Origin of the sequence: Sphingobacterium kitahiroshimense (genome assembly GCF_025961315.1) — a bacterium.
GTDB classification, from domain to species: Bacteria; Bacteroidota; Bacteroidia; order Sphingobacteriales; family Sphingobacteriaceae; genus Sphingobacterium; species Sphingobacterium anhuiense.
This window is the reverse complement of sequence record NZ_JAOQNK010000001.1, coordinates 1,268,775-2,191,520: the sequence shown is the minus strand read 5'-3', so window position 1 is coordinate 2,191,520 and position 922,746 is coordinate 1,268,775. Positions and strand designations below refer to the sequence as shown.

Below are 922,746 nucleotides of genomic sequence, written 5' to 3'. Positions count from 1 at the left end.
CGGCATTAAGACGCTTACAAAAACCTGTTTGGATGCTTAATTACAATGGTGACGAACATAATTTGTTGTTAAGACAGAATAGAAAAGATATTCAAATACGAGAGCAACAGTTTTTTGATCACTATTTAAAAGGAGCGCCTGCTCCGAAATGGTTGAAATCTGGAGTTCCCGCAAAAGAAAAAGGAATCGATTGGGGGTTTTCTAGTGAATAATTTTAAAAAGAGCTTATTTGTTACAAATAAGCTCTTTTTTTTATGTCTAATTGTAATTTTTTAAGGTTTTCAATAAAAATATTAAAAAAAATTTCAATTTTTATTGAAAACAACATACTTTTACAAAGTAATTTGATGGAAAGATCAAAAATAGGGTATAAAAAAACTTAAAATCTCAATCACATAATGTCTAACTTAAGATTTAAATCTGTCGAAGCAGCTGTATCTCGCAAAAATGCTTCTTTAAAAGTAGAAACTAAAAAAGCTACCGATATTTACGGTAAGAATGTTTTTTCAATTGCGAAGATGAAAGATTATCTTCCTAAAAACTCTTACAAGGAATTAGCACAGGCAATCGAAGATGGAAGTGCAATTTCTCGTGATTTAGCGGAGCATATTTCACAGGCGATGAAAAGTTGGTCACTATCTAATGGTGCTACGCATTATACACACTGGTTCCAACCTTTGACAGGATCTACTGCTGAAAAGCACGATGCTTTCTTTGAGCCGGATGATAATGGTGAAGCTATTGAGAAGTTTACCGCAGATGCTTTGGTACAGCAAGAGCCTGATGCATCAAGTTTTCCAAATGGAGGTATTCGTAATACATTCGAGGCACGTGGCTATACAGCTTGGGATACTTCATCACCAGCTTTCCTTTATGAAACAGGTTCAGGTAAAACATTATGTATCCCAACAGTTTTTGTATCATACACAGGCGAGGCATTAGATTATAAAGCTCCTTTGTTAAAAGCTGTAAGTGCTATTGACAAAGCTTCTACTGAGGTAGCACAATACTTCGATAAACAAATTACAAAAGTAAATGCTTCTTTGGGTATTGAACAAGAATATTTTTTAGTTGATCTTTCTTTATATAATGCACGTCCAGATTTACAATTGACAGGACGTACTTTATTCGGTCATATGTCCGCAAAAGGACAACAATTGGATGATCATTATTTCGGAGCGATCCCTGAGCGTGTTTTAGCATTCATGGTCGATTTGGAAAATGAAGCTTTGAAATTAGGTATTCCATTAAAAACTCGTCACAACGAGGTTGCTCCTTCTCAATTTGAGTGTGCGCCTATGTATGAGGAAATCAACTTAGCAATTGATCATAACCAATTGTTACAGAATTTAATGGACCAAGTGGCAATGCGTCACCATTTCAAAGTGTTATTACACGAGAAACCTTATAGCGGTGTCAATGGTTCTGGTAAACATAATAACTGGTCTTTGATTACCAATACAGGTGTTAATTTATTGTCTCCTGGTAAGACTCCAAAAAATAACCTAATGTTCTTGACATTCTTTGTTAATACCATTAAGGCTGTTTATGAACATGCGGATTTATTACGTGCATCGATTGCTAGTGCAAGTAATGATCACCGTTTAGGTGCAAATGAGGCTCCTCCTGCTATTATTTCAATCTTCTTAGGCTCTCAGTTAGATGATCTTTTAGAAGAAGTTGAATCGGCTCGTGTTGCTAAAAAAGTAAAATCTGAAGCGAACTTATGGCATGGTATTCCTAAAGTTCCTGAATTGAGATTGGATAATACAGATCGTAACCGTACTTCCCCATTTGCTTTTACAGGTAATAAGTTTGAATTTAGAGCTGTAGGTTCTTCTGCGAACTCTGCATTACCAATGACCGTATTAAATGTTATTGTTGCGAATCAATTGATCGAATTTAAGATCGAAGTTGATAAGCAAATTAAAAAAGGCATTAAGAAAGATTTAGCATTATTGAATGTTGTGCGTAAATACATCAAAGATTCTAAATCAATCCGTTTTGAAGGTAATGGTTATAGCGAAGAGTGGGAGAAAGAAGCTGAGGCAAGAGGCTTGTCGAATAGCAAATCTACTCCGAAAGCTTTAGACGTTTACGTAAAAGAAGAGTCGATCGAGTTATTTGAGAAATTAGGTATTTATACAAAACGTGAAAGTGAAGCACGTCATGAAATTTTGTTGGAAAACTTTTACAAAAAACTTCAGATCGAAGCTCGTGTTATTGAAGATATCGTCAATAATCAGATTGCTCCTGCATGTTTGATCTATCAAAACGAATTGATCAAAAACGTACAAGGTCTGAAAGATCTAGGATTCGGAAAAGAGGCATATAGCTCTCAGTTTAACTTCTTAGAGCGTATTTCATTACACGTTAATACTGTTCTTGAGAAAACAGAGGCGATGCGTAAAGAACGTAAAAATGCAAATCAAATCGAAGATATGCGTGAAAAATCAATCGCATATGATGAGGTTGTTAAACCTTATTTTGATGAGATTCGTTACCATGTCAATAAATTAGAGAAAATTGTTGATGATCAAAAATGGCCATTACCGAAACTTCGCGAACTGTTGTTCATTAGCTAAGAATTGGTAAATTAGGTATAATTTAAATTGATACATCTTGAAAGCGCGCGATATTTTATCGGGCGCTTTCTTTTTGCACCTTAACTGGTTACGGTGCAAAAGTCAATATTGTAACAATCTACTGTATTGTCATATTAATTTCATTTTATCATAGGTTATTCGTTGTTCTTTTTTTTACATTTAGTTATTAAAAGAAGAAGAAGAAAAATGAAGAAGTTTAATTTTAAATACAGGAAAATATCCTTAGTTACTGCAGTGATTGCAACTGCGATGACTTTAAGTGCTTTTATTCCCAATCAGGAAAAACCAAAGGAAGAAAAGTTTACCAATCTAAAAGTACTCCCTAAAAATATAACTCCAGATGAGTTAAAGTTAGTGATGCGCGAATTTAATAGCTCCTTGGGAGTCAAATGTGGATTCTGCCATACTCCTTCAAAAGATGATCCTAAGAAAATGGAATTTGCGAGTGACGAGAATAAGCATAAAAGTATAGCACGTGACATGATGAAGATGACAGCCAAGATCAATAAAAAATATTTCCATAGAGCAAATAAGGAAGGGGAGATCAAGGCAATTTCATGTAAAACATGTCATAATGGAAAGGAAAACCCTGAAATGAAAATTGCGAGTTTATAGCATTGCTCCATAAGGTAGTTCAAGCTTACTATTATCATTTGGCTTGATTGAGAATCAATATCCGATAAAGATTATAAACCTGTCGATATTTGTGATCTTTATTTTTTTATTAAAAAAATAAAGTCGTTCATAATCAGTTATTTTCTTGTTTAGGTGCATTTTTATTTTGCATATATCAAAAGAATATCTACATTTGCATCACTCCAAACAACGAAATACTTGTTTGAACGGACCGCCCGGATGGCGGAATTGGTAGACGCGCTAGTCTCAAACACTAGTGGGAAACCGTGCCGGTTCGATCCCGGCTCCGGGTACCGAAAAAGGATCTGAAGTTAATTCTTCAGATCCTTTTCTTTTATAAAACCTACTCCTGTTGTTTCACACAAGTCTTTATTTTTTATCAAAAGGGTACCCTAATGAGGTATTTGTCACTTTAAAAAGAGTTTAAACATGCTGAACGACTTACTTTGTGGATAGTATGTTCTAGAATTGGAGCTTCTTTTTTTATACTTTATTTGATTTAAATCATTTATATTTACTTTTATAATCATTTGCTATTGCAACTGCTTACCCTATTTCTGTTACTATAAAACCTACTTTTTAATGTACTGAGAATAGAAGATATGCAACCTAAATTCTAAATAATAAAAAAATGAAACAATACTTGCTAGTTGGTATCCTTTTCTTGTTCACAGCGACATCGTATGCAAAAATTCGTCTTCCTAATATTTTAGGGAGTAATATGGTCCTACAACAAAAATCCACGACTAAGCTATGGGGATGGGCAGAGCCGGGTGAAAAGATTAAAATCACTACTTCTTGGGATAATAAGGTTAGCGAAAACGTTGCCGACGGAAATGCAAAATGGCAGATCGATATCCAGACGCCACAAGCAGGCGGACCTTACAGTATTACGCTTCAAGGAAATAATAAAATAGTCCTTGAAAATATATTGATCGGAGAGGTGTGGGTCTGTAGCGGTCAATCTAATATGGAGTGGTCATACAATCAAGGTATCACAAGTATAAAGGATGAGTTTTCCCAACTAAACACACGTAATATTCGATTGTTTAATATCCCTAAAACAACTTCTCAAACACCACAGGATAATAATGAAGGTAATTGGTCAGTTTGTGACAGTAACGCCATAAAGAATTTTAGCGCAGTAGGTTATTATTTTGGTAAACACCTCAACGAAGATTTAGATGTTCCAATTGGATTGATCGGTAGCAATTGGGGCGGTACACCAGCTGAAGTGTGGACTCCCGAAGAGCTGGTGAATAATAATACGGTTCTCAAAGAAGGGGCAACTAACAATAAACCTACAGCGTGGTGGCCTGTATCGCCAGGATATGCTTACAATGCCATGATTGCTCCACTTGTCAATTATAAAATAGCAGGTACAATCTGGTATCAGGGTGAAAGTAATAAAGAGACAGCATCTACTTATACGGAATTGATCAATACCATGGTTGGATCATGGCGTAAGGCATGGAATAAAGAATTTCCATTTTATTATGTACAGATTGCACCATTTCGTTATGAAAGACATGGTGTCGGAGCTTTATTGAGAGAAGCGCAGGCTAAAAACCTTACTACAAAAAATACAGGAATGGTGGTGATTTCAGATTTAGTCACAGATACGTTGAACATTCACCCTACAAATAAAAAAGATGTAGGTCTAAGATTAGCAAACCTTGCTTTAGTAGAAACCTATGGTCTTAAGAAAGATGCGCACAAAAGCCCGATGTTTAAATCATTAACAATAAAGGATAAAGAAGCTATCCTCGACTTTGATTATGCTACATCAGGATTAGTTTTAAAAGGAGATCAACCAAAGGAGCTTTTTATTGCTGGAGCGGATAAAGTATTCTATCCTGCAACAGTTAAAATAAAAGGAAATCAACTCCTTGTCTCCAATAAACAAGTGAAGGCTCCTGTAGCGGTACGCTATCAGTTTAGTAACACTGGAATCGGAAATATTTTTACTAAAAATAATCTTCCAATGGCGCCATTTAGAACAGATAATTGGGAAATTGATACAAGCCCCTTGAAATAATGAAATAGATTTCTGATGGTTGCTTGTTAGCATCATAAATCTATTTGCACCGCTACTTCTTTAGATTAGAATTTCATTAGATATTCATATTTCTGTTTAATTTCCTCTAACCTTTCTTTAAATTTGTGAATTAAAGTAAATTACTATGCAGATATTAGTTGTGGAGGATGATAAACGGATCAGTGATTTTCTAATTAAAGGATTAGAAGAAAACGGCTATTTGGTTACGTTATGTCGGTCTGCAGAAGAAGTCATTGCTAATTACCTCAATATAGCATGGGATCTCTTGATTATTGATATTATGCTTCCGGGAATGGATGGTAGACAACTGGTCAGTACTTTGCGCTATAAAGATTGCCGTGCACCTGTCTTAATGTTGAGTGCATTAAACACGGTACAAGATAAGGTCGATTCTTTAGATATTGGGGCTGATGATTACTTGACCAAACCATTTCACTTTGATGAATTATTATCTCGGATTAAAGCACTGACCCGTCGTAGTCAGATTGGCTTTGACGTTAAAAAAAGCCAATGTATACAGATCGGATCACTCATGATCGACAAAGATCAATATAAGGTGTTTGATGGGGGACAGGAGGTGGAATTATCACCTCGAGAATTTAAACTCTTGATGTACTTGGTGGAAAATCAGAATAAAGCGGTTAGCCGAATTCAGATCCTCAATGCAGTATGGGGAATCAATTTTGATAATCAGACCAATGTCGTTGATGTTTATATTTCTTATGTTCGCAATAAGGTAGAAAAAAATCAAAAATATATTTTTACTGTAAAAGGAGTAGGGTATCTATTTAAGTTAGAACAATGAATTTAAAGAACCGACTTTCTATATATGCAGCTTTCATCTTTGGAGTGATTATTTTGATTGCCTCGACGATCATCTATGTGTCTTTTTATACTAAGATGGAAAGCCAGGAATTTCGGAATCTGGAGAGTAAGACCCTCTTATCTGCTCTATTTTATCTGGAGAAAGACGAGGTGTCATTTATCGAACATGAATCGATTAAAAATCAACTTCAGAAGAATATTTCTAAACGCAATATACTGGTTGTGGACTCCCTTAATAGACGCTATGATGGACTGATGGAGGACGATGCTCCAGTTTCTTCAGATTTTTTCGATTTGGTACGTAAACAGGATGAAGCACAACTTAAAACAGATGCTTTTTTTTATAATGGACTTTTTTATCATGATAATGAAGGTGATTTTGTTATTGTAACACGGGCGTCAACAGCCGAGTTTCAAGATCAGATGAAACTGTTGTTGCATATCTTATTGGCTGTATCGCTAATTGGATTGATTTTGATCCTGATTTTCTCTCAGTTTCTTGGAAATATTGCTTATGATCCGATCCTCAAGATGATCAGTCAGATTAAGAAAAAAGACAATCAAAATTTCAATGAACCCATTGTATTAAATAAATCCTATCAAGAGGTACAGGAATTAGTTGATACCTACAATCACTTTGTTGAAAAGCTAAGTCAGACCTTTTCCATTCAAAAAAATTTTATCGATTATGTTTCTCATGAATTGCGAACACCCCTTGCCGCGATTTTAGGGACATTGGAAGTGAGTAAACAAAAGCCTAGAACTGTCGAAGAGCATGAGCTCGTCAATTTACAGCTGAAACGTTATACCGAAGATCTCCGTGATACGATCGATCATATGATGATTCTATCGGGCGCAAAGACTAATTTTGAGACTAAGATCATACGTATTGATGAAGTACTTTGGGAAATTATTGAGCAACTTACCTTAGTGCATGGTGCCCAGATCAGTGTTGATATCCAGGTTGCAGATACCGATATATTAAAAATCGATGCGAATGATAAGCTGTTACAGCTTGCTGTTCAAAATATAATTTTAAATGCTGTCAAGTATTCCAATAATCAACCTATCGTTGTTCATCTCAAATCCCATAGTGGTAAATTGCTTGTTGAAATCATCGACCAAGGAATAGGTATTCTGCCAGAGGAACTTATTCGCGTGACCGAAAATTTTTATAGAGGTGAAAATGCACATGGTTATACGGGGAAAGGGATTGGTCTATCGTTAGCGAATGTTATTTTTAAACTCCATCACATTCGTATGGATATCAGTTCTAGTACAAAAGGGACAATCGTCTCGTTGTATTTCTAATCAAATTCTAATCTACTTCGAAATTCCTGTTAATCTTCTAAGCATAGCTTTGCTAAAAATAATAAATAGTGAAGATATATTGGTTTATAGGTGTTTTTCTATTGACAGTTGGTCAATCGCGGGCACAGACGTATTCGTTACAGGCATTGAAGGATATGCTTCTGCAGAACAATGGACAACTTATTGCTCAAAAGTATCAGATAGCTGCTTCAGATGCATTGGTCGTACAGGAAAAATTATGGTCTAATCCTACTCTAAGTATTAGTGAAGTCAATCTTTGGAAAAATGGTACCTCAGAGACTTTACCTTATCTGTTTGGAAAATACGGGCAACAACAGCAAGTCGCGGTAGAATTAGAACAGCTGATTGAAACTGCCGGAAAACGTAAAAAAAGAATCAGTCTTAAATCCTTAGAAAGGAAAGATGCTTTACTTGATTATGAAGAATTACTTCGTGAATTACAATTTGAGTTAGATGAAGCATATTGGAGCTATATGGCTGTCTCCCGAAAAGAGTCGCTCGTGGATTCCATTGTAAATCTCTATCAGAATTTGGAAAATCAATATAAACGTCAATCCGACCTCAATAATATTCCTAAATCTGATTACCTCCGTATTCAAGCTGCGCTTATCAATTTTGAAAAAGATCGTGTGGAACTTTATGCCGACAAAAATAATTGGTTGACAAAGATTAAAGTTTTGACTCAGAATGAAACGATTGAAAATCTGCAAATTGAACAATCTGAGGTGCCGTTAAATTTATCTCAAAAAATACCCCTTGATATTGAGCATCAGTTATTAGATCAAAATATTGGTTATCAAAAACAAATCAACGAACGTGATAAGGCAAAGCAACAGCTTTTGATCGAAAAAGCTGAAAGAACGCCCAATCTAACATTTCAATTAAGTTATGATCGTGGTGGAAATATTATGCGTGATTTTGTAGGTGCTGGAGTTAGCATGGACTTACCTATTTGGAACCGAAATAAGGGAAATATAAAAGCCGCCGAAAGTATGGCAAAACATGCTGAATCGCAACAAAATGTGTTACTCAGTCAATTGAAAGGACAGCTCAAAGATTTACAGTATCAAGTTGCACTATATGAAGTTACTTTATTAAAATCAAAAAATATTGCTTCGGAAGAACGCAAAGCTATGATTGCTAACTACCAAAAACATTTACAGAAGAAACAGATCACTTTATTGGAGTTTATTGATTTTATAGAAGCTTATCAGGAAACCGAAACGGGTATTGTTGATATGACTTTAGCTTATCAAATGGCACATGCGCAATTACAATATTTAACCGGACAAAAATTTTAGAAAGATGACGATGAAAACCAAACTTATATATTTACCGATGGTCATTTTTATGAAATTGCTATCGGGATGCAGTGCCGATGCCACTTCAAATACAACTGAAGGTATAGCCGATACCACCAAATTCTGTCTCAGTGAACAGATGAAAAAAACAACGACCATAAGCCCGATCGCTTTATTACCCATTACGGAACAATTATCGCTTTCTGGTAAAATTGATTATAATGAAAATGATCTAGTTGCCTTTAGAAGTTTATTGGAAGGTACAGTTGAAAGTGTTGGATTTGAATTGGGAGATTATGTTAAAGCTGGCCAAATATTGGCGACGATTAAATCGACACATGTTCAGGAACTCTTTCAGGAACAGCGTAATTTACAAAATCAAATTGTAATGGCGACTAAGCAGTTGCAGACCAAAAAAGAACTGTTGCAAGACGGTATGGTAGCTGGATCGGAGGTTCTGACCAGCGAACATGAATTAGCCAGTTTAAAAATTGAATTGGATAAAGTTCAGCAGATATTAAAAATGTATCGCGCAAAAGGACAGGGATCATTTGAAATTGTAGCGCCTAAGAATGGTTATATTATTCAAAAAGCGGTAAGTATTGGACAAAGTATTTCAACAGACCAGGATCCGCTTTTTTCGATTTCTAATCTGAAGCAAGTTTGGGTGATGGTTAATATTTATGCCAACAATTTAAAATACATCAAAGAAGGTGATGCGGTAAAGGTAAAAACCATCGCACAGCCCGATATTTTTTATGCTGGAAAAATTGATAAAATATATCATGTGTTTGATGACAATGAGCATGTATTAAAAGCTCGTGTGGTACTGGAGAATCAAAATCTACAATTGATGCCAGGTTTAGCGGCCGATATCATTATTGATAAATCCAATGGAGGTGCACAAGCTTATGCTGTTCCTAATGGCGCCATTGTCTTTCACAACAATAAAGAATATGTCGTTATTTATAAAAATGACTGTGCTATTTCTACAAAACGTATCACGACAATTTCTTCCAATGAGCAGTATACATTTGTTCAAGAAAAATTTGATGAAGGCGAACAGATCATCAGTAAAAACGCTTTGTTATTATTTGAACAGTTAAATCCCTAAGGTATGCAAAAGTTAGTTCAAAATATCGTGACCTTCTCGTTGCGAAATACAACCTTTATTCTTTTTGCAACCTTAGCATTGCTGTTTGGAGGTGTTTATGCGCTACGACACACAGCTATTGAAGCATTTCCCGACGTAACGAGTACCCGTGGCCGTATTATTACACAATGGCCTGGAAGAAGTGCAGAGGAGATGGAAAAGCTGGTTACTTTGCCTATATCAAAGGTGATGAATAGTATCCCGCATAAATCCAACATTCGTTCCATATCTTTATTTGGATTATCAGTTGTTACGGTCCAATTTGAAGACGGAGTTGATGATTTTTATGCACAGCAATATGTTTCCAACAAATTAAGCGGGGTCAATTTACCCGAAGGAGCAAGTGCTGAGATTGAACCTCCTTCGGGTGCAACTGGAGAGATTTTTAGGTATGTGATTAAAAGTGATCTTCCATTGAAAGAAGTAACCGCTATTCAGGACTGGGTAATTGAACGTGAGTTGCTTTCTGTACCTGGAGTTGCCGATGTTGTGAGTTTTGGTGGTGAAGAGAAGACTTATGAAATCAAAATTAATCCGACAGAACTCAAAAATTTCGACCTTTCTCCATTAGATGTCTATGAGGCTGTATCGAAATCAAATGTGAATGTCGGTGGTGATGTCATCGAACAGGGAAGTCAGGCTTATGTAGTACGTGGAGTAGGTCTATTGGATAAAATTGAAGATATTGGGAATATCACAATCAAATTAAACGGTTCTACGCCAATATTGATTAAAAATGTTGCTGAAGTCGTTGTTTCGCATAAACCTCGTCTGGGGCAGGTAGGATATAACGAGAACAATGATATGGTTGAAGGAATTGTGGTTATGTTGCGTGGAGAAAACCCCTCAGCTGTTATTGAAAATCTGAGAACAAAAATTACAGAACTTAATGAGCGGACATTACCTGATAATGTAAAGATTGAAACCGTTATCGACAGAACCAAATTGGTGGACAATACGGTGAAAACAGTATCTAAAAATCTGGTCGAAGGTATTCTGTTGGTTTCACTGATTGTATTTATCTTTCTTTATAATTGGAAGTCCACCTTTATTGTTGCTTCGGTCATTCCGCTTGCATTCCTGTTTGCTATTATCATGCTGAAAATTCAAGGACTGCCGGCCAACCTAATATCTATGGGTTCTTTAGATTTTGGTTTATTGCTTGAAGGGACGCTTGTTATTGTAGAGACTGTATTTGTAGCCATGGCTACGTTATCACACAAAGTAGGACCCGAGCGTTTTGCTAAAATGAGTAAGCTAGGGGTGATCAAGAAAAGTGCTGGTAGTGTAGCTTCTTACATCTTCTTTGCATTGATTATTCTGATTGTTGCACTACTGCCTATTTTTTCTTTTCAAAAAGTGGAAGGAAAAATGTTTACTCCTTTAGCATTTACGTTGGGTTATGCTTTACTTGGTTCTCTGATATTAAGTTTGACCTATGTTCCAGCGATGTGTAAATTGTTGTTTACCAAAAATATCGACGAGAAAGAAAATGTGATCACCCGATTTTTTCAGAAAACAATTTTCGGGATGTATGCCGTGGCATTCCGTTATAAAAGAACAACCATAGGTCTATTTTTAGGTATTTTAGCTTTATGTCTTTTCAAATTTATGCATTATGGATCCGAATTTTTACCCAAACTCAATGAGGGAGCGATTTACATCCGTGCAACACTGCCCAATAGTGTCAATTTGAAAGAATCTACCCGTTTGACCGCAGAAATGAAAGATTTAATGCAAAAAGATTGCGAAGAAATCGATTTTATTTTGACGCAAACAGGTCGGCCAAATGATGGGACAGATCCGACGGGGTTCTTCAATATTGAGTTCAATGTTCAACTGAAAGATGCCGGCGAATGGAAAAGAAAAGTATCTAAAGAAGATATTATTCAAGAAATGCGTACCAAATTGCATCATTATCCCGGTATTACATTTGGATTCAGTCAACCGATTCAAGACAATGTCGAGGAATATGTCGCAGGTGTGAAGAGCTCTTTGGTTATCAAAATTTTTGGTGATGATCTCTATGATTTAGAAAAATATGCCAATAAAGTAGCCACATCTATTGCAAAAGTTAAGGGTATAGCCGATATCAATGTGTATAAGAATATCGGACTGCCAGAACTCAAAATACAGTTGCACGATTCCAAGATGGCAAAATATGGGATTCAGACTCGAGATGTTCAGGCTGTTATTGAAATGACGATCGGAGGACAGGCTGCGACAACTTTTTATGAAGGTGATCGACAGTTTGATGTCATCCTTCGTTTTCAAGAAGCTTATCGTGATACCCCAACTAAAATTGGTCAAATTTTAATACCGACCAGTAACGGACAGAATATCCCATTGCAGGAGATTGCGAGTATCAATTATCAAACGGGGCCTGCATTTATATATCGTGAAGGCAATAGCCGCTATATCGGTGTCGGATTTAGTATCGATGGCCGTGACTTGGGAAGTACGATTGCAGAAGCGAAGCAGGTAGTAGCCGCAGAAGTAAGTCTACCAAAAGAAAATCATATGGAGTGGGCAGGAGAATTTGAAAGTAAAGAGCGTGCCGCTAAACAGTTAGCTTTAGTAGTTCCTATCTCTTTAGTGCTGATTTTATTATTACTGTATGCCAATTTTGGAAATATAAAAGATACAGCCATTGCTTCTCTCACATTACCTTTTGCCTTTATTGGAGGGTTTATTTCACTATGGGCCACAGGCACCATCTTTGGGATATCAGCAGGTATCGGTTTCATCATTTTATTTGGAGTGGCTACGATTGATGGTATTGTACTTATTGGTGTTATCAGAGATAACCTCAGACATAAAATGAAGTTGAAAGATTCCATTATACATGGTGTCCGAAGCCGGATCAGGCCTGTTGTTATGATCGCTTTAATGGGGTCAATGGGTTTATTGCCCGCAGCTTTATCAACAGGTATGGGTTCTGAAATCCAGAAACCACTTGCCATTATGATCGTAGGTGGACTGCTGATTTGTCTTGTACTGTCATTTACTATTTTACCAGTTGTTTTTTATCTGGCTTATCGCAAAGAGAAGGTCTAAGGGCAATTAGCTTTTTAACTAAAAGATCTCCAATAGTTTCGTGCTTTTGGAGATCTTTTTATGTAGAATAAGGTGATGCCGATCAATCTGAAGAGCTTACCTTAAAACCTATCTTTTTTCTTTCTTTTGGAAGAGGTTCTTCTAGTGAATGTTGACATCAAACAATTGCTATTTCCGTTTATGATTTTGTGTTTGGTCTTAGTGACATCTATTACCAAGCGCATCCATTTACCTGATATCGCCAATACCCGAGCTGAACCTGGTGAAAAACGAGAAAGGAGCATCCGGTCATTTCGACATTTTGCCTTAGGGGTAGTGGCTATCTTTTTTTATGTTGGGACAGAAGTTGCTATTGGAGCTAATAGTAATCTTCATGCTTTTGAATGGGAAGAATATAGACAACGGATACTTAACGATCTCAACAAGTACTTCGGAATAGAAGAGAACTTAGAAAGATAAATAATAGTAAAAGGTAGTCGCAAAGTATTGAACATAGTAGGTAAATCTTTCGACTTGATTTTTAGGGAACAGCGGATGATGATCATGAAAGCTAAAGTTGTCGTTGAAGAAAACTAAGCATTAATCTTAGAAAAATATTAAAATAGAATTTCTACCTGTGAACTCCGGATGCCCCCGAGGTATAATTGACACATTAAACATGTCAATAATACCTCGAGATGAAAAGGGGCGGTTTAATGCCTAAAAAATCAAAATAATAAACAAAACTATACACGATATAATCAAGCTCTGGGGATATCTCCGTAAGCTATTGAAATCTGATGGGAAAGGATTTCTGTTGAGTAGAAAGCAGGAGGAATTACCTGAATATCCTGTAACTAAAAATGTAGTAAATAATAATATTGCAGAAGCAACTAATGTAATTTTTAGCAGTAAATGTACCTTCGGTGAAGGTTCGCTTATTGTTGGGGATAAGGTTATAGCTGACTCAGGACTGGATTACTATTTCTCTGGCTATTTATTGCTAAATAAGCAAAGAATAAGCAATAAAACAGCAGAGAATAAGCAGGCAAGGTGTAATGCAGGTCATATGCAGAAGCCTAGAATTATCAAAGAAACGGCCTATAAATGGCAACGATTCGGTAATCAAATACCAAACAAACGGTAATGGATTAGCAATAAATAAGCGGACAAAGACCATCGCAAAGAGATCAAGCAGAATAAATTCTGATTTTTTCTTAACCAATTTAACACCAACTTCTAAGTTTCTTCGACTGAGCTTCGAGTCGGCATCGGTATTTCATCGGCTACAGTGCATGAAAAGTCGAAGCACGGTCGAACAAAAGTCAAGTGGAAGTATAAAAAGAGGTGAAGAAAAGGAAAAAAAAGTTAGTAGAAGTTTGCTGGATGTGGCAAAACAGCAAATCAACGCATTGTCCGGGAGGTACACGCTATATACCTGCTTTTAACCTGTTTCGGACCTTGTTTTATTTCCGGCTGTCGATGCACAAGGGAAAGGACGGTGTAGCTACTTTGCAAGTGTTGTGCAGTTACTGGGAAACTTAGTACGAGGTTCAAAGAAGGCTAAAACAAACGCTGATCAAAATAGTCGTTTTCCGCATCATTGTCGATCTATTTGTAAGATCTCGCTCAAGAGGGTTTGGTGTGTAGCTCAAGCGTCCGTAATGCGTATGCTAAGTACTGGTAAAGCATGGATAGTGCGTAAAACGGTACCCGTTTACGCACTACTAACGCACTATCAACGCTTTATCTATGCTTCATCCATACTTAATCCCTACATTGAAAGCGCTTTATTTAAAATAAGAAGTTTTAAGCGATTGATTTCATTTAGTCAGGTCCTATGGCTGGTTTTGCGTTAATAATCTGTCTAATCGCTTAAAAAGCTTTTCAAATCAAATGCATGGGAGTGTAAGAGATGTTGTGAATGAGCGTTTTGGAAAGCGGTTGCTAAAATAAAGGTTTTCAGCAGTGTTGCTTTTATTGCAGTTGATGACTTTCGGATCGGTATCCAAACAATTCCTGAGTAAGCAGAATTATGTGTTGCAGGGAAAGGTTATTTCTGCTGTAGATAAAAAGCCGTACACGCTCTATGCGGGCGTGTTGAATCGGATAATATGAAGACATCGACCAATAAAGATGGCATGTTCAGTATGACCGTATCCCAACGCAATGGTAAAGTGAAGTTGACTTCTGTCGGCTATAAAACCCAAGAGTTGAATTATAATTAAAGTATATTATTGCACATGCAACTAAACCATTTGTAAGATCAGATTGAAGAGGTGGAAGTGGTGTCTGTCGGGTGCCAAAAATACCTAAAGAAAGAATGACAGGGAAGTTGGTTCTATATTCTTACAATCTTAAGAAGAGTGAGGCGCTGAATTTACCAGGTGATATGGGGGTGTTGCTGGTAGGAAGATTGTATAGTTTTTGTTTTCAGGTATATATACTTTTTATCGGCCCTAATATGGATATTGATAAAATATAGACTCGTAAAGTACGGATTTATAAAAATATTCCTTTAGTAGCTTTTGTAGAAGAAATGAGCCGTTTGGAAGGGTTTACGATAAAGCGATGGGATTGTGTACCCAAGAATTAGTTAGTCACGGTAGCCGTATATTATCAGAGCGCTAAAGAAGAGGTTTATAGTGCTATTAATGATTTTGGGGTGCTTTTTACGAGGAGAAAGGAATATTTAGTTTTTGCCCTGAAGATGAGAAAAATAAGATCGCAATGATTGAAAGCAGAAAACATGATAAGCAGTTTTAAACAGTTTTTAGACATGGTGATTTACAGGATTGAAATTAATGAAGTAGTCGAGAGACAAAAATGCCGAGCAACCGGTAAGGTACGGTTTAACAGTAAAGCGGAATCGACTTTCTTTATTCATTGGCTTAAATAGAGGATTCTCAAATGGTTGGAAAAATCTGCGTGGCGGAAGCTCCGTAATAAGGGATTTGGAACGAAAAGTTCAACTTCACGATATGTATACTTCTGTGAAGGATACCACAGCACAAAAGAGCATCCATATGATTATCAAAAGAAAAATAAAATCGACAATAGGAAATATTTTGATAAATTAGTGTATACTGAGAGTACGGGGGGATGTGAATGAGTGGTAGCTCATTTTTTGGAAATAAGAAATTGGAATGATCGATAAAAAAAATAAAATAGCCTGTTTCGGCGAAGTACTGTGGGACATATTCCCTGGAGGAGATAGAAGAGCTGGGGGAGCCCCCTTTAATGTCGCTTATCACTTGTCTAAAATGGGGGTTGAGGTCAATATGATAAGCAGCGTAGGAGATGACGAATTAGGTCGTGAATTGCTGCAGAAAATCGAAGATTGGAAAATACATTCTACTGGCATACAGGTGAATAGTGCTTATCCTACGAGCACAGTTGTTGCGACTATCGATGAACATAATGATGCACATTATGATATTGTCCGGGAGGTTGCATGGGATTATATTGAAGTGAATGCTATTAATCAAGCAATGGTTAATGAATCGGATGCATTGGTTTTTGGTACACTGGCCACTCGTAATACCCAGTCTAAGAATACATTATTTGAGTTGCTTGAAAATAGTTCTTACAATGTATTTGATATCAATCTGCGAGCGCCACACTATGATATACATGTGATAAAAGATCTGTTGCATAAAACACAGTTAGCAAAATTTAATAAAGCCGAGTTACGTATGATGATTGACTTTATGGGTAAGTCCTATACGACAGAAGAGGATTGTGTAAGTTTCCTACAGGACACTTTCGGGATGAACGAAGTTATTGTATCCAAAGGAAGTAAAGGAGCACTCTATGCTGATCATCATGATTTTTATTCCATATCGACGATCCCTATTGAAGTAAAAGATACTGTTGGTAGCGGAGACTCCTTTTTGGCGGGATTTTTATCAAAAAGGTTTGAAAAAGGAAGTTCAGCAATTGAAATTATGAATCAAGCTGTTTCACTGGGAGCATTTGTTACTGCTCGAGAGGGAGCATGCCCAGATTATTCTAAGGCAGATTTTATTGCTTTTCAAAAAGAATCAGCACATAAAGATTAGATGTTAAGCTATTATTTTCATGCAGGCCTGTGTTTATTTGATTCATCAATACAGACCTGCATGTTTAGTTTATTCTGACCAAACTGCCAGCTCATTGCCATCTGGATCTATAAATTGAAATCGTCTCCCACCAGGGAAGCTGAAGATTTCTTTTGTTATTATACCACCAGCTTTAATTACTTTTTCAAGAGTTGTTTCAAGAGCTTTAGAGTAAAGGATAATTAATATACTTCCCTTTACAGGAGTTCCTAAAGTAAAACCACCATCAATATATTCACCTTCAAATGCAGTGTAGTGAGGTCCATAATCGGTAAAAGTCCAACTGAAACATGCTGTATAAAAATTTTTGATCTGTTGAAGATCTTGAGATAAAAATTCAATATATTGGATCTGTTCGTGCTTGAGTTTTTGTGTAGGTGTATCTTTCATAATTTTTTTGATTATAGATACAAATATAATGTACTATACTTATTTAATTCTGAAAAAAAGACGATGATTGCACCTCTTCTTAAGTGATCAATAATTCTATGTAATTTACGCGATGATTTTAGAATAAAGAATATTTATAGATCAAGTTAATCTGATTAAGCTTTTATAGAAAGGGACACTTATAGGTTCATTTTAAGAATTCTTTTCGACAGTTTAATATTCTTCAAGTTGTCTATTTAGTATAACTTTTTTTATTTTAATGGAAACGCCACGAATTGTAAGTGATGGTTTACAAATTGTAAATGCTTCGTGTTTTAGTCTTGTCGATTTTTATTTTTGGCCAATAAATTGTTATCAGTGAAATAGTAATTTGAATACTAGAAATACAACCGAAAATAAGATGGATCGAACCAATTCTAACTCAAGTCAATTTCAGAGCTCGGATAATTTGCCGGAACCGAAACCTAAATCAAATAAAAAAACTATTTTTTGGGTAGTTCTCATCATTGCCTTACTCGCGATAGTATGTTTTATTGCTTTTCAATTTGGAGTTTATAAACAGCGTCAGGAAGTTTATACAGAAGAGATCGCATATCCCGCTGATAGTGTTTTTGTAAATGGATGGGCTAGTCAAGAAGATTATGCATATTGGAAAAATGCGGTTTTTACAATACCTGAATATAACGATATTCCTGTTCCATTTCAAAGGGCTATCGTAAAGATTTTTATGGACAATAAGTTCATGCAAAATGAAGATAACATTCAATATTTTTTCACAAAAATTAAAGATCGAGCACCTAAAGTAATTGCATATGGCAATTTTACTGGTCAAGGGGATAAAGAAATGGCTTTTCTACTTGAAAAACAAGATTTTGCCAGTAGTGCCATTTTCATTATAACTGATCAAGGTAATCTCCTGTACTGGAAAGAATTAAGTTCCGAGTTGCCGACCATCAAACGATTTGCAAAAGGCGCACTAATATATTTGAATGATATGAAGCTTGTTCCTGCACCAACTGATGGTATAATAAAGCAAAACAAAAACTCAAAATATGTGCTGATTTATAATCGTGAGACGAAAACCTTTGATGAACATTATCAATATACAGATGAGGATGTTAAAAATTCAAAACACGAAATGGAAGGTGATGAGGAAACAGTAGAAGAGGTCGATACCGCTGTTGTCGAATAGCCACAGTGTTTTAATGTATTTTTATAAAAAGCCATTGTTTGTAAAATGATACTTAACTATATATACTCATCAGTGCACCGATTGAATAAGGTCACAACTGAATCTAGCAATGAATTAAAATCATGTAATAAAGACTCGCAGATCGATTCGATAAAGGCTCATCATAAAGAGGGTCTATTAGATGGTAAATGAAGATGCCTCCAAAATATAGCTTCAGCATATCTTGAAATTAACCGTACTCTATTGAACTTTTATAAAAAATATACAATGAAATTACTTCACTATTATTTTATTGCTACTGTGCTATTGATATGCATTTCTCAAAGTGGAAGTGCGCAAAGCAAAAAAACGAAAAAAATAATAAAAAAGGAGATCCTTAAACCGATTAAGAAACAAATTGAACCACCGGTTGTGGTGGGAAAAATAACTGATTCTATTTTTGCAGAAGTGCCTCCTATGATTGCATCTCCGATAAAAAATAATGATCTAGAAAATGATATCGCTGACAATGCTAAAGCCGCCCGTGAGAAAAAGTCTTATGATAAACCCTTTCAATTTTGGCCATCTATATATACGGTGATACATGAAGATTATCAGACATATTTGAAAAAGAAAAGATCGGCATTGAAAAACTATAGTACAGGGAAATTTTCGAATATGAATAAACCTGTACTGAAGTCAGTAAATGAACTTTGCTACGTCTTAGAGAATAATAAAATGGACACGGTTCGTTATTATGGCGATGGATGGAACGAACGTAAAGTATATGATAGCAATGGCATTCTGACTCATCTTTATGTTATTTTTGAAGATGAGAAGACTAAGCAAGATAGTGCTTATCTCACTACAGAGTACTTTTACAGTGGAGCACAATTAAAACTAAAATTATTTTTTTGGTGGGAGACAGGTCAAAAAGAAGCTGAAGAAGAACTGGAATATAATGACGAAGGGGAACTTTGGAAAGTATACTATACTTCTTTAGATAAAAACGGTGATGAAGTGATCGAGGAGGGCAGAGGCTTTCGGACGCTCTATAAGTACGAGGATCATAGACAGATTGAAGAAAATTATGAACGTGTCGAGGATGCTATGAATGAATTTGTCTTAAGTGAAACAATTTATAAAACACTTGGTAATGGCGGAGTGCTTATTGAAAGTAAAAAAGTAGAGTGGCCACAGAAAACTCCATCTATAATTACCCGTTATAAATACGATGCCAAAGGGAACAAAATTTTTTCAGGAGATCAAAACTCTTCTTACACCTATCAATATAATGAACAGGGGGATGTTGTCTCTTCCATTTACAAAACCGCAGATCCTAATTATGGTAGTACAACTACCTATTCTTATATATATGATCAGAACAACAACTGGGTGATGAGAGAAGAGGTTGTTATTGATAAAGATCAAGAAACGACAACAGAAAAAGTGTTTTTATGGAAGCGCGAGCTTTCTTATCATGATTAAAACTAGCTATTAGCCGAGTTCTTTCTGGAGATTTAAAAATTCTTTCTCAAATTTTTTCGCGTAGTTATATCCGAATTCATATATCTGATTCACTCTACTTGTGTCAAATGTTTTAAACTGATTGATTTCCTCAGGCTGTATAAATATATCGCAATCGCCAGGAGCTTCAGCCTTAATGTTTGAGGTTGTAATTCGGATAATACGTTCCACAATCTGCTTGTAGTTCAGTCGTCCTTCGGAACGGTTGACCGGATTCACATTGATGCCGATACTTTTATTGCATGTTGCTTTAATCTGCTCCACCGGAAAGTTATTTAATATTCCGCCATCACATAAGTAACGGTTATTTTTATAAGCTACCGGCTGAAATACCAGAGGAAAACAGCAGGAAGATTTAATAGCAAAAGATAGTGAGCCTTGGTTGAAGATAAGAGACTCCGCATTGGTTAAATCTGTAACAGCAACATATAGGGGCATTTTCAAGCTTTCGAAGCTGTCGTGCGGAATATATTTTTTAATGATTTTTTCAAAAATATCTGCACTGAACAGGCCATCAGTTCTAATGGAGAAGTCGGAATAGGTGAAGAATTTTTCCTGTTTTACCAACTCCAATATCTCTAGCGGAGCGTATCCTTCAGCTATAAACGCACCGACCAAAGCTCCTGCACTCGCTCCTGAAATAGCATGAAGCTGTATGTTCAGTTCCTGAAGATATTGGAGTATGCCCAAATGGGCGATTCCTCTAAAGCCACCACCGGAAAGCGTAATTCCTATTTTGTTATTTACAATCATTTAAATTTTATTGTAAGAATTCCTAATACTAATAAAAAAAGCAACGATCCATATTCACTAACTATTGAATGTAGTCTGTTGTTAGATTTTAAGTAGGTTTTTCCAGGCTGTATTTAATTATTAAATTTCTCTTATCATTGATTTCCACATTTGCCAAGGATATCTTGACATATAAAACTAGCAAATAAAATCATACGATCAAAAAGCTGTTATCATAATGCTTGCTGTTCTACAATAAGACAAGTCTATTTTTTACTTTGCATTGATGTCTGTTATATAAGCCTACGGTTAGTCCGTGATCTTCATTGTACAACGACAAAGATGATGAGCTAAGCGCTATATATTCTATATAAATGGCTATAAAGATTATTATTAAACTGTTATAAGGAGATCACTAAATATTGATAATTATAAATGTGAAGACATGTGATTTGATTTTATTTATCAATGAATCAGTTATTTATATATTTATTTTATGATTTTCCTTAATGAGTATTTGTTAATTACGAATATTTCGTAAGTTTACAAATAAATCGTAAAATTATGAAGAAAATCTTATTAACCACATTCATTTCATTCAGCCTGCTCTCTCTTCATGCACAAGAAAAGGCAATTGCTAAAATACATTACATCTTTAAGCATGTTAATGATACCACACAAAAAGACAAACATATACGTGATGAAGTTGCTACTTACCTTGGTAAACAAGCTAGTTATTACACCAGTTATTCTAGTACTAGAATGCAAGAACAGACTTCAAAAATACTATCAGCTCCGGATTTTGATGGTAATTTAGTGATTTCCAGATCGACTAGTGGTATCAAGGAATCTTATCTTTTAGAACCTTCGAAGTCCAAGATGGTAGAAGTAAAACGTGTTGCATCTGATGAGTTTTTATTAGAGACTACTTATCCTAAGCAGGATTGGGATATAGAAGATGAAACCAAAGTAATTGGTGGATATACTTGTCAAAAAGCAACTACAACTTTTGCTGGTCGTCATTACACCGCTTGGTTTACAACAGATATTCCTTTTTCTTTTGGACCTTGGAAATTGCATGGCTTACCAGGACTGATCTTGGCGGTAAAGGATGACAAGAGTGAGGTGGAATTTGAATATTCTGGCTTTGATAAATTAACTGATGATGTACAAGTGAAAATTGGAACTCCTGCAAATGCAATTTTGTCTAAAAAAGATGAAGTAGAGAAATTAGAGCAGGCTTTTAAGGCAAATCCCAGTGCCTATATGCAAACCAGATCTAGCCGAAGATCTACAGGCGCTGGTGTTTTTGTTAGCATTAGTGGCGCGAGTTCATCAGCTCCAGCTATGGATGCTTCAAAAATTAAATCGATGACTATTAAGAATGATGATGATTATAAGCCCTCTTCTGTGATCAATAATCCACTCGAGTTAAAACCGTATTAAAAACCCTAAAATTATTCGAATCGGAATATAATACTTTGGCTTCGTTACGCCTTATTCTTAATTCAACTGCTTTAGACCAAAAAAATGAAAAGAAATCTATTCATCGTATTGATGTTATTAACGGGGATCACTGTTAAGGCTCAAGAAAAGGCAATTGCGAAAATTCACTACCTCTTTAAACACGTTAATGATACAACACAACGAGATAAATATCGGAGAGATGAAGTCGTAACTTATTTAAGTCCCCAAACAAGCTATTACACAAGTTATTCATCTACTAGAACACAAGAACAATCTGCGCAACAGATGGATGCTCTAAATTTTGATGGTCATGTTATTGTTTCGAAATCCACTAGCGGAATAAGAGAATCTTATCTTTTAGAATCCTCTAAATCCAGTATGATTGAAGTGAAACGTGTAGCATCCGATGAGTTCTTGTTGGATGCAGTATATCCTAAACAAGACTGGGATATTCATGATGATACTAAAGTAATAGGCGGATATACTTGTCAAAAAGCGACAACGACTTTTGGCGGTCGACATTACACAACTTGGTTTACAACAGATCTTCCTTTTTCTTTTGGACCATGGAAATTACACGGCTTACCAGGATTAATTTTGGAAGCCAGGGATGATAAAAGTGAAGTTGAGTTCGAGTATTCTGGTTTTGATAAACTTGCTGATAGTGTTCAGATTACGATTGGTGCTCCGGTTGATGTTATTTTATCAGCACCTGAAGAGGTAGAAAAATTGTACAAGGCTTTTAAAACCAATCCAAAGGCGTATATGCAAACAAAATCGGGTGGTTCTTCCTCTATAAAAAAGAGTGGAGTTTTTGTAACGAGCGACGTGCCATTTTCAACTATCGACCCTAATAAAATTAAATCGATATCTATTAAAAATGATGATAATTATAAACCTTCTTCGGTCACTAATAATCCTTTAGAATTAAAACCATAATATGTTATTAAGATCTCTTACTGTAATATGCTATATACTTTGTAGTGCATGGGTTTTTGGGCAGCAGGTTGCCATTGAAGGGGTATTAGTAGATAAGGCGTCGGGAAAACCGTTAAATTATATCCATGTGGTACTGAAGTCAAGTGACCATAAATTGTTAACCTTTAAAGAAACAAATGAGAATGGGGCTTTTTCTTTAACTACATTGAAAGGTGTGGATGGAGCATATCTCGAGATCAACCACTTAGGGTATCATAAAAAAATAATTCCATTGACAGATCTTCGTACTAAAAAAACGATTGAACTTGAACAGAAAGCTGTTTTATTGGATGATGTTGAAGTCAAAAGTAGACCGAAGATCCGTCGAATCGGGGATACATTATCTTATGATGTTTCGACGTTTGCAAAGGATGAGGATCGTAGCATTGGTGAGGTTTTAAAACGCATGCCGGGTATTGAAGTTGGAGAAAACGGTGCTATCAAGTACCAAGGTAAATCTATTTCTAAGTTTTATATCGATGGAGACGATCTGCTGGATGATCGCTACTCTATCGGCACGAAAACTATTCCACATAAGATGGTAAAGGATATACAGGTACTGACCAACCACGAACATATGAAAGTGTTGAAAAATAAGCGTTTTACAGATAATGTGGCGATAAATCTGGTTATTAAAGACGATGCTAAGCTCAAGTTAACCGGTCAGGCTAAACTGGGAGCGGGAATGCCCAAGCAATATGATGCAGAAGTCAATACGATCTTGTTCAATAAAAAATATAAGGTATTGAATGTGCTGCAGGGAAATAATATAGGTAATGACTTGACTGGTGATTTTACTGGATTTAATCAAAGTTCCGTGTTTGCACAAATGGGGTATTCACCTATAAATAATTTGCTTGCTGTAGGGACTGTTGGTGGTCCTCCTGTAGCAAAATCAAATTATTTTATGAATAATACAGTGGCTTTAAATGCAAATAATCTATTGAATATAAAAAATGGTTTGCAACTGAAGTCGAATGTACAGCTCTTGTATGATAAGAATAATACCACTTTTCAAGGAAAAACAAGCTATTTTTCGGAAGAAGGAGATTTTGTATTTGATGAAAACCAATATACAGAAACAGCGGAATGGCTAGCAGCATTTCGGTTGTCATTGAACAAGAACATGGAAAAGCGTTATATCAATAATACGTTCTCGTTCGAATATGAAAAAGAAGATCGGCGCGCCACAATAGGGAGTAATGGAAATACTATTTTCGGGAATTTGAACCATAAAATTAGAGGCTTTTCTAATCAATTGGAATGGGTTCCTCAACTTAAAAATGGAGATATTGTGCAGATCAATTGGTATATGAATTACGCCAATAAACCACAGACCTTAGCTTTTTCTCCTGGTCTTTTTCCGGATATCTTTGCTTCAGGAATATCATATGAACAAACACTGCAACATGTTGAAGTTCCCACAATTTTTACGAATGGTAGTATCGGATATAGGCTTCCCAAAGGAAAGATCAAACAATACTATACGCTGGGGGCAATGATGGAAGACCAAAAACTCAAATCGGGTATTGATCTCAATAAAGAAGGAATTGTAAAGGCTACAGATGTTGATTCTACGGAGAATAATATGCACTGGAATCGTTCATCGTTTTCTGTCAATGCAGACTATGAATGGAGTATTAATAGACTAGCCACAAAGTTGAGTTTGCCTTTATCATGGCAACACACCAGTTATATTGATGACGGTTTTAGTATCGATAATAGCCAGAATAATCTTTTATTTAATCCTTCATTTTCAGCTCGTTTGCAAGTACACCAAGAGAATGAACTTAGTTTTTCTTATCAGAGAGGCAATACTTTTGGAACTATCGAAAATGTGTATCGAGGTTTACTGATTAGAAATTACCGGACTTTATCGACTAATAGTGGTGGGATCAATGAAAATAGGAGCAATAATTTTGGATTAAACTATAAGTTAGGTAAAACAATAAAACTGCTATTTTTTAATTTTGGATTGGGCTACAACCAATCCATATCAAGTACAATGCTTTCTAATGTAATCAATGAGGAGTCGACTCAAACACAGCTGATCGCCCAAGAAAATGAAGTGAAGTCCTATAGTGCTTCTGCTGGGATTGATAAATACATTTTTGCTTTATCGAGTACGGTGAAAATTGCTGCATCGTGGTCTTTGTCGGACTATAATCAGTTATTTAATGAGGAGATACTTCCATTTCAGAATACAAGTTATACGTTGAGGCCAAATATGGAATTTAAAATATGGAAGCAGTTGAACCTTTCTTATACTGGACAATTATCTTGGGTAAGTACGAAACAAAAGGGTGGATCTGATGAATTAAATAGAAATACATTTAATGCTTCACATCAAATGAGTTTACCGGTAAATCTATTTTCAAGCGTTCATTTGCGTTTAAGTGCTAGAAATACGTATTCCCATCAACCGGGATTGAAAGATTTTAATTATGTTTTCTTTGATACATTTTTACGCTATCGTCACAAGAAGTTGAAAACGGATTTTGAACTAAATTTGACGAATTTGGCAAATGTGAAGAAATTTGAAACCTATTACATATCGGCGAATATGCAGACTCATAATCAGTATGAACTACGAGGCAGGATGGCTGTTTTAAAAGCGGTGTTTAATTTTAAATAATAGTTGATCTAAAGGAAGTTTTACCCTTGACGGTTATTTTTAGCCAACCTCGACCGCAGTAAGGTTAAAAGCTGTTGTTCTGAGATCGCTAAGACATCAACATCGATCCAAAGTAAATCTGGTTTTGACCTAAAAAGGCGACCTATTTTATTTAAAGCAGTTAAGTATGTCGTACGTTTAACTTGGTCATATTTTTTTTCGTTCCTAACTTTGATAAAGATTTGATTTTGGGTACGAAAAAAGCCAGATTCAAAACTTTGAATTTCTTCCCAAGGAATAAAAATGGATGTATCAGCGGTGTTATTTAATATACCTTGTTCCTCAATGCTTAATCCTGGTCGGCCATTTTTATGATCGATCCAGAATTTTATCTTGTGAAAATATAAAATATGTAAAGTTATGCATATTAAAAATATTAGTATGGGGGCATAGCTATTGGACGAGGTATAAAAGATGAAAAGTAATAGTACAATAAATGCAATACAAAGGAAAATGCCTGTCATAATATTGCTCTTCTTAAATTGTATATCTACCATAAGGATCTCTTTTAAATATTAAAATTATCTTTTTTATTTGATGCCCAATAAGGTGAAAAACTCCTCCTTTTTGTTTACAGCGATCGCTATTGATTTGCCATTGGTTAATTCGATCATATTTCCGGTAACTGTTTTTACAGCTTCTATGTTGAGGATAAACGACCGCTGAATACGAAAAAATAGTTGCTTATCAAGGATTTCTTCCATGGATTTGAGCGTAGCTTGTGTGGTATATGTTTTTTCGTAAACAACGATTTTTAGATAATCTCCTTGGGATTCAATGTACAGAATTTCATGCAATAAGATCTTCACTAATTTTCCTTCTGATTTTATAAATATACGATCAGGTCTTGCTTCTTGTATCTTTGGAGTTTTACCGGCCAATACACTTTCTTTGGCTCTATTTACTGCTTTTAAAAAGCGATCGAATCGAACGGGCTTAACTAAGTAATCTGTTACCCCAGCATCAAAACTATCCAATGCGAAATCACGATGTGCGGTAATAAAAATAATAACAGGTGGATTGACCAAGGCATTTACCAACTCCATACCATTAATTTTCGGCATCTGGATATCGCTAAACATGATGTCAACAGCATTACTTTGTAAATACAGCAATGCTTCTACAGGATCTCCAAATGAGCCGACAAGCTTAAGGAAGGGTATTTCTTTTACAAATGATTCTATAATTTCTCTACCAAGTGGTTCATCATCGGTGACGATACAGGTGAATTTATCCATAATTTGCTAAATCTATTTTTAAGTTGACGATAAATTTATTTTGTAAATGCTCTATTTTGAGTTCGTGTTTATTGGGATATAACAATTGAAGTCTCTTTTGTAAATTAGATAGACCTATACCACCAAAGTTTTTTGTCGGGACAAAGTCTTCAACATCATTCTCAAGATGAAAGTAAAAATGATGATCCTTAACTTTTATCGTCAAATATATAAGCTGTTCTTTATTATTTTTGAGTCCGTACTTAAAAGCATTTTCAATACATGTAAATGTTAAGAGAGGAGCGATGTATAAACCTAATAATGCACTTTCTTCAGGAAGATCAAATTGGATCTTTTTATCTACCGGGTATCGCATTTTTTCGAGTTCACCATAGTTTTTTATAAATTCCAATTCTTTCTGCAAGGATACTTTTTCCGTGTTAGACTCATAAAGTGTATAACTCATAATGTCCGAAAGACTTACAATCACCTCTGGCGTAGTGGGATCTTTCTTAATTGCAAGACCATAGAGATTATTTAAAGTATTGAATAGAAAATGTGGATTAAGCTGTGCTTTTAAAAAATTCTTTTCAATATTGATATTCTCAATTTCTAATGAAGCTTTTTCGTTTTGAATTTTTAAGGTTTTACTGTATAATTTTGAAATTTCAAATAGAATTTTGACAAAAAAGAAAGGCGATAGAATTGAAATGACAATGAATGCTTGTGAAATCATGCGTTTTACAGATACGGCTTGTAAGAACGTCTGATCGGCACTCATCTTAATAGCATTCTTTAGTTCTCCATTTTCTATTTCAAAGCCCAGCGCATGGTAGATTAGGGAGAAAAAATAGGTAGTAGCAATCCAGATAAATAGCAATATCGGCAAACTAATGACTAGAAGTAAAATGATCTTATTCTTGCTACCGGATAAAATCTTGGGAAGTAACACATAAAAGAACAGATAGAAAACGAGCATATTAACGCTTGTCATCCTAATGGTTAGGATGGTAGCATTAAAAAAAGAGAGTTTATATGCAAGTATGTAGCTCAACAGCAATAAGATGGAAAAAGTGAACCACATGCAGACATGAAGTAAAATTCGACTGGTTTTGCTGTATAAACTATCAAAATCAAATTCAGCTATTTTACTTGTTAAATAACTAGATAAAATTCTCGTATCCTGCGACATGATGTTTGTTTAAATGATCAACCAAATATAGTTTTTTGAACGAGTTATAGGATTACTTTTCATATAAAAAGAGAATTGCTTATGGTATTTACGATCGCTTGTTAGCAGATTCATGATTCACCTATTGCCCTATTTCAGCATATGTTCCACTATAATATTCGTATCAGTGCATTCAATACATTGACCATATTGTGGCCTATTATGGGATAAATCAGATTACCTGTAAATTTCCTTAGCAAGCCAAGACTTAACGAAGATATCAGCGTGAGGTAGATGATGGTTATGATATCAAATTTGAGTTGATGATCTTCCGTTAACACAAGACCATGTGCAACACTGAATAGCAGGGTCACGATAATAAATCCCCAGCCAAATGAGATGCCTTTGATATTCCATTGGGGAGTAAAAGCTTGATCAAGAAGCCAAAAGCAAATGCCTCTAAAAACTAATTCTTCGGTTAAGCCTGGCATTGTAGCCTGGAAAGCGAATGCCTCAAGATCAAAATGACCTCCTTTAGGGAATAAGATAAATTTGAAAATCAAATCAAAAAGTAAGAATCCAAGGAATATGGATATACCGAATTTCACCTGTTTCTTTGCATTACTTTTCGAGGTGAATCCGATCTGCTCACGATGGGTTTTGCTTACCGAGAAAATGATGGTCAGCGATAACAATAAACTCAATATTTTACCGATCCATGAAAATTTAAGGCCGATCGAATCAAGGCTAAAATATTGTCTGCTAAAATGTTGGATATAACAATCCGTTAAAAAATAGACGATAAAAAGGATTAAAAATTTTGTATTTACTTTTTTCGTTTTGGCAAAAGCAATAGCCATTAATGGTAGCATCAAAGAGATCCAAATAAGCGGTGTGAATAGTGACATATCTTTTAATTTTTCTTAAAAATATGTGAATGCAGCATTCGATGAAATTTCTACCGATGAAAAGGTGGAATCAGCCGATGGAAGGTGTTTTTTGATCGATAAAGGAATTGCATACAACGCTGATCAATGGTTTAAAGCACGATCAAAAAAGTTAGTAATGGGCAAAATCACTTCATGCGACATGAAGTGATTTTTAAAATAACCTAACTAGCTCTTCAAAAACTGAAAGTAAAATCCACAGGGTATGCGTTTAAAGGAATTGAGCAATCCTTTAATTGATGTTATTTTACTTGATGTAAGAAAGAATGGATAGGTGAAGTGATCATGTAAAGACTGTTTTTCAATCTTATACGATACGATTATCCAGGTAAGTGAGCTTAATGAATTTGCAATTCTGCTTTATACTCAAAAATTTCAATAATCTGTTGAGCCACATCCTGACCAAGGATATCTGTCACCATATATAAGGCTGCATCTATACCCGCTGTGATGCCTGCAGTAGTTAATAAGTCACCCTGATCAATATATCGAGGCCCTGTTACAACTTGACTGTCCGGATTTAGTTCTTGTAACAGATCTGTCATCATAAAATGACTGGTAATAGATTTTCCATCTAAAAGCTTAGTATTCGAAAGTAATAGCGCACCTGTACAAATACTGGCAATTACAGTATCACGTTGTGCCTGAGCTGTAACCCATGCTGTGAATCGGGATTCAAAATGCTCGTCTTTGAATAATTTGATAATTGTTTCAGGAAATGCTCCAGGTACGATAATCAGATCTGCTTGTGGACAATTATCAATTGTATAATTAGGAATAATTTGCATGGTATTGGATTCTGCAAATATAGGCGTAGTATCCAAGGCAACAGTATAACAATTAAAGCTGTTTGGTATTATTATATTTGCTTTTACAAATACATCTAAAGGTCCGTTTAGATCTAATACTTCTACTTGGTCAAAAACAAAAAATGCAATGTTTTTGATAGTTTTATCTTTGTTGATCTCCATTTTTGAAAAGGTATTTATGAATTAATGTTGAAATGTTTTTCGATACTGTATTGCACTAATTTTATAGTATTTATAAAACAGCTTGTTTAAGGAGCTGACCTGATCATAGCCGCATTGAACACTGATAATCGTTAAGGTGTCAGCAGTGTAAGCAAGTAGTTGTTTTGCTTTTTCTAAACGTATTTTTTCGATAAATTGTCCAGGCGGAAAACAAGTTTCTTTTTTAAAGACCCGTGAAAAATTACGGGGACTCATGTTTACTGCGGATGCTAGTTGTTCAAGATTTAATGTTTCTTCAATACGTGCATTAGCATAGTGATAAACTTTTTGAACAAGTTCACTCATATTTTCAACAGCAGGTAATTCTTCAGAAAAAAGTGATTGATCCGAGAGTCTATGTACTCCAAATACCAGATGTTTGGCCACCTGTATGGTTATGTCCCGCCCCACATCTTCTTCAACTAAATGTAATGCCAAGTTGATTCCAGAAGTGATCCCGCCAGAGCTATAGATATTGCCATCCTTTAAAAAAATAGATCGGGCGTCAACATGAATTTCAGGATACATACTTTTAAGCAGACCTGCATATTTCCAGTGTGTGGTCACTGTTTTATTTTTCAGCAGGCCGCTTTTGGCCATTAGAAATGTGCCGACGCAGATCGAAGCTAGGCGATTTACCTGCGGGTATATTTGCTTGAGCCATGTATAGGCCGTTTCATCAAGATTTTCAAATAAATTTGGGTGCGTGCCCGCAATGATCAAGGTATCTATAGGTGTTGTTATATTGAAAATACTTGCGTCGCATTGGAGCTTGATACCTGAATTTGATGTGACAGTTTCAGATTTTAATGCCGACAGGTAATGAAGCTGATAGGGTGCGCCATAACCTACTTTTTTTAAAATCTCATTGGCCGTATGAAAGACATCAGTAGGTCCTGCTACATCCAATAATTGTACATCTGGTAATATCAAAATGGCAATATTTTTCTTATCCATGTCTCAACGTAATTTGCATATTGATTAGGACAAAGGTACTCGATCGTAACAGGATCATCAATGACAATATGCTGTGTTATCGTGCCATTTTTTTTGATAATTTATTTAAAGCTTATGGATATACTTGAATGGTTATTTCATTATTTTGATCCGTTCAGGATGTGAGCTTTTTAAAATAAAACCTGCTATCAGGTCAATTTTATGATGAAGGGGGTATCTGCATGTTGAAGTCCGATGATAATAAAATTGCATGGAGCATACTTATGCTACCATGCTATTTTATTTTTTCACTGATCTTCTCCACTTTATATATTTGTTGGAAAAGGATCTTCGAATAGGATGTTTTTATCAAACAGATAAAACTCATCTTCTTGGAGTAAGCATTTTTCCAGATCCAGCATTACTTTTTTTTCGTTTATGTCTTGTCCGATAAAGACAAGTTCATTTATCCTGTCGCCCCATTGTTTACTCCAGCGACTTTCAATATAGTCTTTGTTGGCTACATAACTTTCAAACTGTATGCGTTCAAAGTAAGACATGCTGCTCCACCACACGCCAGCTGTTTCTAGGCGTGAAGATCCGCCTGCCTGAGAAAAATTTAAAGCTTCATCCCGACGAGAAGCTAGCCAAAAAAGACCTTTGGCACGTATAATACCTGCGGGATAGTTATGGTTTAAGTAATGCCAAAACCGTTCAGGATGAAAAGGTCTTTGATTTCTGAATACGAACGAACTAATCCCGTATTCTTCAGTTTCAGGAACATGATGCTCCGACTCCAACTCCTTTTGCCATCCCGCCGAAGTCTGGGCTTCATCAAAATCAAACAGGTTGGTGTTTAATATTGCTTTTGGACTTACCTTTCCAAAAACAGAACTGATAATATTTGCTTCTGGATTTAATTTGTGTATCGCAGCCTTTAAAATACCAACTGTTCCAGCATCCACCAAATCTGTTTTATTCAGGATGATGACATTGGCAAATTCGATCTGATCGGTAAGCAGGTTGACAATGGTTCGGTCGTCCCCCTCCATATCCGTTAGATTGCGATCCTGTAGCAGTTCATTTGTTCCAAAGTCCTTGAAAAAATTAAAGCAGTCCACTACCGTAACCATGGTATCAATGTAACTGAAGCGAGACAAGTCTATCCCATGTTCTTCGTCAACATAGGAAAAAGTTTGCGCTACCGGAATAGGTTCACTGATACCCGTACTTTCAATCAATAAATAATCAAATCGTCCTTCATTCGCAAGTTTTTCAACTTCAACCATGAGATCTTCACGGAGTGTACAGCAAATGCAACCGTTGCTCATTTCTACTAATTTTTCTTCCGTACGTGATAGTGTATTTTGATTTTCAACCAATCGTGCATCGACATTCACTTCGCTCATATCGTTGACAATTACTGCAACTTTTAAGCCCTCTTTGTTCTGCAAAATATGGTTAAGTAAGGTTGTTTTTCCAGCACCAAGGAAACCGCTTAATACGGTGACCGGAAGTTTCTTGCCGATGCTCAAAGCAGGATTTGATAAAGATGTTTCTGTCTGCATGTAGTTAATTCTTTAGAGTTTTATATTAAGCACTATCAATATGAGTAGAAGTATTCAGTTGTATTGCCTTGTTAATTTTAGCCTAAATCGAGCCTTCAACTATTTTTGTAAACCAGCCAATGATATTTTGATAATGTTGAAAACCATATAAGCGGATGAATTTTTTCGTTTCGGGCTTATCCAAATCATGGTAAACAGCAAGCCTCCTAGTTGCAAATTCTTTCGTAAGACTGATCTTGCAATCATTTACCAAACAGGTTTTCCATTGTTCAAATGTTTGAGGTATCATATATAATCTGTTTTCTGAATTGTTATACAAAAGCAAATATAGGAAATAATTACACTAAATGCAATTAAGTTGCATTTAGTGTAATTATAAAAAGTGAAGAAATAAATCTGGTACAAACCCAATATTATTAAAAAAATGCATGTTGATTCAAATGATCTATTGTTTTAAGTAAGGGGGGCAAATATTGTCGATGGGGCAATACAGGCAAGGTATGTGATGTTTGTTGCTAGCTTGTTTTTATGCTGCTCTTAGAGATGACATGATTTGGTTATTTATAATTAATGCTCTGTTAATATGCGTTCTATTTCTTTGTAAGGAATAGTTAACCGTATTATTTTGAATTTATGCCTCTTATAAAACGCCACGACCTGAAAGAACACTGGAATAAATTTGTTATCGAAGAATGTGAAGAAGCGTTTTATCAGATTTACGAATACTATCACCATTACCTAAGCTATGTCGGCACCAAACGTGGTTTTGCTATTGATATTATTCAAGATGCCATTAACGATGTCTTTCTTTATTTATGGGAAAATAGGATAAAAAGCAGTGCGATACAGAATCAGCATAATTACATTATTACCATATTTTTGCGCCAGCTATTCCGTGGCGACGCAAAAAAATACGAAATGATACCTACCATGGCTACTTTATTAGAAAACTGTGAGGTACCTTCTGTTGAAGATGGATTTATACAGCGTTATACGGAAGATGAGGTCGGTCGCTTTGTAAAAGAAAAAGTAGATGAGCTTGGCGAGAAGCAACGCTTGTTGATTTATCAGAAATTTTACCTTGGATTATCCTATCATGAGATCGCTGTTGCAAATGGTATTTCGATCAATACGGTCTACAACACCATCTATAAGTCTGTTGATAAATTACGAAATCTGTTGACTGAAGAACAAGAAACTTTCCTTAAAATAGCCATTGGCGCCCTTTCAACATTTTTTTTATTTTTTTTAGAAAATCAGTAGTGAAAAAAGCTTACTCCATGCTCTATTGATCAAATGAAGAAAAATAAAACATGGAAGAACTGAATCTGAAAGCATTATTAGCAGATGAGAGCTTCATTAACTATTGTAAAGGATACCCTGCTCATGATGTTGCCAAATGGGAGAATTGGCTTCAGGATCGTCCGCAGTATCGTAAAGAAGTTGAAGAACAGAAGCGTATCGTACAAGCGCTGGCTTATCATGCTACCGTTACGACTGCTGAAGATAATTATCTTCGACTTAAGAAGCGGATCGCTAAAAAAAATAAGAAACTGGATCCGGGTTTTCGAATTTCCTCATGGCTAAAGATCGCAGCTTCACTACTGCTCATCTGTTCCATCTCTTACTTGATTTTTCGTCAATCTTTCCTGTCTAAGCCTGATAACAATACGCAAAGTTTAGTGATACCGGGAGAAGATAAAGCTTTATTGACTCTAGCAGATGGTTCTACGATTTCATTAGATGAAGTTGCCGTAGGAACATTAGCCCTAGAAGGCGGAGTCCGTGTAGAGAAAACAAAAAGTGGTCAACTTATTTACAGTGTTTCCGAATCCGAATCCAATAACAAGAATGCTTCCAATACCATTACTACTCCTAAAGGAGGGCAGTATCGACTTACCTTACCTGATGGCTCTAAGGCTTGGTTGAATGCTTCATCAACCTTACACTATCCCCTACATTTTGAGCATAACGAGCGCCGGGTAAAAATGACCGGTGAGGTATATTTTGAAATTGCCAAAATGGAAAAGCGTCAGCATGGTCGGGTCGAGCGTATCCCTTTTTATGTGGAAACAGCGCATCAGGAGATCCAAGTATTAGGTACGCATTTTAATGTGAACTCCTATCCCGATGAACCCGGAATAGTTACCACACTGCTGGAAGGAAGTGTGCGCGTAACTTCTTCTTTAAACGGCGAATCGATTCTGTTGCGTCCCGGACAGCAGTCATTCTTAGATAAACAGCTGGTCGTAAGTACGGCAGATGTCGAGCAGCAGGTAGCGTGGACTGCCGGAGATTTTGTGTTTAAAAGTGAGCCATTAACCAGTATCCTGCGCAAAGTTTCGCGCTGGTACGATGTGGATATCGTATGTCCACCACATTTAGGAAAACTCAAATTTGATGGCATCGTTTCGCGTTCTCAGCCCTTAACTGCTATTATGGATATGGTTGAAATAACGGGAAAAGCAAAATTGAAATTGATAGAAAGGAGGATTATTGTGACCGATTAATACCTCTATAATACCTGATCGGCTTTTAAAAAAGGCCAAAGGTGCTCGTAACACCTCTGGCTAGTGCGTTAAGCTGATCGATAACGTTGTGCGAACAAAATCATCAATTAATATTAACGACAACAAATATATAAAATATTCATTTGCATTGGGTAAACACCCGTCATGAATCTGCTATATAGTCTTGTTAAAGGACAATAAATACATATGAATTTTTATCAATGCATGCGTGTTATGAAAATCACCATGATGTTAATGACTTGCTTGTTGGTTCAGGTCAGTGCGTCTACTTTTGGACAACGCATTACACTGAATAAGCAAAATAGCAACATACCATCCATATTACAGGAATTCAGAAAACAAAGTCAGTACGACTTTTTTTATGATACTGAATTATTTAAAAATACCAAACCGATCCATATTAACCTGAAGGATGCTTCCATTGAACAGGCATTAATGGCTTGTTTTTCCGACCTACCTTTTCGATATGTGATTAAAAATAAATTAGTAGTGGTGACCGATGCTCCAGAAAATGCTGGAAGCAAATCCAAACCCGAACAACAGCAATTTACGATGACCGGACGGGTGCAAGATGTGAATAATAAAGCGGCTCTTGCTGGGGTCACCATTCGGGTCAAGGGTCTTTCATTGGGTGCGACTACCGATGCCTCGGGCAATTTTACAATCATCGTTCCCAAAAGCACACAGGTGTTTGTATTCACCTTATTGGGATACCAATCCCGAGAAGTATCGATTAACGCCGCCGAACGTAATATCCTGATTCAACTGCGTTCTGCCTCAACAGCATTAGATGAAGTTGAAGTGAGGGTACAGGCGCGACGTAAAGCAAATACCGAAGTTGCCGTTTTGGAAGAGCGTAAACGAGCATCTATTGTTCAGGATGCTATTTCAGCTGAATTGATACAGCGTACGGGAAGTATTACAACCACTCAAGCTTTACAACGGGTCACCGGAGTAACCGTTACTGACGATAAATATGTTGCGGTACGCGGTCTTGGTGACCGATCGGTGATTGGACAGCTAAACGGAGTACGTCTAGCATCATCGGATCCTGACCGTAGTTCTATCCCTTTAGATTTGGTACCTGCTTCCTTATTGGATAACATCACCATTTATAAAACGGTGACACCTGATAAACCGGCAGATGCGGCTTCGGGGATTGTAGAACTGAAAACAAAGTCTGTCCCCGATCGGATGACTTTCGAAGTCATAGCACAGACCGGATTAAATTCAAATATTGGAATGGGAGGGAAGTACAATAGTTTCTGGAATAGTGAGATGGGCTTTTTAGGCACAAAAATCAATAATAAAAATCTGTCGACTGATTTCTTACATCTAGCGAAAGAATATCCCGCAGGTTTATCATCGATCCATAATTTGATTGCCAATAGTAATTATAGCAACGATGCTTATCAGGAGGTCGGACGGATTAACGGCATTATGCAGGGCTTTGATCCTGTGATGACCAGTACCTATAAAAAAGCGCCATTGAACCAGTTGTATTCCGCCACCTTTGGAAACAGTTATGACCTGTTTAATAAGAGACATAAGCTAGGGGTCATTTTAGGAGGTAATTATTATAGAAGAACAACCGATATCAGTGGCGGTGACTTGACACAATATAGTATCTATCAAGGAGTCGTAACCGGTAATCCGGACGTGTACAGTGTTCGTAATATTCCAAATTATATTACACCTAATAGTCTGTACATGGGCAAATATCAGACTTATAAGGAAAATACCGGAACCGAAACATTGAATTATGGAACGCTGGTGGGACTGACCTACCGATTTAATCCACAGCATGAAATCAGTATGCAGTACCTCGGGAGCTGGGGCGGTGAAACAAAATCTACTCACCTAAATGGTCGATACGAATACACGGGTTTGCCAGGAGAGGTGAGAAGTACAACCTATTCGCTTAAACAGACGTTCAGAAACTTGAATACCTTCAATTTACAAGGAGAACACAAATTTTTAAAAGGTGATCTTTCTCCTCGTCTAAGTTACAATGTGGCCAGTTCAAAATCCAAACAGAATGATCCTGATTTTCGTTTCGCGAGTTTAGCAGACTATATCCCGCGTGGAGGAGGCTATTATAGCAGACCGGTCGTCGGCGCAAATAATGGTGAAACAGAAGAGGTGTATACTCAACATCTGTATGCCTTGACTTCAGGTTATGTCAATGGATTTGGCACCTATGGTATTATGCAGGCGGAGCCGAATGGCCGGAGATGGCGAAATCTGACAGAACAGAATTACAATTACAAAGCTGATATCAGCATTCCTTTCCGCTTATTAGGTCAGAAGCAAGAGTTCAAAACAGGGGTAAACTATTTGTTTCGGGATCGGGATTTTACAGAAAACCAGTTGTTCTTACCAGGATCGAATTTTACCAGAAATAAAGCATTACCGCTCTATGACGTTGAAGGTAATCTGAATCGTCTGGTCAGTAATGAAATCATTGGAGTGAAAATACCAGCAGCTGGTCAGGGTGAAGGAATGATGCCTATCGGCGGATTTTTATATAACAGTCAGAAATCGCCGAACAATTATACCGGTTATTTTGAAACCAATGCCCTATACGGTATGCTTGATCTAAAATTGACCGATCGTTTCCGTATGGCAGGGGGTGTTCGATTTGAAATGACCAATATTGGCTCTACAGTCGATACAGCTGGCGTGTTTTTGGATCCTTCATTGACAACAGGCGCTAATGGAGAAGCTCCAATACCGCTTAACCCGATTGATCCAAATTCGGTTTATAAAACTGGTTATAAGCCTTTTTACTCTTTGAATGCAACCTTTACCCTAAACGATAATATGAATTTCAGGGGCGCTGTCAATACGACCTTGGCAAGGCCGGAGCTTCGGGAAATAACCAATGTATTTGAATTTGATGCTTTTCAAATGGGATTGGTCGTTGGAAATCCAAATCTGAAAAATCAATATACTCAAAATGCAGATTTTAGATGGGAATGGTTTCCGGCAAAAGGCGAGGTTATAGCCGTTTCGGCTTTTGGTAAGCGTATCGAAAACCAGTTGGTCAAGGTGTTTAATCTGGAAACTCAGGGATTGGCAGCTACTTACCCAGAATTTCCGACCATACAATTCCAGAATGATGTGAATGTAGGTAAAGTATGGGGTGTCGAGTTTGAAGTGGTTAAAAACTTGGGAACGTTGATCGATCCTTTACGCAATTTCTTCTTAGGCTCCAACCTCATGCTTGCTCAAAGTGAGATCCAAAAATCAGCAGCGCGCTATGAAGCTAATCGCTCGTTGGATCGACATTCACCAAAAAATAGCCCCCTGTTTGAACAAGCTCCCTATTCGATCAACGCTTGGTTAAATTATGATAATGATCAATCAGGAACAGATCTAACGATGACCTTTAATATGGTCGGCGAACGCTTGGTCCAGATCAATCTAACGGGTGAGCCAGATCTATATACACAGCCAGTGCCTTATCTGGACTTTGTATTTAGTCAACGGATCAATAAAAGAATTCAATTTAAGGGCTTTGCCAAAAATATCATGAATCCAGCGATTAAAACGGTGTATGCTAATCCGCAAACGGGAGGAAAATGGTACGGCAACGAGTACATCAACCGTAGTTATAAACGCGGTGCGGAAATCATGGTAGGCTTTACATATAATTTATTGTAGTCATGCGATATCAAAAATTAGACTTTAAACAGTACAAACGCGATCATACGCAACAAGCTTATTGGTTTCGCCTAGTGGATAACCACCTCATGTATGTGGCCATTTTATTTTTCACATTCGTGTTCACGGCCTGTCAGAAAGAAAAAATGGATATGGGTGTTGACAATCGGGCGGTAACGGAAAACCGTGAACGATCAAATGTGCGGATTATAAATATGGCTGGATTTAATCAGGTTATTTCAGGTAAAGATAGTTTAACCAATTTTATCGTACGTCGTCCAGACGCTCCAGATACTGATCGCTATCCGGGTACATCCTATTTTCCTGTAGACGGACGATTGGGTAAAAGCTGGGTAATTCCACAGGATCTCTTTAACCAACAGGATCAAGTAAAGCTTACGTTGGGGATACGTCATTATCAGGGGGCTTTAGATCGGGACATTACTTTTCAGGCTGCCAACGATTACCGTAAACCGATGGATTATTTCTTGATGCCTACGTTATTTATGGATGGACAACCGGATATAGTAGCGGTGCCACGTGCGGTTTCCGCTCCTTCAAAACCGGATCATTTTAAAATCCGAGTCGTCAATCTGGGTGGTCCTATCAAACATCAGACCATGGGCCTTTTGGGTATGCAGGAAGATATTACGGGGGCCGTATCTCTAGCGTATGCCGATGGTACATTGGTCAGTACACAAACCAATAATATACAGACAAATGCAGTAGCTTCTGATTATATTGAACTGCCTTATGGTACCTATCAGTTTAGGTTATTGCTCCAAGACGGAAGGCAGATTCCAGCTTTGGGAGCAGATACTTACGCATACACTGTCCTTCATCCGTCGACATCCACGATCGCTATCGATCATTCGAGCAATAGCAATTTGCATTACGCTCCCGTCACGACCTATCAACCCGGTGGCGTGTATACCTTGTTGGTTGCTCCCGGAGAATTTAATTACTACGTCGATGAAATCGGAAATACCTCTTCCTATTATCAGAATGCTTTTCAGGTATTGACCGATGTAGCAGCTCCTGCCAACCGGACCTATTCCCGTATTCAAGCAGCTAATGCGCGAGCAGGTCAACCGATCAATTTTCGGGTTGATGGTAAACCACTAGCCGATGCTTTGGCTTTTGGTCAGGCCAGTAATTATCTCAATATGATTCAGGGAACACATAGGATAGAAGCATTGGATGCATCAGGCAAAGTATTGGCTTCTTTGGAGCAGGCGATGCAACCGGCACAAAATTATACCATTTGGCTTTATCCCCAACAAGATGGTAAACCTCAACTGCTATTAGTAGCCAATGACTTAAGTGGTTCGGTCTATACAGGAGCTCAGGATGATGCCAGTTTTGCCCGTTTACAATATCAGTTTTATTTCCCAAAACGCTTTTTAAACTTATCCATTGGAAATCCATATGTGACGTTTACCGTGGGCAATGGACAGTCTCCTGCCACGTCTTTCGATAATCGGGACGCGGTAGAAAATCTACAACCTGGAATTCCGAAGATGGAAAGACCATATATCGGATATCGAACACTCTATAATCCTTTTGAATTTATGGTCTATCGTTCTACACCTGATGTCGTTCCGGGTATTTGGGCAAGCGATATCAGCGTGTTGACACACGAAGCTTTTATCGCCAATAAAAAACTTTACGAGAAATCAGGACGCCCCGAACCCATACAGGAAGCAGGCGTATATACGGTTGCTCTTATTGGCAAGAGTGCAAAAGATGCTACTGCGACCGATAAAGCAAGAATGATTTTAGTTAAACATACCCGATAATGGAAGGCATAAGTATTCTTGTCTGACCATGATTTAAAAAAATATTGATATGAAAAATCAACGATTAACGATTTACTTAGCACTATGGCTGCTCTGTGTTTCCCTATTTACAAGTTGTAATAAGGTGGAATATACAGCCATCGCCGAACCTGCCTATCTACGGGTGTTCAACAACCTCAATTATGTTCAGACCTTAGGCAGTAAAGATGATAAAGTGCCCTATTTCTGTATGTTGATCAATCCTACCTTTGGTGTAGGAGGAGCAATAACAGGAGCCGAGATTGTAGGTGACTTTCTGGATAAAAGGGCAGCTTATGCACCCCCTTATCCCTCACATATCGGAAATAGTACCACAGTGGATAATCCAGAATATCCAGGTAAAGAAAATGTACTGGTAGGCCCTATCTTAAACGGATTTGATTTAAGCAGCTGGGCTCAAGTTCCGTCGGGAGACCTGCGCATTATTTTCGCCTATCGACCAAAGAACAGCATTCCTTTTTTGGAATTAGAAAGTCACCTGAAGACGGATGTTTTAATCGATACGGTGATCCATCTAGCAAGTAAAGAGGTGTATACCCTGCATCTGCTGCAAAAAGATTTTGTGACCAAAACGCATGGATTGCTCTTGCGTCAGGAGAATTTTCATAAACTGCCACTTTCTGATTCCTTGGTCTATGTCAATTTTTACAACATGAGTGCAACAGGCTTCTTAGAGGCCGATCTGACTTTGAAAGATGATGATTACTTATTGCGGAGTTTTAAAAATGGGATCAAAGACGAGATGAATATCTTTCTTTCGCTGTATGAAAGTCAAGAAAAACCTTTTGTTCAAGCACAGACAGTACCTGGTTATAAAGGTAAATTTTTAACGCGATTGACCCGTAATAATACCAACGCTGCGGTCAGTCCTTATGTGAGTTTTCCGCTGTGGGCAAGTAGTAAAAGTAACGGTATCCAGACTGATATCTGGCAACGGTTTGATTTCTTTATCCCAGGTATGGATATTACCAATAATCCTTTTTTCTCCGGTGATATCGCTACCGGAGGCAATTGGGCATCCGTGAACTGCCTGAAGAATGGCAAAGTATCATTAGAAGGATCTGATAATGGAACGCAGTTGCCGAACCTCTTGGTCAATGTGCATTCCGGCACCCATAATCCACAAACTTTTGCAACAGTCAACACATTAGAAGTGGTCAATGGCCGGATTTACCTGACCACCATTCAACGCAAATATGCACCACCAGTTTATTAACAGTTAGCTAGGAGATTTTAAATATGAACTATAAGATAATCGATAAGAGATGGTATCCAGTAAGGCAGTACGTATTATTTATGCTTTCGTTTTTCCTTTTCTCTTGTGAACATCCCGATTTAACGGTGGTCGTACCCAACGAGAACTTACGTCCAGCATCGGATTTTATCAAAAATAATTATGAAATGACCTTATTCAGTGCTGCGCTGGAAAAAGTGGGATTGGCATCAACATTAAATGAAAAGGGACCTTATACCGTTTTGGTGCCTACAGATGCCGCATTTAATGAATTAGGCATATTTAGACCTTCAGATTTTGATAAGATGAATCTGGACAGTTTAAAAAAAGTGATCCAATACCATATTCTTCCTCGCCGTATGCTCTTGCGGGATATCCCATCAAATGGGGTAGATGTGCGCTATGCCACGCTAGCCGGTTCGGAGTTATATGCTTCGCTAGGTTCGGTGGGACCAAATGGTGGTACGCCTACAAATGAGCTTTTTTTCAGTGGAGCAAAGGCGTCTAGAAAAGATGTGATTTTAGCCAATGGCGTTTTGTATGTTTTGGATAAAATGATGAAACCACAATTTGATACCTCTATTCAGGCTTGGTTGGCAGCACGTCCTACCTACCGTGTTTTTGTAAGTGGGTTGAAGAAATTTGGTTTATGGGATCAACTGGCAACGAATGGGCCCTTCACCATCTTTGCGCCGACCAATGAAGCATTGGAAGAAGTGGGTATTACCGAAGAAACATTACAGACATTAAGCCCAGAAAAATATCGTGCTGATGTGCTGTTTGGATCTTACCTCATCTATGACAAACACTTTTTTGTATCCGATGCTAAAGTCATGGGGATCATTGCGACTACTGGGGGCTATACCTATCAGTTAAAGAACAATCTGCATGAGATGAGTTTTGCTGCCGGAGAGGAGTACCCCAGTTTTATATTAAGTTACTACCTCAGATTACGTGCAGACCGTACCGTCACAGCACCCATAATTGCTCAAGTATCGTATGGAATCAGGGCAAAGATGGACTATCTGTGTCGTAATGGTGTGATACATGATCTTAATCAAGGATTGGTAAGACCTGAACAGGCTATTAAATAATATCACAAATTATGCTGATGAAAATGCAACAAATCAATACAATATATAGGCTGGCCTTTATGGGCTTGCTCATGACGCTGTTATTTGCCGCCTGTAAAAAAACAGAGTTTATGCCTGCAGCGGAAGGCGAGCAGGTCCCGTATAAACCTGATGCGACCGAGAGTGTTACCGAAATATTAGGTAAAAATCCGGATGCGACATTATTTTATACGACTTGGAAAAAGAGCAGCATGGAGGAGAAAATCAAGGAAAAAGGAGGGAATACAACCTATACCTTGTTGGTTCCCAACAATGCGGCGATGATCGCATCGGGACTGACCGAAGCAAAGATTGCACAAATGCCACGGGCAGATGTAGACAGCCTCCTGTTATTTTATACGGTTTTGGGTATGATATCCCATGATGAACTTCGAGATAATAGTTTACCTGTAAAAAGTATGCTGATGAATCCGGGTTTACGAGTTCCTTTTTATGAAGGTGGAGTGGGATCAGGTCTTGGCCAACGATATGATCCCTACTATTACAAACATTATCTGGCTATACGTGATGAACAATTGCTGATCAATGGAAAGAAAACCGGTAAAATGAAGTATCAATCGGCACGTAATGGTGCACTTTATTTTTTGGAGCAAACGGTTACCAAACCGACAAAAACGGTTTTGGAAGCCTTGGAGCAGGATGGGCGTTTTACCATGTTTCTCGAATTGCAACGCCTTTCTGATGATGCTTTCGTGGAAGTGATGGTGACTCAAATGGAGCCTTTATTTGGCTATAAAATGTCACCTGAAGAATATTGGCAGAATTTTCCTGATGCGCGGGAGCCTTATACAAAAAAATGGCTAATTGGACCAACACCTAATCCCGATTATGCTGATCCCAACATCACCATTTCGACTTGGTTTGCACCGACAGATGCCGCCTTTAAGCATGCTGGATTTAATTCTGTAGCAGAAATGCTTCAATTCAATGAGACTCGTGGACATGTGTTTTTTGATGAAGGAACGTTTCAACCCACGGGTGGTTATCCATTGGATAGTATCGTTAACTATCATCGGGATTGGGGACGTTTTTTTGCGATCCAGGATCCTAGTTATGGATTAGCCTATCCCAATAGTACGGTATTTTTTAGTAATGATCTGACTGCAGACTTCTTACAGGATTATTACGTCAACATCGGTGGAAATGCGCAGGTGCAGTATGCCTATAAAAATCCTTTCGCTTTTACAGCATCCAATGGAAAGCTATCCATGACCATAAAAGAAAGTGGCGGTACACCTGTACAGATCATCGAAACAGATATCAATACCCTCAATGGACCGATACATGTTGCTGACAATCTGCTGTTGCCTAAGGGATTTAAATTAAAGTAGACGCTTAAATCGTATGGAAACTGAAAAATAACAAGATATCGATACGATTTCAGGTGAACGCTGAATAACAAAACGAGCTGGTAAGCTCATGATTAATAAACGATAGATGAAACTACAGCTAAGATATTATAAGCAATTGGGGATATTGCTTTTTGCAACTTTCATGGTTACCTCATGTAAAAAGGACGAGGTACTGAATAGTCATGACAATAATAGGGTCAATTTGGTCATAGCCGACAACTTTAATCTGTCTAGTTTTAGTGCCGTTTTGCGTAAAAGCAGCATGGATAAAGTTTTACAGGACGGAGAAGGGCCCTATACCTTATTGGCACCTTCCGATGCGGCTTTTTCAGCAGCAGGTTATGGCGATGCGGTATCAGTTTTGGCGGGAAATACGAAAGTGATCAGCAGAATTGCTCATTATCATATGTTGGATGGTAAATATGAGTTAAATAAACTTCCTTTTTTGTTTAATCAGGAATTACGCACGCGTGGAGGAAAAATGTATGCGACCCATTGGTTAAAGGGAGGGGATACGGTATTGACGCTCAACGGCTCACGTGTACTGGCTCAAAACATCGCCGCATCCAATGGACTGATTCAGGTCTTAGATCGGGTGCTGACGCCCTATGTGCACGATTTGATTGGAAATGCTATTGCTGCTGACCCCAGTATCACCTTGTTTGCACAAGCCTTAAAGACTTCGGGAGTTCTACAGACCATAAGTGATGCGGGTCCATATACCGTATTTGCTCCTAATAATGCAGCGATGCAAGCTTTAGGGTATAGTACGGTACAGCAGATTCTGTTGGCAGATCCGGTCAAACTCCGAAGTTTTTTGCTCTACCATATTGTGAAGGATAGACGTTTTGTATACGATTATATTCTGAGTACGGGTGCTTCAAATAAGGCGCAACAGGGCATGATGGACGGTAATAGCATCACCATCTCACTGGTATCAAATCCAAATGCTCCTAATTCTTTTCAAGGGATCAGCTTACGTGGAATAGGGAATACTTCAGAGATTAAATTACTGAAACAGGATATGTTAAGTGGAAACGGGGTATTACATGTGATCGATGGTGGTTTGCGGATTACTCAATAATCAAATTAGGATTAGCTAAAAGAAATTAAAAATGAATAGTTATATCAATATGAAGCCAAGATCTGGTCCTTTTTTAGGGAAAAATATGCTTTGGTGGATAAAAATAAAAGTAGCCTTATTGTGCTTCTTCTTTTTAATGAATACCTCTGTTTTCGGACAGGAAACATCAGGTGCTTTAACAGGGCGTGTTCAGAATATTGACGGGAATGCTGTAGCTGGAGCTTCGATTCTGGCAATACATACTCCTTCGGGGACACGCTATTCGCTCGCTACCGATAAAGATGGGCGCTATACCTTAAACAATCTGCGTATTGGTGGACCCTATACGGTAACGGTGAGTATGGTCGGGATGCAAAGTAATACACGTACGGATATTCAAATCCGTCTTGGTGCGGCACAGGAACTCAATTTACAAGTGCAGGAAGGTAGTCAAGCGTTAGCGGAAGTTGCTGTAACTGGACGTTCGCAGCGACAACGTGTCGATACGTATGGCGCAGGGCGCAATATCAGTGCTGAGCAAGTGCGCAATATGCCTACGGTGAGTCGTTCGATTACAGATGTGACCCGCCTGACACCACAAGGAAGTCGAGACAATAGTTTCGGAGGAACTAATTTCAGGTATAATAACGTCACTGTAGATGGGGCAGTCAATAACGATGCGATCGGTTTTTCACCCTCACTGGGTGGACAGACTGGGACTTCAGGGATGGCTGGAAGCAGTACGCGCACCAACCCGATCTCCATGGATGCCATACAGGACATGCAGGTCTATCTGGCACCCTACGATGTTAAAATCGGAAATTTTACGGGAGGTTCGGTCAATGCCGTAACCCGAAGCGGTACCAATAAAATCGAAGGCTCAGTCTATGGATATGGACGCAATGCTGCTTTAACGGGTAAAGACCGTGTGGGAAGTCTCGGTAAAATGGATCATGATTTTTATGACTACCAGTCCGGATTTAGAATTGGTTTTCCAATTATAAAAGATAAACTTTTCTTTTTTAGTAATGAAGAGATCACCCGTCGTCAAGATCCTACACAACTGTATGCAGGTACTACCGAGACAGCCCATATTCTGAGTGAGGATGATGTCAAATCGATTGCTACAGCAGTGGGTAGCCGCTATGGAGATGTATTTGATGCAGGTACGGCAGGAAAGTACACAAACTGGTCAAAATCGACCAAGTTCTTTAACCGTATCGACTGGAATATTAATGATAGGCATCAATTGGCCATTCGTAATAATACTATTTTTAGTAGTGCTACCCATATGGACCGCGATCAACAGGATTTCCGCTTTTCAAGCATGGCGTTTAAGCAAACGAATAATCAGAGTAGTACGGTAGCAGAATTGAAAAGTCGCTTTAGCAATAATCTTTCAGGTAATGCGGTATTGGGTTTTACAATAGTAAACGACAGACGAGATCCGTTGAGTGACCCTACGCTTCCTCAAGTACAGATTCAGGGACGCACTCCAGGTACGACAATTTATCTCGGAACTGACCGTGAAGCGAGTATTTTTGATATGCAACAGCGGACATGGGAACTAACGGCAAATCTGAACTGGAACCTTGGCCGGCATAAACTCCTTTTTGGTACGCATAACGAGCTTTACCGTATTCGCTATGGTTTTGTGAATGCTTGGAATGGACGTGTAGACTATAATAGTATTGACGATTTTTTAAATAATAATCCTTATCGCGTACGTGGTAGTTACAACTACAAGAACAATACGCGGGATTATATTCTAGGTAATCCTGCCGCAGATTTTGGAATCAATATGTACAGTCTTTATGTACAGGATGAGATCAGAGTAAGTGATCATTTTCGTGTTACACCGGGTTTACGTGCCGATTTTACGCAGTTGCCCGATATGCCTGTGCTTAGTGATAAGGTTCGTCATATACAGTCCGATCCGTACTTTGGTACAACTTATAATTATACGCCTTTGTCTCGGATTTCAAATGATTTTCTTAATCGCGTACAGCTTTCACCCCGTGTGGGATTCCGTTGGGAAGTGCTGGAAGATCAAAGTTTAGTATTACGCGGTGGAGCAGGACTTTTTACAGGACGTATTCCCTTTGCATGGTTGGCATATGCTTATTATAATACAGGGGACAGCTATGGTGCTTTTGATCAGCGTGCAGATCAGAAACCTTTTGCTCCGGGAAGTGATGCGATTAAACCCAGCCGCAATGGATTGGCCGATTTTATTGCCGCAAATGGAGCTGTAGTAAATGATCCGAAGAGTGGTAAAACGCAGGTTGATCTGGTTGATAATGGCTTTACAATGCCTCAGGTACTGCGTGGTAGTCTGGGTATTGACTATGAAACAGCGAACAACTGGAAGTTTACAGTCGAAGGTTTGTATACCAAAAATATCAGCGATGTGCTCTTTCAACAGTTGAATGTCCATGATAATCCACTTTATTATGGTTATGATATTCATCAACAGCAACCGGTGTATCAGGGTGCGGTTGATGATCGTTTCTCGAATATTTATGTATTGAGCAATACCGATCAGGGCTACCGTTATAACATCACGGGGACAATCAGCAAGCGAATGAAGAATTTTAATGGAACAGCGAGTTATACGTACGGAGAATCAAAGGATTTGAGCAACGGGGTGCGTAATTCTATGGAATCAAATTGGCAACTGAACCAATCGCTTATACCAAACAATCCAAAGTTAGCCTATAGTAATTTTGATATCCGCCACCGCATCGTTTCCAGTATCAGTTACGATCATTATTGGCGAACGGCTGGAAAAACAAACATCACCTTGTTTATCAGTGCACAATCGGGCTCTCCCTTTACTTATGGCATAGTAAACAACAGTATTCAAGGATTACCACAACAGGTGAGTTTAGTCTATGTACCAAATCCGGAGGAAGCAATCCGTTATTTTAAAGATATTCCTAGTGGAAACACGGCGGTACAACAAGCTGAAGCATTTAACAAGTACATCGATGGCAATGCTTATCTCAGCAGCAGAAGAGGAGATTTTACGGAACGTAATAGGGGACGTACACCTTGGAATGTGCAAGCGGATCTCCGCATTGCGCATGATTTGCCTGTGAGCACTAAAAAAGGACAGTTTATTACGATTTCTGCCGATGTGGTCAATGTGACAAACCTGCTGTACAAAAAGTGGGGAGTACAGTATTTTTCTCCTAATACATTCAATTCGACAAGTAGCGTGGGTTTGACACCGACCTTGTTTCCACCACAGCAAAATAATGGAAACTGGCCCGTATTTACGTTCAATGAACCTGGACAAACCTATAGTATTGATTATTTCAATTCAAGAGCACAGATTCAATTAGGGGTTCGGTATACATTTTAGGTTCTTGCAGTTTATGGGATTTTAACTCCTAATGACGGTAATGACCTGAACGGTGAGGAGGATAATAATGAAAAAAGATAGTATATGGATATTCCATATGATTAAATAAAAAATGAAAGTCATGAAAATATGGACAAAATATAGCCTCGGTATCATCCTTTTTATTTTGATACTTGCAGGTTTTGCAGGTTGTGAAAAGAAGGAAGGTATACTTCCTGAGACAGCAGTGAAAATAACGCAGTATTATCCAAATTCAGGAAAAGAGGGGACGCTTGTCACCATCGCAGGAGAGGGATTTGGTACAACACTTGAAGCGTATAAAGCAACAGTAAATGGTAAAGATGCCACTGTGATCAGTGCGACTGCAACAGCTATAGTGGTTCGTATGCCCACAGGTGGGAATACAGGTAAATTGGTGTTGAGCTATAATAACCAGATCATGGATGTAGGTACATATACCTATCAAGATTTAAGTGTTCGGCAAGTATTTCCTGCAAATGGTCCTGCTGGTTCTCAAATACGCATTGGAGGTACTGGATTTGGAAGTGTCAGTAATCCGGCGGAAGTCTTTATTAATGAAAAAAAAGCTTTGGTCGTCAGCATTAGTGATACGCTGATCGTAGCAGAAGTGCCCAATGAGGCTGGTTCTGGATCTGTAATTGTTAAGGTGGATGGGATGAATGCAAAAGGGCAAACCTTCACTTATCAGGCAATAAAGGGTATCAAACCTTTGACAGGAGGGAAAGATACACGTGTAGTGATCTCAGGAGAAGGTTTTGAGCAACTGACTACCAATAATATTGTTGAATTTAATGGTAAGAAAGCTCTTGTCGTTGAATCTACCCCAGAGCGTTTGGTCGTAAAGGTTCCAGATGGAGTAACAACAGGTCCTTTATCGGTTAATATCAATAACCAAAAAACAATAGGTCCATCTTTTACCGTTGTGGATAAACCTGTTATTCAAACTGTAACACCGCTAAGTGGTCCAAAGGGGGCACAAATGACGATTAGTGGATCTTTATTTAGTAAAGAGTTGGATGAAAACCAAGTATATATCAACAATATATTGATACCGTTGACCTCAGCTAATGAAACGGAACTGAAACTAACCGTTCCAGGAGGTACTGGGTCAGGCGTTATCCGTGTTGTGGTGAACGATCAGGTGAGTAATGGTCCACAGTTTAAAGATCAAAATCTGGGGATTACTGCGATGACACCAGACAACGGATTGACTGGTACCAGTGTGACGATTAGAGGCACAGGTTTTAGCACAACAGCATCTGAAAATAAAGTGTATTTCAATGGCGTATCAGCGCTGGTAAAAACAGCGACGGAGAATAGTTTAGTACTTGAAGCACCTCTAGGATTAAGCACTGGAAATGTGAAAGTGGTTGTTGGCGGGCAGGAAGCCCTCGCTCCGCAATTGTTTAAACGAGCAGGTGTGATGACTTTGGCGGGTGGACCTAACAGTAATACTTTTGCAGGATATATGTCTGCCATTGCTACCGACCAGCAGGGCAATATCTATGTAACCGATACAAATAATAAACAGGTGAAAAAAATAACGCCTTCGGGAGCTGTTTCAATTTTGCAGGTCAATGGAGCCGATGCGGTTTTTGTCAAACCTTATGGCATCGTCATCGATAAGCAGAATACCATGTATGTGAGTGATCAGGGAACCAATCAGGTGATCAAGATTACATCAGCTGGTCAACGTTCGGTCCACACTTCGGGATTTGCACCCGGGCATATGAGTATTGACGATGCTGGAAATCTGTATGTCAATATCAATGGATTTGCTGCAGGAGTCAATAAGGTCAATCCAACAGGAAATTATAGTAAACTTAATGGCACAGGTTGGGTGACAACCCGCACCGGGGTGGATGCTTTAGGAAATTACTACTACCCAGATCAAAATGCCATCAGTGGGAATGGTTTGATGCGTAGGGGAGCTGATGGTATAACGATGAATGCATGGATCGGTTTTTCAGAGGCAGGCTATGCGGATGGTATTGGAAGTGCTGCACGCTTTCAGGGGATTAGTAGTATTGTCCTTTTTGGAGGTAATACCATGTACGCTACGGATAACTTTAATTATGCATTACGAGAAATTGATGTAGCAACTCGAAAGGTATCCACTATTTTCAAGGCGAACAACCGTGGATATATAGATGGATCTTTAGTAGAGTCACGCTTTGGAGCTTTGGCCGATATGGCGGTAGACAAGAATGGTAATATTTATATCTTGGATCCGGACAATAAAGCAATCCGGAAGGTTTTCTTGAAATAGGAGCGAAATTATAATTAATATTAAAAGGTAATACAATCTAAGAAAGTGAACGTACGTTCACTTTCTTAGATTGTATTTTTGTTCTATAACCATTACTTGATATTCAGTCATATATTAAAATTACTTTATCGATGGTTTTATTAACTCTGCTACCACAAACTCTACCCTGAGATAGAAAGTTGGCTCAGTTCCACCCCGCACACTAGCTTGAGCCTCCACTAGATCGAACCCGATCGAGGCTTCTTTCGAATCTAGCCGAAATAAAAAAAGCTTCACATTTCTGTGAAGCTTTTTGTGATCCCGCTGGGATTCGAACCCAGGACCCATACATTAAAAGTGTATTGCTCTACCAGCTGAGCTACGGAATCTTACTCTTTTTTTGAAGTTTCCTTCGTTGTTTGGAGTGATGCAAAGGTAGAAAAATCCCTGAGATATGCCAAGTATATCTTGCGAATATTCCTTAAATCCTTTATTTTGAGGGAGAATATTTTTTTTATCTAGGATTTTTGTTGCTTTCTGGGAGCATATTTCATTAAAATATGCTTCTGATTATCCATATTAATATTTTTTAAACACACATAAAATTGTTTTTTTTCTAAAAAAGTATATCCCAAATACCTGCGGATTGTTCCAATATAACGAGAGCATGGGCATTATTAAACAGTATTTCATAATAATTTTGTTGAACTTCAATATAGGTTCTCCGTGCATGGAGTACTTCAAGTAAACTAGAATCACCTCGTTTGTAGCTGTAGAGTTTCCCCGTTAAGATAGCTTTAGCATCGTCAAGAATACCACTGTTGAACTGCTGGAGTTGCTTTTGAGTCGCTTCATAGTTATAAAATGCTTGCTTAACTTCTGTTTGCACCTGTAGTTCAATCTCTTGATGTTGTAATCCAGCTTGTTGGGCAGTATAAAATGCCTCCTTAAGTTCTCCTTTCCTATGATTTGAAAATTTCAAAGGAATACTTATTCCAAAATTTGCTGATGTGAAAGCTGGACTGGGAGCTAAATCATTGCGGGCTTCTGCATTGCGCGTAACACCTGTCGTTATTCCTAAATCTAATACCCGATTTACTTTTGTAAGACGGATCATTTTTTCTGACACATCTTTATTTTGTAATGCATACAGTAGATCTGCACGGTTTGATAGTGCATGGACTATAAGGTCATCAAGATAAAAAGACCGGTCAAATGTAGAAAAATTTACCAATGCCATTTGTGTAAGTTCAGCATGTTTACTCCCCATCAGTAAATTGAGGCTACTCAACGATCCTTTCCAATTTCCGATGGACTGAATTGCTTCATTCCATATGGATTTAGCCTCAAGTTTACTTTGTTTGGCATCAATAGCAGTAATTGTACCTAATTTGGCGCGTAAACTGTCCGATTTTGCAAGTTCATCCATCGTTTCATAGGAATTGAATTGTAATTTCATCAGTTGCTCATGATGGATTGCGGTTAAATATTGTACAGTAGCATCGGCTCTGAGATTCCTGAAGTAATCCTGCAATATATATTTGCTAAGTTCAGATTCACTTTTTGCCAGATCAACGCGTGCTTTCCGTTTTCCGCCAAGTTCGAAGGTCCAATCCAATCCGATATTGTATCCGTACCCCATCTTCATTTTATGCTGGTCGTTATTAAATACACCAGCGGTAAATTCTGGGTCAGGAATTATTTTGGATTTTTCAATATTTGCTTCAGCAATATTAATATTTAACTTTTCTGCCGCATAAGCTATGTTATTTTGAACAACAGCTTTTATAAAATCGGGATAAGTAATCTCTTTTTGAATATCTGCGTCAATCTGAGCTTGAGTAATTACACTTAAGACTAAAGTAAAATATAATAGTAGAAAGTGTTTTTTACGGATGTTTTTAAGACGTAACATGTGATGGTATTTTTGAGATGAAAACTAATTATGTTTTTTGTCGGCATTTATTTTCTCTAATAGATAGTATAATGATGGCAATGCATAGAGGGTTATCACGGTAGCGAAGAATAATCCGTAAACAATGACAGTTGCTAATGGTCTTTGAACATCGGAACCAATACCTGTTGCCAATGAAGCTGGAAGAAGCCCCAAGATGGCTACAGTGGCAGTCATGATTACTGGTCTGAAACGATGTTTAGCACCTTCTATTACGGCTTCTTTTAGTGCATACCCTTTTTTTCTTAATGCATTGAACTGTGTAATCATCAGTACACCATTTTGAATTGCAACACCAAAGAGTGCTATAAATCCGACTACTGAAGATACATTGAGGGTCATAGCGCGAATATTTAATGCAAGCATACCTCCAAATATGGCAAGCGGTACAACACTCATCAACAATCCGGCTTGTGAGAAGCTTCCAAAAGCGCCATACAGCAATATAAACATTAATGCTAGTGCCATAGGAACAATAATAGCCAAATGCTGATATGCGCGATTTTGATTTTCAAATTGACCTCCCCATTTTATTTTTATGTCGTTGTGGTCATATTTGATATCTTTTTCAATTTTAGCTTGTGCTTCTTTGAGAAAGGAAGTAAGATCATTTCCGCGTAGATTTAACCGCACTGTCAAATGTCTCTTATTCATCTCACGAGCGATCGTACTTTCTCCGGTATTGAGTTTTATTGTCGCTACTTGTGATAGGGGAATTTTGGCTCCGGATTCATTTGTCAACATTAAATTTCCTATTTTTTCAGGAGTATTGCGACTTGCTTCATGATAACGGCAGATAATATCGTAAACTTTTCCTTCTTGAAATATTTGGGAAACCGCTTTTCCACCGATAGCTGTTTCAATAAGGTCGGAGACATCGGCGACATTTAAACCATATTGTGCTATTTTATAACGGTCTGCTTTTATCTGTAGTTGCGGCAATGGAGGTTCTTGATCGATCGCTAAATCTACAGCACCTTTTACTTTTCGCAACGTAATCAAGACCTCATCTGCTATTCTTCGGATTTCCTTAAAGTCTTCTCCATATATCTTAACGACGAGCTCACTATGCGCCCCCGCAATTTTATCCATCACTCCATCAATCATTGGTTGTGAAAATGCAACGTCATATCCGGGCATCTGTTTGTATTCAGCAGCCAATTCCTCAATTAGATCAGCTTTGGTTTTCCCATTTTTCCACTGTTTGTAAGGAAGTAAGCCAACACTGCATTCAAAATGAGAGGGAGTCCATGCATCTGTACCATCATCATTGCGACCTGCTTGGATCATCACATATGTAACCTCATCATATTGAAGTGTTCGCGCACGTAGTGAATCACTCATTTCCTTTGATTTTTCAACTGTGATTCCGGGAGGCAGTGATACTTGCAACCAGATGGATCCTTCATCTAAGGGAGGCAGAAAATCTTTACCAACAGTACATGTTAATATGATTGCACCTGCAAAAATGATTATTAAAGGCATGAATACTCTCTTTGGACGCTTTAATAAATGCTGGATTTGTCTGTGATATCCTACAGTTAATTTTTCTAACCATTTGTTGTGATATACTTTTTGAGGCTTACGATAAACAACATAAGCGAGTCCAGGTATTAGGAATAGAGCAACTATTAACGCACCCAACAATGCATAACCTACTGTAAAAGCCATAGGAGTAAATAACTTTTTTTCTACACGTTCAAATGCAAATAGGGGAATATAAGCCGTGATTATAATGATTTTTGCAAAAAATATGGGTTTAGCCATTTGCTTTACAATAGAAGCAATACCTAATTCTGTGAGTTGTTCATCTTCATTCTCTTCTCTTTTTTTCAAGATAGCTTCCATCATGACAATGGCCCCATCGACTATAATACCAAAATCGATGGCACCTAATGACAACAAGTTAGCCGGAACATGCGTAAAGTGCATCAGGATAAAAGCTGTCAACAGAGCGATAGGTATGGTAATAGCAACTAAAAGCGCTCCACGCCAGCTACCAAGGAATATGATGAGTACAATAATAACCAAACCCATTCCTTCTAATAAGGTATGGGAAACGGTAGTTAAGGTTGTTTCTACAAGTTGAGTACGATCCATGAACGGATGAATCTGTACTCCCGCAGGTAAGATGGTATTGTTTAATTCATCAATAGCTTGATTGACGCCCTCTAAAACGACAGAAGGGTTTTGGCCTTTAAGTAATAGCACAATTCCCTCAATATTGTCGGAATAGTTTGCTCCACGTTTATCAGAATAGCCTAAAGCACCTTTTCTTTCAAGATTTCCGTATCTGATCTGACCGATATCTTTCATGAAAATAGCTGTTCCTTGCTGGGATTTAACAACTATATTTCCGATGTCTTCCAATGTCCTGAGAAGTCCGATTCCTCTAATGACGTAAGATTGGTCCCCTCTATTCATGACACTTCCACCTGCACTGGTGTTGTTTGTTTCAATTTTGTTCACCACCTCGCTTAGGGCTAGACCATATTGTTCCAGTTTAATGGGATCAATCTCAACTTGAAATTGTGTCGTAATACCTCCAAAATTTGTAACATCAACTACGCCAGATACTTGTTTGATACGGGGTATAATGACAAATGTCTGCAGATCGGTGAGTTCACGTAGATCATGTGATTTACTTTCGATGATGTACCGAAATATTTCTCCTGTTGGAGAAGTTAAAGGGTCAAGATTTGCTGTTGCGTTATAAGGCAGTTCCAGATCCGTCAACCGTTCTTGAATACGGGCGCGTGCGAAATAATCGTCTGTTCCATCTTGAAAAACAATTGTAACCATAGACAGTCCAAAAGTACTTTTACTCCGCATAACGTGCATACCTGGTAAACCATTGATAGCTCTTTCTATCGGAATAGTAATTTGCTGCTCTACTTCCTCTGCAGCAAGTCCAGGTACTTGTGTCACAATCTGAGAACTTACATCGCCTATATCAGGATACGCTTCAATGGAAAGCTGTGTCCAAGAATAATATCCAAAAAAGGTTAATAGAATAAAAAGAGCCAAGACCAACCAACGTTTGGCTATAGTATTGTTGAATATATTTTTCATTAGAATAGAGTTGATTAAAGTTGCGATGCACCAATCAGAAAGTCATTAATTTATCTTAGCTTTTCAGCGATGTTTTCATAGCTAGACTTATTTCAATAGATCTCCAAATGCAATTCACAGCGTAATTGATTTCATTGGAATGATATACTTGAGAATGTACCAGCAGTTTTTATGATTTTATGTGAATAAACTTTCTTCGAAATACTATTTATTTTGCATTTAATAGATAAAATGCACCCTCACTGATAATATTGTCTCCTGCTTGCAGACCTGATAAAATCTGTACCTGATCTTTATCTGTGATACCTGTTTCGACGTAGCGTCTGAGATATTTATCTTTCCCAATTGCTAAGAACACATAGCTTTGATCATTATATTGTAGTAATGATTTTGCAGGAATGAACACAGCATCAGAAGCTTTTTTAGTAAAGTTGACATTCACATACATGCCTGGTTTTAATAAACGATCGGGATTGCGGCATTCAATAAGTATTTGGATACTTCGGGTATCTTCATTTACAATTTCATCGATGTGGTAAATGGTTCCCTTTATCTTATCATCAGGAAAGGCTATTGTAGCAATTTCGGCTAAATCTAATTTATTAATAAGGTTTAGATTTTGTTCTTTAACCATTCCAACTACCCAGACAGTGTTCAGTTCGGCTACTTTAGCAAGGGGTAAATCATCCGATTTAATGTATTGTCCCAGAACAATGTCATTGCTGATAACTTCACCACCAATAGGCGATCGGATAATAAGTGGCTGTCCTAAAACTAGTTTTTCAGTATCTACATTGAAGAATCTAAGCGAAGCAGACGTATTTTGATATTCTTTCTCTGTAATTTCGTACTGGGCCCTGGCCTCTTCGACATCTTTATCAGTTCCTACACCATGTTGTTTAAGATCTTGTTGTCGCTTTAGAATCAATCTAGCATTTTGATAAGCTGTTTTTGCCTGAAAGTATAGCTTTTGAGTATCAATAAATTCCGGAGATATCAGTTCATAAAGGGGAGTTCCGGACTTTGTTTTCATTCCTAATTTGAGATGTACTGCTGAAACACGTCCTGAAAATGGAGAACCGATTTCAGCATAGAGATTTGGAATAGCTTTCACTGTCCCGGCTGTAATGAGCTCCAGTTGATGAGCTTGTTTGAGAACAGTATATGTCTTTAATTGTGATTTTACCTTTCCTTGGACTTGAATGGTATCACCTTTTTGTGTGAAATCTTCAGTGATTTCTTCATCAACTTTTGTATGACATCCCATTAGGCTAAGAGAAAGTACAGAAATGATGAGAATCCGGATTAAGTGACTATGTTTTTTTGTAATTGTGGTTTTCATCGCTAAGAATTTTAAATTAACATTTATTAGTGCCTAAGTGATATTTCTCCATGAGGAGCATCTTTATCGCTGTTTTTGAACATTGCAAAGGTGCTTAGGTTGTAGGAGTATAGCAGTTAGAAGACGAATAGAAAATTATTAGAAAATTATTAGAGTGATTTTCTGGAGTGTTAATAAAGAAGATGAAATTATGAATATTTTGCTTTAAGATCAGATTTGATCTTTGCCAAGCAACAGAACCTTCACCGTAGTGTTAGACTTTTTTGTCCGGTTTATTGCGGTGTTATTTTATCTAAGATTTAAGTATAGCGAGTCGTTGATTTCTTTTGAATATAGATTACAAAATTATAGCATCAGCAATGTGGTAAGGTTAAGATGAAAGTTGTTCCTTCGTTCTCTTTTGAAATGACCGAGATATTGCCATTATGCAGTGCAACAATTTTTTGTGTTAACGCAAGTCCAATGCCGTGTCCATAGGTATAGTCTTTGTTTTTACCACGATAAAATGGACTAAAAACCTGTGATAGATCTTCGGTTGCAATTCCAATTCCTAAATCAACAAATTTTAGCACTATATTTTGGCTATCAAACAGAACAGAAACAGTACAGCGAGATGGGGTAGAGAATTTACAACCATTTTCGAAGAGATTGCTACAGGCTACTTTTAACAAGTATTCATTGCCATTTATGGAGATTTGATTATCGTTTTCAAAATCGTCGTTAAAGTGTATGTCAATTTTGTACTGGGGGCTGGTTTTTTGAACCTGTTGTCTGGCATCTAACAAAAGTTCGTCTACTCGTATGGGCTTAAATGCAATTTCGGTAGGATCATAACTAGCTTTTGCTAGATCAAGGAGGCTATTGCACAAACGGGCCAATTTGTTTGAGTCATTTAATGCATGATTAATTGCGTTCTTATAATCGTCTATCCCTCGATTTTTACTCATTGATAATTCCAGTTCCGTAATAATAGCAGCAAGTGGTGTGCGTAATTCATGAGAGATGTTCGATACAAAATGTTTCTGTGCGTCAAATGAGTTTTCTAAGCGATCCAACATATCGTTGAAGGTATCGGCAAGCTCAGATAGTTCATCTTTATTGTCATTATTTGATAAACGGAGATCAAGATTGGTAGCAGAAATATTTCGTGCTTTTTCACTCATAGCACGAACTGGTTCAAATGCTTTCTTAGAGAAAAAAATACCTGCTATGAGAATAAACAAAATTGAAATAATAAAAACAATAATGCTATTATTTAATAGATTATGGAGTTTACTATAACCATATTGGTCATAAGCGGCCGCAGTAACAATATATCTTTTACCTTGATAAACATACTGAAGACCTATAACTTGCCAGTCCTGCTGATAAAATTTGATTTCACCTTTTTGGTAAATTTCATCAAACATAGGTTTTGTTTCTTTGACAAAATCGATATCCACAGCGTCATGATAGATTAAATCAAATTTGGTATCATAAATAGCAACCTCAACCTCATTCAATATTTTTCTATTATTATGGTAGATATCTTGCAAAATCTTTTTGTCTACATGAGCATTTAGAAAAAGATTGGCTTTGGTGATCGCTTCTTTTTGTAGTAGATTGTAAAATTCTATCTGTCTGTTTTCCTTTGCCGATAGATAGATTACAGTAGCAAACAAACTAAGAATAATTGCTGTAATGACGGTAAATAGAAAAACTAGACGTGTTCTTATTTTCATAGTTCTTTTTTCAAAATGAAACCCATTCCGGATTTTGTATGGATGAGTTTCTTGTCAAAATTACGGTCTATTTTTTTTCTGAGGTAGTTGATGTATACATCGATGAAGTTCGTGCCGGTATCAAAATGGGTTTCCCACACTTTATCTGCAATTTCGACCCGAGACAATACTCTGTTGGGATTTTGCATCAGGTATTCCAGCAGTTTAAACTCTTTAGGTGTTAAATTAATCTCTTGCTGACTACGTTTTACAATTTTGGTATGTAGATTCATTTCGAGATCTTCAAAGTGTAAAACAAAATTGAGATTACCAGTTGTTTTTTGACGACGCTTTAATAATGCTCTAATACGGACTAAAAGTTCGCGCATTTCAAATGGCTTTACTAAATAATCGTCAGCTCCGGCATCGAACCCTTCTATTTTATCATCTGTAGTTCCTAGTGCTGTCAGCATAATGATTGGAAGATCTGGATTTATTTGTCTGATTTGCTTACAAAGGTCTAAACCATCCAGCTTGGGTAAGATGATATCCGTAATGATTAAGTCAAAATGATCTTGGGAAAAAAGCTTTTTACCTGATAATCCATCATAAGCTAATACGGTTTCAAAATCCTGTTCATCCAGTCCTCTCTTTATGAGTTCTGCTACGCGCTGATCATCTTCTATAATTAATATTTTCATGGAGTATACGTTATTTATCAGTTGAAACCATCATCGATATTTAATTCATAAACTGTTTTTTACTATGGCGCGCTAAACACATGATGGTTTAATAAATACAAACTTACCATTTAAGATGTTATTATCGTAAAATACCATAAGCAGGTAACCTTGGTCTCTTATCTATATGGAGATTATAATAGTTCATGTATATTCTAAATCCGTGTTGAATTGAAAAGTTGTTTTGGACTAGATTTTAATAAAATTATTATTTGTAAGAAATGGCTTTGTAATATATGCATGGCTTTAGTTAACTTTTGCGATTTTTAATTACTTCTTTCAAAAATATTGAGTATGTTTTTACTAACTTTGTTTAGTTAAATAGCATAATTAAAAGTTTTAGAGAATATTTATGCTAAACATGTTTGAGCATATCCACCAAAAAAATAATTTGAAAAAGGCAGCGAGCATACTAAAATAACTTTTAAAAAAGTACGTAACATTAACCGATCGATCACATTCGAAATTAACCGCTACCGCAGTTTTTAATGATTTAGAATTCAATAAAATAGTTCATTTTTAATATTTTTATATATAGTGAACAGCTTTTGATTATATTGATTATTTTTGAATCTTAATCGAATAATTAACTGTCCATGGCACTAATATTTAAAGAGGGACGTCCTGTGGTCAGGTTAAGAGCGTTTCGTGCGATCGATGATCCTAAGACTTGCGAGCGTTTTATAGAGGGACATGCACATGTTTTAACGGCCATAGGTGTGAAAAAAGTTACATCATCTAAAAATGATTGGATGTATAACCCCGCAGCTTTCGTTTTGATTGTAGAATCTCTGGATGGAGAAAATGTATACGGAGGTGCAAGGATACATGTTTCAGGAGGATCCCAACCTCTTCCTATAGAGGAGGCCACAGGAAACATGGACGCTAAAATCTTTGATTTGGTATGGGATTATGCACAAGAAGGTACGGGAGAGGGGTGTGGATTATGGAATTCTAGGGAAATTGCTGGTTATGGTATTGGTAGTATTTTTTTAACTAGAGCTGCGATTGCAATTGCGCCTCAAATAGGTATAAAATCATTATTTGCTTTATGCGCCCCATACACCATTAATTTAACAAAATGTGTGGGCTATCGTTTGGAAAGTGGTGTAGGAAATAACGGAACATTTTATTATCCTAAACTGGATCTTCTCGCAACAACGATGATTTTAGATGACGTTAATAATCTTGAATTAGCTTCTGAAGAAGATAGAAAGGCTATTTTAGAATTACGTAACCGTGGTAATGTGGTTAGAATAGAGGAATTGCGCTCTAAAGAGATTGAGATACATTATATGTTGCAACTGGATAACATGGATAAATGGAATTTGACTGAGGTCATCAAACAAATGACTAAACAGAATACTAATGCTGAATTTTTTGACGAGAATAATCTCAATATACTTTGATAATATAATATGATTGATACGTTGGATGTGCCATACAGCCCATTATATTTTAGATTGGCTAATACTCATGATAGAAAATCATTAGAAGAGCTTAGGCGAAAAGGTGATATTGTTTTTGAATATAATGAGATTGAAAGACAGCTTAATGAGTTGGGACGTTGTCGCTACCCTGCTGATTGGGAATCAGAATTAAAGCATCAGTCATTTATACAAGATTTCCTACAAGGAAAGAGTTTGGAAGAATATGGTGTTTGGGTATATTATCCATGGCGAAAAACGCTTGTTCACTTATTGGATGAGAAGGAGTTTATTGAGGTAAGAACGAATCGAAATCAGCTTAAAATTACAACAGAGGAAAGAGATATTTTAGCTCAAAAGATAGTTGGTGTTGTTGGACTATCTGTCGGACAGTCAATAGCTTTGACAATGGCGATGGAGCGTACTTGTGGGACATTGAGACTTGCAGATTTTGATGAACTGGATTTAAGTAATTTAAATAGATTACGCACAGCTGTTTTTAATCTTGCTGTACCAAAAGTAATTATTGCAGCACGAGAAATAGCGGAAATAGATCCATTTTTAAAAGTCGAAATTTTTCCAGAGGGATTAAATACTAAAAATTACAATTCTTTTTTAGGAGAAACAGATAAGATCGATTTGTTAGTAGAGGTTTGTGATAGTTTTGAAGTTAAATTGGAAAGCAGATTTAATGCGCGCGCCTTAAAGATTCCGGTGGTAATGGATACTAATGACAGGGGGATGTTAGATATCGAACGATTTGATCAGGAACCCGACCGCCCAATTTTTCATGGCTTAATAGGTGATTTAACTATGGTAGAACTGAATACCTTATCGGAAGGCGAAAGATTACAATATCTAATGAAAATCGTCAATGCGGATCAATTATCCATTAGAATGAAGAAATCCATTCCACAAATCAAGAAAACATTACTTTCTTGGCCTCAACTTGCTTCAGAAGTTGTCTTGGGGGGAGCTATGACAACAAATGTCTGTCGGAGAATATTGTTGGGTGAGCGAGTATCTTCAGGACGATATTATTTGGATATGGACAGTCATATCGGTTCAGATTTCAATTGATTTATAGGATATTATGAATCAAAAAAAACTATTATTGACTTTACTGCTTTTCATTTCATTTTTGTGCACCAATGCATTTGAGGGTATTCGCTTTGTTAAAGATCAATCAAACTCATATATTGGTAAGAGTGTCTCTGTTCTAAAAGATCAAACAAAGCAACTCACCTTTGAAGATGTACGTCGTCAGCCCAATTTATTTAAAGCAAGTAAAGATGAAGTACTTAACTTAGGTATTGAAAATGTTAATAATTGGATTCAATTTGAAATAATAAATCTTTCTGATAAGGAGAAGCTTGTTGTAAATTTGTCTCATGCTAATATTGATGAGGTCGTTTTTTATACTTTAAAAAATGGTGTTGTAGACAGTACAAGTTTAAAATATGGTGGTGATGTAAAAGATCGTGCTTATCCACATCAGTTCTTCTTATTTGAAATTCCTCTAAAAAAGGGTGAAAAAGTAACGTGTTTTTTTAAATTAAGGAGTAATACTCAATTGATGGCCCCAATCTCGATTCATACAGAGAGGGGGGTGATGGAAACTTTATTAGAGACGGATATTTTCTCGGCAATTTATATAGGGTTGATGCTTGCTATGATCTTGTATAATATCTTTTTATTCTTTTCGACTCGAGAATCACATTACTATGTTTATGTCAATTATATTTTCTGGGTTACAATTGCACAGTGTATAATACTAGGGATTTTTGAACCATTTTTTTCTATTCATAGTGTTTGGCTATCAAGTCGTTTGCTTACTTTTTCGGGAGCAATGTCAGGTATTGCAGCGATTTTCTTTGTAAAATCATTTTTGCAGACAGCAAAGGATGCTCCAAAACTTGATAAGCTCCTTAATATTTTTTTGATTAGTTATTTTATTATTATTGGATTTTTAGCTGCCGGGATTTTAATTCCAGCATATAAAATGGTAAATATAGTAGCTGGCGGTGGTTCTATAATTGTTTTGATTGTAGCATTTAAATTATCTGGACAGAAGTATAAACAAACAAAATACTTCCTTTTTGCCTGGTGTGTGTTTTTAGTGAGTGTTGTTGTATATGTTTTTAAAGATTATAATATCTTAAAGTATAATTTTTTTACAGTACGTTCTGTACAGATTGGTTCAGTAATTGAAGCAATATTACTTTCATTCGCATTGGGAGATAAAATTAATATTTATCGTAAAGAGAAGGAGGAATCGCAGACTAGAGAATTGGCTACTTTATTGGAGAATGAACGTCTTATTCGTGAGCAGAATGTGGTTTTAGAACAAAAAGTGGAAGAAAGAACGAGCGAATTAATGGAGACAAATGAGTCGCTGCAAGCGACTTTGAAACATTTAAAAGAGACGCAATCACAACTGGTAGAGGCCGAGAAAATGGCTTCTTTAGGGCAATTGACTGCTGGTGTAGCACATGAAATCAATAATCCGATTAATTTCGTCACCTCAAGTGTTGCGCCTTTGAAACGGGATATTAATATGATTTGGGAAACTTTAGATGAAGTGGAGAGTGTTGCCCTTGATGATGAACTGACCTTAAGTGAAAAACAATCTCGTATTATAGCTTATAAAGAAGAAATTGATCTGGAATACCTCAGAACTGAAGTAGATTTCTTATTGAAAGGAATGAGTGAGGGAGCCAATCGAACCGCTGAGATCGTTAAAAGTCTTCGAATCTTTTCACGTGTCGATGAGGACACACTTAAATTTGCTGATATTAATGAGGGTTTGGAATCTACGATGGTTATTCTAAACAGTTTAATACAGCAGGGGATTGAAGTTGATAAAAATTACGGTGAATTACCAGCGATAGAATGTTATGCAGGAAAACTTAATCAAGTTTTTTTAAATATATTGACTAATGCGATCTATGCGATCAATAAGAAATTTCAAAATAATCCGGGTGGAATTTTAAAATTAAAAACAGGATTAACTGAAGATGAGTCATTTATGTATATTAGTATTGCTGATAATGGCATTGGGATTCCTTCAGAAATTAGAGAGAAAATTTTTGAACCATTCTTTACCACTAAAGATGTTGGTGAGGGCACAGGTTTAGGTATGTCAATTGCTTATAATACTATAGCCAAGCATAATGGAAAGATTGTGGTTGATTCTATAGTCGGAGAAGGGACCGTTTTTAAATTAATTATTCCGATTCGACAAATTATTTAAATGGAACCTTATCTTTAAAGTAAGGGATATTCTTATTTTTGTAGGTGCGGCATTTACTGCTATATGATTAGATTATGATAAAAGATATAGAAATACTATATATTGATGATGAATTAAATAACTTATTTGGTTTTAAAGCCAATTTTAGATATAGCTATGTTATACATACCGCTTCTTCAACAGTTGAAGCTCAAGAAATATTGATTAAAAATCCTAAAATCAGAATCATATTCTGTGATCAACGCATGCCAAATGAGTTAGGAATTGATTTCTTTGATCGTATAAAAAAGGATTTTCCAAGACCTATCCGTATCTTATTGACTGCTTATGCAGATATGGAAACTGTAATTGATGCTGTTAATAAAGGAAATATATTCCGTTTTGTCCGTAAACCATGGATAGAGGAGGAAATGATTTCCTGTATCGAAGAGGCTGATAAGTTTTATACAGCCAATTCTATGCTCGATATAAAAAATGAGGAACTAGAAAAAGCTTATCATGAGCTTGATAAATTTGCTTATAGTGTAAGTCATGATCTTCGCGATCCACTTACTGGAGTTCTATCAGCTGTTAAACTTGGGTTGAAATTTGATCAGGTCGATCAAATTCATGAGTTATTAGGATTAATGGATGGTTCGTTGACAAGACTGGATTTATATATCGATAGCTTACGTGATTATTATTTATTGAGGCGTGGTGAATTAATGCTATCTACAATTAATTTCAGTGAACTTTTTAATGATATTCAAGCATTCTATAATATGTCTGTTCGGAATAATGATGTAGAATTTATAATCAGTGTTGATCAAAAAGAAGAATTTATTTGCGATAAGACTGTCTTGGAATTAATCTTACATAATCTGCTTTCTAATTCTTTTAAATATCAAAGAAAGGATTGTGAAAATAAATTTGTTAAATTATCTGTCGAAGTTTCTGATGGAAATGCAACGCTGAAAGTAAGTGATTGCGGGATAGGAATCTCTTCAGACTATATCAATGATATTTTCAAATTGTTTTTTAGAGCAAGTGACCAAGCTGAGGGTATGGGATTTGGTCTTTATAACGTGAAAAGTGCGCTACTTAAATTACAGGGTACAGTTGATATTGAATCTGAAGTTGGAGTTGGAACAACTTTTAAAATTGTTGTTCCAAGCAAAAAAACTTATTGAATTTAGGTTTTGGTATAACCTATGAAAGCAATTTTTGACGAAGTAAAAATTCTAATTGTTCATTTGATACTTCCAATTTCGAATATGTTTCTAATAGATTTTTTCGTTCAGAATAGATATCATAGGCCCGATTTATTGTTTCGTCTAATTCTTCCTCACTCCAAGGTTTATTTAGATAATGGAAAATTTTCCCTTTGTTTACAGCATCTATAACTGCGGCCATATCGGTATAACCGGTAAGTAAAATGCGCATAGGTTCTGGATTAATCTTGATGATTTCTTCTAAAAATTGTACACCCGTCATGCCTGGCATCCGTTGATCTGTAACTATAATGTCGACGTGATTCTTTTTTACAATTTCGATAGCTTCAGAACCACTAATGGCAGTAAGTACTTTATACTTGAAACGGAAAGTTGCTTTGAAAGAAACGAGATTGTTTTCCTCGTCGTCAACATATAATACAGTAATTTTGTTTTTTTTATTTTCCATGTTATTTGTTGTAAAAAGTTAGAAAACCTAGTAAAAGTGTCGCGCAACGAATGAATGTTGTTTTTCTTAGTAACAACATTTGCATCAATTGGTTTGTGTTCAAATGTTTTAATATATAAATTAACAACTTACACATTAAAAAGGTAGATTTTCTATCGAAACAAACATGACTTACCCTAGAATTCAAATAGGGGGTTTTCATTACGTACAAAGTTAAGAATTATTTGAATCTAATTTCAATACAAAGAAGAATCATATAGAATATAAGATTACAAATAGATAGCAATTAAATGAAGACGTATCTTTTGAAAAAAATAAATGATAAAAGGTCGCAAAATCACTTTCGGAGTAATGTACCTTTGCAATAAATTAAATGCTTACCGGCAAATCTTTTAAATGAGAAATGGACAAATAATTATCGGTTATGAAAATAGCCATTTTATAGATTTCGTAATTGACAGTAAATACCGCTGGATACGGCATGTTTTGTTAATAGCAGCAATCATAGGAATTCATTTTTTACCAAATAATGCGCCTGCAGAAGTTGATGAAAAAATGAAGGTGTGGAATCTACTGGTAAAATGTATTTCAATTATTATTCTCTTGGCTTTATTTTATATTAATCACTATGTTTTGATACCTGTGTTTATGTTGAGAAGTAAGTTTTTAGCTTATGGAGGTACTTTGTTCGCATTTTATACCATCATTTTCTTAAGTATGTTGATCTTAGAGAGTCAGGAATTGCGGTTTATTAAGAAGCCAGATCAATCTTTATTAGATGGAAAAGATTTTGTGATATTAATCATACTTTTTACAATTTTTATTGCGGCTGTAAGTAGTGTTAAGCTGTTTAAAATATGGATTATCAATTTAATACGATTTAAGGAATTTGAAAATAATACCTTACTAAGTCAATTGGAACAATTGAAAAGTCAGATTAATCCCCATTATTTATTTAACACACTTAATAATATCAATTTTCTCATTTATGAAAATCCTAAATTGGCATCAAAAGTATTATTGAAGCTTAGTGATATTCTTAGAAATCAGCTTTATTTATCAAAAGGGGATACGATAGAACTGGGAAAAGAAATTGAGGTACTTCAAAATATTATCTTTTTAGAGGAAATTCGAAGAGATAAATTTAGTGTGAATTTTGACGTGGATGCAGGTATGGAGGCGATTAATATTCCACCATTTCTATTTATTCCATTTATTGAAAATGTTGTGAAGCATGGTGCGCATCAGGCTATGGACGGAGATTTGCATGTCAAAATTAATTTTACTGTAGCCAATGAGCAGATTTGTTTTACATGTGTAAATGCGAAAAAAAAGAAAGTATCTGTCAAAGAATACGGAGGTTTAGGATTGAGTAATATTCGAAAGCGGTTAGATATTTTATATCCGAATAGTTATAATTTGGCAATAGATGATAGAGAAGATATTTTTAAAGTATTTTTAAGTATTCCAATAGATGGATCGAATGAATATAGAACAGTTAAGCATTAAGTATATTGTTATTGAGGATGAGCCTTTTGCAAGAAGGGGATTGGTGCAATTACTAAAAAATTATAACTTCTTAGATTGTATGGGTATGTATAGTAATACTGACGATGCCCGCATGATTATGGAAACGCAAGATCTTGATTTGATTTTTTTAGATATTCATTTAGCAGAGGAGAGTGGATTGGAGTTTGCAAAGCAAATTCCACCGTCAATTCAAGTCATATTTACAACAGCCTATCCTAATTATGCTTTAGAAAGCTATGATCTGAATGCCTTAGATTATTTATTAAAACCTATTGCTGAAGATCGGTTAAAAAAAGCTTTAGATAAGGCTATCAGCTATTTTCAAAATAAAGCTTATGATAAACAGGCTTTACAACCAACCGATCATATTTTTGTTAAGTCTGACCGAAAATTATTTCGTCTTGCACTAGACGAGATCCAGTACATCGAGGCAATGAAAGATTATGTTATGATACATAGTAAAGACAAAAAATTAATGGTTGCTATGAATATAAAAACAATCTTAAATAAGTTGCCAAGTATGGATTTTGTACGTGTGAATAAATCATTTGTAGTAAATCTTAAAAAGATTGAAAGTGTGGATAATCATTGGGTAACTGTTGCTGGGTTCGAAATGCCTTTGGGTGCTAGTTTTAAAGAGAACCTATTAACGCGTATTGACAAGCAGACAATTAATAGGTGATGGATAAAAGGTTATTAATAGAATGAAATAATGCAAAGGAACCATATGTTTTCAACGATATGGTTCCTTTGTAATGATGGAGTTGACATTAATTAACAACTATACTTTTGCTTGATATAGTTTGGGCGCTGAAGTAGCCAAATACACTTGGACTTATATTAGTTGGTGGGTTACTGGGGGCAATGCCACCTCCTGAAGACTGTTGCATGAGGCTATACCAGTAATTATAGATCGATTTATCAATGCAAAGCATTTCAACACGAATTTGATCTCCTGGATATATCTCCTCATCATCACTTGGTCTTAATGTGATACTAACCGGATTACCGTTGTTAAAATCGTCATTTAGGGCATATACATCTTTAATCTGTTTATTGTTAACAAATAGAATAAAACGATATTGGTTAGCGTCATCTTTAGGATCGCGGTAAAATACTTTTATATTGCGGGTATCTTTGTCTCCAAGTTTTGGCTTTTCAGCTATAATAGAATCTAGCAGAACCTCTTGAGGCATTTTAGATTTTGCAGTAAATTTACTCTCATTTACTTGAATATCCATGCTATAGCTTCTTCCGGATTGTCCAGTAAAATCTTTTGCTACATAAGTTCCCGGTATAGTTTCTTGAAATACATATTCTTTTTCTTCATTATCATAAACAATAACCCTAGCGCCTTTTACTGAAGGGTAATCATTGCCTGCGGAAAAAGATACGTTGCGACTCAGCTTTATTTCTTGCTGTGAACTTGTATTGTTAATACTTGCTTCAATAACAAGCTTTCCTATTTCGTCATTTACTTGAATATCAATTACTTTTTCGCATGACTGTGCTAAGATAAATAGCACTAGCAATAGGATGTAAAATATAGTTTTTTTCATGTTTTGTGATTTTCAGATTAAAATTTAAAATTCCAGGTAATGGAAGGAATCGGTACTCCAAATATGCTGGTTTGAACTGCTTCAGTTGCATTAGGAATTTTTTTACTATCTCTAAACGCTATTCGATATGGATCTTTATTAGCGTACACATTATAAATACCAAAGGTCCAGCTGGACTGAAAATATTTACCAGGTGCTCCCTCGAAAGTCGCCGCTAAATCTAAACGATGAGTGGCTGGCTGGCGATAAGCATTTCTTTGTGAATAAGAGAAAGTTGTGTTACCTCCAATATTATATTTGCCAGTAGGATAGGTTACAGCTTTACCTGTTCCATAAACGAAATTGCTCGAAAATGTCCATTTTTCGTTGTATTTGTAAATAGCAACTAGAGATAAATCGTGTGTGCGGTCGTGTGTTGCTGGGTAATATCTTCCGTCATTTATCCCTTCAAATTTACGTTCCGTTTTAGATAGGGTATAGCCAAGCCATCCGTTAAATTTTCCATATCTTTTCTTGAGGAATAACTCAGTACCATAGGCCCTGCCAATACCGTAAAGGAGTTGTGATTCAACATCCTGATTGACTAGTAATTGTGCTGCATCTTTGTAATCGATCTGATTTTGTAAATTTTTATAATATAGCTCAACTGATAATTCGTATATATTGTCTTTGAAATTTCTAAAATATCCAGTAGAAATCTGATCTGCGATTTCTGGTTTGATATTTTTGCTGCTCATGACATATAAATCTGTAGGACTAGCGCTCGTTGAGTTTGTTAAAAGGTGAATGTTTTGTGTATTTCTATTATATGAGGCCTTGATTGATTGCTGATCGTCTAACATATAGCTTACGCTAAATCGAGGTTCTAAATTTAAATAATTTTGAACAACTTCGCCTGTCTTATACTTTTCTGATATTAACGTATTGCCTAACATATCATATTTGCTGAATGTTCCAGGACCGACGAGTAGCATTGAACTTAGACGTAGACCGTATATCATGCTTAATTTGTCGTTAACCTTCCACTCATCGCTTAGGTACGCTGCCATTTCATAACCATACCGATGTTCAACATGCTTGTCATTAAAACTTGAACTCGCTGTGGTAGTAATATCTCCAGGCGAGATATCGTGTCTTGTTGCCTGGATTCCAAATCTTAACGTATGATTGTAACTTGCATAATAATTGAAATCTTGTTTAAAATTTAAGTCGGTAATTTTTGAAGTCGCTTTAAAGCCATCAGCTCGATCGAGTCCTTCAATGACATAGTTGTATTTGCTGTAGATGAATGAAGTGTTTGAAAATAATTTACTATTGAAAACGTGATTAAATCTTACTGTACCTGTTGCATTTCCCCAATTAGTGCCAAAAATGTCCTGAAGACCCAATACATCCTTGCCAAAATAGCCTGAAAGGTAAATTGCGTTATTATCGTTGAATCTGTAGTTTGCTTTTGCGTTAACGTCATAAAAAAATAAAGTACTTTTATTTATTGTGGTATCTGATGAAGCTTTCAGGAACAGGTCCGCATAAGTACGACGGGCAGAAATCATAAACGAACCTTTATCCTTCACGATAGGTCCTTCAACTTTAATGCGGGAGGCAATCATCCCTATACCGCCTTGAACAGTTATTTTTTTATTATTCCCTTCATTCATTTTTATGTCTAAGACAGACGATAATCTTCCGCCATATTCAGCAGGCATACCACCTTTGTAGATACTCACATCTTTGATCGCATCTGAATTGAATGTTGAAAAGAAACCTAATAGATGAGAAGCGTTGTAAACAGTAGCTTCATCTAATAGAATTAAATTTTGATCCGAACCTCCACCCCGTACATAAAAACCAGTATTTCCTTCTCCGGAACTTTTTATTCCCGGCATGAGTGTGATGCTTTTTAACACATCTTGTTCACCTAGAACGACAGGTAGTTGATTAATTTGCTTCATATTGAGCTTTTCAATACCCATTTGCGGAGAAGAAATATTTTTGTTGTTTTTTCTGCTTGTAGATATGACTACCTCTTCAAGCATTGCTTGTGATTGCAATGCGATATTTATAACAAAATTTTTATCAACGGTGATGGTATCTGTGTAGGTCTTATAGCCAATGTAAGAACTTATCAGTACATAACGTCCTTCCGTCGCACCAATTGAGTAAAAACCATATGAATTACTTAAACTGCCGGACTGTGGTAATTCCTGAAGTTTAACCGAAGCACCAATTAGTGTTTCACCGGTTGATATATCTGTTATAGTTCCTGATATGTTGTATCGCTTTTGAGCAATACCTATATGGGTGATTGATACTAAAAATAATAGAAAAGATAGTGGTTTTAACATATTTCAAATTTTCTACGAAAGTAGAGGTTTGGGACAATGAAATATTTACTATTATAGGAACGCTGGTAGATATTATAGGAACATGCGATTTTGAGTGCTTTTTTAGAATATCGTATTGATATGATCGGTGTCTTGATCCCGCTCGGATTAATACATCGGATAATCATCTAGCGCATGTACGCAATGAACCATCCCAACGCTTCTATTCGGATCCAGGAAAAACAAAAAAAGCCTCACATTTGTGAAGCTTTTTTGTGATCCCGCTGGGATTCGAACCCAGGACCCATACATTAAAAGTGTATTGCTCTACCAGCTGAGCTACGGAATCCTTTCTTAATTGGAAGTGTATCCCTTTTTGAAAGTGATGCAAAGATAGAGTTTCTAGTACTATACTCCAAATAAAATTTATACTTTACTTCTAAGTCCCTAGTACACCGATATATTTATTTATATAATGCTCTTTTTCTCGTGATTTATATTGTTGGATGTAGCGTGGGTGATCTAGAATCGTTAAATTCGCGAACAAATGTTCCTCTTTATTTATTTTTTCAATAAATGTTGCATTCTTTTTTCCCAATACAAATACGTTAGTTGTTTCGAGGCCTAAGCTTATGTGTTTTTTTAGAGATTCGATCATAAATGGCTTAACCATTGCAAACAAGTTTCTATCATCATAATAGTTTGCATTGATCCATTTGTTTTCCTTTGTTCTGCGGACAATGGCTAATGGGAACGGTGAATTGATGTAAAATTGTCGATAAAAAGTTTGTGTACCACCAAATTCCTTAATCATGTCATAAAGAAAAACGGAAGATATTTCATGGGTATGTGCAGATTTCATGGGGATACCACAGATGTGTTCTAACCTTTTGGTGTCTGTAAATGGTACGCCTGTGACCCCTGCACCGTGACGGCTAGGATTGATTCCTATAATGAATTTTCTAGGAGCAGTGTCGTCGTAATACTTGTTGTAAAACTTTTCCATAACGATTAAGGTCTCCGGGTTTTCAAAGTAAGGATTTAATACCCGAAAGTCATCTGGAAGATTTCCTGAGTAATGTAATTGTTTATTAAACTCAATTATTTGTGTTGCTATAGTCTTGGCGTTGTCCATACCTTGATTTTAATATTCTATTTATTTACAAGTTAATTATTTTCTGAGATATGACGTATACAAATACTGACCTATCACTATTTAATAACAACAAAAGCCAATCGAAAGATTGGCTTTTGTGTTTTCTGGTAAATGCAATTATATAAAATGTCTACTGCTCTAATTATATTTGAACATTATTTAAGTAGATATGATCTATTTAAATATCGTTAGTACATGCAGTTTGCATTAAAAATTGATTTTCGATCCTACAGCAAGTTTGTTATTTTTTGCAAATACGCCACATAAATGAAATAGAAGTCTAGCACCTACGTTACCATCCCAGTCGTCTTCTCCGGGAGCAACTTCAACTAAATCAATACCAATAATGTTTTTATCGCTATTAGCCAATCGACTTAACAAGTAAGTTGCTTGTTCATAAGACAGTCCCCCAGGTACCGGAGTTCCGGTGTTTGGACAGTACCAACGCTGTAAAGCATCAATATCAAAACTGACCGCTACATTTTCCGGTAATTGTGCTAGAATTTCATCACATTGATCTTTCCAGATTTTTCCTTCAAAGCTATTTGCTTTTAGATCTGTGTCAGTAAATACTTTTACTTTATTTGAAGTTTGGACTGCTTCCAATTCTCCTTCACTAAAATCGCGAATACCAACCTGAACGATTTTTTCCAATTGTGCAAGTTTGATCGCGTTGAACATAATTGATGCGTGAGAGTAGGTAAAACCTTCATAAGCATTACGTAAATCCATGTGTGCATCGAAATGTAAAATTCCAAATGAATCATGGTTTTCAGCTAAAGCTTCATAATATCCCAAAGGTGTAGAATGGTCTCCGCCTAAAAGAATTACTTTCTTACCTTTATTCATCCAATACAATGAGCGTTCTTTTACTTCGTCATTGAACTGTTTGGAAGCTTTGTTTATTTCTTCTAAATACCCTCTTAGTGTAGCGTCATTTTCAATATCTTCACCATTTTCTAGCGCTTCTATAATAGGTTGCGCTAAACTTTTATATTTTTCACTGTTTTCCGACCAGTGCGCAGGAGTTTCATCCATGAAAATTCCTAATTTCCATAAATCCGGAAATTCCTGGTGCAGTAAATCAACCTGAAATGAGGCATTTAAAATAGCATCAGGACCATTACTGGCACCGCTTCCATAACTTACAGTTACTTCCCAAGGTGCGGGTACAACAATAATATCACTTTCTTCAGCTGTAAAGGGAAGCCCGTATATGCTGGAATCTGGTAAGCCAGGTTGTGATGGATCGAAATTTTCAATTTTTGTTTGCTTTGTCGACATGTTATGAATCACTAGTTGAACTGCAAATATAAAAAAACTTACCTGCGTTAAAAAGGATATCTTGAGCCATGGTAGGGAGGGTAAATGAACAAATAAAGGTTCGGGAATTTAGGCTATCTTTACAGTCTACTAAAAGTATAAGAAATAAAATGGCAGAACAACGTATCCATATTTGGACAGGGACATCAAATAAAACGGAAGAACAATTTTATAAATATTTTGACCAAAGCAAATTTATTAAGGATTATAATCGATTTAAAACGGATGAAACCTATGCGAGAAATGCACCTGACTTTAATCTCCGTTCACAGTTTAGCAAAGCAATTGACAAACAGTATGATTATGATGTAGATTGGATCACTGTTTACTTTAGTCGCAAAAAAATGAGTATTCAAGCTGCTATAGAAGAACTGCCTATATGGAATGATCAAACAGAAGTAGCAATCTATCAGGCATGTGTTGATAAAGGAATTTCAAATGTGAATGCCATATTATGTTATGCTGATGCCGAATTGATCATAGACAAACCAATTGGAAATTACAACGATATGATCTATATAAGTTGTTTTAATATTCCGGCTTAGTATATCCTAACAAATCAGTACGTAATTAAGGTGATGCTTCGTTCGAATTTTCATATCGATTCCATAAAAGGAGCTAATGTAACATGTGCTCCTTTTATGGAATCGGCAGCGAGCGAATTTAAGTTCTTTTTGAAAGAATCCAATAATTATAAACAATGGAAAGACAGTGTCTATTTATTTGTCTGACCTGCATGTTATAGATTATTCATGAAATCTATATATTGGGTAACACTTTTTTCAATCCATTCCTCTGAACTGTCTTGTTCTCGGCCATAATAAGCAAAGAATGGTTGATAATCGGCTTTTATATATTCAAAAGTTAATTCAAAATTTCGGGTCAGTTCCTTTATTGTGTATTTATACTTTCCGTTAGCAGCGTACTCTTCCTCATCTATGTCGATCGACATTGCTAGAGCAATCTTTTTTCCTGAGACTTTGTAGCCACTCTTGCTTCCGTATGCCCATCCATAAGTAAAAACCTCATCTAGCCATTTTTTTAATAACGGAGGGCAATTAAACCAATAAAACGGAAATTGAAATACAATTTTATCATACTGCTCTATCAATTTCTGTTCTGCTACAACATCAATCTTTTCATTTGGATAGATGGCATGTAATTGATGGATGTGATATTGCTCAGGATGCTTGTTTAATTCCTCCATCCATCTTTTATTGATTATGGAATTTTCTGCATCGGGATGAATAACAATTACTAATGTTTTCAAATGTCTTTTAATTTTAAAATTCTCATACAAAAGTAATTGATGAAGCATAAATTTTGTAGGTTAGATGCTAATTGTGGGATACTATAAAAAAAGTAAGTAATGACAAAAATAAAAGAAACTTCAACAAACTTTGCAAATAAGCAGGCTTTAGCCAATGAATGTTTGGAGGTTTATGCTTCTAACATAATTGGCGGTCAGTGGTCGCTGGCGATCTGCTGCTATCTAATTAACGGAAAACACCGATTTGGAGAATTGAAAAAATGTTTACCAAACATTACCGAGCGTATGCTGACCTTACAACTACGTAAGTTGGAGGAAAATAAAATTGTGAAACGAACGGTATACGCTGAAGTCCCTCCGCGCGTTGAATATGAATTAACTTCAATCGGAAATGAATTGAAACTTATTATTGAAGAACTTGGAAAGTGGGGTGAAAAACATAAAGCTGAGGCAATACAGGACTGAATATTTTAGATACAGTATAATGTGGGGTTTTATCTAGGGAAAAGTTGTTGGTAATTTGTTGTAAATTCTCAATGGTAGAAATGCAATTGGAGCAGTTTTACAATTATCGTATAATATCTTTAACATCCAGTACATGGTATCTATCCGAATGGTGCTATTGAAATCCAGTAATAACAAAAAAGCTTCACATTTCTGTGAAGCTTTTGGTGATCCCGCTGGGATTCGAACCCAGGACCCATACATTAAAAGTGTATTGCTCTACCAGCTGAGCTACGGAATCCTTTCTTTTTTGAAGAAATTTCGTTTTTGAAAGTGATGCAAAGGTAGAAAAAAAGACGATATGTGCCAACTTTTAAGTTAAATATTCTTAAATTATTTTGTTACTATTTGGTAATGAAATAATTAAATTTTTATCACCTTATTTTTTAGCATGTATCATCCTTGGATTTTGTTGCATATCATGATGTAATATCACTGTTTTAAACCCCTTTTTTTGTAACATATCGACTGTTTCATCCCCATAATACTGATTAATTTCAAAATATAAGTCACCTTCAGCTGTTAAATGCTTCAGCGCAAAAGAAGCTATAGTCTCATAAAATAATAAAGGAGCAGTTTCTTCCACAAAAAGAGCTAAATGCGGCTCGAATTCTAATACATTTGGATGCATTTCCTCTTTTTCTTTTGGTGTAATATAGGGAGGATTACTGACGATAATATCATATTGCTGGGATTGAAAGATATATTCCCATTCTAGGATATCTGCATTCACAAAATTTATTGGCGCATCTAAACGGAGTGCGTTGCGTCTGGCTGTGGCAATAGCTTCTTTAGAAATATCCAATGCTGAAATATGGGCTTCCGGCAAATGCTTTTTAAGTGAAATCGGTATGCAACCGGATCCGGTTCCAATATCGATAATACGTAACGGTAGCTGATCCCGATGATTGCGGATGATCAGATCAACTAATTCCTCTGTCTCTGACCGCGGAATTAGAACAAAAGGATTGACTTCAAAAACTTCTCCAAAAAAATCAGCTTTTTTTAAGATGTGTTGTATAGGTTTCTGTTTCAGCAGATCTTTTAAAATATTTGAAATCCGACTGCTTTGTTCTTCTGATAATGCCAGTTCTTTGTTCACACTGTACTGCATCTTGGAAAGTCCTAAAACATCTTCAATAACTATATAGAAGATGTTTTTGATTTCTTCTGCGTCATAAAATTTAGCTAGATCTTTTTGGAATAAGCTGTCGTAGGTTTGTAATTTTTCCATTGGTCAAACTTAGATAAATTTGTTTTATTTACAATTATTATTGCCTCAGATATTAAACAATTTATTTGTTGAAGTCATTTTTATTGGAACTTACCTTATTAAACAAGATGAATCTCTCCTCTAGTATTCAGAACTATTGGATAGTCTAAATTTACAATATTGCTCGTATTTTAAGTTATAGTATTGTTTTGATACTTTTGTATATGAATATGCAAGAAAGCTACATGCGTAGATGCCTGGAACTGGCCGCTTTGGGAGCAGGTACTACAAGTCCTAATCCAATGGTGGGTGCCGTTATTGTTTGTGATGATCAAATTATTGGAGAAGGATTTACATCACCTTATGGTGGAGCTCATGCCGAAGTTAATGCTATTCAGCAAGTATTGGACCATTTTGGGGATGATGCCGCAGCTAAATTAAGACAGTCAATTTTTTATGTTAGTCTTGAACCTTGTGCACATTATGGTAAGACACCACCATGTGCAAATCTTATTGCGAGATACAAGCCTAAAAAAGTATATATAGCATGTTTAGATCCATTCGCAAAAGTGAACGGTAAGGGTGCAGAGATTTTAAAAAATGCAGGAATAGCTATTGAGATCGGACTATTAGAACAGGAGGCTTTGTGGTTAAATCGCAGATTTTTGACACGTGTTCAAAAAAATCGCCCTTATGTTATTCTCAAATGGGCAGAAAGTGCAGACGGATATCTTGGAAAAGAAGGGGAGCAAGTGTGGATTAGTAATGGGGCGAGTAAGCAGTTGGTTCATAAATGGCGAGCTGAGGAAGATGCAATTTTAGTGGGCGCTAAAACTGCATTGGTTGATAATCCTAGCTTGACCGTACGCGAGTGGAATGGAAAAAATCCGAAACGTATATTGATAGATAAATTACTTTCTGTTCCCGCTGAAGCTGCTATTTTTAACGATGAAGCTGAAACCATTATTTTTAATGCTGTGAAGACGGAATGGTCTGGTCATAATAAGTATATCGAATTGGAAAATTATGATTGGTATCTTCCTCAAAATATTTTGTATCAATTGTATTTAATGGATGTGCAATCTATTATTATTGAGGGTGGAGCAAAGACATTATCCCTATTTATTGAAGCTAATTTGTGGGATGAGGCTAGGGTTTTTAAAAGTAAACGTACTTTGGATGGCGGGATAAACGCCCCGCAGGTAAAAGGTGAATTGAAAGAAATTATGAAAATTTCGGATGATCAATTGGAAATTATCGTAAATATATAAACTTTAAATTATTTGATTATCTTTAGGTTATGGCTATTCCTGAAGATCTTTTGCAATTCATATGGAGGTTGCGTCTGTATCACACAGATCAATTAAAAACCGTTAATGGCGAATCCATCCAAGTTTTACATGTAGGTGAACATAATGACAATGCGGGACCAGATTTCTTGTTTTCAAAAATCCGTATCGGAAGTGAGTTGTGGACAGGTAATGTGGAGATTCATGTCAGATCATCTGATTGGTTTCTACATGGACATCAAAAAGATGCAAAATATGCAAATGTAATTTTACATGTTGTGTGGGATCATGATCAAGAAGTGATTCATGAAGATGGCTCCCTTGTGCCAACACTCAGACTGTCGGATTATGTTTCTGAAGAATTACTGAAGCAATATCAGCGTTTAATGGATGGGCAACGTTGGATTCCATGTGAAAGTCAGATACTTCATTTAGATAGTTTTAAAGTGGAGAGCTGGGTAGAGCGTATGGCAGTAGAAAGAATGGAAGATAAGTCAAGATTGATACTTGAATTACTACAAAAATTTGATGGAGATTGGGAGAAAATATTTTTTATATGGCTGTTTCGAAGTTTCGGATTTAAAGTAAATGCAGACGCTTTTCAGGCTTTAGGCGAGCAATTGTCAAATTTATTATTGCTGAAATATAGGACAGATATCAGTAAATTGGAAGCTATGATTTTTGGTCAGGCGGGTTTTTTAAATTCTACTTTTGACGAAGCATATCCTCTACAATTACAGAAGGAATATATTTATCTTAAAAAAGCCTATTCCTTAAAAGAAACTCATTTTCCACTGCTTTTTTCACGGATGCGACCTCACAATTTTCCCACTATTCGAATAGCTCAATTAGCCAGTTTGTTACAAAATGAAAGTGTTCGTCTACAAGGAATCTTAGCGATTGAAAATTTAAGTGAATTTAGATCGCTACTTAATAATATAAGGGTTACTCATTACTGGAAGACTCATTTTAGTTTTGCGAAGCAATCCTTAGCGACTAGTGATCATAGTTTAAGTGAAATGAGTCAAAATAGCTTGATTATTAATGCATTTATTGCATTAACATTTTCTTATGGGGCTTACTTTAAGCTGGAAGATTTGAAAGAAAAGGCAATGCGATGGCTAGAAGAATTACCAACTGAAAGAAATAATATTATTCAAAAATTTGAAGATATAGGGGTTAATGCGTGGCATGCGGCACATTCACAAGGTTTGTTGCATATAAAAAGGAAGTATTGCGATTCAAAACAATGCTTACGTTGTGGGATTGGCTTAGAATTGCTCCGGCGTTAGTTTACATATCCTTAAGTATTGTTGCAATATCACTGTAGCCTTTTGAGGCAGCGAGATCTGATGCTGTTTTGTTATTGGAGTTCTTTAATTCAATAATAGCTCCATGTTCAAGGAGTAAAACGATAATTTCAATATTTCCTTGTTGTGCTGCTAAATGCAATGGGGTAAGACCTGTTTGCTGTCTGTTGTTAACATTTGCTCCAGCTTCAATAAGTAGCTTTGTAATTGCCGTGTTTTTATTTAGAAGAGCAATGTGAAGCGGGTAGAGATGTTCCTCATTTTGGGTAGGGATATCAGGATTGGCTTTATGTGCAAGTAATAGACGAACAACATCTTCTTTATTAAAATGGGTCGCTAAAGCGAGGGCAGAATAACCATGTGTGGAGACCTCATTAACCACTGAAGGTAACTGTTTAATCATCGCTTCAATATAATTATCCAAGCCGGCAGCCACTGCTTCATGAATATTTAAGCCTTGATTGTGCTGAAGAAGAACGCGGATGATTTGAGGTTTATGAAAATAGCAAGCTAGTAATAAAGGCGAAATGCCGTGACTTGTTTCTTCTAAGATTAAGGCTGGGTTGCTTGTTAAAAGCAAATCTAAATCTCTACTATTTCCAGATTCGATGTATTGTTCTAATATACTTAAACTCATTTTCTAGTATTATACGATCTTAACGGTAACTAAAATAGAAAAAAAATGTGATGAAAATCTGAATTTATAAAAGAAATGTACAGATTATTTTTTATTAATAATCATTGGTTGTGCATGTAGATAACCTTGTTAAGTTTTAATTTATCAGGCTTTTAGGTAATAAATAAGGTGTTTTTAACTATTTTTAGGAATATAGTTGTAACAATTATTCTTTTTTTTAAAAAATCCTTTAAAATATTCACACTTATGGTATATTTGTATACGCCCATCCCAAGGGTTTGTTTTTCATAGGTAGATGTAGGGTCGAATATTCCTTATTCGACCCTTTTTTATAGCTTTGTTTATTAAAAGGAAATTATGTCTAGAAAAATTGTAGTAGCAATAACAGGAGCAAGTGGTTCCATCTATGCTAAGGTTCTGCTAAATCGACTGATGGAATTAAAAGATCAGATCAGTGAAGTGGGAGTAGTAATGTCTGACAATGCCAAAGTTGTGTGGCAGGAGGAGTTGCAAAATAAAGATTATGAACAATTCCCTTTCCAGTTTTACAGTAAAAATGATTTTTTTGCGCCATTTGCTTCGGGATCTGCACGATTTGACACGATGATTATCTGTCCTTGTTCAATGGGGACTTTAGCACGTATCGCGCATGGTATCTCTTCTGATTTAACAACAAGGGCAGCTGATGTCATATTGAAAGAACGTAGAAAATTAATTTTAGTAACTAGAGAAACACCTTTAAGTCATATTCATATTCAAAATATGAAAGTTGTTACTGATGCAGGTGGTATTATCTGCCCGGCATCACCGTCGTTTTACAGTTTGCCAAAAACTTTTGATGAATTGGCAGGTACAGTCGTGGATCGGGTGTTGAGTCTAGCTGGTTTTAATTTTAATCATTATCAGTGGGGAACAGAATAGCGATAGCTATGTGAATATTTTCTAAAATTCAATGGAGAATCGATAGTATTTTGTAACTTTGTTTTTTGAAATGAAGCAGTCTAAAGCTACACGTATTAAAAATAATCCTTCCTCTAATTTTCAAAGAGAAAACTCGCTATTTTTATTGAATTCTACTAAGGAAAGAGTATTAGTGTGCTTTAAAACTGCGCGTACTTACTATTCAAATCCAATAAATTTCAACTTCTTAAGCATATGAAAAGCGTATTAATTACTTCTGTCAAAGTGGTTTTGCCGGGAAATGAATTTGATCAACAGGTGGTTGATGTATTCATTGAAAAAGGAAAGATTTCCAAAATTGCAAATTCCATTGAAGTCGCTGATAAAAATATAGAAATATTCGATGGTTCAGGAAATATCCTTTCTATAGGTTTCTTTGACCTAAATGCTAATTTTGGTGAGCCAGGTTTGGAAACCAAAGAAGATAGTACTTCTGGATCGGCAGCTGCCGCCGCTGGAGGGTACACTGCTGTTGCTGTGATGCCCAATACGCAACCGGCAATCCAAAGTAGGGCTGAAGTTGCTTTAATTGTCAATATTGCAAAAGGTAATTTGGTAGATATTTTACCGATCGGTGCAGTGAGTAAAAATCGCGAAGGCCATGAAATGGCTGAGTTGTATGATATGAAACAGACTGGTGCCATTGCTTTTAGTGATGGTAATAAAAGTATGCAGCATGCTGGTTTAATGAGCCGTGCATTATTATATGCGCGCGGATTTGGAGGCTTAATCATTGCTCATCCAGAAGATGCTTCAATGGCGGGAGGTAATAAAATGAACGAAGGGGTGATGAGTACTTATTTAGGTATGAAAGGTATTCCTAATCTTGCAGAGTCATTGATGGTTTCTCGTGACCTTTATCTAGCTGAATATGCCGAGTCACCTATTCACTTTACTACGATAAGTACAGCCGAAGCGGTAGATTTAATAAAAAAGGCAAAAGCAAAAGGAATTCAGGTTACCTGTGATGTTGCCGCACATCAATTGGTTTTTACTGATGATGAAATTGTTGATTTTGATAGTAATTATAAAGTAAGTCCCCCGTTGCGTACCAAATCCGATGCAAAAGCGTTAATAAAAGGATTGAAGGATGGTGTTATTGATGCTGTTGTTTCACAACATACTCCGCATGAAATTGAATTTAAAAATGTTGAATTTCATATCGCAAAAAATGGTATAATTGGTTTACAGACTGTTTTACCTCTTTTAATCAAAGCAGGATTAAACGAACAACAGATAGTTGAAAAATTAGCTGTAAATTCACGACGGGTAGTTGGATTAACTTTGCCTGAAATAAAAGAGGGTGAAGTGGCCAATTTGGTGCTATTCAGTATGAATGAAAATTGGATTTTTGATCAAGAATCAAACAGATCCAAATCTAGAAATAGTCCTTTGTTCGGAAAAGAGTTAAAAGGGAAAGTTAAATTAGTGATCAATAATGGTCAAATCATAAAAAATGCTTAATAATGGAAGCGAATATTAAAGCGGCTGTTGCTGCAGGGATTAATACCTACGGTAGAGTAGATAACATCGAAACAAAATCAGAATTTTTAACAAAAGTTGAGCATGTTTTTGATACCGATGGAAAATATATCGATAAATTGGCTTTATTGGATGAAGCTTTTGATGACTATCCACTATTTGATGAGTTAAGAGAAGTATATGTCGATCTGTTATTGATGAACTTTTTTTCTATTGATATTCAAAAATTAGAAGAAGATTATTTGGAGTCTGAAGAATGGGAGAAAATCGAAGATGAAACAATAGATCGCGGTACAGAACTATTGAATATATTTTTATACTTACGTGAATGTAAAGATGATGAGATTGATCCTGATTTAGATGATTACTTGAAGGAGTTTTTATTGGTTGATGAAGATGAGTTTCAAGATGAGCATGAGATTTATGAAGATATCATTGCTAATCAAATTTTAGTAGAAAGTACATATGCAGAAATTGCAAAAACTGCAAAAACAATCAATCCATCAAGTGAGGTTTATGAGCTATTTTATGCAATCATAAGTTTCTTCAGTGAGATTAACCCTAAAGATGCGCAGTTTGAAGAGTATGAATCTCACAGCGAAAACAAAGCTTTCGATGCAGCTCTTTATCAAATTATTACTAACTTTTACAAGGGCTAATGGAAGTTGGTGTTGACAAAAATAGTAAGATTATAAGTATCCTATATGGTGTTGGCTTGGGGGTGATTTCATTTTTCTTAGGATTATGTTCCATTTATGTAGTAAAGCCATTAGAAGGATCAGCCTTATTGCAGTACAGCAATCCATTTTTTAATTTTATTTTATTTTTAGGTGTGACGGTTTTAATAACCTTTGCGTTACGAAAAAAAATGGGAGGTATCTGGGACTTTAGTAAGGCGTTGAAATGTATTTACATCATGCTTGTAATTAATCATTTAGTCGCTTCAGTAAGTACCTTTACCTATTTAAAATATGTAGAACCAACTCTTCAGGAAGAAAATTTTCATGTAATGATGAATGCTCGGATTGAAAGTATGGAAAGAAGTACAGGTTTTGCCAGTGAAGAAGAAAAGCAAAAAACAATAGATGTAAGCATTGAACAAATGGAGAAAGATAATGAATCGGTTGCAAACATGACTTTGGGCGCTCGTGCAAAAGGTTTTATTATCACCTTACTTCCTTATTTTTTGTTTGCCCTAATGTTAGCTGCTTTGACAAAAAATGGTCAAAAAGCTAGCAGTAATCCTGCTGTTTAAAAAGGATAAATTTTAAAAAATCATTACGTTAAGGTGTTGTCAGAATGACAATACCTTAACTTGTTTATAAAGCAAATATATTGACAATGATCAACGTACATATGGATATTTCAGTTGTTGTTCCCCTTCTTAATGAAGAAGAATCTTTACCAGAGCTAACCTCATGGATAGACCGTGTGATGGCTAAACACCAGTTTTCTTATGAAATTATTTTAGTTGATGACGGAAGCAAGGATAAATCATGGGCTATAATTGAAGAATTAAAAAAGAGCAATAACAATATTTCAGCAATAAAATTTAGACGTAATTACGGTAAATCTGCTGCTTTAAATGTTGGCTTTGCAGCAGCTCAAGGTGATGTGGTAATTACAATGGATGCCGATTTACAGGATAGTCCTGACGAAATTCCGGAATTGTATGATCGTATAATGAATAAAGGGGCAGATCTAGTTTCTGGATGGAAACAGAAACGCTATGATCCACTTACAAAGACATTACCTACTAAACTGTTCAATGCTGTGACAAGAGGTATGTCGGGAATTAATAATTTGCATGATTTTAATTGTGGATTGAAAGCATATCGTAAAGATGTTGTTAAAAACATTGAAGTGTATGGAGAAATGCATCGTTACATTCCTGTTATAGCGAAATGGGCAGGTTTTACCAATATTCAAGAACAGGTTGTACAGCATTATCCAAGAAAATACGGTACAACCAAATTTGGTGCAGGTCGTTTTGTAAAGGGTTTTCTTGATTTATTATCCATATTTTTTGTTGGAAAATTTGCTAAACGTCCTATGCACTTCTTTGGTGTAATGGGTGTAGTGAGTTTTTTAGTAGGTCTTATTATTACTTTATACTTGATCTGTCACAAATTGATGAGTATCGCCGCTGGGACACCATTTAGAGATGTCACAGATCAGCCGATGTTTTTTTTATCACTGACAGCGATTATCATTGGTTCACAATTGTTTCTAACCGGTTTTTTGGCAGAATTGGTTTCGAGAAACAGTACAGATCGTAATAATTATCAGATCGAGAAAGTAATATAATTAATAGAAATGCGCATTGTTATCTTAGGATCTGCATATCCATTAAGAGGAGGGGGGATAGCTTCATTTAATGAACGATTGGCCGAGCATTATCAGCAAATGGGACATGAGGTGGATATTTATTCTTTTTCACTCCAGTACCCCAATTTTTTATTTCCTGGTAAATCGCAATTTTCAGATGAGTCCGCACCAAATGGATTACGAATTTTTTCAAAGGTGAATTCTGTCAATCCTTTTAACTGGATTAAAATAGGACTGGAACTAAAGAAAGCAAATTATGATCTCTTAATCGTGCGCTTCTGGATGCCTTTCTTTGGGCCCTGCCTTGGAACGATTCAGAGAATTGTACGTCAAAACAAACACACAAAAGTAGTATGTATTGCTGATAATATCATTCCACATGAACATCGGATTGGAGATCAAATATTAGCGAAATACTTCTTAAATGCTGTTGATGGTTGTGTTACGATGAGTAGAAGTGTTTTGGATGATTTAAAAGAGATCAATTCTAAGATACCTGCAACTTATACACCACATCCTTTATACGATAACTATGGTCCTAGCATTAGTCTAGAACAAGCAAGAGCAGCGCTGAAGATACCAGTGGAAGACAAAGTTGTCTTGTTTTTTGGTTTTATACGCCAGTATAAAGGATTGGATATGCTTTTGGAAGCGTTAGGAAAAGTAGAACTTCAGGAATTAAATGTAAAATTATTGCTAGCTGGAGAGTTTTATGGAGATGAGGATCTGTACCAGTCACTAATTCAAAAGTACGGTTTGCAAGACCGTGTTTATCTCCATACTTCCTTTATTCCGAATGATGAAGTTGGCAAATATTTCTGTGCAGCCGATGTTGTCGTATTACCCTATAGAACTGCGACACAAAGCGGTATTACCCAAGTAGCCTATCACTTTGATCTTCCTATGATCGTTACTCGAGTAGGCGGACTGCCAGAATTGGTGCACGATGGACTCGTTGGTACCGTTGTCGAACCTAATGTAGCGGAAATTGTAAAAGGAATAGCATCTTTTTATGATCAAAATAAAGGAAGTGTCTTTCGTGAAAATATGAAAGAGGAAAAGAAAAAATATAGCTGGGATATCTTTGGTGAAGAAATAATTCGATTGGCGAAATAATCTTTAAAATTTAATGTATAAAGCTTTTCATATACAATTATTTAGGGACTGATTGCTATTTATTTCCAGCCAGGTTTATCAGAAAAATCAGAATTTTACAGGTTATCAACAATGATAAAAGTGCATTGCAACCTGTACAATTCCTGTTCAAATAGAGGTAATTGTATTGCAAATCTGAGCAAATTTATCTAAGTTTGAATATAGGCACAAGCATAAATAAGGGAAAAATTGGTAGCATATACACAAGGAAGTTTAGATAAGATCGAAGAACTTTTTAAGGATCAGGGATATAGGGTTAGGTACGAGAAAGGGACTTTTAAGACAGGAGCGTGTGTGTTACAGAGTTCACTTGTAGTTGTCGTGAATAAGTTTTCTAATTTAGAGATGAAAATCCAGTCTTTGATGGCTATTTTAACTGAAATCGACATCGATCAATCACGCGTTAATGAGAAGCATCTTACTATTTATACACAAATTACTAAACTAAAATCAAAACGTTGATAGTCAAATTTTTAGGAACTGGAACTTCGCAGGGTGTACCTGTTATCGCTTGTCAATGTGCTGTTTGTTTATCAAATAGTCATTTTGATAAACGTCTTCGTTCCTCTATTTTGATTAGTTATGACGATAGAAACATTGTCGTAGATACGGGGCCAGATTTTAGATATCAAATGCTACGCGAGCATGTGATGCACATGGATGCGGTATTAATGACACATTCACATAAAGATCATATCGCAGGTCTTGATGATGTTAGAGCATTTAATTTTAAGCAACAGTCTTCCATAGATATTTATGGTACAGATGTTCTTCATGATGCGTTAAGAAGAGAATTTTACTATGCTTTTTCTGGAGTAAAATACCCTGGGATACCGCGTTTAGAATTAGTGGAAATTGAAGCATTAAAACCATTTCATTTGTTTGGAAAGGAAATTCTTCCTTTGGAAGTGATGCATTATCAAATGCCTGTCTTAGGTTTCAGAATAGACGATTTTGCTTATATTACAGATGCAAAGACCGTATCCCATTTAACAAAAGAAAAACTTCAGGGATTGAAAGTTTTAGTTATAAATGCTTTACAAAAAGAAAGCCATGTTTCGCATATGACCTTGGATGAAGCTGTAGCTTTTGCTCAAGAAATAGGAGCTGAACAAACTTATCTAACACATATTGGTCATCGCATGGGGCTACATAAAGATGTTGTAAAGGAACTTCCTGCAAATATTACTTTAGCTTACGATCAACTTGAGATCAGGGTGTAGTTATACACTTCTATACTTTTGAGTAGATCTGTGCAATTTCTAAATCCTCAGGATAAGTTATCTTAATGTTTTTATAATCACCAATCACAATATGAATAGGTATACCTAATCTTTCCACAACGGAAGCATCATCTGTAAAAGTCGCCTCTTCATCCTGTTCATAAGCTGTTTCTAATAAACCTCCTTCAAAAATCTGAGGCGTCTGTACAAGCCAAATATGATTACGATCAATTGCATAGTTGGTATCTGCTGTCGTCATACGAACAGAATCAGTACACGAACGAGCAACGATTACCGCTTTAGAAACCTCCACTTGTTCAAAAGCAAGATCAATTGTATTGGCGGCTATTAAAGGTCTCGCCGCGTCATGCACAGCGATAGCAATTTCCTGTAAATTTAGTTGCTTTTTTTTGATAAATGCAATTCCATTTTTGACTGTCTGAAATCTTGTTTCTCCTCCATAAGTAATATCATGAGGAATAGTAAACTTGTATTCTTGACAAAGAGATTTCCAAAAATACTCCATTGCTGGATCAATCGCTATGATGATATGCGGTTGTTTTGTACTTGTATAGAACTTCTCTATCGTATGCATCAAGACTGGTTTCCCGTTCATCAATAGATATTGTTTCGGTAAATCTGACTGCATACGACTACCTTTGCCAGCCGCAACTATTAAAACAAAGCTTTGATCGATCATGAGTTATGAAGAATATAAAAGGATTGAAAACAAAAAACGTGGATAAATATACTATTTATCCACGTCTGTATTTTTTAATTGTCGATTAGATAATCAACATGGCATCGCCATAGCTGTAAAATCTGTATTTTTCTTTAACCGCTTGTTCATAAGCATTCATAACGTGTTCGTAACCACCAAAAGCAGCAATCATTACTAATAAAGTAGATTCTGGAGTATGGAAATTCGTGATCATTGAGTTTGCAATACTGAAATCGTATGGCGGATAAATAAATTTACTCGTCCAATCGTTCGCTGGTTTTAAGTGACGATCAGCAGAAACAGCTGATTCGATTGCGCGCATTGAAGTCGTTCCTACGGCACAAACTCTTCTTTTTAAGTCAATAGCTTTATTTACTGTTTTAGCAGCTTCTTCCGTGATGATAAACTGCTCAGAATCCATTTTGTGTTTTGTTAAATCTTCAACTTCAACCGTTCTGAAAGTTCCTAATCCAACATGTAAAGTTACTTCAGCAAAATCAACACCTTTTAGTTCCAAACGTTTCATCAACTCGCGAGAGAAGTGAAGACCTGCAGTTGGTGCTGCAACTGCTCCTTCATTTTTAGCATAAATTGTTTGATAACGAAATTTATCCTCAGGTGTTGCTTTACGAGTAATATATTTTGGAAGTGGAGTTTCACCCAAAATCTCAATATTACGACGAAATTCTTCATCAGTTCCATCAAATAAGAAACGGATTGTACGTCCACGTGAAGTCGTGTTGTCAACAACTTCAGCAACTAATAAATCATCATCTCCAAAGTAAAGTTTATTTCCTACACGGATTTTTCGAGCTGGATCAACCAATACATCCCATAAACGAAGTTCTTTGTTTAATTCACGTAACAAGAAAACTTCGATTGTAGCACCAGTTTTTTCTTTATTGCCATATAGACGCGCCGGAAAAACTTTTGTATTATTTAAAATCATGACATCTTTGTCATCAAAATAATCTAATACATCTTTAAAAATTTTATGCTCAATTTTACCAGTATCACGGTGTAAAACCATTAAGCGTGATTCGTCACGATTTTCAGTTGGTTCAGACGCCAAAAGAGACTCTGGTAAGTTGAATTTAAATTGAGATAACTTCATCTTTAATATTGATATTTTAAATGATTGCCTTTTATATGTATTTAAGTTCCCTATAACAGACTTATTGGAACATAAATAAGCATACAAAGGTAGTCAATTTTTTAGTTAAAAGGGAGTTTCTTTCTGGATTAAATTGATTAATGAATTGATTTTGACATAAAATCAAAACTTAATTGTAATTTAGAACCTGAATATGCTAGCAATAGGTCTCATTAAGGAAAGTGCAAAATTCGCACTGTCGGCTCTAAAAGATAACCGTACGCGTACTTTATTGTCCTTATTAGGGGTAACAATAGGTATTTTAACGATTATTGGTGTCTTTTCAGCTGTTGATACATTACGAAATAATATAGAAGATTCTGTTAAGAAGATAGGATCAAATACATTATATGTTCAGAAATGGCCTTGGACTGGAGGGCCCGATTTCCCTTGGTGGAAATATCTCAATAGACCAGAACCTAAATATGAGGATTATTTAATGCTGAAAGAACGCATAACAACGGCAGATAAGATTGCCTATATGATTGATATCGGTAATTCTACGATTAAATATAAAAATAATAATGCCTCTGGGGTGTCTATTTCAGCAGGAACACAGGATCAGTACAGTATTCAGAATTTGAATGTTGAAAAAGGTAGATATTTTGTCGAAAGCGAAACCCGTGCAGGGTCATTAGTGACTGTTTTAGGTGCTGTCATCGCAGAGGGACTTTTCCCAAATAGTGATCCTCTGGGAAAATATGTCAACATGCTGGGACGGAAGGTACAGGTAATTGGTGTATTAAAGAAGGAAGGGGAAGGAGTGCTGATCAATACTTCTCCTGATAATAGTGCATTTATTCCCTTTGAGCTTGCTCGAAATCTAGTTAATTACGATAATTTTTCACCTAGTATTGCTGTTCGAGTGATGTCAAAGTATTCTTTAGCAGAAGCTGAAAGTGAAATTAAAGTTTTAATGCGTTCAATTCACCGCATTTCTCCACAACGAGAGGACGATTTTTCAATTAATCAAACAACCATGATAACTTCCCAACTGGATAAAATGTTTGGCATTGTAAATCTAGCCGGTTTCTGTATTGGAATTTTCTCCATATTGGTAGGCGGATTCGGTATAGCCAATATTATGTTTGTGAGTGTCAAAGAACGTACACATATTATTGGTATTCAAAAGGCTTTAGGAGCTAAAAACTTTTTTATATTGTCTCAATTTTTGATCGAATCAATCGTGCTCTGTCTATTAGGCGGTGCTATTGGCTTATCTATCGTGTTTCTGATCACATTATTGGTTAAAATTGGTACTGGGTTAGCAATTGTCGTGAGTATAAAGATGGTACTCTTGACAGTCTTTATTTCGACGTTAATTGGTTTGATATCAGGTATTGTTCCGGCTTTGATGGCTTCTAGATTAGATCCAGTGGAAGCAATCCGTAGCAAATAAGCTATAAAATAAAATTAAGTTTATTCTTTACTTCATGATGTAGCGAGTTTTTGTATTATTTATCGTAATTTAAGTTCAGCTTAAACTGATTAAATTATTTAAAGATAAATACTATGGGAGACTCGATAAAAAAAGAGGAAATTGCAAATGATCTGTTAGATGCAAACTCGTCTGAAGATAATGTACATCATGTTAATAATCCTGTATTAGACCTTCCTACTATAGAGAAAAAATACCTGGCTAGAGTAAGAGCATGCTCTAAGGATCGGAATACATTTTATTTTACAGATGGTATTGCTAAAGTGGAAATTCGAATAGTTTCTGATGAAATTATTCGCGTTCGTTTGGCTCCTCAAGGATCTTTTTTAGATGACTTTTCTTATGCTGTTATCGATACAGATCAGCACGCAGTATCGTTTTCTGTAGATGAAGATGAAACAAGTTATTACGTGAAAACAAATAAGGTGATCTGCGCTATCCGTAAAACAGATTTTTTGGTTTCATTTCAAGATCTTTCAGGTAAAGTATTCAATACCGATGACAAACCAATGCATTGGGAGGAAAATCCAGACTTCGGCGGTTATTATGTCTATTGCAGCAAAAAGGCACATGAAGATGAAGCTTTCTTCGGCTTGGGAGACAAAGCAACAAATTTAAATCTTAGAGGTAAACGATTTAAAAACTGGAATTCGGATACCTATGGCTATGCTTTTAATCAAGATCCCCTTTATAAAACAATTCCTTTTTATATCGGAGTGACTGGTGGAGAAGCCTACGGTATTTTCTTTGATAATACATTCAGAACATTCTTCGATTTTGCTTCAGAAAATAAACAACGTACAAGCTTCTGGTCCGAAGGCGGTGAGATGCAATATTATTATATTCATGGCCCAAATATGATCGATGTGGTAAAACGTTATCATAGTATCACTGGAACCCATTATATGCCTCCATTATGGGGGATTGGTTACCATCAATGTCGATGGAGTTATTATCCTGAGCAGAATGTAAGAGATATAACAGCAGAATTTAGAAAAAGAGAAATTCCTTGCGATGCTATTTACCTTGATATCGATTATATGGATGGCTATCGCTGTTTCACCTGGGACAAAAAATATTTTCCGGATCCTAAAAAAATGATATCAGATTTGGCCGCCAACGGCTTTAAAACAGTGGTTATGATAGATCCTGGTATTAAGGTTGATGAAAATTATTGGGTGTTCAAGGAAGGACAGCAAAATAGGTATTTCTGTCGTCGAGGTGATGATTATTTTATGGAAGGTTTTGTATGGCCTGGAAGATGTCAGTTTCCCGATTTTACAAATCCAACTGTAAGGGAATGGTGGGGTACTTTATACAAAGGCTTGGTTGATGACGGAGTTGCTGGATTTTGGAACGATATGAATGAACCTGCTGTTTTTGGAAGAGGTACATTTCCGGATGACGTAAGACATAACTATGATGGCTATCGAGGTTCCCACAGGAAAGCGCACAATATATATGGCATGCAGATGGTACGTGCTACATATGATGGTTTAAAAAAGCTATATAAAAATAAAAGACCTTTTACTATCACGAGAGCAGCGTATTCGGGTACACAGCGTTTTTCTTCGGTATGGACCGGAGATAATATTGCAACATGGGAACATCTTCGTATTGGTCTTTTGCAGTTGCAGAGATTATCCGTTTCGGGACTTTCTTTTTGCGGAACCGATATTGGAGGATTTACAGGAGAACCGGATGGAGAATTGTTTACACGTTGGATGCAATTTGGCGTCTTTTCTCCATTCATGCGTGTACATTCCGCAGGTGATACCCGCGACCGTGAACCATGGAGTTTTGGCCCTGAATGGGAAGCAATATGTAAGAAATTTATTGAAATGAGGTATAAATTACTACCTTATATCTATACCATTTTTTGGCAACAACATCGTTATGGAGAACCTATTTTAAGACCGATTTCCTTGGTGGAACAACATATCCCTAAAAATTTAATACGAGAGGAAGAGTTTTGTTTCGGAGATAAAATTTTAGTCTCACCTGTTCTTAATCCTGGACAAAAGAATAAAGTGGTTTATCTTCCAGAAGGAGAATGGTATTATTATTTCAATTTACAGAAATATGTAGGTTTACAGGAACATACTATTGATACTCCCCTAGATGAAATGCCGATTTTTGTAAAAGGAGGAAGTATAATTCCTGAATATCCCGTGATGCAATATACATTTCAGCAAAAAATTGATGCATTGAAATTGAATGTTTATTTCAGTAGAGGTAAGTTTGACTCTTATACCTATGCTGATCATGGCGATACCTTTGCTTATGAACAAAGTGTCTATGCTGAAAAACACTTCCTCTTAGAAGGGACAGATAATAGCTTAGTGATACTGCAACAAGTGGAAGGACTTTACAATGAAAGATTTGATGATTACAAAATTTATCTGATCGGCATTCCATTTGAAGTAAGAACAGTTAAGGCAGATGGTGTTGAACTCAACTTGTTAAAAGATGAATCAGGCAATGATTACATCCAAGTAGAAAAAGATTTCAGAAACTTAATTATAACATAATTTACGATTATTAAACCTAACACCTAATCTGATCATGGGTCAACCAGTAGAAGTATTTTCGTTACTTACAGCATTCGACATATCATTATTTAGAGCTGGAAGACATTACAAATTATATGAGAAATTTGGATCTCATGTTGTTGAGTATAGCGGTCAATCAGGAGTTTATTTTGCCGTATGGGCACCTTATGGAAGTCAAGTTTCCGTCATTGGAAATTTCAATGGCTGGAATCCTTATACACACCTTTTGCATGTGCGTTGGGACGGAAGTGGTATCTGGGAGGGATTTATTCCAAATATTGGAATAGGAGAAGTATATAAATATCATATTAATTCGATGGCAGGAGAGCAATTGGAAAAAGCTGATCCTTTTGCGTTGATTAGTGAGTTACCACCACAAACTGCGTCAATTGTCGGTACAACTTGGTATGAGTGGGAGGACAAAAACTGGATGTCACAAAGAGCTCAGTTTAATAGTTTGGATAAACCTATGTCGGTGTATGAAATGCACTTGGGTTCCTGGCAACGTGATCCTTCAGATCCCGATCGTTTGCTTTCCTATCGCGAAATTGCAGATCGATTAGTTCCCTATATAATAGAAACAGGATTTACACATGTCGAGTTTCTTCCTGTTATGGAACACCCCTTTTATCCATCTTGGGGTTATCAGATTGCGGGTTATTTTGCTGCATCTTCACGCTATGGGGGACCACAAGATTTAATGTATTTGATCGAATCTTTACATAAGCATAATATCGGTGTAATTTTAGATTGGGTACCTTCACATTATCCTGGTGACGCTCATGGATTATATCGTTTCGATGGTAGTTTCCTTTACGAGCACGAAGATATAAGAAAGGGCTTTCATCCAGATTGGAAATCATATATCTTTAATTATGGTCGAAACGAAGTGCGATCATTCCTCATTAGTAATGCGCTCTTTTGGTTGGACCGGTATCATGTGGATGGTTTGCGTGTGGATGCCGTTGCTTCCATGCTTTATCTTGATTATTCGCGTAATGAAGGCGAGTGGGAACCCAATAAATTTGGAGGAAGAGAAAATTTGGAAGCTGTAGAGTTTTTAAAAGAATTTAACGAAGCTGTTTATCATCATTTCCCAGATGTTCATACCATCGCAGAGGAATCAACATCTTGGCCTGGTGTAAGTAAGCCAACATCTGTAGGAGGATTAGGTTTTGGCATGAAATGGATGATGGGTTGGATGCATGATACGTTAGATTATTTCAAAGAAGATCCTATTAATCGCCGATATCATCATCACAAATTGACTTTTGCAACTGTGTATGCATATCATGAAAATTTTATGTTGCCCTTATCTCATGACGAAGTTGTGCATGGAAAAAAATCTCTTTTGTATAAGATGCCGGGTGATGAATGGCAAAAATTCGCAAATTTAAGAGCACTTTATTTGTATATGTTTACATTAACCGGGACGAAACTGTTATTTATGGGTGATGAATTTGCACAAACAGCAGAGTGGAATGAAAACAAATCTTTGGATTGGCACTTACTGGATTATTCGCCACATAAAGGTATGCTTAGATTTGTTACCGCCTTAAATCGTGTGTACAAAAGTCAACCTGCACTTTATCAGAAAGCTTTTGTAGGCGATGGGTTTCAATGGGTAGAACAAGGAGATTATACCAATAGCGTGTACGCGTATTTACGCAAGGGATATGAAGAAAAAGACAACTTATTAGTCATATTAAATCTAACCCCAGTTGTTAGAAAAGAATTTAGGATAGGTATACCAAAAAATGGCGTATGGGAGGAAATTTTGAATTCAGATCAATTAGAATTTAATGGGAGTGGACTGATCGGCGAAGCTTACAATTCAACACATGTTCACTGGATGGGTTTTGAGCAATCGATAACGATAACTTTACCACCTTTAGGAGGTATAATATTAAAACGAAAAGCATAATGAAAGTAATACATTTAAGTGTTGAATGTTTTCCGGTAGCAAAGGTAGGCGGACTGGCAGACGTATTGGGAGCTTTACCTAAATATCAGCGTAAACTTGGTGTTGACGCATCCGTTGTTATGCCTTGGTACAATCGGAAATTTACACAAGAAAATAAGTTTGATCATATTGCTTCCGGAGCTTTCTATCAAGGATCGGAATTATTACATTATGAAATTTTGAAGGAAGCAGATGATCTACTTGGATTTCCATTATATCTCATTCGCATACCCGGTAAATTAGATCGTGAGGAAGTATACTGTTACCCAGATGAATCTGAGCAATGGCTATCATTTCAACATGCTTTTTTACATTGGTTAAAAGCAGATGGCATACAACCCGATTTGATCAATTGTCATGATCATCATGTTGGATTGGTTCCTTTTTTATTGAAATACAGTTATGAATTTCAACAGTTTTCGCATGTTAAAACACTTTTTACAGTTCACAATGGGCAGTATCAAGGCTGGATGAATTGGAGTAAAGGTATTTTATTGCCAAGTTTCGATACTTGGCGATGGGGATTGCTTGATTGGGATGGTGTAATAAATCCCATGGCAGCAGCGGTTAAATGTTGCGATGCATTTTCTACGGTTTCAGATGGATATCTAAAAGAATTATTTATCGAAGCAAATGATCTACAATCTTTGTTTGCATCCGAATCGCAAAAAGGATACGGCATTGTTAACGGGATCGATACAGATTATTGGAATCCGCAGTTAGATACTTTAATTGATTCGAATTATAATCTTAATACAGTTGAAAAAGGTAAATCACAAAATAAAAAAAGCTTATGTGAACAGTATAAATTAGATCCTTCTTTACCATTAATGTCATTTATAGGCCGATTTGCTATAGAAAAAGGAGCAGATTTATTAGCTGAAATAATTGATCAACTTTTGGGAAATATTAAATCCAAAATGAGTATATTTATTTTAGGCTCAGGAGATCAAGATATTCAGGATGCTTTGCAACAGGTTTTAGAAAAATACCCAAAACAGCTTGCAGTTTATTTTGGGTATAATGAATCACTTGCACATCAAGTATATGCAGCAACAGATCTGTTATTGATGCCCTCAAGAGTGGAGCCTTGTGGATTAAACCAATTATATGCCCTACAGTATGGGACAATTCCAGTCGTAAGAGGTATTGGCGGGCTCAAAGATACAGTTATTGATGTGAAAGATACAGGTGGATACGGTATCGTATTTCCCGAAGCACATGTTGAAGATGCAGTACAGGGTGTGATAAGGACTTTAGAAATAGTTAACCAGGCCGATTTGTTGTCAGAAATTAGACAAAGGGAAATGCATTTGGATTTTTCATGGAATAAGTCAGCTCAAAAATATTTGGATTTGTACACTAAATTATTGAAATAATATGTCACACAAAGTAGTCTCTATTGTTTTGGGGGGTGGACGAGGTACTCGTTTGTATCCCTTGACCGAACAGCGCTCAAAACCAGCTGTACCAATTGCTGGTAAATACCGTTTGGTGGATATTCCGATTTCGAATTGCTTAAATTCCGGATATAATAAAATCTTTGTTCTGACACAGTATAATTCGGCATCTTTAAATAAGCACATTAAAAACGCTTATAATTTCAGTATTTTTAGTAAAGGATTTGTAGATATATTAGCTGCAGATCAAAATAATGAAGGCGATCGGTGGTTCGAAGGAACAGCTGATGCTGTGAGGAGAACACAGAAAAATCTGCTGAATGTCGATTATGACTATGTACTTATTCTTTCAGGTGATCAATTGTATCAAATGGATTATGCTGCATTAGTCGACTTTCATGTTAAAAACAAAGGAGATGTCACCATTGCAACTATTCCTGTCACTGGTAAAGATGCAACAGGATTTGGAATTTTAAAATCGGATGAAAATAATGTTATTACCTCCTTTATAGAAAAGCCTAATAAAGAAGAACTGTTAAACTGGGGGTCCGAAGTATCAGAAGAGATGGATAAGCGCGGTAGACATTATTTAGCTTCTATGGGGATTTATGTTTTTTCAAAAGGAGTATTGGCCTCCTTACTCAAAGAAAATCCAGGTATGGATTTTGGGAAAGAAATCATTCCTGAAAGTATAGATTCCAAAAATGTACTGAGTTATCAATTTGATGGGTACTGGACCGACATTGGTACAATTAGTTCTTTTTTTGAAGCAAATATTGGTTTAACCGATGATATCCCTGATTTTAATTTGTTTAATGAAACAGTTTATACAAGAGCACGGATGTTGCCTCCTTCTAAAATATCAGGAACTACATTAAACAATACAATTGTTGCAGATGGATGTATTCTTAATGGCGATAAAATTCAGCGTTCCATCATTGGTATTCGCTCCCGTATAGGACATGGTACAGTGATTAAAAACACCTATATGATGGGGAGTGATTATTATGAACAACTGGAGGAAGTTTTGGAATTAGGAAGTACGCAGGCACCTCCGCCAGTAGGCGTCGGTGAACGATGTTATATTGAAAATGCAATCCTAGATAAAAACTGTCGTATTGGTAATAATGTTCGTATAAAAGGAGGGAAGCATCTTAAAGATGGAGATTATGAGACCTATGCTGTTTGTGACGGTATCGTGGTCGTAAAGAAAGAAGCGGTTATTGTGAACGGCATTACCATTGGCTGTTAATTGAAATTTTGAAAATTAAGGTAATTTTTTAAATTACCTTAATTAAATCAAATTGGAAGAGATGACTTTGGGTTGGAAAAAAATCATAGGTAATTTAATACTATTATTACTGTTTGGATATAGCTGTATTCTAATGGCAGAAATTATTTGGCAATATCGAAATTTTGAATTAGATACTTCTTTTTTACAGATTAAACAAACTGAAATAACAGAGATCTTCTGGTACAGATTTGTGTTTTATGCCCATGTTACTTTTGCAATTTTAGCGCTTCCAGCTGGATTTACACAATTTAATAGCACCATTTTAAGAACATACCCACGTTTACATAGAGCATTTGGTTATTTATATGCTGGTGCTATTTTAATTGTTGCAGCACCCTCTGGTTTTTTAATCGCAATGCAAGCTAACGGTGGACCAGTTGCTCAGATTGCCTTTACATTACTTGCAATATTTTGGTTTTACGTTACACTTCAAGCTGTTCTAAGAGCAAAAACGGGAGATTTTAAAGCGCATAAAAATTTTATGATCAGAAGTTTTGCATTGACATGTTCGGCATTAACTTTGCGCTATTGGAAACTTGTATTAGTTTATTTCTTTCATCCCTATCCCATGGACCTATACCAATTGGTGGCCTGGTTAGGCTGGATTCCAAATCTACTAATTGCAGAATGGATAATTAACCGTAATAAATAATATGAAAAGACTTTTCTATATTGCACTGGCATTCGTCATGCTAACCTCTTGTAATAGTAAAACAGATAAAAAATCTTCAGACCAATCAGTTTCGGGAGCTATGGTCGAAAATGAGATTCATCCAGAATTATATGGAAATTGGGTAGGCGATTTTACTGTAGATGAAAAAGTTTCGGAAGAAATTCTTGAAAAGCAAGGCGAGTTTCCTGCTGAATTCGATTATAGTCCTAAAATTAATTTGACAATTAAAAGAATTACAGCCGATACAGTCATTGCGCAAAATGTGGTAAAAGGAAATTTAAGACCTTTGGTAGGGAAAATAGAAGAAAATGGAAATTTGATCACCTTTATCTTGGATGAGCCCGGAGATAAAAAATCTGACGGAAGATTTGAGTTCAAATTGAATAAAGATACTTTAGAGGGGGCTTGGACAGCATTTGATCAAAGTGTAAATGTGAAAAAAAGGAATTTCAAATTAATAAAAAAACAGTTCGTTTATAATGCTAATCTCATGTTACCTAATGATGAAAATAGCGAACCATTAATTGATTGGTATGCGTCAAAAAAGGAATCAAAGACGATGGCAGACGGAGATTCAACTTACACCTTTATTAATGATTTATATCGTGCAGCATCGCCTGTTGTATATACGCTCAATGCGTCAAAAACAAAGCTCACAGAAGCCGATTTAAAAAATTTGAAGAAGTTGGATTTAGAGATTATTCGAAATACTATTTTTGCACGTCATGGATATGCTTTTACTAAAATTAATGTGCGTCAATTCTTTGATCCGGTGGATTGGTATGTGCCGGTTTCCAATGATGTAACAAAAGAGCTAACGCAATTGGAACGTGATAATATTGCCCTATTAACACGTTTTGAAAAGTTTGCAACTGATAACTATGATCATTTTGGTCGTTAGGTACAAATTGTATCTGATATACATAATAAGTTTCGCCTAAAATTTACTTAAGTTTGATATCTAAAATTTAATCATTGAGCACTATCCTAATCATCGACGACGAAGAAAAGATTCGTACACTACTTGCTAGAATTATTACCCTAGAAGGCTTTGAGGTATTTCAAGCTTCAGATTTAAAGAAAGGATTGAAACGCTTGGAAGAGCAAGATATTGATGTTGTAATCTGTGATGTTAAATTACCCGACGGAAGTGGTGTAGATAGCACAAAAGTAATAAAAGAGAAGTACCCGTTAATTGAAATTATCTTGTTGACAGCATATGGAAATATTCCGGATGGCGTACAGGCAATTAAAAATGGAGCTTTTGATTACATTACCAAAGGAGACGATAACAATAAGATTATTCCATTAGTAAATAATGCAAGCGAAAAGGTAGCATTGGCAAAAAGAGTTCAAAAACTCGAAAAACAGCTAGGAGACCGCTATTCCTTTGACAAGATTGTCGGAAAATCGAAACCAATATTAAATGCAATTGATTTAGCAAAAAGAGTTGCTGTTACTGATACAACAGTGTTATTAACAGGTGATACAGGAACTGGAAAAGAAGTGTTTGCACAAGCGATACATCAGGCAAGTAACCGTAGTAAGTTTAATTTTGTCGCCATTAATTGTGCTGCTTTTAGTAAAGAACTATTGGAAGGTGAATTATTTGGACATAAGGCCGGTTCTTTTACCGGTGCAATGAAAGATCAAAGAGGACTTTTTGAAGAGGCAAATAAAGGCACTATTTTTCTTGATGAAATCGGCGAAATGCCAGTGGAATTGCAAGCCAAAATTTTAAGGGTATTAGAAACTGGCGAATTTTTAAAAATTGGAGAAACAAAAGTAACACGTGTAGATGTTCGTATTATTGCAGCTACGAATCGTAATTTGGAAGAAGAAATAGCAAATGAACATTTCAGAAGTGACTTATTTTATCGTCTTTCGGTATTCAGTATTTATTTGCCAGCACTGCGTGAACGTAAGCAAGATATTCATTTATTGGCAAATCATTTTACACAAATCTTTTCTTTGCGTGCTAAGAGAAAAGAATTACAAATCTCGCCTGAATATATTACTGCATTGGAAAACCATCAATGGAAAGGAAATATTCGTGAACTTAAAAATTGCATAGAACGTAGTGTGATTTTATCAGATAATGATGTATTGTGTGTTGACACGCTTCCTTTTGCTAGTATAGCCGTTGATTCAGGTGTAAAAATGTTATCTGCCTTCTCCATGGCAAGTGTAGAAAAAGTGCATATTCAAAAAGTACTACACCATACTCAGGGAAACAAAGCAGAGGCTGCTCGTCTTTTGGAAATTGGTATTGCAACACTCTATCGTAAGATTGAAGAGTATAAATTAATATCATGAGCTAGAGGTCTCTGGTCTTACGGAGGCCTTACATATTGTAATCTTCCTCTCGGATGATTGTTTAATAATTACTTTGTTAAGTATATTTCAAACTTGTATTGAACTGATTTTGGAAAGAATAGACTATTCCTCAGAGAACTTAGAAGTTTATAGTTTAAGATAAAAAAATCCAATTGTTGTTATAAGAATGTCAATTGGATCTCGTTAATACCAATTTATCTGTATATCGGCCTTATATTCATTATACGGCCATTTTTATATTACTTTCATTATAATGCCACTATTCTTGGCTCTTTCAGACATGTTGTTCCTTACAACTTTCGAGCAGTGTAATAATTCTCTGTAAAAATTCCTTTTAACCTTATATCACTCTGCATCATACCTCTTAAAATTCCTTCTATTATGATAATGAGCCTATCATTTTGATAGGTTTTTCTGTTTTTAATTATTTGCGTTATTGCCTTAAGTTACTCTTATTGAGTATTTTATTTTCCTGTTATTAGACTTGGAATAAAATTGGCATCCAGCACTTCCAAAATGAATACTCATGTTAAATTCAAAATGGAAAAAAATCAGGCAGTACGACAGGTACTGGAAATCCGGCATAACGTCCGGACTATTGAAAATTGCCTTTGTTGCAATTGTGACTTTTGCGCTTGTAAAATTTGTAGATATTCTCAGCACATAAATTGATAAAGATGATAGCCATAATATTGACACTTGTCGGTGTAATTTGTTTTGCACTGTTTTTTAAATCAATTGACTTTTTTGATCAGATTTAAGGTGAAGCCAAGAAGTAGATAATCTTGATATATAGCAGCTATTATGTACTACTCGAGCAGTCATCAACAAATGAAAAAATAATAGAATGAAAACAAAAATGATAAGTACCCTGGAAGAATGGATACCAGAGTCCAGTAATTGGATTTCAGATAAAGAATTAGGCGATCATACCGTAGCTGATTATATCGTATTAGGGAAATTAGCCGAACAATGCTTAAAAAAGATGAACTCAGGTAATGAATATGAGTATGCAGACGCCGAAGAAATTGCAAAAGTGGTGAATTTGATATATCAGGGAGGAAACCAATATACACGTAATGCGATCGAAAATGAATTTCTGACTAAGCTGTCCATAGAAGAAAGTCCAGCAAGTTTAAAAAAGCATCTGGCCATATTGCCAAAAGAATTGAGGAAGGAATACCTCAAAACGATAATGGAAAATTAAAATTATAGCAAACGATGATAGCATTACTCATAGTAGCAGTAGGCGTGTTTGCATACATCGTGTATGTATTACTAAAGCCCGAGCAGTTTTAACAATCAAACTGTGAATGAAATAATATTTAAAATTTAATTATGAATACAGAAATAATAGCCATAATCGTCATGTTTCTTGGTACGATCGCTTTAGCAATTCCTTTAGGGAAATATATTGCGAAAGTATTTGCTGGAAATAAGACAATCTTTGATCCCGTTTTCAATCCGATTGAAAGATTATTTTATAAACTAACAGGTATAAACCCAAAAGTTGAAATGAGTTGGAAGCAGCATATGGTTGCGATGCTCACTATCAATATGATTTGGTTTCTGGTGGGAATGCTGGTACTGATGATGCAAGGAAGATTACCTTTAAATCCAGATCAAAATCCAAGCATGACAGCAGATTTGGCATTCAACACGGTAATCTCTTTTGTTGTGAACTGTAATTTACAACATTACTCTGGTGAAACTGGGGTGAGTTATTTGGGACAATATTGGTTGATGTTTTTACAGTTTGTCAGTGCAGGTACAGGTATGGCTGCAGTAGTAACTCTTTTTAGAGCTTTTAGAGATAAAACAGCTACAGATTTAGGTAATTTTTATGAATATTTTATAAAATCCTGTACACGAATTCTGCTTCCATTATCCTTTATTGTAGCTATTATACTTGCTTTTCAAGGAACACCCATGACGTTTGAGGGTAAGGATACGATTGTAAGTCTGCAAGGTGATACCGTTGAAGTATCGCGAGGACCTGCCGCAGCGTTTGTTGCAATCAAACATATTGGAACAAATGGTGGTGGTTTTTTTGGAACCAATTCAGCTCACCCTTTTGAAAATCCGACCTATTTAAGCAATATGATCGAAATGGCCGCGCAGATGATCGTACCATTTGCCATGATATTTGCTTTCGGCTATTTTATTAAGAGGAGAAAATTGTCCTGGATGATGTTTGCCGTGATGACTGTAGGATTTTTGATGTTGGCAATTCCCAATATCAAGATGGAAATGGATGGTAACCCTGCTTTAACGAGTTTGGGAATTGATCAGTCATTAGGTGCAATGGAAGGAAAAGAAATCCGAATTGGAGCAGCAACATCTGGGTTCTGGAGTATTGTGACAACAGTGATTTCAACTGGATCTGTCAATTCCATGCACGATAGTTCAATGCCACTTTCCGGAATGAATGAATTATTAGCAATGATGATAAATAGTTTTTATGGAGGTGCAGGAGTTGGTATCCTTAACTTTTTCATCTTCATTATTCTTGCTGTATTTATCAGTGGCCTGATGGTGGGGCGCACACCCGAGTTTTTAGGAAAAAAAATAGAAGCTAGAGAAATGAAGATTGCGATGATTATTGCATTGATTCACCCATTTCTAATCTTAATCAGTGCAGGTTTAGCAACCGCATTTCCCGGACAAGGTGCATCAACACTAAACAATCCTGGTTTTCATGGTTTCAGTGAGATCTTATATGAATATACATCTTCATCGGCAAATAATGGAAGTGGATTCGAAGGTTTAGGTGATAATACACCTTGGTGGAATATCAGCACTGGTATCGTTTTGATCTTATCACGCTTCTTGCCGATTATCGGACCAGTAGCAATTGCAGGTTTGTTGGCTAAGAAAAAATTCATTCCTGAGGGCGAGGGAACTTTACAGACAGATACAGCAACTTTTGGGATTTTGGTATTTACAGTAATCATTATTGTAGCTGCATTATCATTTTTCCCAGCATTAGCGTTAGGTCCTATTGCTGAATATTTTTCTATGCGTTAATCTCATTTGAATAGTAACGGATCGCTGGGTAATGTATACAGACACGATCATTTACTTCATCAATATAAATAATTAAAAATGAATAAGAATCAATCATTATTTCAGAGTGATATGTTATTGCAGGCTTGCAAACAGTCTTTCGTGAAATTGAACCCCAAACTGATGTTTCGTAATCCCGTAATGTTTACGGTAGAGATCGGAACTTTTGTGATGCTAGTAGTCAGTTTATGGATATTGTCAGGAGAATCATCACAAGGTAGTTTTGGTTATAACTTCACCATATTTTTGATTTTATTGCTTACTCTGTTGTTTGCCAATTTTGCGGAAGCGATTGCTGAAGCTAGAGGAAAAGCACAAGCAGACAGTTTACGTAAAACAAGAGAGGAAACCCCTGCAAAATTAGCAAATGGAAGTATGATTTCTTCTTCACAACTTGTGAAAGGTGATATCTTTATATGTGAAGCAGGTGATATCATTCCTTCTGATGGAGAGATTGTTGCGGGCTTGGCAACGATAGACGAAAGCGCGATCACTGGAGAGTCGGCTCCTGTCATACGTGAAGCTGGAGGGGATAAAAGTAGTGTAACAGGCGGAACAAAAGTATTGTCCGATAAGATACAGGTAAAAGTAACTACCGAACCAGGTGAAAGTTTTTTAGATAAAATGATCGCTTTGGTAGAAGGAGCAAGTCGTCAAAAAACACCAAATGAAATTGCATTGACCATTCTTTTAGCAGGTTTTACCTTGGTATTCATTATTGTTACTGTGACTTTAAAACCTTTTGCAGATTATGCCAATGCGCCCATCACAATTGCAGCTTTTATTTCACTATTTATCTGCTTAATACCCACTACGATTGGCGGATTATTATCCGCAATTGGTATCGCAGGAATGGATAGAGCGTTGCGGGCAAATGTCATTACTAAAAGCGGAAAAGCAGTAGAGACGGCTGGAGATATTGATGTCCTATTATTGGATAAAACTGGTACCATTACCATTGGTAACCGTAAAGCAACACATTTTTACCCAACGAAGGGCATAGCCGAAGAGCAACTGATTAAAGCTGCTGTATTAAGTTCAATGAGTGATGAAACTCCTGAAGGAAAATCAATCATTGAGTTGGCTGGTGTTAATCCGTTGGCATATCCAATCAATGCACCCGTTTTTATCAAATTCACGGCAGAGACAAGAAGTTCAGGGATCGATTTTGATCAGACTCGTATTCGTAAAGGTGCGACTGATGCGATCCGTAATATCGTTACGCAGGCCGGAAATGTATTTCCAGTAGATATAACCGATCAGGTTACTGAAATTTCTCAAAATGGAGGTACACCCTTAGTTGTTTGTGAAAACGAAATTGCTTTAGGCGTCATTGAATTGCAGGACGTTATTAAACCAGGGATTCAAGAGCGGTTCGAACGTTTACGGAAAATGGGTATCAAAACAGTTATGGTAACCGGCGATAATCCATTGACGGCAAAATATATTGCCGAAAAGGCCGGAGTCGATGATTTTATTGCTGAGGCTAAGCCAGAGGATAAGATGAACTACATCAAAATGGAACAAGCTAATGGCCGTCTGGTTGCCATGATGGGAGATGGTACAAATGATGCTCCAGCACTGGCTCAGGCAGATGTTGGTGTTGCAATGAATAGTGGGACGCAAGCTGCTAAGGAAGCAGGCAACATGGTTGATTTGGATAATGATCCGACGAAATTGATCGAAGTTGTGGAGATCGGTAAACAATTATTGATGACTCGTGGCACACTTACTACTTTTAGTATTGCAAACGATGTGGCGAAATATTTTGCGATTATTCCTGCTTTATTCATTACGGCTATTCCAGCTTTGCAAGGATTAAATATTATGCAATTACATAGTCCAGAGAGTGCCATCTTATCTGCCGTGATATTCAATGCCCTAATTATTCCATTTTTAATTCCATTGGCTTTGAAAGGGGTGGCCTATAAACCCATAGGTGCAAGTGCACTGTTACGGCGTAATCTGCTCATTTTTGGAGTAGGGGGTATTTTGGTGCCATTTGTAGGCATCAAATTGATTGATCTTATTGTATCCTTATTTATTTAAAAAAAACGAAATCATGAAAAAGCATATTTTACCAGCTATAAAGCTGACTTTTATCCTAATTGTTTTTTTTGCAGTCATCTATCCTTTTGCTGTATGGGCCATTGCTCAAGCAGCTCCAAATGAAGGTAAAGGTGAAATCATTACTTTTAAAGGTAGGACTTATTACAGCAATATTGGTCAGGCCTTTACAAATGATCACTATTTCTGGTCCCGTCCTTCTGCGGCTGGCTATAATGCAGCAGGATCTGCGGGAAGTAACAAAGGCCCTTCAAACCCGTCATATCTGGCAGAGGTAAAAGGTAGGATAGATACATTTTTGGTGCATAATCCCGCTATTACAAAAGCACAAATACCTGCTGATCTTATTACTGCAAGTGCGAGTGGCTTAGATCCTCACTTTTCAGTACAGGCAGCTCAGGTTCAGGTGAAACGTATTGCTAAGATCCGAAATATTGCAGAAGCAGACTTAATGACATTAATTCATGAGCATACCGAAAAACCATTAATCGGACTATTTGGTCCTGCGAAAATAAATGTATTAAAGTTGAATATTGCATTAGACCAATTATCTGCAAAATAATTTAATATGAAATATCCATGTCATACACATTCGAATAAATGTAATTCTGTCAAGAGTGATGTGTACGCAGTCTGGATATTTCATAGCATCCTTATACAATCAATTAACAAATGTGAAATCAAGCTGTAAAATCATCTGCTATGGATGTTAAGCATGATATACACGAATGCTCTATCAACAAAATGATAAAATTAAGATGAAAAAATATATCATCAGTTCCCTATTGTTATTAGGAACTATCCATATTTTGCAAGCACAAGAAAACGTTGAGATCAAAAATCCGTTAACGATTAGTGGCTATGTTGAAGTATACAGTCAGTACGATTTTTCTAACCCTAAAAATAATTCCCGACCAGGATATGTATACAGTCATCATCGTAATAATGAGGTTAATTTAAATCTTGGAATGATTAAATTAAATTATGAATCTGATAGAATCAGGACTAACCTGGCATTGGCGGCTGGTACTTATATGAATGCAAATTATGCTGCTGAACCAGTAACGTTGAAAAATATCTACGAAGCAAATGTCGGTATCAAGATTTCAGAAAAGCATAATTTATGGATTGATGCTGGTGTTTTGCCATCTCATATTGGATTTGAAAGCGCCATTAGTAAGGATTGCTATACCCTGACACGTAGTATAGGAGCGGATAACTCTCCTTATTTTGAAACAGGAGCTAAGATATCGTATACGACCGATGACGGTAAATGGATGATGAGCGGATTAGTTTTAAATGGCTGGCAAAGAATTCAGCGGATTGACGGAAACAGTACCCCCGCTTTTGGGCATCAGTTAACGTATAGGCCCACGGATAAAATAACTTTAAACAGCAGTTCGTTTATTGGTAATGATAAAGCCGATTCTGTTCGTCAGATGCGGTATTTTCATAATTTTTATGGACAGTTCCAACTGCATGATAAATTTACGGTTATAACAGGGTTTGATATTGGTGCTGAACAAAAAGAAAAAGGAAGCAGTCATTATAACACATGGTTTACTCCAGTTTTGATCGCTTCCTATAAACCTCATGATGATTTTGCTATAGCTTTACGAGGTGAATATTATCAAGATAAGAAAGGGATAATTATTAATACCGGAACTACAAATGGTTTTCAAACATTTGGTTATTCCTTTTCAGTAGATTATGTGGTTTTCTCAAATTTAGTATGGCGAACAGAGTTAAAGAGACTACAGAGTAAAGATGCTATTTTTGCTGATCGAAATGATTCTTTGGAAAAAGATAATATGATTGGAATTACTTCTTTGGCATTACGTTTTTAATCAAATTATTATTTCTCTTGTTGTTTTATACTGGTTTATAAAATAACAAGAGAGCTAATAACATGATCTACACTTATATGGAAGAAAGAAAAGATGCGGAACATTTCTTAGGGCTGATAAAAAAATCTAGGAAAGGAAAATTTAAACTGTATATCGGTATGAGCGCTGGTGTAGGGAAGACTTATCGTATGCTACAAGAGGCACATATGCTTCTACATAGTGGGGTAGATATTAAAATAGGTTATATTGAAACTCATAATAGAAAAGAAACACATGCATTATTGGATGGTATTCCGTTGATAACCAGACGTAAACTTTTTTATAAGGGAAAAGAGCTTGAAGAATTGGATGTTCAGGCGGTTATTAACATACATCCTGAAATTGTCATAATTGATGAACTTGCTCATAGTAATATTGAAGGAAGTGTCAATGCTAAGCGTTGGCAGGATGTTGTCGATATATTGGATGCAGGTATCAGTGTGATCAGCGCAGTCAATATTCAGCACATTGAAAGTCTGCATGATGAGATTAAGAATATAACAGGTGTTGATGTACAGGAACGTATACCCGATAGTGTGCTGGGATTGGCCGATGAGGTCGTTAATATTGATTTAACAGCTGAAGAGTTGATAAATAGATTGAAAGATGGTAAAATTTATGATGCTGCTAAGATAGAAATGGCATTAGCAAATTTTTTTAATAGTGATCATATTTTGCAATTACGTGAACTGGCTTTAAAAGAAGTTGCTTCACAGGTGCAAAGGAAAGTTGAGACGGAGGTTATTCATCATAAATATATGAAGAAGGAGCAATTTCTAGCTTGTGTAAGTTCAAATGAGAAGACTGCTACGATCGTAATTCGTAAGACTGCAAGGTTAGCAAACTATTATAATAGTAAATGGTTTGTTCTCTATGTACAAACGCCTAAAGAAAGTGTTTCTAAAATAGCGCTGGATAAACAGCGACATTTGATTAATAATTTTAAATTAGCAACAGAATTGGGCGCCGAGATTATAAAGGTTAATCATAGCAAGATCGCTACAGCCATTATTGAGCAATGTGAAGCAAAACAGATAACGACAGTTTGTATAGGTAAGCCACATTTGGGATTAATCAAAATCATTTGGGCAACAAATACTTTTAATAAACTTCTGACGAAGCTTTCAAACGAAAAAATTGATCTTATAATTCTTTCATAATGCGTATAAAGACAAAATTAACTTTTGGTGTTGGGTCACTTTTTCTGATGATTGTACTATTGGTTGTGGTAAGTGGCTGGTATGTCAATCAGTTGAAAAGGGATACCAATAATATTCTCGTTGCCAATTATAATACTTTGCAATATGCCCGCAATATGCTGTTGGCATTGGAAGAATATGATGTTGATCCAGTAGCGTTACATGATTTTAAGGAAAATCTAGAGAAACAAAAGCATAATGTTACTGAAATCGGAGAGGTGCAGGCTACAAAGATGGTCGAAAAACATTTCTATCAGTTTACTGAAAATAAAGCGGATGTTACGCTGCTTTCCAAAATAAGAAAAGACATTACTGAATTGATGCGTCTCAATATGGAAGCCATAGAACGTAAAAGTGATATTGCTTCTGTAACTGCAGAAAAAGCCATTGCTGTCATTTCCATTACCGGAACATTGTGTTTTCTGATTGCTTTTGTTCTGATCGTTAACCTGCCATCAAATATTGCAAATCCTATTAAAGAATTGACAGAAAGCATTAAGCAGATTGCAAATGAAAACTATAAAAAACGAATACATTATGATAAACGTAATGAATTTGGAGAGCTTGCAAATTCTTTTAATACAATGGCTGAAAAACTAGAAGAATATGCCGAAAGTAAATTGGATAAAATATTAAAAGGGAAAAAACGAATAGATACTCTTATTAATAACATGCATGATCCTGTAATTGGGATTGATGAACAGAAGGTGGTATTATTCGCGAATGAAGAAGCTTTGAAAATTTCTGGTTTACAAAATGAACAGCTAATTGGAAAGCAAATACAGGATGTAGCGGTGACAAATGATCTGATACGTGATTTTATCAAAGATATTTTTCAGGATCAGAAACAACGAGAAGCTACTCTTCTTAAGATTTATGCAAATGGTAAAGAAAGTTATTTTGAGAAGGAAATTGTCGATATCAATATTGTACCGACGGGAGAATTAGATTCTCAATTTATAGGACAGGTCATCATGTTGCGTAATATTACCCAGTTTAAAGAAATGGATTTCGCTAAAACGAATTTTATAGCAACCATATCGCATGAACTTAAAACACCGATTGCCTCCATAAAGATGGGGTTACAACTTTTAGAAAATAAACAAATTGGTGTACTCAATGAAGATCAAAATAATCTTGTTCAAAGTATCCGCGAGGATACCGGGAGGTTGTTGAAAATTACAGGTGAGCTTTTGAATATGACGCAGGTTGAAAGTGGGACCATTCAGTTAAATGTAGCACCGACCAATGTGAGCGAACTCATAGAATATGCTATACGGGCAACAAAAGCGATGGCAGAACAAAAACATATAGAATTGCAATTGCAAATGGAAAATAACCTACCAGATGTGCTCGCTGATAATGAAAAAACAGCCTGGGTATTGACCAACTTACTTTCAAATGCAGTACGTTATTCCTATGAAAATGCTATCATTGGGATCTCTATTGGATCTAGTGAGGATAAAGTGAAATTTGCAATTAAAGATGCTGGACAAGGTATAGAAGATCGGTATAAGGATAAAATATTTGAACGGTATTTTCGAATTCCGGGAACAAAAAAAGAAGGTACAGGTTTGGGTTTAAGTATCAGTAAAGAGTTTATCGAAGCACAGGGGGGGACTATAACTGTTGATAGTGAATATGGTTCAGGAAGTACTTTTTCTTTTACATTGAATCGTATTGATACCAATAATTTTAAAAAAAACTAGTGTCTGTAGCAAGACTTGAGATTGAGAAAATCTAATATGTTTTTCATTCCATAATTTTCGCTTTGAGATTTGGAGTGGCCACAATAGGGTAAAGGTTCCTGTGTGCTTGGTAGTTGTAACAAGTGGTGTTGCGCATTCATTTTGCTTAAAGGTATGATAGCAATGCGCGATGGCGCATTGATTTATCACTCTGGTCAATGTATATACCAACTTAGCCGTTTGTCTTCGCGTTTTTGGTAAACCATTTTGCGTTGCAGCGGTGTAGTAATTCGCCATGTCCAATTGATTCATCACGCTGGCCAATGTATATTGAAATTTGGCCGTCTGTTTTTATTCTTACGGTAGTTCATTTTACGCTATTGCTTATTATTAACTCTGCATGGCTTATAGGTATTGCTACGTAACATGCTTTTAGAGAAATATTATTTTACTATTAAGTTAATTTAGTTTACTGGCGAGTAAAATTCTGATATTATTTAGCCTCTTGTTTAAATTAAAAAAGCTTCTCGTACAGAATAGATGCACTTAGGGAAAGTCTGATTTTTAGTTGAATTTATTGAACATCATATTGGGGAGCTTATTTTGTATTCGGAATTGACGTAAAACCCATACGACAGCTTTGATATGCCGTATGCCGAAATAAAATTAGCAGAAGGATTTATGAATACGGCATACCGCGACAAGATAAATCATATCCGTTCCCTTGCCATGTTACGTAGAAAATTGGGCTAATCTGAGTATATAACAAAAGAAGAGGCTGTCTTTATGCAGTGCCCCCAAAAAGTTAGACACTTTCTGGGGGCATTTTTATGAATAAGAAAAACAAGCACAGTTTTGAATTTAAGTTGAGCTGTGTTAGACAAATGGATGAGCATTATCGTTCTGCAAAGTCTTTGGGAGAAGAATTCGGGATTACGTATTCTTTGTTTGAGACCTGGTACAGAATATATAAGTATCAGGGGGAATCGGGGCTACTTCCCAGGAAAGGGAAAAGACACTTTAGTGCTTCTTTTAAGCTTTCTGTCCTTACCGCAATCCGAGAAGAAAGTTTATCTTTGAAAGAAGCCCGTGTACGCTTTGACCTTTCCTCGGATGCCCATATCATTGAATGGCAGAAAAGGCTGGACAAGTTCGGTCCAGAAGGATTGGAGGCACGGCCAAAAGGAAGACCCCTGATGACAAAGAAAGCAAATCCGCAGATCAAGCGAAAAGTTAGAAAAACGAATAAAGCGCTCACGCGTGAAGAGGAACTTTTGCAGGAGAATGAGTATTTACGTGCAGAAAATGCCCTGCTAAAAAAGCTCAGCGCCTTAGCTCAAGCCGAAAACAAGCGAAAGCCATAATGGAGCTAAGGCATCAATTTGATCTTGATATCCTGCTGAGTTGCGTTAAGATGGCAAGAAATACTTTCTATTATCATTCCAAGAAGGAGGGACAAGCAGATAAATACGAACAGGTCAAAGCGCAAATCAACAAAGTTTACCATGTACATAAGGGCCGCTTTGGCTATCGCCGCATTACCCTGCAGCTCAAACGGGATGGAGTGGATATCAATCATAAGACCATTCTTAGATTAATGAGGGAAATGGGTTTGAAGAGTCTGATCAGGATAAAGAAATACAGGTCATACCGGGGTGAACCGGGCAAGATCGCCCCCAATATCCTCAACAGGAAATTCCAGGCTGAGGGGCCTTTGCAAAAATGGGCCACGGATATTACTGAGTTCAAAGTCAAGGAAAAAAAGCTGTATCTCTCCCCAATAATTGATCTGTTCAATCAGGAAGTTATAAGTTATGAAATTACTGACAGGCCGGCCTTTAAAGGGGTAATGGACATGCTCAAAAAGGCACTGCCCAAAGCAAGGGGGGCATCACAACTGCTTTTACATTCAGATCAGGGTTGTTGGCAATACCAAATGCCTAAATATCAACAGTGGCTCAAAGAAAACGGAATCACTCAAAGCATGTCCAGAAAAGGAAATTGCCTTGATAATGCCGTAATTGAAAATTTCTTCGGAATTTTAAAATCAGAACTGTTTTATCTAAAACAATACGAATCAACAGAGAAGTTAAAAAGCGAAATAGAAGATTATATCTCCTATTACAATAATCAACGGATAAAACTAAATTTAAATGGAATGAGCCCGACAGAATATCGAGCTCATTATTACAAATCTAATTAACTAAATTTGTCCAATATTTTGGGGGCAGTCCATTAAAGACAGCCTCTTCTTTTTATGTGGACTATAAAAGTTTATGCTAATTTGCCTAATGCTTCTTTGATACGTCTTAAAGCTTCTACTAAGCTTTCATCAGATGCAGCATATGACAGACGGATGTATTTGTCATTTCCAAATGAATCACCACCAACTGTTGCGACATGACCTACATTTAATAGGTATAGAGCTAAGTCAGATGAATTGTTGATTACATTTCCATTCTCATCTTTTTTTCCAAAGAAAGAACTGATTTCTGGGAAGAAATAGAAAGCGCCTTCAGGTAAGTTTGTTTTAACTCCTGGAATTGCGGATAATAGATCATAAACCAGTTGACGACGACGAGCAAATGCTTCTTTCATTTTATTTACGGATGCTAATCCTTGTTCATAAGCAACGATTCCTGCACGTTGTGATATCGAACATGTTCCCGATGTCGTTTGTCCTTGTAATTTGTCATTTGCGGCAGCGATCTCTTTATTACAAGCAATATAACCTAATCTCCATCCGGTCATTGCAAATGCTTTGGAGAAACCGTTAATGATAATCACACGGTCTTTAATGCTATCAAATTGAGCGATAGATTCATGTTTGTCTACAAAATTGATATGTTCATAGATTTCATCTGATAAGATAAATACCTGTGGATGTTTTTCAAATACTTTTGCCAAAGCAGCTAACTCATCTTTACTATACACCGTACCTGTAGGGTTATTTGGTGATGAGAACATGAACAATTTAGTTTTAGGCGTGATAGCAGCCTCAAGTTGCTCAGGAGTTATTTTAAAGTTATTATCGATTTCAGTATTGATAAAAACCGATTTTCCTTCAGCTAAAACAACCATTTCTGAATAAGAAACCCAGTATGGGGTGGGTATTACAACTTCATCACCAGGATTAACAAGTGTTAAAATAACATTTGATAAAGACTGTTTTGCACCTGTAGAAACTACGATTTGAGAGATGTCATAATCAAGATTATTTTCAATCTTCAATTTATTCACAATAGCCTGACGTAATTCTGGGTATCCCGGAACTGGCGAGTAACGTGTCCAATTTTCGTCTAAAGCTACCTTAGCAGCTTCTTTAACGTGGTCAGGAGTATTGAAATCTGGTTCGCCAACACTTAAGCTGATAACATTAACGCCTTTTGCGGCTAATTCGCGACCAAGCTTAGTCATTTTAAGCGTAGCCGACTCGGATAAATTGTTTATCCTATCTGATAAATATGATTGTGTGCTCATGGTAAGACAAAGATATTATTTAGAATGCAAATAATACTTTAATTTCTTGAAAAAAGACAAACGATTGCTTCTTTTTTGCTGAAAATATGTAAAATTATTAAGATTTTGATTGCTTTGGAGTAACACTTATTCTAATCTTTCATTTCGTATATTTCCGATGTTACCATCTCAGAAATTTACTATAAATTTTATAATGATAATTCTGCTTAGCATTGATCACCATTTCATTTGTTAGTCCGTATAAACGTAAAAGAGTATGCTAAAAGATTAGTAGTTTCAAACTAAAAAGGAAATCGTAGCGTTATATGACTACCTTTGTCGCGAAAATAAAGTAATATTATGTCTAAGCAAAAAAGATTAGTTCTGCTATCCCTTTTGACAGGGCTGGGATTGATGATCATCAAATTTGTCGCGTATTTCCTTACTGCTTCCAATGCTATTTTCACCGATGCTGCGGAAAGTATTGTCAATGTCATTGCCTCAAGTTTTGCTTTCTATAGTATTTATTTAGCCGCTCAACCTAAAGATAACAATCATCCGTATGGCCATGGAAAAGTTGAATTCTTTTCTGTTTTCTTGGAAGGGGGACTTATTTTTATAGCCGGATCAATCATATTAGTAAAAGGATTTTATAATATCTTTTTCCCATCTACATTATCAAATTTGGAAGAAGGGATCGGTTTAGTTTCTGTTACGGCCCTGATTAATTTTATAATTGGATTCTACATCATGAAAAGAGGGCGAGCATTGGGTTCTCTTACATTGGAAGCCGACGGTAAACATCTACAAGTTGATGCCTATAGTACAATAGGCCTAGTAGTCGGTCTTATTCTTATGAAATTAACAGGCTTAAAGTGGATCGATATTGCTATTTCTTTTGTCTTGGGCACTTTTATTTTATATAATGGGTATAAATTGTTACGTCAGTCAGTGGGTGGACTTATGGATGAGTCAGATGTAGATCTTGTAAAAGAAGTCGTTCAAGTTTTGCAGGAAAACCGTCATACAGATTGGATTGATATACACAATCTGCGTGTCCAACGATATGGCAATGAATTGCATGTAGATTGTCACTTGACACTTCCGAATTATTATTCTTTAATTAAAGTACACGATGAAATCTCGATTTTAGATAAAATAGTTAATACCAAAATGTCTGTTGAAACCGAGTTTTTTATTCACGCAGATCCATGCCTCCCTGAATGTTGCAGCTACTGTCAGGTAAAAGACTGTCCGATAAGATCGCAAGAGTTTACAGTTGAGATTGAATGGCAAGTCGAAAACGTCACAGCAAATCGAAAACATTTTTTATCTTAATCGATAAATCATGAAATTATGTGCATAAATAGGGGAGAGCTTAGCCTAAATGTCTGTCAAAAAAAGTATCTTTGCTTTTTAGAAACGATTTTTAAAAATCCTATATGAAGCACATACGTAATTTCTGTATCATCGCACACATTGATCACGGTAAAAGTACATTAGCCGATCGATTATTGGAGTACACTAACACCATTACACAACGTGAAGCGCAGGCACAATTACTAGATAATATGGATTTGGAACGTGAACGTGGTATTACCATAAAGAGTCACGCGATCCAGATGAACTATATACAAGACGGTCAAGAGTATATTTTAAATTTAATTGATACTCCTGGACACGTCGATTTTTCTTATGAAGTATCACGTTCCATTGCTGCCTGTGAAGGAGCCTTGTTAATTGTAGATGCTTCTCAAGGTATACAAGCACAAACAATCTCGAATCTTTATTTAGCATTAGAACATGATTTAGAGATTATTCCAATTTTAAATAAGATGGATCTTCCTGGTGCTATGCCAGAGGAAGTGAAAGACCAGATCATTGATTTAATTGGTGGTAACCGTGAAGATATTATTCCAGCATCTGGTAAAACAGGTCTTGGTATCCCTGATATCTTAAGAGCCATTGTAGCGCGGGTTCCTGCACCACTAGGTGATCCAACAGCTCCTTTACAGGCTTTGATTTTCGATTCAGTTTATAACTCTTTCCGTGGTATCATGGCCTATTTCAAAGTTGAAAATGGTGAGATCCGTAAAGGTGATAAAGTGAAATTTGTTGCTACAGGAAAGGAATATTCTGCGGATGAGATCGGAACTTTGAAATTAAATCAAGTTGCTAAAGATGTCGTTAGAACAGGTGATGTTGGATACATCATCTCCGGGATTAAGGAAGCACGTGAAGTAAAAGTTGGCGATACGATCACTCATAAGGAAAGACCTTGTGATGGTGCTATTCAAGGATTTGAAGAAGTAAAACCAATGGTTTTTGCCGGAATATATCCTGTTGATACAGAAGATTACGAAGAGTTACGTGAATCTATGCACCGTTTGCAATTGAATGACGCATCTTTAGTGTTTGAACCAGAGTCTTCAGCAGCGCTAGGTTTTGGATTCCGTTGTGGATTCTTAGGAATGCTTCATATGGAGATTATCCAAGAGCGTCTTGAGCGTGAGTTTGATATGACTGTTATCACAACTGTTCCCAACGTATCTTACAAAGCGTATTTAACAAAAGATAATGAAGAAGTTCAGGTTCATAACCCATCCGATTTACCAGATCCGAGTAAATTAGATGCTATTGAGGAACCTTATATTAAAGCAAATATCATTACTAAATCTGATTTCGTAGGACCGATTATGTCTTTATGTATCCAAAAACGTGGTGCAATCATTAATCAGTCATATTTAACTTCAGACCGTGTTGAATTGGTATTTGAGATGCCAATGGGTGAAATTGTATTTGATTTTTATGATAAGTTAAAAACGATTTCCAAGGGCTATGCTTCTTTTGATTATACACAGATAGGTTACCGTCAATCGGATTTGGTCCGTTTGGATATCCGTTTAAATGATGAACCTGTAGATGCATTGTCATCTCTGATTCACAGAAGTAATGCATATGACTTTGGTAAGAAAATTTGTGAAAAATTAAAAGAATTACTACCTCGCCAACAGTTTGAAATTCGTATCCAAGCATCTATTGGAATGAAAATTATTGCCCGTGAGACAATTTCTGCTTTACGTAAAGATGTAACAGCAAAATGTTATGGCGGTGATATTTCTCGTAAGCGTAAGCTTTTGGAAAAGCAGAAAAAAGGTAAAAAACGAATGCGTCAAGTAGGTAACGTTGAAATACCGCAATCGGCATTTATGGCTGTACTGAAATTAGATTAGAAACTTAAAAAATCCTATTCCTATAAAAATGAATTTATTAGACGGTAAACTCGTATCAGCTAAAATCAAAGAAGATATCAAAAAAGATACAGCTGATTTTACAGCGCAAGCTGGACGTAAACCTCATTTAGTGGCTATCCTAGTTGGAAACGACGGAGGTAGTGAAACTTATGTGGCGAGTAAAATGCGTAATTGTGAATTGGTAGGTTTTGAATCTACTAATATTCGTTACGATGTTGATGTGACTGAAGAACAATTGATCGCGAAAATTCAAGAAATAAATGCGGATGCAAATATTGACGGTTTGATCGTGCAGTTACCACTTCCAAAGCATATCGATCCCGATAAAATAACTGAAGCAATAGATTACCGAAAAGATGTAGATGGTTTTCATCCCATCAATTTGGGCAGAATGCAACGAAATCTTCCTTGCTTTATCCCAGCAACACCTTATGGTATTATGTTGATGCTGGATCATTATAAAATTGAAACTGCAGGTAAACATGCAGTGGTGGTAGGTAGAAGTAATATCGTTGGTTCACCAATGAGTATTCTTTTAGCACGAAACTCTAATCCAGGTAACTGCACAGTTACCTTAACACATAGTCGTACAAAAGACCTTAAAACAGAAGTTTTACGTGCGGATATTATTGTTGCTGCAATTGGGAAGAAAAACTTTGTTACTGCAGATATGGTGAAGGATGGCGCAGTTGTAATTGATGTAGGTATTAATAGAGAAGACTCAACAGAAACAAAATCTGGCTTTAAATTATATGGAGATGTAGATTTTGAGCAAGTCGCTCCTAAAGCTTCATGGATAACTCCTGTACCTGGAGGAGTGGGCTTGATGACGATTGTAGGATTACTTAAGAATACACTAGAAGCGGCAAAAGGCACAATTTATCCTAAAGCATAATTGGCATAAATATTGTTTGGTTAAATCTGTTAACCAAAAAAATATACGAAATGAAAAAAGTTGCATTTTTAGCATTATTCGCAGGAGTTTCATTAACTTTTGCGGCTTGTAATAACACGCCAAAAGAAGATAAAAATAGTGATGGAGAAGTCACAGTCGGAGAAAAGTTAGATAATTCTCTTGATAGTTTAGATAAACATGCAGACGTTGCTGCAGCTGATGCGAAAGCTAAATATGAGCAAGCTCAAAAAGATCTAGATGCTGCAATAGCAAAAGGAGATAAGAAAGCTGAAGAAGCTGCACGTAAAACGGTAGATGAGACAAAAACTGCTTGGGAAAAAATTACTGCAGGTACTGCTAAAGTAGCGGGAGATGTTGAAGAAGGCGTTAAGGATGCCGCCCATGCAACTGGTCATGCTATCGATAAAGCTGCTGACGCAACAGCTAAAGCTGGAAAATCTGCAGTTGAAGGTACTAAAGATGCAGCTAAAGCTGTAGGTGACAAAGCCAAAAAAGTTGGTGAAGCATTGAAAAACTAAATCGAAATAAGATTTTAATAAAAAAGCCTTTCAGAAATTCTGAAAGGCTTTTCTTTTGATTTGAAATTTTTAATTTTCCTTTCGAATGGTAACAGCATTCTTATGTGCATGAAGTCCCTCTAATTCTGCTAAGATCTCCACAGTAGAACCAATATTAAGTAGTCCTTCCGGACTTATATGTTGGAAAGTAATCTTTTTTACAAATGAATCTACAGATACACCTGAATAGGATCTTGCATATCCTGATGTGGGTAAAGTATGGTTTGTTCCAGAAGCATAATCTCCCGCACTTTCAGGCGTTAAGTGTCCTAAAAAGACAGAACCTGCATTTAAAATAAGACGAACAAGACGTTCCCATTGATCGGTTTCTAGGATCAGATGTTCTGGTGCATAATAATTACTAAACGCCAGTGCCTCATTTAAATCAGTTGCTAACACCGCATAGGAGTTCTCGATTGCTTTGCTTGCTAATTCAAAACGGGGTAAAATAGCAAGTTGCTTTTCTAATTCAAGATTTACAGCTTCAATAATATCTTTGGAAGTTGCTACCAGTACAGCCTGACTGTCCGCACCATGTTCAGCTTGAGCTAATAGATCTGCAGCTACATAAGCAGGTGTGGCAGTTTCATCAGCAATTACTAAAACTTCAGATGGACCAGCAGGCATGTCGATACTTACATTGGCCATACCTTGAACAATGCTTTTTGCTTTTGTCACAAATTGATTGCCAGGTCCAAATATTTTATCAACTTTAGGGATCGTTTCCGATCCAAAAGCCATTGCCGCTATAGCTTGAGCACCACCGACAAGGTAAATGCGTTCGATTTTTAATAATTTGAGACAATAGGCTACGAAACCGTTTATTTTTCCACTTTTTTGGGGAGGAGAACAAACGATGATTTCTTTACATCCCGCAATTCGCGCCGGTACACCTAACATTAATAGTGTACTTGGTAGAACAGCGGAGCCTCCCGGTATATAAAGACCGACTTTTTCAATAGGACGGTTCTCCCGCCAGCATTTTACACCTATCGTGGTCTCTACAACTCGCTCACGCTTTACTTGTGAAGAGTGGAATTTATGAATATTCTGGAACGCAATTTCTAAAGCCCTTTGTTGTTCGCGATTAATCGTTGATGCCAGTGCGTCAATATCGTTAGCATCAAGGTAAAGTTTTTCTAATTCAACTTTGTCAAATTGTTGTGCATAGCTAATCAAAGCTTTATCACCATTTTGACGAACTTCTTGTATAATATCTAAGACAGTATCTTGGATAGCATGCGAAGGATCAGTATTACGCGTTGTTAATTCCTGTAATTCAATGGGATTTAACTGAGCATATTCAAAAGTTTTAAGCATGATGAATTTTATTTTAAGCGCAGTGCGCTTATTAACTACATAATAATTTTTTCGATCGGCATGACCACAATTCCTTGGGCACCTGCAGACTTTAGCTTGTTGATCTTACCCCAGAAATCATCTTCTGAAATAACGGTATGAACGGCAACCCAACCTTCTTCTGCTAAAGGAACAACAGTCGGTGATTTTACACCATGTAAAAGACCTGTTATAGTAGGTAAATTAACTTTCTCAACATTCAGAACAACGTACTTAGTTTCTTTTGCCATTAACACCGACTGGATTCGCTGTAAAAGTTCTGCTAAGATTTCGTTATCCTCCAATCCTGGACGACCGATAAGAATTGCTTCAGACTTACGGACATCGGCAAACTGTTTTAATCCATTATTTTTAAGGGTTCCGCCCGTAGAGACAATATCACATATAGCGTCACTCAACCCTAAGCCAGGTGCAATTTCAACAGATCCTGATATCATCTGAATATCTGCCTCGATGCGGTATTCATCTAAAAATTTCTTTAAAATAACAGGATAAGAAGTTGCAATAGATTTTCCATTAAGATCTCTTAAATCTTTAATATCACTATCTTTTTGAACAGCTAGTTTTAAAGTACATTTTCCAAAACCGAGACGTTGTAGATAATTAACTTCAGATTCAGTTTCATCAATGACATTTTCACCAACTATTCCGAGATCAGCAATTCCTTGCTCTACATATCCTGGAATATCATCATCACGAAGGAAAAGAATTTCAAGAGGGAAATTGGAAACGGTTGTTATTAAAGAACTTTTATAATTTTCGAAGTCGAGACCACAGTTTTTAAGTAATTGAACTGATTTTTCGTTTAATCTACCCGATTTTTGGATAGCAATTTTAAGATTTTTCAAAGCTTTATAATGTTAGCTGTAAATTATTAATAAATAGAAATCAAACACAAGGGAAAAAATGCTTCACGTAGAAACACACTTATTACATATCGCCGCAATGGCGATGATGCATATGAAAGTGATGTCCGTGAGCAAAAATCATGTTTGTATTAATAATGTGTCAAAAATAGTATTTTGTTAATAGAAATCAAATTTAAATAGCTATTAATTGATAAAAATAAAATAGAGATAGCGTAAATATGACATTTCTGCATTGAAATTAAACATTTTTCACCTTACTAAAATATTTAATATGCGATAGAAATTACGTTAGAGTATGCTTCAAGCTTCTTTTTGCGTGATGTTGTTATGATGCACAACATTATTACATTTGGAAGCTATTTATACTTTTTTAGTATAAAATTTAATATTAATTTTAAATTCTCGATGTCTGTAAGAAGAATAGGGACTTGTACAATCGAAAATAATAAGCTAAAATATGAATTTAGAAAATCTAAATCGCCGTTCTTTTCTAAAGAAAACAAATACCGTAGTTCTGGGGACTGCTCTGGCTGCATCAAGCCTTAATTTGTATGCAAACAGTGCTCCAAAGAAAATTAAGATCGGACTTGTAGGCTGTGGCGGTAGGGGGACAGGGGCCGCTTCTCAAGCATTGCGCGCAGATCCAAATGTCGTCATTACCGCTGTTGCAGATATCTTCCAAGATCAAGTAGACCTATGTTTAGATTCATTAAGACAGATATCAAATGATCAAGTAAAGGTCGATAGCAAAAACATCTTTTTAGGATTTTTAGGATTTCAAAAATTGATGAATACCGATGTGGATGTGGTTTTACTTTGTTCTCCACCAAACTTTAGACCAGATCATTTGGAAGAGGCCGTCAAAAAAGGAAAGCACATCTTTTGCGAAAAACCTGTTGCAGTAGATATTCCAAACTTGAAAAGAGTTTTTGAAAGCGTAAAGATTGCTAAAGAAAAGAATCTCTGTTTGGTAAGTGGTTTCTGTTTTCGGTATGCAACACCAAACCGTGAAATCTTTCAAAGGATAAAACAAGGTGATATTGGTGATATACAATCTGTTTCTACTTTTAGATTTGGAGGAGAGTTAAGTCATAAGGAAAGACAGGCCGGTTGGTCAGATTTAGAGTATCAGTTACGTAATTGGTTCTATTTCCAAAGATATTCTGGCGATCTAATTGTCGAGCAAGCTATACATAGTGTTGATATGATGTCTTGGGCATTAGGAGATATTGTTCCTAAGACTATTATTGCAACTGGAGGAAGACAGTCCCGAGAGTTGGATAAATTCGGCAACGTTTATGATCATATGTCTATTGAATTTGATTATGGAAATGGATTAAAGGCCTTTCATTCTTGTCGTCAACAAAATGGAACTGATTCCCGAAATTCAGTGGACGTCATAGGAAAGAACGGTCGTGCAAACTTAAATATTCCTTCAAACTTCGAGATTTATGGTGACAAAGCGTGGAAGTTTACTGGACGGAACAATAATATGTATCAAACCCAGCATGATGAACTTTTCGCAGCCATCCGTGATAAAAAAGTGATTAACGATGGACCACACCTTGCGAATAGTACCCTACTTGCAATTTGGTCTCGAACGGCCGCTTATACGGGGAAAGCGATTACGTATGATCAGATTATGCAATCGACAGAAGTTTTAGGCCCTACTTCATTAGAATATGATTGGAAAATGCAAGCTGATAATCGCGGGATTCCTCAGCCGGGAAAAACACCATTTGTTTAGGTATGGACGTAGGAATTAAGATATTAGTAGTCGGGTGTGGTAACATGGGAGCCTCTCATGCCCGCGCCTATCATGACTTACCGGGTTTTGAAATTGTTGGGCTGGTATCCAGGGGAGAAAGTAAAAGTAGATTGAATAAATCGCTTCAGGCAGCTTATCCTGAATTTGATGATTTTGAAGAGGCGTTACTGCAAACAAAACCAAATGCAGTCTGTATTTCAACCTATCCCGATACGCATGAAAATTATGCAATCAGATCTTTTGAGGCAGGAGCACATGTTTTTCTTGAAAAACCTTTAGCAGATACAGTACTAGGCGCTCAAAATGTTATCGATGCAGCAATAAAGTATAATAAAAAATTGGTGGTAGGATATATTTTACGATATCACCCTTCATGGAAAAAGTTTATCGCAATTAGCCGTAAGATGGGAACACCTTTGGTCATGCGTATGAATCTCAATCAGCAGAGTCATGGTTATATGTGGGATGTACACCGCAATTTAATGAATAGTTTAAGTCCAATAGTAGATTGTGGTGTTCATTATATTGATGTGATGTGTCAAATGACAGACGCTAAGCCTGTTCGAGTTTCCGCTATCGGAGCTCGATTGACAAATGATATACCCGAAACGAATTATAATTATGGACAGCTTCAGTTACATTTTGATGATGGTTCTGTAGGATGGTATGAAGCAGGATGGGGACCTATGGTCAGTCAAACTGCTTTTTTTGTTAAAGATGTGTTTGGCCCTAAAGGGGCGGTATCTATTGTGCCAAATCATGCTGTCAGAGAAGGAGTGTCGGATTCGGTGGAAGCACATACCAAAACAGAATCAATTCGTGTACATCATGCTGATATTGATGTAAATAATGAATTTTTAAAAGCGGATGAATGGATTCATTTAGAAGACGAACCTACACATCAAGATCTTTGTAACAGAGAACAGTTGTTTTTTCAAAAAGCAATTGTAGAGGATTTGGATTTAAAGAAGCAATCGGAAGATGCTTTGAATAGTTTACGTATTGCTTTTGCATGTGACCAAGCTGTGAAAACCAAAAGTATAATAACGTTGTAAAGAACTTTTAATAGAGAAATAATGGTTTTAGGTATGTTATTTTGTAATAAGGCAATTAGCAGAACAGCATATGTAAACCATCGTTCACTATTTTATTTAAAACAATAAAATGTGGAGAAATAAAGTAAATTAATTTTAATTGTGAAAGATAGATCGTTTTGGTCTATCTTTTGTTGTTTAGGAGCTATATTTGTAATGTATGAAAAAATTGGTTCATGTTGTATTTCTTACTATACTGTTATCCCATTCTGCTACAGCTCAGGATAACCTATGGCAGATGAAATTGAGTTTTAAAGGACAGATCGCTGTGGAAGAATTAGAAAAGTCTGTGCCTGAATTTGCGTTAGATTTCTATGAGCCATTTTTAAAAGGAGGAACCACTGCTCAAGAGGTTACGATTTTTACCTCACCTACGAAGATTAAATCAGTTGATAATCTAGGGCACGTTCTGATTGCAGATCGAACTAAAAAACAGGAATATTCATTTACAAAAGGTGATGATCTACTTTCACAGGATGTGCTGTCTTCAGATTATCCCTTATTGAAGAATCCGACTGATCCAAAAGATGCTTATCTTATCTTGGAAAACGGGTCCGAAAAAGAAACCATCAACGGTGTTTCCTGTATAAAAGCATTGTTGAAAGTTGTGGACCCTTATTTAGGTGAAGTTGCAATGACAATTTGGTATGCTCCGGATCTACCGAGTTATTATCTAAGTAGTTTGCCCTTTTTGATTAATGTACCAGGAGCAGTTCTGAAATTAAATGATCAGGTGCATAATTCTTTAGGTTTTGAAGTCTCAGCTTTGACTAAGCTAAGTGACTTAAAGGAATTTGAATTACCTCATGAGGTTAAAATTGTTAAGCTTTCAGAAAATGAAGGTAGTAACTTGGATGATGCAAGTGTTTTTCAAGATGCATTTGAACTTAAAGCACCTTTAAAATGGTTTTCACAGCAGAATGCCGCATATGGTGATGAACATTTGTTTGGGGTTAAAAAAGCGGATGGAACAATTGTGGAGCCTGCAAATTTTTATTCAATCGATGTATTGAATAAACAAAGAGCAATAGTTTCTGATAGTAGTAGTTTGTTTTGGATTATTGATGATGAAGCAAAAAAAATAAATCATGTAGGTTTTGAAGTGCTTTATGCTGTTAATGATGAGAACATGGTGTATGCAATAGAAGATCGATATGGTATCATTAATGCTTCAGGAGTGTCACTTATTGGAGGTTTAAGCAATATCAGCAACTTTGTAGGATCATATTTGCTATTTTCTGAAAACAATAAGCAAGGTTTATTGGATTTTAATGGGAAGATTGTTCTGAAACCTACTTTAGATTTTATTGATACTGATGAGCAAGGTAATATTCTGGTTAAGGATTTGAAGATTAGTTCCGAAGTACAACAATATTCACTTCCAGATTTTCATGAGAAGTACTTGAAATAGAGTCGAAAAAATATTCATTCAAAAATAAAGGCGATCATTGATCGCCTTTATGCTTTATTATTAATCCCAAATTTAGATTAAGGGATGTTCAAATATTTATGTGTCTGAAGTGAGATATTCCATTTAGGATTATCTTTGACATGATCAATGATCAGTGGGGTCATTTCAGGATATTTGGACCATTCAGGTTGCAAATATAATTTACAGTCGTTGTTTACTAATTTAGAATGTTCTTCAGCCCATTCAAAATCACTTTTATTAAAAACAATGACTTTTAATTCACCGGCAGCTTCTAAAACATCTTTTCTTGGAGCTTTAAATTTCTTTGGAGAAAGACAGATCCAATCCCATTCGCCACTTAGTGGATAGGCACCAGATGTCTCTATAAAAGTTTGAATTCCAGCTGCGTGAAGACCTCTTGTTAAGTAATCCAAATTGTAGATTAAAGGTTCTCCTCCAGTGATGACAACTGTCTTTGCAGGATATTTTTTTGCATTTTCAATAATCTGATCAGCAGAAGTAAGCGGGTGTAAAGTGGCATCCCAGCTTTCTTTAACATCACACCAGTGACACCCCACATCACATCCTCCCAATCGAATAAAATATGCAGCTTTTCCTGTGTGAAATCCCTCTCCCTGAATTGTATAGAACTCTTCCATCAACGGAAGTAAAGTGCCGTCTTCTGGAACTTGATGTGACATAGTAATGAATTTAAGATTGCAAAAATAATAAAAAAGATTGTGATATCGGGATTGTTTTCAATTCATTACTTTTAGATTAGATAGTCAAATTACTTGACGATCTTATTTGTCGCAGACAGGATTCTATATATCTCCATGTTTATCATTAACGAATTTTTATCATAAACTGTTAGTTCAGCATTTTTATGATGAATATTCCTATGTTACGTTTGCATTATGTTGTGCTATCTTCCAATTGAAGGGTAGAACTAAAATGTGTCGATCAATGATGGGAGTGCAATAAAGACTTAAAAGTGCAATTATGGATTATTTTCAGTATATTTGATGGATAATAGGTCTAGGAATAGATTTAATTTATTAAGCCTTATTGATAATTAACAATTTAGTATGTTGTGTATCTGTAAGGTATTGTTTTATAAATAATTACTAAAAATAATCATATTTGTTGATGATTAAAATTACATTACCTGATGGTTCCGTTCGTGAGTACGAAAAAGGAACATCAGCTGCTCAAGTAGCATTGTCAATCTCGGAAGGTTTAGCTAGAAATGTGTTAGCCGCCGAAGTGAATGGAGAGATTTGGGACTCATCTCGTCCTATTGAAGAAGATTCTGCAGTAAAGTTGTTGACCTGGAATGATACAAATGGTAAATCTACCTTTTGGCATTCTTCTGCGCATCTATTAGCAGAGGCATTAGAAGATCTTTACCCAGGTATCAAGTTTGGTATAGGTCCCGCTATTGAGACGGGTTTCTATTATGACGTTGATTTTGGAGATCGTGAATTCTCATCTGATGATTTTAAGCAGATTGAAGATAAGATGCTAGAACTAGCAAAACGTAAAGAAATTTTCGAACGTAAAGCTGTTTCTAAAGCTGATGCTATTGCATATTTTACTGAAAAAGGAGACGAATATAAATTAGATCTGATTAAAGATCTGGAAGATGGAAAGATTACATTCTATACACAGGGAGAATTTACCGATCTATGTCGTGGACCACATATTCCTAATACGGGATTTATCAAAGCGATCAAATTAACAAATGTTGCCGGTGCATACTGGAGAGGTGATGAGTCTCGTAAACAATTGACTCGTATTTATGGGGTAACGTTTCCAAAAGCTTCTGAATTAACAGAATATTTGAAGTTCATTGAAGAAGCAAAAAAGCGTGATCATCGTAAATTAGGTAAGGAATTAGAGTTGTTTGCTTTTTCAGAGAAAGTAGGAGCAGGATTACCATTGTGGTTGCCGAAAGGAGCAGCTTTGCGTCAAAAATTACAAGATTTTTTACAAAGAGCTCAGTTAAAATCAGGTTATGAACCTGTGATGACACCTCATATCGGTAATAAACAATTGTACGTAACTTCTGGGCACTATGATAAATATGGCGAAGATTCATTCCAGCCGATAAGAACTCCAGTTGAAGACGAAGAGTTTTTCTTGAAGCCGATGAACTGTCCACATCACTGTGAGATTTATAAAACAAAGCCACGCTCTTATAAAGATCTTCCTGTACGTTTTGCAGAATTTGGTACGGTTTACCGCTACGAGCAATCTGGAGAATTACATGGTTTGACACGTGTAAGAGGGTTTACACAAGATGATGCACATTTATTCTGTCGCCCAGATCAGGTGAAGGAAGAATTTAAAAAAGTGATTGACTTGGTGTTGTATGTTTTTAAAGCATTAGGTTTTGAAGAGTATACTGCACAGATTTCATTAAGAGATCCAGAAAATCGCACCAAATATATTGGTACCGATGAAAATTGGGCTCTTGCAGAAAGTGCAATTATCGAGGCCGCTGCAGAAAAAGAATTATCGACTGTCGTCGAATATGGCGAGGCAGCTTTCTATGGACCTAAATTGGATTTCATGGTGAAGGATGCTTTGGGACGTAGATGGCAGCTAGGTACTATTCAAGTGGATTATAATTTACCTGAGCGCTTCGAACTGGAGTATACAGGTTCTGATAATGCAAAGCATAGACCAGTGATGATTCATAGAGCACCATTTGGTTCTATGGAGCGTTTTATTGCTGTATTGATCGAACACTGTGCTGGAGAATTTCCATTATGGCTTGCCCCAGAACAATTTATCGTCTTACCAGTGTCAGAAAAATATGAAGAATATGCGAAAAACCTTTTAGAATCGCTAAATAATTCCGATATTCGCGGACTGATAGACTTGCGTGATGAAAAAGTGGGTCGCAAAATCAGAGATGCAGAGGTGAAAAAACTGCCTTATATGTTGATTGTAGGGGAGAAAGAGGCTGAGAGTGGCACGATTTCTGTGCGTAAACATGGTTCAGTAGACATGGGATCCATGACTGCTGACGAATTTAGAGAAGTATTAATTAAAGAAATAACCGTTTAAATATTTAAACATTTGGCATTAAAAAGACCAGGTGGTCCTAGACCACCAATGAGGAAGAAAGAACCAGATCACCGCATTAATGAACTAATCCGTGTGCCTGAGGTACGTTTGGTAGGTGACAATGTGGAAACAGGAGTATATCCTACACGTAAAGCTTTAGAGCTTGCAGATGAATTGGAACTTGATTTAGTTGAGATTTCGCCAAATGCTGTTCCGCCGGTTTGTAAAATTATCGACTACAGTAAATTTGTTTACGAGCAAAAGAAGAAACAAAAAGAAATCAAAGCTAATGCAAAACAAACTGTTATTAAGGAAATCCGTTTCGGACCTAATACCAGTGAACATGATTTTGACTTCAAATTGAAACATGCGATCAAATTTCTTGAAAGCGGTGAAAAAGTTCGTGCTTACGTACACTTTAAAGGCCGTGCAATTGTACACAAAGAACAAGGAGAGATCCTGTTATTGCGTTTTGCACAAGCGTTAGAAGAAGTAGGTAAAGTAGAATTATTACCGAAATTAGAAGGAAAACGTATGTTTTTAACTTTGGCGCCTAAATTGGTAGCTAAAAAATAATAAAAAAATTCTAACAGATTGATATAAAATTTAAAGTATTATGCCAAAAGTAAAAACCAATTCCAGCGCTAAAAAACGTTTTAAGCTTACTGGAACAGGTAAAATCGCAAGAAAAAACGCTTTCAAAAGCCACATCTTGACAAAAAAGAGCACAAAACGTAAACGTAACTTAACAACAACAAGTTATGTATCTGATGGCGATATGGGCAACGTTAAACGTATGCTTGCTATCGGTAAATAAGTTTTATTCGATTTAATTAATAATAATTTTTTAACCGGGTACAGGGTTGTAAGATCATTGAGAAACATGACGCCTTTTACCAAATAATTTTAAAAATATGCCACGTTCGGTTAACGCAGTTGCTTCGAGAAGAAGACGTAAAAAAATCCTTAAATTAGCGAAAGGCTATTATGGATCACGTAGCAAAGTATATACTATTGCTAAAAATACAGTAGAAAAAGGTTTACAGTACGCTTACCGCGACCGTAAAACCAAAAAACGCGAGTTTAGAGCTTTATGGATTCAACGTATTAACGCTGGAGCCCGTCAACAAGGATTATCTTATTCAGTGTTGATTGGTAAATTAAATGCTAAAAATATTGGTTTAAACCGTAAGGTTTTAGCTGATTTAGCTTTAAACAACCCAGATGCTTTCAAAGCAGTTATTGACGCAGTAAAATAGAGTTTTAACCCTGAGTCAATTTGTTAGATATTGGAAAGGAACCCATCAGGGTTCCTTTTTTGTTGTTACAAACTTTCGATTATTTATCGTTTTAATAATGAGCTCTTTTAAGCTTTATTTTTTTTAACTGTTTTGAAGTTTGGAATATATTTTTATTTTTATATAAAAGAGCCGTAGTTTATGAAGTTTCAAGATTTAGTTAATTTGTATGAAGAAGGAAGATATGAGGATTGTTTGTCCGAATTAGAAGTTTTTCTGGTACTGAATCCTCAAGATATTCCCACACTAATTTTAAAAGCTACTGTACTTAAAGAACTTGATTTTCAAAATTCAGAAGAAGATAGTAAGGAATTATTATTAGAAGATTTTCAGGAAGTTATTACAATTTATAAATCTATTCTTGAAATAGAGCCCAATAATGAGGCCGCTCTTTTTGGTTTGTTGGAAACAACACGATTCTTTTATAAAGATCTAGATTACGATGAGTATGCATCGTATATAGATAGGTTGAGTATTCATGAAGATGAACTGGAGAACGTATGCCGTTTTAAAGCTGATTTAAATTATTTGCATGAAAAGTTTAATGAATCTATAGGTAATATCAATGAATTATTATCTATTTATGAAGTGCTATACGCCCATGATCGTATTAGTAAATGTGCTTTGCTAACAGAGAGTTTACTCTTTAAAGCAATGATACTCCGTGAAAATTTAGATCAACATCAACAAGCCTTAGCTGAATTTAAAAAATACAAACATGATATTCTTTCCAATAATGTATTGCTTTACCTAGACATAGGACAGCTTGCAATGGAATATCATGATTATGACATGATCGGTTGGGCCGGTACTAAGGCTGTGTTGTATGGAAATGAAGATCCTGAACTTGACGCAGAGATATTTAAGTTTTATGAACAGGTAATCGATCTATTAAATGGTGGCTTAGAAAACAAGCAATGTATTTACTTTGCGATTATGGTCCAACGTAATTTTCGGGAAGAACTGGGATTGGACTTATCCGATCCTCTTATCGAAGCAAAACGTTATATAGATCTTAATCCAGATTGGTTTGTACCCTATCACTTTGCGGGTACTTATATTCTTGAAGGTGGTAACTATGAAGAAGCTTTGCCCTATCTGGTAAAAGCTGTCGAATTAGGTGGTTTTTCAGTTACTATATACCGTTATATACTCACTTATTACGAAGTTCATAAACAATTGCCCGTCGTATTAAATTGGCCAGAAGATGGACCTATTGACTATTTTAATTCCGGTTGCGAATTTTCAGAATTCGAAAATTCAATTGGCTCACCAATACTCGATATGGCCTTATTGAATTATCGCTTACAGTTTTTTGAAAGAGCATACCTCGCATTTAAAGCTTATTTCCACGAAAATAAATTTGAAGCGAATTACTTCATTAACCATCAGCTCATGTCCATGTGCTGTAATAATTATGCATTAGCGCTGAGCAGTAAACGAAAATATGATGAAGTGATTGAGATCTGTAAAGAAGGACTGACATATAGTAGATTCTGGGAGCTGTATAATACCATGGCAGATGCCTATTTTGAAAAAAATGAATTTGAAGATGCACTAATCAATTATCATGAATTATTGGATGATAGTTTTAAAGAATTTGATTTACCAAACTACCTTCGAATTTCAGCTTATGTAACGAAATGCGAATTTAAGCTCGGGTATATTAAGGAAGCTGAAGAGCGTTTAAAAACAATTTCTCGGGAATATGATGAATTGATTCAATCTTCAGAATATGCTGAATACGATGAGGAAGATTTATTTGTTACACGTCAGGCTTATATGGAAATTCAAAATGCTCGTTTTGATTTAATCAATCATCGTGGAGATTCTGAAACGTTAAAAGATTGGCAGAAAGAGCTGGAAAGCAAACCTGATGATGCTTCAAATTGGTACATGTTAATGCAAAACTATTTCCAATTGGAACAATATGAACAATGTATCGCCTGTGCTAATAATTATGAAGCGACAAAACCCATACAGGAGATGGCATTAATAGATTATCGCAAGTTACATTACCTCAGAGGGAAGTCGTACTTTTTAACTGCAAACTATACAGCAGCATTGCAGGATTTATTGGTGGCGTATAGTTCTACAAAAGCAACTTTGGAAGAAGAGGAATCACATGGTGATTTTCATTTGATACTGCTTCATTTAATCCGTACTTATTTTCATTTAAATGACTGGAACAATGTTATTCGAATTGCTCAAGAGTCTGACGAAATGTATAAAAGTCAGAATTGGGAAGAAGATGATGATTGGTGCGAAATGTTGTTGATGTCTGCCGAAGCTTCATTTGAATTGAATGATACAGAAAGCGGCAAACAAAAAATACAAAATATTCTAAAGTTTTTTCCGAAGCATGAAAAGGCATTAGAGAAAAAGAAAGAATGGAGCTCCGGCTGGTTTAGCTGGTTGAAAAAATAAAGATTTTATATCCTGAATAGTTAATTTGATCATTGCTAATGTATGGTATGGATCAGCCAAAATACACTCTGTTTAATTAGCACCGTTCATAGGTTCGTTAAAAACAAGGAATTTAAAATCTATTATTGGTATAATATGAAGGGACTGATGGCTTACATTGGTCCTTTTTATTTTATGAATGTATAAGATAAAAAAAAACACGCTTTAAGCGTGCGACAAATTGTTTATCAATGTAGGTTAATCTTCACCCGATAATAAATCATCTCCATCAAATGTAAATTCGATTACATCCGTGTAGCTTTCTAATGTTTGTACTTCAAAATCTTTAATCATCTTTCTGTTTTTTATTTATTATAAAGATAAGTATCGTTTTTAATCTCTGCGTAAAATGTATGTGAAGTTTTTGTTAAGTGTTTTGTGTATTTGATTTTGTTAACATTGGAGGTTTTTTTTCATTCTAAAACCATGATTATTGAGGCAAAAAAACCTGTTATTATAAAAGAAAAACTTATCTTAGTAGAATTACATAGTTAAAGTTCCGCAGTCATTTTGGAGCTTGTATATTTCCTTATTGATCACTAAATGAAACAGTCTTCATGTCAAAATTAATTAATCTAAAAATTTTCAAGCAGTTTTTACAGTCTAGTAATATTGGCGGTATTCTGTTATTTATCTGTGTTATTCTTTCTTTAATATTAGCCAATAGTCCCTTAGCAGATTCATTCAGTAAGCTATTAAATACAACTCTAGGTTTTGAAACAGATCATATTCAGTTAAACTATTCGGTACTGCTTTGGATTAACGATGGTTTGATGGCAATATTTTTCCTTTTGGTAGGTTTAGAGATCAAGCGTGAATTGGTAGAGGGTGAATTATCTTCTCCAAAGAAAGCATTACTCCCCATATTAGCTGCTGTGGGTGGAGCTATTTTACCAGCCCTTATTTATTTGTTTATTAATAAAGGATTACCAACTGAGCATGGTTGGGGTATCCCTATGGCTACAGATATCGCTTTCGCCTTGGCTGTGATTACATTATTGGGTAATCGGGTTCCGGCAAGTCTAAAAATCTTTTTAGCGGCTTTAGCAATCGTTGATGATTTGTTGGCTATTTTAGTTATTGCATTGTTTTATAGCGGCGATCTGCATTATAATTATTTATTCATTGCATTAGGAATTTTTGCTTTCTTATTGTTGCTTAATTTTTTTGGAGTAAAAAAAATATGGGCCTATTTGATACCAGGAGTATTTATCTGGTATTTTATTCATCATTCAGGGATACATGCCACCATTGCGGGGGTATTGGTAGCACTATCATTACCAACAAATGCAACAGACGATGAATCACCGTTAGAAAAATTGGAACATATACTCACTTCTCCCGTCAATTTTATCATTATCCCTTTATTTGCAATCGCAAATACCAATATTACTATACAAAGTGAAATGGTGCACGGATTGACCACTGCTTTGGGTATTGGTATAATAGGCGGTTTATTGGTTGGAAAATCTGTTGGGATATTAGGGATATCTTTCATTGCTACGAAATTAAAGTTATGTACGTTGCCTGAAGGTGCAAATTGGAAACATATTTTTGGAGTAGGTTTACTAGGCGGTATAGGGTTTACGATGTCTATCTTTGTATCTATATTAGCTTTTACTGATCCCATGCTTATTGAAGAAGCAAAATTTGCAGTACTCATCGGATCTTTATTTTCAGGAGCAATCGGCTATTTATTTTTAGCAAGTGTTGGTAAAAAGACAGCATAGCTAAATAAAAACTAAACATAAAAAGGCAGCCCTAATATTAGGGCTGCCTTTTTATGTTTAGAACATATCTATGATTTCTGTCATTAAAACTTAAAAATAAATCGAATTAAATAGATTCTGATTATTTTTTTTCGAGGTAAATCATTTGTGTTAAGAATTAATCTAGAGTGGATCTTGATCATTTAAAGTCATTCTTTAAACTAATGGATATTAAGTTAAATTGTCTTTTTTTTGTTACATGATGTACTTGTTACAATAAGGCTTTATAATTTTAATCGTTAATTATCAATGTGTTATGGTAATGTTAAAAACATTTTTTCGGAATAATTATGAAAAATCAATCGATTGCGTACATTAGGTAACAACTAAACATATGGTGCTAGGGGAGATTCTTTCAATAGGGTTTAGCACTGATTAAATTACCAAATTAAACCTTTTTCACATTATGAGAAAACTATTACAGTTTCTTAACGAGGATTTTATTGAGCATAAAAAATCGATAAAATACTCCCTTTGGGCGTCCACAGCGCTCGTGTTAATTAGCCATCAGTCATTAGGTAATCCGATGTCAAAATTTGCTGATGTGTCAAATTATGTAGTCAACACACAGATTACGCAAAACCCTGTTCGAGGAAAAGTTCAGGATGCCGCGACTAAAGAACCCATCGCTGGAGCAACAATTAGAGTCGTGGGAAAGACTTTAGCGACCTCTTCCGATGCGGAGGGTAATTTTCAGATTGATGCAGCCTTAAATGATGTATTGGAAATTACCTATGTCGGTTTTTCAAAGCAATCTGTGAATGTGACATCAACATCACTTCCACTAATTGTTGGGATGCAAGGACAAACTGGTGATTTGGATGAGGTAGTTGTGACAGGTTACAGCACACAACGTAAAAAAGATCTGACCGGAGCTGTCTCTGTCGTGAATGTTGATCAGTTAAAAAGTACACCGGCTGCAAGTGCCGTAGAATCTTTACAAGGGCGTGCAACAGGGGTGCAGGTTGTGACAGATGGTGCTCCAGGTGCAACTCCTCAGATTAAGATCCGTGGTTATAGTACCATTAACAATAATGAACCATTATACATTATTGATGGTGTGCCGTATGAAGGGAAATTAAGTTGGTTGAATCAAAATGACATCGAAAGTATGCAGGTTCTAAAAGATGCATCTGCAGCTTCAATATATGGATCTCGCGCAAATAATGGTGTCGTGATTGTGACAACAAAAATGGGTAAATCGGGAAAACCACAAATTAATTTGGATGCCTATTTTGGAATACAGGTTCCTAACAGTAGTCGTTTTCCTAAAATGCTAAGTCCACAACAAGTTTTAGATATTGAAAATAGATTAGATGGAAAAAACAATACTTTACCAGATTACATTATTGCAGGTACTAAATTAGGTCATGATATTAAACCTGCTGATCTTGATATGTCAAAATACAAATATGATGCTTCAAGTCGAGCCGATTTTTATCAAATTACAAAAGCGAATCAAGCTGGTACCAATTGGTTTGATGCGTTATCTCAAAATGCACCAACCCAATCTTATCAATTAAGTGCTACGGGTGGGGGGGAGAATGCAAATTATGCTTTTTCAGGAGGATATCTAAACCAAAAAGGTACTATCATTCATACTGGTTTTGAAAAATATAATGTCCGCTCGAATATGTCATTTTCTGCTTTTGATAAAAAATTGAGATTTGGGGAAAATATTCAGTATTCTTTTACTGAAGGTTTTGGCATGGGGGTGAATACAAATACTGCAGGTGATTATATTGGGGAAGGGAGTGCCCTTGGTTTTGCATACCGAATACACAATTTAATCCCTGTATATGATGAAGGTGGAAATTTTGCAGGTTCTGTTGGTGGGCAGTATGGTAATGGAGAAAATCCAGTAGCCATAGCATCTCGTGCTCAAGATAATAAGAATAAAAGTAATTTATTCTTTGGTAATGTTTATGGGGAGTATGATTTACTTAAAGGCTTAACTTTCCGCACAAGTATGGGTATGAAATATGAAAATTATAATACAGTTTCATATACCTATCCGAATCCAGAATTTACGGAAGGAAGTTTCAACAACGGAATGATTGAATCTTCTGGAATTAATAAAGAGTGGACATGGACAAATACCTTAAATTATAAAGCGAAATTTAATGATGAACATAATCTAAATATTTTGTTGGGTACCGAAGCAATATCCAGCAGATATAGACAAATATCTGCTCGAGGAAACGGTTTCTTTACGACTGAAAGTTTAGATTATTTTTATATTGATGCTGCGTCAAAAGATATTTTTGGAAATGGGGAGGGAACCGTGGGTTCATTGTTCTCTATATTCGGAAAAGTAGACTATTCTTTTAAAGATCGTTATATTTTGAGTGGTACTGTAAGACGAGATGGATCGTCAACATTTGGACCAGACAATAAATATGGGGTATTTCCTGGTGTAAGTGCTGCTTGGCGATTATCGGAAGAAGAGTTTTTAAAGGGATCTTCATGGTTGAATGATCTTAAAATTCGTGCTGGTTATGGAGTAACAGGAAATCAGCGTATTCCACAAAATCAATATGTAAATCGTTATAAAGTTGATGTTAACTCATCTTCTTACCCAATCAACGGACCACTTAGTTCCGGTGTATGGCAAAATGCATATAGTAACCCTGCAATTAAGTGGGAACAGGTGTCCGCATTAAACCTCGGATTGGACTTTTCCATCATGAATGGTGATTTTGATGGATCATTTGACTGGTATAATAAGAAAACTACAGATATGCTTTATCCTCTTCCATTACCAGCAGTTGGTGTAGGAAGAGCTGATGCGCCTTATGTCAATATTGGTGATATGCAAAATAAAGGAGTTGAGTTTTCATTAAATTATCATTATGGCAAGAAACAAGAAAAACCATTCACGCTTGATCTTTCAGCTAATATCTCAAGAAATGTAAATAAAATTGTGTCTTTAGCTCCTTCAATTAGTCAACAAGTTTATGGTGCTTTCCGTAGTATGGAAACTTCTATTTTAAAAGCTGGTGAACCATTAGGCGCATTTTACGGATATAAAGTTGTTGGAATTTATCAAGATGCTGCTGATGTCGCAAGTACACCTTATGCAGATGGAAAATCACGGATAGGAGGGCTTAAATATGCCGATATAAATGGTGATAATGTAATTGATGCTAATGACAGAACAATAATAGGAAGTCCACATCCTGATTTTGTATATTCATTAAATATCAATGCAACGTATAAAAACTTTGATTTTATGGCTTATTTCTACGGTTCTAAAGGAAATCAAAATTATGAAGCAACACGTTATTTTACCGACTTCGGAGTTTTCAAAGGACAGAAAAGTGTTCGTGTCTTAGATGAATGGAGCCCAAAAAATAATGGAAGTATGATTCCTTCTCAAGTCAATGATGCTTCTCCATATGAATATGCATCTTCAAGTTATTATGTACAAGATGCTAGTTTTTTAAAGCTTAAGAATTTACAGGTAGGTTATAATTTACCTGTTCAAAATCTATTTGGAGCAAATAGTTCAGTACGTAAGTTTAGAATGTATTTTGCTGTAACGAATTTGTTTACTATTACCAAATATGAAGGGTTAGATCCAGAGGTAACCGCTACTCCTTCGGATTATCCAGCATTAGGTGTTGATTTTGGAGTCTATCCACAGGCAAGACAATACATGTTAGGTCTTAGTTTAGGATTCTAAAGCTTTATTAATTATTAAAATTTAAATATCATGAAGAAAAAGAATATATATATGATGCTGGGAGCCACTACACTTTTATTTGCTTCTTGCGGTAAGGGTTTTTTGGAAAAATTTCCACAAGGAGAATTAGCAGAACCACAAGTTGAAAATGCTAAAGGAATTGAAGGGATATTGATTGGAGCCTATGGAATATTGAATGGGAATGTAAGTGGAACTTGGGGTAATTACTCATCGGCACCAAGCCAGTGGTTATTTGGTGAAGTTGCAGCAGATAATGCACATAAAGGTTCTACGTCTACTGATCAGCCGAATATGAATATGATTGAATTTCATACACCAAATAGTTCAAACGATAACTTGAGCCAAATGTGGGAAGTTTATTATGAAGGTGTATTGCGGGCTAATAACACTTTACGCCTATTAAAAGTAGATCAGGCTGGAGCTAAGACTATTAGCGCAGCTAGAGCAACGCAGATTGAAGGGGAGGCGAGAGTATTGCGAGCACATTATTATTTTTATCTATGGAGGGTATTCAAGAATCTTGTTTTTGTAGATGAAAATACTACTTTAGATGAAGCGAAGGTAAAGCCTAATAAAGATGATGTGCTACCAAAAATAATAGAAGATTTAAAGTTTGGTATTGAGAATTTACCTTTAACGAAGATTAATGAAGAGGCAGGTCGAATGGATCAAAATATTGCTAAAGCATATTTGGGCAAAGTTTATTTGTACCAAAAGAAATATCCTGATGCGCTTATTTTGTTTAAGGAGGTTATGGCTGGTAAAGATATTTTAGCAATGCCTTTTCAAAATAACTTTGATGTATTAACTGAAAATGGACCTGAGGCTTTGTTAGTATCGAAACATGCCATCAATCCTAACGGTAGTGGTGACAATGCAAATGTGGGGGATATGTTAGCTGGATTGAATGGAAATAATCCCGTTGGCTGTTGTGGGTTTTATCAACCAACAATTGATTTGGTAAATGCATATAAAGTTGACGCTAATGGGTTACCACTTTTAGATGGTACATTTCGTCTAAATCCCTACAAATCAGATTTTGGTTTGGTGGATACAAAAGCGGACTCAGCAAAAACAAAATATCAATTGGATGTTAGCTTAAGATTTGATCCGCGATTAGATTATACTGTGGGGCGTAGAGGAGTAAGGTATCTTGATTACGGTGTAATGCCGGGAGATGCATGGATTAGAGACGTCACGAATGGAGGTCCTTTTGTAGGTATCAAAACTATGATTCCGCAGAGTCAATTTGGTAGCCATACAGCTTCAGGTGCTGCATACATCACTGATCTAGATGTAAATATAATCCGTCTTGCTGATGTTGTGTTGATGGCAGCAGAGTGTGAAGTGGAAGTTGGGAATTTGACTGGTGCAATGAATTATGTTAATGCAATTCGTAAACGAGCCGCTAATCTACCAGCGAAGAAAACAGCCAATAATAGCAATGCTGCTGTCTATGTCGTTAAACCATACTTATCTTTTCCTGATCCAACTTATGCGCGAAAAGCTGTTCGTTTTGAACGTCGTCTGGAATTGGCAATGGAAGGTCATCGCTTTTATGATTTAGTAAGATGGGGTGAAGCAAAGGCAGTTTTAGAAAGTTATTCATCTTTTGAAGGTGGTATTTTACCAGCATATAAAGGCTTGAATTTTAAACCTGAAAATGAATATTTCCCAATTCCTCAAGCTCAAATTGATCGAAGTGGTGGTGCTTTAACACAAAACAATGGGTATTAATCATTGACAATAAACAAAGAGGTTTATCTAAATTATTAGATAAACCTCTTTTTATTAAACAGATCTTTTGTTAAATAATATTATTATATATTATAAATACTTTACACTAGTAAAACCTATTTTAGATTGTCAAAATAATAAATTATAATTTTTTAAGATCATTAATAAATGCATCGACATATTGTTCGTCTGTTGCCCATGATGTTATTAATCGAATTGCAGCATTGTCTTCATCTATTTCTTTCCAGACAAAAAACAAATAATTTTCATTGAGTTTTGTAATAATATTTTTGGGTAAAATAGGAAAGATCTGATTTGTAGTTGAATTTGTTAAGAAAGAAAAACCTTTAGCTTTAACAGTGCTTGCTATCTTCATAGCCATTTTGTTAGCATGATCTGCCAATTCGAAATATAGGTCTTCCTTGAATAATTCAAGAAATTGTATCGCAAGTACACGTCCTTTCGCTAACATTGCACCTCTTTGTTTCAGTACATAATCAAAATCTTCTGCCAGATGCGGATCTTTAAAAATAACAGCTTCGCCTAATAATGCACCATTTTTCGTCCCACCGATATAGAATACATCTGTTAATTTTGCAACATCAGCGAGTGTTAAATCATTATCTTGAGCCATTAAAGCGTGTCCCAATCGAGCACCATCAAGAAATAACAACAAATTATGCGAAAGACAACATGCTGCCAGATCTTCTAATTCTTTTTTGAGATAGATCGTGCCGATCTCAGTTGAATTGGAAATATAAACCATCCGAGGTTTTACTACATGTGGTTTTAGTGCATATTCTTGCAATGCTCTTTCAATAGCAACTGGATTAAGTTTGCCATCAGCGGTTTCTACAGTAATTACTTTATGGCCGGTTGCCTCAATAGCTCCTGTTTCATTAGCCGAAATATGTCCAGTTTTAGCACTGATCACCGCTTCATGGGGGCGCAAAAGAAAAGAAATAACAATAAGGTTGGTCTGCGTACCTCCGGAAAGGAAATGTATGGTAGCTTGTGGGTTATTGATCTTATTTTTTAAAATATCTTTTGCTTGGATAGCATATTCATCTTCTCCATAACCAAGTTGTTGAACAAGATTTGTTTCTATTAATTTATTGAGAATATTTGGGTGTGTACCCTCAGAATAGTCATTTTTGAAATTGTACATTTTTTTATTTTAATATAACCAAGATAGGAGAGGCATAGTGGTAAATTGCTTCCTTCATTATTTATAACTTACAGCGCCACTCAATAGACCTATAAAGATAAAATATAATTAATGATTTTATGACAGGTTAAATTTCATTGAATCGTCACAAGTTCACAATTAAAAAGGCTAAACCATATCGGAATGATCTATATTAAGCCAAAAATCTAAAAATCACGGAGTAATAGTCCCGTGATTTTTAGATTTTATATGAAGGAGGATATTTAACCCTTTTTCTTCTTCATGGTCATCTTAGCTTTTTTACCAGCCCCATAATTATATGTTTTGCTATTACTTTCTTTCTTTTGATGGTAAGCTGCACCACGTGTTCCATCATTATCATCATCAATTAATGAGGTATTTCCCTTTTTTGCACTGTAAATTGATAATTTTTCTGGTAAATCAAGAACTTCCATTTTTTGACCTATTGTATGCTCCATCTTTTTTATTTCAGGCAACTCCAAATCTGTTGCAAAAGTAAATGACAATTGCTCTTCTGCATTTGATTTAATGATTCGTTGTATAAGCGTATCGTTATTCTCGGGGATTTCAAAATGAAAAATATACGGTATTCCTGACACATCTAATACTTCAGTTCCTTCATTGGCTACGATTAATATCCGATGAGCATCCTCTTGTTTAAATAATTCGATATCAGAAATACTTTTATCTTCAAAAAATAAGGGGTTAAATATAACGATCTCATCGTTATATTTACGGTGTAAGCTTTTCCCTAATTTTTGTGCAGTAAGTTTACTATTAACGAAAATGATCACTTTATCAAAAACTTCGTTGTCCAGCATTAAGCTGTTGAGAAGATTGATTTTTGTTGTAAAATTTGGAACCTGATATAGAAACATATCATGTACATTAAGTTTTTCCGCAGCAAGTTCTTCTACTTCGATCAGGGCTGGAGAAACCATAAAACCATCAATCATCTGGTGTAATTTTTCATGCTCCACTGTGCTAAAAACAAGATGTTGACACTTTTTAGCACTCTGAACAAGTTCTTTCACCGGAGTTATCATGCCATTTTTAATTACCTCTTCTGCATCATCGATAATTATGGTATGTATTAAATTAAGATTTAAGCCCAATTTAAGGTAGACAGCTCTTGCTCTATTTGGAGTAGAAACAACGATTTCAACACCAGCGACAAGTTTTTCAATTTCTTGCTCCATACTACCTCCAGCACGTAATCCAATAATACTAAGGTCTTTATTTTTACTGATCAAATAAAATTGATCAACAATAGCCTGAACACATTCTTGATCAGGAGCCAAAATCAAAACTTTTGGAGCATCAGGAACGTTGAATTTAAGTCCAGAAAGTACACTGAGGATATAAGTTGTTGTTTTACCTGAACCGTCAGGACCTATAGCGATAATATCTTGGCCACCTAATATCCGAGACATAGATTTCACTTGTATTTCCTTGGGTGTTAAATAACCCAAACTTTCCATGGATTTTTGTAACCGCTTGCTTAATTTTAATTTATCGAAAGACACTTTATTGTCGTATTTAATGAATAATGGACAAAGTTACTTAAAAAATAATTGCTAATAGACCATTACAAAGCTTTATGGCATTTTACTAAAACCATAAATTGCAATAAGAAATTGAGATCAGCATTGCATGATGATTATAGTTCTTAATCCATTACATCTTATGAAACCATGCGTTAATGTAAGATTGATCTCAGTAAATGTTGAAAGTTTTTCTTTTTGTTTTATTATCACTATATTTAAAGGAAAGCGAATCATTAGAGAAAGGAATGGAAATGGTCACAGACTTAGAAAAATATTCATTGGTATTTCAACCCTGTGAAAAGGGTATTCAGATGGTAAAATTTATCAAAGAAAGTTTAAAGAACAAGATTGGATGGTTTTCGAGTTGTCATTCATTAGCGCATATTACCATATGTGAATATTTAGCCAATGGTAATGATCTATCAAAGATAAAAAAACAAGTCACAGAGATTCTTAAATATGAAAATTCGCAATATGTGTATTTTGATGATTATAGTGCCTTTCCAAAAAATGGTGCTTTTTTCATTGCTCCAGCATTAAAATCTAGACAGTTTTTGAAAAATAAAATGCAGGCCATAACCAGTATCGATTTTGATACGAAAATGTTTAAAAGTACTGAACCTCATTTGACAGTCGGGCGTAAGTTGGATCAGGATAAGCTTGCTGTAGCTTTTGAAAATTTCAAAGCAATAGATTTAGATTTTTTTTGTTCTAGTATTTTCTTGCGAAGATTTAATCCCATTAAAAAACAATATGATACAATAGAAGAATTTAAATTTGGCAATCTTCCTAAACCTCCTAAAGAAGAGGGACAGTTGTCTTTTGATTTTTAATAAAAGGATAAAAATGTAGTTTTTCGTTTTAGGATTTATATCTTTATTTCCGCAAGATAGATGGCATATTAACGACATAGCAATCCTAATGAGTAAAGATCCTTACCAGCATGAAAAATCTCTTTCAGATGTGCACGAAAGTGTTGAAATCAGTAAGGGCAAATCAAAAATAAAAAAAATCCTCAGTTTTTTTGGACCGGCCTATTTAATTAGTGTAGGTTATATGGATCCTGGGAATTGGGCTACAGATTTAGCCGGGGGAAGTCAGTTTGGTTATGCCCTATTATGGGTTTTATTGATGAGTAACATCATGGCTTTACTCTTGCAGAGTCTTTGTACCCGTTTAGGAATAGTGAGAAGAAAAGATCTCGCACAGTGCAATCGGGAGACATACCCAAAGCGCATGAATTTTGTGCTTTATATCTTAGCAGAAATAGCAATCGCGGCCTGTGATCTCGCCGAAGTATTGGGAATGGCGATCGGATTAAACTTACTTTTTGGAATAGATATCCTTTGGGGCGTATTAATCAGTTTTGCAGATACATTTTTGATTATGTATCTACAGAAATTAGGAATGCGAAAGATGGAACTTTTCATTATTGGTCTAATTACGATGATTGGTATGTGCTTTATGGTAGAGATGTTTTTAGTTCAGCCTGATTTCGGTGAAGTAATGACCGGCTTTATTCCAAGCTTACCCAATAGCGCTGCACTTTATATTGCAATAGGAATTATCGGAGCTACTGTAATGCCACATAATTTGTATTTACATTCAGCCTTGGTACAAACGCGAAAAATAGACAGAGATGACCATTCCATAAGAAAAGCACTCAAATATAATTTTTTTGATAGTGCAATTGCCTTAAATCTCGCCTTTCTGGTTAATGCCGCTATTCTTATCCTCGCATCAGCCGCTTTTCATAAAAACGGAATGCATGATGTAGCAGATCTGGAAGATGCTTATCACTTATTGGGGAAAACATTAGGAACAGATCTCGCACCTAAATTATTTGCAGTAGCGTTGATATTGGCAGGTCAAAGTTCTACCGTAACAGGAACCCTTGCGGGACAGATTGTAATGGAAGGATATTTGAGATTACGGATCAGTCCCACCCTTAGAAGAATTATTACTAGATTATTAGCTATTATACCAGCAGTATTGGTCATATTAATTGCTGGAGAATCTCAAGTTGGCTCTTTATTAATTTTTAGCCAGGTTATATTAAGTATGCAGTTGGCATTTGCAGTTATTCCATTAATTCATTTTGTAAGTGATAAGGAAAAGATGGGAAATTTCGTTATTAAGCCTTATATGCAAATATTGGCATGGCTTATAGCTATTATCATCGCCGTACTTAATATTAAACTGGTATATGAGGAAATCTCAACATGGATTATTAAATATGATGTACTATGGTTAACTGTTTTATTAATTCTTGGGGCCGCAGGTATGATCGTTTTGTTGATTATGACCTTTATTTATCCTATACTTCATAAAAATAGAGCAATTGTATTGGATGTCCATCCCCCATTTGAAGATTTAAAGTTTGATGAACCCATATCGTTCAATAAAGTTGTACTTGCTTTGGACTACTCAACTTCAGATACAAAAGCAGTACAGTACGCCCTTTCTATAGCTAATACGAATTCTCACTTTATCTTGGTGCATATTGTTGAAAGTGCAGGCGTGAAATATACGGGAGAAAGTACGGATGACTTAGAGTCTAGACAAGATATGGAAAGATTAGAGAAGTATGCACATTTCTTTTCCGATAGAGCCTATCAAGTTAATTTTGAACTGGGTTATAATAATCGGGTTGCTTCTATTGCGAAGATATGTGAACAATATGAGGCTGATCTTTTAATTGTTGGTAGCCATGGACATACGGGAGTTAAGGATTTTGTTTTCGGAGAAACTGTAAATAAATTGAGGCATGCAGTGAAAATACCCGTTTTTATTGCGCAATAATCTGAAATGATAATTATTTAAGATAAAAGATACTAAACTGTTAATGATCTTTTTTATATTAGAGAATAAGATAAAATGCGAATGGATAATATGAAACAGGTTTATATAGAAAGAGATGTGGCAGAATTTCTAAATCTTTCTATGTATCAAAATCAGATTACTTTTTTGAGCAATTTGATGCTCTCTTCTAAGAGCGATCAAATTTTAGAAAAAATCCGAATTGAAATTGATTCTGACGGAGCGTGGATGGAACCTTTTTCTTATGAATTAGCCTATCTACCCGTCGGATTATCTGTTAAGATACCCACGGATAAAATTATTGTCAAGCCAATTTATTTCCTTCAATTAAGCGAGGTCGAACGAAGTACTTTTCAAATTAGAGTTTATCAGGACGAAAATTTATTAACAGAAGAAGTAGTGTCTATAGCGTTGCAACCCTTATCATTTTTTGGAGGTTTTAATACTCTTCCAGAATTATTAGCATCTTATATTACACCTAATCATCCTTACATTTATGCTGTTAAAAGTAAGGCGATTGCCTATCTAGAACAGCAAAATTTACCTGTTAAATTTGAGGGGTACCAGGCTACAGATCCATCGCGGATTCTTGAAATGATGCGGGCGATATACTATGCTTTGCAAGCGCAAGAAATAGTATACAGCGCATTACCGCCTAGTTTTGAAGAGAATGGACAACGGCTGAGGATGGTTGATGTTATTGCAAAAAAACGTTTTGGTAATTGTATTGATATTAGTTTACTCTACGCAGCATGTTTGGAGGCGATTGATTTGAATCCAATAATAATAGTTACTAAAGGACATGCTTTCGTAGGATGTTGGCTTCATCAAGATCGATTTGCGCAGATTATTAACGAAGATAAAACCGCTATTACTAAACGTTTTGCTAAAGGAATAAGTGAAATTGTTGTTGTTGAGTCAACAAGTGTTTGTAAAGGAGCTAGTATTAACTTTAATCAGGCAATTGATCTTGCGGAAGCGAGCCTGATAGAAAGGAATGATTTCTTACTTTCCATCGACATAAAGCGTGCGCGTGCCAGCGGTATCAAACCTCTTCCATTAAAGATAGATGATTCTTGCGATCTCGAGCATGAGTTTATACGAAATCAAGTAGATTTGAAGATGCAAGAAGAAACGATTGAGGTAGGAAAAATTTATGAAGAATTTGAGGGAAATGGTAATAAATCCATCAGTAAGCAGAAAGTCTGGGAAAGAAAGCTGTTAGACCTGTCATTGCGCAACAATCTTCTTAATTTGCGTATGACAAAAAATATGTTACAGATTATGGATGTAAATATTCATGACCTGGAAGACCTGTTAGTTGATGGTAAAAGTTTCTCGATCAGTGCTAGTGCAGATGCTCCCATACTGAAGCAGTACAATATCTTGAATCCTTCATTACATCCTTCATCGGCAGCATATCAATTGGCAAAAGAAGAATTAGCACATAACCGTTTATTATCTTATTATCATGCTGATGATTTAGATACAATTCTGACTCATATATCCCGAAATGCCAAATTATCGATAGAAGAGAACGGCTCCAGTACTTTATTCTTGGCTATAGGACTGTTACAGTGGCGGGATAAAAAAACGCTTGCCCAAGTTCGATCTGCTCCAATTATATTAATTCCGGTTGAGCTGACGCGACGCTCTATCAACAGTAAATTTGTCCTCAGAAGCCGCGAAGAAGAGGCGATGATCAATATTACCTTATTAGAGTTTCTTCGTCAAGAACACGGTTTGGATCTCCGGGATCTCGAAGAGCTTCCTAAAGATGGAAAAGGAATCGATGTTGCACAATTGATCGCACAGATGCGACGAGCAATCATGGGACTTAAGGGATGGGATATTGTAGATCAGGTGATTTTGGGTAATTTCTCTTTTAACAAATTAATTCTTTGGAATGATATTGCGCACCAATCTGAAGAAATTGCAAAAAGTAGCATTGTTCGTAGCCTTATCGATGGCCAGTTGCGATTAGATATTGGAAAAGAGGAAGTTCCATTAGATTTTGATAATATAAACCCATCTGCTTTAGCGTTGCCTATAGCAACAGATGTATCCCAATTAGAAGCAATTTTCACTTCTAATCAGAATCAAAGTTTTGTTTTACATGGTCCTCCTGGGACAGGTAAATCCCAGACGATTACTAACATTATTGCAAATGCACTTTATCAGGGCAAAAAAGTATTGTTTGTTGCTGCGAAGAAAGCCGCATTAGATGTTGTATATAAGCGATTGGCAGCAATAGGTCTATCCAATTTCTGTTTGGAACTACACTCCAATAAAGCAAAAAAATCAGATCTACTGTCACAGCTTGCAGAAACTTTGGAACAGCCGCAGTTGAAGGGTAATTTTAATTTTCAAGATGAGGCCAATCATTTAATAAATGCTAAAAAAGAGTTACAGATTTATATTAGCCAATTGCATAAACAGCAACCTATTGGCTGGAGTTTGTACGATAGTATTACAGCATTAACAACTTTAGAATCTTATCAGTTCGCTAAAATCGATCTCCCTAAAACATTTTTTGATTCTTTGACAAATGAGAAATGGCGAACATGGAAAGATCTGGTAATCGATTTAAATTCTGTTTCAAAGATTATCGCTAATCCTATTCAGAATCCGTTCAAAGGTATTGCTCTTGTGCAATACTCAAGTGCTATCCAACAGGAAGTTGTATCCTCTGCTGTAGAATTAAATCATACTCTGTTGGAGTATGGGCAATTGCTACGTCAGTTCATATCAAATTTTGATATGCCGATTCAGAACTTATCTTGGTCAGATTTATATTTATTCGATCAGCTTATTAAGTCCTTAACGGAACTTCCTGAGACGGATTTATCGCTTTGGAAGATGCTATTAAGCAAATCGCAAGAAGAGCGATTACAGAAATGGATCTCTCATTTTGAAATATATCAGAGCAGACGTCAGGTTTTATTAAATCATGCTCACAAAAGCGTGCTCGATGCTAATTTGACAGCATTAGAATCTTTATGGAATGAGGCAAAACAAACTTGGTTTTTACCAAAATGGTTTAAAAAAAGAAAAGTAAAGAAAGGTTTGTCAGCTTTTAGTACCATACCTTTACATGAAGATGAAACCTTCGATCAGTTTTTTGCTTATGTCAATGCCTTTCAACAAATAAGAGCAGTAGTTGAGTCTAAAGAGTATGAGGCAATCCACCAAGGCTTAGGCAGCTCTTACCTGCAAGAAGATACTAATTTAAAACTTGTGCAGGAGCAAATTGAGACACTGAAAATAATTAATGGACAATTAATAGCATTAAGTAATGTTACCGTAACTGATATTGTACAAAAGTGGATTGAAAAGTCGAAAACAAAAACATCCCAATTGATCCCAAATCAAGAATATACTTTACAAAGTTTAACAAAGGTATGGGGTACACTACTTATTAAGAGTAATGATTTTCAAACTTTAACGCAATTAGATATTCGGTCTTATCCTGTTCAGGTCGATTGGCTGACTGATATCGAAGGTAAAATTTCTGGTATTATTGATCAGATTGATTATTTAAAGAATTGGACAAATTATTCGAAAACAAAAGAAAAAGCCATATCATTAGATTTAAACTGGTTTATTGAATTGTATGAAAAAGATGATCTTAAACAAGAACATCTTTTGGAACATTTTGATTATATCATTCATTACAATCTGGCCAATCAAGTGATCGCTTCGCATGAAGCACTTAATATGTTTAATGTTCGATTATTTGAAGATAAGATCGAAAAGTATAAACAAATTGCAAATTCTTTCACTGAATTGACTAGAAAGGAATTATTGTTACGACTTAATGAACGGTTGCCAAATAATACTATTGAAGCTCTTCAAGGATCTGAAATAGCAATTTTACAGCGTGCTATTAAAAATCGGGGACGTGGTGTAAGCATTCGAAAGCTATTCGATCAAATTCCAGCATTACTGCCTCGTTTAGCTCCGTGTATGCTTATGAGTCCAATTTCAGTGGCTCAATATTTTGAGGTAAATCCGGACCAGTTTGATTTATTAATTTTCGATGAAGCTTCTCAATTACCCACTTGTGAAGCTGTCAGTTCTTTAGCTCGATCTAAACACGCGGTTATAGTAGGTGACCCAAAACAGATGCCTCCAACATCATTCTTCATGACGAATAAAGTAGATGAGGAAAATATGGAAATTGAGGACCTTGAAAGTATTTTAGATGACTGTCTTTCTTTATCATTTCCTTCAAAATATTTGTTACGTCATTATCGAAGTAAACACGAAAGTCTTATTGCTTTTAGTAATGCACATTATTACGACAATAAATTATTAACATTTCCATCAGCAGATGATCTAAATAGTCGTGTCACGTACCAGCATGTATCAGGTCATTATGACAAGGGTAAAACCCGACAGAATAAATTCGAAGCACAGGCCATCGTTGAAGATGTCGCAAGACGGTTTCAGAATGAAAAAACTCGAAAACAGAGTGTCGGTATTGTCACCTTTAGTCAAGTGCAACAGAATCTTATAGAAGATAAGCTAAACGAGTTGTATCGACTTGATTCGGAGCTGGAAGCATGGGCTACGGAAAGTGATGAACCTATTTTTATTAAAAACCTAGAAAATGTTCAAGGTGATGAACGAGATGTGATTTTGTTTTCAATTGGATATGGACCAGATGAAAATGGTCAAGTGAGTATGAATTTTGGACCGTTGAATAGGGAAGGTGGTTGGAGAAGGCTGAATGTTGCGGTAACTCGGGCTCGAGAGGAAATGAAAGTTTTTGCAACACTTCGATCTGATCAGATAAACTTAAATCGTACAGCTTCAGAAGGAGTCGCGGGTTTGAAAAATTTTCTGACTTTTGCCGAAAAAGGACACCTTGTACTAGATGCTAGCCAAATAACCACGACAGATAATCATGCTAATTTAACCCAAAATATCGCAAATAGATTACGTGCCGAAGGATTAATCGTCAATGTCAATATAGGAACATCTGACTATAGAGTTGATTTAGGTATTGTTCATCCCGAACATCCGAAACGCTATATTTTATCGATTTTATTAGATGGACTTAATTATTTTCAAGCGGAAACTACCAACGACCGCGAACTGGTATTACCAAAAATGTTGGAAAGTTTAGGTTGGAATATTTTTAGAATCTGGACATTGGATTGGATTGAGAATGCTGACCTTATAGTTGAATCTATTTTGGAAAAAGTTAATGCATTGCTATTAAAAACAGAAGAGCATGACCATATTGTAGCTAACGTCACAGAAAGTATTCATCAGAATGGATATCATATTGAAGAAATTGATTATTCTCCTATAATTTCTAAACAGATCCCTTATGAGAGCACTCATTTGCCAAAAGCATTTGCTATCGGAGCAGAGGGCTTAGAAGATCTTGGGAATAGGGCATTGATCCATAGACAGATGGAGTTGCTTATTCATCATGAATCACCCATAAGTAAGTCTTTTTTATATAAGCGTATTATGGAACATTGGGAAGCCAAACCTAGTGTTAAAATCGAGCGAATTCTATCTGAAATAATAGTAGATGTTCCTTCGCAAGTAACCAAACACCGTCAACCATTTTATTGGAAGGAACAAAGTGTGGTTGATATCAACTATTATCGGTCAAATGCTGGAATAGGAAGAAATTCAGAAGATATAGCCCCAGAGGAAATTATAGTAGCATTGCAAGAAGCCGTCGAACAGAATTTAAGTATCGTTGAAGATGATTTAGTCCGATACTTGGCTCGTCAATTTGATTTTCAGAAAATGGGTAAGCAAATTGAATTTTCGATGCGTTATGCGATTGGCATAGCTGTCGAAAAACAACTTGTAACACAGGAAGAAGGCCGTATAAAGATGATCGATAATAAATAGTTTTTTTAAATCATTGTTAAATTGTAATGATCAGTTTTACAAAAAAAACGAGCGTTATTCTTTAGGATAACGCTCGTGATTTGAAAATTATTTTAATTAAAATTTGTAGCCTACCATGATGCCTACCGTTTTGTTTTTAGCATCAAGAGTTTTATCAATACTGCTAAATCCATGACTGTAATAGGCATCTAATGTCAATTTGCTAATATCAAGACCTAATCCAATTCGACCATCAAAAGAAAACTTTTTATAATCAGTAGTTGCTGTTGATTTAACGGTTTTAATGTCATAATTCAATTGTGGTCCCAACATAGCACGTAAATTAAAATCGCCATCATTGATCAACTTATATCCTATCTGAAGCGGTAAATTTATCTGATAGAATTTTGGTGTTTTCTCATTTTTGTCAAAAGTATATTCTTTACGTAACAAGCTCACTCCTAAACCCGGTTGAAAGAATAATTCATTTCCAATACGGGCAAACCCAGCGACAGAAACACCCACTTTCCCATTATTATCTTTGACGGATTTGTTACCAAAAGATGTCATGTTATAATTGCTTCCAACTTGAAGTCCATAAGTAACTTCTTGTGCTTTTGCTGCGGTGGACAATCCTAATAATGTCAATCCCATAAGGGCAGTTTTTAATGTTGTTTTCATTTTTCTAAACGTATTTGTATGTGTATTGATTAATTATTCGTCTTTCCTTTATGACAACATAACATCACGATACCCTTGAAAAAAAATAAAATATTATCGTTTTATATATTTTAAATTTGAATCAATAAAAAGAAATGAAATTAGTGTAAGGGTATAGGCCAGTTCAGTTGTCATAAATAAAAGTAGATTGTTTCATGAATCCGGAAAATTCAATCAATGTCAGAAAATAAAGAAAAGAAATTTGAGCAACTGTTTCGTTTGTACTATAAGGAATTGCACCGTTCTGCATTTCGTTATTTGAGAGATAGTGAGAGTGCTGAAGAGATCGTACAGCAAGTATTCTTGCGTCTATGGGAGAAAAATTGGGAGGAAGAAGTACATACATCTTTAAAAGCTTACTTATATCGTGCTATCTATAATGAAAGTATGAATTTCTTAAAAAAAGAGCAGAGAAAGATGAAATATCAATCTTATCAGCAAAGTAGGCAAGAAGTTGTTCCTGCTGTCGATCAAAGTGCAAAAGATCTTGATCAAAAACTACAAGTAGCACTAGCTAAGCTACCTGAAAAGAGTCGTACTGTTTTTGAGCTGAGCCGTTTTCAAGAGATGAAATATAAAGATATTGCTCAGACATTGGATCTTTCCATTAAAACTGTTGAAGGACATATGACCAAAGCGTTGCGACACTTACGTCTTGAGCTGATGGATTATTTAACTGTAATTATTTTTTATATCATTTATATATTATGAATAAGGAATTGCTAGAAAAATACATCATTGGAGAAACCAATGAAGAAGAAAATATTAGAATCAAAAACTGGTTGGAACAAGATATTAGGAATAGAACTGAATATTTAAAAATAAAAGATATGTGGGACCGTTTACCTAAACCACTTGAAGCACCAGAGGTAGATGTCGATCGAGCTTGGGAAAATTTTAAATTCGCTAAAGAAAATAGAGTTGCTGGAGTAATAGAAGTTGCTGAGAATAAAACAGTAACGATAAAATGGAACTGGTGGGCAGCGGCTGGAGTGCTGGTCATCTGTTCATTAGGGTTTTATTTATTTAATAATAGTTATAAGCAAGAAAAAAATCTTTTTAGTGCTACCGCTGTCCTCTCAGATTCACTGCCAGATGGTTCTCGAGTTACACTCAATAAGAACTCAGAAATTGTTTATTCCCGAACATGGATGAGTAAACAGAGAAACGTAAAATTAGAGAAAGGAGAGGTGTTTTTTGATGTGTTTAAAGACAAAGAACATCCTTTTGTGATTAAATCAGGTAAGAGCCAGATTACTGTTTTGGGCACGAGTTTTAATGTGCGTCGTTATGAAGGAGCTACCGAAGTAATTGTAGCAACAGGTTTGGTCAAAGTTTCATACAGCAATAAGGAGGTTTACTTGCATCCTAAAGAAATGATTACGATCCAAGATAATGATACCACTAAAGTATCAGTCAAAAAGATGCCAGACTTGTTTTATACATACTATGTAGATCGTGAGTTTGTCTTTGAAAATACCAAGTTAGAGCGTGTCGTAGAACTATTAATTAAGGCGTATGATCAAAAAATTGTTATTGATCTCGAAGCAGATAAAAAGCTTTTGTTAACGGCAACATTTCAACAAAATAGTCTAAATCAAATTTTACAGGTCATATCGGACACATTTAAATGTAAGGTTATTATTAAAGATTCAATTATTCATATAACTAGATAATCATGTTTTTGGTAAAATTTATCAATCATATCACTAAGATTCCACTTTTAAAAAAGTTTAGTTACCTATTCATATTTTTAGTTTTGTTTAGCTTTTCAAAAGCGGATGCACAGCAACAGTTAGCGACCCAGATTCAAATACCTGCTTATTCGAATATGACAGTAGGTCAAATTTTTCAGGTGCTGAATGAAAAGCATGGTACTTTGTTTTCTTTTAATAGCAATATACTGCAGACGGATAGTGTGATTCAAGTATCGGCATATAAGGGATCACTATATGGTTTTTTGGATCATACGTTAGGAAAGGAATATAGTTTTAAGGAAATTGGCAAGCATATTATTATACAATATACGCCACAACGTATGGCAGTAGACGTTGAAGTGCAGTCGCAGGATAAAAATAAAGTTGTTATCACGGGCTATATCAAAAATATTCGAACCAACAAACCTATTTCTGACGCTAGTATTTTTGATCGCGATGCACTACTTTCTACTTTAACCGATAAAAATGGTTATTTCGAACTTGATGTTAAGAAAAAAATTAGTTTGATTGCTGTTAATGTAAGTAAAGCAATGTTTCGTGATACAAGTGTTTTAGTGATTTTTCCCATCGATACAGAAGTTGGCAATAAAAAAAGAAAGTATGGTTACTTTACCGGATATGAGCAAGACAATGGTTTTTATCGATCTTTTTTTGGACGAGTATTTTTATCACCGGCGCAAAGTATTCAAAATATGAACCTTGGCGGACTTTTCCTATATAGTCCATATCAGATATCGATGACTCCGGGATTAAGTTCACATGGTTTTATCCGCTCACAGATTGTTAATAAATTTTCAATAAATATCCTAGGAGGTTCTACTGCGGGGGTAAAAGGTTTAGAAATTGGTGGAGTTTTTAATCTCAATCAATATGACATGGAAGGAGTACAGTTAGTAGGAGGGTTCAATGTCGTGGGAGGCGATGTAAATGGTGTGCAGGTAGCAGGAATATCGAATCAAGTATTTGGTGATGTCAAAGGGGTGCAGTTAACGGGAGGACTAAATAAGGCCGATACGGTGAAAGGAGTTCAAATTTCTGGAATTGGCAATATGATGAAAGAAGGGACAGGAGCGACACAACTAGCAGGTGGATTTAATCAAAGTAAAGGTACTGTCAGCAATCAAGTTGCAGGTATAGCCAACATTGGCAATAAAGTAAAAGGTATTCAGCTTGCTGGGTTAGTTAATATTGCAGATAGCAGCGACTATGCAATTGGCTTATTAAATTTAATTAAAAATGGTGAGAAGAGTATTTCTGTTGCTATTGATCAAGATGCATATTTAGGTGTGCAATTCCGATCTGGTGGTCGTGTTCTTTACAGCATTTTAGGAGCGCATGTATCATTGAAAGATGATAACACTGCCCGTTATGCTTTTGAAGCAGGTTTAGGAGCGATTTTTTTACACGGCAGCAGATTTATGCTACGAGCTGAGATATCCAGCCGAAATCAGTTTACAGATAAGTTTAAATTATTATCCAATAACCATTCTAGTTTTAGATTGATTCCGGAGCTACGTCTAAATAAAAAACTATCCGTATTTGTAGCCCCTAGCTTTAATTACGTGAGTAAAGAAGATGATGCAGTTACACAGGTTGGGAAAACCTTATGGAAGGTTTGGGGACGAGATAAAAACAGAAATTCATTGTTTGGTGGTGGAGCAGTAGGTCTTATGTTAAAATTGTAATCCCGATATTATGAATTTTATAGCTGAGCTTTGTGCATGAACTCATTTTATTGAAATCCTTTTATATAGATTTCATCATAAGGATGAATGAAAAAAGAGCGGTATTATAAAATAACATAGCAATTTCATATTGAACTGAAATACGGAAAACTCATCTAGGGAATATTCATAATATAAAAGAAGGTAATCATATTATTTATGATTACCCTCTTTTATTCCACTAGATAGACAGACTGCTTCAATATAAGCGCGATATACGTCATAAAAAAAGGAGATAATCGAAATTATCTCCTTTTCTATATGTTAAACTGAATAAGAATTACTCAGCAATTACTTCGAAAGGAACTTGAACTTTCACTTCTTTGTGTAAGTTTAAGTTTGCTAAGTATTCACCAATTTCTTTAGGTTCTACTTCGAAAGTAATACGACGACGGTCAACATCAAAACCTTTAGCTTTCAAAGCATCAGCAATTTGAATGCTGTTTACTTTACCGAAGATTTTACCAGTTTCACCAGCTTTAGCACCGATTGATAACTTAATAGTTTCCAACTTAGTAGCTAATTCAGTAGCGTCTTTCTTAATTTTATCTTGTTTGAACTGAGCTTGTTTAATGTTTTCAGCTAAAACTTTCTTTGCTGATACAGTCGCTTGAATAGCAAATCCTTGAGGGATTAAATAATTACGACCGTAACCTGGCTTTACATTTACGATATCATTTTGCTCACCTAAGCCTTTGATATCTTGTTTTAAAATAACTTCCATGTTCTCTAGTCCTCCTTATTTTAATGAATCAGCTAAGTAAGGTAACAAGCCGATGTGACGAGCACGTTTAACCGCTTGAGCTACTTTACGTTGGAATTTCAATGACGTACCAGTTAAACGACGAGGTAAAATTTTACCTTGATCATTCACAAATTTCATCAAGAAGTTAGCATCTTTATAATCGATGTATTTGATACCATTCTTTTTGAAACGGCAATACTTTTTACGATTGTCCTCTACTTTAGGGGCAGTTACGTATTGGATATTTTCGTTAGCCATTAGTTTGATCCCTCCTCAGTTTTAGTTTCCGCTTTTTTGTTGAATGCACCGCTACGTTTTTTCTCGCTATAAGCTTTAGCATGTTTGTCTAAAGCAATAGTTAAGAAACGCATTACACGCTCATCACGTTTGTATTCAACCTCTAATTTATTGATTAATTCTCCTGGAGCCTTGAATTCAGTTAAGTGATAAAACCCAGTTGTTTTTTTCTGGATTGGATACGCTAATTTTTTCAAACCCCAATTGTCTTCAGCGACAATTTCGGCTCCGCCTTCTGCTAAGATGTTTTTGAATTTTGCGATTACTTCTTTCGCAGCATCTTCAGAAAGCAACGGGGTAAGAACGATTACAGATTCGTACTGTTGCATTTTGTTAAATAATTATGTTTATTAATTTTTCTCCGTACTTACGGAAGTGCAAAGATAATTAATAGATTTTAAATATACAATGATTATAGTATGGTATTTTATTTTAGTTTTTGCATTTCTGCTTTAATAGCAGTCTGAATGTTTGCTGATACCGGTATTAAAGGTAGGCGTACATAATCTTGACCGATACCCTTTTCTTGTAGGATATATTTAACCCCACAAGGATTTCCTTCAACAAAACAAAGATCTGTTATTTCAAGCAACGCATTGTGGATTGTTCTAGCTTCAGTAAAACTACCTGCAGTACATAATGCAGCTAATTTTGAAACTTGAGCTGGATATGCATTTCCAACAACAGAAATGATTCCCACTGCACCTAAAGCCATCATAGGTAAGGTTGCAGGATCATCACCCGAAATCAGTAAGAAATCAGCTGGTTTATCTCTTAAGATCTCGTTAAACTGAGCAAAGTTGCCAGAAGCTTCTTTTGTTGCAACGATATTCTTAAAATCTTTTGCTAAGCGTATTGTCGTGGCAGGAGTCATGTTGCTTCCTGTACGTCCTGGTACATTATATAAAATAATAGGTAAGGGAGAAGCCTCAGCTATTGCTTTATAGTGCTGATATATTCCTTCCTGTACTGGTTTATTATAATAAGGAGATACGGATAGTATAGCACAGAATCCTGTAGGATCAAAATTTTTGATCTGCTCTACAATCTCTGCCGTATTATTTCCTCCGATACCCGCAATCAATGGTACGCGAGCATTCACCTGTTTGACAGTGAAATCCCAGATACGCTTTCGTTCGTCTTTCGTTAATGTTGCTACTTCACCAGTAGTACCTAAAGAGACTAAATAATTCATACCTGAGTCAATTTGATAGTCAATTAGCTGTGCTAAAGAATCAAAATCAACTGTTCCATCTGCGTTGAAAGGTGTAACTAATGCTACACCAGCTCCATGAAGCTCGTTCATTGTGTTGTTTGTAAAGATTAATATTTAATTTATATACTTGTTGTATCTGCGATCAAAGCTAATAATTCATCTTCAGTGATCATCTTGATGTTTAGTTTTTCTGCTTTTGCTAATTTTGAAGGCCCCATTTTATCTCCCGCTACCAGGTAGCTTAATTTTGCTGAAATACTGGAAACCATTTTACCCCCATTACTTTCAATAAGTGCAGTTAATTCCTCTCTCGAATGATTTGTAAATACACCCGATATCAGAAATGTTTGGCCAGTTAATGCATTACTGTCCAAAATTACTTCTTTCTCTTCAATTTCAAACTGTAAACCGTAAGATTTTAGTTTTGCTATTAACTCTTCGTGGGCCGGTACATGTAAGTATTCATGTATACTTTCCGCAATACGGATTCCGATATCTTGCACAGTAGCTATTTCTTCAACAGAAGCAGCCTTAATCGCATCGATTGTTTTGAAATGTTGTGCTAGTTTTTTAGCAATTGTTTCGCCAACATGTCGAATCCCTAATGCAAAGAGTAATTTTTCGAATGGCTTTTCTTTGGACTTTTCAATTCCCTTCAACATATTGTCGATAGATTTTTGTCCAAAACGCTCCAATTGCTGTAATTGGTCCTGATGATCTTTTAATCCATAGATATTAACAACATTCTTAAGAATCCCTTTCCTATAGAAAGTTTCTATAGTTTCATCGCCTAATCCTTCTATATCCATCATTTTACGGCCAATGAAGTGTTGCATTTTTCCTATAATCTGAGGCGGGCATCCATCTTCATTTGGACAATAATGAACGGCTTCGCCTTCCTGACGAATCAGTTCGGTATTGCATTCAGGGCAATGTGTCGGATATGCATAAGGTTTGGCAGATGACAATCTTTTATCTACATTAACTGCAAGTATTTTCGGAATGATTTCACCACCTTTTTCTACGAAAACAGTATCTCCCTTATGAAGATCAAGTCTTGCTATTTCATTCGCATTGTGTAAAGAAGCTCGTTTTACAGTTGTGCCTGCTAAACTAACAGGTTTTAAATTGGCAACAGGAGTAACTGCTCCAGTACGTCCGACTTGGTAACTGATGGATTCGAGTTGGGTTTCAACACGTTCAGCCTTGAATTTATAAGAAATAGCCCAACGTGGATTCTTTGCTGTAAATCCCAGTTCCTCTTGTGCGCCATAATCATTTACTTTAATGACAATACCGTCGATTTCATAACTCAGGTCATGTCTTTTATCATCCCAGTAATCGATGAAGGAGAAAACATCATCTAGCGTCTGGCATTTTTGAGTGTGTTCACAAACGTGAAATCCCCATTCTTTGACAGCTTCTAGACTTTCCCAATGATTATGGAATAATTTGTTTCTGTTTTCACAGTATAAAAAGTACAAGAAACAATCTAATGGTCTTTTGGCTACTTCAGCCGAGTCCTGCAATTTGATCGTTCCTGCGGCAAAATTACGTGGGTTAGCATAAGTTTGTTCTTCATTCTCTTCTCTTTCAGAATTCAGGCGTAAAAAAGCATTTTTATGCATAAAGATTTCACCTCTTATTTCAAATTCTTCAGGATAATTTCCCTTTTTTAGATGAATAGGGATGCTTCTTATTGTTTTGACATTATTGGTTACCACATCGCCCTGTGTTCCATCTCCGCGTGTTACCGCTTTTACCAGTTTACCATTCAGGTAAGTAAGGCTGATGGATAGTCCATCAAATTTTAATTCACAGATGTATTCAAAATTATCGCCGATTATTTTACGTACCCGTTGATCAAAATCACGAAGGTCATCTTGATTATAGGTATTTCCTAATGATAACATTGGCCAGCGATGTCTAACGGTCTCAAATTTTGTCGTTACATCACCACCAACACGTTGTGTAGGCGAGTTGGGATCTGCGAATTCAGGGTATTGTGCTTCTAAGGCTTCCAATTCTTTCATTTTCAGATCAAAATCATAATCTGAAATAAGGCTTTGAGCCAACACATAATATTGATAATTATAATGGTTGAGCTCTTGCGTTAGTGAAGTTATTTTTTGTTCAATATCCATGGATGACATGTTGCGAATTTACAAATAAAAAGTACGTTTAGTCTATTTGCAAACAGAAATTAATGAAAAATGCAGCTATTGATAAGAGCTGCATTTTTATGCGTTTTTACTTACTCTTAGTAAAGCCTTTAAAAAAAGCTCTCTTGATCTAGGTCAGAAAATTTTTGTTTCTTATCCAGATAGAAATCATTGATTATTGATTTTTTATATTGACCAGTCTTATTTTCGGTTTTAATATGATTTTTTCTTTTTTTAGCGTTTTTGAAAATATTCAGGAAGAAAGCTTGATGTGCTCGGCTAACAGCCCAGGCATCTTTAAATTTTCTATCAAAAGCAAATTTCAATAAGGCAGCAAAATCAAACCAGAAGCGGATGAATATAACTGTAAATAGCTGCCCTATAGGAACATTTTTTTGCAGCATAAACAGATTGTTCCGGAAGTTTAAATAAGTCTTTTGTGGATTACTGGCATTTAATGTTCCGCCACCCACGTGATATACCGTCGAGTCTGGACAATAACCAATTCGGTATCCCATTCTTTTTAAGCGCCAACAAAGGTCTATTTCTTCCATATGAGCAAAAAAATCTTCATCCAGTCCCTGTGCTTCTTTCCAAGCCCAGCTTTTTATAAACAGTGAGGCTCCCGATGCCCAAAAAATTTCTTTTTCATCATCATATTGTCCCAAATCATATTCGACTTTATCCATAATGCGTCCACAGCAGAATGGAAATCCATAGCGATCGAGGTATCCACCCGCAGCACCGGCATGCTCAAATTTTGCTTTATTGTGAAAGGCTAGTATTTTAGGTTGTGCGGCCACAAGGTGAGTGTCTCGTTCAAGCATTTCGATGACAGGTTCTATCCAGTTTGGTGTAACTTCCACGTCAGAATTAAGCAACACAAAATAATCTGCTTCCACACGTGATAGAATATGGTTATAACCACCTGCAAAACCATAGTTTTCCGTATTTTCTAAGATGGTAATTTTTGGGTATGAAGCGCGTACAAATGATAAAGAATCATCTGTAGAGGCATTGTCTCCAATTACGAATTCTATATTTGGGTAACTGCTATTATATACGGAAGGTAAAAATTTTTCCAAGAAAAATCTCCCGTTCCAATTTAAAATAACAACAGCTACTTTAGGGTAATTTTTCATTTTCTACGTTTTCTTTTCCATCTTCTATGTGTCCAAAGCCAATATTGTGGCTCTTCGCGGATTATTTTTTCCGTAAAAGCATTATGGATATGGGTTATTTCCTTGTCGGAGTAAGAAGATGGGTCTTCAATTAATGTTGTAAATTTACAAAAATAATATCCTCTTTTCTCTTTTCTTCCGATATGGCAAAAAACTATAGGACCATTGGTCATTTTAGAAATTCGTTCAACACCGGTATAAACAAGCGTTTCCTGATTTAAGAACTGTAGAAAATAGTCAGCATCCGAATGTAAAGGAGCTTGATCTGCTACAAAAACGCTGACACTTGGTTTTCCTCTTAATTTAGCTAGATGCCGCACTATTTGTTTCATTGGGACCATAATAGCGCCGAATCGAGAACGGACCTGATTGTAAACACTGTCTATGGTTTTATTATTTAGCGGTTTGTATACAATGAGGGTCGGAGCTTCTGTAATGGCACCTAAACGGTGAATACCATATTCCCAATTGGCATAATGTGCAGTGACGGCAATAACTGTTCTATTTTGGTCCAAGTGCTTAGTTAATTCATGATCATCAATTAGTGTGATTCTTTTTTTTACTTCAGCGCGGCTTATACTCTTGAACTTTAGACATTCAAGAATCATGTCAGGAAAAAAACGGTAAAATTTCTTCGCTATATTAATAATCTCTTCTTCATCTTTTTCAGGAAATGAATTTCTAAGATTATTAAATACGACGTTTTTGCGATATCTTATTATATAATAGAATACATAGTATAACACATCGGATATCATATAAATGAACCAAAATGGCATCAAAGCGAAAAGGTATAGAAGTGCTGCTAATGCTTTTTGTTTCATGTAAACGTGATAACTATTGTAAATCTTACCTGCAAATATCCCTAATTTAAGTTATTTTTGCAGTAGATAAAGTAAAATACAACGATTTTTTATGTCAACTCATTTATTATTAACGACTTGCTACTTACCTCCGGTTTCTTATTTTCATTGTATCCAACAAAATGCGTTACCTGTATTGATTGAGAAGTATGATAATTTCCAAAAGCAAACTTATCGTTCTAGAACACGTATTGCAACTGCAAATGGTATACAGGAATTGATTGTACCCATACAGCATAGTAAAAAGGAACGTTCACCGATGTCGGAAAAGCGCATTTCCTATGAGTTTGACTGGCAACGATTACATTGGTTGAGTCTTCAAGCCGCATATCGCAATTCTGCTTATTTTGAATATTATGAGGATGATTTCGCTCAGTTTTACAATAAGAAGTTTGATTTTCTATTTGACTTCAATATTGCGCAGCTTGAGCTCTTGTTAAAATCATTAAAATTAAAGCGTGAATTGTCTTTTACAGATGAATATTTTAGGTCGGTTCCCGATGCGCTGGATTTTAGAGACCGTATCCATCCCAAGAAAGAAAGTCTCTTATTAAACCCGAAACCTTATTACCAAGTGTTTGAGGAGAAAAATGGATTTTATTCAGATTTGAGCATTGTGGATTTATTGTTTAGTCAGGGACCACAGTCAAAAAATTATTTTTAATATAATTGATCATATATAAAACTTTTAGAGTCTATTATTGTAATACAATAATAGATTCGTTTTTTATGAAGAGTATTTTAACAACTGTATTTTGTTTGTTCTTGTGTTGCTCTGTTTTTGCCCAGTCGGGTGTAGATACACTTCATTACCGCAAAGTGTATTATTTTGGTGGAACAGGAATGGGCTTTCCGTTAGGTAAGACAAAAGATGTTCTGTCTCCAAAGTTTTCAGGAAGTTTAGGTTTGGATATTTCATTGAAAAATCCAAAGTATTATCTATATCCAGCTTTATATACATTATCGTTTGATTACAAGCAAAAGATTCAGGACAATCAGTATCCTTATAAGATAGAGGATGCTAATGCTAATTTTTACATGTTCTCCCTAGCTGGGGGGATTCGTAAACAGCTAAAGAAATTAAATGCCTATGCTTATGCAGGTCCTGGTGTTGGATTCTTGACAGAACCAAGAGTGAAGGTCGATGCTGTCAACAGTATCGCTAAAATTGAAAATCAGAAAAAATTCTCTTTTTCAGGCAAACTCGGGGTTGGTGCTGATTATCGATTTAATGGTTTTTTCCTGGGTTTGGAAATCGGTTATTTACATTCATTTAATAAAATACAGGACACTCCAATCAATATTATGACTGTTATGGTTGGGCTTAAGTCGGATATAACAAGACTGGGTGATAAAGTAATTAAAGTAATAGGAGTAGAAGGTTCAATTAGCGGAAAAGAGACGAAATAACGCACTCTTTTCCGATTTCGAATTTAATTATGGATTTTAACAAAATCTTCTGTTTTTTCTCTCTTTTGATTTGCAATCTGATTAATGATGATTTTGAACGCTTCAAGACGGGCTTTTTTCTTGTTATCCGTTTCAATTTCTATCCACGGTGATAATTTGGTGCCGGTAGTTTTAAATAATGTCTTGATATAACTGGTATAATCACTCCATTTTTCTTGCGCCTGTTGGTCAAGAGGGCCAATTTTCCATTGTTTTAAAACGTCTGTTCTCCTTTCTTCCAGTCGCTTCGCCTGCTCTTCTTTAGATATACTTAAAAAGAATTTAATGATGATAACTCCATCCTGTATTAAAAGTTCTTCTACTTCATTAACTTGTTTTAAAAATAGCGTGTGTTGTTCTGGAGTACAGAAACCAAAAACTGGTTCAACAACAGCCCGGTTATACCAGCTTCTGTCAAAGAACACAATTTCCCCTGCATTGGGCAGCTGTTTGAAATAGCGTTGAAAATACCATTGAGTTGATTCTTCTGCAGTTGGTTTAGGGAGGCTGACTACCCTTAATTTTTTAGGATTTAAATATTCTACCAATCTTTCTATAGCACCACCTTTACCAGCAGCATCTCTACCTTCAAAAATAACCAAAACACGTTTATTGTCTGATATGACTTTATTTTGAATCGCCGTTAGCTCAATTTGCAGCTCATGTAATTCCTTCTCGTATTCATATGTCTCTAAAAACTTTTTTTCCTTGATTACTTTCTTATCAATCAAGTACTGAAAAACCTCCTTATTGTTTAAAATATTTACAAAGTCTTCTAAATTGAAATCTGCCATATCGATTGTGTTTTAATTGAATTACTCTTGTACAACAATAAATATACCTTAGAAGTTTAATATTCACTGGAATTTGCATTATTTTTTTTGAGAGATAATAAAAACATCCATGCTATCGTTATATATACATCAACTCTAATAATGGTATATTTAGGGAGGACAGCAGTTATTAACAAATATTAATTTTGATAATAATTATAAAAAAAATAAAACGAAGCACAATAATTTAATAAGTCGGTCGTTTTAATTACAAATACTTTTCATAAAATAGGTTAATATATGGCTAACGATAAGCTTGAGGTTCCCCACTTCAAGCTTTTCTATTTTTTTAGCCGGACCTAAACAAGCATAGGTGATCATATGTAAATAAGACGTCAATTTTTTTTAAAACAGAAGAGTTTTCATTTTGAGAACCTATTTTTGCTTTCAAATCATAAGATATGGAATACATCAATAATGTTAATGCCTTCATTGCTACCGAGCGAAATCAATTACTTGCACACCCACTTTATTATAAAATAAAAACTATTGAAGATCTTCAAGTGTTTATGCAAGGGCATATATATGCTGTGTGGGATTTTATGTCGTTATTGAAAGCATTACAGCAGAAATTAACCTGTACAACAACGCCATGGTATCCTTCAAAATTTCCGAATACCAGATATTTAATTAATGAAATTGTTGTTGCCGAGGAATCCGATGAATATATAGATGGTCGTAGATTGAGCCATTTTGAAATGTATCTGGATGCTTTAGATACACTGAGGGGGGACAGTAGTGAAGTTAATAATTTTCTAAAAGATGTTTATGAAGGTGGTGATATTTTAAAAGTTATTGCCGAAAGTACTTTGCACCCGAACATAAAAGAATTTTTAATATTTACTTTTGATGTTATTGCAAATGGAACAGCTCATGAAATCGCAGCTGCGTTTACTTTCGGAAGAGAAGATTTGATACCGGATATGTTTTCTTCTATTTTAAAAGAGATCCAGCTAAATTTTCCAAATTCAAATTTGGAAAAGCTGCTTTATTATTTTGAAAGACATATTGAATTAGATGCAGATGAACATGGTCCCCTGGCAATGAAGATGATTATGGAGCTTTGTGAGGCTGATCCTGTAAAGTGGAAGCAAGTGGAACAGGTTTCAAAAATTGCTCTACAAAAGCGGATTAAATTATGGGATGCTATTGACCAGATGCTGTAAACAAAAATGATTTAATGAAGTTTAATCGTAGGGTTATTGTAATTTAATATGGGCATTCTATATTTGTCATTGAAAATAGACTAGTTGTAAGCATATATGTTTTTTCAATATCTACATGAGTTATGGAAATCTTTGATACGAAGGAAAGTCCGTGTTTTTATACATGAACAAGAATATGAATTGTCCGATGATAGATCGGGCAATTTTTCTATTATAACTTATAATATTGCAGGTTTACCCCAAGTTATTTCTGCAGCCAAAACAAATCGATCTACTAGTATCGCGACTATAGGTATGCTATGTAATGACTTTGACATTGTGCATATTCAAGAAGATTTTAATTACAATACCTACTTATACCAAGGTGGTAATTCTCACCCTTACCGTACCATCAGTATGGGTTTAGCTATTTTTGGGGATGGCCTGGATAGTTTGTCCCGATATCCGATAACCAATTTTAAGCGAATTGAATGGCAGAATAGGACGGGATCAGATCGTTTAACACCAAAAGGCTTTAGTCATTGTACTGTGCATTTAGGCTTAGGTGTTGAGGTTGATTTTTATAATATTCATGCTAACTCTCAGGATCATCCGCGTGCAGCAAAGGCTAGACGGGCTAATTATCTGCAGTTGGCTACTTACATCAATAAGTTTTCGGTAGGAAAGGCAATCATAGTTGCCGGTGATTTTAATTCTCACTTCTCATTCTCTGAAGACAACTTGGTGGAGTTTATGGATAAGACAAAGCTGGAAGATTGCTGGATCACCTTGCAACGTGATCACGTGATTCCAATTATTGACCCCTTGTTTTTATGTGTTGATATTATGGATATTAATAATGAATCAGAATCGATCGATAAAGTCATGTTCAGAAGTAATGATAAGCTGACGTTAATTCCAAAAGTTTATGAAGTAGAGAAAGAAAAGTTTGTCGATCAGTATGGCGAACCTTTGTCCGACCATTGGCCTATTTCAGTTGTTTTCGACTGGAAATTGAATGATGAGGTAGAGATTGATATCTTTCCTAAGTAAAATAATTCCTTACAACAGAGGGGAGATCGATAATTTTGTTTCGCATGAGATGCAGTTATTATTATAGATAAAACAAAATTATCTATGTTTGAAAAAAAAAATATGGCTAACGCGACAGGATATTTAAAAAAGTTACGCTTAGAGGCAAAAAAAAATTTGGTAGAAGGTGAAGCATTTCTTAAAGAAAATGCATTGCGTGGTACTGTGGTCAGCCTGCCTTCTGGTTTGCAGTATGAGGTAATAGAAGAGGGCAATGGTAAGATTCCTAAACTAACCGATAGTGTAAAATGTTTTTATGAAGGACGCCTTATCAATGGAACTGTTTTTGACTCAACCGCCAAGAAGAAGAAACCTGTATCTTTTCCAGTGAATGAAGTGATAGCTGGATGGACAGAAGCACTGCAGCTCATGAAAGAAGGCAGTAAATGGCGTTTGTATATACCATCTTCGCTCGGATATGGAGAATTAAGTGTTTCGAAAGAAATTAGCGGAAATGCTACACTAATTTTTGAAGTAGAGGTTGTGTCTGTTCATTAAATTTTTCTGTCTCAATAAGAGAATAAACTCTCATATGTCATCGCGCATTCAGGTTTGTTAAGAAAAATGTAAGTTTACAAGGGGGACGTTTGTGAGTGGATATGAGTTTTAGAAATTCGCCATTCTAAAATATGTATACCCTCTTGGATGATAGTCTGCATAATTGGACTTTCTATGTGACAGGAAATTGAACTCATATTCTGTTTTATTCAGAATAAAAATATAGGTTTGTAGGATGAAGATAGTACAAACCGTTTTTTTGGAAGATGTTCGCGTATTTGCTCCGATTGGATTTTATGTAGAAGAGCAACTATTAGGTAATGAATTTCTGGTAAACGTTTCCGTAAAGTTTGATGCAGGTATTGATGACCACGAGAATTTAGATAAGACCGTGAATTATGAGATTTTGTATCAGATCATCCATCGGGTCATGAAACCCAAAAGGAAGTTATTAGAATCTGCTGCTCATGAAATACTAAAGGCTATACATGATCATTTTTCATTTGCAAAAACAATAGATGTTTCTATAAAAAAAATGAATCCTCCCTTTGGTGGAGATGCTGCGCATTCTAAAGTTGCTGTTCAATACTCTTGCATTTAGTAGTAAGCAAGATTGATAAAAATTGATAGTTTGAGCTCTCTTTTCATCGGTATATAAACTAATTTGTATACCATTAAATAAACAATCAAGATTATCATTATTATCATATCTAAGACAAAGTCACCGAGGCTTTGTCTTAGATATGAAATTTTTAAGACGGATCCAATTGTCTCCCTTTGCTTTGCTTCAAATTTTATGTATACAGCAATGACCAAATTCTTCCTTATAATAAAATAAATTTTTAAAACCTTTTCTATTTGTTATAAAAAAATCTCCAACTCTTTTATTGATCATCGTTTATCTGAGAAAAGTTGTAGCTGGAATAGACTAGTGATGTATTCGTTCGAAAATAGAAAGACCAGTTAATTTTCCTGCCTTGAAAGGATAGGGGGGTAGGTTCAAATTATCATACCTATTCATGTTTTTTTGAACAATTATAACTTCTGCTTTACTATTTATTAAAAAATGAATTACCTTCATTTAAATTTTAGCATATGAAAAATATCATCCTTTCTCTTTTATGTTTATTTTTTGCAACGGTTGTCAAAAGTCAGACGCACCAGTTGCTCTTTAAGACAGCGTATGGCAATATTAAAGTTGTCTTATATGACTATACACCAGCTCATCGGGATTTAATTTTAAATGCAATCAAGACTCAGGTGTACAAAGACGCTTTATTCAATCGTATTATTTCAGATTTTGTAGTGCAGGGGGGAGAGCATGATATTGATATTGAGAAGCGTGAATCTGCGGATCCGGCCAGAGAAAAACCTCGTCTAGCGGCTGAGTTTGATCCAAGAGCATTTCATAAAGTTGGAGCATTGGGGGCAGGAAGGGATGGAAATGCGGAGAAGGCCTCTTTCCTTAATCAGATCTATTTTGTCGTAGGAAAAAAAATAATAGCAAAAGAGCTTGATGATCTGGAAGTGAAGAAAAAAATAAAATATACTCCTGAGCAAAGAGCAACATATTTAAAAATTGGAGGACAGCCCCGTTTAGATCATGATTTTACCGTCTTTGGAGAAATATATGAAGGACTGGATGTCATTCTAAAGATCAGTAAAGTAAAAACAGACAGTCAGGATTACCCAGTACAGCCCGTTAATTTTGAGTTGTCAGAGATTAAGAATTAAACTATTAAATGTTGAAGAAAAGAGAGATACATCTTTTCTTGTTTAACGGCTGTTTATTCAGAGAGTAGAAATTTCGCATAAAAATCAGGTATACCACTAGCTTTTATTTCATGAGCTACCGCAATAATATCAAATGGAACCTGTATGATTTCGGTATGTATTCGGTCTTCATGAAGTTCGACTAAAAGATAAGTTGCATCTTTGCACATCTTTTTTGATCTTCCCACGGAACCTGTGTTGATTGCCCATTTTTTGTCAATATCTTTGATGAAAGGGAGATGTGTATGACCCATAACTATTATATCAGCATGAGTTTTAAAGAAGATATCTTCAAAAGTACTGTTGGGTTCTGATGCATAAAGATATGCTTCATTGCTTTCTAGACTTCCGTGAATCAATTGAATCTTCCAGTGCTTATGTTTGACCTTAAAGTCCAACTGCATTAAGTAAGGGAGCTGCCCCAAGAATAATTTATTTTCATGTGTGATAGTTTCCTTACTGTGTTTAATGGCAATTATGCGGTTCTCAGTTTCTTCAGCATCATGTTTTTCTAATGGGATAATGGGTAGATCGAAAGCTATACGTTCATCGTGATTCCCCATTAAGCAGGGGATTTTTTCGTTTTTGATCAGTTCGATCACTTCATTACCCCAGGGAGCAAAGTCCACAAGATCACCTAAGCAATATTTATAATAAATGTTTTTTGATTGAATATCTGCTAGTACTGCATTCAGTGCAGGAAGGTTTCCGTGTATATCACTAAAAATGGCAATCTGAATCATAATCTAATTTTAAAACAAATTTAGATTATTATCAAGGCTACATATGGTGTTTTTTACCGATTTAATAGTGTTTTTGAATTGGTTTTCAATGACATCCAAATAAAAACAATATAAAATGTACAAAATTATGCGTAGATTTTTCTTATCCTACATCAATTAATTTGAGGCTTTCTTCCGCTAACTTTGTGGTATACAAAAGGAAAAGGATATGAAAAATGTAGAAATTATTGCAAAACCGCAAGCAGCTCACTTTGTTGGAGATGGATTTCGAGTACATAATTTAATACCAAGTATTGCTTCCGCTAGTAGGATGAGTCCATTTATTATGCTGGATTATAACTCAACTTACCATTTTCCGCCAAGTGAAATTCCAAAAGGAGTGGGAGTACATCCACATCGTGGATTTGAAACCGTAACCATTGCCTATAAAGGTCGTGTAGAGCACGGAGATAGTTCTGGTGGCGGCGGAGTTATTAAAGAAGGTGATGTTCAATGGATGACTGCTGCATCTGGTATATTGCATAAGGAATTTCATGAAACAGAATGGAGTAAAACCGGAGGAGACTTTCAGATGGTACAGTTGTGGGTCAATTTACCTGCAAAAGATAAGATGAGTACACCAAAATATCAAGCTATTGCAAATAACGAGCAAACTAAAGTGAAACTCGATCAAGGAGAGATTGAAGTGATTGCAGGAGAGTATCAGGGAAATAAAGGGCCAGCGTCAACTTTCACACCCATGCATGTTATGAATGCAAAATTGGAAGCTGGAGGAAAAGCATCCTTTTCTTTCCCGGCACATTATAATACTGCCATGATTGTCATTGAAGGAAATGTGCTAATAAATGGTAAAGATAAGGCTCCAACAGACCATTTTGTTATGTTCGGAAATGAAGGAGAGGAATTTAATGTTCAGGCGTTAGATGAGGCGGTAGTATTGATTATGAGCGGAGAGCCTATTTTAGAGCCTATTGTAAGTCACGGACCATTTGTGATGAATACTAGAGCAGAAATCAATCAGGCATTTGAGGATTTTCAAACAGGTAAGTTCGGATATCTGGCTGATTAAGCTAAAAAAGACGTGCAGAAATATAAAGAGAGCTCCAGAAGTTAAATACTTTTGGGGCTTTTGTTACAAAGTTAATGACCCTATTCTTTAAAATGGCATAGTGCGATTATTTTCTAAAAGGTACTATTGCGAATTTCTTATCTTCAAAATGTAGTTGTAACTGTTATTAGCTTCATCTACATTGATTCTATATTCAAAATGTAGTGCTAGGTCTTTTTGCAGATCTTTAAAAAGAGTCATCATCTGTACTAGTGCTAGCCAATTATTATCAATAGACGTATCCGCATATGTTTGCAATATGCTTTGGTACAATTTCGGATCAAGGTGTTTTTCTGCAAATCTTCCCGATTTACCAAATGCAACCTGAAATTTTTTTTCAACCCCGATATGCCAAGCTATTAGATTCATGAACATAGGACGGATTACTCTTTCCATCGTATCTTTGGCATATAGAATTTCCCGGCGGGCAAGTCCTTTAGCAACATATGTGCAGACCCACCAAAACTCATTGCATGTCTCTATGAACATTCTTTCAGTAGGTTTAGCGATATGATAATCATGATCATTAGCAGGAGCGATCTTAGTAAAAAGTAAATCTTTATCTACCCAAACTTCCGTTAAACTATCACTTTTGAAATGTGAGTGGAACTTATCGATAGGGAATAAAGTTAGATCGACTCGATTTTCATCTTCAAAAATCATTAAGTAAGCAAAAGTTATCCGATCTACATCAGGATCATTTCCTAACAACATCTGATCGGGAAGTTGCTGTATCAAGACTTTACCAATAAAAGAGGTCCAATCTTTGTCAGCAATAAAAGATTCGATATCGGTGACAATAAATAATAGATCAAAATCTTGGTATTGATCGGGCTTAATTTTAGGATTTGCACGCGAACCATTCAATAAAACTGCGCGGACCCGATCATCTTTTTTAGCAAAATTGAGAATTTTATTTTTTATGTTTCTATCGTTCATGATATGAAGGCATGATAAATAATGCTGTAAATTGGTAAAAAAAAAGCAATTAATAAATTATAAGATCTAGTAATACCAGATGTCTTTTTATTTTAAAATAAAAAATGGGAAATATAAAATCATTTTATATTTTGCCGTACTAAATATTTAATACATATGGCTTCAGGTATATTTGCAATATTGGATGATATTGCTGCTTTAATGGATGATGTTGCGGTTACTAGTAAGATAGCAGCAAGTAAAACCGCAGGAATTCTAGGCGACGATTTGGCTGTAAATGCTGAGAAAGCCACAGGATTTCTATCTTCTCGTGAAATTCCTGTGCTATGGGCTATTACAAAAGGTTCATTTATTAATAAAATTATAATTGTTCCGATTGCACTGTTATTGAATGTTTTCTTTCCTATTGCCATCAAGTTTATTTTAATCATCGGAGGTATCTATTTAGCCTACGAAGGGGTTGAAAAAATTATAGAGTACCTTTTTCATCGCCAGAAAACAGGCCATGAAGTGGTTGTGGAAAGTGAAGAAAATAATAGTGAAGCTGAGAAAATAAAAGTGAAATCAGCGATTACCACGGATTTTATTTTATCTGTAGAGATTGTGATTATTGCTTTGGGAACTGTATTAAATGAGAGTCTGACCATTCAGATTTTAACAGTAGCGGTAGTTGCTTTATTTGCGACTGTTGGTGTTTATGGAATTGTCGCATTGATTGTACGTATGGACGATGCAGGGTATAAGCTGATCAAGAGATCTAATGATGAAGGTGCTGTCTCTAAGCTCGGGCACTTATTGGTAAATTCCTTACCAGTTGTTATCAAAGTATTAGCAGTAGTTGGAACAATTGCATTGATCTTAGTATCTGGTGGTATTTTTGAGCATAATATTGATTATTTGCATCATTTTTTACCTCAGGTTCCTTCATTATTGAAGCAAATAGCTTATGGTGCAGTTGCCGGTTTGACCGCAGTTTTGCTTATGACAGGGGGGAAGAAGATTTTTGCCAAAAGTAAGTAAGATTAGAAATGTTAAAAAAGGCATCCATCGGATGCCTTTTTTGTACATATATTGTTTCATTAAGATTCTGTAAATAATATTAAAGAAGAATTGTATAGCATGCTGATGCTATTTTAGGAGATTTATCGATTAAACTTTATGAAAAAGGAGGAAATAGATTTTTTAAGGCATAATGAATCAGCTTGGAATAAACAGGCATTGGATCAAAATGAATGGTCTCAGCCTGTAAACTCAGCTTTAATTAATGCTGCTAAACAAGGCATATGGGATGTACATCTTACCCCAAAGCCTTTACCTAAACAATGGTTAGGTGATATTAGGGATAAAAAGATACTTTGTCTTGCTTCAGCTGGGGGGCAGCAGGCTCCCATATTGGCAGCAGCAGGTGCCAAGGTTGTCGTTTTTGATCTTTCAGAAGAACAGCTGAGACAAGATTCAATCGTTGCACAGCGAGATGGACTTTCTCTGGAAACGATTCAGGGAAATATGAAAGATCTGAGAATATTTGATGATCACTCATTTGATATTGTCTTTCATCCGATATCAAATCATTACGTCGAAGATGTAAATCCAGTATGGAAGGAGACTTATCGTGTGCTAAAAAAAGGTGGATTTTTACTGGCTAGTTTTTTTAATCCAGTTGTATTTATTGGGGATAGAAATCCCCAGGAAATTACCGACGGTATAATTAGGCCCAAATTCAAGTTGCCATATGCAGATCTGAAAGATTTGGATGCTAACGATATTGAGAGAAAGATTGAGAGACAGGAAGCACTGGTTTTTGGTCATACTTTAGCGGATCTTATCGGTGGACAATTGCGAGCGGGATTTATGATTGCTGATTTTATAGAAGATTCGCAGCCTCGACCACGATTCTTAATAGATCAGTATCTCCCCACTTTTATTGCAACGAAGGCTGTTAAGCTATAATATGATGTGAAAATGAGAACTCCCAAATCAAGATGTTAAAAAAAGTATTGCAACGACATGGCGGTAGGGTTATTTTAAGTAGTTTATTAGGTCCAAAAACCTGGATTCGATATGGAGAATTTAAGTAAATTAAAAGGTAGTGCCGAATTTAAAAATCGAATACTTTCGAAAGATGATATTAAGCAGATCACACAGTCTAAAGGACTTTTAGGAATTTCCTTTATAAATTGTCCTGTTCAGGATGACGATATTTTGGAAATTTCTAAACTTAGCAAATTGGTCAATGTTACGCTTGAAAATACCCGTATAACAGATCGCTCGCTTGAATATTTAGCGGAACTGCCAAATTTAAATTACTTGTTTATTACGCAGGCGAATGTATCTGGGCAAGGCTTTGAATATTTCATTGGACATAAAAAGTTGAACTGTGTTTGGGCCTGTCATACCCAATTAAATGATGAAACGTTGAAGATTGTTGCGCAGTTGCCTAAACTTAGTATATTGAGAATTGATGCTACAGCTGTTACATTTGAAGGTTTAATGTCAATTGCAGGTAATCCAAAGATTGAGATTGTTGCGAATGATCTATTTAGTAAGGAGCAACTAGAGCAGTTTGAGCAAGAACAAAGAACCTTAGCCAAGAAAAAGAAATCGGTTAATTCACAAGATATTACTGATGCTTCCCAAAAACTACTGCTATTTTTTAATGCGATGACTGAATGGGAGAAATATGCCGCTATACATGGTTTTACGAATGAAACAAGTTTAAGATGTAAGTTACTTTTTCAGGAACATTGTACTTATAAAACTCGTAAAGGTTATCGACCAGATGGTTTATATTATTCCAACGGACTTAACCATACGTATTCGACTCACAAGATTGTGGATAGTGAGCAGTCAACAAAAAATAAGATCTATCTTTTTACCAAAGACCATATTGATTTTCAGTATCGTTTTATCTTGGTTCGAAATGATGATGAGTGGATGGTAGATGATGCACAAAGATTAGATGGAGGTTGGAAAAAAGTCGGATTGTAATGCAAGTTGGAAAATGTTAACAGTTTTAATGAAAGTACTACGGATATCAGATAGGAAGGGCGAATTTAAATTAAATAAAAAGAGAACTGTTGAATTTGGTTATTATTGTTAAGTACATATTAAGCGGACTACATAAAGGAATTAATTAACATGGATCCTACAAAAAACAAGCTCCAAATCGGTAAATTGTTATTGATAGCAATTCCATCTGTTTTTATCTTTTTAATGATCTGGATTGCAGCGGTATATATTGGTAATACCTATTTTGATTCTAAATCGAGTTCTGGACAATTTTTACTCTGGATATTAAGTGGTATAATCAGTTTTATGTGTTATCCAATTGCCTCAAAACAAATTTCTAACCTCGGAGCTTTAAATAAGAATAATAAGATAGCGCATCCAGTTTTTGAAAGACAAAAATTTGATAAATCTGATTGGTTCTTTTTTATTTTACTTCATAGTATTACAGCACCTCTATTATTCTGGATATTTTCTGATTTAGAACACCATGCGCAGATCTATGATTTTTTTGTGGATACCTTTGGAAGGAATTATAAAGGAGCGCCAAATTTTCCAGTTCTATTAGTATTTATATTCGGAACGTTTTTCCTATTGGCTATAGTTTACGTCCTATTTCTTAGGATTAGATATGGAACTTTTAATGAACCTAAGATTCTGTCAAGTATTGAAGAGAAGAATTTCAAACAAAAGCAGGAGATTTATTTTTCATATGTAGCTTCAACAACACTTACGGTAATGATGCTTTATATGTTGAAGATGGTATTACTAGTGTAATGTATAGTAAAGATTTTTACTTTACTTTTAGATCTCAGTATTGCGTGTGATAATTGCAAAACTTGGTGATCATATCAGTATGATTTATGTACAAAGATTACAACTTGCTCCCTAAGGGCAAGAAATTCCAGTAACAAATTTAACACGTGATATTTTTAGAAGAATGTACTATTTAATCAAAAACATGCATTTTTTATTCATTATTGAATGTCTTAAGCAGTATTTGATAAGTTTTTTTTAGATTTATTTAATTTCGTTATTCTGAAGCAGTAGAATTATTAAAAAGGTATCACTAAATTTATAGTAATAATTTAAAATATAGAAATTATCATAAAATATGTTCGGTTTTCTTTTTTTAGGACTGGCGTTTCTTTTCATTGTTATTTTTTATTTTGCAATTGGGCGAAATAGGCCGATGTTGATCCTGAATGGGATCTTGACAACGATCATTGGTGGCCTGTCTTTTTTAGGTATTTTTAGGGCTTATCCACCATTATTTATAATGGCTTTAATCGGTAGCATTTTGTTGAATGTTGCTATATATCGGAAAGTGAAGAGCGCTCGGGTAAACGTCACGTTATTATTGATAATTCAGTCGCTTAGGATCGTCATTGAGTATTATCTTTATCAGTTATATCTCGAAAAATTAATTCCTCAGATTATGACTTTTAAAGGTTTTAATTTTGATATTATAATAGGGATATTCAGTGTTGTGTTTCTGGTTATTTCCTTATTCAGGAAATCTATCTTGAATAATTGGATATTTGCACTGTGGAATTATGCTGGTATTGTTTCGCTGATTTCCATTGTCCTTATAGGGATATTTTCCTCCCCGGTACCGATACAGCAATTTAGTTTTGATCAGCCCAATGTTGCCGTTCTTTGTTTTCCTTATGCATTACTGCCAACAATTATTGTTCCTATAGCACTATTGTCACATATATTACTGCTAAGAGATAGAAAGCGGTAGAATAATTTTTTATAATTATAATGAGAATTTAAACAGGTAGAAGCTGTTGAAAGTGCGGAAGTAATATTACTATTTAAGTACAAAGTCTGTCTCTTATCTTGAGAGACAGACTTTGTATAGCAGTATTGCTTATTATTGATATTATTGGGTTATCAAATAAGCAGATACTAAATATTTACTTTCTGTTTTCTCAAATTCGGCATCTGGTATAGCTATCTTTATGCTATGCTTGCCTTTTTTTAGTGGTCCTAAATTGATAACACGAGTAGGAACTGGTCCTCCTGGGCACCAAGAACGACGTTCTTTACTGATGTTTCCGAAATATATACCATTTGGTTGCGTATTATAGATTTCGTAAGGTGTACAGTCCTGGTTCATATCTATACGTATATATTCTTTAGCATCCAAATCAATAATGTGCTGTCTCCAATTGTATTCTTCTCCACCTTCAGCTGCACCATGACCAGATGAAATAAGATAAAGAACAGTCGTCTTGGTGTCTTCAGGTAATTCAAATTCTACCTCTTTACTATTTTTTCCAGCTGTTTTGTCCTTTCCATCTAAACTGTAGTAGCTTAACAGGGAAATTGCTTTTTCCGAAGATAAGGTTGTTTTTTTGTCGCTTATTAAATCAACAGATACGTTGAACGTTAATAATGAACCATCGCATCCGATTACTTCTCTTTGGCCTGCTCCGGTAGTTCCAAATACTTCTGTTACGAGATACATTTCTTTATCGGTTTGTTTTATCGTACTAATCATCTGATCTATTTGAGCTTCGTAAGGTATATGGTCTGGATGACGACTTCGGTACATGAACGGTGTCATAATACGTAGTATTTCAAACCGTTCACCCTTTTCCTTGTCAAATTTCTCACCTTTTGGCATAACAACTAAAGTCACTCGGCCAATTCTATCGTAATTATCGCAGCCCGCTTTAATTGTAACTTTAATCTTAAGGTTATTGCCAATTTGCTTTATTTCGCTCGGATTTAACTGGTATAGGTATTCGGAATTAGTGATGCGGGTTACACCTCTAGGAACAGAATTGGTAACAGTTTGGGCATAGCCATCAAAAAAATCAACATTCTTTAAAATATTGATGGTTACGATTTTTTGTTTTAGTTTTATTAAGCTGGCTGTAATATCCTTACCTAATACAGCTATTTTTTGTTTCTTAGGTAGCTGATCGAAAAATAGCTGTGCTTTATCGAGGTCAAAAGCAGAACCATCAGTGCTTACATACATCTGCAACGCTTCAGCCGCATATGGTTTGGTAATATGTGTTGATAAAAACTCTGAAAGCTTTGCAAGCTTGCTGTTTTTTACACTGTCAATTTTTGCATCAACAATTTTACTTTGATTCGTATCTTCTGGTTTTACTCTTCTCTTCTCCCATCCTAATAATCTTAAAGCAGTGTCTATCTTTAGATAAGGTTTTTTGAAAACCATATAATCATCGTTGGTGGTTGAACCTGTAATTATTGCCTTTCTTAGGTAGCCTTTTGCATTAATATTTACGATGCTTTGTGAAAGATATAAGTATAAGGAATTAGGATCTGCTAAAGCATTGGGTGAGGTATTGGGCTTTGTAAATTGTAATGTGGCACGAACATCTACATCGGCAGTACTTTTAAAATGAAATTTGTTGTTTTTAATAACTGTACTGTCTAATACTGCCTGTCCTTTACTTTGATAAGTCAAATAAATCATTCGGTTGGTAGAATCATAAGTTGGTATGTTGACTATTCCCTGTAATTGAAAGGAAACATCTGTGTTCTTTTGCGCCATCACGTTTGCAAATGATAGGACAGTAAACAAAAGCAATAAATACTTTTTCATATTTTGAAATTTCGGTTTAAATTGTATTTGTAATTCTTTCTGTAATAAGTTTTATTCAATTTAAGGTACGAATAGGTCCTTAATGTCGTAAATATCTGTAAAATTTGAAACAAAGCTTCATTTTTGTTAAAATAGAGATTCCTTTTTATTTATATGTGTTAGTTTTAATAAAAGACCTTTGCAAGGTCAGTTACTTCGTTTTACTTAAATAAGCATTTTACGTAACATTGAACGATAGTTGCTACCGGATATTTAATTTTTATCAAATATAAAGTAGATTTAAAACAACTGTTATAGGATATTTTTTTTAATTTATATGTAATTTCTTTTTAATCGAAAAAATATTTTTAAATTGCAGTAATGAGTCATTATATATGACGAAGGTGTCATATCTATTTTTCTTTTGTAGTCTAAGAACTAAACATTTTTATCTTAATAAAATTAGTAGTCATGAAAACATTTATTAAACAAATTGGAAGCGCTTTGATTTTAACCGCAACTTTAATCGCCTCATCAGTAGAAGCAGAAGCTTGTACAAGAGTGGTTTATAAAGGTCCAAACAGCACAATTATTACAGCGCGAAGTATGGATTTTTCCATTCCTATTCCTTCTAACTTATGGCTATTCCCAAGAGGAATCGAGCGCGATGGAAGTACTGGAAAGAATACGATTAAATGGACTTCAAAATATGGGAGCATGACGACTAGTTCTTGGGACATTGCAATATCGGATGGGATGAATGAAAAGGGGCTGGTTGCTAATATGCTTTGGCTAGTAAGCTCTAAATATCCCGAATTTTCCAAAGATATTGCCGGGAAAAATGGCTTGGCTGTTTCACTATGGGCGCAATATGCCCTAGATAACTTCGCGACAGTAGCTGAAGCTGTCGAACATTTTAAGAAAGAAGAATTTGTTGTTGTTACAGACTTTATCCCAGGAACAGATAAGTTTACTACTGTCCATCTTTCTATGTCAGATGCAAGTGGGGACAATGCCATTCTTGAATACATTAACGGAAAATTAGTCATACACCACGATCCTGCTTACACTGTAATGACTAATGATCCGATTTTTGAAGAACAACTTGCGATAAATGAATATTGGAAAGGTATTCCTGGAAGTATATTTCTTCCTGGAACAAACCGTGCTGCGGATCGCTATGTAAGAGCGTCATATTATATTAAAGCTGTCCCGCAAACAGATGATACCAGAATTGCTGTAGCGAGTGCGTTTAGTGTCATTAGGCAATGTTCCGTACCTTACGGTATTTCTACTGAGGGTTTTCCTAATTTATCAACAACTAGATGGAGAACAGTTTCAGACCAAAAGAATCTGGTTTACTATTTTGAAGATGCACTAAGTCCGAATGCGATCTGGGTAGATTTGAAAAAATTGGATTTTAGCAAGAATGGAAAAATAAAAAAACTGGCATTGGATAAAAATCAAATTTATGCAGGAGAAACATCAGACAAATTTTTAGATGCTAAGCCTTTTGTATTTCAGGGAATATAAAAGAAAAAAGCAATAGTTATTCAGATTAATTACCGATACGGCGATTATTTCAACCTTGTTTAAGGTTTAATTTCTCTCAAAAAAGAAAAGCTCAACAAAAGTTGAGCTTTTCTTTTTTGAGCCGGGGCTATTATGTAGCATGCATTTACACGATTTACCGAAAGGAAATAATTAAGTTATCTATTTAATGGGGTATCAATTATTGAATTGAATTAAAATTTCTATTTAATTGCGTAGTTGACATATGCAGCATAGATTTTCTAACGCCAAAACAGGTAGGAAAATACTCCGGAAAACTGCAGAAATTCCAGAAAAGCAACGTTGCAAAAATAAAAATAAATTATGTGTAGCAGAAGCGGAATTCATAAAACAACGTGGATCATAATATCAATAATAATTTATAAATCTATATAGTTATAATAGGACGATGCACATTCAGCCTTTATTCGGGTCTATTTCGCCCTTTCTTCGGAAAGCCTCTACTGTTTTTCCACCTTGCCTATACTGTGCCTCTACTGTTTTTGTAGAGGCACAGTATACAAACAGAATAGGAACAGTAGAGGCACAGTTGATATTTCCCGAAGCTTTCCCGAACTGCGTGCGAATAAGTATCGAAGCAGATTACTATTGTTTTATACTGATAATAAGTGGACAGCTAGTCTTGTCCGCTTTTTAGTTTACACTTGTGGAGTATAAAAAATGTAATTTATTAATATCTAACAGGGTATTTATTATTGTTTGTTAAAGTGTTGAAATATGGGAAACTCGAATAGTTTCCCATATTTCAACACCATTTTTTTATGATTACATCATTGCCACTAAAGATCTCTTTTGTTTAGTACTTCTTCAATGGTTCAAGTGTTACATAAGCAACTGATAGGAACTGTGTCATTTAATAAAGTTAGGCGTGATACAAAGTTTTAAAGAAATCTTTTTTAGATATTAACGGATTGTAATTTATGGATTATTAAAATGTTATTTTTGATTTACAGTACTTTAAAACTGTTGTTTTTGAACGGGCAAACTGGTATATTTAGATAAAAGTAATTCAGCTTTCCCAATATTCTAAAAATATGAGACAGTTAGCAGTTAAAATATTACAGTTGGTAAAAGAAGACAAAGATCTTCAGCCCTTGATGGTAAATGAATCTTTTCAAGATGAATTGGCAATCTTAGAAAGGACTGGTTTTATTAGAAGTTTTAAGCCTGAAATTGGGCAAAGTCCTTATGAATGCTATGATATTACAAGAAAAGGTATTGAACGTCTTATTGAATTAGAGGCATCAAATTATAAAAGAGTAGGCTAATACCTACTCTTTTTTATTTATATACCTTTTTAGGGTAATGATTGCGCCTAATTGAAATAAGGTATGTGCATTATGCTTACGCTTAAGATCATTTAGTGTTTTTTCAATTGATGATAAACTGTAAGGGTTATGCCCCTTTTCTTTGAGTTCGCGAGCAATTTCAGGCTGTGTTTTGCCCTGCAGTAAGGAGTCAATTAGAAGTTTTTCAAATTCGGTTTGCATTTAATAAAGATAATAAATTCGTACAACTTATGTATATGTGGTTCTATTATGCTGGGTATGAGATTACTTCGTAAGCATTCTCATTAATCAATTTTGTTTAGATCCCGACGTCGTACATTTTTTTGCTATAATTTCTCATAAAATAATAAAACCGCATTCAGTTAAACTGAGTGCGGTTTTATTTGTGGAGCCGGAGAGATTCGAACTCTCGTCCAGTCATGGTACTGTGTACGCTTTCTACATGCTTAGCTTCTCTTTAATTGTCGAGCGAGGGAAGGTGAGTTGCAGACCTATACCGTACGCCGTATTTGCTGAGTCTTACAAGTGATTAGCAAAATCACACCTGCCAGTTCTATTGTTCGATGCCCCGAATGTTAAACCAAAGAACAGGATCTAACGGGACAAATAGCTATGTTAAGTCTAACTTAAGCAGCTAAGGCGTAGTTTTCTTCGCCAGTTGTAATTGTGAAAGTTCCGATTAAAGTGCTCTACTAACAACGCACTGCATGCTTACATAACCGTCTCCATCCTGTCAATTCCGGTCGACCCCAATTATGTAGATTACAAAAATACAAATATTATTTCAATTATGAAGGAATATACACGCTTGGAATACAATATATTTTGTATCTTACATATATTGATATACAAACAATTGTTAATCAGAATTGTTATAAGGATGAAATATTCATTGAATCAAAAAATAAATCTACATGGCTAAGGAAATAAAATCTAAAAATTCGAAAAAGACAAATAAAAAGGCGTCTACTCCAGTTGCTAAAAAGAAGTTCGCAGCTGATGTAAGCAATGTAAAAACAATTGCAGAAAAATCGAAAACACCGCGCAAACTAAAGAAATCATCTAAGAAAGTGACTTCAAAAGAGGAATCTAAATTAGTAAAGGCATATAAAAAGCTGAATAAAAAAGTGAAAGAAACACTTTCGGAGATTCAGGAAAAATTGCCTTTTTTTCATGTAGATGAAACGATCAAACGAGTTACTTCTAATAAGAATGATGATGCAATTAAATCTGATAAGAATAAAAAGAAGAAATTAAAGGATAGTAAGTCTTTAAAAAAAGGTGAAGTCTCTAAAAGTAAGAAAAAGGATATTAAAGCCGTAGCAGAAAAAAATATCGAAGTAAAAAAAGACGATGATAAGCCAAAAGCTACTAAACCAGTAACCGCAAGTAAACCTGTAGCAACAGCATCAAAACCAGTCGCTAAACTTGATCCTCCAAAAGTAGCACCAAAGGTTACTGATGCCCCTAAGTCTACAACTGTAAGTAAACCTGTAGCAACAGCATCAAAGCCGGCAGCAAAACCTGCTCCTGCGAAAGCAACACCAAAGGTAGCTGAAGCTCCGAAAGCCACAACTGCAAGTAAACCTGCAGCAACAGCATCGAAGCCGGTAGCAAAACCTGCTCCTGCGAAAGCAACACCAAAGGTAGCTGAAGCTCCGAAAGCCACAACTGCAAGTAAACCTGCAGCAACAGCATCGAAGCCGGTAGCAAAACCTGCTCCTGCGAAAGCAACACCAAATTTAGCGGAAGCTCCGAAAGCCACAACTGCAAGTAAACCTGCAGCAACAGCATTGAAGCCAGCAGCAAAACCTGCTCCTGCGAAAGCAACACCAAAGGTAGCTGAAGCTCCGAAAGCCACAACTGCAAGTAAACCTGTAGCAACAGCATCGAAGCCAGCAGCAAAACCAGCTCCTGCGAAAGCAACACCAAAGGTAGCGGAAGCTTCAAAAGTCACAACTGCAAGTAAGCCTACAGCAACAGCATCAAAACCAGCTCCTGCGAAAACTGCGCCAAAGGTAGGGGAAGCTCCAAAAGTCGCAACTGCAAGTAAGCCTGCTACAACAGCATCAAAACCAGCTCCTGTAAAAGTAGCTACAAAAGCAACTAATGTTTCGAAACCAGCAACAGCATCAAAGCCAGTAGCTAAACCTGCTACTACAAAGGCAGCGCCAAAGGCTACTGATAGCACAAAATCAGGGGAAGCAGCTAAACCTGCTGTATCACCTTCTGAAGCTAAAGGAAGTCCGGTGACACACCCAAGCCTTGCTCCCGATAATAATGCAAAAACGGTCAGTGCTGCAAAAGAAAATACCGATAAAAATACGGCAGGTGACGAAAAAGCTGAGCCTACAAAATAGGGACTATTTAAAAAAAAGAATAATAAAAAAAGGATGCCTTACGATCATAGAGCATCCTTTTTTTATGCATTGGCAAATATTTACTTTATTAAACCAGCACGTTTCAATAAAGCTTCTACCTTCGGTTCTTGGCCTCTAAATTGTTTGTACAAACTCATTGGATGTTCAGTGCCACCTTTGGATAAAACGGTATTTTTAAACTTAGTTGCAATCTCTTTGTTAAAAATGCCATTTTGTTTAAAGTAATCAAACGCATCTGCATCTAAAACCTCAGCCCATTTGTAACTGTAGTAACCTGAAGAATAACCGCCATTAAATATATGGGAAAAAGATGTGCTCATTGCATTTTCAGTAACATCAGGATAGAGTTGCGTCGATGCAAACTGTTTATTCTCAAAATTTTTGAGGTTATCGATCGCTGTAGGATCTTGACCATGCCAGCCCATATCTAATTTTCCAAAGCTGAGTTGGCGAAGTGTAGCCATACCTTCTAAAAAGGAAGCACTCTCACGAATTTTTGTAACAAGATCCATTGGGATCGGTTCTCCAGTTTCATAATGCTTAGCAAATAGCGCCAATGCTTCTTGTTCATAACACCAGTTTTCCATGATCTGACTAGGCAGTTCGACAAAATCCCAAAACACCGCAGTTCCTGAAAGCGTAGGGTAAACGGTATCTGCTAGCATACCATGTAAAGCATGACCAAATTCATGAAATAAAGTTGTTACCTCATTAAATGTTAAAAGCGATGGTTTGGTTTCAGTAGCAGGAGTGAAATTACACACGATTGAAACATGTGGACGTTCATTTTTACCATCTTTTTTATATTGTGGTTTAAATGAAGTCATCCAGGCACCATTGCGTTTACCTTTTCTTGGAAAAAAGTCAGCATAAAAAACTGCAATGAAATTCCCCAAATCATCTTTTACTTCAAATGTTTGTACATCTTTATGGTACTTGTCAATAGTTTGCACTTCATTGAAGTATAAACCAAATAATTTTCCTGCAATTTCAAATGCTCCTTGCAGTACGTTTTCTAATTTGAAAAAAGGTTTTAATTGCTCATCATCAAGCTGAAACTTCTTTTGCTTCAATTTTTCAGCATAGTAAGCTCCGTCCCATTTTTCTAAAATAGCAATACCATCAGTTTCATTGGCAAAAGAGCTTAATTCCTGAAATTCATCTTTTGCCGCTGGTTTTGCTTTGGTCAATAAATCATCTAAGAATGCGTTTACCTTATCCGGATTCTGTGCCATACGCTCTTCTAATACAAAGTGGGCGTGCGTTTGATAGCCTAGAAGTTGTGCGCGTTGAAATCGAAGTTTCGCAATTTTTAATACAATCTCTTCGTTATTATTTTCATTATCCTGATATGCTTTTTTACCGGCTGCAATAGTGATTATTTTACGCAATTCACGATTTTCGGCATAGGTGACAAACGGGATATAGCTTGGATAGTCTAGGGTAAAGATCCAACCTGTTTTTTCTTGAGATCTCGCTAATCCGGCTGCAGCTTCTTTGACTCCGTCTGGCAAACCAGCAAGCTCAGCTTCATCTGTAATATGAAGTTCATAAGCATTGGTATCGGCCAATACATGTTCCCCGTACTTTAATTTAAGTAGCGAGAGTTCGGTATCAATAGCGCGAAGCTGCTCTTTTTTATCATCAGACAGAAGCGCCCCATTGCGAACAAAATCTTTATAGTTTTTCTCTAATAAAGTTGTTTGCTCTAATGTTAAATCCAACTGTTCTTTTTGATCATAAACCTGCTTTATTCTTTTGAACAGATCAAAATTAAGCGTGATATCATTGCCAAGTGCTGCAAGTTTTGGAGCAACATCTTGAGCGATCTGTTCTAATTCGTCGTTGGTTTCCGCTGAATGTAGATTGAAAAAAATAGTTGATAAACGATCTAAAGACATTCCCGAAAATGCCAATGCAACAATCGTATTGTCAAAAGTAGCAGGTTCAACGGTATTTGCTATGGCATCAATTTCAGTTCTAGTGCTAGCAATAGCTTGATCAAATGCAGGTATATAGTCTTCGTTATTTATTTTAGAAAATGGTGCGGTATTATGAACCGTCTCAAAATGTTGTGTTAAGATACTCATAAAGTAAATTTAGTAGAATATTTTGAACCTATGTAGAAAAATCAAAATTACGACAGCGAGATGATATTCAAAATTGAAAATTCGCTTTATTCATTCTTTAGCTTATAGTTTAAGGTGTATAGGTTTTTTTTGGTTCAAAATAATTCCATAATAAATGTGAGATCTTTCTGGTGAGTTCCTCAGCTTCATTATTTTTAGTCCAGCTTTGATCTTTAATGTTGTTTGTCAATACACAAAATACATAATCACCACTAGGGGCATTTACAAGTACAACTTCACCGCGGGCTTCATCAACAGAGCCTGTTTTAGATGCGGTCTTTACATATGCCGGTATCTGAGAAAGGGATCGTTCGTTGTAAAAGATATTTCCTAAATAACGGTACATTTTATCCGATGCTTTTGTGCTGACAACTTTACCTTGGAAAATCAGCGCTACTAAGGTTGCCATTTCTCTGGGGGTAGTCTGTCCCCAACCATATTTTTTCCAGATCTCATTGCGACCTTCGGTACGGGAATTAACTTTTGTATTGACTAAACCTAACTGGTCCATGAGTTGGTTTATGGTCGAACCTCCTCCTGCTAGTTGCTGATTCCAAATAGAGGTGACATTATCACTGTAAGAAATCATCAGACCTATCATAGTGGCAAGATCTGTTTCACTGCTGTCTTTAAAAAATTGCATCAGACCTGAACCGCCATATTGCTGTGATGATCGGAATGTAAATTTTTGATCCAGTGCCAATTCTCCTTTTTCGATTTTATCAAATATACCTGCTAGTATAGGAACTTTTACGATACTGGCTGTTGGAAAAATGGAGTCAGCCTGGATAAGTACCTCTTTTTGGGTTTTGAGATTTTTTACATAGATACCGATATCTCCATGAAAGTCTTGTGTTAAGGCTCTTAATTGACGGTCTAATTTTTTGTCAATATGCTGAGCACTGGTGCTATAAGGAAATAGGATAGCAATGATGAGTAGTAGGAATAAATTTTTTGTTCTCATTAGATTTTAATTGTACCTTATAAAAGTAATCATAATAAAAGTATTATTAATCGAAGGAAGTATATGAATCTTTTTATGTTATTATTAGGATGTAAGCCATCTGGAAGACATGTTGAACAGCATGATATCTATTTTGGTATTGCGGAACGTTTGGGAGAACTGGCTCCATCTATAGAAGCCTATTGGCCCGAGGCAAAAGGGGAGATTCATGTTGATGCCTGGCGAGCAGTGACAAAAGTCGGATCTTATCAAATTTCAATCTCGGAAGAGCCTGTAAACAATGGAAGCTTGAAACTCTATTTTGTTAATATGGGAGGGTATAAACCCAATGATATGGAAGAGTATCATTATAAGGAAATGGTTGTTGCTTATAACTTGGAGGAAGCAAAGGAAGTCGCAAAAGAAACGGTTTTCTTTAAACATCATATTTCTCCGCATATTGATGATAAATATGGTATCGATGTCGATGATGTATATGAAATTGAAGAGCTTTTACCGGCATTATTTAAAGGGAAATATTATGTTAAGATTCGTGAAGAGCAACATGATTTCTTAAAGGAAGATGATATTACTAATGGTTACTTTACGATGGAAATCTTACGAGATCAATTGGAATAAATCAGACAAGTATTGTTATAAAACGTACCTCTATTTTGATTTAGTTTACTTGTAATTTTATAACAAAAAAAAGAAAGTGAATAATTTGAACCATTTATCCCGTAAACAATTCATACAAAATGCCGCTATAGCTGTTGCTGGCGCATCTCTTCCGTTAAGCACATTGAGCGCTAAATCTATCAATCCAATGCATATAGAAATAAAAAGTAAAATGCTGAAATTTAAGAATGTACGTTTGGAAACTGGTTTTATTTATGATGAGGCTGATGTAATTGGTACTAAAACGGATTTATTTTATGTTGAAGTTGAAAATGGTAAAATATCAAAAATCGGTTCCAATCAAGCCAACGTAGATGCTATTGATGCAAAAGGATTATTAATGTTGCCTTCTTTCAGAGATATGCACATCCATTTGGATAAAACTTTCTATGGTGACAAGTGGCAAGCAATAAGACGTGGAGCTGGCGGCGTGAAGGGCATGATTGCTTTAGAACAAAAAATACTTCCCGATTTATTGAAGAATTCAACTTTCAAAGCTGAGAAACTGATCGAATTATTACAGTCGAAAGGTACAGGATTTGCACGCAGTCATGTTAATATTGAACCTACTTCGAAGTTGCAGTCGCTAAAAAATCTACAAAAAGCGCTTGAGAACAAACATAAAAGTTTTAGTGCTGAGATCGTCGCTTTTCCGCAACACGGCGTATATTATACAGATAGTGTTCCTTATTTAAAGGAAGCTGCTCAAATGGATATTGACTTTATAGGTGGCGTAGATCCGTATTCTATTGATGGACAAATTGAAAAAACAATGGATTTTACAGTTCAGTTGGCATTGGATAACCAAAAAGGAATAGATATTCATTTGCATGAGTCTGGAGAATCGGGATTGAAAACAGTGGAGTATCTGATTGATAAGGTTAATGAGAATCCTACATTGAAGGGTAAAACATTTTTAAGTCATTGTTTTGTATTAGGAAAGATTGATAAAGTAAAACAAGAGGAGATTGCTGAAAAATTAGGAGCTGCTCAAATCGGTATTGTTTCTACTATTCCTTTTGGAGGTTTAATTATGCCGATCCCTACTTTATATAAACATAACGTTACTGTAATGACCGGAAATGACAGTATTGTGGATCATTGGAATACTTTTGGAACGGGAAGTGTTCTGCAAAAAGCTAATCTGATGGCACAGTTGTATGGATATTCGTCAGAGTTTTTATTGTCAAGAAGTTTAAAGATAGCAACGGGAGGAACTTTACCTCTAAATGATAAGGGTGTAAAACAATGGCCAAATGTTGGAGATCAGGCCGATTTTGTGTTGATCAAGGCGAGTTGTTCTGCAGAAGCAGTATCACGGATCTCTGATGTGGAGACTTTGGTACATAAAGGTGAATTGGTGAAGATATCCCAAGATTAAAAAAATGGTTGATTATAATCCATTCTCCTCTGTTTTTAGTAAATTGAATTACTAAATTTGAGGAGAAATGGATAACCAGCACGATTATTTTCCAGTTTTAAATATTCAAGAATTTACTGAAGCACCCTCAGGATTTACAAATTTATTGTTTCATGAGATCAGAGGTGCTCGTCATATTGTTGAACCACATAAGCATGATTTTTTAATTATTCTGCTATTTGAGAAGGGGAGTGGTACCCACAGCATTGACTTTAAAAATTATGTGATCGAATCTCAGCAGGTTCATTTTTTATTCCCAGGACAGGTTCATCAATGGCAATTTGATGAAGATACGGTCTGTTATCAATTGATGATTAGCCGTGATTGGTTTGAAAGTTTTCTCCCCGATCTTCGATTTTCCTCTCTTTATTACCAGCAACATCCTGTTTTTCAAATTTCTAGATCGCTGTATGCAGCATTGTTTTATGAATTTCGAGCTATAGAACAGGAATTGCAAGAAACAAATATTCTTTGGGAAATTATTCAGACACGTAGCAAATTGATCGGTTTGTTATTGCGCAAGTCTTTTGAGATTACATTCAATGATTTTGAGAAATATCATTCAAATCCGATTATTTCAAAATTTGTACAGCTCATCGATCTTCATTTTAAATCAAATCGGTCGGTAGCTTTTTATGCAGAAAAATTACATATCTCCGCTAATTACCTCAATATAGTTAGTAAAAAAGTGATTAATACCGCCGCATCGACATTGATTCATGACCGTATTTTATTAGAAGCAAAACGTTTGCTTAAAATATCGGAAATGAGTGTTAAGGATATTGTATATGATTTAGGGTTTTATGATCACGCCAGTTTTTCGAAATTTTTTAAAAGTCATACCGGAATGACACCATCTCAATTTAAAGAACAAGGATAATTTTGACAACAGTTGGCATAATCTGTACCTAATCGGTCAGTAGTTGATTTTTATATTTGTTATATAATCATTTATCTTATGTTGCCATCTCATAAATTAATTGCCAAAGGGCATTACACACTAAAAAATGTTCGTTTAGAGACCGGATTCGAATATGAAAACCAGGAGGTGATCGGTACTCTTACTGATCTCTTCTGTATTGAAATTGCAAACGGAAAGATAATAGCTATAAAAGCTAATAATGCAGCTGAAGAAGCTGTTGACATGAAAGGAAGGCTGATGTTGCCTGCTTTTAAAGACATGCATATTCATATGGATAAAACTTTATTTGGTTTACCATGGCAAGCGCTATCTCCAAAAAGAAAAACGGTTGCAGATATGATTGCTTATGAGCAAGAGATCATTCCCAGATTGTTGACAACCTCCACAGCACGTGCCGAGCAACTCATTGCTTTATTGCAGGGATATGGTACAACTTATGCGAGAACCCATTTTAATGTAGATCCGACCTCTGGGCTTCAATCTTTTGAAAATCTTTTGCTAGCGCTCGAACATCAAAAAGATTCCTTTCAAGCGGAGCTTGTTGCTTTTCCGCAACACGGGCTTTATTATACAGATTCTGCTCCTATTATGAAAGAAGTAGCGAAGTCTGATCGGGTTGATTTTATAGGCGGACTTGACCCACTCAGTATTGATGGAAGCATAGAGAAGCCTTTGGAATTTACTGTACAGTTGGCATTGGATAATAATAAAGGAATAGACATTCATCTTCATGAAGCAGGTCCTTCGGGAATGAAAACAATTCAATATCTTATCGATAAAGCAGTTGAAAATCCTCATTTACAGGGGAAAACATTTATCAGCCATGCCTTTGCTTTAGCACAACTGAATGCAAAGGAGGTTGAAGAGATTGCTGAGAAATTGGCTTTTGCAAAAGTGGGTATTGCTTCTTCTGTGCCATTTAAAGGACGTCCGATGCCTATTCCAGCATTAAAAAAACATGGAGTAAATGTGCTGATCGGAAATGATAATGTACAGGATTATTGGAGCACATTTGGTACGGGTAATATGCTGCAAAAAGCAAACCTTATAGCAGAGCTATACGGATATGCGACCGAATTGCAGCTTTCACGTACGCTACGCTTTGCAACACAGCAACTCTTGCCTTTAGACGATGAAGGAAAACAACAATGGCCAAAAGCGAATGATGATGCTAACCTTGTTTTTGTAGATGCGACCTGCTCAGCCGAAGCAGTCTCTAGAATGTCTTATGTACACGCATTTATGCACAACGGAAATCTTTTTGTGACAGATTAAGCTCGTTATGAGCTCATAGGGGCGGTGATTATACTTGACTTTTCGGCAGTATTGCTAAGTTAAATACATAATTTATGTATGTAAAAGATGAAATTACAAAAAATTAACATACAATTGTTCATTCTAAAATATAATTGACGTATTTTTGCAAATCCTAAAATCAATATGGTTTGGTTGGAATAGGGAAAAATAAATATTATGAAAAGAATAGGTGAATCCAAAAAGATTTTTGGTATTACAAAAAATGAAGATTTAGCGACGTTAAAAAAGATATATCGTGACTTAATCAAAGCTTGGCATCCGGATAAATTTCAAGATGAAGTACAAAAAGAGGAAGCTGAGTTAAAAAGTACAGAAATTATTGAGGCTTACCACTTCTTAGTTAGTATTTCTCCTGAGACACATGAAGCAAATTTAGAAGAGTATAACAATACGATCAATAACTTTTTTATTGAAGATTTTGAATTTAAGGGTCAGACATTACGCGTTACATTTCAGGATAAAAGTACTTATGAGTATTTTGGTGTTCCAAAAACAGTGTACACGAAATTCATCAATGCTGAGTCTCGTCCAAGATTTGGTAGAAGACAAATTTTCAACTCATATACATTCCGCAAAAGTGCGAATGCAATGGGAGCATAGTTTAATTGCTTATCATAAAAAAAGCCTTATTGTTATTAACAATAAGGCTTTTTTTATACAATTTTATTTAATTATGCTTCAGATATTGCATTGATAATATCATACTGTGTGATGATATTAATTTTTCCGAATTCATCTTCTACCAGTACAGCTTGTGTATCTTTATTGATCAAAGCCGATATTTTATCAATCGACGTATTTAAGTCAACAAAAGGAAAGGGCTTTGTCATAACTTCTTGTACTGACGAGGATTTAAGAGCTGGATTTTCTAAAAGAGCATTCAAAATATCAGACTCTGTTATTTTTCCGACCACCATTCCCTGCTGTGTTACGGGTATTTGAGAAATATTAAGTGTTTTCATAAAGTTGAACGCTTCAAAGACGGTTTGTTCAACATCTGCTGTTACAATTGCTTGCTCACCTCTTCTTTTTAAGATACTTTTTGCGTTGAGTTTCTCATCTTCTAAAAAGCCACGTTCTCTTAACCAATCTTCATTATACATTTTTCCCATATAACGCGAACCGTGATCATGGAAGATAACGACAACAACATCATCTTCTTTTAAGCGATCTTTTAATTGAATAAGACCTGCTAATGCTGATCCAGCTGAGTTTCCGGCAAAAATTCCTTCCTTACGAGCCAGTTCTCTCGTCATTAATGCAGCATCTTTATCGGTAACTTTTTCAAAAAGATCAATTAAACTAAAATCAACATTTTGCGGTAAAAAATCTTCACCAATACCTTCTGTTATGTAAGGGTATATTTCATTTTTATCGAAAATACCGGTTTCCTTATATTTTTTAAATACAGACCCATAAGTATCTATTCCCCATACTTTAATATTAGGATTTTGCTCTCTCAAATATTTGGCTGTACCTGAAATGGTACCTCCAGTACCAACACCCACGACAAGGTGGGTGATTTTCCCTTCAGTTTGTTCCCATATTTCAGGACCAGTTTGTTCATAATGTGCCAGCGCATTTGAAGGGTTATCGTATTGATTGGCTTTCCAGCTATTGGGAACTTCGCGTTCCAGACGGCTCGATACCGAATAATAGGAGCGGGGATCTTCAGGATCCACATTTGTGGGACAAACGATCACTTCTGCGCCAAAGGCACGTAAAGCATCGACTTTCTCTTTGGATTGTTTATCTGTTGTGGTAAAAATACATTTATAGCCCTTGACAACAGCAGCCATGGCTAATCCCATACCTGTATTTCCAGAAGTTCCTTCAATGATTGTTCCTCCTGGTTTTAATAAGCCAGCTTGCTCTGCATCTTCAATCATTTTAAGTGCCATTCTGTCCTTAATCGAGTTGCCGGGGTTACTGGTCTCGATCTTCGCTAGGATGGTTCCTTTTAAATCTTTGGTGATTTTGTTTAGCTTAACAAGAGGGGTATTTCCTATTGTTTCTAAAATGTTATTATACCACATAAATTTACTGTTTGTTTATGCAAAAATACCAAAAAATGTCTGTTTCCTAGAATTTCAAATGTTTCACAGTCAACCCATTATTTTTAAGTTGCTTAAGCGCATCAATACCAATACTGATATGAGCATCAACATATTTCGCTGTTACACTTACATCACTATTAGCAGTCTTTACGCCTTCTGGAATCATAGGTTGGTCCGAAACAAGTAATAAAGCACCCGTTGGAATTTTGTTTGCAAACCCGACACTGAAAATAGTGGCTGTCTCCATATCAACAGCCATAGCACGTATCGTTTTTAAATATTTTTTAAAATCTTTATCGTGTTCCCATACCCGTCTGTTGGTTGTATAGACTGTTCCGGTCCAGTAGTCTCTGGAGTGGTCGCGAATAGTAGTTGATATTGCTTTTTGCAATGCAAATGATGGTAATGAAGGCACTTCAGCGGGGAAATAGTCATTGGATGTACCTTCTCCTCTGATGGCTGCAATTGGTAAGATGAGTTCTCCTACACCAATTTTTTTCTTCAACCCCCCTGTTTTTCCTAAAAATAGGACTGCTTTCGGAGCAATAGCAGACAATAGATCCATGACGGTTGCGGCCATTGGGCTCCCCATACCAAAATTGATAATAGTGATGCCGCCTGCAGTAACACTTTGCATGGGTTTATCTTCACCATAAATAGGTGCATTGTCATGCATTTCAGAAAAAATAGTGACGTATTTTGAGAAGTTTGTTAATAAAATATAATTACCAAACTCTTCTAAAGGTCTTCCTGTATAACGTGGTAACCAGTTGTGAACAATCTCTTCTTTTGATTTTAAACCTGGTGTGATAGGGCTATCTACGTTTTTTTTACTTTTTGCCATAATTCTTCAATTTAATAATTTAACCTATTTGAAGGAGGGCCTATGGGAAGAAATTTGTGCGGCTAAAAAAAATCCCCCGCGGTATGCGAGGGATTTCTTATTTAAGCGACTTGCAATTTTTTGATGTCCGACTTTTCAAATTTTTTCGTCGCATATTCTAACGTAATATGCAGTTCTTTTTGATTCGTCTTTTCCTTTGACGTAGGAATTTCAAACATTGCGTCGAGCATAATAGCCTCACAAATACTTCTTAAACCACGAGCTCCAAGTTTAAATTCATCAGCCTTGTCTACGATAAAGTTGTAGACTTCGGTATCAAATTTTAATTCAATTCCTTCGTATTCAAATAATTTTCTATACTGTTTTATTAACGCATTCTTAGGTTCTGTCAAGATACTTAATAGTGTCTCTTTGTCCAATGGGTTCAAATACGTTAATACAGGTAATCTTCCGATCAATTCCGGTATTAAACCAAAACTTTTTAAATCCTGAGGTGTGATGTACTTATAAAGATTTTTTAAATCAATTTCTGCATCATCCTCATTCATTCTGTAACCTACTGTCTGTGTACGAAGACGATTGGCAATTTTCTTTTGAATGCCATCAAATGCGCCACCACAGATAAATAAAATGTTGCTTGTATTGACAGCAATCATTTTTTGATCAGGATGCTTACGGCCACCTTGAGGTGGTACGTTAACAACTGTTCCTTCTAAGATTTTCAACAATGCTTGTTGAACACCTTCTCCAGATACATCTCTGGTAATGGAAGGGTTATCACTTTTACGTGCTACTTTATCAATTTCATCGATATAGATGATACCGCGTTCGGCTGCCGCAACATCGTAATCTGCCGCCTGTAATAAACGAGTTAATATACTTTCAACGTCTTCACCGACATAACCGGCCTCCGTTAATACTGTAGCATCTACAATACTGAAAGGTACATTTAAAATCTTTGCTACCGTTTTGGCCAGTAAAGTTTTACCGGTACCGGTTTCACCTACAACAATTAAATTTGACTTCTCAATTTCAATTTCATCTTGATCAACTTTTTGATTTAGACGTTTGTAATGATTGTATACAGCAACAGAGATCACTTTTTTTGCGTCATCCTGCCCGATAACATACTGATCTAAGTGTTCTTTTATCTCTAAGGGACGAATGAGTTTTAACGCAGTTTGTAATGTTTTACTCTTACGTTGTTTCAATTCTTCCGCTAGAATTTCGCCTGCTTGATTGATACAGCGGTCACAGATGTGAGCTCCATCTCCAGCGATAAGCATTTGGGCATCATTTTTACTCATTCCGCAGAATGAGCAATGAACGCCACTATTATTATTTTTAGCCATTATTATTTAATAATCTCCTTTTTAGGAAGTAAAATCTCGTCAATCATTCCAAAGTCTTTTGCTTCGGAAGCCTTCATCCAGTAATCACGGTCAGAAGATTTTTCTACCCATTCGTAAGTTTGTCCTGAGTGGTCAGCAATAATAGTGTAAAGTTCCTCTTTCAATTTCATCATCTCACGAAGATTGATTTCCATATCTGAAGCAACACCTTGAGCACCGCCGGAAGGTTGGTGGATCATGACACGTGAATGTCTCAATGCAGCACGTTTACCTTTTGCTCCAGCAACCAATAATACAGCACCCATAGAAGCTGCGATACCTGTACAGATTGTAGCAACATCTGGTGCGATATATTGCATCGTGTCATAAATACCTAATCCTGCATAAACACTACCACCTGGTGAATTGATGTAGATTTGAATATCTCTTTGGGAATCTGTTGATTGTAAAAACAACAATTGTGCCTGAATGATATTTGCTACCTGATCGTTGATACCATCACCTAAGAAAATGATACGATCCATCATTAAACGTGAAAATACATCCATTTGAGCAACGTTTAATTGACGCTCTTCTACGATGTATGGAGTCAAGTTCGTAGGTGTGTTTACTTGCGCACGTGCAATAAATCCATCAACATGTTGACTTCCAATTCTGTGATGCTTGATTGCATATTTTCTGAATTCGTTTTTATCTATATTCATATTCTTTGTGATTCAAATTTATAAGACTAATATAAAACTATATTTTAAATAATAAATACTATACGCCATTTGTTTTACACATGAGTTACAATTCTCTTAAAGTTGATCATAACTCGGTAGCTCTTTTATAAAGGCAAATGATTTGTTTTCAAAATCAATTTTACAGTAGTAATGCTGTAATCCATTGCTTACTAAGAGTAACGGAATTTTATGAATAGAATTGTAATTAGCGATCTGTTCGAAGGTCGCCTGTGTAATTTTTATATGTGGTGCCTTAAATTCAGCTAGTACTATTTTTTCTCCTTGATTATTATATATGAGTAAATCACTTCGTTTTTGAAGGTCATTTAGTCGTAAGCCACCTTCTATCTTCATTAAGGATTTAGGATACTTTTTGTTGATATGGAGAAAGTGTACCCAATGTTGGCGAACCCATTCTTCCGGAGTTAAAACAAGTTTCTTCTTTCGTAAATCGTCAAAAATGAAAATGGTTTCATTCTCTTTTGTCAATTTCGCTGGATATGGCGGTAAATTTAACGGAATTGGGTTAAACATAGGACAAAGATACTAATTTTTGAATTATTCAAAATAGAAGAGATGTAGGATTCCGTTATTCAAATTTTACGGTTCGTCATTTTAGTTGTAATTTAGTGGCATCATGAATATCAGTCCTATTTTAACAGACATTAAAAAACGTAAATTTCAACCGGTCTATTTGTTGCACGGTGAGGAAAGCTATTTTATAGATGTCATAAGTGATGCATTAGAGCATACGGTTCTTAATGATGCTCAGAAAGGTTTTGATCAAACTGTACTTTACGGAAAGGATACTGATTTCTCGACAATTGTGAATGCTGCCAAGCGTTATCCAATGATGAGTGATCACCAACTGATTATTATTAAAGAGGCTCAGGATTTGAAATGGAAGGATGACGAATTGATTATCAAATATGTAGAGCAATGTACAGTGAGTACGGTTTTGGTGTTTGATTATAAATATGGCAAGTTTGACAAGCGTAAAAAATTATACAAAGCCATTGAAAAAAAAGGCCTTGTCGTAGAATCAAACAAACTTTATGACGATAAAGTAGCCGCATGGGTTATTTCTTATATTAAAGAACAGGGATGGAATATACATCCTCAAGCAGCTGCCCTACTGTCAGAATATTTAGGTACAGAACTTTCTAAAATTGTCAATGAGCTGAATAAACTGATGCTCAATGTACCAAAGGAAAGAGAAATTGTTGTGGCAGATATTGAACAAAATATTGGTATTTCAAAAGATTTTAATGTTTTTGAACTGAATACTGCTTTAGCGAAGCGTAACGCATCTAAAGCATATCAGATTATAGATTATTTTGCCGCAAATCCAAAAAGTAATCCTTTAGTGTTAGTTCTAGGTACTATAGCTGGATATTTCACCAAGGTTTTAAAATATCATTATATCATTGATAAAAGCACAGCAGCTAAAGAGCTGGGTGTTCATCCTTTTTTTATGAAAGAATATGAACTTGCAGCACGTAACTACAATAGAAGAAAAACATTTACGATCATCGAAGCATTAAAAGATGCAGATTTAAAATCAAAAGGAATGAATGTAGGAGGTAATACGAGTACTAAAGATATCCTGACAGAATTGATTTTTACAATACTTAATTAGCAATTTTACAAGAAATAACGATTAAAATATTCTCAATATTTTTATAAAAAAACCTTTCTCATTTGTTTGAGTGAGGTTTTTTTTATGGAAAACCTAATGTAAATCAATGTTATTTATCTTATTTACAATGATATCGAATTAATGTTATCTTTTTGTAAATTTTAATTTAAACGCTTGTTTAAATTAAACGCTTGTTTAAATTTGCGCACGGTTTTTAAAATCACAATAATGGAATTCAGTGAAAAACAATTAGAAATATTGCATGTCGCAGAAAAGCTTTTTGCTACAAGTGGATTTGATGGTACATCTGTACGTGATATAGCACATGAAGCCCAGGTCAATGTCGCTATGATCAATTATTATTTTGGTTCTAAAGATAAATTGTTAGATGATCTTTTTACCTACAGGGTTGAAAAATTCAAGATGGATGAGAGTATTTTACAATTGACTATTCCTGTGATGGATATCCTTGACGAGATGGTAAAATCTTATATTAAATATATGAATTCTAGTCTGGCGATCTATCATATTTTGGCAATAGAAGCCGGAGTGAAAAAAAGGTTGATGCTTTCCGATTCCTATAAAAATTTAAAAAAGCACAATTTAAATGTCATTTCAAGTATTCTTCAAAAAGGAGTAGATGCAGGCGAGTTTCGATCAGGTAATGATCCAATCTTGATACATGCCACAATGATGGGGACGTTCATGAATTTTCAGATGAACAGATCTTTTCTAAAATCAGAATTAAATCTTACTACTGATGAGGAGTATAGTCAATATATGGAGTCAACTTTAGTAACCCACTTACAAAGAACGATTAAAGCTTTATTAACATATGAATATTAAAATAGGGAAGTTGGCACTCTTACTTTTCTGTCTACAGGGGGTTGCATTTGCGCAACAGGGTGATCCCCTCACTTTGCAAGAAGTAATCCGTCTTGCTCAGACACAAAGTTTGGAAGCAAAAGCTTCAGAAACAAAAATTAAAGGAAGAAAATTGGAGTTGGATGCTTCAAAGAATAGTTTACTTCCTGACGCTAAGTTGAGCGGACAATATTTAGCAATGACTTCTCCGGATGTTAAACTTCGGATACCTTTATCATCATCTTCAGATCCGATGGATATTAAAGCTAATCAGTTAATGCTAGGACAGGCTTCTGTAAGTATGCCCATCTATACAGGTGGAAAAATTAAAAACAGTATCGCAGCAGCTGGCAATGCTGTGAAGATGGAGGAGTTCTCAGCTTTAGCGTTAAAAGATCAATTGGCTGAACAAGGTATTAGCTTGTATATCAATTTGTATAAAGCGCAACAGACTGCACTTTTAATGGAAGAAAATATTAAAAGATCTGAGCAACGTGTGACAGATTTTAAAGCTATGGAGGCGAATGGGATCATTCCACGAAATGATCTTTTAAAAGCTGAATTGCAATTGTCTAATTATAAGGTTTCTCTTCAGGAAGCAAAAAAAAATGCTAATGTTTTAAATTACCAGTTGGTTAATTTTTTAAAACTAGATGAGGCTACTCAAGTTTCTGCGATCAATCTGGATGAGGCACCTATAGCAGGAGATTTCTCTGATGTTCAAACCGCGTTGGCCAATAGGAATGAATTGAAGGCCTTACAGGCACAACATGATATTGCTTTGAATAAGGTCAATATTGAGAAATCTAATGCATTGCCAAAAATAGCATTAACGGGTGGTTATGCTGCACTGGACGTACATAATTTGGTAACAGTGAAAAATGCCGTGAATGTTGGTGTAGGAGTTTCTTATGATATTGGATCACTTTATAAAAATAAGAAGAATGTCAATATCGCCCGTAATCAAGTAAGCCAAGTGGATGAAAATGTGGTTATGATGAACGACAAAATTAAAGTTCAGGTACAACAGGCGAATGAAAATTATCACTTGACGATTTCTCAAAATCAATTGTATACAGAGGCAGTAAATCAGGCGAATGAAAATTATCGTATTGTAAAGGATAAATATGATAATGGTGTGGCGGATACAGATGATTTATTAGAAGCTGATGTACAACAGCTGCAATCAAAAATTAACTTAGCGATTTCTAAAGCTAATACTGTAGAGAAATATTATGATTTACTTTTAGTAAATGGTCAATTAACAACAAAATAATTATAAATATCAATGGAAAATCAAGAAGAAAAGAAACCATCAAATAAGAAATTTGTCTTCATTCTTATTGCTCTTATCTTAGTTGGAGGAGGGTATGGTGGTTATAAATACATCCACAGTCAGTCGCATGAAACAACAGATGATGCACAGGTTGATAAAAATATGAACCCGATCATTCCTAAAGTAGGTGGTTATATTGCACAAGTGTATGTAAAGGATAATGATATTGTTAAAAAGGGAGATACATTATTTACGATTGATACACAGGATTATCTGATAAAGGTAAAAGAAGCTGAAGCTGCTTTGTTGGGCGCAGAGGGATCTTTTGAAGTATCGAAAGCTGATGTGAATGCCACTTCTGCTAATGTAGCGATTTCTGATGCGACGGTTCGTTCTAATATTGGAAGTATTGATGTTGCGCAAATTCGTGCAGAACAAGCTCAAAATGATTTCAATCGTTATTCGAATCTTTATAATAACCATTCAATTACGAAACAGCAATATGAACAAGCTTTAACAACTAAGTTAGAGGCAGAGAAACAAGTTGAGATTCTAAAACAACAACGAAATGCATCAAATTCACAACGTCAGGCTGTGCTGAGTAAAACAAATGTTGCAAGTAAACAAACAGCAGTAGCACAGGCTAATATTGAACGCGCTAAAGCAGCTGTTGACGCCGCTAAATTGAATCTTTCGTATACAGTAGTTACTGCTTCTGCAGACGGTCAGATTTCTAATGTAAAAATAAGACCTGGACAGATGGTTAATCCTGGAGCAGCATTATTTTACATTGTTGATAATCATGAGACCTGGGTTGTTGCTAATTTCAAAGAAACACAGATGAATGATATTCGAATTGGACAAAAGGTAGCAGTTACTGTTGATGCGTATCCAAATATCGAATTTGAAGGTGAAGTGAATTCATTTTCACCGGCAACAGGTTCTAAATTTTCTTTACTTCCTCCGGATAATGCTACTGGTAACTTTGTGAAAACAGTACAGCGTCTTCCTGTGAAGATATTATTAACGAAAGCTAACACAGCTGATCATATTGCTTTATTGCGTCCAGGAATGAACGCTGACGTTGACGTTCACTTAAAATAAGATTATGACAGCTACACTTGATCAGGATAGTCTCATTGAATATGGGTATCGGCGTGTCATCATCACTATTATAGCAGTTCTTTGTGCTTTATTGGAGATTGTGGATACCACCATCGTCAATGTCGCTCTCAATGATATGAAAGGAACATTGGGTGCGACGTTAACGGATATCGCTTGGGTCATTACAGCATATGCAATCGCGAATGTGATCGTGATCCCCATGACAAGTTGGCTATCACAACAGTTTGGGCGCAGAAATTATTTTGCAGCCTCTATTATTATTTTTACGGTTGCTTCGTTTTTATGTGGCAATTCAACCAATATTTGGGAACTGGTATTTTTTAGATTTATACAGGGAATGGGTGGGGGAGCATTATTAGTTACTGCTCAAACTATTATTACCGAAAGTTATCCCCCGGCAAAGAGAAGTATGGCGCAGGCCATATACGGAATGGGGGTTATTGTTGGGCCAACGCTAGGTCCTCCTCTAGGTGGTTATATCGTAGATCATTTCTCTTGGCCTTATATTTTTTATATCAATGTTCCTTTGGGTATTATTGCTGTTCTTTTGACACTTACATTTGTTAAGAGTCCTAAATATGGTGAAAAACAGGCTGCTAAAGATGTGGATTGGTGGGGTGTGGTTTTCTTGATTATGTTTATTGGTTCTTTACAGTTTGTATTGGAGCATGGACAGCAGGATGATTGGTTCTCCAATAGTACAATTGTTATTCTTTCGGTTACATCAGTTTTAGGATTACTGTTTTTCGTCTGGAGAGAGCTGACCTATGACCGGCCGATTGTTAATTTGCGGGTTTTAAAGGATAAAAATCTACAAGTTGGTGTCGTGATGAGCTTTATACTCGGTTTCGGCTTGTTCGGTTCGACATTTGTTATTCCGATTTACACCCAGTCTATTTTGGGATGGACAGCAACAGATGCAGGTTTACTGCTTATTCCGAGTTCTCTGATGACTGGGTTCATGATGCCTTTTATCGGTAAGATGATTCAGAATGGGGTTCCTCAGAAATATATGGTCGCGATAGGTTTATGTGTATTCTTTGGTTTTTCATTTGTGATGTACAGCCGTCTGACGAATGATACGGGAGCGGAACACATGTTTTGGCCTTTAATATTTAGAGGTGTGGGTTTAGGTCTATTGTTTGTGCCAGTAATGACTTTATCATTGTCGACCTTATCGGGTAAAAGTATTGGTGAAGGAGCGGCGTTTACGGGAATGATGCGTCAATTGGGTGGTTCATTTGGTATTGCTTTGATTACGACATTTATTTCTCGCTTTAGTCAAAGCCATCGGGTTAATTTATTAGCTAATTTAGATCCAACTGATTTTGAGGTACAGCAACGTATCAATCAGATGCAGGCTAGTTTTATAGCTAAAGGATTTACCCCTAATGAAGCCTTAGGAAAAGCTTATCAATTATTAGAAGGTTCAGTCATGAAGCAGGCTACTGTTTTATCTTATATGGATGTGTTTTTATACATCGGGATATTATTCATAGCCTGTGTACCATTCGTGCTGATGATCAAACAAGGTAAGAACAAAGTGGATACATCAAGCTTACACTAAATAAGATAAAAATTTAAAAGAATAGAAACAGCCGTAAATATATATACGGCTGTTTTTTTTTGTGAATAATTTCGGATTAATGTAAAAAAGCAGATAAAAGTTTATCTGAAAAATAGTGCTAATGAAAAGAACTGAATCTAACAGATCATTTTGATTGTAACAAATCGTTAATTTATTTGTTTCTCAAGTGATGCACTTGTAAACTTAAAACAAGATTTAGATTAGGACAAACTAATGATCGACTTATGAAATTATTACTTATTCTTTTTACAGCTTTTTTTCTTGCCCTGATAGGCACAAAATTAGTCTACGGTTTTTGGGATTTTTTATTTGCAGGTAATCTTGGTATGACTGTTTTTATCATTTTCACTGGTTTGTCGCATTTTAGATTTCAAAAAGGTATGGTGATGATGATGCCAGATTTTATTCCTGCAAAATTATTTTTAGTATACTTAACGGGAGTACTCGAAATTGCAGCTGGAATCGGATTGATGATACCCTCATTAAGAGCAACCACTGCAATATTGCTCATTATCTTTTTTGTTGTCGTCTTCATTGCAAATGTTAATTCTTCGAGAAAGATGATCAATATTTTTAAAGCCGATTATACGGGGCCGGGGATGAATTATTTATATGCACAAAGACTTCCGATGCAGCTTATTTTAATAGCATGGGTATGGTATTTTGGGCTTTATTTAAAATAAAGTTTAAAAAAATCCTCCGTCATCGAGAGATGAGGAGGATTAAACCAATTATAATAGAAGGGGGGAGGGAATATTATTTCGTTAAGATGTTATCAAAAGTGATAGCCATATAGTATAAAGCGCCAAGTGTAGGTCCACCTGCATATTGTATATAATGATTGTTTAATATATTACTTCCACCAAGTTTAATAGTTGTTTTAGGCATCTTGTAACTAACCTGTGCATCAATATTATTATAAGCGGAGACACGGGCATTCACAAGCGGGCTTTCCCAGTCAAATGCATCCTGCCATTTCCAAACAAGATTAAAACCTACGTTTGGCAGAATCTGTCTATTTCCGAAAGATAGATTAGATGCCCACTTAGGAGTATTGAATCCGGTAACAAATAAATCAGATTCTTTATTTTTAGTAATATCACTGTAGTTAATATTGCCGGATACTGTATAGTTACCACTGAAGTTATAAGTAATACCAAGAGAACTTCCATAATTGTTATAACTGTTTTTGGCATTCGTATAAACACGGTAACGAGTTTGTTTGGATCTATTACTAGCTAACATATCAATAACAGATGCATCTGTTGTGATCTTATCTGTAGATGGGACGGCGACTTCTACCTGACCTAAAAATCCATTATAGACATTGCTGTAAAGATCCCAGTCAATAGCTAATTTGTTTTGAAACAATACCGCTTTATAGCCAATTTCGAAAGACTTGATACTTTCTGGCTCTGTTGCCTTTAAATTTGTAATAGCTAAAAGTTCCCGGTTTTTAAGTGCCGCATCATTAGCTGTCAATCCAGTTGCGACATCCTTGTTTACCGCTGCATTAAAACTATTTACGGATTGAAGGGTATATGAATTATCTAAGTATCCAAGTCCTTCATTGATATAGGACAAGCCTCCTACGCGACGTACATTTCCGTTATTGACAAATGATAGTGCTTCAAATAGAGCAGGAAAGCGATATCCATTTTGAAAAGATGCTCTAAGGTTATGTTTTTCCTTTAGGGTATATACTGCTGCAATCCTAGGATTAATTTTTGCTGAGAATTCAGGATTATAATCAACTCGTAATGATCCAAAAAGTTTTAATTTCTCATCCAGAAGAGATTTTGTAATCTGTCCAAAACCACCAACTTTTTTGTAATAGACATTTTCACCAAAAGAACCATTTGACAAAGGCTGACTCCTGTCTGCTATAGGTCTTTTAAAATCCACAAAGTTGTTTCCGTCAGGAACTACTTCATAAATGGTCGCATCACCCCCTATTAATAAGTTGAAAATATTGATGTGTCGGCTTAAATCCCATTGTGCATTAACGTGGTAAGTTCTGCTCATTTGTTTCAATTGAGCACCACCTGTTGCGGTACCGGTTTTAACGCCTGCATTCAAATGATCCCAATTATTGATTTTAGTAATGGTATTTTTTAGTTCATCAAAATCTTTTGTACCAGGTTCTACACGACCTTTGTCAGCTACTATTCTAGCATTTCTTAAAGCATCTGTTAAAGATATTCCTTCATTTAACTGTGTTTGCAATGAGTTTTTATAAAGATCTCGCCATGCATTATTAGATAAATGAGTCAGGTCTAAATTGTCTGCCAAAGGTTTAATATTATAGGAGTCACCCGTGTTTTCAGTAGAAAGGTAGGTTTTTATAGAATAGTCATTTCCTTTTAATTCTAATTTATGATTTTGAACCTTTACATTATCCAATTGAATTTTATTTCCTCTTTGAAAGACGCCATCCATTTGACCAAATCGGTAGCTATAAGATAATTCCGCATTTTCAGTAAGGCGATAATGTAATGCGGCATCAAATTTTAAATTTTCAACTGTAGGCTTTGAAAGCTCTTCCTCTTTGTAACCTGTACGTCTCACAATTAGAGATTGGTTTGCTTTACCATTAATGTTCAAACCCGAAAGGGTCACAGCATTATTATTTTCGTCACCATAAATATTCCAGCCATCGTAGGCTGGGTTATTACTTCCCGAAAGTTCTGGGAAGCTAGGGTTTGCTGTGTTTAATGTGTTTGGATTTTGATCCTGATAAGAATTAGACAACCAGTCTGTTCCTCTTAAATAGCTAAGATTGACTTTGAATGCAAATTTATTATTGAAAGATTTGGCAAAGCGGACGGCATTTTCTGTCAAATTACTCAATTCTCGACCAGTACCGCCGGTATGATTTAACCCATTTTTGGAGTAAACGCTTAATCCTTCGTATAAAAACGGGTTTTTTGTCAATAGATTAGCCATCCCATTAATGGCATTCATACCATAAAGAGCAGAAGAAGCGCCAGGAGTTATTTCTATACTTGCAATATCCAATTCTGTGGGACCTATGGCATTACCTAATGGAACACCTAATGTCGCCGCTTGCATATCTACACCATCAGCCAACTGAACAAATCTAAAGTTATTAGGAATATTGAAACCTCTGGTATTAGGAATTTTGAAAGTAATGCTTGAAGTGGTCATTTGAACACCCTTAACATTTTCAAGTGCATCATAAAAACTAGGGGCAGGGGATTCTCTAATAGCTCTGATATCTAATTTTTCAATTGAAACAGGAGATTTTAAGATACTTTCCTGTGTTCGTGATGCCGTGACTACCACTTCTTTTCCGAGAATTGTTTGCGTCAATAATGCTAAATTTAAGTTGGATTCTGGACCTGTTACTTCGTAAGTTTTTGTTTCAAAACCAACTCCAGATACTTTTAATGTAAAAGGATATTTTGCCTTTGTGTTGAGTTTAAAATCACCTTTGTTATTCGTTGATGTTCCGTTTACAGTTCCTTGAATTGTAATGGTAATTCCGGGCAAAGGTTCTTTTGTGTTCTGGTCAATAATATGACCGGTGAGTTCAATAATATTGGACCCTTGAGCAAAAGATGGAGTAGTTTTGGCCACCCCAATAATCGCGATGATAATAAAATTTAGTAATGTTCTTTTCATATTTAATATTAAATCTATCGATTTGGTAGACAAATATATTTTTTAGTTTTCATATTACAGCATTTATTTTTAAATAATAGTAATTATTAGTTTTTAACTATCTGTAATTCAGCGCTTATAATTTAATATGAATATTGTTTTAAGTTACGTTTAGAAAGGTTTTTTAAAAAAAATCAATATAAAATAGTCAATCTTTTATCTGTTAAAAATTTATGATTTTTTTCGTGTAAAAGCTACCTGCAGTAATTATTTTCGTTTTATTATATCATTAACATCTTTCCGCTGTATAAGAAAGATAAAAAGAATCATAATAATTTTTTTGGGTGTAAGTAGGAGGCTGGAATAAAAAAAAATCTAGCTATTGATGATTCAGGTTTTGAACACCTCTACTAGAAATTTAAATCTATTCTATGTTTACTTGCCTAAATGAATTATAATCCACACTCACTATAAGAAAAATCAGTTTTATGACCTCATCACTGATCAATGTGCTTGTAATTTTTCTTTAATAGTAATTAATATTTTGATTGTGAAATAGTTTTTACTATGCTTTTGTTACAAATAGTATAGTTGATTGCGAAAAACAATCGTTTGCGTTAAGTAAAATGTTATATTTTTTAAATAATTTTTTTAAAATGATTTGTCTTTTATAAATTCGGTTAACACCATTATAACATAAAATATGAAGAATAAATCTTTTTACGTACTCTGTAGTCTAGTGCTACTTACTGTATTCTCTTGTAAAGACATTACACAGGATTTGAGTAATTATGACAAGGATGAATCCGGTCTAGGCAAAAAGCAAGCGCTTAATTTGACTAATGAATGGCGCAACAATCCCTACAAATTAAATGTCGTTTACTTTGTGCCAAATGATTTGGATTCTATACCAAATTTCAGAAAGCGCCTGAGTAAGATATTACTCGATGCGCAGGAAATGTTTGCTTCGAACATGGACCGCGAAGGTTTTGGTCGTAAATCTTTTGGTTTGGATCTGATCAACGATTCTTTAATTAACATTATCTACATTCCAGGTAATTTTGGGAAAGCAACTTATCCTTATGAGGGGGGGAGTGGCGCAGTGAAATCGGAAGTGGATGCTTACTATGCTTTAAATCCTTCTGCAAAGAAAAGTGAGCATAATCTGATTGTCATTCCTACTTACAATAGTGATCCGGCGAATCCAGGAGGTCCGCCATTTTATGGAACGGGTACCACATGTTATGCGCTGGACTATGTGAATTTAGACGCTAAAAATTTAGGAATAGGTGGCGATATCGGCTGGAAAGCAACAGTATGGATTGGAGGAATGATTCATGAGCTAGGTCATGGTCTTAACGCTAGCCATAACCGCATGAATAAAACATTGGCTCCTACTTTAGGTACGGCATTGATGGGAAGTGGTAATTCGACTTATGGCATCTCTACAACTTCGCTGACACAAGCTACTACAGCAACATTTAATAATAGTCAAGTATTCAGTACAGTAACGCGTACAGATTGGTACCAAGCGGCCTCTGTAGATATTACATCATTATCAGCTTCTGTAGCTAGCAATAAAATTATTTTTTCAGGTAAGTTTACAGCGACTAAGCCGGTGAAAGATGTCGTGATTTGGCATGATAGAAGTCCATATGGTGGCAATCAGGATTATGATGCTGTGCAATGGTCGACTAAAGTGATTGGCGTTGACAGCTTTAGATTTGAGTGCCCATTGGCAGATTTTTACGATTTAACTGGAGACTATCAGCTTCGTGTTGGTTTTATGCATGAGAACGGTAGCCGGTCGACTTATAGTTACTTATATAGTTTTGTCAATAATCTTCCTGATTTGTCTAAAGTTGTTGTTCACAACTTGTTACCGACAACAGGCTGGTCAATCATAGCAGCTGATAGTCAAGAAAATGGTGCGCCTGCAAGCAACGTTTTAGATAAAAATAGAAGTACAATATGGCATACGCCTTGGTCGTCAGCTCAAGCGCCACAGCCGCATTATTTTTCTGTGAATATGGGGGCTTTGAGATCTGTAAAAGGAGTCGCTTTTAGAAATCGGGATAACCTAAACGGGGCGATGAAGGATATTAATATTTACTCAAGTACAAATGGTACTAGCTGGTCGTTGGTAAAAACAGCTCAATTGATACAAGTGTCAGGAAGTTGGATCAATGTAGATTTTACATCGGTACTAAATACACAGTATCTAAAAATAGAGTCGACAAGTTCGTGGGGTAATTTCTTCTATTCACATTTAGCTGATTTTGGAGTTTATTCAAATTAATATAGATTATGAAAAAAGAGAGGCCTTGATTATAACAATCAAGGCCTCTCTTTTTTATAGATAATAATTCTTATTTATACATTTCAGCACGCTGTGCCTGTACAACTTCACTATTAATATACTCATCGTAAGTCATCAACTTGTCGATGATACCTTTTGGAGTTAATTCAATAATACGGTTTGCTACCGTTTCAGTTAATTCGTGGTCACGAGAAGTGAATAACATGGAACCTTTAAAATCAACCATACCGTTGTTCAAAGCAGTAATGGATTCTAAGTCCAAGTGATTCGTTGGCTCATCAAAGATTAAGAAGTTTGCACCTTGAAGCATCATTCTGGAGAACATACAGCGCATCTTCTCACCTCCGGAAAGTACTGAACATTTTTTCAAGACTTCTTCTCCAGAGAACAACATCTTACCTAAGAAACCGCGAATAAATTGCTCATCAGCATCAGGGTTTGTTGTGTAATCTCTTAGCCAATCAACCAGATTTTCTGTTCTACCTTCGAAGAAAGGTGAATTATCCATTGGCATATCTGCAGGAGTGATCGTAATACCCCATTTAATATCTCCTTTGAAATCTTTGTCACGTCCTGTAAGGATATCATAGAATGCCGAAGTAATCAATGAATTTGCACCTAATACTGCAATTTTATCACCTTTGTTAATCATGAAGGTGATGTCTTTGAAGAAAACTTCGCCGTTAACTGTTTTGCTCAATCCTTCTACCTGTAAAGTTTGATCTCCTGGTTCTCTGTTCATGGTATTAAACATGATCGCAGGATATTTACGGTTAGAAGGCTTAATTTCATCAATGTTGATCTTATCTAAAGCTTTCTTACGTGAAGTTGCTTGTTTTGATTTTGATGCATTGGCCGAGAAGCGACGAATAAATTCCTGCAATTCTTTAACCTTATCTTCAGTTTTCTTATTCTGATCAGTACGTTGTTTCAACGCTAATTGAGAAGACTCGTACCAGAAAGAGTAGTTACCGGTATAGATGGTCATTTTACCAAAATCAATATCTACTGTATGCGTACATACAGCATCTAAGAAGTGACGATCATGGGATACAACTAATACGATAGCTTCATAAGAAGCTAAGAAATCTTCTAACCATGCAATTGTATTAATATCAAGATCGTTGGTAGGCTCATCGAGAATCAAAATATCTGGTTTACCAAATAAAGCCTGCGCCAATAAGACACGTACTTTTTGATTACCGTCAATTTCTGAAACTAATTTATAATGGAATTCTTCTTTAATACCTAAACTACTTAAGAGTGTTGCGGCATTTGATTCAGCATTCCAGCCGTCCATTTCAGCAAATAAGCTTTCTAATTCACCAGCGCGTTCACCGTCAGCATCAGAGAAATCTTCTTTCATATAGATCGCATCTTTCTCTTTCATGATTTTGTATAGCTCATGATTACCCATCATTACGGTTTCCAAAACTGTAAATTCGTCAAAAGCATAGTGATCTTGGCTTAATACCGACATTCTATCGCCTGGTGTAAAAGCAACGGAACCTGTAGAAGGATCAATTTCTCCAGAAACAATTTTCAAGAAAGTCGATTTTCCAGCTCCATTGGCACCAATAATACCGTAACAGTTACCAGGTGTGAATTTGAGATTGACATCTTCGAACAATACGCGTTTACCGTAGCGAAGAGAAAGATTGGATACATTAATCATACCGCAAAGGTACGCTTTTTTTCTCTCTTTTTTAAGTCCATTTTTAAAGATATTATAAAGTTAAAGTTCTGCTTTCCGTGTGATTATTATGATTTGAGGTCAGATCAGTAGCGTCCTAAACGTTTTTTAAAAAGTGGTGGTGAATGATATAGCATGGAATGCTATATTTAGTTTGCTAAAACAAATCACCACCATGGTAAATATAAATGTATTTTCTCAGATTCTCTCGCTTATCGACCGCGGTGGTTTCAATTTTTTGGTGCGCAAGCATGAGTCAGACAAGCACCACAAGGGGATCAACAGCTGGACGCATTTGGTAAGCATGCTTTTCTGCCATTTATCGTCTGCAGATTCTGTCAGGGACATCAGCAACGGTTTGCGGAGTACGACGGGCAATATGCACCACATGGGTATCAGCAGGGTGCCCAGCAAGTCCAATCTTTCCTACATGAATGCGCATCGTGACCACGTGTTATTCCGCGACCTGTATATTGGGTTATTGGACACACTCTGGCAGAAGCAGACGCATCTTCGCTCAGAACTGCGCATGCTGAAACGCAAAGTGCTGCTGATGGATGCCACGGTGATCCCGCTCTGCCTGTCGGTGTTTGATTGGGCAAGGTTCCGAAGTGCCAAAGGTGCGGTGAAGTTGCATACGGTACTGGATTACGATGGCTGTATGCCCAGCTTCGTGCATATTACCGATGGCAAAACACATGAATCCACCCTGGCAAAGACCCTATCCTTTCCCAAAGGATGTGTGGTAGTGGTGGATCGGGGCTATGTCGATTACGCCTGGATGAACGTTTTGGACAGCACTGGCTGCTTTTTCGTAACAAGGAGCAAATCCAATATGAAATATACGGTATTGAAGTCCTGGAAAAGCGATGAACTGAAAGAAGCCGGGGTGATTGAAGATCAGGTTATTGCCTTGGATGGCAGCTCAGCAGCTCGGTACGGAGATAAGAAGATGCGTCTTGTCCGGGTTTGGGACAGCATCAAAAATTTAGAATACGAGTTCCTGACCAATCATTTTCAGTGGAAGGCTGCCACCGTAGCTGCACTTTACAAAGAGCGCTGGGAGATCGAGACGTTCTTTAAACACCTCAAGCAGCGGCTGAAGGTCACCAGTTTTGTAGGCACCTCCCAGAATGCCGTTTACATCCAGATATGGACAGCCCTGATCGGGATATTACTCTTCAAGTATATTCAGAAAAGGGCGAAATATAGCTGGAACCTGTCAAATCTGGTGAATTTCATACGGCTGAATATCTTCGTGAAGATTGATCTGTGGAAATGGGCCGATGACCCGTTTATTTCGGGCAAACCGCCCGATCAAAATGGACAGTTTAACCTTTTCTGAAACGGACAGGGAGGATTTATTCGGAGAGTAACAATAAAATCTGCATGGAAACACCAGCAGATAGGGATTTATATGGCCCTAAAATTTATTTAGGACGGTACTGAGGTCAGATAGTTTTTAGAGGCTTTCTAAAAAGAATAATGATATTTTTTTTACATGTAGCATATTCTTCTCTCGTCAAGAATTTAATATATGATTTTACTTCATTACCGGATAGGCAATTTGGTGTAAATTCAAAATAGATCTAAATTTATTTAAATTAATCTTAAGTTGTTTTCATGATAATAACTTTCCTTTTATATCTTTGCACTTTATCTCAATAAACATATTATGAAAAAAATTTTACTATTATCGTTAGTAACTATTACTTTAACTTCTTGTGCGACAATTTTTACAGGGACAAAACAAACAGTGACTATTAAAACCTTTCCTGAAGGTGCTAAAGTTGAGGTTGATGGTCTTGATAGGGGCATAACTCCTGTAGCAGTCAGACTTAAAAAAGGTTTTAGCGGTCAAACAGTTACTTTAAAGAAAGAAGGCTATGAATTTAAGATGTTTCAACCTGAAACAACTTTTAATCCGGTCTCTATCTTAAACTTTATTGGAATAATTGGTTGGGGTGTTGATGCTGCTACTGGGGCGATGATGAAATATGATCCTAAAGTCTATGAAATAACACTGGATCCTAAAAAATAAAAATATATGCTATTAGACTTTTTGGTGTCAAAGTTTTCTCAATTTTTAGAATGGGATTAATCTTTGATGTCTTAAGTGATGAATTTCTTTTTTAGGGGCATATATAAAGAGAAAATCAACAGCATTACATTGTTATGATAATACTTGTTAAATAATGTGAAATGTGTCAGATAGCAACGTGATGATAGTCTTAATTTCAGTAAATTGCTATTTAATTGATTGAAAAATTAGAAATAGAAAGATATGAAATGTCCAAATTGCAACGAAACTTTATTGATGACAGAGCGTCATCAGGTTGAAATTGATTATTGCCCTATTTGTAGAGGTGTCTGGTTGGATAAAGGAGAACTTGATAAGTTGATGTCTTATGCCGCTGAGCAAAACAAAGTATCTTCAAATACTTATGAAGATCGATCAGTCCGTCCTGAGCATAGCAATAGGGAAAGATCCGATTATCGTGAGCATTATCGCGAGGGTCACCGTGATGACCATAATAAACATCAGCAATATCCTAAAAAGAAGAAATCATTTCTTTCAGATTTCTTTGATTTTGACTAAAATCTGGTATTAAATTATAACTGTTTTATTACGGCCTGCGAAGGAATAAGTTAGGTTTTTACGGTTGGGTCTAGCTAAAAAATATATGATACCATAAGGAAAAGGTCTGCTGAATACATTCCCGTTATTCAGTAGACCTTTTTTACGTCATATGGGTTTTATATTAGAAAATAACATTATGTCGTTTGTAAATATATTTCTATTTTAGAATTTAATTTTCATTAAATGAGTTCTTGCGTTTTCATAGCATGTCTTAATTGAGTTGTTTTGTATTCTATTTATTTGATTTTGTCTTTTATGCATAAGATATTGGCAATTGTGAAGAAATTATTTATCCAAATAGTCTCTATGTTTGCAACGCAAAATTTTTATAGAAACGAAAGTGATATTTATTACCAGCATGGTAAAGCGGATGCTAACAATTGGGTTGTTATTATCTGCTATTTCAGAAGTCCAGGCTTCTGATACGTTACGAACATCTTTGGAAGATATAATCAGTAAGTCATTGCTGAATTCCAAGCAAATAGAAACTTCCTATTTGCAGATTGAAGAAAGTAAATTGGCAGTCCAACAACAGCGAATGGAATTGCTCCCGGAAATTTCATTACGTGGTTCTGCTAGTTATGCAACCAATATGCCCGTCTATGATCATGGACTATTTAACAAACCAAGTCAACACGATGTCATTCATTATTTATATGATACTGGGGTTGATTTTTATCTAAATCTTTACAATGGTCATAAAGATATGATGAAAATTGAATCCCGAAAATTGGAACAGGTGCTTGCTTCTATTGCGTGGGCAAATGATAAAGCAGGGATCAAATTGGATGTATGTAATCTGTTTTTAGATCTAGAAAGATCTTATATGGATAAAACCTTAATTGAATCAGATATTATTGATCAGAAAGCCCAGTTAAAAGAAATAAAAAATTTATATACTTCGGGTGCTTTACTCCATAGTGATGTGTTGCGTATGGAACTGGAACTTTCTAAACGCGAACTGTTGCTGGTTCAAATTGACCATGATATTCAAGCATTCAATCAGAGATTAAATTTCATTATTGGTGGCGATGCCACAATCGTTCCAGTGCCACATGATTTTATAGTAAAGGTTGATAGTTATGATGAATCCTGGGCTTTTGCTAAACACCATGCTTTTGTGTTGCAGCAATCTGAACAGGAAGTGAAAATAAAACAGCTGGCAATTAAGCAATCTAAAGCAAATTATCTGCCAGAACTTGGTCTTGCTGGTAATTTTACTTTTGCCAATCCACAGATATTTCTATACCCATATAATGATAGTTGGTATAATTTAGGAATTGTCGGTCTCAAATTGAAGATCCCAATTTCAGCTGTTTATAGTAATAAAAATCTCGTAAGAATTGCGAAAGTTGCAGTGGATAGAGAAGAAGTAAAGCACCATCTAGAAGAAGAGCATATGCAACATCAACTTTTACAAGCACATCTGGATTATAAATTAGCTTGTGTACAACGAGATGTGTGCTTGAAGAATGTTGGTCTTGCCAAAGAAAATGCTCGTATTATCAAAAACCGTTATTTTAAATCATCAGCTCTTGTTACAGATCTGTTAGACGCAGACATGGAGCATCTAAAAACGTTATTTGAACTCGAAACTGCTAAAATAGCAATACAGAAACACTATTATTTTATTGAATTCTTAAAAGGTACTATTTAATGAAACCTAAATCTCGTTGGTCATTGACCGATGCTAAGTTGACAAAATTAACAAACTGGATCGCAGCACTTGTATTATGTGCATTATTGTTCTGGGGAGGACGCACATTATGGATTCGGTTAAACTATGCTTACACAAATGATGCCCAGGTAACTCAGTATATCAATCCTATTATCTCCAGAGTGGGAGGGTACATTGTCTCTGTGCATTACCATGATCACCAATTTGTAAAACGCGGTGATACGTTGCTGATTATTGATCAACGTGAATATAGATACGAGGCCGATCAAGCTAATGCTTCTGTATACAAAGAGCATGCTGAAATGAATGTGTTGAGCAGTCAAAAGCAGATCCTAATGGAGGAGCATGAATCATTAAAGAAATCTATTGATGCAAATGAGGCTAGGGTAACGAAGCAACAACTAGAGTATGATCGGTATAAATTTCTTTATGAAGAAAAATCTGCCACAGCCCAGCAAATGGAAGATGTCAAAGCGACTTTAGACGTTTATAAAAGTGAATTGGCTGCACTTCAGCATAAATTGGAAGCTTCGCAAGAGCGGGTGAGAGATGTCGAAGTACAAAAAACAGTAGTCAGTGCAGAAAAGAATAGACTATCTGCGGCTGCTGGGAGAAAACATCTGGATGTAGGATACACAGTGGTTCGTGCTCCTTATGACGGTATGATCGGTAAACGGAGTATTGAAGAGGGGCAGATGGTCAATGCTGGTGAAGTATTGGGATTTATTGTTAATGCTGAGACACCGACTTGGGTGACTGCAAATTTTAAAGAAACCCAATTGCGCTATCTGCGTATTCAAGATTCGGTAGAGGTGATCGCTGATGCTTATCCCGATCAAGTCTTTAAAGGGAAAATTATTTCAATTTCCCCTGCCACAGGCTCTTCTTTTTCTTTATTACCTCCGGATAATGCAACTGGAAACTTTGTTAAAATAGTCCAACGTGTTCCAGTGCGAATTGAATTGGAAAAGAAGCAGGGTGAACAAATTTTGCGTTCCGGCATGAACGTAAATGTATCTGTTGCTAAAAATAAAAAGTAGTGAGAGAGATATTTAAGGAATGGGTTCCGGAATGGTTGATTAAGCTAATATTATTCAGCTGCTTAATGCCGAGTATGGTATTATTCTTTTTGCCCGGAGCCAATATTCAAGTTACTGCAGGTTATTATGGCAGTCAGCCCAGTGATGTTCAGTTTTTGATAATTCTATTCTATGCCGGATTTGTTGGCTTTTATATCTTAGAAAGACGTTTCTTCCTCTTTTTTCCAGTAAAGCAGTATTATGTTATATTCAATTTATTACAGATACTGAATTGTTTTCTGATGTATCGAATTACGGATATTACCTGGGTCTATGGATTGCGCTTTCTGCAAGGAATGTTATTTGCCAGTGCGGTAAACCTATCCATATCGATGATTTTTTCAAGATTAAATAGTGAACGAGCTAAGGAGGTAAGCTATTCTATCTTTTTCGGAATGTTGCTCTGCAGCTCCCCCTTAAATAGTTTTGTAACTGCAGAGTTTATTGATTCCTTTAATTTCGATGTATTATACCTCTATGCTGCATTAGCCTTTATGCCGGGCTTATTAATGATACTGCTTTCGATGAAATCAATACGTCATATTAGGCCTTATCCTTTGTTTTCACTAGACTGGCCAAGTAGTATCTATTTTAGTGGTGTCATCATTGCCTTTGGTTATATGATGGTGTATGGACAAGAAGTGTATTGGTTTTCAGATCAGCATATGCAGGTTGCATTGTTGTTGGGAATCGCTTTGTTGATTTGCTTTATCATCCGTCAGTTGATTTTAAAACGCGTGTATGTTGATATTTCCATTTTTAAAAATCGACGCTTACTTTTAGGGTTATTGATCCTTTTTATGATGTATATCGAACGATTTTCGCTTTCCGTGTCCAATCAATATTTTTCTCAGGTTTTAAAACTAGATCCGATCCATTTATCCTATGTGCAATGGTTTAATATTTTAGGAATTATTATGGGGGTGTTATTTTCCATGTACTGGATTATTGCCCATAAAGCAGTCAAGTGGATCTGGATATTAGGTTATTGTTTTTTATTGAGTTTCCATCAGGTGATGTTTTTTTCTTTTGAAAGCGAAGGGAATGATTATTATTTCTGGATTCCTTTATGGCTCCACGGATTTGGGGTTGGATTGATCATGGTCCCTACTATTTTATTTACAATAGCGAGTGTGAAGTCACATTTGGCCGTTTCTGCGGCGGCGGTTTGTCTGGCTATACGGTATTTGGGCTACACCAGTAGTATCGGTTTACAAAATTTCTTCAAATTATTTGACACCAATCAACATCAGATGGTTTTTCAAGACTATCTGCAGCAGAATAATATCATATTACAGCGTTATTTTGAAAAAGAAAGTGCAACGTTGCTGAAAAATGGTCTTCAGTTTCATGAACATGCAACAGCAGTCAAATTGGTGACAGAACGTGTCAAAAATCAGGCTTTTGTACGTTTTGCAATGGATTATTATGAATTGATGTCACTCATCAGCATTATTATTTTGATTGTTATTTTTTTATCTCCGTCGCTTAAAAGTATGTATAAAAAACTTAAGCGGAATATGGTATCTCCCGCTTAGCTTTTCTTAAATATACAAAGCATCCATGTGCCATTATATAAACATGGATGCTTTGTATATTTACTACATGAAGTGATAAAGGAATATAACATCACCTACATATGCAGGTTTAGCATTATCTTTAATCAATAATGTAGCTTCGATAATAACTTTTATAACACCCCTTAAATTGTTCACAGATTTTACTTTTGCTTGCAACTGAACTTCGCTATCAAATAAAACAGCTTGACCAAATTTTAGATTTTCAATACCGTAATTAATCTCCATTTTTACATTTCTAACCTCAGCAATCTGCTTCCAAAGGTAAGGAATGAGTGAAAGCGTTAAGTATCCATGAGCAATAGTAGATTTGAAAGGTCCTTCGGATTCCGCTTTTTCTTTATCGACATGAATCCATTGATGGTCTAGAGTAGCATCAGCAAAACTGTTGATCTGTTGCTGATCAATTTTGTGCCATTCTGATAATCCCAAAAGCTTTCCTTCATAGGATTTATAATCTTCGTAATTGTTTATTGTAAGCATATTTGTTTGATATGTTAGTTGTAAGCTGATTATTTTTGATCATGTATCAGTTTGTTTAAATGAATATAGCGATTATATATTAAAATAAGATTAACATTTTAAGGAATATAGCAAAGGGTTATCTTTTGTTTTATTAATCTTTTGATTGTGAGGGTAGTATTTAGTTAGGCCTATCATAAAAGTTGATAAAAAATTCTATTTTTGAGATTGGACTACAGGTGATGTTATGCGAGTTTGTAAAAAAAATATAGGATGGTTAATTTCGGTGATCGGATTATTCTGTTTCTCCTTTATTGTTTCCATCAATATAAAAGATTATTCAGCAAGATTGCAGCAAGATTATGATGTTTTATTTGAAAATAGTGATGGTGAAGATATCAATTTAAGCAATCTGAAAGGCAAGGTTGTTGTGATCAACTATTGGGCAAAATGGTGTATACCCTGTTTAGCTGAGATGCCGGGACTGAATCAACTTTATCTCGACATGAGGGAAAATAGCAATATCATTTTCATGGCAGTAGATATGGACGGCAATGCAGTTAAAGGAGGAAATTTTATGAAAAAAAGAAAGTATAGTATTCCAGTATACCGAATTAAAACAGAGCTACCATTGGATCTGCAAACGAAATCTATACCGACAACAATTATTCTGGATAGAAAAGGGGTACTGGTAAATAAACATGGGGGGGGAATGAACTTTAAGTCAACTAAATTTAAAGAAGCACTACAGCAGTTGAGTGAGGAGTAAAATTATAAAAGCCATTTTACTAAGATAAATGGCTTTTATAAAATATCATTTAGGAAGTTTTGGATTGGCCAAAAAATCATGAAATAGTTTCGTGTTTTGAGCGACTAAATATTCGTAAATTTTTGCACCATGGCTCAGTCTTTTCACACCTAGTTCTGCTAATACAGCGGGTTTTGCGAGTTTATCCGTTAGAAATAAATTAAGCGGTAAACGTGTTGAATTAACAATTTTTTCAATATCTGTTTTACTTTCTGCTAGTGGTACAAATAAACCATCGGCACCTGCCTCTTCATAAATTTTAGCTCTTTTAATGGTTTCTTCGAGCGCATTTTCATGCTTAGTGGTAAAGGTATCAATTCTAGCATTGATAAATATATTTTTAGTGCTCGATTTAATGGCTTCAATTTTTTCTGTTAAAATACCTGTTTTACCGAGCTTGCGTCCAGACTTAACTACCTTTCCGTCCTCCAAATTGATTCCTACAACTCCCATTTCAGAAAGCTGTGTTACATATTTGGCAACTTCAAATGGGTTGTCTGAATAACCAGATTCAAAATCGACAGAAACAGGTATTTTTACGGATTTCACTATTCTTTCGACGACAAATAATAACTCATTCACAGGTATTTGCTCTCCATCGGCATAGCCAAGTGAATTAGCAATTGCATGACTGGAGGTACCTAAGGCCTGAAATCCGGCAGAGGCCGCTATTTTAGCACTGTGTGCATCCCAGACATTTCCTAAAATCAGCAAGTTACTCTGCTGATGCAGTTTTGTGAATTTTGTATATGACATAATTTCGATCTTTTTATTGTAAAACACATCATCCTACATATTTGTTTTTGTAAAGAGCATATATTGAAGACTTATTTTTCTGTCAGGCCGAAAATAGCAACGTGTTTATTTTTAATATACAGATTAAACGTCTGCTCCGCTATATCGTAATGAAGTTCCCTATTTTCAAGGACTTGATATAAGTCAGATTCAATATTATCACCCATACATGCCCGCATTGTGGTTCCTATATTTGGAAATTCAATCGTATTACTAGTTATGATAAATGGTCCAAAGAAATTATTACAGCTCGAGTTTCCTGATATCCGGCCCTTATCAGCATCAAAAAGTAGGTGAGCATTATATTTAGCTACATCTTTTCCATTTAAACTAATCAATTTCCACTTATGTCTTGATAAGAATACTGCTGCTGTTGGTAAAGATCTTTTGTTTTTACTTGCTGTTTTCGTCACAATTTTTACAAGATTATACTGATAAGCTGAAGCATCTTGTGGCGGATTTTCGATTTTGGTACGCTTCACTATTAATTTATAAATATAACCTTCTTCGTAATCAAATCCGTTTATATGACTGTGAAAATATTCCCAATCATCTTTGGGAGTAGACCTCACCTGTAGGCACTTCATTTGCCCTACACCCTGGCAGTCTACCCATTTATCATTGATTTCTAAGATTATTTTCTCCGAGTTTACCTGAGATTTTTGTACTGTATTCAGGAGAGTATAACGATAACTAGGCTTATTAGGAACTGAATTTGCTACTTTTGTTCTTCTAATTCGCAGTTCATAACTATAATTGGGATCGTAGGAGAAAGATTCTATTTTAGCATAAAAAGGTTCCCAATCTGCACTATTATAATATTTTACCTGCAATGCCTGCTCTTTCTGGATACCGCTTTTCATTTTAATTGTAAAATCATTTGTTTGCGCCAAAGATGTTAAACTAAATGCTGTAAGATGTAAAAATATTAGAGATGAAAATTTGATCATATGCTTCATTTGTAAATAGAAAACGTTGTTTGATTAAAAAATATTGTATTTTTAACGCATGAACCTATTAAACAAAGTTATTGTTTTTTCCTTTTTGTTTTTACAATTTCATATCGCATTTACCCAAACCAGCCAACAGCTCTTTAAATCGCAGGTGGCCTTAGGTGAGATTTCTGATAGGAAATTAAATGAATTGTCCGGAATTATCAATGCGAAACAATCATCCTGTTTTTGGGTGCACAATGATAGTGGAGATAAGGCTCGGGTTTATTTGATCGATAAGAAATGTAGTTTGTTATGTACATATGAACTAGAATCCATTGTTGTGAAGGACTGTGAAGATATAGCGCGCGTAATCATCAATGGAAATTCATTTTTAATTTTAGCAGATATTGGAGATAATAATTCGAAACGTGAAAATATTAAACTTCACATATTTCCTGAGCCAACATATCAGCATGGTGATACGCTAATTCATATTCCGAAGAAAGTAATCCGTACCGTTACGTTGCGATATAAGAATGGTCCTCGGGATGCAGAAGCTTTATTTGTTGATCCCGTAGATCGTCAGCTTTATGTTATTTCGAAAAGAGATTTTCAATCAACAGTTTATAAGGCTACAATATTTAATAATGTGAAAAAGAATTTCAGCCTATTGACACCTGTTCAAACATTGCCATTTACTTTTACAACTTCCGCAAATATCAGTCCCACAGGTAGTGCGATAATAATTAAGAACTTAACGCAAATATTTTATTGGACTAGAAATAGGAACGAGTCGATTGAACAGGCTCTGTCTAGGAAACCCACATTAATTCCTTATCAGATTGAACCACAGGGGGAAGCTATTACTTTTGGATTAAACGGAGAAGGATTTTATACCATCAGTGAACGTCCGTTTGGACTTAAATCATCACTTTATTTTTTTGAAAAACTATAATACAATGAACATGAAACTCAAATATTGGTTAGTGGCACTATTTTTTTTATTTCTCATTAAAGGTCATGCCGCTACTGTAGATACATTAACAATCAATAGTAAAAGTATGCTTAAAGGGATAAAGGCTGTTGTAATTCTACCTGAAAAATACGATAAGAAAAATCAATATCCCGTGCTTTATCTACTTCATGGTTTTGGTGGACGTTATGATAATTGGGTAAATAATGTTCCTGCTGTAAAAAAGCTTGTTGATAACTATCAATACATAGTTGTCTGTCCTGATGGAGGATTTGATAGCTGGTATTGGGACGTAAAAGGTGATCAAAATTATCAGTATGATACTTTTGTTAGTCAAGAACTAATAACACATATTGATGCTAATTATTCAACAAAGAAAGATCGATCGGCACGAGCAATAACAGGATTGAGCATGGGAGGACATGGAGCCATGACATTAGCGCTTAATCATCAGGATATATACGGTGCCGCCGGAAGTACCTCTGGTGGATTGGATATTCGTCCTTTTCCTATGAATTGGAATATCAAAAGTAGAATCGGAACCTATACGGCTCATCCTGTTGAATGGGAGAATAAATCAGTTATCAATCAGGTGCATTTGCTTGAACCCAACAAATTGGATTTGATCATAGATTGTGGGAAGGAAGATTTTTTCTATAAAGTAAATGTAGCAATTCATGATAAATTAGATTATAACAATATTCCACATACATTTATTACCCGGTCAGGTGCCCATAACTGGGATTATTGGTCTAAATCAATCATTTATCAGATGGCATTTTTCAATGAGTTCTTTATAAAAAAAGATACTTTTGTAAAAAATTAATAAATAATTGGCTATTATGAATAAATGATTTATTTTTGTTTTCCAAAATCTTTATTAATTAATTATAAACTTATGACACAAAGCCTTGCTAACCACAAGGCTTTTTTTATCTTTGGTAAACACTAAATCAAAATAATGTTACGATCTCTTAGACCTGCCTTCTTCGTCTTATTCTTTTTATTTTTTTCTCAAATTTTTGCTCAAGGCAAATTTCAATATTCTGGATACATTAAGAATGCCGCAAATGGCGAAACTCTTATTGGAGCTGTGATTCGAGATTTGAATTCTAGTCAAATTGCTAGAACAAATAATTATGGTTTCTACTCCATTCAGTTGCCGGCTGGAAGTCAGACTATTGCAGTATCCTATGTTGGCTTTGATGAAAAAATTTTTAATCTGCAGATTGAGCGGGATAGTGTACTCAATATTGATATGACCCCTGGAGGAAGAAAGCTGGAAGAAGTTGTGGTATCAGGAAGACGTAAGATCGGTAATGTATCTGGTGTGCAAACCGGTTTGGTCAAATTAGAAATAAAAGATATTAAAAATATTCCCGTTGTTTTTGGAGAGCAGGACGTTTTAAAAACAATTCAATTGCTACCAGGAGTGACAAGTGGAGGAGAGGGTAGCAGTTCTTTTTATGTGCGTGGCGGTGGAGGTGATCAGAACTTAATACTACTGGATGAAGCAGCGGTATATAATGCGTCACATTTATTTGGTTTTTTCTCTACATTTAATTCTGATGCGATTAAAGATGTAAATTTCTATAAAGGTGGTATGCCGGCACATTTTGGAGGTAAGGTTTCCTCCGTTATGGACATCAGTATGATTGATGGAAATAACAAAGAGTTTGGTGTAGAAGGAGGTGTGGGCTTAATCGCATCTAGACTTAAAGTGGAAGGACCTATAGTAAAAGACAAAGGGTCTTTTATGATTAGTGGGCGTCGAACTTATGCCGATTTATTTCTTAAATTATCGAAGGATGAAGATGTAAACAAAAGCAAATTGTTTTTCTATGACCTGAATGCTAAAGTAAATTATCGTTTTGATAATAAGAATTCCTTGTTTCTATCTGGTTACTTTGGAAAAGATGCAATGGCTTATAGTGATTTGTTTGATTTTAATTGGGGTAATGCGACTGGTACGATACGCTGGAATCACGTTTGGACTAATAAGCTCTTTAGTAACACGACATTTATCTATAGCGATTTTAATTACAACGTGAATATTGAAGATAATTCAAATTTCAAAATCACTTCAAAGATTGAAAATTTAAATTTTAAACAAGATTTTCAATATTATCCTAATAATGATCATCAGATCCGGTTTGGAGTTCAAGCATCTGTTCAGACAATTCGTCCTGCCAGTCTTTTTGGGGGAGAGGGATCCGCAGTAAACACAATTGAGATCGAACCAAGAAAAGGGTTGGAGACGGCTGTTTACGTGTCAGATGAATGGTCTATATCAGATAAATTTAAAGCATTGTACGGTATACGTGTTAATAATTATAGTATGTTAGGGCCAGGTACAATCTATAGTTTTGATGCCGATGGAAATGCCACAGAGAAAACTATTTATGAGAAAAATCAGATAATTCAAAATTACCTCACTGTAGAACCACGATTGTCATTAAATTATATGTTCAATGACAATCAAAGTATAAAGGCATCCTTAAATCGTAATTCTCAAAACTTGCATCAGCTGACGAATACGACATCAAGCCTTCCAACAGATCAATTTGTTTTAAGTTCCAATAACATCAAACCACAGTTAGCAAATCAAGTATCACTAGGTTATTTTCAGAATTTTGAAAATGCAAAATATGAAGCTTCGGTAGAAGCCTATTACAAAGATCTGCAAAATCAGATTGATTTTAAGAATGGTGCTGACTTACAGGCAAACGAAATGTTGGATGGAGAATTATTATTCGGTAAAGGAAGAGCTTATGGCGTAGAATGGTTTGTGAAAAAAAATAAAGGAAAATTAACAGGATGGTTGAGCTATACGCTATCGAAAAGTGAGCGTCAATTTGATCAGATTAATAATGGAGCATGGTTCAATGCCAGACAAGATAAAACTCATAATGTCGCTTTAGTAGCAATGTATAAGCTGACAGATAAATGGACTTTGGGCTCTACATTTGTTTACTACACAGGTGATGCGGTTACTTTTCCTTCTGGAAAATATCAGGTAGACGGTAAAACCTTGTTTTATTATACAGATCGCAATAGTTATCGGATGCCTAATTATCACCGTCTTGATGTATCTGCAACTTACGATCCAGGTGTCAAGCTTAATAAAAGGTATTCCTCATCGTGGTCTTTTGGGCTATATAATGCATACAACAGAAAAAACGCGTACTTAATTGATTTTAGAGAGAATGAGGATAATGCTAATATTACGGAGGCTTATCGAATCGCTTTATTCGGTATAATTCCTTCTGTGACCTGGAATTTTAAATTTTAATGATTTTAAAAGTAAGATACTGATAGGTACTCAAGAAGTTAAATCATCAAAACAAGCATTAGCGTGCTGATCTATAAAAACTGATTATTAATGAATAAATAAATTATTGTGATGAATATAAAAACTGTTTTTAATTGTATCGTGTTGGTAACGGCCGTATTTTTAAGTTCATGTGAAGATAAAATAGATTTAGAGTTAGATGCTGTAGTAGGTAAATATGTTATTGTCGGAGATCTGCATAATGCAAATGTGTCTCAAACAATCTCCATTAACCGTGTTGTCGACTTTTCGAATACATCACCCAACGATCCGGTGTTAGGCGCTTATGTGCAAGTGACAAATATGAGTAGTGGCCGTTCTTATCAATTTGCTGATAGGAATAATGGTAGCTATGTTATTGATAGAATGACTTTCAAAGAAGGTGATCGATATGCCTTATCAGTTACAATGTCTGATGGAAGCCATTTTGAGTCAACCTGTATCATGCCTAAATATGTAGCAGTAGATTCCATCGGTTTAGTTCGTAAAAAAAGATTTAATGATGAATATATATATGCTTCATTTGGTTTTAATGATCCAGCTAATCAAGATAACTATTACAAGTATAAGTTGAAATTGAATGATGAGGAATTTAAATTTAGCGATGTATTTAGTGATAAATTTAATGATGGATTATTTGTTGAGCATGAAATAAGTAATGAAGATGAAGACATAAAAGTTGGAGACGAAATTCAAGTTTTGAGACAATGTATCGCCAAGGATGTATACACATACTGGTCCAATGTTAAAGGGTTAAACCCAGGTTCTGCAGCTCCCTCTAATCCGATATCTAATATATCTAATGGTGCACTTGGATATTTTAGTGTTAGTAGTGCGCAATACTATGAACTAAAAGTACTTGAAAAAGCAAATCATAACACTTCGAATCGGTAGTTTTTCTCTAATAAATAAGCTATAGTTTTAGGAAGTGCATATTCTACACGAGGTATTGCTTTTATATTGTCATGAAAAACGATAATTGATCCATTTTCGGTATTTCTGATTGTATTTTTTAAACACTGGTCAGGGGAAAGTGAAAGGTCAAAATCACCGGTTAGAACATCCCACATGATAATTTCATATGCAGAATAGAGTTCTTTTAATTGAGATTTTTTAGCTCTTCCATATGGAGGGCGAAATAGCTTACTTTTGGTAAGCTCTTGACACTGTCGGATGTTTTCGAGATACTTAGCATCGTCAGTTTTCCAACCTTTTAAATGATTGTAAGTATGATTTCCGACTTGATGGCCTTCAGACAAAATTCTTTCGAATAAATGTGGATTTTTTTTAATATTTTCACCTACGCAAAAAAAAGTCGCTTTGATGTTGTACTGTTTTAAAGTATCTAAAACAAATGGAGTTAATTCCGGAATAGGACCATCATCAAAAGTGAGGTAAATTTTGTTTTCTTTCCTTGATTTATTCCAGATTGATTTTGGATATAATAATTTAAGAAAGAAAGGTGCTTTAACAAGATACATACTTTTTTATTTTAGCAAAAATATTAAAACTATTAGGTTCTTACTATGGACGATAGAAAAAATTATAAGAAAATGGCTTTTATGACCATCATGTTTTCCTTGATGGGGTATGCGGGGTTTGGACAAGGACAAATAACCGTAGAAGAAGCTATTCGAATTACTTTAGAAAGAAACCTGCAAGTTAAGCAGGCTACTTTAAATAAAGATTTAGCGGCGCAGGACGTCTATCAGGCAAAATCTAATTTATATCCCGATTTGAGCATAGGTGTAAATCAGCGATTTAATAATGGATTTGCATTTGACCAGGTATCGGGTACCGTGATCACGGGAAATGAATGGACGAGGACATCAAGCGCTTCTGTGAGTTCTAATGTAACCATTTTTCAAGGTTTTCAGAAGATCAACCAGATTAAAGCTAATAAATTACTATTAGAGTCATCCGCTACGCAAATCGAAAAGATAAAATATGATTTGATGTTATCTGTATTGGTTAATTATTTGGAAGCAATCACAAACAGTGAATTGACGATTGCGAGCCAACAGCAGATTCTTTTATCTAAAGAACAGGTGAAAAATGATTCCATCCAATTTCAAGTAGGTAATAAAACTTTGGCTGATCTTTCTCAATCTAAAAATCAAGTTGCTACGGATGAGCTTAATTTGGTAAATGCTAGAAATGCCTATGAATCTTCTTTATTGACATTGAAACAATTGATGGAGATGTCTCCACAAGCAGAATTGAAATTGGTTAAACCAGAAGTAGAAGCGGTGGATTATGTGCTCGGTCAATATTCGGCAGTTAATGTCTTTGAAAAAGCTAAAAGTTTCAATCCAGAGGTAAAGAAGGCTCAATTAGATAAGGAAGTAGCATTAAAACAAATTGATATTGCCAAAGGGGGCTATTATCCTTCTCTTTCATTAGGAGTGAGTTATGGTACCAATTATTCTTCCAAAGGAAGAAATTTAATTACCGGAGATTATCTTCCTTTTGGTGACCAGTTTAATCAAAATAAATCATTTGGGGCAGGACTGACTTTGTCGGTACCAATTTTTGATAATAATAAGAACCGAATAAATGTATCAAAAGCTAAGATTAATCTAGAATTGGCAGAAACCAGTCAACAGCTTTTAGAAACAAATTTAAATAAAACCGTTAATCAGGCTGTTTTAGACCTTTCTGCCGCAGCACAGCGTTACCAATCTAGTTTAGCGGCTTTTAGTAGCGCGACAGATGCATTTCAAGTGATCAAGGAACGCTATGATATAGGTATGGCAAATGGTATTGAACTGTTTACCGCACAAACAAATAGAAATAAAGCTGAATTTGATTTAATCCAAGCAAAGTATAATATGATCTTTAAAGATAAAATAATTGATTATTATGTTGGAAATCCAATTAAATTTGATGTTAAATAACCCCTTAATGAAAATCTGAAATGGCTAAAAAGAAAAGTAAATTACCAAAAATCATATTAATAAGTGCAGTCGTTATATTAATATTGGTTTTAGTTGGCAGCAAATTGGGATGGTTCGGAAAAGGGGATATCGTTAAAGTTGCTGTAGATCCTGTAAAGGAAATGAATATCAATGAGCTGGTTTCTGCAAGTGGTAAAATTCAACCAGAATTTGAAGTTAAATTGAGCTCTGAGGTATCTGGTGAAGTTGTGGAACTGAATATTAAAGAAGGTGATTTAGTGAAAAAGGGACAAGTTCTCTGTCGTATAAAACCTGATATCTTGCAATCGGGTTATGAACGGTCTATTGCGACTTTGAATTCTCAGAAAGCAAATCTGGCAGCTGCACAACAACAATTAAAACAGCAACAAGCTAATTTTAGTAATGTTGAAGCAACTTACAAGAGAAATCTTGAATTGTTTAACAAAAGAGTAATCTCAGCAGCTGAAATGGACAAAAGCTCGGCAGAATACTACTCAACTTTAGCAGCTATTGAAGCACAAAGACAGACTGTATTATCTACGAAATTTGGTATAGACCAATCTCAGGCAACTGTCAAAGAAGCAAAAGATAATTTAGATCGTACTACAATTTATTCGCCAAGTGACGGTGTAGTATCATTATTATCTATTGAGTTAGGCGAGCGTGTTGTTGGAACGGCACAGATGGCGGGTACAGAAATCATGCGTATTGCCAATATGGACGCTATGGAGGTCAATGTAGATGTGAATGAAAATGATATTAATCGTGTCCGTGTAGGAAACGAAGCAGAGATTGAAGTTGACGCTTATCAAGATCGTAAATTTAAAGGTATCGTTACTGAAATTGCTTCTTCATCTAAAAATATTGCTACAGTGACTGCTGGTTCATCAACCGAGCAGGTTACAAACTTTAATGTCAAAGTACGTATACAATTGAGCTCTTATGAGGATTTAATTAAGGAGAATAGTGCCTCTCCTTTTAAACCAGGTTTATCTGCAACAGTACAGATCTTTACTAAACATCAGAAGGGGTTGGCTATTCCAATACAATCTGTTACCATAAGAAATGGTACAGGAGCAGATAGTTTAAGCACAGACAGTTTGAAAGAATATGTATTTGTTTTTAACAATGGACTGGTTAAACAAACCGTTGTGAAAACAGGCATTCAGGACGATAAAAATATTATAATTTTATCGGGTCTTAAAAAAGGTGATGAGGTTGTCTCAAGGCCATTTGATGCTATTTCTAAAACTTTAAAGAACGATAGTAAAGTAGAAAAAGTAGATAAAAATAGTTTATAACGTTTTTTGATGTAGTATTTATCTGGTTTTCAGATTATTTAGTTTTGTTTTATTTAAATTTTATGTATTTTAAATGAAAACTAAATTATTGTGCTACGTCAGTTTTTTAAATACTTCAAGTTCTCAAGAACTGAACAGAATGGATTCTTTGTACTGAGTATATTGATGCTATTCCTGTTCAGTTTTCCTTTTATAGCCAATTTTTTTAGTAAATCCGACTTAAATTTAGAAAGTTACAATATTCAGGCTTTTACATCTGTTGAAAATGATACAACAGGTGTTGATCAATCGAATGATTATCGGTCTTTAGGAGATCAAAAGGATAAAGATCCTTATGATAAAGGGGGTGAAGGTAGTTTATTTCGATTTGATCCCAATCGTTTGGATAAAGCAGGCTGGATAAAACTGGGATTGAAAGAGAAACAGGTTCAGGTCATACTCAATTATAGAGAAAAAGGAGGCCGATTTTATAAAAAGGAAGATTTAGCTAAGATCTATTCTATCTCTCCGGCTAAATTTAAGCAATTGGAAAATTATATTGAAATTGCACCAACGACAGTTAAAAATCAGGTTCAAAATATAGAAAAAAATAGTGCAGGTTGGTTTACAAATAATGCTGAAAATAAATTAAAACCATTAGAGGTCGACATAAACAATGCGGATACTACTGCTTTTATAGCGCTAAGAGGTATCGGTTCAACTTTTGCCAAAAGGATTGTGAAATATAGAGAGTCTCTGGGTGGCTTTGTATCTGTTGATCAGATTAAAGAGATTTATGGGCTGCCTGTTGAAACATTTGATGCCATACTTCCTTTTCTAAAGATTAGCCCTCATCATGCAGTTTCAAAATTAACAATTAACGAGCTGGATGTAAAGTCTTTGTCTAAACATCCTTATATTAGTTTTAAGCAAAGTACTGCAATCGTCAATTACAGAAATCAACATGGTCATTTTCGTAATTTGGAAGATTTAAAAAAGGTCATCTTATTAGATGATGATTTTTTGCGTAAACTTGCTCCGTATTTAATCTTTTAAAGATGCTTGAAGAAAAATTAAAACATATTATTCGGGATGTATATGATTTCCCTAAACCTGGAATTGTTTTTAAGGATATTACACCGTTACTGCAAAATGCGCAGCTGTGTGAAGAGATGGTTGATGCTTTTGTAGAACAGGTAAAGGATTGTAAACTTGATGCTGTTGCTGGTATTGAGAGCAGAGGTTTTCTGTTTGGAATGATGTTGGCCAATCGTTTGAAGATTCCTTTTGTTCCCATCCGTAAGCAGGGCAAATTACCCTTTCATACAATTTCAGAGTCTTATGCTCTTGAATATGGGCAGGCGACTATAGAAATGCATGAAGATGCCTTTCCAAAAGGTAGTAGAATCCTGATCCATGATGACTTGCTGGCTACAGGTGGCACTGCAGTGGCTGCAAGTAAATTGATTGAAAAATTAGGTGGTGAAATAGCTGGATATTGTTTTGTCATCAGCCTAGATTTTTTAAATAGCCAGGGAAGATTAACCCGGTTTAGTCCCCATGTTTTTTCATTAGCACATTATAAATAATTTAATTTATAAAAACCCTCAACATATTTTATGGAATGGATCTCAGACCCACAGATTTGGATTTCACTACTGACATTGACAGTACTGGAAGTCGTGCTCGGAATAGATAATATTGTTTTTATCTCTATTCTTAGCGGTAAACTCCCTGCCGAACAGCAAAAGAAAGCCCGTCAGTTAGGTTTGATGTTGGCATTAGTGACTCGTGTGCTTCTGTTATTTTCAATTAAATGGATCATGTCTTTGACGGAACCATTTATTAATCTTGCAACTACTTTTGGTATCAACAATCCGGACTGGTCTCGTTATCTCGAATTGTCAGGTAGGGATCTGATTCTATTTATTGGAGGTCTATTTTTAATTTATAAAAGTACGACCGAGATACATCATAAAATGGACGGGCATACAGAAGAACATACAGTCAATAAAAAGGGCGTAACTTTTTTAAGTACAATTTTTCAGATATTAATCTTAGATATTGTTTTTTCATTGGACTCTGTGATCACTGCAGTTGGTATGGTCGATCAAATAGGAGTGATGGTTGCGGCAGTAATTATTGCTGTTGTTATCATGTTACTATCCTCCGAGCAGATCAGTAAATTTGTCAATAATTATCCTTCCGTGAAAATGCTGGCTTTGTCTTTTCTTCTTTTGATCGGGGTATCGCTGACAGCAGAAGCATTTGATCAGCATATTCCAAAAGGCTATATTTATTTTGCAATGGCTTTTTCTGTTTTAGTCGAATTTTTAAATATTAAAAGTGAGAAAAAACAAATGCATAAACAGCATGATAAATAGATGAAGATTTAAAATAAAAATGCGGGGGTAATCATTTTTGATTACCCCCGCATTTTTGTTGCTTATTATAAGCTTAATTCCGCAGCCTGTGCGATTTTCTTAGGAATATCCGTGTTTTCCATTTTGTGAGTAAATAGTTCAGAACCAGCTCCGATTGCATAAACAGGAACGTAACCTGCAGAGTGATTACCAGAAGCCCATGAAATATTAGCGACTTCATTTAATGTTTTGACAGCTTCAGCTACTAGTTTTTCGTCATTCGCATACAGGCTTTTTTCTGTTGCGTTTACATGTTTGATAAAACTATTCTCATAAGCCTGGAACATAGCTTTTTCTTGACGTTCATTGACTTTAATTTTTGTCCATAAACCAAGATTCTCAGCAAGTACACTTTTGATCTGTTCCCAAGTTGTCTTAGGTTGTTCTACACGTATTTTAGTAATTATTTTAGAAAGTTCTCCCTGAGAAACTTTTTGATTTACGAGGGCTTTGAAGTTTAAATTGCTACTTCCATTTCCTAAAGTCATACCACCTGTTTCGTGGTCTGCGGTAATAATGATCAATGTTTCTTCCGGATGTTTTAAGTAAAAATCATAAGCAGCCTGTACCGAGTTATTGAAATCGACTACTTCATGCAGTGTAGTTGCCGCATCATTGCTGTGGCTGGACCAATCAATCTTACCACCTTCTACCATTAAGAAAAAGCCTTTGTCATTATTTTTTGTCAGCGACTCAATTGCGACTTCAGTAATTTCTTTAAGATTGAGATCTCCATCTTTTTGATCAATTGCAAATTTTAAAGATTCGGGATCAGTATCTTTATTGTTCATTAAGATGATTTTATCAGCTTTTGTTTTTAGTCGATTATAATCCGATTTTCCGAAAGCCAAAGTATAACCTGATTTCTCAAATAAAGTAAAAATAGGGGTAGCAGTTTCTTTAGAAGCTGTCGTATTATGATTTAAAAAGCCAGACCCCCCAAAAAAATCAAAATTTGATTTGGCGATATCGGTTGCTATTTCATAATATTTGTTTCTACTTGTTTGATGTGCATAGAATGATGCAGGGGTAGCGTGATCAATACTCACACTCGTGGTGATGCCAACTTTTAAGCCTTTTTCTTTAGCCGCATAAGCGATGCTTTTTAAAGGTTTTGTTTGTGTTGAGTCCATTCCAATTACACCATTTTTAGTTTTTGACCCTACAGCAAGTGCAGTTCCACCAGCAGCCGAATCGGTAATGCCATTGGATAGGGAGTATGTGGAGGCAAAAGTAGCGACAGGAAAAAGCGAAAATACTAAAGGTTTCAAACCGATTCTATTTTCAAGGTCTGCCAAATAGACTTCTGTAGAATTGACCTGATTGAGTCCCATACCATCACCGATCATATAGAATATATATTTAGGTTTATTTTGAGCAAATAAAATAGATAGTGATGCTAAATAGAAAAATGTCGTTGCGAGTGTACGTTTGATCATGTTTAATAATAGTTGATGTTGGTATTTATAGTCTTAATATCATATTAATGGGCTAATATAGCAAACCCATATTTGTTTAATGTTAAGTTTTAAAATTCAGCATTATATATTGTGTTAAAACAATTCTTGGTATGTAATTGTTACAACAAGGTGAAATTGTAGCATAGCACTTGATCGTGAAGTGTAACTTAAAGTAACGGATAAACTAAAATTTGAACATTATGGAAATTAACCTTTTAAATTCTGCTAAAGAATTTTTTAATGATGAAGTCTTATCTAAGCTCGGTAATTCCGTAGGGGAAGATAAAGAAAAAGTGAAATCAGCTATTGGAGCAATTGTTCCTACTGTTTTCTTAGGGTTGCAAAAAGAGTCAGGAACTGGCTTAGCTGCAATTGTAGAGAAAGCTAAACAATATTATGGAGATTTTAATTTTGGTGACTTTTTAAAAACCAATACTGAAACAGGACGTATTAATGGATTGGTAGATGCAGAGCCTATTGAACCTCATCACAATGACCTTTTACAATCTATCTTTGGAGACAAGTTTAATTCAATTATTTCGAGCTTAGGCAGCCTTGTTGGAGGCAATGAATCCACTGTTGAAAAGTTATTAAGTGTTTCATTACCTGCTGTATTCTCGGGTTTAACACAAAATGGAACAAATTGGGATGTAAGTGCAATCGGTCGATTATTAAATGAAAATAAGGATAATTTTACAGCCGCATTGCCTTCAGGATTAGGACTAGCGGCATTTGGAACTTCTTTTGCTCAGGCGGATCAAATTAGATCCTCTTCTACTGATAGTGAATTACACGATAGCAGTATTACGGATAAGCCTGTAGAAGCAATATTGGTATCAGTGCCAGTTACAAAAGAGGAACCTAAAGTAACTCACCCAGAAGAGGTCACAAATGAAGCTGTTTCCAAAGATGAGGAGCTATCTATTGAAACGCCTCCGCTTGTTCCACCGCCACCTGTGCATCATGATACCCCCGTGGGTGTAGCACCTCCGATTGTACCTCCTATAGATCATGTGCCTATTATCCCACCTCCTCCTTCAGGCCCTATTGTTGATCCATTACATACAGAAACCCCGTCTTCTGGCGGTGGAGGAATTTGGAAAATATTAATACCCATCGTAATTATTGCTGTTCTTTGGTTCTTATTCGGGAAAGGCTGTAAAGGTGATAAAGATCAAGTAGTTGTGACCGATAGCATGAATACAACAGCTGTAGACACAAGTTTGACTGTTGTTGCTGTTACTCCGGTCGTTCGCGAAAGTTTAGAGGTGATTTTGCCGGATGGTGTAAAGTTAAAAGCCTATAAAGGTGGTATTGAAGATCAGCTGGTGCAGTTTCTAAAAACAGACTACAAAGCGCTAAGCGAGGATGAACTGAAAGATAAGTGGTTTAATTTTGATAATTTAAATTTTGAAACAGGTACGGCTAAAGTGCTTCCTGAAAGTCAAGTTCAATTAGAAAACATAGCGGCAATTCTAAAAGCTTTCCCTGCAGCAACTGTAAAGATTGGCGGGTATACAGATAAAACTGGAAATGAGGATTTTAATAAGAAATTATCTACAGATCGCGCTGAGGTAGTTAAAGTATATTTGATTGGAAAAGGGCCTAGTAGTCAGGTTATTGGCGCTGAAGGTTATGGTTCTGAGTTTGCAAAAGCAGCAGCTGATGCACCTGAAGCGGAACGCGTATTGGATCGTATCGTTGCTATAAGCGTACGATAGGTCCAATTGGAACAGAAAAAGGAGGTGAACGAAGTTCATCTCCTTTTTTTTATTTCACTATAATATTGCATTTTTGCGGATATGGAAAACAAGCTAAAGGAAATTTTAAAATCTGACTTTGAAAAATATATGCGTTTTGCAGTACATTCGGGCGCAGGATTTGGATTTGACATTTTCGGTGAATATGCAGTATCGGTATTAAATTTTTATGTGGGAAGTGCAATTTTAACCTATGAAAACAAGCTTGAGGCTTCCTTGTATTTGCTTGAATTATACAATAAGGGACTTAGTGGGATTATCACGGAGGAAGATCGTGAAGAGCTGGCTCGAGTTTTTGCTCAAGACCCAACTCTTGACTATGGTGTATTAAAACCTATTTTTGGCTAATCTTGTTTGGTCCAAACCAGGTTTTCGATGGCATAACCAGATTTACGCGCATATTCCAAATAGGCTAATTTAATAGCTTCAGGTATTGTTTTTTCTCTGGATAATATCCACATATAATCCAAATTGTCTCCAAAAATAAGTGCATATCGATAATCTTGATCAATTTTCACTACATGATAACCACTGTAAAATGGACCGAAAAAGGATACCTTTAAAGCCGCTTTTTTTGATGAATCAATAGGCTTTGCTTTACCGATTGACTGTTTCCATTTATTTTTTTGGTCATGAAATCCCTGATTATTTACCGTAATGCTACCATCATTATTTTTGTTATAAGTAGCAGTAACCTGTGACAGACCTTTTTCCCATTTAAAATCTAGCCGTGCTATTTCATACCACTTGCCTAAGTAACGATCTATGTCAAAAGGTTCGATGACTTTGACTTTGGATTTTACTGGTTTTAACGCATTGTAAGCGAACGTAACGGCAGCGGTAGCGGCGAGTATGAGAAGTGATTTTTTTTTATCCATAATAATGATGATTTGTTCATAAATCTGTGAGCTGTTCCTATGGGTACATACAATAAAAACGCCAAAGTGGAGACGAATGTTTAGTCATTTATGAAAATAAAAGTAGTAATTTCGTCATTTTAAAATTTAGTACCATGTATTCAAGAGAAGAAGTAAAACAGTTGAAGGAGACTTTTTGGACCCGATTTGGACAGTATATGGCTTTAAATAACTCTGCTGATGGAGAGAAGATCAATTGGGTAAACTATAGAACCGGTATTACTACGCTTTATGATGGAAGCGGATAAACGTCTTTCTTTAATAGCAATCGAGTGGAGTCATCGTGATCTATCAATGCGTAAGCTCATGATGGAGCAGTTTGAAGAGTACAAAACCATTCTAACAGCTATACTAGGAGAGGAATGGACCTGGGATCTGGAGGTGGAAGATGAACAAGGGAAATCTGTGAGTATGATCTATATGACTATGGAGGGGAAAAGTATTTTTAAACAAGAAGACTGGCCTGATCTAATATCATTTTTCAAACCAAGGTTAATTGCTCTCGATGAATTTTGGTGTGATGCCCAATATGGGTTTGAAATTTTCAAAAGTTAAATTATTACGTCAATAGGGTTTTATTTGAGGATGTAATTTTTACCTTTGCGCTAAAATTGTATTGTTTATGAAAAATATACTAAAAAGTCTTATTGTACTCGCAATGACTTTGCAGATTTCTTCCGTATTCGCATGGGGATCTACTGGACATCGTGTTGTTGCTGAGGTCGCAGAACGTCATCTGACAAAAAAAGCAAAAAAGAATATTCAAAAAATAATTGGCAATCAGAAACTAGCTTATTGGGCCAACTGGGGTGATTTTATAAAGTCTGATCCGCATGATGAATTTAAAAAATTAGGGAATTCTCATTTTATAAATACTAATCCGCACTTACCTTGGGCTGATTTTCAGTTAGCAATGGAAAATTCCAGTGAAGAAAATTTATACAAGACGGTGTTGCGCTTGGAAAAATCATTTGCAGAAAAAGAGCTATCGCTTGAAAAAAAGAAACAAAATCTATACATGCTGATCCATTTAATCGGTGATGCGCATCAGCCGATGCACGTAAGTAGAGCCGAAGATCAAGGTGGAAATAAAATTGAGGTGAGCTGGTTCGGAAAAAAATCTAATATACACCGCGTATGGGATTCAGATTTGATCGATGGTGAAAAGTATAGCTATACCGAATATGCAACGGTACTGGATATTTTGAGTAAAAATGAAGTTAAGCAAGTACAAGGTGGTACATTAGCGAGCTGGTTGTATGAGTCAAATCAGCTTTCAGATAAAATCTATGCAGATGTTGAGCTTAACGCAAACTTGTCTTATAGCTATATCTACAACAACATTTATAAAGCAGAAAATTGTATGCTTAGAGGTGGTTTGCGTTTGGCAAAAATCTTGAATGATGTTTTTGGTTAATCATTAGTCTTATAAAATAAAAAAGGGAAATGAATGTATTCATTTCCCTTTTTTATTTTCGGTATTATTGTTGTTGTCAGATTAATACAACGAATTTTCTTGTCGTTTTTATTTTTACGCCTTAATATATGACCATATCACTACTGTTCAAGAAGATAACACCATTTGCCAAGCCCTATAAAAACCTCATCTTTTATACCTTAGTTTTAACCTTGGTCGGATCTTTTGCCGCGCAGATTAATGCCTTCATCTTAAAATATACGGTAGATACTATCAGTGACTTGATGGTCGCTAAAGAACCGCTGTCTAGAGGTATGCATTTGATCGGGATTATCTCTGCTGTTCTTTTGGTAAAAGAGATTGTCTATTCCTTTATTCAGTTTGGACAGAAATTCTACGGTGAAAAACTACGTATATTTATTGCAAGAGATTTTTCACAACAGATTGTAGAAAAAATATTGACGTATAAAATGGCTTTTTATACGTCAGAAGAAAATGAAAGCGGAAAATTGCAGACACGGATTGATTCGGGAATTAGCTCGCTGACACGTTTAGTTCAGAATTTCTTTATCGATATCCTTCCTTTATTTGCGAATGCCATCGTTGCGCTCGTATGTATGTTTATGGCTAATGTGTACGTCGGATTGGTTGGGCTCGCAGTTATACCAATTTATTTCTACATCAGTCAAACACAAGCTGGAAAACTTAGTGGATTTAGACGGCAGATGCGAAAATATAGAGAATCCAAGAATAATAGAATCATTAATTTAATTGACTCTATATTGGTCATAAAATCTTTTGTACGCGAACCTGAAGAAGCAGACCGTCATGAGAAGATTCAATTTGAAATGACGGAAAATCAGATGCAAACACGAAAGACGAGTTTCATTTTTGATAGTCTAAAGAATTTTATTGAGCAGATAGCAGTTGTTGCAATTATTGTTTTAACTGCTTTTCTGGTGCTGGACAATCAGATTACAATTGGAGCGATTATGTTTCATATTATGTTATTTTCAAATGTTTCAGCTCCGATTCGTCAACTGCATCGTATCTATGATGAGGTAAATGATGCTTTAATTTACTCGGAATCATTTTTCGAAATATTGGAGTCTGATGATTTGATTGAGGGAAGCGGTACTTTTATACCAGATAAGATCAAAGGCCATATTGTGATTGAAGACGTATCATTTGAATATCCTAACGGAACCCATGCACTAAGAGATATTTCTTTTCAAATCAAACCAAATCAGATCACAGCACTTGTTGGATTAAGCGGTGCAGGGAAAAGTACAGTTATAAATCTTTTAGATAAATTTTATGAACCTACAGCTGGTCGGATTTTATTAGATGGAGTTGATCTTAAAAACTATGATACTAAATTTTTAAGAAAAAATATCGGTATGGTTCTTCAGCGTAACCATATTTTTAAAGGTTCTATTTTTGAAAATATTGAATATGGAAAGATAGGGAGTAGTAAAGAAGAAATTGTTAAGGCAGCTAAAGAAGCTTACATTCACGAACAGATTATGGAGTTGCCTCAAGGTTACGATTCTGGAGCTCATTTGCTTTCAGGGGGGCAACAGCAACGAATAGCAATTGCCCGCTTGTTTTTGAAAAATCCTCCGATTATCTTTCTAGACGAACCTACTGCGAATTTGGATGCCATTTCTACCGAACAAATAAAAAATAGTTTGGATGCTATAAAAAAGGATCGTACGGTTATTATTGTGTCTCATAGTATTTCCCAAATTATAGACTCCAATGAAATAGTGGTGATGGAAAAGGGTAGGGTAGTCGAGAAGGGCATTCATGAAGATTTATACGATCATCGTGGCACTTATTATAAGATCTTTTCTGCTATGGCTAATAGTCTCAATTTGGATAAAATTAGTAAAACATTAAATCATTAATGGTTTTTGCTGTGCAGGTACATACCTATTACTACAAGTAAAATACCGCTGATAGCCAAGTTGTTTGGGAAAGCAGTTTGCAGTATGATAATTTCCCCTATTAATGTGAAAATCACTTCCATAGCCTGTGTCGCCTCAACGGCGGCAAGTCCTTTATGGTCATGTTGTACTAATTCTGTCCCTTTAAAAAAAAGTAGCGTTGCGATAACACCAGAAAATAAGGCTATCAATAAGGTCTGTAACAATTGACTTTCATCGGGAAGTCCATGCTCCTGAAAGCCAAAGAACATCAGAATAATCCAGAATGGCATGCTTGCGAGCGTCATACCCAATGTACGCTGGTACGTGTCCAAAGAGCCTTTTGTTAAGGCCATCATTTTACGGTTACCAACAGGATAAGCAATTGCGGCTATTAGTACAGGAATAGTTCCGAGCAATATTGTTGACAACGGAGTAGATTTAGCTTCAGAAATTTGCATGACTAGGATACCCAAAAAGATGATACAGGAAAAAAATAAGGTCGCTTTAGAAAATGGCTGTCGATTTTCTTTACGTTGCATGAAATGACCTATAAACATACCGGCAATAATGGTAAATTCAAAGGTTCCTGCAACTAACCAGGAAGGACCATAGCTTGCCCCAAATGTCAACAGAGCATAGAAAATTCCAAATCCAAGTGTACTCCAGAGCAACCATTGCCCTAGATTTCTCTTCATTTCAATCAATAATTGTTTTAAATTTCCACGTATAATAACGATAAGTAACAATATCGGTAGCATCCATACAAAACGTAAGGCTGAAGACCACTGCCATCCACCTCCCGAAACTGCCATGATGCGGTTGAGGACAAAAGTGCTGGCGAAAAATAATGAGGCTAATATACCAAATGAAAGTGCTTTTGATTTAGTGGTAAGGAGCATGTTTATATAAGAATCAGGATTTGTAAATTCTAAAGTAATTAATGAATAGGACAATGTCAAGACCGATTATCTGATATGTCTTGAAAAGATATTCTTTATTTATGCATCAATTGTTACTAAAATTTGTTTATTTTGCATCCTTAATAAAACATGAGTAAGAAAATTAATCATTATGATTATACAACCAAGAACTAGAGGATTTATTTGTTTAACCTCGCATCCAGAAGGAACTGCGAAAAACATTAAAAACCAGATTGAATACGTAAAATCTAAAGGTGAAATTGCTAATGGCCCTAAGAAAGTATTGGTCATTGGTGCATCAACAGGATTCGGTATTGCATCTCGTATTTCAGCAGCATTCGGTTCTGGAGCAGCAACAATTGGCGTATTTTTTGAAAAACCGGCAGCTGAAGGGAAACCTGGTACAGCTGGTTGGTACAATACTGCTGCTTTTGAAAAAGAAGCACATGAGGCTGGTCTTTATGCAAAAAGTATCAATGGTGATGCTTTTTCTGATGAAATCAAAAAACAAACTATAGCATTAATCAAGCAGGACTTAGGTCAAGTTGATTTAATAATCTACAGTTTAGCTTCTCCGAGACGGACACATCCAAAAACAGGTGTTTCATATGCTTCTGTTTTGAAACCGATTGATGTTCCTTTTACAAATAAAACAGTGGATTTTCATACTGGTGTGATTTCTGATATCACGATTAATCCGATTGATAATGAAGAAGATATTGCGAATACAGTAGCAGTAATGGGGGGAGAAGATTGGAAATTTTGGATTGAAGATTTAAAAGAAGCTGGTGTATTAGCAGATGGTGTTAAAACAGTGGCTTATTCGTATATCGGTCCTGAGTTAACATTCCCGATTTACCGTAACGGTACAATTGGCCGTGCGAAGGATGATTTAGAAGGTACTGTACCTGCTTTAAACGATTTATTGAAAGATATTAACGGTGTTTCTTATGTTTCGGTTAACAAAGCTTTGGTAACGCAATCAAGTTCCGCAATTCCTGTTGTTCCTTTATATATTTCTTTACTATACAAAGTGATGAAAGAAAAAGGTATTCACGAAGGTACAATTGAGCAGATGCAACGTTTATTTGCAGAGCGTCTTTACACAGCTGACGGTAAAGTTCAATTGGATGAAAAAGGTCGTATCCGTGTAGATGATTTGGAAATGAGAGCTGATGTTCAAGCAGAAGTAGCGGCACTTTGGGAAAAAGCCTGTACAGAGAATCTATCAGAAATTTCTGACATTCAAGGTTACCGTGACGAATTCTTTAACCTGTTTGGTTTTAATTTTGATGGTATCGACTATAATGCAGATACAAATGAATTGGTAAACGTACCAAGCATTTAAGCTGTTACTATTATATAATAAATAAAGGCGACCATTGGTCGCCTTTATTTATTATATGCTATTTTATGACACTTTTAAAGATTGTCGAAAATTGCTTTGTTCTGCAGATTGACTTTATTTATAAAAAAAAGAGACTGTCTCCATATTAGGTAACAGTCTCCTCTATTGTATATGATTCAATCGGAAGATTAGTGTTTGAAATGACGCACTCCTGTCGTCACCATTGCTAATCCTTTTTCATTACACATGTCGATTGATAATTGATCTTTGATTGAGCCTCCTGGTTGAAGAACTGCTGCAATACCCGCTTCTGCTGCAATTTCAACACAGTCAGGGAAAGGAAAGAAAGCATCAGAAGCCATTGAACATCCTTTTAAGTCAAATCCGAAAGCATTCGCTTTTTCAATAGCTTGTTTTAATGAGTCAACTCGTGATGTCTGACCAACACCTGAAGTGATTAATGTGCCATTTTTAGCAAATACAATTGTATTTGATTTGGTATGTTTAACAATTTTGTTTGCGAAAAATAAATCTTCTAATTGAGCCGCTGTTGGGACAACTGTAGTAACAGCAGTCATTTGCTCAGGTCCTTCAACTGTATTGTCTTTATCTTGTTGTATAACACCATTTAACAATGTTTTGAATTGTTGTGATGGTAATTCAACCTCCTTACGAACTAGAATGATACGATTTTTCTTTGCTGTAAGAATTGCAATTGCTTCTTCTGAGTAAGCAGGCGCAATAAGAACCTCGAAAAATAAATTATTGATTTCAGTGGCAGTTTCAGCATCTACTTCACCATTAGTGATTAAAACACCACCGAACGCAGAAACTGGATCACAGGCTAAAGCATCTACCCACGCTTGTTTGATAGTAGGGCGAGAAGCTACACCACATGCATTTGTATGTTTTAAGATTGCAAATGTAGGCTCTGCAAATTCATCAATGATGGCAACTGCTGCATCTACATCTACCAAATTGTTGTAGGATAATTCTTTGCCGTTCAGTTTTGTAAACATAGCATCTAAATCACCATAGAAAACACCTTTCTGATGTGGATTTTCACCGTAACGTAATACTTGAGCTTTTTGTTCCGATTGCTTGAATACATCAAGCGTATTTTCTTTATTGAAATAATTGAAAATAGCAGTATCGTAATGTGAAGAAGTATTGAAAGCAAGCTTAGCAAATTCTTTACGTTGCTCCAATGTAGTTGTACCTTCTTGGTTTGCTAACATTTCCTCTAAAGCTGTATAATCATTTTTAGAAGATAGGATAACAACATCATTGAAGTTTTTAGCCGCCGCACGAATCAATGAAATGCCACCGATATCAATTTTTTCAATAATGTCCTCTTCAGAAGCTCCAGAAGCGACTGTTTCCTCAAAAGGATATAAATCAACAATGACTAAATCGATTTCCGGAATTTCGTATTGTGCTAATTGCTGTTGATCGCTTTCTAAAGGTCTTCTCGCTAATATACCACCAAATACTTTTGGGTGCAATGTTTTTACACGACCTCCTAAAATGGAAGGATAGCTCGTTAAGTCTTCTACAGGAACTACATCAATACCTAAATCTTTGATGAAAGCTTCTGTGCCACCTGTAGAATAGAAGGTAACACCGTATTTGTTTAATAATTGAATTAATGGTGCTAAGTTGTCTTTATAATATACAGACACTAAAGCATTTTTAATCTTTACAGAATGGCTCATTAGTATAATTTGTTTGCTGGCGCAAAGATAGGTAAATAATAAGTATGCACAAACCTTTTAGGAACGATTGAAAGTAAAAAAGACTGTTCTACACAGTCTTTTTATTGTTATTTATAAATTTTATCTTTTAAATCCGCGCAGATATCATCTGTGATCTTCCAGATCGGTTCAGGATCGTCCGTATTATTGATTATAACCTGATCACAACTATTTTTGTAGGGCAATAAATATTCATTGTAAGACGGTAAAACATGATTAACCCATTTATAGCGAACATCATCTTCAAAATAACCACGCTCAATAAGATCTCGTCGCAATCTGCGTTCTAATGCGATATCTTGATTTGCATCTAAAAATATCCGATGATCGATTAATTTGTTTACTTCTGTATAATGATAGATAAACAGTCCTTCAATAATCAAAATAGGTGCTGGTTTAATTTCCAGCATCTTTGGTTTTATAGCAGGGTTATTGAATGTGTATTCTTCTTTATAAATTGTTTTTCCGTCAAATAGATCACTAATGTCTTTATAAAAAGCATTCCGGTCAATCGAAGTTGGAAGATCAAAATTATACAATTTATTTTCTTCCTGCGTCTTTGTATTTGCTGGTATGTAATAGTCGTCTTGTGAAATAAGCGTCACTTCGTCGGGACTAAAGTGTTTCAAAAAACAGTTTAGAAAAAATGTTTTACCAGAACCGCTACTACCTGCGATTCCAATGACATATGGTTTTTTATTCATTTAATATATAATATTCGGAAAGAATCGATCAGCACTAATCTTCTAAAGGAACTCCGTAAGTAATTTCGACTTGAAAGCGCTTATCCAAAGCGCCTATGTAAGCGGCTGCAGATTTTGATAAAACGACGATTGCATTGTGTGTATCTGCATTTTCATTAAATTTACCAACCACTTTAGCATAGGTCACGCTTCTTGTCATCGGATTTGTAATTTTAAGCACGGTACCTACCGCCGCAGTTTTATGTAATGCTAAATTACTGGTCCCATTTTCATTCAGCCCATCTATCCAAACGCCAATTCCACGTTCTGTTTTCTCACGAATTCCATATTTGTTAGCTGCAATAACGGGTTCTTCTATAGCAGTGGTATCTGGACCAATAAATAGCGTGTCTGGTTTTTGAGGTATATTTAAGTTGCTGTTATTAGGGATTTTTAATATTTGGCCTCCGCTGATACTGTTTGACCTCAGATTATTTGCCCTCTTTATTTCTTCAACAGTTACGTCAAATTTACGTGAAATAGCATACAGAGTCTCTTGGTCACCAACTTTATAATCGATCAGTTCTTTTTGGGAGCCTTTAACTGTCGAATTCTTTGAATTGTTTGGAGTTACATAAAACATGCGACCGGTCGGGATTTTGACAATCTGGCCAAGAGCTAAAGTTTTGTTCCCATTTAATTCCGTTATTTTACCTACAGTAGTTTTATATTTTTTGCTTAACTGGTAATAGTTATCGCCTTTTTCAATTTTGAAAAGAACATATTCTTGTCCATCAATTTTTTCAACTCCGATGGAGTCTGGTGCTGCTGCAACCGTAAATGTGCTTGCTGACACATTGTTATGATTTATCGCTAACATTGCTAATGATAAGAATGCTAGTGTTTTATATGTGGTAGATTTTGATAGAATGTTCATCATGTTTTACAATTATACTAAATACGATACAAATTCTTGTTTATTGTGTGTTAAAAGAAAAATCTGACACCCAATTTGAAAATAGATTTGCACTAGTTTTAAATCCAGATCGCTAATAATTAACGTTTCATCTAGAACTTGTTTTTTATCAGAAAGCAACAATCTGATGGTATATTTTTTGTCCAGTTTTTCATGATAAGACCATAGAAAATGATCATTGCATTTACTGATCCATAGATCTTCATTATTTTTAATATGCTGCAAAAATGAAGGTTTTTGCGCATTAAATTCCAAAGGAAAGACTATATCATTTTCAAAAGGTTTAATTTCTGAAGGTACTGTGGTTAAAATTTCTTTTGAAAGAAATGAGAAATACTGTTCGAAACCTGCAGTGATATGTTGTGGACGAACATTTACATAACCATTGAGTATCCCAAGATATTGATATTGATGGTATAAATAAGTAGTATCTGGTTTCTGATGAAATAGCATCCAAACACCTGGAGATACAGGACTATTTTCAGAAACTTTCCTTAAAACGACAACTTGATCTTGGATAGCCGCTAAAGTCCATTCCTTTTCTGGTAGTCTAAAATGATCTAAATGCACTATACCTTTAAAATCCAGAACTGTGATGTAAGGAATAGTATTTTCAGGATCGCGACACTCAATAGCAATCAATCTGCTTATTTCATCTATTTCTATTTTCCAGACCGGAAATCTGAAGGTTTGAGAAAATGCTTTAGAAATAGTATATTTAGACATAGCAAATGTATTAATCGCTTGTTTATTTTTTTTAATAATCTTATTTATGGAAGGCAAAATTAGTAAATCATTTTTAATAACAGTCTTTTTAAGCTTGGTATTATTCACATCAAGTTTTGCCCAAAAGATATATGTGTTTGAATTAAAGGATGATATAGGGCCAAGTGCCTGGCGTACAGTAAAACAAGTTTACGACAGCGCACAGAGTAAAAAGGTTGATTATGTATTAATGGAATTGAATACATACGGAGGAGCCTTAAATTTTGCAGACTCTATCCGGACAAAATTGCTTGACTCAAAGATTAAGACGATTGTTTATATTAATAATAATGCAGCTTCTGCAGGGGCACTGATATCCTTGGCGAGTGACTATATTTATATCCATCCGGGTGGAAGTATAGGCGCAGCAAGTGTTGTCAATGCTAATGGAGAAGTACTTCCTGAGAAGTACCAATCTTATATGCGAGGACTGATGCGCGCAACGGCAGAGGTAAAACATCGTGATCCGAAATTGGCAGAAGCTTTTGTTGATCCTAATGTATCATTGCCGTCGATAAAGCAAGATGGACAATTGTTGACGCTAACGAGCAGTGAGGCTGTTAAGTTTGGATTGGCAAAGGGTGAAGTTAGCAATCGTAATATGATCTATAAAGACTTAAATATAGTCAATGTACAAGAAACGGTTTATCGTAAGGGTACTATTGATCATATTATTAGTTTTTTAATAAATCCAGCTGTAAGTGGTGTACTGATTTTGTTAATAATTGGTGGTATTTATGCCGAAATGCAAGCTCCTGGTTTAGGATTTGCTATTGCTGTTGCGATTGTAGCAGCATTACTTTTCTTTGCACCACTCTATATTCAAGGTTTAGCCGCAAATTGGGAAATCGCCGTCTTTATAGTAGGACTTGTATTAATTCTTTTAGAAGTTTTTGTTATTCCCGGTTTTGGAATTGCCGGTATATTAGGAATAATTTTCGTTATTTGCGGTCTGACTTTTAGTCTTGTTGCCAATGATTTTTTAGATTTTAAACTCGCTTATCCAGGTATGTTATTTAATTCATTTTTATTAGTTGTAGGAGCCATGATACTGTCGATCATATTGATGGTTATCTTTGGAAAAAATCTATTAAAGGCTCCGGTTTTTAGACGGCTTGTTTTAAAGGAAGAGCAAAAATCGGAAGAGGGATATACTTCTTCTATTTTAAAGTCCAATTTATTGAGTAAGGAAGGAGTTGCAAAGACTGTATTGCGCCCATCTGGTAAGATTGAAATAGAGGGAGTCTGGTATGATGCTGTCGCTTTGGATGGATTTATTGAAGAAGGGGAGGAGATCTATGTTGATAAGCATGAGAACTACAACTTATTTGTAAGACGAAAAGCAGAAAAGGCTTAAAGGTAACTTATACGAAAAAAGGCCTATTTCATATGAAATAGGCCTTTTTTCGTATAATAGGATCTAGAATTTTGATCCTATCGTTAACATTACATTTGTTCTGCTATTCTTAACGTCAACACTTGGACTAACCGTATTCCAGTCGCCTTCATAAGTGATTCTATAAGGATTTTCTTTATAGTTGTTGGCATTATAAACACCTGTTAGATCAAGATATACTCCACGGCCTAATTTAGCACCTAGACCAGCTGAAATACCATAAGTTTTATACTCAGCATCTTTGTACGGATTACCATTATAATTGAAACCAGCTCTTCCGCTTAATATTTGATTAAATAATACCTCGCCACCTACGCGTACATTGAAGGCTGCCTGGTATGTGTTTTTAATATTAGCATTCATCTGCTGCTCGTTTGAATTATTATTATAAACATCTCTATAGCGCATACTTGCATAATCGACAAATTCAACTTCCGCAGTTAATAGACCGGCAGAAAAATATTGTGTAAGACCAGCTGAAAGCTTATAGGGGGTTTGTAAGTTATAGTCGTAAGAGGTGTCGTAATATTTAGATGCAAAATTATGGAATGACTTATCGGCATTTGGCTTAAAGTAGTTAATGTCTGTATAAGAGGTCGATTCATCTGTAATTGACATAAATGTAGGCGTTTTAGCCGTAAATCCTAAACTTAAAGAAGGTGTAGCTTTATAGATCATACCTAATTTAAAATCAAAACCAGATCCTTGAGTCACTTGGCCGTAATGGTCAAATAGTTCGTAGTCCACATCAACAAATTTTGCCTGCTCTTCATCTGCCTTTAGATATTTTGATTCAGGATTCAATGCTTTAATACCAGCCGCATCTTTCGTTATGCCGTATTCTGTAAAAACAGCAGATTTTTCATAACGGAAATCTGTTAGGCTGAAAGTTGCTCCGATATAAAATTTATTGCTATAGTTGGAGCCAAAAGATAATGCTGTTTCAGATTTCCCACCTTTGGTCCATACTGAATTCAGTTGTTCGCTTCCTTTATCTTCAGCAATTGGAAAATAAAAGTTTTTGTCTTTGCCAATAGTTTTATCAAACATAAAGGATGATTTCATGTCATTTGCCCATTCACTTCCATCCTCATCGAACATGCGATCTGCATAGGCATGTGTGATCGAATTGTCACTATTCATGCCACTATAGTCTAATTTATTGTTAAAAAGATTCGTTCGGTTGTAAGCAATACCAACATTAAAATTTAACCAGCCTTTTGTTAAGTCTCCGCCGTAACGGGTGGTTGGTAAATGAAATACAACACCACCGTTATCCAGGTTAAAATTGTCTGTTTTGCTATTGGTTTTGTTACCGAAATAATCCATCTTATTTTTCCCATATTGGTAACGTAAAGTTGCAGAAGCATCAGATTGGTTATAAAAACCTAAACCTGCAGGGTTTCCTGTTATAGCGCTAATATCACCACCTAATGCAGTTGAAGCACCTCCCATAGCCTTGAAACGAGCTGTTCCTCCATTGTCTCCTTGAGAAAACAAAAGTACATCTTCCGTCATCGACTGGGCCTTTGCGGTGCCAACCATACCTATAGCTAGTACACTCCCAAAAAGTATTTTTTTAATAGTCATATAGTTTTATATATAGTAGTAATGAAAGAGTGATTGATATAAATCAATCACTCTTCTTATGAATCATATTTATCTTGTACGGCCTCCACCACTGCGTGTAGCACCGCCTCCGCCGCCACCTGATGAACGAGTGGCACCACCGCCACTGTTAAAGCTTCCGCTCGATTGTGATCGCATCGTTGGTTGCGATGAACGAACCGGTTCGCTAGAACGTGTTCTTGAAGGTTGATAAGTATCTCTACTTGTACTTCTTGTCGCTGGGTTTGATTGTTGTACTCTTGTTGAACTTGTAGAACGTGTTCTGCCTACATTACCATTTGAGTTGTTGTAATTATCAGAACGTGTTGAACGTGTTCTGCCAACACCATTATTATAATCACCTCTGTTGGTATTGCTTGAACCGATACGTGTTCTTCCTGCTCTGGTATCATTTGGATTATTGCTTGATGCAGAAGAACGTGTTCTTCCAACACTGCTAATTCTACCGTTCGCATCTCTAGAGACGACAGCATTCGAACGTGTACGTCCAGTAGTTCTTCCACCATCACTGTAACGCGTACCTGATCTCGAACGTGTGTTGTAGTTATCACGGTAAGGTGAACGTGCTGCTAAGTCACGTGATCTGTGGTTACCCCAGTATCCGCCACCATAACCACCACCCCAGTAGCCGCCGCCCCAATATCCATTACCCCAATATCCACCGTAGCCGCCGCCCCAGCCCCATCCTGGGTACCATGGATTGTAACCCCAGCCAGAACCATAGCCGAAACCAAAACCTAGGCCAATGGACCATCTGCCACCTCCAAAACCATTACCATATCCAAAACCAAATGAAGGACCATAAAAGCCTCCGTATCCCATTCCCATACCATACCAAGGATCAAAGAATGGATCAAAGTAAGTCATACCTGGTGAAGAATAATAAAATCGATTAATTCGATTCGCATATTCCAAGTCTTCGTATTTTCCTTCTTCATATTCTGCATCAGAATATTCATCACTATAATATCCGTTATCTTGGACTTGATCAGCTTCACTTTCATCCGCATAGTAGTAATCCGGACTTTGATAAGCTGGTCTTGCCTGGGCATTATTATTATAGACATCATCACTATGAGTGATTGGTCTGCTAGTAGTACAAGATCCCAGCGTAAGGGCTCCTGAAATCACAATAGCGCCGAGTAAAAAACTATTTTTTTTCATAATATACTAAGTCGTTATGTTCGACAATACAGTCTAATTTACTATCTTAGACCCAAATTTCAGATAAGGGTTTAATCGTGTTCTCAAAAATAATAAATATTTATTTTTAAAACTTATATTCCTTTATTAGACGGAATTCTTAATCACAATGTTACAATAATTTTTGAATTAATAATATGGGTAAAGGTATAACAAGTCGTGAAGAAGACTATTCGCAATGGTATAATGACCTTGTGATCAAGGCTGACTTGGCAGAATACGCTGCTGTGAGAGGTTGTATGGTTATAAAGCCATATGGATATGCTATTTGGGAGCGTATGCAAGCGGTTTTGGATAAAAAGTTTAAAGATACTGGTCACAGTAATGCTTATTTTCCTTTGTTCATCCCCAAGTCATTTTTCTCGAAAGAAGCATCACACGTAGAAGGTTTTGCAACAGAGTGTGCAGTAGTGACACATTACCGTTTAAAAAATGATGGTAACGGAAATATTATTGTTGATGAAGATGCTAAATTGGAAGAAGAATTAATCGTTAGACCAACATCTGAAACGATTATTTGGAATACTTACCGTGGCTGGATTGAATCTTACCGGGATCTTCCAATTTTAGTGAACCAGTGGGCTAACGTTGTTCGTTGGGAAATGCGTACCAGATTATTTTTGCGTACTACTGAATTCTTGTGGCAAGAAGGCCATACCGCGCATGCAACTCAGGAAGAAGCAATTGAAGAGACCGAAAAGATGCTTCATGTATATGGTGACTTTGTTGAAAAATATTTGGGCGTGCCGGTTATACGCGGTCGTAAGACTGAAAACGAGCGTTTTGCGGGAGCGATAGACACGTATTGTATTGAAGCATTGATGCAGGACGGTAAAGCTCTGCAGGCAGGTACTTCACATTTTCTTGGTCAAAATTTTGCTAAAGCTTTTGATGTGAAATTTACTTCTAAAGAAGGTAAATTAGAGCATGTATGGGCAACTTCATGGGGTGTTTCGACGCGTTTGATGGGAGCTCTGGTTATGGCACACTCGGACGATCAAGGTCTGGTATTGCCTCCAATGTTGGCGCCAATCCAAGTTGTTGTTGTTCCAATCTTTAAAACAGCAGAAGAGAAGCAAGCAATTGATAATTTTATCGATGCTTTGTCTGGCGAATTGAAAAGTAAAAATATTTCAGTGAAATATGACGATCGTGATACGCAAAGACCTGGATTCAAGTTTGCAGAATGGGAATTAAAAGGTGTACCATTGCGCTTAGCTATTGGAGCACGTGATATGCAAAATGGAACTGCTGAATTAGCAAGACGTGATACACAGACCAAAGAGACTGTTGAACAAGCTGGATTAGCAGATAGAATCGAAGGTTTATTGACTGAAATTCAGGAAAACATTTTTAAAAAGGCTTTGGATTACAGAGATTCTCATATTACTGAAGTAAATTCATATGATGAGTTTAAAGAAGTTTTGGAAACGAAAGCTGGTTTTATATCTTGTCACTGGGATGGCACTGTGGAGACAGAAAAACTAGTGAAAGAAGAAACAAAAGCGACTATTCGTTGCGTGCCTTTAGACGCAAAAGAGGAAGCTGGTATTTGTATTTTTACAGGTAAGCCTTCGACAAAACGTGTTTTATTCGCAAAAGCGTATTAATTTATAATCAATCACTCATGCGTTATCTCATATTAGGTTGTGGATGGGTAGGAGAGTTTGTCGCTAATTTATGGTTGAAAGAAGGACATGAAGTCTGGGCATCTACCACTACAGCAGAAAAATACCATCGGTTAATAACCGATGGTATTTTTGCATTTAAGCAAAATTTCGACGAACCACTAACTCCTGCTATTAATTTGCCAAAAGAATTTGATTATATCTTGGTGAGTGTTCCTGCAACAAATAAATCAACAATAGAAGACCTGACTAAAAGGTTCCTTCGAGTAAGTAACTTTCTATCCAGTTTACAATATAGTAAAATAATATTTTTAAGCTCAATTGGAATATATCCCGATGTTTCGAAAGAAATAGATGAGGATAGTTTTGAAGAAGATGAACTGCAGTCCAAATTACTGCTTGCTGAAAAATCTATTGGTGTATTCCCAAATACGCATATTTACCGTCTAGGAGGCCTGTTTGGTCAAAATCGCATTTTTGCTAAATATTTTCAGCAGAAAGAATGCACTACGGGTGGACAGCCTGCCAATTTTATTCATTTGGAAGATGTTGCGTCGCTGATAAGTGAGGGTTTTGCAAAGCCTTTAAACAATAAAATCTACAACGTGGTATGTCCTCATCATCCATTAAAGCAAGATGTTGTCGAAGCATCAGCACAGAAATACGGTTTTGATTTACCAACTGCTTTTAATAATAGTGATTCATTTCAGAAAATAGTAAAGTCAAATCGTTTGCAAAATGACTTGAATTATACTTTTAAATATGAATCTCCGTTAGATTTTTAATAAATTTACTTTTTCAGAATTAATATAAATATTAAATAATATGGCATATAAATTTGCAACTAAAGCGATTCATGCTGGTCAACAGTCGGACCCTACAACGGGTGCAGTGATGACTCCTATATATCAGACTTCTACTTATCAACAGGCTTCTCCAGGCGAGCATAAAGGTTACGAGTATTCAAGAGGAACAAATCCTACACGGAAAGCTTTAGAAGACTGTTTAGCTGCTTTAGAAAATGGTCAGCATGGTTTAGCCTTTTCAAGCGGTATGGCCGCCACGGATTGTGTTTTGCGTCTATTGAAACCAGGAGACGAAGTAGTTACGGGAGACGATTTATATGGTGGTTCCTACCGTATTTTTACTAAAGTTTATGAAGCCTATGGAATCACTTTTAAATTTGTAAATACTTCAGATCCTGATGCTGTACGGGAAGCGATAACGGACAAAACGAAGTTAATCTGGGTAGAAACTCCGACTAATCCGACATTGAAAATTGCGGATGTTGCGGCTATTGGCCAGGTTGCTAAGGAAAAAAAAGTGCTTTACGTAGTTGATAATACTTTTGCTTCTCCATACCTACAAAATCCTTTGGACCTTGGTGCTGATATTGTTATGCACTCAGCTACCAAATATATTAATGGTCATTCGGATGTGGTTATGGGGGCACTAGTTATGAATTCAGACGAGTTATACAAACAATTATTCTTTTTTTATAATGCCGTAGGCGGAACTCCTGGACCACAGGATTCATTTTTAGCGCTTCGTGGTATCAAGACATTACATTTACGTATGGAGGCACATTGTGCTAATGGACGTAAAGTTGCTGAATATCTTAGGAATCATCCAAAAGTGGAAAAAATTTATTGGCCAGGATTTGAAGATCATCCTGGACATGATATTGCTAAAAAGCAAATGCGTGATTTCGGCGGTATGATATCTATTGTTTTAAAAGGTGCTGATCTAAACGAAACATTTCGCATTTCTTCGCAATTTAAAGTGTTTACACTTGCTGAGTCACTAGGAGGAGTGGAGTCTCTGATTAATCATCCAGCAACAATGACCCATGGATCTATTCCAAAAGAAATACGTGAGAAAGTAGGTGTGGTCGATAATTTGATCCGAATCTCAGTTGGGATCGAGGATGCTGATGATTTGATTGCTGATCTGGAACAAGCGTTAGTTTAATAATAGATTAAAAAGTTTTAGCCGTCAGTTCCTCCTGATAATTTTATCGGGAGGAACTGATGGTTTTTATTTAAATAGATGGCAGATTTTAATCTTAAGGATTTTTTGGATAAAAAAGTCGAACAGTATAATCAACCCAATTTCATTCCGAATGATCCGATTTGTATTCCACATCGTTTTCAAAAGAAAGAGGATGTGGAAATCATGGGGTTTATAGCTGCAATATTAGCTTGGGGGCAACGGAAGACCATCATTAATAAATGCACAGAGTTGATAGAACGTATGGATGGAAGTCCACATGATTTCATCATGAATCATCAGGAGGTTGATTTAAAGCAGTTGCTCGGATTTAAGCATCGTACTTTTAACGATACCGATCTTCTGTATTTTATTCAGTTTTTTCGTTATCATTATAATCATTTTTCCTCTTTGGAAGATGCATTTTTAATTGGACAGGAAAATACGGGTACAGTTGTACTAGAGAAGTGTTTAGATGAGTTTAAAAATTACTTTTTTTCTCTTCCTGATTATCCATTAAGAACGAGAAAGCATATTAGTTCTCCAATACAGAAATCTACTGTTAAAAGGATCAATATGTTTCTGCGCTGGATGGTACGTCATGATGATAAAGGAGTAGATTTTGGAATTTGGAGCCGTTTAAATCAGAAGGATCTTATTTGTCCCTGTGATCTTCATGTCGAACGTGTCGCTCGTAAATTTGGATTAATAACTTTGGATCAGGTAAACTGGAAAACAGCGATGCAGCTTACTGAAAATTTGAGAAAGTTAGATCCATTGGATCCGGTTAAATATGATTTTGCTTTATTTGGCCTAGGAGTAGAACGTGAGTTGTAAAACAGATCAGATGTTTCTTTAATCAACTGATCTGTTTTATAATTCCGAGCTTATAGCTATGCGTTAAGCGGTATAATATTTTTTAATTAATGTAATAAATTGCTGTAAAACGGGATGTTGACTTTTGTTGTCATAAGCTAATATCACCTCTGTCTGAATATCCTGTTCTTTTAAAGCATGAAATTCTAATGGCAATTCGGTATTCTGTTTTGCAACCGAAGTTGGAACAAATGCGATACCTAATCCATTCGCTACCAATTCTAATATGGAATGCATGGTGTTACATTCGTGTACAATTTGTGGATGGAAACCGATCCGGTTTGCACAGGCTATGATCTGATTGTGGTAATCATCAGCATAACTTGAATTGTACGAAATAAAATCTTCTTGCATTAAAGTAAGTGCATGAATGTCCTTACCCCACTTTTTAGGCGTTGCTAAGCAAAAGGAATCTTTAAACAAAGAATACACCTGAAGATTAGTTGTAAAGATAGGTGCTCGTAGTATTCCTAAATCAAGTTTCCCATTTTCTAATGCCGTTTTTTGTTTCTGAGAAGAGGTCTCATACAGATAGACATGTAAGTAGGGGAAATCATTTTTGATTTGTTTCAATATCTTAGCCAGCATTTTCTTTGGGGTCGAACTAATGTAACCGAGTCTGAAATCTCCTGAAATAGCCTGATGTAATTGTTTGGTCATGAGCTTAGCCTTTTCCAGCTGCTGCATCAGTTGATCACATTCCTGTAAAAAATAGCGTCCTGCATTTGTTAATTCAACACGCTTATTATTTCGGTAAAATAAAATGACCCCTAATTCTTTTTCCAGATCTTTAATCTGACGGGTTAAGGGCGGTTGAGAGATATGCAATTTTTCTGCCGCACGACCGAAGTGTAACTCCGTTGCCACTGCTTTAAAATAATGTAAATGTCTTAATTCCATCGATACTTGAAAGGTATTAATAATTGCCTAAAATAGTATTTTTAAAGTATTATTCAATGTTTTAGATTTGAAAATATTAAAAATTAGAAAGATGGAATATAAATCAACGCTAAAAGAAATTGAAGAACGGTTTGACCAGGATGTAGCACGGTTTTCAAATCTTGACACAGGACAGCAGACGACTTTAGATGCCTTGTTTAATATGGAACTGATTACTGATGGTATTGTCGCTGTGTATCCGGAATTAAATCACGTGCTAGATATTGGTTGTGGCGCTGGTAATTACCCTGTTAAATTAGCGCAAAAGATGTCCGATTTTGACTGTACTTTGGTTGACTTAAGCCAGCCGATGTTGGAAAAAGCACAAGAACGTGTACAAGAAGTCATAACTGGACAGGTTCAGATATTAAAAGGTGACTTTAGAACTGCCGAGCTAAAAGAAAATCATTATGACGTTATTATTGCAACGGCGGTTTTGCATCATCTCCGTGATGACCAAGATTGGGAGCATGCATTTAAAAAACTGTATAGCTTACTCAAAGAGGGCGGGAGTATCTGGATTTTTGATCTGGTGATTCATGATCATGATGCCATTCAAAAATTGATTTATGATAATTACTATGGTAGATACCTTACGGGTTTGAAAGACGGAACTTATCGTGACCATGTTTTTGCTTATATCGAGCATGAAGATACACCGCGGAGTTTAACTTATCAGCTTGATTTGCTTAAAAAAGTAGGATTCAATTCTGTTGATGTACTCCATAAAAAATTGAATTTTGCCTCTTTTGTAGCTTTTAAATCTCGAACTACAGCATCTTAAGAAGCATAGTTGATTCATTTTAAAAGACGATAAATTTTAGTTTGCAAATATCACGTTAGTAAGCTGCTGTTTAATAGGAAATATACTTATATATACCTTATACTAAGGTACTATTTTTTGGTGATATTCTAAAGGGATAATAGAGGGTTTCTAGAGGTAAAACACTATAAACCCTCTATTAAAGCTCAGTTAAATCCGATGAAAATCTTACTGCATATTGAACGAGTATTAGCTGAAGTGCAAATCAGTCTTTTACATATTCATAAGAGGATGCAGATTTTGTTAAAAAATTATTATTTGTGACGATGACTGCCTATCCGCCAAATGATTTTCGTACTTTTATAAGCTATTTTAAATAACATATAATATTAGGAGAAAGCTTTGGATTTTTTAGCAGGATTGAACCCTTCTCAAAGAGGAGCTGTAGAACAAACTGATGGACCAGTAATGATAGTTGCTGGGGCTGGATCAGGAAAAACACGTGTCATTACTTATCGCGTTGCCCATTTAATACAAAAAGGAGTAGATCCTTTCAATATATTAGTTTTAACTTTTACTAATAAAGCCGCAAAAGAAATGCGTAATCGTATTATGTCGGTGGTTGGTGCTGAGGCTAAAAATATTTGGATGGGAACATTTCACTCCGTATTTGCCAAGATTTTGCGTGTAGAAGCTGAATTGATCGGATACCCGCGTAATTTTACGATTTACGATACGGATGATACGAAAAGTTTACTACGTTCCATTTTGAAAGAAATGAACTTAGATGACAAACTTTATAATGTCAATCATGTGTATGGGCGTATTTCTCAAGCGAAAAATAATCTCATATCGCCACAGGAGTATAATAAAAATGAAGCACTAAAAGCGGAAGATATTTCTAACGGGAGAGGTCAGTTAGGAGAAATCTATATGACGTATGCGCAACGTTGTTATCGTGCAGGGGCTATGGATTTTGATGATTTGTTGTTCAAAACCAACGTTTTGTTGAATAAGCATCCTGAAGTGCTGCATAAATACCAGCATCAGTTTAAATACTTGATGGTTGATGAGTATCAAGATACCAACTTTTCACAGTACTTAATCGTTAAGCGATTAGCTGCTGTTAATGAGAATATTTGTGTAGTTGGTGATGATGCACAGAGTATTTATGCTTTCCGTGGTGCAAATATTCAGAATATCTTGAATTTCCAAAAGGATTATCCTGCAGTAAAGGTTTTTAAATTAGAGCAAAATTACCGTTCAACTCAAATGATTGTTAACGCCGCGAATTCGGTTATTGCTAACAATCAAAATCAGTTGGAAAAGAATGTCTTTTCTGATAATGAAGAAGGAGAGAAGATAAAAGTTTCACGTGCATTTTCAGATAATGAGGAAGGCAAAATTGTTGCGGAATTAATTTCGCAAGAAAAGTCATTAAAATCGTATAATTATAAAGATTTTGCTATTCTTTATCGCACCAATGCGCAATCTAGAGCAATGGAGGAAGCTTTAAGAAAAATAAATATCCCTTATAAAATATATGGTGGTACTTCTTTTTATCAACGAAAAGAAATTAAAGATTTAATTGCATATTTTAGACTTACTTTTAATCCAAACGATGAAGAGGCGTTGAAACGTGTGATCAATTATCCTCGTCGTGGTATTGGTGATACCACGGTTGAGAAAATCGTGATCGCCGCAGATCAACATCAATACCGTCTTTGGGATATTGTAGCGAATGCTCAAATGTTTATGGACGGACGTAGTGCCGCTTCTGTTGGAGGATTTGGTCAAATGATCTTGAGTTTTCAAGCGCTGGCAAAAACTAATAGTGCTTTTGATACGGCAATGCATATAGCACAGCATTCAGGTATATTAAAGGAACTATATGAAGATAAGTCTGTTGAGGGATTGACACGGTACGAACATATACAGGAATTGCTCAATGGTATTAAAGAGTTTTCCGAACGCGAGGATATTGAGGAACGTGGGTTAGACATTTATATGCAGGATATTGCTTTGCTGACCAATGATGATAACGATAAAGATCCAGATGCGGATACGGTTTCAATGATGACGATACACTCGTCTAAAGGTTTAGAATTTCCTGTCGTATTCATCGTTGGCTTAGAGGAAAATTTATTTCCATCTCAGTTGGCACTTAATTCAAGGACTGAACTGGAGGAAGAAAGAAGATTATTTTACGTTGCAGTTACCAGAGCTGAAAAAAAATTATTACTTTCGTACGCAACTTCTAGATATCGATGGGGAACACTTAATAACTGTGAACCAAGCAGATTCTTGGATGAACTGAATCCATCTTGTTTGGATCTGGATTTTAAACCAAGACAAAGTTCTTCTGCAGAATCTGGAAGTTTCCAAGGTGAGCGTATTGCCTGGCAGCAAAAAGAGACGGATAGTTTTTCGAAACCTAAGCCGAAACCTTTTAAAACTACCTCGATATTACCCAAAGCGCATACACCTTCCGCTGGTTTTACTCCATCCGACACAAATAGTTTGCAGGTTGGCATGGAAGTGGAACACGAAAGATTTGGTTTCGGAAAGGTTGTTAACCTCGAAGGATCAAAGGGAGAAGTAAAAGCAACTATTTTCTTTAAAGACTTGGGACAGAAACAATTGTTGCTTAAATTTGCAAAACTGAGAATTATTCAATAATTTAATACCAAAGTACAGAATACAACGTTGTATTGGTACTGAAATTCACTATATGAACTTTGACTACAACAGCACAAGACCGAAGCTAATCCTAGCTGAATACGGTAGGAATGTGCAAAATATGGTAAACTATATTTGTGATTTACCTACAAAAGAAGAAAGAAATAAGTATGCTCAAGTTGTCATTGATATGATGGGGGTGTTAAATCCTCATTTACGCGACGTGGCAGATTTTAAGCATAAATTGTGGGATCACTTGCAAATTATTTCTGATTTCCAGATTGACGTGGATTCTCCATATCCTAAAGCAACTCCAGAATTGGTGAAGCATGAGCCAGAATTGTTATCCTATCCGCAGCATAATATCAAGTACAAGCATTATGGTTTTACAGTGGAGAAAATGATTAATAAGGCAATTTCCATTACGGATGAAGAAAAACGTCAAAAAATGGCGCTTTCAATTGCCAATTTCATGAAGATGGCGTATACAACATGGAATAAAGATGCGGTAGCAGACGAATTTATTATTCAAGATTTAGCAGAATTGTCAAGTAAGGTATTGCAATTGCCAGAAGGTACAGTTTTGACCAAACAAGATTTCAAAAGTGCGCCTCCGGGAAATAGAGTTAAAGGAAATAATCCGACACAAACTACTAATAACAATTCCGGGCATTCTAATAATAACCATAGTCGGAGCAACAACAATAATAACTCAAATAACAGAAGACCTTCGGGAACAAATTCGTTCCAAAAACGAAGCAATTCAGGTGGCGGAAGTAGTAACAATAACAATAGACGTCCTTACCAAAATAATAATAACAGCAATAATAATAGCAATAGTAACAGCGGTTATAAGAGAGGATAATTGTTAATACTTTAAGTATGATATAAGGCAATTGTGAAGTGATTTATATTTCTTTTCAATTGCTTTTTTTCTTATAACATCAAAGGAAAATATAAAAAGATATAGGTGTACGCATGAATGCATTTGAAATCAATGGCGGGAAGCCATTAAAAGGAGAGATTATTCCTCAGGGAGCGAAAAATGAAGCATTACAGATTTTATCTGCAGTATTGTTGACTGAAGAACCCATCACAATTAGTAATGTTCCAAACATTAAGGATGTCAATAAATTAATAGATCTCTTAATAGCATTAGGTGTACGTGTCAATCGTATTGATGAGGATACTTATGTTTTTGAAGCTAAGGATATCAATATAGATTATTTCCAATCGTCAGAATTTAAAGAAAAAGGAGGAAGCTTAAGAGGTTCTATTATGATTGTAGGACCCTTATTAGCACGTTTCGGGAAGGCAGCTATTCCAAAACCCGGAGGCGATAAAATTGGTCGTCGTCGTTTGGATACTCACTTTTTGGGTTTTGAAAAATTGGGAGCCAAGTTTATCTACGATTCGGAAAATCATTTCTTTAATGTCGATGCTACTCAATTAAAGGGAGCTTACATCTTGTTAGATGAAGCATCTGTTACAGGTACTGCTAATATTGTTATGGCGGCAGTATTGGCTAAAGGTAAAACTGAAATCTATAATGCAGCTTGTGAGCCTTATTTGCAACAGTTATGCAAAATGTTGAATCGTATGGGAGCTAATATCTCCGGTATTGGTTCAAATTTGCTCACGATAGAAGGTGTGGAGCGTTTGGGTGGAACAACACACCGTATGTTGCCAGATATGATTGAAATTGGCTCTTTCATCGGATTAGCAGCTATGACTGGTTCTGAAATTACCATTAAGGATGTCTGTTACAAAGAATTGGGGATTATTCCTACCGTATTCCAACGTTTAGGAATTAAAATGGAGTTGCGTGGTGATGATCTTTTTATTCCAGCGCAGGATTCATACGAAATAGATACATTTATTGATGGTTCAATTTTAACGATATCAGATTCACCTTGGCCAGGATTTACACCAGATTTATTAAGTATTGTTTTGGTTGTGGCAACACAAGCAAAGGGAAATGTCTTGATACACCAAAAAATGTTTGAAAGCCGTCTTTTCTTTGTTGATAAACTGATTGATATGGGGGCTCAGATCATACTTTGTGATCCACACCGTGCAACTGTAATCGGATTGAATAAAATGTATCCTTTACGTGGAATTGAAATGACTTCACCTGATATCCGTGCAGGCGTATCTTTATTGATCGCAGCATTATCTGCAAAAGGTACTTCAACTATTCATAATATCGAGCAAATAGAGCGTGGTTACCAGAATATCGAAGAGCGATTAAAGAAATTAGGCGCTGATATTCGTCGCGTTGATGTTGCTCCTAAAGGACACTAAAACATGTTATTGTCATAATTTGATATTGTATAGTATTTTAGTAGATTTTATTTAGATCTTATAATATCTTTGGTTAATCAAGTGTTTAAACATATAAAATAGATTAAGTTAGTTATGAAAAAATTATTAGTATTACCTGCTATCGCAGCTGTTATTATGTCTTCTTGTGCTGGAAATCCAGAAGGAAAAAAAGCGGAAGTGCAAGATTCTGTTGCGACAGAACAAATTGCTACTCCAGCTGGAGAGGTGTTTAATGTAGATGCAACACAGTCAAAAGTTGTATGGACCGGAACGAAAGTGACAGGTGCACATACAGGTACGATTGCGATTAAATCAGGTTCATTAAATGTGAATAATGGTGTGTTAACCGGTGGTACGTTCACATTGGATTTGAATACAATTAGTTCTACAGATCTTGAAGGAGAGTACAAAGAGAAATTAGATGGCCATTTAAAAGCGGCGGATTTCTTTGATGTTGCTAAATTTCCTGAAGCTACATTTGTTGTGACTAAAGCGGAAGCTGGTGCTACAGCACAAGATGTGAAAATTTCTGGTAATTTAACAATCAAAGGTATTAATAAAAATATCTCATTTGATGCTAAAGTAATTGAATCAACTGCTACAACAATCAAAACAGAAGCTGATTTTAACATCGTTCGTGCTGATTGGGGCGTAAGTTATGAAGGTAAAAAAGATGATTTAATTTCTGCTGAGATAAACTTTAAGGTTTCTCTAGTAGCGACTAAATAAGCTCATCAGAATAATTATTATAAAAAAAGGGGAGTGATACACATGTATCACTCCCTTTTTTTATAATAACAGATCTTGTATATAACAAAATCTGTTATTTCTTAAGCGACATCTCGTAAGTCAACTGCAACAACACGTGATACACCTTGTTCTACCATGGTAACTCCATAGATGATGTCTGTGCTCGCAATTGTTTTTTTGTTGTGAGAAACCACTATAAATTGTGAGTTCTTAGAAAAATCACGAATGATATTATTGAATTTATCAATGTTAGTATCATCTAATGGTGCATCTACCTCATCAAAAATACAGAATGGTGCAGGCTTCGAAAGATACAGTGAGAATAGAAGTGCTGTTGAGGTGAGGGTTTTCTCTCCTCCTGATAGTTGATTGATCGACAATGGTCTTTTTCCTTTAGGACGCGCAATAATATCAATATCCGAATCTAACGGTTTAGATGGGTCTGTAAGGATTAAATCACAGCTATCTTCTTCGTTAAATAGGGAGCGGAAAACTTTGATGAAATTATCACGAACACTATTGAACGTAAACATAAATTGTACCTCTGCAGTATCATCAATCTCTTTAATGGTTGCCATTAAAGATTCTTTTGCCTCCAATAGATCTGATTTTTCTTTATTGATGAAGTTATAACGTTCATTCATCTCATCGAAAGCCTCTTTGGCCATAAGATTGATTGAACCGTACTCATTCAATTGTTTTTTGAGTTTCGTACACTTGGCGACAAGTACATCTTGATCTTCTGTGATTGTTGGCGTTTCTTCTTGTTCTAATAGATCTTTTAATTCAATATTAAACTCTGCAGAAAGGCGTTCTTTTAAAGTATTAAGATCAATCTGAAGTGCTGTTTTCTTATCTTTTATTTCAGAAATTAGGAGATCATCTTGTTCTTTTGATCGACGGTATTGTATAATTTGCTCTTCTAACTCATTTATTTGTTTACGAACACCATAGTAGCTCTTTTCTAATTCTTCTAAACCTTTTTCCAGTGCATCCTTCTGCGTATACATTTCCACCAGATCTTGGTCTTCTTCATCTACAAATTGGGCTGTATTTTTTAAAGATAACTGTACTTCTTCGAGATCTTTTGTATTACGTTCGATACGAGATTGAAAATCCTCCTGCTGCGTTTCGCGGAATTCGAGATCTTTATTGATGTTTGAAACTTTATTCTGTTGCTGATGGTATCCGAGATTTCCTTGATTGTAACTTGCGGATTTTTCAGTTAAAATCTCTGAAATTTCATTAAATCTGTCCTGAAATTCTTGAAGATCACCTACCTGCTGCTCACGTTCGTTTTTGAAATCTTGAATTTGAGGTTCGACAATTAGTAAATCATTTTCAATAGCTATTATTTTATCTTGAATATCCTTCTTGCGGTTTAGTGCATTAGTAATGAAGGTTTGATATTGTTCTTGTTTTGTTTTGACAGATATCAATTCATTATTTAGACGGTTTAGTTGAAAACGAAGCTCATCAATCATTTCCTTTTGGGAATTAGACTGTAATGCTGCTAAACGTCCGGATTCGTCGGCTATTTGATCCTGTAGCTTATTGATGTTTTCATTAAGAGCTTTGATTTCCTTTGCTAAGATTTCGATGTTTTTAGCGCGTCCGATTCGTTTACCTTCAAATAATCCCACAGAACCACCTGATAGACCTAACCTGTTTTTCGAAAATTTACCATTTTTCTGCAAAATAACAATATCTCCCTCGGGCAATGGTAATTCAAGTTCATGGTCGCGTTCTCGTTGCAAAATATAGACATTTTGTAATAAAACTTCGCAAAGAGGCTTGAATTTGTCATCAACAGTAATAACATTCAAAGCTGGAGTTAAGATATCATCATTAATCGATGAAGATGTCTTTATGGATGGGATGGCATCCAATATGAAGAAATTTGCACGACCACGTGCAGCATCGCTTAAAAGATTAATTGCCTGTACCGCATCTTGCTGTGTTTCCACGACATAGTGATTCATGATCGATTCCAGGTAATTTTCAATAGCTACGCGGTAGTCTTCCTCGCAAAAAAGAACATCTGAAAATAATGGCGGTTGTTTTTTCCAACCTGCATTCTTCTTTAGAAATCGGATTGAATCAGGAAAGCCTTCTAAATTATCAATTAAGGATTTAGTTAAGTTATATTCATTCTGTTTCGCATCTGCTAACCTTGACTCTTTATTTAATTCGTCCTTAAGGGTATTTATATTTGCTGTATGATTTTGAATTTGCGATTGCAATTCTTCTTCCATCTGTATGGCGGTCTCATACTGTTGTTGCTGCGTTTCTACACGGCCCTCTAATTCAGCTACAGTAATATTAAATTGATTTAACTCAGCTTCTTTGGATTCAGTATCTGTTACCGTTCGGATGGATTCTTGTAATAAAGCTTCTTTTTGAATATTTAAAACAGCAATATCTTTTTCAAGCTTATAGATATTGTCCTGTAAAGTTGTACTGGCCTTGTTATAGCTGTCTAATTTTCCTTTGGCAGTTTGTTGCTGACCTCTTAGCTCTTCGACTTCAAATTTATCCTTTTCTAGGTTTGTTTGGAAATTATCCAATTGCTGTTGCTCATGAAATAACTCTTCATTTAACCTTTTGATCGTATAAAGAACATGATTGAGTTGTTGATTGTCATTGTTGATTTCAAAATTCAATCTGCTTTCTTTATCCTGAAGATTCTTAAGCTGTTCGTTTTTAACTTTTTTTTCCGACTCGTAATTTCGGATTTTATTAATAAATTCCTGGGTGGCTTTCTGTTGTATGGAAACATTTTTTTCCTGCTCCAGATTGTCTTCTCGGATTTGCTTTAGTGCATTTTCAGCTTTATTAATATGTTCTTGTGCGTCGGTACTCTGCTTGTTTAATTTGGATTCCTGACCTTGGAGACGTTCCAGTTCACTGCTAAAATCGGCAATGCGGTAATAGGCTAAATTGATACTACTCTGGCGGTATTCATCTTTTAAAAGCGTATATTTTTCTGCTTTTTTAGCTTGTCCTTCTAATGATCTTAGATTTTTGGTAATCTCAAACATTAAATCATCTACGCGACTCAAGTCAAGTTCAGTATCTCTTAGCTTATTTAGCGTTTGTTTTTTACGGACTTTATATTTGGATATTCCAGATGCTTCTTCAAATAGATTTCGACGGGAGTTTTCTTTATTATTGATGATTTCATCAATCATTCTCAGTTCGATGATCGAATAAGAATCTGCTCCAACTCCTGTATCTAAAAACAAGTCTGTAATATCTTTTAAGCGACATTTTACATCGTTTAATCGGTATTCACTATCACCGTTTCTAAACAGCTTACGTGTCACAGTGACTGTTGTAAATGCTGTTGGAAGTACGTTTTTATTATTGTCAAAAGTGAGCGAAACTTCTGCCAGGTTTGCCGCTTTACGATTTTTCGTCCCATTAAAAATGATGTTTTCCATTTTTTCTGAACGGAGCATACGTGTACTCTGCTCTCCCAAAACCCAACGTATCGCATCGACGACATTTGATTTGCCACAACCATTTGGGCCCACAATTGCGGTGACGCCTTCATTAAAATTGATTGTAATCTTATCGCCGAAGCTTTTGAATCCTTTTATTTCTAGTTTAGTTAACTGCATTTATACTACAATTTTTCTGCATTAAATAGGAAACGAAATTAAGAAATAAGTTCAACTTATTTGCACGATTTTGGGATTCGGGAGCAGAAGTTTAGCTAACTCTTTGGTTATGTCTGACAATCAAAATTGCTAATAGTAAACTATTAGCAATTTCCGGTTTCACTGTCGCAGCTAGGTCCTTCATTATCATTCATGATAATAACTGTTTTAGCATCTTCATATGCTTGACGGAGTGTCTGTTCAAACATTTCTAAAGGTTGTGCTCCAGCAATACCAAACTTTTGATTAAATACGAAAAATGGAACGCCACGTAAACCTAGATTTACACCTTCTTGAATATCCTGAGTGACTTCGTAAGTAAAACGATCAGAAAACAGCATTTCTTGGACTTCTTTTTTGTCCATCCCCACTTCCGCGGCTAGGTTTACTAATATATTGGTATCATTAACGTCTACTCCTTCACTGAAATGGGCTTTTAGTAGGCGTTCTTTTAAAATATTACCAAGACCATGTTCTTGTGCAAAATGTATAAGACGATGTCCATTTAGGGTATTGACAATTAGTGATTTTTCGAAATCAAAATCAATCTCTAGAGATTTTCCTATGGACTGAACCTGTTGCATCATACCTAAAGTTTCTTCCTTAGTTAGACCTTTCGCATTTTTAATGTACTCTACTGCGGGAATACCAGCCGCATCTTGTGGGAATTGCGGGTGTAGTTGATAAGATTTCCAAATAATCTCAACTTCATCACGATGAGGAAATGAAGCTAATGCTTGTTCTAATCTTTTTTTACCAATATAACAAAATGGACAAACGATGTCCGACCAAATTTCTATTTTCATAATGTATGTTTAAGAATCGGGAACTCCTAATAATTGAGTTCCCAAAATATATTTTAGTTGAATTTAATAATGAAATCTTCATGGCTTGGTCTTACTTTCTTTAAGTTAACTAACCAATCGTTTGCTTCATCGCGGTAACCCAGGGCTAAGATTGTAACCGATTTAAGGCCTAATTTGTCTAACTCAAGTAGGGCATCTAACTGTTGGTTGTTAAAACCCTCCATAGGAGTTGCATCAATTTTTTGTTCTGCCGCCGCGGCTACGGCTAATCCAAAACCAATATAAGCCTGACGTGCCGCATGGTTAAATTGCTGTTCTTGGGACAACGCTGATAATTGTGTATAAAGATTGTTTTTATAATCATCTGCAAACCCTATTGGCAATCCTCTTTCTTCCGCCTGTTGCGCAAATGGTGCTTCTACACGTTCTTTAGTATAGGAATCGTAAGCTGCGAATATTAAAATATGTGAACTGTCTACGATTTGGGATTGACCGTAAGCGATAGGTTGAATTTTTGCTTTCAATTCGCGATTTGATATTTCAATTACTCTATAAGGGTGTAGCCCAGAAGAGGTAGGAGCCAAACGAGCAGCTTCTAAAATGTAATCAACTTTTTCTTGTGCTACTGGAGTGCCATTCATCTTTTTTGTGGCATATCTCCATTTTAAATCTTCTAATAAACTCATGTTATTTATTGTGGTGTTTTAATGATATAATAAATCCCTCAATAGCATCTGTTAGGATAGGGGATACTACTTCTGGATCTGTTGCTGTATTTGATATGAATTCGATGGTAATAATACCATGTAAAATAGACCAAAAGGTTTTGAATTTTAAAAATAGATCAATTTGTTCGACTTGATTCTCTTCAATACATTTGGAAATACAATTTAACATGACATCTGATGCGACTTTCATCTCTTTGATACTGTTCACAACTTCGCATTGGGGAATACCCAAACCGAACATAATTTCATAGTATTTCTTATTTTCGAATGCGAATTTCCAGTAAGATGTCGCTAGATGATACAAGTTCAGGTCTGCGGTTCTGCTTGAATCTACAGCAGATGCAAGTTGTGTTGCAAGCAAAGAAAAACCGACTTTTGTAAAATAGGCTACAATAGCATCTTTGTTTTCAAAATGTTTATAAATAACAGGAACACTATATTCAATGGCATCTGCTATTTTTCTAATGGATAGTGCTTGCCAACCTTCCTCCTGTACAATAAGCCAGGATTGTTCAATTATTTGTAACCTAATTTTTTCTAAATCTCGCAATTTCCGCTCTGATACACCCATCTTTAAAACTTTAGTTAACAGTGTTAGCAAAAGTAACAATGATTTTTTTAAATTAAATAGCCTGTAAAATTTAGTACATTTTTATGACAGATTATAATTATTCAATCGTAGAGTTTGTCTAAAAAAGCAATTTGTTATTATTAAGATTTGGCTGCAGTACTGGAGTTAATTAGAGGTTATAATTAGAGGTTATTTTTTTATTTGCTCTTATTTTATAGCTGTTTACAAAATCAAGTAACTCGTTATTTAGCTAAAATTTTCCGCGTAGCATTTGTTTTTGTCTAAAAAAATTAGTACATTTGAAGTTGATGTGAAATTAATTACTATAAGTTTTTTAATTTTTGTCAGTTTTTAAATATAAATCAGTGCTAAAACTTACCAGTTTTACCTTCTCCATACACTATTGATTTTTTTGAAAATTGACCTGATATTTTGATTTATCAATATATTGGTTCTTCTCCACCATTTAGTTTTCTGATCATTTATATTTTTCAGTAGGCTAGCGATTTCAAGATACGGCATCACAGGTTTTATTCAGACGTCTGGCGGTAGAGTCAGCGTATTATTCAGTCACTTTAAATTATACGAAATGTTAGGATTTATTATGAAATTTTTATTAACGGTTATTGTTTCAACTTGGTTAATTATGCAGGGTACTACGGGTAGCTTCTTGAGCATGCCTGTTCTTTTTGCAATATTGTTGTTCGCTTTGTTTATATGGGATTCCATTATTTCTTACCGTAAATCGGAGGAAAGAAAAGAAAACTTACAACATTTGAATGATTTCTTTAAATATAAACAAAGTAAATACCGTGGTTTATAAGAAATGTTTTCTTTTGGTACATCCAATTTAATGCAGTGTTGATTTTTATCCACTGCATTTTTTTATGTCTGTAACTAGAGCGAGTTTAAGAAGGAGTTGACCTCTCCACTGAATTTTTCGGGCTCTTCCAAATTAGGTAAATGACCTGATTCCGTAAATTCAATAAATTTAACGTGGGCAATATTGTCAAGTAAGGTTTTGGTCTGTAGATCTGTGATTAACTTATCTTCTTTCCCTTTGATGACCAATGTGGGCACTGTTATAGTGTTTAACATAGCTGTTGTATCTGTACGGGCCGCTAATGCTAATTGTGTCGCACAAATGTTTTGCAGATCGTTTCGCCGAATGGCACTCTTTATTGTTTCAATCGCTTCTGGGTTTTCAGTTAATGTCTTTTTTGAAAATACTGTTTCAATAAAACCTAATGAAAATGGACGTTTTCCATATTTTAGTAAAGCTTGGATTGAATCAAAACGTTTTTGTTTTGCCATATTGTTATCGGCAAAAGAATGGGTGTCACTTAAAATGAGTCCTTGAAGTGTACTTCCTATTAATTCGTAAGTGCGCAGTGCAATGTAGCCTCCCATCGAAACACCACAAAGTACAACGTTATTTAAATTTAAATGTGTGATGAATTGGATTAAATCCTTTGCAAAAACATCCACACTAAAAAAGCCATGACCTCGCGTGCTGTGTCCGTGTCCTCTAATATCTATTGCTATTCCGATAAATTGTTCGTCTAATTGTTGCATCTGTGCGCGCCACATATTTTTATTGAAAGGGAAACCATGTAAAAAGATAACTGTTTTTTCAGCTTTATCTGTCTTACTAGGTCTTATCATATATGAAATGCTGATGTCGTCAATACGTATTTTGCTGAGTTTCGTTTCTTTTTTGGACATAAGTACGTCTTTGTGAAAAAAATATTAAAAAAATAACCTTTGTAAATGTAATACTATCAATAAGATAATAAAAATATTACTTTTTTTGTCTAAAAAAGTTTAAAAATAGTTTGCAGAATTGAAAAAAGTCCCGATATTTGTATCACCAAACAAAGGGGTATGACTTTAAATAAAAGTCGCTCAAAATGCACTCATGGCTCAATTGGATAGAGCACCTGACTACGGATCAGGAGGTTAGGGGTTCGACTCCCTTTGAGTGCACTACTAGAAAGCTTAGTCATTACGACTAAGCTTTTTTTGTTCCATTCCAAATTATTAAAAGAAGGTTTCATCATATAGTTTAATTGAGGTTAATAGGAATATGACACTCCGTTTAAACTCTTTATTTAACTATCCGCTATTTTTGTTGCTATATTTAAATTTCGCCAAAATGAATTATAAAAGTATTTGTCTGCTTTTTTTACTCTTCACTTTCAAAATAATATCTGCCCAGCAAGCTCATTATCCTGATAAGCCTAATATTCATGGAATGTTATTGATGGGGATAGAGACTATATATGCTGAACATTTACCTATGTTTCATCAGCCACACGACTATCAGATTATTCTGGAGCTTGAATTTTCTAAGGCCGATCTAGAGCAATATCGCACTAGCCGTTTAGCATTTCCTGAAGAATTTGTTTATACGATTGAACCAGAAGTTTTTGTTTTGCCAGAAATGGTTAATCAGACCAAAGTATTTAGGGCAAATGTATATAGAGGTCATTTTGAAAGGGGAGGATTTAAGCTTTTAGATTCGATTTCTCTTAAAATCAAGCAGGTTGTCTATTATAAACAGTTTGATAAAGATAATCCAAGGCCTGTAAATTTGCAGTACATCTTATTCGGAAATATGAAAGAACAATTTCTGAGCCATTTGATCAGTAGAAAACCTGATTTTCATGAGGTTTTGTCTGTTAAGTTATCGGATGTTAAGCAGATGAAAACAGACAAGTCTTATCAGCTGCTCGTTTTGAAGGAAAGGGAGAATCGTGTTCCTTTTTCTTGGAGTAAGTCGAAGGCAATGATTCTGGGTACTAAACGACCGGTTAGTTTTATAAACCACAAACAGCTGTATGTTGAATTTGGTGATTTGGAATAAAGAATATTCCATATTCCTTTTATACGAGTCTTCCTGGTTAAAAGGTTTTTATTTTCTTCTATTTTTAAAATAAGATCTAGTTTATGCGTTGACAGAGGTACAGGTAAAGTATTTCAAATGCAATCAGCATTTTATATAGTAACTGAAAAAATTGCTTAGAGTTTTGGGAAACTTTTTTTAATTATTTTAAGATAATCCTTTCAAAGATGAAATAACTTGAATATGTATAATGGGTGATTTAGGGATTAAAAATTCTTCTTTGGTGGTTCTATATATCGAATTTCGCCGTGTGCGAGCTCTTTATATCTGTTGATTATGATTAAGCATAATTGTATTTGATTGATGATTTTTTATTTTGTTTCATTATCAGTCTATTAGATAAAAATTGAAAAAAAAATTTGGAGGCAGTGCTATTTTGCCTATATTTGCATCACCAAAACGGAAGAACAGCAATGAAGATGACGTAATGGTTGACGCGCTCATGGCTCAATTGGATAGAGCACCTGACTACGGATCAGGAGGTTAGGGGTTCGACTCCCTTTGAGCGCACTATTTGAAAAGCCTAATCAATATAGCGATTAGGCTTTTATTTTTTTACTCTATTACTCTAAATACTACTATGCTAAACCTTGTAATATTTGGCCCTCCGGGGGCAGGAAAGGGAACACAATCGCAGAAGCTTATCGATAAATATCAGTTAGTTCATGTTTCAACAGGTGATATCTTTAGAGCTCATATTCAAAACCAGACAGCTCTAGGTCAACAAGTCAGTCAGATTATTGCTGACGGAAACTTAGTGCCTGATTCGGTTACGATTGCGATGTTGGAAGAGGAGGTGAAGAAAAATCCGGACGCAAAAGGATTTATTTTTGATGGCTTTCCACGTACTGTGGCACAAGCAGAAGCGTTGGACGCATTTTTAACTGGTATTAATTCTTCTATCTCTGTAGTTATAGCTTTAGATGTAAATGAAGATGAATTAAAAACACGCATTGCTAAACGTCAGGAGATTTCTGGCCGTGCGGATGATGCTGCTGATAAATTGGTAAAACGTATTGATGAATATTTTACAAAAACTATTCATGTGTTACCTTATTATGAAGCACAAGGTAAATTGTCCAAAGTAAACGGTATTGGTGATATCGATTTTATTTTTGGAGAATTGACTGCTATTATTGACAATTATTAAATAATAAAGCGGAGACGTTTTAATAACAAATATATTTTATTTCTATGGCGCAAGGTTCTAATTTTGTCGATTATGTGAAGGTGTGTTGTCGATCGGGACACGGAGGATCAGGCTCAGCGCACTTACATCGAGATAAAACAACCATGAAGGGTGGACCCGATGGAGGTGATGGTGGTCGTGGAGGTCATATTATCCTTAAAGGGAATACACAATTATGGACTTTATTGCACCTAAAATATAGGAAGCATATCATTGCTTCCAGTGGTGAATCAGGTAGTTCTGCTACAAGTACGGGTGCCTCAGGGAAGGATGAAATTTTAGAGGTTCCTGTAGGGACAGTGGCTAAAGATGCTGAAACGGGAGAGGTTTTATTTGAAATCACCGAGGATGGAGAGACACAAATTTTAACTCCTGGTGGTAAAGGTGGATTAGGTAACTGGCACTTTAAATCTTCAACTCAGCAGACGCCACGTTTTGCACAACCGGGTTTGCCTGGACAAGAGCGTTGGATTATTCTAGAGTTGAAAGTATTAGCTGACGTAGGATTGGTTGGTTTTCCAAATGCGGGAAAATCTACACTATTATCTGTTGTTTCAGCGGCGAAACCTGAAATTGCGAACTATCCTTTTACTACCTTAGTTCCTAATCTTGGTATCGTGAGTTATCGTGATGGGAAATCTTTTGTAATGGCAGATATTCCTGGTATTATTGAGGGTGCCTCTAAAGGTAAGGGTTTAGGATATCGATTCTTAAGACACATTGAACGAAATTCTGTGTTGCTGTTTATGGTGCCCGCAGATACTGAGCGCACGATAAAGCAGGAATATGATATTTTATTAAATGAGCTTTCAGTTTATAATCCAGAACTTCGTGATAAACCAAAATTATTGGCAATTACTAAGGCTGATATGTTGGATGATGAATTGGAGAGAGAAATGGAAAAAGAAGTTCCGGAAGGATTACCGTATATATTTATATCATCTGTTGCAGGAAAAAATATTTTGCAATTGAAGGATATGATCTGGAAAGCAATCAATTTGTAATTGATTGTTTTTTGGTAGAAAAAGCGATTACATACGATGTAATCGCTTTTTTTATTTTTTAGCTCCTGTATTGAACGGTAGTTTGTAACTTTATTGTCTAAACTAATTACATTATGAATCAAGCAGCACAAAAATATTGTGTAGAATGCGGAGCTATTATTAATGCGAAGGCAGAAATATGTCCATCATGTGGTGTTCGTCAACCGATGTATTATACCCAGCAATCAAATAATCAAAATAGAGATGAGAGGTGGTTAGCCTGTTTATTACTTTGTATTTTTTTAGGACCGTTTGGTGTTTACCGTTTTTATGTAGGTAAGATCGGTACTGGGATTATTCAATTATTGACCTTTGGCGGATGTGGTATCTGGTATATTATTGATCTTGTTATGATTGTCATTGGGAATTTTCGCGATGCATCGGGCAATGTAATTGAAAGTAATTAATAAACACTTCATTATCTTATTAAGATTGGTGATTTTAACGTTATATTTTTGGAATATCACACTATTATAAAAAAAGTCTTTTTACTTTGATGATTTTGTTATACCTTTGTCTCCTGTGAAAATTGAAGTAAATGCTTTCGCAAATGTTGTAAAAAACGATAATTTCGTTATCGTTGAATCAATTGTTAATTGATTATTTAGCCCATTTAGGGCTTTTTTTATACACCAAAACTTCGATAAAGCAAGGAATTAGGAAAAACAATTTTATATTTAATAAATAATGACCAACTACAGCAAATTGCCTGCAATTTTAGTTTTAGAAGACGGAACGGTTTATCACGGAAAAGCAGCGGGAAAAATTGGAACGACTACTGGCGAAATTTGTTTCAATACCGGAACTACAGGTTACCAAGAGATTTTTACCGATCCCTCATATTTCGGACAAATTATGGTAACAACCAATGCCCATATTGGTAACTATGGAATTGATGAAGATGATACTGAATCTGGTAAGATTCAAATCGCAGGATTAGTTTGTAAAAATTATAATATTAACTATAGTCGTAAAATGGCCGACGAATCTATTCAGAGCTATTTTGAAGAGGGAAATTTAGTTGGTATTTCAGATATTGATACGCGATCTTTGGTGCGTCATATCCGTAATAAAGGTGCAATGAATGCTATTATTTCATCTGAAAACTTAGATGTTGAAGCATTAAAAGCTACTTTAGCTACTGTTCCTTCCATGGATGGACTTGAATTATCATCTCAGGTTTCTACAACAGAACCTTATTTTTATGGTAATGAAGATGCTCCTGTACGTGTGGCAGTATTAGATTTAGGTATTAAAAAGAATATTCTTCGCAATTTCTCTCAAAGAGAAGTGTATGCAAAAGTATTCCCTGCTAAAACTACTTTTGCAGAAATGCAAGAATGGAATCCTGCAGGATATTTCATCTCTAATGGTCCTGGTGATCCATCAGCGATGAGTTACGCAATTCAAACGGTAAAAGATATCTTAGCGGCAGACCAACCGATGTTTGGAATCTGTCTTGGACACCAGATATTGGCTTTGGCAAATGATATCCGTACGAAAAAAATGCACAACGGTCACCGTGGTATCAACCATCCGGTTAAGAATATTATTGCTAACCGTTGTGAGATTACCTCACAGAATCATGGCTTTGGTGTTGTTGCAGAAGATATTGAACAGTCAGATAAAGTTGAAGTTACGCACATCAATTTAAATGACCAATCGATTGAAGGTATCCGTGTAATTGGAAAAAATGCGTTCTCGGTACAATATCATCCAGAGTCGTCACCTGGTCCACATGATTCACGTTATTTATTTGATGATTTCATTGAGTTAATTAAAAAATAATCGATTAGTATAAAGATAGGGGTTAGCAATTTGCTAACCTCTTTTTTTGCACTTTATATATTCATTCTTGCCATAAAATTGTGGTTTACGTTTTTTAATAAGCTCAATTTTATTTATATTTGATTATTAAATCAGAATATAATTTTTTAGTGTAAAAATTACACTAAGTATTGTATAAAATACTATATAAAAAGTTTAAACCAATATTACAATGAGTTTAATTATTGATGTACATGCGCGTCAGATTTTGGATTCGCGCGGAAATCCTACTATCGAAGTAGATGTAACGACACAAAATGGTTTCGTTGGACGTGCTGCAGTGCCTTCTGGTGCTTCTACAGGTGTTCACGAAGCAGTAGAGTTGCGTGATGGTGATAAATCAAAATACTTAGGTAAAGGTGTTTTGAAAGCAGTAGAAAATGTAAACACTAAAATTGCTGAGGCTTTAGCAGGTGTTGATGTTTTTGAGCAAAATGCAATCGACAAAATCATGATTGATTTGGACGGTACTGAAAATAAAGGAAACTTAGGCGCTAATGCTATTTTAGGTGTTTCTTTAGCTGTTGCAAAAGCTGCTGCCCAAGAGTCTCGTCAACCATTATACCGTTATATTGGTGGTGTTAATGCTAATACATTACCTATTCCGATGATGAACATCATTAATGGTGGTTCTCACTCTGATGCTCCTATTGCTTTCCAAGAATTTATGATTATGCCAGTAGGCGCTCCTTCATTCTCTGAAGCTTTACGTTGGGGAACGGAAGTATTCCATAACTTGAAAAAGATTTTGCATGACCGCGGTCTATCTACTGCAGTAGGTGATGAAGGTGGCTTTGCTCCAACTTTTGATGGTACTGAAGATGCTATTGAAACTGTATTAAAAGCAATTGAAGCAGCTGGTTACAAACCAGGTTCTGATATTTGTCTAGCTTTAGATTGTGCTGCTTCAGAATTTTATGTAAACGGTAAATACGATTATACTAAATTTGAAGGTGATAAAGGTGCTATCCGTACTTCCGAAGAACAAGTTGCTTATTTAGCAGAATTGACTGAAAAATATCCAATTATATCTATCGAAGATGGTATGCAGGAAGATGATTGGTCAGGTTGGAAATTGTTAACAGAAAAAATTGGCGCTACTATTCAATTGGTTGGTGATGATTTATTTGTTACAAATACAAAACGATTGCAACAAGGTGTGGATACAGATACTGCAAATTCAATCTTAGTAAAAGTTAATCAAATTGGTTCTTTAACTGAAACAATTAATGCTGTTACTTTGGCACAGAATTCAAACTACACTTCGGTTATGTCTCACCGTTCTGGTGAAACTGAAGATTCAACAATCGCTGATTTAGCTGTTGCTTTGAACTGTGGTCAAATTAAAACTGGGTCGGCTTCACGTTCTGATCGTATGGCTAAATACAATCAATTGTTACGCATTGAAGAAGAATTAGGTGCAAATGCTCGTTTTATTGGAAAGAACTTCCGTTTTGCGAAAAAATAATTTGCAATAAATATCAAAAAGAGGCATCCTTTATTTAAGGATGCCTCTTTTTTTACATGATATTCTAAGCTAGAGTTACAATTTATATCATGCACTGCTAAGTGATAATTTTAAAATAATTTATCACTACCTGGGATATGTAAATCAAGTTTTAATTCCTTATTCAGCTTTTTGATGAAATAACTTGCTAAAAGTGGTGATTCCAGTTCGATATTTTGATGAATGAAAAAATATAGTTTCTGTAGACCTGCTTCCCGCCATTGTTTAATGACCATAACCCAGTCGTCCAATCTGGTGTAATCAGATGGATCATTGGCTCCGACATAGCGAATGAATGCCGATGGAGTAGTTAAATGCATATGTAAGAGGTCGCGTCTTCCTGCTGTGTCAACTAAGATATTTGTAATGTCAAATTGCTCAAGTAACTTGTAAAATGCAGTTGCTGTTTCAGCTTTGGAAAACCATTCCTGATTACGAACTTCTACTGCAAGTGGTAGTCCTTTCGGAAATTTAGAGATAAACTCACGGAGGCGTTCCATATCTTTTGGTTTATAGTTATCATGCATTTGTAAGAAGATCATTCCTAACTTTTCTTCAAAGAGAGCGATATTATCTGTAAATTCCTTTACTTTTTCATCAGTGTTTAATAGACGGCTATAATGACTTATTGATTGCGGTATTTTAGGGAAAAATTTAAAGTCTGTGGGAGTCTTTTTTTTCCAAGTCTCAACTTGCTCTTTTGATGGTGCATTATAAAAGGTTGCATTGAGTTCAATACTGTTAAACTGGCTACTGTAGTAGGGAAGTTCATCTTTCGTTCCTTTCGGATAAAAGCCCTTTAAGTCCGATTTATTCCACTTAGCACATCCGACATAGATGGCAAATGCTTCCTTGTTTTTATTCTTTTTTAATAATTTTAGCGTATCCGGGGAAGTAGGGGGTAACGTAAAATCTATTTCTTGTGGATTTGATACCTGTCCAAATTTCATGTTGTTCCGTTTTATATTGTTTATAAAAAGTAAAGCGAAGCTGCGGATTTAAATAATGTAAACCGATTTTATTTTTATCTAACATCACATGATCTTTTTTGAAGTTGAGCTTACCATTGTGCGCTCGCGATTCTTAATAAATCACATTGAAAGAAGGATAAAATAAGCAGTCTATTTTAATGCAGTTCATCCCAAAGTTCTTGAAATTGTTGTTTCAATTGTGCTAATTCTTGTTCTAATGTTTCAATTCTTTTATGAAGGAGTACCGTATTTTCGGAAGGGGGATGTATTTGCTCAAATTGTTCCAAATCGATATCACCGAGTAAATGTATATATCGCACTTCCTTATGTCCTGGTTGTTTTTCTAATGCTTTTACAAATCCTTCAGATGCTAATTTTTCAAGATGTTCTGTAATGTCTTCCAAGGCTTCAAAATCATACAGACGACCTGAATTTGAATTTATTTCTCCGGCTGTTAATGGTCCGCGAAGTAGTAGAAGACAGATGATTGCTAGTTCTGATGGAACTAATGGAAATTGTATGGCAAAATTATGTTTATACTTTGTCACACGGCTACCTCCACCTATAACATGCGCGATAAGACCCTTTTTTTTCAGTATGGCTAAGGTATTGATAATGGTCTCATCGGAATATTGTACCACAGGTCTTCGAGCCGTTTTTTGGTTGCAGGCACTTTGGAGACCGTTCAGTGACATCGGGTAATATTCTGGGGTGACCTTTGACTTCTCGATTAAAGAGCCTAATACACGTTGCTCTTCGGCTGATAATTGTGGTTTGGTGCTAAGTTCCATAAATTTAATTAGTTGAAATCAAATATGCTATTTTTTAGAGGGGGAAACAATTATTTTTAAATATTATCCACAATAAAAACCATTAAATATCCTTTTTATTATCTTAGTGAAGTTTTAAATATACAGCTTTGTTAAAGATCGCGTACCATCCCGAATATATTCATCCTGTACGTGCAGGCCATCGATTTCCGATGGAAAAATATGAATTGATTCCATTACAGCTATTGCACGAAGGGGTAGTGAAAGCGGAAAATTTTTTTGAACCTCTACTTGTGTCATTTGAAATTGCTTGTTTAGCGCATGACCCCGGCTATGTGCAGGCTTTATTTGATCTGACATTAGATCCTAAGATGGTTCGGAGAATTGGTTTTCCTTTAACAAGGAGTCTAGTTGATCGTGAACGTTATCTGGTAGATGGTACGATAAAGTCCGCACTATATGCGCAACAAAATGGTATTTCGTTTAATATTGCAGGTGGAACGCATCACGCGGGTTATGATTTTGGAGAAGGCTTTTGTTTATTGAATGATCAAGCTGTGGCCGCTCGTTATTTGCTTAAAAATAAGCTGGCAAAAAAAATTTTAATCATCGACCTCGATGTGCATCAGGGCAACGGAACCGCTCATATATTTCAAGACGACCGAGATGTTTTTACTTTTTCGATTCACGGGGATAAAAATTTTCCATTTATCAAAGAAAGTTCTGATTTGGATCTTCCTGTTTCGGATGGTATAACTGATGATGTATATTTGCAGTTGCTTAGCAAGCATCTGCCGAATCTCTTTAACAAAGTCAAACCAGATTTTGTTTTTTACCAGGCCGGAGTTGATATTCTGGCGACAGATAAATTGGGGAAATTGAAACTTTCTCCAGCAGGCTGTCGATTAAGAGATGAGTTTGTTCTGTTAAATTGTTTGCAATATCAGGTTCCAGTTCAAGTTTGTATGGGAGGAGGCTATTCTTTGCATATCAAAGATATTGTTAATGCACATTGCGAAACATTTAAAATCGCTGTCGATTTATATAATTTTTAAAAATAAGATTTAAATAGGAAATATGTTTTTTCATCAAGATGCAACTTTCGATCAACTTTCTATCCATCGTGTAGGCAACAAGTCACAAGAGGAGTTTTATATATTATCAGAGCAACCTGTTCCACTTGAGAATGACGATGTATTACCCCCTCTGCTTATGCAATATTTTATGAGTCCTTTTGCAAAGGTAAATGAAGTTTATCGCTTATTTCATCCCAATGGAGAACTGGCGTTAAATGAAATTTATCACTTTACAAAACAGTTCTTTAATGAGCAATTAGCTTTTCATGAATACTCTCAGCAGATAGCAAAACACTTATATGAAGTTTGTATGCACCCGAAGATCAAACCTGGTGAGGTGTATGTGGTTTCATTGAAAAATGTACAGATTGAGGGTGAGAATTATGATGCTGTCGGAATTTTTAAGTCTGAGAACAAGGAAACTTATCTAAAAGTATATCCGAATCAAGGTGGTTTTCAATTGGATTATGAGGAAGAAGCAATTAATATTAATAAATTGGATAAGGGTGTGATCATAGTCAATGTAGAAGAAGAGGAAGGTTATAAGGTGCTGGTTGTCGATCAAACGAATAAAACCGAGGCAGTTTATTGGAAAGATGATTTTCTAAAGATAAAAATTCGTAATGATGATTTTAATCAGACGGGTAACTATTTGAAAGTTTATAAAAACTTTGTAAATGAGAAATTGGATGATATGTTTGAGTTAGAAAAGGCTGATAAGATTGATCTGCTCAATAAATCATTGAATTACTTTAAAGAAAAAGAGACTTTTGATCAAGAGGAATTTGAGGAGGAAGTAATTGGTAATCCTATTGCAGCAACAATGTTTAATGACTTCCGATCTGGATTTGAAGATGAATTTGATTCTCCTTTTCAAAGCAGTTTTGATATCGCTGACAAAGCGGTTAAAAAAATGGAAGCATCTTATAAGACCGTATTAAAGCTGGATAAAAATTTTCATGTTTATTTGCATGGTAAACGAGAATATATTGAAAAGGGATTTGATGAAGAAAAAGGGATGAATTATTACAAGCTATATTTTGAGAATGAGAGCTAATATATAAACCACGTTTATGCTAAAGAAACCACTTATCTGTTTTGCAATACTGTGTTTTATTACTGCAATAATCACCATTCTGGAAGGAAATACGTTTTTTGTTGAGCATTATTATTCAAGAATGTGGTATCCTTCTTTTTCATATTTACCACAAGCTATTTTTGGTTATTTACCTTTTAGTATTGGGGACTTATTTTACTTTTTTGCTGTTTGTTGCCTTTTACTACTAATCGTTAATGTTGTTAAGTACCTATTTAAAAAAAGGTATGTTTATGCAGGTAGATTCCTAGTATATCTTATTAACGTAATTTTGGGCTTATACTTGTTTTTTTACATAAGCTGGGGGATGAACTATTACCGGATACCCATTGTCCAAAATATAGGTTTAAGCACAGATAGTCTAAAGTTGGCTGATTATCTTGTTGTCCTGGAAACATGTCTCGATTCGACAAATATTTTGCGTTCCCAAATAAATCCAAAGCAATGGGAGCATCAGGATGAAAAGATAAAAAGAGAGATGATAGCATTAGTACAGTCGGATACGACTTTCCAATCTTTTCTTTCAACGACTTTAGTTGGTGCAAAGGGTCCCCTTAATAGTCATTGGGTCTCCTATTTTGGTGTGTCAGGATATTTTAATCCTTTTACACATGAAGCACATGTGAATACAGCAATGCCTGTTTTTTCTAGTCCTTTTACGTATGTTCATGAATTGGCTCATCAACAGGGGGTGGGTTTTGAAGACGAAGCAAATTTTATCGCCTATGTGCGATTGAAAAACCATTCAGAGCTTTTTTACCGCTATTCCAGCTATTTACAAACAACATCATATATGCTACAGGAGCTGAGGGGAATAGATGTGGAATTGTTTGCTACTTATAAAAAACGCCTTTCCCAACTTGTAGTGGCGGATCTGAAGGAGGAAGCTACTTTTTGGAGCAATTATACTGGCTGGACTAATAAAGTCTTTGGTATCTTCTATAATGGCTATTTGAAGCATAATAATCAAAAGGAGGGTATGGCCCGCTATGATAGAATGACGAGACTTGTCGTAGCTTATGAATTAAAGCTTAAAGGATGCCTTTAAAATAATTTTAAATAAGAAAAAGCGAGCATTGCTCGCTTTTTCTTATTTAATCGTTATAATCTCAGTCTTGCCATCTGTACCCGGGCTACCGGAATAGATCTGACCTTGAGGAAGTCCTCTCAAGCCAGCAGGAGCTTGTCTTACGCGATCATAAATAGATCTTAAATCGCTGGTTGCATTGACATTTTTACCTCCACCTTCATTTGCAATCTGCAAATAATTAGGTTGTTTTTTATTTTCTCTTTGCGGTACAAGGCTATTTTCTGAAAGTGTTAATTTAACATTTCCACCATTACCATTTGGAAATGTTTTTGTTCCATTAAAGGCATTATCTCCTTTAGCTATAATATACAGCGACCCTAATTTTTGAATATTAGCTTGAATATCAAAATTGGAACCGTTATTTTTTCCATCTGTCCCCGAAATAGAAGCATTATTACCTATAATGGCGTGACCAACATTTAAAATGACATTTTTGTTTGCGTAAAACATCAAGGAAGCTTTATCGCCCATGATCAAAGTGTCAATATGCAAATTAATCGTCGAGTCTGAGGATTTGGTATTGTAGACTTTTTTAGCCTTTTTCCCAATTTCTAATTTGCTGATGTGCTCAACATTACTTTGTGCATATGACTGAAATCCCAAAAAAGCAAGGGCAAAAATTGTAATTATTTTTTTCATGGCTATTTGTTTTTTATGTTAAACAACATCTGTTTGACGAATAGCGTTTTTGAAGGTTTAATGCGCTACTTCAAATACTGAACAATTAATTTAGCGGTTTTGTTTGATGCTCCTGGTTCTCCTAGTTTTTGGGCCAATGTTTCATAATTTTCCATTACACTTGCCCGGTATTCTGCTTTATTGATCAATTGATCTAACTCTTGTGCAATATCGTAAGTGGTACAATCGTCTTGAATCAATTCTCTTACAGACAAGAAGTCATTAATTAAATTGACCAGCGAAATGAATTTTACTTTAATGACCTGTTTAGCAATCCATATAGATAGTGCATTGGCTTTATAAACAACGACTTGAGGTACTTTAAGAATTCCAGTCTCCAATGTTGCTGTCCCACTTGTTACGACTGCTGCTTCGGCATGTTTTAATAAATCGTAAGTAGCATTAAATACAATTGGTATATTTTGATCACCAATGTATTGCTGGTAGTATGATTTATCAAAATTTGGTGCTCCTGCAATTACAAATTGATGCATTGGAAAGAGGTAGGTTAAATTTGCCATAACCGGTAATAACTTTTCTATTTCCATTTTACGGCTACCAGGCAGCAATGCGATGATTGGCCGTTCGCTGAGCTGTTGTTCCGTAATGAAATTAGGATTGAATTTGTAAGATGAAATGGCATCTAGTAATGGATTTCCAACATAGTCAACGGGCATTTTCCATTTTTTATAAAAATCGACTTCAAAGGGAAGGATACAGAACATGTGATCGACGACATGTTTAATTTTAATCACACGTTTTTGATTCCATGCCCATACTTTTGGAGAAATATAGTAACATGTTTTTATACCTTTTTTCTTGGCAAAATCTGCGATTTTTAAGTTAAAGCCGGGGAAATCAATTAAAATGACACAATCAGGCTTTTCTTTAATAATATCTTCTTTTACCTTTTTTAGATTTTTTGAAATGGTACCTAAGTTTTTTAATACTTCGACAAAGCCCATAAAGGCCATTTCCGAAGTGTGTATTAAGGCCTTTTGATCTGCAGATTCTTCCATCTGCGTGCCGCCTACGATTTTGAAGGTAGCGTCTGGATCTTCGACTTTTAATGCGTTGATCAAGTTTGCACCATGTAAATCTCCGGAAGATTCGCCTGCTATAAGATAATATTTCATTTGCTCGATTCTATTCAATAATAGGGTTAAACTTAGATAATTTTGCTTAGATCCGCAATATTATTGCGCTTATATAAAAGTAATGATATTGGATTTATCGTTTTATGGATACAGTATGGGTGATTCATTTTTTGATGATGATTGCGCATTTCTAATGAAGAAAGTTACAGGTTCCTTTTATAATAGATGATTATCACGCAGTTTTTCCATAATTAATGTGTTCATAATTAGACTTTAGCTAATTTTTAGATAAATGTTTTTATATTTAATTGAGATTTAGCATGTATAGATCTTAAATATTACTTTTGTACTATGGATAGATTTTTAGCACTTATTCGAAACAAATATTTTTTAGCTGGTATAGCTTTTACTGTTTGGATGTGTTTTTTTGATCGTAATGATTTTGCAACACAATATAGTTACCAGCATCAAAAAAGTAATTTGGAGAGAGAGAAAGCGTTTTACGAGAAAGAAAATGAGAGTATTATTGAAACCATAACAGACATCCGCTCTGATCAACGTGAAGTGCAAAGGATAGCTCGTGAAAAATATAAAATGAAGAAAGAAAATGAGGATGTTTATATTGTAACCGAGGTAGAACCAAAAGAAGAAAATTAAATCCAAGTTTCCTTTCTTTAGGATATTGAATTATTAGAATAACATAAAAAAGGCTGTTTCGATCTTGAAACAGCCTTTTTTATGTTATTCTTCTGTCTTATGCTCTGCGGCATATTCTTTTCTTATTTTCGAATGTTTTTTGCTATAAACAAAGTAAATTATTACACCGATCAACATCCAGATGCCTAGTCGTTCCCAAGATTCAATAGGTAATGATGCCATCATTAATACACAGACTAAAATACCGAGTATCGGAATAAGTGGTACAAATGGTGTTTTAAATGGACGTTCCAGGTTTGGTTCTGTTTTGCGTAATACAAGTATCCCTATACACACTAATGTAAATGCAAATAAGGTACCAATACTGACCATGTGGCCTAAATCGGATACGGGCACAAATCCGGCAAAAATACTTACAAATACCATGAAAATTAAATTTGTTTTCCAAGGAGTCTGTCTTTTTGATAGATCTGAAAATATTCGAGGTAATAGACCATCTTTACTCATTGAATAAAATACACGGCTTTGACCTAAAAGCATGACCAAAATTACAGATGTATATCCAGCGATAATCGTTACGATTAAAGCTGTGTTTAAGAAGGTATAACCTGTTTTTGCAAATGCAGTGGCAACAGGTTTGGCATCACCTTTAAACTCAGTGTAAGGTGCCAATCCAGTCAATACATATGAAAACAATACATATAGTAAGGTACAGATAATCAAAGAACCAATAATACCGATTGGCATTCCTTTTTTAGGATTTTTAGCTTCTTGCGCAGCAGTACTAACGGCATCAAAACCGATAAAAGCAAAAAATACAACTCCAGCCGCTCTCAGGATACCGCTAAAACCAAAATGACCAAAATCATCGCTACCCAGAAAACTCCAGAAGCTTAACTGGCCACTTTTCACCATTTCTTCTCCATGATTGACAGGTATAAAAGGTGTGTGATTCGCTGGATCTATGAATCCCCAACCCAGTACAATGAAAATTAGAACTACAGCAACTTTTAGAATAACTAAAATGTTATTTACAAAAGAAGATTCTTCTGTACCGCGCATTAAAAGTAGTGATAGTAAACAAACAATGATAATTGCAGGAACATTGACAATACCACCTTCCCAAGGACCATGTAGAAATTGAGTTGGAATTTCGACGCCTAATGTTAAGAGAAGTTGATTGAAGTATTGGGACCAACTAACAGATACCGTAGCTGCTGCCAAAGCATATTCTAAGACTAGATCCCATCCAATTATCCACGCCATAAATTCACCCATCGTAGCATATGAATAGGTATAAGCAGATCCAGCAACCGGGATCATCGATGCAAATTCTGCATAACATAAACCTGCAAAACCACAGCCTACAGCCGCAATAATAAAAGAGAGTACTACAGCAGGACCAGCATGGTCGGCCGCCGCTATACCTGTCAGTGAAAATAAGCCTGCACCTATAATGGCACCTACTCCTAATGCAATAAGTCCAGAACTGGAGAGTGTACGTTTTAATGTACCTTGGCCATTTAGCTCTGCTTCTGCGATTAATTTGCTAATCGATTTTTTAAAAAGCATAAATATGTTTTAAGTGGGTTGTTTTTTAATGTTTATTGATTGTCTTTTCAAAGTCAAATATAGTTTATTATATGAAAAAAGAGGAAGTTTTTTTTGTTTCTGTTCTTGATATAATGATAATTAATGTTTATAAAGCTGTTGTAAAGTATTTTTACATAGCCTAACTTATTTAAACTTGTTCAAAATAAAAGAAAGAAATTTTTAAATAAAGTATTGGGAGTTTGAACACAGAATGGTAAAGAATCTGCGCGTTAATGATTCAATATTCGTATAAAGGCTTTAAAAATAAAAAAGCTTTAAACCTTATTTGTGAAATATTTTGGTTTAAAGCTTTTTTGAACTTATAATAAAGTTGAATTTACTATTTTCCTTTTTTCGTGTTGTATTTTTTGTAGGCATCTATAATATACAACTTAACATCTTCTGCTGAGGCTTGCTCAATGAATTTGTAAGTCGGTCTGTATTGCTCTTTGAAAAGTGCCAAATCTGGATTTTTTAGAGGCGTTACGGATTGGATTAAGTCATCTGTGAATTTACGATCGATAGCTCTTTTATGTTGCTCCTCTACTAAAAGTTTGTAGTTTTGACGTGCTCTTTTTCCTTCTTTACTAAATAGTCGAGAAGGAGAGAGACGGATACCGCCACGTTGTTGACCAACATCAGAGTATTTTCCCGCGATTTTTGTTGCATTGATTTCTGCAATTAATCTACTATCTGTCATTCTTTCAATATAGACTTCATTTAGTTCAATTACTGAGTTTAATCTATTTAGATAAACTCTTTTAACACCATAATCATAGACAAAAACAGTGTCTTTTTCATATCCGGTAGCCTCTATCGCTAAATAATCATTCAATTGAGCATCAATGATAAAATTGCCTTCTTGATCTGTTTGCACAATTTTATTTGTACGGGTATTTTTGATAGAAACTCCTTCAATTTTTTGACTACTGACCAATTCCATGGCAATTCCTTTTATTTTTTCCTGCGCTTTGAGATTGCTGAAGATACTGGTAATTCCCAGAAGTGTCAATATGCTTAAACTATGTATGAATGCTGTTTTCATTTTTCCTTTTTATATAACCAAAAATACATAAATATAAGTAGTAATGTATTTAAAAGAAATTATTTTAATAAAAAAATCTCATATATGATTGTATATGAGATTTTCTGTTTTTTATTTTGCTGTCCAGATATTGTTTTCCGGAACATGGTCTGGAAAAACTTTATCAGGATCTAATTGAACTGATATTAAAGGTTCTTTTGAATCTATTTTGAAGTCAAAAGATTGGTTTCTTTCCCAAACTTCTACGGGTAATTTTTTTCGAATTTTCTTTCCTGATACTGTTGTGGCTTCAACTACTACAGGCATAGGAAGTTTTTCTAAATTTTGAACCGTAATAACGGAACCTAATTTAGGGTCATTTTTTATGTATGTTACTTTATTGATTGCCTGATCAAGACGCCAGTTGTTTAGAAACCAACCGCGCCAAAACCAATTTAAGTTTTCCCCTGTCCCATTTTCCATTGAACGGAAAAAATCTTCTGGTGTCGGATGTTTATAGGCCCAATCAGAAATGTATTTTTTGAATGCATAATCAAAACGTTCTGCGCCGATAATTTCATTTCTTAATAATTTGAGACCATAAGCAGGTTTATAGTAAAGCAATATACCAATATTGCGTTCATCCATGCTTTGTGGTGTATTCATTATCGCTTCTAAGCGAGGATCTGTAAATCGGACTGCTTGACTGTTTGGATCCCCAACTTGTTTAAAATATTCACCGTTATTGAAACTTTCAGTTGCAATTTCATTTATGAAAGAGTTGAATCCTTCATCCATCCAGCCAAATTCTCTTTCGTTGCTCGATACGATCATTGGAAACCAGTTATGGCCAAATTCATGATTGGTTACTCCCCATAAGGATCCAGCACGTGCTTTATTGCCACAAAAAGATAATGCAGGGTATTCCATGCCTCCAACATTGGAAGCTACGTTGACAGCTACAGGATAGGGATAATCAAACCATTTGTTGGAGTAATGTTCAATGGCCGCTTTGGTATACTCGGTAGAACGTTCCCAGGCATTATTACCATTACTTTCTTCTGGGTAAGCAGAAATAGCAAGTGATTTTTTTCCATTGACCAAATTAATTCTCGCCGCATCCAATATAAAAGAAGAGGAAGAAGCCCATGCAATATCTTGCGCATTATTTAAAATGTATTTCCAAGTTAGACTTTTTTTGTTTGGTCTTGAGTTTGCTTGAGCGACCTCTTGTGCAGAACGTATGATGACTGTCTGGTCACTATTTTTGGCATTTTCATAGCGTTTAAACTGTTCTGCCGTAAATACTTCTTGTGGGTTTTGAAGTTCTCCCCCCAAAACGACAATGTGATTCGCGGGAGCCGTTATCTGTACCTGATAATTACCAAATTCACGATAAAATTCGCCAGGCCCCGTATAAGGTATTGTATTCCATCCTCGAATGTTGTCGTAAACGCATACTCTAGGGAACCATTGTGCGATGGCAAAAACATTACCTTTGGCGGCTTTCAGTATTCCCGTTCTATCGGCACCATATTCTGGTATTATGTATGAATATTGTATCTTAAATCCTGTTTTACCACCTTTTGCCGCTAAGGCTTGAGTTAGCCTAATTTGCATGCGGGTATCGGTGATGATATAATCAACCGGTTTACCAGTTAGATCGGTGACAGAAGATATCGTATAGCCACCATCAAAACTTGCGTTAGCATCACCATATCTACTTTTTGTTAATGGAGATATGGCTTGACCTCGACCTTCTTTGGAGAACATATTTTGGTCTAACTGAAGCCATACATAGTCCAGCTGATCTGGACTATTATTGCTATAATTTATTTCAACATTTCCAGCAATTGTATTTTTTTGATCGTCTAATGTTGCTGTAATTTTATAGTCAGCATTGTTTTGCCAGTAAGCTGGTCCTGGTTTTCCACTTGCTGAGCGAAATTCATCACCATTATTATTAAAAAATAAAGGAGCAAATGCTTCAGTATAACTATAATTGCTTTTTTGTTGAGCAAAACTTGGAGTTGATAATGATAAGGACAGAATACTTATTGACAATAAGGGTAATCTTTTCATACTTAATTGTAGGGATTGTTCTGCCTAAATATAGTATGAAAAGATGTATTGTTAAATTTTTTCGAAGAAATAGTCGGATTGTAACGATTATTTTAGAGAGGAAGCGTATTCTAGTTCATCGAAACCGAGTAAAATTTGCTTTCCTCCTTCAATTACAGGTCTTTTAATCATACTTGTGTTTTTGATCAGAACTTGGTTAGCGGTGTGTGCATCTGTAACGGTCGCTTGTTCTTCTACATCAAGTTTTTTCCATGTGGTTCCTTTTTTATTCAACAGTTTTTCCCAACTGATTTCTTTTTCCCATTCCTCGAGTTTATTTTCAGAGATGCCTTCCTTTTTATAGTCGTGAAATGTATAAGGCAATTGATGTTCTTCTAACCAATTTATCGCTTTTTTCACTGTGTTGCAGTTTTTGATTCCGTATACGTGTAACATATTTGTTCTATATTTTAATTCAAACTTAGAGAAATTGTAATTGATATCCAATATCGTATAGGTGAATATTAAATTATAGATGCTATTGGGTAAACTTCTTTATTTAGTGAGCATGGATCATTGTGTTAGTGTAAGAAGTACACTTTATAAATTATGTAGAACAATATTTTTTTTTTAACTTAGTCCATAAATAGTGAGATTATAAATAACAAAAGCAAATTATAATATGAGCCTAAAAGATTTTAAAGGTGTATTGACGGGAGATCAAGTACAAGAATTGTTTGAATTAGCAAAAACACACAAATTCGCATTACCAGCTGTTAACGTAACTGGTACAAACTCGATTAATGCTGTGATGGAAACTGCAAAAGCGGTTAACTCACCAGTGATTATTCAATTGTCAAATGGTGGAGCACAATTTTACGCTGGTAAAACGTTAAATAATGATGGATTAAAGGCATGTATTCTAGGTGCTGTAGCTGCTGCTCAACACGTTCATTTATTAGCAGAGCACTATGGTGTTGCAGTTATTTTGCATACAGACCATGCTGCTAAGAAATTATTACCTTGGATCGACGGTTTATTAGATGCTGGTGAGAAGTTTTTCGCACAACACGGTAAACCATTATTCTCTTCTCATATGTTAGATTTGTCTGAAGAGCCTATTGAAGAAAATATTGAGATTTCGGCAAAATACTTAGCACGTATGAAGCCGCTTGGAATGACTGTTGAAATCGAATTGGGTGTAACAGGTGGTGAAGAAGATGGTGTAGATAATTCTGATGTTGATAGTTCGAAATTATATACACAACCAGAAGAGGTAGCTTATGCTTATGAAGAATTATCAAAGGTGTCTGATAAATTTACTGTAGCAGCAGCTTTTGGTAATGTACACGGTGTATATAAGCCAGGAAATGTAAAATTACAACCTGTTATTTTACATAACTCACAAGAATTCATTCGCGAGAAATTTAATTTAACTGCTGATAAACCTGTTAATTTTGTTTTCCACGGTGGTTCGGGCTCAACTCCTGAGGAGATTGCAGAAGCAATTTCATATGGTGCAATCAAAATGAACATCGATACAGATATGCAATGGGCTATGTGGGATGGTGTTCGCGAGTATGAAGCTAAAAACCATGATTATTTACAAGGTCAAATCGGTAATCCTGAAGGAGCTGATTCTCCAAATAAAAAATACTACGATCCCCGCGTTTGGTTACGTAAGGGAGAAGAAGCTTTCGTTACACGTTTGAAACAAGCTTTCCAAGAATTGAATGCAATTGATGTTAATAGCAAGTTATAATATCGATTGAGTCTACATTTAAGTAGTACTAAAAAGCGTATGAGGTAATTTCACTTCGTACGCTTTTTTGTTGGGGCTGTGTTTTTTATTTATTTTTGTTAAAATCTGCTAAATTTTATCTTAAAGTCAGGAATGGTGCATATTTTGCAGGATAGTTATACGAATAGAATATATTGATATGAAAAAATTAGGATTAGGTGCTATTTTATTTTTTATTGCGCAATTAGGAATTGCTCAGACAAAGCAGAACGTGGGTACGTTTAATTCGGTAGATGTTACAGATAAAATTCAGGTTGAATTAATTCATGGCAATTCCAATGAGGTTGTGACTGAAGGGGCTAATTCTGAGAATATCCAAGTTATCAACAAAAACGGTGCATTACGTATTAAAATGAATACTTTAAATGCTCTTCAAGGAAATAATATCAGTGTTAAGGTATACTATCAATCTTTGAATAGTTTATCTGCCAAAAAAGGAGCGAAGATCGTTAATAGAGAAAAAGAGAAAATAGTAGCCGATCAATTAAATGTTTCCGCGGCAGAGGGTGGTTTAGTGGTTGTTTATGTGGAGGCTAAAAAGGTAGATGTTAAGCCTACTTCAGGTTCTACAATTTCACTTATTGGAAAAAGTATCACACAAGATGTTGTGTCTAATTTTGGCGGTAAATATGAAGGTAAAGAATTGATAACAGATGTAACCAATGTTACGGTCAATGGCGGTGGTCAAGCAGAGGTATATGCAAAAGATTCTATTGTCGCTAAAACGCGTGCGGGTGGCGTTATTGAAGTTTATGGCAAACCTGCACATAAATCTGAGAAGAAATTGGCTGGTGGAATAATTAATTATAAATAATCTACTAGAGTAAATTAAAAAAGCACTTAATTTTTTAAGTGCTTTTTTTAATGATTTTAACTGGATTCTTTCTGGAAGTTAATCAGTGTGTTCTTAGCAACACCTAAACCTTCTATTCCATATTCAATTTCATCACCCTCTACTAAAAATCGTTGCGGTACATGTCCTATACCTGTGCCAGCAGGTGAGCCGGTTGAAATAATATCTCCGGGGAATAATCCAAAGAAATCCGAAATATAGGAAATTAATTCTTTAACAGGAGTAATGAAATTTTTTGTATTTCCTTCCTGCATTAATTTACCGTTGAGTTTTAACCAAATTCTTAAATTCCCATCGTCTTCAATTTCGTCTTTTGTTACAAAATAGGGGCCTAAAGGAGCAAAAGTATTATAGCCCTTTCCTTTATCCCAGGTACCACCTCTATGTTTCATAAAATGACGCTCTGTTACATCATTCATCATGACATATCCAGCGATATAATCTGTTGATTCCGCTGTCGAAATATGTGTACCCTTTTTTCCGATCACAACAGCAAGTTCTGTCTCCCAGTCTGTATGGTATGAGTTTTTTGGAATTATAATGTTATCAAAGGGGCCATTTAATGCTGAAATAGCTTTTAAAAATAATATGGGCTCTTGTTCTTGAGCTAATCCAGTTTCTTTTGCATGGTCAGAATAATTAAGTCCTACGCATACAATTTTAGTTGGATTTGCAAGTGGTGTTCCGATACGACTTTCGGAAGGAATTGGCTTTAAGCTTGTACGGTTATTTATCACAAACTCTTCTAATCTTTCGAGCCCACCATTAGCGAGAAATTTATTGTCATAATCTTCTCCAAAATCGGAAGTGTCATAGTGAACTTCATTGATTAAAATTCCTGTTTTTTCTTCATTTAGTGGTCCGTAGCGAAATAACTTCATAGCATCTTAAAATATAATCGGCAAATGTAACCGTATAATCCTATTTATTCGTTTTAGTATTGTCAAAATCTGGTAATGAAATTAGGGGCTTTTCTATCATTGTATTCTAAACAGATGATTTTTCATATCATTATATGAAGTTCGAAAACAAAAAAGGTTCCTTTTTTAGAGGAACCTTCATTTTTATAAATCGCTTTGCTTTTTTTTCTTTTTACGAATCTCTGGTTTGGCAGCTTTCTTTAATTCAAACTGTTTTTCGAGATACATGATAATTTCTCCAGCAATATCTTTTTTTGTTGCTTTTTCTATTCCTTCTAATCCAGGAGATGAGTTTACTTCCAGTACAAGAGGGCCTCTGTCTGATGGCATCATATCAACACCACAAACTGTTAACCCCATGGAAGCCGCAGCTGCAATAGCAGTCTCACGTTCATTTTTTGTAAGTCTGATAATTTCTGCTGTTCCCCCACGGTGGATGTTAGATCTAAACTCTCCTTCTTTGGCTGTTCTTTTCATTGCACCGACCACTTTTCCTCCAACAACAAATGCACGAATATCTGTACCTTTCGCTTCTTTGATATATTCTTGTATTAAGATATTATTTCCTAATCCATAGAAAGCCTCTATAACTGAGGAGGCCGCTTTCTTCGTTTCAGCTAATACTACACCAATTCCTTGTGTTCCTTCGAGTAATTTAATAACTAAAGGTGCACCACCGACCATACTAATCAGGTCGTCAACATCAGATGCAGTACGGGCAAATCCAGTAATGGGAAGACCGATTCCTGCACCAGATAAAATTTGCATACAACGAAGTTTGTCTCGTGATCGTGTTATTGCTTGACTTGGATTGGCGGAAATTACGTCCATTACCTCAAATTGCCTCACAATGGCCGAACCATAGAAAGTAACCGAAGCACCAATTCGAGGAATTATTGCATCAATATCTGAAATATCTTGACCTTTATAGTGGATGCTAGGTTTGCCTTGTTGAATTCCTACATAGCATTTGCTATGATCGATGACAACGCATTCATGTCCACGTTTTTCTGCAGCTTCTACTAATCGACGTGTCGAGTATAAGCTTTTAACTGTTGATAATACAGCGATTTTCACTTTGCTATGATTAGAATGATTTAATTGTAATGTTGGTTCATAAACAATTGTCTATGAATATTCTTTTTATCCAACAGATTTTTGAGATAAGTTAGATCTTGACACGTCCACGATAAACCTTTTTGATAGGAAACTTTTTCCTAGTAACATAGGATATCGCATGGAAGAACGGTTTCTAAAAGATAATTTAATTTCGAAAAACTGATTATATAATTTGGCTTTTGTTAATATGTAATAACGCTTTTCTTTTTGACCGAATGAACTTTTTACAATTTTTTCTCGATAAACAGGAAATTTGAATATGCGAAGTTCTCTTGTTTTAAAATTAACGATAATATGGCAAATAATCCACTTTTGATTTTCAATTATTTTGATTTCATAAGATTCACAATGTAAAACAGATGATCCCGCACCTGTATCTACTTTTGCTTCAATATTAAAAATACCAAGTTCCGGTAAATCTAATGATTCTTTCCAACCCACAATTAGTTTATCTTTCATGGTTATAAGGAGTCATTAGACTTGATAAAATACCAAGTCTAATGACGTTTTAGTTATTCGTAAATAAACTCGCCGTAAGGAGATTTAACTGTTACTTGTTTTGTAGTAGCAGCTTCTACGCGACCAATAATTTGAGCGGGAATACCATAAGATTCGGAGATTGCAATAATTTCTGATGCAATTTCTTCTGGTACATAAAGTTCCATGCGGTGTCCCATGTTGAATACTTTGTACATTTCTTTCCAATCCGTATTTGATTCTTTTTGAATCAAATCAAACAATGGAGGGATAGGGAAGAGGTTGTCTTTGATAACGTGTACTGCATCAACAAAGTGTAATACTTTCGTTTGTGCACCACCTGAACAATGTACCATTCCGTCAATTTGAGAACGATAAAGATCTAATATTTTTTTGATTACCGGCGCATATGTACGTGTTGGAGAAAGAACTAGTTTTCCTGCTGTAATTTCTTCACCAGTTTCAACTGTGATTTTATCGGTTAAATTTTGACTTCCTGAAAAAACTAAGTCATATGGAACAGCAGGGTCAAAACTTTCCGCATATTTTGCTGCAATATTTTTATTAAAGACATCATGACGTGCGGAAGTTAATCCATTGGATCCCATTCCTCCGTTATATTCTGTCTCATAGTTAGCTTTTCCTGAAGAGGATAAACCAACAATTACATTGCCTGGTTTTATGTTGTGATTAGAAATGACGTCTTCACGTTTCATGCGACAAGTTACCGTACTATCTACAATAATAGTACGTACTAAATCGCCCACATCTGCAGTTTCACCTCCTGTTGAATAGATACCGATACCCATCTCACGGAGCTCTGCTAGAATTTCTTCTGTTCCATTAATAATTTCTGCAAGAACTTCTCCTGGAATGACATTCTTATTACGACCAATAGTAGATGATAATAAAATATTATCGGTAGCGCCTACACAAAGTAAATCATCAAGATTCATGATGATTGCATCTTGTGCAATACCGCGCCAAACAGATATATCACCTGTTTCTTTCCAGTAAACATAGGCCAAGGAAGATTTCGTACCTGCACCATCAGCGTGCATAATATTACACCACTGTTCATCACCACCTAGAATATCAGGAATGATTTTACAAAAAGCTTTTGGATACAATCCTTTATCGATGTTCTTAATAGCATTGTGTACATCCTCTTTACCTGCGGATACACCTCTTTGGTTATATTTTAAATCTGACATGTTGCTGCAAAAATAATGATTCGTTATGAATTTTAAGCTTTTATTGTAGTAAATATTTGTTAATCTTTTTTAAATATGAGTTGCCATTCAAGAAGTAATTTTTCTAAAGAGTATTGTGCATTTGCAGGACTTGTGCTTGGTAGTGTGTAATACTGGTATTGATCCGCTTTTTTAAAGTGTTTATCAAATACTTTACGTGCTTTTTGTCCATTAAATATGATGGTATGGAGGTGTGGGTGCTGGGAAAAGAATGTAGTGAGGTCATTTGGAATTTCCTCAAGGATATCGAGATCCATACTGCCTTTTCTTTTTGCTTGTGCGCACACATCCCATAGACCGATCCTATTTTCTAGCAGTATATTTAATTTTTCTTAATAAGAATGAAAGTCAGTTATATTAAAAATCCGTTGGATTAATTTCCAGAATCGATTCTGAGGATGTGCATAATATTCTTGGGCTTGAAGCGACCTGTCTCCGGGTAAAGAACCCAATATTAATACTTCAATATCGTTATTTTGAATGGGTAAGAATGATTGTTTAAACATCTTGATAATAAACATTTATGCCGAATATAAAGAATCCTTTTTGATCTGGCATATTTTATTTTGAAATGAAATCTAAATGCTATATATTTGATATCAAACTAATATCAAAACTTAAAAAAATATGGAAAAATTAATTAAACCTCTTTCTGGTTATTTAGCTCTTTTAATTGCTATTGTTCTTTTTGTACTTGGAATCGTATGTTTCTTTCAAGCAGAAGCTTCTTCCTGGTATATTGCGGTGGGGATTTTATTTATTTTAACCACACTGTTCTTGTTAAAGGGTCTGATGATCATTAATCCAAATCATTCACGTGTGTTGAATTTCTTTGGAAGTTATATTGGTACAGTAAAAGAAAATGGGTTATTTTTTGTTAATCCTTTGTACTCTACTTTAAATGTTAGTCTACGATCGGATAATTTACAGGGACAAACTTTAAAAGTAAATGATAAAATGGGTAATCCTATTGAAATAGGCGCTGTTATTGTTTGGCAAGTTGGTGATACTTATAAGGCTACTTATGATGTGACAAATTATACTTCATATGTCCGCACACAAAGCGAAGCGGCTGTGCGGCATTTGGCAGGTAGTTTTCCTTATGATAATTTAGAAATAGATCCTAATAATCAAGCAACAATTACTTTACGTGAAGGTGGAGATACTGTTAATCATATCTTAGAAAAAGAATTATTAGATCGTTTGGCTCCAGCTGGTATTATTATAAAAGAGGCGCGGATCAGTCATTTAGCGTATGCTTCTGAAATTGCCGGAGCAATGTTACAAAGACAGCAGGCAACTGCGATTGTTGCCGCTCGTGCTAAAATTGTTGAAGGTGCAGTTGGTATGGTAGAAATGGCTTTACAAAGATTGTCTGAAAAAGATATAGTTGAGCTTGATAATGATAAAAAGGCAGCAATGGTTAGTAATTTGATGGTTGTACTCTGCGGGGAAAAGGCGGCATCTCCTGTGTTAAATACGGGAACCCTGTATCAATAGTTTTATTCATAAATAATATGGCGGAAAAAAAGAATTTCATGCTCCGGATTGATAGTGATGTATATAAGGCATTGGAAAAATGGTCTGCCGACGAATTTAGGAGTGTGAACGGGCAAATAGAGTTTTTATTGAATAAGGCGTTGAAAGAAGAAAAGCGCTTACTTGATAAAAAAATAAAAACAACTTCAGATAAATCAGCAGAGTAGTTTGTGGTTGGTTTAACATCCTTAATTGAGTTTTATTGCATTTGACATGTGATAGTTGCTAGTGTGAAAGTAAAGGTTTTTAAAATCATTTTCACACTAGCTTTTTTAATGATGAAATAACATAATAAATTTTAAATTTGAATGAATTTTGAGTGGTAAGATAGATAGATATGAATAATAATTTTAGATTGCTTGTTATCAGTACAAGTACGATCCATGGAAGTTCTTTTTTGACCTATATAAAAAATGATTTGGTTGACTTTATTCAGACCGATGAATTGATATTTGTACCTTACGCAAGGCCATCTGGTATTTCTTATGATGAATATACAGCTAATGTTCAGAAAGCTTTAAAAGATAAAGGAATTCGGGTAAAGGGTCTACACACTTTTTCTGATCAAAAGGATGCAATAAAAAAAGCAAAAGCAATTTTTATAGGGGGAGGAAATACTTTTCTTTTGCTCAAGACTTTGTATGAATTGGATCTTGTTAGTGAAATTAAATCGGCTGTTGCTTCTGGTTTACGTTATGTGGGTACTTCAGCTGGATCTAATTTAACGGGCTTGACAATTGGTACAACTAACGATATGCCGATCGTTTATCCCCCAAGTTTTGAAGCGTTACAGTTTTTACCTTTTAATCTCAACCCACATTATCTTGATCCAGATCCTAACTCTACACATAAAGGTGAAACGAGAGAGACAAGAATCCAAGAATTTCATCAATTCAACAGTCAGGCTGTGTTGGGTTTACGAGAGGGTAGCTGGTTACATGTTGAGCATGGTCAAATTGAATTGAAAGGTGAACTGTCTGCACGATTATTTCAACAAGGAAAAGATCCCATTGAGCTTAATCCTGGTCAACTTCAATTTTGAGATATTTACAAAATACTTTAGCAATTTAGCTTCTAGATTTTAGCGGTGATTAAAAAAGTAATTATTTATGAGTAAAAAAATAAAAGTACATCCCGCAGATATTGCTGAAAATCTAAGTAAATTAGACAAAGAGGCTTTGTATGAGCAATTTAATCATTATGATTTTGACTTGCAACTCGAGATATTTTCTTTTTTAGAAAAGGATGTTCAATATCGCCTAGCAAAATCCCTCTCAGAATCGGAACTGACAGAATTACTTAACAACTTAAAGCCTGATATTAGGAATCAGCTATTTTCTGATTTACCTGATGATTTGATTAAGTACTTAATTAATTTGTTAAATGAACGTGAAAAACAGTTAGCGTTGAAGCTGATTGGCTATGATGAAAATAGTATTGCACATCTCATGACCCCGATGTATGTCCAAGTTAGACCATATTTTACTGTTGAACATGTTTTTAAGCATATTAAGCTTTTTGGAAAGAAGGCTGAAACCTTAAATTTTATATATGTTGTCGATGAAAAGAATGTGCTTATTGATGATTTAAAAATAGGTGAGTTGTTATTAGCCGATACAGATACTGAAATTTCAGAACTGATTGATCATAATTTTGTTGCTATCAGAGCCGCAACTCCTATGGAGGAGGCATTTGAGATTTTCCAGAAATACGATCGAAGTGCGCTTCCGATCACGACGGATAATGGTGTATTGGTAGGTATTGTGACATTTGATGATGTATTGGATCAGATAAAAGATCGAGATACGGAAGATATCCAACGTTTTGGCGGGATGGATGAACTTGATGTCGCTTATACAAAAACTCCGCTACTTAAATTGATTCAAAAAAGAGCTGGTTGGTTGATTATTTTGTTTTTAAGTGAAATGCTAACAGCTTCAGCGATGGCTTACTTTGACGGAGAAATTGAAAAGGCTGTAGTTCTTGCTTTATTTGTTCCATTAATTATTTCTAGTGGCGGAAATTCTGGATCGCAAGCTGCATCATTAATTATTCGAGCCATGGCTTTGGGAGAGATAAAACTTAAGGACTGGTGGTATGTCATGAAACGTGAGATTTCATCTGGTCTGATTTTGGGAGGTATATTGGGTACTATTGGTTTTCTTAGAATTTTACTTTGGCAAGAACTGGGGATATATGATTATGGTATTTACTGGGTTTATATTGCACTAAGTGTTTCTTTATCTTTACTTTTTGTTGTGCTTTGGGGTACATTATCCGGTTCGGTTATCCCATTTGTACTACGCAGATTTGGTTTAGATCCGGCAACTGCGTCAGCACCTTTTGTCGCAACTTTGGTTGATGTATCCGGATTGATTATTTATTTTACCGTTGCGGGCTTATTATTAACGGGTAAACTATTATAGCCTTTATTAACAGAATATTTTAAAACTGATTCTATTTTTCATTGTTATTTAGTATAGGGGGTGTTGATTTCCCCTTAACTTAAATAATTTAATATGGCAAAGATTGTAGCAGATCAGTTGGTTGAAATGCTTGTGGAAGCAGGTGTAAAACGCGTTTACGCAGTTACTGGAGATAGTCTTAATTTTTTTAATGAAGCAATACGTAAAGATGGCCGACTTAAATGGATTCATGTGCGTCATGAAGAAGTTGGGGCTTATGCAGCGGCTGCTGAAGCGGAACTGGATGGAATAGCATGTTGCGCAGGTAGTTGCGGGCCTGGTCACGTTCATCTCATAAATGGCATGTACGATGCTCATCGTTCACACGTTCCTATGATTGTAATTGCTTCCACAATTAATACCTCGGAGATGGGGATGGGGTATTTTCAAGAGACAAATACTGTAAAGCTTTTTGATGACTGCAGTTGTTACAACCAATTAATAACTACTGCAGAACAGGCTCCTCGAATTATTCAGACTGCCATACAGCATGCAATAGGACAGAAAGGAGTTGCTGTCATCGGTTTGCCAGGGGATGTATCAGAAATGAAAGCTGAAGATTCTTCGGTGTCTACCCAATTATTTTATGTTAATCCTGTCATTCGGCCTTCTGATAGTGAATTAGACGCTCTTGCAAAAGTTATTAACGCGAGTAAATGCGTTACCGTTTTTTGCGGAATTGGAGCATCTGGGGCTCATCCTGAAATTGTACAATTATCTCAAAAGATTTTAGCTCCAGTGGGATATTCTTTTAGAGGTAAAATGGGGATTCAACATGATAATCCTTACGAAATAGGAATGACTGGTCTGCTAGGGCAAGCCGCAGCCTATCAAAGTATGCATGAGTCAGATTTGATTTTATTATTAGGTACGGATTTCCCTTATGATAAGTTTATGCCTACTAATAATAAGATTATTCAAATTGATACTGCTGTTGAACGATTAGGACGACGCGCAAAATTGGAAATGGGATTGTGCGGAGATATCAAGCATACTTTACAGGCACTTCTTCCGCTGCTGGAACAAAAAGAAGATGCAAGTTTCCTTGAAGCTCAGCTGAAGATCTATGAGAAAGTAAAGGACAATATGCATAGTTTTATGCAAGAAAAAGGGGGGGAGGATACAATTCAGCCAGAATATTTGGCACACTGTATTGATGAACTGGCTACGGACAGTGCTATATTTACGGTGGACACGGGGATGACCTGTGTCTGGGGGGCGCGCTTTATTTCAGGGACTGGTAAACGGCAGATGCTCGGTTCTTTCAACCATGGATCTATGGCCAATGCGATGCCAATGGCAATTGGAGCTGCTTTATCTCATCCGGAACAGCAAGTTATAGCATTATGTGGTGATGGTGGATTGTCGATGTTGCTTGGTGATTTAGCTACTATTAATCAATATCAACTGCCTGTAAAAATAATTGTTTTTAATAATCGGGCTCTTGGTATGGTCAAATTAGAGATGGAAGTTGCCGGACTACCTGATAACGAAACCAATATGATAAATCCTGATTTTGCCGCTATAGCGGAAGCGATGGGTTTTAAAGGTATGAATGTACATAAACCTGAAGAGGTTAGGAATGCTGTTGAGTTTGCTTTATCGCATCCTGGTCCAATTTTATTAAATGTTTTTACGAATCCAAATGCGCTAGCTATGCCTCCTAAGGTTGATTTTGATCAAATGGTAGGAATGGCAAAGTCAATGTCTAAATTGATGCTTGGAGGTAAAATGCAGGAAGTTTTGGATACGATTAAATCTAACTACAAACACCTTAAAGAGTTGTAGTTGAAGAAGTTCAAGGATGGATTATTGGCGACAAATCCTTGAACTTTTTTATTATAGATTCCTTAATCGTTCGTAGATGTCATTTTGCCTTTTTTTTATGTGGAGATAGAAGTGATGTTTAGGGCCTGTGATGATCTGAGTTGTATAGATTCCTTTTGCTCCAGAAAAGAAATAGGCGACAAAACAGGCAATTGCAAAATAAATACTGGCTTCAAACCCAAATAATTCTACCCCCATCAGTATACAAGCCAGCGGTGTATTGGTTGCTCCTGCAAAAACAGCAATAAAACCCATTGCGGCCAATAATCCCATTGGTAGCGGAATAATTCCAAATAGGACATTACCTAGAGTTGCACCAATAAAAAATAATGGTGTTACTTCTCCACCTTTAAATCCTGCGGAAAGGGTGAAAGTGGTTAGTAATAGTTTGATAATAAAATCATAAGAATTTAATTGACTTTCGAATGAGGCTAATATGGTAGGAATTCCTAAACCTATATACTGTGTAGTTCCTAGCTGCCATATTAGGAAAATAAGGACAATACCTCCAATAAAAGGACGCAGGGGAGGGTATTGAATCTTTCTGAAAATGTAGCTAAAGATATCTCCGAATGCAGTGAATAGATAAGCTACTAATCCAAAAATTATACCTGTGATGACCGTATAAAGTAGATGTTGCGGATTGAGTGCGGGGATGATTTCTCGAATGTGATAATGGGTATGCGATACATTCCAGAAAGAACAGGCATAGTTGGCAATAAAGGCTGTCATGATACTTGGTATAAGTGCTTTTAATCTTGACTTTCCACCAGTTATAACTTCCAGTCCAAATAATGCACCTGCCCAGGGGGTTCCAAAAACAGAAGCAAATCCCGCACTTATCCCGATAATGATTAAAATCTTTCGATCGTCATGAGTTAACTTGAAAATTCTTGAGTATTGATCGGCGATTGCACCTCCTATTTGTACAGCGGTTCCTTCTCTTCCTGCGGAACCTCCAAAAAGATGTGTAAGCAACGTGCTGAATAAAACCAAAGGTGCCATTCTTAATGGGATGGTCTGTTCGCTTTGGTAATATTCTTTAAGCAGGAGATTATTGCCTTTGCTTGAAGCGCCACCATAGTAATGATAAAGTAATCCAATTATTAAACCTGCTAATGGTAATCCTAGCATGATGACCGGATGAAGATCTCTGTAATTTGTTACCCAGGATAGGCTCGTGAGAAAGAAAGCTGAGATTGATCCTACAATAAACCCAACTGAAATGGCGATCGCTATCCATTTTAAAGCACAAAAAGTCTTCTCTTTAAGTGCTATTTTTGATAAAGTGTTACTTTTAGTTGACATGTCTACTTACTTATTGTCATAAACGATTCTAGCGGATACAAAAAGTATCAGCAAAAGTAGACGTCATCAGCTCATTAAAGCGGTTAGTGGCAGACATCATTGCCTTAACATAGGTAAAGTTAAATAAAACGAATGATTAACGCAACCCAGCCAGCGATCATTAACAGTCCCCCTAATGGTGTAATTGGGCCTAAGAATTTTAAATTTTTATTCCAATATTGAGCAAAAGACAGGAGGTAGATACTGATAGAAAATAATAAAGTTCCTGCCGTTATACTATAAAATACAAAACGTTCACTGTAAAGGTCGAAATGTAAATTAAACCCTAAGACCAGTAAGGTAATAGCCGAATACATTTGATAACGAACACCTACTTCAAAAGAGGTTAGTTTTTCTTCGCTAATTAGTTTCTTAAAAGCGTGTGCACCAAAGGCACCCAGCATAATGGCTGTAGAACCTAATATTGCGGCAGTAATAATAACAATATGATTCATATTAGTAAGTTTAAGGTTTTATCATGTCAATATGTGGGATTCCATAATCCAGGTATTCATCGGATACTTGTTCAAATCCGAAGCTTTCATAAAATTTCTTTAGATAGGTTTGCGCGCCTATCTGAATCGCTGTGCTACCATACTTTTCAGATATGCAGGTAAGCGATTTATTTATAAGAGCTTTCCCATAATTATTACCTCTAAAGGATGGGTTTGTTACAACTCGGCCAATTGCCGGTTCTGGATAAGATAGACCTGGTGGTACAATTCGGGCATAAACAACAATTTCATTATTGATTTCTGCCCAAATATGGGCGCACTGATCATCTTTATTATCCAATTCTGGATAAAAGCATTGTTGCTCATTCACAAAGACATCAACACGTAATTTGAGGATGCGATATAATTCTTCTGTTGTTAATTCAGAGAATGTCTTATATTTCCAAAATAATTCCATAAAAAGAAGAGCTATATTACTATAGCCCTTTTTATATTAAGTATATGTAATTAAGCTAGTAAACTTTTTACAAGCTCGGAAATTGTTCTTCCGTCGGCTTTTCCTGCTAATTGTTGGTTAGCAGCACCCATTACTTTGCCCATATCTTTTACTGTAGAAGCTCCAGTTGTGCTGATTATTTCTTTGATTATCGCTTCCACTTCTTCTCTGCTGAGTTGCTTTGGTAAGTATGCTTCAATTACTTCTTGCTCTTCAACTTCGATCGCATACAGATCATCTCTGTTTTGGGTTTTGTAAATTTCCGCGGATTCTTTACGTTGTTTTACTAATTTTTGAAGAACTTTAATTTCTGTTTCTTCTGTCAATTCTTCGCTGTGACCTTTTTCCGTTTTTGCTAATAAAATAGCTGCTTTGACAGCACGTAAGCCACGTAATTTGTTCGCATCTTTTGCGATCATTGCGGTCTTGATATCTTGATTTATTTTTTCTTCTAAAGTCATATTAAACTGAATTTTATTATTTTCTATTTACAATCGTTCCTGTTGCTTGTGCGGTTGGCATAATAATGAGATCGTTGATGTTAACATGCTTGGGTCTGCTAATCACGAAAGATATTGTTTCAGCAATATCTTTTCCCGTTAAAGCGTCAACTCCGTTATACACATTTTTTGCACGCTCGATATCACCTTTAAAACGCACTTCTGAAAACTCTGTTTCTACCATTCCCGGATTTATGCCGGTTACTTTTATTCCTTTCGGAAGTAAGTCAATTCTCATTGCTTTATTAAGTGCATCTACTGCATGTTTACTGGCACAGTAGACATTTCCATTTGGATACACCTCTTTAGCGGCTATAGATCCTAAATTGACAATATGTTGTGCTCCCTCTTGATTTTCTAATAGCGGTATGACGGTTTTTGTAACATATAATAATCCTTTGACATTTGTGTCGATCATGCGATCCCAATCGCCGATATCGCCATCTTGGATGCTATCTAAACCCTGGCTTAATCCTGCATTATTAATAAGTACATTTATATTTTTCCACTCTGAAGGTAAGTTCTCAATTTTAGATTTTACTTCATCATAATTGCGAACATCAAGTTCAAAGATATGGATCGCAATTTGTGGATATTGTTTATTAAGTCTATCCCTAATTTCCTCTAATCTTTGGAAACGACGCGCACAAAGTAATAAATTATATCCTTCACGCGCTAAGACTTCTGCACAAGCTTCTCCAATACCTGAACTTGCCCCTGTAATGAATACTGTTTTTGACATTGAATTAATTTTAAAATAAAATAAATTGGTTCTCTATTTTGTGGCAATATATATCGTACAAACGCCAAAAGTCTGGGGGCGAATTATTGTGTTTGAAAAACCAACGGCTTTTGTAATTTCCGCGAATTTTTCACCATCAGGAAATCGAGCTACAGATTCAGGTAGATACGAGTATGCACTCGAATCTTTTGAGAAGAGTTTTCCTATTGTTGGGGTTATTCTTTTAAAATAAAAATTATACAATTGTTTAATTGGAAATTTTTTAGGATTAGAAAATTCCAATATTATTGCTTTTCCGCCAGGCTTCAATACACGACAGATATCTGCTAAGCCCTGATTTAGATTTTCAAAATTACGGACGCCAAATGCAACCGTTACAGCATCGAAGGTGTTGTCGTCAAATTGCAACTGTTCTGAATCACCAAGTTGTACTTCAAATTGCTCAGATAAACCTTTTTGTTTAATCTTTTGCTGTGCAACATCAAGCATACCTTGCGAAATGTCTACGCCGATTATTTTTTTTGGATTCAATATTTTAATTGATTCCAGCGCGAAATCACCAGTTCCTGTTGCTACATCTAACATATATTGCGGAGCGATGGATTTTAAAGCATTAATTGCTTTTTTACGCCAGATGATATCAATGCCTAAGGATAGAAAATGATTTAAAAAGTCATAAGTTTTGGATATGTTGTTAAACATATCTGCAACTTGCTCTTTTTTACCGTCTTTTGCGTCCTTGTATGGTTTTAATGATGATGCTTCATTTGTCATAGTAGCAAAGATACAATATTCTGATTGAGCTTTAATATGATCGAAAAGGAAAAATCAAAATAGCAAAATTTTCTTGCAAATACTTTATTCAGCGTGACGATTTGAATACATTTTTAATTATTTATTATTTTTTTGATTGCGCTATTGTTGCGATAAATAGCGTAACTTTATTAACATTGGTGGAAGTTGTTAACAGTTGCTTAATGTCTTGTTAATTAGATGCTGTTTTTTATTATCAACATTTTTTTCAACATCAAATGTGGAAAACTTGAGTTGTAAATCAATGTTTATCAAAAGCTTTTGGGGTGATTGTTTTCACAACTAATTTGACTGTGTACAACTCTTGAAAAATGTCTACCTTATTTTTTTTACATTTGCTATCCGCTATCAGTTTTTTAGCGTACATGCACAAGTTTTTGGATATCATATAAGATGAGTAACGATAATAATTTTGAAGATAGTAATACTGGAACTGGTAAGAAGACCAATTTCGGAGAGCGTAGAACCAAACTCAATAATTTAGTCAGTGGATTAGGTAAACTTCCTCCACAGGCTTTAGATTTGGAAGAGGCGGTTTTAGGAGCTCTGATGTTGGAGAAAAATGCCTTAAGTGAAGTTATTGATATTCTTAAGCCAGAATCTTTTTACAAAGACGCTCATCAGAAAATTTTCGAATCTATTTTTAGCTTATTTCAGAAATCATCTCCTATTGACTTATTAACTGTTACTGCTGAGCTTCGAAAAATGGGAGCTCTGGAAATGGTTGGTGGAGCATATTATATAACACAATTAACTGATCGTGTTGTTTCTGCAGCTAATATCGAATTTCATGCGCGTATTATTTCGCAAAAATATATTCAACGTGAATTAATCAAAGTTTCAACAGAGATTATTAATAGTGCCTATGATGAAACTTCGGATATATTTGATCTTTTGGATCATGCAGAGAAGAGTTTATTTGATATTGCCCAGAATAATTTAAGAAGAGATTCTAGGAAAATGGATGATATCATGCGTGAAGCAATATCAAATTTGGAATTGTTGCGTGATCGTACAGATGGATTAACAGGTGTTCCTTCTGGTTTAACAGCATTAGATCGTATGACCTCCGGATGGCAACCTTCAGATTTAGTAATTATTGCGGCTCGTCCTGCGATGGGAAAAACAGCCTTTGTTTTATCTGTAGCACGTAATGCTGCTGTAGATCATAATAAACCTGTAGCCGTTTTCTCTCTTGAGATGTCTTCGGTGCAATTGGTTAATCGTTTGATAGCTGGAGAAACAGAAATTGAACAGGAGAAGTTGAAGAAAGGTAATCTGGCTGATCATGAATGGCAGCAACTGCATTCTAGAATTGGAAGGTTGACTGAAGCACCTTTAATTATTGACGATACACCAGCATTAAACGTATTTGAATTTAGAGCCAAGTGCCGACGTTTAAAAGCGCAGCATGATATCCAGATGGTCATTGTCGATTATTTGCAACTTATGCATGGAAAGGCCGAAGGAAAAGGTGGTGGTAATCGTGAGCAGGAAATCGGTAGTATCTCAAGGGCATTGAAATCTGTTGCAAAAGAGTTAAATGTTCCGGTATTGGCCCTTTCACAATTAAGCCGTGCAGTAGAGTCTCGTCCAGGGAATTCAAAGCGTCCTATGCTTTCTGATTTACGTGAATCCGGATCTATTGAGCAAGATGCAGATATGGTATTGTTTTTATACCGTCCTGAATATTACGGTATGACCGAAGATGAAGAAGGCCGTTCAACTGCAGGGGTAGGAGAAGTTATTATTGCTAAGCACCGTAATGGTGAAACGGGTATTGTGCCACTTCGTTTTATTGGTAAATATGTAAAGTTTGTTGATTTGGAAGATGAATTTACAGGTGTTGGTGCGGCGGATGGTTTTAATAATCCAACATCATTCAGTTCTCCAGCAATGAATCCTTCGGCTATGTTTAGTGGTAGTGATATGGGAGGGATGACTGGTGGTATTACAATGCCTTCACGTATGAATGACATGCCGGACGATGCGCCTTTTTAATAACTTTTGAATATACGGTTATAATAAAAGAAGCACTGTTTACAAAACAGTGCTTCTTTTATTTCATACTGATTACTTTATCTACGATATAGACCGTATTTCCTCGCCAAGGTAATGCTCCATGATATTCCTTATAATGCAGATCAAAGTACTTTCCCACTATTTGATTCGAGTTGTTTAAAAACGGTATCGTCTTCAATTGAAAATTCAAATTGATTGCTTGCTACACCACCAGCTTTCATCTGTCCAAAACCCTCTTGAATAAGTTTACCTTCATACGTTTTGAAAACATTTCCTTTTTTGACAGCATAATTTAAATATCCTGATTTAACACCTTCTCCAAAAACGAAGTAATATTTATAATATGTTATGCTAGCTCCAATTGCTAAAATAACTAAGATGGTGATAAATAAAAATTTTTTAAAACCTCCTTTTTTTTGTTGCGTATCTGTAGAATTAGTCATATCTGAGTTTAATTATATAATAAACTTAAGTAAAATTGTTTAGATGAACAATAAAGTTTCGTTTATACTTAAATCAATTTTTAGGCCATCTTTTTTTATATAGGTATTTATAATTCCTTAATTATTACTGGTTTTGGTTGTCTAAAAATGTAATTATGTAGTAATGCATTTATTTGCTGGAAGGAGTCGGTTATTCTGAATATAGTCAATCCTTTATCTGCGTATTTATTTTTTTGAATTAGGTAATGATGAATTCAAAATAGTAAATGTTGAGACTTCTCTGTATAATATTATCTAAATTTGTTTTTTGAAAAACGATGGATGATACAATATTAAATAAGAAGAGGAAAATAATTCATTTAGATATGGATGCATTTTTTGCTTCTGTTGATCAACGCGATTTTGAAGAATTACGGGGTAAGCCTATCGCCGTTGGTGGATCTCCTGATGGACGTGGTGTTGTAGCCACTGCTAGTTATGAGGCGAGAAAATATGGTGTTAAGTCGGCTATGTCATCTATACAAGCTATAAAATTATGTCCCCACTTAATTTTTACTCGTCCTAGATTTGATGTTTACAAACAGGTGTCCGATCATATTCGTTCCATTTTTTATCGTTATACTGATTTGGTTGAACCGCTATCTTTGGATGAGGCGTTTTTAGATGTATCGGATGATAAACAACATATTGGGTCGGCTCTAGAGATTGCTAAGAGAATTAAACGTGAAATAAAAGACGAACTTAATTTGACCGTGTCTGCTGGGGTGTCGGTTAATAAATTCGTGGCAAAGATAGCTTCTGATATGAATAAACCTGATGGTTTAACTTTTATAGGCCCTTCAAAGATTGTAACTTTTATGGAGGAGCTACCTGTTGAAAAATTTTTTGGAGTTGGAAAAGTAACGGCAAATAAAATGCGCTCTTTGGGTATTTTTAAAGGTCTTGATCTAAAAAAGCAATCACATGTAGATTTGATGCGATGGTTTGGTAAATCGGGAGATTTTTTTTATCAAATTGTGAGAGGTATTGACAATCGAGCAGTTGTACCAAATCGTATTCGTAAATCTATTGGTATTGAAGATACTTTTCCTAGTGATATTGGACAGTTAGAAGAATTAAAATCAATTTTGGAAGACTTAAATTCACGACTTTATACACGACTTGAAAAAGGTGGTAAATGGGGGAGAACTTTGACGTTAAAAGTAAAATTTGCAGATTTTACGGTGTTGACAAGAAGTATCTCTATCTTGGAGATTTTTAAACATCAAGAAGATATGTATCAAATTGCACTTTCATTACTTCTAAAACTGGAGTTTGATAAAAAGGTCCGGTTAATGGGGATTTCGATTTCAAATTTTAGAGATGAAAGTAATGACCGTTTCGAGGGTTATCAATTGTCTCTGTTTGATGATTAATTAAATTCGAGTTGTCTAATCACCTTGTTACAACTTAAATTTCTTGTAAATAGGGGCAATTTCCTATATTAGTGCTCAAACTTAGATAATCTTCATATTTAAATGAGTAAATTAATTACCGCGCTGAGTCTTACGGCTTTTATTCTGGTATCAGAATCTACAGTTCAGGCGCAACAAAAACGATTGGATTTTGATCAATCTTGGGGAAATCGAAATTCATTAACACAAAATGTCAACTTCTACCCTGGTTGGGCAAACAGTGTCGCTTATCTAGAACGTGATGCGAAAGATGGTAAAACGTATCAAATTGATTTGAAAAGTGGGAAACGTGAATTATATGTCGTTCCTGCCAAATCATCTGTCAAAGTATACGTTTCAAAAAATGATATTTTTATTCAGGACGGTAGTCAAGCAGCTAAGCAACTGACAAGTTCTCCTGATGTTGCAGAGCAAAACCCAACACTTTCACCAGATGGTAAACTTGTTGCTTTTACACGTAAAAGTGATTTGTATGCGATTGATTTAACGACAGGCAAGGAAATTCGTTATACTACCGATGGTACAGATGTTATCTACAATGGTTGGTCATCGTGGGTGTATTATGAGGAGATCTTAGGTAGATCAACTAATTATAAAGCTTTTTGGTGGTCGCCAGATAGTAAGAAGTTAGCTTTTATGCGCTTTGATGATACAAAGGTGCCTATGTTTCCAATTTATGTGTCGAAAGGTCAACACGGTTATCTAGAAGAAACCCGTTATCCTAAAGCTGGAGATCCAAATCCAGAAGTTAAGGTCGGTTTTGTAAATGCTACTGGTGGAGAAGTGACCTGGTCTGATTTTAACGAAAAGGATGATCAATATTTTGGCCAACCTTATTGGAGTTTTGATAGTAAAAACATCATGGTTCAATGGATGAATCGTGATCAGAATAATTTGAAATTTTATCAAGTTGATCCTAACTCTGGAGCTAAGAAAGAAATTTATGATGAAAAACAATCTTCGTGGATTAATTTAGATCATGAAGAGCGTATCACCTATCTGGCCGATAACAAACACTATATATTAAAATCAGATAAGACAGGCTGGGCTCATTATTATCTTTATACTTTAGATGGTAAGTTATTAAATCCAATTACATCGGGTGATTGGCAGGTGACTTCATTAGAGTATATCGATGAGAAGGCAAAAGTAGTTTACTTCATGGCGCGTAAAGAGAATTCGGCACGTTATGATCTATATCGTGTTGACTTTTCAGGTAAGAATATGAAAAGACTGACATTTGGTGATTATTCGCATGATGTAAAAGTATCTCCTGACGGACATTATTTCATAACTAATTATTCTAACGTAAGCACACCTAATAAGGTAGCACTAGTTGACAATAAGGGTAAAATTGTAAAAGAACTGGCCGATAGTAGAGCATCGGATTTTAATACCTATAAATTTGGTGAGACAAAATACTTTACTATAAAGTCTGATGATGGACAGTATGATTTACCTGTTGTCGTGACTTATCCGACGGATTTTGATGAAGCGAAAGAATACCCTGTTATTTTCAGTATATATGGTGGTCCTGACGCAGGTACTGTGAAAGATACATGGAAAGGTACAAGAAGTCAATATTGGGCTAATGAGGGCGTTATTCAAGTGTCGGCTGATCATCGTGCATCTGGACAATTTGGAAAACAGGGCGTAGCACTTATGCATCGTAATCTGGGGCACTGGGAAATTATAGATTATTCTACTGTTGCGAAATGGTTTAAAGCAAAACCTTGGGTAGCTAAAAATAAATTTTTGATTACTGGTCATAGTTATGGCGGTTATATGACATGTTTAGCAATGACTAAAGCCGCAGATGTTTTTGATTTTGGGATAGCTGGTGCTCCTGTGACATCATGGGAGTTGTATGATACCCATTACACAGAGCGTTGGATGGATACGCCACAAGATAATGCAGAGGGATATAAAAATGGTTCTGTCTTAACTTATACGGATAATTACAAAGGTGTTTTGAGAATTATGCATGGCGATATGGACGATAATGTTCATTTGCAAAATACCATGCAATTGGTTGATGCTTTGACCGATCGTTCTGTACCTTTCGAGTTGATGATTTATCCGGGTAGTCGTCACGGATTTGAAAGATCTAAAAATGCATATGATTTTAAAGAACGTGTACGTTTTTACTATCAGTATTTATTAGAAAAACCGGTTCCAAAGGACTTTAAATAGAGGTGTACCTATAACTAAAGCCTTCTCAGAATATTATTTGAGAAGGCTTTTTTGTTTTGCTATCTTTTGTGTGTAAAAAAAGATGAAATATTGAGTTGTTAAATTGTTGATAACCAAAAATTATTTCATCTTTGTGTAATTTATTTTTATTTCGATGATTCAGTTTCTCAAGGAGAGCACTTTTGCTGTTAATGAAGTTTTAAGCAGATCAATTCATATACTAAAGGGACATTATTTCTCAATAGGGGGATTGTTATTGTCAATTTTTTTATTGTTTGTTGTTGCTCATGAATTAACTTTTTATTTGGAGACCTCAAGTATACTTCTCAAAATTCCTTTGATGCTGTTATTTGCTGTAACTTTATTAGGCTTACAATTGTTTCTGTTTAAATTTATTTTGAATTTATTGGATCATAAAGAGCATGTGGGTGTTGTTAAAACATGGCCTTCCTGGGCAGAATTAATTAATTTTTTAGGTGGAATTGTCGTTTTTACATTAGCTTCTATACTGATTCTTTTTTTTGCTATGATTGTTTGTTTCCCGCTTATCTATATGGGTATAGATACGGAGGTGGTATCATTTGAGATCGTACCAAATGTAGGAGCAATCTTATCCTTCTTTATATTGCTTCGTATCTCATTCTTTCCTTTTTTTATTATTGATAAAGGAATTAGTGTCATGAAGTCTTTGCGTTGGAGTCTGGCGATTACGAAAGGAAATATAATTCGTTTATTTTTAATTTTATTGAGTTTAGCTTTTGTTAGCGTATTAAATATTTATTGTGTTTATATGGAGTATTCCATTATGGCAATTATATTTAGTTTAATAAATTCATTTTTAATTATCCCGTTAACTTCTGTTGTCTATACAGTTGCTTACCGAGATATGGTTCAAGAATATAAGGGTAGTGAAGATCCGAGTATTTTAAGTAATATATTTTAATAAATAATTTTGATTTTGAATAAAAAAGGAATTGCGGTTTTAGGTTCAACGGGTAGTATAGGTACACAAACCTTAGATGTGGTACGCGCCTTTCCTGATCTTTTTCATGTTGTAGTATTGACCTGCGGTTCAAATGCTACTTTGTTAGTAGCGCAGGCATTAGAATTTTTGCCCGACGCTGTTGTTATTATCAATGAAGAACAAGTTGATTTTGTTAAATCAAAATTAGGACATACTCAAATTGCGGTTTACTCAGGTATGCAGGCTTTAGAAGAAGTGGTACAGTTTGAGTCGGTTGATGTTGTTTTGAATGCCATTGTAGGTGCTGCTGGACTCAGACCTACTGTTAAGGCTATTTCCTGCGGTAAGGATATCGCACTAGCTAACAAAGAAACACTGGTTGTTGCGGGTGAATTGGTGATGAGCTTAGCTTCTCAATATCAAGTTAAGATGTTGCCAGTCGACTCGGAGCATTCAGCGATTTTCCAATGTTTGGTTGGTGAAGAAGCTAATCCAATTGAAAAAATATATATCACTGCCTCTGGAGGGCCTTTTCGTGGGAAGGACCGTTCGATATTGACTTCCGTAACAAAGGAACATGCTTTGAAACATCCGAATTGGGTAATGGGTGCTAAGATTACGATTGACTCGGCTTCATTAATGAATAAAGGACTTGAAGTAATCGAAGCAAAATGGCTTTTTGATCTGAAAGTAGACCAAGTTGATGTAATTGTACATCCTCAGTCCATTGTACATTCGCTTGTACAGTTTCAAGATGGATCTTTAAAAGCACAACTCGGATTGCCAGATATGAAGTTACCGATACAGTATGCCCTGTCTTATCCAAATCGTTTAATGAATACTTTTGAACGGTTTAATTTTATGGATTATCCAGAATTAACTTTCGAAAAGCCAGATTTGGAAACTTTTAAAAATTTGGCATTAGCTTATGATTCTTTACGAAAGGGAGGGAATAGTGCCTGTGTACTCAACGCAGCAAATGAAGTCGTTGTGGATGCATTTTTGAAGGATAAGATTAGTTTTTTAGGAATGAGTGATGTGATCGAGACTGTATTGGAAAAAGTAAATTATCTTGCGAGACCAAGTCTAGATGACTATATTGAGTCCGATTATGCTGCAAGGAGAGTTGCGCAAGAAATAATCAATTAAGTAAATAATTATAGAAGAAGATACATGGGTGTTTTAATTATGGTGGCACAAGTCATATTGGGCTTGTCAATTTTGATCGTATTGCATGAGTTGGGCCATTTTTTAGCGGCACGCGCTTTTGGAATTAAAGTAGAAAAATTTTATTTATTTTTTGATGCATGGGGTGTCAAATTATTTAAATTCAAATATAAAGACTGTGAATATGGAATTGGCTGGTTGCCTTTAGGTGGCTATGTTAAAATTGCTGGTATGATTGACGAATCCATGGATACTGAGCAATTGAGTGGAGAGCCTCAAGAATGGGAGTTTCGTTCAAAACCAGCTTGGCAACGTTTGATCGTGATGCTAGGTGGTATTATTGTTAATGTCATTGTTGGTGTTGTTGTATTTTGGATGTTAACATTTAAAATGGGCACTACGGACATCAAGAATGATCAATTGGTGAATGGTATTGTACCCGGAGAAATTGGGAAGTCAATCGGCTTGCAGGCGGGAGACCGTATTTTGGCTATTGATGGCACTAAGATTGAAAACTATTCAGATTTAATTAGCTCTAAACTATTAATGGGAGGAGTAGATCTGACTGTAAATCGTGCTGGTGCTGATACAAAAATTCATGTTCCAGCGGATATTTTAAATACAATTGCGGATAAAAAAGATGAGAAATTTATAGAACCACGGATGAAAATGACCTCTGTTGCAGCTATTCAACCGGGTTCAGAAGCAGTTAAAATGGGTTTTCTTAAAGGCGATAGTATTGTTGCAGTTGACAATACGCCAATTCAGTTTTTTGATCAGTTTAAGGACCAATTGAAAGCAAAAGTCGGAAAACCAGTTGAATTGAAAATTGTACGCGATGGTCAAGAACAATCTTTAAAAGGTGTTGTGCCTTCTGATGCGATTTTGGGTTTTAATGTTAATCCGGATCAAACCATTAAAACATTTACGATTCATTATAGTTTAATGGAGTCTTTGCCAATGGGGGCAAAGAAAGCATTCACGGTTATTACTGATAATGCAAAAGGATTTGGTAAGATATTTAAGGGAGAGATTCGTGCCGATAAAGCTTTATCAGGTCCTGTAGGTATTGCCCAGTTGTTCGGTACTGAAGTGGATTGGGTACGCTTCTGGTCATTAGTAGGTATGTTGTCTATGGCTTTGGCATTCATGAATTTATTACCGATACCGGCATTAGATGGTGGACACGTGGTATTCTTGTTGATCGAAATGATCCAAGGAAAACCATTAAGTGAAAAATTCTTAGAGAAGGCACAGATGGTAGGTTTCTTTATTTTACTTGCTCTAATGGTCTTTATTTTTGGAAATGACATTTTTAAATTATTCAAGTAAGGGATATTAAGTTTATACAAGGGGGTCTTACTTAATTTGTAAGACCCTTTTTATTTTTAGATATTTGTATTATGGATGGAAAAACAAGAGCAACGATTAAACCTGGTATGTTGGTTAACATTATCTTGAAAAAAGATCAGCGATCAGGAGAACTTACTGAAGGTATTGTTAAGGATCTTCTGACATCTGCACCATTTCACCATAGAGGAATCAAGGTTCGCTTGATGGATGGTCAGATCGGTCGAGTTGCAGAGATAATTGAGGATGACTTTTAACCTATTTTAGTTTTATAAAAAAAGCTTCTGACCTAATAGGATAGAAGCTTTTTTTATAAAACATTTTAAGAAATTGCTCTTTCGATCTTCATTATAGACCAGATTTATAACTGGTCTTAGATGATCGGAAATATCTTTTTCTGAATATCTATTTTAAAATTCTTTTGTAGGGAATCAAAAAACAAATAATTGCTTGGATTATTTTGAAAGACTAAATACGGAATCTCTATAATCTCTTTTTGTGTTTTTATTCTAAAGTACCCAAATAATAATCCTTTTGTATTTTGGATTGATTCAATTTGTTGCACTGCCTTAACATCTCGTAACAAATTAAAGTGATAAGGGTCTTTTGTCATAGATTCAATGATTACATCTTCAGTTTGCTTATTATACCAAATTACTTGACTGCTCGTTTTCTTTAAATGATTCTTAAAAAGAAAAAGGTAACCAATCATGTATATTGATATTGGAAATAGGAATAGTAAAATCTTTATCTTGATTATCAGCGCAAGCATAATAATCAATAAAATTGCTCCTATGCCTACATTTTTCATTACCTTTTGAGATGTATCTGCTATGATAACTTTGGATGTATCTATTTTTTGATAACCATTTTTTACAATAATAGCTGGACTATTGGTTGCGGTAAATGACGCGGACAGCTTTTTACTGATGTAGTACAATAAAAATAAAATAAGTCCAACTATTAATATAACTTTGGTCATGACAGTTTATATGTTAATACTGTTCATTATCATTTGGATAATTAACTGATTTTACATCAGCTACATATTGTCCTACAGCTCCCGTTATTTCTTGATATAATTGTGCATATTGTCTTAAAAACTTAGGTTTAAAGCCTTTCGTCATACCTAGCATATCATTGACAACTAGAACTTGTCCGTCACAGTGGTTACCAGCGCCTATACCAATAGTCGGTATCGCTAAACTTGCACTTACTTCGGCAGCAAGTGCTGCTGGTATTTTTTCCAACACGATGGCAAAACAACCTGCTTCTTGCAGTGCTAGCGCATCGGCCTTTAATTTTTCGGCTTCATTATCATCTTTAGCACGAACACCAAAATTTCCAAATTTATTAATTGCTTGTGGTGTTAATCCCAGATGTCCACAAACTGGTATGCCCGCATTTATAATTTTCTTAATGTTGTCAATGATTTCTAGACCACCTTCCAATTTAAGGGCGTGTGCTCCCGACTCTTTCATGACACGTACTGCAGATAAATAGGCTTGATCGATGCTTCCCTGATATTCGCCGAAAGGAAGATCCACTACAACCATTGCTCTAGTTGTACCTCTCACAACAGATGCCGCGTGGTAGATCATCTGGTCTAAGGTGATGGGCAGTGTTGTTTCATAGCCTGCAAATACGTTCGCAGCGGAGTCGCCTACTAAAATGATATCGATGCCACCTTCGTCAAGTGCTTTTGCCATGGTGAAATCATAACCTGTTAACATCGCGATTTTTTCATGACGATGTTTCATTTCCTGTACCTGTACTGTAGTGATACGTTTTATTTCTTTATTTACAGACATTACTGATTTGTTTAAATTAACCAAAATTAGAGAAATTCGTTGAATTAAGGTCATTAATTATTGATTTTAAAATGATAGTTTGGTAATTAGCAGATTAAATTGCTTTGATTTTACTATTTTTGCAGGATGAGAGAAAACGAAACTCGCTTATTTAAATTTCCAAAATTTTCCGATCTAATTGTTTTTGAAGATGATAATTTGATTGTTATCAATAAACCCCCTTTCATTGCTTCGCTAGATGAGCGTGAAGGAGGAGAGATCAATATTTTACGATTAGCAAAAAAATATTACGCAGATGCGCAGATTTGTCACCGGTTAGATAAGGAAACTTCTGGATTATTACTGATTGCTAAAAATCCTGAGACCTACCGTTCTGTTTCTATTGAATTTGAAAGACGTCGTGTCAATAAGGTATATCATGCTATCATTGCAGGCACACATACATTTACGGATTTAAAAGTTGAGTTACCCATTTTAAATCAAGGAAGCAAAAATGTGTCAATAGATCGCGCCAAAGGTAAGGCGGCTACTACAATTTTTAATTCAATACGTTATTTTAACCACTATACTTTAGTCGAATGTAAGCCTATTACAGGCCGTATGCATCAAATTCGTATTCACTTAGCCACACAGAAAGCTGCAATTGTGGGAGATGATATGTATCATGGAAAACCGGTATACTTGTCACAGATTAAAAAACGTGGGTTTTCTTTGGCTAAAAATGAAGAGGAACTACCAATTATGAAGCGCTTTGCTTTGCACTCCCGGTATGTTGACTTTACAATTGACGGAAAGAAGTTTGAGTTTGAAGCCCCATATCCAAAGGATTTTGCGACTTTGCTTAAACAGTTAGAAAAGTTTGATTCTTAAATGCCGATCATGAATCCGAAAACAAAAAAAATAATTGGCAATTCAGTATTTGTCGTTATCATTCTTTTGCTTTTGTGGCCAACAAGTAGAGCTTATTTTCAACAAGGCTTAATGAAAATTGGTTTATTTAAACCAACATTGGAAGAACCTGAAAAAATAGATTCGCAGATTTCTGTTCAGAATAACATTTCTTTTAAAAATGATAAAGGGGAGATCGTGAATATGAACGATCTAAAGGGTAAAGTTGTATTCATTAATTTTTGGGCCACATGGTGTCCTCCTTGCATTGCAGAAATGCCTTCCATTGCTACGTTATATGAACGATTGAAAGGTAATAGTGAAGTCGTTTTTCTGATTGTAGAAATTGAAGGAGAATCTGAGAAGGCAAATAAATTTATGGCGGGTAAACAATTAAATCTACCCGTTTATTATCCAAATTCACAAATTCCTAAAGAATGGTTAGGTGGTTCTATACCAACGACATTGATTATCAATAAACATGGTGAGATTGCTACTAAACATGAAGGTTTAGCAGATTATTCTCGCCAGGAAGTTTCAGATTTTATAATTGAATTAACAAAAAAATAAGTACAGAATAACCGGTATGACTAGAGCAGAACTTATTCAACAGATTAAGATAAAAAAATCATTTCTTTGTGTTGGTTTAGATACAGATATTACAAAAATACCTGAGCATCTACTGGCAGAGGAGGATCCAATTTATACCTTTAATAAAGCCATTATTGATGCTACATCAGATTTGTGTGTCGCATACAAACCGAATATCGCATTTTATGAGAGTTACGGTATTAAAGGATGGCAGTCTTTGCAAAAAACTTGGGAGGCTTTACCTAAAGATTGTTTGAGTATTGCTGATGCTAAACGTGGTGATATCGGAAATACATCAAAAATGTATGCACAGGCATTTTTTGATGAAAAGCAATCGGGATTAGGTTTTGATTCCATAACGATAGCACCATATATGGGAAATGATTCTGTTACTCCCTTTTTAGATTTTGATGGAAAATGGGCAATTGTACTGGCATTGACATCAAATGCAGGAAGCCTGGATTTTCAAAATTTTAAGAATGAATCAGGTTTGCAGTTATTTGAGCAAGTCATTGATAAAGTGAATACATGGGGAACAATTGAAAACCTGATGTATGTAGTAGGTGCGACCCGTGGTGAAGGTTTTATTAAGATTCGTGAGCATGCTCCTGATCATTTCCTTTTAGTTCCGGGTGTTGGAGCGCAGGGAGGTTCTCTTCAAGATGTCTGTCAATATGGAATGAATAAGGATTGTGGCCTTTTAGTAAACAGCACAAGAGGTATTATCTATGCTTCAAAAGGACATGATTTTGCGGAGAAAGCAAGAGAAGAGGCTTTGAAATTACAACAAGAGATGGAAGCCGAATTAATTAAGGCTGGAATTATTAGTTAATTCTTACATATCGGCATATTGAAAAGCTTCAGATCGAAAGGTCTGAAGCTTTTTTGTTGGAGATTTTATTTTATGTATTTAGATGATTGATCGTGATTATTCATAAAGAAGAAATTGTAAATTTAAAATATAAAATAGATAACAATGAATGTAGTGAGTACTCTACTATTAGCATGTATGCTAGGAACTGGCTGTGTGGTTGATGCACAAGAGATCGAAAATATTGTAGAGGGTGAAGTTTTTACTTCAACGAAGTCTAGTGAAGATATGTATCAGTTAGTCTGGAAACTTTACAAATCTAACAAGCACGAAGAAGCTTTAAAACTTATCGATAAGCTTATCGCTCAAGATAAAACAATAAGTGCTTATTACGAATTGAAATGCTACATCTTAATTGCACTGAAAAGAAACGCAACTATTATTGAGACTGCCACGAAGGGTATCGCATTAGATCCTGATAATCATTCGTTTTACGATATAAGAGGTAATACTTATTATTTTGATTTAAAACCCGAATTGGCAAGATCTGATTATCAAAAGGTACTCCAATTGGAAAAAAATAATGCTCGTTATTATAATAATTATTTGAAGTTACTTAATGAAATGCGCAAGGATGATGAATTGATAAATGTATTTAAGCTTTTCGAGAATAGCATGGTAAGTGGAGAAGATATCAAAGAACCTCGATTTATAGCTGATGTTTACTTTTATGGAGCCTTGGCCTATCAACGTCAAAAAGATAATTTAAGAGCTGTTGACCTTCTTGGGAACGCAATTAAAAAATCTCCAGAAGCAGCGATGTACTACAATAATAGAGGTTTGATATTTCAAGATCTAAACAAACTGGAAGCTGCAAAGAAGGATTTGGATAAAGCTATTGAATTGGATCGTGATAATCCTGTTTATTATGAAAATAGATATGCTATCTTTTTTGATTTAAAGAAATATCAAGAGGCGCAAAATGACCTATTAAAAGTAATTAGTCTGGGAAATTCTGATCTAGATATCTATGCTGCATTGGCACTGACCTATGATGTTCTTAATAATTATCCAAAAGCTGCTGAATATTATGATTTGGTTTTACGTAAAAATCCAAATCAAACAATGATTCTAAGTAACTATGCTTATGCTTTATTTGAATTGAATCAATTATCTAAAGCTATTGAAATGTTTGAACGGGCGCTTGTTACTGATTCTGCAGAGGTTGATATTTTGGTAGGTCTAGCAGTCTTATATCATGTTGATGGGAAAGAGAATAAGTCTAAAGATTTATTTCAGGACATTAAAATCAAGACAAAATATGAGGCAAAAAAACAGCTACTCGAAACTTTGGAAAAGGAAGATTATAGATTTTCTTCAAAATTTAAAGCAGCATGGGAAAACTGTTTTAGTGATTAATGTTATTTAAGCCTGATCAAAAGCTGTTATTTTTTTGCAATAAAAATAGGGTGTGTTTTATACAGAATGAGTATTTTGAGAAGATTTAAGTCAAATTTCCTTTCAATAAATTCATATCAAATGCGTAACTTTGCGCCATGCCAGAAAAAATTATAATTCTTGACTTTGGTTCGCAATACACGCAATTAATCGCGCGTCGTGTAAGAGAACTTAATGTGTATTGTGAAATTCACCCATTTAACAAATTACCTGAATTTGACGAGACTGTAAAGGGAGTAATCCTTTCGGGAAGTCCATATTCAGTAAGACAAGAGGAAGCTCCTCAAATTGATTTTAAATCAATTCAAGAGCGTTTTCCTTTATTAGGTGTTTGTTATGGTGCACAATATATCGCTCAAAAATCAGGAGGTGAAGTATTACCTTCGGAAATCCGTGAATATGGACGTGCTAATTTGCAATTTGTGAATGCTGAGAATGAATTATTAGCGGGTGTACCGGTTCAGTCTCAAGTATGGATGTCTCATGGTGATACTATTAAAGAAGTTCCTTCAAACTTTGAAATTATCGCAAGTACAGATAAAGTACGTGTAGCAGCTTATCACATTATCGGTACAAGAACTTTTGGTATTCAATTTCATCCAGAGGTGACCCACAGTACAGATGGTGTAGTTTTATTGAAAAACTTTGTTGTGGAGATCTGTGGATGTGCTCAAGAGTGGACTCCAGATGCTTTTGCTGAAACAAGTGTTGCTTCTCTGAAAGCGGAATTAGGTGACGATCACGTAATTTTGGCATTATCAGGAGGAGTTGATTCTACTGTTGCAGCTGTTTTATTACATCAAGCCATTGGCAAAAATTTGCATTGTATTTTTGTTGATCATGGTTTGTTACGTAAAGGTGAATTTGAACAGGTTTTGGATTCATATAAAAACATGGGACTTAACATTAAAGGTATAAACGCAAAAGAATTATTTTTTGGTCGTTTAGCTGGTGTTTCTGATCCTGAACAAAAACGTAAAATTATCGGTAATTCTTTTATCGATGTATTCGATGAGGCAGCAAAAGAAATTCAAAAGGAATTACCTGAAGGTATTGAGGCAAAATGGTTAGGTCAAGGTACTATTTATCCAGATATCATTGAATCGGTATCGGTTAAGGGGCCTTCTGCGACTATTAAATCGCATCATAATGTTGGCGGTTTACCTGACTACATGAAGCTGAAAGTAGTAGAGCCTCTGAAGACTTTATTTAAAGACGAAGTAAGACGTGTTGGTAAAACATTGGGTGTTGATCCAGCTATTTTAGGTAGACATCCTTTTCCTGGTCCAGGGTTAGCTATTCGTATCTTAGGAGATATCACTGAAGATCGTGTACGTATTGTACAAGAAGCTGATGATATTTACATCCGTAATTTGAAAGAAGCAGGATGGTATGATAAGGTTTGGCAAGCTGGCACGATTTTTCTTCCTGTTCGTTCTGTAGGAGTGATGGGCGATGAGCGTACATATGAGCATGTTGTTAGTTTACGTGCTGTAGGTTCATTGGACGGCATGACTGCAGATTGGATTCACTTACCTTATGATTTGTTGGCAAAGATTTCAAATGAAATTATCAACCACGTCAAAGGCATTAATAGAGTTGTATATGATATCAGTTCAAAACCACCAGCGACGATTGAGTGGGAATAAAATTGCTCTTGCAGTAGCATTGGCTTTAAGTCTTGCAAGCTGTACGACAAAAAAAACAGGCGTACTTCGCTCACCTTCTAGTAAAGGTGAGCAGGGTACTGTTTCTAATAATAGTGGTAAAACTGCTGCTGAACAGGCTGAAGATGCCAGAAAACTCGAAGCTGCTAAAGCGAGTGAAAGCCTTAAAAATCAAAAATCAATTGCTCTTCTCTTACCTTTTCAATTAAACCGTATCGCAGGTATGCGTCCCACGGCTGAAGACGTTAAAAGATCGGCTTTAGCGTTGGATTTTTATCAAGGGTTTCAACTTGGCTTGGAAGAATTGGGTGAAAAAGGAAGTAAATTTAGTTTAAAGGTTATAGATTCTGAAGATGATAATTTTAGAAACACATCTTTAGCTGCTTCAGCGTCTATAAAAAATGCCAATTTAATTGTAGGACCTGTTTATCCAAAAGAGATTAGAGCATTTTCACAAGCCTTTAAAGAGAAAAATATTTTACAAATTTCACCTTTAGCGGCAACTTTGGCTTCCGAGTTTGCGATTCCCAATTTAGTGTCTTTAACACCTTCTATTCGTGCTCACTCTGAAATTATGGCGAAGCATGTAGCCAAGCAATATGCTTACGGCGACGTTGTTTTGGTTTACAATATACAAGATGGTGATAGTAAACAGTTTTTGGATAACTTTGCATCAGAGGCATTGGGTTATAATAAAAGTCTGCAAATAAAAGTTGTGACTTCTATAGCTGAATTAAACGAAAACTTAGTTGTTGCTGGGACTAATCATATTGTCTGTGGTACTACAAATAGAAATCAGATTAGAGCATTATTAGCAAATATGGACGTGCAAAGCAGTGAGTCGGGTTATGCTTTTAAATTGTATGGTCACCCAAATTGGGCAAAATTATCTTTTGAAGATTACACGAATATTGATCGTTATGAGTTGACCGTGACGACATCAACATTAGTGGATGAAAATGCTGAGCGAACAAGACGATTTAATCAAAAGTATAAGAATAAGTTTCAGGTAATTCCATCAGATTTTTCTTATAAAGGTTACGATGCCGCTATTTATTTTGGGGGCTTAATTGCTAAGTATGGCGATGACTACGCGCAACATTTGGTTAAGGAAACCTATTCTGGAATAAATAGTGATTTTAGTTTTGATTACTTTCCTGAGTGGGGATATGTAAATAGAGGGGTTCGATTTATGGTGTATCGTAATAATAGTTTTGATAGGAAGTAAAGATGAGTGATTTTAGTGAAAAAAGAGTACAGCAGCAAATTCGTAATTTTGAAAGAGCAATGGATGGTTATGAAGGGAATGAGCCGTTTGCTCGTTATCTAACTTCATTTTTTAAAATTAATAAGCAAATGGGATCAAAGGACAGAAAATGGACTTCCCGGTTGTGTTATAATTATTTTCGATTGGGTAAGGGGGCAACGCAGCTTTCTCAACAAAAAAGATTAATCATTGCGGAGTACTTATGTGAAACAGAAAGTCCATTTGTCGCTTTATTTGAACCTGATTGGAATTTAAGCCTATCATTGGAAGAAAAAATAGCTTTTTTAAAAAAACTAGAATTATTGGAGCTAGATACCATTTTTCCTTTTAAAAATTACCTTTCATCTGCGATAGATCAGGTTGATTTTATACAAAATCAATTCTTGCAACCTGACTTATTTATTCGGATTAGAAAAGGTAAGGAAAAGTTTGTGAAAGCTATTTTTGAAGCGGAACAGATCGGCTATAAATTTATAACGGAACAAACTGTTGCTTTAGCAAATGGAACTTCACTACAGCGGTTTAAGGATCTCGATGGTGTAATCGAAGTGCAAGATCTTTCTTCTCAGCGGACCCTTGAATTTATGGATGCTTTGCCGAAAGAAAATTGGTGGGATGCCTGTGCCGCTTCTGGTGGTAAGGCTTTATTGTTCCTAGATAAGCATCCGACTACTAATTTATTGGTTTCAGATGTTCGTATGAGCATTCTGCGTAATTTAGATGAACGTTTTGAAAGGGCTGGTATAAAAGCTTATCGAAAAAAAATAGTTGATTTAACGAAAGATACTACGCCTATTTTGGGAGTTGAGCTTTTTGATGGAGTTATTTTAGATGCTCCATGCACCGGCTCTGGAACTTGGGGTCGAAGCCCTGAAAATATTAGTTATTTTAATGCAAAGAAGATCGATGAGTTTGCCACATTGCAAAAAGAAATTGCTAAAAATGTTTCATTGCATTTGAAAGTGGGTAAACCGTTGGTATACATCACTTGTTCTGTTTTTGAGAAAGAAAATGAGGAGGTGATTGCTTATATTCAAAAAGAACTGGGGTATAGTCTCCATTCTTATAAAGTATTAAAAGGATATTATGAAAAGGCGGATAGTATGTTTGTTGCCCGTTTAATCAAACTTTAATAAAATAAGAAATTTATAATTATAAAAGCCATTTGCATATCGCAAATGGCTTTTATAATTATAAAAGCCATTTGCATATCGCAAATGGCTTTTATAATTATAGAACTATTAGATTTGAATTAGTTTATTCACATTTACCCGGTACAACGAGCACAGGACATGTTGCTTTTCTAATTACAGCTTCAGAAACGGAGCCCGAGATAAAATGATCAAACCCTGTTCTACCATTTGATCCCATTACGATGAGATCAGCTGACCACTCATGAGAAGTGGCTAGTATTTCTTCTTTTACCGAGCCTATTCTATTGAATAAGAAAACTTCATTAGCGCCTTCGAACTCTTGTCCTAGTTCTTCTAAGTATTTTTGAGCATTCTGCTGCTCTATTTCCGATACTTCGGGTATGATGATTGGTTGTTGACCTAACAGCGGATCTGCACCATAGCTGGCAGGAGAAGTGGGAGAGGTAACCGTCACTAAAGCTACTGAAGCTTCAAATTTTTTAACCATTTCTTTAGCATAGGAAATCGCTTTATGTGAACATGGTTCATCGTCCACAGCAACTAATATTCTCGTTATTTTTACAACATTGGTATCCATGGTTCTGATATTAAAGTTTATATTCGTACATATTAATAACTTGAATATACGGTTTTTTGTTTTAGAAATATGGAATTTGGAATATGTAATTTAACAATTGTACCATTGCGGGCGGAGGAATCACATCGGAGTGAAATGGTTTCACAATTGCTGTTTGGAGAAGCTTTCGAAATACTGACGAAATCAAAGGATTGGACAAAAGTTCGTACTGAAATGGACTATTATGTTGGTTGGATACAGAATGGGCAATTTTTAGCAATAACAGATGATCAGTATGAGGAGTACCAGTCGTTAAGTAAGATCAAGATCGGTTTTGATGGGGGGCATCTTATCAATAATGATCTTTGTATCCAGCTTTTACATGGAACGATTGTACGAAAGGATTTTCCTTATATTGGAGCAGATGATTTAGTAGAGCTTAATGCAATTGAACTGCATTTTGAGCAAGAAGACTTCATCGAGCAGGTTGCAATACTCGCAAAGCAATACTGGGAGGTACCCTATCTTTGGGGAGGGCGATCTAAATTTGGAATTGATTGCTCCGGTTTCTCACAATTGATTTATCAATCCTTTGGTATTTCCTTACCAAGGGATGCTTATCAACAGGTTGAATTAGGGCAGACAGTTGACTTTTTGTCAGAGATTCAAGTAGGTGATCTTGCTTTTTTTGATAATGAAGAAGGTAGGATAAATCATGTTGGTATTATGCTGGACTCTGAAACCATTATTCACGCTTCTTCCCGTGTTCGAATAGATAGGATGGATCAAGAGGGAATATTTAATAAGGATTGGAATAAATACACACATAAGCTGCGTATCATCAAGCGCTACGTTTAAAAAAGAAAGGTCCGTCTATATTGAGACGGACCTTTCTTTCTTTATTTTCAAATATGATTAGAATTTGAAAGTTAAACCAAATTTAGCTGTATCAAAAAAGTTGTTAAAACTGTTGATGTTAGCATTGAATTCGTTTGAAGATTTACCGCCATCTTCTTTAGCTGTACCAAAAGATAATAAGTCTGTTAAACCAAAGTTGATCGCGATGTTTTCAGTAACGAAGTAATTCATCCCTAAACCAGCGCCAGCACCAAATCCTTTAACTTTAGGAATGTCTGTAGTTGTTGTACCGTTGTTAACTTCTCCAGTTCTTTGTTGATAACCAGCGGCTAATTGCGCATAAGTTTTAAAACGTGATCCTAAATCTAAAAAGTAGTAACGACCATAAGCACCAACTCCAAAGTTGCTTGATTTATTGTACGTATCGTTTGTACCAGAATAGTCTGTTGCTTTTAAATTTCCAAAGTTGAAATCTAAACCAACTGCAACTTTATCAGATATGAAATAACCTACAGAAGGATTGAAGTTGAATGAGTTTTCTTTCTTTTCAGCTGTTTTATTATTTTTTGTATTTGCTGAGAAATTACCTTCTACAATAAAGTCAGTTTTTTTGAAACCAAATTCTTGTGCTTGAGATGCAAAAGTTAGACCAGCTACTGCTGTTAGAGTAAGTAATAATTTTTTCATTTTTTTTAAAGTTTGTTTTTACAATATCCATAGCCAAACCTTTTGACTATTTGATTGATATTATCAATATAGATACCAAATTGATTTTTCAATGTCATAGAAATGTATTGATAAATTGTGTTAATCGTAATTTAAACGTTTTCAGAGATTTAAAAATTGACATTATGAAAAAATAATTTATCATATATTTTGATATTTATATTGATTTAACTTTTTGTGATAAAATGTCAGTTTTTATTATGACACAAAAAAAGACCATATGTCAGTGCTGACATATGGTCTTATAATTATTTTATTATTTAATATTTCTAGTCGAAATATTCTTTGATCCGTTCAAAAAATGATTTTTCAGATTTACCAGGTTGTGGCTTGAAATTCGGTGATTCTTTCAATTTCTGTAAAATCTCTTTTTCGTCAGATGAGACCGCTTTAGGCGTCCAGATATTCACATAAATTAATTGATCACCTTTGTGGTAAGAATTGACTTCAGGAATACCTTTTCCTTTTAGTCTTAATATCTTGCCGGCCTGGGTTCCTGGTTCAATTTTAATTTTTGCTTTACCATCAATCGTTGGAACTTCAACGCTTGTTCCTAATGTAGCATCTACAAAATTAATATATAGGTCATAAATAATATTTAGACCATCTCTTTTTAATGCTTCATGAGGAATTTCTTCAATGAGGATAATTAGATCACCGGCAACACCTCCGCGAGGAGCTGCGTTCCCTTTTCCACTCATTGAAAGTTGCATACCTTCACTTACACCAGCCGGAATGTTGATCGCAATTGTTTCTTCACCTCTTTCTAATCCTTCACCTCTACATGTAGTACACTTTGCGGTAATTTCTACCCCTTCACCATTACAAGTAGGACAAGTGCTTGTCGTTTGCATCTGGCCTAAGATTGTATTGGTTACGCGGCGAACAGATCCTGAGCCGCCACAAGTATTACAAGTGTGGAAAGATGATTTATCTTTTGCACCACTACCATCGCAGGTATGACAGTTTACTTGTTTATTTACTTTTACTTTTTTCTCAACACCTTTAGCAATTTCTTCGAGTGTTAATTTTACTTTAATGCGAAGATTTGTTCCTTTAGCAACACGACGGCCTCCTCTTGAGCCTCCGCCACCGCCACCGAAGAAACTTTCGAAAGGATGACCACCTCCACCAAATATATCTCCAAATTGGCTAAATATGTCATCCATATTCATGCCACCACCATAACCGCCTCCGGAAGCAGAGCTACCCGCATGACCAAATTGATCATAGCGTTGTTTTTTCTGAGGATTGCTTAATACATCATATGCTTCAGCAGCCTCTTTAAATTTTTCTTCAGCTTCATGATCACCAGGGTTTTTATCCGGGTGATACTTTACGGCAAGTTTACGGTAGGCAGATTTAATTTCTTTTTCATCTGCACCACGAGCTACACCTAATATATCGTAATAATCTCTTTTTGACATCTTTTTTATCTTATTGACCTATAATTACCTTAGCATGACGGATTACTTTATCATTTAAATAGTAACCTTTTTCAATAACATCAATAACTTTATTTTTCAAATCTGGAGTAGGAGCTGGAATAGCCGTTATTGCTTCTTGTAAATCAGCATCAAACTCTTTACCTACTACATCCATTTCTTTTAAACCTTGGTGTTCTAAAGTTTGTCTGAATTTATTATTGACGATCTCTATACCAGTTTTTATTGATTCAACATCTGTTGCTGTTTCCATTGCTTTTAAAGCTCTGTCAAAATCATCCACTGTTGATAATAGTTTTGTGATCACATCTTTTCCAGCAGATTGAATTAATTCAACACGTTCTTTACTTGTACGTTTTCTATAATTATCAAATTCTGCTGATAAACGTACATATTTATCTTTTGCCTCTGCTACTTCAGCACTTAATTTCTCTTCAACAGAAAGTTCAATCGTCTCTTCTTGATTTTCCGTTGTATTATCCTCAATAGGATCTTGAATCGTCTCGTTATTATTCTCTTGTTCGCTCATTTCTTCTAAATTCTATGTGGGAAACTAATGTTCTTTCTCTAAAATCTAATTACAGTCAAAGTTGTTGCCAAAATGAAAAAATCCGACAGCTTGTCAGTAACCGGGAGAATGGACTAACAAAATGTCGGATGATCAGGATTTCTGTCAGTATTGACAGTTATATTTCTACTTGATCTAGCAATACCCCATCAGCGGTTTTGATGATGCGTGCAGGCATATTACGGATAATTTGGTAATCATGAGTTGCCATTAAAACTGCTGTTCCAGAAGAAGCGATATCCCGTAAAAGCAATACAATTTCTTCAGAAGTAGCAGGGTCAAGGTTTCCTGTTGGCTCATCGGCCAATATAATTTCCGGATTATTAAGGAGTGCTCGTGCAATAACAATACGTTGCTGTTCTCCTCCTGAAAGTTCATGAGGCATTTTTTTTAATTTCGAGCGAAGTCCTACTTTTTCAAGTACATCGAGCATTCTATGTTCAATTTGCGTTTTATCTTTCCAGCCGGTGGCTCTAAGTGCAAATTCTAAATTTTTCTCTACAGAGCGATCTGATAATAAATGAAAATCTTGGAAAACGATTCCTAACTTACGTCTCAGGTAGGGGACATCATTTTCATGCAGTTTTTTTAAATCAAAACCTGCAATTAGTCCTTCTCCGTTACCAATATATAAATCGCCATAGATTATTTTTAGCAAACTACTTTTTCCACTTCCTGATTGACCAATGAGGTAAAGAAATTCGCCTTTATTGATATTCAAATTCACATTCGATAAGACCAAATGTTTTTGTTGGTAGATATCGACGCTTTTTAATGTGATTACTGTATTTCCAGACATTGAACTATAATTCTAATTTTTTTATTTGTCCAAATGGCAATTCCTTTACCATTTGCATAATGTACGCTGACTTGTCTCCGAGACCAATTTTGTCCAAAGATTTGTCGGGGCGATCAACCCTAAAATATGCTAAAAGAGTGAATGAATCATCTCTTAATTGAACATAGTCAGGGATTTTGGCAACTCCTTTTACTTTGATTATATACATCTATTTACAAAGTTAGTACTTTTTATTTCAAAAAATCCTTCCACGAATATAAGGCTATGCTTACTGGTTTGCAAATAAAAATTCTAGTGTATTGACCCCATCAGCATAATCATCTAAAGCAGGATTTTGTCCGGCACCGAATTTAAAAGCTGGTGTTTTGATCGTTAAAGGTGCTTCTGATGTAACGCATTGTAAGCTGTCTGATAATGTATTTAAGTGCTGAGAAAGATTGTCTAAGTTATCATACTCTTCAAAATAAACTACAGCTAAGGGTGATGCTATTTTGTCATCTTGTTTTAATAATAAAAACCCATTATCATAATGCTTGTCACCATTTATTAAATAAATGGATTTGTTATAATCGTAATTATTATTGTATTTATAATGTGTGTTTACCTCTTTAAAAGATTCAATTCCTTCATAGAAATGACTTATATCATAATTTTTTGGGATAAATATTTTAGATACAGAACGACATCCCAGACCGTAATAATCAAAGATATCATGGCCTAAAGCTTTTAGTTGCTCGTGCGATTCTTCACCTGTAATGATGGCAATGCTGTTTCTGTTTTTTCTAATAATATGTGGTTTTTTTCCAAAGTAATGTTCAAAGTACCGCGAAGAATTGTCGGAACCTGTTGCAATCACTAAATCAAAATCAGTTAATCTATCCACTAGTTGTACACGATCTTTAAATCTTGGTTCAACTTCTATCAACTTCTGAATTACGTAAGTTGTTAGAAGAGCATCGTCTGAAGAAACCTTAATCTGTGCTTTAAAACCAGCGACCAATACGCATAATATATCATGAAGACCTACAAGAGGTATATTGCCCGCTAAGACTAAACCTACAATTTTGTCACTTTCAATATCAGGATATGGCGATAGCCAATTTTCTAATAGCTCAAGGTTTAAATTTGCTTTCCAAGAAGTAAAGGCTTTATTAACGTGTTCTGCGGTATACCATGCATTTTTATGATGAGCAGTTGTAACTAAATGTTGTAGCTCTGCATGATCATTAATGAATAAGTTCGCAAGTTTTGCAAAACCTTCTAATCGTTGTTTCTTTGTCAAAATGTAAAAATTAATAAACGTGTATACACAAATTTGTATTATATTTGTGTTATTAATACAATCAGCGAAACCAAGTTACTCTTAGTATTTAAACGTGTAAAATGATTTGATTGTATAAATGATAGTACAAAAATAGTTTTTTATCATAATTTTGAGGTTATAAATGGCGATTAAAATTACAGACGAGTGTATTAACTGTGGTGCTTGTGAACCGGAGTGCCCAAATAATGCAATATATGACGCTGGAGTGAGTTGGAAATTCTCAGATGGGACGGCATTAGATGGAGTTATTGATTTTGGAGATGGAGTAACGTTAGATGCTGACGATTCTCAAGCTGCTGTATCAGATGAAGTATATTACATTGTTTCGGACAAGTGTACAGAGTGTGTTGGTTTTCATGATGAACCACAATGTGCAGCTGTTTGTCCAGTAGACTGCTGTGTAGATGACGAAGAGGTTCGTGAATCTGAAGAGGAGCTATTAGCAAAGAAAGCCTGGTTACACGCTGAATAAAAGCATCGCTTTTAAAATAAAATTTTGAAAAAGGTAGAATATGTACATATTCTACCTTTTTTTATGTCTTCAAGTATCCAATAAATTTGCTGTTATTATAATCCGCCATATTAATATTTGTGAAAGCCTAGTATTTTTTTATTTTTGTACTTTACCTTATAAAAAGTTTGCCGATGTATAAATCAAAAATGGGGCTAATTACCCTTGTTTCGGTGACAATTGCTGCACTTATTGCGATATGTTACGAATTTAGTTGGGTCAATTTTTCTCCATCATTTTTAATGGCAGTAAGATGGATTGTTGCTACTGTGTTGATTGTTAATGCTCTTGTTCGGAAGAATCTAACAACTTGGATTTTGACCTGTATGATCTTGGGTATTTTTGTGGGTTTAGATTTTCCAAATATTGCCATATCATTGCAACCGCTAAGTAAAGGTTTCATTAAGTTGGTGAAGACGATTGTAGGACCGATCTTATTTGCAACGTTAGTTTATGGTATTGCAGGTCATTCTGATTTGAAACAGATTGGTCGTATGGCCTGGAAGTCTATGCTGTATTTCTTTTGTGCTACGACTTGCGCTATTTTTATTGGCCTTGGGGCTATAAATCTGACTAAAGCTGGAGTTGGTGTTGATGTTGCACATATGCCTCATGAAGAACTGCCAAAAACGCAAATAAGTAATGACGCACAGATTTTAGAAACTTTACCAGACCATGTTCATCCTGTTTATAAGTTTACGGCATTTTTTAGAGATCTTTTTCCTGAAAATATTGTAAAAGCAGTGTATGACAATCAAGTTTTACAGATCGTGGTGTTTTCAGTTCTTTTTGGTATTGGATTAGCAATGGTTGATGAAAAGAAAAGAAAACCATTGGTTGATTTTACGGAAAGCCTTTCAGAAACAATGTTTAAGTTTACAAACTTAATCATGTATTTTGCTCCAATCGGAGTTGGTGCCGCAATGGCTTTTACAGTTGGTCATTTGGGAGTAGATATTCTGAAAAATCTATTCATGTTGTTAGCAACTTTGTATTTAGCATTAATAGGTTTCCTAACTTTTGTATTGTTGCCTGTTGCACTTTATCTGAAAATCCCTGTATTAAAGTTTATTAATGCGATTAAAGAACCTGTTTCTATTGCATTTGCGACGACAAGTTCTGATGCAGCTTTGCCCAAGGCTATGTCTGCTATGGAAAAATTTGGAGTACCTCGTAAGATTGTGTCTTTTGTTATTCCTACAGGATATAGTTTCAATTTGGACGGAACGTCATTGTATCTATCTTTGGCAGCGATATTTGTTGCTCAAGCGGCTGGAATACATTTGACTTTTGGAGAGCAGTTAATGATCGCATTTACATTAATGATTACTTCTAAAGGGGTTGCCGCAGTTCCCAGAGCATCATTAATTATATTAATTGCTACTGCAGATCAATTTGGTTTACCAACATTTGTGATTGCGGCTATATTAGGAATTGACGAGTTGATGGATATGGCCAGGACTTCGGTCAATGTGATCGGTAATTGTTTAGCTACAGTTGTTGTTGCTAAATGGGAGGGTGAGTTTGACGAAGAGGCCCCATATAGAGATGATCACGGCCAACCGGAATTAGAGGGGTAGTATTATATCTTTTAAAAGCCAGAAAAGGGATCTTATAACAAATATAAGATCCCTTTTTTATGAAATAAACTTACCATTGACATAATACCAGATTCCATCCACTTGTTTGAAAGTGGATCTTTCATGATGAATCTGTAAATTCAGCTCGGAATCCAAGTAATGTGCCTCAAATTCGACCATATTGGAATTACTAAATAAAATGCGGAGCTGCATCCATTTTGATTCCTTTGCCCATCTTGCAATTTCTATTTTGTTTTGCAACTTGCGTGTTTCAGAATGAAAGCTTGTATATAAAAACTCGATATCTTGAACAACAAATGCGCTATATCTTGCACGCATTAATTGTTCTGCAGTTTTAGCTTCTTTTTGGTCTAAATGAATTTTTTTGCAACAATTTTCGTAAGGAAGTGAATTGCCACAATGGCAAATTGTATTTTGTTTTGTCACCATATTAAGATTTAAATATAGGACAAAAGTAAATAATGATTTTTTCTTTTTAAATGAATCGTGTTTATATAAATATTTAGGAATTTCTTAGCTGGACTATAATTTTTAAATTGATATTTTAACATGTTGATATTGAGTTTATTTTAACGTTTTAACAAATATTAACAACCTTTCATTAATCTTATTATAAAATATAGAGTCCTACCTATAAATAATTGAAAAACATAAATAAAGGGAGGAGCAGGTATGAAAAAATTAGTTTACTTGACGGTTTTAGTTGGCGGTTTGTTTTTTGTTAAACCTGCTGCTGCACAAGTTAATGTGAGTATTAACATTGGTAATCAACCTTCTTGGGGCCCAGTGGGGTATGATTACGTAAGGTATTATTATATTCCAGAAATCAATGTATATTATGATGTGATCAATCGCCGTTATACGCATTATCATGGTAGAAGATGGGTAACCAGTAGAAGCTTGCCTAGTCGATACCGTAACTTTAATTTTTATAATACCTATAAAGTCGTTGTCAATGATAGAGATCCCTGGAGACATCACGATCGGTACAGAAGAGATTATGGTCATTATGCTCATCGCAGAAATCAGGTAAGTATAAGAGACCATAGAAGTAATTATGATCGTCCACGTCACAATGACCGTTATGATAATCATCGTGTCGAGCGACATGAAAATCATAGAGATCGATCGGAGCATAGAAAATCGGACAAGAGAAATGATAAAAGAGGCCACGATCGTCACTCAGAAAGAGGTGAGGGACATGGAAGAAGATAGTGAATAGTTTTTTATATGTTAATTGAAAGGGAGGAAGCTGTAGTTTTCTCCCTTTTTTAATTAAAACTATTTTTTTAAATCGGATAAGCTGTTTCACTTTTAGTTTCCGATAGAACAAAATAGGTTTGTACGGTGTTCACATGTGGGAGTACGGCTAAGCGGTACCTTAAAAATTCGTGATAGGCCTGCATATCTTTAGTTGCTATTCGAAGCATAAAATCATAGGATCCAGCCATCTGATAACATTCCATAACTTCCGGAAATTTAGCAACTTCTTTTTCAAATTCATTTAAAACCTCGGCTGTATGTGCTTTTAAGAATACCTGTGAAAAAGATATCAGACCCATGTTTATTTTTTGCCGGTCAAGAATAGCAACAGTTTTTTTAATATAGCCTTGTTGTTTCAGTTTTTTTACACGCTCATGTATAGCGGCGATAGATTTATGCAATCTAAATGCTAGTTCCTTATTGCTAAGTGTAGCGTCATGCTGTAAAATTCTTAATAGTTTAGTGTCGGTTTCATCAAGCATCATTTTGTATTTTTTATTGATATGAATGTAATGAATTGGTTGATTCTGTAATATTTCTTAAATATATCATTATTTAGATAAAATTTATTGATTTAATCTTTATGTAGTGAATATTATTTTGTTTTATGTCAATTTTGCTGATAATATTAGATCTTCGAATGATTGTAGACTGATATTGTTTAAAATAATAAATCATGAATAACGAATTGATGTTTAGTAAATGTTTGTCTCCTGAGCTTGATAGTAGATTTAAACATTTATGGTGTTTAGTAGGAAACACGCCTATGCTGGAGCTGCAATACTCATATAAAGGGAAAGCTGGGAGGATTTATGTGAAATGCGAGAATTATAATCTTACAGGGAGTATCAAAGACCGTATGGCGCTATATATTATGTATAAAGCTTACATGAATTGTCAAATTCAGCCTGATGATGTTATCATAGAAGCTACTAGCGGTAATACAGGTATTTCTTTTTCTGCTATTGGTAAAGCTTTAGGACATCAAGTGAAAATTATTATGCCCAATTGGTTGAGTAAAGAACGCATCGATATTATAAAAAGTATGGGTGCAGATATTCAGTTGGTTAGTAAAGAAGACGGTGGTTTTTTGGGGAGTATTGAATTAAGTGAGAAACTAGCTCAGCAAGGAGGGGTGTTTTTGCCCAGACAGTTTGAAAATAAATTCAATGCCGAAGCTCATGAATTAACGACTGGTCGTGAAATTGGTTTACAGTTAGCCTCGCAAGGTTTAGTTGCAGATGCTTTTGTTGCTGGTGTTGGCACGGGAGGAACCGTTATGGGAGTAGGCCGTCATCTTCGTAGCTTAAATCCTCATGTAAAGATTCATCCTTTGGAACCCGCTGAAAGTCCAACGATGTCTACTGGATATAAGGTTGGCTCGCATCGTATTCAAGGTATTTCAGATGAATTTATTCCGGCTATTGTGAAAATGGACGAGTTGGATGAGATCGTTTCTGCTTCAGATGGTGATTCTATTATAATGGCCCAAAAATTAGCAAAAGAATTGGGCTTAGCTGTAGGAATTTCTTCAGGAGCGAATGTGATTGGAGCAATTAAATTAAAAGAGCAATTAGGGGAAGAAGCTGTTGTTGTCACCTTATTGTGCGACGATAATAAGAAATATTTGAGTACAGATTTAGTAAGAGAACAACCTGTAGCAGCTGGATATATTTCAACAGATCTCGCTTTCACTGGATTTAAACCTATCAGTAGGTTAGCAAAATCTCTTTTTAATACTGAATCGCTATAAAGTTTGTTTCAGCCTAATCGCGTATTAGGCACTATGTTTATATTTAAATAGAATCTATTACAATGGGATTTATCCCATTGTAATTAGATTTAATCAATTTGTAACCTGTCACTCGGCATTATAATTAAAATATTTATGAAAAGATTCATCATAAAATTATTACTTTTAATAGTTCTTCTTCCAGCTTTTGCGCATGCTCAGGAGGCAGATACTTTACTTAAGATGGACGAACTGGAGTTCGTTGATGGTGGTATTTCTGAAGTTTCGACTGATTCTGTAGTTGTTGATACTGCACAGAATCTTAAGAAAACTACGGCTGTAATCACAACAGAAGAGCATGCAAGTAGTGAATCTCTACTTGGAATATTTTTAGCAGGATTATTAGGCGGTTTTACTGCCCTATTAATGCCTTGTATTTTCCCCATGTTACCGCTCACTGTCAGTTTCTTCACAAAGGGAAATCAAAATAAATCGCAATCTTTTATTCGTGCTTTGTTTTATGGAATTTCTATTATAGTTATTTATGTTGTTCTTGGTTTAGCGGTAACGATGATTTTTGGTTCGGATGCCCTTAATGCTTTATCAACGAACGGTGTCTTTAATTTTTTCTTTTTCTTAATGTTGGTTGCTTTTGGAGCTTCTTTTTTGGGGGCATTTGAAATTAATTTACCAAGTTCATGGGTAAATAAGATGGATGCAAAATCTGATAAAGGCGGATGGGCTGGTATTTTCTTTATGGCAGCAACTTTAGCTTTAGTATCTTTTTCTTGTACTGGACCTATTATCGGAACTTTATTGGTACAGGCAGCTACAAGTGGAGCTTTGTTAGGTCCGGCTGTAGGTATGTTTGGATTTTCTTTTGCATTAGCTATACCTTTTGCTCTTTTTGCATTATTTCCTAGTGCTATGAAAGCCATGCCTAAATCAGGTGGTTGGCTTAACAGTGTTAAAGTTGTTTTAGGATTTTTAGAATTGGCATTTGCACTGAAATTTCTTTCTAATGTTGATTTAGCTTATCACTGGAACTGGTTCGACCGTGAAGTCTTTTTGTCTTTATGGATTGTTATATTTGGTTTAATGGGACTGTATTTACTTGGAAAAATCAAATTTTCTCATGACAGTAATCTGCCACATTTGTCAGTAATCCGTACGTTCATAGCTATTATTGTACTATCGTTTACGGTATACATGATTCCTGGATTATGGGGTGCTCCTTTAAAATCAATATCTGCTTTTTTACCGCCACAAAGCACGCAGGACTTTGATTTAAATCAAGGCTCATTGATTGGTGGATCGCATGTAACAGACGTTTCTAAACGCAAATATTCAGATTTATTTCATGCACCGCTGGGCTTAAATGTGTTTTTTGATTACGAGGAGGGTTTACAATATGCTAAAACCCATCATAAAATGGTTATGCTTGATTTTACAGGCCATGCTTGTGTTAATTGTAGGAAAATGGAAGCTAATGTTTGGACAGATGTGCAGGTTCGTTCATTTTTGACAAATAATGTCGTTATCATCCAACTTTATGTTGATGACCGCACTGAGCTTGCTGTTGAAGATCAACAAAAAACGAGTTCGGGAAAATTGTTGAAGACAATTGGAAGTAAGTGGAGTTATTTACAATCGAGTCAGTTTGAATCCAATTCACAACCTTTTTATGTGCTTATGAATCCTGCAAACCGTCAGGTTTTGGTTAAACCAAAAGGTGCTGATTATGATGCTACTACTTATCTGGCCTATTTAAATGAAGGTTTGAAAGCATTTTCTTTGATCAAATAGTATAATATAACTCATTTGATGAAAAAATGTTTTTATTCCAAAAGAAAAAAGGTTTCATAAAATTGGATTTCTGTTAAATTTAATCTTACTTTTACATCGTTTAAATCATTAGCTATCAAATAGCAGCTTTAGTGGTTTATGTGTAGGGTTAATAGTGAATTATAACATGAAGAAAGCATTCAATCTGGGGTTGTTCCTTGGATTATTATCGGTAACATCTCTTGCATTACAATCGTGCAATGAAGGTGGGAGTAAAAAGACAGATTCGGTTACTATTGGAACTGTTGATAGTATAGATGATATCGATGATTTAAATAAAGATACTGTCGAGAAAGAGATTAAAAAGGATACAATTGCTGTAAAGGGTAAAAAGAGTATTCTTCATCATGAAGTTGATACGGCGAAATTATTAACCGACTCTGTGTCTCCTCGTTATATTTATTTGACTTTTGATGATGGACCTTTAAATGGCAGTCAATTTATTGATTCAATAGCTACAGCAAAGAATATTAAGATTAATGCTTTTTTAATTGGAAAGCATGACCGAATGAGTAAGGGGTTGCATAAATATTATGAACGTTATATGAACAATCCGCTGGTGGATTGTTATAATCACAGTTACAATCATGCAAATAATAAGTTTACTTATTTTTATAGCAACGCAGAATCAGCGTATGAGGACTTTGATAAAAATGAAAAAGAACTGAATCTTAAACATAAGATTGTCCGTTTACCAGGACGTAATATTTGGTACTTTGCAGATCGTAAACGTATTGATATGCAAAGTGGTTCAAGTACGGCCGATTTATTATACCAAAATGGTTACCGCTCTATGGGATGGGACTGTGAATGGAAAAAGGGTAAACCTTCTGGTATGCCAGTCGAATCGGTGAGTTTTATATATCGTCAGATAAATAATAGATTACGTAACGGCACCTCATTTTCGAAGAATAACGTTGTTCTGTTGATGCATGATGATATGTTTCAGACAAGAAAAGCACAGAAAATGTTAAGTGATTTAATCGATAGTTTGAAGTTACATCCAAATTACGAATTTGCACATATGCGTGATTATCCGAAACAGAAATAAAAAATAAGGCTACAATTTGATTGTAGCCTTATTTTTTTAGTTTTGCTTTCTTAAATATTTTGTTAAAATCACAATCGTCTGACCATCGATTTTTCCTTCAATTTGTTCTGTATTATCGAACACAAGTCTAATATTCTTCACGACTGTACCTAAAGTCGCCCGGATAGATGATCCTTTTACATCCAATGTTTTCGTAAGGACTACAGAATCCCCGTCAAATAATTGTTGACCGATACTATCTAAATGAAACTCGACATATCCATCATTTTCATGATCTCCTGTTTGTTTTGCCCATTCTAACGTTTCGTCATCCAGATACAAAATATCTAACGCATCAGAAGCCCAACCTTCGTTTTTTAAACGATTTAACATGCGCCACGCAGCTACCTGTACTGCTGGTACTTCAGACCACATGGTATCGGGTAGGAATTTCCAATATTCAGCTTCTAATTGTGTAGTTTTATTTAACTGATCGGCACATTTCTGACAAACAACAATCGTGTTTTCAGCTGTAGCTTGTAACTCAGGGGGCAATGTATATAATGTTAAATTATCAGTTGCTTGACTCAATTCACATTTATTTCCCGCTCTCTCGAATAGTTGATTTTCTAGTTTCATTTAAATTTTGGATAAGTTGCAAATGATTTAGGTGCAAACATAATGAATATTTATAATTATAAAAGGTTAACATAACAAATCAAAAAATGCTTAATAATTTGGAATATAATTTGCGATGCTGTATACGATAAAATGTGTATCTTATTTAATACTAATTAAAACTAACTTAAATGATATCAATATGAAATGGCAAGGAGGTAGAAAAAGTGACAACTTCGAAGATAGGAGAGGAATGTCAGGTGGTCAAAAATTAACTTTGGGCGGTGTAGGTGGGATTATTGTCTTAATAATTGGTTTTTTAATGGGAGGAGATCCATCTCAATTATTACAGCAGGCTCAAAATATGACGGGTACGGAGCAGACTGGACTACCAAGAGAACTTAGTGCCGAAGAGACTAAATTGACTGATTTTTCAAGAATTGTCCTAGCTAGTACTGAGGATGTGTGGACTAAACTTTTTAGAGAGCAGTTGGGAAAAAATTATAAAGGAACAGAATTGCTTTTTTATGATGGAGGAACAGAAACTGGAGGATGTGGCATCGGGAAATCTTCCTACGGCCCCTTCTATTGCCCTGGTGACCAACGAATTTATTTAGATTTAACTTTTAATAATGAATTAAAAACAAAGTTTGGCGCAAAAGGTGAGTTTGCTCTGGCATATGTAATTGCACATGAAGTAGGGCATCATATACAACAATTAGTGGGACTTTTACCTCAGACAAACAGCATGAGGGGAAAACTAAGTGAAGTTGAAAATAATAAAATTTCTGTCATGACCGAGTTGCAAGCTGATTTCTATGCAGGAGTTTGGGCACATCATGTTAATAAATTATCTGATATCGAGATTGACTATAATGATATTTTAGATGGTATGACAGCCGCTGAAGCAGTTGGAGATGATAAATTACAAACACAAGCTCAAGGCTATGCGGTACCTGATTCTTTTACACATGGTACCTCAGCTCAAAGACGAGCTTGGTTTAAGAAAGGTTATGATTCTGGTGATATGCAATCTGGAAATACGTTTCAAGATCCCAGCTTAAAATAGAACTTACTGAACGAGAAGATTACAACCACGTATATCACTTTGATCAAAGCGACCTAACACTTCAAAAGATCCACCAGCATAGATTTTTCCGAAGTGGAGTTTGCAGAAGTGTATATACTATGCCAAGATTAACAGCTTGACCTGGATTATCCTGAGTAATACAGTTGGTTATAAACAAAGGTAAGATTGATGATTTTGCGAAATGTTTTTTTTGGAAAGATATAAATTGATAAGTGTGCTTAAAGGTGGTAAAGCCATGAATTGAAAGAATTATAGGAGCAAGTGGTTTTTGCAAGAGGTCAGTATTCTATTTAAGGGGAGCGATTTGTATTTGAAATCACAACGACAGAGGATATTAATATCTTTTGCTTTGCCTTTTTTATACACTGTTAACTATACTGGATAGACTTTTCTCTTTTGGACAAGCTATGGCAAAAGGATACGCATTTTCGCAAAGATCTTACCCAATTAAAACGCAAGGTTTATCTAATGCATGGCAGTATCATCCCATTATGCCTATCGGTAAGTGGCTGGCCAAGTTTCGCAGAACTAAAGGTGCCGTAAAACTGCACACTGTTTTGGAATATGATGGCTGTCTACCTGTTTTTATACAGATTGCGGACGGAAAGGTTTATGATAGCCAGTGCGCGGGAAGCTACAGTTTTACCAAAGGAAGCGTCGTGGTGGTGGATTGAGGTTATGTAGATTACAGCTCGCTCACGTATTTGGACAGCAACGGCTGTTATTTTTTTTGCAGGAGTAAAAACTAACATGAAGTACAATGTTATCCAGTCAAACCAGAGTGAAGCGCTCCTGGAAAAGGGAATCATTAAAAATGAACTCATTAAACTTTCTGGCTCGGCGTCCAATAAATACAATGCTAAATCACTCTGCTTGCTTCACTTTTGGGACAGCATCACAGGTAACCACTAACAATTTTTGACCAATAATATACAATGGAAGGCCAGCCTGATGGTAAACATTAGAAGCAGCGCTGGCATATCGAAGTCTACTTCAAGCACTTTAAACAACGCTTAAAAATATCAACTTTTGTGGGTTCATCTGAAAATACGGTGATGAACCAGATGTGGACTTCGTTGACCGGCATATTGCTGCTAAAATATCTTAAGAATAAGGCTAAATACGACTTGAATTTATCCAATCTGGTGGGATTTATCAGGATGAATATCTTCGTGAAAATAAGTATCTGGCAATGGATAGATAATCCTATTATCAGGCCACCAGTTAAAGGGGAAAATGGACAGCTTTAGATGTTTTCAGAATAAAAAATAGAGCCAAAATCAAAAGTATCTAAAAATAGCTGTTTTTTGAAGGGAAATACGCACCTAAAATTTATTTGGGACGGAAGTGGTGTATCTTACTTAATATTAATTGAAACTAACTTAAATTATATCAATATGAAATGGCAAAGAGGTGTAAAAAGCGACAGGAAGCTTTGATTATGATTTTTATGTAAATTATATTATCCGCAACAATATTTTTACGCTTTTTTAATGATTATTCTGCAATATTATCACTTTATTAAAAATATATTTTTTTTTCATGATATTATTTAGTAACTTACTTGTAGTAAAGAGCAAGTTTGTTTCAACTTGTGGATTTAAAAAACTTAAAATAATAATTATGAAAAAGGAAAAATCTTTAAAACTTGTTGGTGAAAAATTAACAAAAGATCAGTTGTCAGAAATTGCAGGTGGCATGGATTGGCAAGGAGGAAAACAATCATCTCATTTTGAGGATAGACGAGGGACATCTTTTAAATTACCTTTGCCAACTGGACAAATGTGTAATGGTGACCTGGTTTATAATGATACTTGGGTCTAATATTTAGATTTTAGAAATCAGTGCCCTATATTAGTGCACTGATTTTTATTTAATGATATGGAAAAAATTGATAATACATTTTTTATAAGATACCCTAAATTATCATTAAGGAATATTTTCGATCTTTTAGAGAAAAATGATACAGAAGATGATTTTAAGAAAGCTATTAAAGAAACTCTTCAAAATGGAAATTTCAGAGACGCCCTGAAATACTCTTCCCCCTTATTTTATTTGGAATTAATTAAGCAAGATTGTAAAAATGAGATAAGTGAAAAAACTTATGCAACATTATATAAATATTTTAGTAGAGCAAGTAGTAGAGCTATACCATTAGATATGTTTTCGGTTGTATCCTTCGGTAATATTGAAGGTCAAACAAACTTATGTCTAAATAATGATAAAAATGAATTTTACGAGCATATAAATATTCAAGTTCTTTATATTCTTAACGAATTCTTATTGGATAATGAAAGATATTATCAGGCATTAATGTATTCAATAAATTCTACTGTTTTTTTTGAAGGAACATACTTAAAATATTTTATTTTTAAAGATGGCGAGAATGAACTGAAAGTAATAAAAAGCTCAAAATTTTTATCTTCTTTTATAACAGATACTATTGTACCAATATCCTATAATAGTATTATAGAATATTTTAAAAAGATATTTCCAAATAATACAAGCATGGAAGTGAGCTCATATATTAATTCATTAATTAAGAGTAAGCTTATTATTGCTACCACAACACCGTCATATATTGATAATTATTCATTAGAGTCGTTTTTAGGTAAAATAAATATTGATTCTTTGCAAAATACAGAAAAGAGCTTATTAATTGAATTAAAAAAACATCACGATGAGAGTATTTCTAAAAATGATAATAGTAAAATTAAAGATTTTCTTGTAGAGCAGTTTAAGGATAATTTAACAAATGTCCAAACTACAAGGATTGATATAGTATCTGTTGGAAGCAAATTTACTATTTCCGAAACATTAGCATCGCAAATTGTTAATTCGATCAACAAATTGAATTTTTTAAGATTCAATGCGATTGATAACACAAAAGCTGTAATTGATGAATTCATTACTAATTTCAAGAAAAAATATCACGAGGGTGATTTGGTTCCTTTGACGAAAATTTTTGATCCCGAGCGTGGTAATAGTCTTTTTACAAATCCTAATAAAATTACTACACTTTGTAGTGAGCAAGTATATTTGAATCTAAGATTTAATAATTTTTACAGCCATATATTAAATTACTGTAAATATAATCAAGATGATCATTATGTTATTTCAGAAGAAGATTTAGTTAAATTTAATGATTTATCGGTTGGTCATAAGAATTGCTCTCCTAATTTCGGAATTTTTGGCTCAATACTGAAGATAGATGAGTTGTATGAATTTCATTTAAAATCAAGTAATGATTTTCCTAGCAGTAAAAATTATTCCAGATTCACTCCGTATTTTAAAGATTATGCACAGAACTTTGAAGAATCAAATTCGTTTGAAAGTGAATATTTTGAAGGTGCAATATTAGCAGAAATCTATTATCTACCACCTAATGATCTTTCAAATATTTCAAAGAGATTTCTTGAGAGAAGTTATTTTATAAATCTAAATCAAGCAAAAACTGGTTGTGATAAGGAAATCTGTATTTCAGATATTTTAATGACAGTACAAGAGGGAAAAATAAAAATTTTTTCGAAAAGTAATAAAAGAGAAATTATACCTGTTAGAACATCTCCAAATGTTGATCTACCAAATTTCGACTTTTATAATATACTGAATTTGATTAGTGACCAATATAAAAAGCCTGCACTTATTTGGGATTGGAATTCCTACACCAATGAACCTTTTTTACCTAAAATTTCTTATAATGGTATTATTTTAGCCGAAAGAATGTGGAATCTTTCATTATTTACTATTCAAAAATTTTTAAAGAAGAATGAAATTTCACATAATGATTTAGCAGATTATTTAAATTCTCTAAATATTTCATCGTACGTGTTACTTAAATTGGAAAATGATAAAAAATTGTTAATTCATACAAAACATAATTTTTGTATTAAACTTTTGTTAAGTCATTTGTTAAAATACAAATATATTTCTTTGGAGGATTTCTCAGGCTACAGGGCAAGTGAGCTTGATTATTATAATGAAATTTTAATAACGGCCAAGAATATTGAAAAAAATGTTAGTCAATATTCCTTATTGAAATTTAGAGAAGATGAACTCGATACCAAACCAAAGATTCATTCTATTGGTAATAAGTGGATTTCCTTAGTGATAAAGGGTAATGAAAGAATTTTGGAAAATTTGGTGGTTGGCGATTTAGCTAGAATTATATTAAAACTTAAAAGTGCATCATTAATAAAAGAAATACATTTTTTAAGATTTGGTGGCGATAATTCTTTATTAAAGTTGAGAATTAAAGTAAAAAATAAACAGAATGTTTTAGAAGTTCTCAATACCATAAAAAAACCTATTTTTACTTTAATCGGAAAAGGTGACTTAGATGATTGTATATATGATAACTATATACCTGATTACAATAGATATGGAAAAGATGATATAAAATCAGTGCAAAAATTGTTTAATATTGACAGTATTTTAACACTTCGAATTTTAAAAAAGAAAAGATTCACCACTTATTCTGAACGTTGGAATTTTACTATTTTATCTGTTTTTAATTACCTACAACTGATTGATGGTTCTGTAGAACAGTATGAATACATTAAGTATATGAAGTCTGTGCTTTTTGAAGAATATAAAAAAGATGATCCAGTTGGTTTAAGAATTCAGTTAAATAACCTATATAGAAATCGGAAAAACTCAATTTTAAATACATTTAAATCCGATGTTTATAATTATCAGTTCTTTAACAACTGGAAACATGAAATTAAACAAATTAAAATTGATCGTGAAAATATTATGCACTGTATACATATGTTTGTAAATAGATTTTTCCCTAAAGATCAAAGAATAATTGAACTACAGATTTTCCATTGTTTAGAAAAATACTTGCTATCAACTATTAAACAAAAATAAGTTGCATGTCATTTCATTGTTATTAATGTAATGAAAATGTTTTTATTAAGACTTATATAGAATAATTTTTTCGTGTTAAAAAAATTCCCCCATTATAAACAAATGGATGAGATGGACTGTGGATCCACTTGTCTTCGTATCATATTCAAATATTATGGTAAGTTGGCCTCTATCCATAAAATCAGGAAACTATGCCAAACAAATAAAGCGGGCGTAAATCTGTTGGGGATTAGTGAAGCCGCAGAGAAATTGGGATTCCGTACCTATGGAGTTCGATTGTCAATCGAACAGTTAAAAGAAGTTGAGCTACCCTGTGTTCTGCACTGGAACCAGAACCATTTTGTAGTTCTTTATAAAATTCGTCATGGAAAATACTACGTATCAGACCCAGCATCCGGATTGCTCAGTTATGATAAGAAAGAATTTTCCAAAAACTGGTTTTCGACCAAAGAGCTACATGCGGGTCTATCACTCGTATTGAGTCCTGGTCCAGATTTTTACCAAATAGACGAGGATGAGCAGGAATTAAAATTAGGGTGGGGTAAGATCTTCACCTATTTCTTTAAATACAAAAAGCTGTTTGTTCAATTGATCTTAGGTATGGTACTTGGAACCATTCTGTCACTGATAACACCTTTTCTCACCCAGTCAGTAGTTGATATTGGGATCAATACCAAAAACATTAGTTTTATTAACCTGATCCTGATTGCGCAACTGATGCTTTTTATTGGAAGTACCGCAGTATCCTTCATCCGTTCTTGGATTATGCTCCACATCAGCACACGGGTTAATATCTCCATACTAACAGATCTGTTGATCAAGGTAATGAAACTTCCAATGAATTTCTTTGATCTAAAGACCCATGGCGATATCATGCAGCGGATGTCCGACCAGCAACGAATAGAAACTTTTCTCACCGGAAGTACTCTGAATACCCTATTTTCACTTGTTAATATGGTGATCTTTGGTTTATTGCTCTTGATCTATAACAAAACGATCTTTCTAGTATTCTTTGCGGCAACAGTACTGTATACGTTATGGATATTGGCTTTTATGAAATATCGACGTCAGCTTGACGAGAAAAGATTTAAGATCGCTTCTGAAAACCAGACTTACATGGTTGAAATGATCCAGAGCATCAAAGATATTAAACTCAATAATGCTCAGAAGCAAAAAAGATGGGGTTGGGAAGCCTTGCAAGCTAAACTTTTCAAATTTAAGGTTGAAAGTCTTGCATTATCTCAGTACCAGTCCCTAGGCTCAATGGCGATCAACCAGGCAAAAGGAATTCTGATCACATATATCAGTGCCAAAGCAGTTATAGATGGTGATATTACTCTGGGGGGAATGATGGCGATTCAGTATATTGTCGGTATGGTAAGTAATCCCGTTGAGTCTCTACTGGACTTTATGCAGTCCTATCAGGATGCCAAAATCAGTTTGGAAAGACTAAACGAGATCTATGAAACCGAGGAGGAAGAAAATATCCAGAAAGATTATCTTACAAAGTTACCTGATAACAGGACGATTGAGATCAAAAACTTGACCTTCCGTTATATGGGAGCTGGAAATGATCCTATTTTTACCAAACTGAACCTGACTTTCCCTGAGGGGAAAACAACAGCCATCGTAGGAACAAGTGGTAGTGGGAAAACAACCATAATAAAGCTTCTTTTGCGATATTATAATCCCGAAGAAGGCGAAATACTGATCGGAGGAAAAAAATTGGACCAGATTGATTTTGGAGTATGGCGTGAGAGCTGTGGATCGGTACTTCAGGAAAATTACGTGTATGCGGATACTATTGAACGTAACATCGCTGTCAACGAAGAGGTCGCCGACAAAAAACTCATGGAGAGCGCGATCAGTGTGGCCAATATGGAACAATTTATTGCCGATGAACCCTTTGGTTTAGCAACAAAGATCGGTACAGCCGGTAAAGGGATCAGTCAGGGTCAGCGCCAACGCCTTATGATTGCCAGAGCAGTATATAAAAACCCGGCCTATATTTTTTTGGATGAAGCTACCAATTCTTTGGATGCTAATAATGAGAAAGAAATCGTGGAGAAGCTGGATCAGTTTTTCAACAAACGGACCGTCATAGTGGTTGCCCATCGACTTAGTACAGTTAAAAATGCAGATAACATCATCGTATTAGAAAAAGGAGCAGTAGTAGAAGAGGGAACGCATCAGGAATTGACCGCACTGCGAGGCAGTTACTATGAACTCGTTAAAAATCAACTCGAACTAGGAAATTAACGATTATGGCAAAAAGTAGGCTTATGGAAGAAGATATTCATTCTGAAGATTTACATGAAATCATTTCAAAACCACCATCATGGTTGCTCAAAAGGGGGATAACCTTTATTGTATTGACGCTATTTATGATCTTTGGTCTAACATTTTTCATAAGCTATCCAGAAGTGGTACATGTATCCATGAAATTCAATACGAGCAGTGCTCCTAAGGTGCTTACAGGTAAAGTAAATGGAAACCTAGTGAAGATTCTGATCAAAGACGGTGTTCCTGTAGATAAAAATACAAATATTGCCTATGTGGAAAGCGTAGCAGACCACGATCAAATACTAAATTTGCTTGATAAGATGAAACAGGTGCGGAGTAGTACCATTGAGTTAACAGATCTAAAGAATATCGTTACCCCAACAGAGTTGGAATTAGGTGAGCTCCAGAACAGCTACCATAACTTTTATCTCGCTTATCTAAATTATGTAGCGATTAATAAAGAGGGAATCTATCAGAAACGGAAAAGCTTTATCCAGAATGAGGTTAAATATATCAATGAACAGAGCCAAAGAATCCAGCAGAGCTTTGATCTTTACAAAAGAGAGCTGTCACTTGCTGAAGAAGAATATGCCAAATATCAGATCCTGGCAGAAAAGAAAGTGATCAGTCAGCTAGAATTACATCAGAAAGAAGCTCTTTTACTCTCCAAGCGGCAATCTATTCCTCAGATGGAAAATACGATTATTAGCAACCAGAGCAATCGACTCTCAAAAGACAAAGAGATGTCCGAGATCAATAATCAGATGTTTGAAGAAGAAAAGAAATTCTATCAATCCCTAAACACATTCATTAGTGATGCTGAAAATTGGAAAAAACAATACGTGATTACTAGTCCTTCGGAGGGTACTTTGATCTATGGTGACTTTTTACAAGAAAATCAATTGATTAAAATGGGTGAAGAGCTGTTTTATGTCAACGCCAATAAGGAAGACTATTATGGTGAGATATTGATTCCACAGAGCAAGTCGTCTAAGGTGAAAATAGGACAAGATGTGTTGATTAAAGTTCAGAGCTATCCTTATCAGGAGTATGGCTATCTTAGAGGAAAGGTTCATTACATCTCCGATATCCCGATTAGAGATAGTGTTTTCTTCTCTAAGGTGACCTTAAGTAGGAGCGAGAAAGACTCTGTTATCAAACTGAAACCGGGTATCCTTGCTGATGCTGATATCATCACCGAAGATCAGTCTATAATTGAAAGAATCTGGTTGAATCTTACTAAATCTTTGAAGTTTTAATTATATTATTACATCGTGAATGATAGATCTTATCTGTAGTGCCTTAAAATATATATATAAATCAAATTGAATATCATTATTCTATAAAAAAAGAGTTTTTTTCCGCTTTATCGAGATGCTAAAAAATATTTTTTAGTCACGTATATTTGAGTCTTTCTATTTTTTTATTAAAAATGGGAAGGCTTTATTACTATTATTGCAAACATTCAATGGAGTTGATGGCGGACTTCACAAAGCCATCTCCAACAAGACAAAACTTAAGTATCTCCTAACTTGACGAGATAGGAGATATGATAATTTAGGACAGATATCAGCGAATACGTATCGTATTTAGATCTTTAATGTTTTTTTCATTACGTACCCTTAGGGTTACCATATAAAGATCGTCTAGGTCACCGATAAATTTAACAGGAGATACAGAAATCGTCATAATATTACTGATGTCGACAAAAGTTGTATCCGGATCATCCTGAATTATTTTATCTTCTATCTGAAAGATTACTCGATCTGATTGCATATTCGTATAATTTTTTCTAAGATCAGATAAAGTAATGAATTCTGGTTTATAATGAGCAGTTAATCCTATTATAATAGCTTGTTTTTCCTTACTTACTTCTACCGTCTTTATACTATCTCGGCTTTCAACGTTAATCCGCTTTCACCAGAATACTGCTTGCCTAAAACCTCTATGTTAGGGAAGTTTCTATCTTTAAGATCTTTATAAATTATTTTCGGTACTTTGTCTGTAATACTATATCGATTGGTCGAATATTGGCCATAAGTTAAACCTAGTCCAAAAGATAATAGAAGAACAGATAAAAATATTTTTTTCATTTTTGTTTATTATATTATAATTGATTTTTAAATGACTATTCTCTATGACTATATAGTCTTCTTCGAAAATATAATTTTACTACAGCTTTAATACCGAATATTCATCTCTACCTTTCTGATTTTGTTCTCTTTAACTCATGGATCTCTTCTTTGAGGTGTTTGATGTACTCATCATAACCACCTTTTAATTCCTGTGTATATTTAACTTCTCGATCACCACCAGCAATATATTGACTATGATTAAGTATTTGGACTATTTGAAGATCTAATAACTGTTGTAAAGTGCAATTAAAATAATTAGCTATCTCTGATAATTTTTTAAGAGATAAATCCTCAACAGTACCTTCTTCAATTCCAATTAATTCTTCCTTGGTTAGGCCTAGTTCTTGTGCTAAAGATTCGACAGATTTCTTTTTGATGTTACGAAGAGCTTCAATATTTCTACCAGCTATTCTGATAAGAGCTATTATATCAATGGTATTATTTATCATCTCTAATGTTTTATGTCAAATTTACTATTTTGTGTTTAATAATTTATTTAGCAAATCTTGATTTTGGTTTTTTAAATATTCGATTTGTTCTTTAAGTGACTGAATAGCTAGTTCATATCCATCTGCTATGTTATTCGTCATAGAATGATTACCCGCAGGTTGATTTATATATTGTGAATAATTAAAAATTTGATGCCCTTCTATATCTAGAACTTGAGCTATCGTAATTTTATAATAATTGCATAACTTCTTTAATAATCCAATACTAAGCCCCAAGTATCGACCATTCTCAATTTTACTTAGAACTGGATAGGTAACATCTATTTCAGATGCAACCGCCTCAAGTGTTAATTTAAGGGAGTGTCGAACTGTATGTAGGTTTTTACCTATGGTAGTAAAAATCTCGTTGTCATTGCTTTCAGTAATCATAATTTGGTATAATATAATTATTGTAAATATACAAAATGTTCCTGTGAGTTACAAAATGAATGCTAGAGATTATACTATTTATATTTTTCAAATATCGAGAAAAGGATAAGTATTATTGTGTTTGTTTAGGCATTAATAAAAGAGTCTCGGCTATAAAATTCGACAATTAAAGCAAATCGAGGCAGTAGTATTAATGCCCATATTGATATTTTATGTACCTTCGGGACATACTGTAGCATATGGGCCTCTACTGTATACCGTATTTGCAGGCGTCGAATCCTTATAGCGCGGTTGTAGAGCCCAGCTATAGTTAAATAGCATCTAGCCGAAAGTAGACTCGTTACCAATAACGAGTTATGATAATTGAACAGAGCCATTTAAGAAAATTAATCCCCCCATAATCTTATACGATTATAAGTCATTACGATGACTTAATCGATGAAAGCGTACCGTAGACCAATATATGATCTTTATGATGACCATTTAACGCTTTTCGATTCCATCACTTATTTAAAGCCTCGGCGCAATGAGCTCCTGATTAGTTTCAATTGGAAGCTCTTCTGGATATCTATTGCATGTCAGGTAAATGCCAAAATTATAAACCTTAAAAATGAACAATTTTTATAAGGATGGGAGAGTACATGCCTATTTGAAGGGTGTTATCAAATCCATTTATACGATAATAAATAAGTGCATTAATTACGGGGTATTTCCTAAATATACCATTGTTAAAAAAGCGCTAGAAAATAATATTGCACATGCAACTAATGCTGATTTAGTCTTTCGTTTATACGATGCTGGTGAAGGTATGGTTATCCTTAGGGACTGCCTTGTACCTGAGTATGGGCTGGCTCTGCAATCCATTGGTACATCTTTGATAACTGATCGTCAATATACCGAACAAACGGTAATAAAAGAGCACAGAAAAGGCAAGCAAGGTGTAACGGAGTCTGCAAGGAGAAGCCTCCAAGAATTAAAGAATAAGCCTAGAAATGGTAATGAATCGGTAATAAACAAGCAACAAAATACCACAGAAATAGCAGAAGGTAAGCAAAGAAAGACTAGAAAAATGAGAAGGCTAGAAACTTCTGATTTTTTCTTAACCAACTTAACACCAACTTCTAAGTTTCTGCGACTGGGCTTCGAGTCGGCCTCGGGATTTCATCGGCTACAGTGCATGAAAAGTCGAAGCACGGTCGAACAAAAGTCAAGTGGAGGTAGAAGAAAAGGTCAAGACAGGGAAGAGAAAGTTAGTAGAAGTTTGCTGGATGTGGCAAACAGCAAATCGAAGCATTGTCCATCAGGTACCCGCTCTATACCGGCTTTTAACCTGCTTCGAACCTTGTTTTACCTCCGGACGTCGTTGCACCGTATGTGCGCCGTACTTTTGCCGTCGATGCACAAGGGAAGGGACGGTGCAGGTACTTTGCAAGTGTTGTGCAGTTACGGGGAAACGTACTACAAGGGTAAAAGAAGGTTAAAAGAAAGTCCGAACAAGATCCGAACCAATGGCTTTGCTTTTTTATTGATTTTCATAAAGAATGTACTTGCTAAAATCGGTCTTGCTGTACGGTCAGAGTACGGCTTATTCACGAATGCCCTACTGAAAAGGTACCAAAAGGGTACTGGGAATGTACTGGAGAGCTACCAAAGAGCTACTGAGGTTAATAGCTTAGCAGTGCTACGACTGGCATGCGCTAGGCAAGTACGGGAATTTGGTTGTTCATGTGTTGCTCAAGCGTACGTAATGCGTATGCTAAATACTGGTAATGCATGGATAGTGCGTAAAACGGTACCCATTTACGCACTACTAACGCACTATCAACGCTTTATCTATGCTTCATCCCTACTTAATCCCTACGCGGAAAGCGCATTATCTAAAATAAGAAGATTTAAGCGCTCCAATTTCTTTTGTTGGGCATCTGAGTGGTTTTGCATTAATAATCAGTCTAATCGCTTAAAATGCTTTTCAAATCAAATACAAGGAGGTGTTAGGGATTATGTGAATGAGGCTTTTGTGCTTCGATTGACAAAATCAACGTTTTCAGCAGTATTGCTTTTACTGCTGATGATGACTTTCGGATCGGTATCCGCACAAGCTCAGAATAAGCAAAATTATGTGTTGCAGGGAACGGTTATTTCTGCTGTAGATAAGAAGCCGTTACAAGCTGTATCCGTGCGTGTTGAAGCAGATAACGTGAAGACATCGACAAAGAAAGATGGTTCTTTCAGCGTCGCTGTCACTCAGCGTACGGGCAAAGTGAAGTTTACATCTGTCGGCTATAAAACCCTAGAGCTGGATTATACGTCCGGAGTGGTATTGCATGTGCAACTAAATCCTGTTGAAAATCAGCTTGACGAGGTTGAAGTGGTGTCTACAGGATACCAAAAAATACCAAAAGAAAGAGCGACCGGGAGCTTTGAAGTCCTAACGAATGAACAGCTAAATATCAGTAAATCTTCTCATTTTATTAATCGATTGGAAGGATTGTCACCTTCGCTACGATTTGAAAAACGTGTACCTAACCTGAAGCCTGAAGAGCAACTTTATCAACGTGGAAATTCGACACTTTTAGGGGCATGGAGTCCATTGATCATTTTGGATAATTTCCCTTATGAAGGAGACCTGAGTAATATCAATCCCAATGATATAGAAAATATAACGATTCTTAAAGATGCTGCTGCCGCTTCGATATGGGGGACACGTTCAGGAAATGGTGTGATTGTGATTACTTCTAAGTCGGGCAGTAAAACCGATCGTATACAATTGGACCTAAGTTCCAATTTCCAAATTGGACAAAAACCTGATATTTATAAACTGCCCCATATGTCGAGTAAGGATTTTATCGAGTCGGAAGAATTTCTATTTGAAAATAACTACTACGATTGGATGATCAATTATCCTGACTACACATTATCGCCTATTGTTAGCTTACTGGATAAAGTCCGTTCTGGAAAAATCGATCAGGAGAGCTATCAGCAACAAAAGATTGCATTTGAAAAAAATGATGTTCGGGATGATTACATGAACTATATCTACCGTAATAACATTACCCAGCAATATTTTGCAAGTTTAGCATACGGAAGTAAAAAGATGGATTTTAGAGGTAGTCTGGGATTTGATAAATCACTTGAAAGTATTAAAAATAATAATTCAGACCGAATCAGTGCTAAGTTTGTTAGTAGTATTCGACCAACGGATCGATTTTCAGTTGATTTCAATATCGCATTTTCAGATAACGGAAAGAAGGGACAGGGAAGTGACTCTAAAGTTGGATATGGTTCCCTATATTCAGGTGCAGGAAAATCTTTTTATCCTTACTTACGCCTTGTTGATGATCATGGCGTAGGTATTGATCTGGAAACTGTCACTTTTCGGAAATCGTATATTGATACGCTTGCCGGTGGCCGGCTCTTTCCGGAGCGTTATAATATCATGAATGAACTGTATGCGAGCGAAAATAATACACGCATCACTGATGCGACATTGAGTATAGCGGCCAGCTATAAATTCAGTAAACCTTGGGAGCTCATTACTTCTTATCAATTTCAGCGGTCATTAAGCAAAACCACAAATCTGGAATCGCTTGATTCGTACTATACCCAGCATTATATTAATTTATACACCCAATTTACACCTAATTCTTTAACCTATAATGTACCTGTAGGTGATATTTATAGTAAACGAATTGGCGATCTCACTTCACATTATTTAAGAGCAATTGTAAAGTTTGATAAAGAACTGGGAGCAGGTGTTCTAAATGTATTGGGAGGAGCAGAGTTAAAAAGTATGGATAACCGTATTGAAGGCTATAAACTGTATGGTTATCATGCAGATCGTATCGAGTTTACACTTGTTGATTTTAAATCAAGTTTCCCTTTGTTAAATGGATTTCAGGGTAGGGCTCAGATCTTCAATGGCAATAAAATAGAAGAATATAAGCAACGGTTCGTGTCACTTTTTATCAATGGATCGTATATCCTCCATAACCGGTATGTAGTTTCCGGTAGCGTCCGCCGTGATGCAGCGAATCTATTTGGCGTTGCTTCTAACCGTAAATGGCAACCGCTTTGGTCACTGGGTGCCGCCTGGGAGATCAGTAAAGAAGAGTTCTTTCCTAAAGGAACTTTTTCATACCTAAAACTCAGGACTACCTATGGTGTGAACGGAAATATAACGACCCAGATATCGGCCTATCCAACAATTGCATACGATGGCGTTTTTCCGTATACAGGATATACGAACGCCTACATGGTCAATCCGCCAAATCCAGATTATCGTGCCGAACGTGTAGGGATTTTTAATGTGGGCGTAGATTTCGCGATGACCAATGGACGTATAAATGGGAATGTTGAGTTTTATAATAAAGAGGCAAAGGATCTGGTTGCATTAGCCAATATTGATCCGACAACTGGTTTTTATACGCAAGCAGTCAATATTGCTAATTTTAGGAATCAGGGTGTTGAACTGAATCTGCAGAGTACCAATATTGTCGCAGGAGATTACAAATGGAATTCTAATCTGATATTTACCTATGGTAAGAGTGTGGTTACCAAATATAATTACAAACATTCGAGTGTTTCCAGTTATATGTGGGCTACCACTGCGCCTAATCCAGTTGTCGGTAGGGATCTGTACGGCCTATATGCATTTCGCTTTGCAGGATTAGACCATGAAACCGGAGCTCCATTGGGCTATTATAATGGTGAGATGTCTCAGGATTATTCCAAAATCATGTCTGTGGGCATAGAAGATGTCAACTACATGGGGTCCAGCGTACCTTTATACGCAGGGTTTCTAGCTAATACTTTCTCATGGAGATCATGGTCTTTACGTGCCAATCTACAATATAAATTAAAGTATTTCTACAGACGCCAAAGCATCAATTATAATGGCTTAGCGCAATACTGGCAAATGCAAGATGATTTTAACCTGCGGTGGAAAAAGCCCGGTGATGAAATGCATACCAATGTGCCTGCTTTTATATATCCGATGAATGGTCAAAGAGACCAGTTTTATCAAAATTCAGAAGTCTTGATTGAACCTGCTGACCATGTCAGGTTAAAAGATATCAACTTGCAGTATCAGCTGAATCTCCATTCGAAGAGCTTCAGATCAATACAGCTTTATGTGAATGCTGATAACCTCAATCTGATGGTATGGCGCAAATCAAAATATAAAAACGATCCTGATTTTAACTTCTTGATCCCTACACCTAGACTTTATACAATAGGTGCCAAGGCATCATTTTAAATCTAAATTTATGAATTATCATCTACTATACAACCGAATCCTGCTGAGCCTGATCTTACTCTGCCTGCAGTCCTGCAGTAATTTTTTGGAAACAAAACCCGATACTAAACTGGCTATCCCCAATACGTTTGAGGACTGTCAAGCTTTACTGGACGGATATGGCACAATAAATATGGGGTATCCTTATGTTGGAGAGCTCTGTGCAGATAATTTTTCCATCAGTGCCGATAACTGGAGCAGTTTAGGGGACTATGAAGACCGCATGCTTTATATCTGGGATAAGGAAACAGCACCGGTTATAACGCAGTGGGCATCACCTTATCAAGCGGTCTACATCGCCAACCAAGTTTTATCGATATTGAAAGAATTGCCCGGAGGAACCAGGCGTGAACAACTAGAGGGGGCAGCATACTTTTATAGGGCTTATGCTTTATTCAGTCTGGCTGAAATATTTACGGCAGTTCCACAAAAAGATGGTTCGAATGGAGATATACCTGCTTTACCTTATCGTACCTCTCCCAATGTGGAGGAAAAAAGTGTACGTGTCACTTTGAATGAATATTTTGATCTACTATTAAGAGATTTGGAGCAGGCCGAAAATCTGTTGCCCATGATAAATGGACTTCCTTCAAGGCCATCTAAAACTGCTGCAGCAGCACTGTTTTCAAGGATCTACCTCTATATGCAGGATTATGAGAAGGCTTTGTTTTATACAAATAAAGCTCTGGTAGATAACAGTATGCTCATGGACTATAATACTTTAAGAAAAGACGAAGAGAGTCCATTTAAACAGTTTAACGAGGAAGTGATCTTTCAGGCTATCTCAACAGGAACCTATACGTATTATTATACAGTTTGGAAAGTGGATCCTAATTTTCTTCAAAGCTATGCTGATCACGATCTCCGCAAAAACCTGTTGTTTATGGAGAATGAAGACAGTACTTTTTCATTCAAAGGTAATTATGATGGCGAATTTAATCAAGCTCCATTCAGCGGTCTTGCGGTAGATGAATTGATCTTGACAAAAGCTGAATGCTTGGTGCGGTCAGATCAGATTAATGAAGCCCTGACCTCGCTGAATAGTTTATTGGAGAAACGGTATCGAAGAGAAACTTTTAAACCCATTGCTGTACAGAATCCATCGCAATTGCTCCAAATCATTTTAGAAGAACGGAGAAAGGAACTGGTGATGCGTCAGAGAAGATGGTCCGATCTGAAACGCCTGAATTTAAACAGTCAAACAGCAACTATATTAAAACGTCAGATAGGAGGTAAGGAGTATCAGTTATTACCTAACGATCCTTTTTATACGTTTCTGATCCCTCAGGAAATCATCAATAATTCAACACTTACACAAACGATACGATAGTATGAGAAATTTATGTTATTTACTATGTTTTCTGCCGACTTTTCTGTTAGCACAAGAACCTACATTTAAAAAAGATACCGTACAAAAAACAGTTAGAATCGGCGAAAAAGTCCCTTCTGATGCTATTGGTATAACAATAGAGGGGAAAGAGATCGGCTCGGTCAGCCAGCTTCCTGAAGAATTGGTTATTCTCGATTTTATGAATACTTCATGCACGAGCTGTATCGCCGCACTGCCCCGATTAAATAAGGTGGAACAGGAAAATAAGGGAAGGTTAAAAATAATATCCATCTCAGATGAAAAGAAAAATCGAGCAGAAGCATTTCGGGCCCATAACGAAGTCTTTAAAGCCAATAAATTGGACTATGTGGTAGAAGACAAAGTTTGGTCGAGCTATTTTCCGCATCAGACTGTTTCACATATGGTCTGGATCTATAAAGGAAAGGTGGTGGCCATCACTTATTCTGAGTTTGTGGATCAGGCAATGGTTAATAAGGTATTTGATAAAGGTATAATCGAATTTCCGATTAAAGATGATTATTTGGTGTTCGATTATGGGATTCCGCTGATGAAAAATCAGAAGGGGAAGTATTCAGTTCTTACCGGTTATATTGAAGGCGCCTATAGCAAATTCAGTCAAGAAGTAGACAGTGCACAGCGTGAAGTGCGGGAGTATATTGTAAACGCAGATATAGTACCTGCTTTTCTTTACTGTTATGGAAAAACCACCGAATTACCTTATATGAAAGATAGTCGTATTATGATTGACAGATTTGATAAAGAGCGATTTATATTTGAAAGAGAAAAGTCGGGCTATCAACAAATCTGGAATCAGAAATATGCTGTAAGTTATGAAGCTAATTTTGATCTGGAGCTAGATGAAAAGAGAAGAATGCTTGCCATGATAAGGGATCTGGAGCTAAAGCTTGGAGTAAAAACATTCATCGAATCAAGAAGGGTAAGGTGTTGGGTCATCAAAGATGAAGGAAGGCAAGTCGGAAAATCAGATCATAATGGTCAAGCTATAGATGATTTTGCATTTATGCTTGACTTGAATGCAGATAGGCCACCGGTTGTAAACGAATCTAAAAATCTCAATAAATATATGTTTAAAGGACAATCGGATTTTATAGAATTGCAACGTAGTCTCAAGGAATTTGGCTTTTTACTTACTGAGGAAGATCGAGAAATACCGTGTTTTGTTATCCAATAAAATTAGAGGAAAGAGCTATCAAAAAAATGATAGCTCTTTCGTATTAAATGTAAAAATTAAAATCTTATTTAAGCTTTTAATTTTACATTTGTTGTGCTTGTTCTCGTATTCAGAGCTTGTAACATTTCATTGCGTAGAGCATTTGAAATGGTAGGAACACCACCTGCATTTGGTGCTTCTATAGAACAGATCTGATTATTTCCTGAACAAGACGGGCTTCCCAATGAGTAACTTGCTGGATCTCCAGGGTTACTAGGGTTATTCAACTGAAATGTTGCCATTTTGTTTTAAGTTAAATTATCATTAGGTTAACTGATCACAGTAGCATTTTTAGATGTACTGGCCCCCACAGCCTCCAACTATCAGAGTGTTGTGTTTTGAATTGGCGCCTGGACTCCTTATTTGGCCAATCAATTTGTTTTCATTTTTTTATTTAGCTGGTTTCTAATTTTAGAAATGGCACAAACCCGTAATATTGCCATCACCAATTTTTTCTATATCATCTTTATGTCAGGCTTTTATGTTCTTAATTCCATTTGTCTATTTCAAAATAAAGGACAAATACAAATCTCAAATCGGGTATGGCGGTAGTATTTTACTTTTTCTTGTCTTATCTGTTTTCATAATATTCTTTTTAAATTTTAAGTCATTGAAACCCTAGCTCTTCTGGAGCTAGGGAGTCATGGCTGGTTTCACATTAACGGCGGCATCCTACACATCACCGACAATTAATATTTTTCGAAAGGAACTACTGCATTTTTTATTTTCTTGAAATAGTCACTTTTGGGAAGCGTTCGAAATACTTTATTCGTACGTTTAAATTCAAATATATAGCACGGCTTTAGGAATTCTAGACGATGTGATTTTTTGTAAACAACTGTTTAAATAGTCTTAAAGGTAATTAAGAACAAAGAAATACGATCTTTTCAAAGATTTTTGGGATTTTTGTCCTTTTTACAAGAAATTGAGATTCTTGTAAAAAACATGGCTGAGCATAGTATTGAGAGGGCTTTTTAGGATGAAATTAATTTGTCTTTTGAAGACATCGTAGCGAATTCGCAAATTATTTTAGTCTACCTTCATTTTTAGCTGAAAAAAGAAGGTAGACCATGGGAAATATTTTTCTTGAGCAGTATCAGCGCCTATTTTTAGGTGATCCATATGAATTATCGAGATCAATTTCAATCTGGTCAAGGATAGCTTTCAGTTTTATGGCTAAACTCCTAATGTCATTACGATGTTTACCTTTGTCAAACTTGAGGAGCTGTGCCTCCGTCAGATTAGCGCCATTGCTTAATTTTACATTACCTGCAAAGTTTTTAGCACCTGACTTCTTATTTTCTGCTTTTAAAAAGTTTTCTTTTTGAAAGTAATGGTAGAAGGTGCTGGCCCCACCTGCAGTTAAATTGCTCAAGACGCCAGTACAATCTTCCGATTTGGTATCTGATGTATATAAACATCTTGGTTTTTTTATGTTTTTTCTTTGTTCCGCATATTCGATGAGCAGGTCTGCAAGATGCTTACGGGTAGTATCAAAGTATAATTTAGGATCACGGGAAGCTTGGCTTATTCTAAGCCCGTTTATATCAATAGACATCATTTGATGGTCTTCGCAAAGATTTTGAAGCTGAGAGTTTATTAGCTCACAGCAGCGATTAAAAAATCCCATATGATTGAAGTTGATATTGATCATGGTCTCGATAAAGCGACGTTCCCAATCTTTGTTTCGGCTATCCTGAGCAATATTTGTTAGCGATTGTAACAATTTATTGAAGAACAGATAATGATAATAATAAATCTTTATTTCTGCGCCATTAAAAAGGCTTTCTATTGCAGCCTGGATCTCTAATATCAGGACCTGCCCTATACCTTTTTTTAATAGGGAGTCTTTTAATGCAGGAAATTTCTCCATGATCTCTACTTTTAAAAGTTGAAGCTGATAGTGTGTCAATGGTTCTTCCAGATCCATATCTTGACTGTAGATGTTTTCGTAAGTCTGAAAGAGTTCGTGAAATTTCAAAATGACTGGATCTACCTCTGTGTTTTTTTTAAGGTATATCCTATCAAAAAACAGTCGAAGCTGACTGTAGAATATACGGAAAGACTTCTGGGCCATCTTATGGTTTCCGTGACTGATGTACATGTGATTGGAATCGATTTCAATTTCTTTCAGCGCCTCTAACAATTCTTTTTGAGTCTGTTCATCTTCTTCTTTGTTTTGATGAAGGATACCATAGGCCGATATGGCCACGCCTAGGTTTGTTAATACTCTAATCATAATTTTAAAATAGGTTAATTAATCTTTTCTATACTAAAATTAAGGAAGAAATGTATTATATGCAAAGTTTTTTTCTTACTGATGGGAAAAAAATATTTTGATGTTGTGGGAGGTATAGTAAGTCTAATTGAATTTTTTAAATAAATAAAAAATTAATAAAGAAAGATTGATTCCTTAAGAAATTATAAGAAAGTCGGAATAATATCTCATCTTTAAATATGTAATTCGGAAGGAGTTGTTTTGCGTTGAGCCTAATCTAAAAAGTGTCAATTTTGTTGAAATAACGATAGGTTTGCTCATTTGTTAATGTGACAGGCGGGGGGATACAGCGTTAGAAAGCCGATTCGGCACGATAAGATAGGGAAGTATCATTTAAGGCAAAACAAGTTTTTACTTCCGTGTATAATATTGAAGTTTATGATTGTATCCCAGCTTAAAATAAAACTTATTGGACGAGAAGATTACAACCACGTATATCACTTTGATCAAAGCGACCTAAGACTTCAAAAGATCCATCATCATAGATTTTTCCGAGGTCTTGGGTTGCAATAAAAGAACACGAATATCGATTTGCTAAGTCAATAACATTGATAGCGCCTGTTTTTTTATTTTCAGCAAGCGTTAGCGGATCATTTGTTTCCCGAATTAAGATCTTCATCCAGTTGGGGTGTCTGAATATCCCGTTACCATATGAATAGCCCTGTGATAGCAATTCAGTCATTCCATATTCCGAATGTATTCCTGGAACTTGAAAGCTTTTACATAATAAATCATGAATTTCCTCACGGACCATTTCTTTACGTTTTCCTTTCATTCCCCCAGTTTCCATAATGATTAACTCCGGAAATGTCAATTCATATTTTTCAATAAAATCAAGAAGTGCAAATGTCACACCGAATAGCAAGGTTTTCGTGCCTTTAGCTTTTAATTTTATAAGGGTTTGATAAAGTTCCTCATGATTGTATAAGAAATAGTCACTTTCGGGTTGTTGACTATGTTGCATTAAATCATTGATCATGTAGATCAATGAAGAACCTGTTCGTTCTAAATAGGATGGAAGTAGCGCCAAAATGGCAATGTTGTCTATTTTTCCATAAAATTGTTCAAAAGCAGTGCGAAAGCTTTTTTCATATACTTCTTTTTTAGCCACCAGATGCTTACTTGTGGTGATTCCTGTTGTACCTGAGCTTGTGAATACAATTTCAGGACTGAAGTTGTCAGCTATAATTTCTTGAGATTTGAATAGTTCGATTGGGAGAAACGGAATTTTCGTATAATGATCTATTGTATGAGTTTTTTTATTCAAATACTGCACATACTGTCTGTAAATGCTTGTGTTTTCCATTTGAAAATGAAAAGTTTCCAAGCAAATTTCATTAAATTCTGTGTCATTTTGAATAGCAAATACCCGATCCCAGTTCATACGATTAAAATTTCAGTGCAAATATAGACATATAAAAGCTTTTACAATAAAAAAAGGTCCTTGATCACTTCAAGAACCTTTTTTATATGTATTATATATATATTATACCATACCACCATCTACAGGCAATACTTGTCCTGTGACATATGTTGAAAGGTCCGATGCAAGAAATAGACATGCATTTGCAACATCTTCTGCTTGACCTGCGCGTTTCATAGGAATACCAGCTTCCCATCCAGCAACAATTTTAGGATCTAAAATATCGGTCATTTCTGTGCGTATAAAACCTGGAGCAACTACGTTTGATCTAATATTTCTTGAGCCTAATTCTTTTGCCACTGATTTAGAGAAACCAATAATACCAGCTTTAGAAGCTGCATAATTAGCTTGACCAGCATTTCCTTGTATACCTACTACTGAACTCATATTGATGAAAGATCCTTTACGGTTTTTCATCATGATTTTAGAAGCTGCTTTAGTGACATTGAATACTGATTTTAAATTTACATTGATCACATCATCCCAGTTTTCCTCAGTCATGCGCATTAACAAACCATCTTTTGTTATTCCAGCATTATTAACAACCACATCAATAGTTCCAAAATCTGAAACAATATCATTGATGAGTTTTTCAGCCTCATCAAATTTTGATGCATCTGAACGATAACCTTTTACAGTAGTTCCAAAAGCCTGAAGTTCTTGCTCTAAAGCTTGGCCTTTTTCCACAGATGATAAATATGTGAATGCTACATTTGCACCGTTTTGGGCAAATACTTCAGCAATTTTTCTTCCTATTCCTTTTGATGCTCCAGTAATTAGAGCTGTTTTTCCTTCAAGTAGTTTCATTCTTATGTATTATATGTAATAAGGGTGCTTGCAAAAATGTTAAAAGTATACTACAATCGCAACACTCGGATCAATTTAATTCGTTAATTCTAAATAATAATTTGAATTAACATTACCCAGAGTCTTTATAATACCACTATTGTCATGCTAGCAGCTATTCATAAAAATTGCTGTGTTAGGGAATTCTTAATAATAGTATGGTATTTTTGAATAAGTGATTTTAAAAAGTACAGTTTTTTGACAAAAGGATTGCGTTAATATAAAAATCTATATTAAATTTGCATCAATCACGAAGACATGAGTAAAAAAACAAAAAATACCAAAGAGGTAGACGTCGTTTTAATTGGCGCAGGTATCATGAGCGCAACTTTGGGCACACTTATCAATGAGTTAAGCCCAGATATTAAAATAGAGATTTTAGAGCGCTTGGATGTTGTTGCAGCAGAGAGTTCGGATGCATGGAATAATGCTGGAACTGGTCACTCTGCATTATGTGAGTTGAATTATACCCCACAACAAGCGGATGGTTCTGTAAAAATTGATAAAGCAATCAGCATTGCAGAACAATTTGAGGTTTCCAAGCAATTTTGGACCTATTTAGTTGATAAAGGGGTCATAACAAAACCTGAAGATTTTATTCGCTCAGTACCTCATATGAGTGCTGTTTTTGGCGAAAAAGATATTGATTTTCTTCGTAAAAGATATGATGCACTATCCAAGAATAACTTGTTTAAAGGCATGGAATATACCGAAGATAAAGCTGTTTTGAATGAGTGGATTCCACTTATGATGAAAGGTCGTCCTGCTGATGATAAAATTGCGGCCACGAAAATGATCTTAGGAACTGATGTGAACTTTGGCGCTCTAACGCGTGATTTGGTACAACATCTAGATGCAAAAGATAATATTACATTACATCTTACACAAGAAGTCCGCGACATTGAACGGAATGACAATGGCACTTGGGAGTTGGAAGTTAAGGATTTGAAAACTGGAGAGAAAAGAACAATTAATGCCAAGTTTGTATTTATTGGTGCTGGTGGACATTCTTTATTGCTGTTAGAAAAATCTGGAATTCCAGAATCAAAAGGATATGGTGGTTTTCCAGTTGGCGGACAGTGGTTACGTTGTGTGAATGAGGATGTTATTAAAGATCATAACGCTAAAGTATATGGTAAAGCATCTATCGGTGCTCCTCCGATGTCTGTTCCACATCTTGATACCCGCTATATTGATGGTAAGCAGGCCTTATTATTTGGTCCATATGCTGGTTTTTCTACTAAATTCTTAAAACAAGGTTCTTACTTTGATTTACCTGCATCGATTAAGTTGTCGAATATTAAACCGATGTTATCCGTAGGTCGGGATAATATGGATTTGACTAAATATTTGATTTCTGAGGTGATGAAAAGTCCAAAAGATAAATTGGATGCTTTGAAGCAGTTTATGCCTACGGCAAAATTAGAAGACTGGAAAATTGAGGTTGCTGGTCAACGTGTTCAAGTAATCAAAAAAGATGCTAAACATGGTGGTGTTCTTGAATTTGGAACAGAAGTTGTATCCGCAGCAGATGGTTCTATTGCAGCCTTACTAGGAGCTTCACCAGGAGCATCGACTTCTGTCGCTATCATGATTAAATTACTGAAAAGATGTTTTCCTGAACGTGCAAAAGCAGACGAATATCGCAAGAAATTGCGTGAAATGATTCCTTCACATGGGCAATCATTAAATGATAATGTTGAACTGTGTGAAGCCACTAGAAAGCGTACACATACAGCATTAAAATTAGAGAATTTTAAAGATTAATTTCTTTTCACCATACTTATGGGGTGCTTGAAGTATTATTTACTGTTACAGGCTGAGATTATACCCAATAACAACAATTGCTCATCACAGTGAGCAATTGTTGTTATATACCTGATCCGGATAATGCTGGCGTAGGGATTTTAATTTCACAAATCGTGCATTTATAGCGACTCCCTAAGTGTGTATTGTTTTTATTTTACACACATATTAAATGCAGTTAAATCAAATTTTAAACGATTTTTTTCAGCAGGTTAAAGCTACATCCCTCGCAGAATGGCTAGCAGTAGGCTTTGGTATATTGCAGGTCTGGTTTGCAAAGTCCAATAAACCTATTAATTACCTTTTTGGTATTTCTGGTATTGTGATATCCATTTACGTTTTATATTTCGCAAAACTATACGGTGAAATTGCCTTGAACATGTATTACTTATTAATGAGTATTTATGGTTGGATTTACTGGCAGCAAAATAGTAATCATCAACATATCATATCGACCGCATCACGTAAGGATTGGATTATTGTCTTATTGATATGTATTATAGGATTTACCATATTCTATTTCGGATTGTTACATGCTACAGATTCAGATGTTCCGCTATGGGATGCCTTGGTATCTTGTACTGCATGGGCAGGCATGTGGTTGCTGGCAAAGCGGAAAATAGAAAATTGGATATTATTAAATATTAGTAATCTCATGGCGATCCCTTTGCTTTATCATAAAGATTTACTACTATTCGCAGCACTGACTGTATTTTTATTTGTGATGGCTTTCTTTGGTTATTTTAACTGGAAGAGAATTCTTAAACATGAACTAACATATGATACTTACTCAAGATCAAATTAATCTGATAAAAGACCAACAACAAGAGGCAATTTCTTTAAAAAGGATGACTGCAAAGCAGTTAGATTTAGCATTTCGTGAAAAGTGGTTTAAAATTTGGGTTCCGAAATCTCTTGGGGGACTGGGATTAACTCTTTTAGATGGAATGAAATTTTTAGAAGAATTGGCCTATCATGATGGTGGTTTGGCATGGACAATAACTTTATGTTCGGGAGCTAATTTATTTGTCGGTTTTATTGATCCGCAAATAGGAAAAGAAATTTTTCAAAATCCGGAAGTTTGTCTGGGAGGAAGTGGACGAGCATCTGGATATGCAGAAAGAGCGGATGGGGGATATCGTATTCATGGTCATTGGAAATATGCCACTGGTGCTCCGCATTTAAGTCATTTTACCGCCAATTGTATCATTACGGAAGATGGTAAACCTGTGCTCGATAAAAACGGTCAGCAAGTGATCCATTCGTTCTTTTTTGATCGGGATGATGTATTGATTCATTATGATTGGGATACTTTTGGATTAGAATGCACGGCTAGCCATAGTTTTTCTGTTGAAAATCATTTTGTGGGAAACTCTCGCAGTTTTTTGATTAATGAATCTGAAAGTACCTGGCCTGATTTTCTTTATCAGTATCCGTTTATTCCTTTTGCGGAATTAACCTTGCTGAGCAATTTTATTGGGATGTATAATAGATTTATTGATCTTGTTGAAAAATATTATATTTTAAAATCTCAAGATGCAGATTGGTTAAAGGACAAAGGTAAAAATCTGTTTAAACGTTTGGATGAGATGCAATGTGATTTTATTGAACGTAAGCGTCAAATTTATTGTTTGACAGAAGAATCTTGGGGTAATATATTGCTGGGGATTGAAAACGTTGAGATTTATGAGAAAATCGCAGTTACAAGCCGCAACTTTGTATCAGCTATTAAAAATAATACTGTGGAATTATTCCCTGGCTGCGGAATAGGTGCCGCGCAGCGCGAACAGGAAATGAACATTGTCTTTAGAAATATTTTTACTGCAACTCAACATAGCTTGTTGCAGCAATAAGACGATTTGTAATTCTTAAAATGTTGTAATTGTGGTTATTGATTTTCAATAGCTTTCTTTAAGTTTATTAAACGCACATAGGAAGGACATTTTTCTAACTCTCTGTTCCAGCGATCAAGTGCCGCTAAGTTTGCCTGCAGAAATTTAGGTAAATCAAAGATATGCATATCCACGGTAATTTGTATTTCATTTGGTAATGAAACCGTATTAAAATATTCTTTTAGTTCTTCAATAGTCATGCATCAAAGATAAAACTATAATGTGACAGAAAAAACTTATGAATGGACAATATTGTAGTTTAATCATCTATATTTATAAGGAATACTGTATTTTAACTGCATGATTATAGAAAAAAGTACTCCTCACGATTTGTCTGCACATATGGAATTGTATGAGCAGGCAATTGCCTATCAACATGCTTTAGGAAAAGTGAATTGGAAAGGATTTGAAGCTCGAGCTGTACTTGAAGAGATAAAAAATGGACAACATTATAAGATTGTTCTGAATAATCAAATCGCTTGTGTCTTTTTGTTAACAACTTCAGATCCTATTATATGGCAAGAGAAAGACAAAGATCCGGCAATTTATATTCACCGTATCGCTACAAACCCACTTTTTAGAGGTCAGAATTTCGTTATTAAGATTATAGCATTTGTTAAGGCTCTGGCCAGAGAGCGAAGTAAATTCTTTATTAGAATGGATACTACGGCGGGAAATGAGCGATTGAATCAATATTACGAGAAATGTGGTTTTACAATTGTTGATGTAGTTCGTATTAAAGAAGCTATTGATATGCCTGCTCATTATCAAAATAATTCTTTCACATTATTCGAAATGCTGTTATAGCGTATTTTGATAAGCTGTTTATGAAGGAATGCTCACTTCTTTCTGTTAAAGAAGTTATAATAAAAGTTTCAGGAGTGGTTACTTTGCAATTTTAGTCTTAATCCTAATTTTCCCCCCAAGTATGCCATTGGGATATAAGCTATAGTCAAATCTAGTATTGTGTACCACATTGGAGAGGGCAACATAAAGACACTTGCTACACCACCTGCTAAGAAAAAGACAGCTATTATAAACGCAAAGCTAAGTTTTTTCCCTTTGACTAACCAGGTTGTTATACATGCTCCGACTAAAGTTCCGATGGCATGTGCTAAAAAAGGAAAGACAAAATGCTTTGGTTCAAACATATGCATTGATGCTTTTAGTCCTTCTGTCGTGGTTACATCTGCACCATCTGGTGGAGGTATGATAGAACTACTGATTGTAATAAATATCATATTAACTATACTGCCAATGACCACACCCGCCACTATCGCTAATAAATTTCTCAAAATAGTATTCATAAATCGATTTTTAGGAGATGAAATTTATAATTGACGCTTTCTCAATTATCGTATTGATGTTGAAAGTCTAGTAAATTTAACATATTTTCAGGATATTACTTGCTATAAAAAATTGAAAGTTAACCGAACTAGCACCGTCTAAAAATTACAAATTGATTTTAATATTATTTAGTTTTTAGGGTATAATTTTTTGAAAGCATTGTATACTGCCTGGTGTACGATCGTTGCATGTAATTCGGTTGGTAAGTAATCAAATGACAAATTGATATTATTGTTTTTCTTTAATGATTGTGAAAACTTTATTGATTCATTATACATTTTTATATCTTCATCTTTATTTGGAACTCCTAAATATACGTTAAGTGTTTTTTTGATGTTAGCATTTAATAAATTTGCCGTTTCAAATAAGAGCTTTTGCTCTCCCCACCATAAACTAGGCGCAATAATAATATATTTAGTAAATAAATCAGGTTGTTTTAAGAGTATTTCAGACGCTAATAGACCAGCTAATGATTCTCCAATAAGAGTACGGTCTTTATTAGCGTTATATTTATTTTCCATGTAGGGCTGTAGTTCCTTTTGAAGAAATGAAATGTAAGCTTCAGATTTTCCGTATTGTGGAAAATTCTCTTTTTTAAAACCTTCTTTTTCCAGGAAGTCCAAGTTGGACACTGCAAATGTGAAATCTCTCTTTCTATTCGTATTTTCGATACCGACAACAATTGATTTTGGAAACTGCGCAATCCAGGGTTGTGTATAATAGCGAACGATTCCAACTATATGAATAAAATCTTCTTCTATGCCACCATCTAATATGTAAATTATTGGATATTTAATTGTATCAGCAACATTATATCCTTCTGGTAGATATATGTTTATTTTCCTATTTTCTTTGAGTATTGTAGAGTATATCTGATCAGTTTGCCCGATCGTAATTTTTTTTTGAGCAGATAGGTTATTTGCCGTAAACATGAACGCAATGAATAGTTGAATGTATTTCATCAATAGCTGTGTTGTGTTAAAGACACTTATTTTTGGTTTTTGCAAAGACAGAAGTAAGTGTATAAAAAGATTGTTAAAATTACGAGATTATAAAATAGCTTTTAAATGATAATCGTGTTTTTTTATTTTAATCTAATTAATCGTTCAAAATTAGCGGAAAACAGGGGTTTTAGTCTTTTAGGATTTACTTTACTTTGTGTTATTAATTTAAAATTTTATTATACACGTTTTACATGACTAGATTGATTATGACTTTGGGCTTATTATTTACTTCTATAATGAGTTTTTGTCAACAACTGGAAGTTAGTATCATCCAAGGAGGGGAAATAATCTCCAGCACTTTTGATCAGTATAAACTTGCTAAATCTCCATTCACTTTTCAACTAAACTCAGAAGGGATGGAAGGCTTTTTAGTAGGGGCGACATTGGATAAGGACGTTTATCTCGCAGCATTGGGAATTATCGATCATGAAGTTTCATGGTTTGAAAATACTGGAATGGCAGATGAGCAATTTAATCCAAATCAAACTTTAACGTTGAGTAATGATGTACCAAGTTACTGGTATTTTACATCAGCTCAAGATCATCGGTTTGATCCGAATGCGAAAGGTACTGCTAAAAGTTGGACAGGGAATCGTACTATTGACAAAATCGATATTTTGGAAGCAGATAAATTGATGTCAGTTACAGATTTAACACAACCAATTTACGTCATTTTTTATCAAGCTGAATATGATGAAAATTATAGTTTAGTAGATAAAGAAATAGTTTTTAAAGGTGAATTTACTTTTTTGTAAAAGATGTAATTTTCCTTACTGATGAGCCTTGTAAGTGGTATTGACAATCGTTTTTAAATTATATTATTTATTCGTAGATTTCTTTGTTTTTAATTCCTGTATACAATAATTAAACACTATAAGCATTTGATTGTTATGTATATAAGTAATGAAGAGATTTTTATGGAGAATGATAAAAAAAGTTTGAATGCGCGTGTTGTTCGATACAATAAGCATTACGGATTTTTAGAAAATCCTCAAAAATTTAGCATAGAGAGTGATCCACATCGATTGGTAATAAGAAATTATGCTTTACGTAATAATAGACGTGAACTATATGAAGAATACATTCGAAATCAATATCCAGAAAAAGTAGTAAAAGAATTAGGAGAGTTTGATTCTTGTTTAATGTATTTAAAATTTTTAAATAAGGAAGAAGCTAAAAATTGGTTTCTATCGAATGATACAAAAGTAGTGGAGTCTGATATAGAAGCATTGGAAAATGATGCTATTTTGCGAATGCTTTTTGTTGAAGATGAACAGGATCAAAAGGACCTTTTAAACGCAGAACAATCCTATATTTTAAATCGGGTCACTCCAGAATCAATATTGAAAATGCGTGATAATTTTTGGATTGATACGCGTATATGTTAGTCTTAATAACTATTGATTATAATAAAAGGAGGAAGTTTTAGCTTCCTCCTTTTATTATAATGAATTCAAATATCAGTTTAGAAATTTTATTATATAGCAGGTTCTTTACTTTCTTCAAGATATTTCTCCAGGCTATCATCAAGTTCATCCATCCATGCTGTATGATGAGTTTCTGCTTGAGTTCCATCTATGACCGATGTATAGATTTGATCTCGATAATTTAAAATATTATTTTCCTTGTCCTTTAACCAATTTTTAAACATGCTGCCCACTTTGTCAACATTAAAGTTTGGGTAATTTGTATAACTCATTAGATCTTTGATGTAATTTGTTTGAAAATCAACATGATCTTCTCCTGTTTTTGTAAGTGCTTCATCATCCATCCATTTTTTGATTTCTATAATGCGTTCTTTTTTAGGTGGTAGCGGGATTTTTCCTAGCATGTAATCACGTGCAAACCAAGCTTGTGTATCAAACATATTGAAAGTATAATATTGATCTTGCATTCCTAAAAATATTAAACGTTCATTATGATTAAAGATTACTCCTTTAAACAAGTCATCTGGATATAGACAATTATTGGTTTTTAATCGCATATTATCAGGTAAAAATGGGAATTTATGTTGATAACCAGTACATAATATGACCGCATCAAACTCTTCTTGACTGCCATCTTCGAAGTACGCTATACTATCTTCGAAATGAGATAATTTTGCTTTCTCCTTTATGCCATCAGGCCAGTTGCACCCAATCGGACTTGTTCTATAAGCTATTGTCACAGATTTACTTCCGTGCTTGTAGCATTGTACGCCAATATCTTCAGCGGAATAACTACTTCCGATAAGGAGTAAGCGCTGATCTTTAAATTGGTCAGCACCTCTAAAATCATGTGCGTGCATAACTGCGCCAGGGAAATTCTCTATTCCTTTAAAGTAAGGGAGATTAGGGGTGGAAAAATGACCAGTACCAACCACTAAATAATCGAAAAATTCTTCAAAAGTTTCATTCTTTTTTAGATTATCAAAGATAACTCTAAACTGTTTTTTGTCTTCAATATAATCCACCCATCTTGCAACGGTATTAAATTGGATGTAATCTCTGGCGTTGCTTTGATTGATACGTCCCTGGATATAATCAAAAAGTACTTCTCGCGGAGGGTAGGAGGATATTGTTTGACCGAAATGTTCTGTGAATGTATAATCAGCAAATTCTAGACATTCTTTTGGACCATTAGACCATAAGTATTTGTACATGCTACCATGTAGGGGTTCTCCGTATTTACCAACACCTGTCCGCCAGGTAAAGTTCCACATTCCACCCCAATTGTCCTGTTTTTCGTAGCATTTAATTTCTGGGATGGGATTACCTTTTTTCTGTTCCGATTCAAATGCTCGTAGCATAGCTAGCCCGCTGGGGCCAGCACCAATAATTCCAACTTTAAAATTTGTCATATAATATAATTAACATGTATACTCATCTAAAATAGATGAGTGCAATAATTCGTCTTTAAAATCGAATTTTTAATTCTAGACCATACTTCCAAATGAGTATGCAGATGAAGAGATTTTTTTATAATCTCTAAAATAGATGGCAAAAGCCAATAAGATACACAACTTATACTATGTTGCGATAAGTAAATGACTAGAAACTATTTTTCAAAAAAAATATCTGTATGCTGTCAATATGGCTAAGATAACCAAAATTTGGATAGGTATCAAGGATTGGTCAAATGTAACTGCTTTATTATTATGCTTTATTATTACGAATTTTGATCGTTGAAATTGTTTTTTATTTTGAGCAATTGCTCAGAAATATTCAGATCTGGAAAAGTTTATATATGCTTCAATATAAAATCTACCCTTAGATCAACAGCTCCTATAGGTACTTCTATTACATTATAACCATTATTAAAATAAGTTTTTTTCATAATTTCAAATGTATAGAGAGCTTCTTCCCATGTTTGTTTTCTTTCATCGTCAGTTGTATAGATCTGTGACCAAGGAGGAAGTATAAATACAGTGCTATTGTATTTATGGGTTTTTGCATTTTGAAGCATTGCAGTAGGAATTTTGAAGTTAATCATTTCTGCATAACAAATGGTGTCTACTATACCGCGATCAAAGAAGTAAATGTTATCGTTCTTATTGGATATTGCATGATAGCTTTTTACTGATGCATTAAGCAGTAATAAAGCATATAAATCTTTATTTTTCCAGGGTAAAGCATCTCCTCTTTTTAGTATCTGCTGTTTAATGATTGATCGGGCATCTTCTGCAACCGTAGAATATCCTTTAGACTTTAAAGCATCAATCAAGGTGGTTTTGCCCACACCAGGCCCTCCTGTGATGACATAAAAGTTATTTTTACGTGTATTCATTTTGTTTTTGTGTATTAATAATTGTTATTTTTTGAAGGTAAGTTCTCGTACTGATTATAGTTTTTTGTTTGAGTAATATCGTAACGGATAGAAGGGGATTTGTAAAGTTAAGTAAATCATTAAATAGGTAGGTTTTGAAATGGAAAATCTAGGTAGCTTATTTATAATAATAAGCCTGTAGGGGTTTGTGCTTTGATTAAAATGCATCAAGAAGATTATGATTATGAAATGGCTAAAATGGCAGTTTCACCGAGCGCACAAGGAAAAAATATTGGATTTCTACTGGGGCAGGCGGTATTAAAGAAGGCAAAGGAATTAGGAGCGCAAAATTTGTATTTAGAAAGTAATACTATTTTAAAGCCAGCAATTAATTTATATCATAAATTAGGATTTAAAAAAATAGCAGGACGAGATACGTCTTATAAACGTTGTAATATACAAATGGCGTTGCATTTAGATCGTTCATATCAATAGATTGATTTCATTTTAAGTTTTAGAACTGTTGATCGACTTTAATAATTGTATATTATTTGACAGTATAGCTATACTGTCAAATAATCATGACTATGTATGAAGTTGATTCCTAAAAAAAATAATTCGTTTTATTTTTTTTGATGTGAAATTTTGATCTAATTATGAAGTTATGATTTAATCATAACTTCCGATTTGCGCGTTTATTGATTACAATTAAAATATGTTAATCGATGTAATTATTCGAAAGACAAACTAATTTTATTAAAACCTAGTCCTTTAAGTAAAGGGGTGAAAACATTTAGTGCATTTGCTCGGGTTTGTTGCAATATGTCTGATTTCTTCACCTCGGTTGCAATCTCCTTTTCCGCATTTTTATAGGCTTCATCTACAAGGTCAGCTTCTCGAAAGAATGCCATTTTGGTATCGTAAACTCGGGAAGATTTATGATCTATCTTTATGTAGCAAATTTCAGGTAAAGGTAAACGCATAGAAACAGAGTCTCCAAAAACTTCAATATCTTCTTGTTTGACTTTTGTTAAATCGATACATCCAACGGCATCTGCTTTTATGATAAGTAGTACACTTGCGTCGGGTAAGAATGTTGTAATATTTTTATGTTCAACAACATCGCTAAATCTATATTTGACCAATTCAAGCTTGCCCATTGCTTCTATTCGCTCGATCAAAAGTTGATGTGTAGTAACTTTTGTAGTTTTGTTTTCAAACTTAGACCATAGCAACCATCCGAAGACCGCAATAATAGCTAATAAGAATATTACTTTTAAAAATCTTGCCATAACTTAATACAATCAATTTATAGACCAACAATTACTATATATATGTAAAATTTTTATTTCATTACGATTTTATGTGATGTATCATAGCTTAACGTATAAGTATATAATAAGCTACATTGGTTATTTGATGTGGGCATATTGTGCATAGAAAAGGTACAGAAGGCCTGTATGTTTAGTGGATCTAGTATCATCGTATAGTTCGTGTTGTATGATCCTAGGCTAGTCCTTGTGTGGTGCAAGTGGGGTCATATAGTCCTTGTTGTATGATCCTAGGGTTGTACTTGGGTGGAGGTGTGTGATCATAGAATTGATAGTGTATGATCCTAGATTAACCTATTGTTATTCTTTATAATAGGGTAGCTACATTGTTGAGGATTTTTGTTTATGTATTTTTTGTACTTGTTTTCAGTAAGCCGTTTCTATAAAGATTCAGTGCTCCTTGCATGATGTGATTGATCGTAACTAAATCGAAGTCTGCGTTGGGATCAACATAAAAAACTTTCATTTTAGAACGATTTCCCGATTGAAGAGCTGGAATATCTAAATGTCTGCCTTCTACCTGTAAATAGCAAATTTACTTTCATCAATTTTTAGCAAAAGTATTTCACCACTTTTCTTCAAAAAAATACATTTACTTTTCCGGTGTATTTTCTTGTTTTTTTTCAGGGAAGATCGTTTGTCTGTTATCCATCCGATAACTTGTTCCTTTCAATTTAACAACCTCACATCGATATAATAATCTATCCAATAATGCTGTTGCCAGCACTTCGTCCTCAAGCGTTTCTGCCCACTGTTTTGGAGACTTATTGGTTGTGATAATGATGGATGCCTGTTCATGGAGGTGGTTGATCATATTGAAGAAAGCCACAGCCTGAACTTTATTGATAGGGAAAAGCATGATATCATCAATAGCCAGTACATGTGCTTTTAATAGCCGGTTATACGCATTCATTGCCGATACAGTGATATCCTTCATCTTGAGGATATTGGTTAGTTCCTCCATACTCAGAAAATATGCACGGTAGCCGGCAATCAGAGCGTCATGGATCAGCCCCGCTGCCAGATATGTTTTTCCTGTTCCGCTGGGTCCCATCAGTATCAGGTTATAATTCTGTTCGAGCCACAACAACTCTCTGAGCTGAGCCAGTTCAGCCTTTAATAATCCGTTGGACACATTAAAGTCATAGCTGTCCAGATCATTATGCTTGGGTAATTTGGCCAGCCGGATTCTTCTTTCCAGATCTGCCGATTTTCGGTAGCTCACTTCACTTGCCAATATCTCCATGATAAAATCCATATAGGACGGTTTATCGATCTGTGCCCGATGGATCAGTTCTTCCGGAGCTTTTTTGAGATTGGTCAGACGCAATGTCTCTGCATGTTCTTTGATTTGTTTGATCTGTTCCATGATTAGTTGAGTATAGATTCATAATAATTGATATTACTGGTTTCAGGATCCAGGCCCTGCTGTAAATGCGTAGTGTCAGCACTGGATCCGACTGTTAGATATTCTGTGCCTGCAGGATGCAGTTTCTTCTGCAGATTGAGAACCTGGGAGAATTCATAGGCATTGAAGATTTTGTTTTCCAGACATATGCCCAATGTCTGATCTATAGATTCCTGCGATGCACTCCTGAGATTTTTAAGGATCACTTTCAGACTGTCATGGTAATACCTCGGTCTGTTTTCTTTTAAAAGCGTAAGATAAATGACCCCATTATTATTGTTAAAAAGAGCGGTCACTTCTGCTGTGGTTTGTTCAACACGGTCTGAACCGGTTCTTTTATGTCCTTCAAGACGTACGATATAGCCTTTCTGCTGTGAGATGATATGCCGTGCCACTATCTGATTCGCTTCGCTATAGATGCACATACTGCTCCCCTTGATTTCAAGCAGTACTTTGGTTCCCTGACCTTTATAACTTCCAGATGGAAGACTATAGTAATTGCCCCGATAGGTAATACAGTTATCTTTTCTTACAAAGTATTCAGGTAACATTGTCTTAGGTAAAGTTGGAGCAGCAGTGATAGACTGCAGATACTTTTGCTCCATCAGCCATTCCTTATGGGGTATCTTACCGGTGCTGCCATGTACTTTTCCGTTGCCACGTCTTTTAAGCCAGTCCAGAGCCTCTTTCTGCAGGACAGGAACTGTTTTATATAAGCGTCCACGAAGAAAGTTATGCTTTACATATTTGACCACATTCTCTATTTTTCCCTTTGATTCAGGATCAGCCTTTCTGCAGAACACTGGTTCAAATGGGTTACTGTCACAAAAAGAACGGAAACCGTCAGTCAACAGGATATCGCCAAGGTTTTCTTCCTGGATGAATACCCGGTCCTGGTCATAGATGATCTGCTGAGGGATACCCTGAAAAAACTCAAAAGCAAGTTCATGTGCATAAACAGCTGTTGTGGTGGTAAACGGATGGTTCTGGAAGTAAACAAACTTTTGCCGAGAGCGGCTCAGTACCATTGCAAAGAAGTAAACTTTCATCTGGTAAGTGGTGTCGGTCTGCATAAAGGCCTGTCCAAAGTCAACCTGTGCCTGCTGGCCATAAGGTGTATCCGGCAATTTTTCATAATCACGCGCCTGTTTATCCCTGTATTTTACCAGGCCATGTTCAAGACGGATGTTCCTGACAAAATTATAGATGGTTTTGCTATGTACCGTAGGGAGGTCGGAATATCGCTCCATAAGGCGATCCTCAACCTGTGCGGCGGATAGATAGGGCTGAAGCTCCAGGGTTTCTTTCACATAACTGTAATAGACCGAAAGTTTCTTGGGGAGATTTCTGGGCCGTGAGATCCAGTCATGGAAACCTTTTTCTGAAAGTGACAGATACTTGCGTACTGTAGCCCGGTCTAAACCGGTTTCAACATGAATCTGACTTATGTTTAGTCCCGATCCAATTAATTCTTTAACTTTGTACCACATAAAAACTCTGTTTTTATTAAGAGGCCGACATTGATTTTGTTTCACACCAAAAGATGCGGCCTTTTTTTAATTTTAGCTAATGTAATGGCGAATTACTTTTGCTAAAATCTGTTGATACAAAGTTGCTACTTACACTACCATCATGATATAGGGAATATCTTTTTTTGAATCTATTGACAGATAACAAAATATTCTATTTTTATAGCAGAAACAGGGCATGCCCCATTTCTGCGTTTCTGTTATAAGCGGATCCAGTCTGAGAATAATTTCTTTTAATGCTAGTAAACAACTTTTTATTGGTTCTTTTTTACTGTGATAGTAATTCTCAACTTTTTCAAACATAATGAATAGTTATAGGTATTATTCGCAAATTTCTTTTAATCTTGATAAGGCTTTGGGCCAAGTTTCATCAAAGTAAGATAGGTATTCTTCTGTGGTATCTACTTTAACAGTTACATTTGTTATTCCATTATGTTCTTTAAAATGATAGTTCTCTGTACCTCCTGCCCAGCTTTCGACTGCAGGCCCCTCTGTGATTTCTATATCTCCATCCAATATTCCGTAATGATAAATGGAAACAAATTCATTAGGGATATTTTCTAAAATTTTAGCTACCATACCTTCACGTTTACCATCTTTATTTTGTCCAATAAAGTAAATTTTATCACCTTTATTCCATCCTCCTTCATAATCTGATGTAGGGTTGAATTCGGAAGTCCATAATTTATAGGTTTCTTTATCTAGCATTTTGTGAAATACTACTGAAGCTGGTGCTTGAATGTCGATTTGATATGTTTGGTTTTTCATAATTTATTTTTTTGGAAAATTTGGATCTGCTAATACTTCTTCAATCTGTTTAGTGTGTCTAGCACAGTGAGCGGCGATAAAAAGTAGGTTTTGATAACCATCAACTACGCCTGTTGGATAGTCACTGATGTGATTGCGAAGGTCATCTATATTTGCATTTTTGATGTATAATAAAACAGGCTCTCTAGCTGCTAGAAAGTCCTTTATTGCTACTTTGCTATCTTTATATTTTCCTGTGGGTTGCAGTTCTTTTGGTGCCTGAAATTTTTGACTTCGATCAGTCATCATGTTTATGAGACCTTGATCAGTTGATTTGACTTCATTTTTCCGGTTAGGCTGTGGCGCTTTTCCCAATTCTTTTTTTGCCATTTCAAATAACAGACTTTCTGAGCGTATGATATGCTCTAGACATTGACCTATTGACCATTTTCCTTCTCCAGGACTAAATTGTAGTTGTGCTTCACTTAATCCTGATATGTCATCTTTTAATGATTTGGTTGTGTATTGAAAATATTGGATTAATGAATCAATATTTCCGTGCTGATTTAAAATGACAGGAGGGACATTTTTTTCAATTATTCGCGTAACGTTATTTATTACAGCAATTTTATCAGCAGCTTTGGCCGTGATACAGGGAAGAGTTATACTGACACCTAGTGTAAGCATAAATTTTATTAGTATTTTCATTTTTTTTTAATTGGTGAAGTGTGCAAATTCCATTGTTTTCTAGTATAAATTTTTTAAATCCTAACGGTAGACCGTTCATACTTGTTTCTATTTCAAACAATTTAGTTTTAACAATTATAACCTTATTTTGTTTAGCACTGCTTGCCATAAGACAAGAAATAAAAATACGCGTATTGATTTATAAAAATGAAGATTTAAATTTGAGAAAAGATTAAAACAATATTGCTCCATCTTAAATAAAATGAAGGATGTGCTGAATTTTGTTTAAGGATGACTCTGTATTGTATGATCATCTAATTATATGTATTATTGTAGCTAGGATAATTCTTATTTTTTATTTGATGAGAATAGGTGTAATCTTAATCTTTGATGGGAGCGCATCCATATTTCACAGGTAAGTCTACACATCTGATGTGGATTTTTTACGAAATTATTCTAATGCTACTATCACTCCTATTAGAATAGAGTTCAAGGTCATCTTTTCTTGAAATGTAGATTATTAAAATTGATATAATTATCTGGAAAGCTGAATGAAAATGTAAGCCGTGAGAGGGAGATAGATTAGGGTAATTCTCAAATTAATAACGTAGATCGATAATTTAAATGCTAAAAAAGATTGTGGCATTCCTATTTAAATGGCGCAATAATAATTTATTAAAATAAATGAAAATAAAAACCTTAGTTACTTTGAAAGATTTTAGAATTGTCAAATCATGGTTAAATAGTACATATAAAACCTTTAAGTTTGGTCGTATTTGTACAGAGTCTCTACCAAAACGACAAAAAGTACTTATTTTAAATAATACTATAAATTGGCGTAGTCTCGGTCATAGTTTTATTTTTCTCTTTCTTTCGCATGCGACATTGGCGCAAAAAAAACCAGTAGAATATGTTAATCCATTTATTGGAACAACTAACTATGGTACGACTAATCCGGGTGCACAGGTTCCGCAGGGGCTGATGAACGTTTCGCCTTTTAATGTCATGGGGTCATCTTTGAACAAATTTAATAAGGATGCACAATGGTGGTCTACTCCCTATGAATATAATAATAAGTTTTTTACGGGATTTTCTCATGTTAACCTGAGCGGTGTAGGATGTCCAGATATGGGGAGTCTTTTGCTGATGCCAACAACAGGCCGTCTTGATGTCGATTATCGGAATTATGGAAGTACTTACAAAAATGAAAGTGCCGCACCGGGTTATTATACCAATTATTTAGATAAATATGGTGTGAAAACTGAAGCTACAGCGACACTACGAACAGGAATTTCCAGATTTACCTTTCCGAAGGGTAAAAGCCATATTTTACTTAATTTAGGTGAAGGGTTAACGAATGAAACGGGAGCTACGATGCGATTTGTTAACGATCGAGAGATTGAAGGTTCAAAGTTATTGGGATCATTTTGTTATGTTAATAATCAAGCTGTATATCCGATTTATTTTGTCTTAAGGTTGAGTAAGAAACCTTCGGAAAAGGGCTACTGGAAATTTCAGAAGCAAGGAGAAGTTTGGGAAAACGATTGGAATAAGGATGCTGGAAAGTATAAAGTTTTTACAGCATATCATAACGAAATGTCCGGGGATGATATTGGTGCTTATTTAAGCTTTGAAACTTCTGAAAACGAGCAGGTTGAAGTTCAGGTAGGAGTCTCCTTCGTAAGTATTGAAAATGCAAGACAAAATTTAGATCAAGAACAACCCAAAGGCGGATTTGATCAAATCAGATTAGCCGCTTCTAAGAGATGGAATGAAGATTTGTCGAAAATCGAAGTTGAAGGTGGTACTGAAGATCAGAAAACAGTCTTCTATACAGCATTGTACCATGCTTTAATTCATCCAAATATTCTTCAGGATGTTAATGGGCAATATCCCGCTATGGAGACCCGTCAAACATTAAAAACGTCAGGAAATCGTTATACTGTATTTTCTCTATGGGATACTTACCGCAATGTCCAACCGTTAATGAGTCTATTGTTTCCTGACCGACAAACAGAGATGATCCGTTCTATGATCGATATTTATAAAGAAAGCGGATGGATGCCTAAATGGGAGCTTTATGGTCGCGAATCTTATACCATGGATGGAGATCCCGCAATTCCCGTTATCGTTGATGCATGGATGAAAGGTATTCGAGATTATGATCATGAAGCTGCATACGAGGCGTTTTATAAATCAGCAACAACTATAGATAGTACCAATAAAATTCGTCCTGATAATGCTGATTATGTAAAATACGGTTACGTACCACTACGTGCCAAATTTGATAACTCAGTGTCTCATTCAATTGAGTATTTCCTTGCGGACTGGAACCTTTCACAGTTCGCGGCTTCACTAGGAAAGAAAGAAGATGCCAAAATGTTTGCTGAGCGGGCAAAAGGTTATAAGCACTACTATTCAAAAGAGTATGGAACTTTTAGACCTATACTTCCTGATGGTAAATTTCTAACCCCTTTTGATCCTTTGCAAGGTGCTAATTTCGAACCAAATCCTGGTTTTCATGAAGGAAATGCTTGGAATTATACTTTTGCCATTCCACATGATATTGCTGGATTAGTGAAATTAATGGGGGGTAAGCATAATTTTGTGGAAAAACTTCAAGCTACTTTTGATAAAGGATATTTTGACGTTACTAATGAACCTGATATGCTTTATCCGCATATCTTTTCGGAAATCGAAGGGGAGGAGTGGCGTACTCAAAAATTAGTAACGGAGATTTTAGAAACTCATTTTAAGAATGCTCCAGGAGGAATACCTGGTAATGACGATACAGGCACAATGTCTACTTGGGCATCTATGAATATGATGGGAATATATCCGTTATGTCCAGGGAGGCCGGAGTACACGGTTGTAACTCCGGTATTCGATAAGGTGACGATACATTTAGATGCAAAATATCATCACGGTAAAGATAAGTTGATTATCAGAAGGGACCGTAAAGGTGATGCAGGATTTATTAACGGTATTTCAATTGATGGGAAAAAAGTAAAGGGCTTTAAAATATCTCACCATGATCTTGTTAATAGTAATGAAATTGTAATTACTACTGGAAATCGTTGATATATGTTTTTAACAGTGAATTATTTGAAAAAAATAGCCTTAGGGCTATTTTTTTTTGATTTGAATATTCCAACTTAGTTCGATAATCTTTATTCTTTTAATAATTTGCATCTTTCCTTTAGCTTCATTCTGAATTTTTTTTAATAACTATTGAAGTTGATATTTTTTTATTGATGACCATATCTGATAAAGTAAAAGTATTTTAGGTGGAAGCATTCATTTTTTATTATTTTGTGACTATAATAATAAATTTGAATTATACCTTTTATATTAAATACTTAACGACATATTACACGTGTAGTTTTTGTAAAAAAAATAACCATAAAGATGATTAGAAATTTAAACATATGCACCTTAGTAAGTCTATTTTTTGCTATTGGAAACATTTATGCACAAAGGAGTACTAAACCTAATATCATATATATTTATGCAGATGATTTGGGGTATGGTGAGATTGAACCTTATGGGCAGCAGAAAATAAAAACTCCTAATCTATTAAAATTAGCTGAGAAGGGGATGACTTTTACACAACATTATGCTAGTACACCTGTATGTGCACCATCCCGTGCTATGCTTATGACTGGTAAACATGGTGGGCATGCTTATATTCGTGGTAATTATGAACTTGGTGGATTTCCTGATAGTCTTGAAGGTGGGCAGATGCCCCTGCCGGAAGGCACATTAACCATTCCTAAGATGCTGAAGCAGATTGGATATCGTACAGCTATGGCGGGTAAGTGGGGATTAGGTATGAATAATACACCAGGCAGCCCCTTGAGACAGGGATTTGATTATTATATCTCGGTTTTAGATCAGAAACAAGCTCACAATTTTTATCCAACTCACTTATGGGAAAATGATGTGCGATTAACATTGAACAACCCTGTAATGGATGTGCATAAGGCACTTAATCCAGCGACAGCGACAGACGCAGATTTTGACTATTATATAGGGAAGGAATATGCAACTGATCTAATGGCTGAAAAAGCACTCAAATTTATTTCAGAGAATAAGGAACAGCCATTTTTTCTTTATCTGCCATTTACGCAACCACATGTGTCATTGCAGGCACCTCAAGAATATATTGATATGTACAAAGGTGTTTTTGATGAAAAACCTTACTATGGACAGCAAGGATATTCAGCTACTAAATATCCTTATGCAACATATGCTGCAATGATTACTTATTTGGATGCTCAGGTCGGTAAAATAATGAACCGAATCTCGGAGCTAGGTCTTGATGAGAATACAATCATTATGTTTTCTAGTGATAATGGTACGACATTTAATGGCGGTGTAAATCCAAAATTCTTTAAAAGCGTCGGTGACTTAAGAGGTCTAAAAATGGATGTATTCGAAGGAGGGATCCGTGTGCCTTTTATAGCATCTTGGCCAGGAAATATTTCGGCGGGAGTGAAATCTGATTTTGCATCAGCGCAGTATGATATTATGGCCACAATAGCTGCAGTCACTGGTCAAAAACTTGAAAATACCGATGGTATTTCATTATTGCCAACACTTTTGGGAAAAACAGATGAACAACAAGATCATGATTTTTTATATTGGGAATATCCGGAAAACGGAGGACAGATCGCAATCCGTTTAGGGAAATGGAAAGCTGTTAAATTAGATGTCCGTAAGAAAGGCTACAGTAGGACACCTTGGATGATTTTTGATCTTGAAAATGATAGGAAGGAAGAGCACGATTTAGCTGCTCAGCATCCAGAACTAATTAAAAAATTTGATACTATAGTAGATCATCAACATCAACCAGCACATATCAAAGAATGGGAGTTTATTAATCCAAAATTCACTAAAAAGTAATGTTTTAACAGAATTTTCTTACTTTACTTTTGTTCACTTGGGGATTGCATATTATTTTTCAAGTTACGGAGGTATTTAGATGATAGAAATGAATAATAAAGAAGAAAAAGCAGAATTTTGGGAATCTGCTTTTGTTGAAAAAAGTGAAATGTGGGGTTTCGAACCAGCAAAAACAGCTGTTTTAACGGCTGATTTTTTTATCAAAGAGCTTGTTAAAAATGTACTTATCCCGGGAATAGGGTATGGTCGTAATGCTCAGGTTTTTAAAGATAAGGGTATGGCTGTTACGGGAATAGAAATATCGAAGACAGCAATCAAGATGGCGAGGGCTCATTATGGATCGGATATGCTAATTTTTAATGGATCTGTTACTGATATGCCTTTTGATCAAAATAAATATGATGGTATATTTTGTTATGCTTTAATTCATTTATTGGATAGCCAAGAAAGGATTAAACTAATTCAGGATTGTTATGATCAACTCAATGTCAACGGATATATGTTTTTTACGGCAATTTCTAAGAAGGCTGATAGTTACAAAAAAGGAAGATATATTGATAAGGATCGTTATGAAGTATTCGAAGGAGTAAAGCTTTTTTTCTATGATGAGCATGCTATTGAATCCGAGTTTAAGCATGTTGGGCTATTTGAAATTGAGGAAATTGATGAAAGTCAACCCTTTTTTTTAATAAAATGTAAGAAATCTAATAATTGAGTTCATTATTTAGTTTCTTAAAACTAACTGCACATAGTAACGACCTGTCGATTTATCTATTATAAAGAATCCTGTATGTATGAAGCAAGATCGTTATCCATTTTACTTGGACTACTTTTTAGTTGTTGTATAATTCGTTGACGTTCTTCTTTTGTTTTATTTTGACTTAATTTCTTCTGCCCTTGTAACTCATTTACCTCTAACTCGAAGATTACTATACCTTGCATCATTCCCTTTTTGAATTTTTTAGATTGATTATTCCACTGTTGTAAGTAATCTTTTTCATAAAATAAAATCATTTGCTCTAAAGCATTGATTTTAGCCTCTTCATCTGTTATAATTTTTGCAGTTCCATAAGCATGAACAGCAATATAATCCCAAGTAGGTACGCTTTCTACTTTATCATAATGTTGAGGAGATATATAAGCATGAGGTTCGGTAAATATAACTAGTGAAGTATTTTTTGAAATATACGCGACTTGTTCATTATTTTTTGCAAAATGGGCAGTAAGAATAAGTTTATCTGAAGTGTCGTTTACAACAAAAGGTAGCTGTGTAGCAATTGGAATATTATTCTTTACTGTAATTATGGTGGCAAAGCTATATTTTTTCATGAAAGCAATCTGCTCAGCTTCATGCTCAATTTTAAAATTATTGGGTATAAACATAATTTTATTTTAAATAGGATTTATTATTTAGCATATTTTTTTGATCCTGCAACACAGAGTATGACAGCCATCGTTATTCCTATCATATTAAGACTTACTTTTTCATTCAAAAAAATTGATGCTACGGCTAGTCCAAGAAACGGTTGAAGTAATTGTAACTGTCCAATAGATGCAATTCCTCCTTGAGCTAATCCTTTATACCAAAATATGAAAGCTATAAACATGCTAAAAATAGAGACGTATGCTAGCCCGAACCATGCCTTTATATCTACGTTTGCAAATGATAGTGGTCTGTAAAAAAATACTAGGGGTATCATAAATGGCAGTGATAAGACTAGCGCCCAGGAAATTACTTGCCAGCCCCCCAATGTTTTTGATAGTTTCGCCCCTTCTGCATATCCTAATCCACACAGTATCACGGCAACTAACATCAATGAATTACCAAGTGGTGAGGTTGTTATTCCTTGTGCAATAGCATAACCTATTATAAAAAGGCTACCTATTATTGAGAATAACCAGAATAAAGGTTTCGGCCTTTCACCACCTCGAAGCACGCCAAAACTAGCGGTTGCAAGTGGAAGTAGTCCTAAAAATACAAGTGAATCTGCGGATGTAAGATATTGTAGTGCTAAAGCGCTTAAAAGAGGGAAGCCAATTACAACACCGACTGACACTATAAACAAAGGAATAATTTGTTTTTGTGTAGGTTTTCTCTCTTTAAAAATTATTAATCCGCCTAAAGCAAGTAACCCAGCAATTGTGGCACGGGAAACTGTTAGAAATATAGGATTTAAATCTAATACCGCAATTCTTGTTGCAGGCAGAGAGCCACTGAATAATAATACGCCTATAATGCCATTAATCCAACCGTTAGATCGAATCTTTGTTTCATAATTTATAGCTGTTTTTCTCATTAAATTTTCATTTGATCAAAAGTACATGAACATCATTTATGAGCACAGTATCAGTTTTGATTTATTTAATGGATACAGTTATATTTATATTATGAAAAGAGATTTTTTATACGATGAAATTGCTCGTAAAATCAGTAGTCAAATTAAAAGTGGCTTATTGCAACCTGGTGATCGCCTGCCATCAATCCGAACATTCAGTCAAGAGCAAGGGATAAGTGTGAACACTGTCAAACGTGTATTTCTTGAATTAGAAGCACAGTCTCTTATTCAATCCAAGCCTCAGTCGGGTTATTTTGTTAGTCCGGCGTCTTACCTAAAGATTCCATTAACGGAAGTAAGTAAAACTTCACTAGGCATTGACAATGTCGAGCCAAAGGAACTTATTAGTCGTGTATATGCAAATATGGGGAAATCAGATCTGACACTATTCTCTATTGGTATTCCTTCTGGTAATTTGTTGCCATTAGCAAAATTGAAAAAAGAACTTATTCTCGCTACAAGGGCGTTAAAGGAAGGTGGAACTGAATATGAACCAATAGAAGGAAATTCAAAATTACGAAGAATGATTGCTGTCCGATCATTAGCATGGGGAGGGAAGTTACAAGAAAGTGATTTGGTAACGACTAATGGAGGTATGCATGCTTTATCTTTATGTTTAATGGCATTAACTAAACCGGGTGATACTTTAGCATTAGAAAGTCCCTGTTATCCTGGTATTTTACAGCTTGCTATAAGTCTAGGATTACAAGTTATTGAAGTGGCAACCCATCCGATTACAGGAATTGATATTGAGTCTTTAAAAAAAATAATACCGGTTATTCATGTATGTCTCTTAGTGCCAAATTATAATACCCCGTTGGGAAGCTGTATTCCCGATAGTAATAAATATGAAATTGTTCATTTATTAGCAAAGCATCATATTCCAATAATAGAGGATGATGTATATGGAGATTTGTATTTTGGTTCTACAAGACCAAAATGCTGTAAATCTTATGATACAGAAGGAAATGTGCTTTGGTGCAGTTCTATTTCAAAGACTTTGGCACCAGGTTATCGGGTAGGTTGGATTGCTCCGGGCAAGTATAAAGAGCAGATTTTAAAGTTAAAACTCGTACATGCTATATCTTCAACATCTGTGGTTCACGAAGCTGTAGGAAACTTTTTAAAATCTGGACGGTACGACAATCATCTTAGACATCTTCGAAGTACACTATCCGACAACTTTCAGCATTATGCCCATACTATCGCTTCATACTTTCCGGAAGGAACTAAAATAAGTCGTCCACAGGGAGGACTTGCATTATGGGTTGAGTTTAATGAAAATATAGATACGGCCGAACTGTACGAATTTGCACTTAAACACAATATAAGTATTGCACCAGGCCGGATGTTTACCCTCCAAGATCAATATAATAACTGTATGAGGCTTTGTTATGGACTTCCTTGGAACAACGAATTGCAATTTAAACTGAAACAACTGGGTAATTTTGCCAAAATTCTTGATAAAAAAAATATAAATAGTTTGATTTAATATATTGCTAACCCGTTGTGCATTATGATATAGGGCTATAAATAAGATAAATAAGTTGTTCATTACTCTGATAATCAGTAAACTGTTTTTTCATGCGAGCCGGAGCAGGCTCATGCCTATTTCTTCCATTTCATCAGTTTTACTAAGTGCAATGAGTTTCAGCCAGAATATTTTTGTTACAAAAATGGAGGTTCCCCTCTTTAATTTTTAGGTGCAGCAAACGAAGATCAGATGATTACCAAATTATAACTTTTAACATTATTTGTTCAGTGTTTGTTCAGTACTTGCTCAGTGATCACTCAGTGTAGACTGTATCAATATTGACTGATTACTGTATAAAAATTGATTAAAAATTGCTATTAATTAAAATCTGGTATTAGGATGTTTCCGTTTTAATATTTATCTTAATTATCTATAAACTAATCATGTAATTATGGCAATCATCAAAAATGGCGTTAATGGGACTGTTTCCGGGAAAGCAGGTTCTGTTGTGTTTGTCTTAACGAAAACAGGAAATTATGTGCGTTCTCTCCCTCGCGTTAAAAAACGGGCACCTACACCTGAGCAACTGCTCAGTAGAACACGCTTCAAAATTGTGAGGTCGCATATTAGTATGTTAAATCCCATTATCAATATTGGTTATAAGGCATACAGCTATCCTAAGCGGGCATATGATGTGGCGATGTCTTATAATTTGAACGAAGCACTTATTCAGAAAGAGGACGATTTTGTAGTTGACTGGCAGAAATTTATGATTGCCAAAGGAAGCCCGAATCCCATCACTTCCTATACGATGGATTTCGATCAAGAAAATCAAGTGATTCGGGTGACTTGGGAATATGATGTTTATCTGGAGAAGAAGTTTAACACCAGGTCTTACGATTCCTTTTTAATCCTGTATAATGCAGAAGATAATGGGGGGGAATATCCACTTTTGATGAACGACTCGAAAGACAGCTTAATATCTGGCAAACAAAATGTTAAAATTCCGAAACATAAAAAGAAAGTGACGTATGAAGTGTTTATCTTTTTTGTAGAGAGCTATGGTGGTGGTAATACAGACAGTATGCACTTGGGTAAGATAAAGGTTTGAGCGGTATCAGGTGTCATTATTCCAGGGTGAATGTAAACTGGAGGTACGACCTTTGAAACAGATTTAATAAATTAAAGAAACCCGTTGTGCATTATGATTTAGGGCTATAAAGAAGTTATTCATTACTCTGATAATCAATAAATTGTTTTTACGACAAAACGATTTAGAATGAGCAACCTATTCGCAAATTACGAAAGAATATTGGGAGTTTTAAGAGTAATATCAATAATTTAAAAATTAGCACTATTTAAAATGCACAACGGGTTATCTCTAATAATATTTCATTACGATAATCTAGACCTAAGTCTTGTTGTGGAGCTGATACTAGGTCTATAATTTTTTCCGGTAAATTGTCATTTCAAATTCAATTGTAATAAAATTTGTTACAATATAAAAAATATTCCTAACTTTGTTGGTGATATGAATAATACAAGATTTTCAACAGCTATACATATATTAACATTGCTGGCTGATAGTGGAGAAAATTGGGTGAACTCGGATTGGATTGCAGGTAGTATTAACACGAATGCTGCGATGGTGCGGAAAGAACTAAGTGCATTGCAAGATGCAGGTTTTGTCATAGGACGTAAGGGCAAAGAGGGAGGTTCTCGATTAAATAAGCCAAGTAGTCAAATTTCATTGGCAGATATCTATGTGGCAGTGAAGAATACTGAAGTGCTAGGTAAAAAGAATTTGAATACGAATCCGCAATGTCCAGTTGGTAAGCAGATTAATAAGGAGTTAGATCAGCTCTATTCTGATACCGATCAGTTGGTGATTAATTCGTTAAAAGGGCTGACATTGGAAAATTTCGCGAAGAAATTTCGTTAGTTTTTTTTGATTTTAAATGTAACAAAATTTATTACAATATAGGATTTATGAAAATAGGAATTACAGGTGCTACTGGACATCTAGGACGTCTGGTAGTGGGAAAATTAAAAGAAAAAACTGCAAGCAGCAATTTAGTTGCATTAGTGCGTGACACTCAAAAAGCTCGTGACTTAGGTATCGAAGCACGCTTATTTGATTATAATAAACCGGATACTTTGGTCGAGTCATTGAAAGGAATTAATCATTTATTATTGATATCAGGAAATGAAATTGGACAGCGTCAGGCACAGCATGAAAACGTTATCAAGGCTGCAAAAGAGGCGGGAGTAGAATGGATTGTATATACGAGCCTTTTACATGCTGATACATCTTCATTGGTATTGGCAAATGAACATCTATTAACGGAGGAAATTCTAAAATCATCTTGTGTGCCTTTTACTATTTTGCGTAATGGTTGGTATACTGAAAATTATACCGCTTCTGTTCCTACAGCAATACAAAATGGTGCATTATTTGGTAGTGCAGGAGAGGGGAAAATAGCATCTGCAGCGAGAGCTGATTATGCTGAAGCTGCAGCAGTAGTTTTAACCAGTGCAGATCAACAAAATAAGGTATACGAGTTAGCAGGTGACTATGCTTACACCTTAGCTGAGTTGGCTGAAGAGATTTCAAATCAAACAGGGAAAGTTATTCCTTATAAAAATTTAAGTGAGTCAGATTATGCGAAAGCTTTAATAGAAGCAGGTTTACCTGAAGGATTAGCAACTGCTATCGCAAGTTTTGATAAAGGAGCTGCAAATGGTGATTTGTATGATGATGGAAAACAGTTATCTACTTTGATCGGTCGTCCAACAACTTCGCTGACTACTGTTGTCAAAGCAGCTTTAGCGGGATAAAATTTAGCGTAGTTCTAAAAAAGAGGAGTATCAGAAATGATACTCCTTTTTTTTAGAACTACTTCCTATATCATATTCATATCGTATCCTATTTGAGAATATTTTATAAATTGCATAAAAAGATTCTAGAATGAGTACAAAACAAGATCAGATTAAGCATTGGTCCCGTGTTGAATATTTGCACGAAACTCATACCAATCCCAATATTCATATTAAGGGGAACACAAGTTATTACAGCAACGCCTGGACTGGAAATTTTGAAGAATGTGTTGTTCGTTATTTGTATGGAGATGTGTACAGTTTAAATCAATGGGAACCTGCCTGGGTTATAGATCAATTATATATTGGTTCGTATGTGTGTATTGCAGCTGAAGCTGTAATATTGATGGGGGGAAATAATACGCATCGTTCTGATTGGTTTAGTTTATATCCTTTTGTTGAATCTATCGTAGAATCGTATCAAAGTAAAGGAGATACTATAATTGGCGATGGTGTTTGGATAGGGATGCGTGCCATGATTCTTCCGGGTATTCAGATTGGAGAGGGCGCTATTATTGCTTCAGGAGCTGTTGTTACAAAAGATGTTGCACCCTATAGTGTTGTTGCAGGAAATCCGGCAAAGCATATTAAGTTTAGGTTTCAATCGGATACGATTATTTCATTGCGTAATTTAAAAATTTATGATTGGGATGAGGCGAAATTTAAACATTTACAGTCATTTATATGTGGAAACGATATTGAACGATTGATAGAGGAAGCATGCAAATATGAAGCCTCCCTGTAATGTTTAGTTTGAAAACAATTTAAGAAATTAGAGGTTATTTGTTTTTTTGAGATTATTTTCTTGTAGCGTTAACATAATTTGTAAAAATTCATTTTTCTTAAAAAAATGATTCTCTTCCAACAAGTGGTTATAGTTGGTGATAACATTAAATAAAACTTCTAGGTTCTCATCTTGATATTGGTCAAAAGTGAAATATAGAATAAATTGGATATATTTTAAGAAAGGGAAAATTTTTATAATTGTACGAACATGAGCTAGCAGTATACAGCTTGCAATAAATTACGGAGATCAATCTGAGTAAAGAAATAGTACGAAACATATTATTGGACCTATTTTTTTGTATATTTATTCTAATAAAATGAGCGATAATTTCTTGAATTTTATTCCTAATTGAAATCCTAAATATGAAAAAAGTAACTGGGCTTGGAGGTGTGTTTTTTAAATGCGAGGATCCTCAAAAGATGAACGACTGGTATGCCAAGAATCTAGGTTTGGAAGCTGGTGAATATGGAGCAACTTTTAAATGGCGCGAGCTTGATCATCCATCGGTTAAGGGGGCAACAGCATGGTGTACATTTCCTCGTGATTCTGAATATTTTAATCCTTCTGTAAAGCCCTTTATGATCAATTACCGCGTCGAAAACCTTGTTGCGCTGGTTGAGGAATTAAAAAAAGATAATGTCACTATCGTAGATGAAATTTCGGAGTATGATTATGGGAAATTTATTCATGTATTAGATCCTGAAGGTAATATCATTGAACTCTGGGAACCCATAGGGGATATGGAATAGCATCGTCAAATAAAATAATAGTATGAAAAGTACCGCTGGACACGATGAACGAATAGCAAAAATGATATTTGCATCGGTTTATCCTCATTATCTCGAAAAAGTTGAAAAGAAAGGTAGAACAAAAGAGGAGCTGCATCAGGTTATAAAATGGTTAACCGGTTTTGATGAACAACAGTTGCAGGATCAAATTGATCAGAAAGTAAATTTTGAAACATTCTTTGAAAATGCAAATCTTAATGTTAATGCCAATCTTATTACTGGTGTAATCTGTGGTTATCGTGTAGAGGAAATTAAAAATCCTCTAACACAGAAAGTTAGATATCTCGATAGGATAATAGATGAATTAGCAAAAGGGAAAAAAATGGAAAAAATTTTGCGACAAGTTTGTTAATTATTTGTATATTAGATTGTTGTAAATGATTGTTGTTTCTTTATTTTATTGAAGCTAACTCAATATATAATAAGTAAAGCCGTTTGCATTCGTGTAGACGGCTTATTTTTTTAATAACCTGACTTGATGTTAACAGTGATTAGTAAAAAATAATTTTAACTTTACAGTTGGTCGACCGACTGTGATTGCTTGCTATTATCAATAGTAAGCAATCAAAATGAATGAGGATATATAGATAGGTTAACTGTTATCTATTCTTCCTAAAATATCAGAACATAAATGATTTAAATCTCATGGGAAAACTCTTACAAATTGCATTCTTTTCATTACTATTTACTATAACTGCTCATGCACAAAGTATAGAGGGGTTAAGAAAAAATATTCAGCAGATCATGCAGAACAAAGATGCTGTTGTTGGTGTAGCGATAAACGGCATTAATCATAGTGATACATTGGGTGTAAATGCCGATAGACGACTTCCTATGCAAAGTGTTTTTAAATTTCCATTGGCGATTGTCATGTTAACAGAAATCGATAAGGGTAATTTTAAACTTGATCAAAAGATAGAAATTACGAAGCGTGATCTTACACCAGAAATTTGGAGTCCAATTCGGGAAAAATATCCTACCGGAACAACGCTTACGATAAAGGAAATTCTGGAATATACAATCACTTTAAGTGACAATGTAGGATGTGATGTTCTTTTAAAACTTCTCGGCGGACCTCAGGTTGTAGAAAGCTATTTCGTAAAAAAAGGATTTAAGGATATATCGATTAAAATTAATGAAAAGACGATGCAAAGTAATTGGGATAAACAGTTTTTGAACTGGTCAACACCCAAAGAAATGAATCGAATTTTGCAGACCTATTATGTGAATAAGAATAATTTGCTTTCGATGCCGATGTATGATTTTTTGTGGACAACTATGAAGTCTACTAATACAGGTCTTAAACAATTGAAAGGACAACTTCCTGATCAAACAGTTGTAGCACATAAGACTGGCTCATCTGGAACTAATAAGAAAACTGGAATAACGGCTGCACTCAATGATGTTGGAGTTGTTTTACTTCCAAGCGGTGAGTACTTTGTGATCAGTGTCTTTGTAACCCATTCGAAAGAAAATCAGGAAACGAACGAACGTATTATTTCAGATATAGCTAAAGCGGCTTGGGATTTTTTTACAGGAGCTAATCAATTATAGTAATACTTCTGGATCAGTTGTTCCTTTTTTTATCAGATCATCAATACTTTTCAGTGTTCTTTGAGATATTTGTTCTAATGCTTCCTTTGTGAAAAAAGCCTGATGGGCAGTAACCAAAACATTAGGGAAGCTCAACAATAACTGAATGGTGTCATCGTCAATAATTGTTGCCGATAAATCTTTAAAGAAAAGTTTCTCTTCTTGCTCATAAACATCGATACCAAGTAGGCCTATCTTTTTAGTTTTTAATGCTTGTATTGCATCATTGGTATTAATCAGATTACCTCTGCTCGTATTGATTATTGTGACACCATATTTCATTTTATCAATAGATTCTTTGTTAATTAGATAATGGTTGTCAGCTGTAAGAGGGCAGTGTAGCGATATGATATCAGATTCCATAAAGAGTGTTTCCAATGCGACATATTTTACACCTAGGTTAATCAACGTTTCATCAGGGTATAAATCATACGCAATAACCTCTGCTCCGAATCCCAGCGCTATTTTAACAAATGCCTTTCCTATTTTACCGGTTCCGACCACACCAATTTTCTTTTGGTAGAGATTGAATCCCAATAAACCGTTTAATGAAAAATTTTGTTCACGTACACGATTATAAGCCTTGTGAGTTTTGCGGTTCAAAGTAAGTATCATTGCCATAGCATGTTCAGCAACAGCCTCTGGTGAATAGGCAGGAACCCGACAAACTTTGATGCCAAATTCTTTTGCAGCCTCAAGGTCTACATTATTGAATCCCGCGCATCTCAAAGCGATGTACTTAACTCCTTTTTTTGCAAGAGTTTCAATGACATTTCTATTTAGTTTGTCATTTACAAAAACGCATACTGCATCTTCATTTTCAATTGCATTAACGATATGAGGTCCTAGATGTGTTTCAAAAAAATGAAGTTCAAAACCATATTTTTCATTTTCTTTTTCGAAGAATTCTCGATCGTATGGCTTGGTTGAAAAGAAGGCTATTTTCATAACATATATTTTATATAAACTTAAGTAAATTTGCCAGTATCTACAATGATTTCATTAAGTTAAATGTCACTACTACTATCAATTCCCTTTTCAATCGATACTTTTTAAAAATTCCTAAGTATATTCTTATGTTTCTTTGTTATTGAAACAGTAATTTGAATATTTTTTTTCTATGGATACATATATATTCAATTATTGATCTTTTTTTTATTCTAAAAGGCGATTAAATTGATTTATTTAGATATTTTATGGTTTTAAATTCTTTTAATAATGGTTTAAATAAAATTTACTAGCCCCTATAACTCTGTTTAGTGTATGATTTTATTTGTTTTTAATCAATTGTAACATAATTATGAATAATTGGTATTAATAGCTATCTTAGTTTCGGCACTAACCTAAGATATGTCTAACCAAACCTTGATCTCTACCGCAGAATTTGAGCGTATTTATGAAAAATGGAACCGAAAAGTCTATCAATATGCTTTAAGCAAGACTTCTTCCACTTATATTGCCGAAGAAACTGTCCAACGTGTATTTATCAAGCTTTGGAATAATATTTTTCAAAAGAAAGTGCATGTGGAAATAGAAGCTCAACTATTTTGCATTGCTCGTACCACACTTTTGGATATTGTGAAAGAAGAAAGGAGGAGGCAGGATCTATTGCATCTAAAAGTTGAAACTGATCAAGTCCCCACACCGTCAGAGTTATATCGCTTAAAGGAACTGAATGAACGGTATGAGGACATCGTGTCAAGAATGCCAGAATCTAGAAGAAAGGTGTTCATGATGAGCAGGTTCGAAAATTTGACTTATAAAGAGATCGCAGAAAGATTGTCGATTACACCCAAAACCGTTGAAAATCATATCGCTTTGGCATTAAAAGTTTTGAAAAAAATGTTTGTGTTTATCATTCATTTATTTTTTTAAAAATAGGCTTGGGGGTAAGTGAGGTTTCTGCCGTATTCTTATTATATGAAGATTACGCGAGAACTTATCAATCGATACCTAAAGAATCAATGTTCGGCTGAAGAAGCTGCATATCTGGAAGATTATATAGCACATTTAGGAGAATCTCTTGATCAGCTATTGTCTAAAGAAGACTGGGATCTTACTGATGAAAATTTAGATTATCCCAATCAGCAGGAAATCAAAGATAAAATATTCGCTTTTGCTAAAAAGCAAAATGTTTTAAAATATAACAGGAAATTAGTTCGCATTGCTTCCGCTGCGGCTGCTATAGTTGTTTTTATTCTTGGCTTTTATGTGAGTTTAAATCCATTATTAAATAAGCCTGCACCCCATCTTGGACAAATAGCTTCTGTTGAAGATGAGAAAGAGGAGATAAGTAATCTATATTACATAAATTCAGGCAATGACAATATGTTATTAACGGCAAGTGACGGATCTGTTATTACACTTTATCCGCAGTCAGAAATCAAATATGCTGAAGATTTTAGTACCCAGCAGGAGAGAGTGCTGTATTTGAAGGGGAAAGCTAAATTTGAGGTTGCCAAAGATAAATCCAAGCCATTTCGTGTACATTCCACCGGTGTAGTCACTACAGCTTTAGGAACGGTTTTTAGTGTTGATGAATTGCGATCTACTCAAACCCAGATCAAATTGATGGAAGGTAAAATAGAGGTGAAAGCTGTGGATCATCAGAGAGGGAAAGAATTAGTGCGAACCTTTTTGCCGCACGAAGAGATTACTTTGGATCATCGTGAATTAAAGGTTGTCGAGGAGATAAAGACTCATACAATAGGAACAGATCGAGGTGGTCATTTTCTTCAAAACAACCAGATAATCCAGTTTAAAAATATAGCCCTAGAGGATGTTTTGATAATTCTGATGCAAAACTATGACATCAAGTTGCAATACGATAAATCATTGATCAGTAATAAATTTTACAGCGGAACTTTTACGAATAAAACGAATGTCTTTGAAGAAATCATCAGGGAAATTAACTACTTACATCATGCCGGTATAAACTACACAAATCCACAATAATAAACAATTAAACCAAACAAATTATGAGCAACTTTTTATCTAAAAAGCATCAGTTTCAAACTGTGCTGCTACTTCGATTTAAAAGTCCACGTACTAACTGGCCCCTTCGACTCGGAATGTTGGGATTGCTGAGTATGGGATTTCATGTGGGGTACAGCCAGTCAACAGCTTCTGTAAGTGGAGTTGTCAGGGATGGAAGTAATAATCCCATCAGTGGCGCTACTGTAAGTATTGAAAATCTGTCTACGAAGTATAAACAGATGAATACGACGAATGCAGCAGGAACTTTTTCGTTTGACCGTATTCCAGAGGGGCAGGGATACGAAATTAAAATCAGTTTTGTAGGCTTCAAGACCAAAGTACTTAGTAACTATAATATTGATTCAAAAGATAAAGTTGCTATTACTGTTGCTCTAGAGCAAGAACAGGAAAGTTTAGAAGAGGTTGTAGTAGTTGGTTATGGAAAGCAGAAAAAAGCAAATATTACAGGTTCAGTGACTTCGGTCAATGCCGAACAATTAAAGAATATTTCGCCTTCTAACCTTTCTAATGCCTTAGCTGGACGTGCCGCAGGTATAAATGTTACAAATACTTCGGGTATGGCGGGAGCTTCCTCAAGTCTACGCATTCGTGGTAGTTTTGCAGAACCTTTGTATGTGATTGACGGAATTGTACGGGATAAAGCGGCATTCGATGCCTTGGAAGCCAATGAAGTGGATCAGATGAGTTTTTTGAAAGATGCCGCAACAGCTGCGGTCTACGGGACAAGAGCGGGTAACGGTGTTGTGGTTGTCACAACTAAAAAGGGATCAGCTCAGGAGCCTGTATTTAATGTGCAAAGTAATTATAGTTTTGGTGCTCCTACTCAAACGCTTTTAGCAGATATTACGACTGCGGCTGATGAACTGACTTATCAAAATCGGGTATCTCAATTTCTTTGGGAAAATGGCTCTAGAACAGAACCATGGGTAGCACCCAATGGACAGGCTGAGTTTGATTATTTTAAGGATAAGGACTATAGTGTTAATGATAATATCTGGAGAAACCCTTTTAGTCACCGACAATCGATCTCGGTGTCGGGTGGTGGAGACCGAATTACTTATTATAATTTAGTCAGTTATCGTAAAGAAAATGGATCTTACAAATCATTGGATCATGAAAAATTCAATTTAAGGAGTAATGTCAGTGCCAAGATTACGGATGATTTTACGATTGATGTTAATATCTCGGCCAATCAAATCAATTCCAAACGTTTTTATTGGCCATTTAGTACTTCCGCTAATGATGATGATTTTGATGTGTCAGATTTTTATCGCGTAACATTCAATTGGCCTAAAATGTATCCGTTTTATTTAAACGCAGATGGATCTCCAAGTAATTCTCCAACAGCATATCCTGTTCAGACACCCATGGGGAGCTGGCAAGCTTGGAATGTGATTGACCAAGTAGTTGGGAATCGATATATCGATCGTAAAGTTCGTCAGGTAAACCCAATCATGACGTTGAATTATAAGTTGGATAAACTCATAGAGGGCTTGTCTACAAAAGTTGTAGGTAGCTATCTCGCAGAAGATTATATGCGTAAAAGATTTATGACCTTCCAAAAGAACTACACATTTACTTCTCTGAATCCGGATGGAAATAGGTTTATACCTGCACCACCTTCAGAAGACAAAGTGAATATTTTTACTTTTAGTCAAGCACAGCCTTTTATGGATTATTCTCCTCAACGGGAGTGGGAATATCAGGTCAACTGGTTTTTGAATTATAACCGTAAATTTAATAAACATGCCATTGATGCGTTGTTGGTCTATGAACAATTTAAAGCTGGTGGAACCTATGTAACATCCCGTGCTGAAAATCCAATTGTTAGTATTGATCAAATGTTTATTTACCCGACGGATCGTAATTTTAGAGCTACAGATGCGTATGAAACAATTAATTCTAGAAGGGGATTTATCGGACGTGCAAATTATAACTATGCAGATAAATATATCGCTGAATTTTCATTTAGATATGATGGTTCGCCCTTATTCCCCGGTGATAAACGGTGGGGATTTTTTCCATCCATGTCAGCTGCTTGGCGTGTGTCGGAAGAACAGTTTTTCTTAGATATCAAAAATACGGTGAGTGATCTAAAGTTAAGAGCTTCATATGGAACAACAGGGAATGATCTTGATGTTAATGCGCAAAGGATCGGACAATTTTTGTATCAGGAAAAATATAGGCCTGCGGGTGGCTACATGTTTGGTGATCGTTATTATAATGGTATTGCCTATGGTGATACACCTACACAGAACCTGACTTGGACGACATCCAAAAGTGTTAATATCGGTTTGGATTTTGGTTTTGTAAATAATAAACTAAGTGGCTCAATAGATGTGTTTAATCGTAAGGAAACAGATATTTTAGGACGGCGTACTTTGAAAATTCCTGATAATTATGGACGGTCATTGGCTCCGGAAAACTATGCTGCTCGAAGTTATAAAGGTGGAGAGGTATCTATTAATTGGAATGATCGTGTGGGTGAAGTAGGTTATGGAATCACAGCTAATATGGGGTATGCAAAAGATCGTTGGGATGTCTATGATGAAGAGCCTGCATTTGCTGTTGGGGGAACGCGCAATTTCGAATCTCGAATTGGAAGACCTGAAAATCGAATCATCGGCTTTGAAGCTGTGGATCTTGTTAGAACACAGGAGCAATTAGATGCACTGAAGAGCAGTGGGTTTAAAACATATGGTCGTGATCCATACTTAGGTATGATTTTGTACAAAGATATTCGTGGAGCTAATTATTCTGAAAGCCCAGATGGTAAGATCGATGATAATGATCTGACGTTGCTTTCCGAAAATAATACACCACGCATCAATTACGGTTTTGGGCTAAATGCAAACTGGAAAGGTTTTTCTGTTTCAGCTTTATTGCAGGGAGTACTGGCATATGATCGTGTTATAAGTAATTTGGAAGGTGGAGGAATTCGTCAGCATGGCGGTACTTTTCGACCGTATTATCCTATCTGGGCAGGCGATGTTTGGACAGCAGATAATCCACAGGCAGATTATCCGAGAGTAGTGGGTTCCAACTGGCAGGAGTCGGGAACAGGTGCTTCGAGTTTTTGGATTCGTAATGGTGCATATTTGCGCCTAAGAGATTTAAATATATCCTATAGTTTACCGCAGTCAATTACAAAGTCGATGAAAATAAACAGTGTGAATGTATTCTTTAATGGAACAAACCTATTTGTGCTTTCTCCTATGACCGAGTTTCACGACCCGGAACAGAAAATGTATGATTCCTATCCTGTTATGAAAACATTTACCTTGGGTTTGGATGTTAAATTTTAATTGAAAAAACTATGAAAACGATATTTTATACCCTAATAGCACTTTTAGTTACAGTAGCGTCTTGTAAAAATGTGTTAGATATTGAAGATCTTAATTCACTTGACGAAAGCAAGGTATGGAACGATCCGAATCTTGTGAATGCCTATATAACGAATCTTTATCCCATGTTTGGAAATTGGAATGCTTCAGCGGATGCCAATTCAGAGCAGTTAATGGGCATATCTTTTCCTTTGGATGCTATCACAGTTAACAATGCCGCTTATAAATCTTGGGATTATACCACTATCCGTAGAATTAATACTGCAATTCAAAAAGTAACCGAAAGTGCAGCATTAAATGCAGATGTAAAAAATGCTATTCTTGGGCAAGCTTTATTTATGAGAGCATATATGTATTTTAATATGGTTCGATATCATGGTGGTGTACCCTATATTACTGTACCGCAGGATTTGGAGAAAGATGATTTAGAAACACCTCGTAACACAACGAAGGAATGTTTTGATTTAATGATAAAAGATCTAGATCAGGCAATTGCCTTATTGCCGCCTATGATTGCCAAAAGTTCAGGAGATTATGGTAGAATCGATGGGAATTTTGCTCTATCTTTTAAAGCTAAAGTTTTATTGTACAAGGCTTCCCCTCAATTTAATCCAACTAACCCTTATAATAATGTGTATTGGGCAGAAGCGCATGCTGCAAATAAAGCTGCCTATGATAAGTTAAAGGCTGATGGATATAATTTGACTCCAGACTATGCTAACATTGCTTTGCAGGAGAAGGGATCTGAAGTTGTTTTTGCTGTAATCAATTCGTATCCGAATAAAGTGGCGAGTTGGGATAATGGAGTGCGCCCGGGTTCTGAAAGTAGAGGCGCAGCAGGTGCAGTTCCAACATGGGATTTTGTCAAGTCATTTCCCATGAAAGATGGTAAAACTTTCTCAGATCCGACAGGAAAGTATTTTAAAACGAATGAGCAGTTTTTACAATCTTATTGGGAAAATAGAGATCCTCGGTTCGACAAATCTATTGTATGGAATGGCAAGATTTACGAAGTTTCTGGGAAATCAGGGAAACGTCAATATACCTCTGTGGGTATAGCCGCAGATCTGGATAACTTTGGTATTAATCCTAAGGCTAAAACACCATCAGAAAATCTGAATCGATATAGTGGATTTTTTATACTTAAAAATTCAAAGTTATCGCTGAAGCAAACAGAAGTAGAAACTCAATATGATGTGGATTTTGTACTGATGAGATTTGCGGAGGTTATGATCAACTATGCTGAAACTGCAAACGAAACCGGGGATTTTAATACCGCATTAACCATTCTAAAACAGATCAGGATGCGTGCAGGTATTGAAGCAGGAAGTGACGGAAATTACGGTATTACCGCTATTGACCGTACTCAGATGAGAGATGCAATTTTGGCAGAACGGAATATTGAGTTTTGTTTTGAAGGACACCGTTTCTGGGATCTGAGAAGAACTCGAAAATTGAATATACTTAATAATACGACCAAATATGGTGTAGAGGCTATTGCTATTCTTAGTAATGGAGCTGAAATGGATTTGGATGAGGCTGCAAATCTTGCCAAAACTTATCAGCTTAAGGAAAATCAGTTTAAATACAGTGTTTTACAAGTTCCAAATACGGGAAATAAAGTAAATCTTGTACCCGATACTTATTACTTTTTTCCATTAGCTCAATCTGTGATTGATAAAAATCCTAAAATATCACAGAATAAGGATTGGGGTGGAACTTTTAATCCGACACTAGAATAATATGAAGTCTTATCATATGCTTGGCGATAGTAAAAATAAATATTCATTATAGTACTTTAAAAAAAGTAATTACTGTCGAGAACTCGAATTTATTAATGTACCACCTCAAAGGTCTTCTGTATAAATACAGAAGACCTTTCGTATTTTTTATTGAATTCATGCTATTTAAGAAATTGTTATAGATATTGAAGCATACTTGGAACTCAAAAATACTTATATTTACTTGTTAGGTATTTTTAGATTTTTTAAAAAAACCACAAAACATCTATCTTTTGTAAAAGTGCTTCATGTAATGGTATTTTTATTGATCAATTATTTGAACATGAAAGATATTAGGGTGTGAGAAATTATGGAAAGTCAAACAATTATTACAATTCTGATAACCGGGATTATTGTGAGTAAAATTATTATCGGATTTTTACTCTATGAATTGATTCGGAAAAATCGCATTTTAAAGCGGGAAAAAGTCAAACTTTTAGGTACTAATATAGCACTCGAAGAGCAGGCTGATCAAATTAAAAAGTATAATGAAGAATTGAAGGCTTCCGAACTTTTTAAGATCAAGGTATTGTCAATTGCTTCACACGATTTAAGAACTCCTTTTATTTCAATGAGTATGTTGTTGAATGCCGTTGACTTATCGCTTATGTCAAAACTTGATATGGAACAAGTTTTAATGCAATTAGGATCAGAACTCTCTCATTCACAAAATATGTTGGATGAGGTGCTTTTATGGGCAGAATCTCAGCTCCGTGATAACTTAGAAAACAAGGAAACGTTTAATATTTCTCAACAGATTCAGCATGTCTTGTTGTTATTTCAAAAAGATTTAATGTCAAATAATATTTCTTTAGAAGAGAGTCTTCCTAAAGATGTTTATTTGTATATGAGCAGGGATATATTTTCTTTTGTCATTAGGAACATTGTTAGTAATGCCGTCAAGTTTTGTAAATATGCCGGTAAAATTACTTTAGGGGTTTCGGAGATCAAAGGAGATGAATTGTTGTTATATATAGAAAATGAAGGAATAAATATGCCAGAATCGACTGTTGAAAAGCTTAATAATAGAAACAGTTGGGATCATAGAAAAGCTGTTAATGGTACAGGGGCAGGACTTGGGGTTTCATTATGTAAGGATCTTCTCCAACGGGTAGGAGGTAAAATTTATTTTGAAAACATCAGTAATGTTGGGACGATTGTTTTTATTTCTTTTCCAATACACACGATTACTGCTCTTGATGATGAAATTATAAATAAAGAAAATAGCAACTTTATGAATGGTTTTAAAGAACAAAATTAGGTTTGATTCTTTCCTGTTTTTATTCGTTTAATTTATTTTTTGTGATCCAATAATTATTTTTAGTTCAGAAATAGAGTCATTTATTTTTTGTACTCCAGCAGTAATGTAATTATTCTTGCTGTAGGCTTCATACAAATCTATGCTGTTTAATAAAGAATCTTTGACGAAAATTCGATCACGTTCCTTTGATGGAAATTTTGGAAATAGGCCATTTGCAAATTTAACTTTTGAAAAATTTGAAATTTCATATTTTTCGAAAGTATGATTAGCATTCTGCTTATCCTCACCTTCATTTTGTTGAGAGAAAATAAATTTTAAACCAAGCTGTTCATTTGTAAAACAAATTTTCTGTTCATAATCGTCATCTTTAGAAAATTCTATACTATCGTATTCACTATAAGAGAATAAAGAATCTCTTTCAAATTCTATGTTTTTTGATGATGCAAATACAATAAAATCTTCAATTGTGGATTTCTCAAATTCAAGGTCTAATACAGACCAATCTTTTTTAATGGTTATTATCTTAGATGCGGTAGTTTCCTTTGAACAACTGTATAAAAAAATAGATATTATAAAAAGGATAACTGCTTGTTGCATATTTGCTTTTATTGTTAAAATTGTCTGTTTTATATTTTATAAAGATCGTGCTAATTTATAATTTAAAAATCCCTGATTTCAGTTATATATGCTATCTATTTCTTGAAGAATTTATAAATAATAAAAAGTAAAATAAAGCAATATGAATTTGATCATATCGATCAATTTAAAAAGTTGGGAGAATTATCTTTAATCGGATAATTTTTTAAATTACTATATCGTGTTCTATGGGCTGGGATGTCTGCAAAAGTATATTTGGCACGTTATTAGTCTTTTATAATAAAACGTAATTATTATGAGAAAGATTTGTTTAGTATTGCCCCTTATTTGTATGGTATTTTTAACCTCATGTTATACAACGAGAACTGCTGGAAATAGCGGTAAAGTACCTCCTGGACAAGCCAAGAAAGCTGTTGGAGCAAAATCTGCGAAACCATTTGCACCTGGTCAAAGAAATAAGTAAATATGGTATAATTAAATAATGGTGTTCAGTACGTTTACAGTGAGTAGCAATGACTGTGTTAGTCTAATAGAACAAAAAATGCGCAGTTTTTGGCTGCGCATCTAAGAAATACTGTTAATACTATTAACCTAAATAAGATTTTAAGATCTTGCTACGAGATGTATGACGTAAGCGTTGTAAAGCTTTGTCTTTGATCTGGCGGACACGTTCGCGGGTAAGATTGAATTTTTCACCGATTTCTTCTAAGGATAACTGGTGGTTTGATCCAAGTCCGAAAAATAATACAATTATTTCTCTTTCACGCTCTGTCAGCGTTGACAGTGAACGTCTGATTTCCTCAGATAAAGATTCATCGATAAGGGAACTATCTGTATCTGGATCATGATTCTCTAATACGTCTAATAGGGTATTTTCTTCCCCTTGCACGAATGGTGCGTCCATAGAGACATGTCTTCCAGAGTTACTTAATGTATCCGAAACTTTATCGACTGTTGTTTCAAGGATGTCTGCTAATTCTTCTGGTGAAGGCTCGCGTTCATACTCTTGTTCTAATTTAGAGAATGCTTTACTAATTTTACTTAATGAACCGACCTGGTTCAAAGGTAAACGCACAATACGAGATTGCTCTGCAATAGCTTGAAGGATTGATTGACGAATCCACCATACCGCATACGAGATAAATTTAAAACCTTTTGTTTCGTCAAAACGCTTAGCTGCTTTTATTAAGCCCAAGTTACCTTCGTTGATTAAATCACCTAAGGTTAATCCTTGATTCTGATATTGTTTTGCTACAGATACGACGAAACGCAAGTTGGTTTTAGTCAATTTCTCCAAGGCAACTTGGTCACCTTCGCGAATACGTTGTGCTAATTCAACTTCTTCTTCTGCTGTAATTAAGTCTACTTTACCAATTTCGTGTAAGTACTTGTCTAACGACTGTGACTCACGATTGGTAATCGATTGTGTAATTTTGAGCTGTCTCATTAATTATATTAATACCTTTCTTCTCTGAAATGTTTGCAAAAATACAAAATAAAAACGAATTATTTTAATATTTGTTGTTGATATGTGATTATATCTTGTTGATTATGAGGAATTTTATTTACTTTATAACGCAACAAAAATTATTCCAAAATGACTGAATTCGGTCATAATAGTGTTTGAACTTCTAAATAAATATGTAATCATTTGGTAATGAATGCGCTTTGCTTGTGTAACGGAATTGCGACTAAGAATAGTATTGAAAAACTAAATTTCTAAAAAAAAATGATACATTTGATTCTACAAGAAATTAAATTTTCGATGACCAAAACTTTTTTATGAAATACATGTTTTTCAATAAACATATAATTTTGATTATGCCAATTATTATACATTTAGACAAAGTAATGCGCGATCGCAAAATGTCATTGAATGAGCTTAGTGCTAGGGTAGGCATCACACTGTCAAACCTTTCGATTATTAAAAATCAAAAAGCCAAAGCATTGCGTTTGGATACTTTGGCTTCTATCTGTCATGCATTGCATTGCCAGCCAGCAGATATCATGGAATATGTCGCGGATACGGCTGAGGTAACGAAAGAGGAGGAGCAAAGCGACTAAAAGCGGTACCCTCTTAAGAAGTCAATGATTTCCATTTTTTTCTTACCTTCAATCTGTAATTGCTTTACGCTGATATAGCCGTTATTGCCTGCAAATTTAAGATAAGTTTTTCCATCCGTTTTATAATCTCCCTGTGCAATATCTGGGGTTGCATATTCTTTGGATACTGTATATAGTTTTAATACTTTATTATCTAGGCTGGTAAAGGCTGCTGGATAGGGGCTTAGGCCACGAATCAAGTTATAAATGCTGTCGACATCCTTTTTCCAGTCAATTTGGCAGTTTTCTTTAAATATTTTAGGCGCATGTTTTAATTCACTTTCCGCTAATAAGTTGCTCTGTGCTTTTGGTGTAAGTGTATTTTTTTTTAAACCTGCTATAGTTTTGAGCAGTATTTCAGCTCCTGTATGCATCAGTTTATCATGCAAAATTCCGGCATTGTCATCTGGTGCAATTGTAACTTCTTTAGATAGTAAAATACTTCCTGTATCAATTTCATGTTGCAATAAAAATGTGGATACTCCAGTAACTTCTTCCCCGTTGATGATGGCATGGTTAATTGGTGCTGCGCCACGATACTGAGGTAATAACGATGCATGGACATTGATCGTGCCGTAAGGAGGCATTTTCCAGACAGCTTCTGGTAGCATTCGGAATGCTACGACTACTTGTAAATCTGCTTGGTAAGATCGCAATTCTTCTAGAAAATCAGCATCCTTTAATTTGACAGGTTGTAATACGGGTATATTATGAGCTTCAGCATATACTTTGACTGCAGATTGATGAAGTTTTTGTCCTCGACCTGCTGGTTTGTCAGGTGCTGTTATGACAGCTACAATATTTTCACCAGATTGCACAAGTGCATCTAATGAAGCGACGGCAAAGTCCGGGGTTCCCATGAATATGATGCGCATAATAGACTATGTTTTTGTTGTTTTAATACTGAGATGATGGAAACAACAGGAATAAAATAGGCTGCTTCACATTTTTTTTTAACTTTGCGAAGTTACATAAATAATTTAAAAGCTTGAATTTTCCATACTTTTTAGCCAAGAGAATCACTTTTTTAGGAAAAAGAACTTTTTCCAAATTGATTGTGCGCATTACTATAGGAGCAATAGCTCTGGCAATTGCTGCAATTATTCTCTCTGTTGGTGTATTGCGAGGATTCAAATCGGAAATTACAGCCAAACAGCGTGGTTTTTTTGGTGATATCATGGTCTTGCGATACGATCTGAACAATTCCTATGAAAACTCACCCATTGCTTTAGATTCTATACAGTGGGATTCGGTTAAAAATCATCCAAATGTAGTTAGTGTAAATTCTTTTGCTACAAAACCTGGGATTATCAATGTTAACGATGAGGTGGAGGGAGTTTTATTAAAGGGTGTTGATATCAGCTATGATCAAAATTATTTAAAAAAGATATTGGTCGAGGGTGATACATTAAATCTAAAACAAAAAGAAGGACCGGGAGAACAAATTTTGATATCTAAGTATCTTGCCAATAGGTTGATGCTAAAGGTTGGTGATGATTTTATTATGTATTTCGTTCAACAGCCTATTCGTAAGCGAAAATTTGAGATTAAAGGAATTTATAACTCAGGTTCTGAAGAATTGGATAAGGTTTATGTAATAGGGTCTTTAGATTTAATTCGTAAACTTAATAATTTAGATAGTACAGCTGTGGGGGGGTATGAGGTTCGTATTCAAGATTTTTCAAAGCTACAACAAACAACTGATGAGCTTGATGATCTGGTCCCAATGGATATGCATGCTATAAGCATCCGTGAACAGGTGCCAGATATCTTTCAATGGTTAGATCTTCTGGACATGAATACTACTATTATTTTTATATTAGTGACTTTAGTTGCTATCATCAATATGGTCTCGGCTTTGCTGATTACTATTTTAGAGCGTACCTCTATGATCGGTATTTTAAAAGCACTTGGTTTTCATAATAATGGAGTTCGTCGTGTTTTTATGTATAATGCGCTCTATTTAATTGGTTTAGGTTTATTATTGGGTAACTTTATAGGCCTGGGTTTATATTTCTTTCAAGATTATACTCATTTTTTCAAATTAGATGAGCAAACCTATTACATCTCTTATGTAGCTGTCAAGTTGTTTTGGACGGATATCATTTTAATCAATGTTTCGCTATTAATCATTGGAATGTTAGCTTTGTTTATCCCTTCTCTATTGATCACTAAAATCAGCCCAATTCGCGCGATTTCTTTCAAATAAATAAGTGCTTTAATTGTAGTTCCGAAATAAATATTTTACTTTTAGAAGTTTGATAAGGGGATTTCTGCCAGAAATCTTACTCAAATGTATACTAGATTTAGCTTATATATTTATGAATAGAAACGTATTAGATCACTTATCGCATGCTTTCGAAGCACCTTTAAAAAGTCCAGTACTCATTTTCGCGCTCGTCTTATTTATCATTTTATTATCGCCCATTTTATTACGTTCAATTAAAGTTCCGGGCATTATAGGTTTGATTATTTCTGGTGTTGTCATTGGCCCGCATGGACTGAACTGGTTGGAGAAAAACTCTGCAGTGGACCTTTTCTCTACGATAGGTTTGCTTTATATTATGTTTATAGCTGGTCTGGAACTGGATATGAATGAGTTTAAAAAAACTAAGCATAAGAGTTTATGGTTCGGTTTTTTCACGTTTATTATTCCTATTGCTATCGGTTTCCCGGTCTGTTTTTATCTTTTGGATTATGGTATTTTAGCCAGCATTTTGATTTCCAGTATGTTTGCTACTCATACATTGGTTTCTTATCCGATTGTAAATAGTTATGGTATTTCTAAAAATGAAGCTGTAGCTATTACTATAGGTGGAACTATATTAACGGACACTGCTGTTCTGATTATTTTGGCAGTAATCACCGGAGCTTCGCAAGGGAATATCGGACAGGAATTTTGGGTTACTTTAGGTGTATCTTTCGCAATTTTCCTTTTTATCATGTTTGGTGTGATTCCTCGCATTGCGAAATGGTTTTTCGAACGTATTGAAAGTGAAAAAACTTCACATTATATTTTTATTTTATCAATTGTTTTCTTTGCCGCATTCTTGTCTGAAATCGCGGGGCTTGAACCAATTATTGGTGCTTTCGTTGCAGGATTAGCGTTGAATAAGTTAATTCCGCATTCGTCCGCCCTGATGAATCGTATTGAGTTTATTGGAAACGCGATCTTTATTCCGTTTTTCTTAATAAGCGTAGGTATGATCGTGGATGTCAGTGTGCTGCTACGCGGACCGGAGGCTTTAATTGTTGCGGCAACACTAACAGTTGTTGCCATCTTGGGTAAATGGGGAGCCGCATGGATGACCCAATTGGTTTTTAAGTATAGCTCAGGACAGCGAAATGTTATTTTTGGTTTGAGTAGTTCACACGCCGCAGCAACTCTTGCTGTGATCATGGTCGGGTATAAAAATGAGATTATCGATGAAAATGTGTTGAATGGTACAATCTTATTGATTTTGGTAACCTGTATTGTTGCAACTATTGTGACAGAAGGGGCATCGAAAAAAATAGTAATGGATGGAGATCAGGACGAAAGCCATATCAATATTGTGAAGGAACATGATGAACATATTCTGATACCATTAGCAAATATGGAAAACATGAAACCGCTTTTGGATTTTGCTACATTGATGCGAAGCAAAAAATCGCATTATCCAATAAGTATTGTTTCCGTTGTTAAGGATAATGAGCAAGCGGAAAAGAATATGGCCATAGCGCGTAAAAATTTGGATAATATTGTAAAATATGCCTCTGGTAGTGAAACCGAAGTAAGTATTGCTACTACGATTGATTATAATATTCCTAGTGGAATTAGCCGTAGTGCAAAAGAGGTGATGGCTGACTGTATTCTATTAGGATGGCCAAGTGCAAGTAATTTTGTAGATAAAATTGTTGGTGAGAAGTCTGAAAGTATTTTAAACCGTACTTCTGCAAATGTCATGATGTGCCAATTTAAGAAGCCTTTTATTACGCATAATAAAATTATTGTTTTCGCACCACCTTTGGCCCAATCCGAATTCGGATTTGAATATTGGGTAGAGAAAGTGCTTAAATTAGGACAGGAGCTTACAATTTCGGTCACTTTTGTGTGTGATAAACGTACTGAAGAGGCCACTAAAATATTTCTGGAAGAAATTAAAAATTCAGTTCCTGTTAATTATAAGATTTATGATGATTGGGATCATATGCAGGGGTTAAAGTCATTTAGAGAGGATAATGCATTTTTATTTTATGTTTCATCGCGTTATGGTGAGGTATCTTACCGTGATTCTTTAGATGGTTTGGCAAAGAAATTGGAACGTATTCATCAGAATGAAAATGTGGTCCTTGTATTTCCGAGTCGGGTAGACAATCAACATATTGATGAATATGAAGATGTGCAAGCGGCTCCGATCTTCAGAAAGATTAGTAAAGAAATTGGAAACATGTTCAATAAAGATAAATAAACTGAACTATGGCAAGTAAAATAACAAAGTCTCTGGATGGACCGCTACAGGTACCTGATCAGCCTATCATTCCATTTATTATTGGCGACGGTATAGGCCCTGACATTTGGCGTGCTTCGGTTCGGGTTTTTGATCGTGCGGTAGAAGTTGCGTATGGTGGTAAAAGGAAAATTGAATGGAAAGAGGTACTGGCTGGAGAGAAGGCATTTGATGAAACTGGAGCATGGTTGCCAGAAGAGACACTTGATGTACTGAAAGAATATCTAGTTGGTATTAAAGGACCGTTAACAACGCCGATAGGGGGTGGTATCCGTTCTCTAAATGTGGCCTTGCGTAAGGAATTAGATTTGTTTGTTTGCCAACGTCCTACAAAGTGGTATGAGGGTGTTCCATCACCTGTTAAGCATCCGGAATATGTTAATATGGTTATTTTTCGTGAAAATACGGAAGATATTTATGCAGGTATCGAATTTGCGTCGGGTACAGCAGATGCGACTAAAATTCAAGATTTTCTTCGTACTCAACTTCATGTCGATTATAATTTTTCGAATGATACGGGGGTGGGAATTAAATTGGTTTCGGAAAGAGGTTCTAAACGGCTTGTACGTGCAGCAATTGAACATGCTTTAGCGCATAAATTACCTTCTGTGACTTTGGTTCATAAAGGTAATATTATGAAGTTTACAGAGGGGGCTTTTAAAAATTGGGGTTATGAATTAGCAGAGACAGAATTTGCTAAGGAAACATATACCTGGGGTCAATGGGAACGGACTAAAGCGGAGAAAGGGGATGCTGCAGCTAATGCTGAGCAACAGGAAGCCCTGGCTGCTGGTAAGCTTTTGATCAAAGATGTCATTGCAGATAATTTTCTGCAACAGATTTTACTAAATCCGCGTGATTATTCTGTTATTGCTACATTGAATTTGAATGGCGATTATATTTCAGATGCCCTTGCTGCAATTGTTGGGGGGATTGGTATTGCTCCTGGAGCAAATATCAATTATAATACTGGACATGCTGTTTTTGAGGCAACGCATGGAACTGCACCCCGGTTTGCAAATACCGATACAATGAATCCTTCTTCAGTAATTTTAAGTGGTGTGATGATGTTCGAATATATGGGATGGCAAGAAGTGGCAGATGCTATAGTTAAAGCATTGAGCGAGACAATTAAAGCCAAAACTGTAACAGTTGATTTTTATAATTTAATGGAAGATGCCACGCTCGTGAAAACAAGTGAATTTGCGGATCGTATGATCGAAAAGTTATAATAGCTATTTTGAATATGCTAGATAAAGCTGACCTTTGAATTTTATTTAAAGGTCAGCTTTTTTTATATGCAATTTTCAGATTTACCACCGTTTGTTAAAGTTTCTTCTGTATTTACAGAGGAAGAATTACAGCAGTTACTTCGTGTTGAACAATTACCAGATGATATGGAGATTGATGCTATCCGTGACGAACCAGAGATTTTCGATCTCCTTAATGCATTTATTGGTGATGAAAATAGTCGTTTGATACATTTACAACTTTATGCACAGAAGTTATTAAAAAGAGGAGAGGTTGAGCAAGCGTGGAAAGTGATCTTATTATAGGTTATACATAATATCATTTTTAATGTTTTTTCAAGTATTTTATGTTATCTTTTTATCATTTCGGTGTTACTTTTTTCTAAATTTCATTAATATTGATTTTTTGTTGAAATTTAAGTAAGAAAACTTGTACCTTTGATCTTCGGAAAGCAAACGATTGCTTAGTCGAACCGTAGAAAAGTATACAAAAAAACAAACTATATATCGATGAAACATAATTTTGGAGCAGGTCCTTGCATTCTGCCAAAGGAAGTTTTTCAAGAAGCTTCACAAGCTGTAATTGATTTTAATAATACTGGTTTATCCATCTTAGAAATTTCGCATCGATCCAAAGAATTCGAAGCAGTTTTGGATGAAGCAACTAAATTGGTTCGCGAATTGTTAAATGTGCCGCAAGGATATTCTATTTTGTTCCTACAGGGAGGTGCAAGTTTACAATTTGCAATGGTAGCGTTAAACTTGTTGCCTGAAAATGGTAAAGCAGCTTACTTGGATACTGGTGTATGGGCTTCAAAAGCAATTAAAGAAGCAAAGAAGATTGGAAATGTAGAGGTAGTTGCATCATCGAGCGATAAAAATTACACCTATATTCCAAAGCAATATACTGTTCCTGCTGATGCAGCTTATTTTCATTATACGTCAAATAATACAATTTACGGAACTGAAGTATTTGATGTTCCAGCATCAAGTGCTCCAATTGTCGTTGATATGTCTTCAGATATTTTGAGCCGTGAGATTAATGTGAGTGATTTTGATCTTATCTATGCGGGAGCACAAAAAAATATGGGTCCTGCAGGCGCTACTTTAGTAATCGTTAAAGATGAGATTTTAGGTAAAACGGGACGTGTTATTCCATCTATTTTGGATTACACTGCACATATTTCGGCAGATTCAATGTACAATACACCCCCTGTTTTCTCCATCTTTGTATCTCTTCTTAACCTACGCTGGTTGAAAGCAAAAGGTGGTGTAGCTGTTATTGAACAAGAGAATATTATTAAGGCACGTACGTTGTATGATGAAATCGATCGTAACCCATTCTTCAAAGGAACTGCTGCCGTAGAAGATCGTTCTCGTATGAATGTTACTTTTGTCATGGATTCTGCAGAATTAGAGGCTGAGTTCTTGGCTTTAGCTAAAGAACGTGAACTGATCGGTATTAAAGGTCATCGTTCAGTTGGTGGTTTTAGAGCATCAATCTATAATGCATTGTCGATAACAAGCATCAATGCTATGGTAGATGCAATGAAAGAGTTTGAAGAATTGAAAAAATAAATCGAAATTATATCATGAGAATATTAGCAAATGATGGTATCGATCCAGCTGGAAAACAACTTTTGGAGGATGCCGGATTTGAAGTAGATACAAATCATATTCCGCAGGAAGAATTAGCGGAAAAATTACAAGCTTACGATGCCATTACGGTACGTAGTGCAACGAAAGTTAGACAGGCTTTAATTGATGTTTGTCCAAACCTAAAAGTGATCGGACGTGGTGGCGTCGGCATGGATAATATTGATGTCGACTACGCACGCTCCAAAGGAATAGCGGTGTTGAATACACCAGCTGCTTCTTCCTTATCTGTTGCAGAATTGGTATTTGCTCATTTATTAAATGGAGTACGTTTCCTTTATGATTCAAACCGTCAAATGCCTTTATCTGGGGAGAGTAAGTTTGGTGCTTTGAAAAAAGCATATGCAGGCGGAACTGAACTGAGAGGGAAAACATTGGGTGTGGTTGGTTTTGGACGTATTGGACGTGAGACAGCGAAGATTGGATTGGGTCTTGGGATGGATATTGTGTATTATGATCTAGCTGATGGGCCTAAAACGTTAACTTTATCCCTGACTCAAGGATTTGAAGTGGAATTACCAGTAGATCAAGTATCCATGGAGGATTTATTGAAAACTTCTGATTTTATTACTTTGCATGTTCCTTTCTTAGATAAGCCAGCAATAGGTCAAGCTGAATTTGCATTGTTGAAAGATCAAGTTGGTTTAGTTAATGCTGCCCGTGGTGGTGTAATTGATGAACTTGCTTTAATCGAAGCCTTGGATTCTGGTAAGGTAGCTTTTGCGGGATTAGATGTCTTTGACAATGAGCCTACTCCGAGATTGGAGATTTTGAAACATCCAAAAATTTCTTTGACACCACATATTGGTGCCGCAACAAATGAAGCGCAAGAACGTATCGGTGTTGAATTGGCACAATTGATTATCGAGAATCTTAATAAGTAATTCTTCCGCATAATAAAATGATGCGGCACAAAAACATTATGTATTTGTGCCGCATTTTTTTGCAAAAAAACTAAGTAATTGCCTATATTCACGGCAAAATTTAAATATAATGTAATTCAGTATGAAAATTTTAAAATTTGGTGGTACATCTGTCGGTAGTGCAGAGCGCATCAAAGGGTTGTTAGATATTGTAAACCCTTCTGAGCGTCAAGTTGTGGTGTTGTCAGCTGTGTCTGGGACAACAAATGCTTTAGTAGAAATTGGTCAAGCATATCTTGCAGATGATAAGAACTTGGCCAAGGAATTAATAAAGAAGCATAAAGACAAGTACGAAGACCTCATTAAGGAATTGTTCAAAACTGAAGCTGGATATAAAAACGGCAAGAGCTTAATCGATTCGCATTTTAATTTTATTGAAAGTTTTGCACATGAGATTTTTACTCCTGTAGAAGATAAGATCATTTTAGCACAGGGGGAGTTGATGTCAACTGCTTTATTCCATTTTCATCTAACAGAAATAAATGTTCCTTCCGTATTATTACCGGCATTAGATTTTATGAAGATTGATGAAGATAATGAGCCTGTGGTAGACTATATAACAGAGAAATTGACTCCTTTGCTTGCCAATTATCCTGATAATACGTTGTTTATAACGCAGGGCTTTATTTGCCGTAATTCTTTTGGTGAGGTAGATAATCTACGTCGTGGAGGATCGGATTATACTGCATCATTAATTGGTGCCGCGATTGGAGCTGAAGAGGTTCAGATCTGGACCGATATCGACGGAATGCATAATAATGATCCGAGAATCGTAAAGAATACAACCCCAATTGCGCATTTGAGTTTTGACGAAGCGGCAGAATTAGCTTATTTCGGTGCAAAAATTTTACATCCGCAATCGGTATTTCCTGCTCAAAAATATAATGTACCCGTTCGCTTGTTGAATACGATGGATCCTCAGGCTAAAGGTACGCTTATTAGTAAAGAAGGTGGTCAAAAGGGTAGTATTCGTGCAATAGCCGCTAAAGATGGAATCACAGCTATTCATATTCATTCTTCACGTATGCTTTTGGCCTATGGTTTTTTACGTCGTGTATTTGAAATATTTGAACGTTATAAGACACCAATAGATATGATTACAACATCGGAGGTTGCTGTTTCTGTAACGATAGACGATACGAAAAATCTACAGGATATTATTAAAGAAGTCGAAGATTTTGGGACTGTGTCGGTGGATGAACATCAAACCATCGTATGTGTGGTAGGTGATTTTGACTTGAATACACATGGGTATGCGGCCCGAGTATTGGATGCTGTAAAACACTTACCGGTCCGAATGATTTCATATGGAGGTTCGGATTATAATGTATCAGTTCTGTTGGACACGGATCATAAAGTGGAAGCATTACGCTCGTTACACAACCGTTTATTTTAATTGAAATAACCAAAATGAAAAATGAAAATATAGAGAGTCAGTTCGTAGGAAAGGAAACTCCTTTTTATTACTACGACCTGAACGTTTTGGAAGAAACGTTGGATGCGGCTTATGCCGCTTCCAGTAAGCGTGGATTCCATGTGCATTTTGCTTTGAAATCAAATTTCAACAGCCGTTTGCTTGAAATGATCCAAAGTAAAGGTTTTGGAGCAGATTGTGTAAGTGGAAATGAGGTGCAACAGGCTATTAATGCGGGGTTTGATGCAAAAATGATCACTTTTGCTGGTGTAGGTAAGTCTGATAAGGAAATTAATCTTGCTTTAGCGCACGATATTTTTGCTTTCAATGTCGAGTCTATTCAGGAATTGGAGGTGATCAATGAGTTGGCTGCTGTTCAGGGAAGAAAAGCTAAAGTAGCATTACGTATTAATCCTAATGTCGATGCACATACCCATCATTATATCACAACGGGATTAGATGAAAATAAATTTGGTGTTACAAATGCGGAACTTGAAAGAGCTGCAGCTGTGATACGGAAGTGTGAGAATATCGAACTTATTGGTTTACATTTTCATATCGGTTCTCAAATAACAGATATGAATGTATTCAAGAGCCTATGTGTGAAAGTGAATGAATGGAAAAATTGGTTTGAAGAACGTGGTGTCATCATCAAAGTTTTAAATGTTGGAGGTGGACTGGGAGTGGATTACCATAACCCAGATACGAATGCAATTCCTGATTTTGAAGCATATTTTGATATTTTTGATAAATTCTTAGAAAGAACTCCACAACAGGAAGTCCATTTTGAGTTAGGGCGTGCATTAGTTGCGCAATGTGGTTCTTTAATCAGTAAAGTACTTTATGTTAAGAATGGTGTTAAGAAGAACTTTTTAATATTAGATGCAGGTATGACTGAATTGATGCGACCTGCATTATATCAGGCTTTTCATAAAATAGAAAAGCTTGGAGATGCAAATGCAACAGAACTTATCAATTATGATGTTGTAGGACCTATCTGCGAAAGCTCCGATTGCTTTGGAAAAGAGGTCACATTGCCATTATCGAAAAGAGGAGATCTTGTTGCTATACGTACCGCTGGTGCATATGGTGAAGTAATGTCTTCACGCTATAATCTCAGAGAGGAGATTCGCTATGTATATAGCGACGAATTAGTCTAAAACTACCCAATGAAAATAGAACTGGCTTAAACTACTGATAGTTTAAGCCTTTTCGTTTTGTAGGAATACTTGTTTTTCATTTGCAGAATAAATGGAATAGCGAAATATATTTCTGTTTTGCTACACATCCTTGTACCTTTGTATATGCAACAGATTCAACATATACTTCGAAAATTATTTAGTGAGGAGCGGATTAGAGTAGATTTTAATGTAAAGGGAGGGGCTACTACTTTACTCGCTAGTTTTGCATATTTACCGATCCGGGAGCTTTTAAATTTTAATATTAACATAAAAGAAGAGTATCAAGATATTTTGAATGAATTGGACGTTGCTAAGGAATTGGAACCTGTTGCGTCACTTTTGTTAAAAGGTATGTTAAGTATGCAGGCCGGTCATGATGATGCAACCAAATATCTTTATGAGGCTCAAAAAGTCCAGGTAACAGCATTAGGATATAGTTATTTGGCATTATGCTATTTTATGAAAGGAGATTTTGATAAGTCTATTCAGATTTATTCAAATGCGATTACTGATTTCCCCAAAGAACCTTATTTTTATGCCTGTCGCTGTGTACTGAATCGATGTTTAGATGATGATGAGGGAGCTTTTTATGATTATCAAGTCGCAAAACGTCTCGATTTCAATTATCACAGTATGCTAGAGTGGCATGAGCATCTTTCCTATTTAGAAACCCTTAAAATGGATCAGCTGGAACTTCAGGAATTGGAAAGCACTTGGGAACAAGATCCAGAACGATTAGATGTCTTAACGAAGCTCGCTTTGGAATATGTACACATTTATGATTATCAAAAAGCTATTCGTTTGTATTCTCAAGGAATCAATATGGCGGATAATCAAGCAGAATGGTATGTTTATCGTGCGGCAATCTACAGCAAATTAACTTTGTATATAGAAGCCCTTGAGGATTGTAATCAAGCTTTATCAATTGATGAAAATTGTGTTTCTGCTTATATTTTACGAGCAAAGTTATTGGAATGTCTACACGAACATGACGCCGCGCTTGAGGATTATAGGAAAGCAGCCTCTCTGAATCCTGAACATACTGCCATATATGAGGAGCGGGCTTCGCTTTTTGAAAGATTAGGTAAATTTGAAGATGCAATCGTCGATTATTCTAAATTGATCGCCTTAATGAAGGATGACTTTTATCCGTATGTACTTCGAGCAGATATGTTCGAACGTATAGGAAAGCAGGAGGAGGCTTTGTTGGATTATAATCGTGCTATAGACTTGAATCCTTACTATTCAGATCTTTATCAGTATCGTGCTGCAATACGGGAATCTTTAGGTGATAAGGTAGGCGCTGAATCTGATTTACAAAAATTCGAAGAGTTGGATGAAGAGTAATAGAAAATAAAAAGGTTCAGTTTTAACAACTGAACCTTTTTATTTTTAAATTCCTAACTCAACCTGAAATAGAAACCCCCAGGAGTTCTTTTGATCGGCATTGTCAAATTGACCATCTTTAAAAGTATAATTACCACTCAAATTGAATTTTAAGCGATGTGCTTTCATATATTTGTTGATACCTGCTTCAATAATTTCTGTTTGTTTTTCATATGCCCGAATATCTTTGTGAGGTTGGACAAAGGTATATCGGCTTACCACCTCGTATCCATGATTCATCAGGTAAGACATCTGTTGATTAACTCCAAAACCTTTATAAGCATAGGCGGTATTTCCCTGTAAATCAATATTCATTGGATTGTCGACATCACGACGCATATACTCGGCTTGATAAGCAAAACCCTGATATTTAAAAATTGCATCTATAAAGCTGGTCTTTAAAGTAAAAGGATTTTCAACATATTTACCCGTTTGACCACCTATACGGGTTGTTCTGTCGTTAAAGCTGTAACCTCCACCAATAGATAGTTTTGGTGTTTCTTCACGCTCTATGTCCCCTTCGGAATAATCGCCTCCATTTTCAAAATTGCCGAATGGTAAAAATTCTACCCTACCTGTGTAAGATAAGCCTCCATCTGTTCCGCTTGCAGCTCTGCCTTCACCTGTTGATATAGCAACTTTTGCATTAATAGGTACTTCGCCAATTTTTTTACTCAGATTGGCACTCATACCGAAATCACGATCTAAAGTAAACCTGGTATTCACTAGGGAACGATCTGCAAACTGGAGCTGTCCAGATGAATTGACGCGTTGCCTATTTCCTGGTAATTTGTTTTGACCGAAACTGATGTAGAAATCGTCAGTAAAGTTATAGAATACAACGGCATCACGTACAATATTTGGAATACCAGTTTCATCGAAATCTTGATCACTTCTTGTAAAAGCTAATTGTAATGAGTAGCTAATCTTAGGCGTGTAGATGTAACCATCGACCCGCATTCTAAGTCTACGTACACGCGCATCCCATTCTCCGTTCTTTTCTCCGTCTAATTTTTCTGTGAAACCGGCACGGTTTTGCATTCTAAATCTGAAGTTTGTGTAGAAAAGGGAATCTTTGCTATGGAATTGAATTCCTTTGAAATTTAAGATAGTAGCTCTATCATCTCGTTCTTGCGCTTTTGTGGCACAGGCTAAGGTCGCTAGTAAGGCTGTAAGGGTAACAATTTTTGTTGCTCTCATTCGTCTTTAAAAAAAATATTATAGTAAGGGTTGTGTGTACTTAAATTATAACAGTTTAATTTGCTTGTAAAAAATAGCGTATTAATAAAATAATATTTTTAGCATCTATCTATAAAAGATACGGATTAATCATGATTCTTACGGATAGAACTTTATATATTATATGCGTGCGACAGTCATTTTAGCTAAATCCAATGTCAGTGATTCTATTCTTGACAAGAAACTAAGTATAAAACAAAGTGATTTGCTGCTGTTTTTTTATTTTCAAACACAAAGATAATAATCTAATTGAATAGAGGAGAAAAATGAGATGAAATGATAAGTAAAAGGCCACTTTATAGGTGGCCTTTTACTTATTATAATTCTTTACGTAAACGTGCAACAGGTATATTGAGTGCTTCGCGATATTTTGCAACGGTACGTCTAGCGATATTGTAACCTTTATCTTTTAAGATTTCGGTCAGCTTTTCATCAGCAAGAGGTTTGCGTTTATCTTCATTTGCGATGCATTCTTCTAAGATCTTTTTAACTTCTTTATTGGATACTTCTTCTCCAGATTCTGTTTGAATAGCTTCGGAGAAAAATGATTTAAGAAGAAATGTGCCAAATTCTGTTTGTACATATTTTGAGTTGGCAACACGGGATACAGTCGAGATATCCATACCTATGCGATCTGCAATATCTTTTAATATCATCGGTCTAAGCTTAACATCATCACCTGTTAAAAAGTAGTCATACTGATACTCCATGATGGCATTCATTGTTTTTAGCAATGTCTGCTGTCTTTGTTTTATCGCATCAATAAACCATTTCGCAGAATCGAGTTTCTGTTTTACAAACTGAACAGCTTCTTTCATTTTTTTATCCTTTTGATCGGATTTCTCATAATGTTCGAACATGTTCTGGTAAGAACGACTCACACGTAGTTCTGGTGCATTTCGCCCGTTTAATGTTAGATGAAGTACTCCATCGTTGTTAATGATGTGAAAATCGGGAATGACATGTAACTGTTTACCTGCAACAGCTCCTGAATCACCTGGTTTTGGATTTAACTTTAGAATTTCATTTACAATATTTTTAAGATCATCTGAGGTTAACCCTAGCGATTTTTCAAGTTTATCATAATGCTTCTTGGTAAATTCATCCAAATAATTTTTTACAACTTTAGTTGCCTGAATGATGGTTGGATTATTTTGATCTTTCTTTTGTAATTGTATCAGCAAGCATTCCTGTAAATCACGAGCTCCGATACCTGCCGGTTCAAAATCTTGAATAACCTTTAACATTTCTAATACTTCGCTTTCAGTAGCGATAACATTTTGAGAAAACGCAAGGTCATCAATGAGACTTAATATTGGACGACGTAGGTATCCGTCATCATCTAAACTTCCAATAATTTGCTGACCGATTAAGAAATCACGGTCATCTAAGGCTAGTAAATCGAGCTGTTGTTGTAATTTCTCAAAAAATGAATCTTGTACAGCAATGGGAATCTCTTTTTTATCATCATCTTCGTCAGTATAATTATAGTTGTTGGAGTAATCAGTATAATCATCTTCCTGGATATATTCATCTACGTTGAACTCATCGCTGTCGAAGCTTTCTTCACTATCAAAACTCTCATCTGGATCGCGATCTGGGTATTCTTCGTTCGGTTCGGCCATGTTTGCTAAACTGCCGTCCTCAAGTGCTGGATTCTCCTCTAATTCTTCTTTAATGCGTGCGTCCAAAGAGACTGTAGGAACCTGTAAAAGTTTAATAAACTGAATCTGCTGTGGAGATAGTTTTTGTAATAACTTTTGTTGTAAGGTTTGCTTTAACATGTTTTTCTATGACTAATTCGAATATAAATTTATATAAATTATATTGATTTAAGAAACAAAAATACATAGAAAAGGTATTTGGGTATAATTTTTGTAGCTATCTATAATCTTATACTCCTAATTATCAGAATTGGAATAATGAAATGTTAAATTTCGTTAATTCTTCTTTATGACATGTAAAAGCTATTTTTTTTGCTTGTTTTCACAAAACATTTTTAGACCTTTACCATATGTTTAAACGTATTAAGAATAAATATATACGCTATATAGCAATTGCTATATATTTTTTAATCGTCCTTGTTTGTGCTATACAGCTTAACTTTTTGGGGCTATTTGGCTACTCGCCTACAAAAAAGGATATTACGATGCCCAGTGTTAATATCTCAACCGAATTGTATACTGCAGATAGTGTTTTGATCGGTCGTTATTTTGATGAAGACCGTAATCCAGTGGCTTTTGACAGCATATCTAAAAATGTGATCAATGCGCTGGTGGCTACAGAGGATGTTCGCTTTTATAAACATAGCGGAGTTGATTTTTTAGGTCTCGGATCTGGTATTGTTTCTACTTTATCTGGAGATAGAAGAGGGGCTAGTACAATTACGCAACAATTGGCAAAAAACTTATATCGTACACGCTATAATAAATCGGGTGGTCTTCTTGGTAAAATACCTGGTGTTGGTTTAATTGTAACCAAGTTTAAGGAATGGATGACCGCTTATAAATTGGAGTCACGATATGAAAAAAATGAAATTATAACGATGTATTTAAATACCGTTTCGTTCAGTAATAATTCATATGGTATCCAAACGGCTGCACGACGTTATTTTAGTAAAAATGCAAGTGAACTTAGCATCAATGAAGCTGCGGTATTAGTGGGTATGCTGAAGGGAACAACAATTTATAATCCTATGCGTAATCTAGACAAATCGCGTGAGCGCCGAAATGTCGTTTTAACTCAAATGGAGAAGGCTAAGTATATTGATCAAACTCAGGTTGATCAGTTGTCAAAGGAGCCATTGGTATTACGTACGGAGAACAAAGATATACATGCGGGTGAAGATTCTTATTTACGGGCAGCGGTAGAGCGTTGGCTGGAGAAGTGGGCTGATGAAAATGATATGGATATCTATAAGGATGGTCTAAAGATTTATACTACAATCAACTCAAAGCTTCAAAAACATGCCGAGGAAGCTGTTGCTAAGCAGATGCAGGTATTGCAACGGAGATTGAAGAATGCATGGGGTAGTGAAGAGCCTTGGCGTGATTTGTCAGGTAAGGTAATTCCTGGATTTATTGAAAACTTGGTAAAAAAGACAGACTATTATAAATTTTTGGTGAAAAAATATGATCAACGTACTGACAGTATTGATTTCTACTTGAACCGTAAAAAAGAAATGGAAGTATTTTCTTGGAAAGGAGAGCGGATGCGTGAAAAAGTAGAGATGTCCACTGTTGATTCGATCAAATACTATGTAACTATGTTAAATACGGGTGTGATGAGTATGGATCCATATTCTGCTGAAATTAAAGTGTGGGTAGGAGGTATCGATCATCAGTTTTTTAAATATGATCATGTTAATCAATCTAAAAGACAGGCAGGTTCTACATTCAAACCTTTTGTTTATTTAGCAGCATTGGAATCCGGTATGACACCTTGTGATCAGATTCAAGATAAGCCCGTAACCATCAAGATTGATAAAGGAGATTCAATTGAAGTCTGGGAGCCTAAAAATGCTGACTGGAATTTTAGTTATCGGGATATGTCATTGCGTTGGGCCATGGCGCGTTCGGTAAATTCGATTACAGTTCAACTGACAGAGAAAGTAGGGGCTGATAAAATTGTTGAAGCTGCACATCGAGTTGGAATTGAAAGTAAATTGAGTCCTGTGGCGTCGATCGGTTTGGGACCAAATGATGTTTCAGTTTTTGAAATGGTAAATGGTTATGCTACAATGATGAATCACGGTGAACGTGTAACACCTATTCTTGTTTCTCGAATAGAAGATTATGACGGAAAAGTGATTGCAACTTTTAAACCTGAACGTAAGCAGGTAGTGGATAAACAAGATGCATGGTTGATGACCTATATGCTTCGCGGAGGAATGGAAGAGCCGGGAGGAACTTCACAGGCATTATGGGAGTATGATCTTTTTGATAAGGAAAATGAGATTGGTGGAAAAACGGGTACTTCTTCGGAGTATGTAGATGGGTGGTACATGGGTGTTACCAAAGATCTGGTAACTGCGGTGTGGGTCGGTTGTGACGATCGAAATATCCATTTTAAAAATTCGCAGACCGGTGAGGGCTCTAAAACCGCGCTACCAATTTTTGGTTTATTTATGGAATCTGTTTATAAGGATAAGCAGTTAGGCTATACGCAGGGTAAATTTCCTGCTTCAACTGTGGAAATTACAAAGAAGTATAAGTGTGAAACTCCTCGTCCGCCTCGTGAAGAGGTTGTCTCAGATTCAACCGCTGTAGATGATGAGATGTTAATCGATGGTGTGGAAGATGTGCAAAATGGTGGTACAACTCAAGAAGAAGGATTATCAACTTCTGGAGATGATGATGCTTCTGATGTCTTATCTACCCATAATGATGCAACGGCAATAAGACCGCGTGATTCACTAGGTTTTGGTGATTAATACATTCTCTTAAAAATTTTAAATCGGTTGTTTATGAAGTATAAACAACCGATTTTTTTTTGGAAGTATCCATATTAGTTGGACATAGGTTGTTCCAATTCGCATTTTGTTTTCTGATGAGCTTCTCCTTCTGCATCCGTGTAAAGTGATTTAATTCAAATTGTCTCTTTTCAGCTTGTTCCTGACAATCAAATTTTTCCATATAAACGACACGAGTTAAGTGTGGGCCATTGGGAAAGAAAATGTTGCAGCTGCTTTTTATTTCGTTCATCGCCCGGTTAAAGTCTGATGTGATATCTACATTTAAGAACTGTCTGTTGCTGTCCGTAATGATGTATAATGTGTGTGATTTCATGTTTTGAGCTAATAAATTTGGTTATTTGTATAATTTTTACTAATTTTATTGGCACAATAATACTAATATTTTTAGATATTAAAAATTAAAATTAAAAAAATATGCCAAACATAGCTTCCAATCTTAAGTTTTTAAGAAAAACGAAAAGGCTTACACAACAGCAGTTTGCTGACTTAATGGAGATAAAACGTGCTTCTGTAGGGGCGTATGAAGAAGATCGGGCAGAGCCAAAATATGAGTTACTAAAAAAAATAGCAGAGTTTTATGACCTTTCAATGGATGAGCTTGCTAATGATGAGATAAATGAAAAATGGAAACGGGCTCCTAAAAGTAATGCTTCTAATTTACGGGTACTTAGTGTTACAGTTGACGGGCTTGACCGCGAAAATATAGAGTTGGTTCCTGTAAAAGCGAGCGCTGGCTATATGAATGGTTATGCTGATCCGGAATATGTTGCAACGTTACCGAAATTTTCGTTACCTATGTTCAATCAAGGAACCTATCGGGCTTTTGAAATCAAGGGTGATTCGATGCGTCCTTTGGCTAGTGGTTCTATTGTCGTAGCAGAATATGTGGAGAACTGGAATGATATTAAGCCAGGGCAGACCTATATTGTCGTTTCAAAAGATGAGGGGGTTGTATACAAGCGAATAGCATTTAAATTTAAAGAAGATAAAGGTCTGAAGTTAGTTTCTGATAATAAGAGCTACGATCCATATTGGGTAGAAGCGAGTGATATTATGGAAGTTTGGAAAGCAAAAGCGTTTATTAGTACAACGCTTCCGGAACCTAGTAATGAACCTTCTATGGAGACTTTGACAAGCATGATGGCAGAAATGCAAAAAACAATTAATTCGGTTGTAGATAAGGGTTAGAGGATCATTTTGATGGATCTTTTTTATCTATATTTTGATAGTTGAAAAAAAATATTTACCTTTGTCTTATCTGAGAGGAAGGGGGCAACGTATGCCCCCTTTTTTAATTCATTGATTTCAGTATTTTTATTCGTTTTCGAAAGAATATGCAAAATGTAGAGAAAAGAGTTATCGAACTCGTCCAAGAAAAATTAGCAGATCGCGATGATTTGTTTATTGTAAGTGTTAAATTTCATCCGAACAGCGTGTTGGAAGTTTTGCTAGATGGTGATCAGGGAATTAGTATCGATGATTGTGTACAGGTTAGTAAATTTGTCGGATTCCAGTTGGAAGAAGAGGGGACAGTAGAGAAAGCTTATCGTCTTGAAGTTTCTTCTCCGGGGCTAGATGCTAATTTTGTTAATCAAAGGCAATATGAGAAAAATATTGGACGCAATGTACAAGTGAAGTTAAATGATGGTACAAAAACGGAAGGTACATTGTTAGCCGTTGAGGATGCACAGATAACAATTGAAGAAACAATAAAAGAAAAAGGTAAAAAAGCGGAGCAGGTTGCTCGCATTATACCTTTTGAACAAATAAAAGCAACTAAGGTGTTAATTTCATTTAAATAAAAATGAGCAGCAATATCAATTTGATTGACTCTTTCCAAGAGTTTAAAGAGTTTAAAAACATTGACCGACCTACGGTTATTTCTGTCTTAGAAGAAGTATTTCGTAGTATGATCCGTAGACGTTTTGGTACAGATGAAAACTGTGATGTTATCGTAAATCCTGATAATGGAGATTTAGAGATATGGAGAACACGCGTTGTTGTTGAAGATGAATTTTCGGAAGATGATGATCTTGAAATTGAATTAACAGAAGCGAAGAAATTTGATGCTGATTTAGAAGTTGGCGATGATTATATTGAACAGATAACGTTAGAGAGTTTTGGTCGTCGTGCTATTTTAGCAGCCCGTCAAACTTTGGTTTCAAAAGTTTTGGAATTGGAGAAAGACGAAGTTTTCAAAAAGTATAAAGACCGTGAAGGGGAGTTGGTGATCGGCGAGGTTTATCAAATCTGGAAAAAAGAATTGCTTGTGTTAGATGATGACGGTAATGAATTAATTTTACCGAAGACAGAACAAATTCCTGCAGATTATTTTAAGAAAGGTGATAGCATTCGTGCAGTCGTTTATAAAGTGGATATGATGAATAATAATCCTAAGATTCTTATTTCTCGTACTGCTCCAGAATTTTTACAACGTTTATTTGAACTGGAAGTTCCTGAGATTTTTGATGGTTTGATTACGATTAAGAAAATCGTTCGCGAACCAGGAGAACGTGCTAAAGTTGCAGTAGAATCTTATGATGATCGTATTGATCCTGTTGGTGCTTGTGTGGGTATGAAAGGATCTCGTATTCATGGTATCGTTCGTGAATTGCGTAATGAAAATATTGATGTAATCAACTTTACAACGAATCATTCACTTTACATTACACGTGCATTAAGCCCAGCTCGTATTAGCTCAATCAAGATTGATGAAGAAAATAAGACGGCTGCAGTGTATTTAAAATCTGATCAAGTTTCTTTGGCAATTGGACGTGGTGGACACAATATCAAATTGGCAGGTAAATTGACAGGTTATGAGATCGATGTTTATCGTGAGAATGACGAGTTTGATGAAGATGTGGATATCGAAGAATTCAGCGATGAAATCGAAAGCTGGGTAATTGATGCATTGAAACGTGTAGGTTTAGATTCAGCACGTTCAGTATTGGCATTGACAGAAGAAGAGTTGTCTAGAAGGACTGACTTGGAAGAAGATACGGTAAAAGACATTTTACGTATTTTACAGGCTGAATTTGAATAAAATGAAGCCACATAATTTATTTTCATCTCTATTTCGAATTTAATTGTTATAGAGATGTAAAAAAAACATATTTTTGTATTAAATATTTAATTAGTTAAAATAATAGATGACTGAAGGAAAAGGTACAAACCTGCTTAAAGCAGCAAAGGAACTCAATATTGGCATATCTACTGCCGTAGATTGTTTAGTGAAAAAAGGGTATGACGTCGACGCCAAACCTGGTACTAAGCTATCCGGAGAGATGTACAATGTGCTGTTGAAAGAGTTTCAAGGTGACAAGATCGTGAAAGATGAAGCTAAACAAATTGTGATTGGCAAAATTCGTCGTGATGAGTCGCCAGTCGCTTCTCCTAAAGAATCATCTAAAAATGACGATTATGAAGAAACTGCAGCTTCAAAAGATATTTTGATAAAAAATGCTGCGGTAAATACAAGAGAAGAATCTAATGCAGATAAAAAAGAGAATCCAGTTGAAAAGGTAACGGGTTCTGAGGCAAAGGAAAATTCATCAAATACACACACTGGAGGTATGAAGGTTGTGGGTAAAATTGATTTAGATGCTTTGAAAAGAGGATCTAAACCTAAGAAAGAGGAAACTCCAGAAGTGAAAGCTGAAACTCCAAAGGAAGTGGAGAAGAAGCCTGAGGTAGTTAAAGAAGCAACTCCTACAGCTCCAAAACCTATCGTAAAAGAAGAGCCTAAAGTAGAAGTTCCTAAAGCTCCGATAGTGGAAGCACAAAAAATAGAAGAGAAAGCGCCAGAAGCACCTAAGGTTGTCATTGCTGCACCTCAAAAAGTTGAAGTTAAAACTGAAGCTCCTAAAGTTCAAGAGAAGAAAGTGGTAGAAGAAAAGCCAAAAAATGAAAAACCTGCTGTGAAAGCACCGGTTGAAACTCCTGTAAAGGAAGTGAAAAAAGTTAATCCTGCAGATGAGGTTATTAGTGCTAAAGCAGAGAGATTAACAGGTCCAAAAGTAATTGGTAAGATTGAATTGCCTACGGCAAGACCTTCTCATCGCGATAAGCCTGTAGCATCTTCTTCAAGTGCTACTGGTAATGATCATAAGCGTAAACGTAAACGTACGAATAATACAGGAACTCCGCCTCAGGGTGGTGGTACCCATCCAAATCGTACTGGAGGTCCAAACCAAGGTGGTGGAAATCATCCAAATCGTACTGGTGGAAATCATCCAGCAGGGAATAATCAAAACCGCCCAGCAGGAGGTCCAGGAGGAAATAATCAAAACCGTCCAGCGGGAGGTCCAGGAGGACATCATAACCGTCCAGGAGGTCCAGGTGCAAATAAAGGTCGTCCAGCCTTCAACAATAGAAGTAATGGACCTAATGTACCAAAAGAGGAGCCTACTGAAAAGGAAATCCAAGATCAAATCAAGGCTACATTAGCGCGCTTAAGTGGTGCTGGTAAGTCGGGTAAATTTGCTCAACGTGCGAAATTGAGACGTCAAAAACGTGACGATGTCGCAACTAACGCGGAGGAGGAAGCATTAGAAAGAGAAATGCAAGCAAAAGTGTTGCGTGTTACAGAATTTGTAACGGCAAACGAACTTGCTAACTTAATGGATGTGGCTGTTACACAAATTATCGCAACTTGTATGAGTTTAGGTATGTTTGTTTCAATTAACCAACGTCTAGATGCAGAAACTTTAACCATTGTTGCTGATGAATTTGGTTACCAAATTGAATTTATCAAACCTGAAGATGAAGAGATTGCTGATCTTGAAGAAGCTGACAATGAAGATGCATTGATTTCTCGTGCTCCGATTGTTACGGTAATGGGTCACGTCGATCACGGTAAAACATCTTTGTTAGATTACGTGCGTAAAGCAAATGTAACAGGTGGTGAAGCAGGTGGTATCACGCAACATATTGGTGCTTATGCGGTACAATTAGACGGTGGACGTAAGATCACTTTCTTAGATACTCCAGGTCACGAAGCCTTTACAGCGATGCGTGCTCGTGGTGCAAAAGTAACAGATATCGTAATTATCGTTATTGCAGCGGATGATGCTGTCATGCCACAAACGAAAGAAGCAATCAACCACGCACAAGCTGCTGGTGTGCCAATCGTATTTGCATTTACAAAAATTGACAAGCCAGGTGCTAATACAGATCGTATTAAAGAGCAGTTGTCTCAAATGAATATATTAGTAGAGGATTGGGGTGGTAAATACCAAGCACAGGAGATTTCAGCAAAAACTGGATTGAATGTGGATCTTTTATTAGAAAAAGTATTATTAGAAGCAGAGATGCTTGACTTAAAAGCTGATCCGAACAAACGTGCTGTTGGTTCTGTAATTGAAGCTGCTTTGGATAAAGGTAGAGGTATTGTGACAACAGTACTGATATTAGGAGGTACTTTACGTGTGGGAGATCCTATTTTAGCAGGTTCTCATAGTGGTAAAGTGAAAGCTTTAACAAATGAACGTGGTGAGCGTGTGAAAGAAGCAGGTCCTTCTGTACCGGTTCAAATCTTAGGTATGGCTGGGGCACCTACTGCAGGTGATAAGTTCTATACTATGGAGAGTGAATCTGAAGCTCGTAATGTGGCGAATAAACGTCTTCAATTACAACGTGAGCAAGGTATGCGTGCTACGAAACATATTACTTTGGATGAGATCGGTCGTCGTTTGGCAATCGGTAACTTTAAAGAGTTGAACGTGATCGTAAAAGGTGACGTGGATGGTTCGATCGAGGCATTATCTGATTCATTATTGAAATTATCAACACAAGAGATTCAAGTGAATGTAATTCATAAATCTGTGGGTGCTATCTCAGAGTCAGATGTTTTATTAGCTTCTGCTTCTGATGCAATTATCATCGGTTTCCAAGTTCGTCCATCTATAGGTGCACGTAAATTGGCTGAACAAGAGCAAATTGATATTCGTCTTTACTCTATCATTTACGATGCTATTGCAGAACTTAAATCGGCAATGGAAGGTATGTTGGCTCCGAAATTTGAAGAGAAAATCGTTGCTAACGTTGAGATCCGTGAAACGTTTAAAATCTCTAAGGTCGGTACAATTGCAGGTTGTATGGTCTTGGATGGTAAAATTAACCGCAATAATGATATTCGTATCGTCCGTGATGGTGTTGTTGTTTTCACAGGTAAATTAGCTTCATTGAAACGTTTCAAAGACGATGTGAAAGAAGTTTCATTCGGTTATGAGTGTGGTTTGAATATTCAAGGATATAATGATATTCAAGAAGGTGATATCGTTGAAGCATACGAACAAGTTGAAGTAAAACGTAAGTTGTAATTAAACAATTTATCATACATAAAAGGAGCGTTTTTAATAAGACGCTCCTTTTTTTATGAGTTTTAAAACACACAGATAGTTCTTGATAGGAATTGGGAGTTAATTATAAGATCTTATCCATATTCCTAAAGTAAGATCATTTCATTAAAATCGTGCAAATAGAACGGATGATCTGAAATGAGTATTTTTTACCGTAATGTTTTTTTTATATTAAAGCGACTTACAGTTACTGTTTCTACTTTATAAGTTTCTTACTATCCAAAAACCAATTACAATGATAAAAACGATTACAATTGCTTTATAACCAAATAGTATCTTTCGCCATTTAAGCATTTTTGGCGTCGGCGATTTTTGATATTCAAAGATTAATCCTGTGATGATATAGGGGATAGCGATGATCAGTAAAAAATTTTGCCTCCATGCGTTTTGGAGGTCAAAATTTAAAAGATAATGTATGGCGCGTTGTGATCCACATCCGGGACATTTGTAGCCTGTAATGACATAAAATGGGCATTTAGGAAAAATGTCATACTGTATCGGATTAAAGAACTTATATGTAAGAATTAAGATGAATAGAAGTATAATCCCAATGGACCATAGATAATATTTCTTAATTACCATAATTAAATATAGATCCAACAACACCTAAGATCATCAATAGTACATACAATACTGTCATCACAATGGAAACAATAAAACCAATTTTAGTCCATTTTTTAGCTTCATCTGATGCTCTTTGTGCACCTTGCAGATCTCCTGCATAGAATCTGTATAAAAGTACTTTTTCATATTTTAGAGTTTTATAATTTATTTAAATATAGAAAAAAAGGGCAGAGTTGATGTTTTTCGTAAAAAATTTTTATGCTTTACCCTATACCAACTTTATCTTTTTGTCAGTTTTATGTGTATAAAATCGTTCCAGATATTATGATCATTCAGCTGTTTCCAAATACCTGAAAATTCATTGTTCTCCTTACTGAACCCACCGTTAAACTTTAAGTTAGTTCCGGTAAATGTCCAAAGGTGATTGTCTAATATAGCATTCATAAAGCCAGATTGACCTTGATTGTTATAATATTGCATGCTGTAATGTTGACGTACGACGTCATATCCTATAATTTCATGGGTAAGGCTATTTGACGTTCCTATCATGACATTTGCCTGGTGCAAAATAAAAGAATTGTCTAGAATCCAATAATATGTATCAGTCCCTTTGATTTTAACTGCAGGAGCATTATTGGTTTTTAGAATAATACCTTCGGTATCCCAAGTTCCTATAAAATGATTTAAATGCTGTTTTGCTATTTGATCCATTTTTGATTCTTAAGGTCAATTTTTTTATGAACTGTAGTCCAGAATATTGGTATTTACAACCTTTATTTTTTTAATAGATGTGCTCGATTATATTCATAATTCATTCGTGCAATATTGAGTACTGAAATACCTTGTGGACATTCAACTTCACAGGCTTCCGTATTGGAGCAGTGGCCAAAGAGTTCTTCATCCATTTGATTCACCATAGCAATGACCCTGGTAAGTCTTTCTTCTTTACCTTGTGGGAGTAATACCATATGGTTGATTTTGGCTGATGTAAAAAGGGCCGCACTTCCATTTTTACAGGTGGCAACACAGGCTCCACATCCGATACAGGCAGCAGCATCAAATGCCGCTTCTGTCACTTGATGTGTTACGGGAATGGTCAGTGCGTCCGGTGCTTGTCCTGTATTGATTGATACAAATCCACCTGAAGAGATAATGCGGTCAAATGCAGAACGATCTACTTTTAAATCTTTTTTTACAGGAAATGCTTCAGATCTAAATGGTTCGATAAAAACCACTTCACCATCTTTGAAGGACCTTAAATGTAATTGACAGGTAGTGGTATTTTTCAGCGGTCCATGCGCAATACCATTTATCATCATACCACATTGTCCACAGATTCCTTCACGACAGTCGTGGTCAAATTCAACAGGTGTGTCATTCGCTAATATGAGCTTTTCATTTAATGTATCTAGCATCTCTAAAAAGGACATATGCGGATTGAGGTTTTCCAAAGTATAGTCTACAAGTTTGCCATCAGCATTTTTATTCTCTTGTCTCCATATTTTTAGATGTAATTTCATAGCTTGAATTTTAATTATTTATAACTACGTACAATTGGTTGAATGACTTCAAAAGATAGTGGTTCTTTATGAAGAATGGGAACAGATGCGTTGTTCCATTCCCATGCCGAAATGAATTGATATTCCGCATCATTTCTTTTTGCTTCGCCTTCAGCTGTCTGATATTCTTCACGGAAATGTGCACCACAAGATTCATTTCTAGTCAAGGCGTCATAGCACATTAATTCTCCAATTTCGAGGTAATCAGCGACTCTTCCTGCTTTCTCTATTTCTGTATTCATTGTTTCCTCATTTCCCGGAATATGAACATTTCTATAAAACTCTTCCCGTAATTTCTGAATCTCCAAGATTGCGAATTTTAATCCGGCTTCATTTCGTGCAAGGCCACAGTAATCATATAGTATTTTACCAAGAGTTTTATGGTAATAATCCACAGTTTTGGTTCCTTTGCTTTTGCTGAATTGTTGCAATTGTGTTCTGACTTCTTGCTCTGCTTTCTCAAATTCCGTATGATCCGTTGATATTTTTCCCGTGTGGATATCATCTGAGAGATAATTTGCTATGGTATAGGGAGCAATAAAATAGCCATCCACGGAGGCTTGAAGGAGAGAATTTGCTCCTAATCGATTAGCTCCGTGGTCTGCAAAATTAGCTTCTCCTAAAGCAAATAACCCAGGAATTGTCGTCATTAATTCATAATCTACCCAAAGTCCTCCCATTGAAAAGTGGGCCGATGGAGAAATCATCATTGGTACTTGATAAGCATTATAACCGGTAATTTTTTCATACATGTCGAATAAATTACCATACTTTTCTTTTATTTTGTCTATTCCTTGTTCTTTAATGGCTTTAGAAAAATCCAGATAAACGGCATTTTTTAGGGGACCGATTCCAAATCCGGCATCAATTCTTTCTTTTGCAGCGCGTGAAGAAATATCTCTAGGGGCTAGATTTCCAAATGCGGGGTATCTTCTTTCCAGATAATAATCTCTTTCTTGTTCTGGAATGTCATTAGCAGAGCGCTGTTCATTTTCTTTAAGTGGTACCCATATGCGTCCATCATTTCTTAAAGACTCGGACATGAGTGTTAATTTAGATTGATAATCTCCAGACTGCGGTAATGATGTCGGATGAATCTGAATCCAGCTTGGGCTGGCCATTAATGCACCTTTTTTATGCGCTCTCCATATAGCAGAACCATTGCAACCCATCGCTAAAGTCGAAAGATAATAGATTTTCCCATAGCCTCCAGTAGCCAGTACAACAGCATGTGCGGCATGGCGTTCAATCTCGCCGGTATCTAGATTTCTGATAATTACACCACGCGCTTTTCCTTCTATAATCACTAGATCTAACATTTCATGACGGGCATGTAATTTGACTGTTTTTTTTCCGACTTGACGCATAAGTGCTTGATAAGATCCAAGTAGCAATTGCTGTCCGGTCTGTCCTCTTGAATAAAATGTTCGGCTTACTTGAACACCACCGAAAGAACGATTGTTGAGATAGCCTCCATATTCTCGACCAAACGGGACACCTTGAGCAACGGCTTGATCGATGAGATTGAGGGAACATTCAGCCATTCTGTATACATTAGCCTCTCGCGAACGAAAATCTCCTCCTTTTAAAGTATCAACAAACATCCGGTAGATGCTATCGCCATCATTCTTATAATTTTTTGCGGCATTGACACCGCCCTGCGCCGCGACAGAATGGGCGCGTCTTGGACTGTCTTGAAAACAAAATGATTTTACATTATAACCCATTTCACCCAATGATGCAGCAAGAGAGCTTCCCGCTAGCCCAGTTCCTATTACGATGACATCTAGTTTTTTACGGTTTGCCGGATTGACTAATTTTGCAGTTTTTTTATAGTTTTCCCATTTTTTCTCTAAAGAACCTTCGGGGATTTTTGCATCTAAATTCATATTCTTAAAATATAAAGGTTTAGCTATTGTGTCAAATAAATGTAGATGGGCATCATAGCAAACCCTACACTAATAATAATGGAGTAGGCTATGCCACAGGTTTTGATCCACTTTACATATTTTGGATGAAAGAGCCCTAAAGTACGAATGGCACTATGTACACCATGAATGAGGTGGTAGCATAATGCAACCATAGATAAGACGTAAATGAGCACATACCACCATTCTTTAAATGTGGTTACTACCAAAATATAAAGATCTTTATTACCATTGCTATCTATTGGTGGACTCCCGAATTTATAGACGTACCAAAAATTTTGAAAATGAATGACTAGAAATATTAAAATAATGGTACCTAGAATACCCATGTTGCGACTATACCATTTACTCGCCCTTTGTCTTTGATCACGTTGGTACTGTTTTCCGGATTTTCTATTTTTAAGGGTAATGACCAAAGCATCCAGGGCATGTATCAGAATGCTTGAATAAAGTACATATGAAACTATTTTTATTAAAATATTACCAGATAGAAATTGAGAATAGGCATTGAACTGTGTATGGGCCTGTTCGGAAGGTAAAAACAGTTGCAAATTTCCTAAAAAGTGAATGATAAGGAAAAAACATAGGAATAAACCTGTCAAACACATTACTAATTTTCGAGATAGGGTTGATAACATAAGCAAAGAATTAATAATAACCGATTATTTTCATCCACAGACCACCAACTGCCATGTAGATCACGAGTAACAGCACTCCAATTTCAAAACCCTTTACCCACCATGACTTGAGATCTACATAGCCACTACCGAAATAAACAGGAGCAGGACCATGTCCATAATGTGTAAGGACACCATATATAGATCCTACGAAACCAAGCATCATCGCCAATAGCATACCTGGTATACCTAAGGAAACTCCTACTCCGAGCATAGCGGCGTACATTGCCGCAACATGTGCAGTGGCACTGGCAAAAATATAATGGCTGTAGAAATAGACTAAAATGATGACAGGAAAGGCAACAATCCAATTTAATCCGCCGATCTCCGTTTTGATCAAATCACTGAACCAGCCAATAAAACCAAGTTCATTTAAAGAGCTGGCCATCATGACAAGTACTGCAAACCACACAATGGTGTCCCATGCTCCTTTCTCTGATTTTACATCTTCCCAAGTCAGGACAGATGTGAGCAATAACAGTGTCAGTCCAATAAATGCTGTAGTTGTGGCATCTATGGATAGTGATCCTCCGAAAATCCATAATCCCAACAATATAAAAAAAGCAAGTAACATCAGCCATTCATTTGTTTTTATAGCACCCATTTCTTTTAATTTTTCAGTAGCCATCTTAGGTGCATCAGCAGTTTTTTTTAGTTCTGGTGGGTATAATTTGTATAAAACTAACGGAACAATAAAAAATGCAACAATTCCGGGTACAAATCCAGCTGCAGCCCACGACATCCAAGTGATATTTATACCCAAATCTGCAGCGAATTTCTGACACATGGGATTACTCGCTGTTCCAGTAAGAAACATTGATGAGGCAATGAGGTTCATGTAATAACTATTAAGCGTTAAATATGAACCGATTTTTTTATGAGTGCTCGGATCTTCTGGCAGAGATCCAAAACTAATAGCCATTGATTTCATAATGGGGTAGATGATACCTCCACCACGGGCAGTATTACTAGGAATAGCAGGAGCAAGACAAACGTCTGCAAGCCCCAATCCATAAGCTAATCCCAAAGAACTTTTTCCGAATATTTTGATAAATATAAATGCTATTCTATTTCCTAAGCCGGTTTTAATAAAACCTCTTGCTATAAAAAATGAGATTCCTATAAGCCAGATTACTTTATCACCAAAGCCACTTAATGATTTGGTAATGGATAGAGAGGCATTACCAGGAGCTAGAACCTGTGTAAAAGCGGTGAACCCAATGGCCAACATACACATGGTACCCATAGGAGCAGCTTTTAGTATGATACCCAGGATTGTTGCCGCAAATATAGCAAATAGGTGCCAAGCCTCGGGTGACACACCCTTTGGTATAGGTATAAACCAAATAATCAATGCGAAAGCAAAGGTTATACCCATCTTTTTAATGTCCACTTCTTTCATATTTTCTGTTTAAGGTTATAATCGACTTTGTACTTGTAAAATGAACAAATTACCATTGTATTTGTTTGTACTTTCAATTTGATGTTTATAATAATCCATCTGCATACCCATTTGTATTCTAGCCCCGTAGTTTTTGAGAAATTCCAAGCTTACCATAGGAACTAAAGACTGTCTGGGATTAGATTTTTGTCTGAAATCAGTATCTAAGTATTCATATCTACAAGAAAACTCAATAGCTTTCAGGTTTTTATAATCAATTTCATAACGCATATTCGGTAAGAAGTAAGCTCCTCGCATTTGGTATTGATAAATATCTTGTAGTCGCTCTGTTTCTTCGAGACTGAAGTATAGATTGTGATTAATCGCCTGCTTAGCTTCGATCTGAAAATCTATATTCCATTTATGTGCAAGCTGAAATTTAGACGATACATCAAATGCTAAAGCATGTACATTTCTTTTAAACACGGTACCCGTACCACCGTTTAAACCAATACTGAAATCATATTTTTTTGCCAGATCAAATACGATCCTTGTTAAAAATTGTTTTCCATTATCTTTATCCGAAACCTGATTTTTTCCATTTCCATTCACAACAGAAACGGCATAACGCATTGGTATGGTTCCTAACGGTAATGTACCGCCTACGGAAGCCCCAATTTGAAAACTTGTCCAACCATTTTTTCCAAATTCGGTATATTGGTTAGACCATTCCAATGATTTGATGATATCCACGGGATAAGTTTCTTCTAATCCAAACCAAGGTCTGAACTGTCCAACGGTAATGGCAACTTTGGGATTAAAACTGTACCGTAGGTAAGCGTTCTCTAAAACTCGGGTCTTGGGATCATTTTTAAAATCAGCAAAATTTGCTAAAGCAACAACTTCTACTCTTCTGCTAATTTGTCCTTTGAGTTGCGCGCGCATGTATTTGAGCGAAAAGGAATTATTTGTGCCCTTATCATCTGTATGGTGAAGGCCTTCTACATCAACATTTTTTTTAAGACTTGTTGTAAACCTTCCTTGAAAAAGCCCCTTGAACTGAAATTTGGGGTAACTTTCTAAAATTTCTCCTTGCGTACTATCGGGCACTTGGGCGCGAGCCGATATACTGTATAAAAGTAAAAATCCAATTAAAGTGCATGTTGGAAAAGGTAAGTTTTTTTTCATATAAAATAGTTAATGTAAAAGAACAGGGAATTATGAGCTATAAATTTTAATCTATAGCGCGTATTTTATAGTCTATTTGGTTACTAATGAGCACAACTTGCTTTGCTCATATATAAAAATAAGGAGATAAATCTATATAATGAAGGAAAAAATATAATAATTCAATATTTTTTTAAGTTCAAAGATTATTTCATGCTGTTTTGTAAAAAAGTCTAGCAAAAGTGCTTTCTTATTGTTTAATATAGAAGTAACATTTCTTTGCTGTGCTTGAGCATTGGATTCTTTTGATTGCTCACTTCGGGAGAAGTAAATTAATGAGTATAAAAAAAGCCTTCATCGTGGACAGATGAAGGCTTTTGGTCTCACTATATTAATAATGAGCTACATTTTTTACAATAAGGTATTAATTGCTTTGAATAAGCTCATTCAAAGATTTTGCTATTTCAGGATCTGCGTAATCACGCCCACCTTCCATACGATCTACCATCTCTCCCTTTTTGTTAATGATTACCGTAGTTGGTATTGCATTTCCTAAGAAATCTTGCGGAATATCGCCATTTGGAATATACACTTGTAAATCATATTTATTTTCGGTCATAAATGCTTTTGATTTTTCCATCGTGCCATCTACATCTACCATTAAAAATACGATCTCATCATTACCCTTGAAGGATTGTTTTAAAGTGTTGATAGAAGGCATTTCATGAATACAGGGAGGGCACCACGTCGCCCAAAAGTTAATGAATACCACTTTACCTTTTAGTGAGCTTAGGGTGATATCTTTTCCATCTTCATCTTTAAAGCTAACCTCGTTTGCTTGGATAGCTTTAGTAGCCACTGTACTATCCTCTGCTGTTTCGTCCGACTTTGAATTTTGCGTGTCTTTAGTTTTTGAATTGCAGGATATAGCTGTAATGCTGCATGCAATCAAAAGCATGCCGATCATTTTCCTATTGAATTGGATTTTCATATTTATTTCTATTTGTTTATTTTTCCTTCTTTAATTTCTTCTGATGGCTTTAATATGATTTGACTTTCTGTCGAAATTTGGCCAAATACTTCCGTTAACGTATCCAAATGTACGCCTTCCTTGACAGGAATGCGTTTAATTTCTTGATCGTCTAATATAAGTATAAAAGTGCCAGCCTGTGTCGTTAGAACACTTTTTTTAGGTACCCAACTAGATGGAGTCTTACGTTTTAGTTTTAATTTAACTTGTGCATAGTCGCCTCCTTGTAATTCGCGTGATGGATTGTCGACATCAAATTCTAGTGTAAGTGACCGATCTTGCTGATTCAGTAATCCTGAAGTACGGGATAATGTTGTCTCAAATGTTTTTCCAGGCTGTGAACTTACGGTGAAATTCGCTTGGACACCTTGCTGAACAGAAGCCGCATGTTTTTCTGGAAGTGACAAAGTTAAGCGTAATTTATTACCTTGTGCCATCATGAACAGCGACTGGTTGGATGAAGTTCCTGCCAATGCTCCTACGGAAACATTTCGCTCTGTAATGACGCCATCGAAAGGGGCAGTGATACGCAGATATTGCTGTAATTGTGATGTATGGGTCGTACCAGCTTTAGAAGCTTCGTAAGCTGCACGTGCACTTTCAACAGAACTTTTTGCTCTGTCTAATTCAATTGCCGCTACAGCACCGGCTGTCGCTGATGCATCTTTCAAACGATCATATGCTTGTTGTGCAAAGAGGTAATCGTTATATATCTTTTGCTCAGTAGCTTTGTCAGAAAGATATCGTTGATTCATTTCAGGGGCCTCTAGTATCGCCAATAGCTGTCCTTTACGTACATGATCACCACGGTCTACATATAACTGTTTTACAAATCCTGATACTTTTGCAAAAACAGCCACCTGTTCATAAGGTTTCAGTTCTGCTGGAACTGAAATCTCATATTCCGGATTTATGAACTGTACCGCCACAGTACTATAATTTATTTGTTTGTCCACCTTTTTATTCTCTTTTTTAGTTTTTTGTTCTTGCTGAGCGCATGACATACATGTAATTAGGAGCAAAGCAAAGCCAGTTAAACTTGATATTTTATATTTAGAGATTGTCGTATTCATGATGTGATATTTTATAGGGATGATGTTTTTTTATTAGAATAATACTGACTTGTCTCATCATCAGGATCTAGAGATGGGCTACTAACTGATGTTCTGGACATGAGTGAAGAAAAGAAATGCGGTAGAAGCAGTAAAATAACAATTGTAGATGCAATAAGACCGCCAATAACAGCTCTACCGAGAGGTGCTACTTGTTCGGCGCCATCTCCAATACCTATCGCCATAGGCAACATACCGGCAAGCATGGCCGCGGCAGTCATTAATATCGGACGCAATCTTGACGAAGCAGCTAATCTTGCCGCGTTTGTAGGTTTTAAGGCCATGTTTCTTCTGTAATATTCAGCTTGATTTATGAGCAATACGGCATTGGATACCGATACACCAATGGACATGATAATACCCATATATGATTGTAAATTAAGAGTACTGTTCGTAAGAAATAATATAATTAAGCTCCCCGTAATCACAGCAGGAATGACTGATAGGATAATTAAAGGAACTTTAAAAGACTGGTAGTACGCAGATAACATCAAGAAAATAGCAATAATAGCTACAGCTAATCCTGTCAAAAGATTGCCTAATGTGTCGTCAAGAAGTTGCATTGTACCTTCAGTCCATATACTAACACCACGTGGAGGTTCGCCCGCATCTTTTATAGCTTTTTTTACGGCTGTAGAAGCTGTTCCCAAATCTTGATTGTAGACATTTGCTATGATCGTGACATATCGGTTAGGACCTTTGCGGTTTACTTGTGCCGGAGCGGTTACTCGGCGAACAGTAGCAATATCTTCAAGTACCGGACGGAGGTTTCCTTTCTTTAAAGGAAGCGATTTAAGCCTTTCTTCTGATGACATGATATGCTCGGGGATCTGAACCTGAACTTGAAAAACAAGCCCCGATTTCGGATCTACCCAAAGATTTTTATCTGTAAAACGGGTAGAAGAGGTGGCGGTCACTAAGCTCTTCGTAATTTCCTGCATGGTCAATCCAAACTGTCCGGCCAAGTCACGGTTAACTTCAATTTCAAGAGTAGGGTAGGCGATTGGTTCAGCAATTCGTACATCTCGTAAATAAGGTATTTCTTTCAAATTCGATTCAATTTTCGAAGCATGTGTATTTGCTGCTTTAAGCTGTCCGGCACCAACTTTAATTTCAATGGGCGTCATAGCTCCCTGTCCCATTATTTTTTCTGTCAGTTCCATCGGTTCAAAATTGAACTTTATCTGTGGATGATTCTGAGTTATTGAAGTTCTTATTTTTTCTTTCAGGTCCTCCATAGATCCAGCATACAAATTTTGATCTACGGATACTTGCAGTACCGCTTCATGTGAAGAACTTGTGAACAGAAAAATAGGATTGATCGGGGATGTAGCAGGTTGCATGCCTACGAAAGCAGAAGTTATCGCTATGCCATCTTCAGGAAGCTGTGTTTTGATAGCATCAGTAATGGAGTTGACGATCTGTTCTGTTTTTTCGATTCTGCTTCCTTGTGGGGCTTGTATACGTAATTGGAAGTCACCACTATTTGATACAGGCATGACATCGGTTCCGACGAAATTTAATAATAAACCGATTGTTCCCCCAGAAAGTACGATATAGAGTAAAAAAAGACCAAGTGATTTTGCGGACCACTTACGCATTCTGTAAGAATAATTTACTCTGAATTTCTCAAAAAAAGCTTTTTTTCTATTCGTTTTACTTACAATTTCCTGTTTATTTTTCATTAACCAATTCGCCAAAATAGGTACGAATGTTTGAGAGGCAATAAAGGATGCTACCATTGCAAATGCTACAGCCATTGATAAAGGAATAAACATGTCCTTAGGAATACCGGTCATAATGAAAGCAGGAGTTAACACTGCTAAAATGCAAAGTAGAATTAAAAGCTTTGGAACAGATATTTCAAGCAACGCATCTAAAATAGCGCGCTGTTTTCCTTTTTTCATTTCCATATGTTGATGGATGTTTTCGATCGTCACTGTAGCTTCATCGACAAGAATACCGATCGATAGGGCTAAGCCGCTTAGTGTCATGATGTTGATGGTTTGTCCAAATAGGTAAAGAACCATAACAGCCGAGAGTATAGCGATCGGTATTGTCAGTACTACGATAAAAGCCCCCCGCGTATCTCCTAGAAATAAGAAAATCATCAATCCCGTAAAAACAGCACCGAGTATGCCTTCATGTATCAGATTAGAAAGTGAGCGCTCAATGTATTTGGATTGATCAAACTCGTAACGGACATCCACATCTTCCGGAAGTTGATTCTTTAATTTATCCATGGACGACTTTAAATTATTTACAGCATCTAGTGTAGAAGCATCTGCTTTTTTGATGATAGGCAGGTATACGGAGCGTTTCCCGTTGACCAATGCATATCCCACTGTTTGATCTGCGCCATCTGACACTGAAGCGACATCTCTGACATAGATGGTACGGTTGTCAGTGGTCTTGATCGGTGTATTTAAAAACTCCTCCGGATTTTTAGCGATTGAATTAATTGGAGCCATTAAATTTTCATCGCCTATACGGATATTTCCGGCAGGAGAAGGAATACTGCTTTTGGTGATGGCAATTGTAATGTCTTCGGCACTTAGTCCGCTGGCCTGCATCGCTTCGGGATCAATATCGACGACAATTGAACGCGCATTACCTCCAAAAGGTGCGGGTGCGGTGATCCCGGGGATTTCGACAAACATCGGTCTGATTTTGGTTAATACAAGTGTCTGTATTTCATTGATCGAGAGTTTGTCACTTTCAAAGACCAACTGACCTACCGGTAATGAACTTCCATCAAAACGGACTACCATCGGCGGTACTGCACCAGCAGGTAGAAAGCCCATCGCTCTTGAAACTGAAGTAGATACTTCTCCGGCTACTTGTGCCATGTTGGTACCTGGATAAAAGGTAAGCTTCATCAGGCTGAGCCCCTGTACACTTTTAAAGTCTATATTTTTAACACCGCTGACAAATAGGAGCACCTTCTGAAATTCATTTGCCATAAATCCGTCCATATAGGCCGGGGATAATCCGCCATAAGGCATAGCGATATACATAGCCGGTAATTCAACTTCAGGAAAGATGTCTACATTGATTTTTTTTATTGTGCTATAAGAAAAAAAGGCAATCGTAATGACCGCTACCATGATAGCAATGGGTTTCCTGAGCGCAAATCTTATTAGATTCATATCTATATATTAAAGGTTATTAAACAGATAATCGAAATTGGCCGTTAGCTCTGACTCATATGCCAGTAACATCCAATACGAACGGGAGGCTTCGATATGATTATTCTCGGCCTGTTCAAGTAAAATGCGGATCTGTAATAATTCACTAAGCGTGATCAGTCCACTTTTATAACGGGCTAGATACATACCATAAGCATCTTGTGCCTGTTTAACGGCGATTTGAGATTTTTGTAACTGCTTATATTGCCAGTGGCTTTTTGTTTGAGATGCTGATAGATCTGCTTCCATCGCATCCTGATATTGCGTTTGCAATAATTTAGCGCTGTTGGCCTCTTCATTTAATCCTTTACCTTTTAATCGGTTTGTATATAAACTTGTTATATTCCATGTTATGCCTATACCGACAAGCATATTATTCGTGTTATTTCTAAAACCGTCTTGCCATGCACTTGAACTTTTACCATTGGAGTTAACACCTGTTCCTCGGTAAGCATAGCCACCTAGTAGCTTTAATGATGGCATCGCTGCTCTCTTTTGGGCTTCTCCGCTTTGCGTATAGTATTGCATCTGTTTGCCTAATGCAGCTAATATTGGATGACTGTCGTTGATGCCCTGACTAGCATTTACATCCTGACTTTCCATAGGAGCTGAAAAATGCCGAATGGATGAACTGTACATAACAGTATCTTGATCATATAGTTCTTGGAGTTTGATATAGGAAGCATACTTATTACCGTTCCATTTATCATGCTCACCCATAGCCTGCACATAAGAAGAAGTAGCCAAAAGACTATCTGCCGCAGGTTTAAGACCCGAAGCCGCTAAACCTGAACTGATTTTACGGATATCATCTAAGCGTTCCGTATTTTTTTTAGACCATTCTAATTTTGCATGATTATAAAGCAATGTGATGTAGCGTTCAGAAAGTACTTTTTTGAGATTTAGGATGTAAGCATCCTGTTCACTAACTTTTTTCTGAACTAGCGTTTCTGCCACTTCATTTTCTTTTTTAAGTCTACCAAAGGTGAACAATTCCCATTCAACAGTAGCCGAAGCAAAGCTATTTGCTGCTAAACTGCTTCCTTCTAATGCTCCAGGATTACCGCTTACATTAAAAAAACCGGGCTGCGGAAAGAAAGCTCCGGCACTCCCTTCATAAGTGCCATAGGTGTTTTGAAATTGTGTTTTTACTTGTGGAAGATGAGTACTTTTTACAGCTTTGGCATTTAGCTCGGCCGCATTTATAGCAATTTTTTTAACAGCTATTCCAGGGTAGTTTTCTTCCACCTGAGACCATAAACTGCCCAGTGTGTTTTCTTTTTTTTGCTGTCCGTATAAGGGTAGCACGGATGCAAGGGCAAGCCACATACATATAGCTGCCACTATGTCTTTTATCATAATGATATTATGTTTTTGAAAAGCCGTTGAAATAACAACAAGCTGTCTAGAATAAAATAGAAGTTTTGCCTATTGAAAAGTAATGATCAATAGGATTATAGGAAGGTAAAAAGAAGTACTAAATTTGGAGATTGCGATCTCTTATAAAAATAGGAATGGAGCCTGATAGTTTCAGATTACCATAATTGGGGTGTACTTGTTGACTGCGGATAACAATGTTAAGCAGCAACATAAACGCAAGGGTAAATAATACAAGTGGAGTAAAATCACCAACATGAAAAGAAACAGCTTGTGATATCTGTGTATCTGTGCTTTCACTATTGATACATTTTTCAGCTACGTTGCTGGAAAATAGATTTCCATTTTTTATCGGAGCTTTTGTTGTATTACTTGTTATATCTGCCCAGCTTTTAATGCTACTTTTTATTGCACAGGAAGTCAACAGTACACAAAAAACCGTTGCAACGACAAATAAGATGCGTTGCGATTTTCTTGTGATATGTAGTCTAAAGCGGTTCATATAAAGGTAAAGCTAGGGCTTTTTATGCGAGCCAGCAAATATTGGGTGGTGTTTTTTTCATATCTAACAGTTTTGTTGCTGAAGCAGGTTTTTTCTAAAAAACAGAAAATTTAAATTTTATACTTCATTCAAGCTTATGAATAATACTTGCATTGCCAGTGAAAGTTCAAAATCACTCCTTCATGTTTTTTATTTTGCAAGAAGTGATAGTGCCTCCTCTAGTGTTTTTACAAAATTAACCTGTCTTCCTTTATTACTTTCATATATGAAATCAATTATGCTTTTGGAAGTGAATTTTGAAAAATCACCTATGATAATGATTTGCATGCGGTAATTAGAAAACTTTTGCAATACCTCTCCTGCGATTTTATTTTTGAGATCAAAAAAATCTGATATCAAATTTTTTTCGTGTACGATTACTTTAGAGAGATCCTCATAATAAAGATTTCCTATTAAATCTACGGCATCATCTGCCGTTTTTATGACTACAGCCTCGGAAATTAATTCTGCTACTTTAATGTGATTGATCTGGTGGAACGTGAAATTCATTATTTATTGTTTTAGTATTGGTATTCAAGATATGGTTTACAATTCTTCAATAATAGACTGCCCTAAAGATAGGTCTCCCGAAGTCCATTGCCAGCGTTCATGTAATCTTATCTTTCCATTCGGTAAGATTTCAGGTTTAGATTTACAGATTCCAGTCATTAATTTTCCTTCTCTATTCACCTGTTGATAGCGCATATCAATTTCCCTCTGCTCATTCACGATACTAATCAATTGACCATGGATGATTTTACCTCCATTATATTGAGCTGTTACAATAGAGTCAAGCTGTTTATAGTGGAAAACTGTTTCATGGGATGTTTCTCCATTATTGCTATTGTTTACAGCAGAAAAACGTTTGTTATTATAATTTATCATATTTTTTGAGGTAAATCTTCGTAATGAAAAACTTGAGGAAAGGGATCATAATAGTCGTGAAGCAGCTCTTTCCATTTTAAATATTGCGGAGACTGGCGGAATCCAATTTCATGTGCTTCTACAGAACTCCACTCCACTAGAAGTACATACTGGTTTTCTACCTCGATACATTTTTTTAGTGAATGCCTTATATAGCCGTCAATAGTTGCAATATATTGGCTGGCTGTGATGAAATCATTTTCAAATGCAAGCTGCTTACCTGCTTTTATATGTAATATCGCTAATTCTAATATCATCGGTTTGTTTAAATTATCAGTGAAAATCAAATATCATTGTGAATTGTTCTTAATACAAATTGCAATAAAAACACGTTGAAGTCTTTTATTATTAATATTGCAATTTAAAAAATATTTGATAGAATAAGATATATAGGCTACTGTGATATAGATGGAGTTTCTTTTTTGGATAGAGCGAGGGATTTGAGCCTTGTTCGTAACTCCTTGGTTTTGTTTCTTTTATAGTGCCTGGTTTTTGGGGGGCTCTAAAAGGTTTCGCTAAATCCAGTTTTCGTTTTCTACTTCTGATTTCTTATACAAAGATACGATATGAACAACATTATTTGATGTTTTAATTCTACTTTATACTTGTGTAGATGTTTGTATATTAATCTTTTTGCATTTGATTTTTTATATTTGGGTATACATGATTATAGTAAAAAATAGTCTTTTTAAAGATTGGCGAGAAAGTCTGTAATCGCTATGATGAAAATTTAAGACTCCGCATAATGAATGTTGTGCGAGATATTTTCCACTACGATATGTTTTATGGTGATTTTCAGCTAGCCTCTTATTCTCTTCGTAAGTAGGAATAGGGTCATCAGTAGATATAGCATCCAAAATCAGAACTGGAACCTTTAGATTTTGAAAGATGACAAGAGGATTGATATTGATAATAGAGGAAGCGTCTTTGCTTACATTTGGACTGCCAAAGATAGCTTATGCCATATGCAAACTATCTCGCATGTGGTTAATATTTAGGTTGACCATAATAGGTGGTTATCCATCTATTTCCCAAAGGTCGAATATAGCTGAGGATTTCAAATTGATTGGTCGTATCGCTAAGGTCGTATAGACTGCTGTAAGCTTCAAATTTGGTAGGATGATGTGAGAAATATTGCTTCTTGATTTTATTAGGAGGGGTTACCTCTTTCAGTTTTTGTTGTAGGTAGACATTTAGTATAAACAGCTTTAATGCGTTATTTTGAGGATATATAAGCCGCATATCAAGGTCGAATTGCGCATAGATGTGTGTTTGACTTGGACTCCAAATAGGACTTTGTAGTAGATAGGGGAAAGTGAACACTTAATGATTAAGAAAGAAGTTCAATCGAACTCACTTTTTTTATATTGAAGATAGGAAATATATGAGTCATATAGTGAATTTGTTACGTTGTTTTCTGATCAATAGTTTGCTGTAAGTTAGAATTTTTCTATTTTTTTGTTAACTTGTAAGATAACGGAAGGCTTTGTGATGTATGTTTTTTTTGTTCTGATATGAGTAAAAGAAAAAGTGTATGACGGCGCTTTTCAGGATATTTAATTCTTAACTATGAGGAAGTTACTGTTTTTGTTGCCTGTTTTGTTTTTTTCGATTAATGCTCAAGCACAATTAATTGAGAGATTTAGTACCAGTGAAAATAAGCTTTTAATGGAGCTTCTTTTTCTACGAGGTACTAAAATTGATAATAATCGAATAGAGTATGATATTCACAATCGGATTAGCCGCGTTGGGGATAAACGAATAGAATATGATATCCACGATAGGGTTAGTCAAATTGGCGATGAGCGGGTTGAATATGATATCAATGATAAAGTTCGTCAAATTGGCGATAAGCGGATTGATTATGATATCAATGGTAGAGTTCGCCAAATTGGAGATAAGTGGATTGATTATGATATCAATGGTAGAGTTCGCCAAATTGGAGATAAGCGGATTGATTATGATATCAATGATAGAGTTCGCCAAATTGGAGATAAGCGGATTGAATATGATATCAATGATAGAGTTCGCCAAATTGGAGATAAGCGGATTTATTATGATATCAATGATAGAGTTTGTCAAATTGGGAATGAGCGGATAGAATATGATATAAACGGAAAGGTTCGTCAAATTGGGGATAAACGGATAGAATATGATATAAACGGAAAGGTTCGTCAAATTGAAACCGACTACTTGCTCCTTTATAAAATGATTGAAAATTATAATGGAAAGTAAATTTTTTTGAAACTGTCTCATGAAGTATGTAAGTATATAAAAAATGTGGAGTTCACTCGGTCTCCGCATTTTTTATATACTTAAATTCATAACACCATGATTGTGTTAGCTTGTTTTTAACGGTGTCGAGGTAGCTATTTATTGAACGGGCTTCTTCGGTGGGACCCTTCATTTTCATCGTTTTGGTCCCACTTGGATGGTGTGATGAATTTCTTAGTCGAGAATTCGGTTCGTTTGCCTTGGATGGTTATCCGGACATAAATGGGATGCAGTCACGCGCATATATATAAACGGAAACTTGACTGCTCATTGTGGTGGTGTTTTATTTCAATATTCAATTTATTCTATTGGATATAAACTGTCAAGATGTTCAACGACTGGTCATGTAATGCCTTTATTCAGTGCTCATCTAGCGGTTCATTTTAGCGAGACTCTAGCTAACATATTTTAGGGTCTCGCTAGGGTCTCGCTGGAAATGAGAGGTATTGAAATAAACGATATGTACGTATAAAAGAAAAACCCTACAAATTGTACAATTTGTAGGGTTTTGATACTTTCTCCTTGTTAGGATGCGGAGAGCGAGGGATTCGAACCCCCGGACCTATGACAGTCAACAGTTTTCAAGACTGCCGCATTCGACCACTCTGCCAGCTCTCCGCGACAAAAGTACGAATTTTAACATTCCTACCAAATTTATTTTAAAAAAATAAAGGTAAAAATAGATTTTGAACAGTGATTTTGCTGATTTTAAGTGTGTTAATTTTTATTAGTTTTTTGTTTTATGATAAAGAGATCGAATCATGTGACTAACATTGTTAGAAATGTAATTCTCTAATCTTTGTAGGAGTATTTCATTTGGGGTCATACCCATTTTTGTGGAACTAGAAAGTTCTCTGAGGTCTTCTCCTTTGGATAATTCATATAGCAGGATAAAGAGTTTCATTACAGCGTAAAAGCCATTTTTTTCCATGGTCAGAATGCGTAGTATGGGAAGCACCTTCTCAATAGTTGCGGTGCCAAAGTGAACTCCTTTGGATGCCCTGTTAAATAATTCCTGTATGCTTTGAAATTGCTTTTTGTCTAAGATCTGTTCAACCAGCGAGGGGTGAAATTGTAAGGTGATTTCGTGAATGTCTGTTGATGTGCATTCTCCATCCTTCCATGCGTGTTTTAATTCCGGATTGGCAATAAGAACTAAATCTTTGTGACCGGTGGTTTCACTGGAATCTCCAATGATCCGTTGAGCTACAGATGCTCCTTCTACATAATTCAGTTCATACTCCGGATGTATATGTACAGGAAAGGTAAAAGATGATTTTCTACGGTCGAATACTACGAAACAATCCTGCTCTGATAAAGGTGATTTTTATCTATAGATATCTGACATCATAATGCTTTAAATATTTGGTTTAATGGTTCGCTAATGTAATGGTTTTTTAACTTAGAAATCATGTTGTGTCATGACAAATCAGAGAATTATATGCAAACCAAAAGCTACTGTTGTACGTTATTAAAGAAACAAATGATCATTTATGAAACCATTTAAAGTTGCACTCATCGTTGGAAGTTTAAGAAAGGAATCTTTCAATAAAAAGATAGGAAGAGCTATTGGCCAATTTAAAATAGCCGGTATGCAGTTTGATGACATTGAAATTGGAGAATTGCCATTGTACAATGAGGATTTAGAAAAAGACGTACCTGTAGCCTGGCAAAATTTTAGAGAAATAATCAATCCATATGACGCGGTATTATTTATCACTCCCGAATACAATCGATCGGTTCCTGCAGTACTTAAGAATGCACTAGATGTAGGTTCAAGACCATACGGGAAGAGTGTGTGGGATGGTAAGCCTGCGGCCATTATAAGCTGTACTCCGGGAGGATTAGGTGCTTTTGGGGCCAATCATCATCTTCGTCAATCCTTGGTATTCTTAAATATGCCTACTTTACAACAGCCGGAAGCGTATATCAGCCATGCCGCAAAGTTGTTTGATGCCAGTGGAGATCTTATAGATACTTCTACATATGATTTTCTAACCTCCTTTGTTGAAAAATTTGAAAAGTGGATCGAAAGAAATGTTCAAGTGAAAAAGTCATAAAGCAAAAAATCCTCTTTACAAAAGTAAAGAGGATTTTAAGTACGCCCATCAGGATTCGAACCTGAGACCGTCGGTTTAGAAAACCGATGCTCTATCCAGCTGAGCTATGAGCGCGTTTTCCTTTCGGTGATGCAAAAGTACTTAAATGATCTATATTTCCAAAACTTATGTACTTTTTTTTTACTTAAAAACATTAAGTCATTGCATTTCAAGCTGATTAATTTTTCTGTCCAAATACAAAAAAATGTCGATTGGTGGCATCTGAGCTTATTTACTTTCTTTTGAAAGCTATTTTGATTTGATTTTTTTTAGTTTTATTGTGATCTAATTTAAATATGCGCGTAACATTGCCATCGTAGTTCTTTCGCTATTCAAATCTATTCTTCTAGTCATAGAGCTTCAAAGGGTAATTTTGTTATTTTGATTTTGATCAATCTCCATTTGTACCTGCTATAATCATCTTTATTTCATGTTAAATGATTGTTTTGTTCCAAAAGCTTTTGATGTAAATCGTACTGATGTCATACATTGGATTATCTTTTAAATAATTATAAATATACGATACTGTTTTAGAGTCACCAAGTATGTAAGCAATGATATTTGTTTGATGTTCAGGAAAATTAAGGGAAATCAATTCAATAATTTTCTGCGGATCTAATGATTCAATTATGTGCGTTTCTAAAGGGAAACTATGATCGAGATCTGGAAAAATATCTTCTTGATGTTCTGCAAAAATAAAACTACTTACTTGTTTACTTACCGATAAGGCTCTGTTTATTTCATATAGATGAGATAAAGCAATAATATCCCCAATTAAAAAGTAGTGGTCTGCTGTGTTATTCATACTTATTTCACTAGACGGTTCTTTGAAAAATATGGTATCGCCTTCCTGTACGGTTTGAACCCATTGTGCCCCCTTGCCATTGGAAAAGGTATTAATGGCAAAGTCTGCAACATGATAGACCGGTTCATAATTCCAGAATGAATATCTTCGCACTTCGCTCAGTGGATTGTAATAAGGATTGGATAAAAATATATCAATAGAAAAACCTGGAATATAGTGGATGCGCGAAAAATCCATACTCTGAATTTTGATATGATAGGTATGCTCAGCTATTTTATTCTTCTGAAGAATAATTCCTGAAAATATTTCGAAGGTACGGTCCTGGTTACTCATTGTCTTTGTATTAGTGATACAAAGTTGGTCAATAGCATATATTAAAACATTGACCTGAGTCAAAAAAAGAAGATCAGATTTTTGATTTTAGTCTACTTAGCGTCTCCTGAGAAATATTGAGATAGGAAGCGACAAGCTTATTCGACAATCTTCGGACAATAATCGGATTTTCATCTAAGAGCTGCCGATATTTTTCCAAAGCGTCCTGCATTAGAAAAGACATTAACCTTTTGGTATTGGTTACGTAAGCAATTTCAAGATATATACGGTAAAATTTTTCCCATAGGGGTATGATATCCAGAAGATGATAAAAGCTTTTATGTGTGATGTAATATACTTCCGAATCTTCAACAGCCTGAATAAATTCTTCTGAAGGTTCGGAAGTAATAAAACTTACTAATGCTGTTGCAAACTGATTCTCAAAAGCAAAATATCGGGTGGAGTCCGTTCCTTCTTCATTGATAAAGAAAATGCGCAGACATCCCTGTGTAACAAAAAATGTCCGTTGACTGGATTGACCATTTGTTAGTACGAGTTCATTCTTTTTGAGTTTCATCGGCTTAAAATGGGATAAAATGATCTCTAGATCTTTATCCGTTAATGAAATTTTACTTTTAATATATGAAGCTAATAGTTCTTGCATGTACTTAAAATCAGTGATAGACAAATTTACCAATAAAAGCTCGATCGTAGCGCTGTTTATTTGGCGTGTTGTATCTTTAAAGATATGCGCTTTCAGATTCACCAGACTTCCAATAGCTGCAGCTGTATATCATCTGTGGATCCCACTCTAGGTCAGTTTTAAAATAGTTTCTTAATTCTTTGACAGTAGCATATTCAGCGGCTAAATACACATAATTACGCAGGTCTGCTTTTGCGAATGTAAAAGTCTTTACTGTAGACGCTAATTTGCTTCCTTTTTCAGGATGCGGGTTGTACAGCCAGTCAATATCTACATTTGCCGAAGATGGAATATTTATTCGATCTTCTTTAGCAGATACCTCCAAAATAACCTTAACATCAATCCCGGTTTTTAATTTTTCTAAAATTGCACTGATTACGGGCAATGCTGTTGCGTCACCTATGAGTAGATAGGAATCGGCTTCGGGGACTAAGGGTTTTATACTTTCTTTCATACCGATACCTAGAGCGTCGCCCGGTTTAGCTTTTAATGCCCATGTAGATGCAGGTCCATTATCTCCGTGGGAGACAAAATCAATGGTCAGTTCCTTTTTCTTCAGATCAATTTTGCGATTGGTGTATGTTCTTATTGATGCCAGCAATTCAGGTCTTGTTTCTGATTCTTTTTCAGGGAAATAAATGACATTTCTATCGGCAGGCGGTATGAAAATTTTATTATTAGATCCGGACTTTATATGCGTTAAAAGTACCGCTTGTTCATTACTGATTCCAAACACCACACGAATCATATGTGGTGTTAGGAATTCTCTGCGTTTAACGGTAAATACGAAATGTATTTTTCTCATTATGATATTGTTTAATGCTGATTTTTTGATTTATTAAAGGACTTTATAATTCATTCGCTACTAACTGCAATTTTCGGTATTTGATAATATCGGCGATGGATAATATCGTTAGATGATGATCTAGAGCAAAGGCGATCATCTGTGGCAGACGCGACATGGTTCCATCATCTTCCATTAGTTCACACAATACGGATATTGGTTTTAGACCAGCCAGCTTCATGAGGTCGATACTGCCTTCAGTGTGACCATTTCTTCCTAAGACACCATAATCGTGAGCACGCAATGGGAAGATATGCCCCGGTCGAACCAAATCTCCAGGTTGCGCATTTTCAGCACATGCCGCTTTAATAGCGGCAATTCTATCAGATGCCGAAAGACCAGTTGTTGCACCTTCCCGAGCATCAATCGAAACTGTAAAAGGAGTCTGAAAGAGACTGGAATTAGCATTGACCATATAAGGTAAATCGAGTTCATCAGCCTTTTCATTTGTAAGACACAGACAGACTACACCACTACAGTGTCTTATTATCTGCACCATATCCTGAATATCCATGTTTTCTGCTGAGAAAATAAGGTCACCTTCATTTTCTCTATCTTCATCGTCTAAGAGGATAACGCCTTTACCAGATTTTAGTTCCTTTAAAGCATTCTCAACCCTTTCGTTGGCATCTTTACCAAACATTTTTAATGTATTTTCCATTGTTATACTTATTTTTTATTCATCATTAATGTTATCATCGAGAGGATGCAACTTATTCCTCCAAATAAATAGACAGTCTGGTAATCGAACCAGCCAGCTATTAACCCTGCTAGAGGCCCTGCCAATCCCAAAGAAAGGTCAACAAAAGCTACATAGGCACCTAAAGCCGTGCCCCTCATTTGTGGCTTTACTTTCTGGATAGCTAGAACACCTAGAGCTGGAAAAACCAGTGAGAACCCAATCCCTGTCATCCCACATCCGATAATGGCAATCGTTTTTGATACGGAAGTCCAGATCAAAACTTGACCAATCACTTCAATAATAAGTGAAAGCAATGCAATTTTATAACCGCCATATTTATCAGGAGAAGAAGCAAAGAAAATTCTGGTTAAGATGTAACAAGCCCCAAAGACCATAAAAGCTAATGAGGCGTCACCCCAATTTTTTTCGCTAAAAAACAAGGCGATGAAAGAAGCAATACAGCCAAATGCCATTGAAGAAAAAGCGAGACTTAATCCTTGTCCGGATATAGCTCCGATTACTTTGTAAAAAGGTGTTCTGACATGGTCTTTGTCAACTGCTATTGCGGGTAGTTTTACTGTAGATAGCCAGCTGACAAAGGGCAGGAGCATGATCATGATAAACGCTGGGAAACCGCCATAACTTTTATTGATCCAAATACTTAAAGGTGCTCCAATTGCAATACCTGCATACATCGCTATTCCGTTCCAAGTCATTACTTTTCCAGAATTTGATGTTCCGACAAGTCCGATTCCCCAAGTTAACGCTCCTGTAACCAAGAAACTTTCTCCTACACCATGAATGATTCTTGCAAGTAAGAGTAAGGCTAATGCAAAGATTACATTACTTTGTATTGTGACTGATAGGAGATATGTAATGCCAGCTATTACTGCAAGTACTACACCGATCATTTGGCTTTTTTTAGCTCCTCTGGTATCTGTAAGTTTCCCTGCATATGCCCGAGTTAATAAAGTCGACAAGAATTGCATTCCAATAACAAGGCCTACAATGATACTGTCAAATCCTAAGGTTTGCTGAACAAATTTTGGCAGTACACCCAATGCAATCCCTATGGTAAGATACACTCCGAATACCGATATTATAATCGGCGTTATGGCCCTGTAAAAATTACTGGTTATGCCATTTTCTAATGTTACACTCATAATTTTTTGTTTTAATTATTATTATGAGTGCAAAGCTGCAAGTATTGCAAACCTTAACCTTTGACTTAAGTCAAAAAAGGAAAAATTATTATTTAATCATCAGCTGATGCGGTAAGGAGGTATAGGGATAACGGCTCCATTAACATATGTGCCTTTAATACTCGTGTGTTATTATAAATCTTCTTAGACAGGAAAACTATTTATGGAAGCTTATGGCACTGCGCATTTATTTATGCTACAGGGTAAAGTTTTATGTTTACAATGCTTAAAATCAGCGGATGGTTTTAAGTGAGTAGGGTATGGCTAATGAATAGTGTAATGGGTGATGAAATTAATAGAAATATTAACTATTCAGCGTTCCGTAGAATACCTTGACCTTTTTTATTTTTGCATTTTCGATCTGAAAGTATTCGGCATTTTCAAACTTATTTTTATCATCAGTCGTGCAGGTATAAATGACGAAAATACTGTTTTTGTCTTCCAGGAAGGTATCGATTTGATATGCAGTTGCTTTTTTATGAAATGGCCAGCACTTTCGGAAATAGTCCTCCCTAGTAAGCATTGGATCGTGAGGACTACTGAATTGAAAATCTTCATCCAGCAGGTTTTGTAGCCCATTCCGGGCACCCATTTCATAGCAATTAAAATAAGCTAAAATGAGATCTTTATTAGTCATATTTTAAGGTTTAATTGATTGAATCACATCTTTTAACTGATGTACATGTCGCTGTGTATGATAGGTATTGAACCATGCCCACTCCAAAACTGTAAATGGACCATATTCAGGGATGGCAAAATCGATACAAGTATCTGAAAGATTTTTCTCCTTAATTATGGTTTCGATCTGGGCAGTACGATCACGAAGATTTTTTAGTAAACGCTGTTTGTCGAGTCGTTTTTCAGAAGGCAATATCGCTTGAGGAGATTTCATACGTATTGTAAAGTCCGTAAATGTATCTTTAATGGTTGTTACCTTTTCATCTGGTTCCCGATGAGTCGATTCGGTACGCCCGCTCATGACTTCTGCTGAAGCATAAGATTTCAATATATGATCGCCGATTTGTCCAGGCGACCAATCGTCAGCTTTAGGTTTCGTATTCAGTTCATTTTCATCTAAAGAATCAAGTAGCGAGATGAAATCTTCTGTAATGTGTTGAAATGCTTTATTTAGTTCCATAACCTAAATTTAAGAATATTAAATGAATCAAAATATAGGATAGGAACAACACGAACAGTTTTATAGATTAATGATTTTTATCTATAAATCTGCTTTCAATGAGGTGAAAGTAATGAACAAACACCCAGGTAGGAAATCTTTAAATCTTCGTTTAAGATATTAAATATCATCTTTGATTTACGTGTCGCTCAATCCAGTTGTTTCTAGTTTTTAATGAATTCATAGGACCTTTAGATTGTTCTTTCAGACTGCCAGCGTTAATCTGGTTCAATATGTATTAAAATGTTTCCCAGTTGGGGCATTTTTTTTTGCAGATAGTCCTGAAGTTTATGTGCTAATTGATGGCCCTCTTTTACTGAGATATCACCACTAACAATTGCATGTAAATCAACCAGATGTTTTGTACCTAATTTACGAACAAAGCATTTCTCTGTACCCAAGATACCATCTACCTTTACGGCGTTGATACGTATCTCAGCGATTAAATCATCGTAAAGGTTTTCATCCATGATCTCTCCCAAGGCAGGGCGAAAGATAAGATAGCAATTGTAAAGTATAAATCCCGAAGCAAATAGCGCCGCAAAGTCATCGGCACTCTCATAGCCCTTTCCTAAAATCAAAGCGATTGATATGCCGATAAAGGCTGCTACAGAAGTGATCGCATCACTTCGGTGGTGCCATGCGTCGGCTCGTAATGAAGAGCTTCCAGTTTCTTTACTTTTTTTAATGACAACCCTAAAAGAAACTTCCTTCCAGATAATGATCGCCAATAGGACGAATAAAGTCCATGGTTTGGGCAACTCATGAGGGGTGCGAATATTTTGAATGCTTTCGTAAGCAATGATTGTCGCTGAAATAATTAAAAAGCCCACTACGACAAATGTTACAAGTGGTTCAATGCGCCCATGTCCGTAAGGATGGTTTTCATCTGCCGGCCTCTTTGCATATTTTAATCCAAGTAAAACCAAAAAAGAGGAAAATATATCTGCTGTAGATTCAATTGCATCTGCAATAAGCGCGTATGAATTTCCAAAATAACCAGCTAACCATTTTAAGAGCGCCAGTAAAAAATTTCCAATTATACTAAAGTAGGTTGCTTTTATTGCCGTTTGTTCATTTGACATTTTATTGTTTTTTAAGCGTCAATTCAATTAGAATATAGAAATGTTTCCCCAATAACCACGAATTTGCATGACCAGCAAAGGTTATTAAAGAAATCCAGATCGTAACCAAATGCTGTTTTAACTAACAACAAATGAATACAGATAAAGGATAAAAAAAATGAAAATAATTAAGAAATTTTTGGAGGTTGCCAAATATGGCAGGTATAAGTATTTAAGTAATACTGATCAGGGTAAAATAACAGCTTTTTCTCAAAGAATATGCTTGATGTCATTAATGGTACTTCCGATGACACGGTAGAAGAAATTGCTGTGATGTTTAAAAAATTGACATGTTTTACAAAAGGAAGTTTTTCATCTGTATCCCGGTCATTATCTTTTACAGGAATATTATAATGATCATTTAAGAATTGTACAAACGTCAGTTTACTGTTGTTATTTTTATGTTCTATACAATGAGAAATTAATACAGGAATTTTCAACAATTGAATCAGTTCAGTTGTTGAAAACAAATAAATTGATAATATCAATAAGATTGAAAAATTTTTCACTGAGACAAATGTAGCAACTTTTTACTTATTATGAAGTGAATAGTGCGCTTGGCAACAATTTCACAATTGCTCATAATTATGGTAATAACCGTGCTCTAAACTATAGCTTGGAACTTTATCTCTAATTTTTCTTATACAGTAGCTTGAGAGATAGAGAATAAATGATTTATATTCCTGCGCAATGAAGTTGCGTAGCTATTGCGATTCGACTTGGTTTATTTTGATCTTAAATATTTTATTGTTTTGATTTTCAGTTTTTTATATTGTTGATTTTTATTGCGCAGTTAAGCTGCAGTAGGTAGATCTCATCTTTGTCATGTAGTACAAAGGAATGCTCCTTTGTGGAAAATAAAATTGAAAATGGATCATCATTATTTATGCGGAATCATTCAAGAAATTGAAATTAAGGAAAATATAAAGATACTTTATGCATGTGAGTCAGGAAGTCGTGCATGGGGTTTTCCATCTTTAGATAGTGACTACGATATTCGGTTTATCTATCAAAGACGAAAGACTGATTATCTATCGGTTTTTTCTATAGAAGAGGATATTAAGTACCCAATTGTTGGTGATCTTGATATTTATGGTTGGGATATTCGCAAAGTACTGAAGCTACTTTACAAAAGTAACTGTACATTATATGAATGGTTGCAATCCCCAATTTGTTATGGAGATTATAGTTTTTTTAAAAATGATTTTATAACACTACTGGATTATGCACCTAACTTGCGTGCACATATGCACCATTATTTAGGTTTATGTCATAAGAAAATGGAAGGGCTTGATCAGTCAAACATCTCTCTGAAAGATTTTCTTTACATTGCTAGAAGTCTTTTATCAGCTCTATGGATTGAAACAAACAGATCTTATGCGCCAATGGAAATGAAAGATTTAATGCAATTGCTTCCATCCGATTTTATTAAAAATCTGGAGTCGATTATTATGATAAAAGCATCAGTTAGAGAAGATTTTATATTCTCTCCGGATGAGAAGCTGTGTATCTATATGAAAAATACATTCAAAAAACTTAAAGATACTGTTATGACGATACCTGCTTTAAAAATGTCAGTAGAACCGATCAATAGTTATTTTATAGACTTAATTCGTAAAGAAGATGATGACAATTAAAGATCTGCATGATCAAAATCTGATTCTGTTTAAAGCAATAACAGGAAGCAGGGCTTACGGTTTAGATACAGTGGCATCTGATACAGATATTAAAGGCGTGTTTTACTTACCAAAAAATGTGTTCTATGGTTTAAGCTATATCGCTCAAATTAATAACGATAGTCATGATGAGGTATATTATGAATTAGGCAGATTTGTCGAATTACTCAGTAAAAATAATCCGGGAGCAATGGAACTACTGGCTAGTGCTTCAGCATCCATATTGATAAACCATCCATTAATGGCAAATTTTCAATTTAAAAAACTCCTTAATATGGGATTGATAGATAGTTTTGTTCAATATGCGATGCAGCAGGTGAAAAAAGCCAAAGGCTTGAACAAAAAGATCAATAATCCACATGTAGGAGCGCGGAAAAGTTTATTAGATTTTGCTTACATAATGAGTAGCGGAAAAAGTTATCCTGTAGAATCATGGTTACAGGATCATAAGTTAAAGTCTCACTTTTGCGGATTGATTAAATTGAATCATTGTAAAAATGTGTTTGCATTATATTATGATAAGAATGAGCAAGGATTATATCGCGGTATAATGGCAAAAGCAGATAGCCATGAAGTTGCCTTGAGTTCCATTGAGAAAGGAGAGGAGACCTTAGCATTGCTCTTTGTTAATCATGAAGCCTATTCGTCATATTGTAAAGATTTTAAGGCATACAAGGAGTGGGAAAAGAAGCGTAATGTTATGCGTTATGCTGGAACTGTCGCACATGGACAAGGATATGATGCTAAAAATATGATGCATACTATACGTCTGATGGAGGTTGCGCGAGATCTGTTATTAAAGGGAGAACTCATTCTTAAGCGCCCTAATCGTGAAGCACTGCTCGAAATAAAATCAGGCAGATGGACATATGACGAATTATGTAGAAAGGTGGAAGTGATACAATGTGAAATTGATGAACTGTATTTCGAGAGTTCATTCCCAAAATCAATGGATACCACTTATTTAGAAAAAAGTCTTCTTCAAATACGCGAATCGTTATATCAATAGATACTGAATATGATCGTTCGTATAGAAATATAATTGTCTTAAATATTTTTTATGTTTAAGACAATTATACAGTAAGTCAAAAGCATTTTTCAATTATTTCGCTGCCTCGTCTAACATCCAAATGAATTTAATTTCAGATTTGAATACGGAAAATGCTTAAATTTTAAGTTCACCCATTGAATACAGCAGATCTAACTTTCCAGTATCTTTCTGATCGTATCACGCTCTTTTTCCGAAAGCGCAATAGCATTTTCAAAAAGTGGTACAATATCCTGTTTACGGTCTGTTTGCAAGAGCAAGTCCAGAAGACCGAGATAAGTACGTATGAGGTCAGCTTTGATACCAACAAAGGCACGTGGATCGGCAATATACAGTTCCTGAATCAGAGATTGTAAAATCCTTTTTCGGTTTACATCGATATCTGACGAGCTGTAACGCGGCAGGAGGTTTTTCTTCTCCAGTTCTTCAAGTTTGACTGTGACGGCCTGCTCGCGAATATATTTTTTCTGTTTACGCTCCAGAAAATCACGTAATTCAGCCAGTAATTTACGATAAATAACCTGCTGTTCTTTTTCACTGAAGAGATTGCTTTCCGAAGAAATCGCGATATCAGCTTGCTCGAATTGATCAAAGAAGTCAGATTCTATATACACCGAGTGGTGGAAGTCGATCGCATTATTATTAAAACTACTGAGCAGTTTTGCTACTTCAGTTTTGTTGCTGTTTAAAAAATAGTAATAGTAACGGTCTCCGATCTGTTCTTTCCATCGGATATAGTTTACACGGAAGCTGTACGAGTTTTCTGCTATACTATAAAGAGTGAATATCGTACTGTCGGTCTCCTGTATCAGGTTATTATAATGAAGTGCAGTCCCATTGAGGAGGATGCGGTACCCCCAATCCCGGTTGAGAAGCAGATACCAACCAAATTCCTGCGCAAGAAAATCTGTAAATTCTTCAGACTCCAGTGTAGTAGCTGTTAGTCCAAAGATACCTTCCAGTTTGACAGTTGTACCAGTTCCCTCAGGTTTAGCCGCTGATTTGATATCCCCGATATCATATTGTTCTTTAGCGTCACGATCTATTCGTATGCTATAGGAAATCAGCTCATCATCTGTCTTAACAGTAGTATTCCAAGTTGCTCGTGTGGCAAAGAGTGAGAAAGAAAAACGGCCTTTTCCCTTTTTTCCACGCGTATAGGAGCTCCGTTTTAAGCTATTTTTCTTGAGCGAATCTAAAAAATTCCCAAATGAAAGGTTCAGTGTTTCCCTGGGAATTCCTTCCCCATTATCACGAATGCAGATACTTGTTATAAATCCGAGGGTATTACTTTCGATGTCGATAGAGACTTCTGTAGCCTTAGCATCAAATCCATTCCAGATATATTCTGCCATAACATGTTTGGCGTCTTTTGGTAAACCTGCTGATTCTATACTTGTATTGGTGATCTTGGTGTTATTCTTCATAATGGATTGATCTATTTAAAAGTACAATAATAATTGGGTAAATCATAGTTCTGTGTGACTGATGCTGATCATATGAAATAGCTAAAAATTACGGTTTCTGCAACGTACATGTAATGGAGAGTAAACGGGTCATTCGATAGACAGCGTCAAAAGATAATATTGCATATAAAATAATTTTATCTTAGTTTGTCCCTTAGTACTTAAAGAGTTTGCTGATGTCATTGATAAGAATACTAAATGAAAAAGACTTTTTTGAAAATGCTAAGATGGGCCATATCCTGAGACCCGCTAATTTTAGCATGATTTTTATCAGAAGTGGATCCATTCATTTGGAGATCAATAACCAATCTGTTTCTTATGTGGAGGATCACGTTTTACTGATATCCTCGCATAACAGCTATAAATTGAGCCATTATACCGATGACCTTAAAATATACATGCTGATCTATAATCGGGAGACTATCAGGGAAAAGATTCATTTTAACTTTAGCCGGTACGATGTGTACCGGATCATCAATGCGGAGAAAAATCAAAATATCTTCAATCCAGATAAAGTGATTTTTGACCAGTTAACAGGTTTGGTGGAACTTATGATTTATCAGACTGATATGGAGAATAGACAATCTTTCTTTCACGAACAGATCATCCTCTCCATATTTTCCACCATAACCTATAAATTGATGGATTCATTAGAAATCCAGCTTCAATTTGACCGAAAACGAAATGCACGGAAAGAGGAAATCACCTTGCAGTTTCTTGAATTGGCTACAGATTATTATAAAACGGAAAAGGAGTTAGATTTTTATGCCAAAAAACTCAATATCTCGATCAAGTATCTATCGATTTGTGTCAAGGAAATTACCGATATAGCACCTTCCGTATTCATTGCTACAGCCTTACTCAATGAGGCTAAAACTTTACTGTTCAGTTCAAAGGATACCATTACAAGGATTGCCGAGGAATTAAACTTCTCGGATCAGTATGCTTTTGGTAAATTTTTTAAAAAACATACGGGATTAAGTCCTAAAAATTACCGGAATAAACACGAGGTTACCTTGTTTTGATACTATTTGGACTTCTTTTGCCCCGCTTTCAACCTTTTTGTTAGGGTTGTTTTTTGCGACTTTTGTGCTGTGAAATTCTAAAATGTATCGCACACAATGAAAATAAAACCATTCAGTTATCTGTTTTTGGTAATCGGATTGCTTTTTTCAGACTCCTTACTATTTGCTCAGGAAGCTACTCAAAAAAAGCTCACCGTTGAAGAACTCTTTTCTTTGGTTCTGGAAAACAATCCAACTTTATCAGTTTCCAAAGCAGGTATAAAAATAGCAAAACAGAACGTAGAGGTCGCTAAAAATTTACAGCTTCCTGATCTTAATCTAAGCGCCAGCGCCCTTTATATCGGTGACGGTGTCCTACTTGATAAAGATTTTTCCAATTCGACGACGGTCAAGATGCCACATTTTGGCAATAACTATGCCTTGGAAGCGACTCAGTTAATCTGGAAGGGTGGTATGGTCAAACATACTATCGAAGCCAAATCGCTACAAGAAGATCTCGCAACCCTGAATTATCAGTTTAACGAGCAGAATATCAAGTTGCTAGCCTTGGGCTACTATTTGGACTTGTATAAATTGCAAAATCAGGCTTCCGTATACCGTAAAAATATTCAATTGGCCGAGCAACGGTTACAGAATATAAGCCGGTTTTATAAAGAAGGTATGGTCACTCGAAATGATGTGATCCGTGGTGAACTGCAGATCTCTAATCTAAACCTGGCTTTACAGGTGATCGAGAATAATGTGCAGATCTTGAATAAACAGCTATTGGTTGCCTTGGGTCTTCCTGAAGGAATACAGCTCCTGGCAGATGAAAAGCTATTGCAGACCAATTTGGAAGCATCTTCTTTAGCGTTCTACCAAAACGATATTGATCAGCACCCCTCAGTTCTCATGAGTAAAAAGGGAGTTGAACTATCCGAAACGGCAACGAAGATAACAAAGACCGAACGTATGCCAACCTTAGCCGCTTTTGCAGGTAATAAATTGCAAAAACCAATTACGACGACATCGCCCGCCCTGGATATGTACTCAAATGGTTGGAATGTAGGTTTGTCATTAAGCTATGATATCAGTTCGCTCTATAAATCTTCGAAAAAGATACAGGCTAACATATATGAATTAGAGAAAGCTAAAGCGCAGGAAAATGAAACAGAAAAAATGATCGAAGTTGCGGTTAATGCCGCCTACATAAAATATAATGAAACACGTAGCCAGAACTCAACATTGGCAAAAAATAAAGATCTGACAGAGGAGAATTACAGAATCATGGAAAGTAAATACAATAACCAGCTGGCCATTCTGCTTGATATGATCGATGCAAGCAATGCCAAGTTGGATGCTGAACTGCAGTACACCAACTCGGAAATCAATATTGTGTTTGCGTATTACAAATTATTGAAAGAAAGCGGGAAAATGTAAGAACTGGAAGCTAACTCCATCGAAGTAGATAAAAAATATGTCACAAAATCAAGATCAGAATCAAGGAACAGATTCGGTAGAAAATACAGGTGTTAAATCAAGTAAAGTAAAACAGAGAATGCCTAAAAAAAAGAACAGAGGAACGATCGTCAGTATGTTGGTGCTATTATTGGTATTGGCAGGACTCTATTGGGTGATCCACGCCTATTTCAATATAGGTAATAACCGTTTTACCAATGCAGCACAGGTCGAATCGTATATTAACCCGATCAATACACGGGTATCGGCCTATATCAAAGATATTCGTTTTATCGAGCATCAGTACGTAAAAAAGGGAGATACTTTGCTTATATTGGATGATAGTGAGATTCAGACTCAACTGGGGCAGGCGGAAGCTGCCTATTTGTCGGCACTTGCATCTAAGCATGTTACGGCTAATTCGGTCAGAACAGCAACTAATAATATCGGTACAGCACAATACAACAGCGATGCCGCTCAGGCTAACATTGCTTCGGCAAAAGCAAGATTGTGGAATGCGGAACAGAATTTTAACCGATATAAAAATCTTTTGAAAGACGAGGCGGTAACCCGTCAACAGTTCGACCAGGTGAAAACGGAATATGAAGCGAGCAGTGCTGCTCTGGAGGCGGTATCTTCGCAATATGAGGCGATTGCGAATTCCCGGAGTACTTCTGTGCTCACGGTGACCGAAGTACAGTCCCGATTAGGAATGAACGATGCAGAGATCAAACGTGCTGAAAATGCATTAAATATGGCTAAGCTCAATCTTTCATATACCGTAATCACAGCGCCTCATGATGGTATCATGGGAAGAAGGACGATCAATATTGGACAGCTGTTGAGTCCAAGTCAGCAGGTAGCCACTATCGTAGACAGTAATAACATTTGGATCACGGCCAATTATCGTGAAAAGCAGATGGAAAATGTTATGATAGGAGCTTTAGCGACCATTCAGGTAGACGCTTTGGGGGGAAAGGAGTTTGTCGGGAAAATCACGGCGATCTCAGGCGCGACAGGCGCGCGGTATGCGGCAGTACCTTTGGATAACTCCACCGGTAATTTTGTAAAGGTACAGCAAAGAATACCTGTAAGAATAGAATTTACTTCGGAAAATAAAACAGAGGACTTAAAACTGTTGCGTGCAGGAATGAATGTGGAGGTTACTTTAAGATAATGTATAATAAAGGATTGTTTGCAGCCTGGGTGCCCAAACCGCTCATGTTATTGCTTATTTTTATTTTTCTGATCCCGGTACTCAGTATCAATAGCGTTTACAGCAATAGTATTACCGATATCTCAGGGGCGCTTGCTACCTATACGGAATATATGGCGATGGCAAGTAATGCTACTACAATCGGAATGGGAGTAGCTATTATCTTTAGTCTGCGGGTGAAAATGCGTTTCCGCTCTAAGGAAATCATTGTGTTTTGTTCGATTGTTCTTGCACTGTTATCGTATTGTATTGGTACGACTGACAATCCTTTGGTCGTTATTATTGCTGGTTTCTTTATTGGTTTTTTTAAAACTTTTCCTTTTATAGAGCTTTTATTGGTCATTATGGTCATCCTGACGCCTACTGGAGATCGCGGCAAATTCTACGCGATGTTTTATCCGCTTTCGATCTGTCTGTCTCAGTTATCAGCTTATCTCATGGCCGACGTCGTGTTTGACGGAAGCTGGCAGGCACCCTATTTTCTGATGTCTGCTGTTATGCTGGTCATTGCTGCGCTTTCATTGATCTTCCAGCACAATCAACGGTTCTCCTTTCGGATGCCCTTATCACAGATTGATTGGCTTTCTTTAGGTTTACTCGCTATTGCAGCCTTGAGTTTGGATTTTGCACTTACCTTTATGAAGCAACAGGGATGGTTTAATTCTCCTTATATTATAGTGTCTATTCTGCTATGTCTACTACTTATAGCAATCGTAATTTATAGGCAAAAGGGAGCAAAACGTAAATTAGTCAAATTTGAACTGTTTACCGCAAGAGTCAACATCTGGTACAGTATATTGCTGCTGTTGCTGATGGGGATATATCTGGCAACTTCTACTTTGCTGTCGCAATATACAGTAGGAGCACTGGGCTACAATAATCTATTAAATTCGGAGCTGAATCTGTGGATGATTCCTGGAATCATATTGGCAGGTATTTATGGGTATATCAGTTTTAAGCATAAATGGTTACTGAAGTATTTTATTGCTTCGGGATTTCTGGTGTTCTTTATTCATAGCCTGATGATGTATCTGCTCATACAGCCACAGATGAATATGGAATATCTTTATTTTCCGATGTTCTTAAAGGGGCTCGGGATGGGAATACTCTATATTGGAATCTGGTTCTATGCCGGTTCTGGTCTGAATATGGATGAGCTTCTCGGTATTGTAGGGGTTTTGATTATAGTCAGAACATTTGTAGCAACAGCACTTGGTGCAGCTATATTAAATTGGGCTTCCTATCAAGGGCAATGGCAGAGTCTGTATGACAGTGCACTGTATATGGATATCGGTGATTTTTCTAATGGGATAGCGATGTATCCGGCCTCGCAGCTCAATGCCATGCTGGCGGCTTTGAAGATCGTCTTCGGTGTATTGTGCTGGATCAGTATTCCGGTGCTTCTATTTGTACTGTTGCATCACTTTGGCAGATTCAATCAAAGACGATTGGTGCTGTTTCGCAAAATAGTACGGGGAAACAAGGTGCGTGGATATTATTTCAGCCGCCGTTAGTCTTAAGAAGATCGGTTGTACGAGAAACCTATGTCAAAGCAAAGTGTCTGTCTCTTTTGCACAATTCTGTTTAAAAGAATTTGCTGGTGTATTATTTCGCTATATTTGATGAATGAAATTTAATCAAATTACGATTATAGATGATTGTGGCATTCAAGAATCTATTGTACAAAAGATAGCCGAATTGTCGAAGTCGTCCATCCTTATATTTAATAATACACCCGTTTCTAATGAGGAAATTATTCAAAGAATTGGTGATAGTGATTGTATTCTTCTAAGTTGGAAGACAATTATTTCTGCTGAAATTTTAGAAGCTTGTCCGTCCTTGAAATTTATTGGACTTTGTTGCAGTTTGTATGATGAGAGTGCTGCAAATGTTGATATAGCAGCTGCGCGAAAACTAGGAATAACGGTTAAAGGTGTAAGGGATTACGGAGATGAAGGAGCTGCCGAATTTATCTTTGCTCAATTGATCTATTTATTTCAGGGATTAGGAAAATACCAATGGAAAGCTGACTCAACCGAATTGAAGGGGAAAAGTATAGGTATTATAGGTTTGGGAACCCTAGGGAGTATGGTCGCAACAATGGCAGGACATTTTGGAATGAAAGTGTTTTATTATAACAGAAATAGAAAAACAGAAGCCGAACAAAAAGGAATTACTTATTTACCACTCCATGAGCTTCTTGCTATCTGTGATGTGGTCACGACCCATCTTCCTAAAAATACAATTCTTCTTGGAGAGTCCGAGTTTAGTATCAAGAAAAAGAATTCAATATTGATCAATACATCATTAGGATTGACCTTTGATAAAGTAGCTTTTAGTCAATGGTTGCTTACTGATGAATCTTCTTATGCAATTTTTGATGCAGATGGAATGGCTCCATATGCTGACGAATTGTCTAAAAAGAACCGGGTTATCAGTTCTGATAAATTTGCGGGTTTTACCGCTGAGGCGAAAATAAGGTTATCTGAAAAAGTATTGGAAAACCTGTTGGCTTATGAATAGCTTAGTAAAACAATTCTCTTGTAAAAACTAATTTTCGAAAAAAATACAGATCATTATTAAATTTTAACCCATGCACGCCAAGTTTATTGAGCTTATCACCAAGCATGTTATCCTTTCCGATCAGGAAAAAGAATTATGCAGGCGTTTTATGGAACCTGTTCTTTATCCTAAAAATTGTATTATCGAAGAGGAAGGAAAGGTTCCAGCTTATCTATATTTTGTGGTATCAGGCTTTGTACGTTTGTTTCATTATAATGAAAAGGGTGATGAAGTGACGACTCATATCAACTGCCCTCCCGGGTTTATCACATCCTATATAAATTTTAGCAATCAGACCCGATCAGACGAAAATCTTGAATGCATCACCGAATGCAAGCTTTTACGTATTAAAAGATCTGATCTAGATCTTTTAATACAGCAGACACCATCATTCAAAGACTTTAGCATCTATGTTTTTCAGCAATCGTTATCGTACAATGAAAAAAGATCCAGGGAGTTGGCAACACTAACGGCAGAACAGCGGTATTTAAAACTAATGAACGAACAACCGGAAATACTTCATCACGTTCCGATGCAATACATCGCTTCTTTTTTAGGAATGAATCCTAAAAGTTTGAGCCGTATCCGTAAAAATATCATTAAGTAACATTTGTGAAGTGGTTTAAAATGAATAAGGCAGAACTTTGCTTTATCATTTAAAATCAATGTACATGAAAACTAAAGATTTGGTATTGGTATCCGGAGCAAACGGGCATTTGGGAAACAACTTAGTAAGATTATTAATAAATAAAGGTTTTCGCGTTAGAGCGTCCGTCCGTAATATTAGAAATCTAGATTACTTCAACGATCTGGATTGTGAAGTCGTGCAGGCAGATATTACAGACAAGCAATCATTTAAAAACGCATTGCAAGGTGTTGATACTTTCTATGCCGTGGGGGCCGCATTTAAACTATGGGCTAAAGATCCACAGAAAGAAATCTACGATGTGAATATGCAAGGTATTCGTAATACCATAGAAGCAGCTGCAGAAGCTGGTGTTTCGAAAATTGTGTATGTAAGTTCCATAGCTGCTTTGAACTATACACATACGCCAACCAAAGAAAGCAACGGTTACAATCCGGACCGGAGAGATGCCTATTACAACTCCAAAAATGACGGTGAGAAACTTGCTTTTAAGCTCGCAAAGGAGTTAGGTGTTGAATTGATTTCCGTTATGCCTGGAGCAATGATAGGCAGCGAATCCTTACTTCCGCTTAATGTATCCTATGCAGTATTGAGGTTAATCTTAAACAAGAAGATTCCCATGGACACCCATATTGCACTCAATTGGGTCGATGTTAAAGATGTCGCCGAAGGTTGTTATCTGGCTGCAGAGAAAGGTAGGTCTGGAGAACGATATATCCTCACTAATGAAAGATGCATGAGCATTACCGAAACGACAAAACTTGCACAAAAGCTCTATCCCGAACTTAACCTGCATATTCCCGTTTCTGTCCCGAAGTTCATACTATATGGTATTGCCGGATTGATGCAGTTTGCAGCAAAGCTAAGTGGAAGACCTCCTTTAATTACAACTAAAGAAATCGCCATGTTCTCTGGATTGCAGCAAGATTTTGATATTTCCAAAGCAAGAAATGAATTAGGATTTAATCCCAAAAGTAGCCAACAGGCTGTTAAAGAAGCATTAGTTTATCTTATGGAACACAAGAAAATGCTTTAGCAATCTTTTATTTTAATCGTGTCCTATGGGATACTTATCCGTCTAAGTCTACAGACATAATAAATACCGAGACATAAATTGGCTATTATTAAAGACAGTATCCCTTAAATTAAATAATTATATTTGATTATAATACCAATCACCCACTTTATGAAATTAAAATTACTTCTCACTTTCTTAACAGCTACGTGCTTTATAAATCAATTGGCAGCACAAGATCTACCATCTAAAACAGTATGGGAGGGCAAAATAGAAAATATCCGTATATTTCTAAGGATATCGAAAGATAGCTTAACAAATCAGTACGTTGCCGTTTTTGATAGCCCAGATCAAGGTGCTATGGGATTGAAGGTTTCTGAGTTAAAGGTCACAAATGACAGTGTGACTGCTTTTTCAGCTCAAATAGGCGGAGGTTTCTATGGTGCATTTAAATCAGGTAGAACTGAATTGGTTGGCGAGTGGAAGCAAGGAGGCGCACTACCATTGGTTTTAAAAAGAGTTGAAAAGGAATTTGAGATTAAGCGGCCACAGATGCCCAAGGCTCCTTTCCCTTACAAGGAAGAAAAAGTTATTTACTACAATACCGATAAATCAATTCAATACGGTGCTACTCTGACTTTACCTGATACGAATAAGCAAGTACCCGCTGTAATTTTAATTACAGGATCTGGGCAGCAAGATCGCGATGAAACTTTGTTTGGACATAAACCTTTTTGGGTCATTGCTGATTATCTGAGTAGAAATGGTATTGCTGTATTACGTGTTGATGATCGCGGTGTTGGAGAAACGACAGGTGAGGTGATGAATGCGACATCATTGGATTTTGCGGGAGACGTGCTGGTCGGTATGGAATTCTTGAAGGCACATCAGGGGATTGATAGCAAAAAAATAGGCCTTATAGGACATAGCGAAGGTGGTATTATTGGCCCTATGGCAGCTGTGCAGTCTAAGGATGTAGCCTTTATCGTTAGTTTGGCAGGAGTAGGTATTAAAGGCCGGGAATTAATGGCGATGCAGTTAAAGAGTAATTATGAACAGCTCGGATTAAATACGGAAGAGGTTAGTAGATTTGACAGTCTGTTGAATATGTTATTTGATCTTTCGGCGACTTATTCAGACAATGAGGAACTCAAGCCAATATTTGCAAAGAAAATGAAAGAATGGCTCAATAGCCAGCCTGAGCCATTCCTGGCTAAGCTTGGTTATACCGGACCGCAGGCTTATAATAATATTGATGAATTTGCGGCAAGATTCTTTCTGCCCTGGATGCGCTCTTTTTTGAAATATGATCCAGCAACCACTTTAACAAAAATTAAGATACCAGTCTTAGCTTTGAACGGAGAAAAAGATGTGCAGGTATCGGCTCAGGAAAACCTTTCTGGTTTTAAAACGTTGCTTACCAAAGCAGGAAATAAAAATTTTAAAGTGATTGCGATGCCCGGGTTGAATCACCTGTTTCAGCATGCAAAAACAGGTCTAGTGAGTGAATATGTTACTATTGAAGAAACGATTTCACCTGAGGTGTTAAATATCATGAAGAATTGGATAAAGAGTTTGTAAGTAGGTTGTTATAGACAACTGATCAGTTTCTTATGGAAAAATACAAAAGGAATGACTAAAAGCCCCCTTTTATTGTCGCAAATACACCCTGATCGCGTAATTCGTATACGTTAATTTTGATTAATCATTGACCAAATTGAAAAGACATGAGAAAGATTCGAATTTTTGAACATATTTCGCTTGATGGTGTGATTGAACATGACGGCGATTATGAATATGGGGCGTGGACGACTGCATATCGAAGCCCAGCTGGTGCAGCACTTCTTTTTGAAGCATATGGACCAAATTTTGACCTTCTCCTTGGACGTACTACCTATGACATATTCAGTAAATTTTGGCCCAATGCTGGAGATTTTCCAATGGCCAATGCGATCAATGCAGCTACTAAATATATTGCAACACACAGCCCAAAGAGTTTAAGCTGGGGTCCGGTGGAAGGCTTGGGCACGGATGTGCTTCAGGCAATTACAGCACTTAAGGCAACAGCTGGACCTGATCTGATTATTGTCGGAAGCTCCACGTTAACATCAACATTGTTAGATTCCGGATTTGTAGATGAGGTTGTATTGATAACCTATCCTGTTTTACTTGGTCACGGTAAACGATTGTTAGGAGACGGTATAACCGCGCGAGAACTTGCATTCGTAAGCTCTAAAGCAACTCCTACAGGACTGCTTATCAACACTTACAAGCACATAGGTCCTCTGAAAAAGTAGTTTATAACTTTAAATTATGAATTTGGATATAAATGAATAGAAAGAACAGAAAATAACATACAAAAAAGATGTTTACAGTAGAACAGATCGAGGAGGCGCATAGCAAAGTCAAATCAGGAACAGACTTTCCTAACTATATTCGAGAAATAAAAAAGTTAGGTGTAATAGCATTCGACACTTGGGTAAGAGATAGTCACACCGAATATTTCGGTGAAAATGAATTTAAGACCGTTTCAAAACCCTCGTATGAGAACTTAGAAATTAAGGCAGTCTGTGATCCATTAAAATTTAGGGATTATTTAAAGATACACCAAAAAGGGGAGACTGATTACTTCACTTTTTGTAAACATTGTGCGGAGAGCGGTGTGGAAAAATGGACTGTTTCACTGCATTCCATGACATGCACGTATTATGACATGGCCGATAATGAAATTTTAACAGAAAAAATACCGGAGTAGGTGTATGTGATGATAATGTGAGATAGAGGAATATCATTGTGCGTCTCTAAGGAATGTTATTCACTACTGAAAATCCTCTGGAAAAGCAATGAGCTTACTAATTAAGGAGGCCGTCGGTTAGCTAAAAATTAAAGTTACATGTTAAAAAATATCGGGTTAGATATAGTCGCAATTTCCGTGTTATTCCCACATTAAAGTTTCAAAAGGCATAGTATTTGCTTATCGAATTCCATAAAATTAATCCATATGAAAAAGACCATTTTACTTTTTGTATTGTTATGTACTGCTTTTTTTTCGCGAGCAGATCAACTTCAGGCTTTAACACAGAAGCAAGCAGAAGCGGCAGTCGTCTACCTTAAAAAAGAACCAATCGTGATTTTATGGTGCAGTTGCTGTGATAATGAAACACCTAAAAAAGTTACTGTTAATGAAGTTTTTTATAAAAAAGATAGCGATGGAAAATACTATTCTGTCATATTAAAAGGAAGGGATGAAAGTGGAAAGGAAGTGGAAGAATATTTAGATCTGGCCTATGTGTTCGTAAAAAAAGGTAGAAAAGCACAAAGTTTAGGTAAGGTTTTAAAATTTGAGTGTGATCCTTGTACTAAGCCATTTGAATGGTCAATGTAAAATATAGAAGAATAGCCTGCAAGAAGCTAGGGTATTTTCAAAGCTGATTTACATTCAAACCAAAATGCCGTTATTTTAAAATAACGGCATTTATATTTTGGATGAATTTCTAAAGATCAACTTCAAGAAATAGCAGAGTGCCTAAGTTTTTTGTCTTTTCAAAATCCAATTGGAAACAATATATTGGGCTAAAATATAGCTGATAACTGGGATAGTATTCATCTTATATTCTATCTAATATTGATGGATAAGATGAATAAAATTATTAAGCATGAAAACTATAGCTTTTAGTATCCTATTTATGTTGATTTCAATTACAGCTTGTACACAAGAAAAAAAGGACAATTCTCCTGATGTCCTTTTAAAAAAGAAGACCATAAAAAGTGTTCCTTTTTTAACGAAGCAAAATGATTTTATCTATGTAGATAAAACAAGTTTGAAAGCTGTCACAAATCAAAAATTCCGTACGGCCTCCCTATTGACACCGACAGGTTTTGCAATTGTTGAAAATGACAAGAATGAATATGCGGCCATAGACGAAAATGGAAAAATAGTTTTGGATTTTTCAGCCAGCGAAATCAACTTAAACGTTATAAATGGTTTAACTTTTTACAAAAGAGACCTGGAATATGTCAAGAAGATGCCGATCTGGAAATGGGAATGGAATATTCTGGGAGGTGGAATCCAAAAAGAAAAAAACTACCACAACATTGAAATAGGAGTAGTAGAAACTAAGCAAATTTTACTTCATAAGGATGTTCCATATTTGGACGACAGTTACTATTTAAATTTTATCCCAGTAGATGAAAACCACATCTTTTGGAATGGTACCCTGTATGAAATCAAAAAAAATCGCTTGAATAAAATTGAACATAATATCACTGAATTACTTGAAAATAAACGCTTTATTAAAGCTTCTAATGCAGGTTTTTCCCTTTATGAACTGAACCATAAAAAACCAATTTACAACAGATTGGAAGGTGTCGAAACACTTTCAATGCAATTTGAGAAAGAAACAATCGTGCTCAATGAAATTAATAAAGAACGTTATACACCTGAAGTTCCTAAACTACTATTAGATAGCGAAACCAATGCCGTTTATCCATTTCCACAATATGAAAAGGTATTTCCAAAGGAAATCACAAAGGCAACAGCTAAACAGATCGATTTCATAAGAAAAACTACACTAGTGTATTCAATAACTAATTCACCTTATTTTCTATTGGGTGTTTTTAATTATGATCATGCTATTTGGGCGTTCGATTGGCTATATATTGATACCAAAGGAACTGTTGTTGATACCATTGATACGTATAATTTTAAGGTCATGGATCAAGTAGGAAATTTGGTCTGGCCCGATAGAAAAATGATTTTACCAAATAGATACATGGATAAAAATTGGAAATTAGGGAAAATAAATTCATACGAAGGCATGGGTGATTTATATATTATTCCGATTGAAGACGAAAAACAATTTCGCACTAAAGGCTTGTGGAATCGGCACGAACATATCTGGGAGATAAAGCCCGAATATCATGAAATATCGGTTTTGAATACTGAAAATCAGATCTACGCGATTCAAAAAGAACAGGATGGATTGTATGCGCTTTACGATAATAAAAATAAACAATACATTGGATCAAAAGCCTATCAATCCATTAATTCGGATGGACTGGTCACGGTTAAATTGAATGAAAAGCAAACTATTTATTACTATATTGACATTTGTTCTGGAAAAGAATACAGAGAAAATTAATAATAAACTCCAAATACGATATTTATGATTTTCAGAATGCTGTTAGCACTTGTTGCTTGTGTTTTAAGTTTACCCTCTTTTGCGCAGATACGTACAGGAGTATATTTTCCTTCTGATCAAAAATTCAATGAAATAATTGAAGATCTTGGAAATCCATTGCCCGGAAATCCGGTAATGGTTGTTCAATCATTTGTTCCCAACCGCGGAAGTTATGTTTGGTTTTTAAACGAAAGCAAAGCTGCACAGGACGCTTATCTTAACGATAACCCCAAGGATCTGCACGCAGGAATTTTTCTGGAAGATCATGGCGGATTAATTTCAAAAATTACCTTTAAAGATTTTGCTGTAGGATTGGCACAACCGATCTATCTCATTAACTACTGTGAAGTGGGAGATGCAAATAAGGATGGTTTTCCTGAGTTTTACCTTACTTATTTTCAAGAATCAGATGGTTTAGATGCTAAACCGCTGAAAGTTATCGTTTACACAAATGGGGGCGGAAAAACATTCTTAAAATCAAAGATTACCGGTTGGATTCCTTTTCAGGAAGAAGATCAGTATCGGGAAGAAAAGGATGCAAATTTTAAGTTATTACCCAAAGAGATAAGGCGGAACGCTGAAAAAATACTGCAAGATGCGAAAAGTCAACTGAATTAACATACCTATGAAATTACCCAATCACTGGCAGAGCTTTATTAAAATATTTCAGAAGAAATTTAATTCTGAAATCGTGTATGATACCATACGTGTTTTTCAAGATGAGGAAGCTATTAAAGAACGCTTTACAACCCATCAGTTTGAGACGTATTTGCCCTATTATATTCCTGTGGCCGATGATTCTGGAGGGCAAGTGGCTGTAATTTCTAGAAATGACGAGGACAAAAAGGTATATCTTACTTCTTATGGCACCTTGGAAGAAAAATATTTTAAAATATTAGATCGAGATTTACTGCATTGGATGCAACGAAAATTTCCTTTTGATAATGAAGATAAACAGGAAAACGAATTAACAGCGGAACAGCAGGCATCTTTTGAAAGTGAAAATAAGCGCCTCTTAGAGCAAATTGGTCAGTTTCCCTCCTTATTAAATTTTTGGAATCAAACGTATTCGATTGAAAATCTCTGTCTCCCGGAAAACTATCCAGTAGTAGAGCAACTGCTGCCATTCCAAGATGGATACGCTTTTAATACGGTTGCATCCAAAAGCTTGGTTGGCGAAAAAGAAGGAGATTTTAAGGAAAGTTGGCTAGTCATTGCCAGTAATTATTTTGCAGATCCCTTTTTTATCGATTTTAACGATTCAGAAGAAAATTTTCCTGTTTATTTTGCCTTTCATGGTACAGGAAAATGGAAACCCATTAAAGTGGCGAATAGTGTTGATACTTTTCAAAATGTTTTACGAACCATTTTCGAGCTACGGTATGATAAAAATGGCCTACTTTCATTATTAACGGAATTTAGTATTTCAGGCAATGAATTTTGGGATGAAGTTTATCAAAATGTGCTGGAGATGCCAGAGATGGCAGAAGATGAGCAAAATGAAATGATCAGCGAATCGGATTGGCAGGAGGCTGAGGTGTATATCACAGATATCGGTCCAAATAAAATGAAAATAGTCTCCTTATTAAAAGCGAAGTACCGATTGTCGGGTGCTGAAGCGCTGCAAATGAGTAAGGAAGCGCGAATATTGTATCACAAAGGTCCTAAAAAATGGATACACAGCAGCGTTCAAGAATTAGAGAATTTAGGTGCTCAGGTAGCAATCGTTATACTGTGATCATTAAAGTGGATGTATAAATAGGTTGTTGGAAAAAAAGTAAAAACTCTAAAAACTACCAGTATCGGGGATATTTTCAAACGGTATCTTTTGTTATCTTTAATTCAAAGATTTATTAGAAATAAGACCGTGAGATATTTGGCAGTTTTAACTTCATTTTTAGGGTTATTTGGCTGTAAAACAAATGTTCAGAAATTACAGATTTCTACTATTTACACCGAACCAAAGCGGGTATTAAAAGAAATTCCAGAAACTGGTGCAATACAAACTTATGTGAGCCGTAAGGAAGTTACAGAACGCTTAGTTCCTCTTATTTACATGCTCTATAAAGATGCTGAAACGCTTAAATTTCGGATGCAGGGCAACATCAGTTCCAGTGGCCATGCTGTTCATCAGCTTAGAAAAATTCGTTTTGAAAGAGGAGAACAAAAGGGGAATACCATCACATTGCGGTATTACGTAGAGATTAAAAAATATCCAGGCAAGCAAAGCGCTGATGTAAAGGGATATAATTATACCAAAGATGAAATTTATAAAATACCTAATGATGTTAAATTAATAAATATCCAATTGTATGAAGACCGCATCGATGGTATAGCAGCTACCAATCCAAAACTTATAGCTGAGCAGACCTTTAATTTCTTTGCAAAAATTTAAACATCTGAAAACGAAACGATGAACGCATTAAGTAAAGACCTACATTTTATTACGAAGGATTCTGATCATGAAACTTTAAATAAAAGATTTCAGACACGATATTCGAACCTGCCGGATGATTATCTTGCTTTTTTAAAAACATACTCCTTGCTCACGAACCACTCCGATACAACATGGTTTAACAGCATTACAGATTTTAATGAGACAAATGATGAGAATGATTTCAAATGGAATGAATTTGAAATTCTGTCCTTAGACGCTTTTGATGGAGATGTTGAAAATCAACAAGTGGTAAAGAATTTTTGGAATCAACATGTACCTATTATTCTATCTGTTAAAAAAGGTTATGCCTATTTTGCTCTTCATGTTTCAGCAGAAAATTTTGGGAAAATATATTATGGTCAAGAACCTGAGTTTGAAGAAACAGAACTTGTGTCGGACAGTTTTAGTGCTTTCATTGAAGCGATCCAAAAAAGATCATTAAAGAAAGAATACCTGGATTTGTTCTAAAGATCGTGAAAAGGTCAAACAAATTTTGGCAATGATTGTACTTGAAAGAGTTTGTTTATTAAAAAAAAATAAAGCGACAATGAAAAAAACTGCTGCCTTTACTTTTTTTAGCCTCTTGCTGACAATAACGATTCTAAGTTGTGCAGATGCTGAAAGAAAGAAAAACAACTTCCCTAACGAACTTAAAAATACCAACTGGATCATTCAGGAAGGAGGGCTTGTCACGATAGATGGTGATACAACCTTTCGCTTATCAAAAAGAATAGATACGGCACTTATTTTCAATTTTTACGCAGTAGACTTTCTCGATCAAGAAAGATTTACAAGTTATGATAGTTGGGAATGTGGCAATGATTGTTTCACACAAATATTTGGAAGATATTATTTCACCAAAGCAGATCAAATTGAAATGCAGGTTGATAGCATTGCCCGATCTGGAACATGTGAAGCCCCAACCCAGGTTTTCACCATATCAAAAGTCATGTCCTTTAATATGGTGAAAAAAGGTGATCAACTGCAGCTGATCAGAAAATAGCAGTTATATATTCTTAACTAAAATAGATTCGGCTTCAACTGAATTTTTATGTAAGCTGTCTTTTGGTTTTTACCCTTCGCCGGCGCTGAATTTGTCGGGAATACTTCAGCATAAAAAGTGTCGTTATCCGCCCAAAAAGCTTTTTTATGATCTGCAATTTTGAAGTTCGTAAAATTAATATACAGCAGGTTTTCTTGATCAGAAACTTGCTCCGCGTATTTGTTAATGGTAAAATCACTTCCTACGTCATTGTTTGAATTGACATAAGAAATCCAATTTTTACCTGGAATAATCTGTGGATAACCACCGGTAAACGTTCTAAAATTAACTTCAGGTTTTATCGTATAAAACGAGTAGTACATATCGTATACTTCAGGCGATTCTTCTTTGAAGATCTCTAAATTTAGTGTAGGAGACTGCCCGATATATTCATTGGATAACATGCCGTCTTCTGTATGGACATTCTCATGCTGCACAATCGTGGTTTCTTTTCCATTTTCCGTATACACCCAGTTGCCATCTTTCAGTTTTACTTTCGGATTTTTCACTAAGACTTCATCGATTCGATTTTTAGAAGCTGTTTTAAATTCTTGTGCTGAAACCTCTGCTATTGTACCGAATTTGCGGAATGATTTATTTTTAAAATCTTGAGTTTTCTTCAATAAGCTGCTTCTGATCTCATAAAGATCTTTACCTTCTAAGGTCAAATCAAATGAGGCTGTGAATTCTGACTTCAAAACAAAAGCTTCAATGCTATTCGAAATGTTATTATCAATGCTAAAGTGGATCGCGTAAAAATCATCAAACTCCTCAAATCCGTAGTAATTTTCGAGTTTATTTTTAGCTACTTTTAGGTGATCAGCATCTTTGCTTGGAGCCATAAAAAAATGAACTGAATCTAGTTTAGTAAATAATTGAAAGGGTACATCCTGTATATTATCTACACCTTTTATCTTTTTGAAATCGGTTAGTGTAATGATTTTCTTCGTAACTTCAGTGGTCTCTTTACTAGTTTCAGTTGCTTTAGGAGACGGACTACATCCCACAAAAGTAACAACTAGGGTGGATATGACGAATGGATATAATGTTTTCATTTTTTGTGTCTTTTAGCAAAGATATTACTATTCAAATTGGCTTAATATGGCCGAAAGCAGGGATTTATTGAAGGGCATATTTTAGACAATTTTAAAAAAGATAAATGAAAGACTTTAAAATTATTTAATACACATGAAAAATGTAATCATCAACTTCTCTTTTGCGATGGCTCTACTCGCTTCTTGCTCACCAGTTGCCGAAAAGAAAGGGGATAAATCTACTGATATAGTTCCAAAAGTAGATACAGCCGCTGCGCCTGTTCTTCGAAAAAATACGGTAACTAAAGTGGATCTTCCGACTGATCTTTCAACCTTAATCCCTATTGATGTATTGGATAGCACAAGTACAAATGTGTATGTGAAATACGGTATAGAATTCTCCGGGAACTGTTATTCATGCGATTTAGCTAGTTTATCCATTACAAAGAATAAAATGATATGGACCAATGTCTGTGATGAAAAAGACACTTTTGAAATTGATGATTTCGTTGCTTCTATCGAAGGAAATAAAACAACTTTAAAAACATCAGAACGCACGTATATTTTAACAAAAATAGATCCTGCACCTGTTTATGAGCTGGTATTAGAAGGGAAGAAACTGGAACTAAAAAACAAAAGAATATCAAAGTTTTTTACAGTTACAGAAGCTTTACCACTTTTTAAAGAACATGATTGTGGCGATTTTGGAGGATAATTAATGATTACTGTTCAACTTCAATTCGAACATAAAATTGAATATGTCGAGCATAGAGTTTGTAATTACATTCCAAAGAAGAGAAAAGAACGAAAAACATAATTTGAGAATGCGATTTTTTTGGGTGCTGATCTCGAAGAGTTGCCAAGGGCGTCTGCGTTCATAAGCAAAAGTTATCAATCGAATATCTTTTAAACCCGTTTGGTCGTTCCAAACGGGTTTTTTATATGATCCTTTTTTCCTTTTGGTTTTAAATCATTTTCCTCTGAATTAACTAAAAATGAAATATTATATGCTACAGTCTTTAAAATTCAGCATATGTTTATTATGGGCTTTATCATGAATTGAAAGGCAAATAAAAAAATAATGCTCCTTTTTTATGAAGGATTAAAAATTAAATAAAAAACTATCCAGCACTTGTAGTGATATAGGATTTTGTTATCTTGCCCGCAACAACTATAAACTAAGGACCCATTATCTTATTCATATCATGTACACGGAGAATCTCTATTCTTTAGAAGAATTATATCTTTTGGTGAAAAGATCTGACGTGGATGCTTATAATGTATTGTATGAAAGAACTTGGAAAGGTTTATATCAACACGCTTTTTCAAGGTTAAATGATGAATTGATCAGTAAAGAGATTGTGCAGGATGTATATATTGATTTATGGGTCAAGCGCCATGAAAAAGAAATTCAACAGGTAAGTAACTATCTGTATACAGCTATACGGTACAAGATTATTGATCAGTTTAGGAAATCGACTAAAAAGCTAGAAAGTCTAGAAACGATTGTTGAGTACATGGCAAGTGTGGATCAGGCAGATCATAATTTTAGAGAAGAGGAACTTCAAGTTCATCTAAATTACTGGATTGATAAACTGCCGAAGAAAAGAAGAGAAATTTTTAAACTCAAATATTTTGATGACTTGAACAATAAGGAGATTGGCGAAATATTAAATGTTTCTCCAAAAACTGTTCAAAACCAATTATTAACAGCCTCCAAATGGTTGAAAAACCAGTTGAAGGAAATATTATTTTTATTTTTTTAATTTTTTGGGAGTTTTGCTATAAATCACGACATATAATAAAGACCAACTTATAAACTTTATATATGTCCACTAGTAAAACTAGAATTAGAGTATTTATTATAAATATTTTTAATAAGTATTTATCCGGTAAAACCTCAGAAAATGAGGATCAACTAATTGAAAAAATATATGACCGTCTCGATATTCACGATCTCGATCATATCGATTATGAATCCATTAATAAAGATATTAAACAGCAAGTTGACGCTGCCATAACCCGGAAAATTAAAATTTCCAATCGAAAAAAGCATTATCAGATAGCGGTTGCGGCAAGCGTATTGTTTGTTCTTTCATTAGGTGCTTTATTCTTGTACCAAGGAAAGGACACCATTATGTCTTTAAGTAGAAGTAAACATACTGCTCGTGATTTCCCTCAATTAACCCTCAACAGAGAGCACCGCATTAATCTTCTCGACTCACTACCAGTAGGCAGTACACTTCACAAAAAAGGAGAGGGGCATATTTTAGATCTGACACATATGGAGCGATCACAAAAAGTCGAACTTATTGAAATCAATAATCCATCCGAAACCCCTTTTACCGTTGTTTTAAAGGATCAAACAAAAGTTAGCCTCAATAAACATTCTTCCGTTTCATTCCAGTCCAATTTTGGGATACACTCAAGGGAAGTGATGGCGGTAGGGGAAGTTGATTTTGACGTTTCTAAGCAGCAATCTCAAGATAAGTGGGTTCCTTTTACTGTCCGAACTAAGCTACAAACCATTGAAGTCTTGGGGACACAATTTCATGTTTCGACGACTATACCAGGAGAAGAAAATGTACTGTTGAAAGAAGGTAGCATCAGGTTGGCACATAATCATTCGGACGGTACGGTTATGCTTAAACCTGGAGATAAAGCATTTCTTCAAGAAATACAACCTAAAATTATGATTTCTTCGCAAAGCAGCAAAGCTAAAATAGATTCATGGAGAAGAGGCGAATTTTATTTTGAAAATGAAAAACTGAGACAGGTTATGGACGAAATCGGTACCTGGTACGGCAAATCGATTGAAATGAGTGATGACACAGGTGCTAAAACACTTACCGGAATATTTACAAGATACAATACTATCGAAGATGTGCTGCACATGATCGCACTCACAAATAGTGTTGATTTTAAAGAAAAGAAAGGAGTCATCTATGTAACAGTCAAATAAACAGTTAACAATTAAAATCACCAATTTTTTTAATAAACTAATTTATGAATCAATTGAAACCAAAACAAACAAAACAAAATATTCGGGGTGTCAGAATCCTGATGTATCTGGTCTTATTGACCATCTGCATCACTACGACGAGTTCTAGTCTGAAAGCAACGTTACAAAAAGAAATTTCCATTGAATTTAATAATGTAACGATTAAGCAGGCGTTGCATGATCTTCATGGAAAGATGGGTGTTAAATTTGTTTATTCACCTAATGATATTGATGAAAATAAAAAAATAAAACTATCATTTCACAATGAAAAGTTAGAAAGTATTCTGAACAAATTGTTTACCGGGATGAATGTATCTTTTGTTATGAAAGACTACACCATTATTCTAAAGAAATCAGCAAAAGTTGAACAAGTTATTCAGAATAGGATTATTGAAGGGCAGGTATTGACCGAAAGTGGTAACCGCTTATCAAATGCTACCGTTACTGGAAATGTGAGTAACCGGAGTACATCTACAGATGATAACGGACGCTTTAGTTTAAATGTTTTACCTACAGATCGTTATATTTCCGTTCGTTTGGTCGGTTATGCACCTGAACAGATTGAATTAACAGATAGAAATTCGTACAGAATTGTTTTAAAGGATAGTGTAAGTGCGCTGGATGAAGTTGTTGTTGTTGGTTTCGGTACCCAACGTAAAGCTTCAGTAGTAGGAGCCATTACCACCATACAGCCAAAGCGTTTACAAAGTGGTACAACACGTTCTTTAAGTAATAATCTTGCTGGCCAGCTGTCCGGAGTGATTGCTGTTCAACGTTCTGGAGAACCAGGATATGATAATTCTAATTTTTGGATCAGAGGCATCAGTACATTTGGCGGGAATCGGAATCCTTTAATTTTAGTTGATGGCGTGGAGCGATCATTGGATAATATGGATCCCGAAGAAATCGAATCATTCTCTGTCCTTAAAGATGCTGCTGCCAGTGCCGTTTACGGTGTTCGGGGAGCAAATGGCGTCATCTTGGTCAATACAAAAAGAGGAAAAGTGGGTAAGCCGAATGTTTCGTTTCGATTTGAAGAGGGATTAACTTCTCCCATTCAGTTACCAAATTTTGTCGGGGCTGCAGAATACCTAGAGGTTATGAATAGTATCCGTGAAGAACGCGGTGAAACAGGGCTGTATTCGCAGGAGCGCATTGATAATATCCGCAAGGGTGTAGATAAAGACCTGTATTCAGATGTCAACTGGTTGGATGAAATCTTAAAAGATAGAGCAGGAAACAGCCGGGGAAATTTAAGTGTCAACGGCGGTTCAGATATTCTACGTTATTCCTTAGTTACTTCATTTTATAGAGAAGGTGGAATCATAGAAAGAGATAAGAAGCAGGACTGGGATTCTTCTTCCAAATTAAATCGGTACAACGTACGTTCCAATGTAGATATAAATGTCAGCCCGACTACCTTATTTCGGTTGAATATTGGCGGTTATCTTCAAGACCGCAATCGTGCACCTCAAAGTGTTGATGCTCTTTTTCAGGAGGCATTTACAATTCCCCCATACGTCCATCCAACCATTTACTCGAGTGGAGAAATACCACGTACCTCGGGACGTACCAATCCGTGGGCGCTAGCGACGCAACGCGGGTATGAAAGATTAAGTGATAGCAAAATTGAATCCTTGTTTTCCATAGAGCAAGATTTAGCCTTTTTTTTAAAAGGGTTAAAAGCAAGAGGTCTCTTTTCTTTCGATCGTTATTCTAGCACTTCTGTAGTACGAAGTAAAGATCCAGATTATTACAATCCGGCCATAGGAAGAGATGAAGAGGGACGTTTGAAACTTGTTATAGATAGCTATGGGCAGGAGTTCTTAGGTTACAGCAAAGGATCAGATTGGGGAGATAAGAGTATGTATTTAGAAGGAGCAATTAACTATGCTCAAAATTTCGGAAACCACAATGTTGAGGGGATGGTGCTCTATAACCAACGAAACTACGATAATGGCGATCTGTTACCCTACCGTAACCAAGGTATTGCAGGTCGTTTTTCCTACAACTACGCTAACCGCTACATAGGTGAGTTCAATTTTGGTTATAATGGATCTGAAAATTTTGCTCCTGGTAAAAGGTTTGGTTTCTTCCCTTCTTTTGCATTGGGATGGTATCTATCAGAAGAAACTTGGATGCAACATCTGAGAAGTACGGTCAATAAACTTAAGTTCAGAGGTTCCTACGGTTTAGTCGGAAATGATAAACTGGATGGTCGGCGCTTCGCTTATATTACCACCATTAATGAGTCCACGGGTTATTCGTGGGGTATCAATAATGATTTCAGGCGATCGGGCAGAATTGAAGGGGATCAGGGAAATCTTGATTTGACATGGGAAACGGTACAAAAGACCAATGTAGGTTTTGAACTGGGTCTGTGGAATGCGCTTGACTTTCAAATCGATTATTTTACAGAAAAGCGCAGCAATATTTTTATGCAACGTCGGTCTATACCCGGCTCCAGTGGATTTACAAATGCGCCGTGGGCAAATTATGGTAAAGTGAATAATCAAGGAGTAGATGCATCTGTTGAATTTAGTAAAGCATTGAATCCGGATTTATTTCTATCAGTAAGAGGTACATTCACTTATGCACATAACAAAATCATTGAGCAAGATGAGCCATCAGCAGTAATTGGCACATCCCGTTCTTCGACAGGGAAGTCAATCGGACAGTTATTTGGTTTAGTGGCAGATGGTCTTTTTGAGGAACAGGATTTTGCCGATGTCGCTAGTGGACAATTAAAAAGTGATATTCCTAAACATACTTTTGGCCCTGTTCGTCCTGGAGATATTAAATACGTAGACCTGAACAATGACGGTGTGATTGATGCATTTGACAGAACTGCAATAGGTGGTACAGAAGATCCTCAGATTGTATACGGTTTTGGAGCAAATGTGCGCTATAAATCTTTTGACTTTGGCTTCTTTATGCAAGGACTTTCCAAGACTGACCGTATTATCGGAGGATCTAATTTTATTCCTGGTAGTTCCAATGGTGCTATGGGAAATATGTTTGATAACGTATCCGACCGTTGGACAGTAGCCGATCCCAGACAAGATGTTTTTTATCCCCGTTTGTCAGATTATCAAAGTTCCAATAATAATATGGCCTCAACCTGGTGGTTGCGTGATATGAGTTTTTTGAGATTGCGAAATGTTGAACTAGGTTTTAATATGCCTTCCAACTGGATAAATCCCATTCAAATAAAAAACCTACGTATTTTCTTAAGAGGGAATAATTTATTGACTATTTCAGATTTTAAGCTTTGGGATCCGGAGCTAGGCGTAAATAATGGTATGCGCTATCCAATTATGAAGTCTATGTCAATAGGCATGGAATTGAATTTTAAATAACAGCCTGATTACTATAAAAATACTGTAATGAAAAAATCTAAGATATTAATATCCATCATTTTTATAACCTTTGCCCTAACCTCGTGCACAAAATATTTGGATAAGATGCCAGATGATCAATTGACATTAGAAATGGTGTTCAATGATAAAACGCGTACTGAGGATTGGCTTGCAGGTATATATAGTAATATTCCCGATCCCTATTGGGGCTATACCCGTTCGATCGGATGGGATCCACTATCAGACGATATGGCGCCATCTACAGGATGGGAACAGTTTGGTTGGACCTTACTTGCAAAACAAACCGGCAATTGGAATCCGACTAGTGATTGGGATCCTAATTATTGGAGCGAGCTGCCTAAAAGAATCCGCTCTGCCTATATCTTTTTAGAACATGTCAAACCCAATGCTGCACAATTGGTAACCGAAGACGAAGTAAACCTGATGAAGGCGGAAGCTCGTTTTATGATTGCTTATTATTATTCGCTGTTGCTGGAAACATACGGAGCAATACCTTTTCAACTCGGTATGGCAGATCCCAATGGCAGTGAAGAAGAGTTAATGCTAGGTCAAACGCCATTTGACAATATCGTCAAATGGATCGATCAGGAACTATTAGACCTGTCTGCGGTGCTGCCTGCAAGTTACACTAATACACAAAAATATGGAAGAGCTACTTCAATTATGTGCTTAGCTGTTAGGGCAAGACTACTTTTATTTGCGGCAAGCCCTTTAGTTAATGGCAATAGCGCCTACAAATCTTTTGTAAATAATAAAGGAGAGGCCATTTATAATGCAACATTCGATGCGAATAAATGGGGCATTGCCACGCAAGCCAGTAAATTGCTTATCGATCGTGCCGAAGCTTCTGGACATAAGCTCTATTATGAATATAATTCAGATGGAAGCATAGATCCATTTATGTCGTATCTGAATATGATGTTCAGAAGACCGCAAGATGGCAATAAAGAAATACTATTCGCAAGACCTAATTCAGATTTTGGTGAATACGATCGACATGCCCAGCCACGTGGGACAGGAGGCAATGGAGGTTTAGGAATCACCCAATCATTGGTTGATGCATTTTATATGGAAAATGGGCGTACCATCAATGATCCCCTCTCAGGGTATCGGGAGAAAGGATTTTCAAGTGCCAATGAAATCCGGAATACACAATGGGCAGAATCCAAAGGAGGAGGTATTGTAACCCTACAGGGAACTTTTAACATGTACACCCATCGAGAACCACGGTTTTATATTTCTGTGCTGTATAACGGCGCTTGGTTTAGGAGAGAAAATCGAACAACTGAATTTTATTTAGGAAGCTGGGATGGTGGACCGACACATGATGCGCCACAGAACGGGTACCTGGTACGAAAAAAAGTACACCCCGATTATGACCCTCGCAACGGCACGAATCCTTATCGGCCAGGTATTCTCTATCGTTTAGGAGAAGCATATCTTAATTACGCCGAAGCATTAAATGAAAGTAACCCTGGTCACGCCGACATATTGAAATATTTAAATTTAATTCGGGAGCGGGGAGGTATTCCACAATATGGAACAGGGCCGTCCGCATTACCCGTTCCAAGCAGTCAAGAGCAAGTACGTCAGGCTATTCGTCAAGAAAGACGTGTAGAGCTCAACAATGAGGGAATTCGTTATCGCGATATTCGTAGATGGAAAATAGGAGAGCAGACTATTGATGGTAATTTTTATGGGATGAATTTTTCTGGTACAGAAAAAGATGATAACGATGCTAATCCGAAAGCGTTTTTCAAAAGGTCAGTATATCAGAAACGTCTTTTCTCAGAAAAAAATTATTGGTTTCCAGTACCTCAATCGGAAATTGATAAGAATAAAAATTTAGTTCAAAATCCTTTCTGGGACTAGGGTAATCATTATTGCATTTTTATCATGCTATTAATTTTCTAGCCGTCAACACAAACTAAGTGTATTGTTTCTAAAAGTATCGCACTTTTGGAAATAATACATTCAGTTTGTATTATGTTTTCACAATGATGGTACTCCTTGATATTGAATTTATCATCTCACTATTTAAGGAAATACGAACAACCCGTCTATTAAAAAAAACTCCAACTTAAAAGAATCAAACTACTGTTATAAATAGTATTGCGGAACTTATGTATATTAGGCTAGTATAAGCAACTATAAGCCACAAGCACAAAAATGAATATAGAAACATTTTTCTCATCTGAATTGATTCTTGAAAACGAGTCAATTTTTATGCGCCCTTTGACCATTCATGATATTGATACAATAGAATCTATTAGCTATAGTACAGCACTAGGCGAATTTGGAGCAAGAGTAAAAAACAGAAATGATCTAACAGATTATTTTAATTTCTGTCTTCATGCAAAACAGGAAATGGAATTATACCCACTCATCATTATCAGGAAGGAAGACAGTGATCCAATCGGATTAACGATGTTTGGAAATATCAGTTTTCAGCATAAAAGATTAGAAATCGGATGGACATGGATTGGCGAAAAATATCAAGGAACAGGTATAAATGCAATTTGTAAAAGACTTCTCCTTGACTATTCCTTTGACATCTTAGATCTACGTCGAGTAGAATTTAAAATAGATATCAACAATCTCAAATCACAAAGAGCAATAGAAAAGATCGGGGCGGTTAAAGAAGGGCTTTTAAGAAATTACAATATTCAGTCTTATGGTGAAAGTAAAGGAACGTATGTTTACAGTATTCTTCAAGAAGAATGGAGAACAATGCCTAAATGATCAGTAATGGAGTTATTACGCGGTGAAGAAAAACCATTTAAATTATCCATTTCTCCAAAATCTTTTTTCAATTATGCGAACATTTTCGGCGTCTTTCAGTGTTTGAAGATAATTCGATAACTGTAGCAATTCATCATCCACAGGGTCTCCGGTGAATTCAGCTACCTGGACTGCATTACCATAGTTTAGCATTGATTTTTCAGCTGTATCATCGATTATAAGCGTCCTTTCTAACTTAAATCCTTTTTGCTTTATTTTAGATAATCTTTTTACAAAGTAGTAGTCATCAGTCACACTTTTACGTTTTTTTGTCGTTCGCGATCTTCCCCAGACAAATTCAAATGTAATATGCGCAGGTTTAATTCTTTCAACCAATTGTTTTACATAAACATCGTCTGCCGAACTCCATATTGCTAATTTGAAATCCCTTGCTAATAACGTAAGGAAGTGATCTAAATAAGGTCTTTTATAAATGAAATATGAACCCATTTTGAAGTCTTCATCTCTTGCTAGTTTATTTTGCACAGCATAAAGCAGGGTTTCGTCTAGATCCAAGACTATTAGGGTTTCCATTTTACAATCATAAGGAGATTTTCGCAATATTTTACCCGAAATTTTCAGATGTCACTAAAATTGGATCATTTTAATAATCTTCAACAATCATGTCTCTCATTTGGACCAGATAAGATTGATTATTCGAAAAAAGTATTAACAGATCACTGAAAATTAAATACTTTAATTTTTTTTAACAAGGACAGAGGAGTATTATTTTTACTTTTGAAAGGAACAAAGTAATTACAGTAATTTTATTCTGAAAAACATGCGAGATCTAGATATCTTCTATTCCAACTTTATTGAAAAGTTAAAATTAGTATTGCGATATATATTGGAAAATTTTGGGGATAAAGAAATCTTGATGCGAAAAAACCAAGGACTTATTCAAAATCGAAATTTTGGCATCAAAAATTCTCAGATTAAAGGATATGTTTTTCATGGTTATGGTTGCGATTTTAGTTTTAAAAATGAAAATGTGGATATTGAATTTGAAAACGATAATATTGGATTTACAGATTGGAGTTTTTATTTATTCGTGAAGGGGAATAATTCAGAGATAACAGAAGCAATGTGTAAAGCATTTTTGAAAGAAAAAGTTGAAAAACAAGAATTAAGATTTCTAAATAAAATATATGAGATTAATGAATAGCAACTTTTATGAAAATGCGTTCTACATTTAAAGTTCAAATTACTTAAATTAATTTTTATATTCCTTAAGATGGAAATAAAAAGCAATAAAGTACACCTAAACCAAGGGTTATTTCAACTTTGTGATATGGTCTAGAAACTATAGATCCATATTTCTGAAAAAATAAATCAGGTTATTAGTTATAGAGTCTCGGTGTTTGCAGAATTTTTAGGTCTTTTTCAAGTTTTTTTAAACGATCGTCATAGTTGGACGTTATCTGATCTACCTTCTGTTTTATTGCAATCCCGTTCTGTAAAGTAATAGTGGTAAATAATTTTATATCGCCCAAAACTTCTACGTAGTGTAAATCTTCGTTTCCCACATCCTTTTGCACTTCAGCAGAAGTTGATAATGGAAGGCCAAATTTTTTTATAATATCTTCTTTTTTCATACCAACTGATTGCGCATCTGCAAATCGGCTTTGAGGTATTGCTTGTCTTATTTGATTTTGAGTTGTCAAATGAGACGAAAAACATGAAGTTAGCGTGAAAATTAAGTAACCGCAAGAAACTAAACTATAAAATTTTCGCATAATGATTGGAGTAATAATAAAACAATGGATTACTTATCTGTAACCGTAATTTATAAATATACAGATTGTTATCTTTTAAATCGTGAAGGTTTTCTTATTTCTATGTAACTTTTTATAATCTAAATTTCTTAAACTGTAAGATATAATTATCCGCTTCAGCGTTAGTAATTCGATATATACGTTCTTAGAATCAATTAATATTTACATCTATAAAACAAAGCAACTATAAATTGCTAGTCAAGGGTCTGAAGAGCTTTCAAATCTTTTGAGTATTATCCATTTCTTGGTGATTTCCTGCTTTCATGATCGAATCCTATTAAATATTTTAATACGATTTATTATCAATCAGATGCAAAACTCCTATAGCTTATAGCAGTTTTGCATCCTGTACCATTTAATTTTAATGCATAAGAAGGTGAAGCAAGACAGCTATCAGGCTAAATTTTCCAGATACAATAAGACCTCTTCCTTTTTTCTAATTGATACCGGTATCATTTCTTTATTGGTCATTTCGAGAAAACCCTCCCGATAGTATTTTTTTACATATAAGAAGTTTACTAAATAAGACTGATGGCAACGGAGAAAACCACATCTAGTCAGCATATTCTCATAGAGCTTGAGCCCTTTAGAGACCAGCACCTCTCTTTTATCTGTGAGAAAAAACGAAGTGTAACTTTTATCGCTTTTACAGTAAATGATATCATCCATCGATACGATTTCGATATACTCTTGACTTTTGAGTGCAATCCTCCGATTTAACGGGGTTTCCGGAGAGAGGTAGTGATCTTTTGCTAGAGTAACACGTTCCAGATCCACAGTCATTTGCCCACGGTGCTGTCGGCATTTATCCAGCATGGCATGCAGGGACTCTTTGTTTACAGGTTTTAAAAGATAACCAAGTGCTCCCAGGTTCAGCGCTTCAATGGCGTACTGATCGTATGCTGTTAAAAAAACGATCTGGAAATTTTCTGTTCCGATCTCATCAAACAATTGAAAGCTATTGCCATCCTTCAGTCTAATGTCAGCAAGGATCACATCTGGTTTTAAAAAAGGTATTTCCACTGCCGCCTCAGCGATCCCTTCGGTATAGCCAACCACCTTGATGTCCGGCATTTCATTCAGTATCTGCAGCAGATGGCGCAGAATAATTTTTTCGTCTTCTAAAACGTAGACCTTTATCATAGTTTCCTTATATATTTTTGATAATGGGTAAATTTATTTTAATGCTAATGCCTTGTTTGCCAAAGGCTTTTTTTTCAATGAGCTCAAAATGTGCATGCTGATTATTGAGTCTATATAATAACTGCAGACGTTCTCTCAATATATCTTGCGCCAATGATTTCTTTTTCTGACTTGATGTTTTTTGGTGTGTTAGACCGCTTCCATTATCATCGATTGTTATGATAATTTCATTTTTCTCTAATTCAACCCGGATAATAAGTTCGCCCTTATAAGCAATATTCCTAAACCCATGCTCGATCGCATTTTCTACAAAAGGTTGCAACAACATAGGTGGTATAAATACCTCTTCGGTATCCAGTTGTTCATCTATATCTATGCGGTAGCCGAAAAGGTTGGGATAGCGCATCTGTTGCAAATGGATATAATTTTCGAGCGAGATAATTTCTTCATTTAGATCTATAAAATCCATCCGGCTCTGTTCCAGTATATCCCGTAGCAATTGGGAAAACGAAGAAAGGTAACGTACAGATTCTGTGCTGTCTCCTGTTGCGATGAGACCTTGCAGGTTGGCTATGGAATTGAAAACAAAATGTGGATTGAGCTGGGTCTGCAAAAGTTTATGCTCCAGTTTTAGTCTACTGTTATCACTGTTTAGTAGTTTGTTTTTTTGCTTAAGACTTTTTTGCTGATAGACGGTATAGATGAGTGCAAGCAATCCTGCTGCCAAAGCTAGACCTGAAAACAGCATATATTTCTGTTGCCTAATGATGTCTTCATTATGCTGATTTTTACTCTTTAAGGTCAGAATATTGCGATCTTTTTTTTCTGCTTCATATTTCTCTTCTATTTCCGCAATGTTAGCCGCTTCGATCTCTTTAATCGTTTTTACTTCGAGTTGGCTAGCCATATCTAAGGTTTCATATGCTTTTCTGTAATCACCTTGTAGTACATAGGCCTCGGACAGGCCTTTGTAAAGAAGATACCTAGGTTTATCTGACATATTCTTCTTATTCAGTGCAATCGCTTTTTTGTAATAATATACTGCAGAATCTAGTTGGCCGATATTTATAAAGCTTTTGGCTAAATTGTTGTAAGCTACATCATGGATATCGTTGTTTTTTTCTAAAATGGAAACAAACGCTCTGCTCATCTTTAGACTTTCATCATAGAATCCCATACGGGCGTAGATTTGCGCTTCGTTGTCGTAGGTACGTGCCAGGGCGAGATTATCGTTAGAGGCTAATGCGAGCTGTTTTGCCAGTTTGTTGTATTTTGCCATTTTCTCATAATCATCCAGTCGGGATGCTAGCAAGAATATCATATCGTAGTAGCGTCGTTTGATAACAGGGTGCTCCTTATAGGGGTGAGCGTGATAATATTTGTCCACATATATTGCGGCCGCCTTTTCGTTTTTATTCTGATAAAATGACTTGGCGGTCAGGTCATAAAAATAGTAAGTAATCCTACTGGATGAATTTTCTGCTTTTTGAAGGAGTTCTTGTATTTTTTTCATGACAGCAGCATCCACCACGTTGCTTTCGCTAGTCTGCTGATCAAGCGAAGCCGATTTTTTTAAAAAATAGAGATCGCCAGACTGTTGCTGCACGTTCATACTATCTAGCGAAGCAGACGCATTTTGAGGATCGTTTCCCCAATATTTAAGCTTCGCCTGAAAGAAATAATGCATTGCTTTTGATACACTATCTTTCCTTTTCGAAAGGATACTGTCTTCTAAGGTTATGGCCTGTATTTTTGCCTTTAGCGGTAAAGTATCTGTGGATATGAGAAAAGCAATATAATCTTTTTCTGAAGTGTTATTTTCCTGTTCCCAGGTGCTGGAAGAACTACTACTTTCACCGCAAGAAAACAGCAACAGCGTAAGCAATAATACGGTAATATAGTTTATTTTGGTAGAAGCCATGCTAGATGAATGTAAATTATATTTAAAGGTAATGCAAAGTACCCGTACTATTGAAAAATTAGCAAAATCTGTCACCTGTCAATCTTATTTATTTAAGGATCGGATTGCACATACTTTCCAAGGTTCGTTAAAAACTCAGGTTTATGCCAAGCATAACCTGTCTTGGACGTAGCGCATAAGATTGGGTCGACTGATGGCTGTCCGAAAGCACAGATTGCGTAAATGTATCTATATTGAAGATGTTTTTTGCTGTAAGTTCCAATTGCATTTTTTTTAGGATAAAATACTGTAGAGAAAAGTCTGAGAACAGATAATACTGACTTGGGTTGTACTGCCCTTTTTCGAATCGGTACAGTTCGTTTTTCAGTGATGTACGTATTTTTTTACTCAAGCGGGCATTGATATTCGCTTCAAACTTAGACTGGACAACACTTCTTGTTGATCCATTTCGAAGTATCGAATTATGGAACTGCAGTCCAGTAAAAATATTAATAGGCCCTTCCCAGACACTTCGGTAGTCCAGACTTAGCTGGTAAACTGCGGTTTGTATCGGTAAGGGCGGAAGTCCTTTGATCTGCGTCTGGTAATTTGCCAGCTGACCATCCCCGGTAAGTCGTATATTACCTTTTATTCCAGCGACGAAATAGTTCAGCTGCGCATTAAAATAAGTCAGCGTTCTGTTTTTAAAAAGAACAAGATTGTTGCGGTTGTAGTCAGGATTCAGTTCTTGCTGTTGTCCGATGTAATCGAACTGCTGACTATATCCACCCGATAAGATTGTATACAGTTTATCCGTCATTTTACCTAAAGTATAGACTGCATTAATATGAAATGCATCTAGTACGGGATTTTCTTTTAAACCACTTGAAAAAGTCCGGTTTCCTTTATAAACAAAGTTGGGTAGTACATCAAGAGCATTTTGCGACATATTCATTTGGTAGGAAACTTCACTTCGCAGTTCCCCTTTGCTATGTGTTCTCCATAGAATAGTCGCTTTTGGAGACCATAATTTATTTATGCTGGACTGGGCCTGTGGAGCAAGTTTGTCCTGTAAGGTAGAGTGAAGCAGGCGTGCTGTGATGCTCGGTGTCAACTCCAGCCTTGGGGATTTCCAGGTATATTGTGCAGATAATGCTGTATTGCGTTCTTCAAAATTCAACCGATTAAAAAAATCTTTTGGACGATAAGTTTCTCCAGAACCATTCATCAGATAGAATGCCGAATTGAAGCCACGAAGCGTAATTTCATGCGCTATCGAAGCACTGAACGGGTTGCCTTTAGCATCGCGCTTTACTAACTCTGAGATCATTCCATAATATTCCACATTATTTTCGGTATCCTGCCATACGTTTTTTATACTATCAGCCTTTATACCTTCAGCTTCGAACAGATCGCCATAAAGGTACTGGTCTACCGCATAGTTGATGGGGGAATGCTGCCTGATCCAGCGGAATGAAGATACCAGTACGGCACGTTCCGCTAATTTCTGCGTGTAGCTCAGTAAATGGTTTGAAAGTAGACTGCGTTTTTTGATCGTTTCCAATGATCCGATACCATTGAATGTCAGTTCGCCGATATCATTAGCTTTGATATTGCCCAATGTACCTATATATGTAATGGTCGAATTTTTACCAGGATCATATTGAAGTTCCATTTTGCTGAAATAATTAATATCCGAATTGGTGTAATGCAGATCTTCTTGGTTTGTGAATTTTACATCTTCAATCGCATATTCGGATAAGCTCTGCCTCACAAAACTATTTTTCTTGCTGTTGGCAAAGCCCAGCCATTTTATCTTCAGATCTTTTCTTGGCGAAAAGATGCCATTGAAGGAGAGAAGCTTGTCGTTGTTGAAGTTTGACCGTTGCGGGTCAAACTCATTTAAGCTCGGTTTGTTCTCCAATAGGGAAGGAGTTGAGACCTGGAGACCCACCTGACCAGGTTCGTTCGGATCCTGGCTCAAGATGAGATGGTCTATACCACGTAGCGTCTCCAGACCATTATTGTTGGCCGATCCCAATAGATAATATTTTGTTTTTTTACCAAAATTCATCAGATTAGCCTGTGCATTGTAAAACTCAATAGGGATTACACTTGCTGACGCATCGATACTGCCTACCCATTGCGATTTACTTTCACTTTTGAGGGTCAGGTTGAGTGCTATCTTTTCAGAATGTTCAACTCCTTTCAGGTGCTTATTGTTTGAGTATCGCTGCAGTACCTGTACCTTTTCTATCGGATGTACGGTGAGGTTCTGCGTGAGCAGTTTGTAGCCTTTTCCAAATAAATCATCTCCTTCCACCATAACCTTTTCGATCTCTTTGTTACCCACTTTGATCGTGCCGTTTTCACTGATCTGCATACCCGGGATCTTGCGCAACAGGTCTTCAACGGTACGTTCTTCGCCCTGCAGATAGTTTTTGGCATCAAGTTCAATAGTATCGCGCCCGGCCCTAATAAATTTTTTTGGTGCTACATATACCTCCTGCAGCTGTATCCTGCTTTCTTCCAGCTCGATTGAAAGTTCCAGCGTATCTGAACTGAGATGAATGGATCTGTTGAGGGACTTGTAGGCCAGCGACTGAAAAATAAGCGTATAATTTCCATGACTTACCCCTGAAAAGAGGAATAGGCCTTTAGCATCTGTAAAGGAGTAATGCGAGCCTCCAGAACCATTCTCAGTAACGAGATTGACGCGAATACCAGCTGGGGTAGACGATGGTGCAGTTACCTTACCCCGTATCAAGGTTTGGCAGTAACTTTGTGAAAACTGTATTAAAAATAACAGCAAAAAGCTAATTCGAACCATGCTCCCATTCATACACCTGCTCTACTGTGCCTCGAGTCTTCGTTTTATTTTCGGTACTGAATTCAACCCCTTCAGGTAGTTTGGAACGCATAATGCGCATCTGCTCTGCAATCTTACGTTCATCCTGCTCTACATATTTTTTCAGTGACATCGTAGGCAAGGTTTGTACATAGTTGCGGTCTACAGGAATCTGACCTTCGAAAGGGTAGGAGACCTTTTTCAGTAACCAATAGTGCGGATGAGCACTTTCGGTATATAGCATCACAATAAGACCAGGAAGCCCTCCAAATTTGTACGGTCCGGCCGGTACAGGGATAGACGGGTCATAATAGGCTACTACTTTTGTACCCCGATAGTCTGCGGTCGCTTTTTTACACATTTTATCTCCGAATTTCTCCTCTTCCGGGTAATCGGTATTCCAGTTGATCGCTTTAAAGGTGTGATCTTCTACCAGGTAGTTTTTACTGTCCAGTGATCGGGTTTCTATCAGTCCCTTTTGTTTAGGATCTTGGATAACAATTTTACGGAATATTTTGCCTACATCCAGCACAACAGAAAGCTCACTCGACTCCATTTCATCTTCAGACTGGCCTGTGGTTGTTTCTTTTTTTAGCGAAATCGAGTCGCGGACCGCAATCTTTACAGTACCGTCATAATAGACATCCTCTTTAAAGGTTGCGACGGGCGAGGGAATATATTCGTAACTCGCCATCAGCTGTTGGGCTTTCGAAGTTAGACTTCCGCTTACCGCTAAAAGCAGTAAAATTACATTACGTATCATGGGTATTATATTTTAATTGTAGATTCGGTTATAGCGCATATGAAGAGCACTATAAATATGATCTGAGCCATAGAAAAAATAACACTATGGCTCAGATTAGAAAAGCTTTTCAATTTAGGATATCCTAGTTCATCGAAAAACCTTGATCAGTGTACATTTTTTTAATGGCTTTAAAGAACGTGTGGCACGAGCCATTGGTCGTTGTGATGTAATGATCGTAACCTACAGCATCACCGTTCACATAAATGGTTACAGACATTGTGCATCTCCATGCCTTTTCGTTCTTTACTGCAGTTTCTTTAGAAACATGTTTAGTATTCATTTCAGTTGCCATGCTCGAAGCATAAAGTCCAAATGTGGCAATCAGTGCAAATAATAGCTTTTTCATCATGTGTAATTTTTAGTGTATAATCAGTTGTTTTTGTTAATTCAGTTCGTATCCTTGTGAGGCATAGTACGATCTCATGGTTTTAAAAAAACCGCCACAAGACCCGGTACTCTGATAGGATAAAGTTGTTTCTGTATCCAAATAATTCCCGTTAGAATCATAGAATTTCAATCTGAATTCACAGAATATTCCAGCATCTTTCGCTTTTATCGGTGCCTTGCCCGATCCCGCAAATGCAGCTGAGGACATTAATCCGACAGCGCAAAGTGTCATTAAAATCTTTTTCATGTTCTTGTTTTTAAAGAGTTATTAATTGTAGTTTATACTATCAAATATAGATAGAGGGGAAGGGGAAGACTAAGGCTAAGCTATATTCGTTATAAAGTATCTGATATTCGCTGTAGCTAGACCAAAATACGTTAGCGTAGCGCAATATGACCGGGTAGTTATACGCATAAGGTTTAAATGCTTCAAGAGCCTAGAGATCGCGTAGTTATAGTTTAATCAACGAAATAGGCAAGAGCGAGATCGAAGCAATTTAACGATAGACCGAGGATAACGTGTACGTTACAAGTAAGAACTCGGTTCAAAACCATACACAGTGCAATTGTAGTTTTGAGTATTTTCTATTCTTGTTTAAAAACAGTATAAATTTTGTGTTTAATAACAATAGATTTGTGTGCATGCGTTGTAAGTGGTTTTTAGCCAGTGATCTGAGCGAGAGTTGATAGCACTTTTATCATTGGGGTTAATTTACTTTTTTTAATTTGAAGCCGTCTTAAGCTTCTCATCATTTTATCCTAAGGCATTAGAAGAGGTAACTCATTTCTCAATGGTTCTTTATAACTATTTTTCCATGTATAAGAGACATTTATTTGTGTTGTATCTTTTAATCCGTAAAAAAATGTATAATTTAGCGTAACACAATATAAAAACTTTAATTCGGTACCCCATTCCGATTATTAAAGGCTCTAGAGCACCTTCTAGAGCCTTTTTAGAACAGATGAAAAGTAGTGGGATTCGAGATCTCGCCGATAGGCTGCTTTTACTGTCCGACCTTTTTAACAACCATTCATTTCAAATGGATATTTAATGCTGTTCTGCGTTGTTAAATTGCCAAAGCACATTAACAATTTTCCAGGATCCATTAAGTTTAACAATATGCATATAGTCGATCCATTCGTCTGCAACCAACTTTACGGAAGCCGTTTTTGCAGATACGTCCAGTAGTATAACATCCTTTTTAGGAGAATTTGGAAATTTATCAGCATTTTTATTATAGCTTGCAGCAAGTAAAACCATCGATTCTGAAGTCGTTTCAGTCTGAATGATGACTAATTTAGGATCAATAATTCCATTCGCTATATGCTTTCAATGCTTATTGATAATAAGTTTATTAGGCACTTTCTGTTAAGAATAATGATTCGTCATAAACTGTTCTAATTCTCCCTTATCATATAAAACAGGGCCGTGTCCAAAACAAATGATCTTGGGCTTTAGGCTATAGATTTTTCGAATAGATGCTAGGTTCAATTTCTTATCCTTAGTAAATAGATCGGGTGGTTGGCTTAATCCGGTAACAGTCGTTATTAAATTCATATTCACAAGCACATCACCAAGGATTAAAACCCGATCTTCCTCTCTAAAAAATGAAATATGCCCCGGTGAATGTCCCGGAGTTTCGATAACAATAAAACTACCAATCGTGTCGCCCTCCTTTAAAATACGGGATACATTATGACCTTCTCCTGCCCAATAATATTGCTGAAACCGAGCAATAAAGTGCCTTTTATTCGGATATTCATTCGTGACATTTCCTGATTCCGCATTATTTTTTTCAAATTCAGAAGTCCAGAGTGGAATCTTTAACGTGTTGCATAGCACAGCAGAACTTCCCTGATGGTCAGCATGGGCATGAGTTAAGGCATGGGTGGTTATTTTTTTATATTTAAGTGCCTGTAGTATGGTTTTGCTTGAACTTCTTATTCCTGCATCAATCAGGACATCGTCAATGATATAGCAGTTGATACTGTTTCTTGGTAGTACCGGAATTTGGAATACATTTTTAGTGATCTCTTTCATTCTTGTTTTTTTTTATACAAAAATGTCTAATCGCTTATTGTTTCTCCTTGATAAATGTTAAGAAATCTCGCTTCTGATTCTACTTAATGATTCAGGAGTTATACCTAGATACGATGCAATATGGATAAGGGGTGTCCGTTGCACTATTTTTTCAGAAGATGTTTTTAAAAATTCAAGATACTTTTCTTTGGCTGGAATAGATTGGAGTTTTAACAGCCGATCTGCTAAACATAACACATTCTGTTCTGAGAAAAATCTTCCTATTCTTTCCCATTGGGGAACAGCTTCGTAAAGCTCCTGCATATCCTTGTAGGTGATGGCCAGCGTTTGCGATTTTTCCAGGCACTGGATGTATTCATAAGACTTTGACTGGTTTATAAAACTTGAATAGGAGGAAACAAAACCATTGTCACTCGATAAGTAGCTCGTTATTTCTTTGCCATCTTTTACGTAAAAGATGCGTACCAAGCCAATCGCAATAAAATGTAGGTGCGTAGATACCTGACCTTCTTCAAGAATGTATTCTTTTTGCTTAAACTTATGTTGTGTAAATTTTGACTTAATAATCGCAATGTCAGTCTCAGAAAACCTCGCGTAAGTTGAAATTAAAGCTATTAAATTATCGATTCCCATTGATCATCGTGTTGATGTGTATTTTTTTAATCTGTGCTATTTCCGAATATAAGCATATTGTAATTATTTTATTATTAAAAGAAAACCTTTTGAAAACGAGTATCCATAAAGCCTTTTCATTTGAAGAAATAGGAAAGGCGCATTTAAAATTATAAACAAATCGTGACGTCGATAAAGTCGTTGTTAATATCTAAAACAAGACAAAGATTTGCTGCATCAATCTGTCAGGATAACATTGAGTCAAATCAGGGTAATATAGATGCAATGCCCAGGTTTATATCGGGTTAATTTTGAAATATAAACCTTTTGCACTGTTCCATTGATATGACGCAATAGCTGAGTAACTGTTTTTTCAACCTAATTTTCGGTGTTTAAGCATGCCTTGGAAAGAACTTAATAAAGTGATGATATGAAATATTTTTTAAACCTTCTTTTGTTATTGACCATTAGCGGACCGCTCTCTGCTCAAGTTGAAAAAGTAACACCCATTGTGAAAACATCGAAAGTCGTTATAGACCAGTTCATGGATTTACGTTTTGGCATGTTTATCCATTGGGGGCCAGTTGCCCTGCGTGGTACTGAAATTGGATGGAGTCGAGGAAATCAAGTTCCCTTTGAGGACTATGACCAATTGCATAAAGAATTCAATCCCGTATTATTCAATGCCGAAGAGTGGGTAAAGACTGCAAAAAATTCAGGTATGAAATATTTAACCATTACAGCCAAGCATCATGATGGCTTTTGCTTATGGCCAACCAAATTTTCAGATTTGAATATTATGGAGACACCTTTCAAGCGTGATGTTGTGGGCGAACTGGCTGCAGCCTGTAAAAAGCATGGTCTAAAATTCTGCGTATATTTCACCGTACTGGATTGGCACGATCCACATTACCCTTATGCACGTGCGGGTACAAAGGAGATCAACGCAACGACCGACATGGCAAAATTTGTTGCAACTATGAAAGATGAGTTAACGGAGATCTTGACCAATTACGACCCATATATGCTTTGGTTCGACGGTAACTGGGACAAAGAATGGACCGATGCACATGCACACGAAGTATATGCTTTGTTAAAACAGTTGAAACCCGATGTCATCATTAACAATCGTTTAAAAGGTATAAGTGATTTCGATAGGACAAGAGAAGACCATACACGCTTGTCTTCGGATGCTATCGGAGATTATGCGACACCGGAACAGAAGATAGGTGCATTAAACATGGATTATCCATGGGAATCCTGCATGACTATTGCGAACCAGTGGGCATGGAAACCCAATGATGCACTAAAATCCACTAAAGAATGTATCCAGACCTTGGCAAAAACAGCTGCAGGAAACGGGAATCTCCTTTTTAATGTCGGCCCGATGCTGGATGGTCGTATTGAAGCCAGACAGATTAATAGATTGAAAGAGATGGGCGATTGGTTAAACACCTATGGCGAGAGTATCTATGGCACTAAAGGAGGTCCATTTATTCCGAACAATACCTATGCTTCCACACGTAAAGGTAATATCTTATATGTGCATGTTTTCAATCGAAAAGAGGATGTACTGACACTTCCTGCTTTAAAGGGCGTAAAAGTCAAAAAAGCCCATATATTAAATGGAGATGCCATAACTTTTTCACAAAGTGCTACGGGAAGTATAGCGCTAAATTTACCTGCACGATTACCGAACGCTGATAATACAGTGATTGTACTTGAATTAAACAAAAATGCCGAAACTATTCCTGTCGTTGCACAAAGTAATTAACCTGCAATTGTTCTTAATTATCTCTTCCGGAAATACAATGATTAATTATATTAAAACATATCTCTGACATAGAATTAATATGTTCTATTTTATTTTGATTGTTTGAATTATTTTAACTTAATAAGTTTATTCCTTATCTTCTAGCAAGACTGATTGATACCGGTCCGTATTATAAGAAAGTGATTATTAATAAAAAATAAGATGATAACAATAAAAAGAAATCAGATCGATGAGATGGAAAAATTCTATCGGATCAGCCTGATCAATAGTCTGATCGGTTTTAAACCAGTCAATCTTTTGGGCAGCTGTAACATAGATGGGGCACCTAATTTAAGTATTATCAGTTCAGCATTTCACTTAGGAGCCAACCCGCCCTTGATAGGACTCGTTATGAGACCCCAACGCGAGCATAACGATACCCTTAAAAATATCCAGGCTACAGGCCAATATACCTTGAACAATGTACTGCCAGATTGGTTTAAACAGGCTCACCAAACTAGCGCCAGTTATGCTTCAGGGATATCTGAATTTGAAAAGTGCAACTTTAAGGAGTTGTATACCGACGGGTTCCGGGCCCCTTTTGTCAAAGAATCAACTGTCAGGATAGGCTTGGAATTGCGAGAAATCATGGATGTACCGCTCAATGGAACAACGATTGTCATCGGCGAAATCGTCCAGATTTTACTGGATGATTTGATTATTGAAGAGGATGGTACTGTCGATCATGTAAAGGCGGGATCAATGGCTGTAGCCGGATTGGACCGTTATTTTCTTCCAGAATTTGTAGGTCGCTTATCCTATGCGAAACCAGGAATTAAGGTGGAAGAAATAAACAAGTAGGGAAACTAATTTTTCCATTGCATGCGCTTTTGGCATTATATGTAGTGTGCTATCCTCAATAATAATTCTGTTATCAGAAATATTTTTTTTTTGAAATCAAAATAGTCCATATGAAAGCGTTGATTTAGATTAATGAATAATTGGTTCTGTTTCGTTTTAGGTTTGTGATTTTGTTTTATTGTTATATTATTTAAAAACAAAATAATCTAACAAGTGTTTTAGGAAAATACACATTATATAACCAAAACGCTTAAATTCATGGAACATCATCATTCTCACCTGTATTCGTGCACGCATTGTGCCTGTAACAATCCAGTATTAAAAATCCTCAAAGAGGATATTTTTCATCAGAAAAATTACGAAGCTCTCCCTAAAGCAGAAAAGAAGGAGGAAATCCGACAGGAGCTGATGATCAGTGGCGGTATTATACGGCCCATGATCAATGGTTCTGTTGCAACAGTTGATGCCATAGGAATTGCCTCTGGTCAAGTCAAGGTCACAGGCACAGTACAAGAAGTCAAGGATTATATGAGCCAACATTATCCAGGTTTCATTCAAAAGGTTCTTGGCGATGGACAAACTTTGTTGCCCGGTTTAATAGAACCCCATGTACATATTGTTCCTACTGCACTGATGGCAAGCTGGATAGACTTAAGTCCCTTTAAAGGACAAGACCTCATTGATCAGTATGGACAGGATTATATAAAGCTAGAAGTAAACAAACCTATAAATAAACCCGCGGAAAGTGGAGATTGGTATTTAGGTTTTGGTCTTGATCCTGCATTGATGGCATTTGATGTAGATGGAAAAGCATTGGTTACGATTACCAATGAATGGTTGGACCAGGTTAACGACCAATATCCGCTGATGGTATTGAGTGCATCTATGCATACCCTATATCTAAATACGCTGGCGATGAATGCTGTCTATGCAGAAAATGAGGCAAAACTCCAACCCATATACGGAGATGCGGCAGGTTATATTTCGCAAACACAAGGACAGCTCCAGGAAGCGGAGGGAATGGGGCCAGCGCTAAAAACGATCCCCAAAAATCAATTAGCAGACATGCTAAAGCAGTCCTTCACGCATTTCGGCGAACTATTTAGTCATGCAAATGAAAGAGGAATTACCATGCTTTACGATGCTGGCATGAACAGTCATCTCAAACTTTTATTGAACGCTTATTTGCTAACACATCGTCGTAAAGTGCGTGTGGGAGCGGCATTCATTTGTGATGACAGTAATATTGGGGATCTTCAACCCTATCAGCAACCGCAAGAGTATAAAGACATCTACTACGGTCATGTTAAAGTCGTTTCTGATGGTTCAAATCAAGGGTTGACAGGCTATCAGTCCGATCCGTATATTTGTGTTAGCGATGTAGATTATGGCATTTATAATTACCCCGATGATGATTATGTAGATAATGGCACATTCCTGTCTGATAAACAGCCGCCGGTCAATGCTCCTAATGCCTATCAAAAATTAATAACAACAGTTATCGACACCAATGAATGGCCACTGATGGTACATGCCAACGGTAACCAGGCTGTTGACTACGCTATTCAGACATTTCAAGCAATTCCTGTAGATAAAATCAAAGGTAAACGTCATCGTATTGAGCACTGTTCCTTGATTACCGATGACCAGCTAGATGTGATGCAGCAATTGGAAGTATCACCAAGTTTTCTAATCGGTCATGTGGGCTATTGGGGCTACGCTTTTCAGCAGGTTATTTTTGGAGATCAGAAAACACAACTGCTAGACCGCTGTAAATCTGCTTTAAACCGTGGCATGCGAATCACCTTGCACAGTGATAATCAGGTGAGTCCACTTGGGCCACTACGTATGATGGAGCAATCCATTACACGGAAAATGGAAAAAGATCCGAATCATGAAGTGCTAAACAGTAAAGAATGTATCGGTGCCGAACAAGCCTTGGTAGCCATTACCTACGATGCGGCATGGCAATGCTACGCAGACAAGTGGCTAGGTTCGTTAGAAGCGGATAAATTTGCCGATTTTGTAATCTTAGCGCAAGATCCACTTTCTGTAACCGATCCGTTTATGAAACTACGGAATATACCGGTTCTCGAAACCTGGGTCGGTGGACGAGCTGTGTATCAAAACCTCGATCAGAAGCAAGCATAAAAAAACATATTCATGATTTATAGAAGATAGTACCTTTATAATGAGGTATTATCTTTTTCTTTGTAGTAGCACGCTTGAATGAAACGTAATTTCAATATGTATACATCTCCTAAATATCTAAGATAAGTAGTTGACAGGTCTTAAATTTCAGCTGTAATTACGGAGTGATTTATCTTTACATTAGTGATTACCCATTGCTTTGCTATTTCTTTAGAAATAACAGTCCCCATTTTCCGATATACATTCTTTTTTCAAATGTTTGACCGATTTCATATGGTTGTTGAACCTGCAGTTTAATTATTCTTTCAAACTGATTTTCTTTAATTTCAATATAATGCTTATTATTCCTGCTACCTAACGAGTAGTCGATAATCTTTCCACTTATATCTATGCTCTTACTGCCCTCAAAATAAGCGTTGCTAAGAATTATAAAGGAAACAACTGTGCCACTAAAAATAAATGTCATACCTAGTGTCATAAAAAATACTCTAAAAATTGACCTTAAGGTTGTCTGTATTTGTGTTGTATAATTTTTGGTTTCGTGTTGCTTCATAAATTTCAAATAAATGAAGGAACAACTAGGGATCATCACGATTAATATCGGTAATACAAAAAAATTAACGGTCCATTTTATGGCCAGAGAAAACTCAGTAAACTCTAATAAGAAAGTGGGGAGTATCATAATCAATACAGAAAGTCCAATGACCAGATAGAAAAATATTTTAAATTGTCGCATATTTATGGCTATAGTCTGCCTAATAATAGGTTGTTACTGTGCTGGTTTTAAAATTTGTATTAATTAAGAGTATGAGTCTCGGACTATAATTCCATTAAATTATAATATTTTTTTAAGCAACAACTCAATTTCTTGAGCATGAGTTATGGTCATAAAATGACTTGCATTTTCAATCACATAAGTTGGTTTAATGTTACGAATGGGGATGATACGATCTTGGTTACCATGAATATGGATAACAGAGGAAGGGACCACGTTATTTTTCCAGTTTAAGATTTGATTGATCGCCCACTTTAAAAATTTGACATCAGTATCCTGCAATATCTGTTTGAGCATCCGTTTATCTTCTATTGAGCTGATACCAAAGAAATAATCGACCAACCTATTGTGCTGCTTTAGAAAAGCATTCGGTAGAATATAATTAAGTTTTAGAGCACCTATTATTTTGTAAAGAAAAGGAAGTTCTGATTCACCTTTAGCAAAGGCAAGCAGTACAATCTTCTGCACTTTGATTATTTTAGCTATTTCCATAGCCATTATTCCCCCAAAAGAGAGCCCGACTAGTATCGGTTGTTCATCATTGATCTGCAATGACAGTCGTTTAGCATATGCTGCCATAGTTTCTTTTTTTAGCGGCGCGATCCAATCGATATGGATTACCTGAAGACCCTCAAAGTTTATTTTTGAAAATACTTTTCGGTCAACACCTAAACCACTTAATATATAAATATGACTATTGCTCATTTACCTTTCACGGAATAATATCTGATTCTTTTTTAGTTTTTAGCATTGCTAAAATAAGCAATTAGAATTGCTTATAGTTGAACAATTTCTCCAATTGATCTTAAATTCTAGAAAGTATTATAGTCTAACAAATGGAGAAAATTCCCTTTAATTAATGTGTATTGCGACAATAGTAGAAGCTAAATCATTGTAATTGTTAGCCCATTTGCCATTTGAAAAATAGTTGATCGGGTTTATTAGATAATGTGAATGAAATCTAGAAAATGAGGACATGTCATTGAACTATCTAATTGAAGATCAAAAGCTAATATTTTAACTTTTTTTATCATTATGCTATAATTATTAATCTGTATTTTTAGATTATATATTTCTAAAAGACCAATTAATAAACATGCATTGCAATAAACTGAAATTATCCTTATCGTTTTTCTGGTTTTTAATCCTTTTTAATCTTTTTGTAACTTTAATACTGACCTTACAAATGGGCGAATTAGTGGAGCGATATGGTCCACAAGTCCTCGTTTATTTTTTTTGGTTTAAAACTATTGGTAGCGTTTTATCTTTTATCGGAGAATACATTTTTAATTTCAAATCAAAAGGAGTGTTTTTGAGAAACATCAAACAATCTCCAAAACTGCTGCTTATCAGTATTTATTCATTAGATTTTATACTTTTCTTATTGCTATGCCTCTTGATCGTTCTTTATATTTAGATAGTCTCTCTTACAGTAGAGGAGGACGCATGATACTAAGCGGTCTGTTTCTTGAACTTGAACCGTCAACTATAGTTGGTTTACTGGGGCGTAATGGTACTGGTAAATCAACCTTGATGAATTGCATTTTTGGTAACTGCAAACCTGATTTTGCGTATATGAAATGTGATGGGCAGATCTTTAATCAAGGATATAAAACCAAGAATATTACTTATCTAACTCAGTATAGTTTTATTCCAAAGCACTTGACTTTATTACGTGCTATTCAATATTTTGATTTGGAAGATTTACCAATTATGGATATCGATATTGTAAAGGAGAGATTATTATCTAAAATAGGTGATCTTTCCACCGGCCTCGTTCGTTTGTTTGAGTGTTTGTTGGTCCTTTATTCTAAGGCTAATTATTGCCTTCTTGATGAGCCTTTTTCAGGACTCAGTCCACTCTATATTGACATGATTAAACAACATATTTTAGCTGTAAAATCTCTAAAAGGAATACTCATTTCAGATCATTATTATACACATGTGATGGATGTCAGTGACAGATTACTTTTACTAACAGGCGGTTCGCTTAAGTCTGTACAAAAGATAGAAGATCTAGTACTGCATCAATACTTAAAGTAATTTTAATACACATTGCTTTGGACATAATTTAAGGCAGTTGTGATCATGAACTATTTTAGATAATAAATGAAATTTTTAAGGCTACTATAGTCGCGACCATTTTCAGACACATGAACTAAAGTATACCTAAAATAAAAATACTATCTTCGTTTTATTAGACAATCAATATAAACGATGTGCAAGCATGATCATCAAAAAAACTTTCGGTGTTATTTTGCTCTTACTAGGTTTGTTTCTTGCATTCGGTCTACTTAAAGATAGCAGATTGATGCTCTTTGGTAGCAAAATTAAAGCCGATGTCATTGGGATAGACAGTGTAAAAAACAAGCGATTCGGATACGTACATTATCCGATCCTCCAATTTAATTATAAGCAACAACAAGTTCGTTTAGTAAAGGATTTAAAGAGTGTTGATCCCCAAAATGTACCTGCTCATATGGAAATATATTATGCAGAAGACATTGGTGTTAGTGATGGTTTCACCGTTACCTATGTTATCTTTTCTATCATAAGCATCATCATGATCATCTTTGGGATCATCGTCATTCGCACTAAACATCTTTTTTAGTCAAAGAAAGCATTACAAACTCTTCGCTTAACTTTAAAATTTAAGTTCATAAACTTGGGTACGTCTCTAAGAATGAATTATTCAGACAACTTATACGTCTCTATTAATGCTTCTGCGATAGGAACATCAGCAGGGGCTAGATTCCATTTTAATAAATCTGGAACTTTGATCCATTCTATTTGATCATGATCCACTAATTTGATTACAGCATCTTCAGTTTCGCAGCGATAGGATATCAGTTCAATTGTCTTTAGATCGTACTGATGGATGACTGTTTTAAAATGATTTTTAACTGTCACCCTCAAATTTAGTTCTTCTTGAAGTTCTCTCGCTAAGCATTCCTCATAAGTTTCACCTTCCTCCAATTTCCCACCAGGAAACTCCCAGTATCCACCTAGAGATTTCTCGGGTTTTCTACGGCAAATCAAAATTTGTTGATCCTTTATAATAAGGCCGCATAATACTTTAGTTATACCCATGAGTTTATTTATTATTCCAATATTAATCTTCTTTTTTAACCTGTATTAGCATCATGTCTTTTTTATTTTCGAAGTGGTATTCCTTCGGAGTATGAGCGATTTGCTAAATATTAGGGGTTGATCGCCCCCCAGATCACTGCACTAACTAAAAAGTAAACTGCAAACGCAGCAATAGCGACACCGATTGCTTTTAAATATTTAAGGCTTTTGCCGTCATCATTTCTTAGTAATTGTATATTATATATATAACCAACAGCTCCAATGAGACCGCCTAGCGCTCCACCGCCAATAAATACGATTGAAAAGGGAAGTATAACCAGTATAGCTTCATACCATTTAAGTTTCTCTACGATATTATATTTATTGTTATCGATTACCAATACAGGTACAATGTCAGGGTATGCAGGTTTAGCGTAGGCCTTTACGATCTCGCCATTGCTATCTGGTATTAGAAAGGGTTTTCCTTTTTCAGTTGATCGCTCAACAGCCACATGGTCTTTGTATATAATCTGTTTACCCGTCCAAAAAGCGATATCGAGTTCAAAATTTGATTCCGGGAAGCCAGGTAATGTAAATTGATGTTTCATTGAATGTTATTATTAATACTTTAATTCTAGTGTCGTTCTCAGAATCTTTATTGGGATCGACTGTTTTAGCTCTTCAGCCATTGCTATTTTTTGACCAAAATCTTTTCCTGACACAAAACGATAGAAGTTATGCTCAGTAAGCATCCAAGTAATATGGTTGCTTTCATTATTTAGCGTAATCATTAATCGGTTGATAAAATGGCGTAACCATAATTATCAGACCAGCCCGATTTTAAGGGTAATAATTTTCGTGTGTGTGCTTCTCGCAACATTCCAACCTTTTCTAATACATGAATAGAACCCGTATTTGCCACAGCACAACCAGCTTCTATTCTGTGAAGGTTTAAATCGTCAAAGCCAAAAGATATTATTCTTTTTAAACTTTCTGTTGCGTAACCTTTATTCCAAAATCTGGGATCCAATTTGAACCAGACTTCCGCATTTTTATATTTCTCTTTACCTAAAGTAATTCCGATTAACCCGATAAATTCGTTTCCTTGTTTTTGTTCAATAGCAAATACGTATCTTTTGTTTTCTAAAGTCCAGCCCGCAACAATTTCCCTTGTTACCTCTATATCTTTAGGAATTCCTAGCGTATTGAATTCATCGGTTTCAGCTAAACTGTGTAAACGGTGAATATTTTCTATATCTTTTTCTGAAATTGGTCTTAAATATAATCTTTCAGTATTAAAATTTAATTCTGTCATTTTTGATATCTATTTTGTAATTCTAGCTGGACTATTTATTTAATTATATTGCTCTTTATTGAACCTCTGCTTATGTAGGTTACACTCAATTCGGGAAAGCACGATGTGAAGCCAGACTTAATATAAAAAATGCTAACTCTTTACAGGTTAATATCAGCTTCATACCATCCCTTTATGGCATTTGCTACCGACTTCATTTTATCTGATTCAGAGATAAATAATCCGCGATCTTTAATTGTTGAACTTGCTCCTCTATGGTGACCACGTTCTTTTACACATAGAATGTGGTTTTAAAAAAGGTCTATAAAGCAAAAGACACGCCCTGGGACGCTGTTCTGATGTATAGCGTGGTGTATACTGTTCATTCAAAGCTAAACATCGATTCTCTATTTTACAAAAATAAAAGTTTAATGATGATAATTATCATGTATCTGCAATGGATCAAGTCACTCATGATAGCTCAATCACCTTTAAAAAACAATTTATTCAGATGAAAACTATGAGTTGTATCAAAAATAGGATGATTCACTTTTTTACATAGTAGCTGAAACCGGGGATTTTTTGAAGGTTGTTCATACACTAACTTTGATTAGATATTTAAAAAGTAAACAACACGACAAAATAATTATATAGATGAACATCGAGGAGTTAGAAAATTTATTTTATTCAGGTGATCTCGCACTATGTATAGAAGAAGGAGAGCAGCATCTTAAAAATCATCCTGACGATACAGCGGTATTGTTTTTAATGGCCATTGCACATTACGATTATGTATATCCTGGTCACCCGGAACTTGTCTATGACACGATGAATCAATTTACGGTTCCTTATCTTAAGAAAATTATAAGCCTTGAGCCCCAAAATTCAGAAGCATTACAGCATATACTAAGTTATGCATTGAATAACGATTATAATTTAGCTTATATTCATCTTTCCAAAAGACACATCACGCCCGAAAATAGGAACGATTATATCGGTTATGCACAATGTTTAATTCAAGATACTAGCTATGCAACATCTGGTTATGATTTCTTAATTAGGATTTATGAATCTGTCGGAGAAAAAGCGGCTGTTTTGAAAACATTGGATGAAGCAATGGTTTTCTTTACCACATATTTTACAGCAGATAGAGAACAGCGGGATCAGTATAATGCGATCTTTCTGATGAAGAAGATTTATCTGCTACAGGAAGATAAATTAATATCTCCCGATGCAATCATTCAGGTTATAGCAGATCACATACAACAATTTGCCAGCGATAATGATAGCGACTACCTGTATCTTGCAGAAATAGCTTTTGAAAATGAAGATATGGCCTTGACAAAGGCCATCTTATTGAAATTGATCAGAGGTGTAAATAGTAAAGAGGATGTTTTAGATGGGCTAGTGAAATGGCACCAACGTTTCGATAAGCTGATTAAGAATGGACTTGTCGATGATGACGTGTTTTATTTCCAGTTAATCGTGGAGCGTAATCATTTTGAGAGGATGCATATAAAGGCCGATTTTTATTATCATCACGCACTGAGGCTGTTGGATACGCATTCCGATAAATTTTCGCTGTATCATTTTGCAGGCACCTATTTACATGAAGCAGCACGGCACGCAGAGGCATTACCACTGCTGAGCAAAGCCCTAGAAATTAAATCCGCCTCCATAACCTGGAGACGCTATTTTATATCCAAATATTTAGTAACAGGAGCAATCGATCTGGAACTTCCAACATTTGAAGATTTGCCTCGGGACCTGTACAATGACGGCGTTGAACTTAGCGAATTTATCACGGAAGAAATTACAGATCCGGAAGATCTTGCGTTGTTTCAAGCGATGTTATCGGGTCTTTATGAACAATCTTTTCATGCTTTCCAGGCATATTATGAAGAAGGTAGTTATGAAAGTGACTATCTCGGTAGCAGACACAATTGGGCCATGTGCTGCAATAACTATAGTATAGAACTTATTAAAAATGGATGTTATGGGACTGCAGTCGATGTGATCCATATTGGCCTGCAAAATAGTGAATTTGAGGAACTGCATCATACTTTATTAGATGCACTAATAAAACAAGAAAATTATGTCGATGCAAAAGCTGCGTTAGCAAAATTCTTTCGTACTTATACAGCAGAAGATTCAAACTTTTATCTATATCTGAAACATCAAGCCGATTATTTAGTTGTCAAGAATGGCTTAGGGGAGACTGAAAATAGTGCTGATGAAGCACAGGAATTGCTAATTAAAATCTATCAGCACTATATTGTGAATCCAGATATTTCCGATTATGATTTTAGAGATTATGAAGCCGCGAAAAATACTGTTGAAGGACTGCTGTACGATATTTATGACGACGAACCACATGATGTTAAGATCGCTTATTATACGCATATTATTGAGCAGTATCCGCATGAAGCACATGCACCCTATGTGCTGATGCAGATTTACAATGAAATAGAAGACTACAAAAATGTCAACCATACAGCTCGCCTATACTTAGGCAATAAGAAGGAATTTATTATTAATGCCTTTGATAAAGCAAAAACGTTGTATATGATTATGAAAAGTCATTATTTCATGGAGGAGTATTCAGAAGGAATTGACTTTTTCACAGCACAGGATGCTTATTGTGAAGAAACATTTGACGCGCCGGAATATCTACAATGGTTGCTATATGGTATCAAATTATTTGCAGCAGACAATCAACTGGAACCCTTGCTTAAGTACTCCAATAAATTAAAGCATATTTATGAGACCGAAGATCGGGGATATGATGATACCTCCGAAGAAGTTCATCTGTTAGTGGCAAAAGCTTTGTATGTCAGTGGCGATTTGAAGCAAGCGCATCAACATCTTGACATTGTATTGGGCTATAGTGATCATGTTGCTTTGGCAGATGAGTACAAAAAGACTTGGAAAAAACCAGGTTTATTCTCAAAATTATTTTAGTGATCACGTTGTTATCGTTTTTTTACTGAAGCTAATTCCATGACAAGCAGTGCTAAAAAGTACTGCTTGTATCGTCAAGAGATGAACGTGAAAAATCGATTTCAACTGCAATGTAATTGAAGAAAGTGGGTTTACCTTTAGCAGATATCGCTAAAAACACAGAAGTTACACGATGTCAAAATCTCCACCGTACTTTTGATCATAGCTTGGTTGGTATCGATCAAGATTATTGTATTTTGATTTCAAAGCCTACAAGAAAACTTGGTGAGCATAACTATAGTCTTCAAGAATTGGAAGGTACTAAATTTTGTCACCAGATAATCTAGCATGGTAGAGGAGGGAAGTGGTTAAGAAAGGATAGATATTTAGTAATAAGTCCTTAAAACAGATTAAGCAAATAAATGCATCTGATTTCCATTGTCATAGGGATTATAATAGCATTAATATATTCCTATTGATGGTAAAAATCTCTATATTTATTAAATTTGAATTAAATAGTATATTAATTTATAGGATTATTCTCTTTACGAAACAGTTTGTAAAGAAGAATTAAATTGATAAAAGACGAATACTTCTTTAGGTTAAAATTTATTTGGGTTAATTTTATCATCCCATTGTTTAAATCTATTTAAGTGCAAAAATTCGGTTTTAAATGGCTGAATTTCGACCTCATCGTTTTGTGGGTGGAATTTTAAAGATGCTTATCTAGTTTAGATCTATAAACTAATTTAATATGAGCATAAGAAGAATTTCCTTCGTATTATTTTTTTCATTGACATCTGTTTTACTATCAAAAGGGGGCTCCATAAAAAAAGTAGAAAATGTAATATCGCAGAGAATCGGATTAGATAGCATTATATTCTATGGGAAAATTTTAGAACAAACAACAGAAAAGGTAATCCCATCTGCGACGATTCAAGTAATCTCTATCAATGATAGAGAAATTATCGATAGATTATCATCTGATCAGGAGGGGAGATTTCAGATGCGCAAAGTTCTTCGTGATTCAATATTACTTAAAATTTCACATGTCGGTTACGATAGTTTGGATTTTTTTTTAAAAACTTCGTCGATCTCAAAAGAGCCTTTAATAATTAAGCTTTTTCAAAAGAGCCGAACCATTGATGAGGTTTCTATAGTATTAAAAGCTCCAATAGTAGAAGAAAAAGATGGTAAATTAATTTATAACGTTGATGAAACCAATAATTCGGATAGTTTTGCCGCAGACGAATTACTAAGAAAAGTACCATATGTTAGCGTTGATTTTAATGGGGAGGTCAAACTACGTGGGAGTTCTAGCGTGAAAGTATTCATTAACGACAAACCTTCTACTCTTATTGCTGGATCAGTTTCGGATGCATTGAAATTAGTTCCCGCAAGTATGATTAAACGTGTAGAAGTCATTACAAATCCAGGCGCTAAATATGATGCAGAGGGCACTGTCGGCATCATAAATATAATAACAAAAAGAGATCTTAAAGGCATAAATGCATTCGTGAATGTTTCGGCAGGCTCAATTGGAAATGCGAATATAGCAGCAGGCGGCGGTATAAGTAATACGAAGTTTTCATCAAATGTTTCTTTAACTTCCAATTATTATAGGAATAAAATTCATTCCGAATTAGAGAGAAATAGTTATGGAGATCAAACACAGTATTTATTTCAAGAAAGTGATATAAGGGCCATTGGACGGTCTTATGGAGCCAATCTATCATCAAGCTATAACTTCTCTCATAAAAATATTTTATCAGCCGGAATTCAGGTGAATGATGTTAATAATGATAGGGATGAGGATATAAGTTTTTGGTCCTCGGTTAAAGGAGTGGGAGCGGATGAAAATTCAAGATCTATAGATAATAAGATTAAAAAACCAGGTTATTCTTTACATCTTGATCACAATTTGAAGTTGAAGGGTGACAACCACACTTTGATTTCATCCATTATATTAAGTTCATCGGATGATAATAACCATTATTTTCTTAATCGAGATCGTGCTTATGACGATAGAAGTTTTAATTTGCAAAAGCGTAAAGAACTGTCGGCACAAATAGATTATTCCAAACCTCTTTCTAAAAGGATCAATCTTGAATTTGGAATGAAATATATTGGAAGAGCTTTTAACAGCTCTTCGCTGATGTCGGCATTTGATAATGCTAGCCAAAGTTTTGAACTTATGGACAGTTCATTGAATGAAATGGATTATGATCAGCAAATTATTTCTGTTTATAACAGTTACAATGTCTCACTAGGAAAAGGTTTCCGATCCAATACAGGATTACGTTACGAAAGAACAATAAATGATGGAAGAGTGGATCGTTTGCATTCTTTCGAAAATGATTTTCGTAACCTTTTGCCAAGTTTGTCTTTCGTAAAATCTTTTGGGAAGACTAAGCAGTCTATACGATTAAGTTATAATCAGAGGTTACAGAGACCGGGTATTACATTTCTAAATCCTTTTATAAATAGAGCTGATGTCAATAATGTTCGTTATGGAAATCCAAACTTGAAACCTGAAAAAAGTCATCAAATAGAGGTTGCATATTCAAATTTCTCAGTTAACAAATTATTTTTTACACTGTCACCTTTTTTTACAATCGTGAATAATTCTATTCAAGAAAAAAGAGATGTAGGTTCAGATGGCTCAACCTCTGTTACCTTTCAAAATATAGGAAAAAGTAGATCTTTAGGAGGAAATATCTATTTTTCATATCAGGATTCCAAATTTTCTGTTGCACCAAATTTGAACATTTTTTATAGTAAACTTTCAAGTGACACTTATTCCAATAAGGGGCTTACCATGAACGCCAGTATATTTGCTTCTGCAAAATTCAGTAAAGGTTTCTCATTAGAGTTATATTCGAACTATAATACGAGAGAAATTAATTTACAAGGGTATTCAGATGCGCTTTCGTATTCAATGATTGGTGTCAAGAAAAATATAATAAATAAAAGTTCAAGTATTTCCCTATCGATGTTACAGCCATTCCATAAAAATGTAAAATTACATACTGAAGTTTCAGGATATAATTTTAATCAAAATTCTACAATAGTAGCACCATTACGACAATTACGTCTAAGTTTTCGTTATCAATTTGGCAAAATTAAAAAGAGTGCGAAACAGGATGATTCGGATGTCATTGAAGACAAAAACGCTGGAGGTACAGCCATCCCAGTTAATTAAAAAGTTAAATAATTAGAAAATTAAAACTATAAAAGCTATTCCATAATACAAGATTCAATGAAGAGATTTTTGAGTACATATTTTAGGGCTTACCTGTTTGCTTTTTTATTGTTTGCCATTATTCTATCGAGTGAAGTTCAGTTTAGTTCCGAATATGTGTTGGGTTCTATCTCCGACTTCTTTCTATCCATCTTTCCAAGATCTTTAATTTATAGCATTCCAGTGGCATTTTTAATGTGGTACTGTGGACAATTTGATTTTCAAAAGCCTAAGCTTAATAGATTAATACAAATTGTAGGATTCCTCTTAATTGGTGTGGCAGTTACAGTGCTCGAAAAGCTGTTGGAGTTTTATTTAGGTACCTGGAACGTTAAAGAATCTTTTGGACTTTTTTTAACTAGCCGTTTCTTTCCCACGTGGCTTGGATTAAACATCTATTCTATAATTTATGGTGCAGTAACTGTATCTATCTCAAATATGCGCAGAAATGTTCTATTACAGAAGCAACTTCAAACTGCCAGTATCAATGCGATAAAAAGCCAGTTAGAACACCATTTCTTATTTAATAATCTCAATACTCTTTATTCTCTTATAGATGATACTAACCCCAAAGCATTGAACTTTTTACATAATCTTTCCGAACTATACCGATATCTTTTAAAGAACGCTGACAACCAAACTGTATCATTAGTGGAAGAGCTTTTGATCGTAGAGAAATTCATTAAGATGACACAGGAAAGATATGGTTCCAATTTAATAGTTTCGATAAATTATTCACACCAAATTGATGATAAGGCTGTTATTCCTCCTTTGTCAATATATAATCTTGTTGAAAACGTAATAAAGCACAACATTATTGATGATAGTCATCGCGTGAGATGTACGATTGATGTAACATCCCAATTTGTGGTTGTCTCAAATAATATGTTTGGTAAAAGGCATTCTTATACGAAGGAAAACAGTGGGATTGGTTTAGCAAGCTTAAGAAAAATATATGCAATGCTTTCAACAACGAAAGTGGAAGTGGATATCATAGACAATTTCTTCATTGTCAAAATTCCAATATTACAATCCCATCAAACCAATGGAAAAATTAAATTAATAGCATATGAAAATTGTAGTCGTTGAAGACGAAATCGCTGCTTACAATAATATTGAAAGGCTAGCTCGAAATGTTAAAAGTGAATCTCTTTCGATTGTAGCGTGGCTGAAAAGTATTGAGGAAGCTGAAAAATGGTTCATGCTAAACGGTGAGCCAGATTTATTATTGTTGGATATCCAACTGAGTGATGGCTTAGTATTCGAACTATTTACAAATTTAGAGATTAATTGCCCTATTGTATTCACTACGGCGTTTGATCACTATGCTATAAAAGCATTTGATTATAATGCATTGTCATATCTATTGAAACCAATTTCACAAACACAGTTTGATGATATGATTAAAAAGGTATTTCAAAACAGTTCAAATTATAAAATCGATAATTCTTTGCGTCGGTTAATTACGCAGCTCGATACTTATAATTCTAAAAATATTTTACGTGAACGGTTTCTCCTTAAAAAAGGTGAAAAGTATTTCGTGGTTAAAACTTCTAATATCCGTTATATATATATAGATCATTCCGTGATACTGGAAACGCTCGAAGGTGAGCGGTTTATTTTAGGAAACACACTTGACGAGCTTGTTAATCAGTTAGATCCCTTGAAGTTTTTTAGATGCAACAGACAAGTAATCGTTAATGTTGATGCCATAACAATAGTAATACCTTATTTTAAAAATAGTTTATTATTAAAGCTGGATACAAAGACCGACTGTGAAATCGTAGTTCCTAAAGATAAAGTAAGAGCCTTCAAACTCTGGATGGATAGATAGAAAATATGAAAAAGTTACCTTATTTATTTATAAACAAATTGTGATTATTTTCCATTTACAGTAATTTTGACTTCATTTCCTTCATGTAGACCACTCACACCTCCGCCAGTATATTTAACAGTGTATTTTCCTGGTTTGATCGTATAGTTTTTTGCAAGGTTGTATACTGTACTGACGCAATCATTTGGTTGCACTAGAATATAACTTTCTGCAGGAGGTGGCATCACCCTTCTCGCCATCGGACCCGTAAACTGCGCTTCTATTCCCTGTTCATCGACAATCTCCATATATTTTCCTAACATCGGTTCAAAAGGTGTTTCCCATTTACAAAACCGCTGTACCGTGTCTGAATGGTTGAACACCGAGAATGATAATAGTACGGAATCTGTGGAAAAATTAGTGTCAATCGCCTGTAGTTGTGTCTCCAGAGAAATTAACGTTGACGTATCACGTTTAACTTCAGTTGTGTCAGAAACATTTTTTTGATTTTGACAGCCCGTAATTAATATAGCTGCAAGAATTAAGAAAGAGAAGGTGCGAATCATATGTATATATTTAATTTTGGGTAATTACTGAATAGCAGTTAGTGGATTTGGTTTTGCCTGTTATATCTAAATAAAAGAGATTTATGATCATTCCAAGCAATTTGCAGTAGATTTAAATCTGTATTTTGTCAATATGTGATACGGTTTTAATACAATTGCCGCAGATTGGCAATTAACATCTCGGTTAGGAACTGATTCCGGATCAGGATTAGTGGATGCTTTTGATCGTATTGTGAAATTTTTCTCCAAACATTTAACCGGCTTCTCCGCTATGAGATAAGTTCGATTTTCTTTGATGTTATCCTTTGTTGAGCCTTCTGGACCATCATCAAATGACCACGCGGTACTGGTACTGTAAGTGAAAAATAAAGTACTGTCCTGTACAAAATAACGATCTACAGCTTCATAATGATCATACTCATTATAACTGTGGACAATTAGTTTCAGGTTACCATTTTTTGTAAAGTAACCCACCGTCCCATTTTTTTCATCTTTGCAAGAATATTTAAATGTTGTGGAATCCAATTGACCATCTTCGAGTTGTTTATTGACAGCAGTATAAGCCTTTTTTATAGCATCGATATTAAGGGGAGGAGTATGCTCTTCTGCTGATCTTGTGGGTGACAGTGTTTCAACTTTATGCATAGTTGTATTTGTTTTGCTTTTATCAGAACCTGCTCGATCTGTACATGCAGTAACAACACATGAAATGATCAGAGGTAGCAACATCTTCTGCGGTGGCAAGATCTTAAGTATTTTACGAGTTTTCTGCATATTGACGGAATTCCTATTTATATCGATTAAATGCTTAAAATGATGATATAAGAATATAACAATCCTGATATAGAAATGTTCATCCACCCTTAAGTATAGCTATGAGGCAGACTTTGATATCGTAGCTAAAGATATCCGTTCAAACGTATAGAAAGAGAACCTAGACCATCTCGAGGAGAAATAACTTATTTGAAAAAGCTATCGGTCAGCAATGAGGTAGTTATTGATAAACTACGGCAAACAACATACGAGATTCGATAAAGAAATGTATAAGTATAAATAGATTAAATATACATTTTCGGCAATCTAACCCATATGTTGGATCCGCTCATGCTCAAATAATGAGTAAACCGTTAAAATTCCAAAATCGGCCTTAAATTGGATTAAACCTATATTTTACCATTATTCATCTATTGGATCATTTATATAGTGTAAAATTACACCTTATTTTACTAAGTTGGTTTAAAATATAACTAAATTGTGTATGGTAAGATATACATACAAAGATGGAAAAGGAAAATCAAATTACAGCAGATAAAATATTTGAATTGTATGGAGAGTACATTTTGAATCACGGAGAGCGACCAAAAAATATTTATCGTTTTGCAAAGGACAATGATTTTGAAGAAAAAGACTTCTACGATTATTTTACAAGTTTCGAACAGATTGAAAAATCAATGTTGGTCAATCTTTTTGAAAAGTCCGTAGCATTGGCGTCAGAAGTTAATATTTCTGATAAGATCACTTCGAAAGAAAAGCTTTTGAACGTATATTTTATCTTTTTTGAAAACATGACGATGAATCGTTCGTTGGTTTTGATGATTCTGGGGAATGATAAATTACATGCTGCAAAAATTTCAGATCAACTCAAAGAAACGCATCGAAATTTCATCAAAACACTCGATTTTAACGATTGGAGTATAATTAAAGAAGCAAAAGATGATGTGAAAAATTTTCATGACAAGGCTAGAGAAGAAGCATTTTGGCTTCATTTGGTTTCTGCCATCGAGTTTTGGAAAAAAGATACCTCGCCATCATTTGAAAAAACAGATATTTTCATTGAAAAAACAATTGATACAGGTTTTGAATTGATGGATAATGAACCATTGCGAAAAGTAGTTGACCTTGGGAAGTTTTTATTTAAAGAGAAATTTAGAAAAAGTTAAATGACACATCTGCATTAAAATCCTACTATTTTCAATCAACATGATGGAAATTCTTGACGTCTATTAGCAATGAAATTTCAAAAATGAAAACACTCCATAAAATACCGACAGGAAAGTTAGAAAGAACAAGCAGTTTGCTGAAAGCAGGCGCCAAAGTTGGCGTTAATTACATCAAATATTACGGAAATAAAATTACAAAAGATAAAGATGAGGACGAAGCCCGAAAAACTTTAAATGAAGACAATGCGACCGATATTTACGATTCTTTAAAAGAATTGAAAGGTTCTGCTCTAAAAGTTGCTCAGATGCTGAGCATGGAAAAAAATATTCTTCCGCAAGCCTATGTAGAGAAATTTTCTTTATCTCAATTTTCGGTTCCGCCACTTTCCGGAGCTTTGGTGAAAAAAACTTTTAGAAAATATTTCGGGAAAAATCCGGAAGACCTATTTGATGAGTTTACTGATGAATCTGTTAATGCAGCAAGCATCGGACAAGTTCATAAAGCCAAGAAAGATGGTCAAGATTTTGCAGTCAAAATTCAATATCCGGGCGTGAGAGAAAGTATTTCAAGCGATCTGAAAATGGTAAAACCGATTGCGATGAAGATGTTTAATATCAAAAAAGAAGGTTCAGAATCGTATTTTCAGGAAGTAGAAAATAAATTATTTGAAGAGACAGATTATGATCTGGAACTCAAAAGAAGTCAGGAAATTTCTGAAAAATGTGCACATCTTCCGAATCTTGCTTTTCCTACATATTATCCAGAATTTTCCTGTGGAAGAATCATCACGATGGATTGGATGAACGGAAAGCATTTCTCAGAATTTACAAAACTAGATAATTCTCAGGATGATTTGAACAAGATCGGACAGACACTTTGGGATTTTTATATGTACCAGATGCATGTTCTGAAGCAGGTACACGCCGACCCGCATCCCGGAAATTTTTTGGTTTCGGCAGATAAAAAGTTGCTTGTGATTGATTTTGGTTGCATCAAAGAAATTCCGAATGATTTTTACAAACCTTATTTTGAATTGGCTGAACGTAAGAATCTGGATAATCCTGAATTTTACAAAGAAAAATTATACGAGCTTGAGATCTTGCTTGCTCAAGATTCTGCAGAGGAACAGGAGTTTTTTACTAAATTATTCTACGAATTGTTGGAATTATTTACAAGACCTTTCAATGTCGTGAATTTTGATTTTTCTGATGAAACTTTCTTTCAGGAAATTGCAGATTTAGGTCAGCGGTATGCGAAACTGAGTAATATAAAAGGGATGAACACCAACAGGGGTTCGAAACATTTTATTTATCTGAACCGCACATTTTTTGGATTGTACAATATGATGCACGATCTGAAAGCGCAAAATGTCGTCATCAATCACTATAAAAATTTTAAACAATAAAAGACAAAAACTTCACAAAACTGTACGTCAGCGTAAGCAATTACATCGAAAAATAAGCAATTATTTGGATGATGATATGGGAAAATGAATATTTTTTTCTTGAATTTTGTTTATGATTAACGTTTTTGAAATAAATCCGACGCTTGGAATGATGTTGCTTACATTGGAAATAAAAATAATAAGAAACCCAATATTTATCTACTGAAGAGCTTTTTAAAATATGTTTGACATTATTTTTCAATTATAATTATTGGTAACTAAAAAACAATATAGAGTATTCCCAAAACAAGATAAATTTTTAGGAACACTCTATATATTATAAATTTACTTTTCTATCTAAAATCTTGCTCGTAATTTTATGAGCAAGTGGCAATAGAAGGAGTACGCAAGCGTAAACAATAGGCAGTGAAAAAAACCATGATTTAAAAAGTTCACCAATCCAATTTTCTACTAAAACATCATTAGTAACACTTGATAAAATGGCCATTACAAAAGTTGTTGGCAGAACTACAAAAAAGGTACTAATTATTCTATAGCGTCTGTTTTTCTTAGAATTTACCATTACTATTTTTTCGTTTTCCAGTTTCAGGTATTGCTTCAACGACATCCCAATGTTCTACAATTTTACCGTCTTCAATTCTATAAAGATCATAGAAAGCAACGTGTTCTCCTTTAAAAGTACCTTCACTTAATACTAGGACAAAATTTCCTTCCCCAAGCACTTTATGTATTTTCTTATAAATTTGAGGTTTCCCATCTTCCTGCCATTGATTCAACATATTTAAAAATTCTTGTACCCCGTCAGCCATATACGGATTATGTTGAATCAATTCATCTTCCTTGAAATAATTTGACACCAAATCGAGTTGTCCATTAATAAGAACGTTTTGAACAAAGTCTTTAACAAGTGCTTTGTTAACCTCCGTTTTATGATGATCTTTTGCCTTGGTCTTTCCGTCGGTCATTGTTCTTCCGCTTTTATTCAGTTTTTTTGGATTTGATTGGAGATTATCCCAATGTTCAACACTTACTCCATTTTCAAACCGGTGTATATCAAAAGCCACGGTGGGTTCAAAAAGAAAATAATCTACGTGAACAAATCCATAATCTCCATCTTGAAACTTACGAACTACATTTGTATAAACTTTATCCATTGGCATTTGATCATGCAATCCCAAAATTGCTTTTAAGCCCGTTGCTACATTTGGATTGTGTTGTGTATAGGAGGTCGGACTGATCAACCCTATTTCTGCCAAAGTTTCAGTTTCAATGCTATTTTGTATAGCTTCAGCTTTGTCTCTATTTGATAATTCCATTTTTTTTAATTTTAATGATTAATTATGAGCAAATGTACTGACCTTATACATGCGGGAAAATAAGTGAAAAAATATTGTTATAGGGATAATTTTATCCCTATGTCACTGAGAACGAAATATGTCGTAAATTTATTCCATAAAATAGAATAGCAATGTACGAGAAAAAAATACCAAAAGATTTTAGTTGCGGCATGAGCATTACTTTTGAGATTATTGGAGGTAAATGGAAGCCCTGCTTAATTGATTCCATCAATCGAGGAATACGAAGACCGAGTGAACTCGCGAAGAAACATCCGCTTGCGAGCAAAAGAGTTTTGAACTTACAACTAAAAGAGCTGGAAGCATATGGTGTTGTAAGAAAAGTTATTTATCCGGTACTTCCTCCTAAGGTTGAATATTTTTTAACTGAAGTAGGCGAATCGCTTTTACCTCTTGTTGATATGATGGAAAACTGGGGAAGTGATTTTATGAATGATTTTTACAAGAGGCAAGAAAATATAAATTCTGAATCTATTCTCATGTAAACATGATTTGCGGACTTTTTTAAAATTGTCGGCAGATAAACTCGAGCTTGTTCAGTATCGAAAGTTCAGAGTCGTTTCTTTATAAACTATCTCTCAAATGGATTTTCAAAATATTTTAGACGTTTGGTAAAAGTCAGTGAAGAAATAAATGAAGACAATTCAGACGACTTTAAATGTTCAAAATCTTTTTTTTTCCTATTTAAAGAATTCACATCAAAAAAGGTACGAAGAACTTATTAAGCAACATCCATACATTATTCAGCGTATTCCGCAACATTATATCGCATCCTATTTAGGTATAACTTCTGTTTCATTAAGCAGGATACGAAACAGACGATAAGTTCATTTACTCACCGGTTTTTTGATTATCTTTTGTGTTCGTGAATCGCTTTGCGATTTCTTAACAATTGCTATCGTCCAACTATTTGCTACTTCCCAACTTTGCAGAGTAAAATTTGACAAAGTAAAAAATGAGAGTAGTAATGGTATTTAATCATTCCTATGAGGGTAGTTTGGTAACGCAATCTTAAATGCTGTAACCAAAGAGCTTACAGGTGCAAATCACGAAGTTGATCTGATGCATCTTGATAATGATGGATTTAATCCAGTAATGTCAAAGACAGATTTGAAAGCATTTGTCGATCACAAACCTGTGGATCCACAAGTAATAGACTATAATGTACGTCTGGAAAAAGCAGGCCACCTAATTTTCATTTTTCCCATTTGGTGGGATCTGATGCCTGCAATGACTAAAGGATTTGTTGATCGAGTTCTTACTCCAGGAGTTGTGTACGACCACCATCCACGGGGTTTTGGTTTAGTACCACTTTTAAAAAACTTAAAAGGTGTGACAGTAATTACAACCATGAATAAGCCCAATATAATGTACTCCCTGCTTATTGGTAACTTAATTAAGAAAGCAATGATAAAAAGCATTTTCAAAACGATGGGTTACAAAAATCTTAAATGGATTAGCTATAATAAGGTAAAATCAGTTACTAGGACGTATACAGCATAGTTATCGAGCATTTATTTATTTGGTTAATTCAGATCGATTGTCGATATCTAATATTTCATAAATTATTTTTAAGTGGTATTTAACAGTGTTTTCTGAAATAAACAATTCATTTCCAATTTCCTTATTTGTTTTTCCTTTTCTAATCAGTTCAATGATTTCGAGATGACGAGGCTTCAAATTATACTTTTCAAGGTTTAAGTATAGTTGATCATTTTTATTTTCTGCAGTATGATTGATATAGGATTCTAGCTGAATTCTCATACGCGCTATTTCTTTTTCAATTAAAAGTCTTCGTTGTTTATTTGATTGAAAAAGTTTAAAAAGAACGAAAATTAAAATACACAGCAATATAATTATAGTGCTGAGCACGAGTTGCATATTCTTCTTATTATTCAATTCGATGTCACTCCTTTGTTGAAGCAGCTCTTTTTCTAGATTATTAAGTTGTCCGCTTCTATTTGCAGCATCATATAATTTTCTCTGTCGTGTTACCTCACTTTGCGCCAGGTATGCTTCTTTATATTGCTCATTGGAGGTGTAATAATAGATTATGGTCTCTAGCATCGTGATTTTATAAATATCTATTTGAAACTTCTCGGCATAGTCCATTCCTATTTCAAAAGCTTTTATTGCCTCCTTATGTTTTCCCATCAAATTATATAGCTCTACTTTTACTTTATAAATAATAGGTAAATGCTTGGGATTTTCTTTTTTTAGGAGTATAATACAGTTATCAAAATATTTATCAGCAAGGACATAGTTCCCTTTTTTCATTTCCAAATTGCCCAGGATACACTCATAAAATGCTCTAGTTTCATTTTTGATATATTTGAGGTTCTCTGGTTTTACTTGCAGAAGTAATTCGTTAAACTCTTTGTTTTTTTTCAGATCAAAGTAAATAAATAGTTGCTCAATTAGAACTCGTGTACTTGTTTCCTTATTATATTTCGTGTTTCTACCCGCTTTTTCTGCTAATGTTAGATTAGTCAGTGCTCCTGTATAATTATAGAGATTTTTGTACGTCAATGACTTTTGTAAGTAAGCGTGATATCGATCATAATCAGTAGATTTCGTGTCATTTATGATTTTGTCAAGCTTTACTATTGACTTCTCGTTTTGATTTTTATCATTAAAGTTTGAGATTTCAAGCTCCAAAGATTTATGATCAATGTTTTGACTATATAACTGCGTGAAATAAAGTGAAATTATAATAAATAATAAATACTTTTTAAAGAAAAACATAAATTTTATTGCAAATAATGGCTAACACCTAGTCCTTCCGTTAGGATATGTAACTAGAAATGCCCAAATATATGGAAAATTCAAAATAAATTCATTTAAAATATAATAGAAATACTTTTCATGTTTATTGATAAACAGATAATTCGACCAAAATGTTATGTCCTCAATTACATCTTACTATTCAATATTTTCTAAGGAAGATGAATATACTTTTATGAGGCACTATTCTCGGGTAGGATCTGAATACTACCCATTAAAAGGCTAAAACTACCCTAATAGAATTTGTTCATTAACCTCTTACAGACCGATATTTGTACTAGTTCATAAGAAAACAAGAGTTTTAAATATGTTTTGTTTTTCTTATCATTTTATTTAGAATAAAAGTTATTTTACTATGATTATTTCCTGCACAGTTATTGGGACATTAAGTGTTATCTTGATCGGATCTTGCCTTAGTTATCCTAACCCTACGTTAGCATTCTTTAATCTACAGAACATTTGGGGAAAAGTGTTGATCAGATCTACTATTCTTCTTAGTTCCGTTACTATGTTATTAATCAATTTAAATTTTTTATTTCCAAATATGATTTTTATAAGTGTTGTGCCCAGGACAATACAGGGGTTGTGTATATTCTTGGGGCTAATAGGTTTGCTTGCTACATCAATTTTGGTAATCCTTAGATGTGTTCAGAGCTGGTCTGCCGTATATGTATTTGGAAAAATGAAGGGTACAGGGTATCTCGTCGGACTTTTATTTTGGTTATTTAGCTCTATGATACAGCTTATAATTATTCTTTTTGCTACAGCCTATTTATAACAATTTGTGGAGATTCTTCGCGTACTGCGACGACATCTTTAATGATTTCTGTTGCGATTTTACCAGGAAAACACGCTCGCAGATTATTAACAAAGTGTTCTGATGTTACTGACTATTTAATCAGTTAACCATAATGAAGGTTCATCTTCAACTTACTATATCTATGAGCAGTATACATACTCATATTGATTTGTTCCATGCATTTAATTCACCGGGTAGTATTATTAACTACTTGGTGAATTAAGTAGTTAGTAATCAATCTTATAAACATTCGGTAATTGATGCTTACTGGGTAGTTGCCATTCAATTAGTTGCTTTATCATCTCTTTTAATTTATTTTTAAATATTAAATAATTCTTTATCATTATGAAATTTATAATTATTCTGACACTAACATTCATGACTTGCTCTCTGGAGTCCTTTGGACAATCGGTATCATTAAACTTTAACACCTATCAAACAAAAAACATTAAAGAGAAGCACTATCCATCAACATTAAAATACTTTGCGAATAATTATCCTGCAACATTTGTCATTACACTGAATTCGGAATCGGGTACTTACGATTTGTTTTTGGATGATAACACATCAAAAGTCAGATTAAGTGCAATCTACGATCCTCAAAAAACAAAGTCAGAGCGGATAGCTTGGAACGATAAAACATTAAATTGCTATCAGGTTTCAAATGGAGATTACTTTTATATTGTAAAGACTTCTTTTAAATCCCTAATAGAAAGAAAAAGTTACTTTAGCGACGGTTCAATTTGGATATATTGGTCTAAAACAAAAGCTGGAACAATCACAAAATATAATCGATAACTTTACTAAACACTAAGCTTTGATACATTACAAAGCTTGATCAAAATCCATCTAAAGTAAAACAACACTTTATTAAACGTTTAGGAGGGAAACCAAAATATATCAAAAAAAAGCCCATCTTAATTTTAAAATTAAGATGGGCTTTTTTTGATTATAAACTAGTCTAGATCGCTATTTAATTTTTATTAATTTTCCATTTTTCTGTAAATCCACAATGCTGACCACAGCATTGTTTTCATTAGACCATTTATCCGGATTTAAAAATATATTACCCATAGTTGTATTTAATAGATAGACCCAAGCATCTTGCGAACCGTTAACTTTATAGCATGAAATGGTATTATTTTCTTTTCTTAACTCCTTCGTTTTCGCATCATTATAAGTAATATCATAATTCATTTTTAAAGTACCATTTTCAAAGTATTTAAAATTATAAACTTTTAATTCTGTAATAACTTTTAATTCAAAATATGAGTTTGTAGGGACAGAAGTCCAATTTGTAAAGCCTTCCCAGGTTCCTTTAATTTGCTTATTTGTTGATATAAATTTTACTGGAAATTTCTTTGCTGACTGAACAGCAAGATTTGCTGAATAAACGGATTTATTACCGATAGATTTTTCAAAAGTATAGATTTTGGCATTGGAAGAAGACGTCCATTTAGTAGGATTAGTCCATATTTCGTTCAAAGTTATATTTTCGGTCCATAAGTAGTCATCTGACCCGGTATATCGATAAGCCATCAAATTTGTATTAGCATTATTCTTTTGTATTTTCTTTGTTTCTGCTGGATCGTATACAACATTATTTTTAAAAATACCTGATGAAGAGCCTCCAAAGTCTATATTTATCGTAAATATTTCATTATCCAATTTTTTAATACTTAAAATAGGTATAAAATCAAATTCCTTTTTAGAACTCAACCACTCAACCGGCCATTTTTTACTGGTCTCATTGAACTCTTTGAAATAAGGTAATTTAATAGAGGTTTGCGAGAAAGCATTCATGCATGTTATAATAATTGCAAAGAGGAGTGAAAATAATTTTTTCATAATAATGTAATGTTACTAAATTTACTAAAAGATAATTATGTGGATTTTTTGTTTAAAATTAAATCGTAATGGGATGAAAATTTTGACGTAGGAATATTTTTATAAACCATTTTCAAACATATTTTTGTCATGATAAAGGTAAATCATATTGATCTAGATGTTATAAATATCAAGGGTAGTAATTCGTGTAGTTTAAATATAGTCGACAGGTAGTATATATCGAATATTCCAAAATAATTATTAAAATATTCTGGAGTTGCTAGTTCAGTATTTTCTAAATGCCTAAATAGGACCGCTTGCTTTTCTATTTTGAAAGCTGTTTAAATGGTATGATAACCGCTGTTTGCATCTTATGCATTAATAATATCTTAAAAGGATTAATATTAATATTCGACAGGTTATCTCTTTAATGCTAATTTTGAGCAATAATCTCCTCTGACTTTAAAAGTCCTTAAGAAAAGTAACCTTATCAAATAAATATAGACTCCGAAAACAACTCCATTTATGCACTTTCAAAAAGCTTTTAGTTCATTTAGCAGTTCTTGATAGGGTGCAATATTATTTTCATTCCTTTATAATAATGACCTCATAACTGTCAGTGTAGTAATTATTTATAGATATTACTACCCTTCGTGAAATTTAAACTACCCCTAATACTACTCTCGTAAAACTGCAAGACATGATTTTGCCAACCTATCTTTGCAGAAGAATAAATTATTAAATGAATATGAAAAAATATCTATTGCTTTGTATTGCTTTATTGGCAGCTTTACCAGCTATTTGTCAAATGTCCGATTTAGGATATAAAAAATTAAAACTTGGAATGGCCGTCCAGGAGGCTCGAGAGGTGATTAACTTTAGACTAAAGGATGATATTGCAAAAGTAATATATGAAGGAGTGCCATTGGAATTGAGTTTCCAAGAAAGTGAAGGTCGTCTACAACTTTGGGTAATCACTTCATCATCACCTTTAGTTAGACTTAGTGGTATTGAAACTACATTAATTGGAAAAAATTATAAGCAAGTTAAAGCTTTGTTAGGGAATAAACTTGTTGCTATTGATATGGAAGGACCGTCGAAAACGCATTTTAAATATTATGTTAATAGAAAGTCTATCGAAAATGAATATACAAGCTGTATACTAGAATTTAATGATAAAGGTATTCTTCATAACATGATGTCTGTATTTAATCCCTAACAAGCGATTTAACAATTTCAAAATGATGATCTCCTCCAGATTGTAGAAACATTGTAAAGTAGAAAAATTCCAGTTCTGACCTGATTTTCTATAACATTTTAAGCGTTATCCTTTACTAGATTACTATGGGATACTATTGTTGAGGAAATTGAAAAATTAAAATGAATCAATCAAATTTCGCATAAATCATAAAAGCCATTCTGCCAAGAATGGCTTTTATTTCTTAAATATAATCATCATCAATAACATTTTAATGTTATTTTAGGAGGAGATTAATGATAGACTCTAACTAACCAGTAAAATTCTTTTTAATACTAACTTGATGGGATATGCAGTGCAGCAAACATCGGACAGACAATAACATGTATTCAATGAACAGATATATCCTAGTTTTTATTATAGTTCTATCTGGATTACAGGTCTTTTCCCAGTCCACATACTCCAATACTTCTGACAGTGCCGCGTTATACCCGAAACAATATGGGACTTTCAAAGATTACGCATTTTTGCTTAATGGAAAGCTTATCAAGCGAAAGGCTTTGCTTAATAATCCAGAAGCTAAGCTGAATAATGTTTTCTCGAACAGTATTACACTGGAAGCTAAGCGTTATGCCGGAGCAGTATATTTTCATACGGAAGAGCGGTATGCTCCTCATGTCCGATATGCCGATCAACCGGCCTATTTCATTAATGGCAGACAGGTTAGTCCTTATCAGATCCGGTTGATCAAGTTGGAACTCTATAAGCGGATCTCGAAGTCAGTACAGGATACAACGATAAATGGTGGCCTTTACCGGGGTTCTATACATGTAGATACCGATGAAGATTTTTTTGCAGACCGTATTGCCTTGCCCGATCTTATTGAAAAGTATACCGGTTTAAAACCTGAACTGGTCACCGTTCGTTGGCTCGGTTCTCAAAACCTATATAATAGTGAAAATGATACGGGTACGATAATCCGAAGTAATTTTCCACTGTATTCATTCAAAATCGGTAATTTATCCGTTGAGAAAATAGAGGTAGATCGTGTCCACTTCGCTCAGGGTAAGCGGTATGTGGTTCATCTTAGTGATTACAGTTATAAATGGAGTAAATCTAAAGCTGCATTATTCTTTGAAGAGCCTTTGGCTCTTGATACGGTATTTCCCTGTTATGTTTCGGACTATGATATGCAAGAATATAGTATTTTTACTCACGCAGAAATTGATCCGATGGTCTATAATGGTCTAAATTTTTACCTAAAGAAATTATCATCGACAATGGAACTTCTTGCAGTTAAACCGAGTACGGCTACACAGCCTGATTCGATTACCGTTCAGTTTATCGTGATGAAGAATGGTATGATTACCGCTCTAAGCAGTATCGAATCAGATAAACCTGGTCATGGAGACATTCTTTCTGCTATAAAAAAAAATGCCTGTGTCTGGTCTCCGGCCATAATGGGCGGTAGACCTGTTTTTTGTCATAAAAAAATGGTGATCTTCTATAGCATAGATAATAATGGAAAAATTCAATCATTAGATCGTGTTGAATACCGTTATGATCATCATTAACCGAATATAACCCACAGATATTTCAAATTTTGATGAATCACAGCTTAGATTCTAAATAAGCTGCAATATCACATTGGGGTGTGACTCAATAAGGTGATCTAAAGGACACTAATATTGTGCTGCTTATTTTGTGCGGATATTAAATAGTTTATTCTCCGCTTTTATTGCGGTGAATAATGCTTATATTTACCGCATACACTTTAGAAGCGATGGCAGTCTATATACACGAGCGACATAGTTGGACAGATTTCCAATGGGAAGATCAAAAGATACTTAATTTATTAAGTGAAGTTCGACATCTGCAAGGAAAACTTATTGGAAAAGTAGAGTTGCTAGGATTTGAATTACAAGATGAAGCAAACTTAGAAACACTTATACAAGATGTAGTGAAATCATCAGAAATAGAGGGTGAAATACTTAATCCAGAACAAGTTCGCTCTTCAATAGCTACTCGATTAGGATTAGATAATTCAGGTTTGATACAATCTGACCGACATATTGATGGTGTGGTAGAGATGATGTTAGATGCTACACAGAATACAGATAAGACCATAAGTATAGAAAGATTATTTGGCTGGCATGGCGCATTATTTCCAATCGGTAGAAGTGGCTTGTACAAGATTGATGTAGCACAATGGAGAAGTGGAGATATGCAAGTGGTTTCGGGAGGAATGGGAAAAGAAGTTATACACTTTGAAGGACCTAAAGCTGAACGTCTCGAAGAGGAAATGAAGAGATTCATAGGCTGGTTTAATACGGATTCTAGTATAGATCCAGTCTTAAAAGCTGCTATTGTACATTTATGGTTTGTGACTGTACATCCATTTGATGATGGAAATGGACGTATTGCTCGTGCATTAACAGATATGCAACTATCGAAAGCGGATGGTGTCAATCAACGCTTTTATAGTATGTCTGCGCAAATTAAACAAGAACGTAAGGAATATTATACGATTCTAGAGAAAACGCAAAAAGGCGATTCTGATATTACCAATTGGGTAGTTTGGTTTTTAAACTGCCTTAAAGAAGCTATTATTGCTTCGAATACGATAATAGATAAAGTCGTGAGAAAACATCACTTTTGGATGCAAAACAATGTTCATATCAGTAATGAAAGGCAACGTATGATGTTGAATAAATTAATGGATAATTTTGAAGGAAATCTGACTTCATCAAAGTGGGCAAAGATGACCAAGATATCGGCTGATACCGCATTACGAGATCTTACAGATTTAGTTAATAAAGGTATTCTAATAAAAGCAGATTCCGGTGGCAGAAGCACAAATTATGAACTAAATTGGTAGTCTTTTCATTTTTAACAGACTATAAGATACATCACCTTTTATCAAGATCATGAAAAGCCATTCTGCCAAGAATGGCTTTTATTTATTGAATATAATCATCATCAATAACATTTTAATGGTATTTTAGGAGGAGATTAATGATAGACCTTTATGCAACTAACCAACAAGATACTATTCAACCCTTATTTGATTGCTAGTGCAATGCAGCAAAAATCGGCCAGGTAATAAGATGTTTTCAATGAGCAAATATATCCTACTTTTTATTTTAGTTTTATCCGGATTAGAGGTCTTTTCCCAGTCTGCATACTCCCATACTCCTGATAGCGCAGCCATGTTCCCTAAAAAATATGGCGCATTTGAACACTATGCCTTTGTGCTTAACGGAAAGGTTATTGAGCATCAAACGTTGGTCGCTAATCCGGAAGCACAGCTAAATAATATTTTCCCTTATCCGATTAGGTTGGGAGGGAGGCGCTATCTTGGAGCCGTATATTTTCATACTGAAGCACGCTATGCGCCTCCAGTTCGAGATATTAATCTACCTGCGTATTTCATCAATGGAACTCAGGTTAGCCCTTATCAGATTCGTTTGATCAAGATGGAATTGTATAAGCGGATCGCAAAGTCAACACAGGATACCACGATAAATGGCATATTGTACCGGGGCTCCATACATGTGGATACCGAAGAGAATTTTTTTGCTCACCGTATTTCCTTGCCCGATCTCATCACAAAGTATACAGGCTTAGCACCTGACGAGGTCATCATCCATTGGCATCACACCCAATACAGGTATATTTACGAAGGCGATATTGGTATGATCATCGAAAATAATTTTCCGCTTTATTCATTTACAATCAGTGATTTATCCGTTAAAGGAGTGAGAGTGGATCGTGTGCATTTTGCCAAAGGCGATCGCTACGTGGTTCATCTTAACGACAATAGCTATAAATCTAGTTTACCAAAGACCGGTTTATTCATGGGAGATCTTTTAACTCTTGATACGATTTTTCCTTGTTATGTACCAGATTTTGATGTGCAAGAAGATGGTATTTTTAACTATGTAGAGGTTGAGCCAAGGCCTAAGAACGGAATAGATTTTTACCTGAAGAAATTATCATCGACGATGGGGCTTCCTGCAGTTAAACCGAGTACAGCTACTCAGGTCGACTCAATCACCGTTCAGTTTATCATACTCAAGGATGGTATGATTGCCAATTTAAAGAGCGTAGTGCCAGATAAACCTGGTCATGGAAACATGCTTAATGCGATCAAAAAAAATGCCTGCATCTGGTTGTCGTCCGTGCAGGGGGGCAGACCAGTGTTATTTAGACGGAAAATGGTGATCTTCTACAGTAAGGATCAAAAAGGGAATATTCAGTCGTTAGATGGTCTTAAATATCGCTACAACTTCGTTCAAACTAACAATAAACCATGATCACAGCCTATATGAAATATTACCAAATATTATTGCTCATGCTGGTTTGTAGCCTCAATGCGCAATCACAGCGACTGAGAGACAAGATCTTGGACAACACGCTGTTATACCCGAAGAAATATGGAACATTTGAAAATTATGAGTTTATCTTAAATGGTGCACGCATTGAGAAGGACGAACTGTTGAATTATCCGGAGGCCACATTTGGGCGCGTATTTGATTATAGTGGAGTACCAAAGATTAAATATCAAGGCGTTCTTTATCTCCAGACACCGTGGTATCCACCTTCACCAGCCGATCAGCATGCCGATGATCCGGCTTATTTTATCAATAACATACAGGTCAGCCCCTATGCCATCCGGTCTACATTAGTAGAAGAGTATACTGCTATTAGGCGATCGGAGCAGGATACTCTTATTGACGGTATTATGTATCAAGGTTCAATACATGTGGATACCGATGAAGATTTTTTTTCCAACCGCATGACTATTGCCGAGATCGTCAAGAAGTATACCGGTTTACCGCTCAAAAATGTCACAGTATATTGGCGCAGTCGCTATTGGGGACCTGCCAATCCTGGCGTTATCATCCAGGACCACTTTCCTTTATATTATATCAATCCCAAAGGTCTAGAGGAAGTCAAAGTTGATCGTGTTCGGTTTGCCGATGGCGAACGCTATTTCGTACATCTAGTAGACCAAGGATATCGGTACAACAATTTGACTGAAAAGGGTTGGGAGACACCCCAAAAGAATTTCGTGGTCTTCTTTAAACCTAGGGATTTTGATCCTAAAGCACCCTGTTATATAGCCGATTTTGATATTGCTGGCAAAGATATCCGTAGTCGTGCACAAGGGGAACCAAAGCCATCACTTGGAGAAGCGGCTTATCTGAAAAAGCTGTCTGCTTATATGGGCCTAGTTGCAGATCAACCTCAGGCAGAAACCACACGTGATTCGATCCTGGTGCAGTTTATTGTTCTTCATAACGGAGCAATTACTGGACTTGAATCCATTAGCTCGCAAAAGCCAGTTCATGCAAAGTTTCTACAGGCCATCAAGCAGCATTCCTGCGTTTGGACAGCGGCTTGGGAAAATAGGAGAACCTTATATTTTAAACGAAAAATGGTGATCTTTTACAGTGAAGATAATAAAGGAAATATAGTGTCGTTAGATAGCCTTGAATACCGTTACGATGCTCTTCAACCGACAAGCTAGGGAAGGAGTGATTATCTTATTTAAAGAAATATAAATTCATGAAAAACACTTTAAATTTATTAGAAAAGGTTATTAGTTTTTTATTGGAGAATAAGATTAAACATAATCATACAAAATTCTCTTCGGGAATTGTAATTTTAGATGTCTGGTACAATGAAAAGTTCTATGTGTTTCATTTTGAATCAAATCATATTGGTATATCAGAAGTTGATAATAATGTTGCATTTGATTCAAAAGCGGATAAAATTATTGAAGATGAAAAACTATTTGAAAATGAATTGATCTCTATTTTTAAGCCAATCTACTAGTCGAAAGATGTGGGACATTTATCTGTAAAATTTGCTAATCGAGTTAATGATATAGAAGATATTATAACTGTTTTTAGAGCTCATAGAGCAATGATACGGAAGGTGATCATGCAGTGGTAAATAATAATACATCTTATAGAGTTAATCAACAATCCTAAGAATAATAAAAGGCTTGTTTTTGAAACAATAAAACGTGTTGACTGCAAAGGAGCGGTCCATGTAGATAAAAAGACTGATGGCAAAAATTGAAACATCACTTGTTTAATAGAACGAAGAAGTAAGACTAAGACCTGTAACAGAGAAAGATATACCTAGGAAGAAGTAAATATGATAAAATGGTTACAAAATTGGTATTACCAATTATGCGATGGAGAATGGGAACATGAGAATCGTATTCGTATTGAGTCAATTGATAACCCAGGATGGAGTATTGAAATTGATATTAGTAAATGTGGTTCAGATATTTTACCTAAAAGTTGGACCCTATATGCATTATCAGATAATAATTGGATAGGATTTAAGATACATGACCGTATCTTTTATGCAGCTGGTGATCCCTTCAAGCTAGAAGTATTAATTAGTCTTTTTAGAGAGTTGACCGAAAAAGGAGAAATTAAAGACGAATACATCTGGAGTATTATTAATAGCAAATAGAAAGAGATATTTGAATGTAATGTTATCACTACAATTAGTTCTATTTGAGAGAAAAGTTATTGTTGAATATCAATGCGCTTGAATTACATATAGACCAAGACGTTATTGATGTCATAAGAAAACTCTGAAAGATGGAGGGGTTAATGATCTTGATGATTTTTTTTCTCAACCATGGATATCATACCAGGAGTCTTACAAACTGCTGGCAGACTTTGAAAGATGGGCTAAAGAAACAAATAAAAAAGAAAACAGAAGTATTATGAGCGATCATAAAAATATAAAATATCAAGCGTCGACCTTTGATAATATTGACGGGTTATCTAAAAAAGATAATAGTCATCTTTATGACTTATCAATAGAAGCTAAGAATTATCTATTGAGACATCATTGGTGTAAAAGTATTCTTTCAGGTTGGCTCGCTGTCTACTGGGAGGGAATATTAGGCATTTTCCTCTTTGAAATAGAGCCTGCTTGTAATGGTGTTGATCAGTTTGTTTGGATTGTTGTTGGTGATATTCCTCGTGCCTATATTGATGTGGAAAGTGGAAGGGATCCACGAAGTGCTCTGGGGAGTTATGTTACGATAATGAGAGATTGGGTAGAGGCAGTGCTAAATGGGGAACCTATAGAAGATTGTTATCCAGTAGAAGTTCCGGCAACAAAAGAGTATGCAGAAATTTTGCAAAATCGTTTAGATCTTTTGGATACGCTTATCATAGAGGAGCTGTGATTGCTGTAAGCTATTTATGAAACACAGCCCAATCTTTCACTGGATGGGACTGTGTTTTCTATCGGAAATATGTTTTTAATACCTTTTAATTCCTGTTTCTTGTCATCTTCAGGACGATATTTTTTGATTAAGATCATTATTGATATGACATAAAGATGTAAGAAGATGTAAGATGAGTTTTCCCCTTTCTGAAAGTCAAAAAATGATGCGATTTTACTTCCCTGTATCAGTATGTACTAGGGATAGTACTTTTAGTGTAAGCAGCAACATTGTAAATGTTGCTTTTAAACTGATCATCAAGCTCTCACAATTTACGATGTATGTGTCGCTAAATCTAATTCATTGAGGAAGAGTGAAATAGTTTGAAAATATTTGTGAATTAAATATTTAAAATCTATATTTGTACTGTTATACCCTCGCACGCCTCTGACTCAAGCGCATCTTGCGAGGTTTTTTTTTGCCTAATTTATGAAATATTCTAAGGAAGCCTTATCTATCGATAAGCAGATTGAGCTTTTGCAAAAACGAGAATTATCTATTGGTTGTTTAATTCGAGCTGAAAAGTATCTTCAAAATGTAAGTTATTATCGATTGAGTGGTTATATGTTCCATCTACAGACTAAAACTGGAGATACTAAATTTTTGGATGGAACTACGTTTGACGATATTATCAATCTATATACATTTGATAAAAACCTCAGACGTATTTTTCTTGAGTATTTGGAAAGAATTGAAGTAAGTTTTAGAACAAAAATAATAAATACCTATTCAAATCAATACGGATTTTATTGGTATATCAATGATAATTACTTTCTCAATAAAAATGAATTAAGAGATGAGAAGGAGGAGATTTTAGGTTATCAAAATTATGTTTTGGATTCCATTCGAGTATCATTGAAAGATCCTAAGGAACAATTTCTTAGAGCTTTTAAATTGAAATATACAAGCGAGATACTTCCTCCTGAAAATATGTCTTTTGAAGTACTTTCTTTCGGTAAATTAATTAAGTTATATACCTGCTTAAAAAATGATGAATATAAAAATAGTATCGCTAAAAATTTTAAATTACCAAATGGTAAGTCTTTAGTTAATTGGTTGTTATTTTTAAATGATGTTCGAAATGTTTGTGCTCATCATTCAAGATTATGGAATAGAAAGTTTACGGCAAATAAATTATCATTTCCAAGTAGGGATAAGCACAAAATAATGGGGAATATTCCTGAAAAGGCTAATTCAAATGTATATGGGGCAATAATTGCGATTAACCATTTATTGAATACTTTTAATATTTCAAATTCATTTACGGATAAAATTGAAGAATTGGTAAAAACTCATCAGATTAAAGTCAGCAATTTAGGTTTTCCAGAAGATTGGGAAAAGAGAGCTCCGTGCAAAATTGAATATTTGTCATAAACTTTTTTGTGCGTTTTCAAATGTTTCACCGACTTCATATGGACTTTGTACTTGCAGTTCAATTATTCTTTCAAAATCAAATCTTTAATCATCTTCTTAAAAAATAGCACAAGCTAATCAAGAATCTGATTCGCTTTCAAATTTATTAGCTAATTATCCGTTAACAGTAGCTTGCTGTTCGAATCCAGATTGTACATATTGACAGGAGCAAAACTAAATGGGCTAACATAATATATTCCCACGTTATCGTAAGATTTCTTGTTCTTACGTTTTAAAGGATTATCATTGTTAAAGACTTTTACTAGGCCCGATTTTTCCAGTTTAAAGACCGCATGTTTCAACATACTGGCATTTCCCAGCTGCGCTGCAATATCGTTTCCTTAAATAGTAAAAGCTTCCTACCTAAAAAAGCTACAATAGATTATTTTAAAAATTGTAAATTGGATTGAAACCAGGATTTAATATCTCACTAAAATGGACCTCTTTTGTTGTACGTCGATTCGGGAAACTCACATTCAGCTTCCTGATCACATGGACGGCAAGCAATGATGTTGTATTTATTAATTAAATATCAAGCTGTAAAAACATTATTTTTTTGCTTTTTATTTATTTGTTAGCTAATTTAGTGTAATAATCAATTGTGTTAATTAAATGAAATTTCTTAAAAACCTGAATTTGTATACTACGACAAATTATGAAAAGTTAGCTTTTTTTGGCTTTGTGTTAGCTGGATTTATGCAAGCCCTTGGCTTTACCGTTTTTAATCAGTCCATTGCCCTAATTTACGGAATATTTGTGGGCCTTCAGCTTATTTTATTTTTTGGAAACTGGTATCATTATAGATCGGAGATGACCTGGGTAGTAGCAATTGGTACTTTTATGAGTGTGTTGGGTTTCGCATATTTTTTGTATGATCAGGTTCATCTCAAAAATGATTGGTATTTTCTTCCTTATGCAGTATTAATAGGAGGAGTGATATCAGTTGTTGTAATCGTATTTGTAAAAACAAAAAATATGGGTATGCCCAAATCGGTTTCTAAATTAATTGATTTAAGTGTTTTAGTCTTATTTACCACTATTTATTTAAATGGATTGCTTTCACTTGGTAATATTTTTAATGCCAGACAATTTGTAAAATGGGAACAAGCTAAAATATCAACATTTTGCCTTTTAGTTACTTTCGGTGGTAATTATAATGATGCAGTGTTTGTGAATCCGGATTGGGGTTCAAGATATATGAATCTGTTTTTTATGGAGAATGAAGGAGCTTTTTATGAGGAGATGACTGCTGAAGTAAAGGTCTTTTCCGGGAATTTAGGACAAGATTATATGTTAAAAACTTATGATAAAGATGAAAAAGAAGATGCTCGCCAGCTTTAAAACGTTTATGGATATTAAATAAATTGATAACTCGCAGAATCTCAATAAGTAAATTTTAAAGTTAAAAAAGTCTCAGATCGAAACAACCTGAGGCTTGAAAATAAACATTGGCCATAAATAAACTACAACTTTTTCAGGATAAAAAAGGGTTCTATCAAACTGATAGAACCCCGCAATCTGTCGATTACTAAATTATAATTGAAGCTCGTGATGAAATTATAAAAAATATTTTTTTGTTCAATGCTCAAAATTAAAAAACAGTGTTTGTACTTATCGATTTCCAGTATTTTAAACATGCTAAAACAGCTTTAAGCGGGTGCCTTAAGCTGTTCATCCCAACAAAGCGAAAGTCCAGTTGGACCTAAGTCAATACGTACTTGATAGGAAGGATGTTGTAGAAATCCTCTTCTATATGTTGTAAGTTTAAAGTCCCTATTCATTGCGAATAAGGGCTTTTGAACTCTTGAAATAAATTTTCAAAACGCTATTGCGAGCTGAAAATTAATTCATTAACTTTATTTTGAAGCCGTCGGAAGCTTCCAATCATATCAAATACATTTAGTCAGTACCCAATGCTGAAAATTCAAGCTCCAGATAATCATTTGGAGCTTTTTTTTGTTTTACACATTGAAAATATAAAAAATCATATTATTTTTAGATCAATAATTTACCTTATTATTTTATGAATATTGAAGCCTTTGGTTTTGCGGACCAAAGGCATTTTTGTTTAATATCTTGGAATTATAAATTATTTATTTGTATATCATAATAAAAACTTTAATTGGCTCCCAAAGTCAGAAATTTGGTTAAATTTTCAAACCTAGGTGCTCGCCTAGGTTTTTTTTGATTACTATAATTTTTAGTGTTAATTTAGTTTGATTTTAGTATTTTTAATTCTAGCTTTGAATAAAATTAAAATTATGGAACCGTGGAGAGTTAAAGAGAAAGAAGGTATTCCTGCAGAAGTTACTTCTTTGCACCGGTTTGCAATTCAGAATAACTGTTGGATCTATCACGATAATACAAGGATATTTTATACACCAGAAGAGTTTTTGGAAAAGTGGGAGCAGGTTTATAAAGAAGAACATACTGGCTTAAGTAATATAAAAGATTTTGCAGTTAAAAGTCCATATGCTGCTATTAAACAAAGGGCTGGATGGATAAAAAGAGCAAATGAGGAACTTCAAGCCTTATTGAAAAAGCTTGAAGATTATGATATAACTTTCAAACCACCTAAATAGCTTTTGAATGTGGGGGAGATTTGTGTCTGTCAGCTTAGGATCTGTCATTCGTACCACTTGGTGACTACGTAGTTCTCCATCATAAGGTTTCATTAGTGAAATGACATAGTCTTTGTTGGTAGCATGAAACCAGGCATTTTCGTCTTTTGTGCAATAATTAGATCAGTCTTTTCCATTTGTCCGATTCTGCGAATTCTTTAATCATACTATTTCTTGTCATGAGAAATTTGCGAAGATATGCTGTTAGAATAAGTTTGTTAAATAACCTTCCAAATATCCACATAGGCGATTGAAATGTAAAGATATCTTTCATGATTACTTTTTCACCATCCTGTTCAAATACATGTTCGTGGTATAGCGATTTGAATGCACCACTTATTTGCTCATCGACAAAGTAATAAGGTCTTTCAAAAGCTGTTATTTTTGAAGTTAGAATCTGTCTAATACCAAAATGTGTGGCTTGCCAAGTAACATATTCATTTAGCTCTATTAATCCTTGTGTTCTACCACCAATAGCTTTTTCATTTGTTTTTGAAGTCGAAATAGTATGTAAATCAATACTCCTAGCAAGATCAAAACACAATGCTATAGGTGCATTGATTATAGTAATAATTTCAATTTTGGGCATCTATTATTTCCTTATAATTGTAAAGTTAATAGAAATTATGCTTCATTATTTGAGGACATAGATAAAAATGGTGCCTTATATCAAGATTATTTCAATTATAGTGGACTGGGTTACATGGAGGAAAAACTATGGAAGAGAGTTCAGTATGATACAACTGGTGGTGAGTTTAATAGTTATTGTGTTCAATCTTACTCAGATTGAATTTTCATGTTATACAACATTCATAAATTGGAGATTAAGTTATGTGATTGATTATGTATCTGCTGCAAGTGTATTTAAACTCAGATCTACATGTAAATAAGGTGTTTAGAGGGATAATCAAATATTTACAACCTACATAAAAATGAATATTTTTGATTACCTTCAAGGTATCAAACCATGTCAGAATGAGGGTTAAATATCTTTCAAATAAATGCCTGCTCAATATCTCTATTCTTATATTATTCGCTATGCTATCAATTGGTTATTCCCAAGCACAAACATCAGATGATAGTATTGAAAGAAGGGTAGAAAAGGATATAGTCTGGATAAAGCAGTGGACCAAGTCAAATGTTCCTGATTTTCATTTAGTGAAAATCTTGAGCATGATAAATAGCGGCAATATTCCGAAAGAAGAAAAAGACAGTATTTTATATTTTTATCAGATTCCTCATTGGGGCGGTATGAATACAATTATTGCCCAACCTAATTTCCAGAGTCTAAGTCCATCTGAATTATTTACATATTGCATGATTAACTATGAATGGTATAATCAAAATTGTAGTGGAAGAATAATAACAAAGGAAGATGAACCACAATTATATGGCACTTTTTATAGAAAGTATAGGGAATTTGTTTGGAGCGATAGGCAATTGAATGCTTTAAAGCAGCATAGAGATACCATATTTCATCTTTTGCGTAATGTCATAAGTAAGGATGGATTTATAGGAACTAATTCTTTACTTATGATGGAATCCCTGAATTTTATAGAAGGGATTCCTATTGTATTGGAGCAATTGGATAAAAAAGAGAATAATGATTTATATACTTTGCTCATGTTATTAATGATGAAGGGGGATTATGCTAAATTCAAAAAAACAACAATTTATGAAGATATATATGGCCCCGAATCCCATATTCGAAGTGCAATCGATAATTCTCAGGAAAATAGAGATTTAATACGAAATATGGCGAAATCATTTTTTGAACAAAATGACAAATAAAGATTTAAGGACGTGGGAATTATAAATATGAAAATATCACTCTTATGTTTAGTAAGAAACTCCATCAATATTTTACTTTCCATTTCATTTTTTTTGAATTAAATGAACGAACTAAACCTATATCTAAAAGCATTTGTAAGATTAAAACAAGGGATTACCAAATATGGAAAAGCACCACATAAGCCAGTTTTCCTATTGACCTTGATTGAGTTAATTGAGAAAGACTTGGATCATGACAATCATTTTTCATTTCGCACGATGGTAATGTCACCAATGGACTTGCGCTATGTCCCAATCTGCACCGGGCTTTTGATAGTGGATTGGTTGCTGTAGATCAATATTATCGTATTTTGGTTTCAAAACATATACGAGAGCTTGGGGAGCATCCCTATAGTCTCAAAAAATTAGAAGGGGCTAAACTTATATTACCAAAATCAGAACAATATCATCCAGCACCAGAAAATTTAGCATGGCATAGAGTGTAAATATTTAAGGAAGGATAATCCCGATAAATTGTACAATAGTTATGTAGTACTGGATATAGAAGTTTTTTGATTAATTCCTCTCTCTAATTGTATTTCAAACAATATTTCAGATATTTGGGTAGAACCCTTAGCAGTTAAAATATTTCATCATGTCCGACATTCAACATTTATTAGAGCAGATCCGTCAGTTCCGAGATGCCCGCGATTGGGAGCAGTTTCACAATTCCAAAGATTTAGCTTTGGCATTGAGTATTGAAGCCTCTGAGCTTCTTGAGCTTTTCTTATGGAAAGACAATGAAGATGCGGATCCTGATAAACTCAAAAAGGAACTAGCCGATGTTTTGATGTATGCTTTATTGCTTGCCGATAAGCATGGTTTGGATATAAAAGAGATTGTTGAGGAAAAGATGAAACTTAATAATGAAAAATATCCTGTGGAGAAAGCAAAAGGAACGGCCAAGAAGTATAACGAATTATAATGATCAAACCTTTCCAGATTATTCCTTATCCATTTGATGCGCAGTTGGAACTTACTTTATTGCAACAACAGCGTGATTATCTTTCATGGCCGATAGTATACTTCCTTCAAGATAAAAAAGAAGCTTATGTTGGTGAAACCACTGATATGGTTACTCGCTTCAAAGCACATCTTAAGACTGTGAGGAAACAACAGTTACAGTCTGTAGCGCTTATTCGGAGTGAACTGTTCAATAAGTCAGCTACTTTAGATATCGAGTCCAATTTGATCCGCTATATCGCCGCTGATGGGCAATTTGATTTGCAAAATGGTAATCTTGGGATCTCCAATCATAAGTTCTATCAACAGAAAGAAGTTTACTGGGAACTTTTTCGTGATATCTGGTCAGAATTAAGGCAAATGGGTATAGCTCGTCATTCACTTGAGCATATCGATAATTCAGATCTTTTTAAGTATTCTCCCTACAAAAGCTTATCGCGAGAACAGACAAATGGATTAAAGATGATTCTTAGATGCCTGCTTGATGATCGTGCAAAGGTTAGCTTGATTCACGGTGGAGCAGGAACAGGCAAGTCTATCCTGGCTATATTTCTTTTTAAATTATTGAAGACCGATTTACAGGATTTCAATAAAGCAGATTTTGACGAGTCAGATGAGGAGCTATTTAATCTGGTGGAAGCTGTCCGTCAAAAATATGGAGACTTGGAAATGGCTCTCGTTATTCCAATGCAGTCATTTCGTAAAACCATCAGTAAGGTGTTCAAAAACATTAAAGGATTGTCACCAAAGATGGTCATTGGACCGGCTGAAGTGGCTAAACAAAAGTATGATCTCTTGATTGTAGATGAAGGTCATCGCTTACGTCAATGGAAAAATCTTGCGGCTTATTATGGTACATTTCGTAAAGTATCACAGCAACTGGGTTTAGATGAATTGACGTGTACTGAATTGGATTGGGTGCAGTTGCAATCCGATAAATCCATTATTTTCTATGACGAGTTTCAGTCTGTCAAACCGTCTGATGCTGATAAACAACGTTTTATCGATTTGCAGGCATTAGAAAGTACACGGATTGAACGTTTGCGCTCTCAGTTCCGCGTAAAAGGAGGAGCACATTATATGGAGTTCGTACATCAGATCTTCTCAGATAACAATGCACTTTCGCCAAAACCTTTTGAGAGCGTGCACTACGATTTTCAGTTATTTGATGATCTGGATGCCATGGTCAAGGAGATCAAGCGTAAGGATGATTCTGAAGGCCTGTGCCGTATGGTAGCAGGATTCGCCTGGGATTGGATCTCCAAGAGTGATAAGTCGCTTCACGACATTGTTATAGGTAATACTGCGCTTCGTTGGAATAGTACTGAAGTGGATTGGGTTAACTCGGCCAATGCGATCCATGAAGTTGGCTGTATTCATACAACGCAAGGCTATGACCTCAACTATACTGGTCTGATTATCGGTCCAGAACTGGATTATGATTTTGATACGAATGCTTTTGTTGTATATAAAGATCGATATAAAGACAAAAATGGGAAGAACTCAGTCAAAGATCTATCAGTTCTTAAAAATTATATCCTCAATATTTATCGTACCATCCTTTTTCGCGGTATTCAGGGAAGTTATGTGTATGTCTGCAATGACAATCTAAGAAAATATCTAGCACAGTACATTAAAAGACAGTGGACAGCAGACAAAATTGAAACTGATTATAGCATTACCGATACCCCATCTGAAAATTCAGTTCCATACTATGACCTTGAGGTCGCAGCAGGGAGTTTCTCTGAGCTCCAACAAGCAGAACATACTCGTTATATTCAAGTAAATGGAATCAAAGTAGATCTGGCTCGTTATTTTGCATGTAAAGTAGTGGGGGAGTCTATGAACAAGATTATCCCTAATGCCGCTATTTGTCTCTTCGAGAAATATCAAGGAGGTTCTCGAAATGGATTGATCTGTTTAGTCGAATCAAATGATTTTATAGATAGCGAATTCGGAGCTAACTATACCATAAAAGAATATAGTAGCAAGAAAACCATCAGTGAAGAGGGATGGGAACACCAAGAGATTACGCTTTTACCGAAATCAACCGATACATCTTTTCAGCCTATTATGTTGCGAGATGAAGAGCTATTGGATTTGAAAGTAGTTGGCGTGTTTAAGAAGGTGCTAATATAGGACTTCAAAAAAGGAAGTCATAGTTTCTGAAATGGTTATTTTGCAGGAACTATGACCAAAAGCAATTCTAAATAAAGCCGTATTATTAATTACAGCTTTTTCAATTCTTAATCACACATACTTCTATCCACATAGGTTTTCCCTCCGTTACCATTAATGTAGTAACATCCACCACGTGGACCTCTGATATATGATCTGGCGGAAGAATTTCTTTGTTTCTTAGAAGATTTTTCTTTCAAATTGGGGTTACCAGTTCCAGAAGATAGTTTATTTATAGATGATGAATTAGATTTTACATACTCCCATGTTCCATCCGATTTTAAAATCACCTTCTGACCACTAGCTGTAGTAGCATACTGGCTTTGACCAAATAAAGTCACTACAATTAGCGATAGTGTGAATATTAAAATTAGATTTTTTATCATGTTTTGTTATTAATAAAGATTTTAAGGTAAAGCTTCAATGGATTTATTATCCAAATTTACGCTTTTACGACCTGCCCAAGTATTGATGATATGTTCTGTAGCCGCTTTAAGAGATTTTTTATTGTGTACAGGATGATGCCCCGCATGAGTAAAAAACTCAACCTCATTATCAATTTTTGAATACCAAACTTTTCCTACATCTGCTTTACTTAAGGTATCTGGCTCCATAATTTTCTCAAAATTATTAAGCTTATCCTCATTTAGACCTACGATCTGGTTGGATTGTGTATTATCCCTACAATCTACCTTTATATACTTGATCCCATTCCAGCACATACACTCCTTATTTATAAATGAAAATATAACGATTACAATAATAACCAATATTAAACCTCCATATGGATAATTTGCTTTGTTCCTAAAAAAAGTTTTACCCTTTATAGTATTTGGTTTAGAAACTGCTATAGTATTAACTCCCCCAGATCCATCGCTAGAAGTTGATAGTTTATTATCCCCAATTGATTCTCCATAAAAACCTTTAATCCCAAATAAATTGTCTCCTGATAGTGGTGTATCTTCAGCTTTTCCATTATCAACATTACTATATTTTCCCTGATCTTTTATGATTGGTGAATCTTTATCGACAGGTTGGTTACTTACCAGAGTAGATACTGTATCAACAATATCTACAGCTTTCCCTTCAGTATTCCCGTTATGTATTACCAGAGTATCTGGATTAACTAATTCTTCTTCATACTTTATTTGACCTTCAGGGAAAGTAATTGTTTCTTCACAATCTTTTGGTTCTTCAAGAATACCAGGTTCATTTTCTTGCTTCATTGCTTGTGTAACGTCATCTTCCTCGTACAAGTTCGATTCATCTAGGTCGCTGGATATGTTCGTTTCTATCCAATCAGCACTTTTATAAGGCCTTTTTGGAAAATCGATTAAAATAGCGACCATTTTGACGATTCTTTCGCTTGGTTTTAGCGTTTCACCTATGATAAAATTTTGTAAAGATCTAAGTTTACTTAGGTCTGCATTATTGATAGCAGTTTCTATACTCTCATCTTTATTTGGACGAGAAAAATAATTTTTAAAGACGTTAATATCATCCTGAGACAATTGCTCATGTAATCGTATCAAACTATACTCCCGCAAGTTTGCAGGTGATGGCGTATTTAACTCATCAGGTAATACTTCCAGAGATTTTTTTTCCAAGTAAGCCTCTCTTACAGCTTTTTTAAATTTATCGAACGTAGACATCCTTGCAAAAATAAATCAATTATCCAATCGGTAATTACGGAAAACCATAATCAAAACATCTTTAAATTCTTCCTTCATGTACCGGAAATATCGGAAATACATCGGTAATCCCAGTAATATATCAGTAAAAGCAGTAATGTCGGAAACGGTTGGTGTATAGCTTTTTAACCGCTATACCTTTGTTTTCGAAGTCAGATGATAGATTGATTAGTTTATGAGACTAAGATACTAAATAGATTTCACAATGAGAAGATCTCACGGTAGTCGTTAGCCGGTTTGGGAAGCAGCTTTTGCCTCCCGTGAGTGACACTCTTACTTCCCAAAAAATTCAGAAGGCCTTCTGAAAACACATGTAGTAATCCTATGCACGGAGCATATGGAACTACCAGGTTTTTACATTCTAATTTTTTGAATCATGTGGAGTTTAATATTATATTTTTTATTCGGAATAGGTCAACCAAGTAGTTCACAGCCAACACAAGGAAATCCAACAACTATGCAAACATCAGGCTATGATGATCCAGATGATGGTGATGGTGGAGATAAAGGTAATACAGTACCACCAAAACATTAATTTTTTTTAAGGGGTAAGGAAACTTACTCCTTTTTAGTTACTCACAATTGTATTGTTGGGTAAAATTTGATAAATTCGGTTAAATCTTTAGCCGTGTATAAAATCTTAATCTTTTGCCTTCTACTACTTAGTTTTACTGTTTCTTGTACAGATGTTAAGCACAAAGAGGCAGAAAAAATATTGAATGAAAATGAATACTATGACAAAGCATTTTTTTTATGGGAAAATGGCAGAAGTGATAGTACATTTTATTACTTTAATAAGGCAAAGGAAAAGTATCTTCAGTACAAAAACAGCGTTTACGTTGCACGTTGTTTAATTTATATGGCTACTATCCAATATGATTCGGGTGATTTTTTTGGAGCTCAAGAGACAGCTGTGGAAGCCATCAAGTATTTGGATCCGAAAGACAAGAATCAGCAAGCAATATTAAGTCATACTTATAATACAATAGCCAATGCAACAGATGAAATGCAACAGTTTGATCAAGCTATTCCATATTATAGGCTAGCCATTCAGTATTCAATAGATCATGACAATATTTTGTTATATAAAAATAATTTAGCCGTTTGTTTAAGAAATGTCAAACGCTATGATGAATCTATTAAGCTTTATGATGATATTCTTACTAAGACTCCAAAAGGTACTACTGCGTACGCTAAGTTTTTAAATAATTTGGCAAAAACGAAATGGGCGTCTAGTCATTCTTATAATCCAATTCTAGTCTACCATATAGCTTTAAATATACGGTTAAAAGAAAATGATCTATGGGGGCAAAACTCAAGTTATGCAACACTTTCTAAATACTATGAAGGTAGAGATATGGATTCATCCATATATTATCTGAGTAAGCAATATGAGATCGCTAAAAAAATTAAAAGTGCTGATGATCAACTCAACGCATTAAGAGGTTTGGTCCAAATGAACCCTATTTACTCTGAGCGCTATCTCAGCACATATCTTAGTTTAAACGATAGTCTTCAAACTGCAAGAACAGCAGCTAAGAATCAGTTTGCTTTAATTCGTTATGAGTCCGAAAAGAGCAAAGCACAGAATTTAGTATTAGAAAAAGAGAATGAAAAAAAGGAATCGCATTTAATTATTCAGCGTATTGGTATAGGTTTTCTTATGTTTTCAATTGTCCTTGGAGTATTCTGGTACAAAAAACGTAAACAGCGACTTGAACTTGAAGCACAGAATAAGATCAAAGAAAATCAGCTTCATCTTTCGAAGAAAATTCACGATGTAGTGGCCAATGGAATATATCGTGTAATGACTGAAATCGAGTATAAGGAAGATATTGATCGGGAAGGTGTACTGGACAAACTAGACGATATGTACCAAAAATCGCGGGATATCTCACATGATGTTGAAGAGCAGACTGTAGCTGAGGTTTCTTACAGTGAAAAACTGGCAGATCTCCTCAAATCATTTGCAAGTGATCACCGTCGTGTCCTTATTGCCGGAAATGAACCAGATCTATGGACACGACTAAATAAAAGGGCCAAGGAAGAGGTTAGTCATGTCCTGCAGGAATTAATGGTCAATATGAAAAAGCACAGTCAAGCTGATCAAGTTGTTATTCGTTTTGAAAACCAGGGTAATCAGTTAGAAATTTTTTATAAAGATAATGGGATTGGTCTAGCAGATTCAAAAACATATGGAAAAGGTTTATCTAATATGGTTTCCCGTATCGAAGGTATTGGTGGTGAAATTATCTTTGTCAAAGAAGAGAGGAAGGGGCTTAGTGTGAAAATCAATATACCCATATTATAAAAAACGATAATGTATGTTTAAAAAAGTACTCATTGCCGAAGATCACGAGATGACCAATATTTCAGTACAGAAAACACTTAAAGATCTTGGTGTAGAAGATGTCAAGTACGTTCATTATTGCGATCATGCATTGACTTGGATAAATAATGCACTTCGCGATAAGGATCCATATGATTTGATTATTACCGATATCGAATTTGAAGATGATGAAAGTCCACAGCAATTAAAAGATGGCTTATCACTGATTAAAGCGATTAAGATGGTGCAACCTGATATTAAGGTCATATTATTCACAGCAAAAGATCGAACTAGTAAGATAAGTGAGATGTTTAAGTTAAATGAAATTGATGGCATGGTCCGTAAAGCACGGCATGACGGGCGACATTTACGCGAAGCACTTCAGATTGTATATAATAATAAAACCTATCAATCGCCAGATGTAAAAAAAGTTATTCAAGAGCGCAACTCGCATGAGTTTACACAATTTGATCTACACATCATTCGGTTATTATACGAAGGGATATCTCAAAAAGATATGCCACTTTATTTGCAGCAAAGAGAAGTTATTCCATCTAGTTTAAGCAGTATTGAAAAGCGGCTCAATATCATGAAAGATGTGCTAAATTTCACCAAAAATGAACAGTTAGTTGCACATTGCAAAGAGCTAGGTATTATTTAGATTTTTTTCACTTCGAATTTGTTTTAGAAAAAAGGAATTACATAGTCTAAATTTGATACTTTTAAAAATCATTCTTTAATAAAAAATTTTGCAATAAGTATTTGTTTGTCAATATTTTAATACAATTATAAATTTAATATTAGGCTATCTTTGGATAGCCTTTTTTATTTGTTTGAAAGTGACTTTTAGTCTTTAAGTAATATTCAGGTGTCTTAATAGTGAGAGAATATTAATTGGATTCTTTTGTAAAAACTTATCAGCAAATTATCAATTCCATTACCTGAAAAGGTTATTCAACTTTAATATTCTCTTCTAGAGTTTTTTACTGCTTTCTTTTTTCTTAAATGATTCTTTTGGTTATGGGAAACCGTAACCAACGCATACTCGCATCTTTTACTTTTGTTCACAATCTCAACAAAATTTTAAAAATTAATCTAAAATGAAAATAAACAATTATGGGAAGGTAGTTTTAGTTATCCTGACATGTAGTATCCTGTATTATAGTTGTGGGATTTTTGGCACAAAGTCAGAATTAACAAAAAAAATAGAGGAGCTAGGTAAAGATGGAGTATTGGATTGTAATGATCTAAATGAGTTAACCAAATATGTTCAAAAGAATTATGAGGATAGATCATTAAAGAGATTTATTAAAAACGGTAAAGTAGAGCAGTCTTCTATCAAGGAATATTTAGGTAAAAATGCTGGCAAAAGTAAACTTGATCTCGGAAACTGTGATGGAATTAAAGTAGTTCCTAATTTTTCTATTTATTTAGAAAATTCTGCGAGTATGGATGGTTACGTAAAGGGCGTTTCTAATTTCGAAGCAGTTTTATCAAACCTGGTTATTGGACTTAATTATCATTATGATCAAGAACACGTTAAATTCAGTTTCATTAATTCTGATATATATCCTAGCGATATCAGTAATGTAGATAGTTTTTTTAAATCCCTAGAACCTGGAGTAGCGCCTTTCAAGGTTGGAAATCAGTTTGTTTCCGAGTTGAATCAATGTTTTGAGAAAGTCTTAACTAAAATGAAGCAAAACGATGTTTCCATTTTTGTATCAGATTGTATCTATTCGTTAGAAAAAGGTAGGTCAAGTCAGGAAGGTTTGATTTATCAGGAGAACTTAACCAAGAATGCTTACATGCAACGCTTGAAACAGTCAGATTTTTCAACTGCAATAATTAAACTGAACTCTAGTTTCAATGGGGTATACTATAATTATAAAAATGAAAAAACGAGTCTACACAATGTAGACAGACCCTATTATGTTTGGATTATGGGAGATGATATACTGGTTCAAGATCTATTGAGTAAACTTAAACTAGAAGATTTACCCGGTTATCAGAATAGCTTTTTTTTAGAAGGAAAGAAAGATGTTAATCCAAATACACAGTATCTGTCCACGAATAGTAAAGGTCAAGCACATTACCGTGCTAACGAACCCACATCTTTGAAGAAGATTAAGTTTTTAGATGGAATATTTCAGTTTTCTTTAGCAGTAGATCTAAATAATTTTCCCGATAAAAAATCGCTATTGGATATTGATAACTATTCCATCAGTTCTGGTGCTAGTGTAGTTGCTATTCAAGAAATTCCAAAAAATAATCAACCGGCATTGATCAAACAAAATGATTGGAATAGAATTAAAGACAACGGATTTACTCATTTAATGACCTTGAAAATTGATCAAAAAACATTTCCTGAACAATTAAATATCAGCTATCGAAGTCAAATTCCAAATTGGATAAGCAGCTCGTCAACAAGAGATGATTCCGATGTACATAGCACGCTTCAACAGACATTTGGCTTCAATAATTTAGTTCATGGAGTTTATGAAGCTTACAAAATTCACAATAACAACAATGACGTCTTATTTGAAATTAAATATAATCTAACTAAATAACCAACTATGAATGATTTTTTTGCAAGTTTTTATGAGAAGTTTTATTACGCAACAGATTTCTCATTAGAGATGTTCGAACGGTTTCTCTATCAAAGGTATGCACTTGCTGCGATTTTATGTGCTCTTGCGTTTTCACTAATTTATTATTTTCTATTAGATAGACCAAAGTTTGCTAAACGTATTGTTTGGTTAATACTGCTATTATTAAGCGCTGTAATAAGTGCAGTATTTTTATACAATGATTGTAAGGGGATTTTTGAAAACGAAAGTTTAGATTTTCGAAGTGAAGCATATTCAGCACTAGCTTTTGGCAGTTTTCTTTTAACCACATTGCTTTTCATTGTTTTATCGCTTTTATTCAAAAAGCTATCAAAGAATGTATCCAAAATTCCATTTTAATCATGCCTAAATTATATGTTTTTGCAATAGGGGGGACAGGGTCTCGCGTATTGAAATCATTAACAATGCTACTTGCTTCAGGAGTTCGTACAGGATATGAGGTAGTTCCAATCATATTAGATCCGGACTCATCTGCAGCTGATGTCGCTAAAACGGAGTCCTTATTAAATGAATATCGTAATATTCAGAAAGCCGTAGCTCCAGAAAACGAAAATGTTTTTTTTAAGAACAAGATAGAATCTCTTGGAGACGTGATCGGTACAGTCGGGACAAATGCTATAGGAAAAGAGTTTCGTTTGAGTATTGACGGACTTAATGGGGGAAAATTTAAAGATTTTATCGATTACAATGTGCTAGAAGATGGGGGCAGTAATCAAGCACTCATGGATATATTATTTTCAGAAGCAAATCTCAATTTAGATCTAGAGGTTGGGTTTCAAGGTAATCCCAATATTGGTTCTATTGTATTAAATAAGTTTACCGAATCGGATGAATTTAATCAATTTGCTAATTGCTTTACCAGTAGTGACCGAATCTTTATTATTTCATCCATTTTTGGAGGAACGGGTGCAGCAGGTTTTCCATTAATTCTGAAGAATATTCGACAAGGCATTGTTAATGGAAAAAACTTTGATCACCTTCGCAATGCTGTTGTTGGCGCAATAACGGTCATGCCTTATTTCAAGTTAGATGGTGATCTTACAGATAGTATTCAGAGCTCGACTTTCTATTCTAAAACCAAGGCGGCATTACAATATTATCATAATAATATAAGTGAAAGCAAGGATATCAATGCCCTTTATTATATCGCAGATGATAATAACAATGTTTATAAGAATGTCGTTGGTGGTAGTGGACAGAAAAATGATAGCCATTTTGTCGAATTAGCGGCGGCGCTCGCTATCGTTGATTTTGCCAATGATAATACATTGGAAACCAGCAATGGAAATGCCCAAAACCCGAAGTACAAAGAGTTTGGTGTTAATGATCTATCATTGGAACATCCTGTAGTTACTTTTAAAGATTTAGCTCTTGAAACTCAAAATCAGATCCAAGTTAATTTAACCCAATTGTTGTGTTTTTCATTGTACTTGGAAAATGAGCTAAAGGAAAACTTATCTGCACCTTTTGCAAAGGAAACATCACCATTAATCGATCAAAACTTTTTAAGTTCTACATTTTACGCTCATTTAACCAGATTCTTACAACAATATCGAATATGGTTAGGAGAAATGAAACGAAATAGGATCAGTTTTGCTCCTTTTAATATCAAAGAAATTATCGATAATCAAGGTTCCGTTACTGGAATTACTACCCAGAACTCGGATTTACTTCAATTAGTTGCTGGCATCGCAGAGAGAAAAGGACTCTTCAAATTATTTAAGGAGAAAAGCTATGATTTATTGACTGCAGCCTTGAATGAACATCGTAAAAGTAAATATCCAACAGTAGAAAACAAGCTATTGGTGAAGTTTTATAATGCGACTGATAGTATGTTAATCAAAAACTTATTTTAATATTATGGCAAAAGTTTTTAGACTTTTTGAAGATACCCCAATGACACATTGGCAAGCACGAGGAACAGATTATAGTAGTGTTGTTATTGATAAAATTATAAGCCCTGACGGCGATCAAAGTAATGCATTACCAACCTCTATACCATCACCATTTGCGCGATTGGATTTGTTTCATTCGGCATTTAAACATTTCAATGATTTAAAGAATAAATTAGATGGATATACGCATCATCACAAATTAGTAAGTGATTGTCTGGATCTATTGGAACTGCTCTATAATAAAGATTCTATCAATGGTGAGTTGACAATTAAGGTTTGGGATAAACAGCGCGATCTGGTCAAGTTAGTAGAATCCAGTTATTCCCGTCACCAATTACTGGGACGTACATTGGATCTTTTTCTTAAACAGGACGATCAAGCATTTAATTTTGATAAGCTTAATCGAATTTACATTTTCTATTTCAATCATAAAATTATTGGTGCCACCTCTCCAAAGACACTCGTATTTACTTCAGCCAATGATTTGGGTTTTGCACAAGTTACTTTACATGACCGTAAGTTATTTACGGAGCCTGCATCACTAAAAAATAGAGATGAAGACTTTATTCTCTATTTGATGGCTTTTTTTAAGGAAAATCCTTCATTGAACCAGTATATGTCCACGTTTCATAATTACGTAAAACGCAATATCAAAGAAAAAATGGATACAGACAGCGTATTTATGACGGCGGTGAATACTTTGGATGCTCAATTTTTAGAGAACAAAACAACGATCGATGGAAATGATTATCTCGTTGAAGTATTTAATGTGCCTTTTCGTACCAAAAGTGTAAAAAATACCCATGAGCGAATCGGTAGAGAATCTCAGTTTTTGATTCATGCATCCAAAACGGTACAAGGTCTTCTCCCTATGGTACTTGCGACCAACGGAAATTTAGGTATGCTTGATTATTTGTACCAAGGAGTTAAATGGGACGTCAATACAAAGGTTCAGCATCCGACGGATCAAATACTAGATATACGGATCTTACCCGGCAAGGATATTAAGTACCCTTTTTTGACCGTAGATGATTTTCTGGAGTCCGAGATTTACGAGACACCTTATGAAGTTAATAAAGAATCTTTTTTTGATGGAAATTTCTCTAACGATTCCGACCAGCAAGGGGTTGGCTATCTTCTCCCTTTAAAATCTACATTTTTCACTTATTTCAGCGAGAAAGATCTGATCGAATGTAGTTTTTCTGGAAAGAAAATGATTGAGATAATAAAGAAGAAGAGTTCAGTTAATGTGAAGTTGCGGATTCCGATTGACGGGGGACGGCATGTTGTCGAATTGGAAAAGAAGTATGATACAATGGATATGAATTCTCAGAAAGGGAAAATAATACCTTGTGCTAAATATTTCCAGTTATTTCCAATTCAAAAGGCTACTGTGAATCCTAATTATTATGTTCAGGTTATCGACGAGGGATTAAATGATTATAGCCATGCCTTTCAGCTTGCTTTTGATGGCATGCCTGCTGCTGCCAGGAGTATGAAAGCGAGGCGTGATAGCCGCAATGGATCATTTTATAATACCTATTATTTTAGATGTAGACAGCATTTTAATGCCATCCATTTTCAAGAAGAAGGAAGTTCTTGCCGTAATTATCTTATTCCTTTATGGCGAGATGAACGCCATATTGGTGGAGCATTTACTTTTGCCCTTGATTTTGGTACCTCTAACACTCATGTTGAGTATGCTGTTAATGGAAGTGTACCTTCACCATTGGATCTACCATTCGATAAAAATGGTTTTGCTACGTCATTTAATAAGCTAGATACTGATATTAGTAGCTTGAATGAAATTCAGAATCATAAGGATTTAGAATTTATAGCAGAGAATGTGTCAAAAGGATCGAATTATAATTTCCCAATTCGAACAGTCCTTTTCGATTATAATAATTTTAATCCAGCTAACTATCAATCCATTTTGGATTATAATATTGGGTTTACTTACGAAAAAACTAGCTTACCTACTTTCAATAATGTTACACCAAGAACTAATCTTAAATGGGTAAATGGTATTGAGAATCTAGAGGGTGAAGCTTGGGTACATTCCTTTTTGGAACAGCTTGTTGTCATGTGTAAAACCAAAGTGTTAGTCGAACGAGGCGACCTTTCTAAAACAAGATTTACTTGGACTTATCCATTAAGTTATGGGCAGTATAAAATAAATTTAATTGCTGGATTGATAGAACAACTTGTTGCCATTCATTTTGGTCAAGGAATTGAAATAATAAAACTCTCCGAGTCTATTGCTCCATTTTATTCAATTGCGAGTACCGGAAAGATTTTAGGAACTACTAATACCATTTTATCTCTAGACATTGGAGGTGGAACTATTGATAGCGTTGTATATCAGAATCGAAAAGTTATTAATATTTCATCTGTACTTTTTGGCGCCAATTATCTTTATTCCGCGGGTTATGCGACAGATTTTAGATCCAATGGATTTTACAAACTTGGTACTAAGTTTTTTTCTGGATTATCTAGTGTAAAAGGCTACCATAATTTACATGAGATAGAGGCTACAATCCAGCAAGGTGGTAAGATCGAAGATATCATTGCTTATTATTTTTCCATTGATAAGAAAAAAGAACTACAAGATGTGAACAACAAAAGCTTTAATGGATTCTTAGCAATGCATTCTAATGAACGGGCTGTATTTTTATTCTATCTTGCCGCTATCATCTATAATAGCGTTAAAGCAATGAAGATTGCTGATATACCTGCCCCCAGCTACTTGACCTTTTCCGGAACAGGATCTAAATTCTTATCGATTATTGATAAGACTATTAAAAAGGAAAGTATTGTCACATATGCAACTGCAATTATTAATGCTGTTTACGGATTGCATGAATCTCCCGACAAAATGCGAGTAAAGGTATTGGTGCCGGATAATCCAAAAGAACTGACTTCAAAAGGAGCAATAAATGTACTGGAAGAAGGAGAAGAGATTCTCGCAGAACTTTCCATGAATAGTCTCGATGAAAAGTTTCGAAGTTATTTAGGAGATAACGAAGGAACCATTATATCTAATGATAATCCATTGAATTACGAGGATCTAAAAGGTCAATTTAATGAAAGTGTATTTGTAGCTTATAAGGAGTTTGTTTCCTTGTTCCTTCAACTGCCAGGGATTAATTATAAGAATGATTTTGGTATCGATTATGATCTCAAACGAAAATTTGAAAGTATCCTACTAGATAAGAAGGTTGCCATTGAATTTCTGGAAGCAGGTCTCGCACAGCGACTCAAACAGATTTCGATGACAGATATGGTATCGGATAATCTGTCTTTCCACATCGTTCGCGGTATGCTAGGTGAAATGTTAAATAAATTACAAGAAGATGAAAATTGGTAAAATAAACAAAAGTTTAATAATTGTAGCACTGCTATTGGCAATCAAACCAAGCTCTGCATTTGCTCAACAGAGTGATATTGATAGTCAAACACTTTTAATGTCTGATATGACGTTGCAATATGTAGTTATCGGATTAGGGGTGACAGTTTTGTTTCTCCTGGTCGCAATGATAATCCAATCGAATAATCAAAAAGGAGCGATTTCTGAATTAGAAAACAGAATCAAATTTCTGGATAAACAGTCTTTGAATCAAAGTCAAACGTCCAGACCACAAGTATCTTCAACCTTAAGTAGGTCTAATGAATCAGATATTGATACACTAAAAAAGCAGATTCAAGAACTGGTGCGAAAGATCGAGGAATTGAACAAAAAAGTTGATGCGAATGATGTAAAGTCTAATCAAGTAGTTCCTGTAGATGGAAGTGTTTCGACTGAATCTTCATCAACTGTTGAGACAATAGAATCCGTAATTCACCAAGATGTGGAGACTCCTTCGGAACCGATAATTCTTTCAGTTCCTCAGCAGCAGGAATACGTCGGGAATTGTATGACTGGTGGAGCTTTTCAGGACCTTCAGTCTGTCAGTAAAAAAGATAGACGTACACCATATATTATCTCAATGCGTGATAATGAATATTATTTTCGCTTGGATGAATCAAATCTGGACGCCATTACAAACTCATTACAACATCGTGATAGCTATATTGATGGTTTTTGTGAATCATTGAATAATTACTTTCCTGGTGCAAAGTCTTTTGTTCAAGAATCTAAAGTTGGCAGGCTTCAGAAAGTTGAAAATAGGTTGCAGGTTATAGAAAAAATTAATATCAAATATATTTAACCACGATGGGTCAGGTTCATATTATTTTAGAATTATTAGTTGTTGGGTATTTTGTTGTTCAACAGGTGAAGACAGGTATCGCTCTTAAAGAAGCCATCCGGCAGTTTGAACGATTTATTCCGCGTCACGATTACTTTAAAACAGAGAAATTATCTGTTTCAAAAACTTTATTGCAAGAAGGTGAAGTTGCCGAAATATTTCAAAGTTTACAAAACGAAGAAAATACAGCAATCAGTTCAGAAGGAACTGTAAATGTAACATTAATCAACCCCTATAGTACATCAGGGACTTACTTTGATAAGATTATTGAATCTCTAAATATCTATTTGCTTAAAAACAATGGCGGTATTGCAGATTTCAGCATCGTAAAAGATCTAGTTGAGCGTAATGTGAACGTAGAAGAGGAAGAAATCAAAGAAACCATTAATAAGCCGCTTTACTTAGGTTTAATGGCTACAATCGTTGGTATCATATTTGGTCTTTTCACTATGCTGATCAAACTTTGGAGTACTGATGATTCAATTGCATCTGGTGCTGTTAAACAATTAGAATTGAATGACTTTTTGTTAGCTGTGTGTATTGCAATGGTTTCAAGTTTTTTGGGACTATTTATTACCTCATTTATTGGTTTAAATTCATTTAAAAAAGCAAAAAGAACAGTAGAACTAAATAAAAATGGGTTTTACAATTTTGTGCAGACAGATCTTCTTCCTGTCGTTAGTCAAGATTTTGGATCTTCAGTTACGAAGTTGACGAATACTATGAATTCTTTTAATATGGAGTTTACAGCCAATATTAATACATTGAGTTATTTGTTTAAAAAGAATTATGAAACGTTAAAAGTTCAGGATACTGTTTTAGGGAGATTGGAACAACTCAATGCGAATGATTTCGTACAGTTGAATGCCAATGTTTTATTAAGACTTGAAAAAGCAACCAATAACTTTGATAAATTTAATGTTTTTGTCGAAAGCCTTAATAGCCGTTTAGGTGAAACAAGAGCACTGAGCGATAGTATATCAAAATTACTGGATCGCGCCAATAACTTTGAAGGGATAGCCAATAAAATTGATTCACGGGTTGATGATACCAATTCAATTATATCCTTTTTAAAGCAGCAGTTTTCAAGTTTAGATGACATGTCCAGTCGCTATCAAAAGATGATTCTCAGAGTAGATGATAATCTGGATGATACGTTGAAATCGTTCGAAAATCATGTCATTATGAAGCGTGAAGGTCTCGTTAACTTGATTAATCAGCAACATGAGTTATTGGAAAAAGCCTACACTGAAAATGTAACCAAATTTGACAAATTCGATCTTTTGGATAATCTTACCGTATTACCTGAGATAAAACAAGGATTTGATCAGCATCAATCTGATATGCTCATTAAGCAAGTTAATCATGTTGATCAAGTGAACAAATTAGGTTTAGATATCCATCAGAACAAAGAACAAATATCAACGATTGTGAGCACACTTAATGAGGTAAATAGTAAGGTATCCAATGTAACAGATAGAAAGGAAGAAATCAGTAAGTTAAACTCTATGTATAACCTTGTTAATAAGCTCAAAGAAGAAGTTGAAAAAAATAACGAAAGCTTTTTTAAACGTATTTTCCAAAAGAAGTAAACGATGGCTAAAAAAGAAGGAAACAATATTTTCTGGGTTGGATTTTCTGACTTGATGACAAGTTTGTTTTTTATTGTACTGGTCTTATTTGTTGTTACATATGTCAACAATAGAAATACCATTATTGCACAAGATGAACAATTACAAGTTTATAAAGAAGTCGAAAATTCGCTCATGCCTTTAAAGGACAATAGTTCATTTACCTACGAGGACAAGTACAAACGTTTTTTACTTAGCTTCGATGTTAAATTTAAACCTTCCAAGTTTGAGATTATGGATGGTAATTTGGAAAGATATCAAGAAACCAAAACTAATATTATTAATGCCGGTAAAAAGCTTAAACAAGTTTTAGATGACGTTGTCAATTCTGCTAAAGAACAAAATCGGGAGAATAAAGAGAAGGTATCTTACTTAGTTATCATATCTGGATATGCATCAAAACTCTATAGTGCAGATACTTCTCCTATTGGAATGAAAAAAGAGTACGACCTGAGTTATAATCGTGCATACGCCCTTTGGGAGTTTTGGAAAAAAGAAGGGATAGATTTTGAAGAGAAAGCTTATGGAGAACTTATAGATTTACAGCTATCTGGCAATGGATGGGGGGGAGTAGGACGTAAGATTGATAATGAAGATAATAACCAACGTTTTATTATACAAATCGTTCCTAAGATTTCGAATCGTAAGTTATAGAGTGGCAATGACAGAAAAAGAAATGACAGCATTGATTTAATGCTGTCATTTCTTTTTCTTACTATTCAGATTCAGTAGTAACCATATTGCAGTAAAGACATCAACGATGTTCCAGATTGTCCGTCCTAATGGAAGTTTTAGAATAGGTTGAAATAAGATTAATAATATTAAATAGATAATAAGTTCTCTATTATCTCTCTTTCTTTTGCTCTTAGGGATATTTAATATGAGCAGGATAAATACAACACATGAAAATACGCGAAGTACAGTAAAGTAGCCATAAGGTAAGGGAAGTAATGCTAAGATCAATCCGCATATCAATATTATTTTAAGATTTTTTAGATTCATTCTGTAATTGGTTTTGCCCACAAACCTAATTTATTTTCCCGAGCATATTTTTGGCCCTCAAAGAAACGTTTTTCATATTTTACATTCGGAGCAATCGTCATCAGGACCGCATACCCATCTTTGATAATTTTTTCATTTACAAAAGTATTATCAAGTAGATAAGCATAAGCTAGTGTACGACCAAATTGATCCAATGAATCTACATCAAATTCCAGTCTAACTTTTTCATTTAGAAGAAGATTTTTTGCATATTGAGAAGCCTCTTTCCCAAAAGCCTGCTCTTTCATCCGAAAGTAATTGCGGGGCTCCGGCGCATCTATTCCGATAAGACGAATTTTGATTCGCTGCTCTCGATCGTTTTTACACCAGAAAGTATCTCCATCAGATACCTTAGTGACGAGATAAATGTCAGATGCAATTTTACTGTCGGTTATTCCATTGTCCGAAAATCCCAACATTTTCTGTTTGTGATCTTTTGATTTAGAATGGCATCCAGTTATCGGAGATGATATCAGAAGAAGAGAACTGAACAGTAAGCTCCATTTTCGATAAGTATTTTTCATATTCAGGTTTTGTTTTATCTACCTTCTTCCTTTTCTTTTCTCTGCCGAATTGCGACACCTTTCACAGCAATAGGATTTTCCAAAAAAAAGCGTTAGGACTTTCATTGGGAAACTTTTCCCTTTATAACTTTTTTTTTCTTTTCCAGACGGGATTTCTTTGTTGCACCAGGAGCATGAATTATACATGTTTTAGTTATTTAGTCGTGAATAATCAGTTTAATAATGATGTCAAAAGTATCATTTAAATTATTTCTGCAGTTATGGTATCCCGTAACTACCCCTTTAGGTTACTTGTTACTTTTGGGGATCATAAACGTATGTTCTCATTTATATAACACTAAATAATTTTATTATGGATTTTAAAGATGAAATTCGTCAGTTCTCCAAAAGAGTAGATCGACTTTTACCGCAGATCAAAACCGAAGAAGCTACCAAAACATCCCTCGTGATGCCATTTCTCAAAATATTAGGGTACGATGTTTTTGATCCTTTTGAGGTACAACCAGAATTTATAGCTGATATTGGTATTAAGAAAGGTGAGAAAGTTGATTACGCCATCTTACGCGACGAAAAACCCGTTATTTTGATCGAGTGCAAGCATTTCGCTGATGGCCTTGATCCACACAACTCACAGCTATTCCGTTATTTTCATACCACAGAGGCCAAGTTCGGACTATTGACCAATGGTATTGAGTACCGTTTCTATACAGATCTTGTGACGGCCAATAAGATGGATGAAAAACCCTTCTTCGAATTCAAGATTATGGATATCAAGGACAATGAAGTGTCCGAGTTGAAAAAATTCCATAAAACAGTATTTGATCTAGAGAGCATCTCTAGTGTAGCCAGCGATTTAAAATATTTTAATGAATTGACTATTTTGGCCAATTCTGAAATACAGAACCCAAGTGATGAGTTTGTTCGATTTTTCACCAAACAAGTATATCCGAGTGTTGTCACGGCAAAAGTATTAGAACAATTCACTCCACTTGTAAAGCGCGTATTTACCCAAATCATTAATGACCAAATAGCCGAACGACTCAAAAGTGCGCTTAAAAAAGAAACGGAGGTTGAGGAGCAAAATGCATCCACAGTTCCGATTGAGCATGATGCGGTTATTGTAACAACAGAAGAGGAGATTGACGGATTTTTAGTCGTGAAGTCTATTTTGCGCAAAGACATTGAAGTGGGACGCATTTTTATGCGCGACAACCAGTCTTATTGTGGTATACTGCTCGATGATAATAACCGGAAGCCTATCTGTCGATTTTATTTCACTCCAAATCGCCTACGTATTGGATTGTTCGATAAAGAGAAAAAGGAAGTGAAATATGATCTCCAATCGTTAGACGATATATACAAATACTCCGAGCAGATTGTGGAGACAGTCGCGAACTATTAACAATTATTAAAAACTAATCCAATCTAAAAATTATACATGATAAATATTAATAAATCAATTGTATTTGCAGTTATTCTAATTTCTGCAATACATATTTCTTGCGGAGGAAATTCCGATCACAAAGATAAGGCCCAATTGGCAGACGAAACAGCATTAACAAGTAAAAGTTTAGCGCCCGATATAGCAGAGATCTCTGACGATAAAGAAGGTATTATAGAAAGTTCAAACTCAGAAAATGATCATGATGCCAATGAAGAATCTGACAATGCAGAAGAAGAAATTGTAAAAACTGCTAGTTCATCAAAAGGTAGTGAAAATTGGGATGCTTTATTGAAAAGTTATGAAGACTACATTGATCATTATGTTGTATTGATGAAAAAAGCAAAAAATGGAGATTTAAATGCGATAGCACAATATGCAGAATATATGCAAAAAGCAACCGATTTGCAGGAGAAAATTGAAAATGCTAAAGAGGATCTTACTGGGTTACAAGTAGCTAAATTTTTGAAATTGCAAACTAAATTAATGAAAGTAATTGGTGAAATGTAGGGGAGAGATTAAGTGTTTGGTGGGATAAATAACTTCTCAAATACCAGTCGTTTATGCACATGTATTAACACAGCAATTCGCAGTAGTCGTTCTTACGATTTAATTATTACTGATATAGAATTGAAAATGATGAAAGTTTCCAGAAATGGATTACTAGGGTGGTAGCTCATAGATAATATATGGGCTACCATCAAGCAAATTAGGGCTAACAAATTATGATACCGAATAAATTTCCACATGCCAAAAATCAATAAAATTTAAAATAAACAATGTACAGCGAACAAATAGAAAAACTAATAGAACTTGCATTAGCAGACGGCGAGTTGACTGAAAAAGAGAAACAAGTACTTTTCAAAAGAGCTGAAACCGAGGGTATAGATCTAGATGAATTTGAAATGGTTTTGGAAGCTCGAATTTATGGAAAAATCAAAAGTAAGCCGAATGCAGCAGTTGCACCAAAATCAGACAAGTTGGGGGATGTAAAAAAATGTCCGTCTTGTGGTGCTATTGCAGAAAGTTTTACAATAAAATGCTCCGATTGCGGTACCGAATTTAGGAATATTGAAGCTTCAAATAGCGTCATTAAATTCTTTGATAAATTAGATGAAGTTGAAGCTACTCGCGCAACAAATGTATACGAATTGAGTCAAAAAAAAAGCATTGGAATAGGAACGATTTTATTATGGCTTTGTTTTTGGCACGTAATCATTTTTATCAAATTAATTCAATTTTTAATATACAAATCTAAATCGGCAAAGTGGTCAACTACCGATTCGCGAAAAGAAGAATTGATAATGAATTACCCTGTACCTGTCTCCAAGGAAGCTATTCTTGAATTTTTGACACTTTCATCCAGTAAATTACATTCGTCTACCTATTTCAACTTATTTTCAGAAGATACAAAATATCGTAATGCTTGGAACAAAATATGGTTGAAAAAGATTGAACAAATTAATTCAAAGGCTATTATAGCGATGAAAGGAGATTCCGCCTCTTTAAAAGAAGTAGAAAATTTAGTAAAAAATGCAAAAGGAATTGCAAAAGATAATACTAAAAAAATTTTTCAGGTTTTAGCTATACTTACACTTATCATTCTCACATTTATTATTTGGACTATCATCTCAACGAAAATTGATGATAATAGAAATAATATTTATACTTCTATAGTAACTTCTGCTGAAAAATTAATAGAAGACAAAAAATATGATGAGGCAGAAAATCTCTTAAAGGAGGTAGATAGTAAGCATAAAGTAGAAATTAAAAGTAAAATTCAACTCTCAAAAATGAGTGAGAAATTAGACAATTTAGAACCTCTATTGAACAGAAAAGAATATTCAAAACTCAAAATGGAGCTTGAGAAATTGATGTGGACTAAAATAACTCCAAAGTCAGATTGGGATTTAGAAAGTATAGAAAAAGAATCTTTTAAAAATTTCATTAGAAAGAAAGAAGCTTTAAATAACCAAATGCCAGAAGATAAACGAGCAAAAATAGAAAGCGAATATTCATTATAAACTTAAGTATACAATTTCAGAAATGAGCATATTCAAAAGTAAAAAATCAGAAGGCGGATTAATGGACGTTATCCGTTGCGATGAATCAGAATATTTAGTTTGGAAATGGCGACCTACAGGTGCAGCTAACTCTACCAAAAAAGAAAATGCAATACGGTACGGGAGCAGTTTGCGTGTAAAAGATGGGGAACTTGCCGTATTTTTTTATAAACAAAACAGTGGAACAATGCAGGACTTTATACAAGGTCCTCATGATCAAACTATAAAATCTGCTAATTTTCCTGTTCTTACAAATATTGTAGGAACAGCTTTTGGTGGAAACTCTCCTTTTCAGGCAGAAATCTATTTCATCAACCTTTCAGGAAATATACAAATCAGATTCGGTATCCCGTATTTTGATATCTATGATCCAAGATTTATAGATTTGGGCATCCCTTGTGCTGTTCGTGGCACGCTTACTTTTAATCTAACTGATTATAGGAGTTTCATCAAACTGAATCGTCTAATTAATTTTGATTTGGACGATTTTAAAAAACAAATCAAGGATTTTTTTCAACGAAAAGCAAAGTCTGTTATTCTCAATACACCACAAGATAATAATATTTCTGTTATGCAGATTGAAAGAAAGATTGATGAGATAAGCAATATAGTGGAGTCAAAATTAGCAGCAGAATTAGAAGACCATTTTGGTGTCAATCTTAAACGTTTGGACATTGGAGCAATAGAATTGGATAAGGAGCATCCACACTATCAACAACTCAAAAAAACAACTGCAGATCAGCAGACCAAATTTTCTGCAGCCAAAACAGATATAGAAATCGAAAACTTGTCAGAAGTTACACGTATTCAAAGAAAAGAAATGGAATTAGGAGTTGAGGGTAAAAACTTTGCCGTTCATCAACTTAATCAACAATCTGATGTATTAAAAACCGCAGCCGAAAACCTTGGAGGAATGGGTAGTATGGATCTAGGTGGAGCAGGGGGGGTGAATGCAGTAGGATTGATGGTCGGAATGGGAATTGGCGGAGCAATGGGTAGCCAGATGGGTGGAATGATGACCAATATTAACAACACACCTCCACCATTATCAACTTACTTTGTTGCATTTAACGGACAGCAATTAGGTCAATTTTCGTTGGAAGAGCTGAAACAATCTGTACAAAATGGACTGTTCACAGAGCAACACTACGTTTGGAAAGAAGGAATGCCCGCTTGGGTATTGGCAAGTAGTGTTGCTGAACTTGCAAGTCTTTTTTTAGTAGTTCCACCTCCTTTTCCAACAATTTAAAAAGTATGAAAATAGATCTTGTAAAAACAATTATTGCAGTTGCTGTAAGTAGTTTAATCGCTTACGGTTTCAATATGTTCAGTGTCAGTTTTAATAAGGACTTACTGACTTTCGGAAGTTTACTTTTTTTGATCATTACACTAACGTTTACGATCGGAATTAGGTTTGATTTACCGCGGACAACATCGCTTATCAGGACAATTTCGATAATATTTTTTGCTATTGCATTTTTTAGTAATCTTACTTTTTCGTTTACTGACTTCAAAGAAGCGTCATACATTATTGTAAATGGAATTTTGTTTTTAATTTTTGTGCTCTCCGTGTATTCCATTAATCGAGCAAAACAATGATTTTAACAATGGGGGTAAAAATCATTACTATCCCTCAGAGTTTGAAATGGTTCTTTTAAAGAATAGAAATATAATAAGTTAGCTATACATCAGGAGAAAAGGCTTGGAATCGACTACGTAATTTCATTTATATGCTTTTTACTTTCCAAGGGGAGGATAAATGGTCTAGCGATAGATTCATCTGGTTGTATTCTTTCTCCTTGGAATTCCCTTTTAAATGGGAGCCACATAGTCGCAGAAGGTTGACAGATCAACACTTTAATATCATGTCTATTATAATATAGCGCACTTGAAACATCGTTTTTACTAATAATGAATCTTTATCAATTTAATTGTAATTTCGTTTTGTTTTTAGATCTAAAAGTAACATAAGGAAAGCAACATTACTAAGATGATTAAATTTTTAAAGGGAGATTTACTGAAATCAGATGCCGAGGCATTGGTCAATGCTGTCAATACAGTAGGTGTAATGGGTAAAGGGATAGCCCTGCAGTTTAAAAATCGATATCCTACAAACTATAAGGTATATAAGGAGGCTTGTAAAAAAGGTGAGTTAAGTATCGGGAAAATTCTAGTTGTGAAAGAACGTGATCTAATAAATGAAAAAGTCATTGTCAATTTCCCCACTAAACAACATTGGAGATCACCATCAGAAATTTCTTATATCCAGGATGGATTAATTGCCTTAAAAAAGGCTATTAAAGAATATGATATTCAAAGTATCGCTATTCCTCCTTTAGGCTGTGGACTTGGCGGATTAGATTGGGATGTTGTTAGGCCAATGATTATTGAAGCACTTCAAGATCTTGATGTCAATATTGCTATTTACGAACCTGGTTAAGCTTGTTTTTTTGAGCAAGCTCCTTCAATTTTTGTTTTACAAAATTTATGATTACAAAAGCGTCTAAATTAATATCAACCAACAGCCATTTTAGCAGAAGCTGTCCATAAGTATTCGGGAATCGGTTCTTCCAATTTCCAAGTGATCGACATGGGCTTTGAGCCCTGGTGTTTGAGAAAATTACCAAGCCCCACAAATACGTAACCTGCAGTATTACCCAAACTATCTTTTGGAGACTCACGTACGAACAGCAATATCTTCTTATTACGTTCCCTTTGATTGATATAACCTAAGCCCTTTGTCGTATGCGGGCCAGCTTCATTTTGAGATTGCCAATGGAACAGTGTTTCATTGATCGCATAATCCTCATACATCGTGGTAGGAGAGAAGTCCTCTTCAGATTTCTGTAGGTTTATAAATAACAACTCTGTATTCAGTTCTTTGTTTTCTGCAGAACCCTCACGGTTTGGATTTTTCTTTGCTAGCGTGCTCAGTCCAAAAGCAACTAATATTTGGTCCCGGGTATATCGAGCATGCAATTTAAGCGGTTGTTCATATCCCAATTCCTTACAATCTAGTTCTTCAAAATCGATCAGGTTGATGCGCATTTTTAAGTAGACTTTTATTTCCTCTACATAACTTTTGTTACTACCTATTATTGCAATGGACTCAAACAGCGATCTCTCATTTGAAGCATCTTGCCAAAAATCATAGTGCAGCATCGTCAGGTATAACGTATCGATTTCTGAAACTGAAAGTTCGTTTAACACAAAATCCTTTTCCGCTAAATCGAGTAAAAACCGAAAGTAGGAAAGCGAATTTGTCGCCGCCCATTTTTTAGACAGCATCGCACGATAGTTTTTTTCATTCGTACGATCTACATTTTTAATAATTCCCGCCTCTTCGCGTAGCGATGTCCAAGTATGGCGTAGGTACAAACGTTCAAATGAAATATTGTTGATAAACAGAAAGTTTTCCAATGTCAACGGAAGTTCCGTTTGATTGATATAGTTTTCTAATCGTCTTTTCAGATCTCGCTTATTTAAAGAAGTTGCTTTTCGGATGTTAGTTAAGATGACTTCCTTCGCCTTTTTCTCCAAAATTATAGAGCATCCTAAGGGTAGGTGAATAAAATCATTTTCAATTTCCTTCTGTACCGTTGTATTCGTTTTACCGATTAAGGCTCTAAATTTAGACTCAAAGTCATAATTAGGATTTGCATTACCTACAAAGTCCAGCACAGTTAAGGAGTCTTTATGATCATGTAGTCGAAGACCACGACCCAGTTGTTGTAAGAATATTGTTAAGCTTTCCGTAGGTCTTAAAAAGATAACCGTATCTATTTCAGGGATATCGATCCCTTCATTAAAGATATCTACCACAAAGAGGTAGTTGATCTCACCTTTTCTAAACTGATGCATGATTTCCTGACGCCTGTCTGTATTTACACTCGTTAGTGATTCAGCAAGTAAACCCGCGCTTGTAAATTTATCACGCATGTATTGCGCATGCTCGATACTGATACAAAACCCGATTGCCTTTACATCATGTATATCTTTGCAGTATTTGTTTAAGTTGTGCAAGATTTCTCTTACCCGATCATCACTTTGCGTATAGATTCGAGTCAAATCTCCCGTATCATATTTGCCCTTGATCCATTTCGCTTTATCCAAATCTACCGAATCAGATACAGCAAAATATTGGAAAGGGCAAAGTAGTTTGTTGTTTAATGCATCTGGCAAGCGAATCTCTGCCGCAATATGTTGGTCGAAATCAGCTAATATGCTCTTCCCATCCGCTCGTTCAGGAGTAGCCGTCAATCCGAGGATTATCTTTGGTTTTAAGTATTTGATCACCTGTTGATAGCTATCCGCCTGTATATGGTGTACTTCATCCATGATCACATAATCATAGTATTCTGCAGAAAAATCGCTCTCTTTTATTCTATTAGCCAATGTTTGTATGGTCGCAAATACGTTTCTTCTGTCTGCAACAGTATAGCCACTACCTAGCAGCTCACCAAAGTTTTGATCTTTTAAGACATTACGAAATGTATTTTGAGCATGCGTTAATATTTCGATACGATGCGCAATAAATAGAAAATTACTGTGTGGGTTATCCTTTAAGTAATTTTTAAAATCAAATGCTGAGATCACCGTCTTTCCCGTTCCTGTCGCAGCAACTACTAAGTTTCGATATCTATTGTGTACTTTACGCTCAACCTTTAGCTTCTCTAAGATTTCATTTTGATAATGATAAGGTTTAAGATCAAACAGGGTGAAGATATTCTGATCCGATTTACCCAGCTTATTTCTTTTCAGCGCACGGTCCAATTGTACAAAATGCTTTTGATCATCATAAAGTTCAAATTCAGCATTCTCCCAGTACGATTCAAAAGTTTTCTGGAATTTATCAATGATATGTGGTATTTCTTTTGTCGTTACTTTTACATTCCATTCAAGGCCATCCGTAAGTGCCGATCTAGAAAAATTGGAAGAGCCGATATATCCAGTGTGAAAACCAGTATTTCGATAAAAAAGATACGCTTTAGCATGCAAGCGTTCATTCCCTGTATTGTAGGATACTTTAATTTGCGTGTTAGGCAAAAGTGATAATTCTTGTATCGCTTTCGCATCAGTCGCACCCATATAAGTGGTTGTAATGATGCGTAATTGTCCACCTCTTGCTGTGAATTCTTGGAAAGCATCTTTTAAGATCACGATTGCTTTCCATTTTATAAAGGAAACTAATAGGTCGATGCGGTCTGCCGATCGAATTTCTTTTTTCAATTCACTATCTAAAGAAAGACCCATATTGCCACCAGTAAACAGCTCACTCTGCGTCAATCGACTAGCGGGCGTAATCTCTTTTAACCTAAGATCCAAATTGGCATAATGAGAATCAATCTTGTCAAAAACAGCTTTGAGTATACCGCCATTCACTTCGATCAGATCTTCTTCAAATTCGTATTGCGTGATCTCGTCGTGTAAGAACATAATCAAACGATTACTGATTTCAATTTGTTTGTCAAGTAAAAGATCATTGTTGGATTTAATGGATTGAAAAGCCTTAGCAATTACTTCTTGCAGATGCATTGACAATGTTCTTGTCGCCTCTTCCTTATCAAGTGAAGTCCTGTTTATATAGAATTCCTTTTCAGGCAATTCTTTCAATTTATTTGCTAAGGATTGTGTTATCAGCGATTCGTATATTCCAAAAGTCATAAGCTCAAATATTCACGTACTATCGGCAGGTCAGCTTCCGCCCAGTCGTAGTTTAATAATTCAGATGCATCTACCCATATCGCCTGCCTATGTTCTGTGGGAAGCACTTTGCCAGATTCCCATTTGCAGATAAAAGGATAGAGGCATATGGCAAACTCAGGGTATTGATATGCTACAGGCTTTAGCACTCGGCCAGTGGTGATGATCATACCCAATTCTTCTTTGATTTCCCTTTTTATGCAATCTTCCTTCGATTCGTCCTGTTCTAGCTTACCACCCGGAAATTCCCATTTCATAGGAAGCTTCATCGTCTCAGAACGTTGACAGATCAACACTTTATTATTATGTTCAATTATAGCACAGGTTACTTGCAGCATCGTGGTTTAAAGTTACTATATATTACCACTATGGTCAAAAAATGATTGTAATTTTAGAAATTATCGTTTAATAGCATTTTTCTAGGAATGTATACTGCCATTGGTATAGAGGCTGCTAGTATTGTAGTTAAGTAAATGTTTTTCTCAGCTCTCATGCTTACCTGTAGGATGATTCCTTAAAAACTAATATTTTATTAGATCTTATATTTTATCAATATTATAATACACTTCAAATTCGTTAACTAAGTTCTCATCATGGATATGTTTAGAGAATGAAGATTGTTTATCCTTTCTGTATTTATAATATTCACTTATATATAATTTAATAAATTTTACTGGTGGAACTGTAGTAGATGGGGAAATTTTATTAACAAGTTTTAATAATTCATCTTCATCATCAAAAATTACATGGAGAAAATCTTCTATGGTAATTTCTGGAACATTTTTATTAAATTTACCGTATAAAGGCTTAATAGATGCTTTTAATAATTCAATCAAGTTATCATCTTCTAAAATATAATTCTTAAAAATTTTTTTGCACTCAGCGTCATATATTACTCTATCATCATTAATTTCTATTATGCATTTTTGAAATGCATAATATTTTTCCTCAAATTTTTCATTAGATTTTAGAAATTTTTCGAAAGATCTTTGGTAATTTTCTGTGATAATTAAAAGTTCTTCATTATTTAGAGTAGAATTTGTATTGTTTTTTCTGTGTTGAAGTAAAAATCTTGAAATAGAAAATGTCCAGTCTAAAGATAATTTGGGGTTAGGGTCAGTATAGTCACTTATTATTCCCAATATATTGTTGAAATAATTATTTTTGATTAAATCTTCGTTGGCTTTACTATGCTTATCAGGTATAGGAATATATATATCCTGAAATATTCTCTCTGAAAATTCTGAATCATCTAGTTCTAATAATATTCTAATAAAATTGTTGTAATCATCATCCAATGGACGTCCTTTTAAATATAAGGTTAATAATTGTAGTAATTCATTTTTATGAATTTCATTTTCAGCAACCCACTTATTAAATTGGTCCACTATTTCTAATTTACTTTTAGCTATTATATCATAAAAGTCTGAAATATTGACACCTTCGTATGAATAGTTAAAAAACATCAATTGATAATTACTATTGAATGTTCTGAGATGGTCACTCTTTTTCTTGAAAAGGTATTGTAAGGCCTCAAGTATGTCAGGGTTTTTAACTTCATTTATTTGAGTACGTAACGATTCACTTTCAAGCTTGTCAGGTGAGTTGAAAGTTTCGGCTTTTATTCTATTATTGAATAATTCAAAATATGTTTTAGTTGCGCTGTTCTTTAAAGTTTCTAGTACTAATAAGTCAATTAGATCAACATTTTCTCCCAGTTTATTATAGGCAATTTTAAATGAATTAATTAATCGATTTACTTGTCTTAAATTTTTAAGAAACGACATAAACCACTCATATTGAAGTAAATCTTCGAGTGCTTCAATTAATTTGTGGTGTTCTTGAAAATTAGTTTTGAAACGTTTAATTATTTCAGTTTTTAAAACGGAAGGACTAACTTTAGGTAATGCGACCAAAACATTAAATATTTTTTCCAGATATTTCGGGTCTTCTACTTTTGAGTGGAGGTAGTTGTAATCTATTCCTGTAATGAAAAAAGTGTTGGAGAAGTTAGCACTGTTCCTGATGATTTTTAAAACACAAAGGATCTCTTCTAAATCCAACCGATCTGTGTCATCAATAAAAATGACGACTTTCTTTCTTGAATATTTTAATTTCTCACTAATCGAACATTTTACTTCATTAATTGTTCTTGAATCTGTTAAAAGTTTGACGAGTAAATTAGTTAGTTGGATCTTCTCGTTATTTGATTGATCCGTAATTTTGCTTGCATATGCAGAAAAATCATTTTTTAGCGATCGATCTATTGAAGAAACAGCATTTAGAAATTCATTGAAAAAACTATCAATGAGTTGGTTCTTTTCATAAAGCCAAGGATTAAAATCTAATACAATATAATCCTCGCGATTTTTTTTAAGTTCTCCTAGAAGTGTATTCGTGAGAAATGATTTACCATCTCCCCAATTACCCAGCACTCCAATTGCAAATGAATGCTCGGATTCGGTGCTATGTATAAATCTCTCAATTTCATTACTAAGGCCTTTATATGCAAAGAGGTCTTTTTCATTTTTTTTATCAATTAAAAATTGATAATTGAGGTCTTCAGAGTTTACTCGTACGAAATATAAAGACCATTTTGAAAGCAATATTAAAAAACTAACAAAAATAATGTGAATGATCTCATGTGACTCTATTTTTAGCTGGGAAATTAGTTCTGAATTACTTTCTATTAGATAACCAAATAATGCTACATATATAAGATAATTAATCAATGAGTTAAAGGACGGTGTGTAACCTTTACTAATACGTTTAATAAAAAAAAATATAACGAATGGTATGACAATGTAATATACGAATGTTGTAAAGTTTGGTAGGTTAATGTTTTGTTTAATAATGAGTATTGACTTTTTAAAGACTTTTTGGGATAAATAATCACTAAATAACCATATAATTAAAGCAATTGTTGCATGTTTTTTTAAATTTCCATATTTAAAATCTTTAATATATGCATGCTCGTCAAATCTAAATTTCCAAAATGGTTTTATTCTTTTAGTATCATCCAAATGTGATATTTTATTTAAAGTCTTCTCGAGCATTTTTTTAATGTGTTATTATTTCTTTTATGCTAATAAGTGATATAGGCTATTGATGACTACTAAATCTAGGGAATAGTAAACAATTTACAAATTTAAAAAGTTAGTTTAAGGTATTAATACGGTTTTCCGTATTAATATTCTAAAATGGTTCTGATTGCATATGGTAAAATGGCAACGCAAAAATAGGATCATGTCTTGAATCTACCAATTGACTCCATATCGTTTTAAAAGATGATACTAATTCCGGAACAATAAACAGTTGATTACTATAATAGACTTTTTTTCAAATAAGTCTATTACACTCAATAATAAGATCGGTTTATGGGGGGCACCTCCATTTTTATGGTCCCTTTTTAATTTTTGAAAACAGTGTATGTAATAAGTTAGTTCTGGAATCATTGTATTTGTTAGCTTCTGCTTATTAAACCAAGATAAAGATAATTTTCATTAACTGATAAAAGCAAAAATATTTATGTTGAAAAATAAAAGCTAAAAATATTAGTATGTAAATTTATATTTGCTAGATTTGTTTAAAGAAATTTATTCCTAACAATGTTACTTGCCGTCAATTAAAATTGTTAGATTAGAAATAATTATTAACATAATTCAGGCTTGAAGATATTGATAGACTTGTGTGTCAATTGATTCAAGTTTTAAGTAGTAATTTGTAGAAAATAAGGGCTGTTAGATGACACGTAGCTGGTTATTTAAAGCTATCTTTGTAACCTACTTTTGTAGTGGATTTATATGAAAAAAGACTTCATTTATCTTGATAATAATGCAACTACGCCATTGGATCCGAAGGTTTTGGATGCAATGATGCCTTATTTGACAGATATGTACGGCAATGCTGCAAGTAGCCATCGTATGGGGCGAATGTTAAATAATACGGTTAACGTAGCTAGAGGTCAAGTTGCAGATATGATTGATGTTAATGAAGAGGATATTTATTTCACTGCAGGAGCTACTGAAGCGATTAATATTGCTTTGCAGGGTATACCTGCTCGAAATGGATTGCCGAAACATATCATTACAGTAACGACCGAACATCCAGCGGTATTGGATACGTGTCGATATTTAGAGACGATCGGAGTGGAGGTAACTTATCTGCCTGTTGATTTGGCTGGTATGGTTGATATGCAAGCTTATCGAGATGCTTTTAAGGAAAATACAATTTTGGTTTGCATCATGATGGCGAATAATGAAACAGGTGTATTACTACCTGTTGACATATATGCTGATATTGCTCATGAAAATGGAGCATTATTCATGACAGATGCCACGCAGGCAGTTGGAAAGTATATTTTTGATGCTTCCAATATTGATTTGATGGCATTTTCAGCACATAAATTTTATGGACCGAAAGCAATTGGAGGACTGTATGTTGCGCCTCATGTCAAATTAAAGCCGTTGGTCTATGGCGGAGGCCATGAACGTGGACTTCGCAGTGGCACATTAGCTACAGCTAATATCGTTGGTATGGGAGCGGCAGCTGTTTTGGTATCAGAATTAGTGAAAGAAGATATACTTCGTATGAAGAATTATCGGGATACATTAGAAGATCTTTTATTGATTAAAGAATATACCATTAGAAATACATCCTCTGCGCCACGTGTTTGCAATACATCAAATATGCGGTTTGAGGGAATAGATAATGAAGCTTTGTTATTAGGATTGAACGATGTTTGTGTTTCAAACGGTTCTGCTTGCCATTCATTGGTGATGGAGCCTTCCCATGTTTTAATAGCGATGGGTTTAAGTAAAGAGCAGGCAAATCAATCCATCCGCTTTAGTGTAGGGCGTTATACTACAGAACAAGATATATTTCATACAGCAGATGCTGTACATAAAGTTGTTGAACGATTAAGGGCTATGGCCAATTAATCTACAGACGAAATACAATTCATGAAAAAATTTTCATTCTCAGGGCACGAAACATTTGCGTGTAAAATATATTGGTTAAAGAAGGGATATGATTTCATCCTGTCTGGTAAGAAATTTACCGACGAAGATGCAGTTGTTGAACTTGGGGTAGGTAAGAATATGGTTACTTCGATTCGCTTTTGGCTCAAAGCCTTTGGTATAGTTGATGATAACGATGAAACTACACAATTAGCAGATTACCTATTTGGTGATCAAGGTGTCGATTTATACTTAGAGGATCCTTTGAGTTTATGGTTATTGCATTATCAGCTTATTAAGCAAGAGAAAGCAAGTATCTATAGCTTAGTTTTTAACTTCTTTAGACGTGAGCGTGCCGAATTTACACGTGAACAACTGAAGAAATTCTTGAAACGTAAGATTGAGGAAAATAAAGGAACATTTAGTGAGAAAACTTTAGATTCAGATATCAAAGCATTCCTTAATAATTACCTTTCCGGCAACTCAAATGAAGTCGAAGAAGGCTTTATTAATATCCTACAAGAACTTGGTCTTATCACTTCATTAAAACGACACGATGACAATGATCATCTTGTCGAGTGGTATCGATTTGATACTAGCCCAAAACAAGATTTACCAATCGAAGCGTTGTTATATGTGATATTGGACAATACTGATTATGGATCATCTATTAGCTTATCATCACTCGCTAATGATCCCACATCTTTAGGTAATGTATTTCTACTTACTGAAACAACTTTAGCACAAAGACTACAACAGATTCCCTCAGCTTATGGGGTATATACGGAGACAGCAGGTAATCCAGTTCTTCAAGTAAATGAAGGGTTAGATAGCATACAATTATTGAGAAACTACTATGAAATTGAAAATGCAGGACTATAATTATTCACCATCCGTCAATATTATTCGTGACAAGGATCGGGAAATTGCTTATATCCCGACGATCAATGGTCAGCGTTCTTTTGAGCAGATTGTAGAATCATCTCGCTTAGGAGCGCGTGCTTTCACTCTGGTAGGTGCATATGGTACAGGTAAGTCTACATTTATGTGGGCTTTAGGAAAAGCTGTTGAAAAGAACAATGATTACTTTGATCATTTTGATTATATATTAAGAGGGTATACAAACTATGAACTTTTTGATTTAGTAGGGGAGCACTCATCTGTTAAAAAAGCTTTTTCAAAGTCTTTACGTTCTAACACAGATGATGTATTAACAGCATTAGATGTTAAAGCAAAAGCTTTACAAGCTGAAAAGAAAGCTTTAATTATCCGCATTGATGAGTTTGGAAAATATTTAGAATACGCCGCTAAGAATAATCCAGAAGCAGATTTCTATTTTTTACAGCAATTAGCTGAAATGATCAATGATCAACAGCGAAATCTTGTATTGATTACAACATTGCATCAAGACTTTGCAGCATATGCTTATCAATTAAGCGATGCTAATCGCAAAGAATGGTTGAAAGTTAAAGGTCGCTTCAAAGAAATTCCTTTCAATGAGCCTGCAGAGCAACTACTACTTATCGCAGGTGAGAAGCTTAAAAATAACAACTACCAAGTTGATGCAAAGACGATCACTCATTTATTGAAAACGATCGAACGTGCTAAAGCTTTTCCACTAAAGGATTATTTCAACAAGACTGTTGCAAATAACCTAGCTCCGTTAGATCTGCTGTCAGGAAGTATCTTGACACTTGCTCTACAACGCTATGGTCAAAATGAACGCTCATTATTTACCTTTTTAGAGTTCAATGACTATAATGGCATTGGTCAATTTTTAAATGAGGGTGCGAATAAGTTTTATAGTTTATCACATGTCTATGATTATCTCGTTTATCATTTCTACGCACAATTAACGGTACATCAAAATCCAGATTATAGAGCTTGGAGATTGATGTTAGACAATATTGAGCGTGTCGAGGGGTTATTGGATGGAGATCAATTGATATTAGGGAGACATCTCGTTAAAATTATCGGTCTTTTAAGCCTTTTTGGTCGTAAATCACTGATCGTCGATGAACAGTTCTTAACAGATTATTGTACTATAACGTTAGGATTAGACGATACAAAGGAAACTTTACGATTGATGGAGCAGGCTAAAGTGATTCGCTTTCGCACACATAATAATCGATACGTTCTCATCGAAGGCACCGATGTTGATATTGATAGCGCTATCGAAGAAGCTAAATATCATCTTCCTGAGATTACGAGTATCAGTCAATACATCAATAAAACATTTTCTTTTCCGGCGATGTTGGCTAAGAAATACTTATTGGAAAAAGGTACACCACGATACTTCGAATTCAAACTATCCGATGAACCCATTAGTAAACAACCAAAGGATGAGGTAGATGGTTATATCAACCTTGTTTTTTCAACAACAAGCTCAGAAGAGTCTATTCGTCTCGTTAGTGATGTTCAGCAAGAAGCTATTCTTTATATTTATTTTAAAAACACAAGTGCAATCGTTGATCAGATTCAATTGATTGAGCAAATTAAAATTGCCAGAAACAAATTTGAAGGTGATCGTGTAGCTAGAAATGAGTTTGATACTTTATATGCTCATCATAGTGAATTATTGAAAAAATACGTGCTGGACTGTTTCAACGAGATTGATCCAACGCAGATTAAACTATATTATAAAGGTGAAGATCTTGCGAACAGGATTAAAGATCGTAAATCGTTAAATACTTATCTCAGTCATATCGTATCCGATATCTATCGCGATACGCCATATTTCTTGAATGAGATGGTCAATAAAACACGACTTTCATCATCTATTTCTACTGCTCGTAAGACTTTATTTACCCAACTGATATTACAAAGTGATCAGGAAAACTTAGGTTATGCCTCGCATTTATTTCCACCGGACAAAACTATTTATCTAGCTTTATTAAAGCAAAATGGTTTCCATAGAGCTATAGATGGTCATTGGCAATTGGCAGAGCCTACAACTGAAAGTTTCGCACCTATATGGGCTATTTTCGTAGCTTTCCTGGACTCGGCTAAGCAAGCTAAGCGTTCGCTTCAAGATTTGGTGGAACATTTGGTTGTAAAGCCTTTTAAGGTCAAAAAAGGATTAGTTGATTTCTTGCTGCCTTTATTTCTACTGGTTAAAAAAGAAAATTATGCGTTGTATTATCAAGGTACACGGTTTATTCCAGAGCTTACGATAGATACATTAGAACTATTAATTCGTAAACCAGCAGATTACAGTATCAAAGCATTTAATATTGAGGGCTTACGTCTTGAGGTGTTCAATCACTATAGAGATCTACTAAGTCAGGCTTCTTCAGATACATTATCATCTAAAAGTTTTATCGATACGATTGTTCCTTTCTTAACATTTTATCGTGATCTTCCTATATTTGCGCAGAAAACTAATAAAATTACAAAAGAAGCACAACGTCTTCGAGATGCTATTACGAAGGCAACAGATCCAGAGAAATCATTCTTCGAAGATTTCCCGCAGGCCATTGGTTATTCTATGGCTGAGTTAAATAAAGAATCAGAGAAATTAAATGTTTATTTTGATGAATTGAGACATGCCATCAAAGAGATACAATTAAGTTACGATGCTTTATTAGAGCGTTACGAAAGTTATATCACTTCCGAGGTGTTAGGTCTTCGTAAAGAACTACCGTTTGAGTCTTGGAGGGAGAAATTACAACAGCGCTTTAAGCAAGTCAAAGCACATGTAATGGCACCCCATCTTAAAACATTTTTGCAACGTATCAATTCACCATTAGATGATAAGAAGGCGTGGCTTAGTTCGGTTGCTCAGGTGATCTTAGGTAAATCTTTAGAGCAAATAGAAGATCATGAGGAAGAGGTATTGCACCGCAAATTTAAGGATTGGGTTGAAGAATTGGATAACTATACCGATATTGTTAAGGAGGTCAATGAAACTGATTTAAATCATGCTTTCAAGATACAATTGACTAATATAGGAACAGGTACACAAAGTCGAGTAGTCAAGGTGAATAAATCAAAATTTGATCAAGTCGTTAAAAAACAAGAATTAATGACGGCATCATTGACTGATGACAAAAATTTGAATATCTTTATTCTGACGCGGATGTTGGAGGAGCAACTCAAAAAATAGAAGGAAAGACAAGTATGGCACGCAAAGTAAGACATTTATTAGGTATATCAGGAGGTAAGGACAGTGCTGCCCTTGCCATCTATATGAAAAATCATTATCCTGAACTTGACGTCGAATATTACACAACAGATACAGGTAAGGAGCTTGAAGAAACTTATCAGCTGATCGATAACTTAGAAGTATACTTAGGTAAAAAGATACACTTGCTTGTTGCCGCTGAGGATAGTCATCAAAATCCTTTCGATCATTTCTATGAAATATTTGGAGGTTACTTACCATCATCACAATCGAGATGGTGTACCAAAAAGCTAAAGCTAGATCCTTTTGAAGATTTTGTTGGCGACGATCTTGTTATTTCCTATGTGGGTATTCGGGGAGATGAAGATCGTGAGGGCTATATTTCTAAAAAGCAGAATATACAGTCCATATTTCCTTTCCGTCAAAACATTTGGAGTGTCGATGTCATGCAGATGGCTTTTGACAATGTCAATATGCCATTGATAGAATCATATTATGCGCAATTTGAAGATGCGGCAGCAATAGAGCGCATCTTTGAAGTCGTCAGGACACCATTGTCCAAATCCTTTTTAATGGAAGAGAAAGTCAAGTTATTACTTGATTTAGATACGCCATTATTTAATAAAGTGATTTATCAGTTTTTGCAGATTACGGATAAGCCAATGGCCCATGAAACTGACTTTCCACTTTTAGATAATGACGATATCTTAATCAAAGCAGATATTTTCAAAATTCTAAGGGAAAGTGGAGTAGGAGTACCAGCATATTATGAACCCATCGAGTTTGAAGTAGATGGGAAAAAGGGTACTTATTCCCGTAGTCGATCAGGTTGCTTCTTTTGCTTTTTCCAGCAGAAGATAGAATGGGTTTGGTTATTAGAACAACATCCCGATCGTTTTGCTAAAGCGATGGAATACGAAAAAGAAGGTTATTCTTGGATGGACGAACCTTTAGAAGATCTCGCTAAACCTGAGCGTGTAGCACAGATCAAGCGAGATTATATTAAACGTCAGGAACGAGCTAAAAAGGCTACTGCTGCTAATTCTAATTTATTAATGGATATCCTCACCGATGAAGGTGATGGATGTATTGCCTGTTTTGTTTAGATTATGAGTGATTTTGTAACGTCATTAAAAGAGTTTGTTTGGGATATTATTGGATTTCTTATTCCAGGTTTTTTGTTTTTGATTGTTCTCAATTTCTTTTTACTTGATTCAATTGGGATCAATAATAACTTTTTATTTGATTGGAGCATATTTAATGTTGATTACTTAGTTATTGTTATTTCTTATGTATTTGGATTTGTGGTTTATTCTATGTCAAAATATAAAACTATTATTCAGGATTGTTTTAATAATTTTTTGATTAATCTATTTAAGCCTACTTCTACAAGTAATTTAAAGAAGTTGATAGAAAACAGAATGTCTGATAAATGGGAAACAGACTTGAAAAATTCAGAAATATTTGAGGAAGCAAAGTTGTTCTTGAATGGTGAAGGTATTACCAGAGTTCATAATATGGAAGTTGATGATATTAGAAATATTTTAATATCAAGAAATCAAGGTTTGGATCAGAAAGTTTATACATTTATGTTTAGATCGTCTTTATTTGATAATATTGAAACAATGATGTTATTTATGCCTTTACTAGGCACTATTCAATTTGTGTTGGGTTATTTAAATATTCATTTTCTGAAAATGGATAATCAATTTTTAGTAATATATGTAATTTTGTTAATATTTTCTGGATTACTTGGAAACTCTAAAAGATTTTTCTATTCAATTGCGAAAAAAATTCCTTTTTCATATTTAAAATAACACGGTGAATAAATTATATTTAGCAGGTGGTTTTATTGGAGGTTGGCAGGATGAGGTTATAAAGCAATTACAAAATAATTTTATCATTTTTGATCCTCTTGGTCATGCACTAAAAGAATCCAATAAATATACTCATTGGGACTTATTTTATGTGGACAAATGTGATATCCTCTTTGGTTATATGTCTGAAAGTAATCCTTCCGGATATGGATTAGCACTTGAGATAGGATATGCTAGGGCTAAAAATAAGCTTATTATTTTAGTTGATGAAAGATCAAAGAAAGATAATTTATTTAAGAAATATTTTGCAATATGTCATGAGTCAACTGATGTAATTTGTAGTTCTTTACAAGAAGCTATTGAATATCTAAAAGCCTTTAAATTTTAAAAGGCTTTTAGATATCAACTTTTACAATTGATATTTTATAACTCTTCTAGATCGGTATTACTATTTTGTCTGGCATTTGGAATTAAGTCTAATATAACATCTAAAAAACCTGTATTTTTATAATAAAAATTAGGATTAATTTTTATTTTTTCTTCCATTTTATGAAACCCATAATTTGCATATTTCTCCATACAGTCAATTAAATAGTCTACAGCTTTTCTTGTATTAATTTCTCCTTTTTCAAGTGCTATTAGGTCCAGGTTTTCTGTTTTAGCTATCAATGCGGTAAAAATATATTCTCTTAGTTTAGGATATCCTTTTCTAAGCTTTTTAGAATCCAGATTACCCCAGAATTGAATCGGTTGGCCAAGGACTTTGGTCGTTTCGTTTAATTCTTTTTGTCCATTTGAATATAATCCTATAAAGAAAGCATAAATATAAAGCTCATACCCAGCTCCAAATATTTTTCCTTTACTCGACATTGATTCTACTGATCCACCTCCATATTCCGTAAATGGCCTCAGCAGTATTTCCTCAAAGTACACTTCAAATTTTGGGTTTCTTTTTGCCCAAACATCGTATAAATTTTCCTTTGCCATTTGTGTTATTTTATAGGTGTTATTTTTGTTTGTATTGTGGATAAATCCAAATTGTCGAATGGACGTAGTTTTTCTATTCTATAAATTTGACAGTTTTGAGATTCTATTTTAAGGTTATCTAACTTACCATCTTCAGTAAGAAAACTTTTAGTGAATATTATACATTGTTTGTTAATATTAGATATGATTTTAAAAAAATCACTTTCTTTTTGTGGAGAAAATGAACTTGTAGGAGCATCAAAGATTAATGGGTAATCATTTTCCCGTTTTATAGCTGTTAAGTCTGATACTGCAAATAATACAGACATATACATTGTTGTTTTTAAGGCTTGGTTTGGGCTTGATATAAAAGTACCATTTTTATCAACTAGTGTTATTTTTGTATTCTTTTTGTCAATTTCTATTATCCTAATTATACCAAAAAATCCATCAATATTTAATTTTTCAAGATATTTATTAGCCCTTTCTTCTAAGAGATTTAGGAAATCTTGTGTGTTTTTATCTTTGGCATTTATAAAAGCATTTTTTATTTTATTCAAGGCACTATGAATTTTGCGATATGTATCAGCAAAAGATCCTTTTGCTAAATTGTTATATCTTTCTTGATATTCTTCTAATTCTTTTTCTTTTCTGCTTAGTTCATTTTCTAGGATAGTTATTTGATTGTCAGCGTCACTTTTATTGTTCCACCAGTTATTTATATTTTGGTAAGAATTTTGTAACTGCTCTTCCGTTAAACGATCATTTTGAGCTAAAAGTTTTCTTTTGTTATCTTCGTCTTTATTAATACTTTCTTGAAACTTACTAGATTCAAGTTTTCTAGCTTCATTAAATTCAATATAGTCTTTTATTGTATTTAAAAGATTATTGATATCGCTTTGATCATACTCTAGGTGATTACTTTTTTGTTCTAATTCTTTTAGAAAGTTATTAGAAAATAAAGGTTTTTCTATTTCATTTTTAGGCTGTTGGCTATCTAGTAGTTCCTGTAGTTTATGTATCATAAAGTTGTGTGCGTCAGACCCCTCTTCTGCTTCACGTCCACATACTTTACAAAACTGATCTTTAATCATTTCTTGCATAGAGATTTTATCAGGAACATTAGGAGATAGCGGGATTATGCCCTCCGCTATTTCTTTAGCTAGTTCTTTTTTGCCTTTTATTTTATCTTCCTCTCGTTCAAGTCGTCGTTTTTCTTTACTGAAGATCGATACTTTTTCTTGAAATTCATTGAATGTTGATGAGAAATCACAGAGTATCCACATATCGTCTAGAAGCTTTATAGAATAATCTTCATTTATATGTCTGTCATTTTGATATTTCTTATCTTTAAATGCTTTTAATCGGTCGTTTATATCTTTTAATAATGAGCTAGCTTCTTTACTATTCTCTAATTCACTTAATTTACTTGAATAATTAGCGGAATTTTCTCTGTTACTTCTTAATCTTTTGCGAATATCACTTAATTCTTTTCTTACATCATTTAGTTTTGCACTTAACTCTTTTTCCTGATGCGAGTTTTGACTATCTGATTTCATAGCTTTTTCAAAAGCTTTGTTAGATAGAGTTTCGGCATATTCAGTAAAGCCTAGGTTGTGTTCATCTTCACTACAGTATGGGGCAAATTGACTGATATTTGAGAAAGTGTCTATTAAATACTGTAGTGCATCCGGATTATTAAAAACATTTAAATTTTCTTCGCCTTTGAATAGACAATATTTACGTATTGCTGCTTCAAAACATCGGTCTAATAATCTTCCACCTTGAATTGGAATTCGTTCTGAACCATTGTTTTCAAAACCTTTAAATTGAAAGTCAGAAACTTTAATCTCATTATTTGATTCTTTAGAAAATTGAAAAGATTTTTCTAAAATCTTTTCTCCGTCATGATCAAAGGTCATTGTAACACGAAGTACATCGCTTTCAAATTCAGGTAACTCTGATATTTTTTTCTCGGAAATAAGCTGTTTATCTAATTTTTGAGATGTTGTATCAAATAGCCATTCTAATGCCTCAAAGAATGTTGTCTTACCATCCCCATTGTCTCCTATGAAAATTACTAATCCATCATTGAATTTGATAGTATTTATGCCATAATAACTTCGAAAGTTTTCAATAGTTATTTCTTTGATAATCATAGTATATTTTGATTTAAATAGTTGATAATTTCATTGTAGGTTTCTTTATAAACTCCTTTGTCCGGATTTCCATCTATTCCTTCAATTATTTTTGCTACTGTAACTACAATAGGGTTTTCAGAGTTTAATGCATTTTCTATTGTCGTATATTCGTCAGAGTTGTATTCATAAAAGAAACTTAGTTTTTCATCGGAAAGTACGAGATGAAGCATTTTATTTTTATTATTCATTATTATATAGGTTTAAATCGTAATAATTCATGGTATCTAAAAGTATATTCAATGTATATGAGCTGTTCTCAGCTAGAGAGGCAAAGTTATTTACACGCTCTAATTCTTTTTTAAGCATATTTCTTTCCATTTTATAACTTTCATTATGGGTCTTTATTTTAGGGATCACAACTAGGTCGTGTATATATGCAAATGGTTTATCAACATGATTTCTTAATATTCTACCACGACGCTGAACGAATTGTCGTGGGTTACCTGTGCTTGCGCAAAAGATGGCGAGTTCAGAACGAGGAACGTCAACTCCTTCGTCTAAACATTTCATCGAAGTTAGTACGTCTATTTCACCATTCGCAAATTGTTCTAATACCAGGTCTTTATTATTAGTTCCCGAAATGAATTGTTTAATTGTAACACGACTACCAGTTTCTTTAACAGCATTAGTAAAAACATCAATAAGATGTACTGCCTCGATATCAGTGTCTGTAATTTCTTTTTCGGAGTATATATCTGTTTCAAAATAGTCATTGGGGTCGTTTCCTTCAGGGACGTAAATCAAAGTATATTTTAAATTTCCTTTCTTTGCGTATTCATATTTTAAAATGTCACGGAATACGGATATTTTATTATAAGCTTTATGTACAATTCTTTTTCTTGCCAATAATAGAGCTGTTAAAATGGAGTTGTTGACAAAGTTATCAGTATCAGAGTTATAAAATTTTGAAATTTTTAGAGATAAATCCATATAATCTTTCATTTCAGATTCAGTGAGAGAAACTAAGTGTGGGTAGTAATAATAACGACACAACACCTTTCTTTCTATCGCTTCCTTCATTGAGTATTCAAACGTATATTCTTTTTCGCTATTAAAGAAAGAAAACATTTTTAAGTTGCCCTCAAAATCATATTGCCTTTCGGGTGTGGCAGAAAGGCCAATTCTTCGTTTATAGGTTATTTTATCAAGTAGCTTGATTAATCTGCTTGAGCCCATATTATGACATTCATCTGCAATGAGAAGTGTTTTAGGTGATAATAGATTTAATTCGATAAATGTACTATCTTTTGCAAATGAGGCGTATGTAGAAATAATAATATAAGATACTTGCTCTGTTGGAAAGAGCTTTTCACGAGTTAGAATTGCTGCTAAATGATCTTTCCAATGCACCTTCGAATAAACTTTAATTATTGATTTGAAGTTGAATTTTTTACACTCATTTTCCCATTGGTTTACGAGTGTGATAGTAGGGACAAGTATTAATGCTTTGTAATAGCCTGTTTTTTTATATACTTCAAGCAGACAGTTGAGAGATGTAATTGTTTTTCCTGTACCCGTCGCCATTGCAAATAAGCCTTGCTGTTGATTATTCTTCCAATTTTCAAAAGCTTGTTGTTGATATTTCCTTGGTCCCTCATCATAAGGAAATCTTGGCATGGACATTCTTTTTTCTATTTCATCCTCAATTCGTTCAATTGTCTTCTTTAATTTGGAGTTGAATGAAAGTTTACTCTTTTTTTTAAGTAATTCCTTTTCCTGTATAAGTAGATCATCTACATCCTTTCCTCCAAACTGTTTTTTAATAGCAACTTCAATATCGCTCGGTGAAAGATATTCCACCTCATTGTCAGATTCCGAAGTGTAATTGTCGATAACTTTTAGTTGTTTTCTTACCAATGTATGAGAACGTCCGTCTTCCCAATCTAAAAAAGCTTCTAGCTCTTCAAGATTTTCAGACAAACCGTTCCAAGTAAAATTGCAAGATGCTTTATACCCAACATAATTAGCTCCGTCAAAGAAAACACCAGATTTGTAGTGAGCAATTCCTCTACCTGCTTTTGGTTTAATAATTGTGATTTCTATTCTTTTTTTTGCGATCAAATAAGCTAAACATTCGAAAAAATGTCTATCGTATTCATTTAGTGTTGCTGCTAATTGAACAATATCACTTAGATCAAATAGACCTACGGGGAACTCACTTTGTTGTGCTTTTTCAAGGGCTTCTTTATCTTTTTTTGAAAGTAAATGGTTTATTACCATTCTCATTTTTCCACCCTGACTTATAAATGTTGCAAAACCTAAAGCAAGTAAATTTATAGCAGCAGAGCTGAAATATCCCAATAATAAGTGGAATTCGGAGCTATTAGTAAGTCCATCCAAATAAAATTGCCTAGGATCATCTTCAGAACCTGTTTTATAATCTCTATCTTTGGACCAATCGCAATCTTTAAGCATTTTAATTAAATTAGTATTATTTAAAAATATACTATTTGAAATCTATAATTTTATGGTTTCCCGTATTATATGTTAATTTCTTATTAGACCTTACTTAGCTTTTGTCTGTTTTTTACTAATTATATTTCTGTACAATATAAACACATGGGTTCATATTGTAGAAAAACAATTTATTTTTTGAGAGGGTGCTACAGGTTAATCTAACCAAGTTATAACTCTATCCCATAAAGCTTCCAATATTTTTTCCGACCTAGCTTCTACAATATATCTATCCCATTTTTGATTTGGTGGAATATTAAGTAACGGACGAATATGATCTGCATATTTTGCCTTTTGTAATATTGCTAAATTACCAGCGCTTAGTGTGATTCCCTCTGCGGTCGCTTTATTTGTTAGTTCAACTAAGCGAGTAGGGTCTTGTTCTCCAAGGTGTTTGTAATACAATTGCTTTTCATGCCAACCTTTATTACTAGCACTAGTGTTAACCCCTTTCGGTAATAGAGTTAAGTTTCCTAATGAATTAAACATTTCGTCTTCCTCATAAAGAGAATTATCCCAATCACCTTTATTCTTTTCGGGTGCTATATGTTCAATTGAATTTAACTCTTCATTTGTCCACTTTTCCAACCTAAGGTAATCAGATTTGCCAGGTGTTGATTTTTTAAACAGACCAGGTTTATTGTCGTCTGGTATAGTATCATGAGCAGCATTTCTTAAAGCAAACTTGCAAATGCTATATGACGTCTTATAGCCGCAGTATGAAGTTGCTTTAGCTAACCAGTCTTTTTTATCTTTGTGAGGAAGTGCACTTTTTAAGTATGATTTGATTGATGCAACATCAAATGGACCATTTTCCAACCAGGTATGACTTTCTATATTAGCTTTTGTGGAACCACGAAAATAAGTACGGTATGCATCATCAAGACCAGAATTTGATTGGCTTGATCTCCAAATGATATAAAAAGCAGATATAGCTTTTACGATGGATGTAAAATTGGCTACAGAATTTTCTTTTCCTTCTACAAGTTCATGATAAAATGTACCTAAAAAAGTAATCGCCATTTTATGGTTACTATCTTTTAAGAATAAAAGTAATAAGGAGGTCAGCTCTGCATCGGCACTACCTATTAGTGTACTCAATGGAACGTCATCCTTTGCTTTGTATTTATTCCAAATTGCGTCGTAAAATTCAGTGTAATTGCCAAAGAATTTGATAAAATCTGTTTTTTCATTAAGATCAGGTAGTTGATTGTAGGTCGCATCTAACCATTTTCTTTGTGCACTAAAATGAGTAGCCAGTTTTTTACCCTCAATCGGTAGTGCAAATGAAGTTAATAACTCATTTGTTAATTTGCTTTTTTGAGCCGCACTGGATAAATTTTCAAAAGCCTTTTCAATCTTGGTAAAATAGTCGTTTTCAGAAGATTCCTTGAAATTAGGTATAGTCTGTACAACAATAGGTTTAAAAGTTTCAATGGCAGTTAATGGCGTACCTGTAGCGTTTAAAGATTGAAACATATCAAAAGCCCAATCATCGTTTGCTGGTTTTATGATTGTAAAACAACAACGATCTAACAAGTAATGACAAACGGCGAATGTTTGAACTAAGGATGATAGGTTGTACGCGTACGAATTTTTATCAGTCACATCACCGGTGGTCAATATCTCTCTTAAAGATATACGTTCATATTGCCATAAATTATCCTCATCTATTTTTGTTAGAATAGTGGTAGCGTCACAAAATTCAGAGTTATCTACATGAGCTAATGCTACTCTTTTCATTAACCATCCATGAACTTCCTTTAGATTTCGACCAGCGTTTGATTGCTTATCAAATGTTGGCATTTCACCTTTATTGAAAAAATAATCAATAAAAGCATTCAGATAGCTTGCTATTTGGGAATGATAACTTTCATTTTTCTCTTCCTTCATTACCCACTTATCTACGTTACCACGTATTATTTTGGGTTTTATACGTGGAGTACCTCGAGTTAAGTCTACACCAAATATTGATTGTAATTTTTCCTTCCAAGCATTACATGCTTCATCAATTTCTAAAGTTATCTCTTCTTGGTCGTATTGGGCATCCAATTTTTTTGAAGCCTTATCTAACCTTTCCTGTATAATTAATATTTGATTGTAGAGTAAAGCTGATATTAGTGCAATTGTAGATAACCTTTGTTGACCATCAATAACTTTCTCTATAGCAGGAGGGAGAGCCTTAGTATCTTGAGGTTGAATATTATTTTTATCAGACTCGGTTACTGTTATTATGGTGCCCAAAAATCGTATTTGATTATCGGTACTGTTGTCAGACAATTCTTCTATTCCTTTAGAAATATCTTCTAACAGTTGTTCAATATTAGACGAATCCCAACTGTATTCACGTTGATATAATGGAATATAAAATCCTACTCCAGGTTGTTGAAAGTATTCGTAAATACTTCTATTTTCCGTGTTAAATGCTTTGTCTATGTTAATCATTTTGCAACATTTGCTGAATTAATATTTTGAAACCTCTTTTTTATCTCGGTCCATTCGAATAGAATGTTGTTTTCTGAATTTTTCTCATTATTGCCAAATACTTCATCTGGTGTTCTATAAAAATCAGCAAGTGGTTTTGGCAAGCTCTTTAAAATTGGATATTTAATTAATAAACTTTCTTTAGATTTCTCTTTCTCTAACCAAGGCGTTCCTAAGACGGACAGTGCATTATAATAGAGAAAAGCTTGCTCATAAGTTGACAATTGAGATCTAATAGTGGTAATATAATTATTCTTTGCATCGCCATTACTTGTATCTGGACAATGTGTATCCACAAATGAAACTAATTGAAATATATGTCGCACATAGTGACTTAAGTTCCCCATATGGCCCTGAAAAGGTATGTAGTCGTATTGAAATATTACTTTTTCATTATTGAATTCTACTTCTAAATTTTGATGTAAATTTTTTCTGTAGTTTTTTTGGGTTTCTAAAATTCTATTTGACAGATTTTTAAATATTGGTTTTGTTTCATCATCTAAGATGTCATTTATTAATCGACTTGAAGTTTGACCAATTCCAAAGAAAAAAATCAGATAGGCAATGTTATATATTTTCTCGGCTGGAATTTCGATTTCATTTTTATGGATTTTTAAGTCATTTAAGCAATAAAAATATATGAATCGTAGCTCACTAAATAATCGAGAAAAAGTTTTTCTGCCAGTAACATTATTGTTAATACTTATTTGATCCACGTTGTCGCGGTGAACCCGTAACATTTCATAAAATTTGTTTTCAAAACGTTCTATTTTAAGATCATATCCTTGTTGTTGATTTGCCTTATATTGAACCCAAAATGCTAAAAATGTTAATATTGCTGCGGCAATACCAATAATTGGTGCAGAAAAGCCCCCTAGTGTATCTCCAATTACCCCTGTTTCCGCTGGATTGTTCTGATACAATAGACTGTTTAAATAGAAATAATAAAATGTAGGAATAATTGCTAACATAGTTATTGTAACTAATACGGCAATATTTAGTGTTGAAAATAGTTTATTGAGTTTTATAAACGCAATGTCCATCTTATTTGTGAATACAAAATAAATCACATACAGCCAGCCGAATAACCCATGAAAAATAGCATATCCTATTGAACTATTTCTGCTCCAAGAGACTACTATTGCAATTAATACTCCTAATGAGGCTACAGTCAATAGTGTGGTAGACTTCATTGAAGTGCTCGTAAAGTCCTGCCCGAAAACTATAGTCGTCATTGTTAATAGGAATAGGAGTAATGTTAGTTTTCTCATATATCTTGTGATTTATCTTTACCAAACCACCAGTAGAAAATGCTCCCAATGAAATTGAAAAGAAACACAACTATTATCCATAGAATCTGCTTATTGCTAGACAGATTTTTATTTTTTAGAATGTGATAAACAGTATATAAAACAATAATAAAAGGAACGATGAAAATTGCTAAAAGCATTTCTGATGTTCCAAGGTTTAAGAAGGCTAATGTCATAATTTATTCGTTTTATTGATTAGGTTTTATTGTTAGCATTTATATATTCATACACTACATTATCAAGATAATTGTCATCAGTAACGTCTTCAAGAAGTGTAAAACCATTTCTTTGAACCAGTTTGCGTGATTTCAGATTATCCCGATGTGTTTTCGCTTCGATACGGTTTATATGTAAAGAAGCTGCATGCTTTAGTATCAATTTCAACGCACTATCCATTAATCCCTTTCCTTGAAACTCAGGTAACATTTCATAACCCAATTCAGCATACTGATTATCAAGATCTATACGCCACAGCGCAATTGTGCCTGCAAATTCATTTGTATCTTTTGTTCTGATAATGAAAAACTCGTCTATTCTCATTCTATCCTCCACGAAGATTTGAATTTCTTCAAGAGATTGGTCAAGACTTCTCATTAAAAATTTACCAACGTCTGGATCAGTCCTTAATTTATGGACATCTTTAATATCCATGATGTCCACATATTTCAGCAAAACATTATTCAATACCATCTGGTGGTTCATATCTTTAAATTTTGTCTCTAAACTCATCTTGTTTTGGCCGGCTTTCAGATCAAACAATCTCATTTTTCTTTTTGAAAGACTCGCTTTTTTGAATTCTGTCTACATTCTTTTTTAACCACTTTTCAATATATGGTTTCAATAAGGCAAACTTAAACTCATCTATTTTAAACTGCTTTATTGGGCTACCCCAAGCATTTTTTTTAATAAAATCAGATACGTATTCTAAATCTTGATTGCAATCATACAACTCAATTGTACCTTCTTCATGATTACCCTTTATTAATAGAAAATAAGTTCTTTCCCAACGACTAGATCGGCTGATAGTTTTGTCAGTGATCGACAAAATCGTATAAATTGGAAGATCTGGGCCGAAAATCCTGCCTCTTTTTCTTATGTGCGTTTCGATTTTAAGTAGGATATTTTTTTCTAAAAGAGGGACTGTAAAATTATCCGAAAGTTTTTTTACATCATTGAAGATTAATCTCTCGAAATCTGGTTTGAATTTCTTCAACTTAATCCAAAATATTTCATACTTCAGATGTTCTTTTTTCTTTTTTTCTCTTCTTGTTAAGTCTCTTTCAAAATTTACTTCATCAAACTCTAAAATTTTCTTTTCCAGTGAATTAATAAGGTCATCCATATCTGTATATTATTTTATTTTATCCCAAATTCTTTCTTGTTTTCTTTAAAAATTCACTCTCCGCTATTTTAAATATCTTCATAAATCACTTTATGATTTTTGTCATCTTGACAATCTATATCTGATGAAAATTTTTCTATTTTTTGTCAGATAAGAGCTTTTGTTTAGCATTTTCCAAAAAATTCTTATACCACAGTGGATCTACAGTTTTGATGGCATTTTCAATTGTTTCTAATGAAAAAGGGATAATCAATTTATACACTTTTGATTTGGATGGTATATCCTCATTGATATCTTTGAAATGATTCTTAATGCTTGTTTTACTTAGTTCAATTGATTTACCATTTAGTTGAGTGGGTAAATAAGTTCGAATGAATTTATTCGTTATTACATCATCAAGTTTATAGTATTGATTGATGATTAGTACCAAATAAGACGTTAGATTTAGTGTCTTCTGTTCTCTAATACCATTTCTACCTTTTGTTAATTCTTGTATTTTATTTGGTAGACTTTCGTACGTTGGAAATTCACCCTCGAGATTCAAGAAAGCTTTTAGAGATAAATTATATATATTCTTACAGACGTCTCTTAATGATTTTAAATCAATCTTTTGACTTTTACCAATCATTCTAGAATACTGCCCTGCTTTAAGTTTGGCATGCTCGTCTATTTCTTTTCTTTCAATCTTGAAATGATTTCTTAAGCTTTCAAGTAGCTCGATAATAAATACAACTTCATCAATTTTGTGCAAAACCATAATTTTATAAAATGCGAGTATTAAATATTTTTATTTTCGAATTATTGTTATTACCTTTGTTATAGTATAAGCGACTAATTTGATGGAGTTTAAATTTTCCATCTTTACGATGTCACTCATGAACGAAGCTGTCAATTTCCACATGAGTAGATCGTGAGCTCGCTATCTATTGGATTTTATTATCTTTGTGATATTAATTCAATAGAGCGAAGCTCATGTAAATCTTCTGTGGAACCACAATTTTGGTTGTGGCGGTTCTTGACAGCACCAGTTCAGAAGTTTTGAGTTTCGCTCTATTGGTATTTTACCAATTAAGCTTACTTTAAGCTTCTCGAGTCACATCGTTCACATAACCTTTAAAATTATGATAGAACGAATTGAAACCACCCACAGAACTACCAACGACATAATCAAGGATTATAGTCATCGGTTCGCCCATTTACAACTTTTAAAGAACGTATTTCGAGCGCCGCAATAGGCTCGTCAATAAAAAACATAAGCATAAATAGGATAGGGGAAGTTTGTTCCAAATCTTAAAGGCGCGTTTTAGTAAAAGTGTGGTTTGCTGACCATACATAATACTAAAAATGACGTTCTAATTAGGTTAAAACTAGCTTATTTCCATTTTATGATGGCTCATGTTACCGACTTTTATTTTATTAGTGCACAATTATATGCTCCAACAAAAAGAGGATCGGAGGCCTACTTTTCAACTTGATACTTTAAAAGTACAATCTTTCCTTTAGTAAAGCAAATGATGTTCGTTAATATTTTATCGTAATACATTAATATTATAAAAGTCGGTTTTGTTCTTTAATCCAAATTATGCAATAGCGGAGACTACAAATAACCAATTGACGAAGACAATATAATTGCATTTTCATTCTTTATTTTTTTAACCTGGTTTCCTTAATGCCCAAGTTATGTCCAATCGGGTAGGGATTAAGGGAGCCAATTTAAACACTAAAAAAATGCAAAAAACTTGCAAAGGGGACAGCTATGCGCTATCTCGAGAGGAAGAAATGTTTTCGTATTTGAGTGAAAAGTGTGTCCCCGTTATCAAAAAACGAACTATGATAACACTTTTACCAGAGCGATTTTTTAAGAAGCCTGAGTCATCATCTACTCAGATCTCCAAACAGTCGGCGATGAAATATCTGATGCGGGAAAGACCGCCTCAGCGCTATTATTCGTTGATGATACGATTGTTAGAGCCGTCGGATTCCTTTAGCTCAGTGGTTCGAAATGACAGTACCGATGTGCTTCGGATATCACTGATCAATATGGCCATTTATGAGATCTATCTATTTGCTTTGGGACTGCCCGCAAACTTTCCGACCGATCAGATACTGATACTCGGGGAGCATAGTGAACAGTTTTTACCAAAGTATAAAGGAGATCCTATATCCACTTACTGCTATGAACTGACTGTACCTGCTCGGACAGAACGGGAAGAATACTGCCAAAGGATATTGAACGATCTGAATGAGCACTTTGGGATCGATGCACGGGTCGAAAAACTGACTATTGTCAAAGACAGCAGAAAAGTACTGACCATTCGTGGCGAGTCTGTCGAATTGCTATGGGAGGAACAGCTCATGCTGATCATAAAAGCTAAAGCTGCAGTAGAAAAGAATCAAGAACTCATATTAGAAAAGAATTAAATAAAGTTTCACTACCTGTGGACGCCGATTCTTCCGAGGGATACATTGACGACCTGGTCAACCCTCGGCAAGAAACGGTGATAGGGGAAGCTTTATCCAAAAATTAACAACAATGAACACATATATAATATATATAAACAAGCTCTGGGGATATCTCCGGAAGCTATTAAAGCCACGAGGAGCAGACATACTGCTGATCAGTAAGGTGCTCTCAGTGTGCTTATTCATGACCTTTCATATGTTGAGTAGTGCTCAGACGCCCCGCAAGGACAGCGGGGCTGATGGGCCTAAGAATCATGTGTTGCGCGGTACGGTTGTATCTTCTATAGATAACAAACCATTAGATGGCGTGTCGGTCCGAGTCGAAGCCGAAAAAGCTAGAACCTCTACCAAGAAAGATGGAACTTTCAGCCTTTCGGTCGAGAATCTGAAAGGTTTGGTGAAATTCACTTATGTCGGCTACAAAAGTCAAGAAATCAATTATACCTCAGGAGTATCAATAATCGTTAAATTGATACCTGAGGATAATAAACTTGACGAAGTGGAGGTGGTGTCGACTGGATATCAGAAAATTCCTAAAGAGCGTGCAACGGGAAGTTTCGAGTTTGTTGATAATAAACTTTTCAATAGGAAGGTGTCGACAGATTTTGTGAGCAGGTTGGAAGATGTGGTGCCGAGTATATCTACAACCAAAATGAGAACTGACTCGAGAGGAAAATTGTTGAATCTAAATGTTAGGGGGCAGAGTTCAATGCGTTCTAATGTTTGGCCATTAATTGTTTTAGATGGTATGCCATATCAAGGTGATTTTAATAATATCAATCCAAATGATATTGAAAATATCACCGTGCTGAAAGATGCCGCAGCTTCGTCGATCTGGGGAGCGCAATCTGGGAATGGGGTGATTGTTATAACGACAAAAAAAGCTCAGTTTAATTCGTCAGCAAGACTCAGTTTTAATAGCAATTTTACGATCGTAGATAAACCTGATCTATTCTATCAGCCAGCCATGACGTCTAAAGATTATATAGAAGCTGAGCGCTATTTGTTTGATAAGGGAGCATACGATTATAAATTGGATGATATTTTTAATCGATTGTCTCCAGTTCTGCTTTTATTAAAAGATGCACGTAATAATGAAATATCCAGTACACAACTGGAACTTGAATTAGATAAATTAAAAGAGATTGATTCTAGAAAAGACTTCTCGAAGTATATCTATCGAAAAGCAGTTAAACAGCAGTATAGTGCTCAACTGACAGCTGGCTCGGCCAAGTTTTCAAATCTGTTTTCAGTGGGATTTGATAAAAATTTAAATCAAGTCGTTACCTCTTCCAATGAAAGACTTAATCTGAGGAATTATTTTCAGATGAAACCACTTAACAATCTATCTTTTGGTATTGATATGAGAGTTACAGAAGTTAAAAATAAAGAGTTTGGATATAGTAATTTGAATCAATATCAATTAATGTTCGGAGGTAACTATCCCTATGCCCGATTGGCTGATGAAAATGGAAATCCTGTTGAAGTTATTGGAAATGGACCACTTCCTGCATATCAGGATACGGCAGGTAATGGCCGGTTATTGAGTTGGAAGTATTTTCCGCTTGCGGAATTGGATCAGAGTTCGCAACAGATCAATACGAGAGAAAATATTATAAATTTTGACTCTAAATGGGAAATCATAAAAGGATTAAATCTTTATGGTTTGTTTTCGTATCGTAAATCAAACAGCGTAGATGAAACATTGCTAGGAGCTGAATCTTATTATATGAGGCAACTGATTAATTCTTATGCTGTTTACGATGATCAATCGATCAAATGGAACATACCTAACGGTGATAAAATGTCTATTTACAATAGTGAAAATACAGCACAGCAAGGAAGGTTACAAGTTAATTATGATATAAAATGGAAAGATAGGCACGAATTAAATGCAATAGCGGGCTACGAAATGAGGCAAAATATATCGAAGTCAAACAGCAGTATTTATTTTGGTTATAATAAAGATAGACTGATGTACAGCCCTGTAGATTATGTTTCTCAATTGCCATTAGCAAATGGGTATTTGGGTACATCACGAATATTTGCTGAAATGCCGTTATCTCATATCAATAATCGGTTTGTTTCCTATTTTACTAATGCATCCTATTCATTTGATGCTAAGTATATTTTAAGTGCGAGTGCACGGAAAGATGCATCCAATTTATTTGGTGTAAAATCCAATAACAGAGGTAAACCCTTTTGGTCTGTTGGCGCCTCTTGGGTGATGTCGAACGAATCATTTATTAAAGATTATGATGGTATTGCTTATCTGAAACTTCGTGCTACGTATGGTCACAATGGAAATATCAACAATAATACTGCGGCCTATCCCATCATGTCTTTGCAGAATCAAGTACATCCGATAACAAATCTGCCTTATGCGCGGATACAGTCTCCGCCAAATCCAACTTTAAGATGGGAAACTGTTGGTATGCTTAACTTCGGTTTGGATTTTGCAACAAAAGATCATCGGATTTCAGGATCAATTGAATATTATAGAAAAACTCCTCGCGACCTTATATCTTCTACAAGAATTGATCCTACATCCGGTTTTACTTCTTTATCTGTTAATAGTGCTAATCTTTTGGGAACCGGAGTAGACCTATCGTTACAAAGTAAGAATGTGATAAGTAGAAATTTTGCATGGTTAAGTAATGTTGTATTTTCCTATAATCGTACTAAAGTAACCAAGTCCTATTTAAGTAACACAAGGGCCAACAATTATATTGCAGGTGCCGGCTCCATTATACAATCTCCGGTAGAGGGTGGGGACCTTTTTGGACAGTATGCATTTAAATGGGCTGGTCTTGACCCTGAAACTGGAAAGCCACAAGGATATGTTGATGGTGCTGTGTCGAAGGACTATGCTGCTATTTATAACGGAACACAGATAGCTGATGCAGACAATATGGGTTCTTTAGTTCCACTGTATTTTGGCGCATTACGCAACACCTTCACATTTAAAAATTGGGAAGCTTCTTTTAATATCAGTTTTCAGCTTGGCCATGTTTTTATGCGGCATTCTTTCAATGATTACATGTTCTGGGAATATGAAACAGGCCATAAGGATTATGCTCGAAGATGGCAAAAACCTGGCGATGAAAAATGGACAGATGTTCCTGCTTTTAATTATCCGGTCGATTATAATGCTTCGATGTTCTACAATTATTCATCTGCATTGGTGGAGAAAGCAGATCAGATCAAATTGCGTGATTTTCAATTATCTTATCGGTTCACTTCTTCTAAACTAATAAAAAACCCACAGGTTTATTGTTATGCTCAAAACTTAGGGACGATATGGAGAGCGAATAAATTTGGTATTGATCCAGAATATGGAATAAGCAGCCCAGATGCATTAGCCGTTTCATTAGGTTTAAAATTTTCACTTTAATCTCCTCTTATCATGAAAAAAATAATATTGAATATAGGACTGGCTTTGTTATTTATATCCTGCTCTGATTTTTTAGATCTGAAACCCGATAAGAAAATGGTAGTACCGGAGTTATTAGAAGACTGTGAGCTGCTGTTAAATGATTATTCTACTATGAATTCAGGATTTCCATCTTTAGGAGAAGTGGCATCTGATAATTATTATTTGACTACTGCGAGCTGGCAGGCAATCTCTACACTGGATGAGCGAAATACATATGTATGGAATGATGCTGTGATGAATACAGCTACTTCATGGCAAACAACTTACAAAGTTATTTATCAGAGTAATCAAGTTTTGGAAACATTGTCCGGCATAAATATAGACATGGGCGAGCGATTGAAATATAACGAATTGAAGGGTGCTGCATATTTTTTTAGAGGATTCGCATTTCACCAGCTACTTGGTATCTATACATTACCTTATGAACAGGGAAAGGCATCCTCTACCTTAGGAATTCCTTTAAGGTTAAAGCCTGATTTGGACAATGCGGTACAACGTGCTTCTTTAAAAGATAGCTATCAACAGGTGTTGTCAGATTATCAGTCGGCAATAAATCTTCTACCTCCAAAAGGTTTATTGAAGGGGAGACCTTATAAGGAAGCGGCCTTCGGCGGGATGGCCAGGATTTATCTGGAAATGAACGAATATGAAAAAGCATATCGATATGCTGATTCGGCTTTGCAGCTGAATTCGGAACTATTGGATTACAATTCTTTAAACAGTGCTGTTGCATTGCCTGTCCAGCGGTTTAACCGAGAAGTTTTATTTCAAGCTATTACTGGTAATAGCAGTGTTTTAGTGCAGGGAGCCGCTAAAATTGATTCTGTTTTATACCGATCATACGATCAGAATGATTTAAGGAAAAAGATTCTATTTAAACCCAATACAGGAACAAGTGTAGGAACTTACGCCTTTAAAGGATCTTACAATAATACTGCGGCTGGACTTTTTGTTGGGTTGACGACTGCTGAAATGTACCTGATCCGAGCTGAAGCTGCGGTGAGAACTGGGAAAGTGACTCAGGCGCTGCTGGATTTAAACTTTCTTCTGAAAAATCGCTGGACTAAAGATCTTTATGTAGATTTTAATGCTACAGACGAGACTGTGATTTTACAGAAGATTTTGATGGAAAGAAGGAAGGAATTGGTGTTCAGGGGGATTCGATGGTCTGATTTAAAGCGATTGAATACTGAAGGAAAATTTCCAACTACTTTGAAGAGAGTAATAGATGGTCAAGAATACGAATTGGAGCCCGGTAGTCTAAAATACGCGTTGCTGATTCCGCAGGATGTCATAGAATTAGGAAAGTTGGAACAAAATAAAAGATAAAAATGAAATATTATATAATAGCACTTTTATTGTCTTTTACAGCATTGGCTGAAGGACAAGTTAAACAAGGATCATTGCAAGTTGGGAGTCAATTTCCAGTTATGGAGCCAATTAAGTTGTTAAGTGGGGGAGTACTGGATTTACAATCCTCACAGTCTAAAGTAATCATCTTAGAGTTTTTTGATACCTATTGCACTTCTTGTATTGCAAGTATGCCAAAGTTGAAAGCTTTGCAAAAAAGTATGGATGGCAAAATCGAAATTTATATGCTTACCTACCAAGATAAAAATACGATTGAAAACTTCTATAAAAAGAACAAGTTCCTGCAGGAGAAGAAAGCGATACTCCCCACGATAGTTGCAGATACGGTTTTACATCAGATGTTTCCGCATCAATCTGTACCACATTCGGTTTGGATTTATAAGGGGCTTGTGCAGGCAATTACACATGCTGACTATGTCAAAGAGAAGTATCTTACCGATCTATTGCTGAAGGGAAAAATAGATGTGCCTGTAAAAGATGATTTTAAGCAATTGCCAACTTTTAATAGGGAGTCGGCTATTACTAATAGCGATAAATCCATTTTGGGTACTGTGATTTTGTCAGGTTATGATTCGACTTTGACTCAGGTAAGTGGCTTAAATATAAATAAAGATTCCGTAGGAAACGTAAGTGTATACTTTAATAATATGGACATTTTTGGTGCTTATACATCCCTTTGGACAAAGATTAAAAAACCAACTTATTTGTTACTACCACAACGTATTGTTTGGAATGTACGGGATTCAAGCCGTTATTTTTATGATGAAATGTCTTCTAAAAGTTATCAAGAATGGATTAGAGAAAATGGTATATCATATAAACGAACTCAGTTCGGTCAACAAAGTGAAGCTGGCTGGGCTGAATTGATTCTACATGATTTAAATACGATGTTAGGCTTACAGGTACAATGGACTAATAAAGAAAGGCTTTGTTTGGTATTAAAGCGAAAGAATAAGAGAATCACTAGGATTGTTAGGCAAGGAGATAAAATTAAAAAAGTGGAAAGTACTTCAGGATTGATGTTCGTACTTGACTTTAGTGGCCAGTATCCTCCCGCTATAGATGAAGTTGAAGAGAAAATTAATTTAGAACTATCTACATATAAAAATTTGGATGAATTGAATACAATTTTGGATAGTTATGGATTAGAATTGGTTTTAGAGAATCGGTCTATTGAAGTGTTAGAATTCAAAGAAATAATTAACTAGGTTATATACAGAAAGGGCCAGTGTGAGCTGGCCCTTTGATTCTTAAAAGATTTAGATCTCTTTTAAGATTTTAATTGCACAGTTGCAGAGGAACTTCTATTGTGTAAAGCCGATATCATATCATCTTTTAGAGAATCAGTGATATCTGGATTTCCACTGCCATCTGGATCCGCCTGAATAGCACAAATTTTATTTGTACCAGTCGGACATGATGGTGTACCTGTACCTAGATCCGTATAATTATTAGGATCTGTAGGGTTTCCTGCAACATTTAATTGAAACCAATTCATATGGATATCATTTAAAATATTATCATAATTTAGTTAATTGATCACAATACGTTATCAGCGTATTGGCCCCCTGCAGTTGCCAAATGGGAACTGCTTTTTTTGGCTTTAGGACTCCTTATTCGACCAAAAACTTTTTCCCCGTACCATTTTCTGGGGAATAAGGTATATCTACGTCCATGTGCATCACGCACCGGACCTGCGCAACAGCAGCTCCCCAGTAAAGACCTGCGATTTACCGCAATCTGTCCAGCAGTCCTGCAGCTCATAGCTGTAGACCCGTAGCTCATCATAGAGCTAGCAAAGCGTCTTCCTTTTGGCTGCCTTCCAGATTGTCCTGTACTATTTGTCTGTTGTCGCTTCATGTTTAAAAATCTAGTTTATAATTTAAGATGCTTTGGGTGAACTTTGGTTCTGCTTGTATCATGTAGGTATCGCTCTCGTTGGCGTCCACCCGTTGCATCTTTTATTTTGATCAATCTGCTAACCACCAATGGGAGAGGAGACATCCGTAATTATTGTACCGATCAATTAAAGTAAAGTTAGGGGCAGAAGGGGTGGTTTGAATCTTTAAAATTCGAGATATGCAACATGAAATTATGAGATTTGCATCATTAAATTTGATGAAATAAATCTTTGAATTTCTCGCAAGTCATGAATTGATAATCCTTAACGTGAGTCTATTTTGCTATTCAGATTGATGAAATGGGTGGTTGACCAATCTGAATAGCGCTATTAATTGAGTACCGTTTAAATGTTAATATTGCTATAGTATGCAGCGGTCATTCCTAAAAAGGAACTTTTATCATTGACACTACAGTATTTGTAGGCTTCGGGATAATCCTCTTTAAATTTCAAGATCCGTTCCCTGGCTGTGAGGTGAATGAGTTTACCTCGGTAACTGCGTCTTATCAATACCTCGCCAAATAAATGTTCGAGATGTTTGAGAAATATAGGGTGTTTTTCTAAGACTTTAGACAGGTTACTGTTCCTGATCAAAATCACCGTCGAGTCGACATCTGCTTCAAATTGGCTATGATCCATCTTTTCGATATGATAGATCAATTGGTTGGTGCTGATAAAATCCACGACATCCTCGCGTGCTTCAGATTCATTTTCAATACGCTTGATGATCATACCGTCCAAGATAAAATGCAGATCAAATTGCTCCGCAGTGAGGTATCTATTTTTCTTGATTTTTTTAATTTCCAACACGGTTTTAAGTTCCTTCCACAACTGTGGTGGGATCGGGTAATTTTGACTCATAAATTCAAAAAAATGCTGCTCATGATCAGATATATTCATAATGGCTTTAATGGTTTTAAAGGGCTTAAACTTTTAAATATATAAAGATTGCGTCCGGGTATTGAAAATAATCGCACACAGGCATTTTTTTGGTATCAATCTCGCTTTTTTTGGTATGAGCGGCTTCAGGGATAAGCTTTTGGCGTTCAATCTCCTTTATTGCCTATGTAGGGTTTTATTTGGTTTAGTCTCAATTTCATACCCATTTTTGACATGTGAATTCACAATAAACATTGTCTTTCCGCTATGGCCAGGGGAAGACTATTTTAAAAATTTAAACGACTAATATTATGAAATTGAAAAATATAGAAATCAGAGATGTGCGTCAGATGAATGGGTTGACATGCATGGAATGGACAGAATTATCAGCTATGCTAAGCAAAGATAAAGATGATGAGATGGAGTTAAAATGTCCAATCTTATTTTAAGAAACGATAACACTTGCGCTTTGCCTCAGTTCTGAGGCAAAGTGCTTAAATAAAACCGTTATGAACAATACACTGAATACTTGGGGTTTTGCATTATTCTCTTCGCATCTGCATCATTTTATACCGGATATAGCTTGGGAACAGCATATTGTTATTTTTCAGGAATGGCAGCACTATCACAGCCCAAAAAATAAACTTCTTGATTTACAAAGTATGCGTCTATCTGATCAGATCGATTGGTATGGATTGCCGGCTGGCATTTTGGTACTTTTCCATTTGGGCGATCACTTGTTCTGGCCACAGAAATTGGCAGATGAGGGTATTGCATTTGATCTTGTGATGGATCGGGCTGTATGGGAGAAAAACACAGCTGTTCTGACAGCTTTGCAAAGAAAATGCACCGTAAATGGAGCGAAATGCTGTTATTTTTTTAGTGATGATCCAATGCTCATCTTTAAAGTCAAATCAAGTTTGAAGCAACGCCGTCACGTGTTGATATTTGCCGATGGTACCAGCGCTGCTTCTGCGGTTGACAAACGTGTTGAAGTTGATTTTCTTGCTGGGAAACTAGCCGTGAAGCCAGGCATTTCTGTAATCAGCTATCTGCTCAAATGCCCGATTTATGCCTTGCATTCTCATATGATAGAAGATGTATTGATACTGGATCTTATGCATATTTCTCTTCCTGATTCTTCAATGTCGAGGGAAAGCTATGTGCTAAAAACAATGGTGAGTTTGTTTGCTGGTTTAGCCGCAGTGATGCAACAGCAACCTTATCGTTGGGAATGTTGGGGGTATCTGCACAGGAATGGCATGTGGAATCCTAATCAGTTATATATAAACAAAGATGAAAAGGTACTTACTCATTTCGTGAAATTGCCTATTCATAATGGCTGGGCATTCTTTGATCGTGTAAATTATATGCTGTATCATTAATATTATTTTCCAAATTGATTTTTAGGAAATATTTATTAAATTGCTTGTTAATCAAAGACCGAAGAACCTAATGAAATTTGTACTCCCTAAATGGATAAGCCTTACTTTAATTTTTATCGGAATAACTTTCTTTTTTACTACGTTGAACTGGTCGGTGAAATTGAAAGATATTCAAGAGAGTAAGTTTATGATTATTGGTTTGCTGTATACGTGTTATGGATTTGGATTTTACCGGATATTTGATGGTCTTTTCCAAGCAGACCACTGGAATAAAAAGAGACCTTTTTTGTGGGCTTGGCTGAAGCTTATGCTATCTATCCCTATAGTGGTATATGGATTGGTTTATAGCTTGCTGCCGCAGTTCGGAATTTATTTTGATAGCGGTAAATATCCTTTTTCTTTCATTCAATTTTTATTCCGGTTACTGTTTTCCTCGATTTTAGTCAATATAGTGCCATTTGCGATAGTCGGTGTCAAAGTTTTTTTTAAATATCTAGCTTCGAACCTCAGGGAAAACAAGATGCAAAATAAAATGGAGCGCTATGCACTTCAATTGGAATCAAGACATATTGCGCCTCATTTTGTTAAAAACTTTGTGGCTTTGAGCTATCAGCAGAATCTGACGAAAGATCCTAAATTGATGGAGGCTTATTATCTGGAATTTACTAGTTTGATGGGTTATATGCTGGATTCTGATAACCTCAATGACGGGGTTTCGGCGGAGGATGAATGTGATATGTTCTTATCCTTTACGAAATTAATCTGTTTGGTGTACGGAGATCAAGCAGTTCAATTTAATAAACCGTTGCAGAGTTGGGAAGGACGCTTACCAGCTGGTTTATTGCTTTTGCCGGTAGAGAACGCACTCAAATATGGCATATGGAGAAAAGGATACTGTGGTCTACATGTAGACTGGGAGCAGGTTCGAAGTCATTTGATCATGACATTTACAAATCAATATGATGCTGTGAAAAGATCCAGCATACAATCGCTTGGTACTGGGTTTTCTTTGATGAAACATAAAATAGAGGCGGATGACTGGCCTATATCCATCAGCTATCGGGATCAGGAAGGCATGTTTATTTTTCAGATAACTGTACTGAACAGATGAAACAGGATTTATATCTGGTGCTGCTGGTAGACGATCTGCCAGATGCTGTGCGGGTATTGCGCGATCGGCTCAAAGCGTTTGATTTTTTAAATGTTTTGCCTATCCAGTCGGATCCATTTGAAGCTAGATCTTTTATCACGCAGAATAAGGTCGATATTCTTTTTTTAGATATGGATATGCCGGGAATGGACGGGTTTACTTTGATTCAATCATTACCCGATCCACCGGTAGTGGTGATCTGTTCAGGACATAACAGTTATGCGTATGAATCATACGATATGCAGGCCGTAGGGTATGTGGATAAGATGGTTGGCCATGAGAAATTGGTAAGAACTTTAAATCTTGCAGTCGCAGAGGTAGATAAGCGTGCCGCTACACGCGTCCGAAAATCAACCACGATATCCTTACGCTGTATGGAAACAAAAGTGATGAAGATCATTGATAAAGCACATATTTATTTAGCTGAAATTAACGGGAAGGAATTGACCGTTTATTTGAAAGGTGCGGATAATCATATTGAAAAGTTGCAATCCAATATTACGTTAACAGAACTGTACAACCAGTTGCCGTTGCAAGATTTTATGAGAATAGGAAGAAGCTATGTCATCCATCGTAAGGCCATTGAGGGCTATACGCATACGAAAATTGTAATTAAAGATCTCAAGATGAAGATCCCTGTTTCAGCGTTGGATTACCAGGAACTGCTATCTTTTATAAATCAAGCGGAATAGATTGATCAAATTTGTTTAGAAACAGTCCTCTCCAGCTGTTTCTATTTAAAATTTATTAGAGCAGTAGCTTTCTAATTTCTTCTTCCGGTAATCCGGTATAGTCCGCAAATATACTGATGCTGACATACTGGTTTGCTTTCAGTCCGTAGCAATCGCGTATAGACTGGAAGATTTTGTAGGTGTGTTTTTCTGTACGTCCTAATATAACCGCCGCTTCTTTGGGGTATATGCATAAACGATCGTTATTTTTCATGTTATCCTAGTTTTTAGAGGGATGAGCTTTTGATTATCAGATCATCTGGATTGTTCGTGATTGTTATTCCGGCAGACAAACATATCCTATCAAACCACCTGTTAAGCAGGTATAAAGTGTGGATTAAGCACGCATAAAGTTTATTTTGCTATAAACAGTATGTATGCAGGCGAAGTGCGTGGTAAGTGCGTAGTAAGTGCATGAAACATACTGTTTTTAAACTGTATCTACGCTCTATATATGCTTATGCCATGCCTTATCACTAAGTAACGTTCAAGTTTACAGCATACTTTATTCCTTAAGCTTTACAGATTAGGTTTAATTCCTCTCCAGAAAATGATGTTATTGGTTATTCATTTACTAAGATAAGTTTTTCTGTATAATATAGTTTTATTTGCATTCCGCTACATTTTTGTCAATTTAGCGAACCAATTCAGTATCATTATTCCGCATTTTCCCCTTTTTATACGCTTTTGTTTCTGGTGCTTTTGTACTGATGATCATCTCAGCAGTGTCAAAACAATAATGTCATGGCAAGAGTAGAAAGTTTAATCAAATTAAAAGGAACGATCGGGGATCTTTCCTTTTACAAATCAAATAGTGTGGGTTATCAGGCACGTATGAAAACCGGTGTATCGGGCGACCGTATTGCCAATGATCCAGCATTTGCACGTACTCGTGAGAACGGCAGTGAATTTGGCAGAGCACAGCAGGAAGGCAAAAAGCTACGCGATGTGCTGTTTGAAAATGCGGACAACAAATTTAGCTCCAGGCTGGCGAGCCGGATGTTAAAAGTCATCCAGATGGATCCGGTCAGTGTCCGCGGGGAACGCGTGCTAGTACCGCAGAACATGGTGCTGCTGAATGTTTTTCTTATTCAGGTGAAATGGCAGGGTATGAGGGTTTAGGATATGCAGTGTAAATTCAAAATATTTAGTATAATCGGCAGGTTTTATATAATCGTCTACTGCAATATTTTCAATATTGATTTTTGTCCATAAACCTTTGTCATTTAAATTTGGAGGTAAAACAGAAATTAGTACCAAACCTTCTTGTTCTGGCAATATAATATTGAAAAGTTCAACTGTACTCGCAACACGATATAATGAATCCATCTTTAAAGTGTACCTTTCTACATTATAGGAGTGTTTCAGACTATCTAATAGGAGGTATTTCTTCTTTCCATACGATGAATGTCCTATTGCACAAATAAAACATACAACTATTGTAATTTTCTTTATGATAATTTGACTATAATTCATCCCTTTTGTTGCTTCCATTTTTTAGATTTTTCTATCGCGTAAAAGCAAAATAAATCATATAGAACCAGCTTAGGATATCATTTAAAATGGCCCATAGGGTTCGCCTGAGCAATGGCTTGGATTTTTAAAATCTTATACCGCGCATATTCATATCCCATTTATCTTTATCAAAACGATTTCCCAAAATATTTTTAAGATATTCGCTAAATTCTGAAAATGACTTTTGCTCAGTTCTGTTTATTACTGTTTCACCTCTTATCGATGGGTTTTCATTCAGATCTATTTTCGTAGCAAAGATATTGATATGGTCTTGTGGGAGGGAAATGCCTAGAATCATTCCAGGCAGACCCCAAAATAAAGAAGGTCCTGAGCGAACGTTAATATCAGGGCAGTAAAAAGCCACAACGTATATCGAATCCATAAAAAGGCCATTAGCGCGACGGCATTCATAGCCCATTATGTCCATTCTTTCGTTTGTATATTTCCATTTGATGTTTTTAGATTTTTCAGCTAAAAAGAAATTCTCTTCACCGAATTGTTTTTTCATGAAGGTCGAATCAGTTTCATTATCACGTAGTACTGCTGAAGTAGGAATGCCAATTAATAGGTCAATAAAGTCCTGTGATTCTTCTTTGTTTACTAGTCCGTAGAAAGTGTGATTTTGATCAAATTCCATCTGATAGGTCCTTATAAGAAAACGATTGTCTTGAAGAGACAATATATAATCACGATATCTAGTCGAACTTGCCTGAGCTCCCAAAAGCTTTTTGGCCCGTTCAAATCTGTTGATTTTGAATTCATATTCGATTTTCCCTTGATCTGCCATGTGGTTATATTGCGCCTTCGAATCGATTGATATCATTATCAGTAAAACAAAAAAAATAAAGTATCGTATCATTTATTCCCCCATTCTGTTTAAGTCCCATTTAAAGGATAATAAGAAATACCTGTTAATTGTCGAATATTTACTTTCGATAAATCCCGTGTTGCCATATACTCTCTGCAGTCCCAAATTCTGATTAAGAAGATCATTCACAGAGAGTTCTGCTGTGAAAATATTTTCCTTCCCGAAGTTTTTAATCAGCGATATGTCCCATAGTAATTGGTTCAAAGTTGTACCAAGTAATTTGTTCTGCGGTTTATAAACATAATTGAAGCGTTGCTCCAATCGGAAGTTCAGTGGAAAACTTATATTGAGGTCTCCATTTCCTTGAAAACCAATTCCTTCAAAGTTAAGGTCTTCATTTTGCGAATAGTTCAGATTTTCAAAAATAGGTCCTGTTCCTAAGTTAAATTGAATTCCTGCACGTTCTTTAAACGTTAAAGTTGGGGTAAATTTGACGGATAGATTACTTAATCTGTTTTCTGTTTTATCCACATAACTATAACTCATACTTTTCTTTCCTTCAAGCTGTAACCATAGATAGTCTTTTTTATTGCTCACTTCCTTCCCGTATGATGAGTTAAACGTATAGTCATAAGTTGACTTCTCGATGTTTATAGGTTTAATGGTATTACGGTCCTCACTAGTTAGAATGGAATAACCGATATCATTATATTTCAGTTTATATTCAAACGAAGCGTTGATTGCTCTTAACTTTTGGAGCTTGAAGTTATGGTAATTTAAAGAAAAACTATTAATAGACCTAGGCTCCAATTCTGTATTACCCGTGTATATATTTAGCAGATCACTGGCGTCTCCGAAAGGCTGGACAAGATAAGAAGTCGGGGAAATATTGGTTTTACTATAGTGACCTTCTATAGTATGGTTTTGACTGAATTTATATTCCAGATCTGCTGTAGGTTGTAAAAAAAGGAAGTTCTTACGGGTTATATTACCTTTAGCTATATCTTTCAGATTGGATCTCTCCAATGATAGAGCAGTTCCAAATTCTGTTGTGAAACCTTTTATGGTCCTCCGATATACAGATTTGAACCTTTTGACCATATAGTTGTATTTAAAGTCGCCTTCTAATATATGAGAATAGAGCGCTTCCTGACTCTCTATATTTGACCTACTACCGCTAATATGGCTCTTGCTCTCGACGCTGCTAATAAGAGCACCCTCGAAAACCGGTTCACTATAGCTAAGACTAAAATCTAAATTATTTTCATGCTTATCACCTTCTGTCTTAAGTTCCGAAACCGTCGACTGTTTTTGGGTATTATTAGTTATTTTAATATAGGTATCCTTGGAGGCAGTTGTAAGACTAGGCTGAAAACCTATAGCTATTTTTCTACCCTCTTTTTTGAGCTTTGTGGACCAATTAACATTTAGGTTGGTTTGAAAAATATCTTCTTTTGAATCATTGCCTTGTTCTATATTTTTGATCACACCCGCCTCGCCAATATACTTCATTAGAGACTTTTTTTGATCAATTTCTAAAGCCCGTTCATGTCCAGCATTGAGAGAAACATAAAGCTTTGAACTTCCTTTATTCTCAAAATTGAGGACAAAATTTTGCTCATGTGACGTTCTTTTGAAGTCCATTGTACTTGTGTTTTCCCTTGGTTGGTCTTTGACATCAATGACCTGATATACTTCCTTATCCCCCTTTACGGTCATACCTTTGACACTTACATTAGTGTTTAGTTTATACTTTTCCCAATCGTTAGAATAAACCATTCCACTGCTATAAACTTTCGGTCTTCCTTCTCCTGTGAATTTACCTGTATTCCCGTCAAAATCACTACCCAAGCTACCTCCACCACTTGTCATGCTTTTATAACCGATGCCTAATTTTCCCGTGTTGCTCATGACGCCATATCCGAATATCTTTTCCTTACCGTTAAACCTGTTCAACATAAACATATTGTTATAATATCTATTCAGATAACCCAATTGAGCCATTCCGAATACGCCTCTTTTCTTGTCTTCTTTAAGTTTTATATCGATCGTTTTCATTTTGTTATTGTCCTTGATTCCGGTAATTTTTTCGTTTTTACTAGCATCGTCGTAAACTTGAATTTTATCGACCATATCGGAACGAAGGTTTTTCGTAACTAATGTGGGATCATTTCCGAAGAAAGGCTCTCCATCTACCAAAACTCTTTCAATAACCTTCCCATGTGAGAAAATCTGTCCTCCTTTGGTAATTTGCATTCCGGGCAACTGATTTATAACATCTTCCACTCGGGAATTTGGTGCAAGTTTAAGGCTGCTAATATTGTATTCCAAGGTGTCACCTTTGATATTCATAAGGCCTTTTGCAGTAATTGTGACTTCCTCTAGAAAAATAGAGTTCAACGGAAGTTTGATAGCATCTAGTTCCTTTCCCTGGAATAGTTCATCTACACGTAATGGAACAGCCACATCCGTATGTTTAGGATATACGAATACAAGTAAATACGTTCCCTTTTCTAATGGGGCGGGTAAGGAAAATTTACCTTTCTCGTCTGTCCGTCCAAAGGAATGAAAGATAGAATCTTTTTGATGGATAATATTGACAATAGCTCCATTTAATGAAATACCTTCTTCTGTACTTACCTTTCCTGTTATCATTTGTGCATTTGTCTTTCCCATTATAGAAATGAAGACAAAAAGAGCAATTGATTTTATAAAAGTATTAGCTTTCGCCATAAGTTTGAATTATTATTGGATATTGAAAGGAATATGCCGGAGAGACCTGACAATAAAGAGAGATTATTCTTATAATCGAAAATAAGGTTCTTATCCTGATTAAAGATGTTAATAATATCATCTTTAATATCTTCTGATATTTTAATAAACCTCTTGTTAAGTCTTTTTCAATGCTTTCTTTATCAAAGTCTAAAAGACTTTTTTCTAGTGATTTAATAAGGTCTTCCATATCAGTCTAATATTTTATTTTATCCCAAATTCTTTCTCGTTTTCTTAAATTTGTAATCCTCCTGCAGAGATTAATGCCTAAATTCTGTCAGCTCTACTGTTAATAAACGTTCCCCCAGACGATAAACTTTCCAGTCACCAACGAAATTCCATGTTTGTGTAAGTAACAGCTTTTAGGGTCAAATAATGTTGTTATTCGATTTGTAATTTTCAGTCTTAAGAATTCTGTCCAAATTGCGATCTAACCACTTTTCAATATGAGGTTTCAATAAAGTAAACTTATAATCCTCGATCAGAAACTGCTCTAATGGGTTATCGAGTACATTGTTCTCAAAAAAAATAGATATATATTCTAAGTCCTGATTACAATCATAAAGTGAAATCGTATTTTTTACATGATCACCTTTTAATAAAATAAAGGCTTGTTTATTCCACCTATCACTCACACATAGTGATCGGTCACTAAGTGAGATCAATGCGTAAGTATAAAACTTTAAATCAAAATATTTGCGACCAATACTTCTATGCGATTCGTGTCTAAGTACGATATTTCTTTGCATGAGAGGGTCTTTCAAAGCACTATAGAGTTTCTTGAAGTCAGTACAGACTAATCGTTCGAACTCTTTTTGAAATTTTTTGAAATTACTCCAATAGTTATCATTTTCTATTTTTTCTTTTTCTTTTTTAGCTTTTATAATAAGGTCTCTTTCAATACTTTCTTGATCAAATGCCACAAGCTTTTGCTCAAAGGATTTAATTAAATCATTCATATCTATTTATCCATTTTTTTTATTTTATACTTTTTAAGAATGCCTTAAAGCGAGCATTCAATTTTCTGCACATTGTGGAGAAAATGTTTTATATCCAAGTTTATGTGCTTTTAAACTATTCTGATCTGTTTTCGCTTCGATACGATTTAATATCAATTTCAATGCGTTAGTCACCAAACTTTCCCCCTGAAACGGGGTAAATATTTTCTAGCCCAGCTCAGCATATTCATTATCAATGACTGATGTGATTATGTTTTGATGTCCGCTAATAGAAATATTTTCCACTAAGATTTATTTTCGGCTCAGCAAATGGTAAATTGATGTTATGTGCTTTCATATAGGGTAGGAGCTCGGCTTTAAATTTCGTTAGCGCTTCTTCAGCAGATGCTGCAAAGCAATAATAGGTGAAATCCGGCTCTTGTTCTGTCGGATCACCGTCGACATCTAAATAGTTCATATTCTGAGAAAATATATGGTCAGAGGTTTTATCGACCTGTATCTGGTAGAAATCATCTTTACAGTACGCAGCTAAAAAGTAATAATTAAGTTTATTAAGAATCTGATTTTCATAGGGGTCCAAATCAAATTCACATATTTCTCTAGTGGTGTTCACTGTATTTGGGAATAGCTGATTAATGTGGTTCTCTGCCTTTTCATACGTTGAAAATACAGCCTCCAAATTAGTAACATACGCTATGCTTTTATCATTTGTCATAACTGCATATATTTTTGTTGCTTTCATAATCATAACTTTTTAGCTTTTCACAATATCTCCGTTATTATCTTGTATTAAAAAAGGCTTGCCTTTTTCAGTGGATCGCTCCACGGGAACTTCGTCTTTGTATAATGTTTGCTTACCTGTCCAAAATGAAACTTCTATCTCAAAATTGGAATCAGGTAAAGCTGGTAGTGTAAATTGATGTTTCATTTAATGTTATTATTGATTTTCTAACTTCCTTTTAGCCTTTCCTATTAAGCTTTCGTCCATAGGTTTGTGAATCAGGTAGAGAGGATCATTAACATCTTCACCTTTCTTATTCTTAAATTTTCTTGATCTCCTTAATTTCTTGATAGGTTATTATCAGCTTCTTACCATTCCTGAATGGTTGTATGTTACCGACTTTTATTTTATTAGTGCACAGTTGTATATGCTCCAAGAAAAAGAGGATCGGAGGCCTACTTTTCTAATTGCCACTTTAAAAGTACAATCTTTTCTTTATTAAAGCAAATAATTTTCGTTAATATTTTATCATAATACTTTAATATCATAAAAATCGGTTTTGTTCTTCAAATGGTTATGCAATAGCGGAGACCATTACATAATCATTCGACGAAGACTATTTGATCACATCTTCTTTCTTTATTTTTTTTACCTGGTTTCCTGAATGCTTAAGTTATGTCCAATCGGATAGGGTATAAGGGAAGCAATTTTAAACCTTAGAAAAATGCAAAAAACTTGCAAAGGGGACAGCTATGTGCTATCCCGAGAGGAAGAAATGTTTTCGTATTTGAGTGAAACTCGAGTCGACGTTATCAAAAAACCAATTATGATCACACTTTTACCCGAACGATTATTTAAAAAGCTCGATCTAGATTCCGTTGATGGATCTACGCAGATGGGTATGCGGTATGTAACGCGAGAAAGACCTTTTGAACGATACTATATGTCTGCTGAAGACATTACTTCCATGTTGACTTTTGGAAAAGGGATATCGGATAAAAATATTAAAGCTTTATGGGAACGCAGGAATACCCTTGTGCATGATGGCTGGGATAGCTGGATTCCGATAAGGAAATAACGTTTTAATATTAGACTCTTTTATTGAAAGAAACAGTCCTCTCCAGCTGTTTCTGTTTAAAACTTATTAAAGCAGTAGTTTTGTAATTTCTTGTTCTAGCAATACTATACTTGCAAATATCTTGGTGTAGCAACTTTGAGCCGGACAGAAATATTCTCCTAAATTGAAATGCGTAGCTTTGTCTTTATCTAATAAATATGTAATATAAACTGTCAACGATGAAACAGACTGATACATTAAAGACAATAAGCTATTCGGGTATTTTCCTTTCCTGTTTTACAGATTTTAGTGAAAAATGTATTCATGCAGCACCAGAGCATGTTTTGGTGTACCTGTATTCGGGCGAGCAGATTATAGTGGACGGAAATAAAAGAACTACAATAAAAGCTGGTGAATGTGCATTTGTAAGGCGAAACCACCGATTGACAATGTACAAAAACAGCAAAGGAAGTGAATTATATAAAGGAATTTCTTTGACATTCAACCGGAGCATATTGCGCGAGTTTTACAGTAAGTTTGATAAGGCGTACTTGCCTAAAAGAGTCGTGATTTCTGATAAAAATGTTGTTAAGATTGAACCGAGCCCTGCTATCACTAGTCTGTTTCAATCGCTCACGCCTTATTTTGATGAAAATATAAAACCGACCGATGGTGTTACTCATCTTAAATTGCTGGAAGGTATTTATGCGCTGCTGGATAATTCGGATATTTTTTATCCTATATTATTTGATTTTACTGACCCTTGGAAGATCGATATCCTGGAGTTTCTGAACGATCATTATATGGACGACCTCACGATGGAACAGATTGCTGCCTATACGGGGCGGAGTTTGGCAACATTTAAAAGGGATTTTCAAAAAATCAGTAACCTTAGCCCCCAAAAATGGTTGATCAAAAAACGGCTGGAAGCGGCCTACGTTAAACTGAAAGAAGAGGGCAAAAAAGTACAGGAAGTTTATGTGGAAGTGGGTTTTAAAAATCCCTCACATTTTTCTACGGCATTTAAAAAGCAATATGGCGTACCGCCTACAGAAGCTTAAAAATTGAGCTTTAGAGAAAAGATAATTGAGCCTCACAACAATGCTGTTGTGAGGTTTTTGCTTTAATTTTGTATTGTAAATAAAGGAGATATAATGCAAACAGTTGATATTTTTGAACGCTTGCGAAACGGTGAAACTGTACCAGCAGGTGATCCCGAAGCATATAAATTGAGGGAAGCTTCCTTTGCTACAAAAAAGTTGCTTCTCCAGATGAACAGTTCTGATGATCCTGCCGAGGTACGCAATTTGTTATCGCAGATTACAGCAACAGAAATTGATGAAAATACGGCGGTTTTTACACCCTTGTATATCAATTATGGGAAAAATACCAAGATCGGTAAAAACGTTTTTATCAATTTTGATTGTGTTTTTTTGGACCTGGGCGGTATCACGATAGAAGACAATGTGCAGATTGCACCCAAAGTCAGTCTGCTGTCGGAAGGGCATCCGATAGCCGCTAAAGACAGACAATCGCTGGTTCCTGGCCATATTCACATTAAAAGAAATGCATGGATCGGAGCAAATGCGACTATACTGGCAGGCGTGACCATTGGCGAAAATTCTGTTGTCGCGGCAGGTGCAGTTGTTTCAAAAGATGTACCCGATAATTGCGTTTTCGGGGGGATCCCGGCGAAAATGCTGAAGCACATTGAATAGTGATGGAAAGGATGATGTATATGCTGCTATTCCTTTTTACCAGCTTACAGAGCAGTGCCTGTACGCCATCGGAAAATAGGGTTAAAAATGAAATCCAAAAGGACACTCTAGCAAACAAAAAAGCTATGAAATTGAAAATAACTAGTGGAGATAAGGTGGTTATGGCAATTTTGTATGAAAATCCTACTACAAGAGATTTCATTGCCCAACTTCCTTTAACTGTTGATATGGAGGACTTCGCCGGTAAAGAAAAGATATTCTACCCACCGAAAAAATTATCTACAGCAGCACGAAAAGCCGTTGGCGACCCTAAAATTGGAGATATAAATGTATATGCTCCGTGGGGTAATATTGCTATTTTTTATGGCAGTTATTCAGGCTCCCGAGACTTGATCAGGATAGGTAGAATAACCGAGGGTATTGATGCATTCAATGTTACAGGTACTGTAAAGAACGTATATTTTGAACTGGTGGAACAATAGTATGTGAAGGTTAATCTTCATAATTAGAAAAATAAAGTGATGAAAAAACTATCAATTTTAATAGCGGTTTCTTTGATCCTGTTGGGGCAATCGTATGGTCAGACGTTATTAACTCAAAATCAAAAAGAAATGGAAAATCAAGAACATTATACGTTTCAACTGAACGATAAGGTAGAGCGTAAGGAAATTACTTTTAAGAACCGTTATGGAATCATGGTTTCCGGAGATTTATATACGCCGAAAAATGCGGGAACCGAGAAACTACCTGCTTTGGTATTAAGCGGGCCGTTTGGAGCTGTAAAAGAACAGTCATCTGGTTTATATGCAAGCGAACTGGCCTCTAGAGGGTTTGTGACCTTAGCTTTTGACCCTTCTTTTACGGGGGAAAGCGGTGGCGAGGTTCGCGGTGTCGCTTCACCTGATATCTTTACGGAAGATTTCAGTGCTGCGGTAGATTATATTGGACTATTGCCTACTGTTGACCGAAATCGTATTGGTCTAATGGCGATCTGTGGTCTGAGTGGTATGGCGCTTACGGCAGCGACAAGCGATTCGCGGATCAAGGCGGTAGCTACTGCCTCGATGTACGATATGTCCCGTAGTATCAGCCGAAGCTATCAAGACAGTTATACCCAAGAGCAGCGTCAACAAGTTGTCGATTACTTAAGTCAGCAGCGCTGGAAAGATGCGGAGAATGGCAACTATGCAGTGGGGCTGCATGAAGTACCGTTTGATGAAAACGGCAATATGATAAAAGGAACACGTATACTTCCTGAAACGTTGCCTGCTAATCCCGATCCTGTACTAGCCTCTTTCTTTGATTATTATAGAACAGCGCGTGGTTTTCATTCCAGATCTATCAATTCTACCACAGCCTGGACAGCTACAACACCGATGTCATTTTTTAGTTTTCCGATGCATGCAAACATTGAAATGATCGGAGCTCGTGCGGTCATGCTTGTTGCTGGAGAAAATGCGCATTCGCGCTATTATTCTGAAGATGTTTATAAAATGATTTCAGGGCCAAAGGAACTGGTTATAATACCTGGTGCCGATCATGTCGATCTATACGATAAAAAGGATAAAATTCCTTTTGACAGATTGGAAACGTTTTTTAAAGATAATTTGAAATAATACTATCAATTCCTTACGGGTCAATTTTTTTACAAGACTGTCTAACAAAAGGCAGTCTTTTTTTGTTGCTTATTGAAGTAAATAATTCCTGCCTTTACTTTTCAGGGTAGCTTGTTTAGAAACAGTCCTCTCCAGCTGTTTCTATTTAAAGCTAATTAGAGCAGTAGCTTTCTAATTTCTTCTTCCGGTAATCCAGTATACTCCGCAAATATACTGATGCTGACATACTGGTTTGCTTTCAGTCCGTAGCAATCGCGTATAGACTGGAAGATTTTGTAGGTGTGTTTTTCTGTACGTCCTAATATAACCGCCGCTTCTTTGGGGTATATGCATAAACGATCGTTATTTTTCATGTTATCCTGGTTTTTAGAGGGATGATCTTTTGATAATCAGATCATCTGGATTGTTCGTGATTTGTTACTCCCGCAGACAAACATATCCTATCAAACCACCTGTTAAGCAGGTATAAAGCATAAATCAAGCACGCATAAAGCTTATTTTGCTATGTACAGTATGCGCATAGGCTAAGTGCGTGTTAAGTGCGTTGTAAGTGCATGAAACATACTGTTTTTACACTGTATCTATGCTCTATCTACGCTTTATATACGCTTATGCCATGCTTGATCACTAGGTAACGTCCAAGTTTAAAGCATACTTTATTCCTTAAGCTTTGCAGATTAGGTTTGATTCCTCTCCAGAAAATGATGTTATTGGTTATTCATTTACTAAGATAAGTTTTTTCTATAAAAAATAGTTTTATTCTCATTTCGGTACATTTTCGTCAATTTATTACGCCAATTCAGTATCATTTTTCCGCATTTTTCTTCTTTTCCACGCTTTTGATCCCAGTGCTTTTGTACTGATGATCATCTTAGCAGTGTCAAAACAATAATGTCATGGCAAGAGTAGAAAGTTTAATCAAATTAAATGGAACGATCGGGGATCTTTCCTTTTACAAATCAAAAAGTGTGGGTTATCAGGCACGTATGAAAACCGGTGTATCGGGTGACCGTATTGCCAATGATCCAGCATTTGCACGTACCCGTGAGAACGGCAGTGAATTTGGCAGAGCGCAGCAGGAGGGCAAAAAGCTACGCGATCTGTTGCGCGATGTGCTGTTTGAAAATGCGGACAACAAATTCAGCTCCAGGCTGGCGAGCCGGATGTTAAAAGTCATCCAGATGGATCCGGTGAGTGTCCGCGGGGAACGCGTTTTAGTACCGCAGAACATGGTGCTGCTGAATGGTCTGGAATGTAATCAGCGCGCCAGTTTAAAAAATATCACGTTAAAACCGTTGTCGGTTTCCTTCGACAATTTTAGCGGTGAAGGTTTTTTAACATGCGAGCAATTGATTCCGAATCTGCATATTGCCAAGCTGAGTGGGGCAACGCATGTGCAGTACACGTTGGTGCTGCAGGAGTTCTCGGGAGATGAAACAGATCAGCGTCCTGTGATCCAGCGGTCTGCTTATATCATGCTTGGTGAAATGCAGCCTATGGATCTGGATATTGCGGCGACTATTGTTCATGATCCTGATAAAAGTGTGATGGTACTGGTAGGGACAGGGTATTATCAGCTTGTGAACGGTGCTTATTATCCATTGGCAAATGGGCAGTACAATGCGCTGACCATTCATCAGGTCGTGATACCGTAACCTAATTTAATCGTGTATTGATGGGATATCTTCAGGAGGCCGTTCGTTATTGATGAACTTGTGCCTCCTGATATATCCTTTCATCTAAAAAGAACTTCTTATTCTTTTTAATCAATCAAAAAATGTCAACAAAAAAAATCTTGCATCTCCAACGGATTTATGGAGAGCAGGGAACGAACGGTACACTTACTTTTGAAGGTGAGGTCATCTGCCGTACTATCGAATTACCCTGGCGCAATAACCTGCCAAGGCTCAGCTGTATCCCGGTAGGGAGTTATAAATTGGAAAAACGAAAGTATACCAGACATGGAAAGCAGATCGGAATTCCTGCTGTACTGGGACGCGAAGCGATATTGATCCATGCGGCCAACGATGCACAGAAGCAGTTATTGGGATGCATCGCTCCGGTCACTACACTGACAGGGGAAGGTTGCGGTACGGAAAGTAAAAAGGCACTCGCAAAATTGAAGTCTCTGGTTTATTCGCTTTGGGATATGGAGCAGGACGTGTTTTTACATATTAAGTAGTGACGTAGTGAAGGAGTAACGAAGTAACAGAGTGACGAGTGATGTGGTAACGGAGTTAAGAGTAATAGTTTCTAACCTACTAACAATTAAACAAATGAAAAATATAATTCAAAAAATAAGCCGTGCGCTACAGGTGGTGCTTATGGCGCCGATTAAACTGCCGGGCAAGGCATTAAATATTATTAAATACATCGCACTGGGTCTTGGTGTGGTGGAGACCGTAATGGATGATAAAGATAAAAAAGGAGTGGGGAAGTCGCCACCAGCTGTACCTATCGTGCAGCAGGAAGAAAAGGAGGTAAGGGATGAAATGGAATGATATCCGGATAGGCACTATCGGGGGTACTTTGTGTTCAATCTGGGCAAGCTTTTCTTTAGGGGATCTCCTACAAACAGCCTTAATGGCTGTGGTGGGTACGGTGGTGAGTTTTGTGACAAGTAAGCTTTTAGGGAGAGTACGGCGACGTAAAAGCGACTAGTTTTTTCTCCCTATTAAATGAGACGAGATTAACTTTAAAGGTTCACAAACTAAAGGGGATAGCTTTTTACTATCCCCTTTAATATAAAGTGGTATTACACTTTCTTTTATACATTCAAAAACTTACCCTGAGATTGGAGATGATAATGAAGAGTTAGGTATTTAGCTAATGTTTTTATTCTTCAATCAGCGGCAAGGTTACTGAAAAATTATTCTCAATAATTTGATAATCAAATTTATCTGTATTATAATACTGATAAATTGATTTTAAAAGTATGAAACTTTTATCAGTATTATCTAGATAAGTAGAAGATTTTGCAACAAAAGTATATACGATTTTAAGAGTCATGTTTTCATGATCAAAGTCAATTGTAATTTTAAGTGGTGCTTTAGATGAAAATTGACTGCTATTAATTGCATTTTCAAAAAGCATTTGAATTGAAAACCTCGGTAGTTTTAGGTCAATACATGATCAGGTAAGTGATATTGAATTTCACTTATGGAGTCTCCAAAACGTACCTTTTGTAAAAAAATGTAATCTTTAGCCAATTCTATCTCTTCATGTACAGTAGCAAGTTCTTTTGCATTGGTCTGTATTATTTTTCGGTAAAACTTGGTCATCTTGACTATAAATTTTTTGGATAGCTCTATGTCTTTCCCAATTAAATGCGTCAGAGATCCTAATGAATTAAATAAAAAATGAGGATTAAATTGCTCTCGCAGATGAAGGTATTTTATTTTATTGTGTTCATTTTCCTTGCCAAGATTTTGCAATTGCAACCGTTCGATTTTCCTTTGTTCCAAAATGAACAAATAAAATAATAGGGAGACAATAAACATGTCGCCTAGTCCTAGTAGCAAACTGTGGTTTGATAGCTTTTGAACATCTTCTTTAAATGTTAATATTGGAACAGAAACTATGATTGTCGCGTCTTTGAAAATTATATTTGACGGATAATTCTTTACAAAAACATCTATACCAAGGAAATCTGACTTAATAATTTTTTTATCAATTTCATTGAATTTATACCTGTCATAGTATTTTCCAATATCCTTCTTTTCAGGGCTTATTAAACAGATTCCTGATTTGTCGAAAAGCTTGAAGTAACTACGGTGTCCATATTTTCGATTTGCTAGGTAGTTATTTAATGTATTTAAGTCAACACTTATGGCATTTTTGAAGCTATTACTTTCATTTAAATTATATAGATTGTTCTTAGATCTTGTGTCAATATGGATATTTGCAAGAAAAATACTATCACTTTCGGGTAAGTATGTGTAGATTTTATCAAGAATTTCAAGTTCTTGAGTTACAATTTCGTACTTATGATTAGCGACATCGAGCATTTCACTAGCGTTCAATTCGTCAATGCTCGAATTTATATTTCCGAGTATAAATATTGACGCAACAATTATTAGAACGGCTGATGTAGCAAGAATTATTTTATTTTTTTTATAATTTCTAATTTTTACTTTTTCTTTTCCCATTTCTAATTCAAATATAAATAAATGTGTTCGAATGATTTAATGACAACTATTATAAAATTTGAAATGCGAATGAAATTCATGTTTTTAATTTAAAAATGATGGATTTGTTGTTGTGATTTTATTACTAATGGAATAGATATGTATTTTTGAATATATGAACAACACCACTTTCATCTCGTATATGTGTATTATAGCAGCTTTATAGATGGCTAGAAATAAAAAATATTGAATCAGATCGTCCGATCTGATTCAATATCAATTCTTTAATTTAAAATTATGTGTCTTAATAATGAATTTTTATAAAACGTATTTAGATCGGATACATTTATATTTTTATCTTCCATTTTATATTAGCATATTTCTTAATAAAATCTTTAGTAAAAGCAATTTTTTCATCCTTTGTGCCGAGGATTTCTGGTTTAGCTAGAACAATTTCTTTTGTGTTATTGTTTAAAAAATAGATATAAATAATTGTAAGTGTATCATCAAAGTAGTAACCGGCTTGAATTACTGTACTTCTGATAAAGCCAGTCACTCGATTTTCTACTTTTGTTTCTTGAAAATACCAGTTAGTATCAAATTTAATTATTTCATCAATAGTTTTGTTTGTAGTGTTAGGCTTTTTATTTGTTATAGATAGAAAACCTTTATTTATGAAACCTTGATTTTTATAATCCATTTCAAAATAAGCGGAATTCCGCTTTAATGAACCTATTAATATTGGATCTTGCTCTATTATGGATCCAAACCAATCCGCATGTATTTTTTTTCTAGCGTTATTAACTTGTTCTGGAGTGGTATATCCTTTTTTCAAGCCTATAAATTCCTGAGCTTTACAAATGGTCGCTCCAACCAAAAATGAAATTGTTATTAGAATAAATTTTTTCATCATCATATTTTTTAAATTAACAATCTTTTAAACTAGCAACACCATTTGTGAAAATAAGTGCTTTATTCGTATTGGGTTCTCCTATTTTTTGTTTGCTAATATTGATTAGTTTACCATATAAATCTAATAACGCTGCGTCTCCACCTCTCTGAACATCCTCTTTGGTTCCGTCTGTGTTTTCTATAAAATCATGTATTTTTTCTGTAAATCTTGCTTTTTCATAACCTCTTTTTGATTTATGACTATTTTGCGCCAAAGCAAAAAAGAAAGGATCTCGAATAGTTACCGTGTAAACATATTCACCACTTACAATTATGGACGTATAATTCTGAATATACCCTTTAAGCATTTCATAAGACATGGTCTTATCTGAAGCAAAATCGATTAGATCTTGGGCCGGAACAAAAATATCTGATGGACTGGGTGCACCTCCATTAGGGTGGTTGTGGATGAAACCTGTGGCATAACCACCTGATGAGCTCCAGCTTGGAGTACCGATTTCTATTAAACTTTCATTTGGACTTGATATATGAGGTCCAACATATTTAGTAGTCATATCTGTATTAGATGATGAATAAATATATGCCCCATTTTCCAAAGTTTTATTTTTTATATCATTTATCTTTGATATAACTTGGGGATTTGATGTTAATTCATTTGCTTTTTTTATTGCATCACAAGGATCTATAGGAAATTGTCTAAATCCTTCGGAATGATATAAACTTGCAATTCGTTCAATGGGATTTTCTATATCAATAGTAGATCCACCTCCCCCCCAACCCGGTTCATCTTTTGGTGGAATTGGCCATAATACGTCTTGACACTCTATTGTAGTATGTGTTTGTGTTCTTTGCTTCCACTCACCTGCAAAACTACCATCCCTACAGAAGCCTAGGTGATATGGTGGATTACATGCTCCGCCACGACTTGGTGCTAAGGTAACAATCCCGTCAGGACATATTGTATACCAAGTGCACAAATTTACTATTGCACAAGATCTAAGTACAATGTATTCATCGTCATAAAAAGACATTTTTTTACTATCTAATTTTGGTTTTTGAAATTGTGCATTACCATTTTTATAAATATATGTAAATTGATGTCTTGATATAACATCAATTAAGATTAACGTTCCATTTTGTAGAAAATTTTCATCTGATGATTGTTTCGAGTTTTCGTCGGGAAAAAAATTACCAAAATAAAAATCATTGTTATTTTTAACCAGTAAAAAAGACTCATTATAAAGAGATTTTCCTAAGAGTTCCTTATCTCCTTTCTTACTAATTATTGATAAAGGAATTATGGTATGATTTGTAGAATCATTTACTTCTGAATATCTTGCTTTATCCCATTTTGGAATATAAGTGGTTATTAAATCTGAAGTCAAAGTGTCATACATCCTCTTTTCAATTCCTAATTGATTATACCAGTTCTTTATCTCTTTGATGTTTGCTGATTTTTGTTTGTTTTCGTGTGATGAAAAATCATATTTATTGTCATCACTACATGAATTTAAAATAAGGAAAAATAGTATTGTAATTATTGATAAATACTTTATTTTTTTTTTATTTGGTCTTAACATAATAATACTTGTTGTTTATGTTACACAAAGGCCATAGGGAAAAGCACTTTGAGTAAATTCTTTTCAACTGTGCCGAGTGTAATTTTTTATCCATCGCTTTCTCAGGCAATGTTTTAAATTGGATCTTTCGGGACGCAAGTTGTTATTTTTAAATTTGCGTGTAAAGATTAGACCAGTAAAGTTTATGATACTTTTTCTGGTCTAATTCACTATTTTATTATTTTAGAACGAGAAAAATAGTAGCCTCTTTACCAATATTGTAATCAGATAATGTTCTGCCATCTTCCAATTGTTTACCACCAAAAATTATCCTTTGTTGATCAGGTTTGAATCCTTCTTTATCTTGAATTTTAAATTTTACATTTTGTATGGTGGTAGATGAGGTTACTTCTAGGGTAATTGTTTTACCAGTAAGTGTTTTTACAAAAATTTGAAAACTAGCTGCATTAGCTAAAGTACTTGTCTCAATGGACTTATTTGCAAAAATTGAGCAAGGATTAAGACATAAGCTTAATACTAGGCCTGTAAGTAGGATTTTTTTTATATTTATAATTATCGTTTGAATTGTGTTTTTTTAAATATTTAATTCTGCTGCGAATATATTTTAATACTAATGGTGGATTTTACGGGAAACCGTATTCGTTTTGTAAATCACAGTTGTTCAATTGAAAAAAAATTAATAAACAGGTGAAAAATATAATTCAAAAAAATAAGCCATGCTCTACAGGTTGTGATTATGACGCCGATTAAATTGCCGGGAAAGGCATTGAATATTATTAAATACATCGCGCTGGGTCTTGGTGTGGTAGAAACGGTGCTGGATGATAAAGATAAAAAAGGAGTGGGGGAGTCGCCACCACTGGCGGAGGATTCTTCACAAAAAGAAAAGGAGGTTCATGATGAAATGGAATGATATACGGATCGGTACTATAGGTGGGAAGCTGTGTTCGACCTGGGCAAGCTTTTCTTTGGGGGATTTATTCCAAACAGCCTTGATGGCAGCATTAGGTACAGTTGTGAGTTTTGTGACCAGTAGGCTCCTAGGTAGAGTACGGCGACGTAAAAGCGACTAGTTTTTTCTCCTAAAATGAGACGAGATTAACTTTAAAGGTTCACAGTTTATAGGGGGTAGCTTTTTGCTATCCCCTTTATTATAAAAGGTATTATTTTTTGTTTTATGCATGAAACTCCAGAAGTGACGTTAATCTTCCTAATTGTTTAAGGCATTGTTGATTGATATTTTATTTTATGTCAAGATAATCTGGTGATTCAAGTATGTAGTCACCCATGTTGATTGATATTTTACTTTTTCCTTTTGGCAAATTTGTGGGAATCAAAAATGTAAATTCATCAGACGTTCTATTAAGCATAATAATTGGAGTATTACCTAATTTGTAAGTGGCAAATACTGAAAACCCTTTTCCCTTAACAGTAATCACATCTCCAGGATAGCCTTCAGTTTTATTGACGGAACTAATAAATCCTTTTTCAGATTTGACGTTAAAAGTTTTATCCGCAAAAGTCGTTTCACCATCATTTGCTACATAGCAGACTGAAACGGTTTTAGTGCCACTACTTTCTGAGCTGTTGTTAAACGTAATTTCTCCATTTAGTGCTAATGCAATAACCTCATGTTCGCCAATACGTACTACATAGTTGGTATAATCTATAAAATTACCTTTTATCGTAATTTTTTCTTCAGGATATACGGTCGTAGTACTGATGTCGGCTATTTTTAATTTGCGGACTTCTACTGTTTCGGTACTGCTTATGTTAAAAAATGGATTGGAAATTGTCACTGTATATGTTCCGTCTTTCATTTGAGGAATCTTAAATGAAAACCCTCGGTCGTAATAACTTGGCTTCTCTACTACTTGTTTTCCAACATATATCGTGTTCCATGCCGCTCCGTAAAATTTTTCAAAATTATCACCAGTAATAAGAGAATTTGAAGATGGGTGGACAACTTTAGGGGATATATGTATGTTTTGTCCCCCAGGCTGAAGAAGTTCAATAGGGTGGGGGAAGATAATGCTATCATTACCACTTAAATAACCAATTTTGAAACTTGTACCTTTAAGGCCATCTATAATCGCTAGGGATATCGTACTTTGAAACTTGAACTTTTGTCCACCTATTAATAACCATAACTCATCCCTGTAACTATATGGTCCGGGGAGATTAGTTCCAGTGAAGGTAATGGCATCTGTTAGATACACTTTTTTTTCTGAAGGAGGGTTTAATTTGGCCACAATGATCGTTTCACATAATTCAAAAATAAATTTTTCAGTGTTAGATTTTTGTTTAACGAGATTGAAACGGATACCAGCCCCATGATCTAAGGAATTTTGGGGTACAATAAATGTGATAAGATTTTTTTCCGTGTTGATGGTGAATGGTATACTTACATCATTTATTGAGTTTTTTAATTTGAAGTCCTTATCAATACCATCAAAATTGCCTCCTACCGATATGGTATCTCCCGTATTGGCATATTGGTGAAGCCCTTCTGTTACTTGTAGGTAACCAGCTGTGAAGGGTAATTTATGACTCGTGTAAAATCCTTTTGCTGTTTGGATATAGAATTGTACGTAGTAATCTGTCGCCACTTTGAATGGTGATTTCGGTTTATATTCGTAAGAAATCGGTCCCAATATAGGCGTTGTACCAAGTGAAATTTTTTCTTCATTTGTTTCTCCGCTTTGGGTATATCCTATCACAATACCGTAGTCTGTTATTTTATCCTTATTTTCCTCTAAGAGTTTGCTTGAAAAGACAATACTTTCCCCATTCATGCTTTCAAGCTTCATCTCGTCAAAAAGAAATGGTTTTGTGATTCCAGCTTCTACACGGTCTTCTGTCTTGCTGCATCCTATAACCAGTAGCGTGATTAAAAATAAGATATAATGGATTAGAGTTTTCATTGCTAATTTTGTGCTGTATATTAAATTAATAAACTTCAAATAATTCTGGTAGCGTGTTTATTTGGTCTTTTGTAATAATTGACAATCTCATCTTGCCTTTTGGTGCATAAGATGGTACTGTGATTTGAATTTCATTATTGTTTATTTCGGTGCGGTATACATCCATATCGCCGAGCATAACGCGATTAATATAGGAAATACCTGCTCCTTTCAGTGTGATCACTTGGCCTATTCTTCCGCGGAGAGGGCTGGCTGAAGTAAGCACAGGTGATTTGATTGTTACAAATTGACTTTTATCGTTGTAAGTAAAGTTGTAATCCTGGTCACGATATCCTATTTTCCATTCACCTGAAGAGAAAGATCTTGGCGATATTACGACTTCGAGTTGATTTTCTTTTTCTGCAACTACCGTCGCTTGGTCTTGATTTTCGGGAGTCAATATCCTATACTCTTGACCTTTGATAAAATTACCCTTGATAGTGACAGTTTCACCATAATGGGGATTAATAGTAGATAAACTGGTCCATTTTAATTTTCTGACTTCAATGTTTTTGGGTATGTTTAATGTACCTATCGGATATCTTAATGTAAGACTATAGGTGCCGTCTGGGATATCGGGGACGACGAAACTATTATTATTCTCATGATATGATATTTGATATTTATTATCGAAAAGTGCAATTGGATTAAGATTGGTGAAGTATTGACCAAAATTTACACCTGTAAGTTTGAAATCGGAATGGGGATGTACAGCAATACTGCTAAAATTAATTAGCTTTTGGTCTGGTAATTCAAAAGTAACGACATCTTTAAAGATAACAGTATCTCGATCATTAATATATCCAATACGCATGGTCGGAGAGACCTTTTTGAGGTGCCTAAAATAGACGTTATTGGTGAAATCAATAATATTGTCTCCAATTAGTAGTTTTAGATAACCATTGCGTGGATTAGAAGGTGAATAATCATTTGACGTAAAGTCAATTGACTCGCTAAACTTGTAACTTAATTTTGCAGACACTTCTGCAGTGGCTATGACTTTAATTTTTCCTATAATGGCACGGTATGTTTTGTTTCGATCAACTTTATTAAGGGTAATATTTAGTTCTTCACCACTGAAAATGTTTCCAGGGTTTTTGGGAAATTGAAAATTAAGTATTGTTCCATTTTTTTTTACTTCATAAGGAATACTTGTCGTTGTAAAATCATCAATTTGGAGCTGAAAGTCGCTATTTATTATACTGAAATCCCCCTCTATGGTTACTTGATCGCCAAATGCAGCTTTTAACGTTTTCTCTGTCTTTATAACAAGGCCATTAAATACAAAGGAATTGCTTTCTGAACGGTAAACATTTTCTTCAGTCTTTAAGTATAAGAAATAACTATAATCTTGATTGAATTCGAACTTTTTTTTGGGTTTGTAATGATATTCGACGGTACCTACTTTTGGATCTTTGCCCATGCTGATTGTAGTTTCCACCACTTTTTCTTTTCCTGACTCATCAAATAAACGTTCTTGGATAATCCATCCAAAATCAATAATTTTTTCATCATTTAGGTAGGTTACTTTACCTAACAATGTGATTTCATCTTTTTTTAAGTTTTTGTAACCATCTATTTCTATTGAAATTGGAGTTGTATCGATCATAGTTATTTTTTCTTCTTTACTGCAGCTTAGTAAAAAGAAAGAAATAGTAAAGATGAGCAGGCTGTAAGGAAGTGCCGTGCGCAGAATGGAATTGGTAAACTTAAAGTACATGCTAATTAAAAATGTTATTTGATGTGCATAAAAAATCTTTTTATTATGGCTGTAGATTGATCTTTAATAGCAGGTATACTTTAAGGTCCAGTCTTAAATGAAATAAGAGCATAGAAACTAAAAGACTACATGGATTTTGGAGAGCAACTTAACTTTAGTATAAAAGGTGATTTATATTTCGTTCAAATATAAATATTTATTATTTATTACATAGCTTTTTATTGTATCACTTCTAATCAAGTGTTTTAGCTGCATGAGGAAGTTATGGACACTGGTATTGCCTTTTAGTTGTTGTAATTCTTTGATCTCCTCAGCAGTAACGCGTGCATAAAGCATCAGAACGTTTTGTTTGGGGAAAATGTATTTAGATTAATTATCAACATTGTGAAATAACGCAAAATTTTATAATATACCAAAGGGTAAGTGGTACATAATATTAATTTCATGAGGAACTAAAGTATACGATTTCTAAAGTACTGATTCCGCAGTCTCATAGCCGTTTAATTAACCTGCTTACGATCTAATCCCATAACTTTCTTACTAACGGATTAACAATCGCCACTCCTCACCATTTAACTAACCTATTAACAATGTCACCTCATAACTTTCTTACTAGCTGAAACAGTTCTAAGGGGAATATAAAAAAAGCGATATCTATCCTCAATAATTCTTAAACATAGAAAAGGAGTCTTTAATTAAATCTTTATCTAAACCATAATTGCTTTTTGTATTACCACAAAAAAAGCCCCAGATATGTAACTATCTAGGGCAATCCATCAAACCAAGTCCGAATTGATGATTAACCAGACCCTAATATACTAAACTAATTTCCATTTTTGATAGTACTCTTGAAAAAATGCCAGCAGTGATGGAAAGGAAAAAGCACCTCTCACTGGGTGCTTTTATTATTTTTACTGTTTGACTATGCTCGTATCATGCATTATTACTTGATTTCAATATAGTCGTCCGACTGGATAATATCCTCATTGATATTGATGGTAACACGTCCTTTAGACTGGATAAAATTGGATGGTGCTAAAAATTGAAATCCATCTTTGGTTCTATTTACAACATTAACATACTTTCCACCTAAATAAACAAAACTAGCCTGTGTCAATCCATTTCCTTTTACGGTAATCAGGTCGCCAGGGTATGCTTGCAGTGGACTTACGCTGCTGATGCTACTTTTTTCTATTTTGAAAGAAAGATTTTCTCCGGCATAATATTGATCATTGGTTCCATAGTAATATATTTTAATAGCGGTATGGCCAGTCTTACTATCTGGAACCAGGAAGCTTACTTCTCCATTATCGGCTTTCACATCAAAATATCCATTGTCATTTAATGCCAAACCATATTGTTGACCATCAATAAAGGAACCTTTGATCGTAATTTTATCGCCAACGTAAGCTTGCTGCACATCTATATTTGATAACACAAGTTTTCGAACTTCAATCTTATTTTTGCTTTCTAGTTTATCATAAAAGGCACTGTTGATACCAACACTATAAAAGCCGTTTGCTACATCAGGGACGGTAACATTTAAATACTCATCGTTATAATCGTAGCTAGGTGGCAATGCTTTGCCGTCGAATAGGACTGTCACTTGACTGTAATTAAAGAATTGCCCAAATTTTAGACCTTTAATCTGCAATGTGCTCTTTGGATGTACTACTTGTGTAGCAAAACTGATATCGTCTTTATTAGGTGTAAATAGCTTGACGGGAATAGGGAATATGATCTCTTCTTTACCATTAGTATAACCAATCTTAAAATTATTGCCCTTTAACCCTTCCACATCTATTAAGTTTAATGGATTTTGATATTTTACTTTTATTCCGTTTACAATCAATTGAAAGTCTGCTGGCGAATCATACATATTGGGTAGATTTTTTCCTGTAAGCTTGATCGGAGTGCCTAAGTAAATCTGAGTGACAGTGATCGGATCAATAGTACCGACTATTTTAACGCGTGCCAGTAAATAGCTTTCATACCCAGGTAAAGAACTATTATTTGTTTTATTTTGCAGATAAAATTCCATTGTAGTCCCGTGTGGTACTGTGGTTTTAGGGATATCAAAGGTTAAACTTTTTTTATCTGAACTTATTTGATAGGAAACACTTGATTGATTACCAGAATTGAGGACGAAATATGATTCGTCGATGCCTTCAAAATTTCCGTTAACAATAATTTTTTCACCCGATGTGACATTTTTTTGATCAACAGCTTGTATAGCGATATTATTCCAGTGGATTGTAGTGGGAATTGATCTATAAAATCCTTTTTCGGTTTGTATATAAAAAGCAATAGCATAGGTTTCATAACTCTTTAATCCTCCCTTCGGAAGAAAGGAGTAATTAAGTTTTCCAATTTTTACGTCTTTACCGACCGATATCTCTTGCTCTTTTTTCAAATTTCCACTTTCCATCTTATAGATCAGAACTCCATAGTCTTGGACAGACTCATTGTTGAGAGAAAGGATACGGCACGAAAGTGTGGCTCCTTCCTTGGATATTCCGTCAACTATAGGTGCTTCTAAATTTATAGGTTTGGTGTCGACAGCCTCTACTTTATTTTCGGTTTTGGTACAACTACCTAACGTGATTATTGTTACGACTAAGAGATATATAATGCGTTTCATATCGTATATATAGTATGATGGATTAGTAAATTTCAAGATAACCAGGAGAAATCGTTTTTCCATTAGTGACGATTGATAATCTGATCTTTCCTTTTGACATGCTGAGTGGGATTTGAAACATGATTTCATCATTGTTGGAGATTATCGGAATGATTGGAATATCCCCTAAAAAGAAATGTTGAGCATACTTGATCGCTCTGCCTTTCATAACGATGACTTCTCCTACAGTTCCTTTAGAAGGAGAAAATGAATCAAAAGCAGGTGATAATACATTAAACTTTAAAGCATCACTTGTAAAGTACGTACTGCCATCGTATTGTTTGTATCCGATTTTCCAACTTGTATTCCCATGAGCAATTGAAGGGATCTGAAATTGCAATTTGTCTTTTACAACAGGAAGTTCATAAATATAATCGCTGTTTTCTAATTTTAACGTATAATGATTGCCATCGATAAAATTTCCACTAATCGTAATATTGTCTCCTGGATAATAATCGGATTGGGTAGGGAGAGTCCAATGTAATTTTTTAATATTTACTTGTTGACTAGACTGTACGGAACCTATTGCATGTTTGAGGTTAACGTTATAGGTGGCTTCGGGAATCTCTCCGAGATAATATTCAGAATAATCATGTGGACTGTTTGGTATGGTGTAACTGTTACCACGATCCGTAAAGATCAACGTGGGTCTTTCTAAGTTGTAATAGTACTTGGTGTAATCATCAAATCGCAATTTGATCAAAGTGTTCGGGTGCGCTTCTTTTGCTGTCAATTGAAAAAGATCTGCAGTTGGTCTGTTGATCGCTATCTGTTGTGGAAATATGACAGAGTCTCGGCCATTTAAATACCCGATACGAAAGCTGCTACCTTTTAAATTACTTAAGGTACTTAAATTGACATTCGGACTGAAGGGAATCTGCAGTTCACCTATGATCAAACGTAGGCTGCCGTCATAATTATTAACCTCATAAGAATTTACTCCCCCAAAAGCAACGGGTTCATATAAAAAATAATTTAATTTTGTGGGCGCGGTAATACGACCTAATGTGCGTAGATTGATGAGTGGTCTGCTGTAAAATTTTGTTGATTCATAACGATTAAGAGTTGCCTTAACAATTTTATTATGTGTCCCTAATGTCGCAGGCATAACAAATGATAATTGCGTTTTTTCCTTATTTAATACAATAGGAATCTGACGTGCATTGAGATCAAGAATATCTATACTGTATTTGCTATCAACTTTTGAAAACTCACCTTTAATATGAACGGTATCGCCTGTAGCTTGTGCAAATGTACCCGACTGAATTATCTTTATGCCATCGACTTTAAAATAGTATTCACCTGATTTATAATAGGATTTGTCTGTTTTAAGATAAAAATGATAACTGAAGCTATTGCCCAATTCGGGTTTGGTATGTGGGATATAGGTATATTGAAATGGGCCAATTTTTGGGGTATTGCCAAGACTTATGGTTGTTCCTGCAGTCTGTTGGTTTTCTTCTTTAATGATAAATCCATGATCTATTATGGTTTCACTGTTTAAATTTTCGATTATACCGTTTAGTATGATCTTGTCATCACTAATTTCACTGACACCTTCGTTTACGATTTGAATAGATCTGGTATCGAAAATGGTCGTTGTGTTTTCTTTTTTGCAGCTTGATGTTATGGATAGGATAATCGCCATAAAAAAAGGTGCGAACAAAAAAACGTATTTTTTTGTATAAAATGCTGTTTTCATAATCTTCGTTTAGGGATTAGTTACTTCAAATGCATCTGAAAGTTGTAACCAGCGTTCACCTATCCGGGCACTGATTTTGTATTTCCCGGGTTGTGTCATAAAGGGTAGACTGATTATTACTTCGTCATGCGAATTGCCAACTTGCGAAGCATGTACCCAGTTATCTCCAAAATAAATCATCGCAAATGCTATCGATTTACCTTTTAGCCTTATGTTTGTGCTGGTGTTTCCCTTAAGCGGAGAGAAACTAGTGAATGTAAATTGGTTAACTTCTATAGTGAGATTGGTCTGAATTGCTGTACTTGAATTTTCATGAGCATCTGTATAACCAATTGTGAGATTGTGTTTGCCGCCTTTGAGCATAGGGATGGTAAAATTTAGTTTGCCTTCTTCAGCAGGTATGCCATAGTGACCATTGTTATCTAACATGATATTATAATGGTGTCCCTTAATAAAGTTGCCAAATACGGTGACCGTACTTCCCATATCCTGACCGTTTTGAGTTAGATGGGTTGCTTTTAAGGTTTCTATTTTTAGTTTCTTTTGGGATATGAGATGGTAATTTTTGGATTTTATTTCCAATGGGTATTCACCATCAGGTAAGCTTCCTGGATAGATGGAATAAATACCTTGATTATCATATCCCATATGTACGGGGTGCGAACCTAATGAAAAGGCAACATCGCCAAATAATTGATCATGGCTTAATCCTAATACAAGCGCATTTCCAGAAGGATGAGCTCGTAGCGAAGGAAAGTATATTTTATTTATGTCGGGACGGAAAATTTGTAATTTTTTAGGGAAAATTACTGTGTCCCGTCCATCATAATAGCCTAAACGGAATACATCACCATCGTCAGGACTTATGTAATCGCTGAGCATAATGTAATCGCGATAAGGAACAAGTTTATTGCCAATAATAATGGAACTGTTGTAAGCGGGCCCTTCTTTTACAGTTAAATGTAGATAAGAGTAAGGAGAAATATTGTAATCATCTGGCGGATTGATACGGGTCAGATATTTTACTGAAGCGATATAAAACTGAGAAGGATAATTTGAGGTATCTTCTTTTTTAATTAGATAAACAGAAGCTTCTTCTTTAAACCCATTGACGGGTAGCGTAAAGCTTAAATCGATACTGTTATTACTGATGTTGTAAGGAATCGGAGTAGGATGGTCACCAATATATAAATCATATTTTATGGAGACATCTTTAAAATTTCCTTTCAGTTTTACAGTTTCACCAGAATAGCCGGTAATTGCTTGATTGGGATGAATACTGAAATCTTGTGTAGTAGTGATATATAGGGGAACATAATTACCTTTTATTTCATCTTTATCAGTTTTAATATAGTAACGGTATCGTGATAAATTCGTTAGCTCATTTAGAATATTATCTTCTAAGGCTAATGAAACTCGACCGGGAACAGCCTTTTCTGTTATTGGATAGGTTTTAGTTTTTTCTATTGACTGGTTGTCAATATAGCTAATGTATAAGAATTCAAATCCATGTTCAATAACCTTATCTGTGTTAAGATGTAAGATATTGGCTGTCAAAATGGTTTTCTTATCTTCGGTGATTTCAATTCCTTGGGTTTCAATCCGGATAGGTTTGGTATCTTCCATGGGGATTGTTTCCACTTTGTTACAGGAAATTTGCATGATTAATATAAATAATAAACATCGCAAAAGATGCTGTCTTTTCATAAGTATAATTAAGATGGCTATTAGATCGCAAAGATATGAAAAATCCCATATTAGCGAAATAATTATACTGTTGAAAAATAATTAATTGGCACAAATTTAAATAGTATATTAAAAAAGGGGATTTTAAATGTTCCTAATTGATTGCATTTTTTTGCTTATTATTAGTGAAATCTAAATTTACGTCAGTGTAAATTATCAAAACATTGAATGGTATAAAAAATAATCCATTTTGATCTTCTTAATGGATTTCATGCTAATTGGAGAGTTCTTTAAAGTCAAAAGGGCCTAATTTTCATTAGACCCTTTATCTTGACGTTTTGGTGTATAGTAATTTTTTTTATGTTTCTTATCGTTTCCTCTTTTTTGTTTCGTCATCCAAAAGTTTTGGGTGCATTTGGATTTTCTACTGTACTACGTCGATTTATTTGCTGCTTTATAAAAAGCAGGTTTGCTATAGTTTTCAATAATAAAACAACTGTCCCATAAAAAGGTTCATGACAAAAAATATTTTTAAACTTTTTTTTTAGGATAATCTAGCCATTTACATTTTGAAATGACAGAGGATTCATGCGTCTTTAAATTAGCTGAGATCTATCTTTTATGTACCTTAGCTTAGAAATCAAGATAAAGGTTTAATTTAAAAAATGATATTGTCTAAACATCAATCCTCCCTAATAATTGCACGAATCCTCCCTAATAATTGCACGAATTCTATCTACATCAAGTTTTCCTCCGTTTTTATAGTAAACGATCTTACCATGTCGATTCAATAACAAAAGTGTTGGAACGCTGCTGATACCTAGTGAATCGCTCAACAAACTACCTCTATCCAAACTATGTATCCAGTCCATCTTATGTTCCTTTACACTATTGATAAAACTAGTGGAATCTCTATCAATCGAAATGCTAACTATCTTCAATACATCTGTGGAGAATTGCTTACGCAGCTCCGTGATATCTGGTATCTGTTGTAAACAAGGTCCACACCAACTTGCCCAAAAATCTAACAAAACAAAATTTTCTTTCGAGTTTTTAAGTTTAATTGCCCCGCGATTGATATCTTTAAAGTGAATATCTGGTAAAATTTCATTCTCTTTTAGACGTGTAGGTGATATTTTTTGCTGTAACTGAGCGGCGATTTTTTTCCCTTCCTTCGTATTTCTAAATTCATCCGGAAATGTATTATTGTAATACGCTAATAAGTTACTGTAATATTCTGAATCATTTTCTACTAAACTAGCTAATCCAAGTACTTGATCTTTGAAATAGTAAAAAGAAAAAAAGTCATTGGCATATGGTGTTAGGTAGTCCAGTGATTTAGTGTTGATGACTTTCACGGTATTAGCAAGTTCGTATTTAATAGAATCATTCGTGCGAAGCTCACTACCATGCTTTGTAAACAGATTATTCAGTTTTATCAATTCTATTTCTTGCTCTCTTTTAAGATTACGATAAATCTCATTTGAAGCCGTATCATAAATAGCAGTTATATGGGTATTACCTTCAGAATAAAATGGCGTTTCTTTCCTCTTTGGATCATAAAAAAGATTCAAAATACTGAGATTACTATCTATGAAATAGTTTTTATCATATTTACGATCATAAGTGACATTTAATGTAGGGTAGCGTGTATAGACAGGTTTATCAATGTTAATACTAGAATCTGCTTGGTCTAGTTCAAGTACGTCTAATACAATACCGTCATCAAAATGCACTATTAATTTCTCTTTGTCAATACCTCTGAGATTTATTCTGACTTTAACATGGTCTTGTCCATACACAATAGCAGAAAATGTCATTAATATCGTTAAAACAATTAAGCAATGTAATCTCATAACCATATTTATTAATGATTTAAAAATATTTAAATAGAATAATGGGAAAGGTAAAAAACAGATTATACCTTACTTAAATACTAACTTCATTTTAAGAAGAAAGAAATATAATCTTAGCTGATCACTTTGTAATTATCTTCAATATAGGAATTTTTATGAATTTTTCAAAAGATGTAAATACTTATAATAATACAGCTTATACAAGTACTCACATGATTTCGCTGAAGAATTATGGGGAAAATCAAAATGATATGAAAAAAGCCCCAGATAGTTTACTATCTGGGGCAATTCATCAAGCCAAGCCCGAATTGATGATTTAATCGAATCCTAATATACAAAATTAATTTCCATTTTTGAAAACGCTCTTGTAAACAATTCTATTCGGAAAGTGTCCTATTAGATTATTTACTGAAGCGGTGGTATGTTTCTCTATTGCGGGAGAGAGAAGACTCTACTTGAATCTCCTGTTTCATGTTTTTTGCGGTATATTTTATAACTTTTATGTATATATTTGAGTTTTAAAACAGCTACCGAACCTGAAAATAGATTTATGAATGAAATATACAAGCGAAAAAGAATTGCTTGAAGACTTCTCTGAAGGAAAAGAAGAAGCATGTGCGTATATATACCATCGCTATTTTGCTCGTATCTGTTTGTTTGCATCAAGTTTTGTTTATGAGTCTAAAGAATCGGAAGATATAGCAGAGGAAAGTTTTATCCGACTATGGCAAAGTAAACGCAATTATGAAAGTATGCAGCATCTCAAAGCCGCCTTATATCAAACTGCACGTCGTTTGGGACTAAATTATCAAGCTTCTCGGCAAAGAAGATTTAATCGGGTGGATACTTATATCCATCTTCAGGATCAAAATCAATCGAATCAACTTCAGGAAATCGTGTATACAGAAACGATGGCAGAGCTGTATCATGCTCTTAATAAACTTCCTCCTAAAGCACGTGAGATCGTGGAGCTTACGTATTTAGAAGGTCATAGCAATCAGGAAGTGGCCGACTTGTTAAATATTAACATTCAAACTGTAAAGAATCAGAAACTGCGCGCCTTAAGCTTATTGCGAAAGCTATTAAGCCGCGATTCTTTTCATTACCTGATGTCCATCGTATTCTTTTCTTCAAAAATTTAATTTTTTTTTATTCTTCTTTAGTACTTTTTTAATTCGGTGCGGTATCTATTATTGAAAAGAGATATTATGAACCTAACAGAAGAAGAATTATTGATTCGTATTAGCACCCTCATTGTTCAAGAAATGAAGGGTGAACAGCACGCTGAAGACCGTTTGCTTATAAAAAAATGGTTGAGTGAGTCTCCAGAGAATCAAGCGGTTTACAAACGTTGCTTTGATCAGATAATGCAAAAAAAGGCTTTTGAAAGTTTACAGGAATTTGAGAAAAATAGAGATTTTGAGAAAGTAAGATCAAAACTATTTGTAAGGCCTGTTCCTCAAAAAGCTTTTCAATTTAAACGTCTGCTACCGTATGTTGCCGCAGCATGTTTGCTTATTGCTTTTGGATCAGTTTGGTACTATAACCAGATTGGCTTAAAAATTCCTGCTGAAAACCAACTGTCACAGACAGATAGACTTCCTGCTAAAAACCGAGCTATAGTAACTTTTTCTGATGGACGCCAATTTCAGCTCAATGAGCGTGAAAGTGAAGTCTTTATCAGTAATAAAGGAGTTCATTATGATGATGGGGGGGAAGTGGCAGAGACACAAGCAGCTCAATTTGCCACAATTGAAACTCCTCGAGGAGGTATTTATGATGTTATTTTACCTGATGGTACACGTGTCAAATTAAATGCGGCAACGACACTTCGTTATCCTACCGTATTTGCAACGGATAAACGTGAGGTCAATGTGCATGGCGAAGCCTATTTTGAGGTTGCCAAGCGTAAAAATCAACCCTTTATCGTTGAAACTGCAAATCAGCAAGTTTCTGTCCTTGGTACTCATTTTAATGTGAATACCTATGGTAACAAGAGTGATATGAGAACAACACTGCTGGAGGGTAAAGTACAAGTAAAAGAATTAACTAGTGGAAAGCATATTGTTCTATTGCCAGGTTACCAGTCTCTTGTAAATAAAGGTAAGCTAACCAGCCGTGCTGTTGATGTGGATCAGGAACTGGCTTGGGTAGACGGCCGATTTAATTTTGACGGAAAGTCTCTCTTTGAAGTCATGGACGATTTGTCACGGTGGTATAATGTGGATGTTGAGTACAGGGGCCAGATGCCTGATGTCGAGTTTTTCGGTGGAACGTATCGCACCAGTAAACTGAGTACCATATTAAAGATCTTAAAAGACCAGAATTTACATTACCATTTTACAGCAAATGGAAAATTAATCATAGAAAAGAACTGATTTTAAAAAGAAAGGAGGACTATTAGAAACAACTTAACACGAAAGCCTATATGAATTTTATTGGACCTAGTCCGACAAACTAACCTAAACATTATTAATGAAAATAAATTCTTACTCTTTAAAAGTGACAAAGCCATTGTCATTGTTTGTTGTGCTTCTATTTTTCATCTGTCAAAATTTGAATGCGCAAACCATTACCTATTCGGGTCGCGATGTGGCACTTACAGAAGTATTGCAGGCGATCAAGAAACAGACTAATTATGAGTTCATGGGTGCCAAAAAATTACTTGATAGGGCAAAGCCGATAACCGTGAAAGTCGAAAAGGTGACACTTAAGGTTTTTCTTGATCAGATTTTAAAGGATCAGGATATGAGCTATACGATTGATTCAAAAACAATATTCTTGGAACAACTATCGCATACTACCAATCAAAAAACTGCTCCGGCGGTTAAAAAACCTTCACAGCGAGAGATCAAAGTTACCGTAAGGGGTAAGGATCAAAATCCCTTAAACGGAGTAACGGTGCTTCACAATGGGAAACCAGTCACGATTTCAGATCAAAATGGACAATTTTTTCTGGGGGAAGCAAAGGGTACGCTGACCATGAGTATGGTGGGATATCGGACTTATTTATTGCAGTTATTGGATGATAAATTTGACTATTCTATTCGCATGGAGGAGGAGCCTAATGCACTTGAGCAAGTGGTCGTAACGGGGTATCAGGTCATCAAAAAAGATTCTTACACAGGTACTGCGGTTACCAAAAGCGGAGAAGAATTAAGACAGGTGAATCCTCAGAATGTGCTCCAAGCGATGCAAGTGTTCGATCCATCATTCAAGTTACTGGACAATAATTTAGCAGGATCTAATCCCAATGCGCTTCCCAATATCAATGTCAGAGGATCTTCTTCCTTGCCTTCTGGAAATAATGAGGTACTGCGACGTGATAATATTACGACCTCGATCAATATGCCTGCCTTTATTATGGATGGTTTTGAAGTTAGTGTTCAAAAAGTTTTGGATCTGGATATGACCCGTATTGAGAGTGTAACCATTTTAAAAGACGCTGCAGCAACAGCGATCTATGGATCACGTGCTGCAAATGGGGTAATGGTGATCACGACAAAAGCACCTAAAGATGGAAAGTTACAGCTGACTTATACGCATGAAAGCAATGTCAATGTTCCTGATCTGACCGGATATAAAGTCTTGAATGCGCCAGATAAATTAGCTTACGAAAAATTGGCAGGGCTCTATGATAGTGATTTACAACGACAGTCGCAAGATGTTCTTGATCAATTATATTATAGCAAATTAGCAAATGTATTGGGCGGAGTAGACACGTACTGGCTCTCTCAGCCTGTGCGAACTGCTGTTGGGCAAAAGCATGGACTGTACATCCAGGGAGGTGCAGAAACATTCAGATATGGCGTGGACCTTCGTTACCAGACACGACCTGGAGTCATGAAAGGGTCCGGTAGAAACCAATATTCTGGAGGTCTGAATTTCAGCTACAATCTTCGTAATAAAGTTCGCTTCCAAAATGAATTATCAGTGACCATCGTGAATGGTACGGAATCTCCATATGGTAATTTTTCAGATTATGTGCTGATGAACCCCTATTATCGGATGAAAGACGATAACGGTAATATTCTTCAGGAAATTGATGTTTGGACCAGGGTCGCCAACTCAGGGTCAAGCCAAAGGGAGCATGTATTGAACCCACTTTATAATGCTACTTTAAGTAGCTTCAACAAATTAGGCTATACCGAACTATTAGATAATCTATCTGCAGATCTAGATCTAGGCAATGGTTTGCGATTGCGTGGACAAGTAAGCTTACTGAAGAGACTAAACAATAATGACAACTTCCGTTCGCCTTTGGCCAATGATTTTTTTTATTATCCGACAAGTCAAACAGATTTAAAAGGTAGTTATACCAGTTATACGAATAATGAACTGTACTGGGATGCCAATGTGCGGGCGAACTGGATGCGGACAATCGAAAAACATAATTTCAATATTGTAGCGGGAACAAATATAAGAACGGAAAGTTATGATGAGCGTTCTTTTACAGCTGTAGGTTTTCCTAATGATCGTTTTACAAGTGTCGGTTTTGCAAAGGGGTATGCTGAAAATGCAAGTCCACAAAGCAGCTTAAGCGCTTCCAGGTTATTTGGTGCATTCTTGAGTTCAAACTATTCATTTGACAGTAGGTATCTTTTTGATGCCACCTTGCGGATCGATGGTTCATCTAAATTTGGAGCTAACAGGCGTTCTGCTCCATTTTGGTCAACGGGTATCGGCTGGAATATACATAAGGAATCCTGGTTCGATAATGAATCTATTAGCCAGTTACGTGTGCGGACAACGATCGGTCTGACAGGTTCTGTGCAGTTTGATCCCTACATGGCAAGAACTACTTACAATTATGATAAAAGTAACTGGTATTCATCGGGGTTAGGTAGTACAGTCCGGAATTATGGCAATGAGAATCTGACCTGGCAAAAGACCCAAAATACAGATGTTGGGATTGACTTAGGTTTCTGGAACGACCGCTTGACATTTTCTCCAAGATATTATCATAAGATAACACGGGATATTTTGGCGGACATCAACTTAGCACCTTCCACCGGATTTACATCCTATAAAGAAAATCTGGGTGATATGGAAAATAAAGGTTTTGAGCTTAATGCAAACTGGATACCTATCCGCAACGAAAACTGGACGCTTAGTTTGCTGGCTAATTTAGTTCGGAACGAAAATAAGATCATCCGGATTTCCAATGCACTGAAAAGTTATAACGATAGGGTGGATGAGTCACAGCAGGGAAGTGATCTGATGGCTGTGCCTTTGCTGAGATACAAGGAAGGACAATCGTTAGATGCCATTTATGCCGTGCCATCGCTTGGTATCGACCCTGAAAATGGAAAGGAAGTTTTCATTAAAAAAGATGGATCGTTGACCTATGACTGGGATGCGAAGGATATCGATGTAGTGGCTGTGGCCACTCCTAAAATAGAAGGTTTTTTCGGAGGAACGCTGCGTTATAAGCAATTTATGATGGTGGCTTATTTTCAAACACGGGTGGGCGGTAAAACTTATAATCAAACTTTGGTGGACCGGGTGGAAAATGCAGATCCAAGATATAATGTAGATAGCCGGGTGCTGGAAGAAAAATGGAAAAACCCGGGGGATGTGTCTTTCTATAAGAGTATTCAAGACCTTGGACAGACACGTGTCTCTTCGCGATTTATAATGCCAGATCGTTTACTTGCGCTTCAGTCACTCAATATTTCATATGATGCTGGAAAAGCTTTTACAAAAAAATTAGCACTGTCAAGCTTACGGATGGGGCTGGTTGCAAATGATATCTTTCGTTGGTCATCGGTCAAGCAAGAACGTGGGATAAATTATCCTTTCGCGCGGAGTATCTCTTTTACCCTTCAAGCGGGCTTATAAATATTTAATGACTTATACTAATTGAAGAATGAAAAAGATTTATATAACACTAATGTTTATTTCCACTTTAGGTTTTTTTTCTTGTGCGAAATGGCTTGATATACAGCCTGAAAGTGATGTGGATAAGAATATTCTGTTCTCGACAGAAGATGGCTTTAAAGAGGCTCTTATAGGTGTTTACACCAGAGCTGCGAAAAGTGATTTATATGGTAAAGAGTTGACCATCGGTACATCTGAAGTATTGGTCCAAAACTATACCATTCCCAGTAATGACCCATTAAGATACCAGCAAACTAAAAACTTCAGGTACAACGATGCGAATTTCACCGCTCGTAAGGATGATGTATGGAAAGGCTTATATAATGGCATTGTCAATGCTAATTTGATTCTAGGCGAAGTCGATAAAAAACAAAATCTTTTTATTGGTAACAACTACGCCTTGATTAAAGGGGAGGCATTGGCCTTGCGCGCTTTTCTGCATTTTGATGCCCTGAGATTATTTGCTCCAGCGCCTGTTATCAATGATAAAGTGGATGCAATACCATACGTTACAACTTATTCCAACAAATCGACAAAATTGTCCTCTGTATCTCAAGTGCTGGACTCCGTAATCCGTGATTTGGAACAGGCGAAGGATTTGTTAAAAATAGACCCCATTCGCCAGAAATCCTACATTGTCGGTTATCCGACAAGTACAGACACACTAGAAAATTCGGAACTCAGCGACCGAAATCTTTTCTTGCAAAATAGGAGACACAGACTGAACTATTTTGCGGTATGTGGCTTACTTGCTCGTGTTAATTTGTATAAAGGCGACCAAATAAAAGCGTTAGCATATGCCAAAGAAATTATTGTTGCAAAGAAGTTTCCGTGGACAAATCGTACGGATTTCCTGGCAGTTGATGCCGATAAAAAGGACCGTATCCTGTATAAAGAATTGTTGTTTGCTTGGTATATCCCTGCAATGAGCAACACGTTTAATAACGAGTGGTTTACAGAGGGAAACTCGGGGATGTACCTGGATCAAGAGGAAGCGAAGATTATATATGATGTTGGTGGGGCTGGAGGGAGCGATATGCGCTATACGCAGTGGTTTGGAAGTACAAGCGTAGGTTCAGCTTTTATTTCTCCTTTGCTCAAATATAGAAGAAATGTTTTCAGCGAGAACTTTTCGGCCAACTTGCATTACTTGGTCGCCCCAGCAGTAAGGTTAAGTGAAATGTATTATATCGCTGCTGAATGCACTTTTGGCAATGATCCTGCTCAAGCACTTGCTTATTTAGATGAGGTGAGGCAAAATCGGGGAATCGGGCAGAAGCTGGAAATGATGAGCCAAGCTGCTTTTCGTCAGGTGCTGATAAAGGAGTATCGTAAGGAAATGTATGCGGAGGGGCAGCTATTTTTTGCATATAAACGATTAAATCAACCTATAGTTGGTCAGCAGGGAGCTTTAATACCCGTGAACCAGCAGGTATTTACGTGGCCGCTTCCTGATGATGAAATAATTTATGGACAAAGATAATTGAACATCAAAATGAAATATACTACATTTTTAATCATGACACTTGGCATTTCTATGTTCTTTTCTTGCAAAAAAGTATCGGTCATGACGTATGACCGGCCAGCAAATATTTATTTTAATCTGACTGCTGCAGATCGTGACAGTATGGTGTACACTTTTGCATATGATATGACTAAGGCTACTGATACGATCTTTCTACCGGTCAAATTAATGGGGTACCGGGATGAAAAATCAAGAAGCTTCCAGGCGTATATAGAAAATGATTCTTCAACAGCTCAAGCGGAGATTCATTACGACAAATTGAAGCCAGACTATCCGCTTATGGAAGGAGCTGGACAAACTTTTTTACCCATTATCATTCATAACGTCAAGGACCTGGAAACTCATGCCGTGTCTCTAATAATCAAACTCAAAGCAAGTACGGATTTTGGGACGGAAAATAAAAACCTTATTCGTGCCCGGATCATCCTCTCCGCACAATTGGAACAGCCCCAATGGTGGTCCATGTGGTTGGATAATTATTCCAGGGTAAAACATCAATTGTTTTTGCTTGTAACAGAACAGCGCACTTTGTCGATGCAGGGCATAGATGCACCAAAAAATCTCTATTTCGCAAATTTATTGCTAATCATGTTAAATGATCCCTTCAAGTGGGTTCAGGATCATCCTGAAAAGGACTATAAACTGGAGTCCACTGATGATGGGCAGACTTATGTCTTTTACCATGTGGATAATCCAAATCGAACCATATTGTTAAGGAAAAATGCAGGTTCGGGTAAGTATTTTTTTATTGATGAAACAGGAAAGGAGGTGAGGTAATATGGCTATAAATATTTTTATGAGGAAAGGGTTCTTCGCATCTGTTTGCATTGTGATGGTTATAGCAACTTTATACAGCTGCTATAAAGATAAAGGTAACTATAACATTGCATTACCGCAGGAACCTCAAATCACGGGGCTGGATACGCTGTATGAGGCTTCAGTGGGTGACAGCTTGATCATTAGTCCAAAAATTTTAGGAATTGATCCAGGTTCGGTACAGTGCAACTGGCGAATTGATGTTCCTGAAGCAATTAATCCGGAGACTAATCATTACGAAGGACAAGCACTACGGATCGCTTTTGGTTTGGAAGCTAAGCGTTATCGCGCAAGACTGACCGTTACAAACAAGGAAAATGGGATGAAATATTTCTATAATTTTCATATTCAAGGGGTGACAGCATTTTCGAGAGGATCATTGGTGCTGTCGGTCGATAATGGTATTAGTAAGCTCTCTTTTATAAAACCTGATCATTCGGTTCAGGCTAATATTTACGAAATCATTAATGGTGAAAATCTTCCGGCTAATCCATTACATATCCATTATGTCAGGAATCAGTTTACAGGAAATACTCCGTTAGGATATTGGATTATTTCAAAAAACGGTGGAGTTAGACTGGATGTGAATAATTTGAAGAAGGAGACCTTGAAACCGGGGACATTGCATGACAACTTTTTCTTAGCACCGCCACGTATCGATGTCGGAAGTTTACAAACTTATCCGTTTGGGGCATTATTGGGTGTGATCAATGGTAAATTTTATGGTGGAGCAACGACTACATGGGATCAATCGGTAACCTATGGTATGTTTGGAACGTTTGCAGATGGTGATTATGAGCTGGCGTCACAATTTGTCCTATCATCGGTGGACAATAATTTCAGTATTATCGGTTTTGACAAAAATAAAAAACAATTTATCCGGATCAATATATATGGTTCACCCATGTATTTTGGTACGCAATATACGAGCGTGAATCCAGAAATATTTGATCCTAGCCAGGTGAGGATGGATCTGTTACACATGGTGCAGATCAATAATAAGGACACTTATGCTTTTGTGAAAGATAATTCAGGTAAAGTTTATGAACTGAAGTTTACAGCTAATTTTAATGGACCATTTTTAGTTACCGCAAATCATAAAAAGCTTTTTGTACATCAGGAATGGATCAATGCAAATACTAAAATGGTGGCTAGTCGGATTGGATATATTTATGTGGGTTATCAAAACAAAGTGTTCCGTTATAATCCGCTCAATCAACAGGTGCAGGAATTAAAAGTTAATATACAGTCGCCTGTTAGTTTATTGAAATTGGACGATGACGAAAATACACTTATAGTTGGAGCTGGAAGCTCACTCTACTATCTGGATATTCAGGTAGGAAAAGATGGACAGCTCCTTAAGAAAATTGATGGAATACCAGGCGACATAGTAGACCTAACCTGGAGGAAATAAGTAATAAACTATAGCTAAATTATACATATGAAAATTTTAAAAATTGCTGCCATCATACTGGCAGCAGCACCAACATTGTTGTTTGCACAAGAGACTGCTTTTCAGATTAAAGGAACAGCTTCTAAAATGTTTAACGGTAAGATGATCTATCTGGACTATACGAAAGATGGATTTCCAGCATTGGATTCTGTCCAGATTGTGAATGGAAAATTCAGTTTGCAAGGTACGGTCGATGAACCTATTTATTCCAGAATGGTTCTTGATCAAGAAGGAACTGGGAAGCTGATGGCACAAAATGTGGGCGATCGTTTATACTTTTACCTCGGCAACGAGAATTATAATTTTACGATTAAGGATTCTTTACGTACGGCCTCAATTAAAGGATCAGCCATTCATGATGAATATAGTGCATATTTAAAAGAAATAGGCGGAGGATTTATGGATATCATTGACGCTGGCAATAAGGCATTCTCTGCAGTAAACAAAGACGCTGCTGATGCAAATGAACAATATCAAGCTATTCATGAAAAATTTGAAGCCAAATTTGAGGCGCGTCGGGTAAAGGAATTAGTCTTCGCAGAAAATAATCCGAACTCTATATTTTCAATTGATGCGTTAGTAGATGCTTCCAATAAACGAAAGCTTTCTGAAATTGAGCCGATATTTTTAAAACTATCGAAGGAGGTACGCCAGCTTACTACAGCGCGCCAGTTGGAGGCACGGTTTTTAGCGGAGCGAAGCATAAAGATCGGCAGTAAAGCTCCCGATTTTTCACAACCGGATACCAAAGGTAAAATGGTTAAGGTTTCCGATTTTAAAGGGAAATATGTCTTGATCGATTTTTGGGCCAGCTGGTGCGGCCCATGCCGTGCTGAGAACCCGAATTTGGTTAAAGCATATCACAAATATAAGAATAAAGGCTTAGAGGTATTGGCTGTTTCTCTAGATGATACTAAAGGAAAGAATGCTTGGCTAAAAGCAATAGAAGATGATGGCATGCCATGGATCCAGGTTGCTGACTTGAAAGGGTGGTCTAACGACGCAGCAGTTTTATATGGGGTAAGGGCTGTTCCGCAGAATTATCTGGTGGATCCGCAAGGAACTATTGTTGCAATCAATTTAAAAGGCGATAACTTACACACCGAATTGGCAAAGGTATTTGGTAATTGATAATGCTTTATAAAGTACACTTTTTTGTTAAAATTTAAGCTTATTGCTTGCTATTGGGAGATCTGTTAAGCTTTATTAATATTAAAAGGGTAGCGGTATGCTACCCTTTTGTTTAAAGTCAAAAGGGCCTAATTCTCATTAGACCCTTTATCTTGACGTTTTGATGTACAGTAATTTTTTTATGTTTTTTATCGTTTCCTCTTTTTTGTTTCGTCATCCAAAAGTTTTGGGTGCATTTGGACTTTCTACTGTACTACGTCGATTTATTTTCTGCCTTATAAAAAGCAGGTTTGCTATAGTTTTCAATAATAAAACAACTGTCCCTTAAAAAGGGTCATAAAAAAATTATTTTTAAACTTTTTTATAGGATAATCTAGCCATTTACATTTTGAAATGGTGGGACATTCATATTCCTTTATTTATGTGTCAGCACTGTATTTGGTAGCAACATGAAGGTGTTAACCGGAGAATTTAGATGTTAAAGATGGTATTTATGCTTTTCCTAGTGGCGATAAATATTGCTTCGAAGTGTCTTTTCAAACTTTCCTTTATTCACACTTGTTATCAATTAGAACATAGATCAATCTGTCAAAGCATGACCAGGACGAAAAATGCTATGATCAAAGGAAAATCTATTCGTTAACAGATAAAAATTGCATAGTATGGCAGATGATAAATCAAAAAAAGGAAAACAGGATCGTTCGCAGGTGAGTGGATCAGAAAACTACGAAATTCAATATTTTAAAGATAAAATGGGGGTGAGCAGACAAGAAGTGATAGGCCGATTGGATAAAAATAATTAAACATTATTTATAATTAACATAATAGCATGACCAAAGGCCGTATTTCAGTCCATGAGCTTATGAAAATAGGGAGGGAGCAGGAAGGGAAAAGTGAGAATACTGCAGCAGCCGATAGCTATAAGCAAGTACTTAAAAAAGATGCATTGAACGCTGGGGCATATCATCGGCTTATGGTCTTATACCGCAAGCAGAAGGATTATAAGAAAGAACTTGCGGTAATTCAAAAGGCTATCAAGATGTACGATAAAGATATTAAGCAGGACCAGCAAGCGTGGAGAAAAACAAATCAGCAATCGGCAGATCTTAGTCAAGATCTAGCGAAAGCGTTGGGTCTTGTGAATGAAGATGGCCTACCGGTATACGAAGAACCGCATATTAACACGTGGCGGAAACGTCTGGAAACCGTTCAAAAAAAATTAGAAGCATCAAGTCTGAAGTCTAAAAAACGTAAATAAGCGATCATTGCTTTTTCTAAGTTAGGCTTGCTCTTTTGTTAATTCCTCAGATTCGACATAATCCTTAAAGTTCTTAAAATCTTTGTGGATCATTCTTTCTAAACCCGGATTTAAAAACTTTGCAACTGCTTTCCCTAACTCACCAACCGGGGCTTTATAGCTCATTTTTAATGATATCTCCGTTTTGTTTTCTCCTGCTTCTTTAAACTTTACTGTGCCAGCATTTTGAACCTTCGAATCAGCCATACTTGACCAAGAAATCTGCTCGTTGATAATATCAGCCGTGATGGTGGCCTTCCAGGATAAAGGATCTAGTCCCGCGGGTGTTTTTACATGCCATTCAGAATGCTTTTCATCAATTATATCAACGCGATCCAGATGTTTCATTATTGACGGAAGATTTTCAAGTTTTCTCCAGAACGCATATACGACGTGGCGAGGACTGTCTACTGTAATGACCGATTCTATAAACACATCAGTCGGGTTATTTGCCTGGTCGATCGCGAGCCTATCGTATATTGGACAGTAACCAGTAGATCCTCTTAATAAAAGTAGAGCACTAGAGACGGCCAGTGCTGGATCTTTCTTTTTACCTGTTAGGCTTGTATAAAGTAAATATGACGATGATAAGATCGTGATTATGCGTTCAGTTTTACTGATATTTTGTTTATAATTCATCATGATATAATTATCTATATACTAGATTTTTGTTGCTCAGATTTCTTTCTATATGTACAAATCAAAATGGATAATGTTCATTTACATCTTAATCTGCTAGGCACGGAGTTTTTTCAATGTTACAAGACCTATCCTTTAGTAATACCGAAAGAAATTGCTGTAACTTTTCCTTAGCTATCTCGGTAAAAAAATATGATTTTTAAAATGGGTATCCGATAATATTTTTATTTTGAAAAATTTATCTTTACCTTGACTTTAACGTTCATGCCAATTAAATGTTAAACCAATAGGATGTCTCCAAAAGAAATAGCTACATTAGAAAAATTGAAAGATGGGGATTTAGCTTCATTTAATGAGATCTATTTTCAATATTCTCCAAAGATTTATGTGCGGTTGATCAAGTTGGTAAAAGATCAAGTTGTGGCAGAAGAAATCTTGCAGGATGTATTTACTAAAGTATGGGTCAACCGTGCTAAGATCGACGCTACTAAAGGTTTTGTTTCTTTTCTCAATCATATTTCTGATAATCTGGCGATTGATTTTTTTCGGAAAGTACAACGTGATAAATCCCTGCAGCTGGAACTATGGGTATCGGCAGTAGAATTGTATTATCATACAGAAGAACATATTCATTTAAAAGATACACAAGACATTTTAGCAAAAGCAATAGATTCGCTAAGTCCAAAGCGAAAAGAAATTTTGATTCTTAATAAATTTCAGGAAAAAAGCTACAAAGAAATAGCAGAAGAACTTGGGATTTCGGTTTCTACTGTTAGCAATCAATTGGTCAGTGCATTGAAAGATATTAAAGAATATATTCAAAAAAACTACCGGAATGAGGCTATAATCAGCTTTTTAGCCACTTTACTCTTTAAACTTTAAAAATAATTAAAAACGCAATAGTGTGTTTCTTTGTGACAAACGTATAGAGAGTTAAATACAGCAATGTATTCGACTAATTATAAACTGTTTTGAAAGGACAATTTTTTAAATTTAAGCTGCAAGAGTATATTCATAATAGACTCGACCTAAAGGAGTATGAGGCATTTTTTGATGAGCTGAACCAGGTGGATCCTGTTCTCCTACAACAATGGATTGCAGAAATTCTAGAGGAGGAAGATGAAGCTGTGAGTGCGCGCATTCCAATACCGGATCTTTCCAGAGTTCATGAACATGTGCTTCAAAAGGTCTATGAAATAGATCCGCCAGTAACGCGAAAAACTCGGAAAATGACCTATTGGATGTGGGCATCTACTGCAGCAATATTCCTATGTGTTCTTTCACTGCTTTATGTTTTCCGCTTTAAAACGCCTTCAGAAGTTAGCTATAAATCGATGTTGTCCTACTATGAAAATGCCTATAATTATACCATCGATATGCAGCTTCCGGATAGCTCCATTGCTATTCTCTATCCACATGCTAAGATCAGCTATGCACTTAACAAGGAAGGGATACGCGAGATTAAACACATGCAGGGAAAAGTAATTTATAAAGTCCATAAAAATCCTAATGCTCCTTTTACCGTTAATTATATGGGCTATGTGACGCGGGCACTGGGTACAGTATTTAGTGTTGATCCCAAAGCGAATGAAAATATCCTAATCAAACTTTTGGAGGGTAGGATTTCAGTTGGCCATTTTGGTGCGTTACCAAAAGACCTCTTGTACCTGAATCCGAATGAAGAGGTGGAAGTTGATCTGAAGTTGCATAAAATGACCAAACTAACGGAGAAAGTTTTGGATAAATCCAGGATAGCGCGCGTGGATAAAAAACTGAGCGAGCTTATTCCAAGTTTTAATGCGAACGTAGCATGGACCAGTCAATCCGTTGAATTCAGTCAAACCAAAAATACGCAACTCCTGCAAGTGATTGAAAATTTATATGAAGTTTCGATTATCTGCGAAAGCCCCGAGTTACTATCCAATTCTTTTACAGGAAGCCTCAACAGAAAAGAGCCTCTTGAAAAATTCTTAAGCAATTTCTGTCAATTAAACGGTTGCTCGTTCCGCCTTGATAATGGAATCGTCACCTTGAGCAATTCAGCAAGAAAGGAGGGGCCAAATTAGGAAATCAACCCTTTATGATACATAAAAAATAAAACGACCAGTTTTTTAATTTTTAATAACCAATACTTAAAATTATGAAGCATATTTTAATCAAATTAATGCTAATGGGACAGCTATTCCTATACTTTTCGGTAGGATTTGCCCAATCCAACCTGAAAGTCAGTGGTAAAGTAGTGGATGCCGAAGGAAATTCCTTGCCCGGTTCAACCATTGATCTCATTCATGAAAAAACGAATAAGAAATGGAATTTCATTGCGGATAATGACGGATTATTCACCTTGAGTCCATTAACTGAAGGCGAGAGCTATTCCATTTTTGGACATCATGTAGGCTATGCTGCTGATTCTGTTAAGCATTTTGTAGCCTCTGCAACTAGTAAAAACACAATTCTTATCCGGTTAAAAACCAATGCGAAGACTATTGATGAAGTCGTAGTTGTCGGCTATGGCGTTCAGAAAAAAGTAAATCTAACGGGAGCGGTGTCTGCGGTGTCGGGGGCTGACTTAAATAATCGACCAGCCGGCCAGACATCATCTGCCCTTCAAGGTATGGCATCTGGTGTGACGGTCACCCAGCGTTCAGGTAAACCAGGTGCTGATGGTGGGGACATTCGCATTCGAGGTATCGGCACACTCGGTAATTCCAACCCACTAGTCTTGATTGATGGTATTGAGGGGTCCATGAATAATATAGATCCTAATGTCGTCGAAAATATTTCAATTCTTAAAGATGCTGCATCAGCATCTATATATGGCTCCAGAGCTGCAAATGGTGTAATTTTGGTGACCACTAAACGAGGTAACTCCGAAAAGGTTGCTATAGCATACAACAATTATTTTGGATGGCAATCTGCTTCGAATATGCCAAAAATCGTCAATGCATTGGACCATATGTTGCTTACGAATGAAGCGTATACCAATGTGGGTGCTAGTCCTCTGTATCCAGAGGATATTATTAAAACTTATCAAACGCAAGGAAATGGGAGTTCTGATGAATACCCCAATACGGATTGGCAGAAGGAATCATTACAGGGCAACGGATTTCAGCACAGTCATTTCCTAACGGTCAATGCGGGAACTAACAATGTCAAAATGTTGACATCAGTAGGCTACTTTGATCAACAAGGATTGACTTTGAACAGTTCATTCAAAAGGTATACCATTAGGAACAATGTGGATGTTAAGTTTTCTGAAAAACTTGCTATGAAGTTTGATTTTCAATATGTGAATCCAATCATTACATCACCATCGGCAGGTATCGAGGAGCTTTTTCAATGGATGAGTAGCATCCCTGCTAATCAAACCTTTAGAAATGCTAATGGCACTTGGGGGCTTGGTTGGAATGGTAATAATCCTGTTTCTGCAGCAGCAGATGGAGGTATTGCAACCAATAAGAATCCGTTTGGAAGTATTAATGCCTCATTGATTTATAGACCGAAAGAATGGCTTACAGCAGAGGTCAATTATGCACCGAAATATGCTACCCAAGTAAATAAAAACTTTCGTAAAGCTGTACAGTCTTACTTTCCTGATGGTACAGCAAGTTTTTCTGTTCCTGTTCGCACTGCTCTAACACAGTATAATAGCCAAGAGTTATTTAATAATATGCGTGCTACATTGACTTTTAACAAGGATTTTGGTCAGCATCAGGTACGCTGGTTAGTCGGGGGGGCCCGTGAGGATTATAAGATTGATTATATCCAAGGCTTTCGAGATACGTATGTTCTTCCTGACTATGAGGTATTGAATGCAGGATCGGCTTTGAATCAGTCAGCTACTGGAAGTGCTTCGGAATGGGCTTTGCAATCGCTATTCTCTCGAATTAATTATGTCTTTAAGGATCGTTACCTTCTCGAGCTCAATGCTCGTTACGATGGATCTTCTCGCTTTGCTAAAGGGAACCGTTATGGCTTTTTTCCTTCGGCGTCTGCTGGTTGGCGTTTCTCCCAAGAAGAATTTCTGAGCTCAATTAAGGGGTGGCTGAATGAGGGAAAGATTCGCGCTTCATGGGGTAAATTAGGGAATCAGAATATTGGCACTTATCCCTCTGTTGCTACGCTTAACTTAGGGTCCTCTACTTTAGGAAATGGTATTGTAAATACAGCTGCTCTCAACGATATGTCCAATCCTGATATTACTTGGGAGTCTACTGAAGAAAAGAATATTGGTCTTGATTTAACATTATTCAACAGATGGACTTTTACTGCTGATCTCTACAATAGAAAGACAAGTGATATCTTGTTATTGCTCGATATTCCACTTATTATCGGATTAAATAAACCCTATCAGAATGCCGGAGTTGTGGAAAATAAAGGTTGGGAAATGTCTGTCGGTTATAAAAATGATCCTGCTCAAGCTTTTCGATACAATTTCACATTCAATCTTTCAGATGTGAAGAACAAGGTATTGGATATGCGCGGCGTCAATCAAACAGGGCTTACTGTGAATCGGGAAGGTCATCCCATCAATTCCATTTTTGGTTATGTTTCTGAAGGATATTTCCAAAGTGCAGAAGAAATCAAGGCACATGCTACTCAATTTGGGACGTTGGCTCCTGGAGACCTGAAATACAAAGATCAAAATGGCGATAATGTTATTAATGAATCTGATAAAACTATCATAGGCAGCACCATTCCAAGGTATACGTATTCGTTAAATTCCAATTTTAGTTATAAGGGGATCGACTTTAGTTTCTTACTGCAAGGAGTCGGTAAGGCAGATGGTTATTTATACGGGGCGGGGATACAGCCGTTTACAACTACAGGTGCCATTGGGGGAACAATTAGAGAAGACAACAAAGATCGTTGGACCCCAGATCATACAAATGCCAAATACCCACGTCTAGCTTTTGGGCAAAATAATAATCAACAAGCTTCTCAATTTTGGATGAAAAATGCTTCGTATTTGCGATTGAAGAATGTACAGCTTGGTTATACCTTTCGTGGCCAAAGTTTGAAGTCGATAGGTGTCAGTAGACTCCGGCTCTTTGTTAATGGTTCTAACCTGTTCAGTATTGACAAATTTTGGGATGGCTATGATGTGGAGGCACCTATCGGTTATGGTAACTTTTATCCGCAGGTTAAGGTGTATAGTTTTGGTTTAGATGTTACTTTATAATTTGTGAACTTATGAAAAATCTATGTAAATATGTTTTCAGTATCTTATTTGTCGGAATACTGTTTGTGATGGGAGGATGTGATAAATATTTGGATCGATCACCATTGGACGGTCCGTCTGACGAAAAATATTTTGCTAATCAAGAAGAGCTGACATTAGTTGTCAATGGATTATATAGTGCCGTCGTATTTCACCCCACGGATGATATGCCTATTAATTTAACACTTGACGATGCTACAGATATTGGTTGGGATCGTAATACTTCCGATCTGCAGGCCGTGGGGCGTGGAGATTATGATAGTAATAATGGTTATATCCGAAATATTTGGACCAACTCTTACAAAGTGATTAGTAAATGCAATTTTATTTTGGACAATATTTCTAAGCTGGACGGTAAGATGGATGCTACCTTACAAAAAAGATATAAAGCAGAAACTCAATTTATCAGAGCTTATGTGTATTCTTACCTGATCGATTATTTTGGTGGAGTGCCTTTGGTTAAAAGTAGTGTTAGCCTGTCTGATGCTAATATTCCCAAAAGTGCAAAGGTTGAAATCGCTAATTTTATTTTAGAAGAACTGGAAGATGCTGCCGCAAATCTGCCGGTAAGCTATGGTAATACCGATATCGGTAGGGCTACAAAGGGTGCCGCATTGGCTATCCGTGCTCGCACGGCTCTTAACAACGAGTTGTGGGAGCAAGCAAGTAAATCAGCAAAAGCGGTAATGGATCTTAAAGTCTATAGTTTACATCCCGATTTTGGACAGCTCTTTACCTATGATGGAGAAGGGTCGAAAGAAATAATATTTGCTTTTCAATACCTGCGCTTACAAAAAACAAAAACACATAGTACTACACGGGGATTTATATCTCGAAATGCACAAGGAACTTCTAACAAGATTCCATCGCAATCTATTGTTGATGCTTATACATGTACCGACGGACTGGCTATTGACAAATCACCGATGTATGATCCCAAGAAACCTTTCAATAATCGTGACCCTCGATTGGCCTATACGATTGCGCTTCCTGGTTCTGTATACTTTGGATTTCAGTTTGAAACGCACAAAGATAGTCTGCTATGCTGGAATTATAACTATAATACCTCGTCTCCAGTCCGTATTCAAAATCAGGATGCGATCAATGCATATGCGACTTTCTCAGGGTACTGCTGGAAAAAATATGTCGATATGAAAGATAAAGATTTTACAATGGAATCCGAGCTGAATATTATTCAAAGCCGATATGCTGAAATTTTATTGATTTATGCGGAAGCAATGATAGAATCCAATACCATTGACCAAAGTGTCTATGATGCTATCAATACCATTAGACAGCGTCCTACTGTCGATATGCCTGCTGTTGGAGCCGGAAAGTCTCAGACGCAACTTAGGGAGATTGTCCGTAAAGAAAGACTCTATGAACTGGCGAATGAAGGTTTTAGGATGGTTGATCTGAGACGATGGAAATTGGCAAATAAGGCCATGAATTCGACTTTGTATGGACGCATTCCGAAAGGATTGCTTGCTAATGCCCCCGCTATTGATCAAGATGGGTTGGTGAATTATCAACAAGTAGCCAATCAAAAGGATATGCGTGTCATAGAAATACGTAAGTTCGATGGGAACAAGAATTATTTATGGCCTATTCCCAATATTGAAATTGTAACCAATAAAAACCTGGAACAAAATCCTGGTTATTAAACTTTAAAACCTAGAATAATGATGAACAGATTTTTAATAATTGTAGCTACTTTGGGCGCTCTCCTACAAATGGCTTATGGGCAGGTGAATAAACAAGTGGACCTATGCATCTATGGGGCAACTTCTGCTGGCGTTGCCGCGGCATATACCGCTTCGCATGCGGGTAAATCGGTCCTTTTGATCGATCCAGGTACGCGAATCGGGGGGCTCAGCTCGGGTGGTTTGGGGCAAACAGATATCGGTAATAAATATGTAGTAACGGGGATGGCGTTGGATTTTTATCGTAAAATAGGTAAATATTACAACGGTTTTGAACAGTGGATATTTGAGCCAAAAGTGGCGGAAACTATCTTTAAGAATTATCTGAGTAATTCGACTACCGAGCAGATGCTAGGATATAGACTGGTACAAGTGAAGACAGACAATAGATTGATTAAATCAATAGTTGTGACACCTAGTGAAAGTAATGGTAAGCAACAGATTGTTGTCAGTGCCAAGATGTATATGGACTGTACTTATGAGGGCGACCTGTTGGCCAAGGCAGGAGTTTCGTATCATGTAGGACGGGAATCAAATGCGACGTATGGAGAGACTATAAATGGGGTGCAATTGTTGGATGGACACCAGTTTCCGGATGGAGTAGACCCGTATAAGGTTAAAGGGAACCCTGCAAGTGGTCTTCTTTGGGGAATAAACGATGAAAGTGTAAAGGTAAATGGTACAGGGGACAAGAAGGTTCAAGCTTATAATTATAGAATTGCACTAACCAATATCCCCCAGAATAGAATTACGATTACTCAGCCTGATCATTATGATCCGGCTAAGTATGAGCTCTTAAAAAGGCAAAAAGAGATTCAACCCTGGAAAAGTATTCAAGATGTCTTTATCTGGAGTCTAATGCCCAATGGTAAGACCGATATTAACAATAGAAATGGCTTTTCAACAGATATGATCGGGATGAACTGGGATTACCCTGAAGCTGATTATTTCAAAAGAAAGGAGATTATCAAAGCGCATGAAGATTACACGAAGGGATTACTATATTTTGTTGCAAATGACCCTTCTGTACCCGTGGCTATTCGGGATGAATTTAAAAAATGGGGATACCCCCGGGACGAATATGTAGATAATGGACATTGGTCGCCACAATTGTATGTGCGTGAAGCCCGTAGGATGATTAGTGATGTCGTCATGACCGAACATCATTGTCAGGGAAATGAGACAGTAAACGATGGGGTCGGTTTTGCTGCTTACACCATGGACTCGCACAATTGTGACCGCGTAGTTGTAAACGGAATGGTTAAAAATGAAGGTAATGTTGAAGTCGGAGGGTTTTCACCATTTCCAATTTCATACAGATCTATTGTCCCTAAAAAGGAAGAGATCAATAACTTATTGGTACCTGTGTGCCTTTCTGCGAGTCACATTGCCTTCGGATCGATTCGCATGGAGCCTGTATTTATGGTATTGGCACAATCAGCAGCTGTGGCTGCATGCCTTGCCATAGACCAGAAGCTATCGGTTCAGGATGTCGATGTCAATCGAATCCGTCAAGTCTTGCAGACTAACGCTAAAGCCGATGGTCGTCAAGCTGATTATATTATTCAAGTGGAAAACACTGATCAGGTGGAATTGCGTGGCAAATGGATTAAATCTGCGAAAAAAGGATATGGTATGAGCTATCAAGAAGCACATAGCGATCCCGCTGCAACTGCTCGATTTTCACCTGGGAAAGATTTTGTCGCTGGTAAGTATAAGTTGTATAGCTATTTTCCGAAAACGGCTGAAAGTGCCGCATCTGGTTTATTCAAGGTATTCACAGGTAAGCAATTTGTTGAAAAAAATATTAATTTTAAGGAGGTCAATATTCAAGGACAGACGACCAGTACATGGGTAGAAGTGGGCGAATATACGTTTGAGAGTGGCTCTAAAAAACCTTATGTAGAGATTCGTTCTAATGCTCAGGGTGTATTGGCAGCTAATGCTTTGATATGGGTACCTATTTCTGACCAAAACTAGTGGCTATGCGATATATATGGTTTTTACTGATTTTTTTATTAGATGTGCAACATGGGTTTACACAGTCTAATGAGAAAAACGTAGATGTATTGATCTACGGAGGGACTCCCGCTGCGCTCACCGCAGCATTACAAGTTAAACAAGCTGGTAAGTCTGTTATTGTGCTATCACCAGATAAGCATCTGGGTGGTTTAAGCTCAGGTGGTTTGGGTTTTACAGATACTGGGAATAAAGCTGTTATAGGCGGTTTGGCTAAAAGATTTTACCAAGATGTATTTGATCATTATTCCCAGCAATCGAGTTGGCGATGGCAGACCAGATCATCTTTCGGTAATAAAGGACAGGGCACTGTTGCCATGGATAGCGCACATCAGACGATGTGGATTTTTGAACCTCATGTCGCTGAACGTATTTTCGAATCTTGGATAAAGGAAAATCAGATTACCGTAATACGGGAAGTCTATTTGGATAGACGGGCCGAGGGTATCCAGATGCAAAATGGAAAAATAAAATCCATTAAGACGCTAGATGGTACCGTTTATAAAGGCTCGATTTTTATCGATGCGACCTATGAAGGTGATCTCATGGCATTGGCAAAGGTGAGCTATACGATAGGTCGTGAATCTAATCAACAGTATGGTGAACAGTGGAATGGTGTACAGGCTGGTATTTTCCACCATCGTCATCACTTTTCTAGTCCGATAAGTCCTTATAAGATAGTAGGTAAGCCAAGTAGCGGACTGCTCTATGGTATTTCTGATCAGGTACCAGGGCCTAATGGAAGTGCCGATCACAAATTGCAAGCTTATTGTTTCCGCATGTGTCTGAGTAATAGTGAAAACAATAGGGTAGCTTTCGAGAAACCGGCACGCTATAAGGCCGAAAATTATGAATTGCTCAAGCGTCTCTATGAAAATGGTTGGGATGAGACATTCCAAAAGTTTGATTTGGTACCAAACCATAAGACCGATGCGAATAACCATGGACCGTTCAGTACTGATTTTATAGGAATGAACTATAACTATCCCGAAGCAAGTTATGAGGAACGGAAAGCTATCGTACAGCAGCATAAAGATTATCAAATGGGATTATATTATTTTATGACAAATGATCCATCGGTACCGAAGGCTGTTCAGGATAAAATGGCTACGTGGGGATTGGCGAAAGATGAGTTTGCTGATAATGGGAATTGGCCTTACCAATTGTACATCCGTGAAGCTAGACGCATGATTGGTCAGTATGTTACCATTGAACAGAATATTTTGGGAGCACGGTCGGTTTCCGATCCGATCGGTATGGGTTCATATACTTTAGATTCGCACAACGTGCAGCGGTATATTACCAAAGAGGGCACTGTACAAAATGAAGGTGATATCGGCGTGCACGTTCCGAAGCCTTATGCTATTTCTTTTGGATCAATATTACCCAAAAAGGATGAATGCACGAACCTATTAGTGCCCGTTTGTGTATCAAGTTCGCACATAGCTTTTGGTTCCATTCGCATGGAACCTGTATTTATGGTTCTGGGTCAGAGTGCTGGCTGGGCGGCCGTTTTAGCGCTTAACCATGATGGTGTTGTGCAAAATGTAGATTACGAACTCTTGAAAAAACACTTGTTGTCTTCTGGCCAGATTTTGGCAGGAAATGAAAATTAATGTAATATGTTAACTTGATTTATGATGGACTTGAACAATATGAATGCCTTAACGCTGGTTTTTGTTTCGCTTTTGATCTTTGCAATCGCATATCGTTTTTATGGGATTTTTATTTCCAAAAAGGTCTTAAGGCTTAACGATACCATACCAACACCGGCAGTTGAGTTTGCTGATGGGCACGATTATGTGAAGACTGACCGTAAGGTATTGTTTGGTCATCACTTTGCAGCTATTGCTGCTGCAGGTCCACTTGTTGGACCTGTACTGGCGGCACAATTTGGATATCTTCCCGGTACTTTGTGGATTTTAATCGGCTGTGTATTGGGTGGTGGGGTGCACGATATGGTTGTTTTATTTGCATCGGTGCGGCATAAGGGACAAAGTTTGGCGACGATTGCGTCAAAAGAAATAGGACCTGTTGTAGGTGGAATTGCAGGAATCGCCGTTTTATTTATCCTTATCCTCACCCTTGCAGGTTTATCTTTGGCTTGCATAAGTGCTATGCATGAAGCTCCTTGGTCTTTGTTTACGATCATACTCACAATGCCCATCGCTATATTTATGGGGTTACTGATGCGTTATCGACCTGGGTCTGTGACACTCGCGAGTGTACTGGGTGGTATTTTACTGCTCGTGGGTATTATTGGGGGCCACCGGCTTATGGAAATTCCGTTCGTCCATGATCTGTTTGATTGGGATGTAAAAACGATTTCAATCGCAATCGCGGTGTATGGTTTTTTCGCCTCCGTACTCCCCATTTGGTTTCTTTTAGTGCCCCGTGATTATCTTTCTACTTACCTCAAGATTGGAACGATATTGATGCTTGCTGTTGGGGTTATATTTGTTCATCCAACGCTTCAGATGCCGGCATTGACGAGTTTTATCCATGGTGGCGGACCCGTTATTGGTGGTCCGGTACTTCCTTTTATTTTTATAGTCATTGCTTGTGGTGCTATCTCTGGTTTCCATGCGATCATTGCAACGGGTACTACTCCTAAAATGTTAGGAAAAGAACGAGAAATACTTTTTGTCGGTTACGGCGCCATGCTTGTTGAAGGGTTTGTGGCACTGATGGCTTTGATTGCGGCTTGTACCTTAATGCCAGGCGATTATTTTGCGATTAATACACCTGTAGACGATTACGCACAATTTTTGAAACTTCACCCGCAACTTCATACGGTAGATCTACCTCATTTTATAGATAGGATAGGAGTGGATCTGCATGGACGTACTGGTGGTGCAGTTTCTTTGGCTGTGGGGATGGCTCATATTTTTGATAAGGTACCTTTTATGGATGATATTATGGCTTATTGGTATAATTTTGCCATCATGTTCGAAGCGGTATTCATCTTGACAGCAATTGATGCAGGTACCCGCGTGGGGCGCTTCTTTTTACAGGAAATGTTAGGTTCCGTAATTCCTGCATTTAAAGATAAAGATTGGAAACCAGGTGTTTGGTTGTGCAGTGCTCTTTTTACGATTTCGTGGGGATACTTAGTGTATACAGGGAATGTCAGTAGTATCTGGCCATTATTTGGAATCAGTAATCAGCTATTGGCAGCCTGTGGATTGATTGTCTGTACGACCATGCTGCTCCGAATGAACAGGGGTAAATATGCTTTATGTACTGCTCTACCGGGAGTATTCATGGCTATTATTACTTTTTGGGCTGGTTACTTGCAGATCGTGGATATTTATCTACCGAAAGGACAGATGCTTTTGGCTTCATTAGCCATTTTGGCTATGCTGTTAATGTTTCTCGTATTTATAGGGACTTTTAGAAAGTGGTACCTTTTATGGCGAACAGATAGTCGCATTGTCGATCAAAACGGAGAAATGGTAAAGGCTGTCGTAGAACGGTAAAGAAATTCGATTTTTCTCATTCAATTTTGATGCGTAGTTTTTCAGGTAAACAGAAGTCAAATTAAAGTTATTGTGGATGTACTGAAATATTACTTGATTTCAAAAAGCTACTTAACCTAAAGAATCACTTATCATTGTTCTCTTGTGGTTGAGTAGCTTTTCAATATGATCTCTAAACAAATTAGATCATATTACTGATGTCATTGTAGCATGTTTTAATTAGCTGATTTTAATGACAATTTTACCGAAGGCACCACGTCCCAAATGTTTATAAGCTTCGACAGCTTGTTCAAAAGAATATACGGTATCAATAACGGGTTTGATCGTATATCTGTCAAAAGCTTTGTTCATTTCTTCGAAAGCTGTTCTGTTACCGACTGCTATTCCCTGAATTTTTGTTTGTTTAAAAATGACACGCATCAAATCAAGATGGGTAGATTGCCCTGCAAGGAAACCTATAACAGCAATCTGTCCGGTAACTTTAGTTGCTTCAACAGAGTCGTTGAGGCCCTCTCCACCGACCACTTCCAATAATTGATCCGCACCTTTACCGTTGGTCAATCTTTGCACTTCTTTTGCCCAATCGGGAGTTTTTACGTAGTTGATAATCTCGTCAGCACCCAATTCTCTTGCCCTTTGTCCTTTTTCATCACTGCTTGTTGTCACAATAACTCGCGCACCTAAAGCGTGAGCGATCTGTATTCCAAAAATAGAGACTCCACCTGTTCCCTGGATCACAACAGTTTCTCCAGGTTGAAGATTCCCATAAGTAACCAACGAATACCAGGCTGTCAAAGCAGCAATTGGAAGTGTTGAAGCTTCTTCATCATTTAATGTTTCAGGCGCCAAAACTGCTGATTCTTCATGAATAATCATATATTCAGCAAGCCCTCCAGGCAAAGGTGCACCAAAGCAAAAGTCAGATTCATTGGGAGCGGGGGCACCATCAATCCATTTTGAATAAAGATGGGGGGTAACTCTTTCTCCGACTTTAAATCGGGTTACTTTGGCGCCAACTTTCACAATTGTTCCCACTGCATCCGATACAGGAATAAGGGGTTTTGGGATCATTTCCGCTTCGTAGATTCCATCTACTATGGCTTTGTCCCGAAAATTAAGCGATACAGCACCAACTTTAATCAGTACATCGTTTTCTCCAGGTGTTGGAATAGCAACTGTATCTAAAGTGAGGTTCTCCAAACCGAAGGCATGTAATTGCCAAGCTTTCATTTTATTTTGTTCTTGAGACATATTATTAATTTTATAATACAAAGGTCTCTAAATTATAAAAATGAAAACAGAGTCAGATTGGTGAAAAAAAATGAGATCAGATGAAAGAGTCAATATTTTTATAGTTCTTTGTTAGGATTGTTATCAGTTAAATGGTTGCATACGTTTTATTTTATTTTATTTTTGGCTATGGCAGGTAAAAGCTTTTTATACGAACAGGTTGCCCGTAAGATAGAGGATTCAATTTCTAAACTAAATTTGAAAGGTGGTGATAAAATACCTTCTGTCAGGACTTTGAGTAAGGAAATGGCTGTGAGCATGAACACTGTTTTTTAGGCTTATTCAATTTTGGAGGCAAAGGGTTTGATCATTTCAAGACCGAGATCTGGATATATCATCAATACAGTACCAGATGCTATTCGAAACTCAAACAAAAATCTGAAACCAGCAATACCTGCTTCAGTAGAGATTACATCAATGGCAACGGCAATGATGAAGAATGCTAAAGAGAATGGCATTATAAACTTTTCGATTCTAGCACCTGTAAATGAATATCTTCCGCTGACGAAGCTTAATAAAGCCGTAAATGCATCATTAACACATCTGAGTAGTGATAATTTTCAGTATCCATTAGTGGATGGACACCCCAGGCTACTCATGCAGATAGCAAGACGAACGATGGAATGGAATGTGTCACTTGCCATAGATGATATTGTTGTCACTAATTTTAGGTGAAGAGAATATTCCATTAATCGAAGATGATTCATTGGGAGAATTAAATTTTAAGACTTCAAGATCATTACCTGCAAAAGCATTTGATACCTACAATAATGTGATGTATTGCTCTTCGTTTTCTAAAACTTTAGCTCCAGGATTTAGAATCGGTTGGGTTTCTGCTGGAAAAAATCAGTCACAATTGGAAAAATTAAAATTCGGTTCTAATATATCTACAAATCCCGTACTACAGGATGCAATAGGAAGATATTTGGAGAGTGGGCATTACGACAGTCATATCAGGAAATTAGGAATCGAACTGCAGGGGCAGATGATGAAATATCTAAGTGCTATAGCAACCTACTTTCCGAAAGAGATTCGGCTATCTGTGCCCCAAGGTGGCTTGAGTATATGGATCGAACTTCCTGAAAATAGAGATGCATTTGTATTGCAACAGGAGGCTTTAAGTAAGGGAATTGGGATATGTCCCGGACATATCTTTTCAACCTCAGATTTTTATCACCATTATATCAGGATAAATTACTGTCCGTTGTGGAGCAATAAAACTGAAAATGCAATAATCACCATTGGAAAATTAATTTAAAATATCTTCATTGGCTTTAGCAGCAATGATCACGGCCTTCTAGGATATGGAAACCAGTTCCGACGGAGATTTTACAGTCTATGTGTTGTCCTAAGCAATATGTTCTTGAATATTGCTACTTGTTATCCCCATCTAATCTTCGACAAATTTTGTTAATATATATTTTTTCCTATATTTGAGAAAATTAAGGTTACTTCTTCGATTCTTGGAACATACAGAATCAACGAATTCGATTGTGAAACTCTTGCTAACCAAATCTGATAAAATGAAATATTTGTATTTAATGTCTTTATTTTTTGTGATGAATGGTTGCAAAAGCAATGAAGAAATTATCAATCCAATAATAGAGCCGCCAACTACCCATCCAGATATAAAACTAACGTTAGGTTCTAAAAAAATTGCAGTCTTCAATCATGTAATCAGCTCTGGAGATGTTACTCCGCTGAAAGAAAGTGAGATTGAAAATTATTTTGGTGACCGGATCGCATTTTCAATTCCCGAATCAATTGTGTTCAAAAATGACTCCACATTCCTGGTAAAGCCTTTTGATCTTGTGGAAAAATTCAAATCAAAATGGGAGGGGGACAAGCTGTATCTTCAGCTAGGAGATAAGCAATCGTGGAAACAATTAGGAGAAAAATCGAACGAGAAAGATTTCAAATTAAACATGACGTTTTATGCGCAAAAAAAGGATCAAGCACCGGCAACAAGACTTGTCCTTGGTCAGGAATATCATATGAAATTGGATGATTCTCTATTTTCCAAAACAGACCAGTTTTCAAGCTTAACTTGGTTGACGTTTGACCTATTATATAATTAGACTTGTTATGATGAAATACCTTCCATTACATATTTTATTTTCCTTCATTGGAATGATATTATCAATTTTTGTATTTGCCCAAAATGAGAAATCAACTGTAATTACTGCAAAATCTCCTGATCAACTTTATTTGGGAGCGGTGCTGCAAGAAAGTTTAATAAATGCTAAAACTCACGATGTGTTGGATGTCATACAGGATGATATTGTTGTCAGTTTTGGAGGGATTAAGTTAAAGAGTAAAATCATCAAATCTGAAAAAGCAGCCTTTTATAATGTAATTGAGGAAGCACAGCAGATTGCAAATAGCGTTCCTCATAGTGAAAACAGCTTCTCCTTTAGTATCAAAGACTTGAAGAGCTATGGAGATGTTGCGCATTACTTCGGTCAGAAGATTGATGTAGCGGATTGGTTTTCAGTTTCTGATCCTGATGAAAAACCACAAACATTACTCGCTGTAAATATGGAGCGTGTGGCTTTTACTGCTGAAATGGATCTACCTGCCGAAGGTAAATTTAAAACTAATAATGCACTGCTTGACCGCTATAATAGCAATGAGCTTATTTATGTGAATACCCTTTCTTTTGGTCGCAGGGCGATTGTTCTTGTTGAATCCAATTTAGATGCATCTCAAGTGAAAAATGCCCTATCTGCTATTTTGACAAGGAAGGAACTGTCAAATCAGGAAAAAGGTGTTTTGGCCAATTGCACCTTCCGGGTAGCGTTGCTCGGTAGCCAAGATGTAATTGATGTTGACTCTAGTAGGATGTTAGAAGAGGTTCTAGATTATATCGACGCTAAAAAAGACTTTAGTAGTCCTGGACTTCCGATCTCCTTTGGTGCTGCTTACCTCAGAAACAATCAAATTTTTTCTAATACATACTAACTATTTTTCGCAATTCTAAATCCTAGGTCGTCAATTTTAAATTTTGACGGATGACTTCTTCTGCGTGTTGTTGCCATTACGCTCCTTTCTGTGTCACAAAAACCGCCACCGCGGAAAATACGGTAGGACCCATATACCTCGGTATCGTATAGATCGGAGCACCATTCCCATACATTGCCCAACATATCGTAAAGTCCCCAGGGGTTTGGGGCCTTTTGTCCTACATTTTGAGTTTTATGCTCTGAATTGTCCTTATACCATGCAATTGATTCTAATTTGCCATATCGAACTCCAGTTGTTCCTGCTTTACAGGCATACTCCCATTCTGCTTCTGTTGGTAAGCGAAATCCGGCTGCTGTTTCATCATAGGTTATTTCTTCATTTTCAGCGTTAATTTTATAATATGGTTCTAATTTGTTTAGAGAAGAGAGCTTGTTGCAAAAAATCACAGCGTCTTTGAATGTTACGGTTTCAACAGGAAGGGAATTTCCGATATAAGTACTTGGGTTAGTATGGGTGACTTCAACATACAGTTCCTGCGTTACAGGAAATTTGAGAAGCAGAAATGGTTTAATGTTTACCGTCCACTTCTCTTTTGTTCTGTCATCGCGTAACGCAATCTGTCCACTTGGTATCTCCACCATCTGTTCCAAAAAAATTGATTTCATTGCCATGCTGCTTCAATTCAATTCGCCCATTTATTTTCTTATCGCTTCAGACATCGAACTTACAAAATTAATCTGTTTCCCGCTGTATGTATCAAAAATAGTATTTTTAGTATAAGCAGGACAACTTACTCAGAAGAATTGATTTCTTTAATTAATTTACCTTCGTTATTCAGGATTTTAAACAGAGGATTGCCCAGACTGTCAACCGATATGATGATACGTGGTTTTTCATCTGGACCATTAATGACTAAACCTGAATTTCCATTGTCAGTCATTAAATTAATTCTATTCGTATTTCCACCAATTTTACCAGCAAGATCCTTATCATTGATGACAATACCTGATTTATAGTGATTGTTTTTATTACTTTGCTGTGTTAAAATTCCAATTGCATCCGCATTGTCATAGTCAAAAGCCAAAGCGTAAGTATTGGTTTCCGGATTTTTTGAAATCGCTAATCCGCCGCATTCATCTCCTTTTTCATTATAAAATATGATACCTGCAGGATTTAATGCGCGTTTGTATTTTTTTCCGAATAAAATCGGTGGCTCCATCCTTTCTTGGTTGGAAATAATCATCCTATTTACGCCTTTATCATCAACGATATTGATCCGTTTGACTGTAATCTCATCAAACTTTTGATGTAATGTATTGAACGAGTAAAAAAGCATTAGAAAAGCAATCGTTACTATCCCTGCATAAAATCCGACTATTAACTGAGCATTTTTTTTCATCTTAAATTGAATTTTGTTCTTGTTTATTTTTAGTTATCCTTAATAATTGATCTATTTTCCAGCTTAGCCTGTGTGCACAACATGGAGGCCGACAAAACAAAGAACGAAAATTGCAGTAGTGTAAAATTGTAAAATATCATTTTTTATAGCTGACAGGTTAGAATAAGCGTAGGGAACACCATGTCGAGTTCGTAAGGGAGAGGGGGCATATCCATTTTAATGAAACAGTACGGGAAGTGGAGTGGTTACCAATCAAGATATATTAATCTTGATGACGTAAAGTACGGATTAGAGATTATAAAAAAGATGATGGTTTTTTGCCCGTAATGGCTTTAAAATCTTTTATAAAGTGAGACTGGTCATAGTATCCTGCATTTAACCCGATTGCAGTTAAATTCGTTTTCTTGTGATCATTTTCGAATAAATTTCTAAATCTCACAATGTTTGAAAACTGTTTTGGTGAAGTGCCAACTTGTTTTCTGAATTTTTTTTCAAATGAGTCTCTACTAATCTGCAGTTGACCTAATAGTTTTTTGATCGGAATAGAACCTTGGGAGTCAATAATTTCACGGATCGCTTCTTTAATAATGCCATCCGTATGGGCACACAATAATTCCACAAGCAGAAACCTTTCTATTTTTTCGACCATCAGTTCGTATTCATTTTTTTTAGAGAAAATTTTATTTAAGCAGGAAATTTGATGCCGGTTAAAAAAATTATCAAATGGTATAAATGTCTCAAAAAACTCATTTATGGGGGTATTAATCAATGCGGATGCCATCCCGGGATTAAAGATAATGACAAATAAAGTGGTGCACTTTGAGAATTCAAAATGGAGTGAAGTGCGGGCGATCCCAAAAGCGAAAGCTTTGGGTAAATCGATCACCTCCTGATTTTTTTGCTTCAATGTGACTGCACCATTCAAAATATAGTTCAATGATACTGATGTGCTGGGAAGCGTTTCTAAATTTACTAAATCAGGAGTTTCCACTATCATAAACTCTTTGACATATTCTTGAAGAAATGGGTCTGGAGTAAATCTATATTCCTTTATTTTATTAAAGTGCTCTTGTTCAAAAAAAGCTATATTTTTCTTTCCCATTTTAAGTATAGTTATGCATTTAATCCATTTGTTTTATCTACATGAATGTTTTTTGTTTTGATCCAAATTCAACAATTATCTTAAATAATCAAAGTGTTATTTTATAAATAGGTCTGATTTTTTTGGGTTTAAATTATTTATATATTAACTTTAGGTACAGATTGTCGATATAATGTTTGACGGAAAATGATTGTAGACATCATTGAAAAACAGTGTTTTTAGCAGGAATCGGTGCATTAGTAGTTGCGCAGTAAACTTAATAAATATTTGAAATATGAAAAAGGAAATCAATACGAGAGCGGTGATCATCCGTGCTTTCTTTATCTTTGTGGTATTTATGTTAGTAGGTGGTTATCTCGCATATATCGGTGTATAGAAGGTCCTCATCATCGTAATTAAATCATTGCTAAAGACTATGCGCGATCCGATCGTATTTATTAGAATGATATTCTTTTAGAAATTGACTATTGGAAAAGAGCGAATTCTTCTTCATCTCTTATTTTGATGAGTTGTCGAATGCAGAAGTATTATAGCATTCCTCTTAAGGTAGCCTCTCTATCAAACTTAGAACAACTGTATCGCTACAAAATAAAGTGCAGTGATCACAGCTGTTTGAACGATCACTTTTAGATATTTATTCTTTTGCGTGCTATTAGTTCTTAGGATATCCAAATTGTTTAGAAATGCTACGAGTGCAATTGCGATGAAGATACTTTTACCGTTAAAAATAAAAACCAAACAGAAGGGTAGTAGTGCAATAGCAAAATCGTACAACTTCAGTTTTTCTACTATGTTGTGCTGGTTCTGATCGATTTCTAGCGCTTGGACAATACTCGGAAAGTCTTTTTTGGGATAAGCCTTTAAAATTTCTCCTGATTTAGTCGGAATTAAAAAAGGTTTTCCTTTTTCCGTTGATCGCTCCATGGGTACATCGTCTTTGTATAACGATTGTTCACCAAACCAAGTTGAATATTTCATTTCAAAGATTGACTCCGGAAAGTTCGGTAATGTAAATTGGTATTTCATATTTAGTTATAATCAGTTTTGCTTCATGCTATATGTATAAATCACATTGTCCGAGTTATTTTCATCAATCACATCAGGCAATAGGATAAACCCATTCTTTTCTAGGAGTTGACGGGACTTTATATTATTTCGAACTGTCTTTGCCTCGATATGGTTGAGCTTTAAAGTAGAAATAGCATAGTTTAGGACCAGCTGTATTGCGCTACTCATCAAACCTTGGCCTTGAAATTCAGGTAGCAGTGCATAGCCCAGCTCTGCGGATTTTTTTTCAATATTGATCCTCCATATTGTAATTGTACCTGCAAATTGTTGAGTATCTCTCATGTTGATCGTAAAATAATGAGTTGTATCCATCCGCTTTTTGATAAATAATTGAATCTCTTCGAGGGATTGGTTTAGATCTCGTTTCATAAATTTATTGACCTCGGGGTCTGTGCGTAGTTTATGGATATTGATCGTATCAGTAATGTCTATATATTTCAATAAGACATTGTTCAATAGCATGTGATGACTGATATCCTTAACTTTTGTCCCTACACTTTTGTCATTCATATTTTTTAAAGTTTAGATCACGGTTATTTTCTCTTTTCGGACTTCTTTTTCATGACAAATACAATTCCAGATGTACCGCCATCACCAGAAGTTACAGTGGTGTAATCTAATGTTTCAACCAATTCAAAATCATTATCAACCATATGATTAAGAATGGCGGCATATGACATTTTATTCGTTAGAAACTCTGAATATTCTTTACCAGCTTTAAGCTGTTCTTCAGTTTCACCAAGATCAACATTGACCTTAAGTTTTTTTGATAGAAATTTTCCTTTAATTACAATATATGCATAAGTATATTGTTGATGTTGAGCAGGATTTTCAGTAGCAGTTTTTGTTTCTACAACCTCTTGTCCAAAGATGATCGTAGTGATGGACAATAAGAAGACAAGTAATGTTAGTTTTTTCATATATATCATGTTCTATAATCTGTTTTTGCTAAATCTCAATTAATTTCTGGATTTTTTGTTCTATTTCTTTTATAAATAATTCGTCGGATCCTTCCCATCTATTCAGAATTTCTCCCTTTTCATTTATCAGTAATCTTAGCGGAACAGAAAAGACGAGGAGTTCACGTCTGATATTTTGTAGATTACCTGACTTATAAGAAAGGTGTTTCCAAACGCCTATTTTGTCTTCAGAAATAGCCTTCTTCCACTTGACAAGATCCTCATCAATGGATATGGATAATACTTCAAATTTATCTTTATATTTTTCTCTTAATGCTAATAGTTGTGGATGTTCTTCCCGACAAGGAATACACCAGCTCGCCCAAAAATCAATTAACAGGATCTTATCCTTAGCCAGTTGGTAAACATGAATGATATCGCTGTTAATATCAGATGCAGTGTAATTTTTGACACTATTTTGAATGTGATAGTCATCTAAAATGGTGATAAATTGTTTTATAGATTTATAATTAGTGTTGCTGTTTAAAATTTTATTATTTGAATTAAATAATGGTTTAAACTCTTTGTAACGTTCCCTTCCATATTTTCTCTTTATTAAAATCTCTAGGCTCTCTAATGCTGCTAATGAAAAAGGGTGTTTTTTATAATAGGCTAATGCAGCGGTTATTCTCAAATTTTCGAGTGAGTCCATTTTGTTTGCTAAATGGATAATAGAATCTGTATACACTTTTGTTTTCTGAAAATGAGATAGCTGTTGATTTGTAAGCGCGATCTCTTTTCTAAGATCAAGGAATAGTTCATTATATCGGATCTGATCTAATTGTGCATTGGATGGATTTTTCACCTTTGAATGAGGAATATTCGTTGCCAAATAAAGATGGGTTACATGTTCGGAAATATAAAAATCGTAAGATGACTCATTTTTGTCATATCTGATGTTATATTTTTCATTAATGCTCTTAGGAATGATCTTTTCGAAGACTCCGTTTCTTATATGTATTGAATCTAGCTGCGATCCATTTTTTGTAAGAAAAGAAATGATGACTTTCCCTTCAGATATTTCGCTATTACCGGTTATTTGTACCGTCTGAGAAAAACTCGAGGAACAATCAATAAAAATTAATACAATTACAAAAAGATAAGTTGATAATAATAAGAGAAATTTATTTGTCATATGAAAGCTTCAATTAATTCGTATCTTTTTACTTAATCAATTCTTAATTTACATACAGCCCAGAAGATCAGTAATATGATGAAGTTAGCTTTTTTTAGTTAAACTCTCGAATTATGAATCTATTGTTACAGTTGTTATAGAAATTTTTAACAGCAGTAAAAAGCTTCTACGGTTAAGTGCCGGTGGGGTGTATTGTACGGGAGTGTTTTTATGTGAAATATTATCTTAATTTACCATAAGAGTTGCAGTATAAACAAAATAAAGACCAGATGTCTATTAAATATATAACAATTTTCATATGCTTGCATTTATTTCAAACCAGCCGGACCTTATACTGGCATGTGTGCAGATGAAGAAGTATGTAAAAAAACTTTTTGCATTAAAATATCTTTTAAATGAATTTGGTATTTTAGCGGATGAGTGGATACAAAGAAACATCAGAATAGGAATAAATAGAAAGTTGAGCTTCACCTAAAAAAAATTATAAAAAGACATTTATGAATACATTTGACCATCAAAAGGGGGCGTACTTCTGTACCGGCGAAGCTAAGATTTACTATGAAGAAATAGGGAATCCTGATAAACCAGTAATAATTTTTCTTCATGGGGGGGTAGGAAATATGGAGGATTTTAATGTTTTGGTTCCACTTTTAGCAGATGATTTTAGGATAATTGGGATAGACAGCAGAGGACAGGGCAAATCTTCACTTGGATCTGACAAGCTAACTTATCAACTTTTGCAATCTGATATTGAGGCTTTGTTAAAGTCCTTGAACATCAATAATATTATAATTATTGGATTTAGTGATGGTGGAATTATTTCGTACAGAATGGCAATTGAAAATGCTATAAAAATCAAAAAAATTGTGACTATAGGCGCTACATGGAACATTAAAGATCTATTAGCAACCGAAGAAATATTTTTGAATGTAACGGCTGCCGGTTGGAAAGAAAAGTTTCCAGATAGTTTTAATCTCTATCAGAAATTAAATCCTGAGCCTGATTTTGAGAAGCTTATAAAATCAGTGGTAGCCTTATGGCTGGATAAAACCGAAACGGGATTTCCAAATGAAAGGGTGAGTGAAATCAATTGTCCAGCACTTATTGTAAGAGGTGACCAAGATCATTTATTTTCTAGAAAAAGTGTTTTCGAAGTTGCAGAATGTATAGATAATGCCGCACTTTTAAATATTCCTTTTGCAGGACATGTCGCCTATGAAGATCAACTGGAATTATTCTTCATTACTTTAAAGCAATTTTTAAATGAACAGTAGTGCCGAGTGCAAAGCTCCAGGCGAATTGGGCATTTTACTTAATAGATGCGACCGTTCATTTAGTCGGTAAGGGAAGATATCAATACGGTATGTTATTTGATTCATCTTCCTGTATTTTTAGTTCAGTGTCAAATTGCACGCTAAAACAAAAAGCCCAATCTTTCGACCGGGCTTTTTGCTGTGATGCAGAGCATGAATATCCGTTATATTTACTTTAGGCTGTCTGGCACTTGTGATAAACGGGCATACATTTCAGCAAGGGCAAATTGATTTAATAGCCATTTCTGATCAGAAGGTTTTGCATCTGCAGTCCACTCTGTTCCGAATAAACCGTTTTTGTCTCGCATGGCTTTCCATGCATGTTCCAAATTGGAATGAAAAGCTTGGATATATTGGCTGTTTTTATCTTGGTGGTAAAGTTCAATAAATCCTCTCAGCATGATGGCGATAAACCAATTGTCGCTTTTTTTAAGTACGGGATAGTTTGCAGTTTTATCCTTTCCATTTCCTGCGGGATAGAAGAAATAAGCCAATGCTGATTTTGCTGAGAGCTGTGCATCTTTCAGATATTTTTCTTCTTTGGTCAGCTTATACAGCAAGGCACCTGCTTGGATCATCTGTCCTGTATTGTAGGGATATTTCGTTTTCTGAATTTCCCCTTTCAGGTTGATGTTGTCCCAATATAAGTGATCGGCCGGATCCTCGAGATTTTTCATCGTCCAGTTGTAAAGTGTAACGGCTTGCGTAAGATACTTTTTTTCTTGTGTTGCTTCATATAATTTAAGTAAATAAACGACCGCTGGAGCATTGGAACAGGTGTTTTTAGATTCTTTTCGTTGTTCGCACCAATAGATACCACCACCGAGCTTGTCATCCATACCACTTTCTACAAAAGTCCAGATTTCCTTTGACTTTGCTAAATATGCAGGATTTTTACTTTGCAAATAGAGGTCAGCAAAGTCAATACCCAGCCAGATATTGTCGTCATAAAAGCGGTCTGATGTCGGCGCACTATTTACATAGGAGGCGTATGCTGCAGGTTGACGTTTATCAAAGTAATTTTCAAGTCCCGGAAGCACCTCTTGGTCAATATGCTTTTTGATCTCTGGATCATTTGATTTTTCAAGAAGTGCTGTGTAAGCGGATAAGCTTCCTGAAAATGGCCAAAGATAGGAGTAGGGGTTTGATTTCTTGCTGTTATCTCCATCTCCAAGATAGCTCGCATTGTAAGTCTGGTCAAAAGGATAAACTTCGCGGAAAAGATGCTTGCCATCTGCTACACCATAAAGTTTTTCAATTATCTGTAGGCTTTTAACCGCTCGTTGATAAGCGGTATTTTCACTGGCTTGTTGTGCATAGAGACCTGCTGTAATTAACAGGGCGATCCCTGTTCCAACGATTTGCTTGATCATATTCGTTATTTTTTAGTTGATTTTTCAAATGATGCCAGTCCTTCAAAAAGCATAGCAGCGCTGGACTGGCTCGTTAATTGTGTCTGTCCGAGTGGTTTTTGTGTCCATGATGGGCTGAAAAGTAGGATCCCCGTATCTTGCCCTTGCTGCCAGGCTACTTTCCCGTTGTTACGAATGAAGTTTTCAAATTTTGACCGAAAGGCTCCGTTAATACCATCTCTTTTCAAATATTCAATAAAGTAACGTACAAAGATCCCCTTAAACAGGGCTCCATCTCCATCTCCTTCATTGCGTAGGACATTATTACTGGCATCGATACATTTGGTCATCGTATAATTGGATGCTTTTTGTGCATCGTTCATATAAAGAGGATCTTTCGTAATATCAAAAAGTTCCACTGCTGTTCCTACAAATGTCCCTTGGTTATAGGTGAGGGCAGTCATATTGATGACGTCGGTTTCGCCATTGATATTGTCGTATACCGCACCTGTAGCCCTGTCAAAAAGGGTTTCTTTTTGCCAATCGTAGATGCGGATGGCCCAATCCAGGTATTGCTCATCTTTTGTGAGTTTATACAACCGGGCGGCAAGGATACTTGCAGGTCCGTTGGAACAGGCATTTTTTGAATAAAGCATATCCTTGCGCCAGGCTAATCCGCCGCCGGCATATTCGGTATTCCACGCTTTTAAAATATCATTCCAGAGGTGCAAAACTGCATCCATATACTTTTGCTCTTTTGTGATCTCAAAAAGGCGGAGCATGGTCAGTGCATTCCACTCCATATCATCATAGAAAACATTTTCATACGTATTGCCATTTTTCTTTTTGACACCTTCAAACCACTTGACGAAGTAGTCTTTATATTTGGGGTCCTGGGTACGGAGATAGGCATCGATGACCACATCCATGGCATGTGCATTGGGCCAGTACTGGAAACCTAGATCTGAGCCATCACTTCCATAGTTAAAATAGCCTTCGTTGTTCCAAAATTGGGTGATCAGTTCATCTGAAGTTTGTTGCGCCATCTGATCCCACGAGATATCCAGCTCGTCGTTGAACTGATATTCATCGTTGATCTTGCTGCAGCTGTTGAGGCTGAACAAGCTGAGGACGAGCAGTCCTATATACATTGATTTCATCATAATGCGTTAGTTGACGGTGACTTGATGGGTGTACTCTTTATCTCCTTGTAAAATGACGCTGACCGTTGTCGACTTGCTGTCCACTTCACTTGCAAATTTCCATTTATCATCCCATTGGGTAACTGCTTTAAGCAATTTAATATAATAGTATGCTGGATCACTGGCAGGTGTTGGACGGCTGTCGGTTGGATTTTTTGCACCAAACTGCTCGATCACATTTTTATTGTTGGCCACGGTTTCCAACTGAAATTTGTAGCGTTCATCTTTTCCCCAGCCTTCTTGCTTGAAAGCAATGACCCCAGTACCTGACCAGATACCTTTGCCTTGGTAAGGGAGGTTAAACATAATTTTATTATCTGGCGAAAACCAAAGACCGATCGATTTGATTTCAGTAAAATTGATGGTCGCTACATTGAAATCTACCTGGATGCGGTATACCGCAGTTTTGGTAACTTCCATACTGAGATCTTCGGTTGCTTCTTTTAGTTTGACCTGGTTGTCTGAATAGAAGCGGCGTGCATCGTTATCTTTGCGATCTACAAAAACATATTTTTTACCAGCTTCCAATTTGGTGTAGATTTCAAATTCACCTGTGGCTGTCTGTTTAAAAGCAAGGGCAGCGGCGATGTCAGCTCCACCTTCGGAAGCTTCTCCTGTAGCAAACAGTTCGTTTGGAATATCGGCAAATCCTTCGAGGCTTGAGATTTTGAGTTTACGCACTACGGGTGAAATAACACGGTTGATACCACGGGAAGTGACAATCGTCCATTGTACATCACCACTTTCTCCCGGATTGATTCCTGCAAGGGAAGCAACTGAATTGAGCACTTTATGGGTGATATAGGCATTGGTCGCATAGCCTTTATTGTTTGAGGTCAGTTTATAGAGCGGTTTTGAAAAATCTCCACCTACGACATCAAAGGCGATTTCATATTGTGGAGCCCCGCCGTCTTCGGTCAGTGCCGCTTCCCATTCAAAGAAGAGTGATGCCGAGGCTGCGCTTACCAGTTTAACGGCTTTATTGTCGAAAGGTTCAAATAAGTTGTCGACTGCTGTGACCTGTACATCTGTATAGGCGATGTTGTCGGTTTTACAAGATCCTAAGGTGGCTATAACGGCGGCAAGCCAGATTAATATTGCTGTTTTTTTCATGATTTTATGCGATTAAATTAGTTTGCGTAACCCGGATTATTGGGTAACAAATTTTTGTTCAGATCCATTTGGGCACGTGGCACCGACCAGAGGTAATCTCTGTTGTCATCAAACCTGCGGTTATCAAGGCGGATATAATCCGAGTTGCCATTGGCGAATTTTGCTCCGGTGACGGTACCGTCTAAGTAAGTTTTTCCAGCTTTCCAGCGTACGATATCGTAATAGCGTAAGCCTTCCAGTGCGAGCTCGCTTCGACGTTCATTACGAATCAGGGTAGTAAGTGCTGCCGCGCTTATTCCTGTAGGGAAATCGAGTGCTGATGCTGCTGTAAATTTGGCTCTATCTCGGATGGGGCGGATTGTACGGTTCCAGACGCTGGCATCCATCTTACCCAATTGATGCTGCGCCTCGGCATACATCAACAGGACATCGGCATAACGGAACATAATGATATTGAGGCCTGAGTTGTAATCCTGGGTTACGGATGGATCATAATATTTCTTGACATAATAACCTGTTGGGGAGGAATTTGCACTAGCATTTATATATACATCTGCTTTTTCGGTATCGTTGCTTCCTGTACCGGGTTTTGTATAGATGGTACGTATCGTTCCATTAAAGTCGGTCCATTGGCCACCATGGAAGACAATCGTTGCTGACATACGGGGATCGCGATTAACATAGGGGTTGTTGTCCGAATAGGCAGCATCTTCTGTTATCGGAATACCCTTTGTGGTTAAGTAGTTATTGACTAAACTTTGAAGTGGCGCATAGGCATTGAGGCGAGCACCGGCAGATAGGGGGGCTGCATCGTAAAGTTTATTCCATTGTTTTTTACCCGGAACATATGCATAATCTAAGATGACTTCTTGATTGTATTCATTGGCGGGCTGAAAAAGACCTTCATAGCTATTGAATAGGGCATAAGTGCCGTAGACACCCTGATTTTGCATCAGACTGTCACAGTAATCAGCTGTCTTCTGCCAATTGCTTTCATATAGATATGCTCGTGCTTGAAAGGCCATTGCCGCACCTCTAGTGATTCGTCCGCGGTCACTTAAAGCCAATTCATTGCGATTTGGAAGCATCATGCTGATGGCGGAGAGCTCGTCATGGATAAAGGCAAGTATAGTTGCTTTAGGGGTTCTCTTGATTGTTTCTGATTCTGCCAAGGTAATATCGGAGGTGAAAAATGGTACGTCTCCGAAAAAGTTGACAAGACGAAAGTAAATGAAAGCGCGTATAAAACGGATTTCTGCTGATTTTCTTTTTTTCCAGGCTTCGTTGCCGTCAGGGACACGATCCAAATTGGCCAAAAATACATGGCAGGTCTTTAATCCACCGTAGGCATCGGACCACTCCGAGGCGAAACGTGGCATGTTTGGATTAGCCAAACCATTTCGGATCAGCCGTTGGTCGGTTGCCGAACGTCCCTCGTAGATATTGTCACTGAGTGCTTCGTCATTCCACATTTTATCAGCAGAATACATTTGATTGTAAGCCATGTTAACCATCAGTTCGGCATTGGCTGCAGATTCCCAATAGGTGGCATCTGTAAATTCTTTTGTCAGGACGGGATCCATGCTGTTGCAAGAGCTTGTGAAAGCCACCACGAAACCAGTAATACCCATCATTTTTAAAATTTTGTTCATGTTCTTATTTTTAAAACTGAATATCTATTCCTAAACCGTAATATTTTAATGTCGGGTAGTTTCGTCCGCTGTTTGCTGCCCCTGACATGTTGCCATCAAATTCTGAAGATTCCGGATCGATCCAGGAGTTGAGACTCAGTGTCAGCAGATTTTGGGCGTTCACAAATATCCGTGCCTTTTGCAGATGCAGGCGGCTTGCGAAGTTCGATGACAAGGAATAGCCGATCTGCAGGTTTTTCAGTCTGGCATACTTACCGTTGAATAAGAAGATATCTGATTCCGTTTGGTAATTATTCGTAGTCGATGCTGAGCCTGCGGCCGTGAGCCTTGGCCATGCTGCTCCCGTATTGGTCGGTGTCCAATAATCGAGCTGGTGCTGATAGATGGCATAGGAGTAGTTCTCGTGGAACGGCTCGACCAATTCGCCCCTTACCATCATATCCCTACTGCCCACACCTTGCCAGAACATGCTGAAATCGATGTTTTTGTAAGTGAGGTCGTATGTAAATCCAAAGGTGTAACGAGGAAAGGCATTGCCCAAGACAAATCGGTCTTTGGAATCTATGACACCATCATTATTGCGGTCAATATAGCGGACGTCACCAGGTTGCAAATCCGAAGCGGCAACGCCAACTGGTAATGCTGCGGTTTCAATTTCTTGTATATTTTTGAAATAGTTCTGAACTTTATAACCGTAGTAGGAATTAAAAGGTAGTCCTTCGCGTACTATTTTTCGGATGCGGTCGGATTCGGAGAACTGCTCTTTTCCTTCAAAATAAGTCACCTCATTGTGTGAGTCTCCAATGTTTGCCATGAAATTATGCTGGAATTCACCGGTTTTCGTTCTGTAGGACAGTACAAATTCCCATCCTTGATTTTTCATCTTTCCAATATTAGTCTTAGCAGGTCCCGTTCCAAATGTTGATGGAATCGTTGGAGTGATGAGGATATCACTTGTATTTTTATGGAAATAATCGAAGCTGGCGGTCAGACTGTTATGAAAGAATGAGGCATCTAATCCGATATTGAAATTATGCGTTTTTTCCCAGCGCAGGTCTTCATTGGCATAAGTAAACCCAGCTCCACTGACAGCTTCGTTGTTGAAGCCGTAACTGTTATTGACCGGTGTATAGCGGGTGAGGTACTGATAAGGAGGAATATCTTGATTTCCCAATATACCGTATGAAGAACGGAGTTTTAGATCACCGACACGTTCTTTATAGGATTCCATAAAACCCTCTTCCGAGATGCGCCAGCCGAGCGATAGCGATGGGAAGAAGCCCCAGCGGTTATGCTTGGCAAATTTGGAAGAGCCGTCGTAACGGAAAGAGGCTTCCATAAAATAACGTTGGGCATACGCATAATTTAGTCTTCCGATGAGTGATGTAATGCTCGTCTCTTCGGTGCCTTCGGGTGTGGTTCTACTGGAAGGATCGATGATGGTTCCTGTGGTTGGTGTACCTAAGATCGGATCGGTGAACTGCAATTTGATTTCATTTTGCCGGCGGGTAAAAGACTCATTGGTAGCCCCGAAAAGACCTTTGAATTCATGATCGCCAAAGGTGCGGTTGTAATCCAATAACAATTGATAGTTGAGCATGGACACTTTTTCATTAAAGTCTTCGGTATTACGGGTTGAATTGACATATACCAAAGGTTTTTCTGCGTCTGCACTGGAATACAGCGGTACCTGAATCCGTCGGATGTAGCGGTGATCTGAAGTGAGTTCTGCACCGAAAACCCCGCGCAATTTCAAACCTTCCATGAGTTTCACATCCAACGCAATGTTGGCATTGAAATAATCATTGTCTTTCTTCTGGTATCCACCTTCCCTTAATTCGGCTAAGGGATTCTGATCGGTCAGTGCATTATTGATCAGGTAGCGACCATTGTCGGCCTGCATCCTATAATAATAGTAGGAGGGGATACGGGAGGAATTGATGATGGCATTGCCAGCTGTCGTGTTCAGTCCGTTATTTCTGGAATAGGCCAAAATACTACTTAATTTGAAGATTCCAAATTCATTGCTGAGGTTGGAGCGTAGGTTGAAGCGTTCGATTCCATAGTCTTTGTTACCGACAAAATTGCTCCGTTGATTGAGATAGCCTCCGGAGAAAAGATAGGTCGAATGCTCACCACCACCAGAAATGGAGACATTATGATTTTGCTGCAGGGCAGTCTGCATGATCCGGTCATAATTCCACTCTTCCTCATCGCGATGGTTGTAGAGATCCATGATCTGATCGGGAGTGAATTCCGGGTCTGAACCAATATTTGTTAGGGCAAGATTTTTCAAGGTGGCATTTTGGTAGCCTGCAATAGGGGAAAAAAGGATTTTAGGATCTTGAATACCGGCCATCGCAGATAGAGTAACGCGTGGTGCCCGGTTCTTTACTCCCGATTTTGTTGTCACAAGCAATACTCCGTTTGCTGATCTGGAACCGTAAATGGCGGCTGAACCAGCATCCTTTAGTACAGATACGCTTTCGATATCTGCTGGATTGAGTTTGTTGAGTGCTCCGGATTCAGAGATCAGACCGTCGATGACAACCAGTGGACCGTTACTGTTCATGGTGGAAATCCCCCTGATGTTGATGTTCATGGTGTTGTCATTGGGATCCATGCTTCGTTGCTGGATGTTGAGACTTGGAGAGGCACCCTGTAGCGCTTGGGTAACGTTGGCAACAGGTCTGTTTTCAATGGCTTTGGCATTGATCTGATCTACTGCCCCTACAACAGATCTACGGGTTGTAGTGCCGTAACCGACCACAATCACTTCGTCGAGCGATTGACTGTCTGCAGTCATCTGAACGCTGATGACATTGCTTTCGATGCGCATTTCAACATTTTGGTAGCCTATGTAGGTGACACGAATGCGGTCTCCAATTTTTCCAGGCACGGAAAAGCTTCCTTCTGGATTCGTCACCACTGTTGTGGTGGTTCCAAGCAAAAGTACGGTAGCTCCCTGAATAGGCTTGCCGTTTTCATCGATGACTTTCCCCTGCACAGCTTGCTGGGCAGCCGTCCATTTGAGGAAAGTAGGTTTCGATATTGCTATATAAGGGGCATGCCCAAATAGCAGTATACCTGAAACCAGGAATAATTTTGACTTTTTAATCATAGTGAATAAAAGTTTATATGTTGGTTATTTTAGCTAGATTGCTAAACCGTGTTTGCTGTATAACTAAACCGGTTTAACAAATTTAAATATATTATTGAAATAACCTATTATTTTGAATATTTTTTTTGAAAAACGTATTTCGATAAAGATTAAAAGGATATCGATCTACATGTACAGGCGAAAAAGACCGAAAAAATTGATAATAAAAAAGGGGCAACATATATGTTGCCCCTTTTTCTGTTTATGGGTATGTTAGTTCGTATTCTGATCAATACCTTCTAGGGTTTTGCCTTTTGTTTCAGGAAGGAATAGGATGAAAATAAAGGATAGAACGACCATTATTCCATAAAAGAGAAAAATATAGAATCCGCCATTTTCTCCTCCTTCTACGATAACAGGAAATATCCAGGAAATGATAGCGGCAAATATCCAATGTGTCGTGCTTCCGAGTGAAGAACCTTTGGCGCGTATTTCATTAGGAAATATTTCTGCAAGAAATACCCAGATTACAGCGCCCTGCGATAGTGCAAATGCCCCAATAAAGCCGATGATATAAAACAAGAGATAGGTGGAATGGCCTGATTTGAGACCGAAAGCGGTAAGCATTAGGAATACAAACATGCCCACTGCTCCTGTCAAGAGTAATTTTTTTCTACCGAATTTGTCAATGATACTCATGCCTAGAAAGGTGAATACCACATTGGTGCCTCCAATAAAGATCGGTTGGAGATAACTGAGCTGTGCTTCAAAACCTGCGATTTCAAAGATGCGGGGAGCGTAATACAGGATCGCATTGATACCGGTCATCTGATTAAAAAATGCGAGAAGTACGGCAAAAGCAATCGGTTTATAATACTTCTTCTGCCACAGAGAAGGTGAATGACGGGTATTTTCGGTCTGCTGCGTTTGTGTCAGAGCCGGTTGTCCCAGTGTATGGAATACGGCATTTGCTTCATCGATATTGCGATGTAAAGCGAGCCAACGTGGGCTTTCTGGAATTTTTTTCAGGAGTACGTAAAAGATTCCGGCAGGTAAAGCCATGATGGCAAGCATATACCGCCAAGCATGATCCCCGGTATCTGCAAAAAGAAAATTGGTACAATAAGCCACAAGTATCCCACTTACGATCATAATCTGAAAGAGCCCTGTTAATTTACCTCGGTCTTTGGCCGGTGATATTTCGGAAATATAAACAGGTCCGACCACCGAACTGATACCAACGGCTAGGCCCCCTAGGAATCTAAAGAGTAGAAACAAGCTCCAAAAAGGGGAGGCACCACAGCCAATGGCCGAGAGCAGATATAAAAGTGCGATGGCGCTCAGGACGGGTTTTCGGCCGTAACGTTCTGAAAAACGGCCAGCGACAATAGCGCCCACGATGGTTCCGATTAGTGATATGGAAACTGTCAGTCCATGCCAGAAAGCATCGAGTTGCCACAGTTTTTGAATGATCTGTTCGGCACCTGAAATTACTGCAGTTTCAAAACCGAATAAAAAGCCGCCTAGGGCAGCTATTAATGAAAACTTCCAAACATTTTTCATAAGCTAAGTGAGGTTGCTAATCCTAAAAATAAATTCCAGCTATTAAATGACGCAACATATATGGGCATGTTGATTTCTTTTTGAACGGCCGGGAGAAAAAGGTGATGCGATTTGGCAATACTTCCGCCTAAAATCAACCCTTCTGGTTTAAGCGTAAGGATGTGGAGTTTGATAAAATCGACTAAGGCTTCTGCAAGAAATGAAAAGGCTGCTGTCCGTTCCTGAATCAATTTTTCGTTGTCGACCAGCGCTTTGATATGCGCTATTCCATCTGTTCCATTTTGCTTGAGATGCGAAAGTATACCTCTGGTGGAGATAAAATCTTCGGCTATACCTGTACGGAATGGTGCCGACCCATAATTTAGGTCGCTGACCTGTTTGTCGGTGTAAAAAGCCGATCCTAAACCTGTCCCAAGACTTAGACCTGCAATCCGTTTGTCTTGCAGGTTATGGTGATAAAGTTCGCCCAGTAGAAATGCTTTTGCATCGTTGATAAATTTGATATTTTCTCCATAGACACCATATTGTTTCATAAAATGAGATTTGATATCCATCTGCAATAGGGACTGATACTTATGCATGCCGTCCATCAGACAGATCCCATTTTCATAATCAAAAGGTCCTGGAATAGAGACGATCATGGCATCAATTTTTTCATGTTCCCTGTTCCAGACCGATTGGATGATTTGGTCCCACTGCGCTAAAATAATATCACGGCTTGCTGCACTGTCCACATCACCTTGCATCTCTTTGATGGGAAAATATTGTTTTCCTTCTTTTTTAAGGGATGCTGCCGTCAGGTGTGAACCGCCGATATCGATACAGATTGTAATGTTATCTTTCATAGTGCAGTATTTGTTGAGCCATGAAAAGGAAGTAGGGATTGCCGATCATAAGGCAACAGGAGTTCTCCAAGTTTATTTGAGTAAGCATGATTTATAATGGTTGATTAAGAATAATAAGCAAAACCGGTTTTGCTATTTTTGTAAAACTAGAGAATTAAAATAAATTCTCCAATTTTTTTACAAAGAACTTTTTCGGATTTGTAATTCTGAAGGGATAATATCTTCTGCAATACACTTTTCTTTGGCCGTTAATTGGTTCACGAGCATGTGTACTATACTTTTTGCGATTTTTTCCAGAGGCTGGCGGATACAGGAAACTGGCGGTTGTACGAGTTCAAATATTTCGTGGTCATCGAAAGTGATGAAGGCTAATTGACGTTCGTTTTGAAGATTTTGAAGGGCTTTTATACCCATCACACAGAGGTAATTGGTACTAAAATAAAGTGCATCAAGATGCGTATTTTTGTCTAACCATTCGCGTATCTCTTTCCAACCATGTTCTTTTTTTTCGCTGAAACTGGTTAAACACACATGTGGCTTCAGGCTATGCTGATCGAGCGTGGTGAGGTACGCCTGTAATCTATCCTGCATTTGCGGTTGTTGCGAATTGATGGTGACCATTCCGATGTTCCGGTATCCCTGTTCTAAAAGATGTTGAATTGCCGTGCTGCTGGCTTCATAATTATTGGTGCCCACATAATTGGCGTCAATGCCCAAGATCTTTCGGTCGAACAGCACAATAGGTGTATTGCTGTCGACGATGCGTTTTACTTCTTTCTCGATATGGTCTGTGGGCGCCAGAATTAAGCCATCAACTTGCTTATCGATCATGGTCTGTATGATTTCAGCAGCAAGTTTATTATTGCCCATAGTACTGCTGTAAAGTACTTGATATTCGTACTTGCGCAAATATTCTTCAATGTACAAGGCTATTGGACCAAAGAATGAGTCACCGATGTTTTCAACGATGAGACCAATGGTCCGAGATTTGCCTGTTGCTAAGCTTTTCGCTAATGCATTTGGCTTGTAACCAATTTCTTCAATATAATCTAAAACACGTTTTGTGAGTACTTTACTGATCCTGCTTTTCTCTGCTTTTCCATTGATGACCAATGAAACGGTCGATTTGGATACGTTTAAATGTTTTGCAATTTCACTGATGGACATATGTACCAAATTTTATTGAAGCCAAAGTACATATTTTATATCATTTATTAAGAAAGTCTGACGAATCCGGGTAGGTTAAATCAGCGAGAGGCTTAGTATCAAGGTTTTTTAACGGTAATCTCAAATAGGAACAAAAGAATATCTTTAAATAAAGTAAATTTTATTCTAAATCCGTAATTGTACTCTTCGGTTATTGTTATTTAATGATTTCAATAGCTTCAAACGCAGGTTTTCTTTTCTTTAAAATTTATATTTGATGTTTAATCTGTCAAAATTTTATATATTTAGTTTTGACAATAAAGGTTTAACAATTCGTAAAGGCAATTATGTTTAAGCATCTAAAATTCATTGACGGTACATCTGATAAATTCTGGGAAATACAAACAAACGGTGCAACACATACAGTGACTTATGGTAGAAATGGTACTGCCGGGCAATCTAAAGATAAAACATTTGATAGTGAAGAAGCGTGTCTCAAGGATGCGGAGAAGCTTATTAATGAGAAAACTAAGAAAGGATATTCGGAGGACGGCACAGTAGAAGTAGCGCCACAAGTTACAAAAGAGGGAACTGTGCGGAAACCTAACGCCTCCGCACAGCGTAAAGAAGAAGCGGTGAAGCGTATTAAAGAGATCATCAGTAAAGGCAGTGTATCTGATATTATTCCTTATCTGGAAGAATATGCAAGTGGCAATCTAGAGGTGATTAAAAAGGAGATTCGTGCTGCCAAACGCTATTGGGTCGATTATGTGGATCTCTCCAAAGATCCTTTGTTTAAGTCGAAAGCGCAGTATGATTGGGGTATACGCGGGACAAAGGGGCAGCAACGAATGGTCAAATTATTGGCTTTAGCGACCTTTAGCGGTTCGGATGCCGCTAGCTGGGATGTATTTATCGAATTAATCAATCAAGTGAGAAGCCCGGAAGTTGACCAGATTCTAACGTATGCCAAACCCAATTGGCTGACACCATATTTGCTGCAATACGTTCGTAAAAATACGTGGCAATCTGTTGATTATGATACTTTAAGGTATGCGGAAAGTAAGGGGTTTCTGGAATTTGAGCCGGAGGTTTACGCAAATTCAATGTCAAGACTCCATAATCCATCAGCTGCTTTACTGAGTTTTTTTACAACAGACGAATTGACCATACAGCGCGATATTCCACTTGTTTTTGATTATGAAACACCGATCCATACGGTTTACTCTAATTATAGGTATGAAAATCAGGTCAATGAACTGACCTGGGATAAAATATTTGATCAATTGCTGGCCGATAATAAAATTGATAAAGCGTTTATTTTAACAAGTGCGTTGGAGGTTCAAACCAAAAATTGGAACATTAACCTGAAGAGTTATTTTAGAAAATTGATCGATCGGATAGGCGTGGATGAGAAAATGCTGCTGGAACACCAGGAGTTATTTTTTCCCTTGCTGCATGCTGAAAATAGTGCTGTGATCAATTTCGTCGTCGATACTTTAAAACCTTATTTTGCACATGCTGACTTTAGATTGGAAGAATTTCTAACCTGGTCTGAGGGTCTTTTTATGCGCAATGATATTAAATCGGCACTTAAAACGCTGCTGGTACAATTTGATAAATTGCTTAAAAACCGTCCCGAAGTAAAAGAACAATTTATTCTTCAGGCGGCCGATATCTTTATGGTCCAGGATCTGCAATTGCAGGATCGAGCGGCGAAATTTATATTAAAACATCAGAAAGATCCGATAGAAGCGCTTACAGAAAAACTTACGCTTTACAGTGCGCAAATGCTGGGAAGTATTCCTGCAGATTTAAAAAATTTAATGGCGGCATCCAGCTATACTGAACAGGAAATCTTAATTGAATTATTGATCAGTACTGGAGAGGAATATGTTTTTGATCCAGTGAACGAAAAAAAACTCCAGCAGCCTTTTACTTATCCTGCGAGTTGGAATGATATTTTGTTTAAAATTGGAGAGGTCATCGGTAGTACAGATGCCGTTCAGATGGAAATATTGATGAATGCCTGGGTCTTGCACAGAGCGACTTTTCCGGCGGATTATAAGGAGCAGCTGGATCCCTATATCAATCAGCTTAAGAAAGTTTACCGGGAATCGCAATGGTTTCAGCACTTTTCTGGGGTATTTTTAAATATGTACTTCCAGCCGAATAAGATCTATCAGAATACGGATCGATACTCAAACTATTCCAAATGGGCGAGTATGATCGGAGAGCAGTTAACACAGCTACAGCGCCATATCGCAAAAGAAATTCAATTGCCTTTATTGAGTTTACCGACGCATGAACCTTTTTGGATTGCTCCTCAAATAGTGGTACAACGTATTTTAGATTATCAAGATAAAGGCGTAGCCCTAGATTTATTGGATCTGTCTATCGCTTTGAGCCGTACGGTTCGGGAAGATCTGGATGGTGTTGTAGCGTTGATCGATCAGATAAACGACAGTCAGGTCAAAGCAGTTCTGACCTATGCGTTAGGATTTGATGACGAACTGAAAATTGAAAAAAAATCATGGGTCAAAAAGCTTTTATCTTCATCCGATAATGCGCATGTGGGCTGGCTGGGTGTTTGGGCTACTGTTGCCCGGACGCATTATCCAGAGGCTGTTTTTCCGGAATTTGAAGATGAAAATTTGAAAGACATACCCTTTGCCGTAGCGCCTTTCCAACCGGAGCTTACGTTTACACCTTCTTATTATCAGGGATATAATTATCAGACTAAAAAATCAGAAATGGTGTATGATGGTGAAAAATTAAGTTTCCACTTTCCAAACTTCAAACAAGAACCGCACACCTTTATTTACCACAAGGATATTTATCAACGGGGCAAGGACAGTTTGCATAGTTATTATCTGTATAAAGATGATATCTCTTACATGCATAGTGTGATGCCTCAGAATACCGAAAGTCTTTCTTTGTTTCTGACCTTGGGGTTAGCGGCTAAATGTGATCAAGGTGGAAAGACGCCGATCGGCTATTTGCAGGAAATGATGTATGATTTCTTTAACTTTGATCGGCAGTCGGTGCTATTTTTAGCGACTTCATGTTTTAACAAAGAAAAAGAAGTTCGGGCCATGGCTACAGAAGTGCTCATCACGGCCATCGATAGGCATCGATTACCGGTTCACGATCTGGGGCATTTCCTGGGCATCCTGATGAGTCATACTTATGGTCCATTAGGAAGATTAGAGGAGGTTTTGGGGCAGTGCCGGGATATCTCTTCCAAACATAATAATGCTTTGATGCAGGTGATCAATCAGATGCTCCTGGATTACACTATAGCTGAAAAAATGCCGACTAATTTCAAGAAACTGATTGAACTATATTATGATCTGGTACATAAGGAAAATCAGGAAATTTCCATTGAAATGAAGCAGGTATTTGAGAAATTAATGGTTTTTAAATCATTACAACCGATATTAAAAAAATTAAGCAAATAAGACATGGCAATTACAGATTTAGCGTTCAGCTACAGCAATAATTCAACACTTGTACAGCAATCAGGAATGCAGCAATTGGTGCTTGCCCACCAGTCCGAATTAAGTGAGGTAAGTGCTGTTCCGTGTTTTTTCTGGGGCAGTATTACCGATCCGCTATTAACTTCAAAATGCTTATTGACATTGGCCAAAGTGGTGCAGTCTAGTTTTGGACCGGTACCCCCGAGCCTACGGGATCCTATTGTATCTGCTGGTACAGATCAGATCCGCTTTGAAGGATTCTCTTCCTGCAATGGTGTGTATGCACGGGTTGACCTGCTTGAAGATGCCATTGATGGCGAGTTTATCAGCAGTGGTACGACCAATGTAGACTTTAATGAGCCTATGCTCAATGCTTTAAATGCCGTTAAAAAAACGGAGAAAATGGTGCTGGGTGTCGGAAGTAAAGAGGTTTCCATCAGTACCGATAAAACCAAAGTAGTGGAAAAGAAAGTCACTTTACCACCCCGATGGATCAAAGGATTGACTTCTGTACAGCTTTATCTTGCCGGTATGCAAGAAAAATACAGTTTGTCCAAAATACAGATTATCCAACTGTTTCAGGGCATTCCAAAAGGGAATGTGAAAGGTGAGTTATTCCTGAGCCAAAGAGGGCCCAGGTTTGTGTTTTCACCTATTGCAACAGCGGGATCAGTACGCGTAGGCGGTGTACAGCGCTTGCGTTTATTGGAGGGAATCTTGCCTTATGCGGAAAAGTTGATCGTCTATCAGGAAGACGGAGGCGAGAGTTGTGCCTTTGTTGCCGATTTTGGTAAGATCAGACTTTCGTTGGCATTATCGCCCGATAACTACCGTGGTTTTTCAGGGGAAGGAAATGTATTGGAAAATATGGTCAAGGCGGTGCCTCAAGAATGGGTACATGCCGTGAACAGCCTGCTCAAGTCCAATGCACTTTTTGATCCGACTTTATTAGCGATAGAACACGATGTGGATTTTGCATCCATGGATACCTTGACAGGTTCCCTTTCCTCAATAGGTTTACTCGGGTATGATCTGCACGATCATCAGCATTATTACCGCAGATTGCCCTTCAAGACAGAGCGTATTCTTGCTCTAAATCCAAGATTGAAGAATGCACAGAAATTAGTGACAACAGATGGTGTTCAATTTGTCAAAAATACGCCAAACTATATCGAAGCCCGAGTTGAAGGTTCGGGTGTAAAGCATACCGTGATTATTGCTGGAGACAAACAGCAATGTACCTGTGACTGGTTTACGAATCATCAAGGAAAACGCGGACTGTGTAAACATATTTTAGCAGTGAAAATGCTAAATGGCTAGTCTTGTATTCAGAAAGCTGAAGTTTTGGTGAAAACAAACATCAAAGCTTCGCGGTTATTATTAATTAAAGATGCTTTCCTTAGTTGGAAAGCATTTTTTTTAGCATTTTAAATAAATCTAACACAAAATATTTCATGTCTGAGATTGAAGGCTTATCCTGTGTAGAAGTAAATAGACCGATCTCAGGATCGTTGTGTTTTAAAGAATTACTCCCTGCGATAACAAGTGTAGATGTACCTGTTGTCTGCTAAGATAGACAGTCTTTTTAATCGCTGTGCAACAATTTTTTTATTTAAAATGAATTTAATGTAGGGGTAATGTGCATATGATACTTTTACAGCATGAGAAGAAAACCAATTACTATTCTAAGTTTATTACTGTCAGTAGGTGGTGCAGTTAGCTGTAACGATAATGACAAGATCGGTGACAATGCGGAAAAACCTCCTGTAGCCCATGTGGATAATTATTCAAAAGAACCCGTTTTTGTGTATGGGATGGCTGGCTTTGAAAATCTGAATATCACTTCGCTTATTTCCAGTTCGGATAAACTTGCCGGTTCTCCGGAATTTGTATTTGCAGGACAACCAGATGGTGCCGGATTTATGAAAGATCCGAATTCAAATGGTTTTTTGATGATCACTAATCATGAGATTACGCAATCTGTATCACGGGTGTTTTTAGATAATAATTTTAAACCGGTTAAAGGTGAGTATATTATGGATGGTACTGGTGGCACGACAAGACTTTGTTCTGCCACGCTGGCTACTCCCGAAGAGCATGGTTTTTCTGCTTTCTTAACTGCAGGTGAATCGGGTGAAGAAAGTATGGTCCACGAACTGAGTCCTGTGGCTTCGACAGCACAACGCTCTGATAAAAATCGGGTTAAACCTGCTCTAGGTAAAGCTTCTATGGAAAATGCAGTACCGCTTCCCAAAGATATATCTAATGGTAAAACGTACATTCTGATCGGTGAAGATCAGTCGTACAGCTCTAGCCATCAGTCTGCAGGACAGTTGATCATGTATGTATCCGATAAACAGGGTGATCTGGATAATGGAAAACTATACGCTTTAAAGAGAACCAACAACGATTTTACGGAAACGAATATCAAAAAAGGTAGCTCGTATGAGGTTGAGTTTGTCGAGATTCCCAATGCTAAGAATCTAATGGGTAAAGAGATAAACAAAAAGAACATGGACAACAATGCCATTCGCTTTTCTCGTGTAGAAGATGTTGATTACAGAAAAGGGGCCAACAATGGAAGAGAGATTTACTTTACTGCAACGGGACAGTCTGCCAACGGTAGTACTCCGACGGAAGGACTGACAATGTGGGGGCGTGTCTATAAGCTGAATCTGGATGCGAAAGATATGCTGAAAGGTAAGCTGGAAGTAATCGCTGAGGGTGACTCTGATCCAGGTAACAACCTGATTAATCCCGATAACCTGTGTGTAACGGAGAACTACGTGTATATTCAGGAAGACGGCGATTCTTATTATACGGATGCTAAGCATGATTCTTATATCTGGCAATATAGTATGGCGACTAAAACTTATAAACCTTGGTTGAATATGAAGCACAACCGTAACGATGCTGACTGGCAAAAAAACTATAACCAGAGTGGCAATCTGAATAAGTTTGGTTCTTGGGAATTTGGTGCTATGGTTGATGTATCGCATCTGGTAGGGATACCGAATACCTTTGCGGTCAATATTCACTCACACACTTGGCAGAGCGATAAATTTGCAAATGCAGATGGATCGGGTGCTGTTATTAGCAAAGAAGGTGGGCAGGTTGTGCTTATCCGTAATGTACAAAAATAGCATTCTACATCTCGTCAAATCTTTATAAATAGGTATCCTGCTCTTGTTGTAGGATACCTGTATTTTTTAACGTCATAAATGGTGATGTAGATTGATATTACGATTGATTGAAGCCATTTTAATAGTGTACTAAAGAAAAAATAGAATGAAAAATTGGATCGTATATGGTCTGTTTGCTATTGCCTTGTTAGCTGTTATGTGCAAAGGAAATACTCAGGGTAACGATAAGGATCTCGAATTTCTGAGAACTTCTGTTTTGCAACAGAATGTGCATTTTGAAAAGCAGATTGATCAGCTTATAGCTTCTGTGGAGCGGAAAGATCCGTCGAGAAATTTACAGTCTCAATTTGATAGCATACGGTCGAATTATAAATCGATGGAATGGGCAGTTGCATATTTTATGCCCGAGACTGCACGTTTTTTGAATGGGCCCAATCTGGATGAAATTGAGATTGAAGAAAATGCGGTTATTGAAGCTGAAGGTTTACAGACTTTAGAGGAGTATTTTTACCCGGCATATGATGGTTCGCAGCAACAGGAAACCTTACGGTTTTTAAAAAAATTAAAGAACAAATCTTTAGCGATTGACACTTATTTTGAAGTAAATACGCTATCCCTTCCTCAGGTTATGGAAGCGCTTCGTAATCAAATTTTCAGGGTCACGACGTTGGGAATTACAGGTTTTGATACTCCAGTATCGGGTCACGGACTGAAAGAATCAATAGCTGCGCTTAACGGTGTCGGAGATGCTCTCTTAATGATCAAGCCAATCGTAAAAAATGGGGATAAAATTGATTATATCCTGAACCTCATCAAAGCCGCCAATAAAGAATTGGACAAGGTAAAGGATAAAGACAGTTTTGACTATCTGGTTTTTATCGATTTGCACCTTAATCGACTGTCTGATGCTTTATTTGATTTTCGTACTACAGAAGGTATTGTTCCTCTAGATGTAAACCACCCGATAAATCCCGAAGCCTCAAACCTATTTAGTGAGAAAGCATTCAATCCTGATTTTTTCGCGCCGTCGGAAAAACACAAAATGAGCGGAGTAAAGGTTGCTCTAGGTGCTAAACTGTTTCGTGAAAATATGCTCTCTGGTGATCAGAGTCGCTCCTGTATTTCTTGCCATCATCCTGAAAAAGCATTTTCTGATGGACTGAAAGTTCCGATGGCACTGTCAGGAATACCTATGGATCGTAATACTCCGTCTATTTCCTATAGCAATTATCAGCATGGTCAATTCTGGGATATGCGTAGGGAAGACCTAGAAGGACAGAGTGTAGATGTGATTACAAATAAAGATGAGATGCATGGTGACATGACGAAAATAGCGGCTCATCTCAATAAGGAGCATAGCTATAGCAGTGACTTCAAAAAAATCTATCAGACCGATACAATCGAGGGCTGGCAACTGCAAAATGTACTAGCAAGTTATGTCCGCTCTTTGTCTGTATTCAGTTCGCCATTTGACCAGTACATGAAAGGGGATAAGCAGGCGATGACGCAGGAACAGCGGGATGGTTTTAACCTGTTTATTGGAAAGGGAAAGTGTGCGACCTGTCATTTTATACCTTTGTTCAACGGTACCGTTCCTCCTGAATATAGCAAGACCGAGTCTGAGGTACTAGGTGTGGCGACAGATTATACGAATAAAATATTGGATCCTGATAGGGGGAGAGGTCGTTATCATAGTACGGTAGATCAATTGCAGTATGCTTTTAAAACGCCTACTGTGCGCAACAGTAGTAAAACGGCTCCGTATATGCATAATGGTGGTTACACGACCTTAGAGCAGGTGATGGATTTTTACAATAAAGGTGGTGGAAAGCAATTTGGATTTGCACTGGAAAACCAGACTTTACCGACAGATTCTTTGGAATTGACGGATCAGGAAACGGCTAAAATCATTGCTTTTATCAAGGCGCTGGATGATTAATGATCGTGATACGGCTTTTACCTGAACTGTCACCATATAACTACCGTAATTTGTCAAAAATACGCCAAGCTACATCGAAGCCAGAGTTGAAGGTTCGGGAGTAAAACATACCGTGATAATTGCTGGAGACAAATAGCAATGTACCTGCGACTGGTTTACCAATCATCAAGGAAAACGCGGACTGTGTAAATATATCTTGGCGGTAAAAATGCTAAATGGTTAGTCTTGTATTCAGAAGGATAAAGCTTTGGTGAAAACAAACATCAAAGCTTTGCAGTTATTATAAAGAAAAGATGCTTCCTTAATCGGAAAGCATCTTTTCACGTTTATTACAGCTCTATTTGGTTAATTTTTACTCTTCTGTATCTTCATTCTTCCCCACAACTATTTCTTATTTTAACGTGTAAACGGCAAGGAAATATTTGCTGTTATGTTATTTATTTGAGAGAAATCTGATGTCATTTATGTCGTTAAGCATCTCGGAAAAGATGAAATGATTTAAATTATAGCTTAAACCTATCCCTGTAATTTATTGCTGTCTTTCAATGCAGATGCAAAGGGAATGCATTCACCATACGCCCTAGTTTTTATTGAAAAATTAGTTGTTATCCTAAAATTTATTGTATCTTAGAAATATTATGTAGTACATAAATATAACCAATAACCTTGTAACTAACGTGGGTAAGATTAGATAAGACCGTAAAGAATGTGATCAAAGTGGATTTTCTAGTTACAATTTATAGTGAGCACTTTTTAAATTTTTAAATAATCATTATGAACAGAAAAACCCTAAATTTTATGGCAGCTGGTTCTTTGCTAGCTGTTTGCAGTATTCATGTATCCTGCAGCAAAGAACATGTGAACCAATCAACTGATCAATTGTTAAATGTGTCAAAAACAAAAGCGGTTGCGATTACCGCTTCCGTACAAAGTTTATCCGATTATGAATTAATTTGGTCGGATGAATTCAATACGGTAGGGGGCTTTGACAACAGTAAATGGAGCTATGCCGAACGCGGTACTGTAGCCTGGAACAAGTATATGACGCATACATCTGATTATGTTTCGCAAGATGGTAATAATCTCGTGCTGCGCATGGACAATGCTGTGATTCCAACAGATCCGGTTCCGTATCATAGTGGCGGTGTTAAATCACAGAGTAAATTCAGTATGACCTTTGGTAAAGTAGAGGTCAGGGCAAAATTTACCCAAGGAAGGGGTTCGTGGCCAGCGATATGGATGATGCCAGAACCTGCAACGGCTTATGCCGGATGGCCGGGATGTGGTGAAATCGATATTATGGAGCATGTCAATAATGAGATGGTCGTGCATCAATCGGTGCATAATGCGACCGTAACAGGTTCTGGGGGAGGTACCAGTGCGACACATTCTACAAACTATAATGCAGCAGACTATAATATTTATGGTCTCGAGTGGAGCCCGAATGCGCTCAAATTTTTTGTTAATAATACCCTTCAGTATACGTATACGAAGGCCACTGGAGCGACCTGGCAACAATGGCCATTTGATGTTCCTTTTTATTTAATTTTAAATCAAGCTGGTGGAGCGGGTTGGCCTGGTGCTATTACGAACGCGGATTTGCCGTTTAATATGCAAGTGGATTATGTACGTGTTTATAATCTGCCTATCTTTTACAATGGTGGGTTTGAAACAGGTACACTTTCGCCTTGGACTTCTTGGGGTGGCAATGCGGCGATTGTTAATTCCAATATGCGTACAGGTTTAAAATGTATTCAATTGACGGGGGGAGCAAATGCTGTTGAACAGTATTTAACGGGACTGCAACCTAATACGACCTATCGGTTTTCTGGATATGGTAAAGTTGCCGCTGCTGGACAACAGGTGTTACTTGGGGTTAAAGGTTATGGCGGCGCTGCTGTCGATGCGGCCTTTAATACAACTGCATACAGCAATAATTCCGTTACTTTTACAACGGGAGCGACACAAACAACGGCAACTTTATACTTTTATAAGGCTGGTACCGGAACTGTTTACGGAGATGATTTTACTTTAGAAAAATTATAACAAAGAGTCGATGTGAACTAAATGGAGCCTTGTTTGTATCTTTTGTATACATAACGTTCATGATATGCTTAAAGTTATTCAAAATCTGCCTGAACATGTGTTTGGCGTTCGTGCAAGTGGAGAGGTCACCAAAGATGATTTAAAAGATGTTTTATTGCCGGGCCTGGAATCCTTAGCCAATCAATATAAAGAGATCTACTATCTTTTGGTATTGGATACCGATGTGCAGAACTTTACTGCAGGTGCCTGGGTGCAGGATCTGGTAGCAGGAGTGAAGCACTTTACAGATTGGAAGAAGATGGCTATCGTAACCGATCAAAAAGCGGTAGAAAAATTTACGGATGCCTTTAGTTACATCAGTCCGGGCGAAGCTAAGGGCTATGAACTCCGTGAGCTACAAGATGCGATCGATTGGTTGAGTATTAAAAAATAAGTGCATGTGCTGAAGGCATTACCTGCGGGGTTAGCTCTTGAAATCACAATTTTTCCAATCTTATTTATTACACTCAAAATTGGAAAAGGAACAATTGAGGTTCTGCAAAATTCCATTCAAAGCAATTTAAGGCACTCAAGTGTTGCGCGAAAAGCTGTACAGGTAAAAAGAAATATACTAAAAAGCGTAATAGCAACTTTGTTGCTATTACGCTTTTTAGTATATTTGCCTTGTGCTGATACATAAACAAATCCAATCTAGAAGTTTAAAAGCGAATCTTATCGTTTTTTTGTATCTCTATTGGATTGTCTGTAGTATATTTTTTCTACATATCCATGTTCTAAAATCGGGTGAAGTTATACAGCATAAGCATCCTTATCCGATTACAAAGAAGGGGAATGATCACCATAGTGAGAATGAAATTCGGACCTTTAGTTCTGATTATCTTTTTGAGTTTTCCGAAGGGCCTGTTTATCATAACCTAAATCCATTTTTTACACTGTGGGGTGTTTTATGGAAATTTCCAATCGATCTTTATGAAATTTCGCAGTCTTTAGTTCCGACCTTCCCGCGAGGTCCCCCAATCTTCATCAATTATATTACTATAGTGCTGTAGCACCATTTCATTTTCTGGTTTTTTACGATTTTAAAATGCTTTGTCATTGCTAATAATGATGAAGTAATGAATATATATGATGAAGAAATTTTTATTTTTTGCTTTGTCGGTTATTGCTACGTTTAATAGTTACGGGCAGACGGACAGCAAGCATACCGGGCGCATTTTGGATGACAAAAAGGGGGCGCCGATAGCAGGGATTACTATTAAAGTACCGGACCTTAAGCTGGAGCTCGTTTCGGATCAGAACGGTGGGTTTATCATCCCCCCGAAATATAAGGGGCAACATTTGGTGGAATTTAGCGGTGTCGGTTACCAGACGCGAAGTTTGAAAATTGATTTGGGTAGTCATGATGTACTTTCAATTCCATTAAGTCCAAGCAATTTAACGCTAGATGAGGTCATTGTAACGAGTGCGGCGATCAGCTCAAGCAGTAAAAAAAATAGCACTTCAATCGCTGTTGTGGGCAAACAGCAATTATTGGAGCCAGCGACGAATGCAATAGAAGGTTTGGCGAGGCTAGTGCCGGGGGTAGCGGCGATTACGACTGGGTCATCTATCGCGAAGCCTGTAATACGGGGGCTATCATCCAACCGGGTTGTGACGATCAGCAACGGGGTCAAGCAGCAGGGAAATCAGTGGGGCGATGAGCACGGGATCGAGATCGATCAATATGGTGCAGATCGTGTCGAAGTATTGCGGGGTGCGGCATCTTTGATGTATGGATCCGATGCACTAGGAGGGGTGATCAATTTTTTGGAGCCCCTTGTTCCGCAAAGTGGGGAAGTTAAAGGCGAGGTATTATCCAATTATTCGACCAACGGCGGATTAAGTGCCAGTTCTGCTATGTTGACAGGTAATCAAAATGGATTTGTCTGGAGAGGAAGAGGAACTTATAAAAATGCTTATTCATTCAAGACCCCTACAGGTTATTTTCCAAACTCAGGTTTTAATGAAACGAATTTCAGCGCCATGTTTGGGCTTAATAAATCTTGGGGTTATTCCCATGTAAACGCATCTTTTTTTCGCAATAATATTGGATTTTATGAACCTGCTTTTGATAGCCAGGGTAATTATATCGATGCGGCAGGGAATCGTTTTACGGATCGAGATTTTAAAAATAGAAGCCTGGAGTTTCCGAAACAGGATATCCGACATACAAAGCTTTCCTGGAATAATCAGCTTATTTTAGATCAGGGATCATTAAAATTTGATCTTGGTTATCAGAACAACCAGCGTCGAGAACATGATAATCCTGTTCCCAATCTCTTTTTGGATCTGCATACATTAACCCTTGATGCGAAGTATACTGTCAATGAATTTCAGGGATGGCAGCCAGCTTTTGGGATCAGTGCCGAACATGCTAAAAATTCCAATAAAGGGGCTGAGTTTTTGCTTCCCGATTACCAGAGTTTTGGTGCGGGGGCTTTTGGGTATCTTAAAAAGACCTGGGATAACACAACAGTTAATGCTGGTGTGCGCTATGATTATCGTGTCAATGATGGTGATGGATATGTCAAAGATGGCGAAACATTTGAAAAGTATAAAAATCATTTTTCGAACGTTAGTTTTGCTACGGGTCTAACGCATCAAGTGAGTCCGTATATTAATTTAAAAGCCAATTTAGGGAATGCTTTTCGATCTCCCAATCCGGCAGAACTTAGTTCAAATGGTGTCCATGAGGGAACGTTCCGGTATGAAATCGGTAATACGGCTCTGAAGCCCGAAAAAAGTTATCAGGCGAATATCAGTATATACTACGATCGGGGTATATTTAATGGAAGTATCAGTCTTTATTCTAACCTGATCAAAGATTATATCTACATCTCATCACGGCCTGGTGATGAAACAGCCGATGGGATGGCAATTTACCGGTACGGTCAGGTTGATGCACAGCTGAATGGATTTGAAGGAGATTTTAATATAACCTTATTCCGCTATCTTACTTTTAACAATATATTCTCATACACGTATGCTAAAAATAAGACCCTGGATAGACCTTTACCTTTTATTCCAGCAGGACAGTTCAAAAATAGCCTGAAATATAGCCCGGAAATAAAAGGACTGTCGGCAAGCTATTTGAAAGTCGGTATTGATAACTTTTTTGCGCAACGACGCGTAGACCGTGAATTTGAAACCAGTGTGTCAGGATATACTTTGTTAAATGCTTCTTTAGGAACGACATTTAAGATCAGGGGATTAAATATACAAACGTATGTTGCTGGAAATAATTTGCTTGATAAAAAATATTACGATGCATTGAGCCGTCTGAGACCCGGCAGATTAGATCATCACGACCTCTCATTGGGTGTCTATAATCCGGGGCGAAATGTTACTTTTGGCCTGATTACATCTTTCTAAAACCACAAAAGTGGAAGTAGGGATGCTTCCACTTTTGTAATCACAATAATCTTTTTTCTCCTTCGATCCAGCTCGTATGAATCAGTTCATAAAAGTATAATCTGTGTATCCTCGGGCATCGCCTCCTCCAAATAAAGTATGATTGTCTGATATGTCATTTAAGGGAGCTTCCAATTTAACACGTTGCGGATAATCCGGATTTGTTAAAAATTTCCTTCCAAAACCTATTAAGTCAACCAAATTGTCTGCTAATAGTTTTTCTCCTTCTTCAGGAGTTTTATTTCCTGTTACGATGATGGTATTTGTGAATTTTTTTCTCAATTCTAATCTGAATATTTCTGGAATTAAGGGTGCATCTGCCCAATCTGCTTCACAGAGATGGATGTAGGCAATATCTAATTTATTTAATTCCGCCGCGGCTAACATAATTGTATCAAGTATTTCGGCATCGTCCATATCCTTAAAAGTAATGAACGGAGAAAGACGTACGCCTGTTCTTTCTTTACCTACAGCCATAATTACAGCTTTGGTAATCTGAATTAATAATCGAATCCTGTTTTCTTGAGTACCTCCATACGCATCGATTCTTTGATTGGAGTTGCTCCGTAAAAACTGATCAATCAAATAACCATTAGCTCCGTGAATTTCTACTCCGTCGAAACCAGCTTCTATTGCATTTTTTGCTCCTTGTGCAAATTCTTGAATGACCACCTCAATATCTTCTTGCGTCATTTCTCTTGGTTCTTCGACAGGTACAAAAGTAGCATCTCCATTGGGTGCACCATCAAATATATAAACATTCGTATCTTTTGCTATTAATGCCGATGGTGCAATAGGTTGTAATCCGTTAACTTTGGAAGATGAAACTCTTCCAACATGCCACAGTTGTAAAAAGATCTTGCTACCGGCATGATGTACGGCTTTTGTTGTTAATTTCCAACCTTCAATTTGTTCTTGGGTATAAATTCCAGGTGTTTTTGCATAGCCCTTTCCTTGTAAAGAAACTTGGGTAGCTTCTGTGATGATAAGTCCTGCAGATGCTCTTTGGGCATAGTATGTTGCCATTAAAGCATTCGGAATATCGCCGGGTTGTGATGCCCTTGAGCGTGTCATCGGAGCCATCAGGAAACGGTTTTTTAATGCTATCCCTTTCAGGATATAGGATTCGAAAAGTTTTGTAAACATTTTATTTCGTTTTGTAAATATTTTATTGATGCTATTGTGATAAAGCTGGGGTAATCTGTATTTCGGGTTAAAATTTTAGTACTACTTTACCGATTGTTTTCCCACTTTCCAATAGACGGTGCGCCTCTTTTAGGTTATCTGCCGTAAATCCTTCTATGGTCTTATTAAGGGTTGACTGTAAAGTCCGTGCATCTAAGAGTTGGGCAATTTTGTTTAGGATATGATGCTGTTCTATCAGGTCTTCTGTTTGAAACATGGAACGTGTAAACATGAGCTCCCAATGAAAGCTGACACTTTTGCCTTTTAGCTGGCGGAGGTTTACCGGTTCTGTCGGATCGCTGATTGAACCTATTTTTCCCTGTGGTTTGATGAGTGCCACCATCGCATCCCAATATTGATTTACATCTACAAAATCTACAATAATATCTACCGAATCAAAACCGGTATTTCTTACTTCGTTCACTAAATCTTTGTGGTTCACAACATAGTCTGCTCCAAGTTTTTTGCACCATTCAATTGTGTCTGGTCTCGATGCTGTTGCAATAACTTGTAATCCTAAAATGTTTTTAGCCAATTGTATGGCCACGGAACCCACGCCACCTGCACCGCCGATAATCAATATGGACTTACCTTTGTCTTTGTCAGGATCCAGTCGTAAACGGTCAAACAAAATTTCGTAGGCCGTAAGCGCCGTTAAAGGCATTGCAGCAGCTTCTGCAACGCTTATCTTTTGTGGAGCAAAGCCAACAATGCGCTCGTCCACCAATTGATACTCCTGATTGGAACCGTCTTTTGTAATGTCTCCTGCGTAGAAAACATGATCTCCTTTTTTGAAAAGCGTCGCTTTATCTCCAATTTCTTCCACAGTACCTACAGCATCCCAACCAATGATTTTTGGTTCATTCAAGACGTTGTCTTTTGCGGCGCCCTGTCTAATTTTATAATCGACCGGGTTGATGGAGATGGCCTCGATTTTTACTAAAATATCATGTCCTGTTGGTAGAACTATTTCTTTTTCAAATTCAATGAAGCTTTCTACTTCGTTGATAGGTAATGATTTTTTAAATCCTATTGCTTTCATTTTGTCTAATTTTGTTTTTAAATAAGTGGTCTGCGGCATAACTGTTATTATTTATTTGGGTAATCAATTGGTAAAAAAACAAGGCATAAATCATTTGTATACCCATTGCTTCCCAATTTTCAATGGTGCTGCTTCCAAATAGTAATAAAATAATAAGGATAGCACCAGCAACACTTGTGCGATATGTAAATAAGCCAATGATGAGCAGTAATCCAATGAGGAATTCTGCGAAAGGCAAAGCCAGTCCGAATATTTTGATCGAAAAGGAAGGAAGCCAGCTTTTTTGAAAATTGGTCACCATGTTATCACTAAAAGCATCAAGTTTTGGAATACGCGCTAAGCCGTGTCCCAGCATATTGACACCCATTGCTACTCGCAGTAAAGCATAGGCGACCAAAGAATTATTTGTCTTCATATCTGTTTTGATTTATATCGATTTAATTTTTCAATAGTTTTAAATTACAGTACAAAATTAGAGTCGCAAGGCTAGGGGTTTTAGTAAATTTAAATGTTTTTTTTGTATAAATTCATTGTTATGAACTGAATAGATCTGGATACGGAGGTGATGCAATCTATTGCAGGTGCCAGATCTGATCGCTGGGGTGAAATATTTGGGACGAAGTTATCGGAATGCAGAAAATGATGCTGTAATAAGTATAAACTATTAGGATAGGTGGTTTATGCCTGTTGGCTTCACACAAATACTTGATTTTACCGTTAGCAGAACTTTGCTAGCGATACGTTGTTATCATTGCGAATATGTGATGCGGTGTTTATAAGAATTGAGGTATTTCCCGGAAAGAACCTATTTTTAAAATTTTAGCGAAACAATAGTCGAGCTGAAATTTGGACCATATGATCTTTTATTCAACATGAATGAGGAGGAGAGCGAGACTACCTTTTTTTAAGGTTTCCTCATGGAAAAATTGTTGGAGAGCATAATACTTGGATCATCAAGATCGATCACTCGGAGAATATTATTAAAGCTCATGGGAAACTGAAAATAACCTGTAGGACACAATGTAAAAATCGACCTTCCACAGTATGCCGATAGCATATTTGATGGAAAGTAAAATCAGTAGAAAGTTGACGTATAAAATTAATCAATAGCCTTAAATTGTATGGACAATCAAAAATTAAGTTCCATTGCGCTGATTGGTGGGGGGCCAGCCGCTTTATTTATGTTAAAGGAGATTGTCAACCAAAATCTTGCGGTTGAACATATCTCCATTTTCGAAAAAAATGAACGTTTGGGAGTTGGAATGCCTTATGGTAAATATGGGGCCCGTAAGGAACACTTGGCCAATGTTTCGGCCAACGAAATTCCAGCATTAATTGACGACGTCCCAACTTATCTGTCACGTTATGCTGGAACTGATTTTCCGGATTACTATGCGCATGGTAAATCCAATCCCTATCAGGTTTTACCAAGACTTCTTTTAGGGGATTATCTTGAAAATCAATTTCACCAATACATAGCCTTAGCCATCAAGCGTAAAATAAAGGTGGACGTTTTTACCGAGACCGAAGTGATTGATCTGGTATATGACAGGGCAAATGAATTTTACTCCGTATTTACGGCCACTGATGATGAATATGAAGCTGAAATAGTTGTTATCTGTACCGGGCATTATTGGCCCGAAACTTTTGAAGGAAAGATAAAAGGCTGGTACGATTCGCCCTATCCACCTACTAAATTTGATCAAATGACTAATTTTCCGGTCGCTATTAAGGGTGCTTCTCTAACTGCTGTCGATGCCGTAAAGACATTATCTCGTCTGAACGGCCGTTATATCGTTGAGAATGATCAGGTGAGTTATGTGCTGCATGAAGAATCGCCCAATTTTTCGATCCATTTATTTTCCACAGGAGGTTATCTACCTGCACTGCGTTTTCATTCGGAAGAGGAACCTTATGCGGTATCCTGGTCCATGACACTGGATGAGATTTATGAATACAAAGAGAAAAATGACGGTTTTGTAGATCTTAACTACGTTTTTGAGCGAAATTTCAAATGTCCGTTGCAGAAAAGTGATCCTGCTTTTTATGAAAAGATAAAAGAAATGACGATTGAGGAGTTTGTGGAAGAAATGCTGCGCATCCGAAATGAACTTGACAGTTTTACGCTTTTTAGAGCGGAATATCTCGAAGCAAAAAAATCCATTGACAGAAGGCAGTCGATATCCTGGAAGGAAAAACTGGCTGCTTTTAGCTATGCCATGAACTATCCTGCTAAACACTTCTCTGCAGAAGATATGCTTCGGTTGCGGAGGGTTTTATTGCCGCTCATCAGTGTGATTATTGCTTCTTTGCCTCAGGAATCCTACAGAGAAATTATTGCTTTGTATGAAGCTGGTGTCATTGACCATATTCAAGTCGATAAAGCAAGTCAGGTAGACCCTCATCATGATTTCGGTGCCATTTATAGCTACATGGACACTGAGGGTAAACAAAAGAAAACGCATTATAAATTATATGTTGACGGTACAGGACAACAACCATTGGAATTTAATGACATGCCGTTTGAAGGGATCAAAAACGAAGGTCTGATCAGTACAGGATACCTGAATTTTAAGAATAAGGCTGAAGGGGAGAAGTATTTTAACGAAAAGGGTTATCATGTGAAAAGCAGTACTAACAATTTTTATATGCAGGTAAAGGGACTGAGTATTAATGACCATTTTCAGGCACTTGATGCTTTTGGAAGTGCTACTAAAAATCTATTTATTATGGCTGTACCATTTATTGGCGGGCTGAATCCGGATTATTCAGGTCTTGACTTCTGTGACACTGCAAGTGAGCGTATAGTGAAGTTCATAAAGAATAAGGGGTGAGATTTTTGTTTTAAGATTATTTGGCCTTTATCCATTCCATTCGGCAGTCTGTTGCGCCTGTATTTTCGTCCAACATTTCTTCGATAATCCGAAAACCGTGTTTCTGATAAAAATGGATTGCTTGTTCATTCAAGGCGTACACATTTAACGAAAGCTGATCACATTTTGTCTTTATGAACTGCAGAAGTGCAGAACCGTATCCTTCTCCTTGATGAGCAGGACTTATAAATAAGGCTGCAATATGATCGTCTACGACTGATAGAAAACCTTTAATACTATTCGATTCATCTTCCAAAATCCATGTTTTACTGGATGGTAAATAAATATCTTTCATCTTTTGAGCGCTATTGATCCAGAAGGATGAATCTATAAAATGATGTGCTTTTATTGAAGCTTCCAGCCAGATATCAATTAAATGACTGTAGTCATCTTGTACAGCAATTCTTATCATATTAAATTCTTAAGGGTTTTAAGTCGTTCCATATATTTTAATTTAACGATAGCGTTTTATTGAAATCAATAACCTGCTATTTTATTTTCATTCGCATAGATTTACTAAAGGTTTCAAAACCTTCACGCAGATACAATGCCTCTGCTAAGGTGTTTTTTGCCAGTACACTTAGTTCTAGATAATCTGCTTCCTGCTCTTTTGCCCATTGCTTGATGCGGTCAATCAATGCTTTTCCAATTCCTTTTCCGCGCATATTCTGATCAACCACAATATCCATTAAATACATGCATTTTAACGGAACAAAACAATTATAGGGCGGGCTTTCCTCTAATTTTGCAATGGCAAAACCTTTTGCCTCTCCATCTATAGTGTAAATGAATGCAACAAAATTATCTGCTGCGGCAACTACTTGCTGAAGAAAAGCTTCATCCTGAAGGGCAGGCTGAAGGTAATCCGGTTCATAGTTTGCCAGCTGTTCAAATAGCAGGGAATAAAGTATTTTTATCTGTGGAAGATCTGCCGGTGTTGCTTTTCTAATATCCATATGTTTTTCGAGCTAAATTAAAATCGATTTCATTATCTTTTTAGCTTTATTTAAGTTTTTGAATGGTCGTGCAAAATTCCTGTAAGGTGTTGATCAATTTGGCAACATGTAGGCCATCGCAAACGGCATGGTGCACTTGTACGGCCAATGGCATAAGGATTTTGTTTCCTTCCGTCTGGTATTTTCCAAAAGTAAAACTGGGGGCAAAATAGTCCGTAAAATCAGCAATATTGAGGTTAAAACTCTCAAAATGAATCCACGGAAGTGCCGAAATATTAAAATGATTTTTGGGAGCTTTTTCAGGGAGGAAGCTCCTATTGTTTTCATTTCTTTGAAGGACCGCGTTATAGCTGGCTATAAAATCCTGGAAGCTGGCCGTATAGGGTACAGAAAGTGCAGAAAAAGTTTCTGTGTCCTGATGAAGGACGGTATAAACCGGGTTTACAGAATCCCAAATAATCAAGTCACCATCTTTCATTGCCATTTTAAACTCAGGATGTTGGTTCACGGCTTTTGACAGCAGATAAATCATCACAGGATAAAATTTAAATCCCTGTTCTTTTACAAAAGGAATAACCGCTGAAATATCTAATTTAACGGTCAAACTGAATCCGCACTTTATCGCATCACGATAAGCATCAAAGTGTTCCTTCCGGTTCCACTTTTCTATATTTACTGTTTTGTATGCTGTCATGATCGTATTGTTTTTTAATAGGTGTATTTTTATACGCCTAGTTTGTTTTGAGTTATTGGATACAAGTTACAAAATATGCCAGACAAGAACGAAATGTGAAATTCTACGCAGAGAAATTGTATTTAGCGCCACATTGTTTAACCACATTATGAAAGTCGGAACTGGAAAATGCATGTTGCAGAGGATTGGCCATGTGGTTGTAATACAGGCTAAATCAGTATCGCCATTCAGGTATCAACTTGATATTTTTCTCATCAGCGTTTCCAAGGGGCCATTCTTATATTTTGTCTTCCATATTTTGCTGAAATAGTAACTGAAGATAAAATATACTATAGAGAATGTTAATATCCACAAGGGGTGTACAGAATCTGTTTGATTGATCTTTGCTCCATAGGGTTTACCGGAGAGGAGTGAAAAAATAATCATTCCGATGGTTAAGTGCGCGATGTAATGGGTGAGGGTCATTTGTCCAGTTATTGCTAAATTTTGGATAAATTTATTTTCTAAAAAAAACGAACTGCTATACATGAAACCTGCGATCAGCATCAGTCCAAAACCTATTGTGCTCAACAAAAATGGTAAAAGGGGAGGAAGGTAATCTGCAGTAATGATCTCTATCAATTCTTTATTGGTAAAAATATTTTGAGCGCAGATCTGTAATATGGTAACGGGTATAAAAAGTGCTGCTCCTAATAGAAATACCCTTTTTTTGGTGATCAATAATGTCCAATTTAATCTGCCGAGATACATTCCGGTGGTAAAATAGGCTATCCAAGGAAAAACACTGTTCCAGCCATTGTAAAATGTGTTTCGTATAAATCCCGGTATCGACCATAGATCGGTATATTCAAGAGTATCAAAGTTCCATCCTTTTTCGAATGGAATAATAAGCAGTAACACATGGAAAACCAAGATTGATAGAATACTAGCGATCAGGTAATATCTTGTGGGTAAAAATAAAAGAAAAGTGGCAATGAATAGGTATAATCCATAGAAATGCAGGATATCTGCTGGCCACCATATGCTGAGCAACAATCCTAAAACGAATAGGAACAATGCTCTTTTTAAAACAGTATGTCTTAGTTTTTTCCTCTCTTCGGCCGTATAATGTGGTCTATTGGTCATCAAAGCTATTCCCATTCCTGCAAGCATGACAAATATAGTACTTGAATTTCCACTGAAAAGTGATAGAAATTTTCCGACCGGACTTGTGTCGTTATAATTCCCAAACACCATATTAAAGTTGACAATATACATTCCAAAAATGGCATATGCTCTAGCTAAATCAAACCCAATAATTCTACTTTTGTTACCCATAATATTGAATGTTTAAATGAAAATTCAAATTTCTAAGATTGAATCTGCATTCCATTTGATTTAGGTCAAATAATCAAATTTTGGATCTGATTCTGCTCAGTGTTTCCATGGATATGCCTAAATAAGAAGCAATATAGGTAAGTGGAACTTCAAGAATAATGTGAGGCTGTTGCCGGAGTAACTGTAAGTATCTCTCAGTTGCATTGCGTGTTCGAAATTCAAATAACCTTTTTTCGAGCCACATCGCATAATATTCTGTCATCATCAGATCAAGTTCAACCAGTTTTGGGAACTTTGCTTTAAGCATCTGAAATGATTGCGCCTCGGTCTGGTAAACCGTTACATCTGTGACGGCTTGAATAAATTCTTTACTGGGTTTTTGAAGTACATAGCTATCAAATGAAACCGCAATATCATGTTCAAAAATAAGCTCGGTTGTAATTTCCTTCGTATCATTCCAATAGAATTTTCGTAGGATTCCCTGTTCAATCCAGAAACTATACCGACATAGTTTATCTTGATGTAAGAGAAATTCCCCTTTTTTATATCTTTTTAATTCTCGAATATTTTCTAAAGCGGATAAGGTTTCAGAATCTAAATTTTGAATCAGTTCATCTATTTTTTTGAGTTGTATTTCTTCGGTCATATCCGCATGGTCTTTTTCATTTTGTTATGGCAAGCTAAACTACGCTAAAATAATGAGGCGTTTGGGTTAAAAGCAAGATTATAATCCCATATGTAAAATCGGATATGCTTTGCCTTGTCCATCAATTTCGGATCTGTTCAGTATCTGAAATCCGATATGCGTATAAAATCCAACGGCTTGTAAATTTTGTTCATTAACATCCACTTTGGAGATCTTGAAATGATCTATACCGTGGGTCACCAGCTTTTTTCCGATTCCCTTGCCGCGAGCATTATGGTGAATAAATAGCATTTCAAGATTTTCACCAGAAATCCCCATAAATCCAATTAAAGTCCCATTGTCATCATATCCAAATAGTTTAACATGTTCAAAATAATTTGGGATATGTTCTTTATAATAATTGAAATCTTCTTCTTTAAGAAAATCGTGTGTATTTGATACTGCACTCTCCCATATTTTTATCAGAGTGGGATAATCTGTTATGTTAATTTTTCTAATCATGCTTGTATATATTAGTGAACAAAATTCTGGTATTTTTTACAGTAAACGCTGAACTCAGGTTAAAAAATGTACTTATATATGCCGCTTAAGGCTTGAGGGGTAATATCCTGATAAGAGGCAATATACTTGAATGGGATATAATTTAATACAGGACCCTATTCATAGTATGATAATCTAAACCTGATAAAGTTAATGTTTATTGCTGTTCTCTGTTGCGATTCCTTTGATTTGTGCAGTTTTCCCAAGGATATGTGTCAGTTATTATCGGTTGAAGCATGCTAACTTTGAATCATTAAAATGTTAGAATGATGGCACAGGAAAATCATAACCTCAAAAGTGGATACAGCCAATCAGTAAAGAGAAATTAATTTTATAAAATAACAAGCGCATGAACATCCTATCACAATACATCAGTTATTCCATATTTATCGGCGTTGGTGTCACGTTTTTTATGGATTTGTATGCTTTATTTATCAAAACTGCTTTTTAAAATTCCCTCTTTGGATTATGCTCTTGTAGGGCGTTGGATAGGTCATTTTAAACAGGGTGTCTTCGCTCATAAAAACATTGTGCATGCTGAAAAAATCACTGGTGAAAGGGCTTTGGGCTGGATGGCACATTACCTCATCGGTATTTCATTTGCGCTTTTACTTTTATTGATCTGCGGGCTGGACTGGTTGTACCAACCAACATTTTTAGTTTGTATAATTGTCGGAGTTGCGACTACTGCTGCTCCTTGGTTTATGATGCAGCCTGCGTTTGGTTTTGGCATCGCCGCATCTAAAACTTTTAAGCCTGTCACGGCGCGATTAAGAAGCCTACAGGCACATGCTATATATGGTTTTGGATTATATATAACCGCATTACTCTTGAATAAGCTCATTTTATAACCAAATATTATTATAATCGTAAGTTTTTATTATCTGTACGGAGCGTGAATAACCGAGTCGCTAAGCGCTATATTTCTTGTAGTTTATATTTCCTGAGATCAACAGTGAGTAATTGATCGGTGCTGACCTGAAAGTAGCGCGATAGCGCTAAGAGCACATCTAGTGGTGGAGCCGTTTTCCCGATTTCGTATTTCGCATAAGAATCTCTTGTAACAGCTAGTTCAGCAGCAATTTTTCCTTGTGTAAGTCCGGGTATCTGCATCCTGAGGTACCTGATATTATCAGACAAAATCGATAGTGTTGACATTTTGTGAATATTAATCACATCAAATGTAAGGATAAATGTGAAAAATATTAGCATTTTTACTAAATAATTTAGTGAAATGAATAGAGCGATTGTACATATGGATTTGGATACCTTTTTTGTATCCTGTGAGCGGCTGGTAAATTCGCAACTCAACGATATTCCATTGATTATTGGTGGAGGGGATCGGGGAGTGGTTTCTTCCTGTAGTTATGAAGCAAGAACTTTTGGTGTGCGGTCTGCGATGCCGATGAAGATGGCATTACGGCTCTGTCCTCAGGCCAGGGTAGTAAAAGGGGATATGGAATTATATTCCAAGATGTCCCATACGGTGACAGAAGTGATTGAAGAAAGTGCTCCAGTAATGGAGAAGGCTTCTATCGATGAGTTTTATCTTGACCTGACCGGGATGGATAAATTTTTCGGGGCTTATAAGTGGACCAATGAACTGGGAGCCAAAATTGAAAAGGAAACAGGTTTGCCTATCAGCTATGCTTTATCTATTAATAAAACGGTCAGTAAAATCGGCACAGGCGAATCCAAACCTCATGGTCATCGTGAAATACCTTCAGTGGGTGTTCATTCTTTTCTTAATCCATTATCCATTAGAAAGATGCCGATGGTGGGGAATGCTACTTTCCAGCTCTTATCACGAGTTGGGATCCGTACAATAGGTACATTGTCCGAAATTCCTGTTGAGGTGCTGCAGCAGATGATCGGGAAAAATGGGGTCGATTTATGGAAAAAGGCAAATGGGATTGATGAAACTCCTGTTATGCCCTATTCGGAAAGAAAATCGATTTCCAAGGAAAGAACTTTTAATAGCGACACCACGGATATTCGTGTCGTGAAAAGCCTCATCTCGGGTATGGCCGAACAGCTGGCTTACCAGCTGCGCTGTGAAAAATGGTTGACTTCCACCGTAGTAGTCAAGATCAGGTACTCTAATTTTGATACGGAAACGAAACAATGCCGTGTCACTTATACCTCTGCAGATCATACACTGACAAGGATCGCTTTAGAACTTTTTGATAAAATTTATACCAGACGGATGCGTCTTCGATTGGTGGGACTTCGGTTTACTGATCTGGTGCACGGAAGTTACCAAATGAATTTGTTTGAAGACAATACACAGCTTATCAATCTGTATCAGGCAATGGATGCCATCAAAATGCGCTATGGCAGTGATGCGGTGGGGAGGGCAGTAGGTTTTAATTTTTCAACTTAATTGTCTTATGTTTCTTAACTGCCACTCTTTTCACAGTCTTCGTTATGGAACACTTTCCATAGAGGAGCTCGTGGAGCAGGCCGCCGTCTTGGGGTTAAAGGAGCTTGTGCTGACGGATATCAATACCATTTCGGGCATCTATGAATTCAAAAAGAAATGTGAAGAAAAGAACATCAAACCGATTGCTGGTATTGAAGTTCGCAGAGGAAGTGAGCTGCTTTATATTACCATTGCAAAAGAGTTTCAGGGTATCGGAGAGGTGAACCGGGTTTTGACTTCCTATAATTGCGATGGGATTGACCTGCCGGCACAGCCTGATTTTCCAAACTGTTTTGTGATCTATCCCTTAAGCAATATTCCTGCGCAACTTCATGAAAATGAATATATCGGCATCCGGGAGGAAGAACTGAATAGCTTATTCCGTAAAGAGTATCAGGCGCTGATTGCAAAGATGGTGATCCTGCAACCTGTGACTTTCACAACGAAAAAGGAATTTAATCTACACCGGATACTGCGAGCAATTGACAACAATATGCTGCTGTCGAAATTGCCGAAAAGTGAAATTTGCAGTAAATGGGAGTACTTGAGGTCGGAACAATCGCTATTGGAGGCTTATCAGCATTATCCGCAAATCATTGCGAATACCAAAAATATACTTTCGGTATGCCAGTTCGAATTTGCGTTTACCACACGGAGAAATAAAAGACACTACAAAGGATCAAAGGAGCACGATATCAATAAATTAACAGCACTGGCTTATACAGGACTGGAAAGACGCTATGGCAAGGATCATGCAATAGCGAAACAGCGTGTTGAAAAGGAACTTCAGGTGATCGATGAATTAAATTTCAGCGGTTATTTTCTCATTACTTGGGATATCATCCGCTATAGCAACAACATGGGTTTTATGCATGTGGGTAGGGGAAGCGGAGCCAACAGCATAGTTGCATATTGCTTGGGCATAACGGATATCTGTCCTTTGGAACTGGATCTTTACTTCGAGCGATTTCTAAATTTAAACCGAAAAAGTCCGCCCGATTTTGATATTGACTGGAGCTGGCAGGAGCGGGATATGATATTGAAATATATCTTTGACCGTTATGGAAAAAACCATGTTGCTTTTTGTGGTACGAATGTCGAATTTAAGTACCGTTCCATTATTCGTGAGATGGGTAAGGTATTTGGTTTACCGAAAGAGGAGCTCGATGAACTGACCAAAAATCCGGAAAAAATTTTTAAAGATCAGGTGGTCCAGAAAGTGCAGGAGTATGGAAAGTTATTGGAAAAGTTTCCCAATCAGCGCAGCATGCATGCCTGTGGGATTATTATCTCTGAGGAACCGCTTACCAATTTTACGGTTCTTGAAATGCCTCCCAAAGGTTTTCCGATCGTGCAGTGGGATATGCATGTTGCGGAGGATATCGGTTTTGATAAATTTGATATTCTGTCGCAACGTGGACTCGGGACTATCAATGATACGGTGAAACTATTGGAAGAAAAACGGGGAATTAAAGTAAACATTAGGGATACGACGCTTTCCAAGGATGAAGCTCTATGTAATGAATTTTTAAGCCGGGGGAAAACGATCGGATGTTTTTATATTGAAAGTCCTGCGATGCGCGGTCTGCTGCGAAGATTGAAATGTGATAATTATAAGGTGCTGGTGGCGGCATCATCGATTATACGTCCCGGTGTAGCGCAAAGTGGTATGATGCGGGAATATATTTTTAGGCATAATAATCCAGATCAGTTTGAATATTTTCATCCGATATTTGAAGAACAGCTCGGTGACACCTATGGTATTATGGTTTATCAGGAAGATGTGATTAAAATTGCACTCCATTATGGCGGGGTTTCTGCTGCTGATGGTGATATATTGCGTAGGGCCATGAGTGGAAAAGGCAGATCGCGTAAGGCGCTTCAAAAAGTAAAGGATGATTTTTTTGAATCTTGCAGGCAACAGGGGCATCCGGAAGAACTGAGTACAGAAATCTACCGGCAGATTGAATCTTTTGCTGGATATTCATTCTGTAAGGCGCATTCTGCTTCTTATGCCGTGGAGAGTTACCAGAGCTTATACCTCAAACTCTATTATCCTCTTGAATTTATGGTATCTGTCATCAATAATATGGGCGGTTTCTACAGAACGGAAGTGTACATCCATGAGGCCCGGATGTCTGGCGCCAAGATCCTGAATCCATGCGTGAACAGGAGTGAGCAGCAGACTACCATCTATGGTGATGAGATTTATCTGGGATTTATGCATCTGGAGAAAGTGGAAGCGAAACTTGGCCGGTTGATTCCTGAAGAAAGGATCAGAAATGGGGAGTATCGCTCTTTGGAAGATTTTATTAAACGTATTCCGATCGGTATTGAAACCTTGCAGATTTTGATCTTTATTGGAGCTTTTCGGTTCAGCGGTGTGCCCAAAAATGAGCTATTGTTAAAATCTAGGGTGCTGCTCGGTGATTTTAAACCTGGACGTCGCGCTGAAACCCTATTTGAGGAGCCTGTCAAGCATTTTAAATTTCCGGAATTGAAACGCAACATCTTTGAGGATGCTTTTGACGAGATAGAAATCTTAAGTTTTCCGGTCTCATGTACACCCTTCGATCTGCTGCAGACAAAGTATAGGGGAACAGTGATGGCTAAAGATCTAATCCAACATCATAAAAAGGAGGTCAAAATGCTTGCTTATCTGATCTCACGGAAGCATGTACCTACAAAAAGGGGAATCATGTATTTCGGAACCTGGGTGGACAACAATGGTGATTATTTTGATACGGCTCATTTTCCGGACTGTCTGGAACGGTATCCTTTTCAAGGGGGCGGATGCTATTTACTCTTAGGAACGGTAGAAGTGGACTTCCATTTTCCGACCATAACCATAACGAAGATGGCAAAGATGCCTTTTATTCCTGATCCACGTTACTCACATGATGAGGAAAAGAAGTATGAAGTGCAGGAACGTATGAGAGAAGATGTCAGCATGACTTTTAGAGCTCCTTACCCACAAGAACATGAGATTGGGCTGCCCAGGATGAAAACAGTGAAGGAGTAACCAAGTTGCGCTGTGACAATTAAAGTTGTGAGTAAATCAGTCAGTGATATGCGATATGAGGATATAAAAGGTAAGCCCAGGGGAGTAAATCAGATAAACGAGTGTGAACCGAAGTGGTTTTGATTCATTTAGCGTCCCTGTTTTGGAAGGAGATAGGGCGATCTGCAGTTTATTTTAGCCTACCCTTTTTTGAGGGTAGGCCAATCAATGGTTGCTAGCTGTGTTAGGCTTGTTTTTAGATGATGTTGCCGAATCATCCAGATCCTTATTGAGCTGATCGATAATAGCCATCAGTTTATTTTTCAGAATACGAATCTCATGATGAAGTTTGGTTTTGTCAAACTTGAGGTGCTGTGCTTCGGTCATCTTTATCCCATTGGCTGTATAAATAGGATTTACAAAGTTTTGTCCCCCCAGTTTTTTAGTTTCCCCTTTTGAAAATTTCACTTTTTGAAAATAGTGGTGGTATACGGTAAGTCCTCCCGCGGTTAAATTACTAAAGATACTCCTGTTCTCATCGCTGTCGTAATTGCTGGATGCGGGTATTTCGCCTGTGCTGCTGATCTTTTTTTTGACATATTGGATCAGTTTTTTAGATAAACTATTACTTTTGCTGTCAAATTGTACCGTAGAATAGCGTGCCACCTGTTTCAATTTGAACAGGATATCATTCAGATAGTTCCGTTGTTTATCTATGTCGGCTATATCTTCTAATGTTTTATCCAGCAAATCGAAACATTGATTGAGAAAACCGATGTGATTGAAATTTATACTGATCATAAATTTAATAAAACAATGGTTATAATCCCTGTCCCACGTATCGTGGGCAATGTGTCTGAGTACCCTTAGAAGTTTGATGAAGAATAATTGTTGTTCATAGCTGAGGTTCCGTCCGGGCGCACGGAACTGATCTTCCAATACGTGCTGAATCTCAATTAGAAAGCATTCGGAAACATCTTTTTCTATTAAAGTAGCTTTTAGAGCAGGAAACTGCTCCATGATTTCTGTTTTTAAGACATGAAGGTGAAATTGTGTAAGCGATGCCTGTGGGTCCATATCCTTGCTATAGCTGGTTTCAATATGGATCAGGAATTGGTAGTATTTGAGAATTGTTTCATCGGCCTGTTTATGTTTATAACGGTAGAGCTCATCCAACAAATTGCATAACTGTCTATAGAACAGCCTGAATGATTTGCGTGTTAGTAATAATATTTCTTTGTTGCCATGTCGTAGAACAAATTCTTGTTCTAACTGGAAGATGATAGCAAGAAGGTTTTGATCGGCTTTAACATGTTCTTCTTCATTTAAATGTGGAATGCCATAATATAGTATGACTCTCTCCAGCTTAAGTAATACTCGGTTCATAGCTGCTATAATTTGGTTTAAATTAATTTTCTTACACTTAAAGATGTAATATTTCTTTTGGAAAAACCAGTAGATCGTGTTAAATTCTTGATGTTGGGAAAAAATATTTTACATCAATCCTAGAAATGATGCCTGGAGCTCTGTTATGAGGGAATTAGATCATTTGACCCCGGTATTGTTTATGTAACAAATAGAGCTTCTCAAAAAGAAATACTATCATTTTATTGATATTCAATATAGAGTGACAAGTGACGAAGTAATGAGTGACGGAGTAACCAGTAATGAGTGACGGAGTAACCGGTAATGAGTGACAGAGTAACCGGTAATGAGTGACAGAGTAACCAGTAATGTAGTGACGGAGAAATCAGTAATGTAGTGATAAGTGAAGTAGGGGTATAAATAACAAAGTCCATCTCGTTTGAGATGGACTTTGTTGGTGGTGCCAGCTGGATTCGAACCAGCGACACAAGGATTTTCAGTCCTTTGCTCTACCGACTGAGCTATGGCACCTTCCAAGTTTTTGTTTTAAATCTGTTACTTTCAGATTTGGTGGTGCCAGCTGGATTCGAACCAGCGACACAAGGATTTTCAGTCCTTTGCTCTACCGACTGAGCTATGGCACCTTCCAAGTTTTTGTTTTAAATCTGTTACTTTCAGATCTGGTGGTGCCAGCTGGATTCGAACCAGCGACACAAGGATTTTCAGTCCTTTGCTCTACCGACTGAGCTATGGCACCTTCCAAGTTTTTATTTTGAATCTGTTACTTTCAGATTTGGTGGTGCCAGCTGGATTCGAACCAGCGACACAAGGATTTTCAGTCCTTTGCTCTACCGACTGAGCTATGGCACCTTCCAAGTTTTTGTTTTAAATCTGTTACTTTCAGATCTGGTGGTGCCAGCTGGATTCGAACCAGCGACACAAGGATTTTCAGTCCTTTGCTCTACCGACTGAGCTATGGCACCTTAACCTGCATCCCCGTTTAACTTTGAATGCGATGCAAATATACCCCGATAATTCGAATTCTAAAATTTTTCACCCATTTATTTCATGTATTTTTTTGAAAGACTTGATTTTGATACAGATAAAATTTACAAGAAATTAACACGTAAAAATTTCAAATAGCCTATCTTTGCATTTCAATAAAATAAAATGAGTAAAAGAGGAAGAGTATTAGTTGCTATGAGTGGGGGTGTTGACAGTTCGGTCGCGGCTGTCATGCTTCATGAACAAGGATATGAAGTCATAGGGATCACGATGAAGACTTGGGACTATGCTGCTTCTGGTGGCTCGTCTAAGGAGACCGGATGCTGTAGCTTGGATAGTATCAACGATGCACGTTCTTTGGCGGTGAATTATGGTTTCCCACATTATATACTGGATATTAGAGATGAGTTTGGCGATTTTGTTATTGACAACTTTGTTGATGAATATATTGCCGGCCGTACGCCAAACCCTTGTGTATTGTGTAATACCCATATCAAATGGGAGGCTTTAATGAAACGCGCCAATAAATTGGACTGCGAATTTATTGCTACAGGTCACTATGCCAATATTCGTCTTCACGATAATAACCGTTACGTGATTTCGAAAGGTAAGGATGAAAACAAAGATCAGTCTTATGTACTTTGGGGTGTTGCACAGGAAAACCTGGCACGTACGCAATTTCCATTGGGATCGTTCACGAAAAAAGAAATTCGCCAGATGGCATTGGATATGGGACAGGTGGAGCTTGCTAATAAAGCGGAAAGCTATGAAATCTGTTTTGTACCGGATAATGACTACCGTGCATTCTTAAGACATAAAGTGCCTACTTTGGATCAACAGATCGGTCCTGGTAACTTTATCCTAACAGATGGTACTGTGGTAGGACAGCATATCGGTTATCCTTATTTTACGATCGGACAGCGTAAAGGTCTTGGTATCGCATTGGGTAAACCGATGTTTGTAGTCGAGATCCTTCCGGAGAGTAATACCGTGGTGCTGGGTGAAGAACATGAGCTTGAAAAATCATTCGCTTATGTGCGGAATGTAAATTTGGTTAAATATGCTTCTTTGGAGCAGCCTATGGAAGCGATATCTAAGGTGCGTTATAAAGATGCTGGTGCTCTATCTACAATCTCACAACAGGGGGACATGGTAAAGATCGACTTTGTACATAATGTAAAAGGTATTGCTCCTGGTCAATCGGCTGTTTTCTATGAAGGCAATGATTTGATCGGTGGTGGCTTCTTAATGAAATAGTCTATACAGATTTATATAAAATAGGAAAGGTCTTAAAATTCAATTTTAAGACCTTTTTTCGTTGCGTGGGCTCGTTGCTATTTGTAAGATTCGATGATTTGATTGATTCTCCATTCTTGATTTACGTTACATAGGGTGATACATTCAACTTTTGTGAAATTGTCATACTTCATTTCTACTTTGGCCATAACACAGTTCTCATTTTTCTCCATGATGGTGTAGGTTGTTTTACAGTTCTGCTTTAGTCCTTTGCTTGACTTTAAAAAATTGACAACTTCTGATTTGCTGTATGTTTTTGTTTTTGCATTGGATGATTGGGTCCATTTGAAGTCATCGGAGAACAAGTGCTGTATACCTTCTGTATTACCATCTGCAGCGATCTGTACGTAACTGTCAATTACCGTTATGGGATTTGTGTTTCTCGGAGTCTTTCCTTTTGCAAAACTCATGCTCGTCATTGCGACTAATGCTCCGATTAATGCAAATACGATAAAGATTGAGTTTAGTGAATTTTTCATGATTTTTAGCTTTTTAAGTTTTTTTGATTTGTGAATTATTTAATTGATTGAATCAAAGGTATATAAGGGGGCTAAAAGTCGGAATGGTAATCAGGTGAACAGTCGGGTAAACTCGGTAAATGGAGGGGAGGATTCGGTGAATCTTTTGTGAATTTGAAAAGCTCGGTAAAAAATCCGGTAAACGGGAGTTTTATTTGTCGCAAAGCAATTTGCCTATCTTGCTATGATCTGAAATTGGCGATTCTCACTTGTCTATTCTACAGGAGTTGTCTCTTAAAACAATAAGAGTGTTGTTTTATCTATCAGTATCTTCGTGATTTTTAATTTATTGAAGCTTCGTAATGATATTTCGTAAACGCTCTTCATGATCATCGCCCCATTGTCCTAAAGCCGCGATTACTGGAATTAAAGTTTTACCAAATTCGGTCAGGCTGTATTCCACTTTTGGAGGGACAATCGGATATATTTTCTTTACAATCAATTCGTGCTGTTCTAATTCTTTTAGCTGTATATGCAATACGCGGCGGGAGGCTCCGGGAATTTTGCGCTGGAGTTCGCTTGGGCGTTGATGTCCTGCATTTATAAACCAAAGTAAACGAATTTTCCATTTGCCATACAGTATTTCACCGATGAGGTCGAGACCACAATTTAGATCTAGGGGTATTTTTTTTTCATACATACGACAAAGCTATGGCTATGTTTCAAAATGTGCAATAGGGGAAAAATTTATCCCTATGCAATTCGTTTTTCCGTACTTGTGTAAACCGGCTGTGTCGCAGACCTTTGTTTTAAATATTTTAGAACATGGAACAGGAATTTAATTTTAATGATGAATTATCGGGCAAAATTGCTTTGGTAACTGGCGGTACAAAGGGAACAGGTAGGGCCATTGCGGAGCGGTTGCTTTATGCCGGGGCGACCGTAATCATTACAGCAAGAAATGAACCTCTGCAGGATAATGGAAAATTACACTTTATTCCGGCCGATTTAAGTACGTCCTCTGGTACGATAAAGGTCGTAGGTGAAATACTGCAACAATTTGGCAGGCTGGATATTTTGGTAAACAATATGGGCAGTTCTGAAACGAAAGGAGGAGGCTTTGCTGTTTTGAGTGATGAGGATTGGGAAAAGACGTTTTATACAAATTTGCTGGCTCCGGTTCGTCTGGATAGAGGGTTTTTGCCTCAGATGATAGCTCGCGGAAACGGCGTTATCGTTCATATAGCTTCTATTCAGGCTAGATTGCCTTTGTATGATGCCACATTACCTTATGCAGCGGCTAAAGCAGGATTGGTGAATTATAGTAAAAGCTTATCAAATGAAGTTTCACCAAAAGGTATTCGGGTGTTGACAGTCTCTCCGGGCTGGATCAAAACAGATGGTGCTACAGGGATGATGGATGAAATCGCGAAAAGAACTGGTATTTCTGTTGATGAAGCGGTGCAGCAGGTCATGGAAAGTTTGGGGGTATTCCTTATGGCCGACCGGCAGAACCTCAGGAAGTGGCCGAATTGGTCGGTTTTTTAGTGTCACCAAGAGCGGCTTATTTGACAGGAACAGAATTTATTATTGACGGAGGTACAATTCCAACAATTTAAAAACCTTAAAAAAACACTTGAAATGAACATACCACAAGTAATGGCCGCATTAGTTCGTGCGCAGAACAATTTTGATTGTGTCTCCTATGCAATTTTTTTTTCCGAAACAGCCCTGATTGTTGACAAGAGTAATACATACAGGGGGAGAAAAGAAATTGAAAATTGGATTGTCGCAGCAAATGAGCAATATAAAACCGTCATGAAGCCATTGAGCTATAAAAAAGGAGAAACCGAAAGCATATTAAAAGCAGTAGTTTCTGGAAATTTTACTGGAAGCCCTGTTGTACTGTTTTACCATGTTCGGATTGTTAATGAGCAGGTACAATCATTGAAAATTACAGGATAAGGTATTTTTGTATGGTTAAATGTCATGCTTGAGGCCGTACTGGATGATGGTCTGAATAATGGGTAGCAATTCTTTTCCTTTTTCGGTCAAGGTATATTCGACCTTTGGCGGGATTTCGGCAAAGGACTTTTTATGGACAATATCTTTATCGCATAAAAACTTCAATTGGCTGATCAGCATTTTTTCACTGATTCCGACAATACAGCGCTTCAGTTCGCCGTAACGGATGGTGCGTTCGTTAATCTGGAAAATAATGAGCATGGTCCATTTTCCGCCAATGATTTCAAGTGTTTTCCTTAGGGGACAGTTTTCGTCAGAAATATTTATATTTATATTCATTGTGCTGTAAATCAGTAATTATTACTTTAACGTAAGTACCCTACTTTTAGGTAGGTACTTGACTATTGTACTGCAAATGTAGAAATTTGTCATATAATTTACTTACTTATAAAATTAAATAGGATGTCAAAAAACGTAAAAATAGTGCAGTCGTATTTTAATGCGGTAGCAACAGGAGACTTTGATACAGTCGGAAGTTTATTTGCAGATGATATTGTATGGCATCAGCCGGGAAAAGGTGTTCAATCTGGAACGTATACCGGAAAAGCTGCGGTGTTTGCTCATTTGGGGAACTTTATGCAATGGAGCAACGGTACCTTTGCTATTGATGATATTGAATATACAAGTGATAATGGAAATCTTGTGGCAGCTTCAATTCATTTCAAAGCAGCAAAAGGTGAGGGGACACTTGCGATGAAAGGTGTCGATCTATTGCGGATCGAATATGACAAAATAAAAGAAGTCTGGCTGTTTTCAGAAAGAATTGAAGTGGAAGATGATTTTTGGAACAGTGCAGCGAAGAATTAAGATTTGAAGGGGAAATGAGGGTAAGATTTTAGGGTTCTGCTTTGCCTAATTGCATTAACTGTGTTTTGTGCTGTATCCTATAAAAATCGTGTTGCTGTATCTGTATCCATTAAGACTTATATGATAACTTTGTTTAAAAGGAATAAGAATATGAAATTAACAATTTATCAGGTAGATGCTTTTACGGATATGGTATTCAAAGGAAACCCTGCGGCCGTTTGTCCCTTAACGGAGTGGCTGGCGGACGATATTCTATTAAAGATCACCGCAGAAAATAATCTATCGGAAACCGCTTTTTATGTGCCTAAAGGTGATGGTTATGAAATCCGTTGGTTTACACCTGCATCGGAAGTAGATCTTTGTGGTCATGCAACTCTTGCCACGGCCTACGTTTTGGCCCATTGTGAAAAGCAAGTAAAGGAAACGATTAATTTTTATTCGCCAAGAAGTGGCAAACTTCCCGTAAGCGTACAGCAGGATAAATTTGTGCTCAATTTTCCTGCAGACCAGTTTTCGGAAACTGAATTGACCGATGCACTGCTGGCAGTAACGGATAAAAAACCGATTGCAGCTTATCGCGGAAAGACTGATTATATGCTGGTTTTCGAGAAGCAAAATGATATCGAGGCTTTAAAACCCAATCTACCTTTGATGACTGGTATGGCTGCAAGGGGATTTATCGTAACGGCGAGGGGAGAAAACCATGATTTTGTTTCCCGCTTTTTTGGACCTGTGGTCGGTGTTAATGAAGATCCTGTCTGTGGCTCGGCACATACGACGCTGACGCCTTATTGGGCAGGACAACTCAATAAAACTGAATTGAGGGCATTTCAGCTTTCAGAACGTACGGGTGAAGTATACTGCCGTCTGCTGGGCGACAGGGTAGAGCTGGCAGGAAATGCGGTGCTTTATATGAAAGGCGAGATTTATATTTGATCAAACAGTATTGATGTACTTCGTGTCGTAAGATGCGTCTGATATATTTTTTTTGGGTTTCACTACAAATTGTGAAAAATCGTCCCTAATATTAAAATGTTTGTTTTACGGTAATTAAAACTAAAAACAGCTCTTTAGGATTAATAAAGAGCTGTTTTTGTTACGTTTAAAAGGGTTTAGTACTTCATCCATTTGATGATTTCTTTCCAGTTTGCCTTTTTTCCGTAGATGAGGATACCTACACGGTATATTTTGGCTGCTAACCAGGTGACCAGTAGAAAGGTGCTTACCAACAATGCCAGCGATACAGCAATCTGCCAGGTGGGTACACCGAACGGAATGCGGACCAGCATGGCAATAGGGGAGGTGAAAGGTATAAAGCTTAGCCATGTTGCAATGGGGCCGTTAGGATCGTTAATAATGACTCCAAACGACAAGACATAGGTCAATAGCAAAGGCATGGTAATGGGCATGGTAAATTGGTTGGCTTCTGTTTCACTATCCACTGCCGATCCTACTGCAGCAAAGATGGCGCTGTAAAGTAAATAACCGGATAGGAAGAACAGAAAGAAGCAAACGATAATTTCGGTGACATTGACTGATTCCAGATGTTGTAAAATGCCAAATCCAAGACCTGAAGCCGGTGCCTGACTGACCGTGTTCATGCCGGGACCTCCTTGTTGCATTGCAGCCTGTTCTACGGTTTCTTTATTGATCAGTTTGGTGGCTCCAAAAACCAGGCCTCCGGTCAAGATGATCCAGAGTAGGAACTGGGTGAGCCCGACCATTCCGATACCGATGATCTTGCCCATCATAAGCTGGAAAGGTTTGACCGATGAGATGATAACTTCGATAATGCGATTGCTCTTTTCTTCAATTACACCACGCATCACCTGTACACCATAAAGAAACAGCGATAAGTAAACCAATACGGCTAAACCTACACCGATACCCATAGCAATACCTGTGTTACTGTTTTTCTCCTCGCCACCTTCTGTTAGCTCTTTGGCATTGACGCTGATATGAGGCTGCACCGATTGTAACAGCTCTGGGTCGATACCTAGCTTCTTGTATTCGCCGATGCGGATGATGCCTTCAAGCTGTCTTGCTATTGCATTCTGGATCGTGATATTGGCTTTATCTGCTGAAATCAGCTCGATGGTAGACTGCTGATAAATTTCTTTCGGAATGACCAGGATGGAGCTGTTCTGCTCATCGTCTTTAATCTGCTTTTTAAGATCCTGCAATGAGCGGTCGCTGACAGTAAAAGTAATGTTAGGGTCGCTTTTCAGCTGCTTTGCAAAACTGCCCTGCTGATCCAGAATATATACATGTGCATGGGCGTCTTTGAAACTTTTCTTGGTCAGATAAAATATCCCTCCGTAAAGCGCAATGAAAAATAATGGGACTAGAAAAGTCATCAATAAGAATGATTTCTTTTTGACACGGGAAAAGTATTCGCGCTGAATTATGAGTAGTATCTTATGCATGGTCGGTTTCTTTTTTAGCGTTGTTGGATAGGGTCACTTGCTCGATGAAAATGTCATTGATAGAGGGTACTATTTCTAATACTTGATGGATTTCGGCCAGAGGTAAGAGCTTTGTGAGTACTTGATTGATACTAATGTCTTGATTTAACTTAATAGTGATAATTATTTTGTTTTCAGATTGTTCTATATTTTTTAAATGGTATAGATTTTCTATACGTATTGATTTTTCATCATTAACGGCCTGTAATTCGATTTTGTAGGTCTGATTTTTATAGTTGTTTTTGATGTCATGAATATTGCCGTCAAGGATCTTTTGGGAGCGGTTAATAAGTGCAATGTGGTCGCAAAGTTCTTCGACGGACTCCATTCTATGCGTCGAAAAGATGATTGTAGCCCCTTTTCGGTTCAATTCAAGGATTTCATCTTTGATTAAACTGGCGTTTACAGGGTCAAATCCGGAGAAGGGCTCATCCAAGATAATAAGATCAGGTTCGTGGAGTACGGTCGCAACGAACTGTACTTTCTGTTGCATACCTTTACTAAGGTCTTCAATCTTTTTATCCCACCATGACAAAATGTCAAGCTTCTCAAACCAATGATTTATTCGATCATTTGATTCTTTCTTACTCAGTCCTTTAAGTTGTGATAAGTAAAGCATTTGTTCTCCTATTTTCATCTTCTTGTAAAGGCCTCTTTCCTCTGGGAGGTAGCCAATTCGTTCGATATGTTTGGGTGCTAATGGCTCTCCATCGAATAGTATTTCGCCCGAGTCCGGTCCTGTGATCTGGTTGATGATCCGGATCAGAGAGGTTTTGCCGGCCCCATTGGGTCCTAAAAGTCCGAATATTTTTCCTTTGGGAATACTGAGGGAGACATGGTCCAGCGCTCTATGACTGGCATAGTCTTTTACAACATTTTTGATTTCTAAAAGCATGTATTATTTTGGTTAGTCATATGTGTTTAATCTATTTTTTTTAATCGGTTATCTGGCATGGTATTCCTGGTGCTTTCATGTGTTATAGCAAAATGCTCTCCTGCTGTATTTCGGTATTTATTTATACCGATGCGCGTTAGATGGCCATGTTTACCAGCATATTTTTATCATTAGTAAAGCTGATCTGTGAAACGTTACACTTTTGCCTCCATTTTTGTTTTTAAATAATGAAACGGATCGGAGTTCAATTTGTCAAAAGGATAGTTTTATGCTACCTTTGCAAGATGCAAATTAAAAAAGCCGAATTCATCTGTAGTAATACACGAGTTGATAAATTGCCAGAAGGCAAACTCCCTGAGTATGCTTTTATTGGTCGTTCCAATGTGGGTAAATCATCACTGATCAATGCTATGGTTGGTAAGAAAGGTTTAGCTAAAACTTCTCAAAAACCGGGTAAGACGCAACTGATCAACCATTTTATCATCAATGACGATTGGTTTCTAGTGGATTTACCGGGTTATGGTTTTGCAAAAACATCGAAGTCCAACCGTGAAGCTTGGGAGAAATTTATTCGCCGTTATTTGACGCATCGCGATAATTTGCAGTGTATATTTGTTTTGATCGATAGCCGTCATGAGCCTCAAAAAATAGATCTTGAATTCTGTTACTGGTTAGGTGAGCGGGGTTTACCTTTTATGTTAGTATTCACGAAAGCTGATAAGCAGTCTAACGTGAAGTCTGATGTGAATATGTCTAAATTTAGAAAAGCATTAGCGGAGTGGTTTGAGGAAATTCCAAAGTGTTTCCTAACTTCTGCTGAAGTGAAGTCGGGCTGTGATGCTATTTTAGAGACGATCGGGGATATCAATACCCGTTTTGTTATGCCTGATTTAACGGCTCCTAGTGATGAAGTCGGGTATGAAGAAGGGGATGAAGATAAATATGGTGATGTGGATCCAGATCGTTATCGTCACGCTGGTGAAGAGGAGTAGTCCATGAAGAAGTATCTGTCCCTCGTACTGTTTGCGCACAGTATTTTTGCATTGCCTTTTGCTTTTATTGGCTTTTTCCTGGCTTTACATACCACCAATCATACTTTTGACTGGAAGTTACTCGTATTAATGCTGGTGTGTATGGTGACCGCACGTAATGCGGCTATGGCCTTTAACCGTTACCTGGACCGTGATATCGATATTTTGAATCCGCGGACAGCAATGCGCGATATACCTGCGGGGCGGATTTCTGCTAGAGGGGCATTGCTATTTACAATCATAAACTGTGTGTTTTTTGTCGTTGCGACTTACTTTATCAACAGTTTATGCTTTATGTTGTCACCTATTGCTTTATTTGTCGTGCTCTTTTATTCTTATACTAAGCGTATTACGGCTTTATGTCATCTGGTGCTCGGTCTAGGTTTGGGGCTTGCTCCGGTGGGTGCATATCTTGTGGTAACGGGTCAGTTTCATATTGTTCCTGTACTTTACGGCCTTGCCGTATTGTGCTGGGTGAGCGGTTTTGATATTATCTATGCTCTGCAGGATGAGGCGTTTGACCGTGAGCATAAGCTGAATTCCATTCCAGTATTGTTGGGTACTAAAGGAGCGCTACGTTTTTCCGAAATCCTGCATGTATGTTCGTTTATATTTGTGCTCTTGCCGGTTCTGTATATGGAGGTGGGATGGTTCTATTATCTGGGTGTTGTTTTTTATGGCAGTTTGCTAATCTATCAGCACCGGATTGTGAGTCCAACAGATCTTAGCCGCGTAGATCGCGCTTTTATGACGACCAATGGTATCGCATCTGTTATTTTTGCAGTTTTCTATCTGCTGGATATTATCGTGCATTAGCCGATAGCGTCCAGATTTATATTTTTTATGGTCAAAGCCAGATTAATCTTGATTAATCTGGCTTTTTGTATTTTCTGCTATATTTTTTGTGCCATCCTGAATAAAAATTTATATTTTCAGGGCTTGTTATTAGGATGTGTACACCAATTATTTGTAAAAGCTTAGATTATGGTAGATAATAATTTTGAAAATTTTGTAAAAATCGCATCGGAGCTGGTGTGGAGTGATGTTTTTATTTACCTGTGTCTGTTGACGGGTCTGTATTTTTCTGTACGGACTGGATTTCTGCAGTTGACCTATATTAAAGATATGCTGCGATTGCTGTTTCAGAAAAAGCAGTCGGACGAGGGTATATCATCTTTTCAGGCCTTTGCATTGGCAATTTCGGGCCGCGTGGGTACAGGAAATATCATCGGAGTGGCCACGGCGATCTATATGGGAGGTCCGGGTGCAATTTTCTGGATGTGGGCGATTGCTTTCCTAGGTGCTGCATCTGCTTTCGTGGAGTCTACGCTGGCACAGGTGTTCAAACAGCAGGTCGGAGATGAGTTTAAAGGTGGTCCTGCCTATTATATTGAAAAATGTCTGGGTGTGAAGTGGTATGCGGTTCTGTTTGCCTTAATAACCATTGCAAGTACAGGCTTTTTACTTCCCGGCGTGCAAAGTAATGCTATTGCATCTTCGATGCACAATGCATTTGAAATACCTGTTGCTTATACGGGGATTGGAGTGGTGGTTTTGTTGGCTGTTATTATTTTCGGCGGTGTACAGCGTATTGGCCGAGTGGCTGAACTAGTGGTGCCGTTTATGGCGGGAGCGTATATTTTAATGGCTTTAGTGATCATCGCTTTAAATTATACACAGATTCTGGATGTGTTTGGTCTTATCTTCAGTTCTGCATTTAGCCTGAATGCCACTTTTGGCGGCGTTGTGGGCATGGCGATTGCCTGGGGTGTCAAGCGTGGCATCTATAGTAATGAGGCCGGACAGGGCACCGCACCGCATGCTGCGGCCGCAGCGGATGTTAGTCATCCTGCACAGCAGGGTTTGGTACAGGCTTTTTCGGTGTATGTGGATACAATATTCGTTTGTACAGCAACAGGACTTATGATTTTATTTACCAATCAGTATAATGTGGGGCAATTTGATGGAGCCGGTCAACTGGTCGGTTTTATATCGGAGCATATACCAGGGGTCAATTACACGGCCTTTACACAGGCGGCGGTGTCGCATCATTTTCCATTGATCGGAAATGGCTTTGTGGCCATCGCTTTGTTTTTCTTTGCATTTACGACGGTTATGGCTTATTACTACTATGCGGAAACCAACTTATCGTATATCTTTTCTAATAAGGTAAGTCCGGCGGTCACCTGGATATTGCGTATTGTATTTCTTGCGGCGGTATACTATGGTTCTGTGAAAACAGCGGAGATTGCCTGGGCAATCGGTGATATCGGTGTAGGGCTGATGGCTTATGTCAATCTGATCGCGATCTTACTGATGAGTAAAACAGCGCTCAAGGTATGGCAGGATTATAAAGTGAAGCGTAAAAGAGGGGATATGAATCCAACATTCAGTGCTAAGGAACTGGGAATTAAGAATGCGGAGTTCTGGGATAAAGAGAAATAAAAGGAATAAAAAAATCCCTCAACAAGTGTTGAGGGATTTTTTTATGTTTAATTCATTTTTCCGAATTTATCTCCGGCCATATCTTTCTCATAGTAGGCGGTAAGATCATCCCGGTGATTCAGCACTTTTGATTTGGCTATATACTCCTGGTTGTCGGCATAGATGAATAGTAATGATCCATCTTTAATGGTATTGATAATAGGCTTCGCTAACTCTCTAGGCAGCGCAGGACAGCCGTAGCTTCGTCCTAAGCGTCCCAATGAACTTACGATGCGTGGATTTGCATAATCTGCGCCATGAACTACTACAGCTCTTGATTTGGCTCTATCATTAAAGCCCTCTTCCAGTCCATTTAAAACCAAAGAGTAACCATTTGAACCTTGATAAGTATTCTCCGTTACATAAAAGCCCAATGAGCTTTGGAATGACTCCGGCGTGTTTGAAAAAGAAGTAGCGTAATTACTACCGCTATTTTTACCGTGTGAAACGAGCGAATGAAAAAGGACTTTTTCGTTTTTAAGGTCTAGGACGACAAGCCTTTTTTCGGTAGATGGTAAAGTGAAGTCAATGATTGATAATACATCTTTGTTTTTGGCGGGAAGTAATCTATAGCCTTCCATCGCTTCTTTAAATGCTTTATAATTGACTACATCTTTGAGATTCATGCTTTCGTAGAGTGCATCTACTTTTGATATTTTCTTTTTAACTGTAATTTCTTTTTTATGAATTTCTGTCGGTACTACATTTTTAGATTCTGAGAACAACGCTGCATACAAACCCATAAATAAAATGAACACTAATTTCTCCATACTTTATCCCTTATTTGTTTTTCGATAGCAAATTTAAGAACTAAAGATAGTTAAAAAGTGTAAAAAATTGTTAATCAGTATCTTAATTATCGTTAATCAATAACTATTACCAAAGTCTGGAAGTCTTTTGACCGTTTATAAACAAATTGTGCATGTGATGACGCATTTCTGACACACATATGTGACCTCGGGATGGTGCCTAAGCTCCAGCTGTATTCGATCACTTTACCGTTCGGATTATTGACAGGAACGCCGTGTACGTACGCTCCGGCCGTAAAACGGCTTGCAAATGGGGCGTAACCTTCGATAGATTTTGTGCCATCTTTGAAATAAAACATCTTGGATTTATGCTCCTGTAAAACAAAGATTCCAGTAGGAGTTTCCTGTGCATGAGGAGGCTTGTGACGGCCTGTAGTGGCTGGATTCATGCTTCTTACTGCCCATCCTTTATCTGTTTTATCCAGTGTACAAATATTTTGGTTTGTAACATCCACGACGATTACTTTGTCAAATCTGACAGAATCGCCTATTGTTTTGAGGTATCTTTTTGGTACTTCCCAAGTTCCTTCGAAGGAAACACCTTCCACTTTGACACGTTGTAACGTATCGCTACTCTGCAGTTTAACCAGCCAGCCATCTCTACCATAAATGGAAGGTAATTTGGTTTCGCCTTCACGATATAAGGGACTCGCTTGGTAGCGTTCTGTTCCTAGGGAGTCAGCAACACGTTTATAGGAATCTCTTTTGAAATGTGGAATAGTAGGTGCCTCACCATTTGAATTCTGATAGTTTTGCAGCACACCATAAATAGCGTTGCCGTTCTGGAAATTCTCAACAAAAGCCAGTTTTTCTTTTATTTTATCCCATTGAAATTGCCTTACTGTATCTTTATAGGGATAAGTGTCTTCTAATGTATACTTGGTGTACTGGAGTTCTTTGGTAATTTCAATATCTGCCGCTGTTTTTGGTTTGGCCTTCGCGATTTCTTCTTCTTTCTTTCTAATCGCATCGATTGAATCTTTTGTTTTCTCCTTTTTCTTTTCTTCCGGATCATTTTTTGATTGTCCTTGTTGGCAAGAAATAAACAAAAAGGAAACGAAAAAACTATATATTAAAATGTTTTTAATGTACAAATGCTTCATAAAACAGGGCTCATTAAGATTTTTACTGTTGAGAAAAGGTACATTATTGTATCGATGCCCCTTTTCTGAATGATTTCATTACCAAACATAGTGCCGAGATTTACATGGATGGATTAAAGATACAAGCTGCTCGCGGAATAGTAAGAGTTAAATTTTTCATTTATCGACTATATATTGAATGGCAGTAAAACAATTTTATAATGATGAGGTTGTATCAATAATTTCTGCTATTTTTAATGTATATGATTTCAAACTTACGTTACTTAATAATACTTGTATTTATATCGTCCTGTGGGATTATGCACAATGTGCCTCTTTCACAGAAGCCGAATTCGTTTGATAAACCCAATATTTCCAATTCTTTTGTGGATCAAAACGGGAATTTTTATCCTGATAATTGGCGTAAGACGTACGGCAGCCCACCTAGTAATGGAAAAAGAGATGCTTACTCTTTAATGAAAATCGCGGCAGACAAAGGTATCACGGATGAGCTGACGGGATTTGAAGTGAAAAAACTAAGGGAATTTAAAGAGCGTGTGAAAACGAAGAAGCGTGTTTTTGTGTTTGTTCACGGCTTTAATGCAAACAATGAAGAAGTAAATGAGAGTTACGGTTATATCCAGAAGCTTATTAAGGTCAATGCTAAGGATGATGAGATTGTGCGTTTTTATTGGGACGGGCTATGGACGAGCAATCCTTTTGCCGGGGCAAAAATCTGGTTTACCGCGACTTCCTTTAGTCAGATGGCCGGTGAGTTTGGTTTAAGGCGTGTGCTGAATACGATTTCAAATAAAGATGTCTATATCATTTCACACAGTCGAGGTGCTTCTGTGGTACTGAGTGCATTGGCGGAACCGCATTTCAATGAGAAGTTTGTAAAAGACATCAAGGAAATTCATAATGTTGATGTGGAAAACGCGAAAGAACTCTTGGAGAATAAAAACCGGATTACCTGTATTATGCTAGCTCCGGCAATCGGATTAGCTGATTTTAAATCGCAGGAGGCAGGCAATGACTCCTTCTGTACGATAAGTCCACAGGTGAAAAAAATGCACATTACAATCAATAATACAGATAAGATGCTGAAGAAGTTTTTCGGTTTTTTTGCCGATAAATTTAATCCGACCGACCTGGGCTATAAAGATAATGTGTACAATGAGCTGGTGAAGCAGTATACCTGCTTTGATAAAACAGACTTCTCGGGTATGGAAAGCCATGCATTCAATAGCTATATTCGCAGTCCGAAATTTAAAACGATGCTAAAAGCAAATGGCATTGCTTTAGCGAAATAGTGTTAGTGTTGCTTGTTGTTCTCCCGGTTGTTGTAGGTTAAGTAGATTCTCTTGACTTCCATTTGCTCGGCTCTTCCTTTATTGATGAGAAGCTGACGTTGTTGGGTAAGTCTGGACTTGTTATTACGCATTTTGTTTTTTAAAACATTGAGATAGGCTATGGCACCAATTCTGGTGGTGTCGAGGCCTAAAAGTCTACAGGAATAGCTGCCTAGGAGAAAATGGTTATAATAAAGATGAATTTCGCGCATCATTTTACGTCCCAGCGCTGATTCCGGATAATACGCGGCTATAGGCTCTTCCTGTAGGGCCTGGGCCAATAACCTGGAATCGGCATCGCCTTCTTTTTGTGTCATGGTCCAGTAGTAGAGCGCTTCAATAGCCTGTTGTTCCGTGTCAGGAAGTAGTTGCAAGTGGATACCTAACAAGTAACCGATATATTTCCAGAGGTGAAGTACTGCTGTTATTTCTTCTGGAAGGATCTGAAATTTCATGCGCTGTAACCCGACGATAAAGACCAGCGAAAATCCCAGGTTGGTGGCAAGCATGTCCCACTGATTGAGCGGTAGGCCCCATTCATTTTTGTCCCAATCCGTCTTCGCCAGAATATTGATCCGTGAGAAAGCATGGATAATGCGGGTTTCCATTACTTTTTGATAACCGATCTGCCCGCTTTTTAAAGATCCATTTTCCATGATGTCTACCCAAAAGTCTACTGTATCTGCCAGGCGCTTCACGGCTCCTTTTTTTAGTGCACCGGTATAGATAAGTGGTTTATTGATTGCTGCCGATTCGTAACCACCCATGAGGCAGTAGTCGCGCAAGACGATCAGACCGCTTAATCCTGCGCGCTGACTTACTGCGATGCCACTTTCCAGCAGTTCCCAGTTTAACCAGGACGGTGAGCTCTCAATCGAAGAGAAAAAAGTGTCAAGTGCTTCTCTATAGGGCTCATCGACATTTTCCGGAGCAACTAAATACGCACGTAGTAATTGCTGTCCCTTGCCAAAACCAACTTGCTGATGGAGCTTTCTGACCAATTCGTCTGCCGGTTCATCGCAGTTGAAGAGGTAGGGAACCAACTTGTTTGCTTCCCGAAGGTCGGGCTGCTTTGGCAGTTTTTTTAACAGTTCTACTCCGGCACCTGCGGTCCAATAATGATGAAAGGAGGAGGTATTTGTTTTGAATCGGCTCGGTATTTCCATCTTAATTGTCTATATCCCAATTCATAAAATTGCCTGTAGCAACGATGTTCCCAGATGTATAGGAGAAATCGAAATCAACGTAATCGGACTGGCAGGAGATCGTATCACTGCAGCAAAATTGGCGGTCGATGTTGAAGCTGATTCGAAATCTACCTTTCTTTTCGATATCGTTGAAAGTGAAACTCGAGACGCTAAGATCGCCGATCTGCGGTGCGCCATCTTTGTCGGATAGGCTGTCGAATACCGCTTCCTGCAGCTGTTTGCGGTCTTCGGCTGTGATCTGATCGAGCAATAAGGTGAAATTTTGCTTGATTTTCTGTAATGCTGTATCTGTAACCGGTATGTTTAATGTGATTGTTGACATGTTTTTAGTGTATAAGCTAGTTGATGTTCGAGCTGCTGTTGGTCTGGAAAATATGTTGTTCTGATCTTCGGATCTAATGAAATCTGTGAAGAAATGGCTTTAAAGGCCAGGTAATGGAGTTCCGAGACCGATAAGCACGTGACCGATGTGCTAAAAGTAATGTTATTTTCTGCCTGCAGGCTGTAGAGACTCTTTGGTAATGCCCTAAGTTTGATCTTACCCACCAGCACATTTAATTTTTCTTCCCAATAGCCGATTTCGTCTGCTAGCTGCTGGAGTATAAATTGTTTCTGCCAGTCATGTAGCTGTTTTTGATAAGTTGTCCCTTTACAGTACAAGGTAATGGTTCTGTTTTTAACCAGAATTTTGTTCGAGGTGGTATTCTTGATGAGTTTGAGTAAATAGTTTTGTTGAAAGAGACGTACCGGATGTTCTTGATACTCGACTTCTTCAGAAACTGTTCGGCTATTCTTGTTATTTTTAATAAACTGTTCTAAGGTGCTGATTTCAAAGTCGACGGGAGCAAAAATGCGCGCAATGCCCGGATGTTGCTCCAAGCGGATTTCTTTGGAATCGGTTGTAATGATTTGATAGTTTTTTCCAGCTATTTCGATTTGCATACTGAAATTAAATGTTCGACCTTGTAAACATAATACTAACTTTTATTAAGTTTGTCATTAAATTAAAACAAATAAACGGTAATATGAAAAAACATTCAGTTCTTGCCGCTTTACTGATGTGCGGAGGAATGCTCTTTGCACAGCAGCAGCCGGCAATCAATACAGCCTTTATGGATAAGAGTGTTCGTCCTCAGGATGACTTTTACAATTTTGTAAACGGTCAATGGATGAAGACAGTGTCGATACCTTCGGATAAAGCGCGATGGGGATCTTTTGACGAGCTTCGTGAAAACACAGACATTGCGACGTTGAAGATCTTGAAAGAATCTTTAAGTACCACCTTTGCAAAAGGTTCTGACGGTCAAAAGATCGGTGATTTATATCGCTCTTATATTGATTTTGATAAACGTAACCAATTGGGCGTAACTCCAATTAAACCTTATCTGGATAAAATCGATGCGATCAAGGATTTTAACGGTCTGTACAATTATCTGGTTGAGGTGACGCCAATCGGTGGCAATCCTTTTTTCGGTGCTTATGTCTATGCACACTTAAAAAATAGTAACGTCAATACGGTTTATTTAGGTGCTGCAAGTTTAGGTCTGGGGCGTTCTTACTATCAGGTTGTAGATGCTAAGAATACGGAAACTTTAGGTGATTATTCTAATTTTATCTCGGCGCTTTATAGTAAAGTCGGTCAGCGTACGCGTGACTTAAAGGGTCCGAAGATTGTTGCTTTTGAAAAAGAACTGGCTAAAAACCTGAAAACAGTGGAGCAGTCCCGTGATGCTGAAAAGCGTTATAATCCGGTTGCTGTTGCTGATCTGAAGAAAATGGTCAAAAACATTGATATTGCCAAATATCTGAAAGATACGGGTTTTAAGGCGGATACCGTGATTGTTTCAGAACTGGCTTATTATCAGAACCTAGACAAGGTATTGAAGCCTGAAAACCTAGAAGCGATTAAGGAGGTCTTGAAATTTAACGTGATGAATGATGCTGCGGCATATTTAACAGCGGACCTGGATCAACTTAATTTTGATTTTTGGGGTAAAAAATTGAAGGGTCAAAAAGAACAACGTGCGTTGGAAAAAAGAGGAGTTGAATTTGTCAACAGTGTGGCAGGTGAGCTTTTGGGTAAACTTTACGTGAAAGAGAATTTCCCGCCACAAGCAAAAGAGCAGGCAGAGGAATTGGTCGGTTACCTGATCAAATCTTTCCAGCAGCATATCAATGATCTGAAGTGGATGTCGGCCGATACGAAAGTAAAGGCTTTAGAGAAACTTTCGAAATTCAATGTGAAGATCGGTTACCCGGATAAATGGAAAGATTACACTACGTTAAATGTGGGTACTTCTTTATTTGATAATATCCTGAGCGAGCGTAAATGGGCTTTTGCAAAGAATTTGGATAAGCAAGGTAAACCTGTCGACAAATCGGAATGGGGTATGACACCACAAACTGTCAATGCTTATTACAGTCCTTTGTTTAATGAAATTGTATTCCCTGCAGCGATCTTACAGCCTCCATTCTATGATTATAAGGCAGATGCAGCAGTTAACTTCGGTGGTATCGGTGCGGTTATCGGTCATGAGCTGTCTCATGGTTTTGATGATCAAGGAGCTAAATATGATGGAAACGGTAATTTGAACAACTGGTGGACCGAAGAGGATAAGACGAAGTTTGAAGCTTCTGCTGATGCATTGGTAAAACAGTTTGAAGCTTATGAACCGGTACCGGGTGTGAAGGTGAATGGCCGTTTTACTTTAGGTGAAAATATAGGTGACTTAGGTGGTTCTTCTGTTGCTTTCGATGCCTTGAAAATGTACCTGAAAGATAAAGGTAACCCAGGTCTGATTGATGGATATACACAAGAACAACGTTTCTTTTTATCGTGGGCTACGATCTGGAGAACTAAAACAACGGATGAGTTTGTTGTGAACCAAGTGAAGACAGATCCGCATTCGCCAGCTCAATATCGTGCTTTTGCGCCGATCATCAATTTAGATGGTTTTCATGAGGCATTCGGTACGAAGGAAGGTGATAAATTATTTGTCCCTAAAACGGATAGAATTGTGATCTGGTAGTTCTTATTTGTATAGGAAAGATCGAGATTAAAATAGAAAGCCCTTACAGATTCCTGTAAGGGCTTTTCTATTATTTTAGTTAAGAGGGCTAGAATTTTTTTGACTTCTGAGTCTTCTAGCCATCTCACTTATTAGTTAAGTAACTTTTTAAAAAAGTAATGCTCGGATCTGTTTTTCATCTTCCTGGATCTGATCTTTCATTTCCTGTAAGGAGTCAAAACGTTCGTCATGACGGATGAAATGCAGGAATTTTACGCGTAATGTCTTCCCATATATATCATCATTGAAATCAAATAAGCTTATTTCAATGCTTCTGTTCATTCCATCTACTGTTGGTCGGGTACCAATGTAACCCATTCCTTTAGCAATTTTGATTGGCTGTATTTCTACGTATTCGCCTGTGGTAATATTTTGTAAATGATCGAAAATATGAACTTCAACAGCATAGATACCGTATGCAGGAATTAATTTGTGTTGTTCGTGCACCTGCAGGTTGGCAGTCGGAAAACCGATTGTACGGCCGATTTGGTCCCCGCGGATCACTGTTCCTGTTAATTCAAAAGGATAGCCCAAGTAAAGGTTTGCGGTCTTGATATCGCCGGTAATCAGTGCAAGGCGTATACGTGTTGACGATACTGCAACGTCGTTGATGTCCTGTTCGGGGATTTGTTCCACCGAGTAGTCAAAAATATCAGCGTACTGTTGCAGATCTTTTAAGCTTCCACTTCTATCTTTCCCGAAATGATGATCGTATCCGATCACTATTTTCTTTGTGCCGAGTTTTCCGACCAGTACATTGCTGATGTATTCTTCAGGTGTCTGGTTTGAGAAATCGCGTGAAAACGGTGTGATGATTAAATGGTCGATATCCAATTCAGATAGTCGGCTCACTTTTTCTTCTATATCATTGATAAGACGTAAACTGTCATCATCCGGATTGATAATTAATCTAGGGTGAGGGTAGAAGGTTAACAATACGGTCTCACCGTTAATTTTTTTAGCGCATTCTTTTAGATGAGTTAATATTTTTTGATGACCGATATGGACACCATCAAATGTACCGATGGTAACAACTGCATTTTCCAATGCTTTAAAATCATCTAAACTTCTATAAATTTTCATTTAATGAAATATTTTTCGAGAAATTAATCAATAGAAATCAATCGTTACAATTGAGGTTCTGTGATACTAATTTCTTTGTGAGCCTTTATTTTTTGAATTAATTCTTCTAGGTTCCAAGCATTTTCAACTTGGTAATCGCCACTTTTCGTTCTTCTTAGTGAACTTAAATGTGCACCACTGCTAAGCGCTTTTCCGAAATCGTACGCCAGGGAACGAATATATGTTCCTTTGCTGCATGATACTCTGAAATGAACGACCGGCATTTCTATTTTTTCGATGATAAAGCTGTTAATGGAGACTTTACGTGTTTTTAACTCGACTGTTTCGCCACGGCGAGCCTTTTCATAAATACGTTCTCCGTTTATCTTGATTGCTGAATGTGCTGGTGGATATTGGTCGATATCTCCTTCGAAGGTTTTCGCTGCATCGTGGATCATCTGCTCCGAAATATGATCGATCGGAAAGGTTTCATCAACTTCTGTTTCCAGGTCGTAAGAAGGGGTAGTACCACCTAAGGTGATCGTTCCTGTGTATTCTTTATCTTCAGCTTGATAGCTGTCTATTTTTTTTGTGAATTTACCTGTACATACAATTAGTAAACCGGTAGCTAGCGGGTCTAATGTACCTGCATGGCCTACTTTTATCTTTAATGGTTTAATGGAGTTACGAATTTTCCCCACCACATCAAAGCTAGTCCAGGTCAGTGGCTTATCTATCAGTAACATTTGTCCTTCGGCAAATGAAAATACCTTTTCTATTTGATCTTTCTCGTTATTTTCCATTCATTAGTTCAATTGCACTAGATCATTGATTTTGTTTTATTTGCTGAATCTCGTTAAAAGAAGATTTTAGTAAAACAAAGTCAAGCTGATTTTGTATTTTTTTGCAAAGGTACTCATATTATTTTTCACCATAGCGGGTAAAAGTAAGCGTAGCGTCAAAGTATTAGTTATTCCAGAAGAATACTAATAAAGCAATACCAATAATAATGCGGTACCAGCCCCAGAATTTAAATCCGTATTTCGTTAAGACGGTAATAAATGATTTAACTGCGATCATAGCGACTATAAATGCGACAACATTGCCGACAATAAAGACGATGATATTTTCATTGCTGGCAAATATCATCTCATAACCTTTCTGCGCATGTGCTGTTCCTTCGCCCCATGTTTTTACAAATACGGAGTAAACTGTTACAGCAAGCATAGTCGGAACTGCTAAGAAGAATGAAAATTCTGCTGCTGCTCTACGGTCTAATCCTTGCGTCAAACCACCGATAATAGATGCTGCTGAACGGGAAGTACCTGGCATCATGGCTAGACATTGCCAAAAACCTATAATTAATGCTTTCTTAATCGGAATCTCTTTTTCATCTAAGATGGTTGGATTCTTGAACCATTTGTCAACAAATAGCAGGACAACACCACCTAATACCAAGACGGTTGAAATAGCGATTTGATTGCCTAATACGGCTTCGATTTTATCGTCCAGTAGTTTTCCTAAAACCAGTGCCGGAATAACAGCAATAGCTAGTTTGTAATACAGCTGGATATTTTTGATGTCGAAAAATTTCTTCCAGTAGAGAACTACGATGGACAGGATGGCGCCAAATTGGATAGACACCTGGAACATTTTGAGGTATTCACTTTCCTGCATACCCATTAAGGCTGCAGTAAAGCCCATATGGGCTGTAGATGAAATCGGAAGATACTCAGTTAATCCTTCTACAATCGCTAGAAGGATGGCTTCAAATAAGGACATAGTGTAATTCTACTTTTATTTAGATTTTGGTTTGTAAAGAATGGCTACAAAACCCAATGCAAAACCAAGTACTATGACGATGGGAGCTAACGTGATTTTAGTAAAACTATAGATATCTGTATTACCGCTCATAAGCAGGAAACCGATGATAACGATAATGATACTAACAATAAATAATTGATAATTCAATTTTCCGAAAACAAAAGCACCTTTGTTTGTCGTTTCAGATTTTTTGATTTGAGCCATTTTTAACTGTATAAATCGTTAGATTTTGCTTTTAAATATTTGGTTACGGCAAAGTATGTACTTAAGCCAGAAATTAGAATTCCGATTGCGATGACCACGATAAAGATCGCGGCAAATTCGTACCAGTTTCTTAAAAATACCAGTTCTGGAATCTGCTGCTGTGCAAACTTCAGTGTGAATATTAATAATAGGATGGCGATAAGCGAGCCCAATAGTCCATGAATAATACCGTAGGTGATGAATGGTTTACGGATGAAGTTTTTGGTTGCTCCTATTAATTGCATGCTTTTGATCAGGAACCGCTGTGAATAGATCGCCAGACGGATGGTATTGTTGATGAGGGCTACTGCTATCACTAATAAGATCGCGGCAAACGCCAATACTACAATACTGATAATACGTACATTTTTATTGACCATATCGATAAGCGATTCTTGGTAAACCACTTCTTTGATTCGGGTGTTGCGTGATATTTTGTCTATAAAGGTTTTGATACTATCCGAATTGGCGTAATCTTCTTTCATGTATACGTCAATAGAAGGAAGCAGTGGGTTGTGGCCTAAGTACTGTACAAAGTCTTCGCCTAAATCTTCTTTCAATGATTTTGCAGCTAGTTCTTTGCTAATATATTCTGTACGTAGGACATACTTATCTTTTTCTAGATCCTTTTGCAGTGAAAGTACATCTCCTTCATTGGTGCCATCGTTAACGATGACATTGAGTACGATGTTTTCTTTTACGTATTTCGATAGATTCTTTGCGTGAACAAGTAATAAACCTAGCAATCCAGTCACTAAAAGGACTAGAGCTATACTGATAACAGTAGAGACGTAAACTGATTTTGTCTTTCTTTTTTGCGTGCTTGATTCGTATTCTGACATAATAAGCAATAAAAATTTATTTGCGAAAGTAATGATTTGAGGGGATTTATTCGAATTATTCTTGTAATAACTTTCTTGCGGAAGTATGAAAATTCGCTATATCCTTTGTAATTAACTTTTCAATACTATCATTTATTGTTTAAACTACAAAACTTTTCTTACAATTCGCTATTAAAATCGTAATTTCGCAAGTCTTACAAAATTCCTCAATACAAAAATGGAGTACAATCACAAATCGTTAGAAAAAAAGTGGCAAAAATTTTGGGCCGATCATGAAACATTCAAATCTGCGGATACACATGAAAAACCGAAATATTATGTTTTAGACATGTTTCCTTATCCTTCTGGAGCTGGACTGCACGTCGGTCATCCACTTGGTTATATCGCTTCGGATATTTTTTCAAGATATAAACGTTTAAAAGGTTTTAATGTTTTGCATCCTATGGGATATGATTCGTTCGGTTTACCTGCTGAGCAGTATGCCATTCAGACGGGACAACATCCAGCGATTACGACTGAGGCAAATATAAACCGTTACCGTGAACAATTGGATAACATTGGTTTTTCTTTTGATTGGAGCAGAGAGGTACGTACTTCCGAGCCTTCTTACTATAAGTGGTCGCAATGGATTTTCATGCAACTGTTCAATTCTTGGTATAACAATGATTCGGATAAAGCAGAGTTAATCGATACTTTAATTAGTCGTTTTGAAAAAACTGGCTCAGAGAGAATTAATGCTGTTTCTGATGATGATGTATTAACATTTACAGGAGCGGAATGGCTTGCCTTTGACGAAGAAAAACAACAGCGTGAGTTGTTGAAATACCGTATTGCGTACTTACGTGAAAGTACCGTGAACTGGTGCGCAGCATTAGGGACAGTGCTGGCGAATGACGAGGTGATCAATGGTTTTTCTGAGCGTGGGGGTCATCCGGTGGAGCAGAAGAAAATGATGCAATGGTCGATGCGTATCACTGCCTATGCTGACCGTATGTTGCGTGGTCTGGAGCTTGTGGACTGGCCAGAGCCTTTGGTGGAGATGCAACGTAATTGGATCGGTAAATCTGTGGGTGCATTAGTGAAATTTCCAGTTCCACAGCTGGAGACGTATATTGAAGTATTCACCACCCGTGTCGATACAATATTTGGTGTTTCATTTGTGGTATTGGCTCCGGAGCATGAATTGGTTTCAAAATTAACGACTGCTGATCAGCAGGCTGCAGTTACTGCATATATTGATAAAACAAGTAAAAAATCGGAACTGGACCGAATGTCTGATACAAAAACGGTGTCGGGTGCGTTTATAGGTTCATATGCCAAACACCCGATTACGGGAGAGGATGTTGCGATCTGGATTGCTGATTATGTATTGGCGAGTTACGGTACAGGTGCTGTAATGGCTGTTCCTTCGGGCGATCAACGTGATTATCTGTTCGCAAAGCATTTTGATCTACCGATCGTCAAGATTTCTGACTCGCAGCAGATTGAAGAGGAAGCGGATGGAAATAAGGATGGTAAATATATCAACTCTGATTTTATGAACGGCTTGAACTACCAGGAAGGTGTGGCTGCTGTAATTGCAAAGTTGGAAGAATTACAATTAGGAAAAGCTAAAATTAACTACCGGATGCGTGATGCGATCTTTGGTCGCCAGCGTTACTGGGGTGAACCGGTTCCGGTTTATTTCAAAAATGGATTGCCTTACTTAATAAAGGAAGAAGAGCTTCCTTTGTTATTGCCTGAGGTGGACAAATACTTACCTACTGAAACAGGTGAACCACCTTTGGGACGTGCGGAAAACTGGAAATACGAAGATCAGTACGAGTATGAATTGAGTACAATGCCAGGATGGGCCGGATCTTCTTGGTACTGGTTCCGTTATATGGATCCTCAGAACACAGAAGCTTTTGCTTCGAAAGAAGCGGTAGATTACTGGAAAGCTGTTGATTTATATATCGGTGGTTCTGAGCATGCTACAGGTCACTTGCTATACTCACGCTTCTGGAATAAATTTTTGAAAGATTTAGGTTTCCACAATGAGGAAGAGCCTTTCAAAAAACTGATCAATCAAGGGATGATCCAGGGACGTTCTAATTTTGTATACCGCTTATTAGGCGATGAAGGAAAAGCAACAGATACGTATGTTTCTTATGGTTTGAAAGATCAGTACAACACGATTCCATTACACGTAGATGTTAATATTGTGGTTAACGATGTGCTGAATCTGGAGAAATTTAAAGCGTCGAGACCAGATTATGCCGCTGCTGAATTTATTTTGGAAGACGGTAAATATGTCTGCGGAACGGAAGTGGAGAAAATGTCTAAATCAAAGTTCAATGTTGTCAATCCTGATGATATTATCGAAGCTTATGGTGCAGATACACTACGTTTGTATGAAATGTTTTTGGGTCCGTTGGAACAGGCAAAACCTTGGAATACGAATGGTATTGAAGGTGTTTACAAATTCTTAAAGAAAGTATGGCGTTTGTTCCATGATGCTGAAGGTAACTTTAATGTATCGGATGTGGAACCTACAAAAGCGGAATATAAAGCTTTGCATAAGATTATAAAAAAGGCGGAGGATGATATTGAACGTTTTTCATTCAATACGTCGGTTTCAGCTTTTATGATCTGTGTGAATGAGCTTACTGATCTTAAATGTAATAAACGTGCTATTTTAGAACAGCTGGTTGTTGTACTTCAGCCTTATGCACCGCATATTTCGGAAGAGCTGTGGTCGTTATTGGGTAAAGAAGCTGGATCGATCTCGTATGCGACTTATCCGACATTTATTGCTGATTATTTAGTGGAATCGGAATTTGCATATCCGGTATCGATAAACGGTAAGATGAAAATGAACTTATTGTTGGCATTGGATCTAGACGCAAAAGCTGTTGAAGAAGTTGTTCTGGCCAATGAAGATGTACAGCGCTATATGGACGGTAAAGCATTGAAAAAGCTTATTTTTGTTAAAGGGAAGATTATCAATATTGTAGTTTAATCTAAAAACGCTATAATCATATAAAAAATGCGCTTTTGATTTATTCAAAAGCGCATTTTTATGTTTTATACTATTGTTCCTTTATCGTTTATGATCGCTGAATTTTTATTCTGGCTCTTGCTCTTACACTGCCAGATTCGGTTATCAAGGTATAGGCACTTTTCGCATTTGATTACTTTCAGTTCGATATTTCTAACTTTATAACCAGAACTGTCTTGAAACCTGAAAGCAGGTTTTAAAACAATACATCTTGAAATGCTTCAGTTTTATCAAATACAGATTTTGCAAAAGGGCAAAGGGGCATGATCTTCGCATTTTTTTTGCGGGCATAATCAACTGCTTCGAGTACCATCTTTTTGCCGACACCATTGCCGTTAAATTCCGGGTGTACTTCGGTATGATCAATAATGAATTTGTCTTCTCCAGCCCAGGTATATTCCATCAAACCAGCTTCTTTACCATCGATTTCTGCGATTATTTGACCCTTCTTTTCGTTTTCAATGTTTTTTATAGTCATCTCTTTTTAATTTAATAAACAGCTAATTTCTGCCTTTGGTTTTTTAAAAATAAGATTTTTATAACAAATTTTTTTCATTTAAATATTTCCAATAACGTTTTGGTAGACTCTGAACATGTAGTTTTGTGTTTTTTCGTTCCTTGATATTGACTGATTCAAAGTAGTTTTTCCAGAGATCACTGTAGCGTGATTCTTCTTCGTCTAAGTGAATTTCGATTTGATTTTTAGCTAAAGTATCGCTGAATTTAACTTCTGTTACTTCCATTAAATCATAGTAGATACCATATTTTCGCTTCAGATCATAGATAAGCCATTTTTGGTCTGCATAGCGTTCTTTGAAAAACTTCACAATTAGCGGTAGGACATTAAAATCAGGTTCTAGATTAGCAAAATATAAACCATCTTTCATTTTTTGAAACCTGACAAATGCTTTTACCCGGTGTCTTTCTCTGGAAACAGAGCGAACAATTTTTTTTATCTGTAAGATATCGTCATGGCCATAGTTTTGATTGGCTTTGGATTCTGATCTAAAATAGTAAATAATACTTCGCAATATCAAAAGTTCTCGATCTTTGATTTCTGAAAGATGGACATAATAAAGTTCTTGGATCCCCTGAAGACCTATTTTTTTTTCAAGACCGAGGAGTACGCGTCTGGCTTTTTCATTATCTGTGCTGATCAATTCTGGAGCAGTAAAGAGGCCCGTTTGGCTAGATGAAGCATGTTGCTGTATAGCGCCGACCTGCCATTTGTACTCAAAGGAGCAAAAGACACATGTCATTAGTCCTGACCAGGTACCATCGTAGTTCAGCGTTTTTAACATCTTAGAAAAGGGTTAATTGTTGACTGTCGTTTTTAATGTACTTACTGCTGGATTGTGCCAGAATATATTGTTTGATATGGGATCCGGGCTTGTCCGCATAGAGTTGTTGAAAACCGAGACAAGTAATAAAATACTTTGCCCGATTGGTGGCTACTCCTAGCTTTTGCAGGTTTTCGAGGCGTAATGGACCGAAGCGTCGAGCCAGAATGATCTTTTTAGCAGACTGTACACCAATACCTGGTACCCGCAAAATAAAATGATAATCTGCTTTATTGATATCGACAGGGAAGGCATGTTGATTGCGTAATGCCCAGCTGAGTTTTGGATCGATATCGAGATCTAGCAAGGGATGGTTGTCATTGACAATCTCGTCTGCCCTGAAGCCGTAGAACCGCATGAGCCAATCGGACTGATACAGTCTGTTTTCGCGTACCATAGGAACTGCAGTGCCAATTTCGGGCAAGCGCTTGTCGTAGGAGATGGGTACGTAGCCGGAATAGTAGACACGTTTTAAATGATAATTTTTATAAAAATGCTGTGCTGTTTGGATGATATGTTTATCTGATTCGCCGGAAGCGCCAATAATCATTTGTGTACTTTGTCCTGCTGGAGCGAATGTCGGTGTAGATTTGATGATCTTTCTTTCCTCATTTGTTCTGATAATTTCATTTTTTAGATAGCGCATAGGAATGATCATATCTTCCCGGCTTTTATCGGGCGCTAAAAGTTTGAGTCCTTCTTTTGTAGGTATCTCGAGATTGATACTCAAACGGTCGGCATACAATCCAGCTTCATGGACGAGCTCATCGCTTGCTCCAGGAATGGTTTTTAGGTGGATATAGCCATTGAATTTATGTTCCAAACGTAATTTTTTAGCGATGGACACTAATCTTTCCATCGTATAATCGGCATTTTTAAATATACCTGAGCTTAAAAATAGTCCTTCTATGTAGTTCCTCCGATAAAAGTTGATCGTCAGATCGACGACTTCCTGTACGGTGAATGCCGCCCGTTCGATATCATTGCTCTTTCGTGATACGCAGTAAGCACAATCATAAATGCAATGATTGGTTAACAAGATCTTCAACAAGGAAACACAACGTCCATCTTCGGTATAAGAATGACAGATGCCGCCTTGATTGGCATTTCCGATTCCTTTATTTTTATTAGCTCGATTACTTCCGCTCGAACTGCAACTTACGTCGTATTTGGCGGCATCGGCTAAAATATTAAGTTTTTGAACTATACGATCTGACATAACGCTGTTAATTTTAGTAAATATACTAATATTATTAGTTATCTATGTCAATTGCGATAATTTATAGCAAATTATTTTATTTATGATATCAGAAATAAAGGAGGTTACTCGGATTTTGTAGCTTACGATGCGATCAATATTTTTAAGGTGTTTTTAAATTTCCTACCTTGTATCTGAATTTTTAAGGGGATGTGCATGTACGAAGTTTTGGAATTAAATTCTTCAGTAAGAATAGTATGGAAATGGATAGCTTATATATTGAACAGGTTATTGCAACGAGGACCTGGAAATTACGTCAGCAGGTACTGTATCCGGAAGGCTCGTTAAAGGATGTGATGATTGATGCGGATTTTGACGGGACGCACTTTGCGGCGACCATAGCAGGGGAGCTGATAGGGGTAATCTCTGTGTTTAAGATAGAAGAGGGGCACTATCAGTTTCGAAAATTTGCGGTTCTTCCTCATTTTCAGGGAAATGGTATAGGTACTGCACTATTCAAATCTGTTGTTGACTTTTGTCGGTTATGGAATGGTGTTTCGCTTTTTTGTGATGCACGGATAGCAGCTGTTCCTTTCTATGAAAAACTAGGAATGCATATTAAGGGAGAGCACTTTTTCAAGAAAGAACTTGAATATGTTCGCATGGAAATCGGTTTATTTAATCAGAGCAGACATCAAACTGATATATAAAGTGATTCGGTTGAGTGAAGTCGTATCGCATCTAAAGCGCTATTTGCCGCGAACGTAACGATGTGCTAATTCCAAGTTTTTAAGTTTTGGGGGTAGAATTTCCATTCAGGTGTTCTGATTACATCGCCAGACAAGACGTACCAAGGGCTTAAAGATTTGTTAACGGGATTATTGATAATCTGCAATTCCTGTGCAGGCATATAACTTTGAGCCATTAAAACCAGTTTCTGACCATTTTTAGGGTTTACGGCTATATCGACAATAATAATAGCATGTCCAATCGGATTTCCTTTTTGGACAAAGGTATCACCTATTTGGACATCATCCATGGATTTGACAGTTGTCAGTTCATCGTGGAGGGAGCTTGTATTGGCATAAGCAAAAATATTCTCTAGGTATTTCCAGTATTTGGGATAGGTGTAATCTCCAGAGGCAAATTGTTCATAATAACGAGGTTTACCATCGGACAGAAAATTGAAATGAATATCTTTGTATTTCTTATTTTGGTATAAATAGTCAGCTCGCAACCGCATGACAGCATCTGCACATTGATGTAGGTCTCTTTTTCCTATGGGCAGATCGATTACACTTGCGTAGATGTCTCTTCTATCTTTTGTTCTTCCATTATAATAAGTCACAAGTGACTCAATAGGTTTGAGAGGGAGTTGCTGTAAGAAATAACCAAATTCATTTTTTTTGTAGTTTTCTCTTTCGTAGCCAACCGGGGGGGTGAATCTGTCTTTAATGGTTTTACCCTGGGGATCTATCAATTTTTGATTATAACCATCAACCACATGCAACTGTTTGGGCTTATCCTGAGATTTATTTTGATTGGATGATGCTGTACAGCTGATGAGGACAAAGGGGACATAAATGAGGTATAAGATCTTCATGTGTTTTTTTTTGTTAAAATAAAACATTGTATCCCAATGAGAAACGTGCAAATGGGTAGCTTTTGTTGATATCAGGATAGTCTTTGAAATTACCTTCTAATCTAAAATAACCAGAATTCATGTTTAAAGAGAAGTTTTTCAATAGACGTAGACTGCCACTAATCGATGCTGTATGTAAAAAATAATGGGATTCATTGCCACTTAAGGTAACAAAATAACCACCATGGTATTGTGCTCCGAATTTAAATCTGTTCAGCACACTGATTTCTCCTGAACCGCGGACATCGACACCTGGTCCGTAATTGTAATTACGGCTTTCTCCAAAGAGGAGGTAGGGATCAGGAACTGCGGCCAGTATGACAGGACCACCACCTATAGTTGTTGTTAAGCGATTCTTGCCTCCTAAACTAAAGTTTGATATGACGTTGTAATTCATACTTTGTGCTCCGTAGAAGAAGGCTTCATTATGATAGAAGTCATAATTTGCAGAGAGTACGCCGAGATGTCTACCCGGAAGATTTTTGATAATGCGTTTTCCGTAGAGTGACGCATATACGTTTACGGTGTTGACAAATGAGCTGTCGTCTCCGCCAACCTCCAGATTGACATAGAAATCATCAAACGGTTTTTTGTTTTCAATGTTGTCATTGGTATAGATCAAGCTTAACCGAACAAAATAATCTGTTTTTCCTTTTGTGATAATGTCTAGGTCTTTTGTGTCAAAACGGCGGAAACCAAAATCGACCTCGGCTTTGACTTTAGAAGAATCAATAACAGCTCCTTTTACGACTCTTCCCCAACGGCCATCCAATAAACGATTTAGCCCGTTGACTGGATTAATGAAAAAAGCTAATACTTCTTTTCCTTGCCGCTCGGCTAAGGAACTGGTCGGTCTGGACAGTACATTTTGTGAAATACGGTGTGTGATTTCCCCCAATATAATGCCGCCATAGGTTGTGTTTACTAAATCATTGATTGAAGGGGCCTGTGTCTCTCCTGCAGTTTCCCAGATAAAGCTTCCTGCTAAAGTGGCAAGGGAGGATTGAAGAAAGCTATAGTTGTTGGATCTGAATGCATTAAAATACAGTTGACCGTGATAAGGGTGGGCAATTTGATTTGTAGCAAATGCATTGTCGTCCCATGCCCATGCACTTGGTTTAAGATGTTTGAACCAGTTGTTTAATGTGATGTGCGAGTAGGGATCTTTTCTGATGAAGTAGTTGAAAGAAGCTGGTAATGCCTGAAACATGAACCATTCGGTCGCCGCTCTTGCAAAGTGTTTCCGAGGGTTGTGATTGATGGTATCCTGGTAATTTGGAATCTGATAGCTCTTATTTACATAACTTTGCTTTACAGAGTTATTTGAATAAGGAGTGACCTGAGTGTTGCTGATGACCGTATCGGTGTTATATTTTTCATTTAAAGGTTTAAATTTGTTTACGGTATCTCGATATTCCTGTATATATTCTTGTGCATAAAGAGGTCGTGCAATAGTGATAACCAATAATAGGAGGGGCAAGATAAAAAAGGAAAGAGAAGCGCGCTTCGTTGTTGTAATCATATCTATACTTCAGGCTTAATTTCTTAAACAAGTAATAAACTTAAATAGTTTTAAACTTAATCGGAAAAATATTACTGTTACGCAATCAATCTTGACTTAAGTTTGATTATTCTGAGCCTGCTTTTGTCAGATCCAGTCTGTCTGCTTCCGTAATTGGCCGAATGATCTGACATGGGTTTCCTGCGGCGATGACATTGGCCGGTATGTTTTTGGTGACCACGGAGCCGGAACCAACAATACTGTTTTCACCGATCTCTATGCCAGGATTAACAATAACATTGCCTCCTAACCAGACATTGTCTGCTATGTTGATCGGTTTAGAACATTGCCATCCTTTTGCGCGGTCTTCAGGATGGATCGCATGAGTGGACGTAAATAATGAAACATTAGGACCGAATAAGACATTTTTACCAATTGTAATCGGAGCAGCATCTAGCAGAGTGCAGTTATAATTGGCGAAAAAATTGTCGTCTATAGAAATGTTGAAACCATAGTCGCAATAAAAAGGAGGTTCAATAAAAAAACGGTTGGATTTCGTGTTAAGTAGATTTTTAATGATGATCTGTCTTTCTTTAAAAGATTTTGGTTCGGCATCATTAAATTTCTTTAACTGCATTTTTGCATGGAGTCGTTTCTCGAAAAGCTCTTTTCCAGATTCACGATAATATTGATTCGTTAGATTCTTATTGTCCATGGGCCGAAATTACTTCAAAAAAACTAACTTTGTTGTTGAAATAGAAAAAATTATGGCAAATAATAATTTAGATGCCTTAGCTCCTCAAGAGCTATGGGCGAATTTTTCTGCATTGAATGCAGTTCCACGTGCTTCGAAGAAAGAAGAACGTGTTATCGCATTTATGATAGATTTTGGTAAAAGCTTGGGTCTTGAGGTTACTGAAGATCATGTTGGCAATGTCCTGATTAAAAAAGCGGCAACTGTTGGTATGGAAGACCGTAAAACGGTCGTCCTGCAATCCCACTTGGATATGGTTCATCAAAAAAATAACGATACTATTTTTGATTTTGATACGCAGGGTATCGATATGTTTGTGGATGGTGATTGGGTAAAGGCAAAAGGCACGACTTTAGGTGCAGATAATGGAATTGGCGTTGCTACAATTATGACCATTTTAGCTTCCCAAGAACTGGAGCATCCTGCAATCGAAGCCTTGTTTACGATTGATGAAGAAACGGGTATGACTGGAGCAATGGGGTTGCAAGGTGGTGTATTGACTGGAGATATTTTATTAAACCTGGATACGGAGGAGGATGATGAACTTGATATCGGGTGTGCAGGTGGAATTGATGTAACAGCTACTAAGTCTTATCAAGAGGAGGCTAGTCCTTCTGGAGCTGTTGCTTTTGAAATTGTTGTCAAGGGCCTTAATGGCGGTCATTCAGGAATTGAAATTCATAAAGGTTTGGGGAATGCGAATAAAATCATGAACCGCCTTTTGTATAAATCTTATGATGAGTTTGGTTTACAGCTTGCAACTCTAAATGGTGGAAGTCTACGAAATGCAATTCCGCGTGAGTCTACTGCAACGGTAATTGTTTCTTCTGAACATGAGGATAATTTTGCGTCAGATTTAGCTCCTCTTATTGAAGCTATTAAAACTGAGTTTAAAACAGTAGATGGTGGATTGACAATATCAATTGAAAAATTAACTACTGTTCCTGCTGCTGTTCTTTCTGCTCAAGATCAGGAGTTGTTGATCAATGCAATCTATGCGGCACATAATGGTGTTTACCGTGTGAGCGCAGACTTTGAAGATCTTGTGGAAACTTCTAATAATATTGCCAAAGTGAGTGTTGGCGATGGAAAAATGAGTATTAAATGCTTGACACGATCATCTGTTGAAAGTTCTAAAATAGATTTAGCCCAATCTTTGGAAGCTGGTTTTTCAATAGCTGGATTTGATGTTGTATTTTCAGGATCTTACCCTGGATGGACACCAAATGCTGATTCTGAAATTTTAGAGGTTTTGAAACGTATTTATATTGAACAGCATGAAGAGGAGCCAAAGGTGGTTGCGTGCCATGCTGGACTGGAATGTGGAATTTTGGGAACGAATTATCCTGAAATGGATATGATTTCCTTTGGACCAACTATTTTGGGTGCACACTCTCCGGCAGAGCGGGTATCTATATCTTCTGTTCAGAAATATTGGGAATTTGTGAAACAAATTTTAAAAGAAATTCCTAAAAAATAGGATATTGTATCAAAAATAAGAAAAGGCTTAAATTTAATTTTAAGCCTTTTTTTTGTTTTCTCTATTGCTATTTTAATAAAGTTTGTATATATTTACTTTAGATCGATTTTAATTAAGGGGGCATCAACTCTTTTATTTAAAATAACCTTGATCTTCATGTTTGGCATTCCCATGCTACTGCTGTAAAATATAGTTTAAGAAGGCCTGCCTTTCATTTATTCAAAAAGGACAAAGTTTTATTCTTACTAGAATTGCCAATGTGGTAATTTAGACTAGTTTTTGTGATTAAATATTCAAAATATATCCTTGTGTTTTTATGACTTTAAAATATATTTGTTTGTTTGGTGTTATTTTATCAAAATTTTAGGTGCTAAAAAGGATGTTTTAACATATTCATTTCATGTTAAAATTAGTTAAATAGATATGGGAGTTTTACTTTTGCAGCATCAAAACTATATCAAACACATCTTACATGAAAAAGTCTCTACTTTTTTTTGCTCTTGCTGTCGGGAGTTATGGAACTATCCATGCACAAACAACAACAAGCAGTGTTACAGGGATTGTAAAACAATCTACTGGACAAACAACGACAGGTGCAACTATTAAAATTACGCATCAGTCAAGCGGAGCCACCTTCAGCGGATCGGCAGATTCGAATGGACGTTTTAACATCGCAAATCTTCAAGAGGGCGGACCTTACAAAATTGAAGTTACCTACATCGGTCAAAAACCAGTTGTTTACGATAATGTCTTCTTGAAAGCCGGTGAAGCACTACAATTAGATCCTGTTTTTGCAGAATCATCTGAAACAAATTTAGGAGAAGTTGTTGTTGTAGGTCGTGGTTTAATTGATATCGCGGAAGATCGTAAAACTCCGATTGCTGTTTCTACAATCTCGAAACAAATCATCGAAGAAAAAGTGGGTGCAATGGATATCACTGCTTCCATGGTCAATACACCTGGTGTATACGTATCTGGTCAATCAAAAGGTTTTGGTGAATCTTCCATGACAACACGTGGCTTTGATCAATCTAACACAGCTTTCTTATTAAATGGCCAACCGATTAATGGTATGGACAATGGTCGTGTTTTTTGGTCTAACTGGAGTGGTTTGTCAGATATTGCTTCTTTAGTACAAATTCAACGTGGTTTAGGTTCTTCAAAATTAGCGATCTCTTCAGTAGGGGGGACGATTAACTTTGTGACTAAATCTACAGATATGCAACAAGGTGGTTTTGTTAAAACAACTATCGGTAACGATATGTTTGTAAAATCTACGATTGCTTACAACACCGGTTTAATGAAAAGTGGATTTGCAGTATCTGCAATGGTTACTGGGTGGCAAGGAAATGGTTACATGAAAGGTACTGAAGGTGCTGGCCAAAACTATTTCTTATCTGTTGGATATAAAGTAAACGAGAAGCACAACTTAAACTTAATGGTTACAGGTGCTCCACAATGGCATAACCAAGGTTTTACTTCAGAACTATCAAATTTCTTGAGAGATGGAAGAAAATTTAATGCAAACGTGGAGATGATTAATGGGGTGGAAAGAAATGTACGTAAAAACTACTATCATAAACCGGTTGCTAACTTAAACTGGGATTGGACAATTGATGATAAATCGTCGTTATCTACTGTTGTATATGCTTCTGTTGCTAGTGGTGGCGGTCAATCCAAACGTACTGAAAAAGTAAATCCAACACCATTTTTAGCATCTCAAGTTAATAATCACCAATGGTTTGGTGTAGTATCTAACTATAACCGTAAGTTGAATGATTATTTAAATTTTAATGTTGGTTTTGATTTACGTGACTATAAAGGTGAACACTATATTCAAGTAACGGATAAATTAGGTCAAGAATCGATTTCCCATGAAAAAAATGTGAACTACGGGATCATGACTACTTCTAATACTTACAGCACTAGTCCTTGGAAATCTTTTGGAGATAAACCAAAAACAGGTCAGGACCGTTTAGGTTGGGATTATGAACAAATGATTAGATATGCTGGTTTATTTGGACAATTAGAGTTTGCGAAAGATGGTTTTACAGCTTTCTTCCAAGGTTCCCTTTCTGGTCAGCAAAACAGTAGACAAGATTATTTCCTTTATAAATTAGGTGAAGGTAAATCTAAAGATGTGAACAATTTAGGCTACAATGTAAAAGGCGGTGCAAGTTATACATTAGGTAACCATACCATCTTTGGTAATGCGGGTTATTATTCTCGCCAGCCATACCAAAACAATATCTTCATGAATTACATGAACGATGTTAATCCATATGCTGTTAATGAGAAAATTTTAGGTTTAGAGGCTGGTTACAAATTTGCCTCTGAATATTTTGATGTTAGCGTAAATGCATACCGCACGACATGGGCTGACCGTACAACAGGAAGTTCTTTTACAGCTGCTCAAAAAGAAGTTGACAAATATGGTATTGACAAAGTACAGGTCGGAAGTTTAATCTATAACACGAACTATGGTGTAAAACAAGATCACCAAGGTGTGGAGTTAGAGTTATTAGCTCGTCCATTCCGTGGCTTTGAATTAAAAGGTTTTGCTTCCTTAGGTAAATGGGAATATGATGGTGATGCTATAACGATTGTTCGTAATGAAAATCGTGAAGTATTAGAAACTACAACGAGAGATTTAACAGGTGTAAAAGTTGGTGATGCTTCTCAGACAAGTTGGGGTTTAGGTGCTAAATACAAAGTCTTAAAAGGTCTTTCTGTAGATGCTGATTATAGACGTTATGAAGATCTGTATAGTTCATTACCTGCTAATAGACCTACAATGAAATTGCCAAATTATGATCTGTTAGATGCTGGTGTATCTTACAAAGTTGTATTGAGCGATAAGAATGCGATCAGTTTCCGTGTTAATATGAACAACGTATTAGACAAATTGTATATCTCTGAAGCTACTTCAAATGTCGAGTCGAAGGCGAATGCTACATACTGGAAAGGTATTGACACATCTAACAAAGTGTTAATGGGATGGGGACGTACATGGAATGCTTCTGTGAAATTCACATTCTAAGCGAGTACAAAAACAAAACATAATTATACTTCTTAAAAGCCGTTGCAATTTATTGCAATGGCTTTTTTATTTTTCGGCTTCATTACCACCAATGCTTGCTTGCCCTTTACTTTGTCATTATTTAAGGCTCCTGATCAATGTGCTTATCCTACAAGCTGAAATTTTGGAAATCTATTCTTTATTTCTTTGGTGTAGTTAGTAATGATTGATAAACCTTTAAGCATGTGTAAGATTATAGGGATAATGCGATGGAATTGTTGTATTGGTATTGTGAAGTTTGTGGGGTAGTGGTGTAATGCTATTGCCATAATGGGATTTCGGTGGTATAAAATAAGGATGTATTAATGTAATTTCCTTGATGTTATTATAGGAAGCAAAAAAAAGGCTAAACATCAACTGCTTAGCCTTTCTATATTTTTTAATGTTATATCTATCTTGACATGGACTGAATCACACTCACATGTGATTTGAATGCTGAATTGAATGTTTTGTATTCAAGATATTTAACATTGAACTCCAGACAGGTTTCTCTGACCAATTTATTAATCGCGGGATAGTGGATGTGACTTATCTTAGGGAATAAATGATGTTCAACCTGATAATTTAAACCGCCTAGAATCCAAGTTAGAAATTTGTTTTTTGTAGCAAAATTAGCTGTAGAGCTCAATTGGTGAATCATCCACTCATTTTCCATTTTTGTTGGGTCTGCAGTCTCTTCTATGGCAACAAATTCTGTTTCAGTTACGACGTGCGCAAGCTGGAATACGGTTGCTAAACAGATACCACAAGCGATACCTGAAATTAGTAACCCAACTAATGTTGGTAACCATCCTACCACTAAAACTGGGATAACGATGAAAATACTGATGTGAATAATTTTACTTACCCAAAAGATCACTTTTTCACGTAAAGGGAAATCGAATGATTTCTTTTTGCTTCCCATGGCTTCAAGAAAATATTTCTCATAATCTTGATAGAAAATCCAAGCTAAGTAGGAGATGCTATATAGAACCATAAAATAATATTTCTGGTAGGAGTGATGCTTTTTTAATTCTTGGTCTTTATGCACACGCATAAATTTGATATCAATATCATGATCTTCACCTTCAATGTTGGTATAAGTATGATGTGCAATATTGTGCTTCAATTTCCAGAAATAGATATTTCCACCCATTAGGTTAAGACTGTAGGATAGGGCACTGTTTAGTCTCTTACTATTAGAGAATGTATCATGTCCGGCATCGTGCATCACATTGAATCCGATTGCGGCAAAATTTATTCCAAGTAAAATTAATACAACAACACTGATTAACCAGTGTGGTTGAATTACAATTAATGTGATGTAGAAAGATATAGCGGTTACAAACAGGATGATTGCTTTTGTTAGTACTCTTTTTTCTCCTGTTTTTTGGATTTTATTAGTTTTGAAATAATCGTTAATTCTTTCCTTTAAAGATTTAGAAAATAATGTATTAACATTATTAAATTTTATTGTTGTTTTCATTGAGATCGTTTAACTCTGTTAAAAAATAATAGTAAAAATTAGGTTTACATACAGAGCTTAAATTATAATTTTTATAAAGATAACAAATATTTTTTTTAATGATGTTAATTTAAGTTAAAGCTTTTAAAAACTAATTATAGCCCAACCCCAGCTTTTTAGAAGGTCTGAGGCGATTCAAAACATGTTTTCTTTGTGGATCTCTATGAAAAACAAGAAGGGGATTGCAATACATGCAATCCCCTTCTTATTAAAGATTAAGTAAACTTAGTTTAAAGCGTTAATTTGAGCTGTAATTTCAGTTGTTTTAGCTTCATCTTGCATGAAAACATAGTAGTTTTTCAAGTTTGTCAAAGCATCTATATTTTTAGGTTGTAATTGTACCGCTTTTGTTAGATAAACTAAAGCAGGTTTAATTTCTTCCTTAATTTTAGCCACTCCTTCGTTGTATTTTGCTTGGCTCAATGATCTATCGTTGTTTAAAACATTTAATTTTTCACGTACACCATTCATCATTGTGATTGCAATATTTGTATTTGCTTCAAAATAATCAGGATCTACTGCTAAAGCCTTTTTATATGCTTCAATTGCAGCAGCATCATTTTTATTTGCTGAATGAGCGATTCCTAAATAGTAATTTAAGCTTTTGTTATTTGGATCTTTTGCCAATTGCGCAGTGATGCCCGCTAAAATTTCTTTTTCGCGACCAGCAATCAAATTAAATTCAATATTTTGAACCGCAGCTGCATTGTCATCAGGATACATTTCTACTGCTTTTGCTGCATAATCCAATGCAGAAGCGGTATCTTTAGCAGATAAATATAACTTTGGTAAGTCTACAACAATTTGTTTATGTGAAGAAAATTCTTTTGAAGGAATAAGCTCTTTATATTTCGCAATTGCTTTGGCATAATCGTTACTTTGAAGAGCTGAAATACCACCATAATAGATTAATGTTGTATCACCTGGCAAATATGTTAATGCTTTTTCAAAAGAGTCATATGCTTCCTTGTATTTTTGACCTTGATATTCTTCAGCACCAAGATTGAAGTTGAATTGACCTAATACTTGTTCAGAGACACGAATATTATCTTTATTTGCGCCATCTTTATCCAATTCTTTAGCTTTAACAATTGCATCTTCAGCTTTTTTAGCCTCATCAGCAGACTTATCTAAATTAGCTAAGTTTGCATAAACCAATGAATAGATTGTCCATGCCTCTGCATTATCTTTTGTTTTCTCATGAACAACAGCTAAATCAATAGCTTCTTGTGCAGTTTTCAAATTTGGCAGTGCCAATTGTGGCGTACCTGCACCTTTTAGCTCTTCGAATTTTGCTATACTTGTTTTTGCCTTATTAACATTATTTTTTTGTGCATAAACAGATGTACTTGCTGATGCAACAGCTGCCAATAATAATAATGATTTAATGTTCATCTCTAATTAACTGTTAATTGATTTAATAATATATTCACACGATCTAACTGCACATAATCTTCTATTGCATTGTAATAAGTAGACAGTGCTTTAAGTGCATTCACATCATATGGTTTAATTTCATTTGCTTTCAAAAGATAAGCTTGCGCATATTGTTTGTCTTCGTCAGATTTAGATTTAAGAAAATCCTTTAAATAAATAAGGCCTAAAGCTAAATTTGATGGGTAGTTATTAGCATCTAAACGCAGAACTTTATTATAATATTGTTTTGCATTTCGAATATCTTTCGCGTCTTCGTATGCATAACCCGCCAAGTAATTTAATTCAACATTTTCAGGCTCTAATTTGATCGCTTCATCAATTATCGTTAAGATGGCGTCATAAGATTCATTTTTAGCATAGATATCGATCAGCTTGAAGAGGATATCTTTGTTCTGAGGAAACTCTAATCGGCCTGCAGATAGTGTATTAAGTTCATCTTGTTTTGTTCCGATTTTCTCATATACAGCTGCGAGCTCTAGATAATATTGCGGTTTTTTTGAATCCTGCTTGATTAACTCTTTGTAATATTTAATCGCGTCAGGATATCGTTTACTGCTTACAGCTAAAGTTGCTAAATTAAATTTTAAATCGGCATTTTTGAAACCAAGGGAGTCTACTTTCAGAAATCCTTTGTACGCTTCTTCAAACTTGTTATTTTTTAACTCAACATTTGATTTATAGATTAATGCAGTTGCTAAATTTTGCTTGATATAATCAACTTCTACAGGGAAATTGCGATATGCTTTTTTCTTATCAATGAGTTTTAAGGTATTTAAACTTTCATCAATAGGGTCTATGGTATACTTTTGTTTCCGGGTGGAATCTACAACTGCTAAAGAACTGTAAACAAGTCCTCTCAAAACATTATTACGAACTGAAGAAGAATCTTTACGGGTTTTGAAAGCTGCATCACTAAATTTGCGTGCGTTCTCCAAATTTTTAATATCTCCAGTTTGTGTATAAAGCGCAAAACTGTTGTTGCCCTCCTTGATATTGGATTGGGCAACAACAGTTAAACTTGTAGCTGACAGTATTAATGATGTCAATAATGCTCTCATTCTTTTTTTATTCTTCGTTAGATTCAGATTTATCGTCTTGATCGGTTTCAGTGCTTTCTGACGCATCTTCTACTTCTTCACCTGAAAGAATTTCTTCTTCCGTTTCTTCCACTTCTTCCTCTCTATCTACTTTAGTAATTGATGCAATTTCATCTTCACCTTTCAGATTAATTAAACGGACACCTTGCGTTGCACGCCCCATTACTCTTAATCCTTCTACTGAAATACGAATGACAATACCTGACTTATTGATGATCATTAAATCTTCAGTATCGTTAACACCTTTTACAGCAACTAATTTACCTGTTTTCTCAGTGACGCTAATTGTTTTTACACCTTTACCACCACGGTTTGTAACTCGGTAATCTTCGATATCTGTTCGTTTACCGTATCCTTTTTCAGATACAACAAGCACCGTAGTCTCTGGATCATCTACACTAATCATACCAATAACCTCATCGCTCTCACTACCTAAAGTAATACCACGAACACCAGTTGCTGTTCTACCCATTGGTCTAACAGTAGACTCGTTGAAACGAATAGCACGTCCAGAACGTAATGCCATTACAATTTCACTTGTTCCGCTTGTTAAGCAAGCTTCTAACAGCTGATCTCCCTCATTAATGTTGATGGCATTGATACCATTTGCACGAGGACGTGAATAAGCTTCTAATGACGTTTTCTTAATTGTACCTTTTTTAGTACACATAATGATGAAGTTATTTTCCAGGTATTCCTGGTCTTTTAAGTTCTTCACTAAAATGTATGCTTTAATTTTTTCGTCTTTCGGAATATTGATGATATTCTGCAACGCTCGACCTTTAGAAGTTCTACTTCCTTCAGGAACTTCAAATGCTCGTAACCAGAAACAACGACCAGATTCTGTAAATAGCAACATATAATTATGTGCCGAAGCAGTAATAATATGTTCTGTAAAGTCTTCTTCACGTGTGGTCGAACCAATAGATCCACGTCCACCGCGTCCTTGACGTTTATACTCAGTTAGAGGAGTACGTTTTACATAGCTATTATGAGATATTGTGATCACGATTTCTTCATCATCGATGAAATCTTCCATACGCATGTCTTCTGCTGAATGGACGATTATAGATCTTCTCTCGTCACCATATTTCTCTCTGATTTCGATCAGTTCTTCTTTAATGATCTGCATGCGAAGACCTTCATCTGCTAATACAGATTTTAAGTAATCGATCGTTTTCATTAGCTCAGCATATTCTTCTTTAATCTTATCGTGCTCCAGTCCGGTTAGACGACGAAGCGTCATATCCAAAATTGCGCGTGCTTGAAGATCTGATAGACCGAATCTTTCCATTAATCCTACGCGGGCATCTTCAGGAGTTGAAGAGGCACGGATCAACTTGATCACTTCATCTAAATGATCAAGCGCGATTAAATATCCTTCTAAAATATGTGCTCTTTTTTCAGCCTCAGCCAATTCAAAACGTGTACGACGCGTGACAACATCATGACGGTGATCCACGAATACCTGAATCATATCTTTCAGGTTCATCAATACTGGTCTACCTTTTACAAGAGCAATATTGTTTACTGAAAATGAGGTTTGTAATGCTGTGTACTTGAATAGGTTGTTTAGAACGACATTTGCGTTAGCATCGCGTTTAATATCGTATACAATACGTAAACCCGTACGATCTGACTCATCGCGAATTGCTGAAATTCCTTCTAATTTTTTTTCATTAACCAATTCAGCGGTACGTTCAATCATATTCGCTTTATTGATCTGATAAGGAATTTCTGTAACTATAATAGACTCTTTACCTGATTTTGATACTTCAATTTCTGTTTTAGCACGCATCACGACACGACCACGGCCAGTGTTCTCTGCATCCTGAACACCCGAGTAACCATATATCAAACCTCCTGTAGGAAAATCGGGGCCTTTGATATATTGCATCAATTCGGGTACATCGATATCACGGTTGTCAATATATGCAACTGTACCGTTGATAACTTCTGTTAAGTTGTGTGGCGCCATATTGGTTGCCATACCGACTGCAATACCTGAAGCACCATTTACCAATAGATTGGGAATACGTGTTGGTAATACTGTTGGTTCTTCCAAAGAGTCATCAAAGTTCAATTGATAGTCTACTGTATCTTTATTGATGTCCGATAAAATTTCTTCCGCAATTTTTTTCAATCTTGCTTCCGTATAACGCATTGCCGCAGGAGGGTCTCCATCGACAGAACCGTAGTTACCTTGACCATCCACTAAAGGGTAGCGCATGTTCCAGTCTTGTGCTAGACGTACCATTGCATCGTATACGGAAGTATCACCATGTGGATGGTACTTTCCTAATACGTCACCAACAATACGGGCAGATTTTTTGTAAGGCTTACTGCTTGTAACACCTAAATCCAACATACCGTAAAGAACACGACGGTGTACAGGCTTCATACCATCTCTAGCATCTGGTAATGCACGAGAAACAATAACTGTCATTGAATAATCAATGTAGGCAGTTTTCATTTGATCCTCGATACTTACCGAAAGAATTCGATCGTTTGCAGGTACTAAATTATTATCATTTTCTGTTTCTTCAGCCATATTAATTTGGTTTCGATAAAACTATTAAACAATCCCGTTTACACGGATTGCTACGCATGCGAAGTTACAAAAAAATAACCTCAAAAGCGAATGTTTTGAGGTTCAAGATAGTGAAAAAAATAGTCTATTTTTTTATTGATTTAAAAAAGATTTAAATGCGGTCAATTGCTTGTTACCGCAGTTTTTTAAAACGAAGACGAAGTGAATTGCCGATGACAATAACATCGGAGAAAGCCATTGAGAAGGCGGCGAGCATGGGGCCTAAAAATCCCATTGCTGCGAGCGGTATTGCGATGATATTATAGGCAAATGCCCAGAAAAGATTTTCTTTGATCGTTTGCAGTGTGTGCCTTCCGATAAGTAATAGATTTTCAATCGATTTTAGATCGGAATTCAAAAGAATTATTTTAGCAGATTGTATCGCAATGTGACTTGCGTCACCTAGAGAGATACCGACGTGGGCTGTTGTCAGGGCAGGAGCATCATTTATACCGTCGCCGACCATTGCTGTAATACCTGCTTTTTTAAGTTTGTTGATAATATTCAATTTCTCTTCAGGATTGCGATCGGAATAAACTTCTGCTATTCCAAGTTTTTGAGCGACTAGGTCACATTTACTTTTTCGGTCACCACTTAATATTACTGGGGTTATATTTTTGCCTTTAATGGCTTGAATGAGTTCTTTTGCATAAGGTTTTATTTGATCTTCAATCACTAAGCCTGCAACTACGACATCATTAATGGATAGAATTAAGTCGTAGCGGTTTGAATAATCTACTTTTCCTAAACGTGCATTGATTAATTTATACACATTACTATTTGTATCTGTAGCGTAAAGTCCTTCGCTTTTAATCTCTTTGACATCTTGAAAGACAATGCGGTAGGCTTTTACTTCTTTCATGTGCTGTCTGATGGACTTTGCTATAGGATGATTTGAATAGCCTTCTAATTGTGCAATGATTGATTCTACTTGTTTTTGTTCTATTCCAAACGTTTGGATCGCTTTGATATTGAAATCTCCGGTAGTTAAAGTGCCAGTTTTATCGAATACCATATATTTAAGATCCGACATCTCTTCAATTGTATCACCTCCCTTAATTAAAATTCCCATTTTAGCGGCTCTTCCTAAACCTACCATGACAGCAGTTGGGGTCGCTAGACCCATCGCGCACGGGCAGGAGACGACAAGTACTGCAATGGCATTCATTAATGATTGCTGTAGTGATATTTCGGCTATAAAGTAAGTGATAAAAAAGGTGAAAATGGCGATGACGACCACAAAGGGTACGAAGTATGATGCAACTTTATCACCGAGTTTTTGAATAGGTGGTTTTTTTGATTGTGCTTCCTTGATCAGTGCGATAATTTGGGAAAGGACGGTTTTACGTCCAACTTTGGTGGCCGTGATTTTTATATTGCCTTCTGTTAGTGTTGTTCCGCCGATGACGGTTGCATATCTATCTTTGAAAACGGGTAGGCTTTCTCCTGTAATCATGGATTCATTGACAAAGCCATCTCCTTCAATAATATCTCCATCAACTGGAATAAGATCTCCTGATTTGATCAGTAAAACATCGCCTTGTTTAACATCTCTTGTATGGATGATCTCTTCTAGATCTGCTGTGATTTTTGTTGTGGTTACATTTTGAATCTTAATAAGGTCTCCGATTGCAGATGTTGTTTTTTTTACGGATTTTTTTTCAAATAGATTTCCCAATAGAACGAGCGTGATGATTGTTGCGCAAGTTTCATAGAACATATAATCTGGGCCTAGGTGATTGAGGGTGCCGATGAGGCTGTACGTGAATGCAGCTGTTGCACCTATAAATATGAGCACGTCCATATTTGGCATGCCATTTTTAAGGGAGTAAAACGCACTTTTACCAAAATGAAAAAAACCGAGCAGAAATACGGGAGCACAGAGTCCGAGCTGGATGTATGGGGCATGCAACAAAGGGTGTTGTATAAACATATGTGCAAAGAGAGGAAGCGTAAAAAATAGACTGAACCAAAATTTGGTTTCTATTTTTTTATAAAATGATTCCTTTGGACTTTCATCAGTCAGGACCTGAAAACCTAAATTTTCAATCCCTTTTGTTATTTCGGGAAGTTCTTTTGCCGTTATTCCTGAGAATTTAACTTCATCAGATGCAAAGTCGACAAATATATCTTTTGCCTCTTTTTTTTCTAAATATTGATGAATAGCAATTGCACAGTTTGTACAATGCATTCCTGTAACTGTAAGCTCTACTGTTGTTGTTTCTTCGTTCATATTTTTCGACCATTGGTCTTTTGCAAATATACTTATTTTTAGGAGTATCATTTTTTTGTATTGAATGAAAAATGATTAGTTTAGTTCCTAAAGAAAATTAGATTTCAATGGTTAAAAATAAATTATCCCTATCTTTTGTATTTCGTTGTGCTGTGTGGATAGCTTTAAGCTATTCTTTTGTCGGTTTAGCCTCTTTTTACGAGAAAAACAAGATTATTCTTCACTTTGCTTATGCTTTAAATACTTTTTTGACCGCCAATCTGTTGATCTCAATCGGCCGGTTCTTGATTGTTTCGCTGTATAACCGTAAACATGCAAACCATGATGTGAGAGGAAATTTTGTACTGGGTATTTCCCGGGTTGCTACAGTATTGAATGCTGGTATGATTGTGATTACGTTGATGGTTGCGCTGGGAATTGATCCTAAGGAGTTTATAACCAGCATGACCATCGTTGCGATGGCTATTGCGGTTATATTTAGGGAGTATATTACCAATATGATCAGTGGATTGCTGGTTATGTTTTCTGATCAATTTTCCATTGGAGACCATATTAAAATTAGTAATTATCAGGGTAAAATTGTTGATATTACTTTGGCAAATATTGTCGTTCGTGATGAAGATGATGATGTTGTGCTAATACCAAATAATTTGATATTCACATCAACGATGGTCAATAAATCTTCTCAAAAGTCGAATAAACTGATCGTTAAATTTGAACTTCCTTTAGAAAAACCGTTGCATGTCCAATCTGTTGAAAATCATTTAAGACCTATCCTGAAAATAAATAAGAATATTATCTGGGACGATTTATTTAAAATAAAAGTTGCCGAAATCGGTAAGGACTTTGTGAAATATAAGATTGAGCTCAATACCATATCGAGTAGCAATAAATTACATTATCAGATTCAGAATGAAATTTTAAATGAGATTTTATTATTTCGTACGCGGGAAGATTAAATCTTACGGACCTTTACATTTTTAACAAAGTGATGACTGCCTTTTTCTAAAATTAGATCAGCGCGGTACCGTGTTGGTAAAATATTCTGGACCAGATTTGGTTTGTTGATCTCATTCCAGATCTGATGTGCCATCTGGATACTTTCTTCAGTATTCATGTCGGCATATTTGTGAAAGAATGAGGCCGGATTTTGAAATGCTGTACGTCTTAAAGATTCAAACCTGTTGGTATACCACTCTAATAAGTTTTTTTCGCTGGCATGAACATATATGGTATAGTCAAAAAAATCTGACACGAATACACTATGTCCTTTTCGTGGTCTTTGCGAATTGACCTGCAGTACATTAATGCCTTCGACGATTAAGATATCAGGATGATGGATCAGCTGTTGCTGGTCATCAGGTAAGACATCATATTCTAAATGGCTGTACAGGGGTACCGAAAGTGATCCCATGCCTGATTTTATAGCGGAAAGGAACTGTATTAATTTTTTAGCATCGTAACTTTCCGGAAAACCTTTACGATTCATTATGCCTCTTTCATTCAGGATATGATTCGGGTACAGAAATCCATCAGTCGTTACTAAATCTACTTTTGGTTTACTGGGCAATAAAGTCAGGACGCGTTGCAATACACGTGCTGTTGTACTTTTACCTACAGCTACAGAGCCAGCAATACCAATAATAAAGGGAAGCGTACTTTCATTTTTTTCGAAAAAATGATTTGTGCTTCTGTGTAAATCTTGAAACCGTTCAATATGAATACCCAAGAGATGACTTAAAGGGAAATAGACATCTTCGATTTCTTCTGCATTCAATGGTTCATTAAGTGCATGCAATTGATCCAAGTCGTGTTGCGAAAATGTGTGCTTAAAGTGACCGTTCAGTTTTTTCCAATTTTCTCTTTTTATTGAAGTAAAAGGAGAGTCAATAGGAGTGTGCTGTTCATTTTGCATGTTCATGATTCTTTGTGGCGACAAATATAGCATCTCGTGGATATAATCAAAAATTCTAATTGATTTTTTTAGATCAGGTTGGAAGAAATAATAATCGGATTAGAAAGAATTTTGTGAATAGGACATTTTTCTGAAATTTGGAGAAGTCTGTCTTTTTGATCTTTATCTAGATTTCCTTTAAGAGAAACATGACATTTGATATAGGTGGTCTGTTGCAGTTCACTTTTTAAAATTTCGTATGAAAGTTTAATATTTACCTCCTGTAAATCCCATTTTTTGCGGTCAGCATACATCTTTACTGTCATTGCTTTACATGAACCCAATGAAGATAGTAAAAGGGCAGGCGGATTGAATCCTTCATCTTGACCTCCTAATTCTTCAGGTTCATCTGCAATTAGCGTATTATTTCCATGCTTGATTGTTGTTGTGTATGGCGTATTACCTATTGTTACTAAGATTTCATTATCATTCATATCTCTAAATATAAAAAATAATAAGGGGATTAGGAATTTATGAAGTGAATATTAAATTCCTGGTTATAGTTCATCTTCCAGTAGACCTTCGATAATGAGGCTTCCAGTTGCGGGATTGGTTGCTAATGGTACGTTGTACAAATCACAAACCCGCATCAGCATCTGAATATCGGGTTCATGTGCATGTTTACCTAATGCATCTCTGAAAAAAATGATTCCATCTACTTTACCTTCTGCAGCTAATGCTGCAATCTGTGCATCTCCGCCCATAGGTCCGCTTAACTTTAATTCGACTTCGAGTCCTGTTTGTTTTACATAAGAACCGGTGGTGCCTGTCGCGACTAGATGAGCTTTTTTTAAGAATTCAATATGGTCTTTTACAAAGGCAACCATTTCTGGTTTTTTACCATCGTGTGCAATTAAAGCAATTGTTTTTTTCATGTTATTGAAAGATTAAAGTTTAACCAAAAAAGATGTACGCTAAAATAATAGCTGCAATTAGTCCCACAAGATCGGCAATTAAGCCACATATAAGCGCATGTCTAGTGTTTTTAATGCCTACAGAGCCAAAATATACTGCTAGAACGTAAAAAGTTGTTTCGGAGGAACCTTGGATAACACTGGCAAGTCGTCCTTGAAACGAATCTGCTCCATATGCCTGCATGACATCGACCATAAGTCCTCTAGCGCCACCACCACTTAATGTTTTCATTAATCCTACTGGAAGAGCTGGTACGAAACGTGTGTCCAAGCCAAAATAAGCGAAACAAGAACCGATTGCATTCACAATATAGTCCATACATCCTGTTGTTCGGAAAGCAGATATAGCCACCAGTATGGCGATTAAAAAGGGGATGATCATGATGGATGTTTTAAATCCGTCTTTTGCACCATCTATAAAGGCATCGTAAACATTTAGTTTTTTAAACGCGCCGTAAACGATAAATAGGATGATGATGGAAAAAATTAAAACACCACCGATTAGTCCGGTTACAATTTCAATTTTTTCTGGAGGCAGGCCATTTAAACCAAAATATAGGCCAGCCATCATGACAATGAAACTGCCTAGGAATATCAGGATGGGTAGTTTAAAGAGATTTATTTTTTGAAAGAATGCAACAGCGATCATCCCTGATATAAACGAAATAAAGGTTCCTATCAAAGCTGGAATAAAAATATCTGCGGGGTTTGCTGCTCCATTGGCCATTCTTAGAGCAATTACCGATGTTGGAATAAGTGCTATTCCAGCGGTATTGAGCACTAAGAACATAATTTGTGCATTCGTCGCGGTATCCTTTTCTGGATTAAGTTCTTGCAGTTCCTGCATTGCTTTTAGTCCGACCGGTGTTGCCGCATTATCTAAACCTAGCATATTGGCTGAAAAATTCATAATAATAGAGCCGTTTGCAGGATGGTTTTTTGGGATTCCAGGGAAGAGCTTGCTGAAAAATGGATTTACAGCTTTTGCAAATAAGGTAATCATTCCTGCTTTTTCACCCACTTTCATGATGCCTAACCAGAATGTCATCATGCCGACGAGACCTAAGGAGATTTCTGCACCGTTTTTAGCACTGTCAAACATGCCATTGATAATTTTCATGAAAATTTCGGTGTCTCCAAAGAAAATAAGCTTGATCAAAGCAACGATGAACGCAATTACAAAAAATGAGATCCAAACGATATTCAGTGCCATATAGATTTAAAATATGCGTAAATGTAAACTTTTACAACCTATCCATCAACTTAGACCACGGATTTTTCTTGTTTTTTGCCTCTTTTTCTTTTATTAGATGATCCACTATCTTGGTGAGTTGAAATTCATTTTCGCTCATCAGTCTATCTGCTAGCGAGATAAGTTTTTGGATGTTGTTTTTGGATGCCGCATCCATGGAGGACTCAACACTTGACATATTTGTTGGCTCTAGTCGGATGTAGTTTTTGGATTTTCTATTGAATTGAAACAGTTGTTCAATAAAAAATTCGGTACTCTCTGCAGAGGCACTTGTCATAATATCGACTAAAGCTGGACCAATGGTAATGGCCAGTTTTTTCTTAAAATGCTCATAGTTATAAGCTTTTTTTGCAACCCCGGTGCCTAATGAGACCATAAACAGATCGTTTATTTCTGTATCTTCAAAAGCTTTCATCACTTCAATCAAAGCGCAAATGGATGGGTTTTGAGCCACCATACCACCGTCTACCAATGGAAATCTTGTACCTGCAATGGAATAAATCTCCGCAACAGAAAAATAGGTAGGTGCGGCAGAGGTCGCTCTGCAGACATCTCTTAGATAGAAGTCTCGTGCTATTCCGTGTGTAATAGCTTTTTGCTGTCTAAAAAAATGATTTTTCCGGAGTTCAATATTATAGGCTGTTATAATACAGGGTTTTATTAGTTGGCTTAGTTTGGTGTCGCCAAAATATTCATGTAATACATTCTCTAATGCGGTAGCTGAATATAATTCACTCACCAGCCCGAATTCACTTAGAAAGCGTCTCCATCTTGTTGTTTTGAAAATATCAGTGCCGTGGGATACGTACAGATCTAATGCCTCTTTAGCAGAAAACTTAGGTTTTGAAGGATTTTCCTCACTTGGGTATAATAAAATGCAGGCTAAGATACCTCCAGTACTAGTTCCTGCAATAAAATCGAAATATTCTGCAATTCGTGCATCCGGGTCATTGCTCTTCTTCTGAAGAATTTCTTCTAAAACGACCAATACTAGAGCAGGTATTATACCTCTTATTCCACCACCATCTATGGAAAGTATATTTTTCATTTTTTAATGTTTATACTTTAAAAGTAGTATTAAATAAATTAAAAAATTGATGACTCTTTGTTTTTGTGGTTAGGATAATGCGCGTTGGTAGGCACAGCGAGCTGTGTAAACAATTCTTTACACGTTTTTTACAAAAACAGAAGCCGGCTACCTTTTGGATAGCCAGCTTCTGTACAAACTAATTATTTATGCAAACCATGCCAAGACCTCGTCTTTTGTTGGCATGGTGATTTCTAATTTCATTTTTTTACGCATACCCCCAAGGTCATTGAATACTTTATTAGGATTAGCTTCTTTTAATTCCGGTATAGTATTGAAACCCATTTTTTGTAAAACAGGAACCCATTCTGCTGGAATACCCAATGCAACATAATCTTCTGTCGAAGCTACTGTTACTATTTTTTCTGGTCGCATTTGCGGGAAAAATAATACTTCCTGAATAGAGGCATTGTTGGTCAGGAACATAATTAAACGATCCATACCAATGCCTAATCCTGATGTTGGAGGCATTCCATATTCTAATGCACGTAAGAAATCTTGATCGATAAACATGGCTTCGTCATCGCCACGTGCTGATAAGGCCATTTGTGCTTCAAAACGCTCACGTTGGTCGATCGGATCATTTAACTCCGAATATGCATTTGCAATTTCTTTACCACATACCATTAACTCAAAGCGTTCTGTGATTTCGGGATTGTCGCGATGTTTTTTTGTTAATGGCGACATTTCTTTAGGGTAATCTGTGATAAATGTAGGCTGAATGTATTTACCTTCACATTTTTCGCCAAAAATCTCATCAATTAACTTGCCTTTACCCATGGTATTATTGACCGGAATTCCCATTCCTTTGGCTGCTTCGAAAATTTCTTGTTCAGATTTTCCTGTAATATCAAAACCTGTGAACTCTTTAATCGAATCGGCCATTGTGATTCTCTTATAAGGTGCACGGAAGTCGATTTCATGTTCTCCAAATGTCGCTTTGGTGGTGCCGTTTACAGCAATTGCACAATGTTCTAGCAATTGTTCTGTGAATTTCATCATCCAGTTGTAGTCTTTATAAGCTACATAGATCTCCATTGCTGTGAATTCTGGATTGTGAGTACGGTCCATACCTTCATTTCTGAAGTTTTTTGAAAACTCGTAAACACCATCAAAACCGCCCACAATTAGGCGTTTTAGATATAACTCATTTGCAATCCGCAAATATAAAGGCATATCTAAAGCATTGTGATGTGTGATAAATGGACGGGCCGCAGCACCGCCAGGGATGGATTGCAATACTGGAGTCTCAACCTCCATATAACCTGCGTCATTAAAGAAATTACGCATTGCACTAAACAATTTTGTTCTTTTTACAAAGATCTCTTTGTTCTGCGGGTTAACTACTAGATCGACATAACGCATTCTATAACGCAATTCGGGATCTGTGAATGCATCATATGTTTTTCCTTCTGCAGTTTTAACGATTGGAAGAGGGCGTAATGATTTAGATAATACAGTCAGTTTTTCAACATGTACACAGATGGCATCTGTCTGGGTTGTGAAAACATAGCCTTTAATACCAACGATATCACCAATATCTAATAATTTCTTAAAAACGATATTATACATCGTTTTATCCTCATCAGGACAAATGTCATCACGTTTGATGTAAGCTTGAATACGGCCTGAACTATCTTGAATTTCGAAGAACGACGCATTTCCCATAACACGACGGCTCATGATACGTCCTGCAATGCTTATATTCTTATAGTTAAGCTTATCTCTATCGTAATTTTCTAATATATCAGTAGCATTTGCATTGATCTCAAACTCTTCAGCTGGATATGGGTCGATACCCAAATCTATTAGAGATTGCAATGCCTGTCTTCTTAATTGTTCCTGTTCGGATAATACAGTACTCATTGGTAAGGATTAAATAATATAAAAATCGAACAAAAATAGCTTTTTTTTTGCATTTATGAGAGGTGAAAACAATATAATATTTATAAAATACGGTGTAGCGTTTTGTAATACGGTATCGTTATGAAGATGTACTTAAAAAACAGCATGGCAGAAATTAAAAGAAAGACTTTCATAATCTTAATTCAGAAAGTATTATTTTAGATGAAGATTAAGGATTAATATAGTCTTATTGAGTGAATATTATTCAAACATACTTAAAAAAGCAAAAACAAGTAACACTTAAAAGTGCACTGGAGGATTGTTTACGAAATCGTGAGCAGGGGAAGGCTTTTGTCTATAAAAAGTACTATGGATATTTGATGGCTATTATTATTCGCTATGTTAAATCTGATGTGGATGCTGAAGAATTAACGAATGAGTCTTTTATTCGGATTTTTAGACGATTGGATTCTTTTAACCATTTGGTTGAGGATGATGTTTTGGAGAAATCATTTCGGTCATGGATAGGGAGAATTGCAGCTAATATTTCAATTGATTTTCTGCGCTCAAAAAAGGAGATGACTTCTTTAGAAGATGTAGCTGAGGGCAGTCTTGATGTGCCAAGGGTATATAACTCCAGTAATCTAGAGGTTGATGATATTATGAAGTTGCTCGATTCTTTACCAGAATTGCAGCGTGTCATCTTTAATCTTTATGAGATCGAGGGTTTTTCGCATGATGAAATTGCAAAGCAGTTGCATATCCAGGATAGTACTTCCCGTACTTATCTTACTCGAGCAAAGCAAAAGTTAAGGATGCTTTATTTGGAACAACATAAGATAAGACAGGAATTTAAATAACAAGAAGTAGCGTGTAAAATGGCAAAAGAAAAAAATAAGGAATTAATAGACCATATCGTCGACAAAATGAAAGCTCATGAGCTTCCTTATTCGGAAGGTGCATGGGAAAAATTTGCGTCACATGATGTATCTCTTGTTTCTAAGAAGCAAACGAACTGGAAGTATTGGAGTGCAGCTGCTGCTGTGCTGCTCTTTGCTAGTGCTTCATTTTTGTATTTAAATCAATCCGCTGTCAATCATGGGGCAATTGTTGCAAACTTACCGGTAGAGACAAAATTGGATACAGATAAATTAACTGTTGAAACAAATACTGTTGAAACAAATAAGGATGATACCCCTATTTTGAAATTAGATCATTCACCGAAACAGCTTATTGATGCTTCTTCTGATCAACGTAGCATAGTCAAAGACAAAATTGAACATGCTATTGCTTCTATCGATCATCTTTTGGAAGCGACTACGCAAATTTTCACAGATAATGATGTAAAACAAGAACCAGTTGATATGACTTCTAAAAGTGGTAACGAACTTGTTGAGGTTAAGAAGCAAGAAGTTAAAAATAATAATCTAGCGCAAAATACTAATACCGTTAGAAAAGAGAGAGAAGGAAACAGTTCTATTGCTCAGAAATTGGAAAAACTGGGTTCTATATTCAATTTGAATTCCGATAAACATGATTTTGCATCTGCCATAAAGAAGTGGGAGGTAGGCGCATTTGTGGCTCCGTCTTCAACAGTCGATAAGATGAGTATGGGGGGGGGATTAAGTTTAGCGTACCAAATTACCGATAAGATCAGTATACGTTCAGGCGTTTCTATGCAGCAGTATGGGGCCGGAGTAGATCGACAAAATAACTTAGGAGCAGTGCAGTCAGCTGGCATGGCGTTTAATGATGCTGTTTCTAATAGTCCTGTCATGAAAAATAATGAATCTTTACTTTTGGCTAGACAAACTGTCGATAAAGAATTAAGTGCTGTTAATAATAAACTTTTAACGATTGATATTCCGGTAGATGTGCGTTATCATGTAAGTAAATCATTCTACACTTCCGTTGGGGTGTCCTACGTGGGGGTTTTGGATCAGACACAAGAAAATTATTTTGTAAATGGCATCAATGAGAATACTTCGGCTAATAATGGTCAGGCGGTATCTTCTCCTGAAAACGTTAAACAAACATTTAAAGGAAGTGCTGTAAATACGAATGATTTTAATGGATTTGTTAATCTCTCCATTGGAAAAAAGATGACAGTAGGTAAGAAGTTGTCCATAGCCGTAGAGCCATTTGTCAAACTTCCTGTTGGGGGTCTTAAATCTACTGACTTTAATTATACCAATGGAGGTTTAAAGGTTGTAACGAGTTTTTAAAGCAGATCAATACGAACAGCACCCATTCCAGCAGCCAAAGCTCCTTGTACTCCTGGGATTCCGTCCTCGTAAACTAAACACTTAGCAGGGGCAACCTGAAGCTTTTCGGCCGCTAATAAAAATGGCTCAGGCGATGGTTTTCCATTAGGAGTATCACCGGCACACACCAAGGTTTCCAATTTATCAAGTACTCCAAGGACGGTTAGTGTGATGTTTAATGTTGATCTGGTTCCTCCAGAAACAGCCGCAATACGTTTCTTTCCAATCTGGTATTTTAGATGTTCGACAACATAATCAATAGGTTGTGTCTGCTGGATGAACTGTTCTATAAAGATGGCTGATTTTCTTTTTGAAAATTCATGAACATCAAAAGTGGTGTTATAGCGGATACAGATTTCTTTTGCAACAGCTATGGTTGGCCATCCTGCGGTTTCGTCGATTAGACTATCATCCAACAGGACATTGTATTCTGCTGCTGTAGCTACGTAGGCTGCTTTATGCGCACTTATATTGTCAGCTAAGGTTCCGTCGACATCAAAAAGTAAGGCGTCGTATGGTTCTGCTATTTTATTGAGTTTGTTGAATTTCTCTATTGATTCGGGTGACATATCTGATTATTGAAGGTACAAATTTATAAAAAAAGCTAGTCTTAACGACTAGCTTTTCTTCTTTGTTTCTCTTTAATGATTAACCCCAGCTCTCGGCCTGTTTGACCAGCTACTGATGTGTTTTCTTGTGCTCTACGGAATAAATAAGGCATAACAGCTTTTATCGGTCCGTAAGGCATATATTTTGCAACGTTGTAGTTTGATTCAGATAAATTAAATGTTAAATTATCTGACATACCCAACAATTGTGCGAAAAATATACGGTCGCTTCTATGATCTATTCCACGTCTGTCAAGCTCATTTGCTAACAAAAGACTACTTGCTTCATTGTGTGTGCCTGCCATAACACCAAAGCGATCGATATGATCCAGTATGAAATGAATAGCGGCATCGTAATCTTTGTCTGTTGCTTCTTTTGTAGGTTGAATAGGAGATGGGTAACCTTTTTCAGCTGCTCTCTGTCTTTCAATTTCCATATAGGCACCACGTACGATTTTTGCACCTAAAAAGAAGTTTTGTGTTTTTGCATAATCAAAATCAGCTTTTAAAGAGGCTAGTTTATCATGTCTGTACAATTGATAGGTGTTGTATACAATAGGTTGTTCTTTATTGTATTTTTCCATCATATCGCGGGCTATGTCATCAATGGCATCTTGAATCCAAGAGTGTTCAGCATCAATTAATACTTTAACATTAGCTTCGTAACAGGCTTTACAGATTTCATCACATCGATCGTACATTCTGTTGTACTCTGCTTGCTCTGCTTCTGTTAACGTTTCGTTTGCGTTTACTTTCTCAAATAATTCGAAACGGCCAAGCCCTGTAGGTTTGAATACTGAAAAAGGGATGTATTTATTTGTTTTTGCAGCAACTACTGTGCGTAATGTTTCTTTAAAAGTAGCATCAAATGCGGCCTCAGTATCTTCTCCTTCTACAGAATAATCCAGGATTGTACCGACATTGTTTTCTCCTAGGTGATTGATTGCAGATGTACAACCTTCAATTGTTTCGCCACCGCAAAACTGTTTGAAAATGGTTGACTTAATGATTCCTTGGATAGGTAGTCCGATATTTAGAGCAAAATTAGTAATTGGAGGTCCGACTTTTACTAAGAAATTACTTGCTATTACTTTATACAGTAAATAAGCACGATCTAAATCTTTATCGGTTTTACTTTTGAATGCAATTTCTGTATTATCAAAAGATAGTTTTCTGGGTTCAGCAATCTGTGTCATTATTTTAATCTAATCCACACAAATGTACTAAATTCAAAAATATTACCACTTATTGATTAGGAGATTCCTGAAATATTAACTTATTTTTGCTTTATGCAAACATTCAAAATCGAAGGAGAATATATTCCGTTAATTCAGTTACTTAAAGCTTTAAATTGGGTAGAGCATGGTGCTATGGCTCAGCTAGTTGTTACTGAGGGGATGGTGACCGTTAATGGTCAGGTAGAGTATAGGAAAAGAATGAAAGTTAGACCCGATGATATCGTCGAGTTTGAGGGTCAACAAGTAAAATTGGTATAAGATATAACAAAATTTGTTTATAAAAAACGTAAACTGAATCCATTAGAAATGCAATTTATAGAAAGTTTAGGCTATCAAGTAGTCTTTGATGACTCATTACAGTCTCTAAAAACCTTTATACAGGAACGAAATTACTCAAAGATTTTTGTCTTAGTTGATCGCAATACCAATGATAACTGTATGCCTGTTGTACAGCCAATTTTAGCTGAATTGGGAAACTACGATGTGATTGAGGTTGATCCTGGTGAAGAAAATAAGAATATTGATTTCTGTATCGGTGTATGGAAAACAATGCTTGACTTTGGGGCTGACAGACATAGTCTGTTGATTAACTTAGGTGGTGGTGTGGTCACGGATATGGGGGGATTTGCGGCTTCTACTTTTAAACGTGGTATTGACTTTATTCAGATTCCGACAACATTATTGTCTCAAGTGGATGCATCGGTAGGTGGTAAGACGGGAATAGATTTAGATAATTATAAAAATATAATCGGGACTTTTACGCAGCCGCAGGCTGTCTTTATCGCTAGTGTGTTTTTGAAAACATTGGAAAGAAGACAGTTGGTTTCTGGTTTTGCGGAGGTTATCAAGCACGGATTAATTTTTGATGGGGCGTACTATAATAAGGTTAAAAATTTGGATGTTTCGGATATAACGACCGAGCATGTGAGACATTCCGTTGGGGTTAAAAACACGGTCATAACCCAGGATCCAACAGAAAAGGGTTTACGGAAAATCTTAAATTTTGGGCATACTATTGGTCATGCAATAGAAGGTTATTCTTTACTTCATGATGAACATTCGTTGCTACATGGCGAGGCTATTGCTGTCGGTATGATTTGCGAAGGCTATCTGTCACATAAATTGAATGGTCTTTCATTAGAAGAATTAGAGGATTTAATAACAACGTTTAGAAAGAATTTTGCTGATTATCAATTTGATGATTCTATTGATCATGAATTGTTGAGTTTAATGAATAATGATAAGAAAAATCATTCTAATCAGATTGGTTTCGCTTTATTGAATAAAATTGGTTCTTGTGATTATGATATTTTTGTTACGGAAGACTTAATTATAGAAAGTTTAGATTTTTATCGTAATTTAATCGCATAAACCTGACAACATGATGTGCAGCATAATTAAAAGAGTATCATTTCTCTTCACTATTTTCTTTGTTACCCAATTGAGTGCGCAGGAAAGAATTTTGATTTTTTCAAAAACTACTGGATTTAGACATGAAAGTATAGAGCATGGGGTTGCTGTTTTAAAGCAATTGATATCTTCAAAAAATATGCTAGTAGATCATTCTGAGGACAGTCAATTGTTTACGGATTCTATTCTTTCGCGATATGATGCTTTAGTTTTTCTGAGTACAACGGGTGATATTTTTAATGAAAGTCAAAAAGCTGCTTTTGTCCGTTTTATTCAATCAGGTAAAGGTTTTTTAGGTATACATGCTGCAAGTGATACGGAATTTAACTGGCCTTGGTACGGACAACTTGTGGGGGGGTATTTTTCTTCACATCCGGCCGTTCAGGATGCTCAAATCCGGGTTGTAAACCAGAAGCATCTTGCGACAAAGCATTTACCAAAGATATGGTTTCACCGCGATGAATGGTATGATTTTAAGTCGGTAAAGGAGGGGCTTCATATTTTGATGGATTTGGATGAAACAAGTTACAAAGGGGGAAAGATGGGGAAATTTCATCCGATAGCGTGGTATCAGGAATTTGATGGAGGCAGATCATTCTATACGGGATTAGGTCACACCTTAGAGGCTTTTGATGAGGAAAAATTTCAGACCCATGTTCTGGGAGGTCTCCGATATGTCCTGAAAAAGAAATAAAAATAGGTCAGTCTAGTTAGGCTGACCTATTTTGTTTAATAAGCAATTGTATATTTGGCACCTAAGGAATACCAGGTACCTGGCATGGGTACAGCTCCGGCTTCTATATATTTGACATTAAATAGATTTTGCGCGTCAACATAAAGATTTAACTTGTCGATTTGACGTGCTAAACGTACGTCTGAAATAAAGTACGATTTGTAAGATAAACGTTCGTTAAAACGATTGGCAGTGGTAAAACTCCAATCCCTGTGACTTATAGTAAAGTTTAGGTTTGCCTGATTTCTTAGGCTTTCAATAGTGTACTTTGATAAATTATTTTCTGTAGTATTATTTTTTATTCTGGGATTCAAATAGCTGTATCCGATAACAGCATAATACTTTGTAATGGAATTCTGAGGATTAATATTAATACGGAAATTGACGTTAAATCCCTGGACTTCATTATTGTCCATGTTTTGAGGCTGCCAAGGCTCAGTGTTCAGATTACGTGTCCAATCAATAAAATCATTAATTGTTCTATAAAAATATCCTGCCTGTGCAATAACATTTCCACTGGTATATTTTATAGCTCCTTCAACTTGTTTTGCTCTTTCGGCTTGAAGTGAAGAATTTCCAATGTTTGCAGGTCTCTGATTTAAGTAAAGATCTGTAAATGAGGGTATCCTTTGGCTCGATCCTGCATTAAAAATCAATTTCCAATGATTATTGATATCATATCCAAGATCTATTCCAGGGAAAACCTGCCAGTTGTAGTCACTGTTATAATTGAGGTAGGTACCTACATTAATAAATAAATTTTTGATCATTTCAGTTTTAAATTCGACATAAGCACCATAATTCTCGCGGCTGTGCTTACCGATGTTTGAACTGTTGATATTTTCGAATCTGCTTTCAACTCCAAGGCCGAATGAGCCATAATTTTGTTCGTATGTGGCATTTAATTCGGCCATAAAGGCATTGTTGTAGTGCTGGCTTCTTGCTTTGCTCAGGTCATGTCTGAAATAACGGTAATCATCCTCGTTGTATCTGTTCGAAATTCTAGGAGATATCGTTAGTGCATTGGATAGTTTATGTTTGGACTGTATAGTTGCAAAAGCTGTTTTCACCAATTCGTAGGATTCTTTGTCTCCGGGGGCAGCATAATATCCGTTGGCTCCAAATTGATTGTCAATATACCCGAATGAGGTCGATATATTATTTAGAGAGTCGGGTGCATACGCTCCTTGGTAATAGATTTTATTGTTTTTTGAAGCTGTATTATAGCGTTGACCATTGGAATCTTCATGGCCTAAATACAGCTGCTGACTGAATTGTGCAATTTTATGGGTAAATCCCAATTGAAAACCCTTGCCGTAATATTTTCCGTTTTGTGTATCCTCACTGTTTTTAAAAGAAGTGCCGGTATACGCCTGTGCACTGATCAGATTTTCTGAGACTGTTTTTGTGACAATATTAATAGCCCCGGTTAGGCTGTTGATTCCATAAATACGGGATGCTGGTCCTTTAATGATCTCGATCCGTTCAATAGCGTCGGTAGGAATGGGAAGATTAAGGGAGTGATGGGCAGTTTGTGGATCTGATATTTTTGCTCCATTTAGTAGGATCAAGGTCTGTTCAAATGATCCGCCATCGATTGTGACGTCTGCCTGTGAACCGAAAGGACCTCTTTGGCGGATATCCACACCATTAATATAAGCTAAAAGTTCATTAACAGACTTTGCGGGAAGACGTTTAATATCTTCTTGCGTTATAATTTGAATGTTTCTGGTCTGCTTAGAGAATGGAATCTGTAGACGGTTCTGATTAATGATAACTTCATTTAAATTTGTAGTATCTTTTAAAGTTAACGTCTTATTATTAGTTACTTCTTGACTAAAAGCATAAGAATATCCAATTAAGGATAATGCTAATAGCGTTAAATTCTTACTCATTATGGCTCTTCTTAAAATTTACCGGACAAAAGTAGGTATGTATTGTTTAATTGCAGGGTGCCAGTTTTTAATAAGTATATAGTCCGGTTGTTTTATAGTTCTTCTCTGCCCATATTTTTTTTATTATTGATATCAAGGGGCTGGTCATCTATCGTTACTTTTTGTAGATTTTTGAGGTCTGGTTGTCCGGCCTCAACCCAAGCAGAATACCAGAATGACCCCACTTGTTGTATAGCACTAGCCATTCTTTTTTCAACCATGCCATTGAGGGCAGTATGATAGGCCCTGGCATATTCATCGGAATAGGTTCTGATCAGTAGATTATTTCGCTCTATAAAGGAATATTTTTGATGTTTTGAAAAAGATTTATCCAGTTGTTTTTCAAGTGCAAGTACTGAGTCAACAAGCAAGTTACTTTGTTTGACGATATTCCAGGAGGTATGCAATGGATCTTCAATAAATTTTGCTGGACCTTTTATAAATGAATACTCTTTGACAAACATTTCGGGTAAACGACTTTCCCAAAATGCATGTATTCCAATTTGGTTGGTTAATTGTCCGTTATAATTTTTGGTTGTATGTAAAGGAACATGAGCATCACCAATATAGTGCCCTAGGTCTGCAGAATGACGGATGATTTGTCTAATATCTTTGAATTTAAATGCTTTGACGAGTTTATGGTAGGAAAATGATATTTGCCAAGGGACAATTCCATTTAACAAGAGCTGTTTTTTCTGATATTTTTCTTTGGCTTTTGTCCAGTGAATGGGGATCGAGTCAATCGAGGGCTCGTTATAATCATCAATATCGATATAATGGCGGGGCGATTCAAGGCTATCTATATAGCATCTTTTATCTGCGTCTACGGCTTTTGAACTAATTAAGAGAATATTTTTCTTATAAAAGGAAGCTAATGTTGGAGGAAGGGTATAAACGGCATATTCATTAATTTTTTTATGTGCAAAAAATCCCCATGAGCTACATATTATAAATATAATAAATAAAGAGATTATAATTGATAATCCTTTCATGTTGAAACAATTTGTTAATAAATAGTAAGTTACAAAATATCCTTCGCATTTTTAAATGTATTCTTTATTAAGAACAAAAAACGTAACCTAAATTTAACTTTATTGTCATGAAAAATTTTTATTTTGCCGATAAATAATCGCGAAGTTTATGAAAATACTTTATGCGGTACAGGGTACAGGTAATGGCCACCTCAGTCGAGCGATGGATGTTGTGCCTTGTTTACGTAATTTTGGAGAGGTTGATGTTTTGGTGAGTGGAATCCAAGCGGATTTAGTTTTACCGTTTGAAGTGAAATATCGCCTGCATGGTTTGAGTTTTATTTTTGGGAAATCAGGAGGGGTAGATCTCTGGAAGACATTTATGAGTTCTACTGTTCGTAAATTTACACAAGAAATCAAATCACTTCCTATAGATCAGTATGATCTTGTTATTAATGATTTTGAACCCATATCTGCCTGGTCTGCTCATATGAAGGATTTTCCCTGTATTGGTTTGAGTCATCAGATCGCAGCGTTAGATGCTTCCAGTCCCAAACCAGATGAGACGGATATGCTGGGTAAATTTATTATGAAGAATTATGCCCCCACGGCGCATGCTTACGGTTTTCATTTTAAAAGCTATAATAAGAACATTTACACTCCTGTCATTCGTAATTCCGTGCGCGAGCTGGATGTTCAGGATAAGGGGCACTATACTGTTTATTTACCGGCCTATGATGATGCACATCTGTTGAAACATTTAATGAAATTTCCAGATATCAGTTGGCAGGTTTTCAGTAAGCATAATTCGCGGGCTTTTGATATGAAGAATGTGGCGATACGTCCTATTAACAATGATGCATTTATTGCTAGTATGGCAAGTTCTTCGGGAGTGCTATGTGGGGCTGGATTTGAAACCCCAGCGGAGGCATTGTTCCTTCAAAAGAAATTGTTGGTGGTTCCAATGAAAAATCAGTATGAGCAACATTTGAATGCTGCGGCACTGGAAGAGATGGGTGTACCCGTTATTTCGAGCTTAAAACAAAAAAATATGCTATCTATAGAGGCTTGGCTAAATAGTAAATCGCGAGTTGTTGTCGATTATAAGAACAATACTCAAGAAATTATTACTAATATTGTGTCAAAACATACTTAAAATTATATGAAATATATTGCTTTGGCATTATTGTCTTTGGCTACACTATCTGTAACGGCACAACAAAAAAAGAAAACTGTAAAGAAAACAACAGCTGTTAAACCATTATTAGCGACTAAAACAGACTCCGTGTCATATGCTTTTGGACGTGACATTGGTGGTACATTGAAAAATTTGGAGATTACAAATTGGAATAAAGAGTTAATCGGTAAAGCAATAGTTAGTGCTCTTGATGGTCAAAATTCTTTGATTGAAGAAGATCAATTGCGCATGGTTATCCAAAGCGCAGTTACCGAAGCGAGAGAAATAAAGGAGAAAGAAAATCTTGCCAAAGAGCAGGCTTTTTTTACAGAAAATGCTAAAAAAACAACTGTAAAAACTACGGAAGAGGGTTTGCAGTATGAAGTATTGGTAGAAGGCACTGGGGAAAAACCGACTCGAGAAAACGAAGTAACAGTACATTATACAGGAACTTTATTGGATGGAAAGAAATTTGATAGTTCATTAGATCGTAATGAACCTCTAAAAATGAAATTAGATCGCGTGATTGAAGGCTGGAAAATAGGTGTTCCTTTAATGTCTAAAGGAGCAAAATATCGTTTTTATGTACCAAGTAAATTAGGATATGGAAGTCAAAACATGGGTGTTATTCCTCCCAATAGCATTTTAATATTTGATATTGAGTTATTGGATTTCGTGAAGGATGCAGTATAATAAGTTAGGTAAATCAGCAATCGAGGTTTCCAGTATCGGCTTGGGGTGCATGTCTTTGAAAGGTAGTAAACACAAGCAGGGGGTTGAAATTATTCGTAAAGCTTTTGACAGCGGTATCAATTTTTTTGATACTGCTGACTTATATGAAAAAGGATTTAACGAGATGCTGGTAGGGGAAGCGGTACAGGACTTTAGAAAACGCATTGTTTTATCTACAAAAGTTGGAAATAGCTGGCGAGCCGATGGAAATGGATGGGATTGGAAAGCATCAAAAAGTTATATCGTGAAAACTGTTGAGTCATCTTTGTCTCGATTAAAAACAGATTATGTTGATCTTTACCAGCTTCATGGTGGTACCATTGAAGATCCTATTGATGAAATTATCGAAGCTTTCGAATTACTGGTTAGTGCGGGCAAAATTCGAACTTACGGTTTGTCTTCTATTCGTTCTAATGTTATTCGCGAGTACGTAGCAAAATCTAATATCAGTGCCGTTATGATGCAGTACAGTTTATTGGATAGACGTTTAGAGGAAGAAATGGGAGCTTATTTATTGCATCATCGTATTTCTGTTCTAGCAAGAGGTGCAGTAGCAAAAGGGATGCTGATCAATAAACAAGCTGAGAATTTTTTGCAATATAGCTCAAGTGAAGTACAGCATATCATTCGCAATCTACATGCATTTGCAAAAAAACACCATGTTAATAATCTGACTGTGGCACTTTCTTTTGTTCTTTCGAATGAGGCGGTTACTGCTGCTTTACTGGGTATAAATACACCCTTGCAATTAACGGAATTGATACAGATTAAAGAGCAAGTCCGTTCCTTAACAGGAGCAGAGAAAATAGAGTTACTAAGCGGTGTTCGTGCATTGTATTTTACAGAACACCGTTGATCTAGGATGTGAAGTACATATGTATAATACGTTCTAAATCTTCTTGTGTGTCTACAGCGATTGTTTCATGCTCTGTTTCTGCTGTTTGAATAGTGTATCCGTGCTCTATCCAGCGCAGTTGTTCAAGAGCTTCTGTCTCTTCTAAAATACTGATAGGCAATTGCGTTAACTCTTTTAAAACATCAGTTCTATAGCCATAGATTCCGATATGTTTAAAATAGTTATGTTTTGATAACCAATTCTTCTGTTCGATTCCTCTTAGATAGGGGATGGTCTGTCTTGAAAAATAGATTGCTTGTCCGGCAATATTGCGAACCACTTTTGGTATATTTACATTAAACAGTTCGTCTTCTGTATGGATTTTTTTGACGAGTGTGGCAATCTGTGTTTCTTCCTTATCGAAGCAGGATGCTAGCAACTCGATCTGTAACGGATTGATGAAGGGTTCATCACCCTGTATGTTGATGACGATATCAAATCCACTTACCTTGGCTATAACTTCTGCACAGCGGTCTGTTCCTGACTGATGCGAAGAGGCGGTCAGGATGACATTTCCTGCGAAGCTCTTTACATGTTCAGCTATTCTGTCATCATCTGTCGCAACGATTACTTCATGTAAACAGCTCGTATTTTTAACTTGTTCATAGACACGCTGAATCATGGATTTACCACCAATATCAACTAATGGTTTACCAGGGAATCTGGAAGAGGCATAGCGTGCTGGAATAATACCGATTACTTTCATTTTTTCAGTTTTAAAAGTAAAGCCAGTCTTGCATTAAAACTGGCCTTTCAATGATCTAAATTTTTTGATTAAAACAAACCAAATAATTGCGATTCAATTTTTTCAACGATAGTACCTAAATCTTCCGGGTTTTTCGTGAAATCTAAATTATCTTTATCAAGAACCATTAATTTACCATCCTTATAATTATCAATCCATTTATCGTATTTTTCATTCAATTTAGATAAATAATCCAATCGAATTCCGGATTCATAATCACGACCACGCACTTGAATATTATTAACAAGTGTTGGAACGGAAGCCTTCAAGTAAATTAATAGATCTGGAGGTTTGATATAATGGATGATACTCTGGAAAATATTGCTATAATTTTCAAAATCTCGCGCACTCATTAAGCCCATATCGTACAAGTTTTCGGCAAAGATGTATGCATCTTCATAAATTGTACGATCTTGGATCATATCAATATTTGTTTTTTGCAATTCAACAATTTGTCGAAAACGACTATTTAAGAAAAAGATCTGCAAATTGAATGACCAACGTTTCATATCAGCATAAAAATCCTCTAAATAAGGATTGTTATCTACCGCTTCAAATTGAGGTTCATATTTGAAATGATCCGCTAATAGTTTTGTTAAGGTTGTTTTTCCGGCACCAATATTTCCGACAATAGCAATATGCATATTTTTGGGTTTTAAATCTTAATAAAATCTTTTAATGCCAATGATTTCACGTACTTCTTTCAATGTTTTACGTGCTGATTCACTCGCTTTTTCAGCGCCTAATTTCGCTACTTTAGCAATATACGCATCATCATTTGAAATATCTTCAATGCGTGAGCGTACAGGCTCTGTTGCAATGACCATATCTTCTGCTAACTGTTTTTTAAAATCACCGTAACGAATAGCGCAATTGTTATATAGATCGTTAAAATGTTCTAATGTATCGGGTGCTGACACAACTTTCATTAAATCAAAAAGATTTTGAACAGCTTCTGGTTTAGGTTGGTTCATTTCCGTTGGACCAGAGTCAGATACAGCACGCATTACTTTTTTACGAATTACATCCGCACTATCGGACAAGTAAATACAATCTGCCTCACCATTGGATTTACCCATTTTTCCTTGTCCCGCTAAACCAGGGATTTTAACTAATTTATCTGAATAGGTAAAAGCAAATGCCTCTTTGAAATAATCGACATCGTATAAACGATTAAAACGGTTACCAAATGTTCTGGTCATTTCTAAATGTTGCTCTTGATCTTTACCAACAGGAACTTTTGTGCCATGGTGAATTAAGATGTCGCAAGCCATCAAAACAGGGTATGTTAACAGTCCTGCATTCACATTATCAGGATTGCTGCGCACTTTATCTTTAAAAGCAGTAGCGCGCTCCAGCTCTCCCAGATATGCGTTCATATTCATATACAAATAAAGTTCTGCTACTTCAGGTACGTCAGACTGGACATATATCGTTGATTTTTCAGGGTCTATACCTGCAGCAAGATATTCAACAATCACTTGACGTACGGTGCTTTGCAGACCGTGAGGAGTTGGGTGCGTAGTTAAAGAGTGTAAATCGGCTATGAAGAAATAACAATTATATTCATTTTGCATTTTCACAAAATTGCTCAATGCGCCGTAATAGTTTCCTAAATGTAATTTTCCGGTACTTCTAATACCACTGACAACAGTTTCCATATTGCTTGCCAATTTACGGATAAATTCCCTAAATATAGTTCTAAGAATTTTTTCTTTTGCTTTTTTTTGCGATTAAAAAATGGATTGCTAGCAATTAAATTATAGCAAAAGATTTAACGGTTAACAATATGAAAGAGTAGGTCCGCTGCTAATTTAGCAGTACGATTGTCAATATCGTACGCCGGATTAAATTCTGCGATATCTATACTTATTAATTTTTCTGAAGAAATGATTAGTTGAAAAATTTCTAAGAAAAAAGCATCAGGCTGGATTCCGTTATGGGCCAATGCACTAACTCCTGGTGCACAGCTTGCAGCAAAAACATCTAAATCGACGGTTAGGTAGAGGTAATCTATTCCTGCTATAAATGACTCAACTTGTTGGATAATTGCCTCGCTATTTGCCTTGTGAAAATGTTGAGCTTCTATCCAGTTTATCTGATAATCTTTTACCGCATCAAATAAAGCTTGTGTATTGCTGATTTTTTGTATTCCGATAGGGAGGTAATTGATTTTTTCTTCTTGCTGTGCAATTTGGTAAAAACCTGTACCGGAAGTTGCAATTTCCTGTTCTGGTTTTCGGATATCAAAATGGGCGTCAAAATTAATGATCCCGAGTTTATTGCGGGAATACGACTTGAGTCCTAGATAATGACCAAAAGTAACTTCATGACCACCCCCTAATACCATTGGAAAGCCTCCGCGTTGCAGTATAAGTTGGATAAAATAGCCAAGAGATTCTTGCGCATTTTCCAGTTGATGGTCGGAACAATAAACGGTCCCGGCATCAACGAGTTTCGTTTTTTTATCTCGAAATACTGGCAGGTTTGACAATGCTTTTATTAAAACTTCTGGTCCTTTTGCCGCACCTGTTCTTCCTAGGTTTCTTCTAACACCTTCATCGCAAGCAAAACCCAGTATGACATAGCAATCCGTAAGATCCTGTTCATTATTAAGATCGATACATGTGATTACCTGATGCCAACGCAGATGTTCTTCGCTTGTCCCATCTATACGTCCTGTCCACATTTTTCTATCTGCCGGAGTATAATGTTTCTGGTTTTTAGTTTTCATAATCCTTGAAAATTTGGTTCATCGTGTCTGTATCAACAAGATTTGCTAGGGTTACTTTCAACGTAGTAGTACGTTTTAATTCTACTTCTATAGCCTGTCTTGCGGTGTCATTTTGAGCCCATGCTCTGCGGGCAATACCATTATTAACATCGTAAAAAAGCATATTTTCAAGTTTTCTGTCTGCATCTTCGGAACCGTCAAGTAATAAGCCGAAACCACCGTTAATCACCTCGCCCCAACCAACTCCACCACCATTATGGATAGAAACCCAAGTAGCGCCTCTAAAGCTGTCACCGATTACATTATGAATGGCCATATCGGCTGTGAATTTACTGCCGTCATAAATGTTACTTGTTTCCCGGTATGGTGAGTCTGTTCCACTTACATCATGATGATCTCTGCCCAAAATAATCGGACCCTTTAGTTGACCATTTCTTACCGCAAGATTAAATGCTTTAGCAATTCGAATTCTACCAATAGCATCAGCATATAGAATCCGGGCCTGTGAACCGACAACCAGTTTATTTTGATCTGCTTGTTCAATCCACTTGATATTGTCAGCTAATTGCTGTTTAATCTCAGGGTATGCTGTCTTTTTTAATTCCTGAAGTGCCTCAAGTGCGATATGGTCTGTTGTCTTTAAATCTTCTGGATCTGCTGTCGAACATACCCAGCGAAATGGACCAAATCCATAGTCAAAACACATGGGACCTAAAATATCCTGTACGTAAGATGGATATCGGAAGTCAATACCATTACTCGCCAATACAGCGGCTCCTGCGCGACTACTTTCAAGTAAGAATGCATTTCCATAATCGAAGAAATAAGTACCACGCGCGACATGGGCATTAATAGCGTCGACGTGACGGACTAAGGATGCCTGAACTTGTGCCTTAAATACATCGGGCTGTTCTGCCATTAGCTTATTTGATTGTTCAAAACTTAGTCCGATCGGGTAGTAACCTCCGGCCCAAGGGTTGTGTAATGAGGTTTGGTCAGATCCAACTGAAATATAAATATTAGCATCTAGGAATGCTTCCCATATTTCTATTATATTGCCTATGTAGGCTATGGCGATAATTTCTTTATTTTTAATAGCTTGTTGAACGCGTTCTATGAGATCGTCCATGTTCTCCATTAAGATGTCCACCCATCCTTGTTTATGCCGTTTGCGAGCAGCGGCAGGATTAACCTCTGCACATACCGTGATGCACCCTGCAATATTTCCCGCTTTAGGTTGTGCACCACTCATGCCTCCAAGACCTGATGTTAAAAAGACTTTCCCGTGGATTGTATCTTCTTTTGACAAATGTTTTCGGAAGGCATTCATAACTGTGATCGTGGTACCATGTACGATTCCCTGTGGTCCGATGTACATATATGAGCCCGCCGTCATTTGGCCATATTGTGTAACCCCCATTGCATTAAAACGTTCCCAGTCATCGGGTTTGGAATAATTGGGAATCATCATGCCGTTTGTAATGACAACCCTTGGAGCATCTTTTGAAGATGGGAATAACCCCATTGGATGGCCACTGTACATATGTAGGGTTTGTTCGTCATTCATTTGGGCCAAGTATTGCATTGTAATTAAATACTGTGCCCAGTTCTGAAAAACAGCTCCGTTTCCACCATAGGTAATGAGTTCGTGAGGATGTTGCGCTATTTGTGGATCTAGGTTATTTTGTATCATTAACATGATGCTACGCGCCTGTAGGCTGTTTCCAGGATACGCTTCAATTGGTCTAGCATACATTTCGTAGGTAGGGCGGAAGCGGTACATGTAGATTCTGCCAAATAGCATCAATTCCTCTAAAAATTCTTTTCCAAGTTCTACATGCCACTGCACTGGAAAATAGCGTAATGCATTTTTAATGGCTAATTTTTTTTCATCTTCCGATAGAATATCCTTTCGCTTAGGAGCATGACTTATGTTTTTATCATAAGAAACTTTAGGTGGTAGACTAGTTGGTATTCCTTGTAGAATTTCTTCTTTAAATATCATGATTCTTTTCCTTTCGTATAGATATTAATTCCCTTTTTCCATACCTGATCAGGTTTTAGTGTTCCTTGCATGTATGTAATATTTTGATAATTATTGGTTTTGTAAATAGCAAAATCTGCAAGTTCACCTGGCTGTAGACGACCACGGTCCGTCAGATTTAAAGCTAATGCAGCCCTAAATGTTATTGCAGCGAATACTTCAGCATTGGATAATTTTTCTGTAGTAGCTAAAATCGTCGCTTGGGTCATTAATTGTCCCATTGGAGCAGATCCGGGATTCCAGTCAGTGGCAATGGCTAAGCTAGCGCCTTGATCAAGAAGTTTTCTGGCAGGGGTAAATGCACATCCAATTCCGATTGATGCACCTGGTAAGGCGACGGCAACGGTATTGCTATCGGCCAGAAGTTTAATTTCTGTTTCATGTGATGCCTCTAGGTGATCTGCACTAATTGCATTATACTGAACCGCAACTTTCGATCCTGACGTGGAAAATTGATCTGCATGTACCGTGATATCAAAACCCATTTTCTGCGCCTTAGTAAAGTAATTTTGAATATCGTCGGCAGAAAAGGCGCTTTGTTCGATAAAAGCATCAATTCTATTGGAAAGCTGCTCTTCTTTTAATATAGGGAATAGTTCAGATGCTATTTCTTTAAGATAGTCTACTGCAGTGCCTTCATAGTCTTTGGGCTTCATATGTGCTGCTAAGCAAGTTGGAATGAGATCAACGGCTATGGATTCTTGTGCTTTTTTTATAGCTCGCAGTATTTTTAACTCTTCTTTAACAGATAAACCATAGCCACTTTTCACTTCAATGGTGGTGATACCTTGTTTTATAAGTGCCTTTGAACAGTTGATAATATTTTTGATCAGTTCAGCTTCACTTGCATTTCGGGTATGTTGTACTGTGCTCCAGATACCTCCACCAGCTTTTGCAATTTCGAGGTAACTGACACCGGCATTACGCAGGGCAAAATCATTAGCTCGATTCCCTGCAAAAGCAATATGTGTGTGACAATCGATATAGCCGGGAACACAAACAGTCTCCTCTTCTATGATTACTAAAGTTGCATCATGAGCATGATTCTCCCTTAAACCATCGTAATTACCAATAGCTGTTATTTTTCCATTTTCCGTTAGTATACCAGCGTGTTCTTTAATTACGAGTTGCTGGTCTGAAAGCGCTCCTTTAACCGGAACATTTGCCAATGATAACAATTGTGAGAAAGGACCTATTAATTTTTTACCCATAGTTTAATAGTTGTTGAAATATTCCTGATGAACACCGTGATAAGGTATACCTTGCTTATGTGCAATTTGTTTTGCTTCTGTAATCAAAGTTCCCGAAGAAATAAGCTGTTGAGCAGCTTGAAGTATCTCTTCCATAATTTGATCTTCTTTGATATGTGGAATCGATTTTCTGATCTTTTGGTGTACAGCCTCAATGATAGGCGTTGACTGTAGCGGTCTGTGAAAATCAAAAGCCTGGGCCGCACAAATAAGTTCTATACTTAATATTTTACTAACATTATTGATGACCTGCAATAATTTTCGGGCACCGATGGATCCCATACTCACATGATCTTCCTGACCTAAAGAAGTAGGTATGCTATCTGCACTGGATGGAAAACAAAGCCCTTTATTTTCACTTGCTAATGCTGCTGTACTATATTGTAAGATCATAAATCCAGAGTTCAGGCCTGTTTCTTTGAGGAGTAGTTTTGGTACATTGGGCGTATCGCCTTCTAGTGACAGATATACACGTCTATCGGAAACATTGCCGATTTCTGATATCGCCAATGTTGCATAATCAATAGGAAGTGCAATTGGCTGTCCATGGAAACTACCGCCACTAATGGTTAGTTCGCTGTCGATGATGATCGGATTATCGGTTACGGCATTAATTTCAACTTCTATGGTTTCTTTTAAATGAAGCCATGCATTGCGAGAAGCTCCATGTATTTGTGGAATGCAGCGTAAAGAATATGGATCTTGAACACGAGAACAGTTTTTATGTGATGTAACAATTTCTGAGGTCTCTAATAAGTTGAAGATCGTACTTGCTACATATTTATTTCCTTTGTATGGTCTCAGTTCATGCAATTGTGGAAAGAAAGGTTTAATGGATCCATTTAGCCCTTCAATCATCAATGTGGCAACCAAATCTGCATTATCTAAGAGATTTTGCATTTCCACGACCGCTTTTACGGCATGAGCTGCCATAAACTGGGTTCCGTTAATGAGTGCTAATCCTTCTTTGGCTCCTAACGTAATCGGGCTGGTGTCAAATCGTGTTAATATTTGAGCTGTTGGAAGAATTTCACCTTTATACCAGACTTTTCCTAATCCTATTAAAGGTAAAAATAAGTGCGAAAGAGGGGCTAGGTCTCCAGAGGCACCCACTGATCCTTGTTTAGGAACCACTGGAACGATATCCTGATCAATAAACCATAGAATGCGCTCTAACGTGCTTAGTTGAATACCTGAATATCCTTTTGCTAAGGCATGCGCTTTTAAAATTAACATTAATTTAGACAATTGCTGATCGATGGGCTCTCCTATACCTACTGCATGGCTTTTTAGAATATTTTCTTGTAGTTTTTTAGTATCTGCAGGATTTATCAGCGTAGTACAAAGTGGACCAAAACCTGTGTTTATACCATATACTATTTTACCGGAATCAACAATTTCTTGAACATATTGTGCACTTTGAACAACTTTTTTTACTGTTTTTTCAGTTAATTGACCTTTAATATTTCCATTCGCTATCTGAATTGCTAGCGAGCTGGTCATGGTATCTTCGCCGTACTGAAATTTTTTAGTTTTATTTACCATTAGAATAAATTATTATGTTGATTAAGGATCGTCAAAATCTGTCTATCCTTTCCATTTGATTTATACATTGCTTTTTAAGAGGGAGTGACCATTATTACACTTTTGCATTTTGAACTATTTATACATGAATCGTACTTAATTATTTAGAAAAAGTTGCCTGTGTATTGGTTTTGTTTCCTAAACGTTCTATCGTGCGTATAGCTGTTAATCTCATTCCGTTATTTCAAATTTAACTCCTATATTTAATAATTATAAATACCAATTTTGGCAAGTATTGATTACTATGAGTTATCAAATAGAATTAAGGCATCTGTATTATTTTAAAGTTTTGGCAGAGGAGTTACATTTTAGAAAAGCGGCAGAAAGGCTTTATATTTCTCAACCTGGCTTATCTCGTCAGATTAAACAGATGGAAGATATTTATAGAGCAACTTTATTTGATAGAGGGAAACGGTATGTTCGACTTACAGCAGCAGGCTTTTACCTAAAAAAGGAGGTTGATATTTTATTTAATCAAATGGATAAAATAGCTCGTGAGCTTCGTGTTATGGGATCAGACGATATCACTGAACTTCGTCTTGGGTTTATCGGTTCAGCAGTACAATCTATTCTTGCTAAAGTACTGGTTCGATTAAAACAAGATTTTCCTGCAGTTGAGGTGGACTTACAGGAGCTTTCTAATGAGATGCAGATTACCAAGGTGTTGAAGGAAGAACTTGATTTTGGACTCGTGCGTTTGGATAATTTTCCAAATGGGATTCGTCATATCGCAATCATCAAAGAACACTTTTCGTTGGTTATTCCTCACGATTATCCCATTCAGACGGCAAATTTTAAAACATTAAATGATTTTAAAAATGAACTGTTTATTCTGTTTTCCAAAGATTATAGTCATTCTTATTATGATCTGGTGATGAGTATTTTTAGAGATGCTTCATTTGAACCGCATGTTGCTTTGCGGACGGTAAATGCTTTGACAATTTTCAATCTTGTAGAGCAGGGTTTGGGTATTGCAATTGTACCGGCATCTTTAAAAAAAGGATATACTTCTAAAGTAAATTTTATTGATTTAAACCATATTGAACAGCGAACCACTTTATCATTAATCTATAATGCGAATGTAAATCATGCAGGAATTGATCTGTTTTTAAATGTTATTCAGAAGGAATTGAATTTATCGGATGAAGATTAAACTATAAAAGTCCATACTAAATCAGTATGGACTTTTATAGTTTAATCGTGTATGGCTATTCAGCGGTGTTTTAATGAGCACTACCAACTAATACATATCCGAAGAATTCTCTAAACGAGTCGGGGTTGTCCACTGTTCCTCGTTCGGAAATAAGTTTTATGTTGATATTGTTGTTTTTTGCTTTTACTTTAAATTCATCTAAATACTCAATGATATCGTAATCTAATATTTTGGTTTTGCGCACGTCTAATTCTAAGTAAGAACCAGGCTGTAATCCATCTAATTCTTTTACGATCGCTCCTCTATTGACAAAAGTTACCTCTTCTGCAAAATTCATATGAAAAACGTTTCCTTCCTTGACCAGCATAACATGGGAATTATTATAGGATTTGATAAGTGACACAACTACTGCTACAACTAAACCGACAATAATACCTTTAAGGAGATCTGTAGTGAGTATACCAACTACTGTGACTACAAATGGAATTAATTGATCTTTTCCTAATTTTTTCATGTCCAAGAATTGTTTTGGGTTGCCTAATTTGTAACCGATAACCAATAGGATTGCTGCTAAAACTGCATTAGGGATTAAATTAAGGAATGCAGGAATGGAGATGACACTGAGTACAAGCAAGAGACCATGAACAATAGTTGATAGTTTTGACACTCCACCACTCATCGCATTAGCTGATGAGCGAACGATAACTTGTGTAATAGGAAGCCCACCTATTAAACCTGAAAATGAATTACCTATTCCTTGTGCTATTAGCTCTCTGTTGGTTGGTGTCTGACGTTTTAGTGGATCTAATTTATCGGTAGCTTCTACGGATAATAAGGATTCTAAAGAGGCTACAATGGCGATGGTAAATGCAATTTGCCATACCATTGGATTTGCTATTCCATTTGCGAAATCGGGTATTGTAAATTGTCCCAGGAAGTCGGTTACTGTTTCAGGTACAGGTACTTTGACCAGGAGGTCCTGATCAATAGAAAATACTTCATGGTTTGTATCTCCAATCGTGATCTGGTAAATAATACCAACAATTACAGCAATAAGGGAGCCTGGTAACAATTTGAAGAAGTTGGATTTTTTACCAAGAAAATTATCCCATATAATAAGTATGGTTAAGGAAATAATTGTCATGATTATAGCTCCGGTAGTAATATAAGATGCATCAAAATTTTTGAACGAAAATTTCTCTGTGTATCCGAATGCCAACGGAATCTGTTTTAGGAAAATAGATATACCGATAGCGCATAACATACCCTTAATAACGGATGAAGGGAAGTAATATCCAATTACGCCTGCTTTTAATAATCCAAGAACAATCTGTATTAAACCGGCTATAACCACTGCGACTAAAAAGATATTGTATGCCCCTAGGTCTGTGATAGCGGTATAGACGATGACCACTAGGCCTGCCGCTGGTCCTGATACTCCTATGGTAGATTTTGATAGCAGTCCTACAAGGATACCGCCTATAATTCCCGCGATAATTCCGGAGAAAACAGGCGCCCCACTCGCCAGAGCGACTCCTAAACAGAGTGGTAGAGCAACAAAAAACACAACAATACTCGCCGGGATATCTTTTTTCCAATTTTGTAATAGGTTCATAATTAAGAGTGTTTAATGTATTCTTATCATACAACTATCGTTCCTGAGAAAGGTTTTAAAAAGCAATAAAATTTATGTCGGGAGGTATTATGATTTATAAAGAGTGGGGGGCAGATTTTCATTCCTGTGTCAAGTTTTTTTTTCTGGTAGATGTGTTTTTAATATTCGATGGTAGCTCTTAAATCGCCTAAAGAGTTGTGTTTTATCGTAATATTAGTGGTTTTAAGTGTTTTTGAGCAATGGACATCATAATTTTAAGGATGTATCGGTCTGTTTTAAAATCAGTTCTAATTCTATTTATTATAGCTATTATCAACGATGGGTGAGATAACTCATTTAAATTTTTTTATCTTTATGCCCAAACTAAACCAAGGTGAGGGAGGAAGCATATGCCAGTCAAAATACCAGATAATTTGCCAGCTATTGAGCTATTAAAAAAAGAAAATATTTTTGTGATGAGTGATCTTAGAGCCAACGAACAGGATATCCGTCCGATGAAGGTTCTAATTTTGAATTTAATGCCTTTGAAAATTACAACAGAAACTGATTTTATCCGGTTGCTGTCTAATAATCCTTTGCAAGTAGAAGTGGAGTTTTTGAGATTAGATACTCACATGTCTAAAAACACACCTCAAGAACACTTGGAAATGTTCTATAAATCGTTTTCTGCAGTGGAAGATCAGTACTATGATGGGATGATCATTACAGGTGCTCCAGTAGAGATGATGCCATTTGAAGAGGTTAACTACTGGGATGAAGTGACTCGTATTTTTGATTGGGCAAAAAAGCACGTGACGTCTACACTTTATATTTGTTGGGCATCGCAAGCGGCACTTTATCATTTTTACGGCGTTGAAAAAACACCATTATCGGAGAAACTGTTTGGAGTATACAAACATACTACTTTAGATAAAGCTAATCCTCTATTTAGAGGTTTTGATGATGAGTATTTTATCCCGCACAGTAGACATACGACAATTTTAAAATCTGAAATTGAAGATAAACCAGAAATTGAGCTTTTGTCTGAATCTCCTGAAGCAGGTCTTGCGATACTATCATCACGAGGTGGACGTGAATTTTATTTAACTGGTCATTCAGAATATGCTCCACTTACTTTACATACTGAATATATGCGTGATGTGGAGAAAGGATTAGAAATTGAGGTGCCAGATAATTATTATTTAAATAATGATCCAGCACAGTCACCATTAGTAAGGTGGTCTGGTCATGCGAATTTGCTATTTAATAACTGGTTGAATTACTATGTTTATCAAGAGACTCCTTTTGATTTAAATGAACTTGAATCTTTGGAAGAAATTAAGAGACAAAATTAATATTAGCTTTTAAGCTATCATGAGCAAGCTCGATATTGTACTGTATAATAGTGCGGTACAAGATCGAGCTTTAATTTCTTTATAGCAGGATGTTTCGGATCTGTTATGAAAAATAAACTTCTATTTATAATTAGCATAATTTTTTAGCTTCATTCCAATAAATATCCATTTCTTCCAGTGTCATGTCTTGGAGATTTTGTCCATTTTGATTAGCTCTTTGCTCAAGGTAGGTGAAGCGGCTAATGAATTTTTTATTGGTTCGTTCCAGTGCATTTTCAGGATTGATGCCAATGTGACGTGCATAATTGATTAATGAAAAAAGCAAATCACCAAATTCGGCCTCAGCCTTATTTAAATCTGACTCTTCGGGTTTATTAATGTCATATTCAGCTTTGAACTCCGCTAGTTCTTCTTCTACTTTTGCCCATACTTCTTTTTTATCTTCCCAATCAAACCCTACACCACGTACCTTATCCTGTATGCGATAGGCTTTAACTAAAGCAGGCAGACCTTTAGGTACGCCGGATAAAACAGATTTGTTTCCTTCTTTTAATTTGAGGGTCTCCCAATTCTGTTTCACCTGTTCTTCATTTTCTACATCAATATCGCCATAGACATGGGGATGACGGCTGATTAATTTATCGCAAATGCTATTGAGTACATCTACTATCGTAAAACGGTTTTCCTCTTCTGCTATACGTGCATAAAAGATCAGGTGCATCATAACATCTCCTAGTTCTTTTTTGATTTCGGGGTAATCTTCATCTAAGATAGCGTCTGTAAGTTCATACAACTCTTCGATGGTTAGATGACGTAAGGACTGCATGGTCTGTTTCTTATCCCACGGGCAAGCTACGCGAAGTGTATATAAAACATCCAATAAACGTTGAAAAGCCGTAGCAGGAGTAGACTCAATTGCAGGAATGGGGTGACTCATATTGAAAAATTTAGATCAAAATTAGGGATTTAAAGATGAAAAATAGCATGCTTCTATTTTATTGTCATTAATGAGTCTCGAAGAATGGTCACACTATTTTCCATTTCCGATTCAGTAAGATTGCCGAAACCAATTCGGATTGCTGTCATATCTTTAGCTTGATATAAGAGTGTTTTTGGAAGAAATAGATTTGCTTTTGCGCATTGCTTCTGTAAATGAATTAAGTTGATATCTTTTTTCCAGTTGGTCCATAGAGCAAGACCGCCGGCAGGAATATCGAAGTCGACATATTCATGTAATTCACGGGCGAGTAAATAACTCATATAATTGCGTCTTTCTTTATACAGTTTGACTGATTTTTTTAAATAGCGATGTATTTCACCTTCTTCAATTAGATCACTTAATACTTGCTCCATGACAAAGTCACCTTGATGATCCATGATATTTAATAACTTTTGTAATTCTTTGATTAGGTTTTCAGGTGCGACGATAAAACCTGTACGGAAACCAGGCGCTAATGATTTACCAAAGCTTCCTGTATAAATAACCATCCCATCATAATCCACAGTTGCCATAGGGAGAAGGGGGGCATCATCATAATGGAAGTCATAATCGTAATCGTCCTCAATGACGGCAAAACCATATTTTGAAGCGAGTGCTAATACGATCGTTCTTCTTTGCTGACTAAGTGTCACTGTCGTGGGATAGTGATGATGCGGTGTCAGATAAAGCAATCTGATCTTTTGTGTAAGACAGATCTGTTCAAGAGATTCGATAACAATTCCTTCATGATCTACTGGAATGGATTTAATTCTAGCCCCGGCCTGTTGGAAGATCATGTTTATTGCAAAATAACTTGGTTGTCCTACAATGACTAAATCGTTTGCCTGTAGTAAGGTTTGAGCAATGATATAGGTACTCATCTCAACAGACCGTGTGATCAATAGATTTTTAGGTTGGATATGCAGACCTCTACTTTGATTTAAAAAATTGCACAACTGTTCTCGAAATGTGGCTGGTCTTTTTTGATCTGAATATCCTAGGTATTTAGTGTTCTTTTTTCGTTTTAGATTTGCGGTATAAAACTTAGAAAGCTGTTGCAAAGGAGATAGTCTACTATCAGGAATGCCGTCATCAAATTTTAAGATACATGTAGAGGTTTCAAAAGGATTTTCTAATATGGTACTTTTTTCAAAATCATAACCAGTTTGGTCTGCATACTGATTCTGGATTATTGTTTGCGAAAATTCACTATTTTTCCTTGCTTTGGACGTATTTCGAAGTACAAATGATCCTACATTTGGTTTGGTTTCAATCCAACCCTGTGATTCGAGCTCCTGTAATGCAGCAACTACTGTATTGCGATGTATAGATAGTGTTTGCGCTAGCTGCCTACTTCCGGGCAGTTTTGTTCCGATAGGTATAAAACCGCGCTGAATGGCCTGAATGACTTGTTGTGCTAGTTGTACATAAATGGAGGTTTCATCCAGTCTATTCAGGCTGATAAAGCTGTTGAAAGGAATTTGACCCGGACTATTCATATGTTGGATAAATTGAAATTATTAAATAGTCCGGAAAGTTAAGTATTATTAGATTACTCTTGGAGTTTTTTGATTACTTTTCTAATTCTTGTTTTTTTGGATTCCTTTTCGACACCGTCTAAGCGATTTGTGAGCATTTTGCTTAGGTCAGTTTTATATTGTCTTGGAACAACTTTTAAAGCCTGTTCCGCGTACATTGGAAGCTGATTGGGCGGGCATTTTAGTAACTGTTCATGTAATAACGGAAATACATCTTCATGCTCCAGTGATAAGTATTTGATTAATATGGCAATACATTTATCCCTTGTGATAACAGAACCTTGTTCAGCAATAGCAATTAGTTGTGGTAGGAGCGGGAAAATAGCTTCATGTTGTAATAGAAGAATAGCATCCAGTGCTGTCATAGCTCCCCACTGTAAACGGTTATCCTTACTTGTTAACAGCGTGATAAAATCCAAATAGTATGCCGCTATCATAATAGGGGATAAGTACCCAATTTCGTAAAGAACTTTGATGCAATCGTGTTGGATCCTTTTGTTTTTGCTTTGTAATAATTGAATTAATTCTTTAATAGCTTCATTGTCCTCTGCGCTGACGATTTGTTTTGCCAATGAAATATTGGCTGACTCATCTGTTTTCCCTAAACTGGAAGATAAATAATTGAAAACATGGATCATGTGCAATTACGTTTTTATTATTATTTAATGTTGCTTCGAATGGAATTGTTAGATTATTAATAAAATTTTTAGGATAGGTAACTTACAAATAATTTAATAAACAAGTTATTTAATATATCAACAAAGAATGCACCTACCATGGGTACGATTAGAAACGCTTTGTGGGACGGCCCATATTTGTCGGTGATCGATTGCATATTCGCAACAGCCGTCGGCGTTGCGCCTAGTCCAAAACCACAATGTCCAGCACTGAGCACTATAGCGTCATAATCGCTTCCCATTACTCTGAAAGTAATGAACATTGCAAATAGTACCATAAGTACTGTTTGTAAGATCAATATAACTAAAACTTGTGAAGCAAGGCCCTGTAATTGCCAAAGCTGTAAGGACATTAGTGCAATGGTCAAAAATAGATATAAACCGGTATTGCCAAGCACATCTACAGCATGATCATTTACAATATAATTGGACGATCTGCTAATGGTATTGCGAATAATAACACCTACAAAAAGGCACCATACAAAATTTGGAAGTTCCAACCAGGAACCTTTGCAATATTCATACAATAAATGTCCCAATGCTAGACAAATTGCAAACATAGTCAGGGTTTCAATCATATTGCGAACATTGATTCTTCGGTTTGAATCAGGGTTTTCGAACATTTCAATTGGCGCTCCTCTTTCTTGAATAATTTTTGTAGGTTGGATATTCTTCTTTTTTAAAAGCACTTTTGCTACGGGGCCACCGATGAGACCACCCATGACCAGACCATAGGTAGCACATGCCATTGCGAGCTCCATCGTTCCATTTATTTGGAATATATCGGTGAGATTTTGGGCCCATGCCGCACCAGTACCATGTCCCCCTGTTAAGGTAATAGATCCCGCAATAAGTCCATAACTAGGATCAATGCCTAGCAGAGATGCCACGGATATCCCAAAAACATTTTGAACGATCATGAAAGATCCTGTTAGAAAAACGAATATCAAAAGTGGTTTTCCTCCTTTTTTTAATTTATCGAATTCTGCACTTAAACCAATTGAAGTAAAAAAGAAAAGCATCATGGTGGTCTGAAGCGAACCTTCAAAGGTAAAATTGATACCCATTGTCGCATGCAAGATGTAAAGGACAATTGCAACGACAAACCCTCCTACAACAGGTTCTGGTATATTGTAGTTTCTCAGGAAATTTATTTTTTTAACAATAAAAAATCCTAAAATCAAAACAAGACAGGCAAAAGCTAGGGTTTCAAATAGTCCAAATGTCATATAGCTATCTATAAGTGGGTTTGTCATTCAAATAAAACGGAAAGTTAAGAATAAAATAATAACTTGTATTTGACTTCTCTGTAGGTGTAAGGTTAATTAAAATATTTTCACTGTTTTTAGTCCTACATCTAACAGTTTATTCGCGTGCATTTTCCTTTCATAGTTGTAATCATGTTTAAAGCATTGATGTCTTAATTTCGAATAGGATAGATTATTGGTTCTTATTATCCCCAACTATGTACAGTTTTAGTATGTAACATACATTATCGTTAGTTTTTCACTACTCGGCTAGATCTTATATTTTTCTCATTCATTTTGAAAATGCGACTGTGAGTTTAAATAATGAGTCTAACATTTCTACTCTTTAGTAATCTATTAAAACTTAATATTCTATTCATTGTTATTTGTTTTGCTTCTCAATAGTTAATTAAGTAAATTTATGTACCAACAAAACGTGTCAATATGAGTACAACGAACGCCAAATCTTTAAAGTCAATAAGTATAAACGGGAAAAGCTATCATTATTGTTCGCTTAAAAATCTTCCCGAAGGCTCTGTAAGTCATCTTCCTTTTAGTATCCGCATTTTGCTTGAAAATGTGCTGCGGAATTACGATAGTTTTAGCATTACCGACGAACATATTCATACACTCATCAACTGGACACCAGCTCCTGTCGATAAGGACATTCCTTTTAAGCCAGCTCGTATTCTGATGCAAGATTTTACTGGTGTTCCTGCTGTAGTCGATATGGCCTCGCTCCGGGCTGAATATGTACGTCATGGAAAAGATGGTCAAAAGATCAACCCTGCAATTCCAGTGGACTTGGTGATTGACCACTCTGTGCAGGTGGATTATTATGGAACAGATTATTCTTACGGAAAAAATGTTGAACTGGAATACCAACGTAATCAGGAACGTTATGAATTGCTCAAATGGGCACAGCATGGATTGAAAAACTTTACCGTAGTTCCTCCGGGGATGGGAATTTGTCATCAGGTCAATCTTGAATATCTTGCTAAGGGGATTATTGAACGCGAGGGATGGTTGTTTCCGGACACCTTGGTTGGTACGGATTCGCACACGCCTATGGTGAATGGTCTGGGTGTAGTAGGATGGGGAGCCGGCGGTATAGAAGCGGAGGCTGCTATGCTGGGACAGCCTATATTTTTTACTTGCCCGGAAGTGATTGGATTAAAATTGACCGGGAAAATACCGGATATCTGTACAGCTACCGATATGGTATTATCGATTACTAAAGTACTTCGTGATAAAGGTGTAGTAGGAAAGTTTGTTGAACTTTTTGGAGATGGTCTGGACCATTTAACAGTTACGGATAGAGCGACTATTGCTAATATGTCTCCAGAATTCGGGTGTACGATTACTTATTTTCCTATCGACGAACGGACGTTGGAGTACATGCAAACAACCAATCGTACAGCAGAACACATCAGGATCGTAGAAGAATACAGCAAAGAAAACCTATTGTGGAGAACTGGTCACGAAGAAATTAATTTTTCTTCAATTGTTGAATTTGATTTATCGACATTAGAACCAACGGTTTCGGGTCCAAAGCGGCCGCAGGATAAAATCTTGGCTAAGGATCTTGGTAGCCAGTTTGCTAATCTGTTGCAACAGGAATACCAGCGTAATTATAGTCTTCCGAATCAGAGAAAAGAATCGGCATGGCTAGCTGACGGTGGTTCTGGAACAGAATTTACTTTTGGTAAAGTTCCAAAAAATACAGATTCTACAATGGAGGTTGTTCAGGATACAATGCAGGCTGTTCGAATTAAATATAAAAACCAGGAATTTATTTTGAGCGATGGTAGTATTGTTATTGCCGCTATTACGAGCTGTACCAATACTTCTAATCCAGCTGTTATGATCGGCGCTGGATTGTTGGCAAGAAATGCCATAGAAAAAGGATTGCGTACGAAATCATGGGTAAAAACTTCACTAGCACCAGGATCAAAAGTCGTGACACAGTACTTAGAGCGTTCAGGTTTGAGTACTGATCTGGAAGCTCTTCGCTTTCATACTGTGGGATATGGATGTACTTCTTGTATTGGAAATTCTGGTCCATTACCTCCGCATATTGCGGAAGCCGTAGATAAAGGAGAATTGGTGGTGGCCTCTGTACTTTCGGGTAACCGAAATTTTGAAGCTAGGGTACACCCTCAGGTAAAAATGAATTTTCTCATGTCGCCAATGCTAGTGGTTGCATACGCTTTAGTAGGGAGGGTCGATGTTGATCTGATAAATGATCCACTGTCGTACGATCCAAACGGAAATCCCGTGTATCTGAAAGATATATGGCCAAGCCGTGAGGAAATCGTCCAGACAGTCAATGACTGTGTCAAACAAAGCGATTTTCAGGAAGTCTATGATGTGATCTTTGATGGCTCTGAAGACTGGAAAAATTTAGAAGTAAATCTAGCCGAGCGTTTTGAATGGAATAAAAGTTCGACTTATATTAAAGAAGCTCCTTTTTTTGAAAACCTTCAGGTAAATCCTGATCCAGTGGCTGATATTACAGGTGCTCGTGTATTACTGTATTTAGGTGATTCGGTTACAACTGACCATATTTCGCCAGCAGGCTCTTTCCGTGAAGATAGTGCCGCAGGAAAATATTTAGCAGAACATGGTGTGAATAAAGCTGATTTCAATTCTTACGGTTCCCGTCGTGGTAATCATGAAGTCATGATGCGCGGAACCTTTGCCAATGTGCGTATTAAAAATAAAATTGTAGATCAAGAAGGCGGTTTCAGTATATACTTTCCAAGTGGTGAGGTAAAGACAGTTTATGAAACGGCTATGGAATATCAGAAAACGCATACACCACTGATTGTATTGGCTGGAAAGGAGTACGGGTCTGGTTCATCTCGTGACTGGGCGGCAAAAGGTGCTTATTTATTAGGTGTAAAAGCTGTTATTGCAGAGAGTTTTGAAAGGATACACCGCAGCAATCTTGTTGGTATGGGGGTTGCCCCATTAGTTTTCATTGATGGACAAAATACCGCCACTTTAGGTTTGGATGGTACTGAAGTTTTTGATATTACAGGAATTGCGGATAATCTAAAACCTCATAAGCTTTTGGATGTGAAAGCAATACATCGGAATGGGAAAATAACCGAATTTAAGGTTCAGGCCCGGATGGATTCAGCTATTGAAATTGAATATTACAAAAATAATGGTATTTTACAATACGTCTTAAGGGATTATTTAAAAAACAGTTAATGCGTATTTTTTCAATTTATATATGTAAAATATAAGAAGGGTTTGGCTATTTATAAAGTCAAACCCTTCTTTGTTTTAATATTCAGTAAACTTGATATAAGCTGATTTTTATTTTTTGGACGTTTTCTCTAGTAGCTGAACAATGTCCGAATACCCCTTGGCTTTAGCATGTGCTAATGGGGTTTTTTTATCATGATCAGCAATATTTATATTGCAACCTGCATCAATCAGTGTTTGGATTACGTTGACAAATTTTTGAGTGCCATCACCTAGGATTACTGCTTCCATTAATGCGGTCCAACCTAACCTATTGACGTGATTAATAGGAAATCCCTTTGTGTTGGCCAGTAATTTCACAACCTCCAGATGTCCGCGTTCGCTGGCAGGTATTAGGGCTGTTCCATTATACCTGTTGAATACATCAAATCGAGCTCCATGAGATAGATAGAGCTGTACAAGTTTTAGGTGTCCTGCCGCTCCTGCATATAAAAAAGGACTATCTTGAATTTTATCTTGTTGATTCACATCTGCTTTGTAAGATACCAATAACTTTGCCATCTCAAAGTTATTATTATGTGTTGCGATCAGTAATAAGGATTTTCCATTTTTATCAGTTAAATTAACGTTTGCACCCTTTTTCAATTCCTCTTCAACGAATAGCAATTGATTTTTCTGGACTGCCTCCAGTAAGTTCGTTTGTGGATGAGTATTCATATGGTTATTACAGGAGTTCAGGAAAATGAATGAAAAAAGTAAGATAAGATGTTGCATAGGTATTAAATAAGTGATGATAAGTGTTGAAAATCAATTGTTTCATGAGCAAATTTAGTCAAATAAGTTCTGAATAAAATGTACCATTTATGCGAAAACTTGTACATTTTATAATTGATATCCCAGTTGACAGAGGTAAGGAAAGTTGGTCTTTAAAAAAGGTCAAAAGAATATTTTTTAGTTAAAAACTATGCTGCCCCTCTTTGTTTAAGATACAGATAAAATAGGATCACTTTTTTAAATCTCAATATTTTATACTGAAAAGATGATATGAAAACACAAGCTTTTTAATATCAATCCATTTAAAATTGGTCTTCATGTGATAATTTAAGAAGATATAATGGTATTGTCGCTGGAGGAACGTTGGTAATTTTGTCGTGAATAAGTTAATAGAAATAAAAACAAACATGAGGAATTATCCAATTAAACTCGCTTTTACAGATGATAGTATATTTCAACAAAATATGATACAATTACTCATCGAAAGAGATACTGTTTTTGATCTTTTCTTTATCTGCGGTGATGGACTAGATTTGATTAAAAGATTGGAATTCGAGGATGAGTTACCTGAAGTTTGTATCATTGACTTTCATATGCCAAATATGGGAGGCGTAGCTGCTGCTAGTGAAATATCGGCAAGATTTCCATCAATTAAGCTTTTTGGATATACAGCTACTACAGATTTTTGCGAGATTAAAGAATTTAAACGAAATGGTGGTGTGCACGTATTTCCTAAAACTAATCCCACTTCTATGTTAGAAAAAATAAATTCGTGGACTTACAATGATGATTTGTGTCAAGTCTGAAATTATACTGCTTTTGATTAAATAATCTACTACCATATTGATGATAATCAGGTTTAATAAAATTTATCTGTTTATTTTATTGAAATCTAGGTAATGAAGTCGTTTTTGAAAAAACTGTGCTGGAGTAAACGGTTTCCAATTATTATTCGTCTTCTAATGTTATGTGTCTTTATTTATAATCTGATATGGTTTACACTATAAATTTATGGACTGATCTTGTTGGTGCTATAAAAATCTAAAAGATGTTTTGTAAATTGGGAACACTATTTACATACATTATGCGTAAAAAAACACAATTGATCACAACGGTGATGCTGTTCTCAACAACAATTGCAGTAAGTCAGATGAAAGTTCGCGAAGAATTACCTGAAAAATATAAATGGGATTTGTCTCATCTTTATGCTACAGATGACGTTTGGAAAACAGAAAAGGAACGTTTACAACAAAAGATGAAAGAAGCGGCTTCATACAAAGGTAAGCTTACACAATCTGCGAACGTTTTATTGCAAGCATTAGAGCTGAATAGTTCGCTTATCAAGGATATGGCTCGTCTCTCATCTTATGCTTCGATGAAAGCTGATCAAGATACCCGAGTAACTAAGTATGCAGGGATGAATCAAGAATTGCAACAGCTTTTTTCAGAATATGGCGCTTTGACTTCATACCTGGAACCAGAATTGCTGACTTTAAAAGAAAATCAGCTTAGCGCATTTTTGGCAAAAGAAAAAGCGTTGGTAACTTATAAGTTTTACCTGACAGATTTACTTCGCAAACGCGCCCATAGAGGTTCTGAGGAAGTTGAAAAAGTATTGGCATATTCTTCTTTAATGTCCGGTAATGCTGCCAATATCTATAGCACCTTTATAAATGCTGAGTTTCCATATCCGGAGGTCGATTTGAACGGTGAACGCGTAAAGCTTAACGCTGCTAATTTTGCATTATATAGAGCGAGTGAAGACCGGGGAGTTCGCAGTAAAGCATTTGCCACTTATTTTGGTAAACTGAATGAGTTTCAAAGAACATTTGGAGCGCAGTTATATGGAAATATCAATGCGGCATTGTTTGCAACAAAAGCCCGAAACTACGACAGTACCTTAAAAATGGCATTAGATGGCGGTAATATTCCGACAGATGTTTTTCATAATCTTATAAAAAATGTAAATGGAAATTTGAAGACCTTTCATCGTTATTTAAACCTCCGTAAACGCATGATGGGAGTGGATACACTGCATTATTATGATCTTTATGCTCCTTTGGTTGCGAAAGTCGATTTATCTTATACGGTAGAAGAAGCTGAAGAGAATATTTTAAAATCTTTGAAGCCTTTAGGGACTGATTATATAGAAGTTTCCAAAAAAGCATTCGAAGAAAGATGGATTGACATGTATCCTAACGAAGGAAAAAGGTCAGGTGCATATTCTAATGGTTCTGGGTACGATGTACATCCGTATATCCTCATGAATTATAACGGCAAGTACAATGATATGTCTACGCTGACTCATGAATTGGGACATACCATGCATAGTTATTTGACCAATAAGAAGCAACATTATGCTAACTCAGATTATTCAATTTTTGTTGCAGAAGTGGCTTCGACTTTAAATGAAGAGTTATTGAATGATTATATGCTGAAGCAGATAAAGGACGATGAAACTAGACTTGCTATTCTTGGAAATTATCTTGAAGGCGCAAAAGGAACATTGTTCCGTCAGACTCAGTTTGCTGAGTTCGAATATATGATCCATGATAAAGTAGCAAAGGGGGAGGCACTCACTGGAGAAGACTTTGATACGATGTATCTGGCTCTAACGAAAAAGTATTATGGTCATGATCAAAATATTTGTGTCGTTGATGACAATGTGAAATCAGAATGGTCTTACATTCCACATTTTTATTATAACTTTTACGTTTATCAGTATGCGACATCTTTTACTGCATCAACAGCTCTTTCCGAAAAAGTCCTGCGTGGAACGGATGCAGATCGTAAGAAATACCTGAATTTCTTAGCTTCGGGAAGTACAAAATATCCTGTTGATCTTCTTGTCGATGCAGGTGTGGATATGAATACTTCTGAACCTTTTGATTTGACGATTGCAAAAATTAATAAAGTCATGGCTGAGATGGAATCTATTCTAAGCAGACGGGGGAAATAAGAATTAAATTTTAACAAAAAATAAAAGCCGTATTATTGCGGCTTTTATTTTTTCTATTTCACCGGGTTTTTAACGAATACAAAGAGTTAAATAAAAGGGAATTATAGTCGATTATTTTTATTTCCATTTTAAATGTTTTTTGAGATATTCGGCAGTGTACGATTTTTTATTTTTTAAAAGTTGTTCTACGGTACCTTCAAAAATAACATTACCTCCATATTTACCAGCACCCGGACCGATATCGATAATCCAATCTGCCTGAGCAATAATTTCCAAATTATGCTCTACTATAATTAATGTGTTATTTCTTTCAATTAATTCCTCAAAAAGAGATAGTAACTTTTCCGTATCACTTGGATGTAATCCTGTACTGGGTTCATCCATAATGATGATTTTATTTGTGTTGTTTAATTCTTTCGTGAGTTTTAAACGTTGTCTTTCTCCCCCAGAAAAGCTATCCATACGTTGTCCGAGTGTGAGATAATCTAAGCCTAATTTTAAAAGTATTTCAAACTTTTCAAGGTATATCTGATCATCAAAAAATTGTATAGCTTCCGGTATAGTAAAGTTCAGTACATCAAATATATTTTTACCCTTGTATTTATATTCCAATACCTGGGGATTAAATCCGGAACCACAGCAAACTTCACAGACTTGCTCAATGTCATCCATAAATGCTAAGTCTATCCGCTCCATGCCCAGTCCTTTACAGTTTTCACAGGCGCCCTCACTGTTCCTACTGAATTTTTTATCAGAAACCTGATTGGCTCGAGCAAATGATTTTCTGACCTTATCAGATAGATTCAAGTAAGTGAGTAAATTTGACCGGGGACTAGCTGTAAATAAGGACTGGTCGATAATTGTTGCATCTTTATAGTAATCCGGCAAAACTTTGCTGATTAATGTACTTTTTCCTGAGCCTGCAACGCCAGTGACTACTGTCAAAATATTTTTAGGGATTTTTAAATCAATACCTTTCAAGTTATGTAAGGTTGCTTGCTTAATTTCTAGATATTCTTTTCCAATTTTTGGATCAGTTTTAATTTTGGTTTTCTTTGCAAAATATAAGCCCGTTTTTCCTAATGAATTTTTAAGTTCTTTAAAAGTTCCTTTATAGATAACTTCACCGCCATTTTTTCCTGATCCGGGTCCCATATCAATGATCAAATCTGCGATCTTGATTAAATCTGGATCATGCTCAACAATCAGAATGGTATTACCTTTATCTCTAATTTGTTCAATAATGGAAGTAATATTTTGTAAATCTTTTGGATGAAGCCCAATGCTCGGTTCATCAAAAATATACAGTAGATCCACTAAACTATTGCCTAGACTTTTTACCATTTTAATCCGTTGGGATTCTCCTCCCGAAAGCGTATCTGTTTTTCTATCGAGGGTTAAGTACTGCAGGCCTATGTTAATCATATTATTTAATTTCTTAATAAGCTCTTTTACAATAATATCATAGGTGTTTGAGTTTATCGATTGAATAAATTCCATTAAATCGTCAACTGAAAGAGCAGTACAATCGGCTATGTTTTTACCATTTATTTTACAGGAGAGTACCTTTTTATTTAATCTTTTACCTTTGCATACTGCGCATATTCTGCTTGTGGTAATGTGTTGAAGGTCATTTTTTCGGGTTGTATTTTCTTTTGAATCTTTTTTTAAAAATGCTTTTTCAATACGTGGTATGAGCCCTTCATATTTCACTGTTTTTCCCCAATCTTTATTTGGGTTTTTAGGTTTATGTTCTTTTGAATAAAGTAATATTTCCCATTCTTTATCTGAATAATCTTTTATTTTCTTGTCGTTATCAAAATATCCTGACAAAGTATATCTAGTTAACCTCCATCCTCCAGGTTGAAAAGTGGGAAACTGAATTCCGCCTTCATTTAGGGATTTTTCTTTATTGATTAAAGTATTAATATTAATAGTTTGCTCATAACCCAAACCTTCGCAGTTAAGGCACATGCCGAGTGGATTGTTAAATGAAAAAACATTAGAATAACCTACAAATGGCGAACCTAATCTAGAAAATAGCAATCGTAAAGACGCGTAGATATCAGTTATGGTACCAACTGTTGAACGCGCATTTCCGCCTATTCTCTTTTGATTGATAATAATGGGGACATTCAGATTTTCAATCTTATCGACATCCGGTATACCATAATGTTGCATTCGTGTACGTATAAAACTATTCTGTGTTTCATTTATCTGACGTTGTGCCTCTGCGCCAATTGTTTCAAATACGAGTGATGATTTTCCTGAACCCGATATACCCGTAAATACCGTTATTTTATGCTTCGGGATTTGAAGAGAAACATTTTTGAGATTATTCTGCCTAGCATTTGTTATAATAATATTATTCATAACTAATTTACTTAACTTTGCAACTACTTAACTAAGTTAAGTGTTTTTTTTATGAAAAAGATTGAAAAAGAATTTTTTACTGTATTTACAGACTTCCAATGTTTCATTTTGGCGAACATGAATAAGGGCGATTATATTGGTATTACAGCAACCCATTATAACATCATAGAGTTTGTGTATCGAAAAAAAGATGCTACTGCTAAACAGATTGCAGTAGCATTGAATGTTAGTCAAGCCGCTATTTCTAAGCAGTTGAAGTTTTTAATTCAAAATGAGTTGCTAAAACAAATACAGAGTGAGGTAGACAGGCGAAATTATATTTTAACTGCAACTGATAACGGGAAATTCATTGTTGACAATTCTGAAACCTTTAGAAAAAATTTAACTAAGCAATTTTCGTCAAATCTTTCAGCCAATGAACTTATAACATTTACCTCATTGTTGAAGAAAGCTTTGGAAGACCATAAATAGGAAATTAAAAAATGTTGCTCCTACTTTTTTAGCTCGTTATCCTTTTTTTAATAATTGATTTAGCTTATGCTTTTCATTACCATACAATATAAACGCTATACAAAATCAAGGATTATTTTTCGGATAAAAAAAATTGGATCAAGTGGTACTTATTATAGTCCATAATCTCTTCAGTATTTCGTAAAATAGATTCTTTACTATTCATCGACAAATGGTCGATCCCGCAGAAAGTCTGGTGATTTCTCAAATTTATCTGCGAGTTTTTTCGCATTATTTAAGAAGTTCGCTTCTAAAATTTTTTAGTCCATTTCAAATTTTAATATTGGTATTCAAAGCGATATTGATTACTAATTTCTCACCACTAAAGTCTCAGGAAACGCCTATTAATTCTTTAAAAATAAGTGCTTTAATTTTTATTGAATGGATTTTTAAAGTTTTTAGTGTCAAATTTAGTTAAGATCATGTATATTTTACGAAAAAACTGCAATGAATATAACACTTGTTAAGTATACATCGGATGATTTTGATCTATTTAAACCGCTACTCCTTGATGATGAGATTATGAAATATATTACTGGAAAAGGCTGGACAGAAGTTCAGGTTAAGGAAAAGTTTGAGGCGATACTTGAAGTCAATCGTAATGAAGATGATCTGGGTTATTTTAAAGTATTTGACAACGGAAATCTGTATATCGGATATTGTAAGTTAGCATATAGCAGTAATGATTGTAACGTCCTTGAAATCGGGTATGTCATAAATAAGGAGTTTTGGGGGAAGGGTTATGGATGTGCTGTTGGTCAAGCGGTAATAGATACAGCAAATAGATTATTTCCCCAATTAGATATTATTGGAATTATTGATCCTCATAATCTGGCTTCAAAAAAAATATTAGAAAAGTTAGGATTTAAGACCTATTTTAAAGGTTTCGAAGAAGGATTGCCGACAGAAAAACTCATGTTAAAAAGACTGCACTGAAATTAAGCAATCACCTCTTTCTCTTTATGCTAACAGTGACAATCTAATGGATTATAGCATTTTTTAGCTTAACTTATGCGTAGTAGTTTCCGTAGATTTTTAAATAAATAACGACGTTTCATTAAAATGATCATTATTTAATCATCCCTATAGGAATGGAATTAATGCTTTAGAGTTTGAGCTTATAGTAAAAAGAATGTTGGATTTTACAAGTTTTGCTAGCAAGATTTAAATAAAAGCTTTACTACAATTGAACTTATTACTCCCTGTGATTGTGACTAAAAAAATAGTAATTTGATGTAGTGCATTATTTAATAATTAAGATATGATATCGAAAAGTTTCTTATTAGCTTTCATTGTATAAGGTCAAAATTCGAAAGACCCAGAATAGAAAGCTTTGATATTGTTTTTTATTATCTTTAGTAAATTGTATTTGGCAAAATTTTTTATGCGTTTATGTAATCTCAAAGTTCAATAATGAAAAATGCTAGTAATATGGAAGATCTTGAAAAAAATAGGCAAGATCTTTTAGATCATGGTTTCAATGTGATTGACAATATCTATTCTAAAGAAGAAATAAATAGTATTATTGATGCAATTAATAAAGTTGACACTTCAAAAGACACATTCAGAAAAACTAAGGACTTATTTGCCATTAGACAGTTTCTGAAAGAAATTCCAGAAACCATTTCACTAATATTTACTGATAATTTTAGGTCACTTTTGCAAAAAATGATCGGCAATAATTTTTTCGTAGTAAAGAGCATTTATTTTGATAAACCTGAGACTTCTAACTGGTACGTATCTTATCATCAAGATTTAACTATTTCCGTTGATAAGAAAATAGAAATTGAAAATTTTGGACCTTGGACAACCAAACACAATCAATATGCAGTGCAACCGACAATTGACATATTAGAAAATATTACAGCTATAAGAATTCATCTTGATGATACCGATGAAAATAATGGCGCTTTAAAGGTTATCCCTAAATCACATGTTAAGGGAATTTATCGACCTGAAAAAATAAATTGGGATATTGAGACTGAAACGACTTGTTCTGTTAAGCAAGGTGGAGTAATGTTAATGAAGCCATTGTTGCTACATAGCTCGAAGAGAACAGTCAATAATAAGAAAAGGCGTGTAATACACATTGAATTTTCAAATGTAGTATTGCCAACCTCATTAAAATGGGCTGAGCGCTTAAATTTTAATTGATATTCAAAAACTGAAAATATACTTTACAGTATATTTTCAGTACTATAAGTGAGTGTTTTAAGCAGTTCAGGCACTTCATCCCAATGATTGATCCTGATATGATGATTGATATGTGCATTGTGGTAGGCGTTAAACATTAGCGCTTTTCCCTTGCAGAAATCAAGATTTTTGCAATAATCATCGATCATATAATCTGTATCGATGATACTTTTATCACCACAGAAGATAATATTCTTCCAGCTAATAAAAGGGAAATGTTCTTGTAGCCATTCTCTCTTTTCATACAAAGACAAGGGAAATTCCATAGCTGCAGAAACAATAAAAATCTCATAATCTTCCATTAATAATGTGACATTTTCTACTGCTTTGTCCATTACAGGTACTGTTCTAAAGAATGATTGGGTATGAAGTACTTTGTGCAGTGCTGTTTTATCAGCAAAAGCAGCATCTTCTCCTAATTCATTTATGAGTTGAGGGGTCAAAGAAATGCCCGTTTCATTTTTGTACCATTCAATAAGATGGGGTTCCGTGTCGGCGATGACGCCGTCCATATCAATAGCTATTGATTTTCTCATATTTAATAAGTTTTGCAATAAAGATACTAAATGTTGCAATACTTTGCAATATATTGCAAAGTATTATTTTATATATTTGCATATAATATAAAGAGATATGGTAAGAGAAGAACGTTTACAGCTCATATTAAAGCAGCTTTCTAAGGAGAATAAAGTTCGCCTCGAACAGCTTAGTATACTATTAAACGTATCCGAAGATACTGTACGTCGCGATATTAAGGTATTGGGATCTCAGGGTCTTCTAAAAGAGGTAAGAGGAGGGGCATTGGCTAATTCTCCTAGTCCACATCATTATAGGGATCGTGAAAAATACGATTTGGGACAAAAGCAGGCTGTTGCTTTAAAGGCCTTAAGCTTTTTAAGGGATGGGCATGTGGTATTTTTTGATGGTGGGACCTCTGTTGTGGCATTAGCAGCCTGTCTGCCTAAAAATTTAAAAATAACGGTCGTTACCAATAGTTTTCCGGTAGTTAGTGTACTGGAAGATCATCCCAACGTTGAAGTGATATTTGCCGGAGGCCGCCTCTGTAAAGTTTCTTTTACCGCAATCGGTGAAGATGCAATTAATACATTGAAATCAGTTCGAGCTGATATTTGTTTCCTTGGCGTATGTAGTATCCACCATGTCATTGGGATAACAGCTAAAGATTATGAAGATGCACAAATTAAAAAAATAATGATTGCACAGGCTCTTAAAACAGTTGCATTGTCTACCATAGAAAAAACCAGCACAGCGGAAGCTTTTTGTATAGGGCCTGTGACTGATCTGGATACTATTCTTACTGAGGCAGATCCTCATCATACTGCGCTTCAGGTATACCGAGAACTTGGAATAGAGATTTTATAGAACTGCTAAATATTTTTGGTATGACCTTATCGCATATGGCACACGATATTTTAAAGATTTTTATCTAAAATTAGTGCGTATGCAAATGACTTTTAATAGATAATCTGAGTACGCTCTTTAATACTATTCATAACAAAAATACTTTTTGTTTGTCCGATACCATCTATTTCAGATAGCTTATTAACGAAAAATTCATGAAATTCATCCATATTTGGGGCCAATATTTTTAGCATAAAATCAAAATCACCACTGATGTTGTAAAATTCGACCACTTCATTCAATTTACATACTTCTTCTATAAATTTCGTTGCTGTTTTTTTATTGTGGGCATTTAGTGCAATCATACAGATGACCATCATTCCTTTATTAACTTTTTTGCGATCTAATACTGCGGTGTATTCTTTTATAATCCCCAATTTTTCCATGCGCTTAATTCGTTCATGTGTTGGAGTAGAGCTAAGATTGATCTGTGCTGAAAGATCACGCACACTAAGCTTGGCATCTTTTTGTAATAAGCGCAGAATAGCAAGATCCTTTTCATCTAGAGTATAATTTTCTGAGGGCATTTGTTCTAATATTTGGTGGTTAAATAGTTTTTAAAGTTTATTTGTTCTTTGTAATTTATATAAATTAATTAATTGTTCCAAATTTAAGAAGTAATTTTATAGTATGTTCCAATAATTTTAATTTTGCAGGAAATTTGAATGGTATGGGAACAAGGAGAAATTTAATATTAATACTGGCATCGATAGGAACTTTTGTTGAAGCGTTGGATATCGCAATTATTAATCTCACGATTCCCTCTATTCAAGAGCAATTTAATATCGGTGCAGAAAAGGTGCAGTGGTTACAGACCCTGTATGTGTTGTTTTTTGGAGGCTTTCTGATTATTGGAGGTAAACTTTCTGATGAGATAGGACGTAAAAAATTATTTCTTTTAGGGGGAATGATTTTTATGTTAGCCTCACTAGGAGCAGGGCTTTCACCTAATTTTGAGGTACTGGCTTTATTCCGAGCTTTGCAGGGGCTTGGCGCTGCTTTTATTATGCCGTCATCCTTATCAATTGTCACCAATACTTTTACCGAAAACCAAGAAAGGAACCGTGCGTTGGGAGTTTTTAGTTCTTTTGCAGCAATAGGATCGGGAAGTGGATTATCAGTGGGAGGGCTCATCAGTACCTACTTAAGCTGGCACTGGGTTTTTCTGATTAATGTACCGATTCTTTTGATCACATTAATTCTAGCATATTATTATTTACCTACAGATGAAAAGGCTCAAAATGTTCAGAAGACAGACGGTATTTCCGGATTACTGCTTGTCTTAGGACTCTTAAGTTTAACCTATGGGACACATGAACTCATACACATCAAAGAGAGTCCAATATTGATAGTTGGTTCATTGCTATTGGCTATTCTTTTACTGAGTGTTGTGATCCATCGTTTAAGAACAGTATCACAGCCATTAATTGATCTCAAATTATTCAGGTATAAATCATTAATGGCTTCAAATCTTGCGTTTTTTACACTAGGCGCATTCTTTATAGGATTTTTATTTTTGATTTCTTTGATGCTTCAGAAAGATATGCATCACAGCGCCGCTTCTGCAGGTTTAATGCTGGTTCCTTTCAGTATTATGTCTGCATTGGTAGCTAAATTTATATTGCCTTATATTTGCCGAAAATTTTATCCTGCGCAAATGGGTATCCTGGGCTGGTCTTTTATGCTATTAGGTGCTTTATCTTTACTAGTATCCATTTATTTAGATCATCCCCTACAAACTGTTTTATTTGGGGCAGCATGTATTTCAGGGATTGGAATGACGATTTGTTTTACAAGTTTATCAATTTTAGGTATTCGTGATGTAGAGGCCGTTCATTATGGTGTTGCTTCAAGTTTAACCAGTACAAGCTATTTTTTGGGAGCGGGAATCGGATTGTCATTTATGACTTTAATGAGTCAGCTTTTCCCCTCAACACTGGCAGTGGATCATTTAAGTTTAGCCATCTTGGCGGGTTATGCTATTGTTGCTATGGGTATATTGAGGTATTTAATGGTTAAAGAATTAAAAGACGAAAAAACTGAGGTTGTCGCTATTACTTCATGTGAAATCGCTTCTGAATGATGAAAACTTGATTACCGTCTCTCTGCGACAGTTTATTTTTGGAAATTGGTCACTGCTTAAAGGTGAAAGTATTTAAATAATTAACCATGAGAAGACCTGTATTATTCTAAATATCGCAGAGTTTAATGGAGATAATTTTTAGGATTATTTACTTATTACGCTTTATAAAAAAGAAAAATCCTCATTTTTTGATGAGGATTTTTTTAAGTAGTGCTCCCAACTGGGCTCGAACCAGTGACCTGCAGATTATGAGTCTGACGCTCTAACCGACTGAGCTATAGGAGCGGGTTATTAATATTTATAGCTTATTTTTATCAGCTTTCCACAAAGATAACAAATTCCATTTTTATTATAAAACAATAATTGAAAGAACTATAAAATTTGGTATAGCATTTCTGTTTTTGCATCAAAGTTTAGCTTACCATTTTATCATCAATACTTATTCAAAGTATCAGAAGAAAGATAAGTTCGTGATAAAAGTTTAATGGAGTAAGGATATTTTTGAGTACCAATTTTATTTTTATAAAGCATACTTCGCTTAAGAGTAGCTTGATAAAGAAATTTCAGAATTCGTTATTACTTAAATTTTGCCCAATTATTGTCGGTATTATTTAATTTAAGCACATCTTTTAAGCTTTCCTTGTTACAGACAAATAGTATGGTTTTAGGTCTTTCATTAACGATTTTTGAATCCTGAACCGGGATTTTAGCGTTTATTTTTTTAAGATTTTCAGAACTTCTCGGATCAAAAATAGAAATCAATTTAATTATTCTGTCTTTAACGTCCCAGGTGTAGGTGTATATATGCACATATTTATTATAATCACTAGAATCAGTTTTTGTTTCTTTGCCATATACCCCTTTGATATTCAGATATAGTTTATTTAATCTTTCAGGTTTTAGATATGTCTCCGCATTAATTATTTTCAATTTCCCGTTTTTTGAAGCAATTGCATTAAGGGTTGAAAAATTAATACTGTCAAATTTAGCTACTATATTATTATCTGATGATTTTTTTATTTGAAATTCAACCCAGCCATTGTCAAAATCACTAATTTCTACATATTGATTATTATTTTAAATTTTTAAATTTTCGTCTTTATTGAATTTTAGAAAGATAAGACTTTGCTTTTAAACCTGAGAGTAAGTTGTGGGTATTAAAAATGTATTGTTAATTTTAGAAATAGTATTTGCATATTGAGGATCTGACACTAATTTTTTCCATTCAGGATCAGCAATGAAATCAACCCATCCCTTATTACGTTCCTCCATATTCTTACAGGTGATCAAATAGGTGAGACGAGGTAACCTGTCGCCTGAAATCACTTCACCACAGAATACCGGATTTAATTTTGCTCTTTTGAAGATAGGAAATTCGCCATCATGAAACATTTTAATTTTTCTTTTTACAGCATCTTCACTGTAGCCTTCATATGTTCTTAGCTCAAATATCCGCGATTTATCGGATGGAATAGTGATTTTAGGCCAACCTTCGAAGGCCATCATTAAGGAAGATTTAAAACGATCATATAGCGCTTTGTCTTCGGGAATACTGTTATATGTAGCGCTATTTTCAATGTAATCTGCATCCATTTTTACTTTTGTATTGACGGATAGGTAATTGTCAAGAGAAGAGTAAGGGGTTAATAAGTAAAATTTGGCAGGCTCAGATGGAACCAATTCTTTGAATACACCAACTGCTTTTACACCATATTTATTCAGTGCGGGAATAAGGGCAGATTTAAAATAATTGTCCAGTTGTTGCTGGTCAGAACCGAATCGTATTTCGTATTCACGCCATTCATATATTTCCTGCTCAGTTGCATTATTATCGGCTCCTATTACTGGAATTATAGTTGTTGCTAAACCTGCAGTTAGTGAAGATTGAAGAAATTTTCTGCGTTTCATACTGGTCAATGGTTTTATAATAAATGATTTAGATAGAATAAATATATAAATTTAATCCTATTTTCTATAAGGCCGTTCTAATAAATAATCAGAAGTTTAGTGTGTGGAAACTTTTTTTGAAGATAGTTTTTACCTCAAACAGAAATCTTATTTATGAAAATAAGCTCATCATAGAGATATAAGCCAATTATGGTTAATATATTTTTAATAACTGCTTTTACGAGAGAATGAGAATAAATATGTTGGGTAAGTTACAGGTCTTTGGCAAGCATTCCTATAGACACTTATTTTTGCTTATGCTTGAAGCTAATAATGTCTTGGCAATATTCCATAGTGGTGAGACCTACAAGTGAAGGATGCCTTTATGCTTTAATTAGAGTTTATAAAGCTTTGGTTTTGTGCTAAAGATTCTCCAATACAGAAAAAAACTTTTTGGTCTTAAGTAGTTGAAATTTATGTGTCCATCATGAAAGTACAGGATAGTAGCCTCTTATTTATTTAATACATTTAATACTTATAAGTATCCAATTATGAATTCAAACCGTGCTATTTTAAGTTTCTTAATGCTTATTTTTTGCTTTTGTGAGATCAATGCGCAAAATAAATTAAGTGATAAGTTTAATCAAGTGAGCCCATTAACATCTGCATATGTTTATCCTACTCGTATCGTATGGAAAGAGGGAAATGTGATACATGCTACAAATTTATTAAAAAGAGGTAATGGTCAGGCAAATTTATACAACCCCAATACTGTTGTATTTAAAAATGAAAATAATCAAATAGGGACTAGCATACTATTAGACTTTGGTATTCAGATGAATGCATCTGTTGAAATCATCACAGGCATGTGGGGGGGCAATAATTTACCGAAAAATGTTCGTATACGTTTCGGGGAATCGGTTAGTGAAGCAATGTCCGAAATTGGCGTTATAGGTGCTACTAATGACCATGCAATACGAGATTTTATGATGCAAGTACCGTGGCTTGGTCGCAATCGATCTGGTGAATCTGGTTTCAGATTTGTACGTATTGATTTTTTAGAACCTAATGCTGAATTACATTTGCGAGAAGTAAGGGCTGTAGCTACCTTTCGAGATGTTCCCTATCTAGGGAGCTTTCAAAGCAGTGATGAAAGACTTAATAAAATATGGGAAGTAGGTGCATACACTGTACACGTTAACATGCAAGACTATTTATGGGATGGTATAAAAAGGGATCGTTTAGTTTGGGTAGGAGATCTTCACCCTGAAGTATCTACTGTCAATACCGTATTTGGGTATAACGAAGTTGTCCCCAGAAGTTTAGATCTTGCGAGAGAATCGACACCGCTACCCAATTGGATGTCTGGACATAGTAGTTATTCGATGTGGTGGATTATCTTGCAATATGATTGGTATATGAATTATGGGAATTTAGGATATTTAAAGGAGCAGCAACCTTATTTACAAGGATTGGTTGAGCAAATTACTGGGAAGGTTGTTAATGGAAAAGAACGGATGGATGGCGCTCGATTTTTAGATTGGCCATCAAGTGAGGATAGTGCAGCTGTACATGCAGGTCTTCAAGCACTAACTATAAGATCATTGGAGAATGCATCGGCTCTCTTTCAGATATTAGGTGATGATAGTTCAAAAAATAGATGTGACGAAACAGTTGCGCAGATGCGAAAATATATTCCGCCACTCCATCATTCAAAACAAGCCGCTGCATTGATGTCATTAGTCGGATTAATCGATGCAAAAAAAGCGTATACGGAGGTATTATCTATAGGAGGGGCGAAAAATTTTTCAACCTTTTACGGTTATTACATGCTCGAAGCAATGGCGAAAGCAGGAAAGTATCAAGAGGCTATGGAAATTATCTCGACCTATTGGGGTGCTATGCTGGATCTAGGAGCGACAACATTCTGGGAAGATTTTAATATGGATTGGTTGCCCAATGCCAGTCGTATTGATGAGCTTGTACCAGAAGGAAAATCGGATATACATGCAGATTTTGGAGCTTACTGTTATAAAGGTTTTCGTCATAGCTTAGCACATGGCTGGGCTTCAGGACCAACAGCGTGGTTATCTGAGCATGTATTAGGAATTAAAGTAGCGCAACCAGGTGGAAGGGCATATACTGTTAAACCTAATTTAGGCGATCTTAATTGGGCAGAAGGAACATTTCCAACACCTTATGGGCAGATATATGTTAAGCATGTGAAAGAACATGGACGTATCAAAACAGTGATCAAAGCACCTAAAGAAGTTAAAATAATACAAACATGAAGCAAAAAAAGAATTGTATTTTATTAAATAATACGATGTACTTGTTTCTTGCAGTGTAGAAATGCGTACAGCAATCAGAATATGATCATCACCCTGCTCAATTACTTTGGGGATACCTGGAGTGGAGAATCCACGTTAAGATTTAGGCAATCAAAATTGTGGATGTTTTATAGTAACACAACTTTTATCCAAAACCGCAATAAAAGTTGTGTGCTATAGATTATCAATTAAGGTATAAAAAAACGATCTATGAATTTTGTTTTTCAACCCAACTGATAAAAAGAACCTTTGTTCTCAATATTCATCTTATTCATTAATATAATTCAGCGCAAAATTCAACCAATCTCCAACTGTATCATCTAAATACACATCAGGCTGAATTCCTATGTTGTCAATTGGATATTGAGGAAGTCTTGCTGAACGATAAGTTGGTAGGTATAGTGTATAATTCTCGCAACCAAACTTAAACTCTCTTATCGAACCATAATCCAACACTCCCATTGAAGGTGTTCCCAAAATTTTCACCTTTTTACTTTGACGTGCTGAAAATAAAAAATTCTCTCCGGCACTTGCTACATTTTTATTTGCTAAAATAATTATTTGTTTAGGTGCTTCTGATTTTAATGCTATCGTATCAATCGTCACTTTTTTACCATCATATAATATAAATTTGCCCAAATTATCTTTATATTCTTTTAGTCCATCTTCAATTTGGCTAATTGCTTTTAAAGAGTCTTTATGGACGTTTTGCATCGCATAATCTCGCAAGCCATTAATAAGTGTATTCGTAGACAAAAATTCGACATTCATTATTCGCAAAGGATTTGTTAAAATATACGGTAGTAGAGGCTGATAAACATCATCAGTACCACCAAAATTATCTCTTATATCAATAATCAGTGCCTTAGATTTTTCAATTTTCTTTTGATTTAGTTTTATGAGCTCCTGTACAGGGGTAATATTGTCATATTTAAAACTTTGGATTTTAATATAAAAAACATTTGATGCTAACAACTTTCCATCTACCTCTTTTTCTTTCGGTTTTGATTCTCCCAAATTTTCGTTTTCATTTTTATTTTTTAAACTTGTTTCGATGTAAATATGCTCGTCTTTAAAAAAAGACACGTAGTCATTTAACACCTTGATACAGTTGATATTAGTGGTAGTGTCGGATTTTGCAATAACTAAAGCTTTATGATTATTGTATAAATCGAATTTTCCATCAGTTTTTTGCTTAAAACCTGGATAATCAACTTCTATTTTAGTTATTAAACGTTCTAATGCCATTTGACAATTGCATTCATTTTGAGCAAAAGATATATTTATAATACAAATTATAAAATAGGAAATTAATGGTATTCTTTTCTTCATGCGATATTAATTATTTAGTTTGTTGATGTCATTTTTTTTATTGAGGTTATAATCTATACTGCTAACGTCCGTCTTTCTAAAAATTTTAATTTATATAATCAAATGTACAAAATTATGAAAATCATAGCAGCTACTTAATCGGATTGATTTGTATCTTTTGATTTACGGATTTGCAGATCCAGTGTCGTTATTAGAGATTCTTAAATCCCTTGATTGCAGTATTTGTCACAACAGATATTTAAATCAGAGGTCCGTCAACTATGTCCTGTATATGATAGTCCTGAAGCGCCTTAAATGCTCCAAATCGCGCATGCCATTATTCGGATCTTCTTTTAACGTTGTTCGTACCTTCTTTTAACACGCTTTTAATTTCTCCCATAGTTGCACCGTACTTGCACCGCAAGTGCACCGTCCTTTTCCTTGTGCATGGACGGTGCAAGGGTGGTGCAAGTACGGTGCAGTTACGACTTTTGTTAAAAGCGGGGTACTAGCATGTAGCCTAATGCTGCAAAAGAGGTATTTATATCTTGCGGTAAATCTAAGTTGTTTTATTGTCTGATGGTGCTTAACTTCAAATGTTGCACCTATATAAACCGATATCAGGCTATATTTAACGTTATCACGACACGTTGCTTCTGTATTTCCAGCAAATTAAAACAAACTATTTTAAGGAATTAACGTTCTGGCACCAGCGAATGGAAACAAAAGCCAAGTAAGAACGCATAAAAACCGCATATGTAAACTGGTTTAAACTTTAAACTGTAATGATAAGGAAGAAACTATCAAAAATCAGAAAGGATTTAATCGCTCTACTGTTCTCGTTATTTTAATAGCTAATCTTTAATTTGAATAATTATTTCACAGACATGAGATATTATTTATATTTTTAGTATTATAATCTGTATAGAGAACATGGCAAAACAAATTAAGGCGTTAAAATGTCCACATTGTGGTAGTGTTAAGAAGCAGAATATTAAAGAAGACCATTATATCTGCAACAATTGTGGCACTGAGTACTTTTTGGATAATGACGATATTAACGTTAATGTAAAGCATCAATACGGCGACGGAAGATTTAATGGACTAGATCCGAAAACCAAAAAGTATCTATTTTTTGTTGTAGCTGGTATTTTGTTTTTTGTAATTTTTAGCAGTATCATCAGAACCTGTGGAAACAAAAGTGGAGGTATTTCGACTTTAGTCTCTTCCGACGATTCACCTAAGAAAAAGGAATATGTAGATCGAATCAAGGAATATTTAGCATTTACAGCATATAATAGTAAAAATCCGATGTTTCTTTTTATTATTAATCGTAGCAAAGATGCTTTTTCTCGGGAAGGTGCTGAATATTTTGCACGTTTTTATGATCCATTAAAAGAGAAAATAGTTAATGATATCCCACTTCCAGGATGGAAAGATGATTTTTATATACAAACTCGGGTTTTTAGCGATGGTGGATTTTATATCTGTGCTGATAAGAGCAATAAGGTATATAAAATTGATCCGGCAAAAAATGAAGTCATAGATGTAACGAATACCTTTTTTGGTGATGTTCCTGAATTTTCTTCTGGTATAGCTACTTTAAAATTTACACAAGATCGGGAAGGAGATGGTTTTAATATCATGACCAACGATGGGAAGGAATACTACTATTACCCTTTAGTTCGAAAAATCTATAAAGATCATATGCAGAGACGTGAGGCCGGTACAGGGCTTTCCAGCCTGTTGCCAGGCGCTAGAACGTCTGTTTATTATACATTTTCCGAAAAAAGCAGTGATTATCCAGAAGAGAAAATCCAATTGATAAAATATTGGTATAAAAACAATTCCGGTTATCCGATCATGCTTCCTTATAGTTATCAAGTGAGTTGGCAGAAGGTGTATCAATATCCAAAGAAGTCTGGTATTTATTACGGTTCATTTCCATATACAAAGAAATTGGTGAAAGAACCTCGGATTACAAAATTTGTTGATCTCACACCAGATCGTCTATATTTTAAAGCTGATATCGGATACCAAGATAGTACGAGTTTGTATATTACAGGATTGCCAGATGCCAATCCTGAAGGTCATACCTATATTCAGAAAATCGATACCGAAAGTGGGAAAATCATTTGGACATATACACCCAAAAGCGATAATTACGCTGTTGAAAGTGATATGTACGGTTATACTGGAGGAGTTGTTTTTAGTTATTACGATAGATCGGGGGCTTCCAGTTCCAATCGGATCATCATTATAGCTAATGATGGTACAGTACTGAAAGATATAGACAGAGACGAAATATTTAAAAGATAGAACATGGGACTATTTAATTTTTTTAAGAGGCAAATAGCCACGGTTATAGAATGGCAACCACAGGATCAAAACGTATTGATATGGCGGTATCGGGCGGCTACAGACGAAATAAAAAATGCAAGTAAATTGATTATTTCTCCGGGACAGGGATGTGTTCTTGTTTATGAAGGCAGGATTACAGATGTGATCGACGAGGACGGGGTATACAACATCCGCACAGATAATCATCCATTTATCACTTCTCTGCTCAAAGTCGCACAGTTGTTTGAAAGTGAGCATAAAATGGGACTTTACTATTATCGTAAAGCTGAAGTTCTGAATCAGGGCTGGGGTACAGCTTCACCGATCAAGTATTTTGACGACTATTATAAGATTCCTATTCAGCTCTCAGCTTATGGTAATTTTTCATATCGACTCAAAGATCCGGCGAAGTTTTTTTCCAACTATGTCGGTTCACAGGATAACTATACTACCGAGTCTTTTCGTGAAGTCGTGCAGTCTCGAATTCTTCAAGTCTTAACTTCTAGTTTTGCGAAAGAAAAATTAGCTTTTACGGAGATAGATGCAGAGATTGATCGCTTGTCTAGCGATATGAAAGAACAGCTCCTAAAGGATCTAGAAACATTCGGCGTTCAGCTACATGATTTCAGGATTGAGGGTAATTCTTTTGATCAGGATACTCAAGATCGTATTGGAAAGATTGCTGATATTACTGCTGACAGCCATGCGGCGACTGAAGGTGGTCTTAGCTATGTTGAGTTGGAAAAACTCCGTGCGTTGCGTGACGCTGCTAAAAACGAAGGCGGTTTAGCGGGAGCAGGAGTGGGATTGGGAGCAGGTATGAGCTTAGGAAAAGTATTTAGTAATTCAATTGATGAAGTTACACAGCCTGTGGCGGGTGTAGATCCTATGGAGCAATTAAGAAAGTTAAAACTGCTGCTCGACGAAAATATCATTACGCAGGAAGAATTTGATCAGAAGAAAAAAGAGTATTTAAATAAATTTTAGCCGATGAAACACCTCATTACATTTCTATTTGTAGCGTCATTACTCGTATTGGGATTTGTCGCCCTGAATTATATCTGGAAGTGGTTCCCGATAGATTATACTGGACTCGTAAAAGTGTTTATATCTATATTGGTGGTTATTTTCATTGGGACAGGGCTTGCAATGGTCTTTAGTGCTGGATATGCAAGAAAAGATAATCAGCGGGATGTAGGAAAAAAAGATTAATCTTATTTCATAGAAATGAACTTAAGTGTTGATCATAAATATGATTAGAAGAGCTTCATCTTCAAAATTATTTTAATCAAAGTAAGAATGCTCAATAAGAGTAAGATTTCCGTGTGATATAAAAAACGTATAACAGTCGTTTATTATTGTAAAATAAAAATCAAAGTGGAATTAATGAACGCGAGGACGTAAAAGAAATTACTGCGCAATGCCAAATTGGAAATAATACCACCATTCAACTGCTTAAGAAATTGAATTTTGCAGAAGTCAATAGTAAATATTCGATGTTTCTCTAGGTTTTTCCTACGTGTGGTGTTTAGTGATCTTGTGTAAACTAATTCCGATTATTGGCAATATATTCCATATAGATAACACCTGTGTTTGATGTTATCATAAAAGACCCTCTATAAATCAACGCACTATACAAATACTTGTAGCGAATCATATCCTTTACTTCACGTGTAATTATTTGTTAATTAAAGCAGTAATAATTATCTTGGTGAAGGGTATTTTATGTTGCCTTAGATATTAAGCATTAGATTATGATTTTTAAAAGAGCAGTGAAAATTCTTGCTATTATATTTGTTTTCATCACTATCGTCACACCATTATTTTCACAACGAAAATTTGATATACAGGGTACTGGAAAACAAATACTGGATGGAGAAATAATATATTTAAGCTATAGAAATGAAGGGCGATATATTTTGGATTCCACATTTGTTAAGAATAATAGTTTTAAGTTTGAAGGAATTATAGAAAATATACCTATTCGGGCTTCTTTATATCGGAATCAGAATCCTACGCACAATTATGATTTTATTTACGATCGGTTAAGCTTATACCTCGAAGAGGGAATAATTTCTGTTCAAAGTATGGATTCGTTAAATAATGCGCGTATAAGTGGAACTGCTGTCAATAACACGTTTCAACTATTACAGGAAAGATTAGCTCTTTTGGAAAAAGAACGACTTTCAATAAAAGATCCAGATTACTTTAGCGAAGAAGAAAGGAAAGATACTGCTTTAGTAAATAAGAATAGGAGTTTACTGGAAGCTAATTATTATAAACAATGTGATGTTCAACTAGCATTTGCCAAAGAATTTTCTAACTCCTATGTCAGCCTAGATCTTGTGAACAACATAGCCAGGAATAATAAATATAATCATTTAGCGGAAGAGGTATTTAATTTATTATCTGATAGTCTACTGCAATTGCCAAAGGCTGCAGTAACAAAAGAGTTTTTTTTAAATAAAAACAAGGTTCGCATTGGATCTATTGCCCCTGAATTTGAAATGAACGATAGGTTTGGAAGAAATATTAAATTGTCAAATTACAGAGGTAAGTATTTATTGTTAGATTTTTGGGCATCGTGGTGTTTACCCTGTAGGCAAGAACATCCAAACTTAATAGCGGTTTATGATGATTTTAAAGGAGCTAATTTTGATATTTTGAGCGTTTCTATAGATAGCAAAAAAGATAAGTGGCTAAATGCTATTATTGAAGATGGTTTAATATGGAGTCAAATTTCTGATCTTAAAGCTAGTAACGGCGAAGTTTACCAGAAGTACGGTATAGGTACTATACCTTGCAACTTTTTACTTGATCCCCATGGAAAAGTGATTGCGAAGGATTTAAAAGGTCAAGATTTGACAGATAAAATAAAAGAAGTAGTAAATATGCAAGCGAATATGTACTAATTGTGTTTATAAATATAATTTTGCTGTTTAAAATTTGTTTACAGGATCGAGTAGCTCACTGTTTTTGTTTTCCATATTTATATACAAGTAGATCTATTTAACTCATATCTTAGTGAAGCCCATATTAAGAGGTCTTGTTTTTTACTTCGTTCTCTAGAAAATGGTTATTTTTAAACTTGATATAACTCCAAATTTGAATATAAGGAAATAAGTAGGGGGGCGTTGCGGTATATTTGCATAAAGCGATAGCGCTGTTAAAAATGAGAACCATGTGATTTACTTCTATGAGCGCTTAGGTCAAGAACACGCTTAATGATATAATTGATAAAGACTTTAATTTATGGATACTAATCCACAAAATGTATTAGATTATACAAATAACAACACCATTTTTATGGTATGGAATATTAAGAGTGTTATAGAGGTAAAAGAAATTTTCAAACAGCTCTGTGCTCTTATCATTAATCTTAATAATTCTGCAAACGTTCGCTTTCCAAATTCCGGAGCTAGCGTGGTCATGGGTATCAGTTTGGAAGCTTGGATTAAATTAGATTTACCTTTGCCGTTACCTAAGGAGTTTGAAGTTTTTGAACAAATTAAGGGGAGCAAACATACAGCGGTATCCACAAGAGGAGATCTTCATTTCCACTTCAGAGCGAGTGAAAATAGTTATTGTATCGATACGGCAGCAGTTATTTCCACACTACTGCAAAATATAGCAGTTTGCGTAGAAGAAGTGCATGGTTTTAGATATTGGGACAGTCGCAGTATTCTTGGATTCGTAGACGGTACCGAAAATCCGCATGGCCAAGAAAGGGCCACTTTTGGAATTATAGGTGATGAAGATCCCGCTTATAAAGGATGCAGTTATTTGTTTGTACAGCAATATTTACATAATATGTCTGCATGGAAATCTTTGCCTGTGAGTGAACAGGAAAAAGTTATTGGTAGGTCGAAATCTGATGATATCGAGATGCCTGATGGTGTAAAACCCTCAAATTCACATTCAGCACTTGCAAATGTGGGTGATGATCTTAAAATTGTTCGAGACAATATGCCTTTTGGTAAAGTAGGGACCAATGAAATGGGGACTTATTTTATTGCTTACGCCAGCTCGTTTATTACGATAAAAAAGATGCTAAACAATATGTTTATCGGCGTGCCTGTAGGTAATTATGATCGAATATTAGATTTTAGCACTGCAAAAACGGGTACTTTATTTTTTGTTCCAACATTCGATATGCTGGATGCATTTTCGGACTAGGATATCGCTATCGATTAAATATAGCAAGACATAGTGTAAATTTTAAAAGACTTAAAATCTGCGGTAAACGAATAAAGCCATTCTATAAGGAATGGCTTTATTCGTTTACATAAACTTACGGTATTAACTGTATTGATTAAAACCAGTCTTATTGCAGCTTGGGCTCGCTATATTGTTGTTAGGTAAGAAGTTGTTGCGTATCAGCATGATCTATGAAGACCGTGTTTTATTATTTTCGGTATCTTGTCTATACCGCTTACATACTCCATATTTCTAGTCTTTTTATACTGTATGCCCATTACTTTTGTAGTAAGATAAATCAAATTAGATAAGGCAAACATGAAAGAGAAGTTTTTAATCGCCCTCACAGCACAATATAAAGATCTGGGATTTGGGGCAAATGCAATTGTAAAAGTAGCTCACTATTTAGCAAAAAAAGTACTTTATGAAGAAGATATTGATGGGGTTTTCCAAGATGTAGAAGGGTTGTTAAATACGTTTTAAACTGATGGAGATATAGGTGGTTAGCTTATGGTTGAGAAAGTTAAAGTGTTCATCATGAATTCTTGGCTATTGTTGCCAATAACTTTTGATTTATTTCTGTTTTGAAAAAAAGAATCCATGAGCTCTCCTGTTGGAGGGCTTTTTTTAACATAAATAATTGAATTATGAAAATAGGACAAAAAGGATTACAACTAATAAAAGATTTTGAAGGTTGGTATAGCACTCCCTATAGGGATCCCATAGGTATTGCGACTATTGGCTACGGATTTACCTATTACTTACCTAACCGTCGAAAAGTGAAGATGGATGATCCACCATTAACCAGGATAGAAGGAGAAGCTATGCTTTTAGAAATTCTCTCCAATTATGAGAATGACGTTAAACGATTGTTAATGAAAAAATTAAATCAAAATCAATTCGATGCATTAGTGTCTTTTACTTACAATCTTGGCGCAACTAATTTAGCAAGATCAACATTGCTAAAGAAGATTAATACCAATCCTGAAGACACTCGTATTGTTGAAGAATTTCTAAAATGGAATAAGGCTGGAGGGAAGATTTTACCTGGTCTTATTCGCAGAAGACAGGCAGAATCAGATTTATATTTTAGTTAGTGTATATGGAATTGGTAGAATTATTAGAGCGGTTTGGAGCTCCGTTGATTACTGGAATCTGCGGTTATCTCGTTGGGCGTCCAAAACAAAAAGCAGAGGTGGAAGCCACCAATGTTGAAAATGCAGGTAAAGTTATAGATAAATGGGCCAGTTATGCAGATCATCTGGAGAAAAACATTGAACAGTTGCGTGCTGCAATTGAAGAATTGAATGAAGCACTGGAGCTAGTTAATGATGAAAAAGCTTTTTGTGCAAAGACATTATCGAAGTTACAGATCGAATACGATGACCTCAAAAAGCTTTATAACGAGTTACAGATAGAATTAAGGAGGATGAAAAATGAAAAAAATATTAAAATTGACCGTCATCATGTTACTGGTGAGTAGCTGCGGTCTCTTAAAGAAAAAATCGAAGGCAGTAGAATCACAAAAGTATGAAGCCGGCACAACAATGCAGGGAGATTTCCGGTATGATCACCAAACTCAAATAAAAAGGAAAGCGAATGTACAATCATTTGCTAAGTTAGATGGTGAGTCTAAAACAGAATTTGAAGGAGAAGATATTACGCTGGAAAAAAATGGAAACGTTCGAATGGGTAAAGGGAAAGTCATTATTCATGCAATCGAGCGATCCAATACAATGCAATTAGTAAATCGGACAGAAGATATAAATTACTCTGAAAAAAAACAAGCATCCCATTTGGCAAAACAAAGAGTTGCTTTTAAAAAAGTTTCGTCAAAGCAGGTAAGTAAGCCGGAATACCACTTTATTATCTGGTTTTTCGCAGCCTTAATTAGTCTGATATTTCTTTGGTTCCGCTGGCTTAAGAAAAATATTAAATAATTATGCTTCATAAAATAAAAAGACCACTTACAGTTTGATAAGATGGTCTTTTATTATTTCTTAAAGGCGGTTTCTGTATGGGCAGTGTAAATGGTTTTTCTGATTAAATTCCTGGTTTTTTTTAAAAATAAATGCATATTATACTTTATCTATGAGCCGTGCTGTTATAATCAATTTCTGATTAGGTAATTACACATAACGATATTACTTATTTAGTTACTATTAAATCGGCTATGAATGAGATAATAATTTGCGATCTGTTTGATTTCTTTTTTAAAATCACTGTAGAGATCGTATTGATTACATGCGCAGATAATAGATTTTTGTAAAGTATCGTTGCTGATATTTAAATAAGGTAAAGTTTCCTTATAAATGGAGCTTTTAACCTTGGTTTTTAATAATACTAATTTTTCAGGTTGAAAGATTCTTAATACAACCGATATGGCTTTATAGCGATGTTGGATATCTTTATAGTTGATATATTCACCTCTGATCTGCACAGGATTGATACCCACAAAAGCACAGTAGCAGTCAAGTACCGCATGAATTTTGGACAAATCAGGTTCATACATCTTATTGATCGTTTTTAGTACTTCTGGATGATTTTCTGTTAAAAAGTTCATAATAAAAGAATGATATAATGTGTTCATGTTTTTAATTGTTAATCGTTTTATAATTCAGTTAGTGGAATACAAAGTTGTCATAATCGGACACTTGTTGATGATCTGGACTGGAATTGTGATCCATGATTCCGGATGAGCAGATTATTAGGCGTGTGGCTAATGCTAGTGTTGCTGATTTTATTTTCATAATCTTATTTTTGACTTATATATTGCTATAAAATTTAAATGGAATTTCAAATGTTAAACAAAGTTAAACATTAAAGTTAAACTTGCAATATTTTTTGCAATTATTTATAGGCTTTTATAACACTAATATTGAAAATTATAAACTTTTTTGTTTAAAATTAAATTATTGAAATAGAGTGTTTTATGTGTATTTTGTTGCAAATTATTTGTTAAGGTTAACTAGATTGTGTAACTTAGTCTCAGCTTGTTATGTTATTGTGTAACAATTGTTAAATACTATGAAAATCATGGAATTATACCTAAGTAATAATTTTGAGGTATTACGATTGGAAATGAAGGTGACCAATCGTGAATTTGCAGCTATTTTAGGTGTAAGAGAGCAAGTCTATTCACGTATTAAAAAAGGCGAATATCCAATTGGTCTTACGATGAAGACGCGCATAGAAAATGCCTTTCCGAAGGTGAATTATGATTGGTTGGTGCATAATAGTGGAGAACGTGAGAAGCGTGAATTTGCTGTTCAGTCAGGTTCTGTTTCTATGATGCATGTGGGCAACGGTAAATCCATCGGTTATTTTTCGGATGAAGTGAAATTCATGGATGAAAATAAAAATAATATCTTTTTTGAAGTTTCCCCTGGTCGCTATTTGATGCAAACCAAATTAGTGACGGAGAAGGCAAAAGCGGGTTATTTATCAGGTTTTTCCGATTCTGAATATATGGATGATTTACCTGCACATTTTATTACGGTCAATGAGTTCCACCGTGGTATATATCGTTCTTTTGAAGTCAGTGGCGACAGTATGACAGATGGAACGGATGCAAGTGTTTTGGATGGCGATATCGTTACTGGACGTTTGATAAAAAGAGAATTGTGGCAATCTAAATTTCATACCCATAAATATCGCTATTGGGTTATTGTCCACCGCTACGAAGGTGTCATTATCAAAGAAATTATCGATCATGATGTTGAGAAAGGAATACTTACCTTACATTCTCTAAATACCGATAAGGATAGATATCCAGATTTTACGATTATTCTCGATGATGTTGATCAGATATTCAATGTCGTGGATATCAGTCGGTCGCTATAGTCTGCTCAAATAAAAGCTGATGCTCGCACAGTTTATTTTATGATGTGAGAAATCTCTTATTATAACCTGTCGATTAAAGCCAGCTTATTATTAATAAAGTCTGCGTTTTGATTAAATTTTAGAAATTGAAATATTTGGTTCTAACACATACTTAGTCAAAATGATCTGAAGGACAGTTACATAAAGAGGAGCGAGGTCTAGCGAAAATTGCTATTATGTCCTTTTCAAGTACCTTCATGTTGGGTAAAACTGTTTGCTGTCTGAACTTTTTTGAAAAGCAATTTGTTGTGTGATTTTGCAATCATATTTCAAGGAATTTCTTCTACTGTAAAATTTCAATCTCGATTAGCAATTGTAATAAGGCTCAGGTGTTAGCACTTCAATGCCCAAAAGCTCTTGTAAAGGTTGCACATAGGCATCCAATGCATTTTGTTCGCCGTAATAAATTGCCACTAAATCATCAGATTTTAATCGAACAAAAAATTCGACATAACCACCACCTTTTGCAGGTAACACATTTTGTACAATAATTTGACTTATATCAGTACGATTAAACTGAATAGCATATTGATCTCCCGTAAAACCAAATGTGTGATCATTTGCTAGCCACAGTGCATTGTGATATTGGGCATTTTCATTCAATAATTGTGGTACGGCGATAACATTAGCATTATTTTTATAATCGGGCTGAAAATCTAACCAGGTTTCAAACGATAGAATTTTTGTCGTTTCTGGGTTTAATTCAATTGTGTCACGTGCAATTACTTCCGAATAATCCCTATAATTATTAATCGATAATGATGTTCCGCCGTCATCATATTGACTATCTACATCATAAGTATAACAGATCGACAAACCTATGCCATCTAAATCAAATGTTAGGTATTTTTGATCGTCCCGTTCGTATCCCGCATTTTCGATGTCAGTAGGAATTTCTTCCATCCAAAGTTTACGCAATTCGTAATAACTTTTATCGCTATTCGAGTCAGCATATAATGTTGTAAAATAAGATTGAACAGCAATATTTTGACGATCTTTTTCATCGTAATAAAACTCCAGATTATTTATAACTAAAGAACCTATTCGAACAGGATAATCGATTTTAAAGTAGCTCGTTTCAAACTCTGATTCGTACAAATGACCAATATTCAGTTTTAAGAATTCTTCGTATGATGTATCCCAAGAAACAAATAGAGGGGGAGTTGTTTGTACTTCAAGGCCATCAATATAGTCGCTGTGTCGTTCTGTAAGTATTTGATAATTTGTTTCCTTTTTATCAATCCAAATGCGGTGTTTCTGTTCCTTTTTGCTATTTATGATTTTAAAGAATAATGCATTGTCAAAGCCAAAACGTTCAGATAGTTGTGGATAGATTTTAGAAAAACCATTTTGCAGAATGGGAATGTAGTGTTGTCTGTAGTCGAACAAAAATAGGTATGGATCCTCACCCAAAATTTCGACGTAAGCATATTTTAATATAGATAAATTAACACGCTCTTCATTGGTATGATCTTCATAAAAAAGATGATCATCTTGGATATGGATATTTCCCGGTTCTGTTTCTTTCGGATAAGAATTGTTCTTTTTGAATAGATTGAGCATACGTGTTTGTTTTATATTTGACTGTAATTGAAAAGATTCTCTATATCAAAGATAAGTAGTTTTCTCTTTTGAAGAATTAGCTGAAAATGGGGGTTTTTGACTGCCAGGTCAATTCTATATGAAAATATCCAATCGGAAATTTCAGATCTCAATTAGCCAAATTTAAAAAATCACCATTCTCGTTTTAAGCTGCCAATCCAAATAAAAATACATTGTATCCATTTGGGCGTCACACGTTTTGTAATACAGAAATATAAGTCGCAATTTTTTAGTGAGAGCCAAGTCGTAAGATGTGGTTTTTTTTATATTTTTATTTAGGCCAATGATATGTGGATCTTATCTCTTTTTTAATCATAAGTTGGATGTTTTTTAGAAAAAGAGAATGTATTTATTTTATTCAATTTCATGTATTTTAAGTTGTCTTTCTGTTCATAGTTAGTACATTAAAAATGTTCTTATCCTACTATTGATGATATAAAAAAAGAAAAAGTAATCTCATTTCTTAAACTGGTTTAATTACTTTCATTTCTGTAAGATATAATTTTGACCAATAAAATTCTTAAAAAAATGAATCAGAAGTATTTTCAATTATTTGTTCGCATCACTGTGGCGATTGCTTTTTTATCGGCTGTAGCAGACCGGTTTGGCATTTGGGGAAATCCAGGAAGTAAGAATGTTTCCTGGGGAGATTGGGGACATTTTGTAGATTACTCCAATACACTTAATTTCTTTGTATCTCCTGCAATCGGAGAGGTTTTAGCGATTATAGCCACGGGTTTAGAAATTGTTTTTTCCTTGCTACTGCTTATTGGATACAAAACAAAAATAATCAGTTTTGCATCTGGTCTTTTATTAACAATTTTTGCTGTATCCATGACAATATCTGTGGGAATTAAACCTACTTTTGATTATTCAGTATGGATAAGTGCCTCCGCATGTTTCCTTTTGGGAACTTTAAATGGATATTCATATAGTTTAGATGCATACTTGATTAATAAATCTTTTAAAACGAAATGTTTGGATTGATTAACTCCTAATTTTAACAGCATTTAGCATTGCTAATTCATTTCTTCAGCATATCATAGCAAGAACTACGAATATAAATACTGGAGTGAAAATCACAGAACGTCCCGTCGTCGTGAAATGAATGGATTTTAGAGGGTTTGTATAGAGCGCCGTCACGTGCTATTTTTTCGGGATGTATTAAAGTAATTAACTTTATTACATACTTTTATAAGGAATTGGTTCTGGTCATTTATGGTGTTTTGAGCATCTATTATTGTAAAAATAATCATTTTTGAACTTCCGCCAATTTCATATTAAAAAAGACAGATTGCAATAATCGATTAAGTATTAGCAATAAGGGGAAGGAATTAGGTGTTTTCTAATTTTTCTTGTAGTTCCCTTCTAAAAGTGATTCCAACGGGAAGGTTCATATTATTGATCTGCACTAGACCATGCTCATATTTGCTGACCTTATTGATAGAAGCAATATACGATTTATGGATGCGGACAAATTTAGAGGCAGGCAATTGTTTTAAAATCTGTTGCGTGGTGATGGCGGTGAGGTACGTCTGTGCTGGAGTGACAATTTTTACATAGTTACCAAAACTTTGTATAAAATCAATTTGTGAAAGCTTAATATCAATAAGCCGACCATCCATACGGATACTGATTGTTTTAGGTTCATCTTCTGATGGAATAACACTATTGTTGTAGGATAGAAAACGTTGTAAAGCTTTAAAAAAGCGAGGAAATGATATAGGTTTCAATAGATAGTCGACCACCCCATAATCATAACTTTCTAAAGCATATTCCGAATATGCTGTTGTCAGTATTATTTTTGGAGGATTATCCAGCATTTTCAAAAACTCCATCCCAGTAATTTCTGGCATATCAATATCCAGAAAGATAAGATCAACCCTATTATTTCTCAGATATTCCAGCGCTTCAAATGCATTGTAGCATTGGGCTACCAACTCCAGATCAGCGCTTCTTTCAATATAATTGACCAATACATAATGTGCAGCTGGTTCGTCGTCAACCACAATGCAGCGATTTTTATCCATTGCTAAAGATTTATGACCAAGGAGATCTCAAACTCGTCCTTATTTGCAATCGTATTCAATTGATAGCGATTAGGGTATAATAACTTCAAGCGCGCTACCGTATTTTCTAAACCTATTTTTGCTGAAAATACATTCCTTTTTTTTATGGGGACTGAATTTTGTACATGCAAATATAAGGTCCCTTTTTCAATTTTTATTGAGATCGCTACGTAACAATCTTCTATACTACAGGTACCATGTTTAAAAGCATTCTCAATAAATGTGATCAGCAGCATCGGTGCAATTTGGTTGTTGATTCCCACTTCTGGTTGATAATCAAAATCAATTTTTGTACGATAACCTAAACGTTCGCGTTCCAATTCGATATAACTTGATATAAAATCAATCTCATCGTCCATTGAAACAAATTCCCTGTCGCTGCTTTCCATTTGATAACGTAGTAATTGTGATACTTTGATAATCAGTTCAGAGGTACGTTCCGGAAATTTAAGACTGATCCCATAGATTGTATTTAAAGTATTAAACAAAAAGTGAGGATTCAGCTGCTTTTTTAAATTAGACAATTGCGTTTGATTGGAAAGTAGTTCTCTTCTTGTTTTTAATCGCTGGAAACGATAAAATTCGATAAATTGGATACTTCCTAAAATACATACCAGCGATCCCAGCAATACCCCAACTTGATAATGGAAAGTTTTCTGAGCGAGGTTTTTGTACAGAAAGCAATTCTTATAAATTACATTTTCCGTGATTTCCTTTAGAATAAAAGCAAAAACCAGGAGTATTGCGGTCGAAGACAACGCATAAAGTATGGCTTTATTTTTTTTAATCAGAATTGGCAGCAGAAAAAAACGGTTCACCTGTGCGTGTATGTATAAGATCAGAAAATAGACCAACCCCATTAAAAAGCCTTTCCAGCTTAAGATCAAAATCCAATCATTCAAAGTAAAGAGGATAAACGAGAAAATCAATAATGCGATTTCCTGTATGATCTTATTCTCCAGAATCTTTCTCATAATCCCTTGTTTTTGTTAAAAATCTGTTACAAAGTAAAAGTATTAAGTTTATAACCACCGAAAAATAAATGACGAATTAAATTGGTCACTTTTAAACGCTATAGATCATTTTAAACTAATACTGCATCGTACTTGGGGCTTATCTTCGTTTCCATAAAATGATATATAACCTATGCTGAAATTGAATTTAGTGTTGTCATTGGCTGTATCACTTGCGACCTCAACCTCATTTGCACAGAAGCTTACCATCCGAGATGCTGTAGACCAAGGTCTTGCAAATTATGGAATGATCAAGGCAAAGACGTATTATGTCCAATCCTCACTACAGACCAACGAACAAGTAAAACGCGACTTCTGGCCTAATTTGACAGTCGTAGCACAACAAGATTATGGAACCATTAATGGACAAAATGGTCCATTATACGGATTTGGGGGGCTGGGAGTAGCTTCCTCAGGAGCAGCCCTTCCAGAACAGAATTGGAATGCTGCCTTTGGAGCCCTGTATCTAGCAAACATCAATTGGGATATCTACACTTTTGGCCGAAAAAAGGAACGAATAGAATTGAGTAAGGCCGATAGTAAACGACTAGAAATTGATCTCCAACAAGAACAATTTCAGCATAAGATCAGGATTGCAGCCGCTTACTTAAATCTTCTGGCGAGTCAGCGTCTCCAAAAAAATCAACAGAAAAATCTAGATCGCGCATTAGTCTTTTTTAATATTGCGGCCACTAAAGCCAAGAATGGGATTTTGCCCGGTGTCGATTCAACCTTGGCTTCGGCTGAGGTTTCTCGTGCAAAAATCAGCTTGAATCAAGCTGGAGAAAATGTGAAAGAACAAAATAATAAATTAACGGTATTGATGGGAATCAATACAACAGACCTTCAAATTGACACGGGGTTAGTGACAAGAACACCAGCTCAGTCGCTTGCAGTAGATGTATCTCTGGTAGGCAATAATCCTATACTTCAATATTACAGAAGTCGAATTGAAGTTGGTGAGCAACAGCTAAAGTTATCAAGCAAAGAATACTTACCAACTCTGTCTGCCTTTGGTGTATTCCAGGCACGCGGTTCTGGATTCAAAAGTGAATATGCGACAGATCTCCAAGCCTTCACAAGCAACTATTGGAATGGTATTCGTCCCAATAGGCAAAATTATCTTTTGGGGTTAGGGATCAATTGGAATATTACATCTATTGCACGAGTGAATAAAAAAATCAGTGCGCAGCGCTACACCAACGATGCTTTACGTGAGGAATATCAAACCACGGAAGCGCAATTTTTTGCACAACTGGATGCTGCTGAGGTTAAGATGCGATTAGCACAGCAAAGCGACGCTGAAGCACCTAAACAGGTATCAGCAGCTTTACAAGCTTATAATCAAAAGATGACCATGTACAAAAATGGTCTGGCTACGCTTGTTGATATCACCCAAACGTTATATACACTGAATCGAGCCGAGACAGACCGCGAAATCATCCATATTAACCTCTGGCAATCATTATTACTGAAAGCCGCCTCCGCTGGAGATTTCGATATTTTTAACAAAGAACTATAAATAACAAAGCATGAATTTAATACGTTTTGCCTTACGTAAGCCAATATCCATCCTTGTGCTGGTTATGGGTCTTATTGTGTTTGGAATAGGTGCAGTACGCACGATTAAGGTTGATATTTTACCCAAAATGGGCCTTCCTGTTATTTATATTGCGCACCCTTTTGGAGGCTATTCTCCAGATCAGATGGAGTCTTATTTTGCTAAAAACTACGTTAATATTTTACTTTTTGCCAATGGTGTAAAGTCGATTGAGACCAAAAATATTCAAGGTTTGACTTTAATGAAGATCTCTTATTACGAAGATACCAACATGGCACAAGCAGCGGCGGAATTGAGCGCACTCGCCAACCGGATACAGGCTTCATTTCCTCCTGGTTCACAACCGCCTTTTATTATTCGGTTTGATGCATCTTCACTTCCTGTGGGCCAATTGGTACTTAGTAGTGATAAGCGGTCGAATAACGAATTACAGGATCTAGCCAATGTTTATGTACGGGCTTCATTCACCTCCATACCGGGATTAATTTCCCCACCACCATTTGGGGGTAGTCCGCGGACAATAGAGGTCAATGTTGATCCCGAATTGATGCGTAGCCACAACATGACCCCTGATCAGGTCGTAGAAGCGTTAAAGCTTAATAACCAGACTGCACCAGCGGGAAATGTCCGTATAAAGGATAAAAATTACATTACGTCAACTAATAACACCATTCGTAATGTCAAAGATTTTGAGAAAATTCCCCTTTTTAAAGGTGGTGTTCAAAATCTTTATCTGGGTGATATCGCTAGCGTGAAGGATGGAGCCGATGTTACTGCAGGCTATGCGCTTGTCAATGGAAAACGATCGGTCTATGTCAGTATTGCCAAGGCTGGTGATGCTTCGACTTGGGAAGTTGTACAAAATTTGAAGGCTGCACTTCCAAAAATACAGAATACCTTGCCCGAAGATGTTAAATTATCCTATGAGTTTGACCAATCGGTATATGTTATCAACTCTGTTAAAAGTCTAATCACTGAAGGAGCAATCGGCGCTATTCTTACCGGATTAATGGTTTTACTATTTTTAGATGACCGAAGGGCTGCCTTGATCGTTATCTTAACAATTCCAATTTCTGTTATAGCGGGAGTACTCTTCCTAAAACTATTTGGACAGACCATCAACCTCATGTCACTGAGTGGATTGGCGCTAGCAATTGGTATTCTGGTTGACGAAAGTACCGTAACGATAGAGAATATCCATCAACATTTGGATATGGGAAAACCCAAAGCATTGGCGATCTGGGATGCCTGTAAGGAAATAGCGCTTCCGAAGCTTTTGATTTTATTGTGTATCCTCGCTGTATTCGCTCCGGCATTTACAATGACAGGTATCCCAGGATCTTTATTCTTACCACTGGCTTTGTCCATTGGCTTTTCAATGATCACCTCCTTCTTATTGTCCCAGACTTTTGTACCCATTATGGCTAACTGGCTTATGAAAGATCATCATAAAGTAGGAGCAAATAAGATTAATCCTAAAGGATTGAGTGCAGATGAAGTGCAATTTGCTGAAACAGGCCTTTCAGTGGAATCTGAGCAAGATACGCTAAATCAAAAGCGAATTCTAGTCGAACGCGAAGATTTTAATAACGATGGTAAAATCAGTCTGTTCGAAAGATTCAGAAATCGGTTTATGAACATGATCGATCAACTGTTTAAACAAAAGAAAATCATCACCATCGTATATCTAGTTGGATCCATTAGCTTGGTGGTGATTTTACTCTCCGTCATTGGACAGGATGTGTTTCCAAAGGTGAATTCGAGCCAGTTTCAAATGCGCCTACGGGCCGTTGAAGGTACCCGCATTGAACGTACGGAGGAAAAAGCGAAACGTGCATTAGCAGAACTTGAAAAACTGGTGGGTAAAGAACATATTAGCATATCATCTGTTTATATCGGTCAACATCCGGGACAATTCTCTGTATCACCGATCTATTTATTTATGGCAGGACCTCATGAAGCTGTTTTCCAAATAGCTCTTCAAGATTACCACCGCGATATGGATAGCTTCCGCGATGAGTATCGGAATCGACTCAAAACTGCTCTTCCAGATGTACAGGTTTCTTTTGAGCCGATCGAACTCACGGACAAAGTGTTAAGCCAAGGTTCGCCAACACCTGTTGAAGTACGGATTGCAGGTAAAAACAAAAAGAATAATGAAAAATACGCAGGAAAACTAATAGAAGAACTAAAAACCATACCATACTTCAGAGATATTCAACTGGCACAGTCCATTAAATATCCGTCCTATGATATTACTATAGATCGAGTACGTGCTGCTCAACTTGGTATTGACCTTGCAGAGGTATCGCGCTCACTAATTGCCGCGACTTCATCCTCTCGTTATACGGAAAAGAATACCTGGATTGATGAAAAGGCTGGATTATCTTATAACGTGCAAGTTCAGGTTCCAATAGACAAAATGAAAGATGAAAAAGAGATTGGCGAAATTCCATTGCTAAAAAATTCTTCACGACCTATTCTGAGCGATATTGCAACTATTACGCCATCATTTACCTATGGCGAGAACGATAACTTAGGCACTATGCCATACATTTCTGTGACAGCCAATATTGATCATACCGATCTAAAAACAGCCTCTAAAGATGTACAGCGCAGTATTGTCGCTTTAGGTGAATTGCCACGTGGGCTTTCTGTCGAGCAGATTGGATTAGGAAAAGTATTGGGCGAAACAATGGATAGTTTACAGGCAGGCCTAGCAATTGCGATTATAGTCATATTTCTGATGCTTTCGGCAAATTTTCAATCCTTTAAAGTTTCAATGGTCGTCCTAACAACAGTTCCAGCCGTGGTACTTGGATCTCTGTTGATGCTTTTACTGACGGGTTCAACACTTAACCTGCAGTCATATATGGGGATTATCATGTCTGTAGGGGTATCCATCGCCAATGCAGTACTTTTGATCACGAACGCAGAACATATACGTAAGCATAATCAAAATGCATTGTCTGCGGCACGAGAGGCGGCTTCACTTCGTCTACGTCCGATTATTATGACCAGTTTGGCTATGATTGTCGGAATGTTACCAATGGCAATTGGACATGGTGAAGGTGGGGAGCAAGTTTCCCCGCTGGGACGTGCCGTAATCGGGGGATTATTGTTTTCAACTTTCGCCGTACTTGTTATCTTACCTTTAATATTCGCTTGGATACAAGAGAAAAGTAGCACGCAGTCGATCTCCTTGGATCCGCAAGATGAAGAAAGTAAACATTATATAACAGCATTAAAACCTTTAAAATGAAATCATCATGATTCATTCAAATCGAGGTAAATGAGTTCATTAATACTGAAGAGCCTAAAAACATATCAATAATTTAAACAGATGAAAAGTAATTTCTTAAGAATATTATACACGATTGGCTTATTCGCCTACTTAACCGGATGTCAGTCTGCTGCTGAGGAAACTGGCAAAAAATTAACTAAAGAAAGTCCAGCAATAGAAACATTTGTACTTTCTAAGGAAAAACTAACAAGTAAAATGCAGATACCGGGAGAAATCAGCGGATTTCAGCAGGTTGAAATTTATGCCAAAGTGAGTAGCTATGTGCAGGCTTTAAAAGTCGATATCGGTAGTAAGGTACAAGCGGGACAGTTGTTAGCTGTCCTTGAAGCTCCAGAATTAAGCTCACAGTTGTCAACTGCAAAATCGAGGTTAAAGTCGCAAGAGGCCATTTATACGGCTACCAAAAGCACTTATGATAGATTGTTTGAAACCAGTAAAGTTGAAGGTACCGTAGCTCGATTGGATCTGGAAGTGGCAGAGGCGAAAAAGAATGCCGATTATGCCCAATTTCAGGCAGCAAAATCCGCCTATGCGGAAGTGCAGAATCTGCTGAACTATCTTGAAATACGCGCTCCATTTGATGGTGTTATTGCCACAAGGAATGTTAATCAAGGTGCGTATGTAGGACCGGCAGGTAGAGGTTCGGAAATGCCGATCATGACAATCCAGCAACAAAGCAAGCTGCGTTTAGCTGTTTCTGTACCTGAACAGTATGCGGGCTTCCTTGTTGCAGAACAGCCGTTGCAGTTCACCGTAAAATCCTTGCCAGGACAATATTTTACAGGCAAGATTGCACGCAAGTCAGGAGCACTGGATAGTAAATTGAGATCAGAAAGGATTGAAATTGACATTAACAATACCAACAACAAACTTCTTCCCGGTATGGTTGCCGAGGTCGAGTTACCGTTAACCTCTCAGGATAGTACTTTTGTTGTACCCAAAGCCGCCATTTACACTTCAGGTGAAGGTAGTTTTGTAATAGCAGTTATAGCCAATAAAACAAGCCGTGTTCCCGTACAAAAAGGACGCAGTATTGAGGAGCAGGTAGAAATATTTGGGAATCTTAATCCAACAATGTTATTCCTCAGTAAAGCAGATGAAGAGATCGCAGATGGCACTCCCGTCAAATAAAAAGAAAGGCCATAATGATTATCATTATGGACTGACCCCAAAAAGCTGGACTAATTTACGCAGTGTTTTTGATATAATGAGCTCGGTATTCCATCGGGCTCATTCCATTTAAATTAATCCGTATCCGTTGGTTATTATAATACTTAATATGGCCTTTATTTTTATTTCAAGTAAACCAATAATTTCATCTTAATGCCATAAATTTTAAGTCTGTTGTAGGATATTTGATTTTAATTTCGAACCATATTATAATTTATCTATGGTTTGCATTACTTTGGCAGAATGATTGAAAATCTTGAGCTTAATGACACTATTCCGATTTGATAAATTTTTGAATATCACACTTTCACTGTCGTCAACATTTAAAGCGTATTTATTATCTTTTTCCATGCTAATTTCCGTATCATGAGTTCTTAAATGGATCGGACTATCAGATTTAATTATCACCTCAAACGAAAAAGACTTGGCGTCCTCAGTTGAAATTTTTAGTGACGAATACGCTGGAATAATTGTATTTATATATAATGCATGGTTGTCTTTTTTACCGAGGTTGCTTATTTGACAAGATTGTGTAATTAATAAGATTAATACGATTAGTAGTTGCTTCATGAAATGAAGATAAATTAAAATATAGTACTAAATTGTGACAATTAGTTTCATGACATAATCATGGCAATTAGAATACTGCAGATCAAAATTATTATTCGTAAAAAGCACCATATCACATAAAACCAAGGAATTCACAATGAAGGTCAAGTTAAAAACAGATCTATACGCAACCACAATTTATCAGCTTTAGTAATGTGTTTTCAAACTTTAAGTGGCTTACTATGTCGCAAAACTAGTTAAGGTCTGTGACAGCACTATGTCAAGAGGGGTAAGGCATCATGGTGTTGTATATAACGATATGCAGTTAGCCAGCGGTATGCGTAAAAGTATGGCACGCATTGGCGTGATTTTAGTTCTTGCAATACGGTGATTTTTAATGGAAGTTTTTAACTTCCTCTACCTCTTTTTTTATTCTTTCATTAATATCAATTTTGGCATTCATGAAAGAAAAAATTGTTGTTCCATATTCTCTAGCATATTTGTTCGTGATCGAATCTGCAATACAAGCATTTTCAAAATATGGAGAAGTTTCTGTCCATTCATTTTCTTTCTCCCAAGCATTTTTGATACGGATTAAATGATAGTATTTTGTTTCAAAATCAAACCAGTTGATGTAATCTGCATTGAATGTTACAGCACGGATTCCCTTCTTTGAATAATAATTGATAGCTCCGGCTTGCCCGTAATTATCACATAATATCAACGTATTTTTTGGGTTTGGAATAGTCATGTAAACACTATCCACTTTTTTGGCAAGTTCTTTCCAACCTAACATATCTGCGAAATCTTGTGGTAATTGATGCTCTTTTCCATCTTCCCAAGTTAACATTCCAAATTTTCTGTATTTATCGGGATGATTGACAATGTACTCCGGACTTTTATTAGGAAATGCAACACGGTAAATCGGAATGAAACATACAACCACCAAAAGGATAAATATTGGTTTTAAGATTTTACCAATTTCATTTTCTAATAAAGTTGAAATATATACTGAACCGAAAGCAAAATAAATTGGGTAAACTCCAATCGCATAATAATCTTTAGCTTTTAAAAACAAAAAAATTGAGATTATTATGAAGAATGCCCAAAAGAATAGCCGATATTTTTTGAATTTCTGCTGCTTTAGCAACGCAAAAAGTCCAAAAAAAACAACGATCAAAGTTCCTGGGAAAAATAGAAACTGAGAGCGGATGAAACTCCAACGATCCACATTTACAAGCTGTGTCTCTGAAAGTTCATGAAGATGATGGACAACAGGGAAATGATTATTGAATTGCCAAATTATATTTGGAGAAATTATAATGAAAGCTAATCCAATTCCAAAATAAAGGTTTTTATTGCGAAAGATTTTCCTTTCAGCTGTTAATAGTAAAGAGGGAATAATTCCTAAAATAAGGAAAATGATATTGTATTTATTTAAAAATCCAATCGCAAATGTAAATGCAATGAGATATATCCATTTAGTCTGATTACTGTTTAAATATTTTATAATGAAATAAGACAGTGAAGTCCAACACAGGACATCTAGTGAGTTTGGTTGAAATAAGGTATTTAATCTGAATAGTACTGAAAATGTCACACAGCTTGCCCCTAAGATAAGCGCAAAAAGATTCCCTTTTAATTCTTCAATTGTTTTCCAGACCAAGAGAATTGTCAACGCCCCGAAAAGTGTAGGGAAGAATTTAATCCAAAAAACAGTATTTCCAAGTAATTTAATTATATACGAAATCCAGGACGTAACTGGTGGAACAGAAAAATATCCAAGAGCCAAATGGTTTGCCTGATCTATATGCAAAAATTCATCTCTTTGCAATTCATATTCTGGGCTAATAAGTGAATATTGAATAAGAAATTTGACCAAAATAAAGCATATTAGGATAATATTTTTTTCATATTGTTTCTTTTCCATCTGTCAATCGAAGGTATAAAATTGTTTTTCTATTCAGAAACTAAATTTGTAAGCGTACTCATCATAAAGCCGGATATTGTAATTTTTTCACCCTAATATACTACTTTAAAAGAATAGGGACTACCCTAAATACCTTAAGGTATTGATTTTATTTAGTAATAGGCATTTGTAAATATAATTTTTAATGCATTAGTGTCTATCCACTAATAGACACCATTTTTTCGCATTCCATGCTAAGAAAATATAATTGTCAACCTATCTTTAGTATAGTCCCAAATTAATAAAGAGGAGATTGGGTGAATAAACTTGAGTAATCTTTTCGTAAATTGGTCTTGCGTAAATAATTTATTAATTTTATAAGTGTCAACAGCTTTTCAATAAGATTAAAAGCCTGGAGTTACCGCTCTTTAAATTAAAAATATCGATGATGAAGATTTCCTATTTATCTATTCAAGTTTCTACAGAAACAATTTATTATGGGTTTAAGATTGGTCATACAATTCCTAACTAAATGAAGACAACAATTTTGATTGCTTTACTTTTGGTATGTAAATTTTCATTTGCACAATCAAAAGATCAAAGATTTGTACTTGTCAAACCCGATATGAATAAAATTGACTGGTTACAATCTCACAAATCTTATTCCTCATTATATGCCTACCTTGTTTGTCATTACGATACTATTGGACCTCAAAAAATTTTGTGAGAAAAATGTGATTTTTCACAGCAATTTAAAAATCGAATAAGTTATAGTCAAAAAGAATGTCCAGTTGGCGTAAGCTCTTATCAGTTAACGATTCCGTTTACAGAAGTTTCAGAAATAAAAAAATTGTTTGCTTTGCTTTTTAAATCAGAAGATTTTGTTTGGAGTGCCGATAGCCTATCGTACACATCACAAAGTGGTGCTGGAGGAACGTTCGAATATAAAAAAGTGAAAAATAAGATAGTCAGTAATATCTTGTTCACAGATTAGTACTTGCGAAAACCTTAAAAATACAATAAATTGGATTTAAATGTTTGTTGCTCATATCAACTGTTCATCATAAGGTATTTATGGATATAGTTCTAAACTCCATTGAATGAGCATTTTTGAAGTGGTTAAATACAATGAAATCAATTTTCCGAAATTAAAACTCGTTTTAATTTCGGAAAATTGATTTCATTATTGCCTACATATAGCTACTAGTATATACCCAATTGTGTTCGGTAAAAAAGTATGTGTTTGAAATATGGCTTCCATTTAAGTACACACCGATTGTACCGCCACTTTCTCCTCCTTGAGCAGGTGAAAATGATAACGAGATTCCACCCATTGGATTGAATCCTCCTTGTATAGTTTGCTCTTCACCTTGTCCGAGCTCGAATTTTGTTAAATTTTCAATTGATTTCATAATTTTTAAAATTTTCTCTTAAACTACTCATAAGTCGATCAATACATAAGACCTAATTGATATTTGTAGGAAGATTGCTTATTTCTGTGGCGATTTAATCAATTTATGTTTGAATAAGTCTCTATTTTAATTGGGCATACCAATAGAGTGATTAAGGGGAGGAGATATAGTTTCGACAATTATTCTTTTAACCTACGTTTGATTCAACAATTGCTCCAACCAGCATTAAAGTTTGAGTTTTATAGAAAAGCTAGCTATTGGTCACGATCTGGTAGTTATGTCGTCTGATTATTCCATAGCAGGAGTAAACATAGAAGTTTGAACAGTAGTTTTCAGCCATGAAACTTATGGAAAGGGTTTATATTATGTGTTTACTAACGTAAAAAGTAAAAGAAAATTTTATTGTTTTAATCTCTTCTTTTCCTTTTATTTGGATTTAACCGTGGTTCGTCAAGTCAAGTATTACTGCCAATGTGGTAGATATTGCCTAAAATTTAGACATTTCTAGTAGTTTCTTGTTTCTGTCAAATAACCGTTTTCGTTGTAGAGTTTCCATTGCCCTCTTTTATCACCGCTTTTAAATTGTCCCATTTCTAATAACACTCCGTTTTCGTTGTACCATTTCCATTGACCATTTCTTTTTCCGTTTACATAATTGCTTACATTTTTTAAGTTTCCGTTCTCATAATACCATCTCCATACTTTCATTTTCAATCCTTTTTTATATTTCCCTCTGCATGCGATTTGGTTATTGCTATAAAACCATACCCAATTTCCGTCTTCTTTTCCATCTTTATACCTTTCAATCTGTTTTAATGCGCCACTTTCTTGGTAAAATTTCCATTTTCCAGTTTTTTTTCCATCTTTATATTGTCCCAAAGCCAATGTTTTACCGTTTTTGTGATACCAATTGTCTGTTTGTATTACACCATCTTTATAGTTTGCAATATTATACAGATAGCCGTCTATATAGAAAAACCATTCTCCAATTTGTTGTTGGTTTAGAAAATTACCAACTTTTTCCAGCTTACCACTATATCCATAATATTTCCATTCTCCAGTGCAATTTCCATTCGCATCGAATTGTCCAACTTGTTTAAGATTTCCATTGTCATAAAAGATTTTATGCTCCGTTTGTGAAAAAACCAAAACGTGCACAAGTAGGAGTGCTAAAAATGTTACTAATTGTTTCATTTCCGAATGTTAATTGGCATTAAATCAAAACACATATGCAGCTATTATGACTAAAATTCAGCTAAGAAGCTAATGTTAAATTTTACTTTTCATACTGCCTGATTCAAAATCCCTCTTTGCAATCATTGTTTGATTATTTTGGGAAAACCATACTGAGGCTTCTAAAATCTATCCATTCCGCATATTTTTTATGAGCATTACTTATCGCTATTGTTGTTAATTTATTTTCATTTGTAGTGAGATTTTTTTTATAGCTCACAAAATAGCTTATATCATGCTGACTATCATCCCATTTTATTAGTTCTTCAATAATATGTCGCGTTTCTTGCTCTCCGTTTTCATCCAAAAATATAGGATGTTCTTTTGTATTTTCATTTTTTTGGTAAAATAGGTGCTTGCCGAAATTTTTATTGAATTCACCTATTAATAATTCACAATTGCTGTTGTCTTCTAATTCTAATTCATAAGTGAAAGCACTGTTGTCCTCTTTCAAATAGTATATGATTAAACTTTTTATTTTACCGATATTCAGATCATTGAATTTAAAATTTTGTTGAGGAGAAAATGAAAATTCTTCATAATCTAAATTTAAGTTATAGGCTGAATTATTATTATCATCCTTATTTAAGCCAAATGGAATCAGTGTTTTATCCAAACCTGAATTTAAGTGAATCTCGTTGATTTTAATAGTATCTTTTTTTGCAGTCGCAATTTTTTCAATTTTATTATCCATTTTTTTTGTTTCGTGCCCATTACAAGAAGTCAAAAAATGAGCAATTGTAAAAAGTAATAAAAGTTTTTTCATATTATTGTTAGTTCGCCGTTTATATAATTACAGTCAATTGATAAAATGACAGTTGCCGCTTCTTTAGTGTTTGTTTAAATTTTTATAGTTCCATTTATACACATATAATTGTGCTTTTTTTAATTATAAATCTACATCAAAAGTTCAAAACCGAATAAACTATTTACAATTCGCTGTGGTATATTTACAATTCATCAAGAAGGCTAACTGTATAGGATATAACTCCTTATTTAAGCCAAATGGAATCAGTGTTTTATCCAAACCTGAATTTAAGTGAATCTCGTTGATTTTAATAGTATCTTTTTTTGCAGTCGCAATTTTTTCAATTTTATTATCCATTTTTTTTGTTTCGTGCCCATTACAAGAAGTCAAAAAATGAGCAATTGTAAAAAGTAATAAAAGTTTTTTCATATTATTGTTAGTTCGCCGTTTATATAATTACAGTCAATTGATAAAATGACAGTTGCCGCTTCTTTAGTGTTTGTTTAAATTTTTATAGTTCCATTTATACACATATAATTGTGCTTTTTTTAATTATAAATCTACATCAAAAGTTCAAAACCGAATAAACTATTTACAATTCGCTGTGGTATATTTACAATTCATCAAGAAGGCTAACTGTATAGGATATAACTTGCAAAGCCATTCGGTCAGGAATGGCTTTGTAAAAGTTTATAAACCAGACTAAAGGCCTCTTGTAATTTTCTACCAAACTTATCTTTGTTTGTGAGTTTTTAGGACGGTATGCTATGGTTATCAGAACTATTGCACGATGTAGTTGAGTAATTCAACATATGGATCTCCACTTATATTCAGTAGTTTGCAAAATGCCGGTTCTGTTTTTATACCCTGTTTTTTTAATTTTATTATTTCCATTTTAAAACTGTCATTTCTAGCCTGCAGGATTTCGTACTCTTTAATCATATGTAAATATCCATTTTGTTTTTCTGTGTCTATATCTGTCGCATATATTTCTATTAGCGTATCTTCTAGCATAAAATTCGAGGTTAGGGCTCCATTGCTGAAGGTACTTAATCGAAATTGAGCAAATTGAGCAAAACTCTTGAGTAATAATTGCGTTAACTCCTTCAAATTATGAGCTTGTAATATTATATCTACATCACTCTCTTCTATATCGATATTTATGGGAATTGTTCCCACTAGGATAGGTTTGTAATCGTTGAGAATTTCGAACAGCTGATACTTGGTTATTATGTTATGTATTTTCCTTTGTTTAGTATTCCCTAGTTTAAGGTAATTTATATTTCTAAAATCAATTTTCATTTGATAATAAAGTTATTAAAGTAAAAAGCTTGAAAGGACTGTACTTAGTTTAGCAGTATTTTTCCATAGAAAGCTCTTGCGTCTTTGATCGTTTTATCCCTCGCTTCCTTCCGCCGCTATTTTATCAAATATGATATTTAATGCCTCTTCCATGACCTTTGCAGTGTCGATGCCACTCTGATTGGTAATAATAAATGCGCTTAAATCGTATTTTGGAATAATATAGATGTAACATTGGGAACGAGGCACGCCACCATGATGTACGTAATATGTACCTAATTTTTTATCATCAGTGACAATATTCCAGAAATACCCAATACTGAACTCACGATCAAACTTGACAATTGATTTATGTGACTTAGCAACGATGTTATTATTTTTCAATTCAAATTTCATATACTTTACCATATCAGGTATTGTGGATTTCATATTACCAGATGCTCCCCACGGTAATTTTGGCATTGGAGCGGGGATAATGCTGTTATCACTGTGGTACCCAACTGCAAGTTTTTTTGCTTCCTGATCCGAAAGACTGATTCTTGTGTTATGCATTGCAATTTTTTTGGACAGATAATCCGTCAATAGTTCTTCATATTTTGTTTTATATACTTTTTCTAAAATAAAAGCCACAAGTTCGCTACCTGCGCTAGAGTATGAATATTTGTAACCTGGAACAGTATCAATCTTAACTTTATGGAGATCTGTTAGAAAATCTTTCTGGCCATAGTTTTTATAAAGTTCATTGATTTTAGCTGGTGTGTCGTGATTTGTGAAATCCTGAAGTATTGAATTTGCTTGGAAAGGAAGCATGTTTGGAAACCCACTTGTGTGTGACAGCAGATGTTTTACAAGAATAGGTTGACTTCCATATTTTAAGTTTGGATAGTCTTCAAGTAAATATTTTTGGATCTCATCATCAATATTTAATTTATTTTCACAAACGGCCTTAGCCGCAAGTGTTCCTGCAAAAGTTTTACTTAGAGAACCAATTTCATAAATTGTTTCATTAGTAGGGCAATTATTTTTTCCTTTCTCTAATTCTCCATAATGACCGATATATTCTTTACCTTGATAAACGATAGCGATTGATGTAGAATGAATTAAAGGTTTTTTCAGCATTTGGTTTGCCGCACTATCAATTAAAATATTAATATTGATTTTTTTTACTTCTGAGGGCTGAGCCAAGCAAAAAATAGATGATAGCAAGAAAGTAAAAAGAGCTATATTTTTCATTGTTTATAATTGATTATAGTTTTCTAAAATTGATTTGAATATCCAATATTTGTCAAAGTTAATAATCTAAATCACTTTTACCAGTTAGTAAAATATCACAATATTCATTAAGATTTGTCGTAAAATCGCGACACATACAATCTTTATGAATTAGACATAGTCTTAGTTTTTCGCGATCAAAAAGTCCGCATAATTTTATCTTCCCATTACCTTTATTCATCAGGTTATTAACATGTAAGTCTAAGTGTTATAAATGAGGGACGATTTATAGCCTACAGATGAATCAAAAATTGCTTCAGTACATCAAGAGGGTGAGTTGGCGAATATTGCTGAAGCTTGTCGGATTGTTTGAATCTCACCTGTAGATTGTATTTTATCTAGTTTAATTATTGACTACTTCAAAATGAAATATAAATTCCAATTCATACTAAAAACACACAAAGCCATTTAATAAAAATAACCTTGTATATTTTATACCATTCTTACAGCTTCTCCTAATTTTAATCCAACCGATCATTTTATTTAATGACTTCTGAAATAATACCATGATTGGCCATAATTATGATTTTTCCTAATTCTTTCCCAAATTGCTATTTAGCTTTAGGTTAATATAAAAGAAGAAGCTTGGAAATCAGATGATATAATTAGAAAGTCATCATAATATTTAGCATTTTAAAACTTAAATGATATGGTTAATTGGAATTTAATAAACGGACTAGAAGGAAAATTTTCTGCACAGGATGTCAGAAAAAATATTTTGTCTTACATTATACTAAATTATCCTGCAAGCCAGGTTGAATTTATTGAAAAAGAAGATAAGACTTACAAAATAGATATTAGAGGAGGAGCGAATCTTATTTTTGATTTCAAAGGGCAATTTGTAAAAGCAATTAATTAGGGAGTTGCCTCGACTAAGGATAGCGACAGTGTCGAATCATGATATTCGACACTGTAATTTCAGGTATTATTGTTTTCTTCAGGACTATAATTGCTATTATTTTTCCCTATAGTATTACTACGTATCTGACCAAAATTCTCTCTATTGAACTAAGACTTTTTTTCAATTGTTATTCTTATACCATTTACCTACTTTAAATAGTGTATGTCTTAAAATTCTACACGAATCATGTCTAAAGAGTAAATCTTCGATGCGTATTATTTCTTAAACTTTTGATCAGTGAATTAGAATGGATTATCCTAAAATTATTTAAAAGGACTTATCAAGTGCATGAAATGGGGCATATTACCTAATTTCATCCAAGAATTAAAAGTCAAATTAATGGTATTCTCCATCTGCTCCAAGGGAAGATCCTTTTGGATGATATTTACCATCAGCTCCAATGAAACTTCCTTCTGGGTAATATTTACCATCAGTTCCTAGGAAAGAACCTTCTGGGTGATATTGTCCATCCGTTCCAAGAAAAAAACCTTCTGGGTGATATTGTCCATCCTTTCCAAGAAAGAATCCCTCTGGGTGATATTGTCCATCCGTTCCGAGAAAAGATCCTTTTGGGTGATATTTTTCATCAGTTCCAAGGAAAGATCCTTCTGGGTAGTATTGTCCATCAGTTCCAAGGAAAGATCCTTCTGGATGATATTTACCATCTGTTCCAAGAAAAGATCCTTCTGAGTGATATTGTCCGTCTACTCCTAAAAATTTTTCCATATTATTTTTTATCAAGTGCTTAAAATATTTTAACAATTTACTGAAACGTAATTTACTATGTTGTTGTTTTTGAATTGCACTGCACTGCAATGATTCTGTGACTTGTCCATGTAGTAAAGCGTATACCTAAGATACCAAACAAATATCTTGTTCCCAAATTGATTTGTTTCTATTTTTAATGAGCAGATTTTTTCTTTTCCTAAAATTTTTGAAATGAATTATTGTCCAGCCATGGTCAGGAGTCGATCAATAACGGACCTGGTCAAATAGCGCCTTAAGAATGGCGAATTTGACAAGATCCGTGCTACCTTGACGTAATAGTATAACATTTCGGTTATTGTTTTTTAATTACCAAACCGGTAGCTCAATGACAGTAACACTTTTCTGTTATCTGGAAAATCTGAATAAAATACTTTTAGGTTCCCATATTCACTTACCAGCTGAGGGTTAGCATTTCTAAGTAAGCCATTTGCGGTCAGCTTAATCATACCCCGCTCTCCGAACATTTTCTTTTCTGCCGCCAAATCTAAACCATACCTTTTGTCAGTTCTTGAAGGTCCTGTTGTAACTCCTGACCGATAGTAAGCTGCTATTTCAGCGCGGAGACCATATTTGAATTGAAGTGTGTGACGGCTATTGGCTGTCCAGCTGGATCCTTTTGAATCTAGGTTAATCGTTCCAATTTCACCAGAATAGTTATTGTAAAATGTATTGATGTAATGACTTGCTGTCCACCATGTACGTAATGTCTGATTGTACATGATACTTGCGCTATAATTCAGATAACGTCCAATATTCTCGGGTCTCGATAAATTTTCTCCAACTTGATCACCTTGACGAACAATCCAGTTGATGATGTCACGTCCATAGGAAACGCCTAATGTGGTGAATAATTTATTTTTATACCCATGACCTATCTCAGTGATGTAACTCTTCTCCGGTTTTAAATCTGGATTCCCTTCATTGTAACTATAAGCATCTTCATAGATCCGAAAGATATTGATGTCGTGATCGCCCGGTCGTTCAATACGACTGCTGAATGATGTTCTTAATGTGTTTTTGTCATTCAAGTGGTACAACAACGATCCGCTTGGGAATAGGTCAAAATAGCGCTGATCATTTTTCTTATTCAAGGTGACTTGATTGGCATTAATAAATGTATATTCACCACGGAGGCCAGCTTGATATTCGATCTTCTTGAATTTACCAGAGTAGATGGCATATAGGGCTTCAATGTGTTGTGTATATTGAAAACGGTTTGAAGTGGCATGATCGCGTATCCATGAACCCTTATCCAGTAGGGTATTGACCACATCATTATTGATAAAAAAGTACGTCCCCTTCCAGCCAAGTTCAATTTTACTCGAATCAGTTAGTGGTTTACTATAATCTAATCTTCCGGAATATGTCGTATTACTCAAATCCTGTACATTGGTCCGTCCGATAGCGGTTTTTTGATCCGTTAGTAAATTGAATTTCTCTGTTTCAAAGCGATTATTATAGTCATTACCGTGAGGAGCGAAGTCAAAATTAAATTTTAAAAAGTGATCTTCACCCTCGTATTTGTTGACATAATTAATATTAAATGTCCAATTCTTGAAAGACTCATCAAAATGATTATTGCTAACTGCGCGTTCAGTTTGTATGTTTTCCGGATAATTCCAGCTATCCATCTCGATGGATGCGTATGGCTTATAATTACCCCTCATCCAGTGCACACTTCCATCAAGGATTCCGCCATCGGAAAATTCATATTTTGCGCCTGCCCGAACGCTATGAAAAGCGGCGTCATCGAGTTTTTTGTTTTCTTGTTGCCGTTGAAAGGAAGTTAAGTTTCCTTGATCAAAAAAGCTTCTTTCGGTCAGATTGTGACTATTGCTGCGGTCATAACTCTTATTGCCCTGAATGTACATATCGAGACCATTGACCTTATAATGCAGTCCTCCTCCAAAACCACCATAAAACGCTCGCCCTTGTCCAGCCCGGACAAAAGCATCCCCACCAAAGCCTACCTTTGTATTTCGCTTGGTCACGATATTAATAATCCCTGCTGTTCCCGAAGCATCTTCACGAGCCGAAGGATTGCTGATCAACTCCAATTTTGAAACTTCAGATGCCTGAAGTCCACGCAAGATACTCGCGAGCTGTTCTCCAGATACATACATGTCGCGGCCATTGATACGCACATTAGCACCGGCACGGCCTTGAATTGAAAAATTCCCTTTTCCGTCAGAGACAAGACCAGGGGTCTTTTCGAGGAGCTCGAGGACATTGTTTCCTTCAGCCAATACACTTCCTTCGACATCAACAACCATCTTATCGGCATACTGCCGTACACTGGCTTGCTTTCCGATCACCTGGACGGTTTCCATCCTATGTTCGGACGGTTGTAAAAAAGCGGGTACTATTGTCTGATCTGTTCCCGACAGTTTGTACATTTTACTGTTCATCGTCGTGTAGCCAACGGAACTGTAACGAATCACATAATCGCCATTCTTGGTCGCATGCAATTGAAATGATCCATCCTTTGCCGCATCTGCCTGCATGATTAATGCCGAATCGGGTAAACGTAAAAGACTTGCTGTAGCTCCTTTAATTGAATGTCCATCTTTGTCAAATATTTTTCCAGACACCTTCGTCTGTGCTACGAGTCCCATAGAAGAACTTGAAAGCAGAATCGTTAATAATGTAGATCTCTTCATAAATAGTATCTCTTGTTCTTTCTAAAGAAAGAACCCTCTTAAGCATAAATTAAATAGTGATGATTAGGAAGCCTATGTTTTGGTGGTTTTTGGCCGAAAACGTATTGACTTTTTTCTAATCGTTGCATCTGCTTCCGTATTTTGAACCTGCATAGCGTCATGGGCAACTGTTCCTTTTAAAGGTTTATTACGCCCTTTTTTCTTTCCCCATTTCCGGTTGTACCAGATTATAAAACCTGTAATAGGTAAGGAGCCAGCGATGAAGGTCAGAATAAATGCTAACACTTTCGTGGGAAACCCCCAGATGGAACCAACATGGATATCATAATTGAGTCTTCTAAATTTTTCACCTGCATGGAGTTCATAAAAATCCTTATTAAATAGCGAAATATTGTTCGGTAAAAATGTGCCCGTATACTGGTCGAATGAATAATAGCGATTGTTGTACTGCCTATCCATATCATTTCTAATGTATACTGAAATCGTGGCATCTTTTTTTAAGGTATCCGGATAGGTGATTGTCAAATAATGTGGATCTTTATATTGCGTAAGTATAGTTCGGATTTCTCGATCAAAAGCTTTTGGAAAGTGCGCCAATTGATCAATCTTCGTTGAATCTGAATGAACAGATGTCCGTTCGGCTAAAGGCTTTCCCCAGTTTGTAGACCAATATAGTGCTCTATTGAACCATTCTAGACCATAATACATACCGGTTACAGCCACTAATAGAACCAAAAGGAAAGAATAAAAACCAACTACATTATGGAGATCCAAGTTGACTCTTTTCCAGCCGGCCTTCCACTTGATCCGGAAGCTTTTCTCACGTGTGGATTTTGTCCATTTTTTTGGATACCACCACACCAATCCGGTGATTAACGTCAGACAGAATATCAGCGTCGCATAATTGACAATTGGACGTCCAATATCTCTCGGTAGCCAGAGAAATCGGTGTCCACTGAGTGTCCAAGCAAAAAAGCTATTTAATTTTTTTCTTAACTGTGCTTCTTCCGAATTATCCTCCATTTGCAGGCCTAAGTATTTACCAGTGTAAGGGTGTAATAAGTGCACCTGCGGTTGTGTTTTTTTAGTATCGTCTTTGTCTTTTACATGAATGGTAAAGGAAACGGGGTGATCTCTTGTATAAGTAATACCTCGTACAACAGTATTTGGATAGAGTGAGTCCGCAAGACTAAAAATGCGCGATGGAGCAATTAACGATTGGCTGGAAGCAAGGATATATTGTCTTTCTTTTTTCGGAATGGCAAGATCTGTGATTTCATGATTGAAAACCCAGAGGCAAGCCATCAAGCAGATGACAAAGACAATAATCCCGGAAATTAATCCCAGCCAAAGATGTAGCCAATTATTAACCAATCGAAATATCGATGTGTTTTTCCTCTTTCTTACAGCCATCCTCAATTTATTTTACAGCAAAGCTCATCGAACTCGTTCGGCTGTACTCTTCAAAATCCTGTCCTGTTACTTTTTCTCTTTTAGAGACTTCAGCATAATATTTGCCTTTCCATTCGGGAGTAAATTTGACTCGACCTTGCTCATCTGTTTCCAACCATTTAATCCAGCCACTAGGTGCAATGATTTGAACCGCGGTATTGGATGCAGGCTTGCCTTTTTGGAATAAAGTCAGAGTGACTTCTTTTTTATTTTTAAATGCAGTTTGTTCAGCGAAGACAAATAACTCATTATCAAGGTGCGTTGCTGTATTGCCAATGGTGGAATTTCCGACTTGAATGGTTGCTATTGCATTGATCTGATATTGTGTTTTAGCGCCTTCCTTCCTTTCAGTATCTCTTTTTAGAGAAACATGATACATGCCGTCTTGGTCAGGAATGAATGACGTCAAAAGGTGATCATCCTTTGCGGTAGTGGTTAAAGACGAGGTGCTGCCATCCGGTTTAATCAGTGTCAATGTAATTTCCATACCTGCTTTGTACCACCACCATTTGGAGATGACTTCATGTTCATCAGGTTCGCCATAGACTATTTTTATAGCGTGGGATTTTCCTTGAATGCCCTTTAGTGAGGTTTCAATAAATACCGCATGTGCCGAAGCCGATAGAACGATAAAAAAGGAGAGGAGTGTGAATATTAATTTTTTCATATAGTTTAACTTTCGGGTTTTTGAATAGAGAAATACCGAGCCGGAATGTGATACCTCCTCGGTATTTCTTAAAAGTTGTTTAATTTTATTTGAGTTTATTCAGATGATAAACTTGCGTAATTCCCGGGTCGATCTCGGCGCCACGTTTTACGGAATTATTAGCCGGATCGTATTCATATACAAACCATTTCGCTTCGTCTGTTTTGAATACATCGTACAGTTTACCATTCTCCATAAAATTCATTGTTGTTTTTGATTCACCGCCACCAACTAGAATTCTTAGATCCGCAATAACTTTTTTGTTTGAAGGATCTATGACATATGGACTGATATAAACTTTACCGTTTCCTAATTTTTGTACCTGTGCAGTACTATTTTTGAATACGTTATAATCTTTTAAATCAAAGAAATAAGTTGGATCGAAGGTCGTTTCGCCCGATTTAATACGTAAAAGAGCATAGGTAGCCGCATTGGTTTTTTTAGTTACGATATACAGGTCGTTATTGTCGTCTGTGAAAGACAGTGTTTGTACCTCCCAGTGTCCAGCGGTAAAGCCACCGCGTCCATCTTTTATAATTTTACCATTGGCCAAACTTGGGTAATCGCAAACATACATGTATGCTGTATCGATGATATCCTGACGTGTCTCATTACTTCTATATTTGTGACCAACAAATAATTTGTCACCTCTTTGCGTGAAGCTTGTCGGTACGATATAGGGGTTATGATCTTTTCCTTCTGGAGTTTTAGGATTAAATTTGATCATTGGTATTTCCACACCAACTGTCTTATTGATGGTCATGTTGTTGACATTCATAAAGTAGATGGGTTGTTCCAGTACATTTTTCTCTTTATTCGTAACACCGGCCGTTTTAGTGACGACCATTTCATCTTTTGTACTGATATTTTTTAAAACTTTTCCTAAATAAAAATTTCCAGGGAAGGCATAGTTATTGGTCTCTTTCCAGGATTTGCTATTTAGGATTTCAAATTGACTAAACCTTGTACCATCATTGGATATATAGTATTTCCCTTCATAGGCATAGGCGTAAATAGCATAAAAAGATGCGGGAAGGTGAGACGTAATATCGATTCCTTGATTGTTGTTGGGAGTCAATAGAGTATCTTTCATCAAATTGTCTGCAGTGAGCAGGTAGGAAGAACCCGATGCGGTCGTCACCCATACACTATATAAGCTATTTGAATTCTGTGTTGGCTTTTCAGGGCTGTTGATTTCAGGAGACTTCTTACAAGAAGAAAATAATACTGTCGCAGCGAATATTGCGATGGCGAATTTGTTGATTTTCATAAAAAATATGTATTTATTGTTTTTACATGATTGATAATCTCAGCTTGACATAAAATGCACGTCCAGGCTTTTGGAGGCGAAAATTGTCGTATGCTCTTTCATCGGTCAGGTTTCTGCCTTCAAAGGATACGTTGTATTTATTACGATCCCAAGCATAGCTAAGTACAGCGGAATGGATATTTTGAGACGGAATATGATCTTTGGATTCAAAAGAACCGAGGTATGCTTCTGTAAGGTAAAACCAGTGGGAATATTGATGTAAATAGGATAATTGTATTCTGCTTCCTTTTTGAAACCAGTTATTCTGGATAAGGCTTACATCTACGTTTCCATAGATCCATGGACGATTGGCAAGTTGGTGGCCATAATTTAAGCTGACCTGTTGATTACCGGAATCATCTGTGTATTTTGCATTGTCGATGGCTTTATCGTAAGAGCCATTGAGCGTAATAGCAAAAAGATCCTTAAATCCATATTTCACTTCAGCTTCAAAGCCATAGAGCTTGACACCATCAACGTTGTAATATTGAAAATAATCGTTTCCATTCTGTGTAACGGCGCGGGTGTTAATATAATGATCTGCTAATCTGTAGAAACCCGTTACATCTACATTGATAAAATGATCCTGGTTGATGAAAGTATTGTAGTAAAATCCGGTGTTGATATTATCGCTGCGTTCAGGTTTTAAATCCCAATTGGACGTAATATTTTGGCCGTCGCCAAAAAGGCCCGTCATGGATGGTAAGTTATATGCTCTTTCATACGACAGCTTCCATCCACCATCTTTTGTGATTCTATACCTTGAGGCAATACTCATGCTATAATAACTGCCTTGTTTTTTTTGATGAATGATGTCTCCACTTAGCAACTCGTTATTTGCATCAAATTTTCGTTCATCAATATCTTTGGATGCATCTAATCGATAATATTTTATCGCTAAAACATTTGATAATCGTTTATCAAACCATTGGTTTTGCCATGATAAACCTAAAATATGTCTTCCCAAATAGGATGGTAATCCAGATCGGTCGTAGTTCCCGATTCTATCATATTCTTTTTGGTTGTTGCTGTTAAAGTTGTAGTTGAAGTTTAAACTTTGATTACGGGCTTCATCAAAATCGTAGTTTAAATTGACCCGCGCTAAGTAATTCGACAAATTATACTTTACATCTTTCTGCGGGTTGGGCGTTGTACCGATTTGATTTGATATCCAACCTCCAGACCAGTCGTAATTATACAATGCGGTATCTCTTACATATCGAGTGTCGTAACTATAACTTGTGAAAACGTCGGCGTAAAGACGGTTTATAACGAAATTGTTTTTTTTGTAACTCAGGGTTGGCATCAAATAGTTACTTTCAGACCATGATCCGCCATACACCTTGTTAATGGAAGCTCCTAGTTGGTTCTCTTTATGATTTTGGGAATAAGTCAGACCTGCATAAAATTGATCAGCCCAAGATACATCCCTGAAACCAGCTTCTAACTGTCCCATGGCAGAAGTGTAAGCATCGTTAAATCGCTTGACTTTAGGCACGGGAACAAATTTATTATCGACAGTCTTTTCTAAAATAACATTGTACTTTTCTGCTGTGTACATGGTATAATCATTGTCAGAATGATTGTAAAATGCATTCATTCGGAGTGATAGTTTGCTTTTCGGATTGGTAAATGTACCCACTACTGCGGCTTGATGCGTATTGAAGGAGCCAAGCGAATAACTGAGGTCCAAATAAGGTCTTGCGCGACGTTTGGTAATGATATTGACGGCACCGCCTAAGGCATCAGAACCTAAAAATGCAGGTACTACACCCTTATAAACTTCAACACGGTCTATAAGATTGACGGGGATATTATTTAAAGACATTGATGTACCAAAGTTCTCCATGGGGACACCGTCGATGTAAATTTTTGCATCTAATCCATTGATCCGAAATATAAAATTGGATCCCAATCCACCATCTTCACGTATCGTTACTCCAGTGGCTCTTTTCAAAACTTGGGTTAAATTTGCGGCTTCATTGGCATGCTTGTTCATATCAATGACGCTCACATTGAATCCTGAACGCTTTATCGATGCTACTTGATGCTCATTTTCAGTTTTTCCACGTGCGGATATAGTAACTTCATCGATATAATTGTGATCTTCTTTAAGCTGAAAATCCTGTATTAATTTATTGTCTAAGGTTCTTTCTTGAGGTCTATATCCAACTGCGGTCACGCGTATAATGGCTTCATTAGATACTGTTGTCTGTAATTTATAATATCCGTCTACATCTGACGAGGTACCCATGGGTTGATCTTTAAGAAGTATGGTGGCTCCTACAATCGGTTTTCCAAAGTTATCTTTGACAAAACCTGAAATAGCATTCTTTTTGGAGGTTTGTGCCTGAGTAAATACAGTAAAAATGAATAACAGTACAAAAGTAGATGTTGACTTCAACATTTTATTTAGATTAAGTATATATAAGAGGGTTGCCTATACTTATCAATTACCGAATGTTGATATTCGTTATTTTTTTAAAAAATATACAAGTGGTTGATTATGAGGTTTATTTTTTTAATACGGAAATGTATTATTACTTCAAATAATTCATACGGACGGTAAAGTTCGTCGTATTTGGAAGTTTGATACCTTTCGAAATTTCTTTTGTCTGCAGGTTATATTTCCAAACGCGATGTTCGTCATTTGAATCATCTATGGCTATATATACGAATTTTTTGTCAGTCCAGACATTTTCTTTCTGCGTACCTTTATCCAATGGAAGGTCGATTTTCTCAATGGAACCGGATTTTAAATCCACTAATCGATATTCAAACTGATAGACAGCATGAAAATTAGAGAAATCTGTATACAGTTTCTTTTGCTCATTACGGATAATAGCCCTTCCATTGCCAACGTACCATATCCCGTAAGCGTGATTTCCGATTATCTTCGAAATATTGATCATATAGTCTTGATCGACTAGCTGCTGCCCTTTATTTTTTCTGAAGATAGCTGTTGGTAAATTGGGGTTATTACCTAGGGCTATACCCGGGTTAGTCATAAAATAGTAATCACCCTGTTCATCTTTAAAACTATAGGATTGTATGATATTGAAGCCTCCAGGATAAGTTGAACGGGTTTCTTTCTGAATATTTACAAGTTTAAAGCTGTCGTATTTTATGGTTGCGTAATAGGTTGTATCGGAGGTTGTATGTCCGTATTTTCCAGTAGCTTTAAAAAAGGAGTAGGCTAACCAAAGAGCTTCATTTTCAACATCGACAAGACCGAGATGTAGTGACTTGTATTCTTCTGTCGCAAAAGGTAAGACAAGTGTATCTTCTTTTATGATTTTCATAGCGGCAACATCGATCTGATAGACGTGGGCTTGAGATTTTTTTTCCGCAAGATCTTCTCTGCAAACTGCAATTAGATTATTATTATCTTTCCATGTTATGGTTTCAAAATCACTGTTCTTTAATGGTAGGCTGTCTATAATAACTAAGGATGAACCCTGCAATTGATATTTAGTAAAAACACTTGTTCTACTTGATAATCGATAAAAGAAGCCGTTTTTATAAATATATTCTCGCTCTTGTATACGGGCGGTAGAAAGTTGGATTTGAAGAGTTAGGCTATCTGTATCATCTAAATTTTCAGAAAACAAAAAGCTTGTTGGACTTTCATCTTTGTTGAACAGGCAAAAGACAAAATTGGGATCTATATTTTTTTCAGGAGTTTGTTTACAAGAAAAAATGAAAGTTACAAGGAAAAACAACACTAGTAATCGCTTCATGCTTGTGTATTAAATGCTTAGAAATTGTTCTCTGATTTTAATTTGCATATTTGATGGTAAAAAAGCCAGATCACTTTTTTGAAACGCCACGATTTTACCAAAATCTGGAGAATCAGACACAAAATATTCTCTTCCAGCTTTAAATACTAACATATTATGATTACTGTCCAGTAGTTCGAAATCTCTTTTAGGTTTTAAGATAAAGTCTCCCGAAAAAGTCAGTGTTCTATTGACGAGATTAATATTAGCGGTACTATTCTTACTTAACTGCACATCGTAATGGTCTTCGATAAAGAACTTACTATTTTCAACAGATGTATTTGTAAAAGTATGATTATCCAAAGAAGGGTGGGTAAGATAAAAAATAGAACAACCCAACGCAAAAACGACCGCCGCCGCTGCTGCAATTTTTCCCCACTTTATTTTCCTGTTTAAAGTAGCATCTGTAATGATTTTATCCCATATCGCAGATCCAACTTCTTCATTTGCATGATTGCTTTCCGAGATGCTATCCCAGGAATCATTATTCAACCATTTTTCGACTAAATGCTTGTCCGCCTCTGAACATTGCCCAGAAGCATATTTTTTTAGTATTTCTTGGTTGATTTCCATTTTTTGATAATCCGAATACATTCAAAAGTACAAAAAAGAAATTAATAGAAATCGAGCAATGTTGATATTGCAATATTTTTTAAGTCTGATCTTAATAACAGCTAATGCCCTGCTGATATGATATTCGACCGCCCGTTCTGAAATTAATAAGTTATTTGCTATTTCTTTATTGGTCAATCCTTCGTCGCGACTCAGTTTATAAACATTTTTGCATTGCGTTGGCAATGAGTCCACCGCATTATCTAAATGATTTTTAAGTTCTTTGTAATACAGATTATTATCCTCGTACAATTCACTTTTACTGTTTGAAATCAAGTCATGATGCCGCTCCTTATTCCCTTTATTTCTTAGAAATTCCAGCGATTTTAATTTTACTGAACGCAATAGATAGCGTTCGGCATCTTGCAATTGAAGATGCTGCCTTCTTTCCCACAGTGATTTAAAAACCTCCTGAACGATCTCCTTGGCATCATCCTCGTCTCCAAGGCTTTTGAGGGCAAATGAATACATCCTCTTCCAATACAATTGGAACAACTCTTCAAAACGTCTTTTGTTAATCTCTATTTTATGTACTGAGGTATTCAAAGCGTTCAAATATACGTTCTATTTAGACTTATTACAAATAGAAGTCTATGCTTTGTTGAAGTAATTTTGCATTATCGGCTTTGATTATTATCAAACGTTCTGAATTATAGTGATTAATTCTATTCCCTCGGACAAGAGTAGAACAATGTATTTACCATTATGTTGGTTATGAAAGCAGGATAGTAGTTGTTTACATTTGACTTTACCCAAAAAGTACAGACATCGGAAATTAAAATTAATAACCGTTCAGAGGCCATCTTGTTTTTGAAAAAATAAAAAGGTGAGCAGTTGAACTGTAAAATAAATACCATCATTGTTCAGCAATCAGCTGATTATATGGCAGCCATACTAATCATGCTGTTTTGATGACTTTACCAAGACCGACCATGCGACTTTAGTCAATAATAGCGATAACAGGAGAGTATCTTACTGTTAATTCTTATAAGTAAATAAATTTTGAATTCATATGTTTAGGTAAGACAATATGTTGAGATGTGGCTTTTATGTTATATAAAAACATTATGAAATTATCATAGTAAAAGTGATAAAATATATGTAAATTGTTATATAATAGATTATTTGATCCTAACTGTTTTAATAATGAAGTTAAAATTTGTAATCCTTATTTTATTAATTAATGCTTTATCATCGGTATATTGTCGAGATTTTTCGGCGTTTAGAAAAGATTTTGAATCTGCGCTAGATAAATCATTAATAAGATGAACTTCTGAAATCACATCACGAGGAAACAGCAGTAATAATAAATTGAAAGTTTTTCCAAACCAGTCTGAAATGACAGTTCACAGACATACAACTAATTCAGTAATGTACCTATGATTACAGTAGAATCGGTTTCAAAGAGCTTTAACGGAAAGCCTGCCGTTGATCAAATTTCTTTTCAGGCTTATGATCATGAGATTCTGGTGCTTCTAGGAACGAGTGGTTGCGGAAAAACAACAACGCTAAAAATGATCAACCGCCTTATAGAGGCCGATTCGGGAGATATCTTAATTAATGGTCAGAATATCCGTGATCGGAAAATTGAAGATTTAAGGATGGGAATAGGTTTTGTTATGCAGCATTCCGGGCTCTTTCCTCATTATACCGTTCAACAGAATATTGCTATTGTCCCCAAATTATTAAAATGGGATAAAAGAAAGATCCAAAATCGAATGGCGGAGCTTTTATATAAACTTCATCTTTCCGAAGACATGCTTTCACGGTTTCCCGGCGAACTGAGTGGTGGACAGCAGCAAAGAGTAGGAATTGCCCGAGCACTCATCGCAAATACTCCTGTTTTGCTTATGGATGAACCTTTCGGAGCTTTAGATAATATTACAAAAGCCGATATTCATGCAGCATTTAAATCCCTAGAAGAACTTAAGAATAAAACTATTATTCTAGTGACGCATGATGTACAGGAAGCATTTGAATTAGGACATCGAATATGTCTGATGGATAAAGGGAAAATTATTCAGACAGGAACCCCAAAAGAAATGCTGTATCATTCAAGAAATGACTTTGTTCATGATTTTTTTGCTGAAAACCATCTTTTATTGGAATACAAAATAGCCACTTTAAAAGATGTTTTAGGCTATATGGAACCTGAAAATAGATTAGAAGAGTTCGATTTCAAAGAAACGACAACCGTCTGGAATGCCCTACAAAAATTAAGTTCAGATTATAAAAACACCGGACATTATGAAAATCTGATCAAGGGGTTTAATGATTATAGAAAATTACAGATCGTATGACGCAGCAAAGTCTCTGGCAGTTTATTATGGAGCAGCATGAAAAACTGCTAACACAGATTATACAGCATCTTGGGTTGACTTTTCTTTCATTGCTTCTGGCTATTGTTATCGGTGTGCCCTTAGGAATATTAATTGCCCGCAAAAAGAAATTATCAACTCCTGTTCTCGGAATGGCAGGAGTTTTACAGACAATTCCAAGTATTGCCTTATTGGGCTTCATGATTCCTATTTTTGGAATCGGTGCAAAACCAGCCATTATTGCCTTACTGATTTACGCGCTTTTGCCCATTATCCGTAATACATATACAGGAATCACAACGGTAAGCCCGATTGTTGTTGAAGCTGCAAAAGCTTTGGGAATGAATAAAAGTAAGCTTCTTTTTAAGGTAGAATTTCCGTTGGCAATGCCTGTAATTATTGCAGGAATAAGAACTGCTGCGGTTATTAATGTCGGAGTTGCGACTCTGGCTTCATTTGTTGCCGCAGGAGGTCTTGGTGAATTTATCTTTGGCGGAATATCGCTTAATAATACCAATATGATCTTATCTGGTGCAATTCCTGCAGCCCTAATGGCGGTTATACTAGATCAGGCAATTGCTGTTGTACAAAAATTCGGATATAGAATCTTTCATAAGTTAAAATATATCATTCCTGCATCACTTATCATGGTGGGAGTGGTCTATGGAGTTACTTCTATTTCCCATCAAAAAATTACAGCCGGTTTTACGCCGGAATTTATGGGAAGACAGGATGGAGATCTTGGTTTGCGTTCTGTTTACGAACTTAATGTAAATCCTGTCGTTGTAAGTGATGCCATTATGTATAAAGCAGCTTATGAAGAAGAACTCGATCTGATTAGTGGATATTCTACTGACGGAAGAATTAAGGCTTTCGATCTATATGTTCTGGAAGATGACAAAAAGATATTTCCGCCTTATTATGCAGCTCCAATTATTAAATCAAAAACATTGGAGAAGTTTCCGAAACTTGAAGAAACACTCAATCTCTTGGCCGGAAAATTTAATGATTCTATTATGACGGATCTGAATTACAAATCCGATTATCTGAATCAAACTCCTGAAAAAATTGCGAAAGATTTTTTAATTAAAAATAAGTTATATAAAAAATCAAACCGTGGAAATGCGGGAACAGTGCGCATTGGCTCGAAGATATTTGGCGAGCAGTATGTTCTTGCCGAAATGTATAAAATGCTGATAGAAGGCTATACGAATTATAGGGTGCAGACCAAAACAGGACTGGGAGGAACCAAGATCTGTTTTGATGCATTGATGAACGATGCAATAGATTTTTATCCTGAATATACGGGAACCGGGTTGTTGGTATTGTTAAAGCCCTCAAATGGAGATCTAAAAAAGGTTACAAAAAGTCCAGAAGAAACCTATCAATACGTCAATTCTGAATTTCAGAAACAGTATGGAATTCAATGGATGAAGCCATTAGGATTTAACAATTCTTACGCATTAATGATGCGCAGAAAACATGCTGTTGAACTCCAGATAAAGAGCATATCCGATCTTAAAAAATATTTTGATAAAGAATAATATGAATAAAACAATTTGAAAGATACATTTTTTTTTCAACTCTATGATCCCAGTAATGATCTGTCTGATCATCACATGGAAAATCCTCAAACAGATAGCGCGCTATTGAATGTTCCTTTTTTTGCTTTCTACCGCAATAAAAAAGGAAAAACTGCCTTACTCTATCTTAAAGATAAGTTCAAAATCAGCAGCATTGCTTCTTTATGAGAGAATGGTTTTGATTTTTTGAAACATTCTCTAGTATTAGTTTGTGAATCGATTTTGAAAAAATGGTATAAAAGTTTTAACTGCAAACTCGTAAAATCCTCTTTTATCTACACCTTATTCGGATGTATGTTTTTATTCTTAAATATATTGTTAATTGATTGATTTTTATAGTTTTTGGTCGTTGTGAGATCATGTTTCCAATTTTCTTTTGCTCAGAAAAATAACGTTTAGTTTATGAAAAATTTAATTACTGTACTGATATTTTTATGTAGTATTGTAAGAAAATTACTCGAACGTTTTTAGCGCGTAAATTGAGGCCAATTGTAAACAATTCCAAAAGAAAGCATATTTTTAAATTAATGAATATTCACAATCAACTATTATTTTTTCTAAGTGCTTTAGGTGTTTTTAATAGTCTTGTTTTGGGCTTTTATTTCTTATTTTTAAAAAGAAACAAAGTTGTATCCGATTTATTTTTAGGGCTTCTATTATTATCGCTAAGTACACGAATCGGAAAATCTATATTTTACAATTTTAATCCACAGTTATCAAAAACGTATTTACAAATAGGTTTGTCGGCTTGTGTTTTAATTGGTCCTTTATTGTACTTTTTTGTTAAATCAATATTGCAAAAGCTTAATTATTCTTTTGCAAAATATAGTCTCATTTTTATAGTAATAGCTGTAGCTGTTTTTGGATTCCTTTTCCCATACAAGGATAATTCTGAGGTATGGAGAGGAATAATTTATTATTCTATAAATATTCAGTGGTTTATTTTTATTGTATTATCCATTTACGAGGCTAGACAAATTTTCAGGAAGTTAGTGACCAATCGCCACCAGATTAGTTATGAAGAAACTTGGATATTATCAATTATTTGTGGTGTTTTTGCAATTTGGCTTTCCTATTCTTTATCTAGATATACGTCGTATATTTCTGGTGCTTTGACCTTTTCCTTTAGCTTTTACATTTCGTTTATGATGATTTATTATGCAAAAAACAAAACATTAAATCCTGTCAGTAATAAGGAAAAATACATCAACAAAATAGATGAAAAGCTGGTAAAGGAAATTCAAGAAAAAATTAATATACTTTTTGAAACAAGAAAAATCTATACTAACCCTGATCTCACTTTATCAATTTTAGCAAAAGAATTAAATATTCGACCTCAATTACTATCACAATTAATTAATGATAATTTGAATAAAAGTTTTACTCAATTTATTAATGAATATCGAATTGATGAAGCAAAACGATTATTAATTGAAAGCCCTCAGTTGAAAATAGATGCTGTGGGTTTTGAATCTGGCTTTAATTCGAGCAGTACATTTTATAGTTCATTTAGAAAAATCACAGGAACTACGCCTTCAAATTATCAAAAACATAATTTTTACTCCTAAAATATACATCCGTACTTCATTATGATAAACTTGGACTGATTTGAAACTTAAGCAATATATTTTTGAGGAACATTTTTAAATCATTAAAATCCAAAGCTTATGAGAAAAATCTTTTTCGCAATTTTATTTGTAATCCTATCAAATGGATCTTTTGCACAATCAGAACAGTCTCTCATTGAAAATTGTATTCAGAACTATATTAATGTTACATCTTATAATAAACCTGAAAGTATTGGTAAGGCTTTTTATGCAGAAGCCAATCTTTTTTTAAGCCACAAAGAAAAACCTTTGTGGATAGCTCCAATTTCAGAATATGTCAACTGGTTTCAAAATGGGAATAAAGGCAAATATTGTATATCAAGCAATTTGTCAGCACAAACAAATTCAGCTGCAGAAAAGAAAATTGATTCCTTATTTTCTCAATACAATTCAAAAACTGCCGGTGTTGCAGTAGGTATTGTACAAGACGGAAAACTTATTTTCGAAAAAGGCTATGGGACCGCTAACCTTGAATATGATATTCCGATTACTTCAAAAACGATTTTTAATATAGGTTCTGTTTCTAAACAATTTACCACCTTTTCAATTTATTTATTAGAGAAACAAGGTAAAATCTCGTTGGATGATGATATAAGAAAATACATTCCCGAATTGCCGATTTATGAAAAAATAATAACAATTAAACATTTATGCTCTCACACAAGTGGATTAAAAGATCAATGGGCATTGTTAACATTAGCAGGTTGGAGAATGGATGATGTCATTACTACCGAACAAGTAATGAAAATAATAACGACACAAAAAGAACTGAATTTTTCACCTGGAAGTCAATTTAAGTATAGTAATACAGGATTTACATTGCTTACTGAAATTGTAAAAAGAGTTTCGGGAAAAAGTTTCAGTCGGTTTGCGAAAGAAAATATTTTCAATCCACTAGGTATGGAAAATACCTAAATATATGATGATACCGAAAAAATAGTTAAAAATAGAGCTTATTCTTATGGAAGTGCAAACGGATTATACAGTAAAAGAAATCTTAACAGTTCTTCCGTAGGACCGACAAATGTTTATACAACTGTTGAAGATCTAGTTAAGTGGACTGCTAACTTTGAAAATCCTAAAGTAGGGGATGTTGATTTTATTAATCTTTTCAATGAAAAATCACTGTTAGATAATGGCAAACCTGCTATTTTAGCAGTAAGAGATGGAGAAAATATTTACCATGCCAAAGGTCAGTTTATCCGAAACTACAAAGGTCTTAATGTCTATAATCATACAGGAAGCGATGCTGGTTTTAAATCTTATTTAGGTCGTTTTCAGGAGAATAAATTATCCATTATTCTTTTGAGTAATGATGAAGGTTTTGTTTCATATAAAGCAGGAATGGACATCGCAGAATTTTATTTATCGGACAAATTTAAAGAGAGATCGCCGATAATCGAGTCTCAAATTAGAGTTGAAGAAGCCCCGGTATATATTGCCGCAACGAATTTAAAAGGTTTTGAAGGTCAATTTCAGAACTCTGATTTGGCATCACTTTTCACATTGAAAGTCATCAATGGAAAGTTAACAATGTCACATAACAGATTGAGTGATGCTGTGCTAACACAAGTCGAAAAAGATAAATTTACAGGAGTCATTACTTTTGCCGTGGAAGTCAATTTTCACAGAAACAAAAAAAATGAAATAACGGGATTGAGTATTACTAATTTTGGGGCAACCAATGTCAACTTTATTAAGTTGAAATAACTACCTAAGACGCAGATTGTAACTTTTAACAAACCAACTTTGAAATGACCTGCTCTAGGGTTACATCATTTTCTGAAAAACTGATGTCGTAGTTTAAAATTTAGAATCAGTTATTGTGAGATTGATGATAGAGTCAAAATCAACATCGTTCTGGAGTTCTTTTATTCCTGGAAAAACAAAAAGGAGACTAGCTAAGCTGTAAACCAAGCACCACTATTGTACAGTAATCAAGTGACAATATGGTCGCTGAAGTAGCCATGAAGTGGGATGATTTTAGGCGAGGAGACATCGTAACATTGTTAATGACGGAGGTAGGTGGAAAGTATCTCAATCGATGAACGCATATAAGTAAATTACGTTTGAATGCATATATTTATTTTAAAGCTACATCAAGAGATGTGGCTTTTTTGTTTACAAAGCTATTATAATCAAAAATTATTTACGTTGTTTATCAGCTCTTTATATTTAGAATATTTTTTTTCTGAGTAAAAAATACTCAGAAACATTGTGTAAATAAAAATTAATACTCATATTTGTTGAGTAAAATATACTCAATAGTAAAAAGAGAGTTATGATCGTATTAAACACCCACACAATAATCACAGAACAGTTTCCTAATAAAGAAACCAAAGTGAAAGATTTTGATTCGTATATCTTAAAAGATAACTTCCTTCAGTTCACATATCAAGAGGATGGCGACCTCATCAAACTTTTATTTGTTAAGAAAAGGCTTGAACAGGAACAGGTAAACTGTAAGTTAGTGATCAATTACATGCCTTACAGCCGTATGGACCGTAAGATTGACGGTGATCTTTTCACCCTTCAATATATCTGCGAGTTTATCAATGACCTTAACTTTGAAAAGGTTTATGTAATCGAACCGCACTCTACCAAGACTACTGAACTGTTGCATCATAGTGAAGCCATTTATCCAGCATTAGATTGGTTGCCGTCCATCATAAATAAGCTTCAGTTTACAGATAGCGACCGTATCGTTTTTCCAGACAAAGGGGCAGCTTCACGGTATGAAAATGCAGGGTATGCTAATAGTTGCGTCTTTGACAAGACCCGTAATCCGCATACCGGACGTATTGAAAATATGATTCTTAAACAGGGCGATATACCACAAGGAGCAAAGTGCATCATCGTGGATGATCTTTGTTCCGCAGGTGGAACCTTCCTTTGGGCAGGGCAGATTTTGAAACAAATGGGAGCCAGTGAAGTTTATCTTCTTGTCACACATTGTGAACCCCGTGCATTATCCGGTAAATTGCTCGATCAAGATTCGCCTATTGACAAAGTCTTTACCAGCACATCAATGATGCATGAGACGCATCCCAAAATAGAATACATCACCATTAATCTCGAAAACTATGTTTAATCCGATTAGCAAAAATCCCATCCTTTGGACAGACGGTTACAAGTTATGCCACAAAGATCAATATCCGGCCAAAACCAATTGGGTATATGAAACCTGGACACCCCGTATGTCACGGATAGACGGTATTAGCCATGTCGTATTTTTCGGATTGCAGGGAGCGCTGGCAGAAATGACTCATGCCTTTGATCAGTATTTTTTCAAGCAACCGTTAGAAACAGTAGTGGCCGAATATGAAGAAGCTATCCAGCATGTTTTTGCAAATACCAATGCTAATTTTGCAGCTACTCACAGCTCAGCCCACATCAGTGCTTTACATCAACTAGGTTATCTGCCTATTAAAGTCAAAGCTATCAGGGAAGGAAGTTTAGTTCCTGTAGGTGTACCTATGTTCACGATCGAAAATACCCATCCTGAATTTTTCTGGTTGCCAGGGTACTTAGAAACCCAACTTTCCGCTTATATCTGGTCACCTATGACAGCAGCTACCATAGCAGACCAGTATAAAAGACTTTTGACCAACTATGCCGAGAAAACTGGAGATATTCAAAAAGTTCAGACCCAGGCAGGAGATTTTTCCATGCGTGGCATGGGGGCTCCCGAGACTGCCTATCGGACAGCAGGAGGGCATCTCTTGAGTTTTTCAGTATCAGCCACATTATCTGTAAGGAACTATCTTAAATGCTATTATGAGGCAACTAATGATGTTCTCATGTATACGCCATCAACAGAGCATAGTGTAATGTGTTCATATGGCGAAAAGGAAGTTGAAGCATTTCGCCATCTCATCACTGAAGTTTATCCAAGTGGTAATATTTCAATAGTATCCGATACCTACGACCTTTGGAACGTAGTAGACCAAGTTATACCGCAGTTAAAAGAACTGATCCTTGCCAGAGATGGAAAAGTTGTGATTCGTCCCGATAGCGGAGATCCGATCCATATTATCTGTGGCGATGAGGATTCCGATCGTGAAACCGTTCGTAAAGGAATTGTTGAACGCCTATTTGAAATCTTTGGTGGTACTGTCAATTCAAAAGGATACAAAGAATTAGACCCCCATATCGGTGTTGTTTATGGAGATTCTATTACGGTCGACCGTGCTGAAAAGATCTGCAACGGATTGATGAAAAAAGGTTTTGCTTCAACTAATACGGCTTTAGGAATAGGTTCGTACACTTATCAGTATGTAACTCGTGATACTTTCGGTTTCGCATTGAAAGGAACAGCAGAAGAAGTAGATGGACAATTTAAAGCCATTCAAAAACGACCTGCGACCGATACCGGAAACTTCAAAAAATCGCAGAAAGGTATGGTGGCAGTGATATTTGAAGACCATGATTATCGTTTGATCGATGATCTTAATCCAGAGACAGTAAAAGCATTAAAGGATCGAGATCTTTTGAAAGATTTTTATATCGATGGTGAATTCCTTTTCACCAATACATTTGACGAGATCAGAAATTTATTAAAACTAGAATCAAATCGCGTATATGGAAACTAAATTACAAAAGCCATTTGTTATCAATGATGACAATGTCGCACACTATGCAACTAAAATAGCAACATGGATCGCGCAACAGGTTACTGCTGCCAACCGTAAAGGAGTAGTTCTAGGTATGAGCGGAGGGATAGATTGTAGTGTTGTCGCTTGCCTGTGCCATCTGGGCAAAATCGATACGCATTTGGTTATGATGCCCTATGGCAATGATATGACCAATACCCGCAGTTCACAGCATGCATTGGAACTGATTCAGAAGTTCAATTTCGCACACCATACTTTTGATATCCAACCAGCCGTAGATGCCTTGAATATCACCAATGTGACTTTCTTAGGACAGGCAGCAACTGTCAATCGAGCCCTAAGTCAAGCCAATATACGTCCGCGTATTCGCATGACTTACCTTTATCAGTTAGCACAGCTTGGAAGCCGATTTGTGATCGGTACAGGTAATATGGCCGAGCGTACAGTGGGTTACTTTACCAAATGGGGCGATGGTGCAGCAGACCTTAATCCATTGGGTATGCTTACTAAGCAAGAAGTATATACATTAGCTAGATACCTCGGAGTACCCGATTCCATTATTGACAAGAAACCATCAGCAGGGCTTTGGGAAGGACAGACCGATGAGGATGAACTGGGTATGACATATGGTCAAATAGATGCATTTATATTAGCAGGAACCTCAGGGGATGAAAATATCGATAAGCTAATTGATCAGCGTATAGCCTTATCAGCGCATAAGTTTGCCGCAGTTCCAATTTTTAATGATTAACTTTTAAGTATCATGAATACCACGTATCAGCAAATTATCGATGTCAACCATATCGCTTCTTACAAAAGTGTAGAACATATACCCGATATACTGGCCCTTGGACGATCTGAAAATATTAATCCTGCTTCGCAGGATCAGAAAAGGAATCTATTATTAGCTATTGATGTGCAAAACGACTTTATGGAAAGTATCGGTAGTCTCGCTGTGCCGGGGTCTAAAGAAGATGTGCAGCGACTCACAAAATGGATGTATCATAATATAGCTTCACTGACTCAGATTATATGTAGCTTAGATTGTCATTCCCTGATGCAGGTTTTTCACCCAGTTTGGTGGATAGATCGCGAAGGCAACCATCCGTCACCATTTACCATTATTACTTACGAGGATGTTGTTCAAGGCATCTGGACAGCGGCCAATGGTGAACATGATCGCTCTATGGATTATCTCCATAATTTGGAAATTGAAAACAAAAAAAACTTGTGTATATGGCCATATCATTGTTTAGAAGGGACGGTAGGAGCAAAGCTCGAAAGCCAGTTCACCAAAATGCTCTACTTTCATGCGGCGGCTCGCAGCACAGCCCCGCGGTTAATTTACAAAGGGCAAAATCCCTATTCTGAGATGTATGGCATCATAAAAGCCGAGTACGACCCCGAGCATTATATCAATTTTGAAGTGCTAAATGCTGTAAGCCAGTATGACTCCATTTACATTGCCGGTCAGGCCTCCAGTCACTGTGTATTAGCCTCTGTCAATCAGATTTTGGAATATTTTGCAGACAATAGGGAGATCACGTCGCGTATCACAATACTAGAAGACTGTATGTCGCCAATTACCGGATTTGAAGACAGTACAAAACAACAGTTCGAAGCACTTCGGAAGCAATACAGTATTCATATTTGTAAATCAACTGATATTAATTTATAGTTATGACTAGCACAAAAAGAACTTTCACATATGAATACCCAAGACCAGCAGTCACAGTAGATTGTGTCATCTTCGGATTTGGTAACGGAGAACTCAAAGTGTTGCTTACGAAGCGTGGTATCGAACCTTTTTTAGGCCAATGGGCATTCCCGGGGGGATTTATTTTAGAACAAGAGACTGCTGATGAATGTGCCCGTCGGAAGCTGGCGGAAGAAGCAGGACTAGAAGATATCTATTTGGAGCAGCTGTATACTTTTTCAGATGTCGATAGAGATCCCCGTTTTAGGGTTATCAGCATTGCTTACTATGCCTTGGTCAAGTCTACCGATTATCTTATTGAGGCAGGTCTTGATATTGAAGAAGTAAAGTGGTTCAGTTTGGGCGAAGCCACGGCATTAGCTTTTGATCACGATCAGATTTTATCCGTTGCCATTGAGCGTCTGAAAGGAAAGATACGCTACCAGCCAGTAGGGTTTGAATTATTGCCCGAGCAATTCAAATTGCCAGAACTGCACAAGCTATATGAAACCATTCTGCAGAGAGCGATTGATCGGGGCAATTTCCGTAAAAAGATTTTGAGTATGGGATTGCTAGTTGATCATAGCGAAAAGCAGCCAGATCGCCATTCTCGTGCGGCCAAGATTTACAGCTTCGATAGAGACAAATACGAATCTCTGAAAGAATCAGGATTCTATTTTGAGCTTTAAAACATTCCAATTTTTTATGACAAATGTTGATTATTTGAACTAATACAGATGAAGTAATAGGGAGCTAAAAGCTTAGGAACATCAAATAGATCCTATAAAATATAGAAGGCCATTCTGTCGAGAGTGGCTTTCTATATTTATATCGATGCAGTTTGGGCTTTATCAAACCCGACCTTGTTACATTAGTCAATAATAGCGGTAGGTGGAAAGTATCTCAATCGATAAACGCGTACAAGTAATTTATTGTTTTAATCATATGTTGAGTCAAGGCAATGTTGTGAGATATGGTTATTTATATTTTTTTAACATCTGGAAAGTTAAATTTTTAATATGTTTGGGGTAATATTATAGACTATCTTCAGTAAAGAAAAATCATTTTTTAAATCAATTTCATCATGAGTCCTGTGTTAACATACTATCGAGATGTCTCCATATTTAATGTAGGTTTTAGTATTATAATTGGTTTAGCCACAGGAATTTTCTTTTCATTAATCATCTTCTCTACTATAGGGGTTTGGGTTGGATTAAAAGCTTATAATTACATTTATTCTAATCAGTATTATATATATTATAATTTAGGTTATTCAAAACGACAGCTCCTAGACAAGATACTTGTGTTGAATACTTTTATCTCTCTTTTATTACTACTGCTTTATTATTTTGTTATTAAATGAAAAAATTAATTGTCGACAATATTTCTATTCAATTCCCTAAACAATCTGAGCTACTATTAAACGCACATTTTTATTGTGATATGCATGAAATCATAGGAATTTTTGGAAGAAATGGAACAGGAAAGTCTACTTTATTTAGAATGATCTTTGGCATTGAGAAAAAAGGAAGTTTAGACATTAAAATCAACCATACCTTTATTTCGAGGGAACATATTATTCCTAAAAAGCATATAGGTCTCTTGCCACAGCAACATTTTTTGCCCAAGGGCCACTTAGTTAAAAATATCATTACTTTATTCTTTCCTTCAGATGATGGCCAGAATAAAATTTTTTCTTCAAAAAGAATATCGTCATTAGAGAATAAAAAAATTGGAACACTTTCTGAAGGAGAATTGAAATACCTCGAACTTTTATTGATCGGAAATTTAGATCACTCTTTCTTGATTTTAGATGAGCCCTTTTCCATGATAGAGCCTCTCTATCGGGATGTCATCCATGAATTCTTATTAGAGGTAAAAAAAACAAAAGGCATTATAATTTCAGATCATTATTATCATGATGTTCTAAATCTTACAGATCGGAATTATCTGATAAAGAATCAACAGCTTCTAGTTGTACAAGATATTCCTGATTTAGTAAGAAATCAGTATATAAATCCATGAAAAAATATATTGATTTCCATAGATCATATAAAAAAACAAAGCAAGCCATTCTGTCAAGAATAGCTTGCTTTGTTTAGCACCATTTTTCCGATTTCCCTTCATTTTTAATTAGAGGTTGCACCCAAACGTGAATAGAATTTATATGTTAGTTTTGACGTTCCTTTTATTATTTCCAATGGAATTTTGCCATCCATAAAACTATTTCATAATATACCGACTAGGTTAACAACTTCAGTTTAATTGTTCTTCTGATGGTTTTTATTTAAATGGCCTTTTTTTGCCTTTTTAAGTTTAGTAAACTTCTTTCAGCTTTGATAAAGAATATATTGGAAACTTAGTTGTTGATTCGTTCTGCTAAACTTTTCATCCAACCTATAGCAAATTTAGTGGGTTCCATACTTGCTGAGATGGAAAGGTTATGTCCGAAGTTGGGGAATATTTTGTAGTCAAAATCTTTTCCCTCAGATTTAAGATTTTCTAACTTTTCAATTGATAATCTTATTGGCACTTGGATATCTTTGTCTCCAAATAGCCAGAGTCCGGGTATTTTTAATCTTTTAAGAGATTTCACAGGGTCAGTATTTACAAACTGAAATTTGTCTGGTGCATTGCTGATATGTTGTCGTACCTCCAGTTCAGAATGTGTATCCCAAAAGTTTCGATTGCCGTTCGTGAAAAATTGAAAGCGAAGTTGTTCCAGTGTGGGTATTACAGGACCGCTTAACAATACGATAAAATCAGTTTTTTTACATTTATCAGCAGCTATGGGTATTATCCAGCCTGCTTGACTGCCTCCTAAAAGACCCACTGGGACGTTGTTATCTTGGATAAATTCTTTTAGCGTTTTTAGTGCTTCCTGTACATCTGTCGCAAGAAGATTAAGATTATAGGGGTCAATGTTATTGGTGCCGACTTCGGGGCCAGCATATTCGCCTCCTGATTCGCCAACTCCTCGTTTGTCATATGTAAGGACAGAAATGCCATTATTAGCTAAAAATGAGGCTAATTCGATAGACCTCAATTCTTGGCCAGATCCATGAACGATAACTACACCAGCTTTCGGGTCTTTAGCCGCATAAATTGCGCCTGACAATTTTATCTTTTTGCTCGTAAAATTTATCGGATTTATAGTTGTGGATTGAGCATATAATGTCAGTGATACCAGTAGAAATGAAAAGATCAGACATGCTTTGCTAAAAGCAACAGAATTGGCCGTGTTGATGATTGTCATATTTAGATTTTAAATTTATGCAATGATCACTTAATAAACGGTATCTATCAACGTATTTTCGGTTAGTAGCTTGAGATTATTCGGTGAAAGGTGGAATTTCTTAGGTTAACGTAAAATTTTGAAATAATTATGTAAGACTTCGTATGACAAACCTTACATAATTGCTTTCAAGTGCTCTTGGTAATCATGAAAACAAACTATAAGAGCGTAGTTGAGTCCTTAGAGCAAATTGTACGTCGCTAACGAAGGATTGTTGCATTTTTTCTATATTCTTTTAATTCAAAGTCGCTATGACTTCCTTTATCATATAATACGTAAAATCCTGTCGTCATTAACAATTTATTATGGGGAACTCCAATGACTGCTTTTTCTTTTTTTGCATAGTCTACTTGGTTTCCAAATTTGCCATTTAAAAAGCCTGGTGGTATATTTTTAATCATAAGAAACCTTTCTATGGAAGGTAAAAATGTATCAAAATCAATGTTATAATAATCATCAATTTTAATCATTGGATATTCTTCTTTTTTAGGCGATGGCAGTATGGTATCATACCATTTTAAAGGTCTTTTATTTATGATTACAGGGTCATTATTTAAAAAAATTCTGTATTCCTTATTATGATATTCGCCATCAAGCGGGGGGGAATTAATATAAAATATAGCCTCTACAGAATTCCAGGATACTACAATATCCTTAGAATAGGTAATGACCGTATAAGCATCGTTATTATATGATAATTTTCCTTTATACTTATTAGCCTCTTTTTCAGTTTTAAATATTCTAATACCTTTAAAAGATGAAATAAATACAAAAATAAAAACAGCTATCACTATAAATACAATTCCCCATATAAAAGTATTATTTACATTATTTATATAGAATTTATAAAGTAATCCACAACTGATTAAAATAATAATGAATGAATAACTAGCACTTAAATAGTTTGGTTTCATATAATCTAATCTTTACCAATTCGTCTTTACTATTTATACGAGGGCGATATCTTTTTCTAATGTAATAAAAAACAGTCAAAGCCCATAGATTCATCTCTCCCTTTCCTTCATGCACCAAGTTTTTCAAATTGACATAAGTTAAGGATAATTTATAATTGTTAGTTAGATCTCCCTTGTGATCGGAGAAGTCACAATTGCAGATGCCGTGCTGGATATGATTGTGCATACTTCACATCCTATTGAATTTAAAGGGAATGTCTAAGAAAAAAAAGGTAATATTGTCAAGTTACTGATAAAAATCATTAGATAACCAAAATCAGGGAAGTGAAGTATCATAGGAATGGGGGCAGTATTATCGGAATATATCTATTTTTCCTCCTTCATAAATACCAAATTCTTTAGCTTAAAAGGTTAGACCGACACATATAAAAATATAGAATTGTGAAAAAATATTGTTTATTTATCATCGCATTACTTGCGGTAACTTATTCCAACGGGCAAGGTAGAAAGACAGAACTTTTAGATAGATTAAAATCCAGTTTGGAACAGAATAACTATGGCATTCAAACGACTTTTTATTATCCGACAGAAATCTCAATAAATGATTATCCAGTATTTCGAGGGCTTGAATTCTTCGGAAATACCATTCCGAATTTTATTGACATAGCGATTGACAAAAATGGAGAGCAAGAATTAAAAGTGTTGATTGATTTGACAAATTACAAAAAACAAGGAAAACCGATTTTAGAAATTCTATTGGTCAAGTCAGCTAAAGGGGTATCGATCATTTCAAATAAATCCGATTTTCCTGAAGAAAATATTTTAGTAAATTATCAATTATCTGATGATGATATAACACAAGAAAACATTAAGAATGGTTACTTTTTGAAAACCATAAAGTTTAAAGCTAAAGTTCCTATCGAACTATCTACTTTAAATAAATCAGTTCAGTTGACAAATTCGAAGGAATTACTTGATAAACTCTATAATGCTGTTGCTAAATTAACAAAAGACTTAAATGATAGAGATATCAATAATGTTTTGGAAACTATCCAAAGCGCTGAATTTGAAGTAGCACAATTACGAGGAATGAAAAAAGAATGGATGTTAACCGAAAGAAAAGCATTATTATCAAATACTTTTACATTGTTGCCAAAAGATAGTTGTGAAGTCAAAATTTATGGAAACGGAACAATGGCAACGCTAGTTCAAAAGAATCTAGAAATAATCCAGCAATCTGCCATAACCTCTAACTTTACTAAAGAAAATTATCCCAAAGGTAGAGTTGTTCAATTTTATAATTTTTATTACAATCTACCAAAGGGAAAACAAGAATTAGAATTAATACGCTTTGACGGTTATGCAATAACTAAATACGGAAATAAATAAATAAAACACTGCTTACAGAGGTAATAACTCTCTTTTTGCCACAGTCTGGGTCAAAAACACTACTATCTAAAATTTCGAAAAAAAACTATAAAAAACCCTCGGAAATCTGTTCGAGGGTTTCAAATTTTAAAAATTAAAATTTCTCAACACCATAATGATATGCTATGATGTTAAAATACTGCCGTTTACTTTCTGTTGATGCCAACAGGGAGAAGTAAAATCGTAGGTCTTGTTATTCTAAAGTTATTTATTTACTCCAAACCCAAAGAAAGTGTTGTTATTACTTTTTGACCATTAGTGGTGTTTGCTTGTAATGTAAGGGTATAAATTCCCGCTTTCAATGAAGTATTATTTTTTACACTTACCATTCCCGTTCCTTTATCTATGGTAAATACCATTTCAGTGTCACTGAAAATACTGCCATCTTTCTCTATAGAAGAAATTTCAAAGCTGGATATCAATTTCTCTGGGAAAAAAGTGGGTTGAACTGCACTACCACCTTCCACCGAACTGCGTCTAAAGCTGGTATTCAGTTTTTTTATGGATTGGGTAGATGGATCGAGATATAATTCCCCAAAAAAGAATTCAATTTTTGGAATGTATCTGATCGAAAAATTTGCTGACCCGATAGCGAAACCATCTTTCTCTAATTTAGGATTTAATTCCATGTATTTGTCATGTTCTTGATTTGCGTTACCTTTCCAATATATCTTTAATGCAGTGTCCTGCAATGAAAGTCCGACCTCTTTTGCTTGTGCTTCAGTTAACTTTATTATTAAGTTTTTTGAAGGAACTAGCTTTGTTAAAGTAAAATAACTGTCTGTGTCTGTATACAAAATATTAAATATTTTCAGTTGGCCTTTTTTTAAGTCGTCAAAATATTTAAATTGAAGATCTTCCAGCTCTAAAACACGTATTGACAACAATTTCTGAGCGACTTCTTTACCATCAGTTGATTTGGCGGACACTGTTACGCTGTATTGTGCAGGAATTTTTTTGCCATTTAAGCTGGAGGTGGTTCCATTAGGATATAATTCTTCGCTTTTAATAAACAATTTTCCAGATTTATCTAAAAAAATTGCTTTTTCAAGTTGATTATGCAATGTTATTTGGGGTGTAATCTGTACATTTTCGGTGGGTTCAAAACCGACAGAAAAATTGACACCATTTCCCTGATTAACAATAAATGTGTTTAAGTCAATGGTATCATGTTTTCCATATACCAGATTGATGTCTGCCGGTAGGTCAAAGGAAATCTCAGGTAATACCGTAGCGCCGTCTTTTTTACAGCTCAGTAAAGCCAGCACAAATAGTCCATAGACTAAAAAATGCGGACATCTCATGTTAAATGTTTCTATCATATCTATTTATCTAATAATAGGCGAAAGTAATAAATAAATTTGAAAAAGCAACAATGTTGCGTTTGTGAACTTCTGTTTTGATGCACCCTTGATTGTAGTATCAATATTCACTATAACAACAGGGAAATTTGAAGTACCGAACCTTAAAAAATCAGTGATCAATTTATCAATAGCAGATTTAGCCATTGATCATTATGTTGCGGTTATGACAGAAGATCAAGTGGCAGGAGTTGAGCAGTTGTTTACATCAGATTTCAAATAGAAAGTATAGCATGTCTTAAGATGTGGCTTTTTTGTGTATACTTTTTTAACAGCTCGAAAGTTAAATTTTTAATATGTTTGAAATAAGAAAATAAATGATCTTGAATGAAGGAAAATCATTTTCAAATTAAATTTCATTATGAATCTACTATTAAAATGCGATAGGTATATCACTGCAATAGCAAATAAAGTCCCCAATATATAGCTAAGCATTTTTTTATGAGTTTATTTGCAGTTCAAAAATATGAAAAAAGGAAGTTATTTTATCAATAAAAACAATGATGGTAAATCTAAATTCCGTTCATTTGCTAATAAAAGTTTATACTTGATATCATTTATCCTATAGTTTTGTGCTGTGTCTAAAATAAAGAGAATAACTCCAACAGATTTCAGGGGGCAGTTTATGTCAGAGATGTCAACTGACTTTGCAATTTTAAGAACACCTGTTCAGATACATGATATTGGAAAAACATCTGGTTTCATTAAAGTCCCCACGCCATTACATAGACCCGAATTCAATTTTATTGTTCATATTACAAGAGGAAGTGCTAAACAACAGGTCGATGCTAATTTGGTGTCAATAAAACAAGATGAAATCTTATTTGTCAAACAAGGGAACGTAACTTCATTGAAGGAAGTAAGCCCGGATGCCGCGGGATACATGATTTTATTTGAAGATCAGACACTCAATCAATTGCTCTCAAAGCAGGAACTCATTAAACTCTTTTCTGCTAATACAGTTATTCATTTACCAGAGGAGAGTAGCACATGGTTAACATCTCTGTTTGAACTATTGAGTATTGAGATATATTATCCAAATCCGAATCTTGGCATTTGTTATTCTCTTTTGCAGGCAGGACTTCAGAAGATTTTTACTTCCAGTAAAGAACTGAATAAAAGTATCAACCGGAGTGCAGAAATTACTTTTAACTTTAAGGAGTTGGTTTACAGGTATTATCTGCAACATAAGTCGATTTTATTTTATGCCGGTGAGCTGTCTGTTTCCGAAAATTATCTCCACAGATGTGTCAAGGAAACCATTGGTGAAAGTCCAAAGGAATGGATCAATAAAGTCAGTATCTTACAGAGCCAGCTCCTTTTACAGGACCTGACCAAGAGTATTTCTGAAATTGCTTTTGAGCTTAATTATGGCGATCCTAGCTACTTTGGACGCTTATTTAAAAAAATAACTGGAGTAACCCCCTCGGAATATAGAATTACCTTTATGCAGGATTTGTCCGAGTAAAGAGTGGTTTAGTTTTAAAGCAATTCTTGTTTTCAGTCCACCTTTGTATTATTAAATCCAAAGAAAATGAAAACATTAATTTCTATTAAAAACTTCGGTATCAGGACTGGCCTCCAAATTACCTTTTATTGTAAATACAAAGTCATAACCAAATGGCCATATTTTTGTATTCTTATCTTAGCGCTCTTCTTTTCAAATAAAAGCTATAGTCAGATCATTCAGGACGTTGGAGGGATTGCCACCACTGTTCATAGTAAAGCTAACTTCAAAGATCTGCCACCAGAAAGTTCCCTTTCAGGAAATAAATTTCAATTGAATACCTATGATGTATGGCTGCCAATTCCCCCTGTAAAAATAAGCAGGACAAGCATTTTTAGTAATTTGAATTATCGTTTAATGGATTTCAATTATGACAACGAAACGATTGATGATCCCAACCGGATTGAAAGAATTCATGAGATAAAATCGGTAATTATTATCCGGCACCCGATTTCGAGTAAATGGTCTATTTTAGGAATCGCAATGCCAACCCTAGCTACGGATTTTAAAAAATCTCTTTCCTTTGATGATCTGATTCTGGACGGCATACTTGGTGTATCGAAAAAATTTGGAACTGCATCGAATCTCGAAATAGGATTTGGTGTTCATGCCTTACATTCTTTCGGCGAGACTTTAATTACTCCAGGAATATCAATTGATTATCGAAGCACAAACAACAAATGGTTGGCCCAGTTTTATTGGCCTAGATTAAACGTACTTTATAATGTGAGTCCAAACACACAGGTAGGTTTGGCGGGATCAATAGACTGGACGCGATTTAACTTGAAAAATTATCGCGGTTATAGTGGCAAGGAAGTCGATTATGCGCAGTTTTCTACTATACATGGCGGCCTACAGGTACATCAACACTTGATGGGAGGGGTCTGGCTTCAGGTACAAGGTGGAATGGGACTGTTGAATCGTTATGAGCTATTCGACAGCACACAAAAGACAGTGAATGATTTCGCTATTTCTAACATGGCTTATGGAAAAGCTGCACTGAGCTATCGTATTGGTAGGAGATAAATAATTATCCATTAAATACACAGATGAAAATAACTATTCTTACTATCATATGAAAAATAGAGATTGTCCCCCTTCAGATTTCAGCCTGCGCTTATTGATTTTTTCAGCTATTCCCGCTTATGTATTTCCTGCCTTAATGTCTTTTATATCAGCTTTTGTGCTTCAAAAAACTGATCTTATGATGGCAAGCTACACGACTATAGGATTATCCTCGCTGCTGTCAACGATACTTAGCTTTATTATACTTTGGCAATTCGAGCTGAGACAGATATTCGTGCGAAAAAAGTGGGTAGGATCCCTTTTGATCATTCTGTTAATGATTGGTCTGGGGATGTTGTGCACATCGTTATTTAAACTTCAATCAGAGCGCTTTAATATAATAACTTCAGCATTTCTAGGTGCAACAATACTAACAATCCGTCAACATATAAAAAATTATAAAAATGAAAAAAAATAAGCCGACCATAGTTGTTTTTGGATGTACAGGTACAGTTGGAAGAGAAGTAATGCGTCAACTAAAAGATTCTGATTGTATAGCAAGAGGGGTTCTCAGAAGTCCTGAACGACCTTATCCTGTACTGATAGGTACCCAACCTTCGAATATAACCTATGTTAGTGCCGACTTAAATTCAAGAGGCCAACTTAAAGAAGCTTGTATTGGGGCAGATGCATTGTTTCTTTTAACTGCAACATCTCCAGATCAGGTTGAACAGGAAATTAATATAATTGATGCTGCCAAACAAAGTGGTATAAAACGAATCGTTAAATTGTCTGCACCTATAGTTCAGTCTCCTGCCAAAGTAGAGGTCAGCCAATGGCATAGTAAAGTAGAGGACTATCTTTCACAAAATATGGATGATTTCTGTTGCTTAAGACCACATTCATTTATGCAAAATTGGGAACGAAATGCACTAACAATTCAATATTTTGGTAAAATTTACGGCGCTTTAGGTCATGCTAAGCGAAATTACGTTGATAGCCGTGATGTAGCAACGGTCGCAGTAAATTGTTTATTGGCAACGGATGAATTAAAGCAACGGTCAATTGTTCTTGCGGGTCCTCAGGCTATTACGAACCTAGAAATGGCCGAAAAATTATCTCGCATAACATGTTGTAAAATCGAATATGTAAATATTACGCCTGACGAATTATTTAGTCAATTAACTAAAAAATCAAAATTACCCAGATGGCTAGCTACGCATATTGTTGAACTTGATGATCTAGCAATTAAGGTTCCGGAGCCGGAAAACGATACCATTACTGACATAATTTTTAGAAAACCACGTATTATGGATGAATACCTGCAAGAATATCGGCATCTTTTTAAAAGAAAGCCTCTTTGGAAGCTATTGTTTTAGAGCACATATTTCATGATGAATCTGGCGAACAACATTTTTAAGGTTCCACTAATATTTTTATAGCTCTGAGAGAGGTTATTTTTTGGAAATTATTGAGTTTTGAATATAAGTAGTTAGGTTGAGATTGTACACAAATAGAGATTAATGAATTTATAATTGGATATGATATCAATACACTTTTTTTGATGTAAGCAGTAATCCCAAAAGATTATTTTTTTAGTTTAAACTTAGGAGTTTTAACTTCTTTTAATGGCCAATCCTGTTTTCTTGTCATCAATTCCTCTTTAAGCCCTTCAGAAGAGTAAGAAGGGTTTGATTGCTTAACATAAATAGGTACAGTATATTGTGGCAGCGCATTGAACTCCATAAAACACTTTTTTGCCATTTCAATTATTGCTGTTCGGTTTTCCTCAGTACCCGTTACATATCTCTTTGGTCCATAAATTTTTTCATAAATAGTTGAAGCTTCAAATGTCGTGAATTTTGCACGCATCATAATTTGAACTAATAATGAGTATAAGCTATTATCTTCAGGAGATATTTCGATTTGCTTCAATATATTGGGGATCTGCTCCCACATGATCAATTCGACCAATAGATCTTTTGTGTTATCACCAATAAATTTTAAATCGGACCACATTTGATTCACGTAACCGATTATTTCTTTTCTATTCTTACGTAGCAAATTTATTTGTCTGGGACTCCAATATTCTAAAGGAATATCATCTCGGTAAAAGATTCCAAATATACCAGTTGATTTTAGTCTAGCAAATCGACCACAAGTTTGCGAATAATATTCTTGTACTATCATGCAGGAGTTAAATAGATCACGACTGGTGAGCGAATTTAATGATTTTTGTGAAAGGTGATGGTTAAGAGCATAGTAATGATCCTTATTTAACGTATCATTTCCTGAGACCAATTCATCAATATAATATTCACGCATCAATATTCGTACAGTTGCTTCTCTGCTAATTGTCGGTATATTTTTAAATTTATATTGATCCAACCTGTTCATATAAGCTGATAAATTATCTTCTATAAACTGCGTGGTATCCTTAAGTTTATATTGAGAACAACAAAACAAAGGATAACTCATAAAAAGTAATAATAAAATGTCTTTTATTATTTTTTTTAGAAAAAGCGTATAATTGGGCAATATCATATTTAGCTGAGTTATAATTTAATAATATTATATTTCACCTATCAAGATAATGAAATTAATGAATTCATTCTATTTTTTTAATCGATTAATATTTTGATTGGGCAAGCTATTTTTCCGGGGACATTTTTGCTCATGGCTTGCCGATTTTGACATTACTGTGTATTTTAGCCAAATTAATGATTTATAAAAATGAATGTGATGCCAAAGTTTCTCTTAATTGTTTTTTCTTTTATTATAATTTGTTCAGTTTATGCACAAAAACCAAAAGTTGTGGTTCTCGGTGTCGGACATTCTACGCAGCTAATCAACTTTGATCAGCAACCTGCTGCAATACGAGCGTTTATCAATAAGGTAGATCCAGCTGCAATTTGTATTGAAAGATCGCCTGAAGAATTTACAAAAAATGATTTTTACGAATTTACATACGAACAGCAATATGTGGTCGTACCTTATGCGAAAGCTTTAATGAAGCCTTTGCATCCAATAGACTGGCTGCCGGCAGAACCTGATTCGGATCTTGCTTTTGGTGTAAAGAATCTTGAGGTTCCTCGATTTATCAGAAGTAGAAGCGGGTTTTTAGGCTTTACAGTTTTTAGCGAAGAAAACGACTTTGAAGATGGGCTTTATTTTGCCGATTCTCCAGATTATGGTCCCCGAATCGAGAAATGGTATGCTCAACATCCACAAAAAACGAGTTTAGATTTTCCAAGGAGGCTGTTTTTATACCGTACTTTTCTACAGGCCAAGCGGATTGAAAAAGTTTTAGAAAATCATTCAGAGAAAGATACTATTTTGGTAGTCATTGGCTCATTTCACAAAAATGATATTGAGAAGAATCTAGCGGAAAATGGATATACCGTTATACAGCCTTCTTCATTTGGTGAAATAAGTATGCAAGATATCAATAAAAATTTCAAACTAGAAGATGCTTATGCTATATTGTCTTTTAACTTACTTGGCATGCAGTCTAATATTAATAAAATAAATCCTAAAATTATTGATCACGCATTCGAGCACTTAGAAAAGACCACATCAGTAGAGAAGGAGTTTTTTAAAGTAAAATTTGATCTTTTTTTGAATAAAATATCATCGAAAGAGGCTTTAGACCATTACCAAAAATTACTCATCATCACGGATGATACTACAGTTTTTACTTGGAATGGTATTAAGGATAAGACTCGTCTAGATTCTTATTTTGATCCTTTTGGTAATATCTCCTTAAAGAAAAGAATCAGGTTAGAGATCGCTAGGGAGTTTCGCAAAATGAGAAATGAAAAAATGTTCGAGAAGGAAATAAACCTTATATCAGAAGGAATGAATGACTACAAAAAACAGATGCTGATGGTATATGTGCAAAAATATTTGATGTAGATTAATGGGGTAATAAGCTCAATTTTGACTGTTCCAAAATTAGGGATTGCTAGTATCAGATCAAACATTTCTTCTTACATATAAGCAGGTAAATTATTCGATATATAATTTTGCAAATTTATTGTCTTTACATACAATTTCTAGGATAGTACCTGGCGACTATTGCTACACGTGTGTTTTTTTTTCCGACATTTGAACATGGCTCTATTTATAACTTTGGATAATGTCTATAAATTATATGATCTCGATCCTTCGGAAAAGACGGAAGGGATAATAATTCTTAGTCAGCAAAACGACCCAAATAAGAAATACACAAATCATAGTCGTCTGTTTGATGGTTTATTATTGGGATTTATGATAAAAGGATCCATGAAATCGCAAATCCATTTTCTTGAATATGAAATAAACGAGGGTGACATTGCTGTTTTACAACCGCAATTGATGATCGAAACAAAGTCATTGAGTGAACATGCAGAAATAATAACAATTGGGCTTTCATTAGATTTTATTACAGAATTTCCCATTTTACGCGAGTTTGTCATGAATGAGCAAATTAGATGGCAACCTATTATCCGATTTCAACCTGATGAAATAAAGCTCCAATATGATTTACTGACACTTATACAAAATTTCTACCACAAGAAAGCGAGTTCCAATAAGACACAAATGCTAAGGCATCTTGTTCTAGTTTTAATAAATATGATTTCTGAAGTATATTCTAATTTACCTCATAGCAAAAGCGTAGTAAAGAGCCGCACACATGAGATCATAGATGATTTTTATCTTCTTATATCTAAATACGCTAACCAGCATAGAAGCGTTGCATTTTATGCTGAAAAACTTCATTTAACACCGCAATATCTTTCTACTTTTCTAAAACAGAAAACCGGTAAATCTGCCTTACAATGGATTGATCATCTGACCATTCTACATGCTAAAACATTACTTAAATCCTCTAGTCTATCCATTAAAGAAATAAGCAATGAGCTTCATTTCGAAGAAACAAGTGTTTTTTGCAGATATTTTAAAAGAGCAGTAGGGGTATCTCCCAAAACTTACAGAAACGTATAATTAATGATAGTTGTTTTTTAACAGTTACTGATGGGTAAATAAGATCAACTTTCAGATTGTATGTAAATACCATTAAATTGTCAATACCTTCCTTTTGTCTCTTTTTACTTTTACTGCATGAGAAAAACAGATAAAAAAGCGGCCATAGGATTTATATTTATCACATTGTTGATTGATATTACAGGTTGGGGAATTATACTCCCAGTAGTTCCAAAACTCATTGGAGAATTTATCCATAGTGACCTTAGTGAAGCCGCCAAATATGGTGGATGGCTCGGGTTTGCGTATGCTATCACCCAATTTATATTTGCGCCTATAGTGGGAAATCTAAGTGATCAATATGGAAGGCGCCCAATCCTTTTAATTTCTCTTTTTGGATTTGCAGTTGACTATATGCTGTTAGCATTTGCACCATCCATGGGTTGGTTATTTTTTGGAAGAATCATTGCTGGCCTTACCGGGGCAAGTATTTCCACAGCTAGTGCGTATATTGCAGATATATCCACCGATGAAGATAGAACGAAAAATTTCGGCCTAATCGGAGCTGCTTTTGGGTTGGGATTTATTTTAGGACCGGTAACTGGCGGTTTACTTGGGTATTATGGAACTCGAGTTCCCTTTTATGCAGCAGCTCTGCTGTGTATGGTGAATTTTCTTTATGGGTTATTTGTACTACCAGAAAGTTTAGAAAAAGATAAGCGTCGTTCATTTGACTGGAAACGTGCTAATCCCATCGGTACATTTAATTTTTTGAGAAAACAGTCAAAGATATCAAATCTTATTTTTGCTTTAATTCTGGTCTACATCGCTCTTCATGCTGTACAGAGTAACTGGCATTTTTTTACCATGTATAAATTTAATTGGACAGAGCGAGTTGTAGGTCTATCACTAGGTTTACTGGGTTTATTGACCGGATTAGTACAAGGACTCTTAATAAGATGGACCACACCTAAATTAGGAGAACATAAAAGTATCTATTTTGGGTTGTTATTATATGCATTGGGTTTAATGTTATTTGCATTTACTAATGAAGGATGGATGATGTTTATTTTCCTCTTACCCTATGCTTTAGGGGGGATATGCGGACCAGCACTGCAATCACTAATCAGTAAAAATGTTTCTTCAAATGAACAGGGTGAGCTTCAAGGGGCATTAACCAGTCTAATGAGTGCGACTTCTATAATAGGTCCTCCGATTATGACAAACCTATTCTATTATTTTACACATGATAAAGCACCATTTAAATTTTCTGGAGCACCATTTTTTTTAGCTTCCATATTAATGTCAGTTAGTGCAATTATTATTTATTTTGCTTTTCGACGAAAAAACAAACAGTAAGCCGAGATTAAAAAAATCAAATTAATTTCACCTATCCATTTCCACCATTCACCTAGTTTTTAGTTGGTTTAGTCTAATTGCCGTAGGGTAGGGACGATTTACGTCCTACTTTTGAATCAACAATTAAGAACAATTAGAAACAACTGCAAGGCAGGCATCAGGGTTTGAGTTGGTGGATGTGGGGCTGATGCAACTTAAGAACAATATAACATTATGAACCATCATGAGTACATTGGTAATTAGTTGCAGAATTTATACTCATGATAGCCTTTATCACCTTTAAATAACAAATTATCTAGATAAAAAACTTTAGCAAAAACATTCGCAGCAGCAGCCTTGATCGCAGTATCTACTTTCACTATGGCAGCAGGCAAACCAGAGGTAGCAAACCCTAAAAAAGCTGTAGTTAATTTATCTACAGCAGATCTAGCTATTGATCATTACGTTGCGGTTATGACAGCAGGTCAATCGGCAGGAGTGGAGCAGTTGTTTACATCAGATTTCAAACAGAAAGTACAGGCATCGGAAGATAAGACCAATAGCCGTTCAGAAGTTGTTTCCTTTTTGAAAAAGCAAAAAGGAGAGCAGCTCAACTGTAAAATTAGTACCACCATCTTACAGGAGTCAGTTGAATATATGATTGCCAAAGTAACCATGGAGTTTGAAAACTTTACCAAAACCGATCTCGTGACATTAGTCAATGAAGGCGGTAACTGGAAGTATCACAATCCATCAACTCGTATAAGTAATTTACTGTTTAATCATATATTTAGTTAAGGCCACATTTCACGATGTGGCTTTTATTTTCGTTTTGGATAGCAAGACCACGTTAACAAAGTATTGAATATCTTTTATTGCTTCCCGATAATAAAAAATGTTAAGTGACTTTGATACTAAGGAAATATAGAGCTGGAATAACTCGCACTAATGTCGACATCATAATTTATTTTAATTCGTTGCATTATGTCAATTCTACAGTAGAATGAAGCTACATCGGCTTAATTTGTCATTTCTAAAGCTGTTGCATAGCGTAAAACTTAACCGGGAGCAAGCATTTATTTTACTTCTTTCAGAACTTGTTAAATGAGAAAAAGATTGTAGTTTTGACTTGGTTAGATTTGATAATATCTTTCAACTAGGATAGGGAAAATTAAGGTTAATGCTATTTAATCCGACACACAACTGTAGAAAGTTTTAGGCTAAATAACCATATTTTAAAATGATTATTAGTTTAAGCTCTGCAAGCATAAATTTCAAAATAGAACAATAGTTAACGAAATGATTAGAAAAGCAACTCAAAGCGATATTATTCAAGCGTCAAAGGTGCTGGAGGAGGTAAAGATGGATATGTTGCGTGAAGGTGTTGACCAGTGGGATCAAGAATATCCTAATGAGGTGGTACTTACACAGGATATTGATAAGGAGCAGGCATTTATTTATGAAGAGCAGGGAGAGCTAGTCGCGTATATGGCTTTAAATGAAAAATGTGATGAAGAATATAATGACTTAAATTGGAATACCAGTATTCCCTTTCTTGTGATTCATCGTCTATATGTAAAACCAGCTGCTCAAGGAAAAGGAATTTCTAGTAAAATGATCAGATATGCAGAAGAATATGCTGTTGAACACAAATACCAGTCCATCCGTTTTGATGCTTTTTCATTAAATGAAACAGCCAATACCGTTTATTTAAAAAAAGGATATCATCTGGTGGGAACTGTTAATTTTCGAAAAGGAGTCTTCAATTGTTATGAAAAGGCGATTTAGCTCTTAATAATTTAGGATTAAAATAACTTATGAAAAATATTTTTGTAATAAATGGTAGTGCGAGTAGCTATTCCTCAAATCAAAAGCTTATAGCTTTAATCGTTGACCTTACAAAGGATACTCTAAATATCAAAGTTTTTAATGATCTTAAAACTCTTCCACATTTTGATCCTAAACTTTCTATCGAAAATACACCAGAAGAAATCTTAAAGTTTAGAAAAGAAATTGAAATTGCTGAAGGGGTTTTAATCTGTACACCCGAGTATGTTTTCAGTATTCCCAGCGGACTCAAAAATGTGATCGAATGGTGTGTGTCAACAACTGTATTTTCTGGCAAACCGTTGGGGATAATAACAGCATCAGCTCATGGAGAAAAAGGACATGTAGAATTGCAGCTAATTATGGAAACTTTAATGGCAAATTTCACCACAGAGACTACACTTTTAATTTCTGGAATAAAAGGGAAAATAAATGAAAAAGGGCATTTAGCGGATTCTAAAACAAATATTGCGCTATTAAATTTTGTAGATGCCTTTAAAAAACTGATGTCATAGTTTGAAATTGGGTATCAGATTTATTGTGAGATTGATAATAGAATCAAAACCAGCAGACGTTCTGAAGGTATTTCCTTGTTGAAAAACAACTTTTTGTTAATCTTTTATTTGAAGATATTGAAAAAGTAGCAAACCATGTTTATTCACCATTGTTAGGCATTTTATTAAATAATTTTGATTTCACTATCTAGTTAAGAAACATGATGTTTTTCAGAAGTATACCATTAAAAACCATTTTTAGAAAGATCATGGGTTATTTTACGGTAAATCTCGGGAATGTCAAATGCTCCAATTTTCCTCCGTTTTATGTCAGTTATTTCACCATGTGAAATACCACGACTACTATCCGTGAATAATTGAAATTTATCACCCCAAACTGCCGATTTCACAGGTACAAGTCCATCATTTTCTCCGGCGTTCTTCATTAAATACTGATATGTCCAAGAGTATAGGAAGTCATCTTTTTTAGAAGCCATAGCAGATGCATAACTATTGTAATATACCAATGGATCATTTAAGTTATTTTGATTAAAACTTTCCATATAATTTATGCTTAGCTCATTTATTACATTATAAATATTTGGGTTATTGTCACCGAATATTTTGACCAAAACAGGGAGTACGTTTCGCAAGTGAACTTTGGAAGGTTCTGTTATTTAAAAAATAATCTGCAATTAAAGTACCATGATGAGGCGTTGATATTGTTGTTAAGGAAGCTATTTTTCGACCATATTGCAAAGTCGAAATCAGGAAGCGCGCGTCAATGCCACCTTTTGAATGCGCTATTAAATTAATTTTTTCTGCACCGGTCTTATGGATTATATCTTCTATTCTTAATTGAAGTAACTTTGCATTATCTTCAATTGAGCCCCAAGCATCTGTATACCCATAAAATACATTAATTCCTAACTCCTTTAACAATTTTGGAATTCTTCCCCAGAACAAAGTGTTGTCTTTTGCTCCAGTTCCGTGTATCAGTATAAGTGGATATTTTAACATTTAGTTTCTATTTTTTGTAGATACAAAGCATAATAGGATTGTCTGAATTATTTCTGATATGACACTTTTGTTAAAGTGAATTTTAATATAAACAATATACCTATTATTTTATATTCATTTCAAATTATCATTTCTACGCTTATTAGCTTTTTATTTTTCTAGTGTTTTCCAATTTCCTTTTTTTTAATAAACATTATTAAAGATAGGAGAATGAAATACCAGGTTGAAGCTCCAAGTATTTCGGTAGATTATAGGATTACTAACTATTATGTGATGAGTGGGATGTTCATTATTATTTTTAGCGTTCTGAATTATAGGATTTTACTGTTGTGATCTTTCCGCGATACGTTTTAGGTATTTTCTCTTGATTAGTTACGTAAAAATAATAAAGTCAAGGCAATCTTGATGATATAATGCCAGACAGGTATAATGGCTATTTATTAATTTACATTTATTGTTTCTAATAGTTCGCTGTTAAAAACTGCCTTTGGTGAAATTACAACTTCGTTAAGCGGTATTTTGTGGCCATAACGCTCTTTCATTTTTTGTTTAACAACTTCGTCTGTTAAGTCAAAGTCGCTTAGTTTTTCAAGTTTGCCAATTTCAAGCCCTGTCGCACGTTTGTAGATTTTCCAGATTAGTTCAGAACAATAAATTTTGTCATCACTCCATTCAAAAGTTAGGTCATAATTTTTACCTTTAAACTTGTCGCCTTCTTGTCTCATTTTTTGGATCGTTTCAGTTGTCAAAATTTGATTAGCGTTTTTTAGTCGCTTAATTACATAATGTCCGTCTTTGCCCCGTGCGATCCATTTGTCAAGTGGTGTTAACTTAATGGGCTGCACTGCTTCAAAAACGTAATGTTGTCCATTGTCGCTGTAAATGATACCGCAATGCGAATATTTAGATTTTGTTGCAAGTTCGATTGCTTTACTTTGTCCTGAAAGTGAAGTTTGAAAAATTAAGTCGCCATTTTTAATTTCGCTTTTGTTCGCAAGTTTTTTCACCTCTGTTTTTACCTTATCCAGTCGATGGTTTGGGTCGTAAAATTTTCTTTTGGCGTGGAGACCACCAACGACAATCAGTCCACAAAACCCTAGTAAAATTATCCCTTTTTTCATACTTGTCTTATTGTTGTTTTGGTCTCCGAAAACTTTACAAATGCTTCTAACATCACCTAGATTGATCAATATTCCTTCTTTTTAATTCATTTGATACACATAATGACTTAAGGACAGATAATCTATTGATTACTCTTCTTCATCATCTTCAATTCTATTTCGTGTCCATTTTCCACCTATGGTATCGCGTTCTGCTTTTTCGCCATATTCTAGGTCAAATATTTCGTTCAATGTAATGTCTTTCTTAGTTAATTCTTCAAGTGCAACTATCTTAATATCTTCTGGCATTTGATCTCCTGTCAGAAATTGCCAGTCACCATCATGATCATGCACGACATGCAATATAGGTTCTTTTTCTTCAAGCCATTGTCGCGTCGTAAAAGTTGTTAAATTCTTAGGCTCATAAAACTTAAATTCAGCATTTCTATCAAGCAAAGGTTGTATGTAAACATATTTTTCTTCAAAATTTTCCTCCCATGGAAATCTGTCGTTACTGTCCGTCCAGATTAATTGAAGCGCATCAAATTGTTTGTCTTGATAATAGTTTATCCCGGTACCAAAATAATCATCGATGTTTCTTTTATCTACCGCTATAAACATAGCCTTGCTTTCATAGAAGATGTTGCAGTAAATTTCTCCGGGTGTAAACACCTCACCATCTTTGATTAGGTCCGCAACAACATTGGTGATTTCGTGTGCCAAATCGGTCGGTAGACCAAAGCAGATTATTTCAGGATGATGGTATCTCTGCGTTAGACCAATGCTATAAGTAAAAGATGGCAGATAGTTTGTCGCAGCGACTGTAATAACCTGAAGACCAAATTTGTCTATGTTTATTTTAGTCTTTTCGAGTAAATCATCAGTATTAATACAGTTATGTTCGCTTTTTTCGATCATTATTTGCAGTTACATTAGCTCTGTTAAATATATTGTATGGTGAATTTAACATTTTGAATCGGTCCTCACAACTTAACCTAGTCATTTCGACCGTTCACCAAGTTTTTTGCTGGTTTATTCTAAACTATAAAACTAGCCCAAAATTGTACAGGAGTCTGGTGACTATATGATCGCCAAAATAACATGCAGTTAGACTATTACTCCTGCATCAGAAATAAATCTGATGTTCCAGCCAAGATATTTGATGGTTTCACATCCTTATTTTTAATTATCAAATTATTCAGTTTTCTTAATCGCACTATCCAGCCTAGCTAAGTAATACGTATACTGCCTTTCCTCCAGTACTCCTCGTCCCTTTAGGACATAAGTTTTCATGATAAAGGACGTATTGTCGACCCATTTGATATCTTCCACTGCCCAATTCTTGGTCTGAAAGCTTGCCATTTCTGAAATTCGGGCATGAGAGCTGATCATGCCATCGCGTATTTCTAGAAGTCCTATAAAGCAACTATTGCGTTCATATACATGGTTGTAGTAGTAGGCAAGAAAGCGTCCGTCGGGAGAATGGATGGGGAGCGATACGGCAGCATCTCCGATAGAGACAATCCCATACTGATCGGAAGTAGCGCTGTCCAGCAATACCATGTCGCTGAATCCGAGATGTTCAGAAACACTATGGTTTACTAAAGCATGCATCTGCAAGCGCGGGAAATATCCCATATACTGCCAGCCGCGAAAATCGTCGTCTTGTCTGGGCGAATCGTCATATTTTTTGAGTTTAATGATACCTTTTCCTGTATGTACTATCAGTGTGTTGTTCTTTATGGCAAAGTGGGAAAATATCATTTTCGGTGCCGGAGCAGTCCTTTCATAAAGTTGTTTCTCTGCAATCTCAATATGTATTTCTGGAAGGCTGTCATAGCGATCTGCATAGCCTACAGCCAGCTCTTGGCCTGACTGACCATAAGCAAGTCCTATTGAAAAGAAAAAAAGGAAGATCAGTCTCATGTTAATTTCTTTGTTTTATTTTCAAATTTTTGTTTCAAAGAGTATATACTGTAAATTTTATCTACAGAATTTATGTCTTATAAATTATTGACTTTAATTGCACTAAATTCTATCATGATTCTTTCAAAAGTTCTTCATGCAAATTATATAGCAATTCGAGGAGTCGGTATAAAACTTTCGAGTGGGTAAAATTGAACTGTTTCTTCTTACTGATTTTTAGCGCTAAAACTGAATACTAAGAATGAAACAATTATAAAGTACCTAGATAAGCTATATTTGATAAAGTTTGAAGACATAGATTTAGTCATTATAAGTCTATAGGTTAACCGAATTAAGATACAGATAAAAATCAGATATCTATCATGTAAAATGATTGCGAATTCTTGAGAATCCATATACATCAAAAGGGCCTAATTCTCATTAGACCCTTTATCTTGGCGTTTAACTGCACAGTAATTTTTATGTTTCTTATCGTTTCCTCTTTTTTGTTTCATCATCCAAATTGTTTTCAAGCAATTGGATTTATTTACTGTACTACGTCATTTATCGTTATCCACTTTCATGCTGAAAGTATGTTTGTTATCGTTTTGTATTATAAGAACACCTGTCGAATAGAATAGTTCAAAAAAGTTTAAAATAATTTCACCTATTCATTTCTACAGTTCACCGAGTTTTTAGTTGTTTTAGTCTAATTGCCATAGGGTAGGGACGATTTACGCTCTACTTTTGAATCAACAAATAAGAACTAACAAACTATAAAATAAAGACATTATGAACCATCATGAGTACATTGGTAATTAGTTGTAGAATTTATACTCATGATAGCCTTATCACCTTTAAATAACAGATTTTTAGATAAAAAACTTTAGCAAAAACATTCACAGCAGCAGCTTTGATCGCAGTATCAACATTCACAATGGCAGCAGGCAAACCAGAGGTAGCAAACCCTAAAAAAGCAGTGGTCAATTTATCTACTGCAGATCTAGCCATTGATCATTACGTTGCGGTTATGACAGAAGGACAATCGGCAGGAGTGGAGCAGTTGTTTACATCAGACTTCAGCCAGAAAGTACAAGCATCAGAAGATAGAACTAATAGCCGTTCAGAAGTTATCAGCTTTTTGAAAAAGCAAAAAGGAGAGCAGCTAAACTGTAAAACTAGTACCACCATCATACAGGAGTCTGCTGATTATATGGTAGCAAAAGTAACGATGCAGTTTGAAGGCTTTACCAAAACCGATCTCGTGACTTTAATCAATGACGGTGGTAACTGGAAAATATCCCAATCGATCAACTCGTATAATTAATTTAAGGTTTAATCATATGTTTAGTTAAAGCCACCTCGCGAGATGTGGTTTTTCTTTTTTATCGCCATTGATTCGAGTTGATAAATATTCTACATATAAAGAAATAAGTATATTTTTACTGATCAGTAAATTTAAACAGTATTTCTATGTTAGGTTTAATCGCATCCTTTCTTTCTATCGGTCTTGGATTTATGTTAAAGTATTCATCTCAAGATGGCTACAGTGAAATGAGGAAATATTGGCTATTTTTTGTGGCATCTGGTATTTTAACAATAATTTATAAAAGCTTTAAGCATTTTGGTTAATCGAATATTTTAGTGGATATTCTTTTGGTTTTAATATTATGTAGATTTAAATATTGAGGCTTTTTTTTCATAAGCCAATAAAAGCAATCCCATTGCGTACTTACAGTCCTGTTCATTTGTAATGTAAAAACTGATCCAGCCTGAATTTTTAAAAACATGATGATTTTGTATTTTACCATCCTTGAGCAGCTGTTGTTTAATAGTTTTATTTAAGCGGATGTCTAATAATCCATTACTATGCAAATGCCCAAATTCTTTATCCAAGTAATTAAACTGAGTTCCACCATATTTATGAACAGTAATACTGGTGTTCGGATATTTTGAAATCGTTTCTTCGATATCATCAAGCCAGTCCAACATTTGCGGTTGTGTAGCAAAGAACCAAAGTCTAATGAGGCTATCATATAAAATTGCTATCAGAGGGATAGCCTTCAAAAAGCCCAAGTATTTCACGACAAATGAAAACATAAGTTATGATTCACTTAAAACTTTAACATGCTCCATTACCCTAAAATGAACATTTCTTGTAATACTTTCAGCCCATAAATCATAATACCAAGTAGGAAACACGTGGAGTTTATACCAGCTGTTTCCTGTTAATGTTGTGGTGCCGTCACCATTATCGTGTAATAAAAATTGACCTTTTGTGATATCAATATGTCCCATAATCTCAGGATCTTTAGGTTGATCAATAATGTCAAATGTCAAGTTTTTATTGATATCAAATTCAACAATAGTTTCATCAAAGATGTAGCCGTTGCTAAAAATACATTTACGATTTGCACCAAGCTTCCTGTCACTTACTGTAGTCGCCATAGGACTAGGCATACCGATTTTAAAAAGCCAATAATTTTCTTTGTTTTCAATCTTATCAAATGCAACTACGTGTTGCCAAATTTCTTCCGGGGTCGCATTGATTACGATTTTATCTGAAACCATATTTTCATGATCGTGGTCAGAAATAGAATCTACAATAAAAATGAGAATTAAGATACTTATTAGACTCACATTCAGTTTTTGATTGTTTCTTTTAAATATTGCTCTGCCTATGAAGGCCCCTGAAATGATAAACCCAAAGATCAGTGGAGATACTATTAGTAAGCAGATTACTCCTTCATTTAAAAAAAGATAACTTAAAGCGATAGCAATTATGCCATTTATTATAGAATATCCTGTTATCTGTTTGCCCTTTAAATTCAGATTTTTCCAATACCAGGTTGAGATTATGCCCATTAGCATCGGTATGATTACAAATTCCGAAAAGATAAGTATTCCTGCATCTTCATGACCAAAAGCGCTTTGTAGTCCGATAACTGTCATGGCAAATAAATTTGCTAACAAAATACCTGAAGCTATTTTTGATTGAATTAATTTTGAAATGATATTTGTCACGGAGTTTTTATAGTTAAAATAAGCTTTATTCTTTAGATCTTATCAGTTTAAAACACTGAATGCTTAAATTTACATAAATTTTCAATATACCTAGAGAGTCATCATAAATTTTAAAGTTAACTTATGTCTCTTGTCTTGCTGTATTTTAAACACTCCAGTGATTTACATATTATAAAGAGGATGTCTAGGGTCATTTATGTATTTGTAGATATTGTTGATATGATTCTACAATTATCACATTTGAAATCATAAAGATTATGTAATTGTGTTTTTAAGGTCCATTTTTTCTTACAATTTGGGCAGAGTCTATTTTTATCATCTCCACTATTTTTCCTGTAATTGTATAAATAATAAAATGTTGGAATTGTCGTTTGTTCTTCAATTTGTTTACATATATCCAAACCTTGCTTTGATAATGGTGATTTTGTTTCTTGCATCTGATTTAAAGACCAACGTTCTCCGACCTCACAATTCATTTGTAAGCTATCACAAGCTTGATAGTTTGTTTCCCAACTTAAAATTGGCATATAACCAAAGTCGTAAAATTTTGGTAGCTTATAAAGTGGGACAGATTTGTTACATGTACCACACGTTAATGGAGAGTCAATCGAAATGTAGTTTGTGATAAGAATGTAAAATTCAGATTTACAACATATACAAGGTTTCTTATACTCTATACTTGTTTTACCTAAATTCTTAATTGAAATTCTCGATCCACTAAGTTTTTCAATTTTATCTATTTGGCCTTTGACATATTTGTTATTATACTTTTTACTAAGGGAATTTTTTTCAAGTGTATATGGAAGACTTACTATTTTATTTTTTTTGATGTACTGACTTTCAATTTTTCCTTGCGTTTGACCATTTCCTCTATAAAAGGATAAGAGTAAATTGAACTCATCGTAAATTTTGTCTTTATTTACTTTTGTTTTTATAATAATTGAAATCTTTTTTATAAACATTGTTTTTTGGGTTAAACTTATAATTGACTAACATTCCAGCGTACAAGCGATTTAGGAGCAGAAAGCTACTTATCAATATCGAAATTGAATAAAAGCAGAAAATTTTTTTAGCAATCAATAGGCTCTTTTGCAAAAAGCCAGTTAATAGTCGTGATTTCTTATTTGTTCATTTTTTTATAAAAAAAAGATTAGTAAAAAGCAAAAATAAGCAAAACGATTAAACCCGTTGCTATACAATGCTTTATAAAACAGTAGTCTTAGTTTGGAACTCGGTGTCTGATAGGTTTTGGTCGTGAAAACACAAGGTTAGGTTACTAATTCGTTACCGATTGATAACGGTAATGACATAGCTTAACTGATTATATTTCAGTCTTTTGCACCCATTTTTATATTCCCTTGTAACTCAATGTAATTTAATTTTAAACATTAAACATTTGAGTTATGGAACAGACAAAAAAGTCCACGTTCAAACTGCTTTTCTACCTGAAAAAGAACGAACTGAAAAAGAACGGTAATGCACCAATTATGGCACGTATTACCATTGATGGAACACCTAAAACTTTCGGAACAAAGTTAGAAATCAATCCTAATAATTGGGATTTAAAATACGGAAGAGTTGAGGGAAAGAGTGCCACCGCTTTGAGCGTTAACCAAAAATTGGATAACATACGTGGACGTATCGACAAGATTTACGAAGATATGCTGAAGCACGAGGGGTTTGCAACCGCCCAAAAAGTAAAGCTCTCGTTTTTAGGTGTTGGTGTAATGGAAGATGCCGTACTAAAAGTCTTTAAAGACCAAAACGAAGACTTTGAAAAAATGGTCGCTAAGGGAAAACGCTCTCAAAGCACATATAGCAAGTACAACACTGTTTACAATCACCTTAGCGAATTTATAAGGGAGCGTTACCATCGTGACGATATGGCTTTCCGAGAACTCACTTCTGATTTTATCCGTGAGTTTGATTTCTTTCTTCGCATTGATAAGGAATGTACCCATAATACGGTTTGGGTTTACACAATGCCAGTTATTGCTTTGGCAGAATTGGCTATCAAGAAAGGCTTGATACGGGATAATCCTTTTGAAGATTATGAAATCAGTATGGAAGAAACCGACCGCAGCTACCTTTTAAAAGAGGATGTGGAAACTTTAATGCTCCTGAAACCATCTAAGCCCCGATATGAACTTGTAAAAGACCTTTTTATTTTCAGTTGCTTTACAGGGCTTTCTTACATTGATATTAAGAAACTGAAATGGAGCAATATCCAGTCTTTCTTTGATGGACACCAATGGATAATCAGCAGGAGGAAGAAATCAGATGTTGCCTCCAACGTCCGTCTTTTGGAAATCCCCAAACGCATCATTGAGAAATATCGTGGAGTTACAAGAAATGATTTTGTATTCCCAATGCCATCCAATGCGACTTGCAACACGCATATAGGTAAACTTATTGAGGAAGCGAGTATTGTTACAGAACAGAAAGTTACATTCCACACCGCCCGTCACACATTCGCCACAATGTTTTTGACCGAGGGCGTACCGCTTGAAAGTCTTAGCAAAATGATGGGGCATAAAAATATTTCCACCACACAGATTTACGCCAAAATCACAAGCCAAAAAATCAGTAAGGATATGGATTTAGTTGCCCCAAAATTTCAGGCTATGGAAGAAGCATTTTTAGCCGCAATCTGATTAACTTTTATTACTTCACAACACAGCAGAACTTAACGGTTCTGCTTTTTTTATGCCCTTACTTTTCGATTATTCCAACCTCTATTTCAGGCTCTCATAGCCTGGTCATTTATTCCATAAAAATTAGAACAGAATATTTCCACAATCAACCGGTAAAAAGGCAGCTAAGTTATAGCGGGCAGCCACCGCACCCACCCACCAATAAAAAAAATGAATGAACGGTTTCCCCCTAAAGGAACCCCCATTAAATCATTTTTTTTCTTGGTCTTCGCTGTTGCCCGCTTGGATTATCTGCTTTCTTTTTTCCGGTTTTTCTTTTGGAAAAAATTATGCGAAGCGAAGCGGAGCAAACCACAACAGGAAGCAGGAAACGAGAAAAGCGAACGTAACAAAATGTAAAACTTTTAAAACAGGACGATTATGAACATCACAGGAAGACTGACAAGGGATGCGGAAGTACGCACAACGTCAAACGGAAAACAAGTAGTAAACTTTTCAGTAGCGGTAAACGACAGCTACAAAACCAAACAGGGCGAACGAGTGGAGCAAACCGCCTATTTCGACTGCTCATATTGGAGAACCCCGAACGCAGTGAAGATACTCACCAAAGGTCTATTGGTAGAACTGACTGGCAGGGTAAGCACAAGAGCGTGGGTAGGCAAAGACGGAGAAGCAAAGGCAGGTTTGAACTTTCATACCTCTGACTTCAAACCGCTTGCAGGAGGCAGGAGAGCCGAAACCATACAGGCTACTGCACAATCTGAAAGCAACGGATTTACAACACAGGGAGCAGAGGACGACCTCCCATTTTAACAACAAGTATTCAATCATTTTTTAACATCAAATTTTTAACATTATGGCACATAATATCAATTTCAACGAGAGAACAGGACGTTATTCATTTTTCAGCGTTCAGCAAAAAGCGTGGCACAACTTGGGGCAAATCGTAGAACAGTACCCGACAAGCGAGGAAGCTATCAAACACGCAGGATTAGATTACGAAGTCGTAAAATCCCCACTATTTACCAAAGGTTCGGGCATTATCGAAACAGCTAACGGCATAGAGATAGGCAGTAGTGAATTAGAAGTTCCTAACTATTTTGCCAACATACGCACCGATAACAATGCAGTATTGGGAGTAGTCGGTAAGGATTACCACATTGTACAAAACCGTGAAGCCTTTAATTTCTTTGATGCTATTGTAGGTGGTGGCGATGGTATTCTGTACGAAACCGCAGGAGCATTAGGCAACGGAGAACGCATATTTATCACAGCCAAATTGCCCGATTATATCCGTGTAGGCAATGGCGACGATGTAACGGAAAAGTACATTTTCCTAACCACTTCGCACGATGGTAGCGGAAGTATCACAGCCGCATTCACGCCTATCAGAATTGTTTGTCAAAATACCTTAAACGCTTCATTACGCAGTATGACTAATGTTGTCCGCATCAAACACACTTCGGGAGCAAAACAACGTGTTGAGAATGCCCATAAGATTATGGGACTTGCCAATACATTTAGCAACCAATTAGAGGGCATTTTTAATGAGTGGGCAAAAGTAAAGGTAACAGACCAAGAGGTTAAAAAGCTAATCCAATTGGCACTTTGCCCGAATAAGGAAACCTTTGATTTGCTGAAAAAAGGTGCTATGGATGAAATTTCCACCGTATTCAAAAATACCGTTGAGGACGCATTTGCATACGCAATGATAAGCGATACACAGCAAATGGACACGACAAAAGGCACTTTGTTCGGAGCATACAACGCTGTTACAGGCTACTATCAGAACGTGAGAAATTACAAGAATGACGAAGCCAAATTACAAAGCATTGTATTGGGTGGTACTGCCCAACTCAAATCACAGAAAGCATTTGACTTGTGTAACGAATTTGCTTTAGACGGTGCGGAAATCCTAAATCTTAATTAACTAACTACAGGCTACCGCTTTAATCGGTGGTAGCCTACTAAAAACAAAAGTTATGGCAAATTGGTGCAGTAATACGGTTGTATTCGAGGGGAAACCCGAAGCAATCACAGCAATACAAGAACTTTTCCAATCAATGAAGGAAAAGGAAGAAAAAACCGAAGAAGGGCAACTACCCGAATTTATGGAAGATACCAACGGTGGGTATTTCTTCAATATCTATTGGAACGAGGGCGATGAAGGGCAATTTCAATACGAAACAAAGTGGTCACCTAATATTGAAATTGTCCAAAGAATAGCAGAATACTACCAAGTTGATTTTGTACAGGACTATGAGGAAATGGGAAACCTTGTTTATGGCAGAGCAACTTATCGGGATAGCATACTCAGCGATATATTTTTGAGCGGTGATGATTTTGAAACCTACGAGCAGGACGAAGAAACAGACCTCTACCACTTTGAGGGCGAAGAATACGAAAGCGATTACGAGATATTGGAAACTCTTTTGGAACGTAAAATTACAACACTATGAAAATAATTGATTTAAACGGTTTCCAAATCGAAGTAACAGACCTTGACGAAGCTATCCGAATAACAGCAGATTACAAAGAATACCACCATAAAGACAAACGTTTTTCGGAGTTCGACAAAAGGCAAAAAGCCTATTGGATAGATATGTACGAGAAACTGACAGTAATCAAAAAACAATCTTCAACAATTAAAATTTCAGAACGATGAATACAAATTTTTTCAATCAAATACAGCAGTTGGACTTTACAGGAGTTTTACAACTGAACATTTCAAAAGGAATAGAAAGCAACCTAATTGTAACGGTATTGCTTAACAACGAAAAATGCGGAGATAATGCCAAAAACGGTATTCCCCCATTAACATTTAATGCTACGCCCCAAGAATTTGATGAGGGATTTTTTGAGCAGATAACTACGCCTATACAAAAGGTATCGGGCTTAATGGTGGATATGGAAAAATTCCTAAAGCAATTGGAAGAAGTTAAAAAGCAATCGGCAATTGAGAAAGAAAAAGCCGAAAAAGAGAAAAAGGAAAAAGAAGCCAAAGACAAGAAATTTAAAGATGCTATGGCAAAGGCTGACGAGTTGGAGAAAGAGGGCAAATTCCGTGAAGCGTGGATGAAAATACCCGATATAGCTGAGTTTCCCGAAAAAGCGGACGAGATACGCAAACGCAAAACATCATTGTCCGACAAGTTCGCAACACCGAGCCTTTTCGGAGCAATGGAAGAAGCAACACCCGAACCGCCACAAGTGAAAGAAGCGACAAACGACTATCCCATTGAAACGGACGAAGAGGAACAGTATTAACACTTAAAAACGAGCAATTATGTTATTAGCAACACAATTAGAGCGAGTTTTCATACTCAAAGATAAAGGACAGGACATCAGACTGACTGACCCCGAACCACGTTGGAGCGTGGAAGCAGTAATGAATTTTTACGCCAATATGTACCCGATTTTGACAACCGCAAAAGCATCTGCACCGCAAATCAAAGATGATGCAGTCGAGTACAAATTTGAGAGCGTAATGGGTACGAAAGGTTAAACCAAAATTATAAAACGATGAATTATGCAACCCAACATCATATCGGGAACTATCAGCATACCCGAACAGAAACGACAACGGCAATTGCACCGACAGTTGGGCGAGTTCGCCAATTGGCTACAAAGACCAAAGGACGCAAGCCAAGTGCAGAAAGACAAGCAGAAATCCGTACCAATAGCAATGCTACCAATGGTATTCTAAAGTGTACGTTTCTGCCTAAACTGAAAACAGCACAATCCGTACAGGCTTGTGAGAAAACGGAGAGGGATTTTTACAAGTCCCTTTCCAAACTTGCCGAGCATTACAGCATTGAGCCAATGCAAACCCAAGATTTTGAGTTTCCCTACAATATAACATTGGCTATGTGGGATATGGAAACCAAGGCAAAACGTACCAATATCAATTGGGATAGTTTCAAATTGGTACAGGACAGTAAGAAAACCTACTTCACAAGTGAGGAACGATACAATACAGGTACAACCTTGTATTATATTCCTATTGTACCGCTTTTTAAGATGCTCAAAGACCCGAAGCGTAAAAAGACTGCACAACTTTTAATATCAGTATGTAGTTACTTGTACCATATTGCCAACATTCCATATTACAGGCAGGAAGACAGCTATCTGTATTGGCAATATGAAATGCACAAAGATTGGGTAGAACAGGACGAGGAAACGGACGAAACTGAAACGTACAAAAGTGAGTTGAGAAATGCAGAATTTATTGGCGATACAATAGAACAAAAACTATTTAACCGTATCAATCTAACCATATTTGAACAACGTTTGAGCCGATTTAAAAGCCTTGATACGTTCGACAGGGAATGTTGGCAGGTAGCTCGCAATGCGTTTGCCATATTTAAAGAATATCCGAACGCAAGCATTTTCAGAAACGCACCATTGCCTGAACAAGACCCTTATGATGATTACGAAAACGAAGCAATCGGAATGGAAAAATATATCTCTTTTATTTCCGATACCAAAGGCTGGCTATTTGAAAACCTTTCCGATACCATCAACAATGAATTTAACGAGTACGGAGCAATGGAAGAACCAACCATTTCCAAGCGATTTGACGTAAGTGAAATACCAACAACAAATCTCGATTTTGAGAACCGCTTGTTTGCCTTATTGCATGACCTCTGCACAATATTAGACGACTATAAAACAACAGAAAAATGAACATCGTAAACGACATCACCGAAAATTTTGGCACATTGTACCATCCGAAATCTGCTTTGGTTTTTTACGAAACCATTGGCACAAATACCGATGTGTATGTGGAGCATTTTGATATGGATAGCAACGGAACGCCTATCAATGCCCACCCATTGACAGTAAAAGAAGCCAATATATTGGCAAAGGCTCTAAAGACCGATGAAGAAAATAGCAAAGCCTTTTTAAAGCCAAAGGGAATTTTGCCGACCCACATTCTGCATATTAATCCGAGCGAAAAAGGTACGGTGCTATGGTACACCAAAACACAGCAAAGGCAGATATATTTTGTGGATAGTTTAGGTATTTCCAACGGCAAGGCACAAGTACCGCCAATGCTATGGTTTGCCAATAAAAGCAGTCTTACGGTATTTGCTTTATCAAACGACAGAAGACCCACCGAGAAAACGCCATTGCATTATGCACCTTTCTTCAATATCTACGAAAAGGGCAATGTATGTATGGGTACTGTGAGTATTGACATTAAAAATTCGGCTTCGGTTGAGGAATTTATACAGGCTTGGGAACATTATTTTTTCAATTCTTATTTCAGTCATTCATTATGCGAAAACTTAACGAAAAAAAATATTGTAACCCTTTGGAAAGACCTTATCAATACGGATAAACCCTTTCCTAAAGAGGTATTGAAAAAGAATAATAAAACCCTTAAAAATCTATTGTGATGAATACGACAAAAACAGCAGTTCATTTTACGGACAACTATTTACTCAATCCTACCAATCCGATTTCGGTAAACCTTATCGGAGCAGGTGGTACAGGTTCAAAAGTATTGACCGCCTTAATGGAAATAAACGAAAGTTTGATAGCATTAGGACACGCAGGGTTGCAAGTCCGCGTTTGGGATGATGATGTTATCACGAGTGCCAATTTGGGCAGACAGCGTTTTGCAGAAAGTGAAACAGGATTATACAAATCCGTTGCTTTAATCAATCGTTGTAACCGTTGGGCGGGTACAAATTGGAAAGCCGAAACGGTAAAATTTGAAAAGGACAAGTTTGGGAGAATGCCCGAAAAAGCAAGGGCAATCATTACCATTACTTGTGTGGATAATGTACAGGCGAGGTTTGGCGTTGCTGAAATTCTTAAAGAAATAAGTTACCGCAGACACTTCCAAGATGAACCAAAATATTGGTTGGATTTTGGCAATAGCCAAGATACAGGACAAGTGCTACTATCTACTATCGGAGAGATAAAGCAACCCAATTCAGAAAAGTATGAAACGGTGGCAAGCCTGCCGTTTGTTACCGATGAATTTGGCGAATTGCTGAGGCAATCCGAACAAGAAGACAACACGCCAAGTTGCTCACTTGCCGAAGCATTGGAGCACCAGGATTTGTTTATCAATTCCTCTTTAACCCAAATGGGATGTTCATTGCTATGGAACTTGTTTCGCAGGGGAATGACCGAATATAGGGGATTTTTTCACAATCTGAAAGATTTCCGCACCCACCCGATAAAAGTTGCCTAAAAGCCTAAATCGGCGGGCAAAAATGCAATTCCTCGCTTCGGTCGGAAACGCATTTTTGCGGTTTAAAGCGGATGCAACCACTTTGCCAAAATGTACCACTTCACAATTCCCTTTCTTCACATTTTACCAAACAGGTTGCGAGTTTTTTGCGTGGGATATTCATTATCCCATTTGTTGTATTTAGCAATGACTTCTTTTCTTTTCACACAGCGACCTAAGAAAAGAAGCAAAAGAACGTCGTCTAGTTATTATTGGATATTTAAAATCCTTTGTTAAAGTACAGCTTTATTTTTTTTAAATTTGTTGCCGAGTGAACTATACAAAATACGCATTGCGTGTATTTACGAGTTAGCCGTAATTATTAAACAACAGTACTCAATGACAACTTTTCCAGTAATCGCTTCAACTTTATCAGAAACAGAATTAGGGAACTTTATAAAAGAAAAATATCAACTTTCAGAAAGTTTTCAGTGTAAATTATTTAGAACGGGAGTAAATCACACCTACTTTATTTCGGATAATGAAACAAAATTTGTCTTTCGAGTTTATTGTTATAATTGGCGAACAAAAAAGGAAATTGAGCAAGAATTAGAACTTCTCAATTTACTCAAAAATCATTCTCTTTCTATTTCGTATCCAATTTCAGATAGCAATAAAAATTTCATTCAAGAAATTAAAGCTCCTGAAGGAATTCGATATGCTGTACTTTTTTCATTTGCTAAAGGCGAAAAAATGCGTTTTATGTCGAATGAAACTTGTTTTTCAATAGGTTCTTTGATGGCAAAAATTCACAATATAACCGAAAATAAAGAAATAGACAGAATAAATTACGATTCAGAAATTCTTTTGAACAAACCATACAATCTTTTAAATCATTATTTTAACGAAGAATTGGATGAAATGAAATTTTTAAAAGAAATTGCAAAAAAAATTCCAGAAAAATTTGAAGAAATTAATGGATTAGAAAATACAACAGGAATCGTTCATTTAGACATTTGGTATGATAATTTAAGCGTAAACAACGAAAATGAAATCACAATTTTTGATTTTGATAATTGCGGAAATGGATTATTAATTTTAGATGTTGGATATTTTCTGAAACAACTATTTTTTATAGAATCTGATAAAAAGGAATACGAATTAAAGGCAAAAAATTTTCTAAATGGCTATCAAAAAGTCAGGAATTTATCTACAAAAGAGATTGAATTAATTCCCGAAGCTGGAGCATCAATATTTGTATTTTATCTTGGTGTTCAAGCTCAAAGATTTGATTGGTCGAATATTTTTTTTACCGAAAATTACCTTAAAATGTTTGTTGGAAGAATAAAAAATTGGCTTGATTATTATGAAGAAAAAAAATAACTACTGCTAACATCGCATTGGCAAATGACGAATTAACAATCCAACTTCTTTTCATACGGCGACCAAATAAAAGAAGCAAAAGAACGCCGCTTTATTTATGCTGGATTTTAGATATTTTATAAATTTGCGGTATCATTAACAAATGAAATAAGCCTAACAATACAAAATACACTTTGCATCAATTTGGAAACTGGCGGTAATAGTAGTACAACTATCCCTAAATAAAACATAGACGATAGTGTGAACTAAAACTATTTCGTCATATTGGATACAACATTACTCAATTTGGCAACATACAGGTTTTGACTTCTGCCCAATTTTGCATTATAATTTTAAAACAAAATAAATGCAAAAGACAATTTTTATTACAGGAGCATCGGCAGGGCTTGGAAAAGCAACGGCTAAATTATTTCAATCAAAAGGTTGGAATGTAATTGCATCTATGCGAAGCCCCGAAAAGGAAACAGAACTCAATTTACTCGAAAATATTACGATAGTTAAACTAGATGTGAACGATGCGGAAGCCATTGCCAATACCGTGAAAGCTGTAACGGAAAATTATACCATTGATGTAGTTTTTAACAATGCAGGTTACGGATTGAGTGGTGCTTTTGAACACGCAACGGATGAGCAAATTGTAAAACAAATAGAGACAAATCTTACAGGTGTCATAAGAGTTACGAAGTCGTTCTTGCCGTATTTTAAGCTAAGAAAAAATGGGCTATTTATCACTACCACATCCATTTTTGGTTTTTCTTCTGGTCCAATGGGAAGTGTTTATAATGCTACAAAATGGGCTTTGGAAGGATTTAGCGAAAGCATTTCTTATGAGTTGTCGTTATTTAATATTGGTATAAAAACCATTGCACCAGGCGGTATTAAGAGCAATTTTATAAATGGAATTGATATAGCATCGGCAGAAGGATATGAAATGATAAACGACCAAATGTGGAAGCAGATAAACGATGGAACGTTTATTAAATTTACAGAGCCAGAAGAAATTGCCGGTGTAGTATTAGAAGCTGCTACCGATGGCAAAGACCAATTGCGATATTTGGCTGGCGATGATGCTATAAAAACGTTCAATAAGCGTATGGAAATTGGTGCTGAAAATTTTAGAATAGAAATGAGAACTAAGCTAGGTTTGCTGTCGCCATTTTAAAATTTATTGTAATTTAAAATCCAATTTCGCATTAATTAAATTTATCATAAATGAAGTCAAAACATAACACACCCGAAAAATATTACACCATTGCTGCATTGCACGAAGCAATGGGTTTGCCCAAGCCTTTGCATCCTTTAATTAGTGTGATAGATAACGAAGAAATTCCGCCTGAAAGAATTAATTTCAACAGTGCATTTTTGTTTGATTTCTATAAAATATCCTTCAAAAAAACATTGAAAGGGATTATCGGTTACGGACAAAGCAATTTTGATTTTGACGAAGGTGGGTTAGTATTTACCGCACCTAATCAGTTGATTACATTGGTGAGTGACGATATGTCCATTTATGGGAAATCAATATTTATTCATGCCGATTTTTTGCGAAATTATCCGTTAGGAACAACCATAAAATCCTATGGATTTTTCTCTTACGAAGCCAGTGAAGCGTTGCATTTATCAGACAAAGAACGCACTAAAATATTGGTCATTTTAAGTGATATTGAAGAAGAATTGAACGGTGCGATTGACGATTTTAGTCAAGATGTGATGATTAGTTATGTCGAAGTTTTACTTAATTACAGCAAGCGTTTTTACAAGCGTCAATTTATTACTCGCAAACCTGCAAACCACAATTTATTGATGAAGTTGGAACAATATCTCGATGCGTATTTTGATAATGAAGACAGCCTGAGCAAGGGTTTACCATCGGTTGAAATGCTGGCAAATGAACTTCACCTTTCGCCACGATATTTGAGCGATATGTTGCGTTCATTAACTGGACAAAATGCCCAGCAACACATCCACGAAAAAGTGATTGAAAAAGCCAAGCAATATTTAACTTCTACGCAATTATCTATTTCGGAAATTGCTTATCAATTGGGTTATGAGTATTCTCAATCCTTCAGTAAATTATTTAAAAAGAAAACTAACCAAACCCCTGTAGAGTATAAACAATCATTAAATTAACGATGGATATTAATAAATTTATAAACCAATGGCTTGAATTTAGCAATGCTTACGACACCCAGAACTATTTAGCAATGTGGCAAGAGGATGCCATTCTTAAAGACCCATCGATTGGGCAAAACTCCAAAGGACACGAAGGTATAAAAGAATATTTTGAAACATATTTTATTGGTTATAGAATACAAACAAAATTGATAAGCTTAGATATTATTTCAGAAAACAAAGCGCATCTACTAGCAGAATTCTCGGGAGATTTTTCTGAAAGTAAATTCAATGGAACCTTTGATTTCACTTTTAAAGATGGGAAAATTATTATAGCAAAAGCAGACTTGGTTTGAAGGTGACAAATAACCACTGCCGCTATCCTCATTTGAAAAATTTGTTACTGAGCGTTATTATAAAAGCGAAAACAAACCCTACCAATTCGACTACAACAATTACCAATTCAACTACTTTTTGCAGAACAATAATCAAGAATTTTGTACTTGAAATTTATTCAGTTTTAGAAATAATTAAAAAATAATTATGCAAAAGAGAAAATTAGGAAATAGCGGATTGGAAGTTTCCGCATTAGGCTTTGGCTGTATGGGTTTAAACTTTTTGGATGGCAAAGGTCTTGATAAAAAAGAATCCATAACTCTACTGCGTAACGCAGTTGAAAGAGGGATCACATTTTTTGATACGGCAGAAGCTTACGGGCCTTACACCAATGAGGAACTTGTTGGAGAAGGATTACAGCCTTATAGAAAAGATGTAGTAATCGCCACGAAATTTGGTTGTAAAGATGCCAGACCAACAACAGGTTTAGACAGCAGACCCGAAACGATCAGAGCAGTAACCGAAGCATCTTTAAAGAGATTAAAAACAGATTATATTGATTTGCTTTATCAGCACAGAGTTGACCCGAATGTGCCGATAGAAGATGTTGCAGGAACCGTGAAAGACTTGATACAGGAGGGCAAAGTAAAATATTTCGGTTTGTCAGAAGCAAGTGCAAAAACTATTCGCAAGGCGCATTCAATTCAACCCGTATCAGCATTACAAAGCGAATACTCTCTGTTTTGGCGTGAACCCGAAAAAGAAATCATCCCCACATTGGAAGAGCTAGGAATCGGTTTCGTTCCGTTCAGTCCATTGGGTAAAGGTTTTCTCACAGGTATCATCAACAAAAAATTAGAGGATATCGACCGTAGAAATATGATTCCTCGTTTCAGTGAAGAAAATATTAAAGCCAATCTTGTTTTAGTGGAAGCACTTTCTGAAATTGCTCAACAAAAAAATATTACGACCGGACAATTAGCATTGGCTTGGATCTTAGCTCAAAAACCTTGGATAGCACCAATACCAGGAACTACAAAATTGCATCGTTTAGAGGAAAACATTGGCAGTACAAATATTGCATTAACACCTGATGAACTTGCAAAAATCAACACAACAGTGAATGGAATTACACTTGTTGGCGACCGCTATCCCGAAGTTTTAGAAAAACAAATAGATAAATAAGAACTTATAGCAATGCAAAATATTAGAGAAAAAGTTGTAGCCATTACAGGTGCAAGCAGTGGAATGGGTAAAGCCATTGCCATAGAATTAGCAAAAAATGGAGCAAAGGTTGTTTTGGGTGCAAGACGCAAAGAACAATTACAACAACTTGTTGACGAAATTAAAAGCAAAGGTGGTGACGCTACCTTTGCTCAAATTGATGTGAAGAATAAAGCCGATTTAGTTCGGTTCGTCAATTCAGCAGTTGAGCAATACGGAAAATTAGATGTCATTATAAACAACGCAGGAGTAAGTCAATTAAGCCGCATTGACGAATTGGATATCGATGGTTGGGAAGAAATGATCGATATTAACCTCAAAGGCGTTTTGTACGGTATGGCGGCTGCAATTCCCGTTTTCAAACAACAACGATCGGGACATATCGTCAATATCATTTCAACTTCAGGAATAAAGATTGTGCCACTGCAAGGTGTTTATGCAGGAACTAAAAATGCCATTCGCACTATAGCAGAAGCATTTCGTCAAGAGTCAGACGGAAATATACGCATTACAGGGATTTCACCAGGTGTTGTAAAAACTGACTTCGCCGAGAATATAAAAAATCAAGAAATGAAAATCATCATCAAGAATAATATGGAAAATTTGGCCATTAGCCCAGATGCCATAGCCAATGCTGTAATTTATGCAGTAAGCCAACCTAGTGATGTTGAAATTGGCGATATTGTTATTCGTCCATCAAAACAAAATTGATTAAATTCGTAAACGCAATGCAACAACAATCTAACATAAATCACATCAAAAGTATATCTCAATTGGTACGTTCCTTGGGATTTTCTGCACCATTGCACCCATTGGTTGCATTGGTTGATTACAAGAATGTTCCGATTGAAATGTTTCCAAAAGGACAAAAAATAAGTCTCGATTTTTATAAAATTTCCTTTAAAACTACATTCACAGGACAAATAAAATACGGACAGGGCTATTACGATTTTGAAGAAGGAGGATTGGCATTTTTGAAGCCGAAACAAATCGTTTTTCCATCAGAAGAAATAGAAAGCTATGAGGGTGTTGCTTTATATTTTCATCCGGACTTCATCCGAAATTATCCATTGGGAAAAACAATAAATCAATATGGATTTTTTTCTTACGATGTTTCAGAAGCCTTATTTTTATCAGCAAAGGAAAAAGAAATTATAGCCAATTTATTTGTTACAATAGCCAATGAATTGAACAATAATATTGACAGTTTCAGCCAAGATGTTTTAGTGACACAAATAGAATTGTTATTGAAATACAGCAATCGTTTTTACAATAGGCAATTTATTACCAGGAAAGCAATCAATCACGACATCATTACGTCTTTGGACAAGCTTTTAAATAACTATTTTGAAGAAGAAAACAGTCTGAAAAACGGTTTGCCATCCGTGAAATATATCAGTACAGAATTAAAGCTGTCGCAACGCTATTTGAGTGATATATTGAGTTCATTGACAGGACTAAATACACAACAATATATTCAGAATACAATTATAGAAAAAGCGAAAGAAAAATTATCAACTACAAACCTATCCGTTTCAGAAATTGCTTATGAATTGGGCTTTGAACATTCACAATCATTCAGCAAACTTTTCAAGACAAAGACCAATGTTTCGCCATTGGAGTTTAGGCAGTCGTTTAATTAAGTAATCAATCCAAAGCGGCCAAAGAAAAGAAGTAAAAGAACACCGTTTGGTTAGCATTGGATTTTATCTTACTGTCTGTCGAGGGGAATTTTAATTTACTAAATTTGTTGTTTAGATAACAAGTTGATCTATAATAATGAACTCAGAAGGTCAAAAGAGTTCAAGATAAATATACAAATGAGAAGATACCTTATTATTCTGCTTACATTTTTCTGTAGCATTAATTTATTTGCACAACAAGACAACTATTCGTTTCTTAAATTAGTAGTCTTCAATGACAAAGGCAACGTAATGTTGGTTAAATGGGATGGTGAATGGGAAATCCCGGGAATAAGATACAACCAGCCGGTTACTTTATCCAAATTTATAGATACCCTTGCTTCTGAACATGGGATAAAGGTGCAAAATAAAAAACTCAACGGACTTTTTACATTCGAATATGAAAATCGCCCTACTTTAACCATTATGCATTACTACACAGCAAAATACGCTGAAGGACAATTGACTATACCAGAAAGTTGTGAAGATATTGGCTGGTTTACGATAGAAAATGCATTGGCTAAAATTCCATACCAAGAAATGAAACTGATAATTTCAAAAATCACGAGTAACCCCAACATTTTATGGGGAGCCGCAATCAAGAAAAGGGCTGACAATACTATTCAATTTACGGAAAATTTTTATGACTTAAAATAACTTTACCCTCTAACAAAGTGGTAAGGGCTACGACAATAACACTAAAATAAGAATTATGCCATTTGTACGGATCAGTTTACCAAAAGTATTTTCACAACAAACTAAAGACAATATTTCAATATCTGTTCATAATGCCCTAATTCAAGAATTTAATATTCCCAAAAATGATTATTTCCATATTATTGAAGAATTAGAGCCACAACAAATCAAGTTTCCTGAAAACTATTTGGATATTGCCCATACTTCCGATATTGTATATATTCAGATCATTGCAGGACATGGTCGTACATTGGAACAAAAAAAGGGTTTGTACAAAGAAATTGCTAATAAAATAACCACATCAACAAGCATTACAAAGAATAACATTATCATCGTTTTACTTGAAAATGATGGCAGACAAAATTGGTCATTTGGAAACGGAGAAATACAGGAGCCTAAACATTTATAAAAATGAAAATTTCGAACATACATAATAGCCTAAACAGAGCACTGTGGATAAAGTAAATATAGAAGAAAAATTTGCACTTTTCTCTGAATACTGGTCGCCAAAAATTGTAGGCGAACTCAATGGGCAAAATGTAAAGCTTGCCAAATTTAAAGGAGAATTTGTTTGGCATAAACATGACAACGAAGACGAAATGTTTTTAGTTGTAAAAGGCACATTAAAAATCGAGTTTCGGGATAAAATCGTTACCCTGAGTAAAGACGAATTTTTAATCGTACCGAAAGGTGTAGAACACAAGCCTATTGCTGAAAATGAAGTTTTAGTAATGCTTTTTGAACCAGCAACTACACTAAACACAGGCAACACCGAAAACGAACTTACTAAACACAATTTGGACTGGATATAAAATTCACAGATTTTAAAAGACAATCTTAGTTTTTACTAAAATATTCTTTAACAATTTCTGATATTCCACTACTAAAATACCTTCCGCCATTGATAACAATTTCAATGGCTTTTTTAAAATCATCTGCATTGCTACCAATAAGCAGATAACCTGCAAAACCAATTTTCAAAAGAGGTTTTACCGCTTTTTCGTCATCAATGTCACTATGTGCAATAAGTTTTATTGTTGGATATTGTTTCCTTAATTCTTGAAGTTGTGCCAGTATATTCGTGTCATAAAAATCAAGGTCAATAATAAAAACATTAGGAAGTGCTTTTAACACAGACAATTGAAATAGTCCTTCTTCAATGTTTTCCGAATGGAACAATACTTCAATTCGTGAAGCAATTAAATCGTTGCTAATAAAATCTAAAATCGGGCTTTTATCGTTGATAAAGGCGAGTGTGTTTTTTTGTTGCGTGGTATCAGTTTCCATATCATCATACTTTTTTTAAGTTGATGTAGTCCTGCACAAAAAAGAAGCGCAGGCAACTACACTTACCGCACATTGAGGTACTGGTATACCCGACAACGAATAAGCGAGCGCCCACGCCTATGGCATGAGCGTTCTTCCTTATTGTCCCGTTGTCTAAAAATTACCAGTTTTCAATGTGGGACTTAAAGCAAAAACACTTTAAGATTTCTATATTTTACATAGCAAAGATACTAAAGTCGTTCCGATAGGAACATAGTCAAAACAAAATTAATTACAAGCATTGCCTGTCATTGGTTACATAGTTCTGTTCCAAGACTATTAGAATATCACTTTCCTTAAAAATTATCTTACCCCCAATTTGTATAAATGGCAAGATATTATCATCACGATATTGCTGTAAAGTCCTTTTGCTGATATGTAACAGCCTACACACATCTTCGCCCGACAAGTAGATTTCTCCATTCATTACAGGACGATAGTTTTTCAATATTTCTTCAATACGGTTTCTCAACTGCATTATCATTTGCTGTTGTTCAATTACTTCTTCAGCTTCATTCGTCAGTAAATCCATTGTCTTTGGTATTGTACGGCTGTCCGGCTTCGAGTAAAGCCTGTACATCCGAGCGTTTATAATAATTTTTGCGGTTCAGTTTTGAATATGGCAGTAGCCCATTGTCTTTATAGGTCTGCAAAGTCCGTTTGGTAATATCCATCATCAGGCACACTTCCTGGTTATCGAGCCACTTTTCTTCTTTGAAAATTGGAGTATATTTTCGTACAGCATTTTCGGTCATTTCTAAAAGTGATTTTAGTTCATTCTTCATTCCGTCTAAGGTGGATTTTTGTATTGCAATAACTTCCATAATCTGCTCAATTTTTCTGAGGAAGTCTAATTTAGAAAGGCTTATTACAAGGGTGGGAAATGTTGTAGAGTTTGGCTTTGAGATGCAGTATTTGGCAGTTTACTACCTCTGCAAAATAAAAAATCGGATACCGTTTTGGGCTATCCGATTTTGTTTTAAATGTTATGTAGTAAGATTTAATATCAGCTCTGTAATTCCACAAAGAAAGAACGCTCAATTTGCCTTAAAAACAATTATTGCAAAATCGATATTATGAGTAGTTTTTTATCAAATTTCGGTCAGTTCTTTTTGCATTTTATTAAGTGAAAAGGATAATTCTCTGTTACTTTTGTAATTTCAAAAAGTCCTGACTTCCCAAATTCTTCTGCTATTGTTTCGCTGTCATAAAAGAATATTTTTACTCCACCAAACATTTCAAATCTGTCGTTGCCTATGTTTGTTCCTTGTCCGTAGGTTACGGCTTGCTTTGTTATTGCTGTAAAAACCATAAATCCATTTTCTGTGAGTTGATTATAACAGTCTTGAATTAGTTTTGTTCTTTCGCTTTTGTCTAACAAGTAAATTAATCCGTAACAGAATATTCCGTCATACAAATTGTTGTCAAAAGGCATTTCTGTTACAGAACCGTGATAAATTTTCATTTCGTTTCCAAAATGTTTTTTACCTAATTCAATGGCAGTTTCTGAAATTTCAATTCCTGTTACGGTCATTCCGTTGTCTCTGAAAATTTGTGCATTTCGTCCGTAACCAATGCCTGGAATTAATACACTTTTTACTTTTTGCTCAACAAAAAAGTCCTTTGTTAATACAGTTGATTTTGCAGGATTTAAACCCCACATTTCCTGTTTGTCTTTAAATGCTTCTTCCCAAAATTCTGTCATAATTTTTCTGTTGGTTTACAAATTTTGTCTTCTAAAATTTCACATTTAAAGCCTTGTTTTCTAACAGAAACTAAAATTTTGTCTGAATTTATTTTGTCGCCTTCCACTCTTAAAATAGTATGTCCACAAGGAAACGAAAAATTAGTTTCGTTAAGGTCTAAGTTGATTTTCAACTCAACGTTTTCATTTTGAATTGTACTTAAAATTCTTTCAGACTGTGTTTTATTCTGAATATCTGTGATAAAAACTTCTACCATAATTTAAAATTGTTCGTGTACTAATTCGCCATTTGCTACTGCTCCTACTATATTTCCGCTTGAAACAGCAGTTATTGCCAAACTACTTTGTCGTATAAATTTTCTTCTTGAAGTCATTCTTTTTGATATCTCGTTTGGCAAAGATAGGATATTTTTTATTAATGCGACTGTATCGCATTAGTTTATTGCAAGTTTGTCGCATTAATATTTTTTGACTAATTTTGCACTATGATGAAACGTAGAAATACCGCAACACAAGAGGCTGTTTTGTCTGTTTTGACAAGCAAAAGAAGGGCAATGAGCCAAGATGCTATTGTAAAGCAATTGGGTGTTAATGCTGATAGGGCTACTATTTACAGAATTTTAAACCGTTTTTGTGAAGATGAGATTGTCCATAAAATTGTTGCCGATGATGGGAAACAGTATTTTGCTGTTTGCGTAAAATCTAATGGTATAGCTATTCCCGGAAATCATTTTCATTTTCGCTGCACAAAATGTGAAACAATTGAATGTCTGCCAACACTTGTAGAATTTTCTATTCCTAAAAAATATATTGTACAACAAATGAATTGCGTCCTTGTCGGTGTTTGTAAAGATTGTTCGTAGTAGGACATCGCTTCTAAAATTGTCTGTAACTTTTTTATAAATGCAGAAGAATTATACAAATATCTTAAGTGGTAATTTGAATGAGCAGATTGATTATCGAGGACTTTGTATCTCCACTTTTTCTTTTTCATTCTTCTCACGGGAGTAAACCCATAACGACAATAGCCCAAATATAATCAGGGCATAAGCTACCCATTTACCAACCTTTTCAATCAGTTTGATGAAAACCGAACTTTCATAAGATGAAAATCCTTCTGCTCCCATAGGGCTACGCCTGTAAAACTTTCTGCGGTTAATCCAATAACGAAGTCCCAAGCCTGCAACCAAAAATATTATCCCTATAACCAATGATGAAACCATAACAAAAACATTTTAAAACTAACTTTTAAATTTACGGCTTTTATTCATTCTCCGTTTGGTCAATCAAGCTTATCATATTCTGATTAAACAAAGTCAAGTTGTTGCCTAAAACTGAAAAGAAATCTATATCGGCATTTTCAACCGCTGTCAGTGCTTTCTGCAAAACATTTGCACCTTCATTTGTCAATTTAATTACTTTGGCTCTGGTATCGGTTTCGTGTTCTTGCCTTCTGATAAATTTCTTGTCTTGCAAAGTCCGCAAAACTTTTGACACCATCATTCTGTCGGCATTGCTTTGATTGGCGATGTCCACTTGCGTAACAGCGTTGTTCTTTTTTGAAAGCCAGCCTAACGCAGCTAACAAGACAAACTGTGTCTGTGTCAGGTTTAAAGGGTCTAAAACCTTTTTTAGTTTGCGTTGCCACAACATAGTTACTTGTCCGAGCAAATAACCCGGACTTTCATTGGGGCTTTTAAACTTAAATTCTATTTTATCCTGCATACTCATTCTCTAACATTTTTGAAGAAATTAACTCAAAATCATTTTTGCCGATTTCAAAGAACCCAAAGCGAAACGGATAGCCCCAACTTTGTTTATTTTGAATAAAATCCAGGTCATTTATTAAAGGTAGAATTGATATATTCCTGCTTTCAAAAAAATCAATGTTTCTTCTTGACGGGCAAAAATCTGCTGTCATTTGAAATTGAAAAACCTCTTCGTCCTTTACTTGTCCAATTGCTGTAAACTCTTGACAGTTTTCAGGTTTTCCAAGTGTTTTTTTTCCCGAATAGAAAATAATAAAATCGTCTTTTCGCATTCGTTTTAATGGTGCAACTTTTCCGTGACAGGCTTGTGCAATGCCTTGTTCAATACCCGATTTAACGTGGTCTTTTGAAGCTACAATTATCCAATATTTTGTTTCCCTGTTTGTCATTATTGATAAGCTGCTGTTAAATACTGGGACAAAGGCGTTGTTTTTCTTCCCAAAACCATTTCCAAATCATTCGATTGCTGGTCAAATTCTCCATCGGCAATAGCCAAACTGAAAGTGCTCAATATTTCGATAATAGGATTGGGCAAACCAAATTTATCCATTTGAATTTCAAATTCACTTTTCTCCGGAGAAATATACCGAATGGGTTCATTCACAATCCTTGATATTCTTTCGGCAATTTCTGAAAAATTAATTTGTTCACTTCCGTTAAACGCCAGTACTTTATTTACATAGGCTGAAGCGTTTAAAAGAATATTTGCGGCAGCTTCTGCCAAATCTTGTTTGGGTGCAAAAGAAACCAACCCATTTGCTGTTGGCAGATAAATCGTTTTGTTTTTTAATAGTTGGTTTTTATCTCCAATCAACATTTCGATGACTTCGGCATACAAATTATGTTTCAATAGGGTGTAACCAATACCTGAAGCTTTGATAGTATTTTCAGTTTCTAAATGAGAATTTACCAAGTCTGCCAGAGGAGAAGATGCACTTTCGTCTTTCCATACTGCACTGGTATAAACAATGTGTTGTACACCAGCTTTCTTTGCGGCATCAACTACGTTTTTATGAAGTACAGTACGCTTAGCATCATCTCCACCCGAAACGAAGTATAAAACATCAACGTCTCTAAAAGCATTTTCCAAACTTTCCAAATTGGCATAATCCCCGGTTTTTACATCAATGCCATCATTAGCATACTGTTTTGCCAATTCACTGTTTTCGTCTCTAACCAAAACAGCCAGATTTTCAACTGATATTTTTTCTTTCAGAAGATTGACAACTTTGCTCCCCAAACTACCCGTAGCTCCTGTAACTAATATTTTGCTATTCATATCTATCAATATTATGATTTTGTTTCCAGGAAAGTCAGCTTATAGCCGTCAATGTCTTTTACGTGAAATGCCCTGCCAAAAGGTGTTTCTATGATTGGAAACACATCGGTCACTCCATTCGCAATAAGTTTTTCTTTCAGTTCATCCACATTTTCGTTAACGGCAAACCAAAGTGCCACGCCAATTCCCAATTCTTTTCCTTCCAATGGTTCAAGAGGTGTGCGGATAGCAAAACTTGCCTGTCCCTGATTGTACTTAAAAACACAGGCTTGCGGATTAGCATTGTCAATTTCAAAGCCTAATTTGTTTGTATAGAAGTCTATTGATGCTTCTAAATTTTTCACTTGAAGTGAAGCGAATGTCAACTGTATCATTTTCTAAAATTTTATTTGTTGTCGCAAATATAATATATATGACAACAATATTAAAATGTTTTTTTACCTTTTTACATAAACTCATTTCTATGCTTTCCTAAAATCAAAATATCCCTAAAAAGAAATCCTGCTTTTGTGGCAGGACTTCCTTTGTTATTATCTTAATCACTACTGTTAAACTGAAAAGTTATCTGCTTTTCATTCCCGAAGCTGTCCGAAATCCAAACATCAAAAGACTGTGATACGGCAGACGTTGAGGTGTAGTAAAATCGAAACTGCTCTGTCGGTAACGGGTATAAATCATTCGGCAGGTATGGCGGTTCATCGTAGTATTGCAATGTTCCTTGTCCGTCAAACTGAAAGTAACGGAGAAAATACTGCGTGTTGCTGTAATTGCCTTTGCGCTGTATGGTAATGCGTATTTCTACCGTCTGCCCGTTGGCAATATCTTTAGGCACTGGCATCACGTTTACCTCAAAAGGAAAATCGTTCTGTATTTCGAGTTCATCATCTTTGCTACAAGATACCAAAGAAGCCGAAGCTGTGAGGATTGCCAGCATTACATATATCGGCAGTAATCCTATTCTGAATTTATTGAAGATTGCTATCATTGTTTTTACGTTTTAAAAATTAAACCTTAATCCCACACCAGCTGCCGGTCGGAACTGTTGCAAATCCGTCCCCCACAAGACCTTTGTACGCCCTTGCAGGACTAACACAAATCGGTCTGACAGGTACGTTTCAAAAGTGAGCCGTCCGCCAGCTCCATAAATGAAGTTGTCCTCACTCAAAATCTTTGCTCCGTCATACAACATCGCTTCGCCACGATTGATGCTTTCATAACCGACTACTCCTGTTATTCCGAAGTTCAGCGTGATGTTCTTACGAACATCGCCCAGAAGGTAGAAGCTGTAGCCACCCTCGGCAGTATAAGTTTCCTGCGGTATACGAAGATCTTTGTAATCGTGGTATTGGTGCGTATATTCCAAAGCCCAAAGCTGGTAATTTCCATTTTTTCCGTTCACGGTCATTCCGATGTTGAGGTAATAATCATTGCCGATTTTATCATCGGATATTACGCCTGCACTTATTTCCAATCCTTTCTGTTTTGGAAGCATTCTTTGTGCCTGTGTAACAGTGATGGCCATAAAGATGAGCATCACGGTATAGATATACTTTTTCATAAAATTGCTTTAAAGGGTTATTAAAATTTCAGATGCATATCATTAACCGAACGAGCCTTGATTAAATCGGAATTTTCTATCTGGAGTGTCTGATGCCTGCCCCCGTTTTTTTCGAAAACATCAATCAGCAGTACCTTGTCATCGGCAATGGTAAATTGGTCTAACAGAAATACGTTTTGTTCGGTCGATTTACCGCCAATCTTCTCCAATGGCTTGTAAGTGCGTAACGGTATCAGCGGGCGTTCCTGTACTACGGTACGTTTGGCTACCTTTTTATCCACTACTTTGAAATTGATAAAATCAATCCCGAAAGGCACATTAGTTTTGTTTCTTAATTCTGTATGGAAATAGTATTTGCCGTTATGTATGTAAATGCCTTTAAGAATAAACTGTATACCGAAACTCTTAGCCCCGATATGTTTTACAATGCGTTTGTCTTTTTTGTAAATGGTTTCCAAAAGCAAGCCTGCTAGTGAGGGCGAATTGTTGCCTAATTCTTCGAAAAGCACATCGTTTCCGTTGGCTTTATCAACTGCTTTTTGCATTGTTAACAGGTCATAGCTCAACACTTCGGGATAGGAACTGTAATACACATTGAAACTGTAAAAACGTCCGTCATTAGTAATCACAGAAAAATTGGTTTCAGCTTCAAAATCCCTTACCGTTGCTTTTACACGCAACACGTTTTCAGCATCTTCCGCTTTTCCGGCAATCAGGTATTCGCTGCCTAAATCCACATAACGAATAGCGCTCGGAAAAATCAGGTGCGAAGTTTTATCGTAGGTAACTTCCATTTTATATGGTTCTATCTTGCCCAATGTAAGTTTCGTTCTTACACTGTCCTGTGCGTAAGATTCTGCGGCAAAGCTTAGTATCAGGGCAAATGCCCAAAAGGTTTTTAAATGATTTTTCATTGTTTTATTTATTTGAGTTCAACATTATTTTTTAGATACAAGAAAGACCTGATGTCCTGCTTTCAGCGTAACTTTTGGGGTTCTTACCTTTTTGGCGAAATAGCCCGAAATTCCCTGTACTACTCCTTTGCTTAAATCTGCGGCAACCTGTTGACCGGCATTTTGTGTAAGCATTACGCTTGTACCACCTGTCTGGCTCATATTGCCAGCCATTTCGGTAAGGGCATTCATTTCGGGCGAATATGGAACGTACAAGCCTTGCTGCCCGTCCAAATCGTAAATGGTAATATCTACCGGGATGATATTGCCTTCCAGTTCTATCGAGGTAATTTTTAGTTGTAGTCTACCATTTTGAAATTTGGCATTTGCCGTTACAATCGTTCCTTTTGGAATGGTACGTTGTGGCGTTTGGGCAGGCTCTAACAATCGTAAACGCACACCACTTTCGCCAACTACTGTTTGAGCATCGTGTACACAGGCTTTTATACTGTTTTTAGGCTGTACCACCTGCTCCACAGAACCGGCGGTATAAAAACCTCGGTTCTTTGTTTCGCTCCAATCGGCTAAAAAAGCACTATCCGTAGGCTCACGGTACAGGGCTGATACGGCATTCTTTCTTGCAGGCGTAAACGATACAAAATGCTCTTTTTGGTGAGTACCCACAGCACTAACAGCATCAGGAGCATCATTAGCAGGTGTTGTATTTTCGGTATTCGTATTTTTCGGGAGATACTTTGCTGCCATTTCATAGGATTTCTCCATTAGTTTAAGCTGGTCATCTACCGTGGCAACAGGTGGCACATCTTTTTCAGCCAGCTTTTCTTTCATTTCGTCCAATTGCCTGCGGAGTTCCATTGTTTCAGTATTATCATCCTGATAAAAAGAACTCAATGCACTTTGAGTATTTCGATAGCTGTTCAACCCAGGATTGCTGTTTCTTCCTGAATTTCTGCCATAGCTGTTGCTTTGGTCTTCTTCAGGAAATTGCTCGGGAATCGGTTCTTCTTTGTCTTCGGTATTCCAATAGTCAGAAAGCGTAGTTAAAGCATTACGCTTTTCCTGGTCTTTGCTTTCCAGCATTTCCTGTTCATACGCCTTGCCTTTGTCGGCAGGCATTCCGGCTCCGGTTGCTTCTGGTACTGCATCGTTCAGCCCGACGCTTTCAATCGCTTTTTTATCTTCGGACGGTTTAAATATGAGGTACATACAACCCACGAAGACAATCGCCATTAAACCAAAGATTAGGGGCTTTTTGAGCTTCTCCTTATTATTCTGTGTGCCGTCTTGCAGCACATCAGCGGTTGCTGTCGGGTTCCCTTCCGTTACCCGAACAACCGATTTTTTGTTTTCATTTTCTTTCATAAATCTCATTTTTTAGAACTGTTGATAATGTGTCCTTCAATCTTGCAGGGCTCTCACTTTTTTTGAGGACAGGGTTTTCGATATGTTCAATGATCATATCGTTACCGGATTTTGAGGTGTCGTACATTACTTTGCCAATGACCACTACGGTAATTAGCAGATAACCCAAAAAGAAGTACAGCGTATATTGGTGCTGTTTCCGTATGGGCAATGCACGCCAGCGTTCGTCCAGTTTGTCAAAATATCTGTCCATATTTGCTCTTAATTTTTTCATAACCTTTCTGTTTTAGAGCTTGAAACGCTTAGGACTTTTAGCTGCCTTTTGTTTTTGTTCATCATTGACCAAAGCGACTAGCTCAGCCACTTTGGGTACAGATAGTACAGACAGGTTTGGCAGTTCCGATTTTTTCAGCAGTTGCCCGAATTGGTCTTTCCTTGCCACCTCCATTTTATTGAGAGAGAATTTCCCATTCAGGTATTTTACCCACATAGTGCATTCTACACGGGGCTTGTCATCGCCCGACCATTGCAGATAGCCTGTCAGCAATAAATCTTGTTTAGGCAAACTGTCTGTACCTTTCTCGCAGCTTTCGAGGTAATCGCTGATGGTGTCTTTCAACCTTCCGGCATACGCACCTTGCGTATGGAAATAGCCGTTATATCCTTTGTCGGTAAGGATTTTCGCAAACGTGTTTAAATCTGATAATGTTTCCATAAGATTGTTTTTTAGCGTTCGATGACTTCCATATCCCTGTTTTCAACCACTGCAAATTTTTCAATGTTAAAGCCTTGCGGGTTATTGTCGGAACGGACGGAGTTCACGAGATAGCAGGAAGTAATCAGGTTACGCCTGGTTACATTGCTCGAACGGATAATAAATTGTTTGGCATAGGTGCGTACCGCATAAGGATGGGTGTCGAAATTGCACACGACACTATCGACTTCGATGCGTTGCTGAACATTACCTGAAATAATTCTGTTGTAATAACCCTTTTCAGATAAGTCTTTGTAATAGTCAAAAGCACTTTTATCCGCAAGGTTAAATGCCCTACTCATATTGCTTTCGATAGCATTTTTATCGGGTGCCAGTGTAAAAAAAAGCTCGTGAAAACGTCTGACGTGTTCCCTTGCTTCCACAGGACGGTTGATGCTCGCATCTTGCGATAAGGCAAGCATCAAAGATTTGCCGTTATCCAATACATAGATTTTTTGGCGTTGTTCTTCTGCAAAGCGGTAGGACTGCCATACGGCATATCCTACCACGCCAATGCAGAGAACCGCAAACACAATGGCATATAATCTTATCTGCCTAAAGCTGTTTTCGATATTTCTTAGCGTTTTAAATTCCATTTTTTAGAATGATTAATTGTTTATTTATTCATCAGTTTACCGCCGATGTTTCCAACTGTGGAACCTGCACCTGCTCCGGCGATGTTTCCTGTTTTCATTGCAGTTTGGTTCACGTTGCGGGTAAAGTTTCCTGCACCTCCGGCTTGGA

The 922,746-nt window shown here is 35.8% G+C and carries 823 protein-coding genes, 14 tRNA genes, 1 other RNA gene, 1 pseudogene and 1 riboswitch (2 of these 840 running past the window's edge); of the genes and pseudogenes, 467 read left to right on the top strand and 372 right to left on the bottom strand.

What is annotated here, in order from left to right; translation table 11 throughout:
• From M2265_RS09895 to M2265_RS09835, 13 genes are all read left to right on the top strand, one after another.
• A protein-coding gene (locus M2265_RS09895; RefSeq protein ID WP_132771866.1) for a prolyl oligopeptidase family serine peptidase crosses the window boundary here: on the top strand, positions 1-212 show its end. It extends 2,587 nt beyond the left edge of the window; only the last 212 of its 2,799 coding nucleotides appear in the window; its start codon lies beyond the left edge, outside the window; the stop codon is at positions 210-212.
• A 186-nt stretch (positions 213-398) separates the two neighbouring features.
• A complete protein-coding gene (locus tag M2265_RS09890; RefSeq protein ID WP_132771865.1) occupies positions 399-2,585 on the top strand; it encodes a glutamine synthetase III in 2,187 nt (728 codons plus the stop codon).
• Positions 2,586-2,792: 207 nt separating this feature from the next.
• The gene (locus tag M2265_RS09885) at positions 2,793-3,221 is read left to right on the top strand and encodes a c-type cytochrome (RefSeq protein WP_021191989.1); all 429 of its coding nucleotides are present in this window, start codon (positions 2,793-2,795) and stop codon (positions 3,219-3,221) included.
• 234 nt (positions 3,222-3,455) lie between these two features.
• A tRNA-Leu gene (locus tag M2265_RS09880) sits at positions 3,456-3,535 on the top strand.
• A 338-nt stretch (positions 3,536-3,873) separates the two neighbouring features.
• Positions 3,874-5,280, top strand: coding sequence for a sialate O-acetylesterase (locus M2265_RS09875; protein ID WP_132771864.1), 1,407 nt, complete (start codon positions 3,874-3,876; stop codon positions 5,278-5,280).
• Positions 5,281-5,425: 145 nt separating this feature from the next.
• On the top strand, positions 5,426-6,106 hold the full coding sequence (locus M2265_RS09870) for a response regulator transcription factor (protein ID WP_021190960.1): 681 nt from the start codon (positions 5,426-5,428) through the stop codon (positions 6,104-6,106).
• Positions 6,103-7,437: a sensor histidine kinase gene (locus M2265_RS09865; protein WP_132771863.1), complete on the top strand. Its 1,335-nt coding sequence runs from the start codon at positions 6,103-6,105 to the stop codon at positions 7,435-7,437. The genes M2265_RS09870 and M2265_RS09865 overlap by 4 nt, the downstream gene beginning before the upstream one ends.
• Before the next feature lie 68 nt (positions 7,438-7,505).
• Positions 7,506-8,759 carry a TolC family protein gene (locus tag M2265_RS09860; RefSeq protein ID WP_132771862.1) on the top strand — a complete coding sequence of 418 codons (1,254 nt, stop codon included), beginning with the start codon at positions 7,506-7,508 and terminating at the stop codon, positions 8,757-8,759.
• A gap of 10 nt (positions 8,760-8,769) precedes the next feature.
• Positions 8,770-9,873, top strand: a complete 1,104-nt coding sequence (locus tag M2265_RS09855) for an efflux RND transporter periplasmic adaptor subunit (protein WP_165905958.1) — start codon at positions 8,770-8,772, stop codon at positions 9,871-9,873.
• A 3-nt stretch (positions 9,874-9,876) separates the two neighbouring features.
• A complete protein-coding gene (locus M2265_RS09850; protein WP_132771860.1) occupies positions 9,877-12,969 on the top strand; it encodes an efflux RND transporter permease subunit in 3,093 nt (1,030 codons plus the stop codon).
• A gap of 180 nt (positions 12,970-13,149) precedes the next feature.
• The gene (locus M2265_RS09845) at positions 13,150-13,428 is read left to right on the top strand and encodes a hypothetical protein (protein ID WP_264599352.1); all 279 of its coding nucleotides are present in this window, start codon (positions 13,150-13,152) and stop codon (positions 13,426-13,428) included.
• A gap of 337 nt (positions 13,429-13,765) precedes the next feature.
• Entirely contained in the window at positions 13,766-14,095 is a 330-nt protein-coding gene (locus M2265_RS09840; RefSeq protein WP_132771859.1) for a hypothetical protein, read from the top strand.
• A 1,999-nt stretch (positions 14,096-16,094) separates the two neighbouring features.
• Positions 16,095-17,009, top strand: a complete 915-nt coding sequence (locus M2265_RS09835; protein ID WP_132771858.1) for a carbohydrate kinase family protein — start codon at positions 16,095-16,097, stop codon at positions 17,007-17,009.
• A gap of 69 nt (positions 17,010-17,078) precedes the next feature.
• On the opposite strand, the gene M2265_RS09830 is transcribed toward M2265_RS09835, so the two are convergent.
• Positions 17,079-17,438 carry a VOC family protein gene (locus M2265_RS09830; RefSeq protein WP_021191545.1) on the bottom strand — a complete coding sequence of 120 codons (360 nt, stop codon included), beginning with the start codon at positions 17,436-17,438 and terminating at the stop codon, positions 17,079-17,081.
• Between the two features lie 400 nt (positions 17,439-17,838).
• Here M2265_RS09830 and M2265_RS09825 point away from each other — a divergent pair, with 400 nt between their 5' ends.
• Both M2265_RS09825 and M2265_RS09820 read left to right on the top strand, forming a co-directional pair.
• Positions 17,839-18,630 carry a hypothetical protein gene (locus M2265_RS09825; RefSeq protein ID WP_132771857.1) on the top strand — a complete coding sequence of 264 codons (792 nt, stop codon included), beginning with the start codon at positions 17,839-17,841 and terminating at the stop codon, positions 18,628-18,630.
• Positions 18,631-18,897: 267 nt separating this feature from the next.
• Complete coding sequence (locus tag M2265_RS09820) at positions 18,898-20,097, top strand: hypothetical protein (protein WP_132771856.1); 1,200 nt, start codon at positions 18,898-18,900, stop codon at positions 20,095-20,097.
• A 9-nt stretch (positions 20,098-20,106) separates the two neighbouring features.
• Here M2265_RS09820 and M2265_RS09815 read toward each other — a convergent pair whose 3' ends face one another.
• Positions 20,107-20,889 carry a patatin-like phospholipase family protein gene (locus M2265_RS09815; RefSeq protein ID WP_021191549.1) on the bottom strand — a complete coding sequence of 261 codons (783 nt, stop codon included), beginning with the start codon at positions 20,887-20,889 and terminating at the stop codon, positions 20,107-20,109.
• A 543-nt stretch (positions 20,890-21,432) separates the two neighbouring features.
• On the opposite strand from M2265_RS09815, the gene M2265_RS09810 reads away from it, so the two are divergent.
• The 3 genes from M2265_RS09810 (at position 21,433) to M2265_RS09800 (ending at position 25,948) form a co-directional block, all read left to right on the top strand.
• The gene (locus tag M2265_RS09810; protein ID WP_132771855.1) at positions 21,433-22,314 is read left to right on the top strand and encodes a GLPGLI family protein; all 882 of its coding nucleotides are present in this window, start codon (positions 21,433-21,435) and stop codon (positions 22,312-22,314) included.
• 84 nt (positions 22,315-22,398) lie between these two features.
• On the top strand, positions 22,399-23,274 hold the full coding sequence (locus M2265_RS09805) for a GLPGLI family protein (RefSeq protein WP_132771854.1): 876 nt from the start codon (positions 22,399-22,401) through the stop codon (positions 23,272-23,274).
• 1 nt (position 23,275) lies between these two features.
• Entirely contained in the window at positions 23,276-25,948 is a 2,673-nt protein-coding gene (locus M2265_RS09800; RefSeq protein ID WP_132771853.1) for a TonB-dependent receptor, read from the top strand.
• A 20-nt stretch (positions 25,949-25,968) separates the two neighbouring features.
• Here M2265_RS09800 and M2265_RS09795 read toward each other — a convergent pair whose 3' ends face one another.
• The 8 genes from M2265_RS09795 to M2265_RS09760 form a co-directional block, all read right to left on the bottom strand.
• Complete coding sequence (locus M2265_RS09795; RefSeq protein ID WP_132771852.1) at positions 25,969-26,484, bottom strand: STM3941 family protein; 516 nt, start codon at positions 26,482-26,484, stop codon at positions 25,969-25,971.
• A gap of 33 nt (positions 26,485-26,517) precedes the next feature.
• Entirely contained in the window at positions 26,518-27,225 is a 708-nt protein-coding gene (locus tag M2265_RS09790; protein WP_021191555.1) for a LytR/AlgR family response regulator transcription factor, read from the bottom strand.
• A complete protein-coding gene (locus M2265_RS09785; RefSeq protein ID WP_021191556.1) occupies positions 27,218-28,396 on the bottom strand; it encodes a sensor histidine kinase in 1,179 nt (392 codons plus the stop codon). Before M2265_RS09785 ends, M2265_RS09790 begins: the two co-directional genes overlap by 8 nt.
• 149 nt (positions 28,397-28,545) lie before the next feature.
• Positions 28,546-29,283 (bottom strand): type II CAAX prenyl endopeptidase Rce1 family protein, encoded by a 738-nt coding sequence (locus tag M2265_RS09780; protein WP_031289233.1) that lies wholly within the window; start codon positions 29,281-29,283, stop codon positions 28,546-28,548.
• Positions 29,284-29,660: 377 nt separating this feature from the next.
• On the bottom strand, positions 29,661-30,293 hold the full coding sequence (locus M2265_RS09775) for a DJ-1/PfpI family protein (protein WP_132771851.1): 633 nt from the start codon (positions 30,291-30,293) through the stop codon (positions 29,661-29,663).
• A gap of 21 nt (positions 30,294-30,314) precedes the next feature.
• Complete coding sequence (locus M2265_RS09770) at positions 30,315-31,289, bottom strand: GlxA family transcriptional regulator (protein ID WP_132771850.1); 975 nt, start codon at positions 31,287-31,289, stop codon at positions 30,315-30,317.
• A 305-nt stretch (positions 31,290-31,594) separates the two neighbouring features.
• Complete coding sequence (locus M2265_RS09765; protein WP_021191560.1) at positions 31,595-32,836, bottom strand: GTP-binding protein; 1,242 nt, start codon at positions 32,834-32,836, stop codon at positions 31,595-31,597.
• 82 nt (positions 32,837-32,918) lie between these two features.
• A complete protein-coding gene (locus M2265_RS09760; RefSeq protein ID WP_021191561.1) occupies positions 32,919-33,125 on the bottom strand; it encodes a hypothetical protein in 207 nt (68 codons plus the stop codon).
• Positions 33,126-33,469: 344 nt separating this feature from the next.
• Between M2265_RS09760 and M2265_RS09755 the strand changes: the two genes are divergently transcribed.
• The 10 genes from M2265_RS09755 (at position 33,470) to M2265_RS09710 (ending at position 51,310) form a co-directional block, all read left to right on the top strand.
• Positions 33,470-34,099 (top strand): RNA polymerase sigma factor, encoded by a 630-nt coding sequence (locus M2265_RS09755; RefSeq protein WP_021191562.1) that lies wholly within the window; start codon positions 33,470-33,472, stop codon positions 34,097-34,099.
• 50 nt (positions 34,100-34,149) lie between these two features.
• Positions 34,150-35,346 (top strand): FecR family protein, encoded by a 1,197-nt coding sequence (locus M2265_RS09750; RefSeq protein WP_132771849.1) that lies wholly within the window; start codon positions 34,150-34,152, stop codon positions 35,344-35,346.
• A gap of 207 nt (positions 35,347-35,553) precedes the next feature.
• Entirely contained in the window at positions 35,554-39,033 is a 3,480-nt protein-coding gene (locus M2265_RS09745; protein WP_264599351.1) for a TonB-dependent receptor, read from the top strand.
• 2 nt (positions 39,034-39,035) lie between these two features.
• The gene (locus M2265_RS09740) at positions 39,036-40,832 is read left to right on the top strand and encodes a DUF4397 domain-containing protein (protein ID WP_132771848.1); all 1,797 of its coding nucleotides are present in this window, start codon (positions 39,036-39,038) and stop codon (positions 40,830-40,832) included.
• Between the two features lie 49 nt (positions 40,833-40,881).
• Positions 40,882-42,087 (top strand): hypothetical protein, encoded by a 1,206-nt coding sequence (locus M2265_RS09735; RefSeq protein WP_132771847.1) that lies wholly within the window; start codon positions 40,882-40,884, stop codon positions 42,085-42,087.
• 23 nt (positions 42,088-42,110) lie between these two features.
• Positions 42,111-43,199 carry a fasciclin domain-containing protein gene (locus M2265_RS09730; protein ID WP_132771846.1) on the top strand — a complete coding sequence of 363 codons (1,089 nt, stop codon included), beginning with the start codon at positions 42,111-42,113 and terminating at the stop codon, positions 43,197-43,199.
• A 17-nt stretch (positions 43,200-43,216) separates the two neighbouring features.
• On the top strand, positions 43,217-44,569 hold the full coding sequence (locus M2265_RS09725; RefSeq protein ID WP_165905957.1) for a fasciclin domain-containing protein: 1,353 nt from the start codon (positions 43,217-43,219) through the stop codon (positions 44,567-44,569).
• Positions 44,570-44,675: 106 nt separating this feature from the next.
• Positions 44,676-45,674, top strand: a complete 999-nt coding sequence (locus tag M2265_RS09720) for a fasciclin domain-containing protein (protein WP_243655469.1) — start codon at positions 44,676-44,678, stop codon at positions 45,672-45,674.
• Positions 45,675-45,705: 31 nt separating this feature from the next.
• Positions 45,706-49,020 (top strand): carboxypeptidase regulatory-like domain-containing protein, encoded by a 3,315-nt coding sequence (locus M2265_RS09715; protein WP_243655468.1) that lies wholly within the window; start codon positions 45,706-45,708, stop codon positions 49,018-49,020.
• A gap of 121 nt (positions 49,021-49,141) precedes the next feature.
• The gene (locus tag M2265_RS09710; protein ID WP_165905956.1) at positions 49,142-51,310 is read left to right on the top strand and encodes an IPT/TIG domain-containing protein; all 2,169 of its coding nucleotides are present in this window, start codon (positions 49,142-49,144) and stop codon (positions 51,308-51,310) included.
• Positions 51,311-51,605: 295 nt separating this feature from the next.
• Here M2265_RS09710 and M2265_RS09705 read toward each other — a convergent pair.
• The 6 genes from M2265_RS09705 to M2265_RS09680 all read right to left on the bottom strand — a co-directional run bounded on the left by M2265_RS09705 (position 51,606) and on the right by M2265_RS09680 (position 60,058).
• Positions 51,606-51,678, bottom strand: a tRNA-Lys gene (locus tag M2265_RS09705).
• A gap of 227 nt (positions 51,679-51,905) precedes the next feature.
• Positions 51,906-53,204 (bottom strand): TolC family protein, encoded by a 1,299-nt coding sequence (locus M2265_RS09700; protein ID WP_132771843.1) that lies wholly within the window; start codon positions 53,202-53,204, stop codon positions 51,906-51,908.
• A gap of 24 nt (positions 53,205-53,228) precedes the next feature.
• The gene (locus M2265_RS09695; protein ID WP_132771842.1) at positions 53,229-56,315 is read right to left on the bottom strand and encodes an efflux RND transporter permease subunit; all 3,087 of its coding nucleotides are present in this window, start codon (positions 56,313-56,315) and stop codon (positions 53,229-53,231) included.
• Positions 56,316-56,523: 208 nt separating this feature from the next.
• Positions 56,524-57,657: an efflux RND transporter periplasmic adaptor subunit gene (locus M2265_RS09690; RefSeq protein ID WP_046792105.1), complete on the bottom strand. Its 1,134-nt coding sequence runs from the start codon at positions 57,655-57,657 to the stop codon at positions 56,524-56,526.
• A 353-nt stretch (positions 57,658-58,010) separates the two neighbouring features.
• Positions 58,011-59,378: a sensor histidine kinase gene (locus M2265_RS09685; protein WP_132771841.1), complete on the bottom strand. Its 1,368-nt coding sequence runs from the start codon at positions 59,376-59,378 to the stop codon at positions 58,011-58,013.
• Positions 59,375-60,058 (bottom strand): response regulator transcription factor, encoded by a 684-nt coding sequence (locus M2265_RS09680; protein WP_021189661.1) that lies wholly within the window; start codon positions 60,056-60,058, stop codon positions 59,375-59,377. The genes M2265_RS09685 and M2265_RS09680 overlap by 4 nt, the downstream gene beginning before the upstream one ends.
• Before the next feature lie 635 nt (positions 60,059-60,693).
• Here M2265_RS09680 and M2265_RS09675 point away from each other — a divergent pair.
• The 4 genes from M2265_RS09675 to M2265_RS09660 all read left to right on the top strand — a co-directional run bounded on the left by M2265_RS09675 (position 60,694) and on the right by M2265_RS09660 (position 65,946).
• Positions 60,694-61,506, top strand: a complete 813-nt coding sequence (locus tag M2265_RS09675) for a hypothetical protein (protein WP_132771840.1) — start codon at positions 60,694-60,696, stop codon at positions 61,504-61,506.
• Positions 61,507-61,515: 9 nt separating this feature from the next.
• Entirely contained in the window at positions 61,516-62,604 is a 1,089-nt protein-coding gene (locus M2265_RS09670; protein WP_021189663.1) for a ThiF family adenylyltransferase, read from the top strand.
• A gap of 13 nt (positions 62,605-62,617) precedes the next feature.
• A complete protein-coding gene (locus tag M2265_RS09665) occupies positions 62,618-64,777 on the top strand; it encodes a 7TM diverse intracellular signaling domain-containing protein (protein WP_165905955.1) in 2,160 nt (719 codons plus the stop codon).
• A 74-nt stretch (positions 64,778-64,851) separates the two neighbouring features.
• Positions 64,852-65,946, top strand: a complete 1,095-nt coding sequence (locus tag M2265_RS09660; RefSeq protein ID WP_132771839.1) for a sensor histidine kinase — start codon at positions 64,852-64,854, stop codon at positions 65,944-65,946.
• Between the two features lie 19 nt (positions 65,947-65,965).
• Here M2265_RS09660 and M2265_RS09655 read toward each other — a convergent pair whose 3' ends face one another.
• Complete coding sequence (locus tag M2265_RS09655; protein ID WP_021189665.1) at positions 65,966-66,436, bottom strand: response regulator; 471 nt, start codon at positions 66,434-66,436, stop codon at positions 65,966-65,968.
• Positions 66,437-66,832: 396 nt separating this feature from the next.
• Between M2265_RS09655 and M2265_RS09650 the strand changes: the two genes are divergently transcribed.
• Together M2265_RS09650 and M2265_RS09645 are read left to right on the top strand one after the other, a co-directional pair.
• Complete coding sequence (locus M2265_RS09650) at positions 66,833-67,945, top strand: sensor histidine kinase (RefSeq protein ID WP_132771838.1); 1,113 nt, start codon at positions 66,833-66,835, stop codon at positions 67,943-67,945.
• On the top strand, positions 67,920-68,648 hold the full coding sequence (locus tag M2265_RS09645) for a LytR/AlgR family response regulator transcription factor (RefSeq protein WP_165905954.1): 729 nt from the start codon (positions 67,920-67,922) through the stop codon (positions 68,646-68,648). The genes M2265_RS09650 and M2265_RS09645 overlap by 26 nt, the downstream gene beginning before the upstream one ends.
• An 88-nt stretch (positions 68,649-68,736) precedes the next feature.
• On the opposite strand, the gene M2265_RS09640 is transcribed toward M2265_RS09645, so the two are convergent.
• The 5 genes from M2265_RS09640 to M2265_RS09620 all read right to left on the bottom strand — a co-directional run bounded on the left by M2265_RS09640 (position 68,737) and on the right by M2265_RS09620 (position 74,289).
• The gene (locus M2265_RS09640) at positions 68,737-69,525 is read right to left on the bottom strand and encodes a DUF4249 domain-containing protein (RefSeq protein WP_132771836.1); all 789 of its coding nucleotides are present in this window, start codon (positions 69,523-69,525) and stop codon (positions 68,737-68,739) included.
• Positions 69,526-69,542: 17 nt separating this feature from the next.
• On the bottom strand, positions 69,543-71,870 hold the full coding sequence (locus M2265_RS09635) for a TonB-dependent receptor (RefSeq protein ID WP_132771835.1): 2,328 nt from the start codon (positions 71,868-71,870) through the stop codon (positions 69,543-69,545).
• A gap of 255 nt (positions 71,871-72,125) precedes the next feature.
• Positions 72,126-72,198: transfer RNA gene (locus M2265_RS09630), tRNA-Lys, on the bottom strand.
• A gap of 90 nt (positions 72,199-72,288) precedes the next feature.
• Positions 72,289-72,984, bottom strand: coding sequence for an SMUG2 DNA glycosylase family protein (locus M2265_RS09625; protein WP_021191447.1), 696 nt, complete (start codon positions 72,982-72,984; stop codon positions 72,289-72,291).
• A gap of 228 nt (positions 72,985-73,212) precedes the next feature.
• A complete protein-coding gene (locus M2265_RS09620; RefSeq protein ID WP_021191446.1) occupies positions 73,213-74,289 on the bottom strand; it encodes an agmatinase family protein in 1,077 nt (358 codons plus the stop codon).
• Between the two features lie 149 nt (positions 74,290-74,438).
• Between M2265_RS09620 and M2265_RS09615 the strand changes: the two genes are divergently transcribed.
• Complete coding sequence (locus M2265_RS09615; protein WP_165905953.1) at positions 74,439-74,873, top strand: immunity 22 family protein; 435 nt, start codon at positions 74,439-74,441, stop codon at positions 74,871-74,873.
• A 194-nt stretch (positions 74,874-75,067) separates the two neighbouring features.
• Here M2265_RS09615 and M2265_RS09610 read toward each other — a convergent pair whose 3' ends face one another.
• Positions 75,068-75,598, bottom strand: a complete 531-nt coding sequence (locus M2265_RS09610) for an NAD(P)H-dependent oxidoreductase (protein ID WP_132771833.1) — start codon at positions 75,596-75,598, stop codon at positions 75,068-75,070.
• Between the two features lie 99 nt (positions 75,599-75,697).
• Here M2265_RS09610 and M2265_RS09605 point away from each other — a divergent pair, with 99 nt between their 5' ends.
• Complete coding sequence (locus M2265_RS09605; protein ID WP_021191443.1) at positions 75,698-76,063, top strand: winged helix-turn-helix transcriptional regulator; 366 nt, start codon at positions 75,698-75,700, stop codon at positions 76,061-76,063.
• A gap of 204 nt (positions 76,064-76,267) precedes the next feature.
• On the opposite strand, the gene M2265_RS09600 is transcribed toward M2265_RS09605, so the two are convergent.
• Together M2265_RS09600 and prmC are read right to left on the bottom strand one after the other, a co-directional pair.
• A tRNA-Lys gene (locus M2265_RS09600) sits at positions 76,268-76,343 on the bottom strand.
• Between the two features lie 138 nt (positions 76,344-76,481).
• Positions 76,482-77,336 (bottom strand): peptide chain release factor N(5)-glutamine methyltransferase, encoded by an 855-nt coding sequence (gene prmC / locus M2265_RS09595; protein ID WP_132771832.1) that lies wholly within the window; start codon positions 77,334-77,336, stop codon positions 76,482-76,484.
• A 203-nt stretch (positions 77,337-77,539) separates the two neighbouring features.
• Between prmC and ribD the strand changes: the two genes are divergently transcribed.
• Both ribD and M2265_RS09585 read left to right on the top strand, forming a co-directional pair.
• Positions 77,540-78,586: a bifunctional diaminohydroxyphosphoribosylaminopyrimidine deaminase/5-amino-6-(5-phosphoribosylamino)uracil reductase RibD gene (gene ribD / locus M2265_RS09590; RefSeq protein ID WP_132771831.1), complete on the top strand. Its 1,047-nt coding sequence runs from the start codon at positions 77,540-77,542 to the stop codon at positions 78,584-78,586.
• A gap of 29 nt (positions 78,587-78,615) precedes the next feature.
• The gene (locus tag M2265_RS09585; RefSeq protein WP_132771830.1) at positions 78,616-79,896 is read left to right on the top strand and encodes a DUF2851 family protein; all 1,281 of its coding nucleotides are present in this window, start codon (positions 78,616-78,618) and stop codon (positions 79,894-79,896) included.
• Position 79,897: 1 nt separating this feature from the next.
• On the opposite strand, the gene M2265_RS09580 is transcribed toward M2265_RS09585, so the two are convergent.
• The gene (locus tag M2265_RS09580) at positions 79,898-80,551 is read right to left on the bottom strand and encodes an ankyrin repeat domain-containing protein (protein WP_021188140.1); all 654 of its coding nucleotides are present in this window, start codon (positions 80,549-80,551) and stop codon (positions 79,898-79,900) included.
• 357 nt (positions 80,552-80,908) lie between these two features.
• On the opposite strand from M2265_RS09580, the gene M2265_RS09575 reads away from it, so the two are divergent.
• The 8 genes from M2265_RS09575 (at position 80,909) to M2265_RS09540 (ending at position 87,699) form a co-directional block, all read left to right on the top strand.
• A complete protein-coding gene (locus M2265_RS09575; RefSeq protein ID WP_132771829.1) occupies positions 80,909-81,472 on the top strand; it encodes a UbiX family flavin prenyltransferase in 564 nt (187 codons plus the stop codon).
• A gap of 234 nt (positions 81,473-81,706) precedes the next feature.
• On the top strand, positions 81,707-82,975 hold the full coding sequence (locus M2265_RS09570) for a dihydroorotase (RefSeq protein ID WP_132771828.1): 1,269 nt from the start codon (positions 81,707-81,709) through the stop codon (positions 82,973-82,975).
• Between the two features lie 2 nt (positions 82,976-82,977).
• Positions 82,978-83,652 carry a hypothetical protein gene (locus M2265_RS09565; protein WP_021188139.1) on the top strand — a complete coding sequence of 225 codons (675 nt, stop codon included), beginning with the start codon at positions 82,978-82,980 and terminating at the stop codon, positions 83,650-83,652.
• Positions 83,652-84,248: a DUF4199 domain-containing protein gene (locus M2265_RS09560; RefSeq protein WP_132771827.1), complete on the top strand. Its 597-nt coding sequence runs from the start codon at positions 83,652-83,654 to the stop codon at positions 84,246-84,248. Before M2265_RS09565 ends, M2265_RS09560 begins: the two co-directional genes overlap by 1 nt.
• Positions 84,249-84,349: 101 nt before the next feature.
• Entirely contained in the window at positions 84,350-85,300 is a 951-nt protein-coding gene (locus M2265_RS09555) for a glycosyltransferase family 2 protein (RefSeq protein WP_021188136.1), read from the top strand.
• Between the two features lie 9 nt (positions 85,301-85,309).
• On the top strand, positions 85,310-86,437 hold the full coding sequence (locus tag M2265_RS09550) for a glycosyltransferase (protein WP_132771826.1): 1,128 nt from the start codon (positions 85,310-85,312) through the stop codon (positions 86,435-86,437).
• Positions 86,438-86,665: 228 nt separating this feature from the next.
• Positions 86,666-86,938: a hypothetical protein gene (locus M2265_RS09545; RefSeq protein ID WP_021188135.1), complete on the top strand. Its 273-nt coding sequence runs from the start codon at positions 86,666-86,668 to the stop codon at positions 86,936-86,938.
• On the top strand, positions 86,935-87,699 hold the full coding sequence (locus M2265_RS09540) for an MBL fold metallo-hydrolase (RefSeq protein WP_021188134.1): 765 nt from the start codon (positions 86,935-86,937) through the stop codon (positions 87,697-87,699). The genes M2265_RS09545 and M2265_RS09540 overlap by 4 nt, the downstream gene beginning before the upstream one ends.
• Before the next feature lie 10 nt (positions 87,700-87,709).
• On the opposite strand, the gene M2265_RS09535 is transcribed toward M2265_RS09540, so the two are convergent.
• The gene (locus tag M2265_RS09535; RefSeq protein ID WP_132771825.1) at positions 87,710-88,399 is read right to left on the bottom strand and encodes a 2-C-methyl-D-erythritol 4-phosphate cytidylyltransferase; all 690 of its coding nucleotides are present in this window, start codon (positions 88,397-88,399) and stop codon (positions 87,710-87,712) included.
• Positions 88,400-88,484: 85 nt separating this feature from the next.
• A complete protein-coding gene (gene queA / locus M2265_RS09530; protein WP_045752934.1) occupies positions 88,485-89,534 on the bottom strand; it encodes a tRNA preQ1(34) S-adenosylmethionine ribosyltransferase-isomerase QueA in 1,050 nt (349 codons plus the stop codon).
• A gap of 193 nt (positions 89,535-89,727) precedes the next feature.
• On the opposite strand from queA, the gene M2265_RS09525 reads away from it, so the two are divergent.
• The 17 genes and pseudogenes from M2265_RS09525 (at position 89,728) to M2265_RS27005 (ending at position 113,339) form a co-directional block, all read left to right on the top strand.
• The gene (locus M2265_RS09525; protein ID WP_132771824.1) at positions 89,728-90,972 is read left to right on the top strand and encodes an ABC transporter permease; all 1,245 of its coding nucleotides are present in this window, start codon (positions 89,728-89,730) and stop codon (positions 90,970-90,972) included.
• A 113-nt stretch (positions 90,973-91,085) separates the two neighbouring features.
• Entirely contained in the window at positions 91,086-93,542 is a 2,457-nt protein-coding gene (locus M2265_RS09520) for a glycoside hydrolase family 31 protein (protein WP_132771823.1), read from the top strand.
• Between the two features lie 34 nt (positions 93,543-93,576).
• Positions 93,577-95,487 carry a 1,4-alpha-glucan branching protein GlgB gene (gene glgB / locus M2265_RS09515; protein WP_132771822.1) on the top strand — a complete coding sequence of 637 codons (1,911 nt, stop codon included), beginning with the start codon at positions 93,577-93,579 and terminating at the stop codon, positions 95,485-95,487.
• Complete coding sequence (locus M2265_RS09510) at positions 95,487-96,905, top strand: glycogen synthase (protein WP_132771821.1); 1,419 nt, start codon at positions 95,487-95,489, stop codon at positions 96,903-96,905. Before glgB ends, M2265_RS09510 begins: the two co-directional genes overlap by 1 nt.
• Before the next feature lies 1 nt (position 96,906).
• Positions 96,907-98,178 (top strand): glucose-1-phosphate adenylyltransferase, encoded by a 1,272-nt coding sequence (locus M2265_RS09505; RefSeq protein WP_021188128.1) that lies wholly within the window; start codon positions 96,907-96,909, stop codon positions 98,176-98,178.
• A gap of 133 nt (positions 98,179-98,311) precedes the next feature.
• Positions 98,312-98,872 carry a DUF2306 domain-containing protein gene (locus tag M2265_RS09500; RefSeq protein ID WP_237682874.1) on the top strand — a complete coding sequence of 187 codons (561 nt, stop codon included), beginning with the start codon at positions 98,312-98,314 and terminating at the stop codon, positions 98,870-98,872.
• 1 nt (position 98,873) lies between these two features.
• Positions 98,874-99,794 carry a YARHG domain-containing protein gene (locus tag M2265_RS09495; protein WP_021191543.1) on the top strand — a complete coding sequence of 307 codons (921 nt, stop codon included), beginning with the start codon at positions 98,874-98,876 and terminating at the stop codon, positions 99,792-99,794.
• 74 nt (positions 99,795-99,868) lie between these two features.
• On the top strand, positions 99,869-101,209 hold the full coding sequence (locus M2265_RS09490; protein WP_132771820.1) for a sigma-54-dependent transcriptional regulator: 1,341 nt from the start codon (positions 99,869-99,871) through the stop codon (positions 101,207-101,209).
• Positions 101,210-102,077: 868 nt separating this feature from the next.
• Entirely contained in the window at positions 102,078-102,437 is a 360-nt protein-coding gene (locus tag M2265_RS09485; protein WP_132771819.1) for a hypothetical protein, read from the top strand.
• Positions 102,438-102,451: 14 nt separating this feature from the next.
• Entirely contained in the window at positions 102,452-102,529 is a 78-nt protein-coding gene (gene kdpF / locus M2265_RS27010; RefSeq protein ID WP_084825336.1) for a K(+)-transporting ATPase subunit F, read from the top strand.
• A gap of 39 nt (positions 102,530-102,568) precedes the next feature.
• Positions 102,569-104,257, top strand: coding sequence for a potassium-transporting ATPase subunit KdpA (kdpA, locus tag M2265_RS09480; protein ID WP_132771818.1), 1,689 nt, complete (start codon positions 102,569-102,571; stop codon positions 104,255-104,257).
• Between the two features lie 78 nt (positions 104,258-104,335).
• Positions 104,336-106,345 (top strand): potassium-transporting ATPase subunit KdpB, encoded by a 2,010-nt coding sequence (kdpB, locus tag M2265_RS09475; protein ID WP_132771817.1) that lies wholly within the window; start codon positions 104,336-104,338, stop codon positions 106,343-106,345.
• 13 nt (positions 106,346-106,358) lie between these two features.
• Positions 106,359-106,925 carry a K(+)-transporting ATPase subunit C gene (locus M2265_RS09470; protein WP_031289228.1) on the top strand — a complete coding sequence of 189 codons (567 nt, stop codon included), beginning with the start codon at positions 106,359-106,361 and terminating at the stop codon, positions 106,923-106,925.
• A 196-nt stretch (positions 106,926-107,121) separates the two neighbouring features.
• Positions 107,122-108,210, top strand: a complete 1,089-nt coding sequence (locus tag M2265_RS09465; RefSeq protein ID WP_132771816.1) for a porin — start codon at positions 107,122-107,124, stop codon at positions 108,208-108,210.
• A gap of 77 nt (positions 108,211-108,287) precedes the next feature.
• Entirely contained in the window at positions 108,288-109,409 is a 1,122-nt protein-coding gene (locus tag M2265_RS09460; protein ID WP_132771815.1) for a sensor protein KdpD, read from the top strand.
• Positions 109,409-111,157, top strand: coding sequence for an ATP-binding protein (locus tag M2265_RS09455; protein ID WP_132771814.1), 1,749 nt, complete (start codon positions 109,409-109,411; stop codon positions 111,155-111,157). The genes M2265_RS09460 and M2265_RS09455 overlap by 1 nt, the downstream gene beginning before the upstream one ends.
• 809 nt (positions 111,158-111,966) lie before the next feature.
• A pseudogene (locus M2265_RS27005) lies at positions 111,967-113,339 on the top strand (IS3 family transposase).
• Positions 113,340-113,410: 71 nt separating this feature from the next.
• Here the strand turns inward: M2265_RS27005 and M2265_RS09440 are convergent.
• Complete coding sequence (locus M2265_RS09440) at positions 113,411-114,616, bottom strand: pyridoxal phosphate-dependent aminotransferase (protein WP_237682694.1); 1,206 nt, start codon at positions 114,614-114,616, stop codon at positions 113,411-113,413.
• Positions 114,617-114,955: 339 nt separating this feature from the next.
• Between M2265_RS09440 and M2265_RS09435 the strand changes: the two genes are divergently transcribed.
• From M2265_RS09435 to M2265_RS09420, 4 genes are all read left to right on the top strand, one after another.
• On the top strand, positions 114,956-115,933 hold the full coding sequence (locus tag M2265_RS09435) for a cation diffusion facilitator family transporter (RefSeq protein WP_132773763.1): 978 nt from the start codon (positions 114,956-114,958) through the stop codon (positions 115,931-115,933).
• A gap of 104 nt (positions 115,934-116,037) precedes the next feature.
• Positions 116,038-117,828, top strand: coding sequence for a translation elongation factor 4 (lepA, locus tag M2265_RS09430; RefSeq protein WP_021191530.1), 1,791 nt, complete (start codon positions 116,038-116,040; stop codon positions 117,826-117,828).
• Between the two features lie 28 nt (positions 117,829-117,856).
• Positions 117,857-118,744, top strand: a complete 888-nt coding sequence (locus tag M2265_RS09425) for a bifunctional 5,10-methylenetetrahydrofolate dehydrogenase/5,10-methenyltetrahydrofolate cyclohydrolase (RefSeq protein WP_132773762.1) — start codon at positions 117,857-117,859, stop codon at positions 118,742-118,744.
• A gap of 50 nt (positions 118,745-118,794) precedes the next feature.
• On the top strand, positions 118,795-119,283 hold the full coding sequence (locus tag M2265_RS09420; protein WP_021191528.1) for a hypothetical protein: 489 nt from the start codon (positions 118,795-118,797) through the stop codon (positions 119,281-119,283).
• Between the two features lie 69 nt (positions 119,284-119,352).
• Here M2265_RS09420 and hisD read toward each other — a convergent pair whose 3' ends face one another.
• Together hisD and hisG are read right to left on the bottom strand one after the other, a co-directional pair.
• Complete coding sequence (hisD, locus tag M2265_RS09415; protein WP_021191527.1) at positions 119,353-120,642, bottom strand: histidinol dehydrogenase; 1,290 nt, start codon at positions 120,640-120,642, stop codon at positions 119,353-119,355.
• A 35-nt stretch (positions 120,643-120,677) separates the two neighbouring features.
• Entirely contained in the window at positions 120,678-121,529 is an 852-nt protein-coding gene (gene hisG, locus M2265_RS09410; RefSeq protein WP_021191526.1) for an ATP phosphoribosyltransferase, read from the bottom strand.
• Between the two features lie 478 nt (positions 121,530-122,007).
• Here hisG and M2265_RS09405 point away from each other — a divergent pair, with 478 nt between their 5' ends.
• The 3 genes from M2265_RS09405 (at position 122,008) to M2265_RS09395 (ending at position 125,823) form a co-directional block, all read left to right on the top strand.
• Positions 122,008-123,297, top strand: a complete 1,290-nt coding sequence (locus M2265_RS09405; RefSeq protein WP_021191525.1) for a Gfo/Idh/MocA family protein — start codon at positions 122,008-122,010, stop codon at positions 123,295-123,297.
• Between the two features lie 2 nt (positions 123,298-123,299).
• Positions 123,300-124,373 (top strand): Gfo/Idh/MocA family oxidoreductase, encoded by a 1,074-nt coding sequence (locus M2265_RS09400; RefSeq protein ID WP_021191524.1) that lies wholly within the window; start codon positions 123,300-123,302, stop codon positions 124,371-124,373.
• A 199-nt stretch (positions 124,374-124,572) separates the two neighbouring features.
• Positions 124,573-125,823, top strand: coding sequence for a hypothetical protein (locus M2265_RS09395; protein WP_132773760.1), 1,251 nt, complete (start codon positions 124,573-124,575; stop codon positions 125,821-125,823).
• A 77-nt stretch (positions 125,824-125,900) separates the two neighbouring features.
• Here the strand turns inward: M2265_RS09395 and M2265_RS09390 are convergent, their stop codons facing one another.
• A complete protein-coding gene (locus M2265_RS09390) occupies positions 125,901-126,524 on the bottom strand; it encodes a 7-carboxy-7-deazaguanine synthase QueE (protein ID WP_021191521.1) in 624 nt (207 codons plus the stop codon).
• Positions 126,525-126,972: 448 nt separating this feature from the next.
• On the opposite strand from M2265_RS09390, the gene thrS reads away from it, so the two are divergent.
• The 8 genes from thrS to M2265_RS09350 all read left to right on the top strand — a co-directional run bounded on the left by thrS (position 126,973) and on the right by M2265_RS09350 (position 139,874).
• Positions 126,973-128,898, top strand: coding sequence for a threonine--tRNA ligase (gene thrS / locus M2265_RS09385; protein WP_132773759.1), 1,926 nt, complete (start codon positions 126,973-126,975; stop codon positions 128,896-128,898).
• Between the two features lie 12 nt (positions 128,899-128,910).
• Positions 128,911-129,474, top strand: coding sequence for a translation initiation factor IF-3 (gene infC, locus M2265_RS09380; protein ID WP_021191520.1), 564 nt, complete (start codon positions 128,911-128,913; stop codon positions 129,472-129,474).
• A gap of 40 nt (positions 129,475-129,514) precedes the next feature.
• The gene (rpmI, locus tag M2265_RS09375) at positions 129,515-129,715 is read left to right on the top strand and encodes a 50S ribosomal protein L35 (RefSeq protein WP_021191519.1); all 201 of its coding nucleotides are present in this window, start codon (positions 129,515-129,517) and stop codon (positions 129,713-129,715) included.
• A gap of 97 nt (positions 129,716-129,812) precedes the next feature.
• Complete coding sequence (gene rplT, locus M2265_RS09370; protein ID WP_021191518.1) at positions 129,813-130,157, top strand: 50S ribosomal protein L20; 345 nt, start codon at positions 129,813-129,815, stop codon at positions 130,155-130,157.
• Positions 130,158-130,337: 180 nt separating this feature from the next.
• A complete protein-coding gene (locus tag M2265_RS09365; RefSeq protein WP_132773757.1) occupies positions 130,338-132,623 on the top strand; it encodes a tetratricopeptide repeat protein in 2,286 nt (761 codons plus the stop codon).
• A 596-nt stretch (positions 132,624-133,219) separates the two neighbouring features.
• Entirely contained in the window at positions 133,220-134,392 is a 1,173-nt protein-coding gene (gene nhaA, locus M2265_RS09360; RefSeq protein WP_132773756.1) for a Na+/H+ antiporter NhaA, read from the top strand.
• 445 nt (positions 134,393-134,837) lie between these two features.
• Positions 134,838-138,116: a SusC/RagA family TonB-linked outer membrane protein gene (locus M2265_RS09355; protein WP_132773754.1), complete on the top strand. Its 3,279-nt coding sequence runs from the start codon at positions 134,838-134,840 to the stop codon at positions 138,114-138,116.
• A gap of 30 nt (positions 138,117-138,146) precedes the next feature.
• Positions 138,147-139,874 carry a RagB/SusD family nutrient uptake outer membrane protein gene (locus tag M2265_RS09350; protein WP_132773753.1) on the top strand — a complete coding sequence of 576 codons (1,728 nt, stop codon included), beginning with the start codon at positions 138,147-138,149 and terminating at the stop codon, positions 139,872-139,874.
• A 142-nt stretch (positions 139,875-140,016) separates the two neighbouring features.
• On the opposite strand, the gene M2265_RS09345 is transcribed toward M2265_RS09350, so the two are convergent.
• Entirely contained in the window at positions 140,017-141,042 is a 1,026-nt protein-coding gene (locus tag M2265_RS09345; protein ID WP_132773751.1) for a threonine aldolase family protein, read from the bottom strand.
• Positions 141,043-141,305: 263 nt separating this feature from the next.
• A complete protein-coding gene (locus M2265_RS09340; protein WP_046791957.1) occupies positions 141,306-142,544 on the bottom strand; it encodes a DEAD/DEAH box helicase in 1,239 nt (412 codons plus the stop codon).
• Positions 142,545-142,786: 242 nt separating this feature from the next.
• Between M2265_RS09340 and M2265_RS09335 the strand changes: the two genes are divergently transcribed.
• From M2265_RS09335 to M2265_RS09325, 3 genes are all read left to right on the top strand, one after another.
• The gene (locus M2265_RS09335) at positions 142,787-143,443 is read left to right on the top strand and encodes a 2'-5' RNA ligase family protein (protein ID WP_132773750.1); all 657 of its coding nucleotides are present in this window, start codon (positions 142,787-142,789) and stop codon (positions 143,441-143,443) included.
• An 88-nt stretch (positions 143,444-143,531) separates the two neighbouring features.
• On the top strand, positions 143,532-145,412 hold the full coding sequence (locus M2265_RS09330; protein WP_132773748.1) for an Nramp family divalent metal transporter: 1,881 nt from the start codon (positions 143,532-143,534) through the stop codon (positions 145,410-145,412).
• An 81-nt stretch (positions 145,413-145,493) separates the two neighbouring features.
• Positions 145,494-151,310 carry a DUF4011 domain-containing protein gene (locus M2265_RS09325; RefSeq protein ID WP_165905988.1) on the top strand — a complete coding sequence of 1,939 codons (5,817 nt, stop codon included), beginning with the start codon at positions 145,494-145,496 and terminating at the stop codon, positions 151,308-151,310.
• A gap of 96 nt (positions 151,311-151,406) precedes the next feature.
• Here M2265_RS09325 and M2265_RS09320 read toward each other — a convergent pair whose 3' ends face one another.
• Entirely contained in the window at positions 151,407-151,970 is a 564-nt protein-coding gene (locus M2265_RS09320) for a porin family protein (RefSeq protein ID WP_021191496.1), read from the bottom strand.
• A gap of 216 nt (positions 151,971-152,186) precedes the next feature.
• Here M2265_RS09320 and M2265_RS09315 point away from each other — a divergent pair, with 216 nt between their 5' ends.
• The 3 genes from M2265_RS09315 to M2265_RS09305 are packed head-to-tail and all read left to right on the top strand — an operon-like array spanning position 152,187 to position 155,412.
• On the top strand, positions 152,187-152,720 hold the full coding sequence (locus tag M2265_RS09315; protein ID WP_021191495.1) for an RNA polymerase sigma-70 factor: 534 nt from the start codon (positions 152,187-152,189) through the stop codon (positions 152,718-152,720).
• Entirely contained in the window at positions 152,717-153,685 is a 969-nt protein-coding gene (locus M2265_RS09310) for a FecR family protein (protein ID WP_132773744.1), read from the top strand. Before M2265_RS09315 ends, M2265_RS09310 begins: the two co-directional genes overlap by 4 nt.
• Before the next feature lie 2 nt (positions 153,686-153,687).
• On the top strand, positions 153,688-155,412 hold the full coding sequence (locus M2265_RS09305; RefSeq protein WP_132773742.1) for a hypothetical protein: 1,725 nt from the start codon (positions 153,688-153,690) through the stop codon (positions 155,410-155,412).
• A 319-nt stretch (positions 155,413-155,731) separates the two neighbouring features.
• Here the strand turns inward: M2265_RS09305 and rplI are convergent, their stop codons facing one another.
• From rplI to M2265_RS09270, 7 genes are all read right to left on the bottom strand, one after another.
• Complete coding sequence (gene rplI, locus M2265_RS09300; RefSeq protein WP_021191491.1) at positions 155,732-156,175, bottom strand: 50S ribosomal protein L9; 444 nt, start codon at positions 156,173-156,175, stop codon at positions 155,732-155,734.
• 15 nt (positions 156,176-156,190) lie between these two features.
• Positions 156,191-156,454 carry a 30S ribosomal protein S18 gene (gene rpsR / locus M2265_RS09295; protein ID WP_021191490.1) on the bottom strand — a complete coding sequence of 88 codons (264 nt, stop codon included), beginning with the start codon at positions 156,452-156,454 and terminating at the stop codon, positions 156,191-156,193.
• Positions 156,454-156,822 (bottom strand): 30S ribosomal protein S6, encoded by a 369-nt coding sequence (gene rpsF / locus M2265_RS09290; protein WP_021191489.1) that lies wholly within the window; start codon positions 156,820-156,822, stop codon positions 156,454-156,456. The genes rpsR and rpsF overlap by 1 nt, the downstream gene beginning before the upstream one ends.
• 98 nt (positions 156,823-156,920) lie before the next feature.
• On the bottom strand, positions 156,921-157,799 hold the full coding sequence (gene dapA / locus M2265_RS09285; protein ID WP_132773740.1) for a 4-hydroxy-tetrahydrodipicolinate synthase: 879 nt from the start codon (positions 157,797-157,799) through the stop codon (positions 156,921-156,923).
• Positions 157,800-157,828: 29 nt separating this feature from the next.
• Positions 157,829-159,862, bottom strand: a complete 2,034-nt coding sequence (gene ligA, locus M2265_RS09280; RefSeq protein ID WP_132773738.1) for an NAD-dependent DNA ligase LigA — start codon at positions 159,860-159,862, stop codon at positions 157,829-157,831.
• A gap of 119 nt (positions 159,863-159,981) precedes the next feature.
• The gene (locus tag M2265_RS09275) at positions 159,982-161,013 is read right to left on the bottom strand and encodes a glycosyltransferase family 2 protein (protein WP_132773736.1); all 1,032 of its coding nucleotides are present in this window, start codon (positions 161,011-161,013) and stop codon (positions 159,982-159,984) included.
• Entirely contained in the window at positions 161,010-161,876 is an 867-nt protein-coding gene (locus M2265_RS09270) for a lysophospholipid acyltransferase family protein (protein ID WP_132773734.1), read from the bottom strand. Before M2265_RS09270 ends, M2265_RS09275 begins: the two co-directional genes overlap by 4 nt.
• Before the next feature lie 91 nt (positions 161,877-161,967).
• On the opposite strand from M2265_RS09270, the gene M2265_RS09265 reads away from it, so the two are divergent.
• Both M2265_RS09265 and M2265_RS09260 read left to right on the top strand, forming a co-directional pair.
• Complete coding sequence (locus tag M2265_RS09265; RefSeq protein ID WP_021191485.1) at positions 161,968-162,579, top strand: WbqC family protein; 612 nt, start codon at positions 161,968-161,970, stop codon at positions 162,577-162,579.
• A gap of 65 nt (positions 162,580-162,644) precedes the next feature.
• The gene (locus M2265_RS09260) at positions 162,645-163,325 is read left to right on the top strand and encodes an outer membrane beta-barrel protein (RefSeq protein WP_031289216.1); all 681 of its coding nucleotides are present in this window, start codon (positions 162,645-162,647) and stop codon (positions 163,323-163,325) included.
• Between the two features lie 23 nt (positions 163,326-163,348).
• Here the strand turns inward: M2265_RS09260 and ppk2 are convergent, their stop codons facing one another.
• A complete protein-coding gene (gene ppk2 / locus M2265_RS09255) occupies positions 163,349-164,158 on the bottom strand; it encodes a polyphosphate kinase 2 (RefSeq protein WP_132773732.1) in 810 nt (269 codons plus the stop codon).
• 440 nt (positions 164,159-164,598) lie between these two features.
• Here ppk2 and M2265_RS09250 point away from each other — a divergent pair, with 440 nt between their 5' ends.
• From M2265_RS09250 to M2265_RS09230, 5 genes are all read left to right on the top strand, one after another.
• Positions 164,599-165,363, top strand: coding sequence for a DUF3050 domain-containing protein (locus M2265_RS09250; protein WP_132773730.1), 765 nt, complete (start codon positions 164,599-164,601; stop codon positions 165,361-165,363).
• A gap of 96 nt (positions 165,364-165,459) precedes the next feature.
• Positions 165,460-166,395, top strand: a complete 936-nt coding sequence (locus M2265_RS09245; protein ID WP_132773728.1) for an endonuclease — start codon at positions 165,460-165,462, stop codon at positions 166,393-166,395.
• A 102-nt stretch (positions 166,396-166,497) separates the two neighbouring features.
• On the top strand, positions 166,498-166,932 hold the full coding sequence (locus M2265_RS09240) for an FKBP-type peptidyl-prolyl cis-trans isomerase (RefSeq protein ID WP_165905987.1): 435 nt from the start codon (positions 166,498-166,500) through the stop codon (positions 166,930-166,932).
• Positions 166,933-167,167: 235 nt separating this feature from the next.
• The gene (folB, locus tag M2265_RS09235) at positions 167,168-167,533 is read left to right on the top strand and encodes a dihydroneopterin aldolase (protein WP_021191479.1); all 366 of its coding nucleotides are present in this window, start codon (positions 167,168-167,170) and stop codon (positions 167,531-167,533) included.
• A 494-nt stretch (positions 167,534-168,027) separates the two neighbouring features.
• Complete coding sequence (locus M2265_RS09230; RefSeq protein WP_132773724.1) at positions 168,028-168,666, top strand: peptidylprolyl isomerase; 639 nt, start codon at positions 168,028-168,030, stop codon at positions 168,664-168,666.
• A gap of 53 nt (positions 168,667-168,719) precedes the next feature.
• On the opposite strand, the gene M2265_RS09225 is transcribed toward M2265_RS09230, so the two are convergent.
• On the bottom strand, positions 168,720-169,448 hold the full coding sequence (locus M2265_RS09225) for a metallophosphoesterase family protein (RefSeq protein WP_132773722.1): 729 nt from the start codon (positions 169,446-169,448) through the stop codon (positions 168,720-168,722).
• A gap of 208 nt (positions 169,449-169,656) precedes the next feature.
• Between M2265_RS09225 and M2265_RS09220 the strand changes: the two genes are divergently transcribed.
• Positions 169,657-170,517, top strand: coding sequence for a pirin family protein (locus tag M2265_RS09220; protein ID WP_132773720.1), 861 nt, complete (start codon positions 169,657-169,659; stop codon positions 170,515-170,517).
• Positions 170,518-170,640: 123 nt separating this feature from the next.
• Here the strand turns inward: M2265_RS09220 and M2265_RS09215 are convergent, their stop codons facing one another.
• On the bottom strand, positions 170,641-171,495 hold the full coding sequence (locus M2265_RS09215) for an aminoglycoside 6-adenylyltransferase (protein ID WP_207902513.1): 855 nt from the start codon (positions 171,493-171,495) through the stop codon (positions 170,641-170,643).
• Between the two features lie 156 nt (positions 171,496-171,651).
• On the opposite strand from M2265_RS09215, the gene M2265_RS09210 reads away from it, so the two are divergent.
• The 5 genes from M2265_RS09210 (at position 171,652) to M2265_RS09190 (ending at position 176,248) form a co-directional block, all read left to right on the top strand.
• Positions 171,652-172,515: a DUF808 domain-containing protein gene (locus tag M2265_RS09210; RefSeq protein ID WP_132773716.1), complete on the top strand. Its 864-nt coding sequence runs from the start codon at positions 171,652-171,654 to the stop codon at positions 172,513-172,515.
• A gap of 138 nt (positions 172,516-172,653) precedes the next feature.
• The gene (locus M2265_RS09205; protein ID WP_132773714.1) at positions 172,654-173,445 is read left to right on the top strand and encodes a class I SAM-dependent methyltransferase; all 792 of its coding nucleotides are present in this window, start codon (positions 172,654-172,656) and stop codon (positions 173,443-173,445) included.
• 111 nt (positions 173,446-173,556) lie between these two features.
• The gene (locus M2265_RS09200) at positions 173,557-174,483 is read left to right on the top strand and encodes an NTF2 fold immunity protein (protein WP_021190517.1); all 927 of its coding nucleotides are present in this window, start codon (positions 173,557-173,559) and stop codon (positions 174,481-174,483) included.
• Between the two features lie 150 nt (positions 174,484-174,633).
• Positions 174,634-175,278, top strand: a complete 645-nt coding sequence (locus M2265_RS09195; RefSeq protein WP_132773712.1) for a hypothetical protein — start codon at positions 174,634-174,636, stop codon at positions 175,276-175,278.
• A 337-nt stretch (positions 175,279-175,615) separates the two neighbouring features.
• Complete coding sequence (locus tag M2265_RS09190) at positions 175,616-176,248, top strand: hypothetical protein (RefSeq protein WP_021190514.1); 633 nt, start codon at positions 175,616-175,618, stop codon at positions 176,246-176,248.
• A 141-nt stretch (positions 176,249-176,389) separates the two neighbouring features.
• Here M2265_RS09190 and M2265_RS09185 read toward each other — a convergent pair whose 3' ends face one another.
• Positions 176,390-178,090, bottom strand: a complete 1,701-nt coding sequence (locus M2265_RS09185; RefSeq protein WP_132773710.1) for a peptide-N-glycosidase F-related protein — start codon at positions 178,088-178,090, stop codon at positions 176,390-176,392.
• A 450-nt stretch (positions 178,091-178,540) separates the two neighbouring features.
• On the opposite strand from M2265_RS09185, the gene M2265_RS09180 reads away from it, so the two are divergent.
• Together M2265_RS09180 and M2265_RS09175 are read left to right on the top strand one after the other, a co-directional pair.
• Positions 178,541-179,602, top strand: a complete 1,062-nt coding sequence (locus tag M2265_RS09180; protein ID WP_132773708.1) for a linear amide C-N hydrolase — start codon at positions 178,541-178,543, stop codon at positions 179,600-179,602.
• 1,073 nt (positions 179,603-180,675) lie between these two features.
• Positions 180,676-180,909, top strand: coding sequence for a hypothetical protein (locus M2265_RS09175; RefSeq protein ID WP_021190509.1), 234 nt, complete (start codon positions 180,676-180,678; stop codon positions 180,907-180,909).
• Between the two features lie 3 nt (positions 180,910-180,912).
• Here M2265_RS09175 and M2265_RS09170 read toward each other — a convergent pair whose 3' ends face one another.
• Together M2265_RS09170 and ssrA are read right to left on the bottom strand one after the other, a co-directional pair.
• Positions 180,913-181,131: a helix-turn-helix transcriptional regulator gene (locus M2265_RS09170; protein ID WP_132773706.1), complete on the bottom strand. Its 219-nt coding sequence runs from the start codon at positions 181,129-181,131 to the stop codon at positions 180,913-180,915.
• Between the two features lie 182 nt (positions 181,132-181,313).
• Positions 181,314-181,681: a transfer-messenger RNA gene (gene ssrA, locus M2265_RS09165) on the bottom strand.
• Between the two features lie 163 nt (positions 181,682-181,844).
• On the opposite strand from ssrA, the gene M2265_RS09160 reads away from it, so the two are divergent.
• A complete protein-coding gene (locus M2265_RS09160) occupies positions 181,845-183,290 on the top strand; it encodes a hypothetical protein (protein ID WP_264599348.1) in 1,446 nt (481 codons plus the stop codon).
• A gap of 80 nt (positions 183,291-183,370) precedes the next feature.
• Here M2265_RS09160 and M2265_RS09155 read toward each other — a convergent pair whose 3' ends face one another.
• Positions 183,371-185,401, bottom strand: coding sequence for a M3 family metallopeptidase (locus tag M2265_RS09155; protein ID WP_132773700.1), 2,031 nt, complete (start codon positions 185,399-185,401; stop codon positions 183,371-183,373).
• A gap of 109 nt (positions 185,402-185,510) precedes the next feature.
• On the bottom strand, positions 185,511-186,404 hold the full coding sequence (locus M2265_RS09150; protein ID WP_132773698.1) for a serine hydrolase: 894 nt from the start codon (positions 186,402-186,404) through the stop codon (positions 185,511-185,513).
• Positions 186,405-186,479: 75 nt separating this feature from the next.
• On the opposite strand from M2265_RS09150, the gene M2265_RS09145 reads away from it, so the two are divergent.
• The 5 genes from M2265_RS09145 to M2265_RS09125 all read left to right on the top strand — a co-directional run bounded on the left by M2265_RS09145 (position 186,480) and on the right by M2265_RS09125 (position 191,320).
• Positions 186,480-187,022: a DUF1543 domain-containing protein gene (locus M2265_RS09145; protein WP_243655515.1), complete on the top strand. Its 543-nt coding sequence runs from the start codon at positions 186,480-186,482 to the stop codon at positions 187,020-187,022.
• 76 nt (positions 187,023-187,098) lie between these two features.
• On the top strand, positions 187,099-188,442 hold the full coding sequence (locus M2265_RS09140) for an amidohydrolase (RefSeq protein WP_243655514.1): 1,344 nt from the start codon (positions 187,099-187,101) through the stop codon (positions 188,440-188,442).
• A gap of 67 nt (positions 188,443-188,509) precedes the next feature.
• Positions 188,510-189,361 (top strand): AraC family transcriptional regulator, encoded by an 852-nt coding sequence (locus M2265_RS09135; RefSeq protein WP_132773695.1) that lies wholly within the window; start codon positions 188,510-188,512, stop codon positions 189,359-189,361.
• 78 nt (positions 189,362-189,439) lie between these two features.
• Entirely contained in the window at positions 189,440-190,678 is a 1,239-nt protein-coding gene (locus M2265_RS09130; protein ID WP_132773693.1) for an amidohydrolase, read from the top strand.
• Positions 190,679-190,876: 198 nt separating this feature from the next.
• A complete protein-coding gene (locus tag M2265_RS09125; protein ID WP_132773691.1) occupies positions 190,877-191,320 on the top strand; it encodes a KTSC domain-containing protein in 444 nt (147 codons plus the stop codon).
• 71 nt (positions 191,321-191,391) lie between these two features.
• Here the strand turns inward: M2265_RS09125 and M2265_RS09120 are convergent, their stop codons facing one another.
• The 5 genes from M2265_RS09120 to M2265_RS09100 form a co-directional block, all read right to left on the bottom strand.
• Complete coding sequence (locus M2265_RS09120) at positions 191,392-192,756, bottom strand: pyridoxal-phosphate dependent enzyme (RefSeq protein ID WP_132773689.1); 1,365 nt, start codon at positions 192,754-192,756, stop codon at positions 191,392-191,394.
• A 46-nt stretch (positions 192,757-192,802) separates the two neighbouring features.
• Complete coding sequence (locus M2265_RS09115) at positions 192,803-193,621, bottom strand: AMP nucleosidase (protein WP_021188870.1); 819 nt, start codon at positions 193,619-193,621, stop codon at positions 192,803-192,805.
• 101 nt (positions 193,622-193,722) lie between these two features.
• On the bottom strand, positions 193,723-194,973 hold the full coding sequence (clpX, locus tag M2265_RS09110; RefSeq protein WP_132773687.1) for an ATP-dependent Clp protease ATP-binding subunit ClpX: 1,251 nt from the start codon (positions 194,971-194,973) through the stop codon (positions 193,723-193,725).
• Between the two features lie 2 nt (positions 194,974-194,975).
• Complete coding sequence (gene clpP / locus M2265_RS09105) at positions 194,976-195,677, bottom strand: ATP-dependent Clp endopeptidase proteolytic subunit ClpP (RefSeq protein ID WP_132773685.1); 702 nt, start codon at positions 195,675-195,677, stop codon at positions 194,976-194,978.
• 96 nt (positions 195,678-195,773) lie between these two features.
• Positions 195,774-196,232: a type I restriction enzyme HsdR N-terminal domain-containing protein gene (locus tag M2265_RS09100; protein ID WP_132773684.1), complete on the bottom strand. Its 459-nt coding sequence runs from the start codon at positions 196,230-196,232 to the stop codon at positions 195,774-195,776.
• A gap of 103 nt (positions 196,233-196,335) precedes the next feature.
• Here M2265_RS09100 and holA point away from each other — a divergent pair, with 103 nt between their 5' ends.
• The 6 genes from holA (at position 196,336) to M2265_RS09070 (ending at position 202,873) form a co-directional block, all read left to right on the top strand.
• Entirely contained in the window at positions 196,336-197,337 is a 1,002-nt protein-coding gene (gene holA, locus M2265_RS09095; RefSeq protein WP_132773682.1) for a DNA polymerase III subunit delta, read from the top strand.
• Positions 197,338-197,565: 228 nt separating this feature from the next.
• Entirely contained in the window at positions 197,566-198,183 is a 618-nt protein-coding gene (locus M2265_RS09090) for a TetR family transcriptional regulator (protein ID WP_132773680.1), read from the top strand.
• Positions 198,173-199,477: a TolC family protein gene (locus M2265_RS09085; RefSeq protein ID WP_132773678.1), complete on the top strand. Its 1,305-nt coding sequence runs from the start codon at positions 198,173-198,175 to the stop codon at positions 199,475-199,477. The genes M2265_RS09090 and M2265_RS09085 overlap by 11 nt, the downstream gene beginning before the upstream one ends.
• Positions 199,478-199,489: 12 nt before the next feature.
• Complete coding sequence (locus tag M2265_RS09080; protein ID WP_021188463.1) at positions 199,490-200,581, top strand: HlyD family secretion protein; 1,092 nt, start codon at positions 199,490-199,492, stop codon at positions 200,579-200,581.
• Positions 200,582-200,585: 4 nt separating this feature from the next.
• Positions 200,586-202,169, top strand: a complete 1,584-nt coding sequence (locus tag M2265_RS09075; protein WP_021188462.1) for an MDR family MFS transporter — start codon at positions 200,586-200,588, stop codon at positions 202,167-202,169.
• Between the two features lie 245 nt (positions 202,170-202,414).
• Complete coding sequence (locus M2265_RS09070) at positions 202,415-202,873, top strand: membrane protein (RefSeq protein ID WP_021188461.1); 459 nt, start codon at positions 202,415-202,417, stop codon at positions 202,871-202,873.
• 73 nt (positions 202,874-202,946) lie between these two features.
• On the opposite strand, the gene M2265_RS09065 is transcribed toward M2265_RS09070, so the two are convergent.
• Positions 202,947-205,835: a TonB-dependent receptor gene (locus M2265_RS09065; RefSeq protein ID WP_132773676.1), complete on the bottom strand. Its 2,889-nt coding sequence runs from the start codon at positions 205,833-205,835 to the stop codon at positions 202,947-202,949.
• A 682-nt stretch (positions 205,836-206,517) separates the two neighbouring features.
• On the opposite strand from M2265_RS09065, the gene M2265_RS09060 reads away from it, so the two are divergent.
• A complete protein-coding gene (locus tag M2265_RS09060) occupies positions 206,518-208,113 on the top strand; it encodes a discoidin domain-containing protein (RefSeq protein ID WP_132773674.1) in 1,596 nt (531 codons plus the stop codon).
• Between the two features lie 70 nt (positions 208,114-208,183).
• Here the strand turns inward: M2265_RS09060 and M2265_RS09055 are convergent, their stop codons facing one another.
• Positions 208,184-209,809, bottom strand: a complete 1,626-nt coding sequence (locus M2265_RS09055; RefSeq protein WP_132773672.1) for an ABC-F family ATP-binding cassette domain-containing protein — start codon at positions 209,807-209,809, stop codon at positions 208,184-208,186.
• 193 nt (positions 209,810-210,002) lie between these two features.
• On the opposite strand from M2265_RS09055, the gene M2265_RS09050 reads away from it, so the two are divergent.
• From M2265_RS09050 to M2265_RS09025, 6 genes are all read left to right on the top strand, one after another.
• Complete coding sequence (locus tag M2265_RS09050) at positions 210,003-211,172, top strand: IS4 family transposase (protein ID WP_132773957.1); 1,170 nt, start codon at positions 210,003-210,005, stop codon at positions 211,170-211,172.
• Positions 211,173-211,502: 330 nt separating this feature from the next.
• Positions 211,503-211,868: a PEGA domain-containing protein gene (locus tag M2265_RS09045; protein ID WP_021188459.1), complete on the top strand. Its 366-nt coding sequence runs from the start codon at positions 211,503-211,505 to the stop codon at positions 211,866-211,868.
• 243 nt (positions 211,869-212,111) lie between these two features.
• Positions 212,112-212,426, top strand: a complete 315-nt coding sequence (locus M2265_RS09040; protein ID WP_132772951.1) for a zf-TFIIB domain-containing protein — start codon at positions 212,112-212,114, stop codon at positions 212,424-212,426.
• 412 nt (positions 212,427-212,838) lie between these two features.
• On the top strand, positions 212,839-214,125 hold the full coding sequence (locus M2265_RS09035) for a TolC family protein (RefSeq protein WP_165905977.1): 1,287 nt from the start codon (positions 212,839-212,841) through the stop codon (positions 214,123-214,125).
• Positions 214,125-215,186 carry an HlyD family secretion protein gene (locus tag M2265_RS09030; RefSeq protein WP_132772947.1) on the top strand — a complete coding sequence of 354 codons (1,062 nt, stop codon included), beginning with the start codon at positions 214,125-214,127 and terminating at the stop codon, positions 215,184-215,186. The genes M2265_RS09035 and M2265_RS09030 overlap by 1 nt, the downstream gene beginning before the upstream one ends.
• Positions 215,186-216,763, top strand: coding sequence for a beta-carotene 15,15'-monooxygenase (locus M2265_RS09025; RefSeq protein WP_132772945.1), 1,578 nt, complete (start codon positions 215,186-215,188; stop codon positions 216,761-216,763). Before M2265_RS09030 ends, M2265_RS09025 begins: the two co-directional genes overlap by 1 nt.
• Before the next feature lie 63 nt (positions 216,764-216,826).
• On the opposite strand, the gene M2265_RS09020 is transcribed toward M2265_RS09025, so the two are convergent.
• Positions 216,827-217,285, bottom strand: a complete 459-nt coding sequence (locus M2265_RS09020) for a MaoC family dehydratase (RefSeq protein WP_132772943.1) — start codon at positions 217,283-217,285, stop codon at positions 216,827-216,829.
• Between the two features lie 226 nt (positions 217,286-217,511).
• Here M2265_RS09020 and M2265_RS09015 point away from each other — a divergent pair, with 226 nt between their 5' ends.
• A complete protein-coding gene (locus M2265_RS09015; RefSeq protein ID WP_132772941.1) occupies positions 217,512-218,033 on the top strand; it encodes a TlpA family protein disulfide reductase in 522 nt (173 codons plus the stop codon).
• 45 nt (positions 218,034-218,078) lie between these two features.
• On the opposite strand, the gene M2265_RS09010 is transcribed toward M2265_RS09015, so the two are convergent.
• Together M2265_RS09010 and M2265_RS09005 are read right to left on the bottom strand one after the other, a co-directional pair.
• Positions 218,079-218,828, bottom strand: a complete 750-nt coding sequence (locus tag M2265_RS09010; protein ID WP_132772940.1) for an isocitrate lyase/PEP mutase family protein — start codon at positions 218,826-218,828, stop codon at positions 218,079-218,081.
• Between the two features lie 71 nt (positions 218,829-218,899).
• Positions 218,900-219,817, bottom strand: a complete 918-nt coding sequence (locus tag M2265_RS09005; protein ID WP_165905976.1) for a DUF4377 domain-containing protein — start codon at positions 219,815-219,817, stop codon at positions 218,900-218,902.
• Between the two features lie 58 nt (positions 219,818-219,875).
• On the opposite strand from M2265_RS09005, the gene M2265_RS09000 reads away from it, so the two are divergent.
• The 4 genes from M2265_RS09000 to M2265_RS08985 all read left to right on the top strand — a co-directional run bounded on the left by M2265_RS09000 (position 219,876) and on the right by M2265_RS08985 (position 225,000).
• Complete coding sequence (locus M2265_RS09000; RefSeq protein WP_021188453.1) at positions 219,876-220,757, top strand: hypothetical protein; 882 nt, start codon at positions 219,876-219,878, stop codon at positions 220,755-220,757.
• A gap of 4 nt (positions 220,758-220,761) precedes the next feature.
• Entirely contained in the window at positions 220,762-221,601 is an 840-nt protein-coding gene (locus tag M2265_RS08995) for an alpha/beta hydrolase (protein WP_132772936.1), read from the top strand.
• 135 nt (positions 221,602-221,736) lie between these two features.
• Positions 221,737-224,067 (top strand): TonB-dependent receptor domain-containing protein, encoded by a 2,331-nt coding sequence (locus M2265_RS08990; protein ID WP_132772934.1) that lies wholly within the window; start codon positions 221,737-221,739, stop codon positions 224,065-224,067.
• A gap of 111 nt (positions 224,068-224,178) precedes the next feature.
• The gene (locus tag M2265_RS08985; RefSeq protein ID WP_132772932.1) at positions 224,179-225,000 is read left to right on the top strand and encodes a DUF4249 domain-containing protein; all 822 of its coding nucleotides are present in this window, start codon (positions 224,179-224,181) and stop codon (positions 224,998-225,000) included.
• On the opposite strand, the gene M2265_RS08980 is transcribed toward M2265_RS08985, so the two are convergent.
• Positions 224,979-225,587: a polysaccharide deacetylase family protein gene (locus M2265_RS08980; protein ID WP_132772930.1), complete on the bottom strand. Its 609-nt coding sequence runs from the start codon at positions 225,585-225,587 to the stop codon at positions 224,979-224,981. The two genes, M2265_RS08985 and M2265_RS08980, sit on opposite strands and share 22 nt — an antisense overlap.
• A 45-nt stretch (positions 225,588-225,632) precedes the next feature.
• Between M2265_RS08980 and M2265_RS08975 the strand changes: the two genes are divergently transcribed.
• The 5 genes from M2265_RS08975 to M2265_RS08955 all read left to right on the top strand — a co-directional run bounded on the left by M2265_RS08975 (position 225,633) and on the right by M2265_RS08955 (position 230,688).
• Positions 225,633-227,003 (top strand): TolC family protein, encoded by a 1,371-nt coding sequence (locus tag M2265_RS08975; protein ID WP_132772929.1) that lies wholly within the window; start codon positions 225,633-225,635, stop codon positions 227,001-227,003.
• Between the two features lie 20 nt (positions 227,004-227,023).
• Positions 227,024-228,325, top strand: coding sequence for an efflux RND transporter periplasmic adaptor subunit (locus M2265_RS08970; protein WP_132772927.1), 1,302 nt, complete (start codon positions 227,024-227,026; stop codon positions 228,323-228,325).
• 90 nt (positions 228,326-228,415) lie between these two features.
• Positions 228,416-229,360, top strand: a complete 945-nt coding sequence (locus M2265_RS08965) for a ComEA family DNA-binding protein (protein WP_132772925.1) — start codon at positions 228,416-228,418, stop codon at positions 229,358-229,360.
• Between the two features lie 2 nt (positions 229,361-229,362).
• Positions 229,363-229,893: an adenine phosphoribosyltransferase gene (locus M2265_RS08960; RefSeq protein ID WP_132772923.1), complete on the top strand. Its 531-nt coding sequence runs from the start codon at positions 229,363-229,365 to the stop codon at positions 229,891-229,893.
• Positions 229,894-229,923: 30 nt separating this feature from the next.
• Positions 229,924-230,688 (top strand): TerC family protein, encoded by a 765-nt coding sequence (locus M2265_RS08955; RefSeq protein ID WP_132772921.1) that lies wholly within the window; start codon positions 229,924-229,926, stop codon positions 230,686-230,688.
• A 65-nt stretch (positions 230,689-230,753) separates the two neighbouring features.
• On the opposite strand, the gene M2265_RS08950 is transcribed toward M2265_RS08955, so the two are convergent.
• Entirely contained in the window at positions 230,754-232,166 is a 1,413-nt protein-coding gene (locus M2265_RS08950) for an alkaline phosphatase (protein ID WP_132772919.1), read from the bottom strand.
• A 221-nt stretch (positions 232,167-232,387) separates the two neighbouring features.
• On the opposite strand from M2265_RS08950, the gene M2265_RS08945 reads away from it, so the two are divergent.
• Positions 232,388-233,908: an OmpA family protein gene (locus tag M2265_RS08945; RefSeq protein ID WP_132772917.1), complete on the top strand. Its 1,521-nt coding sequence runs from the start codon at positions 232,388-232,390 to the stop codon at positions 233,906-233,908.
• An 81-nt stretch (positions 233,909-233,989) separates the two neighbouring features.
• Positions 233,990-234,295, top strand: coding sequence for a hypothetical protein (locus M2265_RS08940; RefSeq protein WP_132772915.1), 306 nt, complete (start codon positions 233,990-233,992; stop codon positions 234,293-234,295).
• On the opposite strand, the gene M2265_RS08935 is transcribed toward M2265_RS08940, so the two are convergent.
• On the bottom strand, positions 234,292-234,825 hold the full coding sequence (locus M2265_RS08935) for a lipocalin family protein (RefSeq protein WP_132772913.1): 534 nt from the start codon (positions 234,823-234,825) through the stop codon (positions 234,292-234,294). The two genes, M2265_RS08940 and M2265_RS08935, sit on opposite strands and share 4 nt — an antisense overlap.
• Before the next feature lie 134 nt (positions 234,826-234,959).
• Between M2265_RS08935 and M2265_RS08930 the strand changes: the two genes are divergently transcribed.
• The 4 genes from M2265_RS08930 to M2265_RS08915 all read left to right on the top strand — a co-directional run bounded on the left by M2265_RS08930 (position 234,960) and on the right by M2265_RS08915 (position 238,191).
• Positions 234,960-235,112 (top strand): DUF4268 domain-containing protein, encoded by a 153-nt coding sequence (locus M2265_RS08930; protein WP_243655500.1) that lies wholly within the window; start codon positions 234,960-234,962, stop codon positions 235,110-235,112.
• Positions 235,096-235,419, top strand: a complete 324-nt coding sequence (locus M2265_RS08925) for a DUF4268 domain-containing protein (RefSeq protein ID WP_243655499.1) — start codon at positions 235,096-235,098, stop codon at positions 235,417-235,419. The genes M2265_RS08930 and M2265_RS08925 overlap by 17 nt, the downstream gene beginning before the upstream one ends.
• A gap of 67 nt (positions 235,420-235,486) precedes the next feature.
• The gene (locus M2265_RS08920; protein ID WP_132772911.1) at positions 235,487-236,281 is read left to right on the top strand and encodes a S1/P1 nuclease; all 795 of its coding nucleotides are present in this window, start codon (positions 235,487-235,489) and stop codon (positions 236,279-236,281) included.
• A gap of 128 nt (positions 236,282-236,409) precedes the next feature.
• The gene (locus M2265_RS08915; RefSeq protein ID WP_132772910.1) at positions 236,410-238,191 is read left to right on the top strand and encodes an ABC transporter ATP-binding protein; all 1,782 of its coding nucleotides are present in this window, start codon (positions 236,410-236,412) and stop codon (positions 238,189-238,191) included.
• Here the strand turns inward: M2265_RS08915 and M2265_RS08910 are convergent.
• Positions 238,188-239,111 (bottom strand): multidrug resistance efflux transporter family protein, encoded by a 924-nt coding sequence (locus M2265_RS08910; RefSeq protein ID WP_132772908.1) that lies wholly within the window; start codon positions 239,109-239,111, stop codon positions 238,188-238,190. The two genes, M2265_RS08915 and M2265_RS08910, sit on opposite strands and share 4 nt — an antisense overlap.
• A gap of 172 nt (positions 239,112-239,283) precedes the next feature.
• On the opposite strand from M2265_RS08910, the gene fabV reads away from it, so the two are divergent.
• On the top strand, positions 239,284-240,480 hold the full coding sequence (gene fabV / locus M2265_RS08905; protein WP_132772906.1) for an enoyl-ACP reductase FabV: 1,197 nt from the start codon (positions 239,284-239,286) through the stop codon (positions 240,478-240,480).
• A 188-nt stretch (positions 240,481-240,668) separates the two neighbouring features.
• Here the strand turns inward: fabV and purH are convergent, their stop codons facing one another.
• From purH to M2265_RS08885, 4 genes are all read right to left on the bottom strand, one after another.
• Positions 240,669-242,195 (bottom strand): bifunctional phosphoribosylaminoimidazolecarboxamide formyltransferase/IMP cyclohydrolase, encoded by a 1,527-nt coding sequence (purH, locus tag M2265_RS08900; protein WP_132772904.1) that lies wholly within the window; start codon positions 242,193-242,195, stop codon positions 240,669-240,671.
• 107 nt (positions 242,196-242,302) lie between these two features.
• Complete coding sequence (locus M2265_RS08895; protein ID WP_021188441.1) at positions 242,303-242,938, bottom strand: uridine kinase; 636 nt, start codon at positions 242,936-242,938, stop codon at positions 242,303-242,305.
• A gap of 34 nt (positions 242,939-242,972) precedes the next feature.
• On the bottom strand, positions 242,973-243,857 hold the full coding sequence (locus M2265_RS08890; RefSeq protein ID WP_243655498.1) for a LysM peptidoglycan-binding domain-containing protein: 885 nt from the start codon (positions 243,855-243,857) through the stop codon (positions 242,973-242,975).
• A gap of 9 nt (positions 243,858-243,866) precedes the next feature.
• A complete protein-coding gene (locus M2265_RS08885) occupies positions 243,867-244,619 on the bottom strand; it encodes a hypothetical protein (RefSeq protein ID WP_132772902.1) in 753 nt (250 codons plus the stop codon).
• A 46-nt stretch (positions 244,620-244,665) separates the two neighbouring features.
• Between M2265_RS08885 and M2265_RS08880 the strand changes: the two genes are divergently transcribed.
• A complete protein-coding gene (locus M2265_RS08880; RefSeq protein WP_132772901.1) occupies positions 244,666-246,015 on the top strand; it encodes an NfeD family protein in 1,350 nt (449 codons plus the stop codon).
• A gap of 63 nt (positions 246,016-246,078) precedes the next feature.
• On the opposite strand, the gene M2265_RS08875 is transcribed toward M2265_RS08880, so the two are convergent.
• Positions 246,079-247,644 (bottom strand): OmpP1/FadL family transporter, encoded by a 1,566-nt coding sequence (locus M2265_RS08875; protein ID WP_132772899.1) that lies wholly within the window; start codon positions 247,642-247,644, stop codon positions 246,079-246,081.
• 69 nt (positions 247,645-247,713) lie between these two features.
• The gene (locus M2265_RS08870) at positions 247,714-248,847 is read right to left on the bottom strand and encodes a hypothetical protein (RefSeq protein WP_132772897.1); all 1,134 of its coding nucleotides are present in this window, start codon (positions 248,845-248,847) and stop codon (positions 247,714-247,716) included.
• Positions 248,848-249,023: 176 nt separating this feature from the next.
• On the opposite strand from M2265_RS08870, the gene proS reads away from it, so the two are divergent.
• The 4 genes from proS (at position 249,024) to M2265_RS08850 (ending at position 253,340) form a co-directional block, all read left to right on the top strand.
• The gene (proS, locus tag M2265_RS08865) at positions 249,024-250,496 is read left to right on the top strand and encodes a proline--tRNA ligase (protein ID WP_021192306.1); all 1,473 of its coding nucleotides are present in this window, start codon (positions 249,024-249,026) and stop codon (positions 250,494-250,496) included.
• 17 nt (positions 250,497-250,513) lie between these two features.
• Positions 250,514-251,299, top strand: coding sequence for a hypothetical protein (locus M2265_RS08860; protein ID WP_021192305.1), 786 nt, complete (start codon positions 250,514-250,516; stop codon positions 251,297-251,299).
• Between the two features lie 40 nt (positions 251,300-251,339).
• Positions 251,340-252,485: a cystathionine gamma-synthase gene (locus tag M2265_RS08855; RefSeq protein WP_132772895.1), complete on the top strand. Its 1,146-nt coding sequence runs from the start codon at positions 251,340-251,342 to the stop codon at positions 252,483-252,485.
• 78 nt (positions 252,486-252,563) lie between these two features.
• The gene (locus tag M2265_RS08850) at positions 252,564-253,340 is read left to right on the top strand and encodes a TIGR02757 family protein (RefSeq protein ID WP_132772893.1); all 777 of its coding nucleotides are present in this window, start codon (positions 252,564-252,566) and stop codon (positions 253,338-253,340) included.
• Positions 253,341-253,403: 63 nt separating this feature from the next.
• Here the strand turns inward: M2265_RS08850 and M2265_RS08845 are convergent, their stop codons facing one another.
• Positions 253,404-254,279: a LysR family transcriptional regulator gene (locus M2265_RS08845; protein WP_132772892.1), complete on the bottom strand. Its 876-nt coding sequence runs from the start codon at positions 254,277-254,279 to the stop codon at positions 253,404-253,406.
• Positions 254,280-254,370: 91 nt separating this feature from the next.
• Here M2265_RS08845 and M2265_RS08840 point away from each other — a divergent pair, with 91 nt between their 5' ends.
• The 5 genes from M2265_RS08840 to M2265_RS08820 all read left to right on the top strand — a co-directional run bounded on the left by M2265_RS08840 (position 254,371) and on the right by M2265_RS08820 (position 260,814).
• The gene (locus tag M2265_RS08840) at positions 254,371-255,102 is read left to right on the top strand and encodes a class I SAM-dependent methyltransferase (protein ID WP_132772890.1); all 732 of its coding nucleotides are present in this window, start codon (positions 254,371-254,373) and stop codon (positions 255,100-255,102) included.
• Positions 255,103-255,483: 381 nt separating this feature from the next.
• Entirely contained in the window at positions 255,484-257,760 is a 2,277-nt protein-coding gene (locus M2265_RS08835; RefSeq protein ID WP_021192302.1) for an ATP-dependent helicase, read from the top strand.
• A gap of 52 nt (positions 257,761-257,812) precedes the next feature.
• The gene (locus M2265_RS08830; protein WP_021192301.1) at positions 257,813-258,625 is read left to right on the top strand and encodes a DUF4290 domain-containing protein; all 813 of its coding nucleotides are present in this window, start codon (positions 257,813-257,815) and stop codon (positions 258,623-258,625) included.
• Between the two features lie 113 nt (positions 258,626-258,738).
• Entirely contained in the window at positions 258,739-260,064 is a 1,326-nt protein-coding gene (murA, locus tag M2265_RS08825) for a UDP-N-acetylglucosamine 1-carboxyvinyltransferase (RefSeq protein WP_021192300.1), read from the top strand.
• A 114-nt stretch (positions 260,065-260,178) separates the two neighbouring features.
• Positions 260,179-260,814 carry a YceI family protein gene (locus M2265_RS08820; RefSeq protein ID WP_132772888.1) on the top strand — a complete coding sequence of 212 codons (636 nt, stop codon included), beginning with the start codon at positions 260,179-260,181 and terminating at the stop codon, positions 260,812-260,814.
• 101 nt (positions 260,815-260,915) lie between these two features.
• On the opposite strand, the gene smc is transcribed toward M2265_RS08820, so the two are convergent.
• From smc to M2265_RS08800, 4 genes are all read right to left on the bottom strand, one after another.
• Positions 260,916-264,458, bottom strand: a complete 3,543-nt coding sequence (gene smc / locus M2265_RS08815) for a chromosome segregation protein SMC (protein ID WP_132772886.1) — start codon at positions 264,456-264,458, stop codon at positions 260,916-260,918.
• A gap of 143 nt (positions 264,459-264,601) precedes the next feature.
• Entirely contained in the window at positions 264,602-265,303 is a 702-nt protein-coding gene (locus M2265_RS08810) for a DsbA family oxidoreductase (RefSeq protein ID WP_021192298.1), read from the bottom strand.
• 53 nt (positions 265,304-265,356) lie between these two features.
• Positions 265,357-265,989 carry a nitroreductase family protein gene (locus tag M2265_RS08805; RefSeq protein WP_132772884.1) on the bottom strand — a complete coding sequence of 211 codons (633 nt, stop codon included), beginning with the start codon at positions 265,987-265,989 and terminating at the stop codon, positions 265,357-265,359.
• 1 nt (position 265,990) lies between these two features.
• The gene (locus tag M2265_RS08800) at positions 265,991-266,602 is read right to left on the bottom strand and encodes a TetR/AcrR family transcriptional regulator (RefSeq protein WP_021192297.1); all 612 of its coding nucleotides are present in this window, start codon (positions 266,600-266,602) and stop codon (positions 265,991-265,993) included.
• A gap of 589 nt (positions 266,603-267,191) precedes the next feature.
• On the opposite strand from M2265_RS08800, the gene M2265_RS08795 reads away from it, so the two are divergent.
• The gene (locus tag M2265_RS08795; protein WP_207902501.1) at positions 267,192-267,425 is read left to right on the top strand and encodes a hypothetical protein; all 234 of its coding nucleotides are present in this window, start codon (positions 267,192-267,194) and stop codon (positions 267,423-267,425) included.
• A 74-nt stretch (positions 267,426-267,499) separates the two neighbouring features.
• Here the strand turns inward: M2265_RS08795 and M2265_RS08790 are convergent, their stop codons facing one another.
• Positions 267,500-268,327: an alpha/beta fold hydrolase gene (locus tag M2265_RS08790; RefSeq protein ID WP_021192295.1), complete on the bottom strand. Its 828-nt coding sequence runs from the start codon at positions 268,325-268,327 to the stop codon at positions 267,500-267,502.
• Positions 268,328-268,514: 187 nt separating this feature from the next.
• Between M2265_RS08790 and M2265_RS08785 the strand changes: the two genes are divergently transcribed.
• From M2265_RS08785 to eno, 8 genes are all read left to right on the top strand, one after another.
• Positions 268,515-268,588: transfer RNA gene (locus tag M2265_RS08785), tRNA-Arg, on the top strand.
• A 169-nt stretch (positions 268,589-268,757) separates the two neighbouring features.
• Complete coding sequence (locus M2265_RS08780; protein ID WP_021192294.1) at positions 268,758-269,468, top strand: hypothetical protein; 711 nt, start codon at positions 268,758-268,760, stop codon at positions 269,466-269,468.
• 475 nt (positions 269,469-269,943) lie between these two features.
• Positions 269,944-270,017, top strand: a tRNA-Arg gene (locus tag M2265_RS08775).
• Between the two features lie 70 nt (positions 270,018-270,087).
• Positions 270,088-270,657, top strand: a complete 570-nt coding sequence (locus tag M2265_RS08770; RefSeq protein ID WP_132772880.1) for an adenylate kinase — start codon at positions 270,088-270,090, stop codon at positions 270,655-270,657.
• A 44-nt stretch (positions 270,658-270,701) separates the two neighbouring features.
• Complete coding sequence (obgE, locus tag M2265_RS08765) at positions 270,702-271,700, top strand: GTPase ObgE (protein WP_132772878.1); 999 nt, start codon at positions 270,702-270,704, stop codon at positions 271,698-271,700.
• 113 nt (positions 271,701-271,813) lie between these two features.
• Positions 271,814-272,146 carry a TM2 domain-containing protein gene (locus M2265_RS08760; RefSeq protein ID WP_132772876.1) on the top strand — a complete coding sequence of 111 codons (333 nt, stop codon included), beginning with the start codon at positions 271,814-271,816 and terminating at the stop codon, positions 272,144-272,146.
• Between the two features lie 280 nt (positions 272,147-272,426).
• Positions 272,427-273,527, top strand: a complete 1,101-nt coding sequence (gene carA / locus M2265_RS08755) for a glutamine-hydrolyzing carbamoyl-phosphate synthase small subunit (RefSeq protein ID WP_132772874.1) — start codon at positions 272,427-272,429, stop codon at positions 273,525-273,527.
• Between the two features lie 211 nt (positions 273,528-273,738).
• A complete protein-coding gene (gene eno, locus M2265_RS08750; protein WP_021192290.1) occupies positions 273,739-275,034 on the top strand; it encodes a phosphopyruvate hydratase in 1,296 nt (431 codons plus the stop codon).
• 110 nt (positions 275,035-275,144) lie between these two features.
• On the opposite strand, the gene M2265_RS08745 is transcribed toward eno, so the two are convergent.
• Both M2265_RS08745 and M2265_RS08740 read right to left on the bottom strand, forming a co-directional pair.
• The gene (locus M2265_RS08745; protein ID WP_132772872.1) at positions 275,145-276,023 is read right to left on the bottom strand and encodes a DUF72 domain-containing protein; all 879 of its coding nucleotides are present in this window, start codon (positions 276,021-276,023) and stop codon (positions 275,145-275,147) included.
• Positions 276,024-276,199: 176 nt separating this feature from the next.
• Positions 276,200-276,835, bottom strand: coding sequence for a YceH family protein (locus tag M2265_RS08740; protein WP_132772870.1), 636 nt, complete (start codon positions 276,833-276,835; stop codon positions 276,200-276,202).
• Between the two features lie 128 nt (positions 276,836-276,963).
• Between M2265_RS08740 and M2265_RS08735 the strand changes: the two genes are divergently transcribed.
• The 3 genes from M2265_RS08735 to M2265_RS08725 are packed head-to-tail and all read left to right on the top strand — an operon-like array spanning position 276,964 to position 280,034.
• Positions 276,964-277,869, top strand: coding sequence for a histone deacetylase (locus tag M2265_RS08735; protein WP_237682695.1), 906 nt, complete (start codon positions 276,964-276,966; stop codon positions 277,867-277,869).
• Positions 277,870-277,891: 22 nt separating this feature from the next.
• The gene (locus tag M2265_RS08730) at positions 277,892-278,947 is read left to right on the top strand and encodes a nucleoid-associated protein (RefSeq protein WP_132772868.1); all 1,056 of its coding nucleotides are present in this window, start codon (positions 277,892-277,894) and stop codon (positions 278,945-278,947) included.
• Between the two features lie 16 nt (positions 278,948-278,963).
• Positions 278,964-280,034 carry a DUF3810 domain-containing protein gene (locus tag M2265_RS08725; protein ID WP_132772866.1) on the top strand — a complete coding sequence of 357 codons (1,071 nt, stop codon included), beginning with the start codon at positions 278,964-278,966 and terminating at the stop codon, positions 280,032-280,034.
• Positions 280,035-280,076: 42 nt separating this feature from the next.
• On the opposite strand, the gene M2265_RS08720 is transcribed toward M2265_RS08725, so the two are convergent.
• Positions 280,077-280,715 carry a hypothetical protein gene (locus M2265_RS08720; protein WP_132772865.1) on the bottom strand — a complete coding sequence of 213 codons (639 nt, stop codon included), beginning with the start codon at positions 280,713-280,715 and terminating at the stop codon, positions 280,077-280,079.
• Positions 280,716-280,780: 65 nt separating this feature from the next.
• Positions 280,781-281,890, bottom strand: a complete 1,110-nt coding sequence (lpxB, locus tag M2265_RS08715) for a lipid-A-disaccharide synthase (protein WP_132772863.1) — start codon at positions 281,888-281,890, stop codon at positions 280,781-280,783.
• Positions 281,891-282,202: 312 nt separating this feature from the next.
• On the opposite strand from lpxB, the gene M2265_RS08710 reads away from it, so the two are divergent.
• Positions 282,203-282,508 (top strand): FtsB family cell division protein, encoded by a 306-nt coding sequence (locus M2265_RS08710; RefSeq protein WP_132772861.1) that lies wholly within the window; start codon positions 282,203-282,205, stop codon positions 282,506-282,508.
• A gap of 84 nt (positions 282,509-282,592) precedes the next feature.
• Here the strand turns inward: M2265_RS08710 and M2265_RS08705 are convergent, their stop codons facing one another.
• The 4 genes from M2265_RS08705 to M2265_RS08690 all read right to left on the bottom strand — a co-directional run bounded on the left by M2265_RS08705 (position 282,593) and on the right by M2265_RS08690 (position 287,642).
• A complete protein-coding gene (locus M2265_RS08705) occupies positions 282,593-284,080 on the bottom strand; it encodes an amino acid permease (protein ID WP_132772859.1) in 1,488 nt (495 codons plus the stop codon).
• 361 nt (positions 284,081-284,441) lie between these two features.
• Complete coding sequence (locus M2265_RS08700) at positions 284,442-285,146, bottom strand: hypothetical protein (protein WP_021192278.1); 705 nt, start codon at positions 285,144-285,146, stop codon at positions 284,442-284,444.
• A gap of 111 nt (positions 285,147-285,257) precedes the next feature.
• Positions 285,258-287,207 carry a M1 family metallopeptidase gene (locus tag M2265_RS08695; protein ID WP_132772858.1) on the bottom strand — a complete coding sequence of 650 codons (1,950 nt, stop codon included), beginning with the start codon at positions 287,205-287,207 and terminating at the stop codon, positions 285,258-285,260.
• An 87-nt stretch (positions 287,208-287,294) separates the two neighbouring features.
• On the bottom strand, positions 287,295-287,642 hold the full coding sequence (locus tag M2265_RS08690; RefSeq protein WP_021192277.1) for an ArsC family reductase: 348 nt from the start codon (positions 287,640-287,642) through the stop codon (positions 287,295-287,297).
• A gap of 226 nt (positions 287,643-287,868) precedes the next feature.
• Here M2265_RS08690 and fbaA point away from each other — a divergent pair, with 226 nt between their 5' ends.
• Both fbaA and M2265_RS08680 read left to right on the top strand, forming a co-directional pair.
• Complete coding sequence (gene fbaA, locus M2265_RS08685; protein ID WP_021192276.1) at positions 287,869-288,948, top strand: class II fructose-bisphosphate aldolase; 1,080 nt, start codon at positions 287,869-287,871, stop codon at positions 288,946-288,948.
• Between the two features lie 178 nt (positions 288,949-289,126).
• A complete protein-coding gene (locus M2265_RS08680) occupies positions 289,127-289,801 on the top strand; it encodes a head GIN domain-containing protein (protein ID WP_132772856.1) in 675 nt (224 codons plus the stop codon).
• Between the two features lie 56 nt (positions 289,802-289,857).
• Here M2265_RS08680 and M2265_RS08675 read toward each other — a convergent pair whose 3' ends face one another.
• From M2265_RS08675 to M2265_RS27000, 6 genes are all read right to left on the bottom strand, one after another.
• Positions 289,858-290,721, bottom strand: coding sequence for a fumarylacetoacetate hydrolase family protein (locus M2265_RS08675; protein ID WP_132772855.1), 864 nt, complete (start codon positions 290,719-290,721; stop codon positions 289,858-289,860).
• A gap of 183 nt (positions 290,722-290,904) precedes the next feature.
• Entirely contained in the window at positions 290,905-291,837 is a 933-nt protein-coding gene (gene rimK, locus M2265_RS08670; protein ID WP_021192273.1) for a 30S ribosomal protein S6--L-glutamate ligase, read from the bottom strand.
• A 66-nt stretch (positions 291,838-291,903) separates the two neighbouring features.
• Positions 291,904-292,338 carry an ATP-dependent zinc protease gene (locus tag M2265_RS08665; RefSeq protein WP_021192272.1) on the bottom strand — a complete coding sequence of 145 codons (435 nt, stop codon included), beginning with the start codon at positions 292,336-292,338 and terminating at the stop codon, positions 291,904-291,906.
• A gap of 53 nt (positions 292,339-292,391) precedes the next feature.
• A complete protein-coding gene (locus M2265_RS08660) occupies positions 292,392-293,570 on the bottom strand; it encodes an AIR synthase related protein (protein WP_132772853.1) in 1,179 nt (392 codons plus the stop codon).
• 59 nt (positions 293,571-293,629) lie between these two features.
• Complete coding sequence (locus tag M2265_RS08655; RefSeq protein WP_262708434.1) at positions 293,630-293,926, bottom strand: DNA-deoxyinosine glycosylase; 297 nt, start codon at positions 293,924-293,926, stop codon at positions 293,630-293,632.
• A 15-nt stretch (positions 293,927-293,941) separates the two neighbouring features.
• Complete coding sequence (locus M2265_RS27000; protein ID WP_410528398.1) at positions 293,942-294,115, bottom strand: uracil-DNA glycosylase family protein; 174 nt, start codon at positions 294,113-294,115, stop codon at positions 293,942-293,944.
• Positions 294,116-294,236: 121 nt separating this feature from the next.
• Here M2265_RS27000 and M2265_RS08650 point away from each other — a divergent pair, with 121 nt between their 5' ends.
• The 5 genes from M2265_RS08650 to M2265_RS08630 all read left to right on the top strand — a co-directional run bounded on the left by M2265_RS08650 (position 294,237) and on the right by M2265_RS08630 (position 299,401).
• Positions 294,237-295,109 (top strand): SPFH domain-containing protein, encoded by an 873-nt coding sequence (locus M2265_RS08650; protein ID WP_021192269.1) that lies wholly within the window; start codon positions 294,237-294,239, stop codon positions 295,107-295,109.
• Positions 295,110-295,126: 17 nt separating this feature from the next.
• Positions 295,127-295,315 (top strand): hypothetical protein, encoded by a 189-nt coding sequence (locus tag M2265_RS08645; protein WP_021192268.1) that lies wholly within the window; start codon positions 295,127-295,129, stop codon positions 295,313-295,315.
• A gap of 170 nt (positions 295,316-295,485) precedes the next feature.
• Positions 295,486-296,190 carry a dipeptidase PepE gene (pepE, locus tag M2265_RS08640; protein ID WP_243655497.1) on the top strand — a complete coding sequence of 235 codons (705 nt, stop codon included), beginning with the start codon at positions 295,486-295,488 and terminating at the stop codon, positions 296,188-296,190.
• A gap of 67 nt (positions 296,191-296,257) precedes the next feature.
• Complete coding sequence (gene mgtE / locus M2265_RS08635) at positions 296,258-297,574, top strand: magnesium transporter (RefSeq protein ID WP_132772845.1); 1,317 nt, start codon at positions 296,258-296,260, stop codon at positions 297,572-297,574.
• Positions 297,575-297,667: 93 nt separating this feature from the next.
• A complete protein-coding gene (locus M2265_RS08630; RefSeq protein ID WP_132772843.1) occupies positions 297,668-299,401 on the top strand; it encodes a thiamine pyrophosphate-dependent enzyme in 1,734 nt (577 codons plus the stop codon).
• A gap of 51 nt (positions 299,402-299,452) precedes the next feature.
• On the opposite strand, the gene M2265_RS08625 is transcribed toward M2265_RS08630, so the two are convergent.
• The 6 genes from M2265_RS08625 to ubiE form a co-directional block, all read right to left on the bottom strand.
• A complete protein-coding gene (locus M2265_RS08625; protein ID WP_132772841.1) occupies positions 299,453-300,748 on the bottom strand; it encodes a voltage-gated chloride channel family protein in 1,296 nt (431 codons plus the stop codon).
• A gap of 50 nt (positions 300,749-300,798) precedes the next feature.
• A riboswitch (Fluoride riboswitch) is annotated at positions 300,799-300,861 on the bottom strand.
• Positions 300,862-300,867: 6 nt separating this feature from the next.
• Positions 300,868-301,242, bottom strand: coding sequence for a DUF423 domain-containing protein (locus M2265_RS08620; protein WP_021192264.1), 375 nt, complete (start codon positions 301,240-301,242; stop codon positions 300,868-300,870).
• 10 nt (positions 301,243-301,252) lie between these two features.
• On the bottom strand, positions 301,253-301,699 hold the full coding sequence (locus tag M2265_RS08615; RefSeq protein WP_132772840.1) for a GNAT family N-acetyltransferase: 447 nt from the start codon (positions 301,697-301,699) through the stop codon (positions 301,253-301,255).
• A gap of 50 nt (positions 301,700-301,749) precedes the next feature.
• Positions 301,750-302,199: a GatB/YqeY domain-containing protein gene (locus M2265_RS08610; RefSeq protein ID WP_021192262.1), complete on the bottom strand. Its 450-nt coding sequence runs from the start codon at positions 302,197-302,199 to the stop codon at positions 301,750-301,752.
• 16 nt (positions 302,200-302,215) lie between these two features.
• Positions 302,216-302,980 carry an SDR family NAD(P)-dependent oxidoreductase gene (locus M2265_RS08605; protein WP_021192261.1) on the bottom strand — a complete coding sequence of 255 codons (765 nt, stop codon included), beginning with the start codon at positions 302,978-302,980 and terminating at the stop codon, positions 302,216-302,218.
• Between the two features lie 33 nt (positions 302,981-303,013).
• Positions 303,014-303,754 (bottom strand): bifunctional demethylmenaquinone methyltransferase/2-methoxy-6-polyprenyl-1,4-benzoquinol methylase UbiE, encoded by a 741-nt coding sequence (gene ubiE, locus M2265_RS08600; protein ID WP_132772838.1) that lies wholly within the window; start codon positions 303,752-303,754, stop codon positions 303,014-303,016.
• Positions 303,755-304,186: 432 nt separating this feature from the next.
• On the opposite strand from ubiE, the gene dnaB reads away from it, so the two are divergent.
• Complete coding sequence (gene dnaB, locus M2265_RS08595; protein ID WP_132772836.1) at positions 304,187-305,794, top strand: replicative DNA helicase; 1,608 nt, start codon at positions 304,187-304,189, stop codon at positions 305,792-305,794.
• A 143-nt stretch (positions 305,795-305,937) separates the two neighbouring features.
• On the opposite strand, the gene M2265_RS08590 is transcribed toward dnaB, so the two are convergent.
• Positions 305,938-306,258, bottom strand: coding sequence for a hypothetical protein (locus tag M2265_RS08590; RefSeq protein ID WP_243655496.1), 321 nt, complete (start codon positions 306,256-306,258; stop codon positions 305,938-305,940).
• Positions 306,259-306,575: 317 nt separating this feature from the next.
• Between M2265_RS08590 and dinB (M2265_RS08585) the strand changes: the two genes are divergently transcribed.
• The 6 genes from dinB (M2265_RS08585) to M2265_RS08560 all read left to right on the top strand — a co-directional run bounded on the left by dinB (M2265_RS08585) (position 306,576) and on the right by M2265_RS08560 (position 313,643).
• Positions 306,576-307,673, top strand: a complete 1,098-nt coding sequence (dinB, locus tag M2265_RS08585) for a DNA polymerase IV (protein WP_132772834.1) — start codon at positions 306,576-306,578, stop codon at positions 307,671-307,673.
• A gap of 102 nt (positions 307,674-307,775) precedes the next feature.
• Positions 307,776-309,905, top strand: coding sequence for a S9 family peptidase (locus tag M2265_RS08580; protein WP_132772832.1), 2,130 nt, complete (start codon positions 307,776-307,778; stop codon positions 309,903-309,905).
• Positions 309,906-310,059: 154 nt separating this feature from the next.
• Positions 310,060-310,848 carry a hypothetical protein gene (locus M2265_RS08575; RefSeq protein WP_021192257.1) on the top strand — a complete coding sequence of 263 codons (789 nt, stop codon included), beginning with the start codon at positions 310,060-310,062 and terminating at the stop codon, positions 310,846-310,848.
• A gap of 15 nt (positions 310,849-310,863) precedes the next feature.
• Positions 310,864-312,018 carry a 1-deoxy-D-xylulose-5-phosphate reductoisomerase gene (locus M2265_RS08570; protein WP_132772830.1) on the top strand — a complete coding sequence of 385 codons (1,155 nt, stop codon included), beginning with the start codon at positions 310,864-310,866 and terminating at the stop codon, positions 312,016-312,018.
• Positions 312,019-312,042: 24 nt separating this feature from the next.
• The gene (rseP, locus tag M2265_RS08565) at positions 312,043-313,368 is read left to right on the top strand and encodes an RIP metalloprotease RseP (protein ID WP_132772828.1); all 1,326 of its coding nucleotides are present in this window, start codon (positions 312,043-312,045) and stop codon (positions 313,366-313,368) included.
• Between the two features lie 71 nt (positions 313,369-313,439).
• Entirely contained in the window at positions 313,440-313,643 is a 204-nt protein-coding gene (locus tag M2265_RS08560) for a YwbE family protein (protein ID WP_021192254.1), read from the top strand.
• Between the two features lie 116 nt (positions 313,644-313,759).
• Here M2265_RS08560 and M2265_RS08555 read toward each other — a convergent pair whose 3' ends face one another.
• Together M2265_RS08555 and panB are read right to left on the bottom strand one after the other, a co-directional pair.
• The gene (locus M2265_RS08555; protein WP_132772826.1) at positions 313,760-314,368 is read right to left on the bottom strand and encodes a hypothetical protein; all 609 of its coding nucleotides are present in this window, start codon (positions 314,366-314,368) and stop codon (positions 313,760-313,762) included.
• 13 nt (positions 314,369-314,381) lie between these two features.
• Positions 314,382-315,197, bottom strand: a complete 816-nt coding sequence (panB, locus tag M2265_RS08550; RefSeq protein ID WP_132772825.1) for a 3-methyl-2-oxobutanoate hydroxymethyltransferase — start codon at positions 315,195-315,197, stop codon at positions 314,382-314,384.
• A gap of 126 nt (positions 315,198-315,323) precedes the next feature.
• Between panB and M2265_RS08545 the strand changes: the two genes are divergently transcribed.
• The 7 genes from M2265_RS08545 to M2265_RS08515 all read left to right on the top strand — a co-directional run bounded on the left by M2265_RS08545 (position 315,324) and on the right by M2265_RS08515 (position 323,012).
• On the top strand, positions 315,324-316,067 hold the full coding sequence (locus M2265_RS08545) for an RluA family pseudouridine synthase (protein WP_021192251.1): 744 nt from the start codon (positions 315,324-315,326) through the stop codon (positions 316,065-316,067).
• Between the two features lie 9 nt (positions 316,068-316,076).
• Positions 316,077-316,655: a TlpA family protein disulfide reductase gene (locus tag M2265_RS08540; RefSeq protein ID WP_132772823.1), complete on the top strand. Its 579-nt coding sequence runs from the start codon at positions 316,077-316,079 to the stop codon at positions 316,653-316,655.
• Between the two features lie 16 nt (positions 316,656-316,671).
• Positions 316,672-317,508 (top strand): orotidine-5'-phosphate decarboxylase, encoded by an 837-nt coding sequence (pyrF, locus tag M2265_RS08535; RefSeq protein ID WP_132772822.1) that lies wholly within the window; start codon positions 316,672-316,674, stop codon positions 317,506-317,508.
• Positions 317,509-317,652: 144 nt separating this feature from the next.
• Positions 317,653-318,906: a tetratricopeptide repeat protein gene (locus M2265_RS08530; RefSeq protein ID WP_132772820.1), complete on the top strand. Its 1,254-nt coding sequence runs from the start codon at positions 317,653-317,655 to the stop codon at positions 318,904-318,906.
• 137 nt (positions 318,907-319,043) lie between these two features.
• A complete protein-coding gene (gene guaA, locus M2265_RS08525; protein WP_132772818.1) occupies positions 319,044-320,594 on the top strand; it encodes a glutamine-hydrolyzing GMP synthase in 1,551 nt (516 codons plus the stop codon).
• Positions 320,551-321,840: an ABC transporter substrate-binding protein gene (locus M2265_RS08520; protein WP_165905974.1), complete on the top strand. Its 1,290-nt coding sequence runs from the start codon at positions 320,551-320,553 to the stop codon at positions 321,838-321,840. The genes guaA and M2265_RS08520 overlap by 44 nt, the downstream gene beginning before the upstream one ends.
• 2 nt (positions 321,841-321,842) lie before the next feature.
• The gene (locus M2265_RS08515; protein WP_132772814.1) at positions 321,843-323,012 is read left to right on the top strand and encodes an RsmB/NOP family class I SAM-dependent RNA methyltransferase; all 1,170 of its coding nucleotides are present in this window, start codon (positions 321,843-321,845) and stop codon (positions 323,010-323,012) included.
• Positions 323,013-323,136: 124 nt separating this feature from the next.
• Here M2265_RS08515 and M2265_RS08510 read toward each other — a convergent pair whose 3' ends face one another.
• Positions 323,137-323,610 carry a universal stress protein gene (locus M2265_RS08510; RefSeq protein WP_132772813.1) on the bottom strand — a complete coding sequence of 158 codons (474 nt, stop codon included), beginning with the start codon at positions 323,608-323,610 and terminating at the stop codon, positions 323,137-323,139.
• Positions 323,611-323,679: 69 nt separating this feature from the next.
• Here M2265_RS08510 and M2265_RS08505 point away from each other — a divergent pair, with 69 nt between their 5' ends.
• Complete coding sequence (locus M2265_RS08505; RefSeq protein WP_132772811.1) at positions 323,680-324,447, top strand: C40 family peptidase; 768 nt, start codon at positions 323,680-323,682, stop codon at positions 324,445-324,447.
• Between the two features lie 57 nt (positions 324,448-324,504).
• Here M2265_RS08505 and M2265_RS08500 read toward each other — a convergent pair whose 3' ends face one another.
• From M2265_RS08500 to M2265_RS08475, 6 genes are all read right to left on the bottom strand, one after another.
• The gene (locus M2265_RS08500) at positions 324,505-325,134 is read right to left on the bottom strand and encodes an outer membrane beta-barrel protein (RefSeq protein WP_132772809.1); all 630 of its coding nucleotides are present in this window, start codon (positions 325,132-325,134) and stop codon (positions 324,505-324,507) included.
• Between the two features lie 308 nt (positions 325,135-325,442).
• The gene (gene dnaJ / locus M2265_RS08495; RefSeq protein WP_021192239.1) at positions 325,443-326,600 is read right to left on the bottom strand and encodes a molecular chaperone DnaJ; all 1,158 of its coding nucleotides are present in this window, start codon (positions 326,598-326,600) and stop codon (positions 325,443-325,445) included.
• Between the two features lie 10 nt (positions 326,601-326,610).
• Positions 326,611-327,147, bottom strand: coding sequence for a nucleotide exchange factor GrpE (locus M2265_RS08490; RefSeq protein WP_021192238.1), 537 nt, complete (start codon positions 327,145-327,147; stop codon positions 326,611-326,613).
• A gap of 157 nt (positions 327,148-327,304) precedes the next feature.
• Positions 327,305-327,985 carry a cell division ATP-binding protein FtsE gene (locus M2265_RS08485; RefSeq protein WP_021192237.1) on the bottom strand — a complete coding sequence of 227 codons (681 nt, stop codon included), beginning with the start codon at positions 327,983-327,985 and terminating at the stop codon, positions 327,305-327,307.
• A gap of 4 nt (positions 327,986-327,989) precedes the next feature.
• Complete coding sequence (locus M2265_RS08480; RefSeq protein WP_132772807.1) at positions 327,990-328,193, bottom strand: fructose-6-phosphate aldolase; 204 nt, start codon at positions 328,191-328,193, stop codon at positions 327,990-327,992.
• Positions 328,194-328,253: 60 nt separating this feature from the next.
• A complete protein-coding gene (locus M2265_RS08475) occupies positions 328,254-329,267 on the bottom strand; it encodes an acyl-CoA reductase (RefSeq protein WP_132772805.1) in 1,014 nt (337 codons plus the stop codon).
• Positions 329,268-329,430: 163 nt separating this feature from the next.
• Between M2265_RS08475 and M2265_RS08470 the strand changes: the two genes are divergently transcribed.
• Together M2265_RS08470 and M2265_RS08465 are read left to right on the top strand one after the other, a co-directional pair.
• Positions 329,431-329,781 carry a 4Fe-4S dicluster domain-containing protein gene (locus M2265_RS08470; RefSeq protein ID WP_021192235.1) on the top strand — a complete coding sequence of 117 codons (351 nt, stop codon included), beginning with the start codon at positions 329,431-329,433 and terminating at the stop codon, positions 329,779-329,781.
• Between the two features lie 173 nt (positions 329,782-329,954).
• Entirely contained in the window at positions 329,955-331,400 is a 1,446-nt protein-coding gene (locus M2265_RS08465) for a dicarboxylate/amino acid:cation symporter (RefSeq protein WP_132772803.1), read from the top strand.
• Positions 331,401-331,457: 57 nt separating this feature from the next.
• On the opposite strand, the gene M2265_RS08460 is transcribed toward M2265_RS08465, so the two are convergent.
• Positions 331,458-331,850: a YchJ family protein gene (locus M2265_RS08460; RefSeq protein WP_132772802.1), complete on the bottom strand. Its 393-nt coding sequence runs from the start codon at positions 331,848-331,850 to the stop codon at positions 331,458-331,460.
• 243 nt (positions 331,851-332,093) lie between these two features.
• Here M2265_RS08460 and M2265_RS08455 point away from each other — a divergent pair, with 243 nt between their 5' ends.
• A complete protein-coding gene (locus M2265_RS08455) occupies positions 332,094-332,636 on the top strand; it encodes a hypothetical protein (RefSeq protein WP_021190799.1) in 543 nt (180 codons plus the stop codon).
• Between the two features lie 74 nt (positions 332,637-332,710).
• Here M2265_RS08455 and M2265_RS08450 read toward each other — a convergent pair whose 3' ends face one another.
• Positions 332,711-333,169, bottom strand: coding sequence for an Lrp/AsnC family transcriptional regulator (locus M2265_RS08450; protein ID WP_021190798.1), 459 nt, complete (start codon positions 333,167-333,169; stop codon positions 332,711-332,713).
• 191 nt (positions 333,170-333,360) lie between these two features.
• On the opposite strand from M2265_RS08450, the gene M2265_RS08445 reads away from it, so the two are divergent.
• The 3 genes from M2265_RS08445 to M2265_RS08435 all read left to right on the top strand — a co-directional run bounded on the left by M2265_RS08445 (position 333,361) and on the right by M2265_RS08435 (position 337,312).
• On the top strand, positions 333,361-334,437 hold the full coding sequence (locus tag M2265_RS08445) for a PLP-dependent cysteine synthase family protein (protein ID WP_165902507.1): 1,077 nt from the start codon (positions 333,361-333,363) through the stop codon (positions 334,435-334,437).
• 135 nt (positions 334,438-334,572) lie between these two features.
• The gene (locus M2265_RS08440; RefSeq protein WP_132772800.1) at positions 334,573-336,222 is read left to right on the top strand and encodes a protein-disulfide reductase DsbD family protein; all 1,650 of its coding nucleotides are present in this window, start codon (positions 334,573-334,575) and stop codon (positions 336,220-336,222) included.
• Positions 336,223-336,388: 166 nt separating this feature from the next.
• Complete coding sequence (locus M2265_RS08435; protein WP_132772798.1) at positions 336,389-337,312, top strand: polysaccharide deacetylase family protein; 924 nt, start codon at positions 336,389-336,391, stop codon at positions 337,310-337,312.
• A gap of 36 nt (positions 337,313-337,348) precedes the next feature.
• On the opposite strand, the gene M2265_RS08430 is transcribed toward M2265_RS08435, so the two are convergent.
• Positions 337,349-337,930: a PhnA domain-containing protein gene (locus tag M2265_RS08430; RefSeq protein ID WP_132772797.1), complete on the bottom strand. Its 582-nt coding sequence runs from the start codon at positions 337,928-337,930 to the stop codon at positions 337,349-337,351.
• A 181-nt stretch (positions 337,931-338,111) separates the two neighbouring features.
• On the opposite strand from M2265_RS08430, the gene M2265_RS08425 reads away from it, so the two are divergent.
• The 8 genes from M2265_RS08425 (at position 338,112) to M2265_RS08390 (ending at position 347,413) form a co-directional block, all read left to right on the top strand.
• The gene (locus M2265_RS08425) at positions 338,112-338,978 is read left to right on the top strand and encodes a neutral zinc metallopeptidase (protein ID WP_132772795.1); all 867 of its coding nucleotides are present in this window, start codon (positions 338,112-338,114) and stop codon (positions 338,976-338,978) included.
• 428 nt (positions 338,979-339,406) lie between these two features.
• A complete protein-coding gene (locus M2265_RS08420) occupies positions 339,407-339,673 on the top strand; it encodes a hypothetical protein (RefSeq protein WP_132772793.1) in 267 nt (88 codons plus the stop codon).
• 76 nt (positions 339,674-339,749) lie between these two features.
• Positions 339,750-339,911, top strand: coding sequence for a hypothetical protein (locus tag M2265_RS08415; protein WP_165905973.1), 162 nt, complete (start codon positions 339,750-339,752; stop codon positions 339,909-339,911).
• Between the two features lie 119 nt (positions 339,912-340,030).
• Positions 340,031-340,249 (top strand): hypothetical protein, encoded by a 219-nt coding sequence (locus M2265_RS08410; protein ID WP_132772791.1) that lies wholly within the window; start codon positions 340,031-340,033, stop codon positions 340,247-340,249.
• A gap of 373 nt (positions 340,250-340,622) precedes the next feature.
• Positions 340,623-340,823 carry a hypothetical protein gene (locus M2265_RS08405; protein WP_132772789.1) on the top strand — a complete coding sequence of 67 codons (201 nt, stop codon included), beginning with the start codon at positions 340,623-340,625 and terminating at the stop codon, positions 340,821-340,823.
• Between the two features lie 57 nt (positions 340,824-340,880).
• The gene (locus M2265_RS08400; protein ID WP_132772787.1) at positions 340,881-343,871 is read left to right on the top strand and encodes a thiopeptide-type bacteriocin biosynthesis protein; all 2,991 of its coding nucleotides are present in this window, start codon (positions 340,881-340,883) and stop codon (positions 343,869-343,871) included.
• Between the two features lie 72 nt (positions 343,872-343,943).
• Positions 343,944-346,130, top strand: a complete 2,187-nt coding sequence (locus M2265_RS08395) for a peptidase domain-containing ABC transporter (RefSeq protein WP_132772785.1) — start codon at positions 343,944-343,946, stop codon at positions 346,128-346,130.
• A gap of 23 nt (positions 346,131-346,153) precedes the next feature.
• The gene (locus tag M2265_RS08390) at positions 346,154-347,413 is read left to right on the top strand and encodes an HlyD family secretion protein (RefSeq protein ID WP_165905972.1); all 1,260 of its coding nucleotides are present in this window, start codon (positions 346,154-346,156) and stop codon (positions 347,411-347,413) included.
• Between the two features lie 310 nt (positions 347,414-347,723).
• Here the strand turns inward: M2265_RS08390 and M2265_RS08385 are convergent, their stop codons facing one another.
• The 4 genes from M2265_RS08385 to M2265_RS08370 form a co-directional block, all read right to left on the bottom strand.
• Positions 347,724-347,930, bottom strand: coding sequence for a hypothetical protein (locus tag M2265_RS08385; protein WP_264599347.1), 207 nt, complete (start codon positions 347,928-347,930; stop codon positions 347,724-347,726).
• 107 nt (positions 347,931-348,037) lie between these two features.
• Entirely contained in the window at positions 348,038-348,247 is a 210-nt protein-coding gene (locus M2265_RS08380) for a hypothetical protein (protein WP_264599346.1), read from the bottom strand.
• A 107-nt stretch (positions 348,248-348,354) separates the two neighbouring features.
• The gene (locus M2265_RS08375) at positions 348,355-348,738 is read right to left on the bottom strand and encodes a helix-turn-helix domain-containing protein (protein ID WP_132772780.1); all 384 of its coding nucleotides are present in this window, start codon (positions 348,736-348,738) and stop codon (positions 348,355-348,357) included.
• 24 nt (positions 348,739-348,762) lie between these two features.
• Positions 348,763-349,167, bottom strand: coding sequence for a helix-turn-helix domain-containing protein (locus M2265_RS08370; RefSeq protein ID WP_132772778.1), 405 nt, complete (start codon positions 349,165-349,167; stop codon positions 348,763-348,765).
• 610 nt (positions 349,168-349,777) lie between these two features.
• Here M2265_RS08370 and M2265_RS08365 point away from each other — a divergent pair.
• From M2265_RS08365 to M2265_RS08355, 3 genes are read left to right on the top strand one after another with little or no spacing between them, the layout of a single operon-like run.
• Positions 349,778-354,421: a SusC/RagA family TonB-linked outer membrane protein gene (locus M2265_RS08365; RefSeq protein WP_132772776.1), complete on the top strand. Its 4,644-nt coding sequence runs from the start codon at positions 349,778-349,780 to the stop codon at positions 354,419-354,421.
• Positions 354,422-354,431: 10 nt separating this feature from the next.
• The gene (locus M2265_RS08360) at positions 354,432-355,790 is read left to right on the top strand and encodes a RagB/SusD family nutrient uptake outer membrane protein (RefSeq protein WP_132772775.1); all 1,359 of its coding nucleotides are present in this window, start codon (positions 354,432-354,434) and stop codon (positions 355,788-355,790) included.
• 1 nt (position 355,791) lies between these two features.
• On the top strand, positions 355,792-357,003 hold the full coding sequence (locus tag M2265_RS08355; RefSeq protein WP_132772774.1) for a TlpA family protein disulfide reductase: 1,212 nt from the start codon (positions 355,792-355,794) through the stop codon (positions 357,001-357,003).
• 68 nt (positions 357,004-357,071) lie between these two features.
• On the opposite strand, the gene M2265_RS08350 is transcribed toward M2265_RS08355, so the two are convergent.
• From M2265_RS08350 to fabG, 4 genes are all read right to left on the bottom strand, one after another.
• On the bottom strand, positions 357,072-357,284 hold the full coding sequence (locus tag M2265_RS08350; RefSeq protein ID WP_132772772.1) for a hypothetical protein: 213 nt from the start codon (positions 357,282-357,284) through the stop codon (positions 357,072-357,074).
• 854 nt (positions 357,285-358,138) lie between these two features.
• Positions 358,139-359,281, bottom strand: coding sequence for a hypothetical protein (locus tag M2265_RS08345; protein ID WP_132772771.1), 1,143 nt, complete (start codon positions 359,279-359,281; stop codon positions 358,139-358,141).
• A gap of 445 nt (positions 359,282-359,726) precedes the next feature.
• Positions 359,727-360,704, bottom strand: a complete 978-nt coding sequence (locus M2265_RS08340) for an acyl transferase (RefSeq protein WP_132772769.1) — start codon at positions 360,702-360,704, stop codon at positions 359,727-359,729.
• Positions 360,705-360,806: 102 nt separating this feature from the next.
• On the bottom strand, positions 360,807-361,550 hold the full coding sequence (fabG, locus tag M2265_RS08335; RefSeq protein WP_132772767.1) for a 3-oxoacyl-[acyl-carrier-protein] reductase: 744 nt from the start codon (positions 361,548-361,550) through the stop codon (positions 360,807-360,809).
• A gap of 297 nt (positions 361,551-361,847) precedes the next feature.
• Between fabG and M2265_RS08330 the strand changes: the two genes are divergently transcribed.
• From M2265_RS08330 to M2265_RS08320, 3 genes are all read left to right on the top strand, one after another.
• Positions 361,848-363,356 (top strand): malate:quinone oxidoreductase, encoded by a 1,509-nt coding sequence (locus M2265_RS08330; RefSeq protein ID WP_132772765.1) that lies wholly within the window; start codon positions 361,848-361,850, stop codon positions 363,354-363,356.
• A 211-nt stretch (positions 363,357-363,567) separates the two neighbouring features.
• The gene (pnuC, locus tag M2265_RS08325; RefSeq protein ID WP_132772764.1) at positions 363,568-364,200 is read left to right on the top strand and encodes a nicotinamide riboside transporter PnuC; all 633 of its coding nucleotides are present in this window, start codon (positions 363,568-363,570) and stop codon (positions 364,198-364,200) included.
• On the top strand, positions 364,175-365,248 hold the full coding sequence (locus M2265_RS08320) for an acyl-CoA dehydrogenase (protein ID WP_132772762.1): 1,074 nt from the start codon (positions 364,175-364,177) through the stop codon (positions 365,246-365,248). Before pnuC ends, M2265_RS08320 begins: the two co-directional genes overlap by 26 nt.
• A 35-nt stretch (positions 365,249-365,283) precedes the next feature.
• On the opposite strand, the gene M2265_RS08315 is transcribed toward M2265_RS08320, so the two are convergent.
• Positions 365,284-365,487, bottom strand: a complete 204-nt coding sequence (locus tag M2265_RS08315; RefSeq protein WP_021190787.1) for a DUF6965 family protein — start codon at positions 365,485-365,487, stop codon at positions 365,284-365,286.
• A 100-nt stretch (positions 365,488-365,587) separates the two neighbouring features.
• On the opposite strand from M2265_RS08315, the gene M2265_RS08310 reads away from it, so the two are divergent.
• Positions 365,588-366,094, top strand: a complete 507-nt coding sequence (locus tag M2265_RS08310) for a GNAT family N-acetyltransferase (protein ID WP_132772761.1) — start codon at positions 365,588-365,590, stop codon at positions 366,092-366,094.
• 68 nt (positions 366,095-366,162) lie between these two features.
• On the opposite strand, the gene M2265_RS08305 is transcribed toward M2265_RS08310, so the two are convergent.
• Positions 366,163-366,594 (bottom strand): hypothetical protein, encoded by a 432-nt coding sequence (locus M2265_RS08305; protein WP_132772759.1) that lies wholly within the window; start codon positions 366,592-366,594, stop codon positions 366,163-366,165.
• 168 nt (positions 366,595-366,762) lie between these two features.
• Positions 366,763-367,596 carry an alpha/beta hydrolase gene (locus M2265_RS08300; protein WP_132772758.1) on the bottom strand — a complete coding sequence of 278 codons (834 nt, stop codon included), beginning with the start codon at positions 367,594-367,596 and terminating at the stop codon, positions 366,763-366,765.
• Positions 367,597-367,829: 233 nt separating this feature from the next.
• Here M2265_RS08300 and M2265_RS08295 point away from each other — a divergent pair, with 233 nt between their 5' ends.
• Entirely contained in the window at positions 367,830-368,393 is a 564-nt protein-coding gene (locus M2265_RS08295) for a hypothetical protein (protein WP_132772757.1), read from the top strand.
• 135 nt (positions 368,394-368,528) lie between these two features.
• Positions 368,529-369,026, top strand: a complete 498-nt coding sequence (locus M2265_RS08290; protein WP_021190782.1) for a hypothetical protein — start codon at positions 368,529-368,531, stop codon at positions 369,024-369,026.
• A gap of 89 nt (positions 369,027-369,115) precedes the next feature.
• Here M2265_RS08290 and M2265_RS08285 read toward each other — a convergent pair whose 3' ends face one another.
• On the bottom strand, positions 369,116-370,477 hold the full coding sequence (locus tag M2265_RS08285) for an NAD(P)-binding domain-containing protein (protein ID WP_021190781.1): 1,362 nt from the start codon (positions 370,475-370,477) through the stop codon (positions 369,116-369,118).
• A gap of 380 nt (positions 370,478-370,857) precedes the next feature.
• On the bottom strand, positions 370,858-371,403 hold the full coding sequence (locus M2265_RS08280; protein WP_132772753.1) for an AAA family ATPase: 546 nt from the start codon (positions 371,401-371,403) through the stop codon (positions 370,858-370,860).
• Between the two features lie 159 nt (positions 371,404-371,562).
• On the opposite strand from M2265_RS08280, the gene M2265_RS08275 reads away from it, so the two are divergent.
• Positions 371,563-371,877 (top strand): GNAT family N-acetyltransferase, encoded by a 315-nt coding sequence (locus M2265_RS08275; protein WP_262708433.1) that lies wholly within the window; start codon positions 371,563-371,565, stop codon positions 371,875-371,877.
• 236 nt (positions 371,878-372,113) lie between these two features.
• On the opposite strand, the gene M2265_RS08270 is transcribed toward M2265_RS08275, so the two are convergent.
• The 6 genes from M2265_RS08270 to M2265_RS08245 form a co-directional block, all read right to left on the bottom strand.
• Complete coding sequence (locus M2265_RS08270) at positions 372,114-372,674, bottom strand: DUF4230 domain-containing protein (RefSeq protein ID WP_021190778.1); 561 nt, start codon at positions 372,672-372,674, stop codon at positions 372,114-372,116.
• 631 nt (positions 372,675-373,305) lie between these two features.
• Positions 373,306-374,082 carry an IS21-like element helper ATPase IstB gene (gene istB / locus M2265_RS08265; RefSeq protein WP_264599342.1) on the bottom strand — a complete coding sequence of 259 codons (777 nt, stop codon included), beginning with the start codon at positions 374,080-374,082 and terminating at the stop codon, positions 373,306-373,308.
• Between the two features lie 2 nt (positions 374,083-374,084).
• Entirely contained in the window at positions 374,085-375,611 is a 1,527-nt protein-coding gene (gene istA, locus M2265_RS08260; RefSeq protein WP_264599345.1) for an IS21 family transposase, read from the bottom strand.
• Positions 375,612-375,740: 129 nt separating this feature from the next.
• Positions 375,741-375,953: a DUF1801 domain-containing protein gene (locus M2265_RS08255; RefSeq protein WP_243655441.1), complete on the bottom strand. Its 213-nt coding sequence runs from the start codon at positions 375,951-375,953 to the stop codon at positions 375,741-375,743.
• Positions 375,954-375,971: 18 nt separating this feature from the next.
• Entirely contained in the window at positions 375,972-376,418 is a 447-nt protein-coding gene (locus tag M2265_RS08250) for an SRPBCC domain-containing protein (protein WP_021190776.1), read from the bottom strand.
• A 3-nt stretch (positions 376,419-376,421) separates the two neighbouring features.
• Positions 376,422-377,105 (bottom strand): DinB family protein, encoded by a 684-nt coding sequence (locus M2265_RS08245; protein WP_132771071.1) that lies wholly within the window; start codon positions 377,103-377,105, stop codon positions 376,422-376,424.
• A gap of 663 nt (positions 377,106-377,768) precedes the next feature.
• On the opposite strand from M2265_RS08245, the gene M2265_RS08240 reads away from it, so the two are divergent.
• From M2265_RS08240 to M2265_RS08230, 3 genes are all read left to right on the top strand, one after another.
• Complete coding sequence (locus M2265_RS08240; RefSeq protein ID WP_132771072.1) at positions 377,769-380,165, top strand: GH92 family glycosyl hydrolase; 2,397 nt, start codon at positions 377,769-377,771, stop codon at positions 380,163-380,165.
• A gap of 327 nt (positions 380,166-380,492) precedes the next feature.
• Positions 380,493-381,989, top strand: a complete 1,497-nt coding sequence (locus M2265_RS08235; RefSeq protein ID WP_132771073.1) for an arylsulfatase — start codon at positions 380,493-380,495, stop codon at positions 381,987-381,989.
• A gap of 88 nt (positions 381,990-382,077) precedes the next feature.
• Positions 382,078-382,704: a class I SAM-dependent methyltransferase gene (locus tag M2265_RS08230; RefSeq protein WP_132771074.1), complete on the top strand. Its 627-nt coding sequence runs from the start codon at positions 382,078-382,080 to the stop codon at positions 382,702-382,704.
• 59 nt (positions 382,705-382,763) lie between these two features.
• Here M2265_RS08230 and M2265_RS08225 read toward each other — a convergent pair whose 3' ends face one another.
• The gene (locus M2265_RS08225; protein WP_132771075.1) at positions 382,764-383,372 is read right to left on the bottom strand and encodes an FMN-binding negative transcriptional regulator; all 609 of its coding nucleotides are present in this window, start codon (positions 383,370-383,372) and stop codon (positions 382,764-382,766) included.
• Positions 383,373-383,395: 23 nt separating this feature from the next.
• Complete coding sequence (locus tag M2265_RS08220) at positions 383,396-384,286, bottom strand: DMT family transporter (RefSeq protein WP_132771076.1); 891 nt, start codon at positions 384,284-384,286, stop codon at positions 383,396-383,398.
• Between the two features lie 91 nt (positions 384,287-384,377).
• Between M2265_RS08220 and M2265_RS08215 the strand changes: the two genes are divergently transcribed.
• The 8 genes from M2265_RS08215 (at position 384,378) to bla (ending at position 391,805) form a co-directional block, all read left to right on the top strand.
• On the top strand, positions 384,378-385,817 hold the full coding sequence (locus tag M2265_RS08215; RefSeq protein WP_132771077.1) for a PLP-dependent aminotransferase family protein: 1,440 nt from the start codon (positions 384,378-384,380) through the stop codon (positions 385,815-385,817).
• A 433-nt stretch (positions 385,818-386,250) separates the two neighbouring features.
• Positions 386,251-386,910, top strand: a complete 660-nt coding sequence (locus M2265_RS08210; protein ID WP_132771078.1) for a DUF6266 family protein — start codon at positions 386,251-386,253, stop codon at positions 386,908-386,910.
• A 420-nt stretch (positions 386,911-387,330) separates the two neighbouring features.
• A complete protein-coding gene (locus tag M2265_RS08205) occupies positions 387,331-387,741 on the top strand; it encodes an Rrf2 family transcriptional regulator (protein WP_021189475.1) in 411 nt (136 codons plus the stop codon).
• A gap of 47 nt (positions 387,742-387,788) precedes the next feature.
• Positions 387,789-388,637, top strand: a complete 849-nt coding sequence (locus tag M2265_RS08200; RefSeq protein WP_132771079.1) for an SDR family oxidoreductase — start codon at positions 387,789-387,791, stop codon at positions 388,635-388,637.
• Positions 388,638-388,767: 130 nt separating this feature from the next.
• Positions 388,768-389,421, top strand: a complete 654-nt coding sequence (locus M2265_RS08195; protein WP_132771080.1) for a CatB-related O-acetyltransferase — start codon at positions 388,768-388,770, stop codon at positions 389,419-389,421.
• 404 nt (positions 389,422-389,825) lie between these two features.
• Entirely contained in the window at positions 389,826-390,212 is a 387-nt protein-coding gene (locus M2265_RS08190) for a VOC family protein (protein ID WP_132771081.1), read from the top strand.
• Between the two features lie 22 nt (positions 390,213-390,234).
• Positions 390,235-390,603, top strand: coding sequence for a DUF2200 domain-containing protein (locus M2265_RS08185; RefSeq protein ID WP_132771082.1), 369 nt, complete (start codon positions 390,235-390,237; stop codon positions 390,601-390,603).
• A 293-nt stretch (positions 390,604-390,896) separates the two neighbouring features.
• The gene (bla, locus tag M2265_RS08180; RefSeq protein WP_132771083.1) at positions 390,897-391,805 is read left to right on the top strand and encodes a class A beta-lactamase, subclass A2; all 909 of its coding nucleotides are present in this window, start codon (positions 390,897-390,899) and stop codon (positions 391,803-391,805) included.
• Here the strand turns inward: bla and M2265_RS08175 are convergent.
• Positions 391,800-392,792 carry a 2-hydroxyacid dehydrogenase gene (locus tag M2265_RS08175; RefSeq protein WP_132771084.1) on the bottom strand — a complete coding sequence of 331 codons (993 nt, stop codon included), beginning with the start codon at positions 392,790-392,792 and terminating at the stop codon, positions 391,800-391,802. The two genes, bla and M2265_RS08175, sit on opposite strands and share 6 nt — an antisense overlap.
• Before the next feature lie 402 nt (positions 392,793-393,194).
• On the opposite strand from M2265_RS08175, the gene M2265_RS08170 reads away from it, so the two are divergent.
• The 5 genes from M2265_RS08170 (at position 393,195) to M2265_RS08150 (ending at position 401,227) form a co-directional block, all read left to right on the top strand.
• Positions 393,195-393,719, top strand: a complete 525-nt coding sequence (locus tag M2265_RS08170; RefSeq protein ID WP_132771085.1) for a sigma-70 family RNA polymerase sigma factor — start codon at positions 393,195-393,197, stop codon at positions 393,717-393,719.
• Positions 393,720-393,764: 45 nt separating this feature from the next.
• Positions 393,765-394,799: a FecR family protein gene (locus M2265_RS08165; RefSeq protein ID WP_132771086.1), complete on the top strand. Its 1,035-nt coding sequence runs from the start codon at positions 393,765-393,767 to the stop codon at positions 394,797-394,799.
• 23 nt (positions 394,800-394,822) lie between these two features.
• Entirely contained in the window at positions 394,823-398,146 is a 3,324-nt protein-coding gene (locus M2265_RS08160; RefSeq protein ID WP_132771087.1) for a SusC/RagA family TonB-linked outer membrane protein, read from the top strand.
• Positions 398,147-398,157: 11 nt separating this feature from the next.
• Entirely contained in the window at positions 398,158-399,927 is a 1,770-nt protein-coding gene (locus tag M2265_RS08155) for a RagB/SusD family nutrient uptake outer membrane protein (RefSeq protein ID WP_132771088.1), read from the top strand.
• Positions 399,928-400,276: 349 nt separating this feature from the next.
• Entirely contained in the window at positions 400,277-401,227 is a 951-nt protein-coding gene (locus tag M2265_RS08150; protein WP_021189485.1) for a sensor histidine kinase, read from the top strand.
• A 27-nt stretch (positions 401,228-401,254) separates the two neighbouring features.
• Here M2265_RS08150 and M2265_RS08145 read toward each other — a convergent pair whose 3' ends face one another.
• Entirely contained in the window at positions 401,255-401,824 is a 570-nt protein-coding gene (locus M2265_RS08145) for a hypothetical protein (RefSeq protein ID WP_132771089.1), read from the bottom strand.
• A 295-nt stretch (positions 401,825-402,119) separates the two neighbouring features.
• On the opposite strand from M2265_RS08145, the gene M2265_RS08140 reads away from it, so the two are divergent.
• A complete protein-coding gene (locus M2265_RS08140) occupies positions 402,120-402,287 on the top strand; it encodes a hypothetical protein (protein WP_156169556.1) in 168 nt (55 codons plus the stop codon).
• A 123-nt stretch (positions 402,288-402,410) separates the two neighbouring features.
• Here the strand turns inward: M2265_RS08140 and M2265_RS08135 are convergent, their stop codons facing one another.
• On the bottom strand, positions 402,411-403,271 hold the full coding sequence (locus M2265_RS08135; RefSeq protein ID WP_021189489.1) for an RNA polymerase sigma factor RpoD/SigA: 861 nt from the start codon (positions 403,269-403,271) through the stop codon (positions 402,411-402,413).
• Between the two features lie 374 nt (positions 403,272-403,645).
• Here M2265_RS08135 and M2265_RS08130 point away from each other — a divergent pair, with 374 nt between their 5' ends.
• Positions 403,646-403,888, top strand: a complete 243-nt coding sequence (locus M2265_RS08130; RefSeq protein WP_021189490.1) for a helix-turn-helix domain-containing protein — start codon at positions 403,646-403,648, stop codon at positions 403,886-403,888.
• Here M2265_RS08130 and fmt read toward each other — a convergent pair.
• Positions 403,885-404,802: a methionyl-tRNA formyltransferase gene (fmt, locus tag M2265_RS08125; RefSeq protein WP_132771090.1), complete on the bottom strand. Its 918-nt coding sequence runs from the start codon at positions 404,800-404,802 to the stop codon at positions 403,885-403,887. The genes M2265_RS08130 and fmt overlap by 4 nt on opposite strands.
• 113 nt (positions 404,803-404,915) lie before the next feature.
• Between fmt and M2265_RS08120 the strand changes: the two genes are divergently transcribed.
• The 9 genes from M2265_RS08120 to M2265_RS08080 all read left to right on the top strand — a co-directional run bounded on the left by M2265_RS08120 (position 404,916) and on the right by M2265_RS08080 (position 416,188).
• Positions 404,916-406,136, top strand: coding sequence for an ABC transporter permease (locus tag M2265_RS08120; RefSeq protein WP_132771091.1), 1,221 nt, complete (start codon positions 404,916-404,918; stop codon positions 406,134-406,136).
• Between the two features lie 112 nt (positions 406,137-406,248).
• Complete coding sequence (locus tag M2265_RS08115; RefSeq protein WP_132771092.1) at positions 406,249-408,378, top strand: cation:proton antiporter; 2,130 nt, start codon at positions 406,249-406,251, stop codon at positions 408,376-408,378.
• A gap of 8 nt (positions 408,379-408,386) precedes the next feature.
• Positions 408,387-409,649 carry an NADP-dependent isocitrate dehydrogenase gene (gene icd / locus M2265_RS08110; RefSeq protein WP_021189493.1) on the top strand — a complete coding sequence of 421 codons (1,263 nt, stop codon included), beginning with the start codon at positions 408,387-408,389 and terminating at the stop codon, positions 409,647-409,649.
• Between the two features lie 66 nt (positions 409,650-409,715).
• Positions 409,716-409,973, top strand: a complete 258-nt coding sequence (locus tag M2265_RS08105) for a hypothetical protein (protein ID WP_132771093.1) — start codon at positions 409,716-409,718, stop codon at positions 409,971-409,973.
• A 204-nt stretch (positions 409,974-410,177) separates the two neighbouring features.
• On the top strand, positions 410,178-411,245 hold the full coding sequence (gene serC / locus M2265_RS08100) for a 3-phosphoserine/phosphohydroxythreonine transaminase (RefSeq protein ID WP_132771094.1): 1,068 nt from the start codon (positions 410,178-410,180) through the stop codon (positions 411,243-411,245).
• A 14-nt stretch (positions 411,246-411,259) separates the two neighbouring features.
• Complete coding sequence (locus tag M2265_RS08095) at positions 411,260-412,207, top strand: D-2-hydroxyacid dehydrogenase (RefSeq protein WP_132771095.1); 948 nt, start codon at positions 411,260-411,262, stop codon at positions 412,205-412,207.
• 121 nt (positions 412,208-412,328) lie between these two features.
• Positions 412,329-413,642, top strand: a complete 1,314-nt coding sequence (locus M2265_RS08090; protein WP_132771096.1) for an aspartate kinase — start codon at positions 412,329-412,331, stop codon at positions 413,640-413,642.
• A 14-nt stretch (positions 413,643-413,656) separates the two neighbouring features.
• Entirely contained in the window at positions 413,657-414,820 is a 1,164-nt protein-coding gene (lysA, locus tag M2265_RS08085; protein ID WP_021189496.1) for a diaminopimelate decarboxylase, read from the top strand.
• A 144-nt stretch (positions 414,821-414,964) separates the two neighbouring features.
• Positions 414,965-416,188 carry a tetratricopeptide repeat protein gene (locus M2265_RS08080; protein ID WP_132771097.1) on the top strand — a complete coding sequence of 408 codons (1,224 nt, stop codon included), beginning with the start codon at positions 414,965-414,967 and terminating at the stop codon, positions 416,186-416,188.
• A gap of 45 nt (positions 416,189-416,233) precedes the next feature.
• On the opposite strand, the gene M2265_RS08075 is transcribed toward M2265_RS08080, so the two are convergent.
• On the bottom strand, positions 416,234-417,427 hold the full coding sequence (locus M2265_RS08075; RefSeq protein WP_021189498.1) for a porin: 1,194 nt from the start codon (positions 417,425-417,427) through the stop codon (positions 416,234-416,236).
• A 356-nt stretch (positions 417,428-417,783) separates the two neighbouring features.
• Positions 417,784-419,250 carry an RNA polymerase factor sigma-54 gene (rpoN, locus tag M2265_RS08070; RefSeq protein ID WP_021189499.1) on the bottom strand — a complete coding sequence of 489 codons (1,467 nt, stop codon included), beginning with the start codon at positions 419,248-419,250 and terminating at the stop codon, positions 417,784-417,786.
• Positions 419,251-419,480: 230 nt separating this feature from the next.
• Here rpoN and M2265_RS08065 point away from each other — a divergent pair, with 230 nt between their 5' ends.
• Positions 419,481-421,898: a penicillin-binding protein 1A gene (locus M2265_RS08065; protein WP_132771098.1), complete on the top strand. Its 2,418-nt coding sequence runs from the start codon at positions 419,481-419,483 to the stop codon at positions 421,896-421,898.
• Positions 421,899-421,929: 31 nt separating this feature from the next.
• Here the strand turns inward: M2265_RS08065 and M2265_RS08060 are convergent, their stop codons facing one another.
• On the bottom strand, positions 421,930-422,253 hold the full coding sequence (locus M2265_RS08060) for a GIY-YIG nuclease family protein (RefSeq protein ID WP_132771099.1): 324 nt from the start codon (positions 422,251-422,253) through the stop codon (positions 421,930-421,932).
• A 101-nt stretch (positions 422,254-422,354) separates the two neighbouring features.
• Between M2265_RS08060 and M2265_RS08055 the strand changes: the two genes are divergently transcribed.
• The 4 genes from M2265_RS08055 (at position 422,355) to infB (ending at position 428,260) form a co-directional block, all read left to right on the top strand.
• A complete protein-coding gene (locus tag M2265_RS08055; RefSeq protein ID WP_132771100.1) occupies positions 422,355-423,128 on the top strand; it encodes an XRE family transcriptional regulator in 774 nt (257 codons plus the stop codon).
• 146 nt (positions 423,129-423,274) lie between these two features.
• Entirely contained in the window at positions 423,275-423,742 is a 468-nt protein-coding gene (gene rimP / locus M2265_RS08050) for a ribosome assembly cofactor RimP (protein WP_021189503.1), read from the top strand.
• Positions 423,743-423,744: 2 nt separating this feature from the next.
• On the top strand, positions 423,745-424,983 hold the full coding sequence (gene nusA, locus M2265_RS08045; RefSeq protein ID WP_021189504.1) for a transcription termination factor NusA: 1,239 nt from the start codon (positions 423,745-423,747) through the stop codon (positions 424,981-424,983).
• Between the two features lie 106 nt (positions 424,984-425,089).
• A complete protein-coding gene (gene infB, locus M2265_RS08040; RefSeq protein ID WP_132771101.1) occupies positions 425,090-428,260 on the top strand; it encodes a translation initiation factor IF-2 in 3,171 nt (1,056 codons plus the stop codon).
• A 240-nt stretch (positions 428,261-428,500) separates the two neighbouring features.
• On the opposite strand, the gene M2265_RS26995 is transcribed toward infB, so the two are convergent.
• The 17 genes from M2265_RS26995 to M2265_RS07965 all read right to left on the bottom strand — a co-directional run bounded on the left by M2265_RS26995 (position 428,501) and on the right by M2265_RS07965 (position 444,989).
• On the bottom strand, positions 428,501-428,881 hold the full coding sequence (locus tag M2265_RS26995) for a DUF2752 domain-containing protein (RefSeq protein ID WP_132771102.1): 381 nt from the start codon (positions 428,879-428,881) through the stop codon (positions 428,501-428,503).
• Entirely contained in the window at positions 428,871-429,011 is a 141-nt protein-coding gene (locus tag M2265_RS26990; protein ID WP_206368363.1) for a hypothetical protein, read from the bottom strand. The genes M2265_RS26995 and M2265_RS26990 overlap by 11 nt, the downstream gene beginning before the upstream one ends.
• Before the next feature lie 131 nt (positions 429,012-429,142).
• A complete protein-coding gene (locus M2265_RS08035; RefSeq protein WP_132771103.1) occupies positions 429,143-429,574 on the bottom strand; it encodes a DUF1579 family protein in 432 nt (143 codons plus the stop codon).
• Positions 429,575-429,636: 62 nt separating this feature from the next.
• On the bottom strand, positions 429,637-430,383 hold the full coding sequence (locus M2265_RS08030; RefSeq protein ID WP_132771104.1) for a succinate dehydrogenase/fumarate reductase iron-sulfur subunit: 747 nt from the start codon (positions 430,381-430,383) through the stop codon (positions 429,637-429,639).
• A gap of 14 nt (positions 430,384-430,397) precedes the next feature.
• A complete protein-coding gene (locus M2265_RS08025; protein ID WP_132771105.1) occupies positions 430,398-432,311 on the bottom strand; it encodes a fumarate reductase/succinate dehydrogenase flavoprotein subunit in 1,914 nt (637 codons plus the stop codon).
• A 23-nt stretch (positions 432,312-432,334) separates the two neighbouring features.
• Positions 432,335-432,988 (bottom strand): succinate dehydrogenase cytochrome b subunit, encoded by a 654-nt coding sequence (locus M2265_RS08020; RefSeq protein WP_031287985.1) that lies wholly within the window; start codon positions 432,986-432,988, stop codon positions 432,335-432,337.
• A 10-nt stretch (positions 432,989-432,998) separates the two neighbouring features.
• Complete coding sequence (locus M2265_RS08015) at positions 432,999-434,429, bottom strand: anion permease (RefSeq protein WP_132771106.1); 1,431 nt, start codon at positions 434,427-434,429, stop codon at positions 432,999-433,001.
• Between the two features lie 15 nt (positions 434,430-434,444).
• Positions 434,445-435,596 carry a porin gene (locus tag M2265_RS08010; protein ID WP_132771107.1) on the bottom strand — a complete coding sequence of 384 codons (1,152 nt, stop codon included), beginning with the start codon at positions 435,594-435,596 and terminating at the stop codon, positions 434,445-434,447.
• A 403-nt stretch (positions 435,597-435,999) separates the two neighbouring features.
• Positions 436,000-436,566, bottom strand: a complete 567-nt coding sequence (locus M2265_RS08005) for a TlpA family protein disulfide reductase (protein ID WP_132771108.1) — start codon at positions 436,564-436,566, stop codon at positions 436,000-436,002.
• 8 nt (positions 436,567-436,574) lie between these two features.
• Complete coding sequence (locus M2265_RS08000; protein WP_132771109.1) at positions 436,575-437,678, bottom strand: efflux RND transporter periplasmic adaptor subunit; 1,104 nt, start codon at positions 437,676-437,678, stop codon at positions 436,575-436,577.
• 11 nt (positions 437,679-437,689) lie between these two features.
• Positions 437,690-440,866: an efflux RND transporter permease subunit gene (locus M2265_RS07995; RefSeq protein ID WP_132771110.1), complete on the bottom strand. Its 3,177-nt coding sequence runs from the start codon at positions 440,864-440,866 to the stop codon at positions 437,690-437,692.
• Positions 440,867-440,875: 9 nt separating this feature from the next.
• Positions 440,876-442,264 carry a TolC family protein gene (locus M2265_RS07990; protein ID WP_132771111.1) on the bottom strand — a complete coding sequence of 463 codons (1,389 nt, stop codon included), beginning with the start codon at positions 442,262-442,264 and terminating at the stop codon, positions 440,876-440,878.
• Positions 442,265-442,382: 118 nt separating this feature from the next.
• On the bottom strand, positions 442,383-442,784 hold the full coding sequence (locus M2265_RS07985) for a hypothetical protein (protein ID WP_132771112.1): 402 nt from the start codon (positions 442,782-442,784) through the stop codon (positions 442,383-442,385).
• A gap of 189 nt (positions 442,785-442,973) precedes the next feature.
• Positions 442,974-443,333, bottom strand: a complete 360-nt coding sequence (locus tag M2265_RS07980) for a DUF4180 domain-containing protein (RefSeq protein ID WP_132771113.1) — start codon at positions 443,331-443,333, stop codon at positions 442,974-442,976.
• A gap of 36 nt (positions 443,334-443,369) precedes the next feature.
• Positions 443,370-443,708 carry a n-acetylglutamate synthase gene (locus M2265_RS07975; protein WP_132771114.1) on the bottom strand — a complete coding sequence of 113 codons (339 nt, stop codon included), beginning with the start codon at positions 443,706-443,708 and terminating at the stop codon, positions 443,370-443,372.
• Complete coding sequence (locus M2265_RS07970) at positions 443,705-444,004, bottom strand: antibiotic biosynthesis monooxygenase family protein (protein ID WP_132771115.1); 300 nt, start codon at positions 444,002-444,004, stop codon at positions 443,705-443,707. The genes M2265_RS07975 and M2265_RS07970 overlap by 4 nt, the downstream gene beginning before the upstream one ends.
• Positions 444,005-444,734: 730 nt before the next feature.
• Positions 444,735-444,989 carry a hypothetical protein gene (locus M2265_RS07965; RefSeq protein WP_132771116.1) on the bottom strand — a complete coding sequence of 85 codons (255 nt, stop codon included), beginning with the start codon at positions 444,987-444,989 and terminating at the stop codon, positions 444,735-444,737.
• Positions 444,990-445,316: 327 nt separating this feature from the next.
• Here M2265_RS07965 and M2265_RS07960 point away from each other — a divergent pair, with 327 nt between their 5' ends.
• Positions 445,317-445,982: a hypothetical protein gene (locus M2265_RS07960; protein WP_132771117.1), complete on the top strand. Its 666-nt coding sequence runs from the start codon at positions 445,317-445,319 to the stop codon at positions 445,980-445,982.
• A 134-nt stretch (positions 445,983-446,116) separates the two neighbouring features.
• Here the strand turns inward: M2265_RS07960 and M2265_RS26985 are convergent, their stop codons facing one another.
• Both M2265_RS26985 and M2265_RS07955 read right to left on the bottom strand, forming a co-directional pair.
• Positions 446,117-446,245, bottom strand: coding sequence for an Arm DNA-binding domain-containing protein (locus M2265_RS26985; protein ID WP_413716345.1), 129 nt, complete (start codon positions 446,243-446,245; stop codon positions 446,117-446,119).
• A 309-nt stretch (positions 446,246-446,554) separates the two neighbouring features.
• A tRNA-Ser gene (locus tag M2265_RS07955) sits at positions 446,555-446,639 on the bottom strand.
• Positions 446,640-447,514: 875 nt separating this feature from the next.
• On the opposite strand from M2265_RS07955, the gene M2265_RS07950 reads away from it, so the two are divergent.
• Positions 447,515-448,081, top strand: coding sequence for an NADPH-dependent FMN reductase (locus M2265_RS07950; protein WP_132771118.1), 567 nt, complete (start codon positions 447,515-447,517; stop codon positions 448,079-448,081).
• A gap of 40 nt (positions 448,082-448,121) precedes the next feature.
• Here M2265_RS07950 and M2265_RS07945 read toward each other — a convergent pair.
• The 10 genes from M2265_RS07945 to M2265_RS07900 all read right to left on the bottom strand — a co-directional run bounded on the left by M2265_RS07945 (position 448,122) and on the right by M2265_RS07900 (position 455,478).
• A tRNA-Arg gene (locus tag M2265_RS07945) sits at positions 448,122-448,195 on the bottom strand.
• A gap of 358 nt (positions 448,196-448,553) precedes the next feature.
• The gene (locus M2265_RS07940; protein ID WP_132771119.1) at positions 448,554-449,258 is read right to left on the bottom strand and encodes a hypothetical protein; all 705 of its coding nucleotides are present in this window, start codon (positions 449,256-449,258) and stop codon (positions 448,554-448,556) included.
• Between the two features lie 73 nt (positions 449,259-449,331).
• A complete protein-coding gene (locus M2265_RS07935) occupies positions 449,332-449,901 on the bottom strand; it encodes a Crp/Fnr family transcriptional regulator (RefSeq protein ID WP_132771120.1) in 570 nt (189 codons plus the stop codon).
• Positions 449,902-449,977: 76 nt separating this feature from the next.
• Positions 449,978-450,745: a siderophore-interacting protein gene (locus tag M2265_RS07930; RefSeq protein WP_132771121.1), complete on the bottom strand. Its 768-nt coding sequence runs from the start codon at positions 450,743-450,745 to the stop codon at positions 449,978-449,980.
• Positions 450,746-450,788: 43 nt separating this feature from the next.
• Positions 450,789-451,445 carry a 3,4-dihydroxy-2-butanone-4-phosphate synthase gene (gene ribB, locus M2265_RS07925; RefSeq protein WP_132771122.1) on the bottom strand — a complete coding sequence of 219 codons (657 nt, stop codon included), beginning with the start codon at positions 451,443-451,445 and terminating at the stop codon, positions 450,789-450,791.
• 8 nt (positions 451,446-451,453) lie between these two features.
• Complete coding sequence (locus M2265_RS07920; protein WP_132771123.1) at positions 451,454-452,629, bottom strand: MFS transporter; 1,176 nt, start codon at positions 452,627-452,629, stop codon at positions 451,454-451,456.
• Between the two features lie 343 nt (positions 452,630-452,972).
• Positions 452,973-453,305: a hypothetical protein gene (locus tag M2265_RS07915; protein ID WP_132771124.1), complete on the bottom strand. Its 333-nt coding sequence runs from the start codon at positions 453,303-453,305 to the stop codon at positions 452,973-452,975.
• A 3-nt stretch (positions 453,306-453,308) separates the two neighbouring features.
• Entirely contained in the window at positions 453,309-453,806 is a 498-nt protein-coding gene (locus M2265_RS07910) for a DinB family protein (protein WP_132771125.1), read from the bottom strand.
• Positions 453,807-454,063: 257 nt separating this feature from the next.
• Positions 454,064-454,930: a cation diffusion facilitator family transporter gene (locus M2265_RS07905; RefSeq protein ID WP_132771126.1), complete on the bottom strand. Its 867-nt coding sequence runs from the start codon at positions 454,928-454,930 to the stop codon at positions 454,064-454,066.
• A 167-nt stretch (positions 454,931-455,097) separates the two neighbouring features.
• Entirely contained in the window at positions 455,098-455,478 is a 381-nt protein-coding gene (locus M2265_RS07900) for a hypothetical protein (protein ID WP_132771127.1), read from the bottom strand.
• Between the two features lie 360 nt (positions 455,479-455,838).
• Between M2265_RS07900 and M2265_RS07895 the strand changes: the two genes are divergently transcribed.
• Together M2265_RS07895 and M2265_RS07890 are read left to right on the top strand one after the other, a co-directional pair.
• Positions 455,839-456,606 carry a DNA polymerase beta superfamily protein gene (locus M2265_RS07895; RefSeq protein ID WP_021189466.1) on the top strand — a complete coding sequence of 256 codons (768 nt, stop codon included), beginning with the start codon at positions 455,839-455,841 and terminating at the stop codon, positions 456,604-456,606.
• On the top strand, positions 456,593-457,654 hold the full coding sequence (locus M2265_RS07890) for a DNA polymerase beta superfamily protein (RefSeq protein WP_243655442.1): 1,062 nt from the start codon (positions 456,593-456,595) through the stop codon (positions 457,652-457,654). Before M2265_RS07895 ends, M2265_RS07890 begins: the two co-directional genes overlap by 14 nt.
• A gap of 191 nt (positions 457,655-457,845) precedes the next feature.
• Here M2265_RS07890 and M2265_RS07885 read toward each other — a convergent pair whose 3' ends face one another.
• Entirely contained in the window at positions 457,846-459,120 is a 1,275-nt protein-coding gene (locus M2265_RS07885; RefSeq protein WP_132771128.1) for an ATP-binding protein, read from the bottom strand.
• 215 nt (positions 459,121-459,335) lie between these two features.
• Between M2265_RS07885 and M2265_RS07880 the strand changes: the two genes are divergently transcribed.
• From M2265_RS07880 to M2265_RS07800, 17 genes are all read left to right on the top strand, one after another.
• A complete protein-coding gene (locus M2265_RS07880) occupies positions 459,336-460,184 on the top strand; it encodes a helix-turn-helix domain-containing protein (RefSeq protein ID WP_132771129.1) in 849 nt (282 codons plus the stop codon).
• 96 nt (positions 460,185-460,280) lie between these two features.
• Positions 460,281-461,603 (top strand): TolC family protein, encoded by a 1,323-nt coding sequence (locus M2265_RS07875; RefSeq protein ID WP_132771130.1) that lies wholly within the window; start codon positions 460,281-460,283, stop codon positions 461,601-461,603.
• 37 nt (positions 461,604-461,640) lie between these two features.
• A complete protein-coding gene (locus tag M2265_RS07870) occupies positions 461,641-462,798 on the top strand; it encodes an HlyD family secretion protein (RefSeq protein ID WP_132771131.1) in 1,158 nt (385 codons plus the stop codon).
• On the top strand, positions 462,798-464,351 hold the full coding sequence (locus M2265_RS07865; protein ID WP_132771132.1) for a hypothetical protein: 1,554 nt from the start codon (positions 462,798-462,800) through the stop codon (positions 464,349-464,351). The genes M2265_RS07870 and M2265_RS07865 overlap by 1 nt, the downstream gene beginning before the upstream one ends.
• A gap of 112 nt (positions 464,352-464,463) precedes the next feature.
• On the top strand, positions 464,464-465,360 hold the full coding sequence (locus M2265_RS07860; RefSeq protein WP_132771133.1) for an NAD(P)-dependent oxidoreductase: 897 nt from the start codon (positions 464,464-464,466) through the stop codon (positions 465,358-465,360).
• 70 nt (positions 465,361-465,430) lie between these two features.
• Positions 465,431-466,006, top strand: coding sequence for a Crp/Fnr family transcriptional regulator (locus M2265_RS07855; protein WP_132771134.1), 576 nt, complete (start codon positions 465,431-465,433; stop codon positions 466,004-466,006).
• A 64-nt stretch (positions 466,007-466,070) separates the two neighbouring features.
• On the top strand, positions 466,071-467,081 hold the full coding sequence (locus M2265_RS07850; protein WP_132771135.1) for an NAD-dependent epimerase/dehydratase family protein: 1,011 nt from the start codon (positions 466,071-466,073) through the stop codon (positions 467,079-467,081).
• Positions 467,082-467,231: 150 nt separating this feature from the next.
• Positions 467,232-468,641, top strand: coding sequence for an alpha/beta hydrolase family protein (locus M2265_RS07845; protein ID WP_132771136.1), 1,410 nt, complete (start codon positions 467,232-467,234; stop codon positions 468,639-468,641).
• Positions 468,642-468,787: 146 nt separating this feature from the next.
• Positions 468,788-469,357, top strand: coding sequence for a dihydrofolate reductase family protein (locus M2265_RS07840; protein ID WP_132771137.1), 570 nt, complete (start codon positions 468,788-468,790; stop codon positions 469,355-469,357).
• A gap of 68 nt (positions 469,358-469,425) precedes the next feature.
• A complete protein-coding gene (locus tag M2265_RS07835; protein ID WP_132771138.1) occupies positions 469,426-469,815 on the top strand; it encodes a DUF1398 domain-containing protein in 390 nt (129 codons plus the stop codon).
• 246 nt (positions 469,816-470,061) lie between these two features.
• Positions 470,062-470,445, top strand: a complete 384-nt coding sequence (locus M2265_RS07830) for a hypothetical protein (protein WP_132771139.1) — start codon at positions 470,062-470,064, stop codon at positions 470,443-470,445.
• A 271-nt stretch (positions 470,446-470,716) separates the two neighbouring features.
• Positions 470,717-472,201, top strand: a complete 1,485-nt coding sequence (locus M2265_RS07825) for a hypothetical protein (RefSeq protein WP_132771140.1) — start codon at positions 470,717-470,719, stop codon at positions 472,199-472,201.
• Between the two features lie 24 nt (positions 472,202-472,225).
• Complete coding sequence (locus M2265_RS07820; protein ID WP_132771141.1) at positions 472,226-472,858, top strand: hypothetical protein; 633 nt, start codon at positions 472,226-472,228, stop codon at positions 472,856-472,858.
• Between the two features lie 7 nt (positions 472,859-472,865).
• On the top strand, positions 472,866-473,978 hold the full coding sequence (locus tag M2265_RS07815; protein ID WP_132771142.1) for an SMI1/KNR4 family protein: 1,113 nt from the start codon (positions 472,866-472,868) through the stop codon (positions 473,976-473,978).
• 138 nt (positions 473,979-474,116) lie between these two features.
• Entirely contained in the window at positions 474,117-474,635 is a 519-nt protein-coding gene (locus M2265_RS07810; RefSeq protein WP_410528394.1) for a hypothetical protein, read from the top strand.
• An 18-nt stretch (positions 474,636-474,653) separates the two neighbouring features.
• On the top strand, positions 474,654-475,145 hold the full coding sequence (locus M2265_RS07805; protein ID WP_132771144.1) for an SMI1/KNR4 family protein: 492 nt from the start codon (positions 474,654-474,656) through the stop codon (positions 475,143-475,145).
• A gap of 79 nt (positions 475,146-475,224) precedes the next feature.
• A complete protein-coding gene (locus M2265_RS07800) occupies positions 475,225-475,680 on the top strand; it encodes a hypothetical protein (protein ID WP_237682699.1) in 456 nt (151 codons plus the stop codon).
• A 17-nt stretch (positions 475,681-475,697) separates the two neighbouring features.
• Here M2265_RS07800 and M2265_RS07795 read toward each other — a convergent pair whose 3' ends face one another.
• Positions 475,698-476,774, bottom strand: coding sequence for a resolvase (locus M2265_RS07795; protein WP_132771146.1), 1,077 nt, complete (start codon positions 476,772-476,774; stop codon positions 475,698-475,700).
• 133 nt (positions 476,775-476,907) lie between these two features.
• On the opposite strand from M2265_RS07795, the gene M2265_RS07790 reads away from it, so the two are divergent.
• The 6 genes from M2265_RS07790 to M2265_RS07765 all read left to right on the top strand — a co-directional run bounded on the left by M2265_RS07790 (position 476,908) and on the right by M2265_RS07765 (position 485,876).
• Complete coding sequence (locus M2265_RS07790; protein WP_132771147.1) at positions 476,908-477,468, top strand: hypothetical protein; 561 nt, start codon at positions 476,908-476,910, stop codon at positions 477,466-477,468.
• A gap of 490 nt (positions 477,469-477,958) precedes the next feature.
• A complete protein-coding gene (locus M2265_RS07785) occupies positions 477,959-478,519 on the top strand; it encodes an RNA polymerase sigma factor (RefSeq protein WP_021190203.1) in 561 nt (186 codons plus the stop codon).
• Between the two features lie 62 nt (positions 478,520-478,581).
• Complete coding sequence (locus tag M2265_RS07780) at positions 478,582-479,715, top strand: FecR family protein (RefSeq protein WP_132771148.1); 1,134 nt, start codon at positions 478,582-478,584, stop codon at positions 479,713-479,715.
• 44 nt (positions 479,716-479,759) lie between these two features.
• Positions 479,760-483,113: a SusC/RagA family TonB-linked outer membrane protein gene (locus M2265_RS07775; protein ID WP_207902457.1), complete on the top strand. Its 3,354-nt coding sequence runs from the start codon at positions 479,760-479,762 to the stop codon at positions 483,111-483,113.
• A 27-nt stretch (positions 483,114-483,140) separates the two neighbouring features.
• A complete protein-coding gene (locus tag M2265_RS07770; protein WP_132771149.1) occupies positions 483,141-485,006 on the top strand; it encodes a RagB/SusD family nutrient uptake outer membrane protein in 1,866 nt (621 codons plus the stop codon).
• A 297-nt stretch (positions 485,007-485,303) separates the two neighbouring features.
• A complete protein-coding gene (locus tag M2265_RS07765; protein WP_132771150.1) occupies positions 485,304-485,876 on the top strand; it encodes a GNAT family N-acetyltransferase in 573 nt (190 codons plus the stop codon).
• A 42-nt stretch (positions 485,877-485,918) separates the two neighbouring features.
• On the opposite strand, the gene M2265_RS07760 is transcribed toward M2265_RS07765, so the two are convergent.
• A complete protein-coding gene (locus M2265_RS07760) occupies positions 485,919-486,449 on the bottom strand; it encodes an HAD family hydrolase (RefSeq protein ID WP_132771151.1) in 531 nt (176 codons plus the stop codon).
• A gap of 247 nt (positions 486,450-486,696) precedes the next feature.
• On the opposite strand from M2265_RS07760, the gene M2265_RS07755 reads away from it, so the two are divergent.
• A complete protein-coding gene (locus M2265_RS07755) occupies positions 486,697-487,080 on the top strand; it encodes a DUF6896 domain-containing protein (RefSeq protein WP_264599344.1) in 384 nt (127 codons plus the stop codon).
• A 175-nt stretch (positions 487,081-487,255) separates the two neighbouring features.
• Here M2265_RS07755 and M2265_RS07750 read toward each other — a convergent pair whose 3' ends face one another.
• The 10 genes from M2265_RS07750 to M2265_RS07705 all read right to left on the bottom strand — a co-directional run bounded on the left by M2265_RS07750 (position 487,256) and on the right by M2265_RS07705 (position 497,447).
• Positions 487,256-487,651, bottom strand: coding sequence for a hypothetical protein (locus M2265_RS07750; RefSeq protein ID WP_132771153.1), 396 nt, complete (start codon positions 487,649-487,651; stop codon positions 487,256-487,258).
• Between the two features lie 432 nt (positions 487,652-488,083).
• Entirely contained in the window at positions 488,084-488,833 is a 750-nt protein-coding gene (locus M2265_RS07745; protein ID WP_206368140.1) for a LytR/AlgR family response regulator transcription factor, read from the bottom strand.
• 7 nt (positions 488,834-488,840) lie between these two features.
• Positions 488,841-490,754 carry a histidine kinase gene (locus M2265_RS07740; protein WP_132771154.1) on the bottom strand — a complete coding sequence of 638 codons (1,914 nt, stop codon included), beginning with the start codon at positions 490,752-490,754 and terminating at the stop codon, positions 488,841-488,843.
• Positions 490,755-490,881: 127 nt separating this feature from the next.
• Positions 490,882-493,500 carry a carboxypeptidase-like regulatory domain-containing protein gene (locus M2265_RS07735; protein WP_165905928.1) on the bottom strand — a complete coding sequence of 873 codons (2,619 nt, stop codon included), beginning with the start codon at positions 493,498-493,500 and terminating at the stop codon, positions 490,882-490,884.
• A gap of 49 nt (positions 493,501-493,549) precedes the next feature.
• Positions 493,550-494,344, bottom strand: coding sequence for a GLPGLI family protein (locus tag M2265_RS07730; protein WP_132771156.1), 795 nt, complete (start codon positions 494,342-494,344; stop codon positions 493,550-493,552).
• Between the two features lie 124 nt (positions 494,345-494,468).
• Entirely contained in the window at positions 494,469-494,735 is a 267-nt protein-coding gene (locus M2265_RS07725; protein ID WP_132771157.1) for a hypothetical protein, read from the bottom strand.
• A gap of 33 nt (positions 494,736-494,768) precedes the next feature.
• Positions 494,769-495,020 (bottom strand): hypothetical protein, encoded by a 252-nt coding sequence (locus tag M2265_RS07720; protein ID WP_132771158.1) that lies wholly within the window; start codon positions 495,018-495,020, stop codon positions 494,769-494,771.
• Positions 495,021-495,821: 801 nt separating this feature from the next.
• On the bottom strand, positions 495,822-496,034 hold the full coding sequence (locus tag M2265_RS07715) for a nuclear transport factor 2 family protein (RefSeq protein ID WP_132771159.1): 213 nt from the start codon (positions 496,032-496,034) through the stop codon (positions 495,822-495,824).
• A 108-nt stretch (positions 496,035-496,142) separates the two neighbouring features.
• Positions 496,143-496,814 (bottom strand): MBL fold metallo-hydrolase, encoded by a 672-nt coding sequence (locus tag M2265_RS07710; RefSeq protein WP_132771160.1) that lies wholly within the window; start codon positions 496,812-496,814, stop codon positions 496,143-496,145.
• Between the two features lie 57 nt (positions 496,815-496,871).
• On the bottom strand, positions 496,872-497,447 hold the full coding sequence (locus M2265_RS07705; protein WP_132771161.1) for a Crp/Fnr family transcriptional regulator: 576 nt from the start codon (positions 497,445-497,447) through the stop codon (positions 496,872-496,874).
• Positions 497,448-497,856: 409 nt separating this feature from the next.
• Between M2265_RS07705 and M2265_RS07700 the strand changes: the two genes are divergently transcribed.
• The 3 genes from M2265_RS07700 (at position 497,857) to M2265_RS07690 (ending at position 502,191) form a co-directional block, all read left to right on the top strand.
• Positions 497,857-499,200, top strand: coding sequence for an alpha-L-fucosidase (locus M2265_RS07700; RefSeq protein WP_132771162.1), 1,344 nt, complete (start codon positions 497,857-497,859; stop codon positions 499,198-499,200).
• A 201-nt stretch (positions 499,201-499,401) separates the two neighbouring features.
• Positions 499,402-500,040 carry a flavin reductase family protein gene (locus M2265_RS07695; protein WP_132771163.1) on the top strand — a complete coding sequence of 213 codons (639 nt, stop codon included), beginning with the start codon at positions 499,402-499,404 and terminating at the stop codon, positions 500,038-500,040.
• A gap of 258 nt (positions 500,041-500,298) precedes the next feature.
• A complete protein-coding gene (locus M2265_RS07690) occupies positions 500,299-502,191 on the top strand; it encodes an amidohydrolase (protein ID WP_132771164.1) in 1,893 nt (630 codons plus the stop codon).
• A gap of 202 nt (positions 502,192-502,393) precedes the next feature.
• Here the strand turns inward: M2265_RS07690 and M2265_RS07685 are convergent, their stop codons facing one another.
• Positions 502,394-502,744 (bottom strand): hypothetical protein, encoded by a 351-nt coding sequence (locus M2265_RS07685; protein WP_168125925.1) that lies wholly within the window; start codon positions 502,742-502,744, stop codon positions 502,394-502,396.
• A 13-nt stretch (positions 502,745-502,757) separates the two neighbouring features.
• On the opposite strand from M2265_RS07685, the gene M2265_RS07680 reads away from it, so the two are divergent.
• Positions 502,758-502,904 carry a hypothetical protein gene (locus M2265_RS07680; RefSeq protein ID WP_156169672.1) on the top strand — a complete coding sequence of 49 codons (147 nt, stop codon included), beginning with the start codon at positions 502,758-502,760 and terminating at the stop codon, positions 502,902-502,904.
• Positions 502,905-503,026: 122 nt separating this feature from the next.
• On the opposite strand, the gene M2265_RS07675 is transcribed toward M2265_RS07680, so the two are convergent.
• Positions 503,027-503,671, bottom strand: coding sequence for an alpha/beta hydrolase (locus M2265_RS07675; RefSeq protein WP_132771166.1), 645 nt, complete (start codon positions 503,669-503,671; stop codon positions 503,027-503,029).
• 741 nt (positions 503,672-504,412) lie between these two features.
• Between M2265_RS07675 and M2265_RS07670 the strand changes: the two genes are divergently transcribed.
• Complete coding sequence (locus tag M2265_RS07670; protein ID WP_165905929.1) at positions 504,413-505,009, top strand: ATP-binding cassette domain-containing protein; 597 nt, start codon at positions 504,413-504,415, stop codon at positions 505,007-505,009.
• A gap of 184 nt (positions 505,010-505,193) precedes the next feature.
• Positions 505,194-505,577, top strand: coding sequence for a hypothetical protein (locus M2265_RS07665; RefSeq protein ID WP_132771168.1), 384 nt, complete (start codon positions 505,194-505,196; stop codon positions 505,575-505,577).
• 77 nt (positions 505,578-505,654) lie between these two features.
• Here the strand turns inward: M2265_RS07665 and M2265_RS07660 are convergent, their stop codons facing one another.
• The 4 genes from M2265_RS07660 to M2265_RS07645 form a co-directional block, all read right to left on the bottom strand.
• Positions 505,655-506,056 carry a (deoxy)nucleoside triphosphate pyrophosphohydrolase gene (locus M2265_RS07660; protein ID WP_132771169.1) on the bottom strand — a complete coding sequence of 134 codons (402 nt, stop codon included), beginning with the start codon at positions 506,054-506,056 and terminating at the stop codon, positions 505,655-505,657.
• A gap of 110 nt (positions 506,057-506,166) precedes the next feature.
• Positions 506,167-506,643 carry a hypothetical protein gene (locus tag M2265_RS07655; protein ID WP_132771170.1) on the bottom strand — a complete coding sequence of 159 codons (477 nt, stop codon included), beginning with the start codon at positions 506,641-506,643 and terminating at the stop codon, positions 506,167-506,169.
• A gap of 12 nt (positions 506,644-506,655) precedes the next feature.
• Positions 506,656-506,826, bottom strand: a complete 171-nt coding sequence (locus M2265_RS07650) for a hypothetical protein (protein WP_021189888.1) — start codon at positions 506,824-506,826, stop codon at positions 506,656-506,658.
• Positions 506,826-507,350 carry a GNAT family N-acetyltransferase gene (locus tag M2265_RS07645; RefSeq protein WP_132771171.1) on the bottom strand — a complete coding sequence of 175 codons (525 nt, stop codon included), beginning with the start codon at positions 507,348-507,350 and terminating at the stop codon, positions 506,826-506,828. The genes M2265_RS07650 and M2265_RS07645 overlap by 1 nt, the downstream gene beginning before the upstream one ends.
• A gap of 633 nt (positions 507,351-507,983) precedes the next feature.
• Between M2265_RS07645 and M2265_RS07640 the strand changes: the two genes are divergently transcribed.
• The 5 genes from M2265_RS07640 (at position 507,984) to M2265_RS07620 (ending at position 515,344) form a co-directional block, all read left to right on the top strand.
• Positions 507,984-510,290: a hypothetical protein gene (locus tag M2265_RS07640; protein WP_132771172.1), complete on the top strand. Its 2,307-nt coding sequence runs from the start codon at positions 507,984-507,986 to the stop codon at positions 510,288-510,290.
• A 116-nt stretch (positions 510,291-510,406) separates the two neighbouring features.
• Positions 510,407-510,616, top strand: coding sequence for a hypothetical protein (locus tag M2265_RS07635; RefSeq protein ID WP_132771173.1), 210 nt, complete (start codon positions 510,407-510,409; stop codon positions 510,614-510,616).
• Positions 510,617-511,023: 407 nt separating this feature from the next.
• Positions 511,024-513,471 carry an outer membrane beta-barrel family protein gene (locus tag M2265_RS07630; protein ID WP_132771174.1) on the top strand — a complete coding sequence of 816 codons (2,448 nt, stop codon included), beginning with the start codon at positions 511,024-511,026 and terminating at the stop codon, positions 513,469-513,471.
• Positions 513,472-513,528: 57 nt separating this feature from the next.
• A complete protein-coding gene (locus M2265_RS07625) occupies positions 513,529-514,599 on the top strand; it encodes a sensor histidine kinase (RefSeq protein ID WP_132771175.1) in 1,071 nt (356 codons plus the stop codon).
• Complete coding sequence (locus M2265_RS07620; protein ID WP_132771176.1) at positions 514,580-515,344, top strand: LytR/AlgR family response regulator transcription factor; 765 nt, start codon at positions 514,580-514,582, stop codon at positions 515,342-515,344. Before M2265_RS07625 ends, M2265_RS07620 begins: the two co-directional genes overlap by 20 nt.
• 44 nt (positions 515,345-515,388) lie before the next feature.
• Here M2265_RS07620 and M2265_RS07615 read toward each other — a convergent pair whose 3' ends face one another.
• Positions 515,389-515,889 (bottom strand): protease, encoded by a 501-nt coding sequence (locus M2265_RS07615; protein ID WP_132771177.1) that lies wholly within the window; start codon positions 515,887-515,889, stop codon positions 515,389-515,391.
• 87 nt (positions 515,890-515,976) lie between these two features.
• Positions 515,977-516,663: a hypothetical protein gene (locus M2265_RS07610; RefSeq protein ID WP_132771178.1), complete on the bottom strand. Its 687-nt coding sequence runs from the start codon at positions 516,661-516,663 to the stop codon at positions 515,977-515,979.
• Positions 516,664-517,169: 506 nt separating this feature from the next.
• Here M2265_RS07610 and M2265_RS07605 point away from each other — a divergent pair.
• Both M2265_RS07605 and M2265_RS07600 read left to right on the top strand, forming a co-directional pair.
• Positions 517,170-517,829 carry a TetR family transcriptional regulator C-terminal domain-containing protein gene (locus M2265_RS07605; protein ID WP_132771179.1) on the top strand — a complete coding sequence of 220 codons (660 nt, stop codon included), beginning with the start codon at positions 517,170-517,172 and terminating at the stop codon, positions 517,827-517,829.
• Positions 517,830-517,912: 83 nt separating this feature from the next.
• Complete coding sequence (locus M2265_RS07600) at positions 517,913-519,235, top strand: ABC1 kinase family protein (protein WP_132771180.1); 1,323 nt, start codon at positions 517,913-517,915, stop codon at positions 519,233-519,235.
• A gap of 316 nt (positions 519,236-519,551) precedes the next feature.
• Here the strand turns inward: M2265_RS07600 and M2265_RS26980 are convergent, their stop codons facing one another.
• Both M2265_RS26980 and M2265_RS07595 read right to left on the bottom strand, forming a co-directional pair.
• Positions 519,552-519,797 (bottom strand): DUF2798 domain-containing protein, encoded by a 246-nt coding sequence (locus M2265_RS26980; protein ID WP_165905930.1) that lies wholly within the window; start codon positions 519,795-519,797, stop codon positions 519,552-519,554.
• Positions 519,784-520,551 (bottom strand): nuclear transport factor 2 family protein, encoded by a 768-nt coding sequence (locus M2265_RS07595; protein WP_132771182.1) that lies wholly within the window; start codon positions 520,549-520,551, stop codon positions 519,784-519,786. Before M2265_RS07595 ends, M2265_RS26980 begins: the two co-directional genes overlap by 14 nt.
• Positions 520,552-520,703: 152 nt before the next feature.
• Between M2265_RS07595 and M2265_RS07590 the strand changes: the two genes are divergently transcribed.
• Positions 520,704-521,075: a winged helix-turn-helix transcriptional regulator gene (locus tag M2265_RS07590; protein WP_132771183.1), complete on the top strand. Its 372-nt coding sequence runs from the start codon at positions 520,704-520,706 to the stop codon at positions 521,073-521,075.
• Positions 521,076-521,652: 577 nt separating this feature from the next.
• Positions 521,653-522,093, top strand: coding sequence for an NAD(P)H-dependent oxidoreductase (locus tag M2265_RS07585; protein ID WP_243655443.1), 441 nt, complete (start codon positions 521,653-521,655; stop codon positions 522,091-522,093).
• A gap of 15 nt (positions 522,094-522,108) precedes the next feature.
• Here the strand turns inward: M2265_RS07585 and M2265_RS07580 are convergent, their stop codons facing one another.
• On the bottom strand, positions 522,109-523,335 hold the full coding sequence (locus tag M2265_RS07580) for a helix-turn-helix transcriptional regulator (RefSeq protein ID WP_207902458.1): 1,227 nt from the start codon (positions 523,333-523,335) through the stop codon (positions 522,109-522,111).
• A gap of 1,183 nt (positions 523,336-524,518) precedes the next feature.
• Between M2265_RS07580 and M2265_RS07575 the strand changes: the two genes are divergently transcribed.
• A complete protein-coding gene (locus M2265_RS07575; protein ID WP_132771184.1) occupies positions 524,519-524,971 on the top strand; it encodes a hypothetical protein in 453 nt (150 codons plus the stop codon).
• 171 nt (positions 524,972-525,142) lie between these two features.
• Here the strand turns inward: M2265_RS07575 and M2265_RS07570 are convergent, their stop codons facing one another.
• Complete coding sequence (locus M2265_RS07570) at positions 525,143-526,021, bottom strand: hypothetical protein (RefSeq protein ID WP_132771185.1); 879 nt, start codon at positions 526,019-526,021, stop codon at positions 525,143-525,145.
• A 727-nt stretch (positions 526,022-526,748) separates the two neighbouring features.
• Here M2265_RS07570 and M2265_RS07565 point away from each other — a divergent pair.
• The 11 genes from M2265_RS07565 (at position 526,749) to M2265_RS07515 (ending at position 538,457) form a co-directional block, all read left to right on the top strand.
• Complete coding sequence (locus M2265_RS07565) at positions 526,749-527,219, top strand: hypothetical protein (protein ID WP_132771186.1); 471 nt, start codon at positions 526,749-526,751, stop codon at positions 527,217-527,219.
• Positions 527,220-527,590: 371 nt separating this feature from the next.
• Positions 527,591-528,772, top strand: coding sequence for a hypothetical protein (locus M2265_RS07560; RefSeq protein ID WP_132771187.1), 1,182 nt, complete (start codon positions 527,591-527,593; stop codon positions 528,770-528,772).
• 176 nt (positions 528,773-528,948) lie between these two features.
• Complete coding sequence (locus M2265_RS07555; RefSeq protein ID WP_207902459.1) at positions 528,949-530,076, top strand: Fic family protein; 1,128 nt, start codon at positions 528,949-528,951, stop codon at positions 530,074-530,076.
• 238 nt (positions 530,077-530,314) lie between these two features.
• Positions 530,315-531,514 carry a hypothetical protein gene (locus M2265_RS07550; protein WP_132771188.1) on the top strand — a complete coding sequence of 400 codons (1,200 nt, stop codon included), beginning with the start codon at positions 530,315-530,317 and terminating at the stop codon, positions 531,512-531,514.
• The gene (locus M2265_RS07545; protein WP_132771189.1) at positions 531,511-532,731 is read left to right on the top strand and encodes a hypothetical protein; all 1,221 of its coding nucleotides are present in this window, start codon (positions 531,511-531,513) and stop codon (positions 532,729-532,731) included. Before M2265_RS07550 ends, M2265_RS07545 begins: the two co-directional genes overlap by 4 nt.
• Positions 532,732-532,769: 38 nt before the next feature.
• Positions 532,770-533,039 carry a hypothetical protein gene (locus M2265_RS07540; protein ID WP_132771190.1) on the top strand — a complete coding sequence of 90 codons (270 nt, stop codon included), beginning with the start codon at positions 532,770-532,772 and terminating at the stop codon, positions 533,037-533,039.
• A gap of 327 nt (positions 533,040-533,366) precedes the next feature.
• Positions 533,367-533,693 (top strand): immunity 53 family protein, encoded by a 327-nt coding sequence (locus M2265_RS07535; RefSeq protein ID WP_132771191.1) that lies wholly within the window; start codon positions 533,367-533,369, stop codon positions 533,691-533,693.
• A gap of 259 nt (positions 533,694-533,952) precedes the next feature.
• Entirely contained in the window at positions 533,953-534,423 is a 471-nt protein-coding gene (locus M2265_RS07530; RefSeq protein WP_132771192.1) for a DUF4826 family protein, read from the top strand.
• Between the two features lie 468 nt (positions 534,424-534,891).
• Positions 534,892-535,836: an Abi family protein gene (locus M2265_RS07525; RefSeq protein WP_132771193.1), complete on the top strand. Its 945-nt coding sequence runs from the start codon at positions 534,892-534,894 to the stop codon at positions 535,834-535,836.
• Positions 535,837-536,487: 651 nt separating this feature from the next.
• Positions 536,488-537,216 (top strand): hypothetical protein, encoded by a 729-nt coding sequence (locus tag M2265_RS07520; protein ID WP_132771194.1) that lies wholly within the window; start codon positions 536,488-536,490, stop codon positions 537,214-537,216.
• 920 nt (positions 537,217-538,136) lie between these two features.
• On the top strand, positions 538,137-538,457 hold the full coding sequence (locus M2265_RS07515) for a hypothetical protein (RefSeq protein ID WP_132771195.1): 321 nt from the start codon (positions 538,137-538,139) through the stop codon (positions 538,455-538,457).
• Between the two features lie 157 nt (positions 538,458-538,614).
• On the opposite strand, the gene M2265_RS07510 is transcribed toward M2265_RS07515, so the two are convergent.
• Positions 538,615-539,085, bottom strand: coding sequence for an SRPBCC family protein (locus tag M2265_RS07510; RefSeq protein WP_132771196.1), 471 nt, complete (start codon positions 539,083-539,085; stop codon positions 538,615-538,617).
• Between the two features lie 386 nt (positions 539,086-539,471).
• On the opposite strand from M2265_RS07510, the gene M2265_RS07505 reads away from it, so the two are divergent.
• From M2265_RS07505 to M2265_RS07490, 5 genes are all read left to right on the top strand, one after another.
• Positions 539,472-540,287, top strand: a complete 816-nt coding sequence (locus M2265_RS07505) for a hypothetical protein (protein ID WP_132771197.1) — start codon at positions 539,472-539,474, stop codon at positions 540,285-540,287.
• 102 nt (positions 540,288-540,389) lie between these two features.
• Complete coding sequence (locus tag M2265_RS07500) at positions 540,390-540,620, top strand: hypothetical protein (RefSeq protein WP_132771198.1); 231 nt, start codon at positions 540,390-540,392, stop codon at positions 540,618-540,620.
• The gene (locus M2265_RS26975; protein ID WP_132771469.1) at positions 540,536-540,772 is read left to right on the top strand and encodes an HNH endonuclease; all 237 of its coding nucleotides are present in this window, start codon (positions 540,536-540,538) and stop codon (positions 540,770-540,772) included. The genes M2265_RS07500 and M2265_RS26975 overlap by 85 nt, the downstream gene beginning before the upstream one ends.
• Before the next feature lie 149 nt (positions 540,773-540,921).
• The gene (locus M2265_RS07495; RefSeq protein ID WP_132771199.1) at positions 540,922-541,251 is read left to right on the top strand and encodes a nucleotide pyrophosphohydrolase; all 330 of its coding nucleotides are present in this window, start codon (positions 540,922-540,924) and stop codon (positions 541,249-541,251) included.
• Positions 541,251-543,428: a DNA/RNA helicase domain-containing protein gene (locus M2265_RS07490; protein ID WP_132771200.1), complete on the top strand. Its 2,178-nt coding sequence runs from the start codon at positions 541,251-541,253 to the stop codon at positions 543,426-543,428. The genes M2265_RS07495 and M2265_RS07490 overlap by 1 nt, the downstream gene beginning before the upstream one ends.
• A 107-nt stretch (positions 543,429-543,535) precedes the next feature.
• Here M2265_RS07490 and M2265_RS07485 read toward each other — a convergent pair whose 3' ends face one another.
• Together M2265_RS07485 and M2265_RS07480 are read right to left on the bottom strand one after the other, a co-directional pair.
• Positions 543,536-543,853: a hypothetical protein gene (locus M2265_RS07485; RefSeq protein WP_132771201.1), complete on the bottom strand. Its 318-nt coding sequence runs from the start codon at positions 543,851-543,853 to the stop codon at positions 543,536-543,538.
• A gap of 21 nt (positions 543,854-543,874) precedes the next feature.
• The gene (locus tag M2265_RS07480) at positions 543,875-545,074 is read right to left on the bottom strand and encodes a hypothetical protein (protein WP_132771202.1); all 1,200 of its coding nucleotides are present in this window, start codon (positions 545,072-545,074) and stop codon (positions 543,875-543,877) included.
• A gap of 460 nt (positions 545,075-545,534) precedes the next feature.
• Here M2265_RS07480 and M2265_RS07475 point away from each other — a divergent pair, with 460 nt between their 5' ends.
• The 10 genes from M2265_RS07475 (at position 545,535) to M2265_RS07430 (ending at position 558,544) form a co-directional block, all read left to right on the top strand.
• Positions 545,535-545,693 (top strand): hypothetical protein, encoded by a 159-nt coding sequence (locus tag M2265_RS07475; RefSeq protein WP_165905932.1) that lies wholly within the window; start codon positions 545,535-545,537, stop codon positions 545,691-545,693.
• A 93-nt stretch (positions 545,694-545,786) separates the two neighbouring features.
• Positions 545,787-547,469, top strand: coding sequence for a tetratricopeptide repeat-containing sensor histidine kinase (locus M2265_RS07470; RefSeq protein ID WP_132771203.1), 1,683 nt, complete (start codon positions 545,787-545,789; stop codon positions 547,467-547,469).
• Positions 547,470-547,482: 13 nt separating this feature from the next.
• The gene (locus tag M2265_RS07465; protein ID WP_132771204.1) at positions 547,483-548,148 is read left to right on the top strand and encodes a response regulator; all 666 of its coding nucleotides are present in this window, start codon (positions 547,483-547,485) and stop codon (positions 548,146-548,148) included.
• A gap of 439 nt (positions 548,149-548,587) precedes the next feature.
• The gene (locus tag M2265_RS07460) at positions 548,588-550,057 is read left to right on the top strand and encodes a hypothetical protein (RefSeq protein ID WP_132771205.1); all 1,470 of its coding nucleotides are present in this window, start codon (positions 548,588-548,590) and stop codon (positions 550,055-550,057) included.
• A 6-nt stretch (positions 550,058-550,063) separates the two neighbouring features.
• Entirely contained in the window at positions 550,064-550,456 is a 393-nt protein-coding gene (locus M2265_RS07455; protein WP_132771206.1) for a hypothetical protein, read from the top strand.
• Positions 550,457-550,458: 2 nt separating this feature from the next.
• Positions 550,459-551,973: a hypothetical protein gene (locus M2265_RS07450; protein ID WP_132771207.1), complete on the top strand. Its 1,515-nt coding sequence runs from the start codon at positions 550,459-550,461 to the stop codon at positions 551,971-551,973.
• 4 nt (positions 551,974-551,977) lie between these two features.
• Complete coding sequence (locus tag M2265_RS07445) at positions 551,978-555,379, top strand: hypothetical protein (protein WP_132771208.1); 3,402 nt, start codon at positions 551,978-551,980, stop codon at positions 555,377-555,379.
• The gene (locus M2265_RS07440) at positions 555,366-556,220 is read left to right on the top strand and encodes a hypothetical protein (RefSeq protein ID WP_132771209.1); all 855 of its coding nucleotides are present in this window, start codon (positions 555,366-555,368) and stop codon (positions 556,218-556,220) included. The genes M2265_RS07445 and M2265_RS07440 overlap by 14 nt, the downstream gene beginning before the upstream one ends.
• 5 nt (positions 556,221-556,225) lie before the next feature.
• Positions 556,226-557,851, top strand: coding sequence for a hypothetical protein (locus M2265_RS07435; RefSeq protein WP_132771210.1), 1,626 nt, complete (start codon positions 556,226-556,228; stop codon positions 557,849-557,851).
• A 3-nt stretch (positions 557,852-557,854) separates the two neighbouring features.
• On the top strand, positions 557,855-558,544 hold the full coding sequence (locus tag M2265_RS07430; RefSeq protein WP_132771211.1) for an OmpA family protein: 690 nt from the start codon (positions 557,855-557,857) through the stop codon (positions 558,542-558,544).
• Positions 558,545-558,589: 45 nt separating this feature from the next.
• Here M2265_RS07430 and M2265_RS07425 read toward each other — a convergent pair whose 3' ends face one another.
• Both M2265_RS07425 and M2265_RS07420 read right to left on the bottom strand, forming a co-directional pair.
• Positions 558,590-558,892, bottom strand: a complete 303-nt coding sequence (locus M2265_RS07425) for a DUF6804 family protein (RefSeq protein WP_132771212.1) — start codon at positions 558,890-558,892, stop codon at positions 558,590-558,592.
• Positions 558,889-559,455, bottom strand: coding sequence for a thermonuclease family protein (locus M2265_RS07420; protein WP_207902461.1), 567 nt, complete (start codon positions 559,453-559,455; stop codon positions 558,889-558,891). Before M2265_RS07420 ends, M2265_RS07425 begins: the two co-directional genes overlap by 4 nt.
• A 352-nt stretch (positions 559,456-559,807) precedes the next feature.
• On the opposite strand from M2265_RS07420, the gene M2265_RS07415 reads away from it, so the two are divergent.
• The 6 genes from M2265_RS07415 to M2265_RS07390 all read left to right on the top strand — a co-directional run bounded on the left by M2265_RS07415 (position 559,808) and on the right by M2265_RS07390 (position 565,399).
• Positions 559,808-560,857: a type I restriction endonuclease gene (locus M2265_RS07415; RefSeq protein ID WP_132771213.1), complete on the top strand. Its 1,050-nt coding sequence runs from the start codon at positions 559,808-559,810 to the stop codon at positions 560,855-560,857.
• A gap of 36 nt (positions 560,858-560,893) precedes the next feature.
• A complete protein-coding gene (locus M2265_RS07410; protein ID WP_132771214.1) occupies positions 560,894-561,406 on the top strand; it encodes a DUF6591 domain-containing protein in 513 nt (170 codons plus the stop codon).
• Positions 561,407-561,675: 269 nt separating this feature from the next.
• Positions 561,676-562,920: a hypothetical protein gene (locus M2265_RS07405; RefSeq protein WP_132771215.1), complete on the top strand. Its 1,245-nt coding sequence runs from the start codon at positions 561,676-561,678 to the stop codon at positions 562,918-562,920.
• Positions 562,921-562,942: 22 nt separating this feature from the next.
• On the top strand, positions 562,943-564,208 hold the full coding sequence (locus M2265_RS07400) for an SPFH domain-containing protein (protein ID WP_132771216.1): 1,266 nt from the start codon (positions 562,943-562,945) through the stop codon (positions 564,206-564,208).
• A 5-nt stretch (positions 564,209-564,213) separates the two neighbouring features.
• Positions 564,214-564,558: a hypothetical protein gene (locus M2265_RS07395; protein WP_132771217.1), complete on the top strand. Its 345-nt coding sequence runs from the start codon at positions 564,214-564,216 to the stop codon at positions 564,556-564,558.
• 391 nt (positions 564,559-564,949) lie between these two features.
• Positions 564,950-565,399, top strand: coding sequence for a macro domain-containing protein (locus tag M2265_RS07390; protein ID WP_132771218.1), 450 nt, complete (start codon positions 564,950-564,952; stop codon positions 565,397-565,399).
• Positions 565,400-565,473: 74 nt separating this feature from the next.
• Here the strand turns inward: M2265_RS07390 and M2265_RS07385 are convergent, their stop codons facing one another.
• From M2265_RS07385 to M2265_RS07375, 3 genes are all read right to left on the bottom strand, one after another.
• Positions 565,474-568,623: a DEAD/DEAH box helicase gene (locus tag M2265_RS07385; protein ID WP_132771219.1), complete on the bottom strand. Its 3,150-nt coding sequence runs from the start codon at positions 568,621-568,623 to the stop codon at positions 565,474-565,476.
• Positions 568,620-569,000: a (deoxy)nucleoside triphosphate pyrophosphohydrolase gene (locus M2265_RS07380; protein WP_132771220.1), complete on the bottom strand. Its 381-nt coding sequence runs from the start codon at positions 568,998-569,000 to the stop codon at positions 568,620-568,622. The genes M2265_RS07385 and M2265_RS07380 overlap by 4 nt, the downstream gene beginning before the upstream one ends.
• A 201-nt stretch (positions 569,001-569,201) precedes the next feature.
• Entirely contained in the window at positions 569,202-571,718 is a 2,517-nt protein-coding gene (locus M2265_RS07375) for a P-loop NTPase fold protein (RefSeq protein WP_132771221.1), read from the bottom strand.
• 747 nt (positions 571,719-572,465) lie between these two features.
• On the opposite strand from M2265_RS07375, the gene M2265_RS07370 reads away from it, so the two are divergent.
• From M2265_RS07370 to M2265_RS07345, 6 genes are read left to right on the top strand one after another with little or no spacing between them, the layout of a single operon-like run.
• The gene (locus M2265_RS07370; RefSeq protein ID WP_132771222.1) at positions 572,466-573,602 is read left to right on the top strand and encodes a cysteine desulfurase family protein; all 1,137 of its coding nucleotides are present in this window, start codon (positions 572,466-572,468) and stop codon (positions 573,600-573,602) included.
• A gap of 21 nt (positions 573,603-573,623) precedes the next feature.
• The gene (locus M2265_RS07365; protein WP_132771223.1) at positions 573,624-574,502 is read left to right on the top strand and encodes a DUF4007 family protein; all 879 of its coding nucleotides are present in this window, start codon (positions 573,624-573,626) and stop codon (positions 574,500-574,502) included.
• Positions 574,477-577,725, top strand: a complete 3,249-nt coding sequence (locus tag M2265_RS07360) for a hypothetical protein (protein WP_132771224.1) — start codon at positions 574,477-574,479, stop codon at positions 577,723-577,725. Before M2265_RS07365 ends, M2265_RS07360 begins: the two co-directional genes overlap by 26 nt.
• A 14-nt stretch (positions 577,726-577,739) precedes the next feature.
• Positions 577,740-578,849 carry a phosphoadenosine phosphosulfate reductase family protein gene (locus M2265_RS07355; RefSeq protein WP_132771225.1) on the top strand — a complete coding sequence of 370 codons (1,110 nt, stop codon included), beginning with the start codon at positions 577,740-577,742 and terminating at the stop codon, positions 578,847-578,849.
• Positions 578,850-578,852: 3 nt separating this feature from the next.
• Positions 578,853-579,560, top strand: a complete 708-nt coding sequence (locus tag M2265_RS07350; protein ID WP_132771226.1) for a hypothetical protein — start codon at positions 578,853-578,855, stop codon at positions 579,558-579,560.
• A 4-nt stretch (positions 579,561-579,564) separates the two neighbouring features.
• Entirely contained in the window at positions 579,565-579,948 is a 384-nt protein-coding gene (locus M2265_RS07345) for a nucleoside 2-deoxyribosyltransferase domain-containing protein (RefSeq protein WP_132771227.1), read from the top strand.
• A 35-nt stretch (positions 579,949-579,983) separates the two neighbouring features.
• On the opposite strand, the gene M2265_RS07340 is transcribed toward M2265_RS07345, so the two are convergent.
• From M2265_RS07340 to M2265_RS07300, 10 genes are all read right to left on the bottom strand, one after another.
• Positions 579,984-580,547 (bottom strand): glycoside hydrolase family 15, encoded by a 564-nt coding sequence (locus tag M2265_RS07340; RefSeq protein WP_132771228.1) that lies wholly within the window; start codon positions 580,545-580,547, stop codon positions 579,984-579,986.
• 5 nt (positions 580,548-580,552) lie between these two features.
• Complete coding sequence (locus M2265_RS07335; protein WP_132771229.1) at positions 580,553-582,685, bottom strand: AAA family ATPase; 2,133 nt, start codon at positions 582,683-582,685, stop codon at positions 580,553-580,555.
• The gene (locus M2265_RS07330; protein ID WP_132771230.1) at positions 582,682-582,915 is read right to left on the bottom strand and encodes a hypothetical protein; all 234 of its coding nucleotides are present in this window, start codon (positions 582,913-582,915) and stop codon (positions 582,682-582,684) included. The genes M2265_RS07335 and M2265_RS07330 overlap by 4 nt, the downstream gene beginning before the upstream one ends.
• Positions 582,908-585,142 (bottom strand): DEAD/DEAH box helicase family protein, encoded by a 2,235-nt coding sequence (locus tag M2265_RS07325; protein WP_132771231.1) that lies wholly within the window; start codon positions 585,140-585,142, stop codon positions 582,908-582,910. The genes M2265_RS07330 and M2265_RS07325 overlap by 8 nt, the downstream gene beginning before the upstream one ends.
• A 195-nt stretch (positions 585,143-585,337) precedes the next feature.
• On the bottom strand, positions 585,338-587,626 hold the full coding sequence (locus tag M2265_RS07320) for a DUF262 domain-containing protein (RefSeq protein WP_132771232.1): 2,289 nt from the start codon (positions 587,624-587,626) through the stop codon (positions 585,338-585,340).
• The gene (locus M2265_RS07315; RefSeq protein ID WP_207902462.1) at positions 587,623-588,858 is read right to left on the bottom strand and encodes a putative phage abortive infection protein; all 1,236 of its coding nucleotides are present in this window, start codon (positions 588,856-588,858) and stop codon (positions 587,623-587,625) included. Before M2265_RS07315 ends, M2265_RS07320 begins: the two co-directional genes overlap by 4 nt.
• A 74-nt stretch (positions 588,859-588,932) precedes the next feature.
• Positions 588,933-589,115 (bottom strand): PLDc N-terminal domain-containing protein, encoded by a 183-nt coding sequence (locus M2265_RS26970; RefSeq protein WP_413716344.1) that lies wholly within the window; start codon positions 589,113-589,115, stop codon positions 588,933-588,935.
• 55 nt (positions 589,116-589,170) lie between these two features.
• Positions 589,171-589,704, bottom strand: coding sequence for a GNAT family N-acetyltransferase (locus M2265_RS07310; RefSeq protein ID WP_165905933.1), 534 nt, complete (start codon positions 589,702-589,704; stop codon positions 589,171-589,173).
• A gap of 22 nt (positions 589,705-589,726) precedes the next feature.
• Positions 589,727-590,317 carry a hypothetical protein gene (locus tag M2265_RS07305; protein ID WP_132771236.1) on the bottom strand — a complete coding sequence of 197 codons (591 nt, stop codon included), beginning with the start codon at positions 590,315-590,317 and terminating at the stop codon, positions 589,727-589,729.
• Between the two features lie 136 nt (positions 590,318-590,453).
• Positions 590,454-591,074, bottom strand: a complete 621-nt coding sequence (locus M2265_RS07300) for a hypothetical protein (RefSeq protein ID WP_132771237.1) — start codon at positions 591,072-591,074, stop codon at positions 590,454-590,456.
• A gap of 971 nt (positions 591,075-592,045) precedes the next feature.
• On the opposite strand from M2265_RS07300, the gene M2265_RS07295 reads away from it, so the two are divergent.
• From M2265_RS07295 to M2265_RS07280, 4 genes are all read left to right on the top strand, one after another.
• Complete coding sequence (locus M2265_RS07295; RefSeq protein WP_132771238.1) at positions 592,046-592,738, top strand: hypothetical protein; 693 nt, start codon at positions 592,046-592,048, stop codon at positions 592,736-592,738.
• A gap of 112 nt (positions 592,739-592,850) precedes the next feature.
• A complete protein-coding gene (locus M2265_RS07290) occupies positions 592,851-596,174 on the top strand; it encodes a SusC/RagA family TonB-linked outer membrane protein (protein ID WP_132771239.1) in 3,324 nt (1,107 codons plus the stop codon).
• 12 nt (positions 596,175-596,186) lie between these two features.
• Positions 596,187-597,545, top strand: coding sequence for a RagB/SusD family nutrient uptake outer membrane protein (locus M2265_RS07285; protein ID WP_132771240.1), 1,359 nt, complete (start codon positions 596,187-596,189; stop codon positions 597,543-597,545).
• 2 nt (positions 597,546-597,547) lie between these two features.
• On the top strand, positions 597,548-598,795 hold the full coding sequence (locus tag M2265_RS07280) for a TlpA family protein disulfide reductase (protein ID WP_132771241.1): 1,248 nt from the start codon (positions 597,548-597,550) through the stop codon (positions 598,793-598,795).
• A gap of 62 nt (positions 598,796-598,857) precedes the next feature.
• Here the strand turns inward: M2265_RS07280 and M2265_RS07275 are convergent, their stop codons facing one another.
• The 3 genes from M2265_RS07275 to M2265_RS07265 all read right to left on the bottom strand — a co-directional run bounded on the left by M2265_RS07275 (position 598,858) and on the right by M2265_RS07265 (position 600,387).
• Positions 598,858-599,085 carry a hypothetical protein gene (locus M2265_RS07275; protein WP_132771242.1) on the bottom strand — a complete coding sequence of 76 codons (228 nt, stop codon included), beginning with the start codon at positions 599,083-599,085 and terminating at the stop codon, positions 598,858-598,860.
• Between the two features lie 41 nt (positions 599,086-599,126).
• Positions 599,127-599,447 (bottom strand): hypothetical protein, encoded by a 321-nt coding sequence (locus M2265_RS07270; protein ID WP_132771243.1) that lies wholly within the window; start codon positions 599,445-599,447, stop codon positions 599,127-599,129.
• 385 nt (positions 599,448-599,832) lie between these two features.
• Positions 599,833-600,387, bottom strand: a complete 555-nt coding sequence (locus tag M2265_RS07265; RefSeq protein ID WP_132771244.1) for a hypothetical protein — start codon at positions 600,385-600,387, stop codon at positions 599,833-599,835.
• Positions 600,388-600,677: 290 nt separating this feature from the next.
• Here M2265_RS07265 and M2265_RS07260 point away from each other — a divergent pair, with 290 nt between their 5' ends.
• The 4 genes from M2265_RS07260 to M2265_RS07245 all read left to right on the top strand — a co-directional run bounded on the left by M2265_RS07260 (position 600,678) and on the right by M2265_RS07245 (position 603,593).
• Positions 600,678-600,815 carry a hypothetical protein gene (locus tag M2265_RS07260; RefSeq protein ID WP_021190927.1) on the top strand — a complete coding sequence of 46 codons (138 nt, stop codon included), beginning with the start codon at positions 600,678-600,680 and terminating at the stop codon, positions 600,813-600,815.
• A gap of 60 nt (positions 600,816-600,875) precedes the next feature.
• On the top strand, positions 600,876-601,751 hold the full coding sequence (locus M2265_RS07255; protein ID WP_132771245.1) for a hypothetical protein: 876 nt from the start codon (positions 600,876-600,878) through the stop codon (positions 601,749-601,751).
• Positions 601,752-601,821: 70 nt separating this feature from the next.
• Complete coding sequence (locus tag M2265_RS07250; protein ID WP_132771246.1) at positions 601,822-602,862, top strand: hypothetical protein; 1,041 nt, start codon at positions 601,822-601,824, stop codon at positions 602,860-602,862.
• Positions 602,859-603,593, top strand: coding sequence for a LytR/AlgR family response regulator transcription factor (locus tag M2265_RS07245; RefSeq protein WP_132771247.1), 735 nt, complete (start codon positions 602,859-602,861; stop codon positions 603,591-603,593). Before M2265_RS07250 ends, M2265_RS07245 begins: the two co-directional genes overlap by 4 nt.
• 55 nt (positions 603,594-603,648) lie before the next feature.
• Here the strand turns inward: M2265_RS07245 and M2265_RS07240 are convergent, their stop codons facing one another.
• Entirely contained in the window at positions 603,649-603,846 is a 198-nt protein-coding gene (locus tag M2265_RS07240) for a hypothetical protein (RefSeq protein ID WP_132771248.1), read from the bottom strand.
• A 530-nt stretch (positions 603,847-604,376) separates the two neighbouring features.
• On the opposite strand from M2265_RS07240, the gene M2265_RS07235 reads away from it, so the two are divergent.
• On the top strand, positions 604,377-604,754 hold the full coding sequence (locus M2265_RS07235) for a hypothetical protein (protein ID WP_132771249.1): 378 nt from the start codon (positions 604,377-604,379) through the stop codon (positions 604,752-604,754).
• On the opposite strand, the gene M2265_RS07230 is transcribed toward M2265_RS07235, so the two are convergent.
• The 6 genes from M2265_RS07230 to M2265_RS07205 all read right to left on the bottom strand — a co-directional run bounded on the left by M2265_RS07230 (position 604,683) and on the right by M2265_RS07205 (position 610,614).
• A complete protein-coding gene (locus M2265_RS07230; RefSeq protein ID WP_132771250.1) occupies positions 604,683-605,126 on the bottom strand; it encodes a hypothetical protein in 444 nt (147 codons plus the stop codon). The two genes, M2265_RS07235 and M2265_RS07230, sit on opposite strands and share 72 nt — an antisense overlap.
• Positions 605,127-605,232: 106 nt before the next feature.
• On the bottom strand, positions 605,233-606,006 hold the full coding sequence (locus M2265_RS07225) for a GLPGLI family protein (protein WP_132771251.1): 774 nt from the start codon (positions 606,004-606,006) through the stop codon (positions 605,233-605,235).
• On the bottom strand, positions 606,007-608,688 hold the full coding sequence (locus tag M2265_RS07220; protein ID WP_132771252.1) for a TonB-dependent receptor: 2,682 nt from the start codon (positions 608,686-608,688) through the stop codon (positions 606,007-606,009).
• Between the two features lie 407 nt (positions 608,689-609,095).
• A complete protein-coding gene (locus M2265_RS07215; protein ID WP_132771253.1) occupies positions 609,096-609,686 on the bottom strand; it encodes a hypothetical protein in 591 nt (196 codons plus the stop codon).
• A 265-nt stretch (positions 609,687-609,951) separates the two neighbouring features.
• On the bottom strand, positions 609,952-610,428 hold the full coding sequence (locus tag M2265_RS07210) for a hypothetical protein (protein WP_132771254.1): 477 nt from the start codon (positions 610,426-610,428) through the stop codon (positions 609,952-609,954).
• A 12-nt stretch (positions 610,429-610,440) separates the two neighbouring features.
• Positions 610,441-610,614 (bottom strand): hypothetical protein, encoded by a 174-nt coding sequence (locus M2265_RS07205; protein WP_165905935.1) that lies wholly within the window; start codon positions 610,612-610,614, stop codon positions 610,441-610,443.
• A 517-nt stretch (positions 610,615-611,131) separates the two neighbouring features.
• Here M2265_RS07205 and M2265_RS07200 point away from each other — a divergent pair.
• From M2265_RS07200 to M2265_RS07180, 5 genes are all read left to right on the top strand, one after another.
• On the top strand, positions 611,132-611,485 hold the full coding sequence (locus M2265_RS07200; RefSeq protein ID WP_132771255.1) for a hypothetical protein: 354 nt from the start codon (positions 611,132-611,134) through the stop codon (positions 611,483-611,485).
• A 218-nt stretch (positions 611,486-611,703) separates the two neighbouring features.
• Positions 611,704-612,525 carry a helix-turn-helix domain-containing protein gene (locus M2265_RS07195; RefSeq protein ID WP_132771256.1) on the top strand — a complete coding sequence of 274 codons (822 nt, stop codon included), beginning with the start codon at positions 611,704-611,706 and terminating at the stop codon, positions 612,523-612,525.
• Positions 612,526-612,618: 93 nt separating this feature from the next.
• Positions 612,619-613,182, top strand: coding sequence for a sugar O-acetyltransferase (locus M2265_RS07190; protein WP_132771257.1), 564 nt, complete (start codon positions 612,619-612,621; stop codon positions 613,180-613,182).
• A gap of 131 nt (positions 613,183-613,313) precedes the next feature.
• A complete protein-coding gene (locus M2265_RS07185) occupies positions 613,314-613,664 on the top strand; it encodes a cyclophilin-like fold protein (RefSeq protein WP_165905936.1) in 351 nt (116 codons plus the stop codon).
• Between the two features lie 39 nt (positions 613,665-613,703).
• The gene (locus M2265_RS07180; RefSeq protein WP_132771259.1) at positions 613,704-614,798 is read left to right on the top strand and encodes an alpha/beta hydrolase; all 1,095 of its coding nucleotides are present in this window, start codon (positions 613,704-613,706) and stop codon (positions 614,796-614,798) included.
• A gap of 155 nt (positions 614,799-614,953) precedes the next feature.
• Here M2265_RS07180 and M2265_RS07175 read toward each other — a convergent pair whose 3' ends face one another.
• Positions 614,954-615,151 (bottom strand): hypothetical protein, encoded by a 198-nt coding sequence (locus M2265_RS07175; protein WP_132771260.1) that lies wholly within the window; start codon positions 615,149-615,151, stop codon positions 614,954-614,956.
• A 543-nt stretch (positions 615,152-615,694) separates the two neighbouring features.
• On the opposite strand from M2265_RS07175, the gene M2265_RS07170 reads away from it, so the two are divergent.
• The 3 genes from M2265_RS07170 to M2265_RS07160 all read left to right on the top strand — a co-directional run bounded on the left by M2265_RS07170 (position 615,695) and on the right by M2265_RS07160 (position 617,299).
• Complete coding sequence (locus M2265_RS07170) at positions 615,695-616,453, top strand: hypothetical protein (RefSeq protein ID WP_132771261.1); 759 nt, start codon at positions 615,695-615,697, stop codon at positions 616,451-616,453.
• Between the two features lie 122 nt (positions 616,454-616,575).
• Complete coding sequence (locus M2265_RS07165; RefSeq protein WP_132771262.1) at positions 616,576-616,980, top strand: DUF5675 family protein; 405 nt, start codon at positions 616,576-616,578, stop codon at positions 616,978-616,980.
• 94 nt (positions 616,981-617,074) lie between these two features.
• Complete coding sequence (locus M2265_RS07160; protein WP_132771263.1) at positions 617,075-617,299, top strand: hypothetical protein; 225 nt, start codon at positions 617,075-617,077, stop codon at positions 617,297-617,299.
• A gap of 334 nt (positions 617,300-617,633) precedes the next feature.
• Here the strand turns inward: M2265_RS07160 and M2265_RS07155 are convergent, their stop codons facing one another.
• The 5 genes from M2265_RS07155 to M2265_RS26965 all read right to left on the bottom strand — a co-directional run bounded on the left by M2265_RS07155 (position 617,634) and on the right by M2265_RS26965 (position 621,847).
• Positions 617,634-617,891 carry a hypothetical protein gene (locus M2265_RS07155; RefSeq protein WP_132771264.1) on the bottom strand — a complete coding sequence of 86 codons (258 nt, stop codon included), beginning with the start codon at positions 617,889-617,891 and terminating at the stop codon, positions 617,634-617,636.
• A gap of 23 nt (positions 617,892-617,914) precedes the next feature.
• Positions 617,915-618,946, bottom strand: coding sequence for a histidine kinase (locus tag M2265_RS07150; protein ID WP_132771265.1), 1,032 nt, complete (start codon positions 618,944-618,946; stop codon positions 617,915-617,917).
• Positions 618,947-619,271: 325 nt separating this feature from the next.
• Positions 619,272-619,841, bottom strand: coding sequence for a hypothetical protein (locus M2265_RS07145; RefSeq protein ID WP_132771266.1), 570 nt, complete (start codon positions 619,839-619,841; stop codon positions 619,272-619,274).
• Between the two features lie 10 nt (positions 619,842-619,851).
• Positions 619,852-621,417 carry a hypothetical protein gene (locus M2265_RS07140; RefSeq protein WP_132771267.1) on the bottom strand — a complete coding sequence of 522 codons (1,566 nt, stop codon included), beginning with the start codon at positions 621,415-621,417 and terminating at the stop codon, positions 619,852-619,854.
• A gap of 217 nt (positions 621,418-621,634) precedes the next feature.
• The gene (locus M2265_RS26965; RefSeq protein WP_413716343.1) at positions 621,635-621,847 is read right to left on the bottom strand and encodes a ubiquitin-like protein; all 213 of its coding nucleotides are present in this window, start codon (positions 621,845-621,847) and stop codon (positions 621,635-621,637) included.
• Positions 621,848-622,153: 306 nt separating this feature from the next.
• Between M2265_RS26965 and M2265_RS07135 the strand changes: the two genes are divergently transcribed.
• Positions 622,154-622,330, top strand: a complete 177-nt coding sequence (locus M2265_RS07135; RefSeq protein WP_165905937.1) for a hypothetical protein — start codon at positions 622,154-622,156, stop codon at positions 622,328-622,330.
• A 328-nt stretch (positions 622,331-622,658) separates the two neighbouring features.
• Here the strand turns inward: M2265_RS07135 and M2265_RS07130 are convergent, their stop codons facing one another.
• From M2265_RS07130 to M2265_RS07105, 6 genes are all read right to left on the bottom strand, one after another.
• Entirely contained in the window at positions 622,659-624,341 is a 1,683-nt protein-coding gene (locus tag M2265_RS07130; protein ID WP_132771268.1) for an IPT/TIG domain-containing protein, read from the bottom strand.
• A 25-nt stretch (positions 624,342-624,366) separates the two neighbouring features.
• On the bottom strand, positions 624,367-626,100 hold the full coding sequence (locus M2265_RS07125) for an IPT/TIG domain-containing protein (protein ID WP_132771269.1): 1,734 nt from the start codon (positions 626,098-626,100) through the stop codon (positions 624,367-624,369).
• A 943-nt stretch (positions 626,101-627,043) separates the two neighbouring features.
• Entirely contained in the window at positions 627,044-628,741 is a 1,698-nt protein-coding gene (locus M2265_RS07120; RefSeq protein WP_165905938.1) for an IPT/TIG domain-containing protein, read from the bottom strand.
• A gap of 22 nt (positions 628,742-628,763) precedes the next feature.
• On the bottom strand, positions 628,764-630,482 hold the full coding sequence (locus M2265_RS07115) for an IPT/TIG domain-containing protein (protein ID WP_132771271.1): 1,719 nt from the start codon (positions 630,480-630,482) through the stop codon (positions 628,764-628,766).
• 9 nt (positions 630,483-630,491) lie between these two features.
• The gene (locus M2265_RS07110) at positions 630,492-632,108 is read right to left on the bottom strand and encodes a hypothetical protein (RefSeq protein WP_132771272.1); all 1,617 of its coding nucleotides are present in this window, start codon (positions 632,106-632,108) and stop codon (positions 630,492-630,494) included.
• A gap of 752 nt (positions 632,109-632,860) precedes the next feature.
• Positions 632,861-634,024: a TlpA family protein disulfide reductase gene (locus M2265_RS07105; protein WP_165905939.1), complete on the bottom strand. Its 1,164-nt coding sequence runs from the start codon at positions 634,022-634,024 to the stop codon at positions 632,861-632,863.
• Positions 634,025-634,179: 155 nt separating this feature from the next.
• Here M2265_RS07105 and M2265_RS07100 point away from each other — a divergent pair, with 155 nt between their 5' ends.
• The 10 genes from M2265_RS07100 to M2265_RS07055 all read left to right on the top strand — a co-directional run bounded on the left by M2265_RS07100 (position 634,180) and on the right by M2265_RS07055 (position 646,087).
• Positions 634,180-634,344 (top strand): hypothetical protein, encoded by a 165-nt coding sequence (locus M2265_RS07100; protein WP_207902464.1) that lies wholly within the window; start codon positions 634,180-634,182, stop codon positions 634,342-634,344.
• A gap of 234 nt (positions 634,345-634,578) precedes the next feature.
• Positions 634,579-635,166: an RNA polymerase sigma factor gene (locus M2265_RS07095; protein WP_132771274.1), complete on the top strand. Its 588-nt coding sequence runs from the start codon at positions 634,579-634,581 to the stop codon at positions 635,164-635,166.
• A 66-nt stretch (positions 635,167-635,232) separates the two neighbouring features.
• The gene (locus tag M2265_RS07090) at positions 635,233-636,402 is read left to right on the top strand and encodes a FecR family protein (protein WP_132771275.1); all 1,170 of its coding nucleotides are present in this window, start codon (positions 635,233-635,235) and stop codon (positions 636,400-636,402) included.
• Between the two features lie 97 nt (positions 636,403-636,499).
• Positions 636,500-639,865: a SusC/RagA family TonB-linked outer membrane protein gene (locus tag M2265_RS07085; RefSeq protein WP_132771276.1), complete on the top strand. Its 3,366-nt coding sequence runs from the start codon at positions 636,500-636,502 to the stop codon at positions 639,863-639,865.
• 28 nt (positions 639,866-639,893) lie between these two features.
• Positions 639,894-641,387 carry a RagB/SusD family nutrient uptake outer membrane protein gene (locus tag M2265_RS07080; protein ID WP_132771277.1) on the top strand — a complete coding sequence of 498 codons (1,494 nt, stop codon included), beginning with the start codon at positions 639,894-639,896 and terminating at the stop codon, positions 641,385-641,387.
• Between the two features lie 12 nt (positions 641,388-641,399).
• Positions 641,400-642,206: a DUF4843 domain-containing protein gene (locus tag M2265_RS07075; RefSeq protein WP_132771278.1), complete on the top strand. Its 807-nt coding sequence runs from the start codon at positions 641,400-641,402 to the stop codon at positions 642,204-642,206.
• Positions 642,207-642,225: 19 nt separating this feature from the next.
• Positions 642,226-643,659 carry a PKD-like family lipoprotein gene (locus tag M2265_RS07070; protein WP_165905940.1) on the top strand — a complete coding sequence of 478 codons (1,434 nt, stop codon included), beginning with the start codon at positions 642,226-642,228 and terminating at the stop codon, positions 643,657-643,659.
• 27 nt (positions 643,660-643,686) lie between these two features.
• Positions 643,687-644,829 carry an AhpC/TSA family protein gene (locus tag M2265_RS07065; RefSeq protein WP_132771280.1) on the top strand — a complete coding sequence of 381 codons (1,143 nt, stop codon included), beginning with the start codon at positions 643,687-643,689 and terminating at the stop codon, positions 644,827-644,829.
• 662 nt (positions 644,830-645,491) lie between these two features.
• Positions 645,492-645,632, top strand: a complete 141-nt coding sequence (locus M2265_RS07060) for a DUF3606 domain-containing protein (RefSeq protein WP_132771281.1) — start codon at positions 645,492-645,494, stop codon at positions 645,630-645,632.
• A gap of 26 nt (positions 645,633-645,658) precedes the next feature.
• Positions 645,659-646,087, top strand: a complete 429-nt coding sequence (locus M2265_RS07055) for a DUF2225 domain-containing protein (RefSeq protein ID WP_132771282.1) — start codon at positions 645,659-645,661, stop codon at positions 646,085-646,087.
• Between the two features lie 21 nt (positions 646,088-646,108).
• Here M2265_RS07055 and M2265_RS07050 read toward each other — a convergent pair whose 3' ends face one another.
• Positions 646,109-646,768 carry an SRPBCC family protein gene (locus M2265_RS07050; protein ID WP_132771283.1) on the bottom strand — a complete coding sequence of 220 codons (660 nt, stop codon included), beginning with the start codon at positions 646,766-646,768 and terminating at the stop codon, positions 646,109-646,111.
• A gap of 288 nt (positions 646,769-647,056) precedes the next feature.
• Between M2265_RS07050 and M2265_RS07045 the strand changes: the two genes are divergently transcribed.
• The 7 genes from M2265_RS07045 to M2265_RS07015 all read left to right on the top strand — a co-directional run bounded on the left by M2265_RS07045 (position 647,057) and on the right by M2265_RS07015 (position 659,187).
• Positions 647,057-647,647 (top strand): RNA polymerase sigma factor, encoded by a 591-nt coding sequence (locus M2265_RS07045; protein ID WP_132771284.1) that lies wholly within the window; start codon positions 647,057-647,059, stop codon positions 647,645-647,647.
• 89 nt (positions 647,648-647,736) lie between these two features.
• Complete coding sequence (locus M2265_RS07040; protein WP_132771285.1) at positions 647,737-648,831, top strand: FecR family protein; 1,095 nt, start codon at positions 647,737-647,739, stop codon at positions 648,829-648,831.
• Positions 648,832-648,905: 74 nt separating this feature from the next.
• Positions 648,906-651,947: a SusC/RagA family TonB-linked outer membrane protein gene (locus M2265_RS07035; RefSeq protein WP_132771286.1), complete on the top strand. Its 3,042-nt coding sequence runs from the start codon at positions 648,906-648,908 to the stop codon at positions 651,945-651,947.
• An 11-nt stretch (positions 651,948-651,958) separates the two neighbouring features.
• The gene (locus M2265_RS07030) at positions 651,959-653,650 is read left to right on the top strand and encodes a RagB/SusD family nutrient uptake outer membrane protein (protein ID WP_132771287.1); all 1,692 of its coding nucleotides are present in this window, start codon (positions 651,959-651,961) and stop codon (positions 653,648-653,650) included.
• Positions 653,651-653,668: 18 nt separating this feature from the next.
• Positions 653,669-655,669: an FAD-dependent oxidoreductase gene (locus tag M2265_RS07025; protein ID WP_132771288.1), complete on the top strand. Its 2,001-nt coding sequence runs from the start codon at positions 653,669-653,671 to the stop codon at positions 655,667-655,669.
• A 5-nt stretch (positions 655,670-655,674) separates the two neighbouring features.
• Complete coding sequence (locus M2265_RS07020; RefSeq protein WP_132771289.1) at positions 655,675-657,324, top strand: FAD-dependent oxidoreductase; 1,650 nt, start codon at positions 655,675-655,677, stop codon at positions 657,322-657,324.
• Positions 657,325-657,345: 21 nt separating this feature from the next.
• A complete protein-coding gene (locus M2265_RS07015) occupies positions 657,346-659,187 on the top strand; it encodes a carbon starvation protein A (protein WP_243655444.1) in 1,842 nt (613 codons plus the stop codon).
• Positions 659,188-659,406: 219 nt separating this feature from the next.
• On the opposite strand, the gene M2265_RS07010 is transcribed toward M2265_RS07015, so the two are convergent.
• Positions 659,407-660,438 (bottom strand): zinc-dependent alcohol dehydrogenase family protein, encoded by a 1,032-nt coding sequence (locus M2265_RS07010; RefSeq protein ID WP_207902465.1) that lies wholly within the window; start codon positions 660,436-660,438, stop codon positions 659,407-659,409.
• Between the two features lie 168 nt (positions 660,439-660,606).
• Between M2265_RS07010 and M2265_RS07005 the strand changes: the two genes are divergently transcribed.
• From M2265_RS07005 to M2265_RS06985, 5 genes are all read left to right on the top strand, one after another.
• Positions 660,607-660,753 (top strand): GntR family transcriptional regulator, encoded by a 147-nt coding sequence (locus tag M2265_RS07005; RefSeq protein ID WP_132771290.1) that lies wholly within the window; start codon positions 660,607-660,609, stop codon positions 660,751-660,753.
• Between the two features lie 12 nt (positions 660,754-660,765).
• Positions 660,766-661,152, top strand: a complete 387-nt coding sequence (locus M2265_RS07000; protein WP_132771291.1) for a hypothetical protein — start codon at positions 660,766-660,768, stop codon at positions 661,150-661,152.
• Complete coding sequence (locus tag M2265_RS06995) at positions 661,133-661,735, top strand: PLP-dependent aminotransferase family protein (RefSeq protein WP_165905941.1); 603 nt, start codon at positions 661,133-661,135, stop codon at positions 661,733-661,735. The genes M2265_RS07000 and M2265_RS06995 overlap by 20 nt, the downstream gene beginning before the upstream one ends.
• A gap of 265 nt (positions 661,736-662,000) precedes the next feature.
• Entirely contained in the window at positions 662,001-662,555 is a 555-nt protein-coding gene (locus M2265_RS06990) for a hypothetical protein (RefSeq protein WP_132771293.1), read from the top strand.
• A gap of 7 nt (positions 662,556-662,562) precedes the next feature.
• On the top strand, positions 662,563-663,438 hold the full coding sequence (locus M2265_RS06985; RefSeq protein WP_132771294.1) for a thiol-activated cytolysin family protein: 876 nt from the start codon (positions 662,563-662,565) through the stop codon (positions 663,436-663,438).
• Here the strand turns inward: M2265_RS06985 and M2265_RS06980 are convergent.
• The 7 genes from M2265_RS06980 to M2265_RS06950 all read right to left on the bottom strand — a co-directional run bounded on the left by M2265_RS06980 (position 663,435) and on the right by M2265_RS06950 (position 669,104).
• Positions 663,435-664,106 (bottom strand): formylglycine-generating enzyme family protein, encoded by a 672-nt coding sequence (locus M2265_RS06980; RefSeq protein WP_237682702.1) that lies wholly within the window; start codon positions 664,104-664,106, stop codon positions 663,435-663,437. The two genes, M2265_RS06985 and M2265_RS06980, sit on opposite strands and share 4 nt — an antisense overlap.
• Before the next feature lie 125 nt (positions 664,107-664,231).
• Entirely contained in the window at positions 664,232-664,840 is a 609-nt protein-coding gene (locus tag M2265_RS06975) for a hypothetical protein (protein ID WP_132771295.1), read from the bottom strand.
• A gap of 295 nt (positions 664,841-665,135) precedes the next feature.
• Positions 665,136-665,942 carry an AraC family transcriptional regulator gene (locus M2265_RS06970; protein WP_132771296.1) on the bottom strand — a complete coding sequence of 269 codons (807 nt, stop codon included), beginning with the start codon at positions 665,940-665,942 and terminating at the stop codon, positions 665,136-665,138.
• Positions 665,943-666,506: 564 nt separating this feature from the next.
• The gene (locus M2265_RS06965; protein ID WP_132771297.1) at positions 666,507-666,968 is read right to left on the bottom strand and encodes a hypothetical protein; all 462 of its coding nucleotides are present in this window, start codon (positions 666,966-666,968) and stop codon (positions 666,507-666,509) included.
• A 12-nt stretch (positions 666,969-666,980) separates the two neighbouring features.
• Entirely contained in the window at positions 666,981-667,520 is a 540-nt protein-coding gene (locus tag M2265_RS06960) for a GNAT family N-acetyltransferase (RefSeq protein ID WP_132771298.1), read from the bottom strand.
• Between the two features lie 23 nt (positions 667,521-667,543).
• Positions 667,544-667,930 carry a hypothetical protein gene (locus M2265_RS06955; protein WP_132771299.1) on the bottom strand — a complete coding sequence of 129 codons (387 nt, stop codon included), beginning with the start codon at positions 667,928-667,930 and terminating at the stop codon, positions 667,544-667,546.
• Positions 667,931-667,958: 28 nt separating this feature from the next.
• Complete coding sequence (locus tag M2265_RS06950; protein ID WP_132771300.1) at positions 667,959-669,104, bottom strand: TlpA family protein disulfide reductase; 1,146 nt, start codon at positions 669,102-669,104, stop codon at positions 667,959-667,961.
• A gap of 497 nt (positions 669,105-669,601) precedes the next feature.
• On the opposite strand from M2265_RS06950, the gene M2265_RS06945 reads away from it, so the two are divergent.
• Entirely contained in the window at positions 669,602-670,378 is a 777-nt protein-coding gene (locus M2265_RS06945) for an alpha/beta fold hydrolase (RefSeq protein WP_132771301.1), read from the top strand.
• Positions 670,379-670,587: 209 nt separating this feature from the next.
• Here the strand turns inward: M2265_RS06945 and M2265_RS06940 are convergent, their stop codons facing one another.
• From M2265_RS06940 to M2265_RS06905, 8 genes are all read right to left on the bottom strand, one after another.
• Positions 670,588-671,790, bottom strand: coding sequence for a glycoside hydrolase family 76 protein (locus M2265_RS06940; protein ID WP_132771302.1), 1,203 nt, complete (start codon positions 671,788-671,790; stop codon positions 670,588-670,590).
• A 5-nt stretch (positions 671,791-671,795) separates the two neighbouring features.
• Positions 671,796-672,932, bottom strand: coding sequence for a glycoside hydrolase family 76 protein (locus M2265_RS06935; protein ID WP_132771303.1), 1,137 nt, complete (start codon positions 672,930-672,932; stop codon positions 671,796-671,798).
• Positions 672,933-672,938: 6 nt separating this feature from the next.
• Complete coding sequence (locus M2265_RS06930) at positions 672,939-674,084, bottom strand: SusE domain-containing protein (protein WP_132771304.1); 1,146 nt, start codon at positions 674,082-674,084, stop codon at positions 672,939-672,941.
• Between the two features lie 17 nt (positions 674,085-674,101).
• Positions 674,102-675,667 carry a RagB/SusD family nutrient uptake outer membrane protein gene (locus tag M2265_RS06925; protein WP_207898502.1) on the bottom strand — a complete coding sequence of 522 codons (1,566 nt, stop codon included), beginning with the start codon at positions 675,665-675,667 and terminating at the stop codon, positions 674,102-674,104.
• Positions 675,668-675,746: 79 nt separating this feature from the next.
• Positions 675,747-678,857 carry a SusC/RagA family TonB-linked outer membrane protein gene (locus M2265_RS06920; RefSeq protein WP_132771306.1) on the bottom strand — a complete coding sequence of 1,037 codons (3,111 nt, stop codon included), beginning with the start codon at positions 678,855-678,857 and terminating at the stop codon, positions 675,747-675,749.
• A 252-nt stretch (positions 678,858-679,109) separates the two neighbouring features.
• Positions 679,110-680,399: a sugar porter family MFS transporter gene (locus tag M2265_RS06915; RefSeq protein ID WP_132771307.1), complete on the bottom strand. Its 1,290-nt coding sequence runs from the start codon at positions 680,397-680,399 to the stop codon at positions 679,110-679,112.
• Positions 680,396-681,244 carry an ROK family protein gene (locus M2265_RS06910; RefSeq protein WP_132771308.1) on the bottom strand — a complete coding sequence of 283 codons (849 nt, stop codon included), beginning with the start codon at positions 681,242-681,244 and terminating at the stop codon, positions 680,396-680,398. Before M2265_RS06910 ends, M2265_RS06915 begins: the two co-directional genes overlap by 4 nt.
• A gap of 177 nt (positions 681,245-681,421) precedes the next feature.
• The gene (locus tag M2265_RS06905) at positions 681,422-682,411 is read right to left on the bottom strand and encodes a LacI family DNA-binding transcriptional regulator (protein WP_132771309.1); all 990 of its coding nucleotides are present in this window, start codon (positions 682,409-682,411) and stop codon (positions 681,422-681,424) included.
• 326 nt (positions 682,412-682,737) lie between these two features.
• Between M2265_RS06905 and M2265_RS06900 the strand changes: the two genes are divergently transcribed.
• The 8 genes from M2265_RS06900 to M2265_RS06865 all read left to right on the top strand — a co-directional run bounded on the left by M2265_RS06900 (position 682,738) and on the right by M2265_RS06865 (position 696,408).
• A complete protein-coding gene (locus M2265_RS06900; RefSeq protein WP_132771310.1) occupies positions 682,738-685,851 on the top strand; it encodes a DUF6493 family protein in 3,114 nt (1,037 codons plus the stop codon).
• Between the two features lie 3 nt (positions 685,852-685,854).
• A complete protein-coding gene (locus tag M2265_RS06895) occupies positions 685,855-687,189 on the top strand; it encodes an SWIM zinc finger family protein (protein WP_206368168.1) in 1,335 nt (444 codons plus the stop codon).
• A 341-nt stretch (positions 687,190-687,530) separates the two neighbouring features.
• The gene (locus M2265_RS06890; RefSeq protein ID WP_132771311.1) at positions 687,531-689,012 is read left to right on the top strand and encodes a hypothetical protein; all 1,482 of its coding nucleotides are present in this window, start codon (positions 687,531-687,533) and stop codon (positions 689,010-689,012) included.
• 145 nt (positions 689,013-689,157) lie between these two features.
• Positions 689,158-690,951 (top strand): cytochrome-c peroxidase, encoded by a 1,794-nt coding sequence (locus tag M2265_RS06885; protein WP_132771312.1) that lies wholly within the window; start codon positions 689,158-689,160, stop codon positions 690,949-690,951.
• Between the two features lie 774 nt (positions 690,952-691,725).
• Positions 691,726-692,997 carry a family 16 glycosylhydrolase gene (locus M2265_RS06880; RefSeq protein WP_132771313.1) on the top strand — a complete coding sequence of 424 codons (1,272 nt, stop codon included), beginning with the start codon at positions 691,726-691,728 and terminating at the stop codon, positions 692,995-692,997.
• A gap of 64 nt (positions 692,998-693,061) precedes the next feature.
• Complete coding sequence (locus M2265_RS06875; protein WP_132771314.1) at positions 693,062-693,430, top strand: STAS/SEC14 domain-containing protein; 369 nt, start codon at positions 693,062-693,064, stop codon at positions 693,428-693,430.
• Positions 693,431-693,436: 6 nt separating this feature from the next.
• Complete coding sequence (locus M2265_RS06870; RefSeq protein WP_207902466.1) at positions 693,437-693,676, top strand: hypothetical protein; 240 nt, start codon at positions 693,437-693,439, stop codon at positions 693,674-693,676.
• 446 nt (positions 693,677-694,122) lie between these two features.
• The gene (locus tag M2265_RS06865; protein WP_243655445.1) at positions 694,123-696,408 is read left to right on the top strand and encodes a TonB-dependent receptor; all 2,286 of its coding nucleotides are present in this window, start codon (positions 694,123-694,125) and stop codon (positions 696,406-696,408) included.
• Positions 696,409-696,489: 81 nt separating this feature from the next.
• On the opposite strand, the gene M2265_RS06860 is transcribed toward M2265_RS06865, so the two are convergent.
• The 3 genes from M2265_RS06860 to M2265_RS06850 form a co-directional block, all read right to left on the bottom strand.
• Positions 696,490-697,593 carry an alkene reductase gene (locus tag M2265_RS06860; RefSeq protein WP_132771315.1) on the bottom strand — a complete coding sequence of 368 codons (1,104 nt, stop codon included), beginning with the start codon at positions 697,591-697,593 and terminating at the stop codon, positions 696,490-696,492.
• 67 nt (positions 697,594-697,660) lie between these two features.
• Positions 697,661-698,674 carry a zinc-binding alcohol dehydrogenase family protein gene (locus tag M2265_RS06855; protein ID WP_132771316.1) on the bottom strand — a complete coding sequence of 338 codons (1,014 nt, stop codon included), beginning with the start codon at positions 698,672-698,674 and terminating at the stop codon, positions 697,661-697,663.
• Positions 698,655-699,089 (bottom strand): DoxX family membrane protein, encoded by a 435-nt coding sequence (locus M2265_RS06850; RefSeq protein ID WP_132771317.1) that lies wholly within the window; start codon positions 699,087-699,089, stop codon positions 698,655-698,657. Before M2265_RS06850 ends, M2265_RS06855 begins: the two co-directional genes overlap by 20 nt.
• Before the next feature lie 706 nt (positions 699,090-699,795).
• Between M2265_RS06850 and M2265_RS06845 the strand changes: the two genes are divergently transcribed.
• Positions 699,796-701,508: an FAD/NAD(P)-binding protein gene (locus M2265_RS06845; RefSeq protein WP_132771318.1), complete on the top strand. Its 1,713-nt coding sequence runs from the start codon at positions 699,796-699,798 to the stop codon at positions 701,506-701,508.
• A 16-nt stretch (positions 701,509-701,524) separates the two neighbouring features.
• Here M2265_RS06845 and M2265_RS06840 read toward each other — a convergent pair whose 3' ends face one another.
• From M2265_RS06840 to M2265_RS06815, 6 genes are all read right to left on the bottom strand, one after another.
• Positions 701,525-701,959 (bottom strand): N-acetyltransferase, encoded by a 435-nt coding sequence (locus M2265_RS06840; RefSeq protein WP_132771319.1) that lies wholly within the window; start codon positions 701,957-701,959, stop codon positions 701,525-701,527.
• Between the two features lie 76 nt (positions 701,960-702,035).
• Positions 702,036-702,503, bottom strand: coding sequence for a GNAT family N-acetyltransferase (locus tag M2265_RS06835; protein ID WP_132771320.1), 468 nt, complete (start codon positions 702,501-702,503; stop codon positions 702,036-702,038).
• 46 nt (positions 702,504-702,549) lie between these two features.
• On the bottom strand, positions 702,550-703,197 hold the full coding sequence (gene catA / locus M2265_RS06830) for a type A chloramphenicol O-acetyltransferase (RefSeq protein ID WP_132771321.1): 648 nt from the start codon (positions 703,195-703,197) through the stop codon (positions 702,550-702,552).
• Between the two features lie 234 nt (positions 703,198-703,431).
• Complete coding sequence (locus M2265_RS06825; protein ID WP_132771322.1) at positions 703,432-704,514, bottom strand: DUF418 domain-containing protein; 1,083 nt, start codon at positions 704,512-704,514, stop codon at positions 703,432-703,434.
• A gap of 73 nt (positions 704,515-704,587) precedes the next feature.
• The gene (locus tag M2265_RS06820) at positions 704,588-705,160 is read right to left on the bottom strand and encodes a Crp/Fnr family transcriptional regulator (protein ID WP_132771323.1); all 573 of its coding nucleotides are present in this window, start codon (positions 705,158-705,160) and stop codon (positions 704,588-704,590) included.
• Positions 705,161-705,238: 78 nt separating this feature from the next.
• The gene (locus tag M2265_RS06815; RefSeq protein WP_132771324.1) at positions 705,239-705,661 is read right to left on the bottom strand and encodes a GNAT family N-acetyltransferase; all 423 of its coding nucleotides are present in this window, start codon (positions 705,659-705,661) and stop codon (positions 705,239-705,241) included.
• A gap of 461 nt (positions 705,662-706,122) precedes the next feature.
• On the opposite strand from M2265_RS06815, the gene M2265_RS06810 reads away from it, so the two are divergent.
• Positions 706,123-706,551 (top strand): DUF2938 family protein, encoded by a 429-nt coding sequence (locus M2265_RS06810; protein ID WP_206368170.1) that lies wholly within the window; start codon positions 706,123-706,125, stop codon positions 706,549-706,551.
• A gap of 67 nt (positions 706,552-706,618) precedes the next feature.
• On the opposite strand, the gene M2265_RS06805 is transcribed toward M2265_RS06810, so the two are convergent.
• Positions 706,619-706,858: a helix-turn-helix domain-containing protein gene (locus M2265_RS06805; RefSeq protein ID WP_206368172.1), complete on the bottom strand. Its 240-nt coding sequence runs from the start codon at positions 706,856-706,858 to the stop codon at positions 706,619-706,621.
• A 76-nt stretch (positions 706,859-706,934) separates the two neighbouring features.
• Here M2265_RS06805 and dinB (M2265_RS06800) point away from each other — a divergent pair, with 76 nt between their 5' ends.
• Positions 706,935-708,083 carry a DNA polymerase IV gene (gene dinB, locus M2265_RS06800; protein WP_132771326.1) on the top strand — a complete coding sequence of 383 codons (1,149 nt, stop codon included), beginning with the start codon at positions 706,935-706,937 and terminating at the stop codon, positions 708,081-708,083.
• 7 nt (positions 708,084-708,090) lie between these two features.
• Complete coding sequence (locus M2265_RS06795; protein WP_132771327.1) at positions 708,091-711,144, top strand: DNA polymerase III subunit alpha; 3,054 nt, start codon at positions 708,091-708,093, stop codon at positions 711,142-711,144.
• Positions 711,145-711,348: 204 nt separating this feature from the next.
• On the opposite strand, the gene M2265_RS06790 is transcribed toward M2265_RS06795, so the two are convergent.
• The 6 genes from M2265_RS06790 to M2265_RS06765 form a co-directional block, all read right to left on the bottom strand.
• Positions 711,349-712,509: a hypothetical protein gene (locus M2265_RS06790; protein ID WP_132771328.1), complete on the bottom strand. Its 1,161-nt coding sequence runs from the start codon at positions 712,507-712,509 to the stop codon at positions 711,349-711,351.
• Between the two features lie 434 nt (positions 712,510-712,943).
• Positions 712,944-713,019, bottom strand: a tRNA-Phe gene (locus M2265_RS06785).
• 37 nt (positions 713,020-713,056) lie between these two features.
• Positions 713,057-713,132: transfer RNA gene (locus M2265_RS06780), tRNA-Phe, on the bottom strand.
• A gap of 37 nt (positions 713,133-713,169) precedes the next feature.
• Positions 713,170-713,245, bottom strand: a tRNA-Phe gene (locus M2265_RS06775).
• Between the two features lie 37 nt (positions 713,246-713,282).
• Positions 713,283-713,358 (bottom strand) — tRNA-Phe (locus tag M2265_RS06770).
• A 37-nt stretch (positions 713,359-713,395) separates the two neighbouring features.
• Positions 713,396-713,471: transfer RNA gene (locus M2265_RS06765), tRNA-Phe, on the bottom strand.
• 187 nt (positions 713,472-713,658) lie between these two features.
• On the opposite strand from M2265_RS06765, the gene mnmA reads away from it, so the two are divergent.
• Positions 713,659-714,750: a tRNA 2-thiouridine(34) synthase MnmA gene (mnmA, locus tag M2265_RS06760; RefSeq protein ID WP_132771329.1), complete on the top strand. Its 1,092-nt coding sequence runs from the start codon at positions 713,659-713,661 to the stop codon at positions 714,748-714,750.
• Between the two features lie 77 nt (positions 714,751-714,827).
• Here mnmA and M2265_RS06755 read toward each other — a convergent pair whose 3' ends face one another.
• Both M2265_RS06755 and M2265_RS06750 read right to left on the bottom strand, forming a co-directional pair.
• Entirely contained in the window at positions 714,828-715,268 is a 441-nt protein-coding gene (locus M2265_RS06755; protein WP_132771330.1) for a nuclear transport factor 2 family protein, read from the bottom strand.
• A gap of 325 nt (positions 715,269-715,593) precedes the next feature.
• Positions 715,594-715,947 carry a winged helix-turn-helix transcriptional regulator gene (locus M2265_RS06750; protein WP_021188877.1) on the bottom strand — a complete coding sequence of 118 codons (354 nt, stop codon included), beginning with the start codon at positions 715,945-715,947 and terminating at the stop codon, positions 715,594-715,596.
• 125 nt (positions 715,948-716,072) lie between these two features.
• Here M2265_RS06750 and M2265_RS06745 point away from each other — a divergent pair, with 125 nt between their 5' ends.
• From M2265_RS06745 to M2265_RS06740, 3 genes are read left to right on the top strand one after another with little or no spacing between them, the layout of a single operon-like run.
• Positions 716,073-716,795, top strand: a complete 723-nt coding sequence (locus tag M2265_RS06745) for an SDR family oxidoreductase (RefSeq protein ID WP_319801167.1) — start codon at positions 716,073-716,075, stop codon at positions 716,793-716,795.
• Complete coding sequence (locus M2265_RS26960) at positions 716,771-716,866, top strand: hypothetical protein (RefSeq protein WP_317126553.1); 96 nt, start codon at positions 716,771-716,773, stop codon at positions 716,864-716,866. The genes M2265_RS06745 and M2265_RS26960 overlap by 25 nt, the downstream gene beginning before the upstream one ends.
• Before the next feature lie 22 nt (positions 716,867-716,888).
• Positions 716,889-717,212 (top strand): hypothetical protein, encoded by a 324-nt coding sequence (locus M2265_RS06740; protein ID WP_031287704.1) that lies wholly within the window; start codon positions 716,889-716,891, stop codon positions 717,210-717,212.
• Positions 717,213-717,227: 15 nt separating this feature from the next.
• On the opposite strand, the gene M2265_RS06735 is transcribed toward M2265_RS06740, so the two are convergent.
• On the bottom strand, positions 717,228-717,551 hold the full coding sequence (locus M2265_RS06735) for a winged helix-turn-helix transcriptional regulator (protein WP_021189043.1): 324 nt from the start codon (positions 717,549-717,551) through the stop codon (positions 717,228-717,230).
• Positions 717,552-717,674: 123 nt separating this feature from the next.
• Here M2265_RS06735 and M2265_RS06730 point away from each other — a divergent pair, with 123 nt between their 5' ends.
• Both M2265_RS06730 and M2265_RS06725 read left to right on the top strand, forming a co-directional pair.
• Positions 717,675-718,079: a nuclear transport factor 2 family protein gene (locus M2265_RS06730; protein ID WP_132771331.1), complete on the top strand. Its 405-nt coding sequence runs from the start codon at positions 717,675-717,677 to the stop codon at positions 718,077-718,079.
• A 120-nt stretch (positions 718,080-718,199) separates the two neighbouring features.
• The gene (locus tag M2265_RS06725) at positions 718,200-719,015 is read left to right on the top strand and encodes a PhzF family phenazine biosynthesis protein (protein WP_243655446.1); all 816 of its coding nucleotides are present in this window, start codon (positions 718,200-718,202) and stop codon (positions 719,013-719,015) included.
• A 176-nt stretch (positions 719,016-719,191) separates the two neighbouring features.
• Here the strand turns inward: M2265_RS06725 and M2265_RS06720 are convergent, their stop codons facing one another.
• Together M2265_RS06720 and M2265_RS06715 are read right to left on the bottom strand one after the other, a co-directional pair.
• Positions 719,192-720,505, bottom strand: coding sequence for an ABC transporter permease (locus tag M2265_RS06720; RefSeq protein WP_132771332.1), 1,314 nt, complete (start codon positions 720,503-720,505; stop codon positions 719,192-719,194).
• The gene (locus M2265_RS06715) at positions 720,498-721,439 is read right to left on the bottom strand and encodes an ABC transporter ATP-binding protein (RefSeq protein ID WP_132771333.1); all 942 of its coding nucleotides are present in this window, start codon (positions 721,437-721,439) and stop codon (positions 720,498-720,500) included. Before M2265_RS06715 ends, M2265_RS06720 begins: the two co-directional genes overlap by 8 nt.
• A gap of 284 nt (positions 721,440-721,723) precedes the next feature.
• Here M2265_RS06715 and yihA point away from each other — a divergent pair, with 284 nt between their 5' ends.
• From yihA to M2265_RS06700, 3 genes are all read left to right on the top strand, one after another.
• A complete protein-coding gene (gene yihA / locus M2265_RS06710; protein WP_132771334.1) occupies positions 721,724-722,431 on the top strand; it encodes a ribosome biogenesis GTP-binding protein YihA/YsxC in 708 nt (235 codons plus the stop codon).
• A gap of 3 nt (positions 722,432-722,434) precedes the next feature.
• Positions 722,435-723,286 (top strand): UbiA-like polyprenyltransferase, encoded by an 852-nt coding sequence (locus tag M2265_RS06705; RefSeq protein ID WP_132771335.1) that lies wholly within the window; start codon positions 722,435-722,437, stop codon positions 723,284-723,286.
• Positions 723,287-723,454: 168 nt separating this feature from the next.
• Positions 723,455-724,915: an alanine/glycine:cation symporter family protein gene (locus M2265_RS06700; RefSeq protein ID WP_132771336.1), complete on the top strand. Its 1,461-nt coding sequence runs from the start codon at positions 723,455-723,457 to the stop codon at positions 724,913-724,915.
• Between the two features lie 47 nt (positions 724,916-724,962).
• Here the strand turns inward: M2265_RS06700 and M2265_RS06695 are convergent, their stop codons facing one another.
• Positions 724,963-725,724 (bottom strand): murein L,D-transpeptidase catalytic domain family protein, encoded by a 762-nt coding sequence (locus M2265_RS06695; RefSeq protein WP_021189035.1) that lies wholly within the window; start codon positions 725,722-725,724, stop codon positions 724,963-724,965.
• 92 nt (positions 725,725-725,816) lie between these two features.
• On the bottom strand, positions 725,817-726,866 hold the full coding sequence (locus M2265_RS06690) for a L,D-transpeptidase (RefSeq protein WP_132771337.1): 1,050 nt from the start codon (positions 726,864-726,866) through the stop codon (positions 725,817-725,819).
• A 242-nt stretch (positions 726,867-727,108) separates the two neighbouring features.
• Between M2265_RS06690 and M2265_RS06685 the strand changes: the two genes are divergently transcribed.
• Positions 727,109-728,158 (top strand): alpha/beta hydrolase, encoded by a 1,050-nt coding sequence (locus M2265_RS06685; protein ID WP_132771338.1) that lies wholly within the window; start codon positions 727,109-727,111, stop codon positions 728,156-728,158.
• Between the two features lie 2 nt (positions 728,159-728,160).
• On the opposite strand, the gene M2265_RS06680 is transcribed toward M2265_RS06685, so the two are convergent.
• The 3 genes from M2265_RS06680 to M2265_RS06670 are packed head-to-tail and all read right to left on the bottom strand — an operon-like array spanning position 728,161 to position 730,347.
• Positions 728,161-729,363, bottom strand: coding sequence for an oxygenase MpaB family protein (locus M2265_RS06680; RefSeq protein ID WP_132771339.1), 1,203 nt, complete (start codon positions 729,361-729,363; stop codon positions 728,161-728,163).
• A 1-nt stretch (position 729,364) separates the two neighbouring features.
• Positions 729,365-729,727, bottom strand: coding sequence for a hypothetical protein (locus M2265_RS06675; RefSeq protein WP_132771340.1), 363 nt, complete (start codon positions 729,725-729,727; stop codon positions 729,365-729,367).
• Complete coding sequence (locus M2265_RS06670; protein WP_132771341.1) at positions 729,709-730,347, bottom strand: DUF45 domain-containing protein; 639 nt, start codon at positions 730,345-730,347, stop codon at positions 729,709-729,711. Before M2265_RS06670 ends, M2265_RS06675 begins: the two co-directional genes overlap by 19 nt.
• 83 nt (positions 730,348-730,430) lie before the next feature.
• Here M2265_RS06670 and M2265_RS06665 point away from each other — a divergent pair, with 83 nt between their 5' ends.
• Positions 730,431-732,434, top strand: coding sequence for a M13 family metallopeptidase (locus tag M2265_RS06665; protein ID WP_031287693.1), 2,004 nt, complete (start codon positions 730,431-730,433; stop codon positions 732,432-732,434).
• 147 nt (positions 732,435-732,581) lie between these two features.
• On the opposite strand, the gene M2265_RS06660 is transcribed toward M2265_RS06665, so the two are convergent.
• The 5 genes from M2265_RS06660 to M2265_RS06640 form a co-directional block, all read right to left on the bottom strand.
• Positions 732,582-733,556: a bifunctional riboflavin kinase/FAD synthetase gene (locus M2265_RS06660; protein ID WP_132771342.1), complete on the bottom strand. Its 975-nt coding sequence runs from the start codon at positions 733,554-733,556 to the stop codon at positions 732,582-732,584.
• Between the two features lie 44 nt (positions 733,557-733,600).
• The gene (gene truB, locus M2265_RS06655) at positions 733,601-734,338 is read right to left on the bottom strand and encodes a tRNA pseudouridine(55) synthase TruB (RefSeq protein ID WP_132771343.1); all 738 of its coding nucleotides are present in this window, start codon (positions 734,336-734,338) and stop codon (positions 733,601-733,603) included.
• Between the two features lie 163 nt (positions 734,339-734,501).
• Positions 734,502-735,317, bottom strand: a complete 816-nt coding sequence (locus M2265_RS06650) for an undecaprenyl-diphosphate phosphatase (RefSeq protein WP_045754414.1) — start codon at positions 735,315-735,317, stop codon at positions 734,502-734,504.
• Positions 735,318-735,332: 15 nt separating this feature from the next.
• Positions 735,333-735,563 carry a DUF3098 domain-containing protein gene (locus M2265_RS06645; protein ID WP_021191640.1) on the bottom strand — a complete coding sequence of 77 codons (231 nt, stop codon included), beginning with the start codon at positions 735,561-735,563 and terminating at the stop codon, positions 735,333-735,335.
• Between the two features lie 2 nt (positions 735,564-735,565).
• Positions 735,566-736,444, bottom strand: a complete 879-nt coding sequence (locus tag M2265_RS06640; RefSeq protein WP_021191641.1) for a cell division protein FtsX — start codon at positions 736,442-736,444, stop codon at positions 735,566-735,568.
• A 217-nt stretch (positions 736,445-736,661) separates the two neighbouring features.
• On the opposite strand from M2265_RS06640, the gene leuS reads away from it, so the two are divergent.
• On the top strand, positions 736,662-739,445 hold the full coding sequence (leuS, locus tag M2265_RS06635) for a leucine--tRNA ligase (RefSeq protein WP_132771344.1): 2,784 nt from the start codon (positions 736,662-736,664) through the stop codon (positions 739,443-739,445).
• A 235-nt stretch (positions 739,446-739,680) separates the two neighbouring features.
• On the opposite strand, the gene M2265_RS06630 is transcribed toward leuS, so the two are convergent.
• The 3 genes from M2265_RS06630 to M2265_RS06620 are packed head-to-tail and all read right to left on the bottom strand — an operon-like array spanning position 739,681 to position 742,043.
• Positions 739,681-739,962, bottom strand: a complete 282-nt coding sequence (locus tag M2265_RS06630) for a GNAT family N-acetyltransferase (RefSeq protein ID WP_132771345.1) — start codon at positions 739,960-739,962, stop codon at positions 739,681-739,683.
• A gap of 58 nt (positions 739,963-740,020) precedes the next feature.
• The gene (locus M2265_RS06625) at positions 740,021-740,785 is read right to left on the bottom strand and encodes a TIGR03915 family putative DNA repair protein (RefSeq protein ID WP_132771346.1); all 765 of its coding nucleotides are present in this window, start codon (positions 740,783-740,785) and stop codon (positions 740,021-740,023) included.
• A gap of 1 nt (position 740,786) precedes the next feature.
• Positions 740,787-742,043, bottom strand: coding sequence for a putative DNA modification/repair radical SAM protein (locus M2265_RS06620; protein ID WP_132771347.1), 1,257 nt, complete (start codon positions 742,041-742,043; stop codon positions 740,787-740,789).
• Between the two features lie 242 nt (positions 742,044-742,285).
• Here M2265_RS06620 and M2265_RS06615 point away from each other — a divergent pair, with 242 nt between their 5' ends.
• Positions 742,286-742,732, top strand: a complete 447-nt coding sequence (locus tag M2265_RS06615; RefSeq protein ID WP_165905942.1) for a GNAT family N-acetyltransferase — start codon at positions 742,286-742,288, stop codon at positions 742,730-742,732.
• Positions 742,733-742,797: 65 nt separating this feature from the next.
• On the opposite strand, the gene M2265_RS06610 is transcribed toward M2265_RS06615, so the two are convergent.
• The 3 genes from M2265_RS06610 to M2265_RS06600 all read right to left on the bottom strand — a co-directional run bounded on the left by M2265_RS06610 (position 742,798) and on the right by M2265_RS06600 (position 745,880).
• Positions 742,798-743,625 (bottom strand): DUF4846 domain-containing protein, encoded by an 828-nt coding sequence (locus M2265_RS06610; protein ID WP_132771349.1) that lies wholly within the window; start codon positions 743,623-743,625, stop codon positions 742,798-742,800.
• Positions 743,626-743,638: 13 nt separating this feature from the next.
• Positions 743,639-745,186: a DUF3943 domain-containing protein gene (locus tag M2265_RS06605; RefSeq protein ID WP_132771350.1), complete on the bottom strand. Its 1,548-nt coding sequence runs from the start codon at positions 745,184-745,186 to the stop codon at positions 743,639-743,641.
• Between the two features lie 106 nt (positions 745,187-745,292).
• Positions 745,293-745,880, bottom strand: coding sequence for a sugar O-acetyltransferase (locus tag M2265_RS06600; RefSeq protein ID WP_132771351.1), 588 nt, complete (start codon positions 745,878-745,880; stop codon positions 745,293-745,295).
• A 52-nt stretch (positions 745,881-745,932) separates the two neighbouring features.
• Here M2265_RS06600 and M2265_RS06595 point away from each other — a divergent pair, with 52 nt between their 5' ends.
• Positions 745,933-747,399 carry an aminoacyl-histidine dipeptidase gene (locus M2265_RS06595; protein WP_206368174.1) on the top strand — a complete coding sequence of 489 codons (1,467 nt, stop codon included), beginning with the start codon at positions 745,933-745,935 and terminating at the stop codon, positions 747,397-747,399.
• A 472-nt stretch (positions 747,400-747,871) separates the two neighbouring features.
• Positions 747,872-750,439: a TonB-dependent receptor gene (locus tag M2265_RS06590; protein ID WP_132771353.1), complete on the top strand. Its 2,568-nt coding sequence runs from the start codon at positions 747,872-747,874 to the stop codon at positions 750,437-750,439.
• A 430-nt stretch (positions 750,440-750,869) separates the two neighbouring features.
• On the opposite strand, the gene M2265_RS06585 is transcribed toward M2265_RS06590, so the two are convergent.
• From M2265_RS06585 to M2265_RS06565, 5 genes are all read right to left on the bottom strand, one after another.
• The gene (locus M2265_RS06585) at positions 750,870-751,943 is read right to left on the bottom strand and encodes a fatty acid desaturase family protein (protein ID WP_132771354.1); all 1,074 of its coding nucleotides are present in this window, start codon (positions 751,941-751,943) and stop codon (positions 750,870-750,872) included.
• Positions 751,944-752,207: 264 nt separating this feature from the next.
• Entirely contained in the window at positions 752,208-753,377 is a 1,170-nt protein-coding gene (locus tag M2265_RS06580; protein WP_132771355.1) for a tetratricopeptide repeat protein, read from the bottom strand.
• A gap of 2 nt (positions 753,378-753,379) precedes the next feature.
• Positions 753,380-754,477 (bottom strand): tetratricopeptide repeat protein, encoded by a 1,098-nt coding sequence (locus tag M2265_RS06575; RefSeq protein WP_132771479.1) that lies wholly within the window; start codon positions 754,475-754,477, stop codon positions 753,380-753,382.
• Between the two features lie 7 nt (positions 754,478-754,484).
• A complete protein-coding gene (gyrA, locus tag M2265_RS06570; RefSeq protein WP_132771356.1) occupies positions 754,485-757,067 on the bottom strand; it encodes a DNA gyrase subunit A in 2,583 nt (860 codons plus the stop codon).
• 172 nt (positions 757,068-757,239) lie between these two features.
• Entirely contained in the window at positions 757,240-759,339 is a 2,100-nt protein-coding gene (locus M2265_RS06565; RefSeq protein ID WP_132771357.1) for a heavy metal translocating P-type ATPase, read from the bottom strand.
• 107 nt (positions 759,340-759,446) lie between these two features.
• Between M2265_RS06565 and M2265_RS06560 the strand changes: the two genes are divergently transcribed.
• On the top strand, positions 759,447-760,298 hold the full coding sequence (locus M2265_RS06560) for a mechanosensitive ion channel family protein (protein WP_132771358.1): 852 nt from the start codon (positions 759,447-759,449) through the stop codon (positions 760,296-760,298).
• On the opposite strand, the gene coaA is transcribed toward M2265_RS06560, so the two are convergent.
• From coaA to lysS, 6 genes are all read right to left on the bottom strand, one after another.
• Entirely contained in the window at positions 760,295-761,260 is a 966-nt protein-coding gene (coaA, locus tag M2265_RS06555; RefSeq protein WP_232789220.1) for a type I pantothenate kinase, read from the bottom strand. The genes M2265_RS06560 and coaA overlap by 4 nt on opposite strands.
• A gap of 62 nt (positions 761,261-761,322) precedes the next feature.
• The gene (locus M2265_RS06550; protein ID WP_132771359.1) at positions 761,323-761,727 is read right to left on the bottom strand and encodes an OsmC family protein; all 405 of its coding nucleotides are present in this window, start codon (positions 761,725-761,727) and stop codon (positions 761,323-761,325) included.
• A 63-nt stretch (positions 761,728-761,790) separates the two neighbouring features.
• Positions 761,791-762,168, bottom strand: coding sequence for a methylglyoxal synthase (locus tag M2265_RS06545; RefSeq protein ID WP_021191664.1), 378 nt, complete (start codon positions 762,166-762,168; stop codon positions 761,791-761,793).
• A 19-nt stretch (positions 762,169-762,187) separates the two neighbouring features.
• Positions 762,188-763,420 carry a nucleoside recognition domain-containing protein gene (locus tag M2265_RS06540; RefSeq protein ID WP_132771360.1) on the bottom strand — a complete coding sequence of 411 codons (1,233 nt, stop codon included), beginning with the start codon at positions 763,418-763,420 and terminating at the stop codon, positions 762,188-762,190.
• Between the two features lie 31 nt (positions 763,421-763,451).
• The gene (locus M2265_RS06535; RefSeq protein WP_132771361.1) at positions 763,452-764,507 is read right to left on the bottom strand and encodes a patatin-like phospholipase family protein; all 1,056 of its coding nucleotides are present in this window, start codon (positions 764,505-764,507) and stop codon (positions 763,452-763,454) included.
• Between the two features lie 186 nt (positions 764,508-764,693).
• Entirely contained in the window at positions 764,694-766,412 is a 1,719-nt protein-coding gene (lysS, locus tag M2265_RS06530) for a lysine--tRNA ligase (protein ID WP_021191667.1), read from the bottom strand.
• Between the two features lie 233 nt (positions 766,413-766,645).
• Here lysS and M2265_RS06525 point away from each other — a divergent pair, with 233 nt between their 5' ends.
• Both M2265_RS06525 and M2265_RS06520 read left to right on the top strand, forming a co-directional pair.
• On the top strand, positions 766,646-767,251 hold the full coding sequence (locus tag M2265_RS06525) for an RNA polymerase sigma factor (RefSeq protein WP_132771362.1): 606 nt from the start codon (positions 766,646-766,648) through the stop codon (positions 767,249-767,251).
• A gap of 18 nt (positions 767,252-767,269) precedes the next feature.
• A complete protein-coding gene (locus M2265_RS06520) occupies positions 767,270-768,616 on the top strand; it encodes a hypothetical protein (protein WP_132771363.1) in 1,347 nt (448 codons plus the stop codon).
• On the opposite strand, the gene M2265_RS06515 is transcribed toward M2265_RS06520, so the two are convergent.
• Together M2265_RS06515 and M2265_RS06510 are read right to left on the bottom strand one after the other, a co-directional pair.
• The gene (locus M2265_RS06515; protein ID WP_132771364.1) at positions 768,613-769,224 is read right to left on the bottom strand and encodes an HAD family hydrolase; all 612 of its coding nucleotides are present in this window, start codon (positions 769,222-769,224) and stop codon (positions 768,613-768,615) included. The genes M2265_RS06520 and M2265_RS06515 overlap by 4 nt on opposite strands.
• 41 nt (positions 769,225-769,265) lie before the next feature.
• Positions 769,266-770,459, bottom strand: coding sequence for a proline dehydrogenase family protein (locus M2265_RS06510; RefSeq protein ID WP_132771365.1), 1,194 nt, complete (start codon positions 770,457-770,459; stop codon positions 769,266-769,268).
• A 93-nt stretch (positions 770,460-770,552) separates the two neighbouring features.
• Here M2265_RS06510 and M2265_RS06505 point away from each other — a divergent pair, with 93 nt between their 5' ends.
• The 3 genes from M2265_RS06505 to M2265_RS06495 are packed head-to-tail and all read left to right on the top strand — an operon-like array spanning position 770,553 to position 772,605.
• On the top strand, positions 770,553-770,759 hold the full coding sequence (locus tag M2265_RS06505; RefSeq protein WP_132771366.1) for an RNA-binding S4 domain-containing protein: 207 nt from the start codon (positions 770,553-770,555) through the stop codon (positions 770,757-770,759).
• A gap of 48 nt (positions 770,760-770,807) precedes the next feature.
• Positions 770,808-771,872 carry a 3-dehydroquinate synthase gene (aroB, locus tag M2265_RS06500; protein ID WP_132771367.1) on the top strand — a complete coding sequence of 355 codons (1,065 nt, stop codon included), beginning with the start codon at positions 770,808-770,810 and terminating at the stop codon, positions 771,870-771,872.
• 10 nt (positions 771,873-771,882) lie between these two features.
• A complete protein-coding gene (locus M2265_RS06495) occupies positions 771,883-772,605 on the top strand; it encodes a ThuA domain-containing protein (protein WP_132771368.1) in 723 nt (240 codons plus the stop codon).
• A gap of 35 nt (positions 772,606-772,640) precedes the next feature.
• On the opposite strand, the gene M2265_RS06490 is transcribed toward M2265_RS06495, so the two are convergent.
• Together M2265_RS06490 and M2265_RS06485 are read right to left on the bottom strand one after the other, a co-directional pair.
• Complete coding sequence (locus M2265_RS06490; RefSeq protein ID WP_132771369.1) at positions 772,641-774,539, bottom strand: TonB-dependent receptor plug domain-containing protein; 1,899 nt, start codon at positions 774,537-774,539, stop codon at positions 772,641-772,643.
• A gap of 92 nt (positions 774,540-774,631) precedes the next feature.
• Entirely contained in the window at positions 774,632-775,570 is a 939-nt protein-coding gene (locus M2265_RS06485; RefSeq protein WP_132771370.1) for a zinc dependent phospholipase C family protein, read from the bottom strand.
• Between the two features lie 148 nt (positions 775,571-775,718).
• Here M2265_RS06485 and M2265_RS06480 point away from each other — a divergent pair, with 148 nt between their 5' ends.
• Genes M2265_RS06480 through M2265_RS06470 form a run of 3 tightly spaced genes read left to right on the top strand, consistent with a single transcriptional unit; the run spans position 775,719 to position 778,314 of the window.
• The gene (locus M2265_RS06480; RefSeq protein WP_021188742.1) at positions 775,719-776,705 is read left to right on the top strand and encodes a glycosyltransferase family protein; all 987 of its coding nucleotides are present in this window, start codon (positions 775,719-775,721) and stop codon (positions 776,703-776,705) included.
• Positions 776,706-776,711: 6 nt separating this feature from the next.
• A complete protein-coding gene (locus M2265_RS06475) occupies positions 776,712-777,419 on the top strand; it encodes an FKBP-type peptidyl-prolyl cis-trans isomerase (RefSeq protein WP_132771371.1) in 708 nt (235 codons plus the stop codon).
• Positions 777,409-778,314, top strand: coding sequence for an aldo/keto reductase (locus M2265_RS06470; RefSeq protein WP_132771372.1), 906 nt, complete (start codon positions 777,409-777,411; stop codon positions 778,312-778,314). The genes M2265_RS06475 and M2265_RS06470 overlap by 11 nt, the downstream gene beginning before the upstream one ends.
• A gap of 1 nt (position 778,315) precedes the next feature.
• Here the strand turns inward: M2265_RS06470 and kdsB are convergent, their stop codons facing one another.
• The 7 genes from kdsB to hutH form a co-directional block, all read right to left on the bottom strand.
• On the bottom strand, positions 778,316-779,059 hold the full coding sequence (gene kdsB / locus M2265_RS06465; protein ID WP_132771373.1) for a 3-deoxy-manno-octulosonate cytidylyltransferase: 744 nt from the start codon (positions 779,057-779,059) through the stop codon (positions 778,316-778,318).
• A 68-nt stretch (positions 779,060-779,127) separates the two neighbouring features.
• The gene (locus M2265_RS06460; protein ID WP_021188747.1) at positions 779,128-779,742 is read right to left on the bottom strand and encodes a deoxynucleoside kinase; all 615 of its coding nucleotides are present in this window, start codon (positions 779,740-779,742) and stop codon (positions 779,128-779,130) included.
• A gap of 18 nt (positions 779,743-779,760) precedes the next feature.
• Entirely contained in the window at positions 779,761-780,759 is a 999-nt protein-coding gene (gene trpS, locus M2265_RS06455) for a tryptophan--tRNA ligase (protein WP_132771374.1), read from the bottom strand.
• A 113-nt stretch (positions 780,760-780,872) separates the two neighbouring features.
• Positions 780,873-781,832 carry a formimidoylglutamase gene (gene hutG / locus M2265_RS06450; RefSeq protein WP_132771375.1) on the bottom strand — a complete coding sequence of 320 codons (960 nt, stop codon included), beginning with the start codon at positions 781,830-781,832 and terminating at the stop codon, positions 780,873-780,875.
• Positions 781,822-783,837 carry a urocanate hydratase gene (locus M2265_RS06445; protein ID WP_132771376.1) on the bottom strand — a complete coding sequence of 672 codons (2,016 nt, stop codon included), beginning with the start codon at positions 783,835-783,837 and terminating at the stop codon, positions 781,822-781,824. Before M2265_RS06445 ends, hutG begins: the two co-directional genes overlap by 11 nt.
• Entirely contained in the window at positions 783,834-785,087 is a 1,254-nt protein-coding gene (gene hutI / locus M2265_RS06440; RefSeq protein WP_132771377.1) for an imidazolonepropionase, read from the bottom strand. Before hutI ends, M2265_RS06445 begins: the two co-directional genes overlap by 4 nt.
• 3 nt (positions 785,088-785,090) lie before the next feature.
• Positions 785,091-786,671, bottom strand: coding sequence for a histidine ammonia-lyase (gene hutH / locus M2265_RS06435; RefSeq protein ID WP_132771378.1), 1,581 nt, complete (start codon positions 786,669-786,671; stop codon positions 785,091-785,093).
• Positions 786,672-786,954: 283 nt separating this feature from the next.
• Here hutH and M2265_RS06430 point away from each other — a divergent pair, with 283 nt between their 5' ends.
• Positions 786,955-787,863: a LysR family transcriptional regulator gene (locus tag M2265_RS06430; RefSeq protein WP_021188752.1), complete on the top strand. Its 909-nt coding sequence runs from the start codon at positions 786,955-786,957 to the stop codon at positions 787,861-787,863.
• A 70-nt stretch (positions 787,864-787,933) separates the two neighbouring features.
• On the opposite strand, the gene M2265_RS06425 is transcribed toward M2265_RS06430, so the two are convergent.
• Entirely contained in the window at positions 787,934-789,478 is a 1,545-nt protein-coding gene (locus tag M2265_RS06425; protein ID WP_132771379.1) for a SulP family inorganic anion transporter, read from the bottom strand.
• Positions 789,479-789,867: 389 nt separating this feature from the next.
• Here M2265_RS06425 and metA point away from each other — a divergent pair, with 389 nt between their 5' ends.
• The gene (gene metA, locus M2265_RS06420; RefSeq protein WP_132771380.1) at positions 789,868-790,812 is read left to right on the top strand and encodes a homoserine O-acetyltransferase MetA; all 945 of its coding nucleotides are present in this window, start codon (positions 789,868-789,870) and stop codon (positions 790,810-790,812) included.
• Between the two features lie 130 nt (positions 790,813-790,942).
• Here metA and mazG read toward each other — a convergent pair whose 3' ends face one another.
• From mazG to gltS, 4 genes are all read right to left on the bottom strand, one after another.
• On the bottom strand, positions 790,943-791,749 hold the full coding sequence (gene mazG / locus M2265_RS06415) for a nucleoside triphosphate pyrophosphohydrolase (protein ID WP_132771381.1): 807 nt from the start codon (positions 791,747-791,749) through the stop codon (positions 790,943-790,945).
• A gap of 53 nt (positions 791,750-791,802) precedes the next feature.
• On the bottom strand, positions 791,803-793,290 hold the full coding sequence (locus tag M2265_RS06410) for a PLP-dependent aminotransferase family protein (RefSeq protein WP_132771382.1): 1,488 nt from the start codon (positions 793,288-793,290) through the stop codon (positions 791,803-791,805).
• 53 nt (positions 793,291-793,343) lie between these two features.
• Positions 793,344-793,967, bottom strand: a complete 624-nt coding sequence (locus M2265_RS06405; protein WP_132771383.1) for a hypothetical protein — start codon at positions 793,965-793,967, stop codon at positions 793,344-793,346.
• A gap of 68 nt (positions 793,968-794,035) precedes the next feature.
• Positions 794,036-795,235 carry a sodium/glutamate symporter gene (gltS, locus tag M2265_RS06400; RefSeq protein ID WP_132771384.1) on the bottom strand — a complete coding sequence of 400 codons (1,200 nt, stop codon included), beginning with the start codon at positions 795,233-795,235 and terminating at the stop codon, positions 794,036-794,038.
• Positions 795,236-795,697: 462 nt separating this feature from the next.
• Here gltS and acnA point away from each other — a divergent pair, with 462 nt between their 5' ends.
• Positions 795,698-798,472 (top strand): aconitate hydratase AcnA, encoded by a 2,775-nt coding sequence (gene acnA / locus M2265_RS06395; RefSeq protein ID WP_132771385.1) that lies wholly within the window; start codon positions 795,698-795,700, stop codon positions 798,470-798,472.
• A 108-nt stretch (positions 798,473-798,580) separates the two neighbouring features.
• Here the strand turns inward: acnA and M2265_RS06390 are convergent, their stop codons facing one another.
• Positions 798,581-799,243, bottom strand: a complete 663-nt coding sequence (locus tag M2265_RS06390) for an ankyrin repeat domain-containing protein (protein ID WP_132771386.1) — start codon at positions 799,241-799,243, stop codon at positions 798,581-798,583.
• A gap of 407 nt (positions 799,244-799,650) precedes the next feature.
• On the opposite strand from M2265_RS06390, the gene M2265_RS06385 reads away from it, so the two are divergent.
• Complete coding sequence (locus M2265_RS06385; RefSeq protein WP_021188760.1) at positions 799,651-800,049, top strand: response regulator; 399 nt, start codon at positions 799,651-799,653, stop codon at positions 800,047-800,049.
• Between the two features lie 242 nt (positions 800,050-800,291).
• Positions 800,292-802,202, top strand: a complete 1,911-nt coding sequence (pepF, locus tag M2265_RS06380; RefSeq protein ID WP_132771387.1) for an oligoendopeptidase F — start codon at positions 800,292-800,294, stop codon at positions 802,200-802,202.
• 117 nt (positions 802,203-802,319) lie between these two features.
• Here pepF and M2265_RS06375 read toward each other — a convergent pair whose 3' ends face one another.
• Complete coding sequence (locus M2265_RS06375; protein WP_132771388.1) at positions 802,320-804,575, bottom strand: ATP-binding cassette domain-containing protein; 2,256 nt, start codon at positions 804,573-804,575, stop codon at positions 802,320-802,322.
• Between the two features lie 51 nt (positions 804,576-804,626).
• Here M2265_RS06375 and M2265_RS06370 point away from each other — a divergent pair, with 51 nt between their 5' ends.
• The 3 genes from M2265_RS06370 (at position 804,627) to M2265_RS06360 (ending at position 807,239) form a co-directional block, all read left to right on the top strand.
• A complete protein-coding gene (locus tag M2265_RS06370) occupies positions 804,627-805,046 on the top strand; it encodes a MarR family winged helix-turn-helix transcriptional regulator (protein ID WP_132771389.1) in 420 nt (139 codons plus the stop codon).
• Positions 805,047-805,532: 486 nt separating this feature from the next.
• A complete protein-coding gene (locus tag M2265_RS06365; RefSeq protein WP_132771390.1) occupies positions 805,533-806,021 on the top strand; it encodes a GNAT family N-acetyltransferase in 489 nt (162 codons plus the stop codon).
• A gap of 495 nt (positions 806,022-806,516) precedes the next feature.
• Complete coding sequence (locus tag M2265_RS06360) at positions 806,517-807,239, top strand: phytanoyl-CoA dioxygenase family protein (RefSeq protein WP_132771481.1); 723 nt, start codon at positions 806,517-806,519, stop codon at positions 807,237-807,239.
• Between the two features lie 23 nt (positions 807,240-807,262).
• On the opposite strand, the gene M2265_RS06355 is transcribed toward M2265_RS06360, so the two are convergent.
• Complete coding sequence (locus tag M2265_RS06355) at positions 807,263-807,814, bottom strand: 5' nucleotidase, NT5C type (RefSeq protein WP_132771391.1); 552 nt, start codon at positions 807,812-807,814, stop codon at positions 807,263-807,265.
• Positions 807,815-807,911: 97 nt separating this feature from the next.
• On the opposite strand from M2265_RS06355, the gene M2265_RS06350 reads away from it, so the two are divergent.
• A complete protein-coding gene (locus M2265_RS06350) occupies positions 807,912-808,661 on the top strand; it encodes a DeoR/GlpR family DNA-binding transcription regulator (RefSeq protein WP_132771392.1) in 750 nt (249 codons plus the stop codon).
• A 92-nt stretch (positions 808,662-808,753) separates the two neighbouring features.
• On the opposite strand, the gene M2265_RS06345 is transcribed toward M2265_RS06350, so the two are convergent.
• Positions 808,754-809,227: an Lrp/AsnC family transcriptional regulator gene (locus M2265_RS06345; protein WP_021188922.1), complete on the bottom strand. Its 474-nt coding sequence runs from the start codon at positions 809,225-809,227 to the stop codon at positions 808,754-808,756.
• Between the two features lie 143 nt (positions 809,228-809,370).
• Here M2265_RS06345 and M2265_RS06340 point away from each other — a divergent pair, with 143 nt between their 5' ends.
• A complete protein-coding gene (locus M2265_RS06340) occupies positions 809,371-810,783 on the top strand; it encodes an MFS transporter (RefSeq protein WP_132771393.1) in 1,413 nt (470 codons plus the stop codon).
• Positions 810,784-810,994: 211 nt separating this feature from the next.
• Here the strand turns inward: M2265_RS06340 and M2265_RS06335 are convergent.
• The 3 genes from M2265_RS06335 to M2265_RS06325 all read right to left on the bottom strand — a co-directional run bounded on the left by M2265_RS06335 (position 810,995) and on the right by M2265_RS06325 (position 812,691).
• Positions 810,995-811,068: transfer RNA gene (locus M2265_RS06335), tRNA-Ile, on the bottom strand.
• 291 nt (positions 811,069-811,359) lie between these two features.
• Positions 811,360-811,713: a hypothetical protein gene (locus M2265_RS06330; RefSeq protein WP_132771394.1), complete on the bottom strand. Its 354-nt coding sequence runs from the start codon at positions 811,711-811,713 to the stop codon at positions 811,360-811,362.
• 201 nt (positions 811,714-811,914) lie between these two features.
• A complete protein-coding gene (locus tag M2265_RS06325) occupies positions 811,915-812,691 on the bottom strand; it encodes an NIPSNAP family protein (RefSeq protein WP_132771395.1) in 777 nt (258 codons plus the stop codon).
• 530 nt (positions 812,692-813,221) lie between these two features.
• On the opposite strand from M2265_RS06325, the gene M2265_RS06320 reads away from it, so the two are divergent.
• Positions 813,222-814,961: an alpha-L-rhamnosidase C-terminal domain-containing protein gene (locus M2265_RS06320; RefSeq protein ID WP_243655448.1), complete on the top strand. Its 1,740-nt coding sequence runs from the start codon at positions 813,222-813,224 to the stop codon at positions 814,959-814,961.
• Between the two features lie 306 nt (positions 814,962-815,267).
• Here the strand turns inward: M2265_RS06320 and M2265_RS06315 are convergent, their stop codons facing one another.
• On the bottom strand, positions 815,268-816,332 hold the full coding sequence (locus M2265_RS06315; RefSeq protein ID WP_132771396.1) for a S41 family peptidase: 1,065 nt from the start codon (positions 816,330-816,332) through the stop codon (positions 815,268-815,270).
• Between the two features lie 912 nt (positions 816,333-817,244).
• Between M2265_RS06315 and M2265_RS06310 the strand changes: the two genes are divergently transcribed.
• From M2265_RS06310 to M2265_RS06270, 9 genes are all read left to right on the top strand, one after another.
• On the top strand, positions 817,245-818,630 hold the full coding sequence (locus M2265_RS06310; protein ID WP_132771397.1) for a hypothetical protein: 1,386 nt from the start codon (positions 817,245-817,247) through the stop codon (positions 818,628-818,630).
• A 3-nt stretch (positions 818,631-818,633) separates the two neighbouring features.
• On the top strand, positions 818,634-819,638 hold the full coding sequence (locus tag M2265_RS06305; RefSeq protein WP_132771398.1) for an SPFH domain-containing protein: 1,005 nt from the start codon (positions 818,634-818,636) through the stop codon (positions 819,636-819,638).
• Between the two features lie 3 nt (positions 819,639-819,641).
• On the top strand, positions 819,642-819,863 hold the full coding sequence (locus M2265_RS06300; protein ID WP_132771399.1) for a hypothetical protein: 222 nt from the start codon (positions 819,642-819,644) through the stop codon (positions 819,861-819,863).
• A gap of 542 nt (positions 819,864-820,405) precedes the next feature.
• Positions 820,406-821,563 (top strand): TlpA disulfide reductase family protein, encoded by a 1,158-nt coding sequence (locus tag M2265_RS06295; RefSeq protein ID WP_132771400.1) that lies wholly within the window; start codon positions 820,406-820,408, stop codon positions 821,561-821,563.
• Positions 821,564-821,903: 340 nt separating this feature from the next.
• Positions 821,904-822,827: a Dyp-type peroxidase gene (locus M2265_RS06290; RefSeq protein WP_132771401.1), complete on the top strand. Its 924-nt coding sequence runs from the start codon at positions 821,904-821,906 to the stop codon at positions 822,825-822,827.
• 339 nt (positions 822,828-823,166) lie between these two features.
• The gene (locus tag M2265_RS06285) at positions 823,167-823,331 is read left to right on the top strand and encodes a hypothetical protein (RefSeq protein ID WP_165905944.1); all 165 of its coding nucleotides are present in this window, start codon (positions 823,167-823,169) and stop codon (positions 823,329-823,331) included.
• Positions 823,332-823,495: 164 nt separating this feature from the next.
• Entirely contained in the window at positions 823,496-823,945 is a 450-nt protein-coding gene (locus tag M2265_RS06280) for a lysozyme (protein ID WP_132771402.1), read from the top strand.
• A 5-nt stretch (positions 823,946-823,950) separates the two neighbouring features.
• Positions 823,951-824,331: a hypothetical protein gene (locus tag M2265_RS06275; RefSeq protein WP_132771403.1), complete on the top strand. Its 381-nt coding sequence runs from the start codon at positions 823,951-823,953 to the stop codon at positions 824,329-824,331.
• A complete protein-coding gene (locus tag M2265_RS06270; protein WP_132771404.1) occupies positions 824,285-824,788 on the top strand; it encodes a hypothetical protein in 504 nt (167 codons plus the stop codon). The genes M2265_RS06275 and M2265_RS06270 overlap by 47 nt, the downstream gene beginning before the upstream one ends.
• Positions 824,789-825,000: 212 nt before the next feature.
• On the opposite strand, the gene M2265_RS06265 is transcribed toward M2265_RS06270, so the two are convergent.
• Together M2265_RS06265 and M2265_RS06260 are read right to left on the bottom strand one after the other, a co-directional pair.
• Entirely contained in the window at positions 825,001-825,438 is a 438-nt protein-coding gene (locus M2265_RS06265; protein WP_132771405.1) for a hypothetical protein, read from the bottom strand.
• Positions 825,439-825,469: 31 nt separating this feature from the next.
• A complete protein-coding gene (locus tag M2265_RS06260) occupies positions 825,470-825,598 on the bottom strand; it encodes a hypothetical protein (RefSeq protein WP_262708425.1) in 129 nt (42 codons plus the stop codon).
• Between the two features lie 286 nt (positions 825,599-825,884).
• Here M2265_RS06260 and M2265_RS06255 point away from each other — a divergent pair, with 286 nt between their 5' ends.
• Positions 825,885-826,691, top strand: coding sequence for a helix-turn-helix domain-containing protein (locus M2265_RS06255; RefSeq protein WP_132771406.1), 807 nt, complete (start codon positions 825,885-825,887; stop codon positions 826,689-826,691).
• 345 nt (positions 826,692-827,036) lie between these two features.
• Here the strand turns inward: M2265_RS06255 and M2265_RS06250 are convergent, their stop codons facing one another.
• Positions 827,037-828,293, bottom strand: a complete 1,257-nt coding sequence (locus M2265_RS06250; RefSeq protein ID WP_132771407.1) for a hypothetical protein — start codon at positions 828,291-828,293, stop codon at positions 827,037-827,039.
• Positions 828,294-828,860: 567 nt separating this feature from the next.
• Here M2265_RS06250 and M2265_RS06245 point away from each other — a divergent pair.
• Entirely contained in the window at positions 828,861-829,319 is a 459-nt protein-coding gene (locus M2265_RS06245; RefSeq protein ID WP_132771408.1) for a DoxX family membrane protein, read from the top strand.
• A gap of 347 nt (positions 829,320-829,666) precedes the next feature.
• Here M2265_RS06245 and M2265_RS06240 read toward each other — a convergent pair whose 3' ends face one another.
• Both M2265_RS06240 and M2265_RS06235 read right to left on the bottom strand, forming a co-directional pair.
• Positions 829,667-830,362: a LytR/AlgR family response regulator transcription factor gene (locus tag M2265_RS06240; RefSeq protein ID WP_132771409.1), complete on the bottom strand. Its 696-nt coding sequence runs from the start codon at positions 830,360-830,362 to the stop codon at positions 829,667-829,669.
• Positions 830,363-830,364: 2 nt separating this feature from the next.
• On the bottom strand, positions 830,365-831,375 hold the full coding sequence (locus tag M2265_RS06235; protein ID WP_021188896.1) for a sensor histidine kinase: 1,011 nt from the start codon (positions 831,373-831,375) through the stop codon (positions 830,365-830,367).
• A 172-nt stretch (positions 831,376-831,547) separates the two neighbouring features.
• Between M2265_RS06235 and M2265_RS06230 the strand changes: the two genes are divergently transcribed.
• From M2265_RS06230 to M2265_RS06220, 3 genes are all read left to right on the top strand, one after another.
• A complete protein-coding gene (locus M2265_RS06230; RefSeq protein WP_132771410.1) occupies positions 831,548-832,936 on the top strand; it encodes a TolC family protein in 1,389 nt (462 codons plus the stop codon).
• 10 nt (positions 832,937-832,946) lie between these two features.
• Entirely contained in the window at positions 832,947-836,237 is a 3,291-nt protein-coding gene (locus M2265_RS06225) for an efflux RND transporter permease subunit (RefSeq protein WP_132771411.1), read from the top strand.
• 81 nt (positions 836,238-836,318) lie between these two features.
• Positions 836,319-837,410, top strand: coding sequence for an efflux RND transporter periplasmic adaptor subunit (locus M2265_RS06220; protein ID WP_132771412.1), 1,092 nt, complete (start codon positions 836,319-836,321; stop codon positions 837,408-837,410).
• Between the two features lie 55 nt (positions 837,411-837,465).
• Here the strand turns inward: M2265_RS06220 and M2265_RS26955 are convergent, their stop codons facing one another.
• From M2265_RS26955 to M2265_RS06185, 8 genes are all read right to left on the bottom strand, one after another.
• On the bottom strand, positions 837,466-837,558 hold the full coding sequence (locus M2265_RS26955) for an IS3 family transposase (protein ID WP_132771483.1): 93 nt from the start codon (positions 837,556-837,558) through the stop codon (positions 837,466-837,468).
• Positions 837,559-838,392: 834 nt separating this feature from the next.
• Positions 838,393-839,928 carry a glycosyltransferase family 39 protein gene (locus M2265_RS06215; protein WP_132771413.1) on the bottom strand — a complete coding sequence of 512 codons (1,536 nt, stop codon included), beginning with the start codon at positions 839,926-839,928 and terminating at the stop codon, positions 838,393-838,395.
• A 1,169-nt stretch (positions 839,929-841,097) separates the two neighbouring features.
• Entirely contained in the window at positions 841,098-841,319 is a 222-nt protein-coding gene (locus tag M2265_RS06210) for a hypothetical protein (protein WP_021191941.1), read from the bottom strand.
• A gap of 504 nt (positions 841,320-841,823) precedes the next feature.
• Positions 841,824-842,513 (bottom strand): toxin-antitoxin system YwqK family antitoxin, encoded by a 690-nt coding sequence (locus tag M2265_RS06205; protein WP_132771414.1) that lies wholly within the window; start codon positions 842,511-842,513, stop codon positions 841,824-841,826.
• 133 nt (positions 842,514-842,646) lie between these two features.
• A complete protein-coding gene (locus M2265_RS06200; protein ID WP_132771415.1) occupies positions 842,647-843,318 on the bottom strand; it encodes a hypothetical protein in 672 nt (223 codons plus the stop codon).
• 159 nt (positions 843,319-843,477) lie between these two features.
• The gene (locus M2265_RS06195; RefSeq protein WP_132771416.1) at positions 843,478-843,729 is read right to left on the bottom strand and encodes a hypothetical protein; all 252 of its coding nucleotides are present in this window, start codon (positions 843,727-843,729) and stop codon (positions 843,478-843,480) included.
• A gap of 351 nt (positions 843,730-844,080) precedes the next feature.
• Positions 844,081-844,602: a DUF4269 domain-containing protein gene (locus tag M2265_RS06190; protein ID WP_132771417.1), complete on the bottom strand. Its 522-nt coding sequence runs from the start codon at positions 844,600-844,602 to the stop codon at positions 844,081-844,083.
• 93 nt (positions 844,603-844,695) lie between these two features.
• Positions 844,696-845,835 (bottom strand): serine hydrolase domain-containing protein, encoded by a 1,140-nt coding sequence (locus M2265_RS06185; RefSeq protein WP_207902469.1) that lies wholly within the window; start codon positions 845,833-845,835, stop codon positions 844,696-844,698.
• A 688-nt stretch (positions 845,836-846,523) separates the two neighbouring features.
• On the opposite strand from M2265_RS06185, the gene M2265_RS06180 reads away from it, so the two are divergent.
• Positions 846,524-846,733, top strand: coding sequence for a PepSY-like domain-containing protein (locus M2265_RS06180; RefSeq protein ID WP_132771418.1), 210 nt, complete (start codon positions 846,524-846,526; stop codon positions 846,731-846,733).
• A gap of 378 nt (positions 846,734-847,111) precedes the next feature.
• On the opposite strand, the gene M2265_RS06175 is transcribed toward M2265_RS06180, so the two are convergent.
• From M2265_RS06175 to M2265_RS06135, 9 genes are all read right to left on the bottom strand, one after another.
• The gene (locus M2265_RS06175) at positions 847,112-847,501 is read right to left on the bottom strand and encodes a hypothetical protein (RefSeq protein ID WP_132771419.1); all 390 of its coding nucleotides are present in this window, start codon (positions 847,499-847,501) and stop codon (positions 847,112-847,114) included.
• 344 nt (positions 847,502-847,845) lie between these two features.
• Positions 847,846-850,203 carry a TonB-dependent receptor domain-containing protein gene (locus tag M2265_RS06170; protein WP_132771420.1) on the bottom strand — a complete coding sequence of 786 codons (2,358 nt, stop codon included), beginning with the start codon at positions 850,201-850,203 and terminating at the stop codon, positions 847,846-847,848.
• A gap of 72 nt (positions 850,204-850,275) precedes the next feature.
• Complete coding sequence (locus M2265_RS06165; protein WP_132771421.1) at positions 850,276-851,616, bottom strand: PepSY-associated TM helix domain-containing protein; 1,341 nt, start codon at positions 851,614-851,616, stop codon at positions 850,276-850,278.
• Positions 851,617-851,623: 7 nt separating this feature from the next.
• On the bottom strand, positions 851,624-852,322 hold the full coding sequence (locus M2265_RS06160) for a DUF4198 domain-containing protein (RefSeq protein ID WP_132771422.1): 699 nt from the start codon (positions 852,320-852,322) through the stop codon (positions 851,624-851,626).
• 85 nt (positions 852,323-852,407) lie between these two features.
• A complete protein-coding gene (locus M2265_RS06155; RefSeq protein WP_132771423.1) occupies positions 852,408-853,631 on the bottom strand; it encodes a hypothetical protein in 1,224 nt (407 codons plus the stop codon).
• 22 nt (positions 853,632-853,653) lie between these two features.
• Complete coding sequence (locus M2265_RS06150) at positions 853,654-856,077, bottom strand: TonB-dependent receptor (protein WP_132771424.1); 2,424 nt, start codon at positions 856,075-856,077, stop codon at positions 853,654-853,656.
• A 133-nt stretch (positions 856,078-856,210) separates the two neighbouring features.
• Entirely contained in the window at positions 856,211-857,410 is a 1,200-nt protein-coding gene (locus M2265_RS06145; RefSeq protein WP_132771425.1) for a hypothetical protein, read from the bottom strand.
• A 9-nt stretch (positions 857,411-857,419) separates the two neighbouring features.
• Entirely contained in the window at positions 857,420-858,022 is a 603-nt protein-coding gene (locus tag M2265_RS06140) for a hypothetical protein (protein WP_132771426.1), read from the bottom strand.
• 21 nt (positions 858,023-858,043) lie between these two features.
• Positions 858,044-858,616: an RNA polymerase sigma-70 factor gene (locus tag M2265_RS06135; protein WP_243655449.1), complete on the bottom strand. Its 573-nt coding sequence runs from the start codon at positions 858,614-858,616 to the stop codon at positions 858,044-858,046.
• 824 nt (positions 858,617-859,440) lie between these two features.
• Between M2265_RS06135 and M2265_RS06130 the strand changes: the two genes are divergently transcribed.
• The 12 genes from M2265_RS06130 to M2265_RS06075 all read left to right on the top strand — a co-directional run bounded on the left by M2265_RS06130 (position 859,441) and on the right by M2265_RS06075 (position 871,903).
• Positions 859,441-860,361: an ABC transporter ATP-binding protein gene (locus tag M2265_RS06130; protein ID WP_132771427.1), complete on the top strand. Its 921-nt coding sequence runs from the start codon at positions 859,441-859,443 to the stop codon at positions 860,359-860,361.
• Positions 860,358-861,923 (top strand): ABC transporter permease/substrate-binding protein, encoded by a 1,566-nt coding sequence (locus M2265_RS06125; RefSeq protein WP_132771428.1) that lies wholly within the window; start codon positions 860,358-860,360, stop codon positions 861,921-861,923. Before M2265_RS06130 ends, M2265_RS06125 begins: the two co-directional genes overlap by 4 nt.
• Before the next feature lie 15 nt (positions 861,924-861,938).
• The gene (locus M2265_RS06120; RefSeq protein ID WP_132771429.1) at positions 861,939-862,130 is read left to right on the top strand and encodes a hypothetical protein; all 192 of its coding nucleotides are present in this window, start codon (positions 861,939-861,941) and stop codon (positions 862,128-862,130) included.
• A gap of 359 nt (positions 862,131-862,489) precedes the next feature.
• Entirely contained in the window at positions 862,490-863,530 is a 1,041-nt protein-coding gene (locus tag M2265_RS06115) for a helix-turn-helix domain-containing protein (RefSeq protein ID WP_132771430.1), read from the top strand.
• 99 nt (positions 863,531-863,629) lie between these two features.
• Positions 863,630-864,484, top strand: a complete 855-nt coding sequence (locus tag M2265_RS06110; RefSeq protein ID WP_132771431.1) for a serine hydrolase domain-containing protein — start codon at positions 863,630-863,632, stop codon at positions 864,482-864,484.
• Between the two features lie 429 nt (positions 864,485-864,913).
• Entirely contained in the window at positions 864,914-865,279 is a 366-nt protein-coding gene (locus M2265_RS06105) for a hypothetical protein (RefSeq protein ID WP_243655450.1), read from the top strand.
• 571 nt (positions 865,280-865,850) lie between these two features.
• Complete coding sequence (locus M2265_RS06100; protein WP_132771432.1) at positions 865,851-866,660, top strand: ribose-phosphate pyrophosphokinase; 810 nt, start codon at positions 865,851-865,853, stop codon at positions 866,658-866,660.
• A complete protein-coding gene (locus M2265_RS06095) occupies positions 866,653-868,161 on the top strand; it encodes a nicotinate phosphoribosyltransferase (protein WP_132771433.1) in 1,509 nt (502 codons plus the stop codon). Before M2265_RS06100 ends, M2265_RS06095 begins: the two co-directional genes overlap by 8 nt.
• Positions 868,151-868,933, top strand: coding sequence for an NAD(+) synthase (gene nadE / locus M2265_RS06090; protein WP_132771434.1), 783 nt, complete (start codon positions 868,151-868,153; stop codon positions 868,931-868,933). The genes M2265_RS06095 and nadE overlap by 11 nt, the downstream gene beginning before the upstream one ends.
• A 12-nt stretch (positions 868,934-868,945) precedes the next feature.
• A complete protein-coding gene (locus M2265_RS06085) occupies positions 868,946-869,860 on the top strand; it encodes a hypothetical protein (RefSeq protein WP_132771435.1) in 915 nt (304 codons plus the stop codon).
• A gap of 2 nt (positions 869,861-869,862) precedes the next feature.
• Positions 869,863-870,567, top strand: a complete 705-nt coding sequence (locus tag M2265_RS06080; RefSeq protein ID WP_132771436.1) for an NUDIX hydrolase — start codon at positions 869,863-869,865, stop codon at positions 870,565-870,567.
• 670 nt (positions 870,568-871,237) lie between these two features.
• Positions 871,238-871,903, top strand: a complete 666-nt coding sequence (locus M2265_RS06075; RefSeq protein ID WP_132771437.1) for an ATP-binding cassette domain-containing protein — start codon at positions 871,238-871,240, stop codon at positions 871,901-871,903.
• Positions 871,904-872,237: 334 nt separating this feature from the next.
• On the opposite strand, the gene M2265_RS06070 is transcribed toward M2265_RS06075, so the two are convergent.
• Together M2265_RS06070 and M2265_RS06065 are read right to left on the bottom strand one after the other, a co-directional pair.
• Complete coding sequence (locus tag M2265_RS06070; protein ID WP_132771438.1) at positions 872,238-873,134, bottom strand: alpha/beta hydrolase family protein; 897 nt, start codon at positions 873,132-873,134, stop codon at positions 872,238-872,240.
• Positions 873,135-873,373: 239 nt separating this feature from the next.
• A complete protein-coding gene (locus tag M2265_RS06065; RefSeq protein ID WP_132771439.1) occupies positions 873,374-874,087 on the bottom strand; it encodes a hypothetical protein in 714 nt (237 codons plus the stop codon).
• A 441-nt stretch (positions 874,088-874,528) separates the two neighbouring features.
• Here M2265_RS06065 and M2265_RS06060 point away from each other — a divergent pair, with 441 nt between their 5' ends.
• Positions 874,529-875,476, top strand: a complete 948-nt coding sequence (locus tag M2265_RS06060) for a hypothetical protein (RefSeq protein WP_132771440.1) — start codon at positions 874,529-874,531, stop codon at positions 875,474-875,476.
• Positions 875,477-875,727: 251 nt separating this feature from the next.
• Here the strand turns inward: M2265_RS06060 and M2265_RS06055 are convergent, their stop codons facing one another.
• On the bottom strand, positions 875,728-876,837 hold the full coding sequence (locus M2265_RS06055) for a hypothetical protein (RefSeq protein WP_132771441.1): 1,110 nt from the start codon (positions 876,835-876,837) through the stop codon (positions 875,728-875,730).
• A gap of 616 nt (positions 876,838-877,453) precedes the next feature.
• Between M2265_RS06055 and M2265_RS06050 the strand changes: the two genes are divergently transcribed.
• The 4 genes from M2265_RS06050 (at position 877,454) to M2265_RS06035 (ending at position 880,767) form a co-directional block, all read left to right on the top strand.
• Complete coding sequence (locus M2265_RS06050) at positions 877,454-878,344, top strand: helix-turn-helix domain-containing protein (protein WP_132771443.1); 891 nt, start codon at positions 877,454-877,456, stop codon at positions 878,342-878,344.
• Positions 878,345-878,410: 66 nt separating this feature from the next.
• Positions 878,411-879,409 carry a DUF6268 family outer membrane beta-barrel protein gene (locus M2265_RS06045; protein ID WP_132771444.1) on the top strand — a complete coding sequence of 333 codons (999 nt, stop codon included), beginning with the start codon at positions 878,411-878,413 and terminating at the stop codon, positions 879,407-879,409.
• 49 nt (positions 879,410-879,458) lie between these two features.
• Positions 879,459-879,866, top strand: coding sequence for a hypothetical protein (locus tag M2265_RS06040; RefSeq protein ID WP_132771445.1), 408 nt, complete (start codon positions 879,459-879,461; stop codon positions 879,864-879,866).
• A complete protein-coding gene (locus M2265_RS06035; protein WP_132771446.1) occupies positions 879,853-880,767 on the top strand; it encodes an NAD(P)H-binding protein in 915 nt (304 codons plus the stop codon). The genes M2265_RS06040 and M2265_RS06035 overlap by 14 nt, the downstream gene beginning before the upstream one ends.
• A 208-nt stretch (positions 880,768-880,975) precedes the next feature.
• On the opposite strand, the gene M2265_RS06030 is transcribed toward M2265_RS06035, so the two are convergent.
• Positions 880,976-881,785 carry a hypothetical protein gene (locus M2265_RS06030; RefSeq protein ID WP_165905945.1) on the bottom strand — a complete coding sequence of 270 codons (810 nt, stop codon included), beginning with the start codon at positions 881,783-881,785 and terminating at the stop codon, positions 880,976-880,978.
• Positions 881,786-882,130: 345 nt separating this feature from the next.
• Between M2265_RS06030 and M2265_RS06025 the strand changes: the two genes are divergently transcribed.
• The 6 genes from M2265_RS06025 (at position 882,131) to M2265_RS06000 (ending at position 888,033) form a co-directional block, all read left to right on the top strand.
• Positions 882,131-883,303 (top strand): hypothetical protein, encoded by a 1,173-nt coding sequence (locus M2265_RS06025; RefSeq protein WP_132771448.1) that lies wholly within the window; start codon positions 882,131-882,133, stop codon positions 883,301-883,303.
• Between the two features lie 198 nt (positions 883,304-883,501).
• Positions 883,502-884,374: a helix-turn-helix domain-containing protein gene (locus M2265_RS06020; RefSeq protein ID WP_132771449.1), complete on the top strand. Its 873-nt coding sequence runs from the start codon at positions 883,502-883,504 to the stop codon at positions 884,372-884,374.
• Positions 884,375-884,491: 117 nt separating this feature from the next.
• On the top strand, positions 884,492-885,712 hold the full coding sequence (locus tag M2265_RS06015) for a TCR/Tet family MFS transporter (RefSeq protein ID WP_132771450.1): 1,221 nt from the start codon (positions 884,492-884,494) through the stop codon (positions 885,710-885,712).
• Between the two features lie 360 nt (positions 885,713-886,072).
• Positions 886,073-886,489 carry a nuclear transport factor 2 family protein gene (locus M2265_RS06010; protein WP_132771451.1) on the top strand — a complete coding sequence of 139 codons (417 nt, stop codon included), beginning with the start codon at positions 886,073-886,075 and terminating at the stop codon, positions 886,487-886,489.
• 501 nt (positions 886,490-886,990) lie between these two features.
• Complete coding sequence (locus M2265_RS06005; RefSeq protein ID WP_132771452.1) at positions 886,991-887,479, top strand: GNAT family N-acetyltransferase; 489 nt, start codon at positions 886,991-886,993, stop codon at positions 887,477-887,479.
• Positions 887,480-887,508: 29 nt separating this feature from the next.
• Complete coding sequence (locus M2265_RS06000; RefSeq protein ID WP_132771453.1) at positions 887,509-888,033, top strand: NADPH-dependent FMN reductase; 525 nt, start codon at positions 887,509-887,511, stop codon at positions 888,031-888,033.
• Between the two features lie 224 nt (positions 888,034-888,257).
• On the opposite strand, the gene M2265_RS05995 is transcribed toward M2265_RS06000, so the two are convergent.
• From M2265_RS05995 to M2265_RS05975, 5 genes are all read right to left on the bottom strand, one after another.
• Complete coding sequence (locus M2265_RS05995) at positions 888,258-888,575, bottom strand: hypothetical protein (RefSeq protein WP_132771454.1); 318 nt, start codon at positions 888,573-888,575, stop codon at positions 888,258-888,260.
• Positions 888,576-888,624: 49 nt separating this feature from the next.
• Positions 888,625-889,032, bottom strand: coding sequence for an esterase/lipase family protein (locus tag M2265_RS05990; protein ID WP_132771455.1), 408 nt, complete (start codon positions 889,030-889,032; stop codon positions 888,625-888,627).
• A 440-nt stretch (positions 889,033-889,472) separates the two neighbouring features.
• A complete protein-coding gene (locus M2265_RS05985) occupies positions 889,473-890,153 on the bottom strand; it encodes a YiiX family permuted papain-like enzyme (protein WP_132771456.1) in 681 nt (226 codons plus the stop codon).
• Positions 890,154-890,282: 129 nt separating this feature from the next.
• Positions 890,283-891,050, bottom strand: coding sequence for a DUF4262 domain-containing protein (locus M2265_RS05980; RefSeq protein WP_132771457.1), 768 nt, complete (start codon positions 891,048-891,050; stop codon positions 890,283-890,285).
• Positions 891,051-891,326: 276 nt separating this feature from the next.
• Positions 891,327-892,058 carry a hypothetical protein gene (locus tag M2265_RS05975; protein ID WP_132771458.1) on the bottom strand — a complete coding sequence of 244 codons (732 nt, stop codon included), beginning with the start codon at positions 892,056-892,058 and terminating at the stop codon, positions 891,327-891,329.
• A gap of 916 nt (positions 892,059-892,974) precedes the next feature.
• Here M2265_RS05975 and M2265_RS05970 point away from each other — a divergent pair.
• Positions 892,975-893,364 carry a nuclear transport factor 2 family protein gene (locus M2265_RS05970; RefSeq protein ID WP_132771459.1) on the top strand — a complete coding sequence of 130 codons (390 nt, stop codon included), beginning with the start codon at positions 892,975-892,977 and terminating at the stop codon, positions 893,362-893,364.
• 341 nt (positions 893,365-893,705) lie between these two features.
• Here the strand turns inward: M2265_RS05970 and M2265_RS05965 are convergent, their stop codons facing one another.
• From M2265_RS05965 to M2265_RS05955, 3 genes are all read right to left on the bottom strand, one after another.
• On the bottom strand, positions 893,706-894,137 hold the full coding sequence (locus M2265_RS05965; RefSeq protein WP_132771460.1) for a luciferase family protein: 432 nt from the start codon (positions 894,135-894,137) through the stop codon (positions 893,706-893,708).
• 3 nt (positions 894,138-894,140) lie between these two features.
• The gene (locus M2265_RS05960; RefSeq protein ID WP_132771461.1) at positions 894,141-895,061 is read right to left on the bottom strand and encodes a hypothetical protein; all 921 of its coding nucleotides are present in this window, start codon (positions 895,059-895,061) and stop codon (positions 894,141-894,143) included.
• 194 nt (positions 895,062-895,255) lie between these two features.
• On the bottom strand, positions 895,256-896,023 hold the full coding sequence (locus M2265_RS05955) for a DUF2310 family Zn-ribbon-containing protein (RefSeq protein WP_132771462.1): 768 nt from the start codon (positions 896,021-896,023) through the stop codon (positions 895,256-895,258).
• 441 nt (positions 896,024-896,464) lie between these two features.
• Here M2265_RS05955 and M2265_RS05950 point away from each other — a divergent pair, with 441 nt between their 5' ends.
• The 21 genes from M2265_RS05950 (at position 896,465) to M2265_RS05850 (ending at position 912,147) form a co-directional block, all read left to right on the top strand.
• Complete coding sequence (locus M2265_RS05950; RefSeq protein ID WP_019974921.1) at positions 896,465-897,715, top strand: site-specific integrase; 1,251 nt, start codon at positions 896,465-896,467, stop codon at positions 897,713-897,715.
• 210 nt (positions 897,716-897,925) lie between these two features.
• The gene (locus tag M2265_RS05945) at positions 897,926-898,114 is read left to right on the top strand and encodes a hypothetical protein (protein WP_131828185.1); all 189 of its coding nucleotides are present in this window, start codon (positions 897,926-897,928) and stop codon (positions 898,112-898,114) included.
• Positions 898,115-898,135: 21 nt separating this feature from the next.
• Positions 898,136-898,528, top strand: coding sequence for a single-stranded DNA-binding protein (locus M2265_RS05940; RefSeq protein WP_264599343.1), 393 nt, complete (start codon positions 898,136-898,138; stop codon positions 898,526-898,528).
• Positions 898,529-898,571: 43 nt separating this feature from the next.
• Positions 898,572-899,645 carry a DUF932 domain-containing protein gene (locus tag M2265_RS05935; protein WP_055133654.1) on the top strand — a complete coding sequence of 358 codons (1,074 nt, stop codon included), beginning with the start codon at positions 898,572-898,574 and terminating at the stop codon, positions 899,643-899,645.
• A gap of 52 nt (positions 899,646-899,697) precedes the next feature.
• On the top strand, positions 899,698-900,174 hold the full coding sequence (locus M2265_RS05930; protein ID WP_132773148.1) for a hypothetical protein: 477 nt from the start codon (positions 899,698-899,700) through the stop codon (positions 900,172-900,174).
• The gene (locus M2265_RS05925; protein ID WP_132773150.1) at positions 900,171-900,380 is read left to right on the top strand and encodes a hypothetical protein; all 210 of its coding nucleotides are present in this window, start codon (positions 900,171-900,173) and stop codon (positions 900,378-900,380) included. The genes M2265_RS05930 and M2265_RS05925 overlap by 4 nt, the downstream gene beginning before the upstream one ends.
• Positions 900,377-900,982: a PRTRC system protein E gene (locus tag M2265_RS05920; RefSeq protein WP_132773152.1), complete on the top strand. Its 606-nt coding sequence runs from the start codon at positions 900,377-900,379 to the stop codon at positions 900,980-900,982. The genes M2265_RS05925 and M2265_RS05920 overlap by 4 nt, the downstream gene beginning before the upstream one ends.
• Before the next feature lie 19 nt (positions 900,983-901,001).
• Positions 901,002-901,220 carry a PRTRC system protein C gene (locus M2265_RS05915; protein ID WP_002978317.1) on the top strand — a complete coding sequence of 73 codons (219 nt, stop codon included), beginning with the start codon at positions 901,002-901,004 and terminating at the stop codon, positions 901,218-901,220.
• A 17-nt stretch (positions 901,221-901,237) separates the two neighbouring features.
• Complete coding sequence (locus M2265_RS05910; RefSeq protein ID WP_132773154.1) at positions 901,238-902,401, top strand: hypothetical protein; 1,164 nt, start codon at positions 901,238-901,240, stop codon at positions 902,399-902,401.
• Positions 902,398-903,117 carry a PRTRC system protein B gene (locus tag M2265_RS05905; protein ID WP_132773156.1) on the top strand — a complete coding sequence of 240 codons (720 nt, stop codon included), beginning with the start codon at positions 902,398-902,400 and terminating at the stop codon, positions 903,115-903,117. The genes M2265_RS05910 and M2265_RS05905 overlap by 4 nt, the downstream gene beginning before the upstream one ends.
• Positions 903,117-903,923 (top strand): PRTRC system ThiF family protein, encoded by an 807-nt coding sequence (locus M2265_RS05900; protein ID WP_132773157.1) that lies wholly within the window; start codon positions 903,117-903,119, stop codon positions 903,921-903,923. Before M2265_RS05905 ends, M2265_RS05900 begins: the two co-directional genes overlap by 1 nt.
• Before the next feature lie 378 nt (positions 903,924-904,301).
• Positions 904,302-905,285, top strand: a complete 984-nt coding sequence (locus M2265_RS05895) for a phosphotransferase (protein WP_132773159.1) — start codon at positions 904,302-904,304, stop codon at positions 905,283-905,285.
• A 346-nt stretch (positions 905,286-905,631) separates the two neighbouring features.
• Positions 905,632-906,447, top strand: coding sequence for an SDR family oxidoreductase (locus tag M2265_RS05890; RefSeq protein WP_132773161.1), 816 nt, complete (start codon positions 905,632-905,634; stop codon positions 906,445-906,447).
• Between the two features lie 50 nt (positions 906,448-906,497).
• A complete protein-coding gene (locus M2265_RS05885; RefSeq protein WP_132773163.1) occupies positions 906,498-907,415 on the top strand; it encodes a helix-turn-helix domain-containing protein in 918 nt (305 codons plus the stop codon).
• A gap of 2 nt (positions 907,416-907,417) precedes the next feature.
• Complete coding sequence (locus M2265_RS05880) at positions 907,418-907,753, top strand: nuclear transport factor 2 family protein (protein ID WP_132773165.1); 336 nt, start codon at positions 907,418-907,420, stop codon at positions 907,751-907,753.
• Positions 907,754-907,940: 187 nt separating this feature from the next.
• Positions 907,941-908,918, top strand: coding sequence for an aldo/keto reductase (locus M2265_RS05875; protein WP_132773167.1), 978 nt, complete (start codon positions 907,941-907,943; stop codon positions 908,916-908,918).
• A gap of 12 nt (positions 908,919-908,930) precedes the next feature.
• Positions 908,931-909,668, top strand: a complete 738-nt coding sequence (locus M2265_RS05870; protein ID WP_132773169.1) for an SDR family oxidoreductase — start codon at positions 908,931-908,933, stop codon at positions 909,666-909,668.
• A 17-nt stretch (positions 909,669-909,685) separates the two neighbouring features.
• Complete coding sequence (locus tag M2265_RS05865) at positions 909,686-910,600, top strand: helix-turn-helix domain-containing protein (protein WP_132773171.1); 915 nt, start codon at positions 909,686-909,688, stop codon at positions 910,598-910,600.
• Positions 910,601-910,777: 177 nt separating this feature from the next.
• Complete coding sequence (locus M2265_RS05860) at positions 910,778-911,296, top strand: NUDIX hydrolase (protein WP_132773173.1); 519 nt, start codon at positions 910,778-910,780, stop codon at positions 911,294-911,296.
• A gap of 55 nt (positions 911,297-911,351) precedes the next feature.
• Entirely contained in the window at positions 911,352-911,744 is a 393-nt protein-coding gene (locus tag M2265_RS05855; RefSeq protein WP_132773175.1) for a tautomerase family protein, read from the top strand.
• A 43-nt stretch (positions 911,745-911,787) separates the two neighbouring features.
• The gene (locus tag M2265_RS05850; RefSeq protein ID WP_132773177.1) at positions 911,788-912,147 is read left to right on the top strand and encodes a cupin domain-containing protein; all 360 of its coding nucleotides are present in this window, start codon (positions 911,788-911,790) and stop codon (positions 912,145-912,147) included.
• A gap of 25 nt (positions 912,148-912,172) precedes the next feature.
• Here the strand turns inward: M2265_RS05850 and M2265_RS05845 are convergent, their stop codons facing one another.
• The 5 genes from M2265_RS05845 to M2265_RS05825 all read right to left on the bottom strand — a co-directional run bounded on the left by M2265_RS05845 (position 912,173) and on the right by M2265_RS05825 (position 914,623).
• A complete protein-coding gene (locus M2265_RS05845) occupies positions 912,173-912,622 on the bottom strand; it encodes a response regulator transcription factor (RefSeq protein ID WP_132773179.1) in 450 nt (149 codons plus the stop codon).
• Positions 912,623-912,893: 271 nt separating this feature from the next.
• Positions 912,894-913,193: a helix-turn-helix domain-containing protein gene (locus M2265_RS05840; protein WP_132773181.1), complete on the bottom strand. Its 300-nt coding sequence runs from the start codon at positions 913,191-913,193 to the stop codon at positions 912,894-912,896.
• Positions 913,174-913,485: a helix-turn-helix domain-containing protein gene (locus M2265_RS05835; protein WP_132773182.1), complete on the bottom strand. Its 312-nt coding sequence runs from the start codon at positions 913,483-913,485 to the stop codon at positions 913,174-913,176. The genes M2265_RS05840 and M2265_RS05835 overlap by 20 nt, the downstream gene beginning before the upstream one ends.
• Before the next feature lie 278 nt (positions 913,486-913,763).
• Positions 913,764-914,366: a class I SAM-dependent methyltransferase gene (locus M2265_RS05830; protein ID WP_132773192.1), complete on the bottom strand. Its 603-nt coding sequence runs from the start codon at positions 914,364-914,366 to the stop codon at positions 913,764-913,766.
• A complete protein-coding gene (locus M2265_RS05825; RefSeq protein WP_132773194.1) occupies positions 914,363-914,623 on the bottom strand; it encodes a hypothetical protein in 261 nt (86 codons plus the stop codon). The genes M2265_RS05830 and M2265_RS05825 overlap by 4 nt, the downstream gene beginning before the upstream one ends.
• Before the next feature lie 228 nt (positions 914,624-914,851).
• On the opposite strand from M2265_RS05825, the gene M2265_RS05820 reads away from it, so the two are divergent.
• A complete protein-coding gene (locus M2265_RS05820; RefSeq protein ID WP_132773196.1) occupies positions 914,852-915,229 on the top strand; it encodes a Fur family transcriptional regulator in 378 nt (125 codons plus the stop codon).
• 93 nt (positions 915,230-915,322) lie between these two features.
• Here the strand turns inward: M2265_RS05820 and M2265_RS05815 are convergent, their stop codons facing one another.
• The 13 genes from M2265_RS05815 to traJ all read right to left on the bottom strand — a co-directional run.
• Positions 915,323-915,589, bottom strand: coding sequence for a molybdenum ABC transporter permease (locus M2265_RS05815; protein ID WP_132773197.1), 267 nt, complete (start codon positions 915,587-915,589; stop codon positions 915,323-915,325).
• A gap of 40 nt (positions 915,590-915,629) precedes the next feature.
• Positions 915,630-916,091, bottom strand: coding sequence for a MarR family winged helix-turn-helix transcriptional regulator (locus M2265_RS05810; RefSeq protein WP_132773199.1), 462 nt, complete (start codon positions 916,089-916,091; stop codon positions 915,630-915,632).
• Positions 916,081-916,524 carry an EVE domain-containing protein gene (locus tag M2265_RS05805; RefSeq protein WP_132773201.1) on the bottom strand — a complete coding sequence of 148 codons (444 nt, stop codon included), beginning with the start codon at positions 916,522-916,524 and terminating at the stop codon, positions 916,081-916,083. The genes M2265_RS05810 and M2265_RS05805 overlap by 11 nt, the downstream gene beginning before the upstream one ends.
• Positions 916,524-917,414: an SDR family oxidoreductase gene (locus M2265_RS05800; protein WP_132773203.1), complete on the bottom strand. Its 891-nt coding sequence runs from the start codon at positions 917,412-917,414 to the stop codon at positions 916,524-916,526. The genes M2265_RS05805 and M2265_RS05800 overlap by 1 nt, the downstream gene beginning before the upstream one ends.
• Positions 917,415-917,425: 11 nt before the next feature.
• Positions 917,426-917,788 carry a VOC family protein gene (locus M2265_RS05795; protein WP_132773205.1) on the bottom strand — a complete coding sequence of 121 codons (363 nt, stop codon included), beginning with the start codon at positions 917,786-917,788 and terminating at the stop codon, positions 917,426-917,428.
• A 161-nt stretch (positions 917,789-917,949) separates the two neighbouring features.
• Positions 917,950-918,399, bottom strand: a complete 450-nt coding sequence (locus M2265_RS05790; protein ID WP_132773206.1) for a DUF3872 domain-containing protein — start codon at positions 918,397-918,399, stop codon at positions 917,950-917,952.
• Between the two features lie 12 nt (positions 918,400-918,411).
• On the bottom strand, positions 918,412-918,972 hold the full coding sequence (locus M2265_RS05785) for a conjugal transfer protein TraO (protein WP_132773208.1): 561 nt from the start codon (positions 918,970-918,972) through the stop codon (positions 918,412-918,414).
• A 20-nt stretch (positions 918,973-918,992) separates the two neighbouring features.
• On the bottom strand, positions 918,993-919,886 hold the full coding sequence (gene traN / locus M2265_RS05780) for a conjugative transposon protein TraN (protein ID WP_132773210.1): 894 nt from the start codon (positions 919,884-919,886) through the stop codon (positions 918,993-918,995).
• 24 nt (positions 919,887-919,910) lie between these two features.
• Complete coding sequence (gene traM, locus M2265_RS05775) at positions 919,911-921,248, bottom strand: conjugative transposon protein TraM (protein ID WP_132773376.1); 1,338 nt, start codon at positions 921,246-921,248, stop codon at positions 919,911-919,913.
• Positions 921,235-921,522: a nitrogen regulatory IIA protein gene (locus M2265_RS05770; protein WP_132773212.1), complete on the bottom strand. Its 288-nt coding sequence runs from the start codon at positions 921,520-921,522 to the stop codon at positions 921,235-921,237. The genes traM and M2265_RS05770 overlap by 14 nt, the downstream gene beginning before the upstream one ends.
• Before the next feature lie 12 nt (positions 921,523-921,534).
• Complete coding sequence (locus tag M2265_RS05765; RefSeq protein ID WP_132773214.1) at positions 921,535-921,963, bottom strand: hypothetical protein; 429 nt, start codon at positions 921,961-921,963, stop codon at positions 921,535-921,537.
• Between the two features lie 11 nt (positions 921,964-921,974).
• Positions 921,975-922,598, bottom strand: coding sequence for a conjugative transposon protein TraK (gene traK, locus M2265_RS05760; RefSeq protein ID WP_132773216.1), 624 nt, complete (start codon positions 922,596-922,598; stop codon positions 921,975-921,977).
• A gap of 20 nt (positions 922,599-922,618) precedes the next feature.
• Positions 922,619-922,746, bottom strand: partial view of a conjugative transposon protein TraJ gene (gene traJ / locus M2265_RS05755; protein ID WP_132773218.1) — the final stretch only. It continues 868 nt past the right edge of the window; 128 of the gene's 996 nt are visible here — the last part of the coding sequence; its start codon lies off the right edge, out of view; its stop codon occupies positions 922,619-922,621.

Excerpts from the sequence above, each read along its gene's own strand:
- M2265_RS09890 (WP_132771865.1), top strand. The coding sequence starts at position 399 with ATGTCTAACTTAAGATTTAAATCTGTCGAAGCAGCTGTATCTCGCAAA.
- M2265_RS09885 (WP_021191989.1), top strand. The coding sequence starts at position 2,793 with ATGAAGAAGTTTAATTTTAAATACAGGAAAATATCCTTAGTTACTGCA.
- M2265_RS09875 (WP_132771864.1), top strand. The coding sequence starts at position 3,874 with ATGAAACAATACTTGCTAGTTGGTATCCTTTTCTTGTTCACAGCGACA.
- M2265_RS09870 (WP_021190960.1), top strand. The coding sequence starts at position 5,426 with ATGCAGATATTAGTTGTGGAGGATGATAAACGGATCAGTGATTTTCTA.
- M2265_RS09865 (WP_132771863.1), top strand. The coding sequence starts at position 6,103 with ATGAATTTAAAGAACCGACTTTCTATATATGCAGCTTTCATCTTTGGA.
- M2265_RS09855 (WP_165905958.1), top strand. The coding sequence starts at position 8,770 with ATGAAAACCAAACTTATATATTTACCGATGGTCATTTTTATGAAATTG.
- M2265_RS09850 (WP_132771860.1), top strand. The coding sequence starts at position 9,877 with ATGCAAAAGTTAGTTCAAAATATCGTGACCTTCTCGTTGCGAAATACA.
- M2265_RS09845 (WP_264599352.1), top strand. The coding sequence starts at position 13,150 with ATGATTTTGTGTTTGGTCTTAGTGACATCTATTACCAAGCGCATCCAT.
- M2265_RS09835 (WP_132771858.1), top strand. The coding sequence starts at position 16,095 with ATGATCGATAAAAAAAATAAAATAGCCTGTTTCGGCGAAGTACTGTGG.
- M2265_RS09830 (WP_021191545.1), bottom strand. The coding sequence starts at position 17,438 with ATGAAAGATACACCTACACAAAAACTCAAGCACGAACAGATCCAATAT.
- M2265_RS09825 (WP_132771857.1), top strand. The coding sequence starts at position 17,839 with ATGGATCGAACCAATTCTAACTCAAGTCAATTTCAGAGCTCGGATAAT.
- M2265_RS09820 (WP_132771856.1), top strand. The coding sequence starts at position 18,898 with ATGAAATTACTTCACTATTATTTTATTGCTACTGTGCTATTGATATGC.
- M2265_RS09815 (WP_021191549.1), bottom strand. The coding sequence starts at position 20,889 with ATGATTGTAAATAACAAAATAGGAATTACGCTTTCCGGTGGTGGCTTT.
- M2265_RS09810 (WP_132771855.1), top strand. The coding sequence starts at position 21,433 with ATGAAGAAAATCTTATTAACCACATTCATTTCATTCAGCCTGCTCTCT.
- M2265_RS09805 (WP_132771854.1), top strand. The coding sequence starts at position 22,399 with ATGAAAAGAAATCTATTCATCGTATTGATGTTATTAACGGGGATCACT.
- M2265_RS09800 (WP_132771853.1), top strand. The coding sequence starts at position 23,276 with ATGTTATTAAGATCTCTTACTGTAATATGCTATATACTTTGTAGTGCA.
- M2265_RS09795 (WP_132771852.1), bottom strand. The coding sequence starts at position 26,484 with ATGGTAGATATACAATTTAAGAAGAGCAATATTATGACAGGCATTTTC.
- M2265_RS09790 (WP_021191555.1), bottom strand. The coding sequence starts at position 27,225 with ATGGATAAATTCACCTGTATCGTCACCGATGATGAACCACTTGGTAGA.
- M2265_RS09785 (WP_021191556.1), bottom strand. The coding sequence starts at position 28,396 with ATGTCGCAGGATACGAGAATTTTATCTAGTTATTTAACAAGTAAAATA.
- M2265_RS09780 (WP_031289233.1), bottom strand. The coding sequence starts at position 29,283 with ATGTCACTATTCACACCGCTTATTTGGATCTCTTTGATGCTACCATTA.
- M2265_RS09775 (WP_132771851.1), bottom strand. The coding sequence starts at position 30,293 with ATGGAGATCAACAAAGATAAAACTATCAAAAACATTGCATTTTTTGTT.
- M2265_RS09770 (WP_132771850.1), bottom strand. The coding sequence starts at position 31,289 with ATGGATAAGAAAAATATTGCCATTTTGATATTACCAGATGTACAATTA.
- M2265_RS09765 (WP_021191560.1), bottom strand. The coding sequence starts at position 32,836 with ATGCAGACAGAAACATCTTTATCAAATCCTGCTTTGAGCATCGGCAAG.
- M2265_RS09760 (WP_021191561.1), bottom strand. The coding sequence starts at position 33,125 with ATGATACCTCAAACATTTGAACAATGGAAAACCTGTTTGGTAAATGAT.
- M2265_RS09755 (WP_021191562.1), top strand. The coding sequence starts at position 33,470 with ATGCCTCTTATAAAACGCCACGACCTGAAAGAACACTGGAATAAATTT.
- M2265_RS09750 (WP_132771849.1), top strand. The coding sequence starts at position 34,150 with ATGGAAGAACTGAATCTGAAAGCATTATTAGCAGATGAGAGCTTCATT.
- M2265_RS09745 (WP_264599351.1), top strand. The coding sequence starts at position 35,554 with ATGAATTTTTATCAATGCATGCGTGTTATGAAAATCACCATGATGTTA.
- M2265_RS09740 (WP_132771848.1), top strand. The coding sequence starts at position 39,036 with ATGCGATATCAAAAATTAGACTTTAAACAGTACAAACGCGATCATACG.
- M2265_RS09735 (WP_132771847.1), top strand. The coding sequence starts at position 40,882 with ATGAAAAATCAACGATTAACGATTTACTTAGCACTATGGCTGCTCTGT.
- M2265_RS09730 (WP_132771846.1), top strand. The coding sequence starts at position 42,111 with ATGAACTATAAGATAATCGATAAGAGATGGTATCCAGTAAGGCAGTAC.
- M2265_RS09725 (WP_165905957.1), top strand. The coding sequence starts at position 43,217 with ATGAAAATGCAACAAATCAATACAATATATAGGCTGGCCTTTATGGGC.
- M2265_RS09720 (WP_243655469.1), top strand. The coding sequence starts at position 44,676 with ATGAAACTACAGCTAAGATATTATAAGCAATTGGGGATATTGCTTTTT.
- M2265_RS09715 (WP_243655468.1), top strand. The coding sequence starts at position 45,706 with ATGAATAGTTATATCAATATGAAGCCAAGATCTGGTCCTTTTTTAGGG.
- M2265_RS09710 (WP_165905956.1), top strand. The coding sequence starts at position 49,142 with ATGAAAATATGGACAAAATATAGCCTCGGTATCATCCTTTTTATTTTG.
- M2265_RS09700 (WP_132771843.1), bottom strand. The coding sequence starts at position 53,204 with ATGTTACGTCTTAAAAACATCCGTAAAAAACACTTTCTACTATTATAT.
- M2265_RS09695 (WP_132771842.1), bottom strand. The coding sequence starts at position 56,315 with ATGAAAAATATATTCAACAATACTATAGCCAAACGTTGGTTGGTCTTG.
- M2265_RS09690 (WP_046792105.1), bottom strand. The coding sequence starts at position 57,657 with ATGAAAACCACAATTACAAAAAAACATAGTCACTTAATCCGGATTCTC.
- M2265_RS09685 (WP_132771841.1), bottom strand. The coding sequence starts at position 59,378 with ATGAAAATAAGAACACGTCTAGTTTTTCTATTTACCGTCATTACAGCA.
- M2265_RS09680 (WP_021189661.1), bottom strand. The coding sequence starts at position 60,058 with ATGAAAATATTAATTATAGAAGATGATCAGCGCGTAGCAGAACTCATA.
- M2265_RS09675 (WP_132771840.1), top strand. The coding sequence starts at position 60,694 with ATGGCACTAATATTTAAAGAGGGACGTCCTGTGGTCAGGTTAAGAGCG.
- M2265_RS09670 (WP_021189663.1), top strand. The coding sequence starts at position 61,516 with ATGATTGATACGTTGGATGTGCCATACAGCCCATTATATTTTAGATTG.
- M2265_RS09665 (WP_165905955.1), top strand. The coding sequence starts at position 62,618 with ATGAATCAAAAAAAACTATTATTGACTTTACTGCTTTTCATTTCATTT.
- M2265_RS09660 (WP_132771839.1), top strand. The coding sequence starts at position 64,852 with ATGATAAAAGATATAGAAATACTATATATTGATGATGAATTAAATAAC.
- M2265_RS09655 (WP_021189665.1), bottom strand. The coding sequence starts at position 66,436 with ATGGAAAATAAAAAAAACAAAATTACTGTATTATATGTTGACGACGAG.
- M2265_RS09650 (WP_132771838.1), top strand. The coding sequence starts at position 66,833 with ATGAGAAATGGACAAATAATTATCGGTTATGAAAATAGCCATTTTATA.
- M2265_RS09645 (WP_165905954.1), top strand. The coding sequence starts at position 67,920 with ATGAATATAGAACAGTTAAGCATTAAGTATATTGTTATTGAGGATGAG.
- M2265_RS09640 (WP_132771836.1), bottom strand. The coding sequence starts at position 69,525 with ATGAAAAAAACTATATTTTACATCCTATTGCTAGTGCTATTTATCTTA.
- M2265_RS09635 (WP_132771835.1), bottom strand. The coding sequence starts at position 71,870 with ATGTTAAAACCACTATCTTTTCTATTATTTTTAGTATCAATCACCCAT.
- M2265_RS09625 (WP_021191447.1), bottom strand. The coding sequence starts at position 72,984 with ATGGACAACGCCAAGACTATAGCAACACAAATAATTGAGTTTAATAAA.
- M2265_RS09620 (WP_021191446.1), bottom strand. The coding sequence starts at position 74,289 with ATGTCGACAAAGCAAACAAAAATTGAAAATTTCGATCCATCACAACCT.
- M2265_RS09615 (WP_165905953.1), top strand. The coding sequence starts at position 74,439 with ATGGCAGAACAACGTATCCATATTTGGACAGGGACATCAAATAAAACG.
- M2265_RS09605 (WP_021191443.1), top strand. The coding sequence starts at position 75,698 with ATGACAAAAATAAAAGAAACTTCAACAAACTTTGCAAATAAGCAGGCT.
- prmC (WP_132771832.1), bottom strand. The coding sequence starts at position 77,336 with ATGGAAAAATTACAAACCTACGACAGCTTATTCCAAAAAGATCTAGCT.
- ribD (WP_132771831.1), top strand. The coding sequence starts at position 77,540 with ATGAATATGCAAGAAAGCTACATGCGTAGATGCCTGGAACTGGCCGCT.
- M2265_RS09585 (WP_132771830.1), top strand. The coding sequence starts at position 78,616 with ATGGCTATTCCTGAAGATCTTTTGCAATTCATATGGAGGTTGCGTCTG.
- M2265_RS09580 (WP_021188140.1), bottom strand. The coding sequence starts at position 80,551 with ATGAGTTTAAGTATATTAGAACAATACATCGAATCTGGAAATAGTAGA.
- M2265_RS09575 (WP_132771829.1), top strand. The coding sequence starts at position 80,909 with ATGTCTAGAAAAATTGTAGTAGCAATAACAGGAGCAAGTGGTTCCATC.
- M2265_RS09570 (WP_132771828.1), top strand. The coding sequence starts at position 81,707 with ATGAAAAGCGTATTAATTACTTCTGTCAAAGTGGTTTTGCCGGGAAAT.
- M2265_RS09565 (WP_021188139.1), top strand. The coding sequence starts at position 82,978 with ATGGAAGCGAATATTAAAGCGGCTGTTGCTGCAGGGATTAATACCTAC.
- M2265_RS09560 (WP_132771827.1), top strand. The coding sequence starts at position 83,652 with ATGGAAGTTGGTGTTGACAAAAATAGTAAGATTATAAGTATCCTATAT.
- M2265_RS09555 (WP_021188136.1), top strand. The coding sequence starts at position 84,350 with ATGGATATTTCAGTTGTTGTTCCCCTTCTTAATGAAGAAGAATCTTTA.
- M2265_RS09550 (WP_132771826.1), top strand. The coding sequence starts at position 85,310 with ATGCGCATTGTTATCTTAGGATCTGCATATCCATTAAGAGGAGGGGGG.
- M2265_RS09535 (WP_132771825.1), bottom strand. The coding sequence starts at position 88,399 with ATGATCGATCAAAGCTTTGTTTTAATAGTTGCGGCTGGCAAAGGTAGT.
- queA (WP_045752934.1), bottom strand. The coding sequence starts at position 89,534 with ATGAAGTTATCTCAATTTAAATTCAACTTACCAGAGTCTCTTTTGGCG.
- M2265_RS09525 (WP_132771824.1), top strand. The coding sequence starts at position 89,728 with ATGCTAGCAATAGGTCTCATTAAGGAAAGTGCAAAATTCGCACTGTCG.
- M2265_RS09520 (WP_132771823.1), top strand. The coding sequence starts at position 91,086 with ATGGGAGACTCGATAAAAAAAGAGGAAATTGCAAATGATCTGTTAGAT.
- glgB (WP_132771822.1), top strand. The coding sequence starts at position 93,577 with ATGGGTCAACCAGTAGAAGTATTTTCGTTACTTACAGCATTCGACATA.
- M2265_RS09510 (WP_132771821.1), top strand. The coding sequence starts at position 95,487 with ATGAAAGTAATACATTTAAGTGTTGAATGTTTTCCGGTAGCAAAGGTA.
- M2265_RS09505 (WP_021188128.1), top strand. The coding sequence starts at position 96,907 with ATGTCACACAAAGTAGTCTCTATTGTTTTGGGGGGTGGACGAGGTACT.
- M2265_RS09500 (WP_237682874.1), top strand. The coding sequence starts at position 98,312 with ATGGCAGAAATTATTTGGCAATATCGAAATTTTGAATTAGATACTTCT.
- M2265_RS09495 (WP_021191543.1), top strand. The coding sequence starts at position 98,874 with ATGAAAAGACTTTTCTATATTGCACTGGCATTCGTCATGCTAACCTCT.
- M2265_RS09485 (WP_132771819.1), top strand. The coding sequence starts at position 102,078 with ATGAAAACAAAAATGATAAGTACCCTGGAAGAATGGATACCAGAGTCC.
- kdpF (WP_084825336.1), top strand. The coding sequence starts at position 102,452 with ATGATAGCATTACTCATAGTAGCAGTAGGCGTGTTTGCATACATCGTG.
- kdpA (WP_132771818.1), top strand. The coding sequence starts at position 102,569 with ATGAATACAGAAATAATAGCCATAATCGTCATGTTTCTTGGTACGATC.
- kdpB (WP_132771817.1), top strand. The coding sequence starts at position 104,336 with ATGAATAAGAATCAATCATTATTTCAGAGTGATATGTTATTGCAGGCT.
- M2265_RS09470 (WP_031289228.1), top strand. The coding sequence starts at position 106,359 with ATGAAAAAGCATATTTTACCAGCTATAAAGCTGACTTTTATCCTAATT.
- M2265_RS09465 (WP_132771816.1), top strand. The coding sequence starts at position 107,122 with ATGAAAAAATATATCATCAGTTCCCTATTGTTATTAGGAACTATCCAT.
- M2265_RS09460 (WP_132771815.1), top strand. The coding sequence starts at position 108,288 with ATGGAAGAAAGAAAAGATGCGGAACATTTCTTAGGGCTGATAAAAAAA.
- M2265_RS09455 (WP_132771814.1), top strand. The coding sequence starts at position 109,409 with ATGCGTATAAAGACAAAATTAACTTTTGGTGTTGGGTCACTTTTTCTG.
- M2265_RS09440 (WP_237682694.1), bottom strand. The coding sequence starts at position 114,616 with ATGAGCACACAATCATATTTATCAGATAGGATAAACAATTTATCCGAG.
- M2265_RS09435 (WP_132773763.1), top strand. The coding sequence starts at position 114,956 with ATGTCTAAGCAAAAAAGATTAGTTCTGCTATCCCTTTTGACAGGGCTG.
- lepA (WP_021191530.1), top strand. The coding sequence starts at position 116,038 with ATGAAGCACATACGTAATTTCTGTATCATCGCACACATTGATCACGGT.
- M2265_RS09425 (WP_132773762.1), top strand. The coding sequence starts at position 117,857 with ATGAATTTATTAGACGGTAAACTCGTATCAGCTAAAATCAAAGAAGAT.
- M2265_RS09420 (WP_021191528.1), top strand. The coding sequence starts at position 118,795 with ATGAAAAAAGTTGCATTTTTAGCATTATTCGCAGGAGTTTCATTAACT.
- hisD (WP_021191527.1), bottom strand. The coding sequence starts at position 120,642 with ATGCTTAAAACTTTTGAATATGCTCAGTTAAATCCCATTGAATTACAG.
- M2265_RS09405 (WP_021191525.1), top strand. The coding sequence starts at position 122,008 with ATGAATTTAGAAAATCTAAATCGCCGTTCTTTTCTAAAGAAAACAAAT.
- M2265_RS09400 (WP_021191524.1), top strand. The coding sequence starts at position 123,300 with ATGGACGTAGGAATTAAGATATTAGTAGTCGGGTGTGGTAACATGGGA.
- M2265_RS09395 (WP_132773760.1), top strand. The coding sequence starts at position 124,573 with ATGAAAAAATTGGTTCATGTTGTATTTCTTACTATACTGTTATCCCAT.
- M2265_RS09390 (WP_021191521.1), bottom strand. The coding sequence starts at position 126,524 with ATGTCACATCAAGTTCCAGAAGACGGCACTTTACTTCCGTTGATGGAA.
- thrS (WP_132773759.1), top strand. The coding sequence starts at position 126,973 with ATGATTAAAATTACATTACCTGATGGTTCCGTTCGTGAGTACGAAAAA.
- rpmI (WP_021191519.1), top strand. The coding sequence starts at position 129,515 with ATGCCAAAAGTAAAAACCAATTCCAGCGCTAAAAAACGTTTTAAGCTT.
- rplT (WP_021191518.1), top strand. The coding sequence starts at position 129,813 with ATGCCACGTTCGGTTAACGCAGTTGCTTCGAGAAGAAGACGTAAAAAA.
- M2265_RS09365 (WP_132773757.1), top strand. The coding sequence starts at position 130,338 with ATGAAGTTTCAAGATTTAGTTAATTTGTATGAAGAAGGAAGATATGAG.
- nhaA (WP_132773756.1), top strand. The coding sequence starts at position 133,220 with ATGTCAAAATTAATTAATCTAAAAATTTTCAAGCAGTTTTTACAGTCT.
- M2265_RS09355 (WP_132773754.1), top strand. The coding sequence starts at position 134,838 with ATGAGAAAACTATTACAGTTTCTTAACGAGGATTTTATTGAGCATAAA.
- M2265_RS09350 (WP_132773753.1), top strand. The coding sequence starts at position 138,147 with ATGAAGAAAAAGAATATATATATGATGCTGGGAGCCACTACACTTTTA.
- M2265_RS09345 (WP_132773751.1), bottom strand. The coding sequence starts at position 141,042 with ATGTACAATTTCAAAAATGACTATTCTGAGGGTACACACCCAAATATT.
- M2265_RS09340 (WP_046791957.1), bottom strand. The coding sequence starts at position 142,544 with ATGGAAAGTTTGGGTTATTTAACACCCAAGGAAATACAAGTGAAATCT.
- M2265_RS09335 (WP_132773750.1), top strand. The coding sequence starts at position 142,787 with ATGTTGAAAGTTTTTCTTTTTGTTTTATTATCACTATATTTAAAGGAA.
- M2265_RS09330 (WP_132773748.1), top strand. The coding sequence starts at position 143,532 with ATGAGTAAAGATCCTTACCAGCATGAAAAATCTCTTTCAGATGTGCAC.
- M2265_RS09325 (WP_165905988.1), top strand. The coding sequence starts at position 145,494 with ATGGATAATATGAAACAGGTTTATATAGAAAGAGATGTGGCAGAATTT.
- M2265_RS09320 (WP_021191496.1), bottom strand. The coding sequence starts at position 151,970 with ATGAAAACAACATTAAAAACTGCCCTTATGGGATTGACATTATTAGGA.
- M2265_RS09315 (WP_021191495.1), top strand. The coding sequence starts at position 152,187 with ATGTCAGAAAATAAAGAAAAGAAATTTGAGCAACTGTTTCGTTTGTAC.
- M2265_RS09310 (WP_132773744.1), top strand. The coding sequence starts at position 152,717 with ATGAATAAGGAATTGCTAGAAAAATACATCATTGGAGAAACCAATGAA.
- M2265_RS09305 (WP_132773742.1), top strand. The coding sequence starts at position 153,688 with ATGTTTTTGGTAAAATTTATCAATCATATCACTAAGATTCCACTTTTA.
- rplI (WP_021191491.1), bottom strand. The coding sequence starts at position 156,175 with ATGGAAGTTATTTTAAAACAAGATATCAAAGGCTTAGGTGAGCAAAAT.
- rpsR (WP_021191490.1), bottom strand. The coding sequence starts at position 156,454 with ATGGCTAACGAAAATATCCAATACGTAACTGCCCCTAAAGTAGAGGAC.
- rpsF (WP_021191489.1), bottom strand. The coding sequence starts at position 156,822 with ATGCAACAGTACGAATCTGTAATCGTTCTTACCCCGTTGCTTTCTGAA.
- dapA (WP_132773740.1), bottom strand. The coding sequence starts at position 157,799 with ATGAACGAGCTTCATGGAGCTGGTGTAGCATTAGTTACACCTTTCAAC.
- ligA (WP_132773738.1), bottom strand. The coding sequence starts at position 159,862 with ATGTCATCCATGGATATTGAACAAAAAATAACTTCACTAACGCAAGAG.
- M2265_RS09275 (WP_132773736.1), bottom strand. The coding sequence starts at position 161,013 with ATGAAAAATTACCCTAAAGTAGCTGTTGTTATTTTAAATTGGAACGGG.
- M2265_RS09270 (WP_132773734.1), bottom strand. The coding sequence starts at position 161,876 with ATGAAACAAAAAGCATTAGCAGCACTTCTATACCTTTTCGCTTTGATG.
- M2265_RS09265 (WP_021191485.1), top strand. The coding sequence starts at position 161,968 with ATGTCAACTCATTTATTATTAACGACTTGCTACTTACCTCCGGTTTCT.
- M2265_RS09260 (WP_031289216.1), top strand. The coding sequence starts at position 162,645 with ATGAAGAGTATTTTAACAACTGTATTTTGTTTGTTCTTGTGTTGCTCT.
- ppk2 (WP_132773732.1), bottom strand. The coding sequence starts at position 164,158 with ATGGCAGATTTCAATTTAGAAGACTTTGTAAATATTTTAAACAATAAG.
- M2265_RS09250 (WP_132773730.1), top strand. The coding sequence starts at position 164,599 with ATGGAATACATCAATAATGTTAATGCCTTCATTGCTACCGAGCGAAAT.
- M2265_RS09245 (WP_132773728.1), top strand. The coding sequence starts at position 165,460 with ATGTTTTTTCAATATCTACATGAGTTATGGAAATCTTTGATACGAAGG.
- M2265_RS09240 (WP_165905987.1), top strand. The coding sequence starts at position 166,498 with ATGGCTAACGCGACAGGATATTTAAAAAAGTTACGCTTAGAGGCAAAA.
- folB (WP_021191479.1), top strand. The coding sequence starts at position 167,168 with ATGAAGATAGTACAAACCGTTTTTTTGGAAGATGTTCGCGTATTTGCT.
- M2265_RS09230 (WP_132773724.1), top strand. The coding sequence starts at position 168,028 with ATGAAAAATATCATCCTTTCTCTTTTATGTTTATTTTTTGCAACGGTT.
- M2265_RS09225 (WP_132773722.1), bottom strand. The coding sequence starts at position 169,448 with ATGATTCAGATTGCCATTTTTAGTGATATACACGGAAACCTTCCTGCA.
- M2265_RS09220 (WP_132773720.1), top strand. The coding sequence starts at position 169,657 with ATGAAAAATGTAGAAATTATTGCAAAACCGCAAGCAGCTCACTTTGTT.
- M2265_RS09215 (WP_207902513.1), bottom strand. The coding sequence starts at position 171,495 with ATGAACGATAGAAACATAAAAAATAAAATTCTCAATTTTGCTAAAAAA.
- M2265_RS09210 (WP_132773716.1), top strand. The coding sequence starts at position 171,652 with ATGGCTTCAGGTATATTTGCAATATTGGATGATATTGCTGCTTTAATG.
- M2265_RS09205 (WP_132773714.1), top strand. The coding sequence starts at position 172,654 with ATGAAAAAGGAGGAAATAGATTTTTTAAGGCATAATGAATCAGCTTGG.
- M2265_RS09200 (WP_021190517.1), top strand. The coding sequence starts at position 173,557 with ATGGAGAATTTAAGTAAATTAAAAGGTAGTGCCGAATTTAAAAATCGA.
- M2265_RS09195 (WP_132773712.1), top strand. The coding sequence starts at position 174,634 with ATGGATCCTACAAAAAACAAGCTCCAAATCGGTAAATTGTTATTGATA.
- M2265_RS09190 (WP_021190514.1), top strand. The coding sequence starts at position 175,616 with ATGTTCGGTTTTCTTTTTTTAGGACTGGCGTTTCTTTTCATTGTTATT.
- M2265_RS09185 (WP_132773710.1), bottom strand. The coding sequence starts at position 178,090 with ATGAAAAAGTATTTATTGCTTTTGTTTACTGTCCTATCATTTGCAAAC.
- M2265_RS09180 (WP_132773708.1), top strand. The coding sequence starts at position 178,541 with ATGAAAACATTTATTAAACAAATTGGAAGCGCTTTGATTTTAACCGCA.
- M2265_RS09175 (WP_021190509.1), top strand. The coding sequence starts at position 180,676 with ATGAGACAGTTAGCAGTTAAAATATTACAGTTGGTAAAAGAAGACAAA.
- M2265_RS09170 (WP_132773706.1), bottom strand. The coding sequence starts at position 181,131 with ATGCAAACCGAATTTGAAAAACTTCTAATTGACTCCTTACTGCAGGGC.
- M2265_RS09160 (WP_264599348.1), top strand. The coding sequence starts at position 181,845 with ATGGCTAAGGAAATAAAATCTAAAAATTCGAAAAAGACAAATAAAAAG.
- M2265_RS09155 (WP_132773700.1), bottom strand. The coding sequence starts at position 185,401 with ATGAGTATCTTAACACAACATTTTGAGACGGTTCATAATACCGCACCA.
- M2265_RS09150 (WP_132773698.1), bottom strand. The coding sequence starts at position 186,404 with ATGAGAACAAAAAATTTATTCCTACTACTCATCATTGCTATCCTATTT.
- M2265_RS09145 (WP_243655515.1), top strand. The coding sequence starts at position 186,480 with ATGTTATTATTAGGATGTAAGCCATCTGGAAGACATGTTGAACAGCAT.
- M2265_RS09135 (WP_132773695.1), top strand. The coding sequence starts at position 188,510 with ATGGATAACCAGCACGATTATTTTCCAGTTTTAAATATTCAAGAATTT.
- M2265_RS09130 (WP_132773693.1), top strand. The coding sequence starts at position 189,440 with ATGTTGCCATCTCATAAATTAATTGCCAAAGGGCATTACACACTAAAA.
- M2265_RS09125 (WP_132773691.1), top strand. The coding sequence starts at position 190,877 with ATGAAAAGAATAGGTGAATCCAAAAAGATTTTTGGTATTACAAAAAAT.
- M2265_RS09120 (WP_132773689.1), bottom strand. The coding sequence starts at position 192,756 with ATGTGGTATAATAACATTTTAGAAACAATAGGAAATACCCCTCTTGTT.
- M2265_RS09115 (WP_021188870.1), bottom strand. The coding sequence starts at position 193,621 with ATGGCAAAAAGTAAAAAAAACGTAGATAGCCCTATCACACCAGGTTTA.
- clpX (WP_132773687.1), bottom strand. The coding sequence starts at position 194,973 with ATGGCTAAAAATAATAATAGTGGCGTTCATTGCTCATTCTGCGGAATG.
- clpP (WP_132773685.1), bottom strand. The coding sequence starts at position 195,677 with ATGAATATAGATAAAAACGAATTCAGAAAATATGCAATCAAGCATCAC.
- M2265_RS09100 (WP_132773684.1), bottom strand. The coding sequence starts at position 196,232 with ATGTTTAACCCAATTCCGTTAAATTTACCGCCATATCCAGCGAAATTG.
- holA (WP_132773682.1), top strand. The coding sequence starts at position 196,336 with ATGAATATCAGTCCTATTTTAACAGACATTAAAAAACGTAAATTTCAA.
- M2265_RS09090 (WP_132773680.1), top strand. The coding sequence starts at position 197,566 with ATGGAATTCAGTGAAAAACAATTAGAAATATTGCATGTCGCAGAAAAG.
- M2265_RS09085 (WP_132773678.1), top strand. The coding sequence starts at position 198,173 with ATGAATATTAAAATAGGGAAGTTGGCACTCTTACTTTTCTGTCTACAG.
- M2265_RS09080 (WP_021188463.1), top strand. The coding sequence starts at position 199,490 with ATGGAAAATCAAGAAGAAAAGAAACCATCAAATAAGAAATTTGTCTTC.
- M2265_RS09075 (WP_021188462.1), top strand. The coding sequence starts at position 200,586 with ATGACAGCTACACTTGATCAGGATAGTCTCATTGAATATGGGTATCGG.
- M2265_RS09070 (WP_021188461.1), top strand. The coding sequence starts at position 202,415 with ATGAAATTATTACTTATTCTTTTTACAGCTTTTTTTCTTGCCCTGATA.
- M2265_RS09065 (WP_132773676.1), bottom strand. The coding sequence starts at position 205,835 with ATGAAAAGAACATTACTAAATTTTATTATCATCGCGATTATTGGGGTG.
- M2265_RS09060 (WP_132773674.1), top strand. The coding sequence starts at position 206,518 with ATGAAGAATAAATCTTTTTACGTACTCTGTAGTCTAGTGCTACTTACT.
- M2265_RS09055 (WP_132773672.1), bottom strand. The coding sequence starts at position 209,809 with ATGATTAATGTATCCAATCTTTCTCTTCGCTACGGTAAACGCGTATTG.
- M2265_RS09050 (WP_132773957.1), top strand. The coding sequence starts at position 210,003 with ATGGTAAATATAAATGTATTTTCTCAGATTCTCTCGCTTATCGACCGC.
- M2265_RS09045 (WP_021188459.1), top strand. The coding sequence starts at position 211,503 with ATGAAAAAAATTTTACTATTATCGTTAGTAACTATTACTTTAACTTCT.
- M2265_RS09040 (WP_132772951.1), top strand. The coding sequence starts at position 212,112 with ATGAAATGTCCAAATTGCAACGAAACTTTATTGATGACAGAGCGTCAT.
- M2265_RS09035 (WP_165905977.1), top strand. The coding sequence starts at position 212,839 with ATGCTAACAATTGGGTTGTTATTATCTGCTATTTCAGAAGTCCAGGCT.
- M2265_RS09030 (WP_132772947.1), top strand. The coding sequence starts at position 214,125 with ATGAAACCTAAATCTCGTTGGTCATTGACCGATGCTAAGTTGACAAAA.
- M2265_RS09020 (WP_132772943.1), bottom strand. The coding sequence starts at position 217,285 with ATGCTTACAATAAACAATTACGAAGATTATAAATCCTATGAAGGAAAG.
- M2265_RS09015 (WP_132772941.1), top strand. The coding sequence starts at position 217,512 with ATGCGAGTTTGTAAAAAAAATATAGGATGGTTAATTTCGGTGATCGGA.
- M2265_RS09010 (WP_132772940.1), bottom strand. The coding sequence starts at position 218,828 with ATGTCATATACAAAATTCACAAAACTGCATCAGCAGAGTAACTTGCTG.
- M2265_RS09005 (WP_165905976.1), bottom strand. The coding sequence starts at position 219,817 with ATGATCAAATTTTCATCTCTAATATTTTTACATCTTACAGCATTTAGT.
- M2265_RS09000 (WP_021188453.1), top strand. The coding sequence starts at position 219,876 with ATGAACCTATTAAACAAAGTTATTGTTTTTTCCTTTTTGTTTTTACAA.
- M2265_RS08995 (WP_132772936.1), top strand. The coding sequence starts at position 220,762 with ATGAACATGAAACTCAAATATTGGTTAGTGGCACTATTTTTTTTATTT.
- M2265_RS08990 (WP_132772934.1), top strand. The coding sequence starts at position 221,737 with ATGTTACGATCTCTTAGACCTGCCTTCTTCGTCTTATTCTTTTTATTT.
- M2265_RS08985 (WP_132772932.1), top strand. The coding sequence starts at position 224,179 with ATGAATATAAAAACTGTTTTTAATTGTATCGTGTTGGTAACGGCCGTA.
- M2265_RS08980 (WP_132772930.1), bottom strand. The coding sequence starts at position 225,587 with ATGTATCTTGTTAAAGCACCTTTCTTTCTTAAATTATTATATCCAAAA.
- M2265_RS08975 (WP_132772929.1), top strand. The coding sequence starts at position 225,633 with ATGGACGATAGAAAAAATTATAAGAAAATGGCTTTTATGACCATCATG.
- M2265_RS08970 (WP_132772927.1), top strand. The coding sequence starts at position 227,024 with ATGGCTAAAAAGAAAAGTAAATTACCAAAAATCATATTAATAAGTGCA.
- M2265_RS08960 (WP_132772923.1), top strand. The coding sequence starts at position 229,363 with ATGCTTGAAGAAAAATTAAAACATATTATTCGGGATGTATATGATTTC.
- M2265_RS08955 (WP_132772921.1), top strand. The coding sequence starts at position 229,924 with ATGGAATGGATCTCAGACCCACAGATTTGGATTTCACTACTGACATTG.
- M2265_RS08950 (WP_132772919.1), bottom strand. The coding sequence starts at position 232,166 with ATGATCAAACGTACACTCGCAACGACATTTTTCTATTTAGCATCACTA.
- M2265_RS08945 (WP_132772917.1), top strand. The coding sequence starts at position 232,388 with ATGGAAATTAACCTTTTAAATTCTGCTAAAGAATTTTTTAATGATGAA.
- M2265_RS08940 (WP_132772915.1), top strand. The coding sequence starts at position 233,990 with ATGGAAAACAAGCTAAAGGAAATTTTAAAATCTGACTTTGAAAAATAT.
- M2265_RS08935 (WP_132772913.1), bottom strand. The coding sequence starts at position 234,825 with ATGGATAAAAAAAAATCACTTCTCATACTCGCCGCTACCGCTGCCGTT.
- M2265_RS08930 (WP_243655500.1), top strand. The coding sequence starts at position 234,960 with ATGTATTCAAGAGAAGAAGTAAAACAGTTGAAGGAGACTTTTTGGACC.
- M2265_RS08925 (WP_243655499.1), top strand. The coding sequence starts at position 235,096 with ATGATGGAAGCGGATAAACGTCTTTCTTTAATAGCAATCGAGTGGAGT.
- M2265_RS08920 (WP_132772911.1), top strand. The coding sequence starts at position 235,487 with ATGAAAAATATACTAAAAAGTCTTATTGTACTCGCAATGACTTTGCAG.
- M2265_RS08915 (WP_132772910.1), top strand. The coding sequence starts at position 236,410 with ATGACCATATCACTACTGTTCAAGAAGATAACACCATTTGCCAAGCCC.
- M2265_RS08910 (WP_132772908.1), bottom strand. The coding sequence starts at position 239,111 with ATGCTCCTTACCACTAAATCAAAAGCACTTTCATTTGGTATATTAGCC.
- fabV (WP_132772906.1), top strand. The coding sequence starts at position 239,284 with ATGATTATACAACCAAGAACTAGAGGATTTATTTGTTTAACCTCGCAT.
- purH (WP_132772904.1), bottom strand. The coding sequence starts at position 242,195 with ATGAGCCATTCTGTAAAGATTAAAAATGCTTTAGTGTCTGTATATTAT.
- M2265_RS08895 (WP_021188441.1), bottom strand. The coding sequence starts at position 242,938 with ATGAATAAAAAACCATATGTCATTGGAATCGCAGGTAGTAGCGGTTCT.
- M2265_RS08890 (WP_243655498.1), bottom strand. The coding sequence starts at position 243,857 with ATGATGAACATTCTATCAAAATCTACCACATATAAAACACTAGCATTC.
- M2265_RS08885 (WP_132772902.1), bottom strand. The coding sequence starts at position 244,619 with ATGTCTAAATATACTATTTCTAAAGCATTTTCTCAAACCTTCAGATTT.
- M2265_RS08880 (WP_132772901.1), top strand. The coding sequence starts at position 244,666 with ATGGAAGGCAAAATTAGTAAATCATTTTTAATAACAGTCTTTTTAAGC.
- M2265_RS08875 (WP_132772899.1), bottom strand. The coding sequence starts at position 247,644 with ATGACTATTAAAAAAATACTTTTTGGGAGTGTACTAGCTATAGGTATG.
- M2265_RS08870 (WP_132772897.1), bottom strand. The coding sequence starts at position 248,847 with ATGAAAAAAAATAGTTTTTTACTCGGCGCTATTGTGATTTCAGGAGCC.
- proS (WP_021192306.1), top strand. The coding sequence starts at position 249,024 with ATGGGTAAAGGTATAACAAGTCGTGAAGAAGACTATTCGCAATGGTAT.
- M2265_RS08860 (WP_021192305.1), top strand. The coding sequence starts at position 250,514 with ATGCGTTATCTCATATTAGGTTGTGGATGGGTAGGAGAGTTTGTCGCT.
- M2265_RS08855 (WP_132772895.1), top strand. The coding sequence starts at position 251,340 with ATGGCATATAAATTTGCAACTAAAGCGATTCATGCTGGTCAACAGTCG.
- M2265_RS08850 (WP_132772893.1), top strand. The coding sequence starts at position 252,564 with ATGGCAGATTTTAATCTTAAGGATTTTTTGGATAAAAAAGTCGAACAG.
- M2265_RS08845 (WP_132772892.1), bottom strand. The coding sequence starts at position 254,279 with ATGGAATTAAGACATTTACATTATTTTAAAGCAGTGGCAACGGAGTTA.
- M2265_RS08840 (WP_132772890.1), top strand. The coding sequence starts at position 254,371 with ATGGAATATAAATCAACGCTAAAAGAAATTGAAGAACGGTTTGACCAG.
- M2265_RS08830 (WP_021192301.1), top strand. The coding sequence starts at position 257,813 with ATGAACTTTGACTACAACAGCACAAGACCGAAGCTAATCCTAGCTGAA.
- murA (WP_021192300.1), top strand. The coding sequence starts at position 258,739 with ATGAATGCATTTGAAATCAATGGCGGGAAGCCATTAAAAGGAGAGATT.
- M2265_RS08820 (WP_132772888.1), top strand. The coding sequence starts at position 260,179 with ATGAAAAAATTATTAGTATTACCTGCTATCGCAGCTGTTATTATGTCT.
- smc (WP_132772886.1), bottom strand. The coding sequence starts at position 264,458 with ATGCAGTTAACTAAACTAGAAATAAAAGGATTCAAAAGCTTCGGCGAT.
- M2265_RS08810 (WP_021192298.1), bottom strand. The coding sequence starts at position 265,303 with ATGAAAATAGAAATTTGGTCGGACATCGTTTGTCCATTTTGTTATATT.
- M2265_RS08805 (WP_132772884.1), bottom strand. The coding sequence starts at position 265,989 with ATGAGTTTATTAGAAGATTTAAAATGGAGATATGCCACAAAAAAGATG.
- M2265_RS08800 (WP_021192297.1), bottom strand. The coding sequence starts at position 266,602 with ATGGGTGTATCAGAGCGGAAATTGCGAGATTTAGAAAAAATTAGGTTA.
- M2265_RS08795 (WP_207902501.1), top strand. The coding sequence starts at position 267,192 with ATGTTAGGATTTATTATGAAATTTTTATTAACGGTTATTGTTTCAACT.
- M2265_RS08790 (WP_021192295.1), bottom strand. The coding sequence starts at position 268,327 with ATGTCCAAAAAAGAAACGAAACTCAGCAAAATACGTATTGACGACATC.
- M2265_RS08780 (WP_021192294.1), top strand. The coding sequence starts at position 268,758 with ATGAATTATAAAAGTATTTGTCTGCTTTTTTTACTCTTCACTTTCAAA.
- M2265_RS08770 (WP_132772880.1), top strand. The coding sequence starts at position 270,088 with ATGCTAAACCTTGTAATATTTGGCCCTCCGGGGGCAGGAAAGGGAACA.
- obgE (WP_132772878.1), top strand. The coding sequence starts at position 270,702 with ATGGCGCAAGGTTCTAATTTTGTCGATTATGTGAAGGTGTGTTGTCGA.
- M2265_RS08760 (WP_132772876.1), top strand. The coding sequence starts at position 271,814 with ATGAATCAAGCAGCACAAAAATATTGTGTAGAATGCGGAGCTATTATT.
- carA (WP_132772874.1), top strand. The coding sequence starts at position 272,427 with ATGACCAACTACAGCAAATTGCCTGCAATTTTAGTTTTAGAAGACGGA.
- eno (WP_021192290.1), top strand. The coding sequence starts at position 273,739 with ATGAGTTTAATTATTGATGTACATGCGCGTCAGATTTTGGATTCGCGC.
- M2265_RS08745 (WP_132772872.1), bottom strand. The coding sequence starts at position 276,023 with ATGAAATTTGGACAGGTATCAAATCCACAAGAAATAGATTTTACGTTA.
- M2265_RS08740 (WP_132772870.1), bottom strand. The coding sequence starts at position 276,835 with ATGGAACTTAGCACCAAACCACAATTATCAGCCGAAGAGCAACGTGTA.
- M2265_RS08730 (WP_132772868.1), top strand. The coding sequence starts at position 277,892 with ATGTTTTTTCATCAAGATGCAACTTTCGATCAACTTTCTATCCATCGT.
- M2265_RS08725 (WP_132772866.1), top strand. The coding sequence starts at position 278,964 with ATGCTAAAGAAACCACTTATCTGTTTTGCAATACTGTGTTTTATTACT.
- M2265_RS08720 (WP_132772865.1), bottom strand. The coding sequence starts at position 280,715 with ATGAAAAAAATAATTACAATTTTTGCCCTTGCTTTTTTGGGATTTCAG.
- lpxB (WP_132772863.1), bottom strand. The coding sequence starts at position 281,890 with ATGAAATATTATCTTATAGCAGGCGAATCTTCCGGAGATTTACATGGT.
- M2265_RS08710 (WP_132772861.1), top strand. The coding sequence starts at position 282,203 with ATGGATAGATTTTTAGCACTTATTCGAAACAAATATTTTTTAGCTGGT.
- M2265_RS08705 (WP_132772859.1), bottom strand. The coding sequence starts at position 284,080 with ATGCTTTTTAAAAAATCGATTAGCAAATTAATCGCAGAAGCAGAGCTA.
- M2265_RS08700 (WP_021192278.1), bottom strand. The coding sequence starts at position 285,146 with ATGAAAACAGCATTCATACATAGTTTAAGCATATTGACACTTCTGGGA.
- M2265_RS08695 (WP_132772858.1), bottom strand. The coding sequence starts at position 287,207 with ATGAAAAGATTACCCTTATTGTCAATAAGTATTCTGTCCTTATCATTA.
- M2265_RS08690 (WP_021192277.1), bottom strand. The coding sequence starts at position 287,642 with ATGTTACACGTATACGGAATCAAAAACTGCAACACAGTGAAAAAAGCG.
- fbaA (WP_021192276.1), top strand. The coding sequence starts at position 287,869 with ATGAGCCTAAAAGATTTTAAAGGTGTATTGACGGGAGATCAAGTACAA.
- M2265_RS08680 (WP_132772856.1), top strand. The coding sequence starts at position 289,127 with ATGAAAAAATTAGGATTAGGTGCTATTTTATTTTTTATTGCGCAATTA.
- M2265_RS08675 (WP_132772855.1), bottom strand. The coding sequence starts at position 290,721 with ATGAAGTTATTTCGCTACGGACCACTAAATGAAGAAAAAACAGGAATT.
- M2265_RS08665 (WP_021192272.1), bottom strand. The coding sequence starts at position 292,338 with ATGAAAGATAAACTAATTGTGGGTTGGAAAGAATCATTAGATTTACCG.
- M2265_RS08660 (WP_132772853.1), bottom strand. The coding sequence starts at position 293,570 with ATGTCAGATTTAAAATATAACCAAAGAGGTGTATCCGCAGGTAAAGAG.
- M2265_RS27000 (WP_410528398.1), bottom strand. The coding sequence starts at position 294,115 with ATGTTTAAACAATCATTCTTACCCATTCAAAATAACGATATTGAAGTA.
- M2265_RS08650 (WP_021192269.1), top strand. The coding sequence starts at position 294,237 with ATGGAAAAATTAATTAAACCTCTTTCTGGTTATTTAGCTCTTTTAATT.
- M2265_RS08645 (WP_021192268.1), top strand. The coding sequence starts at position 295,127 with ATGGCGGAAAAAAAGAATTTCATGCTCCGGATTGATAGTGATGTATAT.
- pepE (WP_243655497.1), top strand. The coding sequence starts at position 295,486 with ATGAATAATAATTTTAGATTGCTTGTTATCAGTACAAGTACGATCCAT.
- mgtE (WP_132772845.1), top strand. The coding sequence starts at position 296,258 with ATGAGTAAAAAAATAAAAGTACATCCCGCAGATATTGCTGAAAATCTA.
- M2265_RS08630 (WP_132772843.1), top strand. The coding sequence starts at position 297,668 with ATGGCAAAGATTGTAGCAGATCAGTTGGTTGAAATGCTTGTGGAAGCA.
- M2265_RS08625 (WP_132772841.1), bottom strand. The coding sequence starts at position 300,748 with ATGTCAACTAAAAGTAACACTTTATCAAAAATAGCACTTAAAGAGAAG.
- M2265_RS08620 (WP_021192264.1), bottom strand. The coding sequence starts at position 301,242 with ATGAATCATATTGTTATTATTACTGCCGCAATATTAGGTTCTACAGCC.
- M2265_RS08615 (WP_132772840.1), bottom strand. The coding sequence starts at position 301,699 with ATGGAATTATTTTGGAAATATAAGACATTCTCTGAATTAACAACAGAA.
- M2265_RS08610 (WP_021192262.1), bottom strand. The coding sequence starts at position 302,199 with ATGACTTTAGAAGAAAAAATAAATCAAGATATCAAGACCGCAATGATC.
- M2265_RS08605 (WP_021192261.1), bottom strand. The coding sequence starts at position 302,980 with ATGTCAAAAACAGTATTCATTACAGGGGCAAGTTCAGGTATTGGAGAA.
- ubiE (WP_132772838.1), bottom strand. The coding sequence starts at position 303,754 with ATGACAAATGAAGCATCATCATTAAAACCATACAAGGACGCAAAAGAC.
- dnaB (WP_132772836.1), top strand. The coding sequence starts at position 304,187 with ATGAGTAACGATAATAATTTTGAAGATAGTAATACTGGAACTGGTAAG.
- M2265_RS08590 (WP_243655496.1), bottom strand. The coding sequence starts at position 306,258 with ATGACTAATTCTACAGATACGCAACAAAAAAAAGGAGGTTTTAAAAAA.
- dinB (WP_132772834.1), top strand. The coding sequence starts at position 306,576 with ATGGATGATACAATATTAAATAAGAAGAGGAAAATAATTCATTTAGAT.
- M2265_RS08580 (WP_132772832.1), top strand. The coding sequence starts at position 307,776 with ATGAGTAAATTAATTACCGCGCTGAGTCTTACGGCTTTTATTCTGGTA.
- M2265_RS08575 (WP_021192257.1), top strand. The coding sequence starts at position 310,060 with ATGATTCAGTTTCTCAAGGAGAGCACTTTTGCTGTTAATGAAGTTTTA.
- rseP (WP_132772828.1), top strand. The coding sequence starts at position 312,043 with ATGGGTGTTTTAATTATGGTGGCACAAGTCATATTGGGCTTGTCAATT.
- M2265_RS08560 (WP_021192254.1), top strand. The coding sequence starts at position 313,440 with ATGGATGGAAAAACAAGAGCAACGATTAAACCTGGTATGTTGGTTAAC.
- M2265_RS08555 (WP_132772826.1), bottom strand. The coding sequence starts at position 314,368 with ATGACCAAAGTTATATTAATAGTTGGACTTATTTTATTTTTATTGTAC.
- panB (WP_132772825.1), bottom strand. The coding sequence starts at position 315,197 with ATGTCTGTAAATAAAGAAATAAAACGTATCACTACAGTACAGGTACAG.
- M2265_RS08545 (WP_021192251.1), top strand. The coding sequence starts at position 315,324 with ATGAGAGAAAACGAAACTCGCTTATTTAAATTTCCAAAATTTTCCGAT.
- M2265_RS08540 (WP_132772823.1), top strand. The coding sequence starts at position 316,077 with ATGAATCCGAAAACAAAAAAAATAATTGGCAATTCAGTATTTGTCGTT.
- pyrF (WP_132772822.1), top strand. The coding sequence starts at position 316,672 with ATGACTAGAGCAGAACTTATTCAACAGATTAAGATAAAAAAATCATTT.
- M2265_RS08530 (WP_132772820.1), top strand. The coding sequence starts at position 317,653 with ATGAATGTAGTGAGTACTCTACTATTAGCATGTATGCTAGGAACTGGC.
- guaA (WP_132772818.1), top strand. The coding sequence starts at position 319,044 with ATGCCAGAAAAAATTATAATTCTTGACTTTGGTTCGCAATACACGCAA.
- M2265_RS08520 (WP_165905974.1), top strand. The coding sequence starts at position 320,551 with ATGATATCAGTTCAAAACCACCAGCGACGATTGAGTGGGAATAAAATT.
- M2265_RS08515 (WP_132772814.1), top strand. The coding sequence starts at position 321,843 with ATGAGTGATTTTAGTGAAAAAAGAGTACAGCAGCAAATTCGTAATTTT.
- M2265_RS08510 (WP_132772813.1), bottom strand. The coding sequence starts at position 323,610 with ATGGATACCAATGTTGTAAAAATAACGAGAATATTAGTTGCTGTGGAC.
- M2265_RS08505 (WP_132772811.1), top strand. The coding sequence starts at position 323,680 with ATGGAATTTGGAATATGTAATTTAACAATTGTACCATTGCGGGCGGAG.
- M2265_RS08500 (WP_132772809.1), bottom strand. The coding sequence starts at position 325,134 with ATGAAAAAATTATTACTTACTCTAACAGCAGTAGCTGGTCTAACTTTT.
- dnaJ (WP_021192239.1), bottom strand. The coding sequence starts at position 326,600 with ATGTCAAAAAGAGATTATTACGATATATTAGGTGTAGCTCGTGGTGCA.
- M2265_RS08490 (WP_021192238.1), bottom strand. The coding sequence starts at position 327,147 with ATGAGCGAACAAGAGAATAATAACGAGACGATTCAAGATCCTATTGAG.
- M2265_RS08485 (WP_021192237.1), bottom strand. The coding sequence starts at position 327,985 with ATGTCTGGAAATACAGTAATCACATTAAAAAGCGTCGATATCTACCAA.
- M2265_RS08480 (WP_132772807.1), bottom strand. The coding sequence starts at position 328,193 with ATGTATATAATCAAAGTAAAAGGAGTTGCCAAAATCCCTGACTATGTT.
- M2265_RS08470 (WP_021192235.1), top strand. The coding sequence starts at position 329,431 with ATGGCGATTAAAATTACAGACGAGTGTATTAACTGTGGTGCTTGTGAA.
- M2265_RS08465 (WP_132772803.1), top strand. The coding sequence starts at position 329,955 with ATGTATAAATCAAAAATGGGGCTAATTACCCTTGTTTCGGTGACAATT.
- M2265_RS08460 (WP_132772802.1), bottom strand. The coding sequence starts at position 331,850 with ATGGTGACAAAACAAAATACAATTTGCCATTGTGGCAATTCACTTCCT.
- M2265_RS08455 (WP_021190799.1), top strand. The coding sequence starts at position 332,094 with ATGAAAAAATTAGTTTACTTGACGGTTTTAGTTGGCGGTTTGTTTTTT.
- M2265_RS08450 (WP_021190798.1), bottom strand. The coding sequence starts at position 333,169 with ATGATGCTTGATGAAACCGACACTAAACTATTAAGAATTTTACAGCAT.
- M2265_RS08445 (WP_165902507.1), top strand. The coding sequence starts at position 333,361 with ATGAATAACGAATTGATGTTTAGTAAATGTTTGTCTCCTGAGCTTGAT.
- M2265_RS08440 (WP_132772800.1), top strand. The coding sequence starts at position 334,573 with ATGAAAAGATTCATCATAAAATTATTACTTTTAATAGTTCTTCTTCCA.
- M2265_RS08435 (WP_132772798.1), top strand. The coding sequence starts at position 336,389 with ATGAAGAAAGCATTCAATCTGGGGTTGTTCCTTGGATTATTATCGGTA.
- M2265_RS08430 (WP_132772797.1), bottom strand. The coding sequence starts at position 337,930 with ATGAAACTAGAAAATCAACTATTCGAGAGAGCGGGAAATAAATGTGAA.
- M2265_RS08425 (WP_132772795.1), top strand. The coding sequence starts at position 338,112 with ATGAAATGGCAAGGAGGTAGAAAAAGTGACAACTTCGAAGATAGGAGA.
- M2265_RS08420 (WP_132772793.1), top strand. The coding sequence starts at position 339,407 with ATGGCAAAAGGATACGCATTTTCGCAAAGATCTTACCCAATTAAAACG.
- M2265_RS08415 (WP_165905973.1), top strand. The coding sequence starts at position 339,750 with ATGAAGTACAATGTTATCCAGTCAAACCAGAGTGAAGCGCTCCTGGAA.
- M2265_RS08405 (WP_132772789.1), top strand. The coding sequence starts at position 340,623 with ATGAAAAAGGAAAAATCTTTAAAACTTGTTGGTGAAAAATTAACAAAA.
- M2265_RS08400 (WP_132772787.1), top strand. The coding sequence starts at position 340,881 with ATGGAAAAAATTGATAATACATTTTTTATAAGATACCCTAAATTATCA.
- M2265_RS08390 (WP_165905972.1), top strand. The coding sequence starts at position 346,154 with ATGGAAGAAGATATTCATTCTGAAGATTTACATGAAATCATTTCAAAA.
- M2265_RS08385 (WP_264599347.1), bottom strand. The coding sequence starts at position 347,930 with ATGCAATCAGATCGAGTAATCTTTCAGATAGAAGATAAAATAATTCAG.
- M2265_RS08380 (WP_264599346.1), bottom strand. The coding sequence starts at position 348,247 with ATGAAAAAAATATTTTTATCTGTTCTTCTATTATCTTTTGGACTAGGT.
- M2265_RS08375 (WP_132772780.1), bottom strand. The coding sequence starts at position 348,738 with ATGATAAATAATACCATTGATATAATAGCTCTTATCAGAATAGCTGGT.
- M2265_RS08370 (WP_132772778.1), bottom strand. The coding sequence starts at position 349,167 with ATGATTACTGAAAGCAATGACAACGAGATTTTTACTACCATAGGTAAA.
- M2265_RS08365 (WP_132772776.1), top strand. The coding sequence starts at position 349,778 with ATGAACAATTTTTATAAGGATGGGAGAGTACATGCCTATTTGAAGGGT.
- M2265_RS08360 (WP_132772775.1), top strand. The coding sequence starts at position 354,432 with ATGAATTATCATCTACTATACAACCGAATCCTGCTGAGCCTGATCTTA.
- M2265_RS08355 (WP_132772774.1), top strand. The coding sequence starts at position 355,792 with ATGAGAAATTTATGTTATTTACTATGTTTTCTGCCGACTTTTCTGTTA.
- M2265_RS08350 (WP_132772772.1), bottom strand. The coding sequence starts at position 357,284 with ATGGCAACATTTCAGTTGAATAACCCTAGTAACCCTGGAGATCCAGCA.
- M2265_RS08345 (WP_132772771.1), bottom strand. The coding sequence starts at position 359,281 with ATGATTAGAGTATTAACAAACCTAGGCGTGGCCATATCGGCCTATGGT.
- M2265_RS08340 (WP_132772769.1), bottom strand. The coding sequence starts at position 360,704 with ATGAACTGGGATCGGGTATTTGCTATTCAAAATGACACAGAATTTAAT.
- fabG (WP_132772767.1), bottom strand. The coding sequence starts at position 361,550 with ATGAAACTACTTGAAGGAAAAACAGCTCTAATTACTGGAGCATCAAAA.
- M2265_RS08330 (WP_132772765.1), top strand. The coding sequence starts at position 361,848 with ATGAGTAAAAAAACAAAAAATACCAAAGAGGTAGACGTCGTTTTAATT.
- pnuC (WP_132772764.1), top strand. The coding sequence starts at position 363,568 with ATGCAGTTAAATCAAATTTTAAACGATTTTTTTCAGCAGGTTAAAGCT.
- M2265_RS08320 (WP_132772762.1), top strand. The coding sequence starts at position 364,175 with ATGATACTTACTCAAGATCAAATTAATCTGATAAAAGACCAACAACAA.
- M2265_RS08315 (WP_021190787.1), bottom strand. The coding sequence starts at position 365,487 with ATGACTATTGAAGAACTAAAAGAATATTTTAATACGGTTTCATTACCA.
- M2265_RS08310 (WP_132772761.1), top strand. The coding sequence starts at position 365,588 with ATGATTATAGAAAAAAGTACTCCTCACGATTTGTCTGCACATATGGAA.
- M2265_RS08305 (WP_132772759.1), bottom strand. The coding sequence starts at position 366,594 with ATGAATACTATTTTGAGAAATTTATTAGCGATAGTGGCGGGTGTGGTC.
- M2265_RS08300 (WP_132772758.1), bottom strand. The coding sequence starts at position 367,596 with ATGAAATACATTCAACTATTCATTGCGTTCATGTTTACGGCAAATAAC.
- M2265_RS08295 (WP_132772757.1), top strand. The coding sequence starts at position 367,830 with ATGACTAGATTGATTATGACTTTGGGCTTATTATTTACTTCTATAATG.
- M2265_RS08290 (WP_021190782.1), top strand. The coding sequence starts at position 368,529 with ATGTATATAAGTAATGAAGAGATTTTTATGGAGAATGATAAAAAAAGT.
- M2265_RS08285 (WP_021190781.1), bottom strand. The coding sequence starts at position 370,477 with ATGACAAATTTTAAAGTTGGAATTATTGGTGCTGGCCCCAGCGGGCTA.
- M2265_RS08280 (WP_132772753.1), bottom strand. The coding sequence starts at position 371,403 with ATGAATACACGTAAAAATAACTTTTATGTCATCACAGGAGGGCCTGGT.
- M2265_RS08270 (WP_021190778.1), bottom strand. The coding sequence starts at position 372,674 with ATGGCAAGATTTTTAAAAGTAATATTCTTATTAGCTATTATTGCGGTC.
- istB (WP_264599342.1), bottom strand. The coding sequence starts at position 374,082 with ATGGAACAGATCAAACAAATCAAAGAACATGCAGAGACATTGCGTCTG.
- istA (WP_264599345.1), bottom strand. The coding sequence starts at position 375,611 with ATGTGGTACAAAGTTAAAGAATTAATTGGATCGGGACTAAACATAAGT.
- M2265_RS08255 (WP_243655441.1), bottom strand. The coding sequence starts at position 375,953 with ATGTTTGAAAAAGTTGAGAATTACTATCACAGTAAAAAAGAACCAATA.
- M2265_RS08250 (WP_021190776.1), bottom strand. The coding sequence starts at position 376,418 with ATGAAAAACCAAACATATCAAATCGACATTCAAGCACCAGCTTCAGTA.
- M2265_RS08245 (WP_132771071.1), bottom strand. The coding sequence starts at position 377,105 with ATGAAAATACTAATAAAATTTATGCTTACACTAGGTGTCAGTATAACT.
- M2265_RS08240 (WP_132771072.1), top strand. The coding sequence starts at position 377,769 with ATGAAAATAAAAACCTTAGTTACTTTGAAAGATTTTAGAATTGTCAAA.
- M2265_RS08235 (WP_132771073.1), top strand. The coding sequence starts at position 380,493 with ATGATTAGAAATTTAAACATATGCACCTTAGTAAGTCTATTTTTTGCT.
- M2265_RS08230 (WP_132771074.1), top strand. The coding sequence starts at position 382,078 with ATGAATAATAAAGAAGAAAAAGCAGAATTTTGGGAATCTGCTTTTGTT.
- M2265_RS08225 (WP_132771075.1), bottom strand. The coding sequence starts at position 383,372 with ATGTTTATACCCAATAATTTTAAAATTGAGCATGAAGCTGAGCAGATT.
- M2265_RS08220 (WP_132771076.1), bottom strand. The coding sequence starts at position 384,286 with ATGAGAAAAACAGCTATAAATTATGAAACAAAGATTCGATCTAACGGT.
- M2265_RS08215 (WP_132771077.1), top strand. The coding sequence starts at position 384,378 with ATGAAAAGAGATTTTTTATACGATGAAATTGCTCGTAAAATCAGTAGT.
- M2265_RS08210 (WP_132771078.1), top strand. The coding sequence starts at position 386,251 with ATGGCAATCATCAAAAATGGCGTTAATGGGACTGTTTCCGGGAAAGCA.
- M2265_RS08205 (WP_021189475.1), top strand. The coding sequence starts at position 387,331 with ATGAATAATACAAGATTTTCAACAGCTATACATATATTAACATTGCTG.
- M2265_RS08200 (WP_132771079.1), top strand. The coding sequence starts at position 387,789 with ATGAAAATAGGAATTACAGGTGCTACTGGACATCTAGGACGTCTGGTA.
- M2265_RS08195 (WP_132771080.1), top strand. The coding sequence starts at position 388,768 with ATGAGTACAAAACAAGATCAGATTAAGCATTGGTCCCGTGTTGAATAT.
- M2265_RS08190 (WP_132771081.1), top strand. The coding sequence starts at position 389,826 with ATGAAAAAAGTAACTGGGCTTGGAGGTGTGTTTTTTAAATGCGAGGAT.
- M2265_RS08185 (WP_132771082.1), top strand. The coding sequence starts at position 390,235 with ATGAAAAGTACCGCTGGACACGATGAACGAATAGCAAAAATGATATTT.
- bla (WP_132771083.1), top strand. The coding sequence starts at position 390,897 with ATGGGAAAACTCTTACAAATTGCATTCTTTTCATTACTATTTACTATA.
- M2265_RS08175 (WP_132771084.1), bottom strand. The coding sequence starts at position 392,792 with ATGAAAATAGCCTTCTTTTCAACCAAGCCATACGATCGAGAATTCTTC.
- M2265_RS08170 (WP_132771085.1), top strand. The coding sequence starts at position 393,195 with ATGTCTAACCAAACCTTGATCTCTACCGCAGAATTTGAGCGTATTTAT.
- M2265_RS08165 (WP_132771086.1), top strand. The coding sequence starts at position 393,765 with ATGAAGATTACGCGAGAACTTATCAATCGATACCTAAAGAATCAATGT.
- M2265_RS08160 (WP_132771087.1), top strand. The coding sequence starts at position 394,823 with ATGAGCAACTTTTTATCTAAAAAGCATCAGTTTCAAACTGTGCTGCTA.
- M2265_RS08155 (WP_132771088.1), top strand. The coding sequence starts at position 398,158 with ATGAAAACGATATTTTATACCCTAATAGCACTTTTAGTTACAGTAGCG.
- M2265_RS08150 (WP_021189485.1), top strand. The coding sequence starts at position 400,277 with ATGGAAAGTCAAACAATTATTACAATTCTGATAACCGGGATTATTGTG.
- M2265_RS08145 (WP_132771089.1), bottom strand. The coding sequence starts at position 401,824 with ATGCAACAAGCAGTTATCCTTTTTATAATATCTATTTTTTTATACAGT.
- M2265_RS08140 (WP_156169556.1), top strand. The coding sequence starts at position 402,120 with ATGAGAAAGATTTGTTTAGTATTGCCCCTTATTTGTATGGTATTTTTA.
- M2265_RS08135 (WP_021189489.1), bottom strand. The coding sequence starts at position 403,271 with ATGAGACAGCTCAAAATTACACAATCGATTACCAATCGTGAGTCACAG.
- M2265_RS08130 (WP_021189490.1), top strand. The coding sequence starts at position 403,646 with ATGCCAATTATTATACATTTAGACAAAGTAATGCGCGATCGCAAAATG.
- fmt (WP_132771090.1), bottom strand. The coding sequence starts at position 404,802 with ATGCGCATCATATTCATGGGAACCCCGGACTTTGCCGTCGCTTCATTA.
- M2265_RS08115 (WP_132771092.1), top strand. The coding sequence starts at position 406,249 with ATGAATAGAAACGTATTAGATCACTTATCGCATGCTTTCGAAGCACCT.
- icd (WP_021189493.1), top strand. The coding sequence starts at position 408,387 with ATGGCAAGTAAAATAACAAAGTCTCTGGATGGACCGCTACAGGTACCT.
- M2265_RS08105 (WP_132771093.1), top strand. The coding sequence starts at position 409,716 with ATGCAATTTTCAGATTTACCACCGTTTGTTAAAGTTTCTTCTGTATTT.
- serC (WP_132771094.1), top strand. The coding sequence starts at position 410,178 with ATGAAACATAATTTTGGAGCAGGTCCTTGCATTCTGCCAAAGGAAGTT.
- M2265_RS08095 (WP_132771095.1), top strand. The coding sequence starts at position 411,260 with ATGAGAATATTAGCAAATGATGGTATCGATCCAGCTGGAAAACAACTT.
- M2265_RS08090 (WP_132771096.1), top strand. The coding sequence starts at position 412,329 with ATGAAAATTTTAAAATTTGGTGGTACATCTGTCGGTAGTGCAGAGCGC.
- lysA (WP_021189496.1), top strand. The coding sequence starts at position 413,657 with ATGAAAAATGAAAATATAGAGAGTCAGTTCGTAGGAAAGGAAACTCCT.
- M2265_RS08080 (WP_132771097.1), top strand. The coding sequence starts at position 414,965 with ATGCAACAGATTCAACATATACTTCGAAAATTATTTAGTGAGGAGCGG.
- M2265_RS08075 (WP_021189498.1), bottom strand. The coding sequence starts at position 417,427 with ATGAGAGCAACAAAAATTGTTACCCTTACAGCCTTACTAGCGACCTTA.
- rpoN (WP_021189499.1), bottom strand. The coding sequence starts at position 419,250 with ATGTTAAAGCAAACCTTACAACAAAAGTTATTACAAAAACTATCTCCA.
- M2265_RS08065 (WP_132771098.1), top strand. The coding sequence starts at position 419,481 with ATGTTTAAACGTATTAAGAATAAATATATACGCTATATAGCAATTGCT.
- M2265_RS08060 (WP_132771099.1), bottom strand. The coding sequence starts at position 422,253 with ATGAAATCACACACATTATACATCATTACGGACAGCAACAGACAGTTC.
- M2265_RS08055 (WP_132771100.1), top strand. The coding sequence starts at position 422,355 with ATGCCAAACATAGCTTCCAATCTTAAGTTTTTAAGAAAAACGAAAAGG.
- rimP (WP_021189503.1), top strand. The coding sequence starts at position 423,275 with ATGCAAAATGTAGAGAAAAGAGTTATCGAACTCGTCCAAGAAAAATTA.
- nusA (WP_021189504.1), top strand. The coding sequence starts at position 423,745 with ATGAGCAGCAATATCAATTTGATTGACTCTTTCCAAGAGTTTAAAGAG.
- infB (WP_132771101.1), top strand. The coding sequence starts at position 425,090 with ATGACTGAAGGAAAAGGTACAAACCTGCTTAAAGCAGCAAAGGAACTC.
- M2265_RS26995 (WP_132771102.1), bottom strand. The coding sequence starts at position 428,881 with ATGGTAATTAAGAAATATTATCTATGGTCCATTGGGATTATACTTCTA.
- M2265_RS08035 (WP_132771103.1), bottom strand. The coding sequence starts at position 429,574 with ATGGATCAAATAGCAAAACAGCATTTAAATCATTTTATAGGAACTTGG.
- M2265_RS08030 (WP_132771104.1), bottom strand. The coding sequence starts at position 430,383 with ATGAAATTACATCTAAAAATATGGAGACAAGAGAATAAAAATGCTGAT.
- M2265_RS08025 (WP_132771105.1), bottom strand. The coding sequence starts at position 432,311 with ATGAATTTAGATGCAAAAATCCCCGAAGGTTCTTTAGAGAAAAAATGG.
- M2265_RS08020 (WP_031287985.1), bottom strand. The coding sequence starts at position 432,988 with ATGTTATCAACCCTATCTCGAAAATTAGTAATGTGTTTGACAGGTTTA.
- M2265_RS08015 (WP_132771106.1), bottom strand. The coding sequence starts at position 434,429 with ATGAAAGAAGTGGACATTAAAAAGATGGGTATAACCTTTGCTTTCGCA.
- M2265_RS08010 (WP_132771107.1), bottom strand. The coding sequence starts at position 435,596 with ATGAAAAAAAACTTACCTTTTCCAACATGCACTTTAATTGGATTTTTA.
- M2265_RS08005 (WP_132771108.1), bottom strand. The coding sequence starts at position 436,566 with ATGAAAATCCAATTCAATAGGAAAATGATCGGCATGCTTTTGATTGCA.
- M2265_RS08000 (WP_132771109.1), bottom strand. The coding sequence starts at position 437,678 with ATGAATACGACAATCTCTAAATATAAAATATCAAGTTTAACTGGCTTT.
- M2265_RS07995 (WP_132771110.1), bottom strand. The coding sequence starts at position 440,866 with ATGAATCTAATAAGATTTGCGCTCAGGAAACCCATTGCTATCATGGTA.
- M2265_RS07990 (WP_132771111.1), bottom strand. The coding sequence starts at position 442,264 with ATGATAAAAGACATAGTGGCAGCTATATGTATGTGGCTTGCCCTTGCA.
- M2265_RS07985 (WP_132771112.1), bottom strand. The coding sequence starts at position 442,784 with ATGAACCGCTTTAGACTACATATCACAAGAAAATCGCAACGCATCTTA.
- M2265_RS07980 (WP_132771113.1), bottom strand. The coding sequence starts at position 443,333 with ATGAATTTCACGTTCCACCAGATCAATCACATTAAAGTAGCAGAATTA.
- M2265_RS07975 (WP_132771114.1), bottom strand. The coding sequence starts at position 443,708 with ATGATAAATTATAATAACAAACGTTTTTCTGCTGTAAACAATAGCAAT.
- M2265_RS07970 (WP_132771115.1), bottom strand. The coding sequence starts at position 444,004 with ATGATATTAGAATTAGCGATATTACATATAAAAGCAGGTAAGCAGCTT.
- M2265_RS07965 (WP_132771116.1), bottom strand. The coding sequence starts at position 444,989 with ATGCGGCTTATATATCCTCAAAATAACGCATTAAAGCTGTTTATACTA.
- M2265_RS07960 (WP_132771117.1), top strand. The coding sequence starts at position 445,317 with ATGAGGAAGTTACTGTTTTTGTTGCCTGTTTTGTTTTTTTCGATTAAT.
- M2265_RS07950 (WP_132771118.1), top strand. The coding sequence starts at position 447,515 with ATGAAACCATTTAAAGTTGCACTCATCGTTGGAAGTTTAAGAAAGGAA.
- M2265_RS07940 (WP_132771119.1), bottom strand. The coding sequence starts at position 449,258 with ATGAGTAACCAGGACCGTACCTTCGAAATATTTTCAGGAATTATTCTT.
- M2265_RS07935 (WP_132771120.1), bottom strand. The coding sequence starts at position 449,901 with ATGCAAGAACTATTAGCTTCATATATTAAAAGTAAAATTTCATTAACG.
- M2265_RS07930 (WP_132771121.1), bottom strand. The coding sequence starts at position 450,745 with ATGAGAAAAATACATTTCGTATTTACCGTTAAACGCAGAGAATTCCTA.
- ribB (WP_132771122.1), bottom strand. The coding sequence starts at position 451,445 with ATGGAAAATACATTAAAAATGTTTGGTAAAGATGCCAACGAAAGGGTT.
- M2265_RS07920 (WP_132771123.1), bottom strand. The coding sequence starts at position 452,629 with ATGAGTGTAACATTAGAAAATGGCATAACCAGTAATTTTTACAGGGCC.
- M2265_RS07915 (WP_132771124.1), bottom strand. The coding sequence starts at position 453,305 with ATGACTAATAAAGATCTCATTTTAGCTTATTTTAATTGCTATGAAATG.
- M2265_RS07910 (WP_132771125.1), bottom strand. The coding sequence starts at position 453,806 with ATGGAACTAAATAAAGCATTTCAACACATTACAGAAGATTTCATCTCG.
- M2265_RS07905 (WP_132771126.1), bottom strand. The coding sequence starts at position 454,930 with ATGTCAAATGAACAAACGGCAATAAAAGCAACCTACTTTAGTATAATT.
- M2265_RS07895 (WP_021189466.1), top strand. The coding sequence starts at position 455,839 with ATGGATCATCATTATTTATGCGGAATCATTCAAGAAATTGAAATTAAG.
- M2265_RS07890 (WP_243655442.1), top strand. The coding sequence starts at position 456,593 with ATGATGACAATTAAAGATCTGCATGATCAAAATCTGATTCTGTTTAAA.
- M2265_RS07885 (WP_132771128.1), bottom strand. The coding sequence starts at position 459,120 with ATGAAGAATAACACCAAGATCACCAATACAAGTATAGAATCAGCAGGT.
- M2265_RS07880 (WP_132771129.1), top strand. The coding sequence starts at position 459,336 with ATGTCATTGATAAGAATACTAAATGAAAAAGACTTTTTTGAAAATGCT.
- M2265_RS07875 (WP_132771130.1), top strand. The coding sequence starts at position 460,281 with ATGAAAATAAAACCATTCAGTTATCTGTTTTTGGTAATCGGATTGCTT.
- M2265_RS07870 (WP_132771131.1), top strand. The coding sequence starts at position 461,641 with ATGTCACAAAATCAAGATCAGAATCAAGGAACAGATTCGGTAGAAAAT.
- M2265_RS07865 (WP_132771132.1), top strand. The coding sequence starts at position 462,798 with ATGTATAATAAAGGATTGTTTGCAGCCTGGGTGCCCAAACCGCTCATG.
- M2265_RS07860 (WP_132771133.1), top strand. The coding sequence starts at position 464,464 with ATGAAATTTAATCAAATTACGATTATAGATGATTGTGGCATTCAAGAA.
- M2265_RS07855 (WP_132771134.1), top strand. The coding sequence starts at position 465,431 with ATGCACGCCAAGTTTATTGAGCTTATCACCAAGCATGTTATCCTTTCC.
- M2265_RS07850 (WP_132771135.1), top strand. The coding sequence starts at position 466,071 with ATGAAAACTAAAGATTTGGTATTGGTATCCGGAGCAAACGGGCATTTG.
- M2265_RS07845 (WP_132771136.1), top strand. The coding sequence starts at position 467,232 with ATGAAATTAAAATTACTTCTCACTTTCTTAACAGCTACGTGCTTTATA.
- M2265_RS07840 (WP_132771137.1), top strand. The coding sequence starts at position 468,788 with ATGAGAAAGATTCGAATTTTTGAACATATTTCGCTTGATGGTGTGATT.
- M2265_RS07835 (WP_132771138.1), top strand. The coding sequence starts at position 469,426 with ATGTTTACAGTAGAACAGATCGAGGAGGCGCATAGCAAAGTCAAATCA.
- M2265_RS07830 (WP_132771139.1), top strand. The coding sequence starts at position 470,062 with ATGAAAAAGACCATTTTACTTTTTGTATTGTTATGTACTGCTTTTTTT.
- M2265_RS07825 (WP_132771140.1), top strand. The coding sequence starts at position 470,717 with ATGAAAACTATAGCTTTTAGTATCCTATTTATGTTGATTTCAATTACA.
- M2265_RS07820 (WP_132771141.1), top strand. The coding sequence starts at position 472,226 with ATGATTTTCAGAATGCTGTTAGCACTTGTTGCTTGTGTTTTAAGTTTA.
- M2265_RS07815 (WP_132771142.1), top strand. The coding sequence starts at position 472,866 with ATGAAATTACCCAATCACTGGCAGAGCTTTATTAAAATATTTCAGAAG.
- M2265_RS07805 (WP_132771144.1), top strand. The coding sequence starts at position 474,654 with ATGAACGCATTAAGTAAAGACCTACATTTTATTACGAAGGATTCTGAT.
- M2265_RS07800 (WP_237682699.1), top strand. The coding sequence starts at position 475,225 with ATGAAAAAAACTGCTGCCTTTACTTTTTTTAGCCTCTTGCTGACAATA.
- M2265_RS07795 (WP_132771146.1), bottom strand. The coding sequence starts at position 476,774 with ATGAAAACATTATATCCATTCGTCATATCCACCCTAGTTGTTACTTTT.
- M2265_RS07790 (WP_132771147.1), top strand. The coding sequence starts at position 476,908 with ATGAAAAATGTAATCATCAACTTCTCTTTTGCGATGGCTCTACTCGCT.
- M2265_RS07785 (WP_021190203.1), top strand. The coding sequence starts at position 477,959 with ATGTACACGGAGAATCTCTATTCTTTAGAAGAATTATATCTTTTGGTG.
- M2265_RS07780 (WP_132771148.1), top strand. The coding sequence starts at position 478,582 with ATGTCCACTAGTAAAACTAGAATTAGAGTATTTATTATAAATATTTTT.
- M2265_RS07775 (WP_207902457.1), top strand. The coding sequence starts at position 479,760 with ATGAATCAATTGAAACCAAAACAAACAAAACAAAATATTCGGGGTGTC.
- M2265_RS07770 (WP_132771149.1), top strand. The coding sequence starts at position 483,141 with ATGAAAAAATCTAAGATATTAATATCCATCATTTTTATAACCTTTGCC.
- M2265_RS07765 (WP_132771150.1), top strand. The coding sequence starts at position 485,304 with ATGAATATAGAAACATTTTTCTCATCTGAATTGATTCTTGAAAACGAG.
- M2265_RS07760 (WP_132771151.1), bottom strand. The coding sequence starts at position 486,449 with ATGGAAACCCTAATAGTCTTGGATCTAGACGAAACCCTGCTTTATGCT.
- M2265_RS07755 (WP_264599344.1), top strand. The coding sequence starts at position 486,697 with ATGCGAGATCTAGATATCTTCTATTCCAACTTTATTGAAAAGTTAAAA.
- M2265_RS07750 (WP_132771153.1), bottom strand. The coding sequence starts at position 487,651 with ATGCGAAAATTTTATAGTTTAGTTTCTTGCGGTTACTTAATTTTCACG.
- M2265_RS07745 (WP_206368140.1), bottom strand. The coding sequence starts at position 488,833 with ATGATAAAGGTCTACGTTTTAGAAGACGAAAAAATTATTCTGCGCCAT.
- M2265_RS07740 (WP_132771154.1), bottom strand. The coding sequence starts at position 490,754 with ATGGCTTCTACCAAAATAAACTATATTACCGTATTATTGCTTACGCTG.
- M2265_RS07730 (WP_132771156.1), bottom strand. The coding sequence starts at position 494,344 with ATGATACGTAATGTAATTTTACTGCTTTTAGCGGTAAGCGGAAGTCTA.
- M2265_RS07725 (WP_132771157.1), bottom strand. The coding sequence starts at position 494,735 with ATGATGAAAAAGCTATTATTTGCACTGATTGCCACATTTGGACTTTAT.
- M2265_RS07720 (WP_132771158.1), bottom strand. The coding sequence starts at position 495,020 with ATGAAAAAGATTTTAATGACACTTTGCGCTGTCGGATTAATGTCCTCA.
- M2265_RS07715 (WP_132771159.1), bottom strand. The coding sequence starts at position 496,034 with ATGGTTTTACTTGCTGCAAGCTATAATAAAAATGCTGATAAATTTCCA.
- M2265_RS07710 (WP_132771160.1), bottom strand. The coding sequence starts at position 496,814 with ATGAAAGAGATCACTAAAAATGTATTCCAAATTCCGGTACTACCAAGA.
- M2265_RS07705 (WP_132771161.1), bottom strand. The coding sequence starts at position 497,447 with ATGGGAATCGATAATTTAATAGCTTTAATTTCAACTTACGCGAGGTTT.
- M2265_RS07700 (WP_132771162.1), top strand. The coding sequence starts at position 497,857 with ATGAAATATTTTTTAAACCTTCTTTTGTTATTGACCATTAGCGGACCG.
- M2265_RS07695 (WP_132771163.1), top strand. The coding sequence starts at position 499,402 with ATGATAACAATAAAAAGAAATCAGATCGATGAGATGGAAAAATTCTAT.
- M2265_RS07690 (WP_132771164.1), top strand. The coding sequence starts at position 500,299 with ATGGAACATCATCATTCTCACCTGTATTCGTGCACGCATTGTGCCTGT.
- M2265_RS07685 (WP_168125925.1), bottom strand. The coding sequence starts at position 502,744 with ATGAAGCAACACGAAACCAAAAATTATACAACACAAATACAGACAACC.
- M2265_RS07680 (WP_156169672.1), top strand. The coding sequence starts at position 502,758 with ATGAAGGAACAACTAGGGATCATCACGATTAATATCGGTAATACAAAA.
- M2265_RS07675 (WP_132771166.1), bottom strand. The coding sequence starts at position 503,671 with ATGAGCAATAGTCATATTTATATATTAAGTGGTTTAGGTGTTGACCGA.
- M2265_RS07670 (WP_165905929.1), top strand. The coding sequence starts at position 504,413 with ATGATACTAAGCGGTCTGTTTCTTGAACTTGAACCGTCAACTATAGTT.
- M2265_RS07665 (WP_132771168.1), top strand. The coding sequence starts at position 505,194 with ATGATCATCAAAAAAACTTTCGGTGTTATTTTGCTCTTACTAGGTTTG.
- M2265_RS07660 (WP_132771169.1), bottom strand. The coding sequence starts at position 506,056 with ATGGGTATAACTAAAGTATTATGCGGCCTTATTATAAAGGATCAACAA.
- M2265_RS07655 (WP_132771170.1), bottom strand. The coding sequence starts at position 506,643 with ATGAAACATCAATTTACATTACCTGGCTTCCCGGAATCAAATTTTGAA.
- M2265_RS07650 (WP_021189888.1), bottom strand. The coding sequence starts at position 506,826 with ATGATTACGCTAAATAATGAAAGCAACCATATTACTTGGATGCTTACT.
- M2265_RS07645 (WP_132771171.1), bottom strand. The coding sequence starts at position 507,350 with ATGACAGAATTAAATTTTAATACTGAAAGATTATATTTAAGACCAATT.
- M2265_RS07640 (WP_132771172.1), top strand. The coding sequence starts at position 507,984 with ATGAACATCGAGGAGTTAGAAAATTTATTTTATTCAGGTGATCTCGCA.
- M2265_RS07630 (WP_132771174.1), top strand. The coding sequence starts at position 511,024 with ATGAGCATAAGAAGAATTTCCTTCGTATTATTTTTTTCATTGACATCT.
- M2265_RS07625 (WP_132771175.1), top strand. The coding sequence starts at position 513,529 with ATGAAGAGATTTTTGAGTACATATTTTAGGGCTTACCTGTTTGCTTTT.
- M2265_RS07620 (WP_132771176.1), top strand. The coding sequence starts at position 514,580 with ATGAAAATTGTAGTCGTTGAAGACGAAATCGCTGCTTACAATAATATT.
- M2265_RS07615 (WP_132771177.1), bottom strand. The coding sequence starts at position 515,889 with ATGATTCGCACCTTCTCTTTCTTAATTCTTGCAGCTATATTAATTACG.
- M2265_RS07610 (WP_132771178.1), bottom strand. The coding sequence starts at position 516,663 with ATGCAGAAAACTCGTAAAATACTTAAGATCTTGCCACCGCAGAAGATG.
- M2265_RS07605 (WP_132771179.1), top strand. The coding sequence starts at position 517,170 with ATGGAAAAGGAAAATCAAATTACAGCAGATAAAATATTTGAATTGTAT.
- M2265_RS07600 (WP_132771180.1), top strand. The coding sequence starts at position 517,913 with ATGAAAACACTCCATAAAATACCGACAGGAAAGTTAGAAAGAACAAGC.
- M2265_RS26980 (WP_165905930.1), bottom strand. The coding sequence starts at position 519,797 with ATGGTAAATTCTAAGAAAAACAGACGCTATAGAATAATTAGTACCTTT.
- M2265_RS07595 (WP_132771182.1), bottom strand. The coding sequence starts at position 520,551 with ATGGAATTATCAAATAGAGACAAAGCTGAAGCTATACAAAATAGCATT.
- M2265_RS07590 (WP_132771183.1), top strand. The coding sequence starts at position 520,704 with ATGTACGAGAAAAAAATACCAAAAGATTTTAGTTGCGGCATGAGCATT.
- M2265_RS07585 (WP_243655443.1), top strand. The coding sequence starts at position 521,653 with ATGCATCTTGATAATGATGGATTTAATCCAGTAATGTCAAAGACAGAT.
- M2265_RS07580 (WP_207902458.1), bottom strand. The coding sequence starts at position 523,335 with ATGTTTTTCTTTAAAAAGTATTTATTATTTATTATAATTTCACTTTAT.
- M2265_RS07575 (WP_132771184.1), top strand. The coding sequence starts at position 524,519 with ATGAAATTTATAATTATTCTGACACTAACATTCATGACTTGCTCTCTG.
- M2265_RS07570 (WP_132771185.1), bottom strand. The coding sequence starts at position 526,021 with ATGAAAAAATTATTTTCACTCCTCTTTGCAATTATTATAACATGCATG.
- M2265_RS07565 (WP_132771186.1), top strand. The coding sequence starts at position 526,749 with ATGAAAAAATATCTATTGCTTTGTATTGCTTTATTGGCAGCTTTACCA.
- M2265_RS07560 (WP_132771187.1), top strand. The coding sequence starts at position 527,591 with ATGAACAGATATATCCTAGTTTTTATTATAGTTCTATCTGGATTACAG.
- M2265_RS07555 (WP_207902459.1), top strand. The coding sequence starts at position 528,949 with ATGCTTATATTTACCGCATACACTTTAGAAGCGATGGCAGTCTATATA.
- M2265_RS07550 (WP_132771188.1), top strand. The coding sequence starts at position 530,315 with ATGAGCAAATATATCCTACTTTTTATTTTAGTTTTATCCGGATTAGAG.
- M2265_RS07545 (WP_132771189.1), top strand. The coding sequence starts at position 531,511 with ATGATCACAGCCTATATGAAATATTACCAAATATTATTGCTCATGCTG.
- M2265_RS07540 (WP_132771190.1), top strand. The coding sequence starts at position 532,770 with ATGAAAAACACTTTAAATTTATTAGAAAAGGTTATTAGTTTTTTATTG.
- M2265_RS07535 (WP_132771191.1), top strand. The coding sequence starts at position 533,367 with ATGATAAAATGGTTACAAAATTGGTATTACCAATTATGCGATGGAGAA.
- M2265_RS07530 (WP_132771192.1), top strand. The coding sequence starts at position 533,953 with ATGAGCGATCATAAAAATATAAAATATCAAGCGTCGACCTTTGATAAT.
- M2265_RS07525 (WP_132771193.1), top strand. The coding sequence starts at position 534,892 with ATGAAATATTCTAAGGAAGCCTTATCTATCGATAAGCAGATTGAGCTT.
- M2265_RS07520 (WP_132771194.1), top strand. The coding sequence starts at position 536,488 with ATGAAATTTCTTAAAAACCTGAATTTGTATACTACGACAAATTATGAA.
- M2265_RS07515 (WP_132771195.1), top strand. The coding sequence starts at position 538,137 with ATGGAACCGTGGAGAGTTAAAGAGAAAGAAGGTATTCCTGCAGAAGTT.
- M2265_RS07510 (WP_132771196.1), bottom strand. The coding sequence starts at position 539,085 with ATGCCCAAAATTGAAATTATTACTATAATCAATGCACCTATAGCATTG.
- M2265_RS07505 (WP_132771197.1), top strand. The coding sequence starts at position 539,472 with ATGAGGGTTAAATATCTTTCAAATAAATGCCTGCTCAATATCTCTATT.
- M2265_RS07500 (WP_132771198.1), top strand. The coding sequence starts at position 540,390 with ATGAACGAACTAAACCTATATCTAAAAGCATTTGTAAGATTAAAACAA.
- M2265_RS07495 (WP_132771199.1), top strand. The coding sequence starts at position 540,922 with ATGTCCGACATTCAACATTTATTAGAGCAGATCCGTCAGTTCCGAGAT.
- M2265_RS07490 (WP_132771200.1), top strand. The coding sequence starts at position 541,251 with ATGATCAAACCTTTCCAGATTATTCCTTATCCATTTGATGCGCAGTTG.
- M2265_RS07485 (WP_132771201.1), bottom strand. The coding sequence starts at position 543,853 with ATGATAAAAAATCTAATTTTAATATTCACACTATCGCTAATTGTAGTG.
- M2265_RS07475 (WP_165905932.1), top strand. The coding sequence starts at position 545,535 with ATGTGGAGTTTAATATTATATTTTTTATTCGGAATAGGTCAACCAAGT.
- M2265_RS07465 (WP_132771204.1), top strand. The coding sequence starts at position 547,483 with ATGTTTAAAAAAGTACTCATTGCCGAAGATCACGAGATGACCAATATT.
- M2265_RS07460 (WP_132771205.1), top strand. The coding sequence starts at position 548,588 with ATGAAAATAAACAATTATGGGAAGGTAGTTTTAGTTATCCTGACATGT.
- M2265_RS07455 (WP_132771206.1), top strand. The coding sequence starts at position 550,064 with ATGAATGATTTTTTTGCAAGTTTTTATGAGAAGTTTTATTACGCAACA.
- M2265_RS07450 (WP_132771207.1), top strand. The coding sequence starts at position 550,459 with ATGCCTAAATTATATGTTTTTGCAATAGGGGGGACAGGGTCTCGCGTA.
- M2265_RS07445 (WP_132771208.1), top strand. The coding sequence starts at position 551,978 with ATGGCAAAAGTTTTTAGACTTTTTGAAGATACCCCAATGACACATTGG.
- M2265_RS07440 (WP_132771209.1), top strand. The coding sequence starts at position 555,366 with ATGAAAATTGGTAAAATAAACAAAAGTTTAATAATTGTAGCACTGCTA.
- M2265_RS07435 (WP_132771210.1), top strand. The coding sequence starts at position 556,226 with ATGGGTCAGGTTCATATTATTTTAGAATTATTAGTTGTTGGGTATTTT.
- M2265_RS07430 (WP_132771211.1), top strand. The coding sequence starts at position 557,855 with ATGGCTAAAAAAGAAGGAAACAATATTTTCTGGGTTGGATTTTCTGAC.
- M2265_RS07425 (WP_132771212.1), bottom strand. The coding sequence starts at position 558,892 with ATGAATCTAAAAAATCTTAAAATAATATTGATATGCGGATTGATCTTA.
- M2265_RS07420 (WP_207902461.1), bottom strand. The coding sequence starts at position 559,455 with ATGAAAAATACTTATCGAAAATGGAGCTTACTGTTCAGTTCTCTTCTT.
- M2265_RS07415 (WP_132771213.1), top strand. The coding sequence starts at position 559,808 with ATGGATTTTAAAGATGAAATTCGTCAGTTCTCCAAAAGAGTAGATCGA.
- M2265_RS07410 (WP_132771214.1), top strand. The coding sequence starts at position 560,894 with ATGATAAATATTAATAAATCAATTGTATTTGCAGTTATTCTAATTTCT.
- M2265_RS07405 (WP_132771215.1), top strand. The coding sequence starts at position 561,676 with ATGTACAGCGAACAAATAGAAAAACTAATAGAACTTGCATTAGCAGAC.
- M2265_RS07400 (WP_132771216.1), top strand. The coding sequence starts at position 562,943 with ATGAGCATATTCAAAAGTAAAAAATCAGAAGGCGGATTAATGGACGTT.
- M2265_RS07395 (WP_132771217.1), top strand. The coding sequence starts at position 564,214 with ATGAAAATAGATCTTGTAAAAACAATTATTGCAGTTGCTGTAAGTAGT.
- M2265_RS07390 (WP_132771218.1), top strand. The coding sequence starts at position 564,950 with ATGATTAAATTTTTAAAGGGAGATTTACTGAAATCAGATGCCGAGGCA.
- M2265_RS07385 (WP_132771219.1), bottom strand. The coding sequence starts at position 568,623 with ATGACTTTTGGAATATACGAATCGCTGATAACACAATCCTTAGCAAAT.
- M2265_RS07380 (WP_132771220.1), bottom strand. The coding sequence starts at position 569,000 with ATGCTGCAAGTAACCTGTGCTATAATTGAACATAATAATAAAGTGTTG.
- M2265_RS07375 (WP_132771221.1), bottom strand. The coding sequence starts at position 571,718 with ATGCTCGAGAAGACTTTAAATAAAATATCACATTTGGATGATACTAAA.
- M2265_RS07370 (WP_132771222.1), top strand. The coding sequence starts at position 572,466 with ATGAAAAAAGACTTCATTTATCTTGATAATAATGCAACTACGCCATTG.
- M2265_RS07365 (WP_132771223.1), top strand. The coding sequence starts at position 573,624 with ATGAAAAAATTTTCATTCTCAGGGCACGAAACATTTGCGTGTAAAATA.
- M2265_RS07360 (WP_132771224.1), top strand. The coding sequence starts at position 574,477 with ATGAAATTGAAAATGCAGGACTATAATTATTCACCATCCGTCAATATT.
- M2265_RS07355 (WP_132771225.1), top strand. The coding sequence starts at position 577,740 with ATGGCACGCAAAGTAAGACATTTATTAGGTATATCAGGAGGTAAGGAC.
- M2265_RS07350 (WP_132771226.1), top strand. The coding sequence starts at position 578,853 with ATGAGTGATTTTGTAACGTCATTAAAAGAGTTTGTTTGGGATATTATT.
- M2265_RS07340 (WP_132771228.1), bottom strand. The coding sequence starts at position 580,547 with ATGGCAAAGGAAAATTTATACGATGTTTGGGCAAAAAGAAACCCAAAA.
- M2265_RS07335 (WP_132771229.1), bottom strand. The coding sequence starts at position 582,685 with ATGATTATCAAAGAAATAACTATTGAAAACTTTCGAAGTTATTATGGC.
- M2265_RS07330 (WP_132771230.1), bottom strand. The coding sequence starts at position 582,915 with ATGAATAATAAAAATAAAATGCTTCATCTCGTACTTTCCGATGAAAAA.
- M2265_RS07325 (WP_132771231.1), bottom strand. The coding sequence starts at position 585,142 with ATGCTTAAAGATTGCGATTGGTCCAAAGATAGAGATTATAAAACAGGT.
- M2265_RS07320 (WP_132771232.1), bottom strand. The coding sequence starts at position 587,626 with ATGATTAACATAGACAAAGCATTTAACACGGAAAATAGAAGTATTTAC.
- M2265_RS07315 (WP_207902462.1), bottom strand. The coding sequence starts at position 588,858 with ATGAAGTCTACCACACTATTGACTGTAGCCTCATTAGGAGTATTAATT.
- M2265_RS26970 (WP_413716344.1), bottom strand. The coding sequence starts at position 589,115 with ATGCTTTTAGCAATTTTCATCGTTCCTTTTATTATTGTTTTATATACT.
- M2265_RS07310 (WP_165905933.1), bottom strand. The coding sequence starts at position 589,704 with ATGAGTTTAGAGACAAAATTTAAAGATATGAACCACCAGATGGTATTG.
- M2265_RS07305 (WP_132771236.1), bottom strand. The coding sequence starts at position 590,317 with ATGGATGACCTTATTAATTCACTGGAAAAGAAAATTTTAGAGTTTGAT.
- M2265_RS07300 (WP_132771237.1), bottom strand. The coding sequence starts at position 591,074 with ATGGTTTTGCACAAAATTGATGAAGTTGTATTTATTATCGAGCTACTT.
- M2265_RS07295 (WP_132771238.1), top strand. The coding sequence starts at position 592,046 with ATGCAAAAAACTTGCAAAGGGGACAGCTATGCGCTATCTCGAGAGGAA.
- M2265_RS07290 (WP_132771239.1), top strand. The coding sequence starts at position 592,851 with ATGAACACATATATAATATATATAAACAAGCTCTGGGGATATCTCCGG.
- M2265_RS07285 (WP_132771240.1), top strand. The coding sequence starts at position 596,187 with ATGAAAAAAATAATATTGAATATAGGACTGGCTTTGTTATTTATATCC.
- M2265_RS07280 (WP_132771241.1), top strand. The coding sequence starts at position 597,548 with ATGAAATATTATATAATAGCACTTTTATTGTCTTTTACAGCATTGGCT.
- M2265_RS07275 (WP_132771242.1), bottom strand. The coding sequence starts at position 599,085 with ATGAATTGGTTTCAATTAAATGTTGCAGGAAACCCTACAGATCCTAAT.
- M2265_RS07270 (WP_132771243.1), bottom strand. The coding sequence starts at position 599,447 with ATGAAGCGACAACAGACAAATAGTACAGGACAATCTGGAAGGCAGCCA.
- M2265_RS07265 (WP_132771244.1), bottom strand. The coding sequence starts at position 600,387 with ATGAATATATCTGATCATGAGCAGCATTTTTTTGAATTTATGAGTCAA.
- M2265_RS07260 (WP_021190927.1), top strand. The coding sequence starts at position 600,678 with ATGAAATTGAAAAATATAGAAATCAGAGATGTGCGTCAGATGAATGGG.
- M2265_RS07255 (WP_132771245.1), top strand. The coding sequence starts at position 600,876 with ATGAACAATACACTGAATACTTGGGGTTTTGCATTATTCTCTTCGCAT.
- M2265_RS07250 (WP_132771246.1), top strand. The coding sequence starts at position 601,822 with ATGAAATTTGTACTCCCTAAATGGATAAGCCTTACTTTAATTTTTATC.
- M2265_RS07245 (WP_132771247.1), top strand. The coding sequence starts at position 602,859 with ATGAAACAGGATTTATATCTGGTGCTGCTGGTAGACGATCTGCCAGAT.
- M2265_RS07240 (WP_132771248.1), bottom strand. The coding sequence starts at position 603,846 with ATGAAAAATAACGATCGTTTATGCATATACCCCAAAGAAGCGGCGGTT.
- M2265_RS07235 (WP_132771249.1), top strand. The coding sequence starts at position 604,377 with ATGGCAAGAGTAGAAAGTTTAATCAAATTAAAAGGAACGATCGGGGAT.
- M2265_RS07230 (WP_132771250.1), bottom strand. The coding sequence starts at position 605,126 with ATGGAAGCAACAAAAGGGATGAATTATAGTCAAATTATCATAAAGAAA.
- M2265_RS07225 (WP_132771251.1), bottom strand. The coding sequence starts at position 606,006 with ATGATACGATACTTTATTTTTTTTGTTTTACTGATAATGATATCAATC.
- M2265_RS07220 (WP_132771252.1), bottom strand. The coding sequence starts at position 608,688 with ATGGCGAAAGCTAATACTTTTATAAAATCAATTGCTCTTTTTGTCTTC.
- M2265_RS07215 (WP_132771253.1), bottom strand. The coding sequence starts at position 609,686 with ATGAATGATTTAATTAAATCCTTTGAGCAAAAGCTTGTGGCATTTGAT.
- M2265_RS07210 (WP_132771254.1), bottom strand. The coding sequence starts at position 610,428 with ATGAAAGCAACAAAAATATATGCAGTTATGACAAATGATAAAAGCATA.
- M2265_RS07205 (WP_165905935.1), bottom strand. The coding sequence starts at position 610,614 with ATGAAACATCAATTTACACTACCAGCTTTACCTGATTCCAATTTTGAG.
- M2265_RS07200 (WP_132771255.1), top strand. The coding sequence starts at position 611,132 with ATGCAAAAAACTTGCAAAGGGGACAGCTATGTGCTATCCCGAGAGGAA.
- M2265_RS07195 (WP_132771256.1), top strand. The coding sequence starts at position 611,704 with ATGAAACAGACTGATACATTAAAGACAATAAGCTATTCGGGTATTTTC.
- M2265_RS07190 (WP_132771257.1), top strand. The coding sequence starts at position 612,619 with ATGCAAACAGTTGATATTTTTGAACGCTTGCGAAACGGTGAAACTGTA.
- M2265_RS07180 (WP_132771259.1), top strand. The coding sequence starts at position 613,704 with ATGAAAAAACTATCAATTTTAATAGCGGTTTCTTTGATCCTGTTGGGG.
- M2265_RS07175 (WP_132771260.1), bottom strand. The coding sequence starts at position 615,151 with ATGAAAAATAACGATCGTTTATGCATATACCCCAAAGAAGCGGCGGTT.
- M2265_RS07170 (WP_132771261.1), top strand. The coding sequence starts at position 615,695 with ATGGCAAGAGTAGAAAGTTTAATCAAATTAAATGGAACGATCGGGGAT.
- M2265_RS07165 (WP_132771262.1), top strand. The coding sequence starts at position 616,576 with ATGTCAACAAAAAAAATCTTGCATCTCCAACGGATTTATGGAGAGCAG.
- M2265_RS07160 (WP_132771263.1), top strand. The coding sequence starts at position 617,075 with ATGAAAAATATAATTCAAAAAATAAGCCGTGCGCTACAGGTGGTGCTT.
- M2265_RS07155 (WP_132771264.1), bottom strand. The coding sequence starts at position 617,891 with ATGCTTTTTGAAAATGCAATTAATAGCAGTCAATTTTCATCTAAAGCA.
- M2265_RS07150 (WP_132771265.1), bottom strand. The coding sequence starts at position 618,946 with ATGGGAAAAGAAAAAGTAAAAATTAGAAATTATAAAAAAAATAAAATA.
- M2265_RS07145 (WP_132771266.1), bottom strand. The coding sequence starts at position 619,841 with ATGATGATGAAAAAATTTATTCTAATAACAATTTCATTTTTGGTTGGA.
- M2265_RS07140 (WP_132771267.1), bottom strand. The coding sequence starts at position 621,417 with ATGTTAAGACCAAATAAAAAAAAAATAAAGTATTTATCAATAATTACA.
- M2265_RS07135 (WP_165905937.1), top strand. The coding sequence starts at position 622,154 with ATGACGCCGATTAAATTGCCGGGAAAGGCATTGAATATTATTAAATAC.
- M2265_RS07130 (WP_132771268.1), bottom strand. The coding sequence starts at position 624,341 with ATGAAAACTCTAATCCATTATATCTTATTTTTAATCACGCTACTGGTT.
- M2265_RS07125 (WP_132771269.1), bottom strand. The coding sequence starts at position 626,100 with ATGTACTTTAAGTTTACCAATTCCATTCTGCGCACGGCACTTCCTTAC.
- M2265_RS07120 (WP_165905938.1), bottom strand. The coding sequence starts at position 628,741 with ATGAAACGCATTATATATCTCTTAGTCGTAACAATAATCACGTTAGGT.
- M2265_RS07115 (WP_132771271.1), bottom strand. The coding sequence starts at position 630,482 with ATGAAAACAGCATTTTATACAAAAAAATACGTTTTTTTGTTCGCACCT.
- M2265_RS07110 (WP_132771272.1), bottom strand. The coding sequence starts at position 632,108 with ATGGAAGATACCAAACCTATCCGGATTGAAACCCAAGGAATTGAAATC.
- M2265_RS07105 (WP_165905939.1), bottom strand. The coding sequence starts at position 634,024 with ATGAGATTACATTGCTTAATTGTTTTAACGATATTAATGACATTTTCT.
- M2265_RS07100 (WP_207902464.1), top strand. The coding sequence starts at position 634,180 with ATGAATTTTTCAAAAGATGTAAATACTTATAATAATACAGCTTATACA.
- M2265_RS07095 (WP_132771274.1), top strand. The coding sequence starts at position 634,579 with ATGAAATATACAAGCGAAAAAGAATTGCTTGAAGACTTCTCTGAAGGA.
- M2265_RS07090 (WP_132771275.1), top strand. The coding sequence starts at position 635,233 with ATGAACCTAACAGAAGAAGAATTATTGATTCGTATTAGCACCCTCATT.
- M2265_RS07085 (WP_132771276.1), top strand. The coding sequence starts at position 636,500 with ATGAAAATAAATTCTTACTCTTTAAAAGTGACAAAGCCATTGTCATTG.
- M2265_RS07080 (WP_132771277.1), top strand. The coding sequence starts at position 639,894 with ATGAAAAAGATTTATATAACACTAATGTTTATTTCCACTTTAGGTTTT.
- M2265_RS07075 (WP_132771278.1), top strand. The coding sequence starts at position 641,400 with ATGAAATATACTACATTTTTAATCATGACACTTGGCATTTCTATGTTC.
- M2265_RS07070 (WP_165905940.1), top strand. The coding sequence starts at position 642,226 with ATGAGGAAAGGGTTCTTCGCATCTGTTTGCATTGTGATGGTTATAGCA.
- M2265_RS07065 (WP_132771280.1), top strand. The coding sequence starts at position 643,687 with ATGAAAATTTTAAAAATTGCTGCCATCATACTGGCAGCAGCACCAACA.
- M2265_RS07060 (WP_132771281.1), top strand. The coding sequence starts at position 645,492 with ATGGCAGATGATAAATCAAAAAAAGGAAAACAGGATCGTTCGCAGGTG.
- M2265_RS07055 (WP_132771282.1), top strand. The coding sequence starts at position 645,659 with ATGACCAAAGGCCGTATTTCAGTCCATGAGCTTATGAAAATAGGGAGG.
- M2265_RS07050 (WP_132771283.1), bottom strand. The coding sequence starts at position 646,768 with ATGATGAATTATAAACAAAATATCAGTAAAACTGAACGCATAATCACG.
- M2265_RS07045 (WP_132771284.1), top strand. The coding sequence starts at position 647,057 with ATGTCTCCAAAAGAAATAGCTACATTAGAAAAATTGAAAGATGGGGAT.
- M2265_RS07035 (WP_132771286.1), top strand. The coding sequence starts at position 648,906 with ATGAAGCATATTTTAATCAAATTAATGCTAATGGGACAGCTATTCCTA.
- M2265_RS07030 (WP_132771287.1), top strand. The coding sequence starts at position 651,959 with ATGAAAAATCTATGTAAATATGTTTTCAGTATCTTATTTGTCGGAATA.
- M2265_RS07025 (WP_132771288.1), top strand. The coding sequence starts at position 653,669 with ATGATGAACAGATTTTTAATAATTGTAGCTACTTTGGGCGCTCTCCTA.
- M2265_RS07020 (WP_132771289.1), top strand. The coding sequence starts at position 655,675 with ATGCGATATATATGGTTTTTACTGATTTTTTTATTAGATGTGCAACAT.
- M2265_RS07015 (WP_243655444.1), top strand. The coding sequence starts at position 657,346 with ATGATGGACTTGAACAATATGAATGCCTTAACGCTGGTTTTTGTTTCG.
- M2265_RS07010 (WP_207902465.1), bottom strand. The coding sequence starts at position 660,438 with ATGTCTCAAGAACAAAATAAAATGAAAGCTTGGCAATTACATGCCTTC.
- M2265_RS07005 (WP_132771290.1), top strand. The coding sequence starts at position 660,607 with ATGGCAGGTAAAAGCTTTTTATACGAACAGGTTGCCCGTAAGATAGAG.
- M2265_RS06990 (WP_132771293.1), top strand. The coding sequence starts at position 662,001 with ATGAAATATTTGTATTTAATGTCTTTATTTTTTGTGATGAATGGTTGC.
- M2265_RS06985 (WP_132771294.1), top strand. The coding sequence starts at position 662,563 with ATGATGAAATACCTTCCATTACATATTTTATTTTCCTTCATTGGAATG.
- M2265_RS06980 (WP_237682702.1), bottom strand. The coding sequence starts at position 664,106 with ATGAAATCAATTTTTTTGGAACAGATGGTGGAGATACCAAGTGGACAG.
- M2265_RS06975 (WP_132771295.1), bottom strand. The coding sequence starts at position 664,840 with ATGAAAAAAAATGCTCAGTTAATAGTCGGATTTTATGCAGGGATAGTA.
- M2265_RS06970 (WP_132771296.1), bottom strand. The coding sequence starts at position 665,942 with ATGGGAAAGAAAAATATAGCTTTTTTTGAACAAGAGCACTTTAATAAA.
- M2265_RS06965 (WP_132771297.1), bottom strand. The coding sequence starts at position 666,968 with ATGAAATACCAATTTACATTACCGAACTTTCCGGAGTCAATCTTTGAA.
- M2265_RS06960 (WP_132771298.1), bottom strand. The coding sequence starts at position 667,520 with ATGAATGACAAAAGTGTAGGGACAAAAGTTAAGGATATCAGTCATCAC.
- M2265_RS06955 (WP_132771299.1), bottom strand. The coding sequence starts at position 667,930 with ATGAAAAAACTAACATTACTTGTCTTCTTATTGTCCATCACTACGATC.
- M2265_RS06950 (WP_132771300.1), bottom strand. The coding sequence starts at position 669,104 with ATGACAAATAAATTTCTCTTATTATTATCAACTTATCTTTTTGTAATT.
- M2265_RS06945 (WP_132771301.1), top strand. The coding sequence starts at position 669,602 with ATGAATACATTTGACCATCAAAAGGGGGCGTACTTCTGTACCGGCGAA.
- M2265_RS06940 (WP_132771302.1), bottom strand. The coding sequence starts at position 671,790 with ATGATCAAGCAAATCGTTGGAACAGGGATCGCCCTGTTAATTACAGCA.
- M2265_RS06935 (WP_132771303.1), bottom strand. The coding sequence starts at position 672,932 with ATGATGAAATCAATGTATATAGGACTGCTCGTCCTCAGCTTGTTCAGC.
- M2265_RS06930 (WP_132771304.1), bottom strand. The coding sequence starts at position 674,084 with ATGAAAAAAACAGCAATATTAATCTGGCTTGCCGCCGTTATAGCCACC.
- M2265_RS06925 (WP_207898502.1), bottom strand. The coding sequence starts at position 675,667 with ATGGATCCCGTCCTGACAAAAGAATTTACAGATGCCACCTATTGGGAA.
- M2265_RS06920 (WP_132771306.1), bottom strand. The coding sequence starts at position 678,857 with ATGATTAAAAAGTCAAAATTATTCCTGGTTTCAGGTATACTGCTATTT.
- M2265_RS06915 (WP_132771307.1), bottom strand. The coding sequence starts at position 680,399 with ATGAAAAATGTTTGGAAGTTTTCATTAATAGCTGCCCTAGGCGGCTTT.
- M2265_RS06910 (WP_132771308.1), bottom strand. The coding sequence starts at position 681,244 with ATGAAAGATAACATTACAATCTGTATCGATATCGGCGGTTCACACCTG.
- M2265_RS06905 (WP_132771309.1), bottom strand. The coding sequence starts at position 682,411 with ATGTCCATCAGTGAAATTGCAAAACATTTAAACGTATCCAAATCGACC.
- M2265_RS06900 (WP_132771310.1), top strand. The coding sequence starts at position 682,738 with ATGTTTAAGCATCTAAAATTCATTGACGGTACATCTGATAAATTCTGG.
- M2265_RS06895 (WP_206368168.1), top strand. The coding sequence starts at position 685,855 with ATGGCAATTACAGATTTAGCGTTCAGCTACAGCAATAATTCAACACTT.
- M2265_RS06890 (WP_132771311.1), top strand. The coding sequence starts at position 687,531 with ATGAGAAGAAAACCAATTACTATTCTAAGTTTATTACTGTCAGTAGGT.
- M2265_RS06885 (WP_132771312.1), top strand. The coding sequence starts at position 689,158 with ATGAAAAATTGGATCGTATATGGTCTGTTTGCTATTGCCTTGTTAGCT.
- M2265_RS06880 (WP_132771313.1), top strand. The coding sequence starts at position 691,726 with ATGAACAGAAAAACCCTAAATTTTATGGCAGCTGGTTCTTTGCTAGCT.
- M2265_RS06875 (WP_132771314.1), top strand. The coding sequence starts at position 693,062 with ATGCTTAAAGTTATTCAAAATCTGCCTGAACATGTGTTTGGCGTTCGT.
- M2265_RS06865 (WP_243655445.1), top strand. The coding sequence starts at position 694,123 with ATGATGAAGAAATTTTTATTTTTTGCTTTGTCGGTTATTGCTACGTTT.
- M2265_RS06860 (WP_132771315.1), bottom strand. The coding sequence starts at position 697,593 with ATGTTTACAAAACTTTTCGAATCCTATATCCTGAAAGGGATAGCATTA.
- M2265_RS06855 (WP_132771316.1), bottom strand. The coding sequence starts at position 698,674 with ATGAAAGCAATAGGATTTAAAAAATCATTACCTATCAACGAAGTAGAA.
- M2265_RS06850 (WP_132771317.1), bottom strand. The coding sequence starts at position 699,089 with ATGAAGACAAATAATTCTTTGGTCGCCTATGCTTTACTGCGAGTAGCA.
- M2265_RS06845 (WP_132771318.1), top strand. The coding sequence starts at position 699,796 with ATGGACAATCAAAAATTAAGTTCCATTGCGCTGATTGGTGGGGGGCCA.
- M2265_RS06840 (WP_132771319.1), bottom strand. The coding sequence starts at position 701,959 with ATGATAAGAATTGCTGTACAAGATGACTACAGTCATTTAATTGATATC.
- M2265_RS06835 (WP_132771320.1), bottom strand. The coding sequence starts at position 702,503 with ATGGATATTAGAAAAGCAACACCGGCAGATCTTCCACAGATAAAAATA.
- catA (WP_132771321.1), bottom strand. The coding sequence starts at position 703,197 with ATGACAGCATACAAAACAGTAAATATAGAAAAGTGGAACCGGAAGGAA.
- M2265_RS06825 (WP_132771322.1), bottom strand. The coding sequence starts at position 704,514 with ATGGGTAACAAAAGTAGAATTATTGGGTTTGATTTAGCTAGAGCATAT.
- M2265_RS06820 (WP_132771323.1), bottom strand. The coding sequence starts at position 705,160 with ATGACCGAAGAAATACAACTCAAAAAAATAGATGAACTGATTCAAAAT.
- M2265_RS06815 (WP_132771324.1), bottom strand. The coding sequence starts at position 705,661 with ATGATTAGAAAAATTAACATAACAGATTATCCCACTCTGATAAAAATA.
- M2265_RS06810 (WP_206368170.1), top strand. The coding sequence starts at position 706,123 with ATGCTTTATTTATCAAAACTGCTTTTTAAAATTCCCTCTTTGGATTAT.
- M2265_RS06805 (WP_206368172.1), bottom strand. The coding sequence starts at position 706,858 with ATGTCAACACTATCGATTTTGTCTGATAATATCAGGTACCTCAGGATG.
- dinB (WP_132771326.1), top strand. The coding sequence starts at position 706,935 with ATGAATAGAGCGATTGTACATATGGATTTGGATACCTTTTTTGTATCC.
- M2265_RS06795 (WP_132771327.1), top strand. The coding sequence starts at position 708,091 with ATGTTTCTTAACTGCCACTCTTTTCACAGTCTTCGTTATGGAACACTT.
- M2265_RS06790 (WP_132771328.1), bottom strand. The coding sequence starts at position 712,509 with ATGAACCGAGTATTACTTAAGCTGGAGAGAGTCATACTATATTATGGC.
- mnmA (WP_132771329.1), top strand. The coding sequence starts at position 713,659 with ATGAGTAAAAGAGGAAGAGTATTAGTTGCTATGAGTGGGGGTGTTGAC.
- M2265_RS06755 (WP_132771330.1), bottom strand. The coding sequence starts at position 715,268 with ATGAAAAATTCACTAAACTCAATCTTTATCGTATTTGCATTAATCGGA.
- M2265_RS06750 (WP_021188877.1), bottom strand. The coding sequence starts at position 715,947 with ATGTATGAAAAAAAAATACCCCTAGATCTAAATTGTGGTCTCGACCTC.
- M2265_RS06745 (WP_319801167.1), top strand. The coding sequence starts at position 716,073 with ATGGAACAGGAATTTAATTTTAATGATGAATTATCGGGCAAAATTGCT.
- M2265_RS06740 (WP_031287704.1), top strand. The coding sequence starts at position 716,889 with ATGAACATACCACAAGTAATGGCCGCATTAGTTCGTGCGCAGAACAAT.
- M2265_RS06735 (WP_021189043.1), bottom strand. The coding sequence starts at position 717,551 with ATGAATATAAATATAAATATTTCTGACGAAAACTGTCCCCTAAGGAAA.
- M2265_RS06730 (WP_132771331.1), top strand. The coding sequence starts at position 717,675 with ATGTCAAAAAACGTAAAAATAGTGCAGTCGTATTTTAATGCGGTAGCA.
- M2265_RS06725 (WP_243655446.1), top strand. The coding sequence starts at position 718,200 with ATGATAACTTTGTTTAAAAGGAATAAGAATATGAAATTAACAATTTAT.
- M2265_RS06720 (WP_132771332.1), bottom strand. The coding sequence starts at position 720,505 with ATGCATAAGATACTACTCATAATTCAGCGCGAATACTTTTCCCGTGTC.
- M2265_RS06715 (WP_132771333.1), bottom strand. The coding sequence starts at position 721,439 with ATGCTTTTAGAAATCAAAAATGTTGTAAAAGACTATGCCAGTCATAGA.
- yihA (WP_132771334.1), top strand. The coding sequence starts at position 721,724 with ATGCAAATTAAAAAAGCCGAATTCATCTGTAGTAATACACGAGTTGAT.
- M2265_RS06705 (WP_132771335.1), top strand. The coding sequence starts at position 722,435 with ATGAAGAAGTATCTGTCCCTCGTACTGTTTGCGCACAGTATTTTTGCA.
- M2265_RS06700 (WP_132771336.1), top strand. The coding sequence starts at position 723,455 with ATGGTAGATAATAATTTTGAAAATTTTGTAAAAATCGCATCGGAGCTG.
- M2265_RS06695 (WP_021189035.1), bottom strand. The coding sequence starts at position 725,724 with ATGGAGAAATTAGTGTTCATTTTATTTATGGGTTTGTATGCAGCGTTG.
- M2265_RS06690 (WP_132771337.1), bottom strand. The coding sequence starts at position 726,866 with ATGAAGCATTTGTACATTAAAAACATTTTAATATATAGTTTTTTCGTT.
- M2265_RS06685 (WP_132771338.1), top strand. The coding sequence starts at position 727,109 with ATGATTTCAAACTTACGTTACTTAATAATACTTGTATTTATATCGTCC.
- M2265_RS06680 (WP_132771339.1), bottom strand. The coding sequence starts at position 729,363 with ATGGAAATACCGAGCCGATTCAAAACAAATACCTCCTCCTTTCATCAT.
- M2265_RS06675 (WP_132771340.1), bottom strand. The coding sequence starts at position 729,727 with ATGTCAACAATCACATTAAACATACCGGTTACAGATACAGCATTACAG.
- M2265_RS06670 (WP_132771341.1), bottom strand. The coding sequence starts at position 730,347 with ATGCAAATCGAAATAGCTGGAAAAAACTATCAAATCATTACAACCGAT.
- M2265_RS06665 (WP_031287693.1), top strand. The coding sequence starts at position 730,431 with ATGAAAAAACATTCAGTTCTTGCCGCTTTACTGATGTGCGGAGGAATG.
- M2265_RS06660 (WP_132771342.1), bottom strand. The coding sequence starts at position 733,556 with ATGAAAATTTATAGAAGTTTAGATGATTTTAAAGCATTGGAAAATGCA.
- truB (WP_132771343.1), bottom strand. The coding sequence starts at position 734,338 with ATGGAAAATAACGAGAAAGATCAAATAGAAAAGGTATTTTCATTTGCC.
- M2265_RS06650 (WP_045754414.1), bottom strand. The coding sequence starts at position 735,317 with ATGTCCTTATTTGAAGCCATCCTTCTAGCGATTGTAGAAGGATTAACT.
- M2265_RS06645 (WP_021191640.1), bottom strand. The coding sequence starts at position 735,563 with ATGGCTCAAATCAAAAAATCTGAAACGACAAACAAAGGTGCTTTTGTT.
- M2265_RS06640 (WP_021191641.1), bottom strand. The coding sequence starts at position 736,444 with ATGTCAGAATACGAATCAAGCACGCAAAAAAGAAAGACAAAATCAGTT.
- leuS (WP_132771344.1), top strand. The coding sequence starts at position 736,662 with ATGGAGTACAATCACAAATCGTTAGAAAAAAAGTGGCAAAAATTTTGG.
- M2265_RS06630 (WP_132771345.1), bottom strand. The coding sequence starts at position 739,962 with ATGACTATAAAAAACATTGAAAACGAAAAGAAGGGTCAAATAATCGCA.
- M2265_RS06625 (WP_132771346.1), bottom strand. The coding sequence starts at position 740,785 with ATGTTAAAAACGCTGAACTACGATGGTACCTGGTCAGGACTAATGACA.
- M2265_RS06620 (WP_132771347.1), bottom strand. The coding sequence starts at position 742,043 with ATGTCAGATCGTATAGTTCAAAAACTTAATATTTTAGCCGATGCCGCC.
- M2265_RS06615 (WP_165905942.1), top strand. The coding sequence starts at position 742,286 with ATGGATAGCTTATATATTGAACAGGTTATTGCAACGAGGACCTGGAAA.
- M2265_RS06610 (WP_132771349.1), bottom strand. The coding sequence starts at position 743,625 with ATGAAGATCTTATACCTCATTTATGTCCCCTTTGTCCTCATCAGCTGT.
- M2265_RS06605 (WP_132771350.1), bottom strand. The coding sequence starts at position 745,186 with ATGATTACAACAACGAAGCGCGCTTCTCTTTCCTTTTTTATCTTGCCC.
- M2265_RS06600 (WP_132771351.1), bottom strand. The coding sequence starts at position 745,880 with ATGGACAATAAGAATCTAACGAATCAATATTATCGTGAATCTGGAAAA.
- M2265_RS06595 (WP_206368174.1), top strand. The coding sequence starts at position 745,933 with ATGGCAAATAATAATTTAGATGCCTTAGCTCCTCAAGAGCTATGGGCG.
- M2265_RS06590 (WP_132771353.1), top strand. The coding sequence starts at position 747,872 with ATGAAAAAGTCTCTACTTTTTTTTGCTCTTGCTGTCGGGAGTTATGGA.
- M2265_RS06585 (WP_132771354.1), bottom strand. The coding sequence starts at position 751,943 with ATGAAAACAACAATAAAATTTAATAATGTTAATACATTATTTTCTAAA.
- M2265_RS06580 (WP_132771355.1), bottom strand. The coding sequence starts at position 753,377 with ATGAACATTAAATCATTATTATTATTGGCAGCTGTTGCATCAGCAAGT.
- M2265_RS06575 (WP_132771479.1), bottom strand. The coding sequence starts at position 754,477 with ATGAGAGCATTATTGACATCATTAATACTGTCAGCTACAAGTTTAACT.
- gyrA (WP_132771356.1), bottom strand. The coding sequence starts at position 757,067 with ATGGCTGAAGAAACAGAAAATGATAATAATTTAGTACCTGCAAACGAT.
- M2265_RS06565 (WP_132771357.1), bottom strand. The coding sequence starts at position 759,339 with ATGAACGAAGAAACAACAACAGTAGAGCTTACAGTTACAGGAATGCAT.
- M2265_RS06560 (WP_132771358.1), top strand. The coding sequence starts at position 759,447 with ATGGTTAAAAATAAATTATCCCTATCTTTTGTATTTCGTTGTGCTGTG.
- coaA (WP_232789220.1), bottom strand. The coding sequence starts at position 761,260 with ATGAACATGCAAAATGAACAGCACACTCCTATTGACTCTCCTTTTACT.
- M2265_RS06550 (WP_132771359.1), bottom strand. The coding sequence starts at position 761,727 with ATGAATGATAATGAAATCTTAGTAACAATAGGTAATACGCCATACACA.
- M2265_RS06545 (WP_021191664.1), bottom strand. The coding sequence starts at position 762,168 with ATGAAAAAAACAATTGCTTTAATTGCACACGATGGTAAAAAACCAGAA.
- M2265_RS06540 (WP_132771360.1), bottom strand. The coding sequence starts at position 763,420 with ATGGCACTGAATATCGTTTGGATCTCATTTTTTGTAATTGCGTTCATC.
- M2265_RS06535 (WP_132771361.1), bottom strand. The coding sequence starts at position 764,507 with ATGAAAAATATACTTTCCATAGATGGTGGTGGAATAAGAGGTATAATA.
- lysS (WP_021191667.1), bottom strand. The coding sequence starts at position 766,412 with ATGAGTACTGTATTATCCGAACAGGAACAATTAAGAAGACAGGCATTG.
- M2265_RS06520 (WP_132771363.1), top strand. The coding sequence starts at position 767,270 with ATGGCAAAAGAAAAAAATAAGGAATTAATAGACCATATCGTCGACAAA.
- M2265_RS06515 (WP_132771364.1), bottom strand. The coding sequence starts at position 769,224 with ATGTCACCCGAATCAATAGAGAAATTCAACAAACTCAATAAAATAGCA.
- M2265_RS06510 (WP_132771365.1), bottom strand. The coding sequence starts at position 770,459 with ATGACACAGATTGCTGAACCCAGAAAACTATCTTTTGATAATACAGAA.
- M2265_RS06505 (WP_132771366.1), top strand. The coding sequence starts at position 770,553 with ATGCAAACATTCAAAATCGAAGGAGAATATATTCCGTTAATTCAGTTA.
- aroB (WP_132771367.1), top strand. The coding sequence starts at position 770,808 with ATGCAATTTATAGAAAGTTTAGGCTATCAAGTAGTCTTTGATGACTCA.
- M2265_RS06495 (WP_132771368.1), top strand. The coding sequence starts at position 771,883 with ATGATGTGCAGCATAATTAAAAGAGTATCATTTCTCTTCACTATTTTC.
- M2265_RS06490 (WP_132771369.1), bottom strand. The coding sequence starts at position 774,539 with ATGAGTAAGAATTTAACGCTATTAGCATTATCCTTAATTGGATATTCT.
- M2265_RS06485 (WP_132771370.1), bottom strand. The coding sequence starts at position 775,570 with ATGAAAGGATTATCAATTATAATCTCTTTATTTATTATATTTATAATA.
- M2265_RS06480 (WP_021188742.1), top strand. The coding sequence starts at position 775,719 with ATGAAAATACTTTATGCGGTACAGGGTACAGGTAATGGCCACCTCAGT.
- M2265_RS06475 (WP_132771371.1), top strand. The coding sequence starts at position 776,712 with ATGAAATATATTGCTTTGGCATTATTGTCTTTGGCTACACTATCTGTA.
- M2265_RS06470 (WP_132771372.1), top strand. The coding sequence starts at position 777,409 with ATGCAGTATAATAAGTTAGGTAAATCAGCAATCGAGGTTTCCAGTATC.
- kdsB (WP_132771373.1), bottom strand. The coding sequence starts at position 779,059 with ATGAAAGTAATCGGTATTATTCCAGCACGCTATGCCTCTTCCAGATTC.
- M2265_RS06460 (WP_021188747.1), bottom strand. The coding sequence starts at position 779,742 with ATGCATATTGCTATTGTCGGAAATATTGGTGCCGGAAAAACAACCTTA.
- trpS (WP_132771374.1), bottom strand. The coding sequence starts at position 780,759 with ATGGAAACTGTTGTCAGTGGTATTAGAAGTACCGGAAAATTACATTTA.
- hutG (WP_132771375.1), bottom strand. The coding sequence starts at position 781,832 with ATGAAAACTAAAAACCAGAAACATTATACTCCGGCAGATAGAAAAATG.
- M2265_RS06445 (WP_132771376.1), bottom strand. The coding sequence starts at position 783,837 with ATGATATTTAAAGAAGAAATTCTACAAGGAATACCAACTAGTCTACCA.
- hutI (WP_132771377.1), bottom strand. The coding sequence starts at position 785,087 with ATGGGTAAAAAATTAATAGGTCCTTTCTCACAATTGTTATCATTGGCA.
- hutH (WP_132771378.1), bottom strand. The coding sequence starts at position 786,671 with ATGGTAAATAAAACTAAAAAATTTCAGTACGGCGAAGATACCATGACC.
- M2265_RS06430 (WP_021188752.1), top strand. The coding sequence starts at position 786,955 with ATGAGTTATCAAATAGAATTAAGGCATCTGTATTATTTTAAAGTTTTG.
- M2265_RS06425 (WP_132771379.1), bottom strand. The coding sequence starts at position 789,478 with ATGAACCTATTACAAAATTGGAAAAAAGATATCCCGGCGAGTATTGTT.
- metA (WP_132771380.1), top strand. The coding sequence starts at position 789,868 with ATGCCAGTCAAAATACCAGATAATTTGCCAGCTATTGAGCTATTAAAA.
- mazG (WP_132771381.1), bottom strand. The coding sequence starts at position 791,749 with ATGAGTCACCCCATTCCTGCAATTGAGTCTACTCCTGCTACGGCTTTT.
- M2265_RS06410 (WP_132771382.1), bottom strand. The coding sequence starts at position 793,290 with ATGAATAGTCCGGGTCAAATTCCTTTCAACAGCTTTATCAGCCTGAAT.
- M2265_RS06405 (WP_132771383.1), bottom strand. The coding sequence starts at position 793,967 with ATGATCCATGTTTTCAATTATTTATCTTCCAGTTTAGGGAAAACAGAT.
- gltS (WP_132771384.1), bottom strand. The coding sequence starts at position 795,235 with ATGACATTTGGACTATTTGAAACCCTAGCTTTTGCCTGTCTTGTTTTG.
- acnA (WP_132771385.1), top strand. The coding sequence starts at position 795,698 with ATGAGTACAACGAACGCCAAATCTTTAAAGTCAATAAGTATAAACGGG.
- M2265_RS06390 (WP_132771386.1), bottom strand. The coding sequence starts at position 799,243 with ATGCAACATCTTATCTTACTTTTTTCATTCATTTTCCTGAACTCCTGT.
- M2265_RS06385 (WP_021188760.1), top strand. The coding sequence starts at position 799,651 with ATGAGGAATTATCCAATTAAACTCGCTTTTACAGATGATAGTATATTT.
- pepF (WP_132771387.1), top strand. The coding sequence starts at position 800,292 with ATGTTTTGTAAATTGGGAACACTATTTACATACATTATGCGTAAAAAA.
- M2265_RS06375 (WP_132771388.1), bottom strand. The coding sequence starts at position 804,575 with ATGAATAATATTATTATAACAAATGCTAGGCAGAATAATCTCAAAAAT.
- M2265_RS06370 (WP_132771389.1), top strand. The coding sequence starts at position 804,627 with ATGAAAAAGATTGAAAAAGAATTTTTTACTGTATTTACAGACTTCCAA.
- M2265_RS06365 (WP_132771390.1), top strand. The coding sequence starts at position 805,533 with ATGAATATAACACTTGTTAAGTATACATCGGATGATTTTGATCTATTT.
- M2265_RS06360 (WP_132771481.1), top strand. The coding sequence starts at position 806,517 with ATGGAAGATCTTGAAAAAAATAGGCAAGATCTTTTAGATCATGGTTTC.
- M2265_RS06355 (WP_132771391.1), bottom strand. The coding sequence starts at position 807,814 with ATGAGAAAATCAATAGCTATTGATATGGACGGCGTCATCGCCGACACG.
- M2265_RS06350 (WP_132771392.1), top strand. The coding sequence starts at position 807,912 with ATGGTAAGAGAAGAACGTTTACAGCTCATATTAAAGCAGCTTTCTAAG.
- M2265_RS06345 (WP_021188922.1), bottom strand. The coding sequence starts at position 809,227 with ATGCCCTCAGAAAATTATACTCTAGATGAAAAGGATCTTGCTATTCTG.
- M2265_RS06340 (WP_132771393.1), top strand. The coding sequence starts at position 809,371 with ATGGGAACAAGGAGAAATTTAATATTAATACTGGCATCGATAGGAACT.
- M2265_RS06325 (WP_132771395.1), bottom strand. The coding sequence starts at position 812,691 with ATGAAACGCAGAAAATTTCTTCAATCTTCACTAACTGCAGGTTTAGCA.
- M2265_RS06320 (WP_243655448.1), top strand. The coding sequence starts at position 813,222 with ATGAATTCAAACCGTGCTATTTTAAGTTTCTTAATGCTTATTTTTTGC.
- M2265_RS06315 (WP_132771396.1), bottom strand. The coding sequence starts at position 816,332 with ATGAAGAAAAGAATACCATTAATTTCCTATTTTATAATTTGTATTATA.
- M2265_RS06310 (WP_132771397.1), top strand. The coding sequence starts at position 817,245 with ATGGCAAAACAAATTAAGGCGTTAAAATGTCCACATTGTGGTAGTGTT.
- M2265_RS06305 (WP_132771398.1), top strand. The coding sequence starts at position 818,634 with ATGGGACTATTTAATTTTTTTAAGAGGCAAATAGCCACGGTTATAGAA.
- M2265_RS06300 (WP_132771399.1), top strand. The coding sequence starts at position 819,642 with ATGAAACACCTCATTACATTTCTATTTGTAGCGTCATTACTCGTATTG.
- M2265_RS06295 (WP_132771400.1), top strand. The coding sequence starts at position 820,406 with ATGATTTTTAAAAGAGCAGTGAAAATTCTTGCTATTATATTTGTTTTC.
- M2265_RS06290 (WP_132771401.1), top strand. The coding sequence starts at position 821,904 with ATGGATACTAATCCACAAAATGTATTAGATTATACAAATAACAACACC.
- M2265_RS06285 (WP_165905944.1), top strand. The coding sequence starts at position 823,167 with ATGAAAGAGAAGTTTTTAATCGCCCTCACAGCACAATATAAAGATCTG.
- M2265_RS06280 (WP_132771402.1), top strand. The coding sequence starts at position 823,496 with ATGAAAATAGGACAAAAAGGATTACAACTAATAAAAGATTTTGAAGGT.
- M2265_RS06275 (WP_132771403.1), top strand. The coding sequence starts at position 823,951 with ATGGAATTGGTAGAATTATTAGAGCGGTTTGGAGCTCCGTTGATTACT.
- M2265_RS06270 (WP_132771404.1), top strand. The coding sequence starts at position 824,285 with ATGAAAAAAATATTAAAATTGACCGTCATCATGTTACTGGTGAGTAGC.
- M2265_RS06265 (WP_132771405.1), bottom strand. The coding sequence starts at position 825,438 with ATGAACACATTATATCATTCTTTTATTATGAACTTTTTAACAGAAAAT.
- M2265_RS06260 (WP_262708425.1), bottom strand. The coding sequence starts at position 825,598 with ATGAAAATAAAATCAGCAACACTAGCATTAGCCACACGCCTAATAATC.
- M2265_RS06255 (WP_132771406.1), top strand. The coding sequence starts at position 825,885 with ATGGAATTATACCTAAGTAATAATTTTGAGGTATTACGATTGGAAATG.
- M2265_RS06250 (WP_132771407.1), bottom strand. The coding sequence starts at position 828,293 with ATGCTCAATCTATTCAAAAAGAACAATTCTTATCCGAAAGAAACAGAA.
- M2265_RS06245 (WP_132771408.1), top strand. The coding sequence starts at position 828,861 with ATGAATCAGAAGTATTTTCAATTATTTGTTCGCATCACTGTGGCGATT.
- M2265_RS06240 (WP_132771409.1), bottom strand. The coding sequence starts at position 830,362 with ATGGATAAAAATCGCTGCATTGTGGTTGACGACGAACCAGCTGCACAT.
- M2265_RS06235 (WP_021188896.1), bottom strand. The coding sequence starts at position 831,375 with ATGAGAAAGATTCTGGAGAATAAGATCATACAGGAAATCGCATTATTG.
- M2265_RS06230 (WP_132771410.1), top strand. The coding sequence starts at position 831,548 with ATGCTGAAATTGAATTTAGTGTTGTCATTGGCTGTATCACTTGCGACC.
- M2265_RS06225 (WP_132771411.1), top strand. The coding sequence starts at position 832,947 with ATGAATTTAATACGTTTTGCCTTACGTAAGCCAATATCCATCCTTGTG.
- M2265_RS06220 (WP_132771412.1), top strand. The coding sequence starts at position 836,319 with ATGAAAAGTAATTTCTTAAGAATATTATACACGATTGGCTTATTCGCC.
- M2265_RS06215 (WP_132771413.1), bottom strand. The coding sequence starts at position 839,928 with ATGGAAAAGAAACAATATGAAAAAAATATTATCCTAATATGCTTTATT.
- M2265_RS06210 (WP_021191941.1), bottom strand. The coding sequence starts at position 841,319 with ATGAAATCAATTGAAAATTTAACAAAATTCGAGCTCGGACAAGGTGAA.
- M2265_RS06205 (WP_132771414.1), bottom strand. The coding sequence starts at position 842,513 with ATGAAACAATTAGTAACATTTTTAGCACTCCTACTTGTGCACGTTTTG.
- M2265_RS06200 (WP_132771415.1), bottom strand. The coding sequence starts at position 843,318 with ATGAAAAAACTTTTATTACTTTTTACAATTGCTCATTTTTTGACTTCT.
- M2265_RS06195 (WP_132771416.1), bottom strand. The coding sequence starts at position 843,729 with ATGAAAAAACTTTTATTACTTTTTACAATTGCTCATTTTTTGACTTCT.
- M2265_RS06190 (WP_132771417.1), bottom strand. The coding sequence starts at position 844,602 with ATGAAAATTGATTTTAGAAATATAAATTACCTTAAACTAGGGAATACT.
- M2265_RS06185 (WP_207902469.1), bottom strand. The coding sequence starts at position 845,835 with ATGAAAAATATAGCTCTTTTTACTTTCTTGCTATCATCTATTTTTTGC.
- M2265_RS06180 (WP_132771418.1), top strand. The coding sequence starts at position 846,524 with ATGGTTAATTGGAATTTAATAAACGGACTAGAAGGAAAATTTTCTGCA.
- M2265_RS06175 (WP_132771419.1), bottom strand. The coding sequence starts at position 847,501 with ATGGAAAAATTTTTAGGAGTAGACGGACAATATCACTCAGAAGGATCT.
- M2265_RS06170 (WP_132771420.1), bottom strand. The coding sequence starts at position 850,203 with ATGAAGAGATCTACATTATTAACGATTCTGCTTTCAAGTTCTTCTATG.
- M2265_RS06165 (WP_132771421.1), bottom strand. The coding sequence starts at position 851,616 with ATGGCTGTAAGAAAGAGGAAAAACACATCGATATTTCGATTGGTTAAT.
- M2265_RS06160 (WP_132771422.1), bottom strand. The coding sequence starts at position 852,322 with ATGAAAAAATTAATATTCACACTCCTCTCCTTTTTTATCGTTCTATCG.
- M2265_RS06155 (WP_132771423.1), bottom strand. The coding sequence starts at position 853,631 with ATGAAAATCAACAAATTCGCCATCGCAATATTCGCTGCGACAGTATTA.
- M2265_RS06150 (WP_132771424.1), bottom strand. The coding sequence starts at position 856,077 with ATGTTGAAGTCAACATCTACTTTTGTACTGTTATTCATTTTTACTGTA.
- M2265_RS06145 (WP_132771425.1), bottom strand. The coding sequence starts at position 857,410 with ATGAAGCGATTACTAGTGTTGTTTTTCCTTGTAACTTTCATTTTTTCT.
- M2265_RS06140 (WP_132771426.1), bottom strand. The coding sequence starts at position 858,022 with ATGGAAATCAACCAAGAAATACTAAAAAAATATGCTTCTGGGCAATGT.
- M2265_RS06130 (WP_132771427.1), top strand. The coding sequence starts at position 859,441 with ATGATTACAGTAGAATCGGTTTCAAAGAGCTTTAACGGAAAGCCTGCC.
- M2265_RS06125 (WP_132771428.1), top strand. The coding sequence starts at position 860,358 with ATGACGCAGCAAAGTCTCTGGCAGTTTATTATGGAGCAGCATGAAAAA.
- M2265_RS06115 (WP_132771430.1), top strand. The coding sequence starts at position 862,490 with ATGAATATTCACAATCAACTATTATTTTTTCTAAGTGCTTTAGGTGTT.
- M2265_RS06110 (WP_132771431.1), top strand. The coding sequence starts at position 863,630 with ATGAGAAAAATCTTTTTCGCAATTTTATTTGTAATCCTATCAAATGGA.
- M2265_RS06105 (WP_243655450.1), top strand. The coding sequence starts at position 864,914 with ATGGACATCGCAGAATTTTATTTATCGGACAAATTTAAAGAGAGATCG.
- M2265_RS06100 (WP_132771432.1), top strand. The coding sequence starts at position 865,851 with ATGATCGTATTAAACACCCACACAATAATCACAGAACAGTTTCCTAAT.
- M2265_RS06095 (WP_132771433.1), top strand. The coding sequence starts at position 866,653 with ATGTTTAATCCGATTAGCAAAAATCCCATCCTTTGGACAGACGGTTAC.
- nadE (WP_132771434.1), top strand. The coding sequence starts at position 868,151 with ATGGAAACTAAATTACAAAAGCCATTTGTTATCAATGATGACAATGTC.
- M2265_RS06085 (WP_132771435.1), top strand. The coding sequence starts at position 868,946 with ATGAATACCACGTATCAGCAAATTATCGATGTCAACCATATCGCTTCT.
- M2265_RS06080 (WP_132771436.1), top strand. The coding sequence starts at position 869,863 with ATGACTAGCACAAAAAGAACTTTCACATATGAATACCCAAGACCAGCA.
- M2265_RS06075 (WP_132771437.1), top strand. The coding sequence starts at position 871,238 with ATGAAAAAATTAATTGTCGACAATATTTCTATTCAATTCCCTAAACAA.
- M2265_RS06070 (WP_132771438.1), bottom strand. The coding sequence starts at position 873,134 with ATGACAATCATCAACACGGCCAATTCTGTTGCTTTTAGCAAAGCATGT.
- M2265_RS06065 (WP_132771439.1), bottom strand. The coding sequence starts at position 874,087 with ATGAAACCAAACTATTTAAGTGCTAGTTATTCATTCATTATTATTTTA.
- M2265_RS06055 (WP_132771441.1), bottom strand. The coding sequence starts at position 876,837 with ATGATAGAAACATTTAACATGAGATGTCCGCATTTTTTAGTCTATGGA.
- M2265_RS06045 (WP_132771444.1), top strand. The coding sequence starts at position 878,411 with ATGAAAACATTAATTTCTATTAAAAACTTCGGTATCAGGACTGGCCTC.
- M2265_RS06040 (WP_132771445.1), top strand. The coding sequence starts at position 879,459 with ATGAAAAATAGAGATTGTCCCCCTTCAGATTTCAGCCTGCGCTTATTG.
- M2265_RS06035 (WP_132771446.1), top strand. The coding sequence starts at position 879,853 with ATGAAAAAAAATAAGCCGACCATAGTTGTTTTTGGATGTACAGGTACA.
- M2265_RS06030 (WP_165905945.1), bottom strand. The coding sequence starts at position 881,785 with ATGAACAGGTTGGATCAATATAAATTTAAAAATATACCGACAATTAGC.
- M2265_RS06025 (WP_132771448.1), top strand. The coding sequence starts at position 882,131 with ATGCCAAAGTTTCTCTTAATTGTTTTTTCTTTTATTATAATTTGTTCA.
- M2265_RS06020 (WP_132771449.1), top strand. The coding sequence starts at position 883,502 with ATGGCTCTATTTATAACTTTGGATAATGTCTATAAATTATATGATCTC.
- M2265_RS06015 (WP_132771450.1), top strand. The coding sequence starts at position 884,492 with ATGAGAAAAACAGATAAAAAAGCGGCCATAGGATTTATATTTATCACA.
- M2265_RS06010 (WP_132771451.1), top strand. The coding sequence starts at position 886,073 with ATGGCAGCAGGCAAACCAGAGGTAGCAAACCCTAAAAAAGCTGTAGTT.
- M2265_RS06005 (WP_132771452.1), top strand. The coding sequence starts at position 886,991 with ATGATTAGAAAAGCAACTCAAAGCGATATTATTCAAGCGTCAAAGGTG.
- M2265_RS06000 (WP_132771453.1), top strand. The coding sequence starts at position 887,509 with ATGAAAAATATTTTTGTAATAAATGGTAGTGCGAGTAGCTATTCCTCA.
- M2265_RS05995 (WP_132771454.1), bottom strand. The coding sequence starts at position 888,575 with ATGGAAAGTTTTAATCAAAATAACTTAAATGATCCATTGGTATATTAC.
- M2265_RS05990 (WP_132771455.1), bottom strand. The coding sequence starts at position 889,032 with ATGTTAAAATATCCACTTATACTGATACACGGAACTGGAGCAAAAGAC.
- M2265_RS05985 (WP_132771456.1), bottom strand. The coding sequence starts at position 890,153 with ATGAAAAAAGGGATAATTTTACTAGGGTTTTGTGGACTGATTGTCGTT.
- M2265_RS05980 (WP_132771457.1), bottom strand. The coding sequence starts at position 891,050 with ATGATCGAAAAAAGCGAACATAACTGTATTAATACTGATGATTTACTC.
- M2265_RS05975 (WP_132771458.1), bottom strand. The coding sequence starts at position 892,058 with ATGAGACTGATCTTCCTTTTTTTCTTTTCAATAGGACTTGCTTATGGT.
- M2265_RS05970 (WP_132771459.1), top strand. The coding sequence starts at position 892,975 with ATGGCAGCAGGCAAACCAGAGGTAGCAAACCCTAAAAAAGCAGTGGTC.
- M2265_RS05965 (WP_132771460.1), bottom strand. The coding sequence starts at position 894,137 with ATGTTTTCATTTGTCGTGAAATACTTGGGCTTTTTGAAGGCTATCCCT.
- M2265_RS05955 (WP_132771462.1), bottom strand. The coding sequence starts at position 896,023 with ATGTTTATAAAAAAGATTTCAATTATTATAAAAACAAAAGTAAATAAA.
- M2265_RS05950 (WP_019974921.1), top strand. The coding sequence starts at position 896,465 with ATGGAACAGACAAAAAAGTCCACGTTCAAACTGCTTTTCTACCTGAAA.
- M2265_RS05945 (WP_131828185.1), top strand. The coding sequence starts at position 897,926 with ATGAATGAACGGTTTCCCCCTAAAGGAACCCCCATTAAATCATTTTTT.
- M2265_RS05940 (WP_264599343.1), top strand. The coding sequence starts at position 898,136 with ATGAACATCACAGGAAGACTGACAAGGGATGCGGAAGTACGCACAACG.
- M2265_RS05935 (WP_055133654.1), top strand. The coding sequence starts at position 898,572 with ATGGCACATAATATCAATTTCAACGAGAGAACAGGACGTTATTCATTT.
- M2265_RS05930 (WP_132773148.1), top strand. The coding sequence starts at position 899,698 with ATGGCAAATTGGTGCAGTAATACGGTTGTATTCGAGGGGAAACCCGAA.
- M2265_RS05925 (WP_132773150.1), top strand. The coding sequence starts at position 900,171 with ATGAAAATAATTGATTTAAACGGTTTCCAAATCGAAGTAACAGACCTT.
- M2265_RS05920 (WP_132773152.1), top strand. The coding sequence starts at position 900,377 with ATGAATACAAATTTTTTCAATCAAATACAGCAGTTGGACTTTACAGGA.
- M2265_RS05915 (WP_002978317.1), top strand. The coding sequence starts at position 901,002 with ATGTTATTAGCAACACAATTAGAGCGAGTTTTCATACTCAAAGATAAA.
- M2265_RS05910 (WP_132773154.1), top strand. The coding sequence starts at position 901,238 with ATGAATTATGCAACCCAACATCATATCGGGAACTATCAGCATACCCGA.
- M2265_RS05905 (WP_132773156.1), top strand. The coding sequence starts at position 902,398 with ATGAACATCGTAAACGACATCACCGAAAATTTTGGCACATTGTACCAT.
- M2265_RS05900 (WP_132773157.1), top strand. The coding sequence starts at position 903,117 with ATGAATACGACAAAAACAGCAGTTCATTTTACGGACAACTATTTACTC.
- M2265_RS05895 (WP_132773159.1), top strand. The coding sequence starts at position 904,302 with ATGACAACTTTTCCAGTAATCGCTTCAACTTTATCAGAAACAGAATTA.
- M2265_RS05890 (WP_132773161.1), top strand. The coding sequence starts at position 905,632 with ATGCAAAAGACAATTTTTATTACAGGAGCATCGGCAGGGCTTGGAAAA.
- M2265_RS05885 (WP_132773163.1), top strand. The coding sequence starts at position 906,498 with ATGAAGTCAAAACATAACACACCCGAAAAATATTACACCATTGCTGCA.
- M2265_RS05880 (WP_132773165.1), top strand. The coding sequence starts at position 907,418 with ATGGATATTAATAAATTTATAAACCAATGGCTTGAATTTAGCAATGCT.
- M2265_RS05875 (WP_132773167.1), top strand. The coding sequence starts at position 907,941 with ATGCAAAAGAGAAAATTAGGAAATAGCGGATTGGAAGTTTCCGCATTA.
- M2265_RS05870 (WP_132773169.1), top strand. The coding sequence starts at position 908,931 with ATGCAAAATATTAGAGAAAAAGTTGTAGCCATTACAGGTGCAAGCAGT.
- M2265_RS05865 (WP_132773171.1), top strand. The coding sequence starts at position 909,686 with ATGCAACAACAATCTAACATAAATCACATCAAAAGTATATCTCAATTG.
- M2265_RS05860 (WP_132773173.1), top strand. The coding sequence starts at position 910,778 with ATGAGAAGATACCTTATTATTCTGCTTACATTTTTCTGTAGCATTAAT.
- M2265_RS05855 (WP_132773175.1), top strand. The coding sequence starts at position 911,352 with ATGCCATTTGTACGGATCAGTTTACCAAAAGTATTTTCACAACAAACT.
- M2265_RS05845 (WP_132773179.1), bottom strand. The coding sequence starts at position 912,622 with ATGGAAACTGATACCACGCAACAAAAAAACACACTCGCCTTTATCAAC.
- M2265_RS05840 (WP_132773181.1), bottom strand. The coding sequence starts at position 913,193 with ATGGATTTACTGACGAATGAAGCTGAAGAAGTAATTGAACAACAGCAA.
- M2265_RS05835 (WP_132773182.1), bottom strand. The coding sequence starts at position 913,485 with ATGGAAGTTATTGCAATACAAAAATCCACCTTAGACGGAATGAAGAAT.
- M2265_RS05830 (WP_132773192.1), bottom strand. The coding sequence starts at position 914,366 with ATGACAGAATTTTGGGAAGAAGCATTTAAAGACAAACAGGAAATGTGG.
- M2265_RS05825 (WP_132773194.1), bottom strand. The coding sequence starts at position 914,623 with ATGGTAGAAGTTTTTATCACAGATATTCAGAATAAAACACAGTCTGAA.
- M2265_RS05820 (WP_132773196.1), top strand. The coding sequence starts at position 914,852 with ATGATGAAACGTAGAAATACCGCAACACAAGAGGCTGTTTTGTCTGTT.
- M2265_RS05815 (WP_132773197.1), bottom strand. The coding sequence starts at position 915,589 with ATGGTTTCATCATTGGTTATAGGGATAATATTTTTGGTTGCAGGCTTG.
- M2265_RS05810 (WP_132773199.1), bottom strand. The coding sequence starts at position 916,091 with ATGCAGGATAAAATAGAATTTAAGTTTAAAAGCCCCAATGAAAGTCCG.
- M2265_RS05805 (WP_132773201.1), bottom strand. The coding sequence starts at position 916,524 with ATGACAAACAGGGAAACAAAATATTGGATAATTGTAGCTTCAAAAGAC.
- M2265_RS05800 (WP_132773203.1), bottom strand. The coding sequence starts at position 917,414 with ATGAATAGCAAAATATTAGTTACAGGAGCTACGGGTAGTTTGGGGAGC.
- M2265_RS05795 (WP_132773205.1), bottom strand. The coding sequence starts at position 917,788 with ATGATACAGTTGACATTCGCTTCACTTCAAGTGAAAAATTTAGAAGCA.
- M2265_RS05790 (WP_132773206.1), bottom strand. The coding sequence starts at position 918,399 with ATGATAGCAATCTTCAATAAATTCAGAATAGGATTACTGCCGATATAT.
- M2265_RS05785 (WP_132773208.1), bottom strand. The coding sequence starts at position 918,972 with ATGAAAAAGTATATCTATACCGTGATGCTCATCTTTATGGCCATCACT.
- traN (WP_132773210.1), bottom strand. The coding sequence starts at position 919,886 with ATGAAAAATCATTTAAAAACCTTTTGGGCATTTGCCCTGATACTAAGC.
- traM (WP_132773376.1), bottom strand. The coding sequence starts at position 921,248 with ATGAAAGAAAATGAAAACAAAAAATCGGTTGTTCGGGTAACGGAAGGG.
- M2265_RS05770 (WP_132773212.1), bottom strand. The coding sequence starts at position 921,522 with ATGAAAAAATTAAGAGCAAATATGGACAGATATTTTGACAAACTGGAC.
- M2265_RS05765 (WP_132773214.1), bottom strand. The coding sequence starts at position 921,963 with ATGGAAACATTATCAGATTTAAACACGTTTGCGAAAATCCTTACCGAC.
- traK (WP_132773216.1), bottom strand. The coding sequence starts at position 922,598 with ATGGAATTTAAAACGCTAAGAAATATCGAAAACAGCTTTAGGCAGATA.